Annotated in this window: 781 protein-coding genes, 10 tRNA genes, 4 pseudogenes and 4 riboswitches (1 of these 799 running past the window's edge); of the genes and pseudogenes, 302 read left to right on the plus strand and 493 right to left on the minus strand. The window is 73.5% G+C overall.

Annotated elements, in window-relative coordinates:
* Window positions 1-427 carry the start of an NAD(P)H-quinone dehydrogenase gene (locus ACZCLJ_RS06415; protein ID WP_463105846.1) on the minus strand. It extends 1,025 nt beyond the left edge of the window, so only the first 427 of its 1,452 coding nucleotides appear in the window; it begins with the start codon at window positions 425-427; the stop codon falls past the left edge of the window.
* Window positions 428-556: 129 nt separating this feature from the next.
* Between ACZCLJ_RS06415 and ACZCLJ_RS06420 the strand changes: the two genes are divergently transcribed.
* From ACZCLJ_RS06420 to ACZCLJ_RS06440, 5 genes are all read left to right on the plus strand, one after another.
* The gene (locus ACZCLJ_RS06420; protein ID WP_463105847.1) at window positions 557-1,408 is read left to right on the plus strand and encodes a purine-nucleoside phosphorylase; all 852 of its coding nucleotides are present in this window, start codon (window positions 557-559) and stop codon (window positions 1,406-1,408) included.
* Window position 1,409: 1 nt separating this feature from the next.
* Entirely contained in the window at window positions 1,410-3,266 is a 1,857-nt protein-coding gene (locus ACZCLJ_RS06425) for a phospho-sugar mutase (protein WP_463105848.1), read from the plus strand.
* 63 nt (window positions 3,267-3,329) lie between these two features.
* On the plus strand, window positions 3,330-4,391 hold the full coding sequence (gene deoC / locus ACZCLJ_RS06430; protein WP_463105849.1) for a deoxyribose-phosphate aldolase: 1,062 nt from the start codon (window positions 3,330-3,332) through the stop codon (window positions 4,389-4,391).
* A gap of 23 nt (window positions 4,392-4,414) precedes the next feature.
* Entirely contained in the window at window positions 4,415-5,896 is a 1,482-nt protein-coding gene (locus ACZCLJ_RS06435; RefSeq protein ID WP_463105850.1) for an aldehyde dehydrogenase family protein, read from the plus strand.
* Window positions 5,896-6,849, plus strand: coding sequence for an aldehyde dehydrogenase family protein (locus ACZCLJ_RS06440; protein WP_251153272.1), 954 nt, complete (start codon window positions 5,896-5,898; stop codon window positions 6,847-6,849). Before ACZCLJ_RS06435 ends, ACZCLJ_RS06440 begins: the two co-directional genes overlap by 1 nt.
* A 176-nt stretch (window positions 6,850-7,025) precedes the next feature.
* Here the strand turns inward: ACZCLJ_RS06440 and ACZCLJ_RS06445 are convergent, their stop codons facing one another.
* The 13 genes from ACZCLJ_RS06445 to ACZCLJ_RS06505 all read right to left on the minus strand — a co-directional run bounded on the left by ACZCLJ_RS06445 (window position 7,026) and on the right by ACZCLJ_RS06505 (window position 20,341).
* Window positions 7,026-8,156 carry an adenosine deaminase gene (locus ACZCLJ_RS06445; protein ID WP_463105851.1) on the minus strand — a complete coding sequence of 377 codons (1,131 nt, stop codon included), beginning with the start codon at window positions 8,154-8,156 and terminating at the stop codon, window positions 7,026-7,028.
* A 51-nt stretch (window positions 8,157-8,207) separates the two neighbouring features.
* Window positions 8,208-8,447, minus strand: coding sequence for a hypothetical protein (locus ACZCLJ_RS06450; protein ID WP_463105852.1), 240 nt, complete (start codon window positions 8,445-8,447; stop codon window positions 8,208-8,210).
* 151 nt (window positions 8,448-8,598) lie between these two features.
* Complete coding sequence (locus ACZCLJ_RS06455; RefSeq protein WP_463105853.1) at window positions 8,599-9,639, minus strand: hypothetical protein; 1,041 nt, start codon at window positions 9,637-9,639, stop codon at window positions 8,599-8,601.
* Window positions 9,636-9,962, minus strand: a complete 327-nt coding sequence (locus ACZCLJ_RS06460; RefSeq protein WP_251153268.1) for a DUF202 domain-containing protein — start codon at window positions 9,960-9,962, stop codon at window positions 9,636-9,638. Before ACZCLJ_RS06460 ends, ACZCLJ_RS06455 begins: the two co-directional genes overlap by 4 nt.
* A complete protein-coding gene (locus ACZCLJ_RS06465) occupies window positions 9,959-10,417 on the minus strand; it encodes a YidH family protein (protein WP_251153267.1) in 459 nt (152 codons plus the stop codon). The genes ACZCLJ_RS06460 and ACZCLJ_RS06465 overlap by 4 nt, the downstream gene beginning before the upstream one ends.
* A 2-nt stretch (window positions 10,418-10,419) precedes the next feature.
* Window positions 10,420-11,754: a thymidine phosphorylase gene (locus ACZCLJ_RS06470; RefSeq protein ID WP_463106365.1), complete on the minus strand. Its 1,335-nt coding sequence runs from the start codon at window positions 11,752-11,754 to the stop codon at window positions 10,420-10,422.
* 17 nt (window positions 11,755-11,771) lie between these two features.
* Complete coding sequence (locus tag ACZCLJ_RS06475; RefSeq protein WP_463105854.1) at window positions 11,772-12,245, minus strand: cytidine deaminase; 474 nt, start codon at window positions 12,243-12,245, stop codon at window positions 11,772-11,774.
* 7 nt (window positions 12,246-12,252) lie between these two features.
* Window positions 12,253-13,560, minus strand: a complete 1,308-nt coding sequence (locus ACZCLJ_RS06480) for an ABC transporter permease (RefSeq protein WP_463105855.1) — start codon at window positions 13,558-13,560, stop codon at window positions 12,253-12,255.
* Complete coding sequence (locus ACZCLJ_RS06485; protein WP_463106366.1) at window positions 13,557-14,867, minus strand: ABC transporter permease; 1,311 nt, start codon at window positions 14,865-14,867, stop codon at window positions 13,557-13,559. The genes ACZCLJ_RS06480 and ACZCLJ_RS06485 overlap by 4 nt, the downstream gene beginning before the upstream one ends.
* Window positions 14,868-14,878: 11 nt before the next feature.
* Complete coding sequence (locus tag ACZCLJ_RS06490; RefSeq protein ID WP_463105856.1) at window positions 14,879-16,480, minus strand: ABC transporter ATP-binding protein; 1,602 nt, start codon at window positions 16,478-16,480, stop codon at window positions 14,879-14,881.
* Window positions 16,481-16,594: 114 nt separating this feature from the next.
* Window positions 16,595-17,689 carry a BMP family lipoprotein gene (locus ACZCLJ_RS06495; protein ID WP_251153263.1) on the minus strand — a complete coding sequence of 365 codons (1,095 nt, stop codon included), beginning with the start codon at window positions 17,687-17,689 and terminating at the stop codon, window positions 16,595-16,597.
* Between the two features lie 262 nt (window positions 17,690-17,951).
* Window positions 17,952-19,175 carry an amidohydrolase gene (locus ACZCLJ_RS06500; protein ID WP_463105857.1) on the minus strand — a complete coding sequence of 408 codons (1,224 nt, stop codon included), beginning with the start codon at window positions 19,173-19,175 and terminating at the stop codon, window positions 17,952-17,954.
* Complete coding sequence (locus ACZCLJ_RS06505; protein ID WP_251153262.1) at window positions 19,172-20,341, minus strand: mannose-1-phosphate guanylyltransferase; 1,170 nt, start codon at window positions 20,339-20,341, stop codon at window positions 19,172-19,174. The genes ACZCLJ_RS06500 and ACZCLJ_RS06505 overlap by 4 nt, the downstream gene beginning before the upstream one ends.
* 234 nt (window positions 20,342-20,575) lie before the next feature.
* On the opposite strand from ACZCLJ_RS06505, the gene sdhC reads away from it, so the two are divergent.
* From sdhC to ACZCLJ_RS06525, 4 genes are all read left to right on the plus strand, one after another.
* Window positions 20,576-20,959, plus strand: coding sequence for a succinate dehydrogenase, cytochrome b556 subunit (sdhC, locus tag ACZCLJ_RS06510; RefSeq protein WP_081772373.1), 384 nt, complete (start codon window positions 20,576-20,578; stop codon window positions 20,957-20,959).
* Window positions 20,959-21,417, plus strand: coding sequence for a succinate dehydrogenase hydrophobic membrane anchor subunit (locus ACZCLJ_RS06515; protein WP_251153261.1), 459 nt, complete (start codon window positions 20,959-20,961; stop codon window positions 21,415-21,417). Before sdhC ends, ACZCLJ_RS06515 begins: the two co-directional genes overlap by 1 nt.
* Before the next feature lie 74 nt (window positions 21,418-21,491).
* The gene (sdhA, locus tag ACZCLJ_RS06520) at window positions 21,492-23,324 is read left to right on the plus strand and encodes a succinate dehydrogenase flavoprotein subunit (protein ID WP_251153260.1); all 1,833 of its coding nucleotides are present in this window, start codon (window positions 21,492-21,494) and stop codon (window positions 23,322-23,324) included.
* Complete coding sequence (locus tag ACZCLJ_RS06525; RefSeq protein ID WP_251153259.1) at window positions 23,324-24,100, plus strand: succinate dehydrogenase iron-sulfur subunit; 777 nt, start codon at window positions 23,324-23,326, stop codon at window positions 24,098-24,100. The genes sdhA and ACZCLJ_RS06525 overlap by 1 nt, the downstream gene beginning before the upstream one ends.
* Window positions 24,101-24,282: 182 nt before the next feature.
* On the opposite strand, the gene ACZCLJ_RS06530 is transcribed toward ACZCLJ_RS06525, so the two are convergent.
* From ACZCLJ_RS06530 to sigE, 7 genes are all read right to left on the minus strand, one after another.
* The gene (locus tag ACZCLJ_RS06530) at window positions 24,283-25,398 is read right to left on the minus strand and encodes a YihY/virulence factor BrkB family protein (protein WP_463105858.1); all 1,116 of its coding nucleotides are present in this window, start codon (window positions 25,396-25,398) and stop codon (window positions 24,283-24,285) included.
* A 9-nt stretch (window positions 25,399-25,407) separates the two neighbouring features.
* Complete coding sequence (locus ACZCLJ_RS06535; protein ID WP_251153257.1) at window positions 25,408-25,971, minus strand: 2'-5' RNA ligase family protein; 564 nt, start codon at window positions 25,969-25,971, stop codon at window positions 25,408-25,410.
* The gene (gene trpS / locus ACZCLJ_RS06540; RefSeq protein ID WP_285821153.1) at window positions 25,968-27,053 is read right to left on the minus strand and encodes a tryptophan--tRNA ligase; all 1,086 of its coding nucleotides are present in this window, start codon (window positions 27,051-27,053) and stop codon (window positions 25,968-25,970) included. Before trpS (ACZCLJ_RS06540) ends, ACZCLJ_RS06535 begins: the two co-directional genes overlap by 4 nt.
* An 86-nt stretch (window positions 27,054-27,139) precedes the next feature.
* The gene (locus ACZCLJ_RS06545; protein WP_463105859.1) at window positions 27,140-27,481 is read right to left on the minus strand and encodes a twin-arginine translocase TatA/TatE family subunit; all 342 of its coding nucleotides are present in this window, start codon (window positions 27,479-27,481) and stop codon (window positions 27,140-27,142) included.
* Between the two features lie 9 nt (window positions 27,482-27,490).
* Window positions 27,491-29,011 carry a S1C family serine protease gene (locus ACZCLJ_RS06550; protein WP_463105860.1) on the minus strand — a complete coding sequence of 507 codons (1,521 nt, stop codon included), beginning with the start codon at window positions 29,009-29,011 and terminating at the stop codon, window positions 27,491-27,493.
* The gene (locus ACZCLJ_RS06555) at window positions 29,008-29,934 is read right to left on the minus strand and encodes a zf-HC2 domain-containing protein (RefSeq protein WP_463105861.1); all 927 of its coding nucleotides are present in this window, start codon (window positions 29,932-29,934) and stop codon (window positions 29,008-29,010) included. The genes ACZCLJ_RS06550 and ACZCLJ_RS06555 overlap by 4 nt, the downstream gene beginning before the upstream one ends.
* A complete protein-coding gene (sigE, locus tag ACZCLJ_RS06560; RefSeq protein ID WP_463105862.1) occupies window positions 29,931-30,554 on the minus strand; it encodes an RNA polymerase sigma factor SigE in 624 nt (207 codons plus the stop codon). The genes ACZCLJ_RS06555 and sigE overlap by 4 nt, the downstream gene beginning before the upstream one ends.
* A 261-nt stretch (window positions 30,555-30,815) precedes the next feature.
* Between sigE and ACZCLJ_RS06565 the strand changes: the two genes are divergently transcribed.
* Window positions 30,816-31,469, plus strand: coding sequence for an O-methyltransferase (locus tag ACZCLJ_RS06565; protein ID WP_251153360.1), 654 nt, complete (start codon window positions 30,816-30,818; stop codon window positions 31,467-31,469).
* 10 nt (window positions 31,470-31,479) lie between these two features.
* On the opposite strand, the gene ACZCLJ_RS06570 is transcribed toward ACZCLJ_RS06565, so the two are convergent.
* From ACZCLJ_RS06570 to dapE, 6 genes are all read right to left on the minus strand, one after another.
* Entirely contained in the window at window positions 31,480-33,150 is a 1,671-nt protein-coding gene (locus ACZCLJ_RS06570) for a leucyl aminopeptidase family protein (protein ID WP_463105863.1), read from the minus strand.
* Window positions 33,151-33,318 carry a DUF3117 domain-containing protein gene (locus tag ACZCLJ_RS06575; RefSeq protein WP_069387794.1) on the minus strand — a complete coding sequence of 56 codons (168 nt, stop codon included), beginning with the start codon at window positions 33,316-33,318 and terminating at the stop codon, window positions 33,151-33,153.
* A 171-nt stretch (window positions 33,319-33,489) separates the two neighbouring features.
* Window positions 33,490-34,728 carry a hypothetical protein gene (locus ACZCLJ_RS06580; protein WP_463105864.1) on the minus strand — a complete coding sequence of 413 codons (1,239 nt, stop codon included), beginning with the start codon at window positions 34,726-34,728 and terminating at the stop codon, window positions 33,490-33,492.
* 2 nt (window positions 34,729-34,730) lie between these two features.
* Window positions 34,731-35,669, minus strand: coding sequence for a dihydropteroate synthase (gene folP, locus ACZCLJ_RS06585; RefSeq protein ID WP_463106367.1), 939 nt, complete (start codon window positions 35,667-35,669; stop codon window positions 34,731-34,733).
* Window positions 35,666-36,532 carry an LOG family protein gene (locus tag ACZCLJ_RS06590; protein WP_463105865.1) on the minus strand — a complete coding sequence of 289 codons (867 nt, stop codon included), beginning with the start codon at window positions 36,530-36,532 and terminating at the stop codon, window positions 35,666-35,668. Before ACZCLJ_RS06590 ends, folP begins: the two co-directional genes overlap by 4 nt.
* A 9-nt stretch (window positions 36,533-36,541) precedes the next feature.
* On the minus strand, window positions 36,542-37,693 hold the full coding sequence (gene dapE / locus ACZCLJ_RS06595; protein ID WP_463105866.1) for a succinyl-diaminopimelate desuccinylase: 1,152 nt from the start codon (window positions 37,691-37,693) through the stop codon (window positions 36,542-36,544).
* A gap of 36 nt (window positions 37,694-37,729) precedes the next feature.
* Between dapE and dapD the strand changes: the two genes are divergently transcribed.
* Together dapD and ACZCLJ_RS06605 are read left to right on the plus strand one after the other, a co-directional pair.
* A complete protein-coding gene (dapD, locus tag ACZCLJ_RS06600; RefSeq protein WP_463105867.1) occupies window positions 37,730-38,722 on the plus strand; it encodes a 2,3,4,5-tetrahydropyridine-2,6-dicarboxylate N-succinyltransferase in 993 nt (330 codons plus the stop codon).
* 32 nt (window positions 38,723-38,754) lie between these two features.
* Complete coding sequence (locus tag ACZCLJ_RS06605; RefSeq protein WP_463105868.1) at window positions 38,755-39,720, plus strand: hypothetical protein; 966 nt, start codon at window positions 38,755-38,757, stop codon at window positions 39,718-39,720.
* Window positions 39,721-40,519: 799 nt separating this feature from the next.
* On the opposite strand, the gene ACZCLJ_RS06610 is transcribed toward ACZCLJ_RS06605, so the two are convergent.
* The 3 genes from ACZCLJ_RS06610 to fdxA form a co-directional block, all read right to left on the minus strand.
* The gene (locus ACZCLJ_RS06610) at window positions 40,520-41,818 is read right to left on the minus strand and encodes a citrate synthase (protein WP_251153247.1); all 1,299 of its coding nucleotides are present in this window, start codon (window positions 41,816-41,818) and stop codon (window positions 40,520-40,522) included.
* Between the two features lie 114 nt (window positions 41,819-41,932).
* Window positions 41,933-43,081 carry a succinyldiaminopimelate transaminase gene (gene dapC / locus ACZCLJ_RS06615; RefSeq protein ID WP_463105869.1) on the minus strand — a complete coding sequence of 383 codons (1,149 nt, stop codon included), beginning with the start codon at window positions 43,079-43,081 and terminating at the stop codon, window positions 41,933-41,935.
* Between the two features lie 14 nt (window positions 43,082-43,095).
* Window positions 43,096-43,413: a ferredoxin gene (gene fdxA, locus ACZCLJ_RS06620; RefSeq protein ID WP_251153245.1), complete on the minus strand. Its 318-nt coding sequence runs from the start codon at window positions 43,411-43,413 to the stop codon at window positions 43,096-43,098.
* A gap of 174 nt (window positions 43,414-43,587) precedes the next feature.
* On the opposite strand from fdxA, the gene ACZCLJ_RS06625 reads away from it, so the two are divergent.
* A complete protein-coding gene (locus tag ACZCLJ_RS06625; protein WP_463105870.1) occupies window positions 43,588-43,911 on the plus strand; it encodes a hypothetical protein in 324 nt (107 codons plus the stop codon).
* Window positions 43,912-43,969: 58 nt separating this feature from the next.
* Here ACZCLJ_RS06625 and ACZCLJ_RS06630 read toward each other — a convergent pair whose 3' ends face one another.
* The 20 genes from ACZCLJ_RS06630 to ACZCLJ_RS06725 all read right to left on the minus strand — a co-directional run bounded on the left by ACZCLJ_RS06630 (window position 43,970) and on the right by ACZCLJ_RS06725 (window position 74,277).
* Window positions 43,970-44,968, minus strand: coding sequence for a prephenate dehydrogenase (locus ACZCLJ_RS06630; RefSeq protein WP_463105871.1), 999 nt, complete (start codon window positions 44,966-44,968; stop codon window positions 43,970-43,972).
* Window positions 44,965-45,912, minus strand: a complete 948-nt coding sequence (locus ACZCLJ_RS06635) for a prephenate dehydratase (RefSeq protein ID WP_463105872.1) — start codon at window positions 45,910-45,912, stop codon at window positions 44,965-44,967. The genes ACZCLJ_RS06630 and ACZCLJ_RS06635 overlap by 4 nt, the downstream gene beginning before the upstream one ends.
* Window positions 45,909-46,874 (minus strand): hypothetical protein, encoded by a 966-nt coding sequence (locus ACZCLJ_RS06640; protein WP_463105873.1) that lies wholly within the window; start codon window positions 46,872-46,874, stop codon window positions 45,909-45,911. The genes ACZCLJ_RS06635 and ACZCLJ_RS06640 overlap by 4 nt, the downstream gene beginning before the upstream one ends.
* 25 nt (window positions 46,875-46,899) lie before the next feature.
* Complete coding sequence (locus tag ACZCLJ_RS06645; RefSeq protein WP_463105874.1) at window positions 46,900-49,827, minus strand: VanW family protein; 2,928 nt, start codon at window positions 49,825-49,827, stop codon at window positions 46,900-46,902.
* Window positions 49,828-49,916: 89 nt separating this feature from the next.
* A complete protein-coding gene (locus ACZCLJ_RS06650; RefSeq protein WP_251153240.1) occupies window positions 49,917-50,342 on the minus strand; it encodes a DUF6113 family protein in 426 nt (141 codons plus the stop codon).
* Window positions 50,343-50,351: 9 nt separating this feature from the next.
* Entirely contained in the window at window positions 50,352-51,452 is a 1,101-nt protein-coding gene (locus ACZCLJ_RS06655) for a PIG-L family deacetylase (protein ID WP_463105875.1), read from the minus strand.
* 8 nt (window positions 51,453-51,460) lie between these two features.
* Entirely contained in the window at window positions 51,461-53,371 is a 1,911-nt protein-coding gene (gene typA, locus ACZCLJ_RS06660; RefSeq protein ID WP_251153238.1) for a translational GTPase TypA, read from the minus strand.
* A gap of 236 nt (window positions 53,372-53,607) precedes the next feature.
* Window positions 53,608-55,353, minus strand: coding sequence for a BCCT family transporter (locus ACZCLJ_RS06665; protein ID WP_463105876.1), 1,746 nt, complete (start codon window positions 55,351-55,353; stop codon window positions 53,608-53,610).
* Between the two features lie 43 nt (window positions 55,354-55,396).
* Window positions 55,397-56,128, minus strand: a complete 732-nt coding sequence (locus ACZCLJ_RS06670) for an ABC transporter ATP-binding protein (RefSeq protein ID WP_463105877.1) — start codon at window positions 56,126-56,128, stop codon at window positions 55,397-55,399.
* The gene (locus ACZCLJ_RS06675) at window positions 56,125-57,165 is read right to left on the minus strand and encodes an ABC transporter ATP-binding protein (protein WP_463105878.1); all 1,041 of its coding nucleotides are present in this window, start codon (window positions 57,163-57,165) and stop codon (window positions 56,125-56,127) included. The genes ACZCLJ_RS06670 and ACZCLJ_RS06675 overlap by 4 nt, the downstream gene beginning before the upstream one ends.
* Before the next feature lies 1 nt (window position 57,166).
* Window positions 57,167-59,983: an FtsX-like permease family protein gene (locus ACZCLJ_RS06680; RefSeq protein WP_463105879.1), complete on the minus strand. Its 2,817-nt coding sequence runs from the start codon at window positions 59,981-59,983 to the stop codon at window positions 57,167-57,169.
* On the minus strand, window positions 59,980-63,207 hold the full coding sequence (locus ACZCLJ_RS06685; protein WP_463105880.1) for an FtsX-like permease family protein: 3,228 nt from the start codon (window positions 63,205-63,207) through the stop codon (window positions 59,980-59,982). The genes ACZCLJ_RS06680 and ACZCLJ_RS06685 overlap by 4 nt, the downstream gene beginning before the upstream one ends.
* Before the next feature lie 73 nt (window positions 63,208-63,280).
* Window positions 63,281-65,104, minus strand: a complete 1,824-nt coding sequence (locus ACZCLJ_RS06690) for an ABC transporter ATP-binding protein (RefSeq protein WP_463105881.1) — start codon at window positions 65,102-65,104, stop codon at window positions 63,281-63,283.
* The gene (locus tag ACZCLJ_RS06695; protein WP_251153231.1) at window positions 65,104-66,102 is read right to left on the minus strand and encodes an ABC transporter permease; all 999 of its coding nucleotides are present in this window, start codon (window positions 66,100-66,102) and stop codon (window positions 65,104-65,106) included. The genes ACZCLJ_RS06690 and ACZCLJ_RS06695 overlap by 1 nt, the downstream gene beginning before the upstream one ends.
* Before the next feature lie 111 nt (window positions 66,103-66,213).
* Window positions 66,214-67,734: an ABC transporter permease gene (locus ACZCLJ_RS06700; protein ID WP_463105882.1), complete on the minus strand. Its 1,521-nt coding sequence runs from the start codon at window positions 67,732-67,734 to the stop codon at window positions 66,214-66,216.
* A 196-nt stretch (window positions 67,735-67,930) separates the two neighbouring features.
* Window positions 67,931-69,736 (minus strand): ABC transporter family substrate-binding protein, encoded by a 1,806-nt coding sequence (locus ACZCLJ_RS06705; protein ID WP_463105883.1) that lies wholly within the window; start codon window positions 69,734-69,736, stop codon window positions 67,931-67,933.
* A 442-nt stretch (window positions 69,737-70,178) separates the two neighbouring features.
* Complete coding sequence (locus ACZCLJ_RS06710; RefSeq protein ID WP_463105884.1) at window positions 70,179-70,619, minus strand: hypothetical protein; 441 nt, start codon at window positions 70,617-70,619, stop codon at window positions 70,179-70,181.
* Between the two features lie 43 nt (window positions 70,620-70,662).
* Complete coding sequence (ychF, locus tag ACZCLJ_RS06715; protein ID WP_251153228.1) at window positions 70,663-71,748, minus strand: redox-regulated ATPase YchF; 1,086 nt, start codon at window positions 71,746-71,748, stop codon at window positions 70,663-70,665.
* Between the two features lie 61 nt (window positions 71,749-71,809).
* Window positions 71,810-73,396 carry a hypothetical protein gene (locus ACZCLJ_RS06720; RefSeq protein ID WP_463105885.1) on the minus strand — a complete coding sequence of 529 codons (1,587 nt, stop codon included), beginning with the start codon at window positions 73,394-73,396 and terminating at the stop codon, window positions 71,810-71,812.
* The gene (locus ACZCLJ_RS06725; RefSeq protein WP_463105886.1) at window positions 73,378-74,277 is read right to left on the minus strand and encodes an ABC transporter ATP-binding protein; all 900 of its coding nucleotides are present in this window, start codon (window positions 74,275-74,277) and stop codon (window positions 73,378-73,380) included. Before ACZCLJ_RS06725 ends, ACZCLJ_RS06720 begins: the two co-directional genes overlap by 19 nt.
* Window positions 74,278-74,364: 87 nt before the next feature.
* Here ACZCLJ_RS06725 and ACZCLJ_RS06730 point away from each other — a divergent pair, with 87 nt between their 5' ends.
* On the plus strand, window positions 74,365-75,897 hold the full coding sequence (locus ACZCLJ_RS06730) for a DNA recombination protein RmuC (RefSeq protein WP_463105887.1): 1,533 nt from the start codon (window positions 74,365-74,367) through the stop codon (window positions 75,895-75,897).
* A gap of 4 nt (window positions 75,898-75,901) precedes the next feature.
* Here the strand turns inward: ACZCLJ_RS06730 and ACZCLJ_RS06735 are convergent, their stop codons facing one another.
* Window positions 75,902-76,972, minus strand: coding sequence for a 4-hydroxy-3-methylbut-2-enyl diphosphate reductase (locus ACZCLJ_RS06735; RefSeq protein ID WP_463106368.1), 1,071 nt, complete (start codon window positions 76,970-76,972; stop codon window positions 75,902-75,904).
* Window positions 76,973-77,141: 169 nt separating this feature from the next.
* Between ACZCLJ_RS06735 and xseA the strand changes: the two genes are divergently transcribed.
* From xseA to ACZCLJ_RS06750, 3 genes are all read left to right on the plus strand, one after another.
* Window positions 77,142-78,446, plus strand: a complete 1,305-nt coding sequence (xseA, locus tag ACZCLJ_RS06740; RefSeq protein ID WP_463105888.1) for an exodeoxyribonuclease VII large subunit — start codon at window positions 77,142-77,144, stop codon at window positions 78,444-78,446.
* Window positions 78,447-78,558: 112 nt separating this feature from the next.
* Window positions 78,559-78,867 carry an exodeoxyribonuclease VII small subunit gene (locus ACZCLJ_RS06745; RefSeq protein WP_463105889.1) on the plus strand — a complete coding sequence of 103 codons (309 nt, stop codon included), beginning with the start codon at window positions 78,559-78,561 and terminating at the stop codon, window positions 78,865-78,867.
* Window positions 78,864-79,832 (plus strand): carbohydrate kinase family protein, encoded by a 969-nt coding sequence (locus ACZCLJ_RS06750; RefSeq protein WP_463105890.1) that lies wholly within the window; start codon window positions 78,864-78,866, stop codon window positions 79,830-79,832. Before ACZCLJ_RS06745 ends, ACZCLJ_RS06750 begins: the two co-directional genes overlap by 4 nt.
* A gap of 39 nt (window positions 79,833-79,871) precedes the next feature.
* On the opposite strand, the gene ACZCLJ_RS06755 is transcribed toward ACZCLJ_RS06750, so the two are convergent.
* From ACZCLJ_RS06755 to ACZCLJ_RS06770, 4 genes are read right to left on the minus strand one after another with little or no spacing between them, the layout of a single operon-like run.
* Window positions 79,872-81,125, minus strand: coding sequence for an ABC transporter ATP-binding protein (locus ACZCLJ_RS06755; protein ID WP_463105891.1), 1,254 nt, complete (start codon window positions 81,123-81,125; stop codon window positions 79,872-79,874).
* Between the two features lie 46 nt (window positions 81,126-81,171).
* Window positions 81,172-82,023, minus strand: coding sequence for a carbohydrate ABC transporter permease (locus ACZCLJ_RS06760; protein WP_251153220.1), 852 nt, complete (start codon window positions 82,021-82,023; stop codon window positions 81,172-81,174).
* On the minus strand, window positions 82,023-82,973 hold the full coding sequence (locus ACZCLJ_RS06765) for a carbohydrate ABC transporter permease (protein WP_251153355.1): 951 nt from the start codon (window positions 82,971-82,973) through the stop codon (window positions 82,023-82,025). The genes ACZCLJ_RS06760 and ACZCLJ_RS06765 overlap by 1 nt, the downstream gene beginning before the upstream one ends.
* Window positions 82,974-83,008: 35 nt before the next feature.
* Window positions 83,009-84,301, minus strand: coding sequence for an extracellular solute-binding protein (locus tag ACZCLJ_RS06770; protein WP_251153219.1), 1,293 nt, complete (start codon window positions 84,299-84,301; stop codon window positions 83,009-83,011).
* A 127-nt stretch (window positions 84,302-84,428) separates the two neighbouring features.
* Here ACZCLJ_RS06770 and ACZCLJ_RS06775 point away from each other — a divergent pair, with 127 nt between their 5' ends.
* Window positions 84,429-85,097 carry a carbonic anhydrase gene (locus ACZCLJ_RS06775; RefSeq protein ID WP_463105892.1) on the plus strand — a complete coding sequence of 223 codons (669 nt, stop codon included), beginning with the start codon at window positions 84,429-84,431 and terminating at the stop codon, window positions 85,095-85,097.
* Between the two features lie 96 nt (window positions 85,098-85,193).
* Window positions 85,194-86,633, plus strand: a complete 1,440-nt coding sequence (locus ACZCLJ_RS06780; protein ID WP_463105893.1) for a class II fumarate hydratase — start codon at window positions 85,194-85,196, stop codon at window positions 86,631-86,633.
* Between the two features lie 248 nt (window positions 86,634-86,881).
* Here ACZCLJ_RS06780 and ACZCLJ_RS06785 read toward each other — a convergent pair whose 3' ends face one another.
* Both ACZCLJ_RS06785 and ACZCLJ_RS06790 read right to left on the minus strand, forming a co-directional pair.
* Window positions 86,882-88,366 (minus strand): MFS transporter, encoded by a 1,485-nt coding sequence (locus ACZCLJ_RS06785; protein ID WP_463105894.1) that lies wholly within the window; start codon window positions 88,364-88,366, stop codon window positions 86,882-86,884.
* 188 nt (window positions 88,367-88,554) lie between these two features.
* A complete protein-coding gene (locus ACZCLJ_RS06790; RefSeq protein ID WP_463105895.1) occupies window positions 88,555-89,043 on the minus strand; it encodes a MarR family winged helix-turn-helix transcriptional regulator in 489 nt (162 codons plus the stop codon).
* A 75-nt stretch (window positions 89,044-89,118) separates the two neighbouring features.
* On the opposite strand from ACZCLJ_RS06790, the gene ACZCLJ_RS06795 reads away from it, so the two are divergent.
* Window positions 89,119-90,573, plus strand: coding sequence for an FUSC family protein (locus ACZCLJ_RS06795; protein WP_463105896.1), 1,455 nt, complete (start codon window positions 89,119-89,121; stop codon window positions 90,571-90,573).
* Here ACZCLJ_RS06795 and ACZCLJ_RS06800 read toward each other — a convergent pair.
* Together ACZCLJ_RS06800 and ACZCLJ_RS06805 are read right to left on the minus strand one after the other, a co-directional pair.
* A complete protein-coding gene (locus ACZCLJ_RS06800) occupies window positions 90,506-91,864 on the minus strand; it encodes a PhoH family protein (protein WP_251153213.1) in 1,359 nt (452 codons plus the stop codon). The two genes, ACZCLJ_RS06795 and ACZCLJ_RS06800, sit on opposite strands and share 68 nt — an antisense overlap.
* Before the next feature lie 261 nt (window positions 91,865-92,125).
* A complete protein-coding gene (locus tag ACZCLJ_RS06805) occupies window positions 92,126-93,703 on the minus strand; it encodes a DHA2 family efflux MFS transporter permease subunit (protein ID WP_463105897.1) in 1,578 nt (525 codons plus the stop codon).
* Between the two features lie 148 nt (window positions 93,704-93,851).
* Between ACZCLJ_RS06805 and ACZCLJ_RS06810 the strand changes: the two genes are divergently transcribed.
* From ACZCLJ_RS06810 to ACZCLJ_RS06840, 7 genes are all read left to right on the plus strand, one after another.
* Window positions 93,852-95,396 carry an amidase gene (locus ACZCLJ_RS06810; protein WP_463105898.1) on the plus strand — a complete coding sequence of 515 codons (1,545 nt, stop codon included), beginning with the start codon at window positions 93,852-93,854 and terminating at the stop codon, window positions 95,394-95,396.
* Complete coding sequence (locus tag ACZCLJ_RS06815; protein WP_463105899.1) at window positions 95,393-95,971, plus strand: DUF1697 domain-containing protein; 579 nt, start codon at window positions 95,393-95,395, stop codon at window positions 95,969-95,971. The genes ACZCLJ_RS06810 and ACZCLJ_RS06815 overlap by 4 nt, the downstream gene beginning before the upstream one ends.
* A gap of 142 nt (window positions 95,972-96,113) precedes the next feature.
* Window positions 96,114-97,409, plus strand: a complete 1,296-nt coding sequence (gene nhaA / locus ACZCLJ_RS06820; RefSeq protein WP_463105900.1) for a Na+/H+ antiporter NhaA — start codon at window positions 96,114-96,116, stop codon at window positions 97,407-97,409.
* Window positions 97,410-97,567: 158 nt separating this feature from the next.
* Window positions 97,568-98,494: a CoA transferase subunit A gene (locus ACZCLJ_RS06825; RefSeq protein ID WP_463105901.1), complete on the plus strand. Its 927-nt coding sequence runs from the start codon at window positions 97,568-97,570 to the stop codon at window positions 98,492-98,494.
* Between the two features lie 3 nt (window positions 98,495-98,497).
* Window positions 98,498-99,157, plus strand: a complete 660-nt coding sequence (locus ACZCLJ_RS06830) for a CoA transferase subunit B (RefSeq protein ID WP_463105902.1) — start codon at window positions 98,498-98,500, stop codon at window positions 99,155-99,157.
* Window positions 99,158-99,248: 91 nt separating this feature from the next.
* Window positions 99,249-100,472 carry an acetyl-CoA C-acyltransferase gene (locus tag ACZCLJ_RS06835; protein WP_463105903.1) on the plus strand — a complete coding sequence of 408 codons (1,224 nt, stop codon included), beginning with the start codon at window positions 99,249-99,251 and terminating at the stop codon, window positions 100,470-100,472.
* Window positions 100,473-100,573: 101 nt separating this feature from the next.
* Window positions 100,574-102,334, plus strand: coding sequence for an alpha/beta hydrolase (locus ACZCLJ_RS06840; protein ID WP_463105904.1), 1,761 nt, complete (start codon window positions 100,574-100,576; stop codon window positions 102,332-102,334).
* Window positions 102,335-102,428: 94 nt separating this feature from the next.
* On the opposite strand, the gene ACZCLJ_RS06845 is transcribed toward ACZCLJ_RS06840, so the two are convergent.
* Both ACZCLJ_RS06845 and ACZCLJ_RS06850 read right to left on the minus strand, forming a co-directional pair.
* Window positions 102,429-102,995, minus strand: a complete 567-nt coding sequence (locus ACZCLJ_RS06845; protein ID WP_463105905.1) for a DUF3060 domain-containing protein — start codon at window positions 102,993-102,995, stop codon at window positions 102,429-102,431.
* Between the two features lie 73 nt (window positions 102,996-103,068).
* Complete coding sequence (locus ACZCLJ_RS06850) at window positions 103,069-104,562, minus strand: helix-turn-helix domain-containing protein (protein ID WP_251153204.1); 1,494 nt, start codon at window positions 104,560-104,562, stop codon at window positions 103,069-103,071.
* Window positions 104,563-104,753: 191 nt separating this feature from the next.
* On the opposite strand from ACZCLJ_RS06850, the gene aceA reads away from it, so the two are divergent.
* Both aceA and aceB read left to right on the plus strand, forming a co-directional pair.
* Window positions 104,754-106,223: an isocitrate lyase gene (gene aceA / locus ACZCLJ_RS06855; RefSeq protein WP_463105906.1), complete on the plus strand. Its 1,470-nt coding sequence runs from the start codon at window positions 104,754-104,756 to the stop codon at window positions 106,221-106,223.
* Between the two features lie 107 nt (window positions 106,224-106,330).
* Window positions 106,331-108,103 (plus strand): malate synthase A, encoded by a 1,773-nt coding sequence (gene aceB / locus ACZCLJ_RS06860; RefSeq protein ID WP_463105907.1) that lies wholly within the window; start codon window positions 106,331-106,333, stop codon window positions 108,101-108,103.
* Between the two features lie 131 nt (window positions 108,104-108,234).
* On the opposite strand, the gene ACZCLJ_RS06865 is transcribed toward aceB, so the two are convergent.
* Window positions 108,235-109,434: an aromatic acid exporter family protein gene (locus ACZCLJ_RS06865; RefSeq protein ID WP_463105908.1), complete on the minus strand. Its 1,200-nt coding sequence runs from the start codon at window positions 109,432-109,434 to the stop codon at window positions 108,235-108,237.
* A 21-nt stretch (window positions 109,435-109,455) separates the two neighbouring features.
* Between ACZCLJ_RS06865 and ACZCLJ_RS06870 the strand changes: the two genes are divergently transcribed.
* Window positions 109,456-111,234: a SulP family inorganic anion transporter gene (locus ACZCLJ_RS06870; protein ID WP_463105909.1), complete on the plus strand. Its 1,779-nt coding sequence runs from the start codon at window positions 109,456-109,458 to the stop codon at window positions 111,232-111,234.
* Between the two features lie 35 nt (window positions 111,235-111,269).
* Here ACZCLJ_RS06870 and ACZCLJ_RS06875 read toward each other — a convergent pair whose 3' ends face one another.
* The gene (locus ACZCLJ_RS06875) at window positions 111,270-112,133 is read right to left on the minus strand and encodes a phosphotransferase (protein ID WP_463105910.1); all 864 of its coding nucleotides are present in this window, start codon (window positions 112,131-112,133) and stop codon (window positions 111,270-111,272) included.
* A 177-nt stretch (window positions 112,134-112,310) separates the two neighbouring features.
* Between ACZCLJ_RS06875 and ACZCLJ_RS06880 the strand changes: the two genes are divergently transcribed.
* Window positions 112,311-113,303: a hypothetical protein gene (locus ACZCLJ_RS06880; RefSeq protein ID WP_463105911.1), complete on the plus strand. Its 993-nt coding sequence runs from the start codon at window positions 112,311-112,313 to the stop codon at window positions 113,301-113,303.
* A complete protein-coding gene (locus ACZCLJ_RS06885; RefSeq protein ID WP_463105912.1) occupies window positions 113,300-114,049 on the plus strand; it encodes a hypothetical protein in 750 nt (249 codons plus the stop codon). The genes ACZCLJ_RS06880 and ACZCLJ_RS06885 overlap by 4 nt, the downstream gene beginning before the upstream one ends.
* Window positions 114,050-114,100: 51 nt before the next feature.
* Here the strand turns inward: ACZCLJ_RS06885 and ACZCLJ_RS06890 are convergent, their stop codons facing one another.
* Window positions 114,101-117,457 (minus strand): type I restriction endonuclease subunit R, encoded by a 3,357-nt coding sequence (locus tag ACZCLJ_RS06890; protein WP_463105913.1) that lies wholly within the window; start codon window positions 117,455-117,457, stop codon window positions 114,101-114,103.
* A gap of 347 nt (window positions 117,458-117,804) precedes the next feature.
* Here ACZCLJ_RS06890 and ACZCLJ_RS06895 point away from each other — a divergent pair, with 347 nt between their 5' ends.
* The 5 genes from ACZCLJ_RS06895 to ACZCLJ_RS06915 all read left to right on the plus strand — a co-directional run bounded on the left by ACZCLJ_RS06895 (window position 117,805) and on the right by ACZCLJ_RS06915 (window position 122,588).
* Window positions 117,805-118,236 (plus strand): hypothetical protein, encoded by a 432-nt coding sequence (locus tag ACZCLJ_RS06895; RefSeq protein WP_463105914.1) that lies wholly within the window; start codon window positions 117,805-117,807, stop codon window positions 118,234-118,236.
* 508 nt (window positions 118,237-118,744) lie between these two features.
* On the plus strand, window positions 118,745-119,824 hold the full coding sequence (locus ACZCLJ_RS06900) for an HNH endonuclease signature motif containing protein (RefSeq protein WP_463105915.1): 1,080 nt from the start codon (window positions 118,745-118,747) through the stop codon (window positions 119,822-119,824).
* Window positions 119,825-119,828: 4 nt separating this feature from the next.
* Window positions 119,829-121,610 (plus strand): exonuclease domain-containing protein, encoded by a 1,782-nt coding sequence (locus ACZCLJ_RS06905; RefSeq protein WP_463105916.1) that lies wholly within the window; start codon window positions 119,829-119,831, stop codon window positions 121,608-121,610.
* Window positions 121,611-121,711: 101 nt separating this feature from the next.
* A complete protein-coding gene (locus ACZCLJ_RS06910; protein ID WP_463105917.1) occupies window positions 121,712-122,125 on the plus strand; it encodes a helix-turn-helix domain-containing protein in 414 nt (137 codons plus the stop codon).
* A gap of 34 nt (window positions 122,126-122,159) precedes the next feature.
* Window positions 122,160-122,588 carry a HepT-like ribonuclease domain-containing protein gene (locus tag ACZCLJ_RS06915; RefSeq protein WP_463105918.1) on the plus strand — a complete coding sequence of 143 codons (429 nt, stop codon included), beginning with the start codon at window positions 122,160-122,162 and terminating at the stop codon, window positions 122,586-122,588.
* Between the two features lie 24 nt (window positions 122,589-122,612).
* Here ACZCLJ_RS06915 and ACZCLJ_RS06920 read toward each other — a convergent pair whose 3' ends face one another.
* From ACZCLJ_RS06920 to ACZCLJ_RS06945, 6 genes are all read right to left on the minus strand, one after another.
* Window positions 122,613-123,683 (minus strand): Fic family protein, encoded by a 1,071-nt coding sequence (locus ACZCLJ_RS06920; protein WP_463105919.1) that lies wholly within the window; start codon window positions 123,681-123,683, stop codon window positions 122,613-122,615.
* Window positions 123,684-123,980: 297 nt separating this feature from the next.
* Entirely contained in the window at window positions 123,981-124,829 is an 849-nt protein-coding gene (locus ACZCLJ_RS06925) for a hypothetical protein (protein ID WP_463105920.1), read from the minus strand.
* Window positions 124,826-126,088, minus strand: coding sequence for a hypothetical protein (locus ACZCLJ_RS06930; RefSeq protein WP_463105921.1), 1,263 nt, complete (start codon window positions 126,086-126,088; stop codon window positions 124,826-124,828). Before ACZCLJ_RS06930 ends, ACZCLJ_RS06925 begins: the two co-directional genes overlap by 4 nt.
* 487 nt (window positions 126,089-126,575) lie before the next feature.
* Complete coding sequence (locus ACZCLJ_RS06935) at window positions 126,576-127,811, minus strand: restriction endonuclease subunit S (RefSeq protein WP_463105922.1); 1,236 nt, start codon at window positions 127,809-127,811, stop codon at window positions 126,576-126,578.
* On the minus strand, window positions 127,808-129,385 hold the full coding sequence (locus ACZCLJ_RS06940) for a class I SAM-dependent DNA methyltransferase (protein ID WP_463106369.1): 1,578 nt from the start codon (window positions 129,383-129,385) through the stop codon (window positions 127,808-127,810). The genes ACZCLJ_RS06935 and ACZCLJ_RS06940 overlap by 4 nt, the downstream gene beginning before the upstream one ends.
* A gap of 101 nt (window positions 129,386-129,486) precedes the next feature.
* Window positions 129,487-131,598 (minus strand): hypothetical protein, encoded by a 2,112-nt coding sequence (locus ACZCLJ_RS06945; protein WP_463105923.1) that lies wholly within the window; start codon window positions 131,596-131,598, stop codon window positions 129,487-129,489.
* 181 nt (window positions 131,599-131,779) lie between these two features.
* Here ACZCLJ_RS06945 and ACZCLJ_RS06950 point away from each other — a divergent pair, with 181 nt between their 5' ends.
* The 3 genes from ACZCLJ_RS06950 to ACZCLJ_RS06960 are packed head-to-tail and all read left to right on the plus strand — an operon-like array spanning window position 131,780 to window position 133,014.
* The gene (locus ACZCLJ_RS06950; RefSeq protein WP_463105924.1) at window positions 131,780-131,914 is read left to right on the plus strand and encodes a hypothetical protein; all 135 of its coding nucleotides are present in this window, start codon (window positions 131,780-131,782) and stop codon (window positions 131,912-131,914) included.
* Between the two features lie 40 nt (window positions 131,915-131,954).
* A complete protein-coding gene (locus ACZCLJ_RS06955; protein ID WP_463105925.1) occupies window positions 131,955-132,236 on the plus strand; it encodes a DUF3892 domain-containing protein in 282 nt (93 codons plus the stop codon).
* 31 nt (window positions 132,237-132,267) lie between these two features.
* Entirely contained in the window at window positions 132,268-133,014 is a 747-nt protein-coding gene (locus ACZCLJ_RS06960; RefSeq protein WP_463105926.1) for a hypothetical protein, read from the plus strand.
* Here the strand turns inward: ACZCLJ_RS06960 and ACZCLJ_RS06965 are convergent.
* The gene (locus ACZCLJ_RS06965; protein ID WP_463105927.1) at window positions 133,011-133,997 is read right to left on the minus strand and encodes a LysR family transcriptional regulator; all 987 of its coding nucleotides are present in this window, start codon (window positions 133,995-133,997) and stop codon (window positions 133,011-133,013) included. The two genes, ACZCLJ_RS06960 and ACZCLJ_RS06965, sit on opposite strands and share 4 nt — an antisense overlap.
* 139 nt (window positions 133,998-134,136) lie before the next feature.
* On the opposite strand from ACZCLJ_RS06965, the gene ACZCLJ_RS06970 reads away from it, so the two are divergent.
* The 4 genes from ACZCLJ_RS06970 to ACZCLJ_RS06985 all read left to right on the plus strand — a co-directional run bounded on the left by ACZCLJ_RS06970 (window position 134,137) and on the right by ACZCLJ_RS06985 (window position 142,020).
* Window positions 134,137-135,495 carry an aspartate aminotransferase family protein gene (locus tag ACZCLJ_RS06970; RefSeq protein WP_463105928.1) on the plus strand — a complete coding sequence of 453 codons (1,359 nt, stop codon included), beginning with the start codon at window positions 134,137-134,139 and terminating at the stop codon, window positions 135,493-135,495.
* A 138-nt stretch (window positions 135,496-135,633) separates the two neighbouring features.
* Entirely contained in the window at window positions 135,634-136,545 is a 912-nt protein-coding gene (locus ACZCLJ_RS06975; protein ID WP_251153192.1) for a sulfurtransferase, read from the plus strand.
* A gap of 127 nt (window positions 136,546-136,672) precedes the next feature.
* Window positions 136,673-137,131, plus strand: a complete 459-nt coding sequence (locus ACZCLJ_RS06980; protein ID WP_251153191.1) for a SufE family protein — start codon at window positions 136,673-136,675, stop codon at window positions 137,129-137,131.
* 221 nt (window positions 137,132-137,352) lie between these two features.
* Window positions 137,353-142,020 (plus strand): ThuA domain-containing protein, encoded by a 4,668-nt coding sequence (locus tag ACZCLJ_RS06985; RefSeq protein ID WP_463105929.1) that lies wholly within the window; start codon window positions 137,353-137,355, stop codon window positions 142,018-142,020.
* A 73-nt stretch (window positions 142,021-142,093) separates the two neighbouring features.
* Here the strand turns inward: ACZCLJ_RS06985 and ACZCLJ_RS06990 are convergent, their stop codons facing one another.
* From ACZCLJ_RS06990 to eda, 5 genes are all read right to left on the minus strand, one after another.
* Window positions 142,094-143,092, minus strand: coding sequence for a bile acid:sodium symporter family protein (locus ACZCLJ_RS06990; protein ID WP_463105930.1), 999 nt, complete (start codon window positions 143,090-143,092; stop codon window positions 142,094-142,096).
* Window positions 143,093-143,129: 37 nt separating this feature from the next.
* Window positions 143,130-143,567 (minus strand): TFIIB-type zinc ribbon-containing protein, encoded by a 438-nt coding sequence (locus ACZCLJ_RS06995; protein WP_463105931.1) that lies wholly within the window; start codon window positions 143,565-143,567, stop codon window positions 143,130-143,132.
* 97 nt (window positions 143,568-143,664) lie between these two features.
* Window positions 143,665-144,057, minus strand: coding sequence for a hypothetical protein (locus ACZCLJ_RS07000; protein WP_251153187.1), 393 nt, complete (start codon window positions 144,055-144,057; stop codon window positions 143,665-143,667).
* A gap of 120 nt (window positions 144,058-144,177) precedes the next feature.
* A complete protein-coding gene (locus ACZCLJ_RS07005; protein WP_463105932.1) occupies window positions 144,178-145,323 on the minus strand; it encodes a PfkB family carbohydrate kinase in 1,146 nt (381 codons plus the stop codon).
* A gap of 2 nt (window positions 145,324-145,325) precedes the next feature.
* Window positions 145,326-145,988 carry a bifunctional 4-hydroxy-2-oxoglutarate aldolase/2-dehydro-3-deoxy-phosphogluconate aldolase gene (gene eda, locus ACZCLJ_RS07010; RefSeq protein WP_463105933.1) on the minus strand — a complete coding sequence of 221 codons (663 nt, stop codon included), beginning with the start codon at window positions 145,986-145,988 and terminating at the stop codon, window positions 145,326-145,328.
* 70 nt (window positions 145,989-146,058) lie between these two features.
* Between eda and ACZCLJ_RS07015 the strand changes: the two genes are divergently transcribed.
* Together ACZCLJ_RS07015 and ACZCLJ_RS07020 are read left to right on the plus strand one after the other, a co-directional pair.
* Window positions 146,059-146,913 carry an IclR family transcriptional regulator gene (locus ACZCLJ_RS07015; RefSeq protein ID WP_463105934.1) on the plus strand — a complete coding sequence of 285 codons (855 nt, stop codon included), beginning with the start codon at window positions 146,059-146,061 and terminating at the stop codon, window positions 146,911-146,913.
* Window positions 146,914-146,958: 45 nt separating this feature from the next.
* Window positions 146,959-147,342, plus strand: a complete 384-nt coding sequence (locus tag ACZCLJ_RS07020; RefSeq protein WP_251153183.1) for a universal stress protein — start codon at window positions 146,959-146,961, stop codon at window positions 147,340-147,342.
* Window positions 147,343-147,349: 7 nt separating this feature from the next.
* Here ACZCLJ_RS07020 and ACZCLJ_RS07025 read toward each other — a convergent pair whose 3' ends face one another.
* Window positions 147,350-148,387 carry a VOC family protein gene (locus tag ACZCLJ_RS07025; RefSeq protein WP_463105935.1) on the minus strand — a complete coding sequence of 346 codons (1,038 nt, stop codon included), beginning with the start codon at window positions 148,385-148,387 and terminating at the stop codon, window positions 147,350-147,352.
* Between the two features lie 88 nt (window positions 148,388-148,475).
* A complete protein-coding gene (locus ACZCLJ_RS07030) occupies window positions 148,476-149,360 on the minus strand; it encodes an NAD(P)H-binding protein (RefSeq protein WP_463105936.1) in 885 nt (294 codons plus the stop codon).
* Between the two features lie 171 nt (window positions 149,361-149,531).
* Between ACZCLJ_RS07030 and ACZCLJ_RS07035 the strand changes: the two genes are divergently transcribed.
* Both ACZCLJ_RS07035 and ACZCLJ_RS07040 read left to right on the plus strand, forming a co-directional pair.
* Window positions 149,532-149,948, plus strand: a complete 417-nt coding sequence (locus tag ACZCLJ_RS07035; RefSeq protein ID WP_463105937.1) for a winged helix-turn-helix transcriptional regulator — start codon at window positions 149,532-149,534, stop codon at window positions 149,946-149,948.
* A complete protein-coding gene (locus ACZCLJ_RS07040; RefSeq protein WP_463105938.1) occupies window positions 149,945-150,616 on the plus strand; it encodes a nucleotidyltransferase family protein in 672 nt (223 codons plus the stop codon). Before ACZCLJ_RS07035 ends, ACZCLJ_RS07040 begins: the two co-directional genes overlap by 4 nt.
* A 22-nt stretch (window positions 150,617-150,638) precedes the next feature.
* Here the strand turns inward: ACZCLJ_RS07040 and ACZCLJ_RS07045 are convergent, their stop codons facing one another.
* From ACZCLJ_RS07045 to ACZCLJ_RS07055, 3 genes are read right to left on the minus strand one after another with little or no spacing between them, the layout of a single operon-like run.
* Window positions 150,639-153,623: a molybdopterin-dependent oxidoreductase gene (locus ACZCLJ_RS07045; RefSeq protein WP_463105939.1), complete on the minus strand. Its 2,985-nt coding sequence runs from the start codon at window positions 153,621-153,623 to the stop codon at window positions 150,639-150,641.
* Complete coding sequence (locus ACZCLJ_RS07050; RefSeq protein ID WP_463105940.1) at window positions 153,620-154,549, minus strand: FAD binding domain-containing protein; 930 nt, start codon at window positions 154,547-154,549, stop codon at window positions 153,620-153,622. The genes ACZCLJ_RS07045 and ACZCLJ_RS07050 overlap by 4 nt, the downstream gene beginning before the upstream one ends.
* On the minus strand, window positions 154,549-155,940 hold the full coding sequence (locus ACZCLJ_RS07055; RefSeq protein WP_463105941.1) for an XdhC family protein: 1,392 nt from the start codon (window positions 155,938-155,940) through the stop codon (window positions 154,549-154,551). Before ACZCLJ_RS07055 ends, ACZCLJ_RS07050 begins: the two co-directional genes overlap by 1 nt.
* 225 nt (window positions 155,941-156,165) lie before the next feature.
* On the opposite strand from ACZCLJ_RS07055, the gene moaA reads away from it, so the two are divergent.
* Together moaA and ACZCLJ_RS07065 are read left to right on the plus strand one after the other, a co-directional pair.
* On the plus strand, window positions 156,166-157,278 hold the full coding sequence (moaA, locus tag ACZCLJ_RS07060; protein ID WP_463105942.1) for a GTP 3',8-cyclase MoaA: 1,113 nt from the start codon (window positions 156,166-156,168) through the stop codon (window positions 157,276-157,278).
* Window positions 157,279-157,385: 107 nt separating this feature from the next.
* Window positions 157,386-157,634 (plus strand): hypothetical protein, encoded by a 249-nt coding sequence (locus ACZCLJ_RS07065; protein ID WP_463105943.1) that lies wholly within the window; start codon window positions 157,386-157,388, stop codon window positions 157,632-157,634.
* Window positions 157,635-157,646: 12 nt separating this feature from the next.
* On the opposite strand, the gene ACZCLJ_RS07070 is transcribed toward ACZCLJ_RS07065, so the two are convergent.
* The 4 genes from ACZCLJ_RS07070 to ACZCLJ_RS07085 form a co-directional block, all read right to left on the minus strand.
* Window positions 157,647-158,111 (minus strand): molybdenum cofactor biosynthesis protein MoaE, encoded by a 465-nt coding sequence (locus ACZCLJ_RS07070; RefSeq protein WP_463105944.1) that lies wholly within the window; start codon window positions 158,109-158,111, stop codon window positions 157,647-157,649.
* Entirely contained in the window at window positions 158,108-159,412 is a 1,305-nt protein-coding gene (locus ACZCLJ_RS07075; protein ID WP_463105945.1) for a molybdopterin molybdotransferase MoeA, read from the minus strand. The genes ACZCLJ_RS07070 and ACZCLJ_RS07075 overlap by 4 nt, the downstream gene beginning before the upstream one ends.
* Window positions 159,413-159,492: 80 nt before the next feature.
* Window positions 159,493-160,938, minus strand: coding sequence for an NCS2 family permease (locus ACZCLJ_RS07080; RefSeq protein WP_463106370.1), 1,446 nt, complete (start codon window positions 160,936-160,938; stop codon window positions 159,493-159,495).
* Window positions 160,939-161,038: 100 nt separating this feature from the next.
* Entirely contained in the window at window positions 161,039-161,464 is a 426-nt protein-coding gene (locus tag ACZCLJ_RS07085; RefSeq protein WP_463106371.1) for a nucleoside deaminase, read from the minus strand.
* A 505-nt stretch (window positions 161,465-161,969) separates the two neighbouring features.
* Between ACZCLJ_RS07085 and nhaA (ACZCLJ_RS07090) the strand changes: the two genes are divergently transcribed.
* The gene (nhaA, locus tag ACZCLJ_RS07090) at window positions 161,970-163,388 is read left to right on the plus strand and encodes a Na+/H+ antiporter NhaA (protein ID WP_463105946.1); all 1,419 of its coding nucleotides are present in this window, start codon (window positions 161,970-161,972) and stop codon (window positions 163,386-163,388) included.
* Between the two features lie 108 nt (window positions 163,389-163,496).
* On the opposite strand, the gene ACZCLJ_RS07095 is transcribed toward nhaA (ACZCLJ_RS07090), so the two are convergent.
* The 12 genes from ACZCLJ_RS07095 to ACZCLJ_RS07150 all read right to left on the minus strand — a co-directional run bounded on the left by ACZCLJ_RS07095 (window position 163,497) and on the right by ACZCLJ_RS07150 (window position 176,359).
* Entirely contained in the window at window positions 163,497-164,042 is a 546-nt protein-coding gene (locus ACZCLJ_RS07095) for a DsbA family protein (RefSeq protein WP_463105947.1), read from the minus strand.
* A gap of 47 nt (window positions 164,043-164,089) precedes the next feature.
* Entirely contained in the window at window positions 164,090-165,220 is a 1,131-nt protein-coding gene (locus ACZCLJ_RS07100) for a DUF2235 domain-containing protein (protein ID WP_463105948.1), read from the minus strand.
* An 82-nt stretch (window positions 165,221-165,302) separates the two neighbouring features.
* Window positions 165,303-165,572 (minus strand): acylphosphatase, encoded by a 270-nt coding sequence (locus ACZCLJ_RS07105; RefSeq protein ID WP_463105949.1) that lies wholly within the window; start codon window positions 165,570-165,572, stop codon window positions 165,303-165,305.
* Window positions 165,569-166,048, minus strand: a complete 480-nt coding sequence (locus tag ACZCLJ_RS07110; RefSeq protein ID WP_251153167.1) for a dsRBD fold-containing protein — start codon at window positions 166,046-166,048, stop codon at window positions 165,569-165,571. The genes ACZCLJ_RS07105 and ACZCLJ_RS07110 overlap by 4 nt, the downstream gene beginning before the upstream one ends.
* 149 nt (window positions 166,049-166,197) lie before the next feature.
* Window positions 166,198-168,162, minus strand: coding sequence for a thioredoxin domain-containing protein (locus tag ACZCLJ_RS07115; protein ID WP_463105950.1), 1,965 nt, complete (start codon window positions 168,160-168,162; stop codon window positions 166,198-166,200).
* A 114-nt stretch (window positions 168,163-168,276) separates the two neighbouring features.
* A complete protein-coding gene (locus ACZCLJ_RS07120; protein WP_463105951.1) occupies window positions 168,277-168,819 on the minus strand; it encodes a hemerythrin domain-containing protein in 543 nt (180 codons plus the stop codon).
* Between the two features lie 277 nt (window positions 168,820-169,096).
* The gene (locus ACZCLJ_RS07125; protein WP_463105952.1) at window positions 169,097-169,885 is read right to left on the minus strand and encodes an amino acid ABC transporter ATP-binding protein; all 789 of its coding nucleotides are present in this window, start codon (window positions 169,883-169,885) and stop codon (window positions 169,097-169,099) included.
* Window positions 169,882-170,841 (minus strand): amino acid ABC transporter permease, encoded by a 960-nt coding sequence (locus ACZCLJ_RS07130; RefSeq protein WP_463105953.1) that lies wholly within the window; start codon window positions 170,839-170,841, stop codon window positions 169,882-169,884. Before ACZCLJ_RS07130 ends, ACZCLJ_RS07125 begins: the two co-directional genes overlap by 4 nt.
* A 7-nt stretch (window positions 170,842-170,848) precedes the next feature.
* Window positions 170,849-171,739, minus strand: coding sequence for an ABC transporter substrate-binding protein (locus ACZCLJ_RS07135; protein WP_463105954.1), 891 nt, complete (start codon window positions 171,737-171,739; stop codon window positions 170,849-170,851).
* A 267-nt stretch (window positions 171,740-172,006) separates the two neighbouring features.
* Window positions 172,007-172,080: transfer RNA gene (locus tag ACZCLJ_RS07140), tRNA-Met, on the minus strand.
* Between the two features lie 63 nt (window positions 172,081-172,143).
* Window positions 172,144-173,220 (minus strand): aldose epimerase family protein, encoded by a 1,077-nt coding sequence (locus tag ACZCLJ_RS07145; RefSeq protein WP_463105955.1) that lies wholly within the window; start codon window positions 173,218-173,220, stop codon window positions 172,144-172,146.
* An 85-nt stretch (window positions 173,221-173,305) separates the two neighbouring features.
* Window positions 173,306-176,359 carry a UPF0182 family membrane protein gene (locus ACZCLJ_RS07150; RefSeq protein ID WP_463105956.1) on the minus strand — a complete coding sequence of 1,018 codons (3,054 nt, stop codon included), beginning with the start codon at window positions 176,357-176,359 and terminating at the stop codon, window positions 173,306-173,308.
* A gap of 136 nt (window positions 176,360-176,495) precedes the next feature.
* Between ACZCLJ_RS07150 and ACZCLJ_RS07155 the strand changes: the two genes are divergently transcribed.
* The gene (locus ACZCLJ_RS07155; protein ID WP_463105957.1) at window positions 176,496-177,071 is read left to right on the plus strand and encodes a PPA1309 family protein; all 576 of its coding nucleotides are present in this window, start codon (window positions 176,496-176,498) and stop codon (window positions 177,069-177,071) included.
* Between the two features lie 44 nt (window positions 177,072-177,115).
* On the opposite strand, the gene ACZCLJ_RS07160 is transcribed toward ACZCLJ_RS07155, so the two are convergent.
* Both ACZCLJ_RS07160 and ACZCLJ_RS07165 read right to left on the minus strand, forming a co-directional pair.
* Window positions 177,116-178,222, minus strand: coding sequence for a YlbL family protein (locus ACZCLJ_RS07160; RefSeq protein WP_463105958.1), 1,107 nt, complete (start codon window positions 178,220-178,222; stop codon window positions 177,116-177,118).
* A 97-nt stretch (window positions 178,223-178,319) separates the two neighbouring features.
* Window positions 178,320-179,390: an NAD-dependent epimerase/dehydratase family protein gene (locus ACZCLJ_RS07165; RefSeq protein ID WP_463105959.1), complete on the minus strand. Its 1,071-nt coding sequence runs from the start codon at window positions 179,388-179,390 to the stop codon at window positions 178,320-178,322.
* Between the two features lie 69 nt (window positions 179,391-179,459).
* Between ACZCLJ_RS07165 and ACZCLJ_RS07170 the strand changes: the two genes are divergently transcribed.
* Complete coding sequence (locus tag ACZCLJ_RS07170) at window positions 179,460-180,995, plus strand: zinc-dependent metalloprotease (protein ID WP_463105960.1); 1,536 nt, start codon at window positions 179,460-179,462, stop codon at window positions 180,993-180,995.
* Here the strand turns inward: ACZCLJ_RS07170 and ACZCLJ_RS07175 are convergent.
* Window positions 180,992-181,567, minus strand: a complete 576-nt coding sequence (locus ACZCLJ_RS07175) for a YgjP-like metallopeptidase domain-containing protein (protein WP_251153155.1) — start codon at window positions 181,565-181,567, stop codon at window positions 180,992-180,994. The genes ACZCLJ_RS07170 and ACZCLJ_RS07175 overlap by 4 nt on opposite strands.
* A 277-nt stretch (window positions 181,568-181,844) precedes the next feature.
* Here ACZCLJ_RS07175 and ACZCLJ_RS07180 point away from each other — a divergent pair, with 277 nt between their 5' ends.
* Entirely contained in the window at window positions 181,845-182,939 is a 1,095-nt protein-coding gene (locus ACZCLJ_RS07180) for a ThiF family adenylyltransferase (RefSeq protein WP_463105961.1), read from the plus strand.
* Here ACZCLJ_RS07180 and ACZCLJ_RS07185 read toward each other — a convergent pair.
* The 3 genes from ACZCLJ_RS07185 to ACZCLJ_RS07195 form a co-directional block, all read right to left on the minus strand.
* On the minus strand, window positions 182,919-183,338 hold the full coding sequence (locus ACZCLJ_RS07185; RefSeq protein ID WP_285821151.1) for a WhiB family transcriptional regulator: 420 nt from the start codon (window positions 183,336-183,338) through the stop codon (window positions 182,919-182,921). The genes ACZCLJ_RS07180 and ACZCLJ_RS07185 overlap by 21 nt on opposite strands.
* A 178-nt stretch (window positions 183,339-183,516) precedes the next feature.
* Window positions 183,517-183,669, minus strand: coding sequence for a hypothetical protein (locus tag ACZCLJ_RS07190; RefSeq protein WP_463105962.1), 153 nt, complete (start codon window positions 183,667-183,669; stop codon window positions 183,517-183,519).
* 190 nt (window positions 183,670-183,859) lie between these two features.
* Entirely contained in the window at window positions 183,860-185,929 is a 2,070-nt protein-coding gene (locus ACZCLJ_RS07195; protein ID WP_463105963.1) for an ATP-dependent helicase, read from the minus strand.
* 196 nt (window positions 185,930-186,125) lie between these two features.
* Here ACZCLJ_RS07195 and ACZCLJ_RS07200 point away from each other — a divergent pair, with 196 nt between their 5' ends.
* Window positions 186,126-186,392, plus strand: coding sequence for a mycoredoxin (locus ACZCLJ_RS07200; RefSeq protein WP_251153152.1), 267 nt, complete (start codon window positions 186,126-186,128; stop codon window positions 186,390-186,392).
* Between the two features lie 374 nt (window positions 186,393-186,766).
* On the opposite strand, the gene ACZCLJ_RS07205 is transcribed toward ACZCLJ_RS07200, so the two are convergent.
* Window positions 186,767-187,846, minus strand: coding sequence for an NAD(+) diphosphatase (locus ACZCLJ_RS07205; protein WP_463105964.1), 1,080 nt, complete (start codon window positions 187,844-187,846; stop codon window positions 186,767-186,769).
* A gap of 110 nt (window positions 187,847-187,956) precedes the next feature.
* Between ACZCLJ_RS07205 and ACZCLJ_RS07210 the strand changes: the two genes are divergently transcribed.
* Window positions 187,957-188,880, plus strand: coding sequence for a phosphotransferase (locus tag ACZCLJ_RS07210; RefSeq protein WP_251153150.1), 924 nt, complete (start codon window positions 187,957-187,959; stop codon window positions 188,878-188,880).
* Between the two features lie 44 nt (window positions 188,881-188,924).
* Here the strand turns inward: ACZCLJ_RS07210 and ACZCLJ_RS07215 are convergent, their stop codons facing one another.
* The 3 genes from ACZCLJ_RS07215 to ACZCLJ_RS07225 all read right to left on the minus strand — a co-directional run bounded on the left by ACZCLJ_RS07215 (window position 188,925) and on the right by ACZCLJ_RS07225 (window position 197,095).
* Entirely contained in the window at window positions 188,925-192,551 is a 3,627-nt protein-coding gene (locus ACZCLJ_RS07215) for a UvrD-helicase domain-containing protein (RefSeq protein WP_463105965.1), read from the minus strand.
* Window positions 192,548-195,952: an ATP-dependent helicase gene (locus ACZCLJ_RS07220; protein WP_463105966.1), complete on the minus strand. Its 3,405-nt coding sequence runs from the start codon at window positions 195,950-195,952 to the stop codon at window positions 192,548-192,550. The genes ACZCLJ_RS07215 and ACZCLJ_RS07220 overlap by 4 nt, the downstream gene beginning before the upstream one ends.
* 72 nt (window positions 195,953-196,024) lie before the next feature.
* Window positions 196,025-197,095 (minus strand): DUF3152 domain-containing protein, encoded by a 1,071-nt coding sequence (locus tag ACZCLJ_RS07225; protein WP_463105967.1) that lies wholly within the window; start codon window positions 197,093-197,095, stop codon window positions 196,025-196,027.
* A 67-nt stretch (window positions 197,096-197,162) separates the two neighbouring features.
* Here ACZCLJ_RS07225 and ACZCLJ_RS07230 point away from each other — a divergent pair, with 67 nt between their 5' ends.
* Together ACZCLJ_RS07230 and ACZCLJ_RS07235 are read left to right on the plus strand one after the other, a co-directional pair.
* Window positions 197,163-197,861, plus strand: coding sequence for a TetR/AcrR family transcriptional regulator (locus tag ACZCLJ_RS07230; protein WP_251153146.1), 699 nt, complete (start codon window positions 197,163-197,165; stop codon window positions 197,859-197,861).
* A 90-nt stretch (window positions 197,862-197,951) separates the two neighbouring features.
* Complete coding sequence (locus tag ACZCLJ_RS07235; protein ID WP_251153145.1) at window positions 197,952-198,176, plus strand: DUF3107 domain-containing protein; 225 nt, start codon at window positions 197,952-197,954, stop codon at window positions 198,174-198,176.
* Between the two features lie 96 nt (window positions 198,177-198,272).
* Here the strand turns inward: ACZCLJ_RS07235 and ACZCLJ_RS07240 are convergent, their stop codons facing one another.
* Window positions 198,273-198,971, minus strand: a complete 699-nt coding sequence (locus ACZCLJ_RS07240; RefSeq protein WP_251153144.1) for a ferritin-like fold-containing protein — start codon at window positions 198,969-198,971, stop codon at window positions 198,273-198,275.
* A gap of 315 nt (window positions 198,972-199,286) precedes the next feature.
* On the opposite strand from ACZCLJ_RS07240, the gene ACZCLJ_RS07245 reads away from it, so the two are divergent.
* Complete coding sequence (locus tag ACZCLJ_RS07245; RefSeq protein ID WP_463105968.1) at window positions 199,287-200,990, plus strand: DEAD/DEAH box helicase; 1,704 nt, start codon at window positions 199,287-199,289, stop codon at window positions 200,988-200,990.
* A 153-nt stretch (window positions 200,991-201,143) separates the two neighbouring features.
* Here the strand turns inward: ACZCLJ_RS07245 and ACZCLJ_RS07250 are convergent, their stop codons facing one another.
* From ACZCLJ_RS07250 to ACZCLJ_RS07265, 4 genes are all read right to left on the minus strand, one after another.
* On the minus strand, window positions 201,144-202,334 hold the full coding sequence (locus ACZCLJ_RS07250) for a CynX/NimT family MFS transporter (RefSeq protein ID WP_463105969.1): 1,191 nt from the start codon (window positions 202,332-202,334) through the stop codon (window positions 201,144-201,146).
* Window positions 202,331-203,032, minus strand: a complete 702-nt coding sequence (locus ACZCLJ_RS07255; RefSeq protein ID WP_463105970.1) for a FadR/GntR family transcriptional regulator — start codon at window positions 203,030-203,032, stop codon at window positions 202,331-202,333. Before ACZCLJ_RS07255 ends, ACZCLJ_RS07250 begins: the two co-directional genes overlap by 4 nt.
* Window positions 203,033-203,119: 87 nt before the next feature.
* Complete coding sequence (locus ACZCLJ_RS07260) at window positions 203,120-203,752, minus strand: MarC family protein (protein WP_251153141.1); 633 nt, start codon at window positions 203,750-203,752, stop codon at window positions 203,120-203,122.
* Window positions 203,753-203,795: 43 nt separating this feature from the next.
* Window positions 203,796-204,635, minus strand: coding sequence for a PHP domain-containing protein (locus ACZCLJ_RS07265; RefSeq protein ID WP_463105971.1), 840 nt, complete (start codon window positions 204,633-204,635; stop codon window positions 203,796-203,798).
* 140 nt (window positions 204,636-204,775) lie between these two features.
* On the opposite strand from ACZCLJ_RS07265, the gene ACZCLJ_RS07270 reads away from it, so the two are divergent.
* The gene (locus ACZCLJ_RS07270; protein WP_463105972.1) at window positions 204,776-205,657 is read left to right on the plus strand and encodes an alpha/beta fold hydrolase; all 882 of its coding nucleotides are present in this window, start codon (window positions 204,776-204,778) and stop codon (window positions 205,655-205,657) included.
* Window positions 205,654-207,318, plus strand: a complete 1,665-nt coding sequence (locus ACZCLJ_RS07275; protein ID WP_463105973.1) for an aminopeptidase P family protein — start codon at window positions 205,654-205,656, stop codon at window positions 207,316-207,318. Before ACZCLJ_RS07270 ends, ACZCLJ_RS07275 begins: the two co-directional genes overlap by 4 nt.
* A gap of 33 nt (window positions 207,319-207,351) precedes the next feature.
* Here the strand turns inward: ACZCLJ_RS07275 and ACZCLJ_RS07280 are convergent, their stop codons facing one another.
* Entirely contained in the window at window positions 207,352-208,155 is an 804-nt protein-coding gene (locus ACZCLJ_RS07280; RefSeq protein ID WP_251153137.1) for a general stress protein, read from the minus strand.
* A 121-nt stretch (window positions 208,156-208,276) separates the two neighbouring features.
* Here ACZCLJ_RS07280 and ACZCLJ_RS07285 point away from each other — a divergent pair, with 121 nt between their 5' ends.
* A complete protein-coding gene (locus ACZCLJ_RS07285; protein WP_251153136.1) occupies window positions 208,277-209,602 on the plus strand; it encodes a magnesium transporter MgtE N-terminal domain-containing protein in 1,326 nt (441 codons plus the stop codon).
* A complete protein-coding gene (locus tag ACZCLJ_RS07290; protein WP_251153135.1) occupies window positions 209,595-210,110 on the plus strand; it encodes a DUF1003 domain-containing protein in 516 nt (171 codons plus the stop codon). The genes ACZCLJ_RS07285 and ACZCLJ_RS07290 overlap by 8 nt, the downstream gene beginning before the upstream one ends.
* A gap of 25 nt (window positions 210,111-210,135) precedes the next feature.
* Here the strand turns inward: ACZCLJ_RS07290 and ACZCLJ_RS07295 are convergent, their stop codons facing one another.
* Window positions 210,136-210,933: a maleylpyruvate isomerase N-terminal domain-containing protein gene (locus tag ACZCLJ_RS07295; RefSeq protein WP_251153134.1), complete on the minus strand. Its 798-nt coding sequence runs from the start codon at window positions 210,931-210,933 to the stop codon at window positions 210,136-210,138.
* A 122-nt stretch (window positions 210,934-211,055) separates the two neighbouring features.
* Between ACZCLJ_RS07295 and ACZCLJ_RS07300 the strand changes: the two genes are divergently transcribed.
* From ACZCLJ_RS07300 to galK, 11 genes and pseudogenes are all read left to right on the plus strand, one after another.
* Window positions 211,056-212,207, plus strand: coding sequence for an Mrp/NBP35 family ATP-binding protein (locus ACZCLJ_RS07300; RefSeq protein WP_251153133.1), 1,152 nt, complete (start codon window positions 211,056-211,058; stop codon window positions 212,205-212,207).
* Between the two features lie 404 nt (window positions 212,208-212,611).
* On the plus strand, window positions 212,612-213,631 hold the full coding sequence (locus tag ACZCLJ_RS07305) for an efflux RND transporter periplasmic adaptor subunit (RefSeq protein ID WP_463105974.1): 1,020 nt from the start codon (window positions 212,612-212,614) through the stop codon (window positions 213,629-213,631).
* Window positions 213,628-214,530 carry an ABC transporter ATP-binding protein gene (locus ACZCLJ_RS07310; protein WP_463105975.1) on the plus strand — a complete coding sequence of 301 codons (903 nt, stop codon included), beginning with the start codon at window positions 213,628-213,630 and terminating at the stop codon, window positions 214,528-214,530. The genes ACZCLJ_RS07305 and ACZCLJ_RS07310 overlap by 4 nt, the downstream gene beginning before the upstream one ends.
* Complete coding sequence (locus ACZCLJ_RS07315) at window positions 214,527-215,729, plus strand: ABC transporter permease (RefSeq protein WP_463105976.1); 1,203 nt, start codon at window positions 214,527-214,529, stop codon at window positions 215,727-215,729. Before ACZCLJ_RS07310 ends, ACZCLJ_RS07315 begins: the two co-directional genes overlap by 4 nt.
* Window positions 215,730-215,845: 116 nt before the next feature.
* Entirely contained in the window at window positions 215,846-216,817 is a 972-nt protein-coding gene (locus ACZCLJ_RS07320) for a hypothetical protein (RefSeq protein WP_463105977.1), read from the plus strand.
* A 41-nt stretch (window positions 216,818-216,858) separates the two neighbouring features.
* Window positions 216,859-218,439, plus strand: coding sequence for a hypothetical protein (locus ACZCLJ_RS07325; RefSeq protein WP_463105978.1), 1,581 nt, complete (start codon window positions 216,859-216,861; stop codon window positions 218,437-218,439).
* A gap of 110 nt (window positions 218,440-218,549) precedes the next feature.
* The gene (locus tag ACZCLJ_RS07330; RefSeq protein ID WP_463106372.1) at window positions 218,550-219,218 is read left to right on the plus strand and encodes an ABC transporter ATP-binding protein; all 669 of its coding nucleotides are present in this window, start codon (window positions 218,550-218,552) and stop codon (window positions 219,216-219,218) included.
* 38 nt (window positions 219,219-219,256) lie between these two features.
* The gene (locus tag ACZCLJ_RS07335; protein ID WP_463106373.1) at window positions 219,257-220,516 is read left to right on the plus strand and encodes an ABC transporter permease; all 1,260 of its coding nucleotides are present in this window, start codon (window positions 219,257-219,259) and stop codon (window positions 220,514-220,516) included.
* Window positions 220,517-220,588: 72 nt separating this feature from the next.
* The gene (locus tag ACZCLJ_RS07340; RefSeq protein ID WP_251153129.1) at window positions 220,589-221,362 is read left to right on the plus strand and encodes a DeoR/GlpR family DNA-binding transcription regulator; all 774 of its coding nucleotides are present in this window, start codon (window positions 220,589-220,591) and stop codon (window positions 221,360-221,362) included.
* 52 nt (window positions 221,363-221,414) lie between these two features.
* Window positions 221,415-222,617 (plus strand): annotated as a pseudogene (gene galT, locus ACZCLJ_RS07345) (galactose-1-phosphate uridylyltransferase); the annotation flags it as partial.
* Window positions 222,618-222,740: 123 nt separating this feature from the next.
* A pseudogene (galK, locus tag ACZCLJ_RS07350) lies at window positions 222,741-223,916 on the plus strand (galactokinase); the annotation flags it as partial.
* 123 nt (window positions 223,917-224,039) lie between these two features.
* On the opposite strand, the gene ACZCLJ_RS07355 reads toward galK, so the two are convergent.
* From ACZCLJ_RS07355 to chvE, 7 genes are all read right to left on the minus strand, one after another.
* Window positions 224,040-224,843 (minus strand): exodeoxyribonuclease III, encoded by an 804-nt coding sequence (locus ACZCLJ_RS07355; RefSeq protein ID WP_463105979.1) that lies wholly within the window; start codon window positions 224,841-224,843, stop codon window positions 224,040-224,042.
* Between the two features lie 89 nt (window positions 224,844-224,932).
* The gene (locus ACZCLJ_RS07360) at window positions 224,933-226,240 is read right to left on the minus strand and encodes an MFS transporter (protein ID WP_463105980.1); all 1,308 of its coding nucleotides are present in this window, start codon (window positions 226,238-226,240) and stop codon (window positions 224,933-224,935) included.
* Between the two features lie 22 nt (window positions 226,241-226,262).
* Entirely contained in the window at window positions 226,263-227,144 is an 882-nt protein-coding gene (locus ACZCLJ_RS07365) for a bifunctional methylenetetrahydrofolate dehydrogenase/methenyltetrahydrofolate cyclohydrolase (protein WP_463105981.1), read from the minus strand.
* Window positions 227,145-227,260: 116 nt separating this feature from the next.
* Complete coding sequence (gene glyA / locus ACZCLJ_RS07370) at window positions 227,261-228,562, minus strand: serine hydroxymethyltransferase (RefSeq protein WP_463105982.1); 1,302 nt, start codon at window positions 228,560-228,562, stop codon at window positions 227,261-227,263.
* A 97-nt stretch (window positions 228,563-228,659) separates the two neighbouring features.
* Window positions 228,660-228,766: riboswitch (ZMP/ZTP riboswitch) on the minus strand.
* Between the two features lie 101 nt (window positions 228,767-228,867).
* Window positions 228,868-230,040 carry a multiple monosaccharide ABC transporter permease gene (mmsB, locus tag ACZCLJ_RS07375; RefSeq protein ID WP_251153124.1) on the minus strand — a complete coding sequence of 391 codons (1,173 nt, stop codon included), beginning with the start codon at window positions 230,038-230,040 and terminating at the stop codon, window positions 228,868-228,870.
* Entirely contained in the window at window positions 230,037-231,602 is a 1,566-nt protein-coding gene (gene mmsA / locus ACZCLJ_RS07380) for a multiple monosaccharide ABC transporter ATP-binding protein (protein WP_463105983.1), read from the minus strand. The genes mmsB and mmsA overlap by 4 nt, the downstream gene beginning before the upstream one ends.
* A 98-nt stretch (window positions 231,603-231,700) precedes the next feature.
* Window positions 231,701-232,825 carry a multiple monosaccharide ABC transporter substrate-binding protein gene (chvE, locus tag ACZCLJ_RS07385; protein ID WP_251153122.1) on the minus strand — a complete coding sequence of 375 codons (1,125 nt, stop codon included), beginning with the start codon at window positions 232,823-232,825 and terminating at the stop codon, window positions 231,701-231,703.
* Between the two features lie 259 nt (window positions 232,826-233,084).
* Here chvE and ACZCLJ_RS07390 point away from each other — a divergent pair, with 259 nt between their 5' ends.
* Together ACZCLJ_RS07390 and ACZCLJ_RS07395 are read left to right on the plus strand one after the other, a co-directional pair.
* Window positions 233,085-234,299: an ROK family transcriptional regulator gene (locus tag ACZCLJ_RS07390; RefSeq protein ID WP_285821149.1), complete on the plus strand. Its 1,215-nt coding sequence runs from the start codon at window positions 233,085-233,087 to the stop codon at window positions 234,297-234,299.
* Complete coding sequence (locus ACZCLJ_RS07395) at window positions 234,296-235,087, plus strand: ATP-binding cassette domain-containing protein (RefSeq protein WP_463105984.1); 792 nt, start codon at window positions 234,296-234,298, stop codon at window positions 235,085-235,087. Before ACZCLJ_RS07390 ends, ACZCLJ_RS07395 begins: the two co-directional genes overlap by 4 nt.
* A gap of 19 nt (window positions 235,088-235,106) precedes the next feature.
* Here ACZCLJ_RS07395 and ACZCLJ_RS07400 read toward each other — a convergent pair whose 3' ends face one another.
* A complete protein-coding gene (locus tag ACZCLJ_RS07400; RefSeq protein WP_251153119.1) occupies window positions 235,107-235,628 on the minus strand; it encodes a GNAT family N-acetyltransferase in 522 nt (173 codons plus the stop codon).
* 120 nt (window positions 235,629-235,748) lie between these two features.
* Here ACZCLJ_RS07400 and purU point away from each other — a divergent pair, with 120 nt between their 5' ends.
* Entirely contained in the window at window positions 235,749-236,627 is an 879-nt protein-coding gene (gene purU / locus ACZCLJ_RS07405; protein WP_463105985.1) for a formyltetrahydrofolate deformylase, read from the plus strand.
* Between the two features lie 90 nt (window positions 236,628-236,717).
* Here purU and pulA read toward each other — a convergent pair whose 3' ends face one another.
* The 4 genes from pulA to ACZCLJ_RS07425 all read right to left on the minus strand — a co-directional run bounded on the left by pulA (window position 236,718) and on the right by ACZCLJ_RS07425 (window position 249,424).
* On the minus strand, window positions 236,718-242,891 hold the full coding sequence (gene pulA / locus ACZCLJ_RS07410) for a pullulanase-type alpha-1,6-glucosidase (protein ID WP_463105986.1): 6,174 nt from the start codon (window positions 242,889-242,891) through the stop codon (window positions 236,718-236,720).
* A 399-nt stretch (window positions 242,892-243,290) separates the two neighbouring features.
* Window positions 243,291-246,887 (minus strand): ATP-binding cassette domain-containing protein, encoded by a 3,597-nt coding sequence (locus ACZCLJ_RS07415; RefSeq protein WP_463105987.1) that lies wholly within the window; start codon window positions 246,885-246,887, stop codon window positions 243,291-243,293.
* Between the two features lie 98 nt (window positions 246,888-246,985).
* Window positions 246,986-247,972 (minus strand): malate dehydrogenase, encoded by a 987-nt coding sequence (locus ACZCLJ_RS07420; RefSeq protein WP_463105988.1) that lies wholly within the window; start codon window positions 247,970-247,972, stop codon window positions 246,986-246,988.
* A 234-nt stretch (window positions 247,973-248,206) separates the two neighbouring features.
* Window positions 248,207-249,424: an NADP-dependent isocitrate dehydrogenase gene (locus tag ACZCLJ_RS07425; RefSeq protein ID WP_251153114.1), complete on the minus strand. Its 1,218-nt coding sequence runs from the start codon at window positions 249,422-249,424 to the stop codon at window positions 248,207-248,209.
* A 387-nt stretch (window positions 249,425-249,811) separates the two neighbouring features.
* Here ACZCLJ_RS07425 and ACZCLJ_RS07430 point away from each other — a divergent pair, with 387 nt between their 5' ends.
* Entirely contained in the window at window positions 249,812-250,960 is a 1,149-nt protein-coding gene (locus ACZCLJ_RS07430; RefSeq protein ID WP_463105989.1) for an aquaporin, read from the plus strand.
* A 75-nt stretch (window positions 250,961-251,035) separates the two neighbouring features.
* On the opposite strand, the gene ACZCLJ_RS07435 is transcribed toward ACZCLJ_RS07430, so the two are convergent.
* Window positions 251,036-251,470, minus strand: coding sequence for a DUF3017 domain-containing protein (locus ACZCLJ_RS07435; protein ID WP_463105990.1), 435 nt, complete (start codon window positions 251,468-251,470; stop codon window positions 251,036-251,038).
* A 54-nt stretch (window positions 251,471-251,524) separates the two neighbouring features.
* Here ACZCLJ_RS07435 and ACZCLJ_RS07440 point away from each other — a divergent pair, with 54 nt between their 5' ends.
* Entirely contained in the window at window positions 251,525-252,892 is a 1,368-nt protein-coding gene (locus tag ACZCLJ_RS07440; protein WP_463105991.1) for an NAD(P)/FAD-dependent oxidoreductase, read from the plus strand.
* A gap of 5 nt (window positions 252,893-252,897) precedes the next feature.
* On the opposite strand, the gene ACZCLJ_RS07445 is transcribed toward ACZCLJ_RS07440, so the two are convergent.
* From ACZCLJ_RS07445 to ACZCLJ_RS07460, 4 genes are all read right to left on the minus strand, one after another.
* Window positions 252,898-254,469, minus strand: coding sequence for an ABC transporter permease (locus ACZCLJ_RS07445; RefSeq protein ID WP_463105992.1), 1,572 nt, complete (start codon window positions 254,467-254,469; stop codon window positions 252,898-252,900).
* A complete protein-coding gene (locus ACZCLJ_RS07450) occupies window positions 254,466-255,377 on the minus strand; it encodes an ABC transporter ATP-binding protein (protein ID WP_251153107.1) in 912 nt (303 codons plus the stop codon). The genes ACZCLJ_RS07445 and ACZCLJ_RS07450 overlap by 4 nt, the downstream gene beginning before the upstream one ends.
* 159 nt (window positions 255,378-255,536) lie before the next feature.
* Complete coding sequence (purH, locus tag ACZCLJ_RS07455) at window positions 255,537-257,207, minus strand: bifunctional phosphoribosylaminoimidazolecarboxamide formyltransferase/IMP cyclohydrolase (RefSeq protein ID WP_463105993.1); 1,671 nt, start codon at window positions 257,205-257,207, stop codon at window positions 255,537-255,539.
* Between the two features lie 72 nt (window positions 257,208-257,279).
* Window positions 257,280-257,368: riboswitch (ZMP/ZTP riboswitch) on the minus strand.
* Window positions 257,369-257,372: 4 nt separating this feature from the next.
* Entirely contained in the window at window positions 257,373-258,713 is a 1,341-nt protein-coding gene (locus ACZCLJ_RS07460) for an MFS transporter (RefSeq protein ID WP_463105994.1), read from the minus strand.
* Between the two features lie 103 nt (window positions 258,714-258,816).
* Between ACZCLJ_RS07460 and ACZCLJ_RS07465 the strand changes: the two genes are divergently transcribed.
* A complete protein-coding gene (locus ACZCLJ_RS07465) occupies window positions 258,817-259,392 on the plus strand; it encodes an ArsR/SmtB family transcription factor (protein ID WP_463105995.1) in 576 nt (191 codons plus the stop codon).
* On the opposite strand, the gene purN is transcribed toward ACZCLJ_RS07465, so the two are convergent.
* Complete coding sequence (gene purN, locus ACZCLJ_RS07470; RefSeq protein ID WP_251153103.1) at window positions 259,357-259,998, minus strand: phosphoribosylglycinamide formyltransferase; 642 nt, start codon at window positions 259,996-259,998, stop codon at window positions 259,357-259,359. The two genes, ACZCLJ_RS07465 and purN, sit on opposite strands and share 36 nt — an antisense overlap.
* Before the next feature lie 99 nt (window positions 259,999-260,097).
* Between purN and ACZCLJ_RS07475 the strand changes: the two genes are divergently transcribed.
* Window positions 260,098-260,664 (plus strand): hypothetical protein, encoded by a 567-nt coding sequence (locus ACZCLJ_RS07475; RefSeq protein WP_463105996.1) that lies wholly within the window; start codon window positions 260,098-260,100, stop codon window positions 260,662-260,664.
* Window positions 260,665-260,690: 26 nt separating this feature from the next.
* Here ACZCLJ_RS07475 and ACZCLJ_RS07480 read toward each other — a convergent pair whose 3' ends face one another.
* The 4 genes from ACZCLJ_RS07480 to ACZCLJ_RS07495 form a co-directional block, all read right to left on the minus strand.
* Window positions 260,691-261,968 (minus strand): cell division protein PerM, encoded by a 1,278-nt coding sequence (locus tag ACZCLJ_RS07480; RefSeq protein ID WP_251153101.1) that lies wholly within the window; start codon window positions 261,966-261,968, stop codon window positions 260,691-260,693.
* A 205-nt stretch (window positions 261,969-262,173) separates the two neighbouring features.
* Window positions 262,174-263,052: a succinate--CoA ligase subunit alpha gene (gene sucD / locus ACZCLJ_RS07485; protein ID WP_251153100.1), complete on the minus strand. Its 879-nt coding sequence runs from the start codon at window positions 263,050-263,052 to the stop codon at window positions 262,174-262,176.
* Between the two features lie 38 nt (window positions 263,053-263,090).
* Window positions 263,091-264,269 (minus strand): ADP-forming succinate--CoA ligase subunit beta, encoded by a 1,179-nt coding sequence (sucC, locus tag ACZCLJ_RS07490; protein ID WP_463105997.1) that lies wholly within the window; start codon window positions 264,267-264,269, stop codon window positions 263,091-263,093.
* 192 nt (window positions 264,270-264,461) lie between these two features.
* Window positions 264,462-266,093 carry an OmpA family protein gene (locus ACZCLJ_RS07495; protein WP_463105998.1) on the minus strand — a complete coding sequence of 544 codons (1,632 nt, stop codon included), beginning with the start codon at window positions 266,091-266,093 and terminating at the stop codon, window positions 264,462-264,464.
* Window positions 266,094-266,298: 205 nt separating this feature from the next.
* Between ACZCLJ_RS07495 and ACZCLJ_RS07500 the strand changes: the two genes are divergently transcribed.
* Both ACZCLJ_RS07500 and ACZCLJ_RS07505 read left to right on the plus strand, forming a co-directional pair.
* On the plus strand, window positions 266,299-266,517 hold the full coding sequence (locus tag ACZCLJ_RS07500; protein WP_251153097.1) for a helix-turn-helix domain-containing protein: 219 nt from the start codon (window positions 266,299-266,301) through the stop codon (window positions 266,515-266,517).
* The gene (locus tag ACZCLJ_RS07505; RefSeq protein WP_463105999.1) at window positions 266,514-267,089 is read left to right on the plus strand and encodes a Clp protease N-terminal domain-containing protein; all 576 of its coding nucleotides are present in this window, start codon (window positions 266,514-266,516) and stop codon (window positions 267,087-267,089) included. The genes ACZCLJ_RS07500 and ACZCLJ_RS07505 overlap by 4 nt, the downstream gene beginning before the upstream one ends.
* 90 nt (window positions 267,090-267,179) lie before the next feature.
* Here the strand turns inward: ACZCLJ_RS07505 and ACZCLJ_RS07510 are convergent, their stop codons facing one another.
* The gene (locus ACZCLJ_RS07510; protein ID WP_463106000.1) at window positions 267,180-269,984 is read right to left on the minus strand and encodes a UvrD-helicase domain-containing protein; all 2,805 of its coding nucleotides are present in this window, start codon (window positions 269,982-269,984) and stop codon (window positions 267,180-267,182) included.
* 172 nt (window positions 269,985-270,156) lie between these two features.
* Here ACZCLJ_RS07510 and ACZCLJ_RS07515 point away from each other — a divergent pair, with 172 nt between their 5' ends.
* Window positions 270,157-270,531, plus strand: a complete 375-nt coding sequence (locus ACZCLJ_RS07515) for a VOC family protein (protein WP_463106001.1) — start codon at window positions 270,157-270,159, stop codon at window positions 270,529-270,531.
* 15 nt (window positions 270,532-270,546) lie between these two features.
* Here the strand turns inward: ACZCLJ_RS07515 and ACZCLJ_RS07520 are convergent, their stop codons facing one another.
* From ACZCLJ_RS07520 to ACZCLJ_RS07535, 4 genes are all read right to left on the minus strand, one after another.
* On the minus strand, window positions 270,547-271,029 hold the full coding sequence (locus ACZCLJ_RS07520) for a DUF456 domain-containing protein (RefSeq protein WP_251153093.1): 483 nt from the start codon (window positions 271,027-271,029) through the stop codon (window positions 270,547-270,549).
* 92 nt (window positions 271,030-271,121) lie between these two features.
* The gene (locus ACZCLJ_RS07525) at window positions 271,122-271,928 is read right to left on the minus strand and encodes an alpha/beta fold hydrolase (RefSeq protein WP_463106002.1); all 807 of its coding nucleotides are present in this window, start codon (window positions 271,926-271,928) and stop codon (window positions 271,122-271,124) included.
* Complete coding sequence (locus ACZCLJ_RS07530) at window positions 271,925-272,485, minus strand: PadR family transcriptional regulator (RefSeq protein WP_463106003.1); 561 nt, start codon at window positions 272,483-272,485, stop codon at window positions 271,925-271,927. The genes ACZCLJ_RS07525 and ACZCLJ_RS07530 overlap by 4 nt, the downstream gene beginning before the upstream one ends.
* 101 nt (window positions 272,486-272,586) lie before the next feature.
* Window positions 272,587-272,952: a hypothetical protein gene (locus ACZCLJ_RS07535; RefSeq protein ID WP_463106004.1), complete on the minus strand. Its 366-nt coding sequence runs from the start codon at window positions 272,950-272,952 to the stop codon at window positions 272,587-272,589.
* A 417-nt stretch (window positions 272,953-273,369) separates the two neighbouring features.
* On the opposite strand from ACZCLJ_RS07535, the gene ACZCLJ_RS07540 reads away from it, so the two are divergent.
* From ACZCLJ_RS07540 to cobA, 5 genes are all read left to right on the plus strand, one after another.
* A complete protein-coding gene (locus ACZCLJ_RS07540) occupies window positions 273,370-275,130 on the plus strand; it encodes a nitrite/sulfite reductase (RefSeq protein WP_463106005.1) in 1,761 nt (586 codons plus the stop codon).
* 137 nt (window positions 275,131-275,267) lie between these two features.
* Entirely contained in the window at window positions 275,268-275,966 is a 699-nt protein-coding gene (locus ACZCLJ_RS07545) for a phosphoadenylyl-sulfate reductase (protein ID WP_463106374.1), read from the plus strand.
* 8 nt (window positions 275,967-275,974) lie between these two features.
* Window positions 275,975-276,961, plus strand: coding sequence for a sulfate adenylyltransferase subunit CysD (cysD, locus tag ACZCLJ_RS07550; protein ID WP_251153088.1), 987 nt, complete (start codon window positions 275,975-275,977; stop codon window positions 276,959-276,961).
* Window positions 276,961-278,373 (plus strand): sulfate adenylyltransferase subunit 1, encoded by a 1,413-nt coding sequence (locus tag ACZCLJ_RS07555; RefSeq protein ID WP_463106006.1) that lies wholly within the window; start codon window positions 276,961-276,963, stop codon window positions 278,371-278,373. Before cysD ends, ACZCLJ_RS07555 begins: the two co-directional genes overlap by 1 nt.
* A 7-nt stretch (window positions 278,374-278,380) precedes the next feature.
* Entirely contained in the window at window positions 278,381-279,766 is a 1,386-nt protein-coding gene (cobA, locus tag ACZCLJ_RS07560; protein ID WP_463106007.1) for a uroporphyrinogen-III C-methyltransferase, read from the plus strand.
* Between the two features lie 68 nt (window positions 279,767-279,834).
* Here the strand turns inward: cobA and ACZCLJ_RS07565 are convergent, their stop codons facing one another.
* Entirely contained in the window at window positions 279,835-280,452 is a 618-nt protein-coding gene (locus ACZCLJ_RS07565) for a LuxR C-terminal-related transcriptional regulator (RefSeq protein WP_463106375.1), read from the minus strand.
* A gap of 74 nt (window positions 280,453-280,526) precedes the next feature.
* On the minus strand, window positions 280,527-281,891 hold the full coding sequence (locus ACZCLJ_RS07570) for a PspC domain-containing protein (RefSeq protein ID WP_463106008.1): 1,365 nt from the start codon (window positions 281,889-281,891) through the stop codon (window positions 280,527-280,529).
* Window positions 281,892-282,028: 137 nt separating this feature from the next.
* Here ACZCLJ_RS07570 and ACZCLJ_RS07575 point away from each other — a divergent pair, with 137 nt between their 5' ends.
* Window positions 282,029-283,654 (plus strand): PspC domain-containing protein, encoded by a 1,626-nt coding sequence (locus ACZCLJ_RS07575; RefSeq protein WP_463106009.1) that lies wholly within the window; start codon window positions 282,029-282,031, stop codon window positions 283,652-283,654.
* Entirely contained in the window at window positions 283,654-284,199 is a 546-nt protein-coding gene (locus ACZCLJ_RS07580; RefSeq protein WP_463106010.1) for a hypothetical protein, read from the plus strand. Before ACZCLJ_RS07575 ends, ACZCLJ_RS07580 begins: the two co-directional genes overlap by 1 nt.
* Before the next feature lie 179 nt (window positions 284,200-284,378).
* Here ACZCLJ_RS07580 and ACZCLJ_RS07585 read toward each other — a convergent pair whose 3' ends face one another.
* Window positions 284,379-285,194, minus strand: coding sequence for a hypothetical protein (locus tag ACZCLJ_RS07585; protein ID WP_463106011.1), 816 nt, complete (start codon window positions 285,192-285,194; stop codon window positions 284,379-284,381).
* Between the two features lie 203 nt (window positions 285,195-285,397).
* Here ACZCLJ_RS07585 and ACZCLJ_RS07590 point away from each other — a divergent pair, with 203 nt between their 5' ends.
* Window positions 285,398-286,540: a glycosyltransferase family 4 protein gene (locus ACZCLJ_RS07590; protein WP_463106012.1), complete on the plus strand. Its 1,143-nt coding sequence runs from the start codon at window positions 285,398-285,400 to the stop codon at window positions 286,538-286,540.
* Window positions 286,541-286,565: 25 nt separating this feature from the next.
* On the opposite strand, the gene guaA is transcribed toward ACZCLJ_RS07590, so the two are convergent.
* Window positions 286,566-288,179 carry a glutamine-hydrolyzing GMP synthase gene (gene guaA, locus ACZCLJ_RS07595; protein ID WP_463106013.1) on the minus strand — a complete coding sequence of 538 codons (1,614 nt, stop codon included), beginning with the start codon at window positions 288,177-288,179 and terminating at the stop codon, window positions 286,566-286,568.
* Between the two features lie 42 nt (window positions 288,180-288,221).
* On the minus strand, window positions 288,222-288,902 hold the full coding sequence (gene thiE, locus ACZCLJ_RS07600) for a thiamine phosphate synthase (RefSeq protein WP_463106014.1): 681 nt from the start codon (window positions 288,900-288,902) through the stop codon (window positions 288,222-288,224).
* Between the two features lie 44 nt (window positions 288,903-288,946).
* A riboswitch (TPP riboswitch) is annotated at window positions 288,947-289,049 on the plus strand.
* On the opposite strand from thiE, the gene thiO reads away from it, so the two are divergent.
* The 3 genes from thiO (at window position 289,039) to ACZCLJ_RS07615 (ending at window position 291,522) form a co-directional block, all read left to right on the plus strand.
* Window positions 289,039-290,385 carry a glycine oxidase ThiO gene (gene thiO, locus ACZCLJ_RS07605; protein WP_463106015.1) on the plus strand — a complete coding sequence of 449 codons (1,347 nt, stop codon included), beginning with the start codon at window positions 289,039-289,041 and terminating at the stop codon, window positions 290,383-290,385. It overlaps the preceding riboswitch by 11 nt.
* A 4-nt stretch (window positions 290,386-290,389) precedes the next feature.
* The gene (gene thiS / locus ACZCLJ_RS07610; protein ID WP_463106016.1) at window positions 290,390-290,626 is read left to right on the plus strand and encodes a sulfur carrier protein ThiS; all 237 of its coding nucleotides are present in this window, start codon (window positions 290,390-290,392) and stop codon (window positions 290,624-290,626) included.
* 11 nt (window positions 290,627-290,637) lie between these two features.
* A complete protein-coding gene (locus ACZCLJ_RS07615; RefSeq protein WP_463106017.1) occupies window positions 290,638-291,522 on the plus strand; it encodes a thiazole synthase in 885 nt (294 codons plus the stop codon).
* A gap of 73 nt (window positions 291,523-291,595) precedes the next feature.
* Here the strand turns inward: ACZCLJ_RS07615 and ACZCLJ_RS07620 are convergent, their stop codons facing one another.
* Together ACZCLJ_RS07620 and ACZCLJ_RS07625 are read right to left on the minus strand one after the other, a co-directional pair.
* Entirely contained in the window at window positions 291,596-292,984 is a 1,389-nt protein-coding gene (locus tag ACZCLJ_RS07620) for a ThiF family adenylyltransferase (RefSeq protein WP_463106018.1), read from the minus strand.
* Window positions 292,981-293,388, minus strand: coding sequence for a DUF3817 domain-containing protein (locus ACZCLJ_RS07625; protein WP_463106019.1), 408 nt, complete (start codon window positions 293,386-293,388; stop codon window positions 292,981-292,983). The genes ACZCLJ_RS07620 and ACZCLJ_RS07625 overlap by 4 nt, the downstream gene beginning before the upstream one ends.
* A gap of 96 nt (window positions 293,389-293,484) precedes the next feature.
* Here ACZCLJ_RS07625 and ACZCLJ_RS07630 point away from each other — a divergent pair, with 96 nt between their 5' ends.
* From ACZCLJ_RS07630 to ACZCLJ_RS07640, 3 genes are all read left to right on the plus strand, one after another.
* A complete protein-coding gene (locus tag ACZCLJ_RS07630) occupies window positions 293,485-295,290 on the plus strand; it encodes an ABC transporter ATP-binding protein (protein WP_463106020.1) in 1,806 nt (601 codons plus the stop codon).
* Window positions 295,287-297,029 (plus strand): ABC transporter ATP-binding protein, encoded by a 1,743-nt coding sequence (locus tag ACZCLJ_RS07635; RefSeq protein ID WP_463106021.1) that lies wholly within the window; start codon window positions 295,287-295,289, stop codon window positions 297,027-297,029. The genes ACZCLJ_RS07630 and ACZCLJ_RS07635 overlap by 4 nt, the downstream gene beginning before the upstream one ends.
* A gap of 159 nt (window positions 297,030-297,188) precedes the next feature.
* Window positions 297,189-298,169, plus strand: a complete 981-nt coding sequence (locus ACZCLJ_RS07640; RefSeq protein WP_463106022.1) for a hypothetical protein — start codon at window positions 297,189-297,191, stop codon at window positions 298,167-298,169.
* A gap of 34 nt (window positions 298,170-298,203) precedes the next feature.
* Here the strand turns inward: ACZCLJ_RS07640 and ACZCLJ_RS07645 are convergent, their stop codons facing one another.
* Entirely contained in the window at window positions 298,204-299,097 is an 894-nt protein-coding gene (locus tag ACZCLJ_RS07645) for an SURF1 family protein (RefSeq protein ID WP_463106023.1), read from the minus strand.
* A 245-nt stretch (window positions 299,098-299,342) separates the two neighbouring features.
* On the opposite strand from ACZCLJ_RS07645, the gene ACZCLJ_RS07650 reads away from it, so the two are divergent.
* The 5 genes from ACZCLJ_RS07650 to ACZCLJ_RS07670 all read left to right on the plus strand — a co-directional run bounded on the left by ACZCLJ_RS07650 (window position 299,343) and on the right by ACZCLJ_RS07670 (window position 307,043).
* On the plus strand, window positions 299,343-301,835 hold the full coding sequence (locus ACZCLJ_RS07650; protein ID WP_463106024.1) for a phosphoketolase family protein: 2,493 nt from the start codon (window positions 299,343-299,345) through the stop codon (window positions 301,833-301,835).
* Entirely contained in the window at window positions 301,832-303,973 is a 2,142-nt protein-coding gene (gene pta, locus ACZCLJ_RS07655; protein WP_251153070.1) for a phosphate acetyltransferase, read from the plus strand. The genes ACZCLJ_RS07650 and pta overlap by 4 nt, the downstream gene beginning before the upstream one ends.
* The gene (locus ACZCLJ_RS07660) at window positions 303,970-305,229 is read left to right on the plus strand and encodes an acetate/propionate family kinase (protein WP_463106025.1); all 1,260 of its coding nucleotides are present in this window, start codon (window positions 303,970-303,972) and stop codon (window positions 305,227-305,229) included. The genes pta and ACZCLJ_RS07660 overlap by 4 nt, the downstream gene beginning before the upstream one ends.
* Window positions 305,230-305,296: 67 nt before the next feature.
* Window positions 305,297-306,271 (plus strand): DUF4031 domain-containing protein, encoded by a 975-nt coding sequence (locus ACZCLJ_RS07665; protein WP_463106026.1) that lies wholly within the window; start codon window positions 305,297-305,299, stop codon window positions 306,269-306,271.
* Between the two features lie 139 nt (window positions 306,272-306,410).
* Window positions 306,411-307,043, plus strand: a complete 633-nt coding sequence (locus tag ACZCLJ_RS07670) for a SanA/YdcF family protein (protein ID WP_463106027.1) — start codon at window positions 306,411-306,413, stop codon at window positions 307,041-307,043.
* A 31-nt stretch (window positions 307,044-307,074) separates the two neighbouring features.
* Here the strand turns inward: ACZCLJ_RS07670 and ACZCLJ_RS07675 are convergent, their stop codons facing one another.
* Genes ACZCLJ_RS07675 through ACZCLJ_RS07690 form a run of 4 tightly spaced genes read right to left on the minus strand, consistent with a single transcriptional unit; the run spans window position 307,075 to window position 311,487 of the window.
* Window positions 307,075-308,730, minus strand: a complete 1,656-nt coding sequence (locus ACZCLJ_RS07675) for a succinic semialdehyde dehydrogenase (RefSeq protein WP_463106028.1) — start codon at window positions 308,728-308,730, stop codon at window positions 307,075-307,077.
* Window positions 308,731-308,739: 9 nt separating this feature from the next.
* Window positions 308,740-309,810 (minus strand): N-acetyltransferase family protein, encoded by a 1,071-nt coding sequence (locus tag ACZCLJ_RS07680; RefSeq protein ID WP_463106029.1) that lies wholly within the window; start codon window positions 309,808-309,810, stop codon window positions 308,740-308,742.
* A gap of 4 nt (window positions 309,811-309,814) precedes the next feature.
* Window positions 309,815-310,354: a GNAT family acetyltransferase gene (locus ACZCLJ_RS07685; protein WP_463106030.1), complete on the minus strand. Its 540-nt coding sequence runs from the start codon at window positions 310,352-310,354 to the stop codon at window positions 309,815-309,817.
* 8 nt (window positions 310,355-310,362) lie between these two features.
* The gene (locus ACZCLJ_RS07690; RefSeq protein ID WP_251153063.1) at window positions 310,363-311,487 is read right to left on the minus strand and encodes a GuaB3 family IMP dehydrogenase-related protein; all 1,125 of its coding nucleotides are present in this window, start codon (window positions 311,485-311,487) and stop codon (window positions 310,363-310,365) included.
* A 222-nt stretch (window positions 311,488-311,709) separates the two neighbouring features.
* On the opposite strand from ACZCLJ_RS07690, the gene ACZCLJ_RS07695 reads away from it, so the two are divergent.
* A complete protein-coding gene (locus ACZCLJ_RS07695) occupies window positions 311,710-312,405 on the plus strand; it encodes an exonuclease domain-containing protein (RefSeq protein ID WP_463106031.1) in 696 nt (231 codons plus the stop codon).
* A 142-nt stretch (window positions 312,406-312,547) separates the two neighbouring features.
* Window positions 312,548-314,083, plus strand: a complete 1,536-nt coding sequence (locus tag ACZCLJ_RS07700) for a helix-turn-helix domain-containing protein (protein WP_435738806.1) — start codon at window positions 312,548-312,550, stop codon at window positions 314,081-314,083.
* Window positions 314,084-314,145: 62 nt separating this feature from the next.
* Here the strand turns inward: ACZCLJ_RS07700 and ACZCLJ_RS07705 are convergent, their stop codons facing one another.
* On the minus strand, window positions 314,146-314,784 hold the full coding sequence (locus tag ACZCLJ_RS07705) for a Rid family hydrolase (protein ID WP_463106032.1): 639 nt from the start codon (window positions 314,782-314,784) through the stop codon (window positions 314,146-314,148).
* A 372-nt stretch (window positions 314,785-315,156) separates the two neighbouring features.
* Between ACZCLJ_RS07705 and ACZCLJ_RS07710 the strand changes: the two genes are divergently transcribed.
* The gene (locus ACZCLJ_RS07710) at window positions 315,157-316,770 is read left to right on the plus strand and encodes a flavin monoamine oxidase family protein (protein ID WP_463106033.1); all 1,614 of its coding nucleotides are present in this window, start codon (window positions 315,157-315,159) and stop codon (window positions 316,768-316,770) included.
* A 71-nt stretch (window positions 316,771-316,841) separates the two neighbouring features.
* On the opposite strand, the gene guaB is transcribed toward ACZCLJ_RS07710, so the two are convergent.
* Both guaB and ACZCLJ_RS07720 read right to left on the minus strand, forming a co-directional pair.
* Complete coding sequence (guaB, locus tag ACZCLJ_RS07715; RefSeq protein WP_463106034.1) at window positions 316,842-318,389, minus strand: IMP dehydrogenase; 1,548 nt, start codon at window positions 318,387-318,389, stop codon at window positions 316,842-316,844.
* A 104-nt stretch (window positions 318,390-318,493) separates the two neighbouring features.
* Complete coding sequence (locus tag ACZCLJ_RS07720) at window positions 318,494-319,648, minus strand: MerR family transcriptional regulator (RefSeq protein WP_463106035.1); 1,155 nt, start codon at window positions 319,646-319,648, stop codon at window positions 318,494-318,496.
* Between the two features lie 295 nt (window positions 319,649-319,943).
* Here ACZCLJ_RS07720 and ACZCLJ_RS07725 point away from each other — a divergent pair, with 295 nt between their 5' ends.
* The gene (locus tag ACZCLJ_RS07725; RefSeq protein WP_251153581.1) at window positions 319,944-320,234 is read left to right on the plus strand and encodes a WhiB family transcriptional regulator; all 291 of its coding nucleotides are present in this window, start codon (window positions 319,944-319,946) and stop codon (window positions 320,232-320,234) included.
* Between the two features lie 181 nt (window positions 320,235-320,415).
* Here ACZCLJ_RS07725 and groES read toward each other — a convergent pair whose 3' ends face one another.
* Entirely contained in the window at window positions 320,416-320,712 is a 297-nt protein-coding gene (gene groES, locus ACZCLJ_RS07730) for a co-chaperone GroES (protein WP_021482870.1), read from the minus strand.
* Window positions 320,713-320,990: 278 nt separating this feature from the next.
* Here groES and ACZCLJ_RS07735 point away from each other — a divergent pair, with 278 nt between their 5' ends.
* Window positions 320,991-322,259: a class I SAM-dependent methyltransferase gene (locus ACZCLJ_RS07735; RefSeq protein WP_463106036.1), complete on the plus strand. Its 1,269-nt coding sequence runs from the start codon at window positions 320,991-320,993 to the stop codon at window positions 322,257-322,259.
* 3 nt (window positions 322,260-322,262) lie between these two features.
* Window positions 322,263-323,399, plus strand: a complete 1,137-nt coding sequence (locus tag ACZCLJ_RS07740; RefSeq protein ID WP_463106037.1) for a glutamate--cysteine ligase — start codon at window positions 322,263-322,265, stop codon at window positions 323,397-323,399.
* 7 nt (window positions 323,400-323,406) lie between these two features.
* Here the strand turns inward: ACZCLJ_RS07740 and ACZCLJ_RS07745 are convergent, their stop codons facing one another.
* Together ACZCLJ_RS07745 and tsaD are read right to left on the minus strand one after the other, a co-directional pair.
* Window positions 323,407-324,402, minus strand: coding sequence for a hypothetical protein (locus ACZCLJ_RS07745; protein WP_463106038.1), 996 nt, complete (start codon window positions 324,400-324,402; stop codon window positions 323,407-323,409).
* Window positions 324,399-325,466 carry a tRNA (adenosine(37)-N6)-threonylcarbamoyltransferase complex transferase subunit TsaD gene (tsaD, locus tag ACZCLJ_RS07750; RefSeq protein ID WP_463106039.1) on the minus strand — a complete coding sequence of 356 codons (1,068 nt, stop codon included), beginning with the start codon at window positions 325,464-325,466 and terminating at the stop codon, window positions 324,399-324,401. The genes ACZCLJ_RS07745 and tsaD overlap by 4 nt, the downstream gene beginning before the upstream one ends.
* 98 nt (window positions 325,467-325,564) lie before the next feature.
* Here tsaD and ACZCLJ_RS07755 point away from each other — a divergent pair, with 98 nt between their 5' ends.
* Window positions 325,565-326,185: a malonic semialdehyde reductase gene (locus tag ACZCLJ_RS07755; RefSeq protein WP_463106040.1), complete on the plus strand. Its 621-nt coding sequence runs from the start codon at window positions 325,565-325,567 to the stop codon at window positions 326,183-326,185.
* 1 nt (window position 326,186) lies between these two features.
* Here ACZCLJ_RS07755 and ACZCLJ_RS07760 read toward each other — a convergent pair whose 3' ends face one another.
* The 7 genes from ACZCLJ_RS07760 to ACZCLJ_RS07790 all read right to left on the minus strand — a co-directional run bounded on the left by ACZCLJ_RS07760 (window position 326,187) and on the right by ACZCLJ_RS07790 (window position 333,139).
* Window positions 326,187-327,047, minus strand: coding sequence for a sulfurtransferase (locus ACZCLJ_RS07760; RefSeq protein WP_463106041.1), 861 nt, complete (start codon window positions 327,045-327,047; stop codon window positions 326,187-326,189).
* Complete coding sequence (gene rimI / locus ACZCLJ_RS07765) at window positions 327,044-327,586, minus strand: ribosomal protein S18-alanine N-acetyltransferase (protein WP_251153574.1); 543 nt, start codon at window positions 327,584-327,586, stop codon at window positions 327,044-327,046. Before rimI ends, ACZCLJ_RS07760 begins: the two co-directional genes overlap by 4 nt.
* On the minus strand, window positions 327,583-328,305 hold the full coding sequence (gene tsaB, locus ACZCLJ_RS07770) for a tRNA (adenosine(37)-N6)-threonylcarbamoyltransferase complex dimerization subunit type 1 TsaB (RefSeq protein ID WP_463106042.1): 723 nt from the start codon (window positions 328,303-328,305) through the stop codon (window positions 327,583-327,585). The genes rimI and tsaB overlap by 4 nt, the downstream gene beginning before the upstream one ends.
* A gap of 9 nt (window positions 328,306-328,314) precedes the next feature.
* Window positions 328,315-328,872: a tRNA (adenosine(37)-N6)-threonylcarbamoyltransferase complex ATPase subunit type 1 TsaE gene (gene tsaE / locus ACZCLJ_RS07775; protein WP_463106376.1), complete on the minus strand. Its 558-nt coding sequence runs from the start codon at window positions 328,870-328,872 to the stop codon at window positions 328,315-328,317.
* 68 nt (window positions 328,873-328,940) lie between these two features.
* Complete coding sequence (alr, locus tag ACZCLJ_RS07780; protein WP_463106043.1) at window positions 328,941-330,293, minus strand: alanine racemase; 1,353 nt, start codon at window positions 330,291-330,293, stop codon at window positions 328,941-328,943.
* A 25-nt stretch (window positions 330,294-330,318) separates the two neighbouring features.
* Window positions 330,319-331,227 (minus strand): pseudouridine synthase, encoded by a 909-nt coding sequence (locus ACZCLJ_RS07785; RefSeq protein WP_463106044.1) that lies wholly within the window; start codon window positions 331,225-331,227, stop codon window positions 330,319-330,321.
* 121 nt (window positions 331,228-331,348) lie between these two features.
* Window positions 331,349-333,139, minus strand: coding sequence for an NAD(P)H-hydrate dehydratase (locus ACZCLJ_RS07790; protein WP_463106045.1), 1,791 nt, complete (start codon window positions 333,137-333,139; stop codon window positions 331,349-331,351).
* Between the two features lie 94 nt (window positions 333,140-333,233).
* Here ACZCLJ_RS07790 and ACZCLJ_RS07795 point away from each other — a divergent pair, with 94 nt between their 5' ends.
* Window positions 333,234-334,253: an LLM class F420-dependent oxidoreductase gene (locus ACZCLJ_RS07795; protein ID WP_463106046.1), complete on the plus strand. Its 1,020-nt coding sequence runs from the start codon at window positions 333,234-333,236 to the stop codon at window positions 334,251-334,253.
* Between the two features lie 86 nt (window positions 334,254-334,339).
* On the opposite strand, the gene ACZCLJ_RS07800 is transcribed toward ACZCLJ_RS07795, so the two are convergent.
* Together ACZCLJ_RS07800 and glmS are read right to left on the minus strand one after the other, a co-directional pair.
* Window positions 334,340-334,690: a holo-ACP synthase gene (locus tag ACZCLJ_RS07800; protein ID WP_251153567.1), complete on the minus strand. Its 351-nt coding sequence runs from the start codon at window positions 334,688-334,690 to the stop codon at window positions 334,340-334,342.
* Window positions 334,691-334,831: 141 nt separating this feature from the next.
* Window positions 334,832-336,709, minus strand: coding sequence for a glutamine--fructose-6-phosphate transaminase (isomerizing) (glmS, locus tag ACZCLJ_RS07805; protein WP_463106047.1), 1,878 nt, complete (start codon window positions 336,707-336,709; stop codon window positions 334,832-334,834).
* Between the two features lie 120 nt (window positions 336,710-336,829).
* On the opposite strand from glmS, the gene ACZCLJ_RS07810 reads away from it, so the two are divergent.
* Together ACZCLJ_RS07810 and coaA are read left to right on the plus strand one after the other, a co-directional pair.
* On the plus strand, window positions 336,830-337,702 hold the full coding sequence (locus ACZCLJ_RS07810) for a DUF72 domain-containing protein (RefSeq protein WP_463106048.1): 873 nt from the start codon (window positions 336,830-336,832) through the stop codon (window positions 337,700-337,702).
* Between the two features lie 296 nt (window positions 337,703-337,998).
* Entirely contained in the window at window positions 337,999-338,985 is a 987-nt protein-coding gene (gene coaA / locus ACZCLJ_RS07815; RefSeq protein WP_251153564.1) for a type I pantothenate kinase, read from the plus strand.
* 21 nt (window positions 338,986-339,006) lie between these two features.
* Here coaA and ACZCLJ_RS07820 read toward each other — a convergent pair whose 3' ends face one another.
* The 7 genes from ACZCLJ_RS07820 to ACZCLJ_RS07850 form a co-directional block, all read right to left on the minus strand.
* The gene (locus tag ACZCLJ_RS07820) at window positions 339,007-339,816 is read right to left on the minus strand and encodes a DedA family protein (protein WP_463106049.1); all 810 of its coding nucleotides are present in this window, start codon (window positions 339,814-339,816) and stop codon (window positions 339,007-339,009) included.
* A gap of 274 nt (window positions 339,817-340,090) precedes the next feature.
* On the minus strand, window positions 340,091-340,702 hold the full coding sequence (locus tag ACZCLJ_RS07825; RefSeq protein ID WP_251153562.1) for a peptide deformylase: 612 nt from the start codon (window positions 340,700-340,702) through the stop codon (window positions 340,091-340,093).
* A 58-nt stretch (window positions 340,703-340,760) separates the two neighbouring features.
* Window positions 340,761-342,119, minus strand: a complete 1,359-nt coding sequence (gene glmM / locus ACZCLJ_RS07830) for a phosphoglucosamine mutase (protein WP_463106050.1) — start codon at window positions 342,117-342,119, stop codon at window positions 340,761-340,763.
* A 140-nt stretch (window positions 342,120-342,259) separates the two neighbouring features.
* Window positions 342,260-342,748: a 30S ribosomal protein S9 gene (gene rpsI / locus ACZCLJ_RS07835; protein WP_251153560.1), complete on the minus strand. Its 489-nt coding sequence runs from the start codon at window positions 342,746-342,748 to the stop codon at window positions 342,260-342,262.
* A 44-nt stretch (window positions 342,749-342,792) separates the two neighbouring features.
* Entirely contained in the window at window positions 342,793-343,236 is a 444-nt protein-coding gene (gene rplM / locus ACZCLJ_RS07840) for a 50S ribosomal protein L13 (protein WP_251153559.1), read from the minus strand.
* A 217-nt stretch (window positions 343,237-343,453) separates the two neighbouring features.
* Window positions 343,454-344,368, minus strand: coding sequence for an oxygen-dependent tRNA uridine(34) hydroxylase TrhO (gene trhO / locus ACZCLJ_RS07845; protein ID WP_463106051.1), 915 nt, complete (start codon window positions 344,366-344,368; stop codon window positions 343,454-343,456).
* Window positions 344,369-344,489: 121 nt separating this feature from the next.
* On the minus strand, window positions 344,490-346,205 hold the full coding sequence (locus ACZCLJ_RS07850; RefSeq protein WP_463106052.1) for an ATP-binding cassette domain-containing protein: 1,716 nt from the start codon (window positions 346,203-346,205) through the stop codon (window positions 344,490-344,492).
* 130 nt (window positions 346,206-346,335) lie between these two features.
* Here ACZCLJ_RS07850 and ACZCLJ_RS07855 point away from each other — a divergent pair, with 130 nt between their 5' ends.
* On the plus strand, window positions 346,336-346,734 hold the full coding sequence (locus ACZCLJ_RS07855; RefSeq protein WP_463106053.1) for a DUF5709 domain-containing protein: 399 nt from the start codon (window positions 346,336-346,338) through the stop codon (window positions 346,732-346,734).
* A 22-nt stretch (window positions 346,735-346,756) separates the two neighbouring features.
* Here the strand turns inward: ACZCLJ_RS07855 and truA are convergent, their stop codons facing one another.
* Window positions 346,757-347,683, minus strand: coding sequence for a tRNA pseudouridine(38-40) synthase TruA (truA, locus tag ACZCLJ_RS07860; RefSeq protein WP_463106054.1), 927 nt, complete (start codon window positions 347,681-347,683; stop codon window positions 346,757-346,759).
* Between the two features lie 106 nt (window positions 347,684-347,789).
* Here truA and ACZCLJ_RS07865 point away from each other — a divergent pair, with 106 nt between their 5' ends.
* On the plus strand, window positions 347,790-348,548 hold the full coding sequence (locus ACZCLJ_RS07865; protein WP_463106055.1) for an ROK family protein: 759 nt from the start codon (window positions 347,790-347,792) through the stop codon (window positions 348,546-348,548).
* Here ACZCLJ_RS07865 and ACZCLJ_RS07870 read toward each other — a convergent pair.
* The 43 genes from ACZCLJ_RS07870 to ACZCLJ_RS08080 form a co-directional block, all read right to left on the minus strand.
* Window positions 348,534-349,343, minus strand: a complete 810-nt coding sequence (locus ACZCLJ_RS07870; RefSeq protein WP_463106056.1) for an alpha/beta fold hydrolase — start codon at window positions 349,341-349,343, stop codon at window positions 348,534-348,536. The genes ACZCLJ_RS07865 and ACZCLJ_RS07870 overlap by 15 nt on opposite strands.
* A gap of 145 nt (window positions 349,344-349,488) precedes the next feature.
* On the minus strand, window positions 349,489-350,055 hold the full coding sequence (rplQ, locus tag ACZCLJ_RS07875) for a 50S ribosomal protein L17 (RefSeq protein WP_463106057.1): 567 nt from the start codon (window positions 350,053-350,055) through the stop codon (window positions 349,489-349,491).
* An 84-nt stretch (window positions 350,056-350,139) separates the two neighbouring features.
* Complete coding sequence (locus ACZCLJ_RS07880) at window positions 350,140-351,159, minus strand: DNA-directed RNA polymerase subunit alpha (RefSeq protein WP_251153551.1); 1,020 nt, start codon at window positions 351,157-351,159, stop codon at window positions 350,140-350,142.
* A gap of 227 nt (window positions 351,160-351,386) precedes the next feature.
* Window positions 351,387-351,794, minus strand: a complete 408-nt coding sequence (gene rpsK, locus ACZCLJ_RS07885; protein WP_251153550.1) for a 30S ribosomal protein S11 — start codon at window positions 351,792-351,794, stop codon at window positions 351,387-351,389.
* A 106-nt stretch (window positions 351,795-351,900) separates the two neighbouring features.
* Complete coding sequence (rpsM, locus tag ACZCLJ_RS07890) at window positions 351,901-352,275, minus strand: 30S ribosomal protein S13 (protein ID WP_229243414.1); 375 nt, start codon at window positions 352,273-352,275, stop codon at window positions 351,901-351,903.
* A gap of 225 nt (window positions 352,276-352,500) precedes the next feature.
* The gene (rpmJ, locus tag ACZCLJ_RS07895) at window positions 352,501-352,614 is read right to left on the minus strand and encodes a 50S ribosomal protein L36 (protein ID WP_003956441.1); all 114 of its coding nucleotides are present in this window, start codon (window positions 352,612-352,614) and stop codon (window positions 352,501-352,503) included.
* Between the two features lie 98 nt (window positions 352,615-352,712).
* Window positions 352,713-352,934 (minus strand): translation initiation factor IF-1, encoded by a 222-nt coding sequence (infA, locus tag ACZCLJ_RS07900; RefSeq protein ID WP_012867920.1) that lies wholly within the window; start codon window positions 352,932-352,934, stop codon window positions 352,713-352,715.
* 274 nt (window positions 352,935-353,208) lie between these two features.
* Window positions 353,209-354,045, minus strand: coding sequence for a type I methionyl aminopeptidase (gene map, locus ACZCLJ_RS07905; protein ID WP_251153549.1), 837 nt, complete (start codon window positions 354,043-354,045; stop codon window positions 353,209-353,211).
* 79 nt (window positions 354,046-354,124) lie between these two features.
* Complete coding sequence (locus ACZCLJ_RS07910) at window positions 354,125-354,682, minus strand: adenylate kinase (RefSeq protein ID WP_251153603.1); 558 nt, start codon at window positions 354,680-354,682, stop codon at window positions 354,125-354,127.
* Window positions 354,683-354,711: 29 nt separating this feature from the next.
* A complete protein-coding gene (secY, locus tag ACZCLJ_RS07915) occupies window positions 354,712-356,010 on the minus strand; it encodes a preprotein translocase subunit SecY (RefSeq protein WP_251153548.1) in 1,299 nt (432 codons plus the stop codon).
* 317 nt (window positions 356,011-356,327) lie between these two features.
* A complete protein-coding gene (gene rplO, locus ACZCLJ_RS07920) occupies window positions 356,328-356,885 on the minus strand; it encodes a 50S ribosomal protein L15 (RefSeq protein WP_251153547.1) in 558 nt (185 codons plus the stop codon).
* Between the two features lie 2 nt (window positions 356,886-356,887).
* The gene (rpmD, locus tag ACZCLJ_RS07925) at window positions 356,888-357,070 is read right to left on the minus strand and encodes a 50S ribosomal protein L30 (protein ID WP_021480439.1); all 183 of its coding nucleotides are present in this window, start codon (window positions 357,068-357,070) and stop codon (window positions 356,888-356,890) included.
* Complete coding sequence (gene rpsE, locus ACZCLJ_RS07930; RefSeq protein ID WP_463106058.1) at window positions 357,070-357,723, minus strand: 30S ribosomal protein S5; 654 nt, start codon at window positions 357,721-357,723, stop codon at window positions 357,070-357,072. Before rpsE ends, rpmD begins: the two co-directional genes overlap by 1 nt.
* Window positions 357,724-357,763: 40 nt before the next feature.
* Window positions 357,764-358,135, minus strand: a complete 372-nt coding sequence (gene rplR, locus ACZCLJ_RS07935) for a 50S ribosomal protein L18 (RefSeq protein WP_251153545.1) — start codon at window positions 358,133-358,135, stop codon at window positions 357,764-357,766.
* Between the two features lie 2 nt (window positions 358,136-358,137).
* Window positions 358,138-358,674 (minus strand): 50S ribosomal protein L6, encoded by a 537-nt coding sequence (rplF, locus tag ACZCLJ_RS07940; RefSeq protein ID WP_251153544.1) that lies wholly within the window; start codon window positions 358,672-358,674, stop codon window positions 358,138-358,140.
* A 19-nt stretch (window positions 358,675-358,693) separates the two neighbouring features.
* Complete coding sequence (gene rpsH / locus ACZCLJ_RS07945; RefSeq protein ID WP_251153543.1) at window positions 358,694-359,092, minus strand: 30S ribosomal protein S8; 399 nt, start codon at window positions 359,090-359,092, stop codon at window positions 358,694-358,696.
* 82 nt (window positions 359,093-359,174) lie between these two features.
* Window positions 359,175-359,360 (minus strand): type Z 30S ribosomal protein S14, encoded by a 186-nt coding sequence (locus tag ACZCLJ_RS07950; RefSeq protein ID WP_012867931.1) that lies wholly within the window; start codon window positions 359,358-359,360, stop codon window positions 359,175-359,177.
* 1 nt (window position 359,361) lies between these two features.
* A complete protein-coding gene (gene rplE / locus ACZCLJ_RS07955) occupies window positions 359,362-359,931 on the minus strand; it encodes a 50S ribosomal protein L5 (protein ID WP_251153542.1) in 570 nt (189 codons plus the stop codon).
* Complete coding sequence (gene rplX / locus ACZCLJ_RS07960; RefSeq protein ID WP_251153541.1) at window positions 359,931-360,272, minus strand: 50S ribosomal protein L24; 342 nt, start codon at window positions 360,270-360,272, stop codon at window positions 359,931-359,933. The genes rplE and rplX overlap by 1 nt, the downstream gene beginning before the upstream one ends.
* A 2-nt stretch (window positions 360,273-360,274) precedes the next feature.
* Window positions 360,275-360,643, minus strand: a complete 369-nt coding sequence (gene rplN, locus ACZCLJ_RS07965) for a 50S ribosomal protein L14 (RefSeq protein WP_079572436.1) — start codon at window positions 360,641-360,643, stop codon at window positions 360,275-360,277.
* A 215-nt stretch (window positions 360,644-360,858) separates the two neighbouring features.
* A complete protein-coding gene (gene rpsQ, locus ACZCLJ_RS07970; protein WP_251153540.1) occupies window positions 360,859-361,161 on the minus strand; it encodes a 30S ribosomal protein S17 in 303 nt (100 codons plus the stop codon).
* Between the two features lie 11 nt (window positions 361,162-361,172).
* On the minus strand, window positions 361,173-361,409 hold the full coding sequence (rpmC, locus tag ACZCLJ_RS07975; protein ID WP_069386375.1) for a 50S ribosomal protein L29: 237 nt from the start codon (window positions 361,407-361,409) through the stop codon (window positions 361,173-361,175).
* Window positions 361,409-361,828: a 50S ribosomal protein L16 gene (rplP, locus tag ACZCLJ_RS07980; RefSeq protein ID WP_069386374.1), complete on the minus strand. Its 420-nt coding sequence runs from the start codon at window positions 361,826-361,828 to the stop codon at window positions 361,409-361,411. Before rplP ends, rpmC begins: the two co-directional genes overlap by 1 nt.
* A 3-nt stretch (window positions 361,829-361,831) precedes the next feature.
* Entirely contained in the window at window positions 361,832-362,686 is an 855-nt protein-coding gene (gene rpsC / locus ACZCLJ_RS07985; protein ID WP_251153539.1) for a 30S ribosomal protein S3, read from the minus strand.
* On the minus strand, window positions 362,686-363,057 hold the full coding sequence (rplV, locus tag ACZCLJ_RS07990; RefSeq protein ID WP_251153538.1) for a 50S ribosomal protein L22: 372 nt from the start codon (window positions 363,055-363,057) through the stop codon (window positions 362,686-362,688). Before rplV ends, rpsC begins: the two co-directional genes overlap by 1 nt.
* 67 nt (window positions 363,058-363,124) lie before the next feature.
* Window positions 363,125-363,406, minus strand: a complete 282-nt coding sequence (gene rpsS / locus ACZCLJ_RS07995) for a 30S ribosomal protein S19 (protein ID WP_012867940.1) — start codon at window positions 363,404-363,406, stop codon at window positions 363,125-363,127.
* Between the two features lie 15 nt (window positions 363,407-363,421).
* On the minus strand, window positions 363,422-364,258 hold the full coding sequence (gene rplB, locus ACZCLJ_RS08000) for a 50S ribosomal protein L2 (RefSeq protein WP_191612722.1): 837 nt from the start codon (window positions 364,256-364,258) through the stop codon (window positions 363,422-363,424).
* Window positions 364,259-364,289: 31 nt separating this feature from the next.
* Window positions 364,290-364,580 carry a 50S ribosomal protein L23 gene (gene rplW / locus ACZCLJ_RS08005; RefSeq protein ID WP_251153537.1) on the minus strand — a complete coding sequence of 97 codons (291 nt, stop codon included), beginning with the start codon at window positions 364,578-364,580 and terminating at the stop codon, window positions 364,290-364,292.
* Window positions 364,577-365,290, minus strand: coding sequence for a 50S ribosomal protein L4 (gene rplD / locus ACZCLJ_RS08010; RefSeq protein WP_251153536.1), 714 nt, complete (start codon window positions 365,288-365,290; stop codon window positions 364,577-364,579). The genes rplW and rplD overlap by 4 nt, the downstream gene beginning before the upstream one ends.
* A 7-nt stretch (window positions 365,291-365,297) precedes the next feature.
* The gene (gene rplC, locus ACZCLJ_RS08015; protein WP_251153535.1) at window positions 365,298-365,960 is read right to left on the minus strand and encodes a 50S ribosomal protein L3; all 663 of its coding nucleotides are present in this window, start codon (window positions 365,958-365,960) and stop codon (window positions 365,298-365,300) included.
* A 14-nt stretch (window positions 365,961-365,974) separates the two neighbouring features.
* Complete coding sequence (gene rpsJ / locus ACZCLJ_RS08020) at window positions 365,975-366,283, minus strand: 30S ribosomal protein S10 (protein WP_012867945.1); 309 nt, start codon at window positions 366,281-366,283, stop codon at window positions 365,975-365,977.
* 588 nt (window positions 366,284-366,871) lie between these two features.
* Window positions 366,872-368,068 carry an elongation factor Tu gene (tuf, locus tag ACZCLJ_RS08025; protein ID WP_251153534.1) on the minus strand — a complete coding sequence of 399 codons (1,197 nt, stop codon included), beginning with the start codon at window positions 368,066-368,068 and terminating at the stop codon, window positions 366,872-366,874.
* 131 nt (window positions 368,069-368,199) lie between these two features.
* A complete protein-coding gene (gene fusA, locus ACZCLJ_RS08030) occupies window positions 368,200-370,302 on the minus strand; it encodes an elongation factor G (protein ID WP_463106059.1) in 2,103 nt (700 codons plus the stop codon).
* Between the two features lie 115 nt (window positions 370,303-370,417).
* The gene (gene rpsG / locus ACZCLJ_RS08035) at window positions 370,418-370,888 is read right to left on the minus strand and encodes a 30S ribosomal protein S7 (protein WP_251153532.1); all 471 of its coding nucleotides are present in this window, start codon (window positions 370,886-370,888) and stop codon (window positions 370,418-370,420) included.
* Window positions 370,888-371,262, minus strand: coding sequence for a 30S ribosomal protein S12 (rpsL, locus tag ACZCLJ_RS08040; RefSeq protein WP_021479869.1), 375 nt, complete (start codon window positions 371,260-371,262; stop codon window positions 370,888-370,890). Before rpsL ends, rpsG begins: the two co-directional genes overlap by 1 nt.
* Window positions 371,263-371,739: 477 nt before the next feature.
* Complete coding sequence (locus tag ACZCLJ_RS08045; protein ID WP_251153531.1) at window positions 371,740-375,621, minus strand: DNA-directed RNA polymerase subunit beta'; 3,882 nt, start codon at window positions 375,619-375,621, stop codon at window positions 371,740-371,742.
* A 154-nt stretch (window positions 375,622-375,775) separates the two neighbouring features.
* A complete protein-coding gene (rpoB, locus tag ACZCLJ_RS08050; protein WP_251153530.1) occupies window positions 375,776-379,300 on the minus strand; it encodes a DNA-directed RNA polymerase subunit beta in 3,525 nt (1,174 codons plus the stop codon).
* Between the two features lie 536 nt (window positions 379,301-379,836).
* Window positions 379,837-380,226, minus strand: coding sequence for a 50S ribosomal protein L7/L12 (gene rplL / locus ACZCLJ_RS08055; RefSeq protein ID WP_251153529.1), 390 nt, complete (start codon window positions 380,224-380,226; stop codon window positions 379,837-379,839).
* A 112-nt stretch (window positions 380,227-380,338) separates the two neighbouring features.
* Entirely contained in the window at window positions 380,339-380,869 is a 531-nt protein-coding gene (rplJ, locus tag ACZCLJ_RS08060; RefSeq protein ID WP_251153528.1) for a 50S ribosomal protein L10, read from the minus strand.
* A gap of 317 nt (window positions 380,870-381,186) precedes the next feature.
* Window positions 381,187-383,760: a CHAT domain-containing protein gene (locus tag ACZCLJ_RS08065; RefSeq protein ID WP_463106060.1), complete on the minus strand. Its 2,574-nt coding sequence runs from the start codon at window positions 383,758-383,760 to the stop codon at window positions 381,187-381,189.
* Window positions 383,761-383,781: 21 nt separating this feature from the next.
* Window positions 383,782-385,587, minus strand: a complete 1,806-nt coding sequence (locus ACZCLJ_RS08070; RefSeq protein WP_463106061.1) for a S8 family serine peptidase — start codon at window positions 385,585-385,587, stop codon at window positions 383,782-383,784.
* A gap of 147 nt (window positions 385,588-385,734) precedes the next feature.
* Complete coding sequence (locus ACZCLJ_RS08075) at window positions 385,735-386,232, minus strand: hypothetical protein (RefSeq protein WP_463106062.1); 498 nt, start codon at window positions 386,230-386,232, stop codon at window positions 385,735-385,737.
* Window positions 386,229-386,864 (minus strand): RNA polymerase sigma factor, encoded by a 636-nt coding sequence (locus tag ACZCLJ_RS08080; RefSeq protein ID WP_251153524.1) that lies wholly within the window; start codon window positions 386,862-386,864, stop codon window positions 386,229-386,231. Before ACZCLJ_RS08080 ends, ACZCLJ_RS08075 begins: the two co-directional genes overlap by 4 nt.
* 372 nt (window positions 386,865-387,236) lie before the next feature.
* Here ACZCLJ_RS08080 and ACZCLJ_RS08085 point away from each other — a divergent pair, with 372 nt between their 5' ends.
* The 3 genes from ACZCLJ_RS08085 to ACZCLJ_RS08095 all read left to right on the plus strand — a co-directional run bounded on the left by ACZCLJ_RS08085 (window position 387,237) and on the right by ACZCLJ_RS08095 (window position 389,769).
* A complete protein-coding gene (locus ACZCLJ_RS08085; protein ID WP_463106063.1) occupies window positions 387,237-387,644 on the plus strand; it encodes a DUF4383 domain-containing protein in 408 nt (135 codons plus the stop codon).
* Complete coding sequence (locus ACZCLJ_RS08090) at window positions 387,641-388,306, plus strand: hypothetical protein (protein ID WP_463106064.1); 666 nt, start codon at window positions 387,641-387,643, stop codon at window positions 388,304-388,306. Before ACZCLJ_RS08085 ends, ACZCLJ_RS08090 begins: the two co-directional genes overlap by 4 nt.
* A 170-nt stretch (window positions 388,307-388,476) precedes the next feature.
* Complete coding sequence (locus tag ACZCLJ_RS08095; RefSeq protein WP_463106065.1) at window positions 388,477-389,769, plus strand: glycosyl hydrolase family 18 protein; 1,293 nt, start codon at window positions 388,477-388,479, stop codon at window positions 389,767-389,769.
* Between the two features lie 101 nt (window positions 389,770-389,870).
* On the opposite strand, the gene rplA is transcribed toward ACZCLJ_RS08095, so the two are convergent.
* From rplA to ACZCLJ_RS08120, 5 genes are all read right to left on the minus strand, one after another.
* The gene (gene rplA, locus ACZCLJ_RS08100) at window positions 389,871-390,587 is read right to left on the minus strand and encodes a 50S ribosomal protein L1 (RefSeq protein WP_251153520.1); all 717 of its coding nucleotides are present in this window, start codon (window positions 390,585-390,587) and stop codon (window positions 389,871-389,873) included.
* Window positions 390,588-390,819: 232 nt separating this feature from the next.
* Window positions 390,820-391,251 carry a 50S ribosomal protein L11 gene (gene rplK, locus ACZCLJ_RS08105; RefSeq protein ID WP_251153519.1) on the minus strand — a complete coding sequence of 144 codons (432 nt, stop codon included), beginning with the start codon at window positions 391,249-391,251 and terminating at the stop codon, window positions 390,820-390,822.
* 100 nt (window positions 391,252-391,351) lie between these two features.
* Complete coding sequence (gene nusG, locus ACZCLJ_RS08110; RefSeq protein ID WP_463106066.1) at window positions 391,352-392,179, minus strand: transcription termination/antitermination protein NusG; 828 nt, start codon at window positions 392,177-392,179, stop codon at window positions 391,352-391,354.
* A gap of 125 nt (window positions 392,180-392,304) precedes the next feature.
* A complete protein-coding gene (secE, locus tag ACZCLJ_RS08115) occupies window positions 392,305-392,586 on the minus strand; it encodes a preprotein translocase subunit SecE (protein WP_251153517.1) in 282 nt (93 codons plus the stop codon).
* Window positions 392,587-392,691: 105 nt separating this feature from the next.
* Window positions 392,692-392,764, minus strand: a tRNA-Trp gene (locus ACZCLJ_RS08120).
* A gap of 250 nt (window positions 392,765-393,014) precedes the next feature.
* On the opposite strand from ACZCLJ_RS08120, the gene ACZCLJ_RS08125 reads away from it, so the two are divergent.
* The 8 genes from ACZCLJ_RS08125 (at window position 393,015) to ACZCLJ_RS08160 (ending at window position 400,788) form a co-directional block, all read left to right on the plus strand.
* Window positions 393,015-394,010 carry an ABC transporter ATP-binding protein gene (locus tag ACZCLJ_RS08125; protein ID WP_463106067.1) on the plus strand — a complete coding sequence of 332 codons (996 nt, stop codon included), beginning with the start codon at window positions 393,015-393,017 and terminating at the stop codon, window positions 394,008-394,010.
* On the plus strand, window positions 394,007-394,879 hold the full coding sequence (locus ACZCLJ_RS08130) for an ABC transporter permease (RefSeq protein ID WP_463106068.1): 873 nt from the start codon (window positions 394,007-394,009) through the stop codon (window positions 394,877-394,879). The genes ACZCLJ_RS08125 and ACZCLJ_RS08130 overlap by 4 nt, the downstream gene beginning before the upstream one ends.
* Window positions 394,866-396,197, plus strand: a complete 1,332-nt coding sequence (locus ACZCLJ_RS08135; protein WP_463106069.1) for a sensor histidine kinase — start codon at window positions 394,866-394,868, stop codon at window positions 396,195-396,197. Before ACZCLJ_RS08130 ends, ACZCLJ_RS08135 begins: the two co-directional genes overlap by 14 nt.
* A gap of 77 nt (window positions 396,198-396,274) precedes the next feature.
* Window positions 396,275-396,883, plus strand: coding sequence for a LuxR C-terminal-related transcriptional regulator (locus ACZCLJ_RS08140; RefSeq protein ID WP_463106377.1), 609 nt, complete (start codon window positions 396,275-396,277; stop codon window positions 396,881-396,883).
* Between the two features lie 20 nt (window positions 396,884-396,903).
* The gene (locus ACZCLJ_RS08145; RefSeq protein ID WP_463106070.1) at window positions 396,904-397,929 is read left to right on the plus strand and encodes an adenosine deaminase; all 1,026 of its coding nucleotides are present in this window, start codon (window positions 396,904-396,906) and stop codon (window positions 397,927-397,929) included.
* A gap of 65 nt (window positions 397,930-397,994) precedes the next feature.
* Window positions 397,995-398,321: a hypothetical protein gene (locus tag ACZCLJ_RS08150; RefSeq protein WP_463106071.1), complete on the plus strand. Its 327-nt coding sequence runs from the start codon at window positions 397,995-397,997 to the stop codon at window positions 398,319-398,321.
* The gene (locus tag ACZCLJ_RS08155) at window positions 398,321-400,099 is read left to right on the plus strand and encodes a sensor histidine kinase (RefSeq protein ID WP_463106072.1); all 1,779 of its coding nucleotides are present in this window, start codon (window positions 398,321-398,323) and stop codon (window positions 400,097-400,099) included. Before ACZCLJ_RS08150 ends, ACZCLJ_RS08155 begins: the two co-directional genes overlap by 1 nt.
* The gene (locus ACZCLJ_RS08160) at window positions 400,096-400,788 is read left to right on the plus strand and encodes a response regulator transcription factor (RefSeq protein ID WP_463106073.1); all 693 of its coding nucleotides are present in this window, start codon (window positions 400,096-400,098) and stop codon (window positions 400,786-400,788) included. Before ACZCLJ_RS08155 ends, ACZCLJ_RS08160 begins: the two co-directional genes overlap by 4 nt.
* A gap of 180 nt (window positions 400,789-400,968) precedes the next feature.
* Here the strand turns inward: ACZCLJ_RS08160 and ACZCLJ_RS08165 are convergent, their stop codons facing one another.
* A complete protein-coding gene (locus ACZCLJ_RS08165) occupies window positions 400,969-401,382 on the minus strand; it encodes a hypothetical protein (protein ID WP_463106074.1) in 414 nt (137 codons plus the stop codon).
* Window positions 401,379-402,806: a phosphotransferase gene (locus ACZCLJ_RS08170; RefSeq protein WP_463106075.1), complete on the minus strand. Its 1,428-nt coding sequence runs from the start codon at window positions 402,804-402,806 to the stop codon at window positions 401,379-401,381. Before ACZCLJ_RS08170 ends, ACZCLJ_RS08165 begins: the two co-directional genes overlap by 4 nt.
* A 125-nt stretch (window positions 402,807-402,931) precedes the next feature.
* Here ACZCLJ_RS08170 and ACZCLJ_RS08175 point away from each other — a divergent pair, with 125 nt between their 5' ends.
* From ACZCLJ_RS08175 to ACZCLJ_RS08185, 3 genes are all read left to right on the plus strand, one after another.
* Entirely contained in the window at window positions 402,932-403,747 is an 816-nt protein-coding gene (locus tag ACZCLJ_RS08175; protein WP_463106076.1) for a hypothetical protein, read from the plus strand.
* A complete protein-coding gene (locus ACZCLJ_RS08180) occupies window positions 403,740-404,126 on the plus strand; it encodes a GntR family transcriptional regulator (RefSeq protein WP_251153506.1) in 387 nt (128 codons plus the stop codon). Before ACZCLJ_RS08175 ends, ACZCLJ_RS08180 begins: the two co-directional genes overlap by 8 nt.
* A 234-nt stretch (window positions 404,127-404,360) precedes the next feature.
* Window positions 404,361-405,290, plus strand: coding sequence for a L,D-transpeptidase family protein (locus tag ACZCLJ_RS08185; protein WP_463106077.1), 930 nt, complete (start codon window positions 404,361-404,363; stop codon window positions 405,288-405,290).
* 21 nt (window positions 405,291-405,311) lie between these two features.
* On the opposite strand, the gene ACZCLJ_RS08190 is transcribed toward ACZCLJ_RS08185, so the two are convergent.
* From ACZCLJ_RS08190 to ACZCLJ_RS08200, 3 genes are all read right to left on the minus strand, one after another.
* Window positions 405,312-406,493 carry a UDP-N-acetylmuramate dehydrogenase gene (locus ACZCLJ_RS08190; protein WP_463106378.1) on the minus strand — a complete coding sequence of 394 codons (1,182 nt, stop codon included), beginning with the start codon at window positions 406,491-406,493 and terminating at the stop codon, window positions 405,312-405,314.
* 75 nt (window positions 406,494-406,568) lie between these two features.
* Window positions 406,569-407,936 carry an MFS transporter gene (locus ACZCLJ_RS08195; RefSeq protein ID WP_463106078.1) on the minus strand — a complete coding sequence of 456 codons (1,368 nt, stop codon included), beginning with the start codon at window positions 407,934-407,936 and terminating at the stop codon, window positions 406,569-406,571.
* Complete coding sequence (locus ACZCLJ_RS08200; RefSeq protein WP_463106079.1) at window positions 407,933-409,366, minus strand: MFS transporter; 1,434 nt, start codon at window positions 409,364-409,366, stop codon at window positions 407,933-407,935. The genes ACZCLJ_RS08195 and ACZCLJ_RS08200 overlap by 4 nt, the downstream gene beginning before the upstream one ends.
* A gap of 220 nt (window positions 409,367-409,586) precedes the next feature.
* Between ACZCLJ_RS08200 and ACZCLJ_RS08205 the strand changes: the two genes are divergently transcribed.
* Entirely contained in the window at window positions 409,587-410,759 is a 1,173-nt protein-coding gene (locus tag ACZCLJ_RS08205; RefSeq protein ID WP_463106080.1) for a LacI family DNA-binding transcriptional regulator, read from the plus strand.
* A 30-nt stretch (window positions 410,760-410,789) separates the two neighbouring features.
* Here ACZCLJ_RS08205 and ACZCLJ_RS08210 read toward each other — a convergent pair whose 3' ends face one another.
* Complete coding sequence (locus ACZCLJ_RS08210) at window positions 410,790-412,310, minus strand: Tat pathway signal sequence domain protein (protein ID WP_463106081.1); 1,521 nt, start codon at window positions 412,308-412,310, stop codon at window positions 410,790-410,792.
* A gap of 162 nt (window positions 412,311-412,472) precedes the next feature.
* Between ACZCLJ_RS08210 and ACZCLJ_RS08215 the strand changes: the two genes are divergently transcribed.
* Window positions 412,473-413,138 (plus strand): SigE family RNA polymerase sigma factor, encoded by a 666-nt coding sequence (locus ACZCLJ_RS08215; protein ID WP_463106082.1) that lies wholly within the window; start codon window positions 412,473-412,475, stop codon window positions 413,136-413,138.
* On the plus strand, window positions 413,135-414,163 hold the full coding sequence (locus ACZCLJ_RS08220; protein WP_463106083.1) for a hypothetical protein: 1,029 nt from the start codon (window positions 413,135-413,137) through the stop codon (window positions 414,161-414,163). Before ACZCLJ_RS08215 ends, ACZCLJ_RS08220 begins: the two co-directional genes overlap by 4 nt.
* Window positions 414,164-414,280: 117 nt before the next feature.
* On the opposite strand, the gene ACZCLJ_RS08225 is transcribed toward ACZCLJ_RS08220, so the two are convergent.
* The 6 genes from ACZCLJ_RS08225 to ACZCLJ_RS08250 form a co-directional block, all read right to left on the minus strand.
* Window positions 414,281-414,727, minus strand: a complete 447-nt coding sequence (locus ACZCLJ_RS08225) for a MaoC family dehydratase (RefSeq protein WP_463106084.1) — start codon at window positions 414,725-414,727, stop codon at window positions 414,281-414,283.
* On the minus strand, window positions 414,724-415,197 hold the full coding sequence (locus tag ACZCLJ_RS08230; RefSeq protein WP_463106085.1) for an FAS1-like dehydratase domain-containing protein: 474 nt from the start codon (window positions 415,195-415,197) through the stop codon (window positions 414,724-414,726). Before ACZCLJ_RS08230 ends, ACZCLJ_RS08225 begins: the two co-directional genes overlap by 4 nt.
* Window positions 415,198-415,220: 23 nt before the next feature.
* Window positions 415,221-415,391, minus strand: coding sequence for a 50S ribosomal protein L33 (gene rpmG / locus ACZCLJ_RS08235; RefSeq protein ID WP_021482899.1), 171 nt, complete (start codon window positions 415,389-415,391; stop codon window positions 415,221-415,223).
* Between the two features lie 87 nt (window positions 415,392-415,478).
* Window positions 415,479-415,555: transfer RNA gene (locus ACZCLJ_RS08240), tRNA-Met, on the minus strand.
* A gap of 62 nt (window positions 415,556-415,617) precedes the next feature.
* A tRNA-Thr gene (locus ACZCLJ_RS08245) sits at window positions 415,618-415,690 on the minus strand.
* A 141-nt stretch (window positions 415,691-415,831) separates the two neighbouring features.
* A tRNA-Tyr gene (locus ACZCLJ_RS08250) sits at window positions 415,832-415,913 on the minus strand.
* 128 nt (window positions 415,914-416,041) lie between these two features.
* Here ACZCLJ_RS08250 and rarD point away from each other — a divergent pair.
* The 3 genes from rarD (at window position 416,042) to ACZCLJ_RS08265 (ending at window position 418,663) form a co-directional block, all read left to right on the plus strand.
* The gene (gene rarD / locus ACZCLJ_RS08255; RefSeq protein ID WP_463106086.1) at window positions 416,042-417,052 is read left to right on the plus strand and encodes an EamA family transporter RarD; all 1,011 of its coding nucleotides are present in this window, start codon (window positions 416,042-416,044) and stop codon (window positions 417,050-417,052) included.
* Between the two features lie 124 nt (window positions 417,053-417,176).
* Window positions 417,177-417,671, plus strand: coding sequence for a YajQ family cyclic di-GMP-binding protein (locus ACZCLJ_RS08260; protein WP_251153499.1), 495 nt, complete (start codon window positions 417,177-417,179; stop codon window positions 417,669-417,671).
* 11 nt (window positions 417,672-417,682) lie between these two features.
* On the plus strand, window positions 417,683-418,663 hold the full coding sequence (locus ACZCLJ_RS08265) for an HAD family hydrolase (protein WP_463106379.1): 981 nt from the start codon (window positions 417,683-417,685) through the stop codon (window positions 418,661-418,663).
* Here ACZCLJ_RS08265 and ACZCLJ_RS08270 read toward each other — a convergent pair.
* The 31 genes from ACZCLJ_RS08270 to ACZCLJ_RS08420 all read right to left on the minus strand — a co-directional run bounded on the left by ACZCLJ_RS08270 (window position 418,616) and on the right by ACZCLJ_RS08420 (window position 466,600).
* Window positions 418,616-420,373 carry an L-aspartate oxidase gene (locus ACZCLJ_RS08270; protein WP_463106087.1) on the minus strand — a complete coding sequence of 586 codons (1,758 nt, stop codon included), beginning with the start codon at window positions 420,371-420,373 and terminating at the stop codon, window positions 418,616-418,618. The genes ACZCLJ_RS08265 and ACZCLJ_RS08270 overlap by 48 nt on opposite strands.
* A gap of 221 nt (window positions 420,374-420,594) precedes the next feature.
* Window positions 420,595-421,482 (minus strand): zinc metalloprotease HtpX, encoded by an 888-nt coding sequence (gene htpX, locus ACZCLJ_RS08275; protein WP_463106088.1) that lies wholly within the window; start codon window positions 421,480-421,482, stop codon window positions 420,595-420,597.
* 225 nt (window positions 421,483-421,707) lie between these two features.
* Entirely contained in the window at window positions 421,708-423,114 is a 1,407-nt protein-coding gene (locus ACZCLJ_RS08280; protein ID WP_463106089.1) for an FAD-dependent oxidoreductase, read from the minus strand.
* A gap of 313 nt (window positions 423,115-423,427) precedes the next feature.
* Window positions 423,428-423,901 (minus strand): LpqN/LpqT family lipoprotein, encoded by a 474-nt coding sequence (locus ACZCLJ_RS08285; protein ID WP_251153495.1) that lies wholly within the window; start codon window positions 423,899-423,901, stop codon window positions 423,428-423,430.
* A gap of 129 nt (window positions 423,902-424,030) precedes the next feature.
* Complete coding sequence (locus ACZCLJ_RS08290; RefSeq protein ID WP_251153494.1) at window positions 424,031-424,300, minus strand: hypothetical protein; 270 nt, start codon at window positions 424,298-424,300, stop codon at window positions 424,031-424,033.
* Between the two features lie 146 nt (window positions 424,301-424,446).
* A complete protein-coding gene (locus ACZCLJ_RS08295; protein WP_463106090.1) occupies window positions 424,447-428,958 on the minus strand; it encodes an FtsK/SpoIIIE domain-containing protein in 4,512 nt (1,503 codons plus the stop codon).
* Window positions 428,959-429,027: 69 nt separating this feature from the next.
* A complete protein-coding gene (locus tag ACZCLJ_RS08300) occupies window positions 429,028-429,729 on the minus strand; it encodes a hypothetical protein (RefSeq protein ID WP_251153492.1) in 702 nt (233 codons plus the stop codon).
* Window positions 429,726-431,504, minus strand: a complete 1,779-nt coding sequence (locus ACZCLJ_RS08305; RefSeq protein ID WP_463106091.1) for a serine/threonine-protein kinase — start codon at window positions 431,502-431,504, stop codon at window positions 429,726-429,728. Before ACZCLJ_RS08305 ends, ACZCLJ_RS08300 begins: the two co-directional genes overlap by 4 nt.
* A complete protein-coding gene (locus tag ACZCLJ_RS08310; RefSeq protein ID WP_463106092.1) occupies window positions 431,501-433,219 on the minus strand; it encodes an FHA domain-containing protein in 1,719 nt (572 codons plus the stop codon). Before ACZCLJ_RS08310 ends, ACZCLJ_RS08305 begins: the two co-directional genes overlap by 4 nt.
* 11 nt (window positions 433,220-433,230) lie before the next feature.
* Entirely contained in the window at window positions 433,231-434,085 is an 855-nt protein-coding gene (locus ACZCLJ_RS08315; protein ID WP_251153489.1) for a PP2C family protein-serine/threonine phosphatase, read from the minus strand.
* Complete coding sequence (locus ACZCLJ_RS08320) at window positions 434,082-435,761, minus strand: RDD family protein (RefSeq protein ID WP_463106093.1); 1,680 nt, start codon at window positions 435,759-435,761, stop codon at window positions 434,082-434,084. The genes ACZCLJ_RS08315 and ACZCLJ_RS08320 overlap by 4 nt, the downstream gene beginning before the upstream one ends.
* The gene (locus ACZCLJ_RS08325) at window positions 435,761-438,274 is read right to left on the minus strand and encodes a transglutaminase-like domain-containing protein (RefSeq protein ID WP_463106094.1); all 2,514 of its coding nucleotides are present in this window, start codon (window positions 438,272-438,274) and stop codon (window positions 435,761-435,763) included. Before ACZCLJ_RS08325 ends, ACZCLJ_RS08320 begins: the two co-directional genes overlap by 1 nt.
* On the minus strand, window positions 438,274-439,566 hold the full coding sequence (locus tag ACZCLJ_RS08330) for a DUF58 domain-containing protein (protein ID WP_463106095.1): 1,293 nt from the start codon (window positions 439,564-439,566) through the stop codon (window positions 438,274-438,276). The genes ACZCLJ_RS08325 and ACZCLJ_RS08330 overlap by 1 nt, the downstream gene beginning before the upstream one ends.
* Before the next feature lie 76 nt (window positions 439,567-439,642).
* Window positions 439,643-440,617 (minus strand): AAA family ATPase, encoded by a 975-nt coding sequence (locus ACZCLJ_RS08335; protein ID WP_251153486.1) that lies wholly within the window; start codon window positions 440,615-440,617, stop codon window positions 439,643-439,645.
* A gap of 40 nt (window positions 440,618-440,657) precedes the next feature.
* On the minus strand, window positions 440,658-446,675 hold the full coding sequence (locus ACZCLJ_RS08340) for an Ig-like domain-containing protein (RefSeq protein WP_463106096.1): 6,018 nt from the start codon (window positions 446,673-446,675) through the stop codon (window positions 440,658-440,660).
* A 389-nt stretch (window positions 446,676-447,064) separates the two neighbouring features.
* Window positions 447,065-448,069 (minus strand): polyprenyl synthetase family protein, encoded by a 1,005-nt coding sequence (locus tag ACZCLJ_RS08345; protein WP_251153485.1) that lies wholly within the window; start codon window positions 448,067-448,069, stop codon window positions 447,065-447,067.
* A gap of 38 nt (window positions 448,070-448,107) precedes the next feature.
* Window positions 448,108-449,934, minus strand: coding sequence for an NADH-quinone oxidoreductase subunit NuoN (nuoN, locus tag ACZCLJ_RS08350; RefSeq protein ID WP_463106097.1), 1,827 nt, complete (start codon window positions 449,932-449,934; stop codon window positions 448,108-448,110).
* Window positions 449,931-451,598 (minus strand): NADH-quinone oxidoreductase subunit M, encoded by a 1,668-nt coding sequence (locus tag ACZCLJ_RS08355; protein WP_463106098.1) that lies wholly within the window; start codon window positions 451,596-451,598, stop codon window positions 449,931-449,933. Before ACZCLJ_RS08355 ends, nuoN begins: the two co-directional genes overlap by 4 nt.
* A 10-nt stretch (window positions 451,599-451,608) precedes the next feature.
* Window positions 451,609-453,606 (minus strand): NADH-quinone oxidoreductase subunit L, encoded by a 1,998-nt coding sequence (gene nuoL, locus ACZCLJ_RS08360; protein ID WP_463106380.1) that lies wholly within the window; start codon window positions 453,604-453,606, stop codon window positions 451,609-451,611.
* 19 nt (window positions 453,607-453,625) lie between these two features.
* Entirely contained in the window at window positions 453,626-453,925 is a 300-nt protein-coding gene (gene nuoK, locus ACZCLJ_RS08365) for an NADH-quinone oxidoreductase subunit NuoK (RefSeq protein ID WP_251153482.1), read from the minus strand.
* Window positions 453,925-454,830 carry an NADH-quinone oxidoreductase subunit J gene (locus tag ACZCLJ_RS08370; RefSeq protein ID WP_251153481.1) on the minus strand — a complete coding sequence of 302 codons (906 nt, stop codon included), beginning with the start codon at window positions 454,828-454,830 and terminating at the stop codon, window positions 453,925-453,927. The genes nuoK and ACZCLJ_RS08370 overlap by 1 nt, the downstream gene beginning before the upstream one ends.
* The gene (gene nuoI, locus ACZCLJ_RS08375) at window positions 454,827-455,543 is read right to left on the minus strand and encodes an NADH-quinone oxidoreductase subunit NuoI (protein WP_463106099.1); all 717 of its coding nucleotides are present in this window, start codon (window positions 455,541-455,543) and stop codon (window positions 454,827-454,829) included. The genes ACZCLJ_RS08370 and nuoI overlap by 4 nt, the downstream gene beginning before the upstream one ends.
* Window positions 455,536-456,936 carry an NADH-quinone oxidoreductase subunit NuoH gene (gene nuoH, locus ACZCLJ_RS08380; protein WP_463106100.1) on the minus strand — a complete coding sequence of 467 codons (1,401 nt, stop codon included), beginning with the start codon at window positions 456,934-456,936 and terminating at the stop codon, window positions 455,536-455,538. The genes nuoI and nuoH overlap by 8 nt, the downstream gene beginning before the upstream one ends.
* Entirely contained in the window at window positions 456,933-459,653 is a 2,721-nt protein-coding gene (locus ACZCLJ_RS08385) for an NADH-quinone oxidoreductase subunit G (protein ID WP_463106101.1), read from the minus strand. The genes nuoH and ACZCLJ_RS08385 overlap by 4 nt, the downstream gene beginning before the upstream one ends.
* The gene (gene nuoF, locus ACZCLJ_RS08390) at window positions 459,653-461,026 is read right to left on the minus strand and encodes an NADH-quinone oxidoreductase subunit NuoF (RefSeq protein ID WP_463106102.1); all 1,374 of its coding nucleotides are present in this window, start codon (window positions 461,024-461,026) and stop codon (window positions 459,653-459,655) included. The genes ACZCLJ_RS08385 and nuoF overlap by 1 nt, the downstream gene beginning before the upstream one ends.
* Window positions 461,023-462,051, minus strand: coding sequence for an NADH-quinone oxidoreductase subunit NuoE (gene nuoE / locus ACZCLJ_RS08395; protein ID WP_463106103.1), 1,029 nt, complete (start codon window positions 462,049-462,051; stop codon window positions 461,023-461,025). The genes nuoF and nuoE overlap by 4 nt, the downstream gene beginning before the upstream one ends.
* Window positions 462,048-463,370, minus strand: a complete 1,323-nt coding sequence (locus tag ACZCLJ_RS08400) for an NADH-quinone oxidoreductase subunit D (protein WP_251153595.1) — start codon at window positions 463,368-463,370, stop codon at window positions 462,048-462,050. The genes nuoE and ACZCLJ_RS08400 overlap by 4 nt, the downstream gene beginning before the upstream one ends.
* A 53-nt stretch (window positions 463,371-463,423) precedes the next feature.
* Entirely contained in the window at window positions 463,424-464,200 is a 777-nt protein-coding gene (locus ACZCLJ_RS08405; RefSeq protein ID WP_463106104.1) for an NADH-quinone oxidoreductase subunit C, read from the minus strand.
* Complete coding sequence (locus ACZCLJ_RS08410; protein ID WP_251153475.1) at window positions 464,197-464,748, minus strand: NuoB/complex I 20 kDa subunit family protein; 552 nt, start codon at window positions 464,746-464,748, stop codon at window positions 464,197-464,199. The genes ACZCLJ_RS08405 and ACZCLJ_RS08410 overlap by 4 nt, the downstream gene beginning before the upstream one ends.
* 69 nt (window positions 464,749-464,817) lie before the next feature.
* Window positions 464,818-465,180: an NADH-quinone oxidoreductase subunit A gene (locus tag ACZCLJ_RS08415; RefSeq protein ID WP_251153474.1), complete on the minus strand. Its 363-nt coding sequence runs from the start codon at window positions 465,178-465,180 to the stop codon at window positions 464,818-464,820.
* 118 nt (window positions 465,181-465,298) lie between these two features.
* Window positions 465,299-466,600, minus strand: coding sequence for a geranylgeranyl reductase family protein (locus ACZCLJ_RS08420; RefSeq protein ID WP_463106105.1), 1,302 nt, complete (start codon window positions 466,598-466,600; stop codon window positions 465,299-465,301).
* A 229-nt stretch (window positions 466,601-466,829) separates the two neighbouring features.
* Between ACZCLJ_RS08420 and ACZCLJ_RS08425 the strand changes: the two genes are divergently transcribed.
* On the plus strand, window positions 466,830-467,381 hold the full coding sequence (locus ACZCLJ_RS08425; protein WP_463106106.1) for an MOSC domain-containing protein: 552 nt from the start codon (window positions 466,830-466,832) through the stop codon (window positions 467,379-467,381).
* A 63-nt stretch (window positions 467,382-467,444) separates the two neighbouring features.
* Here ACZCLJ_RS08425 and ACZCLJ_RS08430 read toward each other — a convergent pair whose 3' ends face one another.
* Window positions 467,445-468,143 carry a demethylmenaquinone methyltransferase gene (locus tag ACZCLJ_RS08430; protein ID WP_251153469.1) on the minus strand — a complete coding sequence of 233 codons (699 nt, stop codon included), beginning with the start codon at window positions 468,141-468,143 and terminating at the stop codon, window positions 467,445-467,447.
* Between the two features lie 65 nt (window positions 468,144-468,208).
* On the opposite strand from ACZCLJ_RS08430, the gene ACZCLJ_RS08435 reads away from it, so the two are divergent.
* Both ACZCLJ_RS08435 and ACZCLJ_RS08440 read left to right on the plus strand, forming a co-directional pair.
* Complete coding sequence (locus ACZCLJ_RS08435; protein ID WP_251153468.1) at window positions 468,209-469,561, plus strand: isochorismate synthase; 1,353 nt, start codon at window positions 468,209-468,211, stop codon at window positions 469,559-469,561.
* 126 nt (window positions 469,562-469,687) lie between these two features.
* A complete protein-coding gene (locus ACZCLJ_RS08440; protein ID WP_463106107.1) occupies window positions 469,688-470,263 on the plus strand; it encodes an N-acetyltransferase family protein in 576 nt (191 codons plus the stop codon).
* A gap of 136 nt (window positions 470,264-470,399) precedes the next feature.
* Here the strand turns inward: ACZCLJ_RS08440 and ACZCLJ_RS08445 are convergent, their stop codons facing one another.
* The 6 genes from ACZCLJ_RS08445 to pdxR all read right to left on the minus strand — a co-directional run bounded on the left by ACZCLJ_RS08445 (window position 470,400) and on the right by pdxR (window position 477,656).
* Window positions 470,400-472,019 (minus strand): S1C family serine protease, encoded by a 1,620-nt coding sequence (locus ACZCLJ_RS08445; RefSeq protein ID WP_463106108.1) that lies wholly within the window; start codon window positions 472,017-472,019, stop codon window positions 470,400-470,402.
* Between the two features lie 179 nt (window positions 472,020-472,198).
* Entirely contained in the window at window positions 472,199-474,097 is a 1,899-nt protein-coding gene (gene menD, locus ACZCLJ_RS08450; RefSeq protein WP_463106109.1) for a 2-succinyl-5-enolpyruvyl-6-hydroxy-3-cyclohexene-1-carboxylic-acid synthase, read from the minus strand.
* A complete protein-coding gene (locus ACZCLJ_RS08455; protein WP_463106110.1) occupies window positions 474,094-475,104 on the minus strand; it encodes an o-succinylbenzoate synthase in 1,011 nt (336 codons plus the stop codon). Before ACZCLJ_RS08455 ends, menD begins: the two co-directional genes overlap by 4 nt.
* A gap of 99 nt (window positions 475,105-475,203) precedes the next feature.
* Window positions 475,204-475,842 carry a TetR/AcrR family transcriptional regulator gene (locus tag ACZCLJ_RS08460; RefSeq protein ID WP_463106111.1) on the minus strand — a complete coding sequence of 213 codons (639 nt, stop codon included), beginning with the start codon at window positions 475,840-475,842 and terminating at the stop codon, window positions 475,204-475,206.
* Window positions 475,842-476,171 carry a DMT family transporter gene (locus tag ACZCLJ_RS08465; RefSeq protein ID WP_251153462.1) on the minus strand — a complete coding sequence of 110 codons (330 nt, stop codon included), beginning with the start codon at window positions 476,169-476,171 and terminating at the stop codon, window positions 475,842-475,844. Before ACZCLJ_RS08465 ends, ACZCLJ_RS08460 begins: the two co-directional genes overlap by 1 nt.
* A 72-nt stretch (window positions 476,172-476,243) precedes the next feature.
* Entirely contained in the window at window positions 476,244-477,656 is a 1,413-nt protein-coding gene (gene pdxR, locus ACZCLJ_RS08470; RefSeq protein ID WP_463106112.1) for a MocR-like pyridoxine biosynthesis transcription factor PdxR, read from the minus strand.
* Between the two features lie 66 nt (window positions 477,657-477,722).
* On the opposite strand from pdxR, the gene ACZCLJ_RS08475 reads away from it, so the two are divergent.
* Complete coding sequence (locus ACZCLJ_RS08475) at window positions 477,723-478,745, plus strand: DMT family transporter (RefSeq protein ID WP_463106113.1); 1,023 nt, start codon at window positions 477,723-477,725, stop codon at window positions 478,743-478,745.
* A gap of 92 nt (window positions 478,746-478,837) precedes the next feature.
* Entirely contained in the window at window positions 478,838-479,821 is a 984-nt protein-coding gene (locus tag ACZCLJ_RS08480; protein WP_463106381.1) for a 1,4-dihydroxy-2-naphthoyl-CoA synthase, read from the plus strand.
* A gap of 44 nt (window positions 479,822-479,865) precedes the next feature.
* Here ACZCLJ_RS08480 and ACZCLJ_RS08485 read toward each other — a convergent pair whose 3' ends face one another.
* Window positions 479,866-480,105, minus strand: coding sequence for a hypothetical protein (locus tag ACZCLJ_RS08485; RefSeq protein ID WP_463106114.1), 240 nt, complete (start codon window positions 480,103-480,105; stop codon window positions 479,866-479,868).
* 111 nt (window positions 480,106-480,216) lie between these two features.
* The gene (locus ACZCLJ_RS08490; RefSeq protein WP_463106115.1) at window positions 480,217-481,248 is read right to left on the minus strand and encodes a DUF3048 domain-containing protein; all 1,032 of its coding nucleotides are present in this window, start codon (window positions 481,246-481,248) and stop codon (window positions 480,217-480,219) included.
* 188 nt (window positions 481,249-481,436) lie between these two features.
* Here ACZCLJ_RS08490 and ACZCLJ_RS08495 point away from each other — a divergent pair, with 188 nt between their 5' ends.
* Both ACZCLJ_RS08495 and ACZCLJ_RS08500 read left to right on the plus strand, forming a co-directional pair.
* Window positions 481,437-482,597, plus strand: coding sequence for an AMP-binding protein (locus tag ACZCLJ_RS08495; RefSeq protein ID WP_463106116.1), 1,161 nt, complete (start codon window positions 481,437-481,439; stop codon window positions 482,595-482,597).
* A 29-nt stretch (window positions 482,598-482,626) separates the two neighbouring features.
* The gene (locus tag ACZCLJ_RS08500; RefSeq protein ID WP_463106117.1) at window positions 482,627-483,496 is read left to right on the plus strand and encodes a 1,4-dihydroxy-2-naphthoate polyprenyltransferase; all 870 of its coding nucleotides are present in this window, start codon (window positions 482,627-482,629) and stop codon (window positions 483,494-483,496) included.
* Between the two features lie 30 nt (window positions 483,497-483,526).
* On the opposite strand, the gene ACZCLJ_RS08505 is transcribed toward ACZCLJ_RS08500, so the two are convergent.
* Window positions 483,527-483,826, minus strand: a complete 300-nt coding sequence (locus ACZCLJ_RS08505; protein ID WP_251153455.1) for a DUF4229 domain-containing protein — start codon at window positions 483,824-483,826, stop codon at window positions 483,527-483,529.
* Between the two features lie 31 nt (window positions 483,827-483,857).
* On the opposite strand from ACZCLJ_RS08505, the gene ACZCLJ_RS08510 reads away from it, so the two are divergent.
* On the plus strand, window positions 483,858-484,418 hold the full coding sequence (locus ACZCLJ_RS08510; RefSeq protein ID WP_463106118.1) for a PLD nuclease N-terminal domain-containing protein: 561 nt from the start codon (window positions 483,858-483,860) through the stop codon (window positions 484,416-484,418).
* 91 nt (window positions 484,419-484,509) lie between these two features.
* Here the strand turns inward: ACZCLJ_RS08510 and ccsB are convergent, their stop codons facing one another.
* The 6 genes from ccsB to ACZCLJ_RS08540 all read right to left on the minus strand — a co-directional run bounded on the left by ccsB (window position 484,510) and on the right by ACZCLJ_RS08540 (window position 490,346).
* Complete coding sequence (ccsB, locus tag ACZCLJ_RS08515) at window positions 484,510-485,589, minus strand: c-type cytochrome biogenesis protein CcsB (RefSeq protein WP_463106119.1); 1,080 nt, start codon at window positions 485,587-485,589, stop codon at window positions 484,510-484,512.
* Window positions 485,586-487,502 (minus strand): cytochrome c biogenesis protein ResB, encoded by a 1,917-nt coding sequence (resB, locus tag ACZCLJ_RS08520; RefSeq protein ID WP_463106120.1) that lies wholly within the window; start codon window positions 487,500-487,502, stop codon window positions 485,586-485,588. The genes ccsB and resB overlap by 4 nt, the downstream gene beginning before the upstream one ends.
* Window positions 487,502-488,281 (minus strand): cytochrome c biogenesis CcdA family protein, encoded by a 780-nt coding sequence (locus ACZCLJ_RS08525; protein ID WP_463106382.1) that lies wholly within the window; start codon window positions 488,279-488,281, stop codon window positions 487,502-487,504. Before ACZCLJ_RS08525 ends, resB begins: the two co-directional genes overlap by 1 nt.
* Before the next feature lie 107 nt (window positions 488,282-488,388).
* Window positions 488,389-489,018: a TlpA family protein disulfide reductase gene (locus tag ACZCLJ_RS08530; RefSeq protein ID WP_463106121.1), complete on the minus strand. Its 630-nt coding sequence runs from the start codon at window positions 489,016-489,018 to the stop codon at window positions 488,389-488,391.
* A 106-nt stretch (window positions 489,019-489,124) separates the two neighbouring features.
* Window positions 489,125-489,796 carry a histidine phosphatase family protein gene (locus ACZCLJ_RS08535; protein ID WP_463106122.1) on the minus strand — a complete coding sequence of 224 codons (672 nt, stop codon included), beginning with the start codon at window positions 489,794-489,796 and terminating at the stop codon, window positions 489,125-489,127.
* A gap of 46 nt (window positions 489,797-489,842) precedes the next feature.
* Window positions 489,843-490,346 (minus strand): MarR family winged helix-turn-helix transcriptional regulator, encoded by a 504-nt coding sequence (locus ACZCLJ_RS08540; RefSeq protein WP_251153449.1) that lies wholly within the window; start codon window positions 490,344-490,346, stop codon window positions 489,843-489,845.
* 186 nt (window positions 490,347-490,532) lie between these two features.
* Between ACZCLJ_RS08540 and ACZCLJ_RS08545 the strand changes: the two genes are divergently transcribed.
* The gene (locus tag ACZCLJ_RS08545; protein WP_251153448.1) at window positions 490,533-491,084 is read left to right on the plus strand and encodes a YceI family protein; all 552 of its coding nucleotides are present in this window, start codon (window positions 490,533-490,535) and stop codon (window positions 491,082-491,084) included.
* A gap of 163 nt (window positions 491,085-491,247) precedes the next feature.
* Here the strand turns inward: ACZCLJ_RS08545 and ACZCLJ_RS08550 are convergent, their stop codons facing one another.
* Together ACZCLJ_RS08550 and ACZCLJ_RS08555 are read right to left on the minus strand one after the other, a co-directional pair.
* Window positions 491,248-491,919 (minus strand): redox-sensing transcriptional repressor Rex, encoded by a 672-nt coding sequence (locus tag ACZCLJ_RS08550; RefSeq protein ID WP_463106123.1) that lies wholly within the window; start codon window positions 491,917-491,919, stop codon window positions 491,248-491,250.
* Window positions 491,920-491,982: 63 nt separating this feature from the next.
* Window positions 491,983-492,291: a glutaredoxin family protein gene (locus tag ACZCLJ_RS08555; RefSeq protein WP_463106124.1), complete on the minus strand. Its 309-nt coding sequence runs from the start codon at window positions 492,289-492,291 to the stop codon at window positions 491,983-491,985.
* Between the two features lie 48 nt (window positions 492,292-492,339).
* Between ACZCLJ_RS08555 and ACZCLJ_RS08560 the strand changes: the two genes are divergently transcribed.
* Window positions 492,340-493,155, plus strand: coding sequence for an HAD family hydrolase (locus ACZCLJ_RS08560; protein ID WP_251153446.1), 816 nt, complete (start codon window positions 492,340-492,342; stop codon window positions 493,153-493,155).
* Between the two features lie 155 nt (window positions 493,156-493,310).
* Here ACZCLJ_RS08560 and ACZCLJ_RS08565 read toward each other — a convergent pair whose 3' ends face one another.
* Both ACZCLJ_RS08565 and ACZCLJ_RS08570 read right to left on the minus strand, forming a co-directional pair.
* Window positions 493,311-493,409, minus strand: coding sequence for a 30S ribosomal protein bS22 (locus tag ACZCLJ_RS08565; RefSeq protein WP_003792170.1), 99 nt, complete (start codon window positions 493,407-493,409; stop codon window positions 493,311-493,313).
* A gap of 255 nt (window positions 493,410-493,664) precedes the next feature.
* The gene (locus ACZCLJ_RS08570; RefSeq protein WP_463106125.1) at window positions 493,665-494,891 is read right to left on the minus strand and encodes an acetoin utilization protein AcuC; all 1,227 of its coding nucleotides are present in this window, start codon (window positions 494,889-494,891) and stop codon (window positions 493,665-493,667) included.
* Window positions 494,892-494,987: 96 nt separating this feature from the next.
* On the opposite strand from ACZCLJ_RS08570, the gene ACZCLJ_RS08575 reads away from it, so the two are divergent.
* A complete protein-coding gene (locus tag ACZCLJ_RS08575; RefSeq protein WP_463106126.1) occupies window positions 494,988-496,364 on the plus strand; it encodes a TrkH family potassium uptake protein in 1,377 nt (458 codons plus the stop codon).
* A 149-nt stretch (window positions 496,365-496,513) separates the two neighbouring features.
* Entirely contained in the window at window positions 496,514-497,215 is a 702-nt protein-coding gene (locus ACZCLJ_RS08580) for a potassium channel family protein (protein WP_463106383.1), read from the plus strand.
* Window positions 497,216-497,279: 64 nt separating this feature from the next.
* On the opposite strand, the gene ACZCLJ_RS08585 is transcribed toward ACZCLJ_RS08580, so the two are convergent.
* The 16 genes from ACZCLJ_RS08585 to ACZCLJ_RS08660 form a co-directional block, all read right to left on the minus strand.
* Complete coding sequence (locus tag ACZCLJ_RS08585) at window positions 497,280-497,894, minus strand: hypothetical protein (protein WP_463106127.1); 615 nt, start codon at window positions 497,892-497,894, stop codon at window positions 497,280-497,282.
* 240 nt (window positions 497,895-498,134) lie between these two features.
* A complete protein-coding gene (locus ACZCLJ_RS08590) occupies window positions 498,135-500,150 on the minus strand; it encodes an OmpL47-type beta-barrel domain-containing protein (RefSeq protein ID WP_463106128.1) in 2,016 nt (671 codons plus the stop codon).
* Window positions 500,147-502,396, minus strand: a complete 2,250-nt coding sequence (locus tag ACZCLJ_RS08595) for a glycoside hydrolase family 127 protein (RefSeq protein WP_463106129.1) — start codon at window positions 502,394-502,396, stop codon at window positions 500,147-500,149. Before ACZCLJ_RS08595 ends, ACZCLJ_RS08590 begins: the two co-directional genes overlap by 4 nt.
* Window positions 502,397-502,569: 173 nt before the next feature.
* A complete protein-coding gene (locus ACZCLJ_RS08600; protein WP_463106130.1) occupies window positions 502,570-505,200 on the minus strand; it encodes an immunoglobulin-like domain-containing protein in 2,631 nt (876 codons plus the stop codon).
* A 117-nt stretch (window positions 505,201-505,317) separates the two neighbouring features.
* Window positions 505,318-510,363 (minus strand): family 43 glycosylhydrolase, encoded by a 5,046-nt coding sequence (locus ACZCLJ_RS08605; protein WP_463106131.1) that lies wholly within the window; start codon window positions 510,361-510,363, stop codon window positions 505,318-505,320.
* Window positions 510,364-510,588: 225 nt separating this feature from the next.
* On the minus strand, window positions 510,589-513,006 hold the full coding sequence (locus tag ACZCLJ_RS08610; protein ID WP_463106132.1) for a family 43 glycosylhydrolase: 2,418 nt from the start codon (window positions 513,004-513,006) through the stop codon (window positions 510,589-510,591).
* Between the two features lie 152 nt (window positions 513,007-513,158).
* The gene (locus ACZCLJ_RS08615; protein ID WP_463106133.1) at window positions 513,159-516,047 is read right to left on the minus strand and encodes a beta-xylosidase family glycoside hydrolase; all 2,889 of its coding nucleotides are present in this window, start codon (window positions 516,045-516,047) and stop codon (window positions 513,159-513,161) included.
* A 144-nt stretch (window positions 516,048-516,191) separates the two neighbouring features.
* Window positions 516,192-520,391 (minus strand): beta-L-arabinofuranosidase domain-containing protein, encoded by a 4,200-nt coding sequence (locus ACZCLJ_RS08620; protein ID WP_463106134.1) that lies wholly within the window; start codon window positions 520,389-520,391, stop codon window positions 516,192-516,194.
* 306 nt (window positions 520,392-520,697) lie between these two features.
* The gene (locus ACZCLJ_RS08625; protein WP_463106135.1) at window positions 520,698-524,585 is read right to left on the minus strand and encodes an alpha-L-arabinofuranosidase C-terminal domain-containing protein; all 3,888 of its coding nucleotides are present in this window, start codon (window positions 524,583-524,585) and stop codon (window positions 520,698-520,700) included.
* 276 nt (window positions 524,586-524,861) lie between these two features.
* Window positions 524,862-525,836: a galactofuranose ABC transporter, permease protein YjfF gene (gene yjfF / locus ACZCLJ_RS08630; RefSeq protein ID WP_463106136.1), complete on the minus strand. Its 975-nt coding sequence runs from the start codon at window positions 525,834-525,836 to the stop codon at window positions 524,862-524,864.
* A gap of 83 nt (window positions 525,837-525,919) precedes the next feature.
* Window positions 525,920-526,978, minus strand: coding sequence for an ABC transporter permease (locus ACZCLJ_RS08635; protein WP_251153431.1), 1,059 nt, complete (start codon window positions 526,976-526,978; stop codon window positions 525,920-525,922).
* Entirely contained in the window at window positions 526,975-528,516 is a 1,542-nt protein-coding gene (locus ACZCLJ_RS08640) for a sugar ABC transporter ATP-binding protein (RefSeq protein ID WP_251153430.1), read from the minus strand. Before ACZCLJ_RS08640 ends, ACZCLJ_RS08635 begins: the two co-directional genes overlap by 4 nt.
* Before the next feature lie 178 nt (window positions 528,517-528,694).
* Window positions 528,695-529,705, minus strand: a complete 1,011-nt coding sequence (locus ACZCLJ_RS08645; RefSeq protein ID WP_251153429.1) for an ABC transporter substrate-binding protein — start codon at window positions 529,703-529,705, stop codon at window positions 528,695-528,697.
* Between the two features lie 378 nt (window positions 529,706-530,083).
* Entirely contained in the window at window positions 530,084-531,157 is a 1,074-nt protein-coding gene (locus ACZCLJ_RS08650; RefSeq protein WP_463106137.1) for an arabinan endo-1,5-alpha-L-arabinosidase, read from the minus strand.
* The gene (gene arfA / locus ACZCLJ_RS08655) at window positions 531,154-532,665 is read right to left on the minus strand and encodes an arabinosylfuranosidase ArfA (protein WP_463106138.1); all 1,512 of its coding nucleotides are present in this window, start codon (window positions 532,663-532,665) and stop codon (window positions 531,154-531,156) included. The genes ACZCLJ_RS08650 and arfA (ACZCLJ_RS08655) overlap by 4 nt, the downstream gene beginning before the upstream one ends.
* A gap of 92 nt (window positions 532,666-532,757) precedes the next feature.
* Window positions 532,758-534,083, minus strand: a complete 1,326-nt coding sequence (locus tag ACZCLJ_RS08660; RefSeq protein WP_463106139.1) for a glycoside hydrolase family 27 protein — start codon at window positions 534,081-534,083, stop codon at window positions 532,758-532,760.
* 313 nt (window positions 534,084-534,396) lie between these two features.
* Here ACZCLJ_RS08660 and ACZCLJ_RS08665 point away from each other — a divergent pair, with 313 nt between their 5' ends.
* The 5 genes from ACZCLJ_RS08665 (at window position 534,397) to ACZCLJ_RS08685 (ending at window position 539,798) form a co-directional block, all read left to right on the plus strand.
* Window positions 534,397-535,731 carry an ABC transporter substrate-binding protein gene (locus tag ACZCLJ_RS08665; RefSeq protein WP_463106140.1) on the plus strand — a complete coding sequence of 445 codons (1,335 nt, stop codon included), beginning with the start codon at window positions 534,397-534,399 and terminating at the stop codon, window positions 535,729-535,731.
* An 80-nt stretch (window positions 535,732-535,811) separates the two neighbouring features.
* Entirely contained in the window at window positions 535,812-536,780 is a 969-nt protein-coding gene (locus ACZCLJ_RS08670) for a carbohydrate ABC transporter permease (RefSeq protein ID WP_463106141.1), read from the plus strand.
* A gap of 17 nt (window positions 536,781-536,797) precedes the next feature.
* Window positions 536,798-537,655 (plus strand): carbohydrate ABC transporter permease, encoded by an 858-nt coding sequence (locus ACZCLJ_RS08675; RefSeq protein WP_251153423.1) that lies wholly within the window; start codon window positions 536,798-536,800, stop codon window positions 537,653-537,655.
* Window positions 537,656-537,741: 86 nt separating this feature from the next.
* Window positions 537,742-539,097 carry an arabinan endo-1,5-alpha-L-arabinosidase gene (locus ACZCLJ_RS08680; protein ID WP_463106142.1) on the plus strand — a complete coding sequence of 452 codons (1,356 nt, stop codon included), beginning with the start codon at window positions 537,742-537,744 and terminating at the stop codon, window positions 539,095-539,097.
* The gene (locus tag ACZCLJ_RS08685; RefSeq protein ID WP_463106143.1) at window positions 539,094-539,798 is read left to right on the plus strand and encodes a YesL family protein; all 705 of its coding nucleotides are present in this window, start codon (window positions 539,094-539,096) and stop codon (window positions 539,796-539,798) included. The genes ACZCLJ_RS08680 and ACZCLJ_RS08685 overlap by 4 nt, the downstream gene beginning before the upstream one ends.
* Before the next feature lie 468 nt (window positions 539,799-540,266).
* On the opposite strand, the gene ACZCLJ_RS08690 is transcribed toward ACZCLJ_RS08685, so the two are convergent.
* On the minus strand, window positions 540,267-541,358 hold the full coding sequence (locus ACZCLJ_RS08690) for a LacI family DNA-binding transcriptional regulator (protein ID WP_463106384.1): 1,092 nt from the start codon (window positions 541,356-541,358) through the stop codon (window positions 540,267-540,269).
* Between the two features lie 255 nt (window positions 541,359-541,613).
* On the opposite strand from ACZCLJ_RS08690, the gene arfA (ACZCLJ_RS08695) reads away from it, so the two are divergent.
* The gene (arfA, locus tag ACZCLJ_RS08695) at window positions 541,614-543,167 is read left to right on the plus strand and encodes an arabinosylfuranosidase ArfA (RefSeq protein ID WP_463106144.1); all 1,554 of its coding nucleotides are present in this window, start codon (window positions 541,614-541,616) and stop codon (window positions 543,165-543,167) included.
* A 132-nt stretch (window positions 543,168-543,299) separates the two neighbouring features.
* Here the strand turns inward: arfA (ACZCLJ_RS08695) and ACZCLJ_RS08700 are convergent, their stop codons facing one another.
* From ACZCLJ_RS08700 to ACZCLJ_RS08745, 10 genes are all read right to left on the minus strand, one after another.
* The gene (locus ACZCLJ_RS08700; RefSeq protein ID WP_463106145.1) at window positions 543,300-545,033 is read right to left on the minus strand and encodes a glycoside hydrolase family 43 protein; all 1,734 of its coding nucleotides are present in this window, start codon (window positions 545,031-545,033) and stop codon (window positions 543,300-543,302) included.
* Between the two features lie 64 nt (window positions 545,034-545,097).
* Window positions 545,098-546,096 carry a glycoside hydrolase family 43 protein gene (locus tag ACZCLJ_RS08705; protein WP_463106146.1) on the minus strand — a complete coding sequence of 333 codons (999 nt, stop codon included), beginning with the start codon at window positions 546,094-546,096 and terminating at the stop codon, window positions 545,098-545,100.
* Window positions 546,093-547,601 carry an L-arabinose isomerase gene (gene araA / locus ACZCLJ_RS08710; RefSeq protein ID WP_463106147.1) on the minus strand — a complete coding sequence of 503 codons (1,509 nt, stop codon included), beginning with the start codon at window positions 547,599-547,601 and terminating at the stop codon, window positions 546,093-546,095. Before araA ends, ACZCLJ_RS08705 begins: the two co-directional genes overlap by 4 nt.
* A 114-nt stretch (window positions 547,602-547,715) precedes the next feature.
* Window positions 547,716-548,477: an L-ribulose-5-phosphate 4-epimerase gene (locus ACZCLJ_RS08715; RefSeq protein WP_463106148.1), complete on the minus strand. Its 762-nt coding sequence runs from the start codon at window positions 548,475-548,477 to the stop codon at window positions 547,716-547,718.
* On the minus strand, window positions 548,474-550,162 hold the full coding sequence (locus ACZCLJ_RS08720; protein ID WP_463106149.1) for a xylulokinase: 1,689 nt from the start codon (window positions 550,160-550,162) through the stop codon (window positions 548,474-548,476). Before ACZCLJ_RS08720 ends, ACZCLJ_RS08715 begins: the two co-directional genes overlap by 4 nt.
* Window positions 550,163-550,276: 114 nt before the next feature.
* Window positions 550,277-551,350 (minus strand): LacI family DNA-binding transcriptional regulator, encoded by a 1,074-nt coding sequence (locus ACZCLJ_RS08725; RefSeq protein WP_463106385.1) that lies wholly within the window; start codon window positions 551,348-551,350, stop codon window positions 550,277-550,279.
* A 38-nt stretch (window positions 551,351-551,388) separates the two neighbouring features.
* Entirely contained in the window at window positions 551,389-552,228 is an 840-nt protein-coding gene (proC, locus tag ACZCLJ_RS08730; RefSeq protein ID WP_463106150.1) for a pyrroline-5-carboxylate reductase, read from the minus strand.
* Window positions 552,229-552,312: 84 nt separating this feature from the next.
* The gene (locus ACZCLJ_RS08735) at window positions 552,313-552,846 is read right to left on the minus strand and encodes a hypothetical protein (RefSeq protein ID WP_463106151.1); all 534 of its coding nucleotides are present in this window, start codon (window positions 552,844-552,846) and stop codon (window positions 552,313-552,315) included.
* 428 nt (window positions 552,847-553,274) lie between these two features.
* On the minus strand, window positions 553,275-556,451 hold the full coding sequence (locus ACZCLJ_RS08740; protein ID WP_463106152.1) for a family 43 glycosylhydrolase: 3,177 nt from the start codon (window positions 556,449-556,451) through the stop codon (window positions 553,275-553,277).
* Window positions 556,452-556,917: 466 nt separating this feature from the next.
* Window positions 556,918-557,451 carry a potassium channel family protein gene (locus ACZCLJ_RS08745; RefSeq protein ID WP_463106153.1) on the minus strand — a complete coding sequence of 178 codons (534 nt, stop codon included), beginning with the start codon at window positions 557,449-557,451 and terminating at the stop codon, window positions 556,918-556,920.
* 118 nt (window positions 557,452-557,569) lie between these two features.
* Here ACZCLJ_RS08745 and radA point away from each other — a divergent pair, with 118 nt between their 5' ends.
* Both radA and disA read left to right on the plus strand, forming a co-directional pair.
* Window positions 557,570-559,039: a DNA repair protein RadA gene (gene radA / locus ACZCLJ_RS08750; protein ID WP_463106154.1), complete on the plus strand. Its 1,470-nt coding sequence runs from the start codon at window positions 557,570-557,572 to the stop codon at window positions 559,037-559,039.
* A gap of 76 nt (window positions 559,040-559,115) precedes the next feature.
* Window positions 559,116-560,201: a DNA integrity scanning diadenylate cyclase DisA gene (gene disA, locus ACZCLJ_RS08755; protein WP_251153408.1), complete on the plus strand. Its 1,086-nt coding sequence runs from the start codon at window positions 559,116-559,118 to the stop codon at window positions 560,199-560,201.
* 122 nt (window positions 560,202-560,323) lie between these two features.
* Here the strand turns inward: disA and ACZCLJ_RS08760 are convergent, their stop codons facing one another.
* The 4 genes from ACZCLJ_RS08760 to ACZCLJ_RS08775 all read right to left on the minus strand — a co-directional run bounded on the left by ACZCLJ_RS08760 (window position 560,324) and on the right by ACZCLJ_RS08775 (window position 572,219).
* On the minus strand, window positions 560,324-564,886 hold the full coding sequence (locus tag ACZCLJ_RS08760) for a TIM barrel protein (protein WP_463106155.1): 4,563 nt from the start codon (window positions 564,884-564,886) through the stop codon (window positions 560,324-560,326).
* 333 nt (window positions 564,887-565,219) lie between these two features.
* Complete coding sequence (locus ACZCLJ_RS08765) at window positions 565,220-566,065, minus strand: bestrophin-like domain (protein WP_463106156.1); 846 nt, start codon at window positions 566,063-566,065, stop codon at window positions 565,220-565,222.
* 140 nt (window positions 566,066-566,205) lie between these two features.
* A complete protein-coding gene (locus tag ACZCLJ_RS08770) occupies window positions 566,206-570,912 on the minus strand; it encodes a galactose-binding domain-containing protein (RefSeq protein WP_463106157.1) in 4,707 nt (1,568 codons plus the stop codon).
* A gap of 500 nt (window positions 570,913-571,412) precedes the next feature.
* Entirely contained in the window at window positions 571,413-572,219 is an 807-nt protein-coding gene (locus tag ACZCLJ_RS08775) for a hypothetical protein (protein ID WP_251153405.1), read from the minus strand.
* A gap of 142 nt (window positions 572,220-572,361) precedes the next feature.
* Between ACZCLJ_RS08775 and ACZCLJ_RS08780 the strand changes: the two genes are divergently transcribed.
* Window positions 572,362-573,294, plus strand: a complete 933-nt coding sequence (locus ACZCLJ_RS08780; RefSeq protein WP_463106158.1) for an HhH-GPD family protein — start codon at window positions 572,362-572,364, stop codon at window positions 573,292-573,294.
* A 16-nt stretch (window positions 573,295-573,310) separates the two neighbouring features.
* Here ACZCLJ_RS08780 and ACZCLJ_RS08785 read toward each other — a convergent pair whose 3' ends face one another.
* From ACZCLJ_RS08785 to ACZCLJ_RS08800, 4 genes are all read right to left on the minus strand, one after another.
* A complete protein-coding gene (locus ACZCLJ_RS08785) occupies window positions 573,311-575,281 on the minus strand; it encodes a glycoside hydrolase family 127 protein (protein WP_463106159.1) in 1,971 nt (656 codons plus the stop codon).
* A gap of 98 nt (window positions 575,282-575,379) precedes the next feature.
* A complete protein-coding gene (locus ACZCLJ_RS08790; RefSeq protein WP_251153403.1) occupies window positions 575,380-576,267 on the minus strand; it encodes a carbohydrate ABC transporter permease in 888 nt (295 codons plus the stop codon).
* A 1-nt stretch (window position 576,268) separates the two neighbouring features.
* Window positions 576,269-577,258 carry a carbohydrate ABC transporter permease gene (locus ACZCLJ_RS08795; protein WP_251153402.1) on the minus strand — a complete coding sequence of 330 codons (990 nt, stop codon included), beginning with the start codon at window positions 577,256-577,258 and terminating at the stop codon, window positions 576,269-576,271.
* 102 nt (window positions 577,259-577,360) lie between these two features.
* A complete protein-coding gene (locus tag ACZCLJ_RS08800) occupies window positions 577,361-578,671 on the minus strand; it encodes an ABC transporter substrate-binding protein (protein WP_251153401.1) in 1,311 nt (436 codons plus the stop codon).
* A gap of 352 nt (window positions 578,672-579,023) precedes the next feature.
* Between ACZCLJ_RS08800 and ACZCLJ_RS08805 the strand changes: the two genes are divergently transcribed.
* Window positions 579,024-580,055: a LacI family DNA-binding transcriptional regulator gene (locus tag ACZCLJ_RS08805; RefSeq protein ID WP_463106160.1), complete on the plus strand. Its 1,032-nt coding sequence runs from the start codon at window positions 579,024-579,026 to the stop codon at window positions 580,053-580,055.
* On the opposite strand, the gene ACZCLJ_RS08810 is transcribed toward ACZCLJ_RS08805, so the two are convergent.
* Together ACZCLJ_RS08810 and ACZCLJ_RS08815 are read right to left on the minus strand one after the other, a co-directional pair.
* Window positions 580,056-580,619, minus strand: coding sequence for an amino-acid N-acetyltransferase (locus ACZCLJ_RS08810; protein ID WP_251153588.1), 564 nt, complete (start codon window positions 580,617-580,619; stop codon window positions 580,056-580,058).
* Between the two features lie 64 nt (window positions 580,620-580,683).
* On the minus strand, window positions 580,684-581,637 hold the full coding sequence (locus tag ACZCLJ_RS08815) for a sugar-binding transcriptional regulator (RefSeq protein WP_251153587.1): 954 nt from the start codon (window positions 581,635-581,637) through the stop codon (window positions 580,684-580,686).
* Between the two features lie 215 nt (window positions 581,638-581,852).
* Between ACZCLJ_RS08815 and ACZCLJ_RS08820 the strand changes: the two genes are divergently transcribed.
* The 6 genes from ACZCLJ_RS08820 to ACZCLJ_RS08845 all read left to right on the plus strand — a co-directional run bounded on the left by ACZCLJ_RS08820 (window position 581,853) and on the right by ACZCLJ_RS08845 (window position 589,203).
* Window positions 581,853-583,601, plus strand: coding sequence for a glycerol-3-phosphate dehydrogenase/oxidase (locus ACZCLJ_RS08820; protein WP_463106161.1), 1,749 nt, complete (start codon window positions 581,853-581,855; stop codon window positions 583,599-583,601).
* An 80-nt stretch (window positions 583,602-583,681) separates the two neighbouring features.
* A complete protein-coding gene (locus ACZCLJ_RS08825) occupies window positions 583,682-584,443 on the plus strand; it encodes an MIP/aquaporin family protein (protein ID WP_251153398.1) in 762 nt (253 codons plus the stop codon).
* Window positions 584,444-584,559: 116 nt separating this feature from the next.
* Window positions 584,560-586,077, plus strand: a complete 1,518-nt coding sequence (glpK, locus tag ACZCLJ_RS08830; RefSeq protein ID WP_251153397.1) for a glycerol kinase GlpK — start codon at window positions 584,560-584,562, stop codon at window positions 586,075-586,077.
* Between the two features lie 190 nt (window positions 586,078-586,267).
* Window positions 586,268-587,227, plus strand: coding sequence for an NAD(P)-dependent alcohol dehydrogenase (locus ACZCLJ_RS08835; protein ID WP_463106162.1), 960 nt, complete (start codon window positions 586,268-586,270; stop codon window positions 587,225-587,227).
* A 106-nt stretch (window positions 587,228-587,333) separates the two neighbouring features.
* On the plus strand, window positions 587,334-587,843 hold the full coding sequence (locus ACZCLJ_RS08840; protein WP_251153395.1) for a pyridoxamine 5'-phosphate oxidase family protein: 510 nt from the start codon (window positions 587,334-587,336) through the stop codon (window positions 587,841-587,843).
* A gap of 88 nt (window positions 587,844-587,931) precedes the next feature.
* Window positions 587,932-589,203 carry an alpha/beta fold hydrolase gene (locus ACZCLJ_RS08845; RefSeq protein ID WP_463106386.1) on the plus strand — a complete coding sequence of 424 codons (1,272 nt, stop codon included), beginning with the start codon at window positions 587,932-587,934 and terminating at the stop codon, window positions 589,201-589,203.
* On the opposite strand, the gene ACZCLJ_RS08850 is transcribed toward ACZCLJ_RS08845, so the two are convergent.
* On the minus strand, window positions 589,192-590,049 hold the full coding sequence (locus ACZCLJ_RS08850; RefSeq protein WP_463106163.1) for an AraC family transcriptional regulator: 858 nt from the start codon (window positions 590,047-590,049) through the stop codon (window positions 589,192-589,194). The genes ACZCLJ_RS08845 and ACZCLJ_RS08850 overlap by 12 nt on opposite strands.
* 93 nt (window positions 590,050-590,142) lie before the next feature.
* Here ACZCLJ_RS08850 and ACZCLJ_RS08855 point away from each other — a divergent pair, with 93 nt between their 5' ends.
* Window positions 590,143-590,565 (plus strand): DUF1761 domain-containing protein, encoded by a 423-nt coding sequence (locus ACZCLJ_RS08855; RefSeq protein ID WP_251153393.1) that lies wholly within the window; start codon window positions 590,143-590,145, stop codon window positions 590,563-590,565.
* A 12-nt stretch (window positions 590,566-590,577) separates the two neighbouring features.
* Here the strand turns inward: ACZCLJ_RS08855 and ACZCLJ_RS08860 are convergent, their stop codons facing one another.
* Window positions 590,578-591,390 (minus strand): HEAT repeat domain-containing protein, encoded by an 813-nt coding sequence (locus tag ACZCLJ_RS08860; RefSeq protein WP_463106164.1) that lies wholly within the window; start codon window positions 591,388-591,390, stop codon window positions 590,578-590,580.
* Between the two features lie 80 nt (window positions 591,391-591,470).
* Entirely contained in the window at window positions 591,471-592,970 is a 1,500-nt protein-coding gene (locus ACZCLJ_RS08865; RefSeq protein ID WP_463106165.1) for a helix-turn-helix domain-containing protein, read from the minus strand.
* Between the two features lie 119 nt (window positions 592,971-593,089).
* Here ACZCLJ_RS08865 and ACZCLJ_RS08870 point away from each other — a divergent pair, with 119 nt between their 5' ends.
* The 3 genes from ACZCLJ_RS08870 to ACZCLJ_RS08880 all read left to right on the plus strand — a co-directional run bounded on the left by ACZCLJ_RS08870 (window position 593,090) and on the right by ACZCLJ_RS08880 (window position 596,490).
* Complete coding sequence (locus tag ACZCLJ_RS08870) at window positions 593,090-595,027, plus strand: phosphoenolpyruvate carboxykinase (GTP) (protein ID WP_251153390.1); 1,938 nt, start codon at window positions 593,090-593,092, stop codon at window positions 595,025-595,027.
* A gap of 159 nt (window positions 595,028-595,186) precedes the next feature.
* Window positions 595,187-595,825 carry a PRC-barrel domain-containing protein gene (locus tag ACZCLJ_RS08875; RefSeq protein WP_251153389.1) on the plus strand — a complete coding sequence of 213 codons (639 nt, stop codon included), beginning with the start codon at window positions 595,187-595,189 and terminating at the stop codon, window positions 595,823-595,825.
* Entirely contained in the window at window positions 595,822-596,490 is a 669-nt protein-coding gene (locus ACZCLJ_RS08880) for a hypothetical protein (protein WP_251153388.1), read from the plus strand. Before ACZCLJ_RS08875 ends, ACZCLJ_RS08880 begins: the two co-directional genes overlap by 4 nt.
* Window positions 596,491-596,503: 13 nt before the next feature.
* Here ACZCLJ_RS08880 and ACZCLJ_RS08885 read toward each other — a convergent pair whose 3' ends face one another.
* On the minus strand, window positions 596,504-597,106 hold the full coding sequence (locus tag ACZCLJ_RS08885) for a response regulator transcription factor (RefSeq protein WP_251153387.1): 603 nt from the start codon (window positions 597,104-597,106) through the stop codon (window positions 596,504-596,506).
* A complete protein-coding gene (locus ACZCLJ_RS08890) occupies window positions 597,103-598,344 on the minus strand; it encodes a sensor histidine kinase (RefSeq protein ID WP_251153386.1) in 1,242 nt (413 codons plus the stop codon). The genes ACZCLJ_RS08885 and ACZCLJ_RS08890 overlap by 4 nt, the downstream gene beginning before the upstream one ends.
* A gap of 161 nt (window positions 598,345-598,505) precedes the next feature.
* Here ACZCLJ_RS08890 and ACZCLJ_RS08895 point away from each other — a divergent pair, with 161 nt between their 5' ends.
* The 3 genes from ACZCLJ_RS08895 to ACZCLJ_RS08905 all read left to right on the plus strand — a co-directional run bounded on the left by ACZCLJ_RS08895 (window position 598,506) and on the right by ACZCLJ_RS08905 (window position 600,998).
* The gene (locus tag ACZCLJ_RS08895; protein ID WP_251153385.1) at window positions 598,506-599,417 is read left to right on the plus strand and encodes an ABC transporter ATP-binding protein; all 912 of its coding nucleotides are present in this window, start codon (window positions 598,506-598,508) and stop codon (window positions 599,415-599,417) included.
* A gap of 77 nt (window positions 599,418-599,494) precedes the next feature.
* Window positions 599,495-600,214: an ABC transporter permease gene (locus tag ACZCLJ_RS08900; RefSeq protein WP_463106166.1), complete on the plus strand. Its 720-nt coding sequence runs from the start codon at window positions 599,495-599,497 to the stop codon at window positions 600,212-600,214.
* Window positions 600,215-600,257: 43 nt separating this feature from the next.
* On the plus strand, window positions 600,258-600,998 hold the full coding sequence (locus ACZCLJ_RS08905) for a GOLPH3/VPS74 family protein (RefSeq protein ID WP_463106167.1): 741 nt from the start codon (window positions 600,258-600,260) through the stop codon (window positions 600,996-600,998).
* Between the two features lie 60 nt (window positions 600,999-601,058).
* On the opposite strand, the gene trpS (ACZCLJ_RS08910) is transcribed toward ACZCLJ_RS08905, so the two are convergent.
* A complete protein-coding gene (trpS, locus tag ACZCLJ_RS08910; protein ID WP_463106168.1) occupies window positions 601,059-602,186 on the minus strand; it encodes a tryptophan--tRNA ligase in 1,128 nt (375 codons plus the stop codon).
* A 274-nt stretch (window positions 602,187-602,460) separates the two neighbouring features.
* Between trpS (ACZCLJ_RS08910) and ACZCLJ_RS08915 the strand changes: the two genes are divergently transcribed.
* The gene (locus ACZCLJ_RS08915) at window positions 602,461-603,333 is read left to right on the plus strand and encodes an SMP-30/gluconolactonase/LRE family protein (protein ID WP_463106169.1); all 873 of its coding nucleotides are present in this window, start codon (window positions 602,461-602,463) and stop codon (window positions 603,331-603,333) included.
* Here the strand turns inward: ACZCLJ_RS08915 and ACZCLJ_RS08920 are convergent.
* Window positions 603,330-604,133, minus strand: coding sequence for a DMT family transporter (locus tag ACZCLJ_RS08920; RefSeq protein ID WP_463106170.1), 804 nt, complete (start codon window positions 604,131-604,133; stop codon window positions 603,330-603,332). The two genes, ACZCLJ_RS08915 and ACZCLJ_RS08920, sit on opposite strands and share 4 nt — an antisense overlap.
* Before the next feature lie 274 nt (window positions 604,134-604,407).
* On the opposite strand from ACZCLJ_RS08920, the gene ACZCLJ_RS08925 reads away from it, so the two are divergent.
* Complete coding sequence (locus tag ACZCLJ_RS08925; protein ID WP_463106171.1) at window positions 604,408-605,343, plus strand: LysR family transcriptional regulator; 936 nt, start codon at window positions 604,408-604,410, stop codon at window positions 605,341-605,343.
* Here the strand turns inward: ACZCLJ_RS08925 and ACZCLJ_RS08930 are convergent.
* Window positions 605,322-605,702 (minus strand): YybH family protein, encoded by a 381-nt coding sequence (locus ACZCLJ_RS08930; RefSeq protein WP_463106172.1) that lies wholly within the window; start codon window positions 605,700-605,702, stop codon window positions 605,322-605,324. The genes ACZCLJ_RS08925 and ACZCLJ_RS08930 overlap by 22 nt on opposite strands.
* Window positions 605,703-605,935: 233 nt before the next feature.
* On the opposite strand from ACZCLJ_RS08930, the gene ACZCLJ_RS08935 reads away from it, so the two are divergent.
* Complete coding sequence (locus ACZCLJ_RS08935; protein WP_251153378.1) at window positions 605,936-606,355, plus strand: YciI family protein; 420 nt, start codon at window positions 605,936-605,938, stop codon at window positions 606,353-606,355.
* Window positions 606,352-607,656 carry an RNA polymerase sigma factor gene (locus ACZCLJ_RS08940; protein WP_251153377.1) on the plus strand — a complete coding sequence of 435 codons (1,305 nt, stop codon included), beginning with the start codon at window positions 606,352-606,354 and terminating at the stop codon, window positions 607,654-607,656. The genes ACZCLJ_RS08935 and ACZCLJ_RS08940 overlap by 4 nt, the downstream gene beginning before the upstream one ends.
* Before the next feature lie 16 nt (window positions 607,657-607,672).
* Here the strand turns inward: ACZCLJ_RS08940 and ACZCLJ_RS08945 are convergent, their stop codons facing one another.
* Window positions 607,673-608,293 (minus strand): ATP-binding protein, encoded by a 621-nt coding sequence (locus ACZCLJ_RS08945; protein WP_463106173.1) that lies wholly within the window; start codon window positions 608,291-608,293, stop codon window positions 607,673-607,675.
* A gap of 137 nt (window positions 608,294-608,430) precedes the next feature.
* Here ACZCLJ_RS08945 and ACZCLJ_RS08950 point away from each other — a divergent pair, with 137 nt between their 5' ends.
* Window positions 608,431-608,880: a tRNA (cytidine(34)-2'-O)-methyltransferase gene (locus ACZCLJ_RS08950; protein ID WP_463106387.1), complete on the plus strand. Its 450-nt coding sequence runs from the start codon at window positions 608,431-608,433 to the stop codon at window positions 608,878-608,880.
* Window positions 608,881-608,962: 82 nt separating this feature from the next.
* Here ACZCLJ_RS08950 and ACZCLJ_RS08955 read toward each other — a convergent pair whose 3' ends face one another.
* On the minus strand, window positions 608,963-610,600 hold the full coding sequence (locus tag ACZCLJ_RS08955; RefSeq protein WP_463106174.1) for a xylulokinase: 1,638 nt from the start codon (window positions 610,598-610,600) through the stop codon (window positions 608,963-608,965).
* 1 nt (window position 610,601) lies between these two features.
* Complete coding sequence (gene xylA, locus ACZCLJ_RS08960; protein ID WP_463106388.1) at window positions 610,602-611,759, minus strand: xylose isomerase; 1,158 nt, start codon at window positions 611,757-611,759, stop codon at window positions 610,602-610,604.
* A gap of 136 nt (window positions 611,760-611,895) precedes the next feature.
* On the opposite strand from xylA, the gene ACZCLJ_RS08965 reads away from it, so the two are divergent.
* On the plus strand, window positions 611,896-613,149 hold the full coding sequence (locus ACZCLJ_RS08965; protein WP_463106175.1) for an ROK family transcriptional regulator: 1,254 nt from the start codon (window positions 611,896-611,898) through the stop codon (window positions 613,147-613,149).
* A gap of 219 nt (window positions 613,150-613,368) precedes the next feature.
* Here ACZCLJ_RS08965 and ACZCLJ_RS08970 read toward each other — a convergent pair whose 3' ends face one another.
* A complete protein-coding gene (locus ACZCLJ_RS08970; protein WP_463106389.1) occupies window positions 613,369-614,355 on the minus strand; it encodes a LacI family DNA-binding transcriptional regulator in 987 nt (328 codons plus the stop codon).
* Window positions 614,356-614,642: 287 nt separating this feature from the next.
* On the opposite strand from ACZCLJ_RS08970, the gene ACZCLJ_RS08975 reads away from it, so the two are divergent.
* The 7 genes from ACZCLJ_RS08975 to ACZCLJ_RS09005 all read left to right on the plus strand — a co-directional run bounded on the left by ACZCLJ_RS08975 (window position 614,643) and on the right by ACZCLJ_RS09005 (window position 625,190).
* Complete coding sequence (locus ACZCLJ_RS08975) at window positions 614,643-615,584, plus strand: carbohydrate ABC transporter permease (protein ID WP_251152296.1); 942 nt, start codon at window positions 614,643-614,645, stop codon at window positions 615,582-615,584.
* Between the two features lie 2 nt (window positions 615,585-615,586).
* Window positions 615,587-616,537, plus strand: coding sequence for a carbohydrate ABC transporter permease (locus tag ACZCLJ_RS08980; RefSeq protein ID WP_454041450.1), 951 nt, complete (start codon window positions 615,587-615,589; stop codon window positions 616,535-616,537).
* Between the two features lie 99 nt (window positions 616,538-616,636).
* Window positions 616,637-617,983 (plus strand): ABC transporter substrate-binding protein, encoded by a 1,347-nt coding sequence (locus tag ACZCLJ_RS08985; protein WP_463106176.1) that lies wholly within the window; start codon window positions 616,637-616,639, stop codon window positions 617,981-617,983.
* A gap of 95 nt (window positions 617,984-618,078) precedes the next feature.
* On the plus strand, window positions 618,079-620,289 hold the full coding sequence (locus ACZCLJ_RS08990; protein ID WP_463106177.1) for a beta-galactosidase: 2,211 nt from the start codon (window positions 618,079-618,081) through the stop codon (window positions 620,287-620,289).
* A 257-nt stretch (window positions 620,290-620,546) separates the two neighbouring features.
* Window positions 620,547-624,161 (plus strand): Ig-like domain-containing protein, encoded by a 3,615-nt coding sequence (locus ACZCLJ_RS08995; protein ID WP_463106178.1) that lies wholly within the window; start codon window positions 620,547-620,549, stop codon window positions 624,159-624,161.
* Window positions 624,162-624,411: 250 nt separating this feature from the next.
* Entirely contained in the window at window positions 624,412-624,717 is a 306-nt protein-coding gene (locus tag ACZCLJ_RS09000) for an STAS domain-containing protein (RefSeq protein ID WP_251152300.1), read from the plus strand.
* Window positions 624,714-625,190 (plus strand): ATP-binding protein, encoded by a 477-nt coding sequence (locus ACZCLJ_RS09005; protein ID WP_251152301.1) that lies wholly within the window; start codon window positions 624,714-624,716, stop codon window positions 625,188-625,190. The genes ACZCLJ_RS09000 and ACZCLJ_RS09005 overlap by 4 nt, the downstream gene beginning before the upstream one ends.
* 69 nt (window positions 625,191-625,259) lie before the next feature.
* Here ACZCLJ_RS09005 and ACZCLJ_RS09010 read toward each other — a convergent pair whose 3' ends face one another.
* Window positions 625,260-627,533, minus strand: coding sequence for a SpoIIE family protein phosphatase (locus ACZCLJ_RS09010; RefSeq protein ID WP_463106179.1), 2,274 nt, complete (start codon window positions 627,531-627,533; stop codon window positions 625,260-625,262).
* 280 nt (window positions 627,534-627,813) lie between these two features.
* Between ACZCLJ_RS09010 and ACZCLJ_RS09015 the strand changes: the two genes are divergently transcribed.
* The 10 genes from ACZCLJ_RS09015 (at window position 627,814) to ACZCLJ_RS09060 (ending at window position 638,211) form a co-directional block, all read left to right on the plus strand.
* Window positions 627,814-628,620, plus strand: a complete 807-nt coding sequence (locus tag ACZCLJ_RS09015) for an ABC transporter ATP-binding protein (protein WP_463106180.1) — start codon at window positions 627,814-627,816, stop codon at window positions 628,618-628,620.
* A 128-nt stretch (window positions 628,621-628,748) separates the two neighbouring features.
* Window positions 628,749-629,189, plus strand: a complete 441-nt coding sequence (locus ACZCLJ_RS09020) for a YciI family protein (RefSeq protein ID WP_463106181.1) — start codon at window positions 628,749-628,751, stop codon at window positions 629,187-629,189.
* A 67-nt stretch (window positions 629,190-629,256) separates the two neighbouring features.
* Entirely contained in the window at window positions 629,257-630,687 is a 1,431-nt protein-coding gene (locus ACZCLJ_RS09025) for an RNA polymerase sigma factor (protein WP_463106182.1), read from the plus strand.
* Window positions 630,688-630,696: 9 nt separating this feature from the next.
* Entirely contained in the window at window positions 630,697-631,425 is a 729-nt protein-coding gene (locus ACZCLJ_RS09030) for a GntR family transcriptional regulator (protein WP_251152305.1), read from the plus strand.
* 110 nt (window positions 631,426-631,535) lie between these two features.
* Window positions 631,536-632,597, plus strand: coding sequence for a BMP family protein (locus ACZCLJ_RS09035; RefSeq protein WP_463106183.1), 1,062 nt, complete (start codon window positions 631,536-631,538; stop codon window positions 632,595-632,597).
* Window positions 632,598-632,689: 92 nt separating this feature from the next.
* Window positions 632,690-634,429: an ABC transporter ATP-binding protein gene (locus tag ACZCLJ_RS09040; protein WP_463106184.1), complete on the plus strand. Its 1,740-nt coding sequence runs from the start codon at window positions 632,690-632,692 to the stop codon at window positions 634,427-634,429.
* The gene (locus ACZCLJ_RS09045; protein ID WP_463106185.1) at window positions 634,426-635,658 is read left to right on the plus strand and encodes an ABC transporter permease; all 1,233 of its coding nucleotides are present in this window, start codon (window positions 634,426-634,428) and stop codon (window positions 635,656-635,658) included. The genes ACZCLJ_RS09040 and ACZCLJ_RS09045 overlap by 4 nt, the downstream gene beginning before the upstream one ends.
* Window positions 635,655-636,581: an ABC transporter permease gene (locus tag ACZCLJ_RS09050; protein WP_251152309.1), complete on the plus strand. Its 927-nt coding sequence runs from the start codon at window positions 635,655-635,657 to the stop codon at window positions 636,579-636,581. The genes ACZCLJ_RS09045 and ACZCLJ_RS09050 overlap by 4 nt, the downstream gene beginning before the upstream one ends.
* Window positions 636,582-636,682: 101 nt before the next feature.
* On the plus strand, window positions 636,683-637,672 hold the full coding sequence (locus ACZCLJ_RS09055; protein WP_463106186.1) for an ornithine cyclodeaminase family protein: 990 nt from the start codon (window positions 636,683-636,685) through the stop codon (window positions 637,670-637,672).
* Window positions 637,669-638,211, plus strand: a complete 543-nt coding sequence (locus ACZCLJ_RS09060) for a nucleoside deaminase (protein ID WP_463106187.1) — start codon at window positions 637,669-637,671, stop codon at window positions 638,209-638,211. Before ACZCLJ_RS09055 ends, ACZCLJ_RS09060 begins: the two co-directional genes overlap by 4 nt.
* Window positions 638,212-638,295: 84 nt before the next feature.
* Here ACZCLJ_RS09060 and ACZCLJ_RS09065 read toward each other — a convergent pair whose 3' ends face one another.
* Entirely contained in the window at window positions 638,296-639,345 is a 1,050-nt protein-coding gene (locus ACZCLJ_RS09065) for an aldo/keto reductase (protein WP_463106188.1), read from the minus strand.
* Between the two features lie 120 nt (window positions 639,346-639,465).
* A complete protein-coding gene (locus ACZCLJ_RS09070) occupies window positions 639,466-640,611 on the minus strand; it encodes an epoxide hydrolase family protein (RefSeq protein ID WP_463106189.1) in 1,146 nt (381 codons plus the stop codon).
* Window positions 640,612-640,674: 63 nt separating this feature from the next.
* Between ACZCLJ_RS09070 and ACZCLJ_RS09075 the strand changes: the two genes are divergently transcribed.
* Complete coding sequence (locus ACZCLJ_RS09075; RefSeq protein ID WP_251152314.1) at window positions 640,675-641,637, plus strand: helix-turn-helix transcriptional regulator; 963 nt, start codon at window positions 640,675-640,677, stop codon at window positions 641,635-641,637.
* Between the two features lie 51 nt (window positions 641,638-641,688).
* Here ACZCLJ_RS09075 and ACZCLJ_RS09080 read toward each other — a convergent pair whose 3' ends face one another.
* The 6 genes from ACZCLJ_RS09080 to ACZCLJ_RS09105 form a co-directional block, all read right to left on the minus strand.
* Window positions 641,689-642,714, minus strand: coding sequence for a 3-oxoacyl-[acyl-carrier-protein] synthase III C-terminal domain-containing protein (locus tag ACZCLJ_RS09080; protein WP_251152315.1), 1,026 nt, complete (start codon window positions 642,712-642,714; stop codon window positions 641,689-641,691).
* Window positions 642,715-642,769: 55 nt separating this feature from the next.
* A complete protein-coding gene (locus ACZCLJ_RS09085) occupies window positions 642,770-644,317 on the minus strand; it encodes a UxaA family hydrolase (RefSeq protein ID WP_463106190.1) in 1,548 nt (515 codons plus the stop codon).
* Window positions 644,314-645,696, minus strand: coding sequence for a Gfo/Idh/MocA family protein (locus ACZCLJ_RS09090; RefSeq protein ID WP_463106390.1), 1,383 nt, complete (start codon window positions 645,694-645,696; stop codon window positions 644,314-644,316). The genes ACZCLJ_RS09085 and ACZCLJ_RS09090 overlap by 4 nt, the downstream gene beginning before the upstream one ends.
* Before the next feature lie 213 nt (window positions 645,697-645,909).
* Window positions 645,910-647,253 carry an ABC transporter substrate-binding protein gene (locus tag ACZCLJ_RS09095; protein WP_251152317.1) on the minus strand — a complete coding sequence of 448 codons (1,344 nt, stop codon included), beginning with the start codon at window positions 647,251-647,253 and terminating at the stop codon, window positions 645,910-645,912.
* Between the two features lie 88 nt (window positions 647,254-647,341).
* Window positions 647,342-648,331, minus strand: a complete 990-nt coding sequence (locus ACZCLJ_RS09100; RefSeq protein ID WP_251152318.1) for a carbohydrate ABC transporter permease — start codon at window positions 648,329-648,331, stop codon at window positions 647,342-647,344.
* Complete coding sequence (locus ACZCLJ_RS09105; RefSeq protein ID WP_251152652.1) at window positions 648,324-649,238, minus strand: carbohydrate ABC transporter permease; 915 nt, start codon at window positions 649,236-649,238, stop codon at window positions 648,324-648,326. Before ACZCLJ_RS09105 ends, ACZCLJ_RS09100 begins: the two co-directional genes overlap by 8 nt.
* 284 nt (window positions 649,239-649,522) lie before the next feature.
* Between ACZCLJ_RS09105 and ACZCLJ_RS09110 the strand changes: the two genes are divergently transcribed.
* The gene (locus ACZCLJ_RS09110; RefSeq protein ID WP_463106191.1) at window positions 649,523-651,475 is read left to right on the plus strand and encodes a DUF6807 family protein; all 1,953 of its coding nucleotides are present in this window, start codon (window positions 649,523-649,525) and stop codon (window positions 651,473-651,475) included.
* Window positions 651,472-652,599, plus strand: coding sequence for a Gfo/Idh/MocA family protein (locus ACZCLJ_RS09115; RefSeq protein ID WP_251152320.1), 1,128 nt, complete (start codon window positions 651,472-651,474; stop codon window positions 652,597-652,599). The genes ACZCLJ_RS09110 and ACZCLJ_RS09115 overlap by 4 nt, the downstream gene beginning before the upstream one ends.
* Before the next feature lie 23 nt (window positions 652,600-652,622).
* Here the strand turns inward: ACZCLJ_RS09115 and ACZCLJ_RS09120 are convergent, their stop codons facing one another.
* The 5 genes from ACZCLJ_RS09120 to ACZCLJ_RS09140 all read right to left on the minus strand — a co-directional run bounded on the left by ACZCLJ_RS09120 (window position 652,623) and on the right by ACZCLJ_RS09140 (window position 658,654).
* Window positions 652,623-653,288: a ThuA domain-containing protein gene (locus ACZCLJ_RS09120; protein WP_463106192.1), complete on the minus strand. Its 666-nt coding sequence runs from the start codon at window positions 653,286-653,288 to the stop codon at window positions 652,623-652,625.
* Entirely contained in the window at window positions 653,285-654,841 is a 1,557-nt protein-coding gene (locus ACZCLJ_RS09125) for a rhamnulokinase (RefSeq protein ID WP_463106193.1), read from the minus strand. The genes ACZCLJ_RS09120 and ACZCLJ_RS09125 overlap by 4 nt, the downstream gene beginning before the upstream one ends.
* The gene (locus tag ACZCLJ_RS09130) at window positions 654,838-656,922 is read right to left on the minus strand and encodes a bifunctional aldolase/short-chain dehydrogenase (RefSeq protein WP_463106194.1); all 2,085 of its coding nucleotides are present in this window, start codon (window positions 656,920-656,922) and stop codon (window positions 654,838-654,840) included. The genes ACZCLJ_RS09125 and ACZCLJ_RS09130 overlap by 4 nt, the downstream gene beginning before the upstream one ends.
* A 1-nt stretch (window position 656,923) precedes the next feature.
* On the minus strand, window positions 656,924-658,102 hold the full coding sequence (gene rhaI, locus ACZCLJ_RS09135; protein ID WP_463106195.1) for an L-rhamnose isomerase: 1,179 nt from the start codon (window positions 658,100-658,102) through the stop codon (window positions 656,924-656,926).
* 189 nt (window positions 658,103-658,291) lie between these two features.
* Window positions 658,292-658,654: an L-rhamnose mutarotase gene (locus tag ACZCLJ_RS09140; protein ID WP_251152347.1), complete on the minus strand. Its 363-nt coding sequence runs from the start codon at window positions 658,652-658,654 to the stop codon at window positions 658,292-658,294.
* Between the two features lie 62 nt (window positions 658,655-658,716).
* Here ACZCLJ_RS09140 and ACZCLJ_RS09145 point away from each other — a divergent pair, with 62 nt between their 5' ends.
* The gene (locus ACZCLJ_RS09145) at window positions 658,717-659,742 is read left to right on the plus strand and encodes a LacI family DNA-binding transcriptional regulator (RefSeq protein ID WP_463106196.1); all 1,026 of its coding nucleotides are present in this window, start codon (window positions 658,717-658,719) and stop codon (window positions 659,740-659,742) included.
* 25 nt (window positions 659,743-659,767) lie between these two features.
* On the opposite strand, the gene ACZCLJ_RS09150 is transcribed toward ACZCLJ_RS09145, so the two are convergent.
* From ACZCLJ_RS09150 to ACZCLJ_RS09195, 10 genes are all read right to left on the minus strand, one after another.
* Window positions 659,768-660,187 (minus strand): TIGR03618 family F420-dependent PPOX class oxidoreductase, encoded by a 420-nt coding sequence (locus ACZCLJ_RS09150; protein ID WP_463106197.1) that lies wholly within the window; start codon window positions 660,185-660,187, stop codon window positions 659,768-659,770.
* Window positions 660,188-660,290: 103 nt separating this feature from the next.
* Entirely contained in the window at window positions 660,291-661,409 is a 1,119-nt protein-coding gene (locus ACZCLJ_RS09155; RefSeq protein WP_463106391.1) for a mannonate dehydratase, read from the minus strand.
* Between the two features lie 2 nt (window positions 661,410-661,411).
* Window positions 661,412-662,968, minus strand: coding sequence for a mannitol dehydrogenase family protein (locus tag ACZCLJ_RS09160; RefSeq protein WP_463106198.1), 1,557 nt, complete (start codon window positions 662,966-662,968; stop codon window positions 661,412-661,414).
* Complete coding sequence (locus tag ACZCLJ_RS09165; protein WP_463106199.1) at window positions 662,965-664,041, minus strand: LacI family DNA-binding transcriptional regulator; 1,077 nt, start codon at window positions 664,039-664,041, stop codon at window positions 662,965-662,967. The genes ACZCLJ_RS09160 and ACZCLJ_RS09165 overlap by 4 nt, the downstream gene beginning before the upstream one ends.
* Before the next feature lie 141 nt (window positions 664,042-664,182).
* Entirely contained in the window at window positions 664,183-665,226 is a 1,044-nt protein-coding gene (locus tag ACZCLJ_RS09170) for a Gfo/Idh/MocA family protein (protein WP_463106200.1), read from the minus strand.
* Window positions 665,227-665,308: 82 nt separating this feature from the next.
* A complete protein-coding gene (locus ACZCLJ_RS09175) occupies window positions 665,309-666,127 on the minus strand; it encodes an ABC transporter ATP-binding protein (RefSeq protein WP_463106201.1) in 819 nt (272 codons plus the stop codon).
* On the minus strand, window positions 666,124-667,152 hold the full coding sequence (locus ACZCLJ_RS09180; RefSeq protein WP_463106202.1) for an ABC transporter substrate-binding protein: 1,029 nt from the start codon (window positions 667,150-667,152) through the stop codon (window positions 666,124-666,126). The genes ACZCLJ_RS09175 and ACZCLJ_RS09180 overlap by 4 nt, the downstream gene beginning before the upstream one ends.
* Before the next feature lie 77 nt (window positions 667,153-667,229).
* A complete protein-coding gene (locus ACZCLJ_RS09185; protein WP_463106203.1) occupies window positions 667,230-668,117 on the minus strand; it encodes an ABC transporter permease in 888 nt (295 codons plus the stop codon).
* Window positions 668,118-668,179: 62 nt separating this feature from the next.
* Window positions 668,180-669,007 (minus strand): sugar phosphate isomerase/epimerase family protein, encoded by an 828-nt coding sequence (locus ACZCLJ_RS09190; RefSeq protein WP_463106204.1) that lies wholly within the window; start codon window positions 669,005-669,007, stop codon window positions 668,180-668,182.
* A 295-nt stretch (window positions 669,008-669,302) separates the two neighbouring features.
* Window positions 669,303-670,025 (minus strand): hypothetical protein, encoded by a 723-nt coding sequence (locus ACZCLJ_RS09195; protein WP_463106205.1) that lies wholly within the window; start codon window positions 670,023-670,025, stop codon window positions 669,303-669,305.
* Between the two features lie 131 nt (window positions 670,026-670,156).
* Between ACZCLJ_RS09195 and ACZCLJ_RS09200 the strand changes: the two genes are divergently transcribed.
* The 3 genes from ACZCLJ_RS09200 to uxaC all read left to right on the plus strand — a co-directional run bounded on the left by ACZCLJ_RS09200 (window position 670,157) and on the right by uxaC (window position 676,349).
* The gene (locus ACZCLJ_RS09200) at window positions 670,157-671,161 is read left to right on the plus strand and encodes a LacI family DNA-binding transcriptional regulator (protein WP_463106206.1); all 1,005 of its coding nucleotides are present in this window, start codon (window positions 670,157-670,159) and stop codon (window positions 671,159-671,161) included.
* A gap of 244 nt (window positions 671,162-671,405) precedes the next feature.
* On the plus strand, window positions 671,406-674,693 hold the full coding sequence (locus ACZCLJ_RS09205; protein WP_463106207.1) for a 3-keto-alpha-glucoside-1,2-lyase-like domain-containing protein: 3,288 nt from the start codon (window positions 671,406-671,408) through the stop codon (window positions 674,691-674,693).
* Between the two features lie 156 nt (window positions 674,694-674,849).
* Window positions 674,850-676,349, plus strand: a complete 1,500-nt coding sequence (uxaC, locus tag ACZCLJ_RS09210; protein WP_251152360.1) for a glucuronate isomerase — start codon at window positions 674,850-674,852, stop codon at window positions 676,347-676,349.
* Between the two features lie 48 nt (window positions 676,350-676,397).
* Here uxaC and ACZCLJ_RS09215 read toward each other — a convergent pair whose 3' ends face one another.
* Window positions 676,398-677,303 carry a sigma-70 family RNA polymerase sigma factor gene (locus tag ACZCLJ_RS09215; RefSeq protein WP_251152361.1) on the minus strand — a complete coding sequence of 302 codons (906 nt, stop codon included), beginning with the start codon at window positions 677,301-677,303 and terminating at the stop codon, window positions 676,398-676,400.
* A gap of 84 nt (window positions 677,304-677,387) precedes the next feature.
* Window positions 677,388-679,043, minus strand: a complete 1,656-nt coding sequence (locus ACZCLJ_RS09220; protein WP_463106208.1) for a glycoside hydrolase family 43 protein — start codon at window positions 679,041-679,043, stop codon at window positions 677,388-677,390.
* Between the two features lie 169 nt (window positions 679,044-679,212).
* Here ACZCLJ_RS09220 and ACZCLJ_RS09225 point away from each other — a divergent pair, with 169 nt between their 5' ends.
* Window positions 679,213-680,592, plus strand: a complete 1,380-nt coding sequence (locus tag ACZCLJ_RS09225) for a serine hydrolase domain-containing protein (protein WP_463106209.1) — start codon at window positions 679,213-679,215, stop codon at window positions 680,590-680,592.
* Here ACZCLJ_RS09225 and ACZCLJ_RS09230 read toward each other — a convergent pair.
* From ACZCLJ_RS09230 to ACZCLJ_RS09260, 7 genes are all read right to left on the minus strand, one after another.
* Window positions 680,570-681,484 (minus strand): carbohydrate ABC transporter permease, encoded by a 915-nt coding sequence (locus tag ACZCLJ_RS09230; protein ID WP_251152364.1) that lies wholly within the window; start codon window positions 681,482-681,484, stop codon window positions 680,570-680,572. The two genes, ACZCLJ_RS09225 and ACZCLJ_RS09230, sit on opposite strands and share 23 nt — an antisense overlap.
* A complete protein-coding gene (locus ACZCLJ_RS09235; protein ID WP_463106210.1) occupies window positions 681,481-682,041 on the minus strand; it encodes a hypothetical protein in 561 nt (186 codons plus the stop codon). Before ACZCLJ_RS09235 ends, ACZCLJ_RS09230 begins: the two co-directional genes overlap by 4 nt.
* Complete coding sequence (locus ACZCLJ_RS09240; protein ID WP_463106211.1) at window positions 682,025-683,326, minus strand: glycoside hydrolase family 28 protein; 1,302 nt, start codon at window positions 683,324-683,326, stop codon at window positions 682,025-682,027. Before ACZCLJ_RS09240 ends, ACZCLJ_RS09235 begins: the two co-directional genes overlap by 17 nt.
* A 97-nt stretch (window positions 683,327-683,423) precedes the next feature.
* Window positions 683,424-684,935 carry an extracellular solute-binding protein gene (locus ACZCLJ_RS09245; RefSeq protein ID WP_463106212.1) on the minus strand — a complete coding sequence of 504 codons (1,512 nt, stop codon included), beginning with the start codon at window positions 684,933-684,935 and terminating at the stop codon, window positions 683,424-683,426.
* Entirely contained in the window at window positions 684,932-685,672 is a 741-nt protein-coding gene (locus tag ACZCLJ_RS09250; protein WP_463106213.1) for a YesL family protein, read from the minus strand. Before ACZCLJ_RS09250 ends, ACZCLJ_RS09245 begins: the two co-directional genes overlap by 4 nt.
* Window positions 685,673-685,703: 31 nt before the next feature.
* On the minus strand, window positions 685,704-686,684 hold the full coding sequence (locus tag ACZCLJ_RS09255; RefSeq protein ID WP_463106214.1) for an ABC transporter permease: 981 nt from the start codon (window positions 686,682-686,684) through the stop codon (window positions 685,704-685,706).
* 246 nt (window positions 686,685-686,930) lie between these two features.
* On the minus strand, window positions 686,931-687,662 hold the full coding sequence (locus ACZCLJ_RS09260) for a rhamnogalacturonan acetylesterase (RefSeq protein WP_463106215.1): 732 nt from the start codon (window positions 687,660-687,662) through the stop codon (window positions 686,931-686,933).
* Window positions 687,663-687,984: 322 nt separating this feature from the next.
* On the opposite strand from ACZCLJ_RS09260, the gene ACZCLJ_RS09265 reads away from it, so the two are divergent.
* The gene (locus ACZCLJ_RS09265) at window positions 687,985-689,526 is read left to right on the plus strand and encodes an endo-1,4-beta-xylanase (RefSeq protein ID WP_463106216.1); all 1,542 of its coding nucleotides are present in this window, start codon (window positions 687,985-687,987) and stop codon (window positions 689,524-689,526) included.
* An 86-nt stretch (window positions 689,527-689,612) separates the two neighbouring features.
* Here the strand turns inward: ACZCLJ_RS09265 and ACZCLJ_RS09270 are convergent, their stop codons facing one another.
* A complete protein-coding gene (locus tag ACZCLJ_RS09270) occupies window positions 689,613-690,368 on the minus strand; it encodes a FadR/GntR family transcriptional regulator (protein ID WP_251152371.1) in 756 nt (251 codons plus the stop codon).
* A 188-nt stretch (window positions 690,369-690,556) separates the two neighbouring features.
* Here ACZCLJ_RS09270 and ACZCLJ_RS09275 point away from each other — a divergent pair, with 188 nt between their 5' ends.
* Genes ACZCLJ_RS09275 through ACZCLJ_RS09285 form a run of 3 tightly spaced genes read left to right on the plus strand, consistent with a single transcriptional unit; the run spans window position 690,557 to window position 693,887 of the window.
* A complete protein-coding gene (locus ACZCLJ_RS09275; protein WP_463106217.1) occupies window positions 690,557-691,423 on the plus strand; it encodes a (Fe-S)-binding protein in 867 nt (288 codons plus the stop codon).
* Complete coding sequence (locus ACZCLJ_RS09280) at window positions 691,420-693,171, plus strand: LutB/LldF family L-lactate oxidation iron-sulfur protein (RefSeq protein ID WP_463106218.1); 1,752 nt, start codon at window positions 691,420-691,422, stop codon at window positions 693,169-693,171. The genes ACZCLJ_RS09275 and ACZCLJ_RS09280 overlap by 4 nt, the downstream gene beginning before the upstream one ends.
* Window positions 693,168-693,887: a LutC/YkgG family protein gene (locus tag ACZCLJ_RS09285; RefSeq protein WP_463106219.1), complete on the plus strand. Its 720-nt coding sequence runs from the start codon at window positions 693,168-693,170 to the stop codon at window positions 693,885-693,887. The genes ACZCLJ_RS09280 and ACZCLJ_RS09285 overlap by 4 nt, the downstream gene beginning before the upstream one ends.
* Before the next feature lie 103 nt (window positions 693,888-693,990).
* Here the strand turns inward: ACZCLJ_RS09285 and ACZCLJ_RS09290 are convergent, their stop codons facing one another.
* The gene (locus ACZCLJ_RS09290) at window positions 693,991-694,626 is read right to left on the minus strand and encodes an NUDIX hydrolase (RefSeq protein WP_463106220.1); all 636 of its coding nucleotides are present in this window, start codon (window positions 694,624-694,626) and stop codon (window positions 693,991-693,993) included.
* Between the two features lie 115 nt (window positions 694,627-694,741).
* Here ACZCLJ_RS09290 and ACZCLJ_RS09295 point away from each other — a divergent pair, with 115 nt between their 5' ends.
* Window positions 694,742-695,416, plus strand: a complete 675-nt coding sequence (locus ACZCLJ_RS09295; RefSeq protein WP_463106221.1) for a uridine kinase family protein — start codon at window positions 694,742-694,744, stop codon at window positions 695,414-695,416.
* 12 nt (window positions 695,417-695,428) lie between these two features.
* Here the strand turns inward: ACZCLJ_RS09295 and ACZCLJ_RS09300 are convergent, their stop codons facing one another.
* The 9 genes from ACZCLJ_RS09300 to ACZCLJ_RS09340 form a co-directional block, all read right to left on the minus strand.
* Entirely contained in the window at window positions 695,429-695,821 is a 393-nt protein-coding gene (locus tag ACZCLJ_RS09300) for a hypothetical protein (RefSeq protein WP_463106222.1), read from the minus strand.
* Entirely contained in the window at window positions 695,818-696,702 is an 885-nt protein-coding gene (locus tag ACZCLJ_RS09305) for a putative protein N(5)-glutamine methyltransferase (protein ID WP_463106223.1), read from the minus strand. Before ACZCLJ_RS09305 ends, ACZCLJ_RS09300 begins: the two co-directional genes overlap by 4 nt.
* A 33-nt stretch (window positions 696,703-696,735) precedes the next feature.
* Window positions 696,736-697,152 carry a nuclear transport factor 2 family protein gene (locus ACZCLJ_RS09310; RefSeq protein WP_251152378.1) on the minus strand — a complete coding sequence of 139 codons (417 nt, stop codon included), beginning with the start codon at window positions 697,150-697,152 and terminating at the stop codon, window positions 696,736-696,738.
* Window positions 697,153-697,327: 175 nt separating this feature from the next.
* Complete coding sequence (locus tag ACZCLJ_RS09315) at window positions 697,328-698,410, minus strand: LLM class flavin-dependent oxidoreductase (protein ID WP_463106224.1); 1,083 nt, start codon at window positions 698,408-698,410, stop codon at window positions 697,328-697,330.
* Window positions 698,407-699,852: an LLM class flavin-dependent oxidoreductase gene (locus tag ACZCLJ_RS09320; RefSeq protein ID WP_463106225.1), complete on the minus strand. Its 1,446-nt coding sequence runs from the start codon at window positions 699,850-699,852 to the stop codon at window positions 698,407-698,409. Before ACZCLJ_RS09320 ends, ACZCLJ_RS09315 begins: the two co-directional genes overlap by 4 nt.
* Window positions 699,849-700,697, minus strand: a complete 849-nt coding sequence (locus tag ACZCLJ_RS09325) for an ABC transporter ATP-binding protein (protein ID WP_251152380.1) — start codon at window positions 700,695-700,697, stop codon at window positions 699,849-699,851. The genes ACZCLJ_RS09320 and ACZCLJ_RS09325 overlap by 4 nt, the downstream gene beginning before the upstream one ends.
* Window positions 700,673-701,533: an ABC transporter permease gene (locus ACZCLJ_RS09330; RefSeq protein ID WP_463106226.1), complete on the minus strand. Its 861-nt coding sequence runs from the start codon at window positions 701,531-701,533 to the stop codon at window positions 700,673-700,675. The genes ACZCLJ_RS09325 and ACZCLJ_RS09330 overlap by 25 nt, the downstream gene beginning before the upstream one ends.
* Window positions 701,530-702,669 carry an ABC transporter substrate-binding protein gene (locus ACZCLJ_RS09335; protein ID WP_463106227.1) on the minus strand — a complete coding sequence of 380 codons (1,140 nt, stop codon included), beginning with the start codon at window positions 702,667-702,669 and terminating at the stop codon, window positions 701,530-701,532. Before ACZCLJ_RS09335 ends, ACZCLJ_RS09330 begins: the two co-directional genes overlap by 4 nt.
* Before the next feature lie 325 nt (window positions 702,670-702,994).
* The gene (locus ACZCLJ_RS09340) at window positions 702,995-705,562 is read right to left on the minus strand and encodes an ATP-dependent Clp protease ATP-binding subunit (RefSeq protein WP_463106228.1); all 2,568 of its coding nucleotides are present in this window, start codon (window positions 705,560-705,562) and stop codon (window positions 702,995-702,997) included.
* A gap of 303 nt (window positions 705,563-705,865) precedes the next feature.
* On the opposite strand from ACZCLJ_RS09340, the gene ACZCLJ_RS09345 reads away from it, so the two are divergent.
* Both ACZCLJ_RS09345 and ACZCLJ_RS09350 read left to right on the plus strand, forming a co-directional pair.
* Window positions 705,866-706,513 (plus strand): hypothetical protein, encoded by a 648-nt coding sequence (locus ACZCLJ_RS09345; RefSeq protein ID WP_463106229.1) that lies wholly within the window; start codon window positions 705,866-705,868, stop codon window positions 706,511-706,513.
* Between the two features lie 27 nt (window positions 706,514-706,540).
* Window positions 706,541-707,542, plus strand: a complete 1,002-nt coding sequence (locus tag ACZCLJ_RS09350) for a universal stress protein (protein ID WP_463106230.1) — start codon at window positions 706,541-706,543, stop codon at window positions 707,540-707,542.
* Window positions 707,543-707,684: 142 nt separating this feature from the next.
* On the opposite strand, the gene ACZCLJ_RS09355 is transcribed toward ACZCLJ_RS09350, so the two are convergent.
* Both ACZCLJ_RS09355 and ACZCLJ_RS09360 read right to left on the minus strand, forming a co-directional pair.
* Window positions 707,685-708,425: a PDDEXK nuclease domain-containing protein gene (locus ACZCLJ_RS09355; RefSeq protein WP_463106231.1), complete on the minus strand. Its 741-nt coding sequence runs from the start codon at window positions 708,423-708,425 to the stop codon at window positions 707,685-707,687.
* A 73-nt stretch (window positions 708,426-708,498) separates the two neighbouring features.
* Window positions 708,499-708,615: pseudogene (locus ACZCLJ_RS09360) on the minus strand (hypothetical protein); the annotation flags it as partial.
* Window positions 708,616-708,919: 304 nt separating this feature from the next.
* On the opposite strand from ACZCLJ_RS09360, the gene ACZCLJ_RS09365 reads away from it, so the two are divergent.
* Entirely contained in the window at window positions 708,920-709,687 is a 768-nt protein-coding gene (locus ACZCLJ_RS09365; protein ID WP_463106232.1) for a hypothetical protein, read from the plus strand.
* Window positions 709,688-709,832: 145 nt separating this feature from the next.
* Entirely contained in the window at window positions 709,833-710,258 is a 426-nt protein-coding gene (gene arr / locus ACZCLJ_RS09370) for an NAD(+)--rifampin ADP-ribosyltransferase (protein WP_463106233.1), read from the plus strand.
* Here the strand turns inward: arr and ACZCLJ_RS09375 are convergent.
* Complete coding sequence (locus ACZCLJ_RS09375; protein WP_463106234.1) at window positions 710,251-711,339, minus strand: COX15/CtaA family protein; 1,089 nt, start codon at window positions 711,337-711,339, stop codon at window positions 710,251-710,253. The genes arr and ACZCLJ_RS09375 overlap by 8 nt on opposite strands.
* A gap of 298 nt (window positions 711,340-711,637) precedes the next feature.
* Window positions 711,638-712,213 carry a PadR family transcriptional regulator gene (locus ACZCLJ_RS09380; RefSeq protein ID WP_251152388.1) on the minus strand — a complete coding sequence of 192 codons (576 nt, stop codon included), beginning with the start codon at window positions 712,211-712,213 and terminating at the stop codon, window positions 711,638-711,640.
* 128 nt (window positions 712,214-712,341) lie between these two features.
* Between ACZCLJ_RS09380 and ACZCLJ_RS09385 the strand changes: the two genes are divergently transcribed.
* Complete coding sequence (locus tag ACZCLJ_RS09385) at window positions 712,342-713,019, plus strand: NAD(P)-dependent oxidoreductase (protein WP_463106235.1); 678 nt, start codon at window positions 712,342-712,344, stop codon at window positions 713,017-713,019.
* Window positions 713,016-713,405 carry a hypothetical protein gene (locus tag ACZCLJ_RS09390; RefSeq protein WP_463106236.1) on the plus strand — a complete coding sequence of 130 codons (390 nt, stop codon included), beginning with the start codon at window positions 713,016-713,018 and terminating at the stop codon, window positions 713,403-713,405. Before ACZCLJ_RS09385 ends, ACZCLJ_RS09390 begins: the two co-directional genes overlap by 4 nt.
* Window positions 713,406-713,570: 165 nt before the next feature.
* Here ACZCLJ_RS09390 and ACZCLJ_RS09395 read toward each other — a convergent pair whose 3' ends face one another.
* Window positions 713,571-715,625, minus strand: a complete 2,055-nt coding sequence (locus tag ACZCLJ_RS09395) for an ABC1 kinase family protein (RefSeq protein WP_463106237.1) — start codon at window positions 715,623-715,625, stop codon at window positions 713,571-713,573.
* 83 nt (window positions 715,626-715,708) lie between these two features.
* Between ACZCLJ_RS09395 and ACZCLJ_RS09400 the strand changes: the two genes are divergently transcribed.
* The gene (locus tag ACZCLJ_RS09400; protein ID WP_251152392.1) at window positions 715,709-716,041 is read left to right on the plus strand and encodes a cupin domain-containing protein; all 333 of its coding nucleotides are present in this window, start codon (window positions 715,709-715,711) and stop codon (window positions 716,039-716,041) included.
* A gap of 47 nt (window positions 716,042-716,088) precedes the next feature.
* Here the strand turns inward: ACZCLJ_RS09400 and ACZCLJ_RS09405 are convergent, their stop codons facing one another.
* Window positions 716,089-716,571 carry a hypothetical protein gene (locus tag ACZCLJ_RS09405; RefSeq protein WP_463106238.1) on the minus strand — a complete coding sequence of 161 codons (483 nt, stop codon included), beginning with the start codon at window positions 716,569-716,571 and terminating at the stop codon, window positions 716,089-716,091.
* A gap of 102 nt (window positions 716,572-716,673) precedes the next feature.
* Here ACZCLJ_RS09405 and ACZCLJ_RS09410 point away from each other — a divergent pair, with 102 nt between their 5' ends.
* The 8 genes from ACZCLJ_RS09410 to ACZCLJ_RS09445 all read left to right on the plus strand — a co-directional run bounded on the left by ACZCLJ_RS09410 (window position 716,674) and on the right by ACZCLJ_RS09445 (window position 725,703).
* Window positions 716,674-717,744: a LacI family DNA-binding transcriptional regulator gene (locus ACZCLJ_RS09410; protein WP_463106239.1), complete on the plus strand. Its 1,071-nt coding sequence runs from the start codon at window positions 716,674-716,676 to the stop codon at window positions 717,742-717,744.
* A 137-nt stretch (window positions 717,745-717,881) separates the two neighbouring features.
* Complete coding sequence (locus ACZCLJ_RS09415) at window positions 717,882-719,048, plus strand: Gfo/Idh/MocA family protein (protein WP_251152395.1); 1,167 nt, start codon at window positions 717,882-717,884, stop codon at window positions 719,046-719,048.
* A gap of 71 nt (window positions 719,049-719,119) precedes the next feature.
* A complete protein-coding gene (locus ACZCLJ_RS09420; RefSeq protein WP_463106392.1) occupies window positions 719,120-720,340 on the plus strand; it encodes a dihydrodipicolinate synthase family protein in 1,221 nt (406 codons plus the stop codon).
* Complete coding sequence (locus ACZCLJ_RS09425; protein ID WP_463106240.1) at window positions 720,337-721,272, plus strand: sugar phosphate isomerase/epimerase family protein; 936 nt, start codon at window positions 720,337-720,339, stop codon at window positions 721,270-721,272. Before ACZCLJ_RS09420 ends, ACZCLJ_RS09425 begins: the two co-directional genes overlap by 4 nt.
* 198 nt (window positions 721,273-721,470) lie before the next feature.
* Entirely contained in the window at window positions 721,471-723,732 is a 2,262-nt protein-coding gene (locus ACZCLJ_RS09430; RefSeq protein ID WP_463106241.1) for a heavy metal translocating P-type ATPase, read from the plus strand.
* Window positions 723,733-723,947: 215 nt separating this feature from the next.
* Window positions 723,948-724,571 (plus strand): alpha/beta hydrolase family protein, encoded by a 624-nt coding sequence (locus tag ACZCLJ_RS09435; protein WP_463106242.1) that lies wholly within the window; start codon window positions 723,948-723,950, stop codon window positions 724,569-724,571.
* 100 nt (window positions 724,572-724,671) lie between these two features.
* A complete protein-coding gene (locus tag ACZCLJ_RS09440; protein WP_463106243.1) occupies window positions 724,672-725,457 on the plus strand; it encodes a hypothetical protein in 786 nt (261 codons plus the stop codon).
* 24 nt (window positions 725,458-725,481) lie between these two features.
* Window positions 725,482-725,703 carry a hypothetical protein gene (locus ACZCLJ_RS09445; protein ID WP_463106244.1) on the plus strand — a complete coding sequence of 74 codons (222 nt, stop codon included), beginning with the start codon at window positions 725,482-725,484 and terminating at the stop codon, window positions 725,701-725,703.
* 42 nt (window positions 725,704-725,745) lie between these two features.
* Here the strand turns inward: ACZCLJ_RS09445 and ACZCLJ_RS09450 are convergent.
* The 3 genes from ACZCLJ_RS09450 to ACZCLJ_RS09460 form a co-directional block, all read right to left on the minus strand.
* Window positions 725,746-725,818: transfer RNA gene (locus ACZCLJ_RS09450), tRNA-Thr, on the minus strand.
* A gap of 145 nt (window positions 725,819-725,963) precedes the next feature.
* Window positions 725,964-727,505: an alpha/beta hydrolase gene (locus ACZCLJ_RS09455; protein ID WP_251152400.1), complete on the minus strand. Its 1,542-nt coding sequence runs from the start codon at window positions 727,503-727,505 to the stop codon at window positions 725,964-725,966.
* A gap of 115 nt (window positions 727,506-727,620) precedes the next feature.
* Window positions 727,621-728,217, minus strand: coding sequence for a hypothetical protein (locus ACZCLJ_RS09460; RefSeq protein ID WP_463106245.1), 597 nt, complete (start codon window positions 728,215-728,217; stop codon window positions 727,621-727,623).
* 221 nt (window positions 728,218-728,438) lie between these two features.
* Here ACZCLJ_RS09460 and ACZCLJ_RS09465 point away from each other — a divergent pair, with 221 nt between their 5' ends.
* Together ACZCLJ_RS09465 and ACZCLJ_RS09470 are read left to right on the plus strand one after the other, a co-directional pair.
* Window positions 728,439-728,843 carry an SHOCT domain-containing protein gene (locus ACZCLJ_RS09465; protein WP_463106246.1) on the plus strand — a complete coding sequence of 135 codons (405 nt, stop codon included), beginning with the start codon at window positions 728,439-728,441 and terminating at the stop codon, window positions 728,841-728,843.
* Between the two features lie 81 nt (window positions 728,844-728,924).
* Complete coding sequence (locus ACZCLJ_RS09470; protein WP_463106247.1) at window positions 728,925-729,914, plus strand: TIGR03557 family F420-dependent LLM class oxidoreductase; 990 nt, start codon at window positions 728,925-728,927, stop codon at window positions 729,912-729,914.
* Between the two features lie 79 nt (window positions 729,915-729,993).
* Here ACZCLJ_RS09470 and ACZCLJ_RS09475 read toward each other — a convergent pair whose 3' ends face one another.
* Both ACZCLJ_RS09475 and tmk read right to left on the minus strand, forming a co-directional pair.
* Window positions 729,994-731,130, minus strand: coding sequence for a DNA polymerase III subunit delta' (locus ACZCLJ_RS09475; protein WP_251152404.1), 1,137 nt, complete (start codon window positions 731,128-731,130; stop codon window positions 729,994-729,996).
* On the minus strand, window positions 731,127-731,882 hold the full coding sequence (gene tmk, locus ACZCLJ_RS09480; protein WP_463106248.1) for a dTMP kinase: 756 nt from the start codon (window positions 731,880-731,882) through the stop codon (window positions 731,127-731,129). Before tmk ends, ACZCLJ_RS09475 begins: the two co-directional genes overlap by 4 nt.
* 71 nt (window positions 731,883-731,953) lie before the next feature.
* Between tmk and ACZCLJ_RS09485 the strand changes: the two genes are divergently transcribed.
* On the plus strand, window positions 731,954-732,643 hold the full coding sequence (locus ACZCLJ_RS09485; RefSeq protein ID WP_463106249.1) for an HAD-IA family hydrolase: 690 nt from the start codon (window positions 731,954-731,956) through the stop codon (window positions 732,641-732,643).
* A 43-nt stretch (window positions 732,644-732,686) separates the two neighbouring features.
* Here the strand turns inward: ACZCLJ_RS09485 and ACZCLJ_RS09490 are convergent, their stop codons facing one another.
* A complete protein-coding gene (locus ACZCLJ_RS09490; protein ID WP_463106250.1) occupies window positions 732,687-733,172 on the minus strand; it encodes a MarR family winged helix-turn-helix transcriptional regulator in 486 nt (161 codons plus the stop codon).
* A gap of 132 nt (window positions 733,173-733,304) precedes the next feature.
* On the opposite strand from ACZCLJ_RS09490, the gene ACZCLJ_RS09495 reads away from it, so the two are divergent.
* Window positions 733,305-733,481 carry a hypothetical protein gene (locus tag ACZCLJ_RS09495; protein ID WP_251152407.1) on the plus strand — a complete coding sequence of 59 codons (177 nt, stop codon included), beginning with the start codon at window positions 733,305-733,307 and terminating at the stop codon, window positions 733,479-733,481.
* Between the two features lie 4 nt (window positions 733,482-733,485).
* Here ACZCLJ_RS09495 and ACZCLJ_RS09500 read toward each other — a convergent pair whose 3' ends face one another.
* Complete coding sequence (locus tag ACZCLJ_RS09500) at window positions 733,486-734,559, minus strand: Gfo/Idh/MocA family protein (protein WP_251152408.1); 1,074 nt, start codon at window positions 734,557-734,559, stop codon at window positions 733,486-733,488.
* Between the two features lie 128 nt (window positions 734,560-734,687).
* Here ACZCLJ_RS09500 and ACZCLJ_RS09505 point away from each other — a divergent pair, with 128 nt between their 5' ends.
* Complete coding sequence (locus ACZCLJ_RS09505; RefSeq protein ID WP_463106251.1) at window positions 734,688-735,575, plus strand: ABC transporter ATP-binding protein; 888 nt, start codon at window positions 734,688-734,690, stop codon at window positions 735,573-735,575.
* Window positions 735,575-738,376 carry an ABC transporter permease gene (locus ACZCLJ_RS09510; protein WP_463106252.1) on the plus strand — a complete coding sequence of 934 codons (2,802 nt, stop codon included), beginning with the start codon at window positions 735,575-735,577 and terminating at the stop codon, window positions 738,374-738,376. The genes ACZCLJ_RS09505 and ACZCLJ_RS09510 overlap by 1 nt, the downstream gene beginning before the upstream one ends.
* A gap of 138 nt (window positions 738,377-738,514) precedes the next feature.
* Here the strand turns inward: ACZCLJ_RS09510 and topA are convergent, their stop codons facing one another.
* Together topA and ACZCLJ_RS09520 are read right to left on the minus strand one after the other, a co-directional pair.
* Window positions 738,515-741,331, minus strand: coding sequence for a type I DNA topoisomerase (gene topA, locus ACZCLJ_RS09515; RefSeq protein WP_463106253.1), 2,817 nt, complete (start codon window positions 741,329-741,331; stop codon window positions 738,515-738,517).
* Window positions 741,332-741,467: 136 nt separating this feature from the next.
* Window positions 741,468-742,259, minus strand: a complete 792-nt coding sequence (locus ACZCLJ_RS09520; RefSeq protein ID WP_463106254.1) for a phosphatase PAP2 family protein — start codon at window positions 742,257-742,259, stop codon at window positions 741,468-741,470.
* Between the two features lie 418 nt (window positions 742,260-742,677).
* Here ACZCLJ_RS09520 and ACZCLJ_RS09525 point away from each other — a divergent pair, with 418 nt between their 5' ends.
* The gene (locus ACZCLJ_RS09525) at window positions 742,678-743,382 is read left to right on the plus strand and encodes a TetR/AcrR family transcriptional regulator (RefSeq protein ID WP_463106255.1); all 705 of its coding nucleotides are present in this window, start codon (window positions 742,678-742,680) and stop codon (window positions 743,380-743,382) included.
* A 210-nt stretch (window positions 743,383-743,592) separates the two neighbouring features.
* On the opposite strand, the gene ACZCLJ_RS09530 is transcribed toward ACZCLJ_RS09525, so the two are convergent.
* Genes ACZCLJ_RS09530 through ACZCLJ_RS09540 form a run of 3 tightly spaced genes read right to left on the minus strand, consistent with a single transcriptional unit; the run spans window position 743,593 to window position 749,638 of the window.
* Window positions 743,593-747,228, minus strand: coding sequence for an ATP-binding protein (locus tag ACZCLJ_RS09530; protein WP_463106256.1), 3,636 nt, complete (start codon window positions 747,226-747,228; stop codon window positions 743,593-743,595).
* Window positions 747,228-747,974: a DUF4194 domain-containing protein gene (locus ACZCLJ_RS09535; protein ID WP_463106257.1), complete on the minus strand. Its 747-nt coding sequence runs from the start codon at window positions 747,972-747,974 to the stop codon at window positions 747,228-747,230. The genes ACZCLJ_RS09530 and ACZCLJ_RS09535 overlap by 1 nt, the downstream gene beginning before the upstream one ends.
* Window positions 747,971-749,638, minus strand: a complete 1,668-nt coding sequence (locus tag ACZCLJ_RS09540) for a DUF3375 domain-containing protein (RefSeq protein ID WP_463106258.1) — start codon at window positions 749,636-749,638, stop codon at window positions 747,971-747,973. Before ACZCLJ_RS09540 ends, ACZCLJ_RS09535 begins: the two co-directional genes overlap by 4 nt.
* A gap of 328 nt (window positions 749,639-749,966) precedes the next feature.
* On the opposite strand from ACZCLJ_RS09540, the gene ACZCLJ_RS09545 reads away from it, so the two are divergent.
* Both ACZCLJ_RS09545 and ACZCLJ_RS09550 read left to right on the plus strand, forming a co-directional pair.
* Complete coding sequence (locus ACZCLJ_RS09545; protein ID WP_463106259.1) at window positions 749,967-750,716, plus strand: vitamin K epoxide reductase family protein; 750 nt, start codon at window positions 749,967-749,969, stop codon at window positions 750,714-750,716.
* Between the two features lie 92 nt (window positions 750,717-750,808).
* Window positions 750,809-752,242: a serine hydrolase domain-containing protein gene (locus ACZCLJ_RS09550; protein WP_463106260.1), complete on the plus strand. Its 1,434-nt coding sequence runs from the start codon at window positions 750,809-750,811 to the stop codon at window positions 752,240-752,242.
* On the opposite strand, the gene ACZCLJ_RS09555 is transcribed toward ACZCLJ_RS09550, so the two are convergent.
* The 3 genes from ACZCLJ_RS09555 to ACZCLJ_RS09565 all read right to left on the minus strand — a co-directional run bounded on the left by ACZCLJ_RS09555 (window position 752,239) and on the right by ACZCLJ_RS09565 (window position 755,353).
* On the minus strand, window positions 752,239-753,909 hold the full coding sequence (locus tag ACZCLJ_RS09555) for a DUF7059 domain-containing protein (RefSeq protein WP_463106261.1): 1,671 nt from the start codon (window positions 753,907-753,909) through the stop codon (window positions 752,239-752,241). The genes ACZCLJ_RS09550 and ACZCLJ_RS09555 overlap by 4 nt on opposite strands.
* Window positions 753,910-754,063: 154 nt before the next feature.
* Window positions 754,064-754,594: a hypothetical protein gene (locus ACZCLJ_RS09560; RefSeq protein ID WP_251152420.1), complete on the minus strand. Its 531-nt coding sequence runs from the start codon at window positions 754,592-754,594 to the stop codon at window positions 754,064-754,066.
* A gap of 108 nt (window positions 754,595-754,702) precedes the next feature.
* On the minus strand, window positions 754,703-755,353 hold the full coding sequence (locus ACZCLJ_RS09565) for a hypothetical protein (RefSeq protein ID WP_463106262.1): 651 nt from the start codon (window positions 755,351-755,353) through the stop codon (window positions 754,703-754,705).
* 117 nt (window positions 755,354-755,470) lie between these two features.
* Between ACZCLJ_RS09565 and ACZCLJ_RS09570 the strand changes: the two genes are divergently transcribed.
* Window positions 755,471-756,103: a TetR/AcrR family transcriptional regulator gene (locus ACZCLJ_RS09570; RefSeq protein ID WP_463106263.1), complete on the plus strand. Its 633-nt coding sequence runs from the start codon at window positions 755,471-755,473 to the stop codon at window positions 756,101-756,103.
* 90 nt (window positions 756,104-756,193) lie between these two features.
* A complete protein-coding gene (locus ACZCLJ_RS09575; protein WP_463106264.1) occupies window positions 756,194-758,482 on the plus strand; it encodes an exo-beta-d-1,3/1,6-glucosidase in 2,289 nt (762 codons plus the stop codon).
* Window positions 758,483-758,542: 60 nt separating this feature from the next.
* Here the strand turns inward: ACZCLJ_RS09575 and ACZCLJ_RS09580 are convergent, their stop codons facing one another.
* From ACZCLJ_RS09580 to ACZCLJ_RS09590, 3 genes are all read right to left on the minus strand, one after another.
* Window positions 758,543-760,861 carry a sodium-translocating pyrophosphatase gene (locus ACZCLJ_RS09580; RefSeq protein WP_463106265.1) on the minus strand — a complete coding sequence of 773 codons (2,319 nt, stop codon included), beginning with the start codon at window positions 760,859-760,861 and terminating at the stop codon, window positions 758,543-758,545.
* Window positions 760,862-761,009: 148 nt separating this feature from the next.
* The gene (locus ACZCLJ_RS09585) at window positions 761,010-761,546 is read right to left on the minus strand and encodes a GyrI-like domain-containing protein (RefSeq protein ID WP_463106266.1); all 537 of its coding nucleotides are present in this window, start codon (window positions 761,544-761,546) and stop codon (window positions 761,010-761,012) included.
* Between the two features lie 36 nt (window positions 761,547-761,582).
* Window positions 761,583-762,314 (minus strand): alpha/beta fold hydrolase, encoded by a 732-nt coding sequence (locus ACZCLJ_RS09590; RefSeq protein WP_463106267.1) that lies wholly within the window; start codon window positions 762,312-762,314, stop codon window positions 761,583-761,585.
* A 113-nt stretch (window positions 762,315-762,427) separates the two neighbouring features.
* On the opposite strand from ACZCLJ_RS09590, the gene ACZCLJ_RS09595 reads away from it, so the two are divergent.
* A complete protein-coding gene (locus ACZCLJ_RS09595) occupies window positions 762,428-763,831 on the plus strand; it encodes a M18 family aminopeptidase (protein ID WP_463106268.1) in 1,404 nt (467 codons plus the stop codon).
* On the opposite strand, the gene ACZCLJ_RS09600 is transcribed toward ACZCLJ_RS09595, so the two are convergent.
* Entirely contained in the window at window positions 763,770-764,468 is a 699-nt protein-coding gene (locus ACZCLJ_RS09600) for an SRPBCC family protein (protein ID WP_463106269.1), read from the minus strand. The genes ACZCLJ_RS09595 and ACZCLJ_RS09600 overlap by 62 nt on opposite strands.
* Window positions 764,469-764,474: 6 nt before the next feature.
* Here ACZCLJ_RS09600 and ACZCLJ_RS09605 point away from each other — a divergent pair, with 6 nt between their 5' ends.
* On the plus strand, window positions 764,475-767,057 hold the full coding sequence (locus tag ACZCLJ_RS09605) for a DEAD/DEAH box helicase (protein ID WP_463106270.1): 2,583 nt from the start codon (window positions 764,475-764,477) through the stop codon (window positions 767,055-767,057).
* Between the two features lie 97 nt (window positions 767,058-767,154).
* On the opposite strand, the gene ACZCLJ_RS09610 is transcribed toward ACZCLJ_RS09605, so the two are convergent.
* From ACZCLJ_RS09610 to ACZCLJ_RS09625, 4 genes are all read right to left on the minus strand, one after another.
* Window positions 767,155-768,429 (minus strand): prolyl oligopeptidase family serine peptidase, encoded by a 1,275-nt coding sequence (locus ACZCLJ_RS09610; protein WP_463106271.1) that lies wholly within the window; start codon window positions 768,427-768,429, stop codon window positions 767,155-767,157.
* 153 nt (window positions 768,430-768,582) lie between these two features.
* Window positions 768,583-768,963: an Rv3654c family TadE-like protein gene (locus ACZCLJ_RS09615; protein ID WP_463106272.1), complete on the minus strand. Its 381-nt coding sequence runs from the start codon at window positions 768,961-768,963 to the stop codon at window positions 768,583-768,585.
* A gap of 98 nt (window positions 768,964-769,061) precedes the next feature.
* Complete coding sequence (locus tag ACZCLJ_RS09620; RefSeq protein ID WP_463106273.1) at window positions 769,062-769,343, minus strand: TadE family type IV pilus minor pilin; 282 nt, start codon at window positions 769,341-769,343, stop codon at window positions 769,062-769,064.
* 122 nt (window positions 769,344-769,465) lie between these two features.
* Window positions 769,466-769,786 (minus strand): DUF4244 domain-containing protein, encoded by a 321-nt coding sequence (locus tag ACZCLJ_RS09625; RefSeq protein WP_463106274.1) that lies wholly within the window; start codon window positions 769,784-769,786, stop codon window positions 769,466-769,468.
* Between the two features lie 298 nt (window positions 769,787-770,084).
* On the opposite strand from ACZCLJ_RS09625, the gene ACZCLJ_RS09630 reads away from it, so the two are divergent.
* Genes ACZCLJ_RS09630 through ACZCLJ_RS09640 form a run of 3 tightly spaced genes read left to right on the plus strand, consistent with a single transcriptional unit; the run spans window position 770,085 to window position 772,113 of the window.
* Window positions 770,085-770,501: a YciI family protein gene (locus ACZCLJ_RS09630; RefSeq protein ID WP_463106275.1), complete on the plus strand. Its 417-nt coding sequence runs from the start codon at window positions 770,085-770,087 to the stop codon at window positions 770,499-770,501.
* Window positions 770,498-770,845, plus strand: coding sequence for a YciI family protein (locus tag ACZCLJ_RS09635; protein WP_463106276.1), 348 nt, complete (start codon window positions 770,498-770,500; stop codon window positions 770,843-770,845). Before ACZCLJ_RS09630 ends, ACZCLJ_RS09635 begins: the two co-directional genes overlap by 4 nt.
* A complete protein-coding gene (locus ACZCLJ_RS09640; RefSeq protein WP_463106277.1) occupies window positions 770,842-772,113 on the plus strand; it encodes an RNA polymerase sigma factor in 1,272 nt (423 codons plus the stop codon). Before ACZCLJ_RS09635 ends, ACZCLJ_RS09640 begins: the two co-directional genes overlap by 4 nt.
* An 8-nt stretch (window positions 772,114-772,121) precedes the next feature.
* On the opposite strand, the gene ACZCLJ_RS09645 is transcribed toward ACZCLJ_RS09640, so the two are convergent.
* Genes ACZCLJ_RS09645 through ACZCLJ_RS09660 form a run of 4 tightly spaced genes read right to left on the minus strand, consistent with a single transcriptional unit; the run spans window position 772,122 to window position 775,414 of the window.
* Window positions 772,122-772,733, minus strand: coding sequence for a type II secretion system F family protein (locus ACZCLJ_RS09645; RefSeq protein ID WP_463106278.1), 612 nt, complete (start codon window positions 772,731-772,733; stop codon window positions 772,122-772,124).
* Window positions 772,730-773,431 carry a hypothetical protein gene (locus ACZCLJ_RS09650; RefSeq protein WP_463106279.1) on the minus strand — a complete coding sequence of 234 codons (702 nt, stop codon included), beginning with the start codon at window positions 773,429-773,431 and terminating at the stop codon, window positions 772,730-772,732. Before ACZCLJ_RS09650 ends, ACZCLJ_RS09645 begins: the two co-directional genes overlap by 4 nt.
* A 31-nt stretch (window positions 773,432-773,462) precedes the next feature.
* On the minus strand, window positions 773,463-774,692 hold the full coding sequence (locus ACZCLJ_RS09655) for a TadA family conjugal transfer-associated ATPase (protein WP_463106280.1): 1,230 nt from the start codon (window positions 774,690-774,692) through the stop codon (window positions 773,463-773,465).
* Window positions 774,689-775,414, minus strand: a complete 726-nt coding sequence (locus ACZCLJ_RS09660; RefSeq protein ID WP_463106281.1) for a CpaE-like family protein — start codon at window positions 775,412-775,414, stop codon at window positions 774,689-774,691. The genes ACZCLJ_RS09655 and ACZCLJ_RS09660 overlap by 4 nt, the downstream gene beginning before the upstream one ends.
* Before the next feature lie 205 nt (window positions 775,415-775,619).
* On the opposite strand from ACZCLJ_RS09660, the gene ACZCLJ_RS09665 reads away from it, so the two are divergent.
* From ACZCLJ_RS09665 to ACZCLJ_RS09690, 6 genes are all read left to right on the plus strand, one after another.
* Window positions 775,620-776,459, plus strand: coding sequence for an HAD family hydrolase (locus tag ACZCLJ_RS09665; RefSeq protein ID WP_463106282.1), 840 nt, complete (start codon window positions 775,620-775,622; stop codon window positions 776,457-776,459).
* 338 nt (window positions 776,460-776,797) lie between these two features.
* Window positions 776,798-778,285 carry a malic enzyme-like NAD(P)-binding protein gene (locus tag ACZCLJ_RS09670; protein ID WP_463106283.1) on the plus strand — a complete coding sequence of 496 codons (1,488 nt, stop codon included), beginning with the start codon at window positions 776,798-776,800 and terminating at the stop codon, window positions 778,283-778,285.
* A 2-nt stretch (window positions 778,286-778,287) separates the two neighbouring features.
* Complete coding sequence (locus tag ACZCLJ_RS09675; protein WP_463106284.1) at window positions 778,288-779,127, plus strand: TrmH family RNA methyltransferase; 840 nt, start codon at window positions 778,288-778,290, stop codon at window positions 779,125-779,127.
* A 209-nt stretch (window positions 779,128-779,336) separates the two neighbouring features.
* On the plus strand, window positions 779,337-781,367 hold the full coding sequence (gene acs, locus ACZCLJ_RS09680) for an acetate--CoA ligase (RefSeq protein ID WP_463106285.1): 2,031 nt from the start codon (window positions 779,337-779,339) through the stop codon (window positions 781,365-781,367).
* A gap of 217 nt (window positions 781,368-781,584) precedes the next feature.
* A complete protein-coding gene (locus ACZCLJ_RS09685; RefSeq protein WP_463106286.1) occupies window positions 781,585-783,012 on the plus strand; it encodes a cellulase family glycosylhydrolase in 1,428 nt (475 codons plus the stop codon).
* 162 nt (window positions 783,013-783,174) lie between these two features.
* Entirely contained in the window at window positions 783,175-784,125 is a 951-nt protein-coding gene (locus tag ACZCLJ_RS09690) for a pentapeptide repeat-containing protein (protein ID WP_463106287.1), read from the plus strand.
* 99 nt (window positions 784,126-784,224) lie between these two features.
* On the opposite strand, the gene ACZCLJ_RS09695 is transcribed toward ACZCLJ_RS09690, so the two are convergent.
* A complete protein-coding gene (locus ACZCLJ_RS09695) occupies window positions 784,225-785,628 on the minus strand; it encodes an MFS transporter (protein ID WP_463106288.1) in 1,404 nt (467 codons plus the stop codon).
* A 68-nt stretch (window positions 785,629-785,696) separates the two neighbouring features.
* Window positions 785,697-786,899: a hypothetical protein gene (locus tag ACZCLJ_RS09700; protein WP_463106289.1), complete on the minus strand. Its 1,203-nt coding sequence runs from the start codon at window positions 786,897-786,899 to the stop codon at window positions 785,697-785,699.
* 201 nt (window positions 786,900-787,100) lie between these two features.
* Here ACZCLJ_RS09700 and ACZCLJ_RS09705 point away from each other — a divergent pair, with 201 nt between their 5' ends.
* Window positions 787,101-788,090 (plus strand): isopenicillin N synthase family dioxygenase, encoded by a 990-nt coding sequence (locus tag ACZCLJ_RS09705; protein WP_463106290.1) that lies wholly within the window; start codon window positions 787,101-787,103, stop codon window positions 788,088-788,090.
* 33 nt (window positions 788,091-788,123) lie between these two features.
* The gene (locus tag ACZCLJ_RS09710) at window positions 788,124-788,795 is read left to right on the plus strand and encodes a GntR family transcriptional regulator (RefSeq protein WP_463106291.1); all 672 of its coding nucleotides are present in this window, start codon (window positions 788,124-788,126) and stop codon (window positions 788,793-788,795) included.
* A 41-nt stretch (window positions 788,796-788,836) separates the two neighbouring features.
* On the opposite strand, the gene ACZCLJ_RS09715 is transcribed toward ACZCLJ_RS09710, so the two are convergent.
* From ACZCLJ_RS09715 to ACZCLJ_RS09725, 3 genes are read right to left on the minus strand one after another with little or no spacing between them, the layout of a single operon-like run.
* A complete protein-coding gene (locus ACZCLJ_RS09715) occupies window positions 788,837-790,282 on the minus strand; it encodes an amidohydrolase family protein (RefSeq protein WP_463106292.1) in 1,446 nt (481 codons plus the stop codon).
* Window positions 790,279-791,778, minus strand: coding sequence for an FAD-binding oxidoreductase (locus ACZCLJ_RS09720; RefSeq protein ID WP_463106293.1), 1,500 nt, complete (start codon window positions 791,776-791,778; stop codon window positions 790,279-790,281). The genes ACZCLJ_RS09715 and ACZCLJ_RS09720 overlap by 4 nt, the downstream gene beginning before the upstream one ends.
* A gap of 29 nt (window positions 791,779-791,807) precedes the next feature.
* Window positions 791,808-792,359, minus strand: coding sequence for a flavin reductase family protein (locus ACZCLJ_RS09725; RefSeq protein WP_251152455.1), 552 nt, complete (start codon window positions 792,357-792,359; stop codon window positions 791,808-791,810).
* Between the two features lie 122 nt (window positions 792,360-792,481).
* On the opposite strand from ACZCLJ_RS09725, the gene ACZCLJ_RS09730 reads away from it, so the two are divergent.
* The gene (locus ACZCLJ_RS09730) at window positions 792,482-793,108 is read left to right on the plus strand and encodes a helix-turn-helix domain-containing protein (protein ID WP_463106294.1); all 627 of its coding nucleotides are present in this window, start codon (window positions 792,482-792,484) and stop codon (window positions 793,106-793,108) included.
* Here the strand turns inward: ACZCLJ_RS09730 and ACZCLJ_RS09735 are convergent.
* From ACZCLJ_RS09735 to ACZCLJ_RS09765, 7 genes are all read right to left on the minus strand, one after another.
* Window positions 793,077-794,453 carry an amidohydrolase family protein gene (locus ACZCLJ_RS09735; protein WP_463106295.1) on the minus strand — a complete coding sequence of 459 codons (1,377 nt, stop codon included), beginning with the start codon at window positions 794,451-794,453 and terminating at the stop codon, window positions 793,077-793,079. The two genes, ACZCLJ_RS09730 and ACZCLJ_RS09735, sit on opposite strands and share 32 nt — an antisense overlap.
* Window positions 794,450-795,271: a creatininase family protein gene (locus ACZCLJ_RS09740; protein ID WP_251152458.1), complete on the minus strand. Its 822-nt coding sequence runs from the start codon at window positions 795,269-795,271 to the stop codon at window positions 794,450-794,452. The genes ACZCLJ_RS09735 and ACZCLJ_RS09740 overlap by 4 nt, the downstream gene beginning before the upstream one ends.
* Window positions 795,271-796,665 carry an FAD-binding oxidoreductase gene (locus ACZCLJ_RS09745; protein WP_463106296.1) on the minus strand — a complete coding sequence of 465 codons (1,395 nt, stop codon included), beginning with the start codon at window positions 796,663-796,665 and terminating at the stop codon, window positions 795,271-795,273. Before ACZCLJ_RS09745 ends, ACZCLJ_RS09740 begins: the two co-directional genes overlap by 1 nt.
* 9 nt (window positions 796,666-796,674) lie before the next feature.
* Complete coding sequence (locus ACZCLJ_RS09750; RefSeq protein WP_251152460.1) at window positions 796,675-797,865, minus strand: substrate-binding domain-containing protein; 1,191 nt, start codon at window positions 797,863-797,865, stop codon at window positions 796,675-796,677.
* 89 nt (window positions 797,866-797,954) lie between these two features.
* Window positions 797,955-798,956, minus strand: a complete 1,002-nt coding sequence (locus tag ACZCLJ_RS09755; RefSeq protein WP_463106297.1) for an ABC transporter permease — start codon at window positions 798,954-798,956, stop codon at window positions 797,955-797,957.
* A 65-nt stretch (window positions 798,957-799,021) separates the two neighbouring features.
* Window positions 799,022-799,753, minus strand: a complete 732-nt coding sequence (locus tag ACZCLJ_RS09760; RefSeq protein WP_463106393.1) for an ABC transporter ATP-binding protein — start codon at window positions 799,751-799,753, stop codon at window positions 799,022-799,024.
* 35 nt (window positions 799,754-799,788) lie between these two features.
* Window positions 799,789-801,159: an amidohydrolase family protein gene (locus ACZCLJ_RS09765; protein WP_463106298.1), complete on the minus strand. Its 1,371-nt coding sequence runs from the start codon at window positions 801,157-801,159 to the stop codon at window positions 799,789-799,791.
* Between the two features lie 144 nt (window positions 801,160-801,303).
* On the opposite strand from ACZCLJ_RS09765, the gene mshD reads away from it, so the two are divergent.
* Genes mshD through ACZCLJ_RS09780 form a run of 3 tightly spaced genes read left to right on the plus strand, consistent with a single transcriptional unit; the run spans window position 801,304 to window position 805,706 of the window.
* Entirely contained in the window at window positions 801,304-802,359 is a 1,056-nt protein-coding gene (mshD, locus tag ACZCLJ_RS09770) for a mycothiol synthase (RefSeq protein ID WP_463106299.1), read from the plus strand.
* Window positions 802,360-802,402: 43 nt separating this feature from the next.
* Window positions 802,403-804,661, plus strand: a complete 2,259-nt coding sequence (locus ACZCLJ_RS09775) for an RNA degradosome polyphosphate kinase (RefSeq protein WP_463106300.1) — start codon at window positions 802,403-802,405, stop codon at window positions 804,659-804,661.
* A 7-nt stretch (window positions 804,662-804,668) separates the two neighbouring features.
* Window positions 804,669-805,706: an NUDIX hydrolase gene (locus ACZCLJ_RS09780; protein WP_251152466.1), complete on the plus strand. Its 1,038-nt coding sequence runs from the start codon at window positions 804,669-804,671 to the stop codon at window positions 805,704-805,706.
* A 118-nt stretch (window positions 805,707-805,824) separates the two neighbouring features.
* On the opposite strand, the gene ACZCLJ_RS09785 is transcribed toward ACZCLJ_RS09780, so the two are convergent.
* The 5 genes from ACZCLJ_RS09785 to ACZCLJ_RS09805 form a co-directional block, all read right to left on the minus strand.
* Window positions 805,825-806,259 carry a hypothetical protein gene (locus tag ACZCLJ_RS09785; RefSeq protein ID WP_463106301.1) on the minus strand — a complete coding sequence of 145 codons (435 nt, stop codon included), beginning with the start codon at window positions 806,257-806,259 and terminating at the stop codon, window positions 805,825-805,827.
* Window positions 806,244-806,876 (minus strand): hypothetical protein, encoded by a 633-nt coding sequence (locus ACZCLJ_RS09790; RefSeq protein ID WP_463106302.1) that lies wholly within the window; start codon window positions 806,874-806,876, stop codon window positions 806,244-806,246. The genes ACZCLJ_RS09785 and ACZCLJ_RS09790 overlap by 16 nt, the downstream gene beginning before the upstream one ends.
* A 92-nt stretch (window positions 806,877-806,968) precedes the next feature.
* Complete coding sequence (locus ACZCLJ_RS09795) at window positions 806,969-807,976, minus strand: anion permease (protein ID WP_463106303.1); 1,008 nt, start codon at window positions 807,974-807,976, stop codon at window positions 806,969-806,971.
* Between the two features lie 5 nt (window positions 807,977-807,981).
* Window positions 807,982-808,602: a DUF47 domain-containing protein gene (locus tag ACZCLJ_RS09800; protein WP_251152469.1), complete on the minus strand. Its 621-nt coding sequence runs from the start codon at window positions 808,600-808,602 to the stop codon at window positions 807,982-807,984.
* 514 nt (window positions 808,603-809,116) lie between these two features.
* A complete protein-coding gene (locus tag ACZCLJ_RS09805) occupies window positions 809,117-809,716 on the minus strand; it encodes a hypothetical protein (protein WP_251152660.1) in 600 nt (199 codons plus the stop codon).
* Between the two features lie 276 nt (window positions 809,717-809,992).
* On the opposite strand from ACZCLJ_RS09805, the gene ACZCLJ_RS09810 reads away from it, so the two are divergent.
* The 5 genes from ACZCLJ_RS09810 (at window position 809,993) to ACZCLJ_RS09830 (ending at window position 814,935) form a co-directional block, all read left to right on the plus strand.
* Window positions 809,993-811,441, plus strand: a complete 1,449-nt coding sequence (locus tag ACZCLJ_RS09810; protein WP_251152470.1) for a sugar porter family MFS transporter — start codon at window positions 809,993-809,995, stop codon at window positions 811,439-811,441.
* A gap of 153 nt (window positions 811,442-811,594) precedes the next feature.
* Complete coding sequence (locus ACZCLJ_RS09815) at window positions 811,595-812,146, plus strand: MarR family winged helix-turn-helix transcriptional regulator (RefSeq protein ID WP_463106304.1); 552 nt, start codon at window positions 811,595-811,597, stop codon at window positions 812,144-812,146.
* A complete protein-coding gene (locus ACZCLJ_RS09820; protein ID WP_463106305.1) occupies window positions 812,143-813,861 on the plus strand; it encodes an MDR family MFS transporter in 1,719 nt (572 codons plus the stop codon). Before ACZCLJ_RS09815 ends, ACZCLJ_RS09820 begins: the two co-directional genes overlap by 4 nt.
* A 148-nt stretch (window positions 813,862-814,009) precedes the next feature.
* The gene (locus ACZCLJ_RS09825; RefSeq protein WP_463106306.1) at window positions 814,010-814,501 is read left to right on the plus strand and encodes a MarR family winged helix-turn-helix transcriptional regulator; all 492 of its coding nucleotides are present in this window, start codon (window positions 814,010-814,012) and stop codon (window positions 814,499-814,501) included.
* A gap of 5 nt (window positions 814,502-814,506) precedes the next feature.
* Complete coding sequence (locus tag ACZCLJ_RS09830; RefSeq protein WP_463106307.1) at window positions 814,507-814,935, plus strand: ribosomal maturation YjgA family protein; 429 nt, start codon at window positions 814,507-814,509, stop codon at window positions 814,933-814,935.
* Here ACZCLJ_RS09830 and msrB read toward each other — a convergent pair.
* Window positions 814,907-815,335: a peptide-methionine (R)-S-oxide reductase MsrB gene (gene msrB / locus ACZCLJ_RS09835; RefSeq protein ID WP_251152473.1), complete on the minus strand. Its 429-nt coding sequence runs from the start codon at window positions 815,333-815,335 to the stop codon at window positions 814,907-814,909. The two genes, ACZCLJ_RS09830 and msrB, sit on opposite strands and share 29 nt — an antisense overlap.
* Before the next feature lie 89 nt (window positions 815,336-815,424).
* Here msrB and ACZCLJ_RS09840 point away from each other — a divergent pair, with 89 nt between their 5' ends.
* Complete coding sequence (locus ACZCLJ_RS09840; protein ID WP_251152474.1) at window positions 815,425-815,925, plus strand: hypothetical protein; 501 nt, start codon at window positions 815,425-815,427, stop codon at window positions 815,923-815,925.
* A gap of 146 nt (window positions 815,926-816,071) precedes the next feature.
* Window positions 816,072-818,438 (plus strand): arylsulfatase, encoded by a 2,367-nt coding sequence (locus tag ACZCLJ_RS09845; protein ID WP_463106308.1) that lies wholly within the window; start codon window positions 816,072-816,074, stop codon window positions 818,436-818,438.
* Window positions 818,439-818,544: 106 nt separating this feature from the next.
* Here the strand turns inward: ACZCLJ_RS09845 and ACZCLJ_RS09850 are convergent, their stop codons facing one another.
* Window positions 818,545-820,062 (minus strand): DEAD/DEAH box helicase, encoded by a 1,518-nt coding sequence (locus ACZCLJ_RS09850; RefSeq protein WP_463106309.1) that lies wholly within the window; start codon window positions 820,060-820,062, stop codon window positions 818,545-818,547.
* A gap of 339 nt (window positions 820,063-820,401) precedes the next feature.
* Here ACZCLJ_RS09850 and ACZCLJ_RS09855 point away from each other — a divergent pair, with 339 nt between their 5' ends.
* A complete protein-coding gene (locus ACZCLJ_RS09855; protein WP_463106310.1) occupies window positions 820,402-821,178 on the plus strand; it encodes a M50 family metallopeptidase in 777 nt (258 codons plus the stop codon).
* Window positions 821,154-821,582 (plus strand): hypothetical protein, encoded by a 429-nt coding sequence (locus ACZCLJ_RS09860; RefSeq protein WP_463106311.1) that lies wholly within the window; start codon window positions 821,154-821,156, stop codon window positions 821,580-821,582. Before ACZCLJ_RS09855 ends, ACZCLJ_RS09860 begins: the two co-directional genes overlap by 25 nt.
* A gap of 134 nt (window positions 821,583-821,716) precedes the next feature.
* On the opposite strand, the gene ACZCLJ_RS09865 is transcribed toward ACZCLJ_RS09860, so the two are convergent.
* On the minus strand, window positions 821,717-821,998 hold the full coding sequence (locus ACZCLJ_RS09865) for a HesB/IscA family protein (RefSeq protein ID WP_251152479.1): 282 nt from the start codon (window positions 821,996-821,998) through the stop codon (window positions 821,717-821,719).
* A 287-nt stretch (window positions 821,999-822,285) separates the two neighbouring features.
* Window positions 822,286-823,281 (minus strand): ScyD/ScyE family protein, encoded by a 996-nt coding sequence (locus ACZCLJ_RS09870; protein ID WP_463106312.1) that lies wholly within the window; start codon window positions 823,279-823,281, stop codon window positions 822,286-822,288.
* A gap of 213 nt (window positions 823,282-823,494) precedes the next feature.
* On the opposite strand from ACZCLJ_RS09870, the gene ACZCLJ_RS09875 reads away from it, so the two are divergent.
* Window positions 823,495-823,570 (plus strand) — tRNA-Lys (locus tag ACZCLJ_RS09875).
* A gap of 263 nt (window positions 823,571-823,833) precedes the next feature.
* Complete coding sequence (locus tag ACZCLJ_RS09880; protein ID WP_251152481.1) at window positions 823,834-824,217, plus strand: hypothetical protein; 384 nt, start codon at window positions 823,834-823,836, stop codon at window positions 824,215-824,217.
* Window positions 824,218-824,272: 55 nt separating this feature from the next.
* On the opposite strand, the gene ACZCLJ_RS09885 is transcribed toward ACZCLJ_RS09880, so the two are convergent.
* The 4 genes from ACZCLJ_RS09885 to ACZCLJ_RS09900 form a co-directional block, all read right to left on the minus strand.
* A complete protein-coding gene (locus ACZCLJ_RS09885) occupies window positions 824,273-824,476 on the minus strand; it encodes a hypothetical protein (RefSeq protein ID WP_463106313.1) in 204 nt (67 codons plus the stop codon).
* Window positions 824,473-824,853, minus strand: a complete 381-nt coding sequence (locus ACZCLJ_RS09890; RefSeq protein WP_463106314.1) for an STAS domain-containing protein — start codon at window positions 824,851-824,853, stop codon at window positions 824,473-824,475. The genes ACZCLJ_RS09885 and ACZCLJ_RS09890 overlap by 4 nt, the downstream gene beginning before the upstream one ends.
* A 283-nt stretch (window positions 824,854-825,136) precedes the next feature.
* Window positions 825,137-825,361, minus strand: a complete 225-nt coding sequence (locus ACZCLJ_RS09895) for a three-helix bundle dimerization domain-containing protein (RefSeq protein WP_251152484.1) — start codon at window positions 825,359-825,361, stop codon at window positions 825,137-825,139.
* Between the two features lie 101 nt (window positions 825,362-825,462).
* Entirely contained in the window at window positions 825,463-825,945 is a 483-nt protein-coding gene (locus ACZCLJ_RS09900; RefSeq protein WP_463106315.1) for a pyridoxamine 5'-phosphate oxidase family protein, read from the minus strand.
* A 108-nt stretch (window positions 825,946-826,053) separates the two neighbouring features.
* On the opposite strand from ACZCLJ_RS09900, the gene rlmC reads away from it, so the two are divergent.
* Entirely contained in the window at window positions 826,054-827,184 is a 1,131-nt protein-coding gene (rlmC, locus tag ACZCLJ_RS09905) for a 23S rRNA (uracil(747)-C(5))-methyltransferase RlmC (RefSeq protein ID WP_251152486.1), read from the plus strand.
* A 16-nt stretch (window positions 827,185-827,200) separates the two neighbouring features.
* Here the strand turns inward: rlmC and ACZCLJ_RS09910 are convergent, their stop codons facing one another.
* On the minus strand, window positions 827,201-827,836 hold the full coding sequence (locus tag ACZCLJ_RS09910) for a DinB family protein (RefSeq protein WP_251152487.1): 636 nt from the start codon (window positions 827,834-827,836) through the stop codon (window positions 827,201-827,203).
* 48 nt (window positions 827,837-827,884) lie between these two features.
* On the opposite strand from ACZCLJ_RS09910, the gene ACZCLJ_RS09915 reads away from it, so the two are divergent.
* Complete coding sequence (locus ACZCLJ_RS09915; RefSeq protein WP_251152488.1) at window positions 827,885-828,505, plus strand: pyridoxamine 5'-phosphate oxidase family protein; 621 nt, start codon at window positions 827,885-827,887, stop codon at window positions 828,503-828,505.
* Between the two features lie 53 nt (window positions 828,506-828,558).
* Here ACZCLJ_RS09915 and ACZCLJ_RS09920 read toward each other — a convergent pair.
* The 3 genes and pseudogenes from ACZCLJ_RS09920 to ACZCLJ_RS09930 all read right to left on the minus strand — a co-directional run.
* Window positions 828,559-828,951: pseudogene (locus ACZCLJ_RS09920) on the minus strand (GNAT family N-acetyltransferase); the annotation flags it as partial.
* A complete protein-coding gene (locus tag ACZCLJ_RS09925; protein WP_463106316.1) occupies window positions 828,948-829,556 on the minus strand; it encodes a hypothetical protein in 609 nt (202 codons plus the stop codon). The gene ACZCLJ_RS09925 and the pseudogene ACZCLJ_RS09920, both read right to left, overlap by 4 nt.
* A gap of 31 nt (window positions 829,557-829,587) precedes the next feature.
* Window positions 829,588-831,225 carry a class I SAM-dependent methyltransferase gene (locus ACZCLJ_RS09930; protein WP_463106317.1) on the minus strand — a complete coding sequence of 546 codons (1,638 nt, stop codon included), beginning with the start codon at window positions 831,223-831,225 and terminating at the stop codon, window positions 829,588-829,590.
* Window positions 831,226-831,360: 135 nt separating this feature from the next.
* Here ACZCLJ_RS09930 and ACZCLJ_RS09935 point away from each other — a divergent pair, with 135 nt between their 5' ends.
* Together ACZCLJ_RS09935 and ACZCLJ_RS09940 are read left to right on the plus strand one after the other, a co-directional pair.
* On the plus strand, window positions 831,361-831,543 hold the full coding sequence (locus ACZCLJ_RS09935) for a hypothetical protein (RefSeq protein WP_251152491.1): 183 nt from the start codon (window positions 831,361-831,363) through the stop codon (window positions 831,541-831,543).
* 70 nt (window positions 831,544-831,613) lie between these two features.
* Window positions 831,614-832,177, plus strand: coding sequence for a TIGR03086 family metal-binding protein (locus tag ACZCLJ_RS09940; protein WP_463106318.1), 564 nt, complete (start codon window positions 831,614-831,616; stop codon window positions 832,175-832,177).
* A gap of 19 nt (window positions 832,178-832,196) precedes the next feature.
* On the opposite strand, the gene ACZCLJ_RS09945 is transcribed toward ACZCLJ_RS09940, so the two are convergent.
* The gene (locus tag ACZCLJ_RS09945) at window positions 832,197-832,733 is read right to left on the minus strand and encodes a hypothetical protein (protein WP_463106319.1); all 537 of its coding nucleotides are present in this window, start codon (window positions 832,731-832,733) and stop codon (window positions 832,197-832,199) included.
* A gap of 142 nt (window positions 832,734-832,875) precedes the next feature.
* On the opposite strand from ACZCLJ_RS09945, the gene ACZCLJ_RS09950 reads away from it, so the two are divergent.
* Genes ACZCLJ_RS09950 through surE form a run of 3 tightly spaced genes read left to right on the plus strand, consistent with a single transcriptional unit; the run spans window position 832,876 to window position 835,566 of the window.
* Window positions 832,876-833,697 carry a glycerophosphodiester phosphodiesterase gene (locus ACZCLJ_RS09950; protein WP_463106320.1) on the plus strand — a complete coding sequence of 274 codons (822 nt, stop codon included), beginning with the start codon at window positions 832,876-832,878 and terminating at the stop codon, window positions 833,695-833,697.
* Between the two features lie 29 nt (window positions 833,698-833,726).
* Complete coding sequence (locus ACZCLJ_RS09955) at window positions 833,727-834,782, plus strand: 1-phosphofructokinase family hexose kinase (protein WP_463106321.1); 1,056 nt, start codon at window positions 833,727-833,729, stop codon at window positions 834,780-834,782.
* 28 nt (window positions 834,783-834,810) lie between these two features.
* Window positions 834,811-835,566: a 5'/3'-nucleotidase SurE gene (gene surE, locus ACZCLJ_RS09960; protein WP_251152496.1), complete on the plus strand. Its 756-nt coding sequence runs from the start codon at window positions 834,811-834,813 to the stop codon at window positions 835,564-835,566.
* Between the two features lie 66 nt (window positions 835,567-835,632).
* On the opposite strand, the gene ACZCLJ_RS09965 is transcribed toward surE, so the two are convergent.
* A complete protein-coding gene (locus ACZCLJ_RS09965; RefSeq protein ID WP_353050464.1) occupies window positions 835,633-837,261 on the minus strand; it encodes a mechanosensitive ion channel family protein in 1,629 nt (542 codons plus the stop codon).
* Window positions 837,262-837,376: 115 nt separating this feature from the next.
* On the opposite strand from ACZCLJ_RS09965, the gene ACZCLJ_RS09970 reads away from it, so the two are divergent.
* From ACZCLJ_RS09970 to ACZCLJ_RS09980, 3 genes are all read left to right on the plus strand, one after another.
* Entirely contained in the window at window positions 837,377-837,793 is a 417-nt protein-coding gene (locus tag ACZCLJ_RS09970) for a pilus assembly protein CpaE (protein WP_251152497.1), read from the plus strand.
* A gap of 95 nt (window positions 837,794-837,888) precedes the next feature.
* On the plus strand, window positions 837,889-839,127 hold the full coding sequence (locus tag ACZCLJ_RS09975; protein WP_463106322.1) for a threonine/serine exporter family protein: 1,239 nt from the start codon (window positions 837,889-837,891) through the stop codon (window positions 839,125-839,127).
* 319 nt (window positions 839,128-839,446) lie between these two features.
* Window positions 839,447-840,877, plus strand: a complete 1,431-nt coding sequence (locus ACZCLJ_RS09980) for a M15 family metallopeptidase (RefSeq protein WP_463106323.1) — start codon at window positions 839,447-839,449, stop codon at window positions 840,875-840,877.
* A gap of 72 nt (window positions 840,878-840,949) precedes the next feature.
* Here the strand turns inward: ACZCLJ_RS09980 and ACZCLJ_RS09985 are convergent, their stop codons facing one another.
* From ACZCLJ_RS09985 to ACZCLJ_RS10025, 9 genes are all read right to left on the minus strand, one after another.
* Window positions 840,950-841,822, minus strand: a complete 873-nt coding sequence (locus tag ACZCLJ_RS09985) for a prenyltransferase (RefSeq protein WP_463106324.1) — start codon at window positions 841,820-841,822, stop codon at window positions 840,950-840,952.
* On the minus strand, window positions 841,819-842,166 hold the full coding sequence (locus ACZCLJ_RS09990) for a lycopene cyclase domain-containing protein (RefSeq protein ID WP_463106325.1): 348 nt from the start codon (window positions 842,164-842,166) through the stop codon (window positions 841,819-841,821). The genes ACZCLJ_RS09985 and ACZCLJ_RS09990 overlap by 4 nt, the downstream gene beginning before the upstream one ends.
* Window positions 842,163-842,531 (minus strand): lycopene cyclase domain-containing protein, encoded by a 369-nt coding sequence (locus ACZCLJ_RS09995; RefSeq protein ID WP_251152502.1) that lies wholly within the window; start codon window positions 842,529-842,531, stop codon window positions 842,163-842,165. Before ACZCLJ_RS09995 ends, ACZCLJ_RS09990 begins: the two co-directional genes overlap by 4 nt.
* Before the next feature lie 7 nt (window positions 842,532-842,538).
* A complete protein-coding gene (crtI, locus tag ACZCLJ_RS10000) occupies window positions 842,539-844,242 on the minus strand; it encodes a phytoene desaturase family protein (protein ID WP_463106326.1) in 1,704 nt (567 codons plus the stop codon).
* Window positions 844,239-845,153, minus strand: coding sequence for a phytoene/squalene synthase family protein (locus ACZCLJ_RS10005; RefSeq protein WP_463106327.1), 915 nt, complete (start codon window positions 845,151-845,153; stop codon window positions 844,239-844,241). Before ACZCLJ_RS10005 ends, crtI begins: the two co-directional genes overlap by 4 nt.
* Before the next feature lie 101 nt (window positions 845,154-845,254).
* Complete coding sequence (gene galE / locus ACZCLJ_RS10010) at window positions 845,255-846,250, minus strand: UDP-glucose 4-epimerase GalE (RefSeq protein WP_251152505.1); 996 nt, start codon at window positions 846,248-846,250, stop codon at window positions 845,255-845,257.
* 64 nt (window positions 846,251-846,314) lie between these two features.
* Window positions 846,315-847,253, minus strand: coding sequence for a cation diffusion facilitator family transporter (locus ACZCLJ_RS10015; protein ID WP_463106328.1), 939 nt, complete (start codon window positions 847,251-847,253; stop codon window positions 846,315-846,317).
* Window positions 847,250-847,570, minus strand: coding sequence for an ArsR/SmtB family transcription factor (locus ACZCLJ_RS10020; RefSeq protein ID WP_251152507.1), 321 nt, complete (start codon window positions 847,568-847,570; stop codon window positions 847,250-847,252). The genes ACZCLJ_RS10015 and ACZCLJ_RS10020 overlap by 4 nt, the downstream gene beginning before the upstream one ends.
* A gap of 44 nt (window positions 847,571-847,614) precedes the next feature.
* Window positions 847,615-847,959 carry a metallopeptidase family protein gene (locus ACZCLJ_RS10025; RefSeq protein ID WP_251152662.1) on the minus strand — a complete coding sequence of 115 codons (345 nt, stop codon included), beginning with the start codon at window positions 847,957-847,959 and terminating at the stop codon, window positions 847,615-847,617.
* A gap of 50 nt (window positions 847,960-848,009) precedes the next feature.
* Between ACZCLJ_RS10025 and ACZCLJ_RS10030 the strand changes: the two genes are divergently transcribed.
* From ACZCLJ_RS10030 to ACZCLJ_RS10050, 5 genes are all read left to right on the plus strand, one after another.
* Window positions 848,010-848,082, plus strand: a tRNA-Glu gene (locus tag ACZCLJ_RS10030).
* 129 nt (window positions 848,083-848,211) lie between these two features.
* A tRNA-Asp gene (locus ACZCLJ_RS10035) sits at window positions 848,212-848,285 on the plus strand.
* A gap of 54 nt (window positions 848,286-848,339) precedes the next feature.
* A tRNA-Phe gene (locus ACZCLJ_RS10040) sits at window positions 848,340-848,412 on the plus strand.
* A 165-nt stretch (window positions 848,413-848,577) separates the two neighbouring features.
* Entirely contained in the window at window positions 848,578-849,000 is a 423-nt protein-coding gene (locus ACZCLJ_RS10045; RefSeq protein WP_251152508.1) for a phage holin family protein, read from the plus strand.
* A complete protein-coding gene (locus ACZCLJ_RS10050; RefSeq protein ID WP_251152509.1) occupies window positions 848,997-849,296 on the plus strand; it encodes a DUF3618 domain-containing protein in 300 nt (99 codons plus the stop codon). The genes ACZCLJ_RS10045 and ACZCLJ_RS10050 overlap by 4 nt, the downstream gene beginning before the upstream one ends.
* A gap of 96 nt (window positions 849,297-849,392) precedes the next feature.
* On the opposite strand, the gene ACZCLJ_RS10055 is transcribed toward ACZCLJ_RS10050, so the two are convergent.
* A complete protein-coding gene (locus ACZCLJ_RS10055; protein WP_251152510.1) occupies window positions 849,393-849,605 on the minus strand; it encodes a BldC family transcriptional regulator in 213 nt (70 codons plus the stop codon).
* Window positions 849,606-850,001: 396 nt separating this feature from the next.
* On the opposite strand from ACZCLJ_RS10055, the gene ACZCLJ_RS10060 reads away from it, so the two are divergent.
* Window positions 850,002-850,211, plus strand: coding sequence for a DUF3073 domain-containing protein (locus ACZCLJ_RS10060; RefSeq protein ID WP_251152511.1), 210 nt, complete (start codon window positions 850,002-850,004; stop codon window positions 850,209-850,211).
* 220 nt (window positions 850,212-850,431) lie between these two features.
* Here ACZCLJ_RS10060 and purM read toward each other — a convergent pair whose 3' ends face one another.
* A complete protein-coding gene (gene purM / locus ACZCLJ_RS10065; protein WP_463106329.1) occupies window positions 850,432-851,571 on the minus strand; it encodes a phosphoribosylformylglycinamidine cyclo-ligase in 1,140 nt (379 codons plus the stop codon).
* 44 nt (window positions 851,572-851,615) lie between these two features.
* Window positions 851,616-853,163, minus strand: a complete 1,548-nt coding sequence (purF, locus tag ACZCLJ_RS10070; RefSeq protein ID WP_454041647.1) for an amidophosphoribosyltransferase — start codon at window positions 853,161-853,163, stop codon at window positions 851,616-851,618.
* A 233-nt stretch (window positions 853,164-853,396) separates the two neighbouring features.
* Between purF and ACZCLJ_RS10075 the strand changes: the two genes are divergently transcribed.
* From ACZCLJ_RS10075 to ACZCLJ_RS10095, 5 genes are read left to right on the plus strand one after another with little or no spacing between them, the layout of a single operon-like run.
* Window positions 853,397-854,443 carry a sulfate ABC transporter substrate-binding protein gene (locus ACZCLJ_RS10075; protein ID WP_463103572.1) on the plus strand — a complete coding sequence of 349 codons (1,047 nt, stop codon included), beginning with the start codon at window positions 853,397-853,399 and terminating at the stop codon, window positions 854,441-854,443.
* Between the two features lie 3 nt (window positions 854,444-854,446).
* Window positions 854,447-855,343, plus strand: coding sequence for a sulfate ABC transporter permease subunit CysT (cysT, locus tag ACZCLJ_RS10080; RefSeq protein ID WP_463103573.1), 897 nt, complete (start codon window positions 854,447-854,449; stop codon window positions 855,341-855,343).
* On the plus strand, window positions 855,336-856,193 hold the full coding sequence (locus ACZCLJ_RS10085; RefSeq protein WP_463103574.1) for a sulfate ABC transporter permease: 858 nt from the start codon (window positions 855,336-855,338) through the stop codon (window positions 856,191-856,193). The genes cysT and ACZCLJ_RS10085 overlap by 8 nt, the downstream gene beginning before the upstream one ends.
* A complete protein-coding gene (locus tag ACZCLJ_RS10090; RefSeq protein WP_463103575.1) occupies window positions 856,190-857,221 on the plus strand; it encodes a sulfate/molybdate ABC transporter ATP-binding protein in 1,032 nt (343 codons plus the stop codon). The genes ACZCLJ_RS10085 and ACZCLJ_RS10090 overlap by 4 nt, the downstream gene beginning before the upstream one ends.
* 49 nt (window positions 857,222-857,270) lie before the next feature.
* A complete protein-coding gene (locus ACZCLJ_RS10095; protein WP_463103576.1) occupies window positions 857,271-858,560 on the plus strand; it encodes a hypothetical protein in 1,290 nt (429 codons plus the stop codon).
* A 27-nt stretch (window positions 858,561-858,587) separates the two neighbouring features.
* On the opposite strand, the gene ACZCLJ_RS10100 is transcribed toward ACZCLJ_RS10095, so the two are convergent.
* From ACZCLJ_RS10100 to ACZCLJ_RS10110, 3 genes are all read right to left on the minus strand, one after another.
* The gene (locus ACZCLJ_RS10100) at window positions 858,588-858,974 is read right to left on the minus strand and encodes a hypothetical protein (RefSeq protein WP_463103577.1); all 387 of its coding nucleotides are present in this window, start codon (window positions 858,972-858,974) and stop codon (window positions 858,588-858,590) included.
* A gap of 113 nt (window positions 858,975-859,087) precedes the next feature.
* On the minus strand, window positions 859,088-863,926 hold the full coding sequence (locus ACZCLJ_RS10105) for an ExeM/NucH family extracellular endonuclease (RefSeq protein WP_463103578.1): 4,839 nt from the start codon (window positions 863,924-863,926) through the stop codon (window positions 859,088-859,090).
* Between the two features lie 292 nt (window positions 863,927-864,218).
* Window positions 864,219-864,590: a sterol carrier family protein gene (locus ACZCLJ_RS10110; protein WP_463103579.1), complete on the minus strand. Its 372-nt coding sequence runs from the start codon at window positions 864,588-864,590 to the stop codon at window positions 864,219-864,221.
* Between the two features lie 183 nt (window positions 864,591-864,773).
* On the opposite strand from ACZCLJ_RS10110, the gene ACZCLJ_RS10115 reads away from it, so the two are divergent.
* Window positions 864,774-865,865, plus strand: coding sequence for a type I restriction endonuclease (locus ACZCLJ_RS10115; RefSeq protein ID WP_463103580.1), 1,092 nt, complete (start codon window positions 864,774-864,776; stop codon window positions 865,863-865,865).
* Between the two features lie 126 nt (window positions 865,866-865,991).
* Here ACZCLJ_RS10115 and ACZCLJ_RS10120 read toward each other — a convergent pair whose 3' ends face one another.
* From ACZCLJ_RS10120 to gdhA, 8 genes are all read right to left on the minus strand, one after another.
* Complete coding sequence (locus tag ACZCLJ_RS10120; RefSeq protein ID WP_463103581.1) at window positions 865,992-867,638, minus strand: RNB domain-containing ribonuclease; 1,647 nt, start codon at window positions 867,636-867,638, stop codon at window positions 865,992-865,994.
* Window positions 867,639-867,741: 103 nt separating this feature from the next.
* The gene (locus ACZCLJ_RS10125) at window positions 867,742-868,623 is read right to left on the minus strand and encodes an ATP-binding cassette domain-containing protein (RefSeq protein WP_251152521.1); all 882 of its coding nucleotides are present in this window, start codon (window positions 868,621-868,623) and stop codon (window positions 867,742-867,744) included.
* Window positions 868,620-869,534: an ABC transporter ATP-binding protein gene (locus ACZCLJ_RS10130; RefSeq protein ID WP_463103582.1), complete on the minus strand. Its 915-nt coding sequence runs from the start codon at window positions 869,532-869,534 to the stop codon at window positions 868,620-868,622. The genes ACZCLJ_RS10125 and ACZCLJ_RS10130 overlap by 4 nt, the downstream gene beginning before the upstream one ends.
* Window positions 869,531-870,706 carry an ABC transporter permease gene (locus ACZCLJ_RS10135; protein WP_463103583.1) on the minus strand — a complete coding sequence of 392 codons (1,176 nt, stop codon included), beginning with the start codon at window positions 870,704-870,706 and terminating at the stop codon, window positions 869,531-869,533. Before ACZCLJ_RS10135 ends, ACZCLJ_RS10130 begins: the two co-directional genes overlap by 4 nt.
* Complete coding sequence (locus tag ACZCLJ_RS10140) at window positions 870,699-871,691, minus strand: ABC transporter permease (RefSeq protein ID WP_463103584.1); 993 nt, start codon at window positions 871,689-871,691, stop codon at window positions 870,699-870,701. The genes ACZCLJ_RS10135 and ACZCLJ_RS10140 overlap by 8 nt, the downstream gene beginning before the upstream one ends.
* 53 nt (window positions 871,692-871,744) lie before the next feature.
* On the minus strand, window positions 871,745-873,436 hold the full coding sequence (locus ACZCLJ_RS10145) for an ABC transporter substrate-binding protein (RefSeq protein WP_463103585.1): 1,692 nt from the start codon (window positions 873,434-873,436) through the stop codon (window positions 871,745-871,747).
* A 174-nt stretch (window positions 873,437-873,610) separates the two neighbouring features.
* Entirely contained in the window at window positions 873,611-874,414 is an 804-nt protein-coding gene (locus tag ACZCLJ_RS10150) for a copper homeostasis protein CutC (protein WP_463103586.1), read from the minus strand.
* Window positions 874,415-874,501: 87 nt separating this feature from the next.
* Window positions 874,502-875,839, minus strand: a complete 1,338-nt coding sequence (gene gdhA, locus ACZCLJ_RS10155; protein WP_251152527.1) for an NADP-specific glutamate dehydrogenase — start codon at window positions 875,837-875,839, stop codon at window positions 874,502-874,504.
* A 184-nt stretch (window positions 875,840-876,023) separates the two neighbouring features.
* Window positions 876,024-876,126, plus strand: a riboswitch (SAM riboswitch).
* A gap of 57 nt (window positions 876,127-876,183) precedes the next feature.
* Here gdhA and ACZCLJ_RS10160 point away from each other — a divergent pair.
* Complete coding sequence (locus ACZCLJ_RS10160) at window positions 876,184-876,795, plus strand: NADPH-dependent FMN reductase (RefSeq protein ID WP_463103587.1); 612 nt, start codon at window positions 876,184-876,186, stop codon at window positions 876,793-876,795.
* The gene (locus tag ACZCLJ_RS10165) at window positions 876,792-877,385 is read left to right on the plus strand and encodes a flavin reductase family protein (RefSeq protein WP_463103588.1); all 594 of its coding nucleotides are present in this window, start codon (window positions 876,792-876,794) and stop codon (window positions 877,383-877,385) included. The genes ACZCLJ_RS10160 and ACZCLJ_RS10165 overlap by 4 nt, the downstream gene beginning before the upstream one ends.
* 8 nt (window positions 877,386-877,393) lie before the next feature.
* Here ACZCLJ_RS10165 and ACZCLJ_RS10170 read toward each other — a convergent pair whose 3' ends face one another.
* A complete protein-coding gene (locus ACZCLJ_RS10170; RefSeq protein ID WP_463103589.1) occupies window positions 877,394-877,804 on the minus strand; it encodes a hypothetical protein in 411 nt (136 codons plus the stop codon).
* Between the two features lie 127 nt (window positions 877,805-877,931).
* Entirely contained in the window at window positions 877,932-878,954 is a 1,023-nt protein-coding gene (locus ACZCLJ_RS10175; protein WP_463103590.1) for an aldo/keto reductase, read from the minus strand.
* Window positions 878,955-879,159: 205 nt separating this feature from the next.
* On the opposite strand from ACZCLJ_RS10175, the gene dps reads away from it, so the two are divergent.
* Complete coding sequence (dps, locus tag ACZCLJ_RS10180) at window positions 879,160-879,645, plus strand: DNA starvation/stationary phase protection protein Dps (protein WP_251152532.1); 486 nt, start codon at window positions 879,160-879,162, stop codon at window positions 879,643-879,645.
* Between the two features lie 82 nt (window positions 879,646-879,727).
* Here the strand turns inward: dps and ACZCLJ_RS10185 are convergent, their stop codons facing one another.
* Entirely contained in the window at window positions 879,728-880,882 is a 1,155-nt protein-coding gene (locus ACZCLJ_RS10185; protein WP_251152533.1) for an LLM class flavin-dependent oxidoreductase, read from the minus strand.
* 464 nt (window positions 880,883-881,346) lie between these two features.
* On the opposite strand from ACZCLJ_RS10185, the gene ACZCLJ_RS10190 reads away from it, so the two are divergent.
* Window positions 881,347-882,009: a TetR/AcrR family transcriptional regulator gene (locus ACZCLJ_RS10190; protein WP_463103591.1), complete on the plus strand. Its 663-nt coding sequence runs from the start codon at window positions 881,347-881,349 to the stop codon at window positions 882,007-882,009.
* Window positions 882,010-882,087: 78 nt separating this feature from the next.
* Window positions 882,088-884,772 carry an MMPL family transporter gene (locus tag ACZCLJ_RS10195; protein WP_463103592.1) on the plus strand — a complete coding sequence of 895 codons (2,685 nt, stop codon included), beginning with the start codon at window positions 882,088-882,090 and terminating at the stop codon, window positions 884,770-884,772.
* Between the two features lie 106 nt (window positions 884,773-884,878).
* Here ACZCLJ_RS10195 and ACZCLJ_RS10200 read toward each other — a convergent pair whose 3' ends face one another.
* Window positions 884,879-885,850 carry an endonuclease/exonuclease/phosphatase family protein gene (locus ACZCLJ_RS10200; protein ID WP_463103593.1) on the minus strand — a complete coding sequence of 324 codons (972 nt, stop codon included), beginning with the start codon at window positions 885,848-885,850 and terminating at the stop codon, window positions 884,879-884,881.
* Window positions 885,851-886,201: 351 nt separating this feature from the next.
* Window positions 886,202-888,577 (minus strand): phosphoribosylformylglycinamidine synthase subunit PurL, encoded by a 2,376-nt coding sequence (gene purL, locus ACZCLJ_RS10205; RefSeq protein ID WP_463103594.1) that lies wholly within the window; start codon window positions 888,575-888,577, stop codon window positions 886,202-886,204.
* Between the two features lie 219 nt (window positions 888,578-888,796).
* On the opposite strand from purL, the gene ACZCLJ_RS10210 reads away from it, so the two are divergent.
* Genes ACZCLJ_RS10210 through ACZCLJ_RS10220 form a run of 3 tightly spaced genes read left to right on the plus strand, consistent with a single transcriptional unit; the run spans window position 888,797 to window position 891,215 of the window.
* Entirely contained in the window at window positions 888,797-889,915 is a 1,119-nt protein-coding gene (locus ACZCLJ_RS10210) for an alcohol dehydrogenase catalytic domain-containing protein (protein ID WP_463103595.1), read from the plus strand.
* A complete protein-coding gene (gene fabG / locus ACZCLJ_RS10215; RefSeq protein ID WP_463103596.1) occupies window positions 889,912-890,697 on the plus strand; it encodes a 3-oxoacyl-ACP reductase FabG in 786 nt (261 codons plus the stop codon). Before ACZCLJ_RS10210 ends, fabG begins: the two co-directional genes overlap by 4 nt.
* On the plus strand, window positions 890,694-891,215 hold the full coding sequence (locus ACZCLJ_RS10220) for a MaoC family dehydratase (RefSeq protein ID WP_463103597.1): 522 nt from the start codon (window positions 890,694-890,696) through the stop codon (window positions 891,213-891,215). Before fabG ends, ACZCLJ_RS10220 begins: the two co-directional genes overlap by 4 nt.
* A gap of 102 nt (window positions 891,216-891,317) precedes the next feature.
* On the opposite strand, the gene ACZCLJ_RS10225 is transcribed toward ACZCLJ_RS10220, so the two are convergent.
* Window positions 891,318-891,998 (minus strand): TetR/AcrR family transcriptional regulator C-terminal domain-containing protein, encoded by a 681-nt coding sequence (locus tag ACZCLJ_RS10225; RefSeq protein ID WP_463103598.1) that lies wholly within the window; start codon window positions 891,996-891,998, stop codon window positions 891,318-891,320.
* A gap of 60 nt (window positions 891,999-892,058) precedes the next feature.
* Here ACZCLJ_RS10225 and ACZCLJ_RS10230 point away from each other — a divergent pair, with 60 nt between their 5' ends.
* On the plus strand, window positions 892,059-892,973 hold the full coding sequence (locus tag ACZCLJ_RS10230; RefSeq protein WP_463103599.1) for an alpha/beta fold hydrolase: 915 nt from the start codon (window positions 892,059-892,061) through the stop codon (window positions 892,971-892,973).
* Between the two features lie 4 nt (window positions 892,974-892,977).
* Here ACZCLJ_RS10230 and ACZCLJ_RS10235 read toward each other — a convergent pair whose 3' ends face one another.
* Together ACZCLJ_RS10235 and ACZCLJ_RS10240 are read right to left on the minus strand one after the other, a co-directional pair.
* Complete coding sequence (locus ACZCLJ_RS10235) at window positions 892,978-894,204, minus strand: acetyl-CoA C-acetyltransferase (protein WP_463103600.1); 1,227 nt, start codon at window positions 894,202-894,204, stop codon at window positions 892,978-892,980.
* 73 nt (window positions 894,205-894,277) lie between these two features.
* Window positions 894,278-895,474 carry an acyl-CoA dehydrogenase family protein gene (locus tag ACZCLJ_RS10240; protein WP_463103601.1) on the minus strand — a complete coding sequence of 399 codons (1,197 nt, stop codon included), beginning with the start codon at window positions 895,472-895,474 and terminating at the stop codon, window positions 894,278-894,280.
* A 100-nt stretch (window positions 895,475-895,574) separates the two neighbouring features.
* On the opposite strand from ACZCLJ_RS10240, the gene ACZCLJ_RS10245 reads away from it, so the two are divergent.
* From ACZCLJ_RS10245 to ACZCLJ_RS10280, 8 genes are all read left to right on the plus strand, one after another.
* Entirely contained in the window at window positions 895,575-896,303 is a 729-nt protein-coding gene (locus ACZCLJ_RS10245) for a QsdR family transcriptional regulator (protein ID WP_463103602.1), read from the plus strand.
* Between the two features lie 73 nt (window positions 896,304-896,376).
* On the plus strand, window positions 896,377-896,823 hold the full coding sequence (locus tag ACZCLJ_RS10250; protein ID WP_251152546.1) for an acyl-CoA thioesterase: 447 nt from the start codon (window positions 896,377-896,379) through the stop codon (window positions 896,821-896,823).
* Window positions 896,824-897,001: 178 nt separating this feature from the next.
* Window positions 897,002-898,123, plus strand: coding sequence for a phosphotransferase family protein (locus tag ACZCLJ_RS10255; protein ID WP_251152547.1), 1,122 nt, complete (start codon window positions 897,002-897,004; stop codon window positions 898,121-898,123).
* A gap of 2 nt (window positions 898,124-898,125) precedes the next feature.
* Complete coding sequence (locus tag ACZCLJ_RS10260; protein WP_463106394.1) at window positions 898,126-899,358, plus strand: acyl-CoA dehydrogenase family protein; 1,233 nt, start codon at window positions 898,126-898,128, stop codon at window positions 899,356-899,358.
* A 48-nt stretch (window positions 899,359-899,406) separates the two neighbouring features.
* Window positions 899,407-901,086 (plus strand): long-chain-fatty-acid--CoA ligase, encoded by a 1,680-nt coding sequence (locus ACZCLJ_RS10265; RefSeq protein WP_463103603.1) that lies wholly within the window; start codon window positions 899,407-899,409, stop codon window positions 901,084-901,086.
* Between the two features lie 565 nt (window positions 901,087-901,651).
* The gene (locus tag ACZCLJ_RS10270; protein ID WP_463103604.1) at window positions 901,652-902,788 is read left to right on the plus strand and encodes a PT domain-containing protein; all 1,137 of its coding nucleotides are present in this window, start codon (window positions 901,652-901,654) and stop codon (window positions 902,786-902,788) included.
* A 145-nt stretch (window positions 902,789-902,933) separates the two neighbouring features.
* Entirely contained in the window at window positions 902,934-904,043 is a 1,110-nt protein-coding gene (locus ACZCLJ_RS10275; RefSeq protein WP_463103605.1) for a sensor histidine kinase, read from the plus strand.
* On the plus strand, window positions 904,040-904,699 hold the full coding sequence (locus tag ACZCLJ_RS10280; RefSeq protein ID WP_463103606.1) for a response regulator: 660 nt from the start codon (window positions 904,040-904,042) through the stop codon (window positions 904,697-904,699). The genes ACZCLJ_RS10275 and ACZCLJ_RS10280 overlap by 4 nt, the downstream gene beginning before the upstream one ends.
* Here the strand turns inward: ACZCLJ_RS10280 and ACZCLJ_RS10285 are convergent.
* A complete protein-coding gene (locus tag ACZCLJ_RS10285) occupies window positions 904,696-905,112 on the minus strand; it encodes a hypothetical protein (RefSeq protein ID WP_251152552.1) in 417 nt (138 codons plus the stop codon). The two genes, ACZCLJ_RS10280 and ACZCLJ_RS10285, sit on opposite strands and share 4 nt — an antisense overlap.
* 356 nt (window positions 905,113-905,468) lie before the next feature.
* On the opposite strand from ACZCLJ_RS10285, the gene ACZCLJ_RS10290 reads away from it, so the two are divergent.
* The 3 genes from ACZCLJ_RS10290 (at window position 905,469) to ACZCLJ_RS10300 (ending at window position 907,976) form a co-directional block, all read left to right on the plus strand.
* Window positions 905,469-906,752 carry a hypothetical protein gene (locus tag ACZCLJ_RS10290; protein ID WP_251152553.1) on the plus strand — a complete coding sequence of 428 codons (1,284 nt, stop codon included), beginning with the start codon at window positions 905,469-905,471 and terminating at the stop codon, window positions 906,750-906,752.
* A complete protein-coding gene (locus ACZCLJ_RS10295) occupies window positions 906,749-907,342 on the plus strand; it encodes a hypothetical protein (protein WP_463103607.1) in 594 nt (197 codons plus the stop codon). The genes ACZCLJ_RS10290 and ACZCLJ_RS10295 overlap by 4 nt, the downstream gene beginning before the upstream one ends.
* A 364-nt stretch (window positions 907,343-907,706) precedes the next feature.
* On the plus strand, window positions 907,707-907,976 hold the full coding sequence (locus ACZCLJ_RS10300) for a hypothetical protein (RefSeq protein WP_251152555.1): 270 nt from the start codon (window positions 907,707-907,709) through the stop codon (window positions 907,974-907,976).
* A gap of 474 nt (window positions 907,977-908,450) precedes the next feature.
* Here the strand turns inward: ACZCLJ_RS10300 and ACZCLJ_RS10305 are convergent, their stop codons facing one another.
* The 17 genes from ACZCLJ_RS10305 to ACZCLJ_RS10385 all read right to left on the minus strand — a co-directional run bounded on the left by ACZCLJ_RS10305 (window position 908,451) and on the right by ACZCLJ_RS10385 (window position 922,677).
* Window positions 908,451-909,026, minus strand: a complete 576-nt coding sequence (locus tag ACZCLJ_RS10305) for a dihydrofolate reductase family protein (protein WP_251152556.1) — start codon at window positions 909,024-909,026, stop codon at window positions 908,451-908,453.
* A 186-nt stretch (window positions 909,027-909,212) separates the two neighbouring features.
* On the minus strand, window positions 909,213-909,779 hold the full coding sequence (locus ACZCLJ_RS10310; RefSeq protein WP_463103608.1) for a hypothetical protein: 567 nt from the start codon (window positions 909,777-909,779) through the stop codon (window positions 909,213-909,215).
* A 321-nt stretch (window positions 909,780-910,100) separates the two neighbouring features.
* Window positions 910,101-910,814: a class I SAM-dependent methyltransferase gene (locus tag ACZCLJ_RS10315; protein WP_251152558.1), complete on the minus strand. Its 714-nt coding sequence runs from the start codon at window positions 910,812-910,814 to the stop codon at window positions 910,101-910,103.
* Between the two features lie 36 nt (window positions 910,815-910,850).
* Window positions 910,851-912,191 carry an RNA polymerase sigma factor gene (locus ACZCLJ_RS10320; protein WP_251152559.1) on the minus strand — a complete coding sequence of 447 codons (1,341 nt, stop codon included), beginning with the start codon at window positions 912,189-912,191 and terminating at the stop codon, window positions 910,851-910,853.
* Between the two features lie 15 nt (window positions 912,192-912,206).
* Complete coding sequence (locus tag ACZCLJ_RS10325) at window positions 912,207-912,563, minus strand: YciI family protein (protein ID WP_251152560.1); 357 nt, start codon at window positions 912,561-912,563, stop codon at window positions 912,207-912,209.
* Window positions 912,563-912,739 (minus strand): hypothetical protein, encoded by a 177-nt coding sequence (locus tag ACZCLJ_RS10330; protein ID WP_251152561.1) that lies wholly within the window; start codon window positions 912,737-912,739, stop codon window positions 912,563-912,565. The genes ACZCLJ_RS10325 and ACZCLJ_RS10330 overlap by 1 nt, the downstream gene beginning before the upstream one ends.
* Before the next feature lie 162 nt (window positions 912,740-912,901).
* The gene (locus ACZCLJ_RS10335; protein WP_463103609.1) at window positions 912,902-914,197 is read right to left on the minus strand and encodes an ABC transporter substrate-binding protein; all 1,296 of its coding nucleotides are present in this window, start codon (window positions 914,195-914,197) and stop codon (window positions 912,902-912,904) included.
* Between the two features lie 5 nt (window positions 914,198-914,202).
* Complete coding sequence (locus tag ACZCLJ_RS10340) at window positions 914,203-915,348, minus strand: branched-chain amino acid ABC transporter permease (RefSeq protein ID WP_463103610.1); 1,146 nt, start codon at window positions 915,346-915,348, stop codon at window positions 914,203-914,205.
* Window positions 915,345-916,223, minus strand: a complete 879-nt coding sequence (locus ACZCLJ_RS10345; protein WP_251152564.1) for a branched-chain amino acid ABC transporter permease — start codon at window positions 916,221-916,223, stop codon at window positions 915,345-915,347. The genes ACZCLJ_RS10340 and ACZCLJ_RS10345 overlap by 4 nt, the downstream gene beginning before the upstream one ends.
* Window positions 916,223-916,936 carry an ABC transporter ATP-binding protein gene (locus ACZCLJ_RS10350; protein ID WP_251152565.1) on the minus strand — a complete coding sequence of 238 codons (714 nt, stop codon included), beginning with the start codon at window positions 916,934-916,936 and terminating at the stop codon, window positions 916,223-916,225. The genes ACZCLJ_RS10345 and ACZCLJ_RS10350 overlap by 1 nt, the downstream gene beginning before the upstream one ends.
* On the minus strand, window positions 916,933-917,679 hold the full coding sequence (locus ACZCLJ_RS10355) for an ABC transporter ATP-binding protein (RefSeq protein ID WP_463103611.1): 747 nt from the start codon (window positions 917,677-917,679) through the stop codon (window positions 916,933-916,935). Before ACZCLJ_RS10355 ends, ACZCLJ_RS10350 begins: the two co-directional genes overlap by 4 nt.
* Window positions 917,680-917,802: 123 nt before the next feature.
* The gene (locus ACZCLJ_RS10360; RefSeq protein ID WP_251152567.1) at window positions 917,803-918,537 is read right to left on the minus strand and encodes an SDR family NAD(P)-dependent oxidoreductase; all 735 of its coding nucleotides are present in this window, start codon (window positions 918,535-918,537) and stop codon (window positions 917,803-917,805) included.
* A gap of 46 nt (window positions 918,538-918,583) precedes the next feature.
* Window positions 918,584-919,567 carry an NADPH:quinone oxidoreductase family protein gene (locus tag ACZCLJ_RS10365; protein ID WP_463103612.1) on the minus strand — a complete coding sequence of 328 codons (984 nt, stop codon included), beginning with the start codon at window positions 919,565-919,567 and terminating at the stop codon, window positions 918,584-918,586.
* Complete coding sequence (locus ACZCLJ_RS10370; protein ID WP_463103613.1) at window positions 919,564-920,196, minus strand: TetR/AcrR family transcriptional regulator; 633 nt, start codon at window positions 920,194-920,196, stop codon at window positions 919,564-919,566. The genes ACZCLJ_RS10365 and ACZCLJ_RS10370 overlap by 4 nt, the downstream gene beginning before the upstream one ends.
* Before the next feature lie 10 nt (window positions 920,197-920,206).
* A complete protein-coding gene (locus ACZCLJ_RS10375; RefSeq protein WP_251152570.1) occupies window positions 920,207-920,953 on the minus strand; it encodes an SDR family oxidoreductase in 747 nt (248 codons plus the stop codon).
* Between the two features lie 110 nt (window positions 920,954-921,063).
* Window positions 921,064-921,633: a hypothetical protein gene (locus tag ACZCLJ_RS10380; protein WP_463103614.1), complete on the minus strand. Its 570-nt coding sequence runs from the start codon at window positions 921,631-921,633 to the stop codon at window positions 921,064-921,066.
* A 147-nt stretch (window positions 921,634-921,780) separates the two neighbouring features.
* Window positions 921,781-922,677, minus strand: a complete 897-nt coding sequence (locus tag ACZCLJ_RS10385) for a LysR family transcriptional regulator (RefSeq protein ID WP_251152572.1) — start codon at window positions 922,675-922,677, stop codon at window positions 921,781-921,783.
* Window positions 922,678-922,746 lie beyond the last annotated feature (69 nt).

Genomic DNA, 922,746 nt, shown 5'->3' on the forward strand with positions numbered 1-922,746 from the left:
CGCGGGACGGGCCGTCGAGCCGGCCCGTGCCTGTCACGACGCGCACGCCCTCGCGCTCGAGGCGCGCCCGGATGTCGGCCGACTGCGCGGCCGCGAGCGCCATGACGCGCGTGTTGACGGCGTCGAGGTCGACGATGTGGCGGCGCATCGCCGGGTGCTGCGCCTTGGCGGTGTCGACGGGGAGGCGGATGCCGAGGTCGGCGGCGCGCTCGGCGATCGTCATCCAGTCGGCGGTCGCGATGAGCGTCTTCGACGGGACGACGTCCGTGAGGACGGCCGCGCCGCCCATCCCCTGGCGCTCGACGACCGTGACGTCACCCCCGAGCCGACGGGCGACGAGAGCCGCCTCGTAACCGCCGGGACCACCTCCCACGACGACGATCCGGGTGGCCTGACGGTCGAGGGTCTCGTGGGTCACGCGGCCCATTCTGTCAGGCCGGACGGCCCGCGCGTGTCACGATGCGAGACGGCCTGCCGAGGTCCCGCCGTGGCGGGGCGGCGGCCCGGTCGGCCGCACCCCAGGTCAGCGCGCGGCGGGAGGACTAGCCTGGGCGGCATGACGACGACGCCTCCGAGCACACCCTCGCTCGACGACCCGAGCACCGAACCCTTCGTCGTGGCGCGGGCCGCCGCGGACCACATCGCCGAGGCGACCGGGGTCGACGGGCACGACATGGCGCTCGTGCTCGGCTCGGGCTGGGGCGGCGCCGCGGAGCTCCTGGGCGACGTCGTCGCCGAGATCCCCACCGCCGAGATCCCCGGCTTCTCCGCGACGGCGGTCGTCGGACACCTGTCCGTGACGCGCTCGATCCGGGTCGAGCGCGCGGACGGCTCGGTGCGCCACGCCCTGGTCATCGGCTCGCGCACGCACCTGTACGAGGGCAAGGGCGTGCGCGCCGTCGTGCACGGCGTGCGGACCGCCGCCGCGACGGGGGCGGAGACCCTGATCCTCACGAACGGGTGCGGCGGCCTGAACACCGACTGGGCCGCGGGCACGCCCGTCCTGCTCTCCGACCACATCAACCTCACGGGCCGCAGCCCGCTCGAGGGGCCGACGTTCGTCGACCTCACCGACGTGTACTCGCCTCGCCTGCGCGAGATCGCGCGCCGCGTCGACCCGAGCCTCGCCGAGGGCGTGTACGCCCAGTTCCCCGGGCCGCACTACGAGACGCCGGCCGAGGTCCGCATGGCGCGGGCCATCGGCGCGGACCTGGTCGGGATGTCGACGACGATCGAGGCCATCGCGGCCCGGCACTGCGGCCTCGACGTGCTCGGCATCTCGCTCGTGACGAACCTCGCGGCGGGGATCAGCCCGACGCCGCTCTCCCACGCGGAGGTCATCGAGGCCGGCCATGCCGCGGGCCCCCGCATCAGCGCCCTCCTGGCCGACATCGCGAAGCTGGTGTGACATGACCGAGCGTGCCACGTCCCCGCGGGGGAAGACGTCCCGGCCGAGCGTTCCGGCCGACGCCACCGACGACCCGTCGTTCGACCCGGGCTCGGCGCACGCCGCGTTCCTCGAGCGCGTCGCGGCGTGGATCGACGACGACGTCGACGCGGGCGACCAGGCGGACCTGCGCCGCCTGCTGGACCTCGCCGACTCCCCCGACCCCCGGAAGCACGACGTGCGCCGCGCGGCGCTCGCCGAGCTGCGCGACCGGTTCTCCGGCCCGCTGGAGTTCGGCACGGCCGGCCTGCGCGGAGCGATGGCGGCGGGGCCCCACCGCATGAACCGGGCGGTCGTCGTGCGTGCCGCGGCCGGGCTGGGCGCGTACCTGCTCGACGCGCTGGGCAGCGGCACGCGGCCCCGGGTGGTCGTCGGCTTCGACGCGCGGCACCGCTCGCGCGCGTTCGCCGTCGACACGGCCGCGGTCCTGACCGCCGCCGGCCTCGACGTCTCGGTCCTGCCGAGCGCGCTGCCCACGCCGGTCCTCGCGTTCGCCGTGCGCCACCTCGACGCGGACGCGGGCGTCATGGTCACCGCGAGCCACAATCCGCCGGCGGACAACGGCTACAAGGTGTACCTCGGCGGCCGGGTGGTCACCGACGGCGGTCAGGGCGCTCAGATCGTCCCGCCGTACGACGCGCGCATCGCGGCGGCGATCGCCGCCGTCGGGCCGGCCCGTTCCGTACCGCGCGCGGGCGACGGGTGGACGGTGCTCGGACGGGACGTCGTCCGCGCCTACGCCGCGTCCGTCCTCGCGCTGTCCGACGGCGCTCCCCGCCGGCTCAAGGTCGTCACCACCGCGCTGCACGGCGTGGGCGGCGCCGTCGTGGCGCACGTCCTGCGCGAGGCCGGGTTCACGACCGTCGTGCCCGTGGAGGAGCAGCTGGACCCGGACCCGGACTTCCCGTCCGTGTCCTTCCCGAACCCCGAGGAGCCGGGCGCGATGGACCTCGCGCTCGCGTACGCGCAGGACGCGGGCGCGGACGTGGTGCTCGCGAACGACCCGGACGCCGACCGGTGCGCCGTCGCGGTCTACGACCCGCGCGTCGGGACGTACCAGGGCGCCGAGACGGCGCGGTCGAACGGCTGGCGCATGCTGCACGGCGACGAGGTCGGTGCGCTGCTCGGCGAGGACGTCGCGCGACGGGCCGCCTCCTCGGGGGCGGCCGGTGGCGTGCTCGCGTGCTCGGTCGTCTCCTCCCGCCTGCTCTCGCGCATCGCCGCGGCGCACGGCCTGGGCTTCGCGACGACCCTCACCGGGTTCAAGTGGATCAGCCGCGTCGACGGCCTCGTGTTCGGGTACGAGGAGGCGCTCGGCTACTGCGTCGACCCCGCGCACGTGCGCGACAAGGACGGCATCAGCGCCGCGCTGCTCGTCGCGCAGCTCGCGAACCGGCTGAAGGCCGAGGGCCGCACGCTCGTCGACGCGCTCGACGACCTCGCGCGCCGGCACGGCCTGCACGTGAGCGACCAGCTCTCGGCGCGGTTCACCGACCTCGACCGCATCGGCGACACCATGACGCACCTGCGCTCGGCGCCGCCGCGCACCCTCGCCGGCGCCGGGGTGACCGACGTCGCCGACCTCTCCGCAGGGCTCGACGGCCTCCCGCCGACCGACGGCGTCCGGCTCCTCACCGCCGACTCGACGCGCGTCATCGTGCGCCCGAGCGGGACCGAGCCCAAGGTGAAGTGCTACCTCGAGGTCGTCGTCCCGGTCGCCGCGGACGCGTCCCACGACGACCTCACCGCAGCCCGCGCGTTCGCCCGCGAGCGAATCGACCGCGTGAAGGCCGACATGTCGCGCGCGCTCGGACTCTAGGGAGCCCCGGCCGGGACCGCCGCGCCCGATCCGCGGCACCGTACCGACGGGTAACCTGGGGCGATGAGCACCACGACACCGCCGTCGGTCCGGGAGACCGGCCCGGCGGGCTCCGACGCGGCCCCGGCGACCCCGGCACCCGCCGACCGTCCCGCCGTCGAGATCGCCGAGCTCGCCCGATCCGTGACCGGCTCCGCCGTCCTCGACGACACCGGCTGGCGCCGCTACCTGCACGGCCTGCCAGGGGTCGACAAGGTCGGCGCCGACGGCCGTGCGGCCATGCTCGGCACGCGCTCGATCAAGACCACGTCGAAGGCCTGGGCGCTCGACACGATCATCCGCATGGTCGACCTCACGACGCTCGAGGGCGCCGACACGCCCGGCAAGGTCCGCGCGCTCGCCGCCAAGGCCGTGCGCCCCGAGCCCAACGACCCGACGTGCCCGGCCGCCGCGGCGGTCTGCGTGTACAACGACATGGTCCCGGTCGCCGTCGAGGCGCTCGCGGGCACGGGCGTCAAGGTCGCCGCCGTCTCGACGGCGTTCCCGTCCGGACGCGCGACCCGCGCCGTGCGGCTCGCCGACACGCGCGACGCCGTCGAGGCGGGTGCCGACGAGATCGACATGGTCATCGACCGCGGCGCGTTCCTCTCCGGCCGGTACGAGCAGGTCTACGACGACATCGTCGCCGTGCGCGAGGAGTGCCGCGCGAACGGGCGCCACGCCCACCTCAAGGTCATCCTCGAGACGGGGGAGCTCGCGACGTACGACAACGTGCGCCGCGCGTCGTGGCTCGCGATGCTCGCGGGCGCCGACTTCATCAAGACCAGCACGGGCAAGGTCTCCCCCGCCGCGACGCTGCCGGTGACGGTCGTCATGCTCGAGGCGGTGCGCGACTTCCTCGCGCTCACGGGCGTCCAGGTCGGCGTCAAGCCCGCGGGCGGCATCAAGACCTCCAAGGACGCGATCAAGTACCTGGTCGCCGTCAACGAGGTCGCCGGCCCGCAGTGGCTGGACCCGGACTGGTTCCGGTTCGGCGCGTCGTCGCTGCTCAACGACGTGCTCATGCAGCGCAACAAGCTCGCCACGGGTGCCTACTGGGGCCCGGACTACGTGACCGTCGACTGAGCGGAACCCGAGGACAGCAACAGATGAGCACCACGAGCAGCACCCCGACCACCGCCGGCTCGCCGTTCGAGTACGCCCCGGCCCCCGAGTCGCGCGCCGTCGTCGACATCGCGTCGTCGTACGGCCTCTTCATCGACGGCGAGTTCACCGCGGCGTCCGACGACGGCTCGTTCAAGACCGTCAACCCGGCCACCGAGGAGGTGCTCGCCGAGGTCGCGGAGGCCACCGAGGACGACGTCGACCGCGCCGTCCGCGCCGCCCGCCGCGCCCAGGAGAAGGTCTGGGGGCCTATGCCGGGCCGTGAGCGTGCGAAGTACCTCTTCCGCATCGCACGGCTCCTCGCCGAGCGGGCCCGCGAGTTCGCCGTCCTCGAGACGCTCGACAACGGCAAGCCCATCCGCGAGGCGCGCGACGTCGACGTCCCGACGGCCGCCGCCCACTTCTTCTACTACGCGGGCTGGGCGGACAAGCTCGAGCACGCGGGCTACGGCGCCGCCCCCCGCCCGCACGGCGTCGCCGCGCAGGTCATCCCGTGGAACTTCCCGCTGCTCATGCTCGCGTGGAAGATCGCACCGGCGCTCGCGACCGGGAACACCGTGGTGCTCAAGCCCGCGGAGACGACGCCGCTCACGGCGCTGCTGTTCGCGGACCTCCTGCGCCAGGCGGAGCTGCCGCCCGGCGTCGTGAACATCGTCACCGGGGCCGGCGCCACGGGCGCGGCGCTCGTCGCGCACCCCGGCGTCGACAAGGTCGCGTTCACCGGGTCGACGGCGGTCGGCAAGCGCATCGCGCAGCAGATCGCCGGGACGCGCAAGCACGCGACGCTCGAGCTCGGCGGCAAGGCCGCGAACATCGTGTTCGACGACGCGCCGGTCGACCAGGCGATCGAGGGCATCGTCAACGGCATCTTCTTCAACCAGGGCCAGGTGTGCTGCGCGGGCTCGCGGCTCCTCGTCCAGGAGTCGATCGCCGAGGAGCTCGTCGAGCGGCTCAAGGCACGCCTCGGCACGCTGCGCGTGGGCGACCCCATGGACAAGAACACCGACGTCGGCGCCATCAACTCGCCGCAGCAGCTCGCCCGCATCACCGAGCTCACCGAGGCGGGCGTCGCCGAGGGCGCGACGCGGTGGAGCCCGGCGTGCGAGCTGCCCGAGTCTGGGTACTGGTTCGCGCCGACGCTCTTCACCGGCGTCTCCGCGGCGCACCGCATCGCGCGCGAGGAGATCTTCGGTCCGGTCCTCAGCGTCCTGACCTTCCGGACGCCGGCCGAGGCCGTCGCCAAGGCCAACAACACGCCCTACGGTCTCTCGGCGGGGATCTGGACCGAGAAGGGGTCGCGCATCCTCTGGATGGCCGACCGGCTGCGCGCGGGCGTCGTGTGGTCGAACACCTTCAACCGGTTCGACCCGACGAGTCCGTTCGGCGGCTACAAGGAGTCCGGCTACGGCCGCGAGGGCGGCCGGCACGGCCTGGCGTCCTACCTGATCGAGGGGAGCACGTACTGATGGCCCGCACCACGAGCGGCAGCACGACCACGAAGGCCGGCGCCTCGCGCGGGTCGTCCGCACCCGAGCGGCTCGGCGTCCGCAAGACGTACAAGCTCTACGTGGGCGGGAAGTTCCCCCGAAGCGAGTCGGGCCGCACCTACGAGGTCGTCGACGCGAAGGGCCGTTTCCTCGCGAACGTCGCGCAGGGCTCGCGCAAGGACGCGCGCGAGGCCGTCGTCGCGGCGCGCGCCGCGCAGCCCGGCTGGGCCGGCGCGACGGCGTACAACCGCGGGCAGGTGCTCTACCGCGTGGCCGAGATGCTCGAGGGACGTCGCGACCAGTTCGTCGCCGAGGTCGCCGCCGGGGAGGGCCTGACCGCACGGCAGGCGGAGACCGCCGTGTCCGAGGCGATCGACCGCTGGGTCTGGTACGCGGGCTGGACCGACAAGGTCGCGCAGGTCGCCGGCTCCGCCAACCCCGTCGCCGGGCCCTACTTCAACCTGTCGTCGCCCGAGCCGACCGGCGTCGTCGTGGTGCTCGCGCCGCAGCGCTCGTCGCTCCTCGGCCTCGTCTCGACGATCGTCCCGCCGCTGGTCACGGGGAACTCCGTGATCGTCGTCGCGAGCGAGGACCGGCCGATCCCGGCCGTCACGCTCTCCGAGGTCCTCGCGACGTCGGACGTGCCGGGCGGCGTCGTCAACGTCCTCACGGGCCGCACGAAGGAGCTCGCTCCCCCGCTCGCGTCCCACCTCGACGTCAACGCGATCGACCTCGCGGGCGCGGTGGCCGCAGCCGGTGTGGGCTGGGGCGAGCTCGAGGCCGCCGCGGCGGACTCGGTCAAGCGCGTCCTGCGCCCCGCCGTCGACCGCCGCGGGAACGACACCGAGCCCGACTGGACCGAGGCCCCGCTCCCCCAGCGCATCCTCGCCTACACGGAGATCAAGACGGTCTGGCACCCCAAGGGCATCTGACCCCGCCGAGAACGACTCCGGTGCCGTCGTCCTCGGATGACGGCACCGGAGTTGTTCTCGGCCGCCCTCACGCACAGCGTTCGACCCCGCGCCCCCCGTACTACCTCGCGCGATCACGGTCGACCCTCCGCAGAGGCCGCTGAACCAGCCCCGTGGCCCTTCGAGACCGCGGAAGCTCAGACCTGCGCGCCCTCGACCAGCTGGTACCCCGGCAGGATCACGTCGTCCACCAGCGCGCGACGCTCGTCGTGGTGCACGAACGCACTCCACGCCGCCGTCATCGTCACGTCGGCGAGGTCGTCGATGGTCCACCCCGCCTGCTCGACGAGGAGCGTCATCTCCTGCGTCATCGACGTGCGCGACATGAGCCGGTTGTCGGTGTTGAGCGTGACGGCGAAGTCGAGCTCCTTGAGCCGCGTGATCGGGTGGTCGGCGATCGACGTCGCTGCGCCGGTCTGGACGTTCGACGACGGGCACAGCTCGAGCGGGATCTGGTGGTCCCGGACCCAGTGCGCGAGGAGCCCGAGCGCGGCGGTGCCGGGCTCGCCCTCGGCGTTGTGCGGGTGGGCGGGGTCGAACGCGATGTCCTCGACGATCCGGACGCCGTGGCCGATGCGCCCGGCCTGGCCCAGGTGCACCGCCTCCGCGATCGACTCCGGCCCGGCCGCCTCTCCGGCGTGGATCGTCACGGGGAAGTTGTTCTCCGCGAGGTAGCTCCAGATCTCGGCGTGCCGCGAGGGCGGGAAGCCGTCCTCGGCGCCGGCGATGTCGAACCCGACGACGCCGTTCGTGCGGTTCGCGACGGCGAGCTCGGCGATCTCCTGCCACCGGTCGGCGTGGCGCATCGCGGTGACGAGCTGTCCGACGCGGATGGTGCGCCCCTCGGCCGCGGCGGCGACGACGCCCTGCTCGATGCCGGCCTGGACGGCGTCGACGGTCTCCTGCAAGGTCAGCCCACGCTGGAGGTGCTGCTCGGGTGCCCAGCGCTGCTCGGCGTAGACGACGCCGTCGGCGGCGAGGTCGAGCACGGCCTCGCGGGCCACGCGGGCGAGCGCCTCGGGGGTCTGCATGACGGCGATCGTGTGGTCGAACGTCTCGAGGTAGCGCACGAGGGAGCCGGAGTCGGCGGACTCGGCGAACCAGGTCGCGAGCGACTCGGCGTCGTGGGCGGGCAGCTCGTGCCCGACCTCGGCGGCGAGCTCGAGGATCGTCGCGGGACGGAGCCCTCCGTCGAGGTGGTCGTGGAGCACGACCTTGGGCAGGGCACGGATGACGTCCGCGGTGAGCGGGCGGTTCTCGGTGGTCATGGGCTCACGGTACCGGCCGCGGAGCCGGCGGGCCGGTCACGCGTCGTCGCGTCAGGCGTAGTCGTCCTCGGCGCCGGGGACCGCCGACGCCTGCTCGACGACGTCCGCCTCGCTCGCCTCCCCGTCGAGGTCGGGCCGCGCCGAACGGGGGCGGTAGTCGTCGGGCTCGTGCTCGGGGTCGTCGACGCCCGTGTCGTCGGTCTCGACCTCCTCGACGAGGCTCACCGCCTCCTCGTCCTGCTCGACCAGACCGGCGTCTCGCCAGGTGTTCTCCCCCGGGACCGTGCTCATGTCGACTCCTTCAGCGTGGCGGGTCGTGGCCCCTCCATCCTCACGCGGGCGTCCTCCGGTCGCCAGCCCGCCCGGTCGACGGCCGGGTCGCCGACCGGTCACCGAGCCGGTCCCTCCGGCGCGGCCGCCGTCGCCCTCGTCCTCGCCGTCGTCAGGCGGGCAGGACAGCCCACACGACGTGCGGCCAGCCGCCGAGCGCCCGCCGCACGGCCGCCGCCTGTCCCCCCGCGGCGAGCCGTGCGGCGTCGAGCCGGTGCACCGTGCCCGACGACGGCTCGTAGACCCAGCAGCGGCGCACCCCGGGCGTGCCGGCCCTCCCGGACGACGCGGTCCCTGGCGCGGGCGCCGGGCCCGACCGGCCCGCGGCACCATCGGTCGTCGCGGCGTCGGCGGCCACGAGGAGCACGACGTGACGTGGCACCGCTGCCGTGACGCCGCCGGACAGGTCGCCGCCTGTGAACAGCGGCACCGGGATCCCGCGAGCCGCCGCGTCGAGGGCGGCGCCCAGCACGGAGGACCCGCGCGCGCCGTCGACCGCGTGGTGCGTGAACCGCACGTCGGCGTACCGCGCGGTGCGCGCCGCGCCCCACGGCGGCGTCCCGAGCGCGCCCGGCCACGGAAACGGCCCGAGCGCCCTCCGGCCGGTGCGCGCCTTGACGACCTGCTGCAGGCGACGCCACCGGTGCTCCGTCCCGCGCGGCGAGGTGCCCCCGGACGACCGGTCCGGTGCGACGCGCGGACCGGGAGCCGGGTCCGTGCCGGCGGTCGCGGGAGCGCCGGCGAGCGCGGTACCGGTCACGAGCCAGAGGGCGAGCACAGGATCGCCCGCGGCGGCGAGCAGGGCGAGCACGGCCGAGCCGCACGTCGTCCCGTCGACCTGCCGCGCGAGCGCACCGCCGAGCGTGAGGGGGCGGACGGCGGACCCACCGACCCGCGCGAGCGACGAGGCACGGCCGAGCGGGTCGACGACCTCGACGCGCGTGTCGACGGGCAGTCGGGCAAGCACGTGCGCGAGCCCGGCGACGACGTCGCCCCGGTGCCCGGCGCCGCGCGCGCGGTCGAGCGCGCCCGCGACGGTGAGCGACGTCCCGAGGCCCGGCGCGATCGGCCGCGCACCCGTCGTCAGGGGCCGCGCACCGGCGCCGAGCAGCGAGGCGAGGGACGTGAGCCGCAACCCGCCGAGCGCGCTCATGCCGCTCCGACCGCGCGCGCGACCGCCCACGCGGCGCCGATCCCGGCGAGCGCGAGCACGAGCGCGACGAGCCGGACGAGGAACGACCAGGAGCGCAGCCGCCCGCTGTCGGGCAGGCCGCCCGTCGGCGGCCGCAGGACGGCGGGGACGAGCGTCAGCACCGCGACCGCCGCGGCCGCCACCACGACGAGGGCGTTGGCGCTGCGCAGCCCGGCCGCGCCGAGCAGGAGCGCGCCGACGACCACGCCGAGCACGGAGCGCTGCCAGGCGAGGGCGGTGCGCTCGGGCTGGAGGCCTTCGTCGCGCGCGACGGGGTCGCTCACGGCAGTGCGCCCGCCTCGCCGAGGCCCGCCGCGACCGAGTAGCCCGCGATGAGCACCGCGAGCAGGATCACGCCGGTCACGAGGACGGGGATGCCGCCGGGCGCGGGCAACGGCTGCCGCAGCCGGAGCGCGCGCTCGTTGCGTCGCCACGAGAGCAGGGCGTACAGGGCGCACGCCGCGCCGACGAGGCACGCGACGGCCGCGACGAGGTCGACGAGCCCGGGGAGGTCCGCGAAGGTCGAGAACGACGTGAGGGCGACGCCTCCGGCGACGAGGCCCACACCCGTGCGGACCCACGCCAGGGCCGTGCGCTCGTTCGCGAGGCTGAACCGCGCGTCGGGCTCGGTCCCGACACCGTAGACGGACCGCGGGCGGCGGTCGTCGACAGGTTCCGCGTGGTCCGGCCCCGGCTCGGTGCGCGGGTCCGGCGGCCCGCCCGCCCCGGGGTCCGCCACGCTCAGCCGACGCGGTCGAGGACGACCGGTCCCGGCGAGACGTCGGACCCCGGAGGGGCGATCTCCCAGGCGCCCTCGAGCGCCTGCACGGCCCGGTCGAACCGGTCCGGCGTGTCGGTGTGGAGGGTCATGAGGTGCTGGCCCTTGCGGACGACGTCGCCGGGCTTCGCGAACAGCTCGACACCCGCCCCGGCCTGCACGACGTCCTCCTTGCGGGCGCGCCCCGCGCCGAGGCGCCACGCGGCGACCCCGACGGCGTAGGCGTCCAGCCGCGACATGACGCCGTCGTGGTCTGCGACCACGTGCTCCTTCTCGCGCGCGACGGGCAGCGGCGCGCGCGAGTCGCCGCCCTGCTCGGCGATCATCTCGCGCCACTTGTCGAGGGCCCGCCCGCCGACGAGGGCGTGCTGGACGTCGTCGGGGTCCTGCGGGCGGCCCGCGGCGGCGAGCATCTCGACGGCGAGGGCGACGGTGAGGTCCACGACGTCCTGCGGGCCCTTGCCCTGCATGACCTCGACCGACTCGCGCACCTCGAGCGCGTTGCCCGCCGTGAGGCCGAGCGGCGTCGACATGTCGGTGAGCAGCGCGACCGTACGGACGCCGGCGTCGGTCCCGAGGTCGACCATCGTGCGCGCGAGCTCGCGCGCGGACTCGAGGTCCTTCATGAACGCCCCCGAGCCGACCTTGACGTCGAGCACGAGCGCGCCGGTCCCCTCGGCGATCTTCTTGCTCATGATCGAGCTCGCGATGAGAGGGATCGACTCGACCGTGCCCGTGACGTCGCGCAGGGCGTAGAGGAGCCTGTCCGCGGGCGCGAGCCCGGACCCTGCCTGGCAGATCACCGCACCGACGTGCTCGAGCGCGTTCATCATCTGCTCGTTGGTCAGCGAGGCGCGCCACCCGCGGATCGACTCGAGCTTGTCGAGCGTCCCGCCCGTGTGGCCGAGGCCCCGCCCGGAGAGCTGCGGCACGGCGACGCCGTACGAGGCGACGAGCGGGGCGAGGGGCAGCGTGATCTTGTCGCCGACACCGCCGGTCGAGTGCTTGTCGACGGTCGGGCGGGACAGCCCCGCGAAGTCCATGCGCTCGCCGGACGAGATCATCGCCTGCGTCCAGCGCCCGATCTCGGTCCGGTCCATCCCGTTGAGGTAGATCGCCATCGCGAGCGCGGCCATCTGCTCCTCGGCGACGACGCCCCGCGTGTACGCGTCGATCACCCAGTCGATCTGCGCGCCGTCGAGCAGCCCCCCGTCGCGCTTCGCGCGGATGACGTCGACCGCATCGAACGGCTCCCGCGCGGGACCGGTCTGCTCCTCGTCGGCCGTACCACCCTGCACGGCCCCGTCGTCGTTGGTCACGAGCGCACCTCCAGATCGTCGGGCCCGAAGGCGTCGGGCAGCACGTCCCTCATCGTCTTGATACCACGCACGGTGTCGACCAGCAGGTCGGGGCCGCCGTGCTCCCACAGGAGCTGGCGGCAGCGCCCGCACGGCATGAGCGTGGCGCCACGCCCGTCGACACACGCGAACGCGACGAGCCGCCCGCCCCCGCCGCCGACGAGCGAGCTCACGAGCGAGCACTCGGCGCACAGCGTCACGCCGTACGCGGCGTTCTCGACGTTGCACCCCACGACCACGCGCCCGTCGTCGACGAGCGCGGCGGCGCCGACGGGGTAGCCGGAGTACGGCGCGTACGCCCGCTCCATGATCTCGCGGGCCGCGGAACGCAGCGCCTCCCAGTCGACCGCGGGGTCCGGGTCCCGAACGGCGCCGCGTCCTGGTCGAGCGTCGTCACCGGGGTGCGTCCCGCCGTCGGGCACGTGCGTCATCGGGACCTCACTTCACGTAGGGGATGCCCTCGGCGGCGGGCGGGCGCACACGACCCACGAGGCCGGCGACGGCGAAGATCGTCACGACGTAGGGCGTCATGAGCATGATCTGGCTGGGGATGGGCGTCCCGACGATCCCGAGCACGACCTGCAGGTTGTCGGAGAACCCGAACAGCAGCGCGGCGATCAGCGCGCCGACGGGGTTCCAGCGACCGAGGATCATCGCCGCGAGGGCGATGAAGCCCTTCCCGCCGGTCATCTCCTTGCCGAACGCGAGCCCCGCGGCGACCGTGAAGAACGCTCCGCCGAGCCCGGCGACGGCGCCACCCAGGATGGTGTTGCGCACGCGCGTCGCGTTGACCTTGATGCCCACGGTGTCGGCCGCCTTGGGGTGCTCCCCCACCGCGCGCAGGCGCAGACCCCACCGGCTCTTGAAGAGGAAGACCTGGAGCAGGATCACGACGACGTACATGAGGTACACGAGCAGCGTCTGCCGGAACAGCACCGGCCCGATCACGGGGATCTGCGACAGGACGGGGATCTCGAGGACGGGCAGGGGCGTGCGCGTGTTCCACGTCGCGGAGTCCGCGGTGAGGACCGTCGAGTAGAGGTAGCTCGTCACCCCGACCACCAGCACGTTGAGCACGACGCCGACGATGATCTGGTTGACCCAGTACTTGACGGAGAAGATCACCAGCAGCACGCCCACGAGCGCACCGGCGATCGGCGCGGCCACGAGCCCGGCGTACGCGCTCGAGGTGAGCGACGCGACGACCGCGGCGAGGAACGCCCCGGCGAGGAGCTGGCCCTCGATCGCGATGTTGATGATGCCGACCCGCTCGCACAGCACGCCCGAGAGCGCGCCGAAGACCAGCGGCACCGCGAGGAACAGCGAACCCTGTAGCAGGCCCGTCAGCGGGATCGACGACTTGCCGGCGCCGGCCCAGCACAGGAAGGCGAAGACGACCAGCACGCCGAACACGATGGGAAGCCAGATGCCGACCTTGCGACGGTCGCGCGCGGCCCAGAAGGAGAGACCGGCGAGCAGGAGCGCGAGGATCGACAGGAAGAGGGCCGCGCCGCTCGAGCTGACGGTGATCGGCTCGATCTGGAAGAAGTCGTCCGCGGTGGAGAGGCGGAAAGTGGTCTCGCGCCCGCCGGGCGGGAGGAGCGCGAAGACGACGAGCGAGATCAGGCCGATGACGGTGTACGTGATCGGTGCGCGCCAGCTGATCGGCGGCAGCGGCTTCGCGGTCGACCGCGGCGCGGCGGGCTCGCCGGGCACGGTCGGGGCCGGGGTGGTCGCGGTGCTCATGCGCCGGCCTCCTGCGTCGTCGGGGTGGTCGGGGTCGTCGCGCGGTCCCGGCGGCGTGCGGCCTGCCGCTCGGCCCGCGTCGGTCCGCCCGGCGTCGGGAGGCGGAAGATCGCACGGACCAGCGGGGGTGCGGCGATGAACAGCACGATGAGCGACTGGACGACCAGGACGATGTCGATCGGCGTGCCCGTCCGGGCCTGCATGGCGAACCCGCCGGCGCGGAGCGCGCCGAACAGCAGGCCTGCGAGGACCGTGCCGAGCGGCCGCGAGCGGCCCAGGAGGGCGACGGTGATCGCGTCGAAGCCGAAGCTCGCCGCGACGCCGGCCGTGAGCACCTTCTCCGTGCCGAGCACCTGGGCCGCGCCGCCCAGACCGGCGAGGGCGCCGGCGATGGCCATGACCCAGACCGTGACCCACGGGACCGAGATGCCCGCGGTCCGTGCCGCGTTCGGGTTCTCCCCGACGGCGCGGAAGCGGAAGCCGAGCGTCGAGCGCTCCATGAGCCACCAGACGCCGACGGCGACCAGGAGCGCGAGGACGAACCCGAGGTGCAGCCGGTAGCCCTCGCCGAGCAGGAGCGGGAAGGTCGCGCTGCCGGGGATGGGCGGGCTGATCGGGTTCGAGCTGCCCGGTCGCTGGAAGGCCGGCGTCGTGAGCAGGTACGCCACGAGGTACACCGCGATGTTGTTGAGCATGATCGTGACGATCACCTCGTGCGCACCCGTGCGTGCCTTGAGCACGCCCGCGATGCCGGCCCAGATTGCACCACCGAGCGCAGCGCCGAGGACCGCGAGGGCCAGGTGCAGGCCCGGCGGGAGCGAGAACGTGAAGCCGATGAAGGCGGCGAAGATGCCGCCGAGGATGATCTGCCCCTGCGCGCCGATGTTGAACAGGCCGGCCCGGAAGCCGATGCCGAGCCCGAGCCCCGCGAGGATCAGCGGCACCGACACGGTCATGGTCTCCGTGAGCGGACGCAGCGCGCGCTGCAGGTCCGTCGCCTGGAAGTTGATCACCGCGCCCTGGAACAGCGCGCTGTAGGCGCCGAACACCGCGTCCCACACGGCCGAGAAGAAGTCGGCCGGGCGTGCGAAGAAGTACGTCGCCGCCTCCTGGACCTCCGGGTCGGCAGCGGCGATGAGGACGCCGCCGATCACGAGGGCCGCGACGATCGCGAGCAGCGAGACGAGCCAGCTGCTCTCGAGGATCTCGCGCAGGACGCCCTGCCCGGCGGGCCGCTCGGGCTTCGGCACGTCGCTCGGCGGTGCGGGGGTCGGCGGGGCGACGGGCGTCCCCTCGTCGTCCGGCATGGGCTGCTGGGTCACTGGTCCTCCTCCTCGCGCGGGTCGCGCGGGACGGCGTCGGCCTCAAGGTCGGCCCCGCCGAGGGTCGTGTGGTGCTCCGCGGCCTGGGCGACCGCCTCGTCGAGCGGGACGCCGGCCATCATGAGGCCGAGCACGTCGCGGTCGGTGTCGCCGGGGACGACCCCGACCACCCGGCCGCGGTACATCACCGCGATGCGGTCGGCGAGGGCCAGCACCTCGTCGAGCTCGGTCGACACGATGATCACCGGGGTGCCGTTGTCGCGCTCCTGCACGACCCGGCTGTGCACGAACTCGATCGAGCCGACGTCGAGGCCGCGCGTCGGCTGGGACGCGATGAGCAGCCGGAGCGGGCGCGACATCTCGCGCGCGAGCACGACCTTCTGCTGGTTGCCGCCGGACAGGGTGCCCGCGGGCGCCTCGACGGTCTGGGTGCGCACGTCGAACTCGACGACGCGCTGCTCGGCGTTGGACCGGATGGCGCCCTTGTTCAGCGCCCCGGCGCTCGAGTAGGGCGCGGACGTGAAGAGGTCGAGCACGAGGTTCTCCTGGACCGAGAAGGTCCCGATGATCCCGTCGGTGCTGCGGTCCTCGGGCACGTAGCCGACACCGGCGCCGAGGACGTCGGCGACCCCACGACCCACGAGCTCCGTGCCGTCGAGCGAGATGGAGCCCGCGACGGGCCGGCGCAGGCCGACGATCGTCTCGGTGAGCTCCGTCTGCCCGTTGCCCTGCACCCCGGCGACGACGAGGATCTCCCCGCGCGCGACGTCGAGGCTGACCCGGTCGACGACCGGCGTCCCGAGCTCGTCCATCACCGTGAGGTCGGTGATGCTGAAGGTCGCGTCGCCGGGCTCGGCCGGGCTCTTGTCCACGCCGAGCGACACGGACCGTCCGACCATGAGCGACGCGAGCTCGGTCTCGCTCGCGCTCGGGTCCGCCGCCCCGACGACCTTGCCGCGGCGGATGACCGTGATCCGGTCGGCGACAGCGCGGACCTCGCGCAACTTGTGCGTGATGAAGACGATCGAGGTGCCGGCGGCCTTGAGCTGGCGCATGATCGCGATGAGCTCGTCGGTCTCCTGCGGGGTCAGCACCGCGGTGGGCTCGTCGAGGATGAGCACGCGCGCGTCGCGCGAGAGCGCCTTGATGATCTCGACGCGCTGCTGCACGCCCACGGGGATGTCCTCGACCATCGCGTCCGGGTCGACCTCGAAGCCGAACCGGTCGGAGATCTCGCGGACCAGGGTGCGTGCGCGCCGGGCGTCGATGAGCCCGGCGCCCTTGACGGGCTCGTGCCCCAGGGCGACGTTCTCGGCGACCGTGAAGACCGGGACGAGCATGAAGTGCTGGTGCACCATGCCGATGCCGGCGGCCATCGCGTCGCCCGGACCCGTGAAGGTCACCGGGACGTCGTCGACGAGGATCTCTCCGTCGTCGGGGTCGTACAGGCCGTAGAGCACGTTCATGAGCGTGCTCTTCCCGGCCCCGTTCTCCCCCAGCAGGGCGTGGATCTCGCCCGGCTCGATGACCAGGTCGATGTGGTCGTTGGCGACCAGGGACCCGAAGACCTTCGTGATCCCGCGCAGCTCCAGCTTCACCGGCTGCCCTCTCTCCGAACAGGGAACTCCATCGAACCGTACTTCCGCCGTCCCGGCGCAACATGGCGACGGTGGCCCGGGCGGGCTCGCCCGGGCCACCGTCTCAGCCTGTCGTCACGGGGTGTTCGTCGACTCCACGACGAGGTCGCCCGCGATGATCTGCTCCTGGTACTCCGCGAGCTTGTCCTGCAGCTCGGTGGGCACCGCGTCCTCGAAGTCGTGGAACGGGGCCAGGCCCACGCCCTCGTTCTCGAGCGTGCCGACGTACGGCTCGTTGGTGAAGTTGCCGTCGACCGACTCGCTCACCGTGTCGAAGACGGCCGGGCCGATCTCCTTCATCACGGACGTGATGATGATGTCGCCGTACTCCGTGGTGAGGAACCCGTCGGAGTCGACCCAGATGATCTTGGCGTCACCGCTCTGGGCGGCCGCGGCCGCGCCGAGGCCCACCGGGCCGGCGACCGGCATGATGATGTCGGCACCCTGGTCGATGAAGCCCTGGGCGAGGTTCTGGCCGTTCGCCTGGTTCTCGAAGTCGCCGGTGAAGGAACCCGTCTGGGCCTCCTTGTCCCAGCCGAGCGTCTTGACGTCCGTGCCGTTGTCCTCGTTGTACTTCGCGACGCCGTCGACGAAGCCGTCCATGAAGATCGCGACCGACGGGATCTGGATGCCGCCGAACGTCGCGACCGTGCCCGTCTCGCTCATGCCCGCGGCGAGGTAGCCCGCGAGGAACGCGGCCTCGGCCGTGTTGAAGAGGATCGGCTTCGCGTTGTCGAGCTCGACCGGGTTGAAGTCCGCGTCGGAGAACGAGGAGTCGATGAGGGCGAAGTTCGTGTCGGGGTTCGCCTCCGCCGCGGCCTGGATCGGGTCCTCGAGGAGGAAGCCCACGCCGATGACGAGGTTGCAGCCCTGCTGCACCAGGTTGTCGATGTTGGGCCCGTAGTCCGTGTCCGCGGACGACTCGACCTCGGTCGCCGTGATCCCGAGCTCGGACTCCGCCTGCTCCAGGCCCTCGAAGCCGGCCTGGTTGAACGACTGGTCGTCGAAGCCGCCCGCGTCGGAGACCATGCACGCCGAGAAGTCGGTGTTGCCTCCGGCCGTGTCCTCGCCGCCGCCCGTGGTCTCGTCGTCCTCCGGGGCCGCGCCGCACGCGGCCAGCGCGAGCGCGGCCGCAGCCGCGAGCGCGGAGAACTGCATTGCTCTCTTCACGATGAGCTCCTGTCGATGTCCGTCGCTGGCCGCCGTCTTGACCGGGATCCCCCCGGGCGCCGTTGCGCGGGAGGACCACGGGGTCCGTCGACCTCTATGGACCGAAGACTAATCAGCCGGATGCGTCCCGGACGTTACTTGCCGGTAACGCCGCTGCTTCGTTATGCAAGCGTCACTTTGCGTCTGAGGCGTGACACACCCCGGTCCACGGGTCGGGACCGCCCGCACGGCAGGGCGAGCCGGGCGGTCCGCCCGCGGTCCGTCAACCGAGCGCGACGCGCGCGAGCAGCCTCGTCCCCGCGTCGATCGCGCGCTCGTCGACCTGGAGGTCGCCCTGGTGGATGTCGTACGCGCGGCCGCCCGGCGTGCGCGTCCCGAGCCGGGCCATCGCGCCCGGCACCTTCGTGAGATACCACGCGAAGTCCTCGCCGCCGAGCGACTGCTCCGTGAGCAGCACCGAGCCGGGGCCGAGCACGTCGCGCGCCGCGGCCTCGAGCAGACCCGTGCACCGCTCGTCGTTCTCGACCGGTGGGACGCCGCGCGTGTGGTGCACGGTCACCTCGACCTCGTACGGCGCGACGACCTGCTCGACGGCGTCGTGCAGCACCTGCCCGGCGAACTCCCACGCGCGCACGTCGAGGCAGCGCAGCGTGCCGCGCACAGTCCCGGTGCTCGGGATCGCGTTGTGCGCCGAGCCCGCGTGCACGGCGCCCCACGTGAGGTTGACCCCGGAGCGCGGGTCGAGCCGGCGCCCGAGCACCGCGGGGACCTGCGTGATGACCTGCCCGAGCGCGTACACGACGTCACCCGTCAGGTGGGGTCGTGACGTGTGACCACCCGGCGACGCGATCGTCACGGAGACCTCGTCGGACGCCGACGTGATCGGCCCGATCCGCGTCCCGATGTGACCGACGTCGACCTTCGGGTCGCAGTGGATCGCGAAGATCTCGTCCACGCCGTCGAGGCCGCCCGCCGCGAGCACGTCGAGCGACCCGCCCGGCTGCACCTCCTCGGCCGGCTGGAAGATCAGGCGGACCCCACGACGGAGGCCGACCTCGGCGTGCAGGTCCGCGAGCACGAGCCCGGCACCGAGCACCGCCGCGGTGTGCACGTCGTGGCCGCACGCGTGCGCGACGCCGCTCACGGTCGACGCCCACGGCAGCCCGCAGCGGTCCTGCAGCGGCAGCGCGTCGAGGTCCGCGCGCAGCGCGACGCGACCCGGTGCGGGCGCCGGCACGCCGTCCGGGCCCGGGACGAGGTCGCCCGGCGCAGGGCCGACGTCGCACACGAGCCCGGTGCCGGGCAGCGGCCGCGGGTCGAGCCCGGCGGTCCTCAGGCGCTCGGCGAGGAGCGCCGTCGTGCGCGTCTCGGCGCGCGACACCTCCGGGTGCTGGTGGAGGTCTCGGCGGATCCCGACGAGCTCGGCGGCGTGGCGCGCCGCGGCGGGCCCGAGCAGGTCCGCGAGGTCGTCCTGCCGGGCGCTCACAGCAGCTCGTCCAACCCCAGCTCGCGCACGGCGTCGACCATCGACTTCACCTGCTGCGCCCGCGCCCTCGTGGTGACGAGGAGGGCGTCGGGAGTGTCCACGACGACGACGTCGTCCAGACCGAGCACCGTCACCACGCGGTCGCCGGCCGGCACGACGACGGAGCCCGCGCTGTCCCGACGCACGACCTTGCCCGTGTCGCCGAGCACCTTCGAGCCCGCATCGTCCACCGACGGGAGCAGCGCGGCGAGCGAGTTGAAGTCGCCCACGTCGTCCCAGCCGAACGTGCCCGGCACGACGGCGACACCCCCGACGGCCGCGACCGGCTCGGCGACGGCGTGGTCGATCGCGATCTTCTCGAGCGCCGGCCACGTCTCGGCGAGCACCCGGTCACGGTCCGGCCCGTCCCACGCCGCGGCGACCGTGCGCAGCCCGTCGTGCAGCTCCGGGCGCTGGTCCGCAAGGTGGGCCAGCAGGACCGACGCGCGGACGATGAACATGCCCGCGTTCCACCGGTACTCGCCCGACGCGATGTACTGCTGCGCGGTCGCCGCGTCCGGCTTCTCGGTGAAACCCTTCACGTGCAGGGCGCTCGGCGCCCCCTCGACCCCGAGCGGCTCGCCGCTGTGCACGTAGCCGAACGCCGTGGAGGGCCGGGAGGCCGCGATCCCGATCGTCACGACGTACCCGGCGCGCGCGGCCTCGACCGCCTCCCGCACCGACGCCTCGAACGCGTCGTGCCCGGTGATGACCTGGTCCGCCGCGAAGGAGCCGATGACCACGTCGCCGTGCCGGCGCTCGAGCACGGCGGCGGCGAGCCCGATCGCCGCCATGGAGTCGCGCGGCGACGGCTCGGCGAGGACGTTCTGCGCCGGCAGAGCGGGCAGCTGGCTCCGCGCCGCGGCCACGTGCCGCTCCCCCGTGACGAGGACGACACCCTCGTCGCCGGTCAGCGGCGTCAGCCGGTCGACCGTCGCCTGGAGCAGCGTGCGCCCGGACCCCGTGAGGTCGAGCAGGAACTTGGGCGCCGTGGCCCGCGACAACGGCCACAGCCGCGTCCCGGCGCCACCCGCCGGGACGACCGCGTAGAACCCGTCGATCGGCGAGCCGGGCCCCCGGGAGGCGGTCGACGGCGTGGCGGAGGGCAGGGCGGGAGAAGGGACCATGAAGGCAGCATAGTGAGGGCCCCGGTTCCCCCGTCGGCTGTGGGATCAGTCACAAACACCCCGCGCGAGGCCCTCGCGCGGCCCTCGGCGGTCCGCAGCATCACGCCGATGTCACTATGGTGGAAGCCCAGAGACTGATGCCGACGAGGGCTCTCCGCGGCCCGGGACCATGGTCCCGTCCGCACCGGGTCCGCCCGGCATCTCCCCCTGATCTCGCCACAGGAGGCCCCCAAAGTGCCCAGTGCACCAGCTGGCACGCTCTACCGCGGCCGTGAAGGCATGTGGTCGTGGGTCGCGCACCGCGTGACCGGCGTGCTCATCTTCTTCTTCCTCCTCGTCCACGTGCTCGACACGGCACTGGTACGAGTCTCGCCCGAGGCGTACAACGCCGTCATCGGCACCTACCAGACGCCGATCATGGGGCTGGGCGAGGCGGGCCTCGTGGCCGCGATCGTCTTCCACGCGTTCAACGGCATCCGGATCATCCTCGTCGACTTCTGGGCCAAGGGACCGCGCTACCAGCGCACGATGCTGTGGATCGTCGTCGGCCTGTTCGTCGTGACGATGGCGGGCTTCCTCCCGCGCCACCTGATGAACGTCTTCGGAGGGGGGCACTGATGGCCGCCGCACCCACGGTGGAGGTCGCCTCGCCGCGCGACCCGTACCGGCGCAGGAAGTCGACGCGCAGCAATTACGAGCTGTACAGCTGGATCTTCATGCGCGCCTCGGGCGTCGTGCTGATCGTCCTCATCTTCGGCCACCTCTTCGTCAACCTCATGGTCGGCGAGGGCGTGCACGCGATCGACTTCGGCTTCGTCGCCGGCAAGTGGGCGTCGCCGTTCTGGCAGGTCTGGGACCTGCTCATGCTGTGGCTCGCGATGTTCCACGGCACGAACGGCGTCCGCACGATCATCAACGACTACGCGGAGCGCGACGGCACCCGGCTCGTGCTCAAGCTCGCGCTGTACCTCGCGTTCACGATCGTCACGGTGCTCGGCACCCTCGTGATCTTCACCTTCGAGCCGTGCCCCGCGAACGCGCCGGCCGAGCTGCTCGCCTCGTTCTGCTTCGACTGACGCCCGCAGGACGCCACGCCCCCACCCCCGCCGTCCGCGGCACCACAGCTCTCTCCCAGGAGGCATCGGAACCGATGCAAACCCATCAGTACGACGTCGTCATCGTCGGCGCCGGCGGCGCCGGGATGCGCGCGGCGCTGGAGTCGTCCGGCAAGGTCCGCACGGCCGTCATCTCCAAGCTCTACCCGACGCGCTCCCACACGGGTGCGGCGCAGGGCGGCATGTGCGCCGCGCTCGCCAACGTCGAGGAGGACAACTGGGAGTGGCACACGTTCGACACGGTCAAGGGCGGCGACTACCTCGTCGACCAGGACGCCGCGGAGATCATGGCCAAGGAGGCCATCGACGCGGTCCTCGACCTCGAGCGCATGGGCCTGCCGTTCAACCGCACGCCCGAGGGCCGCATCGACCAGCGCCGCTTCGGCGGGCACACGCGCAACCACGGCGAGGCCGCCGTCCGCCGCTCGTGCTACGCCGCGGACCGCACCGGGCACATGATCCTCCAGACGCTCTACCAGCAGTGCGTCAAGCAGGACGTCGAGTTCTTCAACGAGTTCTACGTGCTCGACCTCATCACGGACCACGACCTCGCCGCCGGGGAGATCCCCGACGACGAGACCGTCACCGCGACCGGGGTCGTCGCCTACGACCTCGCGACCGGCGAGATCCACGTCTTCCAGGCGAAGGCGATCATCTTCGCCACGGGCGGCGCCGGCAAGATCTTCAAGACGACGTCCAACGCCCACACGCTCACGGGCGACGGCATGGCGCTGGCGTACCGGCGGGGCCTGCCGCTCGAGGACATGGAGTTCTTCCAGTTCCACCCGACGGGTCTCGCGGGCCTCGGCATCCTCCTCTCCGAGGCCGCGCGCGGCGAGGGCGGCATCCTGCGCAACTCCGACGGCGAGCGCTTCATGGAGCGCTACGCGCCGACGATCAAGGACCTCGCGCCGCGCGACATCGTCGCCCGCTCGATGGCGAACGAGGTCCGGGAGGGCCGCGGCGCCGGGCCGAACAAGGACTACGTCCTGCTCGACCTCACGCACCTCGAGCCCGCCCACATCGACGCGAAGCTCCCCGACATCACCGAGTTCGCCCGGACGTACCTCGGCATCGAGCCGTACACCGAGCCCGTCCCGGTCTACCCGACCGCGCACTACGCGATGGGCGGCATCCCGACCAACGTCGACGCGGAGGTGCTGCGCGACAGCAGCCACGTCGTCAAGGGTCTCTACGCCGCGGGCGAGGTCGCGTGCGTGAGCGTCCACGGCTCGAACCGCCTCGGCACCAACTCGCTGCTCGACATCAACGTGTTCGGCAAGCGCGCCGGGCGCACCGCCGCCGCCTACGCGGCGACCGCCCAGTACTCCGAGCTGCCCGAGAACCCGGCCGCTGCCGTGATCGCCCAGCTCGAGGAGATGCGCAACCGGCCCGACGGCGAGCGCGTCGCCGACGTCCGCAAGGCGCTCCAGGAGACGATGGACGCGAACGCCCAGGTGTTCCGCACGGGCGACTCGCTCAACGAGGCGCTGTCCGACATCCGCGAGCTGCAGAAGCGGTACCGCAACGTCTCCGTGCAGGACAAGGGCCGGATGTTCAACACCGACCTGCTCGAGGCCATCGAGCTCGGCTTCCTCCTCGACATCGCAGAGGTCACCGTCGTCGCGGCCATCAACCGCAAGGAGTCCCGCGGCGGCCACTACCGCGAGGACTACCCGAACCGGGACGACGCGAACTACATGCTGCACACGATGGCGTACCGCCGTCCGACGTCGGCCTCCGACGTCGCGGACGGGCATGTCACCGGCTACTTCGACCACGTCGAGTCGTTCGACGGGTACAAGGTCGCCCTGGGCTCCAAGCCCGTCACCCAGACCCGGTACGAGCCCATGGAGCGGAAGTACTGATGACTGCCACCCTCGAGAGCCCGTCGGCTCCTGCACCCGAGGCGAAGGCCGGAGAGATCCCCTCGTTCGAGGTCACGCTCCGGATCCGCCGCTTCTCGCCCGAGTCCGCGCACGGCGACGACGCGTACTGGGACGAGTTCACCGTCCTCGCGCACGGCACCGACCGCGTGCTCGACGCGCTCCACAAGATCAAGTGGGAGCACGACGGCTCGCTCACGTTCCGCCGCTCGTGCGCGCACGGCGTGTGCGGCTCGGACGCGATGCGCATCAACGGCCGCAACCGCCTGGCCTGCAAGACGCTGCTCAAGGACGTCAACCCCGACAAGCCCATCACGGTCGAACCCATCAAGGGCCTGCCCGTGGTCAAGGACCTCGTCGTGGACATGGAGCCGTTCTTCGCGTCCTACCGCGAGATCATGCCGTTCCTCATCACGTCGGGGAACGAGCCGAGCAAGGAGCGCCTGCAATCCGCCGAGCAGCGCGAGCGCTTCGACGACACCACGAAGTGCATCCTGTGCGCTGCGTGCACGTCGTCGTGCCCCGTGTTCTGGACCGACGGGCAGTACTTCGGCCCGGCCGCGATCGTCAACGCGCACCGGTTCATCTTCGACAGCCGCGACGAGGGCGCCACGCAGCGCCTCGAGATCCTCAACGACAAGGAGGGCGTGTGGCGCTGCCGCACGACCTTCAACTGCACCGAGGCGTGCCCGCGCGGCATCGAGGTCACGAAGGCGATCCAGGAGGTCAAGCGCGCGATGATCACGCGCGCCTTCTGACGCACGCTCCACTCGGCGCGTCGTCACCCTGGGACGGGGTGGGGGTGCTGCTGCCCGGTCGTGGCAGCAGCACCCCCACCCCTTCGTCGTCCCAGCGTCGTGCGGTGAGCGGCCTCGCGGCGGCACGGCCTGGCGTCGCTCACGGTCGAGCGTGCGACGAGACCCGCCGCCCGCGTAGCTGCTCAGGTGCCGCGGGCGAGGCGGCCCTTGCGGACGCCGCGGACGACAGGGCTCCAGGGCTTGCCCCTGCCGTGGCCCGCACGGACCTGCTCCTCCGGTCCGACCTCGCCGTCCACTCGGACGTGGCGGCCCGGGTTCGTCCGCGCGCCGTCGACCACGGGGAGCTCGGGGCGGCCGTCCCGGGCGTGCCGCGGACCGCCCGGCTCCGGCTCGGGCTCGCGCGGCGGGTCGGCCATCCAGGCGCAGACCGCCAGGAGGATGCGCGCCATGAAGTTCACGAGCAGCAGCAGGGTCACCAGCACGGCGAACGACGCGAGCAGGGCGTTGCGGCTCGCGCTGCCCGCGACGAACGACGACCCGAGGTAGCGCAGGCCCCCGAAGGCGGTGGCGGCGGTGAGAGACCCGACGACGAGGTCCCGGCGCCGCACGTCCACGCCCGCGAGCAGGACGACCACGAGCACGACGACGACCGCGTCGATCAGCACGCTGACGAGCAGGCCCGAGAACGCGACGAGGACCGCGGCACCACCCGACAGGCCGAGAGCGGCCATCACATGGTTGCCCAGCGTCGTGACCGCGACGCCCGCTGCGGCCGACACGAGGATCATGATCGCGAGGAGGACGAAGCCGAGGAACGCGCGCACGCGGGCTAGCACCGGGCTCTGGCCCACGTCGCTCACGCCGAACATCGTGCGCACCGCACCGCGCAGGTGGTACATGAACGAGACGGCGGAGAAGAGCAGGACGACTCCTGCGATGGCGCTCGTCACGCTCAGCCCGGAGTCGAGCAGCAGGTCATCGGGCTGGATCACACCGCTCGACCCGTCGACGGCGATGAGGCCCGGCACGAGGTCGTTGATCCACGCGAAGACGGCGTCCATGAGCTCCTGGCGCCCGCCCAGGACCTGCACGAAGATCGTGTACCCGATCGTGAGCGCCGCGAAGAGCGAGAACAGCGCGGAGTACGCGATGCCGCCGCACAGCAGGGCGCCGCGGGAGTAGAGGTAGCGGTACGTCGCGCGGCCGGGCCGGCTGTCCTTCCACCACTCCTCGACCGCCGCCGCACGGGCCGTGACACGCCGGAGCGTCGTCGGCCCAGGGCGGTCCTGCGTGGTCACGCCCTGAGACTACGAGGGGTCCGCGGGGTGGGCATCCCCGGTCAGGTGGAAGAGCTGCCGAGGCCTCCACACGGCGTCGTCGCCGTGCTCGTAGAGGTGGAACCCGTCCACCGCGAACTGCGCCTCGTAGGCCGCCATCTCGTCGAACGCGCGGTCGAGGGCCAGGTCGTCCACCTCGTGCGCCACGGTGACGTGCGGGTGGTAGTTGAAGCGCAGCTCCTGCTCGAGAGGTCCGCTGCGCACGACGCTCTCCAGGTGCTCGCACTCGGCGATGCCCTCGACCACCTGGATGAACACGACCGGTGACACGGGGCGGAAGGTCGCGCTCCCCCGCAGGTGGATCCGGAACGGCGCCGCTCCGCCCGCGACGCGAGCGAGGTGCTCGGCGACCCCGTCGAGCTGTTCCGGGTCGAGCACGGTCGGCCCGAGCAGCGTGATGTGCGGCGGGATCAGCGCGGCGAGAGGATCCCCGAACCGCGCCCGTGCCGCCTGGAGCTCGGGCCCGAACGGCGCGGGAACCTCGATCGCGATACCGACCCGCACCTGCGAGGGCCCGCGTTCCGGGAGGTTCACGCCGTCGTCCCCCCGGCGGGGAGGAGGCCGACCCGGTCGTAGACCCGCGCGAGCGTCCCGGCGGCGATCTCACGGGCCTTCTGCGCGCCGCGCGCGAGGACCGCGTCGAGCTCGGCCGGGTCCGCGAGATACGTGTTCGCCCGCTCCTGGAACGGCGTGAGGAACTCGACGACGACGTCGGCCAGGTCCACCTTGAGGTGCCCGTAGCCGCGGCCGTCGTACTCGGCAGCGATCGCCTCGACGTCGCGGCCGGTGAGCGCCGAGAAGATCGTGAGGAGGTTCGACACGCCCGGCTTGGCGACCGGGTCGTAGCGGATCTCGTTCTCCGAGTCCGTCGCGGCCGAGCGGATGCGCTTCGCGGCGACCTTCGGGTCCTCGAGCAGCCAGATGACGCCCTTGCCGTTCGACGAGGACTTGCTCATCTTCGCAGTCGGCTCCTGCAGGTCGTAGATCTTCGCGACCGACCGCACGATGTGCGGCTCCGGGACCACCGCGGTGCCGTCGCCGAAGCGCGCGTTGAGCCGCTCCGCGAGGTTGCGGGCGAGCTCGAGGTGCTGGCGCTGGTCCTCGCCGACGGGGACGAGCGCGGCGTCGTAGAGCAGGATGTCCGCGGCCATGAGCACGGGGTACGTGAAGAGGCCCACGGTCGTGCCCTCGGCACCCTGCTTCGCGGACTTGTCCTTGAACTGCGTCATCCGGCCGGCCTCGCCGAATCCGGTCTGGCACGAGAGCACCCACGACAGCTCCGCGTGCTGCGGGACGTGCGACTGGACGAACAGCGCGGAGCGGTCCGGGTCGACGCCGCCGGCGAGGTACTGGGCCGCCGTGCGCCGCGTGCGCTCACGCAGACTCGCCGGGTCCGGGTTCACCGTGAGGGCGTGGAGGTCGACGACGCAGTACAGCGCGTCGTAGGAGTCCTGCAGCGCGACCCACTGCGTCAGCGCGCCGATGTAGTTGCCGAGCTGCAGCGAGTCCTCGGTGGGCTGCATCCCGGACAGGATGCGGGGAGCGGTCCCCGGCGGCTTCGTGCCGCTCTGCGACGACGCGGTTGCCGTTCCGGTCTCGGTCACCTCGATGGACATTCGCCCATTCTGACAGGTCGACGGGCGCCGACCGAATCGCGTCCGCGGTGTCGGCACACGGCACGAGCCGGGTGCGACGGGTGCCGTCAGGTCGCCTCGTCGTCGAACGGTGCGGGCCCGACCGGTGTCGTCGGGGCAGGCGCAGGCGGCGGCTGGACGCGCGTCGGTGCGGGCTCGTCGTCGAGCAGCGCCTCGCGCACGATGCGGCGCGGGTCGTACTGGCGCGGGTCCAGCTTCGACCAGTCGACGTCACCGATCTCCTCGCCGATCTCGGCGTCGACCCGCGCCTTGGCGTCCCGCACGTAGCCGCGCGCAGAGCGCACGAACCCGCCGAGCTGCTCGGCGTACCGGGGCAGCCGTTCGGGACCGATGATGATCACCGCGACGACGAGGAGCACGACGAACTCGGCTCCGTTGATCCCGAACACGGCGTCAGACTACTCGCTCGTCGCCTCGTCGAGGACGACACGCACGTCGCGCTCCTGCCCGTCGGTCCGCACGCGCAGCGTGACCGCGTCCCCCGGTGCCTTCGCGCGGATCGCGACGATGAGCTCGTCGGACTCCGTGACGGGGCGCCCGTCGATCGACAGGATGACGTCGCCGGGGCGGATCCCCGCGGCGTCGGCGGGACCCTCGGGGGTCACGGCCTGCTGCCCCTGCTGCTCGTCGGTCGAGACCTGGACTCCCTCGCCCTGGTACCGCTGGTCGAGCAGCACGCCGATGACCGGGTAGGTCGCGACGCCGTCGCCGATGAGCTGTTCCGCCGTCCGTCGCGCCTGGTTGGAGGGGATCGCGAAACCCAGGCCGATGCTTCCCGTCGCCGCCATGGCACCCGGCGGCTGCGCGATGGCGGAGTTGATCCCGACGACCTCGCCCTGCCCGTTGACGAGCGGCCCCCCGGAGTTGCCCGGGTTGATCGCCGCGTCCGTCTGGATGGCGTTGATGAACGCCGTCTGCGCCGCCTCCCCGGCCTGCACGGGCCGGTTGAGCGCGCTGACGATGCCCGTCGTGACGGTGCCGTTGAGCCCGAGGGGCGCCCCGACGGCGACCACCGGGTCCCCGACGGCCACGCCGTCGGAGTCGCCCAGCGCGAGCGGGGTCAGGCCGGAGTCCTCGACCTTGACGACCGCGAGGTCGTAGTCGACCGTCCGGCCGACGAGCTCGGCCGGGCTCTCGTGGCCGTCGGCGAAGAGCACGACGACCTCGCCGCCGTCGGACGCGCCGGCCACGACGTGGTTGTTCGTGAGGATGTAGCCGTCCTCCGTGAGCACGAACCCGGAACCCGTCGCGACACCGTCCCCGCCCCGCACCTGGAGCGAGACGACGCTGGGCAGCACGGTCGCCGCGATGTCCGCCACGGAGCCGGGCGCCCGATCCACCTCCGCCTCGACGCTCGCCGCGGGCAGGGTGACCGCCGTCCGCTGCGACGGTCCGTCGAGGAGACGGTCGGCCGCCACCCCGCCGAGCGCTCCCGCGACGAGCGCGAGGACGACGAGGCTCACGACGCTGCCCGTGCCCAGCCGTCGGCGTCGTCCCGCGACGACGGGCGGCGCGACGAGCGTCGGGTCCACCGTCGGCCGACCGAGGTCGGGATAGCCGCCCACCGGCGAGGTCGCGGACGGCTCGCCGAACGAGCGCAACGGGTCCCACGGGTCCTGCGCCGAGGCACCGGTGCGTCCCGGAGCCGTCGTGCCGGTCGCGGCGGGGACGGTCGACCCGTTCGTCGCCGGCCCGCTCGCCGCAGGCTCACGGGTCCCCGGCTCACGGGTCCCCGGCGCGGAGGCGTCCGTCCGGGACGGGGGCGGCGGCACCGGGAGCGACGTCGGAGCGACGTGGGCGACGGACCGGTACGCCGACGGCGGCGCGAAGGGGTTGTGCGGTGCCTGCGGTGCCTGCGGTGCCTCGTCAGGGCGCTTCGGGGCGTCGCCGCCGGGCGAGGATGCAGCGGGATCGGTCATGAGGTGCCGAGCGCTCCTGTCATGGTCGTCCAGCCCCGGGAGATGCGCGCCGGGACCCCGGCATCGTAGTCGCGGTCGGGGAACGCCGCCACGAGATCGGCCAGCACCTCGTCCTCGGTGTCCGCGACGACGTCGACCACCGTGTCACCGGACTGCCACACCACGTGCCACGGTTCCTCGGACAGCACGTGCACGCGGCGACCGTCGACGTCCCAGGTGTCGAGACCGGCGAGCGCGGCCTCGTCGAGCAGACCGACCTGCTCACGGACGACGATCTCCCCCGTCGGGGTGGCGAGGTCGATCTCGAGGACCCGCCGGGCCGCGTCCTCCCGCACGGCGGCCACCGTGACGCCGTCGGGCAGCTCGGTGGGCCCGGCCCAACCCTGCGCCGCGAGCGACGCGAGACCCGTCTCGGCACCGCCGGCCACCGAGCCGGTCCCCGCCGCGGTGATGCGCGGGGCGGCCTGGGCCAGCACCGTCAGGGGGTCCGACCGGTGCAGCTCCGGGGTGACGACCGGGCTCTCGCCGAGCGCGAAGAGCCCGACGGCCACGACCCCGGCACCTCCGGCGACCACCATCGCGACCCGCCGACGGAGCAGCCCGCCGCGCAGCTCGCCGCTCCACGCCCCGGCCGGCAGGACGGGGCGCTGCGCCCACGGGTCGGCGGCCGTCGGCGCACGGCGCAGCGGGTCCTGGTCGCTCGGGGGGATCTGGGCCGAGAGCGCGAGGAGTCGCGCGGTGAGGTCGGGCGCCGGCTCGACGTGGGCGGCGGCGCTCAGTGCACGGCGTGCGTCCCGGGCCGCGGCGAGCTCGTCGGCGCACCGGCGGCACCCCGCGACGTGGCTGAGAGCGCGCTCGGACTCGGCCGGCGAGAGCTGGCCGTCGACGAGCGCGGAGAGCCGCGATCCCAGGTGGGACGTCACGCCACCTCCTGGGCGGTGCGCACGGACCGCTCGTCGGAGGAGGAGGCCGGTCGGTCGTGCGGGTCGCGGTGCGGCAGCGCCGCGCGCAGCTGCGCACGGGCGCGGTGGATCCGGGAGCGCACGGTCCCGAGCTTGATCCCGAGCGTGAGCGCGATCTCCTCGTAGGACAGCCCTTCGATGTCGCACAGCACGACGGCCGCGCGGTACTCGGGGCTCAGGCCGTCGAGCGCGCGCTGGACGTCGTGGTCGAGGTTCGCGTGCTCGAAGCCCCGCTCGGGCTGGGCGAGCTCCCCACGGGCCGGGTAGTGGGAGTCGTCGTCGCCCATGGCCTCCATGCGGATGCGCTGCTTGCGGCGGACCTGGTCGAGGAAGAGGTTCGTGGTGATCCGGTGGAGCCAGCCCTCGAACGTGCCCGGCGTGTAGCTCGACAACGAGCGGAACACGCGGACGAACGTCTCCTGGGTGAGGTCCTCGGCGTCGTGCCGGTTCCCGGTGAGGCGGTAGGCGAGCCGGAACACGCGGGCCGAGTGCTCGCGGACGATCTCGTCCCAGGAGGGCGGAACCCACGCGGCCGCGCCCTCCGGTCCGCTCGCCGGGGTCGTCGGTCGTCTGTCGCTCACACCGTCCATCGTCCCAGAAGAACGCCCGGTGCCCGGCCGGTGTTCCCGGTCCCCGACCGGACCCGCGCCGCACGTCCACGCCACGCGCACACGTGGGCGGACGGGCCCCGGCGCGCCGCCGGCACCGGACGGGGCGTCGTCCCGGGCGTCGTGGGCGATCGCGGGTACCATCCGAGACAGGGCGCGCTCCGTGCCCACCCGCACCCATCCCGCGCCCGTCGGGTGCGAGGGAAGTCAGGGCCCGAGCACGCGGAGGCTTCGATCAGCAACGACGTCGGCACCAACCGCAGCGCCAAGGCGGCCAGCTGGGTGTACAGCGAGGACTTCGTCCCCGAGGACGAGGTCCTCCTGCGCGCCCGCGACCGCGCCGCCGAGCTCGGCTGCCCGGCCATCCTGCCCGGCGCCGGCGCGGTCCTGCGCGTCCTCGCCGCGGCGCTCGGCGCACGCTCCGTGGTGGAGATCGGCACGGGCACGGGCGTCGCGTCGCTCTGGCTGCTGCGCGGCATGCCCGCGGACGGCGTCCTCACCACGATCGACGTCGAGGTCGAGCACCAGCGTGCGGCGAAGGAGGCCTTCGCCGAGGAAGGGCTGCCGCCGGCGCGCACCCGGACGATCCCCGGCCGGGCGAGCGACGTCCTGCCCCGCCTCACCGACGGCGCGTACGACCTCGTCCTCGTCGGGGCCGACAAGCACAGCTATCCCGAGTTCGTCGAGCAGGGTCTGCGGCTCCTGCGCCCGGGCGGGGTGCTGGCCGTGGACGGCGCACTCTCGCACGACCGCGTCGCCGACCCGGCGCGACGCGACGAGGTCACCACGATCGTGCGCGAGGTCGGGCGCTCGCTGCGCGCCGACGACCGCGTGCTCCCGGCGCTCCTGCCGAGCGGCGACGGCCTGCTGCTCGCCGTGCGCCGCTGAGGACCACCCGTCAGAGCCGGTCCAGCGCCGCCAGGAGCAGTCGCGCGCCGTAGCCCGTGGCGCCCTCGGTGACCTCGTGGCGGTCGGACGTCGCCCGGGCCGGTCCCGCGATGTCGAGGTGCGCCCACGGCACGTCCCCGACGAACTCGCGCAGGAACAGCGCGGCCGTGATCGACCCTCCCCCAGGGCTCTCGAGGGGGACGTGGCGCAGGTCCGCCACCTCGGACAGCAGGGCCTGCGTGTAGTCCTCCACCAGGGGCATGCGCCACACGCGCTCCCCGGTGACGACCGCGGCGTCCTCGATCGCCCCGGCGAGCGCGTCGTCGGTCGCGTAGAGCGCGCCGTGCCCCCGCCCGAGGCCGAGGCTCGCGGCACCGGTGAGCGTCGCGACGTCGACGAGCACGTCCGGCGCGAGCTCGGCGAGCGCGTAGCCGAGCGCGTCCGCGAGGACGAGACGCCCCTCGGCGTCCGTGTTCGCGACCTCGACCGTGCGCCCCGACCAGGTGCGCAGCACGTCACCGGGCCGGTACGAGGCCGCGCCGACGTGGTTCTCCGCGAGAGGGAGCACCGCCGTCACACGGTGCGCGGACCGCGTCTCCGCGGCGCCGATCACGACGGCGAGCGCCACCGCTGCGCCGGCCATGTCGGTCTTCATCGGCACCATCGCCTCGCGCGGCTTGATCGACAGGCCGCCGGTGTCGTACGTGATCCCCTTGCCGACGACCACGACGTGGCGGGGCGAGCCCGTGCCGTCCGCGACCGTTCCGTGGTCGCGCGGGTCGTAGGTGACCGTCACGAGCCGTGGCTCGCGCGCCGAGCCGGCGCCGACGGCGAGGATCGCCCCGAAGCCCTCGGTCGCGAGCTCGTCCGCTCCGCGGACGCGGACGTCCAGGCCGTGCTCCTCCGCGATCGAGCGGGCCTGCTCCGCGAGCCAGGCGGGGTCCTTCAGGTCCGAGGGCGTGTTCGCCAGGTCCCGGGCGAGCCAGGTGGCGCGCGCGGCCCGTCGGGCGGCCTCGATCGCCGGCTCCGGGTCGTGGCTCGACTCCGCGGTGAGGAGCACGAGCTGCTCGGCCGGCGTCTCGGCACCGCGTCGCCCGGTGGGCTCCTGCGCCGGGGTCCGCGCCGACGGCCGGACGGCTGCCGAGCCGGAGCGGCGCTGCTGCCGGTAGGCCGCGAGCAGGTAGCCCTCGACGAAAGCGCGCACCTCGTCCGGGTCCGCCTCGGACGTCACGGCGCTCACGACGCGTTCGAGCCCGCGGACCGAGCGGGCGAGCGCAGCGCCGGCCCGCCGCAGTGCGGCAGCGTCCCCGGACCCGACGCCCAGGAGGACGAGCCGCGTCGGCAGCCCGGCCCACGGCAGTCTCCCGGGCGACCCCACGTGGGCGCGCGGCAGGTCGACGCGCACGACGTCGCCGGGCCGCCCCTCGAACGAGGGACCGCCGGAGCGCTCGGCCAGCTCCGCGAGGTCGACGCCGTACCGCACCGCGGCGTCGACGGTACCGGCGCGGGGCTGGAGACCGTCCCCCGGCTCCCGGGCGGGAGCGACGGCGACGACGAGCGCCGCGACGTCGTCGTCCACCAGGAGCGGGGACTCGCGCACGGTCCCCCGGGCCGCCACCACGTCGGGCAGCGGGCGCGGGATGCCGGGCGCCCCCGTCACGGCGCGGTCACGAGCCGCCAATCAGCCCACCACGGCCTGGAGCGCGTCGCCGAGCTCGCTGGCCTCGGTCGCGTTGAGCTCCACGACGAGCCGCCCACCACCCTCGAGCGGGACGCGCATGACGATGCCTCGCCCTTCCTTGGTGACCTCCAGCGGGCCGTCACCCGTCCGCGGCTTCATCGCAGCCATTGGTGGCTCTCCATTTCCGTAGTCCCGGGTCCACCCCGCGTGCGCGGGGAGGGGCGCCCATCAGGGCCCGACCGACGCCCGGGCGTGCACCACCGCGCACCCCGGACGCGCGTCCGACCTCCGACGACGCCCGCAGCACAGTCTAGTTCACCCCGGCCCAGGTCCCGGGCGTCACGGCGGCCAGCCCGACGGCGGGACGAGCCGCCACAGCTCCCAGACCCACCACGCCTGACCGGCGACGAGCACGAGGCAGACCGCCGTGAGCCACGCGCGCGAGCGGGTCCAGCCGGCGGTGACCGCGCCGAGCGGGAACGCGAGGAGGAGGAAGCGCACGAGCGAGGTCCCCGGCTGGACCGTCGCGACGAGATAGGCGAGGTAGGCACCGGCCCACGCGTGCATCTCGGGGCCGAGCCGCGCCGCGACAGGGTTGAGCACCAGGGCGGCCACCACGACGAGCAGCAGTCCGAGGACCCACGGTCCGGTGCCGTCGAACAACCAGCGCGACACGTCGACCCACGGCACGAACGGGACGACGTCCGCGCCGCCGCGCCACGCCTCCTGCGTCCGGAAGTACCCCTGGTGCGTGCCCGTGACCAGGCCGCACACCCACGGCCACAGCAGCCCGCTGCCCAGGGCGACGGCGAGGAGGGCGCCGAGGCGCGCGACGTCGGGCCCCCGCAGGTCACCACGGCGCCACCTGACGAACGCGTGCCAGACCACCACCGCCGCCATGGGGAGCGCGACGGCGCGCGTGAGCCCGAGGAGCAGGATCACGAGCGCAGCCCACCCGTACCGGCGGCGCGCGACGAGCAGCAGGGAGGCTGCGACCAGCAGGAGGGCGAGCGACTCCGTGTAGGCGACCTGGAGCACCGGGCTCGACGGGAAGACGCTCACGAGCAGCACGGTCGCGAGCGGCAGGCCGGGCCGCCGCTCGACGGCCGCCGCGCCCGCCGTCGCGACGAGCCGGTGGATCACGACGACGGCCCCCGCCCCGCAGGCGAGCGCGAGCGTCGGCGCCAGGACGTCCCACCCGGCCCCGGTGACGGCGTCGAGGCCGCGCACGAGCGCCGGGAAGAGCGGGAAGAAGGCCCACGCGTTCTGCTCGACCGCGCCGTCCTCGCCCACGGGCAGGACGGCGGGGTAGCCCGACGCGTAGATCTGCTCGTACCAGCTCGCGTCCCACATCCGGCCCACGTAGGCCAGGTACGACGGCGCCGCGTCGGTCCAGAGGTTCTCCTCCTGCGCGCGGGAGACGACGACGAGGACCACCGCGCTCAGTGCGCGCGCGAGGGCGTACACGGCGAGGGCCTGGGCCCACCACGGCCACGTGCGCGGCTGCAGGGCGCGGCCGGCGGGGCGCGACGGCCGCACCGACCGGCCCGCGACCCCGGAGGGCTCGTCGGAGGCCACGGTCACACGAGCCCTCGCAGCGCCCTCGCGGGCGGGGCCTCGTCGCGCACGGCCGCGACGAGGTCGAGCACGCGGCGCGTCGCCGCGACGTCGTGCGCGCGGAACACCCGGGCGCCGAGCCACGCCGCGACGGCGGTCGCGGCGAGGGTCCCCTCGAGGCGCTCGTCGGGCGGCAGGTCGAGGGTCTCGCCGACGAAATCCTTGCGCGACAGCGCCATGAGGAGGGGGAACCCGAGCCCGGCGAGCACCTCGGTACGCCGCAGCAGGTGCAGCGAGTGCCACGTGTTCTTGCCGAAGTCGTGCGTGGGGTCGACGAGCACGGAGGCTCGCGGGACGCCGCACGCCACGGCCCGCTCGGCCGCTGCCCGCAGCGTCGCCACGACGTCCTGCACGACGCCGTCCCGGTCGTCGGTCGCGCCGGGCAGGGCCGGGTAGGCCACGCGGTACGGGTCGGTCCGCGGCGTCGCGCCGCCCGTGTGCGAGCACACGACCCCGATCCCGTGCGCGCCCGCGACCTCGACGAGGTGCGGGTCGTGACCGGCCCACGTGTCGTTGACGAGGTCGGCGCCCGCGAGCGCCGCCTCGTGGGCGACCTCGGCGCGCCACGTGTCGACGCTGACGAGCAGGTCCGGGAACTCCTCGCGCACCCGGGCGACGAACGGCACGACGCGCCGGATCTCCTCCGCGGTGGTCACCTCGGGCCCGACGCCGGCGCGCACCCCGCCCACGTCGAGGAGGTCCGCGCCCTCCTCGGCCGCGCGCGCGACGGCCGCGAGCGCGGCGTCGTCGTCGAGCTGGCGGGCCCCCGCCCAGAACGAGTCGTCGGTGCGGTTGACGATCGCCATCACCGCGGGGCGTCCGAGCTCACGCCCGCGCAGGACGAGCGTGGTGCCCCGCGGCGGGACCCCGAGCGGGGGCAGGTCCGCGCCCACGCCGGTCAGCCGGCGTCGGCGGCGCGCAGCTGTGCGGCCTCGAGCTCCGCGGCCGCCTCGAACTCCTCGGCGCGCAGCTGCGCGCCGCGCTCGCACACGTAGGCCACGGCCTCGGCGGGGTCGTCGCACACGTGGAGCAGGTCGACGTCCTGGGCGCTGATCATGCCGCGGTCGACGACGGCGGAGCGCGCCCACTCGAGCAGGCCGCCCCAGTAGTCCGAGCCGACCAGAGCGAGCGGGAACTCGGTGATCTTGTGCGTCTGGACGAGCGTCAGCGCCTCGAACAGCTCGTCGAACGTGCCGAACCCGCCCGGGAGCACGACGAAGCCCCGCGCGTACTTCACGAACATGGTCTTGCGCGCGAAGAAGTAGCGGAAGTTCACGCCGAGGTTCACGTAGGGGTTCATCCCTTGCTCGAACGGCAGCTCGATGCCGAGACCGACCGACGTGCCACCGGCCTCGTAGGCGCCCTTGTTCGCCGCCTCCATGATCCCCGGACCGCCGCCGGTGATGACGGCGAACCCCTCGGCGACCAGTCGCCGTCCGACGTCCTCGGCGAGGGCGTAGTCCGGGTGGTCCGGCCTGGTCCGTGCGGAGCCGAAGACGGAGACGGCCGGACCGAGCTCCGCGAGCGCGCCGAAGCCCTCGACGAACTCGCTCTGGATCCGCATCACGCGCCACGGGTCCGAGTGCACCCAGTCCGCGCTCTGGCTCGAGTCGAGCAGGCGCTGGTCCGTCGTCTGCTGCGGGATCTGGTCACCGCGCAGGAGGACCGGGCCCTTGCGGTACCCCGTGCCGCGCTGCGGCATGCCCTCGTCGGACCCGTCCTCACGCCTCGCGGCGCGTCCGTCCGTACCCGTGTCGTCGCTCATGCGACGAGCCTATGCCGCGTCGTCGCCCGTCAGCCATGCGCGCAACGCGTCACGGCACAGCGCGAGCTGCCCGACCGGGCACCGCTCGTCGTCCTTGTGGGCGAGCAGGGGGTCGCCAGGACCGAAGTTGACGGCCGGGACGCCGAGCTCGGCGAACCGCGCGACGTCGGTCCACCCGTACTTGGGACCGGGCGCCCCGCCGGTCACGGCGAGCACCTTCGCCGCGAAGTCGGCGGCGAGGGGGTCGTCGAGACCCGGACGTGCGCCCGGTGCCGCGTCGGTCACCGTGACCTCGAACCCGGTGAACAGGTCCACTACGTGGCGCGCGGCGTCGTCGACCGTGCGCGACGGCGCGAAGCGGTAGTTGACCGTCACGACGCACTCGTCCGGCACGACGTTCCCCGCGATGCCGCCACGGATGCCGACGGCGTTGAGGCCTTCGCGGTAGACGAGCCCGTCGACCTCGACCTCCGCCGGCACGTACGCGGCGAGCCGGTCGAGCACCTCGTGCGCGGCGTGGATCGCGTTGGAGCCCGTCCACGCGCGCGCCGAGTGCGCGGTCACGCCGGGGACGCGGACGTCGGCGCGCAGCGTGCCGTTGCAGCCGCCCTCCAGCCCCGCGGACGTGGGCTCGCCCAGGATCGCGAAGTCGCCCGCTACCAGGTCGGGACGGTTGCGGACGAGACGCCCGAGCCCGTTCAGCTCGGCCGCGACCTCCTCGTTGTCGTAGAAGATCCACGTGACGTCCTGCGTGGGATCCACGAGCTCGGCGGCGAGCGCGAGCTGCACCGCCACCCCACCCTTCATGTCGACCGTGCCTCGACCCCAGACCTCCGCGGCGTCGCCCTCGCCGACGAGACGCGTCGGCAGGTTCGGCGGAACGGTGAGAGGGACCGTGTCCAGGTGCCCGGCGATCACGACACGGCGCTCGCGCCCGAGAGCCGTGCGCGCCACGACCGTGTCCCCGTCCCGGGTCACCTCGAGGTGCGCGAACGCGCGCAGCGCGACCTCGACCGCGTCGGCGAGGGTCTGCTCGTCACCGCTCACCGACGGTGTGTCGCACACGGCGCGGAAGAGGGCGAGGAGGTCCCCGGTGAGGTCGAGCACGGGAGGCACGCCGGTCGCCCGGCTCGCCTCGTCGGAGGCCGTGGGAGAGGTCACCCCAGCACCCTACCGGCGGCGGATAGGCTGGTCCGCATGACTTCTGCGACCCCTGCGACCTCCCCGGCCGCGGCCGCCCCCGGAACGCGCGCGGCGTGGGGCCTCGGCCTCGCGACCGTCGCCGACGACGGCACCGTGCTCGACGTCTGGTACCCCTCGCCCGTGCTCGGCACGGCTCCCGAGGACGCGAGCGTGCCCGCGTCGGTGGAGGCGCTCGCAGAGCGGGACGAGGTCCGCCGCGTCGAGGTCGTCGTCGTGCGCACGTCGATCGACCTCGACGTCCCGCCCGCCGACACCGCCGACGCCTACCTGCGCCTGCACCTGCTGTCCCACCGCCTCGTCGAGCCGCACGGGCTCGCGCTCGACGGGATCTTCGGGGTCCTCGCCAACGTCGTCTGGACGAACCACGGGCCGTGCTCCACCACCGACTTCGAGGAGACGCGCCTGCGCCTGCGCGCGGCGGGCCTCTCCGTGACGGTCCTCGGCGTCGACAAGTTCCCCCGCATGGTCGACTACGTCGTCCCGTCCGGCGTGCGCATCGCCGACGCCGACCGCGTCCGGCTCGGCGCGCACCTCGCGCCGGGCACGACCGTCATGCACGAGGGCTTCGTCAACTTCAACGCCGGCACGCTCGGCACGTCGATGGTCGAGGGTCGCATCTCCGCGGGCGTCGTGGTGGGTGACGGGTCCGACGTCGGAGGCGGCGCGTCGATCATGGGCACGCTGTCCGGCGGCGGGCGCGAGGTGATCTCCGTCGGCCGCCGCTCGCTGCTCGGCGCGAACGCGGGGCTCGGCATCCCGCTCGGGGACGACTGCGTCGTCGAGTCCGGGCTGTACGTCACCGCGGGCACGAAGGTCACGGTCGTCGGGCGGACCGACGACACGGGCGCGCCGCTCGTGGTCAAGGCGCGCGAGCTCGCCGGCAGCTCCGGCCTGCTGTTCCGCCGTAACTCGCTCACAGGGGGCGTCGAGGCGGTGTCGCGCACCGGGACGGGCGTCGAGCTCAACGCGGCGCTGCACGCCAACTGATCCCTGCCCGACGGACCGACGAGCCGACGACGATGTCCCCGCCCCGCACCGCACGGAACCTGCCCCCGGCGCGGGCCGGGCGGCGTCGGCGCCCGCTGCGCGCCGCGGTCACGCTCCTCACGGTGACCGCGGTCGCGGTCGGCGGGGTCGTCGTCGCGCTCAACCGCCTCGACGACGACACGCCCGTCGCCGAGCGCTGCGCCGCCACCGCCGACGGCCGCACCTGGTACCTGTCGAACGTGCAGGCCGACAACGCCGCGCTCGTCACCGCGACGGCCCTGCGCCGCGGGTTCCCCGCGCGCGCCGGGACCATCGGGATCGCCACGGCGCTCCAGGAGTCGCGCCTCGTGAACATCGACTACGGAGACCGGGACTCGATCGGGCTCTTCCAGCAGCGCCCGTCGCAGGGCTGGGGCAGCGTCGAGCAGATCATGGACCCCGTCTACTCGACGAACGCCTTCTACGACGTCCTCGCGACGATCGAGGGCTACGAGGACATGGAGGTCACCGTCGCGGCCCAGGCCGTGCAGCGCTCCGGCTTCCCCGACGCGTACGCCCAGCACGAGCCCCGCTCGCGCGCGTGGGCGTCCGCCCTCACGGGCTTCTCCCCCGCGACCCTCACGTGCGACCTCGCCGCCGTCGCGGACAGCGAGGTCCCCGCGGCCGGCAGCGACCCCGCCGCCCTCCTCACCGACCGCGTCACCCGCGACCTCGGCCCCCTTCCCGTCTCCCCCGTGGACGGCGCGGCGGGAACCGTCGTCATCGACGCCACGTCCCTCCCGACGGCGGCCGGTGACGGCGGTCCGGAGCGCGCCGCCTGGGCCGTCGCCCAGTGGGCCGTCGCGTCGGCGGACGCGACCAACGTCGAGACCGTCGAGGTCGCCGACCGCCGCTGGACCCGCGCCGACCCCACCTGGACCACGGTCGCGCCCGACGACGCCGCACCGCCCACCCCGGGCACCGTCCGCCTCTCCGTCGCGACGCCCGACCCCGCCTGAGCTGCTGCGTGTGCTCGACCGTCGCGTCGGGCTGGTCGGCCGCGTCGGGCTGGGAGTCGGGACCGAGGGGTGCGCGCGCGGTCTACCATCCGCGCGCTCGTCCCTCGCGCGCTCCCGCCAGACCCACCACGACCGCGCGCGCACCCCTCGCTCCCTCCCGGGCCACCTCACCCCGGTACGCGGCCGGACGAGGACCCGCTGTCGAGAACACTGGGCGACCGAAACGCCTCCCGGGGACGAGGCGACGGACCGGCGGACGCGCGAACGTGCGGGACGAGGCGACGGACCGGCGGACGCGCGAACGTGCGGGACGGTGCGGTGACGCCGGACCGGCACCGGAGGGCGACCCCGCGGGAGCAGCGCTGAGACAGCCGCAGCGGGCGCGACCTGCCGGGGCGACGAGGCGACGACCGGAGGGGTGAGACACCGGACGGGTGACGCGCCGGACGGGCGACGAGGCGACGACCGGAGGGGTGAGACACCGGACGGGTGACGCGCCGGACGGGTGACGGACCGGACGATGCCGGACCGGGCGGTGCCGGACGATGCCGGACCGGGCGGTGCCGGACGATGACGGACGGTGCCGGACCGGACGAGGGAGGGGGTGGGGTGTGCGGCGCCGGTCGTGGTGGGTCTGGCGGGAGCAGGCGAGGGACGAGCCTGCGGATGGTAGACCGGCGCGGCACACCCCACCCCGTCCCGGACGCGACCACGACACCCGACACGACCCCGACCGAGCCACGACGCACGAACGCCGCGCCTCACCCGAGGGTGAGACGCGGCGCGGAGACCGTGGACCTCAGCGGTCGGCGACGGGGACGTAGTCCCGCTCGGTGGCGCCGACGTAGACCTGGCGCGGGCGGCCGATCTTCGTCTGGGGGTCCTTCATCATCTCGCGCCACTGCGCGATCCAGCCGGGCATGCGGCCGAGCGCGAAGAGCGGCGTGAACATGGCCGGCGAGAAGCCCATGGCCTTGTAGATGAGGCCGGTGTAGAAGTCGACGTTCGGGTAGAGCTTGCGCTCGACGAAGTAGTCGTCCTGGAGGGCGATCTCCTCGAGGCGCATCGCGATGTCGAGGAGCTGGTCCTTCTTGCCGAGGGTCGACAGCACGGCGTCGGCGGACTTCTTGACGATCGCGGCGCGCGGGTCGTAGTTCTTGTAGACGCGGTGCCCGAAGCCCATGAGCCGGACGCCGTCCTCCTTGTTCTTCACCTTCTTCATGAAGGTGTCGACGTCGTACTCCGCGCTGGCGATCTTGTCGAGCATCGACAGGACGGCCTCGTTGGCGCCGCCGTGCAGCGGGCCGGAGAGGGCGTTGACGCCCGCAGCGACGGACGCGTAGAGGTTGGCGTGCGACGAGCCGACGACGCGCACGGTCGACGTCGAGCAGTTCTGCTCGTGGTCGGCGTGGAGGATGAGCAGCTTGTCGAGCGCGTCGACGACGACCGGGTCGGCCTCGTACTGCTGGTAGGGCGTCGCGAACGTCATGCGCAGGAAGTCGTCGACGTAGCCGCGCGAGTAGTCCGGGTACAGCAGCGGCTCGCCGACGCGGCGGCGGTGCAGGTAGGACGTGATGGTGCGCGTCTTCGCGAGGAGCAGGACCGTGGCGAGCTCGACCGTCTCGTCGTCGAACGGGTCGAGGGACTCGGGGTAGAACGTCGACAGCGCGTTGATGGCGGAGGAGAGCACGGCCATCGGGTGGGCGTTCCGCGGGAACGTGCCCATGAAGGTGCGGAAGTCCTCGTGCACGAGGGTGTGCCGGTTGACGCGCTCGACGAACGCGTCGAGGGTCGGCGTGTCGGGCAGCTCGCCGTGGATGAGGAGGTACGCGACCTCGAGGAAGCTCGACTGCTCGGCGAGCTGCTCGATGGGGTAGCCGCGGTAGCGCAGGATGCCGGCGTCGCCGTCGATGTACGTGACGCTCGACTCGCACGACGCCGTGTTCATGAAGCCGGGGTCCACCGTGACGAGACCCGTGGACTTCAGCAAGGAGGACACGACGATGCCGTCGTTGCCCTCGGACGCCGCGACCACAGGGAGGTCCTGCGCCTGGTCGTCGACGAGGAGGCGGACCGTCGCCTGCTGTGTGGTGGTCATGGTTCCCTTCCTGCTGCTGCTCGCGCCGTTGCCGCGCGGTCGACCGTACCCCGCATCACCCGCACGTGACCAATCCTGAACCGTCACGAGATCCCCACCCGAGAGTGAGGCGGATCACACCAACGAGCGGGCTCCGGAGAGTCGCGCAGCAGCCTCGTGGACCCGTTCGTCGCTCGCCGTGAGGGCGACGCGGACGTGCCCGCCGCCTGCGTCGCCGTAGAACGACCCCGGTCCGACCAGTATGCCGAGGTCGGCGAGCGCGGACACGGTCTGCCAGCAGTCCACGGCCTCGTCCCCGCCGGACGCCGGGCGGGACCAGAGGTACAGGCCCGCCTCGGAGTGGTCGACGTCGAGCCCCGAGCCGCGCAGCGCAGCGAGCAGGACCTCCCGACGCCGCGCGTAGACCTCGCGCTGCGCCGCGACGTGGGCGTCGTCGGTCAGTGCCGCGACCATGGCCGCCTGCACCGGAGCGGGCACGATCATGCCCAGGTGCTTGCGCGTGGCGAGCAGGTCGGCGACGAGCCGGGCGTCGCCCGCCACGAACGCGGCGCGGTACCCGGCGACGTTCGACTGCTTGGACAGGGAGTACGTGACGAGCAGCCCGTCGTGGGACCCGCCGCTCACCGCGGGGTCGAGCAGGCTCGGGACGCCGTCGGTCGCGTACGGCTCGGCCCACGCGAGCTCGGCGTAGCACTCGTCGCTCGCCACGACCGCGCCGATCTCCCGGGCCGCGGCGACGACGCGTGCGAGGTGGGCTGCGTCGAGCACGCGCCCGGTGGGGTTGCTCGGGGAGTTGACCCACACGAGGCGGACGTCGCGACGCCCCGCCCACGCGCCGACGTCGTCGGTCGCGAGTGGCGTCGCGCCGGCGAGCCGCGCGCCGACGTCGTAGGTCGGGTAGGCCGTCTCGGGGTGCACGACGACGTCTCCCGGGCCGAGGCGCAGGAGCGACGGCAGGAGGCCGACGAGCTCCTTGCTGCCGACCGTGGGCAGGACCGCGTCCGGGTCGAGGTCGGCGACCCCGCGCCGGCGCGCGAACCACGCGGCCACGGCCTCGCGCAGCACGGGCGTGCCGTGCGTCGTCGGGTACCCGTGCGCGTCGGACGCCGCGGCGAGCGCGTCGCGCACGACCGTCGGCGTCGGGTCGACCGGCGTGCCGATCGACAGGTCGACGAGGCCGCGCGGGTGGGCCCTCGCCCGCTCGACGTAGGGGGCGAGCGTGTCCCAGGGGTAGGCGAGGCCGGTGAGGTCGGCGAAGCCCATGTCCCGCCGGCCGGTCAGGCCTGCGGCGGGAGGGCCGCGATCATCGGGTCGTCCTTCTCGACGAGACCCATCTTCGCGGCACCGCCGGGCGAGCCGAGGTCGTCGAAGAACTCGACGTTCGCGCGGTAGTAGTCGCTCCACTCGGTGGGGACGTCGTCCTCGTAGTAGATGGCCTCGACCGGGCAGACCGGCTCGCACGCACCGCAGTCGACGCACTCGTCCGGGTGGATGTACAGCGACCGCTTGCCCTCGTAGATGCAGTCCACGGGACATTCCTCGATGCACGCCTTGTCCTTGACGTCGACGCACGGCTGGGCGATCACGTATGTCACGACCGGGAACCTTTCTGGCGGCGTTCGGACCTGGCGCGGCGAGAGGTGCCGGGTCACGTGGGGGCACGTGCCCCCGGCGGCGACCGCGCGCGGTCACGGAGGGCAAGCACGTCTAGTATCGCTCAGGTCGGGCGGTGGTGAGCCACCGGGGACCAGCCAGTGGACGGACGTGACATGACCCACGAACAGGGCCGACCGGACGACGCGCCGGGCGCAGCGCCCTGGCGCACGTGGCCGGCAGGCACCCGGGTCGTCGTCCGCCGCCGCCTGGGTGCGGCGGAGGCAGCCGCGAGCGACAAGGCCCTGACGGACGTCATCGGCGTCGTGGTGGGCAGCGACGACGCGGCCCTCACGCTGCGCGAGGACGCCGGCGGCGGCCGGCCGCCCCACCGCGGCCACGGACCGGCCGATGCCGGCCCTCCCCTCGTCGTGGTCCCGCTCGACGAGATCGTGGCGGGGAAGGTCGTGCCGCCGCGTCCACCGCGGCGTCCGGCCTGAGCACGCGGGCGACGCGCGGGCCCGACGCCGACGCACCGGTGCGCCAGGATCCGTCGCCTCAGCGGACGACGACACCGCCGTCCTGCACGCCGACGGCCACGCGCCCCTGCGCCCCGAGCGCGGTGAGGCGGTCGCGCCAGTCCCCCGCCTCGTCGAGCACCACGTGCTCCGGCGTCGACGCCATGTCGTACTCCGCGAGGAGCGCGCGCACCGGGTCTGGGCGGTCGAAGAACTCCCCGACGGGCGCGTTCGACTCGAGCGCGCGCACGAGGAGCTCGAGGTCGCGCACCACCACCCGGAGCGCGGACGCGACCCAGGCCGCGTTCTCGGTCACCATCGCCTCGGTGCGACGCGGGTCCGTACGGCCCACGCGCGTCGCGTCCCGGAAGCTGCCGGCCGCCAGGCCGAGGGCGACGTCGCGCACGGGGGCGTCGGCGACGACGCCGAGCAGCTCCGTCGCGAGGACGTGCGGCACGTGGCTGATCAGGGCGGTCGACTCGTCGTGCACGTCGTCGGTCACGACGTGCACCGTGCCGCCCAGGGGGCCGGTGACGAGCCGCAGCACCGCCGCGAACGCGTCGGCGCGTGTCGTCGGGTCGACCGTCATCGCCCAGGACGCGCCGTCGAGCAGGTCGGGGTCCGACGCGTCGAACCCGGAGTGCTCCGTGCCCGCCATGGGATGCGCACCCACGTAGCGCGCCTCGAGGCCCGCTGCCCGGACCGCGTCGCGCACCGCGCCCTTGACGCTGCCCACGTCCGTGACAACCGTCGCGCCCCGCACGTGCCGCGCGATCTCCGTCGTCACGGCGCGCATCGCCCGCAGCGGAACCGCGAGGACGAGGACGTCCGGCTCCTGGTCGCACAGCTCCGCGACGTCGTCCACGACGCGCAAGCCCTCCGCACGAGCGGCCGCGCGCGTCGACGCCGTCGTGTCGAAGCCGGTGACCTCGATGCCGCGCGCGTGGAGGAGACGCGCGAGCGACCCGCCCACGAGCCCCAGGCCGGCGACCGCGACCGAACCCGGTCGTGTCGTGTCCTCGGGAGCCCGGCCGGTCACCACAGCAGCCCGCTCTCGACCGCTGCCGCCGACGAACCGGCACCGACGCTCCCGACCGGGACGTGCGCCGCGTCGACGTCGGCGTGGACGGACTCGTCCAGCTCGCCGCGCGCGGGCACGACGCCCAGCGTCTTGAGCGAGTCACCCGCGGCGAGCAGGTCCTCGAGGACAGCGCGCACGGGCGCGTCCCACGGTCCGCCGTCGACGGTGAGCACGAAGACGTAGGTCCCGGCCACCGCCTTGAGCGGGCGGGTGATGAGGCTGGACAGGTTCACGCCCCGGGCGCCGAACGACCGGGTGATCCGGGCGAGCACGCCCGGGCCGGTGACGACCGGCGTCACGGCGAGCATGGTCCGCCACGCGCCGTCGTGCCCCGCGCGCGTGCTCGCCAGCACGTCGCGCGCGGCGGAGCGCTGCGCGAGCACGAGGAAGCGCGTGCGGGCGCCGGCGAAGTCCTCGACGGCGCGCGCGTACGTGTCCAGTCCGTAGAGCTCTCCGCAGATGCTCGGGCCGAGCGCGACCTGGTGCTCCCCCGCGTCACGGCACGCCGCCGCGTTCGACGCCGCGGGCACCGCGCGCAGACCCTCGCGGACCACGAACTCCTGGCACTGGGCGAGCCCGTGCGGGTGCGCGCTCACCTCCGTCAGCGCGCCGTGGTCGGGGCGGACGAACGCGTCGAACGAGATGTCGAGCACGACCTCGTCCACCGCGACCACCGTGGCGCTGCCCACGATCGCGTCGAGCGACGGGACGACGTAGCCCTCGACCGTGTTCTCGATCGCGACGACGCCGCGCGCGTCGGCCCCGTCCGCCACCGCGGTGAAGACGTCGGCGACCGAACCGCGGGCGACGAGCGGCGCGTCGTCGGCGTGGTCACGTCCCCAGCCCGCGGCCGCCTGGTGCGTGAACGACCCCTGCGGCCCGAGGTAGCCGACGCCGCTCACGCCGGCCGCAGGTGGGGCAGATCGGGCTCTGCCGCCGGCGCGTCGGCCGGCCGCGACAGGGGTCCGACGGCCGACCAGCGCGGCGCCAGGGCGTCCGGCCCGGGGACGAACTCCTGACCCGGGAGCACGGCGAGGAGCCGGTGCGCGACGCCGCGGTCGTCGAAGTCCTCCAGGAGCCGGTCGAGGACGTCGGCGTCCGGGCAGGAGAACGCGGAGAAGAAGATGTGCGGCCCGGCCTGCGAGCGGTGGCTGCGCACGTGCTGCAGGTCGATCCCGGCGTCCGCGACGAGGCCGAGGGTCTGCTGCAACGACCCGCGGTGGTCGTCGCGCGGGCCGAAGGCGAGCCAGACCTGGGCCGCGCGCGCGGCGCGCGGCGCCGACTCGCGCGACTCGAGCAGTCCGTACCAGACGGGCGCGCCCTGGGACAGCGCCTCGCTCCCGGGAAGCTCGCCGAACCCGAGCGGCGCGAGCGCCGACGTGGCGACGGAGCGCTCGACGACGAGCGTGCCGTCGGACCCTGCCAGGGCGACCCGCTCCTCGAGCGACGTGCGCGTCGGGACGAGCCGAGGGCTCATGCCCATCGTCCGCAGCACGTGGCGCCGGTCGCGCATCCCCGCCTCGTCGACCACGACCGGCCCCGAGGCGTCCTGCGCGCTCGCCGACCGGCCGACCCACACCCACTGGGCGGGCACGGCCACCGCCGCCGAGAGGACGAGAGAGGGCGGCGCCGCGAGCAGGGCGCGCTCGAGCTCGTGCGACGGCTGCGCAGGGTGCCCGAGGTGCACGACCGCGGACAGCCCGTCGATGCTCGCGACGGTCGACAGGGTCGCGGTCGTCGAGCCGAGGTCGAGCAGCGCGTCGGGCTCCGAGCGCCCGCTGTCGTCGCCGTCCGCACCCCAGCCCGCCGCCGTCGCGGCGAGCAGCGCCTGCGGTCCCGACTCCCGTTCGCTGCGTCCGAGCATGCGCACTCCTCGTCCGGTGGTGCGCTCAGGGAGCGCAGACCACCTGGTTGTCCGGCTTGTAGGTCCACCGGTCCGCCTCGTCCTTGACGAGCTCGCCGTCCAGGTAGACCTTGCGGTAGTTCGTGATCGAGAACCCGGGGTTGCCCGCCGCCTGCGGCACGCAGTCGGCGCCCGTGTGGGTCACGGTCGTCGGCTGGACGACGTTCGACTTCTGGCTCGCCGTGGTCTCGACCTCGAAGTGCTTCGTGCTCCAGATCGCGACGTGCAGCTCGCCGCCGCCGACCCACGACTGCATGAGCACGCCGTAGGGGGTGTCGTTCTTGAACCGCATGTCGAGCGACCCGACGAAGATCGTCGCCTCGCGGCCCGCCGGGTAGCGCGTGAACCAGTAGCTGTGCTGACGGTGCTCGACGTCCTCGAGACCGGCGAAGAAGCCCGCGTTGTAGGTCGTCGTCGCCATCTGCGACAGGCCGCCACCGACACCCTCGATGTGCTTGCCGTCCTGCACGATGCCGGCCGAGCGGTAGCCGCCGGCGGCCGTGATCGGGGACAGAGCCTCGGTGAGGGAGAACGTCTCCCCGGGCAGGACGAGCGTGCCGTTGACCTTGCTCGCCCCGACGCGCAGGTTCTCCGTGCGCACGGGCTCGCTCGTCAGCGGCGTCGAGAACTCCGAGACCTTCTCCTTGACCCCGAGCGCCTCGAGCGCGGCGACGGACTGCGCGGGATCGCTCTCGACGAGCTCCACCGGAGCGGTCCGGTCGTCGCCGGTCGCGGCGGTCGTGACCGCGGTCGCGATGGCCGCCGGGTCGATGGTCGTGCCCGGCGCACCGCCCTCGATGACCGGGACCCCGTTCGAGAAGACGAAGTGCGCGTCGTCCGGGACGGTGAGCAGGTCGTTCGTGCGGTCGACGACCGCCTGCACGAGCGCGGTGCCGTCGAACGTCAGGGCGAGCGCGCCGTCGGCGGCCGCGTAGGACGCGGTCGCGGCGAGCGTCTCCGCGGGCAGCTCGGGCGACTGGTCGCCCACGGTCACGACGACCGGGGCGGAGACGACCTTCTGCGCCTCGGCGAGCGCCGCGTCCGTCTCCTCCTGGGTGATCTCCGGAGCGACCGGCTCCGTCGCGAGCTCGATCGGGCCGTCGGTGACGAGCCAGCCGGACGCGATCGCGTCCACCGCGGAGTCCATGACGACGGACGCGCCGTCGGTGGCCGGGGTGGCGGTCGGGGCGCCGTCGACGAACTGGACGGTCCCGTCGACCGGCGCGACGTCGAGACCGCCGCGCAGCGCCTCGACCTGCGCGTCGAGCGCGGCCTCGTCGACCGTCACGACCGGCGGCTTCGCCTCGCCCCCGACCAGGTGCTCCCACAGGCGCACGGGGTTCATCGAGAACGCGGTGAGCTCCTCCGCCGTCGCCGCGGCGTCGAACGCGAGCCCGGAGGCCGCGGGGTCGAGCGTCGTCGTGGCGTCCCCGGCCACGAGCGTCACGGGCTCCGCGGCGCGCGGGCCGAGAGCGGCCTCGAGCTCGTCCTGAGCCGCGGTCCGCGTCTTCCCGCCGACGTCCACCCCGGCGACGGTCGTGCCGCTCGGGACCTTGTCCGAGAAGTACCACTGGGCGCCGGTGTACAGGCCGCCGAGCACGAGCACGCCGATCCCGGTCCACATCAGGCCCCGGACCCACCCTCGGCGCGGGCCGTCCTCGTCGAAGCCGTCGAACGGCGACGTCACGCGCTCCTCGTCGGGCGGGACCGGTGGGAACGCACCGACCGCGGTGGCTGCGACAGGCTCGGCCGGCGCAGCGTGCGCGGCGGCGGGTGTGGCGGCCGACCGGGCGGAGACGCGCACCGGGGCGGGCCGCTCCCACGGCGCGACGGCGGGGATGACCTCGGTCCGCTCCGGAGCGGCGGCCGGGACGGCGGCGACGGGGACGGCGGCGACCGGGGCGACAACCCGGTCCAGGACCTCGGTGTCCGACGGCGCGGCGTCGGTCGGCGCCACCTCGCCGGCGGCTGCCTCCTCGGCCGGCACGGTCTCGGCCGGCGCGGTCTCGGCCGGTGCGATGTCGGTCGGCGCGGTCTCGGCCGGTGCGATGTCGGCCGGCGCGGTCTCGGTCGGCGCGGTCTCGGTCGGCGCGGTCTCGGTCGGCGCGGTCTCAGCCGGACCGGGGTCGGCAGGAGCGGACTCCGCAGAGGCGGCCGCAGCAGGCGCAGGCGTCGCCGGGACGGTCTCGCGGAGCCCCGGCTCGGCGTTCTCGGGCTGTGCCTCCGTAGACGTGCCCGAGCCGACGACGGGAACGGCCACGCCCGGCTCGGTCTCGCTCACACCGACCGTAGACGCTGCGGCGGGGGCCGGCGCGGTCGGCGTCGGCTCGGCAGGTGCGGTCGGCTCGGCAGGTGCGGTCGGCTCGACCGAGGGGCTCGGCTCCGCGGCGCTCGCAGGTGCGTCGACCGTCTCCTCCGGCCCGGTGCTCCCGGCGACGGGTCGCTCGGGGTCCGCGCCCTCGTCGGCGGAGCGGACGACGGCAGAGACGTCGGGGTCGAAGGCGAAGACGAGCGGCACGTAGGGCGTGTCGTCGTCCGGGTCCTCGGCTGCCCCGTCGCCCGGCGTCCCGGGTGCGTCGACGCCCGGCTCCTCGCCGTCCGACGTCGGCGTGGCCTGGCCCTCCTCGGCGGTCACGGCCGGCGCGCCGTCGTGCACGCTCTCGACCGGGCTCTCCCCGGACACGTCCCCGGTCTCCGCGTCCTCGTGGGGCTGCGGGGCGACCTGGGCGTCCTCCGTCGGGGCGTCGTCGGTCTCCGCCGGCGCCTGGGTGTCCCGTCCGGCCGCGTCGGCCGGAGCATCGGGAGTGCCGTCCACCGCCGGGTCGGCGGGGGTCGACGGCTCGCCCGCCGGGGGTACCGGTGAGGAGTCCTGAGGCGTGCCGAGAACTTCGTCTCGATCGGTCGGCTGACCCATCCACTGTCTCCGTGACGCGAGGGCGCGCCGAGGCGCGCATGACGACGAGGGGTGCGGTGGCCCGCACCGGGGATTCTATCGGGGCGGATCTACACCTGATGTCCGCTCTGCCCGACCTGACGCTCGTGGAGCGCGACCCGGACGGGCCGCTCGCTGAACCACGAGCGCGGGAGGAACGCGGCGAGCGCGACGACCAGCAGTCCGCCGTAGATCCAGACGTACCCGACGACCTGGCTGGGGACGAGGACGTCACCCCCCGGCCCCGAGAGCGAGAGGAGCTGCACGACGACGACCCAGCCGATCCCGTAGCCGAGAAGGCCGGCGTAGCCGCCCCAGGCTCGCGAGAGCACGCCCGCCGCGAGGACGGCCAGGAGCGCGAGGACGAGCCCGAGGTGCAGCGCCGGCAGGTCGACGACGGGTGCGCGGTGCGCGACCGTGCCGACGAGAGCGACGATCGCCCCGATCAGCGCGCACGCCGCCCCACGACCCACGAGACGTCCGGTGCTGGTTTCCACAGGGAGAGGCTACTGTCCGCGCGCGCCGGAATCCCGAGGACCCGGGAGAGCGGCGCGGGAGGCGGCGTAGAACTCGTGTGAAGGCAGGGGCGCGAGCACGTCGTTGCTCAGGGCGTACCAGCCGGCGAGCGGTACGTCCGTCGGACCCGACGACGCCGCCCCGACGTGCTGCACCTGCGTCGCGTGCGCGCGCAGGGCGCCGAGCACCGCGGCGAGGACCGGCACGACCGGGACGGAGCGGAGCGCAAGGACCGAAGGCCCGTCGCCACGCGCGCGCGGCTCGCCGGGACCGGGAGGCTCCTCGGGCAGGGCGACGGACGGGAGGGGCGCGGCCGGGTCGGGCAGGGTGAGCCCGTCGACGCGGTCGAGCAGCGTCCGGACCTCGGGCCGCGCGTCGAGCGCACGCCGCGCGGACCGCAGCAGCGCGGCGGGCACGACGGCGGTCCAGAGCTCGGGGGTCTCCTCGCCCGCGGCGGCGAGGAGCTCGAGCGCGCGGACCGTGACCTCGTGCGCGCGCACGTGGTCCGGGTGCCCGTAGCCCCCGCCCGCCTCGTACGTCACGACGACGGCCGGTCGCCGCGCCCGCACCACGGCGGCGAGGCGGGACGCCGCCTCGTCGAGCGGGACGCCGACGAACGCTCCCTCGGGGAGTTCGGCCTCCGCCGTCGCGCGCGCGATGCCCGGGGCCGCCCAGGCCATGCCGGAGTCGGTGTACCGGGGCGCGGGGGCGCCGTCCGGCACCTCGCTGCCGGCGCCCGGACCCGGCGCGAGCGGAGCCACCGTGTCCAGGAAGGCGTGGTCGGTGACTCCCAGCGCGGCGAGCGCACGGGCGAGCTCGCCCTCGCGGTGGGCCGCGAGCGCCGGCCCGTCACCCTCGAGGTGCCCCACGCCCGTCGGGTGCGCCGCGGTGTCGATGACCTCGCCGCGCTCACCGCGCGTGCACGTCACGACGGTGACGCGCTCCCCCGCCGCCGCCCAGGTGGCGAGGAGCGCGCCGGTCGCGAGCGTCTCGTCGTCCGGGTGCGCGTGGACGGCGAGCAGCCCGCCGTCGGGCACGACCGGGACGGTGCCGGCGGGCACGACGGCGGGACGGGCGACGGGGTCGACCACGCGAGGGGTCAGGCGCGCTTGGCCCGCGACGTCGCGCGGGCGCGCTCGGTCTGGTCGAGCAGGACCTTGCGGATGCGCACGACCTCGGGGGTGACCTCGACGCACTCGTCCTCGCGCGCGAACTCGAGCGACTCCTCGAGCGTGAGGTGGCGCGGCGGGATGAGGTTCTCGAAGTTGTCGGCCGTCGAGGACCGCATGTTCGTGAGCTTCTTCTCCTTGGTGATGTTCACGTCCATGTCCTCGTTGCGCGAGTTCTCGCCGACGATCATGCCCTCGTAGACCTCCTGCGTGGGGTCGACGAAGAACGAGCCGCGCTCCTGGAGGTTGATCATGGCGAACGGCGTGACCTTGCCGGCGCGGTCCGCGACGAGCGAGCCGGTCGTGCGGGTCTCGATGGGGCCCGCCCACGGCTCGTAGCCCTCGGAGATGGACGACGCGATGCCGGTGCCGCGCGTCTCCGTGAGGAAGCGCGTGCGGAACCCGATGAGCCCGCGCGCGGGGACCATGAACTCCATGCGGATCCAGCCGGTGCCGTGGTTCGACATGGTCTCCATGCGGCCCTTGCGCTGCGCCATGAGCTGCGTGACGGCGCCGAGGTACTCCTCCGGGACGTCGATCGTCATGCGCTCCATCGGCTCGTGCGTCTTGCCGTCGATCGTGCGCGTGACGACCTGCGGCTTGCCGACGGTGAGCTCGAAGCCCTCGCGGCGCATCTGCTCGACGAGGATCGCGAGCGCGAGCTCGCCGCGGCCCTGGACCTCCCAGGCGTCGGGGCGGTCGGTCGGCAGGACGCGCAGCGAGACGTTGCCGACGAGCTCCGAGTCGAGGCGGTCCTTGACCTGGCGCGCGGTGACCTTGTGGCCCTTGCCGCCCTTGCCCGCGAGCGGCGACGTGTTGATCCCGACGGTCATCGAGATCGCCGGGTCGTCGACCGTGATGAGCGGCAGGGGGCGCGGGTCGTCGGGGTCGGTGAGCGTCTCGCCGATCGTGATGTCGGCGATGCCCGCGACGGCGACGATGTCGCCGGGAGCGGCGGAGTCGGTGGGCACGCGGTCGAGCGCCTTGGTCTCGAGGAGCTCGGTGATCTTGACGTTCTGCATCGTGCCGTCGTGGCGCGCCCACGCGACGACCTGGCCCTTGCGCAGGGTCCCGTTGAAGACGCGCAGCAGCGCGAGGCGCCCGAGGAACGGCGACGCGTCGAGGTTCGTGACGTGGGCCTGGAGCGGCGCGCCCTCCTCGAACGTCGGCGCGGGGATCTTCTCGAGGATCGTCGAGAAGAGCGGCTCGAGGTCCTCGTTCGCGGGGAGCTGGCCGTCGAGCGGCTGGTCGAGCGACGCGCGCCCGGCCTTCGCCGACGCGTAGACGACCGGGACGTCGAGGATCGCGTCGAGGTCGAGGTCCGGCACCTCGTCGGCGAGGTCGCTCGCGAGGCCGAGGAGCAGGTCCGTCGCCTCGGCGACGACCTCGGTGATGCGCGAGTCGGGGCGGTCGACCTTGTTGACGACGATGATCACCGGGAGCTTCGCGGCGAGCGCCTTGCGCAGCACGAAGCGCGTCTGCGGGAGCGGGCCCTCGCTCGCGTCGACGAGCAGCACGACGCCGTCCACCATGGACAGGCCGCGCTCGACCTCGCCGCCGAAGTCGGCGTGGCCCGGGGTGTCGATGACGTTGATCGTGATGCCCTCGGGCTCGCCCACCGCGGCCGCCGCGGGACCGGCGTACCGGACCGCGGTGTTCTTCGCGAGGATCGTGATGCCCTTCTCCCGCTCGAGGTCGCCGGAGTCCATGACGCGGTCGTCGACCTGCTGGTGCGCCGAGAAGGCGCCGGACTGCCGCAGCATCGCGTCGACCAGGGTCGTCTTGCCGTGGTCGACGTGGGCGACGATCGCGACGTTGCGCAGGTCGGAGCGCACAGACATGTCAGTTACTCATCTCAGGAGGAGGGGCGGGACGACGCAGCGCGGACGCCTGTCGTGGACAGACACCCCCGCGACACCGCTGCGCGGACGAGCGGGTCGCTCGTCCGGCACGGCAGGAAACGCCGTCGACCGGGCGACGTCCATCCTACAGGGACATGCCCAGTCCACGGCCGTGGCGCCCACCACACGCCATCGGCGCCGCACGGCGAGCCACCGCCCGCCGGCCCGCCGACGACCTACGAGCCGTCGTCGGTGCGCCGAGCGGGGCGCCGGCGCAACGGGGTCCAGCGGTCCGGCGGATCCGGGTAGAGCTCCTCCCACTGCTCCGAGATCGACTCCGAGACGCGCGTCGTCACGTGCTCGGTGAGCGCGGCGCGTGCGGCGCGGCGCTCCGCCCGCAGGAGTGCGGCGTGCTCGGCGCGCAGGGCCTGCACCGTGGACACCGCCATGCCGATCATCACGACGGAGAACGGCAGGGCGATGAGGATCGCGGCGGTCTGCAGCGCGGACAGACCTCCCGCCAGGAGGAGCGCGATCGCAAGGAGACCGGACACGGTCGCCCAGAAGATCCGGCTCCAGGTCGGCGGGTTCGGGTTGCCCCCCGAGGCGAGCATGTCCACGACGAGCGAGCCGGAGTCGGAGGACGTCACGAAGAACACGACGATGAGCACGATCGCGACGACCGAGAGGACCGCCGACAGCGGCAGCCCGTCGAGGAGCTGGAAGAGCGCCGTGTCGGAGTTCACCGCGCCGTCGTCGAGCATGCTCCCCGGCTCCGTGAGCTCGCGCTCGAGCGCGGAGCCGCCGAAGATCGAGAACCACAGCGTGGTCACGATCGTCGGGACGAGCAGCGTGCCGAGGACGAACTCCCGCACCGAGCGGCCCCGCGAGATGCGCGCGATGAAGACGCCGACGAACGGCGCCCAGGAGATCCACCAGCCCCAGTAGAAGATCGTCCACGACGACTGCCACTCGAGCCCTGCAGCGCCCTGGAACGCCGTCGTGTCGAACGTCAGCCGCACGATGTTCTGCAGGTAGTACCCGAGCGACTGGACCCACTCCCGGAGGAGGAAGAGCGTGGGCCCCAGCACGAGGACGACGACGGCCAGCGCGCCGGCGAGCACCATGTTCCCGTTCGACAGCCACTTGATGCCCTTGCCCAGGCCTGAGACGACCGAGAGCGTCGCGATCGCCGTGATCGCCGCGATGAGCCCGATCTGCAGGGCCGTGCTGGGCTGGACCACGTCGAGGTAGCCGAGACCGGCCGAGATCTGCAGGACGCCGAACCCGAGCGACGTCGCGACGCCGAAGACCGTCCCCACGATCGCCACCACGTCGATGACGTTGCCCAGCCAGCCCTTGACGCGGTCGCCGAGGAGTGGCTCGAGCGCCCAGCGGATCGACACCGGGCGGCCCTTGCGGTGGATCGCGTAGGCCAGCGAGAGGCCTGCGACGACGTAGATCGCCCACGCGTGGATCCCCCAGTGCAGGTAGCTCTGCCCCATCGCGGCCTGCGCGAGCATGGCGTCGCTGCCCTCGACGCCCGGCTTGGGCGTCACGTAGTGGGTCAGCGGCTCGGCGACGCCCCAGTACACGAGCCCGATGCCCATGCCCGTCGCGAAGAGCATCGCGAACCACACGGGGAGCCGGAACGTCGGCTCGTCCTCGTCCTTGCCGAGCACGATGTCGCCGAACCGGCTCAGGCCCATCCACAGGGCGAACACGACGAAGCCCGCGACGAGGAGCACGTAGTACCAGCCGAACACCCCGATCACGTCGCGCTGGAGCGTCTCCATGATCTCCGAGACGGCGTCCGTGAAGAGCACCGCGGCGAGGACGAAGAGCAGGATCACCCCGGCCGCCGGGTAGAAGACCGGAGGGAAGGGACGGCCCGAGCGGACGTCGCCTCCCGCCGCCGGGCGTCCGCGGGCCGGACGGTCGTCGGTGGGGCGGTCGGGCGTCTGTCCGTCGCTGGAGGCCATCCCACCAGGCTTGCCGTGCCGGGACGGCACGGCAACCGGAAGATCAGGCGGTCCGCTCCACCACGCGACCGTCGTGGAGCTCGACGACGCGGTCGGCGCGCTGCATGAGGATCGGGTCGTGCGTCGACACGACAGCGGCCACGCCCCGCTCGTGCACGACGTCGCGGATCAGGTCCATCACCGTCGCAGCGGTCCCGGAGTCGAGCTGCCCGGTGGGCTCGTCCGCCACGAGGATCCGCGGCTCGGCGACGAGCGCCCGGGCGATCCCGACCCGCTGCTGCTGGCCGCCGGACAGCTCGTACGGCCGCTGCGCCGCGTGGCCCTCCAGCCCCACCAGGGCGAGCGCCTGCGCGACGCGCTCGCCGCGCTCGCGGGGGTCCACGCCCTGCAGCCGCAGCGGGACCTCGACGTTCTCCGCCGCGGAGAGCACCGGGACGAGCCCGAACGACTGGAACACGTAGCCGATCTCGCGGCGACGGACCTCGAGCACGTCCCGCTCGGGCATGGTGGACAGCTCGCGGTCCCCCGCGAGGTGCACGCTCCCGGCCGTCGGCCGGTCGAGACCGCCGAGGATGTTGAGGAGCGTCGTCTTGCCGGAGCCCGAGGGTCCGCGCACGACCAGCAGCTCCCCCGGGTGCACGACGAGCCCGACGTCGGTCAGGGCGTGCACCGCCGTCGTGCCGTGCCCGAACACACGACCCACGCCCTCGGCACGCAGCACGACGCCCTGCTCCCCGGCGAACCCGGTCGGCGTCGCACCCTGCGTCTCGCTCATCGCTCGCCCTCCTCGCGCGGTGGCGTCGCCCCGCGGTCGTCGCTCGTCCCGTCGTCGTCGGTCACCGGACGGCCGCGGCCGTCCGGCCACACCCCCACGTGGTCCGTCTCGAGGGCGAGCCGCACCCGGTCGCGCAGGTCGAGGCTCGCGACGAAGTCCGGCGGGAGCTGGAGGCGGCCCACGCGGTCGAGCACCGCGAACTCCTCCGCGACGTGCCGCTCGGACCCGTGCTCGTCGACCTCCGTACGGCGCAGGACCTCCGTCGACGTGCGCCCGTCCCGGATCTGCACGGTGCGCAGCACGTGGTCCGACACCGTCGGGTCGTGCGTGACGATGAGCGTCGTGACGCCCAGCTCGGCGTTGACCCCGCGCATCGCCTCGAGCACCTCGACGGACGTCGCCTCGTCGAGCTCGCCGGTCGGCTCGTCCGCGAGCAGGACGCGTGGCGCGTTCGCGACGGCGACGGCGAGCGCCGTGCGCTGCTGCTCCCCGCCGGACATCTGGTCGGGCCGTCGGTCGCGCACGTGACCCACCTCGAGGAGCTCGAGCAGCGCGTCGACCCGCGCACGCCGTTCCCGGGCGCCGAGGTCGCCCGCGAGCGCCAGCGGGACGGCCACGTTCTCGGCCGCGCTGAGGTAGGGCAGGAGGTTACGGCTCGTCTGCTGCCAGACGAACCCCACCGTGTGCCGCTGGTAGCGCACGCGCTCGCGACGTCCCATGGTCAGCAGGTCGGTGCCCGCGACGACGGCCGAGCCGCCGGTCGGGCGGTCGAGCCCCGACAGGATCGTCAGCAGCGTCGACTTGCCCGACCCCGACGCCCCGACGATCGCGACGAGCTCGCCCGGGTCGACCCGCAGGTTCAGCCCCTGCAGCGCCTGCACCTCGACGCCGTCGGCGGAGAAGATCCGCACGAGGTCCTGGCACAGGATGTCCGGCTCCGCCACCGCCCCGGGCACCCGGGCGGACGAGCGCTCGTCGGGTCCCGTGCCGCTCCTCGCCGCGAGCTCCGCGGCCTCGGGTCCGGTCCTGGTCGTCATGTCACCTCTCCTCACCGATGCGCAGCTCCGCTGCGAGGTTGGTCCGCCGGCTCAGGGCGGTGGACGCCGCGACCGCCACGACGACCACGACCACGAACCCGCCCGCGACGAGCCCGAGCAGCGCCGGGTCGACGGCGAGCGACGGCTGGGCGTCGCCTCCCGTGAACGGCGTCAGGTCGACCGCCGCGAGCACGAGCGCCGGCACGGCGAGCCCGAGCAGGGCGCCGACGACGAGCGCTGCGAGCGCCCAGGGGCCGATCTCCCAGGCGACGAGCCCCCGGGTCCCCCGCCGCTCGAGCCCGAGAGTGCGCAGGACGGCGACGAGCCGGTCGCGCGCGGGCGCCCCGATCATGAGCGTCATGACGACCGCGGCGGCGCACAGCAGCCCGGACAGGACGATCGCGACCACGAACGCGCGGTTCATCCCCTGCGCGGCGGGCGAGCCGAGCGCGTCCGCGGAGATCTCGTGCGGACTGGTGATCGCGGACTGCGGCAGGACGTCGGCGACGGCCGCGCGGACCGCGGCGACGTCCGCCCCGTCGTCGAGCGCGAGCAGCGCGACGCGCGGACGGAACGTGACGTCGAGAGCCTCGGCGGCCCGGTCCCGGTCCACGACGACGAAGGCGCGCGGCGCCGAGAGCCCGGGCACCGGACCGCTCGTGGCGAGGACGTCGACCTCGGCCGGCGTGCTCGCGACGAGTGTCACGTCCCGCGCGCCGGCACGGATCGAGAGGGTGTCCGACACCACGACGGGCAGGAGGTCACCCGACGCGCCCAGGCCCTCGGGCAGCCCGGACGCACCGGGGACGTCCGCCTGGACGGCGGCGAGCTCGTCCGCGTCGACGGCGAGCACGGTGACGCGCTCCCCCGAGACGCCGACGCGCAGGGGCAGCTCGCCCGCGTCGGTGACGGTCGCGACCGCGGCGACCCCGTCGACCGCCCGCAGCTCGTCGACGACCTCGTCGTCCATGATCGGCCCGCTGACGCGCACGTCGGCCCCCACCGTGTCCCACGCGAGCGTCTCGACGCCCGACCGCACCGTGGAGTACAGCACGCCGGAGAAGAGGGCGACGGCCACGCCGACGACGAGCGCGAGGGCGGGCACCACGCCGCCCGCGGGATCGCGCACCGCCCGCGCCGCGCCGAGGAACGGCACGAGGTCGCGCCGCGAGCGGAACACGCGCTCGAGCGCACGGACGGGCAGCGGGTACACGCGCAGGACGACGACGCACGTCGCCAGGGCGAGCAGCAGGGGTGCGGCGGCGAGCAGCGGATCGATCCCCGGGGCCGCGGCCGGGACCGCTCCGGCGGCCGCACCGGCCGACGACCCGGACGGGTCGGCGGCCGCGCCGACGGTCACGCCGCGCTGCAGGAGCAGCACGACGGACACGACCGCCGCCGCCACGACGAGCAGCTCGACGAGCCCGCGCCACCGGCTGCGCGTCGTCCCGAGGTCGGCCCGGGTGTCGCGCAGCCCGGCGGGAGACGTCGTGAGCGCGAAGAGAAGCGCGGGGGCGAGCGCGGCCAGCAGGGCGGCCGCGAACGTGCCCGGACCCACGGCTCCGCCACCGTCGGCGGCCGGGACCGCGAGGACCGCCGCTGCGGCACCGATCGCCGCCGCCGGCAGCCCGAGGGCGAGGCCTTCGGCGCTCATCAGCCCGCGCAGCTGGGCACCCGACGCACCGCGCGCCCGCAGGAGCGCGAGCGACGTGCGACGTCGCGACACGACGAGCCGTGCGCCGAGGAGCAGGACGGCGAGCGTGACACCGAGCGGGCCCACCACGACGACGGCAAGGATCGCGGCCGACGCACGCTGCTGGGCGAGCAGCGACGACAGCACGGTCGTCATCTCGCTCGACGGCGTGAGCACGAAGGTCCCGCCCTCGACCACGGGGTGCGGGGTCGCGGTGAAGCCGCGCAGCTGTGCGAGGAGGGGGGCCACCTCGTCGGACTCCACCCCCGCGCCCGTGACGGGGTACCAGACACGCGTCGTCGGGTCGAGGAGGAACGCCTCGTCGGCGGTCGCCGCATCGAGGTACAGCGCGGTCTTCGCGGACCGGCCCATGTTGAGGTCGTCCACGACCTGCGGGGCCGCGGAGTACGGGTTGTTCTGCCAGTAGTCGTCGGTCGGGTCGACGGCCTCGAAGGTCCCCGTCAGCCGCACGGACGTGAGCGCGTCGAGCTCGTGCACGTCACCGACCGACCACCCGAGCACGTCGGCCGCCTCGGCCGAGGCCACGACGTCGAGCACCTGGGGTCCGACGACGCTCACGGACCCGTCGGCGTCGACGGCGGCCGTCCCGTCCTGCGGGTCTGCAGGGGCCGGCGCCTCGACCGGGCCCGGCCACTCCCCCGCGACGAGGGTGACGTGATCGGCCAGGCGCAGGTCGATCTTGAGCGCCCCCGAGGGAAAGCGCACGTCGTTGCCGGCGATCTGCGGGAGGTCGCGCGCATCGTCCTCGATCGTGAACGCCGGGTCGCCCAGCGCGGTGCGCAACGGCTCGGGCTGCGCGTCGCGCAACGTCGTGAGCCCCTGGGCGAACGCGCCCCAGACCTCCTCCGTCTCCGCGTCGAGGCCCGTGCTCCCGCGCGGTTCGGCCGGGCCGAGGTCCGGTCGGGACTGGCTCACGGTGATGACGTCGCGCTGCAGCGGTGTGGACGTCGAGAGGACGTGCTCGACCTGCGCGGTGTTCGTCGCGGCGACCGCGCGCGGCCACGCCGTGACGACGAACGCGACGAGCAGGACCACGACGGCGAGGGCGACCGAGACAGCGCGGTGGGCGGCGAACTGGCGCCACGTCAGGCGCGCGAGCCTCATCGGATCTCCTCCCGGTACTCGGCGTCGAGCGCCTGGGCGCGCACACGCCCCGCCACGACGGCGGCGACCCCGGCGAGCCCGGCGACCAGCACGCCGACGAGCAGGGCCGTGGGTGCGAGGGACGCCTCGAGCGGGACGGGCAGGACGTCCGCCGCGTCGCCGAGCGTGGCACGCGCGAGCGGCGGGACGGTGAGGGCCGCGACGAGCCACCCGGCCAGCACGCCCAGGACCACGGAGGTCCCCGTGACGGCGACCAGCTCGAGCGCCCGCCCCCGGGACTGCGCCCCCGACGGCATGCCGAGCGCGCGCAGCACCATGACCTCGGCGCGGCGAGACCTCAGGAGCGCCAGCGCGACCGCGAGGACGCCCGCGAGCGCGAGCACGACCGCGCCGACCGCCGCGAGCCAGAAGGCGACGCGGACCGGCGCGGACACGTCCGGTCCCACCTCGGCGCCCGCGACGGCGACGGTCGCGTCCGCGCCGCCCTCGTCGCGCGCGAGCGCCAGCGCCGCCGCGGCCAGGTCGTCGCGCGCCGCCGCGTCGCCGGACGCGCCGAGCCACAACTCGTCCGCCCGGGGCACCGCCTGCATGACACGCAGGAGGTGCTGGAGGAGGGTCGCCTGGTCGGCGACGACGGCGGTCCGCTCCACCGCGCCGGGGATCACGTCGACGACCTGCGCGACGCGCACCGGGACGTCGATGCCGGACACCGTGACGACGGACTCGTCCCCGGACGCCAGCTCGTACCGTCCCGCGAGCGGCGCGGGCACGGTCACGGGGACGGACGGCGGTGCCTCGTCGCCGCCGGGGAGGAGCCGCAGCGTGAGCGGCAGCCCGTTCGTGGTGAGGGCGGCCGAGAACCCTGCGGGCTCCGCCCGCTCGATCTCCGCGAGCCCGTCGCGCACGAGCGCGGTCACCGGTTCCCAGCCGCCCTCGAGCTCGACGTGCTCCTCGCCCGCGGGCGCGAGGGCGCGCGCGGCGTCGAGCGTGACCGACGCGCGGCCGGCCATGCCGGGCGTCCCGAGCACGAGGTCGACCGCGGCGAGGCGCCAGGTCCCCGGACCGGGCAGCTCCCCGGTGAGGGTGTGCGTCGTCGGCGTCGACGTCACGTCGGCCGCGACGTCGGGCGCGTAGGTGACGCTCAGCTCGCCGAGCGGCACCTGGTTGAGCGCGCCGGACCCGTCGACCACCCAGGCGACGGCGCGCAGCCCCCGGGCCTGGTGGACGTCGTACCAGTAGTACGGCTGCTCGGGGGTGATCTCGACCGTGGGGGCGACCGACGCGGTGACGTCGAGCGCGAGGCGTTCCGTCCCGTCCGGGAGCGGGACACCCAGGTCGGCCGTGTCGCCACGCAGACCCGCCGTGAGCTCGGCGGGGTCGACCGACGCGACCACGTCGTCCGCCGCGTCGGCGTCGAGCGCGAGGAGGGCGAGCGGGTCCTCCCCCAGCACGCCGGGCACGTCGAGCACGCTCGACGCGCCCGAGGCGCCGTCGAGCGCCGCGTAGTCCGCGACCAGCGGCGGGTTGCTCGTCCCGGCGACCGTCACGGCGCCGTCGGTGACCACGCGCACGTCGGCCCCGGTGCGCAGCTCCGCCACGGAGGTCCGCAGGGACCCGGTCGTCCCGGCGTACGCGCCCGCCAGCGTCCCCGACCCGGCCGCGAGGACGACGAGGACGACCGGCACCGCGACGACGACGAGCCGACGCGCGAGCTGGCGCACCGCGAGCGGAACCGTGAGCCCGCTCCCCCGAGCGGCGAGACGCTCGGCCAGCGACCCGACCGGGCCGAGGACACCGGTGGCCACGATCGCCAGCGCGACGAGCACCGCGGCGGGCGCGAGGACCGCGAGGAGGTCCACCTGGGTCGACGTGCCCGTCACGACGAGCGGCGAGCCGTAGCGCAGGAGCTGCCACAGGCAGAGCCCGGCGACCACGAGCGCGAGCACGAGCGTGCCGGCGGCCGCGACCCGCAGGCGGCCCGAACGGTCCACCTGGCGCAGCCGCGCGACGGCGCGTGCGTGCCACCACGCCACTCCCGTCACGAGCGCGGTCCCGACGACCGCGCCCACCCCCGCCACGACCCACGGGGCGCCTGTAGCCCGCGCCGCCGCGTCGCTCGCAGTGAGGGCGAGCTGGGCCGCACCACCGCCCAGGAGCGCGCCGAGGCCGACGACGACGGCCGCCTCGACCCCTGCCACGACGGTGAGCTGTCGCGTGGACGCGCCGCGCGCGACGAGCAGCCCGGTCTCGCCGGCACGGGTCTGCGCGAGCAGCCGTGCCACCTGGACGAGAGCGACGACGCTCACCACGAGCAGGAGGAGGACCGGGACGAGGGTGACGGCGCTCGCCGCACGCAGCGCGCCCCGCGCCTCGGCGGCGGTCGCCCCGAGCTCACCCGCGACCGTCAGGCCGCGCACGGCGACGGCGTCGTCGTCACGCAGGCCGCCACGCAGCGCGGTCGCCCCGGCGGCGATCTCCGCGAGGTCCGCGGGGTCGACCCGCGTGGCGTCCGGCACGACGGTCCAGCGCACGAAGGGGGTCGTGTCGACGGTGTCGAGCGCCTCGGGCGTCACGACGAGCGGTCCGAGCACGGAGCCGTCGACGCCCCCGACGGAGAGGGGGTCGTCGAACCAGCGGGAGTCGCCCGTGTCCGTGGGACGCCACGTCCCGACGACGGTCAGCTCCGTGCCGGGCTCCGCGCCCGGGTCGGTCTCGGAGCGATCCACGACGACGACGTCACCGGCCACGACGCCGAGGGCGGCCGCGGCGTCGGCCTGCACCGCGGTCTCGTCCGGCGCGGACGGCCAGGCGCCGTCGAGCTCCGCTGCCTCGGGAAGCGCGGGGTCGACCTCGAGGACGGTCCGCACGGGCTCCTCGGCCGCGGACACCCCGCCGTCCGGCGTCTGCACCGCGACCGGCAGGGGCTCGGTGCGCACGGTCCGCTCGACCTCGACGGGGACCCCGGAGAGGTCGCGCGCGACCACCTCCCGCACGCGGGCGTCCTGCGCCTGCGCGTCGGCTGCGACACGGGTCTGGACCTGGACGGCGCGGGCGCTCGGCGTGGCGCTGTCGAGCGCGTCCCGGGCGCCCGCCGTGGCCGACGACTGGACGTAGCCGATCGTCGTCCCTACCGTCGCGACGATGATCGCCGCGAGCAGCAGGATCGTCGTGAGCAGGCCCGTCTGCGCGCGGGAGCGTCGGCGCGCGAGCGCTCGTGCTCTCACCTGCGGCACCCCTCCTCGGGTGGCGTCGTGCGGCGGGCCGGGCCGGCGCACGGTGCGCCGGCCCGGTCGTGCGTCAGCCGGGGAAGCCGCCCCCGCGGAGGGACGCGTTGCCCTCGGGATTCGCGGAGGGGGCGAGCGGCTCGAACGGCGTGACGGGGTCGCGCAGCTCGGTGGCCTGCTCACCCAGCGATGCCAGCAGGGCGTGACGCGCCTCGCGACGACGCCGCTGCTCGCCCGGCTCGGGCACCGGGGCGGCTGCGATGAGCCGCTTGGTGTACTCCTCGCGCGGGTCGTGCAGGACGTCTGCCCGCAGGCCCTGCTCGACGATCCTGCCGTTCTGCAGGACGACGACGCGGTGCGCGAGCAGGTCGATCACCGCGAGGTCGTGGCTCACGAACAGGCACGCGAACTGGTAGCGCTCCTGCAGGTTGGTGAACATCTGGAGGACGCTCGCCTGCACGGACACGTCGAGGGCCGACGTCGGCTCGTCCGCGACGAGCAGCTCGGGGTCGAGCGTCAGCGCGCGGGCGATGCTCACGCGCTGGCGCTGCCCGCCGGACAGCTCGTGCGGGTAGCGGTTGAACGCGCTGCGGGGCAGCTCGACGGCGTCGAGCAGCTCGTAGACGCGCGCCTGCTGCGCCTTCGGGTCGCCGACCTGGTGGACGACGAGCGGTTCCGCGATGCAGTCGCCGACAGGCATGCGCGGGTTGAGCGAGGCCGCGGGGTCCTGGAACACCACGCCGATCCGCTTGCGCATGGCCTTGAGCTGCGACTTGCTCATGCGGCCGAAGTCGTCGCCGAAGATCGACACCGACCCGCTCGCCGCCGGGATGAGCCCGAGGGCGCAGCGCCCGATCGTCGACTTGCCCGAGCCGGACTCGCCGACCAGACCGACGATCTCGCCCTTGCGCACCTGGAACGACACGTCGTCGACGGCGCGGAACGGCGGCTTGCCGAGGCGCTGGTACTCGATGACGAGGTTGCGCAGGTCGAGCGCCGGCACCTCGGCCGCGTCCGTGACGTGGTCGATGACGTCTTCGGTCGTGGTCCCGAACTGCCCCGGGCCGGAGCCCAGGTGCGGGACGGACCCGAGCAGCTTCCGCGTGTACTCGTGCTGCGGGTGGTTGAGCACCTGGTCCGCGGTGCCCATCTCCACCAGGTCGCCCTTGAGCATCACGGCGACGCGGTCCGCCATGTCGGCCACCACGCCCATGTTGTGCGTGATGAGGAGGATGCCCGTGTTGAGCTTGTCCTTGAGCGAGCGCAACAGGTCGAGGATCTCGGCCTGCACCGTCACGTCGAGCGCGGTGGTCGGCTCGTCGGCGATGATCACCTTCGGGTCGCAGCTGATCGCGAGGGCGATGACGACGCGCTGGCGCTGACCGCCGGAGAGCTCGTGCGGGTACTGCTTGAGCCGACGCTCGGGCTCGGGGATGCCGACCATGCGCAGCAGCTCGGCCGCGCGCGCGTCGGCCTGCTTGCCGAACGCGATCCCGTGGAGCTGGAGCGCCTCGGCGAGCTGGTCCCCGATCGTCAGCACCGGGTTCAGCGCGGTCATGGGCTCCTGGAACACCATGGCCACGTCGTTGCCGCGCATGCGCCGCAGGCCGCGCAGGTCGAGGTCGTTCACGACCTTGTCCCCGACGCGGATGGTGCCCGCGACCTTGGCGTTCTTGGGCAGCAGGCCGAGGGCCGTCATCGACGTGACGGACTTGCCCGAGCCGGACTCGCCCACGAGCGCGACGACCTCGCCCGGCCGCACGTCGAGCGTGATGCCCTTGACCGCGTGGACCGTGCCGAACTCGGTGCCGAACCGGACGTCGAGGTCCTCGAAGGACAGGACGGCGTCCGAGCGGAAGCCGGCCGAGTCCTCGGCGGAGATGTCGATCGTCGTCATCAGCCCTTGCTCCTGTTCTGGCGGGGGTCGAACGCGTCGCGCAGCCCGTCGCCGAGGAAGTTCACCGAGAGCGCGATCGTGAGGATCATGACGCCCGGCCACCAGAAGAGCCACGGGCGCGTGGTGAACGCGTTCTGGTACTGCGAGATGAGCAGGCCGAGCGACGTGTCGGGCGGCTGCACGCCGAAGCCGAGGTACGACAGCGACGTCTCGAGGAGGATCGCGGACGCGATGGCCAGCGTCGCCGAGACGATGATGACGCCGATCGCGTTCGGCAGGATGTGCTTCGTGATGATGCGCCCCGGTCCGGTCCCCACCGCGCGCGCCGCCATGACGAACTCGCGCTCGCGCAGGGACAGCACCTCGCCGCGCACGAGCCGTGCGAGCCCGGTCCAGGTGACGAGGCCGAGCACCACCGTGAGGGCCCAGATGCCGCCGCCCGCGATCTTGCCCAGCACCGCCGCGAAGACGAGGAGCGGGATGATGATGAACAGGTCGGTGATGCGCATGAGCAGCGCCTCGATCCACCCGCGGTAGTACCCCGCGAGGGCACCGATGAGCGTGCCGAGGATCGTGGAGATGAGGCCCACGCCGAGGGCGATGATCAGCGACTGCTGCGTCCCGCGCATGACGAGGGCGAAGTAGTCCTTGCCGACGGTGTCCTGCCCGAAGGGGTGCGCCCACGAGGGCCGCCCGCCGTCGACGACGGTGCCCGCGAGCGAGTAGTCGTGCGGCCACCACCCGGGGATCGGGCCGATGCCGATCGACGTGAAGGCCACCACGAAGACCACGGCGAGCACGACGAGCGAAGCCATCGCGCCCTTGTGCCGGAAGAACCGGCGGCGCACGAGCTGGCCCTGGCTGTAGGACTTGTCGTCGTGGGGGTCCGACCCGACGGCGATCGCCGTCGACTTCGACCCCTCGGCGTCGATCCCCTGCACCGTGGGGATCACCTCGAAGGACTGGTCGCCCCTCTGGGCGCGGTCGTCGTTACTCATCCCGGCCTCCGGGTGTCGCTGCGCGGGGCGTGCAGGTCGTGCGCCCGCTCGGTGTCTGCGTGCCGGCCGTGGTCGCCGGCTGGTCCGTCATGCGTGCCGTCGCCATCCCGGTCACCGCCGGATCCGCGGGTCGAGGTACGCGTAGGCGATGTCCGCGAGCATGTTCATGAAGATCGCAGCGACCGCCGTCACGAGGAAGAACGCCATGACGGGGTTCGGGTCGACGTTGTCGAGACCGGTCTTGAACAGCTCGCCCATGCCCTTCCACCCGAACACCGTCTCGGTGATGACCGCGCCGCCGATGAGGCCGGCGAAGTCGAACGCGACGATCGTCGTGATGGGGATGAGGGCGTTGCGGAACGCGTGCTTCGTGATGACGGCGCGCTCGGACAGGCCCTTCGACCGGGCCGTCCGCACGTAGTCCTGGCCCATGACCTCGAGCATCGACGAGCGCGTGTAGCGGCTGTACGACGCGACCGAGATCAGGGTGAGCAGGATCGTGGGGAGCAGGAGCTGCGCGCCCTTGTCGAGGAACGACTCCCAGAACCCCCCGGTGAAGTTGGGCGTCTCGGAGCCGATCGTCGAGATCGGGCGGGACTTGAGGTCGAGGAAGCTCGCGAAGTGGGCCATCGCGACGTCCGCGACGATGAGGACGCTCATGATGATGCCCGTGACGGTGGACGCGAACATCGCCTGGCGGCGGGAGTAGCCGCCCCAGAGGTAGCCGACGAGCATCGACAGCGCGATCGCGAGCACGAAGAGCCCGACGAGGACCAGCCAGCCGCTCGGCTCCACGAGGATCCCCGCGAAGGCGAAGTACGAGGCCACGCCGACGACGACGGTCGTCAGCGTCGCGTAGAGCACGCGGCGGTTCGCGAGGCCCGTCACGAGGGACGTGACGAGGACGGCCGCACCGGCTCCGAAGAGGGTGACGACGACCGGCCCCATGAACGGGTTGCGGTACCAGTCGATCGCGTTGAAGACGAACATCACGACGGTCGCGAAGACGAACGTCGCGCCGGCGGTGAGGAGCCTGCGCCGCAGGTCCCCGCCGAGCACGGCCTGCAGCACGAACCCGAGCAGCGCGGCGATCAGCAGGATCGCCGGTGGACTCACCAGGCCTTCGGAGATCCAGTCGTTGTAGCGGATCGCGCCGTACTCCTTGAGCAGCACCGCGGCCCAGAAGACCGGGAGCGAGAAGAAGAGGAAGGCGCCGAACGTGACGGTGTAGTCGAAGCCGGAGTACTGGCGGATCGCGGTGAGGATGCCGAGGGCGACGCCGACGATGATCGCGAGGATCGTCGCGAGGACCACGAGGCGCAACGTCGAGCTCGCGGCCTGTCCGAGGAGGACGCCGACGTCCCGGTTGGTCCGGTCGACGCCGAAGTCGCAGTTGAGGGTGACGCAGCCGAGGATGCCGCGCAGCCAGTTCCAGTACCGCAGGTACCACGGGTCGTCGAGGCCCATGAACGCCGTGCGCGCAGCGATGAGCTGGTCACGGTTCTCTGCGTTCGACTCCCGGAGATCCTCGAGGGGGTCGCCCGAGTTGATCACCATGATGTACAGGAGGAATGACGCGCTGAGGAGCACCAGGAACGAGATCCCGATGCGCCGCAGGATGAATCTGAGCACGGGTTTACCCTTCAAGCCTGGCGCCGGTCGGGCGCCTGCTCCGTGTGGGACAGCAGATCACTGTATGCCACCGGTGGACGTATTCCGTCATCGCCCGTCCGAGCACCTCTGTGGGGCAGGAGGAGGACCTCCTGCCCCACAGGGTGCTCGGTCGGAGCGAGCTCACGGAGCGTGTGCTACCGCGAGCGGGTCACGCTCAGCTGGCGCGGGCCCACTGCTCCGCGTTCCAGACGACCGTGCTCTGCGTCGCCGTGTCGCGGACGTTCTGCAGGTCCGAGTTGAAGGCCACGACACCGGGGTGAGCGAACACGGGGATGCCGAACAGCGTGTCCCAGAGCTGCTTCTCGATGATCTTGGTCTGCTCGAGGTGGACCTCGGGGTCGACCGAGGACGCGAGGGTGTCCCACGCCTCGTCGACGACGGGGTCGCTGTACTCGCCGTAGTTCTGCGGCTGACCCGTCGCGTAGATGTTCTGGCCCGAGGCGATCTGGCCCGAGCCGGCCCACGCGAAGAGCGCGACCTCGTAGTCACCGTTCGGCAGCGTGTTGTCGAAGAAGTCGGCAGCACCGACGTCCTGGATCTCGAAGCCGGCCTGGTCGCAGCTGGACTTGATGAGGGAGACCTGGTCGGTACGGCGCGGGTTCGGCGCGGAGTAGCCGATGCGGACCGTGACGGGCGTCGTGACGCCGGCCTCGGCGATCTTGGCCTTCGCCGCGTCGATGTCGACCTCGTCGTAACGACCGTCGTACGACTCGGAGACGACTGCCTCGTAGTTCTCCTGGAAGGGGAAGACCTCACGAGCGTTCATGACGACCGCGTCGGGGTTGATCGGCGCGATGAGGTTGTCGATGATCTGCTGGCGAGGCACGCACAGCGCGAACGCCTCGCGCAGCGGCAGGCTGTCGGCGAAGACGTTGCCCTCGCGGAAGTTGAAGTCGAGGTGCTCCCACGTGAGCGACGAGCCCGTGACGACGGTGACGGAGTCGCCGATCGCCTCGAGCTGGCCGAGCGTGTCGACCGTCGCCTGCGGCTCGATGACGTCGAGGTCACCGTTCTGCAGCGCCTGGACGTGCGTGTCCGCGGCCGTGAAGCGGAACGTGAGCTCCTTGGTCGCGGGCGGGGCGCCCCAGAACTCCTCGTTCGCCGTGAGCGTCAGGGACTGGCCGGCGGTCCAGCCGTTCTCCTTGAAGGCGTACGGGCCGGACGACGGCACGAGCGCCGCGTCGGGCAGCTCGCCGGAGGCGGAGAGCCAGCCGGTGTTCCAGAACTCCGCGATGGGCGCGAGCGCCGTGTAGTCGCGGTCACGGATCGCCGTGACGAGTTCCTCGGTCGTGACGCCCGCCTGCTCGGCGGCGACGTGCGCCGGCATGGGCGCCTCGACCTGGATCTCCCAGTCCGCGTAGACCGTCGGGTAGTCGAGCACGAACTCCTTGCCGTCCGCGTCGCCCTGGGGGCCCTCGGGGACGTACTCGCCGTAGGTCAGGCCGGAGACGTGGTTGAACAGCCCGGTCGCGGGGTCCTCCTCGCTCGGGACGGACTGCGCACCCCAGCTGAGCACGAAGTCGGCGACCGTGACGGGCGTGCCGTCGGACCAGACCGCGTCGTCAGCGATGGTGTACGTGACCTGCAGCGGGTCCTCGTTCGTCACCTCGTAGGTGCCGAAGGTCTCGTCGTGGCAGATGGTGCCGTCGACACCGAAGTACCAGAAGCCGCCGAGGATGCGCTCGGTGACGACGCTGTTGTACGTCGAGTAGGTCTCGGGGGTCACCGAGTTGTAGCCGAGGAACTCGTCCTCGCCCACGGAGAACGAGACGTTGCCGTCAGCGGTCTCCGTGGCGCCGGTGTCCTGCTTGCAGGGGTCGTCCGGGTCGACCTCGGCAGCCTCGGAAGTCTCCGTCGACTCCGGCTCCTCGTCGTTCCCCGCGGGGCTCGAGCACGCTGAGAACAGCAGTGCTCCCGTGGCCGCCACCGCGATGGCAGCGCTCGTGCGCCTGATCTTCAATGTTCCTCCTCCAAGGGATGGTGAGCACGGCCTCGATCGTCATGTCGCCCTCGGCCGCCCCGCCGTCACGCTGCCCGGACGTAGTGCCGGTGCGCGCGGTCGGGTGACGCCCACCACGGTTTCGAGCAACGCTACCTACCAAGTTGCGGCAGATCTCCCATGTGCCCGGTTGCGGAGGGCGATCGTTACCGAGTTGATACTGGGCGGTACGCCACCGCTTCGCGGGAGAAATCGCGGGGAAATGGCCCCGAAACACGCGCCGACGTGCCGTGACGTGCATCACGCGTTCTCACGATGTGGCGAGGTGCAAGACCGGTGCCCGACGTCTCGCCACGGACGACTGAGGCCGCCCGGGCGTACGCGGGCGCAGGATCCGGACGGCCTCGTGGGCTGTCGTCAGACGTCGAAGCGGAGCTCCACCGCATGTCGTCGTCGATCAACGTCAGAAGTCCGAGTCCGCCAGGCCGAGCTCGCGCCACTTTGCCGTTGCCTCGTCTCTCGGCAGCCAGGCAAACTCGAAGACGCACCGGGGACCAGACCGGGTGTAGCGGACCCGCCTGCCGAAGAGGCCTCGGCGCTCGAGTCGGATGCTTGGCCCGAAGTGGTCGAGCACGCCTGCTTCCAGATCGCGAACGGTGTACCAGCCGGGTCCGTAGTCCTCGAAGGAGCGCTCCTTGGTTCCGTCGGTCCAGACAATGACGAACCACGGCCATGGCGAAGTAGACGGGAACTTGATCTTGCCTACGACGCTGGCGAGATGACCTTTCGAGACGCCGTCGATCGTGAGCGTGCCGACTCCATGGTCGTAGGCGCGAAGCTGCGGATCGGGCAGGACGTACTCGGTGTCACCGAACCACAGCCGGTCTCCACGGGCTCCACCCATGCCGGCGATTATGCACGTTGTCCGCGACGAGGCCGATCTCGAACTAGACGTTAAACCTGAATTCGACGACGTCGCCGTCGGCCATGACGTAGTCCTTGCCCTCGATGCGCGCCTTGCCCGCCGCGCGCGCCGCCTGGACCGAGCCGGCCTCGACGAGGTCGTCGAACGACACGACCTCGGCCTTGATAAAGCCGCGCTCGAAGTCCGTGTGGATCACTCCCGCGGCCTGCGGCGCGGTCCAGCCCGTGCGGATGGTCCACGCACGCGACTCCTTGGGGCCGGCGGTGAGGTACGTCTGCAGGCCGAGCGTGCCGAAGCCGACGCGCGCGAGCTGGTCCAGCCCGGGCTCCTCCACGCCCGACTCGGCGAGCATCTCCTTCGCCTCGTCGGGCTCGAGCTCGACGAGCTCGGACTCGAACTTGGCGTCGAGGAAGATGGCCTGCGCGGGTGCGACGAGGGCGCGCAGGCGCTCCTGCATCGCCGTGTCCGCGAGGCCCGCGTCGTCCGTGTTGAACACGAAGATGAACGGCTTGGCGGTCAGGAGCTGGAAGCTCGCGACGTCGGCGAGGTCGAGTCCTGCGTCCGCGGCACCCTGGTACAGGGTGCGGCCGGCCTCGAGGATCTGCTGCGCCTTCTTCCCCGCGTCGACGAGCGCCGGGTCGCCCTTCTTGATCTTCGCCTCCTTCTCGAGGCGCGGGAGCGACTTCTCGAGCGTCTGGAGGTCGGCGAGGATCAGCTCGGTGCTGATGGTCTCCATGTCGCCCTCGGCGTCGACGGAACCGTCCACGCGGACGACGTCCGGGTCGGAGAACACGCGGGTGACCTGGCAGATCGCGTCGGCCTCGCGGATGTTCGCGAGGAACTTGTTGCCGAGGCCCTCGCCCTCGCTCGCGCCCTTGACGATGCCCGCGATGTCGACGAACGACACGGTCGCCGGGAGGATCTTCTGGCTGCCGAAGATCTCCGCGAGCGTGTCGAGCCGCGGGTCAGGGAGCGGCACCACGCCGACGTTGGGGTCGATCGTCGCGAACGGGTAGTTCGCCGCGAGGACCTGGTTGCGCGTCAGGGCGTTGAAGAGGGTGGACTTGCCGACGTTGGGCAGGCCGACGATGCCGATAGTGAGAGCCACGGGCCACCATCCTACGGGTGAGGTGCCCCGGCTCCTCCAGGAGGGACCGGGGCACCGGGCGTCAGGCGTACGACAGGACGCGCTGGAGCAGCTCGGGCGCACGCCGGTCGTAGACCTTCGCGCCCCACCGCACGCCGAGCACGAGCACGAGCGCTCCGACCGCGAGCCCGACCACGAGCGTCACCCACCCGAGCACCGCCTGGGGAAGGAGGACGGCGATGACACCGGGGACGAGGAACGGCAGCGTGAGCGCCAGGGTGACCACCATGGCGACCGTCTGCGCGACGAGGGTCGCCATCGCGGCGCCCTGGGGCGACTTGAACGGGCTGTCCCCCGGCTTGGGCACGGGGTAGAGCAGCCGGGCCGACGACGCGCTCGAGACGCCCGTCGAGACGAGCAGGGTCCCCAGCGTCAGGCCGAGCAGTGCCGGGAGCGCGTCCCACCGCCCGGCGACCGCGACCGAGGCGAGGACGAACGCCACGGTCACCGGGACGCCGCCCGCGAGCACCGGGATCGCACGGCCCCACCGGTCCGCGCGCCCGCTCACGCCGGTCGACACGTGCAGCGCGAACGCGGTGTGGTCGTACGCGATGTCGGCGGAGATCGCGAAGCCGAGGATCCAGGCGGTGATCGGGCCGAGGATCAGGAAGACGTCCGAGCCCGACCCCCCGCCGAGGACCAGGAGCACGACCGGGATGAGCGGGACGACCGCGATCGAGCCGGAGTAGCGCGGGTCGCGCAGCCAGTACGTGGTCGTGCGCGCGGCGACCGCGCCGGTCGGGGTGGCCGGGAACCGCGAGAAGAACCCCAGGCCCTTGGCCTTCCCCCCGGCGCCCGACGTCGGCGGGGTGACGAGGGCTCGCGCGAGCGAGCGGTCCCACACGACCCACGCGACCGCGAGCGTCGCCACGGTCACGGCGAACCGCGCGAGCGCGAGGCCCCACGCGCCGTCGTGCACCGCCGCGGCGAGGCCCCACGGGGCACCGAACGGGGTCCAGGCCGCGATGTCGGCGAGCCGCACGGCCAGTTCGCGCACCCCGTCGCCGTCGACGGGCCCGTCACCCATCTGCGAGGCGAACCAGGCGAACGCGGGTCCGACGAGCACGAGCGGGACGAAGGCCGCGATCGTCACGACCTCGCGGTACCGACGGGACTCGAGCAGCGGGGCGAGGGCCGTCGTCGTGGCCCGGGAGCCGACGACGCACAGCGCGACCGCGAGGACCGCGCCGACGAGCGCGGCGACCAGCGCGAGCGGTGAGCGCCACCACGCGAGCGAGACACCCAGCGCGGAGAGCGTGGTCGCGATGCCCGGGATCGACACCACGCCCGCGACGGCGAGACCGGCGAGCAGCCGGCGCTGCGGGATCCCGAACAGGACGAACCGCTGCGGGTCGAGCGTCGCGTCGACGCCGAACGCGAAGAGCGGCACGATCCACCAGCCGAGCACGACGAGCGTGCCGAGGAGGATCGCCACCGCGCCGGCCAGCGTCGGGTCGTTCGTGCCGAGCGCGACCATCCCGACGACGACCATGCCGACGACGAACAGTCCGTACAGCGACCCCAGCACGAACCCGATGGTCTGCCACGTGCTGCGCCGGAACGCGTTCGCCATCAGGGTGAGCTTGAGCCTTACGAACTGCGCAACCATGCGAGGCCCTCCGAGGTCTGGCGGCCGCCGACGAGCTCGACGAAGCGGTCCTCGAGGCTCTGCCCTCCGCGCACCTCGTCGATCGTGCCCGCCGCGAGGACGTGCCCGCCGGCGACGACGGCGACGTGGTCGCACATGCGCTGGACGAGGTCCATGACGTGCGACGACACGACCACCGTGCCGCCGCTCGCGACGTAGCCCGCGAGGATGTCGCGGATGTTGGCTGCGGACACGGGGTCGACGGCCTCGAACGGCTCGTCGAGGACGAGGACCCGCGGCGCGTGGATGAGGGCCGTCGCGAGCGCGACCTTCTTCGTCATGCCGGCCGAGTAGTCGACGACGAACGTGTTCGCGTCCTGCGCGAGGTCGAGCGTCGCGAGGAGGTCGGTCGTGCGCTCGGCCACCGTGTCGCGGTCCATGCCGCGCAGCAGGCCCGCGTAGGTGATGAGCTGGGCGCCCGTGAGCCGGTCGAAGAGCCGCACGCCGTCGGGCAGGATGCCGAGCTGCCGCTTGCCCGCGACCGGGTCGGCCCACAGGTCCGTGCCGTGCACGTGCGCGCTGCCGAAGTCCGGGCGCAGCAGGCCCGTCGCCATGGACAGCGTCGTGGTCTTGCCCGCGCCGTTGGGCCCGACGAGCCCGTAGAACGAGCCCGCGGGCACGTCGAGGTCGACACCCGCGACCGCGACCTTCTCGCCGAACCGCTTCCACAGCCCGCGCAGCGAGAGCGCGGCGGAAGGGTCCGGGGGCGCGGCGGGCGCCTGGCCGGGCGCCTGGCCGGGGACCTGGGCGGCGGGCGCCGGGACCGCGACGGGAGGGGCCGGCGTGCCGCGAGGAGCCGGCGTGCCGGGAGCGGCAGGTGGTTCGTGCGTCGGTTCGACCATGCCGTCAACCTATCCGAGCGTCTCGACCGCGGGCCGTGCGCTTTGTCATGTCGTGTCCCTGTCGGTGCCTCGTGGGAGGGTGCGGCCATGGACTCGCCCTCGCTCCTGTTCGCGGTCGGCCTTCTTCTCGGGCTCGTCGTCGGTGCGGTGCTCGTGCTCGTCGTGCGGCGCACGTCGCCCGACGGCGCCGCCGCCGAGGTTCGTCGTCTCACCGCGCTCCTCGGCCAGGCGCAGCAGGAGGCGGCCCGCGGCGCGGGGCTCGCGGAGCGCCTCGACGCGGAGCGTGCGGGCTTCGAGCGGCAGGTCGCCGCGGAGCGTGACGCGTTCGTGCGCCAGCTCGCGGCCGCCCAGCGCAGCGCCGACGAGCGCCTCGACCTCGCGCAGGCCGCGCACGAGCAGCAGGTCACGGAGCTCCAGCGCGCCGCGGAGCGCCGCGTGAGCGAGGTCCAGGGCGACCACCGGCGGCTCGAGGCGCAGTTCGAGTCGCTGTCGCGCCGTGCCCTCGCCGCGACGTCGGAGCAGTTCCTCGTCCACGCGGAGGAGCGCCTGCGCCGCAGCCACGAGTCGGGCGTCGCCGAGCTCGCGAAGCGCGAGGAGGCGGTCCGCACGCTCGTCGAGCCGCTCGCGCGCTCGCTCGAGCGCATGCGCACCGAGGTCGCGACGGCGGAGCAGGCACGGGCCGCGGGGCATGCCGCGCTCACGGAGCACCTGCGCCAGCTCTCGCAGGCGAGCGCCGACCTGCGCAGCGGGACCGAGGACCTCGTCACGGCCCTGCGTTCGTCCCAGACGCGTGGCGCGTGGGGAGAGCTGCAGCTGCGGCGCGTGGTCGAGGCGGCGGGGATGCTGTCGCGCGTCGACTTCACCGAGCAGGCGCACGTCGAGACGGAGGACGGCGCGTTGCGTCCCGACATGGTGGTGCACCTCGCCGGCGGGAAGAACGTCGTCGTCGACTCGAAGGTCGCGTTCCTCGGCTACCTCGAGGCGCAGCAGGCGACCGACCCCGCGGTGCGCGAGACGCGGCTCGACGCGCACGTGCGGCACATGGTCAAGCACGTCGACGACCTGGCGTCGAAGCGCTACTGGTCGCAGTTCAGCCCGGCGCCGGAGTTCGTCGTCATGTTCGTCCCGGCCGAGCCGTTCCTCGCCGCCGCGGTCGAGCGGCGCGGCGACCTCCTCGAGTACGCCATGCGGCGCAACGTCATCGTCGCGACACCCATGACGCTCATGGCCCTGCTGCGGACGGTCGCGTACGCGTGGCAGCAGGACGCCGTGACCGACAACGCGCACGAGGTGCTGCGGACGGGCAAGGAGCTGCACTCCCGGCTCGTCACCACGGCGCGGCACGTGACCAAGCTGGGCCGGTCGCTGAGCGCCGCGACGAAGGACTTCAACGTGTTCGTCGGGTCGCTCGAGACGCGTGTGCTCCCCCAGGCCCGGCGCCTGGTCGACCTGAACGTGGTCGACGAGGCGGATCGGATCGGTCAGGTCCGCGTGGTCGACGACGTCCCGCGACCGGTCACGCAGCCCGAGCTCGTGGCGGCGGCGAGCGACGCGGTGGTCGCGATCGACGACCGCCCCGGCGACGACGACGAGGACCGCGGGCGCCAGGCGTTCGCCTGAGGCGTCAGACCGGCTGGACGGACAGCGAGCGTCGCCCGCCGCGGCCCGGCCGGGCGCCGGGCCCGGTGGCACCGAGGTCGGCACGCAGCTCGCGCGGCAGGGAGAACATGAGGTCCTCCGTCGCCGTCCGGACCTCCTGGACCTCCCCGAACCCGCGCGCGGCGAGGTAGGCGAGGACGTCGTCGACGAGGATCTCCGGCACGGACGCTCCCGAGGTCACGCCGACGGACGTCGCGCCCTCGAGCCAGGTCTCGTCGATCTCCTTGGCGTGGTCCACGCGGTAGGACGCGCGGGCACCGGCCTGGAGCGCGACCTCGACCAGCCGCACGGAGTTCGACGAGTTCGCCGAGCCGACGACGATGACCACGTCCGCGTCCGGCGCGAGCTTCTTCACCGCGACCTGACGGTTCTGCGTGGCGTAGCAGATGTCGTCGCTGGGCGGGTCCTGGAGCGTGGGGAACTTCTCGCGCAGGCGGCGCACCGTCTCCATCGTCTCGTCGACCGAGAGCGTGGTCTGCGAGATCCACACGACCTTGGAGGGGTCGCGGACGACGACGTCGTCGACGGCGTCGGGCGAGTTGACGACCTGGACGTGGTCGGGGGCCTCGCCCGCGGTCCCCTCGACCTCCTCGTGGCCGTCGTGACCGATGAGCAGGATGTCGTAGTCGTCCTTCGCGAAGCGCACGGCCTCCTTGTGCACCTTCGTCACGAGCGGGCACGTGGCGTCGATCGTGTCGAGGTTGCGCTCCGCGGCCGCGGCCTTGACCGCGGGCGAGACGCCGTGCGCGGAGAACACGACGCGCGCGCCCTCGGGCACCTCGTCGGTCTCGTCCACGAAGATCGCGCCGCGCTCGCTCAGGGTCTCGACGACGTACTTGTTGTGGACGATCTCCTTGCGCACGTACACCGGCGCGCCGTAGTGCTCGAGCGCCTTCTCCACCGCGACGACGGCGCGGTCGACGCCCGCGCAGTAGCCACGGGGTGCGGCCAGCAGCACGCGCTTCCCGGCAGCGGGGGCGGCGGATGCGGAGGCGACGGACGCGGCCGTCGGCGTGGCGGACGGCGCGTCGGGCATGGTGGACGGGGTGGTGCTCACGCCCGTCAGTCTAGGTGACCGCCGGGCGTCCGCCCGGGGCGGCCCGGGGCGGTACGTCGAGGCTTCCCTCCCCCTGCACAGGACCGTCACACGCCGCGACGGGCGCCGGACGGGACCGGTCGTCGGTGGCATGCGGCAGGCTGGACCCATGGTCGCCTCGCTCCCGCTGCCCGACGACGCCCCGTCGGCGGACGTCCCGCGCGCCAGGGCGTGGCACGAGCTCCCCGCGCGGGCGCTCGACACGAGCGCAGAGCACCCGTGGCCCGTGCGTCTGCTCGCGCGCAAGATCGAGCAGTACGTCGACCGCATGGCACCCGTGTGGGTCGAGGGCCAGGTCGTCCAGCTCAACCGGCGCCCCGGCACGTCGACGGCGTTCCTCACGCTCCGCGACACCGACCAGGACATGTCACTGCCCGTCTCGGCGGCCGTGCGCGTCCTCGACGGGAAGCCGGTCGAGGAGGGCGCGCACGTCGTCGTGCACGCGAAGCCGGTCTTCTGGTCGCGGCGCGGCACCCTCCAGCTCCAGGCGCGCGAGATCCGGCCGGTGGGCGTGGGCGAGCTGCTCGCGCGCATCGAGCACCTGCGGCGCGTCCTCGCCGCCGAGGGCCTGTTCGACACCGCGCGCAAGGCCCCGCTCCCGTTCCTGCCCGGCGTGGTGGGCCTCGTGTGCGGGCGCGAGTCGAAGGCCGAGCACGACGTCGTCGTCAACGCGCGCGACCGCTGGCCCCAGGTGCGGTTCGAGATCCGCGAGGTCGCCGTCCAGGGTCCCCACGCCGTGCAGCAGGTGGGCGACGCGATCCGCGAGCTCGACGCGCGACCGGAGGTCGACGTGATCGTCGTCGCGCGCGGCGGCGGGTCGGTCGAGGACCTGCTCCCCTTCTCCAACGAGACGCTCGTCCGCACGGCGGCCGCCTGCCGCACGCCCCTCGTGAGCGCGATCGGGCACGAGACGGACAGTCCCCTGCTCGACCTCGTCGCCGACCACCGTGCGTCCACGCCGACCGACGCGGCGAAGCGCATCGTCCCGGACGTGTCCGAGGAGCGCGCGCGGGTCGGACAGGCGCGCACCCGGATCCGCGCCGCGATCGAGGGCCGCGTCGCGCGCGAGCAGTCGGGGCTCGACGCCGTGCGCTCGCGACCCGTGCTCGCGTCGCCCGAGGTGATGCTCGTCGACCGGGCCGAGAGGGTCGCGGCCCTGCGCGACCGTGCGCGGCGCGCGCTCGACACCCGGCTCGTGCGCGCCGCGGGCGAGGTCGGCCGGCTCGAGGGCCAGGTGCGCGCGCTCTCGCCGGCGTCGACGCTCGAGCGCGGCTACGCCGTCGTGCAGCGTGCCGACGGTCACGTGGTGCGCTCCCCGGACGACACGGCGGTCGGTGCCGAGCTGCGCGTGCGGCTCGCCCACGGCGAGCTCTCCGCGCAGGTGCTGCAGGCCGACCGAGAGGCCGCGTCGTGAGGCACGCCACGCCGAGCGGCCCGACGGCGACGCGCTCCGGCGGGGTGGGTCGCGTCCGGCCCGCGCTCGGCCACCGTCCCACCGGACGGACCATGACCACGACACCGCACAGATGGGGTTCACTAGCGCCGTGACCGATTCCGACAACGCTGTCAGCCGGGACGTCTCCGGGCTCACGTACGAGCAGGCGCGGGACGAGCTCGTCCAGGTCGTCGCACGCCTCGAGACCGGAGGCGAGCCGCTCGAGGACTCCCTCGCGCTCTGGGAGCGCGGCGAGGCCCTCGCCGCCCGGTGCCAGCAGTGGCTCGACGGCGCACGTGCCCGTCTCGACGCCGCGCGCGCCCGCGACGACGCGGCGACCGACGAACCCGACGACGCGTCCGGCGTCGCGCCAGACCGCCCGTCCGGAGGAGACCGATGAGCACGACGCCCGAGCACACCTCGTCCGACCGCACGCCCTCCCCGCACGGCGAGCACGTGCTCGCCGTCGGGGAGGCGCTCGTCGACGTCGTGCACCGCGCCGACGGGAGCGTCGACGAGCTGCCCGGCGGGAGCCTGGCCAACGTCGCGCTGACCCTCGGGCGCCTGGGCCGCGACGCGCGGCTCGTCACGTGGATCGGCGACGACGCGCGCGGCACGGCGCTGCAGGGCTGGCTCGGCGAGTCCGGCGTGACCCTGGCGCCGGGAAGCACGGCCGCGGAACGGACCAGCGTCGCGACCGCCCACCTCGACGCGCACGGTGCGGCGACCTACGACTTCGACCTCGAGTGGCAGGTGCCGCCGGGCACGGCCATCGACGCGGGCACGCTGGCCGTGCACACCGGCTCGATCGCAGCGGTGCTCGAGCCGGGCGCGGCCGCGGTCCGCGAGCTCGTCGCCTCGGCGCGCTCGACGGCGACCGTCACGTACGACCCGAACGCCCGGCCCGCCCTCATGGGCGACCCGGCCGACGCGCGGACGCGCATCGAGGCGCTCGTCGCGCTCGCCGACGTCGTGAAGGTCAGCGACGAGGACCTCGCGTGGCTCGCCCCGGCCTCCGACCCCGTCTCGGTCGCCCGGGACTGGCTCGCCCTCGGCCCGGCGGTCGTCGTCGTGACCCTCGGCGGCGAGGGCGCGGTCGCGGTGACCGCCGCCGGCGAGCAGCGCGTCGCGGCACCGCGCGTCGACGTCGTCGACACCGTCGGTGCCGGCGACTCGTTCATGGGCGCGCTAGTCGACGGGCTGTGGGACGCGGGTCTCCTCGGCGCGGACCGCCGGGAGGCGCTGCGCGCGATCGACGGCGCCACGCTGGCGGGACTGCTCGAGCGCTGCGTCGCCGTGGCCGCAATCACCGTCTCGCGCGCGGGAGCGAACCCGCCGCGCCGCGCCGAGCTCTCCCCCGCCTGACGGCGGAGGTGGACGCGAGAGTGGGCACGAAGGCGCAGGTCAGACCTGCGCCTCCTGCTTCTGTGCGCGCTCGAGCGACCGCTTGCGGTCCTCCTGGTTCTCCTGCTCGATCCGCTGGGCCTCGTCCTCGACCCGCGTGAGGTTCTCGCTCGTCTCGGGGTCGAAGACCATCATCTTCGTCGGGTCGAACCACAGGTCCGTCGTGTCGCCGTCGCGCACCCGGGACTGCGAGTCGAGCGCGACGACGAACTGAGAGCGCTGCCCCTCGCCGTCGAGCTCGCGGTCGAGCTCGTCGAGCTTGCCCTTCACCGACTCGTGCATGTCGAAGGGGACGTACGCGTAGAGCTCGGCGCCGAGCCACTCCGTGACGTCGATCTGCGCCTCGAACGTGTGACCGCGGTCCTTCTTGGACGGGTCCACGAGGCGGGCGTCCTCGAAGTGCTCGGGACGCAGCCCCACGATCACGAGGTCGCGGTCCCCCACGGCCTCGCGCACGCGGTCCGGCAGGTCGAACTCGCCGAACGGCAGCGAGATCCGGCCGCCCGACACCTCGCCCGGCAGGAAGTTCATCGGCGGCGTGCCGATGAAGCCCGCGACGAACAGGTTGACGGGCTGCTCGTACAGGCCGCGGGGGCTCGCGACCTGCTGCAGGACGCCGCGGCGCAGCACCGCGACGCGGTCGCCGAGCGTCATGGCCTCGGTCTGGTCGTGCGTCACGTAGACGGTCGTCGTCCCGAGACGGCGCTGCAGGCGGGCGATCTCGGTGCGGGTCTGGCCGCGGAGCTTCGCGTCGAGGTTCGACAACGGCTCGTCGAAGAGGAACGCCTTGGCGTCGCGCACGATCGCGCGGCCCATCGCGACGCGCTGTCGCTGCCCGCCCGAGAGGTTCGCGGGCTTCCGGTCGAGGTGCTCGCGCAGGTCGAGCATGTCCGCGGCGCGCTCGACCTTCCCACGGATCTCCTCCTCGGAGTGCTTGCCCTTGGCGAGCCGCAGCGGGAACGCGATGTTCTCGGCGACGGTGAGGTGCGGGTAGAGCGCGTAGTTCTGGAACACCATCGCGAGGTCGCGGTCGCGCGGCGCCTTCTCGTTGACGCGCACCCCGTCGATCTCGAGGTCACCGGCCGTGATGTCCTCGAGGCCGACGATCATGCGCAGCACAGTCGACTTCCCCGACCCGGACGGCCCGACGAGGATGACGAACTCGCCGTCCGCGATGTCCAGGTCGACCTTGTCCACGGCGAGGAAGCCGTCGCCGTAGCGCTTGACGATGTCCTTGAGGGTGATCGACGCCATCAGCTGTCTCCTCGGTGTCGGCGGGTTCGGGGTGCGATGGACGTGCTCATCCCTTCACCGCCCCCTGCGTCAGACCGGAGACGATCTGGCGCTGGAAGAGGACGACGAGCACGACGACGGGGATCGTCACGACGACGGCCGCGGCGGAGATCGCCCCGGTCGGCTCCTCGAAGTACGAGGCCCCGGTGAAGAACGCGAGCGCGGCCGGGACCGGCCGGGCGGCGCTCGTGGAGGTGAGCGAGATCCCGTAGACGAAGTCGTTCCACGCGATGAAGAAGGCGATGAGCGCCGTGGTGAAGACGCCGGGTGCCGCGAGCGGCACGATCGCCTTGCGGAACGCCTGCCACGGGGTCGCGCCGTCGACCTGGGCCGCCTGCTCCAGCTCCCACGGGATCTGGCGGAAGAAGGCGGTCAGCGTCCAGATGGAGATCGGGAGCGTGAGCGACAGGTACGGGATGATGAGCCCGAGCCAGGTGTCGTACAGGCCGATGTTGCGCCACAGGTTGAACAGCGGCGTGACGATCGCGACGACGGGGAAGATCGAGACCCCGAGCGCCGTCGTGAGGATGAGCCGCTTGCCCGGGAAGTCGAGGCGCGCGATCGCGTAGGCGCACAGCGTCGCGAGGACGACGGCGATCACCGTCGCGATGAGCGAGATGCCGATCGAGTTCCGCAGCGCGGACAGGAACAGCTCCTGCGCGGAGCCGCCCGACGCGAGGATCTGCTCGTAGTTCTCGCTGCTCCACTGCGGCGGCAGGAACGTCCCGGAGTTGATGTCGGACGACGACTTGAAGCTCGTCATGAAGATCGACACGATCGGGAACAGCGCCCCGACGAGGACCACGACGGAGATGACGGCCCACCAGACCTTCGCCCGGGTGCTCAGCACGCTACCCATCACTTCTCCCCTCTCGCGCCGGCCAGGTCGACCTTGAAGAGCTTGATCGCCACGAAGCAGATGAGCACGACGCACAGGAACAGCAGGACGGAGATGGCCGAGCCCATGCCGATCTGCAGCTGCCCGATCGCCGTGCGGTAGGTGAGCAGGGAGAGCACCTCGGTCCCGTTCGCGCCGTTCGTCATGATGAAGACGTTGTCGAAGATGCGGAACGCGTCGAGCGCGCGGAACAGCACGGCGACCATGATCGCCGCCTTCATGTTCGGCACGATGACGCGCGTGAACCGCTGCCACGCGGTGGCGCCGTCGACCTTGGCGGCCTCCTCGAGGTCGCCGGGCACCTGGGCCAGGCCGGCGAGGAGCAGCAGCGAGATGAACGGCGTCGTCTTCCAGACCTCGGACGCGATGATGACGAACAGGCTCGTGCCCTGCTGCGCGAACCAGTTGAGGTCGGGGCCGACGCCCGGCACCCAGTCGAACCAGTGGTTGACGTAGCCGGACGTGATGTCGAACGCGTAGAACCACGCGAACGCCGAGACGACCGTGATGATGCCGTACGGCACGAGGATCGCCGTGCGCAGCAGTCCGCGCAGGCGCCGGATCGCGCGGTGCATGACGAGCGCGAGCGCGAACCCGAGGACCAGCTCGACGGCCACCGTCACCACGGTGATGAAGAGCGTCACGCCGAGGTCACGCCACCAGACCGAGTCGGTGAGGATCACGACGTAGTTGTTGATCCCCACGAACGACCGGTCGTCTGGCGCGGTGAGCTTGTAGTTGAAGAGCGAGTCGTAGACGGCCTGGAGGATCGGGTAGAGCGTCACGGCGAGCATGACGACGAACGCGGGGCCGGCCAGGAGCCAGCCGAGTCGCGCCTCCGACCGGGCGCGGTCGCTCCGCGCCGCCTTCGCCCGGCGGTCCCGGCCCGACCCGTCGTCGCCGTCGTCGATCTCGACGTCCTTCGCACTTCCCGGGATCGTGGTGCTCACAGCAGTCGCTCCCCTCGCAGGACGGCGGTGATGAACTCGGTGGACTCCTGCGGCGTCGTCTCGGGGTCGACGTCGGCCGGCGCGTACCAGGTCTGCTGCAGACCCGTCGAGACCTCGTTGTAGAACGGGGTCTGCGGCCGGGGGGCCGCCTGGTCGAGGGAGTCCCGGATCACGTCGTACATCGGGAAGGCCTCCTGCACGTCCGGGTCCTCGTAGGCCTCGATGCTGGCCGCGGGGTTGCCGTTCGTGACGAAGTACTCCGCCTGGTTCTCGGGGCTGACGATGCACTCCGTCGCCTGGTAGGCGAGGTCGGTGTGCGCGCCGAACGCCCCGACGCCGAGGCTGATCCCGCCGTAGGGCGGTCGGGCGTCCTCCCCCTCGATCGTCTGCGGGTACAGCGCCCAGCCGATGTCGTCGAGGAGCCCCTGGTCGAGCGACCCGGCCTCGACGGCGCCCTGCGTGGACGACCAGACGAACGGCCAGTTGACCATGAACGACCCCCGGTCCCCCTGGAAGAGGGTCAGCGACGCCGGCTCGTCCTCGCTCGGCAGTCCCGGGCCGCCGACGCCCGACGTCCCGATGTCGCCGATGATGCGGGCCGCCTCGGTCCCCGCCTCCGACTCGAGCCCGAGCTGGATATCCTCGGGCGGGGCCTCCGGGTTCTCGAGGATCTCGCCGCCGGCTCCGGCGACGAGCGCGTTGATCCAGACCGTGAGCGACTCGGCCTTGGCGCCCTGCACGGCGAGCAGCGCGTCCTGGTCCTGCGCCGCCTCGATGATCTGGTCCCACGTGACCGGCCCGCTCATGTCCAGCCCGGCGGCCTCCGCGACCGACTTGCGGTACCAGAGCAGCTGGGTGTTCGCCCAGAACGGGACCGCGACGAGCTCGTCCTTCCACGTCGACGCGTCGATCGCGCCCTGCACCACGTCCTGCGTCGTCGCGTCGGCGACGTCGTCGGGGACGGGGGCGAGGAAGTCGGCCTCGGCGAACTCGGCGATGAACACCGGGTCGAGGCTCATGAGGTCGATCGAGGAGTCCTTCGCCGCGAGGCGACGCGCGAGCTGCTCGCGCTGCGCGGCGGCGTCGCGCGGGAGCAGCTCCGTCTCGATCCGGTACGCGCCGTCGGCCGCCTCGGTGCACGACGCCGCGATCTCCGCCTGGCCCCCGGCGTCCGGGTTGATGTACCACGTGAGGACCGGTGTCCCCTCGTCGCCCGGTCCGCACGCCGCGAGCGGTGCGAGCACCGCCAGGGCGGCGAGGGCGGCGAGCGGTCGGGTGCGTCGGCGCACGTCGGGCTCCCTTCGTCGCGAGGTCGAGATGTGGTGCGGCTCCTCTCCCCATGGCTACACCCCAGCCCCGCGGTTCGCCACGTGAACACCTCCGGCCAGCGTCGTCGCCATCGGTCATCATGGGCGCATGAGCACCCCCGTGGACCAGCGACTCCTCACCCCCGCCGAGGCGTGGGCGACGCTGCGGGCCGGCAACGACCGGTTCGTCGCCGACGCGCCGTTGCACCCCTCCCAGGGCGCGGACCGACGCCGGGAGACGTCGGCGGCGCAGCACCCCCACACCGTCCTGTTCGGGTGCTCCGACTCGCGCGTCGCCGCGGAGATCGTCTTCGACCAGGGCCTCGGCGACATGTTCGTCGTGCGGACGGCGGGCCACGTCGTGGACACCACGGTGCTCGGCTCGATCGAGTACGGCGTCGACGTCCTGTCCGCGCCGCTCGTGGTGGTCCTCGGGCACGACTCGTGCGGCGCCGTGGCCGCCGCCGTGAACACGCTCACGACGGGCGCGCAGGCCGACGGGTTCGTCCGCGCCGTCGTCGACCGGGTCATCCCGTCGATCGCCAAGATCACGAGCGCGGGCGGCGGCTCGCTCGAGAGCATCGACCCCGACGTCCTGCGCCGCGAGCACGTGCGCAACACGGTCGACATGCTGCACTCGTACTCGGCCGGTCTCGCCGCGGCGGTCGCCGAGGGCCGCTGTGCGATCGTCGGCGTGGAGTACGACTTCACCGAGGGTCGCGCGCGCCTGGTCGACGTCGTGGGCGACGTGGGCGAGCAGCCCCACGTCGGCGCCTGACCGGCCGTCGGCGCGTCCTCGCCGCACGGGACGGGAACGCGTGACGTCGCTCACCCGGCCTGCCGACAGCCCGTCGCGGTGCGGCAGGATGGTCCCATGACTGCATCCCCCGAGGCACCCGGCGCCGTCGCCGGCGACGCCGCGACCGCGTACCGCATCGAGCACGACACGATGGGCGAGGTGCGCGTCCCCGCGCGCGCCCTCTACCGCGCGCAGACCCAGCGCGCCGTGGAGAACTTCCCCATCTCCGGCACCCCGCTCGAGCGGGGGCACATCGAGGCCCTCGCCCGCGTCAAGAAGGCCGCCGCACGCGCGAACGCCGAGCTCGGCGTCCTGGACGAGGACGTCGCCGCCGCGATCGTCGCCGCCGCCGACGAGGTGGCCTCCGGCGCCCACGACGAGCACTTCCCCGTCGACGTCTTCCAGACCGGCTCCGGGACGTCGTCGAACATGAACACCAACGAGGTGCTCGCGACGCTCGCGACGCGCTCGCTCGGCCGCGACGTCCACCCGAACGACCACGTCAACGCTTCGCAGTCGTCCAACGACGTCTTCCCGACGTCGGTGCACGTCGCCGCGACCGCCGGCGTGGTCCGTGACCTCGTGCCCGCGCTCGAGCACCTCGCGGGCGAGCTCGGGGCGAAGGCCACCGAGTTCGCGACGGTCGTCAAGTCGGGCCGCACGCACCTCATGGACGCGACCCCCGTGACGCTGGGCCAGGAGTTCGGCGGGTACGCGGCCGCGATCCGCTACGGGATCGAGCGGCTCCAGGCCGCGCTCCCCCGGGCCGCGGAGGTCCCGCTCGGCGGCACCGCGGTCGGCACGGGCATCAACACCCCGGCCGGGTTCCCGCAGCGCGTCATCGCCCTGCTCGTCGAGGACACCGGCCTGCCGCTCACCGAGGCGCGCGACCACTTCGAGGCGCAGTCCGCACGCGACGGCCTCGTCGAGCTGTCGGGCGCGCTGCGCACGATCGCCGTGTCCCTCACGAAGATCTGCAACGACCTACGCTGGATGGGCTCCGGCCCGAACACGGGCCTCGGCGAGATCTTCATCCCCGACCTGCAGCCGGGCAGCTCGATCATGCCGGGCAAGGTCAACCCCGTGGTCCCCGAGGCCGTGCTCATGGTCGCGGCGCGCGTGATCGGCAACGACGCGACCGTCGCGTGGGCCGGGGCGTCGGGCAGCTTCGAGCTCAACGTGCAGATCCCCGTCATCGCGCAGGGCGTGCTCGAGTCGGTGCGCCTCCTCGCGAACGCGTCCCGGGTCCTCGCGGACCGGACCGTCGCAGGCATCACCGCCAACGTCGAGAAGGCGCGCGCGTTCGCCGAGTCGTCGCCGTCCATCGTCACGCCGCTCAACCGCGTCATCGGGTACGAGGCCGCGGCGAAGGTCGCGAAGCACTCCGTCAAGGAGGGCCTGACGGTACGCCAGGCCGTCGTCGACCTCGGCTTCGTCGAGCGCGGCGAGGTCACCGAGGCGCAGCTCGACGAGGCGCTGGACGTGCTGTCGATGACGCGTCCGCCGCAGGGCTGAGGTTCGTCGCACGCTCTCTTGCTCACCCTGGTAGCCCGGGTGGGGTGGGGGCGCCGGTCTACCATCCGCGGGCTCGTTCCTCGCCCGCTCCCGCCAGACCCGCCACGACCGGCGCCCCCACCCCACCCCGGCCTTCTGTCACGTCACCATGGGTCGGTACGCAGACCGCCTGGACACCGTCCGATGGTGGTCGCGTTCTCCTGGTGCCTCACCGCCCGGCGCAGGTCTCTTCGGGCCGGGCGGCGTGCTCAGCCGAGGTGGGCGGGCTGGTGGTTGCCCGACGGGAGGAGGCGATCCTTCGGGCCGCGGACCAGGGCGAACGCCACGACGGCACCGAGCGCCATGGTGACGGCCGCTGCGGTGAAGACGGCCGAGTAGCCGTCGACGAGGTCGGCCGGGGTCGCGCCCGTCGCAGGCAGGGCGGCGGCGTAGATCGTCGTGAAGACGGACAGGCCGATCGAGCCGCCGATCTGCATCGCCGCGTTGACGGTCGCGCTCGCGGCACCGGCGTCGTGCGGGGCGACGCCCGCGAGGGCGACGTTCTGGAGCGGGACGAGGACGAGCGCGAGCCCGACGCCGAGCACGAGCTGCGACGGCAGGATCTCCGCGGCGTACGAGCCGTCGACCGTGACCCTGCTGAGCAGGAGCAGCCCTGCCGCGGCGACGAGCGGGCCCGCGATCATGAGCGGTCGCGGGCCGACGCGGGGCAGCAGGACCGTGGTGACGACCGGCGCGAGGACCAGGATGACGAGCGTCATCGGCACGGAGCCCAGGCCCGCGCGCAGCGGCGGGAGGCCCATGACGACCTGCAGGTGGAACGACAGGTAGAGCAGGGCGCCGATCATGAGCGTGCCGACGATCGCCTGGAGGAGGAACGCACCGGCGCGGACCGGGTCGCGCACGATCCGCAGCGGCAGGAGCGGCTGGTCCACGCGCGACTCGACGACGACGAAGGCGGCGAGCAGCGCGACCCCGAGGACGAGGAACGCGACGGTCGCGGGCGACGTCCAGGAGTGCTCGGCCAGCGTGAGCCCGTAGACGAGGGCGCCGAGGCCGAGGACGACGAGGACGGTGCCCACGACGTCGTAGCGGTTGTCGCCGTCCGCGCGGCTCTCGCGGACGAGCAGCGCTGCCGCGACGAGGCCGGCGACCGTGACCGGCACGTTGACCCACAGGCACCAGCGCCAGTCGGCGAGCTCGGTGAGGAGCCCGCCGAGCACGAGACCGACGGCGGCACCGACGCCCGCGACCGACCCGAAGACCGCGAACGCGGTGTTGCGCTCCTTCCCGCTCGGGAACGAGACGGTGAGCAGCGCGAGCGCCGCCGGCGCGAGGAGCGCGGCGAACGCGCCCTGGAGACCGCGGGTCGCGATGAGGGCGACGCCGGTCGGCGCGAAGCCCGCGAGCAGCGACGCGACGCCGAACCCGGCCATGCCGAGCAGGAACGTGCGCTTGCGACCCCAGTAGTCGGCGATCCGGCCGCCGAGCAGGAGCAGCGCACCGAACGCGAGCGCGTACGCGGTGACGACCCACTGCCTCTGCGCGTCGCTCAGGCCGAGCTCGGCCTGCGCCTGCGGCAGCGCGATGCTCACGATCGTGCCGTCGAGCACGACGAGGAGCTGGGTGAGGGCGAGGACGACGAGGACCCACCACCGCCGCGCGTCGCGCGGAGCGGGCGAGGTGGGTGCGGCAGCCGTCGTGAGGGCAGCGGGCGGGGCAGGGCGTGAGGGCATGTGCGACCTTCGTGCGCGGAGGGAGATCATGGGGTTTCCAGCCCGGACCGGTCTCGCCCAGCGCACTGCGCGGGGACCCGGCCGCTCCAACCGCGGGGTCGGACAGACCCGCCACCTTAACGCACCGTCGCCCCCGCCGACCGGCGGATCCGCCGAGGTGACCGACGCCACGCACGGCGTCCGTGCCGTCAGTGCTCCGCCGTGTCGAGCCGCCGCAGGACCGTGGCGAGCAGCGCCCCGAGGGTGGCGCGGTCGTCGTCGGACAGCCCGGTGAGGGCGCGTTCCTCGAGAGCGAGCTGACGGGGGAAGACCTCGTCGACGAGCGCACGGCCTGACGCGGTGAGCTCGACGACGACCCCTCGGCGGTCGCGCTCGAGCACCGTGCGCGCGACGAGCCCGGCGCGCTCGAGGCGGTCGAGCCGCTTGGTGATCGACGCGCCGGGGGCACCGGTCATCGTCGTGACCTCGCCCGCACGCAGGGGTCGGCCCGTGCGGCGGAGCGCCGCGAGCACGTCCAGCTCCGGGCGCGAGACCTCGCGCTCGACGAGCGCGGCGTCCACCTGGGCGTCCAGCAGCCCGGCGATGCGGCGCAGGCGGGCGGTCACGTCGGCGACCGAGGTGTCGACCCCCGGCAGCTGGTCGGCCCACTGCGCACGCACGCGTTCGACGTAGTCCACGAGGACCAGGATAGGGCGCGGCTCACAGTACTTCACCAGTGAAACATCTAGAAAATGACGATACGCTCGTGCCCGATGCCGCTCTCCCTCGCTCCCGTCCGCGCGACCGCGCGCACCGTGCTCGATCCGTCCCTCCTCGCCGAGGCGGTCCGCGTGACACCAGCGAGCTCGACGGTCGCCGCGGCGCTGCGGTGCGGCGTGGCCGTCGCCCTCGCGCTCGCGCTGCCCGGCCTGCTCGGCCGGACCGACCTCGCCGCGTTCGCGTCGCTCGGGGCGCTGACCTCGCTCTACGGGCGGTACGACCCGTACCGGCGGCGCGCGTCACTGCTCGCCGGGGTCGGCGTCGTCCTGACCGCGAGCATCGCCGTCTTCGCCGCTCTCGCGGCGCTGGACGCCCCTGCGACGGTGCTGCTCCTGGGCGTCGCCGCCCTGGCCGCGGGCACGACGGCGCTCTGCCTCCTCCTGCAGACGGGCCCGCCAGGCGCGACGATCGTCGTCTTCGCCGCCGGGGCCGGTCTCGCGGGTGCTCCCGGGCTGGAGGACGTCGGCCCGCGCGCCGTCGCGGGCGCGCTCGGCGCGCTGATCGCCTTGACCGTCTGCATGGCCGGTGCCGTGGTCCGCCCCTCGGGCCCCGCTCGCCTCGCGGTGCGTCGCGCGCTCGACGCGACCCGCGCCGTCGTGGACCTGAGCGGTGGAGCGGGCGCCGCGGACCGCGCCTGCCTCGCCGTCGGCCGCGCGCGCGAGGTGCTCGCCGACGACCTGTCGTGGCGCCTCCCCCGGACCGGCGCCGTCGGGCTCTCGCGCGAGCTGGACCTCGTCGAGCGCGCGCTCGACGACGCCGGTGCGCCCCGCCCGGAGTCACCGGCACCGACCCGCCGCACGCTGCGCGCCCAGGTCCGCGCGAACCTCTCCGGCCGCTGGCGGCTCGCGACCCTCCGTGTCGCAGCGGCGGGCGTCGTCGCCGGCGGGGTCGCGTCGTTCGCCGGCCTCGGCCATGCCGCCTGGGCGACCATGGGATCGACCGCGGTGCTCCAGGGCGACTCGGCCCGGCACGCGGTCGTGCGCGCGGTCCAGCGCGGCGCGGGGACGGTCCTGGGAGCCCTGCTCGCCTGGCCGCTCCTCGCCGCCCACCTCGAGTTCTGGGCGACGGCCGCCGTCGTGGTCGTCCTGCAGACCGTCACCGAGGTCGTCGTCGGCCGCCACTACGGGCTCGCGATGCTCACGATCACGCCGATGGCGCTGCTCATGACGTCGCTCGCGCACCCCGCGGAGCCCGCCTCGCTCGCGCTCGACCGCGCCCTCGACACCGTGGTCGGCGCCGCCGTCGGCCTGCTCGCCGTGGTCCTCCTGCACGCCCGGCCGACGGCATCGGACCCCGGGAGCGACGACCCCGGTCCGACGGGGGAGGTCCCGGTCGCGGCCGGCTCCTCCCCCGCAGGACCGGGGCTCGCGCCCTCGGCCGTCAGACCTCGATCGACTCCAGCATCTCCGTCACGAGCGCAGCGACGGGCGACCGCTCGGAGCGCGTGAGCGTCACGTGCGCGAACAGCGGGTGCCCCTTGAGCGCCTCGATCACCGCGGCGACGCCGTCGTGCCGCCCGACGCGCAGGTTGTCCCGCTGCGCGACGTCGTGCGTGAGCACGACGCGCGACGACTGCCCGATGCGCGAGAGCACGGTCAGGAGCACGTTGCGCTCGAGCGACTGGGCCTCGTCGACGATGACGAACGCGTCGTGCAGGGACCGGCCGCGAATGTGCGTGAGCGGCAGGACCTCGAGCATGTCGCGGTCGATCACCTCGTCGAGGACCTGCGGGGAGACGAGAGCACCGAGGGTGTCGTACACCGCCTGCGCCCAGGGGTTCATCTTCTCGGCCTCGGAGCCGGGCAGGTACCCGAGCTCCTGGCCCCCCACGGCGTAGAGCGGCCGGAACACCATGACCTTGCGGTGCTGACGGCGCTCCATCACGGCCTCGAGACCGGCGCACAGCGCGAGCGCCGACTTGCCCGTCCCCGCGCGACCGCCGAGCGAGAGGATCCCGACGCTGTCGTCGAGGAGCAGGTCGATCGCGACCCGCTGCTCGGCGGACCGCCCGTGCAGCCCGAACAGGTCGCGGTCGCCGCGCACGAGCTGCACGTGCTTGTCGGCCGTGACCCTGCCGAGCGCCGACCCGCGCGGCGAGTGCACGACGAGACCTGTGTGGCAGTGCAGGGGGCCGGCCGCCTCGACGACCGCGGGGTCGAGGCTCGCGATCTCGACGGACTCGTGCTCCCACAGGGACGCGGTCTCCTCGTCGGTGAACGAGATCTCGCTCATCCCCGTCCAGCCGGAGTCCACGGCGAGCTCCGCGCGGTACTCCTCGGCGCGCAGCCCGACGGCCGACGCCTTGACGCGCATCGGCAGGTCCTTCGACACGACCGTCACGTCGTGACCCTCGGTCGCGAGGTTCGCCGCGACGGACAGGATGCGTGTGTCGTTGTCCCCCAGACGGAAGCCGGCAGGCAGCACCGTGGGATCCGTGTGGTTGAGCTCGACGCGCAACGTGCCGCCCACGTCGCCGACCGGGATCGGCGCGTCGAGGCGGCCGTGCTTCACCCGGAGCTCGTCGAGCATGCGCAACGCGCTGCGGGCGAAGTACCCGAGCTCCGCGTGGTGCCGCTTGGCCTCGAGCTCCGTGATGACGACGACCGGGAGGACGACGTCGTGCTCGGCGAACCGCCCGATGGCGCGCGGGTCGCTCAGGAGGACCGAGGTGTCGACGACGAACGTCCGGCGTCCGTCGTCGTCCGGGGCAGGACCGGGGGTGGGTGAGGTGTGGACCACGAGGGCTCCCCTCCGGCGCGCGAACGCCGTGCTCTTCCAGGGTGTGGCAGGCGACCGGCTTCCGGGCCGTGGGTGCGACGGCTCAGCAGTGCCGGTGCCGGCCCTCCTGAGCGGAGCATGAACCCCATCGGCTGGCCTCCCGGAGGACGGCGATGGTGCCGTCCGTCCCTCGCGAAACTACGCCCGTGTGATTCCGATCACCAGCCCTGCGCCCCCGTGTCGCCGAGGTTTAACCCGCCGTTCACGTCGAGCCCGCGGCCGTCAGTGCTCGACGTGCCGGCGCGGCATGGCGAGCGCGCACGCGAGGCCGACCACGAGCACCGCGGCCGTGACCGCGAGCGTCTGGCCGGCCGCCGTCGCGAAACCGGCGTGGAACGCGGTCGTGGCGGCCTCGCCGACCTGGCGCGCGACGTCGTCGGGCACGCCCGCCGGGAGGTCCGGCATGCCGGAGCCGCTCTCGAGCGACCCGCCCGCGCTCGCGAAGCCGTCGAGGAACGGCTGACGGACCGCCTCGGGCAGGGACGCCGCGGCGTCCTGCGCCGCGGCAGGGAGGGTCACGGCGAGTCGCGCGGTGAGGGTCGCGACGACCGCAGCCGATCCGATCACGCCGCCCACCTGGCGCGTCGTGTTGAACGCGCCCGCCCCGGCCCCGGCGGTGCGGCCGTCCAGGCCCGACGTCGCGAGGTTGGCGAGCGGCGAGAAGACGCACCCGGTCCCGATGCCGAACAGCGTCATCGGCGCGATGATCGCCGCGACCGACACCCCGGGCGCGACGACGGCCGCGAGCCACGCCACCGCCACGGCGAGGACGCCGAAGCCCGTCGCGACGACCCACTTCGCGGGCACGCGGTCCGAGAGGCGTCCCGCGAGCGGCGCGACGATCCCGGACACGAGCGAGCCGGGCAGGTTGATCAGCGCCGCGTGCAGCGGTGACAGGCCGAGGATCGACTGCAGGAAGATCGTGAGCGGGAAGAAGATCCCGATCATCGCGAACGACACGGACATGCCCGCGACGTTCGCGAGCGAGAAGGTGCGCGAGCGGAACAGCTTCAGCGGCAGAAGCGCCGCGTCGCCGAGCCGGTGCTGCCACCAGACGAACACGACGAGGACCGCGAGACCGAGCCCGATCATGCCCCACACGGTGACGAAGCCCGTGATGGTGCCCCAGTCGTACGTCTCGCCCTCCTGGAGACCGAACACGACGGCGAACAGCCCGACGACCGACAGCACGACGCCCAGGACGTCGAACGTGCGCTTGTTGGTCGCGAGCCGCGGCAGCCGCGTGAACCCGAGCCACAGCGCGACGACGCCCACCGGGACGTTGACGAAGAAGATCCACTCCCAGCCCCACGTCTCGACGAACACGCCGCCGAGCAGCGGGCCGGCGATCGTCGCGACGCCGGCGGTCGCGCCCCACAGGCCCATGGCCGCGCCGCGCTGGGTCGCCGGGAAGACGCGCGTGATCATCGCCATGGTCTGCGGCGTCATGAGGGCCGCGCCGACGCCCTGGACGACGCGCGCGGCGATGAGCATCCCGATCGACCCCGACAGCCCGCACCACGCCGAGGCGAGCGTGAAGACGACGAGCCCCGCGACGAACACGGGCTTGGGCCCGTACCGGTCGCCGAGGCGCCCGGCCAGGAGGAGGAGCACGGCGTACGAGAGCAGGTAGGCGCTGTTGACCCAGCCGACCGCGACGAGGCTCGCGTCGAGCTCGCGCTGGAGCGTCGGCACGGCGATGTTCACGATCGTCGTGTCGACCATGATCATGAAGAAGCCGAGGATCAGCGGCGGCAGGATGCTCCACGCGCTGCGGCCGTGCAGGTCCACGAGGGGCACGACACCGGTGCGGGGCGCGGGCGCCTCGACCGAGGTCGGGGCGGTGGCACGTTCGGACGGACCGGTTCCAGCGGGAGGAGTGGGCACAAGCGATCATAGGAGCGTCCCCGCGCGGTGGCGATGCGGCCGCCCCGGTAGCGTCGGGCGCATGGGCCTCCCCGACCTGCACGACCTCGACGCGACCTCGCTCGCGCGGGCGCTCCGGGTCGGCGACGTCTCGCCGACCGAGGTGCTCGCCGCCACCCTCGAGGCGGCCGAGCGGACGGGCGCGGCGCTCGGCGCCTTCGCGGTGCTGGCGCCCGGTCTCTCGAGCACGCAGGCCGAGGCGGCGGAGGCCGCGCTCGTCGCGGCGCGCCGTGACGGGACCGCCGACGTGCCGGGCGCGCTCCCCCCGTTCCTCGGCGTCCCGTGCCCGGTCAAGGACCTGACGATGGTCGCCGGGGTGCCGATGCGCGCCGGGTCCGGGGCGCTCGACCCGTTCCTGCCCGCGGCCGACGACGGCGTCGTGACGCTCCTGCGCGCCGCCGGCACCGTGCTCGTCGGCAAGACCTCGACGCCCGAGCTCGGCCTCCCCTGCTACACCGAGCCAGACACCGGCCCTCCGGCACGCACGCCGTGGGACCTCGCGCGGTCCGCCGGCGGGTCGAGCGGAGGCGCCGCCGCGGCCGTCGCGGGGCGCGTCGTGCCCGTCGCGCACGGCAGCGACGGCGGCGGTTCGCTGCGCATCCCCGCGAGCGCGTGCGGCCTGGTCGGCCTCAAGCCCTCGCGGGGCCGCGTGAGCCCGGGACCGTCCGGGGTCGACGGCGCCGGGCTCGCCACGCACGGCGTCCTCACCCGGTCCGTCCGGGACACGGCAGCCTTCCTCGACGTGCTCGCGCGGCCGTGGCCGGGCGACACGTTCACGGGTGGCGACGTCGCGCCGTCGGGCACCCGCTCGCGCGACCTCCTCACCGGAGCGGACGGCCCGCCGCGGTCGTTCGTCGCGGCGCTCGGCGCGACCGTCCCGCACGTCTCGCGAGGGGGACCCCTGCGGGTCGGGCTGCTCCTCGACCCCGTGATCGCCGCCGACGCCCCGGTGCACCCCGCGTGCGCGGCTGCGGCCCGGACCGTCGCGGCGCTCCTCGCGGACGCCGGCCACGAGGTCGTCGAGGTCGCTCCCCCGTTCCCGGCCGAGCGCTGGGACGCGTTCGCGGCCCTGTGGTCGGTCGGCGCGCTCCAGGCGCCCGTACCGACGGAACGCGAGCGCCTCCTCGTCCCGCTCACGCGCTGGCTGCGGGAGCGCGGACGCGCGGTCACCGGTCTCGAGCACGCGACGGCGCTCGCCGGGGTGCAGGCCCTCGCGCGCGAGGTCGCCGCGGCGTGGGCCGGCGTCGACGTCGTCGTGTCCCCGACGCTCGCCCAGCCGCCCGCGCTCGTCGGCACCCAGCGGCTCGACGACGACCCCGCCGCCGACTTCGCGGCGCAGACCGCGTTCACCCCGTGGACGAGCCTGTACAACCTCACCGGCCGACCGGCGATCTCGCTGCCGCTCGGCGAGGCGCGCGTCGAGGACGCCGACGGCACCGCGCGTACGGTCCCCGTCGGCGTGATGCTCGGCGCCGCCCACGGCGACGACGCGCTGCTGCTGTGCCTCGCCGCGCTGCTGGAGCAGGCGGCGCCCTGGTCCGACCGCCGTCCCCCGGAGGTGCCATGAGCTACGCCGCGCTGCTGTTCGCCGTGAACGTCGGCGGACGCAAGGTCCCGTCGACGCGGCTGCGCGCCCTGGCCGGCGAGCTCGGGTTCGCCGCGCCCCGCACGATCGTCAACAGCGGCAACCTCGTGGTGGCGGCCGGCGGCTCGGGCGCGAGGTCGGCCGCGGACGTGGCGCGCCTCGTCCACGACGGCGTGGTCGAGGAGTTCGGCGTCGACGCGACCGTCGTCGTGCTGACGACCGCGCAGCTCGAGCGGATCGTCGCCGACGTCCCCTGGCCGAAGGCCGCGCGCGAGGACCCGTCGCACGTGCTCGTGCTCGTCGGGGAGGAGCCGGTCGACGCCGCGGGGATCGCGCGGCTGGACCTGTCCACCGCGGGGCGCGAGAGCCTCGCCGTCGCGCACGGCGTGCTCTACGCGCGGTACCCCGACGGCATCGGCCGGTCGCCGCTCACGACGACCGTGCTGTCGCGCGCCGCGGGAACGCCCGTGACGGGCCGGAACTGGAACACCGTCACGCGGCTGCTCGAGCTGGCGCGAGAGGTCGACGGCGACGGGGCGACGACGCCGCCCACCTGACCCCGCTCGTCGTCCGCGGGCGCGCGGGCGCGGTGCCCGGCCGCCGCGTAGGATCGTCCCCGGTGTGCCGGGAAGTCTGGTCGGCGACGCGTTCAGCGACCCCTCGTGTCGCCCTCCCGCCACCGACCTCCCCAGGAGAACCATGACTGCTGCGTCCCCGTCCACCGCGCCCTCCTCGTCCGCACCAGGCCCGCTGCGCCGTTGGGCGAGCCGCGAGACGACGGGAGGCGCGCTGCTCATCGGCGCCGCCCTCGTCGCGCTCCTCTGGGCGAACTCCCCGTGGCGCGACGCGTACTTCACGCTGTCGAACGCCGTCCTCGGCCCCTCGGCCCCGCTGCACCTCGACCTCACGCTCGCGACGTGGGCGGCGGACGGGCTGCTCGCGGTCTTCTTCTTCGTCGTCGGGGTCGAGCTCAAGCAGGAGTTCGTCGCCGGGAGCCTGCGCAACCCGAAGCAGGCCGGGGTCCCGATGCTCGCCGCCGTCGGTGGCATGGCGGTCCCGGCCGCGATCTTCGTCGTCGTGCTGCTCGTCCTGGGCGACCCGAGCGCGCTGCACGGGTGGGCGATCCCGACCGCGACCGACATCGCGTTCGCCCTCGGCGTGCTCGCCGTCTTCGGGCGCGGGCTGCCCGTCGCGATCCGCACGTTCCTCCTCACGCTCGCGGTCGTCGACGACCTGCTCGCGATCGTCATCATCGCGATCTTCTACACCGAGGCCCTCGACTGGCTCTTCCTCGGCCTGTCGCTGGTCGCCGTCGCGCTGTACGCGGTGCTCGTCCGTGCCCGGCGCACGCACTGGTGGCTCCTGCTCCCCGTCGCGGCCGTCGCGTGGGCGTTCATGCACGAGTCGGGCGTCCACGCGACCATCGCCGGCGTCCTCCTCGGCTTCGCGGTCCCGGCGCTCGTCGTCCACGGCGAGAGCGAGTCGCGGACGCACCGCTTCGAGCGCACGGTCCGGCCGGTCTCCCAGGGCATCGCCCTCCCCCTCTTCGCGTTCTTCGCCGCGGGCGTGTCGATCGTCGGTGGCGAGACCCCGGTCTCCGAGGTCCTCGCCCAGCCCGTCGTGCTCGCCATCGTGCTCGGCCTCGTCCTCGGCAAGCTCATCGGCGTCCTCGGGGTCACCGCACTCGTCACGCGCTTCACCCCGCTGCGTCTCGCCGCCGGGATCGGGGTGCGCGACCTGTTGCCGGTCGGTCTCCTCGCGGGGATCGGCTTCACGGTCTCGCTCCTCATCGCCGAGCTGTCGTTCCCGGACGCCGAGCACACGGACGGCGCGAAGATCGCGATCCTCGGCGCCTCGACGATCGCCGCCGTGCTCGCCGCGTTCTCACTGCGCTGGGACGCGCGCAAGGCCCGCTCCGACGACATGAACCGCGACGACCTGCCCGACGAGGTCACCGACCTCATCGGCGACGAGAAGGACCGGCTCGAGCACTGACGCCCGGCGCGCGACGCGCGCCCGAGGGCACCGGTCGCCCGGACACCGCGCGGCGCGGGATGATCGACCCACGAGATCCCGCGCGGCACGGTCGCCGCGCGGCCGGTGCGCCGTCGTCCACCACCCCTCGGCGACGGCCGTGACGAGGAGGTCGCGCCATGAGCCTGACGAGCCCACCCGTTCCCCCGCCCGCTCCCGGGCTCCGCCGCCCGGACAGGCGACCGGGCCTGGACAAGGTCGTCGCGTCGGCCGCCGAGGCCGTGGCCGACGTGCCCGACGGCGCGTCGCTCGCCGTCGGCGGGTTCGGCCTGTGCGGCAACCCGGTCGCGCTCATCGAGGCGCTGCTCGCGCAGGGGACCCGCGACCTGTGGGTCGTGAGCAACAATTGCGGCGTCGACGACTGGGGTCTCGGACTGCTCCTGCGGGCCGGGCGGATCCGGCGGATGACGAGCTCGTACGTCGGCGAGAACAAGGAGTTCGAGCGTCAGTTCCTCTCCGGGGAGCTCGAGCTCGAGCTCACGCCGCAGGGCACCCTCGCGGAGAAGCTGCGCGCCGGCGGGTCCGGGATCGCAGGCTTCTGGACACGCACCGGCGTCGGCACGCAGGTCGCCGAGGGCGGCCTGCCCCAGCGGTACGACGGCGCGGGCGGGGTCGCCCGTGCGAGCTCGCCGAAGGAGGTGCGCGCGTTCGGCGTGGGCCCGCGCGGGCTGGACGGCACCTTCGCGGACGAGGCCGAGTTCGTCCTCGAGGAGGCGATCACCACCGACTTCGCGCTCGTCCACGCACAGCGCGGGGACCGGCACGGCAACCTCGCGTTCCACCGCTCGGCCCGCAACTTCTCCCCGCTCGCCGCGATGGCCGGGCGCGTGTGCGTCGCGCAGGTCGAGGAGCTCGTCGAGCCCGGCGAGATCGACCCCGACGCCGTCCACCTCCCCGGCGTGTTCGTGCACCGCGTGGTCGAGGTCGGGACCGACGCGCCCAAGCGCATCGAGCGACGCACGGTCCGGCCCGCTGCGGAGACCGGCCGGCCCGCGCCCGCGGCGTCGGGCACCGCTCCCGCCGTCCCCACGCCGAAGGAGGGCTGAGACGTGCCGCTCACGCGTGACGAGATGGCCGCGCGCGCAGCGCGCGAGCTGCAGGACGGCTGGTACGTCAACCTCGGGATCGGTCTGCCGACCCTCGTGCCCAACCATGTCCCCGCCGACAGGCACCTCGTGCTGCAGTCGGAGAACGGGATCCTCGGCGTGGGGCCCTACCCGACCGAGGACGCGGTCGACCCCGACCTCATCAACGCCGGGAAGGAGACCGTGACCGTCCTGCCCGGCGCGGCGTTCTTCGACTCCGCCCTGAGCTTCGGCATGATCCGCGGCGGCAAGATCGACGCCGCGATCCTCGGGGGCATGCAGGTCTCCGAGGGCGGCGACCTCGCCAACTGGATGATCCCCGGCAAGATGGTCAAGGGCCCTGGTGGCGCGATGGACCTCGTGCACGGCGCGGCCCGGGTGATCGTGCTCATGGAGCACGTCGCGCGCGACGGGTCGCCGAAGATCCTGCGGTCGTGCTCGCTCCCGCTGACCGGGCGGGGCGTCGTGCACCGGGTCATCACCGACCTCGCCGTCATCGACGTCACCCGGCACGGGCTCGTGCTGCGCGAGACCGCGCCCGGCGTGAGCGTCGACGAGGTGCGCTCGGCGACCGGGCCGGAGCTCACCGTCGGGCTCGACGACGCACCCCTCGCCGCGTCGTGACCGCGCGCGCCCGGGGTAGCGTGGGAGAGAGCGGCGCCACACCCCCGACGCCCGCGCAGACACCGCCGTCCGCACCCCTGGAGGTCCCGCAGTGAGCACCACCGGCTTCTCCCCCGACCACTCCCCCGACCGCGCCGAGGACGTCGTCGTGGTCGCCGCCGCGCGCACGCCCCAGGGGCGGCTCAAGGGCTCGCTCGCCGCGCTGAGCGCCGTGGATCTCGGCGCCGTGGCCGCGCGCGCCGCGGTCGAGCGCTCCGGGCTGGGCGCCGACGCGGTCGATGCCGTGGTCTTCGGGCAGGTGCTCCAGGCGGGCGCCGGCCAGAACCCGGCGCGCCAGACGGCGGCCGCCGCGGGCGTCGGCTGGGAGGTCCCTGCGGTGACCGTCAACAAGGTGTGCCTGTCCGGGCTCACGGCGGTGATCGACGGGACGCGGATGATCCGGTCGGGCGAGGCCGAGGTCGTGCTCGTCGGCGGCCAGGAGTCGATGACGAACGCGCCGCACCTGCTGCCGGGCGCGCGTGCCGGGTTCGCGTTCGGCGACGCGACGCTCGTCGACGCGGTCGCTCGCGACGGGCTCACCGACGCGTTCGACCGGGCGTCCATGGGTGTCTCCACCGAGCGGACCAACACGGGCGACGTGTTCGTCTCGCGCGAGGAGCAGGACGCCGTCGCCGCCGCGTCGCACCAGCGCGCCGCGGCCGCGGCGAAGGACGGCCTGTTCGACGCCGAGCTCGCGCCCGTGAGCGTGCCGCAGCGTCGCGGCGAGCCCGTCGAGGTCCGTGACGACGAGGGCGTGCGCCCCGACACGACGGCCGACGGCCTCGCCCGGCTGCGCCCCGCGTTCGACCCCGAGGGCACCATCACCGCCGGCAACGCGTCGCAGATCTCCGACGGCGCCGCAGCGCTGGTCCTCACCACGCGCGCCCGCGCCGAGGCGGCGGGGTCGACGGTGCTCGCGACGGTCCGCACGTGGGGCCAGGTGGCCGGGCCGGACACCTCGCTGCACTCCCAGCCCGCGCGGGCGATCCGCCAGGCGCTCGACCGCGCCGGCTGGGACGTCACCGACCTCGACCTCGTCGAGATCAACGAGGCGTTCGCGACGGTGGTCGCCGTCTCGACGCGCGTCCTCGGCGTCGACCCCGAGATCGTCAACGTGCACGGTGGCGGGATCTCGCTCGGGCACCCGATCGGCGCGTCCGGCGCGCGGCTCGCCGTCCACGCGGCGCACGAGCTCGCGCGGCGCGGGGGCGGCCGGGCCGCCGTCGGGCTGTGCGGCGGCGGCGGCCAGGGCGAGGCGCTGCTGCTCGAGGCGTAGCTCGTCCCGGGACCGGGAGCTCACGACCTCGCCGAGCTTCCCCGATGGGCCGGTCCCGGTTCGAGGGGACGACGCGGGACCGCTCCCCTACGCTCGCGGTTGTGCACGCCACCGTCGCGGAGATCCGCGTCCCCGAGCCCGTCGACGAGGCGCCGCGGCGGCGTGGGGCGTGGGGACGGTGGTTGCGGCGGTTCTCGGCGACCGGGCTGGTGCTCGCGCTCGTGTGGTTCTGCGTGTCGTTCACGCCGTCGCTCATCCCGCGCGCCTGGTACTACCAGGCGGTGATCTCGGGCGTGAGCGCGATCGGCGGGTACGGGCTCGGCGCGCTCGTCGAGTGGTTCGCGGTGAAGGTCGGGCTGCGGATCCGGTGGTCCGCACGCGCGAGCCGCGTCGCATGGTGGGTGCTCGCCGGGGCGGCGGGGGTGCTCGTGCCGCTCTCGCTCGTCCTCGGCGCGCGGCGGCAGATCGAGCTGAGGCACCTGTTCGGCATGTCCGAGGACGTCCCGGGCCGCGAGGTCGTGACGCTCCTCCTCGCGCTGCTCGTCGCGCTGCTCGTCCTCCAGACGGCGCGCGGGCTGCGCCGGCTCGCGCACTGGTTGAGCCTGCTCGTCGACAACGTCGTCCCCGTGCCCGTCGCGCGGTTCGCCAGCGGCGTGATCGTCGCGGTCGTCGTCGTGCTCGTCGTCAACGGCGTGATCTGGTCCGGGGTGCTCAGTGCCCTCAACGGGATCTTCGCGACGGCGAACGACGAGATCAGTCCCCGGCTCACCCCACCGGCCCGGTCCGAACGGTCCGGGTCCGAGGCCTCCCCCGAGACGTGGGAGTCACTCGGTGCGGAGGGCCGCAAGTTCGTCGTCTCCGGGCCGACCCTCGACGAGCTGCGCGCGTTCGCGCAGGCGGGCGACGTCGTCGACCCCGCGGACGTGCTCGAGCCCATCCACGCGTACGCGGGCCTCGACGCGGACGGCGACCTCGACGCGACGGCCGCCCGCGTCGTCGACGAGCTCGACCGGACGGACGCCTGGGACCGGTCCGTCCTCGTCGTCGTGACGACGACCGGCACCGGCTGGGTCGACCCGGCGATGACCGAGGCGCTCGAGCTCATGCACGGTGGTGACACCGCGATCGCGAGCATGCAGTACTCGTACCTGCCGAGCTGGATCAGCTTCGTCGGCGACCGGTCCACCCCGCCCGCCGCGGGCAAGGCGCTCTTCGAGGCCGTGTACGACCGGTGGTCCGAGCTGCCCGAGGACGACCGCCCCCGCCTGCTCGCGTCCGGCATCTCCCTCGGGTCGTTCGGCATGCAGGGCGCGTTCAGCGGCGTCCAGGACCTCGAGGCCCGCACCGACGGCGCGATGTTCACCGGGACGCCCGGGTTCACGCCGCTGTGGCGCGAGCTCACGGACGCGCGGGACCCCGGGTCGCTCGAGTACGCGCCCGTGCTCGACGGCGGTCGGCAGGTCCGCTGGGGCGACCCGGTCCGCACCGGGGTCGCGGACGTGTGGGGTCCAGGCCCTCGCTGGGAGGACCCGCGCGTCGTCTACCTGCAGCACGCGTCCGACGGCGTCACGTGGTGGTCGCCCGAGACGCTGTGGTCGGAGCCCGACTGGCTGCGCGAGCCCCGCGGCCCGGACGTGCTCGGCGACGTGCGGTGGTACCCGTTCGTCACGTTCTGGCAGCTCAAGGGCGACCTGTTCGTCGCGGCGGCCTCGGACATCCCGTCCGGCCACGGCCACGTCTACGAGCTGGAGTACGCCGACGGCTTCGCGGTCCTGCACGCGCCGGACGGCTGGACGGAGGCCGACACGACGCGGCTCAAGGCCGCGATGGACGCGCCGGTCCAGGGCGGCTCGATCGGCTGAGCCCGACGACGCCCGGACGTCCCGCAGCGGACGTCGTGCAGCGGACGTCGTGCAGCGGACGTCGTGCAGGGGTCGGCGCCGGCACGGCTGAGAGTCAGTCCCTGACGACCGAGGTCCCCTCACCGCCGTCGTCGACCGTCGGGGCGTCGCCGCTCTCGTACGAGATGCGCACGCCGTTGCCGCTGACCTGGACCGTCGCCACACTGCCGACCTCGACGCGGGCGCCGTGACCGGAGACGACGACGGCCTCGACGTGACCGTCGACGTCCACGCGCGCGTCGTTCCCGGAGATCTCGAGACTCTCGAGGTCGCTCGCCTCGACGTCCACCTCCGTGCCGTGGCCCGTGAGGAGCACGGTCGAGCACCCGCCCACGACGTCGACCTCCGCGCCGTCCGCGCTGATCTCGACCGCGCCGCCCGCGCAGTCGACCCGGGCGTCGCGGGCACCGTGCTCGGCGAACACCTGACGGTCCGTCGCGTCGTCGGCCGTCCCGCCGCCCGCGTCCCCGTCGTCCGCGTTCCCGTCGTCCGCACCGCCGTCCGCCTGCGCCGTCACCGTCTCGGTGACCGTCTCCGGGTCCTCGGGGTCACCACCGCAGGCGGCGAGGCCGAGGACGAGGACGGCGGGCACGGCGAGGAGGGCGAGTCGGCGCGGGGTCATGCCCTCCATCGTCGGGAGGGGGTGCCGACCGGGCAACCGGGAGCGGCTCTTGCTGGCGGTGACGTCCGGCACGCTACGCCGGCGCGTGCCGATCGAGGAAGCTGAAGACCTCCGTCTGGTCGACGCCCGGGAACGCTCCCGCCGGCATCGCCGCGAGCATCGACGCGTGCGGTCGCGCGCTCGGCCAGGCCTGACCGGACCACCGGTCCGAGAGGGCGTCGGGCGGACGTCGGCAGCACGCGCCGTCGGGACAGCGGGAGACGAGGCGCTCGGTGGTGTCGCGCCCGAGGAACCACTTCACGTGCGCGAACGGCACCCCGACGCTCACCGAGAAGTCGCCGTCCGCGGAGCCCTGGACCCGGGACGTGCACCAGTACGTGCCGCTCGGGGTGTCGGTGTACTGGCTGAACGGGCTGAGCCGGTCCTCGACGGCGAACACCGTGCGCGCGGTCCAGCTGCGGCACACGTACTGGCCCTCGACCGCGCCGAGCGGGTCGGCAGGGAAGCGGACGCCGTCGTTCTCGTAGGCCTTGTGGATGACGCCGGACTCGTGGACCTTCATGAAGTGCACCGGGATGCCCAGGTGCTTGGACGCCAGGTTCGTGAACCGGTGCGCCGCGGTCTCGTACGAGACCGCGAACGCGTCGCGCAGGTCCTCGATGGAGATCTCGCGCGCCTCCTTCGCGGTCCGCAGCGCCTTGACGGCGTGACGCTCGGGCAGCAGCAGCGCCGCGGCGAGGTAGTTCGCCTCGACGCGCTGGCGCAGGAACTCGCGGTAGTCGCCCGGCTCGGCGTGCCCCAGGACGTGGGGCGCCAGGGCCTGCAGGAGCGCCGACGTCGCGTTGGACCGCCCGCGCATCCCGTTGCTCGGCAGGTAGACCCGGCGGTGCCGCAGGTCGAGCACGGAGCGCGTCGAGTGGGGCAGGTCGCCGACGTAGTGCAGCGTGAAGCCCAGGTGGGACGCGATCTCGGCCGCCACACGCTGCGGCAGCGGACCGCCGGCGTGGCCGACGCCGTCGAGCAGCTCCGCCGCCGCGTCCTCCAGCTCGGGGAAGTAGTTGTCCTGCGCGCGCATCGTGGCCCGCAGCTCGGCGTTGGCGCGACGCGCCTCCTCCGGCGTCGCCGCGCGCTCGGTGTGCAGGCGCTCGAGCTCCCGCCGCAGCGCGACGATCGTCTCGAGCGCGTCGGTCGGCAGCGACTTGCCGACGCGCACCGGCCGCAGGCCGAGCGCGTCGAAGAGCGGGCCGCGCTGCGCGCGCTCGAGCTCGATCTCCAGCGCGTCGCGCCGTGACGGCGGCTCGGCGGAGAGCAGGTCGTCGAGGCTCGCGCCGAGGGCGCGCGCGACGGCCTGGAGCTGCGCGAACCGGGGCTCGCGCCGCCCGTTCTCGAGCAGCGACACCTGCGACGGCGCGCGGCCGATCGCGGCGCCGAGCTCGTCGAGCGTCATGCCCCGCTCGGTCCGCAGGTGGCGGATGCGCCGGCCGATCGTCAGGGCGTCGGGCTCGCTCTCGAGAGGGATCTCCGCATGTTCCGCGATTCCGGCCGGTCGCGTCGTCGGGATAGCCATGACCCGAGAGTGACACACGCCACTCCTTGCGCACAACAGAAGAACAGCGAATCTTTCGCTCGATCTGGCTTGAGAACGGGCTTGCGGAGGCACGAAGGTCGAAACACGGCCTCACCGCGAGGCCGACGATCGATCCGCAGGACGTCGGACGAGCACACGCGTCACCGACGACTCACCACAGGAGGCACCCCGTGAACAGGCCCACCATCGTCAGCCGCCGGTCCGCGACCGAGTACGTCGGCGGTCCCCGCACGCTCGGCACCGTCCTCCCCGCGGACGGCACGGCGGGTGTCCGGGCAGGCGGGTCGTCGCAGCAGGTCGGGCACGACGCCGCGAGCGCGGGACGCGACACGGCCCGCCCGGGAGACCAGACCCAGACCGCCGCCGACCTCGCCCGGTCCTGGGCCGAGGACGCCCGCTGGGACGGGATCGCCCGCGACTACACCGCGCAGGACGTCGTCGCGCTGCGCGGCTCGGTGCGCGAGGAGCACACGCTCGCCCGCCGCGGCGCCGAGCGCCTCTGGGAGCAGCTCCACACCGAGGAGTGGGTCGCCGCGCTCGGCGCCTACACGGGCAACCAGGCCGTGCAGCAGGTGCGCGCCGGCCTGCAGGCCATCTACCTGTCGGGTTGGCAGGTCGCGGCGGACGCCAACCTGTCCGGCCAGACCTACCCCGATCAGTCGCTCTACCCGGCGAACTCCGTGCCCGCCGTCGTGCGGCGCATCAACAACGCGCTGCTGCGCGCGGACCAGGTGGAGACGGCGGAGCGCGCCGGGAACGCTGATCCCGCCGCCGCGCCGGACCGCGACTGGCTCGCCCCGATCGTCGCCGACGCCGAGGCCGGCTTCGGCGGTCCGCTCAACGCCTACGAGCTCATGCATGCGATGATCGCGGCCGGCGCCGCGGGCGTGCACTGGGAGGACCAGCTCGCGTCGGAGAAGAAGTGCGGGCACCTGGGCGGCAAGGTGCTCGTGCCGACGGCGCAGCACGTCCGCACGCTCAACGCGGCCCGGCTCGCCGCCGACGTCGCGGGCGTGCCGTCGGTGATCGTCGCGCGGACCGACTCGCTCGCCGCGGACCTGCTGACGTCCGACGTCGACGAGCGGGACCAGCCGTTCCTCACGGGCGAGCGCACGGCCGAGGGCTTCTACCGGGTCCGGCCGGGCGAGGACGCGGTGGTCGCACGCGGCCTCGCGTACGCGCCGTACGCCGACCTGCTCTGGGTCGAGACGGGGACGCCCGACCTCGGGCTGGCCCGGCGCTTCGCCGAGGCGGTCCACGCGGAGCACCCCGGCAAGAAGCTCGCGTACAACTGCTCGCCGTCGTTCAACTGGCGCAAGCACCTCGACGACGCCCAGATCGCGAGCTTCCAGAAGGAGCTCGCCGCGATGGGCTACGCGTTCCAGTTCATCACGCTCGCCGGCTTCCACGCCGTCTCGCACTCCATGTTCGAGCTCGCGCGCGGCTACAAGGACCGTGCGATGAGCGCCTACGTCGAGCTGCAGGAGGCCGAGCTCGCCTCCGAGGCCGACGGCTACACCGCCACCCGCCACCAGCGGGAGGTCGGCACCGGCTACTTCGACCGGGTCGCCACGGCTCTCAACCCCGACGCCGCCACCCTCGCGCTCGCCGGGTCCACCGAGACCGCCCAGTTCCACTAAGCCCACCCCCCGCGAGAGAGAACGCGCGGCATCGAGGTAGAGCTCGCGGAGCTCTACTTCGCCGCCTGGGGTTCTATCTCGCGGGGCCACGACCTTCGGAGCACGCCATGACCACCACGACCACGACCACGTCCACCACCTCTCCCCCGCGCACGTCCGGCGGCGTGCCCGACGGCGGCCCGCACCGGGGCGCACCGGCCCGCCCCGCGCCGTCGGGCACCACGAGCCGCGCGCCGCAGGGCACGTTGCGCGTGACCGGCACGCTCGGCGAGCGGTACCGCGAGATCCTCACGCCCGAGGCGCTCGACTTCCTCACCGCGCTGCACGACCGGTTCGTGGCGCGTCGCCACGAGCTGCTCATGGACCGCCAGCAGCGCCGGCAGGACGTCGCCGACGGGATCGACCCCGACTTCCGCGCCGAGACCCGACCGGTCCGCGACGACCCGTCGTGGCGCGTCGCCGGATCCACCGGCGCGCCCGGCCTGGAGGACCGGCGCGTCGAGATCACCGGCCCCACCGATCCCAAGATGGCGATCAACGCCCTCAACTCCGGCGCCAAGGTGTGGCTCGCCGACGCCGAGGACGCGTCGTCGCCCACGTGGCGCAACGTGGTCGAGGGCCAGCTCGCGCTGCACGACGCGATCCGCGGCACGCTCGAGCACACGAGCGCGGAGGGCAAGCAGTACCGGCTGCGCTCGGCGACGCTCACAGACCTCCCGACGATCGTGTTCCGTCCGCGCGGGTGGCACCTCATCGAGAAGCACATGCGGTACGTCGACCGGGCGGGCGTGAGCGTCTCGGCGTCCGCGTCGCTCGTGGACTTCGGCCTGTACCTCTTCCACAACGCCCACGAGCTCGTCGAGCGCGGCCGCGGGCCGTACTTCTACCTGCCGAAGCTCGAGGGCTACCGCGAGGCGCGGCTGTGGAACGACGTCTTCGAGTTCGCGCAGGAGTGGGTCGGGATCGAGCAGGGGACGATCCGGGCCACGGTGCTTGTCGAGACGCTGCCCGCGGCGTTCGAGATGGAGGAGATCCTCCACGAGCTGCGCGACCACTGCGCCGGGCTCAACGCGGGACGCTGGGACTACCTGTTCTCGGTGATCAAGGCCTTCCGCACGCGCGGCGACTCCTACGTGCTGCCCGACCGCGCGCAGGTCACCATGACGGCCCCGTTCATGCGCGCGTACACCGAGCTCCTCGTGTCCACGTGCCACCGGCGCGGGGCGCACGCGATCGGCGGGATGAGCGCGTTCATCCCCGACCGGCGCCGGCCCGACGTCACGGAGCGCGCGCTCGAGCAGGTGCGGGCCGACAAGCGGCGCGAGGCGACGGACGGGTTCGACGGCACGTGGGTCGCGCACCCCGACCTCATCGAGGTCGCGCGCGCCGAGCTCGACGCGGTGCTCGGCGACCGGCCGAACCAGGTGTCGCGCCTGCGGGAGGACGTGCGCGTGGGCCAGCACGAGCTGCTCGACATCGGCTCGGCGCGGCGCGCGGGCGCCACCGTCACCGCGGCCGGGCTCCGCGCCAACGTGTCGGTCGGCGTGCGCTACGTCGAGTCGTGGCTGCGCGGGGTCGGCGCCGCGGCGATCGACCACCTCATGGAGGACGCCGCGACCGCCGAGATCTCGCGCTCGCAGGTGTGGCAGTGGATCGCGTCCGGGACGCGCACGGAGAACGGCGTGCCGATCACGCGCGAGCGCGTCGAGGCGCTGCTCGCCGAGATCGTCGACGACCTGCCCCGCACGCCCGGGGACCGGGTCGACGAGGCGGCCGCGGTGTTCCGCGCTGTCGCGCTCGCCGAGGACTTCCCGACGTTCCTCACCATCGGGGCGTACTCGCAGTTCCTCGTCGGCTCGGACGTCGACCAGCCGCGGTGAGGTGACGACCAGCCGACGTGAGCCGACGTCGTCGCGGCCGTGGTCGTGGCCCGTCCGGATCCCCGGGCGGGCCACGACCGCGTGCGTCAGCGTGCGCCCGCGGAGGCACCGTGCCGAGGCGGCCCCGCCGCTCAGCCCTCGTCGGGGACGACGTCGGTCGTCCCCCGGTTCGCCTCGAGCGCGCGCTCGATCTCCAGCACGATCGCGCCGGCGGCGAGGTAGTCGTCGCCGGTGCCCTGCTCCCGCTCGCGCGCCAGAGCAGCCCGGAGCTCGCGGAGGGCGAGGAGCGCCGGCTCCCGGTCGGCGTCGCGGCCCTCGCGGACCACGGTAGCCAGCGCGGCGAGCGCCTCGGCGACGGGATTGCGCAGCTGCGGCCCGAGCACCCGGTGCTCCGGCTCGATCTCGTCCCGCTCCCCCTCCGTGAGGATGCGCACCAGGTCCGTGACGACGGCGGTCGTCACGGACAACCGCTCAGCCTTCAGCTCCTGCTCGTGGAGGCGCACGCGTTGTCGGCGCGCCCGGACGTTGAGCCGCTGCGCGTCGCGGGCCTCGTCCGCGGCACGGCGTGCCCCGTCGACCGCCGGTGCGACGGCACGACGCCGCTCCTCCCACTCCTCCTTGCGGGGGGCGCGGTGGCCGTACAGTCCGTCGGCGAGGGCGTCGAGCTGGTCGGCGAGGACCTCCCCGAGCTCGTCGAGCGCAGCCTCCGACGGCGCGAGCGGCAACGGCGGCGCGACGAGGTTCACGAGCACGCCGACCCCCGCCCCGACGACCACGAGCCCGATGTAGGCGACGACGAACTCCGACTGGTCCCGGGCGCCTCCGATCACGAGGACGAAGAGCGCCGACGTCACGGTCCACTGGCCCATGTCACCGAGGGTGCGCCACCCCGCGAGGAGGCTCGCCACGACGACGACGACCGCGACGGTGAGCGAGTCGGTCGGCAGCAGCAGGTCAAGCGTCCCCGCGACCGCCGCGCCGACGACGATGGCGAGGGTCGCGCGCACCGACTGGCTCACCGACCGTGCGGCGGTCGAGGACGTCGCGACGACCGCGCCGAGCGGCGCGTAGTAGCGGTACTCGGCGAACGGGTCGGGGAACGCGAGACCGATCACCCACGCGACCCACCACGCCAGGCCGGCCGCGATCCCGGAGCGCAGCGCGACCGCCCAGGCGGGGTGCGTCGCCATCCACCGCACCGTCCGGGACGCGCGGCGACGCACGACGAGCCGGGGGGCTGGGGACGACGTGTCGGGCATGTCGACATCCTCGGTCGACAGCGCCGTGCTCGCCTGGTCGAGCCTGCCGGGCCGTGCCAGAGTCGTCGCCATGCGACACGCCTCGGGGCACCGGTGAGCGGGTTCCGTCCGCTGCGGGCGGCGCGCGGGTGGTGGCAGGGCGTGCGCCCCGCGCGCGGGACCTTCTGGTCCTCCGCGAGCGCCGGGGTGCCCGGGGCGGTCGGCGGCGTGCCGGACGGCATGGCCGCGGCGACCCTCGTCGGCGTCAACCCGATCCACGGGCTGTACGCGACGGCCGTCGGCCGGATCGCGGGCGGGCTCACCGTCGACTCGCAGCGCATGATCGTCACGACGACGGGCGCGGCCGCCCTCGCCGCCGGCTCGGCGGTCGGGGCGGTGGACCCGGACGACCGGCTCGGCGCGCTCGTCCTCATGACGACGCTCGCCGGCGTGCTCATGGTCCTCGCCGGCGCGGCGCGGCTGGGACGGCTCACGGGTTTCGTCTCCCACTCGGTCATGACGGGGTTCCTCACCGGCGTGGCCGTCAACATCCTCCTCGGGCAGCTCGCGGCGCTCACCGGCGCGCACCCGACGTCTCCCGTGGCGGTCGGCGACGCCTACCAGGTGATCACGTCACCGGGGACGTGGGACCTGCCCACCGTCGTCGTCGGGGCGAGCGCGGTCCTCCTGCTCCTCCTGCTCGCCCGCACGCGGATCGCGCCGTTCGCCGCCGTCGTGGCGCTCGTCGTCACCGCCGTCGGGGTGTGGGCCCTGCAGGCCGGCTCGGTCGAGCTGGTCGCCGACTCCGGGGCGATCCCCGTCGGCCTGCCCGCTCCGGCCGTGCCGCAGCTCGGCCTCATCTCCACCGACGTGGTCGTGGGGGCGCTCGCCGTCGCCGCGATCGTGCTGGTCCAGGGCGCGGGCGTCGCTGAGTCCGTGCCGAACCCCGGCGGCCGGCGGGCGGACTCCGACAGGAACTTCGTCGGCCAGGGCGTCGCGAACATCGCCGTCGGCGTGTTCCGCGGCATCCCCGTCGGGGGGTCCGTGGGCCAGACGGCGGTCGCCACCGCGGCCGGAGCGCGCGACCGCTGGGCAGGGATCATGTCGGGCGTGTGGGTGCTCGTCGTGCTCGTGGCGCTGTCCGGGCCGGTCGGTGCGGTGCCCTCCGCGACGCTCGCCGCCGTCCTCGTGGTCGCGTCGGCGGGCTCGATCCGCCTGTCGGCGATGGCGACGGCGTGGCGGACCGGCAGCCAGTCGCAGATCGCCATGGCGACGACGTTCCTCGCGACGCTCCTGCTCCCCGTCGCGGCCGCCGTCGGCATCGGTGCCGCGCTGTCGATCCTGCTCCAGGCCAACCGCGAGTCGCAGGACCTGCGGATCGTGCGGCTCGTGCGGCAGGACGACGGCCGCGTCCGCGAGGAGCCCGCGCCGCGCCGTCTGCCCGGGCGGGAGGTGACCGTGCTCGACGTGCACGGCAGCCTGTTCTACGCCGGGGCGCGGTCCCTCGAGGCCGCGCTGCCCGACCCGTCGGGGGCGCGCGAGGCGGTGGTCGTGCTCCGTCTGCGCGGCCGCGCGAGCCTCGGCGCCACCGCGTTCACGGTCCTCGCGGCCTACGCCGACCGGCTCGGCGCGGACGGCGGCCGTCTGTTCGTCAGCGGGGTGGACCCGGCGCTCGCGGACCTGTTCCGCCACGTCATCGACCTGCGCGAGCACGAGCGCATCGCCGTGTTCCCCGCGCGTCCGGTGATCGGCGAGTCGACCGCCGAGGCGCGCCGGCACGCGGAGGCGTGGTTGGTCCACGGCGTCGAGACGCAGGAGATCCCCGTCGTGCGGGGCCCCGGACCGCTGCGGCGCCTGTGGTCACGGGCGCGGCGCGGCATGCGACGCGACTGACGTCAGGGGCCTCGGCCGACGCCGGGTCGCCGGCGTCAGGACAGCGCGCGCACGAGCTCGGGACGCCGGGCGGCCAACCACGCCTCGTTCTCCCGGATGCGGTCGCCGACCCCGTCGTCCCACATCCGCTGCCACCCTCCGCCGCGCGTCGCGGCGGCGTGCCGCATTGCGTACCAGCTCCGCGCGAACCGCCGGGCGAGCACGTCGAGGAGGGCGAGCCGCTCGGACCGGTCGAGGCCGTACGCCTCCGCGAAGAGGCGCGTGCGTCGTCCGGCGTCGAGGTCCCGGGTGACGGCGGGACGCGCGTCCGGAGGGCTGATCGGCGCCCAGTAGAGGAGCGTGGTCGCCACGTCCAGGAGCCGGGTCGTGGGCGCCGCGAGGTCGAAGTCGACGACACCGACCAGGCGGTGCGGCCCCTGCGGGTCCTCGCCGACGGGGAGGAAGAGCGCGTTCTCGACCGTCACGTCGTTGTGCCCGACGACGTCCGGCGCGTCGAACACGTCCGGCACCTCGGGGAACTGGGCCCGCTCGGGCCACGCGACCCCGTCGGGGAGGACCACGTCCGTCGACACGTCGTGCAGGGCCCGCTGCCACTCGCCGAGCTGCCCGAGGATCTCCTCGTCGGTCGCCCAGGCCTGCGGCGGCCGCCCGCCCATCTCCCCCGGCAGGAACGTCACGACCTCGCGGCCGTCGTCGTCGACCCCGAGGAAGCGCGGCGCGCGGTCGAACCCGACGCGCTCGAGGTGCAGCAGGTACGCCTCGACGGCCGGGCTGTGCGGGCCGCGCGGGCGACGCACCGTGTCACCGCGGCGCACGAGGCCGTCGGACACGTCGCCCCCGAGGAGCGGTACCTCGACCTCGTCGGTCGTGCGGTCGACGAACCGGGTGGTCTGGCTCATACCGGACACCCTTGCACGAGACGTCGGCACGGGCCATACCCGCGAGGTCGGCGCGAGACGCGCTCCGCCGGGCGTTCTGGTGATGGCTCCCGGCGATGTGCGAAGATCCGCTCGCGCACGGCACGTCATCGAGGACCGGGCGAGCCGAGCCCGACGACGAGCCACCCGGAGCCGCACGTGAGCGACCTCTTCGCCCCGCCGACACCCCGGCGCGGTGACGTGCCGCGCACCGCGCCCCCGACGACGCCACCACCGGTCCCCGTGGCCCCTCCCGCCGCGCTGCCGGGCCACGCCGCGCCGGGAGGTCAGGTTCCGCTCGTGTCCTTCACGACGCCTGGGTCGCCGCCGCAGGTCCACGTGCCGGGACCCCTGCCGTCGCGCGGCCCCTCGGCCGTGACGGTCGGCGTCGTGGCCGCCGTCGTCGGGCTGGCGCTGGGCGTGACCGGGGGGACGGTGCTCGGCCGGACGGTCCCCGGCCCCGACACCGCGCAGGCCGAGACCGGCGACACCGGCGGTGGGACCACCGACGGCAGCGAGCTCGCCGAGCCTGACGGCCCCCAGGAGCAACCGGCCCCGGACGACGCGGTGACCACGGACGACTCGGTGGCCACGGACGACACGGTGGCCACCGACCGAGGTGCCGGGCCGTCGGGCAGCACGACCGCGGCGCCCGAGGAAGGGTCGTCGCGGGCGCCGTCGGAGCCCGGCGTCGTCGTCGACCACGCCGATCCCGCCGACTACCCCGACGGCGGCGGACCCACGAACCCGTGGCCCTTCGGCGACACGTACTGGACAGACCGGTGGGAGGTGACGATCGAGGCGCCGCACGACGCCACGGCGGCCGTCCTCGCGCACGACGCGTCGAACGCCGCACCCCGCCACGGCGACGAGTTCTGGGTGGTCCCGCTCGAGGCGACGTACACCGGGACGCTCCCGACCGGAACGGCGTGGCGGCAGGTGAAGGTCACGTTCGTCGACGGGTCCGGGGTCGTGCACACGACCCCCTGCGGCGCCGTCCCCGACGACCTCGCCGCAGCGCCCGACGTGGCGTCCGGCGAGACCGCCCACGGGGTCGTGTGCGTCGCGGTGCCCGCGGGCGCCGAGGGCCTCTGGAAGGTCACGCTCGGTACCTCCGCCCCGATGTACCTGGCCCCGGAGGCGGGACGATGACGCTGCCCCCCGGCCTGCTCCCCCGCGTGCACGAAGACACCCGCCGCCCGTCGCCGTACGCACCGGCAGGCGGCCCCGACCGCGCCACGGCTCCTCGTCCGGTCGGCGGCGGGACGACGACGCGACGCCGCGTCGTCGTCGGCGTCGTCAGCGGCTCGACGGCGCTCGTCGTCGGAGGGGTCGTCGCCTTCGCGGGCAGCTATCTCGCCAGCAACGGGGAGGCCCTGCTCGCCTCCCCGAGCGACCTCTCCGACGACGGGTGGTACGAGGAGGACTGGTACGGCGACGACTGGTCGGACGACGAGGTCTGGTCGGAGGCCCCGGGCAGCGGCACCGCCGCCGACCCGTGGCCCGTGGGAGCCACCGTCTACGGACCGCGCTGGGACGTCACCCTCGGGACCCCGCGCGACGCGACCGCCGAGATCCTCGCCGCCGACCCGGCCGCGACCGCCCCCGAGGACGGGACCGAGTACTGGGTCGTCCCGGCCTCCGCCTACCACTGGGGCCCCGGCAGCGGCGTCAAGACGGCGGAGTCGGTCGCGCTGGCGTTCGTCGGCGCGGACGGTGCCGTGCACTCCGCGCCGTGCGGCGCCGTGCCCGGCCCGCTCGTCACCGAGGGTCGCATCCCGGTCGGCGCGACCCTGGTCGGGAACCTGTGCGTCGCCGTTCCCGCCGGGGCCGACGGCACGTGGCGGCTCACGTCCGGTGCCGTCGAACCGGTGTACCTCGCGGTCGACGACGGCTGAGGCGCCGACGACGTCTCGACGCCTCGCCGTGTCAGGGGCCGCTTCGAGACGTCACGCCGCGTAGCGCGGCGCCATCGACTCCATCTGCTGCATGACGAGGACGATCGCCTCGGGCTGGCGGTCCGGCGGGTACTTGTGCTTGATGAGCAGTCGCTTGATCGAGGACCGCAGCTTGGCCTTCACGTCGTCCCGGACCGTCCAGTCGGTCTTGACGTCGCGGCGCATGATCGCGACCAGATCCCGGGCGATCTGGGCGAGCACACCGTCACCCTGCTCGTCGACCGCCGACTCGTTGGTCGCCACCGCGTCGAAGAACGCCAGCTCGTCCCGGTCGAGCGGGGGCTCGAACCGCTGTCCCCGGTTCTCTTCCGCCGCGACCTCGCGCGCCAGCTCGACGAGCTCGGCGATGATCTCGGCGGACGTGAGGTTGGAGTTGACGTACTTGGCCATCACGGCCTGCAGCCGCTGCGAGAACATCTCCTGCCGCACGAGGTTTCCCCGCGTGAGGCGCCGAGCCTCCTCGGTGACGAGCTTGCGCAGCGCCTCGATCGTCAGCTGAGGGTTCGGTGCGCCTTGCGCCTGCGCGAGGAAGGCGTCGTCGAGCTGGTCCAGCCGCGGGTGCGGAAGGCCGGCCGCGGCATAGACGTCGAGGACCTCACCCGAGGTGACCGCCGAGGCCATGAGCTGGTTGAGCAACCGCTGGACGTCGTCCGGCACCGGCTCCCCACGCGCCTGCCGGTCCTCCGCGTCGAGCTTGCCCATCCACACGCGCACCTCTTCGTAGAAGCGCACCTCGTCCGCGACGTCGGCGAGCGCGTCCGTGCCGCCGGCGATCGCCCAGGCCCGGGACAGTGACGCTGCCCGACGGCGGAACTCGGCCTGCCGCGTCTCCTCGCCCTCGGCGACTGGCCCGTTCCCGGGGGTCCGTGGGTCCCGCAGCCAGCCGACGGTGGCCAGCAGCGTGTCGAGGTACCCCCTGCGCGCGCCCGTGCGCTGCGCCGCGAGGAGCCGCTCTCGCCAGCCGGACGGCGCGAGGAGCTCGCGCAGCCGCGCGACGAGATCGCGTGCGACGTCGGCGGCGTCCTCGGTCGTGCGTCCTACGGGTCGCGCGCCCTGGTCGCGCACCGTGTACTCCGCGAGCGCCACCCGCAGGTTCTCCGCGATCGGCGCCGAGGCGACGAGGAGGCCCGCGTTCTTGCCGCGGAAGGTGCGGTTGACGCGGGCCAGCGTCTGCATGAGCAGTGCGCCGCGCATCGGACGGTCGAGGTAGAGCGTGTGCAGCGGGGGCGAGTCGTAGCCCGTGAGCATCATGTCCTTGACGATGACGATCTCGAGCTCGTCGTCCGGGTCCTTGAGACGCTTCTTCAGGACGGCGTTCTCGGAGTCCCGGCGTACGTGGTCCGCGACGGGCGGCTGGTCTGCCGGGGTGCCGGAGTAGACGACCTTGATGCGGCCGGTGCGCAGGTCCTCGGAGTGCCAGTCGGGCCGTAGCGCGACGATCTCGGCATACAGGCGCGCGCAGATGTCGCGCGTGGCGCCGACGATCAACGCCTTGCCGGGCGCGGTCTCGGTGTCCGCCGCGACGTCCGTCGCGGACGCGCTGCGCACGAGCTCCGCCATGGCCTCGCGACGCTTCTCCCAGTGCGTGACGACGTCCTGAGAGAGCTCGCGCAGGCGCGCCGGCGCCCCGTAGACGGCGTTGACGACGGCGACGGACTTCTCGATCCGCGCGCGCTCTGCGTCGTCGAGACCGACCGTCACCTCGTCGGCGGCGGCGTCGATGGCCTCGGCGTCCACGTCCTCGGCGAAGGCCACCTTGACCAGGCGGGACTCGAAGTACACGGGGACCGTCGCACCGTCCTCGACGGCGCGGGTGAGGTCGTACACGTCGATGACGTCGCCGAAGACCTTCTGCGTGTCCCGGTCCGCGGTGGTGATCGGCGTGCCCGTGAAGGCGATGAGCGTGGCGTTCGGCAGCGCGTTCTTCAGGTGCCAGGCGTACCCGTCGAGGTCGTCGTAGTGGGACCGGTGCGCCTCGTCGACGACGAGGACGATGTTGCGCCGTTCCGACAGCACCGGGTGCTTCGCCCCGCGCTCCTTCTCGTCGGCGGTGAGGCCGAACTTCTGGAGCGTCGTGAAGTAGATCCCGCCCGTGACGCGCGCGGCGAGCTCGTCCCGCAGCTCCGCCCGGCGCTTGATCTGACGCGGCTCCTCGGTGAGCAGCTGGGACCGCGCGAAGGTCTCGTAGAGCTGGCCGTCGAGCTCGGTGCGGTCCGTGACCACGACGATCGTCGGGTTGAGGAGCTTCGGGTGCCGCGCCACGTGCGCGGCGTACAGCTCCATCTCCATCGACTTGCCGGATCCCTGCGTGTGCCACACGACGCCGGCCCGCCCGTCGGTCTCCACCGCCTGGACCGTCGCGCCGACGGCCTTCGTCACGGCGAAGTACTGGTGCGGCTTCGCGACCCGCTTCGTCAGCCCGTCCTCACCGGCGTCGAACGCGACGAAGCCGCGCAGGAGCTGGACGAACCGCTGCGGGTTGAACAGCCCGTCGAGCAGCGTCTCGAGCGGGGACGTGGGGACGGAGGGTCCGGCGACGGCGGCCGGCTCGTCCGTGATGCCGTCGACGACGGGGCCGTCGTGCGCGGCGGCCCCCGCGACGTCGGCGACCGCCGGGAGCGGCGCGCCCGTGGGGCCGAGGACGCGACCGTCGTCGTCCACGTTCCACGGCGAGAAGTGGTTGAGCGGCGTGAAGGGCGTGCCGTACCGGGCCACCAGCCCGTCGCTGATCACCGTGAGGACGCAGAACCGGAACGCCATGGGGAGCTCCCGCACGTACGTCGCGAGCTGGGCGTGCGCGACCGCGACGTCCGCGTGCGCCGATCCGGCGTTCTTCAGCTCCATGACGACGACGGGCATGCCGTTGAGGTACAGCACGAGGTCGAAGCGCCGCTCGACCTCGCCCTGCACCACGCGGACCTGGTTGGCCGCGATCCACTCGTTCTCGTCCTCGCGCGCCGACACCAGACGGATGCTCGGGGTCTGCTGCCGCCCGTCCTCGGTGTACGTGATGCGGTAGCCGTCGACGAGCACGTCGTGGATCCGCTTGTTCTCCGTGATCGCGTCCTGCGACGTCGGGCGCAGGATCTCGACCAGCGCCTGCTCGAGGTAGTCGCGCGGCACGTCCGGGTTGAGCCGCCGCATCGCGGACCGCATCCGCGACGGGATCGCCAGCTCGTCCCACGCCTCGCGCTGCGGCAGCTGCTCGCCGCTCGGCGAGTACCCGCGGTGCCCGACGGCGGACGTCGCACCGGGAGCGATCTCGCGCCCCTCGAGCGGGAGCCACCCGAGCGGCTCGGCCAGGTGCTCGAGCGCGAGGTGCTCCCAGTCGGACTCCGTGCTGCGCATCGTTCCTCCGTGCGTCGGTGCTGGTCGTGAGCCTAGCGGCGCGCCGTGTTCGCGGCGTGGCCCCAGCGTCTCGCCCCGGGGCACCGTTGGCGGGCCGTGTGTCGATAAGCCCGGGTATCGCGATGTCGGGACGTCAGGGTGTGAGGCCAGAGCGTCACGACGTGAGGACGTGAGGACGTGAGGACGTGAGGACATCGCGACATCGCCACCTCGCGACCTCGACGGCACCGGCGTCTCTCGTGCGACCGTGGACGGGCCGCCCTGTGGACGGTCACCGTCGCGTCCGTCGTCGCGCGGAACCTGTGGACGCTCGTCGGCATGGGCTCCATCGCCTCCATCCTGGCGTGATGACGACACCCCGAAGCACGATCCGTCCCGGTGACCGCCTGCCCGACGACGACGCCCTCCTCGCGTGGGTCGAGTTCCTCCACCAGGACGTCGACGCGCCGCGCTTCAGTCTCTGGATCACGTTCCTCGACGCCGAGGACCGCCCGTTGCGCGCGGTCGTCCCCATCGATGACGTCCCCCCGTCACCCGACGACGAGATGGTCGACAACCTCGTGTGCATCGTGCGTGACGTGCTCGCCGATCAGGCGCCCGGCGGGAGTACCGTGCTGATGCTCGAGCGCCCGGGGACCGACGCCGTCACGCCGGCGGACGGGCGGTGGTTCGCCGGTCTGCGCGGGGCGGCCGCGCGCCAGGATGTCCGGCTGCGCGGGGTGTTCCTCGCGACCGGACGGCGGGTGCGGGCGCTCACCCCGGACGACGTCACGGCCTGACAACCTCTTCGAACGCACGTTCGACTGAATGTCGGTGGCTGGTGGTTGAGTGGTCGCATGACGACGGCCACGCTGACTGCGAGCAGTGCGGGCAGCGTGCGGAGCGCACTCGCGTCCCGGCCCGCTCCCGACGACGCGCGCACACGGCCCACCGTCCGTCCAGCCGCGGGATCGTTGGAGGCGTTGGCCGATGCGATCGCGGACGTGACCGCGATCCAGCGGCAGATCGACGCGCTCACCGGTGCGCGCACGGTGGCGCTCGAGCGCGCGCGGGTCGCGGCGCTCGCGGCACACGACGCCCTGCTCGCGGACGAGTCGGCGCGCGCGGAGGGCGCGACGCCGCAGCGGCGGGTGGAGCTGGCGCGGAGGGCGGTGGTCGCCGAGCTCGCGTGCGCGCTGCGCCTCCGGGAAGGCGCAGCCGAAGGGATGGTGGACGACGCGGCGACGCTCACCCACTCGGCGCCCTCGGTCCTGGCGGGATTGTGCGCGGGTGACTTCTCTGTCGCGCATGCCAGCGCACTGGCCCGCGCGGTCGCCGATCTCGACCCGCAGGCCGCGACCGAGGTCGCGCACGCGTGCCTCGCGCGCCGCGACGACCACTCCCCAGTCGTTCCGGCAACTGGTTCGCCGGGCGCGAGACACGGTGCACCCGGAGCCGCTCGCCCTGCGGCACGAGCGCGCCGTGGCGAAGCGCGCTGTGTGGGTCGACCCGGCCGAGGACGGGATGGCATGGCTGAGCGCACTGCTTCCGGCGGTGTCGGCGCACGCCATCCACGACCGGCTCACGAGCACGGCCGTCGACGCGCGTCGCGGAGGGGACGCACGCACCGTCGCGCAACTGCGCGCGGACGTGCTTGTCGACCTCGCCCTGGACCGCCCCGGATCCCGGAACGACGGGGGCCTCGCTCGTGTCGGCGCCCTCGGCCCTGACGACTCGCCCGGTCGGGGCGACGCTCTCCTGCCCGGCAGCGCTCTCGCCCCTGACGGCACACAGGTGCCGAGTCTCGCCCACCTCGCGCGCTCGATCGCGCCGCGCGTTCACGTCACCGTCCCGGTGCTGACGCTGCTCGGTGGTGACGCACCCGGGCTCCTCGACGGTCACGGCCCGATCGACCCCGACACCGCACGGCGCCTCACCGCCGGAGCGCCGTCGCTGCGACGACTGCTCACCCATCCCGAGACCGGAGCCGTCCTCTCCGTCGGGCGCGAGAGCTACACCGTGCCCGCCGACCTGCGCACATGGCTCACGGTCCGCGACAAGACGTGCCGCTTCCCGGGCTGCACCGTGCCCGCGGCACGCTGCGACGTCGACCACGGCGTCGACTTCGCCCTCGGCGGGCGGACCGACGCCGACAACCTCGCCCACCTCTGCCGCAAGCATCACGTGCCTCAAGCACGAGACTGCGTGGAAGCTCGAGCACTTGACGGACGGCGTCCTCGATGGTTCGGAGAGGTAGACCGCGCCCGTCGGAGACGTCCAGCTCAGACGCGGATCACCCCAGACCGTGACCTCCATCCTCCCGAGCCGCCGCCCGATCTCGACTTCCTGTACGGCTTCGCGCAGCTGCTGCCGGCGCGTGAGGGATGACGCGTTGCCGGATTTCACCCGGTACGCCCTTCGCCTGCCCGTTCAACCCTGCCAGCATGTCTCCGGACGCGGGCCGGCCGGATGCCCGGGGCGACGAAGGGGACTCGGGATGGGGTTATGGGACTGGCTGCGCGGTCGGCGACGTGACGAGACCGCAGGGGCGATCGTTCCCGTCACTCCTCAGGCGAGGAGTACGACGACGGTCGCACCTGCACCGTCAGGCCGTCCGCTCGTACCGGCGTTCGCCGTCCTCGACGTCGAGACGACCGGGCTCGCACCGCGTCGCGATCGCATCCTCGAGCTTGCCGTGGTCCGCGTCGACGCGCACGGCACCGTCGTCGACGAGTGGGTGACACGCCTCGACCCCGAAGGGCCCGTCGGCGCGACGCACATCCACGGCATCACGGCCGCGGACGTCGCGGGCGCACCGCTCTTTCGCGACGTCGCCGAAGACGTTGCCCAGCGGGTCGGAGGCCTCGCCCTCGCCGCGCACAACGCACGGTTCGACGCCGCGTTCCTTCGCGCGGAGTTCACGCGGGCCGGATGGGACCTGCCCTGGCTTCCCGCGGCGTGCACCCTCGAGTCGAGCCGGCACCATCTGCCCGACCTGGATCGCCGCCGGCTCGTCGACTGCTGCGACGCTGCCGGGGTACGGCTCGACGGCGCCCACTCTGCGCTCGGCGACGCACGTGCGGCCGCGGGACTCCTCCAGTGGTATCTGGCTTCAGGGCGGCGTGCCTACGGGGTCGACGAGCTGCACCAGCTTCCGTCGGAGGCGCGAGACGTCGCCTGGCCCTCAGGACCGGTCCGAGTTCCCTCCACCGGACCACTCGAGCCGGCACCCGGACGCCCGACGACGAGCGCGCGAACGGTCCGCCCGCGTCCACGCTCTGCGACCGCCCGCACTGCGGCGACTCCGCTCGTGAAGCAGCTGACGGCACTCACGCTCGCGGAGCTCGTCGAGGAGGGTGCGCCGGAGGGTTCTCTGCCCTATCTCGAGCTGCTTGCGGAGGTGCTCGAGGACGGAGTCCTCACCGACGACGAGTCGACGTCGCTCGTCGAGCTCGTCGAGCTCTACGGGCTCTCGGCCCACGACGTCGCCACGACGCACCGCGCGTTCGTCGCTGCTCTCGCCCACCGAGCCCTCGACGACGGGCACGTGTCGCGTGTCGAGCGGCAGGAGCTGCACGACCTCGCGGCGACGCTCGGCGTCCCGAAGGACGTCGTGCCACGCCTCGTCGAGCACGCCGACGCCGCGCGATCGGCGCGCCTCAGCGCCGGACTCGGCCCACTCCCCGACGACTGGTCCAGAGGCGAACCGCTGCGCGTGGGCGACAAGGTCGTCTTCACCGGCTGCGACGACGTCGACCGCGACCGTCTGGAGAAGAGGGCCGAAGAACTGGGCGTGCGGGTCGTCGGGAACGTCTCTCGCCAGACGGCGATGCTGGTCTCCGACGGCTCGGTGGCAGGGACCAAGGCGGAACGAGCACGAGAGCTCGGGACGCGTGTCGTCCGCCCGGACGACTTCGCGGTGCTGCTTCAACACCTCCAGCCGGCCCTGCCGGCGGCGACCAAGGTGACCCCGGTCCGTCGAGCTCAGCTCCCTGCGGACGAAGGCGTCTCGTCTGAGCGCACGCAGCAGTCGACGGGACCGGCCTCACAGGACGTCTCGCCGGCGCAGATCCGCGCGTGGGCGCGCGCCAACGGATACAGCGTGAATGACCGCGGGCGACTGCCGCTCGACGTCGTCGACGCCTACCACCGCACGGCGACGACCGGGCACTGAAGGTCGGACCAGTCGCACGGGGCAGCGCACGGGGACGACCTGACAGCATCGATCTTGCGACAAGCGTCGACATCCGATATCGCACTCGATATCGTCGCCCCATGGATGACGGCGACCGCGTCCGGCGCGCGCGCGAGCAAGCAGCGCTGTCGCAGCGCGAGCTCGCGGCGCGATCCGGCGTGCCGCAGCCCAACATCGCCGCCATCGAGTCCGGGCGGCGGCGCCCTCAACCGCGGACGCTCGCACGCCTGCTCGATGCGACCCGGGCACGTCCGCGCGAGGTCCTCGACCGCCACCGCGCAGACGTCCAGCGAATCGTCGGAGCACGAGGCGGGAGCGCGCCTCGCGTCTTCGGCTCGACGGCCCGTGGCGAGGACGACTTCGACTCCGACCTCGACCTGCTGGTGAGCTTCCCGCCGGGGACCTCGGCGTGGACCCTCACCGGGCTCGAGCTGGACCTCGAGGAGGCGCTCGGTGTCCCGTCGACGTCGTTCCCGACTCCGGTGCGTCCCTGACGGTCGAGCGTGCGCGTCGAGAGTCGCAACCGCTGTGAACGAACTGGGATCGTCAGCCGCGCGTGATGCCGACGCTGGCAAGACGACACGAACGTTGGAGGACCTGTCTCGTTTCGGGGCCAGTGCTCGCCGCATCGTCCTACGGGGTCGCGAGGCGTTCTTCGACCCGGAGGACGACATCCTGCGCCGCGCGGGTCGCAGCGTCATCGTCGACGTCTCGGCGGCCGCCGACAGGTTCCCCGCAGCCTTCGTGTCAGCGCACCCAGACGTCCCGTGGCGAGAGATCCGCGCGACGCGGAACCGCATCGCGCACCAGGACGACGGCGTCGGCGACGAGATCGTCTGGGACACCCTGCGGACTCATCTCCCCGATCTGCTCGTGCGGCTCGGGGTCGCGTCCCGATTCGCCGTGACGCCGAGTGCGACGACGAGCGACACATCGGCGTCGGAAGTCACCCCGTGAGTCTGGGGTGCGCATGAGCAGCCGTCACACGATGCGGTGGTGGGAACGCTCGGCGAACCGTTCCATCGCCTCGATGATCTCGACCGCCTGCCAGACACGATCGCGAGCCCCTCTGCCGATCTGGTCGAGGACGCCGTCCTCGACCAGGCGGTCGATCGCGACCTGGGCGTTCGCCGTCGTGACGCCGAGGCGCTCTGCCGCGAGCCGCGCGTCGATGACGGGACGCTCGACGAGGAGGTCCGCGAGGCGCCACGCCGACGCGCCCCGGCGTGCGCGGATGGCCCCGGCCCACCGGTCACGCGCCTCGGAGACCTCGGCGATCAAGGTGCGGGCGTTGCGCAGCGCCGGGAAGACCGCCTCGCACACCTGCACCACGATGGGCACGGGGTCGCCCGAGCGGTACGCCGTCAGGGCTGCGAAGTACCTGTCGGTCTCGGCGAGGAGGCCGGCGGAGATCGGGACGACGACATGGCGGGTCAGGCCCGCGTGCCGCAGCTGAGCGTGCATCAGTGCGCGTCCGGTGCGTCCGTTGCCATCGGGGAAGGGGTGGATGTTCTCGAGCTGCGCGTGCGAGACCGCCGTCTGCGCCAGGGCCGGCAGGTCGTCGCGGGACATGAACTCGGCGAGATCGTCCATGGCCTGCGGCACCAGCCCGGCGTGTGGCGCCACGTAGTCGGCCCCGTGCGGACTCTGCGCCGAACCGCCGATCCACACCGCCGAGCCTCGCCACCGTCCCGCAGCACCGGGCATGTGGTCGCGCATCAGGACCTGGTGCATGGCCAGGACGGCGTCGGCGTCCAGCCGTTCGGAGACGTCGAGCGCTCGCCTCATGGCTGCGACGTTGGCGACGATCTCGTCCGCGTTGGCTCTGCCCCGGCGACCAAGCTCGGCCAGGGCGATGGCTTTCGGCGACGAGGTCAGGTTCTCGATCTGCGACGAGGAGGCGGCTTCGGTCCGGAGCAGCAACGACGCGTACGACATCAGGGAGCCCAGCGACTCGCCGTCGAGGCGGGCGATCTCGGCACTCGCCTCGGCGACCAGAGCCATCGTCGGGCCGTCGAGCCGGAGCTCCGACCGCGCGATGGGCGCCGGCACGGCGGCCTCGTAGGGTCCCCGGCGGCGGCTCCGACCCGCGCGAGGTCCGTACTCGGCGTCTGATGGCTCCCAGACGAGCACCTCCGACCCGAACGTCGGCCACTTCACTTCCGATGCCACCGCAGCAGGCTACCATCGGAAGTCGTGTTATTCGATGGTACGGACGACAGTGCACACGCGGGTCGACTTTCTGTGTGCAGCGGTGTCGATGACCCATGGCTTTGTGCCATCGCCCGAACCTGCGACACCCCGCGGACCAACTCGCTCGGCGAGAACCGCCCGCTCGTCCGACGCGGCTCAGGTCTCGACGCCTTCACCGCCGAATGGCTGGTCCTTGGCCCACCACAGGAAGGCGGCAGCGTGCTCCTGGGTCTGGAACCCGTCGCCGATCAGCGCTCGCAGCAGTGTGTTGCTCCACACGACGAGCCGACCGATCGTCCAGGTGACCCGGTGGGGGTCGGGGAGTTCGATCCCCCAGATCGCACGCGCGACTTCGAGCTTTCCGGCTGTGCCCGTGTACTTGAGGATCGTGAGGTACTCGTCGGGGTAGACGACGCACAGCACTTTGGTCAGGAGCGCTTCCTTGAAACCCTTCATCCCGAAGGGCGTGGTGTCGTCGATCAACTGCGTGAGCCGGTCCTCGAGCGGTGTGGACTCCGGGCCACGAAGAAAGTACTCGACGACCTTGCGCACCTGCGCGGCACTCGCCTCGTCGCCCATCCGGTTCCACTCGGTGTTGAACACCGACATGTTGCCCGGGTTCGCACCGACGGACACGTTGGCGAAGTCCTTGAGGTCCTGCGGGGCGGCAGTCGGAAGTCCTTCTGCGCTGAAGACTCGCTGGTACTTGGTCCAGTAGTGCGCGACAGCGGGGTCCGGCTTCGGGCTGACCTCGGCGAGGTACCGCCTCTTGAGCACCTCGGCGTGCACGAGCCGCTCGGGCACGACGTCGTCCGCGCTCGGAAAGGTCTTCCTGAGCTCTTCGAAGGTCGGCAGTGGCCGGGGCCTCGTCGACACCGTCGCGGTGCCGCGCACCCACGACTTCCCGCAGTCGACACAGCAGACACGTCGGCGCCCGTCGGGCAGGACGTCCAGCAGCTCGATGTCACCGGAACCGCACGTGCCGCACTCGAGGCCGGCGATCACGCCTGCTCCTCCGTCGTCGGATCCTGATCGTCGCCCGCACGGCCACGGAATGCGCGCTCGGCGATCCCGGTGGAGAGCTTGCCCGTCGCCGACCGGGCGCGGCCGATCGTCTCGCTGCCGAGCCGCCGGCTGGCGTCGAGGCCCTCCGCACCCGTCTCGAGCACCTTGTCCCGGGCCTCCACGGCCGCGTCCCTCCACCGCCGCGCCTCCAACGACTGCCGGTCGCGCTCGATGCCGAGGCGCCCGTGGAAGTCGACGACGGCGGTCTCGACCCGGTTGCTGGCATGCACCACCTCCCGGGACGAGGTCGGGTGCAGCAGCACCTTCGCGTTGGCCGTGCCGGCGGCGACACCCATGCGGGAGAGCAGGCGCTCGGTGCTCTGCGAGATGAGGCCCAGCCGATTCCGTCGTGCCGTCTGGATCCCGATCCTGTGGCGGTCTAGTTCGTCCGGAGCCGCGTCCAGAACCCTGTCGAGCTCGAGCACGGCGATCGCGTCCTGCAGCTGGAAGCAGCGTGCCAGGACGGCGAGCCACTCCTGCGCCTGGGACTCGGCGTCCTTCGAGGCCTTGGCAAGATCACCGATCTTGGTCTTGCGCTCCACCTTCTCCGCGAGCGCGTCGAGCTGACGCAGCGCATACCCCTGCGTCCGCATGATCGTGACCGACGTGCCCTGCACCTTCGACCATGTGACCTCGGAGACCCGCCCCACCTGCTCTCGGACAGTCATGGCCTCCTCGATCACAAGATCCACCCCGATCATGTCCGCCAGGACAGCGTCCTTCTGGCCGCGCAGCAGGTCGTCGACCTTCTCGTCGATCGTCGCGAGGTAGTCGGTGATCTCGTCCATCGTCTGCTGCATCGCCAGCTGAGCCATGATCCCCGCCGCACCGGCCAGGAGTGCCGGGTTGGACAGGAGCGACCCAGAACCCTTCGCGAACTCGACGAACCCGCCGATCTGACCCTTGTCACCCTTCAGCACTCCCGACCGAAGGCCCGTCGTGGCACTCTCCCTGAGCCCGTACTTGTCGACGAGTTGCGCGGACTCCTTCGTCAGCTTCAGCCATCGACCAGAGTTGGCGGCAATCTCAGAGCCTGCCTGAGAGGTGCCAGCGACTGTAGCGAGGGCTGACCCGAGCCGCGGAAGGCCGAGATCCTTCGACGGCTGCCCCTCCGACACGAGGAAGCGCTCGACCGCCGTGGGGCTCCCGATGACGGCCAGGCCGTCGCCGTCACTGATCAACTGGATCTCGTCGTCCATGATCGATTCCTTCACGTGGCGTTCGTCGATGAGGGGAACTTCGTAGCGTGACGCCAGCGGGCGTGCCGGCACTGTAGTCGCACGCACGTCTTTCACCGGTGCGCTCCCCCCAAGGTAGGGAGGCCTCCGCGGGACTCGCGGGCGCGGTAGAGCGTGTCGTCGAGGTCCTCGGCGGCCGGAGCGTCCTCGAGGTCGAGCAGCGCGCGCTCGCGAAAGCGCGACTCGCGACGTTCGAGGTACGTCGGCCGGTATTCACCACGGCGGCGCGGCGTCTCCGCGCGCGCCTCGGGGTCCGTGGTGGCCGACGGCGCGGTGTCGGCAGGTGCCCGACGTCGCCCGGCGCCACGGCACGGCGACGTGCTTGCGGCGTTCAGGTGCGGCGGCCACGAGCCGTCCGGGTTCGGTGCGAGCCGGCGCCCGCACGCGGTGCACAACTGAGGTGCGGATGCTCTGTCCCGGCGAACGGTGCCCGACGACGCGCGGCGGGTCACCACAGCGTCGTCACCTCTCGCTCGGCCTCGGCGGCGCCCGCGCCCGTAGCCGTGTCGACGGGTGCGGCGGCCTGCGCTGCGGCCCGTTCCACACGCACCGTCACGTCGACCAGGAGATCGGGGTTGTCTAGCGCCTCGACGGCGTCGCGCACTCGAAGCCTGCCGGACATGAGCAGCGGTAGCAGCGCGTCGCGCGTCGCAACTAACCGCGCGGACTCGGTTTCGCATCCGTGTGCGAGCGCCAAGAGTCTCGATGCTTGGGCGGAGTAGCCATCAAGGTCTTCGCGGCGAGGCAGCGGAACCCTTGCGGAGTACGCGTCGGCTCGATTCAGGCCGGGAACTGCAGAGTCGGAGTTTTGCTCGCCAAATCTCAGCGACTCGATAAGGAAGTAAAGGTACTCCAGCGGTACCCCGTTCTTCGGCACGACGAAGTAGGTGGTGTCGATCGGAAAGTATGGGCCCGGGGACCAGTAGGTCAGCCCAACGGAGCCCTTCCGCCCGACGATCACGCCAGGACCAGAGACCAGCGCCCGGTTGTGATATCCGTTGATCCCCCCGGAACCAAACACCGGCACGGAACCGGCCTCGCGCCTCGTCGCTGGTAGCGCCTTCCCGTATTCGAGCGTCGCGAGTTCGCTCAGGTTCGCCACCGCCTCAAAGGTCCGCGACAGCTTCAAAAACTTGCTGCGCGCGAGGTCTATTGCCGTGGTGGCGAGGCGGGTGTTGGCGGCGATCTTGTCGTCGAGCGCCCTTAGAACTTCGACGACCGATCGCTGCTCGTCGAGCAACGGTACCTCGATTTCCATTTTCGCAAGGCGCGTAATGTAGACATGGCGAATCGTCGAACCGTCGGCGTCCCTATCAATAAGATTCTGATAGTGCGGAGATTGCAGCAAGTAGCTCAAGAACTCAGGTAGAACGCTAGCCTTTGGCCTCATGACCGCGACGGATTGGTTGATGCATATCCCTGCTCGATCGACGACCGCGACTCGCCCGATACTTCCATCCTTGGTGATCAGAACATCGCCAATTCGCGGCCGACTCTTATCCGTCAATTTCATATCAAACGCTTCCACGCTTGTTCGCCTCGCGGAAGCGTAATCGATCGCACCGTCGCGAACGTCTCTAGCGGTAACCATTGACGGGCCCGATGCAACGGTTGGCATTGGATTTGTAAATCCGTAGGTCACATACTCCACGAAGTCTCTCAACGGCCCTCGCGCAGAGTTCATTCGACTCGTCCCAACTGCTTGCGGACGGCCTGCTCGAGTCGGGCAGACTCGTCGAACTGCTCGAAGAGGTCCTTGGTGAGCCTGGCAATCTTGTCCTCGATGGGCTCGCCGTCGTCCTCGACCTCGGCGGCGCCGACGTACCGACCGGGCGTCAGGGCGTACCCAGCGTCCTTGATCTCGGCGAGAGACGCGGAGTAGCAAAATCCTGCCTGGTCCTCGTACGTCAGCCCGGCCTCGACGGCCGACTTCGTGCCGCGCCAGGCGTGGAAGGTACCGGCGATCTGCGCGATGTCGTCGTCGGACAGCGCACGCTCGGCGCGGTCGACCATGTGGCCGAGGTTCCTCGCGTCGATGAACAGCACCTCGCCGGTCCGATCGACGCTCCCGCGCTGACCCGCCGTCTTGTCCTTGGCGAAGAACCACACGCACACTGGGATGCCGGTCGACCGGAAGAGCTGCGTCGGCAGGGCGACCATGCAGGAGACGAGGTCGGCCTCGACGAGCTGGGCGCGGATGTCCCCTTCTCCCCCGGAGTTCGACGACATCGACCCGTTGGCCATGACGACACCGGCCGACCCGCCGGGAGCGAGCTTGGACAGGATGTGCTGGATCCAGCCGTAGTTAGCGTTCCCAGCGGGCGGGACGCCGAAGCGCCAGCGCGCGTCGTCGGTGCTGCGTGCCCAGTCCTTGATGTTGAACGGCGGGTTGGACATGACGTAGTCCATCTGGACGTCGGCGTGCAGATCGCGCGCGAACGTGTCGTTCCAGCGAGCGCCGAGGTTGCCGGACAGGCCGTGGATCGCGAGGTTCATCTTCGCGAGCTTCCACGTGCGCTCGTTGAGCTCCTGCCCGTAGACGGAGATCGCGAACGGGTCGGCCCCGTGCCGTTCGAGGAACTTCTCGGTCTGCACGAACATGCCGCCGGAGCCGCACGCCGGGTCGTACACGCGACCGGAGTAGGGCTCGAGCACCTCGACGAGCACCCGCACCACGCTGGGTGGGGTGAAGAACTCGCCGCCCCGCTTGCCCTCGGCGCGCGCGAACTTCTCCAGGAAGTACTCGTAGACCTCGCCGAGCAGGTCACGCGCCTTGGACACACCCTCCCCGGTGAAACGGGCGGAGCTGAACAGGTCGACGAGCTCGCCGAGCCGGCGCTGGTCGACGCTCGACGAGTTGAAGATGGTCGGCAGGGTGGCGGCGAGCGAGGAGTTGGAGCCCATGATGTGCGCCATGGCGTCGTCGACGAGCTCGCCGATCGATGCCCCGGTCTCCTCGGCTGTCTCGGCGCGCCCCTTGGCGTGCTGCGCGAGGTACGTCCACCGCGAGCGCACCGGCACCCAGAACACGCCAGCAGAGCGGTACTCGTCGACGTCCTCGAGGAGTGGCGCGGCGTCGTCCTCGGTCAGCCCGTCGGCGACGCACTCCGCGAGGATCGCGGCGCGGCGCTCGGCGAACGCGTCGGACACGTACTTGAGAAACACGAGCCCGAGGATCACGTCCTTGTACTGGCTCGCGTCCATGGACCCGCGGAGCTTGTCCGCGGCCTTCCACAGCGTGTCCTTGAGCTCTTTCATGGTGGTCGCCGTGCTCGGCGTGGCCACCACCTGCTTGGTCCTCGGGGTCGCACTCGGGGGCACTGTTGCTCGCTTCCTCAGTTCTCTCCCATGAGCTCTGCTCACGGGCCGGGCTCATCCTTGCGCATGCGTACGACACCCGACGTCACGCCGTCCACCAGCGTCGTCGCCAGCTCCTCCAGCAGCGCGAGCTCCCGCCGCGCCGCCTCCTGCCGTTCCCGCACCCGGGCGAGGGCGAGGGTCACCTCCTCGGCCTGGTGCGCGGGCACGACCCGCACCTCCCACGACCGCCACCTGGTCCCGCGGGCCTGCGCCGCGACGTCGCGCGCCAGGACCTCCGGGACGAGGCGCCCGCCCCGCCCGACGGCGCCCGGCACGTCCTCCGGTTCGCGCGACCCGAGGCGCAGCACCCGCGCCGGGGACTGCACCACGGAGAACCCCTCCGCGTCCACGACCGCGGCAGCGCGCGGCGTCGTGCAGAAGACGACGTCGCCCGGCTCGGTGAGGCGGCCCGCGGGGTAGCGCGCGGCGAACGCCAGGCGGTCGACGACGCGCTCCCCCGCCTCGAGGTCACCGCAGAGCTCCGGCACGCCGAGGACGCGGACCTCCCCGGCCGGCTTGTCGCCCGCGCGACGCACGTCCGCGTCGTCGAGCCGGTTGCCGGGCACGTGGCGGACCGTCTTCAGGTCGACGAGCGCCCCGAGCGGCAGGCGCCACACCTGCTCTGCCTCCCCGCGCTCGACCTGGGCGTCGAGCGCGGGGCGAGGCCCGGCGTCGAGCAGGGTCACGAGCTCGGCCGCGCGGACCGCCGCGGCCCCGCCGTCGTCGCGCGCGCCCCGCACGAGCGGCTTCGCCGCCGCGACGAGGCTCCCCCGCGAGGCGAGCACGTCCGGCGTGGGGACGAACCTGGCGAAGCGGAAGGCGTGATGTTCGACGTCGGCGGCGGTACCGAGCGCCGCGACGACGTCGGTGCAGAGGTCCTCGACCACCGCGCGGTCGAACCGGCCGTCCACCGGCGCGAACCCGGAGAGGTCGGCGACGGTCGTCCACCGCTCGGCGATCGGCACGTCCGTACGGGCGTCGCCCAGCACCCACAGCGCCAGGCGTTCGCGCGGGCGCTCGACCACGAGGCCCGCGGGGAGGAGGACGGCCGCGCGCAGGCGGTCGGCGCGCAGCAGGACGGCGCGCGCCGAGTCGGCCTCCGCGGACGACGGCGCGTCCACGAGCGCGCTCGCCGGCCCGATCACGACCGCGCGCCGTCCGGGCGCCAGGCCCAGGACGACCTCGTCGACGAGAGCGAGCGCCGCGACGTCGTCGACCGGACCCGAGCCGACGGGCGGCACCTGGGTGACCACGAGAGGGGCGAGCGCGACGGCGCCGCCCCGGTTTGCCGGCGCGGTCACGGACCACCCGTGCGCACCGAGGCGGCGGCGCGTGAGCCGGTGCGCGTCGCCGCCGGGGACGACGGCCCCGGGGGCGTCCAGCACCTCTCCCCGACCGAGGACGGCGACCAGGAGGTCACCGCAGCCCGGGTACGGGTCCTCGACGAGCCCGTCGGCCGTCACGTCCGACGCCGCGACGTCGCCCAGGAGGGCGCCCGCGACGTCCGCCACGAGACCGAGCGCAGCGGGTGAGAGCGCAGACCGCGTCAGCGCGACGCGGCCGGACCGGAACCGGTCGGCGAGGACGGTCTCCACCGCGGCGCCCGGCGTGTACGCGGAGCCGGCGGCGAGGTCGGCGAGCGCGCAGCAGGTCGCCAGATGCGTCCCGAGGGCCTCGACCTCGGCGTAGAGGGACGTGTCGTCGGGGTCGAGCTCGTCGGCCAGGTCGAGCACGTCGGCGGGGTCCAGCTCGGCCAGCGGCTCCGCCGCGTACGCCGTGAGGCTGAGGAGGGCCGTGAGGCCCGCGAACGCCGCGTCGTCGGGCAGGCCGGGCATCTCGGTGAGCGCAGCCCGCAGTGCGACGTCGGCACGGAACGCAGGGTTGTTGCCCAGGCCGGTCGCCTCGACCCACGCCGCGACGTCTGCCGCGGCGAAGCGCGCCGCCCCGTTCCGGGTTCCGACCGGCGCCGGGAACGGGTGCGGTCCCGCCGCGTACCGCCGACGCCAGACCGAGACGACGGGGCGCTGCACCCGGGCCAGCTCCGCGACGTCGGACAGGGAGAGGCGCAGGTCGTCGAGCACGGTGGCCTGCGCGGTCGGTGATGCGCTCACGTTCCGCTCCTCTCTAGTCGTTCGACGTGACGGCCCGAACCTAGCCGGTCCCAATGACCTAGACGGCGCATCGCACGATAACCCGCCTTATCGATCGTCGCGGGCCGCATTGCCCTCGTCATCGGCCAGTCTCCTCTCACCGGCCACGGCGGCTGGGTACGACGGCGCGGAGGAGGGCTCGATGAGCCACGTCAGGTGCAGGTGCGGGTTCGTCTTCCCGATCGTCGACGGCCGGGGGCTCTGCCCCCGCTGCGTCTCCCTCACTCCGCCCGCCACGCGGGACGAGCTCGAGCCGGCGCAGGACACCGAGGACTGACCGCGGGCACGACGTCCGCCCGAACCGAGAGGAACCACCCATGCCCTTCATCCGAGCCGTGCGGGTCGCAGAACCCGGGACGAGCAACGAGCACGTCGTCGAGGTGCGCTTCTCGACGACCACGACCGGTCCGCTGCGCGCCGCGACCCGCGAGCGCGTGCACGCCGAGGTCCGCGTCGGCACGCGGTTCCGCACCTTCGACGAGATCACCCACAACCAGGCCGACGTCGTCGCGCGGATCAGCCCGCTCGGCACCCGGTACATCGCGACCGTCGCGAACGGTCGCGAGAGCGACAACCTCCTGCGCCTCCCGCGCTACTGACCTCCCGAACGACTGACTCAAGGAGCACGCCATGCGCCCTCGCAGCACGCCCCTCACCGCGCGCCCGACGATCCGTCTGGCCGCGACGCTCGTGACCCTCGCCGCCTCCCTCGTCGGGTGCGGCGTCGTCGGCAGCGCCTCCGGTCCGCAGAGCCCCGACGCCGGCCCGACGACGAGCAGCCCGCCCGCACCGAGCGCAACCCCGAGCCCCGAGCTCATCGGGACATACCAGGAGGGGTACGACCTCGGCTACCAGCACGGCTCGGGCACGGGCGCGAAGGCGACCTCGGCGTTCCTCGCCGAGCGCACGCCCGAGTTCCGGACCGGCTACGACGCCGGCTACGCGACCGGGAAGGACGGGGCCGACGACGCGACCGCGAACCCGGTCACGTCGTTCGGCTCCACGATGGAGTGGGAGGACGGCCTGACGCTCACGGTCACGAGCGACGGGCCGTTCACGCCCGGCGAGTGGGCGTCGGTGGGTGAGTTCCCCACCTACCTCGGCTTCACGTTCACGGTCACGAACGGCACGACCACGACGTGGACGTCGTTCAGCTCCACGCAGATCACGAGCGCCGGCGTCGCCGGCGACGAGGTGTACGACTCGGAGCAGGGCTACGGCGGGGCGCCCGACGCGCCGGTGCTGCCCGGTCAGTCGATCACGTGGAAGCAGGGGTTCGGGGTCAACGACCCGGCAGACCTCACGATGAACGTGTCCGTCGACTTCGACCACGTCGACGTCGTCTACACGACGGTCCGGGACGCGTGGACCTTCTAGTCCGCGTCGACGGCGCGAACGGGCTGCTGCTCCTCGGAGGCCGTGGCGCCCTCGTCGGAACCCCGCTCGCTCGCGACCCGGCGCAACGCTCCCAGGACCGCGGCGGTGGCCGCGGTCGGCGGTGCTCCGCGCCGCACGGCGGCGTAGACCTGGCGTGTCCGGGGTGCCGTCAGGGGTCGCACCGCGACGTCGTACCGGCGGTCGACGGCGAGCCCGGGAAGGAGCGCGACGGAGAGCCCGGCCTCGACGTGCGCGAGCAGGAGCTCGTAGCTCGGGAGGCGGGCCACGACGCGGGGCTCGAACCCCGCGTCGCGGCACGCGCCGTCCAGGAGCGTCGACAGGTAGGTCCCGGCCAGGTCCGCCGCCCAGCGCGCGTCGGCGAGGTCCGCGAGGTCGACCGGACCGGACGAGGCGAGTGACGGCGCACCCGCTGCGTCGCGCGTCGATCCCGCGGCCGGGCTCACGAGCACGACCGGGTCCTCGAGCAGCGGCACGGTCGCGACGTCGGGACCGGCGAGCGGCGCGCCGTCGAGCAGGTCGGCCGTGACGGCCAGGTCGACGTCCGCGCGCCGCAGCGCCGGACCGCTCTCGCGCGGGTCCAGCTCGACGACGTCGACCTCGACGCGAGGGTGCTCGGTCGCGAGCCGGAGCGTCAGGGGGATCACGAGCTCACGCACCGCGCTGGAGAACGCGGCGACGCGGACGACCCCGGCCGGCTGCCCGTCGGGGTGCGCGAGCTCCGCCTCCGCGAGCGCCATCTGGTCGAGGATGACCCGCGCGTGCCGGGCGAGGGCACGGCCCGCGGGGGTGAGCCGCACGCGCCGCCCGGTCCGTTCGAGGAGACGAGCACCGGTCTCCGCCTCGAGCGCGGCGAGCTGCGCCGAGACCGCCGAAGGGCTGAGGTGCAGGGAGGCGCCGACGGCGCGGACGGTGCCGAGGCTGTCGAGCCGGGCCAGGACCTGCAGCCGGGCGGCGTTGAGCACGGGCTCCTCCGGGGTCGGCGGGCGTGGGGCGGCGTGGGGCGGCGCCCTACGGCGTTGTGCGGTGCTGTGCGGTTCCTCCGCACAGACTGTACGAGAACTCGTGCTGTACGCGCACAGCGCCCGTCCCTAGGCTCGGCACATGACCGCCGCCCCGTCCTCTGCCATCCTCCCCGCCGAGGACGCCGCCCAGTTCTGGGCAGACGCCGACCGTCACCTCGTGCGCTACGGCGGTCCGTTCACGCCCGAGATCGTCGAGAGCGCGTCGGGCAGCTACGTCACGACGGCTGAGGGACGGCGCATCCTCGACTTCACGTCGGGTCAGATGAGCGCGATCCTCGGGCACAGCCACCCCGCCGTCGTCGAGACGGTGCGGCGGCAGATCGGCACGCTCGACCACCTCTTCAGCGGAATGCTCTCGCGACCGGTCGTCGACCTCGCACGACGTCTCGCGGTAACGCTTCCCGACCCGCTGGAAAGGGTCCTGCTCCTCACGACCGGTGCAGAGTCGAACGAGGCCGCGATCCGGATGGCCAAGCTCGTGACGGGCGGGCACGAGATCGTCTCGCTGGCCGGGTCGTGGCACGGGATGACGCACGCGGCGGCCGCGGCGACGAACAGCGCCGGCAGGCGGGGCTACGGCCCGACGGCACCCGGCAACGTCGTGATCCCGGCGCCGAACGCCTACCGTCCCGACCACCTCACGCCGGACGGCGGGCACGACTGGCGTCGTCAGCTCGACCTCGCGTTCGACCTCGTCGACGTGCAGTCGACGGGGAGCCTCGCGGCGTGCATCGTCGAGCCGATCCTCAGCTCGGGCGGGATCGTCGAGCTCCCGCAGGGCTACCTCGCGGCGCTGCGGGACAAGTGCCACGAGCGCGGGATGCTGCTGATCCTCGACGAGGCGCAGACCGCGCTGTGCCGCACCGGCTCCTGGTACGCGTTCGAGGGACGGCCCGGCGAGGAGCCGGTGGTCCCCGACATCCTCACGCTCTCGAAGACGCTCGGGGCGGGGCTTCCGCTCGCCGCGGTGGTCACGAGCGCGGAGATCGAGGAGCGTGCGCACGAGCGCGGCTTCCTGTTCTTCACGACCCACGTGTCCGACCCCCTGGTCGCCGCGGTGGGCAGCACCGTGCTGGACGTCCTCGAGGCCGAGCAGCTCGACGCCCGCGTGCGCGTCCTCGGCGACCGCCTGCGTACCGGGCTCCTCGCGCTGCAGTCCCGGCACGAGGTCGTCGGCGACGTCCGCGGTCGCGGGCTGCTGCAGGGCATCGAGCTCGTGCTCGACCGCGGGACGAAGGAGGGCGCCGACGCGCTCGGCGCTCTCGTGACCCGCCGCGCCCTCGAGCGCGGCCTGCACATGAACGTGGTGCAGCTCCGCGGCATGGGCGGTGTCTTCCGCATCGCCCCGCCGCTGACGATCGCCGACGACGAGCTCGACCTCGGCCTGCAGCTCCTCGACGAGGCCCTCGCGGAAGCGACGCGCGAGCTCCTGGGGTAGCGGTGACACCCGGTGTAACACCGTCTCAGCATGCGCAACGGCCCTTCCACGGACCGGACACGCCGCCTAGCCTGACGAGCGGAGAGCCGCGCAGCCTGTCGCGCGCACACCCCGGCACGCCAGCCCCTGGAGGACACCATGCCCGCACCGCTCGACACCACCGAGAAGATCACGCAGTACGCCCACCCCGACCGTCTCGTCAGCACCGACTGGCTCGCGGAGCACCTCGGCCAGCCGGGCGTCGTCGTCGTCGAGTCCGACGAGGACGTGCTGCTCTACGAGACCGGTCACATCCCCGGCGCCGTGAAGATCGACTGGCACACGGACCTCAACGACCCGGACACGCGCGACTACATCGACGGCAAGGGCTTCGCCCAGCTGCTCGGCTCGAAGGGCATCGGCCGCGACACGACGATCGTCGTCTACGGCGACAAGAACAACTGGTGGGCCGCGTACGCCGCGTGGGTCTTCACGCTGTTCGGCCACGAGGACGTGCGCCTGCTCGACGGCGGCCGCGGCAAGTGGATCGCCGAGGGCCGCGAGACGACGACGGACGTGCCGGCGCCCGACGCCGTCGAGTACCCGGTCGTCGAGCGCGACGACGTGACGATTCGCGCGTTCAAGGAGGACGTCCTCGCGCACATCGGCAACGGTCCGCTCGTCGACATCCGCTCCCCGCAGGAGTTCACGGGCGAGCGCCTGCACATCCCGGACTACCCGGAGGAGGGCGTGCTGCGCGGCGGCCACATCCCGACGGCGCGCAACGTCCCGTGGGCGACCGCGGTCGCCGAGGACGGCACGTACAAGTCGCGCGCCGAGCTCGAGGCGATCTACCAGGAGGGCGGCCTCGGCCTCGCGGCGGACGACGAGGTCGTCACGTACTGCCGCATCGGCGAGCGCTCGAGCCACACGTGGTTCGCGCTGACCTATCTGCTCGGCTTCGACAAGGTCCGCAACTACGACGGCTCGTGGACCGAGTGGGGCAACGCGGTGCGCGTGCCCATCGTCAAGGGCGACCAGCCGGGCGAGGCGCCCGCGTCGCTCAACTGACCGGACGCCCGTGCCCGACGGCGCGCGGCCGGGTTTCCCTGGACGGGGACCGGGCCGCGCGCCGTCGGCGTTCCGCACGCTGGGACCGCAGCGCCACCAGCCGCGCGACGGTGCGAGGATCGGGACCATGAGCGCTCCTACCCCTGACGCCGCACTCCCCGCGACCCTCGCGGAGATCCGCGAGGACTTCCTCGCGCTCCCCGAGCGCGAGCGCCTGCAGCTCCTGCTCGAGTTCGCGAACGAGCTGCCGGACCTGCCGGAGCGCTACGCCAGCGCGCCGGGCATGCTCGAGCGCATCGAGGAGTGCCAGTCGCCCGTCCGGGCGTTCGCCGAGGTGGACGGCGACGGCGTCGTGCACTTCTACGCGACGGCTCCGGCCGAGGCGCCGACGACGCGCGGGTTCGCGTCGATCCTCGCGCAGGGCCTCTCGGGCCTGACCGTGCAGGAGGTCCTCGACGTCCCGGACGACTTCCCGATGTCGATCGGGCTCACGCGAGCCGTGAGCCCGCTGCGCATCGGCGGGATGAACGGCATGCTCACGCGTGCCAAGCGCCAGGTGCGCGAGCAGGTCAGCGCGCGCGGCTGAGCGTCTTGCCGCGTCCGACCCTGGGGAGATTTGTCGTCGCACCGCGGTGACGCCGACGGCGCCCGACCCCGTCATCGGGTCACGAAACCGATATCGCAGAGATTCGACATCGTTTTCGACAGAAATAGTTCGCCCGTTGTGCAGAATGCCTCTTGTCGATAGTTCAGCCGATTGACATTATCGGGGCGTCCGACTCGCTCGATCACAAAGGTGTCGATCGCATGTCTCCTGTCCGGCGTCTGCTCTCCCTGACCACAGCCATCTCGCTCGTGGCCGTCGGCGCGCTCCTCGCGCCCCCGGCGTCCGCCGCGGAGGATCCCCCACCACCACCCGCCGTCGAGGAGGAGAGCGGGCGCGTGCTCGTCTTCTCGAAGACGGCGGCCTTCCGGCACGGCTCGATCCCGCAGGGCATCGCGGCCGTCCAGGCCATCGGCGACCAGCACGACCTCGTCGTGGACACGACCGAGGACGCGGCGGCCTTCACGCCCGAGAACCTCGCGACGTACGACGCGGTGGTCTTCATGTCCACGACCGGCGACGTCCTCGACGACGGCCAGCAGGCCGCGTTCGAGGACTACATCCGCGGGGGCGGCGGCTACGTCGGCGTCCACGCGGCGAGCGACACCGAGTACACCTGGCCCTGGTACGGCGAGCTCGTCGGCGCCTACTTCAGCGGCCACCCGGCGGTGCAGGAGGCCGGGATCCACGTCGAGGACCGCACGCACCCGTCGACGTCCCACCTCCCCCAGCGCTGGGAGCGGACGGACGAGTGGTACAACTTCGGCGAGAACCCGCGCGGTGACGTCCACGTCCTCATGACGCTCGACGAGACCTCGTACCAGGGCGGCGGGATGGGTGCCGACCACCCCATCGCGTGGTGCCAGTACCACGAGGGCGGGCGGTCCTGGTACACCGGGCTCGGCCACACGCCCGAGAGCTTCGTCGAGCCGGCCTTCGTCGAGCACCTCACCGGGGGCGTCCTCTGGGCGACCGGCGCGGCGTCGGACGACTGCGGCGGCACGGTCGACGCCAACTACCAGAAGGTCGTCCTCGACGACGAGGTCGCGAGCCCCATGGGCCTCCAGGTCGCCGACGACGGGCGCGTGCTCTACATCGAGCGCGCCGGCCAGGTCCGCGTCATCGACCCCGACACCTCGACGACGTCCACGGTCGGCCGCCTCCAGGTCCACACCGCGCAGGAGAACGGCCTGCTGGGCATCGAGCTCGACCCCGACTTCGCCGAGAACGGCTGGGTCTACCTCTTCTACACGCCGCACGGCGACCTCGTCGACGAGCCCCACCAGCGCCTCTCGCGGTTCACGCTCGAGGGCGACACGCTCGATCTCGCGAGCGAGCAGATCCTCCTCCAGATCCCGCACCAGCGCGTGGAGTGCTGCCACTCCGGGGGCTACCTCGACTTCGACGCCGAGGGCGACCTCTGGGTCTCCGTCGGGGACGACACGTCGCCCGGCGGCGCCCCGGGCGGCTACGCGCCGATCGACGAGCGCCCGGGCAGCGAGGCGTTCGACGCCCAGCGCTCGTCGGGCAACACGAACGACCTGCGCGGCAAGCTGCTGCAGATCACCCCGACCGACGACGGCTCCTACACGGTCCCGGAGGGCAACCTCGTCGACACGAAGTGGGCCGCGGGCCAGGACACGAGCAAGATCCGGCCCGAGATCTTCGCCATGGGGCTGCGCAACCCGTTCCGCTTCGCCGTCGACCAGACCACCGGAGCGGTCTACCTCGGTGACTACGGCCCTGACGCGAGCGTCGCGGACCAGCGCGGCATCGACGGTCGCGTCGAGTGGAACGTCATCACCGAGCCCGGCAACTACGGCTGGCCCTACTGCCACGGCGGTGGCGCGTACGTCGACTTCGACTACGCGACGAACCAGCCCGGCGCCGAGTTCGACTGCTCCGGCCCGGTGAACGACTCCCCCAACAACACCGGCGTCACCACCCTGCCCCCGGTCATCGAGCCGCTGACCTCCTACGGCCGCTCGCTGCGCGACCCCGACGTCGGCACCGGCGGCGCGCCCATGGGCGGCCCGGCGTACACGTTCGACGCAGAGCTCGAGTCCGACCGCAAGTGGCCGCGCTCGATGGCCGACAAGCCCTTCTTCTACGAGTGGGGCCAGAACCGCCTCTACCAGCTCCACCTCGACGAGGACGGCGCCAAGGCCGACATCACGCGGGTCCTGGCCTCGATGCAGCTCACGCGGCCGCACGCGATGGTCTTCGGCGAGCACGACGGCGCGATGTATCTCATCGAGTGGGGTTCGGGCTTCGGCGGGAACAACCCCGACGCCCAGGTCGTGCGCATCGACTACACCGGCGGCAACGACCGGCCGCTCGCGAAGGTGTCCGCGACACCGCGGTCGGGCGGCGTCCCGCTCGTCGTGGAGTTCTCCAGCGCCGGCACGGCGCACCCGCAGGGCGGCGACCTGACGTACGCGTGGGACTTCGGTGACGGCGGCACGTCGACGGAGCCGAACCCCACGCACACCTACACCGCCGAGGGCGACTACACCGCCGTCCTGACGGTGTCCGACGTCCAGGGACGGACGGGGACCGCGAACGCGACGATCTCGGTCGGCAACACCGAGCCCGAGGTCGAGATCCTGTGGCCCGCGAACGGCACGGTCTTCACCTACGGGGACACGGTCGACTTCGAGGTGTCCGTGACCGACGCGGAGCAGGGCTCCACGGCCGCGGGCGACATCGACTGCGCGGACGTCACGGTCGAGCTCATCCTCGGCCACGACGACCACGGTCACCCGATGAAGGAGGCGACCGGCTGCACCGGCTCGTTCGTCCTCGAGCCCGACAGCGGCCACACGGACACCGACCGCATCACGTACGCGATCGAGGCCCGGTACACCGACGACGGCTCCCCCGCGGGCGTGGTCGCGCCGCTCACCGGCCGCGACGTCGTCGCGATGCAGCCGTCACGCAAGCAGGCCGAGCACTACACCCTCGGGACCGAGGTCCGGGCCGAGGCGACGGCCGACCCGCTCGGCGGCGACCTCAACGTCGGGTTCATCCGCAACGCGAGCGCGATGACGTACGAGGACTTCAACTTCGCCAACGTCGACGCCCTGCGCTTCCGGGTGGCGTCGCCGAACGACACGAGCCGGATCGAGATCCGCAAGGACTCGGCCGACGGCGAGCTCCTCGGGAGCGTGGCGGTGCCGCGCACCGGTGGCTTCCAGAACTGGGGCTGGGTCGAGGCGGCCGTCGACGACCCGGGCGGCACGTTCGACCTCGTGCTGCTGTTCCGCGGCGCCGACGGGTACCTGCTCAACCTCAACTGGTTCGACGTCGTGGGTGACGGCGCCGCGGGCGGTCCGCCGCTCGTCGTGCCGACGCCGACCGCCGAGCTCTCGCCGGCCGAGCCGGAGGAGAGCGGTTGGTACCACGACGCGGTCAGCCTGTCGCTCACCGCCGAGGAGGACGACGCCATCGAGTACCAGGTGGGCCCCACCGGTGCGTGGACGCCCTACTCGGCTCCCGTGCCGTTCACCGAGGACGGCCGCTACGAGGTCGCCTTCCGGGCGGTGCGCGGCGAGAGCACGTCCAACCGGGGCAGCGTCGTGGTCCAGGTCGACGGCACGGCGCCGACGACGACCGCCGATCTCACCGCCCTGACCGAGGGTGACACCTTCACGGGCGACGTCTCGGTCGTGCTGGAGGCGACGGACGCCACGTCCGGCGTCGACGCGACGACGGTGCGGGTCGACGGTGGCGACGAGGTCGCCTACGACGGCGCGTTCACGGTGAGCGGGGACGGCGAGCACACCGTCGAGTTCCGCACCGCGGACACCGCGGGCAACGTCGAACCGTGGCAGAGCGTCCGGTTCGAGAGCCCGAGCGGGCAGCGCCCGGAGATCTCGCTGAGCGACCCGCCGCTCGGGGGCGTCGTCCCGTTCGGCAAGGCCGTGCGGTACGAGGCCACGGTCGCGGACCCGTCCGCCGACTGCGCCGACGTCCGGGCCCGGCTCGTCGTCACGCGCGGCGACCAGGTCTGGCGCGGCGAGCCGACCGACGGCTGCACGGGCCTCGTCACGATGGAGCGCCCGGCGGACGCCGGACCGACGGACCGCCCGCGCTACGAGGTCGAGGTCCTGTACGCCCGAGGCGGTCACGACGGCGAGGTCCGCAACCTCGCGCAGGCGCGCGCGACCGTGAGGCTGCAGCCGGCGCTGATCGAGGCGGAGCACGCCGACTCGACGGTCCGGACCGAGCCGACCGGCGACTCGATCGGCGGCGGTCTCAACGTCGGCTGGCTGCGTGACAACGCCACGATCAGCTACGCGGACGTCAACCTCGCGGGGATCTCGACGATCCGCTTCCGGATGGCGTCGAGCAGCATCGGCGGCACGCTCGAGGTGCGCGCGGGGACGGCGAGCGGGGCGCTGATCGGCTCGGTCCCGATCACGAACACGGGCGGCGGCCAGTCGTACCAGTGGTTCGAGGTGCCGGTGACCGACCCGGGCGGCCCGAACACGCTCGTCCTGGTGTTCCGGGCGACGGGCACGCACTACATCGCGAACGTCAACCTGTTCGAGCTCGTCGGGGACGGCGTCTCCACCGAGCCGGCGCCCGAGGAGCTCGCGATCTCGACCGTGGTCGAGCCGCGCTGCCTCGCGGGCAAGGTCTACGTGGCGGTGCGGGCGACGAACGACGACACCGTCCCGGCGGACATCACCCTCACGACGCCGTTCGGGACCCGCACGGTCGCCGACGTCGCGCCGGGCAAGAGCGCCTACCAGGCGTTCGCCACCCGGTCGGCCTCGGTCCCGGCAGGGACGGCGCAGGTGAGCGCGGAGGGCGACGGTCGCACGTTCGCGGCCGACGTCGAGCACGCGGCGGTGTCCTGCGGGTGACGTCACCGTCCTGAGGTGAGGCCCGGGAGGCGGCCGTCCGACGTCGCCTCCCGGGCCTCACCCGCGCGCCCCCTCAGTCGCGCAGGGCGAGGCGCCGGGCCAGCACCGCGCACACCACGAGCTGCAGCTGGTGGAAGACGATCACCGGGACGGCGACCACGCCCGCCACGGCGACCGGGAAGAGCACGCTGGCCATCGGCAGGCCGGTCGCGAGCGACTTCTTCGAGCCGCACATGAGCAGCGCGACGCGGTCCTCGGTCGACAGCCGCAGGGCCGCCCCGCCCCACCACGTGATGGCGAGCATCGCCGCGAGGAGCAGCGCGCTCACGCCGAGCAGCGCGACGATCGCCCACCCCGACACGCTGGACCACACGCCCGCCGACGTCGCCGCCGCGACCGCGCCGAACACGACGACGAGGATCGTGCCCCGGTCCACGCCGAGCGTGAGCCAGCGCCGCGCGCGGATCCAGTCGCCGACCCACGGCTGCAGGAGCTGGCCGACGACGAACGGGACGAGGAGCTGCAGGAGAACCGTCCGCAGACCGCCTAGCCCGCCGAGCGCACCGTCGTCACCGCCGGACGCGCCGGCCGTGGCGCCCGACGCGTCGGAGAGCAGCCACAGCACGAGCAGCGGGGTGACGACCATCCCGAGCACGTTCGACACCGTCGCGCCGCAGATCGCGCCCGCGACGTTGCCGCGGGCCACGGACGTGAACGCGACCGAGGACTGGACCGTGGACGGCAGGAGCGCGAGGAAGAGCACGCCGACGGCGAGCCCCTCCCCGACCACCGGTGCGACGGCCCACGCGACGAGGAGGCCGAGCAGCGGGAAGACCACGTACGTCGACGCGAGGATCCCGCCCTGCAGCCGCCAGTTCCGCAGCCCTGCCCAGACCTCCCGGGTCGAGAGCCGCATGCCGTAGACGAAGAACAGGACCGTGACCGCGACGTCGGCGACGACGTCCACGACGCGCTGCGCGTCCGGGCCCACCGGCACGACGAGACCGAGGACGAGGACGACCAGCAGCGTCACGACGAACGGGTCGACCCACCGGCTCAGGACTGCGCGCACGAGGGTCGAGTCTAGGGCGCGACCCGCGGGGCCCCGGTCAGAAGTCGAAGAGGTCCCCGAGCCACGACTCCTTCTTCTTGCGCTTGGCGTAGCGCGGGTCGTAGCGGTCACCCTCGTAGCGACGGTCGCCGTCGTACCGGCGGTCGCCGTCGTACCGGCGGTCCCGGTCGTCGTAGCGGCGCTCGTCCCGGTAGCGGTCGTCGCGGCGCTCGTCGTAGCCGCGCGGAGACCCGTAGTCGGCCGGCTGCGCGGCCGGGTACGCCGTGGGTCCGGGCGGCACGGGTGCAGGGGCGGGAGCGGCGGTCGCCGCCGGCCCCGCGGCCTCGGCCGCGATCTCGCCCTCGACGGATCGGTCGATGATCTTGTCGAGCTCACCACGGTCGAGCCACACGCCACGGCACGTCGGGCAGTAGTCGATCTCGACGCCCTTGCGCTCGGTCATCACGAGCACGGTCTGGTCGGTCGGGCACAGCATGCGGGTCCTCCTGGTATGACCGGGACGTATGGCCGGCACGGTGGCCGGGATGCTGCGGAGTCCAACGCCGGCCGGCCCGGGATGGTTCCCGCGCGCCTCACGTCGCGTCGTCGGGCACGAGGTGCTCGCGCAGCTCCTCGACGCGGTGGCGCTCGTCGTCGAGCGACGCGAGCGCCTCCGCGACACGGGGCAGGAAGTCCGCACCCGCGAGGAACCACTCGACCCCTTCGAGGAACCGTGCGGCGGCGACGTCGTCGTGCAGCGCGAGCGCCAGGTCCGCGCGGAGCACGAGCGCGCGGAAGCGCACCCGCTCGGAGACGGTGCGCGTGCGGACCCCCTCGGCCGCGAACGCCTCGTCCAGGACGCGCGCCGCCCCGACCGCGTCCCCCGCGCCGCGCAGGATCCGCGCGTGCTCGACGGCGCGCGCCAGGTCGGGCGGTTCCGCGGCACGACGGCGCGGCAGCCCGGGAAGGGGTGCCTCACCAGCCACGCCGCACCTCCGAGCCTCGACAGCCCGACCACCCTAGACCGGGTGGTTCCTGCCGGCAGCCCGAACGCGTGGGGCCGGCCCGGGACGACGTCCCGGACCGGCCCGACGGCGGACGCGAGGTCAGCGCTGGACGCGCGCGCTGCCGCCCGAGGCGAGCTTGCGGACCTCGGCGAGCGACGCCGTCGACGTGTCGCCGGGCGTGGTCATCGCGAGCGCGCCGTGCGCGGCGCCGTACTCGACGGCCTCCGTGATCGAGCCGAGCTCCATGAGTCCGTACGCGAGGCCGGACGCGAACGAGTCGCCGCCGCCGACGCGGTCGAGGATCTCGAGGCTCGGGCGGTGCGTCGCCTCGGCGAATCCCTGCACGCGGGACCAGGCGATGGCACCCCAGTCGTTCACGGTCGCGGTCTTCACGCCGCGCAGCGTCGTCGCGATGACCTGGAAGTTCGGGTACTCCTCGGCAGCGCGGCCGATCATCGCGCGGAACGCCCCCGTGTCGAGGTCGGTGAGGTTCTCGTCGACGCCCTCGACCTCGAAGCCGAGCGACGCCGTGAAGTCCTCCTCGTTGCCGATCATCACGTCGACGTAGCGCGCGAGGCGACGGTTGACCTCCTGCGCGCGCTCGACGCCGCCGATCCCCTGCCACAGCGACGGGCGGTAGTTGAGGTCGTAGGACACGATCGTGCCGTGGCGGCGCGCGGCGGCCATCGCGGCCTCGGCGACGTCGGCGCTCGACTCCGACAGCGCGGCGAAGATGCCGCCCGTGTGGAACCAGCGCACGCCGCGCCCGAACAGCGCGTCCCAGTCGACGTCGTCGGGCCGGAGCTGGGCGATCGCGGTGTTGCCGCGGTCGGAGACGCCGACCGCGCCCCGCACGCCGAAGCCGCGCTCGGTGAAGTTCAGGCCGTTGCGCACGGTGCGGCCGATGCCGTCGTAGGACCGCCACACGACGTTGCTCGTGTCGAGCCCGCCCGTGAGCATGAGGTCCTCGACGAGGCGGCCGACCTCGTTGTCCGCGAGCGCCGTGACGACGGCGCCGCGCAGGCCGAAGCAGCGGCGCAGGCCGCGCGCGACGTTGTACTCGCCGCCGCCCTCCCACGCGTCGAAGCTGCGGGCGGTCTTGATGCGGCGCTCGCCCGGGTCGAGGCGGAGCATGACCTCGCCGAGCGCGACGACGTCGTAGGCGCACTCGTCGGCGGGGCGGACGACGAGCGGCGCGGTGGCGGAAGACGTCGCGGTGTTTGTCCCGGTGGGGGTGGTGCTCACGGTCAGGCTCCTTCGGTGACGGTGCTGAGCGACGCGGCGAGCTCGACGGCCTCGCGCGTACGACGGGTGATCTCGGTCCAGTCGCCCGCGCGGACGAGCGAGCGGTCGACCATCCACGACCCGCCGGCGGCGAGCACCGACGGCAGGGAGAGGTAGTCGAGGAGGTTGGCGGCGCTGACGCCCCCCGTGGGGACGAACCGCACGCCGGGGAACGGTGCCGAGAACGCCTTGACGGCGGCGGGTCCGCCGACGACGTTCGCCGGGAACAGCTTCACGGCCGTCAGGCCGAGGTCCAGGGCGGCGATGATGTCCGACGGTGTCGCGACCCCGGGCAGGATCGGCACGCCGTGCTCCTGGGCGCGGCGCACGACGTCGGCGGACAGGCCGGGCGACACGAGGAACCGGGCGCCGGCCCGGACGGCCTCGTCGACCTGGGCGGCCGTGATCACGGTGCCGGCGCCCACGAGCACCTCGGGCACCTCGCGCGCGATCGCCTCGATCGCCGACGCGGCGCCGGCGGTGCGGAACGTGACCTCGGCGACCGGCAGGCCGCCCTCGCGCAGGGCGGCGGCGACGCCCAGGCCGTCGCGCGCGTCGTCGACCACGACGACGGGGACGACGCGCGCCCGCTCGATCTGCTCCAGGACGCTGGTGTCGGCTGACATCCTCACTCCGTTTCGCTATGGTGAACGCCTGTTGTTCACTGCGGAACGCACTCTAGAGGAAGGCACCACGATGACGGAAGCCGGGCCCGCGGCGTCGGGCACCGCGGCGAGCCCGCTCGGGAGCGTCGACAAGGCGCTCGCCGCGCTCGAGGCGCTCGCAGCCGCCGGCCCCTCGGGCCTCGCGCTGGGCACGCTCGCGCTCGGGCTCGGGCTCAACAAGACCTCGCTGCACCGCACGCTCGCCGCCCTGCGCCACCGTGGCTACGCCGAGCAGGACGAGTCGACGGGCAGCTACCGGCTCGGCCCTGCGGCGACCGCGCTCGCGACCGTCTACCTCGGGGAGGAGAACCTGCCCGCGCTCCTGCACCCCGCGCTGGTCGCGGTGTGCCAGTCCACGGACGAGCTGGTGCACCTCGGGACGCTCGCCGGGACCGAGATCGTCTACCTCGACAAGGTCGAGCCCGCCCGCGCCGTCCGGGTGTGGTCCGCCGTCGGCCGGCGTCGACCCGCGGCCACGACCGCCCTGGGACGCGCGCTCCTCGCGTACCGCACGCTCGACGACGACCGCCTCGCCTGGTACGCCGCGGCCGCTCCCGACGGCCAGGTCACGACCGCGGACCTGCGGTCCCTCTGCGAGCGCACGCGCGAGCACGGCTTCGCGCGCGAGGACGAGGAGAACGAGCCGGGGATCAGCTGCGTCGCGGTCCCCGTGCTCGACGCGGGACGCCCCGTCGCCGCGATCAGCGTGACGGCGCCGTCCGAGCGCCTCGGCGTGCGGCGGCGCCGAGAGATCGAGGACGTGCTGGCTCGCGTGCTCCCTCCGCTGCTCCCCCCGCCGCTCACCGTGCCGCTCGGCCTGCACCACGCCGCGAGCCGCGACGGGCAGCGGGGCGAGCGCCGGACGGCAGCCACGCCCGGCGTGTGAGAGAGTTCAACCGCAGTCCGATCGGCAGCACGGAAAGGCCCGGCGATGACCGTCCTCGTGGCGTACAACGACTCCCCGCAGGGCGAGGCCGCCCTGCACGCCGCGATCGCCGAGGCCGAGCGACGCGGCGCGCCGCTCGCGGTCCTCGTCCTCACCCCGCAGGACCCGGAGGCCGGGGTCCCCGCGGGCCTCGCGCACCAGCTCGACGCGCTGCCCGCCGGCATCGAGCGACCGGAGGTGACCTACCGGTCCGAGCACGTCGACCCGGCCGACGCGATCGTCGAGGAGGCCGAGCGGACGCACCCCGAGCTCGTCGTCATCGGCGCCCGGAAGCGCTCGCCCGTCGGCAAGTTCCTCCTCGGCAGCACGACGCAGCGCGTGCTCCTCGACTCCCCCGCCCCCGTCCTGGTGATCAAGGCCCGGCACTGACGCCGGCTCAGCGGTCGGCGCGCACCTCGACGAGGTTCCGCCACGGGTCCTCGAAGCGCAGGACCGCGCCGTCGTCCTCGGTCGCGACCGCCGCCCGCGCGAGCCGCTCGCGCAGCGCGCCGACGTCGTCCGCACCGGGCACCGTGATCGACACCTTGCCGAGCCCGAGCGAGGACGCGCGCGGTCCTGCCCCACGGCTGTTCCACGTGTTCATCGCCATGTGGTGGTGGTACCCGCCGGCCGAGACGAACAGCGCTCCCGGGACGTTCGCGGTCTCCTCGAAGCCGAGCGCGTCGACGTAGAAGGACCGCGCGGTCGGCACGTCGCCCACCTGCAGGTGCACGTGCCCCACCACCGCTCCGCCTGCGCCGCCCGCTCCGCCCGCTCCGCCTGCGCCGCCCGCTCCGCCGGTCCCGGGCGACCGCTCGCCCGCCTCCGCACGAGGCCCCGACAGCAGCTCCCGGGACGCGTCGCTGAGGTGGTCGGCCAGGAACGCGTTCGGGTCCAGGTGGATCGTGTCCATCCGCACACCGTTCTCGTCCCATCCCCACGCGTCGCGCGGGCGGTCGGCGTAGAGCTCGACGCCGTTGCCCTCGGGGTCCGTGAAGTAGAACGCCTGGGACACGAGGTGGTCCGCGCTGCCGACGAACGTGCTCGGCGCGGTCGTCGCGACGGAGGCGAGGGCGTGCGCGAGGCCCGGTTCGTCGTCGAACAGGACGGCGGTGTGGAACAGGCCCGCCTCACGGCGGCCCGGCACCGGCAGGCCGGGAGTGCGGTGCAGCACGACGAGCGGCGTCGCCCCCCGGCCGAGCACGACGGTCTCGGCGAGCCGGGCGCCGTCGGGCAGGGCGAGCGTGTCCGGGGTGGGGAGCACCGCGAGGGAGAGCGCGTCGCGGTAGTAGCGCGTCATGAGGTCGAGGTCGCGCACGTGGAGGGTGACCGCGTCCATGCGGGTGTCGGCCGCGAGCAGGTCGACGACGGGCCGCGGGGCGCCCGGGCGGGCGAGTCGCTGGACGGTGGGGCCGGGGTCGGCCTGCGAGGTCATGGGTCCCTCCGGGAGGATCGGCGCGCCGCGGGCGCGGCTGTTAGTTGTTTCTTCAACTATTTAACCACAGCCGGGCGCGCCGCCGCGGTCAGGCCGTGACGACGTCGTCGACAGCAGCACGCAAGCCGTCGACGAGCGGCGTCGTCGGGCGGCCCAGGAGACCTGCGAGGTCCCCCGTGGCGTCGCCGAGCAGCCCGTCGCGGATGTTGCCGTCGAGCGCGACGACGAAGCCCGCGGTCCCCTCGTCCAGCCCGGCGCCCGCGAGGATCGCGAGGTGCTCCTCCGGCGTGACGCCCCGGAACGCGACCGGACGGCCCACGACGTCGGCGGCGGCCGCGGCGAGCTCGTCGAAGGACCACGCCACGTCGCCCGTGAGCTCGTAGACGGCGCCGTCGTGCGCGCCGTCCTGCTGCGCGGCGAGCGCGACGACGGCCGCGGCCTCCGCGTAGTCGGCCCGGCTCGCGCTCGCGACCCGCCCGGCGCCGGTGCTCGCGACGATCTCGCCCGTCTCCCGCGCGCGCAGGACGTCGGGCGCGTAGTTCTCGGTGTACCAGTTGTTGCGCAGGACCGTGGTCGACAGCCCCGAGGCCGCGAGGAGCTCCTCGGTCGCCTTGTGCTCGGGCGCGAGGACGAGTGCCGACGTCGTGGCGTGCGGCGCGCTGGTGTAGATCACGCGCGACACGCCGGCGGCCCGGGCCGCGTCGACGACGTTCCCGTGCTGCTCGACCCGGCGTCCCACCTCGGAGCCCGACACGAGGACGAGGACGTCGACCCCGGCGAGCGCGGCGGCCAACGTCTCCGGGCGGCCGTAGTCGGCCTCGCGCACGACCACGCCGCGGTCCGCGAGGTCGACGACCGTTCCCGTGGTGCGGGCGAGCGCGACGACGTCGGCCGCGGCCGCGCCCCGGGCGAGCAGGGACTCGATGACGAGACGGCCGAGGTGGCCGCTGGTTCCGGTGACGGCGATGGTCATGAGGGGGCTCCTTCGAGAGCAGGGCGGGTCGTGCGACCGTCCGGCGACGGTTCGCAGGCGCCTCGCGGCGCCTCCCGTCGAGGATGCACTGACTTTTCGACAGTGCCAACCGAAAGAGCGTGCGACGTATCTCACAGTGCGCTACCGGGAGGAGCCGCCTATCCTGGCTGCGTGACGGACGTGACGGAACTCAGCGCGCGCGACGCCGGCCCGACCGACGAGATGGTCGCCGACGTGTTCCAGCGCGGCTGCACCTCCCGGCACGTGCTGGAGTCGGTGACCGGCCGCTGGGGCGTCCTCACGGTCGCCGGCCTGCGCGACGGCGCCGTGCGCTTCAACGCGCTGCGTCGCCGGATCGACGGCGTGAGCGAGAAGATGCTCGCCCAGACGCTGCAGGGGCTCGAGCGGGACGGCATCGTCGTGCGCGAGGTGCGCGCGACCATCCCCCCGCACGTCGAGTACTCGCTCACGGAGCTCGGTGTCCGCGTGGCCGACAGCCTCTCCGCGCTCATCGACGTGCTCGAGGGTGCCGTCGGCGAGGTGACCGCGTCGCAGCGCGCGTACGACGCCCGCCGCGACGGCGCGTGACCTCCACCGCTCCGGACCTCTCGCCGCGCGCCCGGCCGACCGTCGGCGTGCTGCTCGCGGCGGGCGCCGGGACGCGGCTCGGGCGGGGACCCAAGGCGCTGCTCCCCCACCACGGCCGCCCGCTGGTCGAGCACGTCGCCGGGGTGCTCGCGGAGGGCGGGTGCGACGTCGTCGTGGTCGTCCTCGGAGCGGGCGCGGACCGGGTGCGCGCCGAGGCCGCGCTCGACCGTCCCGCCGTGCACGTGGTCGTCAACGACGACTGGGAGTCCGGCATGGCGTCCTCGCTGCGCCGGGGCGTCGCCACGGCGCTCGCCGACGACGCCGCTCGCGTCGTCGTCGCGCACGTGGACCAGCCGGGCGTGCGGCCCGACGACGTCGCTCGGCTCCTCGCCGCCCACCGCCCCGGGCGCGTGGCCGCCTCGCGCTGGACGGGCGCGGTCGCGCAGGACGCCGCCGCGCTCTCCCACGGCGACGCGCGCGGGAACCCCCGCTGGGCGCACCCCCTCGTGCTCGACGCGTCGCTCGCCGCCCCGGCCGCCGCGAGCGCGCACGGCGACCACGGCGCCCGCGCCTTCCTGCGCGCGCACGCGGACCTGATCGACGTCGTCGACCACCCGGGCGACGGCCGCGACCTCGACACCGAGGCCGACCTCGACCTCCTGGCCTGAGCGCAGGGCACCCGACCCGCGATCATCCGGCCCGGCCGCCCGCCGCCCTCATCCCGAGGTACACCCGGTCCCGCAGGAGCGGCAGCTCCGTGAACCGCACACCCGTCGCCGCGCGGATCGCGTTGGCGAGCGCGGGGGCGACGGGGTTGAACGGGCTCTCGCTCATGGACTTCGCGCCCATCGGCCCGATCGAGTCGCTCGTGCGCGCGAAGTAGACCTCGCTGCGCGGCACGTCCGCGAAGGTGGGCAGGTGGTACTGCCGGAAGATGTCGGTCGTGACCTTCCCGGTCTCGTCCACCACGACGTCCTCGTACAGCGCGGCACCGAGCGCCTGCGCGACACCGCCCTCGATCTGGCCGCGGCACTGGCGCGGGTTGACGACCTCGCCGGCGTCGGCGGCCTGGACGGACTGCAGGATCCGGATCTCTCCGGTTCCGCGGTGCACGGCGACGCGGAACCCGTGGACGTTGAACGCGACCGAGCGCGGCGTGCCGCCCCAGCGCCCTTCGGCGACGAGCTCGATCCCGGCCTCGGTCGCGGCCCGCGCCACGTCGGCGAGCGGGACGAGCCTCCCGGCGCAGTCGACCGCGCCGGGGACGAGCCGGCAGTCGGCGGGGTCCGGGACACCGCCGTCGGACAGGGCGCCGGGCATTGCGGCCGCCACCTTGAGGACCGTCTCGGCGAGGTCCTGCGCGGCGGCGAGCGACGCCTTGCCCGCGACGACCGTGCCGGTCGACCCGAAGGCACCGGTGTCGTGCTCGACGAGGTCGGTGTCGGACTGGCGCACCACCACCGCCGACGCGTCCTGGCCCAGCGCCGACGCGACGAGCTGCGCGTGCACCGTCGTGGTGCCGTTGCCGAACTCGGCCGTGCCGACCTCGGCCTCGACGACGCCGTCGGCACGCAGCCGCACGCGCGCGTGGGAGAAGTGCCCGCGCGGCGGGACGGTGTCGATCATCGACAGGGCCGTGCCCTCGCCGACGCCCCACTCGGCGCCGAGCGCGCGGTCGTCGCGCTCGCGTCCGCGGCGCAGGGCGTCGTCGACGAGCTCGATGCACTGGTCGAGCCCGTAGCTGCCGTGGTGGACGTCCTCCTCGGGCGTCGGGTGCGTGGAGAGCATCGGCTCGCCCTCGAGGACGACGTTGCGACGCCGCATCTCGAGCGGGTCGAGGTCGAGCTGCCGCGCGAGCTCGTCCACCGCCGACTCGACCGCGAACACCATCTGCGAGAGCCCGTAGCCGCGGAACGCGCCCGCCGGGACGGTGTTCGTGTAGACGCTGTGGGCGTCGACCTTCTTGTTGTCGCACCGGTAGACCGCGAGCGACTCGCCGCACCCGTGGAACATGACGCCGGGGCCGTGGTTGCCGTACGCGCCCGTGTTGGTCAGCACGTCGAGGTGCAGCGCGGTGAGCGTCCCGTCCCGGCGCGCGCCGGCCCGCACCCGGACGCGGAACGGGTGCCGCGTCGTCGTGCCCACGAACTGCTCCGTGCGCGTGAGCTCGAGCTGCACCGGGCGCCCGAGGCGCAGCGTGGCGAGGGCCGTGACGTCCTCGGTCAGGACCTCCTGCTTGCCGCCGAACCCGCCGCCGACGCGTTCGCAGTAGACCCGGACCCGCTCGGGGTCGAGGTCGAGGACGCGCGCGAGGTGGCGACGCGCGAGGAACGGCACCTGAGTGGAGGACCGCACGACGAGGCGGCCGTCGTCGTCGAGCGACGCGACGGAGCAGTGCGTCTCGAGCGCGGCGTGCTGGACGCGCTGGGTGCGGTACGTGGCCTCGTGCACGACGTCGGCCTCCGCGAGCCCGCGCTCCACGTCACCGAGCTCGCTGTGCACCTCGGCGACGACGTTCGCCTCCGGGCGCGAGACGCGGGCCTGCGTCGCGTCGAGGTCCGGGTGGACGAGCGGCGCACCCGGGGTCATCGCCTCCTCGGGGTCGACGACGGCGGGCAGCACCTCGTACGTGACCCGCACCCTGCGCACACCCTCCTCGGCGGCGGCCACGGTCTCGGCGACGACGGCGGCGACGCGCTGCCCGACGAACCGCACGACGTCGTCGAGGATCCTCGTGTCGTCGGGGTCGTCGGTGAACAGCTCGTGCTGCGCCGTGGAGAACCGGGCCGCCGGGGCGTCCTCGTGCGTGAGCACGGCGACGACGCCCGGGACGGCGAGCGCCGCGGTAGTGTCGATCGCGAGGACGCGCGCGTGCGCGTGCGGCGAGCGCACGAGCTTCAGGTGCAGCAGCCCGGGGTAGGTGGCCGGGTCGACGTCGAGCGTGTACCGCACGGTCCCCGTGACCACGCCCCGCCCGGCCGGTGCCGGCACGTCCGTCCCGAACGCCGAGGGAGTACCCGGGTCACGCGAAGTAGTACCGAGGTCACGCGAGGTAGTACCGAGGTCACGCGAGGTAGTACCCGGGTCACGCGAGGTAGTACCCGGGTCCGGGCGCGGGCCGTCGTGCGCGGGGTCGCAGGGTGCGGCGCCGGCCGGGTGCTCCCGCCCGCACGCGCCGCCGCCGAGCACGGCGTCGGCGATCGCCCGGTACCCCGTGCAGCGGCACAGGTTGCCCTTGAGGTTGCGCGGCAGGTCCTCGCGCTGGTCGTCGTCGAACGTCGCGGCGGTCATGATCATGCCCGCGGTGCAGAACCCGCACTGGAAGCCCTGCGCGTCGAGGAACTGCTGCTGCACCGGGTGCAGCTCCCCCTCGGGGACGCCGCTCGCCGCGGCGAGGCCGGCGATCGTCGTCACGTCGCGGCCGGCGGCGCGCCGCGCGGGGTAGACGCACGAGTGCACGGGGACGCCGTCGACGTGCACCGTGCACGCGCCGCAGTCGCCGCCGTCGCAGCCCTTCTTCACGCCGAGCGCACCCTGCTCGCGCAGGAACGTGCGCAGGCACTGGCCCGCGCGCGGCTCGGTCGTCACCGTGCGGCCGTCGACGGTGACGGGCCCGGAGCGATCGGGCCGCGTGGCGTGGGTCGACGTCGCGGCCGGCGTGGTCGGGTCGCTCATCGGGGTCCTCCGTCCGTGCCGGCACCGTCGAGGGGCGCGACGAGCTCGGCGCGGATCTCCTCGGCGAGCCGGTAGGTCATGTCTCGACGCCACGCGGGATGGCCGTGGACGTCGTCGTGCCAGATGCTCTCGCCACCCGCTGCCCCGTCGGCACCGTCGGCCGCCGCAGCATCGAGCGCGGCGGTCAGGTCCGCGGCCGAGGGGTGTGCCCCGGGAGGAAAGCGCAGCTGCACGGGGCGCCGCGTCGCGGCGGTCACGGTGAGCACGAGCTCGCCGACGCCGTCGGGCCCCGTGCTGCCTTCCCCCGTCGGTGGGTCGACCCGGCCGATCAGCAGGACCCCGGAGCGTCCGAGGTTGGACAGCGACAGGCGCCGGAAGGCCGTCCGCGAGCGCAGCGCACGGTCCGGGACGCGGATCGACCGGAGCAGCTCGCCCGGGGCGAGCGTGTTGCGCATGTCGCCCGTGACGAGCTCCGCGACGGGCTGCGCGCGGCGTGCGCCGCCCGGCCCCCAGACCTCCGCCACGCCGTCGAGCGCCGCGGTGAGCGAGATCATCGGACCCGCGGGGAGCGACGTGCAGACGTTGCCGCCGACCGTCGACGTGTTCCAGATCTTGAACGACGCGACGAAGGCGTCGCAGCACGGGCGGAACAGGTCGAGCGCGCTCCACCGGCCGCGCACCGGGACGGCGGCCGCCGAGCCCTCGAACGCGTAGAGCTCCGCGACGGTGCACGTCGCGGCGATCTCGAGCCCGTCCTCGGTCACGGTGAGCGACGGCCAGCTCGCCGACGTGACGTCGAGCAGGCGCCGCAGCGTCTGGCTCCCGTAGGAGAACAGGACGGTCCCGCCCGCGAGCCACGCGTCGCCCTCGCGCCACTCGGCGGGGTCGGCGGTCGGGACGAGGTCGGTGACGGTGCTCAGGTCCATCAGGAGGCCTCCTCGGGTGCGGTGCGCCGCGGTGCGCCCGGTGGTCCCGGGACAGGGCGTGGGTCGACGGCGTGCGGCCTGTCCGCGTGCGGCGGGTCCGCGTGCGGCGGGTCCGCGTGCAGCGGGCCCCGGCTCTGGCTCAGGGGCACGACGCCGGCCCGGCCGTGCCGTGCGGCGACGATCTCGGCCGTGACGGAGACGGCGACCTCGTCCGGCGTGACCGCGCCGAGGTCGAGACCGATGGGCGACCGCAGCCGGGCGAGCGCGGCGTCGGAGACGCCCTCGGCCCGCAGCGCGCGCACGCGCTGCTCGTGCGACCGTCGGGAGCCCATGGCGCCGACGTAGGCGACCGGCAGGTCGAGCGCGAGCCGCAGGAGCGGCACGTCGAACTTCGCGTCGTGCGTGAGCACCGCGACGCCGGTGCGGTGGTCGAGACGTCCCGCACCCGCCTCGTCCGCGAGGTACCGGTCGGGCCACTCGACGACGACCTCGTCCGCCTCCGGGAACCGGCGGGGGTCGGCGAACACCTCGCGCGCGTCGACGAGCGTGACCCGGTAGCCGAGCAGGCGCACGCCGCGCACGAGCGCCGCGGCGAAGTCGTTCGCGCCGAACACGAGGAATCGCGGCGCCGGGAGGCGGGTCTCGACGAGCAGCGTCACGGGCTCGGCCGCGTCGTCGCAGGCAGGGACGCTCGTCCCCGCGGCGCGGCCGTCGTCCCCCGCGTCCGCATCCGGGTCCGCGCCCGGGACCACGCCCGTCTCCGGACCCGGGCCCGGGCCGGCGTGGGCGGCGCGCACCGTCGCGGTGCCCCCTGCGCGCAGCACCGCGACGACCTGCGCGGCGGCCGCGTCCACGGCACCGGCCCCGACGAGCCCGTGCAGCGCGGCGGCGACCGCCGGCCCGTCCGCTGCGCCTGCTGCGCCTGCCGCGCCTGCCGCGCCTGCCGTGCCTGCAGTGCCCGCCGTGCCCGCGTCGAGCAGGACGGCGGTGGGCCGGTCACCGTCGATCCGCCGCACGAGGGCTGCGGGGCCGGCGTCGGCCGCGAGCGCCCGGAGCGCCCGCGCGGCGTCGTCGTCGGGGAAGACGGGCTGGACGTGCACGTCGAGGGTGCCGCCGCAGCTCAGCCCGACGGCGAACGCGTCGTCGTCGCTGTAGCCGAAGGTCTCGCGGTGGCAGGCACCGGCCGCGATCGCGTCGAGCGCGGCGGCGTGCACCGCGGCCTCGACGCAGCCGCCCGAGAGGCTGCCCACGACGGCGCCGTCGGCGCGCACGGCCATCGCCGTGCCGACGGGTCGCGGCACGGAGCCGGACGCCGCGACGACCGTCGCGACGGCGAAGGGGAGCTGCCCCGGGCCGAGCCACGGGGAGAGCCGGTCGACGATGTGGAGCATCGTGGTCTCGCTTCCGCCAGGGTGCCGGCACTGCCGGCGTCCTTCCAGTGAACCCTTGCGGTGAGTCCCCTGCGTGTCCAGGGGCGCGTCGGCTGTGACGCGCCGGAAACACAGGGCTTGAATCCGCCGTCAGACTTCCGCTGGACGGAACCCGTCTTCCGTTCAGCGAATCTCACGCTAGCACGCGGCGTGCCGCACGTCACGGGACCTGTCTACGATCGAGCCATGACGGCGGTCGCTCTCGGGATGCCCCAGCTCCGTGGACCAGCGCGCGGGCACGCGCCCACGCGCGCCTCGGACCTGCCCGACGAGCGCCCCGGCACGGAGGCTCTCGTCGACCGCTACGGCCGGGTCGCGCGCGACCTGCGCATCTCGATCACCGAGAAGTGCACGCTGCGCTGCACCTACTGCATGCCCGCGGAGGGCCTACCGGCCATCGCGCGCGAGGACCTGCTCACCCCCGAGGAGATCGCCCGGCTCGTGCGGGTCGCCGTCGGCCGCCTCGGGATCACCGACGTCCGGTTCACGGGCGGCGAGCCCCTCGTGCGCCGGGACCTCGCCGAGATCCTGCGCCTCTCCCGCGCCGCCGCCCCCGCCGTGTCGATCTCCATGACGACGAACGCCATCGGGCTGGACAAGCGCGTCGGCGAGCTCGTCGCCGCGGGGCTCGACCGCGTGAACATCTCGCTCGACTCCGTCGACCGCGACGACTTCGCGCGGCTCACGCGCCGCGACCGCCTGCCCGACGTCCTCGCCGGCGTCCGGGGCGCGCTCGCCGCCGGCCTCGCCCCCGTCAAGCTCAACGCCGTGCTCATGCCCGAGACCCTCGCGGGCGCCGCCGACCTGCTCGCCTGGGCCGTCGACCACGGGTGCCACCTGCGCTTCATCGAGCAGATGCCGCTCGACGCCGACGGGCGCTGGACCCGCGACGACCTCGTCTCCGCCGAGGACCTGCTCGCGTTGCTGGGCGAGCGCTTCGACCTCCTCGAGGTCGGCCGCGACGACCCGTCGGCACCGGCCGAGGAGTGGCTCGTGGACGGCGGGCCGCAGACCGTCGGGATCATCGCGTCGGTCACGCGGTCGTTCTGCGGCGACTGCGACCGAACGCGCCTCACCGCGGAGGGCACCGTCCGCTCGTGCCTGTTCGGCGACGACGAGACCGACCTGCGCGCGATCCTGCGCTCCGACGCCCTCACGGAGGACGAGCGCGACGACGCGATCGCGCGCGCCTGGCAGGGCGCGATGTGGGCGAAGCCGCTCGCGCACGGCAGCGACACCCCCGTGGCGAGGGACGCGTTCGCGCCGACCGCGCGCAGCATGGGCGCGATCGGCGGCTGACCCCGCGAGCGCGTGCGTCGTGAAGGTGCCGCACGTCACGGGGTGAACCGGGTCACGTCGCCGCGTTCTCCCAGGTCAGCGCGCGGCGCGGACCCTATCATAGGGACGTGACGACGACCTCCTCCGCCCCCGCCCTGCCCACCGTCGAGACCCCCGACAACAGCACGTCCGCGCTGCCGATCTACCGCGACGACCAGCGCGCCGAGCCGTGGAAGACCGGGACGAAGAGCGTGCTCGGCGTCGCGATCGGCGCGATCGTCGGGACCGTCGTGCTCAGCTGGTTCGGCCTGGTCCTCGGTGCCGCCGTGGGTCTGGGCGTCGGCATGCTGCTCGACAACGGCCGCGCACCCCGCTGAGCCTGCGAGCCCTCAGAGGCCGACCCACTCCGACACGCCGTCGGTGAAGTGCTGCCGCTTCCAGATCGGCACCTCGGCCTTGATCCGCTCCACGAGCAGCGAGCACGCCTCGAACGCCTCGCGGCGGTGGCCCGCGGCCGCCGCCGCGACGAGCGCGACGTCCCCCACGACGAGCGTCCCGTACCGGTGCACCGCGGCCACCCGCAGGCCCGTCTCGGCCGCGACGGCGTCGACGCACCGCCGCAGAACGGCCGTCGCGTCGGGGTGCGCCTCGTAGTCGAGCCCGGTCACGCCGCGGTCGTCGTCGACGTCGCGCACCACGCCGCGGAACGTCACCACCGCGCCGCACTCCGGCCCGCCGACGGCGTCCTCCACCGCCTGCGACACGGCGGCGTCCAGGACGTCCGTCGTCACGCGGCTCACCACGTCGCCCGCACGCGCCGCGTCGCCGCTGCCCACTGCCTCACCAGCGCTCACAGCTCCCACACCTCCAGCTCGGTCCCGGCGTCCCACCCTGTCACGTCGGCGGGCACGTCGACGAGGACGTCCGCGCGCGCCATCGACGCGACGAGGTGCGACCCCGGGCCGCCTACGACGCGCACCCAACCGTCGGGACCGCTCGCCCCCCGCAGGAGCTGACGCTTCCCGGCAGGTGACGTCCCGGCGTCGAGCACGCGCGCTCGACGGACCCGCCGCTCCCCCGGCAGGCCGGCCGCCCGCTCGAGGACCTCGCGCAGGAAGACGACGAACGACACCTGGGCGCTCACGGGGTTGCCGGGGAAGGTGAGCACGGGCGTCCCGGGGCCGGGGCCGAACCGGCCGAGGCCCTGCGGGCCGCCGGGCTGCATCGCGACCGACCGGAACTCGACGCCCGGGCCGCCGGGCGTCCTTCCGGGAGTCTGCGTCGGGCCGAGCACGTCCTTGACCACCTCGTACGCCCCCTGGCTCACACCGCCCGACGTGATGACGAGGTCCGCGCCCGCCGCGGCGTCGGCGAGCACTGCGGCGAACGCCCCGGCGTCGTCGCCGCAGCGCGCCGTGAGCGTGACGACGCCTCCCGCGCGCCGCACCGCCGCGCCGAGCGCCGTGCCGTTCGCGTCGAACACCTGCCCCGGTCCTGGCCGCTCCCCCGGGCCGACGATCTCGGAGCCCGTCGACAGGATGGCCACCCGTGGCCGCGCGACGACGCGCACCTGCCCCACGCCGCACGCCGCCGCGGCGGCGAGGTGGTGCGGTGCGAGGAGCGTCCCGTCGGCGAGCAGCACGTCGCCCGCGGCGACGTCGCTGCCCGCCTCGCGCACGAACTCCCCGGCCTGCCGGGGCACCAGGACGTCGACGGCGACGGTCCCGCCCGGCGCGTCGGACCGGGCCCCGGCCTCGCCGGCGAAGCTGCCCGCCCCGGTGTCCTCGACCGGGACGACGGCGTCCGCGCCGTCAGGCACGGGAGCGCCCGTCATGATGCGCGCCGCGGTCCCCGGTGCCAGGGCGGCGGGCGTGCCCGGAGCCGCGGGGATCTCCGCGGCGACCGGGAGCCGGACCGGGACCTCGGCCCTCGCACCCGCGACGTCGACGGCCCGCACCGCGTACCCGTCCATCTGCGAGTTCCGGAAGAGCGGGACCGGGACGGGCGCCACGAGGTCTTCCGCGAGGACCCGGCCGAACGCGTCGGCGAGGTCGACCTGCTCGGTGCGCGCGCGGCGTCGGGCACCGTCCACGAGGGGCGCCAGCAGCTCCGCGACGTCCGCGCGGTGCCGTTCCACGCTCACCCGGTCGCCCATGGTCACCTCCGTCGTTCCCCGACCGCGCGACGACGGGCCACCCGCGAGGGCGGCCCGTCGCGCGGTCCGTCGTCCTGTGCTCAGCCTCCCACGACCGCGGTGAGCGGTCCGCGCACGAAGTACACGAGAAAGCCCGCGGCGACCACCCACAGCAGCGGGTGCACCTCGCGCGCCTTGCCGCACGCGGTGCGCAGCAGGACCCACGTGACGAACCCGATGCCGATGCCGTTCGCGATCGAGTACGTGAGCGGCATGGTGACGACCGTGAGGAAGACCGGCAGGGCGACGGAGAAGTCGGTGAAGTCGATCTCCTTGATCTCGCGCATCATCATCGCGCCGACGACGACGAGGACCGCGCTCGCGACCTCCATCGGGACCACCGCGGTGAGCGGCGTGAGGAACATCGCGACGAGGAACAGCCCGCCCGTCACGACCGAGGCGAGGCCCGTGCGGGCTCCCTCGCCGACGCCCGCGGCGGAGTCCACGAACACCGTGTTCGACGACGACGACGTCGCCCCGCCGACGACCGCGCCCACGCCCTCGACGACGAGCGCCGACTTGATGCGCGGGAAGTTGCCGTCCGCGTCGGCGAGCCCGCCCTGCTTGGCGAGGCCCGTCATCGTGCCCATGGCGTCGAAGAAGTTCGTGAAGAACAGCGTGAACACGAGCATCGTCGCCGCGAGCGCACCGATGCGGTCGAACGCGCCGAACGAGAACTGGCCGAGCAGGCTCAGGTCCGGGACCGAGACCAGCGAGCCCGGCAGCTCGGGCACGGTGAGGTGCCACCCGCCCGGGTTGTCGTCCGAGGCGGGCCCGAGCCGGAGGACGGCCTCGACGACGATCCCCAGGACGGTCGTCGCGACCAGGCCGATGAGCAGCCCGCCCTTGACCTTGCGGGCGACGAGGACCCCCATGACGAGCAGGCCGACGACGAACACCAGCGTCGGGACGGTCGTGATCGAGCCGCCGTCGCCGAGCTGGACCGGGGGGCCACCCGGCGTGCGGGTGACGAAGCCCGAGTCGACGAACCCGATGAACGCGATGAACAGGCCGATGCCGACCGTGATCGCGGCCTTGAGCTGGCGCGGCACGGCGTTGAAGATCGCCGACCGCGCGCCCGTCACGGCGAGCAGCACGATGAGGAGCCCGTTGATGAGGACGAGGCCCATCGCCTCGGGCCACGTGACGTCGCCGATCACCGCGACCGCGAGGAACGAGTTGATGCCCAGGCCGGCCGCCAGCGCGAACGGGAGGTTCGCCACGAGACCGAAGAGGATCGTCAGGACACCGGCCGCGAGGCCGGTCATCGCGCCGACCTGCGCCGTCGCGAGCCAGCCGCCCGCGACGTCGACCGGGGCGTTCTCGGCGCTCGTGCCGCCGAGGATGAGGGGGTTGAGGATGACGATGTACGCCATCGCGAAGAACGTCACGAGGCCGCCGCGGACCTCGCGGCCGGTGGTCGAGCCGCGGGCACTGATGTGGAAGTAGCGGTCGAGGCGGCTCGAGGTGCCGCGACCGGGGCGCAGGGGGCCCCGGGTGTCGTCGTCGGCGGTCTTCCGCCGGGTGCCGAGGAGGGTCACGTCGTCGTGTCCTTTCCGTGGGGCGGTGCTGGCCGGCCGGGGCCGGTCAGTACTCGATCCGGGACTCGAGGACGCGCCACGCGTCGAACGGGGCGACCGCGTCGGGCGTGCGCGTGTGGACCACGCGCATGACCCGGTCCGCCGGGTCCGCCGCGAAGAAGTCGTAGAACACCGCGTCGTCGAACCCGGCGCTCGCGGCGTCGTGGCGGTCGGCGGCGAAGTAGACGGCGTCGACACGAGCCCACAGGGCCGACGCGAGGCACATCGGGCACGGCTCGCAGCTCGAGTAGAGGGTCGCGCCGGACAGGTCGAAGGAACCGATCTCGGCGCACGCACGCCGGATCGCGGTGACCTCGGCGTGGGCGGTCGGGTCGTTGTCCTGGGTGACCCGGTTGTTGCCCTCGACCACGCGTCCGTCGGCGGTCACGACGATCGCGCCGAACGGGCCGCCGGCGCGCGCGACGGAGTCCACGGCGAGCGCGACCGCCCGGTCGAGGTAGCGGGGGTTGGCGACGGGCGCCGCCGTACGGGGGTGTGCTGCGTCCACGGCAAGAGATTCCATGGTGAGTCTCCACGGTTCGGGCAGCGGTCCGTGGGTCCGTCCGGGGAAGCCGGTCTCGTCGTCGAGTCCGGGTCGGCCGGCGGGCCGCTGCAGGCGAGTTGTCGTTCTCTTCCGCCTGGTTGATGGTCTCCGGTGTCGGATCGAACGTTGTCGACCACCGAGCTGTCCGCTCGGCCCGGGCCCGCCGTTGGCACGCACGACGCTAGCAGCGCGTGACCCAGACCACAAGAGTTTCGGAAGAACTTTTCCACGATGCGGACGTCACGCCGGCGGGCCGGCCGTGCCCGCCGCGGCCCGGAGGTCTGGTGCCGGCCGAACGTTGCGGAAGGATCGGCGGGCCGCGAGAGTTGGAACGCTGCACGCCGTGACCGCCGTCCGGCGCCCCTGTGCCCGTGCCGAGCCGTCCGGAGGCCACGTGACCGAGCCCGCCCCGCCGTCGTCGTTCCCGATCGTCCAGACCCCGGCGCGTCCGGGACCGCCGCTGCGCATCCAGCTCCGGCCGCTCGCGCCGTCGCTGCGGTCCTTCCTCGCCACCGAGGCGGGCGGCGCGGTGCTCCTGCTCGCGGCGACGGTGATCGCGCTCGTGTGGGCGAACTCGGCGTGGGCGTCGGCGTACGAGGACCTCTGGCACGCGACGGCCGGCTGGACGATCGGCCCGTGGTCGTTCGAGATGGACCTGCACCACTGGGTGAACGACGCCGCGATGGCGATCTTCTTCCTCGTCATCGGGCTCGAGATCAACCGCGAGGTGACGAGCGGCGAGCTGCGCAACCGCCGTACGGTCGCCGTCCCGGCGCTCGGGGCCCTCGGCGGCCTCGCCGTGCCGGCGCTCATCTACGTCGCGTTCAACGCCGGCTCCCCCGCGCAGCACGGCTGGGGCATCGTCATGTCGACCGACACCGCGTTCCTCGTCGGGATCCTCGCGCTGTTCGGACCGCGCTGCCCGGACCAGCTGCGGCTGTTCCTCCTCACGCTCGCCGTCGTCGACGACATCGGCGCGATCACCGTGATGGCCGTGTTCTACACCGACGCGGTGTGGATGCCGGGCCTCGTGATCGCCGCGGTGCTCGTCGGCGCGATCCTCGTGCTGCGCTGGCTCGGCGTGTGGCGGCTCGCGCCCTACGTGGTCGTCGGGATCGCGCTGTGGGGCGCCGTCTACGCGTCGGGCGTGCACGCGACGCTCGCGGGCGTGCTCGTCGGGCTCCTCGTGCCCTCGCGCTCGGCCCGGCCCGACGACGTCGCCGTCGTCCCGAAGTACGCCAAACGGCTCGCCCAGGAGACGACGGCGGAGCGCGAGCACCTCACCGAGCTCGCCGCGCGGGCGGCCGTCCCGACGAGCGAGCAGCTGCAGCGCGTGCTGCACCCCTGGAGCGCCTACCTCGTCGTGCCCCTGTTCGGCCTCGCGAACGCCGGCGTCAGGCTCGACGTCGAGTCGCTGCGCGTCGCGGCGACGTCCCCGGTGACGATCGGGGTGGCCGTCGCGCTCGTCGCGGGCAACGCGATCGGCATCTTCGGCGCGTCCGCGCTCGCCCTGCGGTTCGGCCTCGGCGACCTGCCGGGCCGGGTCCGGTTCTCGCACCTGCTCGGCGGCTCGATCCTCGCGGGCATCGGGTTCACGATCTCGCTGTTCATCGCCGAGCTCGCGTTCGACGACGAGGCGCTGATCGAGCAGGCGAAGATCGGGATCCTCGCGGGCTCGCTCGTCGCGGCGGTGCTCGGTTCGGTCGCGCTGCGACTGTTCGGCGAGCGGTGGCCGCTGTGCTCCCCGGGTGCCGACGGCCCGCCGTCGGACCTCCCGCCGCTCCCCTGGCGCAGCGCCGATCCGGCGAGGTAGCAACCCGGTCACGGTGGCCACGGACCGGGGCGAGGTGACCCCGACATCCGGTGCGACCACGCGCCGTCGGCCACGAAGACCGCGGTACTACCTCGCGCGACCCCGGTACTACCTCGCGACGGCTGCGGTGATCGCGGCCTCGAGGCCCTCGGCGGTCACCCGACCGCGGTAGCGCTCGCCGTTCACGAAGAGGGTAGGCGTGCCCTGGACCCCGAGCGCGAGGGCGTCGGCGTAGTCGCGCCGCACCGCGTCGGCGTGCTGCTGCACCTCGTCGCCGACCACCGACTCCGCCGAGAGACCGAGCTCGCCGGCGCGCTCCGCGAGACCGGCGTCGTCGAGGCGGTCCTGGTGCTCGTACAGCGCCTCGTGCATCTCCCAGAACCGCCCCGCCGCGCCGGCGGCCTCGACCGCGAGGGCCGCGGTGAGAGCGTGCGGGTGGAGCTCGAACAGCGGGAAGTGGCGGAACACGAGCCGCACCCGCCCGCCCGACGACGCGACGACGTCGCGCAGGACGGGCGCCGCGTCGCGGCAGTAGGGGCACTCCATGTCGCCGAACTCGACGATCGTCACGGGGGCGTCGGGATCGCCCAGCACGTGGGCGTCGGAGGGGACGAGGCGGTCGGCGTCGACGGGGACGGAGGGCTGCTCGCTCACCGGCCCAGGATGGCACGGGAGCCGTCCCTCCGCGCCGCGAGGGGGCGTCAGCCGAGCACGAGCGGTCGGCTCTCGAGCGCCGCCCCGGGCACGGGCTCGACCCGCTGCACGAGCGCGTCCCCCACGTCGTCGCGCCACCAGGTGACGTTGCGCGCGTGGCGGGCGTAGGGGGTCGACGGGTCGGCGGTGAGCTGCTCGGCCGTCTGCGCGAGGTACACGGCGTCGACGTGGTCCGGGGCGACCGGGACGCCGCCCAGGACGCGGAGGGTGCCCTGGAACCGTGGCCGGTGGCGCAGCCGCTTGACGAGGTTGATCGTGCCGAAGAGCAGACCCGGCCGGAACCGGCACACGAGCGTGTCCTCGTGCCGGAGCTGGGCGAAGAGCCGGTCCTCGTCGAACGACAGCCCGCGGGCGATCGCCTCGCCCACCATCCACAGGAGCGCGGAGTCCGAGAGGGCGCGCGCCGGGGCCCCGCCCCCGACGTCGCTGTGCGCGCCGGGGAACCAGACCTGCTTGACCCGCTCGGCCATCGACACGGGCACCTCCCACAGGCACGGCTCGTAGGTGATGCGGCGGTCGTCGATCGCGAGCGCCTGGCGCGCCTGCTCGACGGCGGTCGAGAGGCGGAGGTCGTGGAACCGGCTGCGGCGGCGCGAGAGACCGGGCACGCCGAGTGCACCGACGGTGTCGAACACCCCGAGGAACGCGACCGGGACGTGCTCGTGGCAGTGCTCGGCGCGGAAGGTCGCGGCGAGCTCCCGACGCCGCTCCGGGTCCTGGAGGCGGTAGATGCGCTCCGCGTCGCACAGGTGGTCGCGCGCGAGCGCATCCTGCGTGAGCAGGCCCACCGTGGCGACCATCCCGACGATGCTGCGCGCCGTGTACGCGCCGCGGCTGAAGCCGAACACGTAGATCTCGTCGCCCGGCTCGTAGTTGAGCGCGAGGTGGCGGTACCCCGCCACGACGTTGCGCGTCAGCCCGTACCCGAACGCGCCGCCCAGGAGGCGGTCGACGAGGTAGCCCTGCGCCCCGACGCCCTCGATGGAGAACACCATCTGCTGCACGCCGTCCGGGCCGATGCCCGTCCGGACCGACCGCGCGATCTTCTCGATGTTCGACACGCTCGCGTTCACCGGCGAGTTCCACGTGCCGTCGCAGCACAGCACCAGCCGCTTCATGACCCCTCCCGCGCCCGCCCGGCGTCGTCGCCGGGATCCGCCTGGAGGGAGGACCCGCGCAGCCGACGTGATACGCCGCGGCTCAGCTGCGCGCGACGTCGACGCCCGTGACCCGGCCGGGCGTCGGACCGTCGCGGAGCCAGCCCACGAGCTCCTCGAGCGCGGTGGGGGGACCCGCAGCCACGACCTCGACCGTGCCGTCGGGCAGGTTGGTCGCCGCGCCGTCGAGCCCGAGCGCGCCGAGCCGCTGCCGCGTCGCCCAGCGGAAGCCGACGCCCTGCACGTGACCGTGCACGACGGCGCGCAGCCCGCTCGCCCGGTCCGGCACCGTCCTCGGCGGCTCGCCCGTCACAGGTGGACGTGCGCGGGTGCGCCGGTGGACGACTCGATGTCCGACTCCGCGTCGTCGAGCAGGCGGTCCGCGAGCCGCCGGAGCGCCCGCCCCACGGCGATCTCGTCGCCGATGAGGGGGACGTCGGTGTCGTGCGGGTCGCGACGCGCACGCCCCACGGTGCGCAGGTGCTCGGGCGAGTCGGCGACGAGGACCGCCTCCGCGGTCGTGCGCCCCTCGGACTCGACGAGGCTCACCTGGACGCGCCACACCTTCGTGGTGTCCGTGCCCCCACCGCCGTTCTCCGCGCCCGGGACGTGCTCGACGTAGCTGTCCGACCCCGGGTACACGAGCGTGCGCTCGCCCGTGTCCGTCCACTCGACGAGGTAGGGCGGGGTGCCGTCGTCGTGCCGCAGCTCGACCACCACGCCGTCCCGCACCGCACCGCCCACGACCCCCGAGGCGGTCACGATCCTGTCTCCGACCGATGCCTTCATGACTCCTCCTCCGGCCGTCCCGGCCGCGCCCGGTGCCGCGCCGGTGCGGTCGGGGTTCGTCCTCCCATCATGCGACCGGACCGGCAGGGCTGCACCTGCGTCGGCCGGACGGAGTCCGTGCAGCGACCGTGCCCGCCGTCCTCGGGTGCTCAGACCTCGAGCTGCGCCCGCAGGGTGTCCGGGTCGCGGGCAGGGAGGCGGCAGACGAAGTCGGTGCAGAGGTACGCGCCCGGCGGGCGGTCGGCGAGCGCGACCACGCCGTCGTCCGCGAGCGCGCGGGCATCGTCGGGGGTCGCCGACAGGACGACTGCGCCCGGTCGGTACCAGGACCGCGCGGCGTCGAGGAAGCCCTCCCCCCGCGACCGGTCGGCCACGACGACGAGCTGGTGGGCGGGCTCGGCGAGCACCACCGCGAGACGCAGCAGCCCGGCGGTCGCGAGCGGCCGTGTCTCCGCGCCGGGCGCCGCCGCGACCTGGGATCGGACCGCGTCGACGAGCCGCGGCTCGTCCGTCAGGCGGTGGGCCAGCAGCGCCGCCCGTGCGGCCGACGTCGGGCCGGACGGGACCGCGCCCTCGCTCGGGTCGGCCGCCGCGCCCGCGTCGAGGCCCAGGTCCGCGAGCACCGCGTCGACGCCTCCCGGCGCGCTGAGCCGGGCGCCGTCGGACACGGTCGCGGAGACGAGCCGCAGCCCGTCGCGGACGTACCGGACCTCGCCCGTGAGCCCGCCGAGCGTGAGGAGCGCGGTCGCCAGCGCACCGTGGTCCTCGAGGGTCGCGACGGCGTCCGAGGCCCTGCCGTCGACCGACGCCCGGACGAGCGAGCCGTCGCCGCGGACGTGGGTGTCGAGCAGGTGGTCCACGGCGGCCCGCGCGGCGTCCGTGAACGCGGGGACGCCGAGGTGGTGCCCGGCACGCGCGAGCGCCTCGATCGCGAGGCCGTTCCACCCGGTGAGGACCTTCGCGTCCAGGGGCGGCGGCTCGTGCGCGGCACGCCCCGCGGGGTCGAGCAGGTACCACCCGCCCTCGACGCGTCGCCCGTCGATCGTCGACTCCGAGTCCTGGGCGCTCGCGAACGCGCCCCCGGGCAGCCGCAGCGTCCTCAGGAGGAAGTGCCCGACGCCGGTAGCGGCCTCCGCGGCCCCCGCACCAGGGTCGGTGGCAGGGTCCGGGTTCGCGGGGCCGTGCCCGCGGGAGCGGCGCAGCACGGCGAGGGTCGTGTACGCGGAGAGGAGCTGCGCGTTGTCGTAGAGCATCCGCTCGTAGTGAGGTTCCGACCAGTCAGGCCGGGTGGCGTACCGGAAGAAGCCGCCGTCGACGTCGCGCAGCGGGCTCGCCGCCAGGGCGTCGAGCGTGCTGCCCGCGAGGGCGAGCGCGCGTTCCGCGTCGGCCGGGTGGACGACCGACGACGCCGCGACGTCGAGCAGGAGCTCGAGCGCTGGCACCACGGGGAACTTCGGCGCGCCGCCGAACCCGCCGTGGATCCGGTCCTGGGCCGCCTCGAGCCGGTCGAGGACCTGCGTGGCCACGGCCGGCAGGTCGGCGAGGAGCGGCGCCGAGCCGTCCGGCCCGCCGTGTCCCGCACTGCGTCCCTCACCCTGTGCCGCTGTGCCGCCCGCGGCCTCCCGCAGCGCGTCGCGGATCGTCTCGCCCGTCTCCAGCACCTGATCCCGCCGCTGCTCCCAGGCCTGCGCGACGGCGTCGAGCACGTCACGGAACGCCGGCCTGCCCTGGACGGGGACCGGGGGCCAGTACGTCCCGGCGTAGAACGGCGCGCCGTCGGGCGAGGTGAAGACCGTGAGCGGCCACCCGAGCTGCTGCGTGAAGGCGCTCGCGGCGGCCATGAGGCTCGCGTCGACGTCGGGGTGCTCCTCGCGGTCGACCTTGACGGCGACGAACCGTTCGCGCAGCGCCGCGCCGATCATGACGTCGGAGAAGCTCTCCCGCGCCATGACGTGGCACCAGTGGCACGTCGCGTACCCGACCGAGACCATGACGGGCACGTCGCGACGCCGCGCCTCGGCGAACGCCTCCGCGCCCCACGGGTACCAGTCGACCGGGTTGTCGGCGTGCTGGCGCAGGTACGGGCTGACGGCGTCGGCGAGGCGGTTGACCATGGCTCCACTCTCGCAGCCCGCACCCCACCCGCGACCGCGGAGGTGTCAGGGCCACAGGTCACCGGGGTGACCCACGGCCCTGACGACCTGCGCCGGCCGACCGTCGACGGTCGGTCAGAACGGGCCGAGCACCCCCTCGCGGTCCGCGTCGAGGTCGAGCGCGGCGAGCACTCCCCCGAGCTCCTTCTCCTCGTACCGGAAGTGCGACTCCATGATCGCGCCGACGCCGTCGAGGTGGCGCAGGACAGCCTCGCGGCTCGCCCCCAGGTCGCGTACCGCGTCGCCCGTCGGGCGTGCGACGCGGTCCAGCGTCTGCTCGAGGTCGGCGACCAGGTACGCGATCATGCTGTGGTCCTGGCGCAGCGCGCGCAGGGTCGCGCCGAGCTCCGGATGACGACGTTCGAGCTCCGGGAAGAGCGTCGTGTCCTCGCTCGTGTGGTGCCGGGTCAACGCCGTGCAGAACCCGCGGCAGTACACGAGCAGCTCCGCGTGCGCGACGTCGTGCGGCGTGCGCGGTCCCGGGTGTCCGGGGTCGCCGTCCGCTCCGTCCGCCGCCGGCTCGTCGACGAGGTTCTCCTCGTCAGCGGTCTCCCGCACCAGCTCGAGCGCTCGTCGCAGCCGGCGGTGCACGGTCTTCATCTCGTCGTACCAGGCCACCAGCCTGGTCTTCTCGCCCTCACCCACGGGTGAGGAACGAGGAAAGGGTCCGTACGTGGCGCACGGGCACCCCCTTCCGGGTTCGACGCCTCCATGCCTGACGCAGTCCGTCACCGGCACGCGACGCTGGGGGGAACCCTACCGGCCCGCCACGACGCCGTCGAGCAGGGACCGCCGCGTGCCGACCACGACCTCACGGACGGCCGAGCACGACCTGAGCGTCGTCAACGCGCCGCTGGCGACCTTCAGGTCGTGTTCGGCGCCCCCAGGACGATGGTCAGGAGGTCAGGCGGCGCAGGAACTCCTGCGTCCGCGTGCGCTGCGGGTCACCGAGCACCTGCTCGGGCGTGCCCCGCTCGTGCACGCGACCGTCGTGCAGGAAGCACACCTCGTCGGCGACGCGGCGGGCGAAGCCCATCTCGTGCGTCGCGACGAGCATCGTCCGGCCTTCCGCACGCAGGTCGGCGAGGAGGTCGAGCACCTCGCCGACGAGCTCCGGGTCGAGCGCCGACGTCACCTCGTCGAGCAGCAGCAGCTCGGGCTCGTTGACCAGGGCGCGCGCGATCGCCGCGCGCTGCTGCTCGCCGCCGGAGAGCTGGTCGGGGTACGCGGTGGCCTTGTGCCCGAGGCCCACGCGGCGCAGCATCGCGACCGCCGCCACCTCGGCCTCCTCCTTCGACCGCCCGTGCACGAGACGCGACGCGAGCGTCACGTTGTCGAGCACGCGCATGTGCGGGAAGAGGTTGTACGCCTGGAACACCATGCCCATGCGGGCGCGCACGGCGTTCGCGTCGAGCCGCGGGTCGGCGACGTCCTGCCCGTCGAGCAGGATCTCGCCGTCGTCGACGTCGTCGAGCAGGTTGACCACGCGCAGCAGCGTGGACTTCCCCGACCCCGACGCCCCGACCAGCACGACGCAGCGATGCCGGTCGACGTCCAGGTCGATGCCGTCGAGCACGACGCGTGGTCCCGCGGGAGGCTCCGGCGGACGGCGGTCGCGTCCGGTGCCGCGCGACGGCGCCGGGTAGGTCTTGCGCACGCCCCGCAGGGAGAGCAGGTGGCTCATCGGATGTCCCCCGCCCCGCTCACGGTCGCGATCGAGCGACCCCAGCCGCGACGTGACTGGTAGGCGTCGACGGCCCGCGTCAGCGGGAACGACACGAGGAAGAAGAGCACGCCCGCGACGACGTACGGCGTGAAGTTGTAGCTGCCCGTCGTCGCGATCTGGGCGGCGCGGATCGCGTCGACGGCGCCGAGCACCGAGATGAGCCCCGAGTCCTTCTGCAGCGCGACGAGGTTGTTCGCGAGCGGCGCGGTGACGTTGCGCAGCGCCTGGGGCAGCACGACGCGCCGCGTCGTCTGCACGCGCGTCAGACCGAGCGAGCGCGCCGCGGCCACCTGGGACGGGTGCACCGACTCGATGCCCGCGCGGAACACCTCCGCGATGTACGCGGTGTAGGTGAGCACGATCGCGAGCGCCCCGAGGAACGCGCCCGACGACGGCAGCCACGGCAGGCGCAGCGCGGGCAGCCCGAACCCGACGAGGAGCAGGACGAGCAGGAGCGGCACGCCGCGGAAGAGGTCGACGTAGCCGATCGCGAAGGCCCGCAGCGGGAACAGCGCCGGGATGCGGCTCGTGCGCGCGATCGCCAGCGCCAGACCCAGGAGCGTCCCGATCACGCCCGCGGCGACCCACACGCGCAGGTTGAGCCACAGGCCTTCGAGGATCGCGGGCAACGACTCCCACGCCGTCGCCGGGTCGAAGAACGCCGTCCGCGCCCGCTCCCAGCCGGGCGCGTTCACCACGACGAGCACGACCGTCGCGACGACGACCACGGTGCTCACGACCGCGACGAGCGCCGAGCGCCGTCGCTGCGCACGCCGGAACGCGGCGCGGTCGAGGGCTAGCGGGGAGGGCGACCAGGAGTCCGCCGGCGACCGGGCGTCGTCGGGCACGTCGGCGACCCGCTCGCCGCGTGCGTGCTCGCGCCCGGGCGAGGGGGCGCCGTCGGGCTCGGTCACGTCGCGCTCACTCGAGGACGGGGACGTCGTCCGACTTCAGCCACGTCGTGCGCAGCTCGGCGAGCGTGCCGTCCTCCTCGAGCGCGTCGACCGCCTGCGACACGCAGTCGGTGAGCGGGGAGCCGACGTCGAGCACGAGGCCGTACTGCTCGACGACGCCCTCGTCCGGGAGCGTGCCGATGACCACGGAGTCGGGGAAGTACTCGGTGGACGCGGCCATGCCCTGGTCGACGTCCATGACCATCGCGTCGATCGTCCCGGACTGCAGCGCCTGCATGCCGTCCCCCGCGGCGCTGTACGGCGAGATGTCCGCGTCCTCGCCGAACGCGGCCTCGGACAGCGTGAGGCTGGTCTGCGCTGCCGTCACCCCGATGCGCGCGCCCTCGAGGTCGGCGAGGCTCGTCGCGTCCGCGTACGGGCCGTCCTCCATGACGATGACGCCCTGCCGGGTCGTGAGGTACGGGCTCGAGAAGTCGACGGCCTGCCGGCGCTCGTCGGTGATCGACGTCTGGTACGCGGCGACGTCGAACGGCTTCACGGCCGGGCTGACGATCTGCTCGAACGTCACGGTCTCCCACTGCACGTCCTCGGCGGCGTAGCCGAGACGGTCTGCGACCGCGTAGATCAGCGCGGACTCGAACCCCTCGCCAGACTCGGGCTCTCCCACGTACCAGGGCAGGTAGGGCTCGCCCGCCCCGACGGTCAGGACGCCGTCCGTGAGCGTCGGCAGCGCGCCGGCCTCGCAGGCGGTGTCGCCCGACGGCGCGGCGCCATCGGTCGTCGCGTCGTCGCCTCCGTCCGTGCCGCCGGACGAACAGGCCGCGAGGGTCAGCGCGGCGACCGCGACCGTGACAGCGGTGAGGGCGGCGGGACGGGTACGGGGACGCAGACGGCGCATGGTGACCTTCCGGGTGTCGGGCGCCGCGGGAGTCGTGGGCGCCGGCCACTGACGATAACGCCGGCCACCACGCCGTGGCTTCCCGTCCTGCCCACCGGCGCTGTGTGGCTCGTCACCGGGAGCACCCTGGGACCGTCGCGGTGCACCGCTCGGCCTCACGGTGACCTGTTCCGATCCGCCCGTCAGGCCTCTCTGCCCCGAGCATGGCAGAAGGCCCGGACCCACTGAGTGGGTCCGGGCCTTCTCGATGTCCTGCGACATCCTGTGTAGCGGGGGCAGGATTTGAACCTGCGACCTCTGGGTTATGAGCCCAGCGAGCTACCGAGCTGCTCCACCCCGCGTCGGTGATCACTACTCTACGCACACACCGCCGGACGGGCCAAATCGGGTCGGCGAGACCTGCGTCACGCCGGGTCGCCGACCTGCTGCCCGAGCAGCTCGACCCCGGCCTCGAACCGGCGCGTCTCGCCCGGGGCGAGGCGCACGTCCGGCTCGCAGTCGGCACGGTTGAACGCGTTCGTCAGCGTGCTCACGGGTTCGACCGCGAGCGCCGCGCGCCCGCGGCGGGCGAGCCCGTCGCCCGTGTACACGTGGACCAGCCCGCCGCGCTGCCACAGAGCGAGGCCCCGTCCCGTCCTGGGGTCGCGCACGACGGTCCGCGCCCGCCCGTCGACGTCCGGGCGCAGCCCGGCGAAGGCGTGGTCCAGCCTCGCGCCCGCGAGCACCAGGGGCCCGACGCCGTCGATCTCCGCGAAGGCCGCGGCACCGGGCAGCGGGACGAGCCCCGGGTCCGTGACGACCGCGCGCGCGGCCGGGACGGTGAGCTCGAGGGAGTCGATGCGCGCATGACCGGGGACCCGGAGGTACGGGTGCCAGCCGAGGGCCACCGGGGCGTCCTGCTGACCGGTGTTCGTGGCGCGGAGCTCGACGCGCAGGCCCGCCGGGCCGATGCCGTACTCGACCTCGAAGGCGACGGCGAAGGGGTAGCCGGCGACGTCCTCGGTCCCCACGCGGGTGCCGAGCACGACGACCGACTCGCCCTCGGCACGCGCGGCCTCGGTCCGCGAGACGACGACCCAGTCGAGCGCCCGGACGAAACCGTGCATGGGCACCGGCTCTCCCGCGACGACCGGCGCCATGGCGTGGGCGACCCCGTCGAAGACGTACGCGCCCCCTGCCAGACGGTTGACAAAAGGTGCCATGAGTGCGGACCGGGACGCGTCGTACGTCGCGAGCTCGTGGGCGTCGGCGAAGCCGTCGACGAGGTCCTCGACGCCGACGGTGCCGTCCGGCCGACGCCAGGGCGCCCGCCACCGGAGGACAGCGCCTCCGTGCGACGCGACGACGAGCTCGGCGCCCGACGGGTGCGTGAGCCGCTCCACCTCGGCGAGGCCCGCGAGCGGGTGCACCACGGGACTCTGCGGGTCGCCCGTGGTGGCACCGTTGAAATCGTTGCTGCAAGCCGTTGCAGAGAGGGTCACGAGCAGCGATCCTCGCGCCCCGGGGCCCAAAAGACAAACGGGCGGGACCACCGTGGTGGTCCCGCCCGTCCGGCTCGTGCCGGGGTCAGCCGCCCGACGGCGCCGCGTCGAGCTCCTGCTCCGCCGCGAGGGCCGACTCCAGCGCCTGCTGCAGCCGCTCCTGCGCCTCGCCATAGCCTGCGAAGTCGCCCTCGGCGAGCGCCGTCTGGCCGTCCTCGATGGCCTGCTGGGCAGCGGCCAGGGCCTGGTCGAGCTGGGCCCGCGCCTCGCCGTTGACCTCACCACCGGACGGCGGGGCCGGCGTCTCGGCCGGGTCCTCCGCGTCCGGCTCCTCCGTGCCCGGGTCGGGCGCACCGGGATCCGCCGTCTCGCCGTCGGCCGGCTGGTCGGGGACCTCGGTCTCGACGCCGCCTTCCGCGTCGCCCGCGTTCGCGCCCGAGTCGCCGCCGAACACCTGGTCCAGCGCCTCGTCGAGCGTGTCGGCGAATCCGACCTCGTCACCGAAGGACACGAGCACCTTGCGCAGGAGGGGGAACTGCGTGCCCTGCGTGGACTGCACGTAGACCGGCTGGACGTAGAGCAGACCGCCCCCCACGGGGAGCGTGAGCAGGTTCCCGTTGATCACGCTCGAGTCGCCCTGACGCAGCAGGTTGAGCTCCTGCGACACCGTCGGGTTCGAGTCGAAGTTGTTCTGCACCTGGCCAGGGCCGGGGACCGTCGCGTTGCGCGGCAGCTCGAGGAGGCGCAGCGTGCCGAAGCCCTCCGCCCGTTCGCCGTCGACGTTCCCCGGTTCGGCGTCCACGGCGAGGAACCCCGTCAGGATGTTCCGGTCGCTGTCACCGCCCGGGATGAACGTGGACATGAGCGAGAAGGTGGGTGCCTCCTGGCTCGGCATCTGCAGCGTGAGGTAGTACGGCGGCTGCAGGGGCGCGACGTTCCCGCTCGCCGTCGGGTCGGGCGGGCTCTGCCAGAAGTCCTGCCCCGAGAAGAACTGTCGTGCGTCGTCCACGTGGTAGCTGGCGAGCAGCGTGCGCTGCACCTTGAAGAGGTCCTCGGGGTAGCGCAGGTGGCTCATGAGCTCGCCGGAGATCTCGGAGATCGGCTTGACGGTCGACGGGAAGACGTTCGTCCACGCCTGGAGGACGGGGTCCTCGGCGTCCCACGCGTAGAGGTCGACCGACCCGTCGTACGCGTCGACCGTCGCCTTGACCGAGTTGCGGATGTAGTTCACCTGCTGCGGTGCCAGCGCCTCGACGGAGTTCGCGGCGACGAGCGAGTCCGCCGTCGACTCCTCGAGGGACTCCGAGGTCGAGTACGGGTAGCCGTTCGAGGTCGTGTAGCCGTCGACGATCCACTTGACCCGTCCGTCGACCACCGCCGGGTACACGCGGCCGTCGAGCGTGAGGTACGGCGCGACCTTCGCGACGCGGTCGCGCGGGCTGCGGTCGTAGAGGATCTGCGAGTCCTCGGTCACGCGGTCGGAGAACAGGATCTGCTCGGAACCGAACTTCAGCGCGTAGAGCACCTTGTTCAGGAACGTGCCCACCTCGGGACCGCCGGCGAGGTCCTGCGTCGGGAACGTGTTGTTCACCTGGCCGGTGTCGTCGTCGACCGGGTAGTCCAGCTCCCACGGCTCCGTGCCCTCGGGCGCCCCGACGATCGAGTACTGGGGCGCCGCGGGCGAGAAGTAGATGCGCGGCTCGTAGCCGCCCGCGTCCGTGAAGGCGCCCGTCGACGGGATGGACCCCTCGTAGAACGCAGGCCGCCCGTCCGGCGAGATCTGGTTCCCGTACGCCGCGACGACACCGAACCCGTGGGTGTAGACGGTGTGGTCGTTGACCCAGTTGCGCTGGTCCGCGCCGAGCCCGTCCTGGTTCAGCTCGCGCACGGCGATGACGGTGTCCCGGCTCTCGTCCTCGATCGTGTAGCGGTCGACCGACAGCGAGCGGGAGAACTGGTAGTACTGCTTGTTCTGCTGCAGCTGGCTGAACGACGGGCTGACGATCTCCGGGTCGAGCAGGCGGATGGACGCCGTGGTGTCGGCGTCCTCGCGCAGGGCGCCGGCCTCCGCCTCCGTCTTGGCGTTGTACGCCTCCGTCTGCACGTCGTCGATGCCGTAGGCGGCCTGGGTCGAGTCGATGTTGCGCTGGATGTACTCCTCCTCGAACTCCGCCGCGTTCGGGGTGACCTGGAAGCGCTGGACGACCGAGGGGTAGATGCCGCCGATCGCGATCGCCGAGACCACCATGAGCCCGACGCCGATGGCCGGCAGACGCCAGTTCCCCCGCACAGCGGTGACCACGAAGAGCGCCGCGACGAAGAGTGCGACCACGGTGAGGATCGCCTTCGACGGGATGACGGCGTGCACGTCGGCGTAGGAGGCACCGTCGAACTTCGCGCCGCCCGACGTGAGGATCGAGTACCGGTCGAGCCAGTAGTTGGCGCCGATGAGCACCATGAGGATCGCCGCGGTGACGGAGAGCTGGACGCGCGCGGCCGTCGTCGTGCGGGGGCCGGAGTCGGCGCCACCCCCGACGCGCAGGCCTCCGTAGAGGTAGTGCGTCGCGAGCGCGGCGATCCCCGAGATGATCACGACCGCCATGAGGAAGCTCACGACGAAGCGGACCGCCGGCAGCGTGAAGAGGTAGAACGCGAGGTCGATGCCCCACTGCGGGTCGGTCTCACCGAACGGCACGGAGTTGAGCGCGAGCAGCACCGTCTGCCACTGCGACGCCGCCGCGGCGCCCGCGAAGAACCCGACGAGCGCCGGCGCGACGATCATCACGACCTTGCGCAGCGGCTCCACCGCCTCGCGGTACTGGTCGAGGGTCGCCTGCTCCGGCGTGGAGGGCGCGTAGATCGGCCGGTTCCGGTACGCGAGCGAGAAGGACAGGAAGACGAGGCCTCCCATTACGAGGAAGCCCCCGACGAACAGCGCGATGCGCGTTCCCCACTGGGTCCACAGCACGCGCTCGTAGTCGAGCTGGGTGAACCACAGGACCTCGGTCCAGAACTGGGCGAGCAGGAGCAGCAGGACGACGAGCACGCCGACGACGGCGATCGCTATCCCGATCGGGCTCCGGCGCCGGGCGGGCCGCGCCCCGGAGGACGGCCGGCGGGGCGCTGCGGCGAAAGACACGGTGGGTATACCTCTTTGCGTCGTGACTCGGACGTGCGGCGGGCGGTCGGCAGGGACGCGCCCACCGGGGTCAACGCCCGCACCTCCCCCAAGGTTCCCACGACCGGCCGCCACGTCGCTCTGCGACGATGGGGACATGCCCAGCGCCGACGACACCATCCCCGCCAGCCCCGGTCTCCCGGCCCCCCAGCGCTCCCTGGCGCTCGCCGTGCACGAGGTCGAGACCCACGCCGCCGACGCCGGGTGGGACGGCCCACCACGTCTGTTCGCCCTGGTCAGCACCGCGCGCGCCCTGGCCGAGGACCCGTCCCTGGCGCAGCGGCTCCCCGCCGACGTCGTCGAGGCGGCGACGACGGACCCGCACCACCTGCTCTCGGTCGAGCAGGAGGGCTTCGCCGTGGACGGAGACCTGGAGGAGGCGCTGGGGCGCGTCGCGTGGCCGTCGTCGGTGGACGGCACGGCGCTCGTGGTCGAACGGGTCGTCCTCCCGCCGTCTGCGGAGGAGGGCGTCCCGGACGACCCGGACGCCGCCCTCGACTACCTGGCGAGCCACCCGGACCGCCAGGACGTCCGCCTCGCCGTCGGCGTGCTCCGCGACGGCCCGGCCTGGTGCGCGGTGCGGTCCCGCGCACACGACGCCGCGGCGGACGTCGCGTCCGGACCGGACCTCGTGCCCGGGCTCGTCACCGCGCTGTACGCGACGCTCGAGTGACGGCAGGCGCCGGGACGCCCGGGGAGTGACGCCGGGCGACGCGGTCAGCCGCGCGCCTCGCACGTCGGGAGCGAGTCGCCCTCCCCCGCGCCGATCGCCGTCATCGCCTCGCGCGCGTCGGCGAGCGTCGAGACGGCCGCGACGCGCAGGCCCTCCGGGACGTTCCCCACGACCTCGGGGCAGTTCGCCTGCGGTGCGAGGAACCACGTCGAGCCGTCGCGCAGCGCGCCGTAGAGCTTCTGCTGGATGCCGCCGATGGGACCCACGTCGCCCTCGACGCTCATGGTCCCGGTCCCGGCGATCGACACGCCGTTCGCCTCGTCCTCCGGGGTGAGCTGGTCGACGATCCCGAGCGCGAACATCGTCCCGGCGCTCGGCCCGCCGATGTCGTCGATCTGGATGGTCACGTCGACCGGGAAGTCGAACGCCGGGTCGATGAACACGCCGAGCAGCGCCGTGTCGCCGCCGTCGCTCGTCGTCACCGTGAGGCCGGTCTCCTCTCCGTCGCGCACGACGCCGAGGGTCACGTCGTCGCCGGGCGTGACGGCCGCGAGCCCGTCGATGAGGTCCTGGTACGTCGGGACCGGGTCGCCGTCCAGCGAGACGATCACGTCGCCGGGCTCCACGACGCCCTCGGCGCCCGTCCCGGGGCTCGCGCCCTGCACCGTCAGGGTGGCGGGCACGTCGTAGCCGAGCTCCGTGAGCGCGGCGACGGTCGCGTTCTCCTGCGAGGAGATCATCTCGGCCTGCCCCTGCTCCTCCGTCTCCTCCTTCGTGCGGTCGGGCGGGAAGACCTCCTCGACCGGCCGGACCGAGCGCGACCCGTCGAACCAGCCCTGCACGACCTGGGCGAGGTTCACCGGGTAGCCGGGCCCGCCCGCGACGGAGACCGTCGTCAGCCGCAGCTCGCCCGTCGAGTCGAACGTCTCCGCGCCCGTGATGGAGATGAGCGGGTTCCCGCCCTGCTCGCCGAGGGTGTCCTCCGTCGGCCCGGGCGAGCGCACCGCGTACGGCGCCGGCAGCACGGCGAGGCCCGCGACGAGGAGCGTCGTGGCGAGGAGGGAGATGCCGAACGTCAGGGACCGGCGGGTCACGGGGGGCGGGGCGTCGTCCTCGGTGAGGAGGTCGTCGAAGGAGGGCGTGTCGCTCACCGGGACATCATCCCCGAGGATCCTGGGATTTCCCCGCCGGTCAGGTCCGACGCCACCGACGCGCCTCCCGAGGCGGCCCGTCCCCGAGCGCACACAGTCAGCGCCGGGCACGCGCCTGTCGCCACACCGCTGCGGTCCCCAGGACGGCGACCGCGGCCCCCGCCGCGCCGAGCGCCGCGGCGTCGCGCCCGCCGAACCGGCGCCCGCCCACGCCGAGACGGCCCCGCACCTGGTCGAGCAGCACCTCGAGCGCCGCCGCGCTCGACCACGCGGGCGACCACCCGGCGTCGTGCAGGCGCGCCGCGGACACCGTCCACGGGTACACGACGAACGCGAGGTCGCTCGCCGGCGAGGGCAGCACACCGACGCGGTGCAGCCGCTCCGCGGCACCGAAGGCCGTCACCGCGGGGAGCTGGACGGTCCGCATCCCGGCGACCGTCGCGACCGTCTCCGCGTCGAGCTCGTCCGGACGACCGTCGCGCAGGGCACCGGCGGTGAGCCCGCCCACGAGCCCGGCGTCCAGGACGACGCGCACCGCGCTCACGAGGTCCTCGACGTGCAGGAGCTGCCAGGTGCGGTCTCCCCCGCGCACCGTGAGCAGCCGAGGCGCCTCGAAGTGCCGCGTGAGGATCGTGTCGATCCCCGGGCCGACCACGAGGGCGGGCCGGACGACGGCCAGCGGGACGGGACCGAGCGCCTCGCGCAGGGCGTCCTCGGCGGCGACGAGGTCGCCCGCGACGCCCGCAGCCCCCGGGTCCGGCGGCTCGTCGTCGTCGACGACCGCACGCCCAGGAGCGGCGCCGTGGACGGCCGCCGACGTCACCGCGACGACGTGCTCGATCCCGTGGGCGCGCGCGGACTCCCCGACCCGCCGCGCCTCGGCGACGAGGCGGTCGCGGGCGCACAGGCCGGGCTCCCCGCGCGGACGGGCGGGTCCGAACTCGCCCGCGGGCAGCACGAGCACGACGCGACGCACCTGGTCGGACCACGGTCGCTGCGGACCGTCGGCGGCCGGCGTCCCCGGCTCGGCTCCCAGCCCCTCCCGGACGGCCCGCGCGACCTGCCCCTCCCCGATGACGGCGACGTCACGCGCCCCCGACGGGACCGCCGCCGTGTCCTTCGCGGACGCCGGGTCGCTGCGCCGTGAGCGAACCCCGCCCTCGGACATGGGCCTGCCCCCGTTCTCGGCGCTCGATCGTGGTTACGGTGATTCCCGACGCTACCCCGAGGAGTCCTCATGAGCAGCCTGCCCCCCGACCGCACGCCCGGGCCCGACGACCAGGACGGGCCGGACAGCGGCTTCGAGGAGCTGCTCCGCTCGATGCTCGGCCCGGGCGCCGACGAGGCGCTGCGCGAGCTGCGCGCCCGCGGCTTCGACCCCGCGGCGCTCTCCGCGGGCGGCGGCGCCGCGGCGGACCCCCAGCTCTTCCAGCACGTCCTCGCGCAGGTCCAGCGCCTGCTCTCGACGCCGACGGACGGGCCGGTGAACACGGACGTCTCGCACGATGTCGCGCGGCAGGTCGCGGTCGCCGAGGGCGACCCGTCGGTCACGGGCGCGCAGGAGCGCGAGGCGACGCAGGCGCTCTCGGTCGCCGAGCTGTGGCTCGACGCCGTGACGGACCTCCCCCCGGCCGGCGGCCGCAGCCACGCGTGGAGCCGTTCCGAGTGGGTCGAGCAGACCCTGCCCGCGTGGAACGAGCTCGTCGCACCCGTCGCGTCCTCGGTCGCCGACGCGCTCTCGACCGTCCTGCGCGACCAGCTCGGCGACCAGCTCGGGATCCAGGACGACGCACCCCCCGCGATCGGGTTCCAGCTGCCGGGCATGCCCGCGGGCGGGATCGGCAGCGACCCCGCCGCCCTCATGCAGCGGCTCGGCTCCGCGGTCTTCGGGATGCAGGTCGGGCAGGCCGCGGGCACGCTCTCGCGCGAGGTCTTCGGCGCGACGGACGTCGGCCTGCCGCTGCTCGACCGGCCCGCCACGGTGCTGCTGCCCACCAACGTCACGGCGTTCTCCGAGGGTCTGGACGCGCCGGCCGAGGAGGTGCGCCTCTTCCTCGCGCTCCGCGAGGCGGCGCACGCACGGCTCTTCACGCACGTGTCCTGGCTGCGGGGGCACCTGCGCGGTCTCGTCGACGCCTACGCGCGCGGCATCACGATCGACCTCGAGGCGCTCGAGTCCCAGCTCGCCGACGTCGACCTCACTGACACCGGCGCGCTCCAGCGCGCGCTGTCCGGCGGCGTGTTCGGGCTCCAGAACACCCCGGAGCAGCAGGCGACGCTCCTGCGGCTCGAGACGACGCTCGCGCTCGTCGAGGGCTGGGTCGACGAGGTCACGGCGACCGCCGCCCTGCCGCACCTCCCGCACGCCGTACCGCTGCGCGAGATGCTGCGCCGACGCCGTGCCGCGGGCGGACCGGCGGAGCACACCTTCTCGACGCTCGTCGGGCTCGAGCTGCGCCCGCGTCGGTCGCGCGACGCGGCCGCGCTCTGGGCGCTCATCGCCACGCAGTCGGGAGCCGCCGCGCGCGACGGCGTGTGGGACCACCCGGACCTGCTGCCCGACGCGACGGACCTCGACGACCCGGCCGGGTACGCCGGCCGTCGGGACGCGGCACGCGCCGAGGAGGCGGACGTCGACAAGGCGCTCGAGGAGATCTTCCGCACGGCCGGCGAGAACCCGACCGGTGACGACGGGCGGGGTGACGGGACGCGCGACGACGACGGGCGGACGGACGACGCGCCGGGCACGCCGGGGCCCGGCGGCCCGGCCTAGCCGACGGGACCGCGGGGGGCGCGGTCGACGGCGAGCTCGTCCGGTCCGTCGTCGACCGCTCCGGGATCCGTAGCGTCACGGGCGAAGGAGACCCCCTCGAGGAACCCGCGCGCCCTCTCGGTCCGCGGGTAGCTCTCGAGGAGCTTCCAGAAGCCGGGCCCGTGCCCGGCGTGCAGCAGGTGCGCGAGCTCGTGCAGGAGCACGTAGTCGAGGACCCATCCGGGCATGCCCCGCACGCGCGTGGAGATGCGGATCGACCCGTCGATGAGGGTGCACGACCCCCAGCGTCGGTCCTGGTTCCCGGCCCACCGCACGCTCGCGGGCCTAGCACGGCCCTCGAGGTACTTCGCCGAGAGCTCGGCCGCGCGGCGTTCGAGCTCGTCGTCCGACGGGCGGCGTCGGCGTTCGGAGTCGGCGAGGCGGTCGAGCATGCGCTGCACCCACTCGCGCTCCTGCTCGCGCGTGAACCGGGCGGGGATCGCGACGATCGTCCGCTCGCCGTCGCGGTACGCGCTCACGGTGCTCTTGCGCCGGCGGCTGCGCCGGACCTCCACGACCGAATCTCGGACCACGCCAAGACCGTAGTGGTTCTCGCCATGAATTGGCAGGGCCCACGCCGAGACGCTCGCGTGCTGGCGGGCGGTAGCACGGCAGGGCGTCGCGCTTCGACCGGGTGGCGGTCAAGGGTTCACCAGCCGATCGACAGGGTTCGGGCGTCACCGTCGGGGGCGCCGCCCGTGCTGTTCCGCCGGGTCGACCTGTGGACAACCGGGGCGGGCGCGTCCACCCGTGCGACGCTGCTGGTCGTCCGGCCCCGTCCGGGCCGGCCCCGACGACCCAGGAGGACCCGTGCCGTCACGTCAGAGGCTGCGCCCGGCCACGCACGTGCTCCGGCGCGCGCCGGGCGAGCTGCAGTTCGGGACCGACCCGCGCTGGGCGGTCCGGTTCGTCGGCCTCGACGCGGCGGAGGAGACGTGGATGCAGGCCATGACCGGCACCAGGCCGGCACGCACCGACGCGTCGGGACTGTCGGCCGCGCGGCGCACGACGCTCCTGCGCCTGCTGAGGGACGCCCGTCTCCTCGTGCCGCCGCCGTCGTCGACGGCGGTGTCCCCGGCCCCTGGCGGCGGTGAGGCGGAGGCGGGGGTGCTCGGTGCGCTGCTCCCGGACGGGGACGCCCACCGCGTGCTCGCGGGGCGCGCGCGGGCGACGGTCGCAGTCGTCGGGCTCGGCCGGGTCGGCGCGACGCTCGCGACGACGCTCACGACGGCCGGGGTGGGAACCGTGACCCTGCACGACACGTCGCCCGTGCTGGTGACGGACGTCGGCCTCGGCGGGTACCGGATGCGTGACGTCGGGGCGCGGCGCGACGTCGCGCTGACCCGTCTGCTCGGCGAGATCTCGCCGGACGTCCGCACCCGGTGCGCACCGTCGTCGGGCGCAGCGGGGGGCTCTGGGCCGCCGGACCTCGTCGTCGTGATCGAGCACCGCGCGGCCGATCCCGGGCGTGTCCGGGAGCTCGTGGGTGACGGGGTCGCACACCTGTCGGTGGTCGTGCGGGAGGCCGACGTCCTCGTGGGCCCTTTCGTGCGGCCGGGCCTGGACCCCTGCCTGCGGTGCGTCGACCTGCACCGGGCGGAGATCGATCCGTGCTGGCCGCAGGTCGCTCAGCAGCTGCGCGACGTCAGCGCGCCGGAGCACGAGGAGTCGGTCGTCGCAGCGGTCGCCGCCTCCGTCGCCGCGGGCCAGGTCCTGGCCTTCGTCGACGGGTCGGTGCCCCGCACCGCCGCGGCATGCCTCGAGATCCCGGCTCCCGATGCGATGCCGCGGCTGCGCGAGACGTCTCGCCACCCGCTGTGCGGCTGCGGCGAGCTGACGAGCGCGCCCCCGGACGGGGCGCCGCTCGCCCGGTCGGCCCGCACGTCAGGCCGCGGCCGAGGCTGACGCCTCGGCCTCGAGGCGGGCAGCCTCCTCGGCCTGACGTGCGAGCACCTCGGCCTTGCTGGGACGGCCGCGGCCGCGCTTGCGCGCGACGACGACGCCGTCCACGAAGACCTCGCCACCCCAGACGCCCCAGGGCTCCCGACGCTCGACGGCGCCGGCGAGGCAGCCCTCGACGAGGGGGCACGTGCGGCACAGGGCCTTGGCCTCCTCGACCTCGGTGGCGCGCTCGGCGAACCAGAGCTCCGGGTCGTTGGTCCGGCAGGGCAGGAGTCCGGCCAGGAGGCGGTCGAACTCGGCCGCGTCCTTCTCGCCCAGCGGTGTGGCGAGCGGTTGGTGGGGTGCCCAGGGGCCGGATCCGCCCTGGGCAGTGATGTTGTCGAGCAGCGCGGTGAGCCGCACGATGTCCTCCAGTGATGTCCTGTCGTGGTGTGAACGTCGTCGTCACAGGACCCGAGGGACAGCGGTCCCCGTCAGTAATGACGGGAGAGGCCGGTGATCCTCATCGGCAGTCGCGCTCTGGAGAACACGAAGGCCGCGGGTCCTAGATGGACTCCGCGGCCTGGAAGGTGCCGGTCGGTCAGACCGGACGTGTCCTGGGAGCGGAGTCGGGAGCGGGGCGGTTGACGAAGGTGCCGCCGTGCGTGCGCGCACGCGGACGGAGTCCTCCCGGCGCAGCCGTGTTATCGGCCGCGGAATCCAGCAGGATCGTCATTGCGATCAGGTTCTTCATCTCAGCTCCCACCACCTTTCTCCACTCGGGGATGCGCCTCTCGGCACAGCCCGCTCCATCAGGACTCGACGAGCGTATGCCGCTCGACGAAGGAGACACAACTTATTTCCGAGATTTCTTCGGGCGAGTTCTTCGACGCCCGCCGAGCGCCCTCGTCCGGACGCGCGCGGAGCGCCTCCCGGGGGCCGCTTCAGGCCTTGGCGCGAGCGACGATCTCGAGCAGCGTGGCTCCGTAGCGCTCGATCTTCGCGGGGCCGAGACCGTTGATGCGCGCGAGCTCCGGCACCGTGCTCGGTCGCGTCTCCGCGATCGCGGCCAGGGTGGTGTCGACGAGCACGGTGAACGCGGGCTTGTCCGTCTCCTGCGCAACCTGCAGACGCCACTCGCGCAGCCGGTCGAACAGCTCGCGGTCGTACTCGCCGGTGAGCTGGACGCGCGGCTGGCCGGACCGCGACCGGCGTCCGCGCGGCGTGGCGGGACCGTCGGGCCAGAGCCCGTCGAGGAACCGCGTGCGGCGACGCGTGGCGCGCCCGCCGGGGTTGCGCGAGCGGGCGAAGGACACCTCGAGGTGCTCGCGCGCACGGGTGATGCCGACGTACAGGAGCCGCCGTTCCTCGGCGACCGCCTCGTCGGTCTCCGCGAGCGAGATGGGCATCAGCCCCTCGCTCATCCCCGCGAGGAAGACGGCGTCCCACTCGAGCCCCTTGGCGGCGTGCAGGGACGCGAGCGTCACGCCCTCGACCGTGGGGGCGTGCTGCGCGGACGCCCGCTCGTCGAGCTCGGCGACGAAGGTCGCGACGGTCGGCGCCGGGGCGTCCGACCCCACGGCGAGCCCGGCGACGTCGTCGGCGAGCGCGACGATGGCCTGCATCGACTCCCACCGTTCCCGTGCCGCGCCCCGCGCGGCCGGGGGCTGGGTCGCCCATCCCGCAGAGCCGAGGACGTCGCGGACGGCCTCGGGCATCGCGACGTCGGGGTCGGCGGAACGCGCTGCCCCGCGCAGCAGCACGATGGCGTCCCGGACCTCCTTGCGCTGGAAGAACCGCTCGCCGCCACGCACCAGGTAGCCGATGCCCGCGTCCGCGAGCGCGGCCTCGAACGCCTCCGACTGGGCGTTGGTCCGGTACAGGACGGCGACCTCGCTCGCCCGGGTGCCCGCGGCGAGGAGCCGACCGACGCGCTCGGCGACGCCCTTCGCCTCGCTCTCGTCGTCGTCGTACGCGGTGTACGACACCGGGGGGCCCGCCGGGCGCTGGGCGACGAGCTCGAGCGCCTGGTGGGCGCCGCCCGCGCGGCCGGCGCGAGCGAGGAGCTGGTTGGCGAGGTGCACGACCTGCGGCGTCGAGCGGTAGTCGCGCACGAGCCGGATGACCTGCGCGCCCGGGTGCGTGCGCGAGAACGTGAGCAGGTGGTGCGGCGTCGCGCCGGTGAACGAGTAGATCGTCTGCGACGGGTCGCCGACGACGCACAGCTCGTTGCGCCCGCCGAGCCACTGGTCGAGCACGAACTGCTGCAGCGGCGAGACGTCCTGGTACTCGTCGACGACGAAGTGCCGGTACTGACGCCGCACCTCGTCGGCGACGCGCCCCTGCGTGGCGAGCATGTCGCCGAGCATGAGCAGCACGTCCTCGAAGTCGATGACGGAGCGCTCCGTCTTGACGTCCTCGTACGCGGTGATGAGACGGGCCACCGTCTGGTGGTCGTAGCCGGAGGGCGGGTCACGGTCGATCGCCTCGGTCGCCCGCACGTAGTCGTCGGCCGTCACGAGCGAGACCTTGGCCCACTCGACCTCCGACGACAGGTCGCGCACCGCGACGCGGTCCACGCCGACGCCGAGCCGACGCGCGGCCTCGGCGATCACCGGCGCCTTGTGCTCGAGGATGCGCGGCGGCGCACCGCCGACCACCTTGGGCCAGAAGTAGCCGAGCTGGCGCAGCGCGGCGGCGTGGAACGTGCGCGCCTGGACGCCCGTCGCGCCGAGCTCGCGCAGGCGCGTGCGCATCTCCCCCGCGGCGCGCGCCGTGAACGTCACGGCGAGCACCGACGTCGGCGTGTACGCCCCCGTGCGCACGCCGTACGCGATGCGGTGCGTGATCGCGCGCGTCTTGCCCGTGCCCGCGCCTGCCAGCACGCACACCGGCCCGCTCAGCGCGAGGGCGACGTCCCGCTGGTCCGGGTCGAGCGCCTCGAGGATCGCGTCGGCGGAGCGCAGCACGGGACGGGAGGAGACGGCGGCGGAGGGGAACGGTGGCGTGGACATCACGGCGATTCTCGCAGCCTGCGCCCACACGGGACATCAGTCGCGACCCGGCTGTGGACCGCGCCGACCCCGCACCGTGACGACATCGGTGCTCGTCGGGAACAACGGCACCTCGGCCGGACGTTCACCCCGAGGTGCCCGGGCCGCGACCGCTGCCGGGGCGCCGTCCTGCACGCCGACCCGAGGAGATCCTGCGATGCCCACCGCCCCGACCACGCCCGACGCCGGCTCGATCGTCATGTACTCGACGAGCTGGTGCGGCTACTGCCGCCGGCTCAAGACGCAGCTCGAGTCCGAGGGCATCGGGTACACCGAGGTGAACATCGAGGAGCACCCCGAGACCGCCGCGTACGTCGAGCAGGTCAACGACGGCAACCGCACGGTCCCCACCGTCGTCTTCCCCGACGGCACGGCTGCCACGAACCCGTCGCTGGCCGAGGTCAAGCAGCGCCTCGCCGCCTGACGCGTCCCGCAGGCCCACCCCGCGAACCGGCCCCGAACCGGCCCCGAACCGGAGCTCCCGCCCGCGTCACCACGGGCCTCCGTGGCCGGACCGGGGTACTACCTGGCGGGACCGGGGTACTACCTCGCGGGACCGGGGTACTACCTGGCGGGACCGGGGTACCACCTCACGGGACCGGGGTACTACCTCACGGGACCGGGGTACTACCTCACGCGACCGGGGTACTACCTCGTGCAGACGGTGAGCCGACGGACGGGTCGTGGGTCGTGGACGGGTCAGTCGTGGACGGGTCAGTCGTGGACGGCCCGACGGAGGGGCCGGGAGTCGGCGATCGTCGAGCGGCCGGGCGGTAGACCCCGACCCCGCCCGCGAACTCAGGCGCCGGGCAGCTCGGCCCCGAACCAGTCCTCGATGAGAGCCCGCGCGATCGACGCGCGTCCGGGCAGGAGCACCTCTCCGGAGCGCACGTCGCGCTCGAGCTCGGCCCGCGTGAACCACCGGGCGTCGGTCAGCTCGACGCCGTCGACGTGCAGGGCGGCCGTGGTCGCCCGCGCGAAGAACCCGAGCATGAGCGACGCCGGGTACGGCCACGGCTGGCTCCCGCGATAGGTCACCTCGCCGACCTCGACGCCGGCCTCCTCGCGGACCTCGCGACGGACCGCGTTCTCGAGCGACTCGCCGGGCTCGACATAGCCCGCGAGCGTGGAGAACCTTCGCTCCGGCCAGTGCGCCGCGTGACCGAGGAGCAGCCGCTCGTCACCGTCGACCCCGTCACCGGTGCCGTCCCTCCGGTCGGCGCCGTCGCCCCGGTGGACCACCGCCATGATCACGGCCGGGTCCGTGCGCGGGTAGAGCTCGGTGCCCTGCGCGACGCAGCGACGGGTCCAACCGGCGTTCTCGAGCGTCGTCGGCTCGCCGCAGCGGGGGCACCGCTCGTGCGCGGCGTGCCAGGCGGCGAGCGCGACGGCCTCCGTCGCGAGCGCGGCCTGCGTCGCGTCGAGCCGGGTCGACAGCTCGCGCAACCCGGACCAGGTGTGCGTGCGGGCCAGCACCGCGAGGGCCTCGGCGGGGTCGACCCCTTCGATGTCGACCTCCTCGGCGTCGGCGTCGTCGGGCAGGACGAGAGCGAGGTACGACGTCGGCGCGTCCGCCCCCGGCTCTGCCCTCCCCGCTGCGTCGCCCGCCGGTTCGCCCTCGCCGAGGAAGAGCCAGCGGGGACGCTCGCCGCCGTGGGTCGCGGGGACACCGACGACCGCGCCGCCCGGGAGCAGTGCGAGGGCGCCGTCGACCGCGGTGGCGAGCCGTCCGCGGTGGACGAGGAGGACGCGCGTGGCGGGCTCGTTCACGAGCCGTTCGACGAGGCCGGCCTCGGTGCGCCGGTGGGCCGCGCGGTCGACGGGTGCCGCGTCGAGCGGCTGGGGCAGAGGGCGGTACGGCGGGTGCTCGGTGCTCACTCCCCGACCGTAGGCCACCGCTGCGGTCGCCCGTGCCCGCCGTCGTCGGTACGGGTGCCGGTCGGCGTGGGTCGAGGTCCGCGCGGGCGACGAGCGACTACCGTGGGCGGGTGCCTCGTTCACCGCTGACCCTCGCCGCCCTCGCGACGGCGGCCGTCCCGGGCCTGGACGCACGGTCCGCCCGGGCCGTCGCCGACCCGGGCGACTACGACACGGCGGTGGTCACCGACGCGGACGGCGCCCGGTGGACCGTGCGTGCGCCGCGCAGCCTCCAGGCGGGGGCCGCGCTCGAGGCCGAGTCCGAGCTCCTCGCGTCGCTCCGTCACTACGTCACCTCGGGGGTGCTGTCGTTCACGGTGCCGCACATCAGCGGGACCGCCGTCCTGCCGGAGGGCGGGCGCGCCGTCGTCCACCCCGCGGTGGAGGGCGCTCCTCTCGACGTCGAGTCGCTGCGGCCCGGACCGGGCCTCGCAGCCGATCTCGGTCGGGTCGTCGCGTCCGTCCACGAGCTGCCGCGCGCGATCGTCGACGACGCCGGGCTGCCGGGGTACGACGCCGAGGAGTACCGGCAGCGCCGGATGTCCGAGCTCGACGAGGCCGCCGCGACGGGTCAGGTACCGCCGGCGCTCCTGCGGCGGTGGGAGTCCGCTCTCGAGGACGTGTCGCTGTGGCGCTTCCAGCCGGTCGTCGTGCACGGGGACCTCGGGCCGGACCAGGTGCTCGTCGCGCGCGGCCGGGTGGCCGCGGTGACGGGGTGGTCGGACGCGCGCGTCGCCGACCCCGCGGACGACCTGGCCTGGCTGCTCGTCTCGGCCCCACCGGAGGCGATCGACTCGATCATGGAGGCGTACCAGCTGCGGCGCACGGAGCTGACGGACAAGCACCTCGCGGACCGCGCGCTGCTCGTGGGAGAGCTCGCGCTCGCCCGCTGGCTCCTGCACGGGGTGCGGCACGGGCTGGACGACGTCGTCGCGGACGCGCTCGACATGCTGGCCGACCTCGAGGACGCGACACGCGAGGGCTCCTCGGACTGAGTCGGCCGGTCGCAGGACGGCCGCGCAGGAAGGCTCAGGCCCTCTCACCCCCGCAGGAGCGCCTCGATCTGCGCCTCGTCGAGGAGCCGCTCAGGCCGCACCGTCTCGTCGGACCCGACGTGGTAGAACGCCGCGTTCACCTTCTCGAGCGGGAGACCGGCCCAGCGCGACCACGCGAGCCGGTACACCGCGAGCTGGACCTCGCGGTTCCGGCGCGCCTGCGGGTCCGACGGCGCCCGTCCGGTCTTCCAGTCGACGACCACGACGGCGTCCGTCGCTCCCCCGGCGAGCTCGGGCAGCTCGGGGAAGACCGCGTCGATGCGCGAGCGCAGGACCGTCGCACCCACCGGCGTCTCGACGTCGACCTCGACGGCGATCGGCGTGCGCGCAGCCCACGACGACGCGAGGAACGTGCGCTGGAGCGACTCGAGGTCCTGGTCCGGGTCGAGGTCCGTGTCGTCCGCGCCGGGGAGGTCCTCGACGTCGAGCAGCGACGCGCTCGTGAAGTACCGCTCGGCCCAGAGGTGGAACTGCGTGCCCCGCCGCGCGTGCACGGTCGGTTCGCTCGGCACGGGTCGGCGCAGGTGCAGGGCGAACTCGTCGCGGTCGCTCGCGAGCCGCACGAGGGCCGACGCCGAGACGTGCGCGGGCAGCGCGACGTCCCTCCCGGCGCGGTCCTCCCGCTCGGCGAGCAGGACGCGCGCGAGACCGACGAGGTCACGACCGTCCTCGTCGACGAGCACGCCCTCCGCGGCGGTCAGCGCGTCGGCCGGCGAGATCCGGTCGGCGTCGGCCCCGGATGCTCCGGCAGGTGAGACGCCGCCGCCCGCCGTGCCGCCGCCCGCCGTGCCGCCGCCCGCCGTGCCGCCTGGCGCCGGATCGCCGGCCGCTGCGCGGGCGCGGCGTCGCGACGCCTCCTCGACCCTCTCGGCAGTCGCCCGCAGGACGGCCCGGGCCGAGCCCGGCGCGGCGTCGTCGGACGCCGGCCAGGTCGCGGTGACCTCGACGCCCTCGAGCGGGTTCGTCGCTCCCGGCTCGGGCGCGACCGCCCACCCGTCCGCCCCGACGGCGCCCGCCTCGGCGAGCTCCAGGAGGAACGGGGACAGCGCTCGAGGCGTCGATCCCGTCTGCCACCAGGACGCCGAGAGGAAGAGCTCCCGCCGCGCGCGCGTGAGCGCGACGTAGGCGAGGCGGCGCTCCTCGGCGAGCTGGTGCTCGCCGGACGCCGCGCGGAACTCGTCACGCCGGACGACGAGGTCCTTGGTGTCCGTCGCGAGGTCGTACCGGAACTGCGGGAGGTCGGCCGCATCACCGCGCAGGGGGTACGGGAGCTGCGACACGTCCGTGAGCCAGCCGCTGTCGGCGCGCGTGCCCGACGCCGACTGCGCGACCGTCGGGAACACCCCGTCGACGAGCCCCGGCACCGCGACGACGTCCCACTCCAGCCCCTTCGCGGCGTGCGCGGTGATGACCTGCACGGCGTCGGGGTCCGGCTCGCGCACCGGCAGGTCCAGTCCGTTCTCGCGCGACGCCGCGACGCCGAGCCAGGCGAGGAACGCGCCGAGCGTCGCGACGTCGGCCGTCTGCGCGAAGGTCGCCGCGACGTCGCGGAACGCGTCGAGGTGCTCGCGGGCGCGGTCGCTCACCGCGTCGGGGTCGGTCAGCCGCCGGGTGGCGTGGAGCGCCGCCGTCGTCGAGGCCTCGACGTCGAGACCCAGCGCGCGCTCCGCCTCGACGACGAGCTCCGGCAGCGAGAGGTAGGTCAGGGAGCGCAGGGAGCGCAGCGTCGCGGCGAGCGCGCCGAGCCGGGCGTGGGCGGCGTCACCGAGCACGCGGCCGTCACCCGCCGCGCGACCGGGCGCGGGAAGGTCGTCGAGCGCGTCGACGATCGAGCGGTGGTCGACCACGTCGCCCTCGACCACGGCCGGTGCGGTCCCGCCGTCCGCCCCCTCGATCCCCTCGGTCCCCACCTGCCCGTCCGCGACGTGCGCGGGACCGGCGCCGGCGCGCGGTCGGCGCCCGGGACCACCGTCCTGCCGGGCGAGGTCGGCGGCGCGCGAGCCGAGCGCGTGCAGGTCGGCGGCGCCCAGGTTGACCCGCGGGCCGGTGAGGAGACGGACGAGCGCGTCGCCGCGCGAGGGGTCGTGCACAGCCTCGAGGAGCGTCACGACGTCGACGACCTCCGGCGTCGTCAGGAGGCCGCCGAGGCCGACGACCTCGACGGGCAGACCTCGACGACGCAGCGCGACCTCGACGGTCGCGAACTGGCTGCGCTTGCGGCACAGCACGGCCGCCGTCACCCGGCCGCCCGGCGCGCTCGCCGGACGCCACCGCGCCGCGACGAGGTCGGCGACGGCGGCCGCCTCCTCCTCCGCCGTCGCGGCGACGTGCGCGGTCACCGACCCGCCGCCGGCACCGGGCCGCAGGGACAGCGGCGGGACCGTCACCGCGGAGCCCGACCCGGCTGCGCCTGCGACGCGCAGCGGCGCCGAGACGACGTTCGCCGCGTCGAGCACCGCGGCATCGTTGCGCCACGACGTCGAGAGGAAGCGCACGGCCGCGCGACCGCCGTCGGCGTGGCGGAACCTCTCCGGGAAGCGCGCGAGCCCACCCGCGCTCGCACCCCGCCAGCCGTAGATGGACTGGTGCGGGTCACCGACCGCCGTCACCGCGTGGCCGCCGCCGAACAGCCCCGCGAGCAGCTCCACCTGGGCGTGCGACGTGTCCTGGTACTCGTCCAGCAGGACCACGCGGTACCGCGCGCGCTCCGTCGTGCCGACGACCGGCACCTCGCGCGCGAGCCGTGCCGCGAGCGCCACCTGGTCACCGAAGTCGAGCGAGTCGGTGGCCCGCTTGCGGCGCCGGTACTCGGCGACGACGTCGAGGAGCCGGACGCGCTCGGCGACGTCCCCGACGAGCTTGACGACCTCCTTGGTCCGCGCCTTCTGCCGCGGGCCGAGCGGCAGCCCGTCGAGCGTCTCGACGATCTCCGCGAGGCGGTCGCGCGCGTCGTGCGGCTCGAGCAGGTGCTCGCCGAGCGCGCCGGAGAGCCCGAGCACGGCGGCGACGACGGTGCTCACGGCGCGGTCGGTACCGAGGTCGTCGTCCCAGCTCTCGACGACCTCGGACGCGAGCTGCCACTGCTGCGCCTCGCCGAGGAGGCGCGCACCGGGCTCGACGCCCACGCGCAGCCCGTGGTCGGCGACGAGCGACGCCGCGTAGGCGTTGTACGTCGCGACGGTCGGCCGGTCGAGGAGCGTGAGCGCCGACGTCGTGCCGCCGCGTGCCCGCGCGAGCTGCGCGAGGCGCGTCTGGACGCGCTCGGCGAGCTCGCCCGCGGCCTTGCGCGTGAAGGTGAGGCCGAGGACCGCGTCGGGCGCCACGAGGTCGTTGGCGATGAGCCACACGACGCGGGCCGCCATGGTCTCGGTCTTCCCGGACCCGGCGCCCGCGACCACCAGCGCCGGCTCGAGCGGTGCCTCGATGACCTCGACCTGCTCGGGCGTCGGCCGCGGTCGTCCGAGCAGGTCCGCGATCTCGGTCGCGGAGATCGCCTGCACGGCCGTCCTCGACGCGACGCTCCCGTCCTGCGCGTCGCCGGTGGGCGCCCCGCCGACGAGCCGGACGCGGGGGCGCGACTCCTCCGGGAGCTCGAAGAGCTCGCTGCTCATGCCACCACCTTCCTGCCCTCGGGCTGCACCGGGCACGACCGGCGGACCGGGCACATCTCGCACAGCCCGTTCTGCCGTGCCGTGAACGTCGCGGACGCCATCGCGTCGGCCGCGCCCTCGACGACGTCGCGCGCCCAGCTCGAGCCGTCGGGCTCCGGGTCGAGCGCCGGCTGCGCGACGACCGCCGGGCCGACGTGCGTGCTGCCGACGTAGACGAGCTGCGCCCCCGCGCTGCGCGTGCCGTCCGGGAGGTCGAGCGCCCCCGCCTCGACGGCGAGCTGGTACGCACCCAGCTGGGGGTGCTCCGCGCCCTCGGCCTTCGTCGCGGTGCGGCGCCCCGTCTTGAGGTCGACGACGCGCACCTTCCCCTCCCCGGCGTCCTCGACCCGGTCGATCGTGCCGCGCAGGTGCGCCCTGCCGACCGTCACGTCGAACGTCGGCTCGACGAGGAGCGGCTCGCCCGCCTCCGCGAGGTACGCCGCGAGCTTGATCACCATGCGGTCGGCACGCCGCCGCAGCTGCCGCGACGGCCAGCCGTCGGGGAGCGCGAGCTCGGGCCAGCGGCGGTCGAGCTCGGCCCGCAGGTCGGCGAGGGATCCCGAGGGCGAGGTCTCGGCGATCGAGTGGACGAGCGTGCCGAGGTTCTGGTGCGCGGCGTCCGGTGCCGTGCCACCGGCTGCCTCGAGCGACCAGCGCAATGCGCACGTCGTGACGGTCTCGACCTTCGACGGCGACACGGTGACCGTCTCGTCGTCGGCCCGCAGCGGGGCGGTGCTCGACACGCCCGCCACGCCGTACCAGCTCTCGGGCCGCGCCTCCGGCACGCCGACCGCGACGAGGTCGGCGAGCAGCGTCGCGGCAGCCTCCGCCCCGGGCCGCGCGTCGGCGGTGCGCCCGGAGAGGAGGCCGGGGCCGGGCTCCGCGGGACCGGACGCCGCCTCGTCCGCGACGAGCACCGCCCGGGCGGCCGCGACGACGCCCCGCAGGTCGAGCGGCGCACCCACCTGCACGCGGCGGCGCGCGCCGTCGACGGCGGCGCGGCCACCGGGCGTGCGAGGGTGCGACCCACCGCCCGCACCGCTGCCGTCCGGGTCGTCGTCGGGCCCGTCGCCGGGATCGTCGCCGGGCTCGGACGGCGGGACGACGAGGTCGCAGAACACCGACGGCGCGTCCTCGCTGTCCTCGACCGCGGTGACCACGAGGCGCCGCGACGCGCGCGACGTCGCGACGACGAACGCCCGGAGCTCGTCGGCGAGCACCTGCGCGCGCGCCTGCGGTCCGACGCCGCGGGCGTCGTCGGACCGTCCCGCGAGCAGCTCGACCAGTGCCTGCGACCCGAGCAGCGAGTCACGCAGCCGCAGGTCGGGCCACACGCCGTCCTGCACGCCGGCGACCACGACGACGTCCCACTCCCCGCCCGCCGCGCCCGCCGGGGTCAGCGCCGCGACGGAGTCCGTCCCGCTCGCCCGCGCGGCGAGGGAGTCGGCGGGGAGGTCCTGGGACGCCAGGTACTCGACGAACGCGGCGACGGGAGCGCCCGGCATGCGGTCGACGAACGTCTCCGCCGCACGGAAGAGCGCGAGCACGGCGTCGAGGTCCCGGTCCGCGCGCGCACCGGCCGGACCACCGTCGAGGGCCGCGGAGCGCCAGCGCTCCGCGAGCCCCGTCGCCGCCCACACGGACCACAGCACGGTCTGCGCGCTCGCCCCGGGCTCTCCCGCGGCGGCACGCCCCGCGGCGAGGGCCCGCGCCACCGCGACCGGACCACGGCGGACGGTCGGGGGGAGGGTCGCGGCGCGGGCCGGGTCCTCGAGGACCTCCACGAGCAGGGCGTCGGACGTCCGCCCCCCTCCCCCGGCGAGCTCCTCGGCGCGCAGGGCACGGCGCAGACGGCGCAACGAGACGACGTCCAGGCTGCCGAGCGGCGAGGTGAGCAGGAGCGACGCGGTCGCCGGGTCGAGCTCCGGCACGGCGTCGTCCGCCGGGGCGACGCACGCGCGCACCGCGGCGAGCAGCGGGGCGACCGCCGGCTCGTCGCGCAGCGGTACGTCCGAGCCGAGCAGCGTGACCGGGACCGAGGCGGCGACGAGCTCTCGGCGCAGCGCCGCGAGCCGACCACCGGTCCGCGCCACGACCGCCATGCGGCCCCACGGTGTCCCGTGGAGCAGGTGCTCGGCGCGCAGCTCGCGCGCGACGTACGCCGCCTCCTGCGCGGCACCGGAGAGGACGGCGACCTCGACGGCCGGCCGGCCGGCCGTCGCACCCGGAGCGGGGGCCGGGCCTGCGTCGGCCTCTGGCCTCGGCGCCGCACCGCGGTGCACCGCCCCGGAGAGGGTCCCGACCTGGGCCGCGACCCGGCGCGTCACCGCGCGCAGCGCGTCCGGCTGCCGCCAGGCCGTCCCGAGGACGGCGACGCGCGCCCCGAGCTCGCCCCGCCTCCCCGCTCCACCGCGCAGCGGGGCGGACGCGCGCCCGACGAGGCCGGGGCTCGCACCGCGGAAGCCCTGCACCGCGGAGTCGGGGTCGGCGAGCAGGACGAGGCGCGCGCCGTCCTCGTGCAGCACGTGCAGGAGTCGGGCGGTCGCGACCGTGGCCTCCTGGTAGTCGTCGACGACGACGAGGTCCCACCCCGGTCGCGGTGCGTCCGGCACCTCGTCGTCCCACGCGCGCAGGGCCTCGGCCGCCTCGTCGACGACGACGGCCGGGTCGAGCCGAGCGCCGACGTCCGGCGTCCCCCCACGCAGCGCCGTGACGTCGAGGTACTCGGCGTAGAGCTGCGCCCCGAGCACCCACTCGGGACGCTCGTGCCGGCGCCCGAGCTCGCCCAGGTCCGCCGGCGTGAGGCCGCGCTCCGCCGCGCGCATGAGCAGGTCGCGCAGCTCCTGGCGCAGGCCGCGCAGACCGAGCACCTCCTCTGGCAGGCCGTCCGGCAGCTCGAGCGGAGCGCCCTCGCCCGCGACGTGACCGTCGAGGAGCTCGGCCAGAACGAGGTCCTGCTCCGGTCCCGAGACCAGCGTGGGCGTCGGCTCGCCGAGCGCGGCCGCGCGCTCCCGCAGGACCGCGAACGCGGCCGACGCCGCCGTACGGACCATCGGTGCTCCCACGGTGCGCCGTGCCCGCTCGGACAGCCGGTCCCGCACGGACGCCGCGGCCCTGCGGGACGCCGCGAGGAGGAGCACCCGCTCGGGCGCGACGCCCTGGTCGAGCGCGGCGAGCACGACCTCCTGCGCGACGAGCGTCTTTCCCGTCCCCGGTCCCCCGACGACCAGCGTCGCCCCGGGTCCGGACGCGGCCGCGACCGCCGCGCGCTGGGAGTCGTCGAGGACGACGGGAGCGGCGTCGAGGCCGAGATCGGACGCGACGAGGCGGGGTCGGCGGGGCTGCGCGCTGGTCCGGAGCACGACGAGATCCCATCACGAGCCACCGACACCCGGAGCGGTCCTGGGCCGGCGAGCCTCGTGCCCGCGCGCACGCTACGGCGAGGGCCAGCCGTTCGGCACGCAACCCTCGGTCGAGATCGACTGCTGCACCATGACCGGGGCGACGGCGCCCGGCGCCGGGCACGGCTCGTGCCCGTGGCCCAGCACGTGGCCGACCTCGTGGTTCACGAGGTACTGGCGGTAGGTCGCGACGTCGTCGCCGAAGTCCGCGGCACCGTGCACCCAGCGGTCGAAGTTGAGGACCGCGACGCCCGTGAGGGAGTTGCCGCACGAGTACCGGCCCTCCGTCTGCAGCGGCGCGCACATCCGGTCCGTGGTGGCCGGGCTCGCGAGCACGACCCGGATCGACGCGTCGTCGGCGGCGGTGCGGGAGAACGTCACGCCGTCCGTCGCGCCCCAGCCGCGCGGGTCGTTGAGCGTCGCCAGCACCGCCTCGGCGAGGACGTCGCCGTCGAGCGGGAGGCCGAGCTCGGCCTCGACGCGCACGGAGCGGACCGTGCCCGGACCCGGTGCCGGGACCTCGCCCGGGACGACGACCAGCGTCCCGCCGAGGTCGGGGACGACGTCCTTCCCCGTGAGGCCCGAGCCGGGCTCCGGGACCGGGACCGCCGACGCGGTCGGCACGAGCGGGGTCGGCGTCGGCGGGACCTCCGGGGCGGCGGGCACCCGGACCGGCGGGGTCGGGGAGGAGGCGAGGGGCGCGAGCGGGGCGAGCGTCCCGGGAGGCGGCGGCGTCGGCAGGGCCACCGGGCCGGGCGCGTCCGTCGCACGAGGTGCGTCGGGTGTGCCGAGCACCGCCCGCGCCTCTCCCGAACGGCTCACCGCGTCCGGCGCGCGGTCGGGGACCTGACCGGTGCCGTCCCCTGCCAGGGCCGCGCTCACCACGGGCGCCGACGCCGTCGGGACCGACCCACCGGGCACGTCCCACACCTCCGCCGTCGCCACGCCCGCGCCGAAACCCACGCCGAGGCACGCGAGGACCGCGACGACCGGGCGCGGACGACTACCGCGCACGCGGTCGGGGTGACGCACCACCGGGGCGTCGGCCGCACCGCCGTCCACGACAGGGGGCTGGGGGTCGGTCGAGGTGTCGGGGTCGGGCACGCGGCCATCGTCCCACTCCTCGTCGCCCCGGGTCGACCGCTCGCGGTTCGCCCGTATCCTCGGGCCCATGACGGGTGGTCCGGGACGCAAGGGCGGGGCCCTTCCCGCGGCGCGCACGCGCATGCCCCGGACGCAGCGGCACGCCCAGCTCCTGTCGATCGGCGAGGACCTCTTCGCGACCCACGGCTACCACCACATCTCGATGGACGACATCGCCGACCGCGCAGGCGTCGGCAAGCCGGTGCTGTACCGGCACTTCCCGTCCAAGCTCGACCTGTACCTCGCGATCGTCGACGAGCAGGGCGACCGGCTCGTCCGGGCCGTGCACACGACGCTCGACCCGTTCCGCGACGCCGCACCCGGGAACGCTCCCGGCGACGCGGACGCCCTCGCGGTCGACGGGCTCGCCGTGATCGAGGGCATCGTGCGGGCCTACGTGGCGTACGCGCACACCGCCGGCCGCTCGTCCGCGCTGCTGTTCGAGTCCGACGTCATGCGCGACCCGGTGGTGCGCGCGCGCGTGCTCGCGCCGGACGCGCACATCTCCCAGGCCTTCGCGGACGTGCTCGTCCGCATCACCGAGCTCGACCCGCCGGAGGCGCTCGTCGTCGCGCGGACCTGCACGGCCGTGGGCCGTGCGGCCGCGACCGAGGCGGTGCGGGCCGACGGCGCGGCGAGCGCCGACGACGTCACGCGCCTCGTCCCGCGCCTCGTGTGGCGCGGCGTGCACGGGATGCTGCGCCGCACACGGCCCGAGGGAATCTGACTACTATCGTTCGCGTTGTCGCCGGTGGGTCACCCACCGGCGGCCTGCCGTCGACCAGCCGCGTGCGCGCGGCCGCTGTGAGGAGAACACGTGGAAGTCACCATCGGTGTGCAGAACCTGGCCCGTGAGCTCGTCGTCGACACCGACCTGTCCGCGGAGGACGTCGCGAAGGCGGTCTCGGACGCCCTGGGCGGAGCGCCCGCGCTGGAGCTCACGGACTCCCGGGGGCGCCGCGTGATCGTCCCGACCGTGTCCCTGGGATACGTCGAGATCGGCACGGAGGAGCAGCGCCGGGTGGGCTTCGGGTCGCTCTGACCTCACCGCCCGCGAGCAGCGTGAGCGGCCCGGTCGTCCCCGTCCGCGGGAGGCGCCCGGGCCGTCCTGCGTCCGGGCACGGCGCGCGGTGGCGGGTCAGGCGGCGAGCCCGAGCCGGTCCATGCGGCGGGTGTGCTCCGCGGTGAGCCGTGAGAAGACCCAGGACTGCGTCGTCGCGGTCGGCGACGCGGCCGCCTCCTCGCGGTTCACCTCGGCGACGAGGCGGTCGAGCGCGGGGTGGCGCGCGAGCACGACACCGACGACGCCCAGCGCCTCCCCGACGATGCGGCGGCCCCACAGGGCGAGCCGGGCCGCGAGCACCGGGTCCGCCGTCGCGGCCTCCGCGATGACGGACGCCGAGCGGTCCGCCCGGGCGCCCTGCGTGAGCGAGCCCACGACGACGTCCCGCGAGCGGTCGTCGAGGCCGCCCGCGGCGAGGAGGCAGAAGTCGTCCGCGACCCCCTGGCCGACGTAGCCCTTGAGGATGCCCTCCCACCACGTGCTCGGGCGCGTGCGCTCGTCGAAGTCGTCGAACAGGCCGTCGAACGACGCCATGCACGTCTCCGGGTCGCCCCCGAGCTCCGCGACGCGGCCCAGCACGGACTCCTGCCGCTCGAGCAGCTCGGCGGCCATGCGCGACAGCGCCTGGCGCTGGCGCAGGGTCGGGGCGTGCGCCGCGTCGCCGGCGAGCCGGCCGAAGCTCGAGAGCTCGGTGTAGGCGACGAGCCCGAGGAGCTCGAGCGCGTCCTGGGACGCGCCGGTCGTCGGTCCGGTGGGCTGGTCGACGTCGATCATCCCGCCAGGATAGTGGCGGTCGCCGGTGCCGGAGCGCCGCGGGGCGGCCGTCCGATACCATGGGCGGGTACATCGGTTGCCCGGTCGTCCTGACCTCACGCGCCCGTCCCGGCCCCGGCCGGCACGAAGGGCGACGCCCGTCCTCGTGCGACGACGGCGGTACGGGTCCGCTCCCGCGGACCCGCGCCACGAATTCCACGATCGGCTGCCGGCCACGAAGCGCGTACGACCACGTCCGGGTCACCCGGCGGAGGAGCCGGTTCCCGACGCTCCCCGACGAAGCGGTCGCGCGCGCCGGAAGAGACAGAGGCACCAGTGACCACCACAGACGCGACCACCACGGACGCCACCCCCGACGTGAGCGCCGACGCGCGCGCCGTCGCCGCGAGCGTGCAGTCCGACAACACGTCCTTCGCCGACTTCGGCGTCCGCCCGGAGATCGTCACGGCGCTCGCCGACGCGGGCATCACCCACCCCTTCCCCATCCAGGCGATGACCCTGCCCGTGGCGATGTCGGGCCACGACATCATCGGGCAGGCCAAGACCGGGACCGGCAAGACCCTCGGCTTCGGCGTGCCGCTCCTGCACCGCGTCGTCGCGCCGGGCGAGCCCGGCTTCGACGAGCTCCCCTCCCCCGGCAAGCCGCAGGCGCTCGTCGTCGTCCCGACGCGCGAGCTCGCCGTCCAGGTCGCCAAGGACCTCGAGACGGCGTCGCGCCTGCGCAGCGTGCGCGTCCTGCAGGTGTACGGCGGGCGCGCGTACGAGCCGCAGGTCGAGGCGCTGCAGCGCGGCGTCGAGGTCGTGGTCGGGACGCCCGGCCGCATGATCGACCTCATGAACCAGGGGCACCTCAACCTCACGCGGGCCAACACCGTCGTGCTCGACGAGGCCGACGAGATGCTGGACCTCGGGTTCCTGCCCGACGTCGAGAAGCTCCTGGCGCGGACCCCCGCGCAGCGCCACACCATGCTCTTCTCGGCGACCATGCCGGGCGCGGTCGTCTCGATGGCCCGCCGCTACATGAAGCAGCCGACGCACATCCGCGCGATCGAGGCGGACGACGACGGTCGCCAGACCGTCAAGAACATCGCCCAGGTCGTCTACCGGGCGCACGCGCTCGACAAGGTCGAGGTCCTCGCGCGGATCCTGCAGGCGCAGGGGCGCGGGCGGACGATCGTCTTCGCGCGCACCAAGCGCACGGCAGCCAAGGTCGCGGACGACCTCGCGGAGCGCGGCTTCGCCTCCGGCGCGATCCACGGCGACCTCGGCCAGGGCGCGCGCGAGCAGGCGCTGCGCGCGTTCCGCAACGGCAAGATCGACGTGCTCGTCGCGACCGACGTCGCGGCCCGCGGCATCGACGTCGAGGACGTCACGCACGTCGTGAACTACCAGTGCCCTGAGGACGAGAAGACGTACCTGCACCGCACCGGCCGCACCGGCCGCGCGGGCAACACGGGCACCGCGGTGACGTTCGTCGACTGGGACGACATGCCGCGCTGGGGTCTCATCGACAAGGCGCTCGGCCTCGGTATCCCGGAGCCCGTCGAGACGTACTCGACGTCGCCGCACCTCTACACGGACCTGTCGATCCCCGAGGGCACGAAGGGGCGCCTCCCGAAGGAGCAGCGCACCCTCGCAGGCCTCGACGCCGAGGAGCTCGAGGACCTCGGCGAGACCGGCAAGCGCCACACCCCGGCGCGCCCCGCCCGGGGGGGGCAGGGAGGCGGCGACCGGGCCGGCCGCGACGGGCGCGGGCAGGGCGGTCGAGGTGGCCGTGAGCACGGACGCGAGCAGGGACGTGACGGCGGCCGCGGCGGCGACTCCGGTCGCCGCCAGGGCGGCGAGGCCGGAGGCCAGGGCGAGCGCACCGCGGACGAGCGCGCCACGACCGCGGGCGAGACGCCCGGTGGGTCGGCCGAGGGCGGCGAGCGCCGTCGTCGGTCCCGCAGCCGCCGCCGCACGCGGGGCGGCCAGCCGGTCGAGCGCTCCGAGCAGGGGGGCGCTCCCGCCGCCGAGTAGCACGCGCCCGAGCCCCGGCTCGCTCCCCGACCTCTCGGCCGGGGCAGCGGGTCGGGGCTCGTCGCGTCGCGGGTCCAGCTGCCCGGGTCGTCCGCGGCACCGCGCGCTGCGGACGGAGGCGCGCCTGGGCGCGTCCGGCCGACGACGGCCGGTTCAGCGCACGTGCGCGTCGCGGCCCGCGAACCAGACCGCGATCCCCTGCGCGACGGCGACGCCGACGAGCAGGAGGAGCGGGAGCGTCCAGGACCCGCTCGCGTCGTGCACGAGGCCGACGCCGATCGGGCCGCACGCGCCGAGCACGTACCCGGCGCTCTGCGCCATCCCGGACAGCTCCGAGGTGTGCGCGGCGTCGTGGGCGCGCAGCGCCATGAGCGTGAGGGCGAGGCTGATCCCCCCGCCCTGGCCCAGTCCCAGGAGCACGACCCAGAGCACGGCAGCCGACGGCGCGACGACGAGCCCGGTCAGGCCCGTGCCCACCAGCACGACGAGGGCCACGCCGATGCCGCGCTGGCGGCGCATCCGTCCGGCCAGCAGGGGCGTCGCGAACGAGCCGGCGATCCCCACCAGGTTGCACAGCGCGAGCAGCCATCCCCCGGCCTCCGGGGTCCGGCCGAGCGACACGAAGACCTCGGGCAGCCACGCGTTCGTCGCGTAGAACGACAGGGACTGCGTGCCCATGACGGCGGTCACGGCCCACGCGAGAGGGCTGCGCCAGACCGAGCCGCGCCCGGCCGGACGTGTCCCGCCGCTCCGGAAGCCCGTCGGTGCGGGGCCGGTGGCGTGCAGCGCGCGCGGCACCCACACGAGCGCCCCGACGACGGCGAGGACACCCCACGTCGCGAGCGCGCCGCGCCAGTCGAGGCCTGCGGCGTTCGCGACGGGGAGCGTGAGGCCCGCGGCGAGCGCGGCGCCGCCGGAGAGCGACATCGAGTAGAGGCCGGTCATGAGCCCGACGCGGTCGGCGAAGTCGCGCTTGACGAGCGCCGGGAGCAGCACGTTGCCGACCCCGATCGCACCGCCGACGACGAGCGTGCCGGCGAACAGCCCCCACGTGGTCGGGACGAGGCGGACGGCGAAGCCCACGGCGAGCACCACGAGGGCGGCGAGGAGCGCGCGCTCGAGCCCCCAGCGCCGCGCGAGCACCGGCGCGACCGGAGCGAGGAGCCCGAAGCACAGGACGGGCAGCGCCGTGAGCAACCCCGCCGCGGAGGCGCTCAGCCCCGTGTCGGCGCGGATCTCGCCGAGCAGCGGCGAGACCGCGACCACCGCGGGGCGCAGGTTGAGCGCCGCGAGAAGCATCGCCGCGACGGCCGCGACGCCGAGCGGACGACGGATCCCGCTCACGCGGCACCGTCCGCGGGCGCTCCCGCGGCGACGAGCTGCGCGCGCACCGCGTCGATGGTCGCGGAGACGGCCCGCTCGGCCGCGTCGGGGTCGCCCGCGCGGATCGCGGCGACGACCTCCTCGTGGCCGGGGAGGTCGCGGTGGTGGCGCCGCTGCGCGCCCGTGGCGAGGGTCCGCACGAGGGCGTGGTCGAGACCGTCGTAGAGGTCGGCGAGGAGCGGGTTGCCCGCGGCGCGCACGACCTCGGCGTGGAACGCGACGTCGGCCGCCTGGAACTCGTCGTCCGCGGCGCCGTCCCGCGCCCGGAGCTGGGCGGCGAGCGCGGCGTCGAGCCGGTCGAGGACCTCGGGATCGTGCCGCGCGGCGGCGGCCCGCGCGGCCCCGCGCTCCAGGACGCCGCGCACCTCGAGCACGTCGAGCGCGTCCGCGGTCCGGGCGCGGCGCGCGAGCGCGGCGTCGAGGCCGCTCGCCGCGCGCACGTACGTCCCATCGCCGCGCCGGGGCTCGAGGATCCCGGCGTGCTCGAGGGCCCGCACCGCCTCGCGGACCGTGTTGCGCCCGACGCCGAGCCGCGCGACGAGCTCGGGCTCGGGCGGGATGCGTGTCCCGACGGCCCACTCGCCCCGCTCGACGAGGCCCGACAGGCGGTCGAGGACCAGGTCGGACACCTTGCGCGGCGGGACGATGGGGTCGCTCACCGAGACAACCTAACATCCCATGTTTAACCGCCACGGGGTAGGGCCAGCCCCGTCGGCGGCAGGCGCCGGCGGCGCCGCCGGCGCCGCTCAGGCGGTCTGGACGAACTGCGTGACGGCGTCCGCCACGAGCTGGACGGCGATCGCCGCCAGGAGCAGCCCGGCGATGCGCGTGACGAGGATCGTCCCCGAGTCGCCGAGCACGCGGTTGATGACGTTCGCGAAGCGCATCGAGAGCCATAGGCACACGTGCACCGCGACGACGCCCGCCACGATCGCGATCCACTCCGCCACACCGCCGCCCCGTTCCCCGGCCCGCTGCACGAACACCATCGTCGCGACGATGGCGCCGGGCCCCGCGAGCAGCGGCGTGCCGAGCGGCACGAGCGCGACGTTGACCCCCTTGTTGCCCGACGGCTGCGGCTCCTCCATCTTGCCGGTGAGGAGCTCCATCGCGACGAGGAGGAGCAGGAGACCGCCCGCCGTCTGCAGCGCCGGCAGCGAGATGTGCATGTAGCTGAGGATCTGCTGGCCGAACGCCGCGAACGCCACGATGACGCCGAACGCCACGAGGATCGCGGTCCGTGCCGCCTGGTTGCGCTGCTTCGCGCCCATCGCGCTCGTCAGGCCGAGGAAGACCGGGACGGTGCCCGGCGGGTCCATGATGACGAAGAGGGTGACGAAGACCTCGGTGAAGAGCCGGACGTCGAACCAGTCGCTCATCGTCCGACCACCCGGTCACGCCTCGCCACGCCTGCCCGGCGGCTCACCGGATCACGTCCAACTGTCCCAGCTCCTCGATCTGCTCCAGCACGGTCGGTGCCGTCGTGTTCTCCCCGAGCCGGTTCGGTTTGCCGGCCCCGTGGTAGTCGCTCGACCCGGTGACGAACAGGCCCAGGGTGCGGGCGACGTCGTCGAGCCGGGTGCGCTGACGCTCGTCGTGGTCGCGGTGGTGCACCTCGAGCCCCGCGAGCCCCGCCGCGGCCATCTCCTCGATCACGACGTCCGCCACGACCCGGCCACGCCCGTCGGCGCCCGGGTGGGCGAAGACGGGGACACCTCCGGCCGCACGGACTCCGCGCACGGCGGCGGCCGCGCTCGGGGCGTAGTGCGGCACGTAGTACGGCGTGCCGGGCGCGAGGACCGTCGCGAACGCCGCGGAGCGGTCGGTCACGTGCCCGGCCGCGACGAGCGCGTCCGCGATGTGCGGTCGTCCGATCGTCGTGCCCTCGGCGGTCTGCGCGAGCACATCCTCCCACGTGATCGGGTAGTCCTCGCCGAGCAGGTCGACCATCCGGCGGGCGCGGCTCGTGCGCGCGTCGCGCGTGCGCTCGAGCTCGTCGAGCAGCGCCGCGTGCGCCGGGTCGTGCAGGTAGGACAGGACGTGGACGCTGATCCCGCCCGAGCGCGCGGAGATCTCCGCGCCGCGCACGAGCGCGACGCCGGTGCGCAGGGCCGCGTCGGTCGCCTGCGCCCAGCCGGCGGTCGTGTCGTGGTCCGTGAGCGCGACGACGTCGAGCCCGGCCACGGCGGCCGCCTCGACGACCGCCCCCGGCGCGTCCGTGCCGTCGGACGCCGTCGAGTGGGTGTGGAGGTCGATGCGCACGGACCCCAGGATAGTGAGGGCGTCGCCCTGCCGGGCCCGTCGGCGCCCGGGCGTACGGCACGGGACCCGCACACGATGTTCACGCGGGGCCCGGAGCCCGCCCACGGCCGTCCCAGGTAGAGGTGCGAGGGTCGGGAACGATGACCACCACAGCCACGCCCCGCGCCGTCCTCCTTCCCGCCACGGACGACGCCCCGAGCGTCGACCGGACCGGTGCGCCCGCGGTCGTCTTCGTCCACGGGCTGCGGACCTCGGGAGCGATCTGGGACGGTCAGGTCGAGCACGTCCGGTCGCTCGGCCACGACGCCGTCGCGGTCGACCTGCCCGCGCACGGCGCGCGCGCCCGCGAGCGCTTCACGCTCGAGCGCTCGTTCGAGGTCATCGACGAGGCCGCCGCGTCGTTCGGCCCGGACCGTCGCGTGACGCTCGTCGGGCTCTCGCTCGGCGGGTACACGTCCCTCGCGTGGGCGGCACGCCGCCCCGCGAACCTCGCGGGCGTCGTCGCCGCGGGCTGCACGTCCGACCCCAAGGGCAAGCCCGTCGCCCTCTTCCGGGACGTCGCGCGGCTCGTCGTCGCGGGCGGCGGCACCGTCGGCCGCGGCGCGCGGTGGGCGGCCCGCACCAGCACGTCCGCGTGGTCGTCCATGACACGGGCCGGTCGGTCGGCGCCCGGTGGGTCCGTGGCGTCGTACGCCGTGCGCTGGGCCGACGGCGCACCCGAGCCCGCCGTGCACCGGCCCGGCTGGGGCATCGTCACCGACGCGCTGACCCAGCTCGCCGGGCGCTCGTGGCTCGCGCACGTGCGCGACGTCGAGGTGCCCGTGTGGCTGGTCAACGGTGCGCGCGACCACCTGCGCCTCGACGAGCAGCGCTACCTCGCCGCGGCCGCCGACGCCGCGCTCGTCGTCGTGCCGCGCGCCGGCCACGACGTCAACAGCGAGGCGCCGGAGGCCTTCAACCGCGTGCTCACCCGCGCCCTCGCCGACTTCGGCCGACCCCGCGGTGCGACACTGGGGGCATGACCGACGCCACCCCCGTCACCCCTGAGACCACCGCCCCCGCCGTCGTCGATCCTGCGAGCCCGGCCGAGACCCAGGACGTGGCGGCGCGCGGGAGCAACCGCTCGCAGCGCCCCGACTCCGCCGCGTTCAAGGCGTTCATCACGAGCGGCTGGGCGCCGCGTGCCGCGCTCGACGTCGAGCCGTCGCCCGCCGCGCCGTTCGCCGCCGCCCGCCGCGCGGCGCTCTCCGCGCGCTTCCCCGGCGCCCGCCTCGTGATCCCCGCCGGTCCGCTCAAGGTCCGCTCGAACGACACCGACTACCGGTTCCGACCGCACTCGGCGTTCGCCCACCTCACCGGCACGGGCTGGGACCAGGAGCCCGACGCGGTGCTCGTCCTGCACCCCGTCGAGCCGGGCACCGGGGACCCGACGGGTCCGGACGGAGCGCGCAGCGCCCATCACGCCGTCCTCTACGTGCGGCCGCTCGCGGCGCGCGACACCGAGGAGTTCTACGCCGACGCGCGCTACGGCGAGTTCTGGGTCGGCGCGCGCCCGTCGCTCGACGACGTCACGACGCTCACGGGGATCGAGGCGAACCACGTCGACGACCTGCGCGACGCGCTCGCGAAGGACGTCGGGCCCGACGGGACGGTCCTGCTCGTCGTGACCGGAGCCGACGAGGCCGTCGAGGCGCTCGTCGAGGCGATCCGCGCGGAGGCCGGGGCCGAGGACTCGGCCGAGCAGTCCGTCGCGGAGGCGCAGGAGCAGCGCACGGAGGCGGAGTGGCTCGCGCGCGCCGAGGCCGCCTACCGGCGCTCCGACGCCGCGCTCGTCGAGGCCGTCTCCGAGCTGCGCCTGGTCAAGGACGCGCACGAGGTCGAGCAGATGCGCGCGGCCGTCGCCGCGACGATCGCCGGGTTCGAGGAGGTCGTGCGCACGCTGCCGCGCACGCTCGGCCACCGCCGCGGCGAGCGCGTCATCGAGACGACGTTCGACGGGCACGCGCGCCTCGAGGGCAACGCGGTCGGCTACGAGACGATCGCCGCCGCGGGCGAGCACGCGACGACGCTGCACTGGATCCGCAACGACGGCGTCGTGCGCCCGGGCGAGCTCGTGCTGCTCGACGCGGGCGTCGAGGTCGACTCTCTCTACACCGCCGACGTGACCCGCACGCTGCCCGTGGACGGCGAGTACACGGACGTGCAGCGCCGCGTCTACCAGGCGGTGCTCGACGCCGCCGACGCCGCGTTCGCCGTCGCGGTGCCGGGCGCACGGTTCCGCGACGTGCACGCCGCGGCGATGGAGGTCGTCGCCGCGCGCCTCGAGGAGTGGGGTCTGCTCCCGGTGAGCGCCGAGGAGTCGTTGTCCCCGGAGGGTCAGCAGCACCGGCGCTGGATGGTGCACGGCACGTCGCACCACCTCGGCCTGGACGTGCACGACTGCGCGCAGGCGCGCCGGGAGCTGTACCTCGACGGGATCCTCGAGCCGGGCATGGTCTTCACCATCGAGCCCGGCCTCTACTTCAAGGCGGACGACCTCGCCGTGCCCGAGGAGTACCGCGGCATCGGCGTGCGCATCGAGGACGACGTGCTCGTCACGGCCGACGGCAACGAGAACCTGTCGGCCGCGCTCCCGCGCCGCCCCGAGGACGTCGAGGCCTGGATGGCGTCCCTGCGCGCCTGAGCCCGGTGCCGTGGGTGCGCCCGACGCCGCGCGTCAGGCCGGGGGCGTCGGGTCGGCGGGCCGCTCGGCCGGGTTCTGCGGGGCGGCCTGGTCCGGCGCGTCCGTCGTGCCCGACGTCGGGCGCATGGCCCCGTAGCGCGGCTCGCCCGAGGGCGTGGTCCAGCGAGGGTCGGGCGTCCGGGCCGGGGGCGGCGTCGGCGCACCCTGCCCCGTGCCCGGCTGCGGTGCCGGGTGCTGGGCCGGTCCGGCCGGCGGCTGGGCCTGTCCGGCCGGGGGCGGCACCGGGGCCTGGTGCTGCGGCGGTCCGGCCGGCGTGCCCCACGTCGGGTTCGCGGGAGCGGCGGGCGCGCGGACCCCGCCGCCCTCGGGCATCCGGGCCAGGAGCTGGCGCGCGTCCCCCGCACGCTCCGTGGCGCACAGGACGGCGTACGCCGACGCGACGATCTGGCTCTGCGACGTGAAGTCGCGCTTGCCCTGGGTCAGCGCGTACGACAGCACGGAGAAGAGCAGGCCGAAGCCGGCACCGATCGCGATGCCGGTGAGCACGTAGCCGCCCGAGCCGGAGAACATGAAGAGCAGGAGGCCCACGAACAGGCCGAACCACGCCCCCGACGCCGCACCCGCGAGCGCCACGCGACCGTAGGTGAGCCGTCCGGTGACGCGCTCGACCATGCGCAGGTCGGTCCCGACGATCGTCACGACCTCGACGGCGAACTTGTTGTCCGACAGGTAGTCGACGGCCTTCTGGGCCTCGAGGTACGTCGCGTAGGACGCGATCTCCTCGCCGCGCGGCAGGGTGGGCACTCGGGGGTTGACGTTCGGGCGCGTCATGCTCATTCGCCCAGTCTGTCCTACTCGTCGGCGCAGCGCTACGGCGTGCCGGGCCGCTCGGCGCGCGCGCACGGACCGCGGCCGGCCTTCCGGCGCGCCCGGACCGGCACCTGCGTACGCTTGCCGCGTGAGTGCAGCCACCACCGTCTTCGTCGCGCGTCTTGCAGGGACCAGCGTGTTCGACCCGATCGGCGACCAGGTCGGGCGGGTGCGCGACGTCGTCGTGCTCCTGCGGCCGAAAGGGCTGCCCCGGGCCGTCGGCCTCGTCGTCGAGGTGCCCGGCCGGCGCCGCGTGTTCCTGCCGCTCACGCGGGTCACGAGCATCGACGGGGGCCAGGTCATCTCGACGGGGCTCGTCAACATGCGCCGCTTCGAGCAGCGCGCCATGGAGACGCTCGCGCTGAGCGAGCTCCTCGAGCGGAGCGTCGAGTTCGTCGACGGCTCGGGCACGGGCACCGTCGAGGACCTCGCGATCGAGCGGCAGCGGACGGGCGACTGGCTCGTCGCGAAGCTCTACGTCCGCCGGTCCGGCGAGCACAAGGGCACGCTGCGCCTGCGGCGACGCGGGGACGCCGTCGTCGTCGACACGGAGGCGGTGACCGGTCTCGCCGGGCGCACCGGAGCCGCCCAGGGCGCCGCGATGCTCCTCGCCGCGTACGACGACCTCAAGCCCGCCGACCTCGCGGACGTCATCCACGACCTCGGCGACACGAGGCGCCTCGAGGTCGCGGGCGCGCTCGACAACGAGCGCCTCGCCGACGTCCTCGAGGAGCTCCCCGAGGACGACCAGGTGGCGATCCTCTCGGGCCTCGACACGGGCCGCGCCGCGGACGTGCTCGAGGCCATGCAGCCCGACGACGCCGCCGACCTCCTGCACGAGCTGCCCGAGGCGCAGGCCGCCCAGCTGCTCGAGCTCATGGAGCCGGACGAGGCGCGCGACGTGCGGCGCCTGCTCGCGTACGCGGAGGACACCGCGGGCGGTCTCATGACGACCGAGCCGGTCGTGCTCGGGCCCGAGACGACGATCGCGACCGCGCTCGCGCAGATCCGTCGCAAGGACCTCGCGCCCGCCCTCGCGTCCATGGTGTTCGTGGCACGGCCACCGCTCGAGACGCCCACGGGCCGGTTCCTCGGCGTCGCCCACTTCCAGCGGCTGCTGCGCGAGCCCCCGCACGCCGCCGTCGGGTCGGTGCTCGACACGGACGTCGAGGGGATCGCGCCCGACGCGCCGCTCGGTCGCGTGACGCGCATCCTCGCGACGTACGACCTGCTGTGCGTCCCCGTGCTCGACTCCGAGAAGCGGCTCCTCGGCGCGATCAGCGTCGACGACGTGCTCGACCACATGCTCCCCGAGGACTGGCGCGAGACCGACGAGATCGAGGTCGAGCACCGGCCCGAGGACCCGCGACCCGGCACGGCGCCCCGCGCCCGGACGGAGGTCCCCCGTGGCTGACCGCCTCGACACGCCGAAGGCGGCACGGCGCACGCTCCTGCCCCGCAACCGTATGGACCAGGATGCCGTGGGCCGGGCGACCGAGGGCATCGCGCGGTTCCTCGGCACGCCGCGCTTCCTCATCTACCTGACGATCTTCTGCGTCCTGTGGATCGTCTGGAACTCCTGGGGACCCGAGGGACTGCGCTTCGACTCCGCCGAGTTCGGCTTCACGGCCCTGACGCTCATGCTCTCGCTCCAGGCCTCCTACGCCGCCCCGCTCATCCTGCTCGCGCAGAACCGTCAGGACGACCGCGACCGCGTCACCGCCGAGCAGGACCGCCAGCGCGCCGAGCGCAACCTCGCCGACACCGAGTACCTGGCCCGCGAGATGGCCGCGCTGCGCATCGCGCTGAGCGAGGTCGCCACGCGCGACTTCGTGCGGTCCGAGATCCGCAACCTCCTCGAGGAGCTCGAGGAGAAGTCGGCGCGGCCGGCCGCCGACGAGGAGGGCGTGCCCCGCGACTGACGGCTCGCCCCGGCGCGACGACGGCCTACCGCGTGCCCTCCGCGGCGACGCGGCGCAGCCGGTCCACGAGCGCCCGGTCGCCGGCGACGGTGAGCCCCTCGGCGCTGCCGCGGCCCCAGAGCCACAGGTCGAGCGCCCACGCCGGCCCGGCGACCTGGGTCGTGGTGGAGCCCGGGAGGTCGACGAGCTGGGCCGTGTCGAGGTCGTAGGCGGTGCCCGACTCCGGCCCCGTCCCCGTGAACCGCCCGAACGCCAGCTCCCAGCTCCGCGGCGTCTCCCCGGGTCCGTCGACGACCACGGAGACGGTCGCGCCGTCGGGCGTGAAGACGCCCCAGCCCGGGACGCCGTCGACCATGACGGCGAGGACCTCGTCGACGCCGTCCGCAGCGACGGCCGGGTCGGCCGGCGTGACGTCGCGGCCCGCGGTGAGCTCGGCGTCGGCCCGGTGGATCAGCGCCTCGTGCGCCTGGCGGCGCAGCACCCAGCCGACGCGGCGCCCCTCGTCGTGCCACGACCAGCACGGCTCGTCCGGGTCTCGCCCGCGCAGCGCCGCGACGAGCCGGCTCGTCGAGCGCTGCAGCAGGGCCGGCAGCTCGGCGTCCGACTCCGGGCGCGCGAGCGGCGGCACCTCGTCGCCGTCGAGTCCCTCGCCGGGGGCCTGGCCGACGACGCGCGACCAGAAGTCCTGCACCTCGGCCAGGTGGTACATGAGGTCCGCACCCACCCACTCGGGGCACGACGGGACCCGCGCGTCGGGTGCCGCGCTCCGTGCGGCGTCGCCGAACAGCTCGCTGTCACGCACCAAGGAGGCGAGGGCGTCCATCCGTGCACCGTAGTACGGCCCGCCCACGCCCACGCCCCAGGGCCGCCGCCCGCGGCGGGACCTCCGTCCCCGGCTCGGCACCCTGGCCCTGGCGCCGCCCGGCACCGACCTACGATGGACCCATGCCCGACGCTCCCGCAGCACCGCTCGAGGACGCGGTCCGCGCCGCCCTCGCGACCGTCCTCGACCCGGAGATCCGCCGTCCCGTCACGGATCTCGGGATGGTCCGCTCGGTCGACACCGAGGAGCGCGACGGTCTCGGGACGCTCGTCACCGTCGGTGTGGACCTCACCGTCGCGACGTGCCCGATGCGCGACACCCTCGTGCGCGACGTGGACGCCGCCGTCCGTGCGGTGGACGGGGTCGCGGACGTGCGCGTCGACCTGGGGGTCATGAGCGCCGAGCAGCGCACCGAGCTGCGCACGATGCTCCGCGGCGGCGTCGGCGAGCCGGTGATCCCGTTCGCGCAGCCCGACTCGCTGACGAAGGTGTACGCGATCGCGTCGGGCAAGGGCGGCGTCGGCAAGTCGTCCGTGACCGCCAACCTCGCCGTCGCGCTCGCCGCGGACGGGCTGTCCGTCGGCGTCGTCGACGCCGACATCTACGGCTTCTCGATCCCGCGCATGCTCGGGGTCGACCGCCAGCCCACGCGCGTCGACTCGATGCTCCTGCCGCCCGTCGCGCACGGCGTCAAGGTCGTCTCGATCGGCATGTTCGTGCCCGCCGGACAGCCGGTCGTGTGGCGCGGGCCGATGCTGCACCGCGCTCTCCAGCAGTTCCTCGCGGACGTGTACTGGGGCGACCTCGACGTCCTCCTGCTCGACCTCCCGCCCGGCACGGGCGACATCGCGATCTCCGTCGCGCAGCTCCTGCCGGGCAGCGAGATCGTCGTGGTGACGACGCCGCAGGTCGCGGCGGCGGAGGTCGCCGAGCGGGCCGGCTCGGTGGCCACGCAGACGCAGCAGGGCGTCGTCGGCGTCGTCGAGAACATGTCGTGGCTCGAGCAGCCGGACGGTTCGCGGCTCGAGCTCTTCGGGTCCGGCGGCGGCGAGCGCGTGGCGCGGAACCTGTCGCGCGCAGTGGGCTCCGACGTCCCGCTGCTCGGCCAGGTCCCGCTCGACGTGTCGCTGCGCGAGGCGGGCGACGGCGGCACGCCCGTCGTGCTCTCCGACCCCGGTTCCGCGGCGGCGGTCGCTCTGGCCGACGTCGCCCGCAGCCTGGCCCGACGTCCGCGCGGCCTCGCGGGTCGTCGCCTCGGGGTCTCCGTCGTCTGACCCCGTCCCGGGCGCCGGACAGGACGCCCTGGTCGGCGCGCCACGGGATGGTATAGCCTCTCCCCCAATTCGCCAGGGGGCGGCCCCTCGGGGCCGGAAAGAGGGGGTCGACCGTGCCGTCGCCGACCGCACGTCTGCGACGTGCACCGGGACCCTGCCTGCTGGACGCGACGACGCCCGCGGACGCCGCCCCGGTGACGGCATGGGATCGCTCCCGCCCGGGCCGTCGACACGGCGCGACGTTGCGCGCACATGACCCGGGGCGCACGCGAGCCCGACGAATCTCCTCCCGAGGGATGAGGACGGCGGTCCCCGGACCGCCCTAGCCTCGGGCCGGGCCGCCATCGTCGGCGCCCCGCCCGTTCCGCCGTCACTGGCCGTCCCGTCCTCACAGGAGCCCGCTCGTGGGTATCACCCGCCGGTTCGTCTTCCCCGCCCTGCGCCTCGTGGTGTGGGGAGTCATCGCCGTCTCGCTCGCCGTCATCGCGTTCCGGTCGGCGCCCGAACCCCCGCCGGACCCGGCGTCGCCCTCCGCGCAGCTCGTCGAGCCGCAGGTCGCCGTCGCGACGGGAGACATCGTCAACACCGTCACCGTCACGGGGCAGATCGTCGCCGACCCCGCGACCACCCAGAAGGTGACGCAGCGCGGGACGGTCACCGCGGTGCACGCGAAGCCCGGCGACGTCGTGGCCGCCGGCGCCGCACTGCTCGAGGTGACGCTCACGGAGCCCCAGGAGCCCTTCACGAAGACCGATCCCGAGACGGGCGAGGTCACCGTCACCGAGCGCAGGCCGAAGGTCACGCGCGAGACCGTCCCCGCCACGACAGCCGGCACCGTCGCAACCTTCACGGCCCTCGTGGACCAGGAGGTCGCGGTCGGCGACGACTTCGCCACGATCTCCCCCGGGACGCTGTCCGCCACCGGCTCGCTCCTGGCCGACCAGCAGTTCCGCCTCCTGCAGATCCCGACCGAGGCGACCGTCACCGTGACCGGCGGGCCGGCACCCTTCACGTGCACGGGACTGCGCCTGGGCGCGGCCGCCACGGCGTCGGGCGAGGCGGAGGACCCTGCAGCCGACCCGGCCTCGCCGGGGGGATCCGCGTCGGTCACGTGCGCGGTCCCGGGCGACGTGACGGTGTTCGCCGGGCTCGCCGCCCAGCTCGAGATCACCGCCGGATCGGCGGAGGGCGCCCTCGTGCTCCCGGTGACCGCGGTCCTCGGGAGGGTCGAGCAGGGCAAGGTGTGGGTCCTCGGCGAGGAGGGTGAGCCCGAGGAGCGGCCGGTCACGCTCGGCCTCACCGACGGTGCGCAGGTCCAGATCGTCGAGGGACTCGCCGAGGGCGACGAGGTCCTCGAGTTCGTCCCGGGCCAGGACGTCGCCCCCGTCGAGGGCGGCGCGACCGGCGAGGTCTTCGTCGGATGAGCCTCCTCGAGCTGCACGGGGTGACGCGCTCCGTCCGGCTGCCCGACGACCGGGTCCTGGAGATCCTGCGGGGCGTGGACCTCACGGTCGACGCCGGGGAGCACGTGTCGATCGTCGGCCGGTCCGGCACCGGCAAGTCCACGCTGCTCAACCTCCTCGGCCTCCTCGACTCCCCGACCGAGGGCGAGCTGCTGCTCGACGGCGCCCCGGTCGGTCGGTCGTCCGGGCGCGCCCGGGCGCGGCGGCGCGGCGCCGACTTCGGCTTCGTGTTCCAGCAGTTCAACCTGCTGCAGGGCCGCACGGCCCTCGAGAACGTGGTCGCGCCGCTGCTCTACGCACGCGGTCGCCAGTTCTGGCGCCGACGCGCCCTGGCGGCGGAGATGCTCGAGCGCGTCGGGCTGGGCGACCGGCTCGACACCCGCCCGGAGAAGCTCTCGGGCGGCGAGCAGCAGCGCGTCGCCATCGCGCGCGCGCTGGTCCGCGTCCCCCGCGTCATCCTCGCCGACGAGCCGACGGGAGCGCTCGACGTCGACACGGGCACCGAGGTCATGGACCTGCTCGACACGATCGCCCGGGAGAACGGCTCCGCGCTCGTCACCATCACGCACGACCTCGCGGTCGCCTCACGTGCCTCCCGCCAGTTCCGCCTCGCCGACGGCGTGCTCACCCCCATCGCGATCAGCGCCCGCAGCGCCGGGTCGCTCGGGGCGCTCGCAGCCCTGTCCGACGGCGCGACGCGCAGCCTTGCGGCCGGCCCGTCGGTCGGCGACGCCTCGGTCGGCGACGCCTCGATCGGCGATCCGACGGTCGACCGCACGGACGACGACCACCAGGCCGAGCACGTCGCCCGCCCCCTGCTCGTCGAGAGCTCCGGCGTCCGCGCGGGGGACGCCGCATGACCGGTCTCGTGGGCACCGTCATCGAGGCCTGGGAGGAGCTGCGGGTCCACAGGCTGCGCGTGCTGCTCGCCCTCGTCGGCGTCGCCGTCGCCGTGTGCGCGATCACGACGATCTCCGCGGCGGGCGCGATGCTGCGGCAGGTGTCCGCCGAGACCACCGAGCGCGACGGCGGTCGCCCTGCCTCGCTGAACGTCTCCGCCTGGCCCATGGGCGCCGAGCAGCCCTCTCCCGACGAGTACGCCGCCGTGTTCGACGAGATCGTCGAGCGCTACCAGGTCGAGCACACGTCGCTGCGCACGACGAGCCCGGCCACCGTGCGGTTCCCCGAGGGGTCGCTGGAGGTGTGGACCAACGGCGTCGAGCCCGGGTGGGCCGTCATGCACCGGTTCGAGGTGGAGTCGGGCCGGTGGCTCACCGACGCGGACGCGGACCGCCTGTCTCCCGCGCTCGTCGTGAACCAGACCTTCCTCGACGCGATGGGCGGCGTCCGCGTCGCCGACCACCCCACCGTCACCATCGGCGGCGCCAACCCGGTGGTGGCCACCGTCGTCGGCTCCTACCCGGACCCCTGGCCCGGCATGCAGCCCGAGGCCTACGTGCTGGTCAGCGCCCAGGCACGGTGGGCGACGCCCGAGTCCCTCATGACGAGCGGACCGCCGTCGCTCGAGCTGTGGGTCCCGCCCGACCTCGCCGACCCGCTCACGGACGCGATCCGGCGCGACGTCGCCGCCGCGATCCCGGGGACGCAGGTCGACGTCTACCGCATGGACTCCCCCGCCTACGACGTCGTCGACGGTGCGATCCGCTGGGTGGTGATCGGCGTGAGCGCGATCGCGCTCCTTCTCGGCGGCCTCGGGCTCGTGAACATCGGCCTCGTCACCGTGCGCTACCGCATCCGCGAGATCGGGATCCGCCGCAGCTTCGGCGCGAGCTCCGGGCGCGTGTTCTTCTCCGTGCTCATGGAGAGCGTCGTCGCGACCCTCGTCGCGGGCGTGGTCGGCGTGAGCGTCGCCGTCGTGGCGCTCCACAACGTGCCGATCGACCAGCTCATGGGCTCCGCCGTCCAGGACCGCCCCGCCTTCCCCGTGTCGGCCGCGGCCACCGGGCTGCTCGCCGCCGCAGCCGTCGGGGCGCTCGCAGGCCTGATCCCCGCCCTCGTGGCCGTCCGCGTCAAGGTGATCGACGCGATCCGCTACTGACCTCGCCCTCCCCTCCGACCGCTCGCACCGCTCGCACCGACATCGTTCACGACAGCCGCACGACGGCCAGGAGCTCGGGACCCCCGGGACGACGGCCCCGACCAAGGAGAGCTCCCGTGCCCCGATCCCTTCCCGCCCGACGCACCGCGACGACGTCGTTCGTCCTCGGTGCCGCCCTCTTGCTGACTGCCTGCGGCGGGTCGGGCGAAGCCTCCGACACCAGCACCGACGGTCCGCTCGCCGACTTCTGGGAGGACGTCTACGGCGAGTGGGACGAGGACAAGGCGAACGCCGAGGCGATGGAGATCGAGGAGGCGACGGCGCGCTGCATGACGGAGCAGGGGTTCGAGTACCAGCCCGTCGACCAGTCGCAGTCCACCTTCTCGTTCGACACCGCGGACCAGGACCCCGCGGAGTACGCCGCCGAGTACGGCTACGGGTTCTCGCTCTCGCCCGAGCCGACGGCGGAGGAGGAGGCCGCGATGGAGGAGTGGGTCGACCCGAACCAGGAGTACGTCGAGGCGATGTCCGAGTCGGAGCAGACGGCCTACTACGAGGCGCTGTACGGCGACATGGCGAGCATGGAGTACGACGAGGACGCCGAGATGCCCGAGTACGACCCGGCCCAGGCCGGCTGCCAGGGCGCCGCGCAGGAGGAGGTCTACGGCGCGCAGAACGCCCTGTGGGAGAGCGAGGAGATGGTGGCCTTCAACGACGCCACGACCCAGCTCTACGAGGACGTCGAGAAGGACCCGCGCCTCGCGGACGTCACGACCGCCTGGGCCGGGTGCATGGCCGAGGCGGGCTTCAGCGGGTACGCGACACCGCAGGAGGCGATGGACGACATGATGGAGCGCTCGAACGCGATGTGGGAGACGGACTCGCCCGAGGGACCGAGCGAGGAGCAGATGACGGAGATCCAGGACCTCGAGCGGGACACCGCGGTCGCCGACCACGCCTGCCAGCAGGAGGTCTCCTACGCCGAGACCTACCAGGACGTGCAGCGGGAGCTGGAGGAGGCCTTCGTCGAGGAGCACGCCGACACCCTCGAGACGATCCGCGACCTCGTCGCCGAGGCCCAGGAGTGAGCGAGTCCGGCCAGGGCCCCGGCGGATCGGGAGCGCCGGGCGTGAACGGTGTCGACACCCTGGCGGCGCCTGCTCCCGCGGAGACGCCCGACGGAGGTCGCCCACGACGCTCGTTCGCGCTCAGCGGCAACCGGCTCATCGTCCTCGTCGCGGGTGTCGCCACCCTGAGCCTCGTCGCGGGCATCCTGCTCAGCAGGCTCGTCGTGTCCCCCGCGCAGGCCGCCGCCGACGCGGAGCCGCCGGCACCCGGCGCCATCACGGTCCCCGTCGAGCGTCGGGTCATCGCCAACGACGTCACGCTCCGCGCCGACGCCACGTACGACGACGCGGTGTCGGTGAAGATCGAGACCGGCGACCTCGGCGGGCCCGCCGTGGTGACGGGCCAGGTCCCGGAGCTCGGGGCGGAGCTCGGTCCGGCAGCCGTCGCGCTCGAGATCGCCGGACGGCCCGTCGTCGTGCTCCCGGGCGAGCTGCCCGCGTACCGCACGCTCCGGGCCGGCGTCTCCGGGCCGGACGTGCTCCAGCTCAAGGCGGCGCTCGCGGCGGTCGGCATCGACCCGGGTCGCGCCGACGACGACCGGTACGACGCGGCGACCGCGGCCGCCGTCGAGCGGCTGTACGCCCAGGTGGGCTATCCGGCGCCCTCCGCCGACGAGGAGGCCGAGCTCGCCGTCTCGTCGGCGCGCGAGGGCGAGCGGGCGGCCCAGGACGCGCTCGACGCGGCACAGGCCGCGCTCACCGCCGCACAGGCCGGTGCGAGCGACGTCGAGAAGCTCGAGAGCGACAACGCGGTCCGCGCCGCCGAGCGCGCCCTGACGGCCGCGACGGTCGAGGGCGGGGACGTAGCCGGGGCCGAGGACGCGCTGCGCCTCGCCCAGGCGCAGCGCGCCGCGCTCGACCGGCCGCGCGAGACGAGCGCGGAGTCCGCGGCCGTCGAGTCGGCCCGCCGGCAGCTCGCCGACGCCCAGGAGGCGCTCGCGGAGGCCGGCACGCAGACCCTCACCCCGCTCCCCGTGAGCGAGGTCCTCTTCCTCGCCGGGCTGCCGCGTCGCGTCGACGACGTGCTCGTCCAGCGCGGCGGGACGATCGAGGGTCCGGTCATGTCGGTCTCGGGAGCGACGCTCGTCCTCGAGGCGTCGGCCGCGGCGTCCGACGCCGAGCTGCTCGAGGTGGGGGCACCCGCCACGGTGACCCTCCCGGACGACTCGGAGGTGGCTGCCACGGTGAGCTCCGTCGAGACGAGCACCGGGGGCGGCGAGGGCACGGAGGGCGACGACGGCGACGGCGCGGGAGACGCTCCGGGCGGCCGGCGGTTCGTCGTCACCCTCGCGCCCGGGGACCTCACGCCGGAGCAGGTCGGCGCGCTCCAGGGCCAGAACGTCCGGGTGCGGGTCCCGGTGAGCTCCACGGGCGGCGAGGTGCTCGCCGTGCCGCTCGCAGCCCTCACCGCGGGACCCGGCGGCGAGTCGCGCGTCGAGGTCCAGCGCCCCTCCGGCTCGGAGGACTCCGGCGAGACCGAGCTCGTCGACGTCGAGACCGGCCTCGCGGCCGGCGGGTTCGTCGAGATCGTCTCCGCCGACGGCGAGCTCGACGAGGGCGACCTGGTGGTGGTCGGCGAGTGACCTGGACCGATCTGGGCCTGCCGGGCGTCGCGGAGCGGAGCGGCGCCGGGCCGTCGACCACAGAGCCCGCAGCGCCCGCCGAGCCCGGGCCGACCACGGGGCCGCCCCCCGTGGTGGACCTCGTCGGAGTGACCCGCAGCTTCCCGGGTCCGCCCCTGGTCGAGGCGCTGCGGGACGTCAGCCTGCGCGTCGACCCGGGCGAGTACCTCTCGATCATCGGCCCGTCCGGGTCGGGGAAGTCCACGTTGCTCAACATCCTCGGCCTGCTGGACAGGCCGACGGACGGCGAGTACCTCCTCGACGGCGTGCCCACCGGTACCGCCTCCGAGTCGACACGTTCCGCGCTGCGGGGCGGCCGGATCGGCTTCGTCTTCCAGTCGTTCCACCTCCTGCCGCAGCGCACCGTGCTGGACAACGTCCTCCTGGCCACGCTCTACAGCGGAGTGCCCCGGGACCAGCGGGTGCCCCGCGCGACCGCCGCGCTCGAACGCGTCCACCTGACCCACAGGACGCAGTTCCTGCCGACGACGCTCTCCGGCGGCGAGCGGCAGCGCGTCGCGGTCGCACGCGCGATCGTCGCGGCACCGCACCTGCTGCTCGCCGACGAGCCGACGGGGAACCTCGACTCCGCGAGCTCGGGAGAGGTCATGGACCTCTTCGACGAGCTCCACGCGGACGGGCTGACCCTCGCCGTCATCACGCACGACCCCGTCGTGTCGGCCCGGGCGCAGCGCCGGGTCCGGATCGCCGACGGCCGGCTCGAGGAGCTGGACCGGTGAGGCCGCCCTGGGGTCGCGCGCGCGACCGGGACGGCGCCGTGCGCGAGCGTGGTCGCGTCCGAGCGGTGCGCGGTCGGAGCCGGGACCGGTTCGGCCTGCGCGACCTCTTCGCGGAGGCCGCGCACGGGATCGGCGCGCGGCCGGGCCGCCTGCTGCTCACCGTCCTGGGCACCGTGCTCGGCATCGCGTCGGTCGTCGTGACGGTCGGCCTGGCGCAGACCGCGGCGGGCCAGATCGGCAAGCAGTTCGACGCCGTGGCCGCGACGCAGGTCGTCGTCGAGCCGGAGACGACCATGCTGATGTCCGGGGAGGAGCGCGCGATCGCCCGGATCCCCTGGGACGCGGGCGATCGGGTCCTGCGCCTGGCCGGGGTCGAGGAGGCGGGAGTCGTGGCGCCGGTCGACGTGACCGGTCGGACGGTGACCGCGGTGCCCGTGAACGACCCGTCGGTGGCCGCGCAGGCGAGCCCCGACGTCGTCGCGGCAAGTCCCGGGCTGCTCGGTGCAGTGCGCGGCGACGTCGTCACCGGACGCTTCTTCGACGCGGGGCACGACGCGCGTGCCGACAGGGTCGCCGTGCTGGGTGCCCGCGCGGCCGAGCGGCTCGGCATCAACCGCGTCGACAGCCAGCCGTCGGTCTTCGTGGGCGAGCAGTCGTACACCGTGATGGGGATCGTCGACGGCATGAGCCGACGGACCGATCTCCTGGACGCCGTCATCCTGCCTGCGGGGACCGCTCGGGCCGACTTCGGGGTCGTGGCCCCCGAGGAGCTCCAGATCCGCATCACCACGGGTGCGGGCGGCGTCGTGGCCCGTCAGGTCCCGGTGGCCCTCGACCCCAACGCCCCCGAGGGCTTCTCCGTGATGGCGCCGACCTCCGGTTCGGCGTTGCAGGAGAACGTCCAGGCGGACGTCAACGCGATCTTCCTCGCACTGGGCGCGATCGCGCTCGTCGTCGGCGGGCTCGGCATCGCGAACGTCACGCTGCTGTCCGTCATGGAGCGGGTGGGCGAGATCGGTCTGCGGCGTGCTCTCGGGGCGACGCGCCGGGACATCGCGGGGCAGTTCGTGGTGGAGTCCGTCGTCATCGGGCTCCTGGGCGGCCTGGTGGGGTCCGCGCTGGGCGTGCTCTCGGTCGTCGTCGTCTCGGTCGTGCAGGAGTGGACGCCGATCCTCGACGTCCGCATGGCGCTCGGGGCGGCGTGCCTCGGCGGCGTCGTGGGCCTGCTCGCGGGAACGTACCCCGCGCTCAAGGCCGCGGCGATCGAACCCGTCGCGGCGCTGCGCGGGGGCACCTGACCTCCCGGGCCCAGTGTTCAATCATGTTCGATCGTGTTGGATTTATCCCGCCGACTGGACGATACTGGCAGCATGCTCGCCTCACAGCGCCACGAACGGATCCTCGCGGAGGTCCGCGCGAGCGGTGCCGTCCGGATCGGCGACCTGACCCGGGACCTCGGCGTCTCGGACATGACGATCCGGCGGGACCTCCTCGAGCTGGCGGACCAGGGCCTGGTCCGCAAGGTGCACGGGGGCGCGGTGGCGCCGCACACCACCTCGCACGAACCCGGGTTCGCGGCGAAGCGGACCCGTGAGGCGGACGAGAAGCAGGCGATCGCCGAGGCGGCCGCCCGCCTCGTCGTGCCCGGGTCGTCCATCGCCCTGAGCGCGGGCACCACGACCCACCTGCTCGCCGCGCAGATCGCCGCCTCGCCCGCGCTGCGCCCGCTCACCGTCGTCACGAACTCGCTGCCCGTCGCCGAGACGCTGCACCGCGCCGGCGACCCCCGGCTGGAGACGATCCTCACCGGGGGGTCGCGCACGCCGTCGGACGCGCTCGTCGGGCCGCTCGCCGAGGCCGCCCTCGCCGGGCTCCGCGTCGACCAGACGTTCCTCGGCACCCACGGCATCGACCCGGACGTCGGTCTCACCACGCCGAACCTCGACGAGGCGGCGACCAACCGCGCGCTCATCGACGCGGCAGGACGCACCGTCGTCCTCGCCGACCACACGAAGTGGCACACCACCGGGCTGCGCGTCTTCGCGTCGTTCGCGGACGTCGACGTGCTCGTCACCGACTCCGCGCTCCCCGCCGGTGAGCAGGACCGGGTGCGCGACCTCGTCGAGCAGCTCGTCCTCGCCTGAGCCCGCACCCGGGATCCCAGAACCCTCCCCACCGACGGAAGTCCTCGCACCCATGAACCAGCACCTGCGACGCACCGCGACGCACCTCGCCGACGGCCGCGACCTCGTCTACTTCGACGACTCGCCCGAGTACGTCTCGGGCGAGCGCACGCGCCGCCTCGACGACCCGCGCCCGCTGCCCGACCGGTTCGCCCCGGTCCCGGGACCGGACGGCGTGGCTCACCCGTACTCGGGCCCGGAGATGCGCCTCGACCCGCTGACGGGCGACTGGATCCCGATGGCGGCGCACCGCATGAACCGCACGTTCCTCCCGGCCGCGGACTCGTGCCCGCTGTGCCCCGCGCGGCCCGGCAGCGCCTACTCGGACGGCGAGATCCCCGACACGGACTACGACGTCGCGGTGTTCGAGAACCGCTTCCCCTCGCTCCAGCGCGTCCCCGGCATCGGCGACGAGCGGGTCCAGGACGCCCCCCTGCAGGTCCACGGCCCGGCGGCCGGCCGGTGCGAGGTGGTGTGCTTCTCGAGCGACCACCACACGTCCTTCGGGGCCCTCCCCCCGCAGCGCGTCCGCACGATCATCGACGCGTGGGCCGACCGCACGGCCGCGCTCGGGCAGGTCCCCGGCGTGGAGCAGGTCTTCTGCTTCGAGAACCGTGGCCAGGAGATCGGCGTCACGCTGCACCACCCGCACGGACAGATCTACGGGTACCCGTACGTCACCCCGCGCACGCGCGCCCTGCTCACCCAGGCACGCGCCCACCACGAGCGCACGGGCCGCAACCTGCTGCGTGATGTCCTCGACTCCGAGCTCGCCGACGGGCGCCGCGTGGTCCTCGAGACGGAGCACTGGGTCGCGTACGTGCCGTATGCGGCGAAGTGGCCCGTCGAGGTGCACCTCGCGCCGCGCCGCGACGTGCCCGACCTGCCCGCGCTGACCGACGCCGAGCGCGACGACCTCGCGGCCACCTACCTCGAGCTCCTCCGGCGGCTCGACCGGTTCTTCGAGACCGCCGACGGCGACCCCATCCCCCTCCCGTACATCGCCGCCTGGCACCAGGCTCCGGCGCACGAGGGACGGTCGGTCGCCGACGGCGGCACCGACGAGGTCACGCTCACGCGCCTGCACCTGCAGGTCTTCTCGGTGCTGCGCGCCCCCGGCAAGCTCAAGTACCTGGCGGGCTCCGAGTCCGGCATGGGCGCGTGGATCAGCGACACGACCCCCGAGCGGGTCGCCGCCCGCCTGCAGGAGCTCGCACCCGCGGGCACCGCGCGCGGCTGGGTCCCCGCCTGGGACGAGGCGGCGGGCGCCGCCCGTGCCCGCACGGTGTTCACCGAGGCGTTCGGCACGGGCGATGGCGGGAGCGACGACGGCGACGGCCTGCGCGTGTGGAGCGCGCCCGGCCGGGTCAACCTCATCGGCGAGCACACGGACTACAACGCCGGCCTGTGCCTGCCCATCGCGCTGCCGCACCGCACGTACGTCGCGCTGCGCCCGCGCACCGACGGCGTGGTGCGGCTCGCCTCCGCGCAGGCTCCCGGCGAGGTCTGGGAGATGCCTCTCGACGACGTCACGCCCGGCGCGGTCGCCGGCTGGGGCGCGTACGTCGCCGGCGTCGCCTGGGCGCTGCGCGAGCACCTCGCCGCCACCGGAGCGGACCCCGCGGCGGTCCCCGGGTTCGACGCCGCGGTCGACTCGTGCGTGCCGTTCGGCGCCGGGCTGTCGTCGTCGGCCGCGCTCGAGTGCGCGGTGGCCGTCGCGCTCGACGACGTCGCGGGGCTTGGCCTCGCGGCGTCCGACGCCGGCCGTGCGACCCTCGCGACGGCGTGCATCCGCGCCGAGAACGAGATCGCCGGGGCGCCGACCGGAGGCATGGACCAGTCCGCGTCGTTGCGCGCCCAGGTCGGGCACGCCCTCCTCCTCGACTGCCGCCCCGGGCTCGACCCCGCGCAGTCCGCGGAGCAGGAACCGTTCGACCTCGAGGCCGCAGGCCTGGCCGTCCTCGTCATGGACACGCGCGCCGAGCACCAGCTCGTCGACGGGCAGTACGCCCAGCGGCGCGACACCTGCGAGGCGGCGGCGCAGAGCCTGGGGCTCGCCTCGCTCCGCGAGCTCGCCGACGCCGCGGCGGCGTCCGACGACCCCGCGGGCGCGCTCGACGTCGCGCTCGACAAGCTGCCGGACGACGTCTCCCGCCGCCGGGTGCGCCACGTCGTCACCGAGATCGGGCGCGTCCGCGACCTCGTCGCGCTCCTGCAGGACGGCCGCGTCGGCGAGATCGGGCCGCTCATGAACGCGTCGCACGCGTCGCTGCGCGACGACTACGAGGTGTCGAGCGTCGAGCTCGACGTCGCCGTCGAGGCCGCACGCGTCGCCGGCGCCCTGGGCGCCCGGATGACCGGCGGCGGATTCGGTGGCTCGGCGATCGCGCTCGTCGCGGCCGACCGTGCCGAGACCGTCGCCGACGCCGTGCGCGCCGCGTTCGAGCGCGAGGGCTTCGGCGCCCCCGGCTTCCTCCTCGCCGTCCCCTCGGCACCGGCGGACGCCGTCGGCTGAGCGAACGGGCCGGGCCGTGGGCGCGCATCGGCGAGTGCGCGCAGAGGGCGCTCAGGGCCGGAGGGGCGGCCGCCCCGGAGAGCCCTGAGCGCCTGGTGCCATCGCGCAGTCAGAGCACGGAGGTCAGAGGTCGTACGTGACGACGAGCGGCGCGTGGTCGCTCCAGCGCTCCTCGTGCGACGCCGCACGGTCGACCTCGACCTTGACCGCGCGCTCGGCGAGCGCGGGCGTCGCGAGCTGGTAGTCGATGCGCCAGCCGGAGTCGTTGTCGAACGCGCGGCCGCGCCACGACCACCAGGTGAACGGACCGGGGCCCTCGCCGCCATGCGCGCGCCCGAGGTCGACGAGGCCGATCTCGTCGAGCCACGTGTCGACGTACGCGCGCTCCTCGGGGAGGAAGCCCGCGCTCTTCAGGTTGCCCTTCCAGTTCTTGATGTCGGCGTTGCGGTGGGCGATGTTGAGGTCGCCCGCGAGGACGGCGCGACGCCCGTCGGCGCCGAGCTCGCGCAGGCGCGTCGTGACCCGCTCGAGGTAGGCGTACTTCTGCGTCATCGTCTCGGGCTGCGACACCGTGCCTGAGTGGATGTAGGCGCTGACGACGGTCAGCGTCGACCCGTCGGGAAGGTCGAGGTCGGCCTCGACCCAGCGGCCGGTGTCGACGGGCGCCTCGGGCCCGTCCGCGCCGAGCCCGACGCGCACCGCGTGCACGGGGAGCCGCGAGGCGACGGCCACCCCGGCACGGCCCTTGATGTCGCACGCCTGGTGCGCGACGTGCCAGCCCTCGAGGAGCTCGTGGACGACGGAGTCGGGGGCACGCACCTCCTGCAGGAGGAGCACGTCGGGGGTCCGGGTGTCGATCCAGGCGTCCATGCCCCGCCGGACGGCGGCGCGGATCCCGTTGACGTTGGCGGTGGCGACGGTGAGCAAGCGGAGGTCCTTCCTCGATGGCGGAGCGCACGCGATCACGACGGCCGCGAGGCACCGGGACATCCCATCACGGACCGCCCACGGCGCGGTCAGCGCGCGACCGTGGCCCCGCTCACGTCGGCGGCCGCGGCCACCGGACGGAACCGGCCGGCGAGGACCGCGGACACCGCGGCGAGCACCGCGAGGACCGCGAACCCTGCGCGCAGCTGGTCCGCCGTCGCGAAGACACCCGTGAGCACGCCGCCGAGCACGGCACCGACGTAGGTGAACACGTTGAGCCGCGCGACGGCGCGGTCCGTCACGGACTCCACGGTGCCGTCGGCTGCCGCCGCCGGAGAGCCCGTCCCCGTCCCCCGTGCCGCCGCGACCGCCTCGCGCGCACGATCGCCTGCGGCCGAGAACGCGAGCGGCGCGACGACGCCCAGCCCGAGCCCCGTCACCGCAAGGCCGAGCACCGCCACGGGCCAGCCCGGCGCCGCGGCGACCGCGAGGAAGCCCAGCGCACCCAGCGCGCCGCCCCACCGCACGACCCGCACGCGGCCCAGCCGCTCGACGAGCCGGTCCCCGGTGAGCCGCGACACGATGAGGGTCGCCTGGTACGCGGCGTACCCGAGCGGTGCGACGACGGCGCTCGCCGCGAGCACGTCGCGCAGGAACGTGGCGCTCCAGCTGGAGATCGCCGAGTCGGCGACGGGGAACGCGACCATCGCGACCCCGAGCAGCGCGATCGTCCCGGCAGCCACGCGCGCACCCGGCGCTGCCGCGTCGTGCTCGCCCTGCGGGGCGTCGGGCGCCGCTGTCCGCGCTGCCCCGTCGGGCACCCGTCCACGCTCGCCCACCAGACGTGACGAGAGGACGACTGCCGCCACGGCGACGACGGCCGCGACGAGCGGCAGCGCGACCGGCTGCCCCAGCCCGACGAGCGCCGCACCGGACACGGCGAGAGCCCCGAGCACGCCGCCCGCGGCGTTGGCCGCGTAGAACGACGCGAGCAGGCTGCGCACGTAGGCCCGCTCGACGTCGATGCCCTGCATGTTCATCGCCGCGTCGACCGTGCCGAGCGCGACGCCGTACGCCGCGAGCGCGGCGAAGAAGAGCGGCCACGTGGGCGCCGCGCCGGCGCCCGCGATGCCCAGCGCCGCGAGCAGGAGGCCGCCCACCACGGCGACGCGCGACCCACGACGGGCGGACACCGTCCCCGACAGGGCGCTGCCCAGCCCGGCGCACACGCACACTCCGAGCACGACGAGCGTGACGACGTCGTCCCCCATCCCGAGGCGGTCCTTGTACCCGGGGATGCTCGTGAGGACGACGGCGAACCCCCCGCCCTGGACCGCGTACGCGGCGGTGACGGCGGCCCGGGTGCGGCGGGCCGGGGCCGCGACGGCGCTGCTCATGGGCGCACCCTAGCGCCCCGCGTCAGGCGAAGGAGCGCTCCGCGGTGTCGACGACGTTGGCGAGCAGCATGGCGCGCGTCATCGGGCCGACGCCGCCCGGGTTGGGCGAGAGCCAGCCCGCGACCTCGGCGACGCCGGGGTCGACGTCGCCGCGCAGGCGGGCCTTGCCGGACTCGGGCTCGACGACGCGGCTCACGCCGACGTCGAGCACGACGGCGCCCCGCTTGACGTGCGCGGGCTTGACGAAGCCCGCGACGCCGGCGGCCGCGATGATGACGTCGGCACCCTGCAGGTGCGCGACGACGTCGCGCGTCCCGGTGTGCGTGAGGGTCACGGTCGCGTTGATCTCCCGGCGCGTCAGGAGCAGGCCGATCGAGCGGCCGACGGTGGTGCCGCGCCCGACGACCACGACGTCCTTGCCCGCGAGCTCGATGCCGTGCCGGCGCACGAGCTCGATGATCCCGGCGGGCGTGCACGGCAAGGGCGAGGTCACGGCCTCGTTGACGCGCAGCACGAGGCGGCCGAGGTTGGTGGGGTGCAGGCCGTCGGCGTCCTTGTCGGGGTCGATCCGCTCGAGCACCGCGTTCGTGTCGACGCCGCGCGGCAGCGGCAGCTGGACGATGTAGCCGGTGCACGCCGGGTCGGCGTTGAGGCGGTCGATCGCCGCCTCGACGTCGGCCTGCGTCGCGTCGGCGGGCAGGTCCTCGCGGATCGACTCGATGCCGACCTCGGCGCAGTCGCGGTGCTTGCCCGCGACGTAGGACACGGACCCGGGGTCCTCGCCGACGAGGATCGTCCCCAGCCCGGGGACGACCCCGCGGTCGCGCAGCGCGGCGACGCGCGACCGGAGCTCGGACTTGATGGTGGCGGCGGTGGCCTTGCCGTCGAGGATCTGTGCGGTCATGCTCGGGCCTCCGGGTGGCGTGCGGCGGGATGACGTGGGCAGGACGGGTGGTCTGCGGTCCGCCCGACGGGCGGGTCGACGACCCGCCCGTCGGACGCACTGCCACGGACGAAGGGCTACTGCTGCAGGTCCGGGTACAGCGGGAAGTCCGCGGTGAGCGCCTCGACGCGGCGACGCAGGCCCTCGACGTCGGCCGCGGAACCCTCGCGCAGCGCCGTCGCGATGATCTCCGCGACCTCCGTGAACTCGGCGTCGCCGAAGCCGCGCGTGGCGAGCGCGGGCGTGCCGATGCGCAGGCCGGACGTGACGCGCGGCGGGCGCGGGTCGAACGGCACGGCGTTGCGGTTCACGGTGATGCCGACCTCGTGCAGGAGGTCCTCGGCCTGCTGGCCGTCGAGCGCGCTGTGACGCAGGTCGACGAGCACGAGGTGGACGTCGGTGCCGCCGGTGAGGACGGACACGCCGGCCTCGGCGACGTCGGCCTGGGCGAGGCGGTCGGCGATGATGCTCGCGCCGCGCAGCGTGCGCTCCTGGCGGTCCTTGAAGTCGTCGGACGCGGCGATCTTGAACGACACGGCCTTGGCGGCGACGACGTGCATGAGCGGGCCGCCCTGCTGGCCCGGGAACACGGCGGAGTCGATCTTCCTGGCGTACTCCTCCTTGCTCAGGATGAAGCCGGAGCGCGGGCCACCGATGGTCTTGTGCACGGTGGAGGACACGACGTCCGCGAACGGCACCGGGGACGGGTGCAGGCCCGCGGCGACGAGGCCCGCGAAGTGCGCCATGTCGACCCAGAGCTTCGCGCCGACCTCGTCCGCGATCTCGCGGAAGGCCGCGAAGTCGAGGTGACGGGGGTAGGCGGACCAGCCGCCGATGATGACGTCGGGGCGCGTCTCGAGCGCCTGCTTGCGCACCTCGTCCATCTCGATGCGGTACGACTGCGGGTCCACGCCGTACGCCGCGACGTCGTACAGCTTGCCGGAGAAGTTGATCTTCATGCCGTGCGTGAGGTGGCCGCCGTGGGCGAGCTCGAGGCCGAGGATCTTGTCGCCCTTGTTGATGAGGGCGTGCAGCACGGCCGCGTTCGCGGTGGCACCGGAGTGCGGCTGGACGTTGGCGTGCTCGGCACCGAAGAGGGCCTTGGCGCGGGCGATCGCGAGGTTCTCGGCGACGTCGACCTGCTCGCAGCCGCCGTAGTAGCGGCGGCCGGGGTAGCCCTCGGCGTACTTGTTGGTGAGGACCGAGCCCTGCGCCTGCAGGACGGCGCGCGGGACGAAGTTCTCCGACGCGATCATCTCGAGCGTGTCGCGCTGGCGCGCGAGCTCGCCGTCGAGGACCGCGGCGATCTCCGGGTCGAGCTCGGCGAGCGGGGTGTTCAGGACGGTCTGCGACGGGCGGTCATCGGGCTGGGCGCTCATGGCGTCTCCTCGCGGTCTGGGCAGCGGTGTCTCGGTGGAGATGCTTGTCGGTCGGTGGCATCCGGTCCGCAACCGGGTACGCACCCACCAAGGGGTGACCCGGGGCCCAGGCGAACGACCCGTCGTCTGCACAGCGTGCCGCTCCCCGGTGGTGATCCACCATCCCCGCTCGAACGGCAGGGTGCGCCAGTCGCGACGCGCACGATCCTAACCCACTCCGCACGCCCCGGGCAGGTCGTCCGGGGACGCGTCCGGGCGCCGTCGGGCACCGGTGGGTGTCCGACGGCGCCCGGCGGGCCGTGCGGTCAGCGCAGCGACGCGCGGCGCTTGCTCACGAGGTCGAACGCGACCGCGGCGAGCAGCACGAGGCCCTTGATGGCCTGCTGCCACGCCGCGTCGACGGCCATGATGGACAGGCCCATGTTGAGCACGCCCATGATCAGCGCGCCGATCATCGCGCCCGAGATGCGGCCGACGCCGCCCGTCACCGCGGTGCCGCCGATGAAGCACGCGGCGATCGCGTCGAGCTCGTAGTTCATGCCCGCCGCGGCGACGCCGGCCCCGGCGCGCGACGTCGTGATGACCGCGGCGACCGCGGCCAGCACGCCCATGTTGACGAAGATGCCGAAGTCGACATGACGCGAGCTCACGCCCGAGAGGACGGCCGCGTGACGGTTGCCGCCGATGGCGTAGACGTGCCGTCCGAAGACGCTGCGGTTGAGGACGAACGAGTACGCGATGATCAGCGCGCCGACGATGAGCAGGACGATCGGCGTGCCGCCCGCGCTCAGCGCGAGCCAGTACGTCACGACGCCGATGAGCGCGGCGGCGACGACGACCTTGATGACGAACGCGGACATCGGTTCGACCGACAGACCGTGCTTGCGCAGCGACGTCCGCGAGCGCCACTGGGAGACGGCGAACGCCGCGATGCCGATGGCCCCGATCCCGAGCGTCACGACGTCGAGGTCGCCGACGAACCCGAACCAGTTCGGGACGGACCCGTTGCTGATGGCCTTGAACCCCTCGGGCAGGCCGGCGACGGTCGTCCCGACGAGGACGATCGCGAGCCCGCGGAATACGAGCATGCCCGCGAGCGTGACGATGAAGGCGGGGATCCCGACGTACGCGACCCAGAAGCCCTGCCACATGCCGACGAGCGCGCCGACCACGAGGGACAGGAGCACCGCGACGAGCCACGGCAGCTCCCACTGCGTCATCATGATCGCGCACAGGCCGCCGACGAACGCGACGACCGACCCGACCGAGAGGTCGATGTGACCGGCGACGATCACCATGACCATGCCGATCGCGAGGACCATGACGTACGCGTTCTGCTGGACGAGGCTCGCCACGTTGTTGGGGTAGAGCAGGCGCCCGTCGGTGAGCACCTGGAAGAGCAGGACGATGACGAGCAGTGCCGCGACGATGCCGTACTGGCGGACGTTGCGGCCGAGGTACTCCCTGACGACGTTCATCGGGCTGTGGCCCCCTTGTCCATGGTCATGTGGTGCATGAGCTTCTCCTGTGTGGCCTCGGCGCGCGGGACCTCTCCCGTGATGCGTCCCTGGCTCATGGTGTAGATGCGGTCGCAGACCCCGATGAGCTCGGGCAGCTCCGACGAGATGACGAGCACGGCCTTCCCGGCGTCGGCGAGCGCGTTGACGATCGCGTAGATCTCGTACTTCGCGCCGACGTCGATGCCGCGCGTGGGCTCGTCGAGGATGAGGACGTCCGGGTCGGAGAAGACCCACTTGCCGAGGACGACCTTCTGCTGGTTGCCGCCCGACAGCTTGCCGGCGAGGGACTCGACCGTCGGGGCCTTGATCCCGAAGTCGCGGCGGTACTCCTCGGCGACCGTCGCCTCCTCCTCGCGCTGCACGACGCCCCAGCGGGCGACCTTGCCGAGCGCGGACGCGGAGATGTTCTCGCGGATCGTCTGGATGAGGTTGAGCCCGTAGCGCTTGCGGTCCTCGGTCGCGTAGGCGAGGCCGTGCGAGATCGCCTCGGCGACGGTCCGGGTGCGCACGGGGACGCCGTCCTTGTAGACGCGTCCGGAGATCCGCGTGCCGTACGCGTGGCCGAACACGCTCATCGCGAGCTCGGTGCGCCCGGCGCCCATGAGCCCCGCGAGGCCGACGATCTCCCCGGCGTGCACCGTGAGGTTCGCATTGTCGACGACGAGGCGCTCCGTGTCCACGGGGTGGTGCACGCTCCAGTCCTCGATGCGCAGGACCTCGGCGCCGATCGACGGGGTCCGCTCGGGGAAGCGGCTCTCGAGCGAGCGGCCGACCATCCCCCGGATGATGCGGTCCTCGGTGACGGGCTCGTCGCCGTGCAGGTCGAGCGTCTCGATCGTGCGGCCGTCGCGAAGGATGGTCACGCGGTCGGCGATCGCCTCGATCTCGTTGAGCTTGTGGGAGATGATGATCGAGGTGATGCCGTTCTCGCGGAACTGCTCGATGAGCCCGAGCAGGTGGGCGCTGTCCTCGTCGTTCAGCGCGGCGGTCGGCTCGTCGAGGATGAGCAGGTCCACGCGCTTCGACAGGGCTTTCGCGATCTCGACGAGCTGCTGCTTCCCGACCCCGATGTCCATCGCGAGCGTCGCCGGGTTCTCGTCCAGGCCGACGCGCGCGAGGAGCTGGGCCGCCTCGGCGGAGGTCCGGTTCCAGTCGACCACGCCGCCGGTCGCCTTCTCGTTGCCGAGGAAGATGTTCTCCGCGATCGACAGGTACGGGACGAGCGCGAGCTCCTGGTGGATGATGACGACGCCGCGCGACTCGCTGTCGCGGATGCCCCGGAAGGCGCACGCCTGGCCGTCGAGGAGGATCTCGCCGTCGTACGAGCCGTGGGCGTAGACGCCCGAGAGGACCTTCATGAGCGTCGACTTGCCGGCGCCGTTCTCGCCGCAGATCGCGTGCACCTCGCCGCGCCGCACCTCGAGGTTCACGTCCTGCAACGCCTTGACGCCCGGGAACTCCTTGGTGATCGCGTGCATCTCGAGGATGTTGTGCGTCTCGAGCACGTTTTCGAGGACCATCCTTGCTCCTGTCTCGTGCGCGGGGCGCCGTCGGTCGACGGCGCCCCGCGGTCGGGTCGGGCGGACCGGTCCGGGGTGCGCGCACCCCGGGCGCGGCCTCAGAGCCCGAGCTGCTCGGCGGTGTAGAAGCCGGACTCGACGAGCGCGCTCTCGACGGTGTCGGCCGTCACGACCTGCGGCTCGAGGAGGTACGACGGCACGACCTTGACGCCGTTGTCGTACGTCTCCGTGTCGTTGACCTCGACCTCGTCGCCCGCGACGATCTGCTCGACCATCGTCGCGACCTGGTCGCCGAGCGTCCGCGTGTCCTTCCACACGGTCATCGACTGCTTGCCGGCGAGCATGTTCATGACGTTCGCCTCGTCGGCGTCCTGGCCCGTGACGATGGGCCAGTCGGCCTCGGTGTACGAGGCGCCCTCGAGGGCCTGCTCGATCCCCAGGGCGAGCGAGTCGTTGGGCGACAGGACGACGTCGACCTTCTTGTCCGTGTAGAACGAGTTGAGCCGGTTCTCCATCTCGGACTGGGCCTTGGCCGACTCCCAGCCCTGGATGCCGATGGAGTCCCAGTCGTCGACCGTCGCCGGCGACTTGCCCGACGGGACGACGAGCTGGCCCGACTCGACGTACGGCGCGAGGACGTCCCACGCCCCCTTGAAGAAGAACTTGGCGTTGTTGTCGTCCGGCGACCCGGCGAACGGCTCGAGGTTGAACGGACCCGCACCGCCCTCGAGGTCGAGCTGCTCGACGATGAACTCGCCCTGCAGCGTCCCGACGAGCTCGTTGTCGAAGGTCGCGTAGTAGTCGACGTGCTCGGAGCCGTTGATGAGGCGGTCGTACGCGATGACCGGGACGTCGTTCTCGGCCGCCTGGTCCAGGACCGGGCCGAGCGCGGTGCCGTCGATCGACGCGATGACGAGCACGTCCGCGCCCTGGTTGATCATGTTCTGGAGCTGGGTGATCTGCTGGTCGACCTTGTTGTCGGCGTACTGGAGCGTCGTCTCGAAGCCGGCGTCCTGGAGGAGGCCCTCGAGGTGCTCGCCGTCGTTGTTCCAGCGCTCGAGGCTGCGCGTCGGCATCGCGATGCCGACGAGGGTGTCGCCGGAGTCGGCAGCCGTCTCGCCGTCACCGGAGTCGCTGGCGCGCTCGGAGCTGCACGCGGCGATGGAGCCGAGGAGGAGGGCTGTCCCCGCGATCGCGGCGACCTTTCTGCGCACGGACGTCATCGTCTTCCCTTTCGTCGTCGAAGGTCGCGCCTCCCGAACCGGGCAGCACGACGGGCCGTGGTCGAGCGCCGCCCGTCGTCGGGCGATCGCGCTCCCACGCGGCACGCCACGGAACGTAGCCCTGGCTGAGTTCGATGGTCAAGCGCTCCGGGTGCGTCGTAACCATTTTGTGTTCGAAGGTCGAACTCATGTTCTCGGCCGCGCCTTCACCGCCTGTCGCCGCCTCGGTGCGGACTTCGGACGGTGTAGCCTGCGGCCTGTGAACAGCGACCGGTCCACCCCCGGTTCGCAGACCTCCCTCCGAGAAGCGAACCGACACCGGATCGTGGATGCCGTCCGGCGCTACGGCGGGCTCACCCAGGTCGAGCTCGCCGAGGCGACCGGCCTCTCGACGGCGACCGTGTCGACGATCGTCAAGGAGCTCACCGGCGCCGGGGTCGTGGAGACCCACCCGGCGTCCCGGTCGGGGCGGCGCGCGCAGATGGTCACGCTCGCGCGACGGCTCGGAGTCGTCGGCGCGGTGCAGTTCGGGCAGCGCCACCTCACCGTGGCGCTCGGCGACCCGACGCGCGAGATCCTCGCCGAGCAGCGGATGCCGCTCCCCGTCGACCACCGCGTCGACACCGGCCTCGACCGGGCCGCACTCCTCGTCGTCGAGCTCCTGGAGCGCGTCGGCGCGGGCGTGGACGAGCTCCTCAGCGTCGGTGTCGCGCTCCCCGCCCCGGTCGACGAGGACACGGGCATGATCTCGGTGCCCGGCGTGCTGCGGGGCTGGGACGGGATCCACGTGGGTCAGGTGCTCGCCAAGCGCCTCGCCCGGCCGGTCGTCGTCGACAACGACGCCAACCTCGCCGCGCTCGCGGAGCACGAGCTCGGCGCGACCCGCAGCCACCGCGACTCGATCTTCGTCCGCGTCTCCCACGGCACCGGAGCGGGCATCGTCCTCGGCGGGCGCCTGCACCGCGGCTACGCGGGAACCGCGGGCGAGATCGGGCACGTCCAGGTCGACCCCACCGGCCCGATCTGCCGCTGCGGCAACCGCGGCTGCCTCGAGACCGTCGTCGGTTCCGCCGCCCTGCTCGCGCTCGTGCGCACGAGCCACGGCGAGCTGACGCTGCGCGACCTCGTGCAGGGGGCGCTCGACGGCGACCCCGGCTGCCGACGCGTCGTCGCCGACGCCGGCGACCGGGTGGGGTCGGTCGTCGCCGCCCTCGCGACGACGCTGAACCCGCGGGCGATCGTCGTCGGCGGGGAGCTCGCAGAGACCGGGGACGTGCTCCTCGCCCCGTTCCGCGAGTCGCTGCGTCGCCATCTGGTGCCCAACACCATCGCTCCCGTCGAGGTGCTCGCGTCCGAGCTCGGCCCCCGCGCCGAGATCCTCGGAGCCCTCGCCCTCGCGCTCGGCGCGACCGACATGGCCACCGACGGCCTCGCGGTCGCCCCCGTCCCGTCCATCGAAGGTGAACCGACGTGACCGCCACTCCCCGCATCCCCGCGCTCGCCCTGCACGGGATCGACAAGTCGTTCGGCGCCGTGCAGGCGCTCACCGGCGTCGAGCTCGAGATCCACCGCCACGAGGTCGTGGCGCTCGTCGGCGACAACGGCGCCGGCAAGTCGACGCTCGCCAAGATCGTGGCCGGGGTCCTGACCCCCGACGCCGGGATGATCGAGTCCGACGGCGTGCCCGTGACCATCCCCAGCCCGGTCGCCGCGCACGCGCTCGGCATCGCGACCGTCTTCCAGGACCTCGCGCTGTGCGACAACCTCGACGTCGTCTCGAACCTCTACCTGGGCCGCGAGCTGCGGCGGGGTCGTCATCTCGACGAGGCGACCATGGAGGAGACCGCGCGCCGCGTGCTCGCCGACCTCAACGCGCGCGTCCCCTCGGTCCGGGTCCCCGTCTCGACGCTCTCCGGCGGGCAGCGGCAGAGCGTCGCCATCGCGCGCACGCTGCTCGGCGAGCCCCGCGTCGTGGTGCTCGACGAGCCCACCGCCGCGCTCTCGGTCGCACAGTCGGCCGAGGTCCTCAGCCACATCCTGCGGCTGCGGGACATGGGGCACGCCGTGATCCTCATCAGCCACAACATGACCGACGTGCGTGCCGTCGCGGACCGCGTGGAGGTCCTGCGGCACGGGCGGAACAACGGGAGCTTCTCCGGGCAGGGCGCGAGCTACGAGGAGATCATCGCGGCCGTCACCGGCGCGACGACGGTCGCCGGCGCGACCCCGCCCCGACCCGCGCAGGGCACCGTCCGGCGCTGAGGCGACGTGGCGGTGCCCGTCAGGCGCCCTGCTGCTCCTGGGCGGCGTCGTCGCGCACCTCGGCCGCGCCGAGGATGCGGCGCAGGTAGGTGTACGTGAGGTCGCCCGCGGCCTTGTCGTACTGCTCCTCGTACCCGTGCTTCGTGTACATCGCGAGGTTCTGCTTCGAGTCCTTGCCGGTGAAGACCCAGATCTCCGTCGTCTGCTCGGGCAGGTACGGGAGCACCTCGAAGAGCATCTGCGTGCCGATGCCGCGGCCCTGCATGTCCGGGGCGACGGCGAGGCGCCCGAGCGTCGCCCGGCTCTCCTCGATCTCGACGCGGACCGACCCGACGAGGCGGTGGTCGAGCCATGCCCCGATCGTCACGACGTCCTCGCGCGCGAGGTCGTCGCGCAGCTCGTGCAGGGTCTGGGTCAGCGGCGGGATGTTCGGGTCGCCGTACAGCTGCGCCTCGGTGACGAACGCCGCCCGGCGCAGGGTCAGGAGCTCACCGGCCTCGGCGTCGGTGACGAGGCGGGTGGTGATCTGCGCGTCGTTCATGAGTTCATCGTGTCAGACGTGGGCGCTTCGCACGGCCCGTGTCCGGGTGATGTCCGCCCGCGAGGTCCACGGGGGCGACCACGGCGGCCTGCGCCCGACGGCGCGACTACCCTCTGGAAGGTGTCCACGACAGCACCTCGGCCCGCGACCACCGACCCCACGCACTGGGTCCTCACCCTCTCGTGCCCCGACGGTCCGGGGATCGTGCACGCCGTCGCCGGGGCGCTCGCCGGGCTCGGGGGCAACATCACCGAGTCGCAGCAGTTCGGCGACCCGCTGTCGGGGCTGTTCTTCATGCGCGTCCAGGTGGAGGCCGCGGTCCCGCGCGACGCCCTCACGGACGCGCTCGCCCCGGTGGTCGAGCGGTTCGGCATGGCGTGGGAGCTCGACGTCGTCGGCCGACGCGTCCGCACGCTCCTCATGGTGTCGAAGGCGCCGCACTGCCTCGTCGACCTGCTGTACCGCGAGCGGTCCCAGGCGATGCCGATCGAGGTCGTGGGCGTCGTCGGGAACCACACGGACCTGCAGGACATCGCGACGTTCTACGGCAAGCCGTTCCACCACGTGCCCGTGACGCGCGAGACCAAGACCGACGCGGAGTCGCGCCTGCGCGCGCTCGTGGCGGAGCTTGACGTCGAGCTCGTGGTGCTCGCGCGCTACATGCAGATCCTCTCCGACGACCTGTGCCGCGAGATGCCCGGCCGGATCATCAACATCCACCACTCGTTCCTGCCGAGCTTCAAGGGCGCGCGCCCCTACGCGCAGGCGCACGACCGCGGGGTCAAGCTCATCGGCGCCACCTCGCACTACGTCACGGGCGACCTCGACGAGGGGCCGATCATCGAGCAGGACGTCGCGCGCGTGGACCACTCGCGCCGCGTGGAGGACCTCGTCGCGATCGGCGAGGACGTCGAGCGGCAGACGCTCGCGCGCGCGGTGCGCTGGCACGCCGAGCACCGCGTGCTGCTCGACGGGCACCGCACCGTCGTCTTCCGCTGACCCCGCTCGCGCGAGAGCCCCGGCCGCGCGGGGGACGACGCCGGTCCAGGACCGGTGCCCTCCCCTGCGCGACCGGGGCTCTGCTCGCCGTCAGGAGCAGGAGAGCCCCTCGTACGGGACGTCGGACGTCGAGGTGACCTCCTCGCCGTCGACCGTGGCCGTCGTGGTGACCGTCGCCTCGCCCGCCTCGAGCGCCGTCGCGCGCGTGGCGAACGACTGGTACGCGTTCTTCCCCGGTGCGACGTCCGCGAAGGACTTCGCACCGAACGGCGTGCGGAGCGTGAGGTCCACCGGCACGGCACCGTCGTTCGTCGCGCGGACCGCGACGTACGCCTTCCCGGCGAGGCAGCGTCCCGTGGCCTCGACCGTGACGGGCAGACCGTCCCCCGTCTGCGGGTCGACGAGCACGGCGACCGTCCGGGCCGGCACGGTGACGGTCCCGGTCTCCGCGTCCCACGTCGTCTCCCGCACGACGGCGTCGCTCCCCTCCTGCTGGACGGGCGAGAGCACGTAGTCGCGGCCGGCGAGCGCCCCGACCGTGTACGTGGCCGGCTCGGGCGAGGCGTTGAACACGGCGAGCAGGCCGTCGAGCGCCGGGTCGACGTCGTCGCCCACGAGGTCGTCGACCGCCATGACGATCACGCCGGGCTCCTGGCCGGTGCCCGCGTCGGGGAACGTGACCTTCTCGCGGATCGCGTCGGCGTCGCCGAGACGGAACAGCTCGGTCGAGTGCCGCAGCCTCAGCACGTCCTGCGCCTGCGCCGAGGCGGTCGCGATGTCCTCCGGCGACGGCTTGAGCGCCGGGTCCGCGAGGAGCGGTGCCATGAGCGGCCACTTGTCCTCGTTGTCGGCCGCCATCGGCAGGCCCTTGCCGAACCCGTTGTCCTGGCCGGACCAGTCGATCGCGTTGAACCAGTCGCCCGAGTCGTAGCTGTTGCGGTCGAGCGACTTCGAGCGCAGCAGGTCCGTGCCGGCGTGCCAGAACGACGGCGTCTGCGACAGTGCCGCGGTCGCGAGCGAGACGGCGTTCATCCGGACGCGCTCGTCCATCGGCGTGTCCGCCGGCAGCTTGAGCGTGAGCAGGTCGAAGAGCGTCTCGTTGTCGTGCGCGTCGACGTACGTGACGACCTCCTCGGGCGAGTCGGCGTAGCCCGCCGGCGCACCGCGGTAGTCGATCTCGTCACCCCGCTGCTCCTCGCCCGTCGAGGTGACGAACGTGAAGTCGCGCAGGTTGCCGGCCAGGCCGAGGCGCACGAGGTCGGTCTGGTGACCGAGGTCGGCGTACTCGTCCTCGGAGCCGTCGTTGACCGTGCCGGGCTCTCCCGCCCGGGCAGGCTGCCCGTTGGGGTCGGTGGCGAGACCGGTGCCGAAGCCCTGCGTGAAGGTCGATGCTCCGTCGACGGGCGACCCGCCGTGCACCGCGTCGCGCAGGCGGTCGGAGAACGTCCCGATGCCGGTGCCACCGAGCTGGCCCTGCGTGGCCTGCTCGAACAGCGCGTTCCCCGCGACCTCGCCGAAGTCCCAGCCCTCGCCGTACAGGTAGACCGACTCGCCGTCGACGCCGTCCTCGGCGAGCGTCAGCCCGTCGAGGGCAGCACGGACGTCGAGCATGTTCTGCTTCGAGTGGTGGCCCATGAGGTCGAAGCGGAACCCGTCGACCTTGTAGTCGCGCGCCCACGTGACGACCGAGTCGACCATGAGCCTGCCGGCCATCGCGTGCTCCGTGGCGACGTTCTGGCAGCACGTGCTCGTCTCGACCGCACCCGAGGTCGGGTTGAGCCGGTGGTAGTAGCCCGGCACGACCTTGTCGAGCACGGACTTCTCGTCCTGACCGCTCGCCGCGGTGTGGTTGAACACCTGGTCGAGCACGACCTGGAGGCCCGCGTCGTGCAGTCCGCCGACCATGGTGCGGAACTCCGCGACGCGCGCACCGCCGTCGGCGTCCACCGCGTACGACCCCTCGGGGGCCGAGAAGTGCCACGGGTCGTAACCCCAGTTGAAGCCGTCCTGGCCCTGCACCGCCGCGACCGCGGCCTGCTGCTCGGACGAGTCGGGCGCGAAGCCGCTGAGGTCGCCCGTCGTGGCCTGGTCCGCGCGGTCCTCGGGGATCGAGGCGATGTCGAACGTCGGCAGCAGGTGCACCGTCGTGAGGCCCGCGTCCGCGAGCTCGCGCAGGTGCGTCATGCCGTCCGACTCCTCCTGGGCGAACGCGAGGTAGGTCCCGCGCTCCTCCGCCGGGACGGTCTCGTCCGCGATCGAGAAGTCGCGCACGTGCAGCTCGTAGATCGTCTGGTCCACGGGCCGCTCCACCACCGGGGCGGGCGTGCCCTCCCACAGGGACGGGCGGAACGCCGGATCGTCCAGGTCGACGGCCACCGAGTGCGTGGAGTCGAGCGTCAGGCCGACCGAGTACGGGTCGGTCACGACGTTGGTCTCGAACTCGCCGGTGCTCGGGACGTAGACCTGCACCTCGTAGAGGTAGCGGGCACCCTTCCAGCCGACGGCCGCGCCTCCTGGGCCATCATCGAGCTTCTTGGCCGCCTCCTTGCCGTCGAGCGTCCACGTGCCGTCGGACTGGCGCGTGGTCGCGAACCGCTCGGGCTCGTCGTCGAGCGAGGTCCCCGCGGGCCAGGCGAGGAGCGAGACGCCCTGCGCCGTCGGCGCCCAGAGCGCGAACGACGCCCACTTCCCGTTGGCGTGCCACGTGAGCCCGAGCTCGCGGTCGGCCGCGTCCTCGGCGAACAGGTCGTCGACCACGCCCGGGATCTGCACCCCGGTCGCCGCCGTGAGCGTCTCGCCGTCGGTGCGGGTCACGAGGAGCTGACCGCGGAGCGCCGCCTCGACGGCGTCTCGCGAGACCGGCTCGCCGTCCGCGTCCGTCACGCGCAGCGCGGTGTACGCCGCGAGCGCCGGGAAGTCGGCCGCCACGTCCTCGTGCAGGCCGCCCGCGTCGGCCTCGAGGGTGTACGACGTCGCGCCCTCCGGCGCGTCGACCGCGCCGTCCGCGACGGTCAGCCCGCCCTCGGGCGCGGTCCACAGGGTGTACGCGTCACCCGTGCCGAGGTCGCCCGGCCACGCGACGACGTCCTCGCGGACCCAGTGCGCGGCCTGCTGACCGGTGCCCGGCAGGGGCGGGTTCTCGACGCCGATCTCGAGCACGTGCGTCTCGAGGTCGTAGGTGAAGGTCACCGTCTCGCCGTCGCCGACGGAGAACTGGTAGTTCGCCCCGCCCGGGGCCCCGCCGACGCCGTAGTTCTCGGCCCAGCTCAGCCCGTGGGCGATCTTGCCCTCGTACGCGCCCGCGGCGAGGTCGTCCGTGGACCACGTGTACGTCCCGTCGCCCTCGGGGTCCTTGAGCCACGTCGCGAGGCAGTCGGGTGCCCACGTACCCGGGCAGCCGACCTGGTCCTGGAACGACCCCGCGAGCGTGACGATCGGCCCCTGGGCGGTGCTCGAGAAGTCCTTGCTCACCGGGTCCCAGTAGAACGTCACCGGTCCGCCCTCGGTCGTGTACGTCGCGTTGCCGCCGCCCGCCACGCCGCCGACCCCGTAGTTCACGGTCCACGACCCGTTGATCGCGACCTTGTACTCGTAGGTGCCCGCAGGGACGTCGAACGTGCCCGCGTACACGCCGTCGGGACGCTTCGTGAGCTGCGCGGCCTCGCAGCCCGGCGCCCAGTCGCCGGCGCAGCCCATCTCGGAGTTGTGGCTCCCGGGGACGGTCACGAGGTCGATCTCGGGCTCGGGCTCCTGGGAGACCGTCCCGCTCACGTCCACGCCGACGCTCGCGAACGTCGACGCGGCGGCACGGTCGCCGTCGGCGTCGGTCGTCACGGCGCGGTACTCGACGAGCGTGCCGTCGGGCAGGTCGGTCACGTCGTGGAAGACGCGCGGCGTCGTGTCCTCGGCCGTCCCGAGCGGTGTCCACTCCTGGGTTCCGACCTCACGCCACGCGAACGACGTCTCGGACCACGCGTCGGCGTCCACGGTCGCGCCGACCGGTGCCACGCCGCTCAGCGGGGCTCCCGCCGCCGGGACCGTCACGTCGATCTCGCCGGACGAGTCGGCGCCGACCTGGCGGTCGGCCACGAGCACGACGGCGGACGTCGCCGGGACGGTGAGCGTCACCGTGCCCTCGGCGTCCGCGGTGACGGGCTCGCCGTCGCCGTGCAGCACCTCGTACGAGGCGCCCGGCGTGAGGGTCGTGAACGTCGCCTCGCGCTCGTCCGACGCGTTGTTCAGCGCGACGAGGTGCTCGATCTTCTCCTCGCGGTCGACACGGCTGAAGGCGTAGACCCCCGCGCCGTTCGTGACGTGGCGCTCGACCTGGGCACCCGTCGCGAGCGCCGGGTGGCTCTCGCGCAGCGCGGCGAGCGACGCGATGTGCTCGTAGAGCGGCGCGTCTGTGCCGTAGCGGTCGACGCTGCCCGCCTGCTCGCCCGTGACGAGCGGCTGGTCGGCGTACTCGGCGACCTGGGTCGCGAAGAGGGTCTGGCGTGCGTCCTTGTCGCCGCCCGTGCCCGCGAAGCCCTGCTCGTCGCCGTAGTACACGACCGGCTGGCCGCGCGTGAGGTACATGAGCTCGTGCGCGAGCTCGTCACGCGCGAGCGGGTCGTCCGTCGACGCGAGCATGTACCCGACACGGCCCATGTCGTGGTTGCCGAGGAACGTCGGGAGCGCGCTCGCCGACGAGTCGGGCGTCGTGTACATGTCGTCGCTCGCGAACAGCGACGCGAGACCCTTGGCGCTGTTGCCGCTCGCGAAGCTCGTCGCCGCGGACTGGAACGTGAAGTCGAGGGTCGAGCTCATGTCGGTGCGCCGCACGTACGGCGACAGCTTCGCCGCGTCGGCGTCGTACACCTCGCCGAACATGAAGAAGTCGTCCTTGCCCTGCGCGTGCGCGTAGTCGAGGACCTCGGTGGTCCACGTCTCCCAGAACTCGAAGTTCACGTGCTTGACGGTGTCGATGCGGAATCCGTCGATACCGAGGTCGACCCAGTCCTGGTAGACGTCGACGAAGCCGTCGACGACCGTCGGGTGCTCGGTCATGAGGTCGTCCAGGCCGTCGAAGTCGCCGTACGTGACCGACTCCCCCGTCCACGTCGAGTTCCCGCGGTTGTGGTAGAGCGTCGGGTCGTTGAGCCACGACGGGACCTTGAGCTCCTCCTTGCCCGTGGGCACGAACGGCGTGTACGGGAACGACGTCGCCGGGTCGAGCTCCGGGAAGCCGTCGGTGCCCGCGTACGTCGCCGGGTCGAACACCGTCCCCGACGCGTCGCGATACGGCGACGTCGCCTGGTCGACGTACGAGTACTGCTTCTCCTCGTAGTCGACGACGTCGGCGGTGTGGTTGGTGATGATGTCGAAGTAGACCTTGATCCCGCGGTCGTGCGCCTCGTCGATGAGCGCCTCGAGCTCGGCGTTGGTGCCGAGGTGCGGGTCGATCTGCGTGAAGTCGGTGATCCAGTAGCCGTGGTACCCGGCCGACGCGTCGGCCCCGGTGCCCTGGACGGGCTGGTTCTTGAACGACGGCGTGAGCCAGATCGCCGTCGTGCCGAGCCCCTCGACGTAGTCCAGGTTCTGTCGCAGACCCGCGATGTCGCCGCCCTGGTAGAAGCCCTTGTCGGTGGGGTCGAACCCGGACGTCAGCGGGTCGTCGCCGAGTCCCGCGGTGTCGTTCGACGGGTCGCCGTTGGCGAACCGGTCGGTCATGACGAAGTAGAAGCGCTCGTCGGACCCGGGCTGGCGCACCGGCGGGACCACGAGCGCGGCGTCCTGCGCGTCGTCGTACTCCCCCGCGAGACCGAGGGGTGTGAGCGCGATGCGCTGGGTCGCGTCGTCGAACGTCACGCGCACGCGCGTGTCGCCCCCGAGCACGAGCGGGGCGTCGTCCTGGCCACCGTCGCGCCCGTAGGCCTCGTCCCAGGCGTCGTTCATGGCGACCTTGTACTGCCACGTACCGGCGGGGACGTCGAACTCGGCCGACCAGACGCCGGGCGTCTCGGTCGGGGTGAGCTCGGTCGCGGCGCACGCGGGATCCCAGTCGGCCGCGCAGCCGAGCTCGGACTGGAGGTCGCCCACGAGGGCGGCAGTGCGGTCGGCACCGGCCGCTGGAGCGGCCAGCGCGGCGACAGTGAGCCCGGCGAACGTCGAGGCGGCCAGCGCGAGTGCGGTGACCGACGCCGTCGCGCGGGACGCGCGAGACCGGGAGTGGTGGGATGACGCGGTCGACGACGCTGAGCGCCGACGCGGCGTGGAGGTCATGGAGGACTCCCTCGTCCGAAGAGATTCGTGCGGAAGCCACGCGAGGAGCACGGACGGACGACGGGACCAGCAGCGGACGACGTCGGCCGGGCCAGGCGCTTCTCAGCGTACGGCTGGCCCGACTGTACTGCTTGCAGAAAGTTGCAGCAAGAGTCTGCACGCCACCGACCGCAGCACGAGCGGAGGGTGGGGTGAGTCGTCGCGGGTCGTGGCGGGTCTGGCGAAGAGCCGCGGCCGCCCTGGAGCGGAGGGTGGGGCGAGTCGTCGCGGGTCGTGGCGGGTCTGGCGGGAGCCGCGAGGGACGAGCGGCGGATGGTAGACCCGCGACGACTCGCCCCACCCTCCGCGGACCCGACGCCCCGGCGCCCCGACGCCCCGACGCCCCGACGCAGACGAGCGTCAGCCCGCGAGGTGCCCCCACCGCGCCGCGAGGTCGCTCCACGGTCCGACGTCGGCGACCACGCCGTCCTCGAGCACCACGACACGGTCCGCCCGCGCGAGCGCTGCCCGCTTGGACGTCGCACCGATCACCGTGGTGCCGCGCTCGCGCAGCGACGTCCACAGCTCGATCTCCGTCGCGGCGTCGAGCGCGCTCGAGACGTCGTCCGCGAGGAGGAGCTCGGTCTCCGTGGCGAGCGCACGTGCGAGCGCGAGGCGCTGCACCTGCCCGCCCGACAGCCGGACGCCGCGGTGCCCCACGAGCGCCTCGTGGCCGCCGGCCTCCACGACGTCCTGCTCCAGGCGTGCTGCGGCGACAGGCCCGTGCACGTCGCGCTCGTGACCGAGCCGGACGTTGTCGGCGAACGTCCCCGAGAGCACGCGCGGCACCTGCGCGACGTGCGCGACCTGGCCGGGACGCAGGAAGGTCTGGGCGTCGACGACGTCGGTGCCGTTCCACCGGATCGCGCCGGTGTGCTCCATGAGCCCGGCGAGGGAGGAGAGCAGGCTCGACTTGCCGGACCCGACCTGGCCGAGGAGCAGCACGAGCTCACCGCGGCGCACCGACAGGTCGACGTCCTGGACGCCGATCGTGCCGTCGTCGTGCAGGGCCGTCATGCCGGCGAGGTCGAGCCGCTCCAGCGCCTGCCGGGGGCCCGGCGCGGGCGAGGGTGCGGCGCCGGTGAGCAGGTCGACGCCCGGCGGCAGGTCCATGAGGTCGGCCCCCGCCGCGAACCGGCTCGTCACCTGCTGCCACGAGCGCGTCCCCGGGGCCTCGGTCACGACGGCGCCGGCGACGACGCCGAACCAGCCGAACCCGTTGACGGCGTTGGCGACCAGCAGAGCCGTGGCGAGGTCCCACGTCCCCGTGAGGAGCCCTCCCCACGCCGCGACGACACCGAGCTGGATCATGACCAGGGGTACGCCGTCGAGCGCCGCCTGGACCCGGTGCTCGAAGACTGCGGCACGGACCCGGCCCGCGTCGACGTCGCGCAGGTGGGCGTGCACCTGCGGCGTGCGGGCGGCGAGCTTGACGGTGCGCGCCGAGTCGAGCGCGGAGACCAGCGCCCGCCCGAACCGGGCGCGCGCGGCCGACGACCGCGTCGCCGACCGGCCGGCGATCGGCCGCCCGAGCGCCGAGGCCGTCGCCGACACGACCATCACGGCCAGGAGGACCGCGCCGGCGAGCCACGAGCCGCTGAGGAGCGCGGTGACGCCCGCGATGAGGAGGCCGTTGACGAGATCCACCCACCGGTCGGCGTACCGGGCGAAGCGGTCGGCGTCCATGGCGCGCGCGACGACCTCGCCCGGCGGGGACGCCGGGAGCCGGTGCTGTCGCGTCTGGCCGGACATGACGGCCAGGCGTACCCGGAGCAGCACCTCGATCCACCAGCGCGGGTAGACGTACACGGCCCGCGCGAGGCACAGCGGCGCGACGACGAGGAGGACCGCGAACGGCACGAGCAGCGCGACGGGGAAGCCGTCGTCGAGCCCCTGGACCGCACGTCCCCAGAGGAATCCCGTGATCGCGCCCTGTGCCGAGAAGAGGCTCGCCACGAGGAACAGCACCGCACCGACCACGCCCCACGCCGGCCGGACGAACAGGGCGTGGAGGATGCCGCGCGCGAGGCTCGGTCCGTCCCCGGGATCGCGGAGCTCGGGGGGTGTTCCGCGACGTCGCCGTCCGCCGACGGACTCCGACGGCGCCGCCGCCCCACCCGCCCCGGGACCGCTCGTCGTCGACGCGTCGGCCGCCACGACCTGCTCGCCAGGCACGCCCTCGAGGGGGTGCTCACCGGGCCCCGTCTGGGCGACGCTCGCCTCCAGCAGGGTGCGGTACGGGCCCTGGACCTGCGCGAGCGCGGCCCGCGTGCCCTGCTGGACGACGCGGCCGTGGTCGAGCACCACGACGAGCCCCGCCCGCTCGATCGTGGACAGCCGGTGCGCGACGAGGACGCCCGTGCGCGCGGCGAGCAGGCGCTCGGACGCGGCGACGACCCGCGCCTCGGTCAGCGGGTCCATGCGCGCCGTCGCCTCGTCGAGCACGACCACCTGCACGTCGCGCACCAGGAGCCGGGCGAAGGCGACGAGCTGCTCCTCCCCCGCGGAGAGCGACGTGCCGCCCGGTCCGAGCAGCGTGTCGAGCCCGTCGGGCAGACCGGCGACCCAGTCGTCGAGCCGGAGCTCGCGCACCGCGGCCTCGACGTCGTCGCGCGGCACGTCTGCGAAGAGCGCGATGTTCTCCGCGAGCGTGCCCGCGAGGATCTCGGTGCGCTGGGTGACCACGCCGACCGTGGCGCGCAGCGCCTGCAGGTCGAGGTCGCGGACGTCCGCGCCACCGACGAGCACGGAGCCGCGCGGCGGCTCGACGGCCCGGGAGAGGAGCGACGCGAGCGTCGACTTGCCCGACCCCGTGCGGCCGACCAGCGCGACCGTCTCCCCGGCCGGAACACGCACGCTCACGCCGTCGAGCGCGAACGTGCCCTCGGCGTAGGAGAAGTGCAGGTCGCGCAGCTCGATGCCGACCGGCCCCTCGGGCACGTCGCGTCCGCCCGTCGGCTCCGGCGGGACCGCGAGCATCTGCCGGATCCGCGTGAGCGCCCCGAGACCTTCCTGGATGTCCGGGAGGTGGTGCACGAGGTTGTCCGTCTGCCCGACGAACATCGCCGTGACGAGGAACAGGGTGACCAGCTGGTCGACGGCCAGGTCGCCGTCCACGGCGAGCGCCGCGCCGGCCACGGCGGTCCCGGCCAGCAACGACGCCAGCACGAGTCCGGCGCGGCGGACCATGCGCGACTCGACCGACAGCACGGCCTCGAACGTCCGGTGCACGGCGGCGGAGAGCCCGGCGAGCCGGCGGACCGCGAACGACTGGCCCAGGCTGGTCCGCAGGTCGTCGCGCGCGGCGACGGCCTCCTCGAACGCCGCGGCCTGGTCCGTCCAGGCGGCCTCCTCGATCACCTTGCGGCGGGAGATCTCCCCCAGCATCGGCCGCACGAGCAGCCAGGCGAGCAGCCCGAGCAGAGGGAAGAGGAGCCAGGCGGGCCACCACGTCAGGCCGGCGACGACCCACATGGGGACCACGCCGACGAGCGTGCGACCGGCGCCCCAGAGCTGCCGTCGCACCAGTGTCCCGACGGCGTGCGTGTCGTCGTCGACCCGGTCCAGCACCTCGCCCACGGCCTGCTCGGTGAGGGTGTCCAGCGGCTGGTGCAGCGCCGCGGTGAGCAGGTCCCCCCGCAGCGTCCCCTCCGCACGGTCGACGACGCCGGCCCACACGACCTGTCCGGCCGTGTCGAGCAGGGCGGCACCGACGATGCACGCCGCGAGCAGCTGCAGCGTCGCGGTGGCCGGGTCCTCGGCGATCCACCCCGCCACGACGGTGCCCAGAGCGGCCCCGACCGCACCCAGGGCGAGCGCGACCAGCGCGACGACGGCCTGGGGCCCGCGCAGCCGCCGCCAGCCCAGCACCCGGGCAGGGTCGAGCGTCTCGCGAGGCGGCGTCGCGCTCTCGCCGGGGTCCGTCGGGTGGCCGGTGGGGGCGGGTGCGTCGATCATGGCCCGTCGACCCTACGGTGCGGGTACGACACCGGCGCAGGGAATTACGACGCCGGGGGCCCCGCGTGGACCCCCGGCGTCGCGGGACGCTCCGCGTGTCAGACCAGCCCGAGCTCCGAGACGGCCTGCCGCTCCTCCTCGAGCTCCGCGACCGACGCGTCGATGCGACCCCGCGAGAAGTCGGAGATCTCCAGGCCCTGCACGATCTCCCACGCCCCGCCGCGCGAGACCACGGGGAAGGACGAGATCAGACCGGTCGGGACGCCGTACGAGCCGTCCGAGACCACGCCGGCGCTCGTCCAGTCGCCCTCGGGCGTGCCGAGCACCCAGTCGTGGACGTGGTCGATCGCCGCGTTCGCCGCCGACGCGGCCGACGACGCACCGCGCGCGTCGATGATCGCCGCACCGCGCTTGGCGACCGTCGGGATGAACTCCTGCTCGAGCCAGCCCTGGTCCGTGGCGAGCTCCCCACCGGGCGTCCCTGCGACGTCGGCGTGGAACAGGTCCGGGTACTGCGTCGCGGAGTGGTTGCCCCAGATGGTGACCTTGCGGACCTCCGAGACGGGCACGCCCGCCTTCTTCGCGACCTGCGTCAGCGCGCGGTTGTGGTCGAGCCGCGTCATCGCGGTGAAGCGGTCCTTCGGCACGTCGGGCGCGTTCGACGCCGCGATGAGCGCGTTGGTGTTCGCCGGGTTCCCGACGACGAGCACGCGCACGTCGTCCGCCGCGCCTGCGTTGATCGCCTGGCCCTGCGGCTTGAAGATCCCGCCGTTCGCCTCGAGCAGGTCGCCGCGCTCCATGCCCGGCCCGCGCGGGCGCGCACCCACGAGCAGCGCCACGTTCGTGCCCTCGAAGGCCGCCGTCGGGTCGTCGAAGATGTCGATCCCGGCGAGCAGCGGGAAGGCGCAGTCGTCGAGCTCCATCGCGGTGCCCTCGGCCGCCTTGACCCCCTGCGGGATCTCCAGGAGACGCAGGCGCACGGGGGTGTCGGGGCCGAGCATCTGGCCCGACGCGATGCGGAACAGCAGCGCGTAACCGATCTGACCGGCCGCGCCGGTCACCGTCACGTTCACGGGGGAAGTCATGCGCTCACTCTCCCACAACGCCCGTGCGCAGGTCGCCGCACGCATCGTCGCCCTGGGGCGTCGGTCGACGGCGCCGGGTCGACCTGGGAGGCCGGGGCCCACCGTGGTCCGGGCGAGGTGACGGGACCGGGAGCGGGGCCGGAGAGAAGGAGGGCCCCGCGAAAGGCGACCAGGACGACGAACGGCGACGCTCCCCGGAAGAGAGCGTCGCCGTCGAGACGCGTGCAGGGCGGGTCAGCCCAGGCGCGCCTTGAGGTTCTCGTCGAGCGCGGCGAGGAAGTCCTCGGTGGTGAGCCACGCCTGGTCCGGGCCGACGAGGAGCGCGAGGTCCTTCGTCATCTGGCCGGACTCGACCGTCTTGACGACGACGTCCTCGAGCGTCTGCGCGAACTCGGTGACCTCGGGGGTGCCGTCGAGCTTGCCGCGATGCATGAGGCCGCGGGTCCAGGCGAAGATCGACGCGATCGGGTTGGTCGACGTCGGCTTGCCCTGCTGGTGCTGGCGGTAGTGACGCGTCACCGTGCCGTGCGCGGCCTCGGCCTCGACGGTCTGGCCGTCGGGGGTCATGAGGACGGAGGTCATGAGGCCGAGCGAGCCGAAGCCCTGCGCGACGGTGTCGGACTGGACGTCGCCGTCGTAGTTCTTGCAGGCCCAGACGTAGCCGCCCTCCCACTTCATGGCCGAGGCGACCATGTCGTCGATGAGGCGGTGCTCGTAGGTGAGCCCGGCCGCGGCGAACTGCTCGGCGAACTCGGCGTCGAAGACCTCCTGGAACAGGTCCTTGAACTGGCCGTCGTAGGCCTTGAGGATCGTGTTCTTCGTGGAGAGGTACACGGGGTAGTTGCGCTGGAGGCCGTACGCGAACGAGGCGCGCGCGAAGTCGCGGATCGACTCGTTGAAGTTGTACATGCCCATCGCGACGCCGCCCTCCTCGGGCATGGTCACGACGTCGAACTTCTGCGGCTCGGAGCCGTCGGCCGGCTCGAACGTCATCGTGATCTTGCCGGGGCCCGGGACCTTGAAGTTCGTCGACTTGTACTGGTCGCCGTGGGCGTGACGGCCGATGATGATCGGCTTGTTCCAGCCCGGCACGAGGCGCGGGATGTTGGAGATGATGATCGGCTCGCGGAAGACGACGCCGCCGAGGATGTTGCGGATGGTCCCGTTCGGGGAGACCCACATCTTCTTGAGGCCGAACTCCTCGACGCGCGCCTCGTCGGGCGTGATGGTCGCGCACTTGACGCCGACGTTGTACTGCTTGATCGCGTTCGCCGCGTCGATCGTCACCTGGTCGTCGGTGGCGTCGCGGTTCTGGATCGACAGGTCGAAGTACTTGAGGTCGACGTCGAGGTAGGGGTGGATGAGGCGGTCCTTGATGAACTGCCAGATGATGCGCGTCATCTCGTCGCCGTCGAGCTCGACGACCGGGTTGACGACCTTGATCTTGCCCATGCGCAGATCGCTCCAACTGTCGGGGACTGGTGCCCCCGGACCGGACGGCCACCTGACGGGCCTGTCGGGCCGTCGGTCGGTTGTCCGTCGCACGCGAGGGCGTTTGCTGACCGCCGTCCAGGGTACTCGACTTCTCGACGTCAAGATACTTTGCGCGACGACGCAACCGCCCGGCACGAGAAGACCGGCGCGACCGGACCGGCAGGGCCACAGCGCGTCCGCGGCCCGGCACGGAACGTCCCGCTGGCTGAGACGCAGGTCGTCTCTCAGCCCTCTCATGGGCGATCTCCACCCGATGTCCGGGTAACGGTGGCAGGATGCGCACAGATGCCCGGATCTGCGCGGCATCGTGCCGTCATCCCGACTCCGAACACAGACAGGAACATCATGTCCCAGGACACCACCGCTCCCGGCTCAACGGGCGGACCCGTCGTCGAGGACGTCACCGTCGAGCGGACCGAGTCCGTCGCGGTCGTCCAGCCCGGTCTCCTCGCGCGCCTCGGCGCCGAGGTCTTCGGCACGTTCTTCCTCGTCCTCGCGATCGTCGGCGTGGCGATGTGGGCCCGGTTCTTCAACGGCAACCTCGTGCTCTCCGTCGCGTTCGCCGGCGGCGTCGCGCTGCTCGCCGCGATCGCCGCGGTCGGTCACGTCTCGGGCGGGCACTTCAACCCGGCCGTGACGCTCGGCGCCGCGATCGGCGGCCGGACCGCGTGGCGCGACGTGCTCCCCTACTGGCTCGCCCAGGTCGTCGGCGCCGTGCTCGCCGGGCTCGTGCTCCTCGCGACGATCCCTCGGTCGTCGCTCGACGTGCTGCAGCAGAACACCCTGATCGACGAGGCGACGACGGCGGCCCTGTTCCGCACGACCGCCAACGGCTTCGACGCGCACTCCCCGCTGACGTCCACGTTCGCGGCGGCCGGCGTCGAGGTGACGGTCGGCCTCGCGGCCGCCCTGCTCGTGGAGGTCGTCGCGACGGCCGTGCTGGTCGGCGTCATCCTCGGCGTCACGGACAACCGCACGCGCAGCACGATCGCCCCGATCGCGATCGGGCTCGCCCTCGCGGCGCTCCTCCTCGTCGCGGCGCCGTTCACCAACGCCTCGCTCAACCCTGCTCGCTCGACCGTCTCGGCCGTGTTCGGCGGCGACTGGGCGCTGAGCCAGCTCTGGCTCTTCTGGGTCGCCCCGCTCCTCGGCGCGGCGATCGCCGGCCTGTTCTACCGCGCCTTCGCGTTCGCGCCGGCGCAGGACGACCTCCTCGGCGAGGACCAGCTCGTGACGACCGAGGAGCTCGACGTCGAGGAGCCCGTCGCCGTCTCCACCGGACCGACGGCCGGTGCCGCGGCGACGACCGGCGCCACCGCGACGGCCACCGCCGACGACGCGGCGACGACCGTCCCGACCTCCTCCGAGCCGGTGACCGCCGCACCTGCGGCAGTCGCACCCGAGCCGGTCGAGTCCTCCGAGGTCGTCGAGGCCCCGCGGACCGACCGTCCCGCTGCCGAGGGCGACGACGACCCGCAGGCGCCGAAGGTCTGACCCACGGCACGACGACGCGGGGCCCGGTCCGTTCCGACGGACCGGGCCCCGCGTGCGTCGGGGGTCATGCCTCCGTCAGGGCTTCACGCCCGGGGCGAACGCGAGGAACGCGATGACCACCGCGGGTGCGAGGAAGAAGAACGTGTCGAGACCGCGCGACCGGACCGTGATGCCCACGGGGCCCGGGCCGGGGATGACCGCCCTGCACACCCCGGCGACGGCGAGGACGCCGGAAAGGACCAGGCTCGCGACCCGCGCGTCGACGAGCAGGGCGACGGCGGTGGCGAGACCGACTCCGAGGAGCACGAGCCACATCGCGGGCTGCCGCGACGGCGCGAGGCTCGCGGGCGGCTCCGGAACGGTGGCCCCCGTGGACGCCTCGTCCCGGCCCCGATCGGGCGACGGTCCGTCGGCGGACGGCTGCCCGTCGTCGTGCACGTGGTGCCACGACGGGACGATGGTCGCGCGGGGACGGTGGGTCGCCGCGCCGCGCGCGGTGACGTCGCTCACGCTCGTGCCCGTTCCACGTCCGGAAGCCTACCGCCGTGGCCTAGCGTGGCGTTCATGCCGTCCCCCGCGCGCCCTGCCCCCTCGACGTCGCCCGCGCCCCGGGGTGCCGCGGCGTCCGTCCCGTCGTCCGTCGTCGTGGTCGGTGCCGGGCTGGCCGGGGCCCGCACGGTCGCTGCGCTCCGGGCGCTGGGTTTCGACGGCGCGCTCACCCTGCTCGGCGCCGAGGGCGTGCCGCCGTACGACCGGCCGCCGTTGTCCAAGGAGCTCCTGACCCGTCCCGCGCCCGCCTGGTTGAGCGACGACCTGGGGATCGACGTCGGAGCCCTGGTGGACGACCTGCGGCTCGCCGACCCCGCGGTCCGCCTGGCAGCGCCCGACGGCGACGATCCCGCCTTCGCGGTCACCACCCGGTCGGGCGACGTCGTGCGCGCCGACGCGGTGGTGCTCGCGGTCGGTGCCGCGCCGATCCGGCCGCTCGGCTGGGAGGCCGCCAGCGTGCTGCACACCGCGGCCGACGCGGCGGCGCTCCGCGAGCGCGTCGCACCCGGGCTGCGGCTGGCGGTCGTCGGCGCCGGCTGGATCGGTGCCGAGATCGCCGGGGTGGCCGCTGGGGCGGGCGCCGACGTGACGGTCGTCGAGGCTGGCTCGACGCCGCTCGAGCGCCAGCTCGGTCCCACCGTTGGTGCGCACCTCGCGCGCTGGTACGCCCCCGCGGGTGCGCGCCTCGTGACGGGGCTGCCGGTCGTCGAGGTCGGTCCCGACGGCGTCCGGCTCGCCGACGGCGCGCACGTGGCGGCGGACGTCGTCCTCGCCGCCGTCGGTGCGCGCCCCGCGACGGCGTGGCTCGACGGCGTCGTCCCGCTGGACGCGCGCGGCGCGGTCCCCGTCGACGCGACGGGCGCCGTCCACGACGTGCCGGGGCTGTGGGCGCTCGGCGACTGCGCGACGCGCGACCACCCCGTCCTCGGGCCGGTGCCGGGCGGTCACTGGTCCGCCGCGCTCCACGACCCGGAGCCCACGGCTCGCGCGATCTTGGGTCTGGACCCCGACGGTGCGCCGCCGCACCCGCCCTACGTCTTCTCGCAGCAGCTCGGTCACGACCTGGCGCTCTTCGGGAACCCTTCCCCGACGGACGAGGTCGTCCTGCGCGGAGACCCGACCGGCGGGGCGACGGGCAGGGAGGCGTGGGCCGCCGTCTACGTCGAGCCGGGCGACGGCACGACGACCCACCGGACGGACGACGGGACCCATCGAGCGGGACGAGCCGTGCGACGGGTCCGCGCCGTGCTGCTCGTCGACTCGCCGCGCGACGTCGGCGCGGTCCGCCGCCTCTTCACGCGCACGCCGCGGCCGGAGCTCGTGATCGAGCAGGCCGTGGACCCGACCGTACGGTGGCGGGACCTCGTCCCCGCAGCGCCCTGACCGGTTCAGCGCGGGACGTCACGACGGCGGAAGCCCGCGACGGCGATCACCAGCAGCAGCACCACGACGCCCGCGACCACGGCGACCGCCCGACCGGACGCGGCCTCGGTGGGCAGGCGGCCGATCGCGTGCAGCGGCGAGAGGTCCAGCGCCCAGTCCGGCAGGCGGAGCGTCTCGCCGAGCATCTCGACGACGGCGACGTACGCGAGCGCCGCCCAGAGCGCGGCGGTGGCCCGCGGCGCGATCCCGACCAGCGCGAGACCGAGAGCGGGGACAGAGAGCACCGCCGGGAGGTAGGTGACGGTCGCCGTCATCGTGCCCCCGGCGTCGCCGCTCGCGCCTGACGCGGTCAGGGCGAGGCCGAGCCCGCCGGCGAGCGCGACGAGCCCCGCCCCGAGGAGCGCCGACGCCGCGTGCGCGCCGAGCCAGCGGCCGCGCCGGACCGCGCGGGCCAGCAGCGGCTCGAGCCGGCCCGCCGTCTCCTCGCCCCGGGCTCGGCCGACCACCTGTGCCCCGGCGCCCATCGCCATGAGGAGAGTCAGGACGAGGCAGTAGGCGACGTACCAGGACGTCGGGTCGGTGCCGGACCCCCCGAGCAGCACCTCCAGGTCGGGGTTGCCCGCGATCACGTCGTCCACGTCGTCGGTGAACGCGCCGAAGACCGCGCCCACACCGGCGGCACCGACGGCCCAGGCGGCCAGGCTCGGGCCGTGCAGGCGCACGGACATGCCGAGCTGGCCGCGACCGGACGCGCTCGCCCGAGCGGGACCGGGCCGGCTCGCGACGACCGCGCTGCCCAGGTCGCGCCGTCCGACGAGGGCGAGCCCCGCTCCCGCGAGCGCGACCGCGACGCCCAGGGCCAGCGCGAGCGGCCACACGCGCGAGTCGGCGAAGGGGCGCGTCTCCTGCTGCCACGCGAGCGGCGACAGCCACTTCCACCCGTTCCCCTCGACGTCTCCCACCGCGCGCAGCACGTAGGCGGCGCCGAGCACGCCGATGCCCGCCCCGAGGACGCCGGCGGACCGGCGCAGGAGCTGGCCGGCGAGCGTGGCCACGCCCGCGAAGACCAGTCCGAGGCCCGTCAGGGACGCGCCGTAGAGCGCGGCGTCGGCCAGGTCGACGTCGTGGGCGACGAGCGTCAGCGTCACTCCGGCGCCGACCAGGACGAGGGCCGCGCCCGCGACGACGAGCGCTGCCGCCCACGGCGCGCGGGCGCCGACGGCGCGCGACCGGACGAGCTCGAGACGACCGACCTCCTCCTCGCGGCGCGTGGAGCGCGCGACGAGCATCAGCCCCAAGAGCGGCACGGCGATCGCGGCGACGAAGCCGAACTCGTTCGCGACGACCCCGCCGAGCGTGTCGGCGCCGTACGGGGTGCCGTTGATCGCGGCCATCGTCGGGTCGGCCCCGACGGTCGCGCCGTACGTCGCGAGCTGTTCCGGCGTGCCGTAGGTGGCGTCGATCGCGGCGACCGTGGCGACGTAGGTGGCGAGGAGGCCGAGGACCCACGCGACGAGGGGCACCCGGCCGGTGCGCAGCTGCAGGCGCAGCATCGTGGTGACGCCGGAGCGGTTCACGCGCTCTGCCCGTCGTACTCGCTGAGGAAGAGCTCGTCCAGGCTCGGGGGCCGCACGGTGAGCGACGCCAGCCCGTGCCCGACGAGCGGGCGCAGCGCCGCGTCGAGCACGTCGGGGTCGACCGTGAACCGGACGTCGTCACCGGCGAGGCCGTCACCGGCCGGGGTGACGACGAGGTCGGCGACGTCCACGCCGGCGAGATCGGGTGCCGCGCCCCGGGTGACGGCGTGCACGGTGGTCCGCGCGAGCCGGCGCAGCTCCGCGACGGTGCCGGCCCGCACGGTGCGTCCGTGCCGGATGATCGTCACCGTGCGGCACAGCGCCTCGACCTCGCTGAGGATGTGGCTCGACAGCAGGACCGTCGCCCCGTCGGCGGCACGCTCGGCGACGCACTCGCGGAAGACCTCCTCCATGAGCGGGTCGAGGCCCGACGTCGGCTCGTCGAGCACGAGGAGGTCGGCGCGGGCCGCGAACGCGGCGACGAGGGCGACCTTCTGGCGGTTGCCCTTCGAGTAGTCGCGCACGCGCTTCGACGGGTCGAGGTCGAACCGCTCGACGAGCTCCGCACGTCGCGCCTCGTCGAGCGGGGCGCCCGAGGCGCCGAGGACGTCGACGCACTGGCCGCCGGTCAGTCCCGGCCAGAGCGCGACGTCGCCGGGCACGTACGTCAGGCGACGGTGCAGCGGCACCGCGTCGCGCCACGGGTCACGGCCGAAGAGCTCGACGTGGCCCCCGCTGCGCCGGACCATGCCGAGCAGGATGCGGATCGTCGTAGACTTCCCCGCCCCGTTCGGACCGAGGAAGCCTCGCACCTCGCCACGCTCGAGCGTCAGGTCGAGCCCGTCGAGCGCGCGGAACCTCCCGAACGTCTTCTCGAGCCCTCGGACGTCGACGACACGGTCCTCCATCGCTCCTCCTGCGGTCGACCGGCAGCCGGGTGGCAGATGCACCGCAGTCTCCGCCATCCGGAGGGCGCTGTCCTGTCGGCTCGCGACGGTCGACGCCGGTCGACCGCCCCGTCCCGACGGCGCACCACGCGAGGCCGGGAGGGGACGGTTCGACGCGGCTCAGTGCGCGAAGTGGCGCGTGCCCGTGAAGTACACCGTCGCGCCGGCCGCGGTCGCGGCCTCGATCACCTCGGCGTCGCGGATCGAGCCTCCGGGCGCGACGACGGCGCGGACCCCGGCGTCGAGCAGGATCTGCAGGCCGTCGGCGAACGGGAAGAACGCGTCCGACGCCGCGACGGCACCGCGCGCCCGCTCCTGACCGTCCGCGAGGGTGTTGGCCCGCTCGACCGCGAGGCGGCACGAGTCCACGCGGTTGACCTGCCCCATCCCGACGCCCACGGCGGCGCCGTCGGCGGCGAGGAGGATCGCGTTGGACTTCGCGGCGCGCACCGCGCGCCACGCGAAGGCGAGGTCGGCGAGCGTCGCCTCGTCCGCGGCGGCGCCGGTGACGAGGGTCCAGTGCTGCGGGTCGTCGCCGCCGGTGACCGTGCCGTCGGCGTCGGTGACGACCGCGTCGACGCGGTCGACGCCCTGCACGAGGAGACCACCGCTGATCGGGCGCGTCTCGACCGTGGCGGAGGGCGCGCCGTCGACCACGAGGAGCCGGAGGTTCTTCTTCGCCTGCAGCACCTCGAGCGCGTCGGGCTCGAAGCCGGGCGCGACGACGACCTCGGTGAACACCGGGGCGATCTGCTCCGCCGCGGCGCGGGTCACGACGCGGTTGGCCGCGACGACGCCCCCGTACGCCGACACGGGGTCGGTCGCGTGCGCCTTGGCGTGCGCGTCCGCGACGTCGGTGCCCACCGCGATGCCGCACGGGTTCGCGTGCTTGATGATCGCGACGGCCGGCTCGGCGTGGTCGTGCGCCGCGCGCCAGGCGGCGTCGGCGTCGACGTAGTTGTTGTAGCTCATGGCCTTGCCGTGGAGCTGCGTCGCCTGCGCGAGCCCGGCGGGGCCGTGCCCGGTCGTGTAGAGCGCCGCGCGCTGGTGCGGGTTCTCGCCGTAGCGCAGCACGTCGGACCGGTCCCACGTCCCACCCATCCAGGCCGGGAAGCCGCTGGAGACCGTCGCACCGTCCGCCTGCACGAGCTCGTCGGTGGGCGCGACGACGTTGCCCATCCAGGACGCGACGGCGACGTCGTAGGTCGCCGTGTGCACGAAGGCGGCGGCCGCGAGCGCCTTGCGCTGCGCGTACGTGAAGCCGCCGGCGCGGACGGCGTCGATCACGGCGTCGTAGGCGGCCGGCTCGACGACGACGGCGACGCTCGGGTGGTTCTTCGCCGCGGCGCGGACCATGGACGGTCCGCCGATGTCGATCTGCTCGACGACCTCGTCCGGGCCGGCGCCCGACGCGACGGTCGCGGCGAACGGGTAGAGGTTGACGACGACGAGCTCGAACGGGGAGATGTCGAGCTGGGCAAGCTGTTGCATGTGGTCCTGCTTGCGCGAGTCGGCGAGGATGCCGGCGTGCACGCGCGGGTGCAGCGTCTTGACGCGCCCCTCGAGGCACTCGGGGAAGCCGGTGAGGTCCTCGACCCGCGTGACGGGGATTCCCTCCGCGGCGATCGTGGCGGCGGTCGAGCCGGTGGAGACGAGCTCGACGCCCGCGGCGTCCAGCGCGGTGGCGAGCTCGACGAGCCCGGTCTTGTCGTAGACGCTCAGGAGCGCGCGGCGCACGGGGCGCTGTTCGTCGTCGGCGAGCTGGACGTCGGGGGCCGAGGGTGCGGACATGGCGAGGGGCTCCTCTGGGTCGCGGTCGGTGCGTCGGTCCCGCGGGTGCGGTACCGGTGCCGAGTGGCAGAACCCAGGCGCCCAGGCGGTCGACGCACCAGCAGGTAGTTCCGGCCGCTCCCCGGTGGTCGTTCCCACCCTCGCCAGTCGCGGCCGCCGCCGAGTCTACCGGGGCGCCGCCTCGGCGAGCGCGCGGGCGTCGTCCGCCCACGTGTCGGGTGTGCCCACGCGCCACAGCGAGCGCGAGGTGCTGAGGCAGGCGACGGTCACGACGAGGAGACCGGCGAGCACCGCGAGCGCAGTCCCGATCCCGTACCGCGCGAGCAGACCGCTCCCGACGAGCGGGACGAGCGGGCCTGCTGCGAGGCCGGTGAGGCCCAGGACGGACGCGAGGCGGCCCTGCATCTGGGCCGGCGTGATCGCCGCGGCGTAGCCGGACAGACCCGCGTTCACGGCGGGGACGAGCAGGACCGCGGGCGGGAGGACGACGAGATAGGCGACGTACGACTGCAGCAGGGCCATCGCGACGGCACCGGTCGCGAGCACCCCGAGCGCGACGACGACGAGCGCTCCCGCGCGGAACCGCGCCACGAGGCGCGGGGCCAGCACGGCGCCGACGAGCACCCCGAGCCCGACGGCGAGGTCGACGAGACCGATGAGGACCGGCGTCGTGCCCGTGCGCACGAGCTCGAGGTTGATGCCGATCATGAGGCCGCCGAACGCGACGTTGATGACGACGAACAGACCGAGCAGTGCGCGGAAGAGCGGCACCGACCAGACGAAGAGCAGCCCTTCGCGCAGCGCCGCCACGGGACGGGTCGCGCGCGCCTCGGCGACGTCACCGTTCAGCGGTTCACGCACGAGCCACGTGCACACGGCGGTGGCGAGGTGCCCCACGGCTGCCGCGGCGAGCGGGATCGCGTGCGACACCGCGTAGAGCACGCCGCCGAGCGGGCCGGCGAGGAGGCCCGCCGCAGCGTCCCTCCCCTGCGCCGCGGCGAGCGCGGTCGGCAGCTGGGGCACGGGGACGACCGAGCGGAACGCACCGCTCGTCGCCGGGTCGACGAGCGCGCCGACCACGGACGCCCCGAAGAGGGCGGCCGCGAGGTGCCAGGTGGTGAGCGCCCCGAGCCCGGCCGCGACCGCCACCGTCGTCCACAGCAGCGTCCCCACGCCTGCCGCCGCGACCACGAGCCGACGGCGGTCCACCCGGTCGGCGACCACGCCGGCCGGCAGGGTCGCGAGGAGCGCGCCGACCTGCCCGACGGCGGCGACCACGCCCGCCTGGACCACCGAGCCCGTGAGCCCGTACGCGACGAGCGGCACGGCGAACAGCGCGACCCCCGCCCCGAGCGTCTCGGCGGTGAGCCCCGTCATGAGCAGCATGTACGACCGGTTGCGGAGCAGGCGCGCGGGCGAGGGGGCGTCGGCGACGGGCGCGACATCGGCGCGGTCGGTCGGCAGGGGAAGTGTCTCCCGGAGGCCCGGGTCCTGGCTCGTGGTCATGGCAGGACAGTAGTTGCGCAGCGATTATTGCGCAACAGTGTTTGCGCACTTGTGGTTGCGCACCGACGGTTGCCCTCGGGAGGAGCGTTGCTAGCCTCGTCGTGTGCTCGAGACCTTCCGCGTCCAGGACCCTGCTGCGCTGCGGGCGATCGCCCACCCCTTGCGGCAGCGGATCCTCATCGAGCTCGCCGCACTCGGCCACGCCCGTGCCGCCGACCTCGCCCGCGCGACGGACGAGCCCGCCAACGCGGTGAGCTTCCACCTCCGCGTCCTGGCGAAGGCCGGGATGATCGTCGAGGCGCCGGAGCACGCGCGCGACCGTCGGGACCGGGTCTGGACCAACGTCGCGAAGAGCTACGCGGTCGAGCCCGGTACGCCGGCGGCGATGCGCGACGTCGTGGTCCCCGCCCTCCGGTGGGCCGAGGAGACGTTCCGCCGGGCGAACGCCTCCGGCGAGTCGCGCGACGACCGGATCCTGGCCCTGAGCACGTTCCTGCTCGACGACGAGCAGGCGGCAGCGTTGGTCACCGAGCTCCAGGACGTGCTCGAGCGCTGGTCGGAACGGTCGCTCGAGGCGGCGCGCGCCGCGCCGGGAACCCGGCGCGAGACGTACCAGCTGCTCGCGGTCCTCGCGCCGCAGGCGCTAGCCGAGGACGACGCGGCGGCCGTCGACCCGTAGGCCCTCGCGCGCCACGCGGCCCACGGTCTCCACGAGGAGCGCGCGCTCGGCGATCTTGATGCGCTCGTGCAGGCTCGCCTCGTCGTCGTCGTCCTCCACCGGGACGGCCACCTGGGCGATGATCGGCCCGGTGTCCACGCCGTCGTCGACGACGTGCACGGTGCACCCCGTGACCTTCACGCCGTAGGCCAGCGCGTCGCGCACGCCGTGCGCGCCCGGGAAGGACGGCAGCAGCGCCGGGTGGGTGTTGACCGTGCGGCCGGCGAAACGACCGACGAACGCGGGGCCGAGGATGCGCATGAAGCCGGCCAGCACGACGAGGTCCGGGCGGAACACGTCGACCGCCTGCACGACGCCCTCGTCCCACGCGGCACGGTCCGGGAAGTCGCCCGGCTCGACCACGACGGCCGCGACCCCGGCGTCGCGCGCGAGGTCGAGACCACCCGCGGCGGGCTTGTCCGAGACGACGCCGACGACGCGCGCGCCGTAGGCGGGGTCCTCGTGGGCCGCGAGGATCGCGGCGAGGTTGCTGCCCGCCCCCGAGACGAGGACGACGACGCGTGCCGCGGACGAGGACTCGACGAGGTGGCCGGACGGCGTCTGCACTGTGCTCCCTGGGTCGGCGGCCGGGCGCGAAGGGTCCGCGACCCGCCCGCCCGATGGGAGAGAATGTACCCCGAGCACGCACGCAACCGAGGAGTCGCCTTGGGCAACCCGTACGCCCCGCCCCGCCCGGACGCCCCGCCGCGTCCCGGACCCGGCGACGCGCCGCCGTCGGCTCCCGGATCGGGACCGCCGCGGCCCGACCGCGAGACCCCGCCGGTCCCGCCGGCGCCGGGTCCGACACCCCCGCCACGGCCGACGCCCGAGCCGGAACCCGTCGACCCCGAGACCGCGCGCCTCGCCACACGACGCGTCCTGCACTTCGGGCTGCTCCTCCTGCTGGTCATCGTCCTGAGCGCGCTGCCCTTCCCCTGGCAGATGGCCAGCCTCGCGGTCGCCGTCGCGGCGGTCGTCGGCGGCGTGCGAGCCCTCGTCGCCGCGTGGCGGGCCCGCGTGCGGGGTGCGCTCGTGCCCGCGCTGGCGATCGGCGTCGGGCTCGCGGTCCTGCTGACGTTCCAGCTCCTCGCGGTCCTCGTGACGTGGGACGTGGCGATGGAGCACCAGCGGTGCCTCGACGGGGCGATCACGGTCGCGGCGGAGGAGCGGTGCGAGACGGCCCGGATCCAGGGGATCCAGAGCCAGGTGAACGGGCTCGTCCCGCAACCCTGACGCGCGCCCCGGCGCTGGCCGCGGGCTCAGGCGCCGGAGCCGAGCACCGCGTCCTCGGCGTCCTCGTCCCGCTCCGCGTGACGACGCCCGAGCGGGTCGAGGCGCGCCCACACGAGCGCGAGCGCCGCACCCCCGCCGATCTCGGCCGCGGCGAGCAGGCCCACGAGGAGGCCGTCCGTCCCGACGACGGCGAACCGCCCCGGCCCGACCGCGCCGCTGCCCAGCCAGGCCGCGACCCCGAGCAGCAGACCGGCCGCCGCCGCGACACCGCCGGCCGCGAGCGCGACGTCCGACCAGCGGACCTCACCGTCCCGGTCGCCCGCGACCTCCGGCAGGCGGCTCGCGACGAAGACGCCGGCCACGACCCCGAGCACGACGACCACCGCGGGGAGCCAGGCCGTCAGCGCGTTGGTCCAGTCGTCCCCGGGCAGCGCGCCGAGCAGCGGGATCGCGGGAAGCGCACCCGGTTCCGAACCGGACGCCGCGAAGGTGCTGCCCTCCCCCACCTCGAAGCCCGGCCCGACGAGCCAGGCGGCCGCCCACAGCACGAGGTTCGGGAGCACCGCGAGCTGCGCCACCGCCAGGACGACGCCACCGACCGGGCCCGGGGCGAGCCCCGTGACGATGTCGCCCGACGTCGCCCGACCGGCGACCACCCAGGCGCCGACGACGATCGCCGAGACCCCGACGAGCAGGCTCACCCCGAGCAGCCCTCCGCGCAGCCCGAGCCGGACCGTCGGCGGGAGCCACGCGTCGGCCCGGTGTGCGAGGTCTGCGACGAACGGGGCGTCGGGGCGCACGAGCATCCCGGCCCCCAGACCGACGCCTCCGACGAGCGCGCCCCCGACGAGCGCCACGGGCAGGCCCCACACCGGGGTGGTCCCGGCGATCAGCGCGACGCCGAGCGTCGCGACCCCGTAGGTCACCGTTCCCGCGACCCACGCGGAGAGGGTCGTGTGCGCGGAGCGTCGGGCCGAGGCGAAGCAGCAGAAGAGCGCGAGCGCGGTGATCCCCAGCGGGACGAGGGTGACGGTCGCTCCGCTCGCGACGAGCGGCACGCCGTGCCCGAGCAGCCACAGGCCCGCGGCGACGGTCACGGACTGGCCCCAGCCGTCCGACGGCGTCCCGGTCGACGCGGCGACGAAGGCTGCCAGCCCGGGAAGGACGACCACGAGGAGCGACAGGACGAGGGCCTGGAGCGCCGCGACGACCCCGGAGGCCGCGCGGCGCGGAGCGACCGGCACGGGGGGCGCGGTGCCCTCCACGGTGCGCGGGCGGCTCCCGGTCGTGCTGGTGGTGCTCATGGTCCTCATCGTCGTCGATCGGGCGCGTGCATCGGGTGAACCGGCCCGGCGCGCCAGCGTACCCGCCGGGTCGTCGGCCCCCCGCGCTGCTCGAGCGCGGGAGCACCCACGCCGCACGCAGGTCGAGCCCGGCACGACGACGCCCCGCCTCCGGCGAGCGGAGGCGGGGCGTCGTGGACCGTCGGGGCGCAGCGCGCCCCGCGGGTCAGGAGAGGATCTCGCGCATGAGCGCGGCGGTCTCGGACGGCGTCTTGCCGACCTTGACGCCGGCGGCCTCGAGGGCCTCCTTCTTCGCCTGCGCGGTGCCGGACGAGCCGGACACGATGGCGCCCGCGTGGCCCATCGTCTTGCCCTCGGGGGCCGTGAAGCCCGCGACGTAGCCGACGACCGGCTTCGTGACGTTCGCCTGGATGAAGGCCGCGGCACGCTCCTCGGCGTCGCCGCCGATCTCGCCGATCATGACGATCGCCTCGGTCTCCGGGTCCGCCTCGAACGCGGCGAGCGCGTCGATGTGCGTGGTGCCGATGATCGGGTCGCCACCGATGCCGATGGCCGTCGAGAAGCCGAAGTCCCGCAGCTCGTACATCATCTGGTAGGTCAGCGTGCCCGACTTGGACACGAGGCCGATCTTGCCCGGGCCCGTGATGTTCGCCGGGATGATGCCGACGTTCGACTTCCCGGGGCTGATGATGCCGGGGCAGTTCGGGCCAATGAGGCGCACGCCGGCCTGCTGCGCGAGCGTGAAGAACTCGGCGGAGTCCGCGACGGGGACGCCCTCGGTGATGATCACCGTGAGCGGCATGCGCGCGTCGATCGCCTCGACGACGGCGGCCTTCGTGAACGCCGGCGGCACGAAGATGACCGACACGTCCGCGCCGGTCTGCTTCATCGCCTCCGCGACGGAGCCGAACACCGGGACGGTCACGTCACCGGGGAACTCGACGCTCTGGCCCGCCTTGCGGGGGTTCACGCCGCCGACGACGTTCGTGCCCGACGCGAGCATGCGCGTCGTGTGCTTCATGCCCTCCGAGCCGGTCATGCCCTGGACGATGACCTTGGAGTCCTCGTTGATGAAGATTGCCATGTCTGTGTCTGTTCTCTCTCGGGTCGTCTCGGGCGGGCTCAGGCGGCGGTGGAGGCGGCGGCGAGCTCAGCAGCCCGGTCCGCGCCGCCGTCCATCGTCTCGGCCAGCGTCACGAGCGGGTGGTTCGCCTCCGCGAGGATGCGACGTCCCTCCTCGACGTTGTTGCCGTCGAGGCGGACGACGAGCGGCTTGTTCGCCTCGTCGCCGAGGATGGCGAGCGCCTGGACGATGCCGTTGGCGACCTCGTCGCACGCGGTGATGCCGCCGAAGACGTTGACGAGCACGCTCTTGACCTGCGGGTCGTTGAGGATGACGTCGAGACCCGCGGCCATGACGGCCGCGGACGCGCCGCCGCCGATGTCGAGGAAGTTGGCGGGCTTCACGCCGCCGTGCGCCTCGCCGGCGTACGCGACGACGTCGAGCGTGCTCATGACGAGCCCTGCGCCGTTGCCGATGATGCCGACCTCGCCGTCGAGCTTGACGTAGTTGAGGTCGTTCTCCTTGGCCTTCGCCTCGAGCGGGTCCGCCGCGGCCTTGTCCTCGAGCGCGGCGTGGTCCGCGTGGCGGAACCCGGCGTTCTCGTCGAGCGTGACCTTGCCGTCGAGCGCGACGACCTGGCCGTCCTCGGTCTTGACGAGCGGGTTGACCTCGACGAGCGTCGCGTCCTCGGCCTGGTAGACCGTCCAGAGCTTCTGGATCGTCTCGGCGACCGCGTCCTTGACGTCTGCGGCGAAACCGGCCGCCTCGACGATCTCCGCGGCCTTCGCCGCGTCGATCCCGACGGTCGGGTCGACGGCGACGCGCGCGAGCGCCTCGGGACGCTCGACCGCGAGCTGCTCGATCTCCATGCCGCCCTCGACGCTCGCCATCGCGAGGTAGGAGCGGTTCGACCGGTCGAGCAGGACGGAGAAGTAGTACTCCTCCGCGATGCGCGCGCCCGCGGCGATCATCACGCGGTGGACCGTGTGGCCCTTGATGTCCATGCCGAGGATCTCGGACGCCTTCTCGGCCGCCTCCTCGGGCGAGTGGGCGAGCTTGACGCCGCCCGCCTTGCCGCGGCCGCCGGTCTTCACCTGGGCCTTGACGACCACGGTGCCGCCGCCGAGCTGCTCGGCGCCCGCCCGGGCCTCGTCGGGGGTCGTCGCGACGACGCCGCCCAGCACGGGCACGCCGTGCTTCTCGAAGATGTCACGCGCCTGGTATTCGAACAGGTCCACCCTGCTGCGTCCTTCCGTCTGATGCGCCGTGTGCGGCATGACCGATGTCTCGACATCAAGACATCCCCGTACAGGGTAGCCCTCGCGGGCGACGGCACCTATCCGGGCCAGGCGAACGGTGCTCGACCGCCGCTGTTCCGTTGGTCACGTCGGGCGGGCCGCGGGCCGGGCCAGCGCGCACCGCTCGTCCGGTCAGCCCGTGACGGGGACCTCGTCGAACCGCACGGGCGAGCTGCCGTCGGTCGCGGTGGCGTCCGGCACGTCGACCACCACGACGTCCGCACCCGTGTCGGGCCACACGACGGTGACCGCGGTGCCGAGGCCCGGGTCGAGAGAGCCCACGATGGCCTCGGCGAGCGGGTTGCGCACCACGTCCGTGTACAGCGTGGGGTCGACGAGGTAGTCCGCCGGGTAGACGCGCGTGCCGCCGTCGAGGAGCGTGACGTTGCCGGCACCGAGGTGGTTGCCGGTGAGGTCGCCGCGCCCGTCGTACGTCGACCCGAGCACCGACACCAGCGAGGCGTGCTCGGTGCCGACGTTGCTGACCCTGAGGTCCCCCACGAGGTAGCCGCCCACGCGGCGCACGTCGACGAGCTCGACGTCGAGCCGGTGCGTCGCGCCGAGACCGTCCGGGTGGTCGAGGGTGGCCGCACCGAGCCCGTCGACGGTCGGGCCCGAGGCGGCGGGAGCGGCCCCGGGCTGCGGTTCCTCGGGGAGCGCGCTGGGCTCGGGCGCCTCGGGCGTGAACTCGACGGTCACGCGCCGGTTGAGCGCACGGGCCTCGTCCGAGGCCTGCTCGGCGACCCGGTCGCTCTCGCCCCGGCCCTCGACGAGGACGTCGAGGGCACCGAGGTCGGCGAGCGTCGACAGACGGTCCGCGACGGCCTGTGCGCGACGCTCGGAGAGCTCCTGGTTCGCCGCCTCGTCGCCCACGTCGTCGGTGTGGCCGACGACGACGAGCTCGCCGCCCTCGGCGAGCGCCACCTGCTCGGCGACGACACCCAGGGCGTCGTCGGCACCCGCGCCGAGGTCGGCGGAGTCGACCGCGAAGAGGACGTCCGAGTCGACGGCCATCGTCACCGTCTCCTCGTCCTGACGCGTGCGGACGGCGCCGGAGGCCTGTGTGCTGTAGGACTCGAGGAACGCGACGGGCGCGACGACGTCGGCGCCCTGCCCCCCGTCCAGCTCGGTCGGGGCGACGGTCAGCCCGCCTGCGTCGTCGGCCTCGACCACCGGCACGTCCTCGACCAGCCCGACGGACGGGACCAGGACGGACGTGGTCGCGGTGGTCGGCGGGTCGAACGCGACGTAGCCCACGCTCGGCTCCTTCCCGGCACCGAGCTGCCAGCCGCCCTCGAGGAGGCCGACGGGCTCACCGGAGGCGGTGTGCGCGGCCTCCCGGACGACGCCCGCGTCGAGGTCGACGAGCCGGACGCCGGAGAACGACTCGTCCTGGCTCAGCGTGCGGTTGGCGAGCTCGTAGCCCAGCATGACCGTGCTCTCGCCGGCGGTGCCCTCGACCTCGACTCGCAGGACGGCGAGATCGCCGTGCACGGCGACGGGACCGACCCGCACGTCCGCCTCGGCCCCGTACAGGTTCACGGGCACGACGACGGGTGCGGGATCGGTCGAGAGCACGGGGCGCTCCGTGGCCGACGGCTCGGCAGGAGCCTCGGCGGCGCCCTGCGAGCAGGCGGCGAGGAACGCCGCCGCCAGCGCGGCGGCCACCGCCACGTGCGCGCGGCGCAACCCTCGTCGGGCCGGGACGACCCGTCCCTGGTCGCCTCGTGCGCGGTCGTCACGTCCGTGGTCGGCGCTCGTCATGGGTTCCCCTCGTCGTCCCGCGGCTCTCGTGCCGGCCGCGGCTCTCGTGCGGCCCGCGTCGCCGTGCCGGCCTGTCCGGCAACCCGGGCCGCGTACAGCCCGGACGACCTTAGCGGTGAGCGACGGACGCGCCGTCGGCGTCCGCGGCGCGGAACGGGCGTCAACGCGAGTTGACACCTCGTGTACGTCAACCTAGATTGACGACATGGATCCCGTCGACATGGACGCCGCCAGCAGCACCGACCCGGACGTGGGACTGCGCGCCGTGCGCTCGCTCCGCACCCTCGCGGAGCGGCTCGAGGTGCTGCAGGTGGAGAACGCCCGGGCGCTCGGCTGGTCGTGGCAGGAGATCGCCGAGCGTCTCGGCGTGAGCCGGCAGGCGGTCCACAAGAAGCACGGCACACCCCGCAACCGGAGGTCATGATGTTCGAACGCTTCTCGTCCGACGCCCGCGCGGCCGTCATCGGTGCGCAGGAGATCGCGCGGCGTCGCGGTGCAGGGTCGATCGAGGCGGTGCACCTGCTGCTCGCCGTGTCCGAGCAGGAAGACGGCGCGGCCGTCCGCGGGCTCGACGCGGTCGGACTGACGGCACCGGCGCTGGACCGCCTGGCCACGGCGACCGAGTCTGCGGACGCCTTCGACGGCGACGCGCTCGCCGCGCTGGGCATCGACCTCGACGCCGTGCGCGCCAGGACCGACGCCGCCTTCGGCACGGGCGCGCTCGAGCGTGCGGGCCGGAGACGGCGCCGGGGGCACCTCACGTTCACGAACGAGGCCGCGAAGGTGCTCGAGCGCTCGCTGCGCGAGGCGCTCGCCCTGCGCGCACCCGCGATCGACTCGGGGCACGTGCTGCTCGCGCTCCTGCACGACGAGGACACGTCTGCCTGTCGCACCCTCGTCGCTGCCCTCGCGGAGACGGGCTCCGACCCCGCCGCCCTGCGTGCGGTGCTCACCGGACAGGGGTCGGCGGGCGACAGCGGCCGCGCCGCGTCCTGACGACGTCGCCAGCGCGTCGCTCTCGCCGCCGGGTGTCGACCCGACCGGGCACCCTCCGCGGCCCGCGCCGCCGAAGACCCGGGCAGGCGCTCAGAGCTTCGTGACCGGCGAGTAGCGCAGCAACAACCGCTTCGTCCCGTCCGCCCCGAAGTCGATCTTCGCGACGGCGTTCGGCCCGGCCCCCTCGAGCGCCACGACCGTCCCGAGCCCGTAGGCGTCGTGAGTCACCTTGTCCCCCAGCGACAGGTTCGGGATGTCGGTGTCCTGCCGCGGCGTCGCCGACCCGAACGTCGCCCCTCCCGACGAGGAACTGGACCCGGACGACCGCCCGGGCGACCCGAACGACGAGCGCGCCGAGGGGGTCGATGCCGGATCGTGGCGGGCCTGGCGGGAGGAGCCCGAGGAACGAGGGCTCCGGATGGTAGATCCGGCATCGACCCCCTCGGCGCGCGAACCCGACCCGGACCACGAGCCGCGGTATCCGCCGCCCGAGCCGCGGCCCCACACGGAACCGCCGGCGCGCAGCGTGGCCATCGACGACTCCCGGCGCCGCCAGTCCCACAGCTCCTCCGGGATCTCCTCGAGGAACCGGCTCGGCGGGAACTCGTTCGCCATGCCCCACGCGGACCGGACCGCCGAGCGCGAGACGTAGAGCCGCTCGCGCGCGCGGGTGATGCCCACGTAGGCGAGGCGGCGCTCCTCGGAGAGCTCGGCGTCGTCGTGCAGTGACCGCATGTGCGGGAACGTCCCGTCCTCCATGCCGGTGAGGAACACGACGGGGAACTCGAGGCCCTTGGCGGTGTGCAGGGTCATGAGCGTGACGACTCCGGGGTCGACCTTCTCCTCGGCCGTGCCCTCGTCGCCGTCCGCGACGTCGTCGGCGGGGATCTGGTCCGCGTCGGCGACGAGCGAGACGCGCTCGAGGAAGTCGGACAGCGTGCCCTCGGGCTCGAGCTCGGTGAACTCGGTCGCGACCGCGTGCAGCTCGGCGAGGTTCTCGACGCGCGTCGCGTCCTGCGGGTCGTCGCTCGCGCGCAGCTCGGCGAGGTAGCCCGTGCGGTCGAGGACGGCCCCGAGCACGTCTGAGGGTGTCGCGCCGGAGTCGGCGAGCTCGCGCAGCCCGGCCATCAGCTCGACGAAGCCGCGCAGCGGGTTGAGCGTGCGGTTGGTCAGGCCGGGGATCTCGTCGATCCGGTCGAGCGCGGCGCCGAACGAGATCCGCTCGCGGTCCGCGAGCGCCGCGACGGCGCCCTCGGCCCGGTCGCCGAGGCCGCGCTTGGGGGTGTTGAGGACGCGGCGCAGGTTGACGTCGTCGTCGAGGTTGTCGATGGCCCGCAGGTACGCGACGGCATCCTTGACCTCGCGTCGCTCGTAGAAGCGCGTGCCGCCGACGACCTTGTACGGCAGGCCGACGCGGATGAGCACCTCCTCGAGCGCCCGGGACTGGGCGTTGGTGCGGTAGAAGACGGCGACGTCTCCTGGCCGCACGCCGTCCGTGTCACCGAGGCGGTCGATCTCCTCGGCGACGAACCGTGCCTCCTCGTGCTCGTTGTCCGCGACGTAGCCGATGACCTTCGCGCCGGCCCCGGAGTCGGTCCACAGACGCTTGGGCTTGCGGTCGGGGTTGCGCGAGATGACGGCGTTGGCCGCGGAGAGGATGTTCTGGGTCGAGCGGTAGTTCTGCTCGAGCAGGATCGTGCGCGCGTCGGGGTAGTCGGCCTCGAACTCGAGGATGTTGCGGATCGTCGCGCCGCGGAAGGCGTAGATCGACTGGTCGGCGTCGCCGACGACGGTGAGCTCGGCAGGGTCCAGGGCGGGCACCTGGGCCTCGCCCGTGCCGCTCGTCGCAGGGTCCGTCGCGGCCGAGTCCTCGCCCACGCCCGCGAGCTCGCGCACGAGGACGTACTGCGCGTGGTTGGTGTCCTGGTACTCGTCGACGAGCACGTGGCGGAACCGGCGGCGGTAGTGCTCGGCCACGGCCGGGAACGCCTGGAGCAGGTTGACCGTGGTCATGATGATGTCGTCGAAGTCGAGCGCGCTCGCCGCGACGAGACGCGCCTGGTAGCGGGTGTAGACGTCGGCGAGGACCTGGTCGAACTCGGGCACGTTCGCACCGCGGGCACCGAGACCGTCGGCTGTCGCGTGGGCGCCGGACTCGCGCGCGTACGTCTCCGGGTCGATGAGCTCGTTCTTCAGGTCGGAGATCTTGTTCGCGAGCGACCGCGCGGGGTACTTCTTCGGGTCGAGGTCGAGCTCGCGCGTGACGAGCGTGATGAGCCGCTGGGAGTCCGCGGCGTCGTAGATGGAGAAGCTCGACCGCAGCCCGAGCGTCTTCGCCTCGCGCCGCAGGATGCGCGTGCACGCGGAGTGGAACGTGGAGACCCACATGTTCCGCGCGGCCGGCCCGACGAGCGTCTCGACGCGCTCCCGCATCTCGGCCGCGGCCTTGTTGGTGAACGTGATCGCGAGGATCTGCCCGGAGCGGGCGCGACCCGTCGCGAGGAGGAACGCGATGCGGTGCGTGAGGACGCGCGTCTTGCCGGACCCGGCGCCGGCCACGATGAGCAGCGGCCCACCGGCGTGCACGACCGCCTCGCGCTGCTGGGGGTTCATGCCGTCGAGCAGCGCGTCGGGGTCGATGTGCGCGTACCGTCCGCGCCGCTCCCCCGTTCCCTCCGCGACACCGGGCACCGTGCCCGACGACGCGGGGTCGTCAGGGCTGCCGGCCCGCCCCGGGCCCGGCACGGGTGACCCCCCGCCGTCGGGCACGGCCGGGTCGTCGGTCCAGCGCGGGGTCGTCCGCGGGAGGCGGGACTCGCCGCCGTGGTCGACGCGCGGGCCGTCGAACAGCGTGTCGAGGCCGGGCAGCGGGAGATTCTCGAAGAGTGAAGCCATAGCCCTCCCAGCGTAGGCGCCACGACCCACACCCGGCGCCCACCCCCGCCGTGCCCGCCCGACCGGGTGATGGCCCCGATCGATGAGTTCGACCCACCCGGGCCGTCGGTACCGGTGGCCGCGCGAGCGCGGCGCTGCAGGCTCACCGTCCGACCCTCCGAGGAGAAGAGTCATGACCAGCCTCACAGGCGTGCACACCGTCGCGATCCCGGTCGCGGACCAGGACCGCGCGCTCGCGTTCTACACCGGCACGCTCGGCTTCGAGCTCCGCCTGGACGCCGAGCTCCAGGAGGGCCTCCGGTGGATCGAGGTCGCCCCGCCCGGCGCCGCGACGTCCGTCGCCCTCGTCACGGCGGGCGACGGTCTGCCGTCGGGAGTCGACACCGGGATCCGGCTCGCCACGGCGGACGCCGCGGGCGACCACGAGCTCCTCGCCGGTGCAGGGGCGGACGTCGACGAGCTCTTGCTCTGGGAGGGCGTCCCGCCGATGTTCTCGTTCCGCGACCCCGACGCGAACACGATCTACGTCACGCAGACGCCCGGCTGACCTCGGCGGCCCGGCTCAGGTGAGCGCCAGCCCGACGCCCCACACCGCGGCGGCGAGCAGGCCGCCGAGCAGCTGGACGACGATCGTGATCCCGGTGGCCTGCATCGCGGCGACCGTCGCGCGCCAGGCCGCGCGGCGGTCGCGCCGGCGCAGCAGCTCGGCGACGAAGACCGCGAGCACGAAGCCGACGAACAGCCCGACCACCGGGATGACGAAGAACCCGACGACGCCCGCGATCCCGCCCCACACGAGCGTCGACCACGGCACCTCGGCCCGTCGCATGTGCCGACCGGCGAGGACGTACTGGGCGACCTCCGCGGCGACGACGAACACGGCGGCGACAGCGAAGACCACCCACGCCGCCGCACCCCCGGTGACGATCGCCCACACGAGGACGGCCCCGAGCACGAGCACGTTCCCGGGCAGGACCTGCACGACGATCCCCACGAGCCCGACGAGGATCGCCAGCCCGACCAGCACCTCTCCACCCACGCTCACGCGCGCAACTCTGGCACGGGCGACCGAGCGGTGACCATTCGCCCGCGAGCCGGCCGGAGCACCGGCCGACGCTCACGTCCGGTCGCCGGCGCTCACGCGCGGGGAGCGAGCGGCACGAGCGCGGGGTGCGCGGCGCCGTCGACCACCCACGCGCGGATCATCGCGCTGAACAGATCCGGGTCCTCCGCGCTCCACTGGTGGTGCATGCCGGGCGCGAGGCGCACGACGGCCTCCGGCAGGCGTCGCTCGATCGTCGCCAGGGCCCTGCGGGCGGCGCGCAGGTCCCGGCCGCCCGCGACCGCGAGCACGCGGGCGCCGGACTCCGCCAGCCCGTCCGGCCAGCGCCCGCCGTAGACGTCGGGCAGGAGCCGCTCCATCGTCTCGCGGCGGATCGCGAGCCCCGAGCGCACGAAGAGGTCCCGCGCGTCCGCCGGGATGCCCATGGCGCGCGTCTGCCCCCGCCAGTACCAGGGGCGGTCCCACACGCGCAGCTGGGCGCGGCCGACAGCCCCGGCGAGGCCGGGCACGCCGTCGACCACCGCGCCGGACGCCAGGACCGAGGCGACGAGACCCGGGTGCCGCGCCGCGAGCCGCAGCGCGACGATGCCGCCGAGCGACAGCCCGACGACGTGCACCGATCGCCCGGCCGGGATCGCCGAGACGGTCGCGGCCACGTCGTCGACGACCGCGTCGAGCGACGCCGGGACCTCGGTCGCGCGACTGCCGAAGCCGAGCAGGTCGGGCGTCCACAGGTCGAGGTCGTCGAGGTGCTCCACCTGCGGCTCCCACATCCACGACGCGACGTTCCCGCCGTGGAGCAGGACGACGGACGCGCGGTCCGCGCCCGGCCCGCCCGCACGCGCGGCGGGGTGGTGCCCGACGGCGCCCGGCGCGGTCACGAGATCCCCTCGCGCTCGGTCTCGTCGAGCCATGCGATCTCCGCACGGGCGTGCGCGAGCCCGTGGCGCAGGGTCGCGATCCGGAGCGCGAGGCCCCGGGAGCCGCGGACGCGGGACGCGAGAGCCCCGCCCTCCGCCATGGCCGCAGCGATCCTCGCCTCCTCGGCCGCCAGGACGGCGATCGCCTCCTCCGCCTGCGCGCGACGGGAGGCGAAGAGCGTCGCGACGCCGTCCTCGTCGAGCTGGTCGGCGAAGAAGAGCCTGCCGAGGAACGGCTCCCGGGAGTCCTCCGGCTCGAGGGGCGACGCGAGCCAGTCGCGCAGGGCCGCACGTCCGCTCGCGGTGATCCGGTGGACCTTGCGGTCCGGGTAGCTCTCCTGCGGCACGACCTCGACCTCCGCGAGCCCGTCGTCGACGAGCGCCGCCAGCGTGCGGTACAGCTGCGAGCGGTCGGCCGCCCAGAAGTGGTTCACGGAGGAGTCGAACGCGCGCTTGAGGTCGTAGCCGGTCATGGGCTGGATCGTGAGCAGCCCCAGCACGAGATGTCGGAGGACCATGCGACTAGTGGACCATGCACATAGTTGCCCGTCAACGGTCGGGGCATGACGAGGGCCCGCCGACGGATGGTCCGTCGGCGGGCCCGGTCGGGACGCGGGCGTCAGTTCCAGAAGACCGCGACGAGGATGTTGACGAGCGTGAGACCACCGATGGCGTGCTTCACGCCCGGGGCGACGGCGCCGTCGGACGCCTTGGCCGCCTGACGCTTGGCGACGAACGCGAGGACGGCGATCACGAGGGCGACGACGAGCTTGACGCCGATCTTGGCCATGTCCGGACCCCCGCCGTCCCAGACCGACGCCTCCCCGATCCCGACCATGGCGACGCCGGCGACGAGCGCGGTGAGCGCGCCGTGGAAGACGCCCTTGTACAGCCCGGGCGAGCGGAGCGAGGCGAGGTAGCCGCCGAGGACGATGGCCCATCCGACGAAGTGCAGCGCGACGAAGACGTTGTAGAGGAACTCCATGGGGCCAGCATATTTGCTGACACGCGTGTCGTGAAACTTTGCACAAGGTGAGACGCGCCCGGCCCCGCCTCGGGCGACGCGCGACAGGGCGGGCCTTGAAAAACTCGACTGATTCGGTCTACTCTTCTCGGTTTCCCACCATGCGGACGAGGGGTGTCCACGGCGCGTGACCGGGGTTACTGTTCTGCCCATGACCACGGCAGCCCGCACCCTCCTCGTGACCTCGCGTCACGGGATGCCGGCGTGCGCGCTCACGTGTCTCAGCTGTTGTCGCTGAACCGCGCCCGACTCAGCGCGAGCCCTGGCTCGCTCCCCCCTGAGAACCGGCGCGCGCCGTCGGTCCTCAGCACCTCGCACCCTCGCTGAGCTCTCGCCGTCGCGCGTCCCCGCCCCCGAACGAGGACACGAGGAACACCGATGACGCAGGCCACGACTGCGCCTGACACCACCGGCGACGCGACGGCCGGGCCCGAGCGTCCGGCCCGCGCCGCGGGCGAGCGCCCGGCCCGACCGGCGCGCGCCGCGCGCCCCAACGGGCAGTGGAAGGTGGACGGCACCGAGCCGCTCAACGCGAACGAGAAGTGGAAGCAGGAGGACGGCGGTCTGTCCGTCCGCGAGCGCATCGAGACGATCTACGCCCGCGAGGGCTTCGACTCCATCACCGGCGACGACCTGCACGGGCGCTTCCGCTGGTGGGGCCTGTACACGCAGCGCAAGCCCGGGATCGACGGCGGCAAGACGGCGACGCTCGAGCCGCACGAGCTCGAGGACAAGTACTTCATGCTCCGGGTCCGGGTCGACGGCGGGGCGCTCACCACCGAGCAGCTGCGCGTCATCGCGGACATCTCGAAGGACTTCGGCCGCGACTCCGCCGACATCACCGACCGGCAGAACATCCAGCTCCACTGGGTCGAGGTCGAGAACGTCCCGGAGATCTGGCGCCGGCTCGAGTCGGTGGGCCTGCAGACGACGGAGGCGTGCGGCGACGTCCCGCGCGTCGTCCTCGGCAGCCCGGTCGCGGGCATCGCCGCGGACGAGCTCATCGACATCGGCCCCGCGATCGCCGGGATCACCGAGAAGTACATCGGTGTCCCCGAGCTGGCGAACCTCCCGCGCAAGTTCAAGACCGCGCTCACGGGCCACCCGAGCCAGGACGTCGTGCACGAGATCAACGACGTCGCGTTCGTCGCGCACCGCCACCCCGAGCTCGGCGTCGGATTCGACGTGTGGGTCGGCGGCGGGCTCTCGGCCAACCCGCGCCTCGGCGAGCGCCTCGGCGCGTTCTGCACGGAGGAGCAGGTGCCCGACGTGTGGCACGGCGTCGTGCAGATCTTCCGCGACTACGGCTACCGCCGGCTGCGCAACAAGGCGCGCCTGAAGTTCCTCCTCGCCGACTGGGGGCCGGAGAAGTTCCGCGAGGTCCTCGAGACGGAGTACCTCGGGTACCGCCTCCCCGACGGCCCGCCCGCGCCGAAGCCGCCGGTCCCCGGCGACCACGTGGGCGTGCACAAGCAGAAGGACGGGCTCAACTACGTCGGCGCGGCGCCCTACGTGGGCCGCGTGTCCGGCACGATCCTCGCGAACGTCGCCGACCTCGCCGAGTCGGTCGGCTCGCGCCGCGTGCGGCTCACGCCCCACCAGAAGCTGCTCGTGCTGGACGTCCCGGACGAGAGCGTCGAGCAGGTCGTGAGCACGCTCAAGGCCAACGGCCTCGACGCGAACCCGAGCCCGTTCCGCCGCAGCACCATCGCGTGCACCGGGATCGAGTACTGCAAGCTCGCGATCGTCGACACCAAGGACACCGCGACCGCGACGATCGACGAGCTCGAGAAGCGCCTCGGCGACCTGTCCGGCATGAAGCCGCTGTCGTTGCACGTCAACGGGTGCCCCAACTCGTGCGCGCGCATCCAGACCGCGGACATCGGGCTCAAGGGCCAGCTCGTCCTGGACGACGACGGCGAGCAGGTCCCCGGCTTCCAGGTCCACCTGGGCGGCGGGCTGGCCTCGGACGACCGCGAGACCGCGGGCATGGGCCGCACGGTGCGCGGGCTCAAGGTCACCGCGACCGACCTGCCGGACTACGTCGAGCGCGTCGTACGCCGCTACGAGTCCGACAAGGACGGGACCGAGACCTTCGCCGAGTGGGCGCACCGGGCCGACGAGGAGGCACTCCAGTGAGCGAGCAGACGACCACGGACCCGCTGGCCGCGCTGCGCGCGGCCGCCCGGGCGAAGGCGGAGCAGCGCGAGGCGTCGAAGGCGGCGCACCACGCGGAGCGGGTCGAGCACGGGCGCGAGAAGCGCTCGCTCGACGAGCTGCGCGAGATCGCGCGGCGCGGCGTGGCCGAGCTCGCGGGCTCGGGCATCGGCGCCGACGACGAGGCGACGGCCGAGCAGGTCATCGCCTGGGCAGCGCGCGAGTTCGGCACGTCGGTCGCCGTCGCGTGCTCGATGGCCGACGCCGTGCTGCCGCACGTCGTGGCGCAGCAGGTCCCGTGGGTCGACGTGCTGTTCCTCGACACGGGCTACCACTTCGCCGAGACGGTGGGCACGCGCGACGCCGTCGAGCAGCAGATGGACGTGACGATCGTCGACGTGAAGCCCGAGCTCACGGTGGCCGAGCAGGACGCCGCGCACGGCAAGGACCTGTTCGGGCGCGACCCGGCCCTGTGCTGCCAGATGCGCAAGGTCGAGCCGCTGCACCGCACGCTCGCGGGGTACGAGGTCTGGGTGACCGGGGTCCGCCGCGACGAGGCGCCGACCCGGACGAGCACACCCCTCGTCACGTTCGACGAGAAGAACGGGCTCGTGAAGATCAACCCGCTCGCGGCCTGGTCGTTCGACGACCTGCTCGCCTACGCCGCGAAGCACCAGGTGATCCTCAACCCCCTGCTGAACGACGGATACCCCTCGATCGGCTGCCTGCCGTGCACCCGGCGCGTCGCGCCGGGCGAGGACCCGAGGGCCGGCCGCTGGGCGGGGCTCGACAAGACAGAGTGCGGACTCCACGTATGAGGACGGGCATGACGACCATCGACCTGACGACCGGCCCGACGACAGACGCTGCGCACACGGAGGTCGCGCCCGACGCCGCGCTCCCCGTGGGTCGGCGGCTCACCCAGCTCGACGCGCTGGAGAGCGAGGGCATCCACATCATCCGCGAGGTGGTGGCCGAGTTCGAGCGCCCCGTGCTGCTGTTCAGCGGCGGCAAGGACTCCGTGGTGATGCTGCACCTCGCGGTCAAGGCGTTCGCGCCCGGCCCGGTGCCGTTCCCCGTGCTGCACGTCGACACGGGCCACAACTTCCCCGAGGTCCTCGAGTACCGCGACGCGACGGCCGAGCGCCTGCGCCTGCGGCTGGAGGTCGCGAGCGTGCAGGACTACCTCGACGACGGCCGCCTGCGCGAGCGCGCCGACGGCACGCGCAACCCGCTGCAGACGCAGCCGCTGCTCGACGCGATCACGGGCCACAAGTTCGACGCGGTGTTCGGGGGCGGGCGGCGCGACGAGGAGAAGGCGCGCGCGAAGGAGCGTGTCTTCTCGCTGCGCGACGAGTTCGGCCAGTGGGACCCGCGCAACCAGCGTCCCGAGCTGTGGAACCTCTACAACGGCCGCCACCGGCCGGGCGAGCACGTGCGCGTGTTCCCCCTGTCGAACTGGACCGAGCTCGACGTGTGGCGCTACATCGCGCGCGAGAACATCCAGCTGCCGGAGCTCTACTACGCGCACGAGCGCGAGGTGTTCGACCGCGACGGCATGCTGCTCGCCGTCGGGCCGTACTCGCTCCCCCGGACGGACGCCGAGACCGCGTCGCTCCGCACCGAGACCGTGCGGTACCGGACCGTCGGCGACATGTCGTGCACCGGGGCCGTGCGCTCGGACGCGACGGGCGTCGAGGACGTCATCGCCGAGGTCGCGGCCACGCGCATCACCGAGCGCGGCGCGACCCGCGCCGACGACCGCCTCTCCGAGGCCGCCATGGAAGACCGCAAGAAGGAGGGGTACTTCTGATGGGCGCCCACACCACATGGACAGACGACGCCGCGGCGGCCACTTCGGCTGACCGTGCGCTCGACGACGACCGCCGCGGGACGCTGCTGCGCCTCGCGACCGCGGGCTCGGTCGACGACGGCAAGTCGACGCTCGTCGGCCGCCTGCTCTACGACTCCAAGTCCGTCCTCGCGGACCAGCTCGACGCCGTCGAGCGCGTGTCGCGCGACCGCGGCCTCGAGACGGCCGACCTCGCGCTGCTCACCGACGGCCTGCGCGCCGAGCGCGAGCAGGGCATCACGATCGACGTCGCGTACCGGTACTTCGCCACGGCCCGGCGCTCGTTCATCCTCGCGGACTGCCCCGGGCACGTGCAGTACACGCGCAACACGGTCACGGGCGCGTCGACGGCCGACGTCGTCGTGCTGCTCATCGACGCGCGCAAGGGCCTGCTCGAGCAGACGCGCCGCCACCTCGCGGTGACGAGCCTGCTGCGCGTGCCGCACGTCGTGGTCGCGGTGAACAAGATCGACCTCGTCGACTACTCGCGCGAGCGCTACGACGAGCTGGCCGCCGGCATCCGCGCGGCGGCGGCTGCGCTCGGCGTCGCCGACGTGCACACCCTGCCGGTGTCCGCGCTCGTCGGCGACAACGTCGTGGACCACGGCAGCCCGAACACCCCCTGGTACGACGGCCCGAGCCTGCTCGAGCTGCTCGAGTCCCTCCCCACCGGCGACGACCCGGACGCGGAGTCCTTCCGGTTCCCCGTGCAGGTGGTCATCCGCCCGCAGACGGGGCTCGCCGCGGCGCAGGACGCCGACCGGTACCGCGACTACCGCGGGTACGCGGGCCAGGTCGCGTCCGGGGTCGTGCGCGTCGGGGACGAGGTCGTCGTGCTGCCGTCGGGCCGCCGCACGACCGTCGCGGGCATCGACACGGCCGACTCGCTCGCGAGCGGCGAGGAGCTGACGGAGGCGTTCGCACCGCAGTCCGTGACGATCCGCCTGACGGACGACGTCGACGTCGCCCGCGGCGACCTGATCGCCGCCGCGGCCGAGGCGCCCGAGGTCAGCCAGGACGTCGAGGGCACGGTCGCGTGGCTCGCCGACCGCCCGCTCCTCCCCGGGTCGCGCGTGCTCCTCAAGCACACGACCCGCACGGTGCAGGCCGTGGTGCGCGACGTCGTCGGGCGCCTCGACCTCGACTCCGCCGAGCTGGAGCCCGCCGAGCGGCTCGAGCTCAACGACATCGGCCGCGTGACGCTGCGCCTCGCGTCCCCGATCGCCGCCGAGGAGTACGTCGTCGCTCGTCGCACTGGCGCGTTCCTCCTGGTCGACGCCCAGGACGGCGGCACCCTCGCCGCCGGCATGGTCGGCGACGCGCTCGCGGCGGCCCGCCGGCCGGCCGAGCGCCCCGGCGCGTACACGATCTGAGGACACGATGACCAGGACCCGCGCCACCGGCGCCGACGACCGTGACGACGCTGCTGCGTCGCACCACGAGACGTACCCGCTCGGCCTGCGCGTCGCGGGTCGGCTGACCGTGGTGGTCGGGGGCGGTCCGGTCGCCGCGCGCCGGGCGCGGGGCCTGGTCGAGGCCGGGGCGAGCGTCCAGGTCGTGGCGCCGTTCGTGTGCGAGGACCTGGGCGCCCTCGTCGAGGAGCAGCACGTGCGGTGGGTGCGCCGCGACTACCTCACCGGCGACCTCGACGGCGCGTGGCTCGTCCACACCGCGACGGGCGACCGCGAGGTCGACGCGCTCGTCGCCGCCGACGCCGAGGCCGACCGGGTCTTCTGCGTCACCGCGGGCGACGCCGAGGCAGGGACGGCGTGGGTCCCGGCCGTCGCGCGCACGCGCGTCCCCGGCCCGCTCGGTCCCGAGGGCTCCGACGCCGAGGTGAGCGTCGCGGTGAACGCCGGGCGCGACCCGCGTCGGGCGCAGCGCGTCCGAGACGCCGTCGCGGCGCTCCTCGACACCGGCGAGCTGCCGCTGCGGGGCGTGCGCGGGAGCGTCCCTGCACCGGTCGGTGCTGCGAGCGCCGACACGGCCGACGCGCTCCTCGCGAACGCGGGCCCGGTCACGACGCCGCTCGTGCGCCCGGTCGGCTCCGTCGCGCTCGTCGGGGGCGGTCCGGGCGACCTCGGGCTCATCTCGGTGCGCGGCCGGCGTCTGCTCGCGGAGGCGGACGTCGTCGTCGCGGACCGGCTCGGTCCGCGCGGCCTGCTCGACGAGCTGGCCGACGACGTGGTCGTGGTCGACGTCGGCAAGACCCCGGGCCACCACCCGGTGCCGCAGTCGGAGATCAACGCGATCCTCGTGCACCACGCACTCGTCGGGCGTCGCGTCGTGCGGCTCAAGGGCGGCGACCCCTACGTGTTCGGCCGTGGCGGCGAGGAGCTCGACGCGTGCCGCGAGCACGGCATCCCCGTCGAGGTCGTGCCGGGCGTGACGAGCGCGGTGTCCGTCCCCGCGGCCGCCGGGATCCCGGTGACGCACCGCGGCGTGTCGCGCGGGTTCACCGTGCTCACGGGCCACGAGGACGTGGGCAAGGTCCCGGCCGCGACCGACCACACGGTCGTGCTGCTCATGGGCGTGTCCCGTCTCGCGGAGACCGCGGACGCGCTCGTCGCGCAGGGCCGCTCGCCCGAGACCCCTGTGGCCGTCGTCGAGGACGGCTACGGCCCGCGCCAGCGCACCACCGTCGGCACGCTCGCGACGATCGCCGACCGCGCGCGCGAGGCCGGCGTCCGCCCGCCCGCCGTCACGGTCGTGGGCGACGTCGTCCGCTTCTCCCCCGCCTGGACCGGACCCCCCGCCCCCCGTTGAGTGCTGGCTATTTGTCGTCGGAACAGCGCTCGCTCGACAAATATCCAGCACTCAACGGCGGCGCGCCGTCAGAGGAGGCGGCGCTGGGCCGCCCAGCGCGTCAGCTCGTGGCGCGACGAGAGCTGGAGCTTGCGGAGCACCGCCGAGACGTGGGTCTCGACGGTCTTGATGGAGATGAACAGCTCCGACGCGACCTCCCGGTACGTGTAGCCGCGCGCGATGAGCCGCATGACCTCCTGCTCGCGCGCCGAGAGCCGGTCGAGCTCGTCGTCGCGCACGGCGACGTCGCCCGCCCCCGTGCCGAACGCGTCGAGCACGAACCCGGCGAGGCGCGGCGAGAACACCGCGTCGCCGCCCGCGACCTGGGCGACGGCCGCCGAGAGGTCCGGGCCGGAGATCGCCTTCGTCACGTAGCCCCGCGCGCCGGCGCGGATCACCGCGACGACGTCCTCCGCGGCGTCGGACACCGACAGCGCGAGGAAGCGCACGTCGGTCAGCACGTCGGCGCACCGCTGGATCACCTCGGCACCACCGCCGCCGTTCCCGCCGGGCAGGTGCACGTCGAGCAGCACGACGGGCGGTCGCAGCGCGTGCACGCGCTCGACGGCCGAGTCCACGGAGTCCGCCTCCCCGACGACCTCGACGAGCGCGGGGTCGAGGCTCGCGCGGACGCCGGCGCGGAACATGTGGTGGTCGTCGACCAGGACGACAGGCACCGGGCGGGTCCCGTCGCCCGAGGCGGCCGGGCTGGGGATCGTCGTCACGTCGTCTCCTCGAGGCTCTCCTGCGCAGGTGCGCCGGCGGGCTCCGGGGCAGCCCCGCGCGGCACCCGCAACCGTACTTCCGTCCCCCAGTCGGGACGACTGATGATCTCCGCCGTGCCGCCGCGGCGCTGGACCCGGCCGAGGATCGACTCGCGCACCCCGAACCGGTCGGGCGCGACGTCGGCCATGCGGAACCCGTTGCCACGGTCGCGCACGAACACCTCGGCGGCCGACGCGCTCACCTCGAGGTACACGGAGTAGGGCGGTGCCCCGTGCGCGACGGCGTTGACGAGCGCCTCTCGCGTCGCCTGGAGCAGCGCGGCGGTCTCTTGCGTGGGGACGCAGTCGCCGACGACGACGAGGTCCACCACGACCGGCCCGGCGTCGGTCCCCTCGGCGGAGCCGCCGAGCGCCTCGGCGCGGCGCCCCACGCGCTCGTCCTCGACCTCGGCGACGAGCCCGCGCAGCTCGGCCGCGAGGGACGTCCCCGGCGACGGCCGGTCGTCGTAGAGCCACTCGCGCAGCTCACGCTCCTGGGCGCGCGCGAGGCGGGCGACGGTGTCGGCGTCGGACGCCCGGGCACGGATCAGCGCGAGCGTCTGGAGCACGGAGTCGTGCAGGTGTGCCGCGATGTCGGCGCGCTCCGCCTCGCGGGCGCGGGCGGCACGCTCGTCGCCGAGCTCGCGCACGAGCCGCAACCACCACGGGGCGAGCACGATCGCCACGCCGCCGAGCACCGCGACGGACGCGACCGCGGCCCGCACGATCGACGACGGCCGGGCGTCCTGCCCGACGAGCAGCACGATGCCCACCAGCACGAGGACCACCCCGCCCGCGATGCGCACGACACCGGCCGGCGTGCGCCCGCCCGCACGGCTCACGAGCCGTCCGCGCTCCGCGGCGTCGAGCTGGCTCCACGCGAGCGCCGCGCCCGCGAGCGCGATGAGCACCGGGATGACCCACGACACCTCGATGTCGATGCCTGCGCGCAGCGCGACGAGGAGCGCCGCGCCCCCGAGCAGCACGACGCCGATCGCGACGTCCCGGACCGGCATCCGCGAGACCCGGCCCTGCAGGCGCGGCGCGAGGCGCGAGAGCGACGCCGGTCGCTGCTCGTCGCGCGCCGTGCGGGGGTCGCCGGCCGGGATGGTGAGCCACCAGAAGACGTACAGCGCGAGGCCGGCGCCTCCCGCGAGCCCGAGCAGGCCCATCACGAGGCGCACCGGCCCGACGGGGACGCCGAGGTGCGCGGCGATCCCGGCGCACACGCCACCTACCCAGCGGCCGCGCTCGGGGCGGCGCAGGGGCAGCACCGCGTACCCGGTGCGGGCGGCGGCGGGAGCGCCGGTTCGAGGTGTCACCCCCCGATCGTCACACGTCGCGGACCCCCTGGGCGTCGTCCGGGGGCCGAACCAGGGTGCGGACGGGCGCTGTTTCAGGGTCGGCTCAGGGTGCCTCCCGATACCCCCGGTACCGTCCGGACGGCCAGCATGGAGGCATGAGCACAACGCCCCTCCCTCCTGAGCCGCCCGGCGGCAGCTCCAGCCCGTCGGCCGGGCCCGGTCCCGACGGCGGCCCGGCGACGACCGGTGGACCGGCACCGACGGCCGGACCCGGCACCGAGGTGCCGCCGACAGCGCCCCCTGCGCCGAGCAGAGCGCCCGGCACGGGCGCCGACGGGTTCTTCGACGGCGTGCGCCGCATCGGCATCGCCCGGTCGGACGACCGCTGGGTCGGCGGCGTGGCGGCAGGCGTCGCGGAGCGCTTCGGCATCGACCCGCTGCTGGTGCGCGGCATCCTCTTCGTCACGTTCTTCCTCTCCGGCGCCGGCCTCGTCCTGTACGGCGCGGCGTGGGCGCTCCTGCCCGAGCGACGGGACGGGCGGATCCACCTGCAGGAGGCCGTCCGCGGGAACTTCGACGTCGCGATGCTCGGTGCGATCGCGTCGGTCGTCGTCGGCCTCTCGTGGGGCGGCGGCTGGTGGTCCTGGTGGGACTACCTGCACCTCGGCTGGCTCACGGGCCTGTTCTGGGTCGCGGCGATCGTCGTGGTGGCGGTGGTGGCGGTCTCCGTCCTGCGGCGTGACGGCACGCGAGGCGGTGCTGGCACCGGCTGGTCCGGACCGCAGGGCGGTCCCGGCTGGTCCGGCGGGAACGGCCCCGAGGGTCCGACGACGCCGGGACCCGTCCCCGGTGCCGCCGCTCCCGGGCACGGCCCGACCGACGCCCCCTGGGGCTCCCCGGCCCCGGTGCCTCCCCACCTGGCGACCTCCGGTGGGGACGTACGGACGGCGGACGCGGCCTCCGACGCCACCCGGACGGCGCACGCGAGCCCGTACGCCGCTGCCCCCGCAGCGAGCACCTCGGCGGCGCCGGCCTGGGCCGCGGGCACGTCCGCCCGCCCCCCTGTCCCGCCCGTGCCGCCGACGCCCCGCCCTCCGAAGCCGCGCCGACCGCGAGGTCCCGGCTCCGCGGCGGTGGGGATCGTCGTCGGCCTGAGCCTCCTGCTCGGCGCGCTCCTGCTCGTGGTCGAGCGCCAGGGTGACCTGGCGTGGCCCGTGTTCCTCACGTGGATCGGCGGATCGGTCGTGCTCGCAGGTCTCGCGATCGTCGTGAGCGGTCTGCGGGGTCGCACCAGCGGCGCACTCGGTTGGCTGGCCGTGCTCGGTCTCGTCGTCGGCGTGCCGACGGCGGTCTGGCAGGACGACTCGACCCGGCTGGTCCTCGGCGACGGCGACGCGCGGACCGTGTCCGACGGGACCTACACCGTGACGCAGCAGGACGTCGCCGAGGCGGGCTTCGCCGTGCGGTGGGGCGACCCGACGATCGACCTGTCCCAGCTCGACCTGTCCGACGCGTCGGGCACGTCACCGGTCGAGGTGCCGGTCGAGCTGGGCGCCGGTGACGTGACGGTGATCGTGCCGGACGACGTCCCCGTCCGCGCGGACGTCCAGGTCCTCGCGGGCAGCGCGCGGTGGCGTGTCGACGGCGAGGACCGCGAGATCGGCGGCGTGAGCACACGGCCGGTCACGTTCGAGAACGCCGAGGTCGAGGCAGGCGAGGACCCGCTGCTGGTCCTCGACGTCGTCGTCGGCGCCGGCCAGGTCACGATCGAGGAGAACTGATGAGCGACGAGAAGGACGTATCGGGCGGGACGCGCCCGCTCCACGACGAGCTGTTCGACGGCGACGCGACGGCGCCGCTCCCCACGTCGACGGACGACACGCAGGTGCTGCCCCCCGCGCTCGCGGACGACACCCTGGCGCTGCCGCCCACGGCGGCGACGTCCACGGGGGCGACGTCCACGGCGGCGACGTCCACGGCGGCGACCTCAGCGGTAGGTGCGGGAGCGGCGGCCGGGACATCGCCCGCCGACGAGCCGTGGACGACCACGGCGCGGGCCGGGAACGAGACGCCCGTGCCCGGGAGCACTGCCCCGCCGGCCGTGGAACCGGGCACGGCCGCAGGCCGCGAGCCCTCGCGTGGCCCGCGGGTCGCGACGATCGTGTGGGGCTTCGTGCTCTTCGCCCTCGGTGCGGCGGTCCTCGCCGCCGCGCTGGGCGCCGACGTCGACCTGGGCCTCGCGGCGATCGTGGTGCTCGTGGTCGCGGGCGTGACCCTCGTGGTCGGGTCCGTCGTGACGAGCGTCCGGCGGCGCGGGCAGAGCTGACACCGGGTGCTCGAAGGCCGAGGGGTCGTGACGACCATCGTCACGACCCCTCGGCTCGTCCGAGCGACGGCCGGTCCGCATGCTCCCCCCGGCGCGACTCAGCGGGAGCGGGTCTCCGGCGTCCGGACGGACGTCTCGGCCGGGCGCGCGGCGGGTCCGCGCGCACCCGGCGCGCCGGGTCAGCTCGCGGGTGTCCCCGGGCGCTCGTCCGGCGGGGTCTGGGACCGGGGCCGGGGCTGCGCCGGGTCCGTGGTCGTCGGGTGCGTGGCCGACGGCGGTGTGGGGTCCTGGGGCGCCGCCTCCGGGCTCGCCCCCGGGGCCGACGGCGTGCCTGTCCCGGGTGCGCCGGTCGGCTCGGCGGTGCTCGCCGCTGCCGCCCTTGCCTCGGCGGCGGGTGTCGAGAGGGCCGAGGTGCGGCCAGGAGCCACGGGCGTCGTCGGCGTGACCGGCGGTGCGGTCGGCGCGACGGGAGCCGCCGGGGTGGACGCCGGGTCGACGTGCCGCCCGACGCCGGACAGGTCGCCTCCCGAGGTGTACGCCGCCGGGGTCTCGACGGCGACGCTCGGGCCGCCGGCGAGCTTGCGCAGGGCGAGGCCCAGCAGCAGGAACAGGATGCCGAGGCCGACGACGAGAGCGGCGACGCCGAACGCCACGACGGACGTGAAGAGCGAGGCCCGGAGGAACGACGCCGTCATGACCGTCTGGCGCGTCGGGTCGTCCTGGTCGAGCTCGGCGTACGTCTGCCCGCCGCTCGCCTCCAGGGCGTGCTTGTTGATGACCTCCGCCTGCGCGTACGCGGTGAGCGGTCCGTTCACGTGCCGCCCCGCCATGAACGACGCGTCGTCGGAGACGGTGATCTCCTCGGCCGACAGCTGGTTCGACACGACGATCCAGGTGCCGATGCCCGCAAGGATGAGGACGATGCCGGCGATGATCGAGACGAGCCCGATGCCCCGGACCCCTCGTGCCGGTGTGACGGTGACCGTGCTGGACATGTGGCGCTTCTCCTTCGTCAGGACCCACCTGGCCCGTCCGGCGCGCCCCCGCCCGCGAGGCGTGGCCGCCGCGGGACGGTCGAACCACCCATTCGAGACCACCGTAGCGACCGGAAGGGCGTGGCGCTCGCGCAGGCGGCGTGTGTCGCCGCAGGTCGGTCCGCGTGTCGTCGGCGCGGCACGCCGGGTGGGAGGATTCCCGGGTGCGCATCACCCACGTCACCGACTGCTACCTGCCGCTCCTCGGCGGCATCGAGACCCAGGTGGCGCGGCTCGCGCAGCAGCAGGCCGCGGCGGGGCACGACGTCGCGGTGGTCTGCACGACGCCCGAGCGGCCGGGCTCGCACGGCATCACCACCGAGGTCGACGAGGGCGTCACGGTGCACCGACTCGCGGCGCGGGTCCCGGGTGGCTACCCGGTCCATCCCCGGGCCCCCCACCACGTCGCGCGCCTGCTGCGCGAGGCCCGACCCGACGTCGTGCATCTCCACATGGGCGTGCTGACCCCGTCCACCCAGGCGTCGCTGCGCGCGGTCGTCCGGGCGGGGCTGCCCGCCGTGCTGACCGTCCACTCCGTCTGGGGCGGCGCCGAGCGAGCGTTCGCCGCGCTCGACCGCGTCGTGCGGTGGTCGCGCTGGCCCGTCCTGTGGTCCGCCGTGAGCGAGCTGACGGCGGCGCCGCTGCGCCGCATCGTCGGCGACCACGGCGAGGTCGCCGTCCTGCACAACGGTCTCGACCTCGACGCGTGGCGCGTCCCCCGGACCGAGCGGGGCGAGCGCATGGAAGGGGCCGCCGTCCACGTCGTCGCGGCGACACGCTTCGCGCCGCGCAAGCGCGTCCTCCCGCTGCTCCAGGTCGTGCGCGACGCCGCGTCCCGGGTTCCCGACGGCGCGCTCCACGCCACGGTCGCGGGCGACGGCCCGGAGCTGGACGCCGCCCGGCGGTTCGTCGCGCAGCGCGACCTGCACGACGTCGTCTCGCTCCCGGGCCGGCTCACCGCGACCGAGCTCAAGCGGCTCTACGCGCGCGCCGACGTGTTCGCCGCCCCCGCGGTCGAGGAGGCGTTCGGCATCGCGGCCCTCGAGGGTCAGGCGGCGGGGCTCGTCGTCGTGACGCGCTCGCAGTCGGGCGTGGCCGAGCGTCTCACCGACGGCGTGGACGCCCTCCTGGCCCACGACGACACGGGCCTCGCCGACGCGCTCGTCCGCCTCGTCACCGAGGACGGCCTGCTCGACCGGGTCGTCGCCCACAACCGCGACGTGCCGTCGTCAGCGGGCTGGCCCCGCGTCCTCGCCGACGTCGAGAACGCCTACGCCCGCGCCGCGAGGATCGCGGCACGGGCGTAGGCCGAACGGCTGGACGCCGCCGGGATCACTCCCACTCGATGGTGCCCGGCGGCTTGCTCGTGACGTCGAGCACGACCCGGTTGACCTCGTTCACCTCGTTCGTGATGCGCGTGGAGATCACCGACAGCACGTCGTAGGGCAGACGCGTCCAGTCCGCCGTCATGGCGTCCTCGGACGACACGGGGCGCAGGACGATCGGGTGGCCGTAGGTGCGGCCGTCGCCCTGGACGCCGACCGACCGCACGTCCGCGAGCAGCACGACGGGGCACTGCCAGATCTCGCGGTCGAGGCCGGCCCTCGTGAGCTCCTCGCGCGCGATCTTGTCGGCGGCGCGCAAGGTCTCGAGACGCTCGGCCGTGACCTCGCCGACGATGCGGATGCCGAGCCCGGGACCGGGGAACGGCTGGCGCCAGACGATCTCCTCGGGCACGCCGAGCTCGAGCCCCACGGCGCGGACCTCGTCCTTGAACAGCGTGCGCAGCGGCTCGACGAGCGAGAACTGCAGGTCGTCGGGCAGGCCGCCGACGTTGTGGTGGCTCTTGATGTTCGCCGCGCCCTCGCCGCCGCCGGACTCGACGACGTCGGGGTAGAGCGTGCCCTGGACGAGGAACTTGACCTCTTCGCCGTGCGCGCCGGCGTCGGCGACGACGTCGCGCGCAGCGTCCTCGAACACCCGGATGAACTCGCGGCCGATGATCTTGCGCTTGGTCTCGGGGTCGCTGTGGCCCGCGAGCGCGGTGAGGAAGCGCTGCTTGGCGTCGACGACGACGAGGTTGACGCCCGTCGACGCGACGAAGTCGCGCTCGACCTGCTCGGCCTCGCCCGCGCGCAGCAGGCCGTGGTCGACGAACACGCACGTGAGCTGGTCACCGACGGCCCTCTGCACGAGCGCCGCCGCGACGGACGAGTCGACGCCGCCGGACAGGCCGCAGATCACGCGCGCCTCGCCGACCTGCGCGCGGATCGCCGCCACCTGGTCCGCGATGACGTTGCCGGGCGTCCACTCGGGGGCGAGACCCGCGCCGTCGTACAGGAAGTGCTCGAGCACGGTCTGGCCGTGCGCGGAGTGCTTGACCTCGGGGTGCCACTGGACGCCGAACAGGCGCCGCTCGCGGTCCTCGAACGCGGCGACGGGTGAGCCCGACGACGTCGCGAGGACCTCGAAGCCCTCGGGCGCGCGGTGCACGGCGTCACCGTGGCTCATCCACGTGGTCTGGTTCTCGGGCGTCTCGGCGAGCAGCACGCCGGCCGAGCAGACCTCGACCTCGGTGCCGCCGTACTCGCGCTGCCCGGTCTGCGCGACGTCGCCGCCGAGCGCCGCGGCCATCGCCTGGAAGCCGTAGCAGATGCCCATGACCGGGACGCCGGCCTCGAACAGCGCCGGGTCCACGAACGGCGCGCCTGCCGCGTAGACCGACGAGGGCCCCCCGGACAGGATGATCGCGGCCGGGTCCTTCGCGAGCATCTGCTCGACCGTGAAGGTGTGCGGCACGATCTCGGAGTACACCTTGGCCTCGCGCACGCGGCGCGCGATGAGCTGCGCGTACTGGGCGCCGAAGTCGACGACGAGCACGGGGCGCGGGGTCGAGGCGACCTGCGCCGTGGTGGGGGTGTCAGGGGTGGTGGCGGGAGACGTCACCGGTCCAGGATAGTCGCCGCGCGGCGCCCGTCCGGCACCGCGTCAGACGCCCGCGCGCTCCTCGAGACGCTCGCGCAGCGCCCGCGCCGCGGTCTCGGGGTCCGCAGCCTCCGTGATCGCCCGGACGACCACGATCCGCGTCGCACCGGCGTCGAGCACCGCGTCGAGACGCCCGGCGTCGATCCCGCCGATCGCGAACCACGGCGTCGTCGGGGCGGACGCGGCGACGTCGCGCAGCAGGTCCAGCCCGACGGCGGCCCGCCCGGGCTTCGTCGGCGTAGCCCACAGCGGGCCGACGCAGAAGTAGTCGACGTCGGGGTCGGCCTCCGCGGCGGCGGCCTGCTCGGTCGAGTGGGTCGAGCGGCCGATCACCGGGGCGGGGCCGAGCAGGGAACGGACTGCCCCGACCGGCAGGTCGCGCTGGCCCATGTGCACGACGGGCGCACCCGTCAGCCCGGCGACGTCGGCCCGGTCGTTGACCGCCCACAGCGCGCCGTGCTCCCCCGCCACCCGCGCCACGAGCTCCTGGAGCTCGAGCTCGCGCGCGACGTCGAGCGTCTTGTCGCGGAGCTGGACGACGTCGACCCCGCCCGCGAGCGCCGCCTGCAGGAGGTCCTCGAGGTCGCCGCGCTCCTCGCGGGCGTCGGTGCACAGGTACAGCCTTGCGGCGGCGAGGCGGGCACGGGCGTCGGTGCCCCACGTGACGGAGGTCTCGGTGCTCATCCGTCGGAGTGTAGGGGCGGGTGCGTCGCCGCGGCCGGTACTGTGGCCGAGAGCACGGGAGCCCCGCACGGGGCTGAGAGGGCGTAGGAGCCGACCGTCGAACCTGATCTGGGTCATGCCAGCGAAGGGAGCGCACATGCACCCCCCTGCCGTCCCGAACGCGGTCCGGTCCGCGGCCACGGCGACGTCCGCACCCACCTCCGCGCGCCCGGCCCTGCCCGTGGACGCCCCCGTGCCCGACGGCGCGCGCGACGTCGTCGTGGTGGGCGGCGGGATCGTGGGGCTCGCCGTGGCGTGGCGCGCGGCGCGCGCCGGTCTGACCGTCACGGTGCTCGACCCCTCGCCCGGCGACGGCGCGACGCACGCCGCGGCGGGGATGCTCGCGCCCGTCACGGAGGCCGACTTCGGCGAGGACGAGGCCCTCGCGCTCCACCTGGCGGCAGCGCGCGCCTGGCCCGGGTTCGCCGCCGACCTCGAGCACGCGACCGGCGCGGACGTCGGGCTGCGCACGGCCGGGACGCTCACCGTCGCGTACGACTCCGACGACCTCGCCCTCGTGCGCCGCGTGCTCGCCCTGCACGCCGCGCACGGCCTCGACTCGCACGCGCTCACGCTCGCCGACGCGCGACGTCGCGAGCCGCACCTCGGGCCGCGCGTGGCGGGCGCCGCGTGGGCACCGCACGACCACGCCGTCGACCCGCGCGCGACGCACGCGGCGCTCCTGACGGCGTCGCGGACCGGGGCGGGCGCCGTCGTCGTGCCACGGTCCGCGACGAGAGTCGCGCGGGACCCGTCCGGTCGCGCGGTCGGCGTGCACGACGACGCGGGGCACCTCCACCGCGCCGGTGCCGTGGTGCTCGCGGCGGGCTGGCAGACCGGCGCGCTGCTCGCCGACGTCCCCGAGGTCCGCGTGCCGACACGCCCCGTGAAGGGCCAGACGCTGCGGCTCGACGCAGGGCCGGAGCTCGCGCTCGAGCACGTCGTGCGCGGCGTCGTGCAGGGACGCCCGGTGTACGTCGTCCCGCGGGACCCGGTCCGCGACGGCCCGTGCGCCGGGCACCGCGAGGTCGTGGTCGGAGCGACGACCGAGGAGAACCCGGACGACCGTCGCGCGACCGCGGGCGGCGTCTTCGCCCTGCTGCGGGACGCTCGCGCGCTGCTGCCGGGGATCGACGAGGCGGCGCTCGTCGACGTCACGCCCCGCGCACGACCCGCCACGCCGGACAACCTGCCGCTCGTCGGCGCCACGCACGTCCCGGGGCTGCACGTCGCCGCGGGCCACGGCCGCAACGGCGTCCTGCTCGCGCCGCTCACGGCGGAGGCCGTCGTCGCGGGCCTCACGGGTGAGCCGCTCGCCGCCGACGACGCCACGGCCCTCGCCGCGGCCCGTCCCGACCGCTTCACCGACCACCCGGTCGGTGGCGCCGGCGGCACCACCGACTGCCGCGACCCGCAGATGACCGTCCCTTCGACCCGGAGATGACCCCGTGCCCCAGACCACCGCACCGACCGCGCTCGTCAACGGCGAGCAGTACGCGCTCGACGCGACCACAGGCGTCGAGGACCTCGTCGCCGCACTCGTCCCGGCGTACGTGACCAACGGGTCGCCGCAGGGCGTCGCCGTCGCGATCAACGACGCCGTCGTGCCGCGCGGCGCGTGGTCCAGCACCGTGGTCGCGCCTGGCGACCGCGTCGAGATCGTCACCGCCGTCCAGGGCGGCTGAAGGAGCTGCGCATGCCTGCCACCGAGACCACGCGCACGGCCGCCCCGACCCGGTCGACGGACGCCCCGCCGTCGGACCGCACGCCACCGCTCCGCACGCCGGACGACGACCCCCTGGTCGTCGCCGGCGAGGCGATCGGCTCGCGCCTCGTCATGGGCACCGGCGGCGCGGCGAACCTGCTCACGCTGGAGGACGCGCTCGTCGCGTCGGGCACGGCGCTGACGACCGTCGCGATGCGGCGCGTCGCGGTCCGCGCGGGCGGCGAGGGGTCGACCGACGCCGGGATCTGGGGCCTGCTCGACCGCCTCGGCATCAGGGCCCTGCCCAACACGGCGGGCTGCTTCTCGGTCCGCGAGGCCGTCCTCACGGCGCACCTCGCGCGCGAGGCGTGCGGGACCGAGTGGGTCAAGCTCGAGTTGATCGCCGACGACGTGACGCTCCTGCCCGACCCGATCGGCCTCGTCGAGGCGGCGGAGCAGCTCGTGCGCGACGGGTTCGTCGTGCTGCCGTACACGAACGACGACCCGATCCTCGCGCGGCGGCTCGAGGACGTCGGCTGCGCGGCGGTCATGCCGCTCGGCGCGCCCATCGGCACCGGGCTGGGCGTCCTCAACCCGCGCAACATCGAGGCGATCGCGACGTCCGCGCGCGTGCCGGTGATCCTCGACGCAGGGATCGGGACGGCGTCGGACGCCGCGCTCGCGATGGAGCTCGGGTGCGACGGCGTGCTGCTCGCGACCGCGGTCACACGCGCGGCCGACCCCGTGCGCATGGCGCACGCGATGCGGCTCGCGGTCGAGTCGGGGCGCTTGGCCGCCGGTGCCGGGCGCATCCCGCGCCGCGAGGGCGCGCTCGCGAGCTCGTCCCCGCAGGGCCGGCTCGACCTCGCCCTGTGACGCCTGCGCCCGCGAGATAGAACGGGCGGTCGCGAGATAGAGCACGCGGAGCTCTGTCTCGCGACCGCGGCTTCTACCTCGCGGGGGGCGGTGTCGTCGCGGAGGGCGGTGTCGTCGCGAGCTCGGGGAGCAGGGCCGGGACGCCGCCGACGACGGAGCGCGCGTCGACGCCCACGGCGCGCGCGACGTCGGCGACGCGAGCAGACCGCGCACCCATCGCGCACACGACGACGACGGGCCGGTCCGTCGGGAGGTCCGCGAGAGCGGCGCGCGCGGCGTCGTCCGGTGCCCCCGGCAGACCGCCGAGGAAGGTGCCGCTGGGGACGAGCCTCGCGCCCGGGACCGGGCGCACCTGCGCCTCCCAGTCCTCGCGCACGTCGAGCAGGTACGCCGGCCGTCGCCCCTCCGCGGGCGCCAGGAGGGTCGCCGCCTCGTGCGCGCTCACCTCGACCGGCACGTCCGCCGGGTCCGGCGCCGCGTGCTCCCCCGACCCCCCGGCTCGCACGGCAGGGGCGAGGCCGCAGAACGCGGCGTAGGCGTCGTCGCCGGCGAGCAGCGCGGTGACCGGCGCGCGCGTCGGGTCCGGCCGCACCGTGAGCTGACGCCACGTGAGGTCGAGCGCGTCGTACACCGCGAGCCGGCCGAGCAGCGTCGTGCCCGCGCCGGTGACGAGCTTGATCGCCTCCGTCGCCATGACCGAGCCGACCGTGCCGCACATCGCGCCGAGCACCCCGCCCGTCGCGCAGTCGGGTGCCGCGCCGGGCGGCGGTGGGACGGGGAAGACGTCGCGGTACGTCGCGCCCCGGGCGTCGGCGTCGCCCGGTCCGGTCGCCCCGGCCGGGCCAGCGCCCATGGGGAGGCCACCCCCCGTGGGGGCGTCGTCGTCGGGCACGGGCGAGACGTACCGGGGACGCCCCCAGAACACGCTGACCTGGCCCTGGAAGCGGTAGATCGAGCCCCACACGACGGGCAGGCCGAGCACCTCGGCGGCGTCCGAGACGAGGTAGCGCGTCGGGAAGTTGTCGGCGCCGTCGAGGACGACGTCGTAGCCGCGCAGCACGTCGAGCGCGTTGCCGGCGTCGAGTCGCACCGTGTGCTCGACCACGCGCACGTGCGGGTTGACGTCAGCGATCGTCTCGCGCGCGGAGTCGACCTTGCGGCGTCCCACGTCCGGGCCGCCGTGGATCACCTGACGCTGGAGGTTGGACGTGTCGACGACGTCGTCGTCGACGATCCCGATCGTGCCGACGCCCGCGGCGGCCAGGTAGAGCAGGGCCGGGCTCCCGAGGCCGCCGGCCCCGACGACGAGGACCCGGGCCGCGGCGAGCCGCCGCTGTCCCTCGGGACCGACGCCCGGCAGCGACAGGTGGCGCGCGTAGCGCTCGAGCTCGGCGGTCGTCAGCTCACGACCGGGCTCGACGAGCGGGGCCGGCCGGGCCGCGTGCGGTGCCGACGTGCTCACGCGGCGTACCGCTCCTCCAGGCCGGCGAGCTTCGCCTCGGCCTCCGCGTGCACCTTCTTCTCGAGGATGAACGACATGACCGGGACGACGCCCGCGAAGACCATCGTCGCGAGGCGGCCCCAGCCCCACCGCATCTTGGTCCACAGGTCGAGGACCGTCACGAGGTAGACGACGTAGATCCAGCCGTGCGCGAAGGGGATCCACAGGAGGTACCGCATGATGTCGTCGCTCACGCCGAAGACGTACTTCATGAGCATCTCGACGCACAGGACCAGCAGCATCACACCGGTGACGATCGCGAGGACCCGGTACCGCGCGAGGGCGCCGCGCGCCTTCCTGATGGCCGTCCGCGCGGCCTCGCTGCTCGGCGCGGCGGTGCTGGTGGCGGGGTCCTGGGTGGTCATGCCGGGAGTGTCCTCACGTCGTGCTCCGCGCCGCGTGGTGGCGCGACGACTTATTCCGTGGCTCCGTGTCGGACGCCGAACCTAGGGTAGAACACCGTGCGACCCCTCCCCCTCCCCGACCCCGGGACCCCTCCGCTCACCACGCCCGCGCGCATGCTGGCGTGGCAGGCGTGGCGCCAGCGCGGCATCCTCGCGATGGCGCTGCTCGTCGGTGCGCTCACCATGCTCGGCCAGGCCGCCACGCCCCTCCTGTTCGGTCGTGTCGTGGACGACGGCCTCACGAGCGGGTTCGGCCGTGACCTCTTCCTCGGCATCGGGGCGCTCCTCGCCGTCGCGGTCGTCATGGTGGGAGCGGGCGCGCTGAGCCATCGGTACGACGTCGAGAACTGGCTCCGGTCCGCCTTCGCCTTCTCGCAGGTCGTCGGGTACAAGGCGTCCCGCTCGGGCCACGCGATCACGCGCAAGCTCCCGACGGGCGAGGTGGTCGCCGCCGTCGCCAACGACGCCCTGCGCACCGGCGAGATCTTCGCCATGGCGGGCCGGTTCCTCGGCGGCGTGCTCGCCTACGTCGCGGTGACGATCGTGCTGCTGTCCCAGAACCTCACGATCGGGCTCGTCATCGCGCTCGGCATCCCCGTGGTCGCGGCGATCCTCGCGCTCCTGGTCAAGCCGTTGCAGTCCCGGCAGGCCGCGCAGCGCGAGGCGACGGGCCGTCTCACGTCGCTCGGGGCCGACACGGTCTCGGGCCTGCGCATCCTGCGCGGCATCGGCGGCGAGGAGGTCTTCGCCGGGCGCTACGCCGCGCAGTCGCAGGTCGTGCGGCGCGAGGGCGTCCGGGTGGCCGTGGTGCAGTCGTTCCTCGACGGCCTCCAGGTGCTGCTGCCGGGCCTGCTCGCCGTCGCGGTGGTGTGGCTGGGAGCGCGCGCCGCGGTCGCTGGCGAGATCACGCCCGGCCAGCTCGTCACCTACTACTCCTACGCGGCCTTCCTCGCCTGGCCCGTGCAGATGGCCACGCAGATGCTGCAGATGACGATCCGCGGGCTGATCTCCGCGGGCAAGATCCAGGACGTCCTGCGCATCGAGGCGGCGACGCGCCCCTCCGCCACGCCGGTGCCGGCACCTGCGCCGGGCGCCCCTCTCACCGACGAGGCGAGCGGTCTCGTGCTCGAGCCGGGTCGGGTCGTGGGTCTCGTCTCGGCGGACCCGGACACGTCCGCGCGCGTCGCGACGCGCCTCGGCCGGTTCGACGACGACGCCGAGGCCACCACGCCCGTGCGCCTCGGCGGGGTCATGCTCGCCGACCTCGACACCGAGCACCTGCGGCACCGGGTCGTCGTCGCCGAGGCGACGAGCCACCTGTTCTCCGGCGTCCTCGGCGAGGAGCTCGACGCGCGCGGGCGGTCGGTCGAGGCCGTGCTGCTGCAGGCAGTCCTCACGGCCGACGCCCAGGACGTCCTCGACTCGGTGCCCGGCGGCCTCGCCGGCGACCTGCCGGAGAAGGGCCGGTCGTTGTCCGGCGGGCAGCGTCAGCGCGTCGCGCTCGCCCGGGCGCTGATCACCGAACCGGAGATCCTCGTCCTCGTGGAGCCGACGAGCGCGGTCGACGCGCACACCGAGGCGCGGATCGCCGAGCGCGTCGCCGAGGCCCGGCGTGGGCGCACCACGCTCGTGGTCACCGCGAGCCCGCTCGTGCTCGACCACCTCGACGCGGTGCACCTGCTCGACGACGCCGGTCGCGTCGTCGCGCAGGGCACCCACGCCGAGCTGCTCGCCCGGCACGACGCGGCGGGAGCCGCGTACCGCGCCGTCGTGGGCCGCAGCATGACCGACGACGAGCCGGGCCCGACCGACCTGGCGACGAGCCGCACCGACGACCACGAGACCGCAGGGAGTGCCCGATGAGCGACCGGAAGCTGCCGATCGCCGAGGGCGCGCAGGTCCGCCGCACCACGGCCGCGCTGTTCCGCCGGCACCGCGGCGCCCTCACGCGCGTCGCCGTGCTGCACACGCTCGCCGCCGTCGCGGGCCTCGCCGGACCGTTCCTGCTCGGCCGGATCGTCGACGAGGTCGTGGCCGGCACGACGGTCGCGCAGGTCGACCAGCTCGTGCTCGTCGGTCTCGCGGCGGTGCTCGTGCAGGCCGTCGTCGTGCGGTTCGCGCAGCGCGTGTCGATGATCTTCGGCGAGGAGGTCTTCGCGGACCTCCGCGAGGAGTTCATGGACACCGTCACGCGCCTGCCGCTCTCGACGGTCGAGAGCGCGGGGACCGGCGACCTCGTGGCGCGGACGACCAACGACGTGAACAAGCTCCAGCACGCGATCCGGTTCGGCATCCCGCGCGTCCTGGTGTGCGTCGTGACGATCACCCTCACCCTCGTCGCTGCCTTCCTCGCCGCGCCGCTCGTCGCGCTCGGCCTGCTGGTCGGCGTGCCGATCGTCGTCGTCGCGACCCGCTGGTACCTCGCCCGCGCCACCCCGGGCTACCTGCGCGAGTCGGCGGCGTACGCGACGCTCAACGGCACGATCACCGAGACGGTCGAGGGGGCGCGCACGGTCGACGCCCTGCACCTCGGCGGCCGGCTGCGCCGCCGCATCGACTCCGACCTGCGCGAGGCGTTCGCCGCCGAGGACTACACGCTGCGTCTGCGCATGCGCCTCATCCCGTCGATCGACGCCGCGGTCGCGCTCGCGCCGATCGTCGTGCTGCTGTGGGGCGGCTGGCTCGTGTCGCAGGGGCACGCCACGGTCGGCACGGTGACGACCGTCGCGGCCTTCGGGTTCCAGATGGGCGGCCCGGTGTTCGACCTCGTGTTCTGGCTCGACGAGCTGCAGGTCGCGGCGGTGTCGCTCGCACGCGTCATCGGCGTCGGGCTCGTCTCCCCGGACCGCGAGGCCGGCACCGCGGTCCCGGCCGACGAGCACGTGGTCGGGCGGGGCGTGCGGTACGCGTACCGCGAGGGCCACGACGTGCTGCACGGGATCGACCTCGACCTCCGGGTCGGCGAGCGCCTCGCCGTCGTCGGGCCGTCGGGCGCGGGCAAGTCCACGCTCGGGCGCATGCTCGCGGGCATCCACCCGCCCACCGGCGGCTCGGTGACCGTGGGCGGCGTGCCGCTCGTCGAGCTCCCGCTGGAGGACCTGCGCCGGCACGTCGCGCTCGTCACGCAGGAGCACCACGTGTTCGTCGGCACGCTCGCGGAGAACCTTCGCCTCGCGGACGTGGACGCGACCGACGACGCGCTGGTCGCCGCGCTCGACGCGGTCGACGCCCGCGGGTGGGTCGAGTCGCTGCCGGACGGTCTCGCCACGGAGGTCGGCTCGGGCGGGCACGCGCTGTCCCCGGCGCAGGCGCAGCAGGTCGCGCTCGCGCGCCTCGTGCTCCTGGACCCGCACACGCTCGTCCTCGACGAGGCGACGTCGCTGCTCGACCCGCGCGCCGCTCGTCACCTCGAGCGGTCGCTCAACGCGGTGCTCGAGGGCCGGACCGTCGTCGCGATCGCGCACCGGCTGCACACCGCGCACGACGCCGACCGCGTCGCCGTCGTCGACGGCGGACGGATCAGCGAGATCGGCCCGCACGACGAGCTCGTGGCGGCCGGGGGCGACTACGCCCGACTGTGGCACTCCTGGCAGCAGGAGTAGCGCTCACGTCACCTTCCGCTCGCGAGATCGACCCGAGCGTCCCGAAGTCGACCGTCAGAGGGTCGACCTCGGAGCACTCGGGTCGATCTCGCGTCTGGCCGTCCACAGATCTCTTCGTGGGGTGTCTCCGGCTGGTGGGCACGCAGCAGGCTCTGTCCCGTGGAGACACCGACGACGCCCGCCCACCCACGTGTCCCGTCCGCCCGGCGTCCCGGTGACGAGTGCGCGGCAACTGGCCCAGTCCTCCCGCTCACCGTCCGCTTCACCGAGGAGCGACGCGCCGAGCTCGCTCGCAGGACGGACAGCGGTTCGCTCGAACGCGTCCGCCGCGGGGTCTACCTGCCGCTGCCCGCAGCCGCAGATCGTGGTCCCGCGGAATCTCGCCGCGAACACGTGCTGCGGCAGGTGGCGGCGGTTGCCGAGCGACTCACGACGACCTACTGGTTCAGCCATACCAGCGCCGCGCTGCTGCACGGTTGCTGGACCTGGCAGCTCGCCGACGTCGTGCACGTGACACAGCTGCGCGCCCCGAAGGGGGCACAGGTCCGCGAGCGCCGCCTGCGCCGACACTGGACCACGCTTCCTCAGCGCGACCGCACGGAGGTGCTCGGCCTGCCCGTCACGACGCTGGAACGCACCGTCGTCGACTGCGCGCGCAGCATCGCGGGAGCGCAGGCGCTGGTGGTGGCCGACTCGGGGCTGCGGGCCGGCGCCGACATCGGCGTCATCCAGGCGATCCTCGAGGAGACGGCCGGCGCGAGAGGCGTACGCCGCGCGCGATCGGTCGTCGCTCTGGCCGACGCCCGCGCCGAGTCGCCTGGTGAGTCGACCGTCCGCTGGATCGTCCACGAAGCCGACCTTCCGGCGCCGACGCCAGGATTCGCGGTCGACACCCGCCTCGGGCGCCGCTGGCTCGACCTCGCCTGGCCGGAGCTGAAGGTCGCGATCGAGTTCGACGGCGCCGTGAAGTACACCGGCGGAGAGTTCGGCGACGCCGGCGAGCGGCTGTGGCGCGAGAAGCGGAGGCACGACGCCCTCGTCGAGGCCGGCTGGGTCGTGCTCCGGGTGGTGCGGGCGGATCTCGCCGTCCCGGAGGTGCTCGTCCGACGCGTCCGAGAGGCGATGCGACGGCGTCTGTGACGCGAGATCGACCCGGACGTCGCGAGATCGCCCTTCAGAGGGTCGACGTCGGAGCGCTCGGGTCGATCTGGCGGTCACCCGGCAGCCCGGCGATCCCGTCGTCGTCGCCCCGCGACCCGCGGCGCACACCGGCGGCCTCGTCGCGCACGAGCCGCAGCCACAGCAGGACGGCGAACCCGCCGAACACCCACCACTGCAGCGCGTAGAAGAGGTTCTGCAGGTTGAGGCCCGTGCCGCCCTCGATCGTCGGGCGCGGCAGGAGGGCGGGTCCGCCGTCGTCGGGCGACGCCTGGGGCGGGTCGGACGAGATGAGCACGAGGTAGCCGGAGTACATCGGCCCGCCCCACGCGTTGACGAGGGATCCCGTGGAGATCGAGTCGGTCTGCCCGTCCGGCAGCACCTCCTCGCCCGCGGCCTCCGACGCCTGCAGGTAGCCGGTGAGACGCACCTCGCCGTCGGGCACCTCGAGCGCGGCCGCGTCGTCGGGCGTCGCGACCCACCCGCGCACCACCGGCAGCACCGGCTCTCCGGAGAGGTCTGCCCACGAGTCGCCGCCCGTGCCGTCGTCCGTGACGTGCAGCGGCGTCAGCACGAGGTAGCCCACCTCGCCGTCGAGCGCGCGACCGGCGACGAGCAGCTGCTCCGAGGCGTCGTACTCGCCCTCGACCCACGCCTGGCGCCCGACGAGCTCGCCCGGGAAGGTGGACTGCGGCGGGAGCAGCACCCCGAGCCCTTCCGGACCCTCGGCGGCCACCTCGGCCGCCTCCTGCTGGGCGGCGAGCTCGGCGCGCTGCTGCGCTCGGTCGAGCTGCCACACACCGAGGCGTGCGCACACCGCTGCCGCGACGAGGAACAGGACGAGCAGGCCGATCATCCGCGGCTGACGGGCGACCGCCCAGAGCGAACGGCGGGGAGCGGTCTCGGGCACGGCACCACCGTATCCGCGCACAGGTCACCGGCCGGAATCGGTGGCGCCCGTCCGACGGACGTCACACCGGGCGAGGCGCCCGGTCCGACCCTGCGTACCGGTACGACCGGGACCTTCGACCCTTTCTACCCTTTCGGGCGAACGTCACACCTCGACCGTGCGGCGAACCTCGTGCAGGGCCGGGGTGGATGGGGTTGTATGAAGCCGTAGTCGTTCGCGAACCCTTCCCCCTGCTGGAGCGTGAGATGAGCACGACCACCGCCACCGAGTCCACCGCCTGGCGTCCCGCCGAGGTCGCCCCGCTCGACGAGGAGACGCTGCGTCGTGTCGACTCGTGGTGGCGCGCCGCGAACTACCTGTCCGTCGGCCAGATCTACCTCCTGGCCAACCCTCTGCTGCGCACCCCGTTGTCACGCGACGACGTGAAGCCGCGCCTCCTCGGGCACTGGGGGACCACGCCCGGCCTCAACTTCCTCTACGCGCACCTCAACCGCGCGATCGCGGAGCGCAGGCAGTCGACGATCTACGTCGCGGGGCCGGGGCACGGCGGGCCGGGCCTCGTCGCGAACGCCTACCTCGAGGGCACGTACTCCGAGACCTACTCGGACATCACGCAGGACACCGAGGGCCTGCGCCGCCTCTTCCGGCAGTTCTCGTTCCCGGGCGGCATCCCGAGCCACGTGGCCCCGGAGACCCCCGGCTCGATCCACGAGGGCGGGGAGCTGGGCTACGCCCTCTCGCACGCCTACGGCGCGGCGTTCGACAACCCCGACCTGCTCGTCGCGGCCGTCGTCGGCGACGGCGAGGCGGAGACGGGACCGCTCGCGACGAGCTGGCACTCCAACAAGTTCGTCAACGCGCGCAACGACGGCGTCGTCCTGCCGATCCTGCACCTCAACGGGTACAAGATCGCCAACCCGACCGTCCTCGCGCGGATCAGCGACGACGAGCTGCGGGACCTCATGATCGGCTACGGCCACACGCCGTACTTCTTCGTCGGCGGCTTCGACGGCGAGGACCACTTCGAGGTGCACCAGCGCTTCGCGAAGCTCCTCGACGAGGTGCTCAACCACATCGCGCAGATCAAGGCCGACGCCGAGGCCGGGAACGACGAGCGCCCCGCGTGGCCGATGATCGTCTTCCGCACTCCCAAGGGCTGGACGTGCCCGCCGGAGATCGACGGCAAGAAGACCGAGGACTCGTGGCGCGCGCACCAGGTGCCGCTCGCGAGCGCCCGGGACACGCCCGAGCACCTCCAGGTCCTCAAGGGCTGGCTCGAGTCGTACCGGGCCGACGAGCTGTTCGACGACGACGGCCGCCTGCGCGACGAGATCGCCGCCCTCGCCCCGGAGGGCGCCCTCCGCATGAGCGACAACCCGCACACCAACGGCGGCCTCCTCCTCAAGGACCTCCGCCTGCCCGACTTCCGCGACTACGCCGTCGACGTGTCGGGCCCCGGTTCGTCCGTCGCCGAGGCGACGCGCGTGCTCGGGCAGTGGCTCACCGACGTCGTGCGGCTCAACCCCGACAACTTCCGCATCTTCGGGCCTGACGAGACGGCGTCGAACCGTCTGCAGCCCGTGTACGAGGTGACGGACAAGCAGTGGAACGCCGACTTCTACGGCCCCGACGTCGACGAGCACATGGCGCGCGCCGGTCGGGTCATGGAGATGCTGTCGGAGCACCAGTGCCAGGGGTGGCTCGAGGGCTACCTGCTCACCGGGCGGCACGGCCTGTTCACCAGCTACGAGGCGTTCATCCACATCGTCGACTCGATGTTCAACCAGCACGCGAAGTGGCTCAAGGTCACCAACCACATCCCGTGGCGTCGGCCGATCGCGAGCCTCAACTACCTGCTGTCGAGCCACGTGTGGCGCCAGGACCACAACGGCTTCTCGCACCAGGACCCGGGCTTCATCGACCACGTGGTCAACAAGAAGGCCGAGATCGTCCGGGTGTACCTGCCGCCGGACGCGAACACGCTGCTGTCGACCTACGACCACTGCCTGCGCTCGCGCCAGTACGTGAACGTCGTGGTCGCGGGCAAGCAGCCGGCGCCGCAGTTCCTCTCGATGCCCGACGCGATCGCGCACTGCACGCGCGGCCTCGGCATCTGGGAGTGGGCCGGGACCGAGGTCGAGGGCGAGGACCCGGACGTCGTGCTCGGGTGCGCGGGCGACGTCCCCACCCTCGAGGTGCTCGCCGCCGCGCACATCCTCCGCGAGCGGCTGCCGCACCTGAAGGTCCGCGTCGTGAACGTCGTCGACCTCATGCGCCTCCAGGACGAGAACGAGCACCCGCACGGCCTGTCGGACAAGGACTTCGACACGCTGTTCACCGCCGACAAGCCGGTGATCTTCAACTACCACGGCTACCCGTGGCTCATCCACCGCCTCACCTACCGCCGCACGAACCACGGCAACATCCACGTGCGCGGGTACAAGGAGGAGGGCACCACGACCACGCCCTTCGACATGGCGATGCTCAACGACATCGACCGGTACCACCTCGTCGTCGACGTCATCGACCGGGTCCCCGAGCTGCGCTCGCGCTACGCGGGCCTGCGCCAGGAGATGGTCGACGCGCGCCTCGCCGCCCGGCAGTGGACGCGCGAGCACGGCGAGGACATCCCCGAGGTGCGCGACTGGGTCTGGCCCGACGTCGGCGAGACCGGCACCGAGGAGGGCGGCCCGCAGTACAGCGGCGCCGTGCAGGACACAGGAGGAGACAACGAGTGAGCGTTCCCGCTCGCAGCATCTACATCACCTCGCCCGAGGGCGAGACCGGCAAGTCCACGATCGCGCTCGGGGTCCTCGACCTGCTGGCCCGCAAGGTCCAGCGGGTCGGGGTCTTCCGGCCGGTCACCCGGGCCGCGGGGCCCGACGTGCAGGACTACGTGCTCGAGCTCCTGCTCGCGCACGACGGCGTCGACCTGACCGCCGAGCAGGCGATCGGCGTGACGTACGAGGACGTGCACGCCGACCCGGAGGCAGCGCTCTCCCGGATCGTGACGCGCTACCACGAGGTGGCGAGCGTCTGCGACTTCGTGGTCGTCGTCGGGACGGACTACACGGACGTCGCCGGACCCACCGAGCTGTCCTTCAACGCGCGCGTCGCGGCGAACCTCGGCGCGCCCGTGCTCCTCGTGGTCTCGGGCAAGGCCCGGCAGCCCGACGCCGTGGGGAACCTCATCGAGGTGAGCGTCGCGGAGCTGCGCTCCCAGCACGCGCAGCCGATCGGCGTCGTCGCGAACCGTGTGGCACCCGAGGACCTCGACGCCGTGCGGGCACTCCTCGCGGCGCCGGGGACCGACGGCGTGCCCGGATGGGCGGTGCCCGAGGACCCCTTCCTCGACGCCCCGACCGTCCGCACCCTCATGGAGGCCGTCGGCGGACGGCTCGCGTTCGGCGAGGAGGCGCTGCTCGCGCGCGAGGCGACGGACCTGCTCGTCGGCGCGATGTCGTTCGAGCACCTGCTCGACCGGCTCACCGAGGGCGCCGTCGTCATCACGCCCGGCGACCGCGTCGACATCCTCATCGGGCTGCTCGCCGCGCACGCGGCGTCGGGCTTCCCCTCGCTCGCGGGCGTCATCCTCAACGGCGGGTTCTTCCCGCCGGAGTCGACCGCGCGACTCGTCGCGGACCTCGACCCGAGCCTGCCGATCATCCGCACCGACCTCGGCACGTTCCGCTCCGCGAGCGCCGCCGCGCAGGCCCGCGGGCGCGTCACCAAGGAGTCGCAGCGCAAGGTCGACACGGCGCTCGCGCTGTTCGAGCAGAACGTCGACGGCGCGGCCCTCCTCGCGGGCCTCGACGTCCCGCGACCCGAGGTCGTCACACCGCTCATGTTCGAGTACGAGCTGCTCTCGCGGGCGCGCGCCGACCGCAAGCACGTGGTGCTGCCCGAGGGCGACGACGACCGCATCCTGCGCGCCGCGTCGACCCTCCTGGGTCGCCAGGTCGCGGACCTCACGATCCTCGGCGACGAGCAGAAGGTGCGCGCACGAGCGGCCGAGCTCGGCCTCGACATCGACGCCGCGACGGTCCTCAGCCCCCACGACCCGGAGCACGTCGAGCTGTTCGCGACCGAGTACGCGCGCCTGCGCGCGCACCGGGGCGTGTCGCTCGACGAGGCGCGCGAGCGCGTCCAGGACGTCTCCTACTTCGGCACGATGATGGTCCACCTCGGCCTCGCCGACGGCATGGTGTCGGGTGCGAAGCACACGACGGCGCACACCATCAAGCCGTCGTTCGAGATCATCAAGACGCAGCCGGGCGTGTCCGTCGTTTCGTCGGTGTTCCTCATGTGCCTCGAGGACCGCGTGCTCGTCTACGGCGACTGCGCCGTCATCCCCGACCCCACGGCCGAGCAGCTCGCGGACATCGCGATCTCGTCCGCGGCGACCGCGGCCCAGTTCGGCGTGGAGCAGCGCGTCGCGATGCTCTCGTACTCGACGGGCGAGTCCGGCTCGGGCGCCGACGTCGACAAGGTGCGTCGCGGGACGTCGCTCGTGCGCGAGCGCCGCCCCGACCTCTTCGTCGAGGGACCGATCCAGTACGACGCCGCGGTCGACGCGTCCGTCGCGGCGTCGAAGATGCCCGGCTCCGACGTCGCCGGCCGCGCGACGGTGTTCATCTTCCCGGACCTCAACACGGGCAACAACACCTACAAGGCCGTGCAGCGCTCGGCCGGCGCGGTCGCCGTCGGGCCGGTGCTCCAGGGCCTCAACAAGCCCGTGAACGACCTGTCGCGCGGCGCCCTCGTGCAGGACATCGTCAACACGGTCGCCATCACCGCGATCCAGGCGCAGACGTCCTCGCAGCCGGACGCCCCCGCCATCTCCCCCGACACGACCACCGCCGGAGCCACCTCATGACGATCCTGCCCGAGGGCGAGCGCCCCAACCCCTACAGCGCGTACGGGGCGCACGGGTCGGTGCTCGTCATGAACTCCGGCTCGTCGTCGCTCAAGTACCAGCTCGTCAACCCGGTCGGCGGCGAGGCGATCGCCGCGGGGACGATCGAGCGCATCGGCGAGGAGAAGGGCATCGTCAAGCACCGGTTCGCCGGGAACACGACGACGCGTGAGCAGGAGGTCCCGGACCACGGCGAGGCCCTGCGCATCGCCCTCGGGCTGTTCGACGAGGTCGGGCCGAACCTCGCGGACGCCGACGTGTACGCCGTCGGCCACCGCGTCGTGCACGGCGGGGCGATCTTCTCGCAGCCCGTCCTCGTCGACGACGAGGTGGTGCGCCAGATCGACGAGCTCTCGCCCCTCGCGCCGCTGCACAACCCGCCGAACGTCACGGGCATCCGTGTCGCGCGCGACCTGCTGCCCGACGTCCCGCACGTCGCCGTGTTCGACACCGCGTTCTTCACGTCGCTGCCCGACGCCGCGTCCACCTACGCGCTCGACCGCGAGGTCGCCGCGGAGCACGGCGTGCGGCGCTACGGGTTCCACGGCACGAGCCACCAGTACGTCGCCGGCAAGGTCGCGCGCGTCCTCGGCCGCCGCATGGAGTCGCTCAACACCATCGTGCTGCACCTCGGCAACGGGGCGTCGGCGTCGGCGGTGCGCGGCGGCGTCGCGGTCGACACCTCGATGGGCATGACGCCGCTCGAGGGTCTGGTCATGGGCACGCGCACGGGCGACATCGACGCGGCCGTCGTGTTCCACCTCGCGCGCAACGCCGGCATGAGCATCGACGAGATCGACGACCTGTTCAACAAGCGCTCGGGCGTCAAGGGCCTGTCCGGCGTGAACGACTTCCGCGAGCTGCGGCGCCTCATCGACGCGGGCGACGAGGACGCGAAGAAGGCGTTCGACGTCTACATCCACCGCCTGCGCAAGTACGTCGGGGCGTACCACGCGGTCCTCGGCCGCGTGGACGTCGTGGCGTTCACCGCGGGCGTGGGCGAGCACGACGCCGCCGTGCGCGCCGCCGTCGTGGACGGCCTCGAGCCGCTCGGCCTGTCGGTCGACGCGGACCGCAACGCCGTCGACTCCGGCGAGCCGCGCGTCATCTCGCCCGACTGGACGTCGACGCTCGTCATGGTGATCCCGACCATGGAGGAGCTCGCCATCGCGCGTCAGTGCGTCGAGGTGGTCGAGGGCGCACGTCCCGGTTCCTGACGCTGCTGGTCCGCGCCGGGTCAAGACTCCAGGGCGCGGCGGGACGGGCGGATGGCATGCTCGGTGGGTGACCGTCTACGTCGACCCGCCTGCGTGGCCCGCGCACGGGACGCTGTTCAGCCACCTCGTGTCCGACCGTTCGCTGGACGAGCTGCACGCGCTCGCCGAGGCGATCGGGCTCAGCCGGCGGGCGTTCGACCTCGACCACTACGACGTCGCGGCGGAGCGCTACGAGGAGGCTGTGGCGGCCGGCGCCGTGCCCGTCGACGGGCGGGAGCTCGCGCGTCGGCTGGGCTCCTCGGGGCTGCGCGTCCCCGGGCGGGCGCGCCGCGCGGCCAAGGCCGACGCACTCCTCGCGCGGTGGGACGCGCTGCTGCCCGGCGCGCGCGCCGTCGGGGTCGACCTCGTCGAGCGCTGGCACGAGCCGCACCGGGTCTATCACGGGCCCGAGCACCTCGTGCACGCGCTCGACTCGCTCGCGCTGCTGGAGGGCCGTCCGGCGGGCGTGCCCGACGTCGCGCGCGCAGCCCGGGAGTCCGACGTCGCACGCTCACCCCGCGTGGCCGGGTCCGGGCCGACCGCTCCCGCCGTGGAACCGGCCGCCTCGGTCACGCAGCTCGCGATCTGGTTCCACGACGCCGTGCACGACGGCGAGGCGGGTCGGGACGAGGAGCGCTCGGCCGGGCTCGCGACGACCGCGCTCGCACCGCACGTCGGCGCGGCGGCGGCCGCGGAGGTCGCGCGGCTCGTGCTGCTCACCACGCACCACGACCCGGCGGCGGGCGACGCCACCGGAGCCCTCGTCTCCGACGCCGACCTCGCGATCCTCGCGGCCGCACCCGACCGCTACGCGCGCTACGCGCGCCAGGTGCGCGCCGAGTACGCCCACGTGCCCGACGACGTATTCCGGGCGGGGCGCGCCGCGGTCCTGCGCTCGCTGCTGGATGCTGGACCGCTCTACCGGACGACGTTCGCCACCGAGCGCTGGGAGGAACGGGCGCGGGCGAACCTCGTCGCAGAGATCACCGACCTCGGACGCTGACCGGCCTCCGCACGGCCCGGCGCGAGCCCCTCACACCTCACGGTCCGCGGCCCACGGCTCCGGTCTGAGTCGCAGCTCGGGGCAGCGTGTCGCCGGACTCTCCGGACACCGGTCCGCTCCCTGCGGCTAGGGTCGGCGCGTGACCGAGACGTCCGCGAGAGCGCCCCGCCGTCCCCGAGCCCGTCGCCCGCGCCGCCGGACCCTGGTGCTGGGCGCGGCCGGGCTCGCCGTCGTCGCGGTCCTGCCGTTCCTCGTCGTCCAGGGCGTCGGCCGTTCCCACGTGGCTGCTCCGGACGACGTCCCGGCGAGCGACGCCGTCGTCGTGCTGGGCGCCGGGCTACGGCCCGACGGCTCGCCGTCGACGTACCTGCGGCGTCGGCTCGACGCCGCGGCCGACCTGCACGCCCGCGGCGTCGCGCCCGTGATCCTCGTGAGCGGGGACGCGCACGACGACTACGACGAACCGGCCTCGATGCGCGCCTGGCTCCTCGACCGTGGTGTGCCCGACGACGCGATCCTGCTGGACCGCGGTGGGTACGACACGCACGCGACGTGCTCGCGCGCCGTCGACGAGTTCGGCTTCGCGGACGCCGTGGTCGTCACCCAGGGCTACCACCTGCCCCGTGCGCTCTTCTCGTGCCGGGTCGCGGGGCTCGACGCGGTCGGCGTCGGGGTGAGCGCGTCGAGCGTCGAGCCCTGGAAGGCCGTGCTCTACCGCGTGCGCGAGGTCCCGGCTGCGGTCAAGGCCCTGCTCGACGCGGTCGTGCGCTGAACCCACCCTCGACGGGTCGCGACCGGTCGGGTCAGGGCAGGCGCAGCCGCCGCAAGACGTCGAGCGCCGTCGTGAGCACCCGGCTCGGCAGCTCGCCGCCGAGCTCGTAGAGCGTGTCGAGGCTCAGGCCCTGGTTCGCGCCGCGCTGGACGGAGATCGTCTGCGCCTCCGTGAGTGCCTCGATCCCCTCCCGCCCGTGCCGTCGCCCCAGCCCGGAGGCCTTGAACCCGCCCATCGGCGCACCCACCGAGCCGAACGTCGCCGAGTACCCGTCGTTGACGTTCACCGTGCCCGCCTCGACCTGCGCGGCGATCCGCCGACCACGGGCCACGTCACGGGTCCACACGCTCGCGTTCAGGCCGTACTCGGTGTCGTTCATGACGCGCACCGCTTCCTCGTCGCTCGCCACGCGGACGACCGAGACCACCGGGCCGAACGTCTCCTCGCGGGCGCAGCGGGCGTCGTCGGGCACGCGATCGAGGACGGTGGGGGCGTAGAAGAACGGCCCGATGTCCGCGCGGTGCACGCCGCCCGCGAGCACGCGGGCGCCGCGCGCCAGGGCGTCGTCGACGTGCTCCACCACCCGGTCGAGCTGCGCCTGGGAGGTGAGCGACCCCATGTCCGCGGAGTAGTCGAGACCGGCGCCGAGCCGCATGGCGCGCACGAGGGGCACGAACTCGTCGAGGAAGGCGTCCGCGACGGCCTCGTGCAGGACGAGGCGCTCGATCGAGACGCACAGCTGGCCGGAGCTGCCGAAGCAGGCACGCACGGCCGCGCGCGCCGCCGTCGGGACGTGGGCGTCCGCGGCGACGTAGAGCGGGTTCTTGCCGCCGAGCTCGAGCGTCGCGCCGATGAGCCGCTCGCCCGCGCGCGCGGCGACCTTCCGACCGGTCGCCGTCGAGCCCGTGAACGCGATGTGGTCCACGTGGTCCGTCAGGGCCGCCCCGACGTCCCCGCCGCCGGCGACGACGAGGAACAGGTCGGCCGGCAGCCCGGCGCGCTCGAGGAGCTCCGCGCCCCACAGCGCCGTGAGCGTCGTCTGCGGGTCGGGCTTCAGGACGACGCCGTTCCCCGCGAGCAGCGCGGGCACCGCCTCGGCGAAGGCGAGCGTGAGCGGGTAGTTCCAGGGCGCGATGACGCCGACGACCCCCACCGGCCGCCGGTGCACGCGCGTGCCCGTGAGCACGGGCAGCATCCCCGGCGCGCGCCGGTCCGCGAGGTAGCGCGGGCCGCGCACGGCGTAGTGGCGCGTGACGATCGCGACGTCGCCGATCTCCTCGTACGCGCTGCGGCGCGACTTCCCCGACTCCATCTGGACGAGGTCGAGGCCGTCGGACTGCTCGGCGAGAACGAGCTCGCCGAACCGCCGCAGGACACGGGCGCGCTCCCCCACGGGGACCCGGGCCCAGGCGCGCTGCGCGGTCCGTGCGCGCTCGACGGCGAGCGCGACGTCGTCGGGCGACGAGGTGGGGAACGACGCGAGGGGCGCGCCGGTGAACGGCAGGACGGAGCGGTGCGCTCCCGCCGCGCTGCTCGACACGATCCGGGCGACGAGCGGGGCGACGACGTCCGGCTCGAGGAAGTACGTCGCCGCAGGGTTCTCCGGGTCGAGCAGACCGTCGAGCGCGGCGTCGTCGCCGGGGACGGGACCGGACGAAGGGTTCGAGGGGCCCGAGGAGCTGGTCATGGGGACAGGCTACGTCGTCGCGCCGACAGGGAGCTCCCACGTCGTGAGCACCGGCCGGAAGCCGTAACGGGCCCAGAACGGGGCGGACAGCGGGTTGAGCACGCCGTGGTGCAGCAGCACGGTCGTCCCGGCACCGCTCCCCTGCCGTACCCGTGCGAGGGCGGCCTCGACGAGCGCCGACCCGAGCCCCCGCCCCCGCAGCGCGTCGTCGACGTGCAGGAGCACGACGTAGGCGGCAGGGGCACGCGTCACCGCGCCCGCGACGAGCCCCGAGAGGCGCGGCGGCTCGACCGCGACCACCCCGTGCGCGCCCCCGGCGGGCCGCACCGGCTCGGCGACGAGCACGGTCGTGTCCGGGCGCGCGACGGCGGCCGCGACCTGGGGGCCGAGCGTCGCGCGCGCGTCCTCGCGCACGCGGGCCGAGCCGACGAGCGCGTCGAGCGCGAGCTCGGCCAGCTGGTGCTCCACGACGGCCTCGACGTCGGTGGCGACCGCGTCGCGCAGCACGACACCGGGCGGCAGGCTGACCGCGGCGCCGCCGGGACGGGCGTCCCGGCGGGCCGCGAGGTGCGCGACGGGGCGCAGCCCGGACGCCGCGAGCGCCGCGACGGCCTCGACGTCGCGGCTCGGCCAGACGACGGCAAGCCCGTCGTCGGCGGGCACCGCGCCTGGCACGACGTCGCCGGGCACGACGTCCACGGCGCCGCAGGTCGGCGCCGCGTCGCCGGAGCCGTGGTCGGTGCGCACCTCGGAGAACCACGCGGTGACGAGAGCGGCGACGGCACCCGGGACGTCGGGTCCCGCGGCGCGCGCCCGCAGGCGGCGCTCTCGCAGCGCGCGGAACGTCGCGGCGGGCGAGCGCGCGTCGACGTCCGACCGGGTCACGACGCCCGCCGCGCGCGAACCGTCCGCGAGCCGCACACCGAGCATCCCCTCGGTGCCGGCGCCCGGTGCGAGGAGGTCGGGCACGGCGACGAGACCGTCGAGAGCACCGACCCGCGCCCGGTGCTCCGCCTCGAGGTCCGCGACCTCGTCGCGGGTGGGCTGCCACGGGGCCCACGCGGAGGCGGCGCCGCTCATGACGTCACGCGTCGCCGAGCCGTCGGCCGAGGACCGTGCACTCCTGGTCGACGTAGCCGAGGCGCGCGTAGAACCCCAGCACCGCGTCGTTGGTGGACCGGACCATGAGCCGGACGGCACGTGCCCCCGCCCCCGCGAGCCAGGCCTCGGCGGCCACGACCATCTCCCGGCCGAGGCCCGTGCCCCGGACCCGCGGGTCGACGGCGAGGTAGTACATCCAGCCGCGGTGACCGTCGACGCCGACCATCGCCGTGGCGAGCACGTCACCGGGGCGCGGCGCGTCGCCCGCGGCAGCCGCGTCGTCGGGCACGGTGCCCGGCGCCGCACGCCCGACGAGCACGGTCGACGTCTCGCCCAGGCGCGCGTCGGCGATGTCCCGGTACGGGTCGTTCCACGGCCGCGTGAGGTCGCACGCGCGCCACAGCGCGACGACGGCGTCCACGTCGGGGTCGGCGACCTCGGTCACCTCGAGCATGCTGGACGACGACGCACGGCCGATCGCGCCGCCGACGGACGCCGGTGCGTCGACGCCACGTCCCGTCATCGCCCGGCTCAGCGGGGCTGGTAGGGCGAGACGACGACCTCGACGCGCTGGAACTCCTTGAGGTCGGAGTACCCGGTGGTGGCCATCGCCCGGCGCAGCGCGCCCACGAGGTTGAGCGTGCCGTCGGCCTGGCGACCCGGCCCGAACAGGATCTCCTCGAGCGTGCCGGCCGTGCCGACCCGCACGCGCTCGCCGCGCGGGAGCTGCGGGTGGTGCGCCTCGGGGCCCCAGTGCCAGCCGCGGCCGGGAGCCTCCTCGGCGCGCGCGAGCGCCGCGCCGATCATCACCGCGTCGGCACCGCACGCGACCGCCTTCACGAGGTCGCCCGAGCGGCCGACGCCACCGTCGGCGATGACGTGGACGTACCGGCCGCCCGACTCGTCGAGGTAGTCCCGGCGAGCGGCCGCGACGTCGGCCACGGCCGTCGCCATGGGCGCGTGGATGCCCAGCGACACGCGCGTGGTGTGCGCCGCGCCGCCGCCGAAGCCGACGAGGACGCCCGCCGCGCCGGTGCGCATGAGGTGCAGCGCCGCGGTGTACGTCGACGCGCCGCCGACGACGACCGGGACGTCGAGCTCGTAGATGAACCGCTTGAGGTTCAGGGGCTCCGCGACGCCGGACACGTGCTCCGCGGAGACCGTGGTGCCGCGGATGACGAAGAGGTCGACGCCCGCGTCGACGACCGTCTGGTAGTGCTCCTGGGTGCGCTGCGGCGACAGCGCGCCCGCGACCGTGACCCCGGCCGCGCGGATCTCCTTGAGCCGCTGCGTGATGAGGTCGGCCTTGATCGGCTCGGCGTAGATCTCCTGCATGCGCCGGGTCGCCGCCACGGGCTCGAGCTCCGCGATCTCCGCGAGCAGGGACTCCGGGTCCTCGTAGCGCGTCCACAGGCCCTCGAGGTCCAGGACGCCGAGGCCGCCGTGGTTGCCCAGCGCGACCGCGGTCGCGGGGCTCATCACGGAGTCCATGGGGGCGGCGATGATCGGCAGCTCGAAGTGGTAGGCGTCGATCTGCCACCCCACCGAGACCTCCTCCGGGTCGCGCGTGCGCCGGGAGGGCACGACCGCGACGTCGTCGAAGGAGAACGCGCGCCGACCGCGCTTGCCACGTCCGATCTCGATCTCGTTGCTCACCGGGCCAGCCTACCGGCGGCCAGGGCGGCACGAGGGCCGGTCCGCGCCCTGGTCGACGGAGGGGCTGTGGGTGGGACCTGGGAGGGTGGCGCCACCGTCGGCCGGTCGTGCCCGACGGCGGCCCGCCGGCCGTGCAGGGCCGGGTGCACGACCAGGTGCAGGACCGGCGGCGGACGACCGCAGGCGACGGCAGGCGCAGGCACGAGCACGGAGGCGGTACGGATGAGCTGGACGGCGGGGCCCCTGGTGGCCTTCGACACGGAGACCACCGGGCTCGACGTCGACGTCGAGCGCATCGTCACGGCGGCCCTCGTGCTGCGCGGCCCGACCGGGACCAGGGTCCGCACGTGGCTCATCGATCCCGGCGTCGCGATCCCCGCCGACGCGACCGCGATCCACGGCATCCGGACGGCCCACGTCGTCGCGCACGGTGCCGCACCGCACGTCGCTCTCGACGAGATCGCCTCGCTGCTCGTCCACCACCAGCGCGCCGGGGTACCCGTCGTCGCCTACAACGCGGCCTTCGACCTGACCCTGCTCGACGTCGAGCTGGCCCGGCACGGGCTGCGCACGATCCCGGAGCGGCTCGGCCGTCCCGTGCGACCCGTGCTCGACCCCCTCGTCCTCGACCGTGCGGCGGACCCGGGCCGCGAGGGCAAGCGGCGGCTGACCGACCTGTGCGAGCACTACGGGGTGCAGGAGACCGGCACGCTGCACACCGCGGACGTCGACGCGCTCGCGACGCTCTGCGTCCTCGACGCGCTCGTCGTGGCGCACCCGCACCTGGCCGCGACGACCCTCGACGCGCTGCACGACCACCAGGTGGACGCGCACCGCCGCTGGGTGGACGAGCTCGACGAGGAGCGGCGCGAGCGCCCCTACGTGGGCGCCGGGGCCGACGGTCGCTGGCCCGTCTGAGCCCCGACCTGGGACTTCACGCTCTTCGCATATCTCACGAGACGAATGCGCGCGGCGCTCGTCGACCGAGAACTCCCGCACTTCGCGCGCCGCGACCACTGCGCACCTCTCACATATCTCATCCATGAGTTATCGTCGCGCCATGACGATGATCGACGATGCACCCCTCACGCAGGTCGGCGCCCTCATCCGCGGCGCCCGCCAGAACCGTGGACTGACCCAGACACAGCTCGCCGAGCGCCTCGGGACGAGCCAGAGCGCCGTGCACCGCATCGAGCAGGGCGCCCAGAACGTCAGCCTCGAGATGCTCAACCGCATCGGCCTCGCCCTCGACTCCGAGATCATCAGCCTCGGGGGCCCGAAGCGCTCGCACCTGCGCGTCCAGGGAGGTCACACCCTCTCGGGGACGATCGAGGTCAACTCCTCCAAGAACGGCGCCGTGGCGCTCCTGTGCGCCTCGCTGCTCAACCGCGGTCGCACGACCCTGCGCGGGGTCGCACGGATCGTGGAGGTCGACCGGATCGTCGACGTGCTGCGCTCCATCGGGGTCGTGGCGACCTGGGCGCCGAACGGGCGCGACCTCGAGATCGTCGCCCCGGCCGCGCTGGACCTGTCGTCCATCGACGTCGAGGCCGCGCGACGCACGCGCTCGATCATCATGTTCCTCGGGCCGCTCCTCGGCCTGCGCGACACCTTCGAGCTCCCGTACGCCGGCGGCTGCGACCTCGGCACCCGCACGGTCGAGCCGCACATGATCGCCCTGCGACCGTTCGGCCTCTCGGTCACCGCGACCGGCGGCAACTACCACGCGACGGTCGCCTCGGCCGACGGCCGCGACCTGTCCGTCGTGCTCACCGAGCGCGGCGACACCGTCACCGAGAACGCGCTCATGGCCGCCGCGAGCCGCGACGGCGTGACGACCATCCGCAACGCGAGCCCCAACTACATGGTCCAGGACCTGTGCTTCTACCTCGAGCTGCTGGGGGTCCGGATCGACGGCATCGGTACGACGACGCTGCGCGTCCACGGGCGCACGGGCATCGACGTCGACGTCGAGTACGCGGTCTCCGAGGACCCCGTCGAGGCGATGAGCCTGCTCACCGCCGGCATCGTCACCGGGTCGGAGATCACCGTCTCCCGCGTCCCCGTGGAGTTCATGGAGATCGAGCTCGCGACGCTCGCGGAGATGGGTCAGCGGTACACGCTGTCCGCGGAGTACCTGTCGCGCAACGGCCGCACGCGGCTCGTCGACGTCACGGTGCACCCGAGCGAGCTGCGCGCCCCGATCGACAAGATCCACCCCATGCCGTTCCCCGGCCTCAACATCGACAACCTGCCGTTCTTCGCGGTCATCGCGGCGGGCGCGCACGGCACGACGCTCATCCACGACTGGGTGTACGAGGGCCGGGCGATCCACCTCACGGACCTCACGCGCCTCGGTGCCGACGTCCGCCTGCTCGACGCGCACCGGCTCCAGGTGACCGGGCCGACGCGCTGGTCCGGTGCCGAGGTGAGCTGCCCGCCCGCCCTGCGGCCCGCCGTCGTGATCCTGCTCGCGATGCTCGCGGCCAAGGGCACCTCCGTGCTGCGCGGCGTCGACATCATCGCGCGCGGCTACGAGCAGCTCACGGAGCGTCTGCGCGAGCTCGGCGCACAGATCGAGGTCTTCCGGGACTGACCACGCACCCTGCGCCCGCCACGGCCGGCCTCACCGGGGTCCCGGGAGGCCGGCCGCGGTCGTCACTTCGGGTAGACCGCGTCGACCTCGACCTCGACGAGCCAGCCGTCGACCGGCAGGTTCTCGATCTCGAGCGCGAAGCGCGACGGCCGCGCCTCGTTGACGACCATCGGCTTCGTCGTGGCCGAGCCGAGCTGGACGTCCATCGTCGCGCCGGTGGCGAGGTTCGTGTTGGCGAAGAACTGCCGGTACGCGCGGTTCCAGCCGGCGAAGTCCATCTTCTCCGCACCGGCCGGGTTCTGCAGGAACACGCGCATCGAGACGACGTCGTCGTAGGAGAGTCCGGCCTTCTCCAGGTTCTCACCGATGCGCATGAGCACGTTGATGCCCTGCGCCTCGGTGATCGTCACGCCGGCCGGGAGCGTCCCGCCGGGAAAGACGTCGGTCGGGATGTACCGCTGCTCCGCGGTGGCGCCGGGCGCGCGGTTCAACGCCGACGGACCGAGACCGGACGACTTGTACCAGGCGACGTTCTTGCCGAACGCGACACCGTCCGCGATGGACGCGGTGTCGCCGGTGATGAAGGAGACGGACTCGGTGGGCCTCGGCTCGAAGAGCCTGCCGGCGGCGACGGCGGTGCCGGGTACCGCGACGGCCGCGGTGAGGGCGACGGCGAGGACGACCTTCGTACGGTTCTTCATGCGTGCCTCCAGGAGGGGAGAGACGGGCGCCGCCCTGGCGCCCGCCGCGTCCGGGCCGAGAGCCTCGGCCGGAAGCCGCGAACGTAACGACCGGGCGTTTCGCCCTCGTGTCGCCCACGTGTCGTGGCGGGTTCACGGCGGCCCGCGGAGGACACCGGCACCCGCGCGAGGACCCGACGGGACGACGGTCTGATCCGACGGTGCGAAACGAGACGTTTACGAGGTCCGTGCGTCGTTGACCGACGCGAAACGCGCCGGACCCGTGCCGGCGACGTGACGTCCTTAACGTCAGCGGCGGTGCTGACGGCGGCACCCGGCATCGAGGGCCGGGAGGGCCGTCCGTCAGGCTTCACGACGAGAGGTCCGAGCCCCATGGTCACAGACGAGAGCACGACCGGCTTTTCCCGGCGCAACTTCCTCCAGGCGGTCGGCGCCACGTCCGGCGCGGGCGTCATGTTCGCCACGATGGGTGCCGTCGGGCTCGCCCCGACGGCGGCGGCGCAGCCGCGGAACGAGTCCTGGATCGCCCCGACGAAGAGCGACTTCACCCTGACGGGGCGTTCCGCCAAGAAGGTCGTCGTCGTCGGTGCGGGGCCCGCGGGCCTGGCGTCGGCCTACGAGCTGCAGAAGGCCGGCTACAAGGTCACGGTCCTCGAGGCACGCCACCGTCCGGGCGGGCGCACGCTGACCATCCGCGGCGGGGACTCGGAGACCGACGTCAACGGCGTGAAGCAGACGGCCCGCTTCGACAAGAACATCTACATGAACGCCGGGGCCGGCCGCATCGCGCAGTGGATGGTGACGATGGACTACCTCCGCGAGCTGGGAGTGCCCTACGAGGTCTTCACCAACGCGAACGCCGACGCGTACCTCTACAACGAGCGCACCGGCGCGACCCCCGGGAACCCCGTCCGGTACCGGACCGCGAAGGCCGACGTCTTCGGCTACACGTCGGAGCTCCTCACCTACGCGACCGACCAGGGTGCGCTGGACCAGAAGCTGACTGCCGCCGACAAGGAGAACCTCCGCGCGTTCTTGCGCAGCTGGGGCTCACTGAAGGCCGACGGCACGTACCAGGGCGGGGACAACCGCGGGTACTCCGTCTACCCGTCGGCGTGGAACGAGCACGGCACGCCGCTGCCCGGCCCGGGGAGCGTCTCCGAGGTGCTCGGCTCGCGGATGGGGATGTACTTCCCGTTCGAGATCAACTGGGAGCAGTCGATGCTCATGTTCCAGCCCAAGGGCGGTATGGACGTGACCTACGACTACTTCGTCCGGGCGATCGGCAAGCAGAACGTGCAGTTCAACTCGCCCGTCACGGGCGTCGAGAACACCCCCGGCGGCGTGAAGGTGACGTACACGGCGCACAACGGGAAGGCGCGCCAGGTCGAGGCGGACTTCGCGGTCGTCTCGGCACCCGCAGGGCTCATGCGGCGCTGGTCCACCAACTGGGGCCCGGACATCGACGCGGCGCTCGGCGAGTTCGCCGTCGGGGCGCCGGCGGGCAAGATCGGCCTGCAGTACCGGTCCCGGTTCTGGGAGGACGACCACCGCATCTTCGGCGGCATCACGGAGACCGACATGGACCTCGCCCACGTCTGGTACCCGTCCTACGGCTACGGCGAGCGCAAGGGCCTCATGGTCGGCTACTACAACACGGGCACGAACGCCCGCACGTACGGCGACATGGCTCCGAAGCAGCGCGAGCTCCGGGCCGTCGAGCAGGGCGTGAAGATCCACGGCGAGAAGTACCGCACCGAGCTGGAGAGCTCGTTCTCCATCGCCTGGCACAAGGTGCCCTACATCGAGGGCGCGTGGGCGTACCCGAACACGCAGTCGTCGCGCTTCAAGCAGCTCCAGCAGGGAGCCGGGAACGTCTACTTCGCGGGCGACTGGATGTCCGAGATCTCGGCGTGGCAGCACGGCGCGTTCTGGGCCGCCCGGTACGCCGTCCAGGCGCTCCACACGCGGGTCATGACGTCCTGAGGTCGCCGTCGCTCGCCGTCCGCTCCCGTCACGACGACGGGTCGGACGGCGGGCTGGTCCCGACGTGAGGCTCAGAAACCCGAGTAGTTCGGGGCCTCGGCGGTGATCTGCACGTCGTGCGGGTGGCTCTCCTTGAGCGACGCGGACGTGATGCGGATGAAGCGCCCCTTCTCCTGCAGCTCGGGGACCGTGCGCGCGCCGACGTAGAACATCGTCTGGTGCAGCCCACCCACGAGCTGGTGCGACACGGCCTGGAGCGTGCCCTTGTAGGGGACCTGACCCTCGATGCCCTCCGGGACGATCATGTCGTCGCTCGTGATCTCGGCCTGGAAGTACCGGTCCTTCGAGTACGACTTCTTGCCGCGCGACGACATCGCGCCCATCGAGCCCATGCCGCGGTAGGCCTTGTACTGCTTGCCGTGGACGAGGATCGTCTCGCCGGGCGACTCCTCGGTCCCCGCGAGCATCGAGCCGAGCATGACCGCCTCGGCGCCGGCGACGATCGCCTTGCCGATCTCGCCCGAGTGGCGCATGCCGCCGTCGGCGATGACCGGGACCCCTGCCGGACGGGCGGCGAGCGACGCCTCGTAGACCGCCGTGACCTGCGGGACGCCGACGCCCGTGACGATGCGCGTGGTGCAGATCGAGCCGGGCCCGACGCCCACCTTGACGGCGTCCGCACCGGCGTCGACGAACGCCTGGGCGCCCTCGCGCGTCGCGACGTTGCCGCCGATGACCTGGACGTCGCGCGTCGCGGGATCCGTCTTGAGGCGGCGGACCATGTCGATGAGCATGCGGACGTTGCCGTGCGCCGTGTCGGCGACGAGCACGTCGACCCCGGCCTCGATGAGGGTGGTGGCACGCTGCCACGCGTCGCCGAAGTAGCCGATCGCCGCGCCCACGAGGAGGCGTCCCTGGCCGTCCTTCGAGGCGTTCGGGAACTGCTCGGACTTCACGAAGTCCTTCACCGTGATGAGGCCGGTGAGGTGCCCGTCCGCGTCGACGAGCGGGAGCCGCTCGATCTTGTGCTTGCGCAGCAGGGCGGTCGCGTCCTCGCGCGAGATGCCGGACGGGCCCGTGATGAGCGGCTGACGCGTCATGACCTCGTCGACCTTCGTCGTCGCCCACTCGGCGACGGGCGTGAAGCGCAGGTCCCGGTTGGTGACCATGCCGACGAGGCGCTGCTGCGCGTCGAGGACCGGGAAGCCGGAGATGCGGTACTCCCCCGCCGTCCGGTCGAGCTCCTCGAGCGTCGCGTCCGGCCCGATCGTCACGGGGTTGGAGATGATGCCGGTCTGCGTCCGCTTCACCAGGTCGACCTGGTAGGCCTGGTCCTCGATGGAGAGGTTGCGGTGCAGCACGCCGATGCCGCCCTGACGTGCCATCGCGATCGCCATGCGGGACTCCGTGACCGTGTCCATGGCCGCCGAGACCAGCGGGACGCGGATCGAGATCTCGCGCGTGAGGCGGGTCGTCGTGTCGATGTCCGACGGCGCGAGGTCCGAGTAGCCGGGCTGCAGCAGCACGTCGTCGTAGGTGAGCCCGAGGAAGCCGAACGGGTCGTGCCCGGGCACGGGCGAGGGGGCGGGCGTGGAACCGAGGGCGGGCGAGGCGGTCACATCCGAATTCTACGCCGCGAGGCCGCCCGGTATTCCCGCACGAGAACCGTCCCCGGCTCGCCCGCCGCGTGCCCGGCGGGCCCCGTCCGGCCGAGGCGCGGTGGTCAGCGCACGACGGCGAGGAGCTCGTGAAGCAGCCCCGGGAAGCTGCGCACGCGGTGCACCGTCGGGGCGAGCGGGAGGTCGGCTGCGACGTCGTCGCTGGGCAGGCCGACGAACACCGGGAGACCGGGGTTGGCCTCGAAGGTGGCGTGCACGATCCCGAGGTCGGGCCGGGTCTGCGTCGTCACCATCGCGACGGCCGCGGGGCGGACCATCGTCACGAGCTCGAGCGTGCGGTGGACGTTCGCCGGACCGGTGACGATCCGTGCCATCGCGCCGTGCGCTCCCAGCGCGGCCGCGAGCGCGTGCGCGGCGAGCGGCAGCGGCTCGTCGGGCGCGGCGAACACCAGCACGATGCGGCGCATGCGGCTGGGGTGGTTGCGCGGCGGGCCGCCCGCCGCGACGATCGCGTCCTCGCGCGACTGCGTGTACTCGCGCAGCGCACCGAGCGTCGCGTTCGCGAGGACGACCTCGGGCACCTCGCCGGAGGTCGCGAGGACCGTGCGCTCGGCGAGACGGTCGAGCGCCGGCTCCACCAGGTCGGACCACCAGTCGGCAGGGTCGACGCCCGCCGGGATCCGCAGCAGGCGGTCGCACGTGCGCTGGTCGTAGGCGATGGCCGCGTCGACGGCGTCGGAGACCGTCACGGGCCGCGCGTCGCGCAGCCCGCCGATCCGGGGTGCCGAGGGACCGCGCTTCTCCCCGCCCGGGACGGCGCGCAGGAACGGCCGCGGCCCGACGCCCCGCGGGGCCGGGCCGCCGTCGTCCTCGTCGTCCTCGTCGGCGTCGTCGGCACCGTCCAGGTCGTCGGCGTCGACGGTCGCGTCCACGGACTCGAGGGTCGCGTTCGTCCCACGGTGGGCCGCGAGCTCGTCGCCGTCGGCCGCGAGGGCGTTCCGGGCGGCGTCCGCCGGGGCCACGCCCTCGAGCGTGAGGCGCCGCATGATGAACAGGCGCGCGACGTCGTCGTCGGTGTAGCGACGGTGCGAGCCCGCCTGGTGCTCGGAGGGGCCCAGCCCGTAGCGCCTGTCCCAGGTGCGCAGGGTCGCCGGAGCGACGCCGAGGCGTCGGGCGACGACGGCGACGGCGAGACCGGGACTGTGGGACATGGTCGGTCGGGCTCCCTCGGGGTCGGGGGCGGACCGCACGGAGGTCATGGATCGATTCTGCCGATCACCACCAGGTCCCGCCACTCGCCGGACCCCACCTCGACCACACCGTGACCTCGTTCGCGCCGCGCGCTGTGCAGCACTTGTTCACGGTGCGGACGAACGCGCCAGGCCGTCGTGGCATCGCGCCGCCGGCGTCTCCCGGCCCGAGGTCGCGCCCGCGCGACCGGTCGCCTGGCGCGATGCTGGAGGCACGCGCGTCGAGACCTCGCCACGACCTGCGGATTCACGAGATCGACACAGGGACTTGAACAACCCCTGCAACGCTTGTAGGTTGTTCGCCATGGCAGAGATCTCGAGGCTCCCCGGACCGGTGATGGAACTCTGGGAATGGCAGTACCAGGGCTCGTGCCGCGATCAGGACGACACGTTGTTCTTCCACCCCGAGGGCGAGCGAGGCTCGACGCGACGACGACGCGCGGAGGCCGCCAAGGCGATCTGCCACTCGTGCCCGGTGATGATGCAGTGCCGCGAGCAGTCGCTGCGCGTGCGCGAGCCCTACGGCGTCTGGGGCGGACTGAGCGAGGACGAGCGCGCGGCGATCCTCGCCGGGTCGGCGCGCAAGACGGGCTGACCCCGACGGCTGACCGTTGCGGTCCGACGACGCACCGCAACGGAACGGCAGACCGGTCGGTGCGCGCGCTCACCACGAGCGCGCCGGCACGCCACGACGGGTGGGGCGACCCGTCGGCGGCACGACAGGGCCCCGCGACCATGACGGTCGCGGGGCCCTGTGGCGTTCGGTGCCGGCTGCGTCAGCCGACGACCACGGCGAGGATGTCGCGCGCGGACAGGACGAGGTAGTCCTCGCCGCCGTACTTGACCTCGGTGCCGCCGTACTTGCTGTAGATGACCTTGTCGCCGACGGTCACGTCCAGGGGGACGCGGTTGCCGTTGTCGTCGACACGGCCCGGACCGACGGCCAGGACCTCGCCCTCCTGGGGCTTCTCCTTGGCGGTGTCCGGAATGACCAGGCCGGATGCGGTCGTGGTCTCGGCCTCGAGGGCCTTCACGACGATCCGGTCCTCGAGCGGCTTGATGGGGACCGACACGTCGGACCTCCCCTTTCGCGATGAGAACTGCTGACGGTTGGGTCGAGCGCACCGTGGCTGGCCGTCGTCGCGGGTGCCGGCAGCCGGGTCGCTCGTGGGGTGGCCACCGTCGCTGACGGCGCCGACCCGCTGCCCAATCTAGGTCGCGGTTAGCACTCGGTCAAGGCGAGTGCCAGCGTGTTCGCGCAGGGCGACGCAGCACGGACCACCGCGCTCGCCGATCGGCACCTCGTCGGTCCCGGGCGCACGCGGGCGCACGTCCGTGGAAGGATCGACGCATGGACGCCGCCGCACTGTCGAAGCTGCTCAGCCCCGAGGGCTGGGCCCTGCTCGGCGCGCTGCCGCCCTACGACGAGCACCAGGCCCTCGTCCTGTCGGCGGGCCTGCGGGCGAAGGGTGTCGACCCCGACCTGGCCGCGGCCGCGCTCACGCAGTCGCGCCTGCGGGCCGCGGCACGCGCCAAGTTCGGGGCGTTCGCCGACGGGATGCTCTTCACCCAGCCGGGCCTCGAGCAGGCGACCCGGCTCGTCGTCGCGGTCCGGCACGCGCAGCGCTACCTCGGGGTCGGCGTCACCAAGGTCGCCGACCTCACGTGCGGGATCGGCGCCGACTCGCTCGCCTTCGCCGGGACCGGCCTCCACGTGCTGGCGACCGACGTCGACGAGCTCACCGCCGCCCTCGCGACCGTCAACCTGCGGCACTTCCCCGAGGCCGAGGTGCGCCACGGCGACGGGCTCGCGCTCGACCTCGCGGCCGAGGGCGTCGAGGGCGTCTACGCCGATCCCGCGCGGCGCACCCGCTCCGGGTCGCGCGTGTTCGACCCCCGGGCCTACGCCCCGCCGCTCGACGCCGTGTGGGCCCTGCGCGACCAGGTCCCGGCGGTGGGTATCAAGGTCGGTCCCGGGATCTCCCACAACGGGCTGCCGGCCGACGCGGAGACCGAGTGGGTGTCCGTCGACGGCGACGTCGTGGAGGCCGCCCTGTGGTTCGGTCCGCTCGCCCCTGAGGGGCCCGGGCGCGCCGCGCTCGTGCTCACGACCCGGACCGACGCCGACGGGACCGAGCACACCGTCGCGCGTGCGCTCGCGCACCGCCCGGGCGACGCCGACGTCACGGCCGACGCCGGCGACGTCGGGCACTACCTGTACGAGCCGGACGGCGCGGTGATCCGCGCGGGTCTCGTGGCGCACGCGGCGGCGGAGCTCGAGGGCCGGCTCCTCGACCGGACCATCGCGTACGTCACGACGGACTCCCCCGCCCCGGTGGGCGAGAACGGTCTCGCCGCCGGGCTCGCGCGCGGGTACCGCGTGCTCGACACCATGCCGTTCGGCCTCAAGCGGCTGCGCGCGTACCTGCGCGAGCGCGGCGTCGGGCGCCTGACCATCAAGAAGCGCGGGACGGCCGTGACGCCCGAGCAGCTGCGCAAGCAGCTCGCGCTCACCGGCGACGCCGAGGCGACGCTGGTCCTCACACGGGTCGGGGGTCAGCAGCGCGTGCTCGTCGTCGACCCCCTGGACCGGCCCATCGCGACCGGGCGAGAGGGCTGACCCGTGGAGATCCCCTTCGCCCGCTCGGAGCGCTCGACCGTCGGCCTCGAGTGGGAGCTCGCGCTCGTCGACACCGACTCGGGGGACCTGCGGCAGGTCGCGCAGACGGTGCTCGACGCCGTCCGGCCCGCCGGGGGCGGCGAGCACCCGTCCATCAAGCAGGAGCTCCTGCTGAACACGGTCGAGGTGGTCAGCGGCGTGCGGCGCACGGTCGGCGAGGCGGGCAGGGACCTCGAGCGCTCGATCGACGAGATCCGCGCCGTCACGGACCCGTTGCGCGTCGAGCTCATGTGCGCGGGCACGCACCCTTTCGCGCGCTGGGCGCAGCAGAAGGTCACCGACAAGCAGAGGTACACCACCCTCATCGACCGCACCCAGTGGTGGGGGCGGCAGATGCTCATCTACGGCGTGCACGTGCACGTGGGCGTCGAGGACCGCGACAAGGTGCTGCCGATCCAGCGCGCGATGCTCACGTGCTTCGCGCACCTGCAGTCGCTCTCCGCGAGCTCACCCTTCTGGGGCGGCAAGGACACGGGGTACGCGTCGAACCGCGCGCTGATGTTCCAGCAGCTGCCCACCGCAGGTCTGCCGTTCCAGTTCGAGGGCTGGCCCGACCTCGAGGGCTACGTCGCCGACATGCTGCACACCGGCGTGATCGACGACTTCAGCGAGATCCGCTGGGACCTGCGCCCGGCCCCTCGGTTCGGCACGCTCGAGACCCGCATCTGCGACGGCACGACGAACATCACCGAGCTCCTCGCCCTCGCCGCGCTGACCCACTGCCTCGTCGAGCACTTCTCGACGCTGCTCGACGAGGGCCGCGAGCTGCCGACGCTGCCCCCGTGGTTCGCGCAGGAGAACAAGTGGCGCTCGGCCCGCTACGGCATGGACGCGATCATCATCCTCGACCGCGCGGGGAACGAGGAGCTCGTCACCGACGCCGTGACACGACTCCTCACCGAGCTCGAGCCCGTGGCCGCGCGGCTCGGGTGCCTCGACGAGCTCGACGGGGTCCGCACGATCCTGCGGCGCGGCGCGTCGTACCAGCGCCAGCGCGCCGTGGCACGGCGCAACGGCGGCGAGCTGGACGCCGTCGTGCGCTCGCTGGTCGCCGAGATGCGCGCCGGCCGGCCGCTGTGAACCGCCCTCAGTAGTCCCGCAGGACGACGCCGCGCTCCGCGGCGCGCTCCGCGAGCCACCCCTCGGACCACTCGTTCGTGCCGCACGGCGACGACGACCGGTCCGCCGCCTCGCGCGAGTACCCGCCCCACGACAGCACGCGGCACGACGCGTCGGTCTCGACCGCACGCTGCCACTCGTCGTCCTCGGCGAACCCCGAGTCGACGGCCGACTGCACGACGTCGAAGTCGTGCCACCACTGGATCATGTGCGACAGCTCGTGCGCGAGGAGGAACTCCTTCGTCGCGGGGTCGGCCCCGTCCGCCCACCAGACGAAGAGGGTCCGCGGGTAGGAGGGGTGGAAGCAGCCCGCCACGCCGTCCTCATAGGCGTCGTGCTCCTCGACGTGCACCATCCCGCAGTTGTAGGCGGGGTCGTCGGTGAACACGACGTCGACCCCCTCGTTCGCGGGGTTGAGGGCGAGGAGCCACTCCGTGGGATCGGGGTGGGCGGGCAGGAAGGCCGGCGCGGACGACGTCCCACCCGGCACGGGGTCGGGCAGCGGCTCGGCGTGGTCACCCGCCCGCCAGCGGGCCTCCGCCCCCGACGCCGACGGCGCGGCGTCGGGACTCGGGTCCTCCCACACGGTGGGCGGCGGGACGGAACCCTCCTGCTCGGTCGGGAGCCCCGCCGCGTCTGCCGGGTCCGTCCCGCCGAGGGCGTTCAGGACGTACGCGGCGACGGCGACGACCACCACGAGGCCGGCCATCGCACCACGTCCACGACGGACGCGGCCGCGACGAGCCGTGCCGGAGGGTGCCACGTACCCGTACCCGTCCGTACGCACGGGCTGCGGCGGTGCGGCCTGGGCGACGAGGAACCGGTGCTGCGCCGACCAGTAGGCCGCCGCGCGCTCGGCGTCGGCGCGGTACGGTCCCGTCGAGGTCGCCGCCGCGTGCCACCACGCCTGCGCTCGGCGCAGCGCCTCCTCCGGGGTGAGCCCCGGCTCGGGAGGGCTGCTCACACGTGCGTCACGGTGAGCGGCATCGACGAGTCGACGCCGATGTCGAGGCGCGAGGGCGCCACTCCCGCGCGCACGACGGCGGACCCCAGGGCGGCGATCATCGCGCCGTTGTCGGTGCAGTACCGAATCGGCGGGATGCGCAGCTCGATGCCCGCCTCGGCGCAGCGCTTCGCGGCCATGTCCCGGAGCTGCGAGTTGGCGGAGAACCCGCCGCCGACCACGAGGGTGTCGACGCCGTGCCGCTCGCACGCGGCGATGGTCTTGGCCGTGAGGACGTCGGCGACGGACTCCGCGAAGGAGGCCGCGACGTCGTGCACGGGGATCTCCTCACCGGCGTCCTGCCGTGCCTCCACCCACCGCGCGACGGCCGTCTTGAGACCGGAGAAGGAGAAGTCATAGGCATGCTTCTCCTGGTCCTTGCGCGCCGTCAGGCCACGCGGGAACCGGATCGCGGTGGGGTCGCCCTCGCGCGCGAGGCGGTCGATGTGCGGTCCACCGGGGTACGGCAGGCCGAGGAGGCGGCCCACCTTGTCGAACGCCTCGCCCGCGGCGTCGTCGAGCGTCGAGCCGAGCTCGGTGACCGACGTCGCGACGTCGTCGACGAGGAGGAGCGAGCTGTGCCCGCCGGAGACCACGAGGGCCATCACGCGCTCCGGGAACGCGCCGTGGACGAGCTCGTCGACGGCGGCGTGCCCGATGACGTGGTTCACGCCGTACAGGGGCTTGCCGAGCGCTAGGGCGAGCGCCTTCGCCGCGGACGCGCCGATCGTCAGCGGCCCGACGAGCCCGGGACCCGCGGTGACGGCGATCGCGTCGACCTCGGACAGGTCGACGTCCGCGGTGCGGAGCGTGCGCTCGAGCGTGGGGATCATCGCCTCGAGGTGGGCGCGCGACGCGACCTCCGGGATGATGCCGCCGAACCGCGCGTGCTCGTCCATGGAGCTCGCGACCGTGTCCACGAGGAGCTCGCGACCGCGGACGAGCGCCACCCCGGTCTCGTCGCAGGACGTCTCGATGCCGAGCACGAGGGGCTCGCCGCCGCTCGCGACCACAGAAGAATCCATGGGCCCAGGGTAGTCGCGCGGAGGCCGAGCCCTGGGCTGTCGCGCACGTCACATGCTCTGTCGGGAAGATGGTTGAAGACTTGACCGTTGCCCGGGGCATGACCACCGAGACCCTTGCCCCCGCCTCCCTGCAGATCGACGACGCCACGGCCGACCGCCTCTTCCGCGCGGCCCGGACGACGCGCGACTTCACCGACGCGGAGGTGACCGACGAGCAGCTCGCCGCGGTGTACGACCTCGTCAAGTGGGGCCCGACCGCGATGAACACGCTGCCCCTGCGCGTGCTCGCCGTCCGCACGGCCGAGGCCCGGGAGCGCCTCGTCGCGCACATGGCCGACGGAAACAAGGAACGCGTCGCCGCCGCTCCGCTGTCCCTCGTCGTCGCGTACGACCCCGCCTTCCACGAGCACATGGACGTCCTGTTCCCCCACGTGCCGGGCATGCGCGAGAACCTCGCCGGTGCGCCGGAGGTCCGGGACGAGATGGCCCGCACGAACGCTCTCCTCCAGGCCGGCTACCTCCTCGTGGGGCTCCGCGCCGCGGGGCTCGCCACCGGACCGATGAACGGCATGGACCGCGACGGCGTCGACGCCGAGTTCTTCGCCGAGAACGGCTGGCGGTCGCTGCTCGTCATCAACGTCGGCGTCGCCGCCGGTGCCGGCACGTCGTACCCGCGCGCCCCGCGTCTCGCCGCCGAGCAGGCCGTCGCCGTCGTCTGACTTACACGCCCGGCCCGGTCTCGACAGGCCGGGCCGGGTCGTTCGACCACTGCGACCACGACCCGGCGTAGAGCGCCGCGTCGATCCCGAGCGTCGCGAGCGCGGCGACCTCGTGCGCCGCGGTGACGCCGGAGCCGCAGTAGACGCCGACCGGGACGTCCGCGGCCGGCCCGGCCGTGACCCCGAGCGCAGCGAACCGCTCGCGCAGCGCCGCGTCGTCGAGGAACGTCCCGTCGTCGGCGAGGTTCGCGGTCGTCGGCGCGCTCGTCGCGCCCGGGACGTGGCCCGCGCGCGGGTCCACGGGCTCGACCTCGCCGCGGTACCGCTCCTCCGCCCGGGCGTCGAGCAGCACGCCCGACGCCGCGAGGCCGGCCGCGCCGTCGGCGTCGAGGACCGGCAGCGCGCCCGGGGTGACGACGACGTCGCCCGGCTCGGCGCGCACCGCACCCTCCTCGACCGGTAGGCCGGCACGCTCCCACGCGGGGAGGCCGCCGTCGAGGATCCGCACGTCGTCGTGGCCCGCCCAGCGCAGCAGCCACCACGCGCGCGCCGCCGACGTGCCGCCGACGGTGTCGTAGACGACGACCCCGCGGTCGCCGCGCACGCCCCACCGACGGGCTGCGTCCTGCAGGTCCTGCGGGTCCGGCAGGGGGTGGCGCCCGGCGGTGGGCGACGGCGGCGCCGCGAGCTCCGCCTCGAGGTCCGCGTAGACCGCGCCGGGCACGTGTCCTGCGAGGTACCGCTCGCGCCCGTCGGTGACGCCGAGCGCCCAGCGGACGTCCAGGACGACAGGGCCGTCGTCGGTGGCGAGCGCCGCCGCGAGCGCCCGCGCGTCGACGAGGACGCGCTCCCGGGGCGTCACGCGAGGACGCTCCCCGCGTCCGACGCCGTGCCGTAGTCGGGGTCGTCGTCGCGCAGCGGCGTGAGCTCGAGCCGCATCGTGTACGCGTCGACGTCCTCGGGCTGGTAGTACCGCTTGCGGATGCCGAGCTGCTCGAAGCCGTGCTTGGCGTACATCGCGAGCGCGGCGTCGTTGTCGACGCGCACCTCGAGCAGGACCGCGCTCGCGCGCAGCTCGCGCGATCGCGCGACGAGGGCGTCGAGGAGCGTCGAGCCGACGCCCTGCTGCTGGAACGCCGGGTCGACGCCGATGGTCATGATCTGCGTGACGTCGCCGTCGAACCACAGGCCCGCGTAGCCGACGACCGGCTGCGGTCCCGCCGCGTAGAGGCGCACGGGCTCGGCCGCGACGTACCAGCGCCCCAGCCCCGCGAGCTCGTCGGCGAGCATGCCGTACGTCCAGGCGCCACGGCCGAAGAGCTCGCGCTCGAGCTCGACCACGCGGTCGAGGTCCGCCGCGCGCAGCGGGCGCAGGCGGATCTCGTACCGGCGCGCGCTCACCAGGGCTCCGCCGTGGCCGTGCCGTCGCTCACGCGCTTCGCGCCCGCCGGCTCCTGGACGTCCGGGCGCCGCAGGTACAGCGGCTCGGTGGGCTGCTCCGCGCCGGCGTCGCGCCGGGCCATCGCGAGCCGGGCGAGCACCGCGGCGTCGGGGACGAGCGGGGCGTCCTCGGCGAGGTCGAGCACGTCGGCGTACAGCGACGCGCCCTCCCCGACGACGACCGCGCCCGCGGCGTGCTCGGCGACCGTCGCGGCCGGCCCGACGTCGGGTCCGGCCACCGTCTCGACGACGGGCACGGCGTGCGGGCCCTCGTGCGCGACGACGCGGTACCGCGCCCAGTACACCTCGCGGCGGCGGGCGTCGGTCGCGACGAGCACCTCGTCGTCGGGCGCGAGGCCGAGGTCGCTCACGGCCTGGGTCGCGAGCGCGTCGAGGCTCGGCACGCCGAGCACCGGGACGCCGAGCGCGAAGCCGATCGCGCGCGCCGTGACGAGGCCGACACGCAGCCCCGTGAACGGCGCCGGGCCGGTACCCACCGCGACCGCGGTGAGCTCCGACCGGTCGACACCGGCCTCCGCGAGCGCCTCGTCGACGAGCGGGGCGAGCGCCTCCGCGTGCCGACGGCGCTCGGGCGCCTCGCGCCGGGCCAGGCGGGCGCCGTCGTCCCCGACGACGGCGACGGTCACGGACGCGGAGGTGTCGAGCGCGAGAACAGCCACGGAACCAGCCTACGGCTGCGCGGGCGGCGCGGCGGCGTCGCCGCGGCCCGACGGTTCCGGCGACCCCGTCCTGGCGCCGACCCCGGCGGCCCGGGCGAGCGCGGCGACGTCGAGGCCGGACCAGCGCGGACCCACGGCCCGCAGGACGACGCGGCGCGCGCCGGCCTCGGGCGCGTCGTCCGTGCCCACCCCGCCGCGCGGCCTCTCGAGGACGATCTCGAGCCGGTCTCCCGCGAGGGACTCGACCAGCCCGCTGCCCCACTCCACGACGGTCACCGACTCGTCGAGGCTCGAGTCGAGGTCGAGCGCGTCCACCTCGTCGAGCGAGCCCAGGCGGTACGCGTCCACGTGCACGAGCGCCGGACCGTCCGTGAGCGACGGGTGCTCGCGCGCGACGATGAACGTCGGCGACGCGACCTGCCCGCGCACCCCGAGCCCCGCGCCGATGCCCTGCGTGAGCGTGGTCTTCCCCGCGCCGAGATCGCCCGTGAGGACGACGAGGTCGCCCGCGCGCAGGAGGCCCGCGAGCGCGGCGCCGAACGCGCGCGTGGTCTGCGCGTCGGGCAGGACGAGGTGGAGGGCCGGTCCCTCGACGGGGTCGGTCGGGTCGGCGGTCGGGTCGGCGGTGGGCTCGGTCACGGTGCCGGGGTCCTCTCGGGAGCGGGCGGGTCGGTCGTCGGTCGGGCCAGCAGGGCTCGCGCCGCGTCGTCGAGCACGTCCAGGCCCACGTGCACCCGCGGGACGCGTGCGCCGAGCCGGGTCGTGATCTCGTAGCTGATGGTGCCCGCGGCCTGCGCCCAGTCCTCCGCGGTGGGCGCTCCCCCGCGCTCGAGGCCGGCGCCCGCGCCGAACAGCGTGACGACGTCACCCGCCCGCTCGGTCGCACCGGGGCCCAGGTCGAGCATCACCTGGTCCATGCACACGCGGCCGCGCACGCGCAGCACCCGCTCCGTCGCTCCTGTACCGACGAGCAGCGGGCCGCCGGGTGCCGACGTGCCGGTCGCCGCCGTCGGGCCCGAGGATCCACCCGAGGCGTGCCGCGGGATCCCGTCCCCGTACCCCAGCGGCACGACGCCGAGCACCGTCTCGCGCTCCGTCGTGTAGGCGTGCGCGTACGAGACGCCCTGCCCTGGCCCCACGCGCTTGACCGTGGCGAGCCGCGCCTCGAGCGTCATGGCGGGCCGCAGGCCGAAGTCCTGGGGCGGCCCGAGCTGCGGCACGGGCGACATCCCGAAGACCGCGAGCCCGGGGCGCACGAGGTCGTAGTGGGTGCGCGGCGCGGTGAGGTTCGCGGCCGAGTTCGCGAGGTGGCGCACCTCGAGCTCCGCGCCCGACGCCTCGGCGAGGCGCACGGCGTCGTCGAGGACCTCGGCCTGCGCGACGACGCTCGGGTGCCCCGGCTCGTCCGCGAACGCGAGGTGGGACCAGACCCCGACGACGCGCACGAGGCCTTCGGCCGACGCACGGGCCGCCGCGTCGAGCACCGCGGGCAGGTCGGGAGGCATGATCCCGTTGCGCCCCAGGCCCGTGTCGACCTTGACGTGCACGCGGGCCGTGCGGCCCGAGGCGCGCGCCGCGGCGACGACCTCGTCGAGGGCCCACAGCGCCGCGACGGACACGTCGACGTCCGCGTCGAGCAGCTCGCGCAGCGGCGCGCCGGGCGGGTAGAGCCACGTGAGCAGCCGCGCGCGGTCGGGGCCGACGCCCGCCGCGCGCAGCGCGAGCGCCTCGCTCGGCTGGGCGGTCCCAAGCCATGTCGCGCCGCCCGCGAGCGCCGCGAGCGCACTCGGCACGAGCCCGTGGCCGTACGCGTCGGCCTTGACCACGGCCATGACCTGCGCCCCCGGCGCGTAGCCCGCGAGGGCGCGGACGTTGTCACGAACCGCGGCGAGGTTGACGACGGCGCGCGCCGGGTAGGCGCGTGCGTCCGGTCCGCCGGGGCTTCCCGCCGGTCCACCGGCGACGGTCGTGCGCTGGGTGTCGCTCACGGTCGACGATTCTCTCACCCGTCGCTCACCAGGCGTCGAGCACCCGGTCGGTCTCGAACCGACGCGGACGGCCGTCCAGGGGGTCGACGAGCTCGAGCGAGCGCGACACGAGCTGCAGCGGCCGCGAGTAGTCGTCGGGCGCGACGTCGTACTGCTCGGGGTAGAAGTTGTCGTGCAGGATCGGCACGCCGAGGCGGTTCATGTGCAGGCGCAGCTGGTGCGTCTTGCCGCTGTGCGGCTCGAGCCGGTAGCGCGCGAGCCCGCGAGCCGCGTCGGTCTCCAGGAGGTCGACACGGCTCTCGGCGTTCGGCTCGCCCGGCACCTCCTCGGCGCGCATCACACCACGGTGCTTGACGATCCGGCTGCGGACCGTGGCCGGGAGGTCGAGCGACGGGTCGAACGGAGCCACCGCCTCGTAGGTCTTGCGGACCTCGCGCCGCGCGAAGAGCTCCTGGTACGCGCCGCGGACCTGCGGGCGGATCGTGAGGAGCAGGACACCGGCCGTGACGCGGTCGAGTCGGTGCGCCGGGCTGAGCTCCGGCAGGTCGAGGTCGCGCCGCAGGCGCACGAGGACCGAGCGCTCGACGTGGGCACCGCGCGGGATCGTCGCGAGGAAGTGCGGCTTGTCGACGACCAGCAGGTCCCGGTCACGGTGGAGCACGCGGATCTCGAACGGCACGTCGGGCTCGACGGGCGGGTCGCGGTAGAGGAACACGAACCCGCGCGGCGCGTACGGCGTGCGGTCGTCGACCGGCCGACCGCCCCCGTCCACGACCTCGCCCGCCGCGACCTTCTCGGCGAGGCGCGCGGCGTCGTCGGGAAAACGGTGCCGCACGTAGTCGAGCGTGCGCGTCCAGCGCGCGACGCTCGCGGCGTCGTGCGGCAGGACGAGGCGCGTCGGGTTGAGACCGTCACGCACGGGGAGGGGAACCACCCGTCCACGGTACCGGCGCGTCGGGACGCCCTCGGCACGTCGCCAGGACGACGGACGACGAGCGGCGGACGACGGACGGCGGACGGCGAGCGGCGGACGACGGACGACGGCGGTGAGCGCCTCAGCGCGCGGCGAGGAGCTCCGCGACGACGTGCGGCACCTGGTCCGCGACGTCGAGCGCCGCGACGGGTCCGCCGGGGTTGGCCCTCTCGGCGGCGAGCCCGTGCACGAGCGCGGCAGCGGCGGCGAGCTCGGCCGCGAGCGCCGGTTCGGCGAGGACCCGGTCGAGGTGCGCCGCGAGCAGGACGCCGAGGATCCCCGAGAGGACGTCGCCCGCGCCCGCGGTCGCGAGCCATGACGGCGCGTCCGCCTGGGAGTACGTCACGCCCGGTCCGACGACGACCGTCGCCGACCCCTTGAGCAGCACCGTCGCGCCCGTGAGCTCGTGGGCACGGCGCGCCCACCGCCACGGCTCGGCGTCGACGTCGGCCCGGGCGACGTCCTCCCCACGGGCGGAGAGGAGCGTCGCGAGCTCGCCCGCGTGGGGGGTGAGCACGACGGACGCAGGGCACCGCCCGGGCAGCAGGGACAGGGCGCCCGCGTCGACGACGGCGGCCACGCGCAGGTTCGGGTCCGCGGCGGCCGCGAGGGCTCGCCGGATGCGGTCGTGCTGCCCGCCGTCGTCCACCGTGTCGTCTCCCGGCCCCGGCGCTGCCGGGACTCCGGGACCGAGCGACCACGCCTGGACGCGACCCTCGCCGGGGACGACCTCGGGGCGCGCGGCGAGCACGGCACGCGTGACGTCGTCCGGCCCGGCGTAGCGGACCATGCCGGGACCGGTGCGGACCGCGGCCGTCGAGACGAGCACGGCCGCGCCGGGATAGGTCGGGGTGCCCGCGACGACGCCGAGCACACCGCGCGTGTACTTGTGGTCCGTCGGGCCGGGGACGGGCCACAGCGCCGCGACATCCGCAGGCTCGAGGCGCCGAACGGTGGGCACGCCCCGGGGACCGGCCGCTGTGCCGGAGGCGGCGGGACCGGTGCCGGAGGCGGCGGGACCGGTGCCGGAGGCGGCGGGACCGGTGCCGGAGGCGGCGGGACCGGTGCCGGAGGCGGCGGGACCGGCCGACGCGCCGAGCGTGAGGCCGAGGTCCACGACCGCGCCGTGGCCGACCTCGAGCGTCGCGGGCGGGAGCAGGAGACCCGGCTTCGCGGCGCCGAAGGTCACCGTGCGGTCGGCGCGCAGCACCGGTCCCGGAACGGTCCCGTCGTCGACCCCGATGCCGCTCGGCGCATCCACGGCCACGACCCGCGGGCGTCGAGGCGCCGCGGCGAGCGCGTCCGAGAGCCGGCCCACGAGCTCGCCCGCGACCCCGCGCAGTGCGCCCGTCGCGCCGATGCCGACGAGGCCGTCGAGCACCGCGTCGGCGCGCAGCACCTCGTCGACCACCGGTCCGAGCACGTCGCCGGGCACCCGGCCGGGCACGTCGCCGGGCGCCCGGCCGGGCGCCTCGCCCCGGCCGGACGGCGCGGGCGCACCCGCCGCTCCGCCCGTCGCGGCGACGTCGCGCGCCGTCCCGCCGGCGCGGCGCAGCGCGGCCAGGCCCTCACGGTGCACCCGCTCGCTCGTGAGCACGGCGGTCACGAGCGCGCCACGGCGTGCGAGGTGCGCGCCCGCGAAGAGCGTGTCGCCGCCGTTGTTGCCCGACCCGACGAGCAGCACCACCCGGGCGCCCGTCACGCGCCCGTCGCGCCGACCGCCGTCGGGCCCGACGACGGACCTCGCGCGGGCGACGTCGCGCGCGACGACGGTCGCGAGCGCGAACGCGGCGCGCTCCATGAGCGGGACGCCGGCCTCGAGGAGCGGCTGCTCGGCGGCACGGACGTCGTCGACGGACCAGGCTTCGATCATGCCGCTCATCCTGCCCATGTCCCGCCGCGTCCGCCCCGTGGGACAGGAGCGAGGCCGGGCGCGAGCGCGCACGGCAGCCCCTAGGGTGACGGTCATGCGCTTCGGACTCTTCATCCCCCAGGGCTGGCGGCTCGACCTCGTCGGCATCGACCCCGCGGACCAGTGGGAGACCATGCGGTCCCTCGCCCGCCACGCCGACACCGCGCTCGCGGGCGACGGCCTGCCCGGTGTGGCGCACGCCTGGGAGTCGGTCTGGGTGTACGACCACTTCCACACCGTCCCCGAACCGACGGACGAGGCGACCCACGAGGCGTGGACGCTCATGGCGGCGTTCGCGGCGTCGACCGAGCGCGTGCGCCTCGGCCAGATGTGCACGTGCATGGCCTACCGCAACCCGGCCTATCTCGCGAAGGTCGCGGCGACGGTCGACGTCGTGAGCGGCGGACGCGTCGAGATGGGCATCGGCGCCGGCTGGTACGAGCACGAGTGGCGCGCCTACGGCTACGGCTTCCCGCGCGCGGGCGAGCGCCTCGCCGCCCTCGACGAGGGCGTGCAGATCTTCAAGCAGCTGTGGACGAACGGCGTCGCGACGCTCGACGGCACGCACTTCCAGGTCGACGGCGCGCGCCTCGCCCCGCTGCCGCTGCAGGTCGACGGTCCGCCGCTGTGGATCGCGGGCGGCGGGGAGAGGAAGACGCTGCGCATCGCGGCGGAGCACGCGCAGTACACGAACTTCGACGGCTCGCCCGAGGGTTTCGCGCACAAGTCCGAGGTGCTGCGCGGGCACTGCGAGGCGATCGGCCGGCCGTTCGAGGAGATCACGCGCAGCGCGAACTACAACGTGGTCGTCGGCGCGACGGAGGCCGAGGTCGACGACCGCATCGCGTGGATCGAGGAGCACTACGCGCTGACGCTGCCCGAGCGCGCCCCGGAGGAGGCCGAGAAGGCGCGCCGCGGACCGCTCGTCGGGACGCCGGAGCAGATCGTCGAGAAGCTCACGGAGCTGCGCGGGCTCGGCCTGTCGTACGCCATCACGTACTTCGCGGAGGCGGCCTACGACCGCAGCGGCATCGAGCTCTTCGAGCGCGAGGTCATCCCGGCGCTGCAGGACTGACCCCGCCCCCCGCCACCGGGCGACGGCGGCCCGTCCGACGCGCGGACGGATCGCCACCGCCTGGTCGGCGGGGCGCGCCGGAGGCGTCAGCCCTCGGCCACGACCATCGCCGAGGCGATGCCGGCGTCGTGCGAGATGGACAGGTGGAACGTCCGGATGCCGAGCTCCTCGGCGCGGGCCGCGACCGTCCCGGTGATCTCCACCTCCGGGGGGCCGCCGACGACGCGGTGCACGGTCGCGTCGTGCCACTGCATGCCGCCCGGGGCGCCGAGCGCCTTCGCGATCGCCTCCTTCGCGGCGAACCGCGCCGCGAGCGACGACGGCGGGAGGTCGCGCTCGGCCGGCGTGAAGAGCTTGTCCCGGAGCCGCGGGGTCCGCTCGATCGACTCCATGAACCGCGCGACGTCGACGACGTCGATCCCCACCCCGATGATCATGCGCTCACCCTACGGCGCGACCCGGCACCGACCATGCGGTCCCCGCTCCCGCCGGCCGTGCCCTCCCGCCCGCCGACCGTGCGCGCGTGGCCCGTCCGGTCGACCGGACGGGCCACGGTCGCCTGGTCGGCGACGTCCTGGCTACTCGACCGTGACCGACTTCGCGAGGTTGCGCGGCTGGTCGACGTCGAGCCCCTTCGCCGTGGCGAGCGCCATGGCGAAGATCTGCAGCGGGACGACCGCGAGCAGCGGGGACAGGAGCGTCGGCGACTCGGGGATCCAGAAGATCTCGTCGGCGTACGGGCGCACCGCGTCGTCGCCGTCCTCCGCGATCACGAGCGTGCGTGCGCCGCGGGCCCGGATCTCCTGGATGTTCGAGATGACCTTCGAGTGCAGGCCCTCGCGGCCGCGCGGCGACGGCACGATGACGAACACCGGCTGGCCCTCGTCGATGAGCGCGATCGGTCCGTGCTTGAGCTCGCCGGCCGCGAAACCCTCGGCATGGATGTACGCGAGCTCCTTGAGCTTGAGCGCGCCCTCGAGCGCCACCGGGAACCCGACGTGCCGACCGAGGAACAGGACCGACGACGCGTCCTTCATCGACCGGGCCGTGGCGCGCACGTACTCGCCACGCTCGATGACGGTCTGGATCTTGCGCGGCATGTCGCGCAGGTCGTCGAGGATCGCGGAGATCTCGTCGGGGAACTTGTTGCCGCGGAGCTGCGCGAGGTAGAGCCCGAGGAGGTACGCCGCGGTGATCTGCGACAGGAACGCCTTGGTCGACGCGACCGCGATCTCGGGTCCTGCGTGCGTGTACAGCACGGCGTCGGACTCGCGCGGGATCGTCGACCCGTGCGTGTTGACGATCGAGATGACCTTGGCACCCTGCTCGCGCGCGTGGCGCACGGCCATGAGGGTGTCCATGGTCTCGCCCGACTGCGTCACGGCGACGACGAGCGTCTTCTCGTCGACGATCGGGTCGCGGTAGCGGAACTCGTGCGCGAGCTCGACCTCGACGGGGATGCGGCACCAGTGCTCGATCGCGTACTTGGCGACGTGACCGGAGTACGCGGCCGTGCCGCACGCGACGACGATGATCTTGTCGACCGAGCGCAGCACCGCCTCGTCGATGCGCAGGTCGTCGAGCACGAGCCTCCCGGACGGGTCGGTCCGGCCGAGCAGCGTGTCGCCGACGGCGTGCGGCTGGTCGTGGATCTCCTTGTCCATGAAGGACGAGAAGCCGCCCTTCTCGGCGGCCGCGGCGTCCCAGTCGACCGTGAAGCGCTTCGCCTCGGCCGGGTTCCCGTCGAAGTCCGTCACCTCGACCGAGGTCGGCGTGATCGTGACGATCTGGTCCTGCCCGAGCTCGAGCGCCTCCTTGGTGTGCGAGATGAACGCCGCGACGTCCGAGCCGAGGAAGTTCTCGCCCTCGCCGATCCCGACGACGAGCGGGGAGTCGTGCCGCGCGCCCACCACGGTGTCGGGGACGTCCGCGTGCACGGCGAGCAGCGTGAAGGTGCCCTCGAGCCGACGGGCGACCTGACCCATCGCGGTCGTCAGGTCCTTCGTCGCGCGATAGGCACGGGCGAGCAGCTGCGCCGCGACCTCGGTGTCGGTCTCCGACCGGAACGTCACGCCCTCGGCGACGAGCTCCGCCTTGAGGATCGCGAAGTTCTCGACGATCCCGTTGTGGATCACGGCGAGCCGGTCGCCGTCCGCCAGGTGCGGGTGCGCGTTGGTGTCGGTCGGACCGCCGTGGGTCGCCCACCGGGTGTGCCCGATCGAGGCCGTCGACGCCGGCAGCGGGTGCTCGCCGAGCTCGGCGACCAGGTTCGCCAGCTTGCCCGACTTCTTCGCGAACGCGACCGCGTCGATCCCCGGACCGACGAGCGCCACCCCCGCGGAGTCGTACCCGCGGTACTCGAGCCGGCCGAGTCCTTCGAGGGCGACGTCGAGGGGTCGCCCCGACGCCTCTCCCACCATGGTTCCAGGGCCCACGTAACCCACGATTCCGCACATGGTGCACGAGTCTAACGAGGGCCGGTGCTCCTTCGGAGCGCCGCGATCTCGCCGTTCTTCGTGAGCCGTCCTGCGTAATTCCGGACGGCGAGCCACGCCGGCGCGGTGCACAGTGGCCGCATGCCCTCCGTCCGCATCGGCCTGTCCGGATGGCGGTACGCGGACTGGCGCGGCCGGTTCTACCCGCCCGGCCTTCCGCAGCGCCGCGAGCTCGAGCACGTGGCGTCCGCGTTCCCGTCCGTCGAGCTCAACGGCACGTTCTACTCGCTCCAGCGACCGTCGTCGTTCACGGCCTGGCGCGAGCAGACGCCGCCCGGCTTCACGTTCGCGGTCAAGGGCGGCAGGTTCATCACCCACATGAAGCGCCTGCGCGACGTCCGGACGCCGCTCGCCAACTTCTTCGCGAGCGGCGTCCTCGCCCTCGGGGACCGTCTCGGGCCCGTGCTGTGGCAGCTGCCGGAACGCACCACCTTCGACCGTCCGACGCTCGAGTCGTTCCTCGACCAGCTCCCCCGCACCACGTCCGACGCCGCCCGCCTCGCGCAGGACCACGACGACCGCCTCCGCGCCGACCCGTGGACGACGACCGAGGTCGACCGGCCGCTCGTCCACGCGCTCGAGTCCCGGCACGCGTCCTTCGCCGACCCGGCGGCCCTCGACCTCCTGCGCGAGCACGGCATCGCCCTCGCGATCTCCGACGGCGCCGGGCGCTGGCCCCTGATCGAGGCGGTGACCGCCCCGCTCGTCTACGTGCGCCTCCACGGCGACACCGAGCTCTACACGAGCGACTACCGACCGCACGTGCTCGACTCCTGGGCCGAGCGCCTCCGCCGCTGGCACGCCGACGACCACGACGTCGAGCTGTACTTCGACAACGACGTCCACGCCCACGCCCCCGCCGACGCCCGCGCCCTCATGGACCGGGTCCCCGACCTCGCCCTCCCGGGCCCGGGCGCCCCCGTCGAGCTGCCACCCCGCCGTCGTCCCCGCTGAGAACCCACACCGCACCGCGCGACCAGGACGACGAGCGACCGTCGCCGGAGCGCACGACATGCGGGCCGGGACCCGGACGACGAGCGGGCCGCCGCCGGAGCGGACGACGTGCGAAGGGCGTCAGAGCCGCGCTCCTGAATCCGGACCGGACAGACCAGGGCGACGGCGCGGCAGCCCGAGCACGCCGTCCGCGCAGGCGACGGCGCGCGACCCAGCCCGACCGACCCGACCGACCCGACCGACCCGACCGAGGCCCCAGGGCACGCGCACCACCGGGAATCCGGCAGAATCGGACGGTGTCCTCCCCCGCGCCCGAGTCGACCGACGCCCTGACCCGCCTGATCGCCAGTCCGTCGTCGCCGTACGTCGACCTCGACCGCGCTGCGTGGAGCCGCCTCTCGGAGTCCACGCCGCTCCCGCTGACCGACGCCGACGTGACGCGCCTGCGTGGCCTCGGCGACCCGATCGACCTCGCGGAGGTCGACGCGGTGTACCGGCCGCTCTCGCGCCTGCTCAATCTCTACGTCACCGCGACTGCGGGGCTGCACGAGGCGACGTCGACGTTCCTGCGCGAGGACACGGGGTCGACGCCGTACGTCATCGGCGTCGCGGGGTCCGTGGCCGTCGGCAAGTCCACGACGGCGCGCGTCCTGCGCGAGATGCTGGCGCGCTGGCCCGAGACGCCGCGGGTCGAGCTCATCACGACCGACGGGTTCCTGTACCCGAACGCGGAGCTGCAGCGCCGGGGCCTCATGGACCGCAAGGGCTTCCCCGAGTCCTACGACCGGCGGGCGCTCATCCGCTTCCTCTCCAAGGTCAAGGCGGGGCACGACGAGGTCCGGGCGCCGGTCTACGACCACCTCACCTATGACATCGTGCCCGGCGCCGAGGCAGTCGTCCGCAAGCCGGACGTGCTCGTGGTCGAGGGGCTCAACGTCCTGCAGCCGGCACGGCCGAGCGCGCACGACGAGTCGACCGTCGCCGTCTCGGACTTCTTCGACTTCTCGATCTACGTCGACGCCCGGACGCGCAACGTGCGCCAGTGGTACGTCGACCGGTTCCTCACGCTGCGCCGCACCGCGTTCGCGCGCCCCGAGTCGTACTTCCGCCGCTACGCGGACCTCACGGACGAGCAGGCCGTGGAGCGGGCGCGGTCGATCTGGGACTCGATCAACGCGCCCAACCTCGAGCAGAACATCCTGCCGACGCGCGGTCGGGCGACGCTCGTGCTCACGAAGGGATCGGACCACTCGGTCCAGCGGGTGCGCCTGCGCAAGCTGTGACCCGTGCGCACGCCCACGGCGTCAGCGCGGCAGGCTCCCGGCACCGCCGGCCGTCGTGCCCGACGCCGCGTCGGTCTCTCCCGGGGCGCTCGCCACGCCGGAGCCCGACGTCGCCCCGACGTCTCCCGGGGTGCTCGCCACGGCGGTGCCCGACGGCGCCGTCGCGGCGTCCGTCGTCGGCGCCGCGTTCATGAGTGCCACGGGGATCACGCCGCGCCGCCGGGAGCGGACCATGAGGATCCGGTCGATCACGAACCCGGCGGCGATCCCGATGACGACGCCGACGACCATCGCGAGCAGCGGCTCGTGGCCGAGCCACTGCGCGGCGACGAGGCCGATGAGGACGGAGTACAGCGCCCAGGTCACGGCCGCGATCGCGGAGAAGGCCATGAACCGGCGACGCGGGTAGCCCACGGCGCCCGCCGTCATGTTGACCGCGACACGACCGATCGGGATGTAGCGCGCGGCGAGGATGAACGACGCACCTCGGTGCGCCAGCGCGCGCTCCGCCCAGGCGACCGCCTTGCGACCGCGCGCCGTCCGGAGGAAGGCGATGCGCTCGGTGCCGATGGCACGGCCCAGCGAGAAGGCGATCTGGTCGCCCGTCCACGCGCCGACCGCGGCGATGACGAGGACGAGCAGCAGGTTCGGCGAGCCGGTCGCGTGCGCCGAGACGGCGAGGGTGATGACGACCGACTCGCTGGGGATCGGCGGGAAGAAGCCGTCGATGGTGGCGAAGCCGAGCAGTGCGGGGTAGATCCACCCGGACGCCGCGAGAGCGAGAATCCAGGCTTCCAGATTCTCCAGGAAGGTCGACACGGCCTCGGTCACGGGGTCCTCGTTCGTCGGCTGGCGGGGAGGCCAGGCTGGCGGCGGCTGTGGTGGCACCGGACGTGGCGTCCGGTGCCACGTCCAGCCTACGGAGCGTCCCGTCGTCGTCCATCAGGAATTCCCCCGAGAGAACCCTGAGGACTCCCGCCGGTCGCGGCGGTGACCACGAGTCTTCCGCGCGGGTGACGCGCCGTCGTCATCCTGTCGAGGGAGATCGGCCGGGGTACGGGTACGTCGGGGGGACCACGACCGGGTGAGCGCGACCGGGTCCGGTTCAGGCGTCCGCGCGGGCCTGGGGCAGGCGTGCCGCCGCGAGCGTGGACGAGAGCGTCCGCAGGTCGGCACCGTCGAGATACAGCTCGCCGCGCAGGTGGTCCGTCTCGTGCTGGACGATCCGCGCGGGCCATCCGGTGAGGACCTCGTCGACCGGCGTACCGGTCTCGTCCTCGCCGGTCAGCCGCACGGACCGCGCACGGGTGCGTTCCGCCTGCCATCCGTGCACCGACAGGCACCCCTCGACGAACGTCCGCGCGTCCTCGCCCACCGCCTCGTAGCGGGGGTTCACGAGGACGCGGAAGGGCAGCGCAGGGCGCTCGCGCTCGTCGTCCGGGTCGGGCGAGCCCGGGTCCTCGACGACCGCGAGCGCGAGACCCAGCCCGATCTGCGGGGCGGCGAGCCCGACGCCGGGGGCGGCGTGCATCGTCGCCCGCATCGCGTCGAGGAGCGCCGGGAGCGCGTCGCCGAGCTGACCCGCGTACGGGACGGCGGGCGTGCGCAGCACCGGGTGACCGGCCTGCACGATGGGCAGGAGCCCGTCGTCGAAGGTGTCGAGCAGGCCGAGCACGTGCGCCCGCAGCGCCTCGTCGACCCCGTACCGCACGCTCATCGCACCCCTTCGTCCGCCGTCGCCCCTGCACCCTGCCGGCTCACGGCCGTCCGCCGCCTCACAGCGCCAGTCGCTCACGGACGACGTCGGCGAGCCCGCCGGCGACGGCGTCCGCCTGCTGCTGCGTCGCGGCCTCCACCATCACGCGCACGAGGGGCTCCGTGCCCGACGGGCGCAGCAGGACACGCCCGGTCTCCCCGAGCGTGGTCTCCGCGTCGGCGACCGCGGCGAGCAGAGCCTCGTCGCTCGCCGCGCGCGACCTGTCGACCCCGGGGACGTTGACGAGCGTCTGCGGCAGCCGCTGGACCACTCCGGCCAGGTCCGCGAGCTTCTGACCGGTGGCCTTGACGCGCGCCGCGAGCTGCAGCGCGGTGAGGACGCCGTCGCCCGTCGTCGCGTACCGCGACATGATGATGTGCCCGGACTGCTCGCCGCCGAGGCCGTAGCCGTGCGCGCGCATCTCCTCGAGGACGTACCGGTCGCCGACGCCGGTCTGCACCGTACGGATCCCGGCGTCGCGCATCGCGAGGAGGAGACCGAGGTTGCTCATCACCGTGACGACGAGCGTGTCGTCCGGCAGGGCGCCCTCGGCCTTGAGCGCGAGCGCGAGCACCCCCATGATCTGGTCGCCGTCGACGACGGCACCGCCGTGGTCGACCGCGATGCAGCGGTCCGCGTCGCCGTCGAACGCGACGCCGAAGTCGGCCTCCGACGCGACGACCACGGCCTGGAGCTGCTCCGGGTGGTTGGAGCCGCACGCGGCGTTGATGTTGTGACCGTCGGGGCTCGCGTTGATGACGACGACGTCCGCACCGGCCGCGCGCAGCGCCGCCGGCCCGACGTCGCTCGCCGCGCCGTTGGCGCAGTCCACGGCGATCCGCAGGCCGGCGAGCGGCTTGGCGTCCTCGTCGGCGCCGATGCTCGCCATGAGGTGCTCGACGTACGCGCTGCCGGCGCGGCCGGCATCGCGGGACAGCCGGCCGACGTCGCCGTGCGTGGGGCGCGACCACTCCTGGCCGATGAGCGACTCGATCGCGTCCTCGACCGCGTCGTCGAGCTTCACGCCGCCGCGCGCGAGGAACTTGATCCCGTTGTCCTGCATGGGGTTGTGCGACGCAGAGATGACGACGCCGAAGTCGACGTCCATCGCGCTCGCGAGGTAGGCGACGCCGGGGGTCGGCAGGACACCGACGTCGCGCACGTCGACCCCCGCGCTCGCGAGCCCCGCGGCGAGCGCCGCCCCGAGGAACTCTCCGGACACCCGCGTGTCGCGTCCCACGACCGCGCGCGGACGGTGGCCCTCCGGCCCGTCCGCGAGCACGCGCGCCGCGGCGACGCCGAGGTCGAGCGCGAGCTCGGCTGTCACGTTGCCGTTGGCGAGGCCTCGCACACCGTCGGTCCCGAACAGTCGTCCCATGAAGTCCTTCTCTCACGGCGTCCGCGCGTCGACCGCGCCGTCGCCCTACCTGGCCCGCGCCGGGCATCGTCAACAGTCCTGACAAAAGCCGTCGGCCCCGGCGGACGAGTCCACCGGGGCCGACGATCACACGGCGCGGATCAGCGCTTGGAGTACTGCGGGGCCTTGCGGGCCTTCTTGAGCCCGGCCTTCTTGCGCTCGACGACGCGCGCGTCGCGAGTGAGGAAGCCGGCCTTCTTCAGCGCCGGGCGGTTGTTCTCCGCGTCGATCGCGTTGAGCGCCCGCGCGATGCCGAGGCGCAGCGCACCGGCCTGGCCGGAGGTGCCGCCACCCGAGATGCGGGCGACGATGTCGAAGCGGCCCTCGACGTCGACCAGCTTCAGCGGGGAGTTGACGAGCTGCTGGTGGACCTTGTTCGGGAAGTAGTCCTCGAGCGTGCGCCCGTTGACCTTCCACTGGCCCGTGCCCGGCACGAGGCGGACGCGAGCGACCGCCTCCTTGCGACGGCCCAGGGCCTGCCCGGGGGCGGTGATGCTCTGGCCGCGGCCCGTGGGGGCTGCGGACTCAGAGGTGTAGGTGCTGGGGGTCTCGTCACCCAGCGTGTCGGTCTCGACGGTGGTCTCGGCCACGGGTGTGTCCTCGCGTCTCTCTGTCGGCTACGCCTGGGCGGCGATTACTGCGCGACCTGGGTGATCTCGAACGGCTGGGGCTGCTGAGCGGCGTGCGGGTGCTCGGCACCCGCGTAGACCTTCAGCTTGCCGAGCTGGGCGCGGCCGAGGCTCGTCTTCGGCACCATGCCGCGCACGGCCTTCTCGACGGCACGCTCGGGGTGCTTGTCGAGCAGGTCGCCGTAGGCGGTGGCACGGAGACCACCCGGGTAGCCCGAGTGGTTGTAGGCCATCTTCTGCTCGCGCTTGTTGCCGCTGAGGGCGACCTTGCCGGCGTTGATGACGATGACGAAGTCACCGCCGTCGACGTGCGGAGCGAAGGTCGGCTTGTGCTTGCCGCGCAGCAGGGTGGCCACGTGGGTGGCCAGGCGGCCCAGGACGACGTCGGTCGCGTCGATGACGTACCAGTTGCGCTGGATGTCGCCGGGCTTCGGGGTGTACGTACGCACGGTCGTAGCCTTCGTTTCTGTCAGGTGTCTTCTTCGGTCGCTGAAGCTGGGCGGCCGAGAGGGCGTTGTCGTTGCGCGGCGGGCTCGGTCGACACCCGCTCCTTGGCCGGCAGCGAGTGGGCGCGCTAGCGACACGGGTGTCGTGAGAAGAGCACAACGACTCACCAGAGTACCTGCGTGGACGGGTCGTGGTCAAAGCGGCCGGACGGCGGCGTCCTCAGCCACGGGCGGCCGCGGTGGAGGTCGGCCGCTCCGCGACGCACACCTCGCAGCGGCCGGACCGCGCGGCCCCGACGCAGCCGTCGCAGAACAGCCGCAGCGTCCGGCAGCCGGGGTCCGCGCAGTTCTCGTACCTCGCCGTCGCGGCGCCGCACACGGTGCACTCCCCCAACGGGGTCGACCCCGGGCCGAGCTCGACGTGCATGCGCTCGTCGAACACGTAGAGCGACCCGTCCCACAGTCCCCGGGACCCGAACACCTCGCCGTAGCGCACCACGCCACCGTCGAGCTGGTACACCTCCTCGAACCCGCGCGAGCGCAGGAGCGCCGACAGCACCTCGCACCGCACGCCGCCGGTGCAGTACGTGACGACGGGCCGCTGCTTGAGGTCGTCGTAGCGACCCGAGTCGATCTCGGCGACGAACTCTCGCGTCGTCTCCACGTCGGGGACCACCGCGCCACGGAACCGCCCGATCGCGGCCTCGAAGGCGTTGCGCCCGTCGAGCATCACGACCTCGTCGCCGCGGGCATCGACGAGGTCGTGCAGGGCCTGCGGGCTGAGCCGCTCGCCGCCGCCGACCACGCCGAGCTCGTCCACCTTCAGCTCGTCGGCGGCCCCGAACGCGACGAGCTCGGGCCGCACCTTGACCGAGAGCCGGGGGAAGTCGCGTCCGGTGCCGTCGGACCACTTGACGTCGATCCGTTCGAAGCCGGGGTAGCGGCGCGTCGTCTTCACGTACTGCTTGAGGTCCTCCACCGTCCCGCCGAGCGTCGCGTTGATGCCGTGCTCGGAGACGATCACGCGGCCCGTCAGGCGCCAGCGCTCGCCGAGCGCCAGCTGCCAGAGCTGCACGGCGCGCGGGTCCGCGAGCGGCGCGAAGGCGTAGAAGAGCACGATCTTGTGGACGGCCATGCTCTCCAGGATAGGGATCTCGCGGTGGCTCCCGGACCGTGCCGTGTCCACCCACGACCGCCCGCGTCCGCCCGCGTCCGCCCGCGTGCACCGGCTCGCAGGGCCCTGTCAGCGGGCCTGGTCAGCGGACGCGGTCCACCCGCTCGACGTCCCACACCGGCTCGGGCGTCTCGACGACCCGGCCGTCGCCCCCGAGGACGAGGAACCGGTCGAACCCGCGGGCGAACCAGCGGTCGTGCGTCACGGCGAGCACCGTGCCCTCGAACGCCGCGAGACCGGCCTCCAGCGCCTCCGCCGAGTGCAGGTCGAGGTTGTCCGTCGGCTCGTCGAGCAGCAGGAGCGTCGCGCCGTCGAGCTCGAGGAGCAGGATCTGGAACCGCGCCTGCTGGCCGCCCGACAGCGTCTCGAAGCGCTGCTCCGCCTGGGCGACGAGCTCGTACCGGTCGAGCGCGCGGCTCGCGTCCTCGCGTCCCCTCCCCGCCCGGTTGCCCTCGCCGCGGTGCAGGATCTCCAGCAGCGTGCGCCCGCGCAGTCCGGGATGGTCGTGGTTCTGGGCGAACCACCCCGGTCGCACCCGCGACCCCAGGACGGCCCGCCCGGTGTGGGCGACGGGCGCCGGGGCGACCGCGTCGCCGGGTGCACCGGGGAGCCCGGACGGCGCGGCGTCGGGCACGAGGCCGGGCTCCGGGTCGCTCCCGCCCGCGGCGAGGAGGCGGAGGAGGTGCGACTTGCCCGAGCCGTTCGACCCGAGCACGGCCACGCGCTCGCCGAAGAACACCTCGAGGTCGAACGGCTGCACGAGCCCGGTGAGCTCGAGGGCGTGGCACGTCACGGCGCGCTTGGCCGTGCGCCCGCCCCGCAGACGCACGCTGACGCGCTGCTCGCGCGCGAGGACCTCGGGCGGACCGGCCTCCTCGAACTTCCGCAGCCGCGTGCGCGCCGCCTGGTAGCGGCTCGCGAGCCCGTCGTTGAACGCCGCCTTCGTCTTGAGCGTCTGGACGAGGTCGACGAGCTTGCGGTGCTCCTCGTCCCAGCGGCGCGCGAGCTCGGCGAGCCGCTCGCGACGGTCCTCGCGCGCCTGCGCGTAGGTGGTGAACCCGCCGCCGTGGACCCAGACCGTGCCGCCGCCGGGCGTCGGCTCGAGCGTCGCGACCTGCGTCGCCGTGCGGGCGAGCAGCTCGCGGTCGTGCGACACGTAGAGCACGGCCTTCGGCGACTCGGTGAGCCGGTCCTCGAGCCAGCGCTTGGTCGGGACGTCGAGCGCGTTGTCCGGCTCGTCGAGCAGCAGGACCTGCTCGGGGCCGCCCAGCAGCGCCGTGAGCGCGAGCCGCTTCTGCTCCCCGCCCGACAGCGTCCGCAGCTCGCGCCACTGCGCCCGCTCGAAGGGGATCGACAGCACCTCGTCGGTCACCCGGTCCCACGTCGTCTCCGCGTCGTACCCGCCGACGTCCGCCCAGTCCGCGAGCGCCTGCGCGTAGCGCATCTGCGCGGCGGTGTCGTCGACGGTCATGATGTCGAGCTCGGCGGCCGCGAGCTCGAGCGCGGCCTCGCGCACCACGGTCGGGGCGAGCTCGACGAGCAGCTCGCGCACCGTGCGCTCGTCGTCCTCGCGGGCGACCTGCTGCCGCATCACACCGAGGCCGCCGCTGCGGACGACGGTCCCTCCGTGCGGAGCCAGGTCGCCCGTGACGATCCGCAGCAGGGTCGACTTCCCCACCCCGTTCGGGCCCACGAGGGCGACCCTCGCGCCGTCCGCGACGCGCAGGCTCACGGAGTCCAGGAGCGTCCGGCCGTCGGGCAGGTGATAGGTGATGTCGCTGATGTCGAGGTGTCCCACCCCGCCATGGTCGCCCGTGACACGCGCCGCGGTCACGTCCTTTGGCCCTGACGACGCGAGGCCGCCACGTCCGCGGCGGGTGGGGCGCCGTCGTGCTGCGACGGTCGTCACGAGGTGCGACGGTGGGGGCATGACCGAGACCACAGGCACCAGCCCTGACCCGGAGACCGGGGCCGAGGGCGACAACGACCAGCTCCAGGCCGAGGACACGCTGCTCGACCGCGGCGTCGACGACGTGCTCGACGAGGGGTACTCCCCGCCCGACCGCCCGCGCACCAACCACTTCGGCGAGACCGCGTGGGAGGAGGTGCACGGCGAGTCGCTCGACCAGCGCCTGGCCGAGGAGGAGCCGGAGGAGTGGGACGGCGACCCGCTCGACCGGCCCGACACGTCCCGAGCCGGCAGGCTGACCGCCGACCCGGACGCGCTGGACGGCCGCCAGAACGACACCTACGCCGACGACGAGGGCATCTCCGGAGCCGGAGCGAGCGCGGAGGAGGCCGCGGTGCACATCGTCGAGGAGCCGTGACCGGCGGGGCGCCGCCGGCCGGTCACGACCCGTCGGCGGCGTCCCACACGTCCTCCTCGTTGCGGACCGCACGGATGCGCTCGGCCCGGTCCGCGAGCTCCTCGTCGGGCGGGTAGGTCACCGCCTCGAGCACGAGCCCGTGCGCCGGCACGACGCCGGCCCCGCCGTCCCGCCGTCGGCTCGCCAGGAGCGCGGCAGGCCACGCGACGTCGCGCCGCCCCTCCCCCACGGCGAGCGACGCGCCGACGAGCGCGCGGACCATGTTGTGGCAGAACGCGTCCGCCCGGACGTGGGCGACGACCAGCCCGGCGTCCGGGCCCTCGGTCGGTCGTGACCACGACAGGTGCTGCAGCTCGCGGATCGTCGTGGCGCCAGGACGGGGCTTGCAGAACGCGGCGAAGTCCCGCACGCCGAGCAAGGGCCGCACGGCGGCGTCCATCGCTGCGACGTCGAGGGGTCGCCGGTTCCACAGCGTCCACTCGCGGCGCAACGGGTCGCGCAGCGCCGGGTCGTCCGCGACGCGGTAGGTGTAGGCGCGGTGCAGCGCGGAGAACCGCGCGTCGAAGCCGTCGGCCGCAGGTGTCGCGCGACGCACCACGAGGTCGCCCGGCAGCACGCCGCCGAGGCGCGCGACGAGCGCTTCCCCGGGTGCACGGTCGGACCGGCCTGGCAGCGACTCCCACTGCGCCGTCGTGAGGTCCACGTGCGCGACCTGTCCGCGCGCGTGCACCCCCGCGTCCGTGCGGCCCGCGACGGTGAGGCGCGGCGCGTCACCGCGCAGGAGGGTCGCGAACGCGTCCTCCAGGGCACCCTGCACGGTGCGCAGACCCGGCTGCCGCGCCCACCCGGCGAAGTGCGTGCCCTGGTAGGCGAGGTCGAGCCGGACGCGCACGGCGGGCGCGTGGGGCGCGTCGGGCGCGTCTGGCGCGTCGGGCGGGAGGGCGTTCACAGGGGTTCACGGTAGCCGCCGGTCCCGGGACGCGTGGTCCCGCACCGCGCGGCGCGGTCCCCGTCGTGCGGTGCGCACCCTGCTGCGCGCGCCTACGCTGCGACGCATGACCGACCTGAGGACGCTCGCCGTCGACTGCGGCGGCGGTGGGATCAAGGCGAACGTGCTGGACTCCTCCGGCACGGCCCACGCGGCGGCGGTCCGCGTGCCGACCCCGTACCCCCTGCCCCCGGAGCTGCTCGTCGAGACCGTCGCGGACATCGCGGGCAGGCTCCCGCACGCGGACCGCGCGACCGTCGGCATGCCGGGGATGATCCGGCGGGGTGTCGTCGTGCACACCCCGCACTACGTCACGCGCAGCGGGCCCCGCTCGCGCGTCGACCCCGCTCTCGTCGAGGCGTGGACGAGCTTCGACGTGCAGGCGGCCGTCGCGCGCCGGCTCGGCGTGCCCGCGCTCGTGCTCAACGACGCCGAGGTGCACGGGGCGGGCGTCGTCGCGGCGTCGGGGCTCGAGCTCGTCCTGACGCTCGGGACCGGCCTCGGGTCGGCGCTGTTCCACGGCGGCCGGCTCGCGCCGCACCTGGAGTGGTCGCGCGCGCCCGTGCGGCGCGGGACGTCGTACGACGAGTACGTCGGCGAGCCGGAGCGCCGGCGCCTGGGCAACGCGCTCTGGTCTCGCCGGGTGTTGGCCGTCGTGGACGGGCTGCGGCCCGTGTTCTGGTGGGACCGGCTCTACCTCGGCGGCGGGAACTCGCGGCAGATCACCCCCTCGGTGCTGGACCGGCTGGGCGACGACGTCGTGGTGGTCCCGAACTCGGCGGCGCTCGTCGGGGGCGCCCGGGCGTGGGACCTACCGCCCGCCTGAGGGCGTCAGGGAACGGTCGTGGGCGGACCCAGCGGGGCGGGTGGGGGTGTCGTGCGCCGGGTCGCGCGCGACGTCGGCGACCGCCTCGAGCAGGAGACGCGAGAAGGCGACGGGTCGGTCGAGGCTCACGAGGTGGCGCGCCCCGGGGACCACGACGAGGCGGGCCCGCGCTCCCCCGCGACGCGCGGCCGCGAGGAACGACCGCTCGCCCGTCCGGAAGTGGTCCCATCGCCCGTTCACCAGCCACACCGGGGAGTCGGTCGCCGCCAGGGCGGCGAGCGGGTCGGCGGTGCCCACCTCGCGCAGGATCGCGCTCATCACGTCGAGGGCGAAGCCACCCGCCGCGAGGTCGGCCGCGGCGTTCGCCGGCATCGACCGGTCCACGAGGGCCTGGTTGAGAGCCGCCCCGCCGTCGGGCAGCCTCTCGATGCGCTCCGCGGCGAGGAGCCACGCCGCGCGCAGCCTCGTGCTCGGCACGGTCGAGCAGCTCGCTGCGACGAGCCCCAGCACACGCCCGGGGTGCCGCGCCCTCGCCTCGATCGCCACGTACCCCCCGAGCGACAGCCCGACGACGAGCGCCCGGCCGCCGAGGTCCTCGACACCCCGCGCGACGGCCTCGACCGCGCCGTCGAGCGTGAACGGCTCGCCGCGGCGCGCGCCATGGCCCGGGAGGTCGACCGCGAGGGCGGGGACGCCGGCGCGGTCGAGAGCGGCGAGCTGGCCGCGCCACATCGTGCGCGACGTGCGCGAGCCGTGCACGAGGAGCACGGGCGGGGCGTCACGGACGGGGTCCATCTCCCGACCGTAGGTGCCGGACGGTGGCATCGCACGAGATCCCGCGCGGCCCGGCCCGCGGCTGGATCCCACCGGCGCCACAGCGGACGACGGAGGGCCCGGAACCGTGCGGTTCCGGGCCCTCCGTACGGAGCGACAGGTGGCCTCAGGCCTCCTTGGTCTCCTCAGCCTTGTCGGCCTTCTCAGCCTTCGCAGCAGGAGCGTCCTCGACCTGGTCCTCGGCGACCGGAGCGTCCTCGACGGGCGCGTCCTCGACCGGGGCGTCGGCCTTCTTCGCCGGCTTGTCGGCCTTCTTCTTGCCGGCCTTCTCCGCGGCCTTCTCGGCCTCGCGGACGACGGCCTGCTTCGGGCTGACGGGCTCGGTCACGAGCTCGATGACCGCGAGGGGCGCGTTGTCGCCCTTGCGCGTGCCGACCTTCGTGATGCGCGTGTAGCCACCGTTGCGCTCCGCCATCTGCGGCGCGATCTCGGTGAACAGCGTGTGCACCACGGACTTGTCGCGCACGACGCGCAGGACGCGACGACGCGCGTGCAGGTCGCCGCGCTTGGCGAAGGTGATGAGGCGCTCGGCCAGCGGACGCAGGCGCTTCGCCTTGGTCTCGGTGGTCGTGATGCGGCCGTGCTCGAACAGCGCCGTGGACAGGTTCGCGAGGATCAGACGCTCGTGAGCCGGTCCACCGCCGAGCCGCGGGCCCTTGGTGGGGGTAGGCATGGGATGTGCTCCTTGGGAAGTGATCGCGGCCCGGGTGCGACCCGGGGCGCGCTAGAGGTGTGGGAGTCGCTGGCTCGCGCCGGCTCAGTACTGCTGCTCGGTGTCCGAGAACGTCGGCTCGTCCTCGTCGCCGTCGTAGTACGCGGCGGCCGACGGGTCGAAGTCCAGCGGCGAGTCCTTGAGGGACAGGCCGAGCTCAGCGAGCTTCTCCTTCACCTCGTTGATGGACTTCGCACCGAAGTTGCGGATGTCCAGCAGGTCGGCCTCGCTGCGAGCGACGAGCTCGCCCACCTGGTGGATGCCCTCGCGCTTGAGGCAGTTGTACGAGCGGATCGTGAGGTTGAGCTCCTCGATCGGCAGCGCCAGGTCCGCGGCGAGCGCGGCGTCCGTCGGCGACGGGCCGATCTCGATGCCCTCGGCCTCGACGTTGAGCTCACGAGCCAGGCCGAACAGCTCGACGAGCGTCTTGCCCGCCGACGCGAGGGCGTCGCGAGGCGAGATCGCCTGCTTCGTCTCGACGTCCACGACCAGCTTGTCGAAGTCGGTGCGCTGCTCGACACGCGTCGCCTCGACCTTGTAGGTCACCTTGAGGACCGGCGAGTAGATCGAGTCGACCGGGATCCGGCCGATCTCCGCGTCGAACGACTTGTTCTGCGCCGCCGAGACGTAGCCACGGCCACGCTCGACCGTGAGCTCGATCTCGAGCTTGCCCTTGTCGTTCAGCGTGGCGATGTGCAGATCGCTGTTGTGGACCTCCACGCCCGCGGGCGGGACGATGTCGGCCGCGGTGACGGCGCCAGCGCCCTGCTTGCGCAGGTACATCACGACGGGCTCGTCGTTCTCCGAGGAGACCACGAGGTTCTTGATGTTGAGGATGACCTCGGTGACGTCCTCCTTGACACCCGGCACGGTGGTGAACTCGTGGAGCACACCGTCGATGCGGATGGAGGTGACCGCCGCGCCCGGGATGGACGACAGCAGCGTGCGACGCAGCGAGTTGCCGAGCGTGTAGCCGAAGCCCGGCTCCAGGGGCTCGATGGAGAAGCGCGAACGGTTCTCCGAGATGACCTCTTCGGTCAAGGTGGGGCGCTGTGCGATCAGCACTGGTGATTTCCTTTCGGTGAGCGTCCGCCATATGACGCTTCACGGTTCAAGGCGAGGTGCGCGCCTGGGCGCGCGGCCCCGGCCGGGACTCGGTCCACCCGGTCGGGAAGGGGTGCCGCCGGTGCGTCAGGGCCGGAGCCCGGACGGACCGCTGCCGTCGACGGGGCTCCGGTGTGCGCGAGGCACCCGGAGACCCGTCGACGGCGTGCGTGCCGACGGCGAGGACGTCAGACGCGGCGACGCTTGGGCGGACGGCACCCGTTGTGCGCCTGCGGCGTCACGTCCTGGATCGAGCCGACCTCGAGGCCGGTGGCCTGGAGGGAGCGGATCGCGGTCTCGCGGCCCGAGCCGGGACCCTTGACGAAGACGTCGACCTTCTTCACGCCGTGCTCCTGGGCGCGGCGTGCCGCGGACTCCGCAGCGAGCTGCGCGGCGAACGGCGTGGACTTGCGGGAGCCCTTGAAGCCCACGTGCCCGGCCGAGGCCCAGGCGATCACGGCGCCCGTGGGGTCGGTGATCGAGACGATCGTGTTGTTGAAGGTGCTCTTGATGTGCGCCTGGCCCAGCGGGACGTTCTTCTTGTCCTTGCGGCGCGGCTTGCGCGAGCCGGAGGCTGCGCGAGTCTTGGGAGGCATGTGCTCTTTCTCTCCTGGTCTGAGGTGGTCGGACCGCGGGGATCTCCGAGCCGCCCGGTGACGTGAGGGTCACCGCACGACCGGGGCCCGCCCGGCGGACTGCTGCTTAGCGGGCCTTCTTCTTGCCGGCCACGGTGCGCTTCGGTCCCTTGCGCGTGCGCGCGTTGGTCTTCGTGCGCTGACCGCGCACGGGAAGGCCGCGGCGGTGACGCAGGCCCTGGTAGGTGCCGATCTCGACCTTGCGGCGGATGTCGGCGGCCACCTCACGACGGAGGTCACCCTCGAGCTTGTAGTTGCCCTCGAGGTAGTCGCGGAGCGCGACGAGCTCGGCGTCGCCGAGGTCCTTCACGCGCGCGTCCGGGCTGATGCCCGTCGCGGCCAGCGTCTGCTGGGCGCGGGTGCGGCCGACGCCGAAGATGTAGGTGAGCGCAACCTCGAGCCGCTTGTCGCGGGGGAGGTCGACGCCGATGAGACGTGCCATGTGCCTTTCGGCTCCTCGTACTTCGTCCGGAGGTCTTCCGCACCGCCCTCCCGCGGGAGCCGCGGGCCCCGGCCTCCGGGCCGGGGGTTCCCCCGCGCCGTCGTGCGGCCGCTGTCGCGACCGCCCTCCGGGGCGGGTTCGTGGTGGTGCGCTGGTGGGCGCCGCCGTCAGGCGGTCGCCCGGTGATCCGGCCCGAGGGCCGTCACCCGTGGCGCAGGCGAGGGCTCAGCCCTGGCGCTGCTTGTGCCGCAGGTTGTCGCAGATCACCATGACGCGACCGTGCCGGCGGATCACCTTGCACTTGTCGCAGATCTTCTTGACGCTGGGCTTGACCTTCATCAGTGTTCCCTCAGTGGTGCTCCGCCCCCGCAGGCGACCGACCGGGTGGTCCCGGTGGCCAGGAGGCGGTGGCTGGTTGAGTGGTGGACGCGTGACGACTACTTGTAGCGGTAGACGATCCGGCCGCGGGACAGGTCGTACGGGCTGAGCTCCACCACGACACGGTCCTCGGGGAGGATCCGGATGTAGTGCTGACGCATCTTGCCCGAGATGTGGGCGAGAACCTTGTGCCCGTTGGCCAGCTCCACGCGGAACATCGCGTTCGGCAGGGCCTCGACCACGCTGCCCTCGATCTCGATGACACCGTCCTTCTTTGCCATGTCCTCCGCTAACTCTCGTCTGAACTGCTCGGTCCCACGCGCGAAGGACCCGAGGCCCGCGAGCGTGGATTGTCGTGTGGAGCCTCGCGTCGACGCCGGCACCGGCGCCCTTCGGGACGGCGGAGCCGGACGTACCGGTGAACACGGACTACACCCAACGGTCTATCCTACGGCATCCGGCAAGCGTCGGGAAACCCGAGTCCGTCACACCGGTCGCCGGCGAGGTCGCGCTCGCTCGGCGGGCGCCCCGGGTCCGCCGCGACGCGTCGGGACGTCAGGCGCCGAGCGGTGCGACCTGCACACCGCGCGCGGCGAGCTCCTCCGCGCCACCGTCGGCGGCGGTGAGGACCCAGATGCCGTCGTCGAGGATCGCGACGCTGTGCTCCCAGTGCGCGGCCCGCGAGCCGTCGTCGGTGACGACCGTCCAGTCGTCCTCGCACACCTGGGTGAAACGCTCCCCCCGCGTGACCATCGGCTCGATCGCGAGGCACATGCCCGGCCGCAGCCGCGGCCCGCGGTCGCGCGTGCGGTAGTTCGGCACGTCCGGCGGCTGGTGCATCGCGGAGCCGATCCCGTGGCCCACGTACTCCTCGACGATCCCGTAGGCGACGCCGTCCCGCTCCCCCGCCGCCCGGACGGAGTCCTCGATCGCGACGCCGACGTCACCGAGCCGCTCGCTCCTCGCGAGCGCCGCGATGCCGTCCCACATCGCCTGGCGCGTGGCCTCGACGAGCGCCTCGTCGGCGGGGTCCGCGTCGGCGAGGACGAACGACGTCGCCGAGTCCCCGTGCCAGCCGTCGACGACGGCCCCGCAGTCCACCGAGACGACGTCTCCCGCGCGCAGCTCGCGCGCACCGGGGATGCCGTGCACCACCTCGTCGTTGACCGACACGCACACCGTCGCCGGATACCCCTCGTAGCCGAGGAACGACGAGGTCGCACCGGCGTCGGCGATGACCGCGGCGGCCAGCGCGTCGAGGTCGCTCGTCGTCATGCCTGGCCGTACGGCGTCGCGCACCGTCTCGAGGGCCGTGGCGACGACGACCCCGGCACGCCGCATGGCCTGGACCTGCTCGTGCGTCTTGTACTCGATGCGTTCGCGACCGAACACCGTGCTCCCTCTCCCGACCGGCACCCGCACGGCCCCGCGCAGGACGGCCTGCCGCGTGGCGTGCGGTGCTGCTCTGCCGTCAGCCGACCAGCGGCTCGAGCGCGGACACGATGCGCTCGGTGACGTCGTCGATCTCGCCGATGCCGTCCACGCGGACGAGCAGCCCGCGCTCGTCGTACGCGGCGGTGAGCGGAGCCGTCTGCTCCGCGTAGATGTCGAGGCGGCGCGCGATGGCCTCCTCGGTGTCGTCCTCGCGGCCCTCGATCTCGGCGCGCTTCGCGAGCCGGGCGAGGAGCTCGTCACGCTCGGCCGTGATCTCGACGACGCCGTCGAGCGACCAGCCCAGGTCGGCGAGGATCGCGTCGAGCTCGACGACCTGGGCCGCGTTGCGCGGGTAGCCGTCCAGGATGAAGCCGCGCGCGACGTCGTCCTGCGCGAGGCGGTCCCGCACCATCTCGTTGGTCACGGAGTCGGGGACGAGGTCGCCCTTCGCCGTGTACTCCTGCACGAGGCGGCCGAGCTCCGTGCCGCCCTTGATGTTCGCCCGGAAGATGTCGCCCGTGGAGATCGCGGGGATCGCGTAGCGCTCGGCGAGCCGGGCGGCCTGCGTCCCCTTGCCGGCACCTTGGGGTCCCATGATCACGAGGCGTGCGGTGGGGGCGTTGCTCAACGGAGGAACCCTTCGTAGTGGCGCTGCTGCAGCTGGGAGTCGATCTGCTTGACCGTCTCCAGGCCGACGCCGACCACGATGAGGATCGAGGAGCCGCCGAACGGGATGTTCGTGCTCACGCCGAGCCCGATGAGGACCAGCGTCGGCAGGAGCGCGACGAGCGCGAGGTAGATGGAGCCCGCGGAGGTGATGCGGGTGATGACGTAGTCGAGGTACTCGGCGGTCGGACGCCCGGCACGGATGCCGGGGATGAAGCCGCCGTACTTCTTCATGTTGTCCGCGACCTCGTCCGGGTTGAACGTGATCGCCGTGTAGAAGAAGCAGAAGAACAGGATCATCGCGACGTAGAGCGCGATGTGCAGCGGCGCGGCGGGGTCGGCCAGGTTCGTGCTGACCCAGATCACCCAGCCGGCGGTCTGGTCGCCGAACTGCGCGATGAGGCCCGGGACCGCGAGCAGCGAGGCCGCGAAGATCACGGGGATGACGCCGGCCATGTTGATCTTGATGGGGATGTACGTGCTCGACCCGCCGTACATGCGCCGGCCGACCATGCGCTTGGCGTACTGCACGGGCACCCGGCGCTGCGACTGCTCGACGAAGACGACGAGCCCGATCACGAGGACGATCACCGCGATCATGATGATGAAGTTCGCGGGGCCGTTGGCGCCACCGGCGATCGACCACAGCGCGGTCGGGAAGCTCGCGGCGATCGACGTGAAGATCAGCAGCGACATGCCGTTGCCGACGCCGCGCTCCGTGATGAGCTCGCCCAGCCACATGATGAGGCCCGTGCCGGCGGTCATCGTGATGACCATGAGGGCCATCGTGACGAAGCTCCCGTCGGGGATGACCTCGACCGAGCAGCCCTGGAAGAGCAGGCCGTTGCGCGCCGTCGTGATGACGGTCGTCGACTGGAGGATCGCGAGCGCGATCGTCAGGTAGCGCGTGTACTGCGTGAGCTTCGCGGTGCCCGACTGGCCCTCCTTGTGCAGGGCCTCGAAGCGAGGGATCACCACGCGCAGGAGCTGCACGATGATGCTGGCCGTGATGTACGGCATGATCCCGAGCGCGAAGATCGACAGCTGGAGCAGTGCTCCACCGCTGAAGAGGTTGACGAGCCCGAGAAGGTCGTTGCCCTCGGCGGTCTCCGCGATGCACTGCTGCACGTTGGGGTAGTCCACACCCGGCGTGGGGATGAACGAACCCACACGGAAGATCGCCATGATCGCGATCGTGAACAGCAGCTTGCGCCGCAGGTCAGGCGTCCGGAAAGCCCGGGCGAATGCGCTGAGCACCTATCCTCCTGGCCCGCCGAGGCGGGATGTCGTGTCGCCGGGAGGCCCGGCGAGGTGTGACGCACGGCACCGGCGCCAAGAGGCACCCTAACCGTTGCGCCGCGTCGAACGGCAAGTCGGTGTCGGCCGACCGGGATCGGTCGGTCGTCCACCGCGTCGACCGGCCGCCGGTCGGAGACCGACGACGGCCGACGGGAAGTCTAGTCGCGCCCCGCTGCCCGACGGGACGGCGACCGTACCCCGGGACCCGTCGGAGACGGCCCCGAGACACGGACAGGGCCGACGGCGCGTGCGCGCCACCGGCCCTGTCCGTGGTGTCAGTCCTCCGAGACCGAACCGCCGGCCGCGAGGATCTTCTCGCGGGCCGCGCCCGAGAGGGCGTCGACCGCGACCTCGAGCTTGACGGTGATCTCGCCCGTGCCCAGCACCTTCACGAGCTGGCCCTTGCGGACCGCGCCCTTCGCCACGAGGTCCTCGACGGTGACGGAGCCACCCTCGGGGTACAGCGCGGCGAGCTTGTCCAGGTTCACGACCTGGTACTCGGTGCGGAACGGGTTCTTGAACCCGCGCAGCTTCGGCAGGCGCATGTGCAGAGGCATCTGCCCGCCCTCGAAGCGCTCGGGGACCTGGTAACGAGCCTTCGTACCCTTGGTACCGCGGCCCGCCGTCTTACCCTTCGACGCCTCACCACGACCCACACGGGTCTTGGCCTTCTTGGCGCCGGGAGCCGGACGCAGGTGGTGCATCTTGAGCGTGCCGCCGGCACCCTCGGTCTGCTTCGCCGGAGCGGCCTCCGCAGACTTGGCGGGTGCCTTCTTGGCGGGTGCCTTCTTCTTCGGAGCCTCGACGGTCTCCTTGGTGGCCTTCTCAGCCATGGTCACTCGACCTCCTCAACGGTGACGAGGTGCGCCACCGTCGCGACCATGCCGCGGATCTCCGGGCGGTCCTCCTTCACGGCGGTGTCGCCGATCCGCTTGAGGCCCAGAGTGCGCAGCGTGTCGCGCTGGTTCTGCTTGCCGCCGATGGCGGACTTCGTCTGGGTCACCTTGAGCCTGGCCATCAGGCGTTCACCCCCGCTGCACGGGCACGCAGGAGCGCGGCCGGAGCCACGTGCTCGAGCGGGAGGCCACGGCGAGCCGCGACGGCCTCAGGCTGCTCGAGGTTGCGCAGCGCCTCGACGGTCGCGTGCACGATGTTGATCGCGTTGGACGAGCCGAGCGACTTGCTCAGGACGTCGTGGATGCCGGCGCACTCCAGCACGGCGCGCACCGGACCACCGGCGATGACACCGGTACCCGGGGCGGCCGGACGGAGGAAGACGACGCCGGCGGCGGCCTCACCCTGGATGGGGTGCGGGATGGTGCCCTGGATGCGCGGGACCTTGAAGAAGTTCTTCTTGGCCTCCTCGACACCCTTGGCGATCGCCGCGGGCACCTCCTTCGCCTTGCCGTAGCCGACACCGACGGTGCCGTCGCCGTCGCCCACCACGACCAGCGCGGTGAAGCTGAAGCGACGGCCGCCCTTGACGACCTTGGAGACGCGGTTGATGGTGACGACGCGCTCGACGAAGGCGTTCTTCTCGGCTGCGTCGCCCCGGCGACCGTCACGGCGGTTGTCACGACGGTTGTCGCGGCCCCCGCGGGCGTTCTGGTCGCCCGACTCGTTGGCGGCACCCGTGGGGGCGCCGGTGTTGCTGCGCTGCCCTGCAGCCATCAGAGAATCCTTTGCTTCCGTGTACGGATGGTCGGCGTCGTCACAGGGCCAGACCGCCCTCGCGTGCGCCGTCGGCGACCGCAGCAACCCGACCGTGGTACTTGTTGCCACCGCGGTCGAACACGACGGAGTCGACGCCCTTGGCCTTCGCACGCTCGGCGACGAGCTCGCCGACCTTGCGGGCCTTGGCGCTCTTGTCGCCGTCGAGCGCACGCAGGTCCGCCTCGAGGGACGAGGCCGACGCGAGCGTCTGACCGATCGTGTCGTCGACGACCTGGGCCGTGATGTGGCGCGTGGAGCGCGTCACCACGAGGCGCGGACGAGCGTCGGTGCCCTTGATCTTCTTGCGCAGGCGCAGGTGGCGGCGCTGACGCGCGACCGCCTTGCCCTTGCCGAGAACCTTCAGAGCCATCGTTACTTACCAGCCTTTCCGACCTTGCGGCGGACGACCTCGCCGGCGTAACGCACACCCTTGCCCTTGTACGGCTCGGGCTTGCGGATCTTGCGGATGTTCGCAGCGACCTCGCCGACCTGCTGCTTGTCGATGCCCGACACCGAGAACTTGGTGGGGCTCTCGACGGCGAACGTGATGCCCGCGGGCGGGGTCACGACGACCGGGTGGCTGAACCCGAGGGCGAACTCGAGGTCCGAGCCCTTCGCGGTCACGCGGTACCCGGTACCGACGATCTCGAGCTTCTTCTCGTAGCCCTGCGTGACGCCCTCGACGATGTTCGCCAGAAGGGTGCGCGTGAGGCCGTGCAGCGCGCGGGACGCGCGCTCGTCGTCCGGGCGCGACACCACGAGCGTGGCGTCCTCCTGGGCGACCTGGATGGGGGTGGGCACGTTGTGCTCGAGAGAACCCTTGGGGCCCTTCACGGTCACGAGCGCGCCGCTGATGGTGACGTCCACTCCGGCCGGGACCGGAACGGGGATCTTGCCGATTCGAGACATGGCGTATCTCCTTTCCGGATTACCAGACGTAGGCGAGGACTTCGCCGCCCACGCCCTTCGTGGCGGCCTGCTTGTCGGTGAGGAGGCCGGAGGACGTGGACAGGATCGCCACGCCGAGGCCGCCGAGCACCTTGGGCAGGTTGGTGGACTTCGCGTACACGCGCAGCCCGGGCTTCGACACGCGGCGCACGCCGGCAAGGCTGCGCTCACGGTTCGGGCCGAACTTGAGCTGGATGGTGAGGTTCTGCCCCACCTTCGCGTCCTCGACGCTCCAGCCGGCGATGTAGCCCTCGGCCTGGAGGATCTCGGCAATGTGCGACTTCAGCTTCGAGAACGGCATGGTGACCGTGTCGTGGTAAGCCGAGTTCGCGTTCCGCAGACGCGTCAGCATGTCTGCGATCGGATCGGTCATCGTCATTGGGCTCTAGCCCTTCCTCGGCGTGGTATCCCGGCGGGCACGCACCGTGCGGTGCGGCCCGCCAGGACCTACGACGTAGTTGTTACCAGCTGCTCTTGGTGACGCCCGGAAGCTCACCACGGTGGGCCATCTCGCGCACGCAGATGCGGCACAGGCCGAACTTGCGGTACACCGAGTGCGGGCGACCGCACTTCTGGCACCGGGTGTAGGCGCGGACCGCGAACTTGGGCTTGGCGGCCGCCTTGTTGACCAGGGCCTTCTTCGCCATGTCAGTTCTCCTTGAAAGGCATGCCGAGACGGCGCAGCAGGGAGCGGCCCTCGTCGTCGGTCGTCGCCGTGGTCACGATCGTGATGTCCATACCGCGGACACGGTCGATCTTGTCCTGGTCGATCTCGTGGAACATCGACTGCTCCGTGAGGCCGAACGTGTAGTTGCCGTGCCCGTCGAACTGCTTGGGCGACAGGCCGCGGAAGTCGCGGATGCGCGGCAGGGCGATCGACAGCAGACGGTCGAGGAACTCCCACATGCGGTCGCCGCGCAGCGTGACGTGCGCGCCGATCGGCATGCCCTCGCGCAGCTTGAACTGCGCGATGGACTTGCGGGCCTTCGTGACCTGCGGCTTCTGGCCGGTGATCGCGGAGAGGTCGCGGATGGCGCCCTCGATGAGCTTCGAGTCCTTGGCGGCGTCACCGACACCCATGTTCACGACGATCTTCGTGACGCGGGCGACCTGGTTGACGTTGCCGTGGCCGAACTCCTCGCGCAGACCGGCGACGATCTCGTCGCGGTAGCGCTGCTTGAGGCGCGGGACCTCGGGGGCTGCGATATCGGTGCTCATCAGATGTCCTTACCGGAGCGCTTGGCGACACGGACGCGAACCGTCCGCTTGCGGCCGTCACGCTCGACCTCTTCGGTGCGGTACCCGACGCGGGTGCCCTTCTTGGTCTCCGGGTCGACGACCATCACGTTGCTGATGTGGATCGGCGCCTCGACGGTCTCGATGCCACCGGTCCGCGTGCCGCGCTGCGACTGGCCGACCTTGGTGTGCTTCGTGACGCGCTGCACGCCCTCGACGACCAGGCGGTCGCTGTCCTTGAGGACCTCGAGCACGCGTCCCTGCTTGCCGCGGTCCTTGCCCGCGATGACGACCACGAGGTCGCCCTTCTTGATCTTCGCCATGGTCAGAGCACCTCCGGAGCCAGCGAGATGATCTTCATGAAGCGCTTGTCGCGCAGCTCACGACCGACCGGGCCGAAGATGCGCGTACCGCGCGGCTCGCCGTCGTTCTTGAGGATCACGGCCGCGTTCTCGTCGAACTTGATGTAGGAACCGTCGGGACGACGGCGCTCCTTGGCGGTCCGGACGATGACGGCCTTGACGACGTCGCCCTTCTTCACGTTGCCGCCCGGGATCGCGTCCTTGACGGTTGCGACGATGGTGTCGCCGATTCCGGCGTAGCGACGGCCCGAGCCACCGAGAACGCGGATGCAGAGAATCTCCTTGGCACCCGTGTTGTCGGCGACACGAAGTCGCGACTCCTGCTGGATCATGTCATGTACTCCTGTCGTCGAGCCGGTTCTCACCACGACCGAGGTCGGGGCGAGCCTTGCCGAACGGATAGCTGTCAGTGCCGGGTCCCTCGCGGGTGAACCGGCCAGGTCGCGGCGGTGGACCCGCCGCTCCTGTCCTCACTGGTTGCCGCACCGCGAGGCGCGGCACGAGATCGGTCGTGGCGGACGACGTGAGCCGTCCGCCACGGCCGGTACTACTTGGCCTTCTCGAGGATCTCCACCAGGCGCCACCGCTTGGTCGCGGACAGCGGGCGGGTCTCCATGATCAGGACGAGGTCGCCGACGCCGGCGGAGTTCTGCTCGTCGTGCGCCTTGACCTTGCTCGTGCGACGGATGACCTTGCCGTAGAGCGGGTGCTTGACCCGGTCCTCGACCTCGACCACGACGGTCTTGTCCATCTTGTCGCTGACGACGTAGCCGCGGCGGGTCTTGCGGTAGGCGCGCGCCTCCTCGGCGCTCGCCTCCTCGACCGGGGCGTTCGTTGCGTTCTCGCTCATTCCAGCCTCACTCACTCGGCGCTCGGTGCAGTACGGATACCGAGCTCGCGCTCACGCAGGATCGTGTAGATCCGCGCGATGTCGCGACGGACGGCCTTGAGACGTCCGTGGCTCTCCAGCTGGCCGGTGGCCGACTGGAAACGGAGGTTGAAGAGCTCCTCCTTGGCCTTCTTCAGCTCGGCGACGAGCTTCTCGTCGTCGAAGGCATCCAGGTCCGTGGGGGCGAGCCCCTTCGTTCCGACAGCCATCAGTTGCCACCACCCTCGCGCACCACGAAACGGCACTTCATCGGGAGCTTGTGGATCGCGCGGCGCATGGCCTCACGAGCCAGGGGCTCCGGGACACCGGCCAGCTCGAAGACGATGCGGCCGGGCTTGACGTTGGCGACCCACCACTCGGGCGAGCCCTTGCCGGAACCCATGCGGGTCTCGGCGGGCTTCTTGGTCAGGGGACGGTCCGGGTAGATGTTGATCCAGACCTTTCCGCCACGCTTGATGTGACGGGTCATCGCGATACGAGCAGCCTCGATCTGACGGTTCGTGACGTACGCCGGCTCGAGAGCCTGGATGCCGTACTCACCGAAGGAGATCTGCGTGCCACCCTTGGCCGCGCCGGAGCGCGACGGGTGGTGCTGCTTGCGGTGCTTGAGCCTGCGGGGGATCAGCATGACTCAGGCCTCCGTTCCGGTCTCAGGGGCCTGCTGAGCGGGCTCCGTGGCCGGGGCCTGCTCGGCGGCCGGCGCCTCGGGAGCTGCGCTCCGCTCGGCCGAACGCTCGGGACGACGCCCACCACGGCGGTCTCCGCCACGGTCGCCGCCGCGCTCGCCGCGCGGGCCGCCACGGCCCTGGCGAGGAGCAGCGGTCGCCTGCTGGGCGGCCCACTCCTTCTCGGTCATGTCGCCCTTGTAGATCCACACCTTCACGCCGATACGGCCGAACGTGGTGCGGGCCTCGAAGAAGCCGTAGTCGATGTTCGCGCGCAGCGTGTGCAGCGGCACACGACCCTCGCGGTAGAACTCCGACCGGCTCATCTCCGCGCCACCGAGGCGGCCGGAGACCTGGACGCGGATGCCCTTCGCGCCGGCGCGCTGCGCGGACTGGATGCCCTTGCGCATGGCACGACGGAACGAGACACGGCTCGCGAGCTGCTCCGCGATCCCCTGGGCCACGAGCTGGGAGTCGATCTCAGCGTTCTTGACCTCGAGGATGTTGAGCTGCACCTGCTTGCCGGTGAGCTTCTCCAGCTCGCCGCGGATGCGGTCGGCCTCGGCGCCACGGCGACCGATGACGATGCCCGGGCGCGCCGTGTGGATATCCACGCGGACACGGTCACGGGTGCGCTCGATCTCGACCTTGGAGATGCCCGCGCGCTCGAGACCGGTGCTCATGAGCTTGCGGATCTGGACGTCCTCGCGGACGTAGTCGCGGTACCGCTGTCCGGGCTTGGTGCTGTCGGCGAACCAGCGCGACCGGTGGTCGGTGGTGATGCCGAGGCGGTACCCGTGCGGGTGAACCTTCTGTCCCACTATCGGGCACTTCCCTTCGTGTTCTCGCGCGGAGCGATCACCACGGTGATGTGGCTGGTGCGCTTGAGGATGCGGTTCGCACGGCCCTGGGCGCGCGGGCGGAACCGCTTGAGGGTCGGGCCCTCGTCGACGAACGCCTCACGCACGACGAGCTCCTGCTCGTCGAACGCGACGCTCGCACGGTCCGCCTTCACCCGGGCGTTGGCGATCGCGCTCTCCACGACCTTGCGGACGGGCTCGCTCGCCGCCTGCGGTGCGAACTTCAGCACCGCGACGGCCTCGGAGGCCTGCTTGCCACGGATGAGGTCCACGACGCGCCGGGCCTTCTGGGGCGTGACACGGACGAACCGCGCCTGCGCCTTGGCTTCCATTGCTGTCCTGCCTTCTTGTGTGTTGACCGTCATTCGACAATCCAGTCGTCACCTTGACCCTCGCGGGTCAGCGGCGACGACCCTTCTTGTCGTCCTTCACGTGGCCGCGGAAGGTCCGCGTGGGAGCGAACTCGCCGAGCTTGTGGCCGACCATCGACTCGGTGACGAACACCGGCGTGTGCTTGCGACCGTCGTGCACGGCGAAGGTGTGACCGAGGAAGTCGGGCGTGATGACCGACCGACGGGACCAGGTCTTGATGACGTTCTTGGTCCCCTTCTCGTTCTGCACGTCCACCTTCTTCTGGAGGTGTCCGTCGACGAAGGGGCCCTTCTTCAGGCTACGAGGCATGTTTCCAGGCTCCTATCAGCGCTTCTTGCCGGTACGTCGACGACGCACGATCAGCTTGTCGCTCGGCTTGTTCGGGCGGCGGGTACGACCCTCCGGCTGGCCCCAGGGGCTCACCGGGTGGCGTCCACCGGAGGTCTTGCCCTCACCACCACCGTGCGGGTGGTCGATCGGGTTCATCGCGACACCGCGGACGGTCGGGCGCTTGCCCTTCCAGCGCATGCGGCCGGCCTTGCCCCAGTTGATGTTCGACTGCTCGGCGTTGCCGACCTCGCCGACCGTCGCGCGGCAGCGCAGGTCGACGTTGCGGATCTCGCCGGAGGGCATGCGCAGCTGCGCGTACGGGCCGTCCTTGGCGACGAGCTGGACCGACGCGCCGGCCGAACGGGCGATCTTCGCGCCGCCACCGGGCTTGAGCTCGATGGCGTGGATGACCGTACCGGTCGGGATGTTGCGCAGCGGCAGGTTGTTGCCGGGCTTGATGTCCGCACCGGCGCCGTTCTCGATGACGTCGCCCTGCTTGAGCTTGCTCGGCGCGATGATGTAGCGCTTCTCGCCGTCCGCGTAGTGCAGGAGCGCGATGCGCGCCGTGCGGTTGGGGTCGTACTCGATGTGAGCGACCTTCGCGGGCACGCCGTCCTTGTCGTGACGACGGAAGTCGATCACGCGGTACGCGCGCTTGTGGCCACCACCCTTGTGACGGGTGGTGATGCGGCCGGAGCTGTTGCGACCGCCGCTCTTGGAGAGCGGGCGGACCAGAGACTTCTCCGGCTGCGAGCGCGTGATCTCGGCGAAGTCGGCGACGCTCGAGCCGCGGCGGCCGGGCGTCGTCGGCTTGTACTTACGGATTCCCATGGGGATCTGTCCTCAATCTGCTCTCGTCGGCTCAGCCGAAGATGTCGATCGTGCCCTCGCGGAGGGTGACGATCGCACGCTTGGTGTCCTTGCGCTTGCCCAGGCCGAAACGCGTGCGACGCGTCTTGCCCTTGCGGTTGATCGTGTTCACCGACGCAACCTTGACGGAGAAGATCTGCTCGATGGCGATCTTGATCTCGGTCTTGTTGGCCCGCGGGTCCACGACGAACGTGTACTTGCCCTCGTCGAGCAGGCCGTAGCTCTTCTCGGAGACGACGGGCGAGAGGATCACGTCGCGGGGGTCCTTGGTCACGGTGGTCACTTCGCAGCCTCCTCGGCAGCAGTCTCGTCCGCCTCGGTGGAGGTGGCGACGGCCTTCGCGGAGCGACCCGTGGACGGGCCGGCCAGGAACGCGTCGAGCGCGCCCTGCGTGAAGACGACGTCGTCGGAGACGAGCACGTCGTAGGTGTTGAGCTGGTCGGCCACCAGGAGGTGGACCTGCTCGACGTTCCGCAGCGACTTGACCGTCAGCTCGTCACCACGCTCGGTGACGACGAGGACGTGCTTGCGCTCGGAGAGCTTCGCGAGCGTCGCGAGGGCGGTCTTGGTCGACGGAGCACCGTCGACGCCGAAGCCCGTCACGACGTGGACGCGGCCGTTGCGGGCCCGGTCCGAGAGGGCACCGCGCAGCGCGGCGGCCTTCATCTTCTTCGGGGTGCGCTGGTCGTAGGAGCGCGGCGTCGGCCCGTGGACCGTGCCACCGCCCGCGAACTGCGGCGCGCGGATCGAGCCCTGACGGGCGCGGCCGGTGCCCTTCTGCTTGTAGGGCTTGCGACCACCACCGCGGACCTCGCCGCGGCTCTTGGTGTCGTGGGTGCCCTGGCGCGCGGCGGCACGCTGGGCGACGACGACCTGGTGGATCAGCGGGACGTTCGTCACGACGTCGAACACCTCGGCGGGGAGCTCGGCGGTCCCGGCCTTCTTGCCGCTCGCGTCGAGGACCTCAACGGTCAGCGCGTTCTGCGTTGCCATCGGTTGTTCACGCTCCCTTCGCGGCGCTACGGACGAGGACGACGCCGCCCTTGGGGCCGGGAACCGCGCCCTTGACGAGCAGCAGACCCTTCTCGGCGTCGACCGCGTGCACGGTCAGGTTCTGGGTGGTCTGGCGGTCGTGGCCCATACGACCCGCCATGCGCAGTCCCTTGAAGACGCGCGACGGGGTCGAGGCGCCACCGATCGAACCAGCCTTGCGGTGGTTGCGGTGCGCACCGTGGGAGGCGCCGACGCCGGAGAAGCCGTGACGCTTCATCACACCGGCGGTGCCCTTGCCCTTGGTCGTGCCCACGACGTCGACCACGGCGCCGGCCTCGAAGGCCTCCGCGGTGATCTCCTGGCCGAGCGTGTACTCGGCCGCGTCGGAGGTCCGGATCTCGGCGACGTGACGACGCGGCGTGACGCCGGCCTTCTCGAAGTGGCCCTTGAGGGGCTTCGTCACCTTGCGGGGGTCGATCTGGCCGTAGGCCAGCTGCACGGCGGCATACCCGTCGACGTCAGCGGTACGGAGCTGCGTGACGACGTTCGTGCCGACCGCGACGACAGTCACCGGAACGAGGCGCCCGGCCTCGTCCCAGAGCTGGGTCATCCCGAGCTTGGTCCCGAGCACGGCCGTGACCGGTCGGGTGTTCTGCTGGGGGGTAGTCATGATGTCCTCCAGCCTCAGAGCTTGATCTCGATGTTCACGTCGGCAGGCAGGTCGAGACGCATGAGCGAGTCGACGGCCTTCGGCGTGGGGTCGATGATGTCGATCAGCCGCTTGTGCGTGCGCATCTCGAAGTGCTCGCGGCTGTCCTTGTACTTGTGAGGCGACCGGATGACGCAGAAGACGTTCTTCTCCGTCGGCAGCGGCACCGGACCCACGACCGTTGCACCAGCGCGCGTCACCGTGTCGACGATCTTGCGCGCCGAGCTGTCGATGACCTCGTGGTCGTAGGACTTGAGCCGGATGCGGATCTTCTGTCCCGCCATGGCGTCGTCTGACTCTCTCTCTCGAACCGCTAGCTGTCCGACCCCCGCGCTCGGGCGTGTCGCGTATTCACGACGCACCTGGGCGCACGCGCCGAGAGGCGCAGGGCCGTTGGATATGTGAGCCCACCGCGCACCGTGCTCTCGCACGACGCCGCAGCATCGGACCACAACGTTTGTCGAGCCTGGTCGGAACGTGTGTTCCGCGGGGTGCTCGATCCATGTCGACAGAGAGCTCAACCCGCAGATCCGGGCTGATTCCGCCCGGGATCCGTCCTCGCGGGGCGAGGACCGGTTCAACACACTGTTCGACACATGAAAGAGCGCGCCCGTTGCAGGCAACCTGAACAGTTTGCCACACGAACCCGCCTACGTCCAAGTCGGGGCGGGCGGGCAGTGCTGTGACGTCTCCGACGTCGTGCCCTCTCCCCTGTCGGCGCTCCACCGGCTCCCCGGCCGGCGGGCCAGGGACGGCCAGGGACGGGCCAGGGACGGGCCGGGGAGGGCCGTTCCTGGGGCCAGACGGCACGAGGGCCCGGCACCTCGCGGTGCCGGGCCCTCGTGGCGGTGCTGCCGACAGGCAGCGTCAGATCACTTGAGGATCTTGGTGACGCGGCCGGAGCCCACGGTGCGGCCACCCTCACGGATGGCGAAGCCGAGGCCCTCCTCCATGGCGATCGGCTGGATCAGCGCGACCGTCATCTCGGTGTTGTCGCCGGGCATGACCATCTCGGTGCCCTCGGGCAGCGTGATGACGCCGGTGACGTCGGTGGTGCGGAAGTAGAACTGCGGACGGTAGTTCGAGTAGAACGGGTTGTGACGCCCACCCTCGTCCTTGCCCAGGATGTAGACCTGCGCCTCGAAGTCCGTGTGCGGCGTGATCGAACCCGGCTTCACGACGACCTGGCCGCGCTCGACGTCCTCGCGCTTGATGCCGCGCAGGAGCAGACCGGTGTTGTCGCCGGCCTGAGCCTGGTCCATCTGCTTGTGGAACGTCTCGATGCCCGTGACCGTGGTCTTCTGCGGGGAGCGGATGCCGACGATCTCGACGTCCGAGTTCAGGTCGAGCGTGCCACGCTCCACCTTGCCGGTGACGACGGTGCCACGACCGGTGATCGTGAAGACGTCCTCGACGGGCATGAGGAACGGCTTGTCGAGCTCGCGGACGGGCTCGGGCACGTTCTCGTCGACGGCCTCCATGAGCTCGACGATCTTGGAGGTCCACTCCGCGTCGCCCTCGAGGGCCTTGAGGCCGGAGACGCGCACGACGGGAGCGTCGTCGCCGTCGTAGCCCTGACCGGAGAGGAGCTCGCGCACCTCCATCTCGACGAGCTCGAGGATCTCCTCGTCGTCGACCATGTCGGACTTGTTGAGCGCCACGAGCAGGTAGGGCACGCCGACCTGGCGGGCGAGCAGGACGTGCTCGCGCGTCTGGGCCATCGGGCCGTCGGTCGCGGCGACGACCAGGATCGCGCCGTCCATCTGGGCGGCACCGGTGATCATGTTCTTGATGTAGTCGGCGTGACCCGGGGCGTCGACGTGCGCGTAGTGGCGCTTCGGCGTCTCGTACTCGATGTGCGCGATGTTGATCGTGATACCGCGCTGCTTCTCCTCGGGAGCCGCGTCGATCTCGTCGAAGTTGCGCTGGACGTTCGCCGGCAGGTCCGGGTACGTGTCCGCGAGCGTCTTCGAGATCGCCGCCGTCAGCGTCGTCTTACCGTGGTCGACATGACCGATGGTGCCGATGTTGACGTGCGGCTTGGTCCGCTCGAACTTGGCCTTAGCCACTGGGGTCCTCCTGGGACTTGGGTAGATGTGCCGAACGTTTGCGAATGTCGACCGAGAGATCCTACATCCACGGGGCGTTGCGGTTGCCTACAGGTTGATGGTTGTGCGGGACTACTACGACCTGTGGGGTCTCACTCGCCCCGGGTCTTCTTGATGATCTCTTCGGCAACGTTCCGAGGAACCTCGGCGTAGTTGTCGAACTGCATCGAGTACACGGCACGACCCTGGGTCTTCGACCGGAGGTCACCGATGTACCCGAACATCTCTGACAACGGTACGTGGGCCCGGACGACCTTCACACCCGTCGCGTCCTCCATGGACTGGATCATTCCACGACGTGAGTTCAGGTCGCCGATGACGTCGCCCATGTACTCCTCGGGCGTACGCACCTCGACCGCCATCACCGGCTCCAGCAGAACCGGGTCCGCCCGCTTGACGCCCTCCTTGAGGACCATCGAGCCGGCGATCTTGAACGCCATCTCGGACGAGTCGACGTCGTGGTAGGCGCCGTCGATCAGCGTGGCCTTGACGCCCACCAGCGGGAAGCCGGCGAGGACGCCGTGCTGCATCGCCGACTGGATGCCCTGGTCGACGCTGGGGATGTACTCGCGCGGGATGCGACCGCCGGTGACGGCGTTGTCGAACTCGTAGAGCTCGCCCTCGGACGTGTCGAGCGGCGAGAAGGTGACCTGGACCTTCGCGAACTGCCCCGAACCACCGGTCTGCTTCTTGTGCGTGTAGTCGATCTTCTCCGCCGTGCGGCGGATCGTCTCGCGGTACGCGACCTGCGGCTTGCCGACGTTCGCCTCGACCTTGAACTCGCGACGCATGCGGTCGACGAGGATGTCGAGGTGGAGCTCGCCCATGCCGCCGATGACGGTCTGGCCGGTCTCGTCGTCCAGCTTCACGCGGAACGTCGGGTCCTCCTCGGCGAGCTTCTGGATCGCCGTCGAGAGCTTCTCCTGGTCGGCCTTCGTCTTCGGCTCGATCGCCACGTCGATGACCGGCTCGGGGAACGTCATCGACTCGAGGATGACGGGGTTCGCCGGGTCGGTCAGCGTGTCGCCCGTCGTGACGTCCTTGAGGCCGATGAACGCGTAGATGTGACCAGCCGTCGCGTCCTCGACCGGGTTCTCCTTGTTGGAGTGCATCTGGAAGAGCTTCCCGATGCGCTCCTTCTTGCCCTTGGTCGAGTTGAGCACCTGGGCGCCCTGCGCGACCTTGCCCGAGTACACCCGGACGTAGGTGAGCTTGCCGAAGAACGGGTGCGTCGCGACCTTGAACGCGAGCGCGGAGAACGGCTCGGTGGCGTCGGGGTGACGCTCGACGACCTTCTCCTCGTCCTTGACGTCGTGGCCCTCGATCGCGGGGACGTCGAGCGGCGACGGCAGGTAGTCGATGACCGCGTCGAGCATGGGCTGGACGCCCTTGTTCTTGAACGCGGAACCGCACAGGACCGGGAAGGCCTCGCCGGCGATGACGAGCTTGCGGATGCCGGACTTGATCTCGGCGATCGACAGCTCCTCGCCCCCGAGGAACTTCTCGAGCAGCTCGTCGTCCGCCTCGGCGACGGCCTCGACGAGCTCCGCGCGGTACCGCTCGGCCTTCTCCTGGAGGTCCGCGGGGATCTCCTCGGTGTCGTAGGCCTCGCCGAGCTTCGTCTCGCCGTGCCAGACGAGCGCCTTCATCTCGAGCAGGTCGACGACGCCCGTGAAGTCGTTCTCGGAGCCGATCGGCAGCTGGATGACCAGCGGCTTCGCCTTGAGGCGGTTCACGATGGTGTCGACCGTGAAGTAGAAGTCCGCGCCGAGCTTGTCCATCTTGTTGACGAAGCAGATGCGCGGGACGTTGTACTTGTCGGCCTGGCGCCACACCGTCTCCGACTGCGGCTCCACACCCTCCTTGCCGTCGAAGACGGCGACGGCGCCGTCGAGCACGCGCAGGGAGCGCTCGACCTCGACCGTGAAGTCGACGTGGCCCGGGGTGTCGATGATGTTGATCTGGTTGTTCTTCCAGTAGCAGGTCGTCGCGGCCGACGTGATCGTGATGCCGCGCTCCTGCTCCTGCTCCATCCAGTCCATCGTCGACGCGCCGTCGTGCGTCTCACCGATCTTGTAGTTCACACCGGTGTAGAACAGGATGCGCTCGGTGGTCGTGGTCTTCCCGGCATCGATGTGGGCCATGATGCCGATGTTGCGGACCTTGTTCAGGTCGGTGAGCACGTCAAGTGCCACGGTCTGTTTCCCTCGCTAGGTGGGTTGAGTCGGGGGCGCTGCTCGGACCGGGGTGGCCGGCCGGAGACCCGCCGACGGCCCCGGGGACGCGAGTCCACGGGGCCGGTCGGGCGGACTACCAGCGGTAGTGGGCGAAGGCCTTGTTGGACTCCGCCATCTTGTGCATGTCCTCGCGACGCTTGACCGCGGCGCCGAGGCCGTTGCTCGCGTCGAGGATCTCGTTCATGAGGCGCTCGGTCATGGTCTTCTCGCGACGGGCGCGCGAGTAGTCCGTGAGCCAGCGCAGCGCGAGGGTCGTGGAACGCGTGGGGCGCACCTCGACGGGGACCTGGTAGGTCGCACCGCCGACGCGGCGCGAGCGGACCTCGAGCGCGGGACGCACGTTCTCGAGCGCGCGCTTGAGGACGACGACCGGGTCGCCGTCGGTCTTCGCCCGGACGCCCTCGAGGGCACCGTAGACGATCGACTCGGCGGTGGACTTCTTGCCGTCGAGCAGCACCTTGTTGATGAGCTGCGTGACGACGGGCGACCCGTAGACGGGGTCGACGATGAGCGGCCGCTTCGGGGCCGGGCCCTTGCGAGGCATCAGCTCTTCTCCTTCTTGGCGCCGTAGCGGCTGCGGGCCTGCTTGCGGTTCTTCACGCCCTGCGTGTCGAGCGCGCCGCGCACGATCTTGTAGCGCACACCCGGGAGGTCCTTCACACGACCACCGCGGACGAGCACGATGGAGTGCTCCTGCAGGTTGTGGCCGACGCCGGGGATGTAGGCCGTGACCTCGACCTGGGAGGAGAGCTTCACGCGAGCGACCTTGCGCAGCGCGGAGTTCGGCTTCTTCGGGGTGGTGGTGTACACGCGCGTGCACACACCGCGCCGCTGCGGGGAACCCTTGAGGGCGGGAGTCTTGGACTTCCCCACCTTCGAGGTCCGCCCCTTGCGGACGAGCTGCTGGATCGTAGGCACTACGTCTCCGTGTCTTCTCGAGCTGTACCGGGGCGATCCCCGGTGGTGGTCGTGCTGGCTGGTGGAGCCGATCGCACGAGGCACCCGCAGCGCTCGACACGCTGCAGCAGCCACCTACCACCGGCCCGATGGTCCATCTCCTGCCCTGCGGCGCGAGGCGCTGTCAGGACCGGATCCGGAATGCCCGGGCACTCACATCGGCCCGTCCGGAGATCCAGCGTGGCGATGAGCGACAGTGCGCCGGCGATCGCTCGCTGAGCACGGTCCCGCCAGGGACATCACGGAGGGCCCGACGGCGCGGGCACGGTTTACCAGGTTACCTGCCACCCGGGGGGTAGTCAAAGGCGCTGGTCGGCGTCCTGGCCGGACGCGCTGGGTGGGACCGGCGGGGCGGGGAACGCGGACGGGTGCCCGACGACGCAGGCCGGGCCTGCGTCGTCGGGCACCCGTCAGGTGCCGCCCCGCTGGTGCGGGACGTCAGCGGTAGTCGCCGAAGTCCAGGTCCTCGAGCGGGATCGCCTCGCCGGAGCCCATGCCGAGCGCCGGGAAGTCGATCTCGTCGTAGCCGAAGCTCGGGTAGAGCTCCGTCTTGGCCTGCTCGGTGGGCTCGACCGTGACCTTCGTGTACCGGGGAAGACCGGTACCGGCCGGGATGAGCTTACCGATGATGACGTTCTCCTTGAGGCCGAGCAGCGGGTCACGACGACCGCTCATCGACGCCTCGGTGAGCACGCGGGTCGTCTCCTGGAAGGAGGCGGCCGAGAGCCACGAGTCGGTCGCGAGCGACGCCTTCGTGATGCCCATCAGCTCGGGGCGGCCGGAGGCCGGCTGGCCACCCTCCGCCACGGTGCGACGGTTCGCGTCCTCGAACCGGCCGCGCTCGGCCAGCTCGCCCGGGAGCAGCGGGGCGTCGCCCGAGTCCAGGACCGTGATCCGGCGCAGCATCTGCCGCACGATGACCTCGATGTGCTTGTCGTGGATGTCCACGCCCTGGGAGCGGTAGACCTCCTGGACCTCGTCCACCAGGTGCTTCTGCGTGGCGCGCGGGCCGAGGATGCGCAGGACCTTCTTCGGGTCCACCGCACCCTGCACGAGCTGCATGCCGACGCCGACGTGGTCGCCGTCCTGCACGAGCAGGCGCGCACGCTTGGTCACCGGGTAGGCGATCTCCTCGGAGCCGTCGTCCGGCGTCAGCACGAGGCGACGCGAACGCTCGGAGTCGTCGATCGTGATGCGACCCGGGAACTCGGCGATGGGCGCCTCACCCTTGGGGGTGCGGGCCTCGAAGAGCTCCGTGACACGCGGCAGACCCTGCGTGATGTCGTCCGCGGACGCCACACCACCGGTGTGGAACGTACGCATCGTCAGCTGGGTGCCCGGCTCACCGATCGACTGGGCCGCGATGATGCCCACGGCCTCGCCGATGTCGACGAGCTTGCCCGTCGCGAGCGACCGGCCGTAGCACTTGGCGCACGTGCCGACGCGCGACTCGCACGTCAGGACCGAACGGACCTTCGCCTCGCGCACGCCTGCCTCCACGGCGGCGTCGATGAGGACGTCGCCCGCGTCGTCGCCGGCCTTGCCGATGACGTTGCCGTCGGCGTCGACCAGGTCGGACGCGAGGGTGCGCGAGTACACGCTCGTCTCCACCTTGGGGTGGCGGACGAGGATGCCCCCGAGCTCCTCGGCGATCGGCATCGTCAGGCCGCGCTCCGTGCCGCAGTCCTCCTCGCGGACGATGACGTCCTGCGACACGTCCACGAGACGACGCGTGAGGTAGCCCGAGTCGGCGGTCCGCAGCGCGGTGTCCGCCAGACCCTTGCGGGCGCCGTGCGTCGCGATGAAGTACTCGAGGACGGACAGGCCCTCGCGGTAGTTGGACTTGATCGGGCGCGGGATGATCTCGCCCTTCGGGTTCGCCACGAGACCGCGCATACCGGCGATCTGACGGACCTGCATCCAGTTACCACGGGCACCCGAGCCGACCATGCGGTAGACCGTGTTGCGGTCGTTCGCCTCGAGGTTCTCGCGCATGACCGACGCGACCTTGTCCGTCGCCTGGGTCCAGATCTCGATGAGCTCCTGACGGCGCTCGTCGTCCGTGATGAGACCACGGTCGTACTGCTGCTGGACCTTGAGCGCGCGCTCCTCGTGCTGCTCGAGGATCTCGGCCTTCTCCGTCGGGGTGGCGACGTCGGAGATCGCGATCGTGACGCCCGAACGGGTCGCCCAGCGGAAGCCGGCGGCCTTGAGGGCGTCGAGCGAGGCGGCGACCTCGACCTTCGGGTACCGCTCGGCGAGCTCGTTGACGATCGCCGAGAGGCGCTTCTTGTCGACCACCGAGTTCACGTACGGGTAGTCGACCGGCAGCGTCTCGTTGAACAGCGCACGACCGAGCGTGGTGTCGAACAGGATCGGCTGACCGGGCTCCCAGCCCTCGGGCGCCTCGAAGCCGGAGACCGGCGGGACGAGGTCCGTGGTGCGGATCTTCACCGGGGCGTTGAGGTCGAGCGATCCCTGGTCGAAGGCCATGATGGCCTCGGCGACGGACGCGAACGCGCGGCCCTCGCCCTGGGCGCCGGCCTTGTCGCTCGTCAGGTGGTACAGGCCGATGATCATGTCCTGCGAGGGCATGGTCACCGGACGACCGTCCGACGGCTTGAGGATGTTGTTGCTCGAGAGCATGAGGATGCGGGCCTCGGCCTGCGCCTCCGCGCTCAGGGGCAGGTGGACGGCCATCTGGTCACCGTCGAAGTCCGCGTTGAACGCGGCGCACACGAGCGGGTGCAGGTGGATCGCCTTGCCCTCGACGAGCTGCGGCTCGAACGCCTGGATGCCCAGACGGTGCAGCGTCGGCGCACGGTTCAGCAGGACCGGGTGCTCCGTGATGACCTCTTCGAGGACGTCCCACACGACCGGGCGCGCACGCTCGACCATGCGCTTCGCGCTCTTGATGTTCTGCGCGTGGTTGAGGTCCACGAGCCGCTTCATGACGAACGGCTTGAACAGCTCGAGCGCCATCTGCTTGGGCAGGCCGCACTGGTGGAGCTTGAGCTGCGGGCCGACGACGATGACCGAACGGCCCGAGTAGTCGACGCGCTTGCCGAGCAGGTTCTGACGGAAACGACCCTGCTTGCCCTTGAGCATGTCGGAGATCGACTTCAGCGGACGGTTGCCGGGGCCCGTGACCGGGCGACCACGGCGGCCGTTATCAAAGAGCGAATCCACAGCTTCCTGCAACATCCGCTTCTCGTTGTTGACGATGATCTCCGGCGCACCGAGGTCGAGCAGGCGCTTGAGCCGGTTGTTCCGGTTGATCACGCGGCGGTACAGGTCGTTGAGGTCGCTCGTCGCGAAGCGGCCACCGTCGAGCTGCACCATCGGGCGCAGGTCCGGCGGGATGACCGGGACGGCGTCGAGCACCATGCCCGTGGGCGAGTTCGTCGTCGTGAGGAACGCGTTGACGACCTTGAGGCGCTTGAGCGCGCGCGTCTTGCGCTGGCCCTTGCCGGAGCGGATGGTCTCGCGCAGCGAGTCCGCCTCGGCCTCCAGGTCGAAGTCCTGGAGGCGCTTCTGGATCGCCGCGGCGCCCATCGAGCCCTCGAAGTAGGTGCCGTAGCGGTCCTGGAGGGCGCGGTACAGCATCTCGTCGCCCTCGAGGTCGGCGACCTTGAGGTTCTTGAAGCGGTCCCAGACCTGGTCCAGGCGGTCCAGCTGGGCGTCCGCGCGCTTGCGGATCTGCGTCATCTCGCGCTCGGCCGAGTCGCGGACCTTGCGGCGCGCGTCGGCCTTCGCACCCTCGGCCTCGAGCTCGGCCAGGTCGGCCTCGAGCTTCTGGGCGCGGGCGTTGATGTCGTTGTCGCGGGCGTCCGCGATCTCCTTCTTCTCCAGGTCGATCTCGTTCTGGAGGTTCGGGAGGTCTTCCTGGCGACCCTCGTCGTCGACCGACGTGATCATGTACGCCGCGAAGTAGATGACCTTCTCCAGGTCCTTCGGGGCGAGGTCGAGCAGGTAGCCGAGGCGCGAGGGCACGCCCTTGAAGAACCAGATGTGCGTGACGGGCGCGGCGAGCTCGATGTGGCCCATGCGCTCACGGCGGACCTTCGAGCGCGTCACCTCGACGCCGCAGCGCTCGCAGATGATGCCCTTGAAGCGCACGCGCTTGTACTTGCCGCAGTAGCACTCCCAGTCCCGGGTGGGGCCGAAGATCTTCTCGCAGAAGAGTCCGTCCTTCTCGGGCTTGAGGGTGCGGTAGTTGATGGTCTCGGGCTTCTTGACCTCACCGTGCGACCACGCACGGATGTCGTCGGCCGTGGCCAGGCCGATGCGCAGCTCGTCGAAGACGTTGACGTCGAGCAAGGTGTCCTACTTCCTTCGTCTGCCGGGGCGCGGTCCCTCCGAGGGGACCGTCGCCGTCGGCTTCATCAAGACGGGGTGGAACGAATGGGGTGCGGGGAGGGGCGGGAGCGGGGCCCGGTCAGAGGACCGGGCCGACGCCCCCGCCTGCCCGAGATCAGATCTCGTCGACGCTCGCGGCAGCGTTCGGACGCCGCGACAGGTCGATGCCGAGCTCCTCCGCCGCGCGGTACACGTCGTCGTCGGACTCCCGCATCTCGATCTGGACGCCGTCGCTCGAGAGCACCTCGACGTTCAGGCACAGCGACTGCATCTCCTTGAGGAGCACCTTGAAGGACTCCGGGATGCCCGAGTCGGGGATGTTCTCGCCCTTGACGATGGCCTCGTAGACCTTCACGCGGCCGGGGACGTCGTCGGACTTGATGGTGAGGAGCTCCTGCAGCGTGTAGGCCGCGCCGTACGCCTCGAGGGCCCACACCTCCATCTCGCCGAAGCGCTGACCACCGAACTGCGCCTTACCACCCAGCGGCTGCTGCGTGATCATCGAGTACGGGCCCGTCGAGCGCGCGTGGATCTTGTCGTCGACCAGGTGGTGGAGCTTGAGGATGTACATGTAGCCCACCGACACCGGCTCAGGGAACGGCTCGCCGGAGCGGCCGTCGAAGAGACGGGCCTTGCCGTCGCCGCCGACCATGCGGTCGCCGTCGCGGTTCGGGATCGTCGACGAGAGCAGACCCGTGAGCGCGTCCTCCTGGAGGCCGTCGAACACCGGGGTGGCGACGGGCCGGCCGGGCTCGGACGACGCCGCGATGTCCGGGACGTGGGTCTTCCACTTCGAGCCGTCCTTGCTGACGGTGTCCTCGGCGAGGCTGATGTCCCAGCCCTGCTTCGCGATCCACCCGAGGTGCGTCTCGAGGACCTGGCCGACGTTCATGCGGCCGGGGACACCGAGCGGGTTGAGGACGACGTCGACCGGCGTCCCGTCCTCGAGGAACGGCATGTCCTCGACGGGCAGGATCTTGGAGATGACGCCCTTGTTGCCGTGACGGCCGGCGAGCTTGTCGCCGTCCGTGATCTTGCGGCGCTGCGCGATGTAGACGCGCACGAGCTGGTTCACGCCCGCGGGCAGCTCGTCGCCGTCCTCGCGGTTGAACTCGCGCACGCCGATGACCGTGCCGGACTCGCCGTGGGGCACCTTGAGCGACGTGTCGCGCACCTCGCGCGCCTTCTCGCCGAAGATCGCACGGAGCAGGCGCTCCTCCGGGGTCAGCTCGGTCTCGCCCTTCGGGGTGACCTTGCCGACCAGGACGTCGCCCGCGCCGACCTCGGCACCGATGCGGATGATGCCGCGCTCGTCGAGGTCCGCCAGGACGTCCTCGGAGACGTTCGGGATGTCCCGCGTGATCTCCTCGGGGCCGAGCTTGGTGTCGCGCGCGTCGACCTCGTGCTCCTCGATGTGGATCGAGGAGAGCACGTCGTCCTGCACGAGACGCTGGCTGAGGATGATCGCGTCCTCGTAGTTGTGGCCCTCCCACGACATGAACGCCACGAGGAGGTTGCGGCCGAGCGCGAGCTCGCCCTCGTCCGTCGCCGGGCCGTCCGCGAGGACGGAGCCGACCTCGACGCGCTGGCCCTCGTCGACGAGCACGCGCTGGTTGTAGCTCGTGCCCTGGTTCGAGCGGCGGAACTTCGCGGCGCGGTAGCTCGTGGTGGTCGCGTCGTCGTTCGCGACGACGATGAGGTCCGCGGAGACCTCGGTGACGACACCGGGCTTGGTCGCGACGATGACGTCACCGGCGTCGACCGCGGCGCGCCACTCCATGCCGGTGCCCACGAGCGGGGCCTCGGAACGGACCAGCGGCACGGCCTGGCGCTGCATGTTCGCACCCATGAGGGCGCGGTTGGCGTCGTCGTGCTCGAGGAACGGGATGAGCGCGGTCGCGACCGACACCATCTGGCGCGGCGAGACGTCCATGTAGTCGACCTGCGCGCCGGGGACGATCTCGACCTCGCCGCCCTTCGTGCGCACGAGCACGCGCTCGTCCGCGAAGGAGCCGTCGGCGTTGAGCACCTGGTTCGCCTGCGCGATGACGTGACGGTCCTCGTCGTCGGCGGTCAGGTACTCGACCTGGTCGGTGACCTTGCCGTTGGTGACCTTGCGGTACGGCGTCTCGATGAACCCGAACGGGTTGATGCGGCCGTAGGACGCGAGCGAGCCGATGAGGCCGATGTTCGGGCCCTCAGGGGTCTCGATCGGGCACATGCGGCCGTAGTGCGACGGGTGGACGTCACGGACCTCCATGCCGGCGCGGTCGCGGGACAGACCGCCCGGGCCGAGCGCGGAGAGGCGACGCTTGTGCGTCAGGCCCGCGAGCGGGTTGTTCTGGTCCATGAACTGCGAGAGCTGCGAGGTGCCGAAGAACTCGCGGATCGACGCCACGACCGGGCGGATGTTGATCAGCGTCTGCGGCGTGATCGCCTCGACGTCCTGCGTCGTCATGCGCTCGCGCACGACGCGCTCCATCCGGGACAGGCCCGTGCGGACCTGGTTCTGGATGAGCTCGCCGACGGCGCGGATGCGACGGTTGCCGAAGTGGTCGATGTCGTCGGTCTCGACACGCACGTCCACGGCCTCGCCGGCGCGCTTGCCCGGGATGGTCGCGTGGTCGGCGTGCAGGGCCGCGAGGTACTTGATCGTCGCGACGACGTCCGAGACGGACAGCGTCGAGTCGGTCAGCGGCGCGTCGATGCCGAGCTTCTTGTTCGCCTTGTAGCGGCCGACCTTCGCGAGGTCGTAGCGCTTCGGGTTGAAGTAGAAGTTCTCGAGCAGCGCGCGGCCGGCCTCGACCGTGGGCGGCTCGCCCGGGCGGATCTTGCGGTAGAGGTCGACGAGCGCCTCGTCCTGCGTGTGGACGTGGTCCTTCTCGAGCGTGTCGAGCACCGAGGGGAGGTCCGAGAACTCCTCGCGGATCTCGGACTCCGTGAGGCCGAGGGCCTTGAGGAGGACCGTGACGGACTGCTTGCGCTTGCGGTCGACGCGCACGCCGACGGCGTCGCGCTTGTCGATCTCGAACTCGAGCCACGCGCCGCGCGACGGGATGATCTTCGCGGAGAAGATGTCCTTGTCGCTCGTCTTGTCGGCCGTGCGCTCGAAGTACACGCCGGGCGAGCGGACGAGCTGCGAGACGACGACGCGCTCGGTGCCGTTGATGATGAAGGTGCCGCGCGCGGTCATGAGCGGGAAGTCGCCCATGAAGACCGTCTGGCTCTTGATCTCACCGGTGTTGTAGTTGACGAACTCCGCGGTGACGAACAGCGGCGCGGCGTACGTGAAGTCCTTCTCCTTGCACTCGTCGGCCGTGTACTTCGGCGGCTCGAAACGGTGGTTGGAGAACGAGAGGGACATCGAGGAACCGAAGTCCTCGATCGGCGAGATCTCCTCGAAGATCTCCTCGAGCCCGGACGTCGCGGGGACGTCCTGGCGTCCGGCCGCGTTCGCCGCGGCGACGCGGGCCTGCCACGCCTCGTTGCCGAGGAGCCAGTCGAAGCTCTCGGTCTGGAGGCCCAGCAGGTCGGGGACCTCGAGGGGCTCGAAGATCTTGGCGAAGGAGACGCGCCGAGAAGCGGTGCGGTTCGCGATGGCGTCGGCGGACGGAGCAGAAGGGGTGCGCGAGGCAGCCAAGAGGGGTCCTTCCCTGCAGATCGAAAGAACGCTGCACCACCCGGCTGGTCGCGATCACCGCCGCCACGACTCCTCGCGGACGCGCACGTACGTCGTCGAGGGGGTCGGGGGTATCTGAGATCGTGGGCACAGGACAGCGCAAAGCGTTAGCATACCCCCTGCGAGCGTGCACGTCCACCCCGACCGCGCACCGACCTGCCGGGCTCGACCCGGCGCCGTCCGGCACCCTGCCCGGTACTCCTCCGGCGGGCCTCGTCGCCCGCCGCACGCTCTCCGGGCACTGGTGCCCGGCCGTTCGTCGGCTCCGCTGTGTGGTGCTGTCCTGTGCTGTCCTGCTGCTCTGCATCGTCGACCCGCACATGGTGGCACACACCACGCCCATCCGGGAAGCCGGTCGGCGCCCTGCGCGCGCCGCGGCCGGCTGCCGGCCGCCCGCGCCCCGGCACGTCGACGGACACGACGAGGCCCGCACCCCCAGCGGGGTGCGGGCCTCGTGCGGTGTGACGACCGGTCCCGTCAGGACGGGACCGGCGAGATCACTTGACGGTGACCGTGGCGCCGGCGCCCTCGAGGGCAGCCTTGGCCTTGTCCGCGGCCTCCTTGGTCGCGCCCTCCAGGACGGGCTTCGGGGCGCCGTCCACGAGGTCCTTGGCCTCCTTGAGACCGAGGGACGTGAGCGCGCGCACCTCCTTGATGACCTGGATCTTCTTGTCGCCGGCGGCCTCGAGGACGACGTCGAACTCCGTCTTCTCCTCGGCCTCCTCGGCGGCGGCAGCGCCACCGGCAGCGGCCGGGGCGGCAGCGGCGACGGGGGCGGCCGCGGTGACCTCGAAGGTCTCCTCGAAGGCCTTCACGAACTCGTTGAGCTCGATGAGGGTGAGGTCCTTGAACTGCTCGATGAGCTCTTCGGTGCTGAGCTTCGCCATGATGGCGTTCCTTTCGGTTGGTGCTCGGCCACGGCCCGTGGCGGGCCTGCCAGAAGCGGGGTGTGTGCTTGCGCTGTCGTGATCACGAACCAGTCAGAGGACCGGCACGGGATCAGGCGGCAGCGCCCTCCGATTCCTGCTTCTGACGCAGGGCATCGATGACGCGGGCGGCCTGGGCGGTGTTCGCGGTGAAGACGTACGCGGCCTGGAACAGCTTGGCCTTCATCGCGCCGGCCGCCTTGGCCAGCAGGACCTCGCGGGACTCGAGGTCCGCGAGCTTCGTGACCTCCGCAGCGGTCAGGGGGCGCCCGTCGAGGACACCGCCCTTGATGACCAGCGCGGGGTTCGCCTTGGCGAAGTCACGCAGACCCTTGGCTGCCTCGACCGGGTCCCCGGTGACGAAGGCAATGGCCGACGGGCCCTGCAGGTCGGCGTCGAGTCCCTCGACACCGGCCTCCTTGGCCGCGATGGCGGTCAGCGTGTTCTTCACCACGGCGTAGGTTGCGTTGCCGCTGAGCGACCGACGCAGCTGCTTGAGCTGCGCGACGGTGAGCCCGCGGTACTCGGTCAGCACGGCAGCGTTCGAGTCGCGGAACTTGTCCGAGAGCTCGACGACTGCGGCTGCCTTGTCCGGCCTCGCCATGGCAATCCTTCCGGTGGTGGTACCACCGGCGTGGCCCCGGAACGAGAACGAGCCCCGCGCAGGCGCGGGGCTCGGTGTCGCTCGCACGGCGGGGCCGGGCGGACGTCGTCGATTCGCTACCTGCGCTGGCCTCCACCTCGTGGTGGGACTTCGGCCTTCACGTCCTGCAGAGGAGTCTGCGGGCAGCGTCGGACGACCGGCGGTCTTGGGTACGCGTCCATCGTACGGGACGACGGCGCGTGGTCCAAACCGCGGCCCGAGCAGGACGACGGCCTCGCTCAGCGGCGTCGTGGAGGACGCAGCGGCGACACGACGGCTCACACGACGAGCGGCCCGAAGCAGACGAGGGGCACGGGCTCCGGCTCGTCCGCGACAGCGCGCGCGAGCGCGGTCCCGGGCATCGCGCCGTCGCGCAGCTCGGCGTGCAGGGCCGGCATGACCCGCGCTGCGACGTCGTCGCGCAGCGGGCCGACGCTGGCGATCACCGCTCGCGCGCCGAGTCGTAGCAGGACGCTCGTGAGCCCCAGCGACTCCCCGCCGATGCGCGGCGTCGACAGGCCCACCTCGCACGCCGACAGGACGACGACCACCCCTCTCAGGTCGATGCCGTCGAGCTCGTGGGCGAACAGCGGCCCGTCGGCGAGACGGAGCGACGAGAACAGCGGGTTGTCGATGTCGTGCGTGCCGTGCGCGGCCAGGTGCACGACGCCGGCGTCGGGGAGCCTCTCCACCGCGGCGCTGCAGGTCGCGCCCTCCCCCGAGATCAGGTGCGCGTCCTCCCACACGCCCGCCACGAGCTTCGCCTCAGCGGCGGCGAACCGCAGTCCCGGTCCGGCCACGACGAGCGCCTCGCCCTGGCGACGGACGGGGAGGCCCTGCTGCAGGTCGACCCACGAGTTCGCCCAGGTCCGACGTCCCTTCCTGGACGGCAGGGACGCCCACGGCACGGCGAGCAGGAGGTTCCGCGCCGCGATGTGGAGGTCGCCGTCCGCCGCGAGCGGAGCGACCAGCGCGTCGTCGAGCCAGGTCAGCGAACGCTGGAGCGACGACACGGCCGCCGTCCGCATCGGGACGGGGATGAGAGCGTTGGCGAGCACCGCGAAGTCCGCGCGCGCCCGCCGCACCCGCTCGGCGACGTCGCCGAGCGGTGCGAGGCGGAGGAGGCGCGAGCCGTCCCGCGACACCCTGACCGCCATCACGTCGCCGCCCGAGAGCACCAGGTCCGCGACGACGGCCCCGGACCCGCTGTCGGCGAGCGCCGACCGCAGCTCGCGCGTCGTCGTCGGCGTCGGGGTGCCGGCCTCGCCCTCGTGCCGCCAGGACCGTCGCCGCGCGTCGTCCTGGAGTCGCCTCGCCTCTCGCAGGTGCTGCTGGCGCCGGAGCTGGGCCGCTCCCTCGCCGTCGGACCCGATGTCCCGCGCCGCCTCGACCTCGCGGCGCGCGGCGGTGAGCAGCGCGGCCAGCTCCGGGTCGGCGGGTGGCCGCACGCGCCCGGATCCCGCGAACGTCGCGCGCCCTCGCTCCACCGCGTCGAAGACGTCGGCCGGCCGGCCCGTGCCGAGCGCCGCGTCGACGTCCAGGTTCCCGAGCCGCACGCCGTGGACCGCCGTCGCCGTCACCGCGTCGACCGAGCCGAGCCGCGCCCGGTGCTCGGCGATCGCCCGCTGACCGTGCCGGACCGCACGGACCCCGTTGCGGCGGTCACCGCGGGCGAACGCCAGCTGCGCTCGGACGACCTGGTGCTGCACACGGACGGGGAACGGGGCCCACTCGGGGAGCCGCCGGATCTCGGCGAGGACGTCCTGGGCATGGTCCAGGCGGCCGGCGAGGATCGACCACTCCGCGGCCTGGAGCCGGGCCGGCACGCTGACCCCGAACCGAGCGACCGCGCCGCGGGCGTCGCCCTCGCGCGCGACCTCGAGGGCGAGGTCGATGCGCCGGGACACACGCGTGCGCGACACCTGCTCCGTGCGGTCCGCGGCGAGCATCGCCTCCAGCTCCACGACCCGGGCGTACAGGCCCCACGTGGTGTTGCCCGCCCGCACGTACAGCCGGCGGGCCTGGCCCGCGAGGGCCCGCGAGTCGTCGTACCGCCGGAGTCCCACCAGACATCGGGCACGGTCCAGCAGCGCCTCCGCGCGTTCCTGGGCCAACCCGTCCCCGGCGAGGAGAGAAGCCGCCTCCTCCAGCGCGACCTCGGCCTCGGAGAGCAGCCCGACCTCGTAGAGCACGCGTGCCCTGCCGACGAGCGCGACGCCGTCCGGTCCCTCGGGCAGGTACGTCACGGAGTCGTCGAAGTACTTCAGGGCCGCGGGCATGTCGCCCCGCACGTGGTGCATGTACCCGATGTTGTGCATCGCGAAGGAGACGTAGTAATCGTTGTCGAGCAGGCGCGCGTGCTCCAGCGCGCGCTCGTAGTCGGCGAGCGCCGCGTCCATGACGCCGAGGTCGACGAGCGCCGACCCGCGGTTCAGGCTCAGCACCGTCAGGTCACGGTGGTCGGCGGGGTCCGCGAGGTCGAGCGCCACGGTCAGCGGACGGACCGCCGCCTTGCTGTCACCCGAGCGGAGCAGGAGCACGCCGTGCTGGCCGTGGACCAGACCACGGAGCCGGCCGTCCAGCGGACCTGCCGCAGCCTGCGCCGTCGCCAGCACGTCTCGGCCCGCGTCCACGCTCCCCGTGAGCGCGTAGGCGCAGGCGGCCTCGCCCACGAGCGCACGGACCCGGACCTCCCGGGACCAACGGGTCGCCCCGTTGGCCCCCTCCCACAGCTCCACGTCGCGGACGAGGCGACGGAACTCGCGGGAGGCGGGGCGCACCTTCGAGAGCGCGTTCATCTCCTGCGCGCCCCGGAGGCGGTCGGTGAACCCACGACGCACGTCGTCGTTCATCCGACCGCCCCCCGCCCGTGGTCAGGCGGTGGTGACCCCCTGCGCGAACAGTCCCGGTACACGTCGCACAGCATCCCACGCGCTCGCCGTGCGCTGCCTGACGGCGTCCTGGGCAGCCGCGGCGGACTCCGGCGCGGCCTCGGCCTTCTCCGCCTCGCTCGTCCGTCGCGCACGCTCCTCGAGGATCTCTCGAGCGATCTCCGCGGCAAGATAGGGCGCGGAGAAGGAGGTACCGCTCCAGGACGCGAAGCCACCCTTGAAGTCGTCAGGGTCGACGGACGCGCGCACACCCGGGCCGAGGCGTTCCGGGAGCCGGACGGACGGCGTCACCGGACCGTCGATGGTCGTCGGCATGGTGCTCACGACGGCGGCACCGGGCTTCACGGCCGTGACCCAGGGACCGTCGTTGCTGAACACCGCGACGGTCGAGTCGGGATTGGTCGCGCCGACGGCGACGATCGGGGTGTAGTCGGGCTTGAGGTCCGCGGGCTTCCGGGGCACGGCCCCGTCGACGGTGCGGTCGACCCTGGGCGTCCACGCAGCAGGGAACATCGGTCGCGTCGTCCCGTCGTTCCCGGCAGCGACGACCACCACGACGCCGGCCTTGCGCAGGGCGCGCAGGACGCGGCGCAGCGGACCGTCGTAGCCGTAGTCCTCGGGCTGCTCGTGGTAGTAGCCCATCGCGAGGACCACGACGTCCACCGGGTGGTAGTCCTTCGTGCCCCGCAGACCGAGCCGGTGGAATCGGAGGAGGCGCCACAGCGTGTGGAGGACCTCCCACTCGGGGACGTCCCCGGAGCCGCCGAAGGCGCGCACGGACAGGAGCACCGCGTCCGGGCAGAGCTGGTGCACGATGCCGGCCTGGAACGTGCCGTGGCCCGCGACCGGGTCGAGCGGGCCCGTGAGCGGGTCCTTGCTCATCCCTCCGTACTCCGCGTCCTCCGAGTCGATGCGCGGGACGGGGAACGTGCCGATCGGGGTGTCGTCCAGCGTCGCGTCGCGCACGACCACCGAGTCCGGCCGGTCCGACGGCTCGCCCGGCACGTAGGTCCCGAACCAGGGGTGCGTCCCGACACCCGTGTCGACGAGAGCGACCGAGGGCCTCCGGAAGCCCTCTGCCGTGACCCACGGGTTCGGGCCGTCGGCGAAGCGTCGCACCGGCGCGGGCGCGATGAGCCGGACCGGGACGAGGCCCCCGGAGCCGGGCACCCCGTACTCGTCGATCGCGCTCACGGGGAGGGGCGTCGAGCGAGGACGCGACACCGGGACGAAGGGCAGCGGGGTCGTACGGCGCTGCGCACGCATGACGTGGTCGAGCCCGGCGGCCGGCGCCTCGAGCCCGTCGTCGTCCCGCAGGTCGCCGAGCTCGGAACCGATGCGCTCCAGCACCTCCCACGTGTCCGCCTCGACGTCGTCCGGACGGACCGGCACGAACCGCAGCGCGTACCCGAACGCGTCGTCGTCGTCCATCGCGAGGTCACCGAGGCGGCTGTCGTACACGACCTGGTACCCCAGGTCGGCCGCGATACGGCGTACGCCGTCGAGCCAGGTCGTCGGCGCGTCGTCGCCGGTCCACGCCGGGAGGGCGACCTCGGCGCCGGGACCACCCGCCCGCAGGCTCTCGGCCTCCGGGCGGGCGAGGTCTCGCAGACCGGCGGGCGGTGCTCCACGGACGATGATGCGGTCCGACACGTACGCCGTGGGCTCCACGCGCGAGGCGCCCGGACTGCGACGGACGCGCTCCGGGTCGAGGTGCCGGACCGGTCGACGACCGCCGACGGCGTCTCGGACCGTGCGGGCCGGGGGGATCTCAGGGGTCTCGCTCACGTGCTCCTCCTCGAGGACGACAGGTCTCGCCGGCCCGGTCCGGTGCCACGGCCGGTCCGGCACGCGCGACGCTCACCGTCGCGCGGCGGGGTTCAGGGTGCAGTCGTGGCGCCGTGACCGACCGGGTCACGGCGCCGACCTGCGGCTCTACAGCTCGATGACCGGCGTGCTCACGGCTCCGCCGGTGCCGTCGGCGCGGCGCACGACGAGGCTCGCCGGGCCACGGTCGACGGCGTCGAAGACGAACCGGCCGTCGTCGTCGCTCGCGGTCTCGGTCACCGACCCCGGCCGGTGCAGCTCGACGCGCAGCGCCGTCGCGGGCGCGGCCCAGCCGTCGACGCGTACCCGGCCGCCCTCGGCGGGCGACAGCGAGATCATCACGGTGACGGACTCGGACGTGAACGTGATCGTCCGCGCCTCGACGGGCGGCGCGTCGCCGCGCACCGACATGGCGGGGGCCTGGACGTACTCCAGCTCCATGACCTCGGCCTCGAGGCCGGCGAGCGTGATGGCGAACAGGGACCGCTCGACCAGGCCCGCGGGCACGGGGTCGAGCTCGTCCGCGATGCGGGCGAGGTCGGCGAGGAGCGCGACGTCGACCACGTCCAGGGGCTCGTCGGGGCTGTGCTTGGACTCGGCGCTCATGATGTTTCCCACGATTCCCCCTGGTCGTCGATGATGTCGCGCAGCTTGGCGAGGCAGCGGCCGCGCGTGGAGCCGATGCTGCCGACCGGCATGCCGATCGCAGCAGAGATGGCCTTGTAGTCCGGCCGGTCGGCCAGGGAGACGAGCCGCAGCAGCTTCTGGCACCGGTCCGGAAGCAGGTCGAGGGCTCGCCACAACCCGCGGTCCCGCTCGTTGCGCAGCACCTCGAGGTCCGGCGTCGGGTCTCCCGACGGCAGCTCTGGCACGCCCTCGTCGGTGTCATCGGGCAGCTCGGTGCGGCGTCGCGCGTCGTCACGGTGCTTGCGCACCGTCTCCCACGCCGCGCGCTTGGCCGTGATGAGCAGCCACTTGAGCACGGCGTGGGGTTCCTTGATGGTCATCGCGTTGCGGACGAGCGCCACCCACACGGTCTGCACGACGTCGTCGGCCTGCTCGCGGTCGACGCCCTGCGCACGGACGGTGTGCCAGAGCAGCGGCGTCGCCTCGCGGACGAAGTCGCCCAGGGCCTGCGGTCGCCCGTCCCGGTACTCGAGGAGCGCGACGGCTCCCCGGTCCCCGAGGCTGGGTTCCGGTTGACCGGTGTCGGCGAGATCTTCGGTCGTCCTCGTCATCGGCGGCTCTGTCCTCGGCACGCTCGTGCGATCAGCCGGCGGCGGGGGTTCCGCCGGGACGCCTGATGGTACGGCGAACTCATCGGGCTCGACAACCATCGTCACTGGTCACGACCCTCCGTGCTTGCTCTGTCGCGGCCTCATCGTTCTCCTCCGTGGTGAGCGTGAACCGGCTGCTCGGGGTACGGATCGCACCCTGCACCCGGACGAGAGGGGCCCCCTTCCGCGTCTGATACATCCGATGGCACCCAGTTTGCGCACAGGTTTCTTCCGGCCCCACCTGCCGGTCACCCATCCGTGCCTGCGACGTCTCCGAACCCGGTCCGAGCGCGGGAGCGGCCCGCGCCACGACACCGAAGGTGGGTACGCACCATGTCCTCGTCCCCGAACCGACTCCTCGCCATCGTGCTCGGCGCCGTCTACCTGCTCGTGGGCCTCGCAGGGTTCGTCGTGACGTCCGGCGTCGGCTTCGCCGCCACGGAGGGCGAGAACCTGCTGCTGTTCGAGGTGAACCCGCTGCACAACGTCGTGCACCTCGGCATCGGCGCCGCACTGCTCCTGGCGTCCCGCTCGGTCTCCGCCGCCAAGGCGGTCAACGTGACGGTCGGCGCCGTCTACCTGCTGGTCGGCGTGGTCGGCCTCTTCCTCGTCGGGACGGCCGCCAACGTCATCGCGCTCAACGGCGCCGACAACGTGCTGCACCTCGGCAGCGCGATCCTCCTGCTCGGCGTGGGCCTCGCGGCGGACAAGCAGGCCGCTCCCCGCGCCGTGACGGCGTGAGCCGACAGGCACCTCTGCTCCGCGTCCTCGTCGGGTTCGCCCTGCTGGGCGCCGGGATCGTCAACCTCGGCCTGGTCCGGGGGACCTTCCCGGAGCCCGCCGGGTTCCTCGCGCTCGGGCTCGGTGCGGCGGAGGTCGGCACGGCGCTCCTCGCGCTCGCCGACGCCCCTTCCCGGCGCCTGGGCACGACGACGCTCGGTCGGGTCGGGATCGGCGCGCTCGCCGCGGGGAGCGTCGCCCAGGCGGCCCTCGCGGTCTCGGGCGGCGGACGTCTCGGCCCGACCGTCACCGCGGCGGCCGCACTGCAGCTCGCGGGTGCGGGGATGCTGGGCGTCCTGACGCGCACCGCGCCGGCCACGCCGGGTCGGGACGTCGCCTCCGCCGCCGCGGAACCCCCCGGACCGCGGCCCGCTGCTCGCTCCGGAGCCGGTACCAGAGCAGACGCCGGTGCCGGCGCCGGTGCGCGCGCGCTTCCGGGAACGGCTCCTTCGGGAACCGGCCTGCGGACCGCGGGCTCACTCGCTGCGCTCTTCACCGGCGCGATCCTCGTGGCGACGGTCGCGACGTTCGGGCTCGGTGCCACCGAGGCGGGCGAGCACGCCGTCCCCCACGGCGACCACCGTCTGCCCGGTCCCCCGGGCCTCCGCGGGCACCATCCGTGAGCCGGCGACCCGTCGCGTCTACGCGTTCTCCCGTAGCCGACCGGACCGAAGTAGCGGGAGATCCCTCATGCCACGCCGCACCGCGGGCTCCTAGCGTCGAGACGACCCGTCGACGAGACCGGTCGGCGCGTGGCGACGTCGCGCGCGTCCGAGACCCGAGGAGCACCACCGTGAGAACCCACTCGACCGCCCGCGCGCGCCGCGGGACCGGACGGGCGCTGCGCGCGCTCGCCACCGCCGCGACCGCTCTGGCCCTCGCCGCCACGGGTGCGCTGACCGTCGCCCCGGCGACGGACGCCCCCGCGACCAGCCCGACGGCGACCGCACCGGCGGCCGCTGCACCGTCGGGCACGCAGTGGCTCACCGGCTACTGGCACAACTTCGACAACGGCTCCGTGACGATGCGCCTGTCGGAGATCCCGCAGGCGTACAACCTCGTCGCGATCGCGTTCGCCGACAACCTCGCCGGGACGCCCGGCGGCATCACGTTCGACCTGGCGAGCGCGGAGCTCGACGGGTACACCGAGGCGCAGTTCACGGCCGACGTCGCGACCATCCGCTCCCAGGGGCGCAAGGTCGTGATCTCCGTCGGGGGCGAGCGCGGGAACGTCGTCGTCTCCAACGCCACCGAGGCGAAGAACTTCGCCGACACCACGTACGCGCTCATGCAGGAGTACGGCTTCGACGGCGTCGACATCGACCTCGAGCACGGGATCAACGCGACGTACATGGCGAGCGCGCTGCGCCAGCTGTCCGCCAAGGCCGGGCCCGACCTCGTCATCACGATGGCGCCGCAGACCATCGACTACCAGGCGACGAGCATGGGCTACTACCAGCTCACGCTCGCCATCAAGGACATCCTCACGATCGTCAACACGCAGTACTACAACTCCGGCTCGATGATGGGCTGCAACCAGCAGGTCTACTCCCAGGGCACGGTCGACTTCCTCACCGCGCTGTCGTGCATCCAGCTCGAGATGGGGCTCCGGCCGGACCAGGTCGGCATCGGAGTCCCCGCGGTCCCCCGCGCTGCCGGTGGCGGGTACCAGCCGCTGGCGAACGTCGTGAAGGCCGTCGACTGCCTCGAGGTCGGGACCGGCTGCGGCACCTTCCGGCCCGCGACGCCCTACGGGAAGATCGGGGGCGTCATGACGTGGTCGATCAACTGGGACAAGACCAACGGCTACGAGGTCGCGGACGTCATCGGTGGCCGGCTCGCGAGCGGCCCGACCGACCCGACCGACCCGACCGACCCGACGGACCCGACGGACCCCACCGATCCGACCGACCCCACGGACCCGGGCGACTGCACCGCACCCTCGTGGTCCGCCTCGGCGGTCTACACCGGCGGCAACCGTGTCACGTACCAGGGCCGCACGTACGAGGCGAAATGGTGGACGACGAACGAGAACCCGAGCCAGAGCGGTCAGTGGGGCGTCTGGCGAGACCTCGGCGCCTGCTGACATCCCCTCCTGGAACGCCGACGGCGCGGCTCCCCGGGGGGAACCGCGCCGTCGGCGTGGTGCGCTCGGGCTGGGCCCGGTCGCGACGAGGAACGCTGCGGTCAGGCCGCGTCGTCCTCGAGGAGCTTCGTCGTCTTGGACTGGTCGAGCGGGATGCCCGGGCCCATCGTCGTCGTCAGCGTGGCCTTGGTGATGTACCGGCCCTTCGACGACGACGGCTTGAGACGCAGGACCTCTTCGATCGCCGCCGCGTAGTTCTCCACCAGCGCCGTCTCGTCGAACGAGACCTTGCCGATGATGAAGTGCAGGTTCGAGTGCTTGTCGACGCGGAACTCGATCTTGCCGCCCTTGATGTCGGTGACGGCCTTGGTCACGTCCATCGTCACGGTGCCGGTCTTCGGGTTCGGCATGAGGCCACGGGGACCCAGCACCTTGCCCAGGCGACCGACCTTGCCCATGAGGTCCGGCGTCGCGACCGCGGCGTCGAAGTCGGTGTAGCCGGCGGCCACCTTCTCGATGAGCTCGTCGCCACCGACCTCGTCGGCGCCGGCCGCGCGGGCCTCCTCGGCCTTCGCCGCGTTCGCGAAGACGATGACGCGGGCCGTCTTGCCCGTGCCGTTGGGGAGGTTCACCGTGCCGCGGACCATCTGGTCCGCCTTGCGCGGGTCGACACCCAGGCGGAAGACGACCTCGACGGTCGCGTCGTACTTGACGGTCGACGTCTCCTTGGCGAGACGGATCGCCTCGAGCGGGGCGTAGAGACGCTCCCGGTCGATCTTCTCCTCGGCGTTGCGGTACGCCTTGCTGCGCGTTGCCATGCTGCTTCTCCTTCTGCAGTCGTGGTCAGCGGGTCCGCGCGGACCCTGCCACTGCCGCCCACGGACGTGGGCGGACGATCTGATGATGCCGAGCGACGCTCAGCCCGCTGTGCTGCTGCTCGGGCTGAGCGACGCTCGCTCTGCTCAGCCCTCGTGCTCACGGTCGGGCTGAGCGACGCTCGCGCTCCGGCAGGACTCGCTGGCGCTCGTCCTAACTCCGCGCTCGCTCTGCTCAGCCCTCGACGGTGATGCCCATCGAGCGGGCCGTGCCGGCGATGATCTTCGACGCGGCGTCGATGTCGTTCGCGTTGAGGTCCTCGAGCTTGGTCTGGGCGATCTCGCGCACCTGGTCGGCGGTCAGCTTCGCGACCTTGACCGTGTGCGGCGTCGCCGAGCCCTTCTGGACGCCCGCGGCCTTCTTGATGAGCTCCGCGGCCGGCGGGGTCTTCGTCACGAAGGTGAACGAGCGGTCCTCGTAGACGGTGATCTCGACCGGGATCACGTTGCCGCGCTGCGACTCGGTGGCCGCGTTGTAGGCCTTGCAGAACTCCATGATGTTCACGCCGTGCTGACCGAGCGCGGGGCCGATCGGCGGTGCGGGCGTCGCCGCACCGGCCTGGATCTGGAGCTTGATGAGGCCGGAGACCTTCTTCTTGGGAGGCATGAGTCTTCCCTGTCCTTCTTCTCGTGGGCCGACGCCGTGGGCGATGACCCGGTTGCAGTACTGCGCTCGCACGCGCTCCCGGCGGACGCCGGGCGCCGTGTCAGATCTTGGCGACCTGGTTGAACGACAGCTCGACCGGGGTCTCCCGGCCGAAGATGGAGACGAGGACCTTGAGCTTCTGGTTCTCGACGTTGATCTCGGAGATCGTGGCGGGCAGCGTGTCGAACGGTCCGTCGGTGACGGTGACCGACTCGCCGACGGTGAAGTCGACCTCGATCGGGGCCCTGGCCGCCGCGGGGAGCGGCTTGCCGGGCTCGGGTGCCGGCGCGAGCGTCGACGCGAGCATCGAGAAGACCTCGTCGAGCGTCAGCGGCACGGGCTGGTGGGTGTGACCGACGAAGCCGGTGACACCGGGCGTGTGACGCACCGCGCCCCACGACTCGTCGGTGAGGTCCATGCGCACGAGGACGTAGCCGGGGATGCGGACACGACGCACGATCTTCTTCTGCGCGTTCTTGATCTCGGCCACCTCCTCCATGGGGACCTCGATCTGGAAGATGTAGTCCTCCATGTTCAGGCTCTGGATGCGGTTCTCCAGGTTGGCCTTCACACGGTTCTCGTACCCGGCGTACGAGTGGATGACGTACCAGTCGCCGGGCTGCGTGCGCAGCGCGCGCTTGAACTCCGCGACCGGGTCCTCGATGACGTCTCCGTCCTCGTCGGACGGGCGCTCGTCCTCGACGTCATCGACGTCGTCGGCCTCGGTCGCGCCGGACTCGTCGTCGTCCGTCTCGAGCTCGTCGCTCTCCACGAGCTCGCCGGTCTCGTCGACCTCGGGCGCGTCCGTGGTCTCGTCGACCTCGTCCTGGGCACCCTCGGGCTGCGTCGGGTCGACGTTCTCCGTCTGGTCCAGCGACTCCTGGGACACGAACGAACCTGCTTTCTGCTGACCGGCTTCGATGACTTCTGGAAGGACTGCTGCTGGAAGCGCCGACGGCGCCCCGAGGGGCGCCGGGTGCCGGGTGACCGGCACGTCGGGTGCGTCGTGGCCGGCTAGTCCCCGAAGACCCACAGGACGGCCTGGCCGATCCCGAGGTCGAGCACCGTCACGAAGGCCATGACGACGACGACGAAGACCAGGACGACCGTGGTGTAGGTGATCAGCTCGGACCGCGTCGGCGTGACGACCTTGCGGAGCTCGGCGACCACTTGGCGCACGAAGAGCGCGATACGGGCGAAGAGGTTGGGCTTCTTGTCCTTGACGGGACGGCCCTTCGTCACCTCGTCGGCGCGTGCGCCGTCCGCACCCACGGCCTCTGACGGCGATTCGCTCACTGATCTACCCCATCGCTGACGTGCGGGACGTGCCCCGGACCTGCTGGAACCTCTCGTGCAGCCCGTTCTCGGACCACGCACGACCCCCGAGAGGGAGGTGCTGTGCAGGGTAGACAGGACTCGAACCTGCAACCTGCGGTTTTGGAGACCGCTGCGCTACCAATTGCGCCACTACCCTTCGCGACCGACACCCCTCTGCCGCCACCGGAGGCTCGACGTGGAACGTCGAGGCGCGGCACAACAGGTGGGCATCAACCACCGAAGGAATACTGTACGCGACACCGGGCGCCTGGTCGAACCACGTCCGAACCACGTCCGCGCCGTGTCGACGCGACCCGGACCGGAGCGCTCGTCCACCGATCGGTGGACGTCAGGAGCGGACGAACGGTCGTCGCGGTCGCCGCCCCCGGAGGACGACGCTGGTCGTCATGAAGAGCACACAGGAAGGCACGAGCGCACCCCGTGGCGCGTCGCGCGCCGGCGCGACCGGGACGCTGCCACCGCCGGCGCCGGCGGTCGAGGTGCGCGGCCTGCGCAAGCGGTACGGCGCCAAGCAGGCCGTCGCCGGGATCGACCTGCGGGTCGAGAGGGGCGAGATCTTCGCCCTCCTCGGGCCCAACGGCGCCGGCAAGACGACGACCGTCGAGATCCTCGAGGGCTTCCGCTCGCGGGACGACGGCGAGGTGCGCGTGCTCGGCGTGGACCCGCAGACCGCGGGCCGCGCGTGGCGCGACCGCATCGGCGTCGTGCTGCAGGACTCGCGCGACCTCTCCGAGTTCACGGTCGCCGAGACAGTCAGGCACTTCGCCGGCTTCTACGCCGACCCGCGCGACCCGGAGCAGGTGATCGACGCCGTCGGGCTCCGCGAGAAGGCGGGGACCCGCACGCGTCAGCTGTCCGGTGGCCAACGGCGCCGGCTCGACGTCGCCCTCGGCATCGTGGGACGGCCCGAGCTCGTGTTCCTCGACGAGCCGACCACCGGCTTCGACCCGCAGGCGCGGCGCGCGTTCTGGGAGCTCGTCCGCTCGCTGCGCGACGGCGGCACGACGATCCTGCTCACGACCCACTACCTCGACGAGGCGGCCCAGCTCGCCGACCGCGTCGCGGTGCTGAGAGACGGCGTCGTCGTCGCGCTCGACGCCCCCGACCGCCTGGGTGGCCCGGACGCCCGCCGGCCCGCCGTCCGCTGGTTCGACGACGGCCTGCACCGCGAGGAGCGCACGGACCGCCCTGCCGCGGTCGTCGCACGGCTGGCCGCCCGCTACGCGGACGGGGAGGTGCCCGGCCTCGAGGTCGTCCGCCCGTCGCTCGAGGACGTCTACCTCGAGCTCATCGGCGGCGCGGCCGCCACACCGCCGCGTCCCGGACCCGGAGCACCCGCCGACCTCCCTACTCCCACCCCCGACCAGGAGGAACGACCGTGAGCACCACGACCGCACCGAGCGCGAGCAACGCGCCGACCCGCGCGTCCGCCCTGCCCGGGGTCGCCCGTCTGGGTCTCGCCCGGACCAGGGCGGAGCTGCGCGGGTTCTTCCGCGAGCGCGACGCGGTGATCTTCGTCTTCACCTACCCCGTCATCATGCTGGCGATCTTCGCGACGGTGTTCGACGGCCAGGAGCAGTCCACGGGCGACTACGGCGTGCCCTTCGCGCAGTACTTCCTGCCCGGCATGCTCGCCACGGGCATCATGCTCACCGGGTTCCAGTCGCTCGCGATCTCGATCGCCGTCGAGCGCGACGACGGCACCCTCAAGCGGCTGCGCTCCACTCCCCTGCCGGCCGTCGCGTACTTCCTCGGCAAGATCGGGCTCGTCCTCGCCACGGCGATCGGCCAGACGGTGCTGCTCCTCGCGCTCGCCGCGTTCGCGTTCGACGTGCCCATGCCGTGGGACATGCCCGACGGCGCGAGTCGCGTCGCGACGTTCGTGTGGGTGTTCGTCCTGGGCTGCGCGACGGGCGCGGTGTGCGGGGTCGGGTTCTCGTCCCTGCCGCGCTCGGGGAAGTCGGTGACGGCTGTCGTGACGCCGGTCGTGCTCGTCCTGCAGTTCATCTCCGGCGTCTTCTTCGCCTTCTTCGCGCTGCCGTCGTGGATGCAGACGGTCGCGTCGCTCTTCCCGCTGAAGTGGATGGCGCAGGGCATGCGGTCGGTCTTCCTGCCCGAGCAGGCGGTGGTCCTCGAGCCGTCGGGGTCGTGGCAGCACGGGGCGACGGCTGCTGTACTGGTCGCATGGCTGGTGGTGGGGCTCGTGGTCGGGGTGCGGACGTTCCGGTGGAGGCGCCGTGACGACGGCTGACCCGTCCGGGGCCGCGGAGAACGCGACGGCGCAGCTCGACGGGACCTGGGCCCGGGACGTGCGCTGGTGGGACGTCGCGTTCTACCTCATCGCCGGCCTGAGCGGTGTCGCGCTGCTGACCGCGTCCGTGCGCGGGACGGAGCTCGTCGTGGCGCTCGGGGCGATCGCCACGATGGTCGTCGCGTACGTGGCCTGGGGCCGGCGCGCGGCGCGCACGCGCGACCAGGTGGCGGCCCATCTCTACCTGGTCGTGGCCGTCACGGCGACGGTCGTCGTCGCCGCGCAGGACAGCCTCGGCACGCTGCTGCTGTTCGCGACCTTCACGCAGATCTGGATGATGTCCGAGCACCTGTGGGCGCAGGTCGTGCTGTGCGTCGCGCTCGCGGGCGGCACCGCGCTCGCGCTCGCGTGGGACCCTGCTCGCGGCGGCGTCGACGCGTCAGCGCTCGCGAGCACGGCACCGCAGATGGGGGTCGCCCTCGCCTTCTCGATCGGCCTCGGCCTGTGGACGGCCCACACCATGCGCCAGTCGGAGCGGCACGCCCGCCTCGTCGACGCGCTGCGCGCGACCCAGGCCGAGCTCGCGCGCTCGCACCACCAGGAGGGCGTCGCCGCCGAGCGCGAACGCGTGGCGCGGGAGATCCACGACACGCTCGCCCAGGGATTCACGAGCGTCGTCATGCTGGCCCAGGCCGCGCGCGCCGACCTCGACCGGGACGCGACCGACGCGGCGGCCGAGCGGCTCGCGCTCGTCGAGGCCACCGCGCGCGAGAACCTCGCGGAGGCCCGCGCCCTCGTCGCGGCGACGGGCCCCGTGCCGCTGGAGGCGGGCGGGACGCTCGTGGACGCGATCCTGCGCCTCGCGGAGCGGTTCGGCGCGGAGTCCGGCGTCGCCGTCGGCACGCACCTCGACGCCGTCACGGGTCTCTCCAGCGCCGACGAGGTCGTGCTGCTGCGCTCGGCCCAGGAGTCGCTCGCGAACGTCCGCCGCCACGCGGCCGCACGGTCGGTCCGGGTCGAGCTCGCGCAGGACGCCGCCGTCACGCGTCTCGCGGTGCGCGACGACGGTCGCGGGCTGCCCGCGGACCTCACCGAGGGCTTCGGGCTGCGCGGGATGCGCGAGCGCGTGGCCGCGGGCGGGGGGACGGTCCGTCTCGGCCGCGGCGACAGCGGCGGGACCGTGGTCGTGGTCGAGCTGCCGCGCACCGTACCGCCCCCCGGCACGACGCCGGTGCCTCGGGTCGCGACGGCAGCACCCACGGACCCGCCGCGCGCGGCGGCCGAGGACGCGACGGCGACGACGGGCGGTGCGGCGTGAGCGCCCCCGCGCGCGTCACCACCGTGCGGGTGCTCGTCGTCGACGACCACCCGGTGGTCCGGTCGGGGCTCGTCGGCATGCTCTCGGCGGAGCCGGACCTCGAGGTCGTCGGCGAGGCGGGCGACGGCGCGCAGGCCGTGGCGCTCGCGGGAGAGCTCGCCCCCGACGTCGTGCTCATGGACCTGCGCATGCCCGTGCTCGACGGTGTCGGGGCGACGGCCGAGATCCTCGCCGCCTCGGGCGGTCCGGGCCGACGGTCCACGCCGGACGGCAGGACAGCGGACCGTGCCGCGCCGCGCGTCGTCGTGCTCACGACGTACGAGACGGACACGGACATCCTGCGGGCCGTCGAGGCCGGGGCGACGGGGTACCTGCTCAAGGACACGCCGCGCGAGGAGCTCGTGGCAGGCGTGCGCGCCGCGGCTCGTGGGCAGACGGTGCTCGCACCGAGCGTCGCGACGCGGCTCGTGACGTCGGTCCGCGGCGACCGGCTCACGGACCGCGAGACCGAGGTGCTGCGGCTCGTCGCGCGCGGCCTGTCGAACGCGGCGGTGGGCAGGGAGCTCTTCATCGCCGAGGCGACGGTCAAGACCCACCTGCTGCGCGCGTTCGCGAAGCTCGGCGTGGACGACAGGACGGCCGCGGTGACCGTCGCGATGGACCGGGGCTACCTGACGTCCTCCTGACCCGTGACAGACTCCGGCGTGTGCGAGACCTCGCGACGCTCCCCAAGGCCCACCTGCACCTGCACTTCACGGGGTCGATGCGCCTCGAGACGCTGCGCGAGCTCGCCGAGGGGTACGGCGTCCGGCTCCCCCACGCGCTCCTCGACGGCGACCCGCTGCGCCTGCCCGCCACCGAGCGCGGGTGGTTCCGCTTCCAGCGCCTCTACGACGCCGCGCGCGCGTGCGTCCGCTCGGAGGCCGACATGCGCCGCATCGTGCTCGAGGCGGCGCAGGACGACGCCGCCGAGGGCTCGGGACGGCTCGAGATCCAGGTCGACCCGACGTCGTACGCGCCGTTCGTCGGCGGGATCACCCCCGCCGTCGAGATCGTGCTCGACGCCGCCCGGTCCGCGAGCGCCGCGACCGGGACGGAGGTCGCCGTGGTCGTCGCGGCGTCCCGCATGCGCCACGCGCTCGACGCGCGCACCCTCGCGCGTCTCGCCGCGCAGTACGCGGGCGAGGGGCCCGGGGAGGTCGTGGGGTTCGGGCTGAGCAACGACGAGCGCCGCGGCGACACGGCGGAGTTCGCGCGCGCGTTCGCCATCGCGCGGCGCGCAGGCCTCGCCTCGGTGCCGCACGGCGGCGAGCTGCTCGGGCCGGCGCACGTGCACGAGGTCGTCGAGGCGCTCGTCCCCGACCGGCTCGGTCACGGCGTCCGGTCCGCCGAGGACCGTCGGGTCCTCGACGACCTCGTGGACCGCGGGATCGCGCTCGAGGTGTGCCCCGCGTCGAACGTCTCGCTGGGCGTGTACGACGACGCGGCCCAGGTGCCGCTGGGGACGCTCGTCGACGCGGGCGCGCGCGTCGCGCTCGGGGCCGACGACCCGCTGCTCTTCGGGTCACGGCTCGTCGCGCAGTACGAGATCGCGCGGCACGAGCACGGGTTCTCCGACGACGACCTCGCCGACCTGGCGCGCTCGTCGATCCGGGCGAGCCGGGCGTCGCACGCGACGCGGGCGCGCCTGCTCGCCGGAGTGGACGACTGGCTCGCGGCCGCCTGGCGGTAGCCGTCGGGCGTCCGCTCCGTCCGGGTTCTCATGTGCGTCTCATGAGCCTCTCGGATACTGGGCGCATGACACGCCGGACCGTCACCTGGATCGTCGGTGCCCTGCTGCTCGTGCTCGCCGGGGGTGCCACCGCCGCGGCGCTCTCCTCCCGACCGGACGACCGGGAGGTGGGCCGAGCCGTCGTCGTGACGCCCTCCCCTGCCCCGACCACGTCCCCCGAGCCCACGGACCCCACCCCGGTCCCCACGGGGACCACGCCGCCGGCGTCGGAGCCGCCGACGTCCGGCGGCGACGTCGCCCCCGTGGCCCCCGCGCCGCCGTCGACGGACGACGACGACGATGACGACGGGGACGACGACGGGGATGACGACGACGACGACGGGGACGACTGATGTCGCGACGCCCTCCGTCCGGTGGCGCGACGACGGCGGAGACCACCACGTCACCTGGACCTGACGCCACGCACGGCGACGACGGGCACCGGGCGAGCGACCGGCACCGTTTCGGGCTCACCGTGCGCACGCGGATGCTCGCGGCGTTCCTCGCGCTGTCCGCGCTCGCCCTCGTCGTCGCCGGTGGGGCCGCGTGGCTGCTGCAGCGCGGGCAGGTCGACGCGCGCACCGACGAGAGCCTGCGGCGGAGCGCGGTCGAGCTGACGACCCTCGGCGCCTCCGGCGTGAACCCCGTGACGGGCGAGCCGTTCACGTCGTCCGAGGACGTGGTCGTCGCCGCGATCCAGCTCGTGGTCCCCGCACGCAACGAGGGCATCATCGGGCTGCGGGCCGGGCGGGCGCCGCTCGTCTCGCAGCAGGACGTCCAGGTGCACCTCGAGGACGACGCCGAGCTCCTCGCGGCCGTCGCGCCGTTCATCGACGGCGAGATGAACGTGCTGCGCTCGATCACGACCGCCACGGCGGACTACCGCGTGCTCGTCGCTCCCGTCGCGGTGGCCGGCACGACCGGGACGGCCGACGCCACCGGGGCCGCCGCCGAGCCCGCCGCCCTCGTGCTCGCCTACGACCGCACGGCCGAGCACGCCGAGCTGACCCGCGTGTTCGGCACCTACGCCCTCGTCGCGCTCGGGGCGCTCGTCCTCACCGGGATCGTCGGGTGGGTCGTCGCCGGGAGGCTCCTGCAGCCGATCCGGGTCCTGGCACGCACCGCCCAGGCCATCGGCGACACCGACCTCACCGCACGCATCCCCGTCACCGGCAACGACGACCTCTCGCACCTGTCGCGGACGGTCAACGGCATGCTCGACCGCCTCGAGGGGTCGTTCGAGTCCCAGCGCCGGCTGCTCGACGACGTCGGTCACGAGCTGCGCACCCCCCTCACCGTGGTGCGCGGGCACCTCGAGCTCATGGACCCGCACGACCCGCAGGACGCGCGCGAGACGCGCGACCTCACGCTCGACGAGCTCGACCGCATGAACCGTCTCGTCGACGACCTCGTGACCCTCGCGACGGTCGGCCGTCCCGACTTCGTGCGCCCCGCCGAGACGGACGTCGGGCGCCTCACCGACGACGTGCTCGACAAGATCCGCACCCTCGGCGACCGGCGCTGGCTGGTCGACGCGCGCGCGGATGTCGTCGCTCCCGTCGACGGGCAGCGGATCACCCAGGCCCTCATGCAGCTCGCGGCGAACGCGGTGAAGTTCTCCGCACCGGGGTCGGTGGTCGCGATCGGGTCCGCCGTGTCCGACGACGGGGCGCGCCTGCGGCTGTGGGTGCGGGACGAGGGCGTCGGCATCCCGCCCGACCAGGTAGGTCGCATCTTCGAGCGGTTCGCCCAGGCGCCGTCTCCCGCGGGCCGCGAGCGCCCCGAGGGCGCCGGGCTCGGCCTCGCGATCGTCAGCGCCATCGCCGAGGGGCACGGCGGGCACGCGGCCGTCGCGTCCACCCCGGGCGTCGGCTCGACCTTCTCCCTCGACCTCCCGGTGCCCAGACCGAGGGAGGTCACGACGACGCACACGGCGACGGGCGGGAGCGCCGGCCCGGCGTCTCCCGCGGTCCCCGCACCGCACCGTGCCGTCCCGGCCGTGCCCTCCGCACCGGCCGGCCCGACGACCACGACGGCACCCACCGTGCCGACGGCCCGGACGCCGCTCCTGCCCGGCACCGAGACCGACACCGGCGCACCCGCGCGCACCGACGGAAGGACCACGCCGTGAGCCAGATCCTCGTGGCCGAGGACGAGACCCGTATCGCGTCGTTCGTCGCAAAGGGCCTGCGCTCCGCGGGCTACGCGAGCACGACCGTCGCGACCGGTCGCGAGGCGTTCGACCTCGCGAGCACCGGCGACTTCGCGCTGCTCGTGCTCGACCTGGGCCTGCCGGACCAGGACGGCTTCACGGTGCTGCGCCGCCTGCGCGAGACCGGGAACGCCATCCCGGTCATCATCCTCACCGCGCGGACGGGCGTGAACGACACGGTCGCGGGGCTGGAGGGCGGAGCCGACGACTACATGTCCAAGCCCTTCCGCTTCGAGGAGCTCCTCGCGCGCATCCGGCTGCGCCTGCGCACCGAGCCCGCGGGCGAGGTGACGGTCCTCAGCCACGGGTCGCTCAGCCTCGACCTGCGCACGCGCCGCGCGCGCACCGCCGAGCGCGAGGTGGACCTCTCGGCGCGCGAGTTCGCGCTCGCGGAGGCGTTCCTGCGCAACCCCGGGCAGGTCCTCAGCCGCGAGCAGCTCCTGTCGCGCGTGTGGGGCTACGACTTCGACCCGGGCTCGAATGTCGTCGACGTGTACGTGCGGTACCTGCGCAACAAGCTCGGCGCCGAGCACTTCGTCACCGTGCGGGGCATGGGCTACCGGCTCGCGGACGCTCCGCGCGCGACGCAGTCCGCGACCAGCTCCTGAGCACCCCGACGCCGCCGGCACGCCCGACGTGCCCTCGGCGCGTCGTGGTCGGCGTCCGTTCGCCGAGCTCGTGGCACGCGTCGTGCCCTCGTCGCACGGCTCGTGCCGGGACGACGACGCCCGTCCCGGTGCGGTGGGACGGGCGTCGTCGTGCGGGGGCCGGCCGCGGTCGTGGGCCGGTCAGCCGGCGGACTGCGGCGTCGGGGGCGTGACCGGCGTGTCGGCCGTCGGCGCGGTGCTCGGCGTCGGCGCGGTGCTCGCCGTGTCCGCCGTGGGAGCCGTGCTCGCGGTCGGCGCGGTGCTCGGCGTCGGAGCCGTGTTCGATGTCTGCGCCGTCTGCGCCGTCTGCGCGGTCTGCGCCGACTGCGCCGACTGCGCGGTGACCGTCGTGACCGACGACCCGTTCTGGACCGCGCTCGGGCTCGGTGTGCTGGTCGCGGTCGTCGCGGCCGGCGTCGACCCCTGCACCTCGACCGCGGGCGAGACGACGGTCGCGTCGGGAGCGTCGAAGACCCCCTGCGCGGTGGCGACGGTCGCGCCGAGGCCGACCGCCCCGAGAGCCCCCGTGACGATCCATGCGCTGCGAGCCTTCATGATCCTTCTCCTTCATGTCGTGGTGTGCGCGACCTCTCGGCCGCGTCTGGACCTGAGTCTTCCGGCGGGACGTGAGACGGCGAGGAGCCGTCGATGAGAGAGCTCTCAGAGAACGTGGCATCCGTGCCCCCGCGTGCCCCGGTCGCGAGCGCCGCCTCGGCGAGCTCCTCCGCGACGCGGAGCCACGCCGCGGCGAGCTCAGGCGTCGCGGCCCCGGAGGCGAGGGACAGCACGACGCCCGCGGCACGGGCCCGCAGCACGGCCGGGTCGACCACGGCGTCGAACGCGAGGAGGCACCGGTCGACGAGCCCGTCGACACCCTGGTAGTCCGCAGGGGACAGCGACGGCAGCACGGCGAGGTGCGCGACGACGCACGCCAGGTCGTCCACGCGATGGCCCGGTCCCAGCGTGTCGACGTCGAGCAGGACGCCGACCCGGACCTCACCGGACGCCGCGGCGCCGTCGGCCAGGAGGATGTTCGCGGCGTGGAAGTCGCCGTGCGTCGCGACGACCGGGCCGAGCCCGCGGGTGCCGACCGCCTCGACCGTCCGGGCGACCCGTCCCGTGCGCGCGGGGTCGAGACCGTGCACCTCGGCGGCGGTCCGGGCGTACCGCTCGACGCGGTCGGCCCAGGCCGGACGCCGGCTGAGCGTGGTCGCGGCGGCGGGCAGCTCGTCGAGGGCGCGCAGGAGCGCGTGCGGGTCGATCGCCGTCGCGCGCCCACCGGGCGCTGCCGTGGCGAGGTGCTGGGCGAGGGATCGCCCACGCTCCTCCTCCAGCACGACGACGCCGTCGGCGGACCACGTCAGGCAGCGGGGCGCCACGACGACGTCGCGCGGACGGTCAGGCCCGCCGAGCAGCGCGTGCCGGCGCACGAGCGACCGGACCCGGTCGGGCCGCACCACCTTGACGTAGACCGCACCGCGAGTGGTGCGGGCCCGCAGGACCGCGCGGCGCAGCGGTCGGTACGCGACGATCTCGACGGACTCGACGTCCACGCGCTCCCCCGCGGCGCGCAGACGTCGGGCGAGCTCCGCGGTGTCGCACGCGGCGGCCAGGCCGGGAAGCAGCGGGTCGGCCGGGTGCCGCCACACGTGCACGACGCGCGGCCCGTCCGCGAGACGCACCACGCCCGGACCGACCGCGTCGTCCGGGAGATCAGCGGTCGTCGCGAGCAGGTACTCGGGCGACTCGGCGACGGCCCGGGTCGTCGCACCCGGCGCCGCGGCCACGTCGCGCCGGGCGACGACGTCGTATCCCACCGTGACCTCGGCACCTGGACGCGCGTGCACGCGGTCGACGCTCCACGCCCCGAGTCGTGCGCCGTCGGCCCCGAGGGCGGCCGCGAGCAGGTCGGCGGCCTGCGGGGTGGTGAGCAGGTCGAGCCACGCGCGCTGGTCGACGGACACGGGGTCGGAGGTCACGGTCACGGCACCATCCCACCCCGGCGGCGTGTGGCACCTGTGAGACGCAGATGAGAGAGCTCTCATCCGGCCGGACGGTCGATCCGCTCCTTGACACTCCGCGACGACGGTGGGATCGTCGCAGCATGCCGATACAAACCCTGGCACAAACGGTCACCGTCGACCCGGTCCGGAGCGCCGCGCGGCGCCATGCCGGGGTCGTCGCCGGGTCCGCGGCCGCGGCGGGCGTGCTCACCGCGATGGTCGTGGCACGGGCCACGTCCGTCGTCGACGGGCTCGCCGAGGGCGTGCTCCTCGGCCTGGCGCCTGCGCTCGTCGGCGCTGCCTTCCTCGCCGTGCACGCGGTCGGCGAGCGCACGTGGCCCCGGCAGAGTGCCGCCGTCCGCTCGGCCACGCTCCGGCCGCGGACCGTGACGGACGTGGCACCCGCCGGCCTGCGCCGCCTCACGTGGGCGCTGGCGGCCGGGATCCTCGTCCTCGCCGCCGTGGGCGCGCTCACCGCCGGGGACGACGGCCGGTCGGTCACGCGGGTCGCCGGCGACGTCACCTCGACCGCCGGCCCGTACCCGGGCGCCTTCTACGGCGTCTGGCTCGCGCTCGGCGCCGTGCTCCTCCTCGCCGGGTCCGAGGCCGTCCTGCGCCTCGTCGCGCGACGGCCCGCCGTGGCCACGGTCAGCGCCGCGTGGGACGTCGGCCTGCGGCGCCTGTCGGCCCACCGGGTCCTGCGGGGTGTCCAGCTCACGCTCGCCGCGACCGCCGCGGGCATGCTCTTCTACGGCGGGACGGCCGCGGCACGGGTCGGCTACCCCGGCGCCGTCGCCCTCGCCGTCGTGGCCATGCTGCTCGCGCTGGGTTCGCTGGCCGTGCTGGTGCGCGCCGCCCCGGACCCCGACGCGGTCACCGGGCACGCGTCGCGCGAAGGAGCGCCCGCCGGTGCCTGAGCTGCGGGTCCGCATCGACCTGGGGTCCGGCGTCGCGCCCTACGAGCAGATCCGGGCCCAGGTCGTCGCGCACGTCGCGGCGGGCGGCCTCGTCCCCGGCGACCGCCTGCCCACGATCCGTGCGCTCGCGACCGACCTCGGTCTCTCGCCCGGCACCGTCGCGCGCGCCTACCGCGAGCTCGAGGAGTCGGGCGTGGTGACCACCCGGCGCCGGGCCGGGACCGTGGTGTCCGACGGGGTCTCCCCCGCCGATGTCGACGCCCGCCGCGCGGCGCGCGACCTCGTGGCGACCGCGCGCGCATCCGGGCTGAGCGACGAGACCGTCCTCGCGCTCGTCCTCGCCGCCCTCGGGCACGAGCCGGACCGGGTCGAGAGCTGAGCCCTGACCGGCGGGCCTGCACGAGCCACGGCACCCCCGGGTCGAGGCCACCGCGTCACGAGATCATCACGATCCTGGGTTCACCCGCCCGGGTCGCGGCCCGGAGGGCGTGGTCCGACGCATGATGGTCGTCCGCACCGCGCGGGCCGGGGCCGGCCGACGCGCGGAGACCGGAGGGGGACCGCCGTGGAGCAGGGACGGACCGGGCACGACGTGCCGCGAGGAGCGAACGCTGTGCCCGCACGAAAGGGCGGACACCGGGCCGGGTTGCTCCGCGTCGTCGTGCCGGCGGTCGTCGCCCTGCTCGTGCTCACCGGCTGCCAGGCCGGGCTCCCGGACATGGAGCCGGGGCGCACGCCGTCGGCCACCGCGGAGACGACGCCGGAGCCGACGAGCGACCCCACCGGCGAACCGTCCCCGAGCCAGACCCCGACGCAGGAGCCGACCCCCGAGACCCCGGAGCCCGCGCCCGAGCCCGAGCCCACCCAGGAGCCCGAGCCGGCGCCGACCCCGGAGGAGACGACTCCCCCGCCAGCCGCCGAACCACCGCCGCCCGCGGAGCCCGCCGAGCTCGAGCGCGGCGCGGAGGGCGACCGGGTCGTCGCGCTCCAGGCCCGGCTCGCGGAGCTCGGCTACTTCATCGGCGCGCCCGACGGCGACTTCGGTCCCGGGACCCAGCAGGCCGTGTGGGCGCTGCAGAAGGCGGCGGGCATATCGCGCGACGGTGTCGTCGGCCCCGCGACGCAGTCCGCGCTCGACCAGGGCGTGCGGCCGCAGCCCCAGACCGGGTCGGGCAAGGTCATCGAGATCGACCTCGACCGCCAGCTCCTCCTCGCCGTCGAGGACGGGCGGGTCGTGACGGTGATCAACGCGTCGTCGGGGAACGGGGAGCAGTTCGAGGCGAAGGGCCGGACCTACCGGGCCGGCACGCCGCGCGGGACGTTCCAGGTGGGCCGGCAGGTCGACGCGAACTACGAGTCGAGCCTCGAACTCGGCAGCATGTGGCGCCCGAAGTTCTTCACGGGCGGCATCGCCGTCCACGGCTCGGGCTCGATCCCGCCGTGGCCCGCGTCGCACGGGTGCATCCGCGTCGCGAACAGCGCGATGAACTGGATCTGGGACACGTGGGGTGCCCCGCCCGGGACGACCGTCGTCGTCTACTGACCCTGCCCGTGCGGGCAGCGCCTACAGCGAGGCCCCGACGAGGACCGGCTCCGGGACGAGCTCGACCCCGAACGCGTCCAGCACGCCGTCCCGGACCGCGCGCGCGAGCTCGAGGACGTCGGCGGCGCTCGCGCCGCCGCGGTTCGTCAGCGCGAGCGTGTGCCGGGTCGAGAGCGTCGCGGGGCTCGACGCTCCGTGCACGCCGAAGCCCTTGCCGAAGCCCGCGTGCTCGATGAGCCACGCGGCGGAGGTCTTGACGAGCGTCGGGTCGATCTCACCGAGGCTCGGGCCGGTGGTCCGGCTCGGGGTCGCGGAGCGCACCGGGTAGCGGGGCGCCTCGGCCGGCAGCAGGCCCGCCTGGTCGGCCGGCACGACGGGGTTGGTGAAGAACGAGCCCGCGCTCCAGCGGTCGTGGTCGGGAGCGGCGGCGTCGCCGTCGAGCAGCATGCCCTTGCCCGCGCGCAGCGCGAGGACGGCCTCGCGCACGTCCGCCATCGGCGCCCGCTCCCCCACCTCGACGCCGAGCCGGCGCGCGAGCTCGGGGTACGCGACGGGCGCGGAGAGCGAGCCGAGCCGTGTCTGGAAACCGACCTCCAGGACCACCCAGCGCGGTGACGGGTACCAGGGACCGGACACCTCTCCGTCGGCAGCGGCATCGGCTGCCGCCGCGACGTGCATCGACCGCTTGAGCACCGATGTGCGGTACCCGAAGCCCAGCTCGCCGAGCGCGAGCGTGCGCACGCGGCCGCGCGCGCGGTCCCACACGCGCACGGTCGAGACGACGCCCGCGACCTCCTGGCCGTAGGCCCCGATGTTCTGGACCGGCGCCGCGCCGACCGTGCCGGGGATGCCCGACAGCGCCTCGACGCCGACCCACTCCTCCGCGACGGCGCGCGCCACGAGCGCGTCCCAGTCCTGGCCGGCGGGGGCCGAGAAGCTCGCGCCGCCGCACGAGTCCTGCGCGTCGACCGTCACGCCCTGCCGCAGGTCGCGCACGACGACGCCCCCGAACCCCTCGTCCGCGACGAGCAGGTTCGAGCCGCCACCGAGCACGAGCAGCGGCTCGCCCGCGTCGTCGGCGGCGCGCACGGTGGCGATCAGCTCGGCCTCGTCGTGCACCTCGACGTAGCGGTCGGCGGGTCCGCCGACGCGCAGCGTCGTCAGCTCGGCGAGCGTCGGGTCACCGACGGAGTCGGGACGCAGGCCCGGCTCGGTCGAGGTGGCGGTCGCGGGGTCGACGACGCGCGGTGCGGCAGGTTCGCAGGTCACCCGGACAGCCTAGTTGGGGCGCTCGACGGTCGACGGTCGATCCTTCGCACCGGGGAGGTCGCCGTCCTCGACGGACCGGCCGCCCGCCGCGCCCGCCGAGCCCGCCGAGCCGGCCGCCGTCGGGAGCGGCCGCGCCGCACCGACGACGAGGAGCCCGACGACGACCGGGATCGCGATGACGAGCAGCGCCGACCGGTACCCGACCTCGTGCGCGAGGAACCCGATGAGCGGCGGGCCCATGAAGAAGGCCGAGTAGCCGATGGTCGCGACGACGCTCACGCGCACCGCGGCGCGCTGCGGGTCGTCCGAGGCCGCGCTCATCCCGACGGGGAACCCGAGCGCCGCACCCATGCCCCACAGGACGACGCCGACGAGCGCGAGCCACAGGCTCGGGGCGAGGCCGAAGAGCAGCAACCCGGCCAGCGCGAGCCCGGCGGACCCGCGCAGGACGGCGACCCGCCCGTAACGGTCGAGCAGGCCCGTCCCGAGCAGTCGCATCCCCGTCATCGCGGTGAGGAACACGGCGAGCCCCACGGCGCCCATGGCGTTGTCCGTGCCGAACCCGTCGACCACCGCGAGGCTCACCCAGTCGTTGGCCGCGCCCTCGGTGAGCGCCGCGGCGAGGACGACGAGACCGATGAGCAGCGTGCGCGGCTCGGTCCAGGCCGAGAGCGCAGAGCGGGCGCCACGCGACCGGTCGTCGCCGGGACCGTGGACGGAGACCGCGGTGGCGGGGTCCGCCCCGCTGGAGTCGTCCGCGAGCCGGGACCCGCCGCCGTCCGGCTTCCCGGCCGGGAGGAAGAGCCGCACGCACCACAGGACGGCGACCAGGCTCACGGCCACGGCCACGGCCAGGTGCCACTGCACGGGCACGTGCGTGGCCGCTGCCACGGCACCCAGGCCCGCTCCCGCCATCGTGCCGAACGAGAACCCGGCGTGGAATCGCGGCATGATCGCGCGACCCAGGCGCTGCTCGACGGCGGCGCCCTCGAGGTTCATCGCGGCGTCCCAGACGCCGGTCCCGACGCCGGTGACGAACAGCCCGACGCGCACGACCCAGTCCGCGCCCTCGGAGACGGCGAACGCGGTCGTCACGAGACCGGCGGTGTTGATGGTCGCGAAGATGATGACCGCGCGCGCCGCACCGAGGCGCTGCACCACGAGCCCGGACAGCGGGAGCGCGAGCAGGGAACCGACGGCCATGAAGAGCAGCAGCAGACCCATCTGGGACTCGGCGAACCCGAGCTCGTCGCGCACGGCGGGCAGCCGCGACGCCCAGGTCGCGAAGTTGAAGCCGTTGAGGAAGAACACCGCGAAGACGGCCCACGCGGCGAGCGCGACGGCGCGTGCGGGCGCGGGCAGGGACGGGGCGGTCATGCGGAGGTCTCCTCGCGGCGGTGGGGGGAGGTGCGGTGGGGACGACGGCGCCCGTGCCGGACGTCGCCGCGACGGCGGACGCGCGCGTGGCGGACGTCGTGCGGCGTCGCGTCGAGCGCCGGCGGGTGCGGTGCGGGTGCCGGGTCCGGGGTGGGGGCGGCGTCGTCCACCGTCCCATCCTCCCCCGCCTGGCGGGCGGCGAGCGCCGCGGGCGTGCGCAGCGGCGCCACCTGACGCGCGAGGAGGACGCTGAGGACCATCGCGCCGACGATGAGGACGAGCGCGTGCCGTGCGCCCATCGCCTCGGCGGCGAGGCCGAGGAGCGGCGGCGCGGCGAGCGACGCCATGGACGAGAACGCCGACACGACGGACACGCGCCCTGCGGCACGGAACGGCTCATCCGAGGCCGCCGCGATGCCGACGGGCACCGCGAGCGCGGCGCCGAAGCCCCACAGGACGACGCCGACGCCGGCGAGCGTGAGCGTCGGTGCGAACCCGAAGAGGACGAGCCCGACGATCGACGTGACGCCCGAGGCGCGCAGCACCGTCACCCGGCCGAACCGGTCGATGAGCCGCGTGCCCAGGAGGCGCATGACGGTCATCGCCGCGACGAACGTGCCGAACACCACCGCGCCGACGGCCTCGGTCTGCGCGAACCCGTCGACGACGGCGAGCGACAGCCAGTCGTTCGCCGACCCCTCGGAGAGCGCGGCGGACAGGATGACGAGGCCGATGAGCAACGTGCGCGGCTCGCGCCAGGCGCCGAGCGCCGCGCCGATGCGCGCGCCACGACGGGCGCCGCGGCGCGCCGGGCGAGAGCGCAGTCCGGCGGTCTCGACGTCGACGACGGCGTCGCCGAGCGACTCGAGGGCAGCGGACGCGTGCTCCGACGCGGCCCCAGCGCGGCGCGACCGACGGACGACGGCCGTGTCGTGCACGGTCGCGGGGATCGCGGCGAGCCGCCACACGAGGGCCACCGCGCCGGTGACCGTGAACTGCACGAGGACCGGCACCTCGCCGTGCGCGCACGCGGCGCCGATCAACGAGCCGATCACGGCGCCGACGGAGAACGCCGCGTGGAACTGCGGGAGGACCGTCCGCCCCATGCGCCGCTCGATCCCGGCGCTCTCGACGTTCATGGGCACGTTGCCGAGCGCGAACGCCATGCCGTTGAGGAAGATGCCCGCGGCGAGGAGCGCGACGGAGCCGGTGGCCGGACCGAGGCCGAGCAGCAGGAACGCGCCGCCGAACAGGACCGCGGAGACGGCGAACGCGATCCGGCCGCCGAAGCGGGTGACGAACGGTCCGGCGGCGGTGACGGTCGCGAGCGCCCCGACGGCGCCGGCGAGCAGCACGACGCCGAGGTCGGCGGGTGACAGCGAGAGCGCGTCGCGCACCGAGGGGATGCGCGCGAGCCAGCTCGACATCATGACGCCGTTGAGGGCGAAGATGCCGAGGAGGGCCCAGCGGGCGCGGGACAGGGAGGGCGTGTGCGCAGCACTCCCTCGAATCGATTCGATCCGACGGAGGACAGTGCGCTTCGAATCGATTCGAGGCATGGTCACCAGTGTGCGGGTACGCTGGCCGCGCGTCAATCGACATCCCGTCCGGACCAGGGCGGACGAGCAGGGACGGGCAGGCAGGAGCGTGATGAGCGGCACCCGCGGCACGACCGGCGGTACCGCCGGGGACAAGCCCGACCGCGGGGACGGCCCGGCCCCGGCGGCCCGGCCGCGCCCGACGCTCGCCAAGGTCGCCGAGCTCGCCGGCGTGTCCGTCTCGACGGCGTCCCTCGCGTTCTCCGGAGCAGGCCCCATCACGCCCGAGACGCGGGCGCGCGTCCACGCCGCCGCCGAGGAGCTCGGCTACACGGGGCCCAACCCGCTCGGGCGGCAGCTGCGGTCCGGGCGGTCGGGCGTCGTCGGGGTGGTCGTGGGCGACCAGCTGCGCCGCGCCTTCCGCGACCCCGTCGCCGTCCAGGTCCTCGACGGGCTCGTGTCCACGCTCGGCGAGAACGGTCTCGGCGTCCTCCTCATCCCCGGCATCCCGTCCGACGACCCGGCGCACGCCGTCGATCCCCTCGTCGAGAGCGCAGCGATGGACGTCGCGGTGCTGGTCTGGGGCGTCGGCGCCGAGGACGCGACGCTCACCGCGCTGCGTCGACGCGGGGTGCCGGTCGTCATCGGCGAGGGGCGCGAGGTCGAGGGCTCGCCGCTCGTGGGGATCGCCGACCGCCGGGGCACGGCCGACGTCGTCCGCCACCTCGTCGACCTCGGCCACACCCGGATCGCCGAGGTCTCGCTCCCCCTGGACACCTCCGACCGGAGCGGGCCGATCGACGCCGCGCGGCTCGCCCGGGTCGACCGGACCCCGACCGCGAACCGCCTCGCCGGGGTGCGCGACGTCGTCGAGCCCGTCGCGAGCTGGGAGACGGAGGCGTCGCTCGTCGAGCACGGCCGCTCGGCCGCGATCGCGCTGCTCGGCCGACGCGGGGACGACGACGCCGTCGTGCCGCTCGACCCCGCGACCCGACCGACCGCCGTCATCGCCCACTCCGACCTGCTCGCCGCGGGCGCGCTGCTCGGGGCGCGCGAGCTGGGCCTGCGCGTGCCCGACGACGTGTCGGTCGCCGGGTTCGACGGTCTCGACCTGCCGTGGCTCGCCCCGGACGTCCTGACGAGCGTCGACCAGCCCCTCGCGCGCAAGGGCGCGGAGCTCGGCCACGCCGTCATCGGCCTGCTGGCGGGCGAGGAGCCCCGGACGGTCGTGCTCGACGTCGAGCTCGTCGTCGGGACGACGACCGGGCCCGCACCGGTCGCCTGACGACGGACGGCGCGGGCCCGGAGCGTCAGGTCAGCGCAGCCCGCCCACCTGGAGCGGGTTCGCCCCCGCCGCGGCCATGAGGTACCAGGACGTCGCACCGACGTGCTGGACCTGGAAGTAGCCGAAGCCGAACCCGGTGTCGAGGAGGCTCGACGCCGCGACGACGCCCGACCGCTCGGGCAGCGCCGCCCCGCCGACCGTCTGACCCGCGCCCACGGAGTCCTGAGCGACCCGCACCTCGCGCAGCAGGTGGGCCGCCCGGTCGCGGTCGCGCTTCCCGCCTCTCCCCTTGTCGTCCTTGCTCTTGTCGCGGCCTCGCCCGCTCTTGTCGTCACGGTCCGCGAGCGCCGCCGCGAGCTGGGCGGTGCCCTCGAGCCACACGCCCTGCGGGTGCACGGGCAGCCCGTTGTACGACGCCGTCGACGTGAGGCTCGCGCTCGAGAACGTGACGCCCTCGACCGTCACGCCCGCCGGGAGCTGGGAGACGCCGTCGCCCGCCACGTCGCGCGCCGCGAGGGCGTCCGCCGCCCAGTCGAGAGCCCGTGCGTAGCGGCGGTCGCGCAGTGCGAGCCAGCCCCAGGTCTGCGGGTCGAGCGGGAGCGGGTCGCGGTTGATCTCGGTGCCGTCGTTCGTGCCGGTGTACAGGTAGCCGCCGTCGGGCTCCCACATGCGGTCGACGAACGCGCGCGCGTGCTCGCTCGCGCGGGTCCAGCGCCGGTCCCGGGTCGCGGCGGCCAGCTGGCGGAAGAACGCGACGCAGTCGACGTTGTGCTCCGTCGAGCCGTTCGGGACCGGTGCGTTCGCGGCGTCGACACCGAACGAGAACCCGCCGAGCGGCTGCGTCGACCACGTGTTCGCGACGATCCACTCCGCGATCCGGAGCGCGCCGCGCAGGTAGCGGCGGTCGCGCGTCGCGGCGTGCAGGTGGAGCAGCGCGATCCCGGGCCAGGCCATGTCGCCGACCGCGGTGCCGAGGAACCCGAACTGCCAGCCGATGTTCGCCGTCCCGTCGGGTAGCACCAGGCCGTGCTCCTGCGGCGTGCCGTCGTAGAACACGTACGGGCCGACGTTGTACGCCTGGCGCAGGCGGCCGTCGTCGTGCGCCGGGTCGTTCTCCTGCGCGAAGAGGAAGCCGTCGCCGAGCGCGCGGGCGCGGTCGAGGTGGTCGCGGCCGGCGGTGAGCGACGCACAGATCGCGAGCGCGTTGTCGTAGACGAACGCCGTCGAGAACAGCCCGAGCTGGTCCGCGTACGACTGCGCGAGGCGCGGCCCGGGGTTCTGCTCGGGGTAGGCGTCCGTCATGACGTCGAGGAAGCCCTGCGCGCGACGGACGGACCCGCGCTGGTCGCCGCCGTGGGAGCCCCCGTGCCCACCGCCCGTCGGCAGGACGGGCGTGGCGGCGGTCGTCGCCGACGCCGGTGCGGCCAGCAGGGTGGTCAGTGCCGCCGCTCCGGCACCGGAGAGCGCGAGAAACGCGCGACGGTCGAGCGCGCGACCGGGACCGGGACGCCGGTCGACGGGGGCAGGGTCGTGAGGGTCGGGCAGGGTCATGAGCGTCTCCTTCGACGTCGGCGAACCGTGCTCACCTACGGTAGTGGGAGCGTTCCCACCTTGGGAAGGGTCCACGGTGTCCGGCGCGCCGCGCGTCGTCGGAGTCCCCGCGTGAGCGGGACTCAACCTTCCGGAGGTCTCGCACGTGTCACAGTCATGACCGTGAACGCTCTCGCCCTCTCGGAGGACGACCACGCGCCCGACGACGGGCCACCCGACCAGATCACCCTCGTCCGGGTGGCGACGGACCGCGAGCAGGAGTTCGCCGACTTCATGGGCGCCGCCGCACCCCGCCTCGCGCGGACCGCGTGGCTCCTGTGCGGGGACGCGCACCTCGCGGACGAGCTCGTCCAGCAGGCGCTGACCAAGACCTACCTGCGCTGGACGACGGCGCGCGAGCGCGACCCGTACGCCTACGCCCGGCAGGCGCTCGCGACCTCCCGCATCGACCAGTGGAGGCGACGGCGGCGCGAGGTCCTCGTCGCTCCTCCCGACGTGCCCGAGCACCCGGCCGGACCGGCGTCCGCCGAGACGCACGCCGAGCGCGACCGGCTCGTCCGCGCGCTCGCGACCCTCACGCTCCGCCAGCGCCGGGTGGTCGTGCTGCGCCACCTCGTCGGGATGACGGAGCGGGAGGTCGCGGACGACCTCGGCGTCTCCGTCGGCACCGTGAAGTCGACGGCGTCGCGCGGGCTCGCGCAGCTCCGGTCGGTGCTCTCCGCGGCGGACGCCGCGGACGCCCACCGGACGCCCACCGGGGCACAGGCCACCGGCCGTCGCCAGTCACCGTCACCGCTCGTCGACCCCACCGAGGGGAGCCCTTCATGAACGCCACCCTGCCCCGCCCCGACGAGGACTTCGCCCGCACCCTGCGCGACCGGCTCGACGCCGCCGCGCCCACGATCGACGTCGACACGTCGCGCGTCGTCCCGGCCGCACGGCGCGTGCGAAGACGCCGGGTCGTCACGTCCGTCCTCGGCGCGACCGCCGTCGTGTCGGTCGGCGTCGCGGTCGGCGTGGGCTGGACGACGCAGCCGTGGGCGGTCGACCGGACGACCGACGTCCGCCCGGCGACCGTGGCGCCCGTAGCTCCCGTAGCTCCCGTAGCTCCCGACGAGGAGACCCCGACGGCGACCGACCCCGGCTGGCCCGACGCGCCGTACTGGCACGTGCGCCGCGAGATCCACGAGGTCGAGAGCAACGGGGACGAGCGCGTCGACGTCGTCGACGAGTGGTTCGGCAACGACCGGCCAGGGCTGATGATGAACGACGGCGACCTCGAGTCCGCCATCGGGATCGGCCTGCATTCCTGGGGGCAGGAATTTCTCCTGGCCGGTGAGCGGGTCGACATGGGGTGGGACGTCTTCTACGCCCTCCCCGTCGACCCCGCAGGGCTCGAGACCGTCCTGCGCGACAACGTCGCCCTCTTCCAGGGGGAGGACGCGAGCGAGGACGCGGTGCTGCAGATGGCCCGCACCATCATCGGGCGCACCCCGGCGCCACCTGCCGTGCGGGACGCGCTGTGGACGGTGATGACGAACCAGCCCACGGTCACCACCCTCGGCGAGGTCCGAGACTCGCGCGGACGCGTCGGCGTGGGCCTGGAGTCGGTGGTCACCGCCGACGGCGAGGGGACCGAGCCGGTCCAGACCACGCTCACCCGGTACGTGTACGACCCCGTCGAGCACCGTCTCCTCGAGGTCTCGGGAGCGGTCACGTCAGGGCGGCCCGAGGACTCCGGAGAGGTCGTGCTCACCTCGCGGGACACGTACCTCGAGGAGGGCCCCGCCGACACGCTGCCCAAGGAACCGAGCCTGGAGGACAGCGGCTGCGTCTCGTGGGAGGTCTGCTGACCCTCTCCACCCAGGAACGACGACGGCGCCGCACCCGGACAGGTGCGGCGCCGTCGAGCGTGGTGAGCGGGCGATGCCCGGCCGGGTCTCGCCCGAGGCGCTGCCGGCGGGCCCACGTCAGAGCCGGACGACCGCCTGGCTCTTGCCGAGCACGCGCGCGCCCTCGAACATCACCGTGAGGTCGACGCGCACGGTTCCGGCCTCGGCGTCGACGGCGCCGACGGTGCCGGTGACCTCGAGCGTCGCGACGCCCGGGTTCGGGACGGGCACGGGGCGTGTGAAGCGCGCCTGGTAGTCGACGACCGCGCCGGGGCCGCCCGCCCAGTCCTCGACGAGCGCGACGGCCGCGCCCATGGTGAACATGCCGTGCGCGATGACGCCCGGCAGGCCGACCTCGGCCGCGAACGCGTCGTTCCAGTGGATCGGGTTGAAGTCGCCGCTCGCGCCCGCGTAGCGGACGAGGCGGGCGCGGTCGACCTCGACCGTGCGGGTCCCGACGACGTCGCCGACCGAGAGGTCCGCGAGGACGGGGCGGCCGGCCGCGTCGGCAGGCTCGGTGCTCATGCATCCTCCCCGCGGACGGCGAGGGTGGAGCGGACCGTCGCGACCGGTGTCCGGACGGGCGCGTCGTCGTCGCCCGGCGACTCCGCCAGGATCTCGCAGCGCGTGGTGACCATCGCGAGGCCGGCCCGCTCGACGATCGAGTCCACGTGCAGCACGGTCACGAGCTCGTCGCCCGCGACGATCGGCCGGTGGTGCGTGAAGCGCTCGTCCGCGTGGACGACGCGCGAGAAGTCGATGCCCGCCTCGGGGTCCTCGATGAGCTGCGCCTCGGCGCGCTGCGCGACGACGACCGCGAACGTGGGCGGTGCGACGAGGTCCGGATAGCCGGCACCCCGCGCCGCCACGAGGTCGTGGTGCACGGGGTGCAGGGAACCGACCGCCGCGGCGAACTCGCGGAGCTTCTCCCGGCCGACGGAGTACGGGGCGTTCGCCGGGTACTCGCGACCGGCGAAGTCTGCGTTGATCGCCACGGGTCGGGTGCCGGACCGCTGGGTCAGCGGGTCTCGCGGTGCGCGGTGTGCTTGCCGCAACGCGGGCAGAACTTCGCGAGCTCCAGGCGGTCCGGGTCGTTACGACGGTTCTTCTTGGTGATGTAGTTGCGCTCCTTGCAGTCCACGCAGGCCAGCGTGATCTTGGGGCGAACGTCAGCGCTCTTGCTTGCCACGGTAGTGAGCCACCTCTCGCGCCTCCGGAGGGCGCTTGTGCTGTGCAGGCCGCACGACGCCGGCCGCCGTACGGAGATTGTCGAAAGTGGTAGCGGAGGCGGGGATCGAACCCGCGACCTCACGATTATGAGTCGTGCGCTCTAACCATCTGAGCTACCCCGCCGCATGAGGCGAACGCGAGGTCGTCTCGCAGTATTCCAGCAAGACGACCCCGCGTCACCACAGAGCCCCGAAAGGGAATCGAACCCTTGACCTTCTCCTTACCATGGAGACGCTCTGCCGACTGAGCTATCGGGGCAGCGCGGAAAACTCTACACGCAACCGGGCCGGGTACGAAATCGGCGGGATTCCGCCAGTCCGGGCCCGCCTTGGCTCGGCCGGCACACCGGTGACGAACCACGACGGGGCGCCACCGTGAGGTGACGCCCCGTCGCTCCGGTGGCAGGTGAGGGATTCGAACCCCCGAAGGCTGAGCCGTCTGATTTACAGTCAGATCCCTTTGGCCGCTCGGGCAACCTGCCGTGTGGAGCTGTCGCGCACGACCGACCCGTGCAACGTCCTGCGGGGTGGCCATGGCGGCGAGCCAACGATACAGCCCGTCCGGCCGCAGTGCGAAATCCGCTCCGCGGCGGGCTCCTAGAGTGGTCTCGTGACCGACCCTGCTCCCTCGCCGGAGCGCACCCCCTCCACGCCGGAACGCACGCCGGGCCTCGACGACACCGCCGCACGACCCGACCGGCATCCCGCACCCGCCGCCGGCGCCCTCGACCGCCGAGGTGTCCTGTTCGGTGCTAGCGCCTACGTCCTGTGGGGCGCGATGCCGCTCTACTTCCCGCTCCTGGAGCCCGCCAGCCCGCTCGAGATCATCGCGCACCGCGTGGTGTGGAGCCTCGTCGTGTGCGTGCTGCTGCTCGTCGTCGCCCGACAGCTCGGCCGGTTCGCGCGCGTCCTGCGCAGCCCGCGCACGCTCGCGCTGCTCGGCGTCGCCGGCGTGCTCGTCGCCACGAACTGGACGATCTACGTGTACGGCGTGCTGTCCGGCCACGTGCTCGACGCCGCCCTGGGGTACTTCGTCAACCCGCTCGTCACCGTGCTCCTCGCGGTCGTCGTCCTGCGCGAGAGGCTTCGGCCGGCGCAGTGGGTCGCCCTCGCGATCGGCACCGCCGCGGTCGCCGTCATCACGGTGGGCGTCGGACGCGTGCCGTGGATCGCCCTCGGCGTCGCGTTCAGCTTCGGGCTCTACGGCCTCGTGAAGAACCGCGTGGGGCGCAGCGTCGAGGCGCTGCCCGGTCTCGCGGCCGAGACCACGACGATCGCGCCGCTCGCGCTCGCCTACCTCGCGTGGCTCGGCGTCTCGGGCAACGGCACGTTCTCCCCCGACGACCCCGCTCACGCCCTCCTGCTCGCGTCGTCAGGCCTGGTCACCGCCGTCCCGCTGCTGCTGTTCTCGTCCGCGGCGCGCCGCATCCCGCTGTCGCTCGTCGGCATGCTCCAGTACCTCGCGCCCGTCCTGCAGTTCCTCTGCGGCGTCCTCGTGTTCCACGAGCACATGCCGCCCGCGCGGTGGGCCGGCTTCGTCCTCGTGTGGCTGGCGCTCGTCGTGCTCACCGTCGACGGTGTGCACGCCGCGCGGGCGACCCGGCTGGCCGCTCGCACCTGACGGCCCGGGAGCACCCGCGAGGCGCGTCGGGGGGTCGTCCCCGGCCGGCCTACGGCCGTCGGGGCGGCGCGCACTCGACTACGGTGGACCCAGCACCCGCACCCGTCCCCGAGGGAGGGCCACCATGGCCGACTCGTCGTTCGACATCGTCAGCAAGGTCGACCGCCAGGAGGTCGACAACGCGCTCAACCAGGCCGCGAAGGAGGTCGCGCAGCGGTACGACTTCCGCAACATCGGCGCCTCCATCGCGTGGAGCGGCGAGAGCATCGTCATGGTCGCCAACTCGGCCGAGCGCGTCCTCGCGATCCTCGACGTCTTCGAGACGAAGCTCATCAAGCGCGGCATCTCCCTCAAGTCGCTCGACACGGGTGACAAGGAGCCCAAGCCCTCCGGCAAGGAGTACCGCCTCGCCGCGACCCTCAAGGAGGGTCTGTCCAGCGAGAACGCGAAGAAGATCACCAAGATCATCCGGGACGAGGCCCCCAAGGCCGTCAAGACGCAGATCACCGGCGACGAGGTCCGGGTGACGTCGAAGTCGCGCGACGACCTGCAGACCGTCATCGCGCTGCTCAAGGCCGCCGACCTCGACGTCGCGCTGCAGTTCACGAACTACCGGTAGTCGCGGTGCCCGTGCCCGACGGCGGCCCGCACCTCACGCCGTCGGGCGGCCCACGCCAGACCGCGGCCCGGCTGCCTCGGCTCGTCGCCACCGACCTCGACGGCACGCTGCTGCGCTCCGACGGGAGCCTGTCGCAGCGCACGCGCGACGCCCTGCTCGCCGCCGAGCAGGCCGGCGTCGAGATCGTCTTCGTGACGGCCCGCCCGCCGCGCTGGCTCGCGCCGCTGCGCGACGTCGTGGGCGGGCACGGACGCGTGATCTGCCTCGGCGGGGCGGCCGTCTGGGACCTCGCGACCGAGCAGGCGATCGACGTCTGCGGGTTCGACGACGTCGCGGCGCGCGAGCTCGTCGCCGACCTGCGCGCGGGCCTGCCCGACGTCGCGCTCGCGCTCGAGCGCGTCGACGGCCCGACGTTCGACCCCGGCTTCCGGTCCGCCGCGGACGACGCGTCCGACCCTACGGGCGCCGCGACGGTCGTCCGGCGGGTCGAGGAGACGCTGGGCGGGCACGACACCGACGCCGACGCGACGGTGCCCCGGCCGGTGGGCAAGATGCTCGCGCGCCTGTCCACCGCCCCTCCCCCGCCCGACGCGCCCGCGACGCAGCCCGTCGTCGTCGCGTCGCACCAGGACGAGACGCAGGAACGCTTCTTCGCCCAGGTGCGCGAGGTGGTCGGCGGCCGGGCCCACCTCGCCTACTCGGGCGCAGCGGGTCTCGCCGAGCTCCTCGCGCCCGACATCACGAAGGACGCCGCGCTCGCGCGCTGGTGCGACCGGCTCGGCATCCCTGCGCAGGACGTCTGGGCCTTCGGCGACATGCCCAACGACCTGCCCATGCTGCGCTGGGCCGGACGCTCGTTCGCCGTGGCGAACGCCCACCCCGACGTCCTGGCCGCGGCGACCGACGTGACCGCCGCGAACGACGACGACGGGGTCGCGCACGCGCTACTCGACGAGCTTGCCCGCCACGGAGTCGTCGTCGCGACGCAGTGACGCGATCTCGTCCGGGACCGGCGGGACCTGCTCCGCCTCCACGCCGCGGTCGGGCGACCAGACGAGGTTGACGCGCAGCGCCGGGTCCGTCTCCGGGTGGTCCGACCGGTTGTGGGCACCGCGCGTCTCGCGCCGGACCAGCGCGGACTCCAGCGTCGCCCGCGCCGCGAGCAGCGACCCCTGGAGGTCGAACGCGTGGGCGAGGTCGTCGTACCCGGCGATGTCGGGGTGCGCGACGACGTCCCCGGACCGAGCCTCCACCTCCCCCAGCCGTCGCAGGCCCTCCGTCAGCCCGTCCTCGGACCGCACGACGCCGGCGTGCGCCGACATCAGGTCGCGGACCTCCCGCTGGAGGCGGCGGGCGCTCTCCTGGCGCGCGGCGTCGGCGGCGAGGGGCGTCCCGAGCCCGAGCGCGCGGTCGACCTCGTGCGCGGCCTCGGCGACCGCTCCCGCGTCCCGCCGGGGCGCGTCCGACGCCGTCGCGAAGTCCGCCGCGGCCTCGCCCGTGATCCGCCCGTAGACGAGCAGCTCGATCAGCGAGTTCCCCCCGAGGCGGTTCGCCCCGTGCAGCCCGCTCGCCGCCTCGCCGATGACGTACAGCCCGTCGATCTCCGTGGCGTGGTCGGCCGCCGCGACCCGGACGCCGCCCATCGAGTAGTGCGCGGTGGGCGCGACCTCCATGGGCGTCGTCGTGATGTCGAGCATCTGGAGGTCGAGCATCATCCGGTACACCCGCGGCAGGCGCTCGAGCACCTGCTCGCGCGGCAGGTGCGAGACGTCGAGGTAGACGCCGCCGTGCGGGGTCCCCCGTCCCTCGGAGATCTCGGTGTACCCCGCGAGCGCGACGCGGTCGCGCGTGGAAAGCTCCATGCGCTGCGGGTCGTACCGCTCCATGTACCGCTCCCCCAGCGCGTTGCGGAGGATCCCGCCCTCGCCACGGGCTGCCTCCGACACGAGCGTGCCGGCGGCCTCCTCGGGCTCCAGGATCCCCGACGGGTGGAACTGGACGAGCTCCGCGTCGCGCAGCCGCGCGCCGGCGAGGACCGCGAGGCGCCACGAGTCACCGGTGTTCTCGTCCCGGCGCGAGGACGTCCGCCGCCAGATGCGCGTGTGTCCCCCGGCGGCGAGGATCACCGCGTCCGCGTGGATCGTCACGCGCGTCCCGTCGGTGACGTCGAAGCCGTACGCGCCGAAGACCCGCCCGTGCGCGGTGAGGATCCGCGTGACGTAGACCGTGTCGAGGACCGGGACGTGCAGCTCGCCGGCACGCCGCACCAGGGTGCGCTGGATCTCGAGCCCGGTGTAGTCGCCCGCGAACGCCGTGCGGCGGTACGTGTGCGCGCCGAAGAACCGCTGGCTGATCCGACCGTCGGCGTCGCGCGCGAAGGGCATGCCCCAGCGCTCGAGGTCCTCGATGCCGCGCGCGGCGCCCCGCGTGACCACCTCGACCACCTCCGGGTCGGCGAGGCCGTACGACTCGGTGATCGTGTCCGCTGCGTGCTGCTGCCACGAGTCCTCGGGGTCCGTCGTGGCGAGCGCGGCGTTGATGCCGCCCGCGGCGAGGCTCGTGTGGGCGTCGTGACGGCGCCGCTTGCCCACGGCCAGCACGTCGATCCCCCGTTCGGCGAGCTCGATCGAGGCACGCAGCCCGGCGCCTCCCGTGCCGATGACCAGGACGTTCGTCGCGAGACGTCGATGACTCCACTGCATGGCGGGACCTCCGTCGGTGCACCAGGGTCGCCCGGCCCGGAGGTCCGGGCGACGGTCCCGGGGAATCGGGGCCTTCGTCCACGGTAGGCACCGCGACGCCCCCACGGACGGGGTCGTGAGCCGGGTCACGCAGCCGGTACGTCACGCTCGCAGGTCACGCTCGCAGGTCACGCTCCTGCGTCACGCAGGGAGGTCACACCACGGCGTGCCGCCCGACCGGGTCAGCGGTACGTGATCCCGCCGTAGCCCGGCCCGTGCCCGGCCATCGCCTCGAGGCGCTTGATGCGCTCGGTCATCGGGGGGTGCGTCGCGAACATCTTCGCGACGCCTGCGCCCCGGAACGGGTTCGCGATCATGAGGTGCGAGACGTCGACGAGGTCGCGGTTCTGCGGCAGCGGGGCACGCTGCGTCCCCGCGTCGAGCTTGCGCAGCGCGGACGCGAGCGCGAGCGGGTCGCCCGTGAGCCGCGCGCCGTCCTCGTCCGCGTCGTACTCGCGCGTGCGCGAGATCGCCATCCGGATGAGCATCGCCGCGATCGGTGCCAGGAAGACCATCGCGAGGGCGGCGAGCGGGTTGCCGCCCCGGTCGCGGTCGCCGCCGAAGATCAGCAGGAACTGCGCGAGGGACGTGATGACCCCCGCGAGCGCACCCGCGACGGACGAGGTGAGGATGTCGCGGTTGTACACGTGCATGAGCTCGTGCCCGAGGACTCCGCGCAGCTCGCGCTCGTCGAGGATCCGCAGGATGCCGTCGGTGCAGCAGACCGCGGCGTTCTTCGGGTTGCGCCCGGTGGCGAACGCGTTGGGCGCCTGCGTGGGCGAGACGTAGAGGCGCGGCATGGGCTGGCGGGCCTCCGTCGAGAGCTCGCGGACGATGCGGTACATCGTCGGCTGCTCGAGCTCGCTCACGGGCCGGGCGTGCATGGCCCGGATCGCGATCTTGTCGGAGTTCCAGTACCCGTAGAACGTCGTCACGAGACCGATCCCGACGAAGATCCAGAGCAGGTTGGCCCGGGCGCCGAACAAGGCCCACAGGCCGAGGACGACGACCCACATGCCCCCGAACAGCGCGGCGGTCTTCAGGCCGTTGAAGTGCTGGCGTCGTCCCACGGGCGCTCCTTCCACGCTCGGGGCGGCCCACCGTGGTGCCGGGCCGCCCGCAGGGCGGCGGTCCTGCCGCCGCCCACCAGGTGAACGCGCCACGGTCCCGACACGTTCCCGAGGCACCCGTCGCGCCGCCTGGGCTGGACGCGCTGTCGCCCGGCCAGCTCCCGGCACGACGACGGCGCCCCACCCGGGCGGGCAGGGCGCCGTCGTGACGGTGCGTGGCGCCGGTCAGCCGGCCTGCGACTCGCCGCGCGCGACGCGGATCATGTCCTCGCGCGGGACGACCTTGATGCGCTCACGGCCGTGCGGCTCGCCGAGGCCGCGCTCGTACGCGTCGAGCAGCTCCCAGCCGGACCACTCGATGTAGTCGACGCCGCGCTCCGCGAGGAACTCGACGACGGCGTCCGGCGTGCCGAGCGGGGCGACGCGCCCCGCCTCGAGGTCGGCCGCGGCGACGTCGTCGCCGGCGCCCGTGACGTCCTCGACGAGGTGGCGGATCGTCTCGGACGCGTCGGACTTCGTGTGGCCGATGAGCCCGACCGGTCCGCGCTTGATCCACCCGGTCGCGTAGACGCCCGGCAGGTGCTCGCCGTCGATGTCGAGGACGCGCCCCTCGCGGTTCGGGATGACGCCCTTGAGCTCGTCGAACGGGATCTCGGGGAGCGGGGATCCGAAGTAGCCGACCGCACGGTACACGGCCTGGACGGGCCACTCGTGGAACTCGCCCGTCCCCGACACGGTGCCGTCGCCGTTGAGCTGCGTCCGCTCGGTGCGCAGCGCCTCGACCTTGCCGTCGCCGAGGATCGCGACCGGGGCGTGCAGGAAGTGCAGGTGCAGGCGGCGCGACGCGGTGTGCTCGCTCGGGTCCTTGAGCGTCCAGTCCGTGAGGGTCTTCACGACCTGCTTCGTCTGGTTCGACGAGCTGATCGCGGCCATCGAGCCCTCGTCGAACTCGAAGTCCTCCGGGTAGACGATGACGTCGACGTCGGGGACGTGACCGAGCTCGCGCAGCTCGAGCGGCGAGAACTTGGCCTGCGCGGGACCACGACGGGCGAACACGTGCACGTCCGTCACGGGCGACGCCTTGAGCGTGTCGTAGACGTTCTGCGGGATCTCGGTGGGGAGCAGGTCGTCGGCGTGCTTGGCGAGGACACGGGCGACGTCGAGCGCGACGTTGCCGGCGCCGAGCACCGCGACCTGCTGCGCCTCGAGGGGCCACGTGCGCGGGACGTCCGGGTGCCCGTCGTACCAGGACACGAAGTCCGCGGCGCCGTAGGACTCGGGGAGGTCGATGCCCTCGATCGGGAGCGCCGCGTCGCGGATCGAGCCGGTCGAGAAGATCACGGCGTCGTAGTACTGCCGCAGGTCGTCGAGCTTCAGGTCGACGCCGTAGTCCACGTTCGCGAGCAGGCGGATGTCGCCGCGGCTCAGCACCTTGTGGAGCGCGACGATGATCTGCTTGATGCGCGGGTGGTCCGGCGCGACGCCGTAGCGCACGAGCCCGAACGGTGCGGGCAGTCGCTCGAAGAGGTCGATGCTCACGTCGAGATCGGTCTTGGACAGGATGTCCGCGGCATAGATCCCGGCGGGACCCGCGCCGACGATCGCGACGCGCAGGGGACGGATGCTGCTCACAGGACAGGGTGCCTTCCGGTGGAGGACGGGAGTCTGGTGCTCGGTCTGGTGCTCGGTCTGGTGCTCGGTCTGGCTCGCAGTCGGGTGAGCAGGGCTCGTGCCCGGCCGCAGGACGGCGGTCCGGAGCTGACCGACCGCAGGAGACCACCTCGATTGTACGACCGGGTGAGGGTAGCCTCACTCAGCCCTCTCCCGATCCTCCTACTGTGCCAGCGGTCTCGCCAGGTGGATAGGGCGTCTTGTGATCCGGGCGAATGTAAACGGTGACGGTCTCGCGATGCCGTCACCGGTCGTCACGGGTCGTCACCGGTCCTCAGCGGTCGAGGCTCAGGCTCTCCTGCACAGCGCGGATCTCGTCCCCGGCCCACGGGTGCTGCACGAGCGTGCACGTGCCCGTCGTCTGCACGACGTCCGCGACCGGCCCCCGCGGCACGACGACGGTCCGCACCGACTGGACGAGCACCACCCCGCCCCCGCCCTTGAACGACGCCTCGACCCAGCGGCCTGCGAGCCCGTCCACCTCGATCTCGCCGCTGCCGAGCTCGCGCAGCTTCGGCAGGGGGCGCAGCTTGCGCAGCACCTCGGCGTGCGCGTCCTCGAGGGTCGCGTCGGCCCGTACGCGCGAGACGACGACGATGACGTTCGGGTTGAACTCGCCCTCCGGCACCTCCCGCCCGAGCGCGAGCGGGAGCGCGACGTGAGGCAGCGGCACCCAGCCCTCCGGGGCGGTCGCGCGGACGCCCACGGGCCCGGGGAAGTCGTCGCTCGGGTAGCGCAGCTCGGTCATGCGGCAGGGCCTCTCGTCGGGGGTGGTGCGTCAGCAGTCTCGCAGACCGCCGGCTCCCCGGACACGCCGAGGGCGCAGGACCCCTCTCGGGATCCTGCGCCCTCGGTGGACCGCAGTGGAGCTCGCGGATCAGGAGTTCGAAGCCTGCTCCTGCTGCTGCGCGTTCTGCTGAGCCTTCTGGCCCGCCTCGGTGAGCATCTGCGAGACGTTGTTGAGCTGCGTCTGCGCGGCCGGCCAGTCGCTGCCCTTGAACTGCTGGGCGTCGGGGCCCTCCCACGTCACGCCCTGGACCTGGGTGTTCAGCGTGTTCATCGTGGTCCGGATCTCGTCCGCCTTCTGCTGCAGCGTCTGACCGAGCCCGCGGAGGTCCTCGACGTTAGCGCCCCAGTATCCAGCCATGGTTCATCTCCTTCTGTCCTCGGCCTCCACCTTGCGTGGACGCCGTCCCGTTGTCGATGGCCCTACTCAACCATCGGCCCCCGCACGGCGTCGATGGGGAGGCCTCCCCATCGCCGTGCCGGAAGTGTGCTCGAGCCTCCGCGGCCTCAGCGGGGCAGCGCGACGTGCATCTTGCGCGCCCTCCCCGAGACGACGAGGAAGCCGCGACCGGGCGGGAAGTCGGCGCGGCGCAGCCGTCCCAGGCCCGTGCCGAGCAGCGTGTCCCCGTCGAGGTCGCCCGGCGTCAGCAGCAGCCCCGACCGGCCGGCCTTGAACGGCTGGGCGATGGCCCACGCCTGGCCCCACGTCGACGACTCCGACTCGCCCACCACGAGCTGCTCCGCGCGCACGGCGGTCCGGACGAACGCCGCGAGCGGCTGCTCCGCGGGCGTCCCCGTGAACTCCGTGACCGACTCGACGAGCACGGTCAGCGACCCCGGGCGCAGCGAACCGCCCTCGAGCGTGGCCGTGAGGCTCCCGAGCAGCGTCACGACGTCCTCGGGGGACGTCGCGGTCGTGTCCCACGCGTCGAGCGAGGAGATGCTCGTGCGTCGCGGGGCGAGGTAGACCACCCGGCCCGCGCGCGCACGGCGCACGGCCTGCGCGATGGTGACCAGCGCCGTCGTCCGCCCGCCCCCCGGCGGTCCCGACAGCATGAAGGTGCCCCGGGCCGGGAGCGCCACGGGAGCGATGTCCAGGTCGTCGAGGCCGATCGTGGGCCGGTCCCCCGTGAGCTCCGGCAGCGCGTCCAGCGTGAAGCTGTCCGGCAGCCGGTCGACCCCGGGCGCCTGCGGGATGCCGAGGCGCGACATCGCGTCGCGGAGCCTGCCCAGCTCGCGGGCCTGGAGCGCGACGTTGGGGTCGCCGCCGAGGACTGCGACCTGCACCTCGTTCTCCTCGAGGATGCCGCGTCCGGGGGGCGACGTCAGCGTGAGCACGTCCTTGGGGACGCCCAGCGTCATGTAGTCGTCCTCGTTCGCGAGGCGCAGGACGAGCCGCTTCTGGATCGTCGAGCCGAGCGACGTCGGGACGGACGCGGCACGGTCGCCCGTCACGACGACGTGCACGCCCACCTGGCGACCGTCCGTCGCGATCTGCGTGAAGGCGCCCCACACGGGGAACGCGTGCGACGGGCGGAACTCGTACGCGTCGCGGAACGCCCCGATCCCGTCGACGAGGAGCAGGATGCGCGGCTCGTCGGGGACGCCCGCGATCCGGCGGTACTCGTCGAGGCCTCCCGCCCGCACCGCGGCGTACCGCGCGGAGCGCTCGTCCACGACGTCGCGCAGCGTGCGCAGCACGCGCTGGACCCGTTCCTCGTCGTCGCCCGAGACGACCGCCCCCACGTGGGGCAGGTCCTCGAGCATGCGCAGGCCGCTGGCGCCGGCGTCGATCGCGTACACCTGGACGGGACCGCCGCGCGCCGTGATCGCGGCCGACACCGCGATGGTGCGCAGCGTCGCGCTCTTGCCGGAGCCGCCCGTGCCGTAGATCGCCATGTTGCCGTCACGGTCGGGCTCGTAGAACACGGTGGGCTGCGTCTGCGTGGTCGGGTCGTCCTCGACGCCGAGCAGGAGCATGGCGTCGGTGCGGGGGTTCGGCAGCCGGGCGAGGTCGTAGGTGCGCGCGAGCTCGGGGAGCCACGGCTTGCGGGGCGCCGGGACCGCCGCCTCCACCGCGGCGCGCGAGATCGTCGCGACCACGCGCGAGATGTCGTTGGGACCGGGGTCCTGCGTCTCGTCCTCGACGTCCGGCTCCGGGAGCTCCCAGCGCATGCCCGTGCCGAACGACATCTCCTGGACGTCGATGCGCGACGGCTCGGGCCGTGAGGACGTCCAGCCGCCCGCGTACCCCGTCTGGAACGGGGTGATGCGGCCGGGGCCCGTCTTCACGGCTCCGCGGCCCGGGATCGACGGGTCGAAGTGCGCCGCCATCGGGATGCCGAGGATGTCCGTCGAGTCGTCCTCGTCCGCCATGCGCAGCGCGACGCGCAGGTTGGTGTTGGCGCGCAGGTTGTCCTTGATGACACCCGCGGGCCGCTGCGTCGCGAGGATGAGGTGCAGGCCGAGCGAGCGACCGCGCTGCGCGACGTCGACGACGCCGTCGACGAACTCCGGGACCTCGTTGACCAGCGCCGCGAACTCGTCGACGACGATGAGCAGGCTCGGCGGGGCGTCGGGGTCACCGGTGCGCTCGAGCGACGCGAGGTCCTTCGCCTTCTTGCGGTTCAGCAGGTGCTCGCGGTACCGCAGCTCCGCGCGCAGCGACGTCAGCGCGCGCCGCACGAGGTGCGGCGACAGGTCGGTGACGAGGCCCACGGTGTGCGGCAGGTTCACGCAGTCCGCGAAGGCCGCGCCGCCCTTGTAGTCGACGAACAGGAACGTCACGCGGTCCGGGCTGTGCGCGGCCGCCATGCCGAGCACCCACGACTGGAGGAACTCCGACTTGCCCGCACCCGTCGTCCCGCCGACGAGCGCGTGGGGCCCTTGCGTGCGCAGGTCCAGGTAGAGCGGCTCCGTCCCCGAGTGCCCGACGAGGCCGCGCAGGTTCGTCGGGGTGCGGCGACGCACGGGAGGCGAGCCGTCGCGCGGGGTCAGGGACCCGTTCTCGCGCCACGCGTCGACGAGGATGCCCGGGTCGTCCGCGAGCGACGTGCCCGCCAGCGCCAGGTAGGAGACGGAGCGCGGGAGGTCGGAGTCGTCGTCGACGGGCGCGCCGACGTCGACGACGGGCGCGAGGATGCGCGCGACGTCGTGCGCCGTCGCGAGGTCGACGGTCTCGCACGTCACGGGGAACGACAGGCGCCCGACCCGCACCTCCCCCGTGGTCGCGCCCTGGGCGGCCCCGGGCCGGCCCGCGCCCTGTGCGTCGGCCGCGGCGCCGTTCTCCTCGACGAGGACGAACGTGCGGCACGCCGCAGGCAGCTGCTCCACCGACGGCGCGACCCACACGAGGTGGACTCCCGCGTCAGCGCCGCGCTCGGCGAGCCGGGTGAGGCGCGAGCGGTCCACCGGCGCGTCGTCCTCGACGAGCACGACGACGGTCGGCAGGACGGGCTGCGGGGTGTCCAGGGGCTCCTCGGGGTCGATCGGCCCGCGCAGCTCGGCGTGCGCACCGAGGTCTGCCCCGCGGAGCTCGACGATGTCCTCGAGCCGGGACAGCAGCGACAGGGCGGCGCCCGGGTTGTCGGCGAGGTGCGCACCGCCGCCGAGCGGGCTGTGCGGCGAGCCGGTGTGCGGGAGCCACTCGAGCCACTCCCAGTCGGCGCGCGACCGCTGCGACGTGATCGCGGCGAGCACGAGCTCGGACGGCGAGTGCAGCCCCGCGAGCTGCACGAGGATCCCGCGGCCGACGGCGTCCGCCGTCGCCCCGGCACCGGCGATGCCCAGCGCGCCGTCCGTGCGCAGGCGCGCGACGACGGGCACGCCGTCGATCGTCGCGCACTGCGCGTGGAGCTTCTCGAGCTCGTTCCAGAACTCGGGGAGCGTGTTGTTCTCGTTCTGCTGGTCGACCTGGGCGCGCGACGGCGCGGTCCCCAGCCCGACCCGCACGGTGAGGAACGCCTCGTGCTCGGGCCGGTGGGTCCACAGGAGCCCGCCCAGGCGACGGACCGCGTCCACGGTGTCCGTGACGGAGGGCGCCTCCGTGAGCCGCACGGCGCGCTCGACGGCGTGCGTGCGGTCGATGGTGTCGCGCATCGCGGCGACCGAGGCCCGGAACTGCTCGACCTGGGCCTTGAACTTGCGCTTGGCCTGCACCCGCTGGTCGAGGTAGTTGCCGAGCATGAGGATCGGGCTGAGGGCGATGAACACGATCGACAGGATGTTCTGCGTCACCGAGTAGAGGATCACGCCCATGAGGAGCGGCGCGACCATCGCGAGGTACGGGAAGCGCGTCGGGTCCTGGGGCTGCGGGGGCTTCGGTGCCCGCAGCTTGCGCTCGGGGAAGCGCGCGACCACGCGCGGCGAGCGGTTGAACTCGACGACGGGGCTCGTCGGGGCGAGGCTCGTCGACCGGTGCAGCGACACCACGGAGACCACGGTGCTGCCGATCGCGACGGTGTCCGCCGACGTCAGCGTGGAGCGGGTCATGCGCTGACCGCCCATGACGAGGCCGTTCGCCGAGTTCGTGTCGGTGATCTCGATCGACTCGCCGACGGTGATGCGCGCGTGCCGCTTCGACACCTGCGGGTCCGAGAGCCGGATGTCCATGTTGCGGTCGCGGCCGACGTAGCTCGTCCCGACCGGCAGGGGGAACTCGCGTCCGGCGTCCGGTCCTTCGAGGACCCGCAGGACGGCGACCGCTGCGCCGCGGTCCTGGCCGGGCGAGTCGAACTGCTCGGAGACCCGCACGATCGAGACCGTCGAGCCGGAGCGCAGCCCGGCTTCGATCAGGTCGCTCGTGGGCGACAGGACCCGGCCCTGGACGGACGCGCCGCTCGCGGTCGGCGCCCCGGTCACCTGGAGCGTGAGCCGTTCGGGCAGGGCGGACCCCGCGCGCGTCGGGTCGCCCGCGAACAGCGCCTCGGCGACGTCGCGCACGGTCGCGGTCGCGTCGGCCGTGACCGCGACGTTCGTCGTCGTCGAGTCGGGGCGGTGCAGGGTGAGCTTGATGCGCACAGGGGCGTCCTCGGGGGGTCCTCGGGGGTGGTCCTGGGTCGTGGCCGCGCCGTCACGGGCGCGAGCAGGTCAGCCGTCGTCGGTCGCGTCGAGCAGGGGGAGGTCGGCGGACGTCACGAGGCGTGACGCGACCGCGTACTCGACGAGCCGCGCCCGCCGGTTCGTCGCGAGCGCCCCGGGGCCGCCGCGCAGCCCCTTCACGCCGATCCGGTCGAGCTTGTCGCACACGTTGTCGAGCTTGCGGTTGAACCGCGTCGTCGCCCAGCCGAGCCGCGCGGCCGCAGCGGCCGACGACGGGATCTCGGACAGCCCCGTGCCGTCGCGGCGGAGCATCGGCTCGGCGAGCGAGACGATGAGCTGCTTCTGGCTCGTCGTGAACGTGATCATCCCGATGGTCGTCGCCCCGGAGTCGGCGTCCTCCGACCGGATCTCCTGGTACGGCGCGCCGTGCAGCTGCGCGAGGATCTCGTACGTCGTCGGACCGGCGGTGAAGACGATCGACGTCGTCGGGAAGACGATCGGGAGCCGGTTCCCGGGCGAGAGCCAGGACTGCACGCCACCGCCGGCGTCGCACACCGTCGCGGAGATGAGGGAACCCACGTTGGCGAGCCACCAGATCCCGCTCTCGAAGGAGACCCGGAGGAAGCGGCGGTGCAGGTACGGGTTGTCCTCGATCGAGAGGTCGCCGTCACGGCCGATCTCGAAGACGTCGCCGTCGTCCGCGGAGGGACGGAACCACTCGCCGCAGAACTCGATCGCGAGCTCGCTCACCCGGCCTCCCCCTCGACGCACGCCGTCTGCGGGCTGGCGGACGGCTTGCCGTCACGCTCGACGATGACCTCGATGCACACGCGCTCGCCCGGCTTCGCGCTCAGCTCGACGGTGTCCTGGTCCCAGATCTGCTTGTACTGCGCCGTCTCCACGAGGTCGAGCTTGCGCCACGCGAAGCCGTCCCCCTCCTGCGCGTCCGGGCTGTCGTACGCCCACGTGAAGGTCGCGACCTGACGTTCGGGGTCGTACGTCCCGGTGAGGTCGTTGACGGGCGGGACGAGCGCGCCGAGGTTGTCGGACGGCACGGTCGAGGTCTCGCTCGTCGGGGTGGTGCTCGGGTCGTCGTCGGCCTCGGAGGAGCCCCCGCCCTGGGTGAGGGCGAAGATGCCGACGCCCGCCAGCACGAGGACTCCCGCTCCGACGAGGACGGGGACCAGCGCCCCGCGTCGCGCCTCCTGCTCCGGCGCGCCCGGCGCCGCTCCCTCCCCCGGACCGACGGTGCGCTGCACCGTGTCCTCGACCGGCGCCGTCCCCCAGGGCGCGTAGGGCGCGACGGCGCCCGGGTGCCGCCGCGACGGGTCCGTCGCCTCGACGACCGGCGCGTACGGACCGGCGGTCGGGTACGTGCCCGAGGTGCCCGACGACGGGTGGCCGGGCGACGTGCCGGTCGGACGGTCAGCCCACGCCGCCGGTGCCACCGATGCCTGCTGCGGGACGTGGGCGCCCGGCGTGGGCTGCGCGGGCCACTGCGGTGCGGGCTGTCGCGGCGGGTGGAGCGGGGTGGTCGGCAGCGTGGGGTTGCGCGTCGGGGTCGGCTGCGCCTGACCTCCGGGGTCGATCGACACGACCTGGCGCAGGCGCGTCCCGCCGTCGTCGTCCGGCTCCTCCTCGTGGACGTGGCCCGAGTCGTCCAGGAGGTCGACGGGCGTGACCGCGTACGAGAGCTCGTTCTGGACCTGCTGCAGGGCGCGGGCGAACGCGAGCATCGACGGGTACCGCGACGCAGGGTTCTTGGCCATCGCCGTGTCGAGCACGCGCTCGAGCGACGCGGGCACGTCCGTGCGCCCCGTGCGCGGCAGGGGCGACGTCTCGATGCGGGAGATGAGGTTCGCGCTGGAGTTGGAGCCGCCGGGGACCTCGAACGGCGAGCGACCGGCGAGGAGCGTGTAGGTCGTCGCGGCGAGCGCCCACACGTCCGTCGCGATGCCGCTGCGCGGGGGCTCCGCGAACGACTCCGGCGGGGACCACGGGATCGACATCCCCTCGGCGCGCGCGGCGTCGTCGACGGTGGACGAGATGCCGAAGTCCGTGAGCGCCGGGTGGCCGTACTCCGTGACGAGGATGTTCGCCGGCTTGATGTCGCGGTGGAGGATGCCCGCGCGGTGCGCCGTCTCGACGGCCCCCGCGATCTGCACCGCGGTCCGCAGGGCCTCCGCGACGGACAGCCGCTCGGTGCGGTAGCGGGCGCCGAGGTTGGGTCGCGAGCAGAACTCCATCGCGAGGTACGGACGCCCGTCGTCCGCGACGTCCGCCTCGTACATCGTGACGATCGACGGGTGCGTCGACAGCGTCGCCATGAGGTCGGCCTCGGCGTCGAAGGCGGCCCGCTGCGACGGGCTCGACCACTCCTGGAGCAGGACCTTCACCGCGACGCGGCGCCGTGGCCGCTGCTGCTGGTACAGGAAGACGTCGGAGAAACCGCCCGAGCCGATGAGCGAGACGTACTCGAAGCCCTGGATCTCCGGCGGCGGGGACGGTGCTCGCTTGGTGCTCACCAGATTCCTTCGAACGTCAGGGTCACGTCGTCCCCGAGGTCGACGACGTCGCCGTCGACGACGAGCACGGGCTCCGACGGGTGCAGGCGGCGCGGCGGCTGGCCCGCGCGCAGGAGCGTGGTGCCGTTCGTCGTCGCCATGTCGCTCACGAGCACGTGCCAGCCCTCGAGGGTGACCTCGAGGTGCGAGCGCGAGATGTCCTGCTGCGGGCTCGGCACGGTCACCAGGCGCGGCAGGTCGGCCGCCTGCGTCCGGGGCGTCCTGGGTCGCCGCCCGACGACGACCCCGCGGTCGAGCTCGATCGTCTGCCCGGTGGAGACCAGCAGCCGACCGAGCGGCGGGCGCACCGCGAGCGCGGCGTCGCCGTCGAGCGCACCGCCGCAGACCGCGCACGTGTCGCGCGACGGCGGGTTGCCGTGCCCCTGCTCGCACGTCCGCGCGAGGATCCGCTGCTGTCCCGAGGCGGGCGGCGTCGTGAACGAGGGGGTCGCGGGCGGTGGCGGCGGGGTGTCGGTCTCCTGCGCGGCCGCACGCAGGTCGGCGATCGCGGACGACAGCACGGTGTGCCCGTCGTGGTCGAGACCGCCGTCGGCGGATCCGTCGGGCGCCGCGTCGTCCGGGGTGACGGTCGCGGCGCGATGGGCCGCGGCCGGGGTCGCACCCGTCCACTCGCGCGGGACGCCGGCGATGAGGCCGCCGGCCTGCGGCGGCTCGTCGGGACCGGGGACGGGCGGGACGCCGATGCCCGGGGGCGGCGGGACGGTCGCGTCGACCCGCTCGGCGGAGCCGGGCGCCGGGACGGCCGGCACGGGTGTCTCCGCCGGCGACGCAGAGGGCTCGCCCTCGTCGTCGTCGGCGTCCTGCGCCCGGACCGCCGCGTCCTCGACGGTGCGCAGCACCGTCGAGCCCCACAGGTGCGAGTAGTCGTCGGCCGCCGGGAACGGGTCGTCCGACGTCACCGGGGCATCGCCCTCGGCCTCGCTCGCCGTACCGGGGTGGTCGAGGAAGCCGGCGCCGTCCGGCTCGGGCGCCATCGTCTCCTCGGGAAGCGCGATGGTCGCGCCGAACGTCCCGGGCTGCTCGGACGGTGCAGGCGGCAGCGCCGCCCCCGACGCGGGCTCGGCGCGGGGCGGGACCTCGGTGCCGCTGCTCGTGCCGCCGGCGACGACCGGTGCCGACGCCACGGTCCCGGGAACGGAGGTCTCGTGGACCGGGGCCTCGTCGCGCTCGGGGTCCGCGACCGCCCGCGCGGGACGCTCGGCGAGCTGCCACGCCACGGCGTCGGCCAGCACGACCGCGGACGCGAGGGGCCACGTCGCGCGGTCCCCGAGCAACGGCTCGCCGACCGGGGCGGCGGCGGGGGCGGCGCCCGTGCGCACGAGCAGCTCGACCACGTCGTCCACGACCCGCTCGGACCAGGTGGTGACGTCGTCACCGTCGACGTGGACGCGGTCACCACCCTCGACCTCGAGGGTCACGGCGAGGGCACCCCGCACGGCGACGTGGACCCGGCGGTCGGCCACGACGGCGACCGCGAACGGCGGGATCGTGCGCAGGCTCGAGCCGAAGGCGCCGGTGAGGACCTGGAGGACCTCCACGACCCCCGGCGCGGCACCGAGCTGGTCCCACACCTGGTCGACGAGGTCCGTCTCGACCGGCGCGGGGAGCACCACGACGGCACCGCCCCGCACGAGCGCGCGTGCCTGTCCCGTCACGTAGCGCAGCGTCACGCCATGCCCCCCATCTGGAGTCGAGCCTCTCTCGGCAAGGTGTCCTCGTCGACCGTCGAACCCGGCTCGGGCGTCCGCTCCCGCGGTGCGGTGCTCCCACCGCTCGTGTCGTCGGACACGCCCGTCGCGTCGACGACGACGACTGTGATGTTATCCCGACCGCCGGCCGCGATCGCCTCGTGCACGAGGCGCTCGGCGGCACCCTGCGGGTCCGGGTTCTCGAGGAGCACCTCGGCGATCCGTTCGTCCGACAGCTCGCCCGTGAGGCCGTCGGAGCAGACCAGGATCCGGTCGTGCCGGTGGATCGGGACGTACCAGAAGTCGGCCTGCGGCACCCCGCGCGAGCCCAGCGCGCGGGTCACGACGTGCCGGCGCGGGTGCGTGAGCGCCTCGCTCGGGGTGAGCAGACCGGCGTCGACCATCTCCTGGACCTCCGAGTGGTCCACGCTCACCTGCTCGAGGCGCCCCCCGGACAGGTGGTAGGTGCGCGAGTCCCCGACGTTGACCACGAGCCAGTACGGGTTGCCGTCCTGCTCGGCCACCGCGACGCCCGTCACGGTCGTCCCCGCACCGCGGCCGGGCTCGGTCGTGATCGCGCGGACGTTCTCCTGGGCGACCGCGAGGTGCGTGCGGACGTCGTCGGGCGTCACGACCTCGAGGTCGGCGAGCGGCCGGAGGGCGTCGACGGCGGTCGCGCTCGCCACCTCGCCCGCGTCGTGGCCCCCCATGCCGTCGGCGACGACGAAGACCGAGCGCGAGACGAGGAAGCGGTCCTCGTTGAGGAGGCGCCGTGCGCCGCGGTGCGACGCGGCACCCCAGGCGAGGTGCACCTCGGTCTCGGGGGTCGTCATGCCGGTCCCGGGTGCACGACGAGGCGACGGTCGCCCACGTGGATCGTCGCGCCGACCGGCACGCGGACGCGTGCGCCCGGCGCCGCGACGCGCGGGGCGGTCCCCGGGGCGGACACGACGGTCCCGTTGGTCGATCCGCGGTCGCTCACCCACAGACCGTCCGGGTCGACGCCGAGCTCGACGTGCGTCTTCGAGACCGACCGCGTCGGGTCCTCGACGGCGACGAGGATCCAGTCCTCGCCGTCGGCCGGCTGGGGGTTGCGCCCGACGAGCGCGGGGCCGTCGACGACGCGCCGCTCGCCGGACTCGAGCTCGAGCACGACGGTCACGACCGGCGCGGGCTCCATCGCCCGGACGTCGCGGGCACCCATGCGCGTGCTGTCCCACTCCGGGTCCTCGGGCTCCGCGACCGGGGCCGCGGCCCGGGCGTGCACCGGCTCGGGCGTCTGCACGACGGCCTGTGCGGGGACGTGCTGCTGGGGGTGCGGTGCGGCCTGGGCGGGCACGGCCGGACCGGCCGATCCCGGGACGCCGGTGATGAGGCCGCCACCGCTGCTCGCAGGCGAGGACGCCGACGACGGGAAGGCCCACGGGTCCGGAAGCGGCGCCGGGGGCTCCCCTGCTCGTCCGGCCTGCGTGGCGGCGGGCTGTCCCGGCGGTGCCGCGCTCGTCGGCCCTCCCGTGGTGCGCGGCGGGACGGAGGGCGCGTACCCGGTCGGCGAGGCCGCGGTCGGGTAGCCGGGAGCCGGGGCCGGCGCGTACCCGCTGGGCGTCGCGGCCGGCGCGTACCCGCCAGGGGCGTATCCGCCGGTCGGCCCGTACGCGTCCTGCGCGGAGTACCCCGCTCCGGCCCGGGTCCCGGCGGCCGGCGGGACGAGCGACGCGACGCCCTCGAAGCCGTCGCGCGCCGGGGCGACGCCACGGGCGTCGACGACGACGGACCTCGCCACCTTGTCCTGCCAGCCCTGGCGGCGGCCCGACGAGTCGAACGCGGGGCTCAGGACGACGACGAGCTGACCGACGAACACCACGATCGAGCCCGCCCCGACGACGAGCCAGCGCAGGAACGCCCGCCCGAAGCCGACCGGTGCGCGGGTGGCGGCGTCGAGCGTGCGGATCCCGGTCGCGAGGTTGCCCAGGGTCTTGCCCGTGGTGCCCTCCCAGAACCAGAGGCCGACCCACCACGCGATCGCGATCACGGCGGCGACGACGTAGACGCCGAGCAGCCTGCCGAGGAGGGCCGACGCCTCCTCGGCGCTCACGGTCTGGGTGCCGCCCAGGAGCGGGACGCCGACGACCGCGGTCCCGACCAGGAGCACGGCGAGCACGATCACGCCGATCGCGGCGCCGTCGACCAGGTACGCGAGAAACCGGCGCCCGACGCCCGCGTACGGCGCCGTCAGCAGGGTCGGCCCGCCGGACGACGGTGCGCCCAGCACGGCCTTCTGCGTCGCCGTGTAGACCTCGGGCTCGGTCGTGGTGTCGGGCGCGCCGCCGCCGGAGGCGAACGGCGGCAGGCCCGGTCCGCCCGCGGCGGCCTGGACGCCGCCCTGCGGCCCGGCCACGGCCGAGGCGACGGGACGACCGGTCCGCGGGAACGGCTGGCCGCACACCGCGCAGAACGCCGAGCCCGACGACTGCGCGGAACCGCACGCGGCGCACGTCACGTCCGTCATCACTTCTCTCCCTGCTTCGTCGAGGAGCCCTTCGTCGGGTTCCGCGACGACGTGGTCGTCGGTGTCGAGCCGCGCCGGAGCCACGACGTCAGACGTCGCGTCCCGGCCCGACCGGCGGACCGGGCCGAGCGCAGCGACCGGGTCGACAGCGCGGCACGGATCCGGGCACGCCGGTTCACGGAGGAGCGTAGCCCTCCGACGACTCCGTCGACGTCCGCCCAGAACGCCTCGATCTCCTGCTCGGTCGGCTCTCCGGCCCCGAAGACCGTCGCGTCGGCGCGGTGGGCGAGCGGGATGGTCGTCGTCGCGCCGAACGTCTGCGCGATGACGCCCGCCCCCTCGCGCCGGGTGGAGCCGGACGGGACCGGCGTCCCGAGGTCGGTCGCCGCGTCGAGCACCTCCCGCCAGCCGCCGCTCACCCGGTCGACCGGGCGCTCGGCCGCGCGTCGCCGGGCCCGGCGACGCGACTTGTAGGCGAGGATCAGCACGATCGGCAGGGCGATCAGCGCGAGCGGGACGGCCACCGCGACACCGATGATCAGCACGGTGCCCCAGTCGAACCCGTCGCTGTCGGCCTTCTCCTTGTCCTCGTCGTCGACCTTGCCGGCCTCCGCCTCCGCGGGCTCCTCCGGGGGCTCCGGGTCCTCGAGCACCGGCGGCTTCGGGACCTGCAGGCTCTTCGGCTCGGGCTGGATCTTGTTGTCCTCGTCCGGGATCGCCGTGATCGGCACCCAGCCGTAGCCGACGAACGGCACCTCGGCCCAGGCGTGCACGTCGGCCCCCGTCGCGGTGAACGGCTCCCCCGGCTCCAACGGGTCCTTCTCGTCGGGGTAGAAGCCCATGACGACGCGCGCCGGGATCCCGGCCTGGTTCGCCATGAGGGCGAGCGCGACGGCGAACTGCTCGTCGTCGCCGACCATCTCGTCGTCGGCGAGCAGCGTGTCGATGCGCTCCGCGGAGTGACCGGGCCGCGAGGGCGGCTGGTTGTCCAGCCCGCTCGAGAAGATCCCGCTGGCGACGAGCCCGTCGCGCAGCGCGAAGAGCTGGTCGACCGGGTCGGTCTCCTCGCCCATGAACTGGGCGCCCTTGCCCGCGAGCGAGACGGGCAGCAGGCCCTTGGGGGTCGGCGGCACCGGGACCTGGTCGATCGCACCGGCCCGCAGGTCCTCCTCGGTCGGCTCGGGCGTCACGCGCGTGGCGACGGTGTACGTGTCCCCCGGCCGCAGTCCGGCGGTCGTGAGCGCCGTCCCCGTCGTCGCGTTGTAGTACGTGCCCTCGGCGAGCTCCCGCGCGCGGCTCCCGGTGTACGAGATGCCCGCGAGGGTGCCCGTCTCCGGGACCCACACGCCCGCGTAGTCGCCGACGACGACGTCGAGGGTCGCCTCGGTGCCGGGCGCCACCGTCGCGATCTCCTCGCCGGCCCGGGTGTACACGCCCGATCCCGGCAGGCCGCTCGACGCGTCGTAGACGACGCCGTTGTAGGCGTCGAGCGTCGCGAGCCGGACCTTCGTGCCCGCGGGGAGCCCGCGGACCGTGAAGAGCTCGGCCTCCTTCATGTCCTTGGCGTACTTGCGGAACGCGGTGAGCGGGCTGACGTACTCGTGGAGGTCGAGCGGGGGCACGACCGTCTCGCGCAGCACGGTCCGCGGTGCGTCGGGCAGCAGGGCGGGGCCGCCGAAGGCGGCGGCGACGGCACCGACGGCGAGCATCGCCGCGCCTGCGCGCACGCGGTGCCACCACAGGCGACGCGTGGCGGCCTTGCTCGCCTCCGTCGTGACCTGGTGCGCGCCGAGCCGTGCGGCCGTGACGCGCCAGCTCGCCCACAGGAGACCGACGATCCCGACGACGAGCCCCTGCACCACGGGGTAGGCCGCGATGACCGTCCCGAGGAGGATCACGCCGACGAACGTCACGACCAGCGGGACGAGCGCCCAGGCGGCGTGCTTCGCGCGCCACGCGATCGAGCCGGCCACGAGCGCCGTGACCATCATCAGCAGGTACGGCACCACGGCGAGCTCCGGGAAGGAGTGCAGCGGCGGGACCGTCGTCACGAACTCCTTCCACCCGGTGACGGAGCCGAGGAGCAGGTTCCGGACCGTGTCGAGCGACGGCAGCACGCCGCCGATCGCGTCGGCGGGCAGCGCGAGCACGCCGCCGAGCAGGACGTAGGCCACGACCGCGACCGCGAGGACGGTCACGGCGGGCCAGCGCCGCCAGGCCCCGAGCCACGCGACGCCGAGCCCGACGACGACGCCCCCGACCGCGGGCAGGAGGTAGCCGGTGGAGCCCCAGACGGGGGCGAACCCGACGACCGTCGCGCCGAGCACGACGACCAGGGCGACGGCGTCGACGGCGCCCAGCGCGGTGAGCGCGCGAGGACGTCCCTCGCGGAGGCGGGTCGTTCCCCGACGGGACGTGCCCGACGACGTGCCGGAGGGGGCGCCGGACGGGGTGCCGGGCTGTCCCGACGGTGCGCGGCGCGAGCCGCGGGTGGTGGTACCGGTGGCGCTCATCAGTCGTTCAGCCTCCGCAGGGCGAGCGGGAGCTCGCCGAGCTCCCCGATCGTCAGGACCACGAGCTCGGCGATCGCGTGCCGGCTCAGCGACGCGCCCGGGACGCACTGGATCGCCATGACCCGCACGTCCTGGGGCAGCCGCGCCGACGCCGCGCGGAGCTCGGTCGGCGTCACGCGCGACCCGACGATGAACGCGACGACCGAAGCGTCCGTGATCGTCAGGCCCGCGACGCGCGCGACGTCGACGAGCGACGCCCGCTGCGACCGGGTCTCGACGCGCGCGAGGTCGTCGAGCAGCCGCGTCCGGTGGTCGCCGCGCAGGTTGCCGTCGTTCACGAGCACCGTGACCCCGCGGTCCTCCTTGATGGCCTGGAGCCCGAGCGAGCCGCACGCGCTCACCGCGAGCTCGAACTCGTCGTCGTTCGCGTAGTCCTCGGCGCGCGTGGACAGGAGCACCGCGAGGTGCGAGCGCCGGGTCTCCTCGAACTGGCGCACCATGAGCTGACCCGTGCGCGCCGTCGTCTTCCAGTGGATGTGGCGCCGGTCGTCCCCGGGGACGTAGTCCCGCAGCGCGTGGAACGAGACGTCCGAGTTCGAGATGTCCGTCGTGACGCGGCCCTCGAGGTCCTTGAGGAAGCCCGTCGACGACCCGGAGAGGTTCTTCACGCGCGGGTGGACGAACAGCTCCTCCGGCTCGGTCCACACCACCTCTCGGCGCAGGAGCGCCAGCGGGTCGGCCCGCACCGAGCGGACCGGCCCGACGGAGATCACGGAGCGCCGGTGGGTCGGCACGGTGAAGATCTCCTCGTGGTTCGCCCCCGGACGCAGGCGCGGGACGGGGAACGTCGCCATGCCCTGGCCGACGGGAAGCTCCATGACCGACGGCAGCAGCGGGCGCGACGAGTCGTTCTTCACGTCGAGCCGGCCCACCGCCCGGTCACCGACGGTCACCCGGCGCTGCGCCAGGTCGAGCACGACGGCGTAGCGGAAGCGTCCGAGCACGAAGACGACCGCCGCGAGCAGCGCGACCGTGAGGAGGATCGCCACGACGACCAGCTCGAGCCACGAGTAGCGCAGCCCCGCCCACCACGCGGCGACCGTAGCGACGACCGTGGCCCAGCCGAGCGGGCTCACCGCGGACGTCACCGGCTCGAGGGGCGCGAGCGCCCGGCCGACCCCGGCCAGGGCGCGGGCCGCCACGTCCCGGAGGGGACGCAGGAGCCCGGCGAGCGCGGTCGACGGCGGGGTGCCGGCGGTGGCGCCGCGGGATCGGGGTCGTGAGGCGTTCATCGTCCTGCTCTCGGAACGGGTCCTGCGAGATGGGTGTCGGGCGGTCCGCACCGCCGGGGAGGGCGGCGCGTCCGGGTCAGGCGCTGCGGCGCTCCTGCGGCGCGGCGACGTCGGCGAGGAGGCGGCCGAGCACGGCCTCGCTGGTCGCGCCCGCGAACTCGGCCTCGGGGTCGAGGACGAAGCGGTGCGCCCAGACGGGCTGCGCGAGCTCCTTGACGTCGTCGGGCAGCACGTAGTTGCGGCCGTGCGCCGCCGCCCAGACCTTGGTGGCCCGTACCAGCGCGAGGGCACCACGGACCGAGACCCCGACGCGGACCTCGGGAGCGTTGCGCGTCTCCTCGGCGAGCCGGGAGATGTACTCGAGCACCGCGCCGTCGACGTGCACGCGCGCGCCGAGCTCGGCCATCTCGGTGACCGCCTGCGTCGTGATGAGCGGCTGCAGCGTCTTGCTGCGGTCGCGCACCGACGCGCCCGAGAGGATCTCGACCGTCGACGCGTGGTCGGGGTAGCCGATCGACGTCTTCATGAGGAAGCGGTCGAGCTGTGCCTCGGGCAGCCGGTAGGTGCCGGCCTGCTCGATGGGGTTCTGCGTCGCGATGACCATGAACGGGCGGCCGACCTCGTGCCCGACGCCGTCGACCGTGACCCGACCCTCCTCCATGACCTCGAGGAGCGCGGACTGCGTCTTCGGCGACGCGCGGTTGATCTCGTCCGCGAGGACGATCGACGCGAAGATCGGGCCCGGGTGGAAGTCGAACTTGCCCGTCTTCTGGTCGTAGATCGTCACGCCCGTGACGTCGGAGGGCAGCAGGTCCGGAGTGAACTGGATGCGCTGCTGCGTGCCCTGCACGCTGGCCGCGATCGCTCGCGCGAGCGACGTCTTGCCGGTGCCCGGCGCGTCCTCGAGGAGGACGTGGCCCTCGGAGAGCATGCACGTCAGCACGAGGCGCACGACGTGGGGCTTGCCCAGCACGGCCTGGCCGACGTTGCCGACGAGGCGGTCGAAGGTCTGAGCGAACCAGGCGGCCTGCTCGGGGGTCATCGTGGTCATTGTCGCTTCCGTTCGATGTCGCGGGTACGTGGCGGGGTGCTCAGTACCAGGCCATGCGGTTCGTGGTGCCGATCGTCGTCTCGACCCACACCTGGGTGCCGGGGCCGCCCCACACGCACTGCTGGCCACCGGAGTAGTTCCCGTTGCCGTCGGTCCGCAGGTTCCGGTACTGGGCGTCCTGGAAGTAGTTGCCGGAGCCGATCCGGTTCCCGCCCGCGTAGCACGTGGAGCGGAAGGACGTGTTCGGCGGACCGTCCTTGATCGTGAGGTAGAGCTCCGCGCAGGACGAGTGCTGGCAGTTCCCGGGCCAGTTGCCGTCGGGCAGCTTGTGGTTGCTGCCCTTGCTGACGGTGAACACCGGCTCGGGCTTCTTGTCCGACGTCGCCTCGCGGCACGTCTGCTTGGCCTCGCCCTCGGTCGGCGTGACGGTCACGCAGATCCGGCGGGTGTCGGAGTAGCCGACGTTGAGCGAGCCCGACCCGTTCTTGGCGGACGAGCTGACCGCGCCGGTGACCGACGTCGTGTAGTCCCGCCCGTTGCCGGACGTCGACCAGCTGTAGGAGATCGTCTGGTTGCCGCCGTTCATCGCCACGTCCGGCGCGGGGATCGGGCCGTACGGCGACTCCGCGTTGGCGCTGGCGGCCGGCCCGGGCTCGGTCGTGCCGGCGACGCCGGCGAGGGCGCGGACCTTGATGGTGTAGTTCCGACCGTTCTCGAGGCCGGCGACCAGCTTGTCGGCGCCGAGGGCGGCCCAGCCGCCGCCGGCGTCGTACTGGTACCGGATCTCGTCGGCACGCACCCCGTTGCCCGACGCGGCGCCGAAGGAGAGCTGGATCCGCCCGTTCGCCCCGGTCGCGTCAGCGCGGAGGTTCGACACCTGGCCGGGCGTCGCGAAGGCGCGCACCGGTGCGGAGGGGGGCGAGAACTCGGCGTCTCCGAACTTTTCGGTGGCCTTGTTGTGCGCCCGGACACGGAACGTGTAGTCGGTGGTCGAGGCCGGGACGGGGACCGTGGCGCTGGTCGCACCGCCGCCGGCGGTGACGGTCTTGGCGACGGCACCGCCCTGCAGGGCCTCGACGGTGTAGCTGGTGATCGGGCCACCGTTGTCGTGCGGCGGGGTCCAGGAGACCGTCATCTGCACCTCGTTGCCGAGCCCGCCGCGCGAGACGGTCGGCGTGGCCGGTGCCGCCGGCTTGCCGGCCGGGATCTCCGGCGCCGAGGTCTCGCCCCACTCGGACGGGTCGGGTGCGCGGTTCTCGGCCTGGACCTGGACGGTGTAGGCCTGGCCGTTGGTCAGGCCCTCCCAGGTGGTGGTGGTCTCGGTCAGGCACGTCTTGTCGGTCGCGCCGCCGGCGGGGGCCGGGGAGATGCGCAGGTTGACGCACTCGATCGCGGACCGGTCGGTGTAGGTCGCGTTCTTCCACGTGACGGTGAGGGACTCGTCGCCGAACTCGAGGGTGGGTGCGGCGGGCGGGTCGGGCTTCTCGTCCGGGCGGGCGACCGCCGAGGCGGGTGAGGCGGGGCCGTCGCCGACGTCGTTGGTCGCGAACACGGTGAACGTGTACTCGACGTCGTTCGTCAGCCCGTCCAGGGTGCAGGTCGTGGTGCCGCACGCCTTCTCGTACCCGTTCTGGGACCGCACGGTGTAGCCGGTGATCTCGGCGCCGTTGTTGTTCGGCGGGTCCCAGGACAGCACGACCGTCTTCGAGCGGACCTCCTCGACCTGCGGCGTGGGCGGCGCCTCGGGCTTGCCGAGCACGGTGAGCTGGATCCGGCCCTCGACCTCGCGGTCGGGGTCCTTCGTCGCGTCCTGCACGCGGTAGCGCACGACCATCACCCCGACGAAGTCCTCGCGCGGCGTCACGGCGACGGAGTCACCGCGGACCGTGGGCGTGCCCTGCCCCGTCTCGACGACGGCGTCCAGGAGCGTGAGCGGGGTGTCGGGGAACGGGTTCGAGTCGTTGTCGAGCACGGGGACCACGGTCTCCTTGCCCTGGTGGGCGTCGGGGACCGCGTCGTCGTTCGCCCGCGCGAGCGGGCGCGTCGACGCCACCACGGTCAGGGTCGCGGCCCCCTCGACCGGCGGGTGCTCGCCGTCGGTCACGGTGATCGGCACCTGCACGACCGTGCCCTTGGGCACGTCGGGCGTGGCCTGGGCCTGCAGCGTCGAGCCCTCCACGGCCAGCGTGACACCCTGCGGCTGAGCGGTGGTCCGGAAGGTCAGCGGGTCGCCGTCCACGTCCTCGACGAAGCGCGCGAGGTCGACGGCCGCCTCCTCGCCCGCGGCGACGTCCAGGGTCGGCGACCCGACGATCTCGGGCGGCAGGTTCTCCGGCGGCAGCACGCTGATCGGCAGCGTGAGCAGCGCGGTGCTGCCGTCCGGGTCGTCCGGGCCCGAGCCGTCGGTGACCTCGAACGTCACGGCCGCGGGACCGACGTAGCCGGCGGTCGACGTGTACGTGATCTGCGTCGTGCTCGTCACCTCGCGCGATCCCTCGAGCGCGGTGACCTTGTCCTCGACGGTCAGCCGCGGCGTGCGGCCCTCGACGACGAGCACGTAGTCGGTGATGTCGATCTCGAGCGGCTCGCCGCTGTTGACCTCGAGCGGGGCGATGCCCGGGCGGAGGGTCGGTGCCTGGTCCATGAGGCCCGGCACCTTGACGAACGCCTTGGCGGTCAGGCCGTCGGGGTCGGTCGCCGTGTACGTCACGACCTGGCGCCTCTCGGTCAGGGTGACCTCGAGCTCGTTGCCGTCGGTGACCGCGACGGTCTCCCCCTCGACGGCGACGGTCAGCTCCGTCGCCGCGCCGTCGGGGTCGTCGTCGTTGTCCAGCACCGGGACGGTGACCGTCGTCCTGCCCAGGATGTCCTCGACCGGCACCGTGTCGTCACGGGCGACGGGCGGCTGGAGCGGGGCGTCCGCGGCGACGTTCACGGTGATCGCGCCGGTCGCACGCGCCCCGTAGGTGTCCTGGATGCCGTAGTAGAACGTGTACGAGCCGTCCTCGGCGGGCGTCGTCACGACCACGCGGTCCGCGACGACCTCGGCGTCCATGCCGTGCTCGTCCTCGACCGCGGCGGGCACGAGCGCGATCTGGTCGCCGTCCGGGTCGGTGTCGTTGACCAGCGCGGCGACGGCGACCGTGCGTCCGGGTCGTACCGTCACCTCGTCGTCGACGGCGACCGGCGGCTGGTTCGTCTCGCCGGGCGCCGAGATGCCCACGCGCACGGAACCCGTCGCCACCGCGCCGCGCGCGTCGAGCACCGTGTAGGTGAACGAGTCGAGCCCGACGGAGCTCTTCGAGGCCGCGTACTCCACGACGCCGTCGACGACGCGGGCCGTCCCCTTCGACGCCGGCGCCCCGATACCGGTCACCTGGACGGAGTCCCCGTCGGGATCGATGCCGTGCACCGGGATGTCGATGCGCACCGACGCGCCGGAGAGCACGCGGGCCTCGACCTGGCGCGGCTGCGGCGGCGCGTTGTCCTCACCGTCGCGGATGCGGATCGTCACCTGGGCGGAGTCCTCCTGCCCGTTGGCGTCGCGCACCCGGTAGATCGCGTAGGCGGTCCCGGCCTCGGGCCCGGCCTTGAACCGCAGGGTGTCCTCGGAGACGAACGCCTCGCCCAGCGCCGGGTCGACGTCCTGCTCCAGCTCGGGCTGCAGGAACAGCTCGAGCCCGTCCGGGTGCGTGTCGTTCTTCAGGACGGGGATCGTCACGACGTCGCCCGCGTGGACGGTCACCTCGTCGGCGGCCGCGTTCGGCGGCTGCAGCCGGGTCGGGGCGGGCACCGGCACGACGCGCACCTGGCCCGTGGACGTCTCGGTGCCGTTCGAGACCGTGTACTCGATCGTCACGGGCCCGTCGAGCCGCCGGATCTCGGTGATCCGGAGCATCTGGTGCGCCAGCACCGCCACGGAGACGCCCGCGTCGGCAGGGACGCGCACCGACTGCACCACGAGCACGCCGCCCGCCGGGTCGGTGTCGTTGGCGAGCACGTCGACGAGCGTCTTGCCGCCCGTGGGGAGCAGCGCGGTGTCCGCGACGACGATCGGCGGGCCGCTCGCGGCGTCGGGCGGCAGCACGTCGACCCGGACGAGGCCGGTCGTGGCGTCCGGGCCGTCGGTCACCTGGTACGTGAGGTCGTAGGAGCGCGGCTCGTTCGAGAAGAACGTGAACGTCCCGGCGTCGTAGTTCGGCGTGATCTCGGCCGGCGCGGACTCCGAGACCGACGCGAGCCGCAGCTCGTCGCCGTTCGGGTCGGAGTCGTTGCGCAGCGGCTCGACCGTGACCGGCTGCCCGGCGGGCACCACGACGTGGTCGTTCACCGCGATCGGCGGCTGCGTCCCCGGGAGGACGTCGACGAGCAGCCTGCCCTCGGCCAGGCCGCCCAGGCCGTCGGCCACCGTCAACGTGACGATCTTGCGGCCGGTCGATCCCCCGGCGTCACGGAACTCCACGGTCCCGTCCGGGCGCGAGCGCACGTCGTCCCCCGCCGACGTCGCAGCGGCCGACGCGAGGTACAGGTCGTCGCCGTCCGGGTCGCGGAAGAACGGCAGCACCTTGATCGTGGCGGTCCCGCCCTGCGCGACCTTGAGCACGGGGTCGCCCGTCGACTCGGGGATCTCGTTCTCGCTCCACGGCGAGATCTTCAGCGAGACCCCGGCCTCGGCGACGCCACCCCGTCCGTCGGACACCGAGTACCGGAACCCCTGCGTGCCCTCGGCGTCCTCGGGCACGACCGCCTGCAGCGCCGCACCGCCGAGGATCTGCTGCACCGTCGCGTTGCCCGGCGACTCCCCGACCAGCGAGGCCGTCATGACGTCGCCGTCCGGGTCGACGTCGTTCGCGAGCACCGGCAGGATCGTCGTGCGCCCGGGGCGGGCCCCGAACACGTCGTCCTTCGGCTGCGGCGGCTTGTTCGGCTGCGACCGGTCCGCGATGAACTGGTCCACCTGCTCCGGGTTGGTCAGCTCGGCGTCGGACTCCTCGCCCTCGGCCTCCTCCGGGAGCTGCACGTCCCAGTCGTCAACCTTCTCGTACTCGTCCGCCGCCATCCACAGCGTCCCGGCCGCCAGGTCGTTGAGCACCACGACGTGCCGGTTCACCCGGTACTCCAGGCGCGCCTGCGGGTCCACGCCCTCGAGCCGCTTGTCCACGTCGTTGTCCGGCCCGGCGCAGTCGCGGATCACCTGCCCGGTCGAGCCCCAGGCGCCGTAGGTGCAGCCGTCGAGCTGCACCGGGGCGGACGGCACGCCGTCGGCCCGGCGCACCTGGGCGTCCCCGCCGCCGAGCGGCTGGGTGACCAGACCGGTCGAGGTCGCGACGACCACGGAGTCCGAGCTCTTCGACGGCTGCTGCAGCTGGGCACCGTCCGCGCCCTCGACGCCGACCGTCTTCCCGTCGGGAAGGACGAGCTGTCCGCCCGACCGGTCGAGGACGACCGGTTCGTCACCGACCGCTGTCACGGCCACGTCGGCGCCCGTGCTCACCGGGAGGTCGAGCTCCTCCGGCTCCTCGGCCGTCCCCTTCGACGTCGTGCCCACGGTCCACAGCGTCCCGGTCGACGGGACCGCGACGAACACCGTGCCGTCGCCCGAGACCGTCAGCGCGCCGTCACCCTCGACCTCGGCGACCGGCTCCGTCTCCTCCGGGTCGAACGCCGTCGCACCGTCGAACGGCAGCACCCACAGCAGGCCCTCCTCACCGTCGAGCACCGCCGTCGTCGCACCCCCCGACGCCACCTGCGCCCCCGCCGGCAGCCGCACCTGCCCGTCCAGCGTCAGGTGCGCCACCTCGACCGGCGACGCCGTGCTCGTCCCCTCGTCGTCCAGCAGCACCCGACCCTCGTCCTGCTGCACGTCGAACGACGCCGACCCCGCCACGAGCACACCGTCGATCGCCTGCGACTCGTAGTTGAACCGACCCAGCTGCCCCGACGACGTCTTCGTCACCCACACACCCGAGTCGTTCAGCTCCACGTCGGCCGTCGCCTCGCCCTCGTAGAACCACGCGAGTCCCACCAGTGCCGTCGAGAACACCGACACCGTCGTCACCGACGCCACGGTGCGTCGGTTGTCGTTCAGGCGCGCCAGAAAGCCCACTGGTCCTCCGAGATCGGGTCGGTGGCGACCGGCTTCCGTCCTGTCCCCCGTCGCTCCGTGTCGCCGGGCCCCGCACCGATCGCGCACACGAGGATAGCGTCCCCGTGTGTCGGTTTCGTCACTGCGTCATGGGGAGAAGTCCCCCGTCCGGTGATCGGGCACCGGTCGCGGCGGAGGTCTCAGGGAACACCGACGGGCACGACGGGGACATGTTCGCAGGTCATCGATGCCTACGGCAACGACCGTCGTGGACCGCCGACCGCCTCACCGGTCCAGGAGGACCGCCGGGATCTCACCCGCCGACGGAACGGCGACGAGGGCGTGGGCGACTCCTCCGTCGGTCAGGCAGCGCGGTCGGCGAGCGCCTCGGCGAAGGTCCGCAGCGCGTCGACCACAGGCCCGTCGGGGAGACCGTCGAGCTCTCCCGCCGCGTCACGGGCCCACCGCACGGCCAGCGCACGCGTCTCCGCGACGACCTCGTGGCGGCGCAGGGCGGCCACGGCGTCGGCGAGCGCGGCGTCGTCGGACAGGTCGGAGTCGAGGAGCTCGACGAGCGCGACGTCCGCCGCGTCGGCAGAGCCGTCCGCGACGCGCGCGCGCAGCAGCAGGACGGGCATCGTCGGGACCTTCTCGCGGAGATCCGTGCCGGGCGTCTTGCCCGACTCGTCGCCCGTCGACGCGAGGTCGAGCACGTCGTCGGCCAGCTGGAACGCGACCCCGAGGCGCTCCCCGTAGGCCGCGACGGTGTCGACGGTGCGCGCGTCGCACCCCGCGAACATCGAGCCGAGGCGGGCCGACGTGGACAGGAGCGACGCGGTCTTGTCTGCGAGCACCTGGAGGTAGTGCGCGACGGGGTCCTCGCCCTCGCCGGGGCCGACGGTCTCGTGGAGCTGGCCGAGGCACAGGCGCTCGAAGGTGCGCGCCTGGATGAGCACCGCCTCCGGTCCGAGCGCAGCGACCGTCGAGGCCGCGCGCGCGAAGAGCAGGTCACCGACCATGATCGCCACGGAGTTGCCGAAGACGGCGTGCGCCGCCGGCGCCCCGCGCCGCACGGCGGCGGAGTCCATGACGTCGTCGTGGTACAGCGACGCGAGGTGCGTGAGCTCGACGACGACGGCGGCCTCCACCACCTCGGACCGGTCCCCGTCGCCGAGCTCCGCCGCGAGCAGCGTGAGCAACGGTCGCAGCCGCTTCCCCCCGGCGTTGACGAGGTGGCGCGACGCCGTGTCGGCGAGCGGGTCGGCGTGCGCGACGGCGTCCCGCAGCCGGGTCTCCACACCCGCGAGCCGCTGCGTGAGCACTGCGGCGAGCTCGGGGTCGGAGATCGGGATGGCGGTGGTCGTCACGGGGGTCGTCCGTGCGGGCGGCCCGGGAGGAGCGGAGGTCACGGGACGAACTTAACCGCCTCTGCCGCCAGATCGAGAACCGGGGAGGGGAACACGCCCAGGACGAGCACGCCGAGCGCGCACACGGCGATCGCGACGGTGGTCGGTCCGTTCGACCGGACGACGGTCACGCCGACGCCGCCGTCGGCCTCCGCGGCCTCGTCGGCCGGGGGCGTGAAGAACATGAGGACGATGATCCGGACGTAGAAGAACACGGCGACCGCGGACGCGAGCACACCGACGACGGCGAGCACCCACGTCGATCCGCCGCCCTGCCCGTCGGGTCCGGCGACCGCCGCGCCGAACGCCGTGAACTTGGCGATGAACCCCGCGGTGAGCGGGATGCCGGCCATCGAGAGGAGGAACAGCGCGAACGCGCCCGCGAGCCACGGGCTGCGCCGCCCCAGGCCCGCCCACTGCGCGAGGTGCGTGGCCTCGCCGAGGACGGCGCCGGCGTCGGGCACCGAGGCGCGGGACGGGTTGTCGGGGACGCCCGCGGGCCCGTCGCCGCTGCCCGACGCCGCGTCGTCGCCGCTCGCGGTGAGCTCGCCCGCCGCTGCGCGCGTGCGTGCCCCGACGACGGCGGGGGCCGCGGTCGGCAGCGTGGCCGACGACGGTGCCTTCTCCCGCACGAGCGTGACGACGGCGAACGCGCCGACCGTCGCGAGACCGTAGACGAGGAGGTAGAACACGGTGGCGCGCAGCGAGAGCTGGGAGAAACCGACGACGCCGACGAGGATGAAGCCCGCGTGCGCGATCGACGAGTACGCGAGGAGTCGCTTGACATCGGTCTGCACGGCGCCGACGGCGGTGCCGATCACCATCGTCAGCAGGGCGACGACCCACAGCGCGACGAAGAGGTCCTGGCGCAGGTCGGGCGCGCCGTACTCCAGGCCGATCGCGACGGAGTAGAGCACGCGCAGGAGAGCGCCGAACGCGGCCGCCTTGGTGCACGCCGCCATGAAGCCGGTGATCGGGGTGGGGGCGCCCTGGTAGACGTCGGGCGTCCACGCGTGGAACGGCGCCGCGCCCACCTTGAAGAGCAGACCCGCGAGGATCAGCAGCATCCCGGTGAGCACGAGGCCGGGCATGTCCGCGACCGGGCTCTCGCCCGTGGCGAGGGCCCGCTGGATCTGCGCGAGGTCGACCGACCCCGCGTAGCCGTAGATCAGGGCGACGCCGAAGACGAACAGTGCCGACGCGAACGAGCCGAGGAGGAAGTACTTGAACGACGCCTCCTGCGACAGCAGCCGGCGTCGGCGTGCCATCGCGGAGAGGACGTACAGCGGCAGCGAGAGCACCTCGAGCGCGACGAACATCACGAGGAGGTTGCCCGTCGCGGGGAAGATCATCATGCCGCCGACGGCGAACAGGACGAGCGGGTAGACCTCGGTCTGCTCGAGGCCCTGGCGACGCGCCAGGTCCTCGTACGGCGAGCCGGGCACGGCCGCGGCGGTGGGAGCGAACGCGTCCTGCCCGGTCGACGTCCGGTCGGCGATGACGAGGATCGCCAGGAGGGCGAGCAGCACCACGGTGCCCTGGACCGCGAGGCCGAAGGGGTCGACCACCATGGACCCGCCGAGCACGCGCACGCCGTAGGTGCCGGTCGTGGGGTCGCCCTGCACCGCGGGGTCGCGCCACAGCACGACGATCGCGGCGAACGCCGCCGCCGTCGCGAGCAGCGCGAGCACGACCTGCGTCGTGCGGCGCACGCGCGCCGGGACGAACGCCTCGACGAGGACGCCGACCACGCCGGCGCCGAGCACCACGAGGATCGGGACGAGGTAGAGCCAGTCGACCGTGGGGGCCACGAAGGAGTCGCTCACGACTCGCTCCCTTCTGCGGTGGTGGGCACGGTGTCAGAGACGGAGGTGTCGACGACCCCGGCGACGTCGGCGGCTGCGGCAGGTGTCGGGTCGGGGGCGAACGGGTCGGTGCGCGGCGGGTCCTCGACCCCGGCGGGCGCGAGGTCGGACAGCGTGACCTCGGCCGGCTCGTCCACGAGGTCGAGCGCGGGCGCCGGGTAGAACCCGAGCACGAGGAGCAGCGCGATCAGGGGCGCGACGACCCACTTCTCGCGGCCTCCCAGGTCCGGGAGCTGATCGAGGCCCTCTCGCGTCCGGCCCGTGAACACCTTCTGGTACGTGAGCAGCACGTAGAGCGCGGCGAGGACGACGCCGAGCACCGCGACGAGCGCCGCCCACGGGCTCCGGGTGAACGTCCCCAGGAGCACCATGATCTCGCTGACGAACGTCGACAGACCGGGCAGCGAGAGCGCCGAGAGGCCCGCGACGAGGAACGTGCCCGCGAGGACGGGCACGACCTTCTGCAGCCCGCCGTAGTCCGTGAGCCGCTGCGAGCGCTCGGGGTGCCGCGCGACGAGGAACCCGGCGAGCAGGAACAGGGCACCCGTCGAGATGCCGTGGTTGACCATATACAGCGACGACCCCGCGACGCTCGTCGTCGTGAACGCGAAGATGCCGAGCACGATGAACCCGAAGTGGGACACCGACGTGTAGGCGATGAGCCGCATGACGTCGCTCTGCCCGATCGCCATGAGGGCGCCGTAGAGGATCGACACGACGGCGAGGACGATGACGACCGGCGCCGCCCACGCGCTCGCGCTCGGGAAGAGCGGGAGGCACAGGGTGAGCATCCCGAACGTGCCGACCTTGTCGAGCACGCCCACGAGCAGCGTCGACGTGCCCGCCGGGGCGTGCTGCGCGGCGTCGGGCAGCCACGTGTGCACCGGGAACAGCGGCGCCTTGATCGCGAACGCGAGGAAGAAGCCGAGGAACAGCAGGCGCTCCGTGGTGACCGGCATCGGGTTCGCGGCGAGGTGCTCGACGAGGTTCGCCGTGAGGAAGCCCTGCGGCCCGCCCGGACCGTGCAGGTAGAGCGCGATGACCGCCGCGAGCATGATCAGGCCGCCCGCGAGCGAGAAGAGCAGGAACTTCACCGCGGCGTACCGTCGCCGCGCACCGACGCCGAACCCGCCGATCATGAAGTAGACGGGGATGAGCATCGCCTCGAAGAGGACGTAGAAGAGGAACACGTCGCGTGCGACGAACACCGCGACCATGAACGCCTCGAGCAGCAGCACGAGCGCGAGGTAGTGGCGCAGGCGGCGCACGTCGCCCTCCTGCTCCTTCCACGCGGCCCCCACGACGAGGGGGACGAGCACGACGGCGAGCGCGACGAGCGCGAGCGCGACCCCGTCGGCGCCGACGGCGTAGCTCGCGCCGATCTGCGGGATCCAGGCGTAGGTCTCGGCGAGCTGGACCGTGCCGGAGGCCGCGGTGTCGAACGCGGTGAAGGCGCCGACGAGCAGCGCGACCTCGACGAGCGCGGCGCCGAGGGCGATGCCGCGGACGGCCCGCAGGGCGCCGGGGCCGACGCCGCGCGTGCGTGCCGCGGCGGTGAGCCACACCGCGGCCGCGCCGACGACGGGCCACGCGACGAGGAGGGTGAGCCAGGGGAAGCCGTTCATGTGAGTCTCCTCAGCTCGCGGTGCCGGTGGTGAGGGCGAGGACGACGGCGGCGATGACGACGAGGCCGCCGAGCATGGTCGCGCCGTACGAGCGCACGTACCCGTTCTGCCAGCCGCGCAGCCACTCGCCGACCTTGCCGACGAGGCCCGCGAGGCCGAGCCACCCGCCGTCGACCATCTCCTTGTCCGCGTACACGAGCGACCGGGTCAGGTACTGGCCGGGGCGCATGAACACGGTCTCGTTGACGTCGTCCTGGTAGAGGTCGCGACGGGCCGCCCGCGTCAGCGCCGTGCCGCGCGGGGCGCGGACCGGGACGAGGGAGACCACGTACTGGCGCCACGCGAGCGCGAGGCCGGCGAGGACGAGGAGCAGCGTGAGCGCGATGAGCGACCACACCGGCAGAACCGGCTCGTGGTGCTCGGCGTGCCCCGTCACCGGCTCGAGCCAGTCGACGAACCGCGAGCCGGCGGCGAGGAACCACCCGAGCCCGACCGACCCCACGGCGAGGACGATCATCGGCCACGTCATGAGCCGCGGGGACTCGTGCGGGTGCTGCACCGGACCGTCCTGCGACCCGAGGCCGTCGACGTCGCCGCGACCGTCGTTCCAGCGCCGACGTCCCAGGAACGTCATGAAGAACAGGCGCGACATGTAGAACGCGGTGATCCCCGCGCCGATCAGGGCCGCGCCGCCGAAGACCCAGGCCCGCCACGGGGCGCCGTCGACGGGCACGAACGCGGCCTCGATGATCTTGTCCTTGCTCCAGAAGCCCGAGAACGGCGGGATGCCGAGGATGGCGAGCCAGCCCATCATGAACGTGACCCACGTGACCTTCATGAACCGCGAGAGACCGCCGAACCGTCGCATGTCGACCTGGTCGCCCATGCCGTGCATGACCGAGCCGGCGCCGAGGAACATGCCCGCCTTGAAGAAGCCGTGGGTCACGAGGTGGAAGATCGCGAACGCGTAGCCGATCGGGCCGAGGCCGGCCGCGAGGATCATGTAGCCGATCTGCGACATCGTCGAGGCGGCGAGCGCCTTCTTGATGTCGTCCTTCGCGCAGCCGACGACCGCCCCGAAGATCAGCGTCACGGCGCCGACGATCACCACGACGAGCTGCGCGGTCGGCGCGCCCTCGAAGACCGGCGCGGACCGGACCACGAGGTAGACGCCCGCGGTGACCATCGTGGCGGCGTGGATGAGGGCCGAGACCGGCGTCGGGCCGGCCATCGCGTCGCCGAGCCACGCCTGCAGCGGGAACTGCGCCGACTTGCCGCACGCGGCGAGCAGGAGCGCGAGACCGGTCGCGGTGAGGAGCGCGGTCGACGCCTCCGGCGCCTGCTCGAACACCGTCGTGAAGTCGACCGCACCGAACGTCGCGAACATGAGCATGAGCGCGACGATGAGGCCGATGTCGCCCACGCGGTTCATGACGAACGCCTTCTTGGCGGCCACCGCGTAGTCGCGGCGGTGGTTCCAGAACCCGATGAGCAGGTACGACGCGAGGCCCACGCCCTCCCACCCGACGAACAGCAGCAGGTAGGAGTCGGCGAGGACGAGCACCAGCATCGCCGCGACGAACAGGTTGAGGTACGCGAAGAACCGGCGCCGGTCGACGTCGTGCTCCATGTACGCGACCGCGTAGACGTGGATGAGCGTGCCGACGAACGTCACGAGCAGCACGAACGTCATCGACAGCGGGTCGATGCGCAGGCCGGCCGCGACGTCGAGACCCCCGGCGGCGATCCAGTCGAAGAGCCGGTAGTCCACGACCCGCTCGTCCGCGGGCAGGGACAGCATCGACAGGAAGACCCACGCGCCGACGAGGAACGCCGCGCCGGACATGGCCACGCCGAACCACGCGCCCCACCTGTCGCTGCGGCGCCCGGCGAGGAGGAGGACCGCCGCGCCGAGCAGCGGCAGCACGACGAGCAGCGGCGCGGCGAGGAACGGGCCGGGGACGACCGTGCTCGCGGGCACGATCGTGGTCTCGAGGGGCAGGAGCATCGTCACTGGTGCCGACCTCTCAGCTCTTCAGCAGGTTGACGTCGTCGACCGAGGCGGACCGACGCGTGCGGAAGATGGACACGATGATCGCGAGGCCCACGACGACCTCGGCCGCCGCGACGACCATGACGAAGAACGCGAGCACCTGGCCCGTGACGTCGCCGTGGATGCGTGCGAAGGTCACGAGCGCGAGGTTCGTCGCGTTGAGCATGAGCTCGATGCCCATGAACACGATGATCGCGTTGCGCCGCAGGAGCACCGTCGTGGCGCCGATCGTGAACAGGATCGTCGCGAGCACGAGGTAGTTCGTGATCTCCATCAGGCCTCATCTCCGAGGGTGCGGGTCCGGCCCGGGTCGTCGGGTCCTGACACGTCGCCGGCGGGTGGTGCGTCCGCGGGCTCCGCCTGGACGCTCCGCTCGTTCGCGTCGCCCGCGCGCAGCGCGGGGAGCGCCCGCTGCGGCTCGTGCTCCACGAGCACCTCGCGCTCGGCGGCGAGGATCGTCCCCGCCGAGCGCTCCTGGCCGCGGATGCGCAGGATGCGCGAGACCGACTCCTCGATCGGGCGCCCGGCGGCGTCGAGCGCGGGCGTGTCCATCGCGTTGTTCTGCGCGTACACGCCCGGCGCGGCGAGCGGCGTGAGGCGACCGCCGGCGGGGAGCGCGGCGACCTTGGCGTCGGCCTGCTCGCGCTGGCCCACCTTCGCCACGAGCCGGCGGCGGTGCGTGAGCACGAGGGCCGAGACGGCGGCCGTGACCAGCAGGATGCCGACGACCTCCATCGCGAAGACGTAGTCGGCGAACAGGACGCGGGCCAGGGCCACGGGGTTCGTCGCCTCGTTGGCCGCCGCGAGCCCGACGGCGGGCGGGAACGTCGCCTGCGTGACGACGCCCACGAGCACGACGCCCAGCCCGAGCCCCAGGAGCACGCCGATCCAGCGCTGCCCCCTGATCGTCTCGACGAGCGAGTCGGAGGCGTCGACGCCCACGAGCATGAGCACGAAGAGGAACAGCATCATCACGGCGCCCGTGTAGACGACGACCTGCACGACCCCGAGGAACGACGCCTCCTGGGCGATGTAGAGGATCGCCAGGTCGACCATGACGAACATGACCGCGATCGCCGCGTGGACCGCCTTGCGCGCGAAGAGCAGCGAGAGGGCTGCCAGGACCATGAGGGGGGCGAGGACCCAGAAGAGGGCTGCCTCGCCCGCGCTCGCGGTCATCGGGCAGCCTTCCGGTGACGGTCGGCGTGCTCGACGCGGCGCACCTCGGGCGTCGGGCCGGGCGGCTCGGGCGGGAGCGTCGGGTCGTCCGGACGGTGCTCGCGCACCCACGCCACCTGCTCGGCCACCGGGCCGCTCACCTCCCCGCGGTAGTACTCCGTGTCGCTCGTGCCCGGGACCATCGGGTGCGGTGCGGCGAGCATCCCCTGCTCCAGCGGCGCGAGGAGGTCCTCCTTCTCCCAGATCATCCCCTCGCGCGTGGGGCCTGCGAGCTCGTACTCGTTCGTCATCGTCAGAGCGCGCGTGGGGCACGCCTCGATGCAGAGCCCGCAGAAGATGCAGCGCAGGTAGTTGATCTGGTAGACGCGGCCGTACCGCTCGCCCGGCGACATGTGCTCGCCCTCGGGCAGGTCCGCGTTGTCGGCACCCTCGACGTAGATCGCGTCGGCAGGGCACGCCCACGCGCACAGCTCGCAGCCGATGCACTTCTCCAGGCCGTCGGCGTAGCGGTTGAGCTGGTGCCGCCCGTGGTAGCGCGGCTTCGGCGCGTGCTTCTTCCGCGGGTACTGCTCGGTGACCGTCGGCCGGAACATCGACGAGAACGTCACGCCGAAGCCCGCGACGGGCGCGAGCGCCTCGCGCAGGCCGGAGGCCTGCGGCCTCAGGGGCCGGTACTCCCCCGGCGCTGCGGACTGCTGCTGGTCGTCAGCCACGGTCGACCTCCTTGTCGTGGGGCGTGCCGGTCCCGGACGCCGTGCCGGCGGGCGAGCGGGCGTCGTCGGGCGAGCGGGCGTCGTCGGGCACGAGGGCCCGACGCCGTGGGGACGGCGGGAGCGACTGGCCCGGCAGCGGCGGGACGGGGAAGCCGCCCGCGAAGGCGTCGAACGGCTCGGCGGGTCCGCGGGCGCCCGACGCCGCGGGCCGGCTCGTCCCGGCCGGTCCCGGTGGTGCCTTCTTCTCGGGCCAGAACCACGTGATCGCCACGACCACGAGCGCGAGACCCACCCCGACGCCGAGCACGACGCGCGTGTCGACCTCGCCGAACTGGCGCACGCCCTGGACGACGGACAGGAGGACGACCCAGCCGAGCGCGACGGGGATGAGCACCTTCCAGCCGAACGTCATGAACTGGTCGTAGCGCAGGCGCAGGAGCGTGCCGCGCACCCACACGAACACGAACATGAAGGCCCACATCTTCACGAGGAACCAGAGGATCGGCCACCAGCCCTCGTTGAACATGCCGTCGTTGATCGCCGACAGCGGCCACGGCGCGCGCCACCCGCCGAAGAACAGCGTCGTGGCGATCGCCGAGACGTTGATCATGTTGATGTACTCCGCGAGGAAGAACCACGCGAACTTCATCGACGAGTACTCGGTCATGTATCCCGACACGAGCTCGCCCTCGGCCTCGGGGAGGTCGAACGGCAGGCGGTTCGTCTCGCCGATCATCGAGATGACGTAGATGACGAACGCCGGCAGGAGCGGGAGGAACCACCACAGCGGGGTCTGGGAGTCGACGATCTGCGACGTCGACATCGACCCCGCCATGATGAACACCGACACGAGCGACAGGCCCATCGCGAGCTCGTAGCTGATGACCTGCGCCGTCGAGCGCACCGAGCCGAGCAGCGGGTACGTCGAGCCCGACGACCAGCCACCGAGCACGATCCCGTACACGCCGAGCGCGGCGCACGCGAGGATGTACAGCACCGCGACGGGGAAGTCGGTGAGCTGCGCGGGCGTCACGAAGTCCGTGAACGGCACGCGCACCTCGGGCCCGAACGGGATGACGGCGAACACGAGCAGCGAGCAGAACACCGAGATCATCGGCGCGAGCAGGTAGACGAACTTGTCCGCGGCCTTGACGGTGATGTCCTCCTTGAGCAGGAGCTTCATCGCGTCCGCGAGCGACTGCAGCAGGCCGAACGGGCCGTGCACGTTCGGGCCGGGCCGCACCTGCATGCGCGCGACGACCTTGCGCTCGAACCAGATCGCGAGCAGCACGCTCGTCAGCAGGAAGACGATGATGAGCACCGCCTTGACCAGGTACGTCCAGCCGTTGTCCTGCGAGAAGTCGGCCGCGATGCCGGGTGTCTCGAACCTCATGCCCGCTCCCCTCCCTCGGTACGACGTGTCGTGCCAGGGGTCGCTGCGGTGGTGGACTGCCCTGGCACGTCGGCGGGCGCGAGCGTCACGACGTCGCCCGGCACGGCGCCGAGCGTCGCGTGCACCTGCGACCCCGCGGACCGCAGCGGGACCCACACGACGTGGTCGACCATGTCCGTCACGACGACCGGCAGCGTGATCGCCCCGCGGTCGGTGCCGACCCGGACGAGCTCGCCGTCGAACACGTCGACGGCCGCGGCGGTCGTCGCGGACATCCGGGCGACGGGCCGCTTCGCGGTCCCGGCGAGGTAGCGCTCGCCGTCCTGGCCGCGCCCGTCGTCGAGCAGCAGCCGCCAGCTCGCGAGCACCGCGGTGCTGGGCGCGACGGCGGGCGGCTCGGCCGCGGGGACGTCCGGGGCGGCGACCCGCTCGCCGTCCCAGGCGGCGAGCCGGCCGAGCTCGGCGCGCGCCGCGTCTGCCGTCGCAAGACCGAGGTGGACGCCCGCGGCGTCGGCGAGGGCGTCGAGCACGCGGTGGTCCGTCATCGCGGTCGACGCGAGCGCCGCGGGGAACGGCCGCAGCCGGCCCTCCCAGCTCCAGAACGACCCGGACCGCTCGACGGGCGGCGCGACCGGCAGGACCACGTCGGCCAGCTCCGTGACGGCCGAGCGGCGCACCTCGAGGCTCACGACGACGTCGGCCGCCTCGAGCGCACGGCGCGCGTGCGCAGGGTCGGGCAGGTCGGCGAGCTCGAGCCCGCCGACGAGCACGCCCGAGAGCTGTCCGACCGACAGCGCGTCGAGCATCTCGGTGACGTCGCGGCCGGGCGCGGCGGGCAGGTCCGCGGCGTCGACGCCCCAGAGGGACGCGACGTCCGCCCGGGCGCCCGCGTCGGCGACAGGCCGTGCGCCGGGCAGGAGGTTCGGAAGCGTGCCGACCTCGACGCCGCCGCGCTCGCCCGCACGGCGCGGCACCCAGGCGAGCCGGGCCCCCGTCGCGGCGGCGGCCCGCAGGACGGCGCTGTAGCCGCCGGGGGTCGCGGCGAGACGCTCCCCCACGAGGATCACGGCCCCGGGCGTGCGCAGCGCGTCGCTCGCCTCGGCGAGCGCGTCCTCCGTGCCGGCCGCCTCGTCGAGCGTGCGGACCCGGTCACCCGCGGCGAGGCCGTCGAGCCACTCGGCCTCCGTGCCCGGCGCGGCCGGGAGCAGCGTGCCGTGCATGCGCTCGAGGCCCCGCGACGCGTAGGGCGCGAGCGAGAACACGCGGACGCCGTGCTGGACCGCGCCCTTGCGCAGTCGCAGGAACGTGACGCCGGCCTCCTCCTCGGCCTCGAGGCCGACGAGGAGGACCGCGGGGGCCTTCTCCAGCTCGGTGAAGGTCACGCCGATCCCGTGACCGGCGACCGCGTGCGCGAGGAAGTCGGCCTCCTCGGCGCTGTGCGCGCGGGCGCGGTGGTCGACGTCGTTCGTCCGGAGCAGCACGCGGGCGAGCTTCGCGTACCCGTACGCGTCCTCGACCGTGAGGCGGCCACCGGGCAGGACCCCGACGCCACCCGCGTCGCGCGCCGCCACGAGGGCCTGTGCCGCGAGCTCGAGCGCCTCGGCCCACGACGCCGGCCGCAGCTCGCCGCGCGTCACGGTTCCGTCGGGCGCGACCTCGCGGTCGCGCACGAGCGGGTGCGTCAGACGGTCGGGCGCGGACTGCCACGTGAACGCGAAGCGGTCCTTGTCGGTGATCCACTCCTCGTTGACCAGCGGGTCGTCGCCCGCGAGGCGTCGCAGCACGACGCCGCGGCGGTGGTCCACGCGGATCGCGCTGCCGCACGCGTCGTGCTCGCCGACCGACGGGGTCGAGACCAGGTCGAACGGGCGCGAGCGGAACCGGTACGCGGAACCCGTGAGCGCGCCGACCGGGCAGATCTGCACGGTGTTGCCCGAGAAGTACGACGCGAACGGCTGGCCCGACTCGTCCTCGAGCGCGAGCCCGACCGGACGGTCCCCCGGCGTCTCGCCCGCGGGCGGCGCGAAGTCCAGGACCGCCTCGTCGAACCGGCCGATCTGCTGCGCGGCCCCGCGCTTCTGCAGGTCGATGAACGCGTCGCCCGCGATCTCCTTCGAGAAGCGCGTGCACCGCTGGCACAGGACGCAGCGCTCGCGGTCGAGCAGGATCGTCGTCGACACCGAGATCGGCTTGGGGAACGTGCGCTTGACGTCCACGAACCGGCTCGTCGCGCGCCCGTTGCTCATCGCCTGGTTCTGCAGGGGGCACTCGCCGCCCTTGTCGCACACCGGGCAGTCGAGCGGGTGGTTGATGAGCAGCATCTCCATGATCCCGTGCTGCGCCTTGTCGGCGACGGGGCTCGTGCGCTGCGTCTTCACCACCATGCCCGGCGTGACCTCGAGCGTGCACGACGCCTGCGGCTTCGGCATGGGCCGCAGGTTGCCCTCGCGGTCCGGCGTCGCGACCTCGACGAGGCACTGGCGGCATGCGCCGGCCGGGGCCAGCAGCGGGTGGTCGCAGAACCGCGGGATCTGGATGCCGATCTGCTCCGCCGCGCGGATGACGAGCGTGCCCTTCGGCACGGCCATCTCGATGTCGTCGATCGTGAACGACACCTGGTCCGCGGGCGGCGCCGGCGGCGCGGGCCGCGCCGGCTGTGACGGCACCGCCGGCTGGGCGTTTCCGGCGCCGGAGGTCGCCGGGGTGGTCGTCGTCATCAGTGCACTCCTGCCGTCAGGGCGCGCGCGGCGGCCGGTCGGGGCGTGTAGTCGAAGAGCGCGGCGGCGGACGGGTCGAACGGGCACGCGTGGCCCGTGATGTGCGCCTCGTACTCGTCGCGGAAGAGCTCGATGCTGCTCGTCACGGGCGACGTCGCGCCGTCGCCCAGGGCGCAGAACGCCCGGCCGAGGATGTTGTCGCACGTGTCGAGCAGCAGGTCGAGGTCACCCGGTGTGCCCTGGCCCGCCTCGATGCGGGCCAGCACCTGCTTCATCCAGTACGTCCCCTCGCGGCAGGGCGTGCACTTGCCGCACGACTCGTGCGCGTAGAAGTCCGTCCACCGGCTCACCGCCCGCACGACGCACGTCGTCTCGTCGAAGAGCTGCAGCGCGCGCGTCCCGAGCATGGAACCCGCCTTCGCGACCGACTCGTAGTCGAGCGGGGTGTCGAGGTGCGCGTCCGTGAAGAGCGGCGTCGAGGACCCGCCCGGCGTCCAGAACTTCAGCGCCTTGCCGCCGCGGATCCCGCCGGCCATGTCGAGCAGCTCGCGCAGCGTGATGCCCAGCGGCGCCTCGTACTGGCCCGGCCGCGTCACGTGGCCCGACAGCGAGAACAGCCCGCACCCCGCCGAGCGCTCCGTGCCCATCGACGTGAACCAGTCCGCGCCGCGCGCCACGATCGACGGCACGCTCGCGATGGACTCCACGTTGTTCACGACGGTCGGGCGCGCGTACAGGCCCGCGACCGCCGGGAACGGCGGCTTGAGCCGCGGCTGCCCGCGCAGGCCCTCGAGCGAGTCGAGCAGCGCCGTCTCCTCGCCGCAGATGTACGCGCCCGCACCCGCGTGGACCGTGACGTCGAGGTCGAAGCCCGACCCGAGGACGTCCTTGCCGAGGAACCCGGCCTCGTACGCCTCCTCGACCGCGCGCAGCAGACGCCGGTACACGTGCAGCACCTCGCCGCGCACGTAGATGAACGCGTGGTCGCAGCCGATCGCGTACGACGTGATCGCCACGCCCTCCACGAGCGCCTGCGGGCTCGCCATCATGAGCGGGATGTCCTTGCACGTCCCCGGCTCCGACTCGTCGGCGTTGACGACGAGGTAGCGCGGACCGCCGTCGGGCGCGGGCAGGAAGCCCCACTTCATGCCCGTCGGGAACCCCGCTCCCCCGCGTCCCCGCAGGCCGGAGGCCTTGACGGTCTCGACGATCGCGGCGGGTTCCTGCGCCAGCGCCGCCCGCAGGCCGTCGTAGCCGCCGCGGTCGGTGTACGACGCCAGCGTCCACGACCGGTCCGCGTCCCACGTGTCCGACAGGACCGGGGTCAGCGGGTCGGTCGTCGGCCGCCGTGCGCCGCTCTGCTCCTGGCTCATGCGTCCGTTCCCTTCGACGCGTCGGGCTTCGCCTCGGGCGTGCCGGGCTTTCCGCCCGGGTCGACGTCGGCGTCGGTCGTCGGTTCGCGCTCGGCGCTGGACTGCTCCTCGCCTGCGGCCGGCTCACCGTCGGCCGGGGTGGCGGTGTCGCCTTCGGCGGGCACGGGGGCGCCGGTGCTCGGGCTACCATCCGCGCCGCTCGTCCCTCGCGTCGCTCCCGCCAGGCCCGCCACGCCCTTCGCATCCGGCGCCCCCGTGCCCGCCTTCGCGCCCGTCTCGCCGCTCGTCGCCTCACCGTCCGGAGTGGCGTCCGGGTCGGGGGCGGTCCAGCCGTTCTCGCGGGCCAGGCGCAGGCCCACGAGGGTGGGCTCGCCGGCGCCGACGCCCTCGTCGGCGCGGCCGTCGGAGAAGCCCGCGAGGACGCGGCTCATCTGCTTGAAGGAGCAGACGCTCGCCGCGCCGCGGGTCGGGGCGACCTGCTCGCCCGCGCGGAGGCGGTCGACGATGTCCGTCGCGGTCTGCGGGGTCTGGTTGTCGAAGAACTCCCAGTTGACCATCATCACCGGCGCGTAGTCGCAGGCGGCGTTGCACTCGACGCGCTCGAGGGTGATCGCACCGTCGTCGGTCGTCTCGTCGTGGCCGACGCCGAGGTGCTCGGAGAGCTCGTCGAAGATCGCGTCGCCGCCCATGATCGCGCAGAGCGTGTTGGTGCAGACGCCCACCGTGTAGGTGCCGTTGGGGTGGCGCTTGTACTGGGTGTAGAACGTCGCGACGGCGGAGACCTCGGCGGCCGTGAGGTCGAGCTGCTCGGCGCAGAACAGGATCCCGTCGCGCGAGACGTAGCCGTCCTCGGCCTGCACGAGGTGCAGCATCGGCAGGAGCGCCGAGCGTGCCTGCGGGTAGCGCGCGACGATCTGCGCGGCGTCGGACGCGAGGCGCGCGTGCGTCTCGGAGTCGTAGCCCGGGCGCGAGCGGCGACCGCCCGCGGGCGACCCGTTCGTGGCGGGTCCAGCGTCGATCGTCATCGGTCCACCCCTCCCAGCACCGGGTCCAGGGACGCGACGGCGACGACGACGTCGGCGACCTGGCCGCCCTCGCACATCGCGGCCACGGCCTGGAGGTTGTTGAACGACGGGTCGCGGAAGTGCGCGCGGTAGGGGCGCGTCCCGCCGTCGGACACGAGGTGCACGCCGAGCTCTCCGCGCGGGTGCTCCACGGTCTGCCACGCCTGGCCCACCGGGACCCGGAAGCCCTCCGTGACCAGCTTGAAGTGGTGGATCAGGGCCTCCATCGAGGTGCCCATGATCTCCTTGATGTGCTCGAGCGAGTTGCCCTGGCCGTCGGACCCGATCGCGAGCTGCGCCGGCCACGCGATCTTGCGGTCGCCGACCATCACGGGCTGACCCGCCGTCGCCTCCAGGCGCTCGAGGCACTGCTCGACGATGCGCAGCGACTGGTAGCACTCCTCGATCCGCAGCACGACGCGGTCGTAGCAGTCCGCGCCCTGCGACGTCGGGACGTCGAAGTCGTACGTCTCGTAGCCGCAGTAGGGGTCTGTCTTGCGCACGTCGTACGGCAGGCCCGTCGACCGCAGGACCGGGCCCGTGATGCCGAGGGCCATGCAGCCGGCGAGGTTGAGGTGCCCGACGCCGACGAGACGGCCCTTGAAGATCGGGTTCGCGAGCATGAGGTCGCCGAGCTGGCCGAGGTAGCGCCGGATCAGGGGCTCCGCCTCGCGGACCTGGTCCACGATGTCGGTCGGGACGTCCTGGGCGACGCCGCCGGGGCGCACGTACGCGTGGTTCATGCGCAGGCCCGTGATCGCCTCGAAGATCTTGAGGATCTCCTCGCGCGCCGTGAAGCCGACGGTCATGACCGTCGTGGCGCCCATCTCGTTGCCGCCGGTCCCGAGGCACACGAGGTGCGACGCGATGCGGTTGAGCTCCATGACGAGCACGCGGATCACGCTGGCCCGCTCGGGCACGTCGTCCGTGATGCCGAGGAGCTTCTCGACCGCGAGGCAGTACGCCGTCTCCTGGAAGAACGGCGCGAGGTAGTCCATGCGCGTGCAGAACGTGACGCCCTGCGTCCACGTCCGGTACTCCATGTTCTTCTCGATGCCCGTGTGCAGGTAGCCGATGCCGCAGCGCGCCTCGGTGACGGTCTCGCCGTCGATCTCGAGCATCAGGCGCAGCACGCCGTGCGTCGACGGGTGCTGCGGGCCCATGTTGACGACGATGCGCTCCTCGCCGAGCGCCGCCGCGGCGACCGCGCTCTCCGCGATCTCCGCCCAGTCGCCGCCCGACGCCTCGAAGCTCGGGACGCCCTGCTCGAAGTCGCCCACGGGCGGGCGCGTGGAGTGCGGGGCGGACTGCGACGCCCCGGTGGTGTGCGTGCTCACGAGTACGACCTCCTCGTGTCCGGCGGGGGGACGGTCGCGCCCTTGTACTCGACCGGGATCCCGCCGAGCGGGTAGTCCTTGCGCTGGGGGTGGCCGGGCCAGTCGTCGGGCATCTCGATGCGCGCGAGCGCCGGGTGCCCGTCGAAGACGATGCCGAAGAAGTCCCACGTCTCGCGCTCGTGCCAGTCGTTCGTCGGGTACACCGACGTGGTCGACGGGACGTGCGGGTCGGCGTCGGGCACGGCGACCTCCAGGCGGAGGCGTCGGCCGTGCGTGACCGACGTCAGGTGGTAGACCGCGTGGAGCTCGCGGCCGACGTCGTGCGGGAAGTGCACGCCGCTCACGCCGAGGCTCAGCTCGAACCGCAGGTCCTGGTCGTCGCGCAGCGCACGGCACACCTCCACGAGGTGGTCGCGGTGCACGTGGAGCGTCAGCTCGCCGTGCCGTCCCGGCGGGTCGACGCTCACGTACTCGACCGCGTCGTTGATCGACGTGCCGCCCTCGGCGAGGACTTGCGCGAGGACGTCCACGGCGTCGTCGAACCAGCCGCCGTACGGCCGCGGGGTCGCGCCCGGCATCGCGACGGGCTGCACGAGACCGCCGTAGCCGGACGTGTCGCCGGAGCCCTGCGCGCCGAACATGCCCGACCGCACCTCGACCACGTCGAGCGTGCGCGGCGCCTCGGCACCGGTGACGAGCTCGCCCGAGCGCGGCCCCTGGACCTCCTCGGGCTGCGGGACGGGCTTGGCGCCGTCTGCGGGCCCGGCGCTCACCGGAGCAGACCCTTCATCTGGAAGGTCGGCGTCGCCTCGAGCGCGGCCGCCTCCGCGGCGCGCGCCGCCTCCTTGCGGTTCGCGCCCAGGGGCTCGTCGCCGATCTGCTCGTGCAGCGCGAGGATCGCGTTGATGAGCATCTCGGGCCGCGGCGGGCACCCCGGGAGATAGATGTCGACCGGGACGACGTGGTCGACGCCCTGCACGATCGCGTAGTTGTTGAACATCCCGCCGCTCGACGCGCACACGCCCATCGACAGGACCCACTTGGGCTCGCTCATCTGGTCGTAGACCTGGCGCACGACGGGCGCCATCTTCTGGCTCACGCGGCCGGCGACGATCATGAGGTCCGCCTGGCGCGGTGACGCTCGGAAGACCTCCATGCCGAAGCGCGACAGGTCGAAGCGCGAGGCGCCCGCGGCCATCATCTCGATCGCGCAGCACGCGAGCCCGAACGTCACGGGCCACAGCGAGGCCTTGCGGAAGTACCCGGCGAGGTCCTCGATGGTCGTGAGCAAGAAGCCTGAAGGAGCTTCCTCGATCCCCATGGTTGTTCTCCTAGCCCATCGTCGGTCGCGCGTGCGGCTCGTGCCGCGGACAGGTGCAGATGATCGGTGTCAGTCCCACTCGAGGCCCCCGCGACGCCACTCGTAGACGAACGGGACGGTGATGAGCGCGAGGAACGCGAGCATCGCGACGAGGCCGAACGTCGCGAGCGTCGCGAAGTCGACGGCCCACGGGTAGAGGAAGACGACCTCGATGTCGAAGACGATGAAGGTCATCGCGACGAGGTAGTACTTGATCGGGAAGCGCCCGCCGCCGACGGCGTGGGGCGTGGGCTCGATGCCGCACTCGTACGCGTCCACCTTGGCGCGGTTGTAACGCTTCGGACCGATCACGGCGCTCGCGCCGACGCCGCCGAGGGCGAGCACTGCGGCCACGCCCATGAGGACGAGGAGCGGCACGTACGGGTTGGTCATCGTCGACTCCTCGCGTGGTGGCTCGTGGTCCCCGGACGACGCCGTCCGGGGTGGAGGTCAGGTGGTGGTGCGAGCGCCGGCGCCTCTGCCGGATCGTCTGACGGCCCACCTCGTGGTCTCATGACGATGGCACCACCCTCGTCAGCCCCGCGATGACGCGGTCGACCCAGTCGCCGCCGCGGGGCTCGTAGCAGTCGGACAGCAGCTTGAGGACGAACCGCATGACGACCGGGCGCGGCAGCCCGTAGCGCGTGCAGATCCGCATGATCTCAGGGTGCTCGATGAGCCTCACGAAGTACCGGCCGAGCGTGTAGTAGCCGCCGAGCTCGCGGCGCATGACCTTCGGGTACGTCTGGAGCGCGCGCTCGCGCCCCGCGTCGGTGGCCCGTGCCCGGGACTGCGCCACGACGTCCGCCGCCGTGCGCGCGGCCTGCATCGCGTAGGCGATGCCCTCGCCGTTGAACGGGCTCACCATGCCGCCCGAGTCGCCGACGAGCAGCACGCCGCGCGTGTACAGCGGCGTGCGGTTGAACCCCATGGGGAGCGCCGCGCCGCGCACCGGGCCGATCTGGTTCTCCTCGGTGAGCTCCCACTCGGCGGGCGCGTTGCGCATCCACGTGGCGAACAGGTCCTTGTAGTCGACGTTCGCCGCGGACTGCTTCGCCGGCGACGAGCTCACCGACCCGAGACCGACGTTCGCGGTGCCGTCGCCGAGCGCGAAGATCCACCCGTAGCCGGGCAGCAGCGCGGACTCGTTCGGCGCGCCCTCCCAGAGCTCGAGGTGGGACTCCATCCACGCGTCGACATGACGGGGCGTGCGGAAGTACGTGCGGACGGCGACGCCGATGGGCCGGTCCTCGCGACGGCTCAGGCCGAGCGCGAGCGCGAACCGCGACGAGACGCCGTCGGCGGCGATGACGACGGGCGCGCGGTACGTGACCTCGTCACCCGCGCGGCGGCCCTTGTCGTCCACGGGACGGGCCGTGACACCGACGACGCGGCCGGTGCGCTCGTTCAGCAGCGGACCGGTCACCGCCGTGCGCTCGAGGAGCTTGGCGCCGGTGCGCTGCGCGTGCTCGGCGAGCGTGCGGTCGAACGAGTGCCGTGCGCGGGCCATGCCGTAGCTCGGGTAGGACGCGAGGTCGGGCCACGCGAGCTCCCACGACCTGCCGCTCGCGACGACGCGCAGGCCCTCGTTGCGGATCCAGCCGTCCTCGGCGCGCGTCGGGACGCCCATGCGTACCAGCTCGGCCACGGCGCGCGGGGTGAGGCCGTCGCCGCAGATCTTGTCGCGCGGGAACGCGGACTTCTCCAGCAGCAGGACGTTCAGGCCCGTGGCGGCGCAGTAGTGGGCCGCCGTCGAGCCGGCGGGACCCGCGCCCACGACGATGACGTCGGCGTCGTCGCGTCCTGCGCCCACGTCCTCACCTCTTCGCCGCTCGTCGGACCACCGGTGCTCGCGCACCTCACCGTCACCCGTCGTCAGGCACGGTGCACCCACAGCCCTTGTGAAGTCGGTCACAATGGACACCGTCACTCTAGTCACTGGTTCCGCGCGATGTGTAGCAAGGTGACCCTTCCTCGCCACATCGAGGACCCTCGTCGGCATCTCCTGGGCCCTCGGTCCCGCAGTGCGGCAGGATGACCGCGTGCCCTCCACCTCACCGCACGTCGTGGCCGTGGCCTCGAGCCCGGACCACGAGTTCAGCAAGCAGGTCAGCGACTCGGTCCGTGTCGTCGCAGGTCACGGAGTCGTCGGCGACACGCACGCGGGCGTGACGGTCCAGCACCGCAGCAGGGTTCGGGCGGACCCGACGCAGCCGAACCTGCGCCAGGTGCACCTCATCCACGCCGAGCTGTTCGACGAGCTCGCCGGCGCGGGGTTCGACGTCGCTCCGGGAGACCTCGGGGAGAACGTCACGACGCGCGGGATCGACCTCCTCGCGCTGCCCCGCGGCACGCGGCTCGCCATCGGGCCGGACGTCGTGCTCGAGGTCACCGGGCTGCGCAACCCGTGCCAGCAGATCAACGACTTCCAGGCCGGCCTGCTCAAGCAGGTCGTCGTGCCCGACGGCGCGGGCGGCGTCGTGCGCAGGGCCGGCGTCATGGCCGTGGTCGAGCAGGGCGGGACGATCACGGCGGGGGACGACGTCGTCGTCCACCTCCCGGACGAGCCGCACGAGCCCCTCGCGCCGGTCTGACGCGGCCGTCCGAGCGCCGGTCCGACGTGGTGCGCCCGTCAGCCGCGGCGCGGGTGCTCCTCGCTACGCGGCGGGGCGCGTGCCGCGGTGCAGCGCGACGACGCCGCCAGACAGGTTCCGGTAGGCCACGCTCTCCCAGCCGGCACGCAGCAGCAGGCGGCCGAGACCTCGCTGGTCCGGCCACGCCGCGATGGACTCCGCGAGGTACTCGTACGAGCCGCCCTCGCGCGTCACGGCGGCGGCGATCCGCGGCAGCGCCTGCACGAGGTACTCCTGATAGAGCACGCGGAACGGCTCCCACGTCGGCGTCGAGAACTCGCAGATCACGACACGGCCGCCAGGCCGCACGACGCGCAGCATCTCGCGCAGCGCACCCTCGGTGTCGACGACGTTGCGCAGCCCGAACGAGATCGTCACGGCGTCGAACGTCCCGTCGGCGAAGGGCAGGTGCGTCGCGTCCCCCGCGACGAACGGCAGGTCCGGCCGACGCTCCTTGCCGACCTGGAGCATCCCGAACGAGAAGTCGCACGGCACGACGCGCACCCCGTCGTCCGCGAAGGGCTCGGACGAGGTTCCCGTCCCGGCAGCGAGGTCGAGCACCTTCTCGCCGGGCAGCGCACCCAGCGCGCGCACGGTGGCCCGGCGCCAGGCCCGGTCCTGGCCGAGCGACAGGATGTCGTTGGTCAGGTCGTAGCGGCGGGCGATGCCGTCGAACATCGACGCGACCTCGGCGGGCTTCTTGTCCAGGCTGGCGCGGGGCATGGGCCCATGCTTCCACGACCGCCGCGCTGCGCCGCACCAGGCGGGCGCGCTTACCCTGGGTGGCGATGACTGCAGAACCGTCGGCGGCCCCGGCCGTCCAGCCCCACCCGCTCGTCGTCCGGACCAGCCGGATCGACGACCTCCCCGGTGGTCCCGCCGCGCTCGTCGACCTCCTGCCCGACGCGCGGCCCCTCAGCTGGGTGCGCCGCGGCGACGGGATCGTGGGCTGGGGCGAGGCGCTGCGCCTCGAGACGTGGGGACCGGGCCGGTTCGCCGACGCCGAGGCGGCGTGGCACGAGACCCTCGCGCGCGCCGTCGTGCGCGACGAGGTCGGCCTGCCGGGCACCGGGCCGGTGGCGTTCGGCACGTTCGCGTTCGACGACTCCGCGCCCGGCGACGACGCGCACGAGCCGCTGCGGGCAGGCGGGGTGCTCGTGGTCCCGCGCGTCGTCGTCGGTCGCCGCGACGGGACGACGTGGCTCACGACGGTCGACACCGCGGGCTCGCTGTCCTCCTCCCCCGCCGCCGCGCTGGCCCGTACGCCGCGCACGCCCGTCACGCCGCCCGGTGAGGTCACGTGGCACGACGGCGCCCTGCGCGCGGACGACTGGGCCGCCGTCGTCGCGGAGGGTGTCGAGCGCATCCGCGCCGGGGCGCTCGAGAAGGTCGTGCTCGCGCGCGACGTCGTGGCCCGCACGAGCGCGCCGGTCGACCCGCGCTGGCTGCTCGCACGCCTCGCCACGGCGTACGAGGCGTGCTGGACCTTCTCGGTCGACGGCATGGTCGGCGCGACGCCCGAGCTGCTCGTGCGCAGCGAGAAGGGCCTCGTCACGTCGCGCGTGCTCGCGGGCACGATCCGGCGGGCCGGGCTGTCCGACGACGAGGCGCTCCTGCGCGCGGCACAGCTCGCGCGGTCGTCCAAGGACCTCGAGGAGCACGAGTACGCCGTGACCTCCGTCGCGCAGGCGCTCGCGCCGTTCTGCTCGTCGATGAACGTCCCCGACACGCCGTTCGTGCTCCATCTGCCGAACGTCATGCACCTCGCGTCCGACGTCACGGGCGTCCTCGCGCGCGGCGGCGCGTCGCGCCCGGCTGCGGCGCCGACGAGCCTCGCGCTCGCGGCGGCGCTGCACCCGTCGGCCGCTGTGTGCGGCACCCCGACCGAGGCCGCGCGCGACCTCATCCGCGAGATCGAGGGCATGGACCGCTCCCGCTACGCCGGTCCCGTGGGCTGGCTCGGTGCGGACGGCGACGGCGAGTGGGGCATCGCGCTGCGCTCGGCCGAGCTCTCCGCATCGGACCCGCGCGACGTGCGGCTCTTCGCGGGCTGCGGCATCGTCGCCGCGTCGGACCCGGCGGCCGAGCTCGCGGAGTCCGAGGCAAAGCTCGAGCCCCTGCGGTACGCGCTCGGCTCCTGAGCCGGTGGTGGGCGCCGGCCGTCGCCGTCGAGCCGGCGGGTGTGGGGAACGTCACCACCGCGAGCACCCGACCGCGCACCGGACGCCTCTGTCCAGGGAGTTCGGGCCGCTGCTAGGTTCGCGCAGGTGTCCGAATCCTCCCTTCCTCCCGGCTCGTCCGTCACGGGTCCCGATCGTGGCCGCGCCGGCGTCCTCGTCCGGCGTGCGACGGTCACCGACCGCGACGCCGTCTGGCCCCTCGTCGCGGAGCTCCGGCCCGACGCACCCGAGCGACGGGCGTTCGACCGGTCGTTCGGCCCGCTGCTCGGTGCGCTCGACACCTGGTTCGCGGTGGCCGAGCTGCCGGGCGAGGGCGTCGTCGGCTACGTCCTGGCGAACCGGCACCTGAGCTTCGCCGCCGACGGGGACGTGTGCCGCGTCGAGGAGGTGGCCGTCGCCCCCGCGCACCGGCGTCGCGGCGTGGGCCGCGCCCTGCTGTCGTCCGCGGAGGACTGGGCGGTCGAGGCCGGCGCCGCCCGAGCGGCGATCGCGACGGCCGTCTGCGAGGAGTTCTCGACGGCCCACGGCTACACGCGGACCGCGGGGTTCTTCACCAAGCCCCTCCCGTCCCGTGGGCTCGCGACCGACACGGCGACGCTCGGTGGCTCGTCGTCCGACGACGCGGGCTGGGACGGCCCTGACGTCACCGCTGGACCGACCTGACCCCGGGGACGCCGAAGGCCGGCACGGACCAGGTCCGTGCCGGCCGGGCGGTGCGCGCGGGGGGACGTCCGCAGCGCTCCGCCGGTCCCGTCGCGCCGGATGGGAGGACGGCGCAGCGGAAGACAGCGGCGGTGGGTCAGCCCTGTCCGCCGAAGAACCAGTCGAACGGGTTCGGGACGTTGCCCGGGTCGCTGGGGTCGGTGCCCTGACCCTGCTCGCCCTGCTGGTCGCCCTGGCCCTCGGGCACCTGTCCCTGGCCGTCCTGGCCCTCGGGCAGCTGGCCCTCCGGAAGCTGGCCCTGGCCGGAACCGTCCGAGCCCTCCGAGCCCTCGCCGGTGGTCTCCTGGTCGGCGGGGCGCGTCGCGAGGGTCACGTCGACCTCGAGGGTCTCGCCGTCGCGGACGACGGTGAGCGCCGCGTTCGCGCCGGCCGCACGCTCGCGGACGAACGCGGTGAGCGACTCCGCACCGCCGACGGGGTCACCGTCGATCGCGACGATCACGTCACCGCTCTCGATGCCGGCCTCGGCGGCGGGCGACCCCTCGGTGACCTCGGCGACCTGCGCGCCGCGGCGCGTCACGCCGTCGGCCGTCGCGGTCGCGTCCGAGAGGGAGACCCCGAGGAACGCGTGCTCCGCGGTGCCGTTCTCGACGAGCTGACCGCCGATCGTCTTCGCGAGGTTCACGGGGATCGCGAAGCCCAGACCGATCGAGCCGGACTGGCTCCCGCCGCTCGACAGCGACGCGATCGAGGACGTGATGCCGATGACCCTGCCCTGCGCGTCGAACAGCGGCCCGCCCGAGTTGCCGGGGTTGATCGCGGCGTCGATCTGGATGGCGTTGGTCACCACCGACGTGCCGCCCTCGGAGCCCGAGGCGGAGACGGGCCGGTCCACGGCGGACACGATGCCGGTCGTCGCGGTGTTCGCGAGACCCAGCGGGTTGCCCACCGCGAGGACCGACTCGCCGACGCTCACGTCGTCCGAGTCGCCGAGCGTCGCGGGCTGCAGGTCGTCCGGGGCGTCCTTGATCTGCACGACGGCGAGGTCCGTCGCCGGGTCGAGCCCGACGATCGTCGCCTCGAACAGGCGGCCGTCGCTGAGGGTCACCTGGACGGTGTCGTCGACGGCGCCCGCGACCACGTGGTTGTTCGTCACGACGTGGCCCTGGTCGTCGATGATGACGCCCGAGCCCTCACCGCCGCCGGACTGCGTCTGGACCTGGATCGCCACGACCGACGGCGCGACGGCCTGCGTCACGGCCTCCCAGTCGGGGTTCTGCGAGGACGAGCTCGAGACGGGGGCCGTCGTCGACTCGTCCTGCTGCTGCCCGACCTGCGCGAGCGAGCTGCTCGGCGAGGTGTCGTCGTCGACCGCGAGGACGAGCCCGGCGGTGCCGAGGCTCGCGACGACCGCGGCTGCGGCAGCGGCGCTCACGACGGGGACCCAGGTGCGACGGCGCTCGGAGCGCGGACCGGTGGGCTCGCCCTGCACGGGCGGTGCCGGAGGCGGCGGCACGGCGCCGTACCCGCCCGACGCGGCGCCGGTGGCGGGTCCGGCCGGCGTTCCCGCGGCAGCCTGCGCCGGACGGGCGTACGGGTTCGTGGCCGCCTGCTGCGGGGCGGCCGGCTGCTGCGGCGCGGCCGGCTGGGCGAACTGGACCTGCTGGACGTGCTGCGGCACCGCGAGCGGAGCGGTCGGCTGCGTCTGTGGGTGCTCGACGGGCTGCATCGGCGCGGTGGGGGTGTCGTTCGACATGGTGGGCCTCCTCGGTTCTGCCCACTACTTCACACCCCTGGCCTTGAACGACCCTTGAGCGTTCCTGGGAATCGGCTGCGAATCCTGCGCAGCGCCTTCCCGGACGACCCGACGGCCGACGCCACCGACACGGTGCCCGCACCGAGGGGGCGCACGCACCGAGGGGGCGCACGCACGCGTCAGCCCGCGAGCGCCTCCACGACGGCGGTCCGTACCGCCGCGGCGAGCGCTGCGGCGTCCGCCCGCCGGTCGGTCCGCGGAACCTGGATCTCGAGCACCTGCACCCCGTGGCTCGGCGCGGCGAGCGCGTGCCGCAGCGACGCGACGTCGGGCACGAGCTGGTGGTCCACGCCGTACCCGGAGCACAGGTGCGCGAGGTTCGCGCCGTGCGGCGTCGAGAAGACGCGCTCGAACGTCGCACCGGCGGCCGTCGACGACTCCCCCAGCGCGCCGGGCTCGAGCCCCGCGAAGATCGACCCGCCGTCGTCGTTGACGACCACGAGCTGCAGGTCGACGTGCGGCTCGTGCGGTCCGCGCAGGAGCCCGCCCACGTCGTGCAGGAACGTCAGGTCTCCGACCAGCGCCCGCGTCCGCCGTCCGCGCCGGGCCTCGGCGAGCGCGACGCCGAGCGCGGTCGAGACGGTGCCGTCGATCCCCGCGAGGCCGCGGTTCGCGACGACGCGCGGCGCGCCGCGTCCGGTGCGGGACACCGCATCGTCGGCGCGGTCGTCAGCGGCGTCCTCGGCGAGCGCGACGCCGAGCACGACGTCCAGGTCGCGCACCGGGTTGGACGACCCGACGACCAGCACGTCGTCGGCTCCGCACGCCTCCGCGACGGCGCGCGCGACGGCCGGGCCGGTCGGGCGGTCTCCGGCGGTCGCGGCGTCGACGACGCGCGCGGCCGCCCGGGCCGCGGCGCGCCACCGGGCCGGCCAGCGCCGGTCGGCCGCCTCGGCGTCGGCGGCCGCCGGTACCTCGGGCGCCGGCACGAGCCACTCCGGCGGGACGGCAGGGAGCACCGACCACGCGTTGCGTGCGGCGTCGGGCCACGGTGCACCTGCAGACGCGACGACCGCGACGGACACGTCCTCGCGGCCGAGCAGACGCTGGACCGGACGCGTGAGGGTGGGGCGGCCGAGCACGACGACCTCCTCGACGTCGTCCGCGAGCTCGGCCACGCCGAGCACGAGCGACGCCGCCGGCACGGCGTTCGGTCCTCCGACGGCACCCGACGACGGCTCCGCGAGCAGCGGCCAGCCACGCGCCTCGGCGAGGTCGCGGGCGACCGCGCCGGCGCCGTCGCCCGCGACGACCACGGTCCTCCCGGTGGGCCACCCCTGCCGCGGAACGGAAACCAGCGCCGGGACGACCACTGTCCGGCGGACACCGGCCGTCGCGGGGTCGACGTCCGCCGCGCCGAGGGCGCTGACGGGGACGAGCGGCTCGCGGTACGCGAGGTCGAGGTGCACGGGACCGGGAGCGCCGGTGCGTGCGCCGGTCGCCGCGGCGAGGGCACGCGTCGCCACGGCGAGGAGGTCGCGCACCTCGCCGTCCCGCCCGTCGGGCGCGGGCTGGTCGACGACGAGGCGCACCGCCGACCCGAAGATCCCCACCTGGTCGGTGGTCTGGTTGGCGCCCGTGCCGCGCAGCTCGTGCGGTCGGTCGGCGGTGAGCAGCACGAGGGGCACGCCCGCGTGGTGCGCCTCGAGCACCGCGGGGTGGAGGTTCGCCACCGCCGTTCCGGACGTCGTGACGACGGCGACCGGCCGTGGCACCGCGACCCCGCCCGCGGCCTCGACCGGCGCGCTCCCGCGCGCGACGCCCAGCGCGAGGAACCCGGCGGACCGCTCGTCGACGCGCACGTGGAGCGTCAGGAGGCCGGCGTCCGCCGCCGCCGCGACCGCGTACGCGAGCGGCGCGGAGCGCGAGCCAGGCGCGAGCACGACGTCGCGCACGCCCTCGCGGACGAGCCGGGCCACGAGCGCGCACGCGGCGCGCACCGCGGGCGGCTGCTGCGCCCCGGCCGTCTCGCCCGGAGCGCCGTCCGTCACCGCGCCGCCCGTCACCGCGCCGCTCATCGCCGCGCCGCCGAGGCGGAGGCGCCCACGAGCGCGGAGACCCGGTCGAGCCGCTCGCGCCAGCGACGGTCGGTGTCGCCGTCGGGCGCGCACGCGGCGAGCCGGTCGGGCGCGGGCTCGGGGCGAGCGACGGGCAGCACGCCGTCGACCGGCAGGAGCGGGGAGCCGGTGACGTCGTCGGCGAGGAGCTGGACCGTCGCGAGACCGCACGCGTACGGCAGCTCGGGCAGTGCGGCCGCGAGCGCCACTCCCCCCGCGATCCCGACCGACGACTCGAGCGCGGACGAGACCACCACGGGCACCCCGACCTGCGCGGCGAGCTCGAGGCACGCCCGCACGCCGCCGAGCGGCTGCACCTTGAGCACGACCACGTCGGCCGCGTCGGCGCGGACCACCGCGAGCGGGTCCTCGGCGCGACGGACCGACTCGTCGGCGGCGACGGGCACCGCCCTGTCCCCCGGCTGTCCGCGACGGATGGCGGCGAGACCGGCGACGTCCGCGCACGGCTGCTCGACGTACTCGAGACCGCCCGCGGCGCGGTCGAGGTGCGGCAGGCGGCGCAGCGCGTCGTCGACGTCCCACGCGCCGTTCGCGTCGACGCGCACCCGGCCGCCGGGGCCGAGCGCGTCGCGCACGGCCTCGAGCCGCGCGACCTCGTCGGCGAGCGGTTCGAGGGCACCGTCCGGCCCGCGCTGGGCGACCTTCACCTTGGCGGTGCGGCACCCGCCGGACGCGGCGACGATCTCCCGCGCGCGCTCGGGCCCGACGGCCGGCACCGTGACGTTGACCGGGACGACGTCGCGCACCGGAGCGGGCCAGCCGTCGTCGGCGGCCTCGTGCGCGGCGCGCAGCCATGCGGCGGACTCGGCGTCGTCGTAGTCCCAGAACGGGGAGAACTCGCCCCACCCGGCGTCGCCCCGCAGGAGCACGCCGTCGCGTGCGTCGAGGCCGCGGAAGCGCGTGGTCAGGCGGGTGCGGTAGACGACGGCGGAGCGGGGGTCGGGCACGCCCCCAGGCTATGCCACCGCCCGCCACGGCCCCCGTCGAGCGGGGCCCGGTCCCGGTCGGCCTGTCCCGGTCGCCGGGACTGCGTACCGGGACGAGGTCTAGCTGTTCTGCCCGTCGTCGCCCAGCAGGTCGGCGACGAGCCGCACGGCGAGGCCACGCACGTCGCGGCCCTCGCTCAGCGCGCTCACCGCGGCGCCGTCGACGACGGCGACGAGCAGCCCGGGGCTCACCCGCTCCACGCCGAGCACCGTGAGGACGTGGGCGACGGCGGTGTCGAGCTGGTGCCGCCCCTCGGCGTACGCGTGCGCGAGGGCCGGGTACCTGCCCGCGCCGACGAGGTGCTCGTAGAACCCGCGCACCTCTGCCTCGCCGCCGGGCAGCAGGACGGAGTCGACGAGGGCCTCGGCGCCGGTGGTGGCCGCCCTCCAACCGGACGAGGCCCGCCGGATGGCCCGCGCCGCGGCGTCGCGCGCGTGCTCGGCCCACCCGTCGACGATCATCCGCCCCGCCGCGCCGATGAGGTCGTCGAGACCGGTGAAGTAGTAGGTCGTCGCCGCCAGCGGGACCTGGGCGCGAGCGGCGACCGCACGGTGCGTCACGGCGGCGGGCCCCTCGCGCAGGATGAGGTCGGCGGCCGCCCGGACGATCGCGTCGCGGCGCGCGGTGCCGCGCGCCTGTCGACGAGGTCCGGTGGGCGTGCCCTCGGGGGGCGCGAGCTCCCTCGACGCCTCGGGCATCAGTGGCCCCCACCGGACAGGTTGAGCCCGACCACCCCGGCCACGATCAGCACGAGGGAGATGACCTTGAGGACCGTGACGGGCTCGTCGAACAGGACGATGGCGAGGACCGCTGTCAGCGCGGCCCCGATCCCCACCCACACGCCGTAGGCGACGCCCACGGGCAGGGTCTTGAGGGCGTAGCTCAACCCGACCATGCTGAGCACGAGCAGCACGACGAACGAGACGCTCGGCCAGAGCTTGCTGAAGCCCTCCGACGCCTTGAGGCTCAGGGCCCAGCCGGCCTCGAGCATTCCGGACAGGATGAGGACGATCCATGCGAGCGCCATGAGGACTCTCCGTGGGTCGGCGCACCGGGTGGCAGATCCCGCCGTCGCGCGCTAAGTGGTACTAACGTACCACTACTTTGCTCGGACGGCTCGCACCACGGCGCCCACCTGGCCGTCCCGCACCCTGGCGGTGCCGACGACGACCCCGAACCGCTCGCCGGGCCTCGCGCCCGTCGCGCTCAGCGCCAGCGCCGGGACGCCCGCCCCCGCGAGGACGCGGACGGCCTCCTCCTCGGCCCCGCGCGACCCGAGCTCCACCACCACGTGCAGCCCCGCGTCGACGCCACGCACCCGGAGGCCCGGAGCCTGCGCGGCGAGCGCGTCGAGCAGGACCGCGCGACGGCGGCGGTAGATCGTGCGCACGCGGCGCAGGTGGCGACCGTAGGCGCCGCCGCGCAGGAGGTCCGCGAGCGCCGCCTGCTCGGGGACCGAGCAGCCGAGGTCGGCCCGCGTCTTCGCCTCGACGAGGGGCCCGACGAGCTGCGGCGGCGCCAGGACCCAGCCGAGGCGCAGCGCCGGCGAGAGCATCTTCGACACCGAGCCGAGGAGCACGACCCGGTCGGGGTCCATCGCCTGGAGGGCGGCGACAGGGCGCCGGTCGTACCGGAGCTCGGCGTCGTAGTCGTCCTCGAGCACGTACCGGTCGCCCGCCCCCGCCCAGGCGAGGACCTCCCGCCGCCGGTCCGGCGCCAGCACGACGCCGAGCGGGAACTGGTGCGCCGGCGTGACGAGCACCGCGCTCGCGTCGGGGAGCAGGTCGGTGCGGAGGCCGTCGTCGTCGACCGGGACGGGGTCGACGCCGAGCCCCGCCGCGAGGAGCAGGTCGACGGCTCCGGGTGACGAGGGGTCCTCGACCGCGACGCGCGCAGGCGCCGACGTCCCGGCGCCCCGCGCCGCGAGCAGGCCGGCGAGCAGCGTGAGGCCCTGGGCCACGCCGCTCACCACGACGACGTCGCGCGCCCGGGCCTGCGCGCCCCGCGCCTGCCGGAGGTGATCCGCGAGCGCCTCCCGCAGCGCGGGGAGCCCCTGCGGGTCCGGGTAGCCGAGGTCCGAGTCCGGGAGGCCTGCCGTCGCGGACCGCACCGCGCGCGACCAGGCCGTGCGCGGGAAGAGCGCCGGGTCGGGCGTCCCGACGCTCGGCGCACGGGCAGGGCGAGGCGCGGGAACGGGGTCGCTCGCCATGCTCGCCGACGCCGCGGAGGGGCCGCGGAGAGCCGCCACCGCGACCCCGGCACGAGGTCTGCTGACGAGCAGCCCGTCGCCCACGAGCAGGTCGAGCGCAGTGGTGACCGTCCCGCGCGCGACGCCGAGCGCCGTCGCGGTGTCCCGGCTCGAGGGCAGCACGGCACCGGCGCTCAGCCGCCCGTCGACGATCGCGGTCCTCAGCCCGTCCTCGATCCACCGTCCGACGGCACCGTCGGGTCGCGGCCCCAGCAGGAGGAGCAGCGCGTCGGGTTCCAGCCGGTGCTGAGCGAGATCCGTCATCTGGACCAGTGAACCAGAATCGAACTGGCCCTGTCCGCATGGACCAGGCCCTTTTACCGTCGCAGGGTGACCACGTCCACCGCTCGCCCGGCCCCGCCGGCGTCCCGCGTCCTCCCGCCGTCCGGCGTCGCCGGCGACGGCCTGTCCGTCGCGCGGGCCTCGATCCTCTGCGCGGCGGGCATGCTCGTCGTCGGCGCGTCGTTCGTCGCGTCGGCCGCCCTCGCCGACTACCCGCTGCTCGGCGGGCAGGCGGTGCGCTACGCGGTGGGCGCCCTCGTCCTCGTCGGCGTCCTCGCCTGGCGCCGGGTCCCGTGGGTCCGACCGACCGCGCGGCAGACGGGACGCCTCGTGGCGCTCTCCGCGACCGGGCTCGTCGCCTTCAGCGTGCTCGTCGTGCGCGGCGCCGACCGGGCCGACCCGTCGCTCGTCGGCGCCGTCGTCGGGGCGACACCCGTGGTCCTCGCCGTCGCAGCGGCGCTCCGCGAGCGGCGTGTCGATGCCCGCACCGGGCTCGCGGCCCTCGCCGTGACCGGCGGGGTCGTGCTCGTCGAGGGTCCCGGTGCGGTCGACCTCGTCGGGCTCGGGCTCGCCCTCGGCGCGCTCGCGTGCGAGGTCTGCTTCTCGCTCCTCGCGCTGCCGCTGCTGTCGACCCTCGGCCCGCTGCGGGTCTCCGCCTGGGCGTGCGGGCTCGCCGTCCCGCAGCTCGCGCTGGGCGGCCTGCTGCTCCCCGGGCCGTTCCTCGCGGTGCCGACCGCGACGGAGACCGCCGCGCTCGCCTACCTGGCCGTCGTCGTCACGGCCGTCGCCTTCCTCCTGTGGTACTCGGGGCTCGCGAGACTGGGGGCTGCGCGCGCGGGCCTCTTCGCCGGGCTGATGCCGGTCGCAGCCCTCGCAGCGTCCGTCGCGCTCGGCGTCGAGAGCGCGACCTGGCACGCCGTCGCGGGGGTGCTCGCCGTCGGCGCCGGGCTCGCGCTGGGACTCGCCCCGCGCCGTCACGCGCCACGCGGGCCGGCACCCGAGCCGGCACCTCGGTCGGCACCTCAGCCGGCACCCGAGCCGGCGGTCGACCGGCTACCGTGGCGCTCGTGAGCAGCCCGAGCAGCCCGAGCAGTCCTGACGACACCGCACCCGCCGTCGGCCCCGACGCGGCGACCGCCGGAGGGACCCCTCCGCCCCGCCAGGTGTCCGAGACCTTCGACCCGCTCGCCTGGCGCGAGGTCGCCGGCTTCGAAGGACTGACGGACATCACCTACCACCGCGGGGTCGAGCGGGGCTCTGCCGGTGCCGACGGCGCGCCCGGCGAGGTGCTGCGCGACCTGCCCGTCGTGCGCGTCGCGTTCGACCGCCCCAAGGTGCGCAACGCGTTCCGCCCGCACACCGTCGACGAGCTCTACCGCGTCCTCGACCACGCGCGCATGACGTCCGACGTCGGGACCGTGCTGCTCACGGGGAACGGCCCGTCGCCCAAGGACGGTGGCTGGGCGTTCTGCTCGGGCGGCGACCAGCGCATCCGCGGCCGGTCCGGCTACCAGTACACGACCGCCGTCGAGAACCCTGCCGGCGACGGCGAGCAGCTGGGCGAGACCGCGGACCACGTCGACCCCGCCCGCGCCGGCCGGCTGCACATCCTCGAGGTGCAGCGCCTGATCCGCACGATGCCCAAGGTCGTCGTCGCGGTCGTCAACGGCTGGGCGGCGGGCGGCGGCCACTCGCTCCACGTCGTCGCGGACCTGTCGATCGCGAGCCGCGAGCACGCGCGGTTCAAGCAGACCGACGCGAACGTCGGCTCGTTCGACGGCGGGTACGGGTCGGCCTACCTCGCGCGGCAGGTCGGGCAGAAGCGGGCGCGGGAGATCTTCTTCCTCGCGCGCGAGTACTCGGCGCAGGACGCCTACGAGTGGGGCGCGGTGAACGAGGTCGCCGACCACGCGGACCTCGAGGCGCTCGCCCTGGAGTACGCGCGGACGATCGCGACGAAGTCGCCGCAGGCAGTCCGCATGCTGAAGTTCGCGTTCAACCTCGCGGACGACGGGCTCATGGGCCAGCAGGTGTTCGCGGGCGAGGCCACGCGCCTCGCCTACATGACGGACGAGGCCGTCGAGGGCCGCGACGCGTTCCTCGAGCGCCGGGACCCGGACTGGGGCCGGTTCGGCTACGCCTTCTGACGCGACGGGCGGCCACGCCCCGCGCGGGGGTCACGGCCGCGCGGTCACTGGCCGAGCATGCCAGTGAGCATCTCGATGATGCCGCGGCCGACGAACGCGGCGGCGACGGCGAGCCCGAAGAGCAGGCCGACGGAGACGACGACGGGGACGGCCGAGCGCGCGGCGCCGGGCTCGTCGCGCTGCGGACGCGGGGCGAACGACGGCGGCGCCGGGGGCACGGAGGGGCCTTCACCGGGGGTGCGGGCCGACGACGGGGGGACGGGGTTCGAGACGACGGTTGCCATGTCTCCACGGTGCCGTCCCGGGACACCCGGGCGCGTCGGCCCGGCGGAGGCTCCTGGTCGGCGCCCGCTCCTCCCGCGGGGGGAGCGGTCGTCCGCCCGAAGGAGGACGGGTCAGCCGATCGTCCAGCTCCCGCTGCCGGTCGGCACGAGCTCGATCCAGGTCGTGCCGGGCTCGAGCCGGACGGGCGCGCCGTCGGCGCCGGTGAGGACGAGCGGCGCGTCGACGGCCTCCTTCGACCAGGTCGCCGCGACGTGCTTGCCGCTGCTCGCGACGACGGCGTCCCCCGACCCGACGAGCTGCGTCTCCGGGACCGGCGCCCCCGCGGGATCCGTGAACGGCGTGTTCACCATCGTCGCGGAGACCAGCACGACGTTCGTCGCGGCGAGGCGTGCGTCGTCGGCCGAGACGGCGGGCTCGTCGCCCTCGCTCCGCACGTACGCGCCCTGGTCGCCCGCCCAGTCCCACACCGCCCGGCTCGCGAACGTCAGGTCGACGTCCAGCCGCGCGGCCGGGGTGCCCGAGACCGTCGCCGTGCCCCGACCGGGCTCGCGCGCGTGGACGAGCTGCGCCGGCGGCGGCGACGTGCGCTCGTCGTCCGCCTGCTCCCAGAAGTCCGCGAGCCGCCCGTAGACGTTGTGCGGGGCCCGGCGGGCCCGGGTCGTCTCGAAGCCGTCGTCGCCGTGGTCCATGACGACGGACTGGACGCCCGCCGCTCCCACCGCGTCCACGAAGGGCTCCTGCCCGCCCGTGTAAGCGAGGACGCCGTGCAGCGGCGCGACGATCGCAGGGTCCATGGGACGTACCGAGCGCACCGGTCCGACGAGCTCGGGAGCCTGCGAGTGGTAGACCGCGACGAACCGCGTGATCCCGCCCTCGACGACCTCCTCCCAGACGACGTCGGCGGACTCGAGGCCGGTCTGGGGGCGCGCCTGAGGCGCGTTCTCGATCTTCACGGCGAGGGCCGGACGCGCCGCGACCTCCTCGACGGCGACGCCCGTGAGCGGCCACACGACGGGCACCACGGGGTCGGGCGGGCCGCCCTTCGCGACCGAGCTGTCCGCCTCGACGGTCTCCGTGACCGGCGCCGCGGGCTCGCCGCCCCCGCACGCCGCGAGCGTCACGGCCGTCGCGAGCGCGAGCACGCCACCGACGGCGCGGCGGCCGCGCGGTGCTCGTGGCCCGCGTCGCCCGTGTGGTCCTCCAGCGAGCATCCTCACCGTCGCCCCTCCCGTCGCTCGCCGGACCCCCTCGTCCGTCGCCCGTGACCGTCGCTCCCGCGCGTCCCCTGGCTGGTTCCCGGACACCCTACGTCCCGACCTACGCTGATCGGGTGACCCGCGCCGTCGTCCCCGCAGACCTGGCCGAGCTCGTCCGGGCCGTGGGAGCGGCGCTCGACGGCGACGGCCCGCCCGTCGCGCCCGTCCCGGTGCTCGCGGACGCCGACCCCGGCGACGCGGCGCTCGTGCTGCGCACCTCGGGATCGACGGGCTCTGCGCGGGAGGTCGCGCTGTCGGCGAGCGCGCTGCGCGCCTCGGGCGAGGCGACGCACTCGCGCCTCGGCGGTCCGGGCCACTGGCTGCTCACCCTGCCCGCCACGCACGTCGCGGGGGTCCAGGTCGTCGCCCGCGCGCACGCGGGCCACGGGCTGACCGCAGCGCCCGCCGGCGAGCCGTTCACGGCCGACGGTTTCGCCGCGCTCGTCCGTCGCGCACCGCACGACGGGCGGCGCTACGCCTCCCTGGTCCCCACGCAGCTCCACCGCCTCGTCGTGGCGGCCGAGTCCGGCGCCGACGGCGGCGCGAGCGGGCTCGACGCCCTGTGCTCGCTCGACGCCGTCCTGCTCGGCGGTGCCGCGACGCCGGCCGCGCTGCTCCGCCGCGCCCGCGCCGCCGGGGCCCGCGTCGTGACGACCTACGGCATGACCGAGACGTGCGGCGGCTGCGTCTACGACGGCGTCCCGCTCCCGGGCGTGCGCGTGCGCCTCGCGCGGGGGTCGGGCGTCGTCGAGCTCTCGGGACGGGTCCTCGCGGAGGGCTACCTCGGCGACGACGCGGCGACGGCGGCGGCGTTCCGCACCGACCCCGACGGGTCGCGGTGGTTCCGCACGAGCGACCTCGGCCGGATCGCCGACGACGACCCGCCCCGCCTGACGGTCCTCGGACGCGCCGACGACGTCGTCGTCACGGGCGGCGTCAACGTCGCCCCGGCCGCCGTGGAGGACGTGGTCGCGGGCGTCGAGGGCGTCGGCGAGGTGTGCGTCGTCGGCGTTCCCGACCCCGAGTGGGGGCAGGCGGTCGTCGCCGTCGTGACGCTGCAGGGCCAGGCATCGTCCGAGCTGTCCGGCGCGATCCGGCGCCGCGTCGCGGATAGGCTGGGACGGGCCGCTGCACCGCGCCGCGTCCTCGTCGTGACGGACCTGCCTCGACGAGGCCCCGGCAAGGTGGACCGGGCCGCGGTGGCGCGGCTCGCCGTCGGGCACGACGGCGCCTGAGCACGAGCCGCACGACCGATCGGAGCACCATGGCCAGTCCCGCCGAGTGGGTCGCGGGCGCACGCCTGCGCACCCTCCCCGCCGCCGCGACCCCCGTGATCGTCGGCTCGGGCGCCGCGGCGCAGGTCGACGGGTTCGGATTCTGGCCCGCCCTGCTCGCGCTCGGCGTCGCGCTCGCCCTCCAGGTCGGCGTCAACTACGCGAACGACTACTCGGACGGGATCCGCGGGACGGACGTCGAGCGGGTCGGACCGATGCGCCTCACCGCGACCGGGGCGGCGCGAGCGAGCGAGGTGCGCGCCGCGGCGTTCGGCGCGTTCGGGCTCGCCGCCGTGCTCGGCCTCCTGCTCTGCACGGTCTCGGGGCACTGGTGGCTCCTCGCGGTGGGCGCCCTCGCGATCCTCGCCGCCTGGTACTACACCGGCGGACGCAACCCCTACGGGTACCGCGGGCTCGGCGAGGTCGGCGTGTTCGTCTTCTTCGGCCTCGTCGCCACGCTCGGCACGACGTACACGCAGGCGGACGTCGTGACGTGGCCGTCCCTCGTCGGGGCGGTCGCCGTGGGCCTGCTCGCGTGCGCGCTCCTCATGGTGAACAACCTGCGCGACATCCCCACCGACGTCGTCGCGGGCAAGCGCACGCTGGCCGTCCGCCTCGGGGACTGGCGCGCGCGGCGCGTGTTCGTGCTGATGATCTGGGTGCCGCTGCTGCTCGCGGTCGTGTGCTCGTTCGCCTCGGCGTGGACGCTGCTGACCCTCGTGCTGCTCCTGCCTGCGGTCCTGCTCACGCTGCCCGTGATCGCCGGCGCGCGCGGGCCGCTGCTCGTGCCGGTCCTCGCGGGGACGGGCCTGTTCGAGCTCGCGTACGGGATCCTGCTCGGGGTCGGGCTCGCGCTGTAGCGACAGGCCCGACCTGCGACGAAGGACCCGTCAGCGGGTCGGGTGCGCCTCGGGTCCGTCCGCGGCGTCGACCGCGGCGTCCTCCACCGCGGCGTCGTCCTCGATCTCGCGCGAGAACCGCTCCCCCGTGCGCGCACGACGCTCGGCCCGCTCGGCGAGATAGCGCGACGCCGCCTCGCGGGGCCGGTTCAGCGTCAGGTAGGACAGCATGAGCGCGACGACGGCCGCGACGAGCACGAGCAGCCAGCCGCGCATCCCGGCGAGCCAGAGCGCGCCGAGAGCCGCTGCGAAGAGCAGGAGGCGCAGGACGGAGTAGACGAGGACGGGCACTCCTCCAGGGTACGGCCCGTAGGCTGGAGGCATGCTTCGCGTGCTGCTGCCCCTCATCGCCGTCGGTCTCGCGGTCTACGCGCTCGTCGACCTCGCCTCGAGCGACGAGGAGGACCGGGGCGGGATCCCCAAGGGGCTGTGGGTCGTGCTCATCGTCCTGCTGCCGTTCGTGGGGCCGATCGCCTGGATCCTCGTCAAGCGGTCGCAGCGCTCCGCCCCCCGCTACGGCGGGAGCGGGCGCCCCGGGAGCGGGTCGACGCCGCCCGCGCGACGCCGGCGCAACGTGCCGCTCGCGCCGGACGACGACCCGGAGTTCCTCTGGCGTCTCGAGCAGCAGCAGCGTCGCCAGGGCAACGACACATCGGCGCCCGGGACCTCCGGCACGACCGACCGCCCGGACCGCCCCGCAGCCGACGACGCCCCGGCCTACGGCACCGGCCCGACACCGGGCGCCGAACCGGCACCGGGCACCGACCCGGGATCGGGCGGCCCGGACCACGGCCTGCACGACGACGCCGCGGACCCGGAGCGGGAGGAGGACACCGGCCAGAGCGGTACCGGACCCGAGCGCGACGGACCAGGCAGCCGCTGAGACCACGCGCACCCCGGCCGAGACGAGAGCGTCCGCCCCTGGATCGGCAGATCCGGGGGCGGACGCTCATCTCTCGGCGCGAGGGAGGGCGTCAGTCGCCCGGGTTGAGGCCCGAGTACGAGTGCTTGCCGCTGAACAGCAGGTTCACGCCGGTGAAGTTGAACAGGACGCACGCGTAGCCCACGACCACGAAGTAGGCGGCACGACGGCCGGACCAGCCGCGCGTCGTCCGGGCGTGCAGGTAGGCCGCGTAGACGACCCAGACGACGAAGCTCCAGACCTCCTTGGGGTCCCAGCCCCAGTAGCGGCCCCAGGCGTGCTCGGCCCAGATCGCGCCGCCGATGATCGTGAAGGTCCACAGGACGAACGCGACGGCGTTGAGGCGGAAGCTCAGCGCCTCGAGCTGCGTCGGTGTGGGCGTCGAGTCGAGCCAGCGCCAGCCGCGGCGGCCGAGGATCGCGCTGCCCTCGTCGCGCGAGTCGCGCAGGAGCTGCAGGACCGACGTGACGAACGCGACCGTGAAGATGCCCGTCGCGATGATCGCGACGCCCACGTGGATGACGAGCCAGTACGACTGGAGCGCCGGCTGCACGCCCGTGGCGACGACGAAGAACGCGTTCTGCGCGAGGACGAGGAAGAGCACCGCGAGCCCGGTGACGAACGAGCCGAGGAACCGCACGTCCCGCTTGAGCGAGACGACGAGGAACACGGCGAGCGCCACGAAGCTGCCCACGAGCGTGAACTCGTACATGTTGGCCCACGGCGTGCGACCAGCCGCGATGCCGCGCGTGACGATCGCCGCCAGCAGGAGCGCGGTACCGAGCCACGTCAGGGAGATGCCGATGTTCGCGGCCTTGCGCGAGACCGGCGCCGGCCCGTCGACCGCTCCGCCACCCGCAGTGGCCTCGGCGCGCGGCGCGTCGTCGCCGTCGTCGCCCGGCCCGTACGGCGAGGCGGCCGAGGCCCCACCGGTCGCGGCGAGAGCCTCGGCGCGCTGGGGCGACGTCGCGGCGTCGCGGTGCCGGACCTGTTCGGCGGTCCGCTGGTCGGTGCGCTCGTCGTCGCGGCGACCCGCGAGGCGCGACAGGTCGATCGCGAACGCCACGAGCGCGACGGTCAGCGCGGTCGCCGCCGCCCACACGAGGTCCTGGCTCAGCTCGGCCACGGTCATCGGTCAGCCTTTCGTGCGCGGCCCGTGCCGCGCGCGGTCGATCCGGTCCCCCGGGCGTCGGAGGACGAGGTCCCGCGCGAGCGCGCCGGACCGGAGGTGAGATCGCCCTCACCCGATGGTGCCACGCCCGGGAGCGCGGCGAGAAGCGAGTCCACCTCGCCCTGGAGCCCGGCGTCGTCGCCGCGCGCGAGCCCGGCGACCCGGACGACGGTCCGCTCGCGGGGCACGCCCGGGACCGTCCCGGTCGCGTCGTCCGCCGCCTCGGGCTCCGGCTCGCGCCACGCGCGCACCCACACGCGGCGGCGCGGCGTGAACAGCGAGACCGCGAGGCCGCCCAGAGCGCCGAGCGCGAAGACGAGCACCCACGTGAGCGACGGGTCGTGACGCAGGTCGAGCGCGACGTAGCGCGGCAGGGACTCGAACGTGATCGTGCCCAGGCCGTCGGGAAGCTCGACCGTCTCGCCCGGGGCGACCAGCACCTTGACGCGCTCGCCGTCCTCGTCGACGGACGGCTCGAGGTCCTCGGTGTCGAGGCGGTACACGTTCTGCGGCAGACCCTCGTCGAGGCCCAGGTCGCCGCGGTACACCTCGAGCACGAGGAGCGGGTTGATCGGCTGCGGGTAGACCGAGCTCGCCGTCGTGCCGTCCGCGCTGAGCTCCGCCGTCGGCAGGAACGAGCCGACGAGCCCGACCTGGTCGAGCCCGGGCGAGACGTCCGGCACCTTGATCACGCCGCGCGACGTGTACATCGTGTCCTCGGGCAGGAAGGGCACGCGGCCGGCGAACGCGACCTCGCCGTCGGCGTCGCGCACGGTCACCTCGGGCGCGTACCCGTTGCCCTGGAGGTAGATCTTCGCCCCGCCCGCGGTGAGCGGGTGGTTGACCTTGATGGTCTCCTCGTGGCTCGCGCCGTCCGGGTCGCGCACCGTCACGAACGCCGTGAAGTCGCGCGACTGCGCGAACGCGACGGCGTCCGCGGCGAACTCGGCCTCGAACCGGTCGAGCGTCATCGAGAACGGCACGAGCGACGACGGCCGGAACCACGCGCCGTTCTCGAACGTGTCGTAGTCCACGACCGCGTTCGCGAAGCCGCGGTCCTCCGTGACGATCGCCTGCCCCCGGTAGTGCAGGAGCTGGCCGAGGGCGACGGCGACGAGCAGCCCGAGGAGCGACAGGTGGAAGACGAGGTTGCCCGTCTCGCGCACGTAGCCGCGCTCCGCGGCCACGGTCCGCGCGGCCGGCCGCGCCGCCCGCTTCCCGACGGCGGGGGCCGCCTCCTCCGTGCCCGTCTCGACGCGGAACGTCGGCAGCCACCGCACGCGGCCGCGCAGGTGCGTCTGCGCCGCGGCCACGACCTCGTCGGGCGACGCGTCGGTCGTGACGTCCCCCTGCGCGGGGAACCGGTCGAACCGGCGCGGCGTGCGCGGCGGGCGGCTGCGCAGCGCCTGCAGGTGCGCCTTCGTGCGCGGGAGGATGCAGCCCACGAGCGAGACGAACAGCAGGATGTAGATCGCGGAGAACCAGACGGACGCGTAGACGTCGAAGAACCCGAGGCGGTCGAGCCACTCCCCCGTCGTCGGGTTGTCCTGGAGGTAGCGCAGCACCGCGGCGGGGTCCTGCGGGCGCTGCGGCAGCACCGACCCGGGCACCGCCGCGACCGCGAGCAGCATGAGGAGCATGAGCGCGACGCGCATGCTCGTGAGCTGGCGCCACGTCCAGCGCAGCGTCCCGACGAGCCCGAGCCTCGGCACGCTCGGGCCTGCCGACCCTGCTGACCCGTCCGTCCCCGCTGCGTCCTGCCCGTCGGCGGGCCGCGTCGAGGCTGCCTCCGGGCCACCCTCGGCGAACGCGTCGTCGATGCCCTCCGGGCGGTACCTCGGTGCCGACCTCGGCTCGGTCTTCTCGTCGCTCATCACACCACCGTCACGAATCCGCCGATCCAGCCCTGCAGCGCCCCGGTCAGCGTGCCCCACAGGCCCGTGACGAGCGCGAGGCCGATGAGCACGAGGAGCGCACCGCCGACGCGCATGACCGCGAGGCGGTGGCGGCGCAGGAAGCCCAGCATCCGCTGCGAGCTTTGCAGGCCGAGCGCGATGAGCAGGAACGGCACGCCGAGCCCGACGCAGTACGCGACCCCGAGGACCGCGCCGCGGCCCGCCGACGCCTCGCTGAGCGACAGCGCCTGGACGGCGACGAGCGTCGGGCCGAGGCACGGCGTCCAGCCCAGGCCGAACACGATGCCGAGGAGCGGCGCACCCCACAGCCCTGCCTGCGGGCTGAGGTGCAGGCGGCGCTCGCGCTGCAGGAAGGGCACGGCGCCCAGGAACGCGAAGCCCATGAGGATCACGACGACGCCGAGCACGCGCGTGATGACGTCCTCCCAGCGGACGAGGTGCACGCCGACCGCTCCCGCCGCGAACATCAGCGCGACGAACACGAGCGTGAACCCGGCGACGAACAGGCCGACGCCGGCCAGGACGCGGCCACGGCTGGGTGCGGCGACGGCGACCTGCGGGCGGGCCGTCGTCGTGCCGCCGCCGGCGCGCGACGTCCGGGCCGTGCGCCCGGACCCGGCGTTCGCGGCGGCCATGCCGCTGACGTAGCCGACGTAGCCGGGGACGAGCGGGAGCACGCACGGGGAGGCGAACGAGACCAGCCCGGCAAGGATCGCGACGGGGATCGCGAGGAGCATCGACCCGCTGAAGACGGTGGTCGCGAACGTGTCGCCGACGTCGGCGGCGAGCGCCGTGCCGAGAGGCACGGCCGGCGCGAGCGACGAGAGCGGGGACACGGACACGGTCAGCCGGCCGCCTCGTCCGTGGACCCGGCCGGGTCCTCGGCGAGCACGTCCTCGACGAGCGTGCCGAGGGTCGTGCCCTCGACGAGGCCGATGACGCGCGCGGCGACCCGCCCCTCGCGGTCGAGCACGACGGTCGACGGCACGGCCTGCAGCGGCACCGTGCCCGAGAGCGCCGCGACGACCTCGCCGCTGCGGTCGTCGATCGAGGGGTACGGCACCTCGAACGTGCGCTGGAACGCCTGGGCGGCCCCCGCCTCGTCCGTCGTGTTGATCCCGACGACGCGGACGCCTTCGGCCTCGTGCTCGTTCGCGAGCTCCACGAGGTCCGGGGCCTCGGCGCGGCACGGCGCGCACGCCGCGTACCAGGTGTTGAGGACCACGACGTCGCCCCGCCACGCGCTCGTGTCGACCGTCCCACCCTCGTAGTCCGTGCCCGTGAGGGAGACCGGCTCACCACGGTCGTCGGTGTCCCAGGTCCGGACGGACCCGTCGCCGGAGACGTAGCCCTGGCCCACGACGTCGGTCGTCGCGCCGGACTCCTGGGCGCACCCGGCCAGGGTGAGGGAAGCGACGAGAGCGACCCCGGCCGCTGCGAGGGCGCGCGCGCGGGCGCGAGCACGGGCGGTCACGACGGCATCACGGGTCGAAGACTCGCGCCCCAACCTGAGCGGGCGCTGAGAGATCGCCCGGCGAACCGGGCAGAACGGGCGTCCACGGGCTGCGACATGACGGACGTCACGCCCCGGCGACCTGGGAGGCCCCCGGGAGGAGGTCCGCGACGGGCTCGGAGTAGTGGATCCCCACGAGGCGGTCGTCCTCGAACGTGAGCGACGTGAGCGACGCGAGCGCGCACTGGCGCTTGCGCGGGTCGTGCCACAGCCGGCGGTTCTCGAAGCTGAGGCGCGTGAGCCAGACCGGCAGCTGGTGGCTCACGAGGAGGGCCTCGTGGCCGGCGGCCTTGTCGCGCGCGTCCGCGACCGCGGCGCGCATGCGCGCGACCTGCTCGACGTACGGCTCGCCCCACGACGGCCGCAGGGGGTTCCAGAGGTACCGCCAGTGCTGGGGGTGGCGCAGCGAGCCGTCGCCGACGCCGAACGTCATGCCCTCGAAGTGGTTCGCGGCCTCGATGAGCCGGTCGTCCGTCCCGAGCTCGACGCCGAACGCCTCCGCGGCGGGCGTCGCCGTCTCCTGGGCCCGCTGGAGCGGGGACGCGACGACGACGGTGACGTCGGCACGCGGGCGGGACGCGCCGTCGGGCCCGGGCTCGCCCGCGAGGTGCGTGGCGACGCGCCGGGCCATCTCGTGCCCGCGGTCGGACAGGTGGTAGCCGGCGATGCGGCCGTAGAGGACGCCGTCGGGGTTGTGGACCTCGCCGTGACGCAGCAGGTGGACGGTTGTGGAGACCATGGGTCCAGTATCGGCGACGCCCGGCCCTGTGCGTCTCAGCCGGGCCTCAGTCGTCGTCGTCCGCCTTGCAGGCCTCGGCGACCGACGCCATCGCCTCACCGAGCGCGCGGAACTGCTCGGGCGTCAGCACGTCCACCATGTACCGGCGCACGGCGGCGACGTGCGCGGGCGCGGCGGCCACGAGCGCGTCGTAGCCCTCGGGCGTCATCGCGCAGTTCACCCCCCGCCGGTCGCCGACGCTCGCCGACCGGCGCACGAGACCGCGCGCCTCCATGCGGGCGACGGTGTGGGTCACGCGGCTCCTGGAGCGCGCGAGGCCGTCGGCGAGCGCGGACATGCGCAGCGTGTGCTCGGGGCTCTCCGAGAGCCGGACGAGGAGCTCGTACTCGTTGAGCGAGACCGTGGACCGCTCCTCGTGGTCGCGGCTCAGCGCCTCGATGAAGCGCACCGTGCCGTCGAGGTAGGCGCGCCACTGCCTCTGCTGCTCGGCGTCGAGCCAGCGCGGCTCGAGCCGGGTCGCGGCGGCGCTGGAGACGTTCTGGCTGCTCATGCGGTCCTCGGGTTGTGCATCCGGTCCTCGGGTTGGGTCGGCGGGGCGTCGGGACGATTCTTCCATCCACCGGGAATAGACCGTGCAGGGGGTCGCGTTGATACGTGCGACTGTGGTTGAATCTTCAACCAATGGACTTCTCGCGGGACCACCGCGAGCTACCGACACCGATCTGAAGGAGCCACCATGGCCACGCCGCTGCCCACCGGCCTCACCGCCGGCACCTACGCCATCGACGCCTCGCACTCGCAGGCCGCGTTCACCGTCCGCCACGCCGGCATCTCGAAGGTGCGCGGCACCCTCGCGATCACCGGCGGGACGATCGCGGTCGGCGACGACCTCGACTCCTCGGCGGTCTCCGCCGAGCTCGACGCCGCGTCGGTGAGCACCGGCGACGCGAACCGCGACAACCACCTGCGCAGCGCCGACTTCTGGGACGCGGAGAGCAAGCCGACGTGGACCTTCGCGTCGCGCAGCATCCAGGGCGACGGCGACGACTACGTCATCACCGGAGACCTCACCATCAACGGCGTGACCAAGCCGGTCGAGCTCGAGGCCGAGTTCGCGGGCACCGCGACCGACCCGTTCGGCAACGCGCGCGCCGGCTTCGAGGCGAAGACGGAGATCTCCCGCAAGGAGTTCGACCTCACCTGGAACGCCGCGCTCGAGACCGGCGGCGTGCTCGTCGGCGACAAGATCAAGATCACGCTCGACGTCTCGGCCATCAAGCAGGCCTGACCCGACCGACCACCGCTGCCGGCCCGCCCCCGCCCGGCCGGCAGCGGTTCGGCCGCCCCTCCGGGGCGGCGCGAGAGGCCGCGTGCTCCCCCGCACGCGGCCTCTCGTCATGCCGGGAGCCAGGTCCAGCGCCTCATGCCGGGAGCCAGGTCCGGGGACGCCGTCAGCGGTCGGCCGCTGCGAGCGCGCGCGCCTGGGAGTGGAACGCGAGGATCTGCAGCTCGCTGCCCACGTCCACGCCGCGCACGTCGACGTCCGCCGGCACCTGCAGCGCGCGCGGCGCGAAGTTGAGGATCTCCTTGACGCCTGCGGCGACGACGCGGTCCGTCACGGCCTGCGCGTGCGCGGCCGGCGTGGCGAGGACGACGATCGTCACGTGCTCCCGGGCCACCACGTCCTCGAGGGCGTCCACGTGCTCGACGACGATCCCCGCCGCACGCGTGCCCACCACCTCGGGCGAGGCGTCCAGCAGCGCCGCGACGTGGAAGCCGCGCTGCTCGTAGCCCGAGTAGTTCGCGAGCGCGTGCCCGAGGTTGCCGATCCCGACGATCGCGATCCGGTGCTCGTCCACCAGGCCCAGCGCCTCGGTGATGTACTGCGCGAGCGAGTCGACGTCGTAGCCCACGCCGCGCGTGCCGAACGAGCCGAGGAACGAGAGGTCCTTGCGCAGCTGCGCCGGGCCCACGCCCGACAGCTCCGCGAGCTCGACCGACGACGTCGTCGTCACCCCGCGTGCGACGAGGTCGCGCAGCGCACGCAGGTAGGAGGGGAGCCGCGCCACCGTGGCGCTCGGGATCCCCGGGACCGTCACCTCACCGACAAACTGCTCAGCCACCTGCCACCACCGTCGTCCCGGGACCGTCCTCGTCGACGGTCGCTCGTGCGTACCCGGTGCCGATCATCCCAGGTCCGGGCGCCCGCCCGAAATCCGTCCCACCGCGCGCGCCAGGCGACGCGCGTCCACACGCCAGAACCCCTGCTGCACCCCGGCGACCGTGACGACCGGGACGTACTCGCCGTACTCCTCGCGGACGGCCGGGGCCGTCGCCGGGTCGTCGAGGTCCACCTCCGCCCACGCCACGCCCGCGTCGCCGCACACCTGCGCGACGACGGTCCGCGCGTCGTCGCACAGGTGGCACCCGGCGCGGCCGTACAGCAGGACGGGCACCGACGGCACGGACGGCACGGACGGCTGAGCGGCACTCACGGTCCCAGGGTAGAGGCACGTCCCACGGGCGCCGATAGAGTGGACGGCATGCCGACGTCCCCCGGGCAGCCGCCCGCCCGCCGCACGGCGGCGTTCTTCGACGTCGACAACACGATCATCCGCGGCGCGTCGTCCTTCCACCTCGCGCAGGCGCTCTACCGCCGCGAGTTCTTCTCCACCACGGACCTCGTCCGGTTCGCCGCGCACCAGGCGCGCTACCTCCTCCTCGGCGAGAGCCGCAAGCAGATCGACCGCATCCGGTCCCGCGCGCTCGACCTCATCGCCGGGCGCTCCGTCGCCGAGATCACCGCGATCGGCGAGGAGGTCTACGACACCGTGCTCTCGCTGCGCATCTACCCCGGCACGCGACGACTCCTCGACGAGCACCTCGCCGCGGGCAACCAGGTGTGGCTCGTGTCCGCGACCCCCGTCGAGATCGGCGAGCTCATCGCGCGCCGGCTCGGCACCACCGGGGCCCTCGGGACCATCGCGGAGCACGAGGACGGCTTCTACACCGGCCGGCTCGTCGGCGACCTCATGCACGGGCGCGCGAAGGCCGACGCCGTGCGCGCCCTCGCCGAGCGCGAGGGCATCGACCTCGAGGCCTCCTACGCCTACGGCGACTCGCTCAACGACGTCGCGATGATGAACGAGGTCGGGCACCCGTGCCCCATCAACCCCGACGCGCGGCTGCGCCGGCACGCGCAGGACGTCGGCTGGCCCATCCGCGAGTTCCGCGGCCGACGACGGCGCGTCGCCCGCAGCGGCGTCCGCACCGCGAGCTGGGCGGGCGCCGTGTGGGCGGGCGCGCTCGTGCTGCGGTCGGTCCGCCGCGCGGTCGACCGGCGCATCGCGCGGCTCTGACCTGGTCGTCGCGCGTCCGGGGTCACCACCCGGGGGCCGGCGTGGGGGTGTGCGCCTACGCACCACCCGGACAGCCGGTGGTACGCAGCGAGCCCGGTCACCCCTCGTCGGGGTGCCGGGCTCGGCGGTCGGTGCGCGTCAGGACGCGCGCGACGTCACTTCTTGTTACGACGCTGGTGGCGCGTCTTGCGAAGCAGCTTGCGGTGCTTCTTCTTGGCCATACGCTTGCGGCGCTTCTTGATGACGGAGCCCATACGGTCCTCGCAATGCTTGTCGGTGCTGTTCGGCAGCTGATCGGCTGGTCGGCGGCCGGCGACGGAACGGTCCGAACCGGTCGAGCGACTGCCGTGTGGTCCACGGTTGATCAGGTTTCGTGGACCACGAGCCGACCAACACGAGAGAAATCCGCCCCTTAGCCTACCTGCTCGCGCCGGTGGCCTCGAACGCGGCGATGCCCTGCCCGGTCGAGCGGTCCGCGGGGGCGCGTCGCGTCCAGGTCCCCCGCGCGCTCAGTCGAAGTGGGGGTCGAGGCCCAGGTGGGGGAAGGCGGCCCGACGCGTCGCGAGGACCGCGCGGTCGACCGCGTCGTCCGGGTCGAAGCCGGCGCTCCAGGGACGCCACTCGACGTCGGGCCCGAACGACGGCGGCGCGTCGTAGCCCGCGACGTCGGCGACGAGCTCGCGCCACGGCGCGGGCAGCTCGCGGTCGGCCGACACGGGGGCGTGGACCACCTCCCCCACGACCGCCGACCACACGAGGGGAACGACGCGTGCGATCGCGTACCCGCCGCCGCCGAGCGCGAGCCACCGCCCGTCCGTCAGCTCGTGCGCGAGCTCGTGCATCCGGGCCGCCGCCGTGCGCTGCGCGGCGACGGACACGTCGAGGTCGGACAGCGGGTCGTCACCGTGCGCGTCGCACCCGTGCTGCGTGACGAGCACGTCGGGGTGGAACGCGCGGAGCACCGGTGGCACGACGGCGTCCACCGCACGCAGCCACCGGGCGCCGTCGGTCCGGCGCGGGAGCGCGACGTTGACCGCGGTGCCCTCGGCGCCCGGACCACCGACGTCGGTCGCGTGGCCGGTCCCCGGGAACAGCGTCGCGCCGCTCTGGTGCACCGACACGGTGAGGACGCGCGGGTCGTCCCAGAACACCTCCTCGACGCCGTCCCCGTGGTGCGCGTCGAGGTCGACGTACGCGACGCGCTCGACGCCGTCGGCGAGCAGGCGCCGGATCGCGACCGCGGCGTCGTTGTACACGCAGAACCCCGACGCCGCGCCCGGCTTCGCGTGGTGCATGCCGCCCGCGACGTTGACGGCGTGCACGGCGGCTCCCGACGCGATCGCGTCGGCAGCGGCGCAGGAGCCGCCGACGATCCGCGCCGCCGCCTCGTGCATCCCCGGGAAGACCGGGTCGTCCTCCGTGCCGAGCCCGCGGTGCGGGTCGGTGGTGCCGTGGTCCGACGCCGCCCGGACCGCGGCGACGTACGCGGCGTCGTGGACGAGCGCGAGCACGGCGTCGTCGGCCGGCGCCGGACCGACCACGTCGACCTCCGCCCCGTCGAGGAGACCGAGGTCGCGCACGAGGCGCATCGTCAGGTCGAGGCGGGTCGGCGCCATGGGGTGGCCGGGGCCGAAGTCGTACCCGAGCAGCTCGGGCCCCCAGACGACGTGCGCACGGCGGGGTCCGGCGTCGGCGAGCGCCTCCGCGGCTCGCGGCGTCGGCTCGGTGCTGGGCATGGCTCACGGTATCGCCCGGTGGGGCGACATGACGCACCCCGGGTCGCGTGGCAGAGTTGCGCTCGTGGTGCGACCGAAGCCTGCGTGGGGGGACCGATGCCGTCAGGGCTGACCGGTCGCCTCTTCAAGGGGCGCGAGATCGTCGACCGTCTCGCCCGCCAGTCCCCCGCCCGGCTCGCCGTGACGGTCTTCGCGGCGGTCATCGCGCTGTTCACGGCGCTCCTGCTCGCGCCGTGGGCGACGGCGTCGGGCCGCTCCGCGTCGTTCGTCGACGCGCTCTTCACCGCGACGTCCGCGGTGTGCGTCACGGGTCTGGTGGTCGTGCCGACCGGGACGTACTGGTCGTTCTACGGCCAGGTGGTCATCCTCGTCGGGATCAAGGTCGGCGGCCTCGGGGTCATGACCCTCGCGTCGATCCTCGGCATGGCCGTCTCGCGCCGCATCGGCCTGACGCAGAAGCTCCTCACCGCGTCGGAGACGAAGACGACGCGGCTCGGCGAGGTCGGCTCGCTCGTGCGGGTCGTCATCATCACCTCGACATCGCTCGAGCTGCTCATCGCCCTCCTGCTCCTGCCACGGTTCATCGTGCTCGAGGAGACGTTCGGCGAGGCGGCGTGGCACGGGATCTTCTACGGCATCTCGGCGTTCAACAACGCGGGGTTCATCCCGACCGAGCAAGGCCTCATGCCCTACGTCGGGGACTGGATGCTGTGCCTGCCGATCATCCTCGGCGTGTTCATCGGCTCGCTGGGCTTCCCCGTGATCCTCAACGTCCTGCGCAACCGCCGCCGCGCCGCAAAGTGGAGCCTGCACACCAAGCTCACGCTGACGATGAGCGCCGCCCTGGTGGTCGTCGGCACGGTGCTGTTCGCGGCCTTCGAGTGGGGCAACGAGGGGACGCTCGGGCCGCTCTCTGCCGGGGAGAAGCTGCTCGCGTCCCTCTTCGCGGGCGTCATGCCCCGGTCGGGCGGGTTCTCGACCGTCGACACCGCGGAGATGCGCGAGTCGAGCTGGCTGATCACCGACGCGCTGATGTTCGTCGGCGGCGGGTCCGCGTCGACCGCGGGCGGCATCAAGGTCACGACGCTCGCCGTCATGCTCATCGCCATCGTCTCGGAGGCCCGGGGCGACCGCGACATGGAGGCCTTCGGACGACGCATCCCGCGCGAGACGCTCCGCCTCGCGGTCGCCGTGTCCTTCGTCGGCGCGACGGCGGTCCTCGTCTCGAGCCTGCTCCTGCTGGAGATCACGGGTGAGACGCTCGACGTCATCCTCTTCGAGACGATCTCGGCGTTCGCGACCGTCGGCCTCACCACCGGGATCACCCCGACCCTCCCCGACGCCGGGAAGTACGTGCTCGTCGCGCTGATGTTCATCGGCCGCACCGGGACGATCACCTTCGCCGCCGCGCTCGCGCTGCGGGACCGGCGCCGCATCGTGCGCTACCCCGAGGAGCGCCCGATCATCGGGTGATCGACCCATCGGGTAGAGCGACCGGCCCGCTGGACGCCTACCCTTCGACGACGACACCGACCCCAGGAAGGCCCCACCCCGTGACCGACCCCCTCTTCCCCGCGACCGGCGACGAACGGCTCCCGGCCGACCCCGTCGCCCGGCGCATCGTGGAGCGCGGTCGCTCCGAGCGAGCACGCCGCGACGAGGCGAGGGCGCCGCGCAAGGACGCCGGCGTGCTCGTCGTGGGCCTCGGCCGGTTCGGCACCGCGATCGCGGTGACCCTCGACCGGCTCGGCCAGGACGTGCTCGCCGTGGAGCGCGACGCCGACCTCGTGGCGCAGTGGAGCGGCCAGATCCCGCTCGTCGAGGCCGACGCGTCGAACCCCGTCGCGCTCGAACAGCTCGGCGCGCGGGACTTCCCGGTGGCGGTGGTGGGCGTCGGGACGTCGCTCGAGGCGAGCGTCCTCATCACCGGAAACCTCGTCGACATGGGGACGCCCCAGATCTGGGCCAAGGCGATCTCGGCCGAGCACGGTCGCATCCTCCAGCGCATCGGCGCGCACCACGTCGTCTTCCCCGAGGCGGACGCCGGTGCGCGCGTCGCGCACCTCGTCTCCGGCAAGCTCCTCGACTACATCGAGGTCGAGGACGGCTTCACGATCGTCAAGATGCGCCCCCCGAAGGAGGTGCAGGGCTTCACGCTGGTCCAGTCCAAGGTGCGCGAACGCTACGGCGTCACCGTGATCGGCGTGAAGTCGCCCGGCGAGGAGTTCCTCTACGCCACGCCCGAGACGCGGATCAGCGCCAACGACCTGCTCATCGTGTCCGGCCACGCGGAGCTGCTCGAGCGGTTCGCCGCGCGTCCGTGACGGTCGGGCCCACGCCGTTCCTCGACGCGTACAGGACCGAGCACGGCGACGCCCGCGCGCCTCGCTAGGCGCCGCGCACGGCGCGGCGACGGAGCGCGACGCCGGTCGCGACGGCGAGGGCCGCGACGACGGCTGCACCGGCGAGGCCTGCTCCGGTCGTCGCGAGCCCGCCGGGGCGCGGCGAGGCGGACGCGCCGCCCCCGCCCGCGGTCCCGTCGACCGGGTCGTCCGGGTCCGCCGGGCCGCCCGCGCCCGGGGCCGCGACCACCTCGAACGGCTCCGAGGCCACCTCGACGCCGAGCGCCGGCGCGACGGCACGGATCCGGTGCTCGCCGGGTGCGGTGTCGGCGGGCAGCGTGGTCGTGAGCTCGAAGTCGCCGTCGGCGTCGGTGGTGACGCCGTCCAGGAGCAGGGGGTCGCTGTGGAGCCAGACCTCGAGGACGGCGTTCGACGGCAGGTCCCCGCCCCGCACGACCAGCTGCTCGCCGGCGACGAACGGTCCGTCCCCCACGACGACGACGTGCGGGGACACCCGGTCCCGGATCTCCACGGTGACGCGCACGCCGTCGCTCGTCCCGTCGGGAGGAAGGGCGGTCGATGCGGCAGCGCCTGTCGCGCCGGTGACCGCCAGGGCGGCACCGAGCAGCACGGCGGCGATCCGCCGTCGGGTCGTCGTCAACGCGGTGAACCTCTTCGTCCGGCCCGGGAGGGCGACCTGGGTCCCCCCGAACCCGACTGGACGAGCGTCCAGTCGCGCCCATCCTGCCATCTCGCGCCACAAACCTGAACACCGCGTCCAGGTGGTTCACCCCGTGGACCACCCCGACGACGAGACCCGGCCCGCACCCCCGAGGGGGCACGGGCCGGGCAGGGACCCGGGCGGCGCCGGCACGCCGCTCGGGGGTCTGTGGCGGACCGGTCAGCCGCAGTCGAGCGCGTCGAACGCGGCCGTCGAGGTCGAGGTCACCTCCTCGCCGTCGACCGTCGCGCTGCCCGTCACCGTGACGATGCCTGCGGGGGCGGACGCCGCGCGCACCGCGAACGACTGGTAGGCCGCCCGTCCCGCCGCGACGTCGGCGAACGCCTTCTGGCCGTACGGGGTCGACAGGGTCACGTCGACGGGCACGTCCTCGCCGTTGGTGGCCCGCACGGCCACGTAGGCCGTGCCCGCGAGGCACCGCGGCGACGCCTCGACGACGAGGTCGAGCGACGGTTCCGCGCCCAGCGCCGGCAGGACGACCTGCCCGCGCGCCTCCTCGTTGCCCGCCGCGTCGGTCGCCGCGAACTCGATGACCTGCTCCTCCTCGGTGAGCGCGCGCGTGAACGGCTCCGAGTAGGTGCCCCAGAACGTGCCCGGGCCCTCCCACTGGATCTTGTCCACGCCCGAACCCGCGTCGACCGCCGTGAGCGTGATCTCGACGCTCGTGCCGAGGTCGCGCACCGTCGCGGTCGTGACCGGCGGGACGGTGTCCACGCGCAGGTCGCGCGAGCCCTCGCCCACGTTGCCCGCCGCGTCCGTGGCCCGGGCGGCGACGGTGTGCTGACCGTCGTCGAGCGTGAACGGGCCGTCGTAGGCGGCCCACTCGCCGCCGTCGACCGCGACCTCCACGACGGGTGCCGTGTCGCGGTTGTCCGTCGCGACGACCGTGACCGTCGGGGTGCCCACGTACCAGCCCGACGTCGCGGGGCCCGGCTGGGCCGAGACGTTCACCGTCGGAGGGGTGACGTCCTCGCCCGTGTCGGGCGCGACCACGAACACCGTGGCCTCGGCCGCGAGGTCCGTCCCGTCGACGTCCCCGGCAACGAAGAACAGGCCGTCCGGCTCGGCGTAGTCCGCCGGGTCGACGGCCTCCCACGTCACCGGCACGCGGCTGTCCTTCGACGCGTCCTCGTACTCGGCGGTCACCGTCGCCGGGAGGACCGGCGCCGTCCCCGCGAGCGTCACGACGCTCACGTAGTCGACCGCCGCGATCTCGCCCGGGTCGCCGTCGCGCACGTGCACGGTCCCGCTCACGGGCTCGACGAGCTCGGGCGACGTGCCCGTCACGTCGAACGCGCCGGGCGCGGCCACGTCCTCGGCCGTGACGTCCTCCCAGTCGACGTCCACGGTCTCGACGCGCCCGTCGGTGAAGACCGCGTCGATCTCCGCAGGGAGATCCGGCAGCACGCCGACGTCGGTCGGGATGTGCACCGGCGAGTGGTCGATCGGTCCGTGCGGGTCGACGGGGTCCGGCTCCTCGACGCCGCCCGTGCCCCACAGCTCCCACTCCGAGACCCCGACGGCGGAGTAGCTCGTCGCGGTCGTGCCGCGCAGCGCCTGGAACGTCGCCCGGACGCGCGTCGTCGTCACCGCGTCGAACGTCGTCGCGTTGGTCTCCAGGCGCGCCGTCGGGAACCCGCTGGGGTTCGGGAGGTCGACGAACGCACCCGCGTCCTCGTCCCAGTACTGGATCGTCCAGGACGCCGGGACGCGCACGTTGTCGCCGTTGGCGTCGGTGCCGTCGGACCAGAACCGGATGACCGAGCGGTCCACGGTGACCGGCGCCGGCCACGAGTACTCGAGCCACTGCGTCGCGGGGCGGTCCCCGCTCCACGTCGCCCACGTCGCGTCGTGCGCCCCGCCGGTGCTCACGCCGGAGCCGTCGTTCACGGCCTCGACCTTGTTCCACGACGCCGTGTAGCTCGCCTCGGGGGTCCCGAGGAGCGCGACGTTCGACGGCTCGGCCTCCGCCGCGGCGACGAGGCCGTCGGCGCTCTCCCCGGTCGCCGCCCACGCGCCGACGCCTGCGCCGGTGACCGCGAGAGCCAGCGCCGCGACCGTGGCGACCACGCGGCGTCGGGCACGCGCGGGACGGTCGCTCCCGTCGTGACCGTCCAGCGGGACGAGCACGGTGCCGCCGGTCCCCTGCGACGTGATGCTTCCTCGCGCGCTCATGCCAGCCTCGCCTTCCCCGCCGTGACCAGGACCCTCTGCCCGTCGCGGCGGCTCAGGAGGCCGTCCGCGGTGAACTGCTCGACCGTGCGCTGCACCCTCGCGAGGAAGGCCGCACGGTCCGCGAAGCCGCCGTCGCCCCACACGACGTCGAGGAACGACGTGCCGTTCTGGCGGCGGGCGTTCGTCACGCCGCTGTCCAGGCCCGCGAAGACGACGCGCGGCTCGGACCGCTCGACGTACATGTGGTACTGGGTGTCGTCACCCGACCACGCGGGCTCGAACGTGGTGCTCCCGAGCCGGAAGTACCCGTCGCCGAGGTCCGTGAACGCGCCCTCGAGCGTGCCGTCCAGACCCATGTGGGCGTAGAGCGACAGCTTGAGGTACTCCCGCGAGGCGCTGCGCGCGAGCAGCACGGTCGGCCCGTTCTCGATGCTCTGGATCGCGGGGTTGTCGATCGTCGGGACCGCGCGGATGCTCAGCGGCATGTCGATCTCGACGACGTCGCCGGGCGACCACGAGCGCGCGACGGTCACGTAGGTCCCGGGGACGGCGTCGAGGTCCTGCGCCGCGCCGTTGACCCGCACCGTGAAGCCCTTGCGCACCCAGCCGGGCACGCGCAGACGGAGGTCGAGCTGCCCCGACCCGTTCACCGTGAGCCGGCTCGACCCGACCTTCGGGTACTGCGTCTCCTGGACGACCTCGAACCCCTTCTCGTCCCACGCGAGCGTCGAGGCGAGGTAGAGGTTGACGTACAGCGCGCTGCCGTCGACGGTGCGGAAGTAGATCGAGTCCCGGTACTTCACGTGGTTCTCGAGCCCGGTCCCGCCGCAGCACGTGCCGGTGTTGCCGTACTCGCGCCGCGTGCCGGGGTTGACGCCGTACATGTACGTGACGTCGGGGTTGGTGTCCGACTGCGTGTTCTTCTTCGAGCCGACGACCTGGTTGAGCAGGCCGCGCTCGTAGTACTCCATGTACTTCGGGTCGAGCGTGTGGAAGAACAGCAGGCGGCTGAGCTTGAGCATGTTGTACGTGCCGCACGTCTCGGCGTTGCGCGCGCCGATGTCGCCCGCGACCGTGTTCGGCGGGCCGAAGAGCTCACCCTCGCCGTGGCCGCCGTGCGCGTAGGTGCGCCCGGGCACGACCATGCCCCAGAACCCTTCGACCGCCGCGCGGTACCGCTCCTCGCCCGTGAGGTCGTGGACCTTGAGGTAGCCGGGGAACTGCGGGATGTGCTGGTTCGCGTGCTTGCCGTTGAGCGTGTCCGTGCCCGCGGCGCTCGCGTCGACGAGCGTGTTGAGGTCGAACAGCCGGGCCGTGGCGACGTACGTGTCGTCGCCGGTGATGGCCGCGAGGTCGGCGAGGACCTCGTTCATGCCGCCGTACTCGCCCGCGATGTAGATGCCCCACATCCGGTCGAGCTGGGCCTGCGGCAGCACGGAGAGCCGGCTGTGCACCCAGTCCGCCATCGAGGTCGCGATCTCGAGCGCCTGGTCGGAGCCCGCGAGGCGGTACGCCTCGAGCAGTCCGGCCATGATCTTGTGGCACGTGTAGTACGGCGCCCAGATCTCGCCGTACGGCGCGTACTTCTCGAGCTGGCTGAACTGCCACTCGCCGTAGGCGGCGAGGAAGCCCGGGTGGCTGAACCGCCCCATGGCCGCGAGCGCCGTCTGGACCTCGCCGAGGCCCGCGACGATCTGGTCCACCTTGTCCTGGAACACGGTCTCCCCCGTGCTCGCGAACGCGAGCGACACCATGGACAGGAAGTGCCCGCCGTAGTGGCCGCGCAGGAGGTTGGCGGTCTGGGTGTTCGCGCGGCCCGGGTAGTCGTCGGGTCCCCACGCCTGCTCGTTGGCGTGGCCGAAGCCCTCCCAGCCGCCGGGCGCGCTCGCGCCCTTCGTGTCGAGCCCCGCGCTGCGCCGGAAGACCGCGAGGACGCGGTCGACCGGGTACACGCGGGCGAGGTGCAGCATCTGGTCCTGGGACCGGGTCGCGACGCTCGGCGCGAGCGTCACGTCGGACATCGAGAACGGCTCGGCGGCCCAGCCGTCGAGCGTGATCGACCGGTCGAGGGACCGCAGGAAGCCGCGGCTCACGGGTGGCCTCGTCGGGACGAACGCGGCGGGGACGGCCGGTGGTGCGGCGGCGGCGCCGCCGGCGAGGGCGACCGCACCGGCGGTCGCGCCGGCGGCCAGCGCGCCGAGCCGCAGGACGGACCGGCGCGAATAGGTCGAGTCGTGCACAGGCATGTCTGCTTCGCTCCTTCTCACTCGTCGTCGAGTGGTGGAAGCGTCGTCGGCGGCAAGGAGGGAAGTCCCGCGTTCCGACGCTCGTGCAGGGTCATGGGTGCGAGGTGCAGGCCGCGCGCCGAGGGAGAGGGGCACTCCCTCTCCCTCGGCGCGACGGCTCGACCTCGCGAGGATCAGGCGCAGTCGAGTGCTTCGACCGGCGCCTCCAGCGTGGTCGTCACCTCCTTGCCGTCGAGGGTCGCGACACCGGTGACGGTGACGGTCCCGTCCGGGACGCTCGCCGCGCGGACCGCGAACGACTGGTACGCCGCCTTGCCGGCCGCGACGTCGCGGAACGCCTTCGTTCCGTACGGCGTCGTGAGGGTCACGTCGGCGGGCACGTCCTCGCCGTTCGTCGCGCGCACGGCGACGTACGCCTTCCCCGCGAGGCACCGCAGCGAGACGTCGACCACGAGGTCGAGCTCGGGCGCGGGCGGCTCGTCGCCGTACGCGGCGAGGAGCGCGGCCTGCTCGGCGGCCGTGATCGGCAGGACGGTCCCGTGGCGCGGGCTGCTCGGCAGGTCCGCGTCGACGGACGTCCACACGCCCGAGTCGAGGTCGGTGGACTCGAGCGGCAGGTAGCCCTGGCCGCCGTGGTAGCTCGGCTGGTCGACGAAGAGGTACCACTTCTCCTCGGTGTTCGACTTGAACACCGTCGGGCCCTCGCCCGCCGTGAGCGTGCCGCCCCAGGGGTTCGGCTGGCCGTACCCGATCCTCTCGGCGACGAGGTCCCAGTCGGTCGAGCGCAGGTCCGTCGACTTCTCGAGGCGCGGGATCATGTACGCCTCGTCCTTGGTGAACCGGTAGTACGTGCCCTCGTGCTCGACGATCGAGGAGTCGATCATGCCGAGGCCGTTGCCGCGCTTCTCGTCGATCCACACCTGCGGCTCGCTGAACGTCACGAAGTCGCGCGTCGTGGCGTACATCATGCGCTGGTACGAGTCGGCGATGCGCCGGTTGGACGTGTCGGTCGTCGGGTACAGCGCCGAGGCCCAGTAGACGATGTACTCGCCGCGCTGCGCGTCGTAGAACGCCTCGGGCGCCCACGTGTTGCCCGCGTACTCGCTCGAGACCGTCACCGAGCGCTGCTCGGACCAGTTCACGAGGTCCGTCGACTCCCAGATCATGAGGGCGCGCGAGCCGCGCTCCTGGGCGTTGCCGAAGTTGTTCCCGCCGTAGATGCGCAGGTCGGTGGCGAGCATGAAGAACCGGTCGCCCTCGGGCGAGCGGATGATGAACGGGTCGCGCAGACCCTTCTCGCCGAGCTCCGACGTGAGGACGGGCTCGGCGTCGTTGAGCTCGACCCAGTCGAGCGGGTCGTTGCCGTCGCTCACGCTGAAGTAGACCGACTCGCCGTCGGGCGTGCTCTCGCCCTCGAAGTACGGGAAGAAGTAGCCCTCGTAGTCCGCGGCGGCCGGCAGGGGCCGGACGGTCGCGTCGTAGGTGTGCGTGGCCGTCGCGCCGTCCTTCGACGCCGTGACGGTGAGCTGCACGACGGCGGCCTCCTCGCCGTGCGCTGGGCGCGTCACCTCGCCCGTGGGCGAGATCGTGGCGGGGTCGGAGGTGATCCACGTGAGGGCCGAGCCGTTCGCGCCGGTCACGGGGAGCGTGAGGTTGCCGCGCACGTCGTCGAGGTGCGGGACCGTCACGTGCTCGGCGTCCCACTGCGCCGCCTCGGCCGGCAGGAGCTGCGCGAGGACCGTGACCTCGAACGTCGCGGTCCGCGCGACGGCGCCGCGCGTCACGGCGGCGGTCAGGGTGACCGTCGCGTCGTCCTCGCCAGCTGCGGGACGTGTGACCTTGCCGGTCGCCGAGACGACCGCGGGGTCGGACGACGACCACGTGACGAGCGAGCCCTGGGCGGCAGCCGTCGGGAGCGCGAGGTCGGCGGTGACGGCGCTCGTGTCGCCGAGGTCGAGCGCTGCGAGGTCGGCGTCGGCCGCGGCGGCCGACGTCTCGAGCGCGAGCTCGGCCGCCTCGGCCGCCGTGACGGCCCGGTCGTAGATCCGGAAGTCGCGGACCTGCCCCTTGAGGTACCGGTCGCCGGAGTACAGCGAGCGCCCGACGTAGTTCGCCGTCGTCTGCCCGCCGCCGATCTGGCCGGGGTCGGTCGTGACGTTCGTCGCCTGCTTGACCTGGACGCCGTCCTCGTAGAGCGTCGCGGTCGTGCCGGTGAGCGTGTACGTCAGGGTCTTCCAGACGCCGCGCGTCAGGTTGGACCCCTTGGTGACGGTCTGCTCGGTGGTCCAGCTGCCCGTCGCGATCGACGTCCGGTACGCGTTGCCGGTCGTGAAGAGGTAGCCGTTGCCGGCCGTCCCGCTCGAGTTCCCGAGCCCGTAGATGAAGTACGGCGTCGCCTGCGTGGTGTCGACCAGCACGTCGAGGCTCACCGTCGCGTCGGTGAGGCCGGCGAGCAGGTGGTCGGGCAGGTCGACGTAGTCGTCGGTGCCGTCGAGCGCGAGACCGTCGGGGGTCGCCGTCGCGCCGTGCACCGTGGCCGGGCCGAACGTCGAGCCCGCGGCGAGGTTCGCCGTCGTGCCGCCGGTGGTGCTGGCCGCGTCGAGCGGGTACCAGGCGACGAGCCCGGCGTCGTCAGCGCTGCCGGCCCCGCTGGCCGCGGCGGTGCCGACCGGGGCGGCGACGGGGGCCGCCGTGGCGCCTGCCGTCCCGAGCATCGTCGCGGTGAGCGCGCCGACGAGCCCGACGGCGATGCCCGCCGCCCGGCGACGGCGGCGCTCGGGCCGGCGTGTCGTGGTCTCTCTCATGGTCGTCCTTCTCCTCGTCGAGATGAAACGTGAAGCACCTGCCGAGGTAGTACCCGCGGTCGCGAGGTAGAACCCCGGGGGTTCTACCTCGCGACCTGCGGTTCTACCTCGCGGATGTCAGTCGCACGTAGCGGCGTCGTACGCGACCGCGTACTCCGTGGTGATGGGCTCGCCGTCGAGGACCGCAGTGCCCGTGACCGTCGCCGTCCCCGCGGCCACGGACGTCGCCCGCACCGCGAACGACTGGTAAGCCGCCTTGCCGGGCGCGACGTCGGCGACCACCTTCTGGCCGAACGGCGTCGCGAGCGTGACGTCGGCGGGCACGTCGCCCGCGTTCGTCGCGCGGACCGCGAGGTAGGCCTTGCCCGCGAGGCACCGGGGGGTGGCCTCGACGGTCAGCTCGACCTCGGGCTGCGGCGCGACGTCGACCGGGTCCACGCTCTCGAGCGTGGGCGTGACCTTCTGGATGAGGCCGTCCTCGCCGAACGTGAGGCGGTCGATCGTCGTCTCGCGGTTGGTCCCGTTGCCGCCGGGGATCGCGAAGCGGTGGTACGCGATGTACCAGTCGTCCGTGCCCTCGACGTTGAGGATCGAGCTGTGCCCGGTCCCGAGGATCCCCTGCGACGCGTCCTTCTCGAGGATGACGCCGCGGTAGGTCCACGGGCCGTCCATGCTCGTCGCGGTCGCGTACCCGACGCGGTAGTTCGGCGACCCGGTGTCGTCGATCGAGTACGTGAGGTGGTAGATCCCGTCGCGGAAATTGACGAACAGGCCCTCGCGGAAGTCCGTCAGCCCGGGGATGCGACGCAGCGTGCTCTGCTCGATCGACGTCATGTCGTCGGACAGCTCGGCCATGACCGGGCCGTTCGACGGGCCGCCGTTGCCCCACAGGAGCCAGTACTTGCCGGTCTGCGGGTCGTGGAACGCCGCCGGGTCGATGGCCTGGCCGGAAGTGACGGCCTCGCCGTTGGTGATCATCGCCGTGGGCTCCGCGGTGAACGGTCCCTCGGGGCTGTCGGCCACCGCGACGCCGATCGTCTTGCGGTCGTACGTCGGGTTGTGGCCCGAGAAGTAGAAGTAGTACTTCCCGTCCCGCTCGATGATGGTCGGCGCCCACGCGTTGCCCGTCGCCCACGGGACGTTCCCGTTCGCGCCGTCGAGCGTGAGGAACGGCTCCTCCGAGCGCTCCCACTCGACGAGGTCGGAGGACTTCCAGACGTAGAAGTCCTTGCCGCCCCAGCCGGGCGTGCCGTCCGTCGTCGCGTAGAGGTAGAACGTGTCGCCGAACTGCGCGATGTTCGGGTCGGCGTACCGGCCCGGCAGCACCGGGCTGTTCATCTCCTTCGCCTGGACCGTCCACGTGCGCGACGACCCGTCCGGCCCGGTCACCGTGTACTCGACAGGCTCCGAGAAGTCCTGCGCGGACCCGTTCGACGGCGAGACCGTGGCCCGGGGCGAGACGGCCAGCACGGGCGCGAGCGCCGTGAGGTCCGTCCCCGGCTCGACCGGGAGCGTGACCGTGGAGCTCGCGCCGTCGACGATCGCCGGGACCTTCAGCTCGTCGAGCTCGGCGCCCGTGACGGCCGTGTGGTCGGCGCCGAGCTGGAACACCTCGTCGGCGGTCAGCGCGCGGTCGTAGACCCGGAAGTCGCGCACCGAGCCCTTGAGGTAGCGGTCGCCCGGGTAGACCGAGCGGCCGATGTAGTTCGCGAGCGTTGACCCGTTGCCGATGTCCTTCGGGTCGATCGTCACGCCGGTCTGGCGCCCGACCTCGATGCCGTCCTCGTAGAGCACGGCGGTCGTGCCCTCGAGCGTGTACGTGAGGTGCTTCCAGACGCCGCGCTGCAGGTCGGCGTTCTTGCTCACCGTCTGCTCCGTGGTCCAGTTGCCCGTCGCGATCGACGTCCGGTAGGCGTTGCCGGTCGTGAACAGGTAGCCGTTCCCGGCCGTCCCGCTCGTGTTGCCGAGGCCGTAGATGAAGTACGGCGTGGCCTGGTCCGTGGCGATCTTCACGTCGAGGCTCACCGTCACGTCCGTGAGGCCGGCGAGCAGGTTGTCGGGCAGGTCGACGTAGTCGTTCGTCCCGTCCAGGGTCGCGCCCTCGCCGGTCCCGCTGAAGGCTGCGCCGCCCGTGAGCGTCGCAGCGCCGATCGTGGCGTCGGGCGCCGAGTTGGCCGCCGTCGTGCCGCTCGTCTCGTCGAGCGCGTAGCGCACCACGAGCCCCGGCACGTCGGAGGTCACCTCGACCGCGACGTACGCGGTGCGCGACCCGTCCGCTGTGGTCGCGGTGACCATCGCGTGGCCCTCGCCGACGCCGGTCACGACGCCCTCGGCCGAGACCGTGGCGACGGACTCGTCGTCGGACGCCCACGTGATCGCGCGGGCGCTCGCGTTGGCCGGGGTGACGGTCGCGGTGAGCTGACGCGTCCCCGCGACGCCCACCTGGACCGACTCCGGGGCAACGCTCAGGCCCTCGACCGGCACGACGTCGTCGGTCACGGTGACGACCGCGCGGGCGCGCACGCTCACGCCGCCTCCGAGGGATCCACCGACCTCGAACGTCCCCGCCTGCGCGTACGACGCCGGGTCGACCGCGTCCCACGTGACGTCCGCCGGACCCGAGGTCCCGTCGGCGAAGCGAGCGGTGACCTGTGCGGGGAGCACGGGAGCAGAGCCCGTCTGGACCGTCACCGCGACGTCCTCGACGGACTCGACGAACGCGTCGGGCTGGTACGTGCGCAGCAGGCGGTCGTACTCGGCCTGCGTCACGGGGAGCACCGTGCCGTGGCGCGGGCGCGACGGCATCTCGTAGTCGGTCGACATGGTCCACTCGGCGGCGTCGAGCGACGTGGACTCGAACGGCACGTAGCCGCGGCCGCCGAACTCGTCGATGAAGAGGTACCACTTGTCCTCGGTGTTCGACCTGAAGATCGTCGGGCCCTCGCCCTGGTTGATGCCCGGGCCGGCCGAGCTCGCCTTGCCGATGCAGTCGGTGACGTAGTCCCAGTCGGTCGACAGCAGCTCGTCGGACTTCTCCGCGAGGATGAACTTCGAGCACGGCGTCGTCGAGGTGTTGTTCCGCTCGTCCTTCGTGAAGCGGTAGAACGTGCCGTCGTCGTCCTGCGCGACCGTCGAGTCGATGACGGAGTAGCCCGGGTCGACCCAGACCTTCGCCTCGGAGAACGTCACGAAGTCGCGCGTCGTGGCGTACATCATGCGGTTGTAGCTGTTCCCCGTGTGGTTCGGGTCGTCCTCCGCGTAGAGCTTCGACGCCCAGAACACCACGTACGCGCCGAGGCTCTCGTCGTAGTACGCCTCAGGCGCCCACGTGTTGCCCGCGGTGTCCGGCGAGACCTGCACGAGGCGCTGGTCGGTCCAGGTCACGAGGTCCGTGGACTCCCACACCATGATCGACTTCGAGCCCTGCCGCTGCGCGGCGTCCCAGCCGTTGCCGTCGTAGATCCGCAGGTCGGTCGCGATCTGGTAGAACTTGTCGCCCTCGGGCGAGCGGATGATGAACGGGTCCCGCAGGCCCTTCTCCCCCAGCTCCGACGTCAGCACCGGCTGGTTGTCGTTGAGGTTCTGGTAGTTCAGCGCGTCGTTGCCCTGGCTCAGGCCGAAGTAGACCTGCTCGCCGGTGGCCGTGCCCTCGCCGACGAAGTAGGAGAACAGGTAGCCCTCGAGCTCCTCCTGCTCCGGCAGCGGCGGGACCGTCGCGCCGAGCTCGCGCGTCGCGGTGGCCGCGCCGACCGTGGCGGTCGCGGTGAGCGTGACCGTCTCCGCGTCCTCGCCGTGCGCGGGCCGGGTGACCTCGCCGGTGGGCGTGATCGCGCCCGACGACGACGCCCAGCTCACGCTCGCACCGTGCAGCCCGGTGGTGGGCAGGGTGAGGTTGCCGCGCACGTCGTCGAGGTTCGGGACCTCGAGCGCGGCCGCCGCGGCGTCCGCCTTCGCCTGGTCGCCGTCGCCGGGGAGGACCGTGACGTCGAACGTGCGGGACTCGGTCGCCCCGCGCAGCGCGACGGTCGCGGTGAGCGTGGCGGTCGCGGGCTCCTCGCCCGCGGCCGGGCGGGTCACGGTGCCGTCCGCTCCGACGACGCCGTCGTCGGACGTGGCCCACGTGACCGCCGTGCCGCCGACGCCCTGCGCCGGGAGGTCGAGGTCGGTGACGACGGCGCTCGCGTCGCCGAGGTCGAGGGCCGCGACGTCGGCGGTGACCGCGTCCTGCGCGGCGTCGGCCGAGATGTCGGCGACCTCCTGCGCGGTGAGCGCGCGGTCGAAGAGCCGGAAGTCCTTCATGCGGCCCTTGAAGAGGTTGTCCGCGGCGTACGCGGACTTCCCCAGGAGGTTCGCGGTGGTCACGCCGCCGCCGATCGCACCCGGGGTGATCGTCACCGCGGTGTTCTGCCCGACCTGTGTGCCGTCCTCGTACAGGCGCGCGGTGCCGCCACCGAGCGTGTAGGTGACCGTCTTCCAGACACCGCGCGCGAGCGCGCCGGCCGGGGCCTTCGCGGTGTTCTGCTCACGACCCCACGCGAGGTCGGAGATCGTCGCACGGTAGTTCGCGTTGCCCGTCGAGAAGAGGTAGCCGTTCCCGGACTGCGGCGTCCCGACGGCGGTGTTGCCGAGGGTGTAGAAGAAGTAGTTGCCAGTGAGGGACGTGTCGATCCAGACGTCGGCGCTGACGGTCACGGCGTCCATCCCGGCGAGCAGGTCGTCCGGCAGGGCGACGTGGTTCGAGCCGCCGAACACCAGGCCCTGGCCCTCGCTCCAGCCACCGCCCGACCCCGCGAGGGTCGCGTCGAGGCCGTTGCCGGACGCGTCGTGCGCGACCGCGCCCTCCGTCTCGTCGAGCGGGAGCCACAGCTGGAGACCGTCGGTCGTCGGCGCGGCGAGCGCCGCGGTCGACGCGGGTTCGAGGACGGTGGGCTCCAGGGCGGCGGGTGCTGCGGCCGCCGCGGCAGGCGCGAGCGGGCCCACCAGGGCGAGCCCGAGGAGCGCCGCGAGCGCACGCCGTCCGGCACGCGTGTCGGACGGACGCGTGCCGGACGTGCGCGGGTGCTGGGCGGTCGCGGACCGGTGGCCGGCCGGCGGTGTGTCGGACGTGCCGGCGGTCCCTCTCGATGTCGTTCGAGAGCTGTCTCGTACGTGGCGTGAGGTCATCGATGACTCCTCGTCGTCGTGCCCCGGCGGCACCGCCGGGCGGCCCGTCCGTCGTCGGACGAGCGCGTGTGAACGCTAACATGTGAGCGCGAACATGAATAGGGCGAGCGCTCAGGTGATCACGTTCGAACGTCTCTGCCGACTCTCGACCGCCGAGGTAGAACCAGCGGTCGCGAGGTAGAACCCGCCGGGTTCTACCTCGCGACCTGCGGTTCTACCTCGTGGTCAGCACGTGGCCGCCTCGTACGCGACCTCGAACTCCTTCGACACCTCGCCGGAGCCGTCGAGCACCGCGGTCCCGGTCGCCGTCGCGCTCCCGGCCCCGACCGACGACGCCCGCACCGCGAACGACTGGTAGGCGTTCTTGCCCGGCGCGACGCCCGCGACCGTCTTCGTGCCGAACGGCGTGGCGAGCGTGACCTCGACCGGGACGTCCTCGCCGTTCGTGGCCCGCACCGCGACGTACGCCGTGCCCGCGAGGCAGCGCGCCTGCGCGGTCACGTCGAGCGCGAGCTCCGGCGCGACCTCTGCCGGGGAGAACTCCCACGTGTCGACCTCCGCCAGGTCCTGGCCCTCCGGGCCGGCGAAGGTGAGGTACACGTCGTGCACCCCGCTGACGCCGGAGAGCTCGGCCGTGACCTCGGACCACTCGCCCACCTGCGCGTCGAGGGCGATCGTCCCCACGACGGGACCGGTACGGTCGTCGAGGCGCACCTCGACCTGACCACCCTCGACGAGCGGCTTGACGCGCGCCGTGAGGCTCGCGGCACCGTCGCCGAAGTCGACCGCCGAGAGCGCGGACCAGTCGCCGTCGTCCACGTCGCGCACGACGAGGTTCGGGGCGTCCTCGCCGAACTGCGCGGAGCCGCCGTCGACCTTCGCGGTCGCGAGGCCCTGCTGCCACGCGAACGTCTCGGCCTCGAGGACCTGGAACGGGTCGAGGTCCTTGACCTGCTCCGGGCCCGCGTACGTCCCGACCACCTGCTGGATCGTGCCGTCGGCGTTGAACCCCAGCTCCTGGATGTGCGGGCTGCGGTACCCCTGCGTCGTGCTCCCGTTGATGCGCTTGTTGAGCGTCGGCGCGTGGTACGTGAAGTAGTACTTCCCGTCGAGCTCGAACACGGACTGGTGGTTGTTCCCGCCGGTGCCCGCGCCGAAGAACTGCGACTGGTTGGGGAACAGGACGCCCGCGTACGTCTCCTTGGGGAACGACATCGGGTCGTCGGACATCATGTAACCGATCTGGCCGCCCCCCGGGTAGCCCGGCAGCGGTGTCTGGTTGCCGCCGAAGTCGTTGCCGCCGAAGTGGGAGGAGTACGACAGGTAGTACGTGCCCTCGCGCTCGAACACCTGCGCCGCCTCGAACGCGACGGGCGCGTCCACGACGGCCGCCGTGCCCTGCGTCGAGACCATGTCGTCGCCCAGCTCGATGACCCGGATGTTCTTCGGGTTGTTGAAGCGCTCCGCCGCCGGCATCGACGTCGACGCGGGACCGCCACCGAAGTAGAGGTACGCCTCGCCGTCGTCGGTGACGAGCGGGGCCGGGTCGAACTTCCACGCCACCGCCTCGGCGCCCGGGGTCCGGCCGTCGATGAGGGTGCTGTCGCGCTCGCTCGTCCAGGGCCCCACCGGGGACTCACCCGTGATGACGTTCGAGGAGCCGCCGCCGTTGGCGTAGTAGAGGAAGTACTTCTCGACCCCGTCGACGACCTTCTTCGCCATGCCGGGCGCCCACGAGTTGTTCGTGAACGGCGCGACGCCGTTCGGCCCCGCGACCTGGATCTCCCCGTGGTCCGTCCAGTTCACGAGGTCCTCGGACGAGATGACGGTGATCTGGTTGATGTTCCCGTAGTTGATCTGCGGGGAGACACCGGTCACCGGGTCGGGGGCGTACCCCTGCGTGTCGTTCGTCAGGTACATGTACACGCGCCCGTCCTCGACGAACCCGAACCCGTCGGCCCCGAACTTGTGGGAGATCAGCGGGTTGTGCTCGCCGGGGAGCTTGCCGACGACCTCGATCGTCCTCGACGGCGGCTTGGGCGGCGGCGCCCCGACGACCGACACGTCGTCGAGCACGAAGTCCATGAGGTGGGTGGCAGGGTCGGCGGACGGGTTCGAGGTCCACGGCGTCTCGAAGAACAGCCGCGCGGTGCCGACTCCCTGGCTCGCCGGGATCGTGAACGTGCCGTCGAACGTCGCCCACTGGCCCTTGGTCGCGGTGACGCTCACGAGGTTCGTGTACGTCCCGCCGCCGTAGTGCATGGTGGCGAAGAACTGCTTGGTCGGCGGCGCGTCCGCGGCGTCGTACCTGATCCGGGCGGTCAGCTCGTAGGTCTGCCCGGCCTGGACCTTCCCGCTGAGGTCCTGCATCGGGCCCGAGCCCGTCGTCGCGCGCTCGGTCGTGAGCGCTGCGGCGGCGCCCGAGAACGCGCCGTCCGTCGTCGACAGCACGGCCTCGTCGGTCGCGTTCCCGTCGTTGACGAACCATCCGGTGGTGCCGTCCTCGAAGCCGCCGTTCACGACCAGCTCCTCGTCCGCGGCCTGCGAGGGCAGCGCGGCGAACGACGCCGAGAGCAGCGTCACGAGTGCCGCCCCGGCGAGTGCGCCGCGCACGCGGCGTCGTCTGCGGTGGTGCGTGTCCATGGATCCTCCTCGATCGATGTCCTGCTGTTCCCGTCCCCGCGGTGCGCGGGACGGGTCGTGCGCGACGGCGACCCGTGCCGTCGTCGTACCCCCCTCCTCGAGCGGACGACGCCCGGCCGGCCGGGTCTGCACGACCGGCCGGGCGCCGTCGGTCAGCCGTAGGCGACCGTGCGGGAGGCCGACGCGCCGTCGGTCGGGCGCGTGACGGCGACGGTCGCCTCCCCGGCGGGCGCGTCCGCGAGGCGGGTCGCGAACGCCTGGTAGGCGTTCGCCCCGGGCGCGACGCCGGCGAAGGTGCGGCTGCCGTAGGGCGTCGACACGACGACGTCGACGGGGACGTCCTCGTCGTTCGTCACGCGGACGGCCACGTAGTCCCTGCCGGCCATCGCGCGAACGCTCGCCTCGGCCGTGAACGCCACCGCGGGAGCCTCGGCCTCGGCGAGCGACGCGACCGCCAGCGCGAGGGCCCGCGCCGGTGCGTCGGCCTGGTTCTGGGTCGACGGCGCGGTCGTCGCGCGCGCCCAGGCGAGCCCTTTTTCGACGGCGGCCCACGACTCGGGCGTGAACGCCGCCGGGTCGAGCGCCTCGGCCTCGGCGACGACGGCGTCGAGTGCGGTACGGTCCGCGCCTCCGTCGGCGTCGAGCACGTCGCTCAGGAGGAAGTGGTCGACGTCCACGTGGCCGCCCGTCTGCTCCTTGGCGTAGGAGAAGAGCCCGAACCGGTAGCCCATGAAGTGCGACAGGCTCCAGTCCATGACGAGCGGTCCCTGACGTGCGCCGAGCGGCTGCCACGTCTGCCCGTCGAGGCTGTACGAGTACTGCACCCAGAGCTGGCCGTTCGGCGACGCGAAGTCGGCGTCGGCCTTGACGTGGACGTCGGTGCGGTCGCCGAGCGGCACCTGCGACCCCGCGACGAACGACTCCACCGCGTCACGGTCGATCGTGTCGGTGAACGGCTGCAGGCGGGTGACGAGCCCGAGGGTGCGCTCGCCGTCCACCTGCTGGATCCCCGCGTACGCGAAGCTGCGACCGTAGACCGCGAGGCCCGCCACGTCGCCGTCGCGCATGCCCGAGACGTCGAGGCGGGTCTCCGCCGAGGAGCTGGGCCCGAACGTGCGCTGGCCGAGCGTGTTGCGGGCCTCCTCCAGGTACGTGAGGTCGCGCCCGGGCGCCTTCGTGTACTCGGCCTCGCCCGTGACGACGTGGCCGTTGGTCAGGCGCAGCCAGCCCTCACGCTCGGTGAGGGACCAGTAGCGGTTGTCGGGGGCGTGGTTCCACTGCCAGGCGAGGTCGAGGTCGGACCCGTCGTACGACACCTCCGCGAGCGTGGGGTGCTCGACCTCCGGGGTCAGACCCACGACCGACACGTCGTCGAGCAGGTACTCGACGCTCGACGACGGCGGCTGCGGGTTCGCCCACGGCGTCTCGACCGCGAGCTTGAAGGCGGACACGTCGGTGCCGCTCGGGACCGTGTAGGTGCCGCTGACCGTCGCCCACTCCCCCGGCGTCGCGTTCGCCCACGCGAGGGTCTTGACGCCGCCGCCCCAGTCGCCGACGAGGTTGAACCGCACCTGGTCCGGGCCGTCGGCGTACTTCACGCGCGCCGACACCTCGTACGTCACGCCCGCCTGGACCTTCCCGCCGAGCTGCTGGTTCGGCCCGGAGCCGTTGAGCGTGCGGTCGCTCACCTCCAGGGCCGCGGTGCCCGACGCCGCGTCCGCCGTCACGCGGGAGACGCTCGCCCCGTACTGGGCGCCCCAGGGCGCGGTCGTCGCGTCCTCGAACCCGGGGTTCGTCACGAGCTCGACCCCGAGCAGCGACTCGTCGTAGACCGGCGCCTCCGGGATCTCCCAGACCGTGTCGCTGAAGGCGCGGTGCTCCGCGTCGTTCGCGAAGTCGTCCGACGCGACGATGCTCTTGAGCCGCTCGCGCCGCTCGGTCGCCTCGTCGAGCACGATCGGCTTGGTGAACACGTCGCCCACCCGGACCACGCCGTCGTCGCCGAACGTCGGCCAGCCGTCCTGCCACGTCGCGGGGATGAGCGCCGGGATCCGTCCGAGCGGGTACGTGTCGCGGAAGAACATGCCCCACCACTCGTACCCGCCCTCGCCGTCGGGCACCTCGACGAGGCCGCCCTGCGCGAACCCGTCCGAGTTCAGCGCGCTGCGCGCCTCGTAGGGGTTGGACCCGTCCTCCGTCTGGTAGCGGCCGAGCAGGTGCGGTGAGCGGAACAGCACCTCCTGACGGTTCTGGCCGCTCGGCCACGTGATGATCGCGACGTAGTACTCACCGTCGACGTAGTGCACCTGCGCACCCTCGAAGAGCCCGCCGATGAACGGCTGCCCGGCGTAGTCGCTCGCGCGGAAGATGTCCGGGTAGTCCGCCACGATCGTGGTGAGGTCGTCGTCCAGCCGGACCGCGCTCGTCGCACCCGAACCGTAGAAGATGTAGGGCGTCCCGCCGTCCGCCTCGTCGAAGAACAGCGACGGGTCGTGGAGCCCACGGCCGAGCGGCGTGCGCTCCCAGGCGCCGTCCTCGACGTCGTCCGTGCGGAAGAGGAACGACCCGCCCAGGTCGTTGGTGTTGAACACCACGTAGAACGTGCCGTCGTGATAGCGCAGCGACGACGCCCACTGACCGTTCCCGTACCCGTTCTGCCCGTTGCGCAGCGACGAGACGTCGCCGACCCCGAGACGGTCGTACACGTAGCCGACGATCTCCCAGCTCACGAGGTCGTACGACTTCATGATCGGGGCGCCCGGGGCGAGGTGCATCGTCGTGCTGATCATGTAGTAGACGTCACGGCCCTCGTCGTTCTCCGCGGCCGGGACGCGCGTCACGCTGATGTCGGGGACGTCGCTGCTCAGCAGCGGGACGCCGTAGGTCCCGTCGCCGTTGTCGGTCGTGGTCAGTCCTGTGATCGTCGTTCCCGGGTCGTCCGCGGCGCTCGCTGCTCCTGACGTGACCGATCCGAGCGCGAGCGCGCCCGCGACCGCCACCGCGCCTGCTCTGCCGAGCCGGTCGTGCGTACGTGCTGTCATCCCGTCCTCCTCCTTGAGGTCGTGCTGCGGGCGGTATCGGTGTCGTCATCGATATCGAGAACACCGACGTCGCGAGGTAGAACCGCAGGTCGCGAGAGAGAACCCGGCGGGTTCTAGCTCGCGACCTGCGGTTCTACCTCGCGGTCAGCACGTGGCCGCGTCGAACGCGGCGTCGTGCTCCGTGGTGACGGGCTGCGGACCGTCGGAGGTGTCGAGGACCGCGGTGCCCGTGACCGTCGCCGTGCCCCCCGCCACCGACGACGCCCGCACCGCGAACGACTGGTAGGCCGCCTTGCCGGGCGCGACGCCGGCGAACGCCTTCGTCCCGAACGGCGTCACCAGCGTGACGTCCGCCGGCACGTCGCCCGCGTTCGTCGCCCGCACCGCGACGTACGCCTTCCCGGCGAGGCACCGTGCTGTCGCCTCGACGACCAGCTCGACCTCCGGCTCCGGCGTCACCTCGCCCTCGACGATCTCGACCGTGTAGGTCGTCGACGTCGTGTGGTCCTGCGCGACGCCGACGACCTCGAGCGTGCGGCCCGAGCCGTCCTCGGGCAGCGGCACGACCCGCCCTCGCGTGTCGTCGACCAGCACGCCGTCGACGCGGACGAGCCCGCTCGGCACGTGCGGGTCGGCGTCGAGCACGACGCTCGCCGTGCCCTCCGGAACGGTCAGCGTGTAGGCCGTCGTCGCCGGGTCGAACGCGGGCGCGAGCGTCCCGGTGTCGAACCCGAGCGCCGACAGGCCCGGCGTCGCGTCGTACGACGCCGCCCGGTCGACACCCACACCGAAGACGCCGCCTGCCCACCCGCCGGTCGCCTGGAACCGCACGGTCACGACGGGGATGCGTTCCCCGTCCTCGTCGAGGACCAGCTCTCCCGCGCTGTCGACCTTCCAGCGCGTGGCCTCCCCGAGCTCCAGGTACTTCGCCGGGAGCTGGGTCGTGTCGACGTAGAAGCCCTGCTCGTCCTTGCCCGGAGCGTTCGCGACCGTGGTGACGGTCTTCAGCTTCTCGTCGTTCACGTAAACGTCGAACGTCCGCCCCTGGTCGCCCGAGTAGAGGGTGACGCCCAGATGGTTGGTCGCGGAGGCCGGGTCGATCATGAGGTCGTAGCTGAACCACCCGGTGCCGTTCGCGTGCCGGAACTGCCGGCCGCTGAACGCGCCGACCGAGGACCCGCTCTGCTTCAGGTTCTTCGCGTTCTCGAAGTTGTTGTTGTCGAAGCTCGTCAGCTCGTCGACCGTGCGGTCGGCGTCCCGCAGCTCCTCCTTGGCGCGCAGGATGCGCTCCTGCGACGCCGCCGAGTCGGGCTCGTCGAGGTTCAGGTACAGGCCGTACGTCACGTCCCAGTTGGTGTGGTGGGGCGTGAAGACGAGCCCGTCGGCGTCGGCGGTGCTGCGCAGGCGGAGCTGGACCCGTCCGTCGGCCGCGTCCTCGACGCGCACGAGGTTCTCGGTGATGCGCTCCTTCCACTCGTCCGCGCCCATCCCGGCCGCGGTGATCGTCGTCCGTGCGTCCTCGTCGCGCGTCGACGAGCGCACGAGGATGCCGGTGCCCTGCCACGCGGGCTCGGGGACCGCGCCGAGGTCGGCGGACAGCACCACGGGCCCGTAGCGGAACGCGACGAAGTACGGGTTGTCCGGGGTGTCGACGACGGAAACCTCCATCGGCATCGTGTACCGGACCACGTCGCCGGCGGCGACAGGCAGCACGACGTACCCGCGCGACACGTCCGGTTCGACGACGGCGCCGTTCACCTCGAGCGACACGTCGCCCGCGGCCCACGACGGCACGCGCAGGCGCAGCGTCGCGTCCTCGGCGACCGCGCCGCCGTCGAGCGCCGCGACGTGGAACGTCACGGTGTCGTCGTTCGGCAGGTTCGCCTCCTGCTCCACGCGCAGGTTCTGCGCCGCGTGGTCGAACGTCGAGGAGAAGAACATGTTCACCCACACGGAGCCCTGGCCCGTGAAGTAGATCGAGTCACCGAGCTTGGAGAAGTTCTCCATGCCGGTCCCGGTGCAGCACCAGAACTCGGTGAACGGCAGGTTGAACACCTTGTGGTAGCCCGAGCCCATGGGGTTGAAGTACGTCGTCGTGCCGGTCTCGGGGTTCTGCGACGACAAGATCGTGTTGATGAACGCGTTCTCGTAGTAGTCCGCGTACCGCACGTCCTTGCTGAGCTTGAAGAGCTCGCGCGACAGCTTGAGCATGTTGTACTCGTTGCACGTCTCGGCCGTCTCGGCGTTGCGCGCGTCGCCCTGCTCGTCGGCGTGCTCGTGCAGCGAGCCGGGCTCGTGGAAGTGCTCCGCCTGGCTGTTCGCCCCGGTCACGTAGGTGTGGTCGCGCACGACGATGTCGAAGAAGTTCTCCGCCGCCGCGAGGTACATCGGCAGCTCGTCCTTCTCCGCCTGCGTGAGGAGCGCGTAGTACTCGGGGTTCTGCGTGAAGACGCGGTAGCGCTTGAGCGCCCCGAGGAGCTTGGGGATCTGCGTGTTGGCGTGCTTGCCCGGCAGGACGTCCTGGCCCGCGGCGAGCTGGCGGAACAACGACACCTCGTCGAACGCCTCCGCCGCGTCCTTGATCCGCTCGTCGCCCGTGATCTCGAAGAGCTCGTACAGCGCCTCGTTCATGCCGCCGTACTCGGTGCGCAGCATGACGTCGGTGCTCGGGAGCCTCGACACGCGACCCTGCACGTAGACCCCGAAGTCGGTCGCGACGGCGAGCGCCTCGTCGCCGACGGGCCCGTCGACGTACTCGGCGACGTCGAGCAGCCCGGCGAGCACCTTGTGCAGGTTGTACCAGGGCACGATGACGTTCTCGTCGGACGACCCCGTGCCCTGCACCTCGTCGAGGATCGACTCGCGGAACGCGGACACGTAACCCGCCGAGCCCGGGTGCGACGCCGCGTAGGCGTCCTGGACGCGCGAGAGCCCTCCCACGGCCTGCTCGATCTCCGTGAAGAGCGCGTCCTTCGTGGCCTGGTCGGGAGTCGACGACCACGACATCGAGAGGGCCGACAGGTAGTGGCCGAACGCGTGCCCGCGGAAGTTCACCGCGTTGCTGCGCTCCCAGCCGCCGTACCCCGCCGCGGTCGTCGGGGTCAGCCCTCCGACCTTGTAGAACTCGTAGAGGAACGTCTCCGCGTCGAGGCTGAGCAGGTACTCGTGCTCCTTCGACGCCGCGTTCTGCAGGAAGTCGTCGGAGAGCAGCACCGAGGGCAGCGCCGTGTCCTCGAGCGGCGTCTCGTCGACGACCGCGGGCACGAGCACCTCGAACTCCCGCGTGACCGGCTCGCCGTCGAGGTAGCGGACGCTCGCGGTGAGCGTCACGTGCGCGTCGTCCTCGCCGAGCGCGGGCCGGTTCACCGCGCCGTCGGTCCCGATGACGTCGGGGTCGGAGGACCGCCACGTCACCGTCGAGCCGCGCGACGCGGTGTCGGGCAGCACGAGCGCGACGGTGGCGCGCTCGGGCAGCGTCAGGCCGTCGGCGTCGTCGCGCGCGACGGCGTCGCGGTCGATCACCTGCCCCGACTCCTCGTAGAGCCCGACGACGTCCGCGAGGTTCGCGACGCCGTCGTACAGCCGGTACTGGTCGAGCGCCGCGCGGAGGTAGCCGCCGTTGTACTGCGGGCCGTTGAAGCCGATGGTCTTGGGCAGCGCCGGGTCGGAGCCGAGCACGCCGGTCGCGTCGCCGCCGACCGCGGTGGCCACCGTGGACGGCACCTTCTCGCCGTTGCGGTAGAACGCGACGTCCTTCGTCGTGCGGTCGTACGTGACGACGACGTGCGTCCACTCGTCCGCGGGGAAGAACGACGCGCGGTCGGAGCTCGCGACGCGCACCTTGTACGGCTGGCCGGACGCGGGGCCGATCGACAGCGCGAGCGGAACCGTGTCGGACTCCGACGACAGGTACCAGCCGTCGGAGTTGTAGGCGCGCTTGTTCCACGTGACGAGGTGCTCGCCGGCGAGCCTCCCGCTCGGCTCGATCCAGAAGGAGAGCGTGAGGTCCTCGGGCTGCAGCTCTGTGGACGTGCCGAGGTCGAGGTACGTGTTCCCGGCCAGGCGCAGGGCCTGCGTCCCGGGGACGACGCCGTCCACGTACGCGTAGCCGGTGGGCGCGGACCCGGCGTGGCCGCGCAGCGACACGGGGTGCGCGAGCGGGCCGGAGTCGGTGACGTCGCCCTCGAACGCGAGGTCGAGGACGGGGTCGGACAGCGCGGGCTCGACCGCGACGGCGGTGGGCGCCCAGGTGGTCAGGGCCAGCGCGGTGGCGGCGGCGACGGCGGCGAACCGCGCCGGCCCACCGGGTCGACGGCGCACGCCGTCGGTCGTTCTCGGATGCATCGTTGCTCCTCGGGTCACGCGCGGGCTGCGGTGCCCGGCGACGTCGTGCGGTCGGGGTGGTGACCCTCGTGGCCTGTCGGACCGGCCACGAGGGAAGCGGGCTGCCAGGTCGAGCCCTAGACCGCCACCGCCGTGGCGACCTGACGGTCGAGCGGGCGGGGCGGCGTCGGATGCGAAGGGCGTAGAGCCGCGCGCGGAGACCGCCGGCCGAACGCCCGAGGTGACGGCGCGGCAGCCCGAGCACCGAGGCCGCCCCGCCCGCGGAGGCGGGGCGGCCGTCGGTACCCGGGCTCTACCTCACGGTGTTCAGCCGCAGCCGAGCGCGTCGTAGGCGACGTCGACGGTCGAGGTGACCTCCTCGCCGTCGACCACGGCCGTGCCCGTGACGGTCGCGGAACCCGCGGGGACGGAGACCGCGCGCGTCGCGAACGACTGGTACGCGTTCTTGCCCGGCGCGACGTCCGCGAACGCCTTGGTGCCGAACGGCGTGGCGAGCGTGACGTCCACGGCGACGTCCTCCCCGTTCGTGGCCCGCACCGCGACGTAGGTCTTGCCGGCGAGGCAGCGCGCCTGCGCGGTCACGTCGAGGTCGAGCTCCGGCGCGGCCTCGCTCGCGTGGAGCCGGACGAACGTGATCGAGTGCGCGGGGAACTCGTACGAGAAGTCCTCGCCCACGCCGGTGATCGTCCGCTCGACCGGCACCAGGAGCTCGGGGTCGGCCTTGGTGTTGGTGTCCGACGGCGCACCCACCATCTCGGTGACGGTCGCTTCCGAGGCGATGCCGGTCGCGTCCTCCAGCCCGTCCACGTGCACCTGGGTCCGCGCCGCGGTCTCGGTCGGGTTGACGACCTTGACCACCACGTCGCCCGTGTCGTCGTCGCGCGTGACGACCTGGTAGAGCGACTTCCTGGTCGGCTGCTCGTACGACATCTGGAGCTCGCCGTCGAGGTACAGCTCGATCGTCGAGCCCTCGACCACGACCTTGACGCGGTACGGCTGGCCGGCCTCGATGCTGTGGTTCTCCACCGCGGCGACCTCGTTCGCACTGCCGCCGTCCGCGCGCTGGAGCGCCTGGCGCGTGTTGTTCCACCCGCCGAGGTTCCACCAGTAGTAGTCGTTCGGGCCGCCGGCGGCGAAGCCGACGAGGAAGCCCTCCGACCCGGACGTCTTGCGCGCGTCGAGCTCGAGCGTGTAGCTCGACCAGTCCTTCGCGTACGCGCCCTCGATGGTCGAGCGCGCGTCGGTGACGTTCGTCGCCGACTGCACGTACGCGCCGTCCTGCGCGGCCCACGTGCCCGACTGCGGCTCCCACTGGTCGGCCCCGGACTCGAAGTCGTCGGAGAACAGGACGTCGCCGCTCGCGTTGTCCGTCACGCGCACGTTGTCGTACTGCGCGGCGGTGCTCCACGTCGACAGGAAGACCCCGCCGTCCACCGTCGCGCCCTCGGCGGGCGGGCCGGTGTGCGTGCTCGGGACCACCTGGTCGCCGACGTTCGCGGAGAACATCTGCTGCACGTAGTAGTTGACCGAGCCCCACGACTCGTCGTTGTCGAACCAGATCGCGTCGGGCGACCACTGCACGTACGACTCGTTGGCGAGCAGCGGCGCGTACGACGCGAGCCGCACGACGTCGGAGTTGCGCTCGAGGCCCGTCATGAACGCCGCCTCGGACAGCGCGTTGGCGAACGTGTTGCCGCGCGACGCGTACTCCCCGAGGAAGACCTGCGGGCCCTCGCGGTCGTAGGAGTCGTAGCGCTCGTCGTTCTCGAGGAACCACGACGGGTCGTTGTAGTAGTGCTCGTCGACCATGTCGACGCCCTGCTCGCGGTTGAACTCCCAGAGCTCGTCGAAGCGCGCGCCGGTGTCGTCGGGGCCGGAGTTGGAGATGATCTCGATATCCGGGTACTCCGCCGCGATGGCATCCCGGAAGGCCGGGAAGTTCGCCTCGAACGTCTTCGTGTTCTCCTCGTTGCCGAGCCCGATGTACTTGAGGTCGAACGGCTCCGGGTGGCCGAGCTCGGCGCGCACCGCGCCCCATTCGGTCGTGACGTCGCCGTTGGCGAACTCGATCAGGTCGACCGTGTCCTGCACCCAGCGCTGGATCTGCGCGGGGTCGGTCATCTCCGGGATGGTGCTGCCGCAGCCGTTGGCCCCGACGGACACCACGGGCAGCGGGGTCGCGCCGAGGTCCTCGGCGAAGAGGAAGTACTCGAGGTACCCGATGCCGTACGACTGGTTGTAGCCCCAGAAGTTCCAGTTGGTCGCGCGCTCCTCGACCGGACCGATGGTCTCCTTCCACTGGTACGTCCGACGGCGGTCCGTGAAGCCGGACTCCTCGTACGTGCGGAACGTGCCGACGTTCGTCACGCACCCGCCCGGGAAGCGCAGGAACTGCGGGTCGAGCGCCTCGATCTTCTCGGCGAGGTCCCTGCGGAGCACGGACTGCCCGTTCACCGGGCCGACCCACGTGTCCTGCGGGAAGAGCGACACCTGGTCGACGGCGAGCGTCCCGGCCGCGCCGGAGAGCAGCGCGAGCCGGCCGGCGTTCGTCGTGCCGGTCGCGGCGAGCGTGACGTCGTACTTCTTCCACGTGTTCGAGCCGTCGACGGCGACCTGACCGGTCGCGTAGGCGGTCGTCCCGGCCTCGTCCTCCACGCGGACCGTGACGGTCTGCGCCGTGGCCGACCGTGCCCAGACGGAGAAGTCGTACGACTCCCCCTCCTCGACGAACAGGCCCGTGTTGTAGCCCGCGTTGCGCACGCCGGCACCCGCCGCCGTCGTGGTCAGGTTGAGGTAGTTCCGGTTCGTGGCGTTGAGCCGGCCGGCGTCGTTCACGACCTGGGTCGTGGCCGTGGCGCCGCCGCGGTTCGCGGCGGCCCAGGCGGTGAGGCCCGTGAACGACCCGTTGTCCTGGTTGTTGAACTCGAACGACCGGTTGCGCACGAGCTCCGCGTAGAGCCCGCCGTCCGCGGCGTAGTTGATGTCCTCGTAGAAGATGCCGTAGAGCTCGTCGCTCATCTCGGTCCGCTCGCCCGCGAGGTCGACCGTGAGCTCGTGCTCGGCGCTCGACGTCGGCGTGAGCGTCAGCGGCGTCGCCGCGTCGCGCGGGCCGAGGACGAGCGCGCCGTCCTCCGCACGCACGCCGGCGTGCTGCTCGGGGTCGGCGGCGCTGCGCAGCCAGACCTTCCCGCCGCCCGCGTCGGTGATCCGCAGCGCCGTGCCGTCCGTGCCCGCGCCTCCGAGGGCGAGGCGGGGCTCCGGGTCTCCGGTGACGACGACGGGACGGTCACCGACCGCGAGCGTCACCGGCGACGTGCCGGGTGCGCCGTCGACGGCGGTCGCCTCGAGCGCGACGGTCGTCGCGGGACGCTCGTCGTCGAGCGCGAGCCCGTCGTCGGTCGCGACGAGGTACCGGGCGTCGCCCGGTCCGGCGAGCGTGAACGCGCCGTCGGGCACCTGGTCCTCGCCCTCCGCCGCCGTCAGCGCCACGTAGTCGAAGACCGCGGTGTGCGACGTGCCGTCCTGCGCGGCGAGCGCGTAGAGCCCGACCTGCGTGGTCGGGAAGTCGACGTCGACGGACCCGGTCGGCTGCCAGGCCGTCCCGTCCCAGTACGACGTGGTGATCGTGTCGCCCGCCCGCTGCATGCGCAGCGTCTCGCCCGTGGAGCCGGGCCGGTCGGTGAACGAGTCGGCGGCGAACACGCCGCCCGACTCGACGTCGTTCTCGATGGCGCGGCCCGACGGCGACAGGTCGCCGACGAAGGTCAGCCCCGAGCGGACGTAGTTGTCCATGTCCTGCCACGCGATGAGGCCCGCGCCCTGGTAGACGCGGTCGACCGGAGCCTCGACGTGGGTGACGACCGTGAAATCGCCGTCGGGCACGTCGAGCACGACGACGTTCTTGGCGGTGTTGTTCGTCTGCCACGTGTCGCCCGGCTGCGAACGGAGGGTCAGCGCGCCGTCGGCGACGGTGAGCGCCTCGGGCACCGGGTTCACGACGGTCCAGTCCGCGCCGAGCGCGGTGCCGTCGAACGTGTCGACCCACGCACCGTCGGGCAGGTCGGGCTCCGCGGCGGACGCCGGCAGCGACGACGCGAGCGCGACGGTGCCGACCAGTCCGCCCGCGAGCGCGACGGCGACCGTCCGGCGCCACCTCCGCGTCCGGGTGCTCAGGGGGTCCTCGGGGTGATCCATGGCCTTCCTCTCCTCGTTGAGAGACGTGGTCCGTGCCATCCGTGTGAGCGTTAACAGGCTCGCGGCCCACCGTAGTGTGAGCGTTCACATCTGACAAGGGTCCTCGTCGGGGTCGACGCGTCGGGCACGGGCGTGCCCTCGCGACCCGGGGTGCCGGCCCCGTCCAGCTCTGCGGTGCCTCCGGACGACCGGAGGGTCAGACGGGCGCGGCGCCGGGCCGCCGCGCCACGCACCGGCACAGGCCGGCACGCGGCGGGACGGACCCGGCGCCCGCGCTCACCGCCGTCTGACGACGAGCACGCGCTGCAGGATCACGAAGACCAGGAGCAGCACGCCGATGACGATCTTCGTCCACCAGGAGGACAGCGTGCCCTCGAAGGTGATGATCGTCTGGATCAGACCGAGCACGAGCACGCCGAGGACGGAGCCGAGCACGAAGCCGGTACCGCCCGTGAGGAGCGTGCCGCCGATGACCACGGCGGCGATCGCGTCGAGCTCCATGCCCACACCGGTCAGCGAGTAGCCCGACCGGGAGAACATCGCGAACAGCAGGCCGCCGATGCCGGCGCACGTGCCGCTCACCACGTACACGAGCACCTTCGTGCGCGCGACGGGAAGACCCATGAGCATCGCCGACTGCTCGCCGCCGCCGATCGCGTAGACCGTGCGGCCGAACTGCGTGTAGTGCAGGACGTAGAAGGCGATCGCCACGACGAGCAGCGCGATGACGACGGCCGTCGTGATCCGCCAGCCGTCGCCGAGCTCCCGGCTCCAGCTCGCGAGCGCGACGAACGACTCGTCCGTGATGGGGATGGACTGGAGGCTGATGACGTAGCACAGGCCGCGCGCGAGGAACATCGCGGCCAGCGTGGCGATGAACGGTTGGATCTCGAACACGTGCACCATGAGGCCGACCACGAGGCCGAGGACGGTGCCGATCAGCACCGAGATCGCGATGACGACCGCGACGGGCCAGCCGCTCTGCAGGAGCGACGCCGTCGTGATGCCCGAGAGCGCGACGACCGCGCCGACGGACAGGTCGATGCCACCCGTGAGGATCACGAAGGTCATGCCGACGGCGAGCACGATGAGGAACGAGTTGTTGATGAACAGGTTCGAGATCACGCGCGCCGAGAGGAAGTTCTCGTAGCGGCTGCCGCCCACGACGAGCATGAGGACGAGGACGACGAGCGTTCCGAGGACCGGCAGGTAGCGCCGGTCCAGGCGGAACCGGCCGAGTCGCGCTGCCATGGTCGGGCGGCCTCCGGTGGTGGCTGGTCCGGTACCCCGAGGGCCGGACGACGAGGTCGGAGCAGGAGTCTGGACGGCGGCCATCAGGCACCCACCTCCGCGGCCACGGCCGCGTTCGGTGCGGCACGCCGACGGCGTGCCGCGAGCTTGTCGCGGACCACCGGGGACTGCGCGAGGCACACGGCGATGACCACGACGGCCTTGAACAGCGGCGTCACGGACGGGGAGATGCCGAGCAGCGTCACGGTGAAGGTCAGCGTCTGGATGATGAGGACGCCGACGAGCGTCCCCGACAGCGAGAACTTGCCGCCCGCCAGCGACGTGCCCCCGATGACGACGGCGAGGATCGCGTCGAGCTCGATGAACAGGCCGGCGTTGTTCGCGTCGGCGGCCATCGTGCCGGACGAGATCATGAGCCCGGCGAGCCCCGCGAAGAGCGAGCACACCGCGTAGACCGTCCAGATGATGCTGCGCGAGCGCACGCCCGCGAGGCGGCTCGCGGCCGGGTTGATGCCGACGGACTCGATGAGCATCCCGAGCGCGGTCCGTCGGGTGAGGACCGCTACGGCCGCGAAGACCGCTCCGGCGACGAGCACGGCAACCGGCAGGCCGAGCCAGAAGCCCGAGCCGAGCGTCTTGAACGGCGCGCTCGTCACGGTGGTGATCTGCCCGCCCGTGATGAGCATCGCGATGCCACGGCCCGCCATCATGAGGACGAGCGTCGCGATGATGGGCTGGATGCCGACGACCGCGACGAGGAACCCGTTCCAGAGCCCGAGGACGAACGACAGCGCCAGTGCGAGCCCCATGGCGACGAGCACGGTCGTGACGCTGCCCGGGTCGGGCGACGAGGCGATGAAGGTCAGCGCGACCGCTCCCGAGATCGCGACGACCGCGCCGACCGACAGGTCGATGCCGCGCGTGGCGATGACGAGCGTCATCCCGAGGGCGACGAGCAGGAGCGGCGCTCCGTTCTTCAGCAGCAGGACGAGGGAGCCCTCCAGGTGACCGTCGCGGACGCTGACCGACAGGAAGCTCGGCCGGTTGATCGCGTTGGCCACGAGCAGCACGGCCAGGGCGACCAGCGGCCAGAACAGGCGGTGCTGCGTGACGCGGCGCACGGTGGGCGTCGTGGCGGTCATGAGTCGGATCCTCCGCTCGCGATGAGCTCGACGACGTCCTCGACCGTGACGTCGTCGTCGTTGGTGATCTCCGCGACCTTCCTGCGGTCGCGCAGGACGGCGATGCGGTGGCTGAGCCGCAGCACCTCCTCGAGCTCGGCCGAGATGAACACGACCGACATGCCCTCGCTCGCGAGCTGCGCCACGAGCTTCTGGATCTCCGCCTTCGCGCCGACGTCGATGCCGCGCGTGGGCTCGTCGAGGATGAGCAGCCTCGGCGCCGTCGCGAGCCAGCGCGCCAGCAGGACCTTCTGCTGGTTGCCGCCGGACAGGTTCTTGATCAGCGCGTCCGGGTTGGCGGGCCGGATGGACAGCGCGTCCATGTACTTCGTCACGAGCTCGTCGGCCTGGCGCGTGGGGACCCGTCGCAGCCAGCCGCGCTCGGCCTGGATGCCGAGGATGATGTTCTCGCGGATCGTCAGGTCGCCGACGATGCCCTCGGCCTTGCGGTGCTCCGACGAGAACGCGATCTTCCGCTGCATCGCGGCGCGCGGCGTCCGCAGGCGCACCGGCGAGCCCTCGACGACCGTCTGCCCGGTGTCCGCGTGGTCGGCCCCGGCGAGGAGCCGCGCGAGCTCGGTGCGCCCCGAGCCCAGCAGGCCCGCGAGCCCGACGACCTCGCCCGGGTAGACGTCGAGGTCGAACGGCTGGACGGACCCCTTGCGGCCGAGACCCACGGCCTGGACGAAGGGCGTGACGTCGGCGTTGTCGGCGACCGAGCGCTTGGGGGTCTCCTCGAGCGCGGACAGCACCTCGAGGGACGTGCCGATCATCTTCGACACGAGCTCGAGCCGCGGGAGCTCGGCGGTGCGGTACTCGCCGACGAGCTTTCCGTTGCGCAGGACCGTCATGCGGTCGGAGATCTCGTAGACCTGCTCGAGGAAGTGCGAGACGAAGAGGATCGCCACGCCCTCGTCCCGCAGGCGCCGGACGACGGCGAAGAGCTGGGCGACCTCGTCCGCGTCGAGGCTCGACGTCGGCTCGTCGAGGATGAGCACCTTGACGTCCACGACGAGGGCGCGGCAGATGGCGACGAGCTGCTGCACGGCGAGCGAGTGCGCGGAGAGCGACGACGCGGGGTCGATGCCGAGGTTGAGCCGAGCCAGCATGTCACCCGCACGGCGCCGCGTCGCGCGCCAGTCGATGGCTCCGAACCGGCGAGCCTCGTGGCCGAGCATGATGTTCTCGGCGACGGAGAGGTTCTCGCAGAGGTTGACCTCCTGGTACACCGGCGAGACGCCCGCCGACTGGGCCTCGCCCGGTCCGGAGAACGTGTGCTCGACACCGTCGACGACGATGCGTCCGGAGTCGATCGAGTAGACACCGGTGAGCGCCTTGATGAGCGTGGACTTGCCGGCGCCGTTCTCGCCCATGAGGGCGTGCACCTCGCCGGGGCGCAGGGTGAGGTCCACGCCGTCGAGCGCCTTGACGCCCGGGAACTCGATGGAGATCCCGGTCATCTCGACGACGGGCGGACCGTCCGGGCTGGGGGTTGTCATCGCTGACCTTCCGTGCGGTCGACGGCGGCCGGTCGACGTCGACCGGCCGGGCCTGGTTGGGCGGCCGCGCGCCGGGGCCTCGGTGGGCTCCCGGCGCGCGGCCGGTCCTCGGGGTGGGGGAACGCTACCGCGCTCTCCCCGGGGCGGGAACCCCGCTGGGGCTCGAGCTCCGCCGGGATCAGTACTCGCGGGTCGGCAGGGCCTCGATCGCCTGCTCCTGCGTGAAGGACTGGTCCTCGACCACGATGCGCTTCTCGACCTCCTCGCCGGCGACGACCTTCTTGATGATGTCGGCGAGGTCCGGGCCGAGCAGCGGATTGCACTCGACGATGAAGTTGATCTTGCCGTCGGCGAGGGCCTGCATGCCGTCCTTGACCGCGTCGATCGTCACGATCTTGATGTCCTCGCCCGGCACGAGGCCGGCGGCCTCGATGGCCTCGATGGCGCCGAGACCCATGTCGTCGTTGTGCGCGTAGACGAGGTCGATGTCGTCGTGCGCCTGGAGGAAGCCCTCCATGACCGTCTTGCCCTCGGCACGCGTGAAGTTGCCGGTCTGGGAGTCGATGATCGTCACGTTGGGGTTGTCGGCCGTGGCGTCCTCGAAGCCGGTCTTGCGGTCGATCGCCGGTGCGGCACCCGTCGTGCCCTGGAGCTCGACGACGTTGATCGGCTCGGTGGCGAGGTTCTCGGAGACCCACTCGCCGGCCATCTCGCCCTCGAGGACGAAGTCCGACCCGATGAACGACTCGTAGAGCGTCTCGTCCTCGGAGTCCACGGCGCGGTCGGTGAGGACCACGGGGATGCCGGCCTGCTTGGCCTCCTCGAGCACCGAGTCCCAGCCGGACTCGACGACCGGGGAGAACGCGATGACGTCGACGCCCTGCGCGATGTAGGACCGGATCGCCTGGATCTGGTTCTCCTGCTTCTGCTGCGCGTCGGAGAACTTCAGGTCGAACCCGTTCTCCGCGGTGAGGGTGTCCTGGATGGACTTGGTGTTCGCCGCGCGCCAGCCGGACTCGGCGCCGACCTGCGAGAAGCCGACGGAGATCGTGTCGCCGCTGCCGCCCCCGCTGTCCGCGGTGCCGTCGTCGCCCGTGTCGCTGCCGCTGCTGCACGCCGCGAGGGCGAGGACCGCCGCGCCGGCGAGGACTCCGGTCAGGCGCGTGCGCGCCTTCGTCGTGCTGAACATGCTCTCCTCCTTGAGATGCGGCCCCCGGCGCCGTGCCGAGGTCCCGTTCTGTCGTGCCAGCCCTTCATCGGGCTGTTGACTCTTGTTCGTACGTGTTCAGATGTGTCCATGTCTAGCGGTGTCACCAGCCCACCGCAAGCCCCTGAGGCCGCCTGTCGGATCACCGTTCGGTAACCCTTTCGGACCACCCGACGACTCTCCGGCCCACGCGACCCGCCGGCGAACCAGCACCCTGCTCGCCAGGCTTGAATGTGAACGCTAACACCCCCCTGGGCTGAGATGTTAGCGCTCACACGCTCTCCGGGGAAAGTCATTCCGGTCACGGTTGGATCACGACCGTGCCGCGGCACGCCTGACGTGCCGTCACGCGCCCCGAATTCACCCGATCGGCGCCGCCCGGGGCCAGCCGTCGTCGGTCCAGCCGAGCTCGTGCAGGGCGAGCCGGAAGTCACCGCCCTCGCGCTCGTCGTAGTAGTGGAACGCGAGCACGTCCGCTCCTCCTCCGGCGGACAGCGACTGCCCACCCGGGCCGATCGCCCAGCCGTCCGACGCGAGGAGCTCGGTCCCACCTCCGAGGGCCATGTCCTGCCCCTCGGCGTCGAGGAACGGTCCGGAGACGTCGCGCGAGCGCCCGACGGCGATCCGGTACGTCGAGTCCGTCCCGCGGCAGCACGAGTCCCACGACACGAAGAGGTAGTACCAGCCGTCCCGCTCGAGCAGCGCCGGCGCCTCGATCGCGTTGTCCGGCACGCCCGACCGCGACGCGACCGTCACCGGCTCCGCGCCCTCGGCGGGCTTGCCGCTCGGCCACTCGATCGGCACGGCCTGGATGCCGCCCCAGAACGAGCCGAAGAACAGCCACGGCTCGCCGTCCGCGTCCTCGACGACCGTCGGGTCGATCGCGTTGAAGTCGTCCTCGCCCGGCCGCGACCGCACGACGACGCCCTGGTCCGTCCACCCGTAGCCCGGGTCCGCCGGGTCGATCGTCGAACCGGTCGCGACGCCGATCGCCGAGTCGTTCGACCCGAACGTCGACGCCGAGTAGTAGAGGTACCAGGTCCCGTCGTGCTCGACGACCTCCGGCGCCCAGAAGTTCTCGACGCCGTCGATCTCGTCCCGCACCCACTGCGGGTCGCCGCTCGCGTCCCACGCGGTCCCCGCGTCCTGCCAGGTCCGCCCCGCGTCGTCGGACCGGCGGACCTGCGGGGAGCCGAAGCCCACGCGCACGTCGCCCGTCGAGTAGACGAACCAGGCCTCGCCGTCCGCGCCGGCGACCAGCGCCGGGTCGTGCACCCGCACGTCGCCCGTCGCCGGGCTCGCCGTCCCCGTCACGGGCTCCCACGGGCGCACGACGGCGAGCACGGCGCCGACCACGAGCACGACGGCGACGACGACCGCCGGCACGACGACGGCCGGTCGCGCGCGCCGCCGCGCCACCCGGGCTCCGCTCACGCGCGCGCCAGCCGCAGCACGGACCACGAGACGGCGGGGAGCTCGGCGCGGGCGCGGTCGTCCGCGACCTTCGCCGACGTGTTCACGACCGGGACGACGCTCGTCGCGTCGTCGGCGGTCGCCTGCCACGTGTGGTCCGGGTTGGAGAGCGTGAGCGCCTCGACGAGGCGCAGGCCGGGGAACCCGCGCAGGTCGACGTCGAGGTCGACCGCGCGCGTGGTCGAGCGGTTCACCGCGAACAGCACGACGTCGCCGGTCTCGGGGTCGTGCGTCGCGACGGCGTCGAGCACGGGGACGTCGCCGAAGCGGGCCGTCTCCTCCGCAGGCGACTGCACCGCGACGCGCAGCACGTCGCCCGCCGCGTGGCGCGCGGTGAGCGCGAACGGGTGGAACGTCGTCTGGCGCCAGGACCGGCCGCCCGGCTCGGTCATGATCGGCGCGATGACGTTGACGAGCTGCGCGAGCGACGCCGCGTGCACCCGGTCGGTGTTGCGCAGCAGCGAGACGAGCAGGTTGCCCACGACAACCGCGTCCGCGACGTTGTAGCGGTCCTCGAGCAGGACGGGTGCGACGGGCCAGTCGTCGCCCGACGGCGGCCGCGACTCGGCGCGCTTCTGGTACCAGACGTTCCACTCGTCGAACGAGATGGTGATCCGCTTGGTGTGCTTGCCTGCGGCGCGCACCTGGTCGGCGGTGGCGGCGACGGACTCCACGAAGTGGTCCATGTCCACGGCCGAGGCGAGGAACGACGCGAGGTCGCCGTCCTCCTCCCAGTAGTAGGCGTGCGCCGAGACGTGGTCGACGTGCTCGTACGCCTCCGTGAGCACGACCCGCTCCCACTCGCCGAACGTCGGCATGTCGGAGCTCGACGAGCCGCAGACCACGAGCTCCACCCCCGGGTCCATCATGCGCATCGCGCGGGCGGTCTCGGCCGCGAGCCGGCCGTACTCCTGCGGCGTCTTGTGCCCGATCTGCCACGGGCCGTCCATCTCGTTGCCGAGGCACCACATGCGGATGCGGTAGGGCTCCTCGACCCCGTTCGCGCGGCGTCGGTCCGACCAGAAGGAGCCGCCCGGGACGTTGCAGTACTCGAGCAGGTCGAGCGCCTCCTGCACGCCGCGCGTACCGAGGTTGACGGCCATCATCGGCTCGACGCCGGCCTTCGCGGCCCACCGCATGAACTCGTCGACGCCGACGGTGTTCGGGTCGCTCGAGTGCCACGCGAGGTCGAGACGCGTCGGGCGGGCGTCGACCGGACCGATGCCGTCCTCCCACCGGTAGCCCGACACGAAGTTGCCGCCCGGGTAGCGCACGGTCGTCACGCCGAGCTCGCGCGTGAGGTCGAGGACGTCGCCGCGGAACCCGTCCGCGTCGGCGGTCGGGTGGCCCGGGTCGTGGATGCCCGTGTAGACGCAGCGGCCGAGGTGCTCGACGAACGAGCCGAAGGTCCGGGGGCGGACGGGCCCGACGACGAAGGCCGGGTCGAGCGTGACGGTGGCGGCGTGCATGGGGTCCTCCGGGACGGTGCGGTCGCGACGGTCGGTCGCGGGTGTCGGTCGTGACGGCCCGTCGTGACGGCCCGCCGTGGTCGGGTGCTGGGTCAGGGGTCGAGACGCAGGAGGCGCACGCCGTGGGCGGGCACCTCCACGTCGACGAGGTGGTCGCCGCCGGTCGCGGCGCTCGGGGACACGAGCGGGACGCGCTCGCCGGTCCAGACGTCCACGAGGACCGGGGACGCGCCGTCGGCGGTCACGGCGAGCCCCGCGGACGCGGCCGGGACGACGACACGGCGCGGCGCCCCGGCGGTCGAGAAGATCCCGGCCCAGCGGACGCCGTCGAGCGTGCGGTCGCCGACGGCGCCCCACACGACCGTGTCGTCCTCGCGCAGCAGCTCGCGCCCGCCCGAGGACCGGTTCAGGACGTCGAGCACGTCGGCCCGGGTGAGGTCGGCGATCGTCGCGGCGTCGGACGCGGGCAGGTGCCCGCCGACGAACAGCGGCGAGCGCGCGAGGCACCACAGCGAGAGCATCGTGCGCCGCTCGGCCTCGGTGAGGAGGCTGTCGCGCGGCTCCCCGCGCTCGGCGCGCACGCCGATCCGCCCGAGCGGGAGCATGTCGGCGTCGGCCCACGCGCCGGGGCGCTGGTGCGGGGCCCAGCGCGCCAGGCGCGCGAGCTGCGCCTCGACGTCGTCCCAGCGGTCCCAGAGGTCGTCGCTCACGCGCCACATGTCGGCGTGCCGGCGGAGGTGGTCGAGGTGCGCGAGGGACAGCGAGGTCCCGGGCGAGAGCGACAGGACGACCTCACGGTCGTGCCGGTCCTCGGCGCGCGCGACGGCGGCGGCGAGGGCCTCGACGGCGCCCGCGTGGTACGGCGCGAGCATGTCGTCGACCTTGAGGAAGTCCACGCCCCACCCGACGACGCGGTCCACCTGGGCGTCGAGCCAGGCCCGCGCACCCGGGTGGGCGAGGTCGAGGCCGTAGTTGTCGCCGTTCCACGAGCACGTGCTCGAGCGGTCGGCGATCTCGCCGGTGCGGTACGGGGTGCCCGGGACGGGGAGGTCGGCCTCGACGGCGCGCCGCGGGATCCCGCGCATGAGGTGGACCCCGAACCGCAGACCGAGCTCGTGGACCTGGCGGGCGAGCGGCGCGAAGCCGGCGCCGTCCGCGGACGAGGGGAACCTCGCGGGGACCGGGCGCTGGACGCCGAGCTCGTCGAGCAGGACCGGTGCGGCGGTGTTGTAGCCGCCCGCGCGCGCCGTCGGCTCGTACCACTGGATGTCGACGACGACCGTCGACCAGCCGGCACCCGCCATGTGCTCGGCGAGGAAGCATGCGTTGTCCAGGACCTCGGCCTCGGTCACGGTGGTGCCGAAGCTGTCCCAGGAGTTCCACCCCATGGGGGGCGTCAAGGACGCGGTGCGGTGCATGCGTGGGGCCCCTCTCGGGCGGACGGTCGCCTCTCGACGATGACCGAGGCGACTTCTACAACGATGTAGATCGAGATGGTGCAGGTCGGGACCGGGGTTCGTCAAGCCCGTGCGTGCCGAGCGGTGAGCGAGTTCTACATCGTTGCAAATCCGTGACGACCCGCGCTTGACCGTGCGGCGGGCAGTGTGCAACCGTGCTCCCCATCGAGATTTTTCATCGATGTAAACGAGAGGTCGACGACGACGTCCGTGGCGGAACGTTCCGCCTCACCGACAGTCGCCCCCTGCGACCACAGGACCGAGAGGAACCGTGATGAGGAAGTCACGACTCATGGCCGGCGTCATGGCCGGGATCATCGTCGCGAGCACGGCGGCGTGCAGCAGCGGCTCCGGCGGGGACGACGGGCTCACGTTCATGTTCCGCGGCGGCCCGGACGAGAAGGCGGCGTACGAGGCCGCGATCGCGAAGTTCACCGAGGAGACCGGCGTCGAGGTGAAGATGATCGTCACCGACGCCGACCAGTACGCGACGAAGCTGCAGGCAGCCGTGTCGGGCAACAACGTGCCCGACGTCTTCTACGTCGAGCAGGCGACCCTCCAGTCCTACGTGGGCTCCGGCGTGCTCATGGACATCACCGACCAGGTCGAGGAGCAGGGCGTCGACCTCGACAACATCTGGGAGTACGGCGTCGACTCCTACCGCTTCGACGGCACGCTCCAGGGCACGCCCGACGGCCGCCTCTACGGCCTGCCCAAGGACGTCGGCCCGTTCGCCTTCGGGTACAACAAGACGATGCTCGAGGCCGCGGGCATCCCGCTGCCCGACAAGGACATCCCCCTGACGTGGGACGAGTTCGTCGCGATCAGCAAGCAGCTGACGACGGACACCGACGGCGACGGCGCGGTCGACCAGTGGGGCACCGGCCTCAACGTGCAGTGGAACCTGCAGTCGATGGTGTGGAGCAACGGCGGGGACTGGACGAACGAGGACCGCACCGAGGTCACGGTCGACACGCCGGAGTTCGCCGAGGCGCTCCAGGCGTTCGCCGACCTCACCAACGTCGAGGGCGTCACGCCGTCGGCGTCCGACGCCGCGACGCTCGACACGTACCAGCGCTGGATGGCCGGCGAGATCGGCTTCTTCCCCGTCGGGCCGTGGGACGTCAGCGTCTACAACGACCTCGAGTTCGACTACGACCTCATCCCCTGGCCGTCGCTGGGCGGCGAGGAGAGCGCCACGTGGATCGGGTCGCTCGGCATCGGCGTGTCCGCGACGACGTCGGACGCCGAGAACGCCGTGAAGCTCGCGACCTACCTGTCGACCGACCCCGACGCGCAGCAGACGCTCGTCGACGCGAACATCCAGGTGCCCAACCTGAAGGACATGGCGCAGGAGTGGGCCGCCGCGCCCGACGCCGAGCCGGCGAACCGCCAGGAGTTCCTCGACATCGTGGAGGACTACGGTCGCGCGATGCCCGCCGCCTTCACGTACGGCGCGGAGTGGTACGACGAGCTGTGGGTCAACATCCAGCCCGTCCTCGACGGCAAGACGACGGCCGCCGACTACCTCGCCGAGACGCAGCCGAAGATGCAGACGCTGCTCGACGAGTCGAACGCCAACGCCGAGCAGGCCGCGGCCGGGAGCTGACCCGTCCGGCACGGTCGTCGGGCAGACTCCCCGACGACCGTGCTCGACGGCACCCGCACCAGCACCGAGAGGAACCCCCGATGACGCAGATCGCGGACGTCACCGACGACGCCACGAGCCCGCCCGGCGTGATCCCGCCGTCCCCGGCTCTGCGCAGCGCGAAGCAGCGCCGGCACCTGCACCGCACGGAGCACCGCTGGGCCCTGGCGTTCATCGCCGCGCCCGTGCTCGGCTTCCTGGCCTTCACGCTGTACCCGCTCGGGTTCGCGATCTACGCGTCCTTCACGAGCTGGAACGGTCTCGGGCCGATGCGCTTCGTCGGGCTCGAGAACTACTCGACGCTCCTCACCGACGAGTACTTCCACAAGAGCCTGTTCAACACGTTCTTCTACATGATCGGCATCCCGATCGGGATCGTCCTCGCGCTGGCGCTCGCCATCGCGCTGAACCGCAGGATCCCCGGGCGCACGTTCTTCCGCACCGTCTACTACGTGCCCGTGATCTCGTCGCTCGCCGCGATCGCGATCGTGTGGCAGTTCGCCTACAACGGCGACTTCGGCCTGATCAACCAGGTCCTGTCGTGGTTCGGGATCGACGGGCCGGACTGGCTCCAGAACACCGCGACCGTGAAGCCGGCGATCATCATCATGGCCGTCTGGAAGGGCCTCGGGTACTCGATGCTGCTGTACCTGGCGGCGATCCAGTCGGTGCCCACGTCGCTCTACGAGGCCGCGGCGCTCGACGGCGCGAACGGCTTCCAGAAGTTCCGCTCCATCACGCTGCCGATGGTCCGCCCCGTCACGTTCTTCATCGTCGTCACGAACGTCATCGGCGGCGCCCAGCTCTTCACCGAGGTCAACATCATGACCCCGAACGGCGGCCCGGAGTTCAGCTCCGCCACCGTGGTCTGGTACATCGTGCGCAAGGCCTTCAAGTACCAGCAGATGGGCTACGCGACGGCGATGGCCGTCGTCCTCGGGCTGATCATCCTCGTCATCACGCTCATCCAGTTCCGCCTCAACCGGCGCAACAGCTTCAGCATCGACTGAGGGCAGGAGACACGACCATGAGCACCCCCCTCGCCGGTGGCACCACGCGCTACCGCGTCACCAACATCGTCCTGCTCGTCGTGCTGGGCATCTTCGCCGTCGTGATGATCGCGCCGCTGCTGTGGATGTTCACCACGTCGATCAAGACCAAGGCCGAGGTCTTCGCGCTGCCGCCCGTGTGGTGGCCGTCGGAGCCGCAGTGGGACACGTACGTCCGGATGTGGTCGGACGCGCCGATCCTCTCGGGCTTCAAGAACAGCATCATCGTGTCCGTCACGGCCACGGTCGTCGGGTCGTTCACGTCGGCGCTCGCGGCGTTCGCGCTCGCGAAGATGCGGCTGCCGGGCAAGAACGCGATCTTCATCGCGCTGCTCACCGGCATCATGATCCCGTTCCCGACCGTCATGATCCCGCAGTTCGTCATGTTCTCGCGGCTGCACTGGGTCGACACCCTGCTGCCGCTCATCGTGCCGCTGCTCTTCGGCAACATCGTGATGATCTTCTTCCTGCGCCAGTACCTGCAGTCCGTCCCCGACTCCCTCGTCGAGGCGGCGAAGCTCGACGGCGCGTCGTACTTCCAGGTCTTCCGCGTCATGATCATGCCGATGATCCGGCCGGCGATCGCCGCCCAGTTCATCCTCTGGTTCATGACGGTCTGGAACGACTACCTCGCGCCGATCCTGTACCTGAACTCCCCGGAGAAGCAGACCATCCAGGTGGTCATCGCCAACCTCAACGTCGAGTTCGCCACGCAGCGCGACTACCCGCTGATCATGGGTGCGTCGTTCGTCGCGCTCTTGCCGATCCTCGTGGTCTTCCTGGTCTTCCAGCGCCAGATCATCGAGTCCGTCGCGCTCACCGGGTCGAAGGGCTGAGCGTGCCCGCCCCGACCACCCCGACCGCGTCGGGCCCGGTGTCGGATGCGCCTTCCCTCGGCGCACCCGACACCCCCCGGGCCACCGTGCCGGCCGCGCCAGACGCGCCGGATGCGCCCGACACGTCCGCGTGGGGCCCGCGCCACGCGCACGACCCGACGGCCGTCGTCGACGACGACGGCACCTACTGGCTGTTCTCGACCGACGCGTCCGCCGAGGGGCCTGTGCGGGGAGGCGTCCAGGTCCGCCGCTCGACCGACCTCGTCACGTGGGAGTTCCACGGTTGGGCGCTGCCCGGCGTCCCGGGGCCGGCGGCGGCGTGGTCCGGGGCGAGCGGCCTGTGGGCGCCCGAGGTCGTGCGCGCCGACGACGAGTGGCGCATGTACTACTCGGCGTCGAGCTTCGGCTCCCGCCGGTCCGCCATCGGTCTAGCGACGGCGCCGCACCCCCGCGGCCCGTGGGCCGACTGGGGCGTCGTCGTCGCGAGCGAGCACGTCCCCGCGCCCGAGGGGCTCGAGCACCCGAACGCGATCGACGCGAACGTCGTGACGGAGGCGGACGGGAGCCAGTGGCTCGTGTACGGATCGTTCTTCGCCGGGATCCACGCGCTCCGGCTCGACCCCGAGACCGGCTTCGTCGCCGACGAGCCCGCGCCCGGCACGCTGCACGACGCCCCGGGCACGCTCCTCGCGCGCCGACCCCGCTCGGTCGACGGGGCGATCGAGGGCGCGTTCGTCCTCCCGCGTCCCGGCGGCGGCTGGGCGATGCTCGTGAGCTACGGTTCGCTCTTCTCCACGTACCACCTGCGCGTCGCGGTGTCCGACTCCGTCACCGGCCCCTACCTCGACCGCACGGGCCACGACCTGCGCGACCTCGAGTCCCCGCCTGACGAGGTCGGCACCGCGGTGCTCGCCGGTCACCGCTTCCCCGGCGGCCCCGGCCTCCTCGCCCCGGGACACGCGTCGGTCCTCACCGAACCTGGCCGCCAGCTCCTCGTGCACCACGTGCGCGAGGCCGAGGACCCGACGCAGCACCGCGTCGAGGTGCGCCGCCTCGTGTGGACGCACGACGGCTGGCCGCTCGTCGCACCGCAGCCCTGGGCCGGTCCCGACCGCGAGAACGACGACGCCGCGCGCTGGCCCGCGAGCGTCGACGTCCTGGACGGCACGTGGGAGCTCCTCCACCTGGCGGACCGCCCGGACGACGTGCAGGACGCCCGGTCCGGTCGCCTCGACGTCGCCCCCGGCTCGGCACGCGCGCTCGGCCAGGGCCGCTTCACCTGGACGACGGCGACCGGCACCCCGGTCTCCGCGGTCGTCTTCCCGTCGTGGGACGCCGTGCGCGGGCGTCCGGCACCGTCGGTCGTCGCGATCGGGTCCGACGGGCGCGTGGTCGCGGGAACGCGCACCGACGCCCCCGGCCCTGGGACCATCGACGCATGACCGACTCGGCCCGGCCCCGCACCGCGGACCCCGACGACACGAGAAGCCGGCGGCCGCTCGACGAGCGTCGCCCGTCCGGCGACGAGGTACCCGGCTGGGCCGGGCGCGTCATGACCGTGCTGCGGTTCGTCACGCAGCTCGTCGCGATCAACCTCCTGATGCTCGCCGGGAGCGTGGCAGGGCTCGTCGTCGCCGGGTTCGCGCCGGCCCTGCACGCGGGTGGGCTGCTCCTCGCACGCCTGGTCGACGGCGACCCGTCCGACCACCTGTGGCGCGACTTCTGGGGTGCCTGGACGGGCGCGTGGCGCCGGACGGTGCTGCTCGGCCTCCCGGTCGTCGCCGCGGCGCTGGTCCTCCTGCTCGACGCCCAGGTGCTGCGCGTCATGGACGGCCCCGCCGCCGCGGCGCTGCGCACGGGCGGCGTCGTCGTCGCGCTCTGGGTCCTCGTCGTGACGGCCTACCTTCCCGCCGTGACACGTCGCTACGACGAGCCGTGGGCCCCCACGTGGCGCTTCCTCGTCCTCTCCCCCGCGATCGGGCCGCTCGTGGCAGTCGCGATGCTCGTCACGTGCGCCGTCGTCGCGGTCGTGCTGATCTACCTGCCGGTGCTCGGCCCGCTGCTGGGCCTCAGCGTCCCCGTGCTCGCGACGGGTCTGCTCGCCGACGGCCGCCTCGACCGGCTCGACACCGCCGCGCGGTAGTCGTCGGGCCGGTCGTCACGGGCTGGGTTGGGTTCGCGGTGCGGGCGGCCTCGGTGCTCGGGCTGGCTGGGTCCGCGGTGGGCGCGGCGTCGGTGCTCGGGCTGGCTGGGTCCGCGGTGGGCGCGGCGTCGGTGCTCGGGCTGGCCGCGCCGTCACCACAGATTCTCGGCGGTGGGTTCTCGGAGCGCGGCCTTGACGCCCTTCGCATCCGACCCCGCCCCCACCGCTCAGCCGTCCGGGCCGACGTGGTCGCCGGACGACGCCGGCTCCCTCAGCCGTCGGCCTGTCGTGTCGCCGTGGCGATCGAAGGCCAGGGCGAGGCGACGCCGGGAGGGGCGGAGGGGGGCGCCGCGTCGTGGTGGGCCTGGCGGGAGCGGCCCGAGGGACGAGGGCCGCGGATGGTAGACGCGGCGCCCCCCTCTGCCCCTCCACCCAGGGTGACCTCGGTCCGCCGATCGGCGACGACCGTCAGCCGGCGATCTGCTCGCGGACGGGTTCGACGGTCTCGATGCGACCCTGCTGGACGGCGACGACCTTCTCGCCGCCGCCGGTGGGCACGTCGCCGGTCGACTCGCGGCCGACGATCGACGAGTCGGGCACGACGCGACGGAACGGCGCCGGCTCGCCCGCGCCCCGCGCGTCGATCCGCGCGACGAGGAGCTCGACGGCGCGGGCCGCGATCTGCTCCCGCCCCGGAGAGACCGACGAGATGGTGGGCACCGAGTAGCGCACGTCGTCCACGTCGTCGAAGCCGATGAGCGCGACGTCGCCCGGGACGTCGACGCGACGTGCGTGGAGCGCGTGCAGCGCGCCGAGGGCCATGGCGTCGTTGAGCGCGAAGACGGCGTCGATCTCGACGCCGGAGTCGAGGAGCCGGCCCATCGTCTCGGCGCCGGTCGCGCGGTGCCAGAGGCCGGCCTCGCCGACGAGGCGGGGGTCGAACGCGATGCCCGCGTCCGCGAGCGCCTGCTGGTAGCCCTCGAGACGCAGGGCTGCGGACCCGACCGCCTCGCCCGCGTGCGCCCCGACGACGGCGATGCGGCGCCGGCCGAGCGCGACGAGGTGCGTGGTCGCGGCGCGCGCGGCGGCGACGTTGTTCATCGTCACGTGGTCCGCCGGTGCGCCGAAGACGCGCTCCCCGAGCACCACGAGCGGGAACGTGACGTCGAACAGCGGCAGGTCGGACGGTCCGAGGGCGAGCGGCGAGAAGATCACGCCGTCGGTCATGTCCTGGTAGCGCCCGGAGAGCACCTGCGCCTCGCGCTCGCGGGTCGCGTTCGTCTGCTCGATGAGCACCGTGTACCCGTGGGACTCCGCGGCCCGGATCACCGAGTCGGCGAGCTCCGCGAAGTACGGCAGCGACAGCTCGGGCACCGCGAGCGTGATCATCCCGGTGCGCCGCGTGCGCAGGTTGCGCGCCGAGACGTTCATCCGGTAGCCGAGGTGCTCGATCGCCTCCTCGACCCGCCGACGCGTCTCGGGCCGCACGTGCGGGTAGGCGTTGACGACGTTCGACACCGTCTTGACCGAGACACCGGCGCGGGCCGCCACGTCGTGCATCGTCACCGGCAAGCTGCTCACTCCTTCGGGATTCCGCGCCCCCACGGGCCGGGATGGGTCAACTGTGCCACGCGTGACCCCTGGCGGGGTGTGCTCGCACGGTGACGTGCTGGAAGCGTCGTCGACGCACACTCTACATCGTTGTAAAGTGAGAGTGTCGCCCTGCCGGACCAGCTCGACCATCGGTTCGGGCCAGCGCGACGGACACCCCGGCTCTCATGACGCACCGCCGGACCACCACGAGCGAGGATCCCGATGACGCACCCCCGCGCCCGCGTGGCGCTGCACCCCGACTTCCGGGTCGGCCCGATCGACCGCCGCCTGTTCGGCTCCTTCGTGGAGCACCTCGGCCGCGCCGTTTACACCGGCATCTACGAGCCCGGTCACGCCACCGCCGACGAGCACGGCTTCCGCCGCGACGTCGCCGACCTGACGCGCGAGCTCGGCGTGACGATGCTCCGCTACCCCGGCGGCAACTTCGTCTCGAACTACCGCTGGGAGGACGGCGTCGGACCGGTCGAGGACCGCAAGCCCTTCCTCGACCTCGCCTGGCGAACGGTCGAGCCGAACCTCGTCGGCACCGACGAGTTCCTGCAGTGGGCCGAGCGCGAGGGCTTCGAGCCGATGATGGCCGTCAACCTCGGCACGCGCGGCGTCGAGGCCGCGGCCGCGCTCGTCGAGTACTGCAACGGCGAGGCCGGCACGCGCTGGGCCGACCTGCGCATCGCCCACGGGCGTACAGAGCCCTACGCCGTGAAGCTGTGGTGCCTCGGCAACGAGATGGACGGCCCCTGGCAGATCGGCCACAAGGACGCGCACGAGTACGGCAAGCTCGCCGCCGAGGCCGGCAAGGCGATGAAGCTCGTCGACCCGTCGATCTCGCTCGTCGTGTGCGGGTCGTCGTCGATGCAGATGGACACGTTCGGCGAGTGGGAGCAGACGGTCCTGTCGTACACGTACGACCTCGTCGACCACGTCTCGATGCACGCCTACTACGAGGAGCTCGACGGCGACCGCGCGTCGTTCCTCGGCTCCGGCACGGCGATGGACCGCTTCATCGACCGGGTCGTCGCGTCCGCCGACGCCGTGGGCGCGCGCCGCCGCTCGGACAAGAAGATCACCATCAGCTTCGACGAGTGGAACGTCTGGTACCTCGAGTCCCGCTTCCCGGGCGAGACGAACCTGCCGGTCCAGCGCGACGCGCCGCGCATCATCGAGGACGTCTACTCGGCGCTCGACGCCGTCGTCGTGGGCGACCTGCTCGTCACGCTGCTCAACCACGCGGACCGCGTGCCCGTCGCGGCGCTCGCGCAGCTCGTCAACGTCATCGCGCCGATCATGACCGAGCCGGGCGGCGAGGCGTGGCGCCAGCCGACGTTCCACCCGTTCGCCACGACGGCGCGCCTCGCGCAGGGTGAGGCGCTCGACGTGCGCGTGGACTCCCCCACCACGACGACGAAGCGCCACGGCGAGGTACCCCTGGTCACCGCGGCGGCGACGCACGACCCGGAGACCGGCGCGCTCGCGCTGTTCCTCACCAACCGGTCGGCCGAGCCGGTCGAGGTCGACGTCGAGCACCTCGGCCTGGGCGTCGAGCTCACCGAGGGCTGGCGCATGGTCGCCGACCACGAGGCCGCCGTGGAGGGCCCCGCGCACGCGCGCAAGGTCGTCGACGCGTGCTGGTCGGCGGTGGACCTCGCGGTCGACGTCGCGAGCAGCTCGACGGGTCGGAACGGCTCCCGCACGACGACGGTCCTGCTCGCGCCCGAGTCGTGGACCGCGCTGGCCGGGACGGTCCGCACGGCCTGACCCGCGCCGTCGGGCATCGCCACCTGCACACCGGCGAGCGCGACGCCGAACCCCGGGTTACGCCCCCATCGACGGTCTGATGAGGGCGTAACCCGGGGTTCGGCACATCAGGTGACGCGGACGCGCGGGGCGTCAGGGGCAGGTCAGTGCCGCGTGCTCGACCGTGCGCGAGACCGCTCGCTCCCCCGCCGTCGCCGTCACGGTGACGCTGCCCTCCGCGACCTCGGACGAGCGCACGGCGAACGCCTGGTAGGCGGAGCGCCCAGGGGCGACGCCCACCACCGTGCGCGAGCCGTACGGCGTGGACAGCGCGATCGTCACCGGCTCCGTGCTGGCCGAGGTGGCGCGCACCGCGAGGTAGGCCGACCCGCCGAGGCACCGCGGCTGCGCGACGACGTCGCCGAGGGCCACGGCCTCCGTCACGGCGAGCGACGCCGTCGGGCTCACGACGCTCCCGTGCGCGTTCTGCACGATTGCGCGCGCGAGCAGGCCGTCGTCGTCGGCCCCGACCGCGGGCAGCTCGAGCGACGCCGAGCCGTCCACCGCGCGGCGCCCCGGCGCGGCCTGCTCCCAGGTCGAGCCACCGTCGCGCGACGTCTCCCACGTGACGACGGGGGTCGGCGTGCCGGACACGTCGACCGCGAACGTCGCGGCGTCGCCCAGGGCGACGTCCGCGTCCTGCGGCCCGGAGAGCACGGCCGGGACCTCGACCGTGGCGTCCACGACCGGCCAACCGTCCACCCACGCGAGGCGCTGCAGCCCGAGCGTGGGGAGGTAGGGGAGCTGCGCGTTCGACGCGTCGTAGTAGTGGAACGCGAGCACGTCGTCGAACACCGACTGCCCACCGGGACCGACGACGGCGCCGTGCGTGTCGAGCAGCGTCGTCCCGCCGCCGCCGACCATGTCGCGGCCCTCGGCGTCGAGGTACGGGCCCGTGACGGAGCGCGAGCGCCCGACGGCCACGTGGTAGGTGCTGTCGGCGCCCTGGCAGCACGCGTCGAACGACACGAGCAGGTAGTACCAGCCGTCGTGCTCGGTGATGAACGGCGCCTCGACGCGGTTGCCCGGGGCGAACCGGTCGACGAGGTGGACGGCGTCGGCGACCCCACCGGCGACGGGCTTGCCGCTGGGCCACGCGATCTCGACGAGGAAGATCCCGTACCAGTGGGAGCCGATCGCCATGTACGGCGTGCCGTCGGCGTCCTCGACGATCCCCGCGTCGATCGCGTTGAACGTCTTGGCGCCCGCGATGTCCTGAGGCGACTCGATGACGAGGCCCTGGTCGACCCACTCGTAGTCCGGGTCGTCGGGGTCGAGCGTCGTGTTGGTGGCGAGCGCCGTGAGGGACGTGTTCGCGCCGAAGCGCGACGCCGAGTAGTAGAGGTAGTACGTGCCGTCGTGCTCGTAGACCTCGGGCGCCCAGAGGTTGTCGGGGAGCGCGCCGTCGGCGAAGTGCTCGTCGATCCAGGCCGGGATCTCGTCCCAGACCGTGCCCTCGGACTCCCACGTGACGCCGTCGTCGGCGGACGACCAGACCTGGATGGTGCCGCCCTTCTCGCGGTTCACGAGGCCGGTCGAGTACACGTACCAGGTGCCGTCGTCGGCGACGACGAGCGCGGGGTCGTGAATCGGGGACGTCGCGCCCGTGACGGACAGGCCGCCCGTCGGGAGGTCGGCCGCTGGCAGGGCCTCATGCAGAGCAGCGCCGGCGGGTCCGGCGCTCGGGGGGCCGGTGGCGGGCCCGGCGTCGGCCACGGCCGGCCCGGCGAGCAGCGCCCCGGTGAGGCCGACGGCGAGCGCGGACGCGGCGGCGAGCCGTGCGCGGAGCCCGCGCCCTCGTGTCGGTGCGGTGGACGTGCGATGCATGTCGATCCCTTCTACATCGTTGTAAAGGTGGGCCACGAAGAACCCCGGCCCTCGGGGGTCGGGGTCAGGCGGGGAAGGCCTCCGCGAGGCGGTGCCACTCGTCGCCGTACAGCGGGAGCACGACGCCGTGCTTGGTGCGGTCGGGCAGGTCGAACACGGAGTCCACCGGCTCCCACACGCCCGAGGCGAGGTCGTCGGTGACGAACGGCCGGTAGCCCTGGCCGGCCTCGCCGTACTGGTCGACGAACAGGTACCAGCGCTCGGCGTCGTTGGCGCGGAACACGAGCGGGCCCTCGACGTGGCCGAAGCGGTCGGCGCCGATGCGCTCCGCGAGCACGACCGCGTCGTCGGACAGCGCGTGCGGCACGACGTCCATGTAGAGCTCGCGACCGCCTGGGCTGTTGTCCTTGTGGAAGCGGAACACGCGGCCGTCGTGCTCGATCATCGTCGTGTCGATCGTCGTGCGACCCGTGTCGAGCAGCACGCGCGCCGGTGAGAACGTCACGAAGTCCGTCGTCGTCGCGCAGAGGATCCGGCTGTACGACTCCCCCGCGTGCTGCGTGTCCGCCGGGTCGTAGAGCGTCGACGACCAGTGCACGACGTAGTGCCCGCTGCGCGCGTCCCAGAACGCCTCGGGCGCCCACGCCATGCCCGCCTCGGGCGGGGCCACCTCGACGAGCCGCGGCTCGGACCACTGCACGAGGTCCGTCGAGCGCGCGACGACGAGGGACCTGCTGCCGTGGCGCTGCCACGCGCCCCAGCCCGCGTCGTCGCCCCCGAACACGCGCAGGTCCGTCGCGACGAGGAAGAACTCGTCGCCGCCGGGCGAGCGCACGACGTGCGGGTCGCGCAGCCCGGTGGTCCCGAGCCGTGACTCGACGACGGCCCCCAGCCGGTCCCACGCCGTCGGGTCGTCGCCGCGGCTCAGCGAGTAGTAGATCTTCTCCTCGTGCCCGTACGGGTCCTCGACGAAGTGCACGAGGAGGTAGCCGAACCGGGCCTGCGCGGCCCGGTCCGGCTCCCGCTCGCCCGCGCTCGCTGGCGGTGCGTCGACCTGGGTCACAGACCCTGGGCGAGGCGGTAGTAGACCTGGTTCCAGCGCACCTGGTCGCGGAAGCCGCGGCGCGTCGTGCCCTCGTCGATGACGAGCAGCTCGGTGCCCGCGATGTCGGCGAAGATCTCGAACGCCTCGATGCCGGCGGCCGTCGACATCACGGTGTGGTGGGCACCGCCCGCGGTCAGCCACGCCTCGGCCGACGTCGCGAAGTCGGGGCGCGGCTCCCAGACCGCGCGCGCGACCGGCAGGTGCGGCAGCGGCGCCGTCGGGGCGACGACGTCCACGACGTTGGCCGTGAGGCGGAACCGGTCGCGCATGTCGGCGAGCGACACGACGACGCCGACGCCCGGGTCCGCGTCGAACACCATGCGGACCGGGTCCTCCTTGCCACCGATGCCCAACGGGTGGATCTCGACGCGCGGCTTCGACGTGGTCAGCGACGGGCAGATCTCGAGCATGTGCGCGCCGAGGATCCGCTCGCTGCCGGGCGTGAGGTCGTACGTGTAGTCCTCCATGAGCGACGCGCCGCCGGGCAGCCCCTCGCCCATGACCTTCGCGGCGCGCACGAGCACGGCCGTCTTCCAGTCGCCCTCGGCGCCGAAGCCGTAGCCCTTGGACATGAGGCGCTGCACCGCGATGCCGGGGAGCTGACGCAGGTCGCCCAGGTCCTCGAAGTTCGTCGTGAAGGCCTTCGCCCCGACCGACTCGAGGAAGGTCTCGAGCGCGATCTCCTGGCGCGCGGCGTAGCGCAGCGACTCGTGACGGTCGCCGTCCTTGCGCAGCTCGGGGACGACGTCGTAGAGGGTCTCGTACTCGGCGACCAGCGCGTCGACGTCGGCGTCCGAGACGGCGTCCACCGCCGCGACGAGGTCGTTGACCCCCCACGTGTTCACGCTCACACCGAAGCGCAGCTCGGCCTCGGTCTTGTCCCCCTCGGTCACCGCGACGTTGCGCATGTTGTCGCCGAACCGGGCCAGGCGCAGCTCGTGCGTCGCGGCCCAGCCCGCGGCGCCGCGGACCCAGGCCCCGACGCGCGCGGTCACGGCCGGGTTCGACACGTGCCCGACCACCGTCGTGCGCGCGACCCCGAGGCGCGTCGCGATGTACGCGTACTCGCGGTCGCCGTGCGCGGCCTGGTTGAGGTTCATGAAGTCGAAGTCGATCGTGTCCCACGGCAGCTCGACGTTCGCCTGCGTGTGCAGGTGCAGGAGCGGCTTGCGGAGCTGGTCGAGCCCGCCGATCCACATCTTGGCCGGGCTGAACGTGTGCATCCAGGTCACGACGCCGAGCACGCGGTCGTCGGCGTTCGCGTCGAGCATCGCGCGACGGATCGAGACGGCGTCCTTGAGGACGGGCTTCCAGACGACGTTCGCGGGCACGTCGGACGACGCGTCGAGGGCGCGCGCGACCTCCTGCGACTGCTCGGCGACCTGCCGCAGCGTCTCCTCGCCGTACAGGTCCTGGCTCCCGGTGAGGAACCAGATCTCGCGGTCCGCGTAGGGCTTGCTCATGTCGGTCCACATCTTTCGTGTCGTGGGCGGGGTCCGCACCGGTGCGGTCCCCCACCCTGCTGCTGGTGCTGCTGGTGCTGCCGGGTGCTGCGTGTCGTCAGTGGCTGCGTGTCGTCAGTGCTGGCCGGGCGAGGGCTGCTGCCCGTAGACGTTCTGGTAGCGCGCGTAGAGCGAGTCGACGTCGGACTGCGCGATGCGGGTCGGCTCGCCGAGCTGGCGGCTGATGTGCACCGTGCGTGCGACCTCCTCGCACATGACGGCCGCCTTGACGGCGGCGCGCGCGTCCTTGCCGATGGTGAACGGCCCGTGGTTGCGCATGAGCACCGCCGGGCTGCGCGAGCCCTGCAGCGTCTCGACGATGCCGCGGCCGATGGAGTCGTCACCGATGAGCGCGAACGGGCCGACGGGGATGTCGCCGCCGAACTCGTCGGCCATCATCGTCAGCACGCACGGCACGGCCTCGCCGCGCGCGGCCCAGGCCGTCGCGTACGTCGAGTGCGTGTGCACGACGCCGCCCACCTCGGGCATGTGCCGGTAGACGTACGCGTGGGCCGCCGTGTCCGACGACGGTGCCCGGTCGCCCTCGACGAGCGTCGCGTCGAGGTCGCACACGACCATCGCCTCAGGCGTGATGTCGTCGTACGCGACGCCGGACGGCTTGATGACGAGGAGGTCGTCGCTCCCGTCGGCGGCCTCGCCACGGACGCGTTCGGACACGTTGCCTGCGGTCCACACGACGAGCTCCCACCGCGGTAGCTCCGCGTGCAGTGCGGCGACGCGCTCCTTCGCCGCGTCGACGGCGGCGCGCAGGGCGTCGGGGACGACGGCGGGTGCGGCGGTGGCCCCGGCGGTGGCGGTCTCGGGTGCGGTGCTCATGAGTTCTCCTGTCGTCGGGGCTGGAGCGCCGCCACGGCGGCACGCTCGGCGGCGAGGCCGGCGTCGTAGCGCTCGAGGTAGGTGGCGAACCCGGCGACGTCCGCAGGGTCGGGGTCGACGGTCGACAGCTCGGCGGACGCGAACACGCGCTCGCGCAGGTAGGCGCCGAGCTCGAGCCCGCCCGCGTGGCCCGTGTCGGCCGGTGCGGACACGTCGGCCGCTCCGGTCGTCGCGTCCTCGCCCCGCGCGAGGAGGAACGCGGCGAGCACGGCGATGCCCCACGCTCCGCCTTCCCCGGCGGTCCGGCCCACGGTGACCGGTGCGTCGATCGCCGCCGCGAGCAGCCGCTGCGCGACGCCCTCGGTCCGGAAGATCCCGCCGTGGGCGAACATCGCGTCGATGCCGACACCCTCGCCGGCGAGCACACGCATGCCGAGCGCGAGCGTGCCGAACGCGGAGTAGACCTGGGTCCGCATGAAGTTCGCGAGCGTGAGGCGACTGTCGGGCGTGCGCACGAACAGCGGACGCCCCTCGTCGAGCCCCGTGATCGGCTCGCCCGAGAGGTAGTTGTAGGCGAGCAGCCCGCCGCCGTCGGCGTCGCCGTCGAGCGCCGCGCGCAGGGTCGCGCCGAACACGTCGTCGGCTGCGGCGGGCGTCCCGAGCGCCGCCGCCACCTCACCGAAGAGCCCTGCCCACGCGCTGAGCTCGCTCGCGCCGTTGTTGCAGTGGACCATCGCGACGAGGTCACCGGTCGGGGTCGTCACGAGGTCGAGCTCGTGGTGCACGCTCGCGAGCGGTCGTTCGAGCACGACCATCGCGAAGATGCTGGTGCCCGCGCTGACGTTGCCGGTGCGCGGCACGACGGCGTTCGTCGCCACCATGCCGGTCCCGGCGTCGCCCTCGGGCGGGCAGAACGGCACCCCGGGCTGGAGCGCACCGGTCGGGTCGAGCCACGCGGCGCCGTCGGCGGTGAGGCGCCCGGCCTCCTGGCCGGCGACGAGCACCTCGGGGAGCAGCTCCTCGAGCTTCGGCGCCTCGCGGCGGGTCGCGAGGCGCGCGTCGAACAGGTCGAGCAGGCGGCGGTCGTAGCCGCGCGTCTCCGGGTCGACGGGGAACATGCCCGACGCGTCGCCGACGCCGAGCACGTGCCGGCCGGTGAGGCGCCGGTGCACGTAGCCGGCGAGCGTCGTGAGGGACGCGACGTGGGGCACGTGCGGCTCGTCGTCGAGGACCGCCTGGTACCAGTGCGCGACGGACCAGCGCAGCGGGATGTTGTACCCGAACAGCTCGGAGAGCTCCGCGGCCGCGGTCCCCGTCGAGGTGTTGCGCCACGTGCGGAACGGGACGAGGAGCGCGTCGTCCGCGTCGAACGCGAGGTAGCCGTGCATCATCGCCGAGACCCCGAGGGCCCCGAACGTCGTGGGCCGCACGCCGTACCGCTCCTCGACGTCGGCGACGAGCTGCGCGTAGCACTCGCGCATCCCCGTCTCGACGGCGTCGAGCGAGTACGTCCACGTGCGCCCGTCGAGCTGGTTCTCCCACGCGTGGCTCCCGCTCGCGAGCGGCGTGCCGTCGGCGGCCACGAGGCACGCCTTGATCCGCGTCGAGCCGAGCTCGATGCCGAGCGCGGTCTCCCCCGCGATGACCGCGGCCCGAAGGTCGCTGACGTCGTCCTGCTGCCTCATTGCTGCTGCTCCTCGTCGCGGCGGCGCGCCTCGGTCGTCGTGCATGTTGTCGTGAATGTTAGCGCTCACACGGCGAGAGGCCAACCTCCTCGCCGAAACGGGGCGACCGGCTCCTCAGCCGCGGGGGCTCGTGGTGCTCTCGCGCACGACCAGCTCGGGCGGGATGGAGACGGGGCGCACCTGCGCGCCCGCGAACGCGTCGAGCATGAGCGCCATGCAGCGGCGCCCCAGCGCCGCGAACGGCTGGCGCACCGTCGTCAGGGGCGGGATGAAGTGCCCGGCGCCCGCGACGTCGTCGAACCCCACGACCGACACGTCCCGCGGCACGCGCACGCCCGACTCCCAGAACGCGCGCAGCAGGCCGAGCGCGAGCTGGTCGTTGCCGGCGAAGACCGCCGTCGGCCCCCTGCCCGCGCGCAGGTCGGCCGCGAGCTCGCGCCCGACGGCGTACCCGCGGTCCGAGGACCAGTCGCCACGGATCGGCTCGGTGACGGGCGCGCCGCGGTCCTCGAGGGCTCGGCGCCACCCCGTCTCGCGCTCGCGCGCGTCGAACCAGTCGAGCGGGCCGGACAGGTGCACGACGGTCTCGTGGCCGAGGCCCAGCAGGTGCTCGGTCGCGAGGCGGGCCCCGAGCCGCTGGTCGACCGCGATGGGCAGGACGAGGCCCGCGGCACCGGGACGACGCCGCGCGTCCTGGGCCGCGACGGTCCCGTTCTCGCCGCTCGGGGCCTCGTCCTCGACGCCCGGGTGGTCGCGCGCCGCGATCATGATCACGGGCACCGGCGCGCGGAACGAGTCGACCGCGTCCGCGACGTCCGACTGCGGTGCGATGACGACGATGCCCTCGACGCCCTGGTCCATGAAGTGCTCGAGCACGCGGTGCATCGTGTCGGCGTCGTAGCGGCGGATCGTCGCGACGCTCACGAAGTACCCCTGCTCGCGCGCGGCCTCCTCGACCGCGATGAGGGTCGACGTCGGCCCGTACAGCGCCGATCCCGTCGTCACCACGCCGACCGTGCCCGAGCGCATCGTCACGAGCGCGCGCGCGGCGCTGTTGCGCCGGTAGCCGAGCGTCGCGATGGCGTCGAGCACGCGGTCCCGCGTCTCGGGCCGCACGCTGGGGTGCTCGTTGAGGACGCGCGAGACCGTCTGGTGGGACACGCCCGCGAGGCGCGCGACGTCGGCCATAGCCGGCGGGCGCGTGCGCGGGGAGGGCCCGGTGTCGGTCACTTCGCGGCCTCCCCGGCGAGGCTCGCCGCGAGCTCGGCCGAGCGGTCGCGCGCGGCCTCCAGCGCGTCGAGGAACGCGGCGCGCACTCCCCCGGCGTCGAGCTGCCGCAGCGCCGCGACGGTCGTCCCGCCCGGTGACGACACGCGCTCTCGCAGGATCGCGGGGTGCTCGCCCGACTCGCGCAGCATGGTCGCCGCACCCTGCACGGTGGCGGTCGCGAGCTCGAGCGCCGTCGCGCGCGTCAGCCCGAGCAGCACCCCCGCCTCCGCGAGCGCGTCGACGACGTAGAACACGTAGGCGGGACCCGACCCCGAGAGCGCGCCGACGGCGTCCTGGTCCTTCTCCGCGACGCGCACCACGAGACCGGTCGACGCGAGGAGCCGCTCGACGAGCGCGACGTCGTCGTCCGTCGCGGCGCTGCCGCCGCTCACCGCGCTGACCCCGGCACCGACGACCGAGGGCGTGTTGGGCATGACCCGCACGACGGCGGTGCCCGCGGGCAACCGCTCCTCGTAGAACGACGTCGGGAGCCCGACGACGACGCTCACCACGACCGCGCCCGGCGCCACCTCGTCGCGCACCTGGGCGAGGAGACCGGCGACGTCCTTCGGCTTGACCGCCACGACCACGACACCGGCGCCGCGCACCGCGGCGACGTTGTCCTGCGTGACCTCCACGCCGTGCTGCGCGGCGAGCTCCGCGCCCCGCTCCGCGCGGCGGACCGTCGCGACGACGTCGGCGGGCTCCCACCCGCCCGCGAGCGCTCCGGACAGGACGGTCTCGCCCATGACGCCCGTCCCGAGGACGGCGACGCGCGGGCGGGGTGTGTCGGTCATGTGCGGTCAGCTCTCGTCCGAGGGTGGATCAGGGGCATTCTTGCGCAGATGCCGCGCCGACGGCACCACACCCGGACCGGGGAGTCACATGGAGTAGGCCTCGTACACGTCCTCGACGAGGTCGGCGGGCCCGGTGGCCTGGAGGACGGCGGTGCCGTTGCGCCACGTGACGGTCGCGGCGCCGTCGGCTCCGGGGACCACGGCGTAGTGCCCGACGACCGCGTCCTCCACGGTGACGTCACCCTCGACGGTCGGGGTCGCGTCGCCCTCGAGGTCCGTCGCCGCGACCTCCGCCTCCGCGTCGGTGGCCCACTGGCCCGCGACGACCGTCACGGTGGTCGCCCCCTCCCCCTCGGCGTCGGTGTAGACGAGCTCGTAGGCCTCGAGCGCTCCCGCCGGCGTCCACGCGTCGGTGGCCGCGTCGCTGCGCAGCGCGAGGCCGAGCACCGTGGCGGGGAGCGCCTGGGCGAAGGCCGTGGTCGACGTGCGCTCGACGGGCTCGAGCGTGGGCGTCGGGGACGCCTCCGTCACGGTCACCGTCGGAGCCGGCTCAGCGGTAGCGTCCGAGCGCGCGAAGCCGGGCCACACGAACGCGAGGAGCGCGACCAGGAGCGCCACGACGAGCAGGAGACCGACCAGGACGACGAACCGCCGCCGGCGGTAGACCTGCCGAGAGGTCGACCTGCGGTGCCGGCGGTCGGAGGCCCCGACGGCGTCGGACGGGCGGCGGGGCGGGCCGACAGCGGGGCCGGGCGCTGAGCCGGGTGCGGAACCGGGCACTGCACCAGGAGCAGCGCCGGGCCGTGCAGCTCCGCCCTGCGCCCGCGGACCACCGGCCGGTCGGCTGCTCGTCGGCTGACCCACCACCCTCACCCTCTTCCTGCGTCCGCCCTCGACTCCCGGGGACTCGTGGGGTCAGCGTAGGACGCCGCGAGCCCCTGTCCCGCGCGGCGTCCCCGGGTGTCGGAAAGTCGCGGACCGGACCGGCGGCGCGGGCGCGCACCCCAGCGGGCGGGGCGCGTCGAGCGCGCCCCGCCCGCCGCTGGTCAGGCGCAGTCGGTCGCCGCGACCTGGGCCACCTCCTCCGTCGTCACCGTCTCGCCGTCGACGGTGCCCGTCGCACGGACGGTCACGGATCCCGCGCCGACCTGCGTCGCCCGCACCGCGAACGACTGGTAGGCGTTCTTGCCCGGCGCGACGTCGTCGAACGACCGCGTCCCGTACGGCGTCTCCAGGACCACGTCGACGGGGCCGTCGTGGTCGTTCGTCGCGCGGACCGCGACGTACGCCGTCCCGGCGAGGCAGCGCGCCTCGGCCGAGACGGTGACAGGCACCTCGGGGTCGGGGCCGCCCGTACCCGGGTCGTCCGCGAACGCGCGCCACTCCGTGACCGCGACCGCCGAGTACGTCGTGCCGTTGCCGTTCGCCTGGAACGTCGCACGCAGGCGCGACGTCGTGACCGGGTCGAACGTGACGGTGTTGAACGCCGTCGTGCTCGTCCCGTACGCCGACGGGTTCGTGACCGGCGCCCAGGCCTGCGCGGTCTCGTCCCAGTACTCGAGGCCCCACGAGTCCGGCGCGTTGACGCCGTCGCCGCTGCCCGGGGCGGAGTCGCGCCAGAACTTCAGCTCGGCCCCGGTGAGCCGGATCGGGCGGGACCAGTCGTACTGGGTCCACAGGCTCGCCGGGCGATTGCCGGACCAGGTGCCCCAGATCTGTGCCTGGCTCGGGTTCGCCGGGTCGGCGCCGTCGTTCAGCGCGCCGACGCTGTTCCAGCCCGCCGTGTACGACGCGGTCACCGTCGCGATGGGCGCGACGTTGCCCGTGAGCGGCCCGGAGATGTCCGCCGGGACCGTCACGCTCTTCGGCGTCTCGACGTTGCCCGCCGCGTCGACCGCGCGGAACGACACCCGGTGCTGGCTCGTGTCGGGTGCGGCCACCGGCCCCTCGTAGGCGGTCCACGGGCCCGTGCCGATCGCGTACTCGACCCGTACGACGCCCGACGTCGCGTCCGTCGCCGTGACCGTCACGGTGCGGGCCTCGGCGTCGAGCGTCCCGGTGCTGACCGGAGCCACGCGGTCGATCCGGACGTCGAGCGACTCCTGGGCGGACACGTTGCCCGCGCGGTCCGTCGCGGTCGCGACGACGCGGTGCTCGCCGTCGCCCGTGACCGTGACCTCGGTCGCGCGGGTCGGCTCCGTGACGACGGGCGCGCCGTCGTCCACCTGCGTGGACAGCACCACGCGACCACCCGAGTCGTCCGAGCCGTCGGCGCGCACGCGCACGTCGGACCGGAACCAGCCGTCCGACCCCGCGGACCCGAGCGCGGTGAGCGCCACCTCCGGGGCCGTCTCGTCACCCTCGGCGGCCTCCGCCGGGATCACGGTGACCTCGGCGCTCACGCGACCGCCCGCGTACCCGAGCACGGACCCCTCGACGGCGAACGTGCCGGGCGCCGCGACGTCGTCGGGCGTGACCGCGTCCCAGAACGCCGGGACCTGCAGCGTCTCGCCGCCCGGGAAGGTGACCGGGACGGCGGCGGGAAGCTCGGTCTCGCCGACCTCGACGGTCATCGCCGGCGGCGCGACGGCGTCGGGCTGCTCCGCGAGGACCTTCCATTCCTCGACCGCGACGGCCGAGTACGTGCTGCCGTTGGTGGAGGCGTCGAAGACCGCGCGGACCTGGGTCGTGGTGACCGGGTCGAACGTCGTGTCCTGGAAGCCGGCCGTCGCGGTGCCGTACCCGCTCGGGTTCGCGACGTCGACCCACGAGCCGCCGCCGGACGCGTCCCAGTACTGGATCCGCCAGGACGCGGGAGCCGCGACGCCGACGCCGGCGCCCTGGGGCTGGTCGTTCCAGAACTCGATCTGCGAGCCGGCCAGACGCATCGGCTGGTCCCACGTGTACTGCACCCACTGCTGCGGCGGGTTGTTGCCCGTCCACGTGCCCCACATGTCCGGCGGCAGCGGGTTGGGGCGGACGATCTCGTCGTTGAGCGCCTTCTTCCAGTACTGCGTCGGCACGGGCTCGTTGGAGACCGTGACCGTCGCCTCCTGCGCGACGTTGGCGCGCGGCGTCGTGTCCTGTGTCCTGGCCGGCGTCGTCACGACCTGCTTCATGCGCGGCGGCGTCTGCGTGTCGTCCCACTCGACGCGGTCGATCGCGACCGAGCGCCGGAAGTGGTTCCCGCCCTCGGCGTCGGCCGTGTGGTACGCGATCCACCACTCGCCGTCGAGCTCGACGATGCCGGGGTGGCTCGTCGTCGAGGAGACGGGCGCGAGGATCGTCCCGCGGTACGTCCACGGGCCCTGCGGGGACGACGCGGTGCCGTACGCGATGCACGCGTGGTAGTTCGCCGGGGTGCACTGCGAGGTCGGGCCCGCGTTGTTGCCCGCGTAGGCGAGGTAGTAGGTGCCGTTCCGCTCGAACGCCCACGCCGCCTCGAAGAAGCCCGTGAGACCGGTGACGGTCCGGACGCTGCCGACCGGCGTCTTCATGTCCTGGCCGAGCTCGAGCATGCGGAGGTTGCCGAAGCTGCCCCACCACACGTAGACGCGCGCGTCGTCCCCCTCACCGTCCACGAGGACCGTGGGGTCGATGTTGTGGATCGTGTTCGCCGTCGGGACGCGCTGGGAGATGATCGGCGCGCCGACGTGGTCCGTCCAGGGACCCGTCGGGCTGTCGGAGACCGCGACGCCGATGCCGAACCTGTCGGACGCCGTGCTCGCCTCCTCGTTGACCGGGACGTACCAGTAGTAGCGGCCGTCGACGCCCGCCACGACCTGGCCCGCGTACGCGCGGCCCGGCGTGGCCCAGTCGAAGACCTCCTCGGGGCGCATGAGCGACGGATGGTGGGTCCACTCCCCCGCGTCGACGTCGCTCGTGACGAACGCGCCCCACTCGTTCATGATGAAGTCGTTCTGGCGGGGCCCGGCCTCGTCGTGACCGGTGTAGACGTACAGCTGGTCCTCGGCCGTGTCGTTGCCGGGCGCACCGGCCGGGACCACGAGCGGGGCCGGGTCGGCCGAGTAGTAGCTCCCGTCGTCGAGGATCGGGTTCTCGGTGCTCGTGAACGTGTACGGGTCGGCCGCCGACGCCGGGCCCGCCGACACCGCGACGGCACCGAGGGCGAGGGTCAGTGCGAGAGGAACGGCGAGGGGTGCGGCCACGCCGCGCGCCCGTCCTCGCGTCCGCGAGCGCCCTTCCCGGTGATGGATGGTCATCTGGTCTCCTGACGGTCGGCGCGAGACGTCGTCGTCTGCTCGCGCGGAGAGGGTCGTGCGCCCCGGGAGTTCCCTCGGCCCCCGGGACGCACGGTCTGGGTCGCCCGTGCCGGCGGGCGCTGACCGGTGCTCGACCGGCTCGTGGCGGTGACGTCCCCGCGCCGCGGCGCGGGGGTCGGACACGTCACCGCCGCCGGAGCGGCACCGTCGTGGTGCTCGGCGGGACGTGTGGTGCGGTGCTGCGTCGCGCTCGCGTCGTCACGGGCGTGCACCTCTCCTCGTCGAGATGGGCTTGCAGGGCAAACATGCCATACACAGAAACGTGTCCGCAATGGGTTTCGGGGCGATGGGTCGACAGGATTCGCAGGAGCCAGGTCGCACCCAGTCGTTGGAATGCTGAGAATCGTTGGGACAGCACCGATCCAGCGTCGTCGGTCGACGTACCGCAGGAGAACCGTTCCCGAAATCAGCCCTGCTTGTTTTCGGTGCGGGACGCGTGCTCGCGGCGCGCCGCCCGCGCTCGGGCCCGGCTCGTCGCGACGGAGACGAGCAGCCCGACCACGACGAGGTCGAGCACGATCTGCACCATGGTCACGATCCGTGCGCCCTCGCCGACGGGGTGCACGTCGCCGTACCCGACGGTGCCGAGCGTGACGACGGCGAAGTACAGAGCGTCGGTGCGGTTCTCGATCCCCACGAACTGGTCGGCCATCTCGTAGTAGGCGAGCGCGAAGAAGACGATGACGGGCAGCAGCAGCCCGACGACCGACTGGACGCGCACGCTGGCCTCCTCGCCGGCGCGCAGCTGGCGCCGTACCTGCACGGCGAGCACCCCGCACAGCAGCACGAGCCCCCCGGCGAAGACGACGACCTGGAGCGCGGCGGGCGACTCCTCGTCGCGCGGCAGCGGCACGCCGTAGAACACGACGAGACAGGCCGTGGTCGAGACGAGCGTGAGGATCAGCGTCCACCACGGGCTGTCGTGCGGGAGCCTGCGCATGCGCCCAGCATCCCGCGTCCACGGCCCCGCGTCGCGCGACGACGCGCGACGACGCGCGACGACGCGCGACGACGGGTAGCGAAGGGTTCGTGTCGGCGGTCATGGCTAGGTTGGGCGCGTGACGTCACCGACGAGCGCCCCCGCGCGCGGCTCCGCCAAGCGCACCCGCCCCGCCTACCGCTGCGCCGAGTGCGGGTGGACGACCGCGAAGTGGGTGGGGCGCTGCGGGGAGTGCCAGGAGTGGGGCACGGTCACGGAGGACTCCCCCGCGGCGTCCGGTCCGCGCACCACGGCGGTGAACCCCACGCGGTCGCCCGCCCGGCCGATCGGCGAGATCGACGTCGAGGCCGCGCGCGCGACGCCGACCGGCGTCGCCGAGTTCGACCGCGTGCTGGGCGGCGGCATCGTCCCGGGCGCGGTCGTGCTGCTCGCGGGAGAGCCCGGCGTCGGCAAGTCCACGCTCCTGCTCTCCGTCGCGAGCAACGTCGCGTCCGGTGGCTCCGACCTGCCCACCGCCACGCGCGGGGCGTCCCCCGGCCCGACGACGCCGCCGCGCCGGGTCCTGTACGTCACGGGCGAGGAGTCGGCGGGGCAGGTGCGTCTGCGCGCCGAACGCGTCGGCGCGCTCGCGCCCGGTCTGCTGCTCGCGGCCGAGACGGACCTCGCGACAGTCCTCGGGCACATCGAGGCCACCGATCCGGACCTGCTCGTCGTCGACTCGGTGCAGACGATCGCATCGGCGGAGGTCGACGGGTCGCCGGGCGGCGTGAGCCAGGTGCGCGAGGTCGCCGCGGCCCTCATCGGTGTCGCGAAGGCACGGGACCTCCCCGTCATCCTCGTCGGGCACGTGACGAAGGACGGCTCGGTCGCGGGTCCTCGAACGCTCGAGCACCTCGTCGACGTCGTGTGCCAGTTCGAGGGCGACCGGCACTCACGCCTGCGCCTCGTGCGTGCGGTGAAGAACCGCTACGGCCCGACGGACGAGGTCGGGTGCTTCGACCTCACCGAGGACGGCATCGTCGGGCTGGCCGACCCGAGCGGCCTGTTCCTCTCCCACACGGGCGCGGGCGTGCCCGGTACGTGCATCTCCGTGACCGTCGAGGGGCGCCGGCCCCTCGCGCTGGAGATCCAGGCGCTCGCCGTGCCGAGCTCGCTCAACAACCCGCGGCGCACCACGAGCGGGGTCGACTCGAGCCGCCTCGCGATGATCCTCGCCGTCATGCACCGGCACGCCGGGGTGCGGCTCGTCGACCAGGACGTCTACGTCTCGACCGTCGGTGGTGCCAAGGTCTCGGAGCCGGCGGCTGACCTCGCGATCGCGCTCTCCGTGCTGTCGGCGCGCGAGGACGAGGCCCTGCCGCCCGGGACGGTCGCGTTCGGCGAGGTCGGCCTCGCGGGCGACATCCGCCCCGTCACGGGTCTCGACCGGCGGCTCGCGGAGGCGGCTCGGCTCGGCTTCACGCGCGCCGTCGTACCGCGCGGGTCGTTCCCCCGGCCGGTCGACGGGTTGACGGTGCACGCCGCTCGGCACGTCAGCGAGGCGTTCGAGCTCGCCCGCTCCGGCGCGGCCGCACCCCCGCGGCCGTGACCGGATCGTGACCGGTTTCCCGCTCGCCGCCGCGCCATCCGGGGCCTCGCAGGACGCCGCAGCGTAGGATTTCGTCGTGGCCAACTCCCCCGCGCACCCCGACGAGCTGCTCCGGGAAACCCTTGCCGCCGTGGCACCCGGCACGGAGCTGCGCGACGGCCTCGAACGCATCCTGCGGGGCCGCACGGGAGCACTGATCGTCCTCGGTCTCGACCGCGTCGTCGAGGAGATGTGCTCGGGCGGGTTCGTGCTCGACGTCGGGTTCTCCGCGACCCGGCTGCGCGAGCTGTCGAAGATGGACGGCTCCGTGGTCCTGGACCGGGAGGCGAACCGCATCCTGCGCGCCGCGGTCCAGCTCCTCCCCGACCCGACCATCGAGACCACCGAGTCCGGGACCCGGCACCGCACGGCGGAGCGCGTCGCGAAGCAGAGCGGGTTCCCCGTCATCTCCGTGAGCCAGTCGATGCGGATCGTCGCGCTCTACGTCGGCGGTCAGCGGCACGTGCTCGAGGACTCCGACACGATACTGTCGCGCGCGAACCAGGCCCTCGCGACCCTCGAGCGCTACCGCGCCCGCCTCGACGAGGTCTCGGGCACGCTCTCGGCGCTCGAGATCGAGGACCTCGTCACGGTCCGCGACGTGTGCGCGGTCGTGCAGCGTCTCGAGATGGTGGCACGGATCTCGGAGGAGATCGCCGGCTACGTCATCGAGCTCGGCACCGACGGCCGCCTCCTCGCCCTCCAGCTCGACGAGCTCATGGGCGGCATCGGCTCCGACCGCGAGTTCGTCATCCGCGACTACGTCGACCTGGGCCGCAAGGACCGTTCCCTCGCCGACGTGCAGAAGTCGCTCGGCGGCCTCGACTCGACCCAGCTGCTCGACCTCGGGCAGATCGGCCGCGTGCTCGACCTCCCGGGCGGTGGCGACGCGCTCGACGCCGCGGTCGCACCCCACGGCTTCCGGCTCCTGTCCAAGGTGCCGCGCCTGCCCGGCACGATCATCGACCGGCTCGTCGCCCACTTCGGCGGCCTGCAGAAGCTCCTCGCCGCGAGCATCGACGACCTCATGGCCGTCGACGGCGTCGGCGAGCAGCGTGCACGGGCCGTGCGCGAGGGCCTCTCACGCCTCGCCGAGTCGAGCATCCTCGAGCGCTACGTCTGACCCGAGCCGCTGGCGCCCGGGCCGCGACAGCGGCGTGCCCGCCGCGGTCGGACCGCGGCGGGCACGTCGTCCCGGACGGGTGAGGCGGAGTCGGACCCCGCCTCACCCGTCGTCAGGGTGCGTCAGCCGCAGCTGTGCGCGGCGTACTCGGTCTCGACCGTGGCCGTCCCCCCTTCGGCATCCGTCGCGACGACGGTGGTCGTCCCGCCGTCGAGCGCCTCACCCCGGGTGTTGAACGACTGGTAGGCGTTCTTGCCCGGCGCCACGTTCTCGAACGTCTTGCTGCCGTAGGGCGTCTCGATCGTGATCGTGAGCGGGACGTCCTCGTCGTTGAGCGCGCGGACCGCGAGGTAGGCGTTGCCGGCGAGGCACCGCGCCTGCGCCGTCACCGCGACCGTGCGCTCGTTCTCGCCGGCCTCCAGGCCGGTGAGGTACTCGAACCCGGTCGTGACGAAGTCCTCGCCGTCGGGAGCCCGGTCGTACTCCATGACGTAGTACGCGACACCGGCCTCCTGACCGGCGGCCAGGATCTCCTGCAGGGGCATGTCGCCCTCACCGAGGTTGGTGAACGTCGGACGACCCTCACCGTTCAGGTTGACGGCGTCCTTGACGTGCAGGAGCTCGATCCGGTCGCCGTACTCCTCGATCAGCGCCGGCACGTCGACACCCGCGTGAGCGGCCCACGCCACGTCCAGCTGGAACGTCACGTACTCGGGGTTCGTCTCGCGGACCAGGATCTCCCAGGCCGAGAGGGTCTCGCCCTCGTGCTCGTACGTCGTGCGGAACTCCTGGTCGTGGTTGTGGCCGAAGAACTTCTCCAGCCCCGCGTCCACGGTCCGCTCACCGAGACGGTTCATCGCCTCGGCCGTGGCCAGCGTGTTCTCGTACGTACCGATCCCCGGCTGGGGGAAGCCGCCAGAGCCCACGTACTCCTGGCCCAGCGTCGTGACGTACTCCAGGGTCTCGTCGAACGTGTCCTCGTTCACGTTGTAGTGCGACGACTTCACGCTCAGCCCGTACGAGTCGGCCAGCGCCCGGAACTCCTCGGCCGTGTAGCCCGCGAAGTTCCCGCCGAACGGCTCGATGTTGACGAAGCCGATCTCGCTCAGACGCTCGAGCACAGCCGGAAGGCCGACCTCGCTGACCCACGGGGTCAGCGAGAACATCTGGACCGAGACCTGGTCGACGGGGACCGTGATCGGGTCGGAGGGCTCGCCGGCATCCAGGCCGGTGAGGTACTCGTACCCGGTCGTGGCGAAGTCCTCGCCCTCGGGGGCCACGTCGTACTCCATGACGTAGTACGCGACACCGGCCTCCTGACCGGCGGCCAGGATCTCCTGCAGCGGGACGTCGCCCTCACCGAGGTTGGTGAACGTCGGACGACCCTCACCGTTCAGGTTGACGGCGTCCTTGACGTGCAGGAGCTCGATCCGGTCGCCGTACTCCTCGATCAGCGCCGGCACGTCGACACCCGCGTGAGCCGCCCACGCCACGTCCAGCTGGAACGTCACGTACTCGGGGTTGGTCTCGCGGACCAGGATCTCCCAGGCCGAGAGGGTCTCGCCCTCGTGCTCGTAGGTGGTGGTGAACTCGCCGTCGTGGTTGTGGCCGAAGAACTTCTCCAGCCCCGCGTCCACGGTCCGCTCACCGAGACGGTTCATCGCCTCGGCCGTGGCCAGCGTGTTCTCGTACGTGCCGATGCCCGGTGCGGGGAAGCCGCCCGAGCCCACGTACTCCTGGCCCAGCGTCGTGACGTACTCCAGGGTCTCGTCGAACGTGTCCTCGTTCACGTTGTAGTGCGACGACTTCACGCTCAGGCCGTACGAGTCGGCCAGCGCCTTGAACTCCTCGGCCGTGTAGCCCTCGAAGTTCCCACCGAACGGCTCGATGTTCTCGAAGCCGATCTCACCCAGACGCTCGAGCACCGCCTCCAGACCGACCTCGTTCACCCACGGGATGAGCGAGAACATCTGGATCGACACCTGGTCCACAGGGATCGTGACCGGCTCGACCGGGCCCTCGCCGACGGCGAAGGTGAGCTGGTCGACGTCGACGCCGCCGGTGCCCGTCACGACGATCGAGCCCGAGCCCTCGGGCACGTCGCTCAGCGACTGCGTGACGTCCTGCCAGCCCTCGCCCGTGAACTCGAACTCGGCGAGCGCCGCGGTGTCCTCGGAACCCTCGCCGGTCCAGCCGAGCGAGACGGTGCCCTCGCCGCTGCCGCGGACGGTGATCTCGTTGATCGCCTCACCGGTCGGGGCGTGGTGCAGGGCGATCGGCGCGTAGGAGAACGAGTCGCCCTCGTCGAGCGAGGTCACGTAGCTCCCCGCACCGGCAGCGGCGTCGTCCACGACCTCGATGCCCTCGGCCGCGTCGTACCACTCGGCCTGCTGCACGTCGGGCTTGAGGATGTGGGTGGCCTCGCCGGTGATGGCGGGCACCTCACCCTGCGCCTGGTCCGCGTACGTCACGACGAGCGTGCCGAAGATCTTCTCACCCTCACCGTGCTCGACGGCGTCCGGGCTCGTCTGGATCGTGAAGCCGCAGCCGGCCTCCGTGTCCGCGGCCCGACCGCTCACCTCCGGGTGCGCGTGCGTGTTGTGACCGAGGCCGAACGTGTACTGGATGTTGCGGCACGTCGGCTGGTCGCCGTCCTCGGCGTCGTTCACCGAGACCGTGTACGGGACCGCGTCACCCCAGGTGAAGATGGCGCCGTCCGGCTGGTCGAGCGTGATCTCGGGGGCCGTGTTGCCGACCGTGATCCGCTGGATCGCCAGACCGAAGTTGCCTCCCGGGTCGGTGACGCGCAGCTGCACGTTGTACTGACCGAGCTCGGTGAACGTGTGCGTCACCGTCTCGCCCTCGGCGTCGTACTCACCGTCGGCGTCGAAGTCCCACTCGAACGTGAGCTCCGCGTTGGGGGTCTCCGCGTCCGTGGTCGCCGACGCGTCGAACGTCACCTCGAGCGGCGCGGTGCTGCCGGAGACCGGGTCCGCCGAGATGGACGCGCGCGGGGTGCGGTTCTCCGAGCCGTACGTGATCTTGTACAGGCCCGCGTCGGGGTTCTGGCGGAAGAAGCCGTCGCCGTACTCGAGGACGTAGAGGGCGCCGTCAGGGCCGAACTCCATGTCCATGACGTTGTCCCAGATGGGCTGGTTCACGGTCTCGAGGTGGCTGTTCGGCAGGAAGTCCTCCACCTGCGTGACCACGCCGGCGGACGAGAGCTCGTCCATCGTGAACGCGACCACGTAGTCCTGCGAGAACTCGGCCATGAGCGGGTGCCCGTCCCAGTACTCCGGGAACTTGACGTCCGACTCGAGGGTCTCGTCGAAGCGGTAGATCGGACCGCCCATGGGGGCCTGGCCGCCACCGCCCAGCTCGACCAGCGGGTCGAGCAGCTCGGGCTGGTCGCCCGGGTTGTCGCCGTAGTACACCTGCGGCGCGACGACCGGCGGGACCTGGTCCAGGCCGGTGTTCCACGTCGAGTTGTTCTCGGGTCCGGCCTCGCAGTCGAAGAACTGCGCACCCGGCGTACCGGTCGCGTAGTCCCACTCGTTGTACGCGGCGTTCGGGCCGTGGCAGTACGGCCATCCGCCGTTCATGGGCTCGGTCGTGAGCTGCCACTCGACGTAGCCCATCGGGCCGCGGTCGGGCTGCGCGGCGCCGGCGTCCGGCCCGTAGTCGCCCCAGAAGAGCGAGCCGGACTCGAGGTCGTAGTCGATCCGGAAGGGGTTGCGCACGCCCATCACGTAGATCTCGTCGCGCACCAGGTCGGCCTGCTCGGCACCGTCGAAGAGGTTGCCCTCGGGGATCGTGTACGTGCTGTCCGGGCCGACCTCGGTGTCGGCCGCGAGGTCCTCGATCGGGTTGATCCGCAGGATCTTCCCGCGGAGGTCGTTGGTGTTGCCGGCCCCGCGCCGGGCGTCGAAGCCCGGGTTCATGCCGGGTGCGTTGTTGATCGGCGTGTAGCCGTTCGCGCCCGGGGTGCCGGCGGGGGTGTTGTCACCGGTGGACAGGAAGAGGTTTCCCTCGGCGTCCCACGCCATGTCCGCACCCACGTGGCAGCACTGGCCGCGCTGGGCGTCGACCTTGATGATCTCGCGCTCGGTGGACAGGTCGAGCGTGCTGGTCTCCGGGTCCCACGTGAACCGGGAGAGCTGGTTGTAGCCGAGCCACTGGTCCCAGTAGCTCGCGTCCGCGCCTGCGGGCAGCGAGTTCGGCGCGCTGCCCTGCGGTGTCGTCTCGGGGTACTCCACCCCCGTCGGCGACGTGCCCTCCATCACGCGGGGCGCGTAGACCATGTAGACCCAGTTGTTCTCCTCGAAGTTCGGGTCGAGGGAGATGCCCTGGAGCCCGTCCTCGGAGTTCGCGTAGACGTCGAGGTCCGCGACCTGGGTGGTCTGCCCGGTCGCCGGGTCGGAGAGCCGCACGACGCCGTCGCGTGCGGTGTGCAGGATCCGCGAGTCGGGCAGGACGGCCAGGTCGATCGGCTCGCCGGTGTTCTTCGAGATCAGGGTCTTCTCGTACTGGTTCCAGTCCGTCGCCGGGTCTTCGGCAGACGGTTGTTCCTCATGGCCGGGGTGCGCGCTCGCGGCGCTGATTGAGAGTGGGACGACCACCGCGGCGGACAGCGCCGCCGCGATGGTTCGGGACAGCCAGCGGCGGCCCTTGGTTGGTCTGTGCACAACGTCCTCCTTGACGTGGATCGAGGAGCCGGTGGCCCGGATCGTCAGCAAGGCGTCGTGACCGTTCGTCGTGCCGCCCCGCACGGATCGGTGGACCTCCAGACAGGCTGGGAGCCCTCTGCCTCGGGTGCTCCCTGCGCGACGGACGGGAGAGAGTTCTCCCGCGCCACGCGACCGACCCTACCCGGCACTTTTGCCGATGCCAATACCAAAGCCGGTAGGTATTCCCCGAGTTGCGTAGTCGCGATGTCTGAAGTAGGGAGCGCTTTCCGGCTCGACGCGGGCAGTGCGCACAGGGACGGGACCCGGAGGACGGCCCCCGCGTCGGAGCTGTCAGGGCTCGCCCCGCGCGGCGGTGCGAGGCCCGCCCCGCTCGTCGCACGGCGGCTCGACGACGACTCCGGCCGCGTCCGCCTCGTTCTGGAGCAGGACGAGCGTGCGCTCCATCGCCGTCGGTCTGAGCTTGCCGACCTCGTGCCCGTGCGGATGGTCGAAGAAGGCGAGGAGGCACAGCAGGAGGGTGATGACCAGGGTGACGCTGCCCATGAGGACGCCCTGGGTCGCCGCGCTCTCCGTCGAGTCGGCGAAGAACAGCAGGAAGACGAAGATCGTGCCGGAGACCACGTAGAGCACGAGCCAGAGCGGCAGCGGGATGAGTCCCTCGGCGCCGTGCACCCGCGACTGGCGCGCCTCCTCGCGGTCCGCCGCCTGAGCCATCCACCGGTCGTACGCCGACTGCTCCGTGTCGGACGACGGCACGACGCCACGGATCGTCTCGAAGAGCTCGACACCCCACGGGTTCACGGCGTCCCCGAGGTCGCCGTCGGCCATCTGCTCCCACTCGACCGAGACCACCGACCGCGCGTAGCACACGAGCTCGCCGGAGAGCTCCGCCGCGTCGGCGTCCGCGAAGAACTGCGCCGTCTCGAGCTGCTGCACCACGACCCGCGCCTCGTCCTGGGCGCCGGTGCGCGCCTCGTCGTACGCCTCGAAGGCGAGGAAGACGATGAAGCCGAGGAGGACGGAGAAGCCGGTGGCCACGACGCCGAAGACCCCGGCCGCGCGGTCGCCGTCGGCGAACCGGCTGCCGGCCGGCGCGCGACGACGCGCGAACAGCATCGCGACGACCGCCAGGGTCGTCACGGCCGCCGTGACGACCGCGCCGACCAGGATGCTCACGGCTCCGCCACCATCACGCCACCCCATCCCGCGTCGGGACGCCCTGCGTCGCGAGCAACCCTACGCGCGGGCCACCTCGGCCGCGCGCGCCACGGCGGGGCGGCGGGAGACCCCGCCGCCCCGCCCCGGTCGAGCAGCGCTCAGCCGCAGCTGCGCGCGTCGTACTGCTCGGTGACCGTCGTCGACCTCCCCCCGGCGTCGGTGGCCACGACCGTGACCTCGCCGGCGTCGACGCTCGTCGCACGCGTCGCGAACGACTGGTAGGCGTTCTTGCCCGCCGCCACGTCGTTCACCGTCCGGGTACCGAACGCCGTGTCGAGGCGCACCGTGAGCGGCACGTCGTCGTCGTTCGTCGCACGGACCGCCACGTAGGCCTTGCCCGCGAGGCACCGCGTCTCGACCGTGACCGAGACCTCGGGCCCGACCGGCACGCCGTCACCCACCGTGAGGGTGAGCGTCGTCGTCGTCGTGCCGGCGGTGCTCACGTAGTCGGGCAGTATCAGGTCGCCCTGGATGACGTAGACGCCCGGCTGCTCGACGACCGACTCGTCGTAGTCCCACTCGACGCCGATCGCCTGGTTGTCGCGCGACCCGTCGTTGTACGACACCGCGACCTTCGTGGGCAGCCAGGGCTGCTCGCCGACGTCGACGCTCTGCTCGAACTGCTCGGCGCCCTGGATCGAGATCCCGCCCTGCGAGTCCTCCGGACGGACGTAGACCTGCGCCTCCGCGATCAGGCCGTACGTCGTGTTCGTCCCGTAGACCGTGAACGGCTCGACGTTGGTCTCCGCCACCATGGCCGGCGTGATCGGCTGCCACGTGAAGTCGACCGTGCCGCGCCGACCGCTCGAGAAGACGACGTCGAGCGCCGTCGGCAGCGTCGGCACCTCGCCGGTGACCGTGCGCACGACGACCGGGCTGGCCACGGTGTCCACGGTGTCGCCGTTGACGCGCCAGCGCAGCACGCCCGTCCCCGCGCCGCCGGTCTGCACGCCCGTGATGCGGACCCGCAGGAACTGCGCCTCGACCGCCTCGAACTCGAGGTGGTTGTACGCGTTGCGCTGGAGCGCGCCCGCGTACGTCGAGCTACCGGTCAGCGTGACGGGCGTCCAGTCGGTGCCGTTCTGCGAGTGCTCCACGACGTAGGTGTCGGCGCGCGGCATACGCGTGCCGCCGTTGTCGTCGTACCAGTAGATGTCGGTCGACGCGAGGAGCACCGGGGACTCCCACGCGTACCGGATCCAGGCGGCGGTCGCCGGGCTCGTCCCGTTCGCGGGCTGTCCCCACGTCCCCCAGCCGTTTCCTGCGCCGGGGTTCGAGCTCGCCGGGGTGGTCGCCTCGTTGACGCGCAGCGGGTTCTCCCACGACGCCGAGCCGCTCGTCGTGATCGTCGCGAGCGCACCGAACTCGGCCGACGTGGCCTTCTCGGTGAGCTCGACCTCGACGTCGCGCTCGGTCGTCAGCTCGCCGTCGCTCGCGATGAGCCGGAAGACGTACGTCCCCGGCTCGGTGCCGGTGACCGTCGTGCGCAGCGCTCCTGCGTCGCCGTAGATGACGCCCGCACCCTCCGGCGCGGAGACGGTCGACCACCCGTAGGTGAGCTCACCGTCGTCGGGGATGCCGTCGTCCGTCACCGTGGCGACGAGGCTCGTGGAGAGGTTGCCGTCCGTGGAGCGGTCGACGTTCACCGAGACGGTCGGCGCGTCGTTGACCACCTCGGGGACGTCACGGCCGGAGTCGAAGACCTGGATCTCCGAGATCGCCGTCCAGAACGACGGCGTGTTCGTGAAGGCCACCCGCACGCGGTCGGTCGTGACCGTCTCGAAGAGCGCCTCGTTGAACTTCGGACCGGGGATCTTCGGCGCCTTGAACGCGTCGGGGACCGTGGTCCAGCCGCCGGAGCCGTCGGGCACCTGGATCGAGTACCGCGACGGCTCGCGGTAGCCGCCCGCCTGCCGGTCGCTGACGAACCACACCTTGACGTTGTCGAACGACGTCGGCTCGCCGAGGTCGAGCTCGACGTACCCGGTGTCGCCCTCGGTCCCGTAGTTGCCCCAGTAGGGCTCGTTGACGGTCGTGCCGTCGGTGACGGCGGCCAGCGACACGGGCTGCTCGGTCGTGCTGATGGCACCCGGGGTGTAGTTCATCGACCCCGTGCTCCAGCCCGGCGTGTGGAACTGGCGCCACGGCGTCGGCCGCGGGCCCTCCTGGGTCGCGGACGACGAGAGCTCGGCGCCGAGCGCGAGGTTCTCCGCGTCCTCGGTGAGGTCGATGCCGGCCGTCTTCAGGTAGGACACGACGCGCTCGTCGTCGATCGGCGTGTCGACCGCGGTGGGCACGTCCGCGCCCGTGTCGTCGACGACCTCCACCGCGAGCCCTTCGTCGGACTCGACGACCGCGTTGGCCGCCGGGTCGTACACGAACCGGCCGAGCGCGTCGGCGGTCGCCTTGCGCTCGCCGTCGACGAACAGCGAGTAGCCCTCGCCCAGACCGTAGTGCGAGCCGTCCTCGTCCCACACGATCGTGACGTCCTGGCCGTGGTACCGCAGGTTGTTGACCATGAAGTGGTCGTACCCGAGGTCGATCGGCCAGAGCTCGATCTTGTCGTCGGACCGCGGCTGGATGCCGCCCATGTCCTCGACGTAGATGTAGTTCATGTTGCCGAGCATCACGTGGTTCGGGTTGTTGCGGTTGTACGTCTGCGTCGCCGGGTTCCAGTTCGAGTAGTACTCGGCCTGGTTCGGGGCACGCAGGTCGCCGCCCGGGTAGACGCTCCACGCCATCCAGTCGAGCAGCCGCGCGGCGTACTCGGGCGTGACGTACTTCTGCTCGGGGTCGTAGTGCCGCAGCGCGGACCGCACGGCCCGGTACTGGACGGTGAAGTTGATGTTGGAGAAGTTGTTCGACCCGCCGATGTTGTACTTCGTCTTGTCGTACTGGTTCGCCGTGTAGAACGGGAAGATCGGGAAGTTGTCCCCGTACCGCAGGAAGCGGAACCCGTCGACGTACTGCTCGGCGTCCTCGACCGGGATGAGGTCCTGGGCGTAGACGTCGTAGAGGTTGGACTCGCGCGCCGGGATGAGGTCGCGCTCGGACTCCGGGAGCGGGTTCACCGCGCCGTTGTTCGAGGTCGGGGCCGACTGGGCGCCGTGCGACGTGCCCGCGAGGAACATGCGCGCCGACTCGCTCCACAGCCGGTCGAGGACCGCCGTGCGGATCTCGTCCGCCTGTGCCTGCATCTCGGCGACCTTGGCGTCGTCGGCACCGGCCATCTCGTACAGCTGGCCGGCCGCGTCGAAGTCGCCCCAGACGTAGGCCGACTCGGGCCGCTCGATCGTCCGCGCGCCCGGTGCGCCCGCGTTCACCTTGGGGAACCCGAACGAGATGGCGTCCGAGTCGTTGCCCGGCATGTAGTTCGTGTCGTAGGCGATGAGGTTGTCGTCGTTGCCGTCGTAGTGCTCGAGCTGGCCCTCGCCGTCGCCCTCGAAGTACGTCGCGAAGCGCTCGGCGACCGCCGGACCGCCGCCGTGCACGTTGTACGCCTCGAGGCCCGCGGTGCCGAGGTACTGCGAGTAGTGGTTGTTCCAGCTCGTGTGCCCCGGGCTGTCGAGGAACGCCGACGAGCCGGAGAGCTCGCCGATGTTGAGGATCTGCCCGTACCCGAGGTACGGGTTGCGGATCCACTTCGTGTCCTGCAGGTGCATCGGCTGCGTGAGGGCGACCGAGTTCTGGTACAGGTTCACGCCCTCGATCGTCGTCGGGTACTGGTAGACGTAGCCGGGCTCGTTGGTGTCGAGGCTGTTGTAGCGCTCTCCCCACCAGCGGTAGACGATCGCCTTCTCGATGGCGTCGCTCGGCACGTCGATGTACGGGATGTCCTGCGCCCACTGCCGGTTGAACGCCGTGACGCCGTCACGGAACGCCTCGGCCGGCGCCATCGCCGCGTACTGGTCGAACTGCTCGAACGACTGCGGCAGCGCGTCGGAGCCGAGGACGCCCACGACCGACAGCTCGACCGAGCCGCCCGCCGGCACCGTCACGGCGCGGTCCAGGTTCGTGCCCGACCGCTCGAAGCCCTCGGCCTTGAGGCCGACGGTCACCGTCGACCACGGCGTGTCGACGAGGCCGTTGTTCGCACCGCTCGTCAGGGTGCGCGTCCCCGTGAGCTCGTCGGCCGCGTCGGTCGACGTCGTCGCGAGCGGCGACGCCGCGCGGACCGTGAACGACGCGTCGGCCGCACCCGGGTTGGAGAACGTGATCGTCGTGAGCGCCACGTTGTCGTACGTGATGAGCTTCCTGAGGTCGGCCGTGACGCCCGTGGTGCCGACCGTGTACCGCGCCTTGGCGTGGCTCGGCGCGTTGAACCGCTGCGCCCCGACCTCGGTCACCGTCTGTCCCGGGACCGTCACGGTGTAGAGGTTGCCGAGGTTGTTCGGCCCACCGGCGAAGGCGGACCCGGCGAAGCCCATGACGTTCCAGTTGCTGCCACCGCGCAGGTACAGCGAGCGCCCGCGCGTCTGGAGCACGCCGTTGCCCGACGTGCCCGTCACGCCCAGGACGCGGTCCAGGTAGTAGTCCGTGCCGCCGGCGGCCAGGTCCTTCTCGAAGATCGACCCGTGCATGGAGCCTGCGGTCCACGGGACCCCCGGGGCGAGCGCCGCGCTGACCGCGTCGACCCCCGTGTACGTCGGGTCGCCGATGTCCATCGAGTCGGTCTCGCCGTTCGTGTACACCCCCACGTCGCTCTCGTTGCCCGGCAGCACGTCTGCGTGCGCGCTCGCCGGAACCAGCGCGACGCCCGTGACGGCGAGCGCGCCCGTCATCGCCGAGGCGACGACCCTTCTCAACGTTCTTCCCGACATCACTGTGTCCTCTCCATCGGGAACCGGAACGGGACAGGGCACCGTCGCCGACGCGCCGGCGCGGGACGACGACGTCCCGTGCCGCGCCCCGTCGCACCCGCGACGACCACGCACCCCGCTCGCGTCCCGTCCTCCAGACGTCCCCGCCAGGGACGACGGCGCAGCGGGGGTGAGCGCATCAGCGCGCCACCCCGTGCCACCGCCCCGTGAGCACCTGGGCCGTCTCGACGACGAGATCGCCAGCCGCTGGCCAGTCAACCAGCCTGACTACAGGACCGCAATGGTTTTCGGTGAGTCGAGCAGATCACCTTCCCGCCCGCTCCGCCCCGCAGATCGGCGACTTCTCGCGGATCCGCGCCATTCCGCCGCTCAGACCAGACGACGGGCGGCGCGCGGTCGACGAAACTCGTCACCCTTCCTCGAAACGGTCAGGAGAACTTTTCGGTGCGTCGCTCGCCCAGGGCGCGCGCGACGACCGCGGGTGGTCACGGCGTCGGCGGGACGTCCGCCGAGGGAGCGTCGACGGGCGGCTCGGCCGCCCCGTCGGCGGCCGGCTGCTCGGCCGGCGGCTCGGCAGGGGCCTCGCCCTCGGTCGCCGGCTGCTCGGCCGCCGGGTCGGTGGGCTGCCCGGTCGGGTCGTCGCCGGGCTGCTCCGGCTCCGCGGGAGCCGGGCCCCGGATCGTGAACGTGGCGGGGTCGCTCGTCGCACCCTCGACGTCCGCGACGCTCACGAGGGCCGTGAACGTCCCCGGGGAGACGACAGGCTGGTCGGGCGCGCAGCCCTCGACGGAGCGGTGCATGTCCCACCGCACGGTCGTGGAGACCTCGTCGCCGCGGCTCATGAGCAGGAGGTTGTCGCCCGGCGCGCAGTGCGCCGACGACCACACGAGCTCGTCACCGGACCGGACGAGCACCTGGCGCACCGCGTCGGAACCGTCGACGAGGCACGGGCGCGCCCCGACGTGGCGCATCGTCACCGCCAGGACGACCGCCTCGTTCTCGGTGAACTCCGCCTTCGCCGGAGCGACGGAGAGCTCGAGCGACGCGGCGTCGCAGTCCTGCGGCGGTCCCGCCGCCTCGGGGGTGGGCGGCGCCGAGCGGCCCTCCTGCGGCGCGCCGTCGCCCGCGAGCATCGGCTGCACGGCCCGGACGACGACCTGCCCGAGCAGGACCAGGGCCACCACGAGCGCCGCGAGGAGGACGAGCGCGACGAGGCGTCGGCGCCAGAGGACGCCGCGCCGAGGACGCAGGTCCGTGCCTCGCGGGGCGCTGCTCGTCCGCGACGTGCTCAACGGGTCCTCCAGGTCACCGGCTGTCGATGGTCGTCAGGGGTCGGCGCTGCCGCTCGTCCCGCTCGGGCCCACGCTAGTTCCGTGCGCGCCGATGCCGACCGAGCCGCGCCGAGGTGCCCTGTCCTCGGGGCAGAATGGGCCCGTGACCGGGACCCCCGCCGACCAGGTGCCCGACGAGCACCGCGGCACGCCGACCGTCGACGCTCACGCCGCGCTGCGCACCGCCGTCGGCCGGTGGTTCCGGCGCACCGCCCGCGACCTGCCGTGGCGCGCCGACGACCGGACCGCATGGGGCGTGCTCGTGAGCGAGGTCATGCTCCAGCAGACACCCGTCGTCCGCGTCGAGCCGGTGTGGCGGGAGTGGATGGGTCGCTGGCCCGCCCCGGCCGATCTCGCGGCCGCACCGACGGCGGACGTCCTGCGCGCGTGGGGGCGCCTCGGCTACCCCCGCCGGGCGCTGCGGCTCCAGGACTGCGCGCGGGCCGTCGTCGAGCGCCACGGTGGTGAGGTGCCCACGGGCGAGGAGGCCCTGCGCGCGCTGCCGGGTGTCGGCGAGTACACGGCCGCCGCCGTCACCGCGTTCGCGCACGGCCGTCGCGCCGTCGTCGTCGACACCAACGTCCGGCGCGTGCTCGCGCGCGCCGTCGAGGGCGTCGCGCTCCCCGCGCCGTCGTACACGGCGGCGGAGCGGCGCCTCGCCCACGCGACCGCGCCTGCCGACGACGACGCGGCGACGCTGTGGGCCGCCGCGTCGATGGAGCTCGGCGCCCTGGTGTGCACCGCCCGCGCGCCGCGGTGCGGAGCGTGCCCCGTCGCGGACCTGTGCGCGTGGCGCCGCGCGGGACGCCCGGTCGACGCGCACGCGGGCCGACGCCGGACCCAGGCCTGGGCAGGCACCGACCGCCAGGTGCGGGGCCGGGTCATGGGCCTGCTGCGCGAGGCTCCGGGGCCGGTCCTCCGGGACGTCGTCGCGGGGTCGTGGCCCGACGCAGCCCAGCTCGACCGGTGCGTCGCGAGCCTCGTCGAGGACGGCCTGGTCGAGCAGGACGGCGAGGCGTACCGGCTCCCTGCCTGAGCGCGCCCCGTCCGGCTCAGGTCGTCGGGAGCCAGACCCGCATCGTCGACGGCCCCCGGCTCGCCCAGTCGTGGTAGGCGACGAGCGCGACGTCGACCCCCGCCTCGTCCTCGGCGGCACCGCGAGCGCCGCGGGACGCGGCGCCCGGCGCGTACGGCCACGGGGCGGCACGACCGTGGTCCACGACGACGCCCCGCACGACGACGCGCCCGTCGACCTCGCGCGGCGGGACCGAGGGGTCGACGCGCAGGTCGGCGACGTCACGACCGCCGGGCAGGTCGACCGACTCGACGCACAGGACCTCGGGGCCGCGCTGCACCGCGACGCAGCCCCGGACCGCGTCGATCCGGTCGTCCGGCCGCAGGAACCTCGGCGACGTGTCCAGGTCGAGCACCACGACGCTGCCCGCCCGCAGGTCCGGGACGGCCACCGACCCCGCGGGCACCGTGCGCGGCGTCCCGTCGTCCACCGTGAGGGTCGCGGTCGGCGACCAGGCGGGGACGCGCAGCGTCAGGGCCCAGCGGCCCGCGGGCGCCTCGACGACCCGCACGCGCACGCGCCCGTCCGCGGGGTAGGCGGTCTCGACGTCCACGGCGACCGGCGCCCCGGACGGGAGCGACGCACGGACCTCGCCCGTCGCGTACTGGTGGATCTGCAGACCGCCGTGGTCGACGGTCGCGACGTACGCGGCGAGGCTCGCGAACGTGCGCGCGACGTTCGGCGGGCAGCACGAGACGTGGAACCACGGAGCGCGCAGCGACGACTCGGCGCGCGCGCTCGCGACGTCGGTCGCAGCGGGCTCCCCGGGGACGCGCTGGTGGAGCGTGTTCGCGTAGTAGAACGCCCGCCCGTCGTCGGCGGGCGACGTCGCGACGACGTTGAACAGCGCGCGCTCGACCGCGTCCGCGTACCGCGCGTCGCCCCGCGCGAGCAGCAGCCGCCAGGCGACCATGACCGACCCCACGGCGGCGCACGTCTCGGAGTAGGCGCGGTCGGGCGGGAGGACGAAGTCCTCGCCGAACGCCTCGTCCTGGTGGTGCGAGCCCTGCCCGCCGGTGATGTACGTCCGGGCGGCGGTCGTCCGGTCCCACTGCCGGGCGACCGCGTCGACGAGGGCGTCGTCGCGCGAGTCGACCCCGACGTCGAGCGCGCCCGCCGCGAGGTAGTTCGCGCGCACCGCGTGCCCGCGGAAGACCTCGGCGTCGCGCACGGGCACGTCGTCCTGGTAGTAGGAGCGGCCCCACTCGATGTCGGCGAGCGTCCCGTGACCGCGACGCTCGACGAAGAGCGCGGCCTGGCGGAGGTAGCGCGGCTCGTCCAGGGCGCGCCCGAGCTCGGCGAGCGCGACCTCGACCTCCGCGTGGCCGCAGACGCCCGGGTTCCCCCCGGGACCGAACGTCTCGCACACGTGGTCCGCGGACCGGCGCGCGACCTGCACCAGGAGGTCGTCGGGGTGACCCGTGCGGACCCGCGCCACGGCAGCCTGCAGGAGGTGGCCCTGGCAGTACAGCTCGTGCCCCCACTCGAGGTCGGAATACCGGGCACCTTGGCCGGGCCGGCCGAACATCGTGCTGACGTACCCGTCAGGCTCCTGCGCGGCCGCGACGCGGCGCACGATCGCGTCGAACCGCTCCTCGAGCGCCGGGTCGTGGCGCCGACCGAGCTCCCACGCCATCGCCTCGAGCAGCTTGTACACCTCGGAGTCGCTGAACTCCCGGCCTCGGCGCCCATCCGGCAGCCCGCCCTGGACCGCCAGGTCGAAGTTAGGCAGCCAGCCCTCTCGCTCGAGCCAGTGCTCGATGTGGCCGAGCGTCGCGGTGCGGTTCACGTCCTGGCGCCGCGCCCAGAAGCCGTCGGTGATGCGCACCTCGGCGAGGCCGAGCGGCTGCAGGCGCCCGGAGGCGGGGACGACCGGACGCCCGCCGTCGCCCGCGGGAGCGTCGCCGGTGGTCGGGGTCGCGGCCGGGCGCGACGGGGTCATGGTCATGGGAGAACCTCCGGGGGCGGCGCGACCGCCCGGGTCGTCGGGGAGGCCGCCCGGGGGCGGCGGGTTCGGGGACGGCGTCGTGGACGCCCGGTCGTCGGTCATCCCTTGAGCGCGCCGGACATGAAGCCCCGCACGTAGTGGCGCTGGAGCAGCAGGAACAGGACGATGCACGGGACCGCGAGCACGACGACGCCCGCCTGGGTCGCGCCGTAGTCGACGATGCCCATGACCTGCTGGCGCATGTTCGCGACGGCGAGCGGCAAGGGGGCCTTCGTGGAGTCGGTGATGAGGATGAGGGGGGCGACGAAGTCGTTCCACGCGGCGAGGAACGCGAACAGCCCGACCGTGATGAGCCCCGGCTTGACCGCGGGCAGCAGCACGCGCCACAAGGCGCCGAACGACGAGCAGCCGTCCACGAGCGCGGCCTCGTCGAGCTCGCGCGGCACCGACTCGAACGAGATGCGCATCATGAACGTCGCGAACGGCAGCTGGAACATCGCGAGCACGAGCGACAGCCCGACCAGCGAGTTCTGCAGGCCGATCTCGTTGAGCAGCACGTACAGCGGGATGAGCAGCGTCGCGTACGGGACCATGAGGATCGCGAGCGTCACGAGGAACAGCACGTCGCGCCCGGGGAAGCGGAAGCGCGCGAACGCATAGCCGCCGAGCAGGGAGACGCCGAGCGTGAAGAGCACGGTGAGCCCCGACACGACGACCGAGTTCCACAGGTACTGGACGATCCCGGCCTGGTAGCCCGCGAGCGTCACGTAGTTCCCGAAGCCCCACCCGTCGACCTGGTTGGAGCCCGGCTGGGGCGAGACCGACGCGACGCCCGCCCACACGAGCGGGAAGAGGAAGACGAGCGCGAGCCCGCCGGTGAGCACCCAGTAGGGGGTGCGCGTGACGATCCCGGCGATGCGGGCGCGCGGTGCCTGCCCGCGCGGCGTGGGCCGTGCGGGGGCCGGTGCGGTGGCGGTTCCGGTCATGTCACTTCTCCTGGGGGGCGCGCATCGCACGGATCTGCGCGAGGTTGATGAGCACGAGGGCGGCGAGCACGATGATCGACAGCGCGGCCGCGACGCCCAGGTCGTTCTGCCCCTGGAAGGCCACGTTGTAGATGAGCTGGACCACGGTGATCGTGCTGTTGTCCGGCCCGCCCTTCGTGAGGATGTAGAACTGGTCGAAGGCCAGCAGGGACCCGGTGACGCACAGGATCGTGCACAGCGCGAGCGACGGGCGCAGCAGCGGGAGCGTCACGCGGGAGAAGGTCTGCCAGCGGCTCGCGCCGTCCATGCGGGCGGCCTCGTACACCTCGTGCGGGATGCCCTGGAGCCCCACCATGAGCAGGAGCATGTAGAAGCCCGCGAAGCGCCAGACGACGAGGAACACCGTCGACCACAGCGCGCCGTCGGGCGTGCCGAGGAACGACACGGGCTCGTCGACGATGCCGAGCGACTCCAGCAGGGGCGAGATCGGCCCGACCTGCGGCGAGTACAGCGCGTAGAAGAGCAGGGACGCCGACGCGAGGCCGAGCGCGCTCGGCACGAGGACCGCGGTGCGCAGGAAGCTCTTCCAGTGCGTCGACTCCTGGACCAGCAGGGCGAGCCCGAGGCCGAGGCCGATGAGGAGGACGGTCGCGATGACGGTGTACTTCAGCGTGAAGACGACCGAGTCCCAGAAGAAGCGGTTGTCGACCGCGTCCTGGAAGTTCTCCGGGAAGTTCGGCCCCTGGTTCCCGGACAGGAGAGGCCAGTCGGAGGCGGACATCTGGCCGACGAGGAGCACCGGCAGGACGAAGAAGACGAGGACGAAGATCGCGGTCGGGGCGGCGTAGGCCCAGCCGCGCGCGGACTGCGAGCGACCGGGCCGCCGGCGCCTCGGCGGCGCACCGGACCGGGTGCGCGACCCGGTGTCTCCGGTCGGCGGGAGCTGCTGGCCCTGGCGTCGCGAGGACGACGGGGCGGACTGCACGGACATGACGGTCTCCAGGTTCGGGCGGAGGGACGCTCGAGGGTCGCGCCGCCGCCGGACGGCGGAGGGCCGGTCGGCGGAGGGCCGGTCGGCGGCGGCGCGGTCCTGCTACTGGGAGAGCACCGCGGTGATCTCCTCGTTGTCCTCCTCGATGCTCGAGGCGTCCTCGAACACGGCGTTGCGGACCAGGGTCATCCACGGGCTGTTCGGCGCGTTGAACGCCTGCTGGAAGTTGCGCGCGACCGGCGTGCGACCGGCGGCGGCGACCTCGTTGATCGTCACGACGCGGGGGTCGGCCGAGGAGTACTCGTTGTCGACCAGGTCGGCGCGCGAGACGACGTCGCCGTTCTGCGCGAGGACCTCGACCTGCGCCTCCTCGGACATCAGCCAGGACAGGAAGTTCCAGGCCTGGTCGGCCTTCTCGCTGTCCTTGGAGATGCCGACGCCGTCGCCGCCGACGAAGGTCGAGCCGCCGCCGTCGGGGCCGGGGATCGGCGCGACGCCGACGTCCACGGTCTCGTCCGCCGTCGACAGGAGCGTCGCCGGGTACGGCATGACGCCGATCTTGCCCTCCTGGAACGGGGCGACCCACGTCGCACCGGTCTCGTCGCGCGAGCCGGCGCCGACCGCGTCCGAGTCGACGAGGTCCTTGTAGGTGGCGTACACCTCCTGCGCGGTGTCGCTCGCGAGGAGCGACTCCGTGCCCTCGGCGTTCATGACGTCCTCGTCGGCGGCCCAGATCATCGGGAACCACGTGAAGACGAGGCACCCGCCGCAGTTGCCGCCGAAGAACGTGCCGTCGACCCCGCCGCCGAGCTCGTCGACCGCCTTGGCCTGCTCGGCGAACTCCTCGAGCGACGTCGGCCCGGCCTCGGGGTCGAGGCCGGCCTGCTCGTAGAGGTCCTTGTTGTAGAACATCACGGACACGTCGAGGACGAACGGCAGCACGTGCTCGGCGTCCTCGTACGTGCCCGCCTCGAGGTGGCCCGGGTTGATCTCGTCCGCGAAGTCGAGCTGGTCGATGCGGCTCGTGACGTCCTGGAAGAGCCCCTGCTCGACCCAGTTCGGCACGTACACGATGTCCGCGGCGAACAGGTCCGGCAGACCGTCGCTGCCGGCGGCCGCGCCGACCTTCGCGACGTAGTCGTCGTTGGGGACGATGGTCAGCTCGACCTGGTTCTCGTGGCTCTCGTTGTACGCGTCCACGAGCAGGTTCGCCTGCTTCTCGAGGGGCGCTCGCGTCCACAGCGTGAGCGTGCTGCCGTCGTCGACGCCCTCGGCACCCCCCGCGCCGGCGGTCGCGGGGGCGTCGTCGTCCCCGTCGGAGCCGCCGCACGCGGCGAGGCCGAGAGCGGTCAGGCCGATCACCAGCGTCGAGGCCACGGCCTTCGTCGCCGACGTCCTGCGGTGGTTCGTCATCTCGCGTCTCCTGTACTCGTCGTCGAGCCCGATGCGCTCGCCCGGCAGGACCGCCGGACGTCCGAACGCCTTTTCGGTCCGGGTGTCACCGCCCGTCGCCGCCGCCTGGCCGTCCCGCCCTGCTGACGGCTAGTCTTCGATGCTCCAGGGGCCCCACCGGGCCGCTTCTTCACGATCACCACTTGACCGAAAGAACCCGAAAAGGTTTTCTGAATCTAGGACAGGCGCACGGAGCCGTCAAGCGGTGCGCAGGGTTACAGTTCGATCACGGCGGCACACGACGGGACACGGCAGCACACGGCGACTCGGTCGACGGCGACGGCGCCGCCGGACCAGGAGGGGGCACGGCCTCATGACCACCCAGAACGGCAGCGCGACACCGCGCGCCGCGACCCTGACCGACGTGGCACGCCTCGCGGGCGTCTCGATCGCCACGGCGTCCAAGGCGATCAACGGTCGCGACCAGGTGAAGGCGGAGACGCGCCTGCGCGTCCTCGAGGCAGCGGAACGCCTCTCGTTCGCGCCGAACGCGCTCGCCCGCGGGCTCCTCAAGGGCCGCACGGGCACCGTCGGGCTGCTCACGAGCGACCTCGAGGGACGCTTCTCGATACCGGTCCTCATGGGAGCCGAGGACGCGTTCGGCGCCGGCCGCGTCTCGGTCTTCCTCTGCGACGCGCGCGGCGACGCCATCCGCGAGCAGCACCACGTCCGCGCCCTGCTGTCGCGGCGCGTGGACGGCCTCATCGTCGTGGGCTCGCGCACCGACCCGCGCCCCCCGCTGAGCGCCGACATCCCGGTCCCGGTGGTCTACGCGTACGCGCCGTCGGAGGAGCCCGGGGACGTGTCGATCACCGCAGACAACGTGGGCGCCGGGCGGCTCGCCGTCGAGCACCTCCTCGCGTGCGGACGGCGCCGCGTCGCGCACGTGTCGGGCGACCCGGGGTACCAGGCCGCCCAGGACCGCGCCGCCGGCGCGCAGGCGGCGCTCACCGCCGCCGGGCTGGAGCTCGTCGGCGGCCACACCTACTTCGGGTCGTGGAGCGAGGGCTGGGGTCGCGGCGCCGCGCGCATGGTCGTCGAGCAGCACCCCGACGTCGACGGGTTCTTCTGCGGCAGCGACCAGATCGCGCGCGGTGTCCTCGACGCGCTGCGAGAGCTCGGGCGCGACGTCCCCGGCGAGGTGTCCGTCATCGGCTTCGACAACTGGGAGGTGCTGACGACCAACGCGCGCCCGCAGCTGACGAGCGTCGACATGAACCTCGAGCGGCTCGGACGCGTGGCCGCCCAGCGGCTCTTCGCCGCGATCGACGGCACGGTGCGGCCGGGCATCGAGGAGCTCCCGTGCCGCGTGGTGACCCGGGCGTCGACCGCGCCCATCGCCTGATCAGTCGAGCTCGAGGAGCATGCGCGTGTTGCCGAGCGTGTTGGGCTTCACGCGCGCGAGGTCGAGGAACTCCGCGACGCCGTCGTCGTGGGAGCGCAGGAGCTCGGCGTAGACGTCGTGCGTGACAGGCGTCCCGTCGATCGGCCGGAACCCGTGCCGCACGAAGAAGTCGACCTCGAAGGTCAGGCAGAAGACGCGGCGCAGGCCGAGCGCCCGGGCGCGGGCGAGGAGCTCCACGACGAGCGCGTGCCCCACCCGGTGCCCGCGCCAGCCCGGGTCCACGGCAAGGGTGCGGATCTCGGCGAGGTCGTCCCACATGACGTGGAGCGCCCCGCAGCCGACCACCTCGGGGGCCGCGCCAGGCTGCGAGGCCGGGCGGACGGCGTCGGCCACGACGAACTCCTGCACGGCCTCGTAGTAGCCGACCATCTCCTTCGCGAGGAGGATCCGGGCCTCGGCGTAGGGCTGGACGAGCGACCGGATCGCCCGGACGTCCGCGGGGAGCGCCGGGCGCACGCGGACCCCCGTGGGGTCGGGGCGCGCGTCGTCGGCGGGGGGCGTCAGCACCACGACACTGTACGACGATCCAGCCCCGGATGCATACTCACGCAGGCGAGTGCATAGTTGCTCACGCGCTGGCGACGAGCCGCGACGCCGTGACCTCGTCGATCACCAGGTCCGTCACCACCCCGGCACGCAGCGCGGCCCGCAGCGGCGCGACCTTGTTGTCCCCCGCGACGGCGCAGACACGCCGCGGGACGCGGCGCAGCTCGTCCGGCGCCGGACCGGTGGCGCGCGCGTTGAGCGCGATGTCGCGATAGGTCCCGTCCGGCCGCAGGAAGACGGTGCACACGTCCCCGACCACGCCCTCGCCCTCCAGCACCGCGATGTCCTCCCGCTCGAGGTAGCCCGCCGAGTAGACGTGCGACGGGACCCCTCCGGCGACGGCGCCCACGGAGAACAGCGCGATGTCCGCGCGCCGCTGGACGTCCAGCACGCGCCGCACCGACCGCTCGCGCCACATCGCCTGCTTCGTCTCCGCGTAGTCGAAGAACGCCGGCACCGGGAAATGGTGCACGTGCGCGTCGAACGCCGTCCCGAACCCGGCGATGAGATCGCCCGCGTAGTGGACGCCCGACGTGCGGGTGTTCGCCGCACCGTTGAGCTGCACGACGGCGCTCCCCCGCGTCGGCTTGCGCGGCAGGTGCCGGGAGATCGCCGACAGCGTCGTCCCCCACGCGATGCCGAGGACCATGTCGGAGTCGAACCACGTCGACAGCAGGCGCGCCGTCGTCATCGCGACCTGCTCGAGCCGGTCGACCTGCGGCGCCTGGTCCGGAACAGGGACGACGTACGCGTCGACGCCCCACGTGCTCGCGACGTGCTGGCCGAGACCGGGCGCGCGGCTGTGCGTCGGCCGCAGCGAGATCTCGACCAGGCCCGTCTCCCGGGCCCGCTTGACGAGGCGCGACACCGTCGACCGCGACGTGCGCAGGTGCTTCGCGATCGCCTCCATCTTCATGTCCTGCAGGTAGTACATCGACGCCGCGCGCAGCACGTCCTGCTCTCGGTCGACCATCAGGGGCTCCGTCCGTCGGGAACCTCCATTCTGCACGTTCGTGCACACCGGTTGCGCGCCCGTTCGCTCCGTGGTGATGTGAGGAGGTGCGTGCGCGCCGAGACCCGGTGCGCGCACGACGGTCTTGCGGTAGCGCTCCCTGGTGCGCCGTGGGACCGTCGCTGTGAGCGCACCGTGGGCGCGACCGTGCCGCGGTGCCGGACGAGAGAGGGACACGGATGGCATCCACGCGACTGACCGCGGAGTCACGTCGACAGGCGCTCACCGCCCTGGAGGCGAGCACGAGCGCCGACGCCGAGCTCGACGTCCTCGTCATCGGCGGAGGAGTGACCGGTGCCGGCATCGCGCTCGACGCGGTGACCCGCGGACTGTCGACCGCGATCGTCGAGGCCCAGGACTGGTCCGCCGGGACGTCGAGCCGGTCGAGCAAGCTCGTCCACGGCGGCCTGCGGTACCTCCAGATGCTCGACTTCCACCTCGTGCACGAGGCGCTCACCGAGCGCGACCTGCTCCTCAAGGAGATCGCGCCCCACCTCGTCCGGCCCGTCCCGTTCCTCTACCCCCTTGAGCACCGCGTGTGGGAGCGCGCCTACGTCGGCGCCGGCATCGCGCTCTACGACACGCTCGCGAGCGTCGCGCCCGGCAAGCGTGCCCTGCCGTTCCACCGGCACCTCAGCCGGAGCCGGATGGAGAAGAAGTTCCCCGACCTCGCGCACGACGCCGCCGTCGGCGCCGTGCAGTACTGGGACGCGTCCGTCGACGACGCCCGCCTCGTGAGCACGCTCGTGCGCACCGCCGCCTCGTACGGCGCCCACGCGGCGTCGCGCACCCAGGTGGTCTCCCTGACCAAGGGGGCGACCGGCGCGGTCAACGGCGCGGTCCTCGTCGACCTCGAGACGGGCCACGAGCTCACCGTCCGCGCACGCTCGGTCATCAACGCCACCGGCGTCTGGACCGAGGACACCGAGGCGCTCGCCGGCTCCGAGGGCGGGCTGCGCGTGCTCGCGTCCAAGGGCATCCACATCGTCGTCCCGCGCGAGCGCATCAAGGGGCAGGTCGGGCTGATCCTCCAGACCGAGAAGTCGGTGCTGTTCGTCATCCCGTGGTCGCGTTACTGGGTCGTCGGCACCACCGACACCCCGTGGGAGCAGGAGCTGCAGCACCCCGTCGCGACCTCCGCCGACATCGACTACGTGCTCGAGCACGCGAACGCCGTGCTCGCGCACCCGCTCACGCGCGACGACATCATCGGCACCTGGGCCGGCCTGCGCCCGCTCCTGCAGCCCGGCACCAAGGAGGGCACGAGCTCCGCCAAGGTGTCGCGCGAGCACACCGTCGCCTCCCCGACGCCGGGCCTCACCGTCATCGCGGGCGGCAAGCTCACGACCTACCGCGTCATGGCCAAGGACGCCGTGGACTTCGCGATCGGGCAGCGCGCGAGCGCCCTCGGGTCGATCACGCACAAGATCCCCCTCCTCGGGGCCGTCGGTCTCGACGCCGTACGCCGCCAGGCGCGGCCCTGGGCGTCCCGCTACCGCTGGACGCCCGCGATGGTCGACCACCTGCTGCACCGGTACGGCTCGAACCTGCGCGAGATCGTCGAGCTCTGCGAGGAGCAGCCGGACCTCGCGAAGCCGCTCGAGCACGCACCCGCCTACCTGCGCGCGGAGATCGCGTACGGCGTGTCGCACGAGGGCGCCCTGCACCTCGAGGACCTGCTCCTGCACCGCACGCGCCTCAACTACGAGATCGCCGACCGCGGTCTCGCCGCCCTGCCGGAGATCGCCGAGATTGCCGCAGGTCTCCTCGGCTGGGACGACGCGACCCGGGACGCCGAGGTGCGCAGCTACACCGATCGCGCGAACGCCGAGGCGGCCGCCGAGGAGGAGCCCGACGACGACGCCGCAGAGCGCACGCGCCTCGCCGCCCAGGACGTCTCCCCGCTGCAGCCGCTGCGGGACAGCTGAGCACGGTGAGCGAAGGATCCCGGGCGCACCGCGGCCGGGCCGGTTGAGACAGAGCAGTCCACCACGAAAGAGAGCGCACCATGGATCAACTCCTCATGAACGCCTTCTGGTCCGAGATCCTCGGTACGGCGACCCTCATCCTCCTCGGTGCCGGGGTGGTCGCCAACGTCGTCCTGCCGAGGACCAAAGGCTTCAACGGCGGTTGGCTCCTCATCAACTTCGGATGGGGTCTCGCCGTCTTCACGGGTGTGTACGTCGCGTACAAGTCGGGCGCGCACCTCAACCCGGCGGTGACGATCGGCCTCTTCACGGCCCAGGAGCCGTTCTACTCGGTCACCGGACCGGAGGGGATGGTCACGGCGACCATCGAGCCGACCGTGGGCAACATGCTCATGTACTGGGGCGCCCAGATGATCGGCGCGTTCATCGGTGCCGTGCTCGCGTTCCTCGCCTACAAGAAGCACTTCGACGAGGACGCACCCGGCGCGACGAAGCTCGCGGTCTTCTCCACCGGTCCGGAGATCCGCTCCTACGCATGGAACTTCGTCACCGAGGCCATCGCGACGTTCGTGCTGGTCTTCTTCGTCGTCGCGTCCGGCCAGACGCCGTCGGGTCTCGGCCCGCTCGCCGTCGCGCTCGTCGTCGTCGGGATCGGCGCGAGCATCGGTGGCCCCACCGGGTACGCCATCAACCCTGCCCGTGACCTCGGCCCGCGCATCGCGCACGCCCTCCTGCCCATCCGGGGCAAGGGGTCGAGCGACTGGGCGTACTCCTGGGTGCCCGTCGCCGGCCCGCTGGTCGGCGGCGTCCTCGCCGGCCTGCTCGGGGCGGCGTGGGTCTGATCCCGAGCACCACCGCGTGACCGGGGCGTCGGGGGCCCCGCCCCGGCCACGCGACCGTCCGGACCATCCGAGCGAACGACCACCCGTACACACCGACGTGAAGGACTGAGCACACCATGGCCGACTACGTTCTCGCCATCGACCAGGGAACCACCAGCTCCCGGGCCATCGTCTTCAACCACTCCGGGGAGATCGTCTCCACGGGCCAGCTCGAGCACGACCAGATCTTCCCCCGCGCCGGGTGGGTGGAGCACAACCCGGAGCAGATCTGGAACAACGTGCGCGAGGCCGTCGGCCTGGCGCTCACCCGCGCGAACGTCACCCACAAGGACATCGCCGCCGTCGGCATCACCAACCAGCGCGAGACCGCCGTCGTGTGGGACAAGACGACCGGCAAGCCCGTGTACAACGCGATCGTCTGGCAGGACACCCGCACGCAGAAGATCGTCGACGAGCTCGGCGGCTCGGACGGCCCCGAGAAGTACAAGTCGATCGTGGGACTACCGCTCGCGACCTACTTCTCCGGCCCGAAGGTCAAGTGGATCCTCGACAACGTCGAGGGCGCGCGCGAGAAGGCCGAGGCCGGCGACCTGGTCTTCGGCAACACCGACACGTGGACCCTCTGGAACCTCACGGGCGGCGTCAACGGCGGCGTGCACGTCACCGACGTGACCAACGCGTCGCGCACCATGCTCATGGACCTCGACACCCTGTCGTGGCGCGAGGACATCGCCGCGGACATGGGCATCCCGATGTCGATGCTCCCCGAGATCCGGTCGTCGTCCGAGGTCTACGGCGAGGGCCGCCAGCAGGGCCTCCTGCCCGGCGTCCCGATCGCCGGCATCCTCGGCGACCAGCAGGCCGCGACGTTCGGCCAGGCGTGCTTCGAGGTCGGACAGGCCAAGAACACGTACGGCACCGGCAACTTCATGCTGCTCAACACGGGCACCGAGAAGGTCATGAGCGAGAACGGCCTCCTCACGACCGTCTGCTACAAGATCGGCGACCAGCCGCAGCGCTACGCGCTCGAGGGGTCGATCGCCGTCACCGGGTCGCTCATCCAGTGGCTGCGCGACAACCTCGGCATGTTCGAGGACTCGCCCGACGTCGAGTGGCTCGCCGGCAAGGTCGAGGACAACGGTGGCGCCTACTTCGTGCCCGCGTTCTCCGGTCTCTTCGCGCCCTACTGGCGTCCCGACGCGCGCGGCGCGCTCGTCGGCCTCACGCGCTACGTCAACCGCAACCACATCGCGCGCGCCGCGCTCGAGGCCACCGCCTTCCAGACGCGCGAGGTGCTCGACGCCATGAACGCCGACTCCGGCGTCGACCTCACCGAGCTGCGCGTCGACGGCGGCATGGTCGCCAACGAGCTGCTCATGCAGTTCCAGGCCGACCAGCTCGGCGTCGACGTCGTGCGGCCCAGGGTCGCCGAGACCACGGCGCTCGGCGCCGCCTACGCGGCGGGCATCGCGGTCGGGTTCTGGAAGGGCGAGCAGGACGTCATCGACAACTGGGCCGAGGACAAGCGCTGGACGCCCGCCGTCGAGGAGGGCGAGCGCGAGCGGCTGTACCGCAACTGGAAGAAGGCCGTGACGAAGACGTTCGAGTGGGTGGACGAGGACGTGGAGCAGTAGTCCCGCTCACGACGTAGGTCCCGCCTTCTCGTCCGGAGGGGTGGGACGGGGTCGCCGGTCTACCATCCGCGCGCTCGTTCCTCGCGCGCTCCCGCCAGACCCGCCACGACCGGCGACCCCGTCCCACCCCTCCTTTTCATGTCACCTCTGCGCGCTCGCCCCGGGGCTCGGGAGTGCCTACGGTGGTCGGGTGCGCGCGTGGGTGTACGAGCGGTACGGGTCGGTCGACGAGCTGCGGCTCCGAGAGGTGCCGACGCCTGCGCCGGCGCGGGGCGAGGTGCTCGTCGAGGTCGTCGCGACGTCGGTGAACCTGTCGGACTGGGAGGCGCTGCGGGGCAGCCCGGGCTACGCCCGCCTCGATGGCCTCTTCGCTCCGCGCACGAAGGTCCTGGGGTCCGACGTCGCCGGGCGGGTCGTCGCGGTCGGCGACGACGTCGCGCGCTTCCGCCCGGGTGACGACGTCTACGGCGACAACCTTCCGCGCCGGGGCGGCTTCGCGGAGTACGTGGTGATGCCGGAGAAGGCGCTCGCGCACAAGCCGGCGACCTTGACCTTCGCCGAGGCGTCCACGATCCCGCAGTCGGGCGCGATCGCCCTGCAGGCCGTCGCGTCCGGCGCACCGGGGCAGCGGCTGCTCGTCAATGGCGCTGGCGGCGGCACGGGGAGCTTCCTCGTCCAGCTGGCGGTGGCACGGGGGATGCACGTCACGGGCGTCGACGCCGAGGACAAGCTCGACTTCGTCCGTGGGCTGGGTGCGCAGGACGTCATCGACTACCGGCGGACCGACTTCACGCGCACCGGCCCGTACGACCTCGTCGTCGACCTGGTCGCGTACCGCTCCGTGTTCGCCTACCGGCGCGCGCTCGCCCGCCGTGGTCGGTGCCTGATGGTCGGGGGCACGTTGCGGGCGCTGCTCCGCATGGTGACCGTCGGGCCCGTCGTGGGGGCGTTGACCGGGGCGCGGCTCGGCGTCCTCCTCGTGCGGTCGGGTCCGCGCCGCTTCGGGCCGCTGGCCGACCTGTGCGCCGCCGGCGAGGTCGCGATCCACGTGGACCGCACGTTCCGCCTCGCGGAGGTCCCCGCGGCACTCACGGTCCACGGCACGGGGAGGGCCCGGGGCAAGGTCGTCGTCGTCGTGCGCGACGTCTGACCGCATGCCCGACCTGGCCTCGTACCCCGGCGCGCGAGCGGGGCGAGGGCTGCCTAGCGTCGAGGACGGGCCGCACGACGGCGGCCCGTCATCCACGGGAGGCGTCATGACCGACACGCACCACGAGCTGCCGCACGCGGGGTCCGACGAGGTCGCCAAGGTCCGTCAGCTCATCGAGGACGAGAACATCGCGATGCTCACGACGGTCGCCGAGGACGGCAGCCTCGTCAGCCGGCCGATGGGCGTCCAGGCCGTCGACTTCGACGGCGACCTCTGGTTCTTCGCCGCCGAGGACTCCCACAAGGTGGCGGAGATCGCGCGCGACTCGGCGGCGAACGCCGCGTTCTCCGGGAAGAGCTCGTGGGTGTCGCTCTCGGGGCGCGCGAGCCTGGTGCACGACCCGGACAAGATCCGCGAGCTGTGGAACGCCGTCGCCGACGCGTGGTTCCCGGACGGGCCGGACTCCCCGGGCGTCGTGCTCATCCGCCTGCACGCCGAGTCCGCCGAGTACTGGGACTCCCCCGGTGGCCGGGTCGCCACCCTCTTCCGCCTCGTGACCACGAAGGTGACCGGCAAGCCCTACGAGGGCGGCGAGAACGAGACGGTCCGGCTCTGAGGTGACGCGTGTCCTCGCCCACGACCATGCCGTCGCTAGGGTGGCGGGCGTGAGCACCACGCGCGAGACCAGCTACACCGTGCCCGGGATGCACGTCACCGACCGCGAGGTCGAGGTGCCGCTCGACTGGTGGGACGACGGCGACCCCCGGCGGCTCACCGTCTTCGTGCGGGAGGTCGTGGACCCGGCCCGACGCCGCGACGACCTCCCGCTCCTCGTGTTCCTCCAGGGCGGGCCCGGCGGGAAGGGGCCTCGACCCACCGGCCCCGACGGCTGGCTCGGCGAGGCGTTGACGACGTACCGCGTCGTCCTGCTGGACCAGCGCGGCACCGGGCGGTCGTCCGCGGTGCGCGGGGCCGCGCTCGTGGCACGCGGCACGGCCGGTGCCCAGGCGGACTTCCTCACGCACTTCCGCGCGGACGCGATCGTCGCCGACGCCGAGCACGTGCGCCGGACCGTCTACGGTGGGCGGCGCTGGACGTCGCTCGGCCAGTCGTACGGCGGGTTCCTCACCATGACCTACCTGTCGCGGGCGCCCGAGGGTCTCGCCGCGTGCCTCGTCACCGGCGGCCTGCCCGGGCTGCGCGCCGACGCGCGCGAGGTCTACCGGAGGACGCAGCCGCGCGTCGTCGGGAAGAACGCGCACTACCGGGCCCGCTACCCCGACGACGAGGCGCGTCTCGCGCGCATCGCCGACCGGGTCGCCGTCGGCGACGTCCGGCTGCCCGACGGCGACGCGCTCTCCGTGCGCCGCTTCCAGACGCTCGGGACGGACCTGGGCATGAAGCCCGGCGCCGAGCGCATCCACTGGGTCGTCGACGAGGCGTTCGACCCGGGTGCACCGGACGAGCTCACCGACACGTTCCTCGCCGAGGTCGCCTCCGCGACGTCCTTCCCCACGAACCCCCTCTACGCGGTGCTGCACGAGTCGATCTACGCGCAGCCGCACACCGGACCCACCGCGTGGGCGGCCCAGGCGGTGCGCGACGACGACCCCGCCTTCGCGCCCGACGCGCGGCCGCTGCTGCTGACCGGCGAGATGATCTACCCCTGGATGCTCGACGAGGTGGCGGCGCTGCGACCGTTCCGCGCGGCGGCCGAGGCGCTGGCGGCGTGGGAGGACTGGACCGACCTCTACGACCTCGACGCGCTCGCCCGCAACGACGTCCCTGTCGAGGCGGCGGTCTACCACGACGACATGTTCGTCGACGCCGGGCTGTCGCTCGAGACGGCCGCGCACGTCGGGAACCTCGGCGCCTGGGTGACCAACGAGTTCGAGCACGACGGGCTGCGCACCGGCGACGTCTTCCAGCGGCTCGCGGAGCGCCTCGCCGCGCGGGGTGGCGCGCTACCCGGCTGAGAGCGCGCGGCGCCCACGGACCTCGGCTCGATAGGCGCCCGGCGGGACACCGGACACGGCGCGGAAGTCCCGGACCAGGTGTGCCTGGTCCGCGTACCCGAGCTCGGCCGCGAGCGCCGCGAGGTCCGGGCTGTCGTCCGCCGCGAGCTGTCGCGCGACCTCCTGGAGCCGGATCCGTCGGCTCACCGCCTTCGGGCCGAGGCCGAGCGTCGCCCGCAGCGCGCGCTGCACCGCTCGCTCGCTCGCACCGAACCGCGCCGCGAGCGTCGGCCCGGCGCGCGAGCGCACCCGCTCGACGAGGTCCGCGACGACGGCGTTGGCGAGAGCCTGGTCCGGCCGGAGCGGCCTCTCCTCCAGCCTGTCGGCGAACGCCGCGTCCAGCACGGCCGCCCGCTCGACGGGCGATCCCGTGCCGGCGGCGGTCGCGAGCAGCCGGTGCAGACCGGCGTCGAGACCGACGGTGACGGGGACGGTCGCGTCCAGGAGCGCGACAGGGTCGAGATCGCTCACGACGGCGAGGCCCGCTGGGCGCAGACGCACCCCGAACACCTCGCCGGTGCCACGGATCGTGCGCTCCCACGCCCGACGGTGCACGCCCGTCACGACGAGGGGCGCGACGACGTCGCCCACCTCGATCGTCAGCGTCACCGCCGGAAGGTCGACGACCCGCTGGCGGATGCCCGCTCCTGGCGGGAGGGACCAGCGGACGTGCCAGTAGCTCTCCACCACGGGCTCGAGACCGGGGCCCGGCCGCACCCAGCCAGCACGGAACGTCTCGAGGTTGTCGGGGTGCAGGACCCCGGTGCGCTCGTCCGCGGTGATCGGGTCCGTCCCGCCGCCTGCCATGGGACCAGTCTGCCCGTCGGGATTCTTCAAGACGCGCGGACGGACGGGCGCGAGCATCGGACGACGAGGCACGACGACACGGAGGTGCGCGGCATGACGATCGACACGCTGGGTGACGTGAGCTGGATCGGCGTCCTCCTGGCCGCGCTGGCGTCGTACGTCCTCGGCGCGCTGTGGTTCACGCCGCTGTTCGGCCGCGCCTGGGACGCCTCGATCGACCACGAGCGTGTGCGTGGCCAGGCGTTCGGTCCGCTGTACTACGTCGCGCCCCTGGTCTCGAGCATCCTCACGTCGTTCGCCACGGCGGTGCTCCTGGAGGTGACCGGGACGCGCGCCCTGGGCGGGGCAGCGCTGCTCGGCGTCCTCGTCGGGACCTGCTACGCCGCGGCCGTCACGTTCACGAACGCCGTCAACCCGCGCACGCCCCGGCCGGTCCTCTTCAGCGTGGTCACAGGGTCGTACCACGTCGTCAGCATCGTCGTCGGCGCGCTCGTCCTCGCCGCGCTGAGCGGCTGAGCTCCGCCACGGTCAGCGGGCCTCGTCGGCGAGCTGGGCGAGCGCCGAGGCCTGCCGCAGCTCCGCCAGCGCGGGCTCGTCCCCCGCGAGCCGTGCGGCGACGGCGTCGTAGAGCTCCGGCGCGCGGTGCGGGGCGACGTCGAGCAGCACGTCCATGAGCGACCAGGCACGGATGCCGTCGCCGTCCCGCATCCCGGACGCGCGACGGCGGTACAGGTCGGCCACGCCGTCGAGCAGGTCGTCGCCCGGTCCGCGCGAGTCGGTCAGCCGGCACGCCGCGTCGGCCTGCAGCGCTGCCGCAGGGTCGTCCCAGCCGGAGCGGTGCGTCATGACCAGCGGGTGGAGCTCCGGGTCCCCGATCGCACCGGCCGCGACGATCTCGAGCTGCCAGACGTCGCCGCTGCGTCGCGTCAGAGCGGCGCGCACGCGGGGCAGCGCGCGCGGGTCACGGCGGTACGCGAGGCCGACGAGCGCCTCCTGCCGCGTCTCGCGGTCGACGTCGTCGAGCCGAGCAGCGAGCGCGTCCCGGAGCTCGGGCGTACCGACCTCGCGGAACTGCTGTGCCAGCACGAAGGTCGCCCAGTCGCGCACCGTCGTCGCCGGGTCCGTGGTGAGCCGGACGGCCACCGCGACCATCTCCGGGGTCGGCGGATCGCCGTGGCAGAGGATCGGGAGCGTGGCCACTGCCCGGACCCGGACGTCCGGGTCCTCGTGGGACGCGAGCGCGAGCATGCCGACGACGACCTCTGGCCCGGCCGCCTCGACCGCGGTCGCGAGCTCCTCGCCGTCGTACTCCCCGGACACCAGGGCCGCCACCACGTCCATGCCGGTCAGGATGGCATGCCGAACCCCGGGTTATGCGCCGATCAGGCCCCTCGTCGGCGCGCAACCCGGGGTTCGGCAGGTCAGGACTCGTCGGCCGACGGCGCGTGCTTGTCGAGGAACGCGTAGACCTCCGTCGCGTCGACGCCGGGGAACGCTCCGGTGGGCAGCGCCGACAGCACGTGCTGGTGCATGCGGGCGCTCGGCCACGACGCGTCCTGCCACTGCGCCGCGGAGCCGGCGGCCGGACGGCGGCAGCACGACTCGTCCGGGCAGGTGGACTGCCGGCGCACGGCCGTGTCCCGGCCGCGGAACCACTTGGCCGAGGCGAACGGGACCCCGACGGCCAGGGAGAACTGGCCGCTCGTCGTCGTCCCGGTCTGGGTGGAGCACCAGAACGTCCCGGCGGGGGTGTCGGTGTACTGGTACGACTCCTGCGCGCGGTCGCGGCGCGTGAACGCCTCGCGCACGGCCCAGCGCCGGCACACCATCTGTCCTTCGATCGCCCCCGTGACGTCCGCCGGCAGCGGCAGCCCGTCGTTCTCGTAGCCGCGGAACAGGGCGCCGTCGTCGCCGACGCGCAGGAAGTGCAGCGGGATGCCCAGGTGCTCGGTCGCGAGGTTGGTGAAGCGCTGCGCCGCGGCCTCGTGCGTCACCCCGAACGCGTCGCGGAAGTCCTCGACGGCCAGGTCCTTCTCGCGCTTGCGGCGCTCCAGGAAGTCGACGGCCGCGGACTGCGGGATGAGGCAGCACGCCGCGAAGTACGTGATCTCGACGCGCTGGCGCAGGAACTCCGCGTACGACCGCGGCCGCTCGTGCCCGAGCACACGGTGCGCGAGGGCCTGCAGCGCGAGCGAGCGCAGGCCGTGACCGCCGGGGATCGAGGCCGGCGGGAGGTAGATGCGGCCGTGGCGCAGGTCGGTCACGGTACGGGTCGAGTGGGGCAGGTCGTCGACGTGCCAGATCGTGAACCCGAGCTGCTCGGCCATCCGCGCCACGGTCCGGTGGGTCAGCGCGCCGACCGTGTACCCGGCCCGGCGGGCCATGTCCTCCGCGAGCCCCTCGATCTCCGGGTAGTAGTTGTTGCGCGCCTGGCGCTCGAGCCGGAGCTCGGTGTTCGCCCGGCGTGCCTCCTCGGGCGTCGCGATGGCCTCGGTCGCGCGACGCTGCAGCTCGGCGTGCAGGCCGACGAGGTTCTCCAGCACCGGCAGGGGGAGCTTCTGGCTCGCCTTCACGGACGGCAGCCCGAGCGCCGCGAACAGCGGGCCGCGCTGCGCCCGGTCGAGCTCGATCTCCAGAGCGGCCCGGCGCGACGGCGGCTCGTCCGTGAGCAGGTCGCTCACCGGCACCTCGAGCGCGTGGGCGATCTGCTGCAGGAGGGACAGCCGCGGCTCGCGGCGCCCGTTCTCGATCATGGAGAGCAGGCTCGGCGCCGTGCCGACGGCGGCACCGAGGGCGTCGAGCGTCATCCCGCGTGCGGTGCGGAAGTGGCGCACGCGGCGCCCGAGGGTGATGAGGTCGGCCTGCGGCGCCCCATCGGTTCCCACGGCACCGTCCGAGGCGGACTCGATCGGAGCGGGCATACCTTCACCGTACGTCAAGATCGGACGATCTTCACAGTGGTCCGGCACGAAATCGGGCACCTATGGGAGGGAGAGTGGAGGCGACGCCAGGAATTTCCCCCACTCCACGGGAGCCCTTCATGACCGCGACAGCGAACCCCCGCCGCACCCGCCTCGCCGCGCTGCTCGACGACGTCGAGACCGAGATCGCCGGCCTCGCGTCGTCCGCCTTCGGCTCTCCCGCGCACACCGCCGACCCGCGCCCTCGCGACGCCCGCGCCTGGGTGCGGGAGATCGCGACCCTCACCGAACCCGACGCGATCGTGTGGTGCGACGGCTCCGCCGAGGAGAAGCAGCGTCTGGTCGACCTCATGGTCGACGCCGGGACCCTCCTGCCCCTGAACCCCGAGCTCCGCCCGGGCAGCTACCTGGCACGGTCCGACCCGAGCGACGTCGCACGCGTCGAGTCGCGCACCTTCATCTGCTCGCGCGACGAGGCCGACGCAGGCCCGACGAACAACTGGCGCGAGCCCGAGGCGATGCGGGCCGAGCTGCGCGGCGTCTTCGAGGGGTCGATGCGCGGCCGCACGATGTACGTCGTCCCGTTCTCGATGGGCCCCGTCGGCGGGCCGATCTCGCAGGTCGGGGTCCAGGTCACCGACTCGCCGTACGTCGTGGTGAGCATGGGCGTCATGACGCGCGTCGGCCAGGACGTCATGGACCTGATCGACGGCGGCGCGCCGTTCGTGCCGGCCGTGCACTCCGTCGGGGCGCCTCTCGTGGACGACACCGGCGCGGTGACCGACGACGTCGCGTGGCCGTGCAGCGAGACGAAGTACATCGCCCACTTCCCCGAGACCCGGGAGATCTGGTCCTACGGGTCGGGCTACGGCGGCAACGCGCTGCTCGGCAAGAAGTGCTTCGCGCTGCGCATCGCGTCGGTGATGGCGCGCGACGAGGGCTGGCTCGCCGAGCACATGCTCGTCATCCGCGCGACGTCGCCCGAAGGTCGCCGCTACCACCTCGCCGCGGCGTTCCCCTCGGCGTGCGGCAAGACCAACCTCGCGATGCTGCGCCCGACGATCCCGGGCTGGACGGTCGAGACGATCGGCGACGACATCGCGTGGCTGCGCACGGGCCCCGACGGTCGGCTGCGCGCCATCAACCCCGAGGCGGGCTTCTTCGGCGTCGCACCGGGCACGGGGATCGAGACGAACCCGGCCGCCGTCGAGACGTTCGACCGGGACACGATCTTCACCAACGTCGCCCTGACCGACGACGGCGACGTCTGGTGGGAGGGCCTCACCCCGGAACCGCCGAGCCACCTCGTCGACTGGACGGGCCAGGACTGGACGCCCTCCGACGGCGACGGCGGCCGCACCGCCGCGCACCCCAACTCGCGCTTCACGGTCGCGGCGGCGCAGTGCCCGACGATCGCCGACTCGTGGGAGGACCCCGCCGGCGTCCCGATCGACGCGATCGTCTTCGGCGGCCGCCGTGCGAGCAACGTCCCGCTCGTCGCGCAGGCGTACGGGTGGGAGCACGGCGTCTTCATGGGCGCGACGATCTCCTCCGAGCAGACCGCCGCCGCCGAGGGGACCGTCGGCGAGCTGCGTCGCGACCCCTTCGCGATGCTGCCGTTCTGCGGCTACAACATGGCCGACCACTGGGCGCACTGGCTCCGTGTCGGGGCGTCGATCGACGCCGACAAGCGACCCAAGATCTTCCAGGTCAACTGGTTCCGCAAGGACGCCGACGGCCGCTTCCTGTGGCCCGGGTTCGGCGAGAACTCGCGCGTGCTCGCGTGGATCGCCGCACAGGTCGACCGCGCGCACGGCGTCCGGACCGACTGCGGCGCGGTGAAGAGCCCGGTCGGCCTGCTCCCCGCCCCCGGCGCGCTGGACACCGACGGGCTCGACCTGCCCGACGGCGCCCTCGACGCCCTGTTCGACGTCTCCCCGGAGCCGTGGCTCGCCGAGGCGGAGCTCACCGCCGAGTTCTTCGACACGTTCGGCAACCGCGTGCCGGACGAGCTGTGGGCCCAGCTGGCGCGCCTGCGCGACCGGCTCGGGGCCTGAGCGGCGCACCCGTCGTCCGGCGGGACGTGGGCGGTCAGCACGCACGGTGCTGCCCGCCCACGTGCGTGCGGACGCGACCCTTCGCACCCTGGTGGCATCGGCTCCAGCAGGTGGGCCCCCGAGAAGCGCCGCTGCGGCGGCGAGGCGGGAGGACCCACCATGATCAGCACGGACCAGGTCGAGAGGCTTCTCCGCGAGGGAACCGTCGTCTCGAGCACCGGGGAGAAGATCGGCAAGGTCGGCCAGGTCTTCCTCGACGACCGCACCGGGAACCCCGAGTGGGTGACCGTCAGGACCGGCCTGTTCGGCACCGCCGAGTCCTTCGTCCCGCTCACGGACGCCGACGTCCAGGGCGACGAGATCCGCGTCCCCTTCGGCAAGGACCAGGTCAAGGACGCGCCGCGCGTGGACGACGCGGAGGGCCACCTGTCCGAGGACGAGGAAGCAGAGCTCTACCGCTACTACGGGCGTGCGCAGACGACCGACGAGCCGGGCGCCCCCGGAACGTCCGACCAGGACGACCGCACGGACGAGGCGGGCGTCGTCGGGCGGCACGCCGCCGGGCCTGCCACCGACGACACGGCGGCCCGCTCGGAGCAGGACCCGTCGACGCGTCCTGACGACGACGCGGCGGGCCGCGTGAGGCTGCGCCGGTACGTCGTCACGGAGTACGTCACGCAGACCGTCCCGGGCGAGCAGTCGGGCACCGGGAGCGAGGGCGTCGGCGAGGAGCGGACGGTCAGGGAACGTGTCCGCGAGGAGATCGTCGAGACCGACGGAGAGGAGAACCGGCCATGAGCACCAGCTACGGGGCGACCCCGCCAGAGAACGACCCGGCCGCCCGCGGGGCGGGCGAGTCCCGGCCGCCGGTCGGGCGCGACGGCGATCCCGTCGCGCGCGACCGCGAGTCCGTCGTGGCGCGCGAGAAGGAGGAGTACGGCGGCATCAAGATCGGCTCGGCGTTCTTCGGGTGGCTCACCGCCACCGGCACCGCGGTCCTGCTCACCGCGCTGGCCGCGGCCGCCGGCACCGTCTTCGGGCTCAACACCACGACAGACGTCCAGGACGCGGCCGAGCAGGCGACGGAGAACGCGGAGACGATCGGCATCGTCGGCGGCATCGTCCTGCTCGTGATCTTGTTCGTCGCCTACTACTGCGGTGGCTACGTCGCAGGCCGCATGGCACGGTTCGACGGCGCGAAGCAGGGCCTCGCCGTCTGGCTGTGGGCCGTGGTCATCGCGATCGTGCTCGCGCTGCTCGGCCTCGTGGCGGGCAGCCAGTACAACGTGCTGTCGCAGCTCAACGCCTTCCCGCAGATCCCGGTGAGCGCGAGCGACCTCACGACCGGGGGTGTCATCGCGCTCGTCGCGGCCGCGGTCGTGAGCCTGGTCGGCGCGATCCTCGGTGGCCTCTCGGGCATGCGTTTCCACCGCAAGGTCGACATGGCCGGTCTGGGCACCTGACGACCACGGCGCCTCAGAGCCAGTCGTGCTCCCTCGCGTAGCGCGCCGCCTCGTGCCGCGTGCGCGTCTGGGTCTTCTGCATGGCGCTCGAGAGGTAGTTGCGGACCGTGCCCTGCGCGAGGTGCAGGCGGGCCGCGATCTCGGCGACGGAGAAGCCGTCCCGCGTCACGCGGAGCACGTCGAGCTCGCGGTCCGTCAGCGGCACGTCGTCCATGAGCGCGGCCGCGGACACGTCCTGGTCGATCCACCGCCGACCCTCGTGCAGCGCCGCGATGACGGTGGTGATGTGGCTCGGCTCGGCGGACTTGCTGACGAAGCCCTGCACGCCGAGCCGCAGTGCGTGGCGCAGGACGCCCGGCCGGGCGTGCCGCGTGAGCATGAGCACCACCTGGTCGGGCACGACCCGCCGGATCCGGTCGACGGCCTCGAGCCCGTCGACGCCCGGCATCTCGAGGTCGATGACGAGCACGTCGGGGCGGTGCGCGAGCGTGGCCTCGACCGCCTGCGCCCCGTCGGCCGCCTCCGCCACGACGGTGACGTCCCCCTCGAGCGGGAGCAGAGCGGCCAGGGCGCTGCGGAGGAGGGCCTCGTCGTCGGCCAGCACGACGGTGGTCACGACGCGTCTCCCTCGCTCGTCGGTCCGGCGACCCGCCGCGGGCCGGGGAACGTGGCCGCGGTGCGGAAGCGACCGTCGGCCACCTCCGCCGTGAGGACCCCCCCGGCCTCGGACACCCGTTGCGCGAGGACGGCGAGGCCGTGCAGGGTCGGGCGCCCGGGCGCGGTGACGCCGTCGTTCACGACGGCGATGCCGTCGTCGGCGAGCGAGACGTGCACGAGCGTGGCGCGCGAGTGGCGCAGGACGTTGGTCGTGGTCTCCCGCAGCACCTGCGCGAGGAGGTCGCCGGAGTGCACGCCGAGGTCGGCCGGGCGGTCGACGCGCACGCGGATGCCCGCGGCCTCGAGGAGCCGGCGGGCGTTCTCCAGCTCGGCCGAGAGGTTCGGCCGACGCTGCCCGTACGCGAGCTCCTTCGCCTGCGCGATCGTGTCGCCGACCAGGGCGTACGTCTCGCGCAGCTCCCGCTCGGCGGCATCCGTGTCGGTCCGGAGCAGCCTCTGCGCGAGCGCGATCTTCAGCTTCACCACGTGCAGCGTGTGGCCCTGGATGTCGTGCAGGTCGCTCGCGAACCGCATGCGCTCCCGCACCACCGCGAGCTCCGCCTCGCGCTCCCGTGCCTCCTCGAGCTCGGTCATGACGTCGTAGAAGCCCTTGTGGGGGTACCGCAGGCCGATCAGGACGGCCGTGATGCCCGTGGGGACGAGGACGTACGCGACGACCGCGGCGGCGTCGACCGGGCCGACGGCGACCAGGCCCCAGACGCCCACCGCGGCGACGTACCCGGCGAGGCCGACGGCCGCCGCCGCGCGGTGGCGGGGCAGCTCGGGGACCGCCAGGCTCCCCACGAGCGCCAGGCCGTAGTACGAGGCCTCCGGGCCGCCGTCCACCACGAGGACGCCGTACGGCCAGACGGCAGCAGCGACGACGAGGCAGGGCACCTGGACGCGCGCGAGGTCGCCCGCCGTCCACCGTTCGAAGGCCAGCAGGGCCGCGGCGGTCCCGAGACCCAGCACGACCGCCTGCACCGCGTCCTGGGCCTGCACCGCGACGAGGTACGCGCCGACGAGCGCGAGCAGGGGCAGGATGGTGAGGAGGTTGATCCGCCGGAACCGCCGTCGCGACGCCACCGACGTGCGGGACGCCGGGGAGCCCCACGGAGACCTGTAGCGCGACCGGTACGCCGTCGCGCGCTCGCCGGACGCCGTCGGGACCTCCGGCGCGGAGGGGCGTGCGTCCATGGGCAGCTCGCTGGGTGGGAGACGGTTCCGGAGCCAGTATCCGGTGCCGGGCGACGCCCGACCAGTGACGCCACGTCACACGGGAGCACCCGCGGACGTCATGCCCGGTTCCTGACGCCACGGCACTGGGAGCGCCCGACGGTCCGGGCTGTGATGGGGGCATGACCTCGAACCCCGTGATCGACGTCGACGACCTCGGCGTCACGTACGGCGACTTCCACGCCGTGAAGAACCTCTCGTTCCAGGTGGGACGCGGTGAGCTGTACGCCCTCCTCGGCACCAACGGCGCCGGCAAGACGTCGGCGCTGGAGGTCGTCGAGGGCCACCGTGCGGCTGCCTCCGGCACCGTGCGCGTCTTCGGCGGGAGCCCGCAGGACCGCGCCGCCGTGCGCGCCCGGACCGGGATCATGCTCCAGGAGAGCGGCTTCTCCCCCGACCTCACCGTCGCCGAGACGGTCCGGCTCCTCGGCCGCCTCTCGGGGCGCACGGACTCCGGGGACCGGGTGCTCGGTCTCGTCGACCTCCGGCACAAGGAGAGCACGCGGGTCGGCCAGCTCTCGGGGGGCGAGAAGCGGCGGCTCGACTTCGCGACGGCGGTGTACGGCAGGCCCGAGCTCGTCTTCCTCGACGAGCCGACGACCGGTCTCGACATCGCGTCCCGCGACGCGCTGTGGGAGACCGTGGAGGACCTGCGCGGCGACGGCACGACCGTCGTCCTCACCACCCACTACCTGGAGGAGGCGCAGCAGCGCGCCGACCGCATCGGCTTGATGCACCGCGGCACGCTCCGCCACGAGGGCACGGTGGACGAGCTGACGCGTACCTTGCCGGCCTCGATCCGCTTCTCGCTCCCGCCGGGTGCACCCGTGCCTCCCGTCCAGGCCGTCCCGCACGACGACCGGTCCTGGGCGATCGAGACGTTCGAGCTCCAGCGCGACCTCAAGCAGCTCCTCGACTGGGCCGCCGAGCACGCCGTCGACCTCCACGGGCTGTCCGCGGCCCCGACCCGCCTGGACGACGTCTTCCGCGCCATCGGCGCCGACGACGCGCCCGTCCCGGCACCGGCCCCGTAGACCCGGCAGGGCGCGAAGAGCCGCCCCCGATCCCGTCGCCCCTCCCGCAGACCCGACCCACCGGACAGGAACCCGTCATGCTCCCCATCGCGCACAGCGAGCTGGTCCAGCTCTTCCGGAACCGTGCCGTGCTCGTCACCAGCCTCGTCATGCCCGTCGCCGCTGCCGTGTTCTTCATCGGCTTCCGCGACGTCTTCGCCCGGATCGGCAGCGTCGGCTACGTCGCGGCCGTGCTCGTGTTCACGATCGCCGCCTTCAGCCTCTACGCGACGACCGTGACCACGCTCGCCGCCCGTCGTCAGGACCTGTTCCTCAAGCGGCTGCGCTCGAGCGCCGCGGGCGACGCGAGCATCCTCACCGGGCTCGTGCTGCCCGTCTCCGCGATCGCCCTCGTGCAGGTGGGCGTGATCCTCGGCGTGTTCGCCGCGGTGGGCGGCGGCCCGGCCGACCCGGTGCTCGTCGTCGTCGCGGTGCTCGCCACGTTCGTCATGATGCTGGCGTTCGGGATCGCGACGGCCGGGGTCACCACCTCCCCCGAGCACGCCCAGGTCACCAGCCTGCCGCTGAGCCTGGGCGTCGTGGTGGTCGCCAGCTGGGTCGGGATCACCGGGACCGACAGCCTGCCGCTGCTCAAGCGGCTGCTGCCCGGGGGCGCGGCCACCGAGCTCGTCGTGACCGCGTGGGAGGGCGGCGTCGCCGTCACGGACTCGCTCCTCCTGCTCGCCCCGACCCTCGCGTGGGTCGTCGTGGCCGTCGCGGTCGCGGCGAGACTGTTCCGCTGGGAGCCTCGACGATGACCGCCGCACCGACCCGCACCCTTCGCCTCGGAGAGGACCGACGATGAGCGACCTGACCCCTGGACCCGGCCCCGCGGACCGCCCGGCGGACGGCCCCGGTCGCCACGACGACCTGCTCGTGGTCGACGACCTCATGCTCCTCCTGCTGGACGACGACGGCGCATCCATCCAGGGCGCCGGGACCCTGTACTACACGCTCGGGGGCGCCGTGCTCACCGAGCTCGCGCTGCTCGGCCGCGTGGAGACCGACGACACCGGGGTGCTCAACGGCCCGCGCGTCATCCCCGCGGGGTCAGGGCCGCTGCCCGACCCCTTGCTGCAGCAGGCCTACGACACCGTCGCGGAGAAGACGCAGCGCGTCCAGCCGCTGCTCGTCGCGCTCGGCGCCGACCTGTGGCGCGAGGTGATCGACCGGCTCGCACGACGCGGGTTGGTCGAGCGGCAGGAGTCGCGCGTGCTCGGCCTGTTCCGCACGACGCGGTGGCCGGCAGCCGACCAGGAGCACGAGGCACGGCTGCGCGAGCGGATCCGCGCCGTGCTCGAGGACGGCGAGGCCCCCGACCCGCGCACGGCCGCGGTGATCGGGCTGCTCTCCGCCAGCGGCGCCCTCCCGTCCCTGCGACCGCCGCTGCCCTGGACGACGCGGACGGCGACGCGGGCCAAGGAGATCGAGCAGGGCCAGTGGGGTCCCGAGGCCGTCGCCACCGCGGTCACGCGCACCGCGGCGGCGATCGCCGCCTCCAGCGCAGCCGTCGCGGTCAGCGTCGCGACGAGCGGTCGCTGACGGCAGCCGACGGCAGCTGACGGCAGTGACGGCGCGGGCCGCACCCTCGACGAGGCCCGCTCAGTACCGCATGCCCATCAGCTCGCGGACGTCGGCGAGCGTGCGGTCGGCGATCTCGTTCGCCCGCGCGTTCCCCCGGGCGAGCACGTCGAGGGGGTCGGGTCCGTCGCCCGCGGCGAGCGCGCGACGTCGGGCACGGAGCGGACGGAGGTGCTCGACGAGCGCGTCGGTCACCACCTCCTTGAGGCGGCCCGCTCCCCCGGCGCCGATCTCGTCCGCGAGCGCCTCGGGCGTCGTCCCGGCGGCGAACGCGCCGAGCGTGAGCAGGTTCGCGACCTCCGGTCGACGGTCCGGCTCGTAGGTGATGTGGCGCTCCGAGTCCGTCCTCGCGCGGCGCACGAAGCGCGCGGTCGTGTCCTCGTCGTCGCGCAGCTCGAGCGCGTTGCCCGCGGACTTGCTCATCTTGCGCCCGTCGGTGCCGAGGATCGTCGGCGCGGGCGCGAGCAGCACGTCGGGCTCGGGGAAGTACGGGCTCGTCGCGGCGTAGCGCTGGTTGAAGCGCCGCGCGACCGTGCGCGTGATCTCGACGTGCGGGAGCTGGTCCTGCCCGCCCGGGACGAGGTTGCCGTGGCAGAAGAGGATGTCCGCGGCCTGGTGCACAGGGTAGGTGAAGAGCAGCCCGCTCATGGGCCGGCCCTGCCGAGCGGCCGCCGCGAGCGCCTCCGCCTTGACCGTGGGGTTGCGCTCGATCTCGGCCGTCGTGACGAGGCTGAGGAACGGCAGGAGGAGCTGGTTCAGCGCGGGCACGGACGAGTGCGTGAAGATCGTCGTGCGCTCCGGGTCGATCCCCGCAGCCAGGTAGTCGAGTACGATCTCGCGCACCGTGCCGCGCAGGTCACCGGCGTCGTCGCGGTCGGTGATGACCTGGTAGTCCGCGACGACGAGGAACACCTCGACGCCGGCGCGCTGGAGACGGACGCGGTTCGCGACGGTCGCGACGTAGTGGCCCAGGTGCAGCGCGCCCGTCGGGCGCTCTCCGGTGAGGACGCGGAAGCGCGAGGGATCGGTGGCGATCTGCGCTTCGATCTCCGCGCTGCGGGCGCGCGCGGCCGCGACGGACGCGGTGGACGACGGCGCGGTTGCGCTCTCGGGGATCGTGACGTCGGTGGGGGTGAGGGTGTCGGTCATCGGAGCTCTCCTTGCGTGAAGGGGAGCCGCGCGACGCAGGTCCGCTGGTCCGGCACCGGCCGGTCGGACGCGGGGCGCCGCACACGACGACGTCCCGGCTGCGGAGCGCAGCTCGGGACGTGGGCAGGACAGGTCACGGCTGCGGGGGCAGCCACCACCAGTCGCGCGTGAACATGCTCCCAGGCTACGCCTCGTCGGAGGGTCAGGCTTGGGCCGCGACGCCCGAATACTGGGAGACGAGCGGCGCCTGAGCGCCTCGGGCAAGATCGAGCACATGCCCGAGCTGAGAGCCCAGAACGTCACCGGTCCCGTCGCCTACCACGCGGAGGGTCCGGTGTGGTGGCCCGGCTGGGGCGGGCTGCGGTACGTGGACATGCTCGCGGGTGACCTCCTGACGCTGCGGCCCGACGGCGGCGTCGACCGCCTGCACGTCGGCGACCACGCGGCCGTGGTGCGGCCGCGAGCGGGCGGAGGGTTCGTCGTCGGGCTCGAGCGGTCCGTCGCGGTCGCCGACGCCGACAATGCCCCGGTGCGCCCGCTCGCGACGCTGTGGGACGACCCGACGGTCCGGCTCAACGAGGGTGCCGCGGCGCCCGACGGGGCGTTCTACGCCGGCGGCATGGCGCGGGGCGAGCGGCCGGGTGCGCTGTACCGGGTGGAGCCCGACGGCAGCGCACGCACGGTGCTCGACGGGATCCAGGTGTCGAACGGCCTCGGCTTCTCCCCGGACGGCTCGCTCGCGTACTACGTCGACTCCGCGACGCAGCGCGTCGACGTGCTCGACGTCGTCCCGACGGACGAGGACCCCCGCGGGCTGGTTCGACGTCGGCCGTTCATCGCGGTCGATCCCGAGGACGGGACGCCCGACGGGCTGACCGTCGACGCCGACGGCGGCGTGTGGGTCGCGCTCTGGGGCGGGTCGGCGGTGCGGCGCTACTCCCCCGCCGGGGTGCTCGACGCGGAGGTCCAGTTCCCCGCGAGCCAGGTGACCGCGTGCACGTTCGGCGGCGACGACCTCGACACACTGTTCGTCACCACGTCACGCCAGGACCTCGACGCCGACGACCCGGACGAGCGCGAGGCGGGGTCGGTGTTCCGCGTCGACGTCGGCGTGCGCGGGCTGCCGGTGCTGCCCTTCGCTGGTTAGCGCCGCACACCGCCCACGCCCCGCGCCCTGCGCCGCGGCAGCGTCGCCAGCGCGACGCCCGCGAGGCTCAGCACGCCGCCCGCAAGCGTCAGCCCCGCGGGGACCTCGGCGAGCAGCGCCCACGACAGGACCACGACGAGCGGCGGCACGAGGTACGTCGACGCCGCGAGCCGGCCCGCGCTCGTCCGCGAGAGGGCGTAGCCCCACGTGGTGAAGGCGACCGCCGTCGGGAAGAGCCCGAGGTAGACGACCGCGAGCGTGGACGACCCTGCCGCGACCGACGCCTCGCGCACCAGCGCGGGGGCGAACGGCAGGCACGCGACCGTGCCCGCGAGGCACCCCAGCCAGGTCATGGTGAGGGCGTCGACGCGGGCCAGGAGCCGCTTCTGCGCCGTGGCGGAACCGGCGTAGAGCGCCGCGGCGGCGAGGCCGAGCGCGACCCCGAGCACGTCGGCGTCGCCCGTCGACGTGGTCACGGCGATGACGGCGACGCCGGCGAACGCGACGGACATCCCGGCGAGCAGCCGGCGCGGGAACCCCTCCCCGAGGAGCAGCCCGGCGAGCACCGCGACGAGCACGGGAGCGACGTTGACGAGGAGCGCCGTCGTTCCAGCGTCGAGATGCTGCTCGGCCCCGTTGAGCGCGATGTTGTAGAGCGCGAACCAGGCGACACCCCAGGCGACGACGCCCGCGAGCGTGCGTCCGCGCGGCAGGGCGGGAAGCGCGGTCACGACCCGCGCGACGCCGCCGGTCCCCTCGGCCGGTGCGCGGCCCGCCACGCGGACGGCCCGGACGAGCACGATCGCCGTGAGACCGACCGACCCCCGCGAGCTGGCGGCCGAGCGCGAGAGCGCCGGGCGAGTAGTCGTGACCCGCGGCGCGGACGGCGACGAACGCCGACGCCCACAGCACCACCGTCACGGCGGCCGCGAGCAGGACGAGTCCGCCCGTGCGTCGCGTGACACCCGACGAGATCTCCTCAGTGACCGTCATACGACGATCGTCGGCGACGACACCATGAAGCACCAGCACGGATTCCTTCCGTTCGTTTCAGTCTCGCTGTACGGTCGGAGCATGCTCGACGTGCACCGGCTCCGCATCTTCCGCTCCGTCGTCGCGAGCGGCTCCGTCCAGGCCGCCGCCGCGAACCTCGGTTACACGCCCTCCGCCGTGAGCCAGCACGTCGCCGCGCTCCAGCGCGAGACCGGCCTGGTCCTGCTCGAGCGCGCGGGACGCGGCGTCCGGCCGACGGCCGCCGGGCTGACGCTCGCCGCCCAGGCCGACGGCGTGCTCGCGCGCCTCGGCGAGGTCGAGGCCGTGGTGTCCGACCTGCGCGCCGGCCGCACCGGGTCGCTCTCGGTCGCGTACTTCGCGTCCGTCGGCTCCGCGTGGCTGCCGCACGTGGTCCGGCGTCTCACCACCGAGTTCCCCGGGGTCCGCATCGACCTCGCGCTGAGCGAGACGATCCCCGACGACCCGGACTCGCGCGCGGACGTCCAGCTCGTCGTCGCGCCGCGGGGCTTCGACCCCGGCCCCGGGTTCCGGGCGTACCACCTGCTCGACGACCCGTACGTCGCCGTGCTCCCGCAGGACCACGACCGCGCCGGCAGCAGCGAGATCGAGCTCGCCGAGCTCGCCGACGAGCGCTGGGTGGACAACGACTTCGCGCGCGGCTGGTGCCGGCGCAACCTGCTCGAGGCGTGCACGGCCGCAGGCTTCAGCCCGACGTTCCACGTCGAGGCGCACGACTACCCGACGGCGCTCGCGTTCGTCGCGGCCGGTATCGGCGTCACCGTCCTGCCCGCTCTGGGCGCGGCGCACCTGCCCGACGGGCTGGCCGCCGTCGCCGTCGTCCGGCCCACGCCGGTCCGGTCGATCCACGCCGTGCTGCGCGACGCCGTGGCCCTCACCCCACCGGCGCGGACCGTGCTCGACGAGCTGCGCCGGGCTGCGGCCGCACCGGCCGAGCCGGCGTCGGCGGCGCGCGCCTACTCCGCCGCGGCCGTGTAGGGCTTCCCCGGCCAGTACGCCCACTCCTCGAAGTGCGCGACGCGCCCGTCCGCGGCGAAGCGCAGGAGCCACAGGTCGCGGTACTCCTGCTCCTCCGACCCCGTGTACCGCACCTCGAGCCGCACGACGGCGGAGTCCCCCTCGACGGCGACCGGCTCCGCGGCGACGGTGAACGTCGCGCCCTCGTCGACGGTCCAGAAGCCGCGGATCGCGTCGTGCCCGTGGAGCGGCTCGTCGTCGTACGGCGACCTCAGGTAGGTCGCGTCCTCGGTGAACAGCCGCTCGACGGCCCGGGCGTCGCTCGCCCGCCACGCCTGCTCGTACTCGTCCACCCACGTCATCACCGCGTCGCGGTCCATGTGTCCCCCAGCGCTCGCGGGCCTCGGCGACCCCTCGCGGTCCGCCGACCCTCGACCAGCGTGCCCGAGCCGGCGCGGCCTCGCCCGCCGGACCGTGCGGCCCACGAGCTCGGTCTCCGCGTCGATCGTCGTATCGATCGTCGTGTCGATCGTCGTGTCGATGTCGCACTGTCCCGTTCGACCTGTGGGTGAGAGGGTCGGAAGGTCCGGCCCACCGACACCGGGAGTCACCGATGAAGTACATGCTCATCATGCGCAGCACCGACGAGGGCCAGGCCGCGTTCGAGAGCGTCTCGTTCGACGAGATGCTCGAGACCATGGGCCGGTTCAACGACGAGCTCATCCGCGCGGGCGTGCTGCTCGCGGCCGAGGGGCTCGACGACCCGGCGCAGGGCGTCGTCGTCGACCTCTCGTCCGACGTGCCCGTCGTGACGGACGGCCCGTACGGGGAGACCAAGGAGCTGTTCGGCGGCTACTACGTCCTCGACGTCGCCTCGAAGGAGGAGGCCGTCGAGTGGGCCAAACGGCTGCCCTACTCGGGCCCCGGGACGAAGGTCGAGATCCGCCGGGTCCCGACGATCGACGAGTTCCCGCAGGACAACGAGTGGATCCGCAAGGAGCGCGCGTGGCGCGAGGCGACCGGTCAGCTGTGACCTCGTCCGACGGCCGCCGTGCCGTCGAGGCCGTGTGGCGCATCGAGTCGGCGCGGATCGTGGGCGCCCTCGCGCGGTACACGGGCGACTTCGCCCTCGCCGAGGACCTCGCGCAGGAGGCGCTCGCCGAGGCGCTCGTCTCCTGGCCGCGCGAGGGCGTGCCGCGCAACCCGTCGGGCTGGCTGCTCACGGTCGGCCGGCGTCGCGCGATCGACACCTTCCGCCGCCGCTCGGCCCTCGACGAGCGGTACGCCGCCCTCGCCCACCACCTGGGCGAGGGCGGCGCGACGTCGGGCGGGCCGCCGTCGGGCGACGCCGGCCCCGGCGACGAGGACGGCGTCCTGTGGGACCCCGACCGGGTGCACGACGACGTGCTGGCCCTGATGTTCGTCGCGTGCCACCCGGTGCTGTCGCCCGAGGCCCGCGTCGCGCTCACCCTGCGGGTCGTCGGCGGGCTGTCGAGCGAGGAGGTCGCTCGCGCGTTCCTCGTGCCGACGGCGACCGTCCAGGCCCGGATCACGCGCGCGAAGAAGACCCTCGCGGCGGCCGCCGTGCCGTTCGGGGTGCCCCCTGCCGTCGAGCGTCGCGAGCGCCTCGGCTCCGTCCTGGGCGTGCTGTACGTGATCTTCACCGAGGGGTCCACCGCGACGTCGGGCGACGAGTGGCTCCGACCGGACCTCGCGCACGAGGCGGTCCGGCTCGCGCGGGTCCTCGCCGGGCTGGTGCCCGACGAGCACGAGGTCCACGCGCTCCTCGCCCTGCTCGAGCTCACCGCGGCACGCTTCCCCGCCCGGACCACGCCCGACGGCGACCCCGTCCTCCTCGCCGACCAGGACCGGCGGCGGTGGGACCGGTCCGCGATCCGGCGCGGTCGGGCCGCGCTCGCGCGCGCCGACGCGGTCGGGCCGACGGGTCACGGCCGCGGTCCGTACGGGCTGCAGGCGGCGATCGCGGAGTGCCACGCCGTCGCGCCGTCCGTCGAGGAGACCGACTGGGACCGCGTCGTGCTCCTCTACGAGGCGCTCGGTCGGGTCGCCCCGTCGCCCGTCGTCGAGCTCAACCGGGCCGCGGCCGTCGCGATGGCGCACGGCCCGGCGGCAGGGCTGCGGATCGTCGACGAGCTCGTCGCGACGGACCGGCTGCCCCGGTTCCACCTGGTGCCGAGCGTGCGCGCCGAGCTGCTCGGACGACTCGGTCGTGTCGACGAGGCCCGGGCCGAGTACGCGCTCGCGGTCCGTCTGTGCCCCAACGTGCGCGAGCGCGACCTGCTCGAGCGCAAGGCGGCCGCGCTCCCCGCGTGACCGCCCGCTCGCGCGGTCATCGCTCGTCGCGCAGCTCCACGTCGAGCATCTCGAACCCGTGCAGCGCGCCGCCGTCGACCTCGGACCGCCCCACCAGGTCCGGGTCGGCGCGGAAGCGGACGGTCGTGCCGGTCCCCGAGGACGGCGGGAGCTCGACCAGCTCCGTCGCCGGCACGCCGTGCTCGTACCGCTGCGTCCACGACCCGTCGCGGCGACGGTTGGTGTGCTCCAGCCAGGTGCTCAGGGCCGCGACGGTCGACATGCCGCGCCGGGCGAGGCCGTCGGGCAGGACCGGCGGCTCGGTCGCGTCGAAGAACCGCACGTCCTTCGTCGCCATGACGGGCTTGCGGACCGGGCGCCCGGCATCGTCGAACCTCGTGTCCGTGCCCCGGCCGTCGTCCGCGACGGACACCGAGCCGTCGTCGTGCCGCGTGACGACGACGTGGCCCACCCGCCCCTGGCTCTCGGCCTCCTCGTCCGCGTACGCGAGGACCTCGAGCACGAGGTGCTCCACGCCGCCGACGGCGTGTCTCGGGTCTGCTCGCACCTGCGCGAGGTGCTCCTCGTCGACCCCGAGCGTCCAGTCGTGCGTCGTGGTGACCCAGTGCTCACGGGCTTCCGGCGTGCTGCCTGACATGCGTCGACCCTACCGACGCACCGCCCGGGTGGTAAGGGAGAATCGAGCCCGTGAGCCCCTCCCCCGACCCCGGCAACGACTGGCGACCGCACGTCGCCGACCCGGCGGCGCGACCGCCGTCGACCCTCCCGCACGTCGTGTTCTTCGAGCCGCGCATCCCCGGGAACACGGGCAACGCGATCCGGCTCGCGGCGGTCACGGGCGCGCGGCTCCACCTCGTCGAGCCGCTCGGGTTCGACCTCGACGAGCCGAAGCTGCGCCGCGCGGGGCTCGACTACCACGACCTCGCCGCCGTCGAGGTGCACGCGGACCTCGACGCCGCCCTCGCCACCCTCCCGGGGCGGGTCTTCGCGTTCACGACGCGAGCGACGACCTCGTACACCGACGTGACCTATCGGTCCGACGACGTGCTGCTGTTCGGCCCGGAGCCCACCGGCCTGCCCCACGACGTGCTCACCCACCCGCGGATGACCGACCAGCTGAAGATCCCCATGCAGCCGGGTCGGCGCTCGCTCAACCTCACGAACGCGGCGTCGATCGCGGTCTACGAGACGTGGCGCCAGACCGGCTTCGCGGGCGGCGCCTGACCCGTCGTCCCCGCTGCGGGCACGAGAAGGGCCCGGTCCTGGGGTCAGGACCGAGCCCGTCTCATGCCCACAGCGGGGCGGGTCAGGTGAGGTCGCGGACCTCCGCATAGCGCTCACGGATCGCGGGCACCGGGTCCGCCTCGAACACCGTGCCCGACGACGCGGCCCAGGTCGGCGGGTCGACGTCGCCCGGTCCGGCGGAACCCTCGGCAGCACCCTGGGCGGCCCGGTGCGCGGCGAGCACCCACGCGGCCTGGCGCGCCGCGCCGTCGGCCACGTACTCGCCCGGCTCCGGGACCGCGACGGGCAGCCCGAGCACCTGCGGGGCGATGCGCCGCACGGCCTCCGACTGCGCGCCGCCGCCGATGAGCTGCACCCGCTCGACCGGGACCCCGAGCGCGCGCAGCGCGTCGAGCCCGTCGGCGAGGCCGCACAGCATGCCCTCGACGAACGCGCGCGCCAGGTGCTCACGCGTCGCTGTGCCGAGCCGGATGCCGTGCAGCGTGCCCGACGCGTCCGGCCGGTTCGGCATGCGCTCGCCCTCGAGGTAGGGCACGAGGACGAGCCCGTCCGCGCCGGGCGGCGCCTCGAGCGCGAGCCGGGACAGCTCCGTGTGGTCGACCCCGAGCACCTCGCGCGCCGCGTCGAGCACGCGGCTCGCGTTGAGCGTCACGGCGAGCAGGAGGTACCGCCCCGTCGCGTCCGAGAACCCGTTGACGAGCCCCGAGCCGTCGGCCGTGCGGTCGTCCGCGACGGCGGACACGACGCCCGACGTCCCGATCGAGACCGCGACGTCGCCCGCCGTCATGCCGAGGCCGAGCGCGGCGCCGGCGTTGTCACCGGCACCCGGACCGAGCAGCGCTCCGCCCTCGACCCCCGCCCCGGCCACGGTCGGGTGCGCGACGCCCGCGACCGCCGCCGGCGCGAGCACGCGCGGCAGCACGACGTCGGTCCGGCCGAGCGCGAGCTCGAGCAGGTCGAGGCGGTAGCCCTCCCGGCCGTCGCCCGGACCGGTCTCGCCCTCGGACGAGCCGGCCCGGGTCGCGTCCCAGTACCCCGTCCCCGACGCGTCGGACGCGTCGGTCACGAGCGCGTCCAGGTCCGGGCCGAGCGGCGCCGTCGGGTCGCCCGCAGGCCCGTACCCGGCGATGCGCCACGTGAGCCAGTCGTGCGGCAGCGCGACGGCCGCCACGCGGGCCGCGTTCTCCGGCTCCGCGTCGCGCAGCCACCGGAGCTTCGTGACGGTGAGCGACGCGACCGGGACGGACCCGATCGCGTCCGCCCAGGCCTGGGCCCCGGCCTCCTCGGCCGACTCGACCCGGACGCGGGCGTCCGGGACCCCCTCGGCGAGGCGCGCCTCCCCGAGCTCGCGGATCAGGTCCCGCGCCGCGGGTGCGGACCGCGTGTCGTTCCACAGCAGCGCCGGGCGGATCACCCGGCCCTCCTCGTCGAGCACGACCATCCCGTGCTGCTGGCCACCGACGGCGAGCGCCGCGACGTCGTCCAGACCGCCTGCGGCCGCCACCGCGGCACCGAGGGCGTCCCACCACGCGGCGGGGTCGACCTCGGTGCCGTCGGGGTGCTTCGCCGCGCCGAAGCGCCGGAGCGCCCCGGTCTCGGCGTCGCGGACGACGACCTTGCAGGACTGCGTCGACGTGTCGACGCCGGCGACCAGCGTGCGCCCGCCGCCGGCGCCGGACGTCTGAGAGCTGCTCGCCACGTCAGCCGATGAGGTGCTCGAGCGCGAGCTGGTTGAGGCGCACGAAGCCGAAGTCGCGGTTCGCCGCGGCGTCGACGTCGAAGTCCTCGTACGCGCTGCGGTCCGCGAGGATGTCCGCCACGGTCTCGCCCTCGGCGAGGGTGGGCTCGCCCAGCTCGAAGACGCCGGAGTGCGCGAACGCCTCCTGGACGCGGCTGTCGGCGCGGTACGCCGCGGCCTTGCGCGCGAGCAGGCGGTAGGTGTCCATGTTGGCGCGCGCGGAGTCCCACACGCCGACCTCGTTCTCGGTGCGCGACGGCTTGTAGTCGAAGTGGCGCGGACCGGTGTACGTCGGGCCGCCGTTCGGGAAGCCGTTCTCCAGCAGGTCGACCGTGAAGAACGCGGAGAGCAGGTCACCGTGGCCGAACACGAGGTCCTGGTCGAACTTGATGGACCGCTGGCCGTTGAGGTCGATGTGGAAGAGCTTGCCGGCCCACAGGGCCTGCGCGATCCCGTGCGTGTAGTTGAGGCCCGCCATCTGCTCGTGGCCCGTCTCGGGGTTGAGCCCGACGATGTCGCCGTGCTCGAGCCTCGCGATGAGCGCGAGCGCGTGGCCGATCGTCGGGAGGAAGATGTCGCCCCGGGGCTCGTTCGGCTTGGGCTCGAGGGCGATCTTGAGGTCGTAGCCCTGGTCCTTGATGTAGCCGGCGACGGTGTCGATGCCCTCGGCGTAGCGCTCGTGGGCCGAGTGCAGGTCCTTGGCGCCGTCGTACTCGGTGCCCTCGCGGCCGCCCCACATGACGAACGTCTTCGCGCCGAGCTCGGCGGTCAGGTCGACGTTGCGCAGCACCTTGCGCAGCGCGTAGCGACGCACGCCGCGGTCGTTCGACGTGACGCCGCCGTCCTTGAAGACGGGGTGGCTGAAGAGGTTGGTCGTCACCATCTCGATGACGAGGCCGGTCTCGTCGGCCGCCTTCCGCACGGAGTCGAGGCGCCGCGTGCGCTCGGCGTCGTCGGACCCGAACGGCACGACGTCGTCGTCGTGGAACGTGAAGCCCCACGCGCCGAGCTCGGCCAGCTTGCGGACCGAGTCGGCGGGGTCGAGCGCGGGGCGGCTCGCGCTCCCGAACTGGTCCTGCGCGGTCCAGCCCACGGTCCACAGACCGAAGGAGAAGTTGATGTCGTTGTCGTGATGGGCGCGCTCGTCGGCCACGATGGTCTCCTCGTCGAGAGAGCCGCCGGCGTGCTCGGCACGCCGACGACGCATTTTTGTCGTATGGCTGAACTTATGCTCCGGAGTCGGTAAGGTCAAGACCGTGAACCGCAGCGCCGCGACCCGCCCGGGTCCCCCAGCAGCCCGGCAGGCCACGCTGCGCGAGCACAACCTCGCCCTCGTCGCCCGCGCCGTCTTCGAGGCGCCCGTGCCATGCTCTCGCGCGGACATCGCCGCGGCCAGCGGGCTCACCCGCGCGACCGTCTCGACGCTCGTCGACCGCCTGGTCGCCTCGCGCATCGTCGCAGAGCTCCCGCCCGCGACCCCGCAGCGCGCCGGGCGGCCCGCCGTGCCCCTCGCCCCCGCGCCACGCACGATCGTCGGGCTCGGCCTCGAGGTCAACGTCGACTACCTGGGCGGGCGGGTGCTGGACCTCACGGGCGCCGTCGTCGCCGAGCACGTGGACCCCGACGACCTCCACGACAGCGACCCGACCGAGGTGCTCGCCCGCCTGGGCCGTATCGCGCGCGACCTCGTGGAGAGCGTGCGGGCCGACGGCATGACGGTCGCCGGGGCGCACCTCGCGCTGCCCGGCCTCGTCGACACGCGTGCCGGCCGTCTCGAGGTCGCGCCCAACCTGGGCTGGTCCCGCCTCGACCCTGCGCCGCTCCTCGACCTCGACCCGGACCTGCCCGTCGAGATCGGCAACGAGGCGAAGCTCGCCGCCCTCGCCCAGTCGAGCCGCGGCGTCGTGCCCGACGGCGCGGGTCCCCGCGATCAGGACGGCACGCCCCAGCCGGTCCCGACCACGTACCTCTACGTCTCGGGCGACGTCGGGATCGGCTCCGCGATCGTCGTCGACCGCAGGCTGTTCCACGGCCGGCACGGCTGGGCGGGAGAGATCGGGCACGTCGTCGTCGACCCGCGCGGCCCGCGCTGCCGGTGCGGCGCGACGGGCTGCCTCGAGCAGTACGCGGGCAAGGACGCGCTCCTGCGCGGCGCCGGGCTCGACCCGGGCGCCACCACCGACGAGCTCGTCGCCGCGCTCGACGCGGGCGCGCCCGGCGCCCGCGAGTCCGTCGCGCGGGCCGGCACGGCGCTGGGCAGCGCGCTCGCGGACTACGTGAACCTCGTCGACATCGACACCGTGCTGCTCGGCGGGATCTACCCGGCGCTCCTGCCGCACCTGCGCGCGCCCGTCGAGGCGGAGCTGCAGACGCGGGTCCTCGCCGCGCCGTCGGCCGACCTGCACGTCGCGGCAGCGCCCGTGGGCGACCACGCGGCCCTCACGGGCGGCGCGCGCGAGGTGCTGCGCGGCGTCGTGGAGAACCCGAGCGCCTGGGTCGACGCCGACTGACCGTCCCGCCGCCCGCCCGCCGCCTGATCGCGCGGGTTGAGCGAGGACCAGGGCGAGACGACGCCGGGAGGGGTGGGTGGGGCGCCGTGTCGTGGTGGGCCTGGCGGGGGCCGCGAGGAACGAGCGGCGGATGGTAGACGCGGCGCCCCACCCACCCCGACACCCAGGACGACCACTCTCCGTCGGGCCGACCGCCGTACTACCTCGCGGACCCCGGTACTACCTCGGGGGCGGCGCGGTGCTCGCGCGGGAGACGAGGCGCGTCGGGACGAGCCGCGTCCCGGTCTCGTAGACCCCCTCGCGCACCTGCCGGAGCACCTGCTCGACGCACCGGCGGCCGACCTCCGCGAAGTCCTGGTGGACCGTCGTGAGCGGTGGCAGGAACTCGCTCGACTCCGGCAGGTCGTCGAACCCGACGACGCTCACGTCCTCCGGCACGCGCCGGCCCGCGTCGTGCAGGGCGCGCACGAGCCCGAGCGCCATCTGGTCGTTGGCGACGAACACGGCGGTGACGTCGTCGCGCACGGCGAGACGCCGCCCCGCCTCGTACCCGGACGTCGGGGACCAGTCGCCGCGCTCGACCGGAGGCACCTCGCGCCCGGCCTCCTCGAGCGTCGAGCGCCACGCCGCGGTGCGCCGCTCGGCGGCGAACGAGTGCGCGGGCCCGGCGAGGTGGTGCACGGTCGCGTGCCCCAGGTCGAGCAGGTGCCGCACGGCCTGCCGCGTCCCGTCGGCCTGGTCCGTGTCGACGACGGCGTAGCTCTCGCCCGCGTCGGAGTCCGCGACGACGACCTGCACCCCGGGCGGCAGGCTCACCTGCGCGACGTCGAGGAGGTGCACCTCCATGAGCAGGATGATGGCGTCCACCGCGAGCTCGCCGAGTCGCGTGAACGCTCCCCGGACGCCGTCCTGCGTGGGCGCCGCGACGGGGATGATCGTGATCGCGTAGCCCTCCGCGGCGGCCGACGTCGCGATCGCCTCGAGCGTGCGGACGTTCCCCGTGGTCGCGAGCGAGAAGAGGATCACCCCGATCGTGCGGAAGCTGCCGCTCTTGAGCGCGCGGGCCGCGCTGTTCGGCCGGTAGCCGAGCTCGCTCATCGCCGCGAGCACCCGGGTCCGCGTGGACTCGACGACGCCGGGGTGCCCGTTGGACACGCGCGACACCGTCTGCGCCGAGACGCCGGCGACGCGTGCGACGTCGGCCATGGACACGCGCCTCGGCGCCACCAGGCCGCCCGCCGCGCTCGCGTGCCGGCGTGAGCCGTCCGGCGGCGTCGCCGTGAGCGTCGTGGCGGCGGGGGCGTCCTCGTCGAGCCCGTCGGTCATCGTCCTCGTCCTCGTGGTCCGGTCGTGCGGGAAGGTGCGCGGCAAGCATGCCGTGCGAGATCATCCTAGGCGATGTTTGCGCAAACACCGAGCGTCGTGCATGCTGATGTTTACGTAAACACCCGGGGACGACCGACGTCCCCCGCCCCCGACGACGAGGAAGCAGCATGACGACGACGTCCCCACCCGTGGTGGTCTCCGACGTGCCACCGGTCGACGGCCCCTCCTCCCGGCCCGCGCGCCGCCGACGGCGCTCGTGGATCGGCTGGGGCTTCGTGGGCCCGTTCATGGCCGTCTTCGCGCTCGTGTTCCTCGCACCGATCGCGTACTCGATCTACCTGAGCCTGTTCCGCACGCAGATGGTCGGCGGGACGCAGTTCGTCGGCTTCGAGAACTACGCGCGCGCCTTCTCCGACCCGCAGTTCTGGTCGGGCGTCACGCGCGTCGGGCTGTTCCTCCTCGTGCAGGTGCCGATCATGCTCGGCATCGCGCTGCTCGTCGCGCTGGCCATCGACAGCGGCCGCCTGTACGGGAAGAACTTCTTCCGCATCTCGATCTTCCTGCCGTACGCCGTCCCCGCCGTCGTCGCGACGCTCATGTGGGGCTTCATGTACGGCACGCGGTTCGGCCTCGTCGGCAACATCAACGACGCGCTCGGGACGTCGATCCCCAACCCGCTGTCGCCCGAGTGGGTGCTCCTCGCGATCGGCAACATCGTGACCTGGGAGTTCGTGGGCTACAACATGCTCATCTTCTACTCGGCGCTGCGGGTCATCCCGACCTCGCTCTACGAGGCCGCCGAGCTCGACGGCGCGAGCCAGTGGCAGGTCGTCCGGTCGATCAAGATCCCCGCGATCCGAGGCTCGCTCGTCATCGCGACGATCTTCTCGATCATCGGCTCGTTCCAGCTCTTCAACGAGCCGAGCATCCTGCAGAGCCTCGCGCCCAACGCCATCACGACGTACTTCACCCCGAACCTGTACGCCTACTCGCTGTCGTTCTCGGGGCAGCAGTACAACTACTCGGCGACCGTCGCCATCATCATGGGCGTCCTCACCATGATCGTGGCCTACGTCGTCCAGCTGCGCGGCATGCGCAAGGAGGCCTGACCGTGACTGCGACGACTCCCACCAACCCGCACCCGTCCGTCGTGCCCGTCGTCGGCCCGCCGCCCCGCAAGCCCGTCCGGCTGCGCTCGCGCGCCGCGCACAGCGTCTCGAAGCCGCGTCGCAGCACCCTGCTCACGGTCCTCAGCGGCGTCGTGCTGCTCTACGCGCTCGTCCCGCTGTTCTGGCTCTTCGTCAACGCGACGAAGACGCAGTCGAGCCTGTTCGCGTCGTTCGGCCTGTGGTTCAGCGGCGACTTCGCGCTGTTCGACAACATCGCCCGGACCCTGACCTACGACGGCGGGATCTTCGGCCGCTGGTTCGCCAACACGGTCCTGTACGTCGTGGTCGGTGCGGGCGGCGCCACGTTCCTCGCCGTGCTCGGCGGGTACGCCCTCGCGAAGTTCGACTTCCCCGGCAAGCGCGGGGTGTTCGCGACGGTCATCGGCGCGGTCGCCGTGCCGGGCACCGCGCTCGCCGTCCCGACGTTCCTCATGTTCAGCCAGATGGGCCTGACGAACACCCCGTGGGCCGTGATCATCCCGTCGCTCATCTCGCCGTTCGGCCTCTACCTCATGTGGGTCTTCGCGGCCGAGGCGATCCCCACCGAGCTGCTCGAGGCCGCGCGCGTCGACGGGTCGAACGAGTTCCGCACGTTCTTCCAGGTCTCGCTGCCGCTGCTCGCGCCCGGGATCGTCACCGTGCTGCTCTTCACGATGGTCGCGACGTGGAACAACTACTTCCTGCCGCTCATCATGCTCAAGGACCCCACCTGGTACCCCCTGACGCTCGGCCTCAACGCGTGGAACGCCCAGGCCGCGACCGCGGGCGGCGAGGCCATCTTCGACCTCGTCATCACCGGGTCGCTGCTGACGATCCTGCCGCTGATCGCCGCCTTCCTGCTCCTCCAGCGCTACTGGCAGTCCGGCCTCGCGGCCGGGTCCGTCAAGGAGTGAACCCCGGGTCCCGTGGCGCACGGCCGCGCGACCGCACCACCCACTGGCACGCATCCCCCGCACCACCATCCGTCTGACGACGAAGTGAGAGGAACCCTCATGTCCATCAGCACCCCCCGCACCCTGCGGGCCGTCGCCGCCACCGGCGTCCTCGCCCTCGGCCTCGCCGCGTGCAGCTCCGGCGGCGGCGACGACGCCGGCTCCGGTGCCGACGGCGGCTCCGCCGACGACGTCGCCGCGGCTCTCGAGGAGGGCGGCTCGCTCACCGTGTGGGCCTGGGAGCCCACGCTCGAGCAGGTCGTCACCGACTTCGAGGCCGAGTACCCGGAGGTCGACGTCGAGCTCGTCAACGCCGGCACCGGCAACGACCAGTACACGGCGCTGCAGAACGCGATCGCCGCCGGCTCGGGCGTCCCCGACGTCGCGCAGGTCGAGTACTACGCGCTCCCGCAGTTCGCGCTGTCCGACGCCGTCGCGGACCTCTCCGCGTTCGGCGCCGCCGACCTGGACGGGACCTTCACGCCCGGCCCGTGGAGCGCCGTCCAGCAGGGCGAGGGCGTCTACGGCCTGCCGATGGACTCCGGCCCCATGGCCCTCTTCTACAACGAGGAGGTCTTCACGCAGCACGGCATCGAGGTGCCGACGACGTGGGACGGCTTCGTCGAGGCCGCCCGGGCCCTGCACGCGGCAGACCCGAACGTCTACATCACCAACGACACGGGTGACGCGGGCTTCACGACGTCGCTCATCTGGCAGGCCGGCGGCCAGCCGTTCCAGGTCGACGGCACCGACGTGACGGTCGACCTCGCGGACGAGGGCAGCACGCAGTTCGCCGAGACGTGGCAGACGCTCATCGACGAGGACCTCCTCGCCCCCGTGAGCTCGTGGAGCGACGAGTGGTACCAGGGCCTCGGCAACGGGACCATCGCGACCCTCGCGATCGGCGCGTGGATGCCCGCCAACCTCGAGTCGGGCGTGCCCGACGGCGCCGGCAAGTGGCGCGTCGCCCCGCTCCCGCAGTGGGAGGAGGGCGCGTCCGCGAGCGCCGAGAACGGCGGCTCCGCGCTGTCCGTGCCGGCCGCGAGCGAGAACCAGGCGCTCGCCTACGGCTTCCTCGAGTACGCGAACGCCGGCGACGGCGTGCAGGCCCGCGTCGACGGCGGCGCGTTCCCGGCCACGACGGCCGAGCTCGAGTCGGACGAGTTCCAGGGCTACGAGTCCGAGTACTTCGGCGGCCAGAAGATCAACGAGGTCCTCGCGCAGTCGGCGGCCGACGTCGTCGAGGGCTGGTCGTACCTGCCCTTCCAGGTCTACGCGAACTCGATCTTCAACGACACGGTCGGCCAGGCGTACGTCTCGTCGACCACGCTGACCGAAGGCCTGCAGGCCTGGCAGGACGCGTCCGTGAAGTACGGCACGGAGCAGGGCTTCACCGTCAACGAGTGAGGCACGCCGGTGGCCGGGCCACGAGGCCCGGCCACCGGTCCCCGCCCGACGGCGCACCTCTCGCGCCACCCGAGCACCATCCGAGGAGCACCCCCGTGTCGACCACGACCGACCGACCCGTCCCCCACCGCTGGCTGCGCCGCCCCGGACCCCACGCGCCGTCGGGCACGCCCGCCGCGACCGAGGCCCCCGGCACGACCGGCGGGACCGCCGAGCACGCGCCGTCGGGCCTGTCCTACGGGGCGGACTACAACCCGGACCAGTGGCCGCGCGAGGTGTGGGACGAGGACGTGCGTCTCATGCGCGAGGCCGGCGTGACCGTCGTGTCGCTCGCGATCTTCTCGTGGGCGCGGATCCAGCCGGCCGAGGACACGTGGGACTTCGCGTGGCTCGACGAGATCATGGACCTGCTGCACGAGAACGGCATCACCGTCGACCTCGCGACGGCGACCGCGTCGCCGCCGCCGTGGCTCACGACGAAGCACCCCGAGATCCTGCCGCAGACCCGCACGGGCGAGACCCTGTGGCCCGGCGCGCGCCAGCAGTGGCGCCCGACGTCGCCGGTGTTCCGCGAGCACGCGCTGCGTCTCGTCGAGCGCATGGCCGAGCGCTACGGCGACCACCCGGCGCTCGTCGCGTGGCACGTCTCGAACGAGCTCGGCTGCCACAACGTCTACGACTACAGCGACGACGCGGCGTCCGCGTTCAGGTCCTGGCTGCGCGAGCGGTACGCGACCCTCGACGCGCTCAACGCCGCGTGGGGCACCGCGTTCTGGTCGCAGCGCTACAGCGCGTGGGAGCAGGTCCTGCCGCCGCGCCTCGCCGCGTCGCACCCGAACCCCACGCAGCAGCTCGACTTCAAGCGGTTCTCGTCCGACGCGCTGCAGGACTACCTGCGCGCCGAGGCCGCGATCCTGCGCCGCGCGACCCCCGACGTCCCCGTGACCACCAACTTCATGGTCATGGGCGAGACGAAGGGCATGGACTACGCCGCGTGGGCCGACGAGCTCGACTTCGTCTCCAACGACCACTACGTGCTCCCCGGGCCGCAGGCGCTCGACGAGCTGTCGTTCTCCGCGAACCTCACCGGCGGCATCGCCCGGCACCGCCCGTGGTTCCTCATGGAGCACTCCACGAGCGCCGTGAACTGGCAGCCGGTGAACGTCGCGAAGAAGCCGGGCGAGCTCGCGCGCGACTCCCTCACGCACGTCGCGCACGGCGCGGACGCGGTCTGCTACTTCCAGTGGCGCCAGTCCGCCGCGGGCGCGGAGAAGTACCACTCGGGGATGGTCCCGCACGCGGGCGAGCACTCGCGCCTGTTCCGTGACGTCGTCGCGCTCGGCGCGACGCTGCGCGACCTCGCGCCCGTCGCGGGCAGCGAGCAGAAGCCGTCGCGCGCCGCGATCGTCTTCGACTGGGACTCGTGGTGGACGTCCGAGCTGGACTCGCACCCGACGGATCGGCTGCGGTACCGCCAGGAGGCGCTCGACTGGTACTCCGCGTTCCTCGCCCTCGGCGTGCGCGCGGACGTCGTGCCGGTCGCGTCCGACCTCACGGGATACGACGTCGTCGTGGCACCCGTGCTGCACGTGGTCCCGGCGCCGCTGCGCGACCGTCTCACGACGTTCGTCGAGGGCGGCGGGCACCTCGTGACGACGTACTTCTCGGGCGTCGTCGACCAGGACGACCACGCGTGGCTCGGCGGGTACCCCGGCGCGCTGCGCGACCTGCTCGGCGTGCGCGTCGAGGAGTTCTCGCCGCTGCTGGACCACGAGTCCGCGACCGTCGAGCTCGGTGGCGAGCAGCTCGAGGCGACGCTGTGGACCGAGCCGGTGGACGTCGTCGACCCCGACGTCGAGGTGCTCGGCTGGTACAAGACCGGCGAGCAGGCGGGACGCGCCGCCGTGACGCGCCGGGGCGTCGCGCCGACCGGCCGGGCCGGGGAGCGCGCCGGGTCCGCCGCGTACGTCTCGACGCACTTCGGTCGCGAGGGTCTCGTGCCCGTGCTCGCGCGCCTGCTCGACGACGCGGGCGTGCGCAGCGAGCTGCCCGCCGCGGTCCGCGGGAAGGTCGAGCTCGCGGTCCGCACCGACGGGACCGACGACTTCTGGTTCCTCGTCAACCGCACGGCCCAGCCGGTCGAGGTGCCCGACGTCGCGGGCGACGTCCTCGCGGGCCGCCGCCTCGCGCCGTCGGGCACGACGGGAACGGCGAGCACGGCGAGCACGAGCGACGTCCCCGGCGCTCTCCTGCTCGACCCGCGCGGTGTGGCGGTCGTCCGCCGCCCGGCAGACCCGGCGAGGTAGTACCCCGGTCATCCGAGGTAGTACCCCGGTCCCCCACCGGGGTACTACCTCACGGGACCCCCGTACTACCTCGCGAAGACCACCGTTCTACCTCGCGCAACCACCGTTCTACCTCGCGAGACCCCCGTACTACCTCGCGAAGACCACCGTTCTACCTCGCGAGACCCCCGTACTACCTCGGCACGAAGACCCCCGCGGGAACGACCCGCACCCGGCCCCGCGCCGGATCGCAGCGACGCGAAGGAGGTGGCTCAGGGATGAGCCGAACACCTGACGAGCGACAGCACGACTCGACAGCACGAGGAGGTCCGGCCCGCCGGCCGGCACGACGGGCGGGAGCACGGCTCGGCGCAGGGATCGGGGCCGGGGCGCTCGTAGCCGGCTGCGCCCTCGCGGCGCTGCCGGCCCAGGCGGCACCTGCCGTCACCGCCTCCGCCGCGGCGACGGGACTGGTAGGCGCCACGACGGCGGCCGCCGCGGACGTCCCCGGCGTCACCGTGACCCCCGACCCGTCGTACGCGGGCGAGCCGTTCGAGGGCTGGGGCACGAGCCTCGTGTGGTTCGCCAACGCGACCGGCGACTACCCGGACGAGATCCGCGACCGCCTGGCCGACATGGTCTTCGGCGACGAGGGTCTCAACCTCAACATCGCGCGGTACAACGTCGGCGGCGGCAACGCGCCCGACGTCCCCGACTACCTGCGCGCGGGCGGCGCCGTCGACGGCTGGTGGAAGGCGCCCGAGGGCACCACGCGCGAGGACGTCGACTGGTGGGACCCGGAGAACCCGGACCACTGGGACCCCGACGCCGACCAGACGCAGCGCTGGTGGGTCGACCGCATCAAGGACGAGGTCACGCACTGGGAGACGTTCAGCAACTCCCCGCCGTGGTTCATGACCGTGAGCGGCTACGTCTCGGGCGGGTTCGACGCGAACGCGGACCAGCTCAAGACCGAGAGCATCGACGACTTCGCCGCCTACATGGTGGGCGTCACCGAGCGCCTCGAGGAGGCGCACGGGATCGACGTCGCCACGGTCGACCCGTTCAACGAGCCGAACACCGACTACTGGGGCACCCAGCTCGGCACCGACGGCAACCCGACCGGTGGCCGCCAGGAGGGTGCCCACATCGGCCCCGAGCTGCAGCAGCAGGTGATCCCCGCGCTCGCCGAGGCGCTCGACGGCTCGTCGACCGACGCGGTGATCTCCGCGATGGACGAGACCAACCCGGGCACGTTCGCGCGGAACTGGAACTCCTACCCGCAGTCCGTGCGCGACCAGGTCTCCCAGCTCAACGTCCACACCTACGGCACGGGCCAGCGCACCACGGTCCGCGACATCGCCAAGGGCGAGGACAAGCCGCTGTGGATGAGCGAGGTCGGCGGCAACTGGAGCTCGACCGGCCAGGACTTCGAGACCATGGAGTCCGGCCTCGGCAGCGCGCAGCACATCGTCGACGACCTGCGCGAGCTCGAGCCGTCGGCGTGGGTCTTCTGGCAGCCGGTCGAGGACTACGACAACATGGCGCCCGGCGGCGAGAGCGCGAACGGCATGAACTGGGGCGAGATCCAGATCCCGTTCGACTGCGCGGCCACCGACACGCTCGAGACGTGCCCGATCTACACGAACACGAAGTACTGGGCGACCCAGAACTTCACGCACTACATCGAGCCGGGCGACTCGCTCGTCCGCTCGGACGACGCGAACAGCACCGCCGCGGTCTCCGCCGACGGCGAGCAGGCGACCGTCGTGCACGTCAACGCCACCACCGCGGAGCGCGCCGTCACGCTCGACCTGTCGAAGTTCGGTGCGGTCGAGTCCGATGCGACCGTCACCCCCGTCGTGACCAGCACGGCGGGCTACCTCGTCGAGGGCGAGCCGGTCGCCGTCTCGACCGACGACCAGGGCGCGAGCGCCACGCTCACCGTCCCGGCCGAGTCCGTGACGACGTTCGTCGTGGACGGCGTCTCCGGCGTCGCCGAGGACGCGGCCCTCGTCCAGGACGGTCACGTGTACCGCCTCGACGGCGTGCAGTCGAACCGTTCGCTCGCCCCGGCGGCGAGCGGCGACGGTGTCGTCATCCGTACCGACGCCGCGGTCGCCGAGCAGGCGTGGGAGCTCACCGCCCTGGGCGCGCCCGAGGGCTCGGGCTCGCACCGCTCGCGCTACGCGGTGACGAGCGCGGCGACGGGCGAGCAGCTGGCCGTGGCCGCGGACACGTCGCCGGTGCTGACGGAGGCTCCCGCCGACGTCACGGCCACGCCCCTGACCGCGCAGTGGATCCTCTCCACGACCGGTGACGGCACGTACACGCTCGTCAACGCGTCGTCGAAGACCCTGCTCGAGGTGGGCGGTCAGGCGACCGCCGACGGTTCGCCCGTCGGGACGTACCTCGCCAACTCCGGGATCAACCAGCGCTGGCGGATCGTCGACGAGACGGTGCTCGGCACGGAGCCCGTCGACGCGTTCACCACGCCGGGCACCGCGCCCGGGCTGCCCGCCACCGTCACGCCCGTCTACCGCGACGGCGCGCGCGGCGAGCTCCCCGTCACGTGGGAGCTCCCCGGCGACGACGCGTGGGCGTCTCCCGGGACCGTCGAGGTCCCGGGGACCGTCGCGCTGCCCACGGGCGGCACGCTGGAAGCCACGGCGACGGTCGTCGTGGACACGCTCGACCGCACGCTGCCGGCGCGCGCGAAGTCGTACGCGGGCGGCACGCCCGCGCTCCCGACGACCGTCACCGCCGTCGCCGCGGGCGGCGCCGAGGTCCAGCGCCCCGTGACGTGGGACGCGGCCCCGGACGGCGCGTTCGACGAGGTCGGCGTGGTCGAGCTCGCCGGGACCGCCGACGCGGGCACCGTGGACGGCACACCGACGACCCTGCCCGCCGTCGTGCGGGTCCAGGTCACCGAGGCCGCGTCCGCGAACGGCGCGCTCGCCACGGGCACGACCGCGTCCGCGACGTTCACCGAGCCCGGCTACTCCGTCGCCGGGGTCGTCAACGGCAACCTCACCGACAAGGCGTGGTCGAACTGGCTGTCCGGCACCAAGCGCGCCTCCGACGCGCTCACGGTCACGCTGCCGGCGGAGCGCGACGTCACCGGCGTCGTGACCCGCTTCTGGAAGGACGGGTCGAGCGCGACCTGGGCGCAGTCCGTGCAGCTCCAGGCGCTCGTCGGCGGCACGTGGACCGACGTCGGCGCACCGGTCACGGTGGACGCGTCCGCGGACGGCCCGGCACCGGTCGTCGAGGTCCCCGCGGGCGTGCGCACCGCGTCCGTGCGCGTGGTCCTCGCGGCACGGGCGAACACGCACATGGTGGTCGCCGAGATCGAGGTCCTCGCCAAGGTGCCGGGCACGGGGACCGACGCCGCGGCGTCGGGCATCACCGTGGACGGCGAGCCGCTCGCGGGCTTCGACCCCGAGGTCACCGCGTACGAGGTGGCGGCCGAGGGCGACGTGCCCGAGGTCGCGGCCACCGCGCACGACCCGTACGCGAGCGTCGCGGTCGAGCCGGCCGGCGCGGTCCCGGGCGTCACGACCGTCCGCGTGACCGCCGAGGACGGCACCGAGCGCGCCTACACGCTCTCGTGGACCGACGGCGCGCAGGCGCCCGTGACCGCGACCGCCGAGGTGCGCTGCCTCGCCGGCAGGGCGTACGTCGCGGTCCGCGCGACCAACGACGGCGCGGCGCCGATCGACGTGACGATCACGACGCCCTACGGCTCGCGGTCGTTCGCCGACGTCGCCCCCGGGTCGAACGCGTACCAGTCGTTCGCGGCGCGCTCCGCGCCCGTCCCGGCCGGGGCGGCCCAGGTGACGGTCGTCGGCCACCAGCCGGTCGACGTCACCTACGACGCGCGCACCTGCTGACGACCCGTACCACCACGACGGCGGATCGCCGGGGACGAGCTCCCCGGCGGTCCGCCGTCGTGCTGCTCGGCGGACCGCCGGAAAGACCGCCGGACAGACCGCCGGACGGACCGGTGACGGGCCCTCCGCGGGCTGCCGGGACACAATTCGGACACGCCCGGGCGGTACCCACGCGCGGGGGAGGCAGACATTGCGTAGCGTAGGCACTTGCGCCCTGGATCGTCCGGGGCGCGCTGAAGGAGGCGCGTCGGTGGCCGAGAGCGGTGTACGGGTGCAGGACGACGGGACCCTGTGGGTCATGTACGGCGAGATCGACGCCGCGGTCCAGGCGCGGCACGAGGACGACCTGCAGCGTCGCGCACAGGCCGCGACCGCTCAGATCCGCATCGACCTGACCGACGTGACGTTCATGGACTCGGGCGGCCTGCGGCTGCTGTACCACGCGGCGACCGCGGGCGAGACGCCACCCGCGCTCCTCGGCACGCCGCGCCGCGTCCGCGACCTGCTCGAGCTGAGCGGCGTCGACTCGCTGTTCCAGGTCGAGGACTCCGCGTGAGCATCGCCGCCGCGGACGTCCCGGTCCGTTTCGTCGAGATCGGCTCGTGGCGTCTCGCCACGCTCGCCGATCTCGGCGATCTGCGCGGGCACGTGCACCGCACGCTGACGGGTGCGCCCCTGCCGCCCGACCGTCACCTCGACGCCGCCCCGGAGCGCATCGTGCTCGTCGCGAGCGAGCTCGCCACGAACGCGCTCCGCCACGGACGGCCGCCGGCGCTCGTCCGGCTGCTCAGCGACGGGCGCGAGTTCGTCGTCGACGTCGTCGACCACTCCCCCGAGCGCCCGCCCGTCATCGACCCGCACCGCCCGCCCGGCGCCGGCGGCTTCGGCCTGCAGCTCGCGCGTCGCGCAGCCCGCGAGGTCGGCTGGTTCACCACAGCCACGGGCGAGAAGCACGTCTGGGCCCGGTTCGAGGTGCCCCTGTTCCGCGCCGGTACGGGCGCCCGGAGCGCTCTCGCACTCCTCGCCTGAGCGGCAGCCCTCGCGCCTCGCCCGGGCAGGAGCACGGTCGAGCCCGACAGGGCCGGGCGCGCCGTCCCGTCAGGCCTCGCGGCGGAGCACCAGGAGGGTGGCGTCGTCCGCGGAGCGGGGGTCACGGGCCGCGGCGAGGATCTCGTCGGCGCCGGGCCTGCTGCCCCTCTCGAACACCGCCGCGAGCCGGTCGAGGCCGTCCAGGACGGACTCCTCCCGCCGCTCGACGAGCCCGTCGCTGTAGAGGACGAGCGCTCCGCCGCGCGGCACCTCGAGGACGTGGGTGGTCGGCGCGCGGTCGACCAGACCCAGCGGGGGCGCGCTCGCCCCCTGGGCCCAGCGCGGCGTCCCGTCCGCCTCGACCACGAGCAGGGGCGGGTGCCCGACCGACACGTGCTCGACGACACCGCTCGCCGGGTCCAGCAGCGCGACCGCGACGGTCGCGACCTCGCCCGGGAGCGTCCAGCGGGCGAACTGCGCCAACCGCTCGACGGCTTCGGCGGCCGACGACGTGCCCACGAGCGCGGCCCGGAGGGTCGTGCTGAGCTGGCCCATCGTCGCCGCCGCCTGGAGACCGTGCCCGGTGACGTCGCCGACGACGAGGGCCACCTTGCCCGACGGCAGGTCGAGCGCGTCGTACCAGTCGCCGCCGACGAGGCCGGTGCCTGCCGACTCGTAGCGCGACTCCAGGGACCAGCCCTCGATCCGCGGCAGCAGCGCGGGCAGCAGGCTCCGCTGCAGCTCCTCGGTCGCGCGCAGCGCCTTGCGACCGCGGGCGTAGAGCGCCTCGACGAGGTGCCCGCGCAGCGCCGCCGCGAAGTCCGTCTGGTCCGAGGTCCACGGGCGGCTGTGCCCGCGCACGACCTCGCGCCACCGCTCGAACGACTTGCGCGGGCTCAGCCGGACGTCGCCGCCCTCGCGGCGTGCGATGGCCTTGTTGTGCGGGTCCCCTCCCCAGTCGACGTGCCGGAGCACCTCGTCGCGGACCCACAGGACGACCTGCCCCTCGGGCAGCACGATGCCCAGGACCCCGGCCACGTCGGGCATGAGGGCGGCGAGCTCGGGCACGTCGTGCGCGAGCCGGTCGGTGGACACCAGCTCCTCGCCGTGGGACAGCACCCAGGCGACGAGCGCGCGGCAGGCGTCGTCGTCCGGGACGTTCCCGACCGAGGTGAGACGCCCCTCCGCGACGACCACCGCGCCGTCGGCGCGCACGAGCCGGCGCAGCCAGCCGGAGCGGGTGATCGCCGTGCCGAGCGGGGCCGCCTCGTCGCGGCTGTCGGCGGCGAGGTGCGCGAGCACGCTCTCCGCGCGCCGCACCTCGGCGTCCCGCTCCGTCTCGGCCTGGGACACGAGCCGGACCGACAGCGCCGACCCGAGGAACTCCGCCGCGGTGCGCACCTCGAACGGCGGCTCGTGCGGGCCGGCGTAGTGGTGGCACGCGATGAGGCCCCAGAGCCGGCCTTCGCGCAGCAGCGAGATGGACATCGACGCCCGCACGCCCATGTTCCGGAGGTACTCGAGGTGGATCGGCGAGACGCTGCGCAGCGTCGAGTACGTGAGGTCGAGCGGGGCACCCGTCGTGGACAGGACCGTCGGGACGATCGCCGACGGCTCGTAGTCGACGTCGGCGATGAGCCGGATCCAGTTCTTCTCGTACAGCGCGCGTGCCTGCGGCGGGATGTCCGAGGCCGGGTAGTGCAGCCCGAAGAAGGAGTTGAGGTCGTCGCGCCGCGCCTCGGCGACGACCTCGCCGTTGTACGCCGCGTCGAAGCGGTAGATCATCACGCGGTCGAACTTTGTGAGCTCGCGGACGTGGCGCGCGGCGTCGTCGTACAGCTCCTCCAGGGTCGCGGCGCGCTCGAGGTCCCGCAGCGCGCGCCGCACGGAGAGGTACGTGTTGGGGAACGTCAGAGGACGGGCGCCGGTGGCCGCCTCGAGCTCGACGACGAGGACGGGCTCGGAGCCAGGACCGTCGTCGGGCAGCGGCGGGCGGTGCAGCACCGCGTCGACGTCGCGCGGGAAGCCGTCCAGCCGGAGGGTGAGCGGGTTGCGGTCCGCGAGCTCCGCTCCGGCCGACGCGTGGGCGAGGACCCTCCGCGCGGGGTCGGGCCCGAGCGCCGCGGCGAGGTGCTCCCCGAGCAGGTCGTGCGGCGCCACACCGAGCAGGCGCTCCGCGCTCGCCGACGCCTGGAGCACCGTGCCGTCCGACTCGCGGACCGCCAGGAGCACACCTCGCGGCTGGACGAGTCCCGGGACGTGGATCGGCTCCCGGGCGCAGTTGTCGAGGTCGACGGGCTCGCCAGGGGCGAGCAACCCGTCGGGGTCGACCGTGCTGGTCACGCCTGTCTCCGTCCGCCGCCGTGGCACAGCGCTGCCACGGAAAGATCGACGGATCACCTGGGCTCGAGGATCCGAGTCGAACGGCCCAGGCTACCGCCTGCGACCCCGTTTCTCCGCCATCCGGACCGGGCGTCTCCCACGGACGCGACGGTTCCCCGCCCGGCCACCTCGCTGCGAGGACCGGGTGACCGGTGCCACGGAACTCCGCGGTAGCGTCGTACGTCGGACGGGCGGGAGGAACGGAGCGCCGTCCGCCCACGAACCGAGCCTGAAGGTGACCATGAGCACGACAGTCGACCTGCCCGAACCGATCCTGCGCGCGACGGGCCTCTCCGCAGGGTACGCGGGACCCGACGTCGTCCACGGCATCGACCTCGAGGTCGTCCCGGGCACCGCGCCCGTCGGGATCGTCGGGGAGTCCGGCGCGGGCAAGTCGACGGTCGTGCGTGCGCTCGTCGGGCTCGTGCGGCCGACCCGCGGTCACGCGACCTTCCAGGGTCGCGCCGTCTCGAAGCTCTCGCGCCGCGACAAGAAGACGTTCAAGGCCGAGGTGCGCCGCGTCTCCCAGGACGGGCTCGCAGGGGTGGGGATCGACCCGCGCTGGACCGTCGACCGCGCGCTGTCGGCCGCGCTCACCGAGGCGCGCAAGGCAGGCCGCGCGAACGGGCGGCCGGTCGCGGACCTCCTCGCGGACGTGGCGCTCGAGCCGCGGTACGCGCCGCGCACGATCCACTCGCTCTCCGGCGGGGAGAAGCAGCGGCTCGCGCTCGCCGTCGCGCTCGCCACGCGGCCGCGCGCGCTCCTGCTCGACGAGCCCCTCACGGCCGTCGACCCGGCGATGCGCGGCGACGTCGTGCGCCGGCTCGGCGAGGCGACGCAGGCGCTCGGCACCGCCGTCCTCCTCGTGTCGCACGACCTCGAGCTCGTCGAGCGCCTGTGCCCCACGGTGCACGTGCTCGCAGACGGCACGTTCGTCGCGTCGGGCGCGCTGCGGGACGTGTTCGCCGGCACCGCGCCGGGGTCCGACCATCCCGCGGTCCGCGGGCTCGCGGAGGCCGCCCCGCTCGCCGTCCAGCGCTTCCGCTGAGCGCTCACGGGAGTCGTCGGGAAGAAAGTTCGCGAGCGGTGTCGAAAACCGGTGCCGCCCGTTCGACGTCCTGGTGAACCCGCCCCCACGGCACTACGGTCGAGGGGCACTCACCGAGGAGGAACGTCATGCGAGTCATGGTCCTGATCACCGGCACCGGTGCCGACGAGGACAAGATCGCCCCCACGCAGGAGATGCTCGCCCAGATGGGCGAGTACAACGAGCAGCTCGTCAAGGCGGGCGTCATGCTCGACGGGCAGGGCCTGCACCCGAGCGCGAAGGGCGCGCGGGTCGTGTTCGACACGACCGGGACGTCCGTCGTCGACGGCCCGTTCACCGAGTCGAAGGAGCTCCTCGCCGGGTACTGGATCTGGCAGGTCTCGTCGCTCGAGGAGGCCGTCGAGTGGGCGAAGCGGTGCCCGTCCGACCCGCAGTACGGCAGCACGCAGGTGCTCGAGATCCGGCCCGTCTTCGAGCCGGAGGACTTCGGCGCGGAGTACACGCCGGAGCTGCGCGAGCAGGACGAGCGCCTGGCCCAGGAGATCAAGGCCCAGCACGGCGGGGCCTGAGCCCGTGCTCCACGCGCCGGCGACGGAGCCCTCGGACGGTTCCCGCAGCGGGTCGGTCCGGGGTTCGGTGCGCAGCGCGGCCGAGGTGCGCCGGACCGTCGAGGCGGTCTGGCGCATCGAGTCCGCGCGGCTGATCGCGGGTCTCGCGCGCACCCTGCGCGACGTGGGGCTCGCGGAGGACGTCGCGCAGGAGGCGTTCGTCGCCGCGCTCGAGCAGTGGCCCGAGCAGGGCGTGCCGGACAACCCCGGCGCGTGGCTCACGACGGTCGCGCGCCGTCGCGCCGTCGACCTGGTCCGCCGTGAGCGCACGCGCGACGCGAAGTACGCGCGCCTCGCGGCGGACCTCGTCGCGCCCGGCGCGAGCACGCACGGCGGCACGGCGGCGCGCGCGACGGACGGCGGCGCGGTGCTCGTGGGCAGCGTGCCCGCCCCGGACGCCGTGGTCGACGCGCCCGTGGACGACGACCTCCTCGCGCTCGTGCTCGTCGCGTGCCACCCGGTGCTGCCGCGCGAGTCGCGCGTCGCGCTGACGCTCCGGCTCGTCGGTGGCCTGACGACCGAGGAGATCGCGCGCGCGTTCCTCGTCCCGTCGGCGACGGTCGGCCAGCGCGTCTCGCGCGCCAAGCGCACGCTCGCCGAGGCCCGGGTCGCGTTCGAGGTGCCGCAGGCGGACGAGCTGCCCGCCCGGGTGCCCGCGGCGCTCGAGGTCGTGTACGTGGTGTTCACCGAGGGGTATGCCGCGACGTCGGGCGACGCGTGGGTGCGCCGCGACCTCGCCGAGGACGCGATGCGCCTCGGCCGCGTGCTCGCCGGCCTGCTGCCGGCGGAGCCGGAGGTGCACGGGCTCGTCGCGCTCATGGAGCTCCAGGCGTCGCGCTTCGCGGCGCGCACGGGACCCGACGGCGAGCCCGTCCTCCTCGAGGACCAGGACCGCGCGCGCTGGGACCGCCTGCTGGTCCGCCACGGCCTGGCCGCGCTCGACCGGGCGTTCGCGCTCGGCACGCGGGGCGGGAAGGTCCTGGGGCCGTACACGCTCCAGGCGGCGATCGCCGCGTGCCACGCGCGTGCGGCGACGTTCGCCGAGACCGACTGGGAGGCGATCGTGTCGCTGTACGACGCGCTCGCCGCGGTGGCGCCGTCGCCGGTGGTCGAGCTCAACCGGGCGGTCGCCGTGCTCATGGCCGACGGTCCGGAGCGAGCCCTCGAGGTGCTCGACGCCGTCCACGGCGACCCACGCCTCGAGCGCTACCACCTCTACGGCGCTGTGCGCGGCGACGTCCTGTCCCGCCTCGGTCGGTACGCGGAGGCCTCCGTGACGCTGGAGCAGGCGGCCGGGCTCGCGCCCACGCGGCGCGAACGACGGCTCCTGCTCGGCCGGGCCGCGGCGGCGGCCGAGCACGGCGGCACGGCCGAGCTCGGCGGCACGGCCGACGGGAGCGGTGCGACCGGAGCGCACGACGGCGGGACCGGTACGACCGACCGGACCGACGATCCTTAGGATCGGGGCGTGACCACGAGCCCCGCGCCCCTCGACGACGCCCGCCCCTCGCTGCGGGAGACGGCGTACGCGACGCTCAAGGCGCGCATCATCGGGCTCGACCTGCACCCGGGCCAGCGGCTCGTCGAGCGTGACATCGCGACCGAGCTGGGTGTCTCGCGCGTGCCGCTCCGCGAGGCGCTGCACCAGCTCGAGAGCGAAGGGCTCGTCGTCCTCGTGCCGCGGCAGGGCGCCCTGGTCGCGCCGTTCACGCGCGCCGACGTCGAGCAGCTCTTCGAGGTCCGCGAGAACGTCGAGGTGCTCGCGTTCCGCCTCGCGGCCTTGCGCCGCTCGGCGGCGGACCTCGCGACGATGGCCGCGGCGGTCGACGCGGCCCGGGTCGCGCTCGCGGCGCACGACGACGCCGCGACCGCCGCCGCGAACGCGGGCTTCCACGCCGCCGTCGTCCAGGCGTGCGGGAACCCGCTGCTGCGGTCGATGCTCGCGCCGCTCGACGCGCGGGTGCGCTGGCTCTTCCACCTCACGAAGCAGCGCGACACGCGCGAGCAGTGCGAGGAGCACGCGGCGATGCTCGCGGCGATCGAGGCGCGGGACGGGGACGCCGTGGCAGACCTCGCGCTGCGGCACGTGGCCTCCGGGCGCGAGCCGAGCCTCGCGCTCGCCGAGACGTGGGCGTCGGCGCCCATCGACCCGGTCGAGGCCACCCGCACGCGCAACCGGGGCCCGCGCTCCCGCTGACCGCCGTCCCGTCCGGTCACACATGATTTACGGCCGGTTGACGCGCCCGAAACACGAGGTCCCCACACTCGGTGCGTAGTGGTATACCACTAACTCGACCAGGAGGACCCATGCGCAGCTCCCGTCCCGCCGCCCCCCGCCCGTCCCTCGCCCCGCCGCACGCGCACCCCGCGCGCCGGAACGCCGCCGTCGGCGCGCTCCTCGCCGGGAGCCTCGTCGCCCTCGCGGCGTGCAGCACGTCGACCGCTGCCGGCGACGACGCCCCGGCGGACGGCGACGAGCCGCTCGCCGTCGGCGTTTTCCTCCCCGGATCCACCTCCGACACCGGCTTCATGCAGTCCGCCTACCTCGGCTACCAGCGCCTCGAGGAGGAGCTCGGCGACGAGGTCGAGCTCTCGTTCGTCGAGGAGGTCGCCGCCGCCGACTACGAGCAGACGCTCGTCCGCTTCGCGAGCACGTCCGACCTGGTCATCTCCGTGGGCGGCCAGACGGACGCCGACCTGCGCAAGGTCGCGCCGCAGTTCCCCGACGTGACGTTCGTCGAGATCGGCGGCCCGGCGGACGCCGAGCCCCTCGAGAACCTCGCCTACTACGACCCCCAGCAGGCCGAGGCGGAGTACCTCTCCGGCGCCGTCGCCGCGCTGTCCTCCGAGACCGGCAAGGTCGGGTTCATCGGCGGCGTCGAGCTCCCGGCGATCGTCAACGCCTCGGTCGCGTTCGCGAACGGCGCGGAGGCCGCGGTCCCCGGGACCGAGGTCGTCACGCCCCAGTTCCTCGGCGACTTCAACGACCCTGCGAAGGCCAAGCAGGCCGCGGCGGCGAACTTCGGCGTCGGGGTCGACGTCGTCGGGCAGATCGTCAACCTCGGCAAGCAGGGCATCGAGCAGGCCGCGAAGGACGCCGGCGCCTCGATGGTCGGCGGGCCGATCCCGGGCGAGTGCACCGACGGCGGTCCCTACGTGGGCTACGTCCGCACCGACATCGGGACCGAGGTCGAGCACGCCGTCCACTCGGTGCTCGACGGGACGTGGGAGGCCGCGCAGGTGCCGTTCGGCCTGACCAGCGGGCTGGGTGGCACCGAGTTCGTCCTGTGCTCCGACGACCCCGAGACCGTCGCGGCGCTCGAGGAGATCACGGAGTCCGTCGCCACCGGCGCCGTCGAGACGTACTGACGCGACGTCCCGAGGAGACCTGCCGGCGAGACCTCGCCGGCAGGTCCTCCCGACACCGCACGAGCGGTCCGACCAGCCCGAACGGAGACCTCATGCCCACGACTCTCCCCTCCGCCCCGACGGCGCACGCACCCGGCGACCCGGACGACGCGCCCACGCTCGCCCTGCGTGGCGTGACGCGCGTCTTCGGGACCCACACCGCGCTCGACGCGGTCGACCTCGAGATCGCCGCCGGGGAGGTGCACTGCGTGCTCGGCGAGAACGGGGCCGGGAAGTCCACGCTGTGCAACATCGTGTTCGGGACGCTCCCGGCGACGTCGGGCGAGGTCCTGCTCGACGGCGTGCCGTTCGCCCCGGCGTCGCCCGCCGACGCCCTCGCGCGGGGCGTCGCGATGGTCCACCAGCACTTCTCGCTCGTCCCGACGCTCACCGTCGAGGAGAACCTGCTGCTCGGTCGGGGCGCCCGCCGACTGCGTCCCGACCGGGCCGGTCTCGCCGTACGCCTCGGCGCGATCGAGGAGACCCTCGGCCTGCGGGTCGACCCGGCGGCGCGGGTCGGGACGCTCACGGTCGGCGCCCGGCAGCGCGTCGAGATCGTCAAGGCGCTCCTGGACGGCCCCCGCCTCCTCCTGCTCGACGAGCCCACCGGCGTCCTCGGGCCGGACGAGGTCGACGGCCTGCTCGCGACCTGCCGCCGCGTCGCGGCCGCGGGCACGGCCGTCGTGCTCATCACGCACAAGCTCGCCGAGGTGATGCGCGTCGGTGACCGGGCGACGGTGCTGCGCGGCGGGCGCGTCGTCGGCGGCGGGCCGCTCGCACGTGAGGGCACCGGCAGAGCGCCGGGCGCCGGCCCCGGCACCGAGCTCGGCGACGGCCTCGGCGCCGCCGAGCTCGTGGGCCTGATGGTCGGTCGCGACGCGTCGAGCCTCGACCCGGTGCTCGCCGCGAGCGTGGGCGTGAACCGTCCCGTCGACACCTCGTCGGTCGACGTCTCGTCGGTCGACATCTCGTCGGTCGACGCCGCACCGGCCGCCGCCGCAGCGGACGGACGCCGGGAGCCGGCCCCGGCACCGGACGTGGCACCGCCCGTGCTCGAGGTGCGTGGCCTCGTCGTCGACCGGCCCGACGGCGCGCGCGCGGTCGACGCCGTCGACCTCGTCGTGCGGCCGGGCGAGATCGTGGGGATCGCCGGCGTGGAGGGCAACGGTCAGAGCGAGCTCGTCGCCGCGCTGTCCGGTGCGGTCCGGCCGTCGGCCGGGCAGGTCGTCCTCGCCGGCACGGACGTCACGCGTGCCGGGCCGCGGCGACGGACCGCGCTCGGCCTCGGCGTCGTCCCGGAGGACCGCCACCACGAGGCCGTCGTGACGAGCCTGAGCGTCACCGCGAACCTGCTCCTCGGCCGCCTGCACCGCTACCGCCGGTTCGGTCTGCTCGACCGTCGCGCCATGGACGCGGCGGCGACCGACCTCGCGCGCCGGTTCGACGTGCGGGCCGCGAGCCTCGACGCCCCGCTCTCCGCGCTGTCGGGCGGGAACCAGCAGAAGGCCGTCCTCGCGCGCGAGCTCAGCCTCGACCCGCTGCGCTGCGTCGTGGCGGCCCAGCCCACGCGGGGGCTCGACCTCGGCGCCGTGGACGACGTCGTCGCGCACCTGCGCTCCGCGGCCCGCGCGGGTGTCGGGGTGGTCGTCGTGTCCAGCGAGCTGTCCGAGCTCCTCGTCCTGTGCGACCGCGTGCACGTCGCCTACCGGGGCTCCCTGAGCGGCCCCGTCCTCCCCACCGACCCCGGTGCGCGCGACCGCGTCGCCCACCTCATGACGGGAGCCCCGGCATGACCGCCCCGATCTCGACCGCGCCGCCCGCGACGCCCAGCGCGCCTGCGCGCCCCGCGACGCCGACCACCACGCACCGTGGCGAGCACGCGCTGCGCGACCGGCTGCTCGCCGCACGCCCTGTCCTCGTCCCGCTCGCCGCCGTGCTCGGGGCGCTCGCCGTCAGCACCGCGCTGGCCGCGCTCGCCGGGGCGACGCCCGCCGAGGCCGCGACCGCCCTGTGGGAGGGCATGGTCGGCACGCCGTACGCGATCGGGTCGTCCGTCAACGTCGCCGCGGTGCTGCTGCTCGTCGCGACCGGCTTCCTCGTCGCGCACCGGGCCGGGCTCGTCAACGTCGGGGGCGAGGGCCAGATCTGCGTGGGTGCCGTCGCCGCGACCGCCGTCGGCACGACGCTCCCGCCCGCGGTCCCGCCCGTCGTCGCGCTCCCCCTCGTGCTGATCGTCGCCGCGCTGGGAGGCGCCGCGTGGGCGTCGGTCGCGGCCTGGCTCGCGGTCCGGCGCGGCGTGAGCGAGGTCATCACGACGCTCCTGCTCAACTTCGTCGGCGCCGCGGTGCTCGTGCTGGCCGTCCACGAGGAAGCGCTGCTCCGCCAGCCCGTGACGAGCTCGGAGACGCTCCCCCAGTCGTCACCCCTGGTCGACGCCGCGCACCTCCCGCTCCTGGGCGTGCCCGGTTCGCCGGTCACCGTGGGCGTCGTGCTCGCGCTCGCCGGGGCCGTGGTCGCCGCGCTCGTCCTGCGGCGGACCGCGACCGGCGTGCGGCTCGCCGCCGTCGGGCAGTCGCGTCCGGCGTCGCTCCGCCTCGGCCTCCCGGTCGACCGGCTGCGCTTCTCCGCCCTCGCCACCGCGGGCGCCGGGGCCGGTCTCGCCGGGGGCGTGCTCGTCGCGTCGGCCCCGCACGTGCTCGACGACGGCCTGTCGTCCGGGTACGGGTTCTCCGGCCTCGTCGTCGGTCTCCTCGCGCGCGGCTCGTTCACCGCGGCCGTCGGCATCGCGACCGGGCTCGGCTTCCTCGTGTCGGGCGGCATCAACCTCCAGCTCGCCGCAGGCGTCCCCGCGTCGATCACCCAGATCACGGAGAGCCTCATCGTCCTCGGCGTCGCCGGGACCGCGATCTGGGCGGTGGGCCGGGCCGGTGCGCACGTGCGGCGGGCGCGTTTCGGGCGCTCACGCCCACCGCAGCCCTCCTCCCCCGCCCCCAGGACGACCACCACGGAGGTCTCGTCGTGATCCTCACTCTCACCGACCTCCTCGTCGCCACCGTCGCGCTCGCGATCCCCGTGCTCGTCGCCGCCTCGGGCGAGCTCGTCGGCGAGCGCGCCGGCGTCCTCACGATGAGCGTCGAGGGCATGATGCTCACCGGCGCGTTCGCCGCCGTCGTCGGGGCCACGTCGAGCGGCTCCGCCCTCGTCGGGGTGGCCTGCGGGGCTCTCGCCGGACTGCTGGTCGGCGTGCTGCAGGCCGTGCTGAGCGTCGTCCTGCGTGCCGACCAGATCGTGACGGGCATCGCCGCCAACGCTCTCGCGCTCGCGGGCACGACGTTCGGCGCACGCCTCCTGCTCGAGCGCGGGACCGAGGTGCCGGGGTTCGACCGCGTCGCGATCCCGGTGCTCTCCGAGATCCCGGTGATCGGGCCGGCCCTGTTCCGCCAGACCGGCCTCGCCTACGCGCTCGTGGTCCTCGTCGTGCTGCTCGCCGTGCTGACGTCGCGGCGCACCGGCTGGGGTCTCGCCGTCGACGCCGTCGGCGAGGACGCGGCGAGCGCCGACCGGTCCGGCATCCCGGTGCTGCGCGTGCGCTTCGCGGCGGTGCTCGTCGTCGGGCTCCTGTCCGGGCTCGCCGGGACGCAGCTCGCGCTCTCCGAGGTGCACACCTTCACGGACAACATGACGGCCGGCATCGGGTACCTCGCGGTCGTCGCCGTCATCGCGGGCAGCTGGCGCCCCGTCGGGGTGGCCGTCGCGGCGCTCGTCTTCGGCCTCGCCCAGGCGCTGCAGTTCACGCTCCCCGCGCTCGGCGTCGACGTGCCGTTCGCGCTGCTCGTCATGCTCCCCTACGTCCTCGCGCTGCTCGCCGTCGCGGGCTTCGTCACCCACAGCCGGCCGCCCAGCGGCCTCACGACGCCGTTCGTGCGGCTCGGCCGGTCGTCGTGACCCCGCTGCACCCGGGGGTCGGCCCGCCGTCCGGCCAGACCACCACCCGCCCGCTCCGCACCGCTCGCACGTCACCCGCACGCCCGACCCCTGGAGGCCCCGTGCCGCTCGTCCTCACCCGCAGCGACCTCACCGGACTCGTCACGCCCGCCCAGGTGGTCGAGGCCGTGGAGCACGCGTTCGCCGACCTCGCCGACGGCGCCGCCGCACAGGCACCGCTCACCGTGGCCGCGGTGGACGACGGCGCGCACTTCCTCCCCATGACGGCCGTCTCGCCGCGCGCGGGCCTCGCCGGGTCGAAGCTCCTCGCGGACGTACCGGGGAACCGCGCGCGCGGCCTCCCCGCGCAGCGCTCGGTGCTCGTGCTCGCGGACGCGTCGGACGGCGCGCCGGTCGCCGTGCTCGACGGCGGCCTGCCCACGCGCTTGCGCACGGCGGCGGCGAGCGCCGTCGCGACGCGACACCTCGCCCGGGACGACGCGCGCGTGCTGGGGCTCGTCGGCGCGGGCGGGCTCGCGCTCGAGCACGTCAGCGCGATCGCCGAGGTGCGCCCGATCGAGCACGTGCTCGTGTGGTCGCGGTCCGCCGAGACCGTCCGGGCCTTCGCCGAGCAGACCGCGGAGCGCCACCCCCACCTCAAGGTGACGCGCGTGGACACCCCCGCGAGCGCCGTCGGCTCCGCGGACGTCGTGTGCACGCTCACCCCGTCGCGCGAACCCGTCGTGCGCGGGGCGTGGTTCCACCCCGGGCTGCACGTCAACGTCGTGGGCGCACCGCCGCGGCCCGACCACCGCGAGGTCGACGGCGAGGCGATGGCCCGCTCCCGCGTCGTGGTGGACTCGGTGTCGACCGCGCTGCACGAGTCCGGCGACACGCTCCTCGCCATCGCCGAGGGCGCGATCGACGAGTCCGCGTGCCGTCTCGAGCTCGGGGACGTGATCACGGGCCGGGCCCCGGGCCGACGGACCGCCGACGAGATCACGCTGTTCGACTCCGTGGGCCTCGGGATCCTCGACGTCGTCATCGGGCGCCTCCTCGTGGACGCCGCGCGGGCGGCAGGCCGAGGCCTCTCCGTAGAGTTGTCGGCATGATCGCGACGCCGCCCGACGACACCTCCGCGACCGGCCGTCCCGCCGCGGCGGGAACCCTCTCGGCGACGGACCGCGCGCACGTGGCGGAGGCGCTCCGGATCGCCCGGGCGACGCTCGCCGACGGCAACCGGCCGTTCGGCGCGGTGCTCGTCGCGGCCGACGGCCGGGTGCTCGCGACCGGTCGCAACGCCGCCGCGCAGACGGGCGACCCGACGTCGCACGCCGAGCTGGACGCGGTCCGGGCCGTGACCGCCGCCGACCGCCCCGCGGTCGCAGGCGCCACGATGTTCGCGAGCGGCGAGCCCTGCCCGATGTGCGCGGCCGCCCTCGTGTGGTCGGGCGTCGGCCGCATCGTGTTCGGCACCGCCGCACCGGACATCCGCGCCGTCGTGCCCGGCTCGCCGTCGTTCACGCTGCGCTGCGACGACGTGGTCCGGGACTCCGACGCGACGGTCGCCGTCATCGGGCCGGTGCTCGGCGACGAAGGCCTGGCGCCGTTCCGCGAGCTCGCTGCCGGCCAGCCCCGACCGCCCAGGTAGTACCGCAGTCCACCGAGGTAGTACCGCAGGCCCGCGAGGTAGTACCGCTGTCAGGACTGCGGTACTACCTCGCGGACTGCAGTACTACTTCGCGAGAGTCGTCTCGATCGCGTCCTGCTCGTCGTCGGTCAGAGCGGGCGCGGAGAGTGCGGCGACGCTGTTCTCGAGCTGGCGGACGCTGCTCGCCCCGACGAGCGCGGAGGTGACGCGCTCGTCGCGCAGCACCCACGTGAGCGCGAGCTGTGCGAGCGACTGCCCGCGCCCCTGCGCGATCTCGTTCAGCGTCCGGGCCGTCGTGAGGTACTCCTCGTCGAGGTTGTCGGCGGACAGGAACGGCGAGTCGGGCCGCGCGGCTCGCGAGCCCTCGGGCGCGGAGCCCGAGAGGTACCGGTCGGTGAGCAGGCCCTGCTGGAGCGGCGAGAAGACGATGGTCCCGATGCCGAGCTCGCCCACGACGTCGAGTAGCGACTCCGACTGCACGCCGTCGTAGCGGTCCTCGTGCGCGGCGTCCTCGACATGACGGTTGAGCATCGAGTAGCTCGGCTGGTGGATGAGCAGCGGCGTGCCGAGGTCGGCGAGGATCGCCGCGGCCTCGCGCGTACGCGCCGGCGAGTAGTTCGAGACGCCGACGTACAGGGCCTTGCCCTGCTGGACCGCGTCGTGCAGGGCCCGCATGGACTCCTCGAGCGGCGTGCTCGGGTCCGGGCGGTGGTGGTAGAAGACGTCGACGTGGTCGAGGCCCATCCGCTGCAGCGACTGGTCGAGCGACGACAGCAGGTACTTGCGCGACCCGCCGTCGCCGTACGGGCCGGGCCACATGTCGTACCCCGCCTTGGACGAGATGACGAGCTCGTCGCGGTACGCCCCGAGGTCCTGCGCGAGGTGCCGCCCGAAGTTCTCCTCGGCGGAGCCGTAGGGCGGGCCGTAGTTGTTGGCGAGGTCGAAGTGCGTGATCCCGAGGTCGAACGCCCGCCGGAGCACGGCGCGCTGGGTCTCGAACGGGTTGACGTCCCCGAAGTTGTGCCAGAGGCCGAGCGAGATCGCGGGCAGGTCGAGGCCGCTGCGCCCGGTCCGCCGGTAGGTCATCGAGTCGTAACGGTCGTCGGCGGCGACGTAGCGCGGGGTGAGGGGCATGCGCCCATTCTGCCGCGCGCCGCCGCATCGTGCGGGGACCGGCCGTCGTCCCGCCCGGCCTCCTGCCCGACGGCGGAGCGGTCGCACGGTCTCGAGCCTGCGGCTTTCGGGCAGGGTAGGTCACGCGAGGCCGCGGAGGAACGTGCGGAGGTCGTCTGCGAGCAGCTCCGGCTGCTCCATCGCGGGGAAGTGACCGCCCTCGGTGAACTCGCTCCAGTGGCCGATCGCCTTCCACGGGTCCATCGCGCGGCGCACGAGGGGATGGGTGTCGAACACGGCCCAGCCGGACGGCACCCCGGGGGCCGCCATGACGAGGTCGAGTCCGGAGTGCTCCGACTCGTAGTAGAACTGCGCGCTCGACGCACCGCTGCGGGTGAACCAGTACAGGCTGATGCTCGTCAGGAGCTGGTCGCGGTCGACCGTCTCGTCCGGCGCCCGGTAGGCGCCGTCGGCCCTGGTCTTGAACTTCTCGGCGATCCACGCGAGCTGACCGACCGGCGAGTCCGTGAGCGCGGCGCCGATCGTGTCGGGCCGATGGTCCTGCATCTCGAGATACCCGCGTTCGCCAGCGTTCTCGGAGCGCACCGCCTCGAGCTCGGCGATCTCGTCGTCGGACAGGCCGTCGGGGTAGGGGAACTTGTCGCCGAGCAGAGCGAGCAACCGGCGGTCGATGCCGAGGTGCGTGCCGAGGACGCGCTCCGCGTGGACCGCCGCGAGGCGTCCCGTGGTGCCCGCACCGATGTCCGTGCCGTGGGCGGCGAACCTCTCGTAGCCCAGGCGCGTCATGATCTCCGCGAAGGCCTCCGTCGTCCGCGCGAGCTCCCAGCCGGTCCCCGACAGCGGCGTGGAGAACCCGAAGCCGGGCAGTGACGGGATGACCACGTGGAACTCGTCGGTCAGCAGCGGGATGAGCCGCTGGTAGTCGACGAACGAGCTCGGCCAGCCGTGGTTCAGCATCAGCGGCACGGCCCCCGGGTTCGCCGATCGCGCGTGGACGACGTGGAACGTCTGCCCGTCGACGACCGTGGTGAGCTGTTCGTGCCCGTTGAGCCTCGCCTCCTGCGCACGCCAGTCGAACCCGTCGCGCCAGTACTCGGCCAGCTCCTTCAGGTACACCAGCGGGATGCCACGGCTGAAGTCGGTGCGATCATCCCGGCCCGGGACGGGGACGGGCCAGCGGGTGTGGGCCAGACGGCGGCGCAGATCGTCGACGTCTGCCTGAGGGATGTCGATGCGGAACGGTGTGAGGGCGGTGTTCTCGGTCATGCGCTCGAGGTTTCCAGCAGATGCGGCAGAGAACCTTCCGCGATCGCTGGGATGATCGAGACCATGTTGGAGACCTCGGCCCGCCTGCTCGAGCTGCTGTCGCTCCTCCAGCTCAGGCGCGACTGGACGAGCTCCGCGCTCGCCGGCCGGCTCGGAGTGAGCACGAGGACGGTGCGCGCCGACATCGGCAGGCTGCGGTCGCTGGGCTATCCGGTGGACGCGCGCCCTGGCGTCGCGGGCGGTTACCGGCTGGCCGCCGGGACGGCGATGCCCCCGCTCCTGCTCGACGACGACGAGGCCGTCGCCGTCGCCGTCGGGCTGGGTGTCGTCGCGACCCAGCGGCTCGGCGTCGAGGAGACGTCGCTCACCGCGCTGGCGAAGCTGGAGCAGGTGCTCCCCTCGCGCCTGCGCCGACGCGTCGAGGCCGTGCGCGAGGCGACGAGCGTCGTCCCCGGGTCTGAGCCGCCGCTCGATCTCTCGGTTCTCGCGGCAGTCGCTGCCGCGATCCGTGGACAGGAGCGGCTCAGGTTCGGGTACACGAAGCCCGGGGGCATCGAAGGGGCCCGTCACACGGAACCGCAACGGCTCGTGACCTGGGGTCCGCTCTGGTACCTCCTCGCGTGGGATCTGGACCGTGACGACTGGCGGGTCTTCCGTGTCGACCGCATGGTCCCGCACGCACCGACGGGGGCGCGGTCCCGCCCGCGCGCGATCCCGGAGGACGACGCCGTCGACTTCGTCGTGAGACGCGTCAGCAAGGCGGCCTGGAGGTACCGGGCCCGGGTGCTCGTGCACGCTCCCGCCGCCAAGGTCGCCGCGACGATCCCCGTCCCGCTCGACATCGAGACGGTCGACGAGTCCACGTGCCGCGTCGAGCTGGGTTCCGACGACCCGGACGGTCTCGCGCTGTGGTTGACGCAGCTCGACGCCGACATCGAGGTGATCGACGGGGACGAGCTCGCGATGGCGTTCGATCGCCTCGCGACGAGGTTCCGCCGCGCAGCGGGCGGTACGCCCTCGAGGTGAGTCCGACCGGGCGCCTCGCGAGGTGTGTCACGGGACGCACCCCGAGAGCACTCAGCGCGACGGCGTCTCCACGACCTGGCCCGCCCACGCGAACCCACCCCCGAAGCCGAAGAGCAGCGCGGGCGCGCCGGCGGGGATCCTGCCCGCGTGCCACCACTTGGACAGCCCGAGCGGGATCGACGCGGCGGAGGTGTTGCCCGACTCGACGATGTCGGTGACGACGACCCTGTCCTCCATGCCGAGCGCCTTGGCGAGCGGCTCGATGATGCGCAGGTTGGCCTGGTGGGCGACCAGCACCTCGATGTCGTCGAGCGCCACGCCGGACCGCTCGACGACGAGCCTCGCGCGCTCTGCCGCGCGCGTGATGGCCCACTTGAAGACGGCGCGGCCGTCCTGGGCGAACTTGTCGGCCGGCGCCTCGATGAGCACGGCGGGGGTGAGGTCGGGCTCGGAGCCCCACGTCACCGGGCCGACGCCGGGGGTGTCGGTCGCCTGGAGCACGGCGGCGCCCGCGCCGTCGGCGGTGAGGATGCACGTGCTGCGGTCGGTCCAGTCGGTGAACGCGGTGAGCTTCTCGGCCCCGATCACGACGGCCGTGCGGGCGGACCCGGCGCGGATCGCCTGGTCGGCGAGCGCGACGGAGTGCGCGAACCCGGAGCACGCGACGTTGACGTCGAGCACCGCAGGCCCGACGACGCCGCGCAGGTCGAGCTCGGACGCCTCCTCGGGCGTCGACTGCCCGGGCATGACGCCGGTCCGCAGGTGGTACGCGACGCGGCCCGCGGTGTTGGGCGAGCGGTCGACGGCGGTCGCCGTCGCGACGATCACGAGGTCGACGTCGGCGGCCGCCACGCCCGCGTCGTCGAGCGCGTGGCGGGCGGCCCCGACGGCCATGTCGGCGACGGTCGTGTCGTCGTCGGCGACGTGCCGGGTGACGATGCCCGTCCGGGACCGGATCCACTCGTCGTTCGTCTCGACGAGCTGCGCGACGTCGTCGTTGGTGAGCGTCTTCTCGGGCTGGTGGTGTCCGAGGCCGACGATGCGCGAGCCGGGCGCGCCGGTGGCAGGTGTGAGCATGCGTCGATCATTCACCGTGCCCGGCGGATCGTCCAAGCCGCCGGGTCACGACCGCTCAGGTGACGGTCCCGAGCTGCCAGGGGACGAACTCCTCGCCGCCGATGTCGAGGTCCTCGCTCGCCGTCTGCTCGCCGGACGCGACGGCGAGGATGCGCGCGAAGATCTCGTCGGCGACGGCCTCGAGGGTCGCGGTGCCGTCGACGATCCGCCCGCAGTCGATGTCGACGTCGTCGCCCATCCGGGCGTAGAGCTCGCTGTTCGTCCCGAGCTTGATCGACGGCGTGGGCTTGCACCCGAACACCGAGCCGCGCCCGGTCGTGAAGCACACGACGTTCGCACCGCCGGCGACGAGGCCCGTCACGGAGACCGGGTCGTAGCCCGGTGTGTCCATGAAGACGAAGCCCTTCGTCGTCATGGGCTCGGCGTACTCGTGCACCGCGGCGAGGTCGGCCTGGCCGCCCTTCGCGACGGCGCCGAGGGACTTCTCGAGGATCGTCGTCAGGCCGCCCGCCTTGTTGCCCGGCGACGGGTTGTTGTCGAGGCTCCCGCCGCCCGCTGCGGCGTACTCCTGCCACCACGCGAGGCGGTCGAGCAGACGCTGTCCGACCTCGGGCGTCACCGCGCGCCGCGTGAGGAGGTGCTCCGCACCGAAGACCTCCGGCGTCTCCGCGAGCGCGGACGTGCCGCCGTACGAGACGAGGCGGTCGGACGCGATCCCGAGCGCGGGGTTCGCCGTGATGCCGGAGTACCCGTCGGAGCCCCCGCAGTTGAGACCGAGGACGAGCTCGGACACGTCGCACTCGGTGCGCTCGAAGCGGCCGTCGATCTCCTCGACCATCTCCCGGACGGCCTGGGCACCCGCCTTGACGGTCGCGCGCACGCCTCCCGAGTCCTGGATGGTCAGGGTCCGCACGACGGTGTCCGGGGAGAGCTGCGCTCCCGCGAGGACCGTGTCGACGGCGATCATCTCGCAGCCCAGGCCGAGCACGAGCACGCCCGTGACGTTGGGGTGCCCCGCGTACCCGCGCAGCGTCCGCAGGAGCACCTGTGCGCCGTCGCTCGTCGGGACGAGCCCGCACCCCGACTGGTGGGTGAGCGCGACGACGCCGTCGACGTGCTCGTACCCGTCCATCGCGAACCCGCGGAACTGGTCGGCGATCATCTTCGCCGTGCTCGCCGAGCAGTTCACGGACGTGAGGATCGCGACGTACGAGCGCGTGCCCACGCGTCCGTCGGCGCGGCGGTAGCCGCGGAACGTGGGCCGCGGTCCCGCGGGCGTCTCGAGCGCGGTGCGGACCGTGGCGAGCTCGTGCTCGCGCTCGCCCTCCTCGAAGCCCAGGTTGTGCACGTGCACGTGGTCGCCCGGCTCGATCGACGCCGACGCGACCCCGATGACCTGCCCGTACTTGCGCACGGGATCGCCCGTCGGCACCGCGCGCAGCGCGACCTTGTGCCCGCGCGGGACGTCGTTGCGGACCGTGACGGTCTCGCCGCCCTCGGCCGCCACGACGTCACCGGGGACGAGGTCGCGCGTGGCGACCGCGACGTCGTCCTCGGCGCGCAGCACGAGCAGCGCGGCGCGCTCGTGCGTCGACGCGGTCATGCCCCGACCGCCTGCACGCGCGCCGCGTCGTCGGGGTCGAGGTCGGAGGCGTCGGCGACGGTGGCCGTGAGCTCCCGGTGCGCACCGCCGACCGCGTCGGCCAGGCGGACCGGCAGGCCGGTCTCGAGCGACCTGTTCGCGGCGATCCCGACACCGGCCGCGAGCAGCCCGTCGCGCCAGCCCGCGGGACGACCGAGCGGGTCCTCGCCCGGACCGCGGAAGACGTCCTGCAGGAGCATCGCGTCACCGCCCCCGTGAGACCCCTGCCCCCTCGGGATCGGCACCTCCCGCGCCTCCTCCCAGTGCCGCTGCACGACGAGCCGCTCGCCGCGCGGGCGCGTCGGCCCGGTGGCCAGCGCCTCCTGCGCGGACGGGTCCAGGACGGGCCGACCGTCCTCGTCGGTGAGGACGGCACCACGCTCGACGACCTCGAGCTCCGCCCGGCCGCGCGTCCCGGTGACGCTCACGCGGTACCCCTCCCAGGGCCCGTAGGCGGTCAGCGAGTAGGTGAGGAGGGCACCGCGGCCGTACTGGACGATCACGGCAGCCGTGTCCTCGATCGTCACCCCCGGCGCGAACGGGTCCTGGTCGCGTCGGTACCCGTCGTGCGCCTCGGCGTCGAGGTACAGGTCGGCCAGGCGCTGGTCGTCGGCGAGGTCGAGGAGGAACAGGTCGCGCGGCGCGTCCGCCGCAGGGCCGTCGGGAGCACCGCGCGTCCCGCGCGCGGGCCGGCTGCCCGCCGCCGCGTCGTCGGACCCTGCGCCGTCGGCCCCGTAGAAGCGCAGACCGCCGCGCGCGAACACCAGGTCGGGCTCGTCGTCGACCCACCAGTTGACGAGGTCCGCGTGGTGGCTCGACTTGTGGACGAGGAGCCCGCCGGAGACCGCCTTCTCGCGGTGCCAGCGGCGGAAGTAGTCGGCGCCGTGCACGGTGTCGAGGACCCACTCGAAGTGGACCGCGGTGACCTCGCCGATCTCACCGCTCGCGATGACCTGCTTGAGCGCGGTGTTCCGGGGCGAGTAGCGGTAGTTGAACGTCACCACGACGTCGCGACCGTGCTCGGCGACGGCGTCCGCGATCTGGCGGCAGCCCCGCCCGGTCGTGGTCATCGGCTTCTCCAGCACGACGTCGGCCCCGGCGGCGAGCACCCGCGCGACGACGTCCGCGTGGGTGCGGTCGGGCGACGTCACGACGACCGCGTCGACGCGCTCGCGCTCGATCATCCCCTCGAGGTCGTCGGGCGCGTACGTCGGGACGGGCGCCTCCCCGGCGGCAGCCACCAGGTCGTCGTAGAACGCGGAGCGGACCGGGTTCGGCTCGCACCACGCGACGATCCGCGCGACGTCGCGGTGCGGCCCGAGGATCGCGTCGACGTACATCTGGGCCCGGTGCCCGGTCCCGACGACCGCGTAGCGGCGACGGGTGTCGGTGTCTCGGGGGGACTCGGCGAGGGGAGGCAAAGCGGTCCTTCCGTGGGTGGTGTCCCGTCCGCCGGTGGGTGGCGGGCGGTCGGCCGGACCGTCCCCGTGGGGCGACGGGGACGGTCCGGCCAGTCGTACCCGGGCGCTGCCGGCACCCGGTGGATCGGTGCGTCAGCCGCCGATGGCTGCCTCGACCTCGGTCATGAACTGCGCCGCGGCGTCGGCGGGCGAGAGGTTGCCGAAGAGCACCTCGGTGTTGACGCGGATGAGGATGTCGGTGACGTCGCCCGCGCCCTGCGGGGGCACGGCCGGCCCGTCGACGATGTCCTCGCTGATCTCCTCGATGAAGGAGGCGACCTGCTGGTCCGTCGGGGGCAGGTCGGGCAGGATCGCCTCACGGACGTCGACGTTCGCGGGGAGACCGCGGTCGGAGAGCATCAGCGCGCCGGCCTCGGGGTCGTTGAGGAGGAAGTCGACGAACTTCGCGGCGGCCTCCGGGTGCTCCGAGGTCTCGGCGACGGAGTAGTACATCGCCGGCTTGAGGTACATGCCGGTGCGCTCGCCGTCGGACTCGCCGGGCACGCGCAGCAGCTCCAGGTCGCGTCCCGCGGCGGTGCTCACCGCACCGAGCTGGTTGGACCACCAGAAGCCCATCGCACCGGTGTTCGTGCCGAGCAGCGAGCCCTCCGGTCCGGCGGCCTCGATCTCGACGGAGCGCGCGGCGTCCGGCTCGCCCCCGCCGGCCTGCAGGTCGAGGGACGTCTGGAAGAAGTCGGCGACCGTCTCCTCCGAGACGCCCAGCTCACCGTCCGCGGTGTACAGCGCCTCGCCGAGCTGGCGCGCGCGGATCGAGATGCCGGCCTCGTTGAAGCCGTAGTCCTGGGTCCCGTAGACGCCCTCGGACCCGGCCGCGACGGCGTTGGCCGTCTCGACGTAGTCCTCCCAGGTCCACGTGGTGTCGTCCGGGATCTCCACGCCCGCGGCCTCGAACGCCTGGGGGTCGGCGAGGACCGTGTAGGCGTTCACGCCCGTCGGGATGCCGTACAGGCCCCCGTCGGTCTCGCCCGTCTTCACGATCGACTCGTCGATCGCGGACGTGTCGACGTCCAGCTCGGCGAGGTCGGCGAGCACCCCACGGCTCGCGTAGTCGGCGAGGTAGCGCTCCTCCTGGGTGATGACGTCGGGCGCGTCGCCCGCGGCCACCGAGGTCGCCAGCTTGTCCCAGTACCCGCTCCAGTCGGTGAAGTCGGGGACGACCGTGATGTCGGGGTTCTTCTCCTCGAAGAGGTCGATGATCTCCTGCGTGGTCTGGTGGCGCGTGTCCGAGCCCCACCACGCGAAGCGGATCTCGACGGGACCCTCCTCTGCCGTCGACGAGGACTCCTCGTCCTCGGGGAGGGCTCCGCTGTCACCCGAGCACGCGGTCAGCGTGAGGGCTCCGGCGACGAGGGCGGCCGCGACGGCCGCGCTGCGGCGTGCAGCGGGGCGCCCCGCGCGGGTGGTGAACGTGTTCATGACTCTCCTTCGGTGCGTGACGAGACGTCGTCGTTTCGGTCGCGGTCCGGCCTGGAGCCGGGGCGGAGTCGTGCGGTGGTGAGGTGAGCTACTTGATGCCCGTCGTGGCGATGCCCTTGACGAGGTACTTCTGGCCGAACAGGAAGACGAGGAAGACGGGTACCAGCGAGACGATGGACATCGCGAACATCGGTCCCCACGAGCTCTGGCCGGTCGAGTCGACGAACGTGCGCAGCGCGATCGGGACCGTGTACATGTCCGGCTTGGTGAGGAAGATGAGCTGGCTGAAGAAGTCGTTCCACGTCCAGATGAACGTGAAGATCGCCGTCGTGGCGAGGGCCGGGAGCGCGAGCGGCATCATGATCCGCGCGTAGATGCGCCCGTGGCCGCACCCGTCCAGGCGCGCCGCCTCGTCGAGCTCGCGCGGGATGCCGCGGAAGAACTGGACCATGAGGAAGATGAAGAACGCGTCCGTGGCCAGGAGCTTCGGCACGATGAGCGGCAGGAACGTGTTGATCCAGCTCAACGACGAGAAGAGGATGTACTGCGGCACGATGATCACGTGGATCGGCAGCATGATCGTCATGAGCATGATGGCGAACCAGACCTTGCGGCCGCGGAACTCGAGTCGCGCGAACGCGTAGGCCGCGAGCGAGCACGCCACGAGGTTGCCGAGGACGGACCCCAGGACCACGATCGCCGAGTTCATCAGGTAGTGGCTGAACGGGTGGAGCAGCGCACCCCAGCCCTCGGTGTAGTTGGAGAGGTCGATCTCGGACGGGATGAGACCGGGCTCGCGGAAGATGAGCGCCGTCGGCTTGAACGAGCTCGCGAGCATCCACAGCAGCGGGTAGAGCATGATGAACCCGAACGCCACGAGCAGCACGTGCTTGACGCCGGACGCCGCGCGGGAGCGCAGGCGTCCCTGGCGGCGCACGGGACGCTGAGAGGCCTCGGCCGCGAGCTCGGTGAGGGTGGTGCGGGCGTCGGCGGTACCCCCGGCGGCCGAGCCGCCGTGCGGGTCGTCGCCGGCCGCGGACGTGGTGCGCCGCACGGCGCCGGTCGTCGTCTCAGTCATCGTAGAAGACCCAATACTTGGAGGCGAGGAAGTTGACGAGCGTCATGCCGCCGACGATGAGGAGCAGGAACCAGGCCATCGCCGACGCGTAGCCCATCTCGTAGGAGCCGAAGCCCTTCAGGTAGAGATAGAGCGTGTAGAACATCGTCGAGTCCGCCGGGCCGCCGGTCCCGCCGCTGACGACGAAGGCCTGCGTGAAGGACTGGAAGGCGTTGATGAGCTGCAGGACGAGGTTGAAGAAGATGATCGGCGTGAGCATCGGGACGGTGATGGCGAAGAACCGCCGCGTCCTGCCGGCGCCGTCGATCGAGGCCGCCTCGTAGTACATCGCCGGGATCTGGCGCAGACCCGCGAGGAAGATGACCATCGGCGCCCCGAACGTCCAGACGTTGAGGACCACGAGCGTCCCGAGCGCGTAGTCCGGGTGCGACACCCAGCCCTGACCCTGGATCCCGAAGAAGGCGAGCACCTGGTTGAGGAGCCCGTCGGCGCCGAAGACCTGGCGCCACAGGATCGCGATGGCCACGCTGCCGCCGAGGAGCGACGGCAGGTAGTACACCGAGCGGTAGATCGCGAGACCCCGCATGCCCTTGTCCAGCAGGAGCGCGAGGCCGAGTGCCGCGGCGAGCTGGAGCGGCACCGACACGAACACGTAGGTGAACGTCACGCGCAACGAGTTGTGCAGGCGCGGGTCCTCGAGCATGCGCTCGTAGTTCTCGAAGCCCACCCATGACGGCGCCTGCAGGAGGTCGTAGTCGGTGAACGACAGATACAGGGAGGCGGCCATGGGGACGGCCGTGATCAGCAGGAGACCGGCGAACCACGGCGCGAGGAACAGCGCCGCCGCCCGGCCGTCACCACGCCTCCTGCGGGCCACGGGCCGGCGTGCCGGCGCGTCGCCGCCCACCTTCGCGGGTTCGGTCACGGTCGCCACGGCACGCCTCCTTCAGGGGGCGCGCCGCCTACAGCGTTGCGGGTCATGCCATACCTCCGGTCGACACTGATCGGAACACGGTGCGCATCCGTCGCCGTAGCGGGAAACCGGTTGCACGTGGAGGAACGTATCACACCAGGAACCGGTTTCCCATGGTGTACCGTCATGCCATCGCGACCGGCCGGGGGCCGGGAGAGCGTGCCCGCGACGACGCGGGGGGCGCCGAGGACGCGCGCCCGACGACCCGAGGGAGAACGATGGCCAGCGTGAGCACACGCCGAGACCAGATCACCATCGCCGACGTTGCGACGGCGGCGGGTGTCTCGCGCGCGACGGTGTCGAGGGTCATGAACGGCCGGTCGACCGTCGACCCCGAGATCACCGAGCGCGTGCGCCGCGTCGCCACGGAGCTGAGCTACCGCCCGAGCAACGTCGCCCGCAGCCTGTCGATCGGGCGCACCCACACGATCGCGCTCGTCGTCCCCGACCTCGGCAACCCGGTCTTCCAGCAGATCCTGCGCGGCGTGACCACGGCGGCGGCGCCGTCGGGCTACCGCGTCCTCGTCGCGGACAGCGCGGAGGACCCGAGCGAGGAGGCCGCGATCGCGCTCGAGGCACGACTGCGGTGCGACGCGCTCGTCCTCGTCTCGCCGCGCATGCCCGACGCCCTGCTCGCCGACCTCGTCCCCCAGGTCGCGCCCGTGGTCCTCGTCAACCGCTCGCTCGCCGGCGCCAACGTGCCCGCGCTCGTCGTCGACTACGCCCACGCCGCCGAGCAGGTGCTCGAGCACCTCGTGGGCCTCGACCACCGCCGCGTCGTCTACCTCGCGGGCCCTCCGGGCAGCACCTCCGACGCGCAGCGCCGCGAAGGGCTGCGCCGCGTGCTCGACCGCCGCCCCGACGTCGAGGTCGTCGAGCTCCTCGGCGGCTCCGACATCGCCGCGGGCCACGCCGCCGTCGACGAGGTGCTCGCCGCCCGCCCGACGGCGGTCGTCGCGTTCAACGACCTCGTCGCCTTCGGCCTGCTCGCGGGCCTCAACGAGGCCGGGGTCGCGATCCCGGCCGACCTCTCCGTCGCAGGGTTCGACGACATCGACCTCGCGCGGTACGCCACCCCGTCACTGACCACCGTCGCGGTTCCCCAGGCCGAGCTCGGCCGGCACGCGTGGAAGGAGCTGTCGGCCTTGATCGACGCGAACCAGGGCGCCTCGCACGCGACGCGCTTCGACCCCTCTCTCGAGGTCCGGGCGAGCACCGGCCCCGCGCCCCGCGGCGTCGTGCGCTCGCGCGCCGCCCAGCCGGAGACGCGGGCACCCGAGGCCACCGGGGTCTCCGCACCCTCCCCCGGGGACGTCGTGCGCTGGGAGACGGACGGCGACGCCGTCGGGCTCCGCTACGGGGACCTGCGCCTCGCGCGCTACCAGCAGGGCGACCGGCTGCCGCAGGTGCACGCGCCCCGCAGCTTCCTGCACCCGGTCCACACGCTCGCCGGCGTTCCCCTCACCGACTCCGGACCCGTCGACCACCGTCACCACTACGGCGTCTCCGTCGCCGTGCCGGACGTCAACGGCACGTCCTACTGGGGCGGGCGCACGTTCGTCAGCGACGTCGGCCCGACGCTGCTGCCGAACCACGGCCGCCAGCTGAGCCGTGCCCTGCTCGTCGACCCCGTCGAGCCGCACCTCCTGCACGACCGCGTGCGCTGGCACGACGAGCACGGCGTCCCCCAGCTCGAGGAGGACCGCCGGCTCGACGCCTGGTTGCTCGACACGGACGCCTGGGTGCTCGACTGGAGCTCGACGCTGCGCGCCGAGCGCGGGGCGCTCGTCATCGGGTCGCCCGCCACCAACGGGCGGCCGGGCGCCGGCTACGGCGGGCTGTTCTGGCGCCTGCCGATCGCCGGCCGCACCGAGGTCCTCAGCGCCGCCGGCACCGGCGAGGAGCTCGCCCACGGGAGCACGTCCCCCTGGGTGGCGTACGTCCAGGAGCACGGGGACCGCCGCACGACGCTCGTCCTCGTCCAGCCCGGCGAGCCGCTGCCCTGGTTCGTCCGGGCGTCGGAGTACCCGGGCACGGGCCCGGCCCTGGCGTGGGAAACGCCGCGGACCGTCCCGGCCGGTGGGACGTTCGAGACCGGGGTCCGCGCCGTCCTCGTGGACCGGGCGCTCGACCTCGACGAGGCGGCCTCGTACGCGGGACGCGTCCGATGAGCGACGCGACGCCGGTAGCGGTCGTCGGCATCCACGGTCACGGGGGGTCGCACCTGCGCGCCGTCGCGGCGCTCGCCGAGCGCGGCCTCGTGCGCCTCAGCGCGGTCGTCGACCCCCGGCGGCCCGACGACGACCCCGCGCCCTGGTTCCCGACGCTCGGCGACCTGCTCTCCGCGGCCGATCCCGACGTCCGGCCCGAGGTCGTGATCCTGTGCACGCCGATCCACACGCACCTCCCGCTCGCGCGCGTCGCGATGGAGGCCGGGCTCGACGTCCTGCTCGAGAAGCCCACGGCGGCGTCGTTGGCGGAGCACGCGGCGATCGTCGAGACGGCCGAGCGCACCGGTCGCCTGTGCCAGGTCGGCTTCCAGTCGTTCGGGTCGCACGCGATCGACGCCGTGACGGAGCTCGTCGCCGACGGCGAGATCGGCGAGGTCGTCGGGTACGGCGCGGTCGGCACGTGGGTGCGGACGGCGGGCTACTGGGGACGCGCGGCCTGGGCGGGCCGGCGCCGCCTCGACGGGCGCGACGTCGTCGACGGCGTCGTGACGAACCCGCTCGCGCACGCCGTCGCGACGATGCTGCGCGTCGGCGGGGCGAGGACGTCCGCGGACGTGGCGCACGTCGTCGTGGACCTGTACCGCGCGAACCCGATCGAGTCCGACGACACGTCGTCGCTGCGGGTCGTGACGGCGGACGGGAGGCGCTTCGGCGCCGGTCTCACGCTGTGCGCGCAGGAGCGGACGCCCGCGCGGGTCCTCGTGCTGGGCACGGACGGCGAGATCACCTTCGAGTACGAGCACGACCGCGTCACGCTGCGCACGCCGCGGCTCCAGGTCGAGAAGACCTACGGCCGGACGAACCTCCTCGAGGACCTGCTCGCGACGCGCGAGGACCCGGACCGGCGTCTCGCGTGCGACGTCCGCGACACCGGAGCGTTCATGCGCGTGCTCGAGGCCGTCCGGACCGCACCTGCACCGCGCGCGATCCCCGACGACGGCGTGACCTGGCTCGGCGAGGGCGACGACCGCCACCCCGTGGTGGCCGACGTCGCGCGGTGGTGCGAGGACTCCGCCCGGAGCGCGCGGACGTTCACCGAGCTCGGCGTCCCCTGGGCGCGCTGAGCGGTCCGGGCGTGTGAGGAGACTCAGCGGTTCAGGAGCCAGTCCACCTCACGGCGCAGGAGCTCGCGCCGCGACGGCGAGGCGTACGACTCCACGCCGTGGCCCAGCCCGTCGTACACCGCCCTCGCCCCGGCGCTCGCCCACGCGACCGGGTGGTCGGTGCCCTCGTGCCGTGCCGTGAGCAGAACGCGGGACGACGGCTCGACGACGAGGTCCCGGTAGCGCTCGTCGTCCGCCACGACCGGGCCGAGGCCGCCGACGACGGGGTGGTCGCCCACCGGGGTGAACGTCGCGACGTCCTGCGGCGGGTGCCAGGACGTGCCTGGCACCCAGCGCCCCCCGAGGAGTGCCGCCCAGTGCGGGCCGTCCGCGAACGCGTTCGCGGCCTGGTGCAGCCCGAGCAGCGCGCCGCCCGCGGCCGCGTACTCCCGGACCGCTTCGTGGGCGGGCGCCCACGCGGCGTCGTCGCCGTCGAAGCCCGGGTCGGGGCGGCCACGGCCGGCGTTCACCACGACGAGGTCGAACGCGCCGAGGTCGCCGAACGCGTCCGGGAACGTGGACCGCACCTGCGCGTCGACGCCCTGCTCGCCGAGCAGACCGGCCACGACGTGCGACGTCGCGGCGTGGTCGTGCCAGGGGTCCTCGTACCGTCCGCGACCGGCGAGGACGAGGGCGCGCGGCGGGGTCATGGCCGGACCGTAGCAGCGTGCCGTGTGCCGGGCACCGGCTCGTACGTCGTGGGCGCGACGGACCGGCGCACGACCGCGCGCAGTGCGGCGAGGTCACCGTCGAGCACGCCGACGGCGCGCGCCTGGACGAGCAGGTTGCCCAGCGCGGCGCCCTCGACCGGTCCGGCGACGACCGGCAGCCCGGTCGCCTCGGCGGTCAGTCGGCACAGCAGCGCGTTCTGCGACCCGCCGCCCACAACGTGGACGACGTCGACCGCACGGCCGGACAGGGCCGTGACCTGTTCGAGCCCGCGCCGGTAGGCGTCGGCGAGCGAGTCCAGGACGCACCGCACGACCTCGCCGACGGTCGCCGGGACGGGCTGCCCGGAGGCGCGCGCTGCCGCGGCGAGGCGCGACGGCATGTCACCGGGCGGGAGGAACGCGTCGTCGTCCAGGTCGACGACGGTGCGACCCGGCTCGGCCGCCTCGGCCGCGGAGAGGGCGTCGTCCAGGGTCACCGGGTCGCCCGCCTCGCGCCACGTCCGGAGCGTCTCGGACAGCACCCACAGGCCCATGACGTTCTTGAGGTAGCGCACGGTGCCGTCGACGCCGAGCTCGTTGGTGACGTTCGCCGCGCGGCTCTCCGCGGTGAGCACCGGGGCGTCGAGCTCGACGCCGACGAGGGACCAGGTCCCGGAGGACACGTACGCGAAGCGCTCGTCGGTCGCGGGCACGCCGACGACCGCCGAGGCGGTGTCGTGCGACCCGACCGCGACGACCGGGACGGCGCCGAGACCGGTCTGCTCCTGCACCGCCGCTGTCAACGGCCCGAGCACCGTCCCCGGCTCGACGACGTCCGCGAGGCGCGCCCGCAGCCCGCCGAGCTCCGGGTAGGCGTCCTCGAGCGCGGCGACCGTCCGGTCGGACCAGTCGCGCGTCGTGGCGTCGAGGAGCCCGGTCGTCGACGCGTTGGTGACCTCGCTCGCGACCACACCGGTCAGCCACGACGCGAGGAGGTCCGGGACGAGGCGCACGGACGCGGCGAGCGGCCACGCGGCGTCGTGCCGGCCGGCGACGAGCTGGAACGACGTGGTGAACGGGAGCACCTGGAGGCCGTCGACCGCGTACTGCTCGGCCGCGCCCAGACGGGCGAGCACGTCGTCGGCCACGCCCGCGAGGCGCGGGTCGCGGTGGTGCCGCGGGTTGCCGAGGAGCGTGCCGTCCGCGGCGACGAGACCGACGTCGACCGCCCACGAGTCGATGCCGATGCCGGCGAGCGCCAGCCCGAGCGACCGGGCGTGGGCGCCCGCAGCGCGCAGCCCGTCGAGGGTTCCGCGCCACAGGTGGAGGAGGTCCCAGTACAGACCGGAGCCCGCGGCGTCGGGCACCTCGACCGGCCCGTTGGCGAAGCGCGCGACCTCGGTGAGGTCGACGCGCTCCTCCCCCGGCGCACCCCGCGCGACCCCCACCACGACGCGTCCGCTCGACGCGCCGAGGTCCACCGCGGCGAAGGCCGCGCGGGGGCGGTCGTCCGGACGCCCGACCGGCGGTGCGTCGTGCGGGGTGCCGCTCATCGCAGGAACGCCGCGGCGACGCCCGAGTCGACGGGCACGTGCAGGCCGGTCGTCTGGGCGAGGTCCGGCCCGGTGAGCGCGAGGACCGCGGCCGCGACGTGCTCCGGGAGCACCTCGCGCTTGAGCAGCGTGCGCTGCGCGTAGAACGCACCGAGGTCCTTCTCCTCGACCCCGTACACCGCGGCGCGCTGCGCGCCCCAGCCCGCGGCGAAGATCCCCGAGCCGCGCACGACGCCGTCGGGGTTGATCCCGTTGACCCGGATCTGGTGCTCGCCGAGCTCGGCCGCGAGCAGGCGGACCTGGTGCGCCTGGTCGGCCTTCGTCGCGGAGTAGGCGACGTTGTTCGGCCCGGCGAACACCGCGTTCTTCGACGCGATGTAGACGATGTCGCCGCCCATGCCCTGCGCGATCATCGCTCGCGCCGACTCACGGGACACGAGGAACGACCCCTTGGCCATCACGTCGTGCTGCAGGTCCCAGTCCGCCTCGGTGGTCTCGAGCAGCGGCTTGGAGATCGACAGCCCGGCGTTGTTGACGACGAGGTCCACGCCGCCGAACGCGAGCGCCGCGGCGTCGACCATCGCGGCGACGTCGCGGGCGGAGGTGACGTCTCCGCCGACGGCGACCGCGACGTCCGGACCGCCGAGCGCGTCGGCGACCTCGCGGGCACCGTCGAGGTTGCGGTCCGCGACGACGACGCAGGCCCCCTCGGCGGCGAGCCGCTCCGCGATCGCCTTGCCGATGCCCGACCCGGCGCCGGTCACGAGCGCGACCCGCGTGGCGAGCGTCTTCGGCTTCGGCAGACGCTGGAGCTTGGCCTCCTCGAGCGCCCAGTACTCGATGCGGAACTTCTCCGACTCCTCGATGGGCGCGTACGTGCTGATCGCCTCGGCGCCCCGCATGACGTTGATCGCGTTGACGTAGAACTCGCCCGCGACGCGCGCCGTCTGCTTGTTCTTGCCGAACGAGAACATGCCGACGCCGGGCACGAGCACGATCGCCGGGTCGGCCCCGCGGATCGCCGGGCTGTCCGGCGTCGCGTGCCGGTCGTAGTACGCGCGATAGGCCTCGCGGTACGCGGCGTGCGCCGCGCGCAACGCCTCCACGGTCTCCTCGACGGACGCGTCGGCGGGCACGTCGACGACAAGCGGGCTGACCTTGGTGCGCAGGAAGTGGTCCGGGCAGGACGTGCCGAGCGCGGCGAGCGGGGCCAGCTTCTCGCGGGCCAGGAAGTCGAGCACGACGTCGGAGTCCGTGAAGTGCCCGACCTGCGGCGCGTCGGTCGACGCGAGGCCGCGGATCGTCGGCGCGAGCGCGGCCGCCTTGGCGCGCCGCTCGTCCTCGGCGAGGGCCTCGCGGCCCGCGCGCACCGCGCCGAACGGGTGCTCGCCGCCGTCGGCGAGCTGCGCCGTCCGACCGGCGATGAACTCCTCCGCGCGGCGGACGATGTCGAGCGAGCGCCGCTCGGCCTCCTCGGACGTCTCGCCCCACGCCGTGATGCCGTGCCCGCCGAGCACGCACCCGATCGCCTGCGGGTGCGCGTCCTTGATGGCGGCGATGTCCAGGCCGAGCTGGAAGCCGGGACGCCGCCACGGCACCCACACCACCTCGTCGCCGAACACCTCGCGCGTCAGGGCCTCGCCGTCCGCGGCGGTCGCGAGCGCGATGCCCGCGTCGGGGTGCAGGTGGTCCACGTGCGCGGCGTCGACGAGGCCGTGCATGGCCGTGTCGATCGACGGCGCCGCTCCGCCCTTGCCGTGCAGGCAGTAGTCGAACGCGGCGACCATCTCGTCCTCGCGCTCCACGCCCGGGTACACGCCGGCAAGCGCGCGCAGCCGGTCGAGGCGCAGGACGGCGAGGTTCTGCGCGGTGAGCGTGCCGAGGTCGCCGCCCGAGCCCTTGACCCACAGCAGCTCGACGGGCTCGCCCGTGACCGGGTCGGTCTCGGTGCCCTTGGCGGACGTGTTGCCGCCCGCGTAGTTCGTCACGCGCGGGTCGGAACCCAAGCGGTTCGACCGGGCGACGAGGTCGGCGACGGCCTCGGTGGCGGGCTGGGTCGGGCTCGTGGTCGTGCCGGTCATCTCAGGCTCCCCATCCGGCCTGCGCGCCACCGACGCGCTCGGCCACGATCGTCTCGGTGTAGCCCGACGCCGCGAACGCGGCCATCGGGTCGGGCGCGAGGCCCTGCTCGGTGCGCAGGTCCGCGAGCAGCGGGCGCACGTCGGTGCTGTACGCGTCCATGAGGGCGCCGTTCGCGGCGAGCACGTCGCCCGAGACCTGGGCCGCCTCGAGCGCGTCCGCGTCGACGAGCAGCGCCTTGGCCGTCGCCTCCTGGACGTTCATCACGGACCGGATCTGGCCCGGGATCTTCGCCTCGACGTTGTGGCACTGGTCGAGCATGAAGTTCACGCCGCTGCTCGGGTCGAGCGCCCCGGCCTGGACGATCTCGTGCATGATCCGGAAGAGCTGGAACGGGTCCGCCGCGCCGGCCATGAGGTCGTCGTCCGCGTAGAAGCGCGAGTTGAAGTCGAAGGCGCCGAGCCGCCCCTGACGCAGGAGCTGCATGACGATGACCTCGATGTTCGTCCCCGGCGCGTGGTGGCCCGTGTCGAGCACGACCTTCGCCCGGTCGCCCAGCGCGAGGCAGTGCAGCAGCGACGTGCCCCAGTCCGGGATGTCGGTCGCGTAGAACGCGGGCTCGAAGAACTTGTACTCGAGCACGAGCCGGTTCTCGGGGTGTGCGGCGGTCAGCGCCGCGTAGATCTCCGCGAGGGAGTCGGCGAGGCGGTCCTGGCGCGCGCGGAGCGAGTCCTGGCCGGGGTAGTTGATGCCGTCCGGGAGCCACAGCTTGAGCTCGCGCGAGCCTGTCGCCGCCATGACGTCGAGGCACTGGAGGTGGTGGTCGACCGCCTTCTTGCGCACGACGGGGTCCGGGTGCGTGAGCGACCCGAGCTTGTAGTCGTCGTCCTGGAAGAGGTTCGAGTTGACCATGCCGATCGACACGCCCAGGTCAGCCGCACGGCGCGACAGGTCCGCGTAGTCGTCCACCAGGTCCCACGGGATGTGCAGCGACACGCGCGGCGCGACGCCGGTGTACCGGTGCACCTGCGCGGCGTCCGCGATCTTCTCGTACGGGTCGCGCGGCACGCCCGGCTGGGCGAAGACCTTGAAGCGCGTCCCCGAGTTGCCGAACGCCCATGAGGGGAGCTCGATCGTCTGCTGCCGCAGCGCGGCACGCGCCGCCTCGGTGCGGTCCGTCATGGTCCTTCTCCTCTTCCGCGCAGCCTCGCGCGCCGTCGCGGGCCACCGTCGGCCCGTGTGTCCGATCCAGGAATGAATCGATTCATCGCGAGCGTACGGGAGCCTCTCTCTCGCGGTCAAGACGCCGAGGGCGCATCCGGCGAAGGCTGTGGCCGGCACCGTGGCAGGTGGCCGGAGCCCGCCGGGCGGTCAGCCGGTCGGCAGGCCGGCGCGCTCGAGCTGGGCCTCGAGGTGGAAGACCTCGTCGAGCACGACGAAGCCCTCGTCGGGGCTGCCGTCGGCGACGAAGAAGTCGCCCATCGCCGCCTGCCAGCGCGCGTTGACCGCCGTGCGCGACATCGCGGCCTGGGCCGCGGCATAGTCGTCGGTCTCGAGGAACCCGACGAGGAGCCCGTCGGGACGCAGGAACAGGTGGTAGTCGCGCCAGCCGGAGTCACGCAGGGCCTCGAGCATCTCCGGCCACACCGCCCCGTGGACGGACCGGTACTCGTCGAGCCGCTCCGGGCGGACCTGGGAGGTGAAGCAGACGCGCGTGGCGCGAGATGCGGTCATCGGTACCCTTTCGTGTGCGTGAATCGCTTCATCATGGTGCCTGACCGACGAGAGAAGATCTCATGACCACCGAGCCACAGCGCCGTCGCGCGTCGGTGAGCGACGTCGCGCGGCGGGCCCAGGTCTCGGTCGGCACCGTGTCGAACGTGCTCAACCGGCCCGACCGCGTCTCCCCCGCGACGCGCGAGCGCGTCCTCGCCGCGATCGACGACCTCTCGTTCGTGCCCAACGGGTCGGCACGCCAGCTCCGTGCGGGGACGATCACCACGGTCGGCGCGGTCGTCCTCGACATCGCCAACCCGTTCTTCACCGACGTCGCGCGCGGCATCGAGGACCGCCTCGCGCGCGACGACTACACGCTCATGGTCGCGAGCTCCGAGGAGGACCCGGAGCGCGAGTCGCGCTACCTGCGCCTCTTCGAGGAGCACGGCGTCCGCGGCGTGATGGTCGTCCCGGCGACGGACCGGGTCGACCACCTGCTGGCCCTGCGCGAGCGCGGCGTCGGGGTCGTGCTCCTGGACCGCCCGGCACCGACGCCCGACCTGTCCTCGGTCGCCGTCGACGACGTGCGCGGCGGCGAGCTCGCCGCGCAGCACCTCCTCGACCAGGGTCACACCCGGGTCGCGTTCCTCAACGGGCCCCACTCGATCCGCCAGTGCGCGGACCGCCTGCGCGGCGTCGAGCACGCGCTCGCGGCCGCGGGCCTCGACCCGGCGGAGCACCTCACGGAGATCACCCTCCCGTCGCTCAACGCCGACGGCGGCGAGGCCGCGACGCGCGCCCTGCTCGCGCGCGACGACCGTCCCACCGCCCTGTTCTGCGTCAACGACCTCGCCGCGCTCGGCGCGCTGCGCACGCTGCGCCGCGAGGGGGTCGACGTCCCGGGCGAGGTCGCCGTCGTCGGGTACGACGACGTCGCGTTCGCCGCGGAGCTCGCGACCCCGCTCACGTCGGTGCGCCAACCGACCCACCTGCTCGGCGAGCGCGCCGCGGACCTGCTCCTGCGCGGGCGGGACGCCGTCGCCGAGCAGGTGGTCTTCCAGCCGGAGCTCGTGGTCCGCGCGTCGAGCGCGGGCGACCGCGCCTGAGGCCCGGTCCGGGGCCCGCCGCCCGTCAGTCGCTCGCGCCGTCGCCGCGAGCGGCGCCCCAGCCGTACCAGCGCTCGACCTCCATCCATGCGGAGACGCGCGGGTTCTCGCGGTTCGCGTACTCGTGACCGGTGTAGTGCGTCGAGATCCGGTCGATGTCGGCAAGACCCTCGTCGTCGCGCAGCTCGACGACGCGGCCGAGGAGCGTCACGTGGGTGTACCAGTTCTCGTCGAGCACCGTGATCGACACGCGCGGGTCACGACGCAGGTGCTGGAGCCGCACGCGGCTCTCGTCGAGGTTGACGAGCACCCGGCCGTCGTCCTCGAGGACGTACCAGGTCGCGGCGGTCACCGGTGCGCCGTCGGACCGCGTGGTCGCCATCACGGCGGCGTTCGGTCGGCGCAGCAGGTCGACGAGCGAGGACGGCAGCGGGGGTCGGGGCACGACGGCTCCTCAGGTCGGCGGCTTCAGGAGTCTCGACCGTACGGCACGCCGCCCGCGCAGGCACGGGACGGCGCCCGGTCCGACCCCAGGACGACGCCCGGTTTCACGGCGTGCGGTAGCGGAAGGCGTCCCACGCGCCGAGGAGGTACTGGATCCCCAGCGCGCGGTCGTAGAGGCCGTACCCGGGCCGTGGCTTGGCGGTCGTGTTCTCGTCCCACAGGTGGCGCCCGTGGTCGGGGCGCACGTACCCCTGGTAGTCCGCCTCGGCGTAGGCCCTCATGATGCCCGTCGTGTCGACGCTCCCCTCGCACGCCCGGTGCGCCACCTCCGTGAAGTCTCCGTTCCCCAGGTGCTTGATGTTGCGCACGTGCGTGAAGTGGATGCGGTCCATGAACGTGCGCACGGCGTCGACGGCGTCCGCGTCCGGGTCCGCCGAGAAGCTGCCCAGGCACAGGGTCAGGCCGTGACAGGGGCTGGGGTGGAGGTCGAGCACGGTGGCGAGGTCGTCCTTCGACGAGACCACGCGCGGCCAGCCGAACACGTCGAACGGCGGGTCGTCGGGGTGCACGCCGAGCTTGACGTCCACCTCCTCGCACACGGGGACGACCGCGTCGAGGAAGTACCGGTAGTGCGCGTACATGTCCTCGTGCGTCACGCCCTCGTACGCGGCGTTCAGCTCGCCGAAGCTCGCGAGCCGCTCCGGCTCCCAGCCCGGCAGCGTGAGCCCGTGGGTGTTCGCCTCCATGTCCGCGATCAGCCGCTCCGGGGACATCGCGTCCACGACGGCGCGCTCGAAGAACAGCGCGGTCGACCCGTCCGGCAGCGGGTGCCACAGGTCGGTGCGCAGCCAGTCGAAGACCGGCATGAAGTTGTAGCAGACGACCTTCACCCCGGCCCGGCCCAGGCGACGGATCGTCGTCCGGTAGTTGTCGATCGCCTCGTCGCGACCCATCCCGAGGACGGTGCGGCCGAGCTTGATCGACTCGTGGACGTTCACGGACTCGACGACCTCGGCGTCGAACGTCCGCGTGATCCCGCGTGCGCGGGCCTCGTCCGTGAGGCCGACGATCTTCGCGACCTCGGCGTCGATCTCCGCCTGCTCCCACACCTCGCCCGCCTGCTTGTCGTGCAGGCTCCACACGATCGTCTCCACCCCCGGGACCTGCCGGACGTGGTCGAGCGTGACCGTGTCGTTCCCCTCGCCGTACCAGCGGAAGCCCATCTTCACGACGCGCTCACCACCGTTCCGACGGCGGTGACGACCGCGTCGGCGAGGGCGTCGAGCGAGCCCGCGTCCGCGACGTCGGGCAGGAGCCCCGGCAGGCGCACGAGCGCGCGGACCGCCGCGGCGTCGCCGTCGGCCGCCTCCACGACCGAGCGCAGCTCCTCGGCACGGGGGTCGTCGACCGCGCGGCCGGCGCGCACCTCGGCGACCACGAACGCCGCCCAGGCCGCCAGCGCGGCCACGACGCCCTGCGGCAGCGCAGATCCGGCGGACCTGTCGGCGAGACGGTCCGCGAGCGTCCCGCCCCAGCGGAACGGGATCTTCTGCGTCCCGTCCATCGCGACCTGGCGGGTCGTGTGCCCCGTCGCGGGGTTGGCGAACCGCTCGAGCAGCTCGTCGGCGTAGGCGGCGAGGTCGATCCCGTCGGGGGCCTCGAGCGTCGCGATCGCGTCGGCCTGCAGCGCGCGGGCCTGCGCCGCGAGCGCCGGGTCCGCGACGGCCTCGGCGATCGTCGCGTACCCGGCGAGGGAGCCCGCGTACGCGAGGAGCGAGTGGGCGCCGTTGAGCAGGCGCAGCTTGGCGCGCTCGTACGGCGCGACGTCGTGGGTGAACGTCGCCCCGGCCTGCTCCCACGCCGGTCGTGGGCCGGCGAAGCGGTCCTCGATGACCCACTGGAGGAACGGCTCGGCGACGACGAGGCCCTCGTCGCGCGCGCCGAGAAGCGTCTCGACCTCGTCGCGCTGGGCGGGTGTCGTCGCGGGGACGATGCGGTCGACCATGCTGCACGGGAACGTGACCGACGCCGCGAGCCACGCCCGCAGGTCGTCGCCCTCCACGCCGGGCAGGGCCGTGTCCACGGCCTCCCGCACGAGCGCGGCGAGCACGCGGCCGTTGTCGGCGAGGTTGTCACAGCTCAGCACCGTGAGGGGTGCGCCACCGGCCCGACGGCGCGCGGCCAGGCCGCGCACGAGCAGCCCGACGGCGCTCGTCGCCGTCTCGACCTCCTCGCGGTACCCCGCGACGTCCTCCTCGCGGGCGAGCGCGTCGAGGTCGCGGCGCACGGCCTCGACGTCGAGACCGCCACCGGCCCCGCGCGAGTAGCCCTTCTCCGTGATGGTGAGCGTCACGACGTGGGTCGTCGGCGTGGCGAGCGCGGCGAGGATGCGCGGCGTCTCCTCCGCCGGCCACGCGACGTCGGTCACGGAACCGACGACGCGCGGGGACCCGCCCTCGGGGCCGACCGTGAGCACGGTGTACACCCCGCCCTGCGGGCGCAGCTGGTCGCGGACCGACGCGGAGCGCTGCGTCACGCCGAGGATCCCCCAGCGCGTGTCGCCCGTGGCGAGCGCGGCGTCCTCGGTGGCGACGGCCTGGTGGGCGCGGTGGAACGCCCCGATGCCGAGGTGCACGATCCCGACCTGCGTCGGCCGCACGGGCGCGGGCAGGTCCGAGGGCACCGTGTCGCGGTGCAGGCGCGTGTCGTCACGGTCGTCCGGCGCCGCGCCCGACAGGGCGTCCGGGGCCGGCGGCGTCGGGGTGGCGGTCGGGGCGGTCACACGGCCTCCTGCGGTTCGGTGGTGCTCGGGCGGGCCCCGGGGGGCACCGTGGTCGGTGGGACGGTCGTCGAGTCGCGCACGACGAGCTCGACGGGCAGCTCGTCCTCGGGACCGGTCGGTGGCCCGACGGCGCTGTCCGCGCCGGTCGCCGGGACGCGCGCGGCGCGCCGCGCGTCGAGCAGGGCGACGAGCCGGTCGACGGCCCGCGCGCCGAGCAGCGAGAGGTCCGTGCGCACGGTCGTGAGGGGCGGCGAGGAGAGCGTCGCGACGAACGTGTCGTCGAAGCCGACCACGCTGAGGTCGTCCGGGACGGACACGCCGCGCTCCCTGAGCCGCGCCACGAGACCGAGCGCGACGAGGTCGTTGTAGGCGAGCACCGCCGACGCGCCGGAGGCGACCACGAGGTCGGCCGCGGCCCGCCCACCCTCGACGCGCGGACGGAAGGAACCGACCGCGACCGTCTCGACGTCGGGGAAGCGCGCGTGCGCGAGCTCGAGCCCGGCGCGACGGCGGGCGTCCGACCAGGACCGCTCGGGGCCGCCGACGTAGGCCACGCGCCGGTGCCCGAGCGCTCGCAGGTGCTCGACGGCGAGCACGACGCCGTGCGCGTCGTCGGACGAGACCGCGGGGATCCCGTCGATGCGGAGGTTCACCAGGACGACGGGGGTGTCGCGGGCGACCTCGAGGTCGGCCTCGACGGCGCGCGGGGAGCACAGGACCAGGCCGTCGGTCTGCGGGCGCAGGCCTTCGACGAGCTCAGTCTCCAGCCCCGGGTCCTCGCCCGCGTCGACGACGAACACCGCGTGCCCCGTCCTCCGGGCGCGCGCCTGGACACCCTTGGTGACGGACGCGAAGTAGGGGTTCTCGAGGTCCGGCACGACGAGGCCCAGCGCACCGGTGCGGCCGGCGCGCAGGCCGCTCGCGGCACGGTTCGGCCGGTAGCCGAGCCGGGTCGCGACGGCGACCACGCGGTCACGCGTCTCGGGAGCGACGCGCTCGGGCTCCGCGAGTGCGCGCGAGACCGTGGAGATCGACACGCCGCTCTCGCGAGCGACGTCGCGGACTGTGACCACGGTTCCCCTCCTCGACGTCATCGATCCCGGCATGCTTCTGCGAACGATTGTAGCGGCAGGCACTCGCGAGCCCGGCCACCGCTCGGCCCGGACGGATGCGAACGTTTGCACCGATCGTGCCACGGCGGCTCCGACGCCGCGTCATACCACCGGTGCGCGCGATCCCAGGTCCTGCGGCCTGACCGTCGCGCCGGTCGCGCCCGCCTCGTAGATCGCGCACAGGAGCCGGACGGTCTCGACGGCCTCCTCGATCCCGACCGGGACCGCCGTCGACGTCTCGAGCGCGGCGACGATCCGCTGCCACTGGGCGAGGTGCCCCGCGTGCCCGATCGCCAGCGGGTCGGCCGCACCGCTGGCGATGTTCCGCGTCCGCGGCTCCGGCACCCCCGGCACGTCCCACCGGCGCACCTCGCCCTGCCCGAGCTCGACCGAGCCGCGGGAGCCGTACAGCGCGAGGGTCGCGGGGAACCCCGGCGGCGTCGCCGTCGTCGTGGTGACCACGCCCAGCGCGCCCGACGCGAACCGGACCGTCGCGACGGTGGTGTCCTCGGCCGCCATCGCGTGCCCGAGGGTCCCGGACTGCGCGGTCACCGACTCGACCGGGCCGCAGAGCCAGCGCAGGAGGTCCACGTTGTGCACGCCCTGGTTCATCAACGAGCCCCCTCCCTGCTCGGTCGTGGACCGCCACGCCGCGGCGCGGTAGTAGTCGTCGTCGCGGAACCAGTGGACGTGGGTCGTGGCGAGACGGAGCTCGCCCAGCGCCCCGTCCTCGAAGGCCTTTTTGAGCGCCGCGTGCTCGGTCTCGAAACGGCGCTGGGAGATCATGGACACCATCAGCCCGCGCTCGCGGGCCGTGCGTGCGACGCGCAGCGCGTCGTCGACGTCCAGGGCGAGCGGCTTCTCGACGACCACGTGCCGACCGGCCTCGAGCGCCGCCAGCGCGAGGTCGGCGTGCGTCCCGCTCGGCGAGCAGATCGCCACCACGTCGACCTCCGGGTGCGTGACCACGTCGTCCGGCTCCAAGTGCTCCGCGGGCCAGCCCGCGAGCTCCTCCGCCGTGGCGGCCCGCGCGCCGCTGTAGGCGACGAGCCGCGCCCGGTCCCCCAGCTCGCGCAACGCCCGCGCGTGCATCGTGCCGATGCCCCCCATCCCGACGATGCCGACGCCGGTGCGCTTCGCGGTCATGCTGGGTCCTCCTGGGGTCTCGTGGTGTCCTCGAGGGCCGTGCGGCCGGCACCCGCGGGCGCGGGTGCCGTGCCGGCCGTCGTCACTCGGCGACGTGGCTGGCGCCGAGCAGGTCGCGCAGGTGCTCGGCCGCCGCGGTGAACCGCGGGTCCGCGAGGGTCGTCGCGTACTCACGGTGGTCCGGCAGGCCGGGTTCGAGCGTCTCGACGATGCGACCGGGGCGCGGGCTCATCACGACGATCCTGCTGCCGAGGAACACCGCCTCCGGCACCGAGTGCGTGACGAGCACGATGGTCGTCCCCGTCTCGCGCCAGATCCGGTTCATCTCGATGTTCATCTGCTCGCGCGTCAGCGCGTCCAGGGCACCGAACGGCTCGTCCATGAGCAGGACGCGCGGCTCGTGCAGGAGCGCCCGGCACAGGGCGACGCGCTGCTGCATGCCGCCGGAGAGCTCGTGCGGGAGCGCCTTCTCGAAGCCGCTGAGTCCCGTGAGCTCGATGAGGTGGTCCGCCCGTGCCTCCGCACGACGGCGGTCCATCCCGCGCATCTCGGCCTGGAGGAGGATGTTCTTGCGCACCCCGCGCCACTCGAGCAGCGCCGACCGCTGGAAGGCGAACCCGATCTCGCGCTGTGGCCGGGTGACCCGCTCGCCATAGAGCCGCACGTCGCCCTCGGAGACGAGCGTCAGCCCCGCCACGATCTTGAGCAGCGTCGACTTCCCGCAGCCCGACGGGCCCGCGATCGTGACGAACTCGCCGGGCATGACGGTCAGCGACACGTCGTCGAGTGCCACGGTCTCGGACCGCTTCGAGCGAAAGCGCATCGTGAGGTGCGAGACCTCGATGATCGGTTCCGCGTCGACCGACCGGGTCGGTGCGACGAGCCCGGTCGTGGCGGTCACAGGTCCTCCCCGAAGGTCTGGTCCCAGTAGTCGGCCGGCGCGTCCGTGCCCTCGAACTCCGTGTTCTCCGACAGGAAGGTCAGGGTGTCCGTCCACTGCTGCTCGGTGTTGACACCGGGAGCCGGTGCGTCCTCGAGGTTGAGGAGGCCGATCGTCGCCTCGAGCTGCGCGGCGAGGACGCTCTCGTCCGGAGCCTGCTCCGCGCCCGCCGCCATCGCGGCGACGGCGGCCTCGGGGTCCTCCGACGCCGCGAGGAACGACTGCGACGTCGCACGCAGCATCGCCTGGACGAGCTCGGGGTCGCTCTCGATCGTCGCCTCGTTGACCACGAGGCCCGTGCCGAGCAGGTTCATGCCGAAGTCCGAGAAGGGCAGCGCGGACACCTCGCGGCCCGTCTGGTTCTCGATCGTCGGTGCCTGGTCGTGGTAGAAGCCCTGGATGGCGTCGACCTTGCCCTCGATGAGCGCGGCGACCTTGCCCGCCGCGTCGACGTTGACCACGGTCACGTCCGCTGGGTCGACGCCGTTGATCTCGAGCCACGCCGGGAACGTGCCGTACATGGCGTCGCCGGGGGTCCCGCCGACGGTCTTGCCGACGAGGTCGGCCGGTTCGGTGATCCCCTGGTCGTCGAAGAACTCCACGGAGCTCGGACCGGTCTGCAGGAAGACGCCGACGCTGCGCACCGGCATGCCGGAGCTGATCCCGTTCGCGAGCGGCGGGGTGTCCGCCCACCCGAAGTCGGTGTTCCGCTGCGCGACCTGCTGGACCGTGTTCCCGGAGCCGTTGCCCGGCTGGATCGTCAGGTCGATGCCCTCCTCCTCGAAGATCCCCTGCTCGACCCCCAGGTAGAACGGCGCGTGCTCCCCGTACGGCACCCAGTTGAGGGTGACCGTGACCTCCGTCAGTCCGCCGTCCCCCTCACCGCCCCCGGATCCCGAGGGGTCGGACGACTGCCCGCAGGCCGACGTCCCTGCCACCACGACGCCGGCCACCACCAGCGAAACTCCCAGCCTGCCACCACGCATGGAATGAGCCCTTCTTCTCGTGCCGTCCTCGCGGACGGCGGAAACCGTGGGAAGTTGCCTGTCAGTTCGGGGAAGGGTCACGCCGCCGCGAGGGCGAGGTTGCCCCGTCGGGAGGCGTGCCAGGGGATGAGGATCCGCTCGAGCAGCTCGACCAGCAGGAACAGGACCACGCCGATCATCGACATGAGGATGAGGTCGGCGAAGAGCAGCGGGGCGTCCAGGTTCCCGCTCGCGAGCAGGAGGACGTACCCCAGCCCCCGGTCCGCACCCACGAACTCGCCGACGACCGCGCCCACGACGGCGAGGGTGACGGCCACCTTCAGGCCGGACATGAGCTGCGGGAGGGACCCCGGGAAGCGGATCTTCCGGAAGGTCTTCCACCGCGAGGCGCCCATGGTCGCCGACAGCTCCAGCAGCTCGGGGTCGACCGAGCGCAGGCCTGCGACGGCGGACACCACGACGGGGAAGAACGCGATGAGGACGGCGAGGATGATCTTCGGCGTCAGCCCGAACCCGAACCAGACCACGAGGATCGGGGCGATGGCGATCTTGGGGATGACCTGCGCGAAGAGGATCAGCGGGTACAGCGACTTCTCCGCGGTCGGCGAGTAGACGAGGAGGACGGCCGTCGCGACGCCGATCACGGCGGCGAGCACGAAGCCGATGACGGTCTCCATCGTGGTCACCCAGGTGTGCTCGAGCAGCATCGCCCAGTCCTCGACCATGGTGTCCCACACCGCGCCGGGGGCCGGCACGAGGTATGCCGGGACGAGCTCGCGCCACGCGACGAACCACCACACGGCGAACAGGGCCAGGAGCACCAGCGCGGGCCGCCACGCCGCGGAGGCCACCGCGAGCACCCGGCTGCGCAACGACGTCGTGCCGCGGTCCTCGGGAGAGCGGTCGCGGCCCGTGGTCGGCGGTGCCGGTCGTCTGGCGGGTCGTACGTCCTGGGCAGTCGTCATCGCGCTGTCCTCCATCGTCGTCGTCCTGGTGCTCGGGGGTCCGGCCGGGGTCGGCGCGTCCGTCATCGGAACGGCACCCCCTCGGCGGCGAGGATGCCGCTGAAGGCCTCCCAGGCCTCGGTGAACAGCTCCGGGCCGGAGAAGCCGCCGAGGCGGTGGGCGGTGCCCAGGTGCGGCTCGAGCGAGAAGAAGCCGTCGAACCCGTCGTCGCGCAGGGCCCGGACGGTCTCGACGAGCTCGCCGTCGCCGTGGCCCGCGGGCACGACCTCCCCCGTGCCGCGCCGGGCGTCCTTCACCTGCACGTACTCCAGGTGCGGCCGCAGCAGCGCATAGCCGTCGGTGTAGGGGCGCACGCCGACCTGCACGAAGTTCGCGGAGTCCCACGCGAGCGTCAGGTGCGGCGACCCGACGGACTCCACGAGGTCCAGGCAACGCTCGGGGACGTCCCCGTAGATGCCCTTCTCGTTCTCGTGGAGCAGGACGACGTCGGCCTCGCGCGCCACGTCCGCGAGCGCCGTCATGCGGTGCAGCACGACGTCGCGGCACGACGTGGGGTCCGTCCCCGGACGCACGAAGAACGAGAAGACCCGGATGTACGGGGCGTCGAGCCGCTGCGCGACGTGCGCGGCGTGCCGCATCCGGGCGAGGTGGGCGTCGAAGTCCTCGTCCACCGAGATCTTGCCGATCGGCGACCCGATGCTCGACACCTGCAGGTCGTACCGCTGCAGCAGCCGCTCGACCCGGTCGAGCTGCTCGTCGTCGAGGTCGAGGACGTTCGTGTCCCAGGCGCTGCGGAGCTCGACGAACCGCAGGCCGAGCTCGGTCGCCACCACGCACTGCGTCTCGAGATCAGGCGAGATCTCGTCCGCGAAGCCCGAGAGCGTCCACACGTCGTGCCCTCCCTTTCTCGTCGTCCGTCCCGGGCCGACCCGTGCCGTCGTCGGCAGCCTCCGGGAGGCTCGGGTCGGGGGACGTGTGTCGAGGAACTGCGCACGGAGCTCGTTCTCGGTGCGTCTGCATGGACAGTAGGGGGACGGTCGTGACGGGAACAACGAGTTGCCACTTGTTGCACCTGTCCGGGTCGGACGGGGCGGCGAGGCACTGGCGCGCGCGCAGGGAGGAACCACACCGGTTGCCACCGGTTGCCACGGTCCGGGTGCCCCGTCGGGGCGGGATGGTGCGGACTCAGGCCTCGTGGGCGTCCGCGAGCGCACCGAGGTCGAGCGCGACACGCCGGTACCCCGCCGAGCGGACGGCTCGCAGGACCTCTCCGCGCAGGGGCTCGGCGGCGACCGCAGCCACGTCGGTGTGCGGCGCCTCGACGCGGGCGAGCTCGCCGTGGTGGTGGACGCGGAGCTCTTCGAGACCGAGCCGGCGCAGCTCGCTCTCGGCCGCCTCGACCTGGACGGCGTCCTCGTCCGCGCGCGAACGGTCCGGCGGCGGACCGGAGAGCCCGATCACCGCGAGGTCGAGCCCTGCCAGCGCGAGCGGGACGACGAGGGCCGACCCGTCGGCGAGGTGCGCGTCCTCGGCGACGACGGCGGCTGCCAGGTCGAGCGCACGGACCACCTCGCCGACCCCGCGCCCGCCCAGGTCGAAGGCCGGCGCGCCGAGTCCGTTCGCGGCCTGCACGACGGCGCAGCGCCGGGACGGCGTGGCTGCGGTCGTGGCGTCCACGAGGGCGACGACGCGCGAGCGGCCGACCGCGCCGACCGTCAGTCCGAGCAGGACCTGCGAGCTCTCGTCCCCGGAGAAGACGACGCCCAGGCGACCGCCGTCGCCCACCGCGGCGATCCGGGCGGTGACCGCCCGGACGACCTCGTCGACCGTCGTCGTACCGGGGTGCCCCGAGGCCCGCGGCCGACTCGCCGTCGGGACAGGCAGGGGCGCGTCTGCGCGCCTCGTCACGGTTGCCATTGGAGAGCCGCCGTCAGGGCGCGTCAAGCAGTTGCCATCACTTGCCTTCCGGCGTCTCTGCGGGCCGACGCGGCGCAACCGGTTGTTGTCCAGCGCTGTCAGCACCGTTACAGTCCGAGCGCATGACCCCAGCCGGCAATGGTGCCAGCCCGACGATCTACGACGTGGCCAAGGCGGCCGGCGTCGCGCCCTCGACCGTCTCGCGCGCGTTCTCGCGCCCCGGCCGCGTCAACGCGGAGACCGCGGAACGCATCCGCCAGGTCGCGAGCGAGCTCGGCTACCGGACGAACCCGCTCGCTCGCGGCCTGCCGACGGGCCGGACGTCGCTCCTCGGGATCGTCGTGGCGGACGTGACCAACCCGTTCTTCTTCGAGATCATCCGCGGCGCCGAGGCCACCGCACGAGACGCCGGGTACACGCTCCTCATGGTCGACGCCCACGAGTCCGACGAGGCGGAGCGCCAGGCCCTCGACCGCACCCTGCCCCTCGTGGAGGGCATGATCCTGGCGACGTCACGGCTGTCGGACTCCTCGATCCGGGTGGCCGCCAAGCAGCGTCCGACCGTCGTCATGAACCGTCTGATGACCGACGTCCCGAGCGTCCTGACGGACAACGCCCAGGGGATGCGGAGCGCCGTCGAGCACCTGGCGGGCCTCGGGCACACGAGCCTCGCCTACCTCGCCGGACCGGAGGCGTCGTGGGCGGACGGCATGCGCTGGCGCGCGTTCCGCGAGGCGACGCGCGAGAGCGACCTGCAGGCACGCCGGCTCGGCCCCTACGCACCGACCCTCGCCGGCGGCCTCTCGGCGGCGAAGACGCTGGTCAAGCACTCGGCGACCGCCGCGGTCGCGTACAACGACCTCATCGCGATCGGCGCGATGCGCGGCATGGGGCGCCTCGGCGTCGAGGTACCGCGGGACATGAGCATCGTCGGGTTCGACAACATCTTCGGCTCGGACTTCTGCTCCCCGCCGCTCACGACGGTCGCCGCGCCGCTGCGCCACTTCGGGTCGTTCGCGGTCCAGCGGCTCCTGGCCCAGCTGCGCACGACCCCGGCGCAGGCCGCCGGGGCGACCTTGCTCCCGGCGAAGCTCGTGGAACGCGGATCGACCGGCCGCCGCGCCTGAGGGACGGGGCGGAGCGGCTCCGCCGGCTGCGGCCGGCGGCGCGCGACAGGTGCAACAAGTGGCAACTCGTTGCCCCTGCACGTCGCGTCCGCCGATAGTGGCGAGGCAGCGCACCGATGCGCACGTCCTGTGCACCTTCCCAGGCACGCAAGGCCCTCGACGGAGAGGCAGGCTGATGGATCTCACCCCGCTCGACGAAAGACCCCCACGCACCCCGGACCAGCGGCGCAGACGACGGGCGGCCGTGGCCGCGATCGTCGCGCTGGCCGTGCCGTTCGGCGTCCTGACGGCCCAGGCCGCGGTACCGACGGCCGCCGACGACGACATCCGGCCGCAGGAGCCCGGCGTCACGCTGCGCGTCTTCGACGTCCAGTTCCCGCTCGTGGAGTACTGCACGCTCAAGCCGGGGCAGACCCCCAACGTCGACAAGATCATGCCGACGATCGACTGGACCACCGCCGCGGACTTCGGGCTCGGGGACCAGTTCGTCACCGAGGTCACCGGATACCTGAACGTCGCCACGGCAGGGACGTACGACTTCCGCATCACGAGCGACGACGGCGCCCGGCTCCTGCTCGACGACGAGCTCGTGGTCGACCACCCGGGCCGGCACGGCGCCACGTCCAAGGACGGGTCGATCGACCTCGAGGCGGGCTACCGCGCGCTGCACATCGACCACTTCGACGGCGCCTTCGACCAGCGGCTCAAGCTGGAGTGGCGGCCGCCGGGCTCGCAGGACTTCGTCCTCGTGCCGAACAGCGTCCTGAGCACCGACGCGGACGTCACGCGCGTCACGTCGCCCGGTCGCAAGTCCTGCGAGGGCATCACCGAGACCCCGGGCGACGGGCTGCCCCTCACCGAGGTGCACCCGGACTACACTCTGACCGACCTGCGCCCCGAGGGCTTCGAGCCCCAGGTGACGGGCATGGACTGGCTGCCCGACGGCCGTCTGGCCATCTCCTCGTGGGGCGGCGACCGGCTCACGGAGCTCGGCGAGGTGTACCTGATCGACCACGTGACCGGCGACGGCGGCGCGGACGAGGTGACCTACACGAAGGTCGCCGAGGGCCTGACGGAGCCGATGGGGATCAAGTACGTCGACGGCACGCTCTACGTGTCCGAGAAGGACGGCCTCACGGCGCTGGTCGACGAGGACGGCGACGAGGTCGCCGACGAGTACCGCACGATCGCGACGTGGCCGTTCGGCGGCAACTACCACGAGTTCGCGTTCGGCCTGCTGTACGAGGAGGGGTACTTCTACGTCACCACGGGCATCGCGATGGTGCCCGGCGGCAACTCGCTCGACCCGCAGCTCGCCGAGAACCGCGGATCGGTCATGAAGATCGACAAGGAGACCGGCGAGGTCGAGTACGTCGCGGGCGGCCTGCGCACGCCGAACGGGCTCGGCTGGGGCGCCGACGGGGGCATGTACGTCACCGACAACCAGGGTGTCCGCATCCCGACGTCGAAGCTCGTGCGCGTCGAGGAGGGTGCGTTCTACAACCACTTCACCAACCCCGACGGCCCCTACGACGACCAGCCCGTCACCGAGCCGGTCCTGTGGATGCCCCACAGCGAGATCTCGAACTCGCCGAGCAACCCGGTCGTGCTGACCGAGGGCGTGTTCGCGGGGCAGATGGCGATCGGCGACGTCACGTACGGCGGGCTCCAGCGCGCCTACCTCGAGGACGTCGCGGGCCAGGAGCAGGGCGCCGTGTTCCGGATGACGCAGGGTCTCGAGTCGGGCGTCAGCCGCACGAGCGTCGGGCCCGACGGCGCGATCTACGTCGGCGGCATCGGCTGGTCGGGCAACTGGGGGCAGGCGGGCAAGCTCTCGTACGGCCTCCAGAAGCTCACCTACGACGACAACCACGCGTTCGACATGCTCGAGATGCGCGCCGTCGAGGGCGGGTTCGAGATCGAGTACACGCAGCCGCTGTCCGAGGAGACGGCGCAGGACCTCGCGTCGAAGTACACGGCCGCGCAGTGGCGCTACGTCGCGACCCCGCAGTACGGCGGCCCGAAGGTCGACGAGGAGGACCTCGACGTGACGGCCGCGACGCTGTCGGACGACGGGAAGACGGTGTCGCTCCAGATCGACGGGCTGAAGCCCGGTCGGGTCGTGAACGTCCACTCCCCGCGTCCCTTCGCGTCGGAGAGCGGCGCCGAGCTGTGGAGCACCGAGGCCTGGTACACGCTCACGCGCCTGCCGGACGGCTCGGTCGCGCCGCCGGTGTACGAGGCCGAGGCCGCCGACATCGGCGGTGGCGCCGGCTGGAACAGCAACCACGCCGGCTACTCGGGCTCCGGGTTCGTCGACCGCAACTGGGAGCCGGGTGCCCGCACGACGTTCGCGGTCCGCGCCGAGGAGGCCGGCCTGCACGACCTCGCGATCCGCTACGCCAACGGGCAGAACAGCGACCCGCAGCCGACGCCGAGGAACCTGAGCCTCTACGTCAACGGCGAGAAGCTCAAGCAGGTCTGGTTCGACAGCACGGTGAGCTGGGCGACGTGGGCGACCCAGGTCGAGACCGTGCCGCTGCGCGAGGGCGCGAACACCATCACGATCCAGCACGACGACGACGACATCGGTCACGTCAACCTCGACAGCCTCACCGTCACGCCGAACGAGCGGATCACCCTGTTCGACGGCACGGACCTCGACGCGTGGGCGGCGGTCAACGGCGGCGGTCCTGCGACGTGGCCGATCGCGGACGGCTCGTTCGAGTCCTTCGGCGGCGACATCCGGACGAAGGAGAAGTTCGACGACTTCCGGATGCACGTGGAGTGGTACCAGCCCGAGCACGCCCCCACGCAGACCGGCCAGGCCCGCGGCAACAGCGGCGTCTACATCCAGGAGCGCTACGAGGTCCAGGTGCTCGAGTCGTTCGGCATCGACCCGCCGAAGAACAACGACGCCGGCGCGATCTACCTCAAGAAGGCGCCGGACGTGAACGCCGCGACCCCGATGGGCACGTGGCAGACGTACGACCTCACGTTCCGGGGGGCACGCTTCGGGCCCGACGGCACCAAGACCGAGGACGCGCGCATCACGCTCGTGTGGAACGGGCAGCTCGTGCACGACGACGTCGCGGTCGACGGAAAGACCGGGAACGGCAAGGACGAGGGTCCGACGTCGGGGTACATCAAGCTGCAGGACCACGGCGACCCGGGCCTCAACCCGCGGTTCAGGAACGTCTGGATCGAGCGCCTCCCGAGCCAGGAGGAGCCCGCGCAGGAGGAGGTCGCGATCACCGCGACCGCCGAGGTCAGGTGTCTCGCGGGCACGCCGTACGTCGCGGTCCGCGCCGTCAACGACGACACCGTCCCCCTGGACGTCGCCGTCGACACGCCGTTCGGGTCGAAGACCTTCGCCGACGTCGCGCCCGGCAAGAGCGCCTACCAGGCGTTCCCGGTCCGTGACGCCGAACCGGCGGCAGGCTCCGTGACCGTCACCGCCCGTCCGTCCGACACCTCAGACGAGCGGGAGACCGTCACGGAACCGGAGCACGACCAGCCCGACTGCGGCTGAGGCTCCGTGAGCGGGCCCGGTCCGGCCTCGCCCCCAGGGGCGGGACCGGACCGGGCCCCTTTCTCTGCAAACGATTGTCGTAGTGCTCCCAGATCATCGAAGCGCTGCGATTGACGTAGGATGCAAACGTTCGCAACGACGCTTCAGGAGGATTCCGTGACGAGCACGGCCCACGCTGTCCCGACCACCGCGACGGCGTCGTGGTCCCTGCACCCCGACCGCGCGCTGCCCGCGGACCCGGTCCAGCGCCCGATCGCCCGTGAGGTCTACGCGGCGACGCGCGACCTGCCGATCGTGTCGATGCACGGCCACGTCGACGTCGCGCTGTTCGCCGACGACACGCCGTTCGGCAACCCCGCGGAGCTGTTCGTCACGCCCGACCACTACCTCGTGCGCATGCTCGTCGCCCAGAGCACGTCGCCGCACGGCGCGCCCGGCGTCCGGGGGGTCCAGGACCTCGGCGTCGCACCGGTCCCCGGCGCGCCCGCCGGGACCGCACCGGCGGAGGCCGACCCTCGCGAGATCTGGCGCCGGTTCTGCGCCGGGTGGCGCCTGTTCCGCGGCACGCCGACGCGCTACTGGACGGAGCACGCGCTCGTCGAGGTGTTCGACGCACCCGTCCGCCCGTCGGCCGAGACCGCCGACGAGCTCTACGACCACCTCGTCGACCGCCTCGCCCGCCCGGAGTTCCGCCCGCGAGCCCTGTTCGAGCGGTTCGGGATCGAGATCCTCGCGACGACCGACCCCGCGCAGTCGCCGCTCGCCGACCACGCGCGCCTCGCGGCGGACGGCTGGGGCGAGCGGGTCGTGCCGACGTTCCGCCCGGACCCGCTCCTGCACGTCGACCGCACGGACTGGACGGAGCAGGTGCGCGCGCTCGGCGCCGCGGCGGGGGGCGACGTCGTCGACTACCGCTCGTACCTCGACGCTCTGCGCTCCCGGCGCGCCGCGTTCGTCGCCGCGGGCGCCCGCGCGACCGACCACGGCCACCTCCGCGCCGACACCACGCCCCTCGACGACGCGGACGCGGCCCGGATCCTCGACGCCGCGCTGCGGGGCGAGGTCACGACGGCGGAAGCGGACGCGTTCTCGGCGCACATGCTCTTCCAGATGGCCGCGATGTCCGCCGAGGACGGCCTCGTCATGCAGCTGCACCCGGGTGTGCTCCGCGACCACTGCGAGGGCGTCGCGCGCGCCTACGGCTCGGACAAGGGATACGACATCCCCGAGCAGACGGAGTACGTGCGCTCCCTGCGCCCCGTGCTCGAGGCCTTCGGCCACCACCCGGGGTTCCGGATGATCGCCTTCACCGTCGACGAGACGTCGTTCTCGCGCGAGCTCGCACCGCTCGCGGGCGTCTACCCCGCGCTGCGCCTCGGCGCGCCGTGGTGGTTCCTCGACACGCCCGAGGGCATGCGCCGCTTCCGCGAGGCGGCGACGGACTCCGCGGGCTTCTACAACACGAGCGGGTTCGTCGACGACACGCGCGCGTTCTGCTCGATCCCGGCCCGGCACGACCTCGCGCGGCGCATCGACGCCGGTCACCTCGCGCGCCTCGTCGCGGAGCACCGGCTCGACCTCGACGAGGCGCTGGAGACCGCCGTCGACCTGGCGTACCACCTGCCGAAGGCGTCGTACCCCGCGCTGCGGGCCTGACCGCCTCGTGCGGGCCGACCGTCCTGCGCCCGGGGTTCGACGGTCGCGTCAGGCGGATGTCTCGACGGCGGTCGCCGCGACCTCGGCCGGTTCCGCGACGAGGTCGAGCGCCACGACGCGCCCGTCGCGGACCGTGACCACGAGCACCGACCGCACCACGCCGCCCGGCGCGTAGACCGCGCCCCACGCGCCGTCGACGAGCGCGACCTGCGCCTGGCGGGCCCGGCCGACGAACGCCTGCGCGACGGCGTGGGCGCCGACGAGCTCCGGCTCGACCGCCGGGGCGCCGTGGGCGAGCGCGGCCCGCGCGGACTCGACGGCGGCGGGGTCGGCCCGCAGGACGACGTCCGGGTCGAGCAGCGTCAGCAGGCGCTCGAACCGGCCCTCGCGCGACGCCGCGAGGAACGCCTCGACCACCTCGCGCTCCCGGGCCGCGTCGGGCTCGGGGTCGCCGCCGCCCTGCACACGGCGCCGGGCGCGCGACGCGAGCTGGCGCGTCGCGGGCACCGACCTCCCCACGACGGTCGCGACGTCCTCGAACGGGACTGCGAAGAGGTCGTGCAGGACGAACGCGAGCCGCTCCGCCGGCGAGAGCGTGTCGAGCACGAGCAGGAGCGCCGCCCCGACGGCGTCCGCCTCCTCGGCCAGCGCCTCGGGCCCCGGACCCGGCGCGGCCCGGTCGAACGCACGTCCGCCGTCGGACCCCGGCACGTCCCAGGACGTCTCGCGGCGCGTGCCGCGCGAGCGCAGGAGGTCGAGGCAGATGCGCGACACGACGGTCGTGAGCCAGCCCTGCAGGTTCACGACGTCGCTCGTGTCCGAGCGCTGCAGCCGCAGCCACGCCTCCTGGACGGCGTCGTCGGCCTCCGCGGAGCTGCCCAGCACCCGGTACGCGACCGCGCGCAGGTGGGGGCGGAACTCCTCGAACACCTCGGTCAGTCGGTCCTGCTCCATGCGGCCATCCTCTCGTCGTCGCCACGTGTCGGGCCTGCCGACATGACGCGCGGGACGCCGGGAACGTGACAGGGAGGACGCGCCTCAGCGCACGGTCCCGCTCGCACGGTCCTCGACGCGCACGGGACCGAACGCGACGCGCGCACCGTCGGGGACGGCCCCCGTCGCCGACGTGCCGCACGCGAACAGCGCGACCTCGGCCCCGATCCAGTGGCCCTCGACGGCTTCGAAGGGCGTGTCCGCCGCGCGCCACGCGCGGTCTGCGCCGGCGCGCCACGCGAACGTGACCTTCCCGGTGTCGTCGGTCTCGAGCCGCAGGTCGACCGGCCCGTGCCCGGCGGGGAGGTCGACCGGTTCCATGAGCTCCGTCTCGGGCACGCGCAACGAGTCCTCGTCGCGGCGGCGCGCGACGACGCGCGACCGGCCGCCCGATCTCTCGACCCCGACCCACGCGTACGCGCGGCCCAGCACGAGCAGACCGGCGCGCAGGTCCGGCACGGCACCCGCCCGCCCGTCGGCACCTGCGCGCGCACCGCCGACAGCCTCACCGTCCGCGCCGCCGGCCCCGCCGTCGTCCGGACGGTCCACGTCGACGCTCGTCGTGATACGGCACGGGTAGCCCGGGAGCTGCTGGCCGAGGACGCCCGCGACGTCGCGCAGGGTGCCGAGGTCGTCCGGTGCGACGGCGAGGCGCAGCGTCCCGGCGGCGGTGACGGCGGTCGAGGCCGGCACGTTGCCCTGGAAGTGCCACTGCGGCCCGGGAGCCGAGCCGTCGAACAGGTCTGTGCGCCGCGGCTCGCCCTCGCCCCAGGCGACGTCCGGACCCACGGACGTCGCGGCGTCGGGCACCGCGTGCCGCAGGACGGGCTGCCCGCAGCGGGGGTCGTCCGCCGTCGGCTCGCCGATCACCGGCCAGCCGTCGTCGCCCCAGGTCATCGGCTGCAGGTGGACCACGCGCCCGAAGACGCCGCGGTCCTGGAAGTGCACGAACCAGTCCTCGCCGCCGGGCGTCGTGACCCAGGCGCCCTGGTGGGGACCGTTGACCGGGGTCTCTCCCTGGCGCAGCACGATCCGGTCCTCGTAGGGCCCGAACGGCGAGTCGGCGCGGAAGACCGACTGCCACCCCGTCGCGACACCGCCCGCGGGCGCGAAGATCCAGTACGACCCGTCACGCTTGTACAACTTCGGGCCCTCGAGCGTGCGGTACCCCGGGAGCAGGTCGCCGTCGACGACCGTCGCGCGGCGCCCGACCACGCGCGTGAGCCCCTCGTCCACCTCGACGAGCGTGAGCAGGTTCTTCTGCCCGCTGCGGCTCGCGGCCCAGCCGTGCACGAGGTAGGTGCGGCCGTCGTCGTCCCACAGCGGGCACGGGTCGATGAGACCGCGCCCCTCGAGCAGCAGGTGCGGCGCTGACCACTCCCCGAACGGGTCGCGCGTGCGCGTGACGAAGATGCCGTGGTCGGGGTCGGGGTGGACGACGACGTACTCGCCGTCGTGGTATCGGATGCTCGGCGCCCACACGCCCGAGCCGTGCCGGGGGCGGCGGTAGTGCTCGGCGGGCTCGACGCGGGGCGCCGCGTGGCTCGCGATCGTCCACGTCACGAGGTCCGTCGAGTGGAGGACCGGCAGCCCCGGGCTGCGGTTGAACGACGACGCGACGAGGAAGTAGTCCGGACCGACGCGGATCACGTCGGGGTCGGGCCAGTCGGCGTCGAGCACGGGGTTCGTGTAGGTGCGCATGCGTCGGTGAGGTCCTCGTCGTCGTTCCGTCGGTGCGTCGATCCGTCTGCCACGGATGGCACGGAAGCCGCGGCGCGAGCGCTCGCCCGGGAGCCGCGGGAAACCGATTACCCTCACCCTATCGTCCCGGTCCGGGACGTCCGCGCGCCGTCCGTCCGAGAGGTTCACCGTGCTCGACCTGACGCCCTTCGTCCGCGAGTCCGCCGCGCTCGGCGCGGCCCTGCACTCCGTGGAGATCACCGTCGCCGGCGACCCCGTGGTCGTCGGCGCGAGCCCGTTCACCGGCCCCGACGTCCCGCAGCGCCAGTACTCGGTGAGCAAGACCGTGACCGGGATCGCCGTAGGCCTGCTGGCCGCCGAGGGCAGGCTGCGCCTCGAGGACGGCGTCAGCACGTACTTCCCCGAGCAGGGCGAGTGTCACCCCTGGGTCGCACGGACCACCGTCCGCGACCTCCTGACGATGCGCGGGCCGCACGCCTCCACGACCTACAAGCTCTCCGAGGGGTCGTGGCTCTCGTCCTGGTTCACCGTGCCGCCCACGCACCCGCCGGGCTCGCTGTTCACCTACGACACGAGCGGTTCGTACGTGCTCGCCGCGCTCGTGGAGAGGCTCGCCGGCACGACGCTCGCGGAGTACCTGCGCCCGCGCCTGCTCGACCCCCTCGGGGCCTCCCCCGACCTGCGGTTCCTCACCGGGCCGGACGACGTGAGCCACGGCGGGTCCGGCCTCGTGTGCCGCCCGCGCGACCTCACGCTGCTCGCGCGCCTGCTCCTCGACGACGGCGTGCACGACGGCGCGAGCCTCCTCCCGCGGGAGTTCGTCCGCGAAGCCACGACCGCCCACGCCGACACGTCGGCGGTGACGTGGGGGGCGCCGTTCCGCGGCGGCTACGGGTACCAGCTCTGGGTCCCGGAGCGCGGTGGGTTCCTCGCGTTCGGGCTCGGGGGCCAGATCGTCCACGGGCTGCCGGAGCGCGACCTCACGGTCGTCGTCACGGCCGACGCGCAGGCGTGCCAGAGCGGCGACCAGCGCCTCCTCGACCTCGTCCTGCGCCACCTCGTCGACCCGTTCCTCGAGCCGCCCGCCGACGTCGCCCCCCACCTCCCGGGCGCGCCGCCGCACGGCCCGACGCCTGACGCCCTCGGCTGGCCGACGCCGCGTCACGACGACGCGCACGCCGTCCCCGCGCGCGGCCGGCACGTCGCCGTCGCGCCGGGCACGTGGCCCCACGACCTGGAGCTCGACCTCGGCGCCCGCGCCGGCGCCGTCGCCTCCCGCACGGGCGGCTGGCGCCTGGAGTACGACGTCGACGCCCCGCGGCGCCAGGTGCTCGGCTCCGCGGGGCGGTCGGTCGTGACGGCGGGCTGGTCCGCGCCGCGCACGCTCGACGTCGAGTGCCGGGTGCTCGACGACGAGCTCGCCGTCGTGCGCCTGCGGCTGGTCGTGGACGACGACGGCACGGTCGCCGTCCGAGGGCAGGGGTTCGGGGAGACCCTCGACCCGCGCTGGTCGTCCGTCGGAGCGTTCAGCCCTTCACGGAGCCGATGAGCGCGCCCTTGACGAAGTACTTCTGCAGCACCGGATAGAGGATCAGCATCGGCAGCGTCGCGACCACGATCACGGCCATCTTGATCGACTGCGCCGGCGGCACCACCTCGACCGCGCCCGCGTCGGCGTTCATGCCGCTCGACACCAGGACGATCTGGCGCAGGAGCACCTGGATCGGCCACAGGTCCGAGGAGTTGATGTAGAGGATCGCGGACTGGTACGTGTTCCAGTACGACACGGCGTAGAACAGGCCGATCGTGGCGATCGATGCGAGCGACAGCGGCAGGACGATCCGCAGGAACACCCCGAGGTCGGAGCACCCGTCGATGCGCGCGGCCTCCTCGAGGCTGTCGGGGATCGCCTGGAAGAAGCTGCGCATGATGACGAAGTTGAACGCGTTGATCGCGACCGGGAGGATCAGCGACCACAGCGAGTCGATGAGCCCGAGCTCCTTGACGACGATGAACGTCGGGATCATGCCGCCGCTGAAGAGCATCGTGAACACGACGAGGAAGTTCAGCACCCGCCGCCCGCGCAGGTAGCGCTTCGACAGCCCGTACGCCATGAGCGACGTGAGCACGAGGCTGACGAACGTCCCGACGACGGTCACGAACACCGAGACGCCCATGGCCCGGAAGATCGTCGGCGTCGACAGGATGTACCGGTACGCGTCGAGCGTGAAGGCCTCCGGCACGATGATGAACGGGCGGCGGGTGAGCTCCCCCGGCGTCGCGAACGAGCTGCCGATGATGTTGAGGAACGGCAGCAGGCAGATCGCGGCGAACCCGCCGAGCACCAGGACGTTGACCACCTGGAAGGCCCGCCGGCCCGCCGTCGGCCGACGGCGCCGACCCGACCTGCTCGTGACGACCTTCGTCGCTGTCGTGCTCATCGTCGTACTCCCATGCTCTGCGCAGCGACGCTGCTCTTCTGGACGCTGCTGGTCTGGATGCTCCTGGTCCGGTGCACGGTGGTGCGACCGGCGCCGCCGCCGGTCCGGCCCGTCCCCCGCGGCTCCTCGCGCGGGACCTGCCGCACCACGAACAGCGCGGCCGCGGCGAGGAAGAGGAACGCGACGGGGTAGAGGATCAGCTGGCTCCCGACGAGGCACACGAGGCCCGCGACGAGGAACAGCACCCCGGCGGCCCGTCCCCGGGGCCGGGACCGCGCGAGGACGACGCCCGGGACCGCGGTCGCGAGGACCGCGACGAGCGTGAAGCCGAACCAGGCGGCGAGCGTCCGGGCGGCCTCGTAGGCGTCGGCCTCGGCGACGGCGATCCCCGCGTCCGTCATCGCGGGGTGCACGTCCCGGAGGAAGGCCTGCTCGTCCACGCCGTTCACGACCCCGGCGAACCCGCCGAGGAACAGCAGGCTGAGGGCGAGGCCCAGCCCGGCGAGCACGATCTCCCAGGTCCGGCGCACCGCGGCCCGCTCAGTCGACGTACGCACCGTTGATCCTCACGTCGCGGTACCGCACGTCGTCGCCGGGTTCGGTGGTGACGCCGGGGCCCTCGCACCCGTCGACGCGGACTCCCGAGAGCACGAGGCCCGCGGCGAACGCGACGACCAGTCCGGCCCGCGCGACGTCGTCCACGTCCGCCGCCATCGCCGGGGCACCCGGGACCGCGTCGGGGGCGAACGAGATCGCGACGTCCTCGAGCGTGACGTCGGCGACGGGCTGCTCGGGCAGACCACGTACGTACGCGGCCGCGGCGTGCACGTTGCGCGCCGTGACGTGCGCGAGGTGGATGCGGCGGAAGAGCGGCGTCGTGGCGTCGACGGGCTGCGGCGACCGGTCGGCGACCACGGGGTCCTTGCCGCCGGGACCGCAGAAGTAGGCGGTGTTGAGGACGAACGGGCACAGGACGCCGTCCATGACGACGTTCGACACCCGGACGTCCTCGACGACTCCCCCACGGCCGCGCCGCGACTTGACGCGGATGCCGCGGTCGGTGCCCTGGAAGACGCAGCTGGTGATGACGACGTTGCGCACGCCGCCGCTCATCTCGGAGCCGATGACGACGCCGCCGTGCCCGTGCACCATCGTGCAGCCGGTGATCGTGATGTTCTCGCACGGGACGCGTTCGGCCGTGGCCTCCGTGCCCGCCTTGATCGCGATGCAGTCGTCGCCGACGTCGATGTGGCAGTCGCTGATCCGCACGTTGCGGCACGACTCGGGGTCGATGCCGTCGGTGTTCGGCGAGTCCGCGGGGTTGAGGATCCGGACGTTCGAGATCGTCACGTCCTCGCACAGCAGCGGGTGCACGGTCCAGCTCGGGGAGTCGCGCAGCGTCACGTCGCGGATCGTCACGCGCCGGCACTCGTGCAGCCCCACGAGCGTGGGACGCGGGTGGGCGAGGGAGGCACGGTCGCGGCGGAAGGCGTCCCACCACGGCCGCCCCCCGCCGTCGACCGTGCCGAACCCGGTGATCGCGACGTCCGTCTCGCCGTGCGCGTAGAGGCACGGCGAGTAGATGCGCGCGGGCGCACCCTCCCACCGGGCGTCGACGACCGGGTAGAGGTCCCGGTCGTCGACGAACGCGAGCACCGACCCCGACTCGAGGTGGAGCTCGACGTGCGAGCGCAGCCGCAGCGCGCCCGTCTGCCAGCGACCGGCGGGGACGACCACCCTCCCGCCCCCGGCCGACGCCGCGGCGTCGATCGCGGACTGGATCGCCTCGGTCACGAGGGTTCCCGGCTCGGCGCCGAGGTCTCGGATGTCGTGCGTGGACAACGTGGTCTCCTGTCGGTGCTGGTGCTGTCGCCGGGAGGGCGCCGCGGTGCGCGGCACCCTCCCGGCGATGTCGTGCGAGGGCTGAGTCAGCCGCGCGTCAGCCCTGGGTCTCGGCGTACGCGGCGGTGAGCTCCTCGATCACCGCGTCGACGCCCTGGCCGCGCAGGCCCTCGACGACGTCCTCGAAGCCCGCCATGTCGATCTGGCCGGTGATGTACTGGTTGTAGGCGTCCATGACCTGCTGGTCGATGAGCGACCACTGCGCGTTGTACGTCTCGGACGTCAGCGCCTGCGCCGGGTTGGCGACCATGAACTCGTCGTTCTCCTTCATGAGCTCGTTGGCGAGGTTCGTGTAGGGGTTCGAGGACTTGAACGCCTTGACGACCTCGGACGGGCGCGACGAGCCGAACGGCTGCACCTCCTGCTCCCACACGGCCTCGTCGAGGATCGTGACCACACCGTCGGCGTCGAGCTCGTAGTGCGTGCCCTCGATGCCGTTGGTCATGAGGTCGAACGCCTCCTCGTCCATGAGGTCGTTGATGAAGCCGAGGACGACCTTGAGGTCCGCCTCCGTCTCGACGCTCGACTTCGGGATCGCGAGCCAGCCGCCCATGCCGCCGTTGGTGTCGGTGAGGATGCGGCGCGGGACGTCCTCGAACGTCATGTCGTTGATCAGCGCCCACTCCTGCGGCGTGTCCGGGTCGGCGGCGCGAGCAGCCTCCTGGAAGTTCTTCGCCTCGAACAGGCCGCTGACGACGATGCCGCCCTTGCCCTGGGCGATGCCGTCCTTCTGGACCTGCTTCTGCACGGTGACGAACTCCTGGTTCACCCACCCGTTCTCGTAGACGCCGCGGTACCACTCCATGGCGTCCTTGAACTCGTCCGTGGTGAAGCTGGGGACGACCTCGTCGTCCTCGGTGACCGTGAAGTACTGCCCGGCGCCGAAGTAGCCCGCGAGCGAGCGGAACCCGACCGCGTAGGACTCCTCGCGGTCGTAGAAGCCGACCGTGTCGGCGACGCCGTTGCCGTCGGGGTCGTTCTCGGTGAACGCCTTCGCGACCTCGGTGAGGTCCTCGATCGTGTGCGGGACCTCGAGGCCGAGGTTGTCGAGCCAGTCCTGGCGCACGAGGACGCCGTAGCGCGCCTGCGGCTTCTGGTACGGGACGCCGTACAGCCCGCCGTCGACCCGGGCGACGTCGATCGTCGTCTCGGGGATCTCGGCGAGGTTCGGGAACTCCGCGAGGTACTCCTCGACCTCCCAGAACTGTCCTTGCGACATCGCCTGGCGGACGGTCGTGTTGTTGATGCTCGTGAGCGAGACGACGTCGGCGAGCGAGTCGGAGGCGAGCGCCGCGTTGATCTTCTCGTCGCGCGAGGCGTCGGGGACCCACTGGAACTCGATCGACAGCCCCGTGTGCTCCTCGAGGGCGGCCTCGACGACGCCGTCCGTCTCCGGGGTGGTCGCCGTGTGCAGCATCGTCATCCACGAGATGCTGTCCTTCGTGCTCGCCTCGGCGTCCTGCTCGGCCTCGCCGTCGCCGCACGCCGTGAGCGTGAGCGCGATCACCGCGGACGCCGCCATGGTGGCTCCGAACCTGGTCTTCCTCATGCTGGGTCTTCCTCTCGTGACAGGCGACGAACCACGCGCGCCCTTGCTGCTGTGGTGATGAGGTCGCCGGAGGCGCTGACGCCTGCCGGCACGGCACCTGGCTCCGGCGCCAGGTGCGTGGTGCGTGCGACGGGGGTCTCCCCGTCGAGGTCCCGGTAGACGACCCGGGTGACGAGCCCGACCACGGCGGCCGGGAGAGCTGCCCCCAGCAGCCCGAGGACCGGGAGGGCGTACTGGGACAGGAGGTACCCCGCCCCGAGCACCGCGGTGCCGCCGAGGACGGTCCAGTGCAGCGAGCCGAAGCCGAGCATCAGCGACGCCGCGACCGTCTCGCGCAGCGTGCGCAGGTCCAGCGCCGCCATGACCGAGAACACGTAGAAGAGCGAGACGGCGTAGACGACGAGGGCGACGACGTTGAGCATCTGGACGTACCAGCTCGTGCCCCCGAAGACGTTCGTGAGGATCACGGCGCCGGCGGCGAGGTAGATCCAGCTCACGACCACCGAGCGCCCGTACTGCTCGCGCACGGCGGCGAAGAACGTGCGCGTGAGGGGCGGTTCCTCGCCGAGGCGGAACCACCGGTCCACGTACCGGGCGAGGGCGTAGGACGCGGGCCCGACGCCGAGCACCCCCAGGCCGAGCACCGTGGTGACGAGCCAGAGGAGGTTCAGGTAGACGAGCCTGTAGGCGCCCGTCAGGACCGTGTTGACGCGGACGAAGCCCTCGAAGGAGAACACGGCGGTGCCGTTCCACCGACGGCCGGGGCCGTCAGTAGACCCCTTCTTCGCCGAGGCGCTTCGCGAGCTTGTTGGCGGCCACCACGAGCAGGAGCCCCACGAGGCCCTTGAACAGGCCGACCGCCGTCGCGTAGCTGAACTGCCCGTTGACGATGCCCGTCGTGTACACGTAGGTGTCGAAGATGTCGGCGACCTCGCGGTTGAGCGAGTTCATCACGAGGAACATGTGCTCGAAGCCGAGCTCCATGATGTCGCCGATGCTCAGGATGAGCATGACGATGATCGTGGGCCGGATCGCGGGCAGCGTGATGTGCCAGGTCTGGCGCAGCCGACCGGCCCCGTCGAGCTCGGACGCCTCGTAGAGCTGCTCGTCCACCGCGGTGATGGCCGCGAGGTAGACGATCGTGCCCCACCCCGCGCCGCGCCAGATCTCCTGGAACACGTACAGCGGGCGCAGCCAGTCCGGGTCGGTGAGGAACGGCACCGGCTCGAAGCCCATCGAGACGATGACGTTGTTGATGCTGCCGCCGTCGATCGTGAGCATGACGTAGAAGATCGAGACGATGATGACCCACGACATGAAGTGGGGCAGGTAGACGATCGTCTGCACACTCTTCTTGAGGAACGTGGTGCGCACCTCGTTGAGCAGCAGCGCGAGCACGATCGGCATGGGGAACGCGAACAGCAGGAGCAGCCCGGAGATCACGAGCGTGTTGCGCAGCAGGACGAAGAACGTGTCCTCCGTGAAGAGGCGCACGAAGTGCTCGAACCCGACCCACTCGCTCCCCGTGAACCCGAGGAACGGCTGGTAGTTCTGGAAGGCGATGACCAGGCCGCCCATGGGGACGTACTTGAACACCAGGAAGTACAGGACCCCGGGAAGGATCATCAGGTACAGCGCCCGGTGCTTCCAGAAGCCGCCGCCGGGGTGCTTGCGCTGCGTCACCGCGGGGGGAGCCGTGTCCGTCCGCTCGGCACGCCCCCGCGGGCGCACGGGGGTCGCGACGCTCACGCGAGCTCCCCCCGTCGCGGGTCGCGGGCGGTCGCCGACAGGCGGTGAGCGCGGGGCTCACCGACCGTCGTCACCATCGTCGTCGCCGGCATCGGCATCCTCATCTCTTCCTCGAGCGTGGTGCCCGGCAGCCGCGACATCCTCGGCGGGTAACCGGTTTCCCGCACGCAAGTTAGCAGCCCCGGGCGCCAGCACCAAACGGCGTCCGCGGGCGAGGGGGACGCGCCGACGACGCGCCGACGGCGGTCAGGCGTTCGGGTCCGCGTCCGCCCAGGTGAGCCGCGAGGCGGGTACGACCTCGTCGAGCCGCCCGACGTCGTCGGGCCCCAGCACGCCCACCTCGACGAGCCCGGACGCGACGAGGCGCGCGACGGCGGCGGCCCCGAGCGGGCTCAGGTGGGTGTCGTCGCGCCGCCCGTCGGGCGTGTGGAGGAAGTACCGGCGCGTCTCGTCCGGGCCGAGCTGTTGCCACAGCGCGAGGGAGCCCGCCTGCACGTCGACCAGCGGGACGCCCTCCCGGCGCGCGAGCTCCCGCATCGCCGCGGGGTACTCCCCGTGGGTCGCGACCGCTCGGCCCGCGGCGTCGAACGAGCGCCGCTCGACGGATGTCGCCAGCACCGGGTGCGCCCCGTGGCGTCGCGCTACCTCGAGATGGGCCCTCAGCGACTCCTGGTACGTGGTCCAGGGCTCGGTGTACCGCACCGGGTCCTCGGCCTTCGCGTCGTTGTGCCCGAACTGGACGAGGAGCAGGTCGCCCTCGCGCAGCGCCGCGTCGACCAGGTCGAGGTGGCCGAGGCTGATGAAGGACGCGCTGCTGCGCCCGTTGCGCGCGTGGTTCACGACCTCCGTCCCGGGAAGGTAGTGCGGCAGCGCCATTCCCCAGCCCGTCTCCGGTGCGGCAGCCACGCCCTTCGGCGCGGCGGTCGAGTCACCGGCGATGTGGAGGGCGCGTGCCCGGTCGTCCCTGGTGGTGCGCATGGTGCCGATCGTCCTCTCGATGGGTAAGCGGTTGCCGGAGCCTAGACCATCCACCGTGCTGCCTGTCGGGATCCGCCGGCGCGCGGCCTGGCGACCTCCGGAACAGCTATACCCCCACGAACCGGACGGGGCACCGCTCGCCGCTAAAACGGTATCGATAACGGTTGCCATAACAACCGGATGTGACTAGCGTCACTCGCGCACTGCGTTTCGCGCCGGTGGGCCAACGGTGGTCCACCCGGGAGAGAAGGGATCGACGATGACCCGAGCACTACCCCCGCGCAGAAGGAACGGTCGACACCGAGCCGCCCTCGCAGCACTCATGGCCGTGGCGATGGCCGCCGGCCTGGGTGTCGGCACCGCCCAGGCGGACGGCTCCACCCTCGAGGCGGCGGCCGCCGAGTCCGGCCGCTACTTCGGCACGGCCCTCGCCGCAGGACGACTGTCCGACTCGACGTACTCGACCATCGCGAACCGCGAGTTCGACATGATCACGGCCGAGAACGAGATGAAGATGGACGCGACCGAGCCGTCGCAGAACCGGTTCAGCTACACCCAGGGCGACCAGATCGTGAACTGGGCCATCAGCCGCGGCAAGCAGGTCCGGGGGCACGCCCTCGCCTGGCACTCGCAGCAACCGGGCTGGATGCAGAACATGTCGGGCTCCGCGCTCCGGCAGGCGATGCTCAACCACGTCACGCAGGTCGCCACCCACTACCGCGGCAAGATCTACGCGTGGGACGTCGTCAACGAGGCGTTCGCCGACGGCGGCTCCGGCGCACGACGGGACTCGAACCTGCAGCGCACCGGGAACGACTGGATCGAGGCCGCGTTCCGCGCCGCCCGCGCCGCGGACCCGGGCGCGAAGCTCTGCTACAACGACTACAACACCGACAACTGGAACCACGCGAAGACCCAGGCCGTGTACGCCATGGTCCGCGACTTCAAGGCGCGGGGCGTGCCCATCGACTGCGTCGGTTTCCAGGCCCACTTCAACTCGGGCAACCCGGTGCCGAGCAACTACCACACCACCCTGCAGAACTTCGCCGACCTGGGCGTCGACGTGCAGATCACCGAGCTCGACATCGAGGGCTCCGGGCAGTCGCAGGCGGAGCAGTACCGCGGCGTGGTCCAGGCCTGCATGGCCGTGTCCCGCTGCACCGGCATCACCGTGTGGGGCGTGCGTGACACGGACTCGTGGCGCGCGTCCGGCACGCCGCTGCTCTTCGACGGCAACGGCACCAAGAAGGCCGCCTACACCGCCGTGCTCGACCAGCTCAACAGCGGCGACGGCAACTCCGGCAACCCGGGGAACCCGGGTGACGGGTCCTGCACCGTGACCGTGACGCGAGGCGGGTCGTGGGGCGACCGCTTCAACACCACCTTCCAGGTGTCCGGCGCGTCCGACTGGGTCGTGACCGTCAGCACCGGGAGCGGCCAGAGCCTCCAGAGCTCCTGGAACGCCTCGGTCGCCGGCACGAGCGGCACCCTCACCGCCACACCGAACGGCAACGGCGACGCGTTCGGCATCACGCTGTACTCCAACGGCAACACCACCCTGCCGACGGCAACCTGCTCGTCGGCCTCCGGCGGGGGCGGCGGCGAGAGCTGCACCGTGACGGTCGCCCCGGGCGACTCCTGGGGCGACCGGTTCAACACCACCTTCCAGGTGTCCGGCGCGTCCGACTGGGTCGTGACCATCCGGACCGGTGCGGGCCAGAGCCTCCAGAGCTCCTGGAACGCCTCGGTCGCCGGCACGAGCGGCACCCTCACCGCCACACCGAACGGCAACGGCGACGCGTTCGGCATCACGCTGTATTCCAACGGCAACACCACCCTGCCGACAGCGACCTGCTCGACCTGACCCTCACGCCGCCGGGGCGGCGGGCCCCCACAGGGCCCCCGCCTCGGCGGTCTCGGTCCGACGGTCCTGCCGCTGGACGAACGAGGTCACAGCCCCGTCTCGCGGTAGAACCCCTCGATGTGCTCCGCCACGAGGCGCTCGGCGAGCGCGCCGTCGCCGGCGGCCACCGCGTCGAGCACCGCGCGGTGCTCCACCCGCAGGCGCTCGGCCGTCCGCTCCCACGACGCCAGCCCGGCGCTGCCCGCGGCGACGTAGGACTCGATCGCACCCCGCAGCCCGGTCATGACCGCCTCGACGAGCACGTTGCCCGCAAGACGCACGAGGACGAGGTGGAACGACGCGTCGAGCTCGCGGAACGCGCCGGCCGAGAGGTCCGGGGAGTCCATGCGGTCGAGCAGCGCACGCGCCTCTGCGAGCGCTTCCGCCCTGGCCTCCGTGACCTCCGCGCCCCCCGCCACCCCCGTGGCGTCCGTCGCGTCAGCGGCGGGCGACGGCACCGAGCGCCCGGCTGCCTCGCGCACCGCCCAGGTCTCCAGCAGCACGCGGGTCTCGACGACGTCGCGCACCGCGAGCGTGCCGGACGCGACGTGGAGCCGCACCGCGGCCCCGAGCCCGGCGGCCGGCCGGTCGACGACGGTCGCCCCGGCGTCGGGCCCCGAGCCGACCGCCGTGCGGACGATGCCCATCGCCTCGAGCACGCGGATCGCCTCGCGGACCGACGACCGTGAGACGCCGAGCTCGTCGGCGAGCGCCCGCTCGGCGGGGAGCCGCTCGCCGAGGGCCCAGCGCCCGCCGGCGAGGTCGGCCTCGATGCTCGCGAGGACGCGTTCGTGGGTGCGCACAGGGTCAGCGTAGGCGCTCGGACGCATCTGGGCTGGCTGTGGTCGGACCACATGGTCTACGGTGGCGCGGTGTGGTCCGACCACACGTCCCGTCCCGGCCCTCAGCGGGTCCTCGTCGGCTCGTTCCTCGCGCGCCCCGGGTGCCGGGAGACGAGACTGGACCGAACCGCCTCTCCCCCGGAGCACCGATGCGCATCGCCCTCGCCGCCACCTGCATCGGGGACGTCATGTTCCCGCAGGCGCCCCGTGCCACCGCCCTCCTGCTGGAACGCCTCGGGCACGAGGTCCACGTCCCCGACGGCCAGGCGTGCTGCGGGCAGATGCACGTCAACACCGGGTACATGGCCGAGGCGGTGCCGGTCGTGCGCAACCACGTCGAGGCGTTCTCGCCCGTGCTCGACGGCGAGTGGGACGCGATCGTGGTGCCGTCCGGGTCGTGCACGGGATCGATCCGCCACCAGCAAGGCATGGTGTGCCGCCGCGCAGGGCTGGAGGCGCTCGGGAAGACGGCCGACGCCGTCGCGGCGAAGACCTACGAGCTGTCCGAGCTGCTCGTCGACGTGCTCGGCCTGACCGACGTCGGCGCCTACTTCCCGCACCGCGTCACCTACCACCCCACGTGCCACTCGCTCCGGATGCTGCACGTCGGCGACAAGCCGCTGCGGCTCCTGCGGGCCGTCGAGGGGATCGACCTCGTCGAGCTGCCCGGCGCGGAGTCGTGCTGCGGGTTCGGCGGCACGTTCGCGCTGAAGAACGCGGAGACGTCGACCGCGATGCTCGCCGACAAGATGACGTCCGTGAAGTCCACCGGGGCCGAGGTGCTCACGGCGGGCGACTCGTCCTGCCTCATGCACATCGGTGGCGGGCTCTCGCGCATCCGGGCCGGCGTGCGGACCCTGCACCTCGCCGAGATCCTCGCCTCGACACGCGTGTCAGGTCCACAGGTCGCCGGGGCGTCCTCTCGCCCTGACACGTCGGGGGCGAACGCCACCGTGTCAGGGCCACGCGTCACCGGGGCGTCCTCTCGCCCTGACACGGTCGGGGGTGCGCGATGAGCCGGAGCACGTTCCTGGGCCTTCCGGTGCCGCGCCGGTCGGCGTCCGGTGCCCGCACCCTGCCCGACGACGCCGCTCGCCCGGGCGACCACGGCACCTCCACCGGTGCAGGGGCGGCGTCGGACACGTTCGGCGACGTGCCGCACCCCGACGAGCCGCTGCGCTGGGGCGACGACTTCCCCACCGCCGCGCGGCAGGCGCTGCAGAACACGCAGCTGCGCCGCAACCTCGCGCACGCGACGTCGACGATCCGCGCCAAGCGTGCCGCGGTGGTCGGCGAGGTGCCCGACTGGGAAGCCCTGCGCGACGCCGGGTCCGCGATCAAGACCGACGTCATGGCGCGCCTGCCCGAGCTCCTGGAGGAGCTGGAGCGCAACGTGGTGGCGCGCGGCGGCGTCGTGCACTGGGCGCGCGACGCGGACGAGGCGAACCGCATCGTCGCGGACCTCGTGAAGGCCAAGGGCGTCGACGAGGTCGTCAAGGTCAAGTCGATGGCGACCCAGGAGACCGGGCTCAACGAGGCGCTCGCCGCCGAGGGGGTCGCGGCCTACGAGACCGACCTCGCCGAGCTCATCGTGCAGCTCGCCGACGACATGCCGTCGCACATCCTCGTACCGGCGATCCACCGCAACCGCGCGGAGATCCGCGAGATCTTCCTCGAGCGCATGGGCGACGCCCCGCCCGACCTGTCCGACGTTCCGCGCGAGCTCGCGATGGCCGCGCGCGCCCACCTGCGCCGCAAGTTCCTCTCCGCGAAGGTCGCGATCAGCGGAGCGAACTTCGGCGTCGCGGACACGGGCACGCTCACCGTCGTGGAGTCCGAGGGCAACGGGCGCATGTGCCTCACGCTGCCCGAGACGCTCATCACGGTCATGGGCATCGAGAAGATCGTGCCGACCTACACCGACCTCGAGGTGTTCCTCCAGCTCCTGCCGCGCTCGTCGACGGGCGAACGCATGAACCCGTACACGTCCCTGTGGACGGGCGTCACGCCGGGCGACGGCCCGCAGGAGTTCCACCTCGTGCTGCTCGACAACGGCCGCACCGACGTCCTCGCCGACGAGGTGGGCCGCGCCGCGCTGCACTGCATCCGCTGCTCGGCGTGCCTCAACGTGTGCCCGGTGTACGAGCGCGTGGGCGGGCACGCGTACGGGTCGGTGTACCCCGGCCCGATCGGCGCGATCCTCACGCCGCAGCTCACGAAGTCGTCGGGCGGCCTCTCCGGTCATCACGACCCGAACGCGTCGCTCCCCTACGCGTCGACGCTGTGCGGCGCGTGCTACGAGGTGTGCCCGGTGAAGATCGACATCCCGTCGATCCTCGTCGAGCTGCGGGCCCGCGAGGTCGACGCGGACCGCGGCGGTCTGCCCACCGGCTGGGGCGCCGCGATGAAGGCCGCGTCGTTCGTCATGTCCGACGCGCGGCGGTTCGAGCTCGCGGAGAAGGCGGCGGTGCTCGGGCGCGTGGTCGCCGGGCCGAAGGGCCGCATCTCGACGCTGCCGCCGCCCGCCAGTGCCTGGACTCGGTCACGCGACCTGCCCGCGCCCGCGAAGCAGACGTTCCGCGACTGGTGGCGGACCGAGCACGTCACCCCGCCGGGCGCGGGGTCCAGCGGAACCGTGGTTGCCGAACCCGGGGTCACGCGTCACGAGGACGCACCGCCCGCTGCCGAACCCGGGGTTACACGGCAGGAAGAGCCTCCCGTGCCGCGCAACCCCGGGTTCGGCGAGGACGGTGGGGCCCGATGAGCGCGCGCGACGACGTCCTGGCCCGTGTCCGCGCCGCGCTGGTCCCGACCGCGAGCGGCAGCCCGGTCACCAGCAGCGGCCCGACGGCGGACACCCGCCCGGGTCCGTTCGGTGACCCCGCGGCGTCGGGCACCGACGTGCCGCGGACGTACCGGGCGACCGGTGAGCACGCGCCGGGATCGGACGCGGCGGTCGAGATCCTCGTCGACCGGCTCGTCGACTACCGGGCGCACGTGCACCGCGCGGCGTCGCCGGAGGAGGTCGCGGGGATCGTCGGCGAGCTGCTCGCGGAGGCGCGCTCCGTCGTCGTGCCGCCGGCGCTCGACGACGCGTGGCTCGCCGCGCTGCCTGCGACGGCGGCCCGCGTCGCGGACTCGCGAGAGGACCCCCGGACCGCCGACGAGCTCGACGCCGTCGACGCCGTCGTGACGGCCGCCCGCGTCGCGATCGCCGACACCGGGACGATCGTGCTCGACGGCGAGCTCGACCAGGGTCGTCGCGCGATCACGCTCGTGCCTGACCTGCACGTGTGCGTCGTGCGCACGGACCAGGTGGTGCACACCGTGCCGGAGGGAGTGCGGCTGCTCGCCGAGCACCCCGAGCGCCCGCAGACCTGGATCAGCGGCCCGAGCGCGACGAGCGACATCGAGCTGTCCCGCGTCGAGGGCGTGCACGGCCCCCGCACGCTCCACGTCGTCCTCGCCGCGCCGAGGTAGTACCCCGGTCACCGAGGTAGTACCCCGGTCACCGACCGGGGTACTACCTCGCGGACTGGGGTACTACCTCACGGATTGCGGTACTACCTCGCGGGCTGGGGTACTACCTCGCGGCCCGACGGCGGTGGCGGACCTCCGCGAGGACCGTCGCCAGGCGCTCCGGGAAGTCGGGCGGCGTGCCGGCCGGCAGGTCGTCGACGGGGAACCACGCGACGTCCTCGCTCTCGTCGCTCACGGTCGTGCGGGCGACAGGGTCGGCGAACGCGACGAACCCGACGTCCCAGTGCGTGCGGCACGCGCCGAACGCCGCCGCGAGGTCGTGCCGGTGCACGTCGACGGGCGGCGCCGGAGCGGGGAGCTGCCCGGCGTCGTCCGGCTCGAACGGCTCGAACGGCCGCAGATCGGCGAGCCCGCTCTCCTCGCGCGCCTCGCGGTACGCGGCGCCGGCGAGCGTCGTGTCGCCCGGCTCGACGTGCCCGCCCACCTGGACCCAGAACTGTCCCTTGCGGTGGAAGCACAGCAGCACGCGCGACAGGTCCGGGCTGAGCACGAAGCAGCTCGCGGTGAGGTGCTCGGGGCCGCCGTCGCGCCGCACCGCGTCGGGCCGGGCGGCGTCGTCCCGGACGAACGCGACGTACTCGGCCGCGAGCGCCGTCTGCGCGGGGTCGGTGGGGTGGAACCCCTCCAGCCGGCGCAGGGCGTCGAGCGCGAGGACGGCAGCAGGGTCGGGCGAGGTCATCCGCGCAGGCTACGTCGAGATCGCCGAGAAGTGACCTTCCGCCCCGGATCTGGGCAGATCCAAGGCAGATGCTCACTTCTCGGCGCGGTCGGCACGCCTGGGAGAATGGGTTCCCGTGACTGCCAGCCCTTCTCCCGACCCGACGGACGTGGACCCGGCCGACGCCGGCCCCGAGGCCGCGCTGTTCGACGTGCCGCCCGGTTCGCGCGAGGTGCCGACGCGCGTCGTGCTCCTCACGGGAGCGTCCGGCTCCGGCAAGACGTCGCTCACCCGGCGGCTCGGGCTCCCGGTCGTCGCGCTCGACGACTTCTACCTCGACCACGACCACCCCGGCCTCCCGCAGCGGTTCGGCATCGTCGACTGGGACGACCCCCGCAGCTGGGACGCGGACGGCGCGGTCGCGGCGCTCGTCGAGCTCGCGCGCACCGGGCACACCGACGTGCCCGTCTACGACATCCCGACGTCCCGCCGCACCGGGACGACGCACGTCGACGTCACCGGGTCGCGGGTCGTGCTCGCCGAGGGCATCTTCGCCGCGGAGATCGTCGCGAGGTGCCGCGAGGAGGACGTGCTCGCGGACGCGATCTGCCTGCGCCGCCCGCGGCTCGTGTCGTTCTGGTTCCGGCTGCTGCGCGACCTCGCGGAGATGCGCAAGCCGCCGCTCACGCTCGTGCGACGTGGCTGGGCGCTGCTGCGGGCCGAACCCGGGCTCGTGCGGCACTGGGTGTCCCTCGGCTGCCGGGCGCTCACCCCGGCGCAGGCCGAGAAGGAGATCCGGTCGCTGCTCTGACGAACCGGTACCTCAGCGGTCGACCAGGCTCACGACGGCCTCCCGCGGGCCGCCGCACTGCTCCTGGTCCGGGTCGACGAGGCGGAACCTCGGCTCGACGGTGCGCACCTGGACGACGGAACCGGTCCCGACCTCCGTCACGCGCACCTCGACCTCGTCGACCTCGCCCGCGCTCCCGCGCCACACCGGCCCTTCCGGTTCCTCGTCCTCGCCGACGGAGCAGTCCTCCGCGGCCGGCGGGCAGGACACCTCCACCGCGTACCGGTCGCGCTCGGGCCAGCCGTCGAACAACCGCACCGCGAGGACGGACCCGTACCCGACCGGCGCACACGGCGCCGGGCGGGAGCACCCGGCGACGGCGAGCGCCACCAGGAGCAGCACGGCGAGTGCTCGCGCCGGCCTCACGAGAACGTCCTGAGCGGAGCGCCCGGTGCCGACGTCGGAGCGGTCCCCACGACGGCCGTCGCGCCGATCTCGTCGTCTCGCACCACGCGCACGTCGAGCCCGGCGCGCTCGAGGATCCCGACGGCGCCCGGTGCCTGCCGCTCGCCCGCCTCGGTGAGCAGCGACCCGCCCGGCGCGAGCCATGCCGCGGCGTCGGCAGCGACGCGACGCAGGACGTCGAGGCCGTCCGCGCCGCCGTCGAGCGCGACCCGGTGCTCGTGGTCACGCGCCTCGGGCGGCAGGTGCGCGATCTCGTCCGTCGGCACGTAGGGCACGTTCGCGAGCAGGATCTCCACGCGACCACGCAGCGCGGCCGGGAGGGCCTCGAACAGGTCGCCCGCGGAGGCGGTCCCGCCGACGGGCGCGACGTTGCGCGCCGCGCACGCGACGGCGTCCGGGTCGACGTCCGCCGCGTGGAGCTCCACCGGCGTCCCCGCGGCGGCGGACTCGGTCGCGAGCGCCAGACCGACTGCGCCGCTGCCGCAGCACAGGTCGACGACGAGCGGCCTTCCCGTGTCCTGCCCTCCCGGGGCGCCCGACGACGCGCGGCCGACCGGGCGGCGGCGGGCCAGGAGCGCGAGAGCCTCCTCCACGAGGAGGCCCGTGCGGCGCCGGGGCACGAAGACGCCCGGCATGACGCCCACGCGCAGCCCGCGGAACTCGGCCCAGCCGAGCACCTGCTCGAGCGGCTCGCCCGCGACCCGGCGCGAGACCAGGGCGTCGAGCGCGGCGTCCGACGCCGCGGCGTCGAGCAGGAGCGCCGCCTCGTCCTCGGCGAAGACGCAGCCGGCAGCGCGCAGCAGCGCGACGACGTCAGGCCGGTCGGTCGCGTGTGCACCCATGGCCGAGGACCCTACCGGCCCGCCGGGCCGCGCTCACCCCACGGTGACCCACTCCGACCGCCAGGGCTGCGGCTCGAACGGCTCGGCCCACTGTGCGGTCTCGTGCGCGATCCTCCCGTCGCGCAGCTCGAAGACGAACACCGTCTCGAAGACGGGCCCGTCGTAGTCGAGCCGTGCCATCAGGACGGCCAGGTCGCCCGAGACGAGCACGCGCCACGGCGAGATGGTCGGCAGCTGCGGGAACGCCCCGTAGACGCCCCTGCGGTTCTCGGCGCCGACGACCTTCTCGCCGGACTGCGGCCAGTCCATCACGGCGTCGTCGTGGAACAGCTCGTCCATGACGCTCACGTCGCGCGCGTTGATGCACTCGACCAGGCGCCGCACGACGGTGGCGTTCTCCTCCTCGTGGCGGTCCAGCGGTGTCCCGCCCGGACCTGTCGCGTCGACCATGGCCGTCCTCCGTCCCGCGTCTGCCGCGGACGTCGTCCGGACGGCGGCGAGCTGAGCAGGCGCACCTCTCCTCACGGCCATCGTCCTCCCCGGGGCGGGTACCGTCCACAGCACGCGGGACGGCACCCGCCACCGGGCCGCACGGTGCGTCGACCGTTGCCCGTGCGGTTCCCCGTCAGGCGCGGAGCAGCGGGAGGAGCTGCTCTCCCTGCCTCTCGATCTCGCGCAGGTACGGGGTGTCCGAGAGCACGAAGTGCGTGACTCCCAGGTCCTGGTACCGGCGCAGCGACGTGGCGACGTCCTGCGCCGAGCCGACGAGCCACGTCGTGCCGGCTCCCCCGCCGCCGAACCGCCCGGGCGTCGTCCACAGGTTCTCGTCGAGCACCTCGCCGCGCGCGGCGAGGTCGAGCAGTCGCTGCTGCCCGACGGCGGTCCGCCGCCCACGGTCGCGCGCGGACCACGCGTCCCCCTGCGCGGCGCGGTCTGCGAGCTGCGCGACCTTGGCCTCGGCGTCGGCCCAGGCCTCCTCGGTCGTGTCGCGCACGAACGTCGTGACGCGCAGCCCGAACTCGAGCGGTGCGTGCTCGCGGCCGAGCTCGGCGCTGAGCCGCTCGAGCCGGTCGATCCGCTCGGCGACCCCGTCGAGCGGCTCGCCCCAGAAGAGCTGCACGTCGGCCTCCGTGGCGGCGACCCGTTCGGCCGCCTCGGACGCGCCGCCGAAGTAGAGCCGCGGGTGCTTGCGCTCTCCCCGGACCACCGGTCGCGGCCCGAGCCGCGACCCGGTCACGGAGAAGTGCTCGCCCTCGTAGGTGACCTCCTCCTGCGTCCACAGGCGCCGGACGATCTGCAGGAACTCCCGCGTGCGCGCGTAGCGGTGCGCGGGGTCGGCCTCGCCGTCCCCGTACGCCGCCTGCCCGTCCGACCCGGAGACGATGTTCACGAGGAGCCGGCCGCCGCTCAGGTGGTTGAGCGTCGCGGCGGCCGACGCGAAGTGCGCCGGTCGCCAGAACCCCGGCCGGATCGCGACGAGCGGCTTGAACGTCGTCGTGCGGGCGGCGAGCGCCGTCGCGACGGTGAACGTGTCGGGGCGGCCCCAGCTCGTCCCGAGCAGCGCCCCTCCCCAGCCGTGCCGCTCCAGGGCGTGCGCGTGGCTCGTGAGCGTGTCGAGGCTGTTGTGGTCCTCGACCGCGTCGTCGCCGCGGTGCCCGGGACGGACCTGGTTGGGGACGTACCAGAGGTGCTCCGACGCGCCGCTCATGCCAGGGATCCAGCGAGATCCGGGATCACGGGCGCGGACACGTCCGTCGTCGGTGCCGACGCCGCCGCGTACCGGTTGGCGGGACGGTCGAGCCCGTAGTGCTCGCGCAGCGTCGTGCCCTCGTACTCGTTGCGGAACAGGCCGCGCTCGCGCAGCACGGGCAGGACGTGGTCGACGAACTGCTCGAGCCCCGACGGCAGGACGGCGGGCATGATGTTGAACCCGTCGGCGGCCTCGGCGTCGTACCAGTCCTGGATCGCGTCGGCGACCTGCTCGGGCGTGCCCGCGAACGTGCGGTGGCCGCGCCCGCCCCCGAGCCGCCCGATGAGCTCGCGCACGGTGAGCCGCTCACGGCGCGCGAGCTCGACGACCAGCGTGTACCGGCTCTTCGCCCCCTCGATCTCGTCCTCGGACGGCAGGTCGGCGGGCAGCTCGCGGTCGAGCGGGAGGTCCTCGGGCGCGAGGCGCAGGGTCTTCGCGAGCTGGGCGCGCGCGTACTCGGGGACGATGAGCTCGTCGAGCTCGCGCTCCGCGGCGAGCGCCTCCGCCTCGGTCGACCCGATGACGGGGACGATCCCCGGCAGGATCTTCACGGTCCCGGGTGCGCGGCCCACGGCCGCCGCCCGTGCTGTGAGGTCGGCGTAGAAGTCCTGGGCGTCGCCCAGCGTCTGGTGCGCCGTGAACACGGCCTCCGCGTACCGGGCCGCGAGGTCCTTTCCGTCGTCGGACGACCCGGCCTGCACGACGAGCGGCCGCGCCTGCGGAGAGCGCGGCGTCGTGAGGGCGCCGTGCACCGAGAAGTGCTCGCCGACGTGGCCCGGCGCGTGGATCTTCGTCGCGTCCGCCCACACGCCCGCCGCCTTGTCGGCGAGCACCGCGTCGTCCTCCCAGGAGTCCCAGAGCGCGAACGCGACCTCGAGGAACTCCGCGGCGCGCTCGTAGCGGACCGCGTGCGCAGGCTGGTCGTCGAGGCCGAAGTTCCGCGCGATGTCCGGGCCCGCCGTCGTCACGACGTTCCAGCCCGCACGACCGCCCGAGACGTGGTCGATCGACGCGAAGCGCCGCGCGAGGTTGTACGGCGAGTTGTACGTCGTCGACGCGGTCGCGATGAGCCCGATGCGCTCGGTCACGGTCGCGATCGCGGTGAGCACGATGAGCGGGTCGAGCGAGCCCGACGGTCGGCGGCCGACGTCGGACCGCAACCCCGGCCCGTCGGCGAAGAAGATCGAGTCGAGCTTCCCCGCCTCGGCGGTCTGCGCGAGCCGCTGGAGGTGCGCGATGTTGGTCGACGTCCAGGCCGGGTCGCTCTCGGGGAGCCGCCACGACGCCTCGTGGTGACCCGTGCTCATGAGGAAGGCGTTGAGGTGCAGCCGTCCGGGGCGGTGACCGTCGCTGCCTGCGGCGCGCGGGACGCCGGCGGAGCCGGTGAGGGGGGTGGTCATGCGGCGTGCTCCTTCGAGTCGGCTCCCCGGTCGACGCCCAGGGCGTCGAGGAGCTCCGTGCGGATGCGGGCGAAGCGGGGGTCCGCGGCATCGCGCCGCTCCCCCGGTCGGTAGCTGTCGGCGACGCGGCGCTCCCGGGCGATGCGGCCCTCGTCGAGCACGACGACGCGGTCCGCGAGGACGATCGCCTCGTCGACGTCGTGGGTCACGAGCAGGACCGCGGGCCGGTGCCGGGCGCACAGGTCGCGCAGCAGCGCGTGCATGCGGATGCGGGTGAGCGCGTCGAGCGCGCCGAACGGCTCGTCGGCGAGCAGGAGCCGCGGGGAGCGGACGAGCGACCGGGCGAGCGACACGCGCTGCTGCTCGCCGCCCGAGAGCTGGTTCGGCCACGCCCGCTCGCGGCCCGCGAGGCCGACCTCGGCGAGGCTCGCGCGTCCCGCCTCGCGCGCCGCGCTCCGTGACCGGCCCCGCGAGGTGCCGTCGAGACCGAGGACGACGTTGTCGAGCACGCGCGCCCACGGCAGCAGGCGCGAGTCCTGGAACACGACCGACACCTGCTCGGGCACGACGACCTCGCCCGAACCGGCGACGTCGTGGTCGAGTGCCGCCAGCGCGCGCAGGAGCGTGCTCTTGCCCGACCCGGACCTGCCGAGGATCGCGACGAACTCGCCGTCGTCGACCGTGAGGTCCAGGTCGTCGAGGATGCGCTTCTCGCCGTACGACCGCACGAGCGAGCGGACCTGCACGGCGGGCCCGTCGGACGACGGGCCGGGGAGCACCCCCGGCGCCCGGTCCGTCCCGGTGCCCGACGGCGTCCCGGTCAGTCCTCCAGCGTGCGTCGCCATGACAGCACCTTCCTCTGCAGGAGGCGGACGCCGAGGTCCGCCGAGTAGCCCAGGACCCCGTACACGACGAGACCGACGAGGATGATCTCCGTCTGCCCGTACGTGCGCGCGAGCTCCATCATGTAGCCGATCCCGGCGGTCGCGTTGACCTGCTCCACCACGACGAGCGCGAGCATCGACCCGGTGACCGCGAAGCGCAGCCCGAGGAAGAAGCCCGGCAGCGCACCGGGCAGGATGACGCGGCGCACGAACTGGCGCCGCGAGAGCTGGACCGTCTCCGCGAGCTCGACGTACCGGCTGTCGATCGCCCGCAGTCCGTTGTGCGTGTGCAGGTAGATGGGGATGAAGACGCCGAGCGCGATGGTGATGACCTTCATCTCCTCGCCGATCCCGAACCACAGGATCAGCAGCGGCAGGAGGGCGAGGTTGGGGATCGCGCGCTTGACCTGGATCGGACCGTCGAGGACGGCGTCGCCCACCCGGCTGAGCCCCGCGGCGAGCGCGAGCGCCACGCCCGCGACGATGCCGAAGGAGAGACCGAGGGCGGCGCGCGTGAGCGAGACCGCGAGGTGCCCGCCGAGCCTGCCGTCCACGACCAGCTCGCTACCCGTCGTCAGGACCGTCCACGGGGCGCTGAGCACGCGCGGGTCGATGAACCCGGTCGCGGACCCGACCGACCAGACCCCGACGATCAGCGCCACCCCGACGAGGGCGGCGAGCGGGATCGGACGGCCGAGCCCGAGGCGCGTGCCGCGCGGGCGCACGTCCGTCACGACCGGTGGTGCGTCGACCTTCGGGACCAGCAGGTCCGCCCGGTCGACGACAGCGGCGCTCACCGGTCGCGCCCGCCGTCCGCCGTCGCGGCGGCGGCGGCCTCGCCCGCGACGGGCCCGAAGCGCTCGTCGAACAGGTCGGCCGCGGGGAAGGGCTCGCGGTCGAGCTCGGTCGCGAGCAGGTCGATCGTCGCCTGCGTCCGCTCGACGCCCTCGGTGAGGTCCTCGGGGACGTCCGGCACCGGCGCGTTGTCGATGAGGTACTGCGCGTCCTCCTCGCTCAGGCCCTGGTCCTCGACGTAGTACCCCTGCTTCCACTCCTCGGGGTGCTCGAAGACCCAGACCTTCGCCGCCGCCCACGTCTCGACGTACTCGCGCAGCGCCGCGGCCTTCGCCGGGTCCTGGACGACCTCCGTCGGCCCGTAGAGGTGGGACGCGTCGTCGCGCAGGTGGTGCTTGACGGACGTCGCGCCGTCGGCCTCGTACGTCTCCAGGTAGCGGTAGAGCTGCGTCCCGCCCAGCGGGGCGATGTCCACCTCGCCCGCGGCCAGAGCCGTCGAGTACACGTCGCCCGTGCTCGGCAGCTCGACGAGCTCGACGTCGTCCTGGGTCAGACCCGCCTCCTGCAGGGCCTTGAGGACGATGGCCCCCTGCGCCTGGCCCGGGCTGAAGGCGATGCGGTGGCCGCGGAAGTCCTCGAGCGCGTCGAGCTCGACGCCGGGCGCGCCCGCGAACTCGTAGATCGGCACGTCCTCCCAGTTGTCGCGGTAGACCGAGGCGTAGATCTGCACGTCCAGCCCGGTCCACGTCGCGTGGATCGGCGGGATCTCGGCGACGGCGCCGATGTCGAGCGAGTCGGCGCGGAACGCCTCGGTCGTCGCGGGGCCACCGGAAATGTTGGCCCACTCGACCTCGAACGAGAAGTCGCCGTCGAGCTCGTCGCCCGCGAGCTCGATCGCCTTCTGGGTGGTCGGGTCGCCGATGCGCAGGACCGTCCCCTCCGGGACCTCGGTCGGCAGCTCGGCGTCCGGGGCGAGCGCGCCGGCCGGGGCGTCGCCGGACGCCTGGGCGGCGCTGCACGCGCCGGTCGCGAGGACGGCGGCCAGCGCGAGCGCGGCGAGGGCGGCGGGGCGCGGGCTACGGGACGGGGTGCGCAGGCGGTCGGCGTGCGGCGGGACGGTGCGGTGGTGCTGGGTCATGTCAGGTCCTCTCGGGGCGGGTCTGCGGACGCGGCGGTACGCGGGTCGTGGGAGCGCTCGAGAGGGCGACAGCGGAGGGGTGCGACAGTCGGCGTGGTCGTCGTCATGGAGCACGACGCTAGAGAAAGCCGACTAGATCAGTCCAGATTGTTCTGAGGGATGGGCCGTTGTAACGCTGCGTGAACGCGCCGGGCACGACGACGGCCCCGGCCCTCCCGCAGGAGGTCCGGGGCCGTCGTGGTCAGGCTGTGCCGGTCGAGCCGGTCGAGCCGGTCGAGCCGGTCGAGCCGGTCAGGCGTCGCGCGTCAGGCGCGGCGGGAGCGTGTCACTCCGCGCCGGCCTGCAGCTCGCCGGTCGGGGGCAGGTCCCGCACCGAGACGCCGGTCGGCGCGTCGAGCGCGGCGGCCGCGCCCACGCTCACCGGGCCGCGGTCGTGCTCGCCCTTGGAGACACCCCGGAAGGTGAACTCCCCGAGCAGACCCTCGCCCTCCGCGTCGACCAGGACGATCTCGCCGGCCTTGAGCTCGCCGAACAGGATCTTCTCGGACAGGACGTCCTCGATGTCGCGCTGGATCGCGCGGCGCAGCGGACGAGCGCCCAGGACCGGGTCGTAGCCCTTCTCGGCCAGCAGACGCTTCGCGGCCGGGGTGAGCTCGATGCCCATGTCCTTGTCGCGCAGACGACCGTCGAGACGGGCGATCATCAGGTCGACGATCTGGATGATCTCGTCCTGCGAGAGCTGCGGGAACACCACCACGTCGTCGACGCGGTTGAGGAACTCGGGCCGGAAGTGCTGCTTGAGCTCGTCGTTGACCTTCGCCTTCATGCGCTCGTACGACGTCACCAGGTCGCCGCCGGCGTTGAAGCCGGTCTGGACGCCCTTGGCGATGTCCCGCGTGCCGAGGTTCGTGGTCATGATGATGACGGTGTTCTTGAAGTCCACGACCCGGCCCTGCGAGTCGGTCAGGCGACCGTCCTCGAGGATCTGCAGGAGCGAGTTGAAGATGTCCGCGTGGGCCTTCTCCACCTCGTCGAACAGGACGACCGAGAACGGCTTGCGCCGCACCTTCTCGGTGAGCTGGCCACCCTCGTCGTACCCGACGTAGCCGGGGGGCGAGCCGAACAGCCGCGAGACCGTGTGCTTCTCGGAGAACTCCGACATGTCGAGCTGGATCAGCGCGTCCTCGTCCCCGAAGAGGAACTCGGCGAGCGCCTTGGCCAGCTCGGTCTTCCCGACACCCGTGGGGCCGGCGAAGATGAACGACCCACCGGGGCGCTTCGGGTCCTTGAGGCCGGCACGCGTACGGCGGATGGCCTGCGACAGCGCCTTGATCGCTGCCTCCTGGCCGACGACGCGCTTGTGCAGCTCGTCCTCCATGTGGAGCAGCCGGCTGGACTCCTCCTCGGTGAGCTTGAAGACCGGGATGCCCGTGGCCATGGCCAGGACCTCGGCGATCAGCTCCTCGTCGACCTCTGCGACCGTGTCGAGGTCGCCCGACTTCCAGGCCTTCTCCTTGTCGGCGCGCTTCGCGGTGAGCTGCTTCTCCGTGTCGCGCAGGCCCGCGGCCTTCTCGAAGTCCTGCGCGTCGATCGCGGACTCCTTCTCGCGCCGCGCCTCGGCGATCTCCTCGTCGAGCTCCTTGAGCTCCGGCGGGGCCGTCATGCGGCGGATGCGCAGGCGCGCGCCCGCCTCGTCGATCAGGTCGATCGCCTTGTCGGGCAGGAAGCGGTCGTTGATGTAGCGGTCGGCGAGCGTGGCCGCGGAGACGAGCGCGGAGTCCGTGATGGACACGCGGTGGTGCGCCTCGTAGCGGTCGCGCAGGCCCTTGAGGATCTCGATCGCGTGCGTGAGCGACGGCTCGGCGACCTGGATCGGCTGGAAGCGACGCTCCAGGGCCGGGTCCTTCTCGACGTGCTTGCGGTACTCGTCGAGCGTCGTCGCGCCGATGGTCTGCAGCTCTCCGCGCGCGAGCATCGGCTTGAGGATGCTCGCGGCGTCGATCGCGCCCTCGGCGGCACCGGCACCGACGAGCGTGTGGATCTCGTCGATGAACAGGATGATGTCGCCGCGCGTGCGGATCTCCTTGAGCACCTTCTTCAGGCGCTCCTCGAAGTCGCCGCGGTAGCGCGAGCCGGCCACGAGGGCGCCCAGGTCCAGCGTGTAGAGCTGCTTGTCCTTGAGCGTCTCCGGGACGTCGCCGCGGACGATGTCCTGCGCGAGGCCCTCGACGACGGCGGTCTTGCCGACGCCGGGCTCGCCGATGAGGACGGGGTTGTTCTTGGTGCGGCGCGACAGCACCTGCATGACGCGCTCGATCTCCAGCGCGCGCCCGATGACCGGGTCGAGCTTGCCCTCGCGCGCAGCCTGGGTCAGGTTGCGACCGAACTGGTCGAGCACGGCGGAACCGGACGGCTGGCCCTCGGTGGGGCCGCCGGCGGCGACGGGCTCCTTGCCCTGGTAGCCCGACAGCAGCTGGATGACCTGCTGGCGCACCTTGTTGAGGTCGGCACCCATCTTGGTGAGCACCTGGGCTGCGACACCCTCGCCCTCGCGGATGAGGCCGAGCAGGATGTGCTCGGTGCCGATGTAGTTGTGGCCGAGCTGCAGCGCCTCGCGCAGCGACAGCTCCAGCACCTTCTTGGCGCGCGGCGTGAACGGGATGTGCCCGCTCGGGGCCTGCTGGCCCTCGCCGATGATCTCGGTCACCTGGGTGCGGACGCCGTCCAGGGAGATCCCGAGGGACTCCAAGGCCTTGGCCGCGACGCCCTCGCCCTCGTGGATGAGGCCGAGGAGGATGTGCTCGGTGCCGATGTAGTTGTGGTTGAGCATCCGCGCCTCTTCTTGGGCGAGGACGACGACCCGACGGGCTCGGTCTGTGAATCTCTCGAACATGTGCTGCTCCTCACGAGCGGCCTACACCTGCGCACCGACGTCCCTGGCCTCCAGGAATCGCCGAGTACAGCCTGACCGCATTGACTCTATGCGGTCCGAACGAGGCACACCCCCTCCGTATGCCGTTGTTCGCCAGGGGCGTGATTGGGGGGTCACGCCGTGACCTGCGGGTGCTCGCGCCGCGGGTCCGGCGCGTCTCCTCGACGCCCGGCAGGGACGACACGCGCCCCGGGCGTTGACCCGGCCCCTCCGCGGCGGCAGGCTCGGGGTGCGGCCCCCGCACCGGCAGAAGGGTGGGCGATCATGACGCACGGACCGGACCAGCAGCCCGAGGAGCCGACCGCGCGCCGCGAGCACGGCGCCGTCGGACGTCCCGACGGGACCCCGGCGACGTGGGAGCAGGTGGTCGACCGGTTCCACGGCGTCGTCGCCGAGGTCGCCGACCCGCTCACGTGGGGCCTCGACCTCGACGAGGAGACCATCACCGGTGTCGGCGACGGCACCCACGACCTCACGGACGAGCGGTTCCTGCGCTCCTACGTCTCGTTCTCCGGCGAGACGCTCGACGTCGAGACGCTGCGCGTCGTCGCGGCCGACGACGAGCAGTCCGCGGAGATCCTGCGGACCGCGCTGAGCAGCGCGCTCGCCGCGCCGCTGCACGCCGACTCCGCGGACGACGACTTCCTCGACTCCTACCAGGAGTACCGCGCGGCCATGCGCTCGATCGTCGAGGAGGTCGACGCCGCACCGCTCTCCCGCGCGCCGTTCGTCGTGGACGGCGCCGAGGTCGCCGGGCTGCACGCGCGGGTGCGCGACAGCGCCGCGGTGTACGTGGTGGTGGAGGACCGGGCGGTCGTGATCGCCGGGCCGGGCGACCTGCTGGAGCGGGTCGACGTCGTGACCGCGCCGTTGCGCGCGATCCTCCACGGCGAGGACCACGGAGAGCTCTGACCGGTTACGGGACACGGAGGTGGCGCGGTGCGCGGGGTGATCGTCGGTGTGGACGGGTCCGAGGGGTCGGACGAGGCGCTCGACTGGGCGCTGCACGAGGCCGCGTCGCGCGGGACGCGCCTCACGGCCGTGCTCGCGTGGGACCCGGGACGTCACGCCGGCCGCGAGGACACCGGTGACGAGGACGCTCGGGGCGCCCGTCGGCGTGACGCGGTCGCCGGCTGGGTCGAGGCGGCGCGCGAGCGCACGGGGCTCGGCGCGGCGGACGTGGACGTCGTCGCGACGGAGGTCCGCGGCAACGCCGCGACGTCCCTGCTCGCGCTCGCCGAGGGCGAGGGTGCGGCCAAGGCCAAGGTCGAGGTAGAGATCGACGGCGGCAGCGACGGTGACGGTGACGGTGACGGTGACGGTGACAGCAGGGCTGAGGGCGGCCCCGCCGACCTGCTCGTGGTCGGTCGCTGCGGCCGCGGCCGGGTCAGCCGCATGGTGCTCGGCTCGGTGCCGTCGGCCGTCCTGCAGCACGCGACGGTGCCCGTGACGGTCGTCCGCGGCACGACCGCGAACCGGGTGGGGCCCGTCGTCGTCGGGGTCGACGGCTCCGCGACGTCGGTGCACGCGCTGCGGCACGGGGCGGACGTCGCCCGCCGCACGGGCGCGACCCTCGAGGCGCTGTTCTGCTGGCAGATCGTCACGCTCGCCCCGCTGCCCGACTCGTGGGGCTGGGCCCCGCCGATCGACGACTACGAGGCCTTCGCCGCCGCGACGCTCGACACCGCGCTCGAGACAGCGGGCGTCGACCTGCCCGACGACCGCGTGGTCCGCACGGTCCGGCACGTACAGGCCGCGAAGGGCGTCATCGAGGCGTCGTCGCATGCGTCGCGACTGGTGCTCGGCAACCGCGGCGTGGGCGGGTTCGACCGCCTCCTCCTCGGCTCGGTGAGCCGGCACGCGACGGAGTACGCGCACTGCCCCGTCACGGTCGTACGCCCGCCCGAGGCGACGCACCCCTCGGGCACCACGGAACTCTGAACCCGGCCAGGGCTCTCGCTGCTCTCTCGCCTCGCCGAACCACCTGACGAAACTGAACGTCGGAGGGAAGGACTCCCGGGTGCCCGGGCAAGAGGTTGCTTATCGGCGCGGCGTTCTGACTGGTTAAAGGGGTTGTGAAGCCTCAGGCGCGGTGGTCGAGCTCGTCCTCGATCACGGCCTCGAGCTCGGCCGCGCTCGGCAGCGCGCCGCGGGCGTCCGCGGGGAGGCCCTGGTAGTCCGCGACGGCGATCGGCACCCGGGTACCGGCCAGCGCGTACCGCACCGTGGGGCCGGTCTTGCCCGTGCACAGCAGGATCCCGATCGTCGGGGCGTGGATCTCGGGCCGGCGGAACTGGTCGTCGACGATCGCGACGTACGTGCCGAGCTGGCCGACGTGGGCAGGCTCGAACGTGCCCACCTTGAGCTCGACCACGACATACCGCAGCTGCAGGACGTGGAAGAACAGCAGGTCGACGTAGAACTCGTCCACGCGGTCGCTCTCGTCGTCCGGCACGCTCAGGCGCACCTGGCGCCCGACGAACGCCATGCCGCGACCGAGCTCGAGCATCGTGTCCTGCAGCCGGTCCATCAGCGCCTGCTCGACGTCGCGCTCCGCGATGCGCTCGACCAGGCCCAGGTGCTCGAACACGTACGGGTCCTTGACCAGCTGCTGCGCCAGCTCAGAATCCGGGGCGTCGAGCGCATCGGTGAAGTTCGTCGGCGCCGCCCCGACGGCGCGACGCAGGTCGGCCTTGATCTGGTGCTCGAGCACCGCACGCGACCAGCCGTACTCGGCCGCACTCGCGGCGTACCAGTCCCGCTCCTCGCGGGTCTTCAGCCGGTCGAGCAGGACCGTGACATGGCGCCACGGCAATCCATCCACCAACGTGGTGGACGAACTCCTCCTCCGTCGGCCACGCCTCCGCAGCCCGGCGCATGTACAGCAGGTTCGACCGTGACCAGCCGCGCTGGTCGGGGAACTCGCGCTGCAGGTCCGCGGCCAGCGACGTGACGACCTTGCTTCCCCAGCCCGCCGCGCTGCCGATCGAGGATGTCGCGCCCGACCGACCAATACAGGCGTAGCACCTCGGTGTTCGCCGCGCGTGCCGCGCGGAACCGCGTCGCGCGCACCCGCGCCTTCAGCTCCGCCAGGAGCTCGGCGTACCCGGCTGGCTCCAGCTCACTCCCCGACGACACCCTGCGCGACATCCTGCCGCACCGCGCCCACGGGCCGATCCGCAGTTGCGCCGGTGCCTCCCCGACCCTGTGGTGCTGGCTCGATCAGAAGGATCGCGACGGATCCACGACGATCAGCGGGGCCCTGCGCCCGATCACTACTGTGCTCTCATGGGGGATCGACGGCCGACGCACGCCGACGTGGAGCTGCTCGAGGCGGAGTTGCGCTTCCTGCGGGTGATCGCGCTTGCACAGACTCGATGGCGGGAGGTCACTGCGGCGATCGCGGCGGGCGAGCCGTTGCCGCTGGCCGGCCTGACACCCGAGCAGGAGAGGGCTGTCCTGAACCTGCAGCTCAGGCGGCTCTCGCCGCAGGAAGGCGAACGGGTTCGTGCCGACATCGCCGCCGTGGAGGCCGCCCTGCGACGACTGCGTGCCGGGGGACCTGGGCACGGATCCGGTGTCGACCAGTCAACGCGAGCAGACACCCCGCGTGAGACCCCTGCCGCGGCCCCGCCAGACGGGCGCTGGTTCGCCGTGGCCCCTCGCTCGGGCACCGTCTTCAGCCCAGGCCGCGCGTCACCCACGGCGACGCAACACTGCGAGTCGCGGCCCGACCCCCACGCGGTCCGCCTGATGAACGACTACACCGTGAAATGGCCCCTCTGGCCGGTGTCCAACAGGGCGGCCGAGGAGATGGAAAGCCTGCTCGACGAACGGCTCGCGACGCGACTTCGCCAGTGGGCACAGGTCTTCAACGCCCACTACGACCACGTCGACGGCTGGGACGACCCAGCTCTCGCCGCCGAGCATCGCGCCGAAGCCGACCGCCTGCTCGCCGCGCTGCGCGCGGCGCTGCCGTCGCCGTGGACGGTCACCCTCGACTACTGGGAGACGAACGGCGCTGACGGTGACGACCGAGGGTCGAGGAGAGCACCACGTGGTCCGAATCGGTCAGATACGCCATAACAGCCGATATCGACCGGAGACTAGTGCGAGCTGCATCAGATGCAGGAGCTCGCACCTCGCGACGAAGTCCGCGTCTGCGCAGGTCAAGGCACGGTTATGGATACGGCCGACCTCTCGCATCGGCGACGGCTGCGATGATCGTCGCGTGACGACAACGCCGCGGATCGACGACGGTCCCTTCTTCCACGGCACGCGCGCGCGGCTTCGGCCCGGTGACCGGCTCATCGCGGGCCGCGCCTCCAACTATCGGCCGGAGGTCGTCATGAACCACGTCTACTTCACCGCGCTGCGTGACGGCGCCGGCCTCGCGGCGCAGATCGCCGCGATGCTCGGACCGGACGGTGCCGAACCTCACGTCTACCTCGTCGAGCCGACCGGTGCCTTCGAAGACGACCCGAACGTGACCGACAAGAAGTTCCCCGGCAACCCCACCCGCTCCTACCGGACGAGCTCGCCGCTGGCCGTCGTCGAGGAGGTGACGGACTGGGTCCGGCAGACACCCGAGGCGCTGGCGGCCTGGCGGGAGCGAGTCACGGCCATGCGAGACAGCGGCGCCGAGATCATCAACTGACGTGCCCAGAAACTCGCACCTCACGAACGCGCACCTCTAGCAGCCGCCTGGTGCGGGTTGCACCGGACGGGCCGCCGCGATTCGGCGCGTCGGAACCGACCGATTCTGAGCCACGCCAGAGTCGGGTTCTGGATCCGGTGGGCTGTGCCCCCGAGGTCGATACTGGTCCGTGCTCGACGTCGCCGCGTGCATCGAGCAGGACCCGAACGGCGCCGATCCAGACCAACGCAGACCCGAGAAGGTGCAGCACGACGGCGAGCTCCGGCAGGCCGGACGCCACCTGGAAGACCCCGACCGCTGCCTGGGTGGCGAAGAGCACGAGGAACACCGTCGTGCGCCAGTGCACCCTGGCGGTGACGGTGTGCCGGCTGGCGAACCACAGCGCGAGAGCGACAATCCCGGCGAGGGCAGCCACCGCGCCATGCAGGACGGTGACGACGGTCCAGTCGAACGGCATGCGAGGGACGTCCGCCGAGTCGCCGGCGTGAGGCCCGGTCCCGGTCACCAACGCCCCCAGGAACACGAGCGCAGCCGTGGCAGTCAGCAGGACGCCCGCGAGCCGCCGGACCTTCGGGCCCGAAGCCTCCGGCGGGCGGGCGTCCTCACGCGCCCGCACCTTGTGCCATGTCACGGTGGCTGCGGTCACGAGCAGCATCGCGGCGAGGAAGTGGCCGGCGACGACGTACGGGCTGAGCCGGGTCCACACGGTGATCCCCCCGACGACCGCATTCAGCACGATGACCCAGAACTGCACCCACGCCCATCGGGTGATGACCGGGTCCGCGTCCCGCTGCAGTCGGGCGACGACGATGAGCCATCCGACGATCACGCACAGAACGATCGCCAAGAGCCGGTTGCCGAACTCGATCAAGCCGTGCACGCCCATCTCAGCGGTGGGTGCCAGCGTTTCGGCGGTGCAGTTCGGCCAGGTGTCGCAGCCGAGACCAGACCCGGTGACGCGGACGATCGAGCCGGTGACGACGATCATCACGCTGGCCGCCAGGGCCGTGCCGGCCGCGATCGTCAGGTTGGCGGGCCCGAACTGGACCCGTTCAGCGAGCCAGCTCAGGGGCGTCTTCATCAGTCAGGCTCCGTCGGGGTGATAAGCAGCCAGGTTCGCGGGTGCCCGGCGATGTCGGCCCCACGATATTCGGAGAGCACGAGATCGACGGCGTCTGCCTCGCCCGCCGGGATACCTCGAGGGTGGTGCAGGTCAGGATCGCGCTGAGCCCGGGGCCGCCACGATCGCGCGCACGGATACCGATGCGGAGGGCGTTCCGGGCCCACACGTGTGCCCACGATCCCGTCCGCGGGGGTGCGCAGCTCGGCTGACCCACCGGGGGACCCGGCTGGGCAGCGAGCCGTGCATCGGATCGTGGTCACGTGTCCGTCGGCGCGCTTCCCTCGCCGGCCATCTCGTACGCGCCCCCTTCGAGCCGCTCGATGAGGCCCTGGGTCCACTGGATCGCGGCGTCGGCGGTGTGCGCCCACAGGCGTACGGCCTCGACGTGGTGCTGCCAGTCGCCGTCGGGTTCCTGCTCGTACACGCTGACCACCCGGGCGCGACGCCGCTCGAACGCCTCCACCCGCATCCGCAGGAGCTCGACCGCTCGGGGCCTCGACAGCTCGGTGATGAAGCCGATACCGGCGATGGTCTCGGCGATCGGGCCCTCGTCGGAGGAGAGCGCATCCTCGAGCAGCTCGCGGAACGCGGCGTGCCCGGCGTCGGTGACGACGTAGTCGGTGCGAGCCGGGCCGCCCACGGACGGCGACGCCTCCACCTCGACGAGGAGACCGTCGTCCCGTAGCCGCCGCAAGCCGTGGTAGATCGATCCCGGCTGGATGCTGGCCCACAGGTGCACCCCCCACGACTCGAGATCGCGCCGCACCTGGTACCCGTGCGCCCTCCCCCGCTCGCGCACCGCCCCCAGGATGAGCAGCCGTGTCGTCGTCATGCGTCCTCCGTTCGGCGCGCCGGCGCAGTTCGTCAAGTTTGACCAGTAACCCCACCACGGCGATGATTAGACAAATTGTACTAGCTGCCCGGCTCCGGCCGGGCACCCCTCGCGGACCGGGAGGTCGGATGCATCTCGTCGTGGCAGGCGCGTCAGGAGCAACAGGCACGCTGCTGATCCGGCAGGCGGTCGACGTCGGGCACAGGGTGACCGCCCTGGTTCGCGACGCATCCCGGTACCAGCGCCCGCACGGGGTCCATGTGCAAGAGGCCGAGGTCGTGACAGGCCGAGGCCTCGCGCTGCCCGACGACGTCGACGTCGTGGTGTCCGTCCTGGGCAAGCGGTCCTACCAGGACTCCACGCCCGTCTGCGCGGACGGCGTCACCAACCTCCTCGCGGCGATGGGCCGCCATGGGGTGCGCAGGATGGTGGCGGTGTCCGCCTCACCTGTGCTCCGCTCCGGCGCCGGCGAGCCATGGTGGTTCCGCAAGACCGTTCGGCCGTACGTGCGCCGGTCCGGACCGCTCGTCTACGCCGACCTCGAGGCGATGGAGGACGTGCTGCGCGGGACCGGTGACGAGATCGACTGGACGATCCTGCGGCCGGGCTACCTCGTCGACGAGCCGCCTGCCGGCTACCGGCTGGTTCCCGAACGGAACGCCATGGGCACCGTCCGTCGCGCAGACCTCGCGGCCGCACTGCTCGCCGTCGCGACGAACCCGGAGACCAGCAGGACCGCCTACGGCCTCGCGAGCCTGCCGAGCCGCAGACGCCGGGCCGGCCGACAGCCGGACGGACGAGCATGAACCGCGCGGCCGCAGACCGCCGACTGCGCCTGGGATTCGGCGCCGACGGGACCTTCAAGGTCATCACCGCAGCCGGCATCGTGGTCCTTCTCCCGCGCCTCACCGACGGTCTCGACGTCGCCCCATGGCTGGTGCTGGTCACCGCCGCAGCCCTCGTCGTGTGCGGAGCACGCGAAGTCGCGTTCTCGTCGAGGAGCCCCGACCTGCGACCACACGTCAAGTACCTCGTCGCGTACGACGCCGGCTGGCTCATCGTGACGGCCTTGGCGGTCGGTCTCGGGCGGGGCGGTGCCGGCGAACTGTGGCTTACCTACCAGGCACTCGGATCCGCGGCCCTCGCCGTGGTGCTCGCACGTGCGGGCACGTCAGCGACGCCACGCCGATGACGACGCGTCACGACCCGCGGGACCACGACCGGTAGCTCGAGCGCTGTCGGAGAGCCATCGTCTGGTCGGTCTGCCGGCGGCCCGGCCGCGTACACCCGGACGGCCACCCGCACCTCTCCAGCACGCGCCGCTACCAGCCCGACTGGATCATCGGAGCCGAAGGGTTCAGGGCCGGTGCCCGGTTCTGCCAGGCAGACCGCGGAACGCGAACACGAGGACCCGCACGCCGAGCACCGTCCCGGCGAAGCCGAGCGCCGCCCCGAGCACGGGGAAGAGCGCGACGCCTCCGCCGAGCTGCGGGCCGCCGTCGGCCACCAGCAGGACGACGGCCGCCACGACCGCGGCCGCCGCGATGACGGTCGACACGACCTGCTGCACGAGCCCGGCGAGGAACGCGCGGTCCTCGGCGTGCGCGAACGTCCGCACCGAGACCGTGAGCCGCCCGTTCTCGACGTCGCTCGTGATCTTCGCGAGGCGTCGCGGGAGCCGTTCGAGCTCGGGCACGAGTCCGAGAAAGAGGCTCGTCGCGCGGTTGCGCAGGCCCTCCGTCGTCACGACCCGCCGCACGAGCGGCTGTGCCGTCTCCCGCGCCGAGGCGACGAGGTCGAACCCCGGGTCGAGGAGGCGCAGCGTGCCCTCGAGCGACGTGAACGTGCGGAACGCAGCGGCGACCTGGGGCGGGACGGCGAGCCCGGCGTCGGTGACGAGACGGAAGAGCGCGGTGAACATCGCCCCGCTCGCACCGGCGGCGCGGAACCGCACGATCACCTGCCCGACGGCGCGCTCCAGGCGCCGCACGTCGAGGTCGGGGGGCGCGTCGAGCAGCTCGAGGAGGGCGTCGGTCGCGGCGACGGCGTCGTCGGCGTCGACGGCGAGCAGGACGGCGGCGAGCGCGAGCCGCTCGGGCTCGCCGAGCCGCCCGACGGAGCCCATGTCGAGCAGGCCGAGTCCGCCGCCGGGCATCACGAGGACGTTCCCGGGGTGCAGGTCGGCATGGAACGTCCCGGCGACCAGCACCTGCTCGAGCGTCGCGGCGAGGAGCCGGGTCGCGAGCGCGGACCGCGTCGCGTCGTCCGTCCCGGCGAGCAGGTCGCCCGCGCGACCGACCGGCGTGCCGTCGAGGCGCTCGAGCACGAGGAGCGTCGGGCCCGAGAGCTCGAGCACGACGTCGGGCACGGTGACGACCGGGCCCGTCGACGTGCCGTCGTCCGGGTCCGTGCGGACCCGCAGGGCAGCGCGCAGCGCGAGCGTGTTCTCCGCCTCGGTCGTGTAGTCGAGCTCCTCGCGCAGGGATGCCGCGAAGCCCTCGGCGAGCGTCACGACCCCGAGCGAGCGTCCCCAGGCGGTGTCGCGCTCGATGCGTCGCGCGAGGCGGCCGAGGATCGCGAGGTCGACCTCGACCTGCTCGCGCGCGCCCGGGCGCTGGACCTTCACGACGACGGCCCTGCCGTCGGGGAGCCGCGCCGCGTGCACCTGACCCACCGACGCCGAGGCGAGCGGTTCGGCCGAGAACGCGGCGAAGACCTCGTCGACCGGGCGGCCGAGCGAGTCGACGAGCGCGGCCTCGACGTCCGCCCAGGGTGCCGGTGGGACGTCGCTCTGCAGGGTCGCGAGCGTGTCGGCGATCGTGGGCGTGAGCAGGTCGCGGCGTGTCGAGAGCACCTGGCCGAACTTCACGAACGTCACGCCGGCGTCGCTCAGGGCGTCGCGCAGCCCGGTCGCGAGCCGCTGCTCGTCGGTGCGGGACAGCCGCGACCCGTCGGGCTGCCGGGCGCCGCGGCTCAGCGCACCGCCGAGGCCGTGCCGCACCCCGATCGCGAGGATCTGGGCGTAGCGCCGGGTCTCGCGCCGCCCCTGGCGCAGCCCGCGCACGGCACGCCACGGCGTCGGGACCGTGCCGGTGGGCACGAGGAGCTCGAGCACGAGCAGCACGCACAGGCCGAGCACGAACGCCCAGGCGAACGTGAGGGCGACGGCCGCGAGCGCCACGAGCGGCTGGACGGTGAGGCGACCGTCCGGCGTCGCCCAGCCGGCGGTGCGCATGCCGTAGGTCAGCGCGGACGACGCCCCGGTCAGCGAGAGGAGGGACACCACCCCGGCCCGCACCCACCCGACGGGGGCGCCCATGACGCGCCGCGACGTCGCGGCGAGCAGCGCGAGCATGACACCGGTCGCGAGGAGACCGAAGAGCGCGGTGAGGAATCCCGAGACCACCTGCATGACGCCCACTCTTCCCGACGGCCGCCCGCGCGGCGTCGCGCGCCACGCGGCAGGATGAGAAACCCCGACCCTCGGAGCCCCCCATGACGAACGTCGACCTCCTCACCGACGCCCACCTCACCGGCGCCCGATCCGCGGAGAACGGCCGCAGCGCCGAGGTCGTGCTGCACGACGGCCCGCTGCGTCAGACGATCATCGCCCTGGTCGCGGGCGTCGAGCTGGGCGAGCACAACTCGCCGCCCGCCGCGTCGATCCAGGTGCTGCGCGGGAAGGTCCGCGTCACCGCGCTGGGCGAGGGCGACACCGAGCTGGGCGCGGGCGAGCTGCGCGTCCTCACGCACGAGCGGCACGCCGTGTCGGCGCTCGAGGACAGCGCGTTCCTGCTCACGACCGTGACCGGCGTCCCGACGCCGTAGCGTCCCGACGCCGCGGTACGGCGCCGACATGACGCGGGGCGGACGCGTCAGCGGCGCACGGCCCACGCGGCGAGCGCAACGGCGACGACGTCCTCGGCCACGGCACCCGGCCAGTCCGGGCGCTTCCCGACGGCGAGCCGTCGCCACGCCGCACCGCCCCACGTCCCCGCGGCCCCACCGAGGGCGCCCGCGACGGCCGACGCCACGACGGCCGGGGCTCCGGCGCCGCGGACCCGCGCGAGCCGTACACCTCCGAGCGCGCCGCTCGCCATCCGGAGCACGGGACCCGGCGGGTCGAGGCGGCTCGGTGCGCTCGGCAGCTTGTCGCCGACGACCTCGCCCGCCACGGCGAGCACGGCCGCAGCCCGGGCGACCGGACCGCTGCCCGGCGCGCCGTCGGGCCGCGCGGCGAGCACCGGCCCCGCGACCCCGAGGGAAGAGCGCGACCCCGCGGCGACCCCCAGCGCGAGGGACCGGACAACGAGCGACGGTCCCGACGGTCCCGACGACCCGGGGTGCGTTCGTGCCATGCTCGTCCTCCTCGTTCGGTGGTGTCCGCCCGACCGTAGCCGGGACGAACCTCACCCGCGCCCCGGCGGCCGCCGACGTCGCGGCCCCGGTAGCCTGTGCGCGTGGCCGGACCGACCCTCAGCGAGGTAGCGCGCGCCGCGGGCGTCTCGCTCGCGACCGCCTCGCGCGCGATCAACGGCAGCGCGAACCGCACGGTGGGCGCGGACCTGCGCGAGCGCGTGCTCGCGACGGCCGCCCGGATGGGCTACACGCCCGACCCGAGCGCCCAGGCGATGGCGCGCGGACGCACGACGACGGTCGGGCTCGTGGTCCACGACATCGCCGACCCGTACTTCTCGTCCCTCGCCGCGGGCGTCAGCGACGCCGCCGACCGCGAGGGCCTCCTGGTCACGCTCACGAGCACGCAGCACAGCCCCGCGCGCGAGCTCGCGTTCGTCGAGCTCATGGACCGGCAGCGCGCGCGTGCCCTGGTCCTGGGCGGCGGGCGCCTCTCGACCTCGGGCGACGGCGGCACGCCACCCGACGCGCTGCGCGACGCGCTCGTGCGGTACCGCGACGGCGGCGGGCGCGTCGCGCTCGTCGGGCAGGCGCTGGGCGACCTCCCCGCCGTCGAGATCGCGAACCGTCAGGGCTCGGCCGACCTCGCGACCGCGCTCCACGGCCTGGGCTATCGGTCGTTCGGCGTGCTCGCCGGGCCGACGGGGCACCGCACTGCGGTCGACCGCGCGGCAGGGTTCGCCGAGGCGCTGGCCGCGCTCGGCTCGCCCGTCGACGACACGGCCGTGGTGCCGTGCGAGTTCACGCGCGACGGCGGCTTCGCGGGCATGCAGGAGCTGCTCGCCCGCACGGGTCCCGGCGGGCCCCCGCGGGCCGTGCTCGCGGTGAACGACGTCATGGCCGTCGGGGCGATGGCCGCCGCACGCGACGCGGGCCTGGCCGTGCCGCGCGACGTGGCGGTCGCCGGCTTCGACGACATCGTCACGCTGCGCGACGTCGTCCCCGGCCTCACGACCGTGCGCATCCCCCTGGTCGAGGTCGGGCAGGTCGCCCTGCGCCTCGCTCTCGGGCTGCCCGTCGGGCTCGACCTGCCCGGCGTCGTGCACGAGGTGTCCCCGGGCCGCGTCGAGGTGCGGGGCACCGTGGTCCTGCGCGAGTCCACGCCCTCTCTCTGACCACGTCCTCCCCTCCTGCCGCAGCGCGTGGGGCGACCCTCGTGGTTGACGCCGGAAAGCGCATTCCCTATGCTGGGTCGCACCAGCTTCTCTCGCCGACCTCGCCGTCGCGCGACTGACAGGACGGAGTCGTCCCGATGACCACCACCCGCACCCTGCGCATCGCCATGAACGGCGTGACCGGCCGCATGGGCTACCGCCAGCACCTCGTGCGCTCGATCCTGCCGATCCGCGAGCAGGGCGGCGTCGAGCTCCCCGACGGCACGCGGCTGCAGGTCGAGCCGATCCTCGTCGGCCGCAACGAGTCGAAGATCCGCGAGCTCGCCGCGCAGCACGACGTCGAGCACTGGACCACCGACCTCGACGGCGCGATCACCGACCCGACGGTCGACGTCGTGTTCGACGCCTCGATGACCGCGCTGCGCGCGAAGACGCTGACGAAGGCGATGCAGGCGGGCAAGCACGTCTACACCGAGAAGCCGACGGCGGAGACCCTCGCCGAGGCGGTCGAGCTCGCGCGGCTGCGCGAGGAGACCGGCGTGACCGCGGGCGTCGTGCACGACAAGCTCTACCTGCCGGGTCTCGTCAAGCTGCGCCGCCTCGTCGACGAGGGCTTCTTCGGTCGGATCCTGTCGCTGCGCGGCGAGTTCGGCTACTGGGTGTTCGAGGGCGACCACCAGGCCGCGCAGCGCCCGTCGTGGAACTACCGCAAGGAGGACGGCGGTGGCATGACCACCGACATGTTCTGCCACTGGAACTACGTGCTCGAGGGCATCCTCGGCTCGGTGCGCACGGTCAACGCCCAGACCACGACGCACATCCCGACCCGCTGGGACGAGCAGGGCAAGGAGTACGCGGCGACGGCCGACGACGCGGCCTACGGCATCTTCGAGATCGAGACCCCGGGCGGCGACCCCGTCGTCGCCCAGATCAACTCGTCGTGGGCCGTGCGCGTGTACCGCGACGAGCTCGTCGAGTTCCAGGTCGACGGCACGCACGGCTCCGCGGTGGCGGGCCTGCGCCGGTGCGTCGCGCAGCAGCGCGCCCACACGCCCAAGCCCGTGTGGAACCCGGACCTGCCCGTCACCGAGCCGTTCCGCGAGCAGTGGCTCGAGGTCCCCGCGAACGCCGACCTCGACAACGGGTTCAAGCTGCAGTGGGAGGAGTTCCTCCTCGACGTCCACGCCGGTCGCCCGCACCGCTTCGACCTCCTCTCCGCGGCCCGCGGCGTGCAGCTCGCCGAGCTCGGACTGCGCTCGTCCGCCGAGGGTCGCCGCCTCGACGTCCCCGAGATCACCCTGTGAGCGCCGCCACCCTCGCGGTCCCCGGCTCGCGCGAGCTGCGCGACCGGGACGGGTCGGGCGCCGTCGTGCACCTGCCCCGGTTCGCCGACGACGGCCGGGTCGCGGGCACCGAGGTGCGCGAGCTCCTCGTGCCGGGCCCGTGGTCCCGGCCGACCGCCCCGATCACGTCGCGCGTCGCCTTCGCCGCGGCGCACGTCGTGCCGCAGGTCGGCGCCGAGAACGTGCCGGGCCACCCGGCTCTCGTCGACTGGGACGCCACGCTCGGCTTCCGGCACCGCATCTGGGAGCACGGTCTCGGCGTCGCCGACGCGATGGACACCGCCCAGCGCGGCATGGGCCTCGACTGGGCCGCGACGCAGGAGCTCGTGCGCCGCTCGGCTGCCGAGGCGCGCTCCGTCGGCGCCCGGATCGCGTGCGGCGCGGGGACCGACCAGCTCGACCCCGCGGTCGTCGCCGGCTGGACGCCGGGCGACCCGGCGGCGCTCGACGCCGTCGTCGACGCGTACCGCGAGCAGGTCCGCGTCGTCCAGGACGCCGGCGCGCAGGTCGTCGTCATGGCGTCGCGCGCGCTCGCGCACGTCGCGCGGTCGCCCGAGGACTACGCGCGCGTCTACGACGCCGTGATCGCCGAGGCGGACAGGCCCGTGATCCTCCACTGGCTCGGGACGATGTTCGACCCGGAGCTCGAGGGCTACTGGGGCACGGCCCGGACCGACGACGCGACCGACGTGTTCGTCGACCTGGTCCGCGCCCATCAGGGAGGGATCGACGGGGTCAAGGTGTCGCTGCTCGACGCCGACCACGAGAAGGGCCTCCGCGCACGCCTGGCAAGCCTCGACCCGGGCACCGGGCCGGACGCGCCCGGGCCCGTGCGCCTGTACACGGGCGACGACTTCAACTACCCGGACCTCGTCGTGGGCGACGGGAAGCGGCACTCGGACGCGCTGCTCGGCGTCTTCGCGGCGATCTACCCGGCCGCGTCGACGGCGCTCCAGGCGCTCGACGCCGGTCACCCCGACCGCGCGCACGCCGTCCTCGCGGCGACGGAGGCGCTCGGGCGGCACCTGTTCACCGCGCCGACCTACCACTACAAGACCGGCATCGCGTTCCTCGCGTGGCTCAACGGCGCGCAGCCGGGCTTCCAGATGGTCGGCGGCCTCCACTCCGGCCGGTCGGTCGCCCACCTCGTCGCTCTCCTCCGCCTCGCGGACCGGGCCGGGCTCCTGCTCGACCCGGACCTCGCCGCGCGGCGCGCTCGCGTCTTCCTCGAGGCGAACGGGGTGACCCGATGACCGGCCCTGCACCGACGAGCGCACCCGGACGCGCGTCGTCCGGCACCGGCGCCGCCGACCTGTCGCGCTGCTCGCTCAACACCGCGACCGTCAAGCACGCGACGCTCGAGGAGGCCGTGGCCCTCGCCGCCGAGGCAGGCTACGGCGCCGTCGGGCTGTGGCGCGACCGCGTCCAGGAGATCGGCGCGGAGCGCGCGGCCCGCGTCGTCGCGGACGCCGGCCTGCGCGTGTCGTCGCTGTGCCGGGGCGGGTTCCTCACCGCCCCGGACGACGCCGGGATCGCCGCCGCGCTCGACGACAACCGGCGCGCCATCGAGGAGGCCGCGACGATCGGGACGAGCGAGCTCGTGTTCGTCGTCGGCGGCCTGCCCGCCAGCGGCACGCCCGGTCAGGGGCCGCGTCCCGACGCCGGACCCGGGGACCGCGACGTCGTCGCCGCGCGCGCCCGCGTCGCGGACCGGATCGGCGACCTCGTCCCGTTCGCGACCGAGCACGGCGTGCGGATCGTCCTCGAGGCGCTGCACCCGATCTTCGCCGCCGACCGCGCCGTGATCTCCACGCTCGGCCAGGCGCTCGACCTCGCGGCACCGTTCGACGCCGCGGCCGTGGGCGTCGTCGTGGACACCTACCACGTGTGGTGGGACCCGGCCCTGCGCGAGAGCATCGCACGCGCCGGTGCCGAAGGACGTGTGGCGGGCTACCAGGTCTGCGACTGGATCCTGCCGCTCGCGAGCGACCCCCTGCTGTCGCGCGGGTACGTCGGCGACGGGTACGTCGACTTCCCGACGATCACGCGGTGGGTCGCCGAGACCGGCTACGCGGGCGACGTCGAGACCGAGATCTTCCACCAGGAGATCTGGGACGCCGACCCGCGCGACGTCGTGGCGACCGTCGCGGAGCGCTACGCGCGTCACGTGCTGCCGCACCTGTAGCCCTCCTCTCGCCGCACCGCGGCACCTCGAGACCGGCAGTCCGGCCCGAGATCGGCACCCCTCCCTGCCGATCTCGGACCGGGCTGCCGGTCTCGTGCCGTCCCTGCTCGTCGCGGCCCTCTCTTGACGAACCTCGTGCGGAGGCGCATGATCAGACATAGATACCCCCTGGGGGTATGGATGAGCTCAGGAGGAACGATGGGACAGCAGAACGAGCCCGGGCACCGGCACGAGGGCCACAGCGCCGCGGCCGTCGCTCCCGCGAACGGTCGCGGAGCCGGCGGCACCGTCGCGCACGACGCGTCCGGGCACGGGACGTCGGGGCACCAGATGGCGCAGCACGACATGACGGAGCACGGCGGGCACGACATGACCGGGCACGGCGGGCACGGCGGGCACGGCGACCATGTGGCGCAGTTCCGGCGGCTGTTCTGGGTCATGCTCGCGCTCGCGGTCCCGACGGTCGTGCTGAGCCCCATGTTCGCGATGCTGCTGGGGTACGAGCTGCCCGACGCCGCGTGGGTGCCCTGGGTCTCCCCCGTGCTCGGCTCGGTGATCTTCCTGTGGGGCGGTCGCCCGTTCCTCTCCGGCGCCGTGAGCGAGCTGCGCGACCGCGCGCCCGGGATGATGACGCTCATCTCGCTCGCGATCACGGTCGCCTTCGTGTCGTCGCTCGGAGCGTCGCTCGGGCTGCTCGCGCACGAGCTCGACGTGTGGTGGGAGCTCGCGCTGCTCGTCGTCATCATGCTGCTCGGGCACTGGATCGAGATGCGCTCGCTCGCGCAGACGGCCTCCGCGCTCGACTCGCTCGCGGCGCTCCTGCCCGACGAGGCGGAGCGCGTCGCCGACGACGGGACCGTCACGACGGTCTCCCCGACCGACCTCGGAGTGGGCGACCTCGTGATCGTCCGCCCCGGCGGGCGGGTCCCCGCCGACGGCGAGGTGGCCGACGGCAGCGCCGACGTCGACGAGTCGATGATCACGGGCGAGTCGCGCCCGGTGCGCCGGTCGGTCGGCGACCCGGTCGTCGCCGGCACCGTCGCGACCGACGACGCGCTGCGCGTGCGCATCACCGCCGTCGGGGACGACACCGCGCTCGCCGGCATCCAGCGTCTGGTCGCCGACGCGCAGTCCTCCTCCACGAGGACGCAGCGCCTCGCCGACCGCGCCGCCGGGTGGCTGTTCTGGTACGCGCTCGGTGCCGCGGCGCTCACCGTGGCCCTCTGGCTCGTCTTCGGCACCCCCGAGCAGGCGCTGATCCGCGCGATCACGGTGCTGGTCATCGCGTGCCCCCACGCGCTGGGACTCGCGATCCCGCTCGTCGTGTCGATCTCGACCGAGCGGGCTGCGAAGGCCGGGGTCCTCGTGAAGGACCGTCTCGCGCTCGAGCGGATGCGCACGGTCGACACGGTGCTCTTCGACAAGACCGGCACGCTCACCGCGGGCGAGCCCGTCGTCACCCACCTCGCCGTGGCCGGCGACCGCACCGAGGACGAGCTGCTCGCGCTCGCCGCCTCCGCGGAGGCCGACAGCCAGCACCCCCTCGCGCGGGCGATCGTCGCCGCGGCGGAGGGACGCGGCGTCGACACCCCCCGCGCCTCCGGCTTCCGGTCGCTCACCGCGGTCGGGGTCGAGGCGACGGTTCCCGGGCCGGAGGGCGGTCGACGGGTCGCCGTCGGCGGTCCCGCGCTGCTGCGCGAGCGTGGTCTCGAGCCGCTGCCCGACGCCGCGGCGTGGGAGCGCGACGGCGCGACCGTCCTGCACGTGGTCGTCTCGGACACGGCTGACCTCGCCGAGGGAGACCCTCGGACGGCCGAGGGAGCACCCCGGTCGGCCGAGGGAGCACCCCGGTCGGGCCGGGTCGTGGGTGCGCTCGCGCTGGCGGACGCGGTCCGGCCGGAGTCGCGCGAGGCCGTCGACGCGCTGCACCGGCGTGGCGTCCGCGTCGTCATGATCACGGGCGACGCCGAGCCGGTCGCCCGGGCGGTCGCCCGCGAGCTCGGCATCGACCAGGTCTTCGCGGGCGTGCGCCCCGAGGACAAGGACGCGAAGGTCGCGGAGCTGCAGCACGAGGGCCGCGTCGTCGCGATGGTCGGTGACGGCGTGAACGACGCCCCGGCCCTCGCCCAGGCGGACGTCGGCATCGCGATCGGCGCGGGGACCGACGTCGCGATCGCGTCCGCGGGCGTGATCCTCGCGAGCTCCGACCCGCGGGCCGTGCTCTCGATCATCGAGCTGTCCCACGCGTCCTACCGCAAGATGCAGCAGAACCTGTGGTGGGCGGCGGGCTACAACATCGCGGCCGTCCCCCTCGCGGCCGGCGTGCTCGCACCGGTCGGGTTCGTCCTGCCCATGGCCGTCGGCGCGATCCTCATGTCCGTCTCGACCGTCGTGGTCGCCGCCAACGCGCAGCTCCTGCGCCGCGTCGACCTCGACCCGGCCCGCCTCGCGTCCCGCTGACCCTTCGTCCTCGACCTGCGGGGGTCGGCGCACTGACCAGCCGCGCCGGTCCGTGCCGAACACGACATGAAGGTCGTCTCGGGCCGTTTTTCGACCTTCATGCCGGGTTCGACGGCGCGCGACGTCGTGGTCGGCGTCCCGCCGCGACGCGGGACAGGGCGCGGACCGGGGCAGCCGCGAGAGCCGGCGAGGCGGACCGCTGCGAGACTGGGGCCGTGACCACCCCGACTGCTCCGACCGCGCCCGTGGCCGGCGTGCTGCTCACGCCGGGCGCGGGAGCGAGCCGCGACCACCACTCCCTCGTCGCGGTCGAGGAGGCCCTTGCCGCGCTGCCCACGCCGGTCCCCGTGCGACGCGTGGACTTCCCCTACCGCCTCGCCGGCCGGCGGATGCCCGACCGGCCGGCGGTCGCCGTCGGGCACGTGCGCGCGGAGGCCGAGGCGTTCGCGCAGGAGCTGGGCACCACGACCGACCGGATCGTTCTCGGCGGCAGGTCCTACGGGGGCCGCATGTGCTCGATGGCCGTGGCCGAGGGGCTGCCTGCCGCCGGGCTCGTGCTCGTGAGCTACCCCCTGCACCCGCCGGGCAAGCCGGAGCGGCTGCGCACCGAGCACCTTCCCGACCTGCACGTCCCGACGCTGGTCGTCTCGGGTCGGACCGATCCCTTCGCGACCCCGGACGAGCTCACCGAGCACCTCGCGTCGATCCCCGGCCCGGTGACGCGCGTGGAGCTGCCGGGCGCGCACGACCTGCGGAACCAGGACGGCGCGGTGTGCGAGGCGATCGTCGCGTGGCTGGGCGGTCTGGACGGCCCGAGGAGCGGTGCGCCGAGCAGGTGACCACCGCCGGGTGGCGTCCGCCTGCGCACCCGCCGTCCAGGATGGTCGCCGGGGCTGCGTACGATGTGGCGCGACCGTCCTGCTCGACCCGGAGGTACTCATGCGCGCCGCAGCCCGAGCTGCCGCGACCGTCCCGCTGACGGCCCTCGTGCTCGCCTGCGCCGCGGGGCTCGCGGCGCCCGCCCTGGCCGCGGACCGTGACAGCGGCGGTGAGCTCAGCGTCACGACCGACGGCGTCGCGTTCGACGCCTCGCGTCTGGGCGACGAGCGCGGCTGGCTCAGCTACGCCGTGACCGCGCCGGACGGGTCCCGCCTGCGGCTGCTCGGCAACGGGTACTCGCCGGAGGAGACCGCGGACGGCCACCTCGCGCTCGACGTCCCCGCACGTGGCGCGTACCGCGACGGGTGGTGCGTGACCTGGGTGCACCTCACCGGTATCCGGGACCAGTTCGCCGGCTGGTCGGGCGACTCCCCGGTGTGCACGACGTCGCCCACCGCGACCCCGGCGCCGACGGCCACCCCCACGACCCGGCCCACCGCGGAGCCGACGCCGCCACCCGTGGTCGACGCCGCGCCGTCGACGCCCGACGCCGCACCCGCGGCGCCCGTCGAGCCGGTCGCCGCCGAGCCGGAGCCCGCGGCCCCCACGCCCACCGAGACGCCGACCGAGGCCCCGGTCGAGTCGCCGACGCAGACCCCGTCCCCGAGCGCCGAGACCACGACCGACCGGCCCGAGCCCTCGCGGACTCCGCTCGTCACCGCGGGCGAGCGCAGCGCGCCCCCCGCCCCCGGGAGCACCTTCCCGACCTTCGTCGTCGCGGGTGTCGGCGGCCTCGTCGCAGCCGCCGCGGGCGGGGCGATCCTCCTGCTGCGTCGGGCGGGCTGAACGGCGCCGTGGCAGGGTGGCGCCATGACGTGGACTGCACGCTTCGTGGGCGGCGACCTCGACGGTCAGGTGTCGACGCTCGACGACGACGCCCTCGACTGGTCCGGCCACTACGTCCACGACCCGGCCGAGGGCACGACGACGCACATGCTGACCCAGTCCGACCCGCCGCGGCACGTCCAGCGGTACGAGCGCCGGACGGCGCCGGACGGGGAGACCGACTACCTGCTCGCGCTCGTCCCCTGACGACGAAGGCCCGGAACCGTGAGGTTCCGGGCCTTCTGCCTGAGCCGCCTATCAGAATCGAACTGATGACCTATTCATTACGAGTGAATCGCTCTACCGACTGAGCTAAGGCGGCGTGCTGCAGTGAGGCTCGCTCGCGCGAACCGCCGCAACGATCGCCTACTGTACCCGGCGATCGGCCCAGACTCCAAAGCGGCGCGAGAGCACCGGCCGGACCGGCCTCGCGGCGCCCTGGGAGAGGTCCGCGCCGCGTCCCGACGTCAGCAGGTCAGCCCGTCCTCGGGGACCGTCCCGTCGACGAGGTAGGCGTCGACGGCGTCCCCGACGCACGCGTTGGAACGGCCGTAGGCGGTGTGCCCCTCGCCCTCCCACGTGACGAGGACGGCGGAGTCGAGCGCCTTCGCGAGGCCCTCGGCCCAGACGTACGGCGTCGCGGGGTCGTTGGTGGTGCCGATGACGACGATCGGCGCGGCGCCGGCCGCGTGCACGTCGAACTCCTGCTCGACGACGGGGTACGGCCAGTCGGCGCACGTGAGCGCCCCGTAGGCGAAGAACGAGCCCATGGTCGGCGCCTCGGCCTCGAGGCGCTCGCGCTGCTCCTCCATCGTCGCGGGGTCGGGGTCCTGCCGGCCGTCGAGGCACCCGACGGCGCGGAAGGCCTCGGTGGAGTTCGTCGCGAACGACCCGTCGGGGTTGCGGTCGTTGTAGAAGTCCGCGAGGTACAGCAGCGCCGTGCCGGTCCCCTCGTCAAGGGCCTCGGTGAGGGCCTGGGTGAGCACGGGCCAGCTCTGGTCGTTGTAGAGCGTCACGGCGATGCCGTAGAACGCGAGCGTGGACGTGAGCCGCCGGTCGGAGCTCGTGGGCAGCGGGTTCGCCTTCGCGGCGTCGAGCAGGGCGCGGACCTGGCGCATCCCCTCGTCGACGTCGCCACCGAGCGGGCACGACGCGCCCGCCTGGCAGTCCTCGACGTACGCACGCAGGGCGTTCTCGAACCCGACGGCCTGCTGCTCGCTGGTCTCCGCGGAGGACAGCGTGACGTCGATCGCGCCGTCGAGCACGAGCCGGCCGACCTTGTCCGGGAACAGGCCCGCGTACGTCGCGCCGAGCTGCGTCCCGTAGGAGTAGCCCAGGTACGCGAGCGTCTCGTCCCCGAGCACGGCACGCAGCATGTCCATGTCGCGCGCCGCGCTCTGCGTGTCGACCTGACCCAGCAGGTCGCCGGTGTTCTCCGCGCACGCCTCGGCCCACTCGCGGTAGCCGGCCCGGCGCTCCTCGAGCCCGGCCTCGCCGTCGGGCACGTCGTACTCGGTGGACAGCGCCTCGTCCTTGCCCGCGTCGTCGAGGCACGCGACGGGGTCCGACTGCCCGACGCCACGCGGGTCGAACCCGACGAGGTCGTACGCCGCCTTGACCGGCTCCCCGATCATCTGCGCGGCGTCCCCGACGAAGTCCACGCCGGACGCACCGGGGCCGCCCGGGTTGGTGAGCAGCGAGCCGATCCGTTCGCCGCTCGCCGGCAGACGCTTGAGCGCGAGCTCGATCTCCCCCGCCTCGGGGTCCGCCCAGGACAGGGGCGCACGCGCCGTCGTGCACTCCCACCCGCCCTCGCAGTCCTCCCAGGCGAGGCCCTGACCGTAGAAGTCCTCGAACCCCTCGGGGGCGGCCTCGCCGGTCCCCTCCGACGTGCCGGAGGTCGCGACGTCGTCAGCCGGGGTCTGCACCTTGGGCGGCACGGAGCAGGCCCCGACGACGAGGGCGAGCGCGAGCGACGAGGCGGCCAGGACGGCGCGGCGGGACTTCACCCGGACACGGTAGCCGCTCCGGTCACGGCCCCGGGCGGGGGTGTCGCCCGGGGGCCGTCCTTCCACAGGCTCTTCACCGCGCGCGCCGGGGTGGGCGGGCTGCCGGACCGACCGACTACTGCGCCTCCACCCAGGCGACCTCTCCCGTCGCCCCGTCGACCGCGGGCGGCACGACGACGCTCCCCTGGTCACCGAGGACGGCGGTCACCTCGGCGGACGCGTCGACGTCGTCGGGCACGGCGACGACCGACGTCGCCGGGACGAGGTCCATCGTGCAGACGGAGTCGTCGGGGATCTCGACGAACGTCACCACGACCTCCGTCCCCTGGACCGTGGCGTCAGGCTCCGCGACGAGGGGGCAGGTGCTCGACCCGTAGGTGATCACGTACAGCAGTCCCTGCTCGGCGCTCCACGCCGCCCCGGTGCCGCCCTCGGTCGGGCCGTCCACGCCCGACGGCAGGCCCTTGCCGGTGGCGCCCGCCTCGATGGTCATGGTCGCGGCGTCGGGCGCCATCGACGGCGCGCCCTCCGTGGGCTCGGACGTCGTCTCGCCGCCCGTGCCGTCGTCCGACGGCGACTCCGCCGCCGTCTCGTCCCCGCCGCCGTCGGTGGACGACGCGCACGCGGCGAGCGTCGACCCGGCGAGCGCCAGCCCGACGAGCATCGACAGGCGGACCGCGGGGTGCGGCGCGCGGCGGGTGGTGGTGGCCATGGTGTCTCCTTCGTCGGGACGGTCCGGCTGACGCGCCCATCCTGGCGCAGGCCGCCCGGTACGGCACGTGCGAGGCGGCCCGCGGTTGCCGGGCCCGGCCGGATGCCCTGAAGGGCCGGATCCGCCGAGGACGGGCGATTTCTCCCGCTCGCCGCGCGCGATCCGGTCGGTGTCGCTAGGTTCGGCGCTGCAAGCCCTCGCGCGGCGACCGTTCGCGCAGGATGCGGCACTCGTCGAGAAAGGGCGGAACCGTGGACTTCTGGGACTTTTTCTGGTTGCTCGTCTGGAGCTTCTTCTTCATCGCGTATCTGATCGTCCTCTTCCAGATCGTCGCGGACCTGTTCCGTGACCGAGACCTCTCCGGCTGGTGGAAGGCGGTGTGGATCATCTTCCTCATCTTCCTGCCGGTGCTGACCTCGCTCGTGTACCTCATCGCTCGCGGCCGGGGGATGGCGGAGCGGCAGGTCGCAGCGGTCGCGCAGGCGAAGCAGGACACCGACACGTACATCCGCACCGTCGCCGGCTCCTCGCCGACGGACGAGATCGCGAGCGCGAAGGCTCTCCTCGACTCCGGTGCGATCACGCCGGAGGAGTTCGCGCACCTCAAGGCGAAGGCGCTCGCCTGAGTCTCGCGTGATCCTCGACGGACCGACGACGGCCCGGGTGCCCCGCGTGCGGGTGTGCCCGGGCCGTCCCACGATCGGGGTATGACCCGATTCGGATACACCCTCATGACCGAGCAGTCCGGCCCCAAGGAGCTCGTGGGATACGCCGTCGACGCCGAACGGCTCGGCTTCGACTTCGAGGTCTCGAGCGACCACTACTTCCCGTGGCTCGACACGCAGGGCCACTCCGGCTACGCGTGGTCGATGCTCGGCGCTGTCGCTCAGGCGACCGAGCGCGTCGACCTCATGACGTACGTGACGTGCCCCACCGTGCGCTACCACCCCGCCCTGGTGGCCCAGAAGGCGGCGACGCTCGGGATCCTGTCCGACGGCCGGTTCACGCTCGGCCTCGGCGCCGGGGAGAACCTCAACGAGCACGTGGTCGGCAAGCGCTGGCCCGCCGTCGACGAGCGGCACGAGATGCTCGCCGAGGCGGTCGACATCATCACCGAGCTCTCGACCGGCGACTTCCTCACCTACGTCGGCCACCACTTCCGCGTCGACTCGGCGCGCGTCTGGGACGTCCCCGACGAGCCCGTGAAGATCGGCGTGGCCGTCTCGGGCGAGCAGTCCGTCGGGCAGTTCGCGACGGTGGCCGACCACCTCATCGCGACGGAGCCGAAGGCGGACCTCGTGCAGCAGTGGGACGCGCTGCGCGCCGACGCGTCGCTCGAGCCATCGCGCAAGATCGGCCAGATCCCCATCTCGTGGGACCCCGACGCCGATGCCGCCGTGCAGCGCGCGCACGAGCAGTTCCGCTGGTTCGGCCTGGGCTGGCCCGTGAACGCGAACCTTCCCACGACCGAGGCGTTCACCAGGGCGTCGTCGTTCGTGCGCCCCGAGGACGTCGCGGGGTCGATCCCCTGCGGACCCGACCTCGACGCCGTCGTGGAGGCCGTGTCCGCCTACTGGGAGGCAGGCTTCACCGACATCGCGATCGTCCAGATCGGTGACGAGAAGCAGCAGCAGTTCCTCGACGAGGCCGCCGGCCCGCTCCTGGAGAAGCTGCGTGACGCGGCGCCCTCGTCGTAACACGGGGCGGGGGAGAATCGGCCCGTGAGCGGACGAGCCGCGCGCCGCGGGCAGCGCCCCACGCTCGTCCGGTCGACGGTCAGCCCTGCGGGCGCAGCGCGACGGTCATGGCCTCGACCGCGAGCAGCGGTGCGACGTTGCCCTCGAGCCGCTCGCGCGCGACACCGATGGCGTCCATGCGCCGCACCGTCTGCTCGGGCGTCGAGTCCTCGGCGAGCGCCTGCACCGTCTCGGCGAGCCCGGTGTTGACGAGCTCGACCTCGGCACCGAGCTGGACCACGAGGACGTCGCGGTAGAGCGAGAGCAGGTCGACCATCGCGCGGTCGAGCACGTCGCGCTGGTGCCGGGTCGCGCGGCGCTTCTGGTCCGCCTCGAGGTCGCGCAGCTGGGACCGCAGCCGCGGCGGGAGCGTCTCGCCGTCGGCGACGCCGAGCGCTCGCAGCAGCTCCGCCTTCTCGCCCGCGTCACGCTCCTCGGTAGCGGCCTTCGCCTCGGCCTGCGCGAGCTCCACGAGCTCCCCGGCGGCGAGGACCGCGTCACCCACGCCTCGGATCCGGCGGGCGAGGGACAGCACCGAGCTCCGGCGGTCGCGCGCACCGGCGTCGCGCGCGAGCCGGCGCGCCAGACCGATGTGGCTCTGCGCCGCACGCGCCGACGCCTCGGCGACGGCCGGGTCGACCCCGTCCCGCGCGACGAGCAGCCGCGCCACGGCCTCGACGGGCGGGACCCGGAGCACGACGCCGCGGCAGCGCGACCGGATGGTGACGAGGACGTCCTGCGGGCTCGGGGCGCACAGGACCCAGACGGTGTGCGGGGCCGGCTCCTCGATCGCCTTGAGCAGCACGTTCGTGGTGCGCTCCGCCATGCGGTCCGCGTCCTCGATGACGATCACGCGCCGTCGGCCCTGCGACGGGCTGCGGCTCGCGACACCGACGAGGTCGCGGACCTCGTCGATCTTGATCGTCACGAGCTCCGTCGCGACGAGCGTGACGTCGGGGTGCGTGCCCGCGAGGACCGTGCGGCACGCCTGGCACCGGCCGCACCCGCCCTGCTCGCACTGGAGCGCCGCGGCGAACGCCCGCGCGGCGTTCGAGCGGCCGGAGCCGGGCGGCCCGGTGAGCAGCCAGGCGTGGGTCATCGCGGCCGGGTCCGCCACCGCGGCGCTCAGCGTCGCGACGGCCTGCTCCTGCCCGACGACGTCGTCCCAGACGCTCACGCGCCCGCACCCCGCGGCCGGGCGGCGGGCCCGAACCCTGCGCCGGGCTCGTAGCCGAGCGCGCTGTCCGAGTCGTCGAACCCGTCGTCCGGACGCGCCTCGACCGTGTCCTCGGCCTCCTCGACGACGGGTGTCAGCTCGAGCCGCGCGGCGACGTCGACGCGGATCTGCGCCTGGAGGTCGTCGACCGGCGCTGCGGCGTCGAGCACGACCCAGCGCTCCGGTGCGGCGGCCGCGCGGGCGAGGAACGCCTCGCGCGTGCGCCGGTGGAACTCCGCGCCGGCCCGCTCGAGGCGGTCGTGCGTGCGGCGGATCCGCGCCGAGGCGACGGTCGGGTCGAGGTCGAGCAGGATCGTCACGTCGGGCATGAGGTCCTGCACCGCCCAGCGCGAGATGAGCTCGACCTCGTCGGCACCGAGCTCTCGCCCGCCCGCCTGGTAGGCGACCGAGGAGTCGAGGTACCGGTCCGTGACGACGATCGCGCCGCGCGCGAGGGCCGGGCGCACGAGGCTCGCGACGTGGTGCGCGCGGTCGGCGGCGTAGATCAGCGCCTCGGTGCGCGGGTCCATGTCCTCGCCGTGCAGGACCGCGGCGCGCAGCTCCTTGCCGAGCGTCGTGCCGCCCGGCTCGCGCGTGAGCACGACCTCGCGCCCCGTCAGCTCGCCGAGCCACTGCCCGAGCAGGCGTGACTGCGTGGACTTGCCGACGCCGTCGCCGCCCTCGAACGAGACGAAGTACCCGGGTGCGCTCACGGCGTCCACCCTAGCCGCGGGCACCGACCTCGACCCCCGCGTGCCTCGTCCCGCGGGTTAGCCTCGGGGGCATGCCCGTGATCCCCACGCCCGGTGCCGCGTTCGCGGACCGCACGTTCGACGCCGTCCTGTTCGACATGGACGGCACGCTCATCGACTCGGTCCCGGCGGTCGACCGGAGCTGGAGGCGCTGGGCGGCGGAGCAGGGTCTCCCCGACCCCGAGGACTTCCAGATCCAGCACGGGACGCCGGCGCGGACGCTCATCGGGACCCTCCTCCCCGCGGACCGCGTCGAGGCCGCCTACGAGCGGATCCACGAGCTCGAGCTCGTCGACAACGAGGGCGTGACGGTCCTCGCGGGCACGCGTGAGGCGCTCACGACGCTCCCGGCGGAGCGGCAGGCGATCGTCACGTCGTGCACGACGCCGCTCGCGGCCGCCCGCATGGCGGCGTCCGGCCTCGTGGCCCCGTCCGTCGTCGTCACCGCCGACGACGTCGAGCGCGGCAAGCCCGACCCGGACCCGTTCCTGCTCGGCGCCGAGCGGCTCGGCGTGGACCCGGCGCGGTGCCTCGTCGTCGAGGACGCCCCGGCGGGCATCGCCGCGGCCCGCGCGGCCGGCTGTGCGGTCCTCGCCGTGACGGGGACGCACTCCGCCGACGAGCTCGCGGCCGCCGACCCCGCCCCCGACGCCGTCGCGCCGGGCCTGCGCGCCGTACGGTTCGCCGTCGTGCCGGACGGGGTGCGCGTCACCGACGCGTGACCCGCCTCGCGCCGGGAACGCAGCAGGCGCTCGGTGCGCCGCGTCAGTACACGCCCGCGCGCAGAGCGGCCGCGACGACCTTCGACGCCGCGGCGTGCACCTCGGCGAGCTCGTCGAGCTCCAGGCCGGTCGCCGCCACGATCGCGGGCGGGATGCGCTCGGCCTCACGACGGCGCTCGCGCCCCTCGGCGGTGAGCGTCACGCGTACCTGGCGGCCGTCGTCGGGCGAACGCTCGCGCCGCACGTAGCCGAGCGTCTCGAGCCGCTTGAGCAACGGCGAGAGCGTCCCGGCGTCGAGGTGCAGTCGCGTCGCGAGGTCGCCGACGGTCGAGGTCGTGCCGGCGGCGTCGTCCTGCCACAGCGCGAGCAGCACGAGGTACTGCGGGTGGGTGATGCCGAGCGGCTCGAGGAGCGGCCGGTAGAGCGCGACCATCCCGCGCGCCCCTGCCGACAGCGCGAAGCAGACCTGCGCCTCGAGCGCGAGAGGGTCGGCGAAGGTGTCGCTGCCGGGGTGCGCGGTGTCCGTCACGTCGCCAGGGTAGCCCGGATCGCGCTATCGTGTGGTGCACCAATGATTGGCGCACCAAGCAATGACGGGCGGGCGAGGATGACGAGACGGTCGGCGAGAAGCACGGGGAAGCGGGACGGACGCACGGTCGGCATGCGGATCACCGAGCGCTTCCTGCCGATCTTCGGCCCGGCACAGCTCGGCCGCCACGACGCGGACGGGCGCGGGGTGTCCGACGCCGAGCGCGAGCGCGACCGCGAGCTCCGCACCCGTTTCGAGCGGGTCACGGGCCCCGACGGCCGCACCTACGTCGTCGAGCACACCGACTGACGCGTCACTCCCCCGGGTAGACGACCCCCACCTGGCGGCGCACCTCGTCGAGCGTGCGCATGACCTCGAGCGTGCCGTCCCACGACATGCGCGGGCTCTGCGTCTCCCCCGCCGTGACGCGCCGCGCGACCTCGGCGGCCTGGTACTGCTTGCCCTCCCCCGAGAACCCGTCGTAGAACCACGACGACCCGTCGTTCAGGACCACCCGGAACGACGTCGGCGCGTAGAACGCCCCGTCGACCTCGATCCGCCCGGCCGTCCCGGAGATCACCGCGCCCGTGGCGGTGCGCGACCACAGCGTCGTCGAGAGCGTCGCCTGCGCACCGCCCTCGTAGCCCAGCACGATGCTCACCTGGCCGTCCACACCCGTCTCGGTGAGCGCGCCCACGGCCGTGACGCTCGACGGCGCGCCGAGCAGGTCGTGCGCGAACGACACCGGGTACACGCCGAGGTCGAGCAGCGCCCCGCCCGCGAGCTCCGCCGCGTACAGCCGGTGCGCCGGGTCGAACGCGAAGAGCTGGCCGTGGTCGGCGCTGACGTTGACGACGTCGCCGATCTCGCCGCGCGCGATCACGCCCCGCAGCGCGGCGACGTGCGGCAGGAAGCGCGTCCACATCGCCTCCATCACGAAGACGCCCGCCTCGCGCGCGGCGTCGAGCACCTCGCGCGCCTCCGCCTCGTTGCGCGTGAACGCCTTCTCGACGAGCACGTGCTTGCCCGCGCGGATCGCGAGCAGGGCGTGCTCGTGGTGGTGCGAGTGCGGCGTCGCGACGTACACGACGTCGACCTGCGGGTCCTCCACGAGCGCCTCGTAGCCCTCGTGCGTCGTCGGGATGCCGTGCGACGTCGCGAAGCGCTCGGCGCGCACGCGGTCGCGGGACCCGACGGACGCGACGCGGCTCTGCGTGTGCCGGCGCACCGCCTCCGCGAACGACGACGCGATCCCGCCCGCGCCGAGGATGCCCCAGCGCACCGTCGGCGCCGACCGCGGGTCGGGCACGAGACCGGACAGCTCGCCCAGGACGTCGGCCGGCAGGTCGCGGGCGGTCAGGGCACGGGGGACGGCGGTGTCGCTCATGGCCACACCGTATCCCGGTGGGAGCGGTCCCCCACCGCGCCGACCGAGGACCGGTAGCGGGAGCAGCGGACGGGCGGCATCACCCGCCGGGGTGATGCGCGCCGGCCGTCGTCACGTCACGATGAGGCATGCCGCGCCACCCTGACCAGGCCCCCGGCCCGACGCCCGCGCCCGACGTCGCCCCACCGGCGACCCCCGAGCCGCGCGCGAGCGCACGCGGGCTCGTCAAGGTGTACGGCACGGGTGACACGTCGGTCCGCGCGCTGGACGGCGTCGACGTCGACTTCGCGCGCGGCCGGCTCACGGCGATCATGGGGCCGTCCGGGTCGGGGAAGTCGACGCTCATGCACTGCCTCGCCGGCCTCGACTCGCCGACGTCCGGCAGCGTCGTGGTAGACGGGCAGGAGATCAGCCGCATGTCGCAGCGCCGGCTCACCGCGCTGCGCCGCACGCGCGTGGGCTTCGTCTTCCAGTCGTACAACCTCGTGCCGACGCTCACCGCCGCCGAGAACATCACGCTCCCCCTCGACATCGCGCGGGCGCCGGTGGACCGGGCGTGGTTCGACGAGGTGGTCGACGCCGTGGGCCTGCGCGACCGCCTGCACCACCGGCCGTCCGAGCTGTCCGGCGGCCAGCAGCAGCGCGTCGCGTGCGCGCGGGCGCTGGTGTCCCGGCCGTCGATCGTGTTCGCCGACGAGCCCACGGGCAACCTCGACTCCCGCTCCGCCGGGGAGGTGCTCGCGTTCCTGCGCCGGTCCGTCGACGAGCTCGACCAGACGGTCGTCATGGTCACGCACGACCCGCGCGCCGCGTCGTACGCGCACCGGGTGGTCTTCCTCGCCGACGGGAGGATCTCGGGCGAGCTCCACGACCCGACGCAGCAGGACATCCTCGACGCCCTCGCCGCGTCCGCGGGCGAGGTGGACGACGGCGCGGCCCGTCCGTCCCCGGTGCCCGACGGCGCCCGCGCGACCGGGGTGCACGGGCGCCACCTCGCGCAGTCGGACGGGCAGTGATGCTCCGCGTCGCGCTGCGCGGGGTCCGCGCGCACCTCGTGCGCTTCGTGCTGTCGGTGCTCGCCGTGACGCTGGGCGTCGCGTTCGTCGTCGGGACGTTCGCGTTCCGGGGCATGCTGTCCTCGACGTTCGACGACATCATCGCGACGACGCTCGTCGCCGACGTCTACGTGCGCGGCTCCCAGGAGGTCACGGGCGCCGCCCCGCAGGAGGGCGGGGGCGGCGGCGGTGCGACCGGCGGCGGGTTCGCCGCGGAGCGCACGCTCGTCCCGGACGACCTCGTGACCAGCATCGAGGACGTCGACGGCGTGGACCGGGCCGTCGCCGACGTCTCGGGCCCCGCGGTCCTCGTCGCCGCGGACGGCACGGCCGTCGTGACGAACGGCCCGCCGAGCGTGGCGCTCGCCGTCGACGAGGAGGACCCGAGCCTCACGCTGCTCGAGGGTGCCTGGCCGGGGCCGGGCGAGATCGTGCTCGAGGAGAGCGCCGCGGAGGCCGCCGGGCTGAGCACCGGGGACGAGACGACGATCGTGCTCGGCGACGAGCCGAGGCCGGTCACCGTCTCGGGCGTGTTCGGGATCGAGGCGGCCGCCGCCGGGGCAGTCCTGATCGGTCTCGACGACGCGACGGCGCGCGAGGTCTACGCGCCCGACGGCCAGGTCGCGCAGATCGCGGTCTGGGCCTCGGGGAGCGACGCAGGCGGCGGGACGGACGACGGCGGCACGGGTGGCACGGATGGCACGGCCGCGGCCGACGAGGAGGCGCTCGCCGAGCGCGTGGAGGCCGTGCTGCCCGACGGCGCGCAGGCCGTGTCCGGGACGCAGGCGCGCGAGGAGGCGAGCGAGGCGGTCGAGGAGGTCCTCGGGTTCGTCGAGACGTTCCTCCTCGTCTTCGCCGCGATCGCGCTGTTCGTGGGGGCGTTCATCATCGCCAACACGTTCCAGATGTCGGTGCGCGAGCGGCTGCGCGAGCTCGCCCTGCTGCGCGCCCTCGGCGCGTCGCCGGTCCAGGTGTTCTCGTCGGTGCTGGCCCAGGCGCTCGTGGTGGGGCTCGTCGGCGGGGCGCTCGGCGTCGCGGGCGGAGCGGCGCTCGTGCGGGTCATCCGCTGGGGCCTGGCCGCCGCCGGGATGGAGTTCTCGGGCCGTGTCCCGCTCGGCGGCACGCAGCTCGCGGCGGCGGTCGGGCTCGGCGCCGCGGTGAGCGTCCTCGCGGCCGTGCTCCCCGCGCGCCGGGCCGCGGCGATCCCGCCCGTCCAGGCGATGCGCGACGACGTCGCCCCCGAGCGCGGCACCCTCGCCCGGGCGGTCGGCGGGATCGCGCTCGTCGCGGTGGGCGCCGGGACCCTGTGGCTCGCCGCGCACCTCGGGTCGTCGGTCGCCGACGACCCGACCGGGTGGACGTGGGTCGACGACCTCAGCCCGCGCGTGCTGCTCGGCGTGGGCGCCGGGCTCGTCCTCGTCGGCGTGCTCGTGGGCTCCCCGGCGGTCGCGCGCGGCGTGCTCACGGTGCTCGCCTGGCCCCTCGTGGCCGCGTTCCGGCCGCTCGGGCGGCTCGCGCGCGGCAACGTCACCCGCAACCCGCGGCGGACCGCGAGCACCGCGGGCGCGCTCCTCATCGGCATGGCGCTGGTCTCCGTCACGGGGGTCATCGCCGCCTCCACGCAGGCGTCGGTGCGGAGCATCGTCGAGACCGAGGTGCGGGCGGACCTCGTCGTGGACTCGGCAACCCAGACGATCCCCGGAGGTGCGGTCGACGCGGTGCGCGCGGTACCGGGGGCCGAGACGGTCGACACGGTCCGGCTCGGGCTCGCGCCGGTCGCGACCGTCGATGCACCGGAGGACGGGGCCGGCGGGACCGGAGGATCCGACGGGACCGGAGGGTCGGGCGGGTCCGGAGGGTCGGGCGGCTCCGGCGAGGAGGCGCGCGGGACCGACGTCGCGGGCGTCCCGGCGACGTTCTTCGAGACGGCGCTCGACCCCGTGACGCTCCAGGGAGACCCGACGTCGACGCTCGAGGACGGGGACGTCGTCGTGCACCGGCGGACCGCGCGCGAGCGCGGCTGGGAGGTGGGCGACACGGTGCTGCTCGGTGGCGAGGGCGGCACCGGGAACGGCACCGGGGGCAGCGAGACCGCCGGTGCGCCGGTCGAGGCGACCGTGGGCGCGGTCATCGACAGCCAGCTCGTCGGCACGGGGATCCTCGTGCGCGACGACGTGTTCGACGCCGTCGTCCCGCCCGCCCAGGCGAGCGTGCGGATCGTCTACGTGAGCGCCGTGGACGACGCGAGCCCCGCGCAGCTCGACGAGCTCCGGGAGGGCCTGACCGACGCCGTCGCGCCGTACCTCGTGCTGACGGTCCTGGACCGCGAGGAGACGGCGTCGGCGTTCGCGGACCAGGTGGACCAGGTGCTCGTGATCCTCTACGCGCTCCTCGCGCTGTCGATCGTCATCGCGCTGCTCGGCATCGTCAACACGCTCGCGCTCTCGGTCATCGAGCGCACGCGCGAGATCGGGCTCCTGCGCGCCGTCGGGCTCGGACGCCTCCAGCTCGCCGGGATCATCGCGATCGAGTCCGTGCTCACGGCCGTGTACGGGACGGTGCTGGGTGTCGCGACGGGCATCGGCATCGGCGCGGCGCTGCCCGGCGTGCTCGCGGACGAGGGCCTGAGCACGCTCGCGATCCCCTGGGGCCAGGTGCTCGCGATCCTCGGCACGGCGGTGGTCATCGGGCTGGTCGCGAGCGTCTGGCCCGCGATCCGCGCCGCCCGGCTGCCGGTCCTCGACGCGGTGACCGTCGACTGACCGCTCGCGCGTCGGGGGCCGACGTCCCCGACGTCGCACCGCGGTACTACCTCGCGAGGTAGTACCGCGGTCGATGTGGAAGGACCTCGGTACTGCTTCGCGAGGTAGTACCGCGGTCGATGTCGAGGGACCTCGGTACTACTTCGCCGACCTGGCAGCAGGCTTCTTCGCGGGAGCCTTCTTCGCGGCGGGCTTCTTGGCCGGCGTGCGCTTCTTCGCCGGGCCCTGCGCGCGCTTCTCCGCGAGGAGCTCGATCGCGCGCTCGGGCGTGATCGACTCCGGCGTGACGTCGCGCGGGAGGGTGCGGTTGGTCTCGCCGTCGGTCACGTAGGCCCCGAAGCGTCCGTCCTTGACGACGATCGGCGTGCCCGTGGTCGGGTCGTCGCCGAGCTCGCGCAACGGCGGGGTCGCGGCGCCGCGCCCGCGCCCGCGCTTCGGCTGCTTGTAGAGCTCGAGCGCCTCGTCGAGCGTGACGGTGAACATCGCCTCCTCGCTCGGGAGGGTGCGCGAGTCCGTGCCCTTCTTGAGGTAGGGACCGTAGCGGCCGTTCTGCGCCGTGATCTCCTCGCCCGACTCGGGGTCCGTCCCGACGACCCGGGGCAGCGACAGGAGCTGCAGGGCGTCCTCGAGCGTGACCGACTCGAGCGTCTGCGTCTTGAGCAGCGACCCGGTGCGGGGCTTGGGCTGCGCGGCCTTCGCGCGCTTCTGGGCCGCAGCCGACAGGCTCGTGTCGATCGGCGGGAGGTCGAGCACCTCGGTGACGTACGGGCCGTAGCGCCCGGCCTTCGCGATGATCTCGTTCCCCGAGACCGGGTCGGTGCCGAGCACCCTGCCGTCGTCCGCCCCGGCGGCGAGCAGCTCGCGCGCCTTGGCGACGGTCAGCTCGTCGGGGGCGACGTCGTCGGGCACGGAGGCGCGCGGCGGGTTCTCGCCCTCCTTCACCTCGGCGGCGAGGTCCTCGACGTAGGGGCCGTAGCGCCCGACGCGCAGCTGCAGACCCTCGCCGATCGGCACGGAGTTGATCCCCCGTGCGTCGATGTCGCCGAGGTTCTCGACGAGCTCACGCAGGCCCTCGCCCGTCTCGCCCTTCGCGGCGTCCCCGAAGTAGAAGTGCGTGAGCCACTCGACGCGGTCGCGGCGACCGGCCGCGATCTCGTCGAGGTCCGCCTCCATCGCCGCCGTGAACCGGTAGTCCACGAGCCGGTCGAAGTGCTCCTCGAGGAGGCGCACGACGGCGAACGCGAGCCAGCTCGGCACCATCGCCTGGCCGCGCGTGAGCACGTAGCCGCGGTCCTGGATGGTCGAGATCGTCGACGCGTACGTGGACGGACGGCCGATGCCGAGCTCCTCGAGCGCCTTGACGAGGCTCGCCTCGGTGTAGCGCGGAGGGGCCGACGTCGAGTGGCCGGCCGCCTCGAGGTCCTCGCCGCGCAGCGCGTCGCCCTGCGCCATCTGCGGCAGGCGCGCCTCGCCGTCCGTGTCGCCGCCCTTGCCGGCGGCGCCGAGCGAGTCCTCGGCGTACCGGTCGACGTCCGAGCTCTCCTCGTACGCCGCGAGGAAGCCGCGGAACGTGATGACCGTGCCCGACGCCGCGAACACCGCGTCGCGGCCGGCGACCCCGGCCTCCTCGGTCCCCTGCACGGTGGCGAGCGGCGCGCCCAGGCGCACCGACGCCGTCGAGCCCTTGGCGTCCGCCATCTGCGACGCGACCGTGCGCTTCCACACGAGCTCGTAGAGCTTGAACTGGTCGCCGCTCAGCTCCTTCGCGACCTGCGCGGGCGTGCGGAACGAGTCCCCCGCGGGGCGGATGGCCTCGTGCGCCTCCTGCGCGCCCGCGTTCTTCGACGCGTACACGCGCGGCTTCTCCGGCACGAAGTCCGCGCCGTAGAGCTCGGCGGCCTGACGCCGCGCGGCGCTCGTCGCCTCGCTCGACAGCGACGGCGAGTCGGTGCGCATATAGGTGATGTAGCCGTTCTCGTACAGCGACTGCGCGGTGCGCATCGTCTGGCGCGACGACATGCGCAGCTTGCGGCTGGCCTCCTGCTGGAGCGTCGACGTCGTGAACGGCGCGGCCGGACGACGCGTGTACGGCTTGGTCTCGAGCGAGCGCACGACGAAGTCCGCGTCCGTCAGACCGGCGACGACCGCCCCGGCCGTCGCCTCGTCGAGCTGCCGCACGCCGTCGCGCTGCGCCGCCGGCTTGAGCTGGCCACGGTCGTCGAAGTCGCGCCCGGACGCGACCCGCGCGTCGCCGAGCTGCACGAGACGGGCGCCGAACGCCTTGCCGGCGTCGTCGGGGGCGGCGGCCGCGGCCGCGCCCGCCAGACCGAACGTCCCGGAGACGTCCCAGTACTCGGCCGCGACGAACGCCATGCGCTCGCGCTCGCGCTCCACGACGAGGCGCGTCGCGACGGACTGCACGCGGCCCGCGGACAGGCCCTGACGGACCTTGCGCCACAGCACCGGGGAGACCTCGTAGCCGTAGAGACGGTCGAGGATGCGGCGCGTCTCCTGCGCGTCGACGAGGCTCGTGTCCAGGTCGCGCGTGTTCTGCAGCGCCCGCTGGATCGCCTCGCGCGTGATCTCGTGGAACACCATGCGCTTGACCGGGACCTTGGGCTTGAGCGCCTCGAGCAGGTGCCACGCGATGGCCTCGCCCTCGCGGTCCTCGTCCGTCGCGAGGTAGAGCTCGTCGGCGTCCTTGAGGGCGCGCTTGAGCTCGGCGACCTTCTTCTTCTTGTCCGCGTAGACCTCGTAGTACGGGTCGAAGCCGTTGTCGACGTCGACCGCGAACTTCCCGTACGGACCCTTCTTCATGTCCGCGGGCAGCTCCGACGGCTGCGGCAGGTCCCGGATGTGCCCGACGCTCGCCTCGACCTCGTAGTCGTCACCGAGGTAGCCCTGGATCTTGCGAGCCTTGGCGGGCGACTCGACGATCACGAGCTTGCGTGGCATCCCATCCTGCTTTCGTCGGTACGAAGTCTGTTCCGTGCGCCGGTCTCTCGCGGGTTCCCGTCGGCGCCCTGCGGCGCACGACCCCGGCCGCGGACCGGGCAGCCTACGACGTTACGCCATCCGCGCCAGCGGCACCCTACTCCTGAACCCCGACGGCGTCCGGACGAGCCGTGGACTGGCGGACGAGCAGGAGCAGCGCGAAGGCGCCGGCCGTCACCCCGGCCACGCCGGCGACGCCGCCGAGGTACGCGGTCGCCTCCTGCGCGGTGGTCGTGTCCCACGTGGCCGGCGTCGCGCGCATCGTCCACAGGGCGACGACGCCCGACGCCGCCGCCCCCAGGAGCAGGAGCACCGCCGTCACGACGGACCCCGGCGAGGCGCCGGCGCGCGGGTCGAGCGACGAGCGCGGCGTGAACGCGCACACGAGCGCGCCCCACGCGAGCACCACGAGGACGGCAGCGACGACGTCGCTCGGCCGGTGCCACTGCCCGACGAGCGTCGAGACACCGATCGCGGCCGTGTACGCGCCGCCGAGGACGGCCACGAGGGGCCGCGCCGCCCGGGGCACCACGAGGAGCAGCGCCGCCGCGACCGACGCCGCGACGGTCGTGTGCCCGCTCGGCAGCGAGTTCTCCGCCGTCCAGCCACCGATGAGGTTCTCGCGCCCGAGCAGGACGTGCTTGACCGCCTGGGTCGTCACGTTGGCCCCCACGACGAGGAACCCGACCTGGACCGCGAGCCCCCAGCGCCGCCGCACGACGGCGATCGCCATCGCCGCGGCGAGACCGACGACGACGAACGTCACCGACACCGTGTCCAGCACGGGCTCGCCCAGCGTCCACAGCGGGCCCTGCCCGTTCACCGCGCCGTCGAACGCCGCGCGCTCGAGCATCTGGCCCGCGTACGTGTCGACGAAGAACCGCCACACGGCCCAGGCGAGGGCGGCCGCGGCGACCGCGACCAGCCCGGCGACGACACGCGGGGCGACCCGCGCCGTCGGGCCGGGCTGCGCCGTCGGGCCTGTCCGCTCGGACGGGCCGGAGGTGCCGACCGGGCGCTGCGGGCCTGCCGATGGACGGGCCGACGGTGCGGCGGGAGTCCCGGGGTGCGGTCCGACGGTCCGCCCTGCCGGCGCCGCGACCGGCAGCGGGCGTGTCCCGGTCCCGCCACCAATCGGCAGCGGTCGGGTCGGCGCGTGGTCGGACATCCTCCCACCGTAAGCGACGTCTGTGGGAGTTCGGGAAAGACGTCGAGCAGGAAGTGGTCCCGCAGGACGGCGAACCCGACCGGTCCGCGGCGGCGGGCAGAGCCGGGCCGACGGCGCGGGCAGCAGTAGGGTGGCACGCATGACCGACGTCTCCTCGCGGCCGCTCCCCGCGGACGGCGACGCGCGCGTCCGCCGGGCGCGCCGCCCCCGCCCCGAGACGCTCGCGCGGCGCGAAGAGATCCTCCGTGCCGCCATGAACGTGTTCGGCTCCCGGGGGTACCACCAGGGGTCGCTGGCCGAGGTCGCGGAGCAGGTCGGCATCACGCACGCGGGCGTGCTGCACCACTTCGGGTCGAAGGACCGGCTGCTCACCGCCGTCCTCGAGTTCCGCGACCGGGAGGACGTCGCGCACCTCGAGGGACGGCACATCCCCGGTGGACTCGACCTGTTCCGGCACCTCGTGGTGACCGCCGCCATGAACGCCGAGCGCCCGGGCATCGTCCAGGCGTACACCGTCATCGCGGGCGAGGCCGTGACCGACGGCCACCCCGCGAGCGCGTGGGTCACCGCGCGGTTCGCCGGGCTCCGCGCCGACATCGCCGGTGCGCTGCGCGAGGTCGTCGAGGAGCGCCGCGCCGCAGGGGCGGACGACGTCGACCTCGAGCTCGACGACGCCGCGCTCGACCGTGCGGCGTCGTCGATCATCGGCGTCATGGACGGCCTGCAGACGCAGTGGCTCCTCGACCCGGACGCCGTCGACCTCGCCGAGGCGACGGCCTTCGCGATCGAGGCGATCCTGGCGGCCACCCTTGCGGGCGCACAGCGACCGCGCCCGCTGGCCTGACCGCCGAGGTAGCACCCCGGTCCGCCGAAGTAGTACCCCGGTCCGCCGAGGTAGTACCCGCGGTCGGCCGAAGTAGAACCCCGGTCCGCCGAGGTAGTACCGGGGTCACCCGCTCCCGGACCCGACGCCGAACGGGGGAAGGCCCCCACGCGTCGTCGGGCAGGGGGCCGACCGCCGTACTACCTCGCGCTGCTGAGGTACTACCTCGCGCTACTGAGGTACCACCTCGGCCAGGGCGGTGTCCTGCGCGGCGCCGGTGCCGTCGCGGCGGTCCCGGTCGTCGCGGCCGTCGCGGTAGGCGTCGATCGTCAGTGTCCGCAGGCGCGACGAGCGCCCGCTCGGGTTGTCCACGAACCCGACGGCGGAGATGTACGGCTCGATGACGTGGATCTTCTGCAGCGGCGTGACGATGAGCAGCTGGAGGCCGAGGCGCCGGAACAGCTCGAGCGCGAACCGCGTCGACTCGTCCGATCCGCGCCCGAACGCCTCGTCGATGACGACGAACCGGAACGCCGTCGAGCGCACCGCGCCCCAGTCGAGCTTGAACTGGTAGGCGAGCGACGCCGCGAGGATCGTGTAGGCGAGCTTCTCCTTCTGCCCGCCGGACTTCCCGCCGGAGTCGGAGTAGTGCTCGTGCTCGGAGTCGTCGGCGCGCGACCGCTCCGAGGCGGACAGCACGAACCAGTTGCGCACGTCCGTCACGCGCCGGCGCCAGGCGTCGTCGAGGTCCGACATGCCCTCGCGCCCGCGGAACCGCTCGACGAGCGCCTTGACGCGCAGGAAGCGGTCCTCCGAGTACGACAGCGCGCCGTCGACCGCCGAACCGTCCCCCTCGGCCAGCGCGCGGTCGTCCTCGGCGAGGATCCCGTCGCCGTCGGTGCACGCGCGCAGGTCCTGCTGGAACTCGCGCACCTCGACGTTCGGCGTGCGCGACACCTCGAGGCGGATGTAGCGACCCGGGTTGTAGTCGATCGCGCGCAGCGAGTCGTTGATCGTGTCGATGCGGTCTCGGATGAGGTCGGCCTGCTTGGCCAGCTCCGCGGCGAACCCGGCGATGTCGCGGATCGCGTTGGTGTTGAGGTACGCCTTGAAGTCGGCCTCGAAGCGCGGCAGGTCGTCGCGCACGAGCCGGTCGTGGATCTCGCGGTAGCCGCCGGCGGAGCGCACGTCGGCGTCGAGCTCCGCGGTCTCCACGGGGTAGGCGGACCGGAACGCCGCCATCTGGCCCGCGATGCGCGTGCCGAGGTCCGCGCGCTCGCGCTGTGCCTGCTCGGCCTCGGCCGTGAGCCGCGAGCGCACCGCGTTCTCGACGGCGTCCAGGTCGGCCGCACGGGTCGGCCCACCCGGCGGCCCTCCCGGCGGCTCAGCCGCCACGCCCCCCGCTCGCGCAGCACCTGTCGTCGGCCCGGCCGACGCGAGCTCGCGGTCGAACTCCTCGGCGAGCGCCGCCGTCGTCTCCTCGTCGAGCGCCTCGCCGGCGGTGTCGAGCACCGCGCGGGCCCGGTCGCGCGCGGTCCGCGCCTCGTCGAGCGCGTGCCGGTCGGCGCCGAGCGTCGCGACGACGCGGTCGCGCTCGGCCTCGAGCCCGGCCTGGCGGCGCGCGATGCCCGCGAGCGCGCCGGCGATGCGGCCGAGCTCGTCGCTCGCCTCCTCGAGGCGGCGCTTCTCGGCGTCGAGCTCGGCGATGCGCGCGACCTCCGCGCGCCAGTCGAGCTCGTCCCAGTCGCGGTACACGTCGGCCCTGCCGAGGGCCGCCGACCGCTCCTGGAGGTCCGCGCGCCGTGCGGCCGCCGCGTCCCGACGCCGGGCCAGCGCGTCCCGGCGCGCGGTCACCTCGGCCGCCTGCTCCAGCAGCGCGTCGACCTTCGCCTGCGTCGACCAGCCGAGCACGTACCCGCGGCGGTCGTCGACGGCGCGCACGTCGTTCTTCTCGTGGTGGTCCGGCGAGTGCTTGACCTGACCGGAGCGGGTGACGGCCCGCGGCAGCCGGCGGAACGCGGCGAGGTCGTCGGCGCACGCGTGGTCGGCGCGACGCTCGATCTCGGCCTCGACCCACGCCGTGAGCGCGGGCGCGTCGTGGAGCGTGCGGACGTCCAGCAGGTCGGCGAGCAGGAGCGCGCCGTCGGGCCGGTCGGCACGCCGGGGTGCGCCGACCCGCTCGGGCACCCGGTGGTAGACGAGGCGCAGGCCCAGGTGCTCGCGGTCCACCCACGCGGCGACGGCCTCGTAGTGCGCCGCCGGGACGAGCAGCGACAGCGCGAAGCCGCGCAGCACGCGCTCGGCCGCGCCCTCCCACGCCTCGTGCTCGGGGCGGACGGCGAGCAGCTCGCCCACGAACGGCAGGTCGTCGGGCGTCAGACCCACGCCCGCGCACAGACGGTCGCGGACGTCGAGGTGGGTGCGCGGCAGGTTGGAGCGGCGGTCGGCGAGGCTCGCGAGCTCGGCCTTGACGTCCGAGGTCTCCTGCTCGACGACGCGCAGCTCGGCCGCGACCCCGGCCGCGTCCTCCTCGGCCCGGGCGAGGTCGTCGCGCACGCCCGACGCCGCGGCGTCGGCCTCGCGGCGGAGCGCCGCGAACGCCTCGGCGTCGACGAGCGCGTCCGCGAGCGCCCGGACGGCGTCGCCGTGACCTGCAACCCGGGGTTCGGCACCCGAGGTGAGCGTGAGCCCTGCACGGACCGCGTAGCCCGCGAGCTGCGTCGCGCGTCGCTCGCGGGCCGCGCGCTCGACCTCGCGCCGCGCGATCTCGCCCTCGATCGCGGCGAGCCGGTCACCGCCGTGCCCTGCGCGCTCGAGCTCGAGCCGCTGCCGCTCCGCGCCGAGGACCCCGAGCTCTTCCCCGGCCCGCGCCCGACGCGACTCGCCGTCCGCGACCCGCTCGTCGAGCGCGGCGATGAGCCCGTCGAGGTCCGCCACGCGTCGCGACGCGGTGAACGCGCGCAACGCGTCGCGACGCGCCGTCACGGCGTCGGCACGCCGCCCGAGCGCGTCGTGGGCGTCGACGTCCGCGAGCAGCGGTGCGAGGCGGTCGATCTGCGCCGTCGCGCGGACGACCGCGTCGTGCGCGGACGTCAGGTCGTCGAAGTGGGCGACGAGCCTGTCGGTCCAGCGGTCGGCGTCGAAGGGCTCGAGCATGTGCTCGCGCACGAACTCCCCGAGGTCCCCGACGGACTTCATCGACACCGTCTGGTGGAACAGGTCCATCGCCTGGTCCGACGGGATGCCCAGGAGCCGGCGGAAGTCCCGCCCGTACTCGGGGAAGTGGTCGCGCACCTGCGCGCCCGACTCCCGCAGCCGACGGCGCAGCGCCGCGACGTCGCCCCCGAACCCGGCGAAGTCCTCGGTGATGGTCAGCGGCCGGTCGGTCGTGACGAAGAACCGGTCGGGCTGCCCCGACTGCCCTTGCGCGAGCCAGAACACCTGCGCGAGCGTCACCTGCTGGTCGAAGCCGCGGTTCGCGAACCGACCGAGCACGACCGAGTAGGTGCCCCGCTCGCGCAGCCCGACGTGCCGCGTGGTGCCCGTCGCCTCGTCGCGCTCCGACTTGAAGTGGCCCGCGACGTACGAGCGCAGCGACCGCTCGCGCGCCCCCGCTCCCGCGGCCTTGTTGTAGGAGATGCGGTGCGACGGCACGAGGAGCGTCGTCACGGCGTCGACGATCGTCGACTTGCCCGACCCGATGTCGCCCGTGAGCAGCGCGTTGCGCCCGTCGAGGTCGAACGCCCACACGCGCTGGTCGAACGTGCCCCAGTTGAGGACCTCGAGGCGCTCGAGCCGGAAGCCGGCGCGCGCGTCGAGGTCGGTCGCCGGGTCGTGCAGCTCGACCGGGCTGAACAGGCCCTCCATCAGTCCACCGTCACCTTCGTCGAAGCGGTCGTGCCCTGCCGGCCGGCGTCGCCTCGCCCGGCGGCCACCTCCAGGTACTGCGCGAGCCGTGCGTCGAGGTCCGCGAGCCACTGCGCGTCCACGAACGCCTTGAGGATGCGGCGGACCTCGAACCGCCGGACGTCGCCGTCACCCTCCCCGGCCGGACCGGCCGTACCGTCCGGGTCGGCGGTCCCGGGTCCGGGCGCGTCGTCGGGCAGCGTCTGACGGCCCGCGGGACGCAGGAACCCCAGCTCGACCACGCGCCGCACGAGGCCGTCGACCCGGTCGACGAGGCGCGCCTCGTTCGCCGCCGCACCGGCGTCCTGCACGAGGAAGACGCGCAACAGCTCGACGATCTCGGCGCGCGTGAGCACGAGCCGCGTGTCCCCGCCCTCGGAGTCGGACTGCGCGAGCCGCTTGCGCAGCAGCGCGAGGAGCAGGCTCACGTCGAACGGCAGCTCGCGCCGCGGGATCAGGCGCGGCACGCGCTCGTCGCGCTCGTGCTCCGGCTGGGACCGCAGGTACGCGTACCCGTCACCCGCGTCGACGACCAGCTGGAGCCCGAGCAGCGCGACGGCGTCGCGCACCTGCGCGTCCAGCGCGAGCAGGTCGCGCCAGGTCTCCTCGCCCGACTCGCGGTACACGACGCCCTTGAGCAGGGACGTGACGACGACGGACAGCTCCGGGCTGCGCGCGGGACGGGTCGTGCTCGTCGGTGTGCTCACTGCTCCTCCTCGGGGCGGTTCGTGACGGGCGCGCCCGTCGCGGTGGCGGGAGCGCGCCGTGCGAAGGTCACGCGCGGCAGTCGCGCGACACGCACCACCGGGTCGGGTGCGGGCGCGTCCTCGGGCAGGGCGTCCGCGTGCCCGACGGCGGGTGGCGGCTCCCCGAGCCAGCTCACCTCGTCGGTCGCCTCGTCGTCGTGCACGACGGCGAAGCGCGGGTCGTCGAGCGACAGGTAGGACACGAGCTCCGCGAGCCCGTGCTCGAGCGGGACGTCGCGGACCAGCTGGCCGAGCGAGACGTGGCCGCGACCGCCACGACCGTCGGGACCCGACAGCGCGTCACGCACCGTCCGGGCGAGACGCTCGGGGTCGACGTGCACCTGCTCGTAGAGCGCGGCGACCTCGAAGTCCTCGTCGCCCTCCTCGACGTGGTCGGAGTCGAGCCGGGCACCGGGCCGCGGCGTGAACAGCGGTCGCTCGGTCGGGAGCACGACCTCGGGCGCGACCGCGTCGATCACCGTCCCGGGCGGGCCGCCGGCGCCGGTGCGTGCGTCGTGCCGCGCGACGTCGCGGACCGCGAGCGCCTTCGCCTCGATCCCGCGCAGGATGTCCATGACGCGGCGGTTCTCGAGCCACACCTGGTCGTCGAGGAAGCGGCGCAGCTGCTCGGAGAGCGTGCGGACCGTGGCCTGCGTGCGCTCTCCGGCGTCGAGCCAGTCGTAGTGGATGCGCCGGAGCCGTCGGTGCTCTGCACCGTGAGCGGCACCGTCCGCGGCACCGTCCGCGGCGTCCCGCCCGACGAGCGGCACCGCGTCGACGGCGATCGCCTCGAGCGACTGCACCTGGTCGACGAGGGCGGCGAACTCCTCCTGCCGCCGACGGTCGAGGAGGAAGTCGTAGAACGCGTGGAACGAGCGACCCTGGTCCGACTCGGCGATCGCCGTGCGCGAGCGCACGACCTCCTCGAGCAGCTCGCCCTTGGCACCGTCCCAGCCGGTGATCCGCTCGCGCAGCGCGCGGTCGAGGGACCGGAAGTTGGCCTCGACCTCGCGGAAGTCGGACAGCAGGTCGGCCGCGGTCTGCGTGAGCTGCTGGTAGCGGTCGCGCTGTGCGGCGGCGTCGAGCACGGCGACGCGGCCCGCGCGGACCTGCGCGATCTCGTCGTCGATCCGGTCGCGACGCTCCTCGAGCTCGCGCAGGCGCTCCGCCGGGTCGGTCTGGGCGCCGACCGTGAGCTGGCGCAGCAGCTCGAACACGGTGCTGAGCCGCGACTCCGTGCCGACGAACGCGCGTCCGCGCAGGGACGCGACCCAGCGCACGGCCTGCTCGACGGCGGGCGTCGCGTCGTAGTGCGGCTCCGTCGAACCCGGCGGATACCAGGCGCGCAGCCAGCCCTGGTCGGGGTGCGCCCAGTGGTCGACGTAGGCCTGAGGGGTGCGCGGGTAGCGCGGCTCGGGACCGCCGGTCCCGACGTCGTCCGGGCGGCGCAGCGCCCAGAGATGGTCGTCGAGGCGCGCGACGAGCTCGGTCTCGGGGATGGCCCGCACGTTCTCCTCGACGAACACCGTGCCGAGGAAGGACAGCACGAGCGGCGCCGTGTCCGCACGGAGCAGCCGCCAGGCCGCGTTCGACCGTCGCAGGGTGTCGACGTCGTCGTGCAGCACGCAGGTCCTCTCGGTCGTCAGGTCGTTCTCGGCGGGGCCGCGTCGGCGGGTTCGGGAGCGGCCGCACGCCGGGGCGCCCCGTGATCCTAGGTCGCCGGACCGCCCGCGTGCGGCAGCGGCACGAGAGGTCCGGCGGTCGAGCGACGCAGCGCCCGCGTCGAGGACGGGACCATGGTCCCTGTCGCCGGACGACACCCGCTCCCTACGCTGGAGCCCGGCGCCTGGCCGGCAGCGCGCCCACCCTGCCGGCCGGTCGCCGCTCTCGCGCACCGGAGGACCGGTGCGCGCCGTCATCCCGCGGCACGGGCCGCGACCCGGAGGACCGCCCATGAGCGACCCGACCACCGCCCTCGCCGACGACCGGCGCCTCGGCTCCGGGAGCGCGAGCGGCCGGTCGCCGTCGGGCACGCGGCCCGGACCGGGTGATGCGTCGGCGTCGGTCGAGCGAGGCGTGACGGGGTTCGACCCGTTCGAGCGCCCCACCGGGTGGTCGCACTCCCGTCGGGTGCTGTTCGGCGAGATGCTCGTCTTCGCGCTCCTCAGCCTCGTCGCTGCCTTCGTGCTGTCCTACGACGCCGTCCTGCTCGCCGCGAACCCGACCGCCACGCTGTCGTGCGACGTCAACACCGTCCTGTCCTGCGGGACGGTCGCGCAGTCGTGGCAGGCGCAGGTGTTCGGCTTCCCCAACGCGTTCCTCGGGATGGTCGCCGAGCCGGTCGTCATCACGACGGCGGTCGCGGCGCTCGGCGGGACGCGGTTCCCCCGCTGGTTCCTCTTCTCGGCGCAGTGCGTGTACCTCCTCGGCGTCGTGTTCGCCTACTGGCTCTTCTACCAGTCGATGGTCGTCATCGGTGCGCTGTGCCCGTGGTGCCTGCTCATCACCGTCTCGACGACGCTCGTCTTCGCGTCCCTGCTGCACTGGAACGTGCTCGAGGACAACCTCTACCTCCCGCGCCGCGCGCAGGCGCGGCTGCTCGGCTTCGTGCGGTCGGGCGCGTACGGCTACCTCGTCGCGGCGTGGCTCGTGGGCCTCGCGATCCTCGTCGTGCTGAAGTACGGGCCCGCGCTCTTCGCGTAGCCGCCTCGGGGAGTCGGCGGGACGCCGGACCGCCCCTGCGGGAGGACGATATCCGTGCCCGGTCGACGGGACGGACTCGCTAGGGTGCCGGCGTGCCTGCTCGACGCGACCTGCTGCCACGGTCGACGCCTGCCGCCTCGAAGGTGTCCTCCCGGGCGGTCGCGGCGCTGCTCGACCGGCTCGAGGCGGACCGCGTCGAGTGCCACTCGATCATGGTCGTGCGCCACGGTCACGTCGTCGCCGAGGGGTGGTGGTCGCCCTACTCGGCCGGGCGTCCGCACCTGCTCTACTCGCTGACGAAGTCGTTCACGTCGGTCGCCGTAGGCCTCGCGGTCGCCGACGGGCTGCTCTCGCTCGACGACCGGGTGGTCGACGTGCTGCCCGACCACGTCCCGGCCGACATCTGCGACCAGGCGCGCCGCCTCACCGTCCACCACCTGCTGTCGATGACGACCGGGCACGACGGGGACAGCCTCGGCGAGGCGTGGCGGCTGGAGCCGGGCGACCTGACCAAGGGCTTCCTGCGCGTGCCGTTCCCCGAGGTGGAGGGCACCCGGCACGCGTACGACAACGCGACCACCTACGTGCTCGCCCGGATGGTCGAGCGCGTCACGGGACGCGGCCTGCCCGAGCTGCTCGACGAGCGTCTCTTCACCCCGATGGGTGTCGACCACGCCGAGTGGGACCGGGTGGCGAGCGGTGCCTCCTTCGGGTTCCACGGGCTGCACCTCACGACCGAGGCCGTCGCCGCGTTCGGCGAGCTGCTGCTGCGCGGCGGCCGGTGGGGCGACGCGCAGCTCGTCCCCCGCGAGTGGGTGGGGCTCGCGACCAGCCGCCACGTCGAGACGCAGCAGGTCGAGGGATGGTCGGACAACCCCGACACGCGATGCGGCTACGGCTATCAGTTCTGGATGTCGCGCCACGGGTACCGCGGGGAGGGCTCCTTCGGCCAGACGTGCGTGGTCGTCCCGGCGCACGACCTCGTGGTCGTCATGACCAGCGCCGTCAGCGAGGGCGGCGAGACGCTGCTCGGCCCCGTCTGGGAGTGCCTGCTGCCCGGCCTGGACCGCGCCGACGCCCCGGCGGACGACGCAGCTCTCGCCGAGCGCCTGCGGCACCTGGCGCTCGCGCCGCCGACGGGCACCGCAGACCCGGGGCGTGCCGTCACGGCGCGGGTCGACGCCTCCGCGGAGGCCTCTCCGCTGGCTGAGGGATCCCCGGTGGTCGTCGAACCTGCGAGCGGCGGATGGGTCGTCCGTCTCGGTGGGTCGCTCGACGTCGAGGTAGGGCACGGCGAGTGGCGGGAGAGCGCACCGCTCGGCCGTCCCGTCGTCGCTGCCGGCGCCTGGCAGGGCGACACGTTCGTCGCCGACCTGTACGTCGTCACCACCCCGCACCGGGTCCAGCTGGTGGTCGACGCCCGCGCCGGCACCGCGGTCGCGGCGTGGAACGTCGTGCCGCTGACGGGCCCCGGGCTGGAGCGCCACGTGCGCTCACCGCTGATGACGCGCCCGGACGTCTCCTAGCCGCCCGGGCGGAGGAAGCCATCACGGACCAGGCCGCGCACCCCCGGGAGGAGCTCGGCGGCCAGGTCCGCGGCCGGAACCTCGAACAGCGCCGCGATCGCGCCCACGAGCTGCCCGACGCTCAGCTCGCCGTCGCTCGCGCCGACGAGCGCGGCGAGTCCCGTCGAGGCGTGGACCGCGCGGCCGAGCCCGCCGCCCTGGCGCAGGAGCACGACGCTCGGGTCGGCGGCGCCCGGGGTGTGGAACCGCTCCTCGGTGACGTCCTGCGCGACGCTGAGGCGCTCGCCCGCGAGGGCCGCGTCGTCGTGCGCCTCGAGCCAGTCGTGCGCCGCGAGCGACGCCGCGAGGTGGCTGCCGAGCGGCTGGTGGACGGAGCCCGTGTGCTCCTCGAGCCGGCGCAGGGTGGGCACACCGGAGACCGGGCGCCGCAGCGTGACGATCCCGAACCCGACCGCCTCGACGTCGCGTGACGCGAAGTCGTCGAGCCACGCGTCGTAGGCGGAGGACCAGGCCCGTGGCTCGCGGTCCGACGTGGTGCCGCCGTCGCGGATCCACGTCTCGGCGTACTCGGCGGGGTCCAGCACCTCGCGCTGGATCACCCAGCCGTCCAGCCCCGCGGCGTCGAGCCACGCACCGACGCGCTCGGTCCACGGCTCGCCGCGACGGTGCTCCCAGTTGCCGAGGAGCTGCGCCACGCCGCCCGGGGCGAGCACGGCGCCGACCCCGGTGACGAGGTCGCGCACGACGTCGTCCCCGGCGCGACCGCCGTCCCGGTACTCGTACTCGGTGACGCCCGCGCCGCCCGCGGTCGCCCGCGGCGTGATGACGAACGGCGGGTTGGACACGACGAGGTCGAACGTCTCCCCCGCGACGGGCTCGAGCATCGACCCGGACCGCAGGTGGATCGCGCCCGCCCCCGTGCCGGGCTCCCCGGGCGTCAGGTCGAGCGCGGCGTTGAACGCGGTGAACCCGAGCGCCCGCGCCGAGATGTCCGTCGCGACGACGTGGCGCGCGTGCCGGGCCGCGTGCAGCGCCTGGATGCCGCACCCGGTGCCGAGGTCGAGCACCCGGTCGACGGGCGTGCGCGTCGTGACCTGGGCGAGCGTCAGCGACGCTCCGCCGGCACCGAGGACGTGGTCGGCGGCGAGGCGCCGGTCGGTCGCGAGCTCGCCGAGGTCGGACGAGAGCCACCACGAGACCGGTCCGGCGGCGTCCGACGACGCGTAGGGCCGCAGGTCGACGAGCGCGCGCACCGCGTCGTCGGACGCTCCCCCGGCCGCCTCCACGAGGCCGAGACGCACCGCGCCGTCCGCCCCGGTCCGGGCGAGCGCCGCGTCGAGAGCGCGGCGAGGGACGTCGTCGCCGAGGAGGAACAGCGACGCGAGCGTCGCCACGGCGTCGTCCGTGCCCGACGCCGCGTCCCGCCCGCGCTCGTCGGTCCCCGCGGACCCAGGGCGGGCACCACGCAGCACGCGCCGCGCGGGGACCGCCTGCTCGCGGTGGAGCGCCGCGGCGGCGACCGGGCCGAGCCGCCGCTCGACACCGTCGACGGTGAAGTCGGCCGCGCCGAGGTCGGCGCGCAGGTCGTCGGCAGCGCGATGGAGCACGTCCGGGGCGAGGCCCTGCCCGGGCGGAGGCGGGCTCGACGGGGCGTGGGGTGCGGGCATGGGTCCATCCTGCGGGATCCGGGCGGCGACGGCTCGGACGCGGTCCGCCGCGAACGACGGACCCCGGGCACGACGAACCCCGGGCACGACGGACCCCGGGCCGCGCGGGACGACGTGGAGTCGTGCCCGGCGACCCGGGGTCGGGTGGGTCAGGTCAGCAGTTCTGCGTCGCGTAGGTGGCGACGTTCTGCGTCGACGTCTGGAACGACTCGTCGCCCAGGATGCTCGTCATCGCCGACATGTCGGCGCTGGCAGGGTCCTCGACCGCGGCCGTGAGCGTGTCGGTGATCGTGCGGAAGGCGCCGGCGACGTTGTCCCAGTCGGCGCTGATCTCCGCGGGCGCCTCGGCGGCCTCGAGCGTCGAGGTGAGGTCCTCGAAGGCCGTCACGGCGGCGCTCGGGTCGCTCGGATCGACGGAGGAGAGCTCGCTCTGGGCCGACATCAGCGTGTCGTACGCGCCGCAGAAGTCGCCCGACGCGGCCTCGGTGTCCTCCGCCGGCTCCTCCTCCGTGGTCTCCTCGGTCGTCTCCTCCTCCGTGGGGGCCGACTCCTCGGACGTCGCGGTCTCCTCGGTGGTCGTCTCCTCGTCGCTGCCGGAGCCGCCGCACGCGGCGAGGCCGAGGACGAGGAGGGCGCTCGTCGCGAGCGCGGTCGTGGTCTTGGTGATCGTCAGTCGGGTGCGCATGGGCACCATGCTGTCGTACCCGGAGCGGGAGGGCGTGCCGGAACTGCCGTACCGGGGAGTCCTCCCCATGTGGCGAACGCCATGGGGTGAATCGTCCGGAACGGGTTGTCAGGCGGCGGTGCAACCTGCCTGGAAGTACTCGGTGACGCGCTGCGACGACCGGGTCAGCGCGCCCGTGTCGATCCTGCGTCCGACACGGTCGATCGACCGGGCGAGCTCGCCCGGGTCGTCGGCCCCGGCGGCCTCCACCGCGTCGGCGATCATCGTGAGGTAGGTCGTCACGACGTTCCAGTCCTGCGCGATCGCACTCGGCGGCTCGGCCGCCGCGAGGGTGTCGCGGGCGCTCGTGAAGCCGGCGACGAGCGTCGCGGGGTGCTCGACGCTGAGGTTCACCTGAGCCTTCGCAGCGTCGCCCCACGCGACCTCGGCGTCACGGCACGCCGGGTCGGTGGTGGTGGCCGGGGCGTCGCCGGCTGCCTGCTCACCGCCGTCGGACCCCTCGGGCGGCGCCCCCTCCTCGGCCGCGGCACCGCCGTCGGCGTCGGCGTCGGCGTCGACGTCCGGGGCGGCGTCGGTGCCTGCACCACCGACCGGGCCCACGTCGTCGGCCCCGCCTGCGGCGGCAGGCGGCACGGCGGCCGGCGCGGCTCCCGGCAACGAGACGACGTCGAAGGAGCCGCTCGCGACCGTCACGAAGCACAGCGCCGCCACGGCGACGAGCACGGCGCCGTGGGCCGCGGTGCGCACCGGAGATCGCATGGCCACCATGATGACGCCTCCGATGCCGTGGACGAACCCCCCTGACGGTACATCTGGGACATCCATGGCCGAGGCGTCCCCATACGCCCGTATCGGTCGGAGCCCTAGGATGTGCGCGTGGAGACCCCCGACCAGCCCGACGAGCCGCTGGCGCGAGCGCTCACGGGCGCGCGGAACACCGTCCAGGGCCGCAGCACCCAGCGGCAGGGTGCGATGGTCGACGCCGCAGCCCGGCTCCTCGTCGAGCAGGGGTTCGGCGCGGTGACGCACCGGCAGGTGGCCCGCGCGGCCGGGCTGCCCCCGGGCTCGGCGTCGTACTACTTCCCGACGAGCGCGTCGCTCGTCGCCGCGGCGGTGGAGGCGGCCGAGGACCTGCGAGCGACGGCGGCGCAGGCGCACGCCGACGGGTTGCCACGTCGCGCCCGCTCGTCCGCAGCGACGGCCCGCGAGCTCATCGAGACCCTCTACGCGCCGCACGTGGACGACACCGTCGTCGACGTGCGCCTCGACCCCATGATCACCGCGATGCGCGACCCGGCGCTGCGCCCGATCATGCGCGCGTCACGGCCCCGGCTGCTCGCCGCGCTGCGGACGGTGCTCGACGCCTCGGGGTACGAGGACGTCGAGGAGGTCGACCTGCTCGGGCACGTCATCGACGCGGCGCTCGTCGCCGCGGCGGCGGAGGACGACGGGAAGGTGCTCGACCACGGCGCCGCGACCGTCGCCCGGCTGCTCGACCGCTGGCGCTGACACGCGGCTCGCGACCGCCGTGGGGCGACATCGGGTGGACGTCGAAACGTTTTACTTACTGACCTGTCAGTCCTGCAGTACGATGTGCGCGTGAGCACAGCCGCCTACCTCGACCCGTCCCTGCCCGTCCCCGAGCGCGTCGAGGACCTGCTCGGTCGCATGACGCTGCCCGAGAAGGTGGGGCAGATGCTCCAGCTCGACGCGCGCGACGGCGTCGGGCCGCTGATCGAGGACAAGCACGTCGGCTCGATCCTGCACGCCTCCCCCGAGAACGTCCGTGAGGCGCACGCGCTCACCGAGACCACGCGGCTGCGCATCCCCCTGCTCGTCGCCGAGGACGCGATCCACGGCCACTCGTTCTGGGTCGGCGCCACGATCTTCCCGACCCAGCTCGGCATGGCGGCGACGTGGGACCCGGAGCTCGTCGAGCGCGTCGCGCGCGCGACCGCGGTCGAGGTCGCCGCCACGGGCATCCACTGGACCTTCTCCCCCGTCCTGTGCATCGCGCGCGACCTGCGCTGGGGCCGCGTCGACGAGACGTTCGGCGAGGACCCGTACCTCATCGGCGAGCTCGCCTCCGCGATGGTCCGCGGCTACCAGGGCGACGGCGCGAGCGACCCGACCGGGGTCCTCGCGACCGCCAAGCACTTCGCGGGCTACTCCGAGACCCAGGGCGGTCGCGACGCGAGCGAGGCCGACATCTCGCGGCGCAAGCTCCGGTCGTGGTTCCTCCCACCGTTCGAGCGCGTCGCGCGCGAGGGCTGCGCGTCGTTCATGCTCGGCTACCAGTCGATGGACGGCGTCCCGGTGACCGTGAACGGCTGGCTCCTCGACGAGGTGCTGCGCGGGGAGTGGGGCTACACGGGCACGCTCGTCACCGACTGGGACAACGTCGGGCGCATGGTCTGGGAGCAGAAGATCCAGCCCGACCACGTGCACGCCGCCGCCGCGGCGGTCCGCGCCGGCAACGACGTGATCATGACGACGCCGCAGTTCTTCGAGGGCGCGCTGGAGGCGGTCGCACGGGGTCTCGTCGCCGAGTCCGCGATCGACGACGCCGTGCGCCGCATCCTCACGCTCAAGGTGCGCCTCGGTCTGTTCGAGGACCCGCGCCGGCCCGACGTCGCACGCCAGCAGGCCGTCATCGCGTCCGGCGAGCACACGGCCGTCAACCTCGACGTCGCCCGGCGCTCGCTCGTCCTCCTCACCAACGACGGCACGCTGCCGCTCGACGGTGGTCTCACGGCCGGCGACGACGTCCGTGCGGTCGCGCGTGCCGGCTCGCCGGCCCGGACGGTCGCCGTCGTCGGTCCCAACGCCGACGACGACCACACCCAGCTCGGCGACTGGGCCGGCGCGTCCGGCCAGGCCGACTGGCTCCCGACGGGGCACCCGCGCGAGATGACCAGCACCGTCCTCGACGGGTTCCGCGACCACGTGCCCGCGGGCTGGACCGTGACGCACGCACGCGGCGCCGACATCCTCACGCTCGAGCCCGACCCCGAGGGCGCGTTCTTCCCCGACGGCCAGCCGCGTCCTCAGGTGGTGGTGCCCGCGTCGCCCGACGACGTGCTGATCGCCGAGGCCGTCGCGGCCGCCCGGGACGCCGACTACGTCGTGGCGGTCGTCGGCGACCGGATCGAGCTCGTCGGCGAAGGACGGTCCACGGCGACGCTCGAGCTCGTCGGCGGTCAGGTCGCGCTCCTCGACGCGCTCGCCGCGACGGGAACCCCGCTGGTCGTGGTGGTCGTGGCGTCCAAGCCGCTCGTCCTGCCGCCGTCGGCGCGCGACGCGGCCGCGATCGTCTGGGCCGCGAACCCGGGGATGCGCGGCGGGCAGGCCGTCGCCGAGCTGCTGCTGGGGCTGGTCGAGCCGGAGGGCCGGCTCCCGATCTCCTTCGCGGAGCACGCCGGCCAGCAGCCGACGTTCTACAACCAGGTGCGCGGCCAGCACGGCGACCGGTACGCCGACCTCACGCAGCGCACGGCCTTCGCGTTCGGCGAGGGCCGGAGCTACACGACCGTCGAGTACGCGGACCTCCACCTGCAGGAGCCCGTCGTCGGGGTCGACGACGTCGTGCGCGCCCAGGTCACGCTCCGCAACGTCGGCACGCGGCCGGTACGCGAGACCGTCCAGGTGTACGTGAGCGACGTCGTGACGTCCGTGACCTGGACCGACAAGGAGCTCAAGGCCTACCGCAAGGTCGAGCTCGCGCCGGGCGGGACCGCGGTCGTCGACCTCGAGGTGCCCGTCGCCGACTGCACGCTCGTCGACGCCGCCGGCCGGCGGGTCGTCGAGGCCGGCGACTTCGAGCTGCTCGTCGGACCGTCGTCGCGCGACGAGGTGCTCCTGCGCGCCGGCTTCACCGTCAAGGTCTGACGGTCCGTCCGGTCGCCGAGGAGGGCCTGCCGGGCTCTCCCTCGGCGACCGTCGTGGCGGTCAGGCGCCGCTCGTCACCTGCTCGCGGACCTCGGCGATCTGCTCGCGGTCCACCCGGGCCGCGCGGAGGCGGGACGCGATGACCGCGCCGAAGGCGATCCCGGCCGCGACGACGGCGATGCCGATGCGCAGCACCTGGTTCGCGTCCTCCGGCACGCTCAGCAGGACGACCGCCGGTGCGATGAGCACCGACACGAGGTTCATGACCTTGATGAGCGGGTTGATCGCGGGGCCCGCGGTGTCCTTGAACGGGTCGCCGACGGTGTCGCCGATGACGGTCGCGGCGTGCGCCTCCGACCCCTTGCCGCCGTACGCGCCGTCCTCGACGATCTTCTTCGCGTTGTCCCAGGCGCCACCGGAGTTGGCGAGGAACACCGCCATGAGGACGCCGGCGCTGATCGCCCCGGCGAGGAAGCCGGCGAGCGGCCCGACGCCGAGACCGAAGCCGACGGCGATCGGCGCGAACGCCGCGAGGAGGCCGGGGGTCGCGAGCTCGCGCAGCGAGTCGCGGGTGCAGATGTCGACGACCTTGCCGTACTCCGGGCGCTCCTCGTACGTCATGATCCCGGGGTGCTCGCGGAACTGGCGGCGCACCTCGAAGACGATCGCACCGGCCGCGCGCGTCACGGCGTCGATGGCGAGGCCCGAGAAGAGGAAGACCGTCGCCGCACCGAGGATCAGGCCGACGAGCGTGACGGGCGAGATGATCTCGTAGTCGAGCATCGACGTGACGAGACCCGTGCCGACTCCCTCGATGTCCCGCAGCGCGTGGTCGACGGCGTCCGCGTAGGAGCCGAAGAGGGCCGTCGCCGCGAGCACCGCCGTCGTGATGGCGATGCCCTTGGTGATCGCCTTCGTCGTGTTCCCGACGGCGTCGAGGTCGGTGAGGATCTGCGCGGCGTCCGACTCGTCCGCCTCCGAGGCCTCGCCGAGCGACATCTCGTAGATGCCCTGGGCGTTGTCGGAGACGGGCCCGAACGTGTCCATCGCGACGATGACGCCGACCGTCGTGAGCAGCCCGCACCCGGCGAGCGCGACGAGGAACAGGGCGAGCCACACCGAGCCGCCCGCGAGCAGGAAGAGCCCGCAGATCGCGGCCGCGATGACGCCCGCCGTGTAGACGGCGGACTCGAACCCGACGCCGATGCCCGACAGGACGACCGTCGCGGCACCGGTGCGAGAGGTGGCGGCCACGTGGAGGGTGGGCTTCGACGTCGTGCCCGTGAAGTAGCCCGTGATCCACAGGATGATCCCGGCGAGGACCACACCGATGACGACCGCGAGGCTCGCGACGACGCGCGGGTCGGCGGCGATCCCCGAGAGGTCGCCCAGGTCCGCGGTCCCGTCCATCTCGCCGAACGAGGACGGGAGGTAGACGAAGGCGGCGACGGCGGCGAGCACCGCACCGACGAGCGCCGAGAGGTAGAAGCCGCGGTAGATCGCCTTGAGGCCGCTCTCCTCGCCCCGCACGCGCGTGATGAACACGCCGAGCACGGCGACGAGCGCGCCCATCGCGGTGACGATCAGCGGGAAGACGAGGCCCTCCTCGCCCATCGCGGCCTTGCCGAGGATCAGCGCCGCGACGAGCGTCACCGCGTAGGACTCGAACAGGTCGGCGGCCATGCCCGCGCAGTCGCCGACGTTGTCGCCGACGTTGTCCGCGATCGTCGCGGCGTTGCGCGGGTCATCCTCGGGGATGCCCTGCTCGACCTTGCCGACGAGGTCGGCACCCACGTCCGCCGCCTTCGTGAAGATGCCGCCGCCCACGCGCATGAACATCGCGAGCAGCGCCGCCCCGAAGCCGAAGCCCTCCAGCACAGCGGGCGCGTCCCCTCGGTACAGCAGGACGACCCCCGCCGCACCGAGCAGGCCTAAACCCACGACCGACATCCCCACCGCGCCGCCGGTGCGGAACGCGATGCGCGCACCCTCCGACCGGCCGCCCGGCCGGGTCGCGGCGGCCGCGACGCGGACGTTCGCGCGCACGGCGAGCCACATGCCGAGGTAGCCGATCGCGGCCGAGAAGCCCGCGCCGACGAGGAACGCGATCGAGCGGCCGACGCGCACCCCGCCCTCGCCGGGCAGGAGGAACAGCAGGCCGAAGACGATCACGGCGAACAGGGCGAGCGTGCGGAACTGCCGGTTGAGGTAGGCGGCCGCACCCTCCTGCACCGCCTGCGCGACGTCGCGCATCGCGTCGTTGCCCTCCCGCGCGGCAAGGACCTGTCTGCGCAGGACGACGGCGAAACCGAGGGCGACGAGCGCGATCAGCGCGATCACCCCGACGATGGTGAGACTTTCGGTACCGAGGGTGGGCATCCGTCCTCCTTGACGACTGCGGCCGAGCCGGTCCCCTACCGGCACGATGGGGAGGAGTCTACGCACGTGTGTCGTACGTCACGACCACTCGTGCAGCCCGTCACAAGCGCGCCCCTCGCCTGGGCCGCGCCCCGGCACCCGCGCCGCGTCAGTCCGCGAGGCGGAACGCGAGCTCGTGGTCCCACTCGGTCATGTCGGGCTCGTCGGCCGGGTCGGTGAGGTAGGACTCGACGCGCGCGCCCCAGGACCGCTGCTCGTCGTCGGCGTCCCAGACCAGCCCCTGCGCCGCGGCCCACGCGAGAAGCTCACCGGTCGCGCGTTCCAGGTCGTCGGGATGCCCGTGGTGCTGGACGACGACGTAGCGTCCGGCCGGCAGGACGCCGCCGTGCGGTCGGGACGCCGAGTCCTGGTCGGCGGACATGGCGTCGGTGCCGAGGTCGGGGATCGCGTCGAGCGAGTCGACCGGGACGCCCGCCTCGACCACGAGCTCGCGCTCCATGTCGATCTCCCGGTAGCGGAAGAAGGGCGCGCCTGCCGGGGTCACGCCGCGCTCGCCGAGCCAGGTGAAGAGCTCGGGAAGGCGGTCCGCCACCTCAGGGATGGTCGTCATGGTCACGGTCCGGGTCACGCCCACGTAGGGCTGCGCGGCGCGGTCCTGGATCTGGGGGGTCTGCTGCTGAGCCATGCCGTCCCGACCGGGCTCGTGCCCCGGACTCATCGCTCAGGTCGTGCGGACCAGCCGCGCGACCTCGTCCGGGCGGGTCAGGGGGAACAGGTGACCCTGCTTCGCGACCCCGACCCGCGGCAGGTCCAGCCGCTCGGCGAGCTCGCGCTGCTCGCGCAGGAACCGGGCGCTCGCACGCGTCCCGGTGACGAGCAGCGGGCGGGCGGACGCGGGCAGGCGCCGGCCGTCGTCGAGCAGCCCGCGCACGCGGGGCGCCTGCGCCCAGCTCGCCGCCCACTGGTCCGCGATCTCGAGCCACCCGGGACGGCCGCCGTAACGTTCGGCCGCGACGTCGCGGGCGAGAAGGTCGGGCCGGCGCGCGACGGCGCGGACGGCCGCCCGGCGCAGCGCCGGTCCGCTCGGTGCGAGGACGTCGGCGACGGCGCCGACGACCGCTCGTCCGGCGCGTGTCACACCCGTCCCCGGGTGCAGGGCCGGGCGGTGCCGCTCGAACGGGCTCGAGGGGTCCAGGAGGACGAGGCGCCGCACCTCGCCGGGGTGGAGCAGCGCCCACTCGAGCGCGGCGAGACCGCCCGCGGAGTGCCCGACGAGCGCGACGTCGTCGGACCCGTCGACACCGAGCGCGGAACGGAGCGCGTCCGCCGGGTCGGTGACGGGTGTGCGCCACGCGTCGAGGACGCGGACGTCGCCGTCCGGACCGATCGCCCGGGCGAGTGGGGCGTAGTCCTCCGCCGTCAGGGCGAGCCCCGGCAGCACGACCCAGATCATCGCGCTCTCCTCTCGCTGCCCGGCGACGCCGTCACGACGGTACGCGGTCGACCTGGACGCTTCCCGGACGTCGGCCGAGGAGGGACCGTGCGGCCCGGTGCGAGACTGGCACCATGCCCGCACCGACCGCTGCCGCGCACGAGCACGCCCTCGACCTCATGTCCTTCGTCCAGGCCTCGCCGTCGTCGTTCCACGCGGCGCACGAGGTCGCACGCCGCCTCGTCGCCGCGGGCTTCACCCAGCTCACGGAGTCGGACGCGTGGCCGTCGCACGCGCCGGCGACCGGTCCCCACCGCCCGGTGGATCCCGCGCCCGAGGACGACGGACGGTACGTCGTCGTGCGCGACGGCGCGGTGATCGCCTGGGTCGTGCCCCGGGGCGCGACCGCGACGACGCCGTTCGCGATCCTCGGCGCCCACACGGACTCGCCGGGGTTCAAGCTCAAGCCGCGGCCGAGCCTCGTGCGCGAGGGCTGGTGGCAGGCCGGCGTCGAGATCTACGGCGGGCCGCTGCTCAACTCGTGGCTCGACCGCGAGCTCGAGCTCGCCGGGCGCGTCGTGGTGGGTGACGGCACGCGACCGGACGACGTGCACCTCGTGCGCACCGGTCCGCTGCTGCGCATCCCGCAGCTCGCGATCCACCTGGACCGCCAGGTGAACGAGGGCCTCGCCCTCGACAAGCAGCAGCACACCCAGCCGGTCTGGGGGCTGTCGTCGACGGCGGGGGCCGCCGGCTCCGACCGAGCCGGGACGCACGACGGACCGGCGGAGGCCGACGTCCTCGCCGAGCTCGCGCACCACGCAGGGGTCCGCGCGAGCGAGGTCACGGGCTACGACGTCGTCGTCGCCGACACCCAGGAGCCGCGGGTCTTCGGGGCGCGCGACGCGTTCCTCGCGTCGGGTCGGCTCGACAACCTGATCTCGGTCCACGCCGGGCTCACGGCGCTGCTCGAGGTCGCCGACGGGTTCGGCGGGGACGACGCGGCGACCACCATCCCGGTGCTCGCCGCGTTCGACCACGAGGAGATCGGGTCGGAGTCCCGCGCGGGGGCGTCGGGGCCGTTCCTGGCCGACGTGCTCGCGCGGATCGACGCGATGCAGGGCGTGACCGCGGAGGAGCGTCACCGCCGGCTCGCCGGGTCGTTGTGCGTGTCGAGCGACGTCGGGCACTCGGTGCACCCCAACTACCCCGAGCGCCACGACCCCGCGAACCGCCCGCTCGCGGGCGGCGGCCCGATCCTCAAGATCAACGCCAACCAGCGGTACACGACCGACGCGCTCGGCGCCGCGGCGTGGGCGCGCGCGTGCGCGGCGGCGGGTGTGCCGAGCCAGGAGTTCGTGTCGCGCAACACGGTCCCGTGCGGCTCGACGATCGGGCCGCTCACCGCGACGCGCCTCGGGATCCGGACCGTCGACGTCGGCGTGCCGATCCTGTCGATGCACTCCGCGCGCGAGCTCACGGCCGTCGTCGACCCGTGGTACCTCGCGCGGGCCGTCGTCGAGGTGTTCCGCGGCTGACCCGCTCCGCGCGGTCCCTCACCCCGCGCAGCATCTTCTGCGTCATGAGGAAGCTCACGGGTTGCACGGCCTCGACGACGGCTCGCCCTGGCCGGCTCGTGGGACGGTAGCGCTCGCGCACGAGGAGCCGCGTGCGCGCGCCGCCCCCGCCTCCCGGCGGGAGGGCGCGGAGGACGAACGCCCACGAGAACGCGAACGGCATCACGTCGGGCTCGCCCGGACCCGGGGCGCCGAGCAGCACGAGGTGGTCCTCCGGCTCGAGCAGCGCGACGCGCAGAGCGGCCTGCGCGGCGAGACGGACGTCGTCGCCGACGGCGAGCGACTGCCACCGGTCCTCGATCGTTCCCGCGCTGCGGATGCCGAGGCCGGCGAGGTTCTCCAGCAGGTCATAGGAGTAGAAGCCGCCGCGCCCCTGGCCGAGCTGCACGAGCCACGGCCAGACGTCGCCCGGCGGGGCGTCGATCGTCACGCCGCGCGTCGCGACGACGCGCGCGTGCGGTACGAGGTCGTCGCCGGGCAGTCGCGCGGCGTGCTCGTCGTCGCGCGTGCCCCACGTCTGCATCGGGCGACGCGTGAGCAGCAGCGCGCCGACGCCCGCCGCCACGGCTCCGAGCACCCCGCGTCCCGTCCTCGCCATACCTCGATGGTCCACCCCCGAGCCCGGCCCGCGCGAGGGCCGCAGGTCCCGACCTCAGGGTGGGCACGGGGTGGAAGACTCGTGGGCGTGCACCACGCTCCCGCCCCGCCGACGAACGCGCTGCTCCGCGTGCTCCTCGCGGGCGGCCGCCGCGCGGACCGGCTGACGCACGTGCGGGAGCTGCCGGCGCGCGACGGTGTGCACGGCGACTGGCCCGCGTGGTCGGACGCCGCGCTCGTGGCCGGGTACCGCGCGCTGGGCGTGCAGCGGCCGTGGGTGCACCAGACCGTCGCCGCCGACGCCGCGTGGTCGGGCCGGCACGTCGCGCTCGCGACGTCGACGGGGTCGGGCAAGTCCCTCGCGTTCTGGCTCCCGGCGCTGACGTCGGTCCGGGCCGACGTCGCGGCCCGCACGCTCGACCCCGGACGCATCGAGTCCGTCGCGCGCCGCGGGTCCGTGCTGTACCTCTCGCCGACCAAGGCCCTGGCGGCCGACCAGCTCGCCGGCCTCCAGCGCCTCCTCGACGCGGCCGGGACGCAGGACGTGCGGGTCTCGACGTGCGACGGCGACACGTCGCCCGACGAGCGGCGGTGGGTGCGCGAGCACGCGGACGTCGTGCTCACGAACCCGGACTTCCTGCACTTCGCGCTGCTGCCGAACCACCGCCGCTGGTCGCGGCTCCTGCGCGACCTGCGCTACGTCGTCGTGGACGAGGGCCACGCCTACCGCGGCGTCTTCGGCGCGCACGTGTCGCTCGTGCTGCGGCGGCTGCGTCGTCTCGCCGCGCACTACGCCCGCGAGGGGGACCCCGCGCCGACGTTCGTCGTGGCCTCGGCGACGACGGCGGACCCCGCGGTGAGCGCGGCACGGCTCGTCGGAGTGGAGCCGGCGGACGTCGTGACGGTCGCGGGCGACACGTCACCGTCGGGGCACCGCACGTTCGTGCTGTGGGAGCCGCCCGTCGTGGCCGGCTTCGGCGCGGCGGCGGGGTCGCAGCAACCGGAGGAGCACGTCGACGACCCGGCAGTGCCCACGGTGTCGACCGAGGCCCAGGAGGCCCCCGAGCACCCGCGGCGCAGCGCGACGTCGGAGGCGGCGGACCTGCTCGCCGACCTCGTCCTCGCCGGCGCGCGCACGCTCGCGTTCACGCGCTCGCGCCGGGGCGCCGAGGCGGTCGCGACGCAGACCCAGGACTACCTGCGCCCCGTCGACGCCGACCTCGCGCGCCGCGTCGCGGCGTACCGGGGCGGGTACCTGCCCGAGGAGCGGCGCGAGCTCGAGGACGCGGTGCGCTCCGGCGCGGTGCGCGCGCTGGCCACGACGAACGCCCTCGAGCTCGGCGTCGACATCTCCGGCCTCGACGCGGTGCTCGTGGCGGGCTGGCCGGGCACGCGCATGTCCGTCTGGCAGCAGGCCGGCCGCGCGGGACGTGCGGGCGCGGACGGGCTCGTGGCGTTCGTCGCGCGCGAGGACCCGCTCGACACGTACCTCGTGCACCACCCCGAGGCGATCTTCGACGCCCCGCTCGAGGCGACGGTCTTCGACCCCGCCAACCCGTACGTCCTCGCACCTCACCTGTGCGCCGCGGCCGCGGAGGTCCCCCTCCGCTCGGAGGACCTCGCCGAGTTCGGCGACCCGGCCGCCGTGACCGACCTGCTCGGCGTGCTCGTCGCGCGGGGAGCGCTGCGGCGTCGTGCGTCGGGCTGGTACTGGACGCACGCGCAGCCCGCCGCGGGGATGACGGACCTGCGCGGCTCCGGCGGCTCTCCCGTCCGCGTGGCCGAGGCGCGCACGGGACGTCTCCTCGGGACGGTGGACGCCGCGTCGGCCGACGGGACCGTGCACGACGGCGCGGTGTACGTCCACCAGGGCGCCACCTACGTGGTCGAGCACCTCGACCTGACCGACGGCGTCGCGCTCGTGCGGCGCACCGACGTCGACTTCGGCACCTGGTCCCGTTCCGTCACGTCGATCACGATCGCCGACGAGCCGGGGCCCGGTGACGCGGCCGCCGGGCGCGAGGTCGTCGAGCGGCGCTGGGGGCCCGTTGGCTGGGGGTACGGGCCGGTCGACGTGAGCTCGCAGGTCGTGAGCTTCCAGCGCCGCCGTCTGCCCGACCTGCAGATCCTGGGGACCGAGCCCCTCGACCTGCCGGAGCACACGCTGCCCACCATGGCCGTGTGGTGGACGGTGCCCGAGTCGGTGCTCGAGGAGGCCGGGGTCGACGCGGACACCGCGCCCGGCGCGCTGCACGCCGCCGAGCACGCGTCGATCGGGTTGCTCCCCCTCCTCGCGACGTGCGACCGCTGGGACCTCGGCGGTGTGTCCACGGCGCTGCACGTCGACACCGAGCAGGCGACGGTGTTCGTCTACGACGCCTACCCGGGCGGCGCGGGCTTCGCCGAGCGCGGGTTCGAGCTGGGCGCGACCTGGCTGCGCGCGACGCGCGACGCGATCGTGCGCTGCCCGTGCCACGACGGGTGCCCCGCGTGCGTCCAGTCGCCCAAGTGCGGGTCGTACAACGCGCCGCTGGACAAGGACGCCGCCGTGCGGCTGCTCGACGCCGTGCTCGCGTACGCGCCGGACTGAGGCTGCGCCGTCGGACCGCCGCGCCCTGGCACGGTGACGGCACGGCCGGTGGCCGCGCTCCCGTGCCCGGTCGGCACGGGAGCGCGTCGCCGTGCTGCTAGTCGTCGAGCGACTGCTGCGCCGTCCACTCCCAGAGGGTGACGCCCTCGGGCGTGGTGGGCGCGTTGCGTGCCTGGTAGATCCACGACCAGTGACCGGGGTAGGTCACCCCGTCCCACGTCACGTCGTCGTACAGCGACAGGATCGAGCCGGGCAGCTGCTCGTGCGCCCACACGCTGGTCTCGGCGTACGGGACGGTGGGGTCGTTGCGCGCGTGGACGAACCACGTCGGCGTGCCCTCGAGCGCGGCGATCTCGGCTGCGTCGATGCGGTAGGTGCCGCCCGTGTAGTACGCCGGCGCCGAGACGGCGAGGGACGCGAAGTCGTCCGGGTAGGCGGCCACCAGTCGGGTGGCCATGTACCCGCCGGCCGAGGCGCCGGCGACGTGGATGCGATCGGTGTCGACCTTGTACCGGCCGGCGATCTCGTCGACCAGGCCTCGCAGCCGCTCCTGGTAGCCCGCGGAGTCCGCGTTGTACCAGGTGTCCGGGACCTGCGGCACGAGCACGTACGCGCCGCCGAGGATCTTCTGCGCCTCCGGCGTCGCGAAGCCGAGCGCGCCGCGGTTGGCGCGCAGCGGCGGCTCGTTGCCGTAGTAGCCGCCCAGCCCGCCCTCACCGTTGCCGTGCAGCCAGACGACGAGGGCACGGTCACCGCCGCCGCGCCGGTCCGGCGTGAACAGGCGGTAGTTGAGGCCGGTGCCCGAGACCCCCGCGCGGAACGCGTCGACCTCCGGGTCGACGAGGTCGCCCTGGACGAAGCCCCGGATCGTCACGTCGCGGCCGTTGCGCAGCTCGAGCGGGGCGTTCTGCACGATCGTGTAGGTCAGGTCGAGCAGCACGTTGCGCCCACCCACGGGCTGGTAGGTGAGCGTGTCCGCGCCGGGCGTGCCGAACCCGGACGCGAGCTCCAGGTGGATGTCGCCCGAGCGGGTCAGCTCCACCCCCGTGACGGTCCGCTCGACGTCGAACACCTGCTGCGGCCGGCCGCCGCGGTCGACGTCGTCCGGGTAGGCGCCGACGGCCCGCACGGTGAACGTGCCGGTGCTCAGCGACGCCGGGTCGATCGTGCGCAGCCGGTGCGCGTCGATCGTGATGCCCGTGACCTGCTCCCCGGAGTCGAGCACCTCGGCGTCGAGCGTGAACGTGGTCTCGGCGACGCGCCCCGGCGGGTCGTCGCGGGGAGCGGCGACGCCCGGGGCGGCGACGGCGGTGAGGGCGAGCGACGCGACGGCGGCCGCCGCGATGCGCCAGCGGTTCGGCAGGACGTGCATAGGGTGCCTCCAGATCATCGTTGACCACGCCCGGCTCCGGGCGCGAGGACCTTCCGAACGCTACCGACTTCACCCGGGCTCGCCCGGGGGCAGGGCGTCACGAGGTCGGACGCGTCCGCCTGACGAAGCCCCGCGGCAGCGCCGACCTCGTGCTCACCCTGCCCGGGCCGTCGCCGGTCCGGCCCGCGCGGCCCCTGCCGCCTCGCCGAGCGTGACGCCGAGCACCGAGACCGTCGGCCCGAACACGACGTCGACGCGGACGGCGCCCGCGCCCGTCTCGGTGCACGCGACGACCCGCACGCCGTTGCGGCTCGCCGTCTCGCGGGCGCGTCCGCACGGGTCCCATCCGTCGCGCAGCGCCGCGGCGGCAGCGAGCGCGGCGAGGTCGGCACCGGCCTGAGCCCGACCCCGCGCGGCCTGTGCCTGCGCGAGCCCTCCGAGCCCGACGAGCACGACGAGCAGGGCGGCGACGATCCCGAGCACGAGCACCGTGCCCGCCCCGTGCTCGCCGTCCGACGACCGCTCCGTGGCCACCCCGTGGCCCGGGAGGCCCGGCCCGCGTCCTCCTCGCCGCCCGGTCACGGCTCGCAACCCGGCCACGGCTCGCCGGTTGGTCACGACTCGCCGCCCGGTCATGGCTCGACGCGCGCCACGGCGTGCCCGCTCGCGCGCAGCGGCGCCGCCGAGAGCCAGCCCCCGACGACCGGGCAGGTCACGGTGACCTCGACCCACGGCTCGCCGCGCACGACGGTCACCTGCGCGCCGTCGCCCGCGACGTGCTGAGCCGTGGAGCGCACGGTCGCGTCGTCCTCCCCGATCGCCGCTGCCCGCGCTCCCGCCCTCGCCGCGTCCGCGGAGCGCATCTGGGCGCCCGCGGCCGCGGCGAGGGTGAGCACGGCGACGAGGACGAGCACGACCGCCGGCAACGCGACCGCGAGCTCGGCGGTGACGGCACCTCGCTCGCGCGCTGCAGGGCCGGGACCCCACGGTCCGCGGAGGGTCGCGACCGACCGCCGTGACCGCTCTCGTCGCACGATCAGCCCAGCGAGAGCGCGCTGCGGACGATGCCGAGCAGCAGCTCACGCACCTCGCCGCTCCGGAGCACGACGATCAGCAGGCCGGCGAACCCCGCCGCGGCGACCGTCGCGATCGCGTACTCCGCGGTCGCGAGGCCCGCCTCCCGGTCGTGCGCGCCGTCGGCTCCGGTGAGCCGTGCGAGCACGCGCCCGGCCGCCTTCTCCGGCCTCCGGGGCCGGCCCTCTCCTGCCGTCTCCTCCGTCGCCGGGGCTCCGCCCCACGTCACCGACCCCTTCGACGCCACGCGTCCCGTCGACCTCTCGGTCCTCGTCCTGGTCATGACCCTCTCCTTCTCGCGGCCCGCGGTCGCGGGCGGTCCGGCCACTCTGGCGAGAGCAGGACGGACGGCGCAGGCGTCGCCGGGCACGCGGTGGACGGGACACCTGTCGGCCGGGCCTGTGGACGGCCAGGACCGGCGCACTCTCCCGGGCCCCGTCGCGCCGGTTCCGAGAGCGGCTGCGCATTCTCTGCCAGAGTGGTGTCGATCTACGCCGGTCTCGCGCGTCATCGTCACGAGACCTCGACCGAGGTCCTTCGTCCGGGCCGACCGGACGGCGGCACGACGTCAGGAGACGACCATGAGCACCGAGTACGTCATCCTCATCCACGACGACGAGAGCGCGTGGGTGGACCCCTCACCCGAGCTCCGCGCAGCCACCTACGCGCGGCACGACGAGTTCGCCCGCCTCGCCGCGGCCGGGGGCCACGAGGTCACGGGTGGCGGCGAGCTGCGCAAGACGTTCACCGCGCGGGTCGTGCGGCCCGGCGCCACGCCGGACCAGGCGCTCGTCACCGACGGACCGTTCGCCGAGCTCGCCGAGCAGGTCGGCGGGTACTACGTCGTCCAGACCGCGGACCTCGACGGCCTCGTGCGTGTCCTCGCGACCGCGTTCGCGGGCAGCCCCGAGACGTTCGAGGTCCGCCCCGTGGTGTCCGAGGAGGAGCACGCGGCCGGGCACGACGCGAGCGCCGACGTGGCCGAGGTCGACGCATGAGGTTCATGGTGCTGCTGTACGAGGACGAGCAGGTCTGGGCACGGATGCGTGATGCGCACCGCGACGAGTACCTCCGGCGCCACGACGACTTCGCCGCCGCGGTGCGCGCGCGGGGGACGATCGTGGCCGCCGAGGCGCTGGCCCCTGTCGCCGCCGCCACGACCCTGCGTCGTGCCGACCAGCGCGTCACGGTGACCGAGGGCCCCTTCGCGGAGACCGTGGAGCACCTCGGCGGCTTCTACCTGGTCGACCTGCCCGACCTCGACGCCGTGGTGGACGCCGTCGCCCTCCTGCCGCCCTACACGGTCGAGGTCCGCCCCGTGGTCGACGTCGACGACCTGTGAGCACCGGAGGGCCGTCCCCGGCGGACGACGCGCTCGCCGCTGCCTGGCGCGAGCACTGGGCACGGCTCCTCGGTGCCCTCGTGGCCCGCTACCGCCGACCGGACCTCGCCGAGGACGCGCTCGCCGACGCGTTCGCGGCGGCCGCTCGGACCTGGCCGGCGGACGGCGTCCCCGCCAACCCCGCCGGCTGGCTGCGCACCGCTGCCGGCCGGCGGGTCCTGGACCGTCTCCGCGCGGAGGCGGTCGCCCTCCGGAAGGAACCCCTGATGGTCGTCGAGGAGCGTGGTCGGCCCGGATCACCCGATCCTGGCGACGACCGCGACGAGGGCGCGCACGTCCCCGACGAACGTCTGCGGCTCGTCTTCGCGTGCTCCCACCCCGCGCTCGCCCCCGAGGCCCGCGCGGCTCTCACGCTCCGGTTCGTCGCCGGTCTCGGGGTACCCGACATCGCGCGGCTGTTCCTCGTGCCCGAGGCGACCATGGCGGCGCGCATCACGCGGGCCAAGAAGCGCCTCGCGGCGTCGGGCATCCCGTTCGCGGTGCCTGCGCCCGAGCACCTCGACGAACGGCTCGACGTCGTCGCGACGGTGCTCTACCTCGTCTTCACCGCCGGCTACGCGCCCGGGACGGGGCCCGACCTGGTCCGCGTCGAGCTCGCGGGCGAGGCGATCCGCCTGGTCGGTCTCCTCGACGAGCTGCTCCCGGGCCGCCCCGTCGTCCGCGCCCTCCTCGCGCTCCTCGTGCTGCAGCACGCGCGTCGCGACGCGAGGACCGGCCCCGACGGCGCCCTGGTCCTGCTCGCGGACCAGGACCGTTCGCGGTGGCACGCCGACGAGATCGTCGTCGGGCTCGAGGTCCTCTCCTCCGTGCCCGACGACGCTGCCGGGCTCGCGCAGGACTACCTCCTCCAGGCGCGGGTCGCCGCGGAGCACGCCGTCGCACGCACCGCGGGCGACACCGACTGGGCCGCGATCGCGACCCTCTACGCGGCGCTCGAGGACCACACCGGATCGCCCGTCGTCCGCCTCGCGCGCGCCGTCGCGGTCGCCGAGTCCTCGGGTCCGGAGGCCGGGCTCGCCCTGCTCGACGGGCTCGACGCCGCCCTGCCTCACCACCACCGGCTCCTGGCCGTGCGCGGCGAGCTCCTCGCGCGCTCCGGGCGGGCCGACGCCGCAGTCGCCGCGCTGGAGCTCGCGATCGAGCGGTGCGCCAACGACGTCGAGCGCGCGCACCTCGAGCGCCGTCGCCGGGAGGTCGCCGGCGGGTGAGCCGTGGTTCAGCTGCCGAGGAGACCCGAACCGAGCGAGAGCAGCACGGGCAGCAGGCCCACGAGGACGAACGCCGGCAGGAAGCACGCGCCGAGCGGCAGGACGAGGTGGACGCCGAGCCGGGCCGCGGCGCTCCGCGCGGCCGCCGCACGGTCCTGCCGCAGCGCGTCCCCCGCCGCCCGCAGCGAGCCGACCGGTCCCGCGCCGTGCACCCAGGACGGCCGCAGGGCACGGCGCACCACGTCGAGGCGTCGGGGGACGTCGTCCCACGCGCCGTCCCAGGCCGACCCGAGCACGAGCGCGGCGCTCGCCCGGCGCAGGCACGCGCCGTCGGGCCCGCCGACCGCGGCACCCACGGCGTCGAGGGCCCGCGGCACCGACGCCCCCGCTCGCACCGCCGCGGCGAGGAGCTCGAGGACCACACCGGTCTCGATCGGCGTCTCCCTCCCGGGGCGTCCGGCAGCGCGGTCGGCCGCACGCCGGACCGCGCCGTTCCGCGCGATCCCGCGCGACGCCGCGGCAAGACCGACGACCCTGCGCGCGGCCGCGGACCGGGCGAGCCACCACGGCGACGACGCGACGAGGACGCAGCCGGCGACGACCAGCGCGAGCCCGCTCACGGCTCCTCTCCCGCGACGCGCGCCCGGTCGACGAGCCGCGCGGACCATGCGCGACCGACGGCGAGCAGCAGGACGCCGAGGAGCAGGGCGCCCGTCCCGACGCCTCCGTCGAGCGCGGTGGCGACCGGGTCCGCACCGAGCACGTAGCCGAGGAGGACGCCCACGGCGGGCAGCCAGAGCAGCACGCGCGTCGTCGCCCGAGGTCCGGCGAGAGCCGCCTCCCGCGCGGCGCGCGACTCGGCCTCGGCGGCGATCGACGCCGACACCTCGTCCAGCACGGTGGCGAGCGGGGCCCCCACGTCGCCCGCGACGCGGCACGCGGCCACCACCGCCCGAGCCGTGGCGTCGCCGCCCACGTGCGCGGCGAGGTCCGTCGCGCGCGGTGTCCCGGTCGCGTCGACCCGTACGCCGGTCGTGCGCTCCCAGGCCGCCCCGGGCGGCTGGCCCGCACGCAGCAGCGCACCGACCTGGGTCACGACGAGGCGCACGGCGTCCGCCTCCGCCGGGTCGTCCCGACGACTTCCCCGTCGCCGACGACGGCGGTCCGCCTCGCCCGAGCGCCCGCCGACCGCTCGCGCCCCACCCGCGAGCGTGCCGGGCGCGAGGCCGCCTCGCACCGCCACCGACGCACGACGCCCGCCCGGGTCGACGACGCACCACACGGCGAACGCGACGAGCACACCCACGACGGCCGTCACGCCACGCTCCCCACGTTCGTGCCACGCACGCTCATGCCGACCACCGGCGCACCAGCTCGCCCCACGCCGGACCCGGCCGGGGATCACCGCGGCCGTCCCACGACGCGGCGAGGTCGACGACCAGACCGGTCCGGTCGTCCCGGCGGACGAGCCCGACCTGGGCGAGGAACCGTCGCCGCGCGACCTCGACCCCGCCACGCCGTAGGTGCAGCACGACGTCGAGGCCGCTCGCCGCCTGCGCCGCCACCGCGACGCGGTCCATCCCGGCGAGCGCCGCGAGCGCCTCCAGCCGCGCGGGGATCACCCCGACGTCGTTGGCGTGGAGGGTCGCGAGCCCGCCCTCGTGGCCCGTGTTCAGCGCCATGAGGACCTCACGGACCTCGGCCCCCCGGCACTCGCCGAGCACGATCCGGTCGGGGCGCATGCGCAGCGCGGCCCGGACGAGGTCCGCGAGCTCGACGCCGCCCGCGCCCTCGACGTTCGGGCGGCGCGCGGTGAGCGGCACGACGTGCGGGTGGTCGGGCACGAGCTCCCGGGCCTCCTCGACGCACACGACGCGCTCGTCGTGCGGGACGAGCGCGAGCAGGGCCGCCAGCAGCGTCGTCTTGCCGGTACCCGTGCCGCCGGAGACGAGCATCGAGGCGCGCCGCGCGACGAGCACCCGCAGCAGCGGCTCCCACGCGGGAGGGACCGTCCCGTGCGCGACGAGCTCGGCCAGGCCGAACGCGCTCGGCCGGAGCACGCGCAGCGAGATGACCGCACCCGCGGCGCACACGGGCGCGACCACGGCGTGCAGGCGGGTCCCGTCGGGCAGGCGCGCGTCCACGACCGGGCTCGCGTCGTCGAGCCGCCCGCCTCCGGCCGCCGCGAGCCGGGCGGCGAGGGCGCGCACGTCGTCCGGACCACCGAGCGAGACCGACACGCGCTCGAGCCCGGAGCCCCGGTCGACCCACACGTCGTCCGGTCCGTTGACCAGGACGTCGGTGACACCGGTCTCCTCGAGCAGGTGCTGCAGCGGCCCGGCCCCGTAGAGCTCTGCCCGCGCGGCGCGGGTGAGCTCGCGCAGAGCCGTGGAGCCGATCACCCGGCCCGAGGCCCTGAGCGCGTCGGCGAGCCGGGCGTCGACACGACGTGCATCGTCGTGCCCGGTGCCGTCGTGCCCGGTGCCGTCGTGCCCGGCGCTGTCGTCGCCGGGCTCCCGCCCTGCGCGCGCGAGCCGGTCCCGCACGCCGTCGAGCAGGCCCGCGGTCGTGGACGTCATGCCCGCCTCCCCGGCTCGAGGTAGCGCGCTGCGAGCACCCGGCCCGCGCGCTCGACGGGACCGCCCGGGGGGCACGGCCCGTGGCCCCGCTCGACCGCTCCCGCGACCCGGCGGTCCCACCGGACGCTCGCGGCGACGTCGAGGCCGACAGCGTGCGCGACCTCCGCCACGGAAAGCCGTCCGGGCGCGGGGTGCCGCACGACGAGCGCGGCCGGACGACCCGCGAGGTGTGCGCCGAGGGCGACCGCTCCGCCGACGGCGGGGACGTCGAGCGGCGTCACGACGAGCACCTCGTCGCACGCGGCGAGCAGCTCGCCGACCGGCCGCCAGAGGGTCGCACGCCCGACGTCGAGCACGACGAGCCCGCCGCGCGGCACGACGTCCTCGGCCAGCGCCGCGACGACGTCCACCACGCTCTCGGGCACGGGACCGCCCTCGGTCGTCGCGCTGACCACCGCCACGTCGGACCAGCGGGGCAGCCTGCCGAGCAGGTCGACGCCGTCGAGGCGGCCTCGCGCGTCGCCCAGGTCGGGCCAGCGCACGCCCGGCTCGTCCTCGACGCCGAGCAGGACGTCGAGCCCGGCGCCCGCACCGGCGAGGTCGACGAGGCACGCGGGCGCGCGGCGTCGGACCGCGGCGCGCGCGAGGGCGGCCGCGACGACGCTGGCCCCTGCCCCTCCCCGCGCCGCGACGACCCCCACCACCGCACCCGTGCTGCCCACGTGCCCTCCGTCCCGCGTCCGCCCGCCCTGCCCGCCCTGCCTGTGCCCACCGACCTGTCTCCCGGCACCTGCTCCCCGAGCGGTCTCGTTCCGCACACCCTGGGTCCTCGCGGAGCGGTCGCGCGACCGGCCCGGCACGCCCTGTGGACGGCACCCCGGCACGCCGGGCCTGTGGACGGCCACGCTGCGCCGCTAGGCTCACCGCGTGAACTCGTCGACGGACCACTCGCCACCGCGCACCGACGGTCGCGTCGCCGCGTTCTTCGACCTGGACAAGACGATCATCGCGACGTCGTCGGCCGCGGCGTTCTCCCGACCGTTCTTCGCGGGAGGCCTGATCAACCGTGCCGACGTGCTGCGCAGCGCGTACGCGCACTTCCTGTTCATGGTGGGCGGCGCCGACGCCGACCAGACCGAGCGGATGCGCGCCCACCTGTCGAGCCTCGTGACGGGCTGGGACGTCGCGACCGTCTCGCGCATCGTCGAGGAGACCCTGCACGAGCACATCGACCCGGTCGTCTACGCGGAGGCGGTCGAGCTCATCGACTCCCACCACGCGCACGGCCACGACGTCGTCGTCGTGTCGGCGTCGGGGAGCGAGGTGGTCGAACCCATCGCGGCGGTGCTCGGCGCCGACCACGCCATCTCGTCGCGCATGGCGATCGAGGAGGGCCGCTACACGGGCGGGATCGACTTCTACGCCTACGGCGAGAACAAGGCCGCCGCGATCCGCGAGCTCGCCGAGCGTGAGGGCTACGACCTCGGCGCGAGCTACGCCTACTCCGACTCGGTCACCGACGCGCCCATGCTGGCGGAGGTCGGCCACGCGTCCGTGGTGAACCCCGACCGGGCGCTGCGTCGTCTCGCCGCGGAGCACGGCTGGGGCGTCCTCGCGTTCACCAAGCCCGTCGCGCTGCGCTCCCACCTCGCGCCCACGACGCCGGCGCTCGCCGCCGCGGGCCTCGTCACGCTCGCCGTCGTGGGCTGGGTCGTGTGGCGGGCGGTGCGCCGCCGGCGCCGCCACGGGCGCGCGACGGAGGCCTGACCGGACGTCCCGGACCAACCTCGCGAGGCGGGCTCGAACACGGGTAGAACACGCTGTGAGGGTCTGCCCACGGGCTTGCGGACCGGCCGTGGCGGGGCTCTCATGGAGGGACAACAGCATCGCGGAGGTACCCACGCGCAGGTAGTCCACGCGGAGGACTCGCTGACCGGGCGGGACGGCCACGACGGCCCCCCGAAGCCGTTGCAGCGGCTACGAACCGAGCACGCCTTGATAGCCACCGAGATGCTGGCGGGACGGCGCCCGAGAGGGCGCCGTCGTCGTGTCCGTACGTGCCGGCCGCCCGCCGGCGCCTCGGTCCTGGGCCGATACTGGTGCTCATGACCTCTGCGCCGAGCGTGTCCTCCTCCATCACCGTCCGCCTGCAGGTCGAGGCGCGGCCCACGGCCGTGAGCGAGCTGACGACGGCGATCGAGCACACGGGCGGCATCGTCTCGGCGCTCGACGTCACGGCGTCCGGGCACGAGCGCATCACCGTCGACGTCACCGTGGCGACCCGCGGCGAGGAGCACGCGGGCGAGATCGTGGCTGCCCTGCGGGGTCTGCCGGGCGTCGTCGTGGAACGGGTCTCGGACCGCACGTTCCTGCTGCACCTCGGCGGCAAGCTGAAGATCGAGTCCAAGGTGCCGATCCGCAACCGCGACGACCTGTCGATGATCTACACGCCGGGGGTCGCGCGCGTGTGCGAGGCCATCGCGGCCAATCCCGACGACGCGCGCCGCCTCACGATCAAGCGCAACACCGTCGCGGTCGTCACCGACGGGTCGGCGGTCCTCGGCCTCGGCGACATCGGCCCCCTCGCGTCGCTGCCGGTCATGGAGGGCAAGGCTGCGCTGTTCAAGCGGTTCGCGGACATCGACGCGTTCCCCATCGCGCTCGACACGACCGACGTCGACGAGATCGTGCGGACCGTCAAGGCCATCGCCCCGGTGTTCGCGGGCATCAACCTCGAGGACATCTCGGCGCCGCGCTGCTTCGAGATCGAGGCGCGGCTCCGCGCCGAGCTGGACATCCCGGTGTTCCACGACGACCAGCACGGCACGGCGATCGTGGCGCTCGCGGCACTGACGAACGCCCTCAAGGTCGTGGGCAAGAACCTGTCCGACGTGCGGATCGTGCTGTCGGGCGCGGGCGCGGCGGGCACCGCGGTGCTCAAGCTGCTCCTCGCGGCGGGAGCGCACGACGTCGTGGTCGCCGACGTGGAGGGCGTCGTCCACCCGGGCCGCCCCGGGCTCTCGCCGTCGCTCGCGTGGACCGCGGTGAGCACCAACCCGCGCGGCGTCACGGGCACCCTCAAGGACGCGGTCGTCGACGCCGACGTGTTCGTCGGCGTCTCCGCGCCCGACATCCTCACGGGCGACGACGTCGCGCGCATGGCCCCGGACTCGATCGTCTTCGCGATGGCGAACCCCCGCCCCGAGGTCGACCCGGTCGAGGCGGCGAAGCACGCCGCGATCGTCGGCACCGGCCGGTCCGACTTCGCGAACCAGATCAACAACGTCCTCGCGTTCCCCGGCGTCTTCCGCGGGCTGCTCGACGCGCAGTCGCACGTCATCACCGACCGCATGCTGCTCGCCGCGGCGCGCGCGCTCGCGTCGGCGATCCACGAGGACCAGCTCAACCCGACGTACATCATCCCGAGCGTCTTCAACCCCGAGGTGACCAGCCTGGTCGCCGCCGCCGTGGAGCGGGCGGCGCGGGAGGGGGACGACAGCGAGCCGGCGGCCCTGACCGGCGGCGTCCCGCGCGTCGCCCCTGCCCCCGGCCCGTCCGCCACCACGGCCCCGACCCCCGCCACGGAGGCCTGAGCATGCAGCGCGTCACGACCCGCAACGCCGCGTTCCAGCAGTGGGAGGCGCTGCTGAGCAACCGGACCAAGCGGCACCGCGCCGGCGAGCTGGTCGTCCAGGGCGTGCGCCCGATCACCGTCGCCGTCGAGTCCGGGTGGACGGTCCGCACGTGGCTCGTCGACGCCGACCGGTCGCTGTCAACGTGGGCGCACGCGATGCTCGACCGGGTCCGCGCGCACACCTACGCGGTGTCGACCCCGCTGATGCGCGAGCTCGGCGGCAAGGAGGACGACGCGCCGGAGCTGCTCGCCGTCGTCGAGATGCCGCCGGACGACCTCGCACGGATCGCCGTCGGCGCGGCGGGCACGGACGGCACGCCGGGCACGGCCTTCCTCGGCGTCGTGCTCGACCGCCCGAGCAGCCCCGGCAACGTCGGGACCGTGGCACGCTCGCTCGACGCGTTCGGCGGGAGAGGTCTGGTCGTCGCGGGCCACGCCGCGGACCCGTACGACCCCCGTGCGCTGCGCGCCAGCACCGGGTCGCTGTTCTCCGTGCCCACCGTCCGCGTGCCGTCCGGGCGGGAGGTGCTCGACTGGGTCGCCGGCCAGCGCGCCGCGGGGAACCCGCTCACGCTCGTCGGCACCGACGAGGACGGCGACGTCGAGCTCGCCGAGCACGACCTCACCGGCCCGACCCTGCTGCTCACCGGGAACGAGACGACCGGGCTCAGCGCGGGCTGGCGCGAGGCGTGCGACGTCATGGTGAGCATCCCCATGGGTGGCTCGGCGAGCTCGCTGAACGCCGCGAGCGCCACGACGGTCGTGCTGTACGAGGCCGTGCGCCAGCGCCGCGCGCGCTGACGCCACGAGCACCTTCGCGCACGTCGCCGCGCATTTGCGAGCGTCCCCGCCAAATAGCGGTCACGTGTGACCGTGCTCACGGGGACGGGTCTAGACTCCCCAGGGTCGGGGCCCGTCGCGGCGGGCGCCCGGCCGCCGCGCGCCCGCCGCCGCACCCCGGCAGCCCGCGCAACGCGCCGCACCAGAGTCGATGCGCACCGGAGGTCAGCGTGCCAGAGAACGAGTCCGACGCCGCAGCAGCGGCCGCCACACCCAGCCTGGAGAACCTTCTCCACGAGACCCGGAGCTTCGCGCCGAGCCCTGAGCTCGCCGCGCAGGCGAACGCGCAGCCCGGGATCTACGAGGAGGCCGCTGCCGACCGGCTCGCGTTCTGGGCGGAGCAGGCGAGAGACCTCGTCGCGTGGCGCACCCCGTTCACCGAGACCCTCGACTGGTCCCAGGCCCCCGTCGCGCGGTGGTTCGCCGACGGCACGCTCAACGCCGCGTACAACGCGGTCGACCGCCACGTCGAGGCCGGCCTGGGCGACCGCGTCGCGCTCCACTTCGAGGGCGAGCCGGGCGACACGCGCACGATCACGTACGCCGAGCTCCAGCGCGAGGTGTCGCGCGCAGCCAACGCGCTCGCGGCGCTCGGCGTGACGACCGGCGACAGGGTCGTCATCTACCTGCCGATGATCGTCGAGGCCGTCGTCGCGATGCTCGCGTGCGCGCGCATCGGAGCCCCGCACTCCGTCGTGTTCGGCGGGTTCTCCGCCGACGCGCTGCGCAGCCGCATCGCCGACGCCGAGGCGACGCTCGTCGTCACGGCCGACGGCGGCTACCGCCGCGGGTCCGCGTCGGCGCTCAAGCCGGCGGTCGACGACGCGCTCGCTCCCAAGGAGGGCGCTCCCGCCACGACCGTGCAGCACGTGCTGGTCGTGCGCCGCACCGGCCAGGACACCGCGTGGACCGAGGGCCGCGACGTCTGGTGGCACGACGCGCTCGAGTCCGCCGACACGACGCACGAGCCCGTGTGGGTCGGGGCCGAGCACCCGCTGTTCATCCTCTACACGTCCGGCACCACGGGGAAGCCCAAGGGCATCCTCCACACGACCGGCGGGTACCTCACGCAGACGGCGTTCACGCACAAGAACGTCTTCGACCTCAAGCCCGAGACCGACGTCTACTGGTGCACCGCCGACGTCGGCTGGGTCACCGGCCACTCGTACGTCGTCTACGGGCCGCTGCTCAACGGCGCGACCCAGGTCATCTACGAGGGCACGCCCGACACCCCGCACCAGGGCCGCTGGTGGGAGCTCGTCGAGAAGTACGGCGTGTCGATCCTCTACACCGCGCCCACCGCGATCCGCGCGTGCATGAAGTGGGGCGCGGAGATCCCCGCGAAGTTCGACCTCTCGTCCCTGCGCGTGCTCGGGTCGGTCGGCGAGCCCATCAACCCCGAGGCGTGGATGTGGTACCGCCGCGTGATCGGCGGCGACCGCACCCCCATCGTCGACACGTGGTGGCAGACCGAGACCGGCGCGATCATGATCTCGCCGCTCCCCGGCGTCACGGCCGCGAAGCCCGGCTCCGCGCAGGTGCCCCTGCCCGGGATCTCCGCGACCGTCGTCGACGACGAGGCGCACGAGGTCCCGAACGGTGGCGGCGGGTACCTCGTCGTCTCCGAGCCGTGGCCGTCGATGCTGCGCGGCATCTGGGGCGACCTCGAGCGCTTCAAGGACACCTACTGGTCGCGGTTCCCCGGCATCTACTTCGCCGGTGACGGCGCGAAGAAGGACGAGGACGGCGACATCTGGCTCCTCGGCCGCGTCGACGACGTCATGAACGTCTCCGGCCACCGCCTGTCGACCACGGAGATCGAGTCGGCGCTCGTGTCGAACGACCTCGTCGCCGAGGCCGCCGTCGTGGGCGCGTCCGACGACCTGACCGGCCAGGCCGTCGTCGCGTTCGTCATCCTGCGCGGCGAGCACGCGGAGCGGGCCGCCGACGAGGAGGGAGCCGCGGCGGTGCAGGCCGAGCTGCGCAACCACGTGGCCAAGGAGATCGGCCCGATCGCCAAGCCCAAGAGGATCCTCGTCGTCGCCGAGCTGCCGAAGACGCGCTCGGGCAAGATCATGCGGCGCCTCCTGCGCGACGTCGCGGAGAACCGGGCCGTCGGTGACGCCACGACGCTCGCGGACTCCTCCGTCATGGACCTCATCACGACGGGTCTGCAGAAGCCGCAGTCGTCGGAGGACTGACCGGCCTCGCGCCGAGCACGACACGAGGGTCGTCATCCGCTGGATGGCGACCCTCAGGTCGTGCTCGGCAGCGGGTGGGTGTCGTGCTCACCGCGTGGTCCCACGGGTCCCGGTCTCGCCTAATCGGTTCAGTCCGCGCCCGACGCCGGTCGGTCGGCCCACGATGTCGGGGCACGCCGACCCGGGCGTGCGTCGCCGACAGAGACGAGGACGTCCGATGAGCCGCTCCGCTCCCCTGCCAGACGCCGCCCCCCGCCCGCCGGGGTCAGGTCGGCTCGCCCCGGTCGTGGCGGCCCTGACCACCGCCGCTCTGCTCGCGACGACCGCGGCCGTGGCGACCGCGACGGCGCGGTCCGCCGCCGCCGCGGAGGCCGACGTGCCGCCCGGCATCCACGTGGTCGACGGCCGGATCGCCGAGGCCGACGGCACGGACCTCGTGCTGCGCGGCGTGAACCACGCGCACACCTGGTACACGCACACGACCGACTCGTTCGCCGACATCAAGGCCGCGGGCGCGAACTCGGTGCGCGTCGTGCTGTCCAGCGGCGACCAGTGGACGCGCAACACCCCGGAGGACGTCGCGAACGTCGTCGACCTGTGCGAGGAGAACCGCCTCGTCTGCATCCTCGAGGTGCACGACACGACGGGCTACGGCGACCAGTACGCGCCGGCAGCCGGGACGCTCGACCAGGCCGTCGACTACTGGGAGGACCTGTACCCGACGCTCGCCGGGACCGAGGACTTCGTCATGGTCAACATCGGCAACGAGCCGTTCGGCAACGACGCGACCGTGAACCAGCGGTGGGCCCCGGAGACGTCCGACGCGATCCAGCGCCTGCGCACCATCGGGTACGAGCACGCGATCGTGGTCGACGCCCCGAACTGGGGGCAGGACTGGACGAACATCATGCGCGCGGAGGCGGCCGGCGTGTTCGCGGCCGACCCGGACGCCAACACGGTCTTCTCCATCCACATGTACGGCGTGTACGCGGACCCTGCGACGGTCACGAGCTACCTCGAGCACTTCGTGGACGCCGGGCTGCCGATCATGGTCGGCGAGTTCGGCTGGAGGCAGACGTCGTCCGACGTGGACGAGGACGTCGTCCTCGCCGAGGCCGCGCGGCTCGACCTCGGCTGGCTCGCGTGGTCCTGGAGCGGCAACACCGACCCGTACCTCGACATGGTCCTCGGCTTCGACCCGGCGACCCCGAGCGCGTGGGGGACACGCATCATCGACGGGCCGCACGGCCTCCGGGAGACGGCGGTCGAGGCGTCCTGGTTCGACGGCCCTACCGATCCGACCGACCCGACGGATCCGACCGACCCGACCGACCCGCCGGCCGACGACGTGTGCACCGCGACGGTGCGGGTCGCGGGCTCGTGGCCGGGCGGCTGGCAGGGCGAGCTCGTCGTGACGGCCGGCGACGAGGCGATCGGCGACTGGACCGCGACGTTCGCCCTCCCGGCCGGCGTGACCGTGGCCCAGCTCTGGGGCGGCGTGCACACCACCACCGCCGCCGGCGTCCAGGTGACGAACGCCGCGTGGAACGGCTCGCTCGCCGCGGGCGGCTCGGCCACGGCCGGGTTCATCGGCACGGGTACGGCGCCGAGCACGGCCCCCGAGGTCGCCTGCACCTCGGGCTGACGCGCTCGACCTGCCGAGCCCCGGGTGGTGCGCCGATCAGCGTCGGCTGAGGCGCACGACCCGGGGTTCGGCGTGCTGGGCGGCGCAGATGCCGTCGGCATTCGCGCCGAGCGACCGGGGAGACCCGCAGAGGTCGACGGCGTCGCGGACTACCCTCACGAGGTGGCCCTCTCCGACCGCGCCCTCCTGCTCGAGCAGCTCGACCTGCGCACCGACTGCTCGCGCTGCACGGGCCTGTGCTGCGTCGCGCTGACGCTCACGCGCTCGGCGGACTTCGCGATCGACAAGCCCGCCGGCGAGCCGTGCCCCAACCTCCGCGAGGACTTCGGGTGCGCCATCCACGCCCGGCTCCGGTCGTCCGGGTTCCCCGGCTGCACGGCGTACGACTGCCTCGGCGCGGGCCAGCGCGTCACGGCGGTCGTCCGCGCCGCGCACGGCGGGGCGACGTGGCGCGACGACCCTGCGGCCGCGCGCGACGCGTTCGCCGCGCTCCCCGTCGTGACCCAGGTCCACGAGCTCCTCTGGTACCTCAGCGAGGTCCTCGCCCACCCCGACGCCACCCCTGTGCACGACGACGTCCGCACGGCCCTCGACGAGACCTCGCCACTCGCGGACCTCACCCCCGCAGACCTGCTCGCGCTCGACGTCGGCGCGGTACGCCGTCGGGTCGGCCCGGTGATCGACCGGGCGAGCGCGCTGGTGCGTGGTGCTGCCGCCGGTCGTCGTCCTGCCGCCACCCGCGAACGTCCCTCCGCCACGCGGACTCGTCCTTCCGGCACCGGCACCGGCACCCATGCCGCACCGAGCACGTCACGTCCCGCGGCGACCGTGCGCCGTCGGCTGCGACCGGGAGCGGACCTCGTCGGCGCGCAGCTCCGAGGCCTCGACCTCACCGGTGCCGACCTGCGGGGCGCCCTGCTGCTCGGCGCCGACCTGCGGGAGGCGGACCTTGCCGCCGTCGACCTGCTGGGCGCGGACCTGCGGGGCGCGGACGTCCGTGGCGCCGACCTCTCCCGCTCGCTCTTCGTGCTCCCGGCCCAGGTCGGCGCGGCGCAGGGCGACCCCGCGACCCGGCTCCCGGCCGTGCTCGACCGCCCGTCGCACTGGACCTGAGCGCGACCGTCCGGTACCTGGTGCACGGATCGGCAGCGCGAGCCGACGACGGCGAGCACCGGGCGCCCACCACCGCACGTCCTGCCGAAGGGTCGCGCCTCAGCGACGCCCCGCGTCACCGGTCCGCTCCACCCTGCCGAGCCTGAGCGCGGCGGGTGCGGCGACGACGAGGAACGCCACGAGGATCGCCGCCGCGCCCCAGGCGAGCGCCGAGTACGACCACAGCGCGATCACCCCGCCCGCGAGGAGCCCGCCGAGGGCGCCCCCGGCGTTCATCGAGAGGTCGGAGACGCCCTGCACGGCCGTGCGCGACGACGCGGGCGTCGCGTCCACCAGCAGCGCCGATCCGGCGACGAGACCGCACGACCACCCGATCCCCAGCAGCACGAGCCCGACGGTCAGCCGCGCCGAGTCGTCGCTCGGCGCCCCCGCCACGACGACGGCCGCCGCGAGCAGCACCACGCCGCCGACCACCAGGACGCGCGCGTGGCCGACACGGTCCGCGAGCCACCCGATCACCGGGCTGAGCGCGTACATCCCGGCGATGTGGGCGCTGATGACGAGCCCGACGACCTGGAGCGTCGCCCCGCCGTGGTTCATGTGCACGGGCGTCATCGACATGAGCCCGACCATCACGAGGTGGCTCACGACCACCGCTCCGAGCGCGAGCCGGGCCGCTCCCGACGACCGCACCACGTCCCACCCGGCCCGGATCCCGCCCGCGGCTCGTCCCGTCGCCGGTCCTGCTGCCGTCCCGGGCGCGGGCGCTGCTGCCGGCACGGCCAGCGGCACGGTCGGCGGCACGGTCGGCGGCACCGTGCCCGACGGCGCACGGGCCGCGGCGGCGACGTGCAGCGGGTCCGGGCGCAGCCACACCCACACGACGAGCGCCGCGGCGACGAACGCGACGGTCGCGAGGAGATAGGGCGCGGCGGTCGGCCCGGCGTCGCCCGCCACCTCGGCGGCGGCGTGGCCCGCGTGGTCCGAGGTCGTGGCGGCGCCGGAGCCGACACGGTCGGCGAGACCGCCGAGCGTCGGCCCGAGGACCGAGCCGATCGTCGTCGCCCACACCACGACCGACAGGTCCGTCGCCCGGCGCTCCGGCGTCGCGAGGTCGGTCGCCGCGAACCGCGACGCGAGGCCCGCCGCGGAGCCCGCGCCGAACAGGACCATCGCGACGACGAGCGCAGGCCACGACCCGAGCCAGGTCGCGACCGCGGCCCCGAGGGCCCCGACCGCCGCGAGCGCGAAGCCGCTGGTGAGCGAGCGCCGTCGGCCGTGCCGCGCGGCGAGGCGCGCGAGAGGCAGCGCCACGGCCGCCGCGCCCACGACGGCCGCGGTCTGCGTGAGGCCCGCCACGGCGTCGGACCCGGACAGCTCGGACGCGATGAGCGAGCTCACCGCGATGCCCGTCGCGACGCCGACGCCGGCGAGCACTTGGCTCGCGGCGAGGGTCGCGACCGTCCGGCGCTGGGTGCGGGCGATGTCGGGGCTCGTCGTCACGTGGCGACACTAGGTGCCGGGCGGCCCGGGAGCGAGCACCGGCCCGGGCCGCCGGGCGACCTCGGTCGTCAGCCCGCCGTCACGTCGTGGTCGGTGAAACGGTCCGTGAAGAGGTCCTCGGCCGCGACGTCGCCCAGGTCGCTCCCCTCGCCGGCGAGCACCTCGACGAGGTCCGCGACGAACGCGTCGACCCGCGCCATGTCGTACGTGCTGACGGACCCGTCGTCCTCCGGAGCGAGCAGACCCTCGTCGACGAGCGTCTCCGCGCTGTACGCAGCCTCGCCCGCGGAGTACGGCGAGTAGGAGCCGTCCTGCTCGACGACGCCCACGATGATCTCGTTCACCGCGTCCGGCGAGGCGGCGTAGTCGGCGTTGGCCTGCTGGATCATCGGCACGAGCAGCTCGAGGCACGGCGCGAGCTCGTCGAGCCGGTCCGCGCGGACGGACACGTTGGACGCGTACACGTCGTACCCGGCGTCCTTGACGTAGGCGAACCCGACGGGCTTCGCCCACGCCGGGGTCTCGTGCTCGTAGGTGTACGGCTCCGAGTTGCCGAAGCCCTGCTGGACGACGGTCGGGTCGCCCACGAACCGTGCAGGGTTGCCGTCGTAGCTCGTGTCGACCTGGTCGGCGTCGAGGAGGTCGTGCGCGACCATCCACGCGGGGTAGATCTGGTCCGCGGAGACGACCACCGGGGCGCCCGAGGCCTGCACGTCCTCGATGCCGGTGAGCTCCGGGTGGGACTCGGGGTCCCACATGAGGATCGCCGGGCTGTGCTTGAGCAGCGGCGCGACCCCGACGACGGGCGCCTCGGCCGCCGCCGCGACGAGCTGGTCGCCGTGCACGAGCCCCACGGTGATCGCGTCGTCGACGTACATCTGCGACGGCACGGACTGGAAGCCGATCGCCGGACCGCCGGCGCGCAGCGTGAGCGCCACGCCGGTGTCCTCGACGCCGGAGACGAGCGGGCCGGTGACCGAGTGCTGCTCGGCGTCGACCGTCCACCCGTCGCCGAGCAGCCCGAACACGCCGCCCTGGTCGGACTGCGGCTGCCACTGGAGCTGGACGACGACCTCGTCCGGGCACGTCCCGGCGAGGACGCCGTCGCCGGACGCGGCGGCCGTCCCGGACGCGTCGGCCGCGGAGCCCGGCTCGGTGGCGTCGCCGCACGCGGACAGGACGAGGAGACCGACGACGGCGACCGGCAGCGTGCCGAGGCGCGTGCGGGAACGACGTGGGGGAACGGTGCGGGCGGTGCGGGGCGTGACCATGGTGGCGCTCGCTCTCTGACGGGGGCGTGACGACGCTCACTCTGGCGCCCGAACGATGACATGCAATCTCCATCTGGTTTCGGGACTGTAAAACCTCGATCGCATACCGCGATGCCCCTTGACGGCACTAGGCCGTGCTGGATTACATGGCATCACCGTCCAGCGACACCGCCAGGGACCGGACCTCCAGAGGGAGTCACCATGACCGACACCTACGCACTCGCCGAGCTGCAGAAGGAGTCGAGGATGGGCGGCGTCGGCACCGAGAACGCCGACCGCACCATCCCGCGCATCGACCTGTCCGACTTCGAGTCGCGGCGCGCCGAGATCACCGAGGAGCTGTGGACCGCCGCGACGGAGATCGGCTTCTTCCAGCTCGTGAACCACGGCATCCCGCAGGACCAGGTGGATCGCGTGTTCGCCGAGTCCGCACGGTTCTTCTCGCTGCCCGACGACACCAAGGCCCGCTACCCGCTCGCGTCGGGGACGAACGCCGGCTGGGAGAAGCTCTCGCAGACCCGCCCGTCGGTGGGCACGCCGGACCAGAAGGAGTCCTTCCAGGTCACGCGCCCCCGCATGGAGGGCCTGTGGCCGGACGACACCGAGCTCGCGGGCTTCCAGGACTTCGTGCTCGGGTTCGAGGCGCAGTGCTGGGACCTCGCCATGCGCGTCCTGTCCTGCTTCGCCGAGAAGCTCGGGTTCGACCGCGACTTCTTCGCCCGCGCGCACGACCCGGAGTCCGCCGAGTACCAGTCGACCCTGCGGCTCATCCACTACCTGCCCGTCCCCGAGGAGCAGAAGGGCCGCCCCGGCGTCTGGCGCGCGGGCGCGCACACCGACTTCGACTGCCTCACGCTGCTGTTCCAGCGCGACGGCCAGGGCGGGCTGCAGGTGTGCCCCGGCCGCGACGCCGACGCGCAGGAGTGGACGCCCGTCACGCCGTCGGACGACGCGATCACGTGCAACATCGGCGACATGCTCATGCGCTGGAGCGACGACCGCCTGCTCTCCAACTTCCACCGCGTGAAGCTCCCCGGTGAGGGTGACTACACGGGGTCGCGCTTCTCCATCCCGTTCTTCGCGCAGGCGAACCGCGACGTCCTCATCGAGACGCCGCTCGGCACCTACCCGCCGATCACCGCGCACGACTACCTGCAGGAGCGGGTGCGCGCGAACTACCGCAAGGGCTGAGATGCAGGGCGCCGGCCTCGGTTACAGTGCCGCATGACCACCGCCGAGACCGGCGCCCTCCTCGCCGAGTCCGTGTACCGCTCGCTCGTCGACAAGATCTTCGAGGGCGAGCTGCCGCCCGGCGCACCGCTGAGCGTCCCCGCCCTCGCCGCGAGCCTCGACGTCAGCCGCAGCCCCGTCCGCGAGTCGGTCCAGCGCCTCATCCACGAGGGCCTCGCGGTGCACGTCCCGCACGCCGGCTCGCGCGTCCTGCGGCTCGACGAGGACGCGGTGCGCGACGTCCTCGCGGTCCGCGAGGTGCTCGACGGTCTCGCCGCCCAGGAGGCGGCGCGCCGCGCGTCGTCCGCCGAGGTGGGCGAACTCGGCGGCCTCGTCGACCGTCAGGCCGCGCTCCTCGACGAGCCGGCCGACCCCTTGCGCGACGCCCGGCTCGACGTCGAGCTCCACTCCCTCGTCCGCGAGCTCTCCGGCAACCGCCCCCTCGTCGACGCCCTGCGTCGCCTCGACGCCCAGGCGCACCTGTACACCTCGGGCATGTGGGCCGAGCGGACCAACCGCGCGCACGCCGTCGTCGAGCACCGCCGCATCGTCGAGGCCGTCGCGGCGGGCGACGCCGACGGCGCCCGCACCGCCGCGAGCGCCCACGTCGCCGCGATCGGCGTCCGCATGCGCCGCTGGCGCGCCGCCCCCGACCCCGCGTCCTGACGCGGCGGCGGGCGTCGGCCCCGCACCGGAGCGCCGGGTGGCTACGGGGACCGGCGCCGCGCACCGGAGGAGACGAGCTCCTCCGCACTCACCGCGAGCCGACGCCCGTCCGCGTGGGCGGCGCGCTCGATGCGCTCGGCGAGCTCGGCGTCGGCCCGCCCGGCGAGGGGCGTCGTCGCGCGGCCGTCCCGCGCGACGCACCGCCCGCCCACGTAGGTCGCCCGCAGGTTGCGCAGCCCGCACGCGAGCACGTAGGTCGCGACGACGTCCCACACGGGTCCCGTGCTCGGCGAGCGGTGGTCGACGAGCACGAAGTCGGCGTGCTTGCCGACCTCGAGGCTGCCGACGCGGTCGGCGACGCCCAGGACCTCGGCCGACCCGAGCGTGTGCAGGCGCAGGACGTCGCGCGCGGACATCACACCGGCGTCCTGGTGCAGCGCGCGCTGGGCGTACAGCCCTTGGCGCATGTTGGCCCACGGGTCGGAGATGTCGGTGCACGACTGGTCGTCGAGACCCACGCCGACCTGGATCCCGGCGCGGCGGTACCGCACGACGTCGGCGTGGCCCGAGCCCAGCCGGCCGTTCGAGGTCGGCTGCCAGACGACGGGGCTGCCGGCGGCGGCCACCCGCTCGACCATCTCGTCGGTGGGGTGCACGAAGTGCCCGAGCAGCAGGTCCGGACCCAGCGCACCGGCCTGCTCGTACCACGCGAACTTCGCGCGCTGCACGTCGAGGCCCTCGGCGGTCTCGACGAAGTGCGCCTGGTCGGTGAGGCCGTGCTCGCGCATGACGTGCACCTCGAGCTCGGCGGTCCGCGGCGCGCTCGCCCACTGCACCGCACCCATGACGGACACACCGAGACGCTGGTCGCGGCCCGCGCGCTCGGGGGCGCGCGCGGCGTCGACCATGCGGGCGAACCGCGTGAGCACCTGGTCCTCGGGGCCGGCCTCGTCGTCGAGCCGGATGGCGTGGACGGCACGCAGCCCGGCGTCGACGGTGCCGTCCATCTGACGGGTCGTGTACTCGTCGGGGTGGACGCGGCCGAGGACGTTGCGGGCGGTCGCGGGGTCGTAGAGCCACGTGACGCCGGACTGCATGAAGTTGTACGCGCTCGTCACGCCGTTGGCGAGGAAGTCCATCGAGCCGTGCAGCGTCGCCCAGTACATGTCCTCGGCGTCGGTGTGGCGGAAGAGCTCCATCATGGAGCGCACCCACGGGTAGAGCGTGGCGTCGGGCGCGATGCCGCGCAGACCGGACGTGAACAGGTGCGAGTGCGCGGACACGAAGCCGGGCGCGACGATCGCGCCCTGCGCGTCGAGCACGGGCGCCGTCTCCCACCCGGGCGGCGGCTCGCCGGGGCCGGTCCCGGTGATGCGCCCGTCGGTGCCCACCTGGAGCCAGCCGAAGTACCACTCGGCGCCGTCGTCGGCGCCGGGCAGGACGAGCGCGTCGACGACGGTCAGGGCGGGCGCGGGGGTGCTGGTCATGGGTGGAGGACTCCGTCCTGGACGTGGTCGGCCGGGATCAGGTCGACCGGGTGGGGTGCCGGCGCGTTCGACGGCTCGGCCACCGCGTCGAGACCGGGGGGCGGGACGAGACCGGGGGGCGGGACGAAGAGCCCGTGGGGGTCGAGGCGGCCGCGCAGCGCTCGGACCCGCTGCACCCCTCCGTCGGTCCAGCAGCGGGCGAGCCGCTCCGGGGTGCGGCGCAGGTCGGTCTCACCGACGTAGTGGCCGGTCGTGAGGTCGGCGAGCGGCGCGAGGGCGCGGCTCGGCCACGCGAGGTTCGCCTCGTCGTCGACGCCCGGCTCCCACACGGCGTACGCCGCGACGGTGAGCGTGCCGAGCGGTCGGTGCAGCGGGGGCGACGGCGCGGGCGGGCCCGACAGGACGGAGCGGCGGTACGACGCCGAGCTGACCAGCACGCTCGACGTGCCCGACGGCGCCTGGCCGAGCCCCGTCGCCAGGCGCGGGAGGACCTCGGCGTACCCGGCGGTCGTCCAGGCCTGCTGGGCCACGCAGCCCGGTCGGGCCGGCCCGACCGGCCCGACCTGCCCGACCGGCCTCTCCGGCACCGTGTCGGCGCGCAGGAGGCCGGCGATGCTCGTCGCGCTGCGCACGACGGCGGTCGCCGCCGCGGGCAGCGGGCCGTCGAGGGGCGCGAGCAGGGTGTCGGCGTGCGCGGCGTCGCGACCGAACGCGGTGAGGTTCGCGACGACGGCCGGGGTCCCGCCCGCCACCGGGACGAGCACGAGCGTGAGCTCGACCTGCGGCGCGACGACGCGCGCGAGCGCGTCGGCCCAGGCGCCGACGTCCGTGAGCCCGGCCCGGCCGTGGTCACCGGCGCCGCGAGGCCGCAGGTGGACCGTGCGGCGTCGGACCACGGGCTCGGGCCACAGGCGCAGCCGGAAGCGCGTCACGACGCCCGGGAACGCAGGGCCCGCGCCGCGGAGCACGGCGAAGGCCTCGGGGTCGTGCTGCGCGTCGACCTCCACGACGCGCCCGTCGGCGAGCACGACCTGCGCGCCGACGACCGACTCGCACGCGCTCCCCCACTCCCCCTGGTTCCAGCCGTTGCCGCCGGCGAGCAGGAAGCCCCCGAGCCCGACGCCCGCCTTGTGCCCGACGGGGAACGCGAACCCGGTCCCGTCGAGCGCGTCGGCGAGCGCGAGCGAGGTGGCCCCCGGCCCGACGTCGGCGGTGCCCGACGCCGCGTCGAGCACGACGCCGTCGAGCCGGGAGACGTCGAGGGCGAGGGCCCCGTCGCGCAGCGCGGTGAAGGCCGTGCCGTGACCGCCCGACCGGACGGTGACGCCGGTCCCGCGTGCACGCGCACGGCCGAGCGCGGCCACGACGTCGTCGATGCCGCGCGCCCGCACCACGAGCGCCGGCCGGTCCGCGGGGACGACGCCGGAGACCGCCAGCCCACGACGCGCCGCCTCGTAGCCGGCGTCGGACGGCACGACCGTCGGAGGGTCCGTCACGGCAGGCACGGCAGGCACGACAGGTCCGGTCACGCGGGCGCCCCGGGCAGGAGGAGGCGGTGGAACGCGCGGTCGAAGTGCACGAGCGCGCTCGCAGGGTCGACGGGGCCGGCCCCGTCCGTCCGCCCGGTGGTGCCGCGGTGAACCTCGGCGACCTGCCCCAGCAGCAGCACGTGGTCGCCGGCGTCGATCTCCTGCCACGTGTCGCACTCGAGCGCGTAGCGCGCGTCGGCGGCGAGCACGGGGATGCCGTGCCGCCCGGGCCGCACGTCGAGCCCCGCGAACTTGTCCGCCGCCTTGGAGGCGAACACCGAGGCGGTGCGTTCGCGGTCGTGGTGCAGGACGTGCAGCACGAACGCGTGCGCGTCCCGCAGGGTCTGCAGGGTACGGCTGGTCCGCCCCACACCGACCGCGACGAGCGGTGGGTCGAGGCTCACGCTCATCACCGCGGTGGTCGTCAGCCCGGCGGGTTCGCCACCGGCCGTCGTCGTCACCACGCACACCCCGCTCGCCAGCCCGGCCATCGCGTCGCGGAAGCCGTCGACGACGGCCTCGGGGCGCGATGTTGATGTCATCAACATGCGCCCATCGTGGGCCTCCGATGTTTCGCTCGCGTCACACCGGCGCACGGAGTCTGTTACGGCTCGCACGACCCCGCGCCGGACGCCCGCGGCAGGGCCGCGCGCTCCCCTACCATCGAGCCATGGCCGCCACCAGCGACGACGCCCCCGCCGCTCCCGACGGTGCCGGCAGGTCCCCGGACCCCCTCGACCGCTCCGTCGAACGCCTGGGACAGAGGATCCGCACGCTGCGCCACGGGCACGGGCTCACGCTCGTCCAGCTCGCGGAGGCGACGGACCTGTCGCACTCGTTCCTCAGCCAGGTGGAGCGGGGCCGCGCGCGCCTGAGCATGTCGTCGCTGTTCCGGGTCGCGACCACGCTCGGCACGACGCAGCAGGTCCTGCTCGCCGAGGCGACGACGCCCGCGGCGGGCGCGTCGCCCGTCCTGCGCCGCACCGACGAGGCGTCCGCGACCGCCGGGGGCGGCACGGTGCGCGCGCTCGCCCCCGCGGGCGACCGGCCGTTCGACCCGCTCGAGTACACGGGGACGTCTCAGGACCCCGGCGAGTACTGGATGCACGACGAGGACGAGTTCGCCTACGTCGTCGAGGGGCGCGTGCTGCTCGACCTCGACGGCGTCGTCGACCTGCTCGAGCCGGGAGACTCCGTGTTCTACGTCCGGGGGACCGGGCACCGCTGGGCGAGCGCGGACGGCGGCCCGTACCGGCTGCTCGTGGTCAAGCAGCGACTCGCTCGACGCGACGCGTGAGCACGCGCGCGACCTCGCGCTCGTCGGCCGTGACCAGGCGTCCGTCGCGCACGACGACGCGCCCGCCGACCACGACGTGCCGCGGTCGGCGACCCGGCGACGCCCACAGCAGCCCGGCGACGGGGTCGGCCACGCCCGCGTCGGCGACGCCCGAGACGTCCCACACGCAGAGGTCCGCGGCGGAGCCGGGGCTCAGCCGCCCCAGCTCGGGACGGCCCAGCCCGTCGGCCGAGCCCGCGGTCGCGGCGTCGAGCACCTCCCGCGCCGTGAGCTGACGGCCCGCGAGCGCCGACACCTGCATCGCGAGGCGCGCGTCGGCGAGCAGGTGCCCCGCGTCGTTGGACCCGCCGCCGCTCGTGCCGAGCCCGACGCGCACGCCCGCCGCGAGGAGGCGCGCGACCGGCGCGACGCCCCAGCCCATCGGCACGTCGCAGCCGGGCGCGTGCGTGGCGCTCGCACCGGACGCCGCGACGCGCGCGATCTCGTCGTCGGTCACGTCGCACAGGTGCGCGACCGTGACGTCGGGCGCGAGCCACCCCCAGTCGGCGAGCAGGTCGAGCGGTCGCCGGCCGTAGCGCTCGAGCGCGACGGCGACGTCCACCTGCTCGTTCGCCTGCGTGCGCCGGCGCAGGCCGCGGCGTGCCGCGACCTCGCCGAGCAGGCGGAAGGTCGTCTCACCGTCGCTGTGCACGCCCGCCGGCCCGACGGCGACCTGGACGCGGCCGTCCGGGCGCACGCCGCCGGGGCTCGCGCCGACGAGCGCGGCGGCGATCGCGTCGGCGCTCAGCGCGGCCCGCTCGGCGTCGTCACCGGCCGTCCCGCGGACGAGCACGAGCCGGGCCCCGACCTCGTCCGCGGCAGCCGCCGCGGCGCGCGCGAGGTCGACGGACCCCGCGACGTCGACGTGCGCGGGCCACGTCAGGTGGTGGTCCGCGACGGTCGTGACCCCGCACAGGAGCGCCTCGGCGAGCCCGGCTCGCGCCGCCGCGCCGACGAGCTCGGCGTCCACGTGCGCGCGCTCGTACGCCGCGGACATCGCGGGCAGCCAGTCGCGCATCGGCACCCCGCGCGTGCCGGGAAGTGTCCGGAACGCCGTCTGCAGCAGGTGGTGGTGGGCGTTGACGAGCCCGGGCGTGACCACGCACCCCGTCGCGTCGAGGCGCGCCCCGTCCGGCCCGGCCGCACCGGCGCCGGCGTGCCCGACATCGCGCGCGGCGTCGGGCCCGACCGCGACCACCCGCCCGGCGGCGTCGACCACGACGTCCCCGCCCGGCTCGGGTCCCGCCCTGCCCGGACCGCCCGGGCCGGTCCGTACGGCGAGCGCGCCGGTGACGACGAGGCTCATGCCCGGTCGCGCGCGACGAGCCCGGCCGCGCCGTCGGCGGGGGTCGTGAAGCGGGACGCCTCGACGAGCGTGCGCGCGAGCTGACCCACGGCGTGCTCGAACATCTCCTTGCCGGCCTCCGCGCTCGCGCCCGTCGGGTCGCCCACGTGGCCGTCGGGGCCGAAGTCGCTGGACAGCCACCCGAACGAGACGGCCTTGCCGAACCCGATCTGCTCGTAGGCGAGCATCTCCTCGGGCACGCGGCGCACGGCGAGCTCCAGGTGCACGAGCTCGGGGCGCAGGTGCAGCATGAGCGACGTCTCGCCGTGGCCGCCGTGCACGCCCAGACCGTGCTCGTCGCCGTGGGCAGGCGCGCCGCCCTGGTCGCGCGGCGTCGCGACGTGCGCGAGGAACGTCCGCAGCCCGAACCGGCGTCGCAGCTCGCGGTTCGCCACCTGGGCCAGGGCCGAGTTCCCGCCGTGGCCGTTCACGAGCACGAGGCGCTCGATGCCCGACGCCGCGAGCGAGCGCCCGACGTCGACCAGCACCCGCATGAGCGTGTCCCAGGACAGCCAGACCGTCCCGGGGAACCCGGCGTGCTCGTCCGACTTCGTGTACGCGAGCCCGTCGAGGAGCACGACCGACGCCTCGCCCGAAGCCGTCACCGTCTCGACCGCGGCAGCCGCGGTCTCGCTCGCGGTGACGTAGTCGGTCGAGACGGGCAGGTGCGGCCCGTGCTGCTCGACCGCGCCCAGCGGCAGGACGGCGACCGTGCCCGCCGGGAGCGCGGCGACCTCGGGCCAGGTCATGTCGAGGAACCGGGGCACGCGGGGCGCCATCAGCGCACCCCGATGTTCAGGCGCGTGTCGGCGGGCGGGTCGTCGACGAGCTTGCCCGGGTTGAGCAGCCCTTTCGGGTCGGTCGTCCGCGCGGTCTCGCGCGCGAGCTCGACGTTGCGGTCGACGTACCACTGGTGCGGCGAGTGCACCCCGAGCCCGAGCGCCTCGAGGCGCGGGATCCCGGCGAGCACCTCCTCCTCCGACACGTAGTCCGCCACGACCATCGCGAGGGGCGCGTGGCCCATGAGCTCGACGTGGAGGTGGACGTCGCCGTCGTAGACCGCGCGGACGTCGTCCGGGGCGTCCCAGTGCGCGAGCCCGCCGGTCTCCATGTGGAACCACGAGCGGTCCGGGTGCGCCTTCTGCAGGAAGTAGACCGGGTGGTTGTAGGACATCGAGGAGAGCTTGTCGGTCTCCGCGTAGTCCGCGAGGCTCGCGACGACGGCGCCACCTGCGGCGACGACCGCGGCCTCGACGTCGGTCACGGTCGACGCCTCCGCGATCACGCGCAGGCTGAACCGGTCCGGGTCGAGCGGGACCGACGCCGGCAGGCTCGGGACCAGTGCGGGCGGGTCGGCCGACGCGAGACGCGGCAGGACCGGCAGGTCGAGCAGCGCGCGGTGCACGCTCGTCATCGAGGCCCAGTCGTCGAACGCCGCGTAGATCGCGACCCAGTCGCGCGCCGGGTCCGTGGCGACCTCGACCTCGACGACGACACCCGTCACGCCGTACACGTGGACGTAGGGCGCGACGTCGGGACCGCTGACCGTGAAGGTCGTCCCGCTGCCGTCCATGGGGGCGACGGTCAGCGACAGCACGAACCCGTCGGTCGTCGACCCGTGCTCGATCGTCCCCGTCCCGGCGGAGCCGCCGCCGACGAACCCGCCGATCGTCGACCCTTTGGTGGACGGGTAGATCCAGATGTCGCGGCCCGCAGCCCGTGCGGCCACGTCGATCGCGGTGATCTTCGCCCCCGCGCCGGCGGTGACCGAGCCCGAGTCGTTCACCCGGATCGTGTCCAGGCCGCGCAGGTCGAGGACGAACCCGCCGTCGAACGGCGTCGCCTGCCCGTAGTTGCCGGTGCCCGCCCCGCGCGGGGTCACCGGCACGTCGTGCTCGTACGCGACCCGCAGGACCTGGGCGACCTCGTCCGCCGTGCGCGGGCGCACGACGGCGTCCGGCATGAACCGCCCCGCGGGCACCTTCTCCTGCAGGACCGGGGACATGCGCGACCAGTCGGAGGAGGTCTTGAGGAGCAGCTCGGCGTCGGTGGACACGGCCTCCGGGCCGAGCAGCTCCGCGACCTGCGCCGCGGCGAGCGCGGACCGGGCCGCGACGGTGTCCTGGGCGCGGCCCGCGGAAGCTCCCGCGGGGGTGCTCGTCGTGCTCGTCATCTGCGCTCCTCAGCTGCCCATCGAGACGGAGTCGTCGATGAACTCGTTCGTGTACAGGGTCTCGGGGTCGATGTCCGCGGACGCGATCTGACCCGCGTCGACGAGGATCGGGCCGAACGTGCCGACGATCTCGCTCATGCGCTCCGGGTCGATCTGGCCGAACACGCCCGACGCCGGGTCGTCCGTCACGAGGCCGAGGTCCTTCTGCGCCTGGACGGAGAAGTCCGCGACCCCGAGCGAGTAGGTCCACCCGGTCTGGTACTGCTCGACGAGGTCCACGATCAGCTCGTTCGCCGCGGCGGGGTCCTCGAGGTAGTCGATCTGCGACTGCTGCATGATCGGGACGAGCTTCGCGAGGCAGTCGGCGTTCTCCTCCAGCGTGTCCGCGCGCACCGTGAGCGCCTCGGGGTAGACCGAGTAGCCCACGTCGGCGAGCAGCTGGTAGCCGACCGGCTTCGCCCACTGCGGGATCTCGTTCTCGTAGATGTACGGCTCGGCCGTCGCGAAGCCCTGCTGCATGATGCTCGGGTCGGAGACGAACCGCTGCGGCGTGCCCTCGTAGCTCAGGTCGATCTGGGACTCGGTGATGATGCCCTGCGACTCGAGCAGGCGCGGGAACACGTCGCCGGACGACACGAGCGGGTCGCCGCCGGCGGCCGCCTCCTCGATCGTGGTGGCGCCGTCGTGGCTCTCGGGGTCCCACATGACGATCTGCGGGCTGGTCGTGAGCTGCGACGCGACGGCGACCACAGGGTTGTCGGCGAGAGCCGTGATCTGCGCGTCGGTCGTGACCGCGCCCAGCATGATCGAGTCGTCGAGGTACATCAGGGACGGCACGGGCTGGAAGTTGACGTTCGGCCCGCCCGGCCGCACCTCGACGTCCACGCCCGTGTCGACGCCCTGCGCGACGAGCGACCCGGTGACCGACTTGGTGTCGGTGTCCACGGTGTAGTCCGCCCCGACGAGCGCGTACATCGCGCCGTGCTCGGACTCGGGCTGCCAGTCCTGCTGCATGACGACGGTCGCGGGGCACACGTCGGACAGGTCGAGCGGTCCGCCGGCCTCGGCGGCTTCGACGTCGAGCTCGTTCCCGGCGGCGGGGTCGCCGCCGGCTTCGCCGCTGCTGCATGCGGCGAGGGCCACCAGCGGGAGGAGGGACAGCGCCGTGAACGCGGCGCGACGGGGACGCGAGAGGGTCATCGAGTGCTCCAGTGCTGGGAGGGGACCGGTGGGAGACGCGGCGGGCGAGGGGTGGTGCGGGGCGAGACGGGCCGAGGCGACGGGGCCGGTCAGCGCCCGGCCGTGCCGTACCAGCGGCCGATGACGGCCCGGTCCAGCGCGGCGAAGACGGAGAACACGACGACGCCGAAGAGCGCGGTGAGGATGATCGCCATGAACAGGGCGTCCATGTTCAGCCGCAGCGTGTAGGTGCGCAGGAGTCCGCCGATCCCGGGCGATCCCTGCTGGAAGAAGAAGTCGCCGACGATTGCGCCGATGACGCTCAGACCGGCGGCGTTGCGCAGGCCCGTGAAGATCGAGGGCAGGGCGGCGGGGAACTGGAGCTTGAAGAGCCGCTGGGCGCGCGTCGCCCTGTTGAGCGTGAAGAGGTCGTGCGCGGCGGCGCTGGCGGACTGGAGCCCGAACAGGGTGTTCGAGATCATCGGGAACAGCGCGATGATCACGCAGACGACGATGCGCGCGCTGAACCCGTACCCCATCCAGATCCCGATGAGCGGCGTGAGCGCGAGGATCGGGATGGTCTGCAGGATGACGGCGTACGGGTAGAGGATCTTCTCCGCCCACCCGGACTGCACCATGACGACCGCGTACCCGATCCCGAGGACCACGGCGATCGCCAGGCCGCACAGCGCGACGCCGACCGTCTGCCACAGCGCGTCGAGCATGGGGCCCATGACGTTCGGGTTCCCGAGCGTGTTCACGAGCACCTCGTGCACCGGCGGCAGGAGGAACTGGCGTTCCGCGCTCAGCACGACGTAGCTGACGAGGTACCAGACGGCGACGATCCCCCCGAGCGCCGCGAGCACCGGGCCGACCTTGGCGAGCGCGGCCGACGCGCGCCCCCGTCCGCGGTCCCCGCCCCGCGCGGACGTCCGTGCCGCCGGGCCCGCCGTCGGCCCGCCGGCCGGCTCGTCGGCGGGCGTGGTGGCGGGCGTGGTGGCGGGGACGGTGGCGGACGGTGGAGCGGGCGACGGCGTGCCCGCGGGCACAGGGGACGGTGCGGCGTGGCCGCTCGTGCGGACGTGCTCGGACGTGGGCTGTGAGGTGGACATGGTGGCCTCCTGCGGTCCGGTCTCGGTGACCGGCGGGTCAGTGGGCGGTTTCACGACGGGGACGCTCACGAGTGCTCCCCGAGGGCGGCGGACACCTCGCCGGTCAGCGCGGCGAACTCGGGCTCGAAGCGCAGCTCCGGCGGGCGGGGGTAGGCCCACGGCACGGGGATGTCCGCCACGATGCGACCAGGACGGCCGCTCATCACGAGGACGCGCGTGGACAGGTAGACGGCCTCGGACACCGAGTGGGTGATGAACAGCCCGGCGAACTCCTTGAGGGCGAACAGCCTCTGGAGCTCGGTCTGCAGGTGCAGGCGGGTGATCTCGTCGAGTGCGCCGAACGGCTCGTCGAAGAGCGCGAGGTCGGGCTCGGCGACGAGCGCCCGGGCGATCGAGACGCGCATGCGCATGCCGCCCGAGAGCTGGCGCGGGTGCTGCTTCTCGAACCCGGTGAGCCCGACGAGGTCGAGCGCCTCCTGCGCGGCCCGCCGCCGGTCGGCCTTGCCGACACCGCGCAGCTCGCCGACGAGCTCGACGTTGCGCAGCGCGCTGCGCCACTCGAGGAGCGTCGCCTCCTGGAAGACGTACGACGTCGAGTGCGCGTTGACCTCGATGCTGCCGCCGCTCACGTCGTCGAGCCCGGACGCGAGCCGCAGCAGCGTGGACTTGCCGCAGCCGGACGGCCCGACGACGGAGACGAACTCCCCCGCCGAGACGCTCAGGCTCACGTCCTCGAGCGCGACGGTGCCGGTGGCGAACTGCTTGGTCACGTCGTCGAGCACGAGCGTGCGCGTCATGGAACGGGGTCGCGTGGTCGTGGTGCTCACTGGTGTCACCTCACGAGCTGGTCGGGCCGGTGGGCCGCGGGCGCGGCATCCCGGGAGTGCGGGTCGGTGGGCCGGGTCGCGACGGGGTCGAGCGCGAGGGCGCGGGTGACGCGCGTGTCCGCGACCACGCGCCCGCCGCTCAGGACGACGCGCGCGTGCTCGCCACCGGCGAGGACCTCGCCGAGCGCGGCGTCGGGGACGAGGACGAGGTCGGCCCGCTCCCCCACCGCCACGCCTGCCGGCGGCAGGCCGAGCACGGTGCGTGCGCCTGCGGTGACGGCGTCGAGCGCCTCGCGGGCCGTGAGGTGCGCGGCCGTCATGAGGAGGGACGTCGTCTCGAAGGGGTCGCAGGTTCCCACGGGGTTGAAGGGGTCGCGGACGTTGTCGGCCCCGGCGGCCACAGGGACGCCTGCGTCGATCAACGCACGGACGGCGGTGAGCCCGCGCGGGGCCAGATGCGTGGCGTCGCGGCCCTGGAGGTACAGGTTCGTGATCGGGAGCGTGACGACCCCGAGCCCGGCCCGCGCCACCAGGTCGACGAGCGGGACGAGCCGTTCGGGCGGCAGCGCGCCGAGCCGGACGGCGTGGCTCGCCGTGACGCGCTGCTCGAGGCCGCGCGCGATCACCTGGAGCGCGACGTCCTCGACGTCGAGGAGCCCGCCCGCCGGGAGGGTGGTCTGCTCGTCGGCGTGCAGGTCGACCGGGAGCCCGGTGCGCTCCGCGAGGTCCAGGACGCGCCGGATCTCGACCGCCGGGTCGGGCGCGAGGTGGGGGCAGCCGCCCAGGACGTCGACGCCGCGTGCCACGGCCTCCGCGTAGACGGCGTCGCTCGTGTGCGAGCCGCCGAGCAGGCAGACCTGGAGGGTGACGGAGCCCGCGAGCTCGTCCCGCAGACCGAGCAGGGCGTCGAGCATGCGCAGCGGGTCCCCGACCGCAGGAGCGTCGACGTGGGTGCGGATCGTCGTGATGCCCCGCGCGACGTAGCGCTCGACGGCGCGGCGCGCACGGTCGGCCACGTCGGCACCGTCGATGCCCGGTGCGAGCTCGCGCCAGCGCGCGACGGCGCCGACCAGGTCCTCGCCCCCACCGGGGTCGAGGCGCGAGGCCGTGAGGGTCTTGTCGAGGTGTGCGTGCGGCTCGCACGCGGCGGGCAGCGCGAGCCAGCCGCGGGCGTCGAGGAGCAGCCCGGGCACAGCGACCGCGTCCCGGGTCGCGGTGGCCGAGACCGCGACGACGCGTCCGTCGGCGATCCGGACGTCGACGGTGCGGCCGTCCACCGTCCGGACGCCGAGCAGGCCGGTGACGTCCGCGCCCGCGAGCGTCGCGCCGCCGTCGGGCGCGCCGACCGGAAGGACCGCTGCCTCGTCGTGGTGCACACCGCCTCCTTCTCCGTCGTGTGGACGACCTCGCAGAAAATGTTGATCAGAGGAACATCGAGAACGCTAGGCGGGGCCTGTTTCGGCCGCGTAACCGTCGGGGCGCGGGTGTGTGAACGCGACGAGGACGGGCAGGATGGAGTGGTGGACACCTCGATCCTCTGGCACCCCGGACCGCTGATCGACGACGTCGAGATCGCCCAGGTGCGCGAGCTCGCCGCCGCGGCCGAGCGGGCCGACGGCATCGCTCCGCTCTCGGAGCAGCCGCTGCTCAACCTGCGGGAGGCGGACGACGACGTCGTCCACCTGCTCTCCTGGTGGCGCGGCGACCTCGCCGGCTACGCCCAGGTGGACCGCCGCGGGCCGGTCCCCAGCGCCGAGCTCGTCGTCCGGCCCGAGCACCGACGCCACGGCCTCGGGTTCCACCTGCTCGCGAGCGCGACCGCCCGCGCGCAGGAGCGTCGCGACGTCGTGCCGCCGGACGGGCAGCACGACGCCCGGCACGACGACGACCGGGCCGCGCTGCACGTGTGGGCCCACGGGGACCTCCCCGCGGCCCGGGCGCTCGCGGCGCGGTCGGGGTTCGTGCCCGTGCGCGAGCTGCTCGTGCTCGCCCGGCCCCTGGGCGGCCCGGACGAGCACCCGTTCCCCGACGTACCGCCGGACCTGCGCCTGCGCACGTTCGTCCCCGGAGCCGACGACGCGGCGTGGGTCCGCGCCAACGCCCGCGCGTTCGCGCACCACCCCGAGCAGGGGCGCCTCACGGTCGCCGACCTGCGTGCGCGGGTGGACGAGGACTGGTTCGACGCCGCGGGGCTCTACCTGCTCGAGGACACCGGGTCCGTCAGCGGGGGGACCGCCGGGCCGGACGGCGCCGTCGTCGGCTTCGTCTGGACGAAGATCCCGACGGGCACCGCTCCCGACCCGGCCGTGGCCGGCGGGCCGACCGAGCCACCCGCGGAGGGCGAGATCTACGTCGTCGGCGTCGACCCCGACGCGCAGGGGCGCGGCCTCGGGACCCTGCTGACCGCCGTCGGGCTGGCTCACCTGGCCCGCGCGCGCGCGCGGGAGGCGGTCCTCTACGTCGACGGGGACAACGCGCCCGCCGTCCGGACCTACGAGCGCGCGGGCTTCGTGCGCCGCACCGCCGACGTGCAGTACGCGGCCGCGCCGAGGGCGGGCCGACCGACCGGCCGGTGACCCGTGTCACGCACCGTTCACCAACTGGTGCCACCATGAACCCATGACCGAGACGTCCACCCAGCGCACGCTCGACCCGGATCTCGCGGCGCACATCGCCGAGCACATCGCCGAGGAGCCGGAGCTGGAGATCGCGCCGGTCGACAGCGCGCCGCTGCCCGACGACCGCTTCGCGGACCGCGAGCTGAGCTGGCTCGCGTTCAACCAGCGCGTGCTCGAGCTCGCGGAGGACCCGCGGCAGCCGCTGCTGGAGCGTGTGCGCTTCCTCGCGATCTTCGCGTCGAACCTGGACGAGTTCTTCATGGTGCGGGTCGCCGGCCTGAAGCGCCGCATGGCGACGGGCATCGCGGTCACGGCCGCTTCCGGTCTGTCCCCGCGCCAGGTGCTGGACGCGATCAGCGAGCGCGCGCACGAGCTCATGGCGCGCCACGCGAGCGTCTTCGCCGACGACGTCCAGCCCGCGCTCGCCGCGGAGGGCATCACGCTCGTGCACTGGGACGAGCTCGAGACGCGCGAGCAGGAGCGCCTGCACAAGTACTTCCGCAAGCAGATCTTCCCGGTCCTCACGCCGCTCGCCGTCGACCCGGCGCACCCGTTCCCGTACATCTCGGGGCTGTCCCTCAACCTCGCGGTGGTGGTCGCCAACCCGACGACGGGCAAGGAGCACTTCGCCCGCGTCAAGGTGCCGCCGCTGCTGCCGCGGTTCATCGCGGTCGACGCGCGGGGTCGCCCGTCGGCACCGACGTCGCAGACGGGGGCCGCCGACCGCGGCCCCACCTCGTTCGTGCCGATCGAGGAGGTCATCGCCCAGCACCTCGACCACCTCTTCCCGGGCATGGAGGTGCGCGAGCACCACACCTTCCGGGTCACGCGCAACGAGGACGTCGAGGTCGAGGAGGACGACGCCGAGAACCTCCTGCAGGCCATGGAGAAGGAGCTGCTGCGCCGCCGCTTCGGCCCGCCGGTGCGGCTCGAGCTCACGCACGGCATCAGCCCGCGCATCCGCGCGCTGCTCGTGCGGGAGCTCGGGGTCGTCGAGGAGGAGGTGTACGAGCTCCCCGAGCCGCTCGACCTCACGGGGCTCAACCTCCTCGCGGACCTGGACCGTGCGGACCTGCACTTCCCGCCCTTCGTCCCGACGACGCACCGCGTGCTCGCCGAGGTGGAGAGTGCGTCGCCGACCGACGTCTTCGCCGCGATCCGCGAGCGCGACGTGCTGCTGCACCACCCGTACGACTCGTTCTCGACCTCGGTGCAGACGTTCCTCGAGCAGGCCGCCGCCGACCCGAAGGTCCTCGCGATCAAGCAGACGCTGTACCGCACGTCGGGCGACTCCCCCATCGTCGACGCGCTCATCGACGCCGCCGACGCGGGCAAGCAGGTCCTCGCCCTCGTCGAGATCAAGGCACGCTTCGACGAGGAGGCGAACATCTCCTGGGCCCGCAAGCTCGAGCAGGCGGGCGTGCACGTCGTCTACGGGATCGTCGGGCTCAAGACCCACTGCAAGCTGTCGCTCGTCGTCCGGCAGGAGTCGGACGGCCTGCGCCGGTACTGCCACGTCGGCACGGGCAACTACCACCCGAAGACCGCGCGGCTGTACACCGACCACGGCCTGCTGACGTGCGACCCGGACGTCGGGCAGGACCTCACGCGCCTGTTCAACCAGCTCTCCGGCTACGCGCCGCAGTCCCGGTTCCACCGGCTCCTCGTGGCGCCCCGCACGGTGCGCACGGGACTGGTGGAGCGCATCGAGCGCGAGTCGGCGGCGGCGCGCGACGGCCACGAGGCCTGGGTCAAGATCAAGGTGAACTCCGTCGTCGACGAGGCCACGATCGACGCGCTCTACCGGGCGTCCCAGGCGGGCGTGAAGGTCGACCTCGTCGTACGGGGCATCTGCGCGGTCCGGCCCGGCGTCCCGGGGCTGTCCGAGAACATCCGGGTCCGCTCGATCCTCGGCCGGTTCCTCGAGCACTCCCGCATCTTCGCGTTCGCGAACTCCGCGGGCCCGGCCATCGGTGAGGGGCCCGAGAGCGGCGCGGAGGTCTTCATCGGGTCCGCCGACCTCATGCACCGCAACCTCGACCGCCGCGTCGAGGCGCTCGTGCGCATCACGGACCCCGACCAGGTCCGCGAGCTGATCGACCTGCTCGACACCTCGACGGCCGACACGACGGCCTCGTGGCACCTCGACGCGGACGGGACGTGGCACCGCCCCGACGCCGGTCCCGACGACCGGCCGCTCGTCGACCTGCAGGCGAGCCTGGTGAGCCGTCAGCGCCGCCGTCTCGCCGGGAGACGGTGAGCCGCGGATGGGAGTCCCGCCCGCCGCGGTGCAACCGGGCGTCCCGCTGCGCCCTGCGCTCGGCCCCACGCACGTCGAGCACGCGCCCGTCATCGAGTCCGCCGGTGCGCTCGTGTGGCGCGTGCAGGGGGGCGAGCTGCAGGTCCGGCTCGTGCACCGCCCGCGCTACGACGACTGGTCCTGGCCCAAGGGCAAGCTCGACCCGGGCGAGACGTTCCAGGCCGCCGCGGCCCGCGAGGTGGCCGAGGAGACGGGCAAGCCCGTGGTCCTGGGCGTGCCGCTGCCGGGTCTGCAGTACCTCACTCCCGAGGGCCGCGTGAAGCGGGTCCACTACTGGGCAGCGCGCCGTGCGTCGCGCACGCGGGACGCCGGCGCGCTCGCCGCGCGGGCCCCGGTCCCCCCGGTCTCGCCGCAGGAGATCGACGCGTCCGCGTGGCTCCCGGTCCAGGACGCCGCGCGCCGGCTGACGCGCTACGCCGACCGGACGCCGCTCGACGCGCTCGTGCGCGAACGGGACGAGGGGCGGCTCGCGACGCACGTCGTCGTCATCGCCCGGCACGGCAAGGCGATGACGCGCGGGGTGTGGCACGGCGAGGAGCGGGACCGTCCGCTCACACCGACCGGGCACGCGCAGGCGATGGCCCTCGTCCCGGTGCTCGCGGCCTACGGCGTCGAGGCGGTCGTCACGAGCCGGTGGGACCGGTGCGCGCAGACCATCGCGCCGTACGCGAGCGCCGCGCACCTCGCGACCGTGAGCAGCGAGCACCTCAGCGAGGCGCAGCACGAGCGCTCCCCGGGGCGGGTCGCCCGGACCGTGCGCGAGCTGCTCGAGACGGAGCGGTCGACGGTGCTGTGCACGCACCGGCCGGTGCTGCCGACCGTCCTCGACGTGCTGGGCCAGCACTCACGCCGCGCCGTCGCGAACGCGCTCCCGACCCAGGACCCCTACCTGGAGCCGGGCGAGGTCATCGTGGCGCACGTCGCGCACACGCCGAAGGGGCCTCGCGTCGTCGCGGCGGAGAAGGTCGCCCCGCCCCTGCACTGACCTGTCAGGGCCATGGATCACCCCGGTGTCCCCTCGCCCTGACACGTCACGGCGTGCGCCAACGTGTCAGGGCGACAGGCCACTCCGGTGACCTGCGGTCCTGACACGTCGCGCACGCTCACGCGAGAAGGTGCCGCGCGAGGATCGCGACGACGCGCAGCGGCTCGATCCGCAGCGCCGCCGCCGGCAGCCGGATCGCCGTCGTGCGGTCGTCGTGACCGAGCTCGGCGTCGCGCAGGAGGTCGTCGTACCAGCGGCCTACCTCCATGTGCCCGACCTCGTCGACCTCGACGACCAGGCGTCGCCCGTCCCGCAGGCGCCACTCCGCGTCGAGGAAGCGCGTCCGGCCGCGCGCGTCCTGCCGGCGCACCTGGCGGGACGGCTCGGGCAGGCCGTGCGCGCGGCACAGCCGCACGAGGTCGATCTCGCTCAGGGCGTCGGCACCGCCTCGGACGTCCGCGAGGCTCGCGCGCAGCAGCCGGTGGAAGCGCACCTTGCCGACGCGGTCGAGCTGCTCGTGCAGCCGGTCGGCCGTGGTCAGCCGCTGCTGCACGACGGCCGCGAGCAGCCGACGGCGGTGCGCGGCGAGGCCTGCCAGGCAGCGGCGTCGACGGCACACCGCTCGACCCGGTGCACAGGTAGCCCGTCGACACGCACGATGTCCTCCGGCGCGGGGCGCCGGGACTCGTGCACGACGACGCCCGACCGCCTCGCCACCGTCGCGCCGCGAGCGACGACGACGTGGATGTCCGGCCGCGCCCAGCCCACGAGACCGTGGCGGGCCAGCCCCGTCCACGCGCCGAGCGCCACGGGGTCGGGGGCGCACAGGACCGCGGTCCACAGCGCGGTCTCGGCCGTGGGAGGCCCGTTGTGCAGCACGACGACGTCGCTCGACACCGCGGTCCAGCGGTGTGCGGCGAGCTGGGTGGCGACGTGCCGCGACGTGATGCCGAGCGCACGGAGCTGGGTGCGCGTGGCGACGTACGCCTGGGCGGCGACGAGCCGGGAGAAGCCGGGGAGGCGGTCGACGTCGCGGGAGCCGGTCGCGGGGTGAGTCTGACGGCGGTGGAGGCTGCGCCGTCGGGCACGACGACCGGCCTGTGGACGGGGCCCTACGTCCGGAGCCTGTGCACGGCCACGAAGCCCGGAGCGGTCAGGACCACGGGTCACCCCGGTGACCCCCCGTCCTGACACGTTCGTGGCGCACCGTGGGTGTCAGGGCCGTGGGCCACCCCGGTGATCCCTCGCCCTGACACGTCGCATCAGAGGAGGATCGGGCTGAGGATCCAGTACATGACCGCGGCCACGAGGGCGGCCATGGGGATGGTGAGGACCCATGCCACGCCGATGTTCTTCGCGACGCCCCAGCGGACGGCCGAGAGCCGCTTCGTCGCGCCGACGCCCATGATCGCCGACGTGATCGTGTGCGTCGTCGAGACCGGCGCGTGGAAGATGAACGCGTTGGCGTAGAGCACGAGCGACGCCACGGACTCCGCCACGAAGCCGCGTGCCGGGTCGAGCTCGATGATCTTGCGGCCCAGCGTGCGCATGATGCGCCACCCGCCCGCGTAGGTGCCGAGCGAGATCGCCGTCGCGGCGGACAGCTTGACCCACAGCGGGATGGTGTTGTCGTCCTGGAACCCGCCCGCGACGAGCGCGAGCACGATGACGCCCATCGTCTTCTGCGCGTCCTGCAGGCCATGGCCGAGGGCCATCGCCGCGGCTGAGGCGGTCTGCGCGATCCGGAAGCGGCGGAACGCCTTCGCGGGCGCCGCGTTCCGGAAGATCCACAGCACGCCCACCATGAGCGCGAACGCCAGGCCGAAGCCGATGAGCGGCGAGAAGATCATGGGCAGCACGACCTTGTCGAGGATCGCGTCCCAGTGCACGGTGATGCCCGACGCGATCCCGACGCCCGCGAGCCCGCCGATGATGGCGTGCGTCGACGACGACGGCAGCCCGAGCCACCAGGTGATGAGGTTCCACGTGATCGCGCCGACGAGCCCGCACAGCACGATCACGAGGCCCTGGTGGGGCGGGACGTCGTTCACCGCCACGATGTCCTCGGCGATGGTCTGCGCCACGGCCGTGCCGAGCAGCGCGCCGATGAGGTTGAAGACCGCCGCCATGATGAGCGCGGCCCGCGGGGTCAGGGCCCGCGTGGAGACCGACGTCGCGATCGCGTTCGCCGCGTCGTGGAACCCGTTGGTGTAGTCGAACGCCAGCGCGAACGCGACGACCACGACGACGAGGACGACCTCGCTACCCACCGTTCTCAGGACTCCTTGAGCGCGATGGTCTCGACCGTGTTCGCGACCTTCTCGAACGCGTCCGCGGCCTCCTCGAGGATCTCGACGATCTCCTTGAGCTTCATGAGGAGGATCGGGTCCGCCACGTCGTCGAACAGCTCGGCGAGCAGCTTGCGGTGCAGCTTGTCGGCCTGGTTCTCCAGGCGGTTGACCTCGACCCAGTACTCGGCGAGGTCGCTCATCGACCGCAGGCGCGGCATCGCCTCCGCCGTGAGCTCCGACGCGCGCTGCAGCACCTGCACCTGCTCGGACACCCGCGCCGGCAACGCCTCGACCTTGTACAGGACGATGAGGTCGGCGGCCTCCTCCATGTAGTCCATGCAGTCGTCGAGCGCGGACGCCAGCGCGTAGATGTCGTCCCGGTCGAACGGGGTGACGAACGTCTGGTTGAGGCGACGCATGATCGAGTGGGTCGCGTCGTCCGCGAGGTGCTCGGTCTCGCTGAGCTGCTTCGCCAGGACCTTGCGGGTCGGCCGGTCGGCGCCGAGCAGCTCGGCGAGGAGCGTGGAACCGGTGACGAGGTGCTGCGCCAGTGCGGCGAGGAGATCGAAGAACGAGGTGTCGCGCGGTGTCAGGCGCAGGCGCACGGGAGGCTCCGGAGGTGGGGCGGGGTCGGGTTCGGCGCGGTGTCGGAACGCTCTCGTCGTCCGTGTCGTCGAGAGCGCTGTCGGTACTGCGGCGATGAGTCTCGAGGGGTGCTGCAGGTGTGGTACGGGTGAACACGGGTCGAACTCTCGTCAAATGTAGCCGACCGCGAGCCGTGCTCCCGCACTGGTCCCTGTGCGTCCGCCACGAGGTGCCGCACGGCCTGCCCACGCCGGGGCGGAGGTCCCGCACGGATTCCGTCGGGAAAGGGACGCCGACGCCGCCCGCCTCGTCGCGGGCCGCGCGGCCACGGAGCGACGCCGGACCGGGAGCGCCTCTCGGCGCGTGGCCGCTCGTAGCGGCTGAGTGTGGAGCCCGGGGCTACCGCGGCCCGGCGTCGTCGTCCATCGTACGTGCCGGTGCCCGGCACGGGAACCCGGACGGGTGCGTGTTCGCGCACCGCGAGACTCCCCCGGCCGGCGTGCGAGCCGGCCACGGACGTGCGGGGGCGAGCGGTCAGTCCAGCCGGTCCGCGCGCCACAGCGTCGCTGCGTGCTCCAGCTCCTCGGCGGTCCGCTGGAGCGACGACGCACCGCGGGTCGTGCGCAGTGCGCCGTCCGGGTCGACCACCTCGCGGGCGTCGGCGTCGAAGGCCGCCCCGGTCGCGAGGATGCGGCAGAACGAGGCCGCGCGCTCCAGCGCGACGGCGAGGTCTCCGGCGAAGACCCCCGAGAGCACCGCGTCGGCGAGCTCGAGCAGGTCCTGCGGCTCGGGCGGGCGGGGGACGCCGGCGATCGCCTCGTGCACCGGGGCGACGTCGACGCCCAGCCGGTAGCGCAGCGTCACGGTCTGCGGGTCGCGCCGCACCCACTCGCGCAGCACGTAGAGCCGCCACAGCGCGCCCGGCAGGGAGTTGGGCGGCGCGTCCGCCCACAGCGCCGCGACGACGTCGAGCCCCTCGGTCTCGACGAGGTGGACGAGCCTGCCGACGACCTCGGGGTCCTCCGCGTCGCGGGCCTGGTGGACGATGGCGTGCGCCGTGGTGTGCGCGACCTCCTCGCGCAGCGCGGGGTCGAGCTCGCCGGGGAGCTCGTCGGCGTCGCGCGGGTCGAGCATCGCGGGGCGCCGCGGGCGCACGGTGCGGTCCGGGCGGCCGGGGTCGGGGACGCCCTCCGGCACGGCGGGGGACGGCTCACGAGGACGCTCGGGCGGGAGGTCTGGGACGTCGGGCACCGACCCAGTCTGCACCGGACCGCCGTCGGTCACGTGCCCGCGACGGGTGTCGCGGAGACCACTGCGAGGGCGTGCCACTTCGGCGCGCCGGGTCGGACAGGCCGCCCTACAGTGACGAAAGGGTCCGCGGCAGGGCCCGTGAGCGACCGGAGGGAACCCATGTCCAGCGACGCCGCAGGTCACCAGACCGTCACCGCGAAGAGCGCGCACCGCAAGGCCATCGGTCTTGCGTTCGCCGCCGCCGTCGGTGGCTTCCTCTTCGGGTTCGACAGCTCGGTCATCAACGGCGCGGTCGCCGCGATCGAGGGGCAGTTCGACCTCGACGCGGCCGTCACCGGCCTCGTGGTCGCGATCGCGCTCCTCGGGTGCGCGCTCGGCGCGTGGTCCGGCGGCAAGCTCGCCGACCGGTGGGGGCGCACGCGCGTCATGGTGTTCGGCGCGATCCTGTTCTTCGCCTCGTCGATCCTCTCCGCGATCGCGTGGTCGGCGCTCGACCTGGCGCTCTGGCGGTTCATGGCCGGCGTGGGGATCGGCATCGCGTCGGTCATCGCCCCCGCGTACATCGCCGAGATCGCCCCGGCGAAGCTGCGCGGCCGCCTGGGCTCGCTCCAGCAGCTCGCGATCACGGTCGGCATCTTCGCGGCGCTGCTGTCCGACCAGCTCCTCGCGGAGACGGCCGGCGGAGCCGCCAACGAGCTGTGGCTGGGTTGGGAGGCCTGGCGGTGGATGTTCCTCGTGTGCGTGATCCCCGCCGCGGTCTACGGGATCCTGGCGATGCGCATCCCCGAGTCGCCCCGCTACCTCGTCGCCAAGGGCCGCGACGCGGAGGCGAGGGACGTGCTCGCGTCGGTGCTCGGGCCGGACGAGGACGTGGACGACCGCATCGCGCAGATCCACCGCTCGATCGCCGTGGACGAGAAGAACGCCCAGGAGGGCTCGCTCAAGGGCTCGAGCTTCGGGCTCAAGCCGATCGTCTGGGTCGGCATCCTGCTGTCGGTGTTCCAGCAGTTCGTCGGGATCAACGTGATCTTCTACTACTCGACGACCTTGTGGCAGGCCGTCGGGTTCGACGAGAGCCAGTCGTTCCTCGTCTCGACCATCACGTCGGTGACGAACGTCGCCGTGACGTTCATCGCGATCGCTCTCGTGGACAAGGTCGGTCGCCGCCCCATCCTGCTGATCGGCTCGGCCGGCATGACGCTCTCGCTCGGCATCATGGCGCTCGCCTTCACGCAGGCGAGCGGGAGCGGCGACAACATCACGCTGCCCGACCCGTGGGCTCCGATCGCCCTCGTCGCCGCGAACGCGTTCGTCGTCTTCTTCGGTGCGTCCTGGGGGCCCCTGGTCTGGGTCCTGCTCGGCGAGATGTTCCCGAACCGGATCCGCGCCGCCGCGCTGGGGGTCGCGGCGATGGCGCAGTGGCTCGCGAACTTCGCGATCACCCTGTCGTTCCCCCCGATGCTCGATGCGTTCGGCGCGACCATCCCGTACCTCATGTACGCGATCTTCGCGGCGCTGTCGTTCGTCTTCGTGCTCTCGAAGGTCCCGGAGACCAAGGGCATGGAGCTCGAGGACATGGGCAACGAGGCGGCTGCCCGACACGGCTGACCCGTCCGGACCACCCCGACGAGCCCGGGGTCGCGCGGCACCCTGTGCCCCGCGGCCCCGGGCTCGCCGCGTCCGGGAGTCGCCCACGACGACTGATGGTTGCTGCAAGCAACTGCATCGCGTATGCTTGCCTGCAGCAACCAAGGAGTCACCGTGCCCGTCACCACCCTCGCGCCCGACGGCGCAGCCACCACCTCCCCCGACCGCACCCCGACCTCGGGGCTCGTCCGCGCGCTCGACGACCTCGCGCGCGTGCAGCGGGAGAGCGCGGTGCGCATCGCGCGGGACCTCGACATCCCGCGCGCGTCGCTCGGCGTCCTGCGCATGCTCGACCGCTGCGGCCCCGTCCAGCTCGGCGACGTCGCGGCCAGGCTCCGCGTCGACCTGTCCGTCGCGAGCCGGCAGGTCAGCCACCTCGTCGACGGCGGCCTCGTCCTGCGCTCGGTCGACGACGACGACCGGCGCGCACGGACCGTCGCGCTCACCGACGCCGGGCACGACGTCGTCCGACGCTCGTTCGCCCTGATCGACGTGATGAGCGCCGAGACCTTCGCCGACTGGTCGACCGACGAGATCGTCGCCGCGACCGAGCAGATCGACCGCGTGACCGGTGCGGTCGCGGCGGCCCACGCCGCCTCCGGCCACGCCACGCCACCCCCGACCTCCCCCGCACCGCCAGCACCCCCGAGGAGCACCCCCGCATGACCAGTGCCACCACCTCCGCCGAGACGCCACCCGCGTCCGCCGGGCAGACCACGATGACCCGCCGTGAGGTCATGGAGTCCCTCTCCGGGATCCTCCTCGGCATGTTCGTCGCGATCCTCGCCAGCTCCATCGTGTCGAGCTCGCTGCCCAAGATCGTCAGCGACCTGGACGGGTCGCAGTCCTCCTACACCTGGGTCGTCACGTCGACCCTCCTCGCGATGTGCATCTCGACCCCCATCTGGGGCAAGCTCGCCGACCTCACGAACCGCAAGGTCCTCATCCAGGTCGCCCTGGTGGTCGCGGTCGTGTCCTCGGCGCTGGCCGGGCTGTCGCAGAACGTCGAGACCCTCATCGCGCTCCGCGCCTTCCAGGGCATCGGCGCCGGCGGCCTCATGGCGCTCGCGACCGTGCTCATCACCGACATCATCTCCCCGCGCGAGCGCGGCAAGTTCATGGGCCTCATGGGCGGCATCATGGCCGTCAGCCAGATCGGCGGCCCGCTGCTCGGGGGCGTGCTCACCGACACCGTGAGCTGGCGCCTGAACTTCTTCGTCGGCCTGCCGTTCGCGATCGCCGCGATCGTCGTGCTCCAGCGCACGCTGCACCTGCCGACGATGGCGCGCAGGGTCGTGCGCATCGACTACTGGGGCGCCGTCCTCATCAGCGTCGGCGTCGCCACGCTCCTGCTCTGGGTCACGTTCGCGGGCCAGAACTTCGAGTGGCTCTCGTGGCAGACCTTCCTCATGGTCGGCGGTGCCCTGGCCGCGCTCGTCGGCGCCGTGCTCGTCGAGCGCGTCACCCCCGAGCCGATCATCCCGCTGCACCTGTTCAAGAACCGCACGTTCGTCCTCGCGGTCGTGGCGTCGGTCGCGGTCGGTGTCGCGATGTTCGGCACTGCCGTCTTCCTCAGCCAGTACATGCAGGTCGCGCGCGGCAAGACGCCGACCGAGTCGGGCCTCCTGACCATCCCCATGATCATCGGCACGTTCGTGGCGTCGACGCTGTTCGGCCAGCTCATCACCCGGACCGGCCGGTACAAGACGATCATGGTCTCCGGTGCCGCACTGCTCACCGTGTCCCTGCTCGCGCTGTCGACGATCGACTACCACACGAGCTTCGTCCTGGTGAGCCTCTACCTGTTCATGCTCGGCACCTCGATGGGCATGCTCATGCAGAACCTGGTCCTGGCGGTCCAGAACACGCTCGCCGTCGAGGAGATGGGTGCCGGGTCGTCCACCGTGGCGTTCTTCCGGACGCTCGGTGGTGCGATCGGCGTGTCCGTGCTCGGTGCGGTGCTCGCGAGCACGGTGACGTCGTCGATCCGGTCCGGCCTCACCGCGATGGGCGTCCCGGCCGACTCGATGGGCGGCAGCAGCGCGGTGCCCGACGTCGCGACCCTGCCCGCGCCGCTCCGGGACCTCGTCGAGAAGTCGTACGGCGACGGGATCGCCGAGATCTTCCTCGTCGCGGTGCCGCTCGCGCTCGTCGCGCTGATCGCGGTGGCCTTCCTCAAGGAGGTGCCGCTCGGCACCAAGACGGGCCTGCAGGAGCGGCTCGAGCGCGAGGCGGCTGCGTCGGCGGACGCCGACGACGCGCCCGTGGACTCCACGCCTGGACGGGTCACCCTCGTCGAGGAGGCCGAGTCGACGCTCGTCGACGCGTGGGCGCCCGGTGGCGTCGTCGACGACGAGGCCACGGCTCGGCCGTCGCGCTGACCCGGGCTCCGAGTGCGTGAGACATGCGGTCCCGAGACGATTCGGGGCCGCATTTCTCATGCACTCGACGTGCTGGTCAGGTGTCCAGCAGGGTGAGGTTTGCCGAACGATCGTGACCTTTCCTCCCCCTTGCCGCCATGATGGGCCTGTGTCCGCCGAAACGCCTGCCCCGAGCGCCACCCCGTCGACCGAGCCCGACGTCGCGTACGTCGACCTCGAGCGCGAGCTGCGCATCCTGCTGCGCCGCGCCGGGGCGGCGGCCGCCGCCATGGCGCGCCGGATCCACCCCGGTCTGGAGGCGAGCGCCTACCCGATCCTGGCGCACATCGCGGACCGCCCGGGCGTCCGGGGCTCCGACCTCGCGGCGCATTTCGGCGTCGGGCGGGCGACCATCTCCCGCCAGCTCAGCCGCATGCACTCGCTCGGGCTCGTCGCGCGCGAGGTCGACCCCGACGACTCGCGTGGCCAGCTCATCACGCTCACCCCCGACGGCGCGGCACGTCTCCAGGCCGCCCACCGTGGCCGGGTCCAGTCCATCACCGAGGCGCTCGCCGGGTGGGAGCGCGACGACGTCGCGACGCTCGCGGGGCTCCTGCACCGCTACTCCGAGGACGTCGTGCGCTGGAACGCCACGCGGTGACGCCGGTGCGGCGGCGCCTCGCCCTCGTGGCGGCGCTCGCCGCCGTGGTGCTCGCGGGCCTCGTCGTGGCGACCCGCGTGCCGGACCCGTGGGGCGACGTCGGCGGTGACGTGCTGTACGCGGTGGCGACCTACCTGCTCGTGGCGCTGGTCCTCGTGCGCACCCGCCCCGTCGCGGTCGGCGCGCTCGCACTCGCGTGGTGCGGGGCGGTCGAGGCACTGCAGGCCACCGGCCTCGCGGCGGCCGTGAACGACGAGGTCCCGCCCGCGGCGTGGCTGCTGGGCAGCACGTTCGCGGTGCGGGACCTGGCCTGCTACGCGGTCGGAGTCGCCCTCGCCGTGGGGGGCGACGTCCTGGTCCGGTCGCTCGTCGCGCGCCGCACGGGCCGGCGCACGACGGCGGGCGTCAGGCCGTCGGCTCGAACGTCAGGCTGACGGAGTTCATGCAGAAGCGGTCGCCCGTCGGGGTCTGCGGCGCGTCGTCGAAGACGTGCCCCAGGTGCGAGCCGCACCGGGCGCAGCGCACCTCGGTGCGCACCATGCCGAGGCTGCTGTCGGTGAGCAGCTCGACGCGGTCGCCGGCGAGCGGGCTGAAGAAGCTCGGCCACCCGCAGTGCGAGTCGAACTTGGTGTCCGAGCGGAAAAGCTCGTTGCCGCACGCGCGACAGCTGTAGACGCCGACGCGCTTCTCGTCGAGCAGCTCGCCCGTCCAGGCACGCTCCGTGCCCGCGTGGCGCAGGACGGCATACTCCTGCGGCGTGAGCTCCTCGCGCCACTGCTCGTCCGTCTTCGTCACCTGATAGGTGCCGGTGTTCTCGTGGGTCTTGTCGGTCATGATCCACCTCCGACGTTCCCAACCGTCCTGACGCGCCCGGTGTTCCTGGCCCCGTGGCGCACCGTCCCGTCAGCGGGGAGGATGACCCCATGGCCGAGGTGCCGAACAGACTGCGACGTCACGTCCACGCGCGCGCCGCGCCGGATCTCCTGTACGGCGCCGTCGTCACCGGGTCCGTGCTCGCCGTGAACAGCGTCCACACCGTCGACAGCGACCGCGTCGCGATCGCCGCCTCGGTGGTCGCCGTCATCTACTGGCTCACCCACGTCTACGTGGACGCGATCGGCGGCCGGTTCTCGGACCCGGACCACTCGTCGGGCCATCGGCTCAACGAGGCGCTGCGGACCAACACCGGCGTGCTCGTCGGCAGCATCCCCCCGATCGTCGTCTTCGCCGTCGGGCGGGTCGCGGGCCTCGACGCCGAGACCGCGTCCTTCGTCGCCCTGTGGTTCACGGTCGTGCTGCTCGCCGCGGCCGGCTGGTACGCCGCGACCCGGGCCGGGGTGCGGGGCTGGCCGCTGGTCGGCGAGACGTGCGTGGCGGCCGGCTTCGGCCTCGTGGTGATCCTCCTGAAGTACCTCCTGCACTGAACCGCCGCCTCAGCCCCGGTCCGCGCGCCGCGGCGGAGACCCGGGTCGCACTCGTCGGCAGCACGTGATACAGATCACACTGGCAGACGCCAGCAGGGCGTCCGCAGCGGCGTGACGCTCGCGTCCGCCCTGCCCGAGGAGGCACCATGCGTCCCGACCAGCACGCCCGCTCGATGCTCCCGATCCCCGATCGCACGCCTCCCGGCCTGACGACGTACGACGCGCGGGATCCCGACACCGCGTTCCCGCCGATCGAACCGCTGCTCCCGCCCGAGGGCGCGCCGAACGTCGTCGTGATCCTCCTGGACGACGTCGGGTTCGGCGCCTCCAGCGCGTTCGGCGGCCCGTGCCGCACCCCGACCGCCGAGCGGCTCGCGGCGGGCGGTCTGCGGTTCAACCGGTTCCACACCACGGCGCTGTGCGCCCCGACGCGCCAGGCGCTCCTCACGGGCCGCAACCACCACTCGGTCGGCATGGGGAGCATTACCGAGACGGCGACGTCGGCTCCCGGCAACAGCTCGCTGCGCCCCAACACGAAGGCGCCGCTCGCGCTCACGCTCCGGCTCAACGGCTACTCGACGGCGCAGTTCGGCAAGTGCCACGAGGTCCCCGTGTGGCAGACGTCCCCGATGGGCCCGTTCGACGCCTGGCCGTCGGGGGGAGGCGGCTTCGAGACCTTCTACGGCTTCATCGGCGGCGAGAACAACCAGTGGGACCCGGCCCTGTACGACGGCACGACCCCCGTCGAGCCGCCCGCCACGGCGGAGGAGGGCTACCACCTCACCGAGGACCTCGTGGACCACGCCTCGGCGTGGGTGCGCCAGCAGAAGGCGCTCATGCCGGACAAGCCGTTCTTCGTCTACCTCGCGCCCGGTGCGACGCACGCGCCGCACCACGTTCCCGCCGAGTGGATCCAGAAGTACCGTGGCGCGTTCGACGACGGCTGGGACGTCCAGCGCGAGCGGATCTTCGCCCGCCAGCAGGAGCTCGGGGTCGTGCCGGAGGGCACGCAGCTCACGGCACGGCACGACGAGATCCCCGCGTGGGACGACATGCCCGACGACCTGAAGCCCGTCCTCGCCCGCCAGATGGAGGTGTACGCGGCGTTCCTCGAGCACACCGACCACCACGTCGGCCGGTTCGTCGACACGCTCGAGGAGCTCGGCGTGCTCGAGGACACGCTCGTCTACTACGTCATCGGCGACAACGGCGCGTCGGCCGAGGGCACGGTGAACGGCGCGTTCAACGAGATGGCGAACTTCAACGGCATGGCGGCGCTCGAGACGCCCGAGTTCCTGCGCTCGACGATGGACGACCTCGGCTCGCCCAGCTCGTACAACCACTACGCCGTCGGGTGGGCGTGGGCCATGAACTCGCCGCTGCAGTGGACCAAGCAGGTCGCGTCGCACTGGGGCGGGACGCGCAACGGGACGATCGTGCACTGGCCGCGGCGGATCGCGGAGCGCGGCGGTCTGCGCTCGCAGTTCACGCACGTGGTCGACGTCGCGCCGACGGTCCTCGAGGCGGCCGGGATCCCGGAGCCCACGATGGTCAACGGCGTGCTGCAGTCACCGATGGAGGGCACGTCGATGCTGTACACGTTCGACGACCCCGAGGTCCCGGAGCGGCACGACCTCCAGTACTTCGAGATGTTCGGGAACCGCGGGATCTACCACAAGGGCTGGAGCGCGGTGACGAAGCACCGCACCCCGTGGGTCATGGTGGGTGGCGATCTCGTGCCGTTCGACGACGACACGTGGGAGCTCTACGACGGGTCGGCGGACTTCAGCCAGGCGCACGACCTCGCCGCGGAGCGCCCGGACGTGCTCGCCAGGCTGCAGCGGCTCTGGCTCATCGAGGCGGCGAAGTACGGCGTCCTCCCGCTGGACGACCGCGGCGCGGAACGGCTCGAGCCGACGCTGGCGGGGCGGCCGACCCTCCTGCGAGGGACGCGCCAGGTGTTCTACCCCGGCATGGGCCGCCTCTCGGAGAACAGCGTCCTGAGCGTCAAGAACAGGTCGTTCACCGTCACCGCGCAGGTCGACGTCCGTGACGAGCCGGCGCAGGGGGTGCTCGTCGCGCAGGGCGGCCGGTTCGGCGGGTGGAGCCTGTACGTCCACGAGGGACGCCTCACGTTCCTCTACAACGTGCTCGGCATCCACCACTTCGCCGTCCGGGCGGACGTCCCGCTGCCCAGCGGCAGCCACCAGGTGCGCGCCGAGCTGGCGTACGACGGCGGAGGCCTCGGCAAGGGCGGCGACGTCACGCTGTTCCACGACGGCGAGCCCGTCGGCACCGGCCGCGTCGACGCGACGCAGCCGATGATCTTCTCCGCGGACGAGACCACGGACGTCGGCTACGAGTCGGGCACGTGCGTCTCGCCCGACTACACCACCCGGACGAGCCGGTTCACCGGGCGGCTGCAGTGGGTGCAGCTCGACGTGGGCGGCGACACGCACGACCACCTCGTGGACCCGGAGACGGTGCTCCGGATCGCGATGGCACGGCAGTAGCGACGACGGGACGGCGGGGCGAGGTACCGCCAGGAGCGGGTACGGCAGCGGGCCGAGGACGGATCTCCCGTCCTCGGCCCGCCGGCCGTGCTGCGAGGTGCTGCGGTCAGCGCGCGGAGGACGTCGAGTAGACGGTCCCGCCCGCGGGGCGCTGCGCGCGGCCGCGGCCGCCGCGGCGGGCGGAGCCGCCCTGCCCTGCCGACTGCTGGCCCTGCTGACCGCCGCGGGACTGCCCGCCACGCGACGAGCCGCCCAACGAGCCACCGGCGGGGCGGCCGGCGCCGCCGGAACGCTGCGCCGTCTGGCGCTGGCCGCCCTGGCCGCCGGCGGACTGGCCGCGCGGAGCGCCGCCCTGGCCGGAGCCCTGGCCACGGCGCGACGCGCGCGAGCCGCCGTTGGTCGACGGCGTGCCGCGCCGGGCCTGCGTCTGCGGGGGCGTGATGTCGGCCGGGCGCACGTACGCCGCGATGTCGCCGACGAGCGCCTTCAGCGTGGCGTCGCCCGGGTCGACGGGCTTCGGCTGCGCCGTGATCTTCGCCTTGCGGGTCAGGTCGCGCACGTCGCCGCGCTGCTCGGGGAGCATCACGGTGACGACGACGCCCTCGGAGCCCGCGCGCGCCGTGCGGCCCGAGCGGTGGAGGTAGGCCTTGTGCTCGGCCGGCGGGTCGACGTGCACGACGAGCTCGACCTCGTCGACGTGGATGCCGCGCGCGGCGATGTCCGTCGCGACGAGCACCTTCACGGTGCCCGAGGAGAACGCCTCGAGGTTGCGCTCGCGCGCGCCCTGGCCGAGGTTGCCGTGCAGGTCCACGGCGGGGACGCCCGCGGCGGTGAGCTGCCTCGCGAGCTTCTTCGCCTGGTGCTTCGTCTTCATGAACAGGACGCGGCGACCGGTGCCCGACGCGAGCTCGTGCACGACCTGCTTCTTCGCCTCCGCGTCGCGCACCGCGAGGATGTGGTGCGTCATCTGCGGGGGCGCGGCCGCGGCGTCGTCCACGGAGTGGCGCACCGGGTTGCTGAGGTAGCGCTTGACGAGCTGGTCCACGCCGTTGTCGAGCGTCGCGGAGAACAGCATGCGCTGACCCTTCTTCGGGGTCTTGTCCATGATGCGCTTCACGCCGGGCAGGAACCCGAGGTCGGCCATGTGGTCGGCCTCGTCGAGCACGGTGATCTCGATGCCGTCGAGCGTGAGCAGGCGCTGGTTGAGGAGGTCCTCGAGGCGGCCGGGGCACGCGATGACGATGTCCACGCCCTTGTCGAGCGCGGCGACCTGGCGCGACTGCGCGACGCCGCCGAAGATCGTCGTCGTCGTCAGGCCGAGGGCCTTCGCGACGGGCTCCATCGTGGCGTTGATCTGGTTGGCGAGCTCGCGCGTGGGGCACAGCACGAGCGCGCGGGGCCGACGCGGGTGCCGCGAGGTCTTCGCGTGGGCGAGCCGCGAGACGGTCGGGAGCGAGAACGCCAGCGTCTTGCCGGAGCCCGTGCGGCCGCGGCCGAGGACGTCGCGGCCCTTCATCGAGTCGGGCAGCGTGGCGGTCTGGATGGGGAACGGGGAGTCGATGCCCTGGCGCGAGAGCTCGCGCACGACGGTGGTGGGCAGGCCGAAGTCGGCAAAGGAAGTCACAGGAAGAAAGGCCTCTCGAGGCTGGGGTCGGGGTCCGCCGCACGCAATCCGGGGGGATCTCCACGACGCGGGGCGCGCAGTTCGCACTGCCCTCGTCCGACCAGTGTCTCATGCCCGACGCCGTGCGGCTGGGAAGCGTGTGCGGCGTCACGTCGGGCGGGGCCGCGGGGTCCGTGGCCGAACACGACCTGACGGTCGTTATCAGACGCAGAACGACCGTGATGTCGTGCTCGACCGCGCACCAGGTCGTGCTCGGCGCACCGGGAGTCGGGACGCCGGGGACCGCTGTCCGCCAGGCGTGGTGGAATGGCGCGCGTGGACGCGCTGACGAAGGCCGCTATGGCCCTGACCACCCTGTCCGACGGCGGTGCCACCTCGGGCGGTGGCGTCGCCTCGTCGGTGGGGGACGTCGTCGGGCAGATCTGGGACGCCGCGGTGACCCCGGTCGCTCCCCCGGACCCCGCGGTGGTCGCCGCCATGGGCGGCCTGGCGCTCGCCGTCGTGCTCGTGACCCCGGTGTGGCGCGTGGCGCGGCACGTGATCACCATCGCGCACGAGGGCGCGCACGCGCTCGCCGCGGTCCTGACGGGGCGGCGCCTGTCGGGCATCCGGCTGCACTCGGACACGTCCGGGCTGACGGTCTCCTCGGGCCGGCCGCGCGGGTTCGGCATGGTGCTCACCGCGTTCATGGGCTACGTCGGCCCGGGCCTGATCGGGCTCGGTGCGGCCGCTCTCCTCCGCCAGGGCTACGCCGTCGGGCTGCTGTGGCTGCTCGTGCTGCTCCTCGCGCTCCTGCTGCTGCAGATCCGCAACTGGTTCGGCCTGTGGTCGGTGCTCGTGAGCGGCGCTGCACTCGTGGCGGTCTCGTGGTGGGCAGCGCCGGCGGTCCAGAGCGCGGTCGCCTACGCCGTGACGTGGTTCCTGCTCCTCGGCGCCGTCCGCCCCGTGCTCGAGCTCCAGAGCGAGCGGGCGCGCGGACGGGCCGCCGCCTCCGACGCCGACATCCTCGCCCGGCTCACCCGCGTGCCGGGGCTCGTCTGGGTCGGGGTGTTCCTCGTCGTCACGGTCGGTGCCGCGGTGCTCGGCGGCTGGTGGATCGTCGGGCCGGCGACGTGACGCGGTCCGCGGACGCGCCGGAACAACGCGGGTCGGGGCGGCGCCTCGCGAACCTGCTCCTCCCCGGGACCGACCGGCGGGACGTCCCCTCCACGACGACCGGGGTGGGCCGGACCGTCGAGAGATGGCGGCGGAGACGGGCGGAGATCTGGGTCGGGACGCGGTTCGCCGTCGTCCCGGACCACCTGTGGTTCGGCGTCTCACGCGCGGACCAGGCGCTGCTCCGTGGGCTGCCGGGCGAGATGATGCTCGCGCTGCGCGACGTGACGTCGGTCGAGACGGAGCCAGGGGTCCTCACCGGGATCGTCGCGGTGCACCACGAGCGCGGCGTCCTGCGGTTCCGCTGCTGGCGCGCCGGCGCGGTCGCCGCGGAGGTCGCCGCCGCCGCGCGCGACGCGCGCTGAGGACGTCCGAGGCTGGTGGCGCAGGCCTGCCCCGGCCGGGCACGACGACGGGCCGCCCGCGATGCGGACGACCCGTCGAAGCCGAGGACGCGCCTGGAGGAGGAGAGCGGCGCGTCGCCGAAGTGCGTGCGGCGTCAGCCCTGAGGGGTCAGGACGAACGACGGACCCTGAGCGTTCGGGTCGGTGTCGAGCGTGAGGTTCGAGAGCGTCGGCACGGTGGCGGACTCCACGAACACCTTGGCCTCGCCGTTCTCGACGACCTCGTCGTCGGGCTGCGGGGCGGGAACGAGCGCGAGCTCGAAGCTGCCGGCCTGGTCCGCGGACTCGGCGATCCGGAGACCGCCTCCCTCGGGGACACCGGCCTGCGTGGTGAGGTCCTGGACAGCGGTACGGGCGTTGTCGGTCAGGGTGAGCACGAGAGCTCCTCTCGTCGCCGGGCGGGGGCCACGGGACACGTCCGTGCGGCTCACACCTGGGTGGTGTGACCTGCCGTCGGTGCACCCTCCCGCGGGCCCCTCGGTCTCCTCCAACCAAGCAAGATCCGGCGGACGGCGCAAGCGCCACACCCCGATCTCACCGAATTTCTCACGCAGCAAGACCGCACAGGACAGTCCGGGGAGCGGCGCGTACGGTACGCGCCCGCGCGGGTCCGGCGGCGTCTCGCGACCCACCGATGCAGGGCGGCGCGCTGGTGGAGTGCGGCTCAGTGGCCGTGCGAGTGCCCGTGGCCGTGCCCCAGACGCACGGTCCACACCTCCCCGTCGAGCGTGACGACGTAGGCCGTGCGCCCGACGATCTCGACCGACGTCGGCCGGTCGAGGCCGACCGCGACGGCTCGCAGGTCGCCGTGCCGACCGACCTCCAGGAGCTGTCCGGTGTCCGGAGCGGCCGGCGATCCCTCGGGGCTCCCCGGCGTGAACGTGCCCTGGGCGAGCGCGAACAGGTGACCGTGCCCGCTCTCGACGTCCACGAGCAGCCGACCGCCGGAGGCGACCTCTCGCACGTCCTGCGACCCGGGCCGGAACGCGACGACGCGCCCGTCCTCCGGCAGGTGCGGGACCGGACCGGCCTGCGCGAGCAGGACCGTGCGGCCGACGGTCTCGAGACCCGTGGGCACGACGTTGCCGAGCGCGAGGACCTCGGTGACCTCGCCGCGCGTCGTCACGCGCAGCACCCGGTTGTGATGCCCGTCCGTCACGAGGAAGCCGCCCCGGTAGCTCTCGAGCGCGTACTGCACGCCCGAGGGCACGAAGAAGTCCGTGTCGGGCGGGTTCGCGATCGACCAGGCCCCGATGTCGGCCACCGGGGTCACGCCGCCGGACCGGTCCACGCGATAGAGGCCGACGACGGCTGGCTCGACGATGGTCACGAGGACGTAGGCGGTGCGCCCGAGGAACGCGACGTCGATCGCGCCACCCGGTGTCCCGGGCAGTTGCGTCGGCAGGCCGGACACGACGGTCGAGATCTCACCGGTCCGGCGGTCGACCCGGGAGACCTCGCCGGACCGCGGCTCGGTCACGTAGAGGGAGCCGTCGGGCCCGACCGTGCTGCCCGCGCCGCCGGAGAGCCCGGTCGCCAGGAGGGTCGGTGCGGAGTGCGAGGGGCCGGGTCGTGGTGGTGTCGCGACGGCGGCCGAGGCCGAGGTCGCGAGGAGGAGTGCGGAGAGGACGAGGACGGTCAGACGGCGCGGGGTGTGCACGGCAGACCCCTTCCATGGTGCGACGGTGCACAGGTACGGGTCGGGCCCGGCGCGGTCGGGAGATCGCCGCGTGCCGGGTCGGGACGAAGTGCTGCCCCCTCACGGACGACGCTACTCCCGTGCCGCGCGGGCGTCACGGGTCGTGGCGCTCCGGATCCAGGGGCTGCGCACGCCCGCGTAGGCTGTCCCCGACGATCGCAGCGCGCTCGTCCGGGGCCTCTAGCTCAACTGGCAGAGCTGCGGACTTTTAATCCGTAGGTTGTGGGTTCGAACCCCACGGGGCCCACCACCTCTCGATGGAGCCGAGCCGGCCGGCGCACGTCCGCCGCCAGCACGTCGCGGAGCGGCCCCGAGCCCATGCCGCGGGGAGCGGCTCGACAGCACCGCGTTGACGGCCGGCACCCCCACCAGCGGGGGGCGATGGTGGGGGCACCGGCGCTGCGTCCACCGTAGGTCGCGAACTGGACGAGTGTCCAGAAGCCAGCGGGTGAAGTCGAGGTCCGCGTCTCGCTCATGTTTCATTCGAGGCGTATCGCTGCAATACTTCGCCTCATGGGGCTGAGCTGGAAGGCGACGGAGGACGGCGGGTACGAGGCCACGGCACCCGAGGGGGTGTACCGGGTCGTCACGCGGGCGGAGGAGTGGTGCCTCGAGAAACCCCTGCCCCGGCCCGGTCGCATCGGCGGGTTCTCGTCACCCGTCGAAGCCATGGCATGGGGCGGCGACATCCACCTCGCGGCCACGGGGAACCAGGTCCGCACCGCGCGGTCGGCATGGCCGACCGTCGACGAGCTCGCCCGCGAGGTCGAGACCTCCTCGAGCTCGCTGCGCTCCTGGCTCGCGGCTCACGTCGGCGGCTCCACCAGCCCGCGTCGCCGCATCGATCCGCATACGCAGCACCGCATCTGGACGTTCTACGGCGGCGAGAACACCTAGCGGCACGTGGCGGCGCACGGCCGAGCGCTGGTGGTCGACCGGTCCTGCAGCGGCGTCAGGAGCGCCCGCCCGTCGGGTCACCCTCCGCCGGCCCGGCGTCCTGGCGGGAAGCACGCCGGACGGCCTCCGCGAACCACCGGTCGAACTCGGCGCCGATCTCCTCGGGTCGCATGCGCAGCGTCTCCGCGGGGCTCGTCGCCTCACGGCCGGCGACGTAGAGCCGACGCACCATGTCGGTCGTCGGCGTCCAGTGCCTCACGCGCCCCGTCCTGCGCCGCTGGTTGGCGCGGGCCCCACGGCGGTTCCGCCGGGAGTGCTCACGCCGTCGTCGTGCGGACCGTCGACGAGCTCGACCAGTCCTCGCGCGCTGCTCATGTCGAGCAGGTCGAGGACGGGCTGCGGGGCGTCGACGAGCCGCGGACGGCTCGCGGCCGTCACCTTCATGAGGAGCAAGTGAAGGCCCGACGAGTCCATGAAGGTCACGCGCCGGAGGTCGATGGTCTTCGGGAAGCCGTCGATGGTGGAGGCCAGTGCCCGCTTGACCCGATGCGTCACCGAGAAGTCGATCTCGCCCCACATCACCCACCGCGACCCGCCGTCCTCGATCGCGACGTCGCCCACTACTTCCCTGTTCACCGTGATCCGCACTCCTCGTCGTCAGCGGCTCGACGGTACGCGCCATGTCGCGTGCTCGCTCACCGAGCGGGTCCCCCGCGCTCACGCGAGCCCCGACAGCTCCCCGAACGACGCGACGCGCACGAGCCCCTCCGCGGCCCGGGCCAGCTCGGCGTCCTCCGTGACGAGGGCGTCGGACTGGAGGCTGGCGACGGCGACGTACTCCGCGGGCCCGGTGTCGTCCCAGCCGAGGCGGTCCGCGACCTTCCAGTCCGGGCTCGGTCGCGTCCTCGCCTTCCAGGTCTCAGGCCTCGGGCGGGACGATCGGCGTCGGCTCGAGCGACGCCCGCAGCGTGTCCATGACCGCGTTCTCCACGAGCACGGGCACGAAGTCGCGCACGTGCGCGTCGTCGAAGACCTCGAGCTCGGCGTGCACCTGCGCGCGCACGTCGTCCGGGTCCACGCCGGGGAACCGGTCCGCGATGCGCTGGACCACGACGTCGATCTCGCGGGTCTCGTCGGCTGTCATGCGGGCAGGTTCGCACGGCGCGGTTGCGGCAGGGCGAACGTGCCGTGAACTCGGGGTCCGCCGGAGCAGCACGACGACGACCCGTCGCACGTCGGCCGTCGTCAGGCAGCGCGAGCGCGCCCTCGTGCCCTCTCGGTGTCCCGCATCCCCAGCAGCGACACACCGACGCCGTACGTGACGAAGTCCCCGTAGGGCTCGAGGCGGATCCCCACGAGCGCTCCGCGCGCGCCGTCCTCCTCGACGTCGAGACCCTTCAGCAGCACCGCGCGCACGCTGCCGGGGATCGACGCCGCGGGCACGAGCGTCGCGACCGCGGTGAACGTGACGGTGGCGGCGGGCACCTTGACCCAGGGCACGAACGGCAGACGCTTCGGGACGGGTACCGTGACGGAGACCTGCGGGTTCGCCGCGAGGTGCTTCGCCTTCCACTCGTCGTCGTTCGTCGTCGACCACAGGCGGCGCCCTTCGACGTGGAGCATGACGCCCGCGGTCCGCGCCTCGCCGCGCGCCGACACCATGCCCAGGACCATGAAGTTCTGCTTCTCGAGGACGCGCCACACGTCCCGCGTCGTGAGCTCGACCATCGTGTCTCCGCTCGTGCCACGCCCCGGGACCGTCCGCCCGGCGGCCGTCGACGCCAGGCTAGCCGTCCCCGCGGACCGAGGACAGGACCGGGCCGTAGACTCGAACGAGTGCAGTGCCACCACTTCGACGCCTGGCGGTGCCGGTCGTGCACGCTCCTCGAGCAGCCGTACCCGGCCCAGCTCGCGGGCAAGCAGCGGCACTGCGCCGACCTGCTCGCCCCGCTCGCTCCCGGGCTGCGGTGGCTCGACCCGGTGACCTCGCCCGAGGCCGGGTTCCGCAACAAGGCGAAGATGGTCGTCACGGGGACCGTGGACGACCCGGTGCTCGGGATCCTCGACGAGGCCGGCGGCGTCGACCTCACGGACTGCCCCCTCTACCCCGCGGCGCTGCAGGACGCGTTCGGACCGCTCGCGGAGATCGTCACGCGAGCACGCCTCGTCCCCTACGACGTCCGCGCCCGGCGGGGCGAGCTGAAGTACGTGCTCGTGACCCTGTCGCCCGACGGCGACCTCATGGCCCGGTTCGTCCTGCGCTCGACCGAGTCGGTGCCCCGGCTCCGCAAGCACCTGCCGGCGTTGCTCGACGCGCTCCCCCGGCTGCGCGTCGTCTCCGCGAACATCCATCCCGAGCACAAGGCCGTCGTCGAGGGCGAGACCGAGATCCTCCTCACCGACACGGAGACCCTGCGCATGTCGGTGAACGGCATCGACCTGCACCTGCGCCCGCAGAGCTTCTTCCAGACGAACACCGAGGTCGCCGCGGCGCTGTACCGCCAGGGCCGCGACTGGGTGGACGACGCCGGCCCCTCCTCGGTCTGGGACCTGTACTGCGGCGTCGGAGGGTTCGCGCTGCACGTCGCCGGTGCGGGGCGCGACGTCGTCGGGGTCGAGACGAGCGTCGAGGCGATCGCGAGCGCGCGGCTCACGGCGCAGGACGCAGGCCTGGACCGCACGACGTTCCACGCCGAGGACGCGACGGCGTTCGCGCTCGGGTCGTCGCCTGGCGCTCAGCCCGGACTGGTCGTCGTGAACCCTCCGCGCCGCGGCGTCGGCGAGACGCTGAGCACGTGGCTCGAGGCGTCGGACGTGCGGCACGTCGTGTACTCGAGCTGCAACGCGACGTCGCTCGCGCGCGACCTGGCGCTCATGCCGTCGCTGCGGCCGCGCGAGGCGCGCGTGCTCGACATGTTCCCGCACACCGCGCACTACGAGGTCGCGGTCCTCCTCGAGCGCGCCTGACAGGTCCCGGGACGCGTCACACGCTCTCGCCCGCCCGGCGCGCGGCCTCGACCGCCGCGTCCTCGACCCGCTGCCGGTAGGCCGTCCACTCCGCGTCGGACTGCTCGGGCAGGTCTCCCCGGCCGTTGCCGGCGGCGCCGTCGACGAGCTCGCGCACGATGTCGGCGTGACCCGCGTGGTGCGCCATCTCGTCGAGCATGTGGACGAGGATCTGGTGGAGCGTCACGACGCGCCGCTCCGGCGGCCACCACGGCACCTCGCCGCGCGCGTCGAGGTCGAGACCGGCGACCGTCTCGTCCGAGATCTCGGACGAGCGCCGGAAGAGCTCGAGGATCTCCTCACGCGACTCGTCCGCGGTCGCCCACATGTCGGCGTTGACCTCCATGTCCTCGCCGTCGAACCACGGCATCGCGAGGTCGTGCGTGCCGCCGAAGGTCTCGCACAGGTAGCCGACCTGCACGCTCGCGACGTGCTTGAGCAGCCCCAGGAGGTTGGTGCCCGTACGGGTCAGGGGGCGACGGACGTCGTGCTCGCTCAGCCCTTCGGCCTTGCCGAGCAGCGCCGCGCGCTCGCGCGCGAGGTATCGCAGCAGCGTGTCCTTGGGGTCCTCCGGCGACGGGTTCGCGGGTGGGGTCGTGGCAGGTGCGCTCATTCCCCGGACGCTACTCCCGGCCGCCCGCAGCGGTGCCAGACTCGCCCCATGGCGACCCTCCACGAGCAGATCACCGACCGCCTCGCGTCGTTCGTCCTGGCGCAGCCGGTGTTCTTCGTCGGCACCGCCCCGCTCGCCGCGGACGGTCATGTCAACGTCGCCCCCAAGGGCATGGCGGGGACGTTCGCTGTCCTCGGGCCGCACCGCGTCGCCTACCTCGACTACACGGGATCCGGCGCGGAGACGCCGGCCCACCTGCGCGAGAACGGCCGCATCGTCATCATGTTCTGCGCGTTCGACGGGCCGCCGAACATCGTGCGGTTCCACGGCACGGGGCGCTACGTCGAGGCCGGCACGGAGGAGTTCGACGCGCTGCGCCCCCTCTTCGCCAAGGACCAGACGGCCGGGCAGCGCGGCGTCGTCGTCGTGGACGTCACGCGCGTCTCCGACTCGTGCGGCTTCTCCGTGCCCCGCATGGAGCTCGTCGAGGACCGCGACCTGCTGGACCGCTGGGCGGCACGCAAGACGCCCGAGCAGCTCGACGACTACCGCCTGCTCAAGAACTCGCGGAGCATCGACGCGCTCCCGGCTCTCGACGGTGGCGCGGCGGCCCAGACCCTGACGCGCGACCCGTCCCGCTCGTCCGTCGTCTCGCCCAGCAGCCGGTAGCCGGACCGCTCGGCGACGGCCTCGCTCGGCTCGTTGCCCACCCGGGTGAGCAGCCGCACCTCCGCGGCGCCGCTGTCGTGCACCCACCCCGTCAGCGAGCGGACGGCGCGCGTCGCGAGGCCACGTCCGCGAGCGCCGGGAAGCAGGGCGTAGAACACGGCAGGTGCCGACGTGCCGAGCCCGGCGATCCCCGCGACCCCTGCGTCCTCGCCGTCGCACTCCACCACGTAGCGCACGCCGACCCCGGCCTCGGCGCGCTCGACGGCTGCGCGCGCCCAGCGGCGCGCCTGCGCGTCCGTCATCCGCGGGGGCACGAACGTCCACCGGGGTACGTCGTCGACGCGGGACAACGCCTGCTCGAGCGGCCAGTCGTCGACCGTGGTGCGGCGCAGCAGCACGGTGGGCGTGCCGACCACCGGGAGCGTCGACGGGGGGTGGACGGTCACGTCCGGTCCTCGCGCGTGGCGGCGAGGTACGCGGCGCCACGCGGCGAGATCCGGTACCCGACCTCGAGGCTCTCCGTGAGCCCGAGCTCCTTGAGCCGCCGCACGCGGACCTTGAAGTCGTCGCGCGCCACCCCGAGCCCGGCCGCGAGCTCGCGCGCCACGACCCCCGGGTGGGCGGCGACGAGCTCGAGGTAGGCGCGCGTCCACGGCTCGGTGGCGGCCCGGTCCTTGCGGGCGAGGCTCGCGCCGATCCGCTCGACGGCGGCCGTGTCGAGCTCGGCGTCCGCGCGCAGCGCGACGCGCGGGTCCGCGCCCGCGAACCGCAGCCCGACGCGATAGAGGTCGCCCTCGCGCGCTGCGCCCCGGGCCAGCACGCGCTCGGGGGAGGCCAGACCGGCGAGCCGGGCGTCGGCGTCGGGCACCAGCGGGACGCCGTCCGGTCCGAGCGGGACGCGCTCGACCGACGTCACCTCGACCACGCCGATGCTCGTCCGCTGCCGCGTCCCGACGTGCACGCGCGGCACGGTCCAGCGGCGGAACGCGAGCGTCACGGTCCCGTCCTGGATGCCCTGCAGCGTCCGCGCGTCGAGCAGCACGGCTCCCACGATCCCAGCCCGCCCGGCAGCCCGCGAGCGGTCAGGCGAGCTCCGGGCGGCGCGCGACCGTCAGCACGTGCGTGTCCGGCCAGTCGACGGGCTCGCCGGTCGTGGCGTCGTGCAGCGTCGCCACCGGCGCGAACGCGTGCTCGACGAGCCAGTCGTTGCGCCACGCGCCGCTGCCGGGCTCGAGCTCGAAGCCCGCCTCCTCGAGCAGCGACGCCCATCGCGGTCCGCTGAGGTCGCAGAACCGCTCGTGCGCCTCCGACAACCAGTTGTCCACGTAGTCCTTGCGCGTGAGGAACTCCATCGCCTCGCGCAGCGTGAGCCGCCAGCGCCCGTCGCCCAGCCGCTCGGGAGCGAACGTCGCCCCCGACGACCGCGGGAAGTCGTGCGCGAACTGCGCGAGGCGCGCGTCGGTCGACAGCCCGCCGACGTGCGCGGCGACGTCCTCGCGCGCGAGCGTGTCGAGGTCGGTCCGTGCCCCGTCCGGCCCGTCCCCGGCGGCCGCAGCGCCGTCGTCCGTCCGCAGCGTGAGCACGACGACGCGGCCCGGGTCCGCGGGCCCGCACACGTCCGAGTTGACCCAGACCCCTCCGGGCCGCGTGTGCCGCAGCACGCGCCGGGCGAACAGCTCGACGTCGCGCACGCCGTCCCCGTACGACGACACCTCGTGCGTGAGCGCGATCGTGAGCGTCGTGTCCACGGACGCGTCCGGCATGACCGACCGCGCGAGGATGTTCGCCTGCACGAACCACACGTTCGGGTTGGCGAACACTCCTTGCGCCTTCTTGTGCTCGGCCTCGGCGACCAGGTGCCGCGCGACGTCGACGCCGAACAGGTCGGACTCGTGCAGGCGCGGCTCGCGCGCTGCGTGCTCCAGCAGCCCGCCGGTCGCGCACCCGATGTCGACGACCCGCCCGGGACGCACGTGCGGCGCGACCTGCGCCCACTTGCGCGCCGACGCCTCCTCGAACGCGGCGGCGTACGTGCGGTAGTCGCGCGTCGTCGTGAGGTCGCCGTCGCCCGAGACCACCGGGTCGGCGAAGATCTCCCGCACGTGCGCGACGAGGCCGTAGCGCGCGTAGAAGTCGGGCACGGCAGGGTGCGCGACCTCGCGCCAGTGCTCGTCGCCCGCGGCGAGGAGCTCGACGACGTCCCACGGCCGCGCGACCGTCCCACCCGTCGCGCGCGCCCCGCCGCCGGGTCCGCCGTCGTCCTCCGCCGCGTCGAGCTCGACTCCCGCGACCCGGAAGCCCAGCTCGCGGTAGGCGTCGATCAGGGACGGCGTCGAGCACGCCACGACGGTGTCGGCCGGCGTGGGCTCGCGGCCGGTGCCCGTCGCGACGCTCGTCACGACGAGGGTCGCGAACCGCGGGTTCGGCGCCGCGTCCGGCACGGGGACGACGACGCTCGGCAGGCCCTCGCGGACCGCGACGTTCTCGATCAGCGCCTCGCGGCGGTGTCCCGGCAGCGGGTTGCGCCGTGTGCCCGAGTGGTTGGCGGAGGTCACGACCCAGACGACCTCGACGTCGGGGGCGCAGCGGACGCGCCGCCCGTCGAGGTCCCGGACGAGCCCGGCACGCAGGGCGCGCAGGTAGTCGACCTGGAACCGCGTGACGAGGTGGTGACGGCCGGGGAAGAGGATGCGGCGGACGGGGCCGTCGGTTCGGTGCACGGGGCTACGGTGCTGGTGGCGGGTCCCGCAGCGCAAGTCCGCCCGTACCGGAGGGGACGACCGGCGCGGGCCGCGAGCGCACTGGACGCCCGTCCACGATGCGGTGGGCACCTGACCTGTGGCACGGTGATCGCGATGTTCTGGATCATCGCGGGGGCTGTGCTTGTCGTGTCCGGCCTCGCGATCTCCGCGGCGGCCGTCCGCGCCGTGCCCCGGGGCCGGTCGACGGGCGCGAACGGGTTGGCGATCGGCTGCGGTGCGGGACTCGTCCTCTGGGGCGTGATCGCGATCGTCGTCAGCCTCGTGCTGCGGTCCTGACGCGAGGCTGTCCGCGCCGGGTCGTGCGATCCGTGCGACGGTGGACGCAGGCTCACCGAGGAGGACGACGATGGACGTGCTCTCCGCCCACGGGGACGCGATCGGCGCGTTCGACGCACGCGTGCGTCCGCTGACCGACGACGACTGGGCCCGGCGCACCCCGGACGACGACTGGACGGTGCGCGACCTCGTCAACCACCTGACGGCGGAGCAGCTCTGGGCGCCGGAGCTCCTCGCCGGCCGGACCCTCGCGGACGTCGGCACCGTGCTCGACGGCGACGTGCTGGGCGACGACCCCGTCGACCGCTGGGTCGACGCGTCCGTGCAGGCGCGCGAGGCGTTCCTCGCGCCGGACGCGCTCGACCGCGTGGTGCACCTGTCGTACGGGGAGACGTCCGCGGCGGAGTACTGCGCGCAGATGACGTTCGACCTCGTGGTCCACGCGTGGGACCTCGCCCGGGCGACGGACGGCGACGAGGTCGTGGACCCGGCGCTCGTCGCGTGGGCGCTGCACTACGCGGAGGCGCGCTCCACGCTGCTCGACCCGGGCCCGCTGTTCCGCGGCCCGCTCGACGTCGAGGACGACGCGGACGACCTCACGCGCCTGCTCGCCCTCACGGGCCGCCGCCGCTGACCGTCGGGGTCCGGGAGCATCAGGCGCCCGGGGTCTCCCCCGCGGCGTCGCACAGCTCGCGGTACTCCGTGAGGCCCTCGCGCGCCGAGGCGACGTCGAGGTCGACCGACTCCTCGGTCCCCGTGTCGAGGTTCTCCTGGAGCTGGAGGAACGGCACGCGCACCGCGTCGACGGCGCCCTCGAACTCGGGCGGCACCGTCACCGAGAGGCTGCCGAGCTCGATCCCGACCGCGGTCATCGTGCTCACGGTCTCGGTCCCGGCCCCGTCCTCGCTGATGCCGACGAGCGCGGCGACGACGCGGCGCTCGAGCGGCTCGTCACCGTCGACGTACATCGCGGCGCACGCCTGCTGCGCCGTGAGGGTCTCGTCCGGGCTCGCGGTGCCGTCCGTCGCGTCGGCGCCCGTACCGGTCGACGACGTGGCCGACGGCGTGGGGTCGTCCGGCTCGTCGGCCCCGCCCGAGCACGCGGTCAGCAGGGCGGCGCAGAGCACGCCGGTGACGACGGCGGCAGACCGGGACAGGGCGGGTCGGGAGGAGACGGGTCGGAGGGCCATGGACAGCATGGAACCATCCACACCGGGGAGCGCCCAACCCGGGGGCGGCCGGGTGAACGGCCGGGTGAACGGCCGGCGAAGGGTCGGCGACGGGCGGCGCGGAACCCTGGCGCGCCACCGCCCGCGTGGCGAGACTGACGACATGGCCCTCGACGACCTGCCCCGTCTTCTGCTCCCGGTGGCGACACGCGCAGGGCGACCGGCCGTCGTCGCGCACCGCGGGAGCTCGTCCGTCGCGCCGCAGAACACGCTGGCCGCGTTCGAGTCGGCCTGGCGCGCGGGTGCCGACGCGATCGAGCTCGACGTGCACCTCACGGCGGACCGGCGCGTGGTCGTGCTCCACGACGACACCGTCGACGAGACGACCGACGGCACGGGTCGCGTCGCCGACCTGACCCTCGACGCGCTGCGCGGGCTCGACGCCGGGGCCTCCTTCTCGCGCGCCTACGCCGGGCAGCGCGTCCCGACGTTCGAGGACGTCACGCGCCTGGTGGCGGAGCGGCCCGGCATCGACCTGCTCGTCGAGCTCAAGGGGATCTGGTCGGCCGACGACGCTCGGCTCGTCGCGAAGGAGGTCGACGCCGCGGGACTCGCCGGGCGCGTCGTCGTGCAGTCGTTCTGGCCGCCGACCGTCGCCGCCCTGCGCGACGCCGCGCCGCACCTCGCGCGCGGTCTCCTCCTCGCGCTGCGCCCCGACAGCACGGACGAGCTCGTGCAGGTGTGCGCCGACCTGGGCGTCGTGGCGTGCAACCCGGAGCTCGCGCTGCTGCGGCGCGAGCCGGACCTCGTGGACGTGCTGCACGACGCCGGTCTGCGTGTCCTCGTGTGGACGGCGGACGAGCCCGGGGAGTGGCTCGACTTGCTGCGCCGCGGGGTCGACGGCGTCGTCACCGACCGGCCCGACCGCCTCGCGGGCTGGCTCGACGGCCGTCTCGGCACCCGGGACACCCCGCTCGCCGGGTGAGGCGGCGCCGCGCGACCTAGCCTCGACGGATGAGCGCGACGACCCCGGCCTCGGACCCGGCACCCGCCCCGGCGTCCCCGGACACCGCCCCCGCGGTGCCTCTCGCCCCGACCACGGGAACTGTCGCCGCTCCCGCCACGATCGCCCCGACCGAGGCCCGCACGCCCACGGTGTGCGTCCTCGCCCTCACGCCGCTGCTCACGATCGAGATCGAGCCCGCGGGGCCGCACGAGTCGTCGCCCGAGGTGCACGTCCACCCGGGCGGGCAGGGACTGTGGCTCGGGCGCATGGCGTACTCGCTCGGCGCGCGCGTCGTCGTGTGCGGACCGTTCGGCGGGGAGACCGGCACGGTCGCGGCGCACCTCGCGCGCGCCGAGAACCTCGAGCTCCGCACGGTCGGGACGGGCGGCAACGGCGCGTTCGTCCACGACCGGCGCAGCGGCGAGCGCACCGAGGTCGTGACGATGGACCCGTACCCCCTCAACCGGCACGAGGTCGACGACCTGTACAGCACCGTCCTCGTGAGCGCCCTCGACGCCGCCGTCACGATCCTCACCGGTTCGGAGACGGCGGTCGGCGTGCCCGCGTCGTTCTTCGGCCGGCTCGCGCGCGACCTCCACGCGTCCGACCGTCAGGTCGTCGCGGACCTGTCCCGCGACCAGGCGCGCGCCGTCTGCGACGCGCCCGGCGTCGTGCTGAAGATGAGCCACGAGGAGCTCGTCGAGGGCGGGTTCAGCGACGACGACTCCGAGACGGCGCTCCTCGCCTCCGCCCGGGGGATGGTCGACGCCGGCGTGCGGGCCGTCGTCGTCTCGCGCGCGCAGGACCCCACGCTGCTCGTGACGCGCGAGCACACCTACCGCGTCACGACCCCGCGCGTCACGACCGTGGACCACCGCGGCGCGGGCGACTCGATGACCGCCGGGATCGCCGTCGGGCTGGGGCGCGGTCTCGAGCTGCCCGACGCGGTCCGCATGGGCGCCGCCGCGGGGGCGCTCAACGTCACGCGGCGGGGGCTGGGCACCGGTCGCCGCGACCAGATCGAACGCTTCGCGCGGCGTGTCACGGTGCGCGAGGCCTCCTGACCGACCGACGACCCACCCGGAGGACATCGTGCACGCACTCGTGACCAACGACGACGGGATCGACTCCCCCGGCCTGGCCGTGCTCGCCGGCGCGGCCCTCGACGCCGGCTACGACGTGACCGTCGCCGCCCCTGCCCGCGAGTCCTCCGGGGCGAGCGCGTCCCTGCTCGGCGCCGAGCACGACGGACGCCTCGTCGTCGAGCCCCGGGACGCGCCCGGTCTGCCCGAGGGCGTGACGGCGTCCTTCGCGGTCCGCGCCGCGCCGGCGCTCATCGCGTTCGTGGCGGCGTACGGCGGGTTCGGCCCGAAGCCCGACCTCGTGCTCTCGGGCGTGAACAAGGGCGCGAACACGGGCAACGCGATCCTGCACTCCGGCACCGTCGGCGCGGCGCTGTCCGCGACGACGCACGGCATCACGTCGATCGCGGTCTCCGTCGACGCCGCCGAGCCGCGGCACTGGGAGACCGCGCGGCTGGTCACGGACCACGTGCTCGACTGGGTGCGCAGCACGCCCCTCGAGGGGCGGACGCTCAACGTCAACGTCCCCGACTGCCCGACGGACCGGCTCCGCGGGCTGCGCTCGGCACCCCTCGCGACGTTCGGTCTCGTGCAGGCGCGCGTGCACGAGGACGGCGACCGCCACCTCATGCTGCAGTACTCGGGGACGGAGCGGCACTCGGAGCCCGAGTCGGACACCGGCCTGCTGACGCGCGGCTGGGCCACGGCGACCCTGCTGCGCGCGCCGTTCGCCGACGCGAGCGTGGAGATCCCCGGGCTCGGGTAGACCCTCCGTCCGTGCGGCCGTCCGCCGAGCACGGGGTTCACCACCGGATCTGACCGGATCCGGTGGTCAGTCCCGTGCTCGGCGGTCGCCGTCCCCGTGCTCGGGATCCGGGTCCTCGGCCTCGTCCTGGTCCCGCCGGGCGTCCGCCGAGGCGTCGAAGGCCTCCTCCTCCACGCGCGCGTGCTCGGCCGTGCGCTCGCGCTCCTCGATGACGTCCTGCCCCGGTCCGGAGAACGCCTTCGAGCGCTGCTCGCCCTCGGCGCTGCCGCTGAAGAACGCGGACTCGGCCGCCTCCGGCACGCCGTCCTCGTCGTGCCCGACGGCGGGCAGCAGCCTCGTCTCGCCCGTGGCACCGCCCGCCGGGCCGGGGACGACCCCGACGAGCCGGGTCGGGTCCTCGCTCGGCACGGCTCCTGCCTTTCCCGCACGCCGGATCGTGCCGAGCACGACGGGCGCGTCGGCGCGTCGGGAGCCGCGGTCCGGGGGGAGCCGCGGCGGGCGCGACGGCGCGACGGGCGGCTCGTCGTCCGCCCGGTCGCCCTCGTCGTCGGGACGCCGGTCCGCGGGCCGGTCGGGTCCCGGCCCGTCCGCCTGGGCGTCGTCCGGGTGCGCGGCGAGGGCGGGCCTCCCCGCGTCGTCGGGCACGGTCGTGGCGGCACCTTCCCAGCGCGTGCGCGGCAGGCCCTGCGGTGCCGCCCGCTGCAACCAGTCCACGAGCCCTTCACGGACGAAGCAGCGCAGGTCGAACAGCGTCGGGGCGTCGTGCGCGCTGACGAGCGCGCGCACGCGCACGAGCCCTCCGACGGCGTCGGTCACCTGGAGGATCCCGACGCGCTCGTCCCACAGCTCGGTGAGGGCCAGCAGCCGCTTGAGCTCGGCGCGCATCGCGCCCACGGGCACCTCGAAGTCGAGGTCGAGCTCGACCGTGCCGAGCAGGTCCGCGGCGCGCCGTGTCCAGTTCTGGAACGGCGTCGTCGTGAAGTAGGTCGAGGGGAGGATGAGCCGCCGGTCGTCCCACAGGTGCACCACGACGTACGTCATGGTGATCTCCTCGATCCGGCCCCACTCCGCCTCGAGCACGACGACGTCGTCCACGCGGATCGCGTCGGTGAAGGCGATCTGCATGCCCGCGAAGACGTTCGCGAGCGACGTCTGCGCGGCGAGCCCGGCGACGATCGAGATGAGGCCGGCGGACGCGAGGAGGCTCGCCCCGGCCGCCCGCGCCTCGGGGAACGTGAGCAGGACGCCCGCGATAGCGCACACGACGATGACCGCGACGGTGAGCCGTCGCAGCACCGTGATCTGCGTCCGCACGCGGCGCGCGTGCCGGTTGTCCGCGGTGTCGATGCGGTACCGCTGCAGCGCGGAGTCCTCCAGCACGAACGCGAACGCACCCACCCACCACGCGCCGACCCCGATGAGCGTGATGAGGAGCAGGTGCTCGACGACGGGCAGCCACGGCGTCGACGCGTCCGTCGTGAGACGCACCGCGACCCACACCGCGAGGACCATGAGGATGGCACGGTCCGGGCGGCGCAGCCGCCGCGAGAGGTCGCGCATCAGCTCGCTGCGCCGGCCGAGGCGCCGGACCACGGCCGAGAGGATCGTGCCGAGCAGGAACGCGACCACGATCCCGGCGGCGACGGCACCCAGCGTCACGAGGATGTCCGTGGCGTTCTCGATCTCCGGTTCCATCCCCCCAAGGTAGGCAGCACACGCTCTCGGCGCGCGAGGCGGTGCCGAGACGCGCGTCACCGCGGGGCCCGCCGCGCGACGGGCGCCGGCCCGGCGCCGGGCCTACCGTGGGCGCATGATCTCGTGGGACCTCGCCCTCTCCCTGCGCGACGCCGGTCTGCGGTGGTCCCCCGCCTCCGGCGACCGGTTCCGGCTGCTGGCGACCGGTCCGGGCGGCGACGTCTTCACCGTGAGCGACATGACGATCGAGCCGCACGAGTTCGACACGGGCGTCGTGCTCGGCTTCAACGGCACGACCGAGTGGGCGCTGGACTCCGTGGCGCTCGAGGACGCGCTGTGGCACCCCCTGGAGGACCAGCTGCGCGAGCTGCTCGGCGGCACGTTCCGGTGCCTCGAGCGGACCGGCGACGAGTACGTCGTGCACACCGTGCTGCTCGACGACGCCGCGACCCACGCGGCCGCCGACCCGGCCGACGCCTACGGCCGGGCACTGCTCGCCCTCGTCACCGCCAGCACCGGGGACCGCCCCTGACCGGCCCCGTGAACCGTCGGTGGCGGGACGGTCTGCGCGGTGCGCCGACCACGTTCCGCCGGGTCCTGCACGCCCTCGGGAGAGATCCGGCCCCCGTGGACGCGCCGGAGCCGCCCGACGTCCCTCCCGACCTCGTCCCGCTGCTGCGCGCGCTCGGCCGCGACCTGCTCGACTCCGGCCAGTCCGTCACGGACGTGGAGGAGGCGCTGGAGGCCGTCGCGCAGCGGTACGGGGCGACGACCGTCGGGACGCTCGTCCTGCCCACGGGCGTCTTCGTGCGGGTCAGCACGGCGGGCGGGACGCTCACCGACTTCGCGGCCGCCGCCGGGAGCGGGCTGAACCTCGACCAGATCGGCGCGATCTACACGCTCGTCCGGCGCCTGCGGACGACCGACGTGCCGCTCGCCGAGGCCAGCTCCGAGCTCCGCGCGATCCGGGCACGACCGCCCCGTTTCGGCGCGCCCGTGACGATCGTCGGGCACGGGCTCCTCACCGTCGGGTTCGGCCTCGTGCTCAACCCGACGGCCCACCTGCTCCCGGTCTACCTCGTCCTCGGCATGTTCGTCGGGGCCCTGCGCTGGCTCGGGTCGCGGTGGCCGACGCTCGGCACCGCCCTCCCGGTCGTCGCGGCGTTCCTCGTCACGGTCGTCGCGACCGACGTCGTGCAGCCGTGGCTCGGCGACGAGCCGTTGAGCGTCCTCGTCCCCCCGCTCGTGTCGTTCCTGCCGGGCGCGGTGCTGACGGTCGCCGCGATCGAGCTGACGAGCAACCAGATCGTCGCGGGCGCGAGCCGGCTCGTGTACGGGGTGGCCCAGCTCCTGCTCCTCGTCTTCGGCGTCATCGCCGGCGCGGCGGTCGCGGGTCGGCTCGACGCCGCGACCGCGCAGCCGACGCTGGGCTGGTGGGCGCCGTGGCTCGGCGTGCTCGTCGTCGGCGTCGGGCAGATGTACTTCGCGTCGACGCCGCGCGGCTCGTTGCCCTGGGTGTGGGTCGTGCTGCTCGGCGCGTACGCCGCCCAGCTCCTGGGTGCGCTGGCCGCCGACCCGCTCGCGGGCTTCGTCGGCGCGCTCGCCGTGGTGCCGCTCGCGACGCTCGTCGAGCGGACCCGGAGAGGCCCGCCGGCCGTCGTCACGACGCTGCCCGCGTTCTGGCTCCTCGTGCCCGGCGCGCTGAGCCTGCTCGGTCTCTCGGACCTCGTGAGAGGCGGGCCCGAGGCCGCGCAGGAGCTCGCGAACGCGGCGGTCGCGGTGTTCGGGATCGCGCTCGGGACGCTCGTCGGCAGCGGTGTCACGCGGGACGCGAGTCGCGTGACACGTACCCTCTTCACATCCTGAGCACGGGTCCCGCACCCCATTCGCGAGGCATCCTCGCGGAAATGGGCGCGTCTGGACGTCTGACTAGTTGACGATTGAACGGTCGGTCGGGATCGCCACGCGCGTCCGGGAGCCGACCTCGTGGTGCGAGGGCCTGAGCGTCCCGCCACGACACGCACGCCGTCGTGGTCACCGCGCCCGCCCTTCGTCCGGCTGCCCCTGCCCGGGGCGGCCCCGCCGGGCCCCGTCGACCACGACCCGACGATCGGACCCCGGTTTGACTCTGCTGCACCACGACGCCCGCGGTACCCGCCGGCCGACCCCCGGCGAGGACCGCTAGATGGGCCGCCACTCCGCTCCGCGCACCTCGCTGCGCTCGACCCTCGGTGCGACGGCTCGCCTCGACGCTCTCGTGCCGCCCGTGACGGGCCCGCGCGCCCGCCGCACCGCCGTCGGGACCGGCGCCGCCCTCGCGGCCGTCGCACTCACGGCGACCACCGCCGCCGCCGCGTTCGTCGACCCCGCGGGGACCTCGACGCAGGGCGCGACGACGCCTGCCCCGGAGACGACCTCTCCCCTCACGACGGCGGGCTCGCCGGCCGTCGTCGCGGACCCCGCGGTGATCGACGCCGCGAGCGACGCGCTCGTGCGCGCGGAGTACGTGACGAGCGAGCAGGCGGGGTCCCTCCCCGCCGCCCAGGCCGCGAAGATCGAGGAGACGCGGACGCGGCTCTCCGAGGCGATCACCGCGACCGGAGGCTCGGCCGACGTGCTGTCCGCCGCCGCACCGGAGGCGCCCGCCACCGAGGACGCAGCCGGCGCCGAGGACACGGCGGCCGCGAAGACCGCAGCGGCGGAGGACGCCGGCACCGAGGCTGCCACGGCCGACGAGGCCGACGAGGCCGACGAGGCCGACGAGGCCGCAGGTACCCGGGCTGCAGGTGCCGAGACGGCCGACCGGGACGCCGACAGGGCGAGCCGCAGCACCGAGCGCACGCGTCTCGACGAGCTCGCCGCACCGCTCACGGGGGGGCTCGTGGCCCCCACGCCGCTCGAGCCCGCCACGGACGGTGCGGCGGACGCCGAGCCGTCGGGCGACGCGACGTCGGCCGCGGACGACGCTCCGGACGAGGACGCCCCGACCGACGACGCCGCGGCCACGGAGAAGGCGGCGGCCGCCGAGCCTGCTGCCGAGGACGACGCCGCGACGGTCGCGCCCGCGAGCGCCGACGACATCACCGCGCTGACCGCCGAGCTGCGCACGCTGCTCGACGCGACCGAGGCGGGAGTCGCCGTCGAGGTCGTCCCCGGCCCGCCGTCGGCAGCCGAGGTGGCCGCCCAGCTCGACCAGTGGGCGACCTCCACGGCCGGGTACGGCAACGGTCAGATCCCGGCCGAGGTGCTGTGCGAGCTGTCCTTCGCGCCCGGCGAGATGCTGCGCTGCGACGCCGACCACCAGATCGAGGCGCTCAACCTCAAGTACCGCGAGGCGTTCGGCACGGACCTGTCCGTCACCGACTCCTACCGCTCCTACGGCTCCCAGGTCTCGGTCAAGGCGTCGCGCGGCTACTACGCGGCGACCCCGGGGACGTCGGACCACGGCTGGGGCCTCGCGCTCGACCTCGGTGCCGGCGTGCAGAGCTACGGCACCGCGCAGTACGAGTGGATGCGGGCCAACGCCCCCGCGTTCGGCTGGGACAACCCCGAGTGGGCCCGCGCCGGCGGGTCCAAGAACGAGCCGTGGCACTGGGAGTACGGCGACCTCTCCTGACGCTCCCGCACCGCGCCCGACGCCCCGCGACCGCTCCCGGTCGCGGGGCGTCGTCGTCCCGAGGCGGCGGGGCTACGTGGTCAGCGCCGCCGCGACGAGGAGCATGGTCACGAGGAAGCCCGTCACGAGGTTGAGCCACAGGAACGTGCGCCACCCCGCGTTGGCGCGCTCGCAGTCGGCGTCGCGCACGTCCCGGAAGCGCAGCACGTTCACCGCGTACGGGAGCGGCAGGAGCGCGGCGAGGACTCCGGGCCACGGCAGGGCGGCGAGGACCACCGTCGCGGCGACGTACGCGCCCGCGGCCCCGAGCACGGTCGCGCGCGCCCCGACGACGGTCGCGACGGACCCGATGCCCGCCTCCCTGTCGGCCCGCACGTCCTGCACGGCGCCGAACGCGTGCGACGCCGCCCCCCAGAGGAAGAACCCGACGAGCACGGGCCACACGGTGCGCGCCCCGAGGTCGGCGCCGACGAGCACGAGCGCGTACAGCAGCGGCCCCACGAAGTGCATCGACGACGTCGCCGAGTCGAGGAACGGCCGCTCCTTGAACCGCAGCACGGGTGCCGAGTAGGCGACCACGAGGAACACCACGAGCGCGAGCACGAGGCCCGCTGCCAGGTCGCCGAGCGCCAGGAGCCAGACGACGAGCGGGACGTTGGTCAGCGCGCACGCCGACAGGATGCGCCGGTGCGTCGCGCGCGCCGTCGCCGGGTCCGCGAGCGCCCCCTCGATCCCGCCCTTGCGGGGGTTGCGCAGGTCGCTCTCGTAGTCGAAGACGTCGTTCACGCCGTACATGAGCAGGTTGTACGGGCCGAGGAAGTACAGCGTCCCGACGACGAGCGCGACGTCGACGCGCCCGCCGGTCGCGACGAGGTACCCGGCGGCGAACGGGTACGCGGTGTTGATCCACGAGAACGGGCGCGATGCCGCGAGCACCTCCTTCACGACGCGTCCCCTCCGGTGGCGTCACCCGGTCCGGCGGCGTCGTCCGGTCCGACGGCACGACGACGACGTCCGAGGACCGTCCACAGCACCGGCATGCCGAGCGCCGCGGCGACCGCGTAGGCGAAGTCCTCGAGCGGCGCGCCCCACAGGTACACGCCGAGGATCTTGTCGGGGTCGTAGACGTACAGGTCGGCGGCGATCATCAGCGTGTCGAACACGAGCGTGAGCACGCACAGGACGAGCACGGTGAGCGTGAGCGGAGCCGGGCGCAGCCGGCGCAGCACGCGCCACGACACCGCGACCAGCACGACGAGGACGATCACGTTGAGCACGATGTTCGTCATGCGTCACCGTCCCGGTCGGCGAGCCCGGCTCCCCCGCCGGGCGTCCGGTGCCGGCCGCGCAGCACCTGCTCGAGCAGCCGCCACACGACGAGCGCGACGTAGCAGAGCAGCGTGAGGAAGAAGACCTCCTCGATCGGGAGGTCCGGCGCGATCAGGACACCCGTCATCCACGGGCTCTCGCCGCGCGCGAAGATGCCGAGCACGAGCCCGGCGACGTCCCACAGGAGGAACCCGACGACGCCCAGTCCGACGGTGAGGGCGGCACGGCGCGCGTCGTGCCAGAAGGCGAGACGGAACCGGCGGTCGATCACGGCCATGCCGCCCAGCGAGACGGCGAGCGCGCCGAGGTAGGCCAGTCCGGTCACCCCCGCGTCACCGCCGCACCGCGACGGGCCCGCCGAGGCGCTCGGGCCGCCGGCTCGCATCGAGGAAGCCCGGCCGCAGCGGCTCCGGGAGCGGGCGGGCGGACGTCTCGCCGAGCAGCCGCTTGGCGACGAGCTCGGCGCTGATCAGGCACATCGGCAGTCCCACGCCGGGGATCGTCCCACCTCCCGCGTGGTACAGCCCGTCGACGCGCGGCGACACCACCCCGGGACGCCACAGCGCGGACTGCCGCAGCGTGTGCTCCATGCCGAGCGCACCGCCGCGCCACGCCGACAGCTCGGTCGCGAAGTGCGCGGGCCCGAGGACGCGCCGGGTCACGACACGACCGGGCAGGTCGTCGATCCCCGCCCACGCGCCGACCTGGGCGAGGTAGCGGTCGGCGAGCCCTTCGAGCGCACGCTGCGACGGGGCGTCGGCGCCGAGCGCCGGGTCCGCGGGGAACGGGACGAGCACGAAGAGGTTCTCGTGGCCGGGCGGCGCGGCGGGCCTGCCCGACGCCGGCCCGTCCGTCGCGGTCGTGCGCGACACGTACAGGGACGCCGGCTCGGGCACGCGCAGCCCGGTGACGGTGCTCCCCGCGTCCGTGCCGAGGATCGCCTCGAAGTTCCGTGGCCAGTCACGTGTGAAGAACAGCGAGTGGTGCGCGAGCTCGGGCAGCTCGCCGCGCACCCCCGCGAGGACGAGCAGCGCCGAGACCCCGGGGCCGTGCGCGTCCCACCAGGAGTCGGGCCGCGTCGACCAGCGGCGGTCCAGCAGGCGGGTCTCGGTGTGGTGCAGGTCCGCGGCGCTCACGACGACGTCGGCGGCGACCACCTCGCCCGAGGCGAGCCGGACGCCGGTGGCGCGCCCGCGGCGTCGGGCACCGGGCTCGACCTCGATCGCCTCGACCTCGACGCCCGTGCGGATCTCGACGCCCTCGGCGCGCGCGAGGCGCTCGATCGCCTCGATCACGGTGTACATCCCGCCGCGCGGGTAGAGCACGCCGTCGACGAGGTCGAGGTGGCTCATGAGCGAGTAGAGCGCCGGCGCCCGGTACGGCGACGACCCGAGGAAGACGGCGTGGTACCCGAGCACCTGGCGCAGGCGGGCGTCGTCGACCGTGCCCGCGGCGTGGTCCGCGAGGGTGCGTCCGAGCAGGCGCGCGAGCCGCGGCAGGCGGCGCACGACGTCGGGCGAGAGCGCGCGGTCGGGCCGCTCGAACGTCGTGTAGAGGAAGTGCTCCAGGGCGAGCCGGTATGCCTCCGAGGCGTCGTCGGCGTAGGCACCCATGCGCGCACCCGCGCCGGGCTCGAGGGCGTCGAACGCGGCGAGCGTCGCGGCGCGGTCGCGCGTGACCTCGAGCGTCGTGACGTCCGGACCGCCGGAAGACGCGGTGCCGTCGGTGCCGTCGGTGCCGTCGGTGCCGTCGGGCTCGAAGAAGACGCGGTAGGCCGGGTCGAGGCGCACGAGGTCGACGTGGTCCTCCACGCGCTCGCCGAGCAGCGCGAAGAAGTGCTCGAACACCTCGGGCATGAAGTACCACGACGGCCCGGTGTCGAACCGGAACCCGTCGAGCTCGAGCGTGCCCGCGCGACCGCCGACCGTGTCGTGCCGTTCGAGGAGCGTCACCCGCGCCCCGCCCCGCGCGAGCAGGGCGGCGGTCGCGAGCCCGGCGATGCCGCCGCCGACGACCGCGACGCGCGGCGCCCTCACACGCCCGCCCGGCTGCGCGACGCGAGGCCCCTGCTCCGCGGCGCCGCGACCTGGCCGAGCAGCTGCGTGCTCGCCGCCCGCGCTGCGAGCGCGAGCTTCACCGGGTCGGCGACCCGCACGCGCACCCGGAGGATCTCCTCGGGCGGGGTCGCGCAGAGCCGCGCGAGGAGCCGGTCGTAGACGGCGAGCGTCGCGGCGACCGCTACCCGCGCGCGCACGGGGAGACCCGGGAGCGACGCGCGCGCCGCCGCGAGGTCGGCCTCGACCTCGGCGCAGAACGCCTCCACGTCCCGCCGGCGCAGGCGGTCGGGCACGACGCCGGGCAGGTACCGGCGGCCGAGGTCCGCGTAGTCGGTGCGCAGGTCGCGCAGGAAGTTGATCTTCTGGAACGCGGCCCCGAGCGCGCGGGCACCGTGGACCAGCGTCTCGTCGGGCGCGGTCAGCGGGTCGCGCGGGCCGCGGTGGGCGTTGAGGAAGACGGCGAGGCACATGAGCCCGACGACCTCCGCGGAGCCGTACACGTACCGCTCGTAGCTCTCGCGGTCGTGCACGTGGACGGTCAGGTCGGTGCGCATCGAGGCGAAGAAGGGGTCGATCTCGTGGTGCCCGATCCCGCACCGGCGCGCGGTCCGCGCGAACGAGTGCACGACGAGGTTCGTGGACCAGCCACGCTCCAGCGCGCGCGCGGTCTCGGCCTCGAGCTCGTCGAGGACCTCGGCGGCGCCGTCGCCGCGCCGCGTGTCGACGACCTCGTCCGCGATGCGCACCAGGCCGTACACGGCGTCGATCCCGTCGCGGGTCGCCCGGTCGAGCAGTCGCGCCCCGAGGCCGAACGAGGTCGAGTAGGACGCGAGCACGACCCTGCTCGTGCGCGCCGCCGTGCGGTCGTACAGGTCGTGCTCGGCGCCCACGCCACCACTCCGTCCAGGGTCGTCGAGGAACCGGGGAGCGCGCGGCCCCACGCATTCCTCAGCATGCTGAGGAATGTCATGCTCTCATGCCGCAGCCGCGTTCACACGTCGGCGGGCACCTCGATCCGACGAGGACCGGCCTGCCACGCCTCCCACGCCGACGAGATGATCTCGGGCAGGCCCTGCGACGCGCGCCAGCCGAGCACCTCGTTGATGCGGCGCGGGTCGCCGACGAGCTGCGGCGGGTCGCCCGCGCGGCGCGGCTCGATCTCCGGCGTGACGTCGAGCCCGCTCACGCGGCCGATCTCGTCGATGACCTCGCGCACGGACGACCCCTCGCCCGTGCCGACGTTGAACACGTCGAACGGCCGCTCGTCGGCGTCGAGGTAGTCGAGGGACGCGAGGTGCGCCTGCGCGAGGTCGAGCACGTGGATGTAGTCGCGCAGGCACGTGCCGTCCGGCGTCGGGTAGTCGTCGCCGAAGATCTTGGGTCGCTCGCCGCGCTCGAGGCGGTCGAGGACCATCGGGACGAGGTTGAGGACCGCGGGGTCGCCGAGCTCGGGCCAGCCCGCACCGGCGACGTTGAAGTAGCGCAGCGCGACGAACCGCAGGCCCCACGCGCGACCGGCCGCACGGCCGAGCCACTCGCCGACGAGCTTGGTCTCGCCGTACGGGTTGATCGGCTCGGCGTGCAGCTTCTCCTCGACCATCGACACCGACGGCATGCCGTAGGTCGCCGCGGAGGACGAGAACACGAGCCGGTCGACGCCGGCCGCCTGCATCGCGGTGACGAGGTTCGTGAAGCCGCCGACGTTCTGCTGGTAGTACCACGCGGGCTTCTCGACCGACTCGCCGACCTGCTTGCGGGCCGCGAAGTGGATGACGGCGCGCACGCCGTGGTCCGTGAGGGCGCGGGTGAGCACGTCGACGGCCTCGGGCGCCGCGACGTCGACCTGGACGAGCTCCGCGTCGCCGACCCGGTCGGCCCGGCCGGTGCTCAGGTCGTCGACCACGACGACCTTCTCGCCCTTGTCCTGCAGCAGCCGCACCACGTGCGCGCCGATGTATCCCGCTCCGCCGGTCACCAGAATCGTCATGCGGGCCAGCCTAACGGCGGGCCGCCCTGCCCCTCCGGGCCGTCCCGGGCGCGCGCACCGGACCTCAGTGGTGCGCGGACGACTCGGTGCACCGCATGTCGGGCGGCTCGATCTGGAACGTGCAGTGGTCGACGTCGAAGTGGCCGCTCAAGCAGGTCTTGAGCCGGCGCAGGACGTCCGTCCCCTCGCCGCGGGCGAGGCGATCCGCCTCGACCTCGACGTGGGCCGACATGACCGGCACGCCGGACGTGATGGTCCAGGCGTGCAGGTCGTGCACGCCGACGACGCCGGGGACGCCCTCCATGTGCTCGCGGACCGCGGCGAGGTCGACGCCCGGGGGCGTCGCCTCGAGCAGCACGTGCGCGACGTCGCGCAGCAGCAGGACGGCCCGCGGCAGGATCATGAGGCCGATCGCGACCGACGCGATCCCGTCGGCGCGGGGGAAGCCCGCCGCAACGGCGACACCCGCGGCGACGACGGCGACGGAGCCGAGCAGGTCGCCCAGCACCTCCAGGTACGCCCCGCGCACGTTGAGGCTCTCGGCCTGGCCCGCGGAGAGCAGCCGCAGCCCGACGGCGTTGGCGGCGAGACCCACGAGCGCGACGACGATCATCACGCCCGCGCGGATGTCCGGCTCGGGCGCGCGCACCCGCCCGACGCCCTCGACGATCACGGTGACGGCCACGAACGCGAGGACGAGGCCGTTCGCGAGCGCGGCGAGGATCTCGGCGCGCTGCCAGCCGAACGTGCGCTGCGACGTCGCCGGGCGGGCGGCGAGCCAGCTCGCGAAGAGGGCGAGCGCGATCCCCGAGGCGTCCGTGAGCATGTGCCCCGCGTCCGCGAGCAGGGCGAGCGAGCCCGAGACGAGCGCGCCGACCACCTCGCCGACCATCACCGTCAGGGTGATGGCCAGCACGACGGCGAGCCGCTTGCGGTGCGCGCCGGTCCCGGTGCCGTGCGCGTGGCGCCCGCCGGGACCATGACCACCCCCGCGGCCGCTCACGACGCCTCCTCGGCGCGCGGGAGCGGCGCGAGGGCGACGTGCTCGGCGTCGGCGAGCAGGTGCGCCACCTCGGGACGCAGCAGGCGGTACCACGACGACCGTCCTTCGCGCCGGACGGCGACGACCCCGGCGTCGCGCAGCATCGTCAGGTGGGCCGAGACGGTGGACTGCGCGAGCCCGAGCTCGCGCGTGAGGTCGACGACGCGGCGCTCGGCGCCCGTCAGCAGGTGGACGAGCGCGAGGCGGCTCGGCTCGGCGAGCGCGTGCAGGAGCCGCGCGACGGCCTCGTGGTCGTGCGTCGAACTTTCCATCGCCATACGGCGATGTTATCGCCAGATGTCGATGAATACCAGGCGGGCGTCTACCCCCAGCCGAGCTCGTGCAACCGGTCGTCGTCGATCCCGAAGTGGTGGGCGATCTCGTGGACCACGGTGATCGCGACCTCCTCGACCACCTCGTCGCGCGTCTCGCAGATCGCGAGCGTGGGATTGCGGTAGACGGTGATCCGGTCGGGCAGCGACCCCGCGGCCCACATCTCGCCGCGCTCGGTCAGCGGCACGCCCTCGTACAGGCCGAGCAGCTCGGGGTCGTCCGCCGGCGCGTCGTCCTCCACGAGCACGACCACGTTGTCCATCTGGGCCGCCAGGTCCGGGGGCACGAGGTCCAGCCCGTCGCGCACCGCGTCCTCGAACTCCTCGAGCGTCATCTCCACCACGGGACCATCCTCCCCCGCTGTACACTGGCCGACGTCCTCGAGCCCCCATCGTCTAGCGGCCTAGGACCCCGCCCTTTCACGGCGGTAGCACGGGTTCGAATCCCGTTGGGGGTACGCAGGATCGTGCAGGACCGGCGGTCACCAGCCGATTTACGGATCGGCTCCTCGGTACGGTACGATCCTCTCGGTTCGAAAGCAGCCCGCCGGACGGCGAGAAGCGGAAGAACTTCAGCATCACAGCAAGGCCCTGTAGCGCAGTTGGTTAGCGCGCCGCCCTGTCACGGCGGAGGTCGCGGGTTCAAGTCCCGTCAGGGTCGCGCGAGGCGAGAGCCCGGGCCGGTCGACATCGGCCGCCCGGGCTCTCGTGTCAAGGCTCTGTAGCTCAGTTGGTAGAGCGTTCGACTGAAAATCGAAAGGTCACCGGATCGACGCCGGTCGGAGCCACCCACGAAGCCCCCGCCGGGGAACATCGGCGGGGGCTTTCTCGTCCCCCGACGCGTCGCGGCACGTCACAGGCGTGTCGAAGAGCTCTCCGTCGACGCGCGGGAGTTGCGGACCGACTCGGCTGCCGGTTGAGTGGGACGAGGATCACCGGCGAAGGGCGGAGACATGAGCGACTGGGTCGACGGGCGCATCCCGCCCGAGGAGCAGAAGCCGACGGTCGGGCAGCTCGTCGAGCGCCTCTCCGAGCAGGCGACGAGGCTCGTGCGTTCCGAGATCGCGCTCGCCAAGACCGAGCTCAAGGACAAGGCGATGCACGCCGGCGTGGGCATCGGGATGCTCGTCGTCGGAGCGGTGCTCGTGCTCTACGGTCTCGGCTTCCTCTTCGCCGCGGGCATGGAGGGTCTCGCCACCGTCATGCCGACCTGGCTGGCGGCGCTGATCGTCGGGCTCTTCCTCGTGCTCGTCGCCGGGACCCTCGCGTTCGTCGGGGTCAAGCAGCTCCAGCGCGGCGTCCCTCCCACCCCGACCGCCGCGGTCGACAGCATCAAGGAAGACGTCGAGACCATCAAGAAGGGGGTCCGCCCGTGAGCGCCGACAAGGCACCCGCGCCGTCCCAGTCCCAGATCGAGGACGAGATCGCGCGCACGCGCGCCGAGCTCGCGGGGACGATCGACGAGCTCACGACGCGGCTCGACCCGCGCGTCCAGGCCTCGCACGTGGCGCAGCAGGCGAAGCAGGCGGCGTCCGACACCGGTGCCTTCCTGTCGGGGGGCGGCTTCCCCGAGGAGGATCCCGACCGGTCGCGCAACGTCAAGCTGCTGCTGGGAGCCGCTGTCGCGGGGACCGCGCTCGTCGTCGCGGCGATCCTCCGCAGGCGCTCCTAGGCCGTCGCGCGTCGTCGCGCCGCCCAGGTCGCCGCACCCCGGGGCGGTCACGCCGCGCCGACCCCGGCACGGTCGTGGCGTCCGCCCAGCGCTCGATCAGCCCTTGTCCGCGCCGTCGGCCGGCTCGCTGGCGGCGCCGAGCAGCGCACGCACCTCGGACTCGCGGTAGCGACGATGGCCACCCAGCGTGCGGATCGACGAGAGCTTTCCCGCCTTCGCCCAGCGGGTCACCGTCTTGGGGTCCACCCGGAAGAGGCTGGCGACCTCGGCGGGCGTGAGCAGAACCTCGGACTCTCCATGCATGGACATCACGGCACCTCCTCCTGGAACGCGCTGGTCCGGCTGATGCCCCGGATCACGACGACAGCACGACGCCAGTTCCCCTCCATTGTCGCAGGATGCGGATTTCGGGCGACTTGACGGACGGGTGAATTAGGAGCCCTATGGTCGGAAGGGTCGGACAGTCGCTCGTGCGCCTTACGGGCACCCTGGGACCCGGCCGGCGGGCGACCCGGAACCCGGCCTCACCGCCGGGTTCGTGGAGAGGTTGTGACGGTACGCACGTCACCATCTCGGCACCTCGCCTGAGTGGCTGGAATAGGCCCCGAGCGTGTACCGTTGGACTCTGAACAGACGAAACTACACCCCGGGGCCGCACGTCTGAGCACGGTGCCGCCCCGCTTCTACGTTGAGGGGGTCGGAGCCATGGGCCGCGGCCGTCAGAAGGCTAAGCAGACCAAGGTCGCTCGGGAGCTGAAGTACTACAGCCCCGAGACGAACTACAGGGCTCTCGAGCAGGAGCTCACCGGTCACAGCCGTACGGATCTCGCGACGGACTCCCGCTTCGGCGCCGAGTCGTCCGACGATCTCGACAGCTACGACCAGCGATACAACGGCTGGTCCGACGACCGCTGACGGTCGTCGCTCCGTCTCCCCTCACGGCGACGGGCCCCGCCCGCAGGTGCGATCTCCACGTACGACGGCGCCGCCATCCGACGGGATGGCGGCGCCGTCGTCGCGCCCGGAGCCTGGCGCCGCCGTCGCGCACCGGACCTGAGACGGGCCGCGACGCCCGCCGGCACGGTGACCGCGGAGAGGTGGCAAACCGCAGGCAGCGGCGATCCCCGGGCGACCCTCAGGCCCGGTAGTCGTGCACGAGCCGGACCGCGCCGGCCTGCACGCCCTTGGTCCCGGCGACGAGGTCGCCGTCCGCGACGCCGTCCTGGCCGGCGGGGTCGAACGCCTCGACGGAGCCGAGCACCCACGCGGGCAGGCCGAGCGTCGCGCAGCGCGAGAGGGCGGCGTCCGCGCCGTCCGCGCCCACGATCGCGACCATGCCGACACCGAGGTTGAGCGTGCTCTCCAGGTCGGTGCGCGGCACCCCGCCGAGCTCGCGCACGAGCCGGAAGACCGGCGGCACGTCCCAGCTCGCGCGGTCCACGACCCCGACGAGACCCGCCGGCAGGACGCGCGCGAGGTTCGCCGCGAGGCCGCCGCCGGTGACGTGCGTGAACGCGTGCACCTGCGCGGCCTCGTCGGCCGCGAGCGCGAGGCAGTCGCTCGCGTAGACGCGGGTGGGTTCGAGGAGCTCCTCGCCGACGGTCCGCCCGAGCTCGTCCACGTGGCGCTCGAGGCCCCAGCCCGCGTGCTGCAGCACCGCGCGCACGAGCGAGTAGCCGTTCGAGTGCAGTCCTGACGACGCGAGGCCGATCAGGACGTCCCCCTCGCGCACGCGGTCGGGGCCCAGGAGCGCATCCGCCTCCACGACGCCGGTCGCCGCGCCCGCGACGTCGTACTCGTCCGGGCCGAGCAGGCCCGGGTGCTCCGCGGTCTCGCCGCCGACGAGCGCGGTGCCCGCGACCTCGCACGCCGCCGCGATGCCGCGCACGATGCCGGCGATGCGCTCGGGCACGACCTTGCCGCACGCGATGTAGTCGGTCATGAACAGCGGCTTCGCGCCCACGACGACGATGTCGTCGACGACCATGCCCACGAGGTCGAAGCCGATCGTGTCGTGGACGTCCATCGCCTGCGCGATCGCGACCTTCGTGCCGACGCCGTCGGTGGACGTCGCGAGGAGCGGGCGGCGGTAGCGGGTCAGCTCGGCGGCGTCGTAGAGGCCGGCGAAGCCGCCCACTCCCCCGAGGACCTGCGGGCCCTGCGTGCGACGCACGGCGTCCTTCATGAGCTCGACGGCCTTGTCACCCGCCTCGGTGTCGACGCCAGCGGCGGCGTAGGTCAGGCCGGCGGGGGTCTTCGGCACGTCGGCAGTCACGGTCGTCGCTCCAGGTGTCACGGGATGGGAGAGGTGCGGTCGGGTCAGGGGTGCTGGAGCGCCCCGGCACCGCCCGCGGTCACGGAGAGCGACCGCAGGCCGTCCTCGGGGGCGCCGAGCGGCAGCTCGGCCTGCTCGAGGAGGTGCTTGCCGAGCTGGTCGTCCGGCGGGAGCTCGATCGGGTACTTCCCGGTGAAGCACGCGGTGCACAGCTGGGACGCAGGCTGCTCGGTCGCGGCGATCATGCCCTCGGTCGAGATGTAGCCGAGCGAGTCGGCACCGAGCGACTGCCCGATCTCGTGGGGCGAGAGCCCGTTGGCGATGAGCTCGGCGCGCGAGGCGAAGTCGATGCCGTAGAAGCACGGCCACTTCACGGGCGGCGAGCTGATGCGCACGTGCACCTCGGCCGCGCCGGCCTCGCGGAGCATCCGGATGAGCGCGCGCTGGGTGTTTCCGCGCACGATCGAGTCGTCGACGACGACGAGCCGCTTGCCGCGGATGACGTCGCGCAGCGGGTTGAGCTTGAGCCGGATGCCGAGCTGCCGGAGCGTGTCCGACGGCTGGATGAAGGTGCGGCCGACGTACGCGTTCTTGGTGAGCCCCTGCCCGAACGGGATGCCCGACTCGGCGGCGTACCCGACCGCGGCGGGCGTCCCGGACTCCGGCACGGGGATGACGAGGTCGGCGTCGACCGCGTGCTCGCGCGCGAGCTGACGACCCATCTCGACGCGGGCGGCGTGGACCGAGCGTCCGTTGATCGCGGTGTCGGGACGCGCGAGGTACACGTACTCGAACACGCAGCCCGCGCGCTCGATGGGTGCGAAGCGCTGCGAGCGCAGGCCGTCGGCGTCGATCGCGATGAGCTCGCCCGGCTCGACCTCGCGCACGAACGACGCGCCGACGATGTCGAGCGCCGGGGTCTCGCTCGCGACGACCCAGCCACGCTCGAGGCGGCCGAGCACGAGGGGGCGCACGCCCTGCGGGTCGCGCGCGGCGTAGAGCGTGCGCTCGTCCATGAAGACGAGCGAGAACGCACCGCGCAGGCGCGGCAGGACCTCGAGGGCGGTGGCCTCGAGGGTGTGGTCGGCGTCGCCCGCGAACAGCGCGGTCACGAGCGCGGTGTCCGTGGTGTTGCCGCGCGCGAGCTCACCGCGCCGCTGGCTCCCGTACCGCTCGGCGACGAGGTTGACCAGCTCGGCCGAGTTGGTGAGGTTGCCGTTGTGACCGAGGGCGACGGTCCCGGACGCGGTGGCGCCGAGCGTCGGCTGCGCGTTCTCCCACGTCACACCCCCGGTGGTGGAGTAGCGGCAGTGCCCGACGGCGATGTGCCCCGTCAGGGCGTTGAGCGCCGTCTCGTCGAACACCTGGGAGACGAGTCCCATGTCCTTGTAGACGAGGATCTGCTCGCCGTTGCTCGTCGCGATACCGGCCGACTCCTGCCCACGGTGCTGCAGGGCGTAGAGGCCGAAGTAGGCGAGCTTGGCGACCTCCTCGCCGGGCGCCCAGACCCCGAAGACGCCGCAGGCGTCCTGGGGGCCCTTCTCGCCGGGCATGAGGTCGTGGTTGAGAAGTCCATCTCCGCGGGGGGCCACGTACCTCAGTCTCTCACGGGGGCGCCCCCGTCCGGAGAACGCGCCGGCGACCGCTCCGGAGAACCGCCGGCAGACCGGCGCGGGGTCGTTCACCGGAGCGTTACGTCGTCTCACCAGACAGTCAGGGGTTCCGCGGAGTGGTCGCCTCCCGCTTGAATCTGGACTTACCCGATCGCGGCAGTCCAGTTTGCCGTGCGAGACGCCCTCACGGGCCCCACCGAAGGACGAGACAGATGCGACGCCACCGGACCACGTTCCCCCTCGCCGCCGCCGCCGCGGCCACCGCGCTGGTCCTCACCGCCTGCGCGCCGACCGCCGTCGACGGCTCCGGCGGTGGCGACGGCGACGCGTCGGTCGAGCCCACCACGCTCTCGCTCGTGGGCTTCGCCGTACCCAAGGCGGGCAACGACGCGGCCCAGGAGCTGTGGGCCGAGACCGAGGAAGGCCAGGGCGTCACCTGGGAGACGTCGTACGGCGCCTCGGGCGACCAGAGCCGCGCCGTCGCCGACGGCCTCGAGGCCGACTACGTCCACTTCTCGCTCGAGGGCGACGTCACGCGCCTCGTCGAGGCGGGGATCGTCGCCGACGACTGGGACGCGGGCGAGAACGCGGGCATCGTCAGCCAGTCCGTCGTCGTGCTCATCGTGCGCGAGGGGAACCCCGAGAACATCCAGGGCTGGGAGGACATCGTGAAGCCGGGCATCGAGATCGTCACGCCGAACCCGGGCTCGTCGGGCTCGGCCCGGTGGAACATCCTCGCCGGCTGGGGCAGCGTCATCGCGAACGGCGGGACCGAGCAGGACGCGACCGAGTACCTGCGCCAGTTCTTCACCAACGCCGTGGCGCTGCCCGGCAGCGGGCGCGACGCCACGACGACCTTCACGGCCGGGACGGGCGACGTCCTCCTCTCCTACGAGAACGAGGCGATCCTCGCCCGCCAGAACGGCGAGACGTTCGACTACGTCGTCCCCGACCAGACGCTGCTCATCGAGAACCCGGCGGCCGTCACGGTCGACGCCGACCCGAAGGCGCAGAGCTACCTCGACTTCGTCCTCACGCCCGAGGGGCAGCAGGCGTTCGTGAGCAAGGGCTTCCGCCCGCTCGTGGGCGAGGTGGAGGGCGAGGTCGAGGGAGCCAACGACCCGAGCGACCCCTTCCCCTCCATCCCGTCCCTGCTGACGATCGAGGACGACTTCGGCGGCTGGTCCGCGACCAACGAGAAGTTCTTCGGCGACGAGGGCCTCGTGACGACGATCCAGACCGAGACCGGGAAGCAGTGACCCGTGACCTCCACCCTCGCTGAACGACCGGGCCGGGCGGCGCGCGAGCGCCCCCCGGCCCCGGCCGCGCCCGGCCGGGACGGCCGTGCCCGCCGCCGGACGCGCAACGGCCCGTACCGGCTCACGGCCGTGTCGCGCCTCGGGCTCGGCGTCTCGCTCCTCTGGTTCTCCGCCCTCGCGCTCGTGCCGCTCGTGGCCGTCCTCGTCGAGACCTCCGCGGGCGGCTGGCCCGCGTTCGTCGCGGCGATCACGCAGCCCCAGACGGCGGCCGCGCTCACGCTCACCGTGTCCCAGGCGCTCGCCGTCACGGCCGTGAACGTCGTCATGGGCACGCTCGTCGCCTGGGTCCTCGTGCGCGACGCCTTCCCGGGCAAGCGCATCCTCGAGGTGCTCATCGACATCCCGTTCGCCCTCCCGACGATCGTCGCCGGGCTCGTGCTCCTCGCGCTCTACGGGCCGTCCGGGCCGCTCGGGGTCGACGTCGCGAACACGCGCGCCGCCGTCTTCCTCGCGTTCCTGTTCGTCACCCTGCCGTTCGTCGTGCGCAGCGTCCAGCCCGTGCTGGCCGAGCTCGACCGCGACGTCGAGGAGGCCGCGTCGTCCCTCGGTGCGACCCGCGCCACGACCTTCCGCCGGGTGATCCTGCCGGCGCTCGCCCCCGCGATCACGGCCGGAGCGGCGCTGTCCTTCGCGCGGGCGATCAGCGAGTACGGCGCGCTCGTCCTGCTCTCCGGCAACCTGCCGATGCGCACCGAGGTCGGCTCCGTCCGCATCCTCAGCTACCTCGAGAACGGGCAGCCCGAGCAGGCCGCGGCCGTCGCGTCCGTCCTGCTGCTCGTGTCGCTGCTCGTCATCGCGACGATCCAGCTCGTCCAGAGGAGGGTGGCCCGCCGTGGATAGCTCTCCCTGGGTGCGCCGCACGCTGCGCGCCGTCGTGGTCGTCTACCTCGTGATGCTCGTGGGCTGGCCGCTGACCCTCGTAGTGCGCGGCGCGTTCGCCGACGGTCTCGAGACGCTGCGCACCGCGCTGTCCGACCCGAGCGTCGTCTTCGCGCTCCAGCTCACGGCGTCGGTCGCGGTGCAGGTCGTCGTGATCAACACGCTCTTCGGCGTCGGGATCTCGATGCTGCTCGTGCGCTACGACTTCCCCGGCAAGGCGCTGCTCAACGCGCTGCTCGACCTGCCGCTGTCCGTCTCGCCGATCGTCGTGGGTCTCGCGCTCGTCCTCGTGTACGGCCAGGACGGCTGGTTCGGACCGGCGCTCGAGGACGCGGGGCTCCAGGTGGTCTTCGCGCCGCCCGGCATCGTCATGGCGACCGCGTTCGTGTGCCTACCGCTCGTGATCCGCGAGGTCGTCCCCGTGCTGACCGAGATCGGCACCGACGAGGAGCTCGCCGCGACGAGCCTCGGCGCCACCTGGTGGCAGACGTTCCGCCGCATCACGCTGCCCGCGATCAGGTGGGCGGTCGTCTACGGCGTCGTCCTCACGCTCGCCCGCGCGCTCGGCGAGTTCGGCGCGGTGAAGGTGGTCTCCGGGAACTTCGAGGGCCGCACCCAGACGTCGACGCTCCTCGTCGAGCAGCGCTACCAGGACTTCGAGCAGGGCACCGCGTACGCGGTCGCGTTCCTCCTCGCGTCCGTCTCGGTCGCGTGCATCGTCGCGGTCACCTTCCTGCGCTCGGACACGCCCACCGCCGTCGCCTCCCCCGCCCGCCCCCGCACCACCCACCCCGCGAAGGCCACCCCATGAGCATCGAGATCCGGAACGTCCGCAAGACCTTCGGCGACTTCGTCGCGCTCGACGACGTCTCCGTCTCCGTCCCGACCGGCCGCCTCACCGCGCTCCTCGGCCCGAGCGGCGGCGGGAAGTCGACCCTCCTGCGCGTCGTCGCGGGCCTCGAGCAGCCGGACTCCGGCACCGTCGAGATCGAGGGCCGGGACGCGACGAACCTGCCCGCCCGACGGCGCAACGTCGGCTTCGTCTTCCAGCACTACGCCGCGTTCAAGCACCTGAGCGTCGCGCGCAACGTCGCCTTCGGGCTGGAGATCCGCCGCACGCCGAAGGCCGAGACTGCCGAGCGCGTCGACGAGCTGCTGCGCCTCGTCCACCTCGAGAGCTTCGCGCACCGGCTCCCGTCGCAGCTCTCGGGCGGGCAGCGCCAGCGCATGGCGCTCGCCCGGGCGCTCGCGATCCGCCCGAGCGTCCTCCTGCTCGACGAGCCGTTCGGCGCGCTCGACGCGAAGGTCCGCAAGGAGCTGCGCGACTGGCTGCGCCGGCTGCACGACGAGATCCCGGTGACGACCGTGTTCGTCACGCACGACCAGGAGGAGGCTCTCGAGGTCGCCGACGAGATCGTCGTCGTCAACGAGGGCCGGATCGAGCAGGTCGGCACGCCCGACGACCTCTACGACCGACCCGCGAACGACTTCGTCATGAGCTTCCTCGGCCCGGTCACGCGGCTCGGCGGGATCCTCGTCCGTCCGCACGACATCCACGTCGAGGTGCTGCCCGACGGCGCCCCTCCCGCGGGCGTCGCGCCTCGCCTCGGCGGCCCGTCCGCCGTGGGCGCCCCCGTGGACGGGGTCGTGACGCGCACGACGCGCGTCGGCTTCGAGGTGCGCGCCGAGGTGACGGCCGAGGACGAGGTGGTGAGCGTCGTCGTGACGCGGGCCGAGGCCCGGACACTGGGCCTGGAGGCCGGGGTCGCGGTGCGGCTCGCACCCGCGGAGGGCGCGCCGACGTCCCGGGTCCCGGCGGGAGTCGCCGGGGCGGGGTGAACCGGGTCGGCCGACGCGCGGGGGCACCCCGCTCCCCTATCCTGCGTCGGTGGACCGCACCCGCTCGCGTCACCGCCGCGAGCGCGGCGGCTTCCGGTTCGTCGAGGTCGACACCGGCCTGCGATCGACTCTCCTCGGCGGGCTGGCGACGGCGAGCGGCGCGTTCCTCGGCGGGCTCGTGGTCGCCCTGTTCGCCCTGATGGGTGTCGTCGTCGGCGGTGGGGAGCTGCTCGGCGGGATGCGGTTCGAGCTCGAGGAGCTCGGGCGAGGCGTCCTCGGCTGGTGGGCCCTTCTCCTCGCCCTCGCCGCCGCCTTGTTCGTGCCGCTCCGCGCGGCCTCGACGTCGCTCCTCGCGCGCGATCTCGTCGACACGGGACGTCCTCGCACGCAGGTGCCGCCCCGCGCCGTCCGCGAGCGCGTCGCGCGGTCCAGCCCGCCCGGTGCGGTCACCGGGCTCCTGTGGACGACGCTCGGCGTCGCGGTGCTCGGTGGCGGCGGCATCGGCGCGGCGATGCTCGCGTCCGACGACGGGCACGGCCCCGCCGTCCTCCTCGCGGGGGTCGTGCTGGCGGCCGCGAGCGGGCTGGGACTCGTCGCGACGCGCGGGTGGCGTGAGCGCTGGGAGGTGACGCAACGGCGGGTCCGCACGACCTGGGGCGGGAACGAGGAGCGTGCCGCCGAGGCTGCCGAGCGGCGCGTGCGCTCGATGCTGGGCCCCGAGCCCGTCACCACGGAGGCCAGGGCACGCGAACGGGTCGGTGCACGACGGCGGAGGGTGGCGAGCGCCGTCGTCGGGATCGGCGGGGCGGTCGGCTTCGTCATGTTCATGGCCGGCCTCCTCGTGCGCCAGCCCGGGAAGCGAGCCCCGCGCCGGTACTACGGTCCGGCGGGAGAGACGGCGATCGACGTGCTCGTCGGCGTCGGGGGCGCCCTCGTCGCCGCAGCGCTGCTCGCTCTCGCCCTCTGGCTCGCCGCGACGGTCGTCCGGGCCGCGCACCACGAGCGTCGGGTCCGCGCCGCGCTGCGGGTCGAGCCGCCGACGCGGACGCTGCCGGACGCCGTCGTGCTGGACGTCGCCCACGCGCAGCACTCGGCAGCGGGGTGGGCGGCGATCGGCTGGATCGCGCTGCTCGGGCTCGTCTCCCCGGTCGCGGTCGCGGCGGTGTCCGGGAGCATCCCGGTGCCGTGGTCGGCGGGGGCCGTCCGCGCAGCGGCGGTCACCGGTGTGCTGTCCGGCCTGGTCGCGGTGGGCTACGTCGTCGCCGACGTGCGACGCTCCGCCGTGCTCCGGGCGCAGGTCCGGTCCCGGTGGGCGCCGGGTGACGGGTCGCCCACCTGAGCGACGCCGACCCGGCAGGTCCGTGGATCAGCGACCGCGCAGGCTCCGGCGGTCGGCGATCACGGCCCACACACCCGCGACCGCGGCGCCGAGCGCCGTGCAGGTGAGAAGGATGACGGAGAAGTAGACGCCGGGCTTGAACACGCCCTGCGCGGCGTCGGACTGCAGCCACGCGCCACCGACCCCGAGCCCGACCACGAGGCCGAGGACGATCCCCACCGTGAAGAACGCGCGGTAGCGCGGCGCACGACGCACGGTCGTCGGGTCGACGACCTCCTCGATTTCGACCTCGTCGGCGGGCACGTCGGCCGCGTCGTCGGCGGTCGGCTGGGGGCCGGGAACCGCGTCGGACGCCGCGCCGCCGGGCCGGTCGTCGGACCGGTCGTGGGGAGCGGAGGACTGCTGGGAGCTCACGAGGACGACCCTACCTGCGCTGCCTGGGAGCTCGATGCGAGCCGGACGCACCGCGACCCGGGTCCGTCGGACGGAACCCGGGTCGCGGTCTCGATCAGCGCGTCAGGGGCGCGTCACCCGCAGGTGATGCCCTCGAACGTGACCTTGTGCTGCTCGTAGCGGGGCGTGGCACCCGGCACGTACCCGGCGACGGTCACCGAGCCGTCGTCGAGCGAGGCCTGACGGGTCGCGTACGACTGGTACGCCGCCGTCCCCGGCTGGACCGCGGCGAAGCGCTTCTCGCCGAACGGCGTGTAGTGCCGGACGTCGATCGCCACGTCCTCGCCGTTGGTGGCCCGCACCGCGAGGTAGGCCCTGCCCGCGAGGCAGCGTGCCTCGGCCGTCACCGTGAGGTCGACGCCCGTCGGCTGCTCGGCCGCCTCGACCGTCACGGGGATCCGCGCGGCCGTGCCGCTCGGCTCCGCGACGACCCACAGGTCGTAGGAACCCTCCCCGGCGTCGTCCGGCACGGTCGCCGTGAGCGTCGCCGCCCCGTCGGTCACCGTGGCCGTCCCGACGGCGTCGCCCGGGTTCTCCGGGTCGAACACCCCGTCGGCCGGGACCAGGTACCCCGTGACCGCGGTGTTCTGCGGCGACCCGAGCGACGTGAGGTCGAGGCGCGACAGCGCGACGCTGACGTCCTCGCCCGCCGTGACCGGGCCGGGCAGCGCGTCGACGATCACGCGCGACCGCGCGAACGACGGCTCGATCGGGGCGTCCGCCGAGTTGTCCGCGAGGTACGCGATCCACGCGTCACGGTCCACGAGACCGGAGTCGCGCGGGTCCGTGCCCTCGGTGAACACCCGGAAGTTGTCACCGCCGGTCGCGAGGAACGAGAACGTCGCGACGCGGTACTCGCCCGCGGGGTCGATCGGCTCGCCGTCGATCGTCACGGAGAGCACGTTGTCACCAGGGGCGGCGTTGCCGTCCGCCGTCGCCGCCGTCCAGCTCACGTTGTCCGACAGGCCGAGCGCGAGGTATGGGCGGGACGGCCGGTTGCCGTTCGCGTCCGTCTGCCACTGCTGCTCGAGCATCGTCACGACCTGCTCGCCCGTGAGGGTCACGGTCCACAGGTTGTTGACGAACGGGAGCACCGCGTTCGCCTCGGCGTACGTGATGACACCGTCGTCGCCGTAGAGCAGCTCGCCGCGCAGGCCGCCCGGGTTGACGACGCCGAAGTCGGCGCCCCCGCGGTCCGGGTCGGCGAGCGTGTCGCGCAACGAGTTCGCGACGAGGTTGCCGAGCGCCGACTCCGACGCGCGGTCGTCCCGACCGGTCGTCGGTGCCGGGCCGGACCCGACGTAGACGCCGTTCACGTACGAGCCGCCCGTGAAGGCGGTCGTGATGTCCGCGGTCACCTCGCCCACCGGCTGCGAGCCGATGACGTCGGCCTCGGCGAGCGCCGGGTCGAGCACGTCCTTGACCGCCTGCACGCGCGGGTAGGTCGCGACGAGCTGCTCCCACGGCGTCGTCGTGCGCGGCACGTTGACGACGTCGTAGCTCACGACGTCGGCCGTCGTGTCGTCGACCTCGAGCGTGACGTGGCCGATGTTCTCGCCGTAGCTCCCGGTCTGGATGACCGGGCGCGTGCGGGTCTCGTCACCGGGGACCGGCGCCTCCCACGCGTACTGCTTGTGGGTGTGGCCGTTGAAGATCGCGTCGACCGACGGCGCGGTGCCCTCGACGATCTCGGCGAACGTGCCGCCTGCGGCGACCTCCTCCTCGAGCGTCGCGCCGTCGGGCGTGCCCGCGCCCGCGCCCTCGTGGTAGAGCGCGACGAGCACCTCGGCCTCGCCGTTGGACTCGTCGCCGTCCTGGAGCTGGGCGGCCACCCGGTTCACGGCCTCGACGGGGTCGCCGAAGTCGAGGTCCGCGATGCCCGACGGCGTGACGAGCGTCGGGGTCTCCTCGGTCACCGCGCCGATGAGACCGACGCGCACGCCGTCGATCTCGAGCACGTCGTACTCGGGGAGCGCCGCGTCCTGCGTCCCCTTCACGTAGACGTTCGCGCCGAGGTAGTCCCAGTCCGCCGCGTCCGTCACACGACCGGTGAGGTCGTCGAAGCCCTGGTCGAACTCGTGGTTGCCCACCGCGGACGTCTCGAGATCGAGGGCGTTGAGCACGTCGATCGTCGGCTGGTCCTGCTGCGACGCGGACGCGAACAGGGACGCCCCGATGTTGTCGCCGACGGAGATGAACGCCGTGCCCTCGGGGTTCCCGGCGCGCAGCTGCTCGATCGTGCCCGCGAACGAGAGGGTGTTGTTCGTGACGACCCCGGTCTGGGCGTTCGTCACGTACGGCTCGATGCGGCCGTGGAAGTCGTTGATCGCGAGCAGGTCGATCGTCGTGGTGCCCGGCCCGACGTCGCCGCCCAGCTCGAGACCGACCAGGACCGGGTCGTGGTCGGACGACCGGAACGGCGTCGTGTCGTAGAGGATCGACGCGTTGTAGTTGTAGCGGCTGTACTCGTTCGCGATGGGCTCGACCGAGTTGACGTTCCACACGTCGGTGCCCGTCACGACGCCGGCGGCGGCCTCCGAGGCGAACACGTGGTCGAGCGACCCGACGTAGCCGTCGAAGAGGTAGGTCTGCTCGCCGGTCGTCGCGCCGAGGTCGACGTAGCCCGCGTCCTTGAGGACCTCGAGCGGGTCCTCCATCGAGTACGAGTTGAAGTCGCCTGCGAGCAGCACCTTGTCGGTCCCCGCGTCCGCCGCGACGTCCTCGGCGAAGCCGACGAGCGCCGTCGCCTGCGCGACGCGCGACGCGTTGAACGCGCCCTGCCCGTCGCCGGAGTCCTCGTCGCCCGGCAGGACGGGGTCGCCCGAGCCCTTGGACTTGAGGTGGTTCGCGACGACGAGCACGTCGTCGTCGGTCGTCGCCGACCCACCGGCCGGCTGGAACACCTGCGCGAGCGGCTCGCGCGCGTTGACGAACGCCGCGTCGTCGAGCAGGACCTGCGACTCGCCGACCGGCTCGGCCGCGTCGACCTGGTAGATGTAGGCGAGCCGGATGACGTCCTCGTCGTCGGGCAGCGCTGCCGGCGAGGGGACGAACGCCCACTCGTCGGCGCCCGCGGCGGTGTTGAGCGCGTCGACGAGGTCGGAGAGCGCCTGGTCGCGGTCCTTCCCGAACGGCTCGGAGTTCTCGATCTCCATGAGCGCGACCACGTCGGCGTCGAGCGCGTCGATCGCCGCGACGATCTTGGTCTCCTGGCGCTCGAGGTTCGCCGCGTCCGCCGCGCCGCGCGCGGCACAGCCGGTGCGGACCGTGATCGGGTTGTCCGCGCGGTCCGTGTAGTACTGGCAGCCCGTGAGCTGGTCACCGGTCGTCGTGAAGTAGTTGAGGACGTTGAACGTCGCGACGCTCAGGTTCCCGCCCACCTCGGCGGGCGCGGCCTCGCGCGTGTCCTCGAACGTCGCCGGCTGGACCTCGTCGGCGTTGCCGCCGTCGCCCGCGCGCAGGTGCGTGAGCGGCTGGAAGGTCCACGCGTCGAACCGGTAGTCGAGGATCACCGCAGAGGTGAACGTGACGCCCGCACCGACGCGCGCCGGGGCACCGCCCGTGAGGTAGGGCAGCGGGATCCCCTTGTTGGCGGCGCTGTTGAAGTTGGTCGTCGCGCCGTCGTCGAGCACGACGCCGCGCGCAGCCCGGTCCGCGACCGCGGCCTGGGCCTCGGCGGACCCGGGACGCCCCGCCGACGTCGGCTGGAGGAACGGGTCCGTCCCCGCGGCGAGCAGGAACGAGCCGTAGTAGTTCGTGTCGTAGTTGTCGGCGATCGTGAAGTCGCCCGCGGGCTGGACGAGCATGCCCTCGAGCGGCTCGCGCTCGGCGTCGGTCGCGGGGAACGCGACGTCGGCGGCCTTCACGGCCTCGGCGGGCTCGTCGAGCACCGACCAGCTGCTCGCACCGGGCGTGATCTGCGTGAGCGTGAAGTACTCCGAGACGGTGCCGGTGACCTCGACGTGGTCGCCGACCTCGAGCTGCTCTGCCGCGGCCTTCGAGTACACGAAGATCGCGTCGGACGCGTCGTGGTCGTCGCCCAGGTCTCCGCCCGTGCCCTCGGTCTGGACGTACAGGCCGTCGTAGCCGCCCGTCGGGTACGTGGCGGTGACGACGCCGCGCGTCGTGACGGTCTGCCCGACGAGCGGGCTGGCCGCCCCCGTGCCCTGGATGTCCGCGATCGGGACGACCTCGCCGGGCTCCGGGTCGGGATCCGGGTCGGGGCCGCCGTCGCCGCCGGAGCTCGTCGGCGTCACCGCGTCGAGGACCGCGAAGTCCGCCGCGTTGTCGTCGGTGTCCGCGAAGCCGGTCCGGTTGAGCGAGCCGCCCGCGGTGTTCGCCCGTCCCGCGGGCGCCGCGGCCGACTCGTAGGTGTTCGAGCTGCCGTAGCCGAGGAGGTCCACGACCTGGGCCTGCGCCCCGACGACGTCGCCCACCGGGAGGGTGACCGCGCCGGGCGCGGACACGAGGGCGATGGTGCCGTTCTGGCCCTGGAAGTTCAGCCCGCCGGAGGCGTCCGGCTCGGGCAGCGCCGCCCCGGTGCTGCCGTTCGACCCACCGGCGACGAGGTAGTAGCCACCCGCCTCGATGGTGCCGGTGAGCGCGACCGTGCCGTTGGAGGCACCGGTCCCCGTCGCGGACCGGTACTGGACGGACCAGCCGTCGAGCGTCACGTCCTGCGCGGTGGGGTTGTAGAGCTCCACGAACTTGTTCGTGAACGGGGCGTTGGCGCTGCCGCCGCTCAGGTAGGCCTCGTTGATCACGACGCCGGAGCCGTCGACGGCGGTCGGCAGGGAGCCCGCCGCGGTGGCGGCGGTCGCCGACAGGGGGACGGCGAGCGCCGCGCTCAGCGTCGCTGCCACCACCTTTCCCCGTCGGTTCCCGCGCTGCGGCGGGAGGTGGTGGTGGGACACGCTGACTCCTTCATCTCGTGCGGACGGCCCCGGAGCCTCGCGTCGGTGCCAGGGCGCGGACGCGACATCCCTGATGCCAGGGTCATCGCAGCGCACGCGGATGAACGGACGGTTGCTGCCGGATCACCACCGCGAGAACGACACCGCACGTCGTCGTGCCGCGTCGGCCCCGCGAGCGGCGGCCGATCATCCACCGGACGCTAGTCCCCCGGGCCGCCGGTCGCCAGGCCGGCGCCCAGAACGTTACGCACCGGTAACACGTCGTCCCCGCAGCACTGTGGGCGGAGGTGCGTCAGCGGGGCCGGGCAGCCTGGAGCGGCAGGAGCCAGGACAGGTCGGCCCGCTCGCCCGACGCGCGGACCCGGCCGGCCGCGACCGCGTCCGCCCAGGCGAGCTCCCCCGTCGCGAGGCCGAGCCAGGTCTCCGTATCGGTCTCGACGACGTTGGGCGGCGTGCCCCGCGTGTGGCGCGGACCCTCGACGGCCTGGACGGCACCCGCGGGCGGGACGCGCACCTCGACCGCGTGACCCGGCGCGACGTCGGCGAGCTCCTCGAGCGTGAACCGCACCGCGGTCGTCACGTCCCGGCGCTCGGCGTGCCCGTCGCGCCACGCCGCGAGGGCGAGACGTCCGACGGCGGGGTCGGTGCGGCGTCGGGCTGGCATGGGACCAGCCTAGACAGCCGCCCACGTGGCCCCTGACCTCGTTGCCGCCCCGAAAGCGCGCCCCCGCGGTCTGCGCTGACGCCGCAGCATGTTCACCCGGTCCTGCCCCGGGGATGCCCTATCGAAGGGAACCGGTCGGACGTTAGGCTCCCCAGGCATCAACATCCTTGACAAGGGGCAGCGATGGAGATCGGCGAGCGGCTTGCGTCACTGGCGACAAAGGTCGAGCAGCAGAAGGCATCGATCGCAACTGAGGAAGCGACGAAGAACGCTTTCGTCATGCCGTTCATCTCACTGGTGCTGGGGTACGACGTGTTCAACCCCAACGAGGTGATCCCTGAGTTCACCGCGGACGTCGGGACGAAGAAGGGCGAGAAGATCGACTACGCCATCGTGAAGGACGGCGAGCTCCAGATGCTTATCGAGGCCAAGACGGTCGGGTCCCCGCTCAGCCTGAACCACGCCTCGCAGCTGTTCCGCTACTTCGCGACGACGAACGCCCGCATAGCGATCTTGACCAACGGGCAGCACTTCCATTTCTTCACGGACCTCGACAAACCCAACCGGATGGACGAGAAGCCGTTCCTCCAGCTGGACCTGCTCGACCTCGACGAGACGCTCATCCCGGAGGTCCAGAAGCTCACCAAGGACGCGTTTGACCTGGAGTCGATCGTCAGCGCCGCCGAAGAGCTCAAGTACATCGGCGCACTCAAGCGCGCTCTGACTTCCCAGTTCCGCGAGCCGGACGACGAGTGGGTCAAGGCCTTGACCAACCAGGTCTACGACGGCTCGTTCACCCAGAAGGTCAAGGAGCAGTTCCGAACCTTGGTCACCAAGGCGATGAAGCAGTTCCTCGCCGACCAGGTCAATGACCGCCTCAAGGCGGCGCTCGGCGGCCAGACCTACGCCGACACGACCGTGCCGATGACTGGGACCGAGGCCGCCGAGGAGAGCATCGCCGAGGCCAAGGCGTCCGACGAACGCGGCATCGAGACCACGCTCGAGGAGGTCGAGGGCTATCAGATCGTGCGTGCCATCGCCTGCAGCGAGGTCACACCTGCCCGGATCGTCCACCGCGATACGAAGAGCTACATGGGCATCCTGCTCGACGACAACAACCGTAAGCCGATCGCCCGCCTGCACTTCAACACGGGCAAGAGGTACCTAGGACTGTTCGACGAGAACAAGGTCGAGACACGACACCCGATCACCTCGCTGGACGAGATCTACGAGCACGCCGAGCACATTCGCAAGACGGTCCACCGGTACCTGTAGGCAGGTAGTCGGCGACGAGCGAGTCGCTCGGCACGGGCCGAAGAGAGATCTGCAAGCCAGCGGTGCATTCGTCCGGCCCGAGGCCTCCTCCCTGCGCGCTGGAGGAATCGCCGGTTCGTAAAGTGCTCAGTCCAGGTTGAAGAGCACGCGGCGGTCCACGACGGACGCCTCGCGCAACGTCACGCGGACGGGGTCGCCGAGCGGGAGGTCCGCGCCCTCCACGGGCGCGCGCACCGCTGGGTCGGCGAGCACGACCTGTCCACGACGCTCGGGCCCGGCACCGGTCTCGCCCGTGCGCTCCCGGCGACGGTCACGCTCGCGGTCGTCCTCGACGTCGACGACGACGCCGTCGAACACCTCTCCGACACGCCCGGAGAGCAGCGCCGCCTCGACGACGTCGACGATCGCACGGTCGTAGGAGCTCGCCCGCTGCCCGGTCCGGGCCATCGTGCGCGGCAGCCCCGGCAACGCGTCGAGCACCCAGCGCGGCACCGGCTCGTCGGCGCACAGCGCGAGGCACACCTCGGTCCCGTACCGGTCGACGAGGCGGCGCAGCGGGGCGGTGACGTGCGCGTACTCGGCGGCGATGGCCGCGTGCGCGGCGTCGTCGGGCACGCCCGGCTCCTGGCCCGTACCGCCGAACGCCTCGTACGACGCCCCGCGGAACAGGCTCGTCGCCTCGGTGAGGAACGCCGCGTGCCGGGGCTGCGCGGAGTCGAGCGTCGGGACGAGGTCGCCGTACGCGACGTCGCGCGGCCAGTCGATGCCGAGGGCGCGAGCGGTGCGGCGCAGGCGGGCGACGTCACGCTCGTCGGCGTCCGGCAGCGCGCGGAAGATCCCCACGCCGCCGTCACGCATGATGCGCGCGGCGGCGATGCCCGTGAGGAGCGAGACCTGCGCGTTCCACCCCTCGGCCGGGAGGGTCGCGCGGAAGACGAGGCCGAACGAGCCGTCCTCGTGCGCGACGATCTCCTGCTCCGGGACCTCGAGCGAGACGCCGCCCCGGTCACGCTCGCGCGCGCGGCGCAGCTCGCCGACCACGCGCAGCAGCGCGAGCGTGCCGGCGGTCTCGTCCGAGCCGGCCGAGCCGCCCGGACCGACGGCGCCGTCCGCGCCGTCCAGGTCGCCCGTGCCGTCCACCCCCGCTGCGACCGGTACGAGCGCGTCGATGCGCGCCTGCGCCTCCTCGTACGTGAGCCGGGCGCGCGAGCGCACGACCGCCCGGCGCACGGTCGCGTCGACGATCTCGCCGGACGCGTCGAGCACGATCCGCCAGGCCGCAGCACGCCGGTCCTCGTCCGGCAGCAGGCTCGCCGCGCCCTCCGAGAGCGCGGCGGGGTGCAGCGGCGTGCGCTCGTCGGGGGCGTAGAACGTGCTCCCGCGCTCGTGCGCCTCGGTGTCGACCGCACCGCCGGGCTCCACGAACGACCCCACGTCGGCGATCGCGTAGTGCACGACGTAGGCCGCGCCGTCCTTCGCACCGGCACCCGCCGGCTCGAGGAACAGGGCCTGGTCGAGGTCCATCGACCCGGGTGGGTCGATCGTGAGGAACGGGAGGTCGCGCAGGTCGGCCCGGCCGTCGCTGCGGGCGGGGCCGCCGGAGTCACCGAGGCCGTCCGCCGCCGCGCGCGCCCCTGCTTCCTCCGCCTCGGCGACGACCTCCGGCCCGAAGGCCGCGGGGATCTCCATCTCGCGCCGGAGCGCGGCGAGCGCCGAGCGGACGCCCCGGTCGACGTCGGGGGCGGGGGCGAGGCGGACCTGGGGGCTGGGCACGAGACCGACCCTACCGAGCCCTGCCGGGCAGGGCAGGGCCGCACCTGTCCGGGCCGGACGACGCGCGGGCCAGCCCGTCCCACCGCCCGGCCCGCGCGTCCGCTCAGAGGTCCCGCGTGCCGAACCGGTCGCGTGACCCTGTCACCGCTCCCCCGGCCGCGGCGGCCAGCTCCGCGCGCACCTCCGCGCGCAGCCGGCCCTGGTTCTCGGGGTCGGGCGCCGCGCCGAGCAGCAGCTTCGTGTACTCGTGCTGCGGGTCGAGGATGACCTGGTCGGACGGGCCGCGCTCGACGACCTCGCCGCGGAGCATCACGATGATCTCGTCGGAGAAGTGCCGGGCCGTCGCGAGGTCGTGGGTGATGTAGAGGACGCCGAGGTTCTCCTCGCGCTGCAGCCGCGCGAGGAGGTTGAGCACCCCGAGGCGGATCGACACGTCGAGCATCGACACCGGCTCGTCCGCGACGAGGAACCGCGCGCCGGGCGCGAGCGCGCGGGCGATCGCGACGCGCTGGCGCTGCCCGCCCGACATCTCGTGCGGCTGCTTGGCCGCGTAGACGTCGGCCGGGGTGAGGTTGACGCGCTCGAGCAGGTCGTGGACGCGACGCTCGACGTCGGCCCTCGACCGCGCGACCTTGTGGATGCGCAACGGCCGCTCGAGGTGGTGCCCCACGGTGTGGAACGGGTTGAGCGACGCGAACGGGTCCTGGAAGACCATCTGGACCTGGTGCCGGTACGCGTCGAGCGCACGGCCACGGGTCGCGGACGGCTTCCCGTCGAGCAGGACCTCGCCCGAGCTGGGTGTCTCGAGCTTCGCGATCATGCGCGCGACGGTGGACTTGCCCGACCCGGACTCCCCGACGACCGCGATCGTCTTCCCCGGCTCGAGCGTGAAGGACACGTCGTCCACCGCGCGCAGCGTCGACCGCCGGAACCCGCTGCGGACGCGGAAGTCCTTGACGAGGTTGCGGACCTCGAGCGTGCTCATGCGTGCCGCCCTTCCTGGTGCTCGCCCGTGCGCACGAACGCGCCGCGGTCGCCCGTGAGGCTCGGGAACGACCCGAGCAGCTTGCGCGTGTACTCGTGCTGCGGACTCGCGTAGAGGTTCTCCGCGGTGTCCAGCTCGACGATCTCGCCGCGCAGCATGACGGCGATCCGGTCGCTGATCTCCAGGAGCAGGGGCAGGTCGTGCGTGATGAACACGACGGCGAACCCGAGCCGCTCGCGCAACCGCATGATCTCGCGCAGGATGCCGCGCTGGACGACGACGTCGAGCGCCGTCGTGGGCTCGTCCATGATCATCACCTGGGGGCTGAGCGCGAGCGCCATCGCGATCATCACGCGCTGGCGCATCCCGCCCGAGAGCTCGTGCGCGTAGGAGTCGAGCCGTCCCGGGTCCACACCGACGAGGTCGAGCAGCTCCGCGGCCCGCGCCGCCTTCTCGCGCTTGCGCATGCCCGGGCGGTGGGTCGTGAGCACGTCGTAGAGCTGGGCCCGCACGCTGATGACCGGGTTGAGCGAGTTCATCGCGCCCTGGAACACCATCGAGACCTTGTCCCAGCGGTAGGACCGCAGGGCGTCTCCCCCGAGCGCGACCACGTCGATGTCGCTGCCGCCCTGGTCGTGGAACGTCACCTCGCCCGAGGTGAGCAGCGCCGGCGCCTTGAGCAGCCGGTTGAGCCCGTACGCGAGCGTGGTCTTGCCGCAGCCCGACTCGCCCGCGAGCCCGAGGATCTCGCCCCGGTGCAGCGTGAGGGACACGTCCTTCACCGCATGGACGACGGGGCTCACCTCGTAGTCGATCGAGACGTGGCGTGCGGTGAGGACCGGCTCCAGGCCCGCGACGTGGGCGTCGTGACCGGACGACGTGAGCGGCCCGGCCGAGGTCGTGGCGGTCATGCTCGCACCCTCTCCTTCTCGTCGGCGGTGCCCGTGGCGGGCGTGGGTCCGTCGTCGACCGCCCGACGGCGCGCGCTCGCCGCGTCGTCGTCCGCGGTGGTGTGGCCGGTCACCCCGAGCCCCGCCCTGCGCGCCTTGTGCACGCTCTTCACGGCGGCGGGGGCGTTGCGCAGCTTGGGGTTGATGATCTCGTCGATGGCGAAGTTCACGAGCGAGAGGCCGGCGCCGAAGACCGCGATCATGAGGCCCGGCGGGACGAACCACCACCACGCCCCCGCGCTCAGCGCGTTGCCGCCGTACGCGTCCATGATCATCGTCCCCCAGGTGATCGAGCCGTTGGGTCCGAGCCCGATGAAGGACAGGCCTGCCTCCCCGAGGATCGCGAGGATCACCGCGCCGAGAAACTGCGCGGCGAGCAGCGGGAGCAGGTTCGGCATGATCTCGACGAGCACGATGCGGAGGGTCTTCTCGCCCGCGACGCGTGACGCCGCGACGTAGTCGCGGGTGCGCAGCGACCGCGCCTGCGAGCGCAGGATCACGGCGGACCCGGCCCAGCCCGTGATGCCGAGGATGAAGGCGACGAGCCACAGGCTGCGGCTCTCGGCGTAGATGGCGATGACCATCATGAGCGGCAGGCCCGGGATCACGAGCATGACGTTCGTGCCGAGCGACAGGAACTCGTCCGTCCAGCCGCCGACGTACCCGGCCACGATCCCGAAGACGAGCGAGAGCGTGATCGCGATCGCGGCGGCGACCAGCCCGACGAGCAGCGATCCCTTCGCGCCGTACGCGAGCTGGGCGAGGACGTCGTAGCCGAGCTTCGTCGTCCCCAGGAGGTGCTCCGCGCTCGGGGGCTGCAGCGCCTCGTTGCCCGAGAACCGCGGGTCCTGCACGACGTACGGGGCCAGGAACGCGAAGAGCGTGATCCCGATCGTGATGACGAGACCGACCGCGAGCTTCACGGAGAACGACGGGAGGAGCTGGCGGAACCCGCGGCGCGCCGTCTGCCCGGTCGGTGCCGCGGTGCCGACGGCGCTCGCCTCGACGACCGCGCTCTCGACCGGCTGGGGCGTCCCCTCGTCGGCGGGCAGGCCGTCGACGGCCGCCTCGTCGAGGGGTACCGCCGGACCGGCGTTCTTGACGAGCTCCTGCTCGCGGATGTCGTCAGCCATTGTGCCGCGTCCTCGGGTCGATGAAGCCGTACACCAGGTCCATGAAGAAGGTCGCCACCAGCACGGTGAGGGTGATGACGAGGAACAGGCCCTGCATGAGCGCGTAGTCGTTGCCCTGGACGGCCGTGATCATGAGCTTGCCGAGGCCGGGGTACGTGAACACCTGCTCCATGACGATCGCGCCCGTGACGACGAACGCGAGCGAGATGCCGAACCCGGCGATCGACGGCAGCGCGGCGTTGCGCGTCGCGTAGGTGAGGAGGATCCGCGACTTCCGCAGCCCCTTGGCCTCGGCCGTCGTGATGTAGTCCTCCGACATCGTCGAGACCATCATGTTGCGCATCCCGAGCAGCCAGGCCCCGAACGACGAGAGCACGACCGTCAGCGCGGGGAGGAAGCCGTGGTAGATCACCGAGCCGACGAACGCCCAGCTCAGCTCGGGTCCGTCGAAGGTGAAGACGTCGTACCCGCCGATACGCGGGAAGACGGGGTTCTGCACGGCGAAGAGGTAGGCCAGCAGGAGGGCGACCCAGAAGTACGGGAGGGACTGCAGGAGCGTGGAGGCCGGGATGAGGTTGTCCACCCACGTGCCGCGGCGCCACCCGATCCACGCGCCGCCCGCGATACCGATGACGAACGAGATGACCGTCGCGATCCCGAGCAGGCCGATCGACCACGGGAGCGCTGCCCCGATGAGCTCGGTGACCGGCGTCGGGAACTTCGTGACGGAGACCCCGAGGTCCCCCTGCAGGATGTTGCCCCAGTAGGCGACGTACTGGTCCCACAGGGACTGGTCGGTGTCTGCTCCGAGGAGGAGCCGGATGGTCTTCTCGACCCCGGGTGCGACCTCGCCGCTGCGGGCCATCTTGGCCAGCATGATGTCGGCGGGGTCGCCCGGCATGAGCCGGGGGATCAGGAAGTTCAGGGAGATGGCAGCCCACAGGGTGAACGCGTAGAACGCGATCCGCCGGGCGTAGTACTTCATCGGGTGCTTCCCTCGCTCATCACGGCTCCTCCTCGGTGCGGTTCAGCGGAGCGTCACTCGGCGGGCTTCAGGTTGCCGAGGACGTAGCCCGCGGAGACCGAGCCCCACGACGGCGGGAAGGCGTAGAGGTCGTCCTCCGTGGGCCAGCCCGTGTAGTCCGTGTCGTTGAAGAAGGTCTGCGTCGCGTTGATGACGAGCGGGATGTACGGCAGGTCGCGCGTGATCTCCGCCTGGATCGTGGCGTAGGCCTCCTGCTTCGCGGCCTCGTCGTTCGTCGCGGCGGCCGCCTTCACGGCCTCGTCGACGACGGGGTTGGCGTAGCGCGAGAAGTTCCACTCGCCCGGCTCGAGCTGCGTGCCGACGGCCTGCGTGTAGTCGCCCGAGAACCAGTCGCGGTAGATCTGGAACGGGTCGGCGACCGAGGTGCCGATGACGCCGCCCATGATGAGCTGGTAGCTGCCGGACTGGCGCGAGTCCGAGAACTCCTGCCAGCTCACCGTGCTCGCCGTGACGGCGATGCCCGCGGCCCTGGCCTGCTCCTCGATGAGCTTGGCGGCGTCGTTGTAGTCGGTCCAGCCGTCGACCGAGGTCAGCGTCAGCTCGACCTTCTGGCCGTCCTTGGCGTAGATGCCGTCGTCGCCCTTGGCGTAGCCGGCGTCCTCGAGGATCTGCCCGGCCGCATCGACGTCCGCCGTCTGCGGGCTCTCCTTCTCCACGTCCGGCGAGATCCACTCGTCGTCGCGGCCGAGGAGGGCGAACGTCGGGGAGACCGTCCCGGCGAGGCCGACGAACGCCTTGTCCGTGATCGTGCCGCGGTCGAGGGCGAGGTCGAGCGCCTGGCGCACCGCGACGTCCGTCTGCGGGCCGGTGCAGCCGAGGTCGGCGTTGGCGCACGTGTAGAGCACCGTCGGGTCCTGCGGCGTGTTGATGTAGCCGGTGGGGCCGCCGGACGAGGCGACGGCCTCGGGGTCCGGGACGAACATGCCCGCCCAGTCGAGGTCGCCCGCCTTGAGCAGGTCCTCGGCGGACTGGTTCGCGTCGATGCCGAGGTAGCGGACCTCCTTGACGGCGGGCTTGCCGTCCTGCCAGTAGTCCTCGTTCGCGACGAGCGTGTAGGCGGCGTCCGAGGTCGTCTTGACGGTGTACGGACCGGTGCCGACGGGCTCCTCGTTGGTGAAGGTCGTCATCTCCTCGGCCGACTTCTCCGACCAGACGTGCTCGGGGATCATCCACGAGGCGCCCAGGAGCGCGAACTCGTTGGTGTACTGCGGGCCGTCGAACGTGAGGACGACCGTCGACTCGTCGGTCGCCTCGGCCGACGTGACGTAGGCGGGCTTCGACGCCTCGTTGGTGAACGAGAAGACGACGTCGTCGACGGTGAAGTCCTCCCCGTCGTTCCAGGTCACGCCCTGACGGATCGTCACCGTGAGCTGCGTGCCGTCCTCGTTCCACTCGAACGACTCACCGAGCATCGGCGTCGGCTCGGCCGCCTGGGCCTTGTTGTAGACGAAGAGCGTCTCGTAGACCGGGCCGAGCGCGCCGTGCAGCACCGTCGGCGCGAAGGGGTTGAAGTTGGCGACGATCGGGGTCTGGGAGCCGGCCCACACGTTGAGCACCCGGCCTGCCGTCGCGCCGTCCTCGCCCTGGTCGTCCCCGCTGCTCGAGCAACCCGTCGCCAGGAGGGTCACGCCGGTCACGAGCGCAACCGCCGTGAGCAGACGCTTGCGCGCCGTGCTTCGAATCATCATCGGTCCTTTCGCATGGACGACGCGCCGTCGCGTCGTTCGTCGTGCGCCCGGAGGCGTGTGCAGGAACACTAACTAATTCGATGCTGCCCTCACGGCAATACGACAGGAAAGTTACCTAACTGATACACGTCGGCAACGGACGGCGCGATCCCGCCCGACGGCGGCCCTCGCTCAGCCCGTGCGGGTCGCCGTGTCGAGCGCTGCGCGGGCGGCCGCCGCGACGGCGGGGTCCGTGACCTCGTAGCCGGCGTCGCCGCCACCCCCCGGGCCCGCGTCGTCGGCGACGACCCCCTTCGCCGAGAGGTGGACGGCGTCGACACCGACACCGACGAGGGCCGCGACGTCCTCGACGCGTACTCCCCCGCCCCCCATGACCTGGACGGCCCCGCCGAGCGGCCCCCGCGCGCGGGCGGCGAGCTCGCCCAGCCGGCGCGCCCCGTCGATGCTCCGCGGCGCACCGCCGGAGGTCAGCACGCGGCGCACCCCGAGGCCGGCGAGGACGTCGAGCGCGAGCAGCTGGTCCGCGACGACGTCGAACGCGCGGTGGAACGTGACCTCCGCGCCGCCCGCGGCCGCGACGAGAGCGCGCAGCGCGTGCGCGTCCACGACGCCGTCCGGGGTGAGCGCTCCGACGACGACGCCGCTCGCCCCTGCCTCGACGGCCGCCCGGACGTCCCGCACCTGCAGGTCGACCTCGTCGGCCGAGTAGACGAACCCGCCCGGCCGGGGCCGTACGAGGACGTGGACCTCGGGCCCGGGTACGCCCGCGGCGCCGCGCGACGCGTCCAGCGCCGCGGCGAGCAGGCCCACGCTCGGCGTGAGACCGCCCGTGGCGCCGAGACCGACGCACAGCTCGACCCGGCGCGCGCCGACCGAGGCCGCGACGCGCACCCCCTGCGGGTCCTGGACCGCGAGCTCGAGCGCGACGTCGCGCCCACCCTGCGTGGTGGCGCCTTCGTACCCGCTGGTCGTCATCCGTGCGCTCCCGTCGGCGTGCGACCGGTCGGCGCGCGCCCCGTGCGCGCACCCGACGTCCGGCCGCCCGCCAGGGTAGACGACGCGTCAGATGACCCCGAGCGCGATCATGGCGTCGGCGACCTTGGTGAACCCGGCGACGTTGGCGCCGAGCACGTAGTTCCCCGGTGCGCCGTACTCGTCGGCCGTCTCGACGCAGCGGTCGTGGATCCCCGCCATCGTCTGGGCGAGACGCTCCTCGGTGTGCTCGAAGGACCACGCGTCGCGGGACGCGTTCTGCTGCATCTCGAGCGCCGACGTCGCGACCCCGCCCGCGTTCGCGGCCTTGCCGGGCGCGAACAGCACGCCCGCGTCCTGCAGGAGCGCGACGGCCTGGGGCGTCGTCGGCATGTTGGCGCCCTCGGCGACGGCGACGACGCCGTGCGCGACGAGCTGCTTCGCGGCCCGCTCGTCGAGCTCGTTCTGCGTGGCGCACGGCAGGGCGACGTCCGTCGGGACGTCCCAGATCGAGCCGTCCGTGACCAGGTGGGCACCCGGCCGGCGGGCGACGTAGTCCGCGACGCGCCCCCGCTCCACCTCCTTCACGTGCCGGAGCAGCGCGAGGTCGACGCCGAGCTCGTCCACGACGTAGCCGGAGGAGTCCGAGAATGCGACGACGTGGCCCCCGAGCTGCTGCGCCTTCTCGATCGCATAGGTCGCGACGTTCCCCGAGCCGGACACCGTGACACGGCGCCCGTCCAGGTCGCGCCCGGTCGTGGCGAGCATGCGCTCGGCGAACAGGACCGTGCCGTAGCCGGTCGCCTCGGTGCGCACGAGCGACCCGCCCCAGCTGATGCCCTTGCCCGTGAGCACGCCGGACTCATACCGGTTGGTGATCCGCTTGTACTGGCCGAAGAGGTAGCCGATCTCCCGGCCGCCGACGCCGGTGTCGCCCGCGGGGACGTCGGTGTTCTCGCCGATGTGCCGGTAGAGCTCCGTCATGAAGGACTGGCAGAACCGCATGACCTCGCCCTCGGAGCGGCCGCGCGGGTCGAAGTCGGACCCGCCCTTCCCGCCGCCGATGGGCATCCCGGTGAGCGAGTTCTTGAAGACCTGCTCGAACCCGAGGAACTTCACGATGCCGAGGTACACCGAGGGGTGGAAGCGCAGCCCGCCCTTGTACGGGCCGAGCGCGGAGTTGAACTCGACCCGGAAGCCGCGGTTGATCTGCACGCGCCCCGCGTCGTCGACCCACGGCACGCGGAAGATGATCTGCCGCTCCGGCTCGCAGACTCGCTCGAGCACCGCGGCCTCGACGTAGCGCGGGTGCTTGTGCAGCACGGGTCCCAGCGAGTCGAAGACCTCGCGCACGGCCTGGTGGAACTCGGCCTCGCCGGGGTTGCGGCGCAGGACGTCGTCGAAGACGGACTGCAGTCGGCTGTCCATGGGTGCTCCTCGTCGGACGGGTGACGGAACCCTCGACGGTACGCCTGTACCAGTTGAACTCCGCCCCTCGTCCGCTCCGCGAAACGCCGCTCACCTGCGTTCCCCACGTCACGTCCGTCCACCGACTGAGAAACCCGACTGATCCGGTGCACTTTTCGTCGCCGGGTTGCTATACCCGTCACCAGGTCAAGAGCACCAGCGCCAAGCCCCGGCTCGCTGGTCGGCAACCCCCACGTCACGGCGGGGTGCTCCGGGAGATGACCAGGCCGCACGGGCACCCGCCGCACGCCGGCAGGACCCGCCCACGGCAAGCGTGATCGACGAGAACTGCGAGGAAGACACCCATGCCGAACCATCTCTCCCCCTCGGACCCGGCCACTGTGGTGGTCGTGTCCGGCAACCCGCGCGCGGGCTCCCGGACGCTCTCCGCGGCCGAGGCGCTCGCCCGCCGGGTCGCGGCCCACCTGGCCCCTGAGGTGCCTCCCCACGTCACGACGATCGACCTCGCGACGCTCGGGGGCGAGCTGCTCGCCCCCGAGCACCCCGCGGCCGACGCCGCGCGCGAGCGGCTCGCCGCCGCGACGGTCGCCGTCGTGGCGACGCCCGTCTACAAGGCGTCCTACACCGGCCTGCTCAAGGCGTTCCTCGACCTCTACGGACCGGACGGTCTCGCGGGGGTCGTCGCGGTCCCGCTCGTCGTGTCGGGGAACCCGGCGCACGCGCTCGTCGGCGAGGTGCACCTGCGCCCCGTGCTCGTCGAGCTCGGCGCCGTCGTCCCGACCCGCTCGTTCACCGTGACCGAGCCGCAGCTCGCGGACCTCGAACCGGTGGTCGAGGCCTGGATCGGCCGCGAGGGCGACGCGCTGCGTCGCGCCGTGACGCCGCTCCACCTCCCGTCGGACGGGCCCGACCGTGAGCCTGCGGTCGTCGACGCGTTCGCGGGGGTGGCCCGATGACCGCCGAGCCGGAGGCCCGCGACGCCGACCTGTCCCACCTGGAGGCGCTCCTGGCCGAGCAGGACGAGCCGCAGGTCACGCCCGACGAGTACAAGTCCGTGTTCCGCGGCCACCCCGCGGGTGTCGCCGTGATCGCGCTCGAGCACGACGGGCGCCCCGTCGGCTTCACCGCGACGTCGGTCATCTCCGTGTCCGCCGCACCCCCGCTGCTCGCGTTCTCGCTCGCCTCGACGTCCTCGTCGTGGCCCGCGATCTCCGCGGCGCGCACGCTCACGGTGAGCTTCCTCGCCCACCATCAGGACGACGTGTCCGCGCGGTTCGCGACGAGCGGGATCGACCGGTTCGCCGACGGCGGCTGGTCCCGCCTCGAGTCGGGCGAGCCCGTCATCGACGGTGCGCTGTCGTGGGTCCGCGGTCGCGTCGTCCAGCGCACGCCCGTGGGCGACTCCTACCTCGTCTCGCTGCGCGCGCTCGCGTCGAGCGCGGGGCCCGGCGGCGGCGACCGGCGACCCGGAGAGAGCGGTGCGCCGTCACCGCTCGTCTACCACGACCGCACCTACCACCGGATCGGCGACCACTCGGTGCTGTGACCGGGTGGTCACCAGCTCCAGCCGCGCGCGCTGAGCTCGAGCTCCTCGCGGAACCGCTCCTCGTCCCCCGCGCGGAAGCCGACCTGCAGAGGCATGTCCTCGACGGGAAGGCCGGTGAGCCGGCACGCCTCGCGCAGGAGCGCGTCGTACGCGCCCTGCACGGCCAGGTAGTGGTGCGCGCGGGCGTAGACCTCGGGGTCCGCCTCGATGCGGCGCAGCTCAGCCGCCAGCTCGCTGAGCCGGACCTGGAGGCCCAGGGTCACGAGGGGGTCGGGCGCGGCGACCCCACGCCGACCATGACGCCGGGGTGGCCGTGGGCGGACCGGGAGCGGACGGGGGCGGAGCGCGCGGAGCAGCACCCAGCACACGGCGGCGAGCGTGCACGCCGTCGCGCACCAGAGCATGACCTGCCACGTCATCGGAGCGGACCTCGTGAGCCCGTCCCGCGGGCTCCCCGCGGGACCTCGTAGGGACGTCCTCAGTCTACGGCGAGGTCGCCCGCGGGAGCCATGCGTAGGCGGCCGTCCTGCGTCGGCCAGCCCGCGGTCAGCCGGCGAGCAGGTCGGCCTGCGGGTGCCGGACGCCCTGCACGTCGCCGCGCGGGATGCTGGCGCCGATCGCCGCGACGTCGTCGGCCGTGAGCCCGACGGACGCCGCCGCGACGTTCTGCTCCAGGTAGGCGAGCCGCTTCGTCCCGGGGATCGGGACGATGTCGTCGCCCTGCGCGAGGAGCCACGCCAGGGCGAGCTGCGCCGTCGTGACGCCACGCTCGGCCGCGAGGCCCTCGAGCGTGCGCACGAGGCCACGGTTGTGCTCGAACGCCTCGCCCGCGTAGCGCGCGTGCGCGCGGCGCACGTCGTCCTCGGCGAAGGCGTCCGGCGCGTCGACCGTGCCCGTGAGGATGCCGCGGCCGAGCGGGGAGAAGGGCACGAACCCGATGCCGAGCTCGCGCAGCGTCGGGAGCACCTCGTCCTCCGGGTCCCGCGTCCACAGGGAGTACTCGCTCTGGACGGCGGTGACGGGATGCACCGCGTGGGCGCGGCGCACGGTGGCCGCGGACGGCTCCGAGAGGCCGATCGCCCGGACCTTGCCCGCCTCGACGAGCTCGGCGAGCGCCCCGACCGTCTCCTCGATCGGCACCTGCGGGTCGATGCGGTGCAGGTAGTACAGGTCGAGACGGTCGGTCCCGAGCCGCGAGAGGCTGCGGTCGATCGCGGCCCGCACGTACTCGGGCCTGCCGTCGACGCGACGGCCGTCGGGGTGCCCGCCCGCAGGCGGCAGGCCGAACTTGGACGCGAGGACGATCTCGTCCCGGTGGGCGCCGAGGACCCGGCCGATCAGCTCCTCGTTGCGGCCGTGCCCGTAGACGTCCGCCGTGTCGACGAGCGTCACCCCGAGCTCGAGGGCGCGGCGCAGGACGGCCTCCGCCTCGACCGCGTCGGCCGGTCCGTACGCGTCGGTCACGGACATGCCGCCGAAGCCGAGCGCCGAGACGGTGAGCGCGGCGTGGCCGCTGCCGAGGGTGCGGGAAGCGAGGACGGAGGGTGCTGGTGCGTGGTCGTCGGTCATGACGACAGCGGACCACCCGGCATCGCCCGGCGCAAGCGTCCGGGCGAGGCTCTCACCTGTCGGGAGGACGTGAACGGGACGCGGTCAGGTACGGCTGTCCTTGCTGGCGGGACCGCCCCGTGGGTCCTAAACTGGAATCGTTCCAGAAAAGATCGACGAGGTGCCGACCTGCACGACGGGCGGCACCGAGAGAGCGAGGAGCACCATGACCACGCCGACCATCACCCGCGGCACCGCCCGCTTCCAGGCGTCCGAGACGCTGCGCGCCCACCTCCAGCGCGTGCTCGTGGATCTCGTCGACCTCCACCTCCAGGGCAAGCAGGCGCACTGGAACGTGACGGGCCGCGGCTTCCGCGACCTGCACCTCCAGCTCGACGAGCTCGTCGACGCCGCCCGGGAGCACAGCGACACCGTCGCCGAGCGCCTGCGCGCGCTCCAGGCCGTCCCGGACGGACGCACGGAGACCGTCGCGACGACGACCGACCTCTCCCCCTACCCCGCGGACCTGCTGTCCGTCGGCGACACGGTGACCACGGTCGTCGAGCGCGTCGCGCAGACCGTCGCGGTCGTGCGCGAGGTGCACGACGCCGTCGACGCCGAGGACCCCACGAGCGCCGACCTCTTGCACGAGATCCTCGCCGACCTCGAGAAGCAGGCCTGGTTCCTCTCGTCGGAGAACCACGAGGTCTGACGCTCCACGTCCCCGACGCAGATCTCACGCCCTGGGACCCGAGCGAGCTCGCGGTCCCGCCCGGTGCTCGCACCCGTCGAGGTCAGGCGATGGCGGCGGAGCGGTGCGCGGGACCGGCCAGCCCGAGCGTCTCCCGCAACGTGGTGCCGGGGTACTCGGTGCGGAACAGCCCCGCGCGCTGCAGGAGAGGGACCACACGCTGCACGACCGCGTCGAGGTCCGTGGACAGCGACGACGGCCGGAGGAGGAAGCCGTCCGCGGCTCCCGCGACGGTCCAGTCCTCGACGGTGGCTGCGAGATCGCGCGCGGTGCCGACGTGCGTCAAGGACCCCGTGTCCCAGCTCACGCCCTCGAGGTCCTCGATGAGGTCGAGGCGCGCCTGCGCGCTCGCGCGGTCCTGGCCGACGACCACATAGGCGTCGACCAGGACGCGCAGGTCGTCGGGGCGCCGACCGACGTCGGCCGCCGCGGACCGCAGCCGCTCCCGCAGCGCGACGGCCTCGTCGCGGCTCGACGTGCGCACGCGGACGACGTCTGCGCGGCGTACCGCGAGATCCTCAGACTCGGGCGACGTCACGCGGACGACGACGGGCGGCCGGCCCTGCGGCGGGCGCGGCACGGTCGGCGCCTCGTCGACCACGAAACGGATGCCGTCGCGGTCGACGCGGTGGACCGCCTCCCGGTCGCGGGAGCGGCCGCTCGCGACGTCCCGGGTCCGGGTGGCCCCGTCCTCCCAGCCCTCCCAGAGGCACGCGACGGCCCCGACGACCTCGGCCGCCTCGGCGACGCCGTCGGCTGCGCGCTGCGGACCCCTCCGTCCGGACGCGGCGGCGTCCGCGGGCGTCGTCGACCACCCGACCTGCCAACCGGCCCGGCCGTTGCTCACGTGGTCGATCGTCGCGAGGGCTCGGGAGACGTGGAACGGCTCGGCGTGCGTCGTGCTGACGGTCGGGACGAGGCCGATGCCCACGCTCCGTGGCGCGAGGCGCGATGCGACGAGCGCCGCGTCGAGCCGCCCGCGAGCGCCGCGACCGTGCTGGGGCGAGAACGCGTCGTCGAGCGTCACGAGGTCGAGCAGCCCGCGCTCGGCGGTCGCGACGAGCTCGACGAGACGCCTGGCGTCGAAGAGCCGCTGCGTCCGGGCGCCCGCCGTGCTCCACGCGGCGGGATGCGCACCCGCGTCGGTGAGGTCGACGCCGAGGTGGACGCGGTAGGGAGGGGTGGTCGTGCCGGGCATGGGTCATCCGTTCTCGAGGCACGCGGACGCACAGGCGCCCCGGCGAGGAGCAGGCCCGAGCGCTGCCGGACGCGGTACACGGTGGCGAGGTCCAGGACGCGGCCGGCGACGGGCGTCGCGGGCGTCGGCGATGCAGGCGGTCGGCGGTCGGCTAGCGACGACAGAGGTGCCGGCCACAGGTCCGGGAACGCTCGTCCCGGCAGGCGGCGATCAGGAGGCAGGTCGCGGTGCGGCACGCCGCACCGCGCGACGGGAGGTGGCCCATCATCGCCCCCCTCCGGTGTCGGCCTCACGACCATGTCGTCACCGGGACCGTGATGTCTCGGTGCGGGGAACCTACGAGGGCTCCCGGGGGGTGTCAACGCGATCCGGGCGGCTTCCCACATACTGGACCAATGTTGTCAACATTGGCCTCGTAGGGCCTGAGTTTGCACTCAGTGCAACGATGCACCTAGTGTCGTGACGTGATCCCCGAGCCCCCGCCCGCTGACCGGCGCGCCGCCCTGCGGCAGCGCCACCGGCGCGCCATCGTCGACGCCGCCGCGGCGCTCCTCGACGAGCGGAACGGCGCCCCGTTCACCGTCGACGAGCTCGCCGCACGCGCCGACGTCGCCCGCCGCACGGTCTTCAACCACTTCTCGTCCGTGGACGACGTCGTGGCAGAGGTCGGTGCGCGCGTGCTGGGCGAGGTCGCCGCCGACTTCGGCGCGAGCGCCGCCGCGCCCCGGGACGACGAGCGCGACGGCTCGCTCTTCGACGAGCTCGCCGAGCTCCTGCGCGCGACCGACCTCGTCGCGCCGATGGCCTACCTGACGCGCGTGCTCGGCAGCGAGGGCTGCGCCGAGCCGTCGCCCCGCGTCACGGCGATGGTCGCGCGGACGTTCACCGACCTCAGCGAGCGGCTCGTCGTGGGCCTCTCGCGACGGCACCCCGAGGCCGACCTGCTCGACGTCCAGCTCCTCGTCGCGTCGTTCATGAGCGGCCTCATGGTCGTCCACCGCCACTGGTGGGAGGCCACGGGCGCCGCGGACGACGCCGCGTCCCGGGAGGTCTGGAGCGGGCTGCTCGACCACCTCGTGGAACGCGCGCGGCACGGGCACGCCGCGCCGTCGGACCGCACCTCCTGACGCACCCGGCACGACAGCCGCACCGACCACCCGGACCACCCCCGCACCGTCCTGACCGCTCCCTCACGAAGGACCCTCATGGCTGAACTCCTCTACCGGCTCGGGCGCGCGTGCGCGCGCCGGGCACGGACCGTCCTCGCGGCCTGGCTCGCGATCCTCGTCCTCGCGGGCGCGGCGTTCGCCGCGTTCGGCGGCACCCTCGCGACCAGCTTCTCGATCCCCGGCACACCGACGGCGGAGGTCACCGAGCGCCTGCAGTCCGAGCTCCCGGAGGCCTCGGGCGGCAGCGGCACCATCGTGTTCCAGACGGAGGACGGCTCGGCGTTCACCGCCGAGCAGGAGGCCGCGATCGGCGAGCTGATCACGACGGCGGGCGACGTCGACGGCGTCGAGACCGTGATCGACCCGTTCGCGACCCAGACCGAGCTCGCCGACCAGGCCGCCCAGGTCGAGGACGGCCGCACGCAGATCGCCGACGGCCGCGAGCAGATCGAGGCCGGGCGCACGCAGCTCGAGGACGGCCAGGCGCAGCTCGACGCGGCACGTTCCCAGCTCGACGCCGGACAGGCCCAGCTCGACGAGGCCCGCGCCCAGGCGGAGGCCGCGGGCATCGCCGACCAGGCCGCACCGCAGCTCGACGCGCAGCAGGCGCAGCTCGACGCCGGGCGGGCCGAGCTCGACGCGCAGGCGGCGACGATCACGGAGCAGCAGGCCGCGCTGGAGGACCAGAGCACCGAGCTCGAGGACCAGGCCGCTCAGCTCGAGCTCTCGGCGCCGCTGCTCGAGATGGCGTCGGACATCCGCATGGTCTCCGAGGACGGCAGCGCCGCGGTCGCGAGCGTGTCGTTCACCGAGCCGAACATGAGCATCGAGCAGCAGACGAAGGACGACCTCGTCGCCGTCTTCGCCGACGACCCGGTCGACGGGGTGCAGACGGACTTCTCCGCCGACATCACCCAGGGCGTCCCCCAGGTGTTCGGGGTCGGCGAGGCGATCGGCCTCGTCGTCGCGGCCGTCGTGCTCGTGATCATGCTGGGCACGCTGGTCGGCGCGGGGCTGCCGCTCCTCACGGCGCTGATCGGCGTCGGCATCGGCGCGCTCACCGCGATGTCGCTGTCCGGCGTCGTCGACATGTCGTCCGTCACCCCGGTGCTCGGGCTCATGCTCGGGCTCGCCGTCGGGATCGACTACTCGCTGTTCATCATCAACAGGCACCGGCGGCAGCTCAAGCAGGGCGACGAGGTGCACGAGTCGATCGGTCTCGCGAACGGCACCTCCGGCAACGCGGTCGTGTTCGCGGGCGCCACGGTCCTCATCGCGCTGCTCGCGCTCAACGTCACCGGCATCCCGTTCCTCGGGCTCATGGGCACGGTCGGCGCGCTGTGCGTCGCGATCGCGGTCCTCATCGCCGTCACGCTGACCCCGGCGCTGCTGGGCATGATCGGGATGCGCATCCTCAGCAAGCGCGAGCGGGCGCGGCTCGCCGGGGCGACCTCCGCCGGCGGTGCGACGGGCGCGTCGGCGGCTACGGCGTCGGGCACGACCGGGGCGGACGCGGGCGCGGCGGCGCCGGGTGGCGCACCCGCGAAGCCCGTGCGACCCATGTCGACACCGCGCGCCCTCGCGACGGTGCTGCTCAGCATCGCCGCCGTCGCCGTGATCGCCCTGCCCGCGCTGGACCTGCGGACCAACCTGCCGGACGGCTCGTCCGAGGCGCACGACTCCACGCAGTACCGCGCCTACTCGACCGTCGCCGAGCAGTTCGGGGAGGGCACGAACGGGCCGCTCCTCGTCGTCGCCGACCTCCCGGGCGAGCCCACGGAGGACGAGGCGCTCGAGTACCAGGTCCGCATCGCGGAGGAGCTCTTCGCGCAGGACGACGTCGTGGCCGTGGCGCCGATCGGCACGTCGGAGGACCGCACCGTCGCCGCGTTCCAGGTCGTGCCCGCCGAGGGTCCGACGAGCGAGTCCACCGAGGAGCTCGTGCACAGCCTCCGCGACCTCGAGCTGCTGGACGGCGACGTGACGATCGGCGTCGCCGGTTCCGCGAGCGGCAACATCGACATCTCCGACAAGCTCGCGCAGGCGCTGCCGATCTACCTCGGGGTCGTCGTGGGGCTGTCGCTGATCATCCTGATCCTCGTGTTCCGGTCGATCTTCGTGCCGGTCGTCGCGACGCTGGGGTTCATCCTGTCCTACTTCGCCGCGCTCGGCGGGGTCGTCGCGATCTACCAGTGGGGCTGGCTGGCGGGGGTGTTCGGGGTCGAGACGCCGGGCCCGGTGCTCAACTTCCTGCCCACGCTGCTCGTCGGGATCCTGTTCGGCCTCGCGATGGACTACCAGCTGTTCCTCGGCTCGGGGATGCGCGAGGCGTACGCCCACGGGGCTCCGGCGCGGATCGCCGTCGTGCAGGGGGTACGCGCCGGCCGCGCCGTCGTCACGGCTGCCGCGATCATCATGATCTCCGTGTTCGGCGGGTTCGTGTTCTCGCACAGCGCGATGATCCGGCCCATCGGGTTCGCTCTCGCGTTCGGCGTGCTCGTCGACGCGTTCGTGGTCCGCATGCTCCTCGTCCCGGCACTCATGCACCTCGCGGGCGACAAGGCGTGGTGGCTGCCGCGCTGGCTCGACAGGATCCTGCCGGACGTGGACGTCGAGGGCGCCGCCCTCGAGCGCCGGCACCCGCACGAGCACGGGTCGGCTCCGGCCGAGCCCGCGCAGACCTCCGGCGGCGCGACCGAGCGGGAGCCCGCGAAGGGCTGAGGCCCGCCGGTGCTCGCCGAACCCCGGGTCGTGCGTCGATCGTCGTGCTGATCGGCGCACGACCCGGGGTTCGGCACGTCACCGGAGGGTCAGGCTCGCGGGAGAGTCAGGATCGAGCGACGTGGACCGTCGCGAGGATCGCGCGGTGGTCGGCGTCGGCGATCTGCACGGAGCGGACGTCGGTCACGGCGTTCTCCCGGTCCGTCACCACGTGGTCGAGGTCGAGCAGCGCGGGCGTGCCGAGCCGCGCCGACCACGACAGGTTGAGCCCCTGACCGACGCTGCGCGTCGCGTCGTGGAACCGGTCGCCGAGCAGGCTCCGGAACGACGCGTGGTCGTAGGTCGCGTTGAAGTCGCCGACGAGCACCTGCGGCAGCGGGTCGTCCTGGACGCGTGCGGTGAGCCGCAACAGCTCCGCCTTCCACTGGTGCGTGATCTCGGGGAGCGGCGGCACCGGGTGCACGGCCGTGACGCGCACCGGGCGCCCGTCGACCTCGACGGTCGCCGCGGGCATGGCGAACGTCGAGAACTCCGTCGTGTCGACGTCGTCGAGCGGCAGCGCGCTCCACAGCCCGCTCCCCGGCGACCCCGTCCCGACCTTCGCGTCCACGTGGTGCGGCAGCACGTCCTCGATCCCCGCGGCGACGAGCCGGTCGCGGAAGTCCGTCGTCAGCTCGACGACCGCCAGGACCTGCACGTCCTCGGCACGCACAAGGTCGACGACCTGCGCCGCGTCGGCCTGACCGAACCACGCGTTGACGCCGAGCACACGCAGCGGCGCTGCCCCGGCGGGCGGCGCCGCCTGGTCCGGGACGAAGAACGGCGCGAGCCAGATCGCGTGCCCGACGACGCACGCCGCGACGAGCACGGTGAGCAGTCGACGCCGCGCGACCACCACGACGACGAGGAGCAGGGCGGCGAGCGCCCCGACCCACGGCGTCATGCCCACGAGCTGCGCGAACGGCGTCGCGGCGTCGAACGGGACCAGCCGCACGAGCGTCATGGCGGCCACGACGACCGTCAGGGTGACCAGCACCGCTCCGAGCACCGGGCCGCCGGGGCGGCGACGCGTCGTCACGCGCGCCCGGCTCGTCGCCGAGGTCCGCGGCCGGGTGGCGCCCCGCGACGTCCCGGCGCGCGGGGTGCGCGCCGGGCCCGCTGCCCGCGGGGTGCGTGCCGTGCCCGGCGCCCGCGGGGTGCTCGACGGCCGGGCCGCTCCCGACGCCCGCGGCGTGCGCTGCCGTGTCATGGCACGGGACTCTGGCACCCGGGGCGCCAGGACGCGACGGGCGGCACGACGTCGGACCCCGACCTCCACGAAACCCGCGCAGTCGACGCGTCGACCGCCGATCCGTGGGGACGCACGACGACGCCCCGGCCGCCGACATGCGTACGGCGACCGGGGCTGTGCTCCGACGGCAGGGTGTCGTCAGCCGAAGATGCGCGGCAGGGTCTCGCGGAACGCGGCGTCGGCCTCGGCCAGCGCGATCGTGAACAGGCCGTCGACCTCGAGCGCCTCACCGGAGTCGGACGCGACCGACGGCTCGGTGCCCGTCTCGCCGATCTTCACGACCGGCACGCCGCGCGCGACGCACGCGTCGATCAGCTGAGCCTCCTCGCTGCCCCCGTTCGTCTGAGGAACGGCCACGAGCGCCCGCGCCGTCGACTCCGAGAACAGCGCCTCGAACGGCGTGACGCCGTCGCGCTCGACGACGGCGTCGAGCGACACCGTCGCGCCGACGCCGAACCGCAGCGACGCCTCGAGCAGCGCCTGGACGAGCCCGCCCTCCGAGAGGTCGTGCGCCGCGGAGACGAGGTCGTCGCGGCTCGCGTTGACGAGGACGCCTGCGAGCGCCTTCTCGGCTGCGAGGTCCACGCGCGGCGGGACTCCGCCGAGGTGGTCGTGCTCGACGTCGGCCCAGGCCGACCCGTCGAGCTCGCCCCGCGTCGTGCCGAGCAGGTAGATGCTCTCCCCCGCCTCGCGCCAGCCGGACGGAGTGGCGTGCGCGACGTCGTCCAGCACGCCGAGGACACCCACGACGGGCGTGGGGTGGATCGACGAGTCGATCTGGCCAGGCTCGCCCGTCCCGTTGTAGAGCGAGACGTTGCCGCCCGTCACGGGGACGCCGAGCTCGCGGCACGCGTCCGCGAGGCCCTCGATCGCCTCGACGAGCTGCCACATCGAGTCGGGGTCCTCGGGCGAGCCGAAGTTGAGGCAGTCGGTCACCGCGAGCGGGCGGGCGCCCGTCGTCGCGACGTTGCGGTAGGCCTCCGCGAGCGCGAGCTGCGCGCCCGTGCGCGGGTCGAGCTTGCCGTAGCGGCCGTTCGCGTCGGTCGCGAGCGCGACGCCGAGGCCCGTGGACTCGTCGACGCGGACCACGCCCGAGTCGTCGGGCTGAGCGAGCGCGGTGTTGCCCTGGACGAACCGGTCGTACTGGTTCGTCACCCACTCCTTCGACGCGAGGTTCGGGGAGGTGAGCAGGCGCAGCGCGGTGGCGCGGAGCTCGTCGCCCGACTCCGGCCGCGGGAGGCGAGCGGCGCCGTCGGGACCCGAGACCGTGTCGGCGTTGAGGCCGTCCTGCCACGACGGGCGCGCGTACGGGCGGTGGTACACCGGTCCCTCGTGCGCGACCGTCTTCGGGTCCACGTCCACGATGCGCTGCCCGTGGTGGTCGATCGTCAAGCGGCCGGAGCCGTTGACCTCGCCGATGACGGCGGTCTCGACGTCCCACTTGCCGGTGATCGCGAGGAACGCGTCGAGCTTGTCGGGCGCGACGACCGCCATCATGCGCTCCTGCGACTCCGACATGAGGATCTCGCCCGCGTTGAGCGACGGGTCGCGCAGCAGGACGTCGTCGAGCCACACGTGCATGCCGCCGTCGCCGTTGGAGGCGAGCTCCGACGTCGCGCACGAGATGCCCGCGGCGCCGAGGTCCTGGATGCCCTCGACGACCTTCGCCGCGTACAGCTCGAGGCAGCACTCGATGAGGACCTTCTCCATGAACGGGTCGCCCACCTGGACGCTCGGGCGCTTCGCGGGGACGCCGTCCTCGAACGTCTCGGACGCGAGGATCGACGCGCCGCCGATGCCGTCGCCACCCGTGCGCGCACCGAAGAGGATGACCTTGTTGCCCGTTCCGGACGCGTTCGCCAGGTGGATGTCCTCGTGCCGCAGCACGCCGAGGCACAGCGCGTTGACGAGCGGGTTGCCCTGGTAGGAGCCGTCGAACACGAGCTCGCCGCCGATGTTCGGCAGCCCGAGCGAGTTGCCGTAGCCGCCGACGCCGCTCACCACGCCGTGCACGACGCGCGCCGTGTCGGGGTGGTCGACCGCGCCGAAGCGGAGCTGGTCCATGACCGCGACCGGGCGCGCGCCCATCGAGATGATGTCGCGCACGATGCCGCCGACGCCCGTCGCGGCGCCCTGGTAGGGCTCGACGAACGACGGGTGGTTGTGCGACTCGACCTTGAACGTCACGGCCCAGCCGTCGCCGATGTCGACGACACCCGCGTTCTCGCCGATACCGACGAGCAGGTGCTTCTTCATCTCGTCCGTCGTGGCCTGGCCGAACTTCGACAGGTGCACCTTGGACGACTTGTAGGAGCAGTGCTCGGACCACATGACGGAGTACATCGCGAGCTCCGCGGCCGTGGGGCGGCGCCCCAGGATGTCTCGGATGCGCTGGTACTCGTCGGGCTTGAGACCGAGCTCGGCGTACGGCTGGACCTCGTCGGGGGTCTCGGCGGCGTGCTCGACGGTGTCGAGAGCGGGGCGTGCAGAAGCCTGGGATGCGGGGGCGGTCATCGGTTCCCTCGGGTGGGCGCTGGCGGGGAGCGCACGACGGCGCGCGACCAGTCTACCGGCGGGCCACCGCGCCGTCGGCGAGGCCAGTTTGCGAGACCGGACCCCGGGACCGGCCGCGAGACCCGTCGCTCCACGGGCGGCGATCGTCGTGTACTGTCGCTAACATACCGCGCGGTCGGTACGGGACTCTGGACGACGACGTCAAGGAGGTTGCGAGCGATGGAGATCGTCGGCGCCGTGCTCGAACGGACGGGTGCCGCGGCGCCCTACGCCACCTCGCGCCCGCTGCGCGTCACGACCCTCGAGCTGGACCCGCCCGGGCCGGGCGAGCTCCTCGTGCGCATCGAGGCCGCAGGGCTCTGCCACTCCGACCTGTCCGTCGTGGACGGCAACCGTCCCCGGCCCGTGCCGATGCTGCTCGGGCACGAGGCGGCGGGGATCGTCGAGGAGGCGGGCGACGGCGTCGACGACGTCCGGGCCGGCGACCGCGTCGTCATGACGTTCCTCCCGCGCTGCGGCGCGTGCCCCGAGTGCGCGACCGACGGCCGCCTGCCGTGCCGCGCGGGCAGCACTGCGAACGCGGCGGGCACGCTCGTCGGCGGCGCGCGGCGCCTGCGCCGAGACGGCGCACCCGTCCACCACCACCTCGGCGTCTCCGCGTTCGCGACCCACGCCGTCGTGAGCCGCACGTCCGTCGTCCCCGTGGACGACGACGTCCCGCCCGACGTCGCGGCCCTCCTCGGCTGTGCGGTGCTCACCGGGGGCGGGGCCGTGCTCAACGCGGGGCGCCCGCGACCGGGCGAGCCGGTGCTCGTCGTCGGACTGGGCGGCGTCGGCATGGCCGCTCTGCTCGTGGCCCGGGCGCTGGGCCACGAGGTGATCGGCGTCGACGCGGTCGAGGACAAGCTCGCGACCGCCCTCGCGCTCGGCGCGTCCGCCGTGCACACGCCCGCGTCGCTGGCCGAGGCCGCGGTCCGGGCGCCCGTGGTCGTCGAGGCCGCAGGCAGCGCCCGCGCGTTCGAGACCGCGTTCGCCGCGACCGCACCCGGCGGCACGACCGTGACCGTGGGCCTGCCCGGCCCCGACGCCCGGTCGTCGGTCTCCCCGCTGACGCTCACCGCCGAGGCGCGCACCGTCGTCGGGAGCTACCTCGGCTCGGCCGTGCCCGCACGCGACATCCCCCGCTACGTGCAGCTCTGGCGCGACGGCGTGCTCCCGCTGGAGCGCCTCGTGTCCGCGCACGTGGCCCTCGACGACCTCTGCTCCGCGATGGACCGCCTGGCGACCGGCGCGGAGCTGCGCCAGCTCGTCCGACCGAACGAAGGGACACCCCGATGACCGAGACCCCCACCGAGCAGGGCACCGGCCGACCACCCCGCACCGCGATCGTCACCGGCGGCGCGCGCGGCATCGGCGCCGCGATCGCCCGGCGGCTCGCCGCCGACGGCCTGCGCGTCGCCGTCGTCGACCTGCGCGAGGAGCAGGCCGCCGAGACCGCGAAGGGTATCGAGGACGACGGCGGCCGTGCCGTCGCGATCGGCGCGGACGTCGCCGACGCGGCGGCCGTCGAGACCGCCGTCGCGCGCGTCGTCGACGAGCTCGGCGCTCCGACCGTCCTGGTGAACAACGCCGGCATCCTGCGCGACAACCTGCTGTTCAAAATGTCCGACGACGACTGGGACGCCGTCCTCGGCGTCCACCTGCGCGGCGCGTTCCTCATGACCCGGGCCGTGCAGCGCCATCAGGTCGAGGCGCGCTGGGGGCGGGTCGTGAACCTGTCCAGCACGTCCGCGCTCGGCAACCGGGGGCAGGCGAACTACTCCGCCGCGAAGGCCGGGATGCAGGGGTTCACCAAGACGCTCGCGATCGAGCTCGGCCCGTTCGGCGTGACCGCGAACGCGATCGCCCCCGGGTTCGTCGCCACGGACATGGTCCGCGAGACGGCCGCGCGCGTCGGGATGGGGTTCGAGGAGTTCTGCGAGCTCGCCGCCCAGGAGATCCCGGTACGCCGGGTCGGGCAGCCCGAGGACATCGCGGCGCTCGCGTCGTTCCTGTGCTCGGAGGAGGCCGGGTTCGTCTCGGGCCAGGTCGTCTACGCGGCGGGAGGTCCGCGCGCATGAGCACCGCGTCCACCGGCCCGACGCCGGCCCCGCCGACCCCGCGGACCGACACCGTGATCCGGGTGGCGTCGGTCGCCGACCTGCCGTCCGCCGTCGGACGCTCGGCCACGTCCGAGCGGTGGGTCGTCGTGGACCAGGCGCGCATCGACGCGTTCGCGGACGTCACGGAGGACCACCAGTGGATCCACGTCGACCCGGAGCGCGCCGCAGCCGGGCCGTTCGGCGCGCCCGTCGCGCACGGCTACCTCACGCTCTCGCTCCTGCCGGTCCTCACCGCGGGCCTGCTGGACGTCGGCGGCGTCGCGATGCACGTCAACTACGGCCTCGACTCCGTGCGCTTCCTCACCCCGGTCCGCGCCGGGTCGCGCGTGCGTGCGACGTCGACCGTCACGGGGGTGGACGACTCCCCGCGCGGGGCCCGCGTCCGCATCCGCGTGAGCGTCGAGGTCGAGGGCGCAGAGGGCTCCGACAAGCCCGCGCTCGTCGCGGACACCGTCGTCCTCGTCGTCCCGGCCTGACCGGCCGGGCCACCCATCGGCGCGGGCGGTCACGAACCGTGAGCGCCACGAGGCCCGTCCCGCAGCGCGCGGGGCGGGCCTCCCGTCAGCCTCCGCGTGTCGTCACCCTCGGGCGCCACGGCCGAGGACCCCGACGAGCACGCCCCAGACCAGCCGGTCGAACCGCGCGTCGAGGTCCGGCGGCTCCGGCGGGGTGACGGGCGACGCCGCGCCGAGCGCGGCCGCGATGCTCGGGTGCTCGCCGTCGCCGGCGACGGCGACGAGACGAGCAGCGAGCTCTGCGTCGGCACCCCGCCGCACCTCCGCGTCGACGAGAGAGCGGACGACGGTGTTGACGATCGCGAAGGCCTCGAGCTTCGTGGGACCCGGCACCTCGACGCGCGCGAGCGCTGCGAGCGCACGCTCGGCGTACGCCATCGACCGCGGCCCCGTCCCGACCCTGCTCCCGAGCGCGTCGAGGAGCCACGACCGGCGGAGCAGCAGTGCCCGCACCCGTCGGGCGAGCTCCACGACAGCGTCGACGCCATCGCCCTCGAGCGTGAGGTCCAGGTCGGCGAACGCCTCGTCGACCATGAGGTCGACGAGCTCGGCCCGCCCCGTGACGTAGCGGTACAGCGATGCCGGCGCCGTTCCCGCCGCCGTGGCCGCGGACCGCATCGTCACGCCGTCCAGCCCGTCGGCGTCCGCGACGCCACCTGCCGCACGGCCGAGACCTTCGCGGGTCAGAGCGGGCGCCGGGCCCCGCGCGCCCCGTTCCGGACGGTCCCACACAGTCGGCGCCACGACACCCTCCGTCCTGCTAGCCTCACTGCGAACAACAATCGCAGTTTATGGGAGATCGGCATGGTCGGCAACGCGCAGTGGACACCCACCCGGTACGCGCACAACGGGCAGGTGCGGATCGCCTACGACACGTTCGTCGGTAGCTCCGGCGACCCGCTGGTGCTCGTCATGGGGCTCGGGACGTCGAGGTTCTGGTGGCCGGACGGCCTGTGCGCAGCCCTGGCCGACGTCGGCTTCCAGGTGCTCCGCTACGACCAGCGTGACGCCGGCGAGTCGACGCGCATGCCGGAGGTGCGGACCACGAACCCGTTCGTGGCGCTCACCCGCGGCACGGGCGAGGCCTACACCGCGGAGGACATGGTGGACGACGCCGTCGCCGTGCTCGACGCCGCCGCCATCCCTGGCGCGTTCGTCGCCGGGCACTCGATGGGAGGCCTCCTCGCGCAGCGGCTCGCGATCCGGCACCCGGACCGGGTGCTCGGGCTGGTCTCCGGGGGCGCCGTCCCCTCCGACGCCTCCGGCCTCACCACCTGGCGGCACCTGCGGCTGCGCACGATGGTCCGCCTCGCCCGGACGACGTTCCCCGCAGGGCGACAGGGCGACATCGACGCCTCGGTCGCCCTGGCTCGGCTCATCGCCTCGTCCACCTACCCGGCCGACGAGGACGCCGTCCGCACCTGGGCGCAGCGCGAGGCCGACAGCGGACCTCGCGACGCGAAGGCCCAGAGCCGTCAGATCGGCGCGCCCTGGAGCGGCGGGCGCCTCGCCGACGTCGTCGCGCCGACCCTCGTCGTCCACGGCGAGGAGGACCCCCTCGTCAAGCCGAGCGCCGCGCGCGCGATCGCCGGCGCGATCCCCGGGGCGCGCGTGCGGATCCTCCGCGGCGTCGGTCACGATCTCCCCGCGGCGTCGTGGGCCGAGTACGCGCGGGAGGTCCGGGCGCTCGCCGACCGGACCCGGGCGGCGAGCGCCTGACTCGTCAGGGCACGCGCTCGAGCACCATCGCCATGCCCTGCCCGCCGCCGACGCACATCGTCTCCAGCCCGTACCGTCCGCCGGTCTCCGCGAGGCCGTGGACCAGCGTGGAGGTGATGCGCGCGCCCGTCATGCCGAACGGGTGCCCGACGGCGATCGCGCCGCCGTGGACGTTGAGACGCTCGACGTCGACGCCCAGCTCCTTCGCGCTCGGCAGCACCTGCGCCGCGAACGCCTCGTTGATCTCCACCAGGTCGACGTCGTCGATCGTCAGCCGGGCGCGCTCGAGCGCCTGGCGGCTGGCCTCGACGGGGCCGAGGCCCATGATCTCGGGCGACAGCCCGCTCACCCCGGTCGAGACGATTCGGGCGAGCGGCTGGAGCCCGAGCTCGTCGACCACGCGGCCGCTCACCACGACGACCGCCGCGGCCCCGTCGTTGAGCGGGCAGCAGTTGCCCGCCGTCACGGTCCCGTCGGGGCGGAACACCGGGTCCAGGCCCGCGAGCGACTCGACGGTCACGCCCGCGCGAGGGCCGTCGTCGGCCGTCACGCGCGTGCCGTCCGGGAGGGTGACGGGTGTGATGTCGCGCGACCAGAACCCGCTCGCGAGCGCCGCCTGCGCGCGCTGCTGGCTCAGTGCGGCGTACTCGTCCTGCTCGCGGCGCGACGTGCCGGTGAGCTGGGCGACGTTCTCCGCCGTCTGGCCCATCGCGACGTAGACGTCGGGGAGGTCGCCCGCGAGCCGCGGGTCGATCCACGACTCGGCGCCGGCCTCCGAGCGGAGTCCCGTGCGCCCGACGGCGGCCGCGAACCGGGGGTTGGTGAGGTCCTCCCCCGGGATGTGGTCGGCCGTGCCGCGCGCGGTGCTGCTCACGGACTCGACCCCGGCGGAGACGAACACGTCGCCCTCGCCGGCGCGGATCGCGTGGAACGCCATGCGCGTGGTCTGCAGGCTCGACGAGCAGTAGCGGTTGACGGTCGTGCCGGGCACGCCGTCGAGCCCGAGCAGCACGGCGACGACGCGGGCCATGTTCATGCCCTGCTCACCTCCGGGCTGCCCGCACCCGAGCAGCAGGTCCTCGACCCGGCCGGGGTCGAGCGTGGGTACCTGGGCGAGCGCGGCCCGGACCATGTCGGCGGCGAGGTCGTCCGGGCGCACCCCCCGCAACGACCCCTTGAACGCGCGCCCGATGGGCGAGCGGGCGACGGCGACGACGTAGGCCTCCTGCACGGTGGCCTCCCTTCGGTGGTGGGGAACTCGGTGGCGGGGACTCGGGGACGGGTGATCGGTGGTGCCGGACGGTTCAGACGAACGCCTGGATGCCGGTGATGGCCCGCCCGACGATGAGGGTGTTCATGTCCCGCGTGCCCTCGTAGGTGTAGACGGCCTCGGCGTCGGCGAAGTAGCGCGCGACGCCGTGGTCGAGCTGGATCCCGTTGCCGCCGAGGACCTCGCGGCAGCGCGCGACGGTCGCCCGCATGCGCGTCGTCGCGAAGGACTTGGCGAGCGCGGCGTGCTCGTCGCGCTGGCGCCCCTGCTCGGCGAGCACCGAGAGCTGGCGGCACAGCGCGATGCTCGCCGTGATGTCGGCGAGGGACTCCGCGAGCTTGTCCTGCACGAGCTGGAACGACCCGAGGGGGCGCCCGAACTGCTCGCGCGACGCCACGTAGGCGACCGCGGCCTCGTACGCGCCGACGGCGAGCCCGACCGCCTGCCACGCGACCTCCGCGCGCGTGGGTCGCAGGACCGCGGCGACGTCGCGGAACGAGGAGACGCGCTGGAGCCGGTCCTCCTCGGCGACCTCGACGCCGTCGAGCTCGATGTCGGCGTTCTGCACGGTGCGCAGCGCCTGCTTGCGCTCGATCTTCGTGACGGTCAGGCCGGGCGAGCCCGTGCGGACGAGGAAGCCCTTGACCTGGTCGTCCGCGACGTCCTTCGCCCAGACGACGATCACGTCGGCGAACGTCGCGTTGCCGATCCAGCGCTTCGCCCCACGCAGGGTCCACGTGTCGCCGTGGCGCTCGGCCGTCGTGCGCAGGCCGCGCGCGGTGTCGGAACCGGAGTACGGCTCCGTGAGCCCGAACGCACCCATCAGCTCGCCCCGGCCCATCGGGGGCAGCCACCGCTCGCGCTGCTCGGGCGACCCGCCGCCGGCGATCGCGGTCATCGTGAGGCCGGTCTGGACGCCCACGAACGTCGCGATCGACGGGTCGATCCGCGCGAGCTCGAGCGCGACCCAGCCGCGGTAGAGCATCCCGTTCTCGAACCGCGCCGTCTCGGGCAGGTGCGCGCCGAACAGACCGAGGTCGGCGAGCCCGGGGATCAGGTGGTGGGGGAACTCGGCGCGGTCCCAGCAGTCGTCCGCGATCGGGCGTACCTCGCGCTCGAGGAACTCGCGGATGCGCAGGACCCGTTCCTGCTCGTCGGGCGCGAGCTCGGTCTGCACCCCGTAGAAGTCGCTCGCGAGCGTCGTGGGCGGGGCCACGGTGGTCGTGGACATGCGTGCCTCCGGTGGATCGTCGGTGATCTCCTCGCGGCCAGTGTGCATCAAAATCCAAAATGTTGCACGCATCGGTCGACGCGGCGGTAGAGTGCCCGGCATGGCAGGTGACGACGACGCGCCCGGCACGACGGCAGGTGGGACCGCGGCAACGACAGCCCCGGCCCCCGGCGTCCCCCGCGCCGACGGCCGGCTCGGGCACGTCGGGACGGCCGCCGCGCCGTCGTGGCTGTCGGAGCGGCTCGTCTCGGGGACGCACGCCGACACGGTCACGGCGTTCCGGCGCGCGCGCGAGACGTTCATCGCGGGCGAGCGGATCGACATGGGTCGGCTCGCGACGTCCCTCGGCGTGGACCGCACGAGCCTGTTCCGGTGGGTCGGCAACCGCGACGCGCTGCTCTCCGAGGTGCTGTGGTCCCTCGCCGTCCCCACGCTCGAGCAGGCCGACGACGCGGCCGCCGGGCTGCGCGGGGCCGAGCGCGTCGCGTCCGTGCTCACGACGTTCGTCCGCGACCTCATCACGGCCGGGTACTTCCGCACCTTCCTGCAGCGCGAGCCCGCCCGCGCCCTGCGCCTGCTGACGACCAAGGAGAGCCAGATCCAGCGGCGCTACGTCGCCGAGGTGGAGGCGCTCGTCGACGCCGAGCTCTCGCCCCGACCGCTCGGGCGCGACGTCGCTCCGCGCGAGCTCGCCTACCTGCTCGTCCGCATCAGCGAGTCGTTCACGTACGCCGACCTCATCGCGGGCGACGTGCCGAGCGCGGCGCGCGCACAGACGGCGTTCGAGCTCGTGCTGCACCTCGACCGACCCGACCCCGCGGCGTCGTGACGCACGCTGCAGCGCCCGACCGGGCGCCGTCGTGCGCGGCACCCGATCCCCGTCGTCGCCCCCGGAGGAGCCCGTGACCACGCCGCCCGCCCCGCCCGCCTACGGCCACCGCTCGCCGTTCCCGACCCGCTGGAACGACGACGACGTCTACGGCCACGTGAACAACACCGTCTACTACGAGGCGATGGACACCGCGATCAACACGTGGCTCGTGCGCGTCGCGGGACTCGACCGCCTGACCGGCCCCGCGATCGGGCTGTGCGTGAGCAGCTCGTGCGAGTACCGCGCGTCGGCGTCCTTCCCGGACCCGCTGGAGGTGGGCGTGCGGGTGGGACGCCTCGGGACGTCGAGCGTCGCGTGGGAGCTGGGCATCCTGCGCGCGGGCGAGGACGTACCGATCGCCGAAGGCCGGTTCGTGCACGTCTTCGTGGACCGCGAGACGCGTCGCCCGACCCCCGTCCCGGCGGGCATCCGGGCCGCGATCGAGCGCGACCTCCTGGTCCCCGCAGCGGTGAGCTGAGGCTGGGCATCTGTCGTCGCGAGGGAGCGATGGCGACAGATCCCCAGCACTCAGCGGTCCGGGAATGGGTCGAGGAGGTCGTGAGACGGCGTCATACCGACCGCGCGGTATGATCGCTTGAAGCCGGTCGATCCGGCGTCCCGACGACGCGCGACGCAGCGCGGAGAGGTGGTCGACGATGACCCGACCGACGGCGAGCCCGCCCGGGCTCGACGTGCACCGGCTCGACCAGTGGTTGCGCCGGACGCACCCCGAGCTCGCCACGGAGCGACCCGTCTCCGCGACCGTGATCGCCGGGGGCCGGAGCAACCTCACGTACCGCGTCGAGGGCGCAGCCGTCCCGCTCGTGCTGCGCCGGCCGCCGCTCGGCCACGTGCTGTCCACCGCGCACGACATGGCGCGCGAGCACCGCGTCATCGCGGCGCTGGAAGGCACACCCGTCCCGGTGCCACGCGTCGTCGACCTCGTCGACGACCGCGACGGCGCTGCCGGTACCGGGACGCCGTTCTTCCTCATGGAGCACGTCGCCGGCGAGGTGCTCGCGCACCCGGCCCAGAACGTCGCATACTCCCCGACCGAGCTGCGCGCCCTCTCGCTCGAGCTCGCCGAGACGCTGGCCGAGCTGCACCGGGTGGACCCGGCCGACGTCGGGCTCGCGGACTTCGGCCGACCGGACGGCTACCTGGAGCGCCAGCTGCGCCGGTGGGCCACGCAGCTCGACGCGTCGCGCTCGCGCGACGTCCCCGCCCTCGACGCGCTCGGCGCGCTCCTGCGCGAGCACGTCCCGGCGCAGCAGTCCGCGGGGATCGTGCACGGCGACTTCCGGCTCGACAACGCCATCGTGAGCCGCGGCGTCGGGGCGCGGGTCGGCGGGGCCGTCGACGGGACGTCGGACCGGACGACCGACGGGGCGCCGCGCGTCGCGGCGATCCTCGACTGGGAGATGGCGACCCTCGGGGACCCGACCGTCGACCTCGGGATGCTCGGGCTCTACTGGGACATCGGCGCGCTCGGCGAGGCGGCCGCAGGCGTGGCGACGAGCGCCGTCGACCTCGCCGCCGGGTACCCGGCGTTCGACGAGCTCGTCGACGCCTACGAGGCCCGGCGCGGTCGACCGGTCCCGGAGCTGTCCTGGTACCGCGCGTTCGGCGCGTACAAGCTCGGCGTGATCCTCGAGGGCGTGCACTACCGCTACCGCGCGGGCGAGACCGTGGGCGACGGCTTCGACGTCATCGGCGACCTCGTCGGACCGCTCGCCGACGAGGGCCTCGCGCGCCTCGCGACCACCCGGAGGGGATGACCGTGGACTTCGAGCCCGACACCACGACGCGCGACGTCGTCGACCGCGCCCAGGCGTTCCTCGACGAGCGCGTGCTGCCCGCGGAGCCCGTGCTGGCGCGCCAGGTGGAGGCGACGCCCGACGACTGGTCGTTCCGGCCGGTCGTGCGCGAGCTGCAGGCCGAGGCGCGCGAACGCGGTTTGTGGAACCTCTTCCTGCCGGGCCCGGACGGCGGCGGTCTCACGACGCTCCAGTACGCCCCGGTCGCCGAGCTCTCCGGGCGCAGCCCGCGGCTCGCGCCCGTCGCGATGAACTGCGCCGCGCCCGACACCGGCAACATGGAGCTCCTGCACGACTTCGGCACTCCCGAGCAGAAGGAGCGGTGGCTCGCGCCGCTCCTGCGCGGCGAGATCCGCTCGGCCTTCTGCATGACCGAGCCCGACGTCGCGTCCTCGGACGCGAGCCAGATCGCCACGCGGATCCGGCGGGACGGCGACCACTACGTCGTCTCGGGGCGGAAGTGGTGGTCGACGGGGGCCATGAATCCTGACGCGAAGATCCTCGTGGTCATGGGTGCGACGGACCCGGACGCCGACCGGCACCGCCGGCAGAGCATGATCCTCGTGCCGCGTGACACCCCGGGCGTGCGCGTCGTGCGCCCCCTGACCGTGTTCGGCTACGACGACCGCGAGCACGGCGGCCACGCGGAGATCGTGCTCGACGACGTCCGGGTGCCCGCGGCCCACCTCGTCGCCGGAGAGGGCGACGGCTTCCGCATCGCCCAGGCGCGGCTCGGGCCGGGGCGCGTCCACCACTGCATGCGCGCCCTGGGCATGGCGGGACGGGCGCTCGACCTCGTACGCGAGCGCGCGACGTCGCGCACCGCGTTCGGGCGGACCCTCGCCCAGCAGGGTGTGGTCCGGGAGTGGGTCGCGGAGTCGCGCGTCCAGCTCGAGGCGCTGCGCCTGCTCGTGCTCAAGACCGCGTGGCTCATGGACACGGTCGGCAACCGCGCCGCGATGCGCGAGATCCAGGCCATCAAGATCGCCGTGCCGCGCGCCGTGCAGCAGATCCTCGACCGCGCGATCCAGGTGTTCGGCGCGGCCGGTCTCTCCGGCGACCAGCCGCTCGCCGAGATGTTCGCCGCCGCGCGCGCGATGCGGCTCGCCGACGGACCCGACGAGGTCCACCTCGCGGCGCTCGGCCGGGCCGAGCTCGCCACCCCCGCACCGCCGACGCCGCCCGGGCGCCGGTGACCGTCGCACGACCCCACCCTCCACCCAGCACCGAAGGGACCTCGACCGATGACCGCTCCTGGTGACCTCGACCTCTCCCCCGCCACCGCTCCGGGTGCCGTGCCCGCCTCGGCGGACGACCTGTCGTCGGGCACCGCACCCGACCCCGTCCTCACGGGCCCCGGCTTCGGCACGCTGTCCATCGCCGCGATCCTCGCGGAGACGGCGCACCGCCGGCCCGACGCCACCGCGTTCCTCGTCGGCGACGCGACCGTGACCTACGGAGACCTGTGGGCGCAGAGCCGCGCGTACGCGGGCGCGCTGCTCGCGCGCGGCGTCCGGCCGGGCGACCGCGTCGCGATGCTCGTGCCGAACGTGCCCGACTTCGCACGCGTCTACTACGGTGCGCTGTCGATCGGCGCCGTCGTGGTGCCGATCCACCTGCTGTTCAAGGCGGCGGAGATCGAGTTCGTGCTGCGCGACGCCGGGGCGAGCCTCCTCGTCGCCGGCGCGCCGTTCCTCGGGGAGGCCGGACCGGCCGCCGCCGCGGCCGGGATCCCCACCGTGACCGTGCTCGTGCCCGACGCGCTGCGCGACCAGGTCCCGTTCCCGCGCCTGGAGGACGAGGCGGCGCAGGCCGAGCCCGTCCGCACGTACGCGTCGGTCAACCCGCTCGCCGCCGCGACGATCCTCTACACGAGCGGGACGACGGGGCGCCCCAAGGGCGCGGTCGGCTCGCACCTCGCGATGATCGAGCAGGTGCACGTCGCGCTGATCGACACGTTCGACCTGCGGCCCGACGACGTCGTGTTCGGCGGCCTGCCGTTCTTCCACACGTTCGGTCAGATGGCGGTGCTCAACATCGCGTTCCGCAAGGGCGCGGCGATCGTGCTGCTGCCCAAGTTCGACCCGGACGAGGCGCTCGCCCTGCTGGTGCGGCACCGCGCGACCGTGTTCACAGCCGTCCCGACGATGTTCGTCGGCATGGTCCAGGCCGCCGAGCGCACGAGCGACCGGCCGCCGCTGCGCTACGCCGTGTCGGGCGGCGCGGCGCTCCCCGTGCCCTTGCTCGAGGCCTTCTCGCGCACGTTCGGCGCCGAGGTCCACGAGGGCTACGGGCTCACCGAGACGTCCCCCACCGCCGCGTTCAACCCCGTCGGCGAGCCGATCCGGCCCGGGACGGTCGGGCGCCCGCTCTGGGGCGTCGACGTCGAGATCGCCGACGCGGACGTCGACGACCGCGTCGACCTGCTCGGAGCGGGCGAGCTCGGCGAGATCGTCATCCGGGGCCACAACCTGTTCAAGGGCTACCTCGGCAACCCGGAGGCCAACGCGCAGACGGTTGTCGACGGCTGGTTCCGGACGGGCGACCTCGGCACCAAGGACCCCGACGACATCGTGACCATCGTCGACCGCAAGAAGGACATGATCGTCCGCAACGGGTACAACGTGTACCCGAGCGAGGTCGAGGACGTCATGACCGGCCACCCCGCCGTCGCCCAGGCCGCGGTGTTCGGGCTCGCGGACGACACCCACGGCCAGGAGGTCCACGCCGCCGTCGTGCTCATGCCGGGCCGCAGCGCCGACGCCGCGGAGATCGTCGCGTTCACCAAGGAGCGCGTCGCCGCGTACAAGTACCCGCGTCACGTGCACCTCGTCGAGACGCTGCCGCTCGGTGGCTCGGGCAAGGTGCTCAAGCGCGAGCTCGTCGCGTCGTTCGAGGCGGCCCGCTCCACCGAGGGGGCGTGACCGGCATTCGGCGATCGGCCGGGTGAACGTGGTCGGCCAGGAGAACGTGCTCGCCCGCCGCCGCGGGAGCGCGACCCAGCGCCTTCCGACGTACGCGCACCAGGAGGTCGCTCTGCCGGTAGCTGCGGCAACCCTGGCACACCTGCGTCACTTCGACGACTGTCGCAAAAACCCTGGTTGCTGTTCCGCGACACCGAGGGTTGTCGGACACGAGTTCTGCGACAGCTTCTTGTCGGCGTGTCGCGATGATCGGTGCGGTGTACGACAAACGGTCGGTTGTGCGGTGTCGAACAATCCCGGCCGCAAGGTCAAGGAATCGCAACCGATTACCGGTCGTTGCGTCTAGGGCGTGTCTCCCAAAGAGTTCCCAATGGCTTCATCGCGGAGACGAACGAACCCCCCTCGAGCGGAGTCTCTCTGGCCGAACCGGCCACGCTCGATCAAGGCTGCGACCGGTTGGAGGAGGTGGTGCGACCGATCGGATGAGGTCGGCAGGGGTCCTGCGAGACGAGTCTTGAGACATCAAGCAACGCAGGAACAACAACCCTGAAGGAGTTCGATCACCATGAAGCTCACCAAGATCACGGCAGCCGTCGGAACCGGAGTCCTCGGCCTTGGCCTCGTCGGAGCCCTGACCGCGTCTGGCGCCTCGGCCGCGGAGATCGCCCCCGTCGAGCGCCCCGCCACGCAGGCGACCGAGTACGCCAGCCATGACGACGCGGGTTCGGAGTACGCCTCCCACGACGACACCGCTCCCGAGGTCATCGTCCGGGACAACACCGGCGGTGAGGTCATCACCCGCGGCGACACCGCCCCCGAGGTCATCGTCCGCGACAACACCGGCGGTGAGGTCATCACCCGCGACAACACCGCCCCCGAGGTCATCGTCCGCGACAACACCGCCCCCGAGGTCATCGTCCGCGACAACACCGCCCCCGAGGTCTCCACCCACGACAACACCGTCCCCGCTCCGATCGAGGGCAGCACGTTCCACCCCGACGCCAACGGTGGCGGGTACTGGACCCACGACGACGTCCTTCCCGCTCCGATCGAGGGCAGCACGTTCCACCCCGACGCCAACGGTGGCGGGTACTGGACCCACGACGACGTCCTTCCCGCTCCGATCGAGGGCAGCACGTTCCACCCCGACGCCCAGGGCGGCGGCGGGTACTGGACCCACGACGACGTCCTTCCCGCTCCGATCGAGGGCAGCACGTTCCACCCCGACGCCCAGGGTGGCGGCGGGTACTGGACCCACGACGACGTCCTTCCCGCTCCGATCGAGGGCAGCACGTTCCACCCCGACGCCGAGGGTGGTGGCGGGTACTGGACCCACGACGACCCCGCCGACGACCCGACCGACAACCCGACCGACAACCCGACCGACAACCCGACCGACAACCCGACCGACAACCCGACCGACAACCCGACCGACAACCCGACCGACGGCGGCGGCGACGCGACGAACAGCACCGACGACGCCACCAGCGGCACGGCTACCGTCGCGAACACCGTCAGCACGAACGGCGCGAGCGACGCGCCTGCCGCCCCCCTCACCGGCGCCCAGGCAGACGAGTCGACCGGTTCGCTGGCCCAGACCGGCCTGGACACCGAGGTGCTGGCGGCATCGGCCCTCGGCCTGGCGGCCCTTGGCGGTCTCGCCCTGGCCGTCGCACGGCGCCGGCGCCAGAGCGCGAGCTGACACCAGAGGTACAACTACGCGAGGGGTCGCCACCACCGGCGGCCCCTCGCTTCGTGTGAGCACGTGCGTCCGCTCTGGGACGACAGATCCTGTACGCCGCGTGGATGAGCGCCCGGGGCGGGTGCTTGCCCGATACGGTGGGCCGGTGAGCAGGGAGATCTCTGCGGACACCCGGACCGACGTGGCGCTCGGGTGCGTGGCGGCGCTGCTGGGTATCGCGGTCGTCACGGCACGGATGCCCCCGGACTCCCTCGGCCTGCCGGTCGGTGTGGAGGCGGCGGGACAGGTCGTCGGCGGTGTGCTGATCGTCGGGTCACGACGGCGGCCGCTGCTCGTCTACGTGTCGTGCCTGGCGATCTCCGTGGCGGTGCCCGTCGGAGCGGTGTGCATCGCGGCGTTCATGGTGGGCCGCTGGGCCCGAGCCGATCGGCGCTCCGTGATCACCACGCTCGGTGGTCTCGTGCTCCTGCTCGGGTCGTGGTGGGCGATGGACCGCGACTGGCAGGCCTCGCACATCGTGGCGTTCGTAGCGGCCACCCTGGTGGGGTGGCTCCTGGGCCGTGCGCTCGCGTCGTCGGACGAGGCCGCGCAGGCCCGTGCCGAGGAGCGCCACGCCGCCGCCGCACTGCTCGCGGCGGCGGTCAGGCAGGCCGAGCGCGACCGCCTGGCGGGCGAGATGCACGACGTGGTGGCCCACCGGGTGTCTTTGATGGTGCTCGACGCCAACCGGATCGAGGCGGGCTCTGCCCCCGACGACCGGGCGGTCGCGGCCCAGATCCGCGACACCGGGCGAGCGGCCCTGGCCGACATGCGCGAGGTGCTCCAGAGGTTGCAGCGCGACGACCTCGACAAAGGACTCGCGCGCCACTCGTTCACGGAGATCGACGACCTGGTCAACGGTGTGCGGGAGGTCGGTCAGCCCGTCGAGGTCACCGTCACGGCGCCGGGGAGCCAGCCCCCGGACCTGGCGGAGCGGACGGCGGTGCGGATCGTCCGCGAGGCACTGACCAACGCGGCCCGGCACGCACCCGGCGCCGCGACCTTCGTGGAGATCGACGAACAGGGGCACGACCTGCTCGTCCACGTCCGCAACGCCGCGCCCGCGCATGCGCCGCAGGTCGAGCTGACCACCGGCGGCCACGGCCTGCGTGCGCTGAGCGAGCGCGTCGCGCTGATCGGCGGCCAGTGGCGGGCGGGGCCGACGAGCGACGGGGGGTTCGCCGTGCAGGCGACGCTGCCGAGGGGGTACCAGTGATCAGCGTGGTGATCGTGGACGACGAGGAGCTGTTCCGCAGCGGGCTCGCCGAGCTGCTCGACGCCGCACCGGACATCGAGGTCGTCGGGCAGGCGGCCGACGGCCGCGCCGGCATCGAGGCCGTCCAGGCGCACCGCCCCGACGTCGTCCTGCTGGACATGCAGATGCCCGTGATGGACGGCCTGGCAGCGGCCGCCGAGATCCGGCGCAGCGTTCCGAGCACCGCGGTCGTCGTCGTGACGAGCTTCGACTACGACGAGTTCATCCTGCCCGCGCTGCGGCTGGGCGCGGCCGGCTACCTGCTCAAGGACTCGAGCGCCGACGAGCTGCGCCGCGGCATCCGCGTCGCAGCAGCCGGCGAGGCGATGCTCTCCCCCGCAGTGACCCGTCACCTCCTGGACGTGGTGGGCGAACGCCTCGGTGAGGACCACAGCCAGTCCGTCCGCCTCGTCGCAGGACTGAGCGAACGCGAACGCGACGTGCTCGGCTGCGTCGCAGCCGGCATGACCAACCCCCAGATCGCGCGACACCTCTACAGCGCCGAGACCACCGTCAAGACCCACCTCGCCCACGCCCTGACCAAGCTCGGCGACATCAACCGCACCCAGGCCGCGATCATCGCCCACGAAGCCGGCCTCACCCCTCCTGCGGCCTAGGAGAAGGGCACGAATGGGGGTTGCTCTGGTCCGGCTAGCAATGACTGGAGCACGAGCGCCGACGCGAGCACGGCAATCGGGATCGCCGCACCGAGGAGCGCCCATCGGACCGCTGCCGTCGCTGTCAGCTCTCCACGAGCTCTGATGCGTGTGACCACGCCGACGGCGAACAGCACTGCGACGAGCAACAGGACGAGCCCAGCTACAGCACGTACGACGACCGGTCGATCGGGAACTCCGTCGAGGAGTCCGCTCGAGCCAGCGTTCAGCCACCACAGCTCCCAGAGGTACTCGCTGACGGCCCAACCCAGAAGCAAGGTCGGCGGCGTGGTGACGAGCGCCGCACCTCCCACGATGAGCGCGACGCTCTGCCGACGTGTCGACTGTCGCTCCGCAATGTCGGCTGACCTCATGGCCGAACGGTAGCAAAGGTGCAGAAGGGACAGACGAGCCCGGGGCCAAGCGAAGATCTCGGGCACGCCAGTGCCCCGCCAGGGCACTGCTCGCGCAGATCAGACCGTTTGTCGGACGTCGCAGAACCTTCTTTAGCGACGCCTGACAAACGGTTGTTTTTGCAACATCGGACAAGTGGCCCGTTATGTCCGACGGGTTCGTCAGAGCGCGTTGTGGCGCGTCTACCCTCAAGCGGGTACTGGTCCCGGGGTGAAGAGCGGCAATCCTCTCGGCGTGTCGCATGCTGCTCTGGGCGCGCGAGTGGTCTAGTGCTCCCGCTCAGCACTGTGCGAGCGCTTCTAGAGAGTGGGTTTCAATGACGAACCTGCGCTGGACGACACCCCTCGTCCTGCTCCTGGCAACTGCAATTGCAGCGCCTGCTTCTGCCTCGGCACCATCACCGGATGGCAGCGAGAGCGACCAGGTCACCGCGGCCGCGGCCTGCATCCCTTCCTCAAAGATCACGGGCCAACTCCTCAACACATCAGGCGGATACCTCAAGTACGCCCCCGTGTCGGTCAGCGTGCTGCCGCCCGAGAGCACCACCGGTGACCTCCAGTCCGTGCTCCTGGGCGAGACGACGACCGACGCGCTCGGCCGGTTCGAGCTCGTGCGGTGCAACGGTGGGATGCCCGTCTCCGACCTTGGCGACGGCTCCTACATGCTGGTCTTCACGGGCGGCGACGAGGCCAATTTTGTCTACACCGAGGCGATCATGAAGAAGCCGACCACCCTGGGTGCGGCCTGGACGCTCGCCGACGCCCCGCAGGCCTATACAGGCGGAACGGCCCCGCTGGAGTCCGTCAACGGTGGTGCGACGGAGGTAGGCACGGTCGGCATCGTGACGGAGGCACACGCCGCCGGCGACGGAGCCGAGCTGGAGAACCCGGTGTACGAGGACGAGAACGGCAACCCGCAGGATCCGACGATCCTTGACGATCCGCCGTCGGGCACGATGAACACGATGGCGATCCCGACCTCGGTGTGTTCCGGCTCGGTCTCGTATACGGCAACGAACACCTACACGCGCGCGTGGGTCCCGATCCAGCGATTCAAGACTCGTACCCGGCTCGGCGCCTCCTTCGACTGGAGCACGACCAAGGAGACGAGCCTCGGTGTCGCGATGACCGGATCGAAGGGCAAGTACAACGTCGGGCTCTCGAAGTCGCTGACCAACAACACTGCGACCGGCATGAGCGTCAACGCGAATACGAACAGCGCCTTCCGCACTGATGTGGAGTGGCGCTACCGCGGCTACAAGGTCACGTGCTGGCCTGTGGGCTCCAACGCCCCGGTCGCCACAGGACAGATCGCGTGGCGCCCGTACAACTGGACTGGCGGTAACCGGAACGCCATCTCCCAGCCGACCTGGTCATGCGTGGCGAGCAGGACGGTCTCGCTCGCGAATGCCATCTGGGTCGCGCGTGACCGCACGGTCACGTGGTCGGGGAACTACTCCATCGGCGGCGTCTCTCTCTCGAACTCGCAGAGGACGAGCACCAGCGCCAAGCTGACGCTGATCCCGAAGGCTAGCGGTGCGAAGGCGTGTGGCAGCAACTCCACTCCGACGACCGCGGCTCAGGTGCAAGAGGCCCCATGATCCGTCACCACCGCAAGGTGGCCGTCGCGCTCGGCCTGGCACTCCTCCTCTCGGGGTGTCAGGCCGAGCCGTCCGCGTCCGACGACTTCCGCGCGACAGAGCCTCACGGGTGGGCTGTCGAGGTCACGCCTGGCGAACCAGTGACCGACGGCCTGGAGGTGCTGTACCTCGACGTGCCGGGGGAGGCCACGATCACCGACGTCTCGTTCACCCCGGAGGACAGCGGTATCGAGATCGTCGGCGTCTCGATCCTCGGTCCCGAGGACCGTGAGATCGGTGCGACGCAGCTCGCCCCCGGCTTCCCGCCTGCACCGGCCGACGTCAGCGCGACCGTGGATACCTTCGACGACGCCGTCGGGTACACGGTGACGTACGAGGGCTCTCGGGCTCCAGCAGACGAACCCGAGGCGATCGAGGGATACCAGCTCCTCATCGGGATCACAGCTGACGAGCCCGGACGCTTCGAACGGAAAACGATCGAGGTCACCTACGAGATGGACGGTGCGGAGAGGCAGTACTCGATCCCGGCAGAACTCGTCGTCTGCTCGGGTGCCCCGATCGACGAGAGCGGCTTCGACTGCGCCAACTGACTCGGCATCTGCTGCGAAACCCAACGTTTGTCGTGCGTCGCAAAACCAGGTTCTGCGACGCACGACAAACGGTCGGTTTAGCGGTGTCCGACAACCCCGGACGGGTTGTCAAGACCTGGTCCAGATGACGCCATCGGGTGGTTGGGGGTGCGGCGATCAACGCCTCCGGATCGGCGAGCACCCTTTCGGGTTCGTGGTCCGTGTTCTATGTATGGCGACGGCGACAGAGGGTTCGTGGCACCGAAGCTCGGCCGGGCTACCTGTGCACCGAGGGCCGCTGGTTCGGCAACACGACTACAGTCAAGGCCGTAGCCGCGTCGCTCTGCACGCCGACCAGCCAGTCGATGCAATGGAAGTGACCCACATGAGCACCAAGGCCCCTCAGCCCGCCGCCATGCGGCCCATCGTCGCCAGCGCCCACCAGGACATCCCCGAAGCCACTGAGCCGTCGCGCGGGATCCTCGGCAACAGCTTCTGGGCCTGCCTCTTCTGGGGCGCCGTCATCGCAGCCGTCGCATACCTCTCGGCGACCTACTCCTGGGCGCCGATGACGTTCCTCATCGGAGCGCCCATCGCGGCCGTCATCGTCGGCACCGCGATGACCCTCCACCACAACAGGCGAAACCGCCGCTGAGCACCAACGGCCACCGACGACGGGCCCCTGCGCCTCAGGTGCAGGGGCCCGTTCCGGTTTGCCCGGCCACGAGACGACCTGGCGGCGTGGAGCTCAACACCTGGTCATACAAGTGCGCGCTCGCTTGCGACGAGAGAAGGAACAGTCGCTCGGCGTCACCGTGTCCGGCGTAGCGGCCAGCAGCCACATGTCCTCTATTGCGCCGTACGACAAACGGTCGGTTGTGCGGTGTCCGACAACTTCGGTCGGGTAGAGATCTGGTCCAGATGAAGCTATCTGGTGGTCGACGGCGCGCGGACGATCACGTCGGATGGCCCAACGGGCGCGCCATCCCTCCTTGACCTGGATGGTCGATGGCAGTTCGCCCACGCGATCGCCTCAACGAGGTGCACAGCCTGCGTCCGCCTGCCGTGCGAGGGCCATGCGAACCGCTCACCCGGGGCGCCCGTGTCACGGGGTGAGCGGTTCGAGTCCTCAGTGCTGCACGTCGTAGACGAGCTTGACCACGCCGTTCGCATACGTTGCGGAGTCGCGCAGTGACAGGGTGCGACGGTCGGCGCCGCGTGCGCCGAAGATCGTCTTGCCGCCGGGCAGGAGGTAGGGGAACGTCAGCAGGTTGTAGCGGTCGATGAGGCCGGCCTCGCCCAGCCGCAGGGCGAGCTCTGCGCTGCCGTGGATGAAGATCGCACCCCCGTCGGCCTGCTTGAGGTCGGCGACGTCCTGGGTGCTGCGCAGGATCGTCGTCGGCCCCCAGCCGTCGACGAGAGCGTCCTCGTCGAGAGTCGTGGACACCACGTACTTGGGAAGCTCCTGGTACGCCGCATGGTCGGAGGACGTCGGCCAGAAGCTTGAGAACGCCTCATAGCTGCGTCGGCCGAACAGCAGGGCCGTCGTCTCCTCGAGCTCTTCGCCCTTCAGGGCGTACGCCTCCGGGACGAAGTCGGTGTCGAACACCCACCCGCCTCCGGGATGGCCCTCGGCCGTTCCGCCGGGAGAGTCGACCGAGCCGTCGAGGGTGATGAATCCGGTGTAGACGAGTTCGCGTGCCATGGTTCCGTTCCTGTTCGGGTGGTGGAGTCTCAGTGCCTTCACGACGACGTCGAACGGCGCACCCTCGGTTCGACATCTCTTCGAGAAGACTCTCGCCGAGCCCGCGCCTGACTATCGAGACGACGGTCAGACCCCGGACCGTACGTGCCACCGACAGCTCGGGTCACCCGTAAATTGCCTGCACCCCTAGGTGATGGTGACGGTGATGATGCCCGTCTGCTGCTGGACGCTCGAGGTGAGGCAGCTGAGGAGGTCGAGGTCCGGGTACACGGCGATCCGTTCGGAGATGGACCCTTCGCCGAATCCGTCGGTCACCGTGCCGGTCGACGTCACGATGAGCTGGCCAGCGGCACGGACGACGGTGGTCACCGGGTAGGTGATGGTGCTGGTCTGGCCGCCTTGCCAGTGATACGTCACGACGTTCTCCACGAGGGTGTCGCCGAGCCCCTGGAGAAGGCAGCTGACCTCCTGCTCGAACACGGTGACGGCGGCGCCGGCGGCGAACGGGCCGATGCACGAGCCACCACCGTCCGTGCCGAGCTCCTCGGTCACGGTCTGCGTGGTCGGCTTCGGGAGCGGACCGAGCGCGGGACTGTAGCTGGTCGTCACGGTCCCGGTACAGATGATCGGACCCCCGTCCTCGTCGGGCGGGTCCGCGGAGGCAGCCGTGCCGGTCGCAAGGATGGCCGTGGCAGCCAGGAGCAGGGTCGAGGCGGAAGCCGCAAGGCGGTTCCTCGAGGTTCTGTGCGTCATGGCATCCCCTCAGAGCTCATGAGGCGAACGTGCGGAGGAGCGCTGGCATGCGGCAGCGCATGAGTCGACGGCTCGCCGACCGATGAAGGTGTCGAATCCATGCTGCGGCCGCACCCCATGGCCGACAAGTGCTGGCGCCAGCAGGCAGACCCTGCGGTCACCTCGAGGCAGCCTTCGGCATCTCGTCGCCCTCACCGGCGAGCGCAACGTCGTCCTGAACGAGCCCGCCGAACCTTGCTGGACCCGTAGGCCCGTTGACGGGCAGGGCGTCCAGGCAGGATCGGTCGTGCGCCCCCTTCGCAGCAGGCCGCGGGAGAGGTGTCAGTCGTCGGCCGCGCTCCTGAGGACGAAGAAGAGGAAGCACAGGAACGCCGAGCGCTCACCACTGACGATGCGCGGTGGGAGCAGCTCGGGAGGCGTCCGGGGCGAGGGTTGCGGCTCGCTCAGGACCTCGATGCCGAAGCCCGCGGCGGTGAACGCGTCGACCATCGCGTGCAGGGGGCGATGCCACATCGTCAGCACGCCTGGCGCACCGTCGAACAGGAACTCCTCGGAGTACTGCCGGGTGGCGAAGTAGTCCTCGCCCGGGTAGTTGATCACGCTGGCGGTGGGGTGGTTGACGGAGATGACGAGCCGACCGCCGGGCTTCAGCACACGCCGGATCTCCGTCAGCGGCGCCACCCAGTCCTCGAGGTAGTGCAGCACGAGCGAGGCGACCACGTCGTCGAACGCACCGTCCGCGAACGGCAGCGGCCGCGCGAGGTCCGCGACGTGCAGCGGCACGCCGTCGCCGAGCCTGCGGCGCGCGAGGTCGATCATCGCGGGGCTGCCGTCGAACCCGGTCATGGCGGCGCCCTTGTCACGCAGCGCCGCCGTCAGTGGTCCGGAGCCACACCCGGCGTCGAGGATGCGCCGGCCGCGGACGTCGCCGGCGAGGCGGATCATGGCCGGCCGTTCGTAGTGCGCGTTGAGCAGGCTCGACGCGTTCTCCGCGTCGTACCTGGCCGCGAAACGGTCGTAGTGGTCGGCCTTCATGGTGCTCCTTCGCTCGGACGTCCCGACGTCGGGACGCTATCGGGACGGGGCGTCCGCGTGCGGCGCAGTCAGCGCGCCCAGCCGGCGGACCAGGAGGCGACGGTCGCCCTCGCGGTCGACGAGGTCGAGCGCGGCGCGCAGGTGCTCGGCCGCCTCGACGGGACGTCCAGCACGTGCGTGGAGCTCGGCACGGACGGCGGGCAGGAGGTGGTAGCCGGCGAGCGCCGGGTCGTCGGCCACCTCGTCGATCGCGGCCAGGCCCGCGTCGCCGCCGCGCACCTCCGCGACGGCGACCGCGCGGTTGAGGGCCACGACCGGCGACCCGGTCATGCTCAGGAGCACGTCGTAGAGCCCGAGGATCTCGGACCAGTCCACCTCAGCGTCGCTGCCGGCGCGGTCGTGCAGGGCCGCGATCGCCGCCTGCACCTGGTACGGACCGGGCCGCGCGGCGGCGAGCGCGACGTCGAGCTCGCGCAGGCCTTCGGTGATCTCGTCGTGGCGCCAGCGGGACCGGTCCTGCTCCGCGAGGGTGCGCGCGACGCCGTCGGGCCCCGTCCGCTCGTCGCGCCGGGCGTGCTGGAGCAGGAGCAGGGCGAGCAGTCCACGGGCCTCCGGCTCGTCGTCGAGCAGGCGCGCGGCAAGTCTCGCGAGCCGGACCGCGTCGTCGGCCAGGGCGCGCCGCTCCACCGAGCCGTCCGTCTCGTCCGCCGGTTCCGCCCAGGCGTCGTACCCCTCGGTGAAGAGCAGGTAGAGCACCGTCAGCACCCCCGTGACGCGCTCCGCGCGCAGCTCCGGGGGCGGGACCCGGAACGCGATGCCGGTCGCGCGGATGCGTCGCTTGGCGCGCACCAGGCGCTGCGCCATCGTGGCCTCGGGGACGAGGAACGCGCGGGCCACCTGCGCCGTCGTCATGCCGACGAGCGACCGCAGCGTCAGCGCCACCCGGGACTCAGCGGGCAGCGCGGGGTGGCAGCAGGTGAACAGCAGGCGCAGCAGGTCCCCGTCCGGGTCGTCGATGTCCCATGCGTCGTCGTCCAGGACCAGCGCCACCTCGTCGGGGACCGGGTCCGCGGTGCGCCCGACGGCGAGCGGTCCGGCGTCGACCCGTTCCGCGAGCCGCGCCGCCGCCGAGGTCCGGTCCGCGTCGACCCGACGGCGTCGCAGCACGTCGATGGCGTGGCGCCGGGCGGTGGTCGTCAGCCAGGCCCCGGGACGCTCGGGGACGCCGTCGCGCCCCCACGTCCGGAGCGCCGTCGCGAACGCCTCCTGGGCGGACTCCTCGGCCAGGTCGAGGTCGCCCGTGCTGCGCGCGACGGCGCCGAGGACGCGGCCCCACTCGGTGCGGAACGCGTCCTCGACGGCCGAGCCGGAGCTCATCGCCGGCACCGCGGCTCAGGCGTCGTCGAGGTTCAGCGGCCAGACCGGTCGCAGCTCGATCGCGCCGCCACGCGCCATCGGGTGCTCGGACGCGATGGCGATCGCGGTGTCCAGGTCGTCGGCCTCCAGGACGTCGAACCCGCCGATCGCCTCCTTCGTCTCCGAGAACGGGCCGTCGGTGACGAGGACGCGGCCGTCGCGCACCCGCACGCCGACCGCGTCGGCCGGCGGCCGCAGCCGGTCGCCCAGGACCGCTGCCCCGCTGCCGTAGTGCCGCTCGACCCACTGCTCGATGGTGGGTCCGCTCTCGGCGTCCTCGGACCGCAGCTCGGGGTCGTGCGGCGTGCTCAGGACCAGCATCAGGTAGCGCATCAGGACTCCTCCGCCCAGGTCGTGGTGGGCCGGCGGAGCACCATCGGCCCGAAGAACGCCACGTCGGCGGCCTCGATGCCGTCGCCGACGCTGCGACGCCCGTCACCGTACAGCGTGGTGGTGTCGGCCCGCCCACGCGGGCGGTCGGCCCGCAGGATCATGTCCAGGAATCTCATCGTGCCTCCTCCTCGTGCGCGGCCCGTGCGGCCGCACACCAGGACGACGAAGCCCGGACGCCGAGATCGACACCTCGAGCCGAGGATCTTTCGAGCCGGTCGACGGACCGAGCCCCGGTCGACTCGACCGGGGCTCGATCTCACGGGTAGATCGGGGAGCCGTCAGGGCTGCGGGATCCCCTCGTTCTCGAAGGGGACCGCCTCGCCGGTGAAGTCCTCGACCGGCCCGTCCGCGGAGTCGGTCGCGTAGACGGGGCCGACGTAGTCCTGCACCCCGTCGGCGACGACCGTGATCCCGACGCCGTCGTACGCCGAGTGGTCGTCCGCCGCGAACGCGAGCGGCATGATCCCCGCCCCGACGACGTCGCCCGACTGGAGCGCCTCGACGAGGCTCTCGCGCGTCGGGTCCTCCCCGGCACGGGCGAGCGCCTCCGCGAACGTGTAGGCCACCGACATGCCGTAGACGGTGTTGCCGTCGAAGGGCGCGCCGTCGTTGTACTGGTCGTTCACGTCGCGGAAGTGCGTGACCCACGGATCGGCGGGGCTGAAGGAGAGGTAGTTTGTCGAGACGAAGCCCTCGAGCAGCAGCGGCGCGACGTCGTCGCCGAGGAAGCCCGCGAGGGTCGGGTAGTCGCCGCCGGACGACGACGACAGCCACCGCGCCTGGTAGCCGAGCTGCGCCGCGGTGCCGAGCGCGAGCGCCGTGAACCCGTTGACGGTCGCGAGGAAGTTGGTGTCGCACCCCGCGGCCTGCATGGCGCCGATCTGCGCGGTGACGTCCTGGTTGGAGACGGAGTACGTCTGCACGGACGCCAGCCCGTCGGCGCCGAGCACGGCCTCGAGGCCCTGCTGGAACTCCTCCCCGAAGTCGTCGTCCTGGCCGAGCACGCAGTACGTGCTGCCGTCGAGCTCCTCCTGCGCGTAGTGGGCCAGCGCCTTGCCCTCGACCACGTAGTCCGCGTTGAACGCGAACGTCCAGGGGTACTCCTCCGGCTGGTCCCAGCTCGTGCTGCCGGACGCGACGAACAGGTCGGGCACCTCGTTCTGGTCGAGGTAGTCGAGGACCGCGGAGTGGGTGGGCGTGCCGAGACCGTTGAGGACCGCGAAGACCTCGTCCTCCTGGACGAGCTCGCGCACGACGGTCTGGGTGTTCGCCGGGTTGTAGCCGTCGTCCTTGACGACGTACTCGATGGTGCGGCCGTTGATGCCGCCCTGCTCGTTGAGGTAGTCGAAGTAAGCGGTGGCCGCGGCGGAGATCGACGAGTAGCCGGCCGCGGCCGGACCGGTGAGCGGGGTGTGCGTGCCGACGGTGACGGTGGAGTCGGTGACGCCCGTGGCGTCCCCCTCCTCGTCGCCGGACGCGGTGGATCCCGGGACGCTGCAGGCCGTGAGGCCCAGGGCGAGGGCCGGGACGGCGAGGACTGCGACCGCGCGCAGGCGGCGGGTGGTGAGTGACATCGGCGTCACCTCTCTGTGTCGGCGTGGAGCGGTACGTCCGACGGTTCGTCGGACGGTTCGTCGGACGGATCGACGGCACGGCGTGCAGCCGGTTCGTCGGCAAGGGAATCGGCAGGGGCTGACGACGCGCGACGGCGGCGAGACGTCGACCGGGACTGCAGCGCGCCGGTGAGACCGCCGGGGGCGGCGACCATGACGACGACGAGCAGGACGCCGAACAGCAGGACGGCGAGGTTGCCGTCCAGCCGCTGGGCCAGGTCCCCGGGCACGGGCAGGGCGTCGGCCAGGAGGCCGGCGAGCCACGGCACGAGGACGAGCAGGACGGCGCCGATCACGGCACCGCGCAGGCTGCCGAGACCGCCCAGGACGACCGCGACGAGCAGCAGGAGGGACAGCGCGAGGCCGTAGCCACCGGGGGCGACGGACTGCGTGACGAAGCACAGCACCGCGCCGCCGAGGCCGGCACCGACGGCGCTCGCCGTGAACGTCGCGACCATGACCCGGCCGGCGGGGATGCCGGCGAGGCGCGCGGCGACGGCGTCGTCCCGCACGGCCCGGATGCGCAGACCGAGGCGGCCGTCGCGCAGCAGCGCGAGACCCGTGACGACGACGGCGGCCACGACGACCGCGACCCACGCCTGCCACTGCTCGATCCCGAGGAGGCCCTGCAGCGGCTCGGGCACGCCGTCGAACGCGACCTGGACTCCCTGATCACCGCCGAGCACCGTGCTCCACGTCGTCGCGAGCGCGGGCAGCGCGAGGACGAGCGCGAGCGTGAGGCCCGCGAGGTACGGGCCGTGCAGGCGCGCGCCCGCGAGCCCGAGGAGCAGGCCGAGCGCCCCGGCGACCGCGGCGCCCGCGAGCAGCGACGGCACGACCCGCGCCCCGCCCTCGAGCCCGGCGTCGGTCAGCGCGTTCGCGGTGAGCGCGTACCCGTAGCCGCCCGCCGCCATGAGCGCGGCGTGCCCGAGGGACACCTGCCCGGCGAGCCCGACGAGGAGGGTGAGCCCCGCCGTCGCGCACAGGTACACCGCGACGAGCGCGACCTGGTAGCTGCGGAACGGGTCGAGGAAGAGCACGGCCACGAGCACGGCCGGGGTGGCGACCGCGGCGAGGAGGAGCGTGCGGCGGGCACCGGCGAGGCGGCTCATGCGCGCCTCGCCTCCCCCACCGCGAGCAGGCCCTGCGGTCGCACGAGCAGCACGACCACGAGGAGCACGAGGACGGCGAGGGGCGCCACGCTCGCGCCGAGGTACCCGGTGACGAGGCTGATGAGCACGCCCACCCCGATGCCGCCGACGAGGGCCCCGACCGGCGAGTCGAGCCCGCCGACCACCGCAACGGTGAAGCCGAGCACGAAGAGCATGTCGGTCGCGTGCGGCGTCAGGCCGAGCTCGGTCGGCACGAGCAGGATCGCCGCGAGCGCCGCGACGGCCGACGACAGCGCCCACCCCAGCGTGAGCAGCCGCGACACCCTGATGCCGAGCATGCGCGACACCTCGGGCGCGAACGCCGCCGCCCGCATCTGCAGGCCGAGCCGTGTGCGGGTGAAGAGCAGCCCGAGCCCCGCCATGACGACGAGCGCGACCACGAGGACGAACAGGTCGTACGGCGAGAGCAGCGGGACGCCGCCGACGCTGATCGGCCGCTCGTCGAACGGCGCCTCGACGGGCAGCGTCCGGCCGCCCACGATGATCCCGAGCGCCGACTGGAGGATCATCACGAGCCCGATCGCCACGATCACCCCCGCGAGCGGCGAGCTGCCCGCGACGCGGCGCATCAGGCCGCGCTCGACCGCCCAGCCGAGCGCGGCGCCGGCGACGAGCGCTGCGACGAGCCCGACGACGAAGCTCCCCGTCGTGCGGGTCACCACGTACGCGACGTAGGTCGCGGTGACGGCCATCGCGCCCTGCGCGAAGTTCACGACGCGCGCCGCGCGCCAGACGAGCACGAGCGAGAGCGCGAAGAGCGCGAGCACGGCGCCGCGGGCGAGCCCGGTGCCGAGGAGGAACACGAGTCGGTCCATCAGAACCCCAGGTAGGCGTGGCGGAGGGTGGTGTCGTGCAGGAGCTCCGCCGCGGGTCGGCTCGCGACGACCTCGCCGAGGCCGAGCACGACGCCGTGGTCGGCGACGGACAGTGCGCTCGCGACGTTCTGCTCGGCGAGCAGCACGGTGAGGCCCGTCGCGTCGCACAGCCGCCGCAGGACGGCCATGATCTGGGCGACGACGCGGGGCGCGAGGCCGAGCGACGGCTCGTCGAGCAGCAGGACGCGCGGGGCGGCGACGAGCGCGCGGGCGAGCGCGAGCATCTGGCGCTCGCCGCCGGAGAGCTGGTGCCCCGCGCTGGTGCGGCGGCGCGCGAGCGGCTCGAAGAGCTCGTACGCGTCGGCGATCGCCGTGCGCCGGTCCGCCGGGGTGCGCCACAGCGCTCCGAGGCGCAGGTTCTCCTCGACCGTCAGCTCGACGACGACGCCACGCCCCTCGGGCACGTGCGCGAGACCCCGGCGCGACCGGTCCTCGACGGACAGGCTCGCGAGGTCGACGCCGTCGAGCCGGACGGTGCCGGCCGTCGGTGCGACGAGGCCGGAGGCCGTGCGCAGCAGGGTCGTCTTCCCGGCGCCGTTCGCGCCGACGAGCGCCACGATGCGCGCGGTCGGGACGTCGAGGTGCACGTCGCGCAGCACGGGGGCGCCGCCGTAGCCGACGGTGAGGCCGTCGATCTCCAGCGCGGCGGTCACCGGTCGACCTCCGTGCCGAGGTAGGCCTCCTCGACGGCGGGGTCGTCGCGCACCTCGGCGGGCGTCCCGCACGCGATGACGCGGCCGAAGTCGAGCACGACGACGCGGTCGCACACCTCCATGACGAAGTCCACGTGGTGCTCGACGAGCAGCACCGCGCACCCGCCGCGCGCCACGCGGCGCACGAGCCCGGCGAGGTCGTCGATGTCGGCGGCACCGAGACCGCCGGCGGGCTCGTCGAGCAGGAGGAGTCCCGGACGCGAGACGAGGGCCCGCGCGAGCGCGACCTTCTTCTGGTCGGGGTAGGGCAGCGCCGTGGGACGGGCGGCGGCGAGGTGGCCGATGCTCAGCCCGTCGAGCTCGGCCAGCGCACGGTCGACCCCTCCGCGCCGGTCGGGGCACGCCGCCACGACGTTCTCCAGGACCGTCAGGCCGGCGAACAGGCCGAGACCCTGGAGCGTCCGGGCCACGCCGTGGCGGACGAGGCGGTCCGGACGCGGCGCCCGGTCCCCTCGCCCGCCCGCGACGGCGACCGTGCCCTCGGTCGGCGGGACCAGCCCGCACACGGCGTTGAACAGCGTCGTCTTGCCGGCTCCGTTGGGGCCGATGAGCCCGACGACCTCGCCGTCGTCGACGCGCAGGGAGACGTCGGTGAGCGCGGTGAGCCCGCCGAACCGCACGGTCAGGCCGTGCACGGCGAGCCGCGGGACCAGCGTCGCGGGGGGAGCAGCGGTGGTGGACATCGGCACCTCTTCGTGTCGGTTCCTCTGAACGATACAACAAAGACCGACCGGCCGGTATGTCGATTCGGCAACGATTCCTGGCGGTCTCGGGGCGGACGGCGCGCTCGACGGCGCACCCCACGATCAGGAGTGCGGGATGCCCGCGATCATGCCGCCGTCGACGACGAGCTCGGTACCCGTCGTGTACGCGGACTCGTCGCTCGCGAGGTGCACGACGGCCCCGGCGACGTCCTCGGGCAGGGCCGGGCGCCCGAGCGGGATGTGCGGCGACTCGGGGTCGAGGCGTTCGGTCATGGCCGTGAGGACGAACCCGGGGTGCACGGAGTTCACGCGGATGTTCTCGGGACCGAGCTCGACCGCGAGCGACTTGGTGAGGCCGCGCACGCCGAACTTCGACGCGACATAGCCGTGCAGACCGGGGCTGCCGCGCATGCCCTCGACCGAGGACACGTTGACGATCGACCCGCCGCCGGCGGCGCGGAGCGCGGGCAGGACCGCCCGCACGCCCAGGTAGGTGCCGGTGAGGTTCACCGCGATGACGGCGTCCCACTTCTCCCGCCCGTACCGCTCGATCCGACCGGCGTTCGCGATGCCCGCGTTGTTGACGAGCACGTTCAGCGCGCCGAACCTCTCGACGGTCGCGTCGACCGCCGCCGCCCAGCTCGCCTCGTCCGTCACGTCGAGCCGGAGCGCGAGCGCCCGGTCCCCGAGCTCGTCCGCGAGCGCCTCCGACTCCTCCTCGAGGAGGTCGGCGACGACGACGCGCGCCCCCTCCGCGTGCAGCGCGCGCACGTACGCCGCGCCGAGCCCGCGGGCTCCTCCGCTGACGAGCGCGACCTTGCCGTCGAGCCGGGCCATGACTGCTCCTTCGATCGGGTGCCGTACGGGCAGGTTCAGCCGACGTTCAGCCGACGCGGACGACCAGGCGGCCCGTCGTCGCGCCGTCCGCGAGGCGCTGCACGGCGTCCGCGGCGTCCTCGAACGGGACGACGGCGCCGACCACGGGCCGCACGGCGCCCCCGGCGACGAGCCGGGAGATCTCGTCGTGGACCTGCGCGACGAGGTCGGGTCGCTCGCGCGCGTACAGACCCCAGTGCAGGCCGAGCACGCCGTAGTTCTTCACGAGCGCGTGCTCGGGGCGGACCCTCTGGATGCGTCCGCCGGCGAACCCGACGACGACGATCCGGCCCTCGAACGCGACGCAGCGGACCGAGGCGTCGAACGCGTCCCCGCCGACGGGGTCGACCACGACGTCGGCCCCGCGACCGCCGGTGGCCTCCTTGACGGCGGCCACGAGGTCGTCGCGTGTGCGGTCGAGCACGACGTGCGCGCCGGCGTCGCGCGCGACCTGCGCCTTCGCTGCACCGCCCACGACCCCGACCACGCGAGCCCCGGCGGCGACCGCGAGCTGCACGGTCGCGGTCCCGACGCCTCCGGCGGCGGCGTGCACGAGCACCGTCTCGCCCGGCTGCACGGCGGCCCGCCGGTGCAGGGCGAACCACGCGGTCTGGTAGGCGATCGTCAGCGCCGCGGCCTCGGCGTCGTCGAGCGCCTCGGGCGCGGGGAAGACCTCGGACTCCGCGAGGACCGCGACCTGCGCCAGGACGCCGATCCGTGAGCCGACCACCCGCTCCCCCACGCGCACGCGCTCGACCCCCGCCCCGACCGCGACGACGTCCCCGCACAGCTCGATGCCGGGCGTGAACGGGACCTCGGGCCGCACCTGGTACTCGCCGCGCGCGAGCAGCACGTCCGGGAAGTTCACCGCGACCGCGCGCACGCGGACCGCGACCTCTCCCGGCCCGGGCTCCGGCTCGGGCACCTCGACGACCCGGAGCGCGTCTCGCGGCTCCCCGAGGCTCGTGACCTGCCACGCCTGCACGCTCATCCGCCGACCCCTGTCGTCGTCGTGGTCCCGGGCAGGACGCTGCGGCCCGCGCTCTCGGCGGAGAGCGCGACGAGGAACATGTCGGTGAGCTGCTCCGCGACCTGCACCTTGGACTCCGGCCCGGCCGGCGAGTACCAGTGGGACAGGTAGTGCACGTCCGAGAAGAAGTGCGCGACCAGCACACCGACCGGGACGTCGGTGCGGTACAGGCCCTCGCGCTGCCCGCGCTCGATCAGCCCGGAGAAGGTGTCGTGGTAGGCCCGACGGCGCTGGGTCACCTCCTGCTGGCGCGGCGCGGACAGCATGTGCGCGCTGCGGAAGAACACCGTGCCCTCGGCCAGGAAGTCGATCGACGTCTCGATGACGTCGACGCACACGGCGCGCAGCGTCTGCGCCGTCGGCTCGCCGCGCCCGATGATCTCCTCGAGGTGCGACGTCTGGAGCGACAGGATCCGCTCGTAGATCGCGAAGAGGAGGTCGTCCTTGGACTCGAAGTAGTGGTACATCGCGCCCTTGGTCACGCCCGCGGCCTCCACCACCTGGCGCACCGAGGTGTTGGCGAAGCCCTGCGTGGCGAACAGCTCCAGCGCTGCCCGCATGATGTCGTCGACGACGGGTGTCTGCCTCATGCGCCCATCCTCACCCGATCGGGCGGACGCTGCTGCCGCCGTCGATCGTCAGGGTCTGGCCGGTGATCCACGCGGCGTCGTCGGACAGGAGGAAGGCGACCGGCCCGGCGACGTCCGCCGGCTCGCCCAGGCGACCGAGCGGGTACCGCGCGACGACCTCCTCCTCGCGCCCCTCGTAGAGGGCGCGCGCGAGCCGCGTCCGCACGATCGCCGGGGCGACCGCGTTGACCCGCACCCCCGGCGCGAGCTCGACCGCGAGCTGCTGCACGAGGTTGACGAGCGCCGCCTTGGAGACGCCGTAGAACGCGATGCCGGGGCTCGCGGCAAGGCCCGACACCGAGGACGTGCACACGACCGACCCGCCCGCACCCAGTCCGGCCGCGACGGCGTCGCGCGTCCACTCGAGCGCCGCGACGACGTTGACCTCGAGGATCTTGCGGATCGCGTCGGGCTCGATCTCGAGCGCCGGTCCGTAGACGGGGTTGACGCCCGCGTTGTTGACGAGGTGGTCGATGCGGCCGAAGCGGTCGAGCGTCGCGGCCAGGGTCTGGGCACGGTGGGCGGGGTCGTCGGCCTTGCCGGCGACCGTCAGGACATGGTCCGCACCCAGCTTCTCGACGAGCTCCGCGAGCGCCTCGGGCTTGCGCGCCGTCACGACGACGCGAGCTCCCTCGGCGACGAGCCGCTCGACGATCGCGCGCCCGATCCCGCGGCTCGCCCCGGTCACGACCGCGACCCTGCCCTCGAACCTGCGCACGGGCTCCGCCCTCCCGGCCCTCCGGCCACCTCGCCGACGAACGGACAGACCGACCGTTCGGTATGTTGCGAGACCCTAGCATCCCGGGACGCTCGGGTCGACCGTCGAGGTCAGTCCGACGAGGGCGACCACAGGAAGGGCTCTGCCACCGCGAGCGCCACGGCGACGCCGCCCATCGCGAGCCCCACCCGCGTGTGCGGCGCCCGGACGCCGCGGGCCCGCAGCGCCTCGCCCCGGCGGTAGGCCCACTTCTCCCCCGCGACGGCGAGGGCCACGCTCGCGACCACCCCGCCGACCGCGCCCACGGCGATCACCGCGGGCGGCACGGGGAACGGCGAGCGGGCGACGTCGGGCGCGTAGGCGTTGTCCTCACGCTCGGCTCCACGCGGGCGCGGCGCTCCTGGGAGCGCAGCGTCGTCGCCGGGCGTGGCCGAGGTCTCGTCGACGAGCGCGGCCCCGTCACGGAGCGACCGCACGGCCTCCCGGGCTTCGCGACCATCGGCCGTGGACGTCACGGTGAGCACGGCGCCGGCCGCACCGATCGCCGTCTTGAGCAGCGCCCTCGCCCAGCGCGGCCGCACGACGTCGGGGACGGCGTACCACGCGAGGGTCGTGGCCCCCGCGATCGCGACCGTCGTCGGGTCGACGGCTCGTCGGGTGGTCGATGCGTCCTGCGTCATGGCTCCCCTTCTCGTCGGCGTGCTCACGCCTGGGCAACGGCTCACGGCGCCGACGGGTTCCTCGTGGCCGAGCCCCTCGCCGAACCCCGGGTCGCGCGCCGATCCGGCCCCGGAAGGGCGCACGACCCGGGGTTCGGCCTGAGGGCGTCAGGGCACGACGGCGCGCAGCCGCTCGCGCAGGTACCGCACCGCGGGCGCGTCCGTCATCGTCGCGCGCCAGACGACGGTCACCGGGCGCGTCGGCACCGGCTCGCGCACGGGCACCGCGACGACCTCGGACGGCAGCGGCCCGCGACCGAGCCGCGGGACCAGGGCCACCGCGAGCCCGTGCGCGACGAGCTCGACCTGCGACGCGAACTCGAGGCACCGGTAGTCGATCCGGGGGACGCGCGGCTGGCGCGCGAACATGTGGCAGAACCACTCGTAGCAGATCGTCCCGTCCGGGGTGCAGACCCAGGTCTCGTCGAGCAGGTCGGCCGGGGTCAGGGCGTCCCGGCCCGCGAGCGGGCTCGTCCGGTGCACGAGGACGTCCGCCTCGTCGCGGAACAGCTCCTCGCTGCGCAGGCTCGGTGGGAGCGAGATCCCGACGCCCTCCCAGTGGTGCACGAGCGCGAGGTCGAGCGTCCCGGCGGCGACCGCGGCGACCGCGTCCCACGGCTCGGCCTCCTGCACGACGAGCCGCAGGTCGGGCTCGTCCGCGCGCACGGCGGCGGCGAGCGGCGCGACGACGCCCCGCACCGCCGTCGAGAAGGTCCCGAGCCGCACGGTCCCCGTGGGGCGCGCACCGGCGTCGTGGAGGCGGGAGCGCAGCGCCTCGACCTGCTCCCGCAGGACGCGCCCCTCGTCGACGACGCGCCGCCCCGCGGACGTGAGCACGACCCCGCGGCCCTCGCGGTCCAGCAGCCGCACGCCGAGCTCGCGCTCGAGGCGCTTGACCTGCTGCGACACCGCCGACGGCGTGTACCCGAGATCCCGGGCCGCAGCGTGCACGGTGCCCGTGCGCTCGACGGCGACGAGGGCGTCCACGGCGGCGAGATCGATCATGCACCCACGCTACCGTGCAGTTCCGCTACCGGGAACGCGTCATGTCTGTGCGCTGGACGTGCACGGAGG

It is taken from the genome of Cellulosimicrobium sp. So1_17 (assembly GCF_055181235.1).

Excerpts from the sequence above, each read along its gene's own strand:
- ACZCLJ_RS06420 (WP_463105847.1), top strand. The coding sequence starts at position 557 with ATGACGACGACGCCTCCGAGCACACCCTCGCTCGACGACCCGAGCACC.
- ACZCLJ_RS06425 (WP_463105848.1), top strand. The coding sequence starts at position 1,410 with ATGACCGAGCGTGCCACGTCCCCGCGGGGGAAGACGTCCCGGCCGAGC.
- deoC (WP_463105849.1), top strand. The coding sequence starts at position 3,330 with ATGAGCACCACGACACCGCCGTCGGTCCGGGAGACCGGCCCGGCGGGC.
- ACZCLJ_RS06435 (WP_463105850.1), top strand. The coding sequence starts at position 4,415 with ATGAGCACCACGAGCAGCACCCCGACCACCGCCGGCTCGCCGTTCGAG.
- ACZCLJ_RS06440 (WP_251153272.1), top strand. The coding sequence starts at position 5,896 with ATGGCCCGCACCACGAGCGGCAGCACGACCACGAAGGCCGGCGCCTCG.
- ACZCLJ_RS06445 (WP_463105851.1), bottom strand. The coding sequence starts at position 8,156 with ATGACCACCGAGAACCGCCCGCTCACCGCGGACGTCATCCGTGCCCTG.
- ACZCLJ_RS06450 (WP_463105852.1), bottom strand. The coding sequence starts at position 8,447 with ATGAGCACGGTCCCGGGGGAGAACACCTGGCGAGACGCCGGTCTGGTC.
- ACZCLJ_RS06455 (WP_463105853.1), bottom strand. The coding sequence starts at position 9,639 with ATGAGCGCGCTCGGCGGGTTGCGGCTCACGTCCCTCGCCTCGCTGCTC.
- ACZCLJ_RS06475 (WP_463105854.1), bottom strand. The coding sequence starts at position 12,245 with ATGACGCACGTGCCCGACGGCGGGACGCACCCCGGTGACGACGCTCGA.
- ACZCLJ_RS06480 (WP_463105855.1), bottom strand. The coding sequence starts at position 13,560 with ATGAGCACCGCGACCACCCCGGCCCCGACCGTGCCCGGCGAGCCCGCC.
- ACZCLJ_RS06485 (WP_463106366.1), bottom strand. The coding sequence starts at position 14,867 with ATGCCGGACGACGAGGGGACGCCCGTCGCCCCGCCGACCCCCGCACCG.
- ACZCLJ_RS06505 (WP_251153262.1), bottom strand. The coding sequence starts at position 20,341 with ATGGTCCCTTCTCCCGCCCTGCCCTCCGCCACGCCGTCGACCGCCTCC.
- ACZCLJ_RS06515 (WP_251153261.1), top strand. The coding sequence starts at position 20,959 with ATGGCCGCCGCACCCACGGTGGAGGTCGCCTCGCCGCGCGACCCGTAC.
- sdhA (WP_251153260.1), top strand. The coding sequence starts at position 21,492 with ATGCAAACCCATCAGTACGACGTCGTCATCGTCGGCGCCGGCGGCGCC.
- ACZCLJ_RS06525 (WP_251153259.1), top strand. The coding sequence starts at position 23,324 with ATGACTGCCACCCTCGAGAGCCCGTCGGCTCCTGCACCCGAGGCGAAG.
- trpS (WP_285821153.1), bottom strand. The coding sequence starts at position 27,053 with ATGTCCATCGAGGTGACCGAGACCGGAACGGCAACCGCGTCGTCGCAG.
- ACZCLJ_RS06550 (WP_463105860.1), bottom strand. The coding sequence starts at position 29,011 with ATGACCGATCCCGCTGCATCCTCGCCCGGCGGCGACGCCCCGAAGCGC.
- ACZCLJ_RS06575 (WP_069387794.1), bottom strand. The coding sequence starts at position 33,318 with ATGGCTGCGATGAAGCCGCGGACGGGTGACGGCCCGCTGGAGGTCACC.
- ACZCLJ_RS06590 (WP_463105865.1), bottom strand. The coding sequence starts at position 36,532 with ATGAGCGACGACACGGGTACGGACGGACGCGCCGCGAGGCGTGAGGAC.
- dapD (WP_463105867.1), top strand. The coding sequence starts at position 37,730 with ATGACTTCTGCGACCCCTGCGACCTCCCCGGCCGCGGCCGCCCCCGGA.
- ACZCLJ_RS06605 (WP_463105868.1), top strand. The coding sequence starts at position 38,755 with ATGTCCCCGCCCCGCACCGCACGGAACCTGCCCCCGGCGCGGGCCGGG.
- ACZCLJ_RS06610 (WP_251153247.1), bottom strand. The coding sequence starts at position 41,818 with ATGACCACCACACAGCAGGCGACGGTCCGCCTCCTCGTCGACGACCAG.
- dapC (WP_463105869.1), bottom strand. The coding sequence starts at position 43,081 with ATGGGCTTCGCCGACCTCACCGGCCTCGCCTACCCCTGGGACACGCTC.
- ACZCLJ_RS06625 (WP_463105870.1), top strand. The coding sequence starts at position 43,588 with ATGACCCACGAACAGGGCCGACCGGACGACGCGCCGGGCGCAGCGCCC.
- ACZCLJ_RS06640 (WP_463105873.1), bottom strand. The coding sequence starts at position 46,874 with ATGCTCGGACGCAGCGAACGGGAGTCGGGACCGCAGGCGCTGCTCGCC.
- ACZCLJ_RS06645 (WP_463105874.1), bottom strand. The coding sequence starts at position 49,827 with ATGGGTCAGCCGACCGATCGAGACGAAGTTCTCGGCACGCCTCAGGAC.
- typA (WP_251153238.1), bottom strand. The coding sequence starts at position 53,371 with ATGTCTGTGCGCTCCGACCTGCGCAACGTCGCGATCGTCGCCCACGTC.
- ACZCLJ_RS06665 (WP_463105876.1), bottom strand. The coding sequence starts at position 55,353 with ATGGCCTCCAGCGACGGACAGACGCCCGACCGCCCCACCGACGACCGT.
- ACZCLJ_RS06670 (WP_463105877.1), bottom strand. The coding sequence starts at position 56,128 with ATGAGCGAGACGCAGGGTGCGACGCCGACCGGGTTCGCCGGGGAGCAG.
- ACZCLJ_RS06675 (WP_463105878.1), bottom strand. The coding sequence starts at position 57,165 with ATGACGACCAGGACCGGACCCGAGGCCGCGGAGCTCGCGGCGAGGAGC.
- ACZCLJ_RS06680 (WP_463105879.1), bottom strand. The coding sequence starts at position 59,983 with ATGAGGCTCGCGCGCCTGACGTGGCGCCAGTTCGCCGCCCACCGCGCT.
- ACZCLJ_RS06690 (WP_463105881.1), bottom strand. The coding sequence starts at position 65,104 with ATGACGACGATCGACATCTCCGCCGAGGACTCGGCCGGCTTCCGCTCG.
- ACZCLJ_RS06695 (WP_251153231.1), bottom strand. The coding sequence starts at position 66,102 with ATGAGTAACGACGACCGCGCCCAGAGGGGCGACCAGTCCTTCGAGGTG.
- ACZCLJ_RS06710 (WP_463105884.1), bottom strand. The coding sequence starts at position 70,619 with ATGGGTGGAGCCCGTGGAGACCGGCTGTGGTTCGGTGACACCGAGTAC.
- ACZCLJ_RS06720 (WP_463105885.1), bottom strand. The coding sequence starts at position 73,396 with ATGGTTGCGCAGTTCGTAAGGCTCAAGCTCACCCTGATGGCGAACGCG.
- ACZCLJ_RS06725 (WP_463105886.1), bottom strand. The coding sequence starts at position 74,277 with ATGGTCGAACCGACGCACGAACCACCTGCCGCTCCCGGCACGCCGGCT.
- ACZCLJ_RS06730 (WP_463105887.1), top strand. The coding sequence starts at position 74,365 with ATGGACTCGCCCTCGCTCCTGTTCGCGGTCGGCCTTCTTCTCGGGCTC.
- ACZCLJ_RS06735 (WP_463106368.1), bottom strand. The coding sequence starts at position 76,972 with ATGCCCGACGCGCCGTCCGCCACGCCGACGGCCGCGTCCGTCGCCTCC.
- xseA (WP_463105888.1), top strand. The coding sequence starts at position 77,142 with ATGGTCGCCTCGCTCCCGCTGCCCGACGACGCCCCGTCGGCGGACGTC.
- ACZCLJ_RS06745 (WP_463105889.1), top strand. The coding sequence starts at position 78,559 with ATGGGGTTCACTAGCGCCGTGACCGATTCCGACAACGCTGTCAGCCGG.
- ACZCLJ_RS06750 (WP_463105890.1), top strand. The coding sequence starts at position 78,864 with ATGAGCACGACGCCCGAGCACACCTCGTCCGACCGCACGCCCTCCCCG.
- ACZCLJ_RS06755 (WP_463105891.1), bottom strand. The coding sequence starts at position 81,125 with ATGGCGTCGATCACCCTCAAGGACATCGTCAAGCGCTACGGCGACGGC.
- ACZCLJ_RS06760 (WP_251153220.1), bottom strand. The coding sequence starts at position 82,023 with ATGGGTAGCGTGCTGAGCACCCGGGCGAAGGTCTGGTGGGCCGTCATC.
- ACZCLJ_RS06775 (WP_463105892.1), top strand. The coding sequence starts at position 84,429 with ATGAGCACCCCCGTGGACCAGCGACTCCTCACCCCCGCCGAGGCGTGG.
- ACZCLJ_RS06780 (WP_463105893.1), top strand. The coding sequence starts at position 85,194 with ATGACTGCATCCCCCGAGGCACCCGGCGCCGTCGCCGGCGACGCCGCG.
- ACZCLJ_RS06785 (WP_463105894.1), bottom strand. The coding sequence starts at position 88,366 with ATGCCCTCACGCCCTGCCCCGCCCGCTGCCCTCACGACGGCTGCCGCA.
- ACZCLJ_RS06795 (WP_463105896.1), top strand. The coding sequence starts at position 89,119 with ATGCCGCTCTCCCTCGCTCCCGTCCGCGCGACCGCGCGCACCGTGCTC.
- ACZCLJ_RS06810 (WP_463105898.1), top strand. The coding sequence starts at position 93,852 with ATGGGCCTCCCCGACCTGCACGACCTCGACGCGACCTCGCTCGCGCGG.
- ACZCLJ_RS06815 (WP_463105899.1), top strand. The coding sequence starts at position 95,393 with ATGAGCTACGCCGCGCTGCTGTTCGCCGTGAACGTCGGCGGACGCAAG.
- nhaA (WP_463105900.1), top strand. The coding sequence starts at position 96,114 with ATGACTGCTGCGTCCCCGTCCACCGCGCCCTCCTCGTCCGCACCAGGC.
- ACZCLJ_RS06825 (WP_463105901.1), top strand. The coding sequence starts at position 97,568 with ATGAGCCTGACGAGCCCACCCGTTCCCCCGCCCGCTCCCGGGCTCCGC.
- ACZCLJ_RS06845 (WP_463105905.1), bottom strand. The coding sequence starts at position 102,995 with ATGACCCCGCGCCGACTCGCCCTCCTCGCCGTGCCCGCCGTCCTCGTC.
- ACZCLJ_RS06850 (WP_251153204.1), bottom strand. The coding sequence starts at position 104,562 with ATGGCTATCCCGACGACGCGACCGGCCGGAATCGCGGAACATGCGGAG.
- aceB (WP_463105907.1), top strand. The coding sequence starts at position 106,331 with ATGACCACCACGACCACGACCACGTCCACCACCTCTCCCCCGCGCACG.
- ACZCLJ_RS06865 (WP_463105908.1), bottom strand. The coding sequence starts at position 109,434 with ATGGCGACGACTCTGGCACGGCCCGGCAGGCTCGACCAGGCGAGCACG.
- ACZCLJ_RS06875 (WP_463105910.1), bottom strand. The coding sequence starts at position 112,133 with ATGAGCCAGACCACCCGGTTCGTCGACCGCACGACCGACGAGGTCGAG.
- ACZCLJ_RS06885 (WP_463105912.1), top strand. The coding sequence starts at position 113,300 with ATGACGCTGCCCCCCGGCCTGCTCCCCCGCGTGCACGAAGACACCCGC.
- ACZCLJ_RS06890 (WP_463105913.1), bottom strand. The coding sequence starts at position 117,457 with ATGCGCAGCACGGAGTCCGACTGGGAGCACCTCGCGCTCGAGCACCTG.
- ACZCLJ_RS06895 (WP_463105914.1), top strand. The coding sequence starts at position 117,805 with ATGACGACACCCCGAAGCACGATCCGTCCCGGTGACCGCCTGCCCGAC.
- ACZCLJ_RS06900 (WP_463105915.1), top strand. The coding sequence starts at position 118,745 with ATGCCAGCGCACTGGCCCGCGCGGTCGCCGATCTCGACCCGCAGGCCG.
- ACZCLJ_RS06910 (WP_463105917.1), top strand. The coding sequence starts at position 121,712 with ATGGATGACGGCGACCGCGTCCGGCGCGCGCGCGAGCAAGCAGCGCTG.
- ACZCLJ_RS06930 (WP_463105921.1), bottom strand. The coding sequence starts at position 126,088 with ATGGACGACGAGATCCAGTTGATCAGTGACGGCGACGGCCTGGCCGTC.
- ACZCLJ_RS06935 (WP_463105922.1), bottom strand. The coding sequence starts at position 127,811 with ATGAACTCTGCGCGAGGGCCGTTGAGAGACTTCGTGGAGTATGTGACC.
- ACZCLJ_RS06940 (WP_463106369.1), bottom strand. The coding sequence starts at position 129,385 with ATGAAAGAGCTCAAGGACACGCTGTGGAAGGCCGCGGACAAGCTCCGC.
- ACZCLJ_RS06950 (WP_463105924.1), top strand. The coding sequence starts at position 131,780 with ATGAGCCACGTCAGGTGCAGGTGCGGGTTCGTCTTCCCGATCGTCGAC.
- ACZCLJ_RS06955 (WP_463105925.1), top strand. The coding sequence starts at position 131,955 with ATGCCCTTCATCCGAGCCGTGCGGGTCGCAGAACCCGGGACGAGCAAC.
- ACZCLJ_RS06960 (WP_463105926.1), top strand. The coding sequence starts at position 132,268 with ATGCGCCCTCGCAGCACGCCCCTCACCGCGCGCCCGACGATCCGTCTG.
- ACZCLJ_RS06970 (WP_463105928.1), top strand. The coding sequence starts at position 134,137 with ATGACCGCCGCCCCGTCCTCTGCCATCCTCCCCGCCGAGGACGCCGCC.
- ACZCLJ_RS06975 (WP_251153192.1), top strand. The coding sequence starts at position 135,634 with ATGCCCGCACCGCTCGACACCACCGAGAAGATCACGCAGTACGCCCAC.
- ACZCLJ_RS06980 (WP_251153191.1), top strand. The coding sequence starts at position 136,673 with ATGAGCGCTCCTACCCCTGACGCCGCACTCCCCGCGACCCTCGCGGAG.
- ACZCLJ_RS06985 (WP_463105929.1), top strand. The coding sequence starts at position 137,353 with ATGTCTCCTGTCCGGCGTCTGCTCTCCCTGACCACAGCCATCTCGCTC.
- ACZCLJ_RS06995 (WP_463105931.1), bottom strand. The coding sequence starts at position 143,567 with ATGCTGTGCCCGACCGACCAGACCGTGCTCGTGATGACCGAGCGCAAG.
- eda (WP_463105933.1), bottom strand. The coding sequence starts at position 145,988 with ATGTCAGCCGACACCAGCGTCCTGGAGCAGATCGAGCGGGCGCGCGTC.
- ACZCLJ_RS07015 (WP_463105934.1), top strand. The coding sequence starts at position 146,059 with ATGACGGAAGCCGGGCCCGCGGCGTCGGGCACCGCGGCGAGCCCGCTC.
- ACZCLJ_RS07020 (WP_251153183.1), top strand. The coding sequence starts at position 146,959 with ATGACCGTCCTCGTGGCGTACAACGACTCCCCGCAGGGCGAGGCCGCC.
- ACZCLJ_RS07025 (WP_463105935.1), bottom strand. The coding sequence starts at position 148,387 with ATGACCTCGCAGGCCGACCCCGGCCCCACCGTCCAGCGACTCGCCCGC.
- ACZCLJ_RS07030 (WP_463105936.1), bottom strand. The coding sequence starts at position 149,360 with ATGACCATCGCCGTCACCGGAACCAGCGGCCACCTCGGCCGTCTCGTC.
- ACZCLJ_RS07045 (WP_463105939.1), bottom strand. The coding sequence starts at position 153,623 with ATGAGCGACCCGACCACGCCGGCCGCGACGTCGACCCACGCCACGCGG.
- ACZCLJ_RS07050 (WP_463105940.1), bottom strand. The coding sequence starts at position 154,549 with ATGGACCTGAGCACCGTCACCGACCTCGTCCCGACCGCCGACCCCGCC.
- ACZCLJ_RS07055 (WP_463105941.1), bottom strand. The coding sequence starts at position 155,940 with ATGCTCCACATCGTCGACCGGCTCTCCCCGTGGCTCGGCCCGGGGCAG.
- moaA (WP_463105942.1), top strand. The coding sequence starts at position 156,166 with ATGACGGCGGTCGCTCTCGGGATGCCCCAGCTCCGTGGACCAGCGCGC.
- ACZCLJ_RS07075 (WP_463105945.1), bottom strand. The coding sequence starts at position 159,412 with ATGGGCGACCGGGTGAGCGTGGAACGGCACCGCGCGGACGTCGCGGAG.
- ACZCLJ_RS07100 (WP_463105948.1), bottom strand. The coding sequence starts at position 165,220 with ATGAAGCGGCTGGTGCTGTGCTGCGACGGCACGTGGAACTCGCCGGTG.
- ACZCLJ_RS07110 (WP_251153167.1), bottom strand. The coding sequence starts at position 166,048 with ATGAAGGCATCGGTCGGAGACAGGATCGTGACCGCCTCGGGGGTCGTG.
- ACZCLJ_RS07115 (WP_463105950.1), bottom strand. The coding sequence starts at position 168,162 with ATGGTCAACCGCCTCGCCGACGCCGTCAGCCCGTACCTGCGCCAGCAC.
- ACZCLJ_RS07125 (WP_463105952.1), bottom strand. The coding sequence starts at position 169,885 with ATGAGCCACCTGCTCTCCCTGCGGGGCGTGCGCAAGACCTACCCGGCG.
- ACZCLJ_RS07135 (WP_463105954.1), bottom strand. The coding sequence starts at position 171,739 with ATGCGCCGTCTGCGTCCCCGTACCCGTCCCGCCGCCCTCACCGCTGTC.
- ACZCLJ_RS07155 (WP_463105957.1), top strand. The coding sequence starts at position 176,496 with ATGCCCAGCGCCGACGACACCATCCCCGCCAGCCCCGGTCTCCCGGCC.
- ACZCLJ_RS07165 (WP_463105959.1), bottom strand. The coding sequence starts at position 179,390 with ATGTCCGAGGGCGGGGTTCGCTCACGGCGCAGCGACCCGGCGTCCGCG.
- ACZCLJ_RS07170 (WP_463105960.1), top strand. The coding sequence starts at position 179,460 with ATGAGCAGCCTGCCCCCCGACCGCACGCCCGGGCCCGACGACCAGGAC.
- ACZCLJ_RS07190 (WP_463105962.1), bottom strand. The coding sequence starts at position 183,669 with ATGAAGAACCTGATCGCAATGACGATCCTGCTGGATTCCGCGGCCGAT.
- ACZCLJ_RS07195 (WP_463105963.1), bottom strand. The coding sequence starts at position 185,929 with ATGTCCACGCCACCGTTCCCCTCCGCCGCCGTCTCCTCCCGTCCCGTG.
- ACZCLJ_RS07200 (WP_251153152.1), top strand. The coding sequence starts at position 186,126 with ATGCCCACCGCCCCGACCACGCCCGACGCCGGCTCGATCGTCATGTAC.
- ACZCLJ_RS07215 (WP_463105965.1), bottom strand. The coding sequence starts at position 192,551 with ATGAGCAGCGAGCTCTTCGAGCTCCCGGAGGAGTCGCGCCCCCGCGTC.
- ACZCLJ_RS07230 (WP_251153146.1), top strand. The coding sequence starts at position 197,163 with ATGACGGGTGGTCCGGGACGCAAGGGCGGGGCCCTTCCCGCGGCGCGC.
- ACZCLJ_RS07240 (WP_251153144.1), bottom strand. The coding sequence starts at position 198,971 with ATGATCGACGTCGACCAGCCCACCGGACCGACGACCGGCGCGTCCCAG.
- ACZCLJ_RS07260 (WP_251153141.1), bottom strand. The coding sequence starts at position 203,752 with ATGAGCGACTGGTTCGACGTCCGGCTCTTCACCGAGGTCTTCGTCACC.
- ACZCLJ_RS07270 (WP_463105972.1), top strand. The coding sequence starts at position 204,776 with ATGACCACCACAGCCACGCCCCGCGCCGTCCTCCTTCCCGCCACGGAC.
- ACZCLJ_RS07275 (WP_463105973.1), top strand. The coding sequence starts at position 205,654 with ATGACCGACGCCACCCCCGTCACCCCTGAGACCACCGCCCCCGCCGTC.
- ACZCLJ_RS07280 (WP_251153137.1), bottom strand. The coding sequence starts at position 208,155 with ATGAGCATGACGCGCCCGAACGTCAACCCCCGAGTGCCCACCCTGCCG.
- ACZCLJ_RS07295 (WP_251153134.1), bottom strand. The coding sequence starts at position 210,933 with ATGGACGCCCTCGCCTCCTTGGTGCGTGACAGCGAGCTGTTCGGCGAC.
- ACZCLJ_RS07300 (WP_251153133.1), top strand. The coding sequence starts at position 211,056 with ATGCCCGACGCTCCCGCAGCACCGCTCGAGGACGCGGTCCGCGCCGCC.
- ACZCLJ_RS07310 (WP_463105975.1), top strand. The coding sequence starts at position 213,628 with ATGAGCCTCCTCGAGCTGCACGGGGTGACGCGCTCCGTCCGGCTGCCC.
- ACZCLJ_RS07315 (WP_463105976.1), top strand. The coding sequence starts at position 214,527 with ATGACCGGTCTCGTGGGCACCGTCATCGAGGCCTGGGAGGAGCTGCGG.
- ACZCLJ_RS07340 (WP_251153129.1), top strand. The coding sequence starts at position 220,589 with ATGCTCGCCTCACAGCGCCACGAACGGATCCTCGCGGAGGTCCGCGCG.
- ACZCLJ_RS07360 (WP_463105980.1), bottom strand. The coding sequence starts at position 226,240 with ATGAGCAGCGCCGTCGCGGCCCCGGCCCGCCGCACCCGGGCCGCCGTC.
- ACZCLJ_RS07365 (WP_463105981.1), bottom strand. The coding sequence starts at position 227,144 with ATGACCGCACAGATCCTCGACGGCAAGGCCACCGCCGCCACCATCAAG.
- glyA (WP_463105982.1), bottom strand. The coding sequence starts at position 228,562 with ATGAGCGCCCAGCCCGATGACCGCCCGTCGCAGACCGTCCTGAACACC.
- mmsB (WP_251153124.1), bottom strand. The coding sequence starts at position 230,040 with ATGAACGTCGTCAGGGAGTACCTCGGCCGCAACGTCCGCCAGTACGGC.
- mmsA (WP_463105983.1), bottom strand. The coding sequence starts at position 231,602 with ATGGTCCTCGAAAACGTGCTCGAGACGCACAACATCCTCGAGATGCAC.
- chvE (WP_251153122.1), bottom strand. The coding sequence starts at position 232,825 with ATGACGTCCGTGCGCAGAAAGGTCGCCGCGATCGCGGGGACAGCCCTC.
- ACZCLJ_RS07400 (WP_251153119.1), bottom strand. The coding sequence starts at position 235,628 with ATGAACGACGCGCAGATCACCACCCGCCTCGTCACCGACGCCGAGGCC.
- pulA (WP_463105986.1), bottom strand. The coding sequence starts at position 242,891 with ATGACCTCCACGCCGCGTCGGCGCTCAGCGTCGTCGACCGCGTCATCC.
- ACZCLJ_RS07415 (WP_463105987.1), bottom strand. The coding sequence starts at position 246,887 with ATGATCGACGCACCCGCCCCCACCGGCCACCCGACGGACCCCGGCGAG.
- ACZCLJ_RS07420 (WP_463105988.1), bottom strand. The coding sequence starts at position 247,972 with ATGACTTCCCCCGTGAACGTGACGGTGACCGGCGCGGCCGGTCAGATC.
- ACZCLJ_RS07425 (WP_251153114.1), bottom strand. The coding sequence starts at position 249,424 with ATGGGCAAGATCAAGGTCGTCAACCCGGTCGTCGAGCTCGACGGCGAC.
- ACZCLJ_RS07430 (WP_463105989.1), top strand. The coding sequence starts at position 249,812 with ATGTCCCAGGACACCACCGCTCCCGGCTCAACGGGCGGACCCGTCGTC.
- ACZCLJ_RS07440 (WP_463105991.1), top strand. The coding sequence starts at position 251,525 with ATGCCGTCCCCCGCGCGCCCTGCCCCCTCGACGTCGCCCGCGCCCCGG.
- ACZCLJ_RS07450 (WP_251153107.1), bottom strand. The coding sequence starts at position 255,377 with ATGGAGGACCGTGTCGTCGACGTCCGAGGGCTCGAGAAGACGTTCGGG.
- purH (WP_463105993.1), bottom strand. The coding sequence starts at position 257,207 with ATGTCCGCACCCTCGGCCCCCGACGTCCAGCTCGCCGACGACGAACAG.
- ACZCLJ_RS07460 (WP_463105994.1), bottom strand. The coding sequence starts at position 258,713 with ATGACCACGAGCCAGGACCCGGGCCTCCGGGAGACACTTCCCCTGCCG.
- ACZCLJ_RS07480 (WP_251153101.1), bottom strand. The coding sequence starts at position 261,968 with ATGAGCACCACCAGCACGACCGGGAGCCGCCCGCGCACCGTGGAGGGC.
- sucD (WP_251153100.1), bottom strand. The coding sequence starts at position 263,052 with ATGGCAATCTTCATCAACGAGGACTCCAAGGTCATCGTCCAGGGCATG.
- ACZCLJ_RS07495 (WP_463105998.1), bottom strand. The coding sequence starts at position 266,093 with ATGACGAGCGCCGACCACGGACGTGACGACCGCGCACGAGGCGACCAG.
- ACZCLJ_RS07500 (WP_251153097.1), top strand. The coding sequence starts at position 266,299 with ATGGATCCCGTCGACATGGACGCCGCCAGCAGCACCGACCCGGACGTG.
- ACZCLJ_RS07505 (WP_463105999.1), top strand. The coding sequence starts at position 266,514 with ATGATGTTCGAACGCTTCTCGTCCGACGCCCGCGCGGCCGTCATCGGT.
- ACZCLJ_RS07510 (WP_463106000.1), bottom strand. The coding sequence starts at position 269,984 with ATGGCTTCACTCTTCGAGAATCTCCCGCTGCCCGGCCTCGACACGCTG.
- ACZCLJ_RS07515 (WP_463106001.1), top strand. The coding sequence starts at position 270,157 with ATGACCAGCCTCACAGGCGTGCACACCGTCGCGATCCCGGTCGCGGAC.
- ACZCLJ_RS07530 (WP_463106003.1), bottom strand. The coding sequence starts at position 272,485 with ATGGTCCTCCGACATCTCGTGCTGGGGCTGCTCACGATCCAGCCCATG.
- ACZCLJ_RS07535 (WP_463106004.1), bottom strand. The coding sequence starts at position 272,952 with ATGGAGTTCCTCTACAACGTCTTCGTCGCGCTGCACTTCGTCGGATGG.
- ACZCLJ_RS07540 (WP_463106005.1), top strand. The coding sequence starts at position 273,370 with ATGACGCAGGCCACGACTGCGCCTGACACCACCGGCGACGCGACGGCC.
- cysD (WP_251153088.1), top strand. The coding sequence starts at position 275,975 with ATGACGACCATCGACCTGACGACCGGCCCGACGACAGACGCTGCGCAC.
- ACZCLJ_RS07555 (WP_463106006.1), top strand. The coding sequence starts at position 276,961 with ATGGGCGCCCACACCACATGGACAGACGACGCCGCGGCGGCCACTTCG.
- cobA (WP_463106007.1), top strand. The coding sequence starts at position 278,381 with ATGACCAGGACCCGCGCCACCGGCGCCGACGACCGTGACGACGCTGCT.
- ACZCLJ_RS07565 (WP_463106375.1), bottom strand. The coding sequence starts at position 280,452 with ATGTTCCGCGCCGGCGTCCGCGCGAGCCTCGACCCCGCGCTCGTCGAG.
- ACZCLJ_RS07575 (WP_463106009.1), top strand. The coding sequence starts at position 282,029 with ATGAGCACAACGCCCCTCCCTCCTGAGCCGCCCGGCGGCAGCTCCAGC.
- ACZCLJ_RS07580 (WP_463106010.1), top strand. The coding sequence starts at position 283,654 with ATGAGCGACGAGAAGGACGTATCGGGCGGGACGCGCCCGCTCCACGAC.
- ACZCLJ_RS07585 (WP_463106011.1), bottom strand. The coding sequence starts at position 285,194 with ATGTCCAGCACGGTCACCGTCACACCGGCACGAGGGGTCCGGGGCATC.
- thiE (WP_463106014.1), bottom strand. The coding sequence starts at position 288,902 with ATGAGCACCGAGACCTCCGTCACGTGGGGCACCGACGCCCGTGCCCGC.
- thiO (WP_463106015.1), top strand. The coding sequence starts at position 289,039 with ATGCACCCCCCTGCCGTCCCGAACGCGGTCCGGTCCGCGGCCACGGCG.
- ACZCLJ_RS07615 (WP_463106017.1), top strand. The coding sequence starts at position 290,638 with ATGCCTGCCACCGAGACCACGCGCACGGCCGCCCCGACCCGGTCGACG.
- ACZCLJ_RS07625 (WP_463106019.1), bottom strand. The coding sequence starts at position 293,388 with ATGACCACCCAGGACCCCGCCACCAGCACCGCCGCGCCGAGCAGCGAG.
- ACZCLJ_RS07635 (WP_463106021.1), top strand. The coding sequence starts at position 295,287 with ATGAGCGACCGGAAGCTGCCGATCGCCGAGGGCGCGCAGGTCCGCCGC.
- ACZCLJ_RS07650 (WP_463106024.1), top strand. The coding sequence starts at position 299,343 with ATGAGCACGACCACCGCCACCGAGTCCACCGCCTGGCGTCCCGCCGAG.
- ACZCLJ_RS07660 (WP_463106025.1), top strand. The coding sequence starts at position 303,970 with ATGACGATCCTGCCCGAGGGCGAGCGCCCCAACCCCTACAGCGCGTAC.
- ACZCLJ_RS07675 (WP_463106028.1), bottom strand. The coding sequence starts at position 308,730 with ATGACCAGCTCCTCGGGCCCCTCGAACCCTTCGTCCGGTCCCGTCCCC.
- ACZCLJ_RS07680 (WP_463106029.1), bottom strand. The coding sequence starts at position 309,810 with ATGAGCGGCGCCGCCTCCGCGTGGGCCCCGTGGCAGCCCACCCGCGAC.
- ACZCLJ_RS07685 (WP_463106030.1), bottom strand. The coding sequence starts at position 310,354 with ATGACGGGACGTGGCGTCGACGCACCGGCGTCCGTCGGCGGCGCGATC.
- ACZCLJ_RS07695 (WP_463106031.1), top strand. The coding sequence starts at position 311,710 with ATGAGCTGGACGGCGGGGCCCCTGGTGGCCTTCGACACGGAGACCACC.
- ACZCLJ_RS07700 (WP_435738806.1), top strand. The coding sequence starts at position 312,548 with ATGACGATGATCGACGATGCACCCCTCACGCAGGTCGGCGCCCTCATC.
- ACZCLJ_RS07705 (WP_463106032.1), bottom strand. The coding sequence starts at position 314,784 with ATGAAGAACCGTACGAAGGTCGTCCTCGCCGTCGCCCTCACCGCGGCC.
- ACZCLJ_RS07710 (WP_463106033.1), top strand. The coding sequence starts at position 315,157 with ATGGTCACAGACGAGAGCACGACCGGCTTTTCCCGGCGCAACTTCCTC.
- ACZCLJ_RS07720 (WP_463106035.1), bottom strand. The coding sequence starts at position 319,648 with ATGACCTCCGTGCGGTCCGCCCCCGACCCCGAGGGAGCCCGACCGACC.
- ACZCLJ_RS07725 (WP_251153581.1), top strand. The coding sequence starts at position 319,944 with ATGGCAGAGATCTCGAGGCTCCCCGGACCGGTGATGGAACTCTGGGAA.
- ACZCLJ_RS07735 (WP_463106036.1), top strand. The coding sequence starts at position 320,991 with ATGGACGCCGCCGCACTGTCGAAGCTGCTCAGCCCCGAGGGCTGGGCC.
- tsaD (WP_463106039.1), bottom strand. The coding sequence starts at position 325,466 with ATGGATTCTTCTGTGGTCGCGAGCGGCGGCGAGCCCCTCGTGCTCGGC.
- ACZCLJ_RS07755 (WP_463106040.1), top strand. The coding sequence starts at position 325,565 with ATGACCACCGAGACCCTTGCCCCCGCCTCCCTGCAGATCGACGACGCC.
- ACZCLJ_RS07790 (WP_463106045.1), bottom strand. The coding sequence starts at position 333,139 with ATGATCGAAGCCTGGTCCGTCGACGACGTCCGTGCCGCCGAGCAGCCG.
- ACZCLJ_RS07795 (WP_463106046.1), top strand. The coding sequence starts at position 333,234 with ATGCGCTTCGGACTCTTCATCCCCCAGGGCTGGCGGCTCGACCTCGTC.
- ACZCLJ_RS07800 (WP_251153567.1), bottom strand. The coding sequence starts at position 334,690 with ATGATCATCGGGGTGGGGATCGACGTCGTCGACGTCGCGCGGTTCATG.
- glmS (WP_463106047.1), bottom strand. The coding sequence starts at position 336,709 with ATGTGCGGAATCGTGGGTTACGTGGGCCCTGGAACCATGGTGGGAGAG.
- ACZCLJ_RS07810 (WP_463106048.1), top strand. The coding sequence starts at position 336,830 with ATGCCCTCCGTCCGCATCGGCCTGTCCGGATGGCGGTACGCGGACTGG.
- ACZCLJ_RS07825 (WP_251153562.1), bottom strand. The coding sequence starts at position 340,702 with ATGAGCGTGCGGTACGGGGTCGACGAGGCGCTGCGGGCGCACGTGCTC.
- glmM (WP_463106050.1), bottom strand. The coding sequence starts at position 342,119 with ATGGGACGACTGTTCGGGACCGACGGTGTGCGAGGCCTCGCCAACGGC.
- trhO (WP_463106051.1), bottom strand. The coding sequence starts at position 344,368 with ATGGCCGTCCACAAGATCGTGCTCTTCTACGCCTTCGCGCCGCTCGCG.
- ACZCLJ_RS07855 (WP_463106053.1), top strand. The coding sequence starts at position 346,336 with ATGACCGAGACCACAGGCACCAGCCCTGACCCGGAGACCGGGGCCGAG.
- ACZCLJ_RS07865 (WP_463106055.1), top strand. The coding sequence starts at position 347,790 with ATGACCGACCTGAGGACGCTCGCCGTCGACTGCGGCGGCGGTGGGATC.
- ACZCLJ_RS07870 (WP_463106056.1), bottom strand. The coding sequence starts at position 349,343 with ATGGACCCCGTCCGTGACGCCCCGCCCGTGCTCCTCGTGCACGGCTCG.
- rplQ (WP_463106057.1), bottom strand. The coding sequence starts at position 350,055 with ATGCCTACCCCCACCAAGGGCCCGCGGCTCGGCGGTGGACCGGCTCAC.
- rpsK (WP_251153550.1), bottom strand. The coding sequence starts at position 351,794 with ATGCCTCCCAAGACTCGCGCAGCCTCCGGCTCGCGCAAGCCGCGCCGC.
- rpsM (WP_229243414.1), bottom strand. The coding sequence starts at position 352,275 with ATGGCACGTCTCATCGGCGTCGACCTCCCCCGCGACAAGCGGCTCGAG.
- rpmJ (WP_003956441.1), bottom strand. The coding sequence starts at position 352,614 with ATGAAGGTCAAGCCCAGCGTCAAGAAGATCTGCGACAAGTGCAAGGTG.
- infA (WP_012867920.1), bottom strand. The coding sequence starts at position 352,934 with ATGGCAAAGAAGGACGGTGTCATCGAGATCGAGGGCAGCGTGGTCGAG.
- ACZCLJ_RS07910 (WP_251153603.1), bottom strand. The coding sequence starts at position 354,682 with ATGGGACCCCAAGGTGCCGGCAAGGGGACGCAGGCCGCCCGGCTCGCC.
- rplO (WP_251153547.1), bottom strand. The coding sequence starts at position 356,885 with ATGGCTGAGAAGGCCACCAAGGAGACCGTCGAGGCTCCGAAGAAGAAG.
- rpmD (WP_021480439.1), bottom strand. The coding sequence starts at position 357,070 with ATGGCCAGGCTCAAGGTGACCCAGACGAAGTCCGCCATCGGCGGCAAG.
- rpsE (WP_463106058.1), bottom strand. The coding sequence starts at position 357,723 with ATGGCTGCAGGGCAGCGCAGCAACACCGGCGCCCCCACGGGTGCCGCC.
- rplR (WP_251153545.1), bottom strand. The coding sequence starts at position 358,135 with ATGGCTCTGAAGGTTCTCGGCAAGGGCAAGGCGGTCGCGCGTCAGCGC.
- rplF (WP_251153544.1), bottom strand. The coding sequence starts at position 358,674 with ATGTCTCGAATCGGCAAGATCCCCGTTCCGGTCCCGGCCGGAGTGGAC.
- rpsH (WP_251153543.1), bottom strand. The coding sequence starts at position 359,092 with ATGACGATGACCGATCCGATCGCAGACATGCTGACGCGTCTGCGGAAC.
- ACZCLJ_RS07950 (WP_012867931.1), bottom strand. The coding sequence starts at position 359,360 with ATGGCGAAGAAGGCCCTGGTCAACAAGGCGGCCGCCAAGCCCAAGTTC.
- rplE (WP_251153542.1), bottom strand. The coding sequence starts at position 359,931 with ATGAGCACCGATATCGCAGCCCCCGAGGTCCCGCGCCTCAAGCAGCGC.
- rplX (WP_251153541.1), bottom strand. The coding sequence starts at position 360,272 with ATGGCGAAGATCAAGAAGGGCGACCTCGTGGTCGTCATCGCGGGCAAG.
- rplN (WP_079572436.1), bottom strand. The coding sequence starts at position 360,643 with ATGATCCAGCAGGAGTCGCGACTTCGTGTCGCCGACAACACGGGTGCC.
- rpsQ (WP_251153540.1), bottom strand. The coding sequence starts at position 361,161 with ATGAGCGAGAACGCAACGAACGCCCCGGTCGAGGAGGCGAGCGCCGAG.
- rpmC (WP_069386375.1), bottom strand. The coding sequence starts at position 361,409 with ATGGCTGTCGGAACGAAGGGGCTCGCCCCCACGGACCTGGATGCCTTC.
- rplP (WP_069386374.1), bottom strand. The coding sequence starts at position 361,828 with ATGCTGATCCCCCGCAGGCTCAAGCACCGCAAGCAGCACCACCCGTCG.
- rplV (WP_251153538.1), bottom strand. The coding sequence starts at position 363,057 with ATGGAAGCCAAGGCGCAGGCGCGGTTCGTCCGTGTCACGCCCCAGAAG.
- rpsS (WP_012867940.1), bottom strand. The coding sequence starts at position 363,406 with ATGCCTCGTAGCCTGAAGAAGGGCCCCTTCGTCGACGGACACCTCCAG.
- rplB (WP_191612722.1), bottom strand. The coding sequence starts at position 364,258 with ATGGGAATCCGTAAGTACAAGCCGACGACGCCCGGCCGCCGCGGCTCG.
- rplD (WP_251153536.1), bottom strand. The coding sequence starts at position 365,290 with ATGGCAACGCAGAACGCGCTGACCGTTGAGGTCCTCGACGCGAGCGGC.
- rplC (WP_251153535.1), bottom strand. The coding sequence starts at position 365,960 with ATGACTACCCCCCAGCAGAACACCCGACCGGTCACGGCCGTGCTCGGG.
- rpsJ (WP_012867945.1), bottom strand. The coding sequence starts at position 366,283 with ATGGCGGGACAGAAGATCCGCATCCGGCTCAAGTCCTACGACCACGAG.
- rpsG (WP_251153532.1), bottom strand. The coding sequence starts at position 370,888 with ATGCCTCGCAAGGGCCCGGCCCCGAAGCGGCCGCTCATCGTCGACCCC.
- rplL (WP_251153529.1), bottom strand. The coding sequence starts at position 380,226 with ATGGCGAAGCTCAGCACCGAAGAGCTCATCGAGCAGTTCAAGGACCTC.
- rplJ (WP_251153528.1), bottom strand. The coding sequence starts at position 380,869 with ATGGCGAGGCCGGACAAGGCAGCCGCAGTCGTCGAGCTCTCGGACAAG.
- ACZCLJ_RS08065 (WP_463106060.1), bottom strand. The coding sequence starts at position 383,760 with ATGAACGACGACGTGCGTCGTGGGTTCACCGACCGCCTCCGGGGCGCG.
- ACZCLJ_RS08075 (WP_463106062.1), bottom strand. The coding sequence starts at position 386,232 with ATGAGCGCCGAGTCCAAGCACAGCCCCGACGAGCCCCTGGACGTGGTC.
- ACZCLJ_RS08080 (WP_251153524.1), bottom strand. The coding sequence starts at position 386,864 with ATGACGAGGACGACCGAAGATCTCGCCGACACCGGTCAACCGGAACCC.
- ACZCLJ_RS08085 (WP_463106063.1), top strand. The coding sequence starts at position 387,237 with ATGTCCTCGTCCCCGAACCGACTCCTCGCCATCGTGCTCGGCGCCGTC.
- rplA (WP_251153520.1), bottom strand. The coding sequence starts at position 390,587 with ATGGCAACGCGCAGCAAGGCGTACCGCAACGCCGAGGAGAAGATCGAC.
- rplK (WP_251153519.1), bottom strand. The coding sequence starts at position 391,251 with ATGCCTCCCAAGAAGAAGGTCTCCGGCCTCATCAAGCTCCAGATCCAG.
- ACZCLJ_RS08125 (WP_463106067.1), top strand. The coding sequence starts at position 393,015 with ATGAAGAGCACACAGGAAGGCACGAGCGCACCCCGTGGCGCGTCGCGC.
- ACZCLJ_RS08140 (WP_463106377.1), top strand. The coding sequence starts at position 396,275 with ATGCTCTCGGCGGAGCCGGACCTCGAGGTCGTCGGCGAGGCGGGCGAC.
- ACZCLJ_RS08150 (WP_463106071.1), top strand. The coding sequence starts at position 397,995 with ATGACACGCCGGACCGTCACCTGGATCGTCGGTGCCCTGCTGCTCGTG.
- ACZCLJ_RS08155 (WP_463106072.1), top strand. The coding sequence starts at position 398,321 with ATGTCGCGACGCCCTCCGTCCGGTGGCGCGACGACGGCGGAGACCACC.
- ACZCLJ_RS08165 (WP_463106074.1), bottom strand. The coding sequence starts at position 401,382 with ATGAAGGCTCGCAGCGCATGGATCGTCACGGGGGCTCTCGGGGCGGTC.
- ACZCLJ_RS08175 (WP_463106076.1), top strand. The coding sequence starts at position 402,932 with ATGCCGATACAAACCCTGGCACAAACGGTCACCGTCGACCCGGTCCGG.
- ACZCLJ_RS08195 (WP_463106078.1), bottom strand. The coding sequence starts at position 407,936 with ATGACCGCCCCGTCCCTGCCCGCGCCCGCACGCGCCGTCGCGCTCGCC.
- ACZCLJ_RS08200 (WP_463106079.1), bottom strand. The coding sequence starts at position 409,366 with ATGATGTCGAGCTGGCTCGCGCGCATCCCCTCGGTGCGCGACGCGCTC.
- ACZCLJ_RS08205 (WP_463106080.1), top strand. The coding sequence starts at position 409,587 with ATGAGCGGCACCCGCGGCACGACCGGCGGTACCGCCGGGGACAAGCCC.
- ACZCLJ_RS08210 (WP_463106081.1), bottom strand. The coding sequence starts at position 412,310 with ATGACCCTGCCCGACCCTCACGACCCTGCCCCCGTCGACCGGCGTCCC.
- ACZCLJ_RS08220 (WP_463106083.1), top strand. The coding sequence starts at position 413,135 with ATGAACGCCACCCTGCCCCGCCCCGACGAGGACTTCGCCCGCACCCTG.
- ACZCLJ_RS08225 (WP_463106084.1), bottom strand. The coding sequence starts at position 414,727 with ATGAGCACCGAGCCTGCCGACGCGGCCGGCCGCCCCGTCCTCGCGGAC.
- ACZCLJ_RS08260 (WP_251153499.1), top strand. The coding sequence starts at position 417,177 with ATGGCCGACTCGTCGTTCGACATCGTCAGCAAGGTCGACCGCCAGGAG.
- ACZCLJ_RS08270 (WP_463106087.1), bottom strand. The coding sequence starts at position 420,373 with ATGCAGTGGAGTCATCGACGTCTCGCGACGAACGTCCTGGTCATCGGC.
- ACZCLJ_RS08285 (WP_251153495.1), bottom strand. The coding sequence starts at position 423,901 with ATGACCGAGCTGCGCTACCCGAGCGACGACTTCCCCGGGCCCGTGGGC.
- ACZCLJ_RS08290 (WP_251153494.1), bottom strand. The coding sequence starts at position 424,300 with ATGGCTGGATACTGGGGCGCTAACGTCGAGGACCTCCGCGGGCTCGGT.
- ACZCLJ_RS08315 (WP_251153489.1), bottom strand. The coding sequence starts at position 434,085 with ATGACGACCCCCGAGACCGAGGTGCACCTCGCCTGGGGTGCCGCGTCG.
- ACZCLJ_RS08320 (WP_463106093.1), bottom strand. The coding sequence starts at position 435,761 with ATGACGGACGTGACGTGCGCCGCGTGCGGTTCCGCGCAGTCGTCGGGC.
- ACZCLJ_RS08325 (WP_463106094.1), bottom strand. The coding sequence starts at position 438,274 with ATGAGCGCCACCGGTACCACCACCCGCGGCTCGCGCCGCGCACCGTCG.
- ACZCLJ_RS08330 (WP_463106095.1), bottom strand. The coding sequence starts at position 439,566 with ATGAACGCCTCACGACCCCGATCCCGCGGCGCCACCGCCGGCACCCCG.
- ACZCLJ_RS08335 (WP_251153486.1), bottom strand. The coding sequence starts at position 440,617 with ATGACCACGATGACCCCCGAGCAGGCCGCCTGGTTCGCTCAGACCTTC.
- ACZCLJ_RS08355 (WP_463106098.1), bottom strand. The coding sequence starts at position 451,598 with ATGAACGGCTTCCCCTGGCTCACCCTCCTCGTCGCGTGGCCCGTCGTC.
- nuoL (WP_463106380.1), bottom strand. The coding sequence starts at position 453,606 with ATGCTCCTGCCCCTCGAGACCACGATCGTGCCCGCGAGCACGGTCGTC.
- nuoK (WP_251153482.1), bottom strand. The coding sequence starts at position 453,925 with ATGGAGATCACGAACTACCTCGTGCTCGCGACGATCCTGTTCACGATC.
- ACZCLJ_RS08370 (WP_251153481.1), bottom strand. The coding sequence starts at position 454,830 with ATGACCGCGAGCGCGGGCGAGGCAGCCCTCTTCTGGGTCCTCGCCCCC.
- nuoH (WP_463106100.1), bottom strand. The coding sequence starts at position 456,936 with ATGAGGTTCGAGACACCCGGCATCGCGGCCGACTTCTCGCAGGACAAC.
- ACZCLJ_RS08385 (WP_463106101.1), bottom strand. The coding sequence starts at position 459,653 with ATGACGACGACCACCCCGGCGACCTCCGGCGCCGGAAACGCCCAGCCG.
- nuoF (WP_463106102.1), bottom strand. The coding sequence starts at position 461,026 with ATGAGCCAGGAGCAGAGCGGCGCACGGCGGCCGACGACCGACCCGCTG.
- nuoE (WP_463106103.1), bottom strand. The coding sequence starts at position 462,051 with ATGACGATCGACGCTGGACCCGCCACGAACGGGTCGCCCGCGGGCGGT.
- ACZCLJ_RS08410 (WP_251153475.1), bottom strand. The coding sequence starts at position 464,748 with ATGGGGATCGAGGAAGCTCCTTCAGGCTTCTTGCTCACGACCATCGAG.
- ACZCLJ_RS08415 (WP_251153474.1), bottom strand. The coding sequence starts at position 465,180 with ATGACCAACCCGTACGTGCCGCTCCTCGTCCTCATGGGCGTGGCCGCA.
- ACZCLJ_RS08430 (WP_251153469.1), bottom strand. The coding sequence starts at position 468,143 with ATGCCCCGCGCCAGCCTGGACAAGAAGCCCGCCGAGGTCGCGTCGATG.
- ACZCLJ_RS08435 (WP_251153468.1), top strand. The coding sequence starts at position 468,209 with ATGACTGCAGAACCGTCGGCGGCCCCGGCCGTCCAGCCCCACCCGCTC.
- ACZCLJ_RS08445 (WP_463106108.1), bottom strand. The coding sequence starts at position 472,019 with ATGTCGAACGACACCCCCACCGCGCCGATGCAGCCCGTCGAGCACCCA.
- menD (WP_463106109.1), bottom strand. The coding sequence starts at position 474,097 with ATGAGCGGCGCGGTGACGGGCGGCGCGGTGACGGACGGCGCTCCGGGC.
- ACZCLJ_RS08460 (WP_463106111.1), bottom strand. The coding sequence starts at position 475,842 with ATGCCCGAGGCGTCGAGGGAGCTCGCGCCCCCCGAGGGCACGCCCACC.
- ACZCLJ_RS08465 (WP_251153462.1), bottom strand. The coding sequence starts at position 476,171 with ATGGCGCTCGCATGGATCGTCCTCATCCTGTCCGGAATGCTCGAGGCC.
- pdxR (WP_463106112.1), bottom strand. The coding sequence starts at position 477,656 with ATGACGGATCTCGCTCAGCACCGGCTGGAACCCGACGCGCTGCTCCTC.
- ACZCLJ_RS08485 (WP_463106114.1), bottom strand. The coding sequence starts at position 480,105 with ATGGCAACCGTCGTCTCGAACCCCGTCCCCCCGTCGTCGGCCCGCACC.
- ACZCLJ_RS08500 (WP_463106117.1), top strand. The coding sequence starts at position 482,627 with ATGGCCAGTCCCGCCGAGTGGGTCGCGGGCGCACGCCTGCGCACCCTC.
- ACZCLJ_RS08510 (WP_463106118.1), top strand. The coding sequence starts at position 483,858 with ATGCTTCGCGTGCTGCTGCCCCTCATCGCCGTCGGTCTCGCGGTCTAC.
- ccsB (WP_463106119.1), bottom strand. The coding sequence starts at position 485,589 with ATGACCGTGGCCGAGCTGAGCCAGGACCTCGTGTGGGCGGCGGCGACC.
- resB (WP_463106120.1), bottom strand. The coding sequence starts at position 487,502 with ATGAGCGACGAGAAGACCGAGCCGAGGTCGGCACCGAGGTACCGCCCG.
- ACZCLJ_RS08525 (WP_463106382.1), bottom strand. The coding sequence starts at position 488,281 with ATGCTCCTCGCGATCCCCGTCGCGATCCTTGCCGGGCTGGTCTCGTTC.
- ACZCLJ_RS08535 (WP_463106122.1), bottom strand. The coding sequence starts at position 489,796 with ATGGTCTCCACAACCGTCCACCTGCTGCGTCACGGCGAGGTCCACAAC.
- ACZCLJ_RS08540 (WP_251153449.1), bottom strand. The coding sequence starts at position 490,346 with ATGAGCAGCCAGAACGTCTCCAGCGCCGCCGCGACCCGGCTCGAGCCG.
- ACZCLJ_RS08545 (WP_251153448.1), top strand. The coding sequence starts at position 490,533 with ATGGCCACGCCGCTGCCCACCGGCCTCACCGCCGGCACCTACGCCATC.
- ACZCLJ_RS08560 (WP_251153446.1), top strand. The coding sequence starts at position 492,340 with ATGCCGACGTCCCCCGGGCAGCCGCCCGCCCGCCGCACGGCGGCGTTC.
- ACZCLJ_RS08565 (WP_003792170.1), bottom strand. The coding sequence starts at position 493,409 with ATGGGCTCCGTCATCAAGAAGCGCCGCAAGCGTATGGCCAAGAAGAAG.
- ACZCLJ_RS08570 (WP_463106125.1), bottom strand. The coding sequence starts at position 494,891 with ATGCCCAGCACCGAGCCGACGCCGCGAGCCGCGGAGGCGCTCGCCGAC.
- ACZCLJ_RS08575 (WP_463106126.1), top strand. The coding sequence starts at position 494,988 with ATGCCGTCAGGGCTGACCGGTCGCCTCTTCAAGGGGCGCGAGATCGTC.
- ACZCLJ_RS08590 (WP_463106128.1), bottom strand. The coding sequence starts at position 500,150 with ATGAGCGCGCGAGGAAGCATCACGTCGCAGGGGACCGGCGGCACCGTG.
- ACZCLJ_RS08595 (WP_463106129.1), bottom strand. The coding sequence starts at position 502,396 with ATGCCTGTGCACGACTCGACCTATTCGCGCCGGTCCGTCCTGCGGCTC.
- ACZCLJ_RS08600 (WP_463106130.1), bottom strand. The coding sequence starts at position 505,200 with ATGAGAGAGACCACGACACGCCGGCCCGAGCGCCGCCGTCGCCGGGCG.
- ACZCLJ_RS08605 (WP_463106131.1), bottom strand. The coding sequence starts at position 510,363 with ATGACCTCACGCCACGTACGAGACAGCTCTCGAACGACATCGAGAGGG.
- ACZCLJ_RS08610 (WP_463106132.1), bottom strand. The coding sequence starts at position 513,006 with ATGGACACGCACCACCGCAGACGACGCCGCGTGCGCGGCGCACTCGCC.
- ACZCLJ_RS08615 (WP_463106133.1), bottom strand. The coding sequence starts at position 516,047 with ATGACAGCACGTACGCACGACCGGCTCGGCAGAGCAGGCGCGGTGGCG.
- ACZCLJ_RS08620 (WP_463106134.1), bottom strand. The coding sequence starts at position 520,391 with ATGCATCCGAGAACGACCGACGGCGTGCGCCGTCGACCCGGTGGGCCG.
- ACZCLJ_RS08625 (WP_463106135.1), bottom strand. The coding sequence starts at position 524,585 with ATGGATCACCCCGAGGACCCCCTGAGCACCCGGACGCGGAGGTGGCGC.
- yjfF (WP_463106136.1), bottom strand. The coding sequence starts at position 525,836 with ATGGCAGCGCGACTCGGCCGGTTCCGCCTGGACCGGCGCTACCTGCCG.
- ACZCLJ_RS08635 (WP_251153431.1), bottom strand. The coding sequence starts at position 526,978 with ATGACCGCCACGACGCCCACCGTGCGCCGCGTCACGCAGCACCGCCTG.
- ACZCLJ_RS08640 (WP_251153430.1), bottom strand. The coding sequence starts at position 528,516 with ATGACAACCCCCAGCCCGGACGGTCCGCCCGTCGTCGAGATGACCGGG.
- ACZCLJ_RS08645 (WP_251153429.1), bottom strand. The coding sequence starts at position 529,705 with ATGTTCAGCACGACGAAGGCGCGCACGCGCCTGACCGGAGTCCTCGCC.
- arfA (WP_463106138.1), bottom strand. The coding sequence starts at position 532,665 with ATGCACGCCGCCACCGTCACGCTCGACCCGGCCTTCGTCGTCGGGCCC.
- ACZCLJ_RS08660 (WP_463106139.1), bottom strand. The coding sequence starts at position 534,083 with ATGCACCGCACCGCGTCCTTGACGCCCCCCATGGGGTGGAACTCCTGG.
- ACZCLJ_RS08665 (WP_463106140.1), top strand. The coding sequence starts at position 534,397 with ATGAGGAAGTCACGACTCATGGCCGGCGTCATGGCCGGGATCATCGTC.
- ACZCLJ_RS08670 (WP_463106141.1), top strand. The coding sequence starts at position 535,812 with ATGACGCAGATCGCGGACGTCACCGACGACGCCACGAGCCCGCCCGGC.
- ACZCLJ_RS08675 (WP_251153423.1), top strand. The coding sequence starts at position 536,798 with ATGAGCACCCCCCTCGCCGGTGGCACCACGCGCTACCGCGTCACCAAC.
- ACZCLJ_RS08685 (WP_463106143.1), top strand. The coding sequence starts at position 539,094 with ATGACCGACTCGGCCCGGCCCCGCACCGCGGACCCCGACGACACGAGA.
- ACZCLJ_RS08690 (WP_463106384.1), bottom strand. The coding sequence starts at position 541,358 with ATGCACGACGTGGCGGCCCGCGCCGGTGTCTCGGTCAAGACGGTGTCG.
- arfA (WP_463106144.1), top strand. The coding sequence starts at position 541,614 with ATGACGCACCCCCGCGCCCGCGTGGCGCTGCACCCCGACTTCCGGGTC.
- ACZCLJ_RS08700 (WP_463106145.1), bottom strand. The coding sequence starts at position 545,033 with ATGCATCGCACGTCCACCGCACCGACACGAGGGCGCGGGCTCCGCGCA.
- araA (WP_463106147.1), bottom strand. The coding sequence starts at position 547,601 with ATGAGCAAGCCCTACGCGGACCGCGAGATCTGGTTCCTCACCGGGAGC.
- ACZCLJ_RS08715 (WP_463106148.1), bottom strand. The coding sequence starts at position 548,477 with ATGAGCACCGCACCCGAGACCGCCACCGCCGGGGCCACCGCCGCACCC.
- ACZCLJ_RS08720 (WP_463106149.1), bottom strand. The coding sequence starts at position 550,162 with ATGAGGCAGCAGGACGACGTCAGCGACCTTCGGGCCGCGGTCATCGCG.
- ACZCLJ_RS08725 (WP_463106385.1), bottom strand. The coding sequence starts at position 551,350 with ATGGCCGACGTCGCGCGCCTCGCGGGCGTGTCCCACCAGACGGTCTCG.
- proC (WP_463106150.1), bottom strand. The coding sequence starts at position 552,228 with ATGACCGACACACCCCGCCCGCGCGTCGCCGTCCTCGGGACGGGCGTC.
- ACZCLJ_RS08740 (WP_463106152.1), bottom strand. The coding sequence starts at position 556,451 with ATGACCATCCATCACCGGGAAGGGCGCTCGCGGACGCGAGGACGGGCG.
- ACZCLJ_RS08745 (WP_463106153.1), bottom strand. The coding sequence starts at position 557,451 with ATGCGCAGGCTCCCGCACGACAGCCCGTGGTGGACGCTGATCCTCACG.
- ACZCLJ_RS08785 (WP_463106159.1), bottom strand. The coding sequence starts at position 575,281 with ATGACCATGACCCCGTCGCGCCCGGCCGCGACCCCGACCACCGGCGAC.
- ACZCLJ_RS08790 (WP_251153403.1), bottom strand. The coding sequence starts at position 576,267 with ATGACCGGAACCGCCACCGCACCGGCCCCCGCACGGCCCACGCCGCGC.
- ACZCLJ_RS08795 (WP_251153402.1), bottom strand. The coding sequence starts at position 577,258 with ATGTCCGTGCAGTCCGCCCCGTCGTCCTCGCGACGCCAGGGCCAGCAG.
- ACZCLJ_RS08800 (WP_251153401.1), bottom strand. The coding sequence starts at position 578,671 with ATGACGAACCACCGCAGGACGTCGGCGACGAAGGCCGTGGCCTCGACG.
- ACZCLJ_RS08805 (WP_463106160.1), top strand. The coding sequence starts at position 579,024 with ATGACCACCCAGAACGGCAGCGCGACACCGCGCGCCGCGACCCTGACC.
- ACZCLJ_RS08820 (WP_463106161.1), top strand. The coding sequence starts at position 581,853 with ATGGCATCCACGCGACTGACCGCGGAGTCACGTCGACAGGCGCTCACC.
- ACZCLJ_RS08825 (WP_251153398.1), top strand. The coding sequence starts at position 583,682 with ATGGATCAACTCCTCATGAACGCCTTCTGGTCCGAGATCCTCGGTACG.
- glpK (WP_251153397.1), top strand. The coding sequence starts at position 584,560 with ATGGCCGACTACGTTCTCGCCATCGACCAGGGAACCACCAGCTCCCGG.
- ACZCLJ_RS08840 (WP_251153395.1), top strand. The coding sequence starts at position 587,334 with ATGACCGACACGCACCACGAGCTGCCGCACGCGGGGTCCGACGAGGTC.
- ACZCLJ_RS08845 (WP_463106386.1), top strand. The coding sequence starts at position 587,932 with ATGCACGTCACCGACCGCGAGGTCGAGGTGCCGCTCGACTGGTGGGAC.
- ACZCLJ_RS08850 (WP_463106163.1), bottom strand. The coding sequence starts at position 590,049 with ATGGCAGGCGGCGGGACGGACCCGATCACCGCGGACGAGCGCACCGGG.
- ACZCLJ_RS08855 (WP_251153393.1), top strand. The coding sequence starts at position 590,143 with ATGACGATCGACACGCTGGGTGACGTGAGCTGGATCGGCGTCCTCCTG.
- ACZCLJ_RS08860 (WP_463106164.1), bottom strand. The coding sequence starts at position 591,390 with ATGGACGTGGTGGCGGCCCTGGTGTCCGGGGAGTACGACGGCGAGGAG.
- ACZCLJ_RS08865 (WP_463106165.1), bottom strand. The coding sequence starts at position 592,970 with ATGCCCGCTCCGATCGAGTCCGCCTCGGACGGTGCCGTGGGAACCGAT.
- ACZCLJ_RS08870 (WP_251153390.1), top strand. The coding sequence starts at position 593,090 with ATGACCGCGACAGCGAACCCCCGCCGCACCCGCCTCGCCGCGCTGCTC.
- ACZCLJ_RS08875 (WP_251153389.1), top strand. The coding sequence starts at position 595,187 with ATGATCAGCACGGACCAGGTCGAGAGGCTTCTCCGCGAGGGAACCGTC.
- ACZCLJ_RS08880 (WP_251153388.1), top strand. The coding sequence starts at position 595,822 with ATGAGCACCAGCTACGGGGCGACCCCGCCAGAGAACGACCCGGCCGCC.
- ACZCLJ_RS08890 (WP_251153386.1), bottom strand. The coding sequence starts at position 598,344 with ATGGACGCACGCCCCTCCGCGCCGGAGGTCCCGACGGCGTCCGGCGAG.
- ACZCLJ_RS08895 (WP_251153385.1), top strand. The coding sequence starts at position 598,506 with ATGACCTCGAACCCCGTGATCGACGTCGACGACCTCGGCGTCACGTAC.
- ACZCLJ_RS08900 (WP_463106166.1), top strand. The coding sequence starts at position 599,495 with ATGCTCCCCATCGCGCACAGCGAGCTGGTCCAGCTCTTCCGGAACCGT.
- ACZCLJ_RS08905 (WP_463106167.1), top strand. The coding sequence starts at position 600,258 with ATGAGCGACCTGACCCCTGGACCCGGCCCCGCGGACCGCCCGGCGGAC.
- trpS (WP_463106168.1), bottom strand. The coding sequence starts at position 602,186 with ATGACCGACACCCTCACCCCCACCGACGTCACGATCCCCGAGAGCGCA.
- ACZCLJ_RS08915 (WP_463106169.1), top strand. The coding sequence starts at position 602,461 with ATGCCCGAGCTGAGAGCCCAGAACGTCACCGGTCCCGTCGCCTACCAC.
- ACZCLJ_RS08925 (WP_463106171.1), top strand. The coding sequence starts at position 604,408 with ATGCTCGACGTGCACCGGCTCCGCATCTTCCGCTCCGTCGTCGCGAGC.
- ACZCLJ_RS08930 (WP_463106172.1), bottom strand. The coding sequence starts at position 605,702 with ATGGACCGCGACGCGGTGATGACGTGGGTGGACGAGTACGAGCAGGCG.
- ACZCLJ_RS08935 (WP_251153378.1), top strand. The coding sequence starts at position 605,936 with ATGAAGTACATGCTCATCATGCGCAGCACCGACGAGGGCCAGGCCGCG.
- ACZCLJ_RS08945 (WP_463106173.1), bottom strand. The coding sequence starts at position 608,293 with ATGTCAGGCAGCACGCCGGAAGCCCGTGAGCACTGGGTCACCACGACG.
- ACZCLJ_RS08970 (WP_463106389.1), bottom strand. The coding sequence starts at position 614,355 with ATGGCCGACGTCGCACGCGTCGCCGGCGTCTCGGCGCAGACGGTGTCG.
- ACZCLJ_RS08975 (WP_251152296.1), top strand. The coding sequence starts at position 614,643 with ATGACGACGACGTCCCCACCCGTGGTGGTCTCCGACGTGCCACCGGTC.
- ACZCLJ_RS08985 (WP_463106176.1), top strand. The coding sequence starts at position 616,637 with ATGTCCATCAGCACCCCCCGCACCCTGCGGGCCGTCGCCGCCACCGGC.
- ACZCLJ_RS08995 (WP_463106178.1), top strand. The coding sequence starts at position 620,547 with ATGAGCCGAACACCTGACGAGCGACAGCACGACTCGACAGCACGAGGA.
- ACZCLJ_RS09015 (WP_463106180.1), top strand. The coding sequence starts at position 627,814 with ATGAGCACGACAGTCGACCTGCCCGAACCGATCCTGCGCGCGACGGGC.
- ACZCLJ_RS09020 (WP_463106181.1), top strand. The coding sequence starts at position 628,749 with ATGCGAGTCATGGTCCTGATCACCGGCACCGGTGCCGACGAGGACAAG.
- ACZCLJ_RS09035 (WP_463106183.1), top strand. The coding sequence starts at position 631,536 with ATGCGCAGCTCCCGTCCCGCCGCCCCCCGCCCGTCCCTCGCCCCGCCG.
- ACZCLJ_RS09040 (WP_463106184.1), top strand. The coding sequence starts at position 632,690 with ATGCCCACGACTCTCCCCTCCGCCCCGACGGCGCACGCACCCGGCGAC.
- ACZCLJ_RS09045 (WP_463106185.1), top strand. The coding sequence starts at position 634,426 with ATGACCGCCCCGATCTCGACCGCGCCGCCCGCGACGCCCAGCGCGCCT.
- ACZCLJ_RS09060 (WP_463106187.1), top strand. The coding sequence starts at position 637,669 with ATGATCGCGACGCCGCCCGACGACACCTCCGCGACCGGCCGTCCCGCC.
- ACZCLJ_RS09065 (WP_463106188.1), bottom strand. The coding sequence starts at position 639,345 with ATGCCCCTCACCCCGCGCTACGTCGCCGCCGACGACCGTTACGACTCG.
- ACZCLJ_RS09070 (WP_463106189.1), bottom strand. The coding sequence starts at position 640,611 with ATGACCGAGAACACCGCCCTCACACCGTTCCGCATCGACATCCCTCAG.
- ACZCLJ_RS09075 (WP_251152314.1), top strand. The coding sequence starts at position 640,675 with ATGTTGGAGACCTCGGCCCGCCTGCTCGAGCTGCTGTCGCTCCTCCAG.
- ACZCLJ_RS09080 (WP_251152315.1), bottom strand. The coding sequence starts at position 642,714 with ATGCTCACACCTGCCACCGGCGCGCCCGGCTCGCGCATCGTCGGCCTC.
- ACZCLJ_RS09085 (WP_463106190.1), bottom strand. The coding sequence starts at position 644,317 with ATGACCGCGTCGACGCACGAGCGCGCCGCGCTGCTCGTGCTGCGCGCC.
- ACZCLJ_RS09090 (WP_463106390.1), bottom strand. The coding sequence starts at position 645,696 with ATGTACGTCGACGCGATCCTCGGGCCGCACCGCGACGTCGCGCGGATC.
- ACZCLJ_RS09095 (WP_251152317.1), bottom strand. The coding sequence starts at position 647,253 with ATGAACACGTTCACCACCCGCGCGGGGCGCCCCGCTGCACGCCGCAGC.
- ACZCLJ_RS09100 (WP_251152318.1), bottom strand. The coding sequence starts at position 648,331 with ATGACTGAGACGACGACCGGCGCCGTGCGGCGCACCACGTCCGCGGCC.
- ACZCLJ_RS09110 (WP_463106191.1), top strand. The coding sequence starts at position 649,523 with ATGGCCAGCGTGAGCACACGCCGAGACCAGATCACCATCGCCGACGTT.
- ACZCLJ_RS09115 (WP_251152320.1), top strand. The coding sequence starts at position 651,472 with ATGAGCGACGCGACGCCGGTAGCGGTCGTCGGCATCCACGGTCACGGG.
- ACZCLJ_RS09120 (WP_463106192.1), bottom strand. The coding sequence starts at position 653,288 with ATGACCCCGCCGCGCGCCCTCGTCCTCGCCGGTCGCGGACGGTACGAG.
- ACZCLJ_RS09125 (WP_463106193.1), bottom strand. The coding sequence starts at position 654,841 with ATGAGCGGCACCCCGCACGACGCACCGCCGGTCGGGCGTCCGGACGAC.
- ACZCLJ_RS09130 (WP_463106194.1), bottom strand. The coding sequence starts at position 656,922 with ATGACCGGCACGACCACGAGCCCGACCCAGCCCGCCACCGAGGCCGTC.
- rhaI (WP_463106195.1), bottom strand. The coding sequence starts at position 658,102 with ATGACGGACCGCACCGAGGCGGCGCGTGCCGCGCTGCGGCAGCAGACG.
- ACZCLJ_RS09140 (WP_251152347.1), bottom strand. The coding sequence starts at position 658,654 with ATGACCGCATCTCGCGCCACGCGCGTCTGCTTCACCTCCCAGGTCCGC.
- ACZCLJ_RS09145 (WP_463106196.1), top strand. The coding sequence starts at position 658,717 with ATGACCACCGAGCCACAGCGCCGTCGCGCGTCGGTGAGCGACGTCGCG.
- ACZCLJ_RS09155 (WP_463106391.1), bottom strand. The coding sequence starts at position 661,409 with ATGGGCTTCCGCTGGTACGGCGAGGGGAACGACACGGTCACGCTCGAC.
- ACZCLJ_RS09170 (WP_463106200.1), bottom strand. The coding sequence starts at position 665,226 with ATGACCGCGAAGCGCACCGGCGTCGGCATCGTCGGGATGGGGGGCATC.
- ACZCLJ_RS09180 (WP_463106202.1), bottom strand. The coding sequence starts at position 667,152 with ATGCGTGGTGGCAGGCTGGGAGTTTCGCTGGTGGTGGCCGGCGTCGTG.
- ACZCLJ_RS09185 (WP_463106203.1), bottom strand. The coding sequence starts at position 668,117 with ATGACGACTGCCCAGGACGTACGACCCGCCAGACGACCGGCACCGCCG.
- ACZCLJ_RS09200 (WP_463106206.1), top strand. The coding sequence starts at position 670,157 with ATGACCCCAGCCGGCAATGGTGCCAGCCCGACGATCTACGACGTGGCC.
- ACZCLJ_RS09215 (WP_251152361.1), bottom strand. The coding sequence starts at position 677,303 with ATGGAGCAGGACCGACTGACCGAGGTGTTCGAGGAGTTCCGCCCCCAC.
- ACZCLJ_RS09220 (WP_463106208.1), bottom strand. The coding sequence starts at position 679,043 with ATGCGCACCTACACGAACCCCGTGCTCGACGCCGACTGGCCCGACCCC.
- ACZCLJ_RS09230 (WP_251152364.1), bottom strand. The coding sequence starts at position 681,484 with ATGAGCACGACAGCGACGAAGGTCGTCACGAGCAGGTCGGGTCGGCGC.
- ACZCLJ_RS09245 (WP_463106212.1), bottom strand. The coding sequence starts at position 684,935 with ATGAGGAAGACCAGGTTCGGAGCCACCATGGCGGCGTCCGCGGTGATC.
- ACZCLJ_RS09260 (WP_463106215.1), bottom strand. The coding sequence starts at position 687,662 with ATGCGCACCACCAGGGACGACCGGGCACGCGCCCTCCACATCGCCGGT.
- ACZCLJ_RS09265 (WP_463106216.1), top strand. The coding sequence starts at position 687,985 with ATGGCCGTGGCGATGGCCGCCGGCCTGGGTGTCGGCACCGCCCAGGCG.
- ACZCLJ_RS09275 (WP_463106217.1), top strand. The coding sequence starts at position 690,557 with ATGCGCATCGCCCTCGCCGCCACCTGCATCGGGGACGTCATGTTCCCG.
- ACZCLJ_RS09280 (WP_463106218.1), top strand. The coding sequence starts at position 691,420 with ATGAGCCGGAGCACGTTCCTGGGCCTTCCGGTGCCGCGCCGGTCGGCG.
- ACZCLJ_RS09285 (WP_463106219.1), top strand. The coding sequence starts at position 693,168 with ATGAGCGCGCGCGACGACGTCCTGGCCCGTGTCCGCGCCGCGCTGGTC.
- ACZCLJ_RS09290 (WP_463106220.1), bottom strand. The coding sequence starts at position 694,626 with ATGACCTCGCCCGACCCTGCTGCCGTCCTCGCGCTCGACGCCCTGCGC.
- ACZCLJ_RS09305 (WP_463106223.1), bottom strand. The coding sequence starts at position 696,702 with ATGGGTGCACACGCGACCGACCGGCCTGACGTCGTCGCGCTGCTGCGC.
- ACZCLJ_RS09310 (WP_251152378.1), bottom strand. The coding sequence starts at position 697,152 with ATGGTCGACGCGACAGGTCCGGGCGGGACACCGCTGGACCGCCACGAG.
- ACZCLJ_RS09315 (WP_463106224.1), bottom strand. The coding sequence starts at position 698,410 with ATGAGCGGCGCGTCGGAGCACCTCTGGTACGTCCCCAACCAGGTCCGT.
- ACZCLJ_RS09320 (WP_463106225.1), bottom strand. The coding sequence starts at position 699,852 with ATGACCACCCCCCTCACCGGCTCCGCCGGCGTCCCGCGCGCCGCAGGC.
- ACZCLJ_RS09325 (WP_251152380.1), bottom strand. The coding sequence starts at position 700,697 with ATGGCGACGCACGCTGGAGGACTGACCGGGACGCCGTCGGGCACCGGG.
- ACZCLJ_RS09335 (WP_463106227.1), bottom strand. The coding sequence starts at position 702,669 with ATGACCCAGCACCACCGCACCGTCCCGCCGCACGCCGACCGCCTGCGC.
- ACZCLJ_RS09340 (WP_463106228.1), bottom strand. The coding sequence starts at position 705,562 with ATGTTCGAGAGATTCACAGACCGAGCCCGTCGGGTCGTCGTCCTCGCC.
- ACZCLJ_RS09345 (WP_463106229.1), top strand. The coding sequence starts at position 705,866 with ATGACGCACGGACCGGACCAGCAGCCCGAGGAGCCGACCGCGCGCCGC.
- ACZCLJ_RS09375 (WP_463106234.1), bottom strand. The coding sequence starts at position 711,339 with ATGAAGACGCCCCTGAGCTGGCTCGCTGAACGGGTCCAGTTCGGGCCC.
- ACZCLJ_RS09380 (WP_251152388.1), bottom strand. The coding sequence starts at position 712,213 with ATGACGACGACACGGCTGCTCATCCTGGGGGCGGTGCGCGAGCGGGGG.
- ACZCLJ_RS09385 (WP_463106235.1), top strand. The coding sequence starts at position 712,342 with ATGCATCTCGTCGTGGCAGGCGCGTCAGGAGCAACAGGCACGCTGCTG.
- ACZCLJ_RS09390 (WP_463106236.1), top strand. The coding sequence starts at position 713,016 with ATGAACCGCGCGGCCGCAGACCGCCGACTGCGCCTGGGATTCGGCGCC.
- ACZCLJ_RS09395 (WP_463106237.1), bottom strand. The coding sequence starts at position 715,625 with ATGCAGGTGGTCTCGGGATTCCTCACCGCGCTCTTCGGTCTCCTCGCG.
- ACZCLJ_RS09400 (WP_251152392.1), top strand. The coding sequence starts at position 715,709 with ATGACGAACGTCGACCTCCTCACCGACGCCCACCTCACCGGCGCCCGA.
- ACZCLJ_RS09405 (WP_463106238.1), bottom strand. The coding sequence starts at position 716,571 with ATGGCACGAACGCACCCCGGGTCGTCGGGACCGTCGGGACCGTCGCTC.
- ACZCLJ_RS09415 (WP_251152395.1), top strand. The coding sequence starts at position 717,882 with ATGACCACCACCCGCACCCTGCGCATCGCCATGAACGGCGTGACCGGC.
- ACZCLJ_RS09425 (WP_463106240.1), top strand. The coding sequence starts at position 720,337 with ATGACCGGCCCTGCACCGACGAGCGCACCCGGACGCGCGTCGTCCGGC.
- ACZCLJ_RS09430 (WP_463106241.1), top strand. The coding sequence starts at position 721,471 with ATGGGACAGCAGAACGAGCCCGGGCACCGGCACGAGGGCCACAGCGCC.
- ACZCLJ_RS09440 (WP_463106243.1), top strand. The coding sequence starts at position 724,672 with ATGCGCGCCGCAGCCCGAGCTGCCGCGACCGTCCCGCTGACGGCCCTC.
- ACZCLJ_RS09445 (WP_463106244.1), top strand. The coding sequence starts at position 725,482 with ATGACGTGGACTGCACGCTTCGTGGGCGGCGACCTCGACGGTCAGGTG.
- ACZCLJ_RS09460 (WP_463106245.1), bottom strand. The coding sequence starts at position 728,217 with ATGGCCACCACCACCCGCCGCGCGCCGCACCCCGCGGTCCGCCTGTCG.
- ACZCLJ_RS09465 (WP_463106246.1), top strand. The coding sequence starts at position 728,439 with ATGCGGCACTCGTCGAGAAAGGGCGGAACCGTGGACTTCTGGGACTTT.
- ACZCLJ_RS09470 (WP_463106247.1), top strand. The coding sequence starts at position 728,925 with ATGACCCGATTCGGATACACCCTCATGACCGAGCAGTCCGGCCCCAAG.
- ACZCLJ_RS09485 (WP_463106249.1), top strand. The coding sequence starts at position 731,954 with ATGCCCGTGATCCCCACGCCCGGTGCCGCGTTCGCGGACCGCACGTTC.
- ACZCLJ_RS09495 (WP_251152407.1), top strand. The coding sequence starts at position 733,305 with ATGCGGATCACCGAGCGCTTCCTGCCGATCTTCGGCCCGGCACAGCTC.
- ACZCLJ_RS09500 (WP_251152408.1), bottom strand. The coding sequence starts at position 734,559 with ATGAGCGACACCGCCGTCCCCCGTGCCCTGACCGCCCGCGACCTGCCG.
- ACZCLJ_RS09505 (WP_463106251.1), top strand. The coding sequence starts at position 734,688 with ATGCCGCGCCACCCTGACCAGGCCCCCGGCCCGACGCCCGCGCCCGAC.
- ACZCLJ_RS09510 (WP_463106252.1), top strand. The coding sequence starts at position 735,575 with ATGCTCCGCGTCGCGCTGCGCGGGGTCCGCGCGCACCTCGTGCGCTTC.
- topA (WP_463106253.1), bottom strand. The coding sequence starts at position 741,331 with ATGCCACGCAAGCTCGTGATCGTCGAGTCGCCCGCCAAGGCTCGCAAG.
- ACZCLJ_RS09525 (WP_463106255.1), top strand. The coding sequence starts at position 742,678 with ATGACCGACGTCTCCTCGCGGCCGCTCCCCGCGGACGGCGACGCGCGC.
- ACZCLJ_RS09530 (WP_463106256.1), bottom strand. The coding sequence starts at position 747,228 with ATGGAGGGCCTGTTCAGCCCGGTCGAGCTGCACGACCCGGCGACCGAC.
- ACZCLJ_RS09545 (WP_463106259.1), top strand. The coding sequence starts at position 749,967 with ATGAGCGACCCGACCACCGCCCTCGCCGACGACCGGCGCCTCGGCTCC.
- ACZCLJ_RS09555 (WP_463106261.1), bottom strand. The coding sequence starts at position 753,909 with ATGCCCGCACCCCACGCCCCGTCGAGCCCGCCTCCGCCCGGGCAGGGC.
- ACZCLJ_RS09560 (WP_251152420.1), bottom strand. The coding sequence starts at position 754,594 with ATGCGCACCCGACTGACGATCACCAAGACCACGACCGCGCTCGCGACG.
- ACZCLJ_RS09565 (WP_463106262.1), bottom strand. The coding sequence starts at position 755,353 with ATGCGATCTCCGGTGCGCACCGCGGCCCACGGCGCCGTGCTCGTCGCC.
- ACZCLJ_RS09580 (WP_463106265.1), bottom strand. The coding sequence starts at position 760,861 with ATGCCCACCCTCGGTACCGAAAGTCTCACCATCGTCGGGGTGATCGCG.
- ACZCLJ_RS09585 (WP_463106266.1), bottom strand. The coding sequence starts at position 761,546 with ATGGCTCAGCAGCAGACCCCCCAGATCCAGGACCGCGCCGCGCAGCCC.
- ACZCLJ_RS09590 (WP_463106267.1), bottom strand. The coding sequence starts at position 762,314 with ATGATCTGGGTCGTGCTGCCGGGGCTCGCCCTGACGGCGGAGGACTAC.
- ACZCLJ_RS09595 (WP_463106268.1), top strand. The coding sequence starts at position 762,428 with ATGCCCGCACCGACCGCTGCCGCGCACGAGCACGCCCTCGACCTCATG.
- ACZCLJ_RS09600 (WP_463106269.1), bottom strand. The coding sequence starts at position 764,468 with ATGGCGAGGACGGGACGCGGGGTGCTCGGAGCCGTGGCGGCGGGCGTC.
- ACZCLJ_RS09605 (WP_463106270.1), top strand. The coding sequence starts at position 764,475 with ATGGTCCACCCCCGAGCCCGGCCCGCGCGAGGGCCGCAGGTCCCGACC.
- ACZCLJ_RS09610 (WP_463106271.1), bottom strand. The coding sequence starts at position 768,429 with ATGCACGTCCTGCCGAACCGCTGGCGCATCGCGGCGGCCGCCGTCGCG.
- ACZCLJ_RS09625 (WP_463106274.1), bottom strand. The coding sequence starts at position 769,786 with ATGACCAGGACGAGGACCGAGAGGTCGACGGGACGCGTGGCGTCGAAG.
- ACZCLJ_RS09630 (WP_463106275.1), top strand. The coding sequence starts at position 770,085 with ATGAGCACCGAGTACGTCATCCTCATCCACGACGACGAGAGCGCGTGG.
- ACZCLJ_RS09635 (WP_463106276.1), top strand. The coding sequence starts at position 770,498 with ATGAGGTTCATGGTGCTGCTGTACGAGGACGAGCAGGTCTGGGCACGG.
- ACZCLJ_RS09655 (WP_463106280.1), bottom strand. The coding sequence starts at position 774,692 with ATGACGTCCACGACCGCGGGCCTGCTCGACGGCGTGCGGGACCGGCTC.
- ACZCLJ_RS09670 (WP_463106283.1), top strand. The coding sequence starts at position 776,798 with ATGACCTCTGCGCCGAGCGTGTCCTCCTCCATCACCGTCCGCCTGCAG.
- ACZCLJ_RS09675 (WP_463106284.1), top strand. The coding sequence starts at position 778,288 with ATGCAGCGCGTCACGACCCGCAACGCCGCGTTCCAGCAGTGGGAGGCG.
- ACZCLJ_RS09685 (WP_463106286.1), top strand. The coding sequence starts at position 781,585 with ATGAGCCGCTCCGCTCCCCTGCCAGACGCCGCCCCCCGCCCGCCGGGG.
- ACZCLJ_RS09700 (WP_463106289.1), bottom strand. The coding sequence starts at position 786,899 with ATGGTCACGCCCCGCACCGCCCGCACCGTTCCCCCACGTCGTTCCCGC.
- ACZCLJ_RS09705 (WP_463106290.1), top strand. The coding sequence starts at position 787,101 with ATGACCGACACCTACGCACTCGCCGAGCTGCAGAAGGAGTCGAGGATG.
- ACZCLJ_RS09710 (WP_463106291.1), top strand. The coding sequence starts at position 788,124 with ATGACCACCGCCGAGACCGGCGCCCTCCTCGCCGAGTCCGTGTACCGC.
- ACZCLJ_RS09715 (WP_463106292.1), bottom strand. The coding sequence starts at position 790,282 with ATGACCAGCACCCCCGCGCCCGCCCTGACCGTCGTCGACGCGCTCGTC.
- ACZCLJ_RS09725 (WP_251152455.1), bottom strand. The coding sequence starts at position 792,359 with ATGTTGATGACATCAACATCGCGCCCCGAGGCCGTCGTCGACGGCTTC.
- ACZCLJ_RS09730 (WP_463106294.1), top strand. The coding sequence starts at position 792,482 with ATGGCCGCCACCAGCGACGACGCCCCCGCCGCTCCCGACGGTGCCGGC.
- ACZCLJ_RS09735 (WP_463106295.1), bottom strand. The coding sequence starts at position 794,453 with ATGAGCCTCGTCGTCACCGGCGCGCTCGCCGTACGGACCGGCCCGGGC.
- ACZCLJ_RS09740 (WP_251152458.1), bottom strand. The coding sequence starts at position 795,271 with ATGGCGCCCCGCGTGCCCCGGTTCCTCGACATGACCTGGCCCGAGGTC.
- ACZCLJ_RS09745 (WP_463106296.1), bottom strand. The coding sequence starts at position 796,665 with ATGACGAGCACGACGAGCACCCCCGCGGGAGCTTCCGCGGGCCGCGCC.
- ACZCLJ_RS09750 (WP_251152460.1), bottom strand. The coding sequence starts at position 797,865 with ATGACCCTCTCGCGTCCCCGTCGCGCCGCGTTCACGGCGCTGTCCCTC.
- ACZCLJ_RS09755 (WP_463106297.1), bottom strand. The coding sequence starts at position 798,956 with ATGTCCACCTCACAGCCCACGTCCGAGCACGTCCGCACGAGCGGCCAC.
- ACZCLJ_RS09760 (WP_463106393.1), bottom strand. The coding sequence starts at position 799,753 with ATGACGCGCACGCTCGTGCTCGACGACGTGACCAAGCAGTTCGCCACC.
- ACZCLJ_RS09775 (WP_463106300.1), top strand. The coding sequence starts at position 802,403 with ATGACCGAGACGTCCACCCAGCGCACGCTCGACCCGGATCTCGCGGCG.
- ACZCLJ_RS09780 (WP_251152466.1), top strand. The coding sequence starts at position 804,669 with ATGGGAGTCCCGCCCGCCGCGGTGCAACCGGGCGTCCCGCTGCGCCCT.
- ACZCLJ_RS09805 (WP_251152660.1), bottom strand. The coding sequence starts at position 809,716 with ATGCTCGACCCGCGCGACGCCGACGAGCTCCCCGGCGAGCTCGACCCC.
- ACZCLJ_RS09810 (WP_251152470.1), top strand. The coding sequence starts at position 809,993 with ATGTCCAGCGACGCCGCAGGTCACCAGACCGTCACCGCGAAGAGCGCG.
- ACZCLJ_RS09820 (WP_463106305.1), top strand. The coding sequence starts at position 812,143 with ATGACCAGTGCCACCACCTCCGCCGAGACGCCACCCGCGTCCGCCGGG.
- msrB (WP_251152473.1), bottom strand. The coding sequence starts at position 815,335 with ATGACCGACAAGACCCACGAGAACACCGGCACCTATCAGGTGACGAAG.
- ACZCLJ_RS09840 (WP_251152474.1), top strand. The coding sequence starts at position 815,425 with ATGGCCGAGGTGCCGAACAGACTGCGACGTCACGTCCACGCGCGCGCC.
- ACZCLJ_RS09845 (WP_463106308.1), top strand. The coding sequence starts at position 816,072 with ATGCGTCCCGACCAGCACGCCCGCTCGATGCTCCCGATCCCCGATCGC.
- ACZCLJ_RS09855 (WP_463106310.1), top strand. The coding sequence starts at position 820,402 with ATGGCCCTGACCACCCTGTCCGACGGCGGTGCCACCTCGGGCGGTGGC.
- ACZCLJ_RS09880 (WP_251152481.1), top strand. The coding sequence starts at position 823,834 with ATGGGGCTGAGCTGGAAGGCGACGGAGGACGGCGGGTACGAGGCCACG.
- ACZCLJ_RS09895 (WP_251152484.1), bottom strand. The coding sequence starts at position 825,361 with ATGACAGCCGACGAGACCCGCGAGATCGACGTCGTGGTCCAGCGCATC.
- ACZCLJ_RS09900 (WP_463106315.1), bottom strand. The coding sequence starts at position 825,945 with ATGGTCGAGCTCACGACGCGGGACGTGTGGCGCGTCCTCGAGAAGCAG.
- ACZCLJ_RS09910 (WP_251152487.1), bottom strand. The coding sequence starts at position 827,836 with ATGAGCGCACCTGCCACGACCCCACCCGCGAACCCGTCGCCGGAGGAC.
- ACZCLJ_RS09915 (WP_251152488.1), top strand. The coding sequence starts at position 827,885 with ATGGCGACCCTCCACGAGCAGATCACCGACCGCCTCGCGTCGTTCGTC.
- ACZCLJ_RS09935 (WP_251152491.1), top strand. The coding sequence starts at position 831,361 with ATGTTCTGGATCATCGCGGGGGCTGTGCTTGTCGTGTCCGGCCTCGCG.
- ACZCLJ_RS09940 (WP_463106318.1), top strand. The coding sequence starts at position 831,614 with ATGGACGTGCTCTCCGCCCACGGGGACGCGATCGGCGCGTTCGACGCA.
- ACZCLJ_RS09945 (WP_463106319.1), bottom strand. The coding sequence starts at position 832,733 with ATGGCCCTCCGACCCGTCTCCTCCCGACCCGCCCTGTCCCGGTCTGCC.
- ACZCLJ_RS09950 (WP_463106320.1), top strand. The coding sequence starts at position 832,876 with ATGGCCCTCGACGACCTGCCCCGTCTTCTGCTCCCGGTGGCGACACGC.
- ACZCLJ_RS09955 (WP_463106321.1), top strand. The coding sequence starts at position 833,727 with ATGAGCGCGACGACCCCGGCCTCGGACCCGGCACCCGCCCCGGCGTCC.
- ACZCLJ_RS09965 (WP_353050464.1), bottom strand. The coding sequence starts at position 837,261 with ATGGAACCGGAGATCGAGAACGCCACGGACATCCTCGTGACGCTGGGT.
- ACZCLJ_RS09970 (WP_251152497.1), top strand. The coding sequence starts at position 837,377 with ATGATCTCGTGGGACCTCGCCCTCTCCCTGCGCGACGCCGGTCTGCGG.
- ACZCLJ_RS09980 (WP_463106323.1), top strand. The coding sequence starts at position 839,447 with ATGGGCCGCCACTCCGCTCCGCGCACCTCGCTGCGCTCGACCCTCGGT.
- ACZCLJ_RS09990 (WP_463106325.1), bottom strand. The coding sequence starts at position 842,166 with ATGACGAACATCGTGCTCAACGTGATCGTCCTCGTCGTGCTGGTCGCG.
- galE (WP_251152505.1), bottom strand. The coding sequence starts at position 846,250 with ATGACGATTCTGGTGACCGGCGGAGCGGGATACATCGGCGCGCACGTG.
- ACZCLJ_RS10020 (WP_251152507.1), bottom strand. The coding sequence starts at position 847,570 with ATGGCGATGGAAAGTTCGACGCACGACCACGAGGCCGTCGCGCGGCTC.
- ACZCLJ_RS10025 (WP_251152662.1), bottom strand. The coding sequence starts at position 847,959 with ATGACGCTCGAGGAGTTCGAGGACGCGGTGCGCGACGGGCTGGACCTC.
- ACZCLJ_RS10045 (WP_251152508.1), top strand. The coding sequence starts at position 848,578 with ATGAGCGACTGGGTCGACGGGCGCATCCCGCCCGAGGAGCAGAAGCCG.
- ACZCLJ_RS10055 (WP_251152510.1), bottom strand. The coding sequence starts at position 849,605 with ATGTCCATGCATGGAGAGTCCGAGGTTCTGCTCACGCCCGCCGAGGTC.
- ACZCLJ_RS10060 (WP_251152511.1), top strand. The coding sequence starts at position 850,002 with ATGGGCCGCGGCCGTCAGAAGGCTAAGCAGACCAAGGTCGCTCGGGAG.
- ACZCLJ_RS10075 (WP_463103572.1), top strand. The coding sequence starts at position 853,397 with ATGCGACGCCACCGGACCACGTTCCCCCTCGCCGCCGCCGCCGCGGCC.
- ACZCLJ_RS10090 (WP_463103575.1), top strand. The coding sequence starts at position 856,190 with ATGAGCATCGAGATCCGGAACGTCCGCAAGACCTTCGGCGACTTCGTC.
- ACZCLJ_RS10110 (WP_463103579.1), bottom strand. The coding sequence starts at position 864,590 with ATGCCAGCCCGACGCCGCACCGACCCCGCCGTCGGACGTCTCGCCCTC.
- ACZCLJ_RS10115 (WP_463103580.1), top strand. The coding sequence starts at position 864,774 with ATGGAGATCGGCGAGCGGCTTGCGTCACTGGCGACAAAGGTCGAGCAG.
- ACZCLJ_RS10125 (WP_251152521.1), bottom strand. The coding sequence starts at position 868,623 with ATGAGCACGCTCGAGGTCCGCAACCTCGTCAAGGACTTCCGCGTCCGC.
- ACZCLJ_RS10130 (WP_463103582.1), bottom strand. The coding sequence starts at position 869,534 with ATGACCGCCACGACCTCGGCCGGGCCGCTCACGTCGTCCGGTCACGAC.
- ACZCLJ_RS10135 (WP_463103583.1), bottom strand. The coding sequence starts at position 870,706 with ATGGCTGACGACATCCGCGAGCAGGAGCTCGTCAAGAACGCCGGTCCG.
- ACZCLJ_RS10140 (WP_463103584.1), bottom strand. The coding sequence starts at position 871,691 with ATGAAGTACTACGCCCGGCGGATCGCGTTCTACGCGTTCACCCTGTGG.
- ACZCLJ_RS10145 (WP_463103585.1), bottom strand. The coding sequence starts at position 873,436 with ATGATTCGAAGCACGGCGCGCAAGCGTCTGCTCACGGCGGTTGCGCTC.
- ACZCLJ_RS10150 (WP_463103586.1), bottom strand. The coding sequence starts at position 874,414 with ATGACGACCAGCGGGTACGAAGGCGCCACCACGCAGGGTGGGCGCGAC.
- gdhA (WP_251152527.1), bottom strand. The coding sequence starts at position 875,839 with ATGGACAGCCGACTGCAGTCCGTCTTCGACGACGTCCTGCGCCGCAAC.
- ACZCLJ_RS10160 (WP_463103587.1), top strand. The coding sequence starts at position 876,184 with ATGCCGAACCATCTCTCCCCCTCGGACCCGGCCACTGTGGTGGTCGTG.
- ACZCLJ_RS10165 (WP_463103588.1), top strand. The coding sequence starts at position 876,792 with ATGACCGCCGAGCCGGAGGCCCGCGACGCCGACCTGTCCCACCTGGAG.
- ACZCLJ_RS10170 (WP_463103589.1), bottom strand. The coding sequence starts at position 877,804 with ATGACGTGGCAGGTCATGCTCTGGTGCGCGACGGCGTGCACGCTCGCC.
- ACZCLJ_RS10175 (WP_463103590.1), bottom strand. The coding sequence starts at position 878,954 with ATGACCGACGACCACGCACCAGCACCCTCCGTCCTCGCTTCCCGCACC.
- dps (WP_251152532.1), top strand. The coding sequence starts at position 879,160 with ATGACCACGCCGACCATCACCCGCGGCACCGCCCGCTTCCAGGCGTCC.
- ACZCLJ_RS10185 (WP_251152533.1), bottom strand. The coding sequence starts at position 880,882 with ATGCCCGGCACGACCACCCCTCCCTACCGCGTCCACCTCGGCGTCGAC.
- ACZCLJ_RS10195 (WP_463103592.1), top strand. The coding sequence starts at position 882,088 with ATGGCTGAACTCCTCTACCGGCTCGGGCGCGCGTGCGCGCGCCGGGCA.
- purL (WP_463103594.1), bottom strand. The coding sequence starts at position 888,577 with ATGACCGCCCCCGCATCCCAGGCTTCTGCACGCCCCGCTCTCGACACC.
- ACZCLJ_RS10210 (WP_463103595.1), top strand. The coding sequence starts at position 888,797 with ATGGAGATCGTCGGCGCCGTGCTCGAACGGACGGGTGCCGCGGCGCCC.
- fabG (WP_463103596.1), top strand. The coding sequence starts at position 889,912 with ATGACCGAGACCCCCACCGAGCAGGGCACCGGCCGACCACCCCGCACC.
- ACZCLJ_RS10220 (WP_463103597.1), top strand. The coding sequence starts at position 890,694 with ATGAGCACCGCGTCCACCGGCCCGACGCCGGCCCCGCCGACCCCGCGG.
- ACZCLJ_RS10230 (WP_463103599.1), top strand. The coding sequence starts at position 892,059 with ATGGTCGGCAACGCGCAGTGGACACCCACCCGGTACGCGCACAACGGG.
- ACZCLJ_RS10240 (WP_463103601.1), bottom strand. The coding sequence starts at position 895,474 with ATGTCCACGACCACCGTGGCCCCGCCCACGACGCTCGCGAGCGACTTC.
- ACZCLJ_RS10245 (WP_463103602.1), top strand. The coding sequence starts at position 895,575 with ATGGCAGGTGACGACGACGCGCCCGGCACGACGGCAGGTGGGACCGCG.
- ACZCLJ_RS10255 (WP_251152547.1), top strand. The coding sequence starts at position 897,002 with ATGACCCGACCGACGGCGAGCCCGCCCGGGCTCGACGTGCACCGGCTC.
- ACZCLJ_RS10265 (WP_463103603.1), top strand. The coding sequence starts at position 899,407 with ATGACCGCTCCTGGTGACCTCGACCTCTCCCCCGCCACCGCTCCGGGT.
- ACZCLJ_RS10270 (WP_463103604.1), top strand. The coding sequence starts at position 901,652 with ATGAAGCTCACCAAGATCACGGCAGCCGTCGGAACCGGAGTCCTCGGC.
- ACZCLJ_RS10285 (WP_251152552.1), bottom strand. The coding sequence starts at position 905,112 with ATGAGGTCAGCCGACATTGCGGAGCGACAGTCGACACGTCGGCAGAGC.
- ACZCLJ_RS10290 (WP_251152553.1), top strand. The coding sequence starts at position 905,469 with ATGACGAACCTGCGCTGGACGACACCCCTCGTCCTGCTCCTGGCAACT.
- ACZCLJ_RS10295 (WP_463103607.1), top strand. The coding sequence starts at position 906,749 with ATGATCCGTCACCACCGCAAGGTGGCCGTCGCGCTCGGCCTGGCACTC.
- ACZCLJ_RS10300 (WP_251152555.1), top strand. The coding sequence starts at position 907,707 with ATGAGCACCAAGGCCCCTCAGCCCGCCGCCATGCGGCCCATCGTCGCC.
- ACZCLJ_RS10305 (WP_251152556.1), bottom strand. The coding sequence starts at position 909,026 with ATGGCACGCGAACTCGTCTACACCGGATTCATCACCCTCGACGGCTCG.
- ACZCLJ_RS10310 (WP_463103608.1), bottom strand. The coding sequence starts at position 909,779 with ATGACGCACAGAACCTCGAGGAACCGCCTTGCGGCTTCCGCCTCGACC.
- ACZCLJ_RS10315 (WP_251152558.1), bottom strand. The coding sequence starts at position 910,814 with ATGAAGGCCGACCACTACGACCGTTTCGCGGCCAGGTACGACGCGGAG.
- ACZCLJ_RS10320 (WP_251152559.1), bottom strand. The coding sequence starts at position 912,191 with ATGAGCTCCGGCTCGGCCGTCGAGGACGCGTTCCGCACCGAGTGGGGC.
- ACZCLJ_RS10325 (WP_251152560.1), bottom strand. The coding sequence starts at position 912,563 with ATGCGCTACCTGATGCTGGTCCTGAGCACGCCGCACGACCCCGAGCTG.
- ACZCLJ_RS10330 (WP_251152561.1), bottom strand. The coding sequence starts at position 912,739 with ATGAGATTCCTGGACATGATCCTGCGGGCCGACCGCCCGCGTGGGCGG.
- ACZCLJ_RS10335 (WP_463103609.1), bottom strand. The coding sequence starts at position 914,197 with ATGTCACTCACCACCCGCCGCCTGCGCGCGGTCGCAGTCCTCGCCGTC.
- ACZCLJ_RS10340 (WP_463103610.1), bottom strand. The coding sequence starts at position 915,348 with ATGAGCCGCCTCGCCGGTGCCCGCCGCACGCTCCTCCTCGCCGCGGTC.
- ACZCLJ_RS10345 (WP_251152564.1), bottom strand. The coding sequence starts at position 916,223 with ATGGACCGACTCGTGTTCCTCCTCGGCACCGGGCTCGCCCGCGGCGCC.
- ACZCLJ_RS10355 (WP_463103611.1), bottom strand. The coding sequence starts at position 917,679 with ATGTCCACCACCGCTGCTCCCCCCGCGACGCTGGTCCCGCGGCTCGCC.
- ACZCLJ_RS10360 (WP_251152567.1), bottom strand. The coding sequence starts at position 918,537 with ATGGCCCGGCTCGACGGCAAGGTCGCGCTCGTCAGCGGAGGAGCCCGC.
- ACZCLJ_RS10365 (WP_463103612.1), bottom strand. The coding sequence starts at position 919,567 with ATGAGCGTGCAGGCGTGGCAGGTCACGAGCCTCGGGGAGCCGCGAGAC.
- ACZCLJ_RS10370 (WP_463103613.1), bottom strand. The coding sequence starts at position 920,196 with ATGAGGCAGACACCCGTCGTCGACGACATCATGCGGGCAGCGCTGGAG.
- ACZCLJ_RS10380 (WP_463103614.1), bottom strand. The coding sequence starts at position 921,633 with ATGACGCAGGACGCATCGACCACCCGACGAGCCGTCGACCCGACGACG.
- ACZCLJ_RS10385 (WP_251152572.1), bottom strand. The coding sequence starts at position 922,677 with ATGATCGATCTCGCCGCCGTGGACGCCCTCGTCGCCGTCGAGCGCACG.